This is a genomic window from Chryseobacterium indoltheticum (genome assembly GCF_003815915.1).
Lineage (GTDB): Bacteria > Bacteroidota > Bacteroidia > Flavobacteriales > Weeksellaceae > Chryseobacterium > Chryseobacterium indoltheticum.
In genome coordinates this window covers 519,043-1,441,788 of the sequence record NZ_CP033929.1, presented here as the reverse complement: position 1 = coordinate 1,441,788, position 922,746 = coordinate 519,043, and the positions used below count along the sequence as shown (strand labels likewise).

The window sequence follows — 922,746 nt, the reverse complement described above, 5'->3', positions numbered from 1 at the left end:
CGAAAATGAAATTGAAAGCCTAATAAAACGTGAAATAACCGGTGCAGACTTTGTTATCGATGCCTGTGACGGAAAATTTTCTGAATATGATCTTAATGATATGGGAAACAGTTTTGCCAAAGATTATTATGCCGACGAAACCGATTTCGCAGATAAATTCAGCTCATTTGCTACCGATTACATTAATATTTTTGATACTGTAGCAGAAGAAAATGATTTTGAATACGAAACTTTTTATCATATTGAAGATACGTACGAAAATTATGATATGATGATGCAAATTATCGATTACCGTTTTCAGGAGTGGAAGGAGTATAAAATCTTAAAATAATTCTCTTTTGTCTTGAAACAAAAGAGACAAAAATTCAAGACTTGGAAACTTCCGCTAAAAATTTAGAATTAATCCTAAAATCCCCAAACTTGTGCGAATTCAAAATTAAATCTTTATTTCACAAGGTTTATGGCACTTCGAACAGTGGTAATTTTTTAACGGATTAATTCCAAATTTTCTTAACGCTCCATTTTCCTATGTCGATTTTAAGATTGCTTCGTTGTCTAGATTATCGCAATGACTAATCGTGCTTTACCCAAATTAAATCATCGGTATTATAACCTAATTTCTGCGCTTTTGCTAAGAATCTTTCTTTAATACTGTTTGGTATTTCTTTGTTTCGGGATAAAATCCAGATATATTTTGTGCTGTTTCCTACAACTAAAGCATTTTGATAATCATCATCAATATCAATCACATTATAGCCAGCCCAAATAGGTTTGAAAAAGGAAACCTTCAGTCTCGCCTCAGATTTATCATTAACAAATTCTGCTTCTCCGATCGATTCCTTCCATTCTTTCTTTACATAATCATAGCCTCTGTTTTGCACTTTAATTGTTCCGTCGGGATTGAGTGAATAAGTAGCGGTTACATTATCCATATTTTTCTCAAATTTATAATCGAAACGGGCAATTTCGTACCATTTACCAAGATATTTTTCTGAATTAAAATTTTTGACTGCCGTTGCTCCTTTTGGAATTCCAACCGAGCATGAATTTAAGATTAAGAAACCAATAATACCTAATGAAACTGGAATGGCTATTTTCTTAAAAGTTTTCATAATATAAAATTTTGATAATATTAAAATTCAAAAATGATGCCTTAATAAGATTTTAGGATTTAACTGAAAACATGTATTACTATAATTTTCAGATTTCAGAAATTTGAATTTTAACCATTAAGGTTTATTAAAAAGTTGAGAAAAGTTAAGTCGAGCTTCGCTTTAAGTAACTACACAATAAAAAATTATTTGAATTTTCTTAATGAAACTTAACGCCAATCTTCTTAATTGTTAAAATTAAATATTTAAGAAAAAACTTTAAGAAACTGTTCTTTAAAACTTCCTGAAACTTCAATTTCGGAGTTATCAGACAAAGTTGCCGTACCGCTTTTATGATAAGATTTCACAAAATTGGTATTGATAATATGCGAACGATGCACCCTTACAAAAGGACTTTCGAGCAAATCATCAAAATGCTTTAAAAACCTGCAAACCATCTTTTTTGAACCGTCTGTAAGATAAACCTGCGTAAAATTTCCATCGGCCTGAAGTCTTACAATGTCTTCCGTTTTTACGACGTCAAAACCTTGTAATGTCGGAAGGATCAATTGTTGTTTTTCGGGTTTTAATTTTAAATTTTCGAGGAGGATTTTGTTTCGGTTTAATTCGTCTTTCTTTTCAATACTTTCTGCAACCTTATTTACCGCCAAAATAAGCTCCTGAATATCAATCGGTTTTAAAATATAATAACTTGCAGATTTATTTAAGGCCTGCAAAGAATATTGAGAAAAAGCAGTAATAAAAATAGTTTCGTAAGAAAATTCTTTCGTTGCTTCCAATACATCAAAAGCATTCCCGAAAGGCATTTCAACATCCAAAAAAACCAGTTGCGGCTGCATTTCTGCGATCAGAGGAACAGCATCTTTTATATTTTCAGCTTCTCCCAGAATCTCGATTTGCGGACAGTATTTTGTGAGATAATTCCTCAGAACTTCTCTTGCAATTTTTTCGTCGTCTACGATTACTGATTTTATTTTCATCTTAATTCAGGTTTTATTTGTAAACAGATTTATTAAATTTCAAGGTTTTATAAGAAATTTTTGAAGTTTTATCTTCGGTACATTCTCCATTTACCTTTTTGCTTATTATATGATTACTTTCAGTTTTAATTTTAAGATTGTTAAAACCATTCGTTTTCACTTGATCAACAATAATGACCGAATTATCTTCGTCAAATTCTCCGGAACATTTCATATCCCATTCTCCGCCGTATCTTCTTAGGTTATAGCCATCAAGAACTTTTTTCAAAGTTTTATCTTCAGGATAATACAATGATATATCGGAAGAAGAATACGGATTGGGATTGCTGCTTCCGTGATAATTTGCAGTAATTCCAAAAGCCCGAATACTCGAATTCAGCTTATAAAGCCCGGTATCTATTGAAAAACCATCTAACATCACTGCATCTGATATAATTTCGGTATCCTCAATATATTTGTTTTTGATTTTCCCCTGATCATCGGTAATTAGTATAGTGTTTTTTACAGTAAATCCGTCATCTTCAAGTTTCCCAAACAAAACAGGCACCACAATAATATAAGAATTTTCAATATTGGGCATTTTCTTTTCGGTATAGAATTCATTGTGAACCTCAGAAGAATTAAGCTGTAATTGTTTCAAAACAACTCCGTATCTCGCATCATCATATTGCTGAGCCGACAAAGAAAACGTCATCAATAGCAATAAAAATGCTGCTGTTTTTTTATATAATTCCATCATTTTTTTATTAAATTATCATTGAAACTTCAACAAAAACTCCGTTTTCAGAATCTTTTACCGTACAGATAATATTTTTCTTGTACAAATCATTCAGCAGTTTGATTCTTTCCAAAGTATTTTTCATTCCGCGTCCTTCACGTGTTTTTTGGTGTTCTGTTTTTTGCTTTTTGCTTTCTTCTATTCCTATCCCGTTATCTTTAATCGTAATTTTCAGAAAATCGTTGTTTTTTGTGAATTTTAAACTTAAAAATCCCTTATCAGTTCTGTATCTTAAGCCGTGCCAAACTGCATTTTCTAAAAATGGCTGTATCAACATTCCCGGAACTTTTAGATTTTGAGTATTTAAACTTTCATCCACTTCAATTTCGTAGTCAAATTTATCGGCAAAACGTGTTTTTTCTAAAGCCAGATAATTCTGAAGTAAATCTAGTTCCTGCTGAAATGGTATAAAATCTTCACTGGAATTTTCCATAACGCCACGCATTAATTTTGAAAATTTGGTTAAATATTGATTGGCTTCCAGTTCATTATTGGTTGCAATAAAATGATTGACAGAATTTAAACTGTTAAAAATAAAGTGCGGATTCATCTCACGACGAAGCGACTGCAACGCAATTTTTTTGTTTTTAATCTGAACTTTTTTCAGAGTTCTGAAAATAAAAATTATTAAACCCGTCAGTAAAACCAACACTCCAATTAAACTGTAATTGAAAATATTTTTCTTGCGAATTAGTTCGTCTTTCAATTTCTTTTCTTGCAGAAGTTGAGAAATTTTCTGCTCTGTATCTTCAAGAATTTTATTATCTACCAAACTTCTGTCTTTAGAAACCAGATCAGGTAATTTCCCAAGAAAATCACGATAAAGCAACACAGAAGCATCTGTATTTTCTGAAATATTATAAAGACTGTCAAGTTTTTTTACACTTTTCTGAGCTTCCAAAGTGTGACCTTTCTGTAAAGCAATATCATAAGCATTTTTCAATAAAACAATCGCTTCCTTCGGATCATTTTTTTTGATGTAAATTTCTGCCAGTTCCTGAATCTGCTCTACTTTTTTCTGAGAATTTTCTTTAACGAAATTTTCTTTTAAAACAGATTTTTTGGCTTCTATTGCTTTGTCAAAATCTTTATTGTCAACATAAAAATTGGTCAGTTTCTGATTGATTGCCAAAGCTTGTTGAGGCGCTTGTTCTTTTGAAATCTGATAGGCTGTATTGAGGTTTTCTTCGGCTTTCGGAATATTTTTATTTTCAATATTTACATCGGCCATTTGGCTGTAGCTTGCGGCAAGATCTTGTTTATTGTTTTCTTTTTCGCTGATCTGAATGTTACTTTGAATAGCTTCAGCTTTATTTTCTGGCGCCGGAGAAGAAAGCCTTGAAGCGTCATTGGCATTTAAATTTCTTTTTGATTTAGAATATCCAATTTTTGAAGCTTTTTGGTAGTTGCTTTGCGCAGATTTCAGCTTATTCTGATTTTCCTGAGACTGCGCCAGTTTTCGGATTACTTTTTCGAGATTTTGCTTGTCATTAAGCTTTTCGTAGATATTTTTAGATTTTATAAAATACTCTTCACTTTTAGAAAAATTTCTATCATTAAAAAATGTTTCGCCGATATTGTAATAAGATTCGGCTTCTGCGGATTCGTTTTTTGTTTCGACTGCTTTTTTCAGTTTTGACGTTTCTGCTACAACTTCCTGCGTCTCCTTACTTTGCGAATAAAGATTATTCACAGAAATCATCATAAAAACCAACACAAAAAACCGAACTAAATTCATAAAACAAAGATATACATATATATAGTTTACCCAAAAACTATTCACCAAGTGAAAAGCAAGGTTGACCAAGTTGACTTCAAATAGCTTTTAAAAGACCAATAAGTTTGTGATATAATTTAAACTTAATTCTCATGAAAAACATTTTATTTTTGACTTCAGCTTTCTTTTTTCAATTTACCTTTGCACAGTTCTCAGGAAATATTAACTATCAAAATCAAGTGCGTTATCAGGAAAATAATATCAGTATTAATGTTCCTGTAGACAATCATATTGTCATTAGCATAAAAGGTATGGCCAACGTAAAGGCTGATAAATACGTTGCGATTTTTAGTCTGACACAAGTAGCAGAAACAGCGGATGAAGTGAATTCACTGATGGACAGACGTCTAAACACCGCATTAAATCAAATTAAAATTAATAAAGGAATTGAAACGTATGTTGACATGATTTCTTTTGTGCCGGTCTATCAATATGCGGTAGAGAAAAAGATTTTCAGCCGAAAAACTTACAATGAAGTGCCAACCGGTTTCGAACTTAAAAAAAATCTGCACATTCAATTCTCAGATCCTTCACAGTTGAATGAGTTTATTTCAGTTTTATCAAAAAATGAAATTTATGATCTGGTAAGGGTAGATTATTTTGCAAACAGCCTCGAAACCATCAAAAAAGATTTGATGAATAAAGCAAAAATTGCCCTTCAGGAAAAAGTGAAAAACTATGAAACACTTCTCGGAGAAAGTTTTGCAAACAGTGAAAAATCAATTAACGATGGATTTCAGCTAAAACTTCCGACAGAAATGTACAAATCTTATGAGGCTTACAACAGTTCGTCTCTGGCTTTGACGAAACTGGCAAACTTAAATCAGGCAAATAAATCAACGACCTTGTATTATCAACCGGTTTTTGACAAAGAATTCGATTTTGTGATTAATCCCACAATTCTGGAACCCGTTATACAGGTGATGTATGAAGTGAAATTAGTAATTAACAAAGAGAAAAAAAATGATAACAAAGAAAGCAAATCTTATATTTTGATAACTCCCAATGGAGAAATGCGAGATTTGAATATTCCTAAATCTAATAAATAAAACATTCACCAAGTGAAATGCTCGGTTCACCAAGTTTACAAAATTTCAGTTTCAAATCGTGGTAATTTTACTTTAGAAATTAAAAACAAGAAATTAAAAAATAATAAATACATACATTATGAAACTGAAACACCTTTTATTAGTAGGAATCTTTGCAGCAGGAAGTTTGGTGAATGCGCAGGAAGTAAAGAAAAATGCAATTGAAGTAACAGGAGTTGCCGAAATGGAAGTAGAACCGGATGAAATCATCTTTAGTATCGGTATAAAAGCCGACAACAAAAATCAACTGGCAGACAGCGAAAAACTTTTATTTGAAACACTGAAAAACAATGGCGTAAAAAATGAAGACATCAAATTTAAATCGATGTACCAGAATTTATATTCGAAAACAACGAAGTTTACCAAGAGTTTTCAGTTTAAAGTAAATGCTAAAACCAATGTGAGTAAGCTTTTTGAAGATCTTAATCAGAAATGGGTAAGCAATCTGAATATTGCAGAAATTAAAAACACAAAAATTGCAGATTTCAGAAAAACGGTTAAAATTAATGCCTTAAAAGCCGCGAAAGAGAAAGCAGATTATCTTTTGGGAAGCATCAATAAAAAGGCCGGAGATGCGATTGAGATTACAGAAATTGAAGATTACATGAGTGATTCTATTCTTCCCGTTGCTTACAGAAGCAAAATGGCGAATGTACAGTTGGAAGCAGCCGACCAAAGTATGGATTATTCGTTCGACAACATCGAAAATATCAAGCTGAAATACAGCATCAAAACAAAATACGAAATTCTTTAGTTTTTTAAGAGGCAGTCAGAAATGGCTGTCTTTTTTTCGCTTAAAAACTCTCACCAAGTGAAAACCTAAGTTCACCAAGTCTTCAGATTTTCGGTTTCTAATCAAAGTAATTTTACTGTAGAACTTTAAAACAATAAACAATGCGACACTCTATTTTAATACTCATTTTGATGGTTTCGTTTTTTAAATCTCAGGAAATTAAAAAAGAAATCGATGTAAAACAGGCCACTGTATTTCTGCAGGGCGCAAAAGTTTTCGGAAGTACAAACGTTACTCTCCAAAAAGGTAGAAACACCGTGAAAATCATTAACCTTCCGAATGATTTAGATGAAAATACTTACAAAATCAATCTTGAAAAAAACACAACGCTTTTATCAATTACCCCACAAAATAATTATCTCAAAAATGATGAACTGACCGACGGCGAAAAAAAACTGGATGATGAAAGAAAAAAATTTCAGAGACAGATTAATTTATTGAATATTCAGATTAAAAATCTGACGGGTGAACAAAATATTATTAATGATAATCTTAAAGTTTCAACGAATGATAAATCGACTCCGCAGGAACAGTTGATAAAACTGACTGAATTTTACAGAAAAAGAATGCTGGAAATCGACAATCAGGTTTTTCTTCTGAACGAGCAAAAAACTACGTTTGATGAAAGCATTGCTAAAATCAACAAGCAATTTGCCGAAGAACAAACTCATAAAACACAAAATAGAAAAGAACTTTTACTTGAAATTCTCGCTGAAAATGAAATGAATCTGAATCTTGGACTAAGCTATATCGTTTCTAATGCAGGCTGGGTTCAATCTTATGATTTGAGAGCTTTGTCTACGAAGAAACCTTTAGAAATTGTCTACAAAGGAAAAATCTACCAAAAAACCGGACAAGACTGGAACAATATCAAACTTTTTGTGTCTACTTACAGACCTTCTTACAACCAAAACAGACCGATTTTATCGCCTTTATATGTTGCTGAATATGCCGCTTACAATAATGAAGATGCAAAAGTAGGTTATATGCAAAAAGCGAAAGCAGAAATATCAAATTCTTATCAGATGAGAGCAGAAGTTGCATCAATAAGTCAAATCCCTGTTGCAACGGTTTCGGATAATCAGATGAATATTTTATATGAATTGAATTACAATCAAACCATCGTAAGTCAGGAAAAAGAACAATATGTGATTTTAGATAAGAAAAATGTAGAAGCCAATTACAAATATCACACCGTTCCGAAACTGAACAATCAGGTTTTCTTAATGGCTTTCGTGAAAAACTGGCAGAATTTAAATCTTATTTCAGGTGAAGCGAATATTTATTTTGAAGATAATTATATCGGAAAAACCAATATTACAAGCAATTATGTAAAAGATGAGTTCCCAATTTCTCTTGGAGTTGATGAAAGAATTGTGGTAAAACGTATCAAACTTGAAGATAAAACAGCTCAAAAATCTTTCAATTCTAATAAATGGGAAACAGAATCTTACGAAATATCCATCAGAAATAACACGAAAGAAAGTATAGAACTGGAAATTTTAGACCAAATTCCATTAAGTGAAAATCAGAAAATCACTATCAAAACTTTAAATATCGGAGACGGAAATTATGATGAAAAAACAGGAAGTATTCTTTGGAACAGAAAAATCAACAGCGGAGCTGCAGAAAAAATCAATTTCTCTTATGAAGTAAAATACCCGAAGGAAATGCAGATTCAGTATTACAGTCGGTAATTAGGTTTGAGGGTTTGAGAGTTTCAGTGAATTTGAGAGAGTCCTGAAGGGACGATTTTCTAAAGAATGGGATGAAGTCCCATTAAAAAAGTTATTAATCTCAAAGTCGCGAAGGTTTAGTAAAAACAGTTGTTTTTAAGGCGCAAGATTACTTCGACTTCGCTCAGTGTGACGTAAGATTTTCATTTAGAAATTGCTAATAAATTTTTTCGAAGATAAAATCCTTACGCCTTTAAATTATATTAAAATTCTTGCGCCTTTGCGAATACCAACAAAAAAGATTTAGTAAAAATCATTAAAAACATACAATATGAACACATTAAAAGTTTTAACAGTAACAGCAAGCGTATTCGCTTTTTTGAGTGCAGGTAAAATTTCAGATAATCGTTGCAGCAGCAAAGCCAACGATAAAGAAATTGTAGAAAGTAACATTTCAAATCAACGACAAATTTTGGGTTCAAAAGACAATAAAATTCAGGTTGCTTTGCTTTTGGACACTTCAAACAGTATGGATGGGTTAATAGACCAGGCAAAATCAAGACTTTGGAATATCGTCAATACGTTGACGACATTAAAATACAACGGACAAGCTCCGCAAGTGGAAATTGCTCTTTATGAATACGGAAATGATGGCTTAAAAGATGAAAATTACATCAAACAGATTACTCCACTTACTCAGGATCTGGATTTGGTTTCGGAAAAACTTTTTGCTCTTAGAACCAATGGCGGAAATGAATATTGTGGAGCCGTAATTCGTGATGCATCATCCAATTTGAAATGGGACGGAAACGAAAAAAGTATGAAACTTATTTACATTGCCGGAAATGAACCTTTTGACCAGGGGAAAATCAGTTATAAAGATGTGGTTTCTAAAGCAAAAACCAAAAATATTTACACCAATACAATTTTTTGTGGAAGCCGTGAAGAAGGCATTCAGTCGCATTGGCAAAACGGAGCGAGTTTAGGAGACGGAAAGTATTTTAATATCGACAGCGACCAAAAAGTGATTTATATTGAAACGCCTTATGATGTGAAAATTTCGCAGTACAATTCTAAATTGAATGACACTTATATCTCTTACGGACGACGTGGCTCTGAAATGAAAAACAAGCAAACAACTCAAGATTCAAATGCAGAAATGCAATCCGCTTCTAATGCTGTTGAAAGAACCGTAAGTAAATCAAAGAAAAATGCTTACAAAAATGATCATTGGGATTTGGTGGATAAAGTTGAAAAAGACAAAAGCTACATTTCATCAATAAAAGAGGAGGAATTACCTTCTGAATTAAAAGGAAAAAGCAAAGATGAAATCAAAAAAATTGTGGCTCAAAAATCTGCAGACCGAGATAAGATTCAAAAAGAAATTGAAGTTCTTGCTAGAAAAAGACAGGAATATATTGATGTTGAAACAAAAAAACGAGGAAATTCTGAAGGTGATGATTTAGGAAAAGCAATAGAAAAATCGATTGTGGAATTGGCGAAAAAGAACGGATATAATTTTTAGTTTCGGGTTCCGAGATATAGGATTCGAGATTGAAATTATTTTATTTATTGTTCGAAAGTCCCAAAGGGACGACCTAATAAAGGATAGGATGAAATCCTATCAAAAAAATTAGCAAAAGAATTGGTCTCAAACACCAGTTCCGTGAAACAGTGATGTAAATGTTAGTATTGTTTATTTTGTTTGGGAGTTCGGCGTTGCCGAACCCCAAACTTTTTCAGTCAACTTTTAAAACGATAAATTTTAAAGTAAAATTATCTTCCAAATTTAAAATATTCAGAAAGTTGATGTTTTTTATTTTTCATAAAAGCTGAAGCCATTTCCATTCCGGTCACAGAAAAAGTAATTCCGTTTCCACCAAATCCTAAAATAAAATACGAGTTTTTGAAATTTTCGTGAGTGCCGATGTACGGAAGTCCATCCTTTGTTTCACCAAATGTTCCAGCCCACACAAAATCAGTGTAAAAATGATAGTCGGGTTGTATTCTTTTTAGGCTTTTCAGAATTTCTTTTTCTTTTTTATTTAACAGAGAATCTCTTTTTTCAGGATCTGAAAAATCTTCATCACCTCCGCCGATTAGTAGTCTTTCGTCGTCTGTAGATCGCATATAAATGTAAGGATGATCGGTATTCCAGACGAGCGTATGTTCAATATTTTTAAATTTATTCTTATCAATTTCAGAAACTACTGCATATGTACTTTTAAGATCTACAAAATCCTCTTTAATCATGGTTTTACTTTCGTAGCCTACACAGTAAATAACTTTTTTGGCCTTAATATTAAAGCCGTCCGTTGTTAATACTAGATTATGATCTCTTAAGTATTTTACAGACTTCATTTCTGTTTTATCGAAAATTTTCAAGCCTTTATTTAAGTTAAATCTCAGCAATTCGTGAGCAAATTTAAAGGCATCTATACTTGCACCTTGTTTAGATAAAATTCCACCGTAGGTATTTTGGAAACCGAATCTTTCTTCAATATCTTCAGCCCCTAACCAAGTCACATCAAATCCAGCTTTTTTTCTCGCAATATATTCCTTTTCAAGCCAGATTGCATCTTTCTTTTTAGAAGCAAAATATAAAGATTGTTTTCTTTTAAAACCAGACCGGGCTTTTATTTCTTTTGTTAATTTTTCAATATCGTCTATAGATTTTGAACAGGCTTTGTAACTTTCTACCGCACCTTTTTCACCAATCATTTCAATCAACTCGTATAGCGGAGTATCAATTTCGTACTGCAACATTGAAGTTGTTGCCGAGGTACTTCCGTTGCAAATTTCACGCTTATCAATTAAAATGGTTTGATATCCGTCTTTTATCATTTGATGGGCAATAAGACTTCCTGTAATACCGCCGCCAATAATAAGAACATCACATTCTTCATCAGATTTCAGGGACGGATAGGAAGATAACAGACCATTTTTCAAAAGCCAGAAAGGTTCGTTAGATTTCAAGTCCATAGAGTTTTTTCAAAATATTAGCAATAATTGAGCCTTAACCATGATGATTATCCAATTATGGTTTAATTATTGATAAAATAAAATCACCAAAACCAATTAAAATATAAATTATGATAACAATACTTAATGATGCTCCGGAAAATGTTGCCGCTTTCAATGCAACAGGTGATGTAACCAAAGAAGATTTTGAGAATCTCGTAATCCCTTATGTGAAGAGTAAAGTAGAACAATTTGATGAATTAAACTACCTTCTTTATCTGGATACCGATCTAGGTAATTTCACGATGGGAGCATGGCTTCAGGATGCACTTTTAGGAATAAAAAACATCACAAAATGGAACCGCGCAGCTATTGTAACAGACAAAGAAGGCGTGCAGAATTTCACAGATATTTTCAGTGTTTTAATGCCTGGAGAATTTAAATCTTTCCCAAAAGAAAATCTTTATAACGCTTTATACTGGTGTCAAAACGGGAACGAAGTTCAAAGCGATTAACAAAAAAGAGAAGCAATGCTTCTCTTTTTTTTATTGGTCACAGGTAGCACATTCTACCGCAATTTCCTTGTCATTTATATTTGGCGATCTGTACAGATAAAAATAAATAATACTAATGCTTAACCCAATAACCGTCATTCCTACTCCTACCAGCGACGGATAATTGTAAGGCAAACCATGCTCTAAAGGAATACCTCCTAAAAAAGCACCCATTGCATTCGCAATATTAAAGGCAGCCTGCATAAAAGCTGCAGCCATCATTTCACTTTTTGGTGCTGCTTTCATCATCATAATATTAATTGGAGCTGCAACTGACATCGATAAAGCTCCACAAATAAATGTTAGCACCAAAGAAATACTTTGATATTCTGAAAGAAAAAATACACCTGATAAAGAACACATCATTAAGAATAACAACAATACACATGTTTTTTCCGGGCCTAATTTATCTGAAAGAAAGCCTCCCGCTAAATTTCCCACAACCATTCCGCCACCGGCAAGAATCATAACATACGCCATGTAGCTACTTTCAATTTTTGAGACAACCGTCATCAACGGCGTGATGTAACTAAACCAAGTGAATAATCCACCAAAACCGATGGCTGTAATCATTAATACCAACCACGATTGTTTGCCTTTGAGAAATTTTAGTTCTTCTAAAAAATGACTGTCTTCTTTTCTTTCCATTGCCGGAAGCCAAAGCTTTAAAGCCAATAACGTGGCAATCCCAATTACTCCCACAATGGCAAAATACCAACGCCAGTGAAAAGCATGTCCGATGTAAGTAACTAAAGGAACCATCGCCAAATTAGCGACCGTTAATCCTGTAAACATAAGTGAAATGTATAATGCCTCCTTCCCTTTCCCGGCCATTCTTGATGCGACTACGGTTCCGACTCCGAAAAATGCTCCGTGTGGTAAACCAGACAGAAATCTGATAATTAACATCGAGTTATAATCAGGAGCGATAGCAGACAATGCATTAAAAATGGTGAAGATCACCATCAAAGTAAGCAACACTTTTTTGGGAGGGAATTTTACAGAATATCCAATTAAAATAGGTGCGCCAATTACAACTCCCAAAGCGTACGCCGCAATTAAATGTCCCGCTTGTGGAATGGTAATCTGCAGTGTATTTGCAATATCGGGAAGCAATCCCATAATCGTAAATTCTGTAGTTCCAATGGCCAAACCACCGATTGCCAAAGGCAAAATTCTTTTATCAAACATCATTAATCAATAATTATTTAAAGCAATATTTCCATTGCTTCTTTTAAAAGCACAAAAGTAATTATAATTGGAAAGAAAATGTTGAAAGGTTTGATATAAATTTTATATCAGAACTATAATTAAATCAACTTAACCAATCTTTGAATCAAAAAAAATCGCTTCAATTTTTGAAGCGATTTATATTTTTAATGAATATGTTTTTCAGCGTGATAGGAACTTCTCACCAAAGGCGAACTCTCAACGTGTCTGAAACCTAAGCTTCTTGCAAAATCTCCGAATTCATCAAACTCTTCTGGCGTGATAAATTTTTTCACAGGAAGATGTTTTTTAGTCGGCTGCAAATATTGTCCCATTGTTATAACGTCAACATTGGCGTTTCTGATGTCTTCAATAGTCTGGAAAACTTCATCTCTGTTTTCTCCTAAACCAAGCATTAATCCAGTTTTAGTTCTATTTTGTCCAGCTTCTTTTAAATATCTTAAAACCTCAAGACTTCTTTCATATTTAGCCTGAATTCTTACTTCTCTTGTCAGACGTTTTACTGTTTCCATGTTGTGAGAGATCACTTCCGGAGCAACATCAACCATTCTGTCAAGATGCTTTGTGAGTCCTTGAAAGTCAGGAATTAATGTTTCCATCGTGGTTCCTGGAGAAATTCTTCTTACGGCATTTACGGTTTCACCCCAAAGAATAGAACCCATATCTTTCAAATCGTCACGGTCAACAGATGTTAAAACAGCATGTTTGATCTTCATTAATTTGATTGAACGAGCTACTTTTTCAGGTTCGTCCCAGTTTACATCCATTGGCTTTCCGGTTTTCACTCCGCAAAATCCACAGCTTCTGGTACAGATATTTCCTAAAATCATGAAAGTTGCCGTTCCTTCTCCCCAACATTCACCCATATTTGGGCAGCTTCCACTTTGGCAAATCGTATTTAATTTATATTTATCTACCAAAGTTCTCAATTCTCTGTAATTCTTTCCGGTAGGAAGTTTTACACGAATCCATTTTGGTTTTTGAACGGTAGTATCTTGAACTAAATTCTCCATTTATCTCTCAAATTGAGGTTCAAAGTTAGTGATTTTTTTATCGACTTCATCTACGATGTAGATTGATGGAAATGATAATTTGTTTTTGCCACGAATGCACGAATTTTTTAATTTAAGTAGGAGATCAAAAACTATTCGAGCATTTGTGGCAAAAATATTAGTATCTAAAAAACTAGTTATCCTCAAAATCATTATTTTTCAGCAATTCTGCTAAAACTTTTTTCGCTCTCATTACACGAACTTTCGTATTGGCAACAGAAATCCCAAGCTCCTCGGCGATTTCTTTGATGCTTTTTTCTTCAAAGAATCTCAATTTAATAATATCCTGATAATTGCCATCTAAAGATTCGATGGTTTTAATAATCTTTTGCTGCTCTTCGTCAGAAATCATTAACTCTTCAGGAGATTTTGCATAATGATTTTTTACTTCATCTAAATTTTCTGTAGGATCTTGATTTTCCCGGCTTTTTCTACGCCAGAAATCAATAATTGTATTTTGAGCAATCGTTAGAATCCAGGTTTTAAACTGAAAATGAGGATCGTATAAATCGAGTTTCGATAAAACTTTTGAAAAAACATTGACCGTAATTTCATCTGCATCATTTTCGTCGTGTACTTTTTTCATCACAAAAGAAAAAACGTCTACCCAAAATACATTGATCAGTTTGGTTTGCGCTTTCTGGTCTTTTTCCTTTGCCTTTTGGATGAGAGGAAATAATTGCTCGTCTTTCATTGCTAACAAATATAATTGAATTTTGCTAATGAAACAATAAGCGCTGGAAGTTGGATGATCGGTGTTGGAAGTTTGCAACTTTGAAAACATCGCTCTAAAAGTATTAACAGCTATCTTGAAACTAGAAACTTCGATTCCAAAACTTGAAACCCGAAACTCAGGTGATTTTTCTTATCTTTGCGTATTAAATTTTAAACTGAAAAAAATAATGAACTCTTTTATTGAAGAACTGAAATGGCGTGGGCTTTTTGCCGATATGATGCCCGGAACAGATGAACAACTGAATAAGGAAATGACAACTGCCTATATCGGTTTTGATCCTACCGCAGATTCTTTACATATTGGAAGTCTTATTCAGATTAAAATTTTGGCTCATTTTCAGCAACATGGTCATAAACCAATCGCTTTGGTAGGTGGCGCTACAGGAATGATTGGTGACCCTTCAGGAAAATCTGCAGAGAGAAATCTTTTGGATGAAGAAACACTATTGCATTATGTTGACTGTCTGCAAAATCAACTTTCAACGTTTTTAAATTTTGATGGAAACGAAACCAACAAAGCCGAATTGGTCAACAATTACGACTGGATGAAGAAAATTTCTTTCCTTGATTTTGCTAAAAATGTTGGAAAAAACATCACCGTTAATTACATGATGGCGAAAGATTCTGTAAAGAAAAGACTTTCAGGAGAAGCCGGTGTTGACGGAATGAGTTTTACAGAGTTTACTTATCAATTGATTCAGGGATATGATTTCCTGCATTTATATCAGAATAATAATGTAAAACTTCAGATGGGAGGTTCTGATCAGTGGGGAAATATTACCACAGGAACAGAATTGATCCGTAGAAAAGCACAGGGAGAAGCATTTGCATTGACTGTTCCTTTGATTACGAAAGCTGACGGTTCGAAATTCGGAAAGTCTGAAAGCGGAGAAAATTACTGGTTAGACAAAAAGAAAACTTCGCCTTACAAATTCTATCAATTTTGGTTGAATGCAACCGATACAGATGCTGAAAGATTTATTAAATTCTACACATTCTTAGGAAAAGAAGAAATTGATGCTTTAATTGAAGACCATAAAACAGCACCACACGAAAGAAAACTTCAGAAAAAATTGGCTGAAGAAGTTACGGTTTGGGTTCACGGAAGAGAAGAATATGAAAAAGCTTTAAAAGCTTCAGAAATTCTTTTTGGAAAATCAACTGCTGAAGATTTAGTAAGTCTTGATGAGGAAATTTTCCTGGAAATCTTTGATGGAGTTCCTCAGAAAGAAGTGGCTAAAGCGGATGTTTTAGGAATTAACATCGTTGATTTACTTTCAGAAAAATCAGGTTTCCTGAAGTCTAAAAGTGAAGCGACAAGAGAATTGAAAGGAAACGCAATCTCTGTAAACAAAGAAAAAATCAATGAAGTTTACACCGCAAATGAAACTGATTTGATTGACGGTAAATTCTTATTACTGCAAAAAGGAAAGAAAAGTTACTTTATTGTAAAAGTGATTTAATCTTGAAAACATAAAAAATAATCCGACTCAGCTTTTGAGTCGGATTATTTTTTATCAAAGTGGATTGTTTTTAAAATGTATAACTTGTTGAAGCCGATAAAGTAAGCCCGCTTGCGACACTTTCTTTTTTAAGCACACCATCTACCCAAATCTGAACCTTTAAAGTAGATGCTGCATCAACTCCTGTTGCATTTACCACAACATTAGAATTATAAACTATGCCTTCGGCAGTGATTTCCGGGCTCGTCCATGTTGTTCCGCTCAAACCGGTTACGGTAATAGGATTACCGTCGATTCCGTAAACAGCTTTACTGATGTTAACTCCGGATGACGCCTCTGCCTTGAAAACTACTTTTTGGGTCTTAATATCTTCAGAAGTATCATCATCATTATCTTTGCGACAAGATTCAACAAGACTCAAAACCATTACTGTTATCAAAGCAACAAATACTCCTTTAAATACCTGATTCAATTTTATTTTTTTCATAAATTATTTTGTTAATAGTATTCAGAATCTCCTTGATTTAGCATCCGCAAAGATATTATAAACTAAAAATACTGTCAATCCTCAAATTTAAAAAAAATATTCTACCCTATTTTAGATATTTTTGAGTTCTGTGTTTCATAGAATTATTTTCGTTAATGGCTATGAAGAATATGGTTTGTTCCACCAAAAAAAGTCCGACTCAAAATTGAGCCGGACTTTTTTTTCATCATTAGTTTATATTAAAATGTATGACTTGCTGAAGCAGATAAATACTGCCCGCTTGAAGTTCCTTCTTTTTTAAGTTCACCGTCTACCCAAATCTGAACTTTTAAAGTAGATGATGCATTAGCACCAACTGCATTTACGGCAACATTCGCACTCATTGCTCCTGCTTCAGTAGTAATTTCGGGGCTAGACCATGTAGTTCCACTTAAGCTGGTTGCCGTGGTAGGATTTCCATCAATACCGTAAACAGCGATCTCAATATTACTTCCTGCAGATGCTTCTGCCTTGAAAACTACTTTATGAGTTTTGTTGGTTCCCGGAATGTCATCGTCATCATCATTGCTGCAAGATGTCACAAAACCAAAAACCAACGCCGCCATCACCATTACAAATGAGCCTTTCAATACGTTTTTCAATTTCATTTTTTTCATAATTTCTCTTGTTTAAATATTACTGTTAATTTTAATTTGTAATCTTTCTGATTTAGTACCTGCAAAATTATGACGGTCTGACAAGGCAATCAATCCTTAGAATTAAGGAAAATATTCTACCGGATTTTAGGTATTTTTCAATTCTGTATTTTTCACTAAATTGTGGAGTTTTATTTTAAAAAATGAAATTGAGACAATGAAGAATCACCTTATCACCATCTGTGTCTTTTTATCTACTTATGTACAGTCGCAGCAACTCATTCCGCTTAATGAGAAAGCCTATTCTGACAGTCTGAAAAAGGTTGCAAACAGCAAGGTTGACAACAACGCCAAAGCGAATTCATATTTCTTATTATCAAACTTTTATAGAAATACAGACTCTCTTTTAAGTAAAAACTATTTAGAAAAAGGAAAAGCTTTAAGCCCTAAAACATCTTTAAATACTGCGAAATATCACTATTATGAAGGTTGGCATTTTTTAGAAAGCAATAAAGAAAAAGCAGCAGTCTCATTTCAAAAAGCTATAAAGGAATTTTCTAAAATTAAAAGTCAAGAAGCTGACTTTTACATTGCGTCATCTTGGTACAACTACGGTGTGACCCAGAAAAATAAAGAAGGCTATCCTTTTTTGGTGAAAATCCTGGTCGAAAAAAGCATTCCGCAGATAGAACAATATAAGGATCACAAAACGTTAGGACAATTCTATTCGCAGCTTGCCATCATTCTTACGTATAATGCCGAGTTTGCAAAAGCCTATGAATACAACACAAAAGCCATCAAAATATTAGAAAAAAATGCACCCCATTCTGCTGAATTGTTTTTTGCTTACCTCAACACCGCAAGCAATTTCTGTTATCAGGCAAAAGGTGACGAAGCCAAAAAATATTTAGATAAAGCCGAAAAACTCATTCAGCCTTATCCGGATTCTAATTCAAACACCTCTTTTTATTATGGAAAAACACTTTACTTCATCACCAAACAGAAAAATGAAGAAGCACTTCCGATGATTGAAAAAGGTTTGGTTTATGCTAAAAGATCCCGCCAAAATCTTTTAACCCAGATGTTTTACATGAATAAATATGATATTTTAAGGAAGCAGAATAAGCTGAATGAAGCAAAAAATGTTCTGGAAAATATCTTATCCGAAAAGACACTCATCATTGATGCAAACAACAGAAAGATTTTCTATAACCAGCTCTCAAGTCTTAACGAACAGATGGGCAACCTTAAAGAAGCTTTGGTCTGGGAGAAGAAATATTCAAAATTAAATGACAGCTTAAATTCTGAAAATGTAAAGCTTGAACTCAATACGCTGGAAACGAAATTCAGAACTGCAGAAAAGCAAAAAGAAATTGCCAACCTCAACACTGAGAAAGCGCAAAAAGAACTGGAACTCAACAAAAAAAATCAATATTTATGGGTATTGGTTTTTGCATCATTATTCCTTCTTATTTTAATTATTTCCATTTATTTCTACACTAAAAAATTAGCTAAAGAAAAAGAAATCAATCATTCTCAGAAGCTTAAAGAAATCGCTCAACAGGAAGAATTAAAAATAACAAAAGCCATTCTGGAAGGTGAAGAAAAAGAAAGAGAAAGAGTGGGAAAAGACCTTCACGACGGACTTGGTGGAATGCTTGCCGGCGTGAAAATTAATTTTTCAGCATGGGCTTCACAAAATTTAGAGCCAGAAAACAAACAAAACTTCAATGACATTCTACATCAACTGGATCATTCGGTGACCGAACTCAGAAATATCTCTAGAAATCTAATGCCTGAATCACTTTTAAAACTGGGCTTGGAAACCGCTTTAAAAGATCTCTGCGAATTTTACTCCAGAAAAGATCTACATATTGACTTTCAACCGATTGATATCAATTCAAAACTTCCTTTGGCAGTTCAGATTAATATTTTCAGAATTGTACAGGAAATTCTGGCTAATGCTGTGAAACATTCGGAGGCAGAAAATATTCTACTTCAATGCTCTCAGTCGAATGACGTGTTTTTAGTTACAATTGAAGATGATGGTAAAGGTTTCTCACAAGATTCTTCACCAACCAAAAGTATGGGACTTCACAATCTAAAAACCCGTGTCGATTATTTAAAAGGTAAAATGGAAATCAATTCTGATCATGAAGGCACTGCAATTAATATAGAACTCAACACCAATGCAATCTCATATAATCAACATCGTCATTGTAGATGATCATCCCATCGTTATTGAAGGATTGAAAATAATGTTATCTCACAAACCGTTTTTTCACCTTTCAAAAACATTTAACAATGGTGGTGAAGTCATTCAGTTTATTAAATCTAATGAAGTAGATATTATTCTGCTCGATATTTCCCTGCCCGATATCAGTGGAATACAGCTATGTGAAGAAATAAAAAAAGTATCCCCGAATACGTCCGTCATTATGTTTAGTAACCGGTCTGAAAGGAGCATTATCATGCAGTGTATACAAAACGGAGCCAGCGGTTATTTATTGAAAAATGTTTCTCTGGAAGAATTGATGGAATGCTTTCACGGTGCACTTTCAGGAAATATTGTTTTCTGTAACGAGACCAAAAATATCATCAGTAAACCTTCGCCACAGGAATTGACCACTACTCCACGCCTTACAAAACGGGAAAAGCAGATTCTTCAGTTTTTAGCAAAAGGAAAAACAAGCAATGAGATTGCCGATGAACTTTTTCTAAGCCCTTTAACCGTAGATACCCACCGTAAAAATTTACTGCAAAAGTTCGGTGCCAAAAATTCTGCTGAGCTTGTACACATTGCAGTACAGCAGAATATGATATTGGAATAAAAACCTCTGAGATTTTCAGAGGTTTTGTTTGTAAGTTCTTCAGATTGGGGTTTCAGAAGAGCCTTGTCAAGGTTCAGAACCTTGACAAGGCTTATAATTATTTTGCAGAGTCTTCAGTATTTATGATATCCGGTGAGTCAGGTTTTCTGTTAACGAGTAATGCATTATACTGGTCGGTCAATGCATTGAGCTGGTTGATGATTGTAACATAGGGTGACGGCGGAGTTTCTACCAAAAGATGGAGTGCATCTATTCTGTCTCTCAACGCATAATAGGCAACATTTACGTCTTCCCTTATCAGCTTAATCGTTTCCGGGCTCGCATCACCATATTCCTGGGTACGTGAAAGATATTTTGTATTAAATTCTTCGTTCGCTGCTTTCAGCTCAGCCATCCATTCGGTGAGGTTGAATTCTGAAATGGCATTGATAAGCTCGGGCTTGCCCTCCCAGTCGCGAATAAGATTGTTGAGGGTAGCCGTCTCTGCCTGATAATTGAGCCTTGCGATACCGCTTCCGTACAGTGCCATGTTATCTAGCAGCACCTGTGCATTTTGTTGCTTTGCAGTTTCGAAATGATAGGTATGAGAGAGCAGAAAATAATAGATCCCGTTGATGGCAGCATCTCTCCTGGCGTCTATGAGCAGAAGCTCCTGAGTTTTTTCGCTGGCAAGGGCTTTCTTGTAAAGAGTCTCAAGCTCTCCTATTTTAGTATTAAAGGCGTTCAACTTCGCTTCAATATCAAACTGAGCCGAGTTGTTGAGGTTGATAATGCCTGAAAAATCTTTCATGTACTGCAGGTATTCTGCATTTCGAAGTTTTTGAAGATCGATTGAATTCATCATTGTATTTGTGTTTATTATATAAAGCCGCCTCGTGCGGTTTGTTTCTTATTCATTTACCCGAAAGCTTCAGGAGGGGCTGAAACTGAACTTCGGGAGCATCCGAAAGTTCGTTGCAGTGTCGCAGGAAGGTTTCGGGATCTTCCGAAACTGTGCTGCAGTGCAGCGTCCGCTTTTCGGAGGTTTCTAAAAACCGCTGCAAGACCGCAGGAGGTTTTCGGGAAAGGCAGAGGGTTATTTACTGCCCTGCGATCGACTTTTCCAGTAGTCTACCTGCTCTTTCAGCTCTTTAATGCGCTCTTCGTACTGCTCAATGAGTTTTTCAGGAAGCTGATTTTGGTATATAAAACCGCTGTGATCACCATTTGTACTATTAATAGTTACATTGTCCCCACTTAAAAAATCTAAAACACTCATATCTAACACTGTTGCCATTTCCTCTACCTGAGAAAACCCGGGTTTGCTTTTGTCGTTCTCAAAATTGGAATAGGTCTTTTGCGAAACATTCAGCATCTCGGCAAGGTATTCCTGCGTGAAGTTTTTGTTGATTCTTGCTTTTTTCAGTTTCTCGCCCAGTGTCATAGCCTAATTATTTTTTCAAAAGTACATAATTTTTCTTTTAGTAATATAATACGGAAACCAGTAATTTCCTACATGCTCTTTTTAGGATATTTGTCACATATTTGTAGAGTTAAGAAAAAAGTATATATTTAACACGCTAAAACACAATCAATATGAAAAAAAATCTATTGCTCAGGTTATGCCTGATAATCACAGTCTCATTCATTATCTACTCCTGTAGAACAGATCATCTTCCCGAACAGGAAACTTTTAATAACAGCTCCGCTTTTCAGCTTACCTCAAAAAGGATTTCTTTAAGTGAAAGTTAGCATAAGGAAAAACTCGTTACTGAACTGGGTAAGGCTGAGGCTAATTTTAAGATTCTTTCTAAAACTAATGTAAACGGAAGAGTGATCGGTTACGGAAACGAGGTCTCTATTGATACTGACAACGTAACATATATAGAAAACGGACCCAATTACCACACCTATACTTTTATCATTACTCGAGCGAAAGCTCCTGCAGATGCACCGCTGGAAAACCTTGTGCTAAGCCCTTTAACGGACGGCACTTACAGAGAGTTATTATTCACGTATAGTCTTACTTCTTCCGAAAAACAGATGCTTGAGAACGGTTTACCTGTAGAGACAAAAGGCAAGGTAAATGTAACAGAGCTCACAAAAGGAACATACAATAATGGAGGCCAGCTTGCCAAAACAAGTTGTAACTGGACAGAGAGAACGGTTTGGATATCTTGCAGCGAAGGACTTCATAGCGGCTCTAATTTTTCCGCATGTCGTTTCATTACGCATCCTGAGGAAGGTACACCTCCACGAGCTTATACAGTTGAGGAATATAGGTGTCTGTCAGAATCTGATCCCGGATCGGGTGAAGGTGGTGGCGGAAGTACAGGAGGTGGAAGCTCAAGCTCGGGAAGCGGAGGAGATGATAATACACCCTGCAACGGAAACGGTGTACTTACAGGCCCTCAACAACCTGGAATTACAGACCCTAACGGATGTACCGGAATACCGACGATGCCGACTTTACCTCTGCCAAACACACCTTGTCGTAGAATAATATCTGAAAATCAGAAAGCAAAAGAATATTACAATAAAGCTAAATTTCAAAGTAAGTTGGCAGAAGCTAAAGCTACTATAACTACAGATACCCAGGAGAAGGGCTTTTCTTTTGGTGTAAAAGACGGTGAGGAAGCGGTTACTAATGTGAAAACAGGCTCAAACGGAAATTCCGTAGATTTAGATGTACAGTCTCCTGCATTAACAGTATATGGAGCAGGACATACACATAATAAAGGAAGTTCAGACGAACCCTCCCCTCCTTCTTTTGAAGACGTCTATTTATTTTTGCAGGCGCATAACGGTATACCGGGAACGAGCTTTAACGGAAATCCAAATTTTAAGTATCTTTATACTTTTACTCATGATGGAAATGAATATGTTTTTACCATAACCAACCCTACAGATTTTAAAAATTTTATGGGGCTATATCCACCCAATGAATACATTAATCCTAATACTCATATTTGGGATCTAACAAAAAGCATTGGTATAGATGCAGATGGTGTAAATAGATATTTCAATGACTTAGGCAAAACAATCAGTGAATCCTACGAATTGGCATCGGCATTTATTTTGACAAAATATAATTCAGGTATGGGCTTTAGCAAAAAAGACGGTAACGGAGACTTTAAACCTATTTTTGTAAAAGAGATTTCCCAGGCTGGCAAAAAGACATATGAAAAAACAAATGATTGTAATTTAAAATAAATTATTTATGAAAACATTAATAAAAATAGCTTTGTTACTTACTATCTTATACGGAATTAAGATTAATGCACAAATAGACACATTACAATATTTAAAAACCAATTTTGAAATTCAGAAGACTGAGTATATAGGGAAACCTTTTTCTTATTTATTAGATAAAATGACACAAATACAACCTAAAACCAATTGGTCAAGTCAAGGAAAAGACTTAGGTAAAACTTATTCTACAAATTTCATATTTTGCGATAAAGAATATTCTTTTTATAATGCTGTAACATTATATATTGTTTGGCAGGAAATTATTCCAACACCACAAATACGATATTATGAGAAAAAAAACGGTTTTTATTTTACCAATGAAGAAAAGAATTTCTATGGTAACAAGATTATAAAAGATATAGCAGTTTTTCGATGATAAAGTGTTTATTAAATAATGATATAAAGCGAAAGATATACTAAATTAAAGAGGCTGTCTCAAAAGTGAGACAGCCTTTTTGTTTTTAGGATTTTGAGTGATCTAATGCCTTCATGATACTTCAAATTTCAATGAATGTCGTTTGATTACGCATCCTGAGGAAGGTACACCTCCACGAGCTTATACAGTTGAGGAATATAGGTGTCTATCAGAATCTGATCCCGGACCGGGTGAAGGTGGTGGCGGAAGTACAGGTGGTGGAAGCTCAAGCTCGGGAAGCGGCGGAGATGATAATACACCCTGCAACGGAAACGGTGTACTTACAGGCCCTCAACAACCTGGAATTACAGACCCTAACGGATGTACCGGAATACCGACGATGCCGACTTTACCGAATCCCAAGACTGATCCTTGTGTACAGTTATCTAATCTTGGTAAAAAAGATTATTTTAAAAACAATATGGCAGAGCTTAACAGTAATGTTGAAAATGGCACTGTAGAAAAAGGGTTTATTCTTCATAATGATGCGACAACACCTGCATCCTACATTATTTCAGGAAGCAGTAACAATGACAGCAACTCTATAGATTTTAGTGCTTATTACAGTAATTTAAGTGATGCTCAAGCATATAGCATGTATGGCAATGCGCATAACCACCTTAAAAATGATCCTAACCATATAGGTGTATTTACCCCTGACGATTTGCCGTATTTAGCAACCTACGGGATAATAGAAACAGACCCACAAAATCCCGTTAAAAGTTTATTACCTGTAAAATCTATTATATTTGTAACTACAGATAAAGGTTTTTTTGCTTTGAAAATAAAAGATCTCGACGGATTAAAAGCTTTTGTAAATAAATATGGAAATTGGACGAAAAATAAAGTTGATGATTATATGAAAAAAACATTTCAAAATAGAAAAAAGTATAATATAAGACATGAATCTACATACGAAGAGCAGGTAAGCGGTTTTTTACGTTTTATACAGGACGAAAGTATTGGTATCGAACTGTATGAAGGCAATAAAACAACAATGGGAGATTGGAAAAAATTAGAATTATTAAATAATGGAACTTTTGGTTTTAAAAAGATACCGTGTAATATTTAAAAAAATGAAAATGAAAAAATTTATATATAAAATCCAATTTAAATTAACAATAATCTATCTTCTTACAAATATTATTTTTGTTATGAAATCTCAAATAGTTGTAGATATGACATCTGATGAAGTTTTACCCTTTAATTATAATGAAACAGGGCAGTACTATGAAAAAGATATACATAACTATTTAGATAATTTTACGGGAACATGGGAATATGTGAATGGAAATGAAAAGTTTCAAATTATTCTGACTAAAATTGTAAAATATCACTTTGTTAACAGTGATTTAAAGTTAAATTTTTACGAGGATGGTATTGTTTTAAGATATAAGAAGTTTACTAATGGCAATCTTGTTTTTGAATCTCCAATAGAAGATAAACCTACATTTAGTGCTTTTGATAATTTAAAATTAGAGGGCTATATGGCAGATTACGGCAGAGTAACTGTAGATACAAAATTGCCACTTGATCACATACTAAAACTGGGAGTACTCAGACAGGGAGGAGACTATTTTCATCCTTCATGTACCATTGAGAGATTACCTTTAAATTTATCCGAACCACCTAAAATAAAATTTAGTTTGAGCTTACGCCAAAGTATAGGGGGAGAATATAAAAACCCTGCATACAATGGGCTGCCAACCTTTAGTATTCCTAATAATATTATAATGACAAAAGTCCCATAAAGTTATGCTGCCTCATTCGAGGCAGTTTTTATTCATATCATGGAAAGAAATATTTTCACGAAGAGCAGGTAAGCGGTCTTTACGGTGGAAACCAACAACCATGGGAGATTGGAAAAAATTAGAATTATTAAATAATGGAACTTTTGGTTTTAAAAAGATACCGTGTAATATTTAAAAAAATGAAAATACAATATATATATACAAAAATAGTTATAATGCTGAATATCTTGCTGGTAACAACCATGATAAAAAGTCAGACAGTATTAGTGTGGGGAGAAAATAATGGTCCATTACCTGATGATTTTTTAAGCAGTGGCCAATATTATTATAAGGATGTTAATAATTATTTAGACAGTTTTACTGGGACTTGGGAATATATCAATGGGAATGAAAAATTTCAAATCATTTTAACTAAAATTATCAAATACCATAATGTCTCACCAAATATAAAATTAAATCTGTATGAAGATGGTATTGTTTTAAGATATAAGAAGTTTACTAATGGCAATCTTGTTTTCGAATCACCCATAAAAAACAAGCCCACATTAAGCGCTTCTGATAATTTAAAATTAGAAGGATATATGACAGATTACGGCAGAGTAACCGTAGATAAAAAATTGCCACTTGATCACATACTAAAACTGGGAGTACTCAGACAGGGAGGAGACTATTTTCATCCTTCATGTACCATTGAGAGATTACCTTTAAATTTATCCGAACCACCTAAAATAAAATTTAGTTTGAGCTTACGCCAAAGTATAGGGGGAGAATATAAAAACCCTGCATACAATGGGCTGCCAACCTTTAGTATTCCTAATAATATTATAATGACAAAAGTCCCATAAAGTTACGCTGCCTCATTCGAGGCAGTTTTTATTCATATCATGGAAAGAAATATTTTCACGAAGAGCAGGTAAGCGGTCTTTACGCTGGAAAACCTTGTGCTAAGGTACAGAGAGCTTCTGGTTATTTATAATCTTACGCAACAGGAAAACGAAACCCTAAGTAATGGCGGCTTTGTCGATATTAAGGGTAAATCTACAACCATTGAAGTAAATGTACATACTTGGGGAAAAAATAAAAATGATTTGAAACCACCATAGCCATATTCAAATATAAATTCGACAAACAAAAAAACTGGACGGAAATCATTAAAAACGTGACCGGAAAAGATCATATAAATGGGTAAAAGAAATTGAATATTATAAATAACAAAAGCTCCGTCAATTGATACAAAGCCTAGCTTACTTTTTAAATGCTTAATTAGCTTAAATAAAAAAGAGACTGCCTTTTAAGACAATCTCTTTTTAATACATTTTAGTGCATTGCTTCACTCAGATCTATTTTTTCTTTGCTTTTCCGCTCTCTAATAAATAGGATAAACGGAATACATATCAGGAACGCTATACCCAGATAAAGGAAAACATCCATATAAGATAAAACGGTTGCCTGTTTGGTAACGGTCATATCTAAAACCTTGTAAGCTGCATTCATTGCTGCATCAGGGGTCATTCCTTTTGCTATAAAATTAGCTTTTAAGCCGGCCAATCGCTGCTGAACATCAAAGTTGTCACTGTCGAGATGAGATATTAAATTTACCCTGTATTTCTGACTGGCGTTGGCAATAAATGTGGTAATCGCTGCAATCCCGAAAGAACCGCCAAGCTGTCTCATCATTCCTGTAAAAGCTGCTCCCTGTCCGATTTCCTGACCTTTTAATGTGCTTAATGACAAAGATGTAATCGGAATAAACAATAGACCGAGTCCCATTCCTCGCACAATCAGCATCCAGAAAAAGGCTTCTTTACTGGTATCGGGTGTCAGAATTTTGTAACCCCAGAAACTGTAAACAAAGAATATAAATAATCCCAAGGAAACCAGAATCTGCTGTTTTGCCCCTTTTGAAAGTAATCTTCCAATAATAGGCATCATGAAAGCTGTCGTTAAAGCTGCAGGAATCATTAATGCTCCTGACTGAAGTGCCGTCCAACCCAAAATACTCTGTGTATATAAAGGAACGATAAACGTTGAACCGTACAAACCGAAACCTAAAACAAAGGACATAACGGTTCCGATCCTCAGGTTTCCGTTCTTTAAAACCCGGAGTTCCACAATTGGATATTTAAAGGTGAGCTCCCGCCAAAGGAATAATATAAATCCTAAAACAGCTGTCGTCGTGAAGGTTACGATCATCCCGCTTTCAAACCAGTCTTCTTCATGACCTCTTTCCAGAATAAACTGTAAAGAACCTACTGTTAATGCCAACAACATAATTCCAAGCCAATCGACATCTGAAGCTTTACGTTTTTCAGAAAATTTCGGACTTTTCACAAACTGTAAAGTCATTAACGTTGCTGCAATACCAATTGGAATATTGATGTAAAAAATATACGGCCAGCTGTAATTATCAACAATATAACCTCCCAAAGGCGGACCTAAAGTTGGACCAATAATTACTCCCAAACCATAAATTGCTTGCGCCATACTACGTTTTTCAACCGGATAAGATTCGGTAATAATGGTTTGTGAGGTTACGAGCAACGCTCCACCACCAATTCCCTGACACAATCTGAAAAATACCAGTTCCCAGATATTATCGGCATTTCCGCATAAAAATGAGAAAATCGTAAATATAATAATGGAAGCTGCAAAATAGTTCCTTCTTCCGAATTGCTGCGAAAGCCAGCTTGTCATTGGTACTACGATAACGTTACCAATCGCATATGCTGTGATTACCCAACCCACTTCAGAAAGTGTGGCACCCATGTTTCCCTTCATTTCGTTGAGGGCAACATTTACAATCGTGGAATCCACAATTTCAAGCAAAGCACAAAGAATCGCTGTAATCGTAATGATTACTCTTCGGGCTCCATATTCTACTAATGAATCTTGCATTGATTTTTTAATGTGTTTTAAAGAAGGTTGAGGTAAAGATTTAGGCTAAGAATAAAACATTTTTAAGCTTAAAATCATTGTTCCTCATCTTTAAGAATTATAAAAAGTGAATTGTCAATAATCAATCAACATCGTTGTCAATTTTACTACTTCATTTCCAATCTGTCATCAATCATTGCCATAATCCTCATCAACCATCTCCTGCATCTAATTCCTCAACATTCCCAATTGACTCGCCTCAGCAAACTGACAATTCACTTATATATTTTTTATAAAAAATGAATTGTCAATACCTATCAACATTGTTATCAATCTTCAGCTGCATTTCCATTCACAATTGATTTGCTTCCACAAAATTGACAATTCACTTAACTAACTTTTTCAATATTATTTTAAAGAAACTTCTGCTTTCACATTCATTCCTGTTCTTAATCTTTTTGCAATTTTCGGATCAAGATTTACAAAATCGATTTTTATAGGAAGTCTCTGTACTACTTTTACAAAGTTTCCGCTAGCATTATCCGGAGGCAAAATTGAGAATGTAGAACCTGTCGCAGGAGAGAATGAGCTTACGACTCCTTCAAATTCTGTATCAGGAAAAGCATCAATTTCTATTTTCACTTTTTGTCCTTCAACCATTTTGGCAACCTGAGTTTCTTTAAAGTTTGCAATTACCCATTTTTGATCATTTTTAACCAAGCTAAATAACTGTGCACCTGCCTGTAAAAACTGACCTTTCTGAATAGGAACTTTCCCAACAAAACCATCTTCCGGAGCAACAATAATAGTATAAGAAAGATTTAATTTTGCGCTTTCTACATCAACTTCTCTCTGTTTTGCTACCGAACCGGCCACTGAAATCTGTTGTGAGCTTGCTTCTGTTTGTGAAGATGCAATTCCTGTCTGTTGTGCGATCTGGTTTCTTGTGTCAACTAAAACCTGTAACTGCTTATCGGCAGATTGTTTTGCCGCTAAAGCCTGTTCGTACTGCTGTTCTGTAATTGAATGATCTTTTACAAGAACTGAATATCTTTTCAAGTCCTGCCCTGTTTTCCAAACGTTTACTTTTGCAGCTTCTATCTGTGCATTTGCTGTTGCTACAGCCGCTTGTGAACTGCTTATGTTTTTTGATGTTGCATTGGTAGAAGACTGCGCTGACGAAATATTGCTTTTCGCCGTTGACAAAGCTGCCTGAGCTTGCTCCAACGCCATTTTCTGATCTTTATTATCTAAAATAACCAGTGTATCACCTTTTTTTACAAATTGATTGTCTTTCACTCTCACCTCGGCTACATATCCTGAAATTTTAGAAATCACAGGGTTCATGTTAGAAGCAATTTGAGCATCATCGGTTTCTTCGTGCACTTGCCCGTAAGAATAGGTTCTATATCCATAAATCCCGCCTACGACAATGATTACCGCTAAAATGATCGGGAAAACTAAACTTTTTTTCTTTTTTGGTTCAGTTGCTTGAGTATTGTTATTTTCCATTTTGGATATTTGTTCTTGTTTTTATTTGATTGTTAAAGTTCCTGTAGTCTGCAATAGTTTTCTGTAAGCCAGGGCTGCATCTGCTTTCGCATTGATAACACTTACATTTGCGGCAATCTGAGCAGCATCAGCATCCAAAAGTTCCGTCATGGTTGCAAGACCGTTATCATACTTGTTTTTTGTAATTCTGTAGTTTTCATTTGCCTGAACGGCTGCTTTTTCGAAAACAGCAATTCTTTTTTTAGAATAATCTGAATTCTGATATTCTCTATTTACGTCTAGTTTAATGTTATCATTCAATAATTCATTAGTTGCAGACAGCTGCATCTCTCTGGCTTTAGACTGTTTTAAAGAAGAATTTTCTTTCCAGAGATTCGACAGGTTATAAGAAACTCCCACCCCAACATTAACAGCATTATAAATTGTTAAAAATTTTGGAATATCTGCCGCTACATATCCGCCTGTAAATGCAATTGAAGGAAGGTTTTCAGCTTTTGCAGATTTCGTTCCCAACTCTGCTGCTTTTCTCTGCTGATCCAGAGCCTGTAAATCTTTACGATTCTCTCTTGCTTCATTCAGATAAAAATCAACTGGTTTTACATCATCAGATTCATCAATATAGTTTTGATCAACTTCAATTTCTGTAGTTTCAGGAAGACCAAGCAACAGATCCATATTGATATTGGCAATATTGTAGTTGTTTTTAGCTTCCAATAACTGCAATTCGATGTTTGAAGTCTGAAGGTTTGCTTTTAAACGGTCGTTTCTAGCAATCACTCCGTTATTTTCAAGCTTTAGAAAAGTTTCATCTCTTTTTTGAGAAGCGGTAAGGTTTTCTTCCAAAACTTTAATAGACTGATTGGCTTTAAACAAATTGTTATAAGCCTGAGCCACATTGTATGCAATGGCAACTTTATCATTTTCGGTGCTCAATTTTGATGCTTCTACCAAATATTTCGCAGACTGAATACCATATTTTATTCTTCCACCGCTGTAGATCGGAACACTCAGATTCGCCGAGCCAAAAGCTACCTGATGTACTTCTGGGCCGCCCGCACCGGAAACACCCGGAAGTCTGATATCAACATTGGGCTTTAACGGCAGATACAAATAACTTGCAGAAACTTTCAATTCCGGGAGCTGTCTGTTTTTTGCTTCCAAAAGATCGGCTGTTGCTTCTTCTATTTTGGCAGCATCTATTTTTAAACTTTTGCTGTTCTGGATTCCCAACTGCACGGCTTCATCGAGGCTGAGCTGTTTTTTCTCCTGAGCGTGGGTGTACATCATCCCTGCAAAAAGGGAGAGTACAATAACTGAGTTATTTATTCTCTTCATAACCTAAAAGGTCTTTTAAAATATGTTTTATATGTTTGTTGAGTTCCGAATAATATTTTTCTTCAAAAGCTTCTTCGTCTTCTGTATTATTAAGAAATTCTTTATACATTTCTTTAGCATTGGACGCATAAAATAACGTTCCGCTTACGGTAGAATGCAGTAAATAAATGGGTGGATTTTTAGTGAAAATTCCTTTTTGAATTCCGCTTTCCAGAATTTTAGAATACATGGAAATAAAGCTCATTTTGGTTTCCTTCAAAAACTGTACAATCTGAGGGTTTTCTGTATAAAGCTGTTCTCTCTGCATAATTCTGTAAAAGCATTTATTATGTCTTACTCTTCCTGCAAACTGATCAACAATTTTTTGGATTTTTTCCCATTCGTCAATATCTGTTCTTTCTAAAATGTCTTTTGAGAAAAACTGTCCTTCCTGCATTCTATACTCGACCAGTTTCTCGTAAAGTTTTTCTTTAGAACCGAAATAATAAGAAATCATAGAAATATTTACATTGGCAGCTTTAGAGATCTCTCTGGTTGAGGTACCCTGAAAACCATTTTCTGCAAATAATTTCTCTGCTGCAAATAATATATTTTCTTCTTTTGAAATCATTTTATACTCTCGTTTTTTCAGGGAGCAAATTTACAACAGATTTCCGAAAAATCAAACGATTGATTGGTTTTTAATTTAAATTTAATGATTAGTTAATTTATATATTTTTAAATAACTAACAATCAGTGACTTAAACTTTATTTATAAATTAGATTAATATTATTGATGGTGTAATTATTAGATTTTTCCAGAAAATAAATGCTATAACTCCAACTAATTGCCAGAGTTTCTTACGAATTTTTATGAATATATCTTGAAAGTTTGATTCCTAAATCTGTCCAGACGATTTTAGGATTTCCATTTCTCGTAAGATGCAGATCTGCAGTATTGATCTCATCTAGAATACTGATGATGTTTGCACCACTAATAAATTTTGAAAAACCTGCCCAATTGAATCCATTAGCATCAATTTTTTTATACACCAATTCTTCAGACTGATAATTTTGCAACAATGCCAATCTGAAAATTTCTGAGGCATAATTGAGAAAGTTCTTTTGTTTTTCTCTGTTCCAGCCTGCAATTTCTTTTGCCCAGATAATAATATTTTTGAGAAATTCAGGTTTCTTTTTTACCATAAAAGCGTCACGAACCCATTGCACAAAAAGCTTTTCAAATTCAGGATTTTTATCTTGCGAACTTAGAAATTTTACAGCATCATTGAGGTTTCCTTGTGACTGATGCACAATTTCTTTCCCTTTTTCACTTGAAACATTAAATTTATTTTTCAGATAAACTTCCAGATCTTCATCACTTATTCTGGGAACATCAATAAGCTGTGTTCTGGATAAAATTGTTGGTAAAATATCGTCGCTGCTTTCTGCTGTTAAAAGAATAATGGTTTTTGCAGGTGGTTCTTCCAAAAATTTAAGAAACTTGTTGGATGCTGCGACATTCATTTTGTCAGCTCGCCAAACAACGAGAATTTTGGTTCCGCCTTCAAAACTTTTCAGAGCAAATTTTTGATTTTGCTCGTCTATTTCGTCTGCAGAAATAAAGAACTGTTTGTTTTCAGATTCCAAAACGGCCGTCCAGTCATCAAAACTAGCGTAGGGAAAATCTAAAATCATTTCTCTGAACTCTTCGAATTTATTTTTACTCAATGAGTTTCTGTTATCTGTAAAAACCGGAAAGCTAAAGTGTAAATCTAAATGATTGAGATGCTCTACTTTTGAGGCAGCATGCTCATTTTCACCTTTTAAGATCTCTTTTGCGTACGCTAAAACCAAAGGCATTGTACCATAACCTTCTTTTCCTATAAAGAGCTGGGCGTGGCTTACTCTGTTTTCGGTAATGCTGTCTTGTAGAAGTTTTTTAAGATTTTCTTGTCCGGCGATGTTTTCCCAATTCATGTTTCAAAGATAAGAATTTTTAAAAATGGTAGCGAGTCAAGTGTCAATTTTGCTTCGTAAGTGAATAGTTAATTTAATGTCTTTAAAAAATTGACAGTAAAGCTAATTTTTCATTGACAATTCATTACAAATTCTCCCTTAACAAACTTTAACCTCAGTAAATTTTTACAATTCATTAATATTTAAGATATTTGCGCATTATTTTAAAAATATAGAATGAAAAAAATTTTTGTACTATCATTCATTTCAGTTGGGTACTTCCTTAACGCGCAAAGTTTGAGCAACTCACCTTATGCAACTTATGGAATTGGTGATGTAAAATATGATAATACGATTGAAACTTCCTCAATGGGAGGGATCTCAACTGCTTTTATAAGTGATTTCAGCAGTAATTTTAACTTTGGAAACCCTGCTAATAACAGCAATTTTGAGTTAACAAGCATTAAGCTTGAAGCTACTAACGAAAACAATTATTTCAAAACTGATTATAATAATACGAAGTCTACAAAACATTCTACGTATTTATCAAATATTTCCATAGCCTTTCCTATTTCATCAAAAATAAAAATGGGATTCCTTTATCAGCCTTACAGTTCTAAGAGCTATGAAGTTGTACATACTGAAACTCAGCTTGATGGTACAGTTTATGGAAATAGATTCAAAGGTAGCGGTACATTAAATACCGCTCAATTAGCATTATCATACAAGATAAATTCGCAATTTGCTGTAGGAGCAAGAGCTAATTATTACTTTGGTAATCTTTATGATCTGAATGAATTTTCTACTTCGACCGCAGAATTAATCAATGGGTACGAAACCAAAAACAGCATAAAAAACTTCAACTTTACATTAGGTACAAGCTATCAAAGCATAGATACGCGTAATGACCACAAATTGACGATTGGTGCAACTGCTACATTTGGTAATACCAGCAATATGACAACCAATTATATTAACAGCACTTATTTTTACAGTGATGTTGACATCAAAGGTGGAGAAAAAATTATTGACCAGAAAAGTACGAGCTCAAATAACTTATTGCCCCTTCAGGCATCAGTGGGTGTAGGATATGGTAGTGAAAACGAATGGTTTGTTTCAGGACAGATTGATTATAAAAAAGGAGAATCTATAAGCTATTTCGGTAATACTTTTGATTATCAGGATTCTTACAGAATTTCTGCCGGAGGTTGGTATTTGCCAAACTACAATAACTTTAGAAGCTATTTCTCGAGAATTGTTTACCGTTATGGAGCTTTCTATGAAAAAGGAAGCCTTGAAATCGCTGGAAACAGCATCAATAAATTTGGTATATCGGGAGGTGTGATGTTGCCTTTCAAAACCAGCAGCATCACCAGAATGAGTGGCCTTGAAATTGGTGTAGAAGTAGGAAAAAGAGGAACGCTTAAAAATAACCTGATCAACCAGAATTTTGTCAACCTAAAAGTTGGTTTCAATTTTGCTGACAGATGGTTCAGAAAACAGCTTTACAACTAAGAATGAATCTTATTTCAAATAAAATTTTTAAAAATATAGCATACCTTTTTAGTTGTGCTATATTTTTTATATTCACATCCTGCGAAGAAGATCTTACTAAACTAAATGGGGACAATGACAAGAACTTCCCATCGCAGATTATTCACAATGCAAATATTATACAGAGAGATTCTGGTATGATTACTTTAAAAGCCACTGCTCCTATTATTGAAAAATACGAATTGATCGACAGCCCATACACCGTCGCCAAGAAAGGAATGAAAATAGAGTTTTTTGATAAAAAAAATCCTACAAAGCCTGGTAACATTACTGCGAAATATGCAAAAATGTATGATTACAAAAAATTCTATGAAGCAAGAGGTGATGTGAAAATTCTTACCAGTGACGGACAAAGATTTGCGACACAAAGTGTTTTTTGGGATCAGAAAAAAAATAGAATTTACACAAGAGATACGGTTTACGCTACAATGGAAGACGGCTCTACTCTTGTACACGCCAACGGAATGACTGCGAAAGACGATTTCTCAGAATATAAATTCTTTAATAATTCCGGGGATCTCGATGTAAGTAAGACTAAAATGGCACAACCAAAACCCTAGCAATGATCGTTTACAAAGCAATTGGGTTAATGTCAGGAACAAGTCTGGATGGTTTAGATATTTGCTTTGCAAAGTTTTGGAAAGAAAATTCTTGTTGGAAATTTGAAATCATTGAAGCAGAAACTATTGCTTATTCTGAAACTTTAGAAGAACAACTTAGAAATTCTATTCATTTATCTGCGCAAGACTTATTAGCTTTACACTCAGAATATGGCTTTTATTTAGGCCAGATAACCGACAATTTCATTACAAGAAAGCAGCTTTCTGCTATTGATGTCATCGCTTCTCACGGCCATACTGTTTTTCATCAGCCAAACAGAAAATTTACCCTTCAGATCGGTGACGGAAGAGCCATAAAATTACAAACTCAAATACCTGTTATTTACGATTTCCGGTCTCAGGATGTTTTATTTGGCGGAAACGGTGCACCTTTGGTTCCAATAGGTGACGAGCTTTTGTTTTCTGAGTATGATGCCTGTCTTAATTTAGGTGGATTTTCAAATATCTCTTTTAAAATTAATGATGAAAGAATAGCTTTTGATATTGCTCCTGTCAATATTGTTTTAAATAAATTAGCTCAAAACTTTGGTCAGAACTTTGATCAGAATGGAAATTTAGCCAAACAAGGAAAAATAAATACTGAACTGCTAAATCAACTTAATTCTTTGGAATTTTATCATCAGTCACATCCAAAATCATTAGGAGTTGAGTGGTGCAATGAAAATATATTTCCGCTGTTTTCCAATTTAGATACCAAAGATATTTTAGCTACTTTCACAGAACATGCAGCTGAACAAATTTCAAAAGTTTTAAATCTTCATCAATTAAAAAAAGTCCTTTTTACAGGCGGCGGAACTTACAATCAATATTTTATTGAAAAGATTAAAGGAAAAACTACATCAGAAATTATTATTCCCGAAAAAGAAATTATTGATTTCAAAGAAGCCTTAATTTTTGCTTTTATGGGTGTTTTAAAACTGAATAATGAAATTAATGTACTTTCTTCTGCAACCGGAAGTTCACAAAATCACAGTTCGGGAATTCTCGCTTAATTTAAATTGATTTATTTCGTAGAAATTTCGTTTTCATCCGCTTTATTAAGTTTAAAAGGAATTTCTGATGCATTCTTATACAATTTAAGCTCAATAATATCTGAAGGAAGATTGAAGTCTTTGGCTGCCAGCGCTTCTTTCACCTTTCTGATAATCAATCCTCGCAAAATCATGGAAGCCTTACGATAATCTACAGTATAAACCCAGAAAAACACTTTCAGGTTGACTGTACTGGCCGCAAGATTGTCCTCAATTACATAGTTTTCGTGCTCAACATCTTTTACAATATCCTCATTTTCATCCAAAACTTTCTGGATCACCTTTTTTGCAGATTCAATGTCATCTTCATAACCAATACCAACAACAAAATCAAGCCTGTAAAAGCCGTCTGCCGTATAATTTTCAACCGGTTTTGTAAGCACATCACTATTGGGAATAAAAATATCCCGTCCGTCAAAAGTTTTTATATGGCTATAACGGAAACTCAACGCTTTCACTTTCCCAAAAATATCATCAATTTTTATTGTATCATTTATGTGAAAAGGGCGGTTGAACGCTAAGATAATTCCTGCAAGAAAATTTTTGCCAATATCCTGAAAAGCAAAACCCAAAATAATAGCACTTCCGCCTACCGCTGTAAGAAGTCCGGCTGCTAAACCGTCTAATCCTGCAATGCGTAATGCGAACATTATTGCCACTATGATCAATACCAATTTTACTGCCTGCGTCAAAAACTTTGACATCAGCGGATCATCAGATTGTTTTAAGAATTTTCTTCTGTAAAAATTGGTAAGTAACTGAGCGATTAAAACTCCTAAAACAACGACTAATAAAGCTAAAGCAATTCGTGGAAGAATACTTAGAAAACCTTCATAGTAATTGTTGAGAGATTTCTGAATGGCTTCGGTGGAAGACTGAAGTAAGATAATCATAAGTGTTTTTTTATAAATATAAGAAATATATATTAATCTTATGATGGATGAAACTTTAGTCGTAATTATTATTTGTTCTAAAATATGAAAATAACAGTAGTGTGTTAGTTGAAAATATATTTAAAATTTAAGCGAAATAATTTATCATTTCAAGCATAAAAAAACCTTCATTTCTGAAGGTTTGTGTTTTATTTGTAAGCTTCGATCTTATCTGTCAAAGTATTAATAAAATTCTGAAGTGGTTTCTCAACCATCATCTTAATAAAAGGATTAAATTTTCCTTCAAAAAGCATTTGTACTTCAGTCTGATTTTCATTCAAAGGCTTTAAAGTTGCTGTAAGCGTAAAGTCTAAGCTTGAGCTAGCCGATTTCAAAACAGCTTTTTCATCAGTAACTTCATCTATTTTAAGTGCAATTTCAGGCATTCCCTGAAGTCCGAATTTGAAGCCGTCTTCTCTGGTTTCAAACTTTTGAAGACCATCCGGCATAAATTCTTTATAATTTTCAGGAGATTTCAGCAACTCAGATAAATCTTTAGATGATTTATTGACAATAATTTTTCGTCCTTCTAAATTCATTTTTTATTTTTGTATTTAAATTACTACAAATGTATAAAGTTTTTGTGAACGAAAAAAAATTATTGATATCTAAGAAGCCGGAAAACTTAGAGAAAGTCTTAAATTACGAAAGTTTCACAACTTTAGAAATCGCCCTTGATCTTCTGCAGAATACATCTGCTTCCGAGCTTAATGTATATGGCGAGAAAATAGACGAGATTTGGGAAGAGTTTAAAAAACTTTTCAGAATCATTGAAGCAGCGGGAGGAATTGTAAACAAACCGAATGGAGATACACTTTTCATCAGAAGATTAGGAAAATGGGATCTTCCGAAAGGTAAAATGGAAAAAGGTGAGTCGCGTGAAGAATCTGCAATAAGAGAAATTGAAGAAGAGACAAATCTCCTCAATGTACAGCTTAAAGATTTCATCAACACCACCTACCATATTTATCTTGAAAGAAATGGTGACCGTGTTTTGAAACACACGCATTGGTTTGAAATGTTTTTTGACGGTGAAGATACTTCAAAACCTCAGTTGGAAGAAGGAATCACAGAAGTTGCCTGGAAAAACACCACTCAGATCGAGAATGAAGTTTTTCCAAATACCTTCCAGAATATAAAATTGATTTTAAAGGAATTTTGGGATACAAAATCTAAATAAAATCGATTGCTTTTTCTAAAGAAATTCCTCGTGAAGCTTTAAGAAGAATATTTTCTGACTTGATCTTATTGTCTTTTAAATAGTGAATTAATTGATCTGTACTTTCAAAAGCAGCAGAACTTTTGTTGACGTTTTTAAAGTGTTTTCCAACAGTGATAATTTGGTCAAAGCCGAGCTCTTGAGCCAATAAAAGAATATCCTTATGTTCTTTTTCGCTTTCGTCTCCTAATTCTAGCATATCGCCTATAACGATTGTTTTTGAGCCTGTAAAAGTGGTAAAATTGTACAATGAAGCAGACATTGAGCTTGGGTTTGCATTGTAGGTATCTAAAACTAAAATTTTATCATCTTTTTTTACAACCTGAGACCTCATATTGGTTGGAGTATAAGATTCTATTGCAGTTTGAATTTTATCGAAATCTATCCTAAAATAAAGTCCTAAGCTTGCTGCTGCGCAAAGATTGGTGAAATTATATTCTCCTGTAAGTTTTGATAATGCTTTCTGATTCTGATATTGTAAACCGACAAAATTATTTTCAGAAAAAGCATCAAAATAATAGTCGGAATCTGCTTTTCCGAAAGTTATTTTTGATGCATAATCCTTAGTTTTATCAAACTGAATAGGATCATTTTCATTAATTAAAATTGTTTGATTTGCATTTTTCAGATAATCGTATAATTCAGATTTTCCTTTTATAACGCCCTCAAATCCGCCGAAACCTTCTAAATGTGCTTTTCCGAAATTGGTTATATAACCATAATTCGGGCGAGCAATAGTACAAAGCAATTCGATCTCTTTTTGATGATTGGCTCCCATTTCAATAACCGCCATTTCATGTTCCGGTTTGATTGAAAGAATGGTTAAAGGTACACCGATGTGATTATTTAAATTCCCAAAAGTATATTGCACATTAAATTTTTCTGATAACACAGCGTGAATAAGCTCTTTGGTTGTAGTTTTACCATTACTGCCGGTAAGGCCTATAATCGGAATATGTAATTGATTTCTGTGATGTACAGACAGTTCCTGCAAAAACTCTAAAGTAGAAGGAACATAAAAAATATTCTTCTCTGAATTTTCAAATTCTTTATTTTCGATAATAACAGCAAGTGCACCCAGATCAACAGCCTTTTCAGCTAAGGTTGCTGCATCAAAATTATCTCCCGAAAATGCAAAGAAAATATCACTCTTCTCTATTTTTCTACTGTCAATAGTTACCTTTTTTGCATTTAAAAAGATCGGATAAAACTGTTCTATATTCATTATATTTTTTTTCAGAGGTCACGCTGCCATTGCAAAATCTACGTTGGTATTTTAGATTTTTCAGCAAAGCAATTTCACGATTCAAAAATAAAAAACCTCCCGACAATTCGGGAGGTTTTTTTTAAGTATTTTGATAAATATTATCTTCTTGTTCTAGCTTTGTCGTTTACTCTAGCATCTTGTGCAACACGGAAACCGATCCAACCATAACCAGATGCCTGATCTTTGTATCTTCTCTGTCCCGGATCCAACCAATATGCTGAATCTTGCCAAGAACCTCCTTTCACAACTCTGATGTCATTAGAAATCGCTGAAGTTCTGTCTTTAGTATCTTTTTGCATGATTACTCTACCATTTGCATCAACAACAAATTTAGTTGTTGGTGCATTATACATATTGTATGTTGAAGCAGAATCGTTTGCATTTCTATAATCTAATGAAGACTGTCTGTCACCATCTCTGTAGTTTCTGTAATCTGCGATAGTCTCTCTCTCAAACTGACCAGGTAAGTTTTTGTAAACTAATCTTCCGTCTGCTAAAGTATCGTATTTCATATTACCTTCTTCTACCATTTTGTAAGTTCCGTCACCGTTTCTTACGATAGCTTGAGGCATATTTCCTCTGTAATAGTTAAAGTCGCTACCAGATTCATCAATGATTGGTCTGTACACATCTGCAGTCCATTCTGAAACGTTTCCAAACATACCGTAAATACCGATATTGTTTGTAGGAAACTGTCTAACATCTGAAGTTTTAGCAGCACCATCATTTTTCCATCCTGCAGTACCTGAGTAATCTCCTCTTCCTTGCTTGAAGTTTTCAAGGATCATCCCTCTATTTTTACCTTTGGTTCCTCTAAGAAGATCTACCTGCGGTTTTTTCTCTAAGTAATTGTTGTACTCTCTGTTTTTCTCCATTCCAAGGGCAGCAAATTCCCATTCTACTTCTGTCGGAAGTCTGAATTTGGTAACCATCGCAGCATTCGGAGCACCGTTTGCAGCCTGAATTCTTTGGTTGGTCGTTTTCATACCAGTCCTTTGATTCATTCTTTGCTGATTGATGTAACCTTGCATTTCAGGGTCATTCGATTTGAATTTATCCATATTGAAAGCTGTTCCACCTTGGTTATTAGATTCGTTGATGTACAAATCTTTTGCAATAATACCTGCCTGCATCAAAGCTTTTTCGTTTGCTCTGTCTGTCAACCATTCACAATATCTGTTTGCTTGTGTCCAAGAAACTCCTACTACCGGGTAATAATCGTAGTTCTGATCTCTGAAATAAGTTTCATTAAGATCATTTCTAGACAATTTATTATCCCATAACAAAGTATCCGGTAAAGCACCGTTGTAAATTTCTTTATAACTAGGATCACTCGGAGGGAATACATACTTCAACCATGTAAGGTATTCGCGGTATTCGTAGTTAGTAATCTCAGTTTCACCGATAAAGAACGAACTCACCTGCATTCTGCGAGGCGTGTTATTCCAATCGTGCATTACATCATCTTTCACTAATCCCATTGTAAAAGTTCCTCCTTCAACATATACCATTCCCGGCCAACCTTTTTGCTTCTGTTGCTTTCCTGCAAAAAACCAACCCTGTTTTTCGTTTGGTTTCCAACCTGTCTTGCTGACAAATTTTTTGGTACCCCCGCCTCCGGAAGTTCCTGAACCACCACAGCTGGTTAATGCAAGTGTAGAACTCAATGCTATTAATGAAAACAACTTTAGTTTTTTCATAGTCGATATAAATATTATTCAAAGTACAAAGAAAAAATAAATTATTCAATAAATCAAATAAAGATTTGATTTTTTTGAAAATTCTTAACAAATTAATTTTATGGTATCACATATTAATTACAAAATTTTCATTTATTTTGTAATTTAGAAATTTCAAACATAAACATGAGACTAAAAATCGCTCTCTTACTTATAATTGCTTTTGTATCAACCTCTTGGGCTCAAAGAGTACCCATTAATTGGGAAGGTGCCAAAATTCAGGATTATGGTGATACAAAAAAGAATCTTCCCAATTTTACAAACGAAGGTTTTTCGTATAGCCAAAATAATATTTTTATCGTTAATAAGCAAAAAGCAGGCGAAAAACAATTTCGTGTTTCTAATCTTATTTGGGAATCTGTATCTGCTAAAGATTTATTTGAACTGAATAAAGATCTTATCCAGGATTTTGATATTTCAGACATCGACTATTATTATTTGGATGGAGAAAGGTATGCAAGTGTAAAGGTTGGGTTGTTTAAAAATAATAAAGGCAAAATCCTTAGACTTTCATCTTTTGATATTTCAGAAAGCAATTCTTCTGCGCCTTTAGTCGCCAGTAAGGTGGGAACAACTCAAAATGCTTTATCAAGTGGCGGTTTTTATAAAATTAAAGTTGATAAATCGGGCGTTTTCAAAATAACAACTCAGTTTTTGAAAGACAATGGGATGAACCCGGCTACTATAAATCCTAAAAATTTCAGAATCTACGGAAATGGAGGGATAATGCTTCCGGAATTTAATCAGGATGCAAAATATAGCGCTTTACAGGAAAATGCCATTCAGGTAGTTGGTGAAGATGATAATGTATGGAATGATGGCGATTATGCTCTTTTCTATGCTCAGGGACCGAATGGATATAATCTCTACAACACGACAAACGGAAACGGATTTAAGAGAGCTGAAACAAGGCTAAATGACAGAAGTGAAAATGTAAAAAACATCTATGAAGACTTTTCTTATTACTATATTAATTTTGATAAAGGTGCAGGAAAAAGGGTGCAGAATGTTGATCTGAATCTTCCTGCGACACCTCTTATTTCAAGATTTGACAACTACCAGGTTATTAATAATGATCAGAAAAACTTATTAAAAGTAGGAAGAATCTGGGTAGAAGATCAAGGTTTCACCACCGATAAAGCAGTTACATTCAACTTAGCATCGCCTATTCAGGGAACTGATGTTATACGCTACAGAACTCAGGTTGTAGGATGGAGATCACAGCAAAACAGCATTACGTTTAATATCAATAGTCAAAATCCTTTACCGAAAATAGTACCGCCAAATGATCAGGATTACGCCTATGATTTTTTTCCAATAACTTACAGCGGCACAATATCTAATCTATCTGGTAATCAACTTACAATTAATTATCTGCCCAATATTTCAACCAATCCGAATGGAACTTTTTATCTGGATTATGCAGAAGTACAATACAAAGATGATTTGAAATTTAATGGAACTCAGATGAGTTTCAGAGATTTTTCTTTAGCAAGCGGAACCAATACCAATTACGGTTTCAGTATTTCAAATACCGGAAATCTGGAGCAGGTTTGGGATGTAACTGATATTACTAATGCTAACAGAAGAGTAAATAAGGCGGCGGGAACTGGAAATTTCAATTTCGGATATGCTACTTCCGATCCTAATTTTAACAACGAATTTGTTGCTTTCAGAGCTGATGCAGCTTTTTCACCTCAATTTGTGGGAAGAATAAATAATCAAAACCTTTCTGCCTTACAAAATGTAGACTATTTGATTATTACCACGCCTCAAATGATGGCACAGGCACAGAGAATCGCCAATTATCATCAGACAAAAAATAATTTTAGCGTTCAGATTGTAGACACAGATAAAATTTACAATGAATTTGGGAGTGGAAGCAGAGATCTTACCGCAATAAGAGATTTTGTAACTAAACTCAATACGCCACTTGGAAGTCTAAAGTATGTATTTATTTTAGGAGACACTTCTTACGACTACAAAAACAGGATTTCAGGGAACTCAAATATTGTTTCAAGTTATCATAGCGAATGGTCTTCCGATTTTGTGAGTTCATTCGTCACAGATGATTATATTGTGATGACAAAGCCGCAAACTGCCAGAGAAATAACAAATAACCTTCCGGATTTACCTGTAGGGAGAATTCCGGCAGCCAATCCTACCGAGGCAGCCAATATGGTTGATAAAACTTTAGCATATTACAATTCACTTCCAGGGCAATCATCGCCTTTCGGAGAATGGAGGATGAAGTTAGATTTCGTAGTGGATGATGATGGACAAGGCGGAGGTCCTTTTCACAATGTGATGAACAACACTCTTGCAAATACATTTGAAATTCCATTGACAAATACTTTGAAAGAATACAATGTAAGAAAACTTTATCTGGATGCATTTCAGGCACAAAGTACGGCAGGAGGCCAGAGATATCCTCAGGTAAATCAGGCAATATCCAATGACATAGGCAACAGTCTTTATTTATTCTATTTTGGACATGGAGGTATTAATGGATGGGCTCAGGAAAGGGTTTTAACAACAGATGAAATTCAGAACTCAAATAATTTCTCCAATGTTTACAGCCGTTTTCCATTTGTATCGACTATTACTTGTGAATTTACACTTTGGGATGAGCCTTCTACTTTTTCGGCAGGTGAACAGTTTATTAAATTAAAACAAGGAGGTCCTGCTGCAATGATTACATCGAGTCGAGCAGTTGGCGTCGGTTACGGAAGAGATTTCACAGATCTTTATACAAAAGAAATGTTCAAAATGACCAATGATGATTTTAATACAGTCGGAAATGCTCATTTAAATGCTAAAAAATTAAGACCTGGAGACAGCAATCACTTAAAGGTAAATGTCTTGGGAGATCCTGCAATGAAATTAAGCAGACCACAAAGGCTATTGGCCATAGACGCTATAGAAACTCCTGTTCCGGGATTGATAAGAGGTTTGGATTTTGTAAAAGTTAAAGGTCATATTAATAATCCAAACGGAACCGTAAATACAACATTTAACGGAAGAGTGGTTATTAATATTTTTGATAAAAAATTAAATAAAACAACATTAAATAATGATGGAGATTTAACTCCTGTTTTAAGCTATAAAGAAGAAGGAAGTGCTATTGTAAAAGCTTCGGGAACTGCAGTAAACGGAGTTTTCACTGTAGAATTTTATGTTCCGAAAGATATCAATTACGCTGTGGGAGAAGGTAGAATCTTGGGATATGCAGATAACAAATCAATTGATGTATTTGATAACCAGTTTGTACAGGTCGGAGATATTAATCCTAATGGACTTAATGATAACGAGCCTCCAAAAATAAAACTTTACATGAATAACACCAATTTTGCAAATGGTGGTATTACAGATCAGAACCCGATGCTTTTGGCTTGTTTGAATGACGATACAGGAATAAACTCTACCGGTTCTGGTGTCGGCCATGATATTACAGTATATCTTGACGGGCAAATTATCAACACCGTTGTTTTAAATGATTTCTTTGCTTCAGGTGAAGGAAACGGATGTATTAATCCTGCCTTAGCAGACTACCAAAAAGGAAATGTAACCTACCCTTTCAGAAACTTAGCGATTGGTCAGCATCAATTAACATTTAAAGTTTGGGACATCAACAATAATTCGACAACTGAAACGTTAAACTTTGAAGTTAAAGACGAAGCCGATCAACATTTGATCATCAACAGACCGTTGAACTGGCCAAATCCTTTCACCAATAAAACATACGTGCAGTTTGAGCACAATTGTGATGATATTTTAGATGTAAACGTTCAAATCTATACGATTACAGGAAAACTGGTAAGAACTTTAACAAATGTTGTTGTTGCAGAACCTTTCCTACAGGGCTTTAGAACGCCACGTCAGGCAATAGAATGGGACGGAAAAGACGATTTTGGTGACACTGTAGCAAAAGGTACGTATATTTTTAAGATATTTGCAAAAAGTCAAAATCAAGAAAAATGCAAAGGAAGTGCTACAGCTGTAGAAAAAATGGTACTTTTGAAGTAAATAAATAATTAATCAACAATATCAATAAAAAACTGATAATATATAAAAGACAACATATGAATTTAACTACTAAACTGCTTTTAGGGATTGGTTTGAGTGCTGGTTTTTTAAGCTACGCACAAGATTTGAGTCAGGTAAGACCTGTATTAACCGGAGCTCCATTTCTTAGAATTGCACCAGATGCACGATCAGGAGGTATGGGAGATCAGGGCGTGGCAACTTCACCTGATGCATTCTCACAATTCTGGAATGCGGCAAAATATCCTTTTAGCAGAACAAGTTCTTCTGTAGGTTTGAACTACACACCATATATGGGAAAATTAACCAATGATGTGTTTTTATTGTACGGTGCTTTCCACAAATTTTTAGGTCAGGAAGAAAGATCTACTATTTCTGCAAGTATCTATTACTTCAATATGGGGGAAGTAGAACTTACCGAGCTTGGTGTAGATAATACAGTAACATCTAATGGAGTTTCAAAACCAAACGAAATGTCAATTGACGTTGCCTATGGTTTGAAATTATCAGATTCTTACTCAATGGCAGTTACAGGTAGATTCATTCGTTCAGACTTATCTGGAGGTTTCAACACCGACACTACGCTGAAACCCGCAAATACATTTGCTGTAGACGTTTCAGGTTACTATACATCTCCGAGATTCTCTAGCTTTGGAAATTACGAAGGTAAAGTGAATGCAGGTTTTGCAGTAACAAACTTAGGTCCGAAATTAGACTATACAGGTGATGAGGCTTCAAGATCTTATCTTCCGACGATGGCTAGATTAGGTGTTGGTTACGATATGTATCTTGACGAAATGAACAGAGTAGGTATTTCTGTGGAAGGATCTAAAATATTGGTTCCGGGATCAGAGTTTGTAGGTACAGACCCTAATACAAGACAGCCAATTTATCAGGTACCCAACGTTGGTGTAATGGCAGGTATCGGAAAATCTTTCAAAAATACCAATTCAATCATGTATAGTGGTGCATTAGAATATTCTTATGACAATGCATTTGCTGTAAGAGGAGGTTATTTCCACGAAAGTGAAGAGCAGGGAGCAAGACAGTTTGCAACTGCAGGTATTGGTTTAAAGTACCGTTCTTTCGGTCTTGATGTATCTTATTTGATCAATATGTCTAAAATTAATACAGCATTAGACAACACGATTCGTTTCGGTTTAACTTGGAACATCGGTGATGAAACTTCAAATGTAGATTATTAAAAAACATACTATAAAAAGTTTTGAAAAGTCTCATTTGTATGAGGCTTTTTTTTGTTTTGCTATTTTGATGTCATTTTCAAGAGCGTCTAATAAAATATTTAAATAAAAATTCACAATTCACGTACGAAGTAAAACTGACAATTCACATTTAACCCTTATTTTTGTAAAATGAACTATTCTGCGGAGCTTAAAAAAATCGTTACCAGCCAATATGTGTATTCTTCGATACGAATTACATTGGCGACGGTGATTCCGTGTTTAGTTCTCTCCTATTTTGGTCTGCTCAAAGAATATTTCCTTTTTCCTTTGGGAACCAGCTTTGTGGCATTGACTGATCAGCCGGGACCATTTATCAGACGTAGAAATTCATTGACATTTGCTATTTTCTGCTTTGTCGTTGTTGCATCAATTGCGAGTTTGGTGAAAGGCATTATTCCGCTTGTTCTTCTCGAAGTTATTGTTTTCGGAATGTTTTTCTCATTAATCGGAGTTTACGGACAAAGATTAGCGGCCGTAGGCTCGTTAGCCTTAGTCGTTTTAGCCATTTTTATCGACGGTCATTTAACAGGAGCCAATATTCTTAAAAGCTTACTTATTTTCGCAGCCGGATGCATCTGGTTTTTGTTGATTTTCCTTATCGTTACAACGATTCAGCCTTATAAACTGGCAAGTCAGATGATCGGTGAAAATTACCTTCAGCTTGCTGAATTCCTTAAAATAAAAGCAAATTATTATCAGAAAAATCCTGATTTCGACAAGTTAAGTTTACAAATAATTGCCAAACAGATCGGCATAAAAAATCTTCAGGAGGAAACACGGGAAACCGTTTTTAAAACCAGAACCATCGTTAACGAATCTACAACAATCAGCAGATTATTGATGCTGATGTTCCTGAATTCTATGGATCTTCACGAAAAGTTGATGACCTCTGAAAGCGATTACAAAAAGCTGCAGGAAAGTTTTAAAGACACTACAATCCTGGTAAAAATACACGATTATCTGAATATTCTTTCAGAAGAAATTGCCAACATCGGGATCTCTTTACAAAGCAGCGCCCGCGCAAAACCTATTTCCGATCTGGAAGTACATTTTCATGAGCTCAATGTACATTACTACGAATTGCGAAATAAAGAAATGACGCCCGAAAATCTGGAAAACTTCATGATTCTACGCCAGATTATGATGCGTATCAATGAAATTACCAAAGAGATCAATGAGATTTATAAAGTTTTTTCACAGAACGTAAAGCTGGCGAAAAGTCTTTCTACAGGTTTAGATTTAAAGAAATTTATGCCTAAAGAAGAAAAAATCAATTTTAAGGTTTTAAAAAGCAATATTTCTCTTACCTCATCCCATTTCAGGCATGCAATAAGAATCACCATCGCTCTCTTAATCGGTTATCTGGTTTCTCTGCTGCCATTCCTGGTAATTGGGCATACCTATTGGATTTTAATCACCATTGTTGCAATCTTAAAACCTGCCTACTCTATTACCAAACAGAGAAATTTGCTGCGTTTTTACGGCACCGTTGCCGGAGCAGTGATTGCTTATGGCTTATTGCATTTCATTCATATTAATGCTGTGCTTTTCGGTATTCTTTTAATTAGTATGATTTTGTGTTTCAGCTTATTAAAAGGTAAATATTTCTGGGCAGTTTTATTTATGACAATTTATGTTTTTATGAGTTTTAATTTCTTAAATCCTGGAAACGTAAATGTCATTTTTAAAGATAGAATTGTAGATACTTTTATCGCAGGAATTATTGCTTTTTTGGTTTCATACATTGTACTTCCGGTTTGGGAACATACGCAAAATTTAGATTTAATGAAAAAATCTGCAGAATCTAATCTCACGTATTTTCACAGCGTGATGTCTAAGTTTCTGAACGAAAATTTCGATGTAGAAAACTATAAAGTTAAACGTAAAAACGCGATCATTTCATTAGCCAATCTTTCGGATAATTTCCAGAGAATGATTTCTGATCCAAAAAATCAGCAGAAAAAACTGGAAGTTGTGCATCAGTTTGTAGCAACATCACATCTTATTACAGCTTATACCGCTTCGTTGTCACAATATGCCAAAAGTAATCAGCAATACCCCGAAATAGATTCTGAAAGCTGGAGTAAAAAGATAGAATCAGAAATGAATCAGGTTTCGGCAATACTTAATGGAGATAAAATTTCAGAAACATTAAGAATGGACAGCCGTCTGGAGCCTGAAGAATCGTCAATCGAAGATATGCTTCACAAAAGAAAAACCGAACTTCTGGAAAATGAGCATTTCGACATAAGAGATCCGAATAAAATCTCTCACTTAACAGAATTGAAGAACATTCATGATGTTTTAGAACTTATTTATGATGTTGCTAAAGAACAGCGAAAAGTAATCGAGAAGTACAGAAACGAAGAGAAGACTACTCTTCCACAATCGTAAAGCAGTATTCATCAAAAAACTCTACTCTTGCCTTGAGTTCATCTGAGATTTGATCATCATGAACTCTGCATTTTATGTGGTGCAGATATTTTAATTCAAAAGGTCTTACTTCATAATGCTTTTTCAGCGACCAGTGCTTAGAATGATGAATCTTGTACATACTTTCCTTCACGCTCCAGATAATGGTATAAAAAACAACTTCTGTATCAAAAGGGATAAATCCTCTTTCATTTTCGTACGTGAATTTATCGATAACCCTTAAAATTTTAGGATTAAATTTTTCAATATCAATTCCTATTTTATTCTTAGAAATAGCAATCGCCGCAAAAGGAAAAGAATGGGTAATCGAAATTTCGGCATCTTTGGGAGACAAGAAAGGCTCTCTTTCTTTGTACAAAATTTTAGAGTTGGGTTTCAAACTTTTCAAAAGTTTTCTGACCATTAAAACCTCCTGCAATTTTTTAGGATGATAATCTTTCACTTTATCGGCATTTTCAGGCTCTAAAAGCTCATCAATATTGAGCTCTTCATTCTCATCATATTTCCAGACTAGAATAGTTGCAGTATCATCAGAAAAATCTCGGTAAAGAGGCATGGGTTTGTTTATTGGGTAAAATTAGTGAAAAAATTTTGGTTGGATGATGAAAGTTTGGTGATGGAAGTTTTTATTACTAATTGCTTTTTTATTTTTAACGCAAAGGTTTATTAATCGTTATGCTAAAGTTAAGGAGCAAAGAAAATCAACAAAATTGATTTGATGAAGCGTTTGTTTTATACGTAAGCTTCATCTGCGACTTGTCGCAAAACTTTGCTCCTTAAATAATACAGTTTGCAAAATAAATCTTTGCGTTTACTCAGAAGTTTTCGAAGATTCTCACACATAGTTTGTCATGCTGAAAGCCTCTAAACAACATTTAAACGCAATATTGAGATGCTTTCAGCATAACAAATTGATCGCAGAAATTAAGATTAAAATTTAAACAAAAAAATCACTTAAATCCTAAGACTTAAGTGAATTTGAATATTATTTAAAGCTAAAAACAGTAAAGCGTAAAGCATTAAACTCCCCACTTCCATCGTCAAGCTTCCATCAACTTATTTCGACTGATGATTCTGATCATTTCTATGTTCCATAATCTGAAGATTTTCATCTACAAAATAAGCGCTTCCGAAACCGTTTACATAAGAACCTTTTACAGGATGAAGACCGATCAGGATAAAATCTTTCATTTCAGAAATAACATCTACTACTTTTCCGTGCGTTTCTTTTAACTGAGAAACAACAGTGTTCCAAATCTCAGAATCTCTTTCTACCTGCGAAGTTGATGCCTCAATGGTTAATCTTTCACGAGCATAAATCTGTTTTGTAGCAGATTCATCTTCGATAAACATAATCGACGTTTTTCTTCCGTCAGCAAGATTTTTGGTATGTTTTGCCATGAAAGAAACCAAAATATAGAATGTATTTTCTACCTGTACAAAAGGGGCATAGCTAGAATTGGGTGTTCCTTCTCCGTCTACCGTCGCCAGAATGATACTTTTTGTTCTTTCAACCAATTCTTTTACTTTGGGAGCAAGAGGCTTTGCCTGTCTTTGGGCTTCTTCCTGCGCATGTGTATGATTCATAATAGAGATTTATTTTGCACAAAAATACATAATTTAGAATAAATAAAAATAAAATTCATGGTATGTATTATTTCATGCTAATCGGCTAGATGCTTTTTTTTATATCTAAATTATATGTTGTAATTTTGCACTTTATTTAATTGAAATTAAAAATTATTCATCGATATGAGTACTACAACACAATACGTTCCTTATAAAGTTAAGGATATTTCTCTTGCAGAATGGGGAAGAAAAGAAATCACCCTTGCAGAAGCAGAAATGCCGGGTTTAATGTCTATTCGTGAAGAATACGGACCATCTCAACCGTTGAAAGGAGCTAGAATCGCAGGATGTCTTCACATGACGATACAAACTGCAGTTTTGATCGAAACTTTGGTTGCTTTAGGAGCTGAGGTTACTTGGTCTTCTTGTAATATTTTTTCTACTCAGGATCACGCTGCTGCTGCTATTGCTGCTGCAGGAATTCCTGTTTACGCTTGGAAAGGCTTAAACGAAGAAGAATTTGACTGGTGTATCGAGCAAACTTTATTCTTCGGTGAAGACAGAAAACCATTAAACATGATTTTGGATGATGGTGGAGATTTAACAAACATGGTTTTTGATAAATACCCTGAATTCACAAAAGATATCAAAGGACTTTCTGAGGAAACTACAACCGGAGTTCACAGATTGTACGAAAGAATGAAAAACGGAACTTTGGTAATGCCTGCAATCAACGTAAACGATTCAGTTACCAAGTCTAAATTCGATAACAAATACGGATGTAAAGAATCTGCAGTAGATGCTGTAAGAAGAGCGACAGACCTTATGTTGGCAGGAAAAAGAGTGGTAGTTTGCGGGTACGGAGACGTAGGTAAAGGTACTGCAGCTTCTTTCAGAGGAGCAGGTTCTATCGTTACTGTTACTGAGATCGACCCAATCTGTGCGCTTCAGGCTGCAATGGACGGTTACGAAGTAAAAAGATTAGACACTGTTGTGGATAACGCAGATATCGTAATCACGACTACAGGTAACTTTAACATCGTAAGAAAAGAACATTTCTTAAAATTAAAAGATAAAGCGATCGTTTGTAACATCGGTCATTTCGATAACGAAATCGATATGGCTTGGCTAAACGAAAATTACGGTCACACAAAATCTGAAGTAAAACCTCAGGTTGACATCTATACAATCGAAGGCAAAGAAGTAATTATTCTTGCTGAAGGTAGATTGGTAAACCTTGGTTGCGCAACAGGTCACCCGAGTTTTGTAATGTCTAACTCTTTCTCTAACCAGACTTTGGCTCAGATCGAACTTTGGACTAATTCTGAAGCTTACGGAAATGAAGTATATATGCTTCCTAAGCATTTGGATGAGAAAGTAGCGGCTCTTCACCTTAAAAAATTAAGCGTTGAGCTGGAAACTCTTTCTACTGAACAAGCTGAATACATCGGTGTAGATGTGAAAGGACCATTCAAACCTGAGTATTACAGATACTAAGATATTGCGATGCTTTGCTTGTTGAAGCATTTCAACTAAAAATAAAATCCCATTATTCAAAATAATGGGATTTTTTCTTTCAATATTTTAAAACTCATTTAGGAATTACTATTTTTGACAAATTAAAATTTGAAAATGAAAAAGTATTTTTTCCTGAGTTTAATGAGCTCTGTAGTATTTTTTAACAGCTGCAACAGCACCGATGAATATGAGCTGATCACTGATCCTATACAACAAAGAATATTGTTGAGTAAAGTGACAACGGTTTACTATGACAATCCCGCAAATCCTCAAACTACGGTATCAACTTTAGAATATAATAATCAGGGAGATTTATCAAAAATGAGATCTGAAGGAAGAACTTCAATTTTTGAGTATGATACAAACGGAAAACCTTCAAAAATAAATTACTATAATTCTGCGGGAACTTTAGAATATTATTTACTGTATACTTATTCTAACAACGAACTCCAGAATACTAAAGCAATCTACAGCAATCCCGACTTCAATAGAACCATCACTTATACTTATAATAACGGTAAGGTGGCTACTTCCACTCAATGCCAATCTGCAAACTGTAGCAATCCTAGCCTCTCTTCATACACTTATAATGGGGATAATATCACTGTAGAAACATCAGAAATCGGAGGTACTTTTCCTTCATCCACTAAACATGAATATTTATATGACAATCAGCTCAATCCTTATACTTTTACCAATAAATATTTCAGAATAATGATGGGAGGTGCGTATGCGTTGAGCAAAAACAATTACGCTTCAGAGAGAATCAGCTTTAAAGACAGCGCAGGAAATTGGGTTCAGAATCAAAACATTATCTACGAAATTCAGTACAACAGCGCACAATTACCTGTTCAGGTCATCGGAAAAGCAGCAAACGGAAGCAATTATGTAAAATATAATTACGAATATATTCTTCAGTAATAAATAATCAAAACTTTCCTTTTTGGAGAGTTTTTGTTTTTTTAGGAGCAATTCCCGCTATCCGTTATATCTTTTCTCCAAGCTAAACCCCATAGATTCTGAAAATCTATGAGGTTTTTCCATTCCTAAAAAAAGGATATCTCTCCTATCGGGGCTAGTATTTAACAACAGATTTCAATAAATTTCAATATCCTATGAAATAACGGTAAGCATTAACTTAAAAAATAATATATTTGAATGAATAATAAACAAAAAAATAACAAGTAATGAAAAAACAAGGAGTTTCAAATGCATTCGTAGCCGCATCTTGGGTGGCGCTCGCTGCAGGAATGATAGGATTTATCGTAGGGCTCGCGAGAGCTGAAATGCAGCTTAACGAAAAAGGATATTACTTTACCATACTGCTTTACGGTTTGTTTGCGGTAGTTTCTCTACAGAAAGCTGTTCGTGACCGATTAGAAAACATCAAAGTAACCGATATCTATTACGGGATTTGCTGGTTTGCCACATTATCATCGATTGTTTTACTGGCAATTGGTCTTTGGAATGCGACCATTCTTCCTAGTGAAAAAGGTTTTTATGGTTTTGCATTTTTACTGGCTTTATTTGGTGCAATAGCCGTCCAGAAAAACACCCGAGACAATATGACTCAGGAATAAATAACTCACACTCACCAAAATTTGGTGAGTTTTTTTATTTTACATATATTTATTTCACAAAATACTGATATGTTTAAAAAACTTTTACCATTTATTTTATTACTCACTTTTCATTTCCTGCAATCGCAGAACGAATTTATTACCATTTGGAAACCTCCTACCGCGCCTAATATGGATTTCACCGTTGTAGCACCCTACCAGGTTGGAGCCAATCAGATATGGTTTCCCGGCGTAGGACAAAATTATACGATCAGTTGGGAAGAAGTAGGTTACCCGCAACACAACGGTACAATGCCTAATGTAACTTCTACTACTCAGATTTTAATTGACTTCGGAACAGCTTTAAATCCTTTACCGAATGATGTAAAATACAGAGTAAAAGTTAGCAATGGCAATGGCAGCTTCAACCAGATAAAGTTTGGATTGATGTATCCCAGTACAGCTTCATACCAATTTCCGATGTTCCAAAATCTTGGGAGTATTGAAAGAATACTTGAAGTAGAGCAATGGGGAAATATTCAGTGGACATCAATGTACAGTGCATTTGCAAATTGTGAACACTTAAAAATCACAGCAACAGATTTACCCAATTTTAATAATGTTACAGATGTCTCTTATATGTTTTATAAAATTCCTAATCTCGTTGCACATGCATCAATGGGAAATTGGAACATGTCAACAATTAAAAATTTTCAGGCAATGTTTGGTGGCTCATCGGGCGATCTAATTACTGATACATTTAATGCACCTATTTATTCTTGGAATATCTCTTCCGCAGAAAACCTCAGCCATATGTTTGAGGGAAGATTCGCATTCAACCAGAATATCAATAATTGGAATACCACCAATGTTAAAAACATGAGCTATATGTTTGCCGGCTGTGAGGCTTTTAACCAACCTCTAAATAACTGGAATACTTCTAACGTTACAAACATGTCGAATATGTTTCAGAGTAGTAATTTTAATCAACCAATTAACAGCTGGAATACATCTAAAGTAACAGATATTTCCGGTATGTTTCATGATGCAGATTATTTTAACCAACCCCTTGTTTCCTGGAACACCAATAAACTTGAAAATATGAACAGTGCATTTGTGGGAGCAGACAGTTTTGATCAAAGCCTCGGAAGCTGGGATTTAAGCTCGCTTACGAATGCGACTCTTGCTATTAGCGGAACGGCAATGAGCTGCATTAATTACAGCAACACTCTTACAGGATGGGCACTAAACCCCAATACAGCCAACAATATTTCGTTGGGTCCGTTGCTTATGCTTTCCTATTCTCCAGATGTCATTACAGACAGAAATACACTAATCAGTAAAGGCTGGCAAATTTTCGGAGACACCTTAGGAACCTGCGTAACAAAAGAAGGTCTTGGAACTTCAGAAACAGTTTCTTTAAAATCTTCTGTTTATCCAAATCCTGCACATCACATTATTTATTTAAAAAATATGTCTGCTGCAACAAACTTTATCATAACAGATCTGAGTAGTAGAATAATGATGAAAGATATAGTAAAAGAAGATTTTATCAATATTCAAAACCTTACTTCTGGAACTTACATTTTACAAATCATTACAAAAGAAAAAACAGAATCTTTCAAATTCATCAAAAAATAAGAAAAGCCTCACAGAAATGTGGGGCTTTTCTATTTATAAAAAAGAATTAATCAATTTTCACGGAATCAAAAACTCACAATTGACAATTCATTATTCACTCTTAATTATCATATTGGTTAGGATGCTTTGCTTTAATATCATCCACGGTACCCAAAACTTTATCTTTCAAAGTATCTTGGTAAACCTGTAGTTTTTCTGCAATTTCTTCGTTTCCGCTTCCTAAAATTTTGGCAGCTAAAATCCCGGCATTCAGTGCGCCGTTTAATGCAACGGTAGCTACAGGAATTCCGCCCGGCATTTGTAAAATAGACAAAACAGAATCCCAGCCATCAATAGAATTGCTGGAAAGTATAGGAACTCCGATTACCGGTAAAGTAGTACAGCTTGCAACCATTCCGGGAAGGTGAGCAGCTCCGCCCGCTCCAGCAATAATGACCTTCAACCCTCTTTCTTTTGCAGTTTTTGCATAATCAAACATTCTTTCTGGAGTTCTGTGAGCCGAAACCACGGTCAGTTCGTAAGGAATGTCTAAACTTTTCAAAAAATTAGCCGCTAATTCCATAATCGGTAAGTCACTCTGACTTCCCATAATAATTCCTACCATTTTTTCAATTTTATTAGATTTCAAAGATAAGGATTTTAAAAAATTGAATGTGAATTCTATCATTTGTAATTTTATTTATTCTGCGGGTTAAAGCTAAAAAATAACTTTTTGAGCATTAAAAGAGCGGGAATTTCCGGCTCATTATTTTTATATTTGCATACGAATCACATTTTAATTTTGAAAAATTACAAACTTACTTTAGCCATCCTCACTGTAGCCGTTGTTTGGGGAACTACTTTTTTATCTATTCGTGTGGCTGTCGAGACCATTCCTGCGTGGTTTGTAGCAGGAATCCGCCAGTTTTTAGCCGCAATTATAATGATGGTGATCCTTTTTTACAGAAAAGAATTCAAATGGATTGGCTGGAAAAACCTAGGCTACCAAATTGTTTTTTCAACCTTAATGCTTGTTATCGCCAATGGAATGACCACTGTTGCTGAGGAAACCGTCACCAGCAGTCTGGCTTCATTAGTGAGTGCCTGCTCTCCCATCGTTGTATTTCTAGGAAGTGTGGCGATCGGATTACAGAAATTTAGTTTTCGCGCTTTAGTAGGGATAATAATGTGCTTCAGTGGTATTCTTTTTATATTTTGGGATGGCTTGAATGACCTTTCAAATCCTGATTATCTGGTAGGTGTCATCTTTCTTTTTATCGCAATTTTAGGATGGGCATCGGGAACTATTTTCACAAAAAAACTGAATATTCAGAGTAAAAACATAACCCTTAATCTTTTTTATCAATTTCTTTTTGCTGGAATAGTACAGATATGTTTTGCATTTCTATTTTCAGACTCCTATCAATTTGAAAACTGGAGTATAAAAAGTATTTCAGCAATGCTTTATTTATCTATTTTCGGTTCTGTGGCTGCTTTCTTTGCGTTTCATTATGCGTTAACACGAGTTTCTCCGGTTCAGGTTTCAATTTTAGCGTATATCAACACGATAATTTCAATATTCTTAAGCTGGCTGATTTTGGATGAAACGATTTCTGCTAAATTTATCATCGCAGCGATCTTGATTATTGTCGGGGTTTTTATCATTAATTATAATAAGGAGCTTTTTAAGAGAAAAAAGATTACTGAAGAAGCTTAAAAAATTACAAAAATTCACTTTTATGAATAAAATTATTGCCCTATTTATTTCACTTTTATCTTTGAATGCATACAGCCAAACTGATAAAAATGGAAATCCTGTTTTCAATTCTCTTACTTTATCTGAGGAGAAAGTAGATGATTATGTTCTAAATTCCAACTATTATACTTTAGCCAATAATATTAGTAATAGAAACTCATCTGTTTTTATTAATGAACAACCATCCTTAGACGAAATAGAATTAGCCGCAACCAAACTTCCATCAGATTTTTTTCTTGTCGTTAAAAATCTATCTCCTGTAAAAATGATAATGTTGGCAGAAAAACCTGAGAAGGTCTTTTTTATAATTGACCCTGCAACAGGATCTAATGAAGTATTTTCAACAGATATAAAAGGAGATATCACAGAAAATCGAGCTAATGAGATTATTGAACAAAAATTTGACAAAAAAGCAAAGATTGATGGTAATATTTTATTTTTTAATAACAAAAAATTATCCATTATTAGTACAGAAGAAATTAAAACCAAAGTTAAAAACCTTATAAGTGAAAAGAAACTTAATAAAGGTGAGGCCAATCAAATTAAATTTGCTGATAAAGCTCTGTTGAAAAAAATAATTATTAAAGAAACCACGGAAGGTGGAAAATTAGATTTTTTCACAGAAATAAAAGGTCATGAAAATGATGGAGTTCAAGTAAAACCTGGCGTCTTCTCTACAAAAATTGGAATTGCTCTTTACAAATGGGGGCGTGGAAATTATGAGTTAGGGGTGAATAAAGCTGAAGACGCTTTAAATATTTGGGAAGAAATTAAAGATAGAAAGCCTAGTCAAAGAGAAATTGAGTATATAACCTTGGGATTTAACAAAGAATTGGAAAAGTAGATTTCTTATTAAATATTTTAAGTTAAATTAAGTTGAATAAACACTCAATTTTAAACAATTATGAAACGAATTATTTCCCTGACTTTTATTTTAGTGTCATCATTATTTTTGGCTCAGAATACAAAATACACAGATGCAGAAATCAAAAAAAAATTAGACTCCATAAAGGCTGAAGGCAATCTTCTTTTTTCACTAGAAAATTCATCATGGCACTCTACAGATCTTGCAAGAGAAAACAAAAAAATAAATGGAAATTTTGGTGGATATCTTACCTATAAAAATAATGATACTGTAAAAACGGTGATTTTACATAAAGATAGAAATTTGGTTATTGCAGAATATTCTTTTACAAACAATTCTAAAAAACCTATCAAAGAAAATCTATATCAAAGAAATCTTAATTCAAATGAAAATAATTTAAAAAATATCCGTTCAAAGGTGATTGCACAATTATCAGACCCAAAGTATGAGGTTGGAGTTCCTAATGGTTTTAACTTGAATATCATTACAATTCCATTTGAAGAAAGTTACAAAAACTATGTTATCACCGGTTCTTCTGAAGCAAATGTAATTCCTTTTGGAAATGATTATTTATTCATTACTGATAAAGAGGGAAATATTATATCGAATAAAAAGTTTCACTCAAGATTAATACCTACAATGACTTCAATGCCAGAAGGAGGTATAGTAACAATGTCAACCCATAGTCATTTAAAGACAAATCCCTTTATTTCCGCAACAGACATTTGCACTTTTAAATTATATGCTCCGTTTACCAAACTTGAAGAGTTTTCTGTTTACTCACCTTCATTAGATGGTTATATGATTTATAATTATAAAAAAGACAGCCTTATAAAATCAAAAGATTTTAAATAATGAAAAAAACACTCATCATCTCCATATCAGTAATCGCTCTAATCATTTTATCAATTACCATTTATTGGAATCTTCCTATTGAAATCACCAGAAAATCTGATATTAAATCGGGAAATAAAATAGTTGAGAATATTGAGAATTACCGAAAAAACAGCTACAAACTTCCGGAAGTTAACGATTGGCAAACATTAGAGAAGTTGGGATTACAAAAAGATAATCCTGAAAAACCGGTTTACAACAAAGATGAGACAGGAAATTACGAACTGATCTATGATGACGGTTTAGGCGGTCCTTATTTATTATGGAATTCAACAGAGAAAAAATGGACGATTGATCAGCCAAAAATCAAATAAAAAAAGACTGCCCAAAAGCAGTCTTTCTCAATATATTTCAAAACGTTAAGCAATCACTCTTACCATCGCTTTTACCTGTATCAGTTTCTCCATCAATTCTTCTCTGGATTCTGCCAAAACATTGATGTGTCCCATTTTTCTTCCGGGTTTGGTTTCTGTTTTTCCGTAAAGGTGAATGTAGGTTTCCGGAAGTTTTAAAACGTCTTCCATTCCTTCATAAATTACTTTTCCTGAAAAGCCTTCTGCTCCGACTAAATTCAGCATTCCGCTGTAAATAACGGCATCTGTATCAGCTAAAGGAAGATTTTTTACCACGCGATACATCTGTTCGAATTGCGAATTGGCATTTCCTTCCTGACTTTGATGTCCTGAATTGTGAAGCCTCGGAGCCGTTTCATTGACCCAAACTTTTCCTTCTTTATCTAAAAATAATTCAATCGCAAAAAGTCCCGGAGAATTAACGGCATTCAGGAATTTCTCAGTAATTGAATCGATTTGATCTTCAATTTCTTCACTCAAAAAAACCGGACAAATATTAAAATCAAGCAAATTCAACTTAGGATCTGCAACCATTTCCGTTACAGGAAAAATTTGAGTTTCTCCGTTTTCGTTTTTAGCAACAATTACCGAAAGTTCTTTGTCGATATCAACCAGTTTTTCAAGAACAGAATCCTGTATCCAAAGATTTTTCATGTCTTCATTGGTACGAATAACCTGAACTCCTTTTCCGTCGTAACCGCCTGTATTCATTTTCTGTACAAAAGGAAGTGGTATTTTTATTTCATCTGAGCTACCGTCCATAATTTCAAAATCAGGACTTGGAATATCATGAGCCTTATAAAATTGCTTTTGAAGAATCTTTTGCTGAATGGTTTTAATGATTTGCGCATTAGGCACCACTTTCACGCCTTGTTTTTCAAGTTCAGCCAATGCATCTGCATTTACATGCTCGATTTCGATTGTTACAACATCTTTATCTTTCCCAAAATTCAAAACTGTTTCATAATCATTGAAACTTCCTTGCGTAAAATGCGAAATATTATGACAAGGCGCATCTGATGCCGGATCTAAAGTGTAAAATTCATCATCATACTTCAGCGCTTCCTGAATAAACATTCTTCCAAGCTGTCCGCCTCCCAAAATTCCTATTTTCATTTTTACTTTTATTTTTTCTATTAGATTTAATTATTAGTTGAAACCTTTTTTAAACGCAAAGTTCGCAAAGGTTTTATTTAAATACTTTATGCTTCTAAGCTCGCAAAGGCGTTAGATTTCGTCGAATCTTCGATTTCATTTAGCAAAGACCTTAAAATTTATTGAATTTTATCAATTTTCAAATATCCTAATCCCATCGGATTTTCCTGATTTTCAGCATCAGACTTCATTAAAACAATCGAATATTTTTCTTTCATTTTTCCAGGAAGAATATCATTCACATTGAAAATATCGTCAATATCTACACCATGTTTATCGTCGATGTGACTTACTGCACCTTCAAATCCCATTGTTTTATAAAACTCGGTTTGTTTCGCTTTTTTCACGATTTCAGCCATTGAAGTTCCAACCATTAAATGTTGCTCGTGAAATTCTTCAAAATAACCTTTCTTATATCCGCCTAAATTGATAAAATACAGTTGATTTTCTGAAACTTCTTCTCCTTTTTCTACAATCTTTACTTCAAAACCATCAGCAAATTTCACTTCCTGATAACAGTCGAGATGAATTTTCCCATCAGCTTCTTTCCAGAACTCTTTTATATCCGGCACCAAATCTTTGAGGCTTTCAGCGATCCCAAAGAAAACATCATGTTGTTCTATATTTCTGCCTTTTGGCGTTGCACCGAGGATCATATAAAATAACTTCATTTTGAATTTTATTTTTGCAAAAATACGGCAAAAAATAATCTTGGGTTAATGTTTGCCTGAAAACCGCAATAGTTTTATATTTGTACCATGTCGGAGATCATTATTCTTTTTCTTGGCGCTATCTCGGCCGGTCTTTTAGGTTCACTTACCGGTTTGGGAGGAGGAGTTATCATTATCCCTTTATTAACGCTTGGTTTTGGCGTTCCTATGCATTACGCAATTGGCGCTTCACTGATTTCGGTGATCGGAACATCTTCCGGTGCAGCCGTTGCTTTCGTAAAAGAAGGTTTTACCAATATGAGGATCGGAATGTTCCTGGAGATTGCAACCACTTCAGGAGCAATTGTTGGTGCATTGGTTTCTGGAATGCTGAATCCTAATACAATCGGGATCATCTTTGCCAGCATACTTTTGCTTACAGTTATTTTAAATCTTAAAGGAAAACCCGATCATCAGGAGCCTCTAATTAAAGGAAGCCTTGAAGATAAGCTCAAGCTCTACGGTACATTTCCCGATAAAGGAATTGTAAAAAACTATGCCGCAAGAAATACTGTTCCTGGATTTTTTATGATGATGTTTGCAGGCGCAATGTCGGGTCTTTTAGGAATCGGTTCGGGAGCTTTGAAAGTTTTGGCAATGGATAATATGATGAGATTACCCTTCAAGGTTTCTACAACGACCAGTAATTTTATGATTGGCGTAACTGCAGTAGCCAGCTCATTAATCTATTTTCAGAGAGGAGAAATTATTCCCGTAATTGTAGCACCCGTTTTGGTAGGTGTTGTTGTCGGAAGTTTTATAGGATCTAAAACCTTAATGGTTTCAAAAACAAAAAAACTGAAGACATTTTTTGCCATCGTTATTACGATTCTTTCAGTATATATGATGTATAACGGTATTAGAAGCAATTTCTCATGAGAAAAGATTTTACAGATATTGATCTTAACCGTTCTGTCGGGAATCTCCTTCGTTTGGGCGTTATTTTATCGGTTATCACTTCATTGATTGGTTTTGTAAAGCTTTTTATGGAAGGTTTCCAAATGCCCAGAAAATATAAGCTTCTAGACATGGGAACTTCTTCAGAGAAAGTCTGGAGTCATTTCTGGGAAACACTTTGTAAAGGTGACGGCATGGCCATCATTCAATTGGGAATTTTGATGCTTATTTTCACACCGTTGATGAGAATTATTTTTGCACTTATTGGCTATCTTAAAGAGAAAGATTATGTCTATGTTGTTATTTCTTCAATTGTTTTGGCAATTATGGCGGTAAGTTTCTTTACAGGTTATGCGCATTAATTATCATTGATGATTGATCAACGATAATTGATTTAATTTTCATAAAATTCCAGAGGTAAATCATCCGGATCTTGTGTAAAGAAAAACTCTTTTCCGGTAAATTCATCAATTCGGATTTCTTCGCAGTTTAAACCTTTTTTAATTAATTCTTCACGTTTTTCATTGACGTTTTCTACCGAGAATGCCAAATGCCTTAAGCCACAAGATTCCGGTCTTGAAGGTCTTTTTGGAGGATTAGGAAAAGAAAATAACTCAATCACATAATGTTCTTCGATAGCTAAATCTAATTTATAAGATTGTCTTTCTTCACGATAAACTTCACGGATAATATTTAAACCTAAAATTTCGGTATAAAACTTTTTTGAAACCTCGTAATCTGAGCAAATGATAGCAATATGATGAATTTTCATTTTTAAATTATTTATTACAGTTTGTTCTTCTTGTATCGATTAAATATTGAATTTTCCAGACATTATTTTGTTTGACTAACTGGAAGCTATTGGCTCCGCAGTGCGAAAATTTCCCTTTATAATAGAATTCGTACGGTGTAAAAACGCTTGCAAGATTTCCGTCGACATGAATAGCTTCAAATTTAATCTTTTCGTCTGCATCATTTTTTGATAGCTTAGAGAAAGAGGATAAGAAATCTTGTAGCTTTTCTGTTTTCACTGCATCACTTTTCGTAATTGTTTGTAAAATTGCGTTATCGGCAAAGACAGATTTTATCATGACTGTATCTGCATTTTTCATGCCTGTAAACAGATTTTCTATACTTTCTTTTATTGCATCGTTTTCTGTTTTTTGAGCAAAACAAAACGAGCTTAAAAACAACAGAACTATTAAAAATTTTTCCATGATTACGGTTTAAGGTTTAAAATTAAAAAAAATATGCTCCGGCACAACTGTTTATATAAAAACTGGCACGAAATTACCTGAAAATACCTTATTTTTATCCGTTTATTTTAAGATATATGTGGGAAACTTACCTTGTTCTAAGTATTTTATTACTGATTTTAACCGTATTGCCAAAACTTCCAAGCCCGCATTGGATTTTTCGCTTTCCCGATTTTGGTAAAATACAGATTACCTATTTTACAATTATCACTTTTGCTTTAGGATTTATTGTCGAAAAAACACAATATTTCTGGTATATGCAAGGCTTATTATTAGCCATGATTATTTACCACGGGATCACACTAATAAAATATACTCCGCTTTACAAAGTAAAAAAACAGCCGCAGACCGATAAATCTTCAAAGAAATACCATTTTATTTCTGCCAATGTCTATCAGTTTAATACAGATTTCGGTAAATTTATTCATCTCATCAAAAAAAATAAGCCTGAAATATTCTTAACAATGGAAAGCAACGGTGACTGGGAAAAAGCGTTGCAGGTTTTAGAAAAAGATTATCCGTACCAACATAAAGTTACCCTTGAAAACACATACGGAATGCATTTTTATTCTAAAATGAAAATTGAAGAATCAAAAACGCATTATTTCGTAGCAGATGATATCCCGAGTATTGAGGCACATTTAAAAACTGAAGATGGTTTTGAGTTTGTCTTTTTTGGGGTTCATCCCCCTCCGCCAAGTCCGACAGAAGAAGAAACTTCAAAGGAAAGAGACGGCGACATTCTAAGTGTTGCCAGAAGAGTGACTGAAATAAAAAAACCTGTAATTGTTGTAGGAGATTTCAATAACGTTGCGTGGTCTAAATCTTCCGTTTTATTCAGAAAAACAAGTCATTTGATCGATCCTAGAGTCGGACATGCTTTTGTGTCTACATTTCATGCAAAGTACAGGCTTTTTAGATTTCCTATTGATTTGATGTTTCACAGTGATGATATTTTCATTAAGGATTTAAAAACACTTGAAAATTTTGGCTCAGACCACCTTCCTGTATATTGTGAGTTTTTCATCGACCATCACAATGATGATCAGGAAGAGCGTGTAGAACAGGCAGATGCTGAAGAAATAGCTGAAGCAAAGGAAATGATCGAAGAAGGCAAAGAAGAGGATGGTGAGCGCGATGCGGTAGTTACAGAAGATTGATGAATCCCCTAAAAATCCAGATTAGATTTATTAAAAATATTTTTATTGAATATCAGTAGATTTCTTTTTGCTTCTCAGATAAATACTTCCTGTAACCATCACAAAAAGAACTCCCACGATAAATCCGCCAATGACATCTGTAAACCAGTGCGCACCCAAATAAATACGTGAAACAGCTCCCAAAACAATCATTGCCAGACAAATTACTGTAATTAGTATTTTCCAGGAAATTTTTAAAATGCTCGAAGAGATAGCAATCACCATTAATGTTCCGAAAAAAGCAGTATAAAACAGAACATGTCCGCTCGGAAAGCTTTGATAATGCGTTTCTTCAACAATTCTTACAAAATCTGTCGTTGGCCGTGGACGGTCGATGAGCATTTTTAAAACATAACTTACGCCGCCTGATAAAAGACATGATAATACAAATAATCCTTCCCTGAAATATTTAAATATCAAAAAAACCAAAGAAAATACAGTAACCATGATCGCTGCAACATAAACTGTTCCGAGCCAACTAAAACCTTTCATCAAAACATCCAAAAGCGCACTCGGATCTTCCTGCAGTTCCTGAGAAACGAGAAGATCCCAAGATTTTGGAGACGAGTCGACAACATAAAAACTCAAAAGAAGAAAAACAATGATAAAAAAAATAGAAAAACATAAAAAAAGTGTTTTTCTTCTATCTCTGAAATAGGTTGAGAAATTGCTCAGAAACTCATTATTTTTAAACTCCATGTGATATGCTGAATTTGAATTGTTTTAATTGAACATTTGTGTTTGCAAATTTGATGCAAATGCTTTTCGAAGGGACAAATTAATCATTTTTATTTAAATTATATTTTCTAAAAACTCATTGTAAATTTTACTAAAATAAAGAAAGTATATTTGAAACATTAAACTTTATAATTTTTTTGAAGATCAATTATGATAAAAAAGCAAAGCGCAAAAATAATAGGTTCCGGATTACTTGCCAGCTTTTTGGCAGGAACAATTTTTATGATTGGATTTTTGATCATAATTGATATGCAAACTTCAGATTATTATGAAGACGGAAGACCAAAAATGAATTGTTTTGGCGGTTTACAATATGGGATCGCAATAGGAATTCAGATTTTGATAGCTTTGTTTACTTTACCTGCATTTCTAATTCTTTTTAAGCAAATCAGAAAAAATAAATATCTTGTGTTTCTAGCATTTTTTGCCGGATACTTGCTCTATTTTACTTTAATTTTAGCAAGTCTTTCCGAATTTTCAGGTGAAGAATATGTTATCATTATTCCTTGGATTAACTTTTTGGTGTGGATTATTTACTATTTTAAATTGAGAAGAATGATCAACAGAAATCAATGAAACTTTGCATAGACAAAAAAAGCGAACTAAAAGTCCGCTCCTATATTTTAAAAAGGCCAAAGATCTCGCCAATCCCATCCCCAATTGATTGTTCTGTTTCTTCCCAAAGTTTCAACAACTGAACCTTTATTGTAACTTACATTAAGATAGACTAATAACAGGAAACTAATCAATAAGCAAATTAGTAAAACTCTTTTTTTCTTTTTCATTTTAAAACTTCATCACATCCTTCACTACTCCACTTTTCTGAGTATGTTGCAGCAATTCAGCTTCGATAAAAGTTTTTATTTTTTCTTCTGAACCGTCATTTGGAAATAGCAAATGAACATTTGCACCGGCATCTAAAGTGAAGAATAAAGGCAAATCGGTTTCTCTTCTGAAATCCCAAATTTTATTGATCACTTCTAAAGTTCCTGTTTTCATTAAAATAAATGCAGGGTCGCTCATCATCATCATCGCATGAAGCGTCAATGCTTCGTGTTCTACCAATTTGATGAAGCCTTGCAAATCTCCACTTTTCAAGATTTCTTTCATCGGAACAAAATTTTCTCTTGCCTCCTGAAATCTTCTTTCTGCATAAGGATTCGTATTCATCAAACCATGACCAACTGTAGAAGAAACACTTTTTACTCCTGCATGAATCAGCAAAACCCAATCGTTAAAATCTTTGAAAATATCATGAACTTCAGAATTGAGATATTGTACTGCAAACAAATCTGAGCTTCCCTCAACTTGATCAGATTCTCCCCAAACTACTAATCCGTTGTAAAGACTTCTGCAAGCACTTCCGCTTCCTAATCTTGCTAAAAAAGATGCTTTTGTTAAAGATTCTTCGTCAGATTTTTTCCCGGAAAAACTTTCATCCAACTTCATCAGACATTTTGCAATCGCTCCAAAACCTGATGCTGAACTCGCAATACCTGAACTGTGAGGAAATGTGTTTTCTGTTTTAATGATATATTTTCCTTGTAGAATCCAAGGCAGATATTGCTCGATATTTTTAAAATATTTTTCAATTTTTTCGGCAAATTTCACTTCTTCGTTTCCTGATAGAAAAGTCTGCACAGAAAATGATTCATTTGCTACAAATTCCATCTCAGTATTTGTTTTGCAGTGATTCAATGTAAAACTGATACTAGGATTTGCAGGAATCTGATCCTTATATTTTCCCCAATATTTAATTAAGGCAATATTTGACGGACAGCTTTCTGATACTGTTGTAGATTGTATATTAAAGTTTTCTTTCCCTAAAAATTCTTGTGTTGTCATCGTTTAATTACTAAACTTTTAATTTTATATTTTTTGTATCAACCTAAATATCAACTTCAATTAATACATTTTCTCAATAATATCCGCATATTTTTTTAGTACGATATTTCTTTTCACTTTTAAAGTCGGGGTGATTTCGCCTGAGCCAATTTCAAATTCAGAAGGCATTAAGGTAAATTTCTTCACCTTTTCAAAATCAGAAAGATGCTTTTGAAATTCGTTTACTTTTTCTTTGTAAAAATCCTGTATTTCTTTCTTATTTACTATTTCTTCCCAATTGGTAAACGGGATATTATTTTTCTTAAGATAACTTTCTAAAAACTCAAAATTCGGAACAATTAAGGCCGAGACAAATTGTTTTCCTTCTGCGATCAAAACAATCTGCTGGATGAAATTATTGTTGGTCAGCAAATTTTCGATCATTTGCGGCGCAATATATTTTCCATTGGATGTTTTCATCAGATCTTTGATTCTGTCGGTAATAAACAGATTTCCTTTTTCATCAAACTTTCCTGCATCACCAGTTTTGAACCAGCCATCCTGAGTAAAAACTTTTTCGGTTTCTTCAGGCTTGTTGTAATAACCTTTCATAATTCCGTTTCCTTTTGCCTGAATTTCATCCTGTTCTCCAATACGAATTTCAACACCGGGTAAAGGTTTCCCGCAACTTCCATGCTCAAAATTTGTGAATGGAAAAGCTGTTAAAGTCGCCGTGGTTTCCGTAAGGCCGTAACCAACCGTCAAATGAATATTCACCGATTCAAAAAACTGGGTAACTTCCGGTGACAAGGAAGCGCCTCCACAAGGCATAAACCAAAGTCGGCCGCCCATTTTTTCTTTAATTTTACTGTAAACCAGTAATTCGGCGAATGTTTCTTTTATTTTTAAACCGAATGGAATTTGTTTTTCCGTTCTTCTCAATTCTCCGGTTTGTTTACCAGTTTCTAAGGCCCAATTGAAGATTTTCTTTTTTAATGACGAACCTTCTTCTGCTTTTTCTAAAACTCCTGCATACACTTTTTGGAAAAACCTCGGAACTGCGCACATCATTGTTGGTTTCACCTCTTCCAAAGCTTTCGCTATACTTTTCGGATCTTCTAAAAAATAGACTCTCGCTCCGCCATACAGGCAAAGCAAGCTCCAGCTTCTTTCGAAAACGTGGGTTAAAGGTAAAAACGCTAATGAAAGCTCTTCTTCAAAGTTTTTAAATTTAAAAAACTCAAAATGAGCATCAAATGCTTTAGTGAAATTTCCATGTGTTAACATCACTCCTTTTGGAGTTCCCGTGGTGCCTGAAGTATAAATAATGGTGGCTAAATCATCATCATTTTTAGAAATAATGTCAAGTTCCGGAGAAGATTTGGCAATAAAATCTTCAAGATAAAAACTGCTGAATTCTTTCTTAATCCAGACTGCTTTTTTAGAAACAATAATTGTTTTAATATAATTATCTGCGTCTTCTTTTTTCAAAATTTCAAGACATCCGTCATATTGTACCTGATCTCCTACCAACACAATTTTTGCTCCGGAATCTTTCAGTATAAACTCTGCCTGTTCTGCATTATTGGTAGAATAAATAGGAACTGTAATCGCACCAATTGACATGGCTGCCAAATCGAAAATCATCCATTCTGCAGAATTTTCGGCATAGATCGCTACTTTATCATTTTCGCCAATACCCGAATTTTTCAGAGCATTGGCTGTTTTAAAAACAATTTCGCCAAACTTTTTCCAGCTCAATTCTTTCCAGCCTTCCTTTTTTTTGAAACCGACTGCCGATTTTAAAGGATGCTTTTCTATATTTTTTTTAATAATTGCCTCTGCAAGATTCATTATTTTTTGTTCAGCTTTTTGTCGTTAATATAATTATTGAGATGAAAATCGATGCTTTCTTGTACCGGAATAAATTGAAAATTTAACTTATCCTTAATTTTCTGATTAGAAATAACAGTAAGAGACGAAACGGCATCAATGTTTGATTTTGTAGCCATTTTCAGTTGAGGAAAAATCCATCCGAAAAGTAAATTGGCAATTCTACCGATTTTCAAAGTGCTTTTAGAAAGAATTTTAGCATCTTTCAAGCCTAATTTTGTTCTGATCTGTTTTCCAAGATCAGCGTATTTTTTACTTTCTGATACTAGGATAAAACGTTCTCCGAAAGCATTATTTTCCATTAACTGAATTGAAATTTCAGCCACATCTCTTACGTCAACATAACTTGTTCCGCCCGAGAAAGTAAAACTATTATTCTCAAAGGTCGGGAAAATATCTCCGCTGCTTTTCCCCCAGTTTCCGGTTCCGATGATCATTCCGGGATTGATGACAATCGTGTTTAAGCCTTCTGCAGAAGCTCTCCAGATTTCCATTTCAGAAAGATGCTTTGAAATAGCATAAGCAGAATGTTCTTCTTTAGGATTAAAATCTGAACTTTCGTCGAGCTCACCTTTTTCATTAAATGAATCCAATACAGCAATCGAACTGACGTGAAGAAATTTTTCTACTGTCGAATTTTCACAGGCAAAAAGAAGATTTTCGGTAGCCTTAATATTCGTATGATACATTTCTTTCTCATCTTTCGGATGAAAACTTACTTTTGCAGCACAGTGATAAACTTCGGTAATATCTTTTAAGGCAGATTCAACAGAATTAATATCATCAAAATCAACATCAATCCATTCGATTTTATTAAAAAAATCATCAGGCTTTTCGGTATAAAACTGATAAGAATGTTTTACTTCATTGATGTTGCTTGAAGGTCTTTTTGCAGCACGTACTTTTCTACCTTTTTTCAAAAGTTCCAAAACAATGACTCTGCCTAAAATTCCTGTTGCTCCTGTTACAAAAACCATGAATTTACTTCTAATTGATGACCTGCTAAATTAGTCGATTTTAAATTTTTTAAAAAATAATTTAAGCGTAATTCAGCTTAAAAACGATTTATGCAAATTTGCAACTTTTTCAGCCAAAATTCATTAGATTTTTATAATTATTAAGATTAAATAGGGTCATAAAAAAAGGAAACCTACGTGCTAAGTTTCCTTTCTTATATAAATTTGCTAAGTATGAATTATTTACTAAATTCAAGTTAATAACTCAAATATCCATTTATAAATTAAGATTATTTTTCAAATAATCTGATATAAACCAATATATTTATCAACTTGACAAAACTAATTTACAATAAAATAATTCACAATATTTAAAAATAAAATATTTAGGAAAAATTTAACAGTACTTAAAATGACTGTTTAGTTATTTAATTTGTAAAAATTCTTTTACTGCGATTGAAAAATCAGCAGGATTATCTGCCTGAACCCAGTGCGCTGCATTTTTAATTTTTACAAACTGAGCTTTCGGAAACTGCTGTTTGATCGAAAACTCATCCTGTGGCAAGATGTAATTAGATTTTTCGCCGGCAATAAATAAAGCTTCGCCTTGAAAAACTCCGTATTTAATCGCATTAGAAACAAATTCGTTGTATTTCTCAGAAAGTGTTTTCAGATTAAATCTCCAGTTGAGTTTTTTACTATCACCGGATTCTTCCCAATACAGATTTTTAGCTAAAAACTGAATCGTCGATTTCTCCGGAATATATTGCGTTAAAACTGCTTCAACTTCATTTCTGGAAGCAACCGTATTAAAATCTACAGTTTCGAGAGCTTTGATAATCCCTTGGTGATGCGGCGGATAAGCTTTTGGAGAAATATCAACAACAATTAATTTATCTACTTTTTCAGGATAATTGATTGCGAACTGCATTACTGCTTTTCCACCCAAAGAATGTCCTAAAACGTGAGCTTTTTCAATTCCGTAATGATTCATATAATTGGAAATATCATCTGCCAAATCATCATGCGACATATTTTCAGAATGAAAACTTCTGCCGTGATTTCTTAAATCAATTAAATGAACAGGCAAAAACTCGCCCAATTCTTTTCCGAAACTTCCCCAATTATCAAGCATTCCAAACAAACCGTGAAATACCAAAAGCGGTGTTGACGATATATTTTCGCCAAATATTTTTGAATGTAAAATTTCCATATATAAAATTTTTTAAGGAGGAAGTTGGATGATGGAGGCTGGAAGTTATTAAAAGTGTATAATCAAACTTCCAGCTTCGAACATCCAGCTTCCAGCTTTATGCCCATTTTGCTAATCTCTTTAAATACGCCTGAACCGTATTTTCCATTCCCATATATAAAGCTTCTGAAACCAAAGCATGACCAATGGAAACTTCCAAAAGATTGGGAATATTGTCTGCAAAATATTTTAAATTTTCTAAACTTAAATCGTGACCTGCGTTGATTCCTAAACCAAATTCAGCAGCTTTTACAGCAGTTTCATAATATGGTTTAATAGCTTCTTCTTTATTTGTTGTATAATTTTTTGCGTACGCTTCTGTATACAGTTCAATTCTATCGGCTCCGGTTTTAGCAGCATACTCTACCAATTCAGGATCGGGATCAAGGAAGATAGACGTACGAATTCCTGCATTTTTAAATTCAGCGATAATTTCTTTTAAAAAATCAAAGTGCTTTTTGGTATCCCAACCTGCGTTTGAAGTGATTGCATCATCAGCATCAGGAACCAATGTTACCTGTTCCGGTTTTATTTCCAAAACCATGTCGATAAACTCACGATGAGGATTTCCTTCAATATTATATTCGGTAGTTACCAAAGGTTTCAGGTCATACACATCTTTTCTTGTAATATGTCTTTCATCAGGTCTTGGATGGATGGTGATTCCGTGCGCACCAAATTCCTGAATTTTTATTGCTGCTTCAGTCACACTTGGCGTTTCGCCGCCTCTTGCATTTCTCAGCGTTGCAATTTTATTAATGTTTACACTTAGTTTTGTCATTGTATTATTCAAGTTTAAGGCTAAAAATCAGAATTTTAAGTATGATAAACTTAAACTTAAAATCTCTTACCCTCATTAATTAAAGTACAAAAATAAAAAAACCACTCGAAAGTGGCTTTATAAAAGTTTTTTAACTTCCTGTGAGCGCAAGTCTCACTACCGTGAGAACGACGTTTACCCCAAGCCCAATCAATGCTAAATTACAAGCTGATTTTGCTGCAACAGGCTCATTTTCCTTTTTAACAAAGTAAATAATTGCTCCGGCAAGTGGGATACAAAATGATAAAACCTTAAGTCCGATATGTAAATCTTCGTTGGACTTCTGTGGTAAGTTTTCTTTAAATTCTGACATAGTTTATATTTTATGATAATAGTAATTCGATAAATTTATAGGTATGATACGTTATTCGCTCGCTAAATCCGCTCATTCCTATTCCAGCTAAAATTCCGGTAGAGAAACGTAAAAAATTTGTGCTTTCCCTATTTAAATAGGCCTGCGTAAGCCCATCAATCAATGTGGGAAGAATAAGAATTATACTTATAATCATTCCTATCTGATAAAACCAAAGCAAAGGAATCATTATAAAAAAGCCCAAATATATACCTGTGCATCTTGCGCACACAGGAAATTGTTTCTTTTTATAAAAAAAAGATCGCGATGGTATTCGGTGACAATCTACCCATTCTATTTTTGTCATCTTGCTAAAGTAATAAAAATATTTATTTTGGAAATCCTATTTGCATAATTTGAAGATCAAATTCTTTTGAAGCAACCAATAAGTGATCAAAAATATCTGCCTGAATTTCCTCAAAACGTTGCCAATTTGAATCATTAGTAAAACAATACACTTCCATTGGAAGCCCTTGCGTAGTAATTTCTAGCTGACGTACCATGATTGGATTTTCTTTATTTATTTCACGATCATTTTCGAGATATTTCTGAGCGTAGTATCTAAAGACGCCGATATTAGTAAGCTGTCTTCCGTTGATGACTTTATCGCGATGACCGATCGATTCTTTTTCATGATTGATTTCAGAAGTTTTTTCGATCAGGTAATCAGATATTAGATTAATTTCTTTTAATCGTTCAATCTCTTCGGGATTTAAAAATTTAAATGAATTGATATTAAAGAAAATAGATTTTTTAATTCTTCGGGTATTCGATTCAGACATCACCTGGAGATTTTTAATCTCGGTAGTCAGCAAATCATATGTTGGAATTGATGAAATTGTTTTATCGAAATTAGCAATTTTGGTGGTTAACAAGCTGATATCCAAAATATTTCCTTCGATACTGTATTTAGGAATGCCGATCCAGTCACCTACTTTCAGACTTTTTGATGTTGCTACGTGAATACCCGTTACAAAACCCAAAATAGTGTCTCTGAAAACCAATACCAAAACAGCCGTAATTGCCCCTAAACTTCCTACAATTGTAGTTCCTTTGATCCCGAAAACCACGCAGATACTCACAATGCTAAACAAGAATATTCCCAGAATTTTTACAGTTTCGGAAATCGCATTTATTGCCATTACCTTGTAATAATCCTGTTGTATTGTGAAATAGTTCCTGAATGCCGTTAATGAGCGGTACAACATTCCGGCAAGAATCATCACCAACCCTAAATTTACAGATCTGATAATGAAAATTGTTGTTTGTTTTAAAGCTCCTACAAAAATAGCCTCGTGCATAGAACCTACAATTGCCAAAGCTGTAAAATGAGCTACTGAATTGGTTATTTTAGATTGATAAATAGATTTTAAGATAGGAAATCGGTTTTCATTTCGGAAAAGTCGAAATACATAATTGATGATGATTTTAAAAATAAAATCTAGAAACAAAAAAATTGCCACCAACAAACTCAGTTTCACAATGATGTGAAAGACCCAATCGAGCCCCGTCGGAGAAACCTTACTGATGTAAATGTAAAGTTGTTCGCTCATTTCCTGAAAAAAACTCTTGGTATCTTTTATTTCGTCTTTCATTGACAACAAATTTAATAAAATTAAGAGTTACTGCAACCCTAATCAAATAAGAATTTTTGACAACATTAAACTAATATGAATAGCAATTACATAAAATATATTCAATAAAAAAATCAAATTAACAATAAATTCATTAATTTAGTATTCTAAACCACAAAACTATAATCTTATGAAAAACTTCAACTTACTATTGATCTTCATCATTCTTTTATCATTTGGATCATGCCGATCAGATTCTGAAATACCTGCCGAAATAACAATTGATAACACTATCAAAACCGGCAAACTTACTGGAAAAGTGATGTCCCAAAATGGTACCAAGCCCATCGGCGGAGCATCAGTTTTTACTTTTGATGAAAAATACAAAATTTATTACACCACTTCTGATGCAGACGGCAATTTTACCTTAGAAGCTCCAGCCGGAAATCAAAGGATTCATATTCAAACCGGTGACGGTAGTAATTTCCGTACTCAAATTGCAGCTACCGTAAAAAATAATGAAACTGTAAATCTGAATGCAGACCAAACTAAACTAAATCAGGTTGCAAAAATAGCCTATGTAAAAGGAACCTATGATAAAATTGAAGACATTATCCAGACTTTAGGTTATAACGCTACCGAAATCACCAATGCAGACCTTGCCAACATCAATACAATTGCTCAGTATGATATTATCTTTCTGAATTGCGGTTCAAGAAATTACAGTGTGAATCAATCACTTTATCCTGCAATAGATGCCAATTTAGCTGTTTTTGTTGCCAACGGCGGAAGTATCTACGCTTCAGATTGGGATGTTTCTTATTTGGTTGGCGGAACAGACAATACCAGCAACTGTTCGCTTGCCGGAGGATTTGTTCCGGACACAAAGTTATGTTCAAAAAATACAGGAACTTCAGGAATAGTTGCAGCAACCGTAAACAATGCAGGATTATCAACAGCTTTAGGATTTAATACTGTTAATATTGATTTTGATTTAAGTTCATGGCAAAAAATCACAAATTACGATCCTGCTTATTGGGAAGTTTTAGTAAAAGAAACCTCATCCAATAATGCTTTAATGATCAGAACCAATCATTTTACGGCAACAGGAATTCCAAGCACTCCAATTGGTAATGCTCCAAATTCTACATTTACAACCGTTTGTATTACACTTCCGGGAAATATTCAGATCAGTATTTCTGTCCCTACCATTACAGTTCCTTATCTGGTGGCTTTAGGGGCAACTGTAGGGCCTTGTTCGGGATCAACAAACAGTGGCTACATTTATTACACAAGTTTCCACAATCATGCTTCAGGAAACATTGGTAACGCAGGAGTAATTCTACAGTACGTTATTCTGAATCTATAAATCGGCTTAAAAATTGATACATAAAAAGTGGCTTTTAAGTCACTTTTTTATTAAAATAAATATGGATCATTCAATCATTACGTTTTTAAGTATTGTCTTGCTTATTCTGGGAATCTTAGGAACTTTTTTACCTGTTTTACCAGGGCTAGTCTTAAGTCTTGCCGGATTATTAATTTATAAATACGGAACAGATTCTGATCTTTCGATGATCTATATTTGGGCATTCGTTATTCTGACGCTTGCTTCGGCAGTTTTAAATTATATAATTCCAGCAAAAACCAATAGAAAATATGGCGGAACACGCTGGGGAAGCATCGGCTCGGTTATTGGAACCATTGTTGGAATATTTCTTCCAATTCCTTTAGGATTTTTGGTAGGAATGTTTGCCGGAGTTTTTATCGGTGAACTTTTACACGACAGTAAAGACATGAATAAAGCTTTAAAATCAACAAAAGGAGCTTTCATTGGCTTTATCTACGGAACAGGATTTAGTTTAGTCGTTGGAATTGCAATGTTTTTAGTTGTAATTTTAGACATCGTTAATGTAATATAAATAGAAATGTATAGAAGTATAATAGTCGGCCTAAGTTTTATTAGCTTAATAAATTGCAATGCGCAGAAAGAAGCGAAAAAACAAGCTGTAAACAATCAAACACCCGTTGTGAATACTATTCCTACCAAGAACGAAGGCAAAATTATTTACTTCAACGAGGGAGAAAATAAATTCTTGCCAGAGTTTCAAATGAATGTAACGTTCAAGAATATTGCAGAAGACAGCCGTTGTCCTCAAGGCACACAATGTGTCTGGGCGGGAGTTGCCGTTGCTAATGTAGAATTGATGAGCACCACAAGCAGACCAATGACCTTTCAATTTTCAACTACAGAAGTGAAGGGAAAAGATTATCACAAAACGCAATCATTCAACGGATATACCATTTCTTTAAAAGAAATTACACCTCATCCGACGTCAGAAAACAGTGCAAAATCGCTTTCCGGAAAATACAGAATAGGAATTGAGATCAGTAAAGAAAATAATTAAAACAACCTTACAACCTTACCAAGAGATCGCTTTCTTACCTTTTGATGCCAGATATTCGTTGATTTTCGAAAAAGGTTTACTTCCATAAAAACCTCTGTATACAGAAAAGGGCGAGGGATGCGCAGATTTTAAAATAAAATGCTTAGCCGGATTGATCAATTCGGCTTTTTTCTGTGCAAAAGCTCCCCACAAAACAAAAACTACATTTTCCTTCTTATCTGAAATTTCTTTAATGATAAAATCGGTAAACTTTTCCCAACCTAAATCTTTGTGAGAGTTCGGAGAATGAGCACGAACGGTTAACGTTGCATTCAACAACAAAACTCCCTGTCTAGCCCAATCGTCTAATTCTTTTGAAGTTCGCTCCACACCAATATCATCTTTTAATTCGGTGAAAATATTTTTAAGTGAAGGCGGTGCCGTTACCTTTTCTGAAACTGAAAAACACAAACCATTTGCCTGAAAATCGTTATGATAAGGATCCTGACCAATAATCACAACTTCCACATCTTCAAAAGCCGTTAATTCCAACGCTCTGAAAATCTGATTTTTTGGAGGGAATACTTTTGTAGTTGCGTATTCCTGTTTTACTTTCTCCCAAAGTTGGGTAAAGTATTCGGTGCTTTTTATAGGTGCTAAAACTTCTGTCCAGGTCATGATTTCAATTTAAAATTTGAGAACGGGTTAATCTTAAAATTCAATTTTTATGCTAAACTGTCATTGACTTCGTTCAATCTTAGATTTCTGAATGAAGCAAAGCGTAATAAGAATCTATTAGCAAAATTAATGATTAGAATTGAGATTCTTCCTTTGTCAGAAATGACAAAATCACATATTTTTCCTCAGGCTAAATACCAAATTCTCAGGAAAACCTTCATCCGCTCTCCCCTCTTCCAAAATAAATTGATGTTTTAAAAGAAGTAACTTTGAATTTTCATTGAATTTGTTGGTGAAAGCTAAAATTTCATCTAAATATAATTCATTAAAACCAAAATTCAAAACAGCTTTCAAAGCTTCAGACATGATTCCTTTTCTGTGATAATCAGGCAACAGTTCATACCCGACTTCGGCTTCTTTACGGTCTTCAGAAAATCGGTATAAACATATTGTTCCGATAAGATTTGTATGATTTTTTAAAGAGATTCCCCAATAAAATGTTTCCTTGTTTGCAGTTCGTTGTTTTATCGTTAAAATAAAGCTCAGCGCTTCATAATTCGTTTGTGGCGGATTTCTCTTTAAAAATCTATTGATTTCTTCATTGCTCCGAATTTTCAGAATATCCTCTGCGTGATTTTCATTGATTTCTTTAAGAATTAATCGTTCGGTTTCTATTCTCATATTTCAAATGTAGTAAAAACGTATTTGAAGTTAAACTAATTTTCAAATTCTCAAATTAATTCATTTCCAAATTAATTATCTTTGCATTGTGTATATAAATAAAGAAGATTTAGACGAATTAGAGTTTCCGCAATTGCTCGCGGAAATTGCTCCTTTTGCATATTCTCCGAAAACGAGAGATAAAATTCTTGAACTTCGCCCGATGAACATTGATGAAGCTGAAGTTTCATTAAAAAAAACTTCCGAGTATTTATCAAGTTTTGAAAGTTCGAATGCAGTTCCGTTTGACGAATATGAAGATATCGAAAATGAACTAAAGTTGATGCTGATCGAAAATTATCGATTGGAAAACGTAGCTTTTATCAAAATAAAAACGCTTACGGAACAGATCGGAAAACTGCAGAAGTTTTTTCCGACGATGCCCGAAACTTTTCCCAATTTGATTCAGGATGTTGCTGCACTTGAATACAAAAAGGAAATCATTGATAAAATTGATAAAGTTTTCAACCGTTTTGGCGAAGTTAAAAGTGAAGCTTCCCCGATTTTAAAAGAGTTGAGAACTGAAATTCAGCATGCTAAAAAAGCAATTACAGAAAATTTCAACAGAGCTTTGTTCAATTACGGACAAAGTGAATTTCTGGATGATATTCGAGAAACAATTATTGATGACCAAAGAGTTTTAGCCGTAAAATCAGCATACAAAAAAAGAGTTGCAGGAAGAGTTTTAGGACTTTCAAAAACAGGTTCTATCACGTATATGCAGCCGGATTCTGTGGTAAAACATCATTTTAAACTTAAGGAAAGTCAGGAAGAGGAAAAAAAGGAAATCGACAAAATTCTGAGAAAATTAACGGCAGAGTTGGCCGAATTTCAACCTCAGCTTTGGAGATATCAGATGTATATTTTTGACCTTGATTTAACGAGAGCCAAATCAAAGTTTGCTGAGCAAATCAACGGAATTTTACCTAAAATAAACCGCCACAAAACCTTACGATTAAAAGATGCTTTTCATCCATTATTGTTTTTAAGAAATAAAGCAGAAAATAAAACTATTTTCCCACAAACATTGGCTTTAACGGAGCACAACAGAATCATCTGTATTTCCGGACCCAATGCCGGTGGAAAATCGATTACTCTGAAAACTGTTGGGCTACTTCAACTAATGATTCAGAGCGGAATTTTAGTTCCTACTCATCCGAAATCTGAGATGTTTTTCTTTGATAAGATCATGACCGATATTGGTGACAATCAATCTATTGAAAATCATCTATCGACCTATTCGTCAAGATTAAAGAAAATGGGCGGAATCATCCGTGAAGCTGATGGCGAAACGCTTTTACTGATCGACGAATTCGGAACAGGTTCTGATCCTGAGCTAGGTGGCGCTTTGGCAGAAAGTTTCTTAGAGTTTTTCTATGACAAGAAAAGTTTTGCGATTATTACAACGCATTATACTAATATCAAACTGGTTGTAGAACAACTTCCCAACGCAGAAAATGCAGCGATGCTATTTAATGAAGAAACTTTGGAACCGATGTATAAACTGGAAGTCGGGCAAGCAGGAAGTTCGTTTACGTTTGAAGTTGCTGAAAAGAATAAAATCCCACGATTTATCATTCATTCTGCGAAGAAAAAAGTGGAACATGATATCGTGAATTTAGATAAAACGATTGTAAAACTTCAACAGGAAAAATACGAAGTTGAAAAACTGAAAACTGATCTTGCAGAAAGAAAAGAATCGGTGGAAGACAAGCGTGATAATTTGCAAAAACTAAATGAGCAGTTGCAGCAAAAGTTATTCAATTTCCAGAAATTATATGAAGATGAACACCGAAAACTTCAGTTCGGAAGCAAGATAGAAGCCTTTATCGACAGCTATGTGAAAGGAAAATCGAGGAAAGATGTGGTGAAAGATTTTGTAAAGATCTTGGAGCAGGAAAAATTCAGAAAAATTGGAGCTGACAAAGATGAATCTAAGCGTCTGCAGGTCGTAAAAAGAAAAATTACGCAACAATTGAAGAAGGAAGATGTGATCGAAAAAATTACGGAAACTAACGAAAAGATTGAGGAAAAACGTAAATCTGACCGAGCTGTCTGGATGAAAGAAGGTCAACGCGTGAGAATTACCGGAAGTACGAGTGTGGGAACGATTGAGAAAATCTCGAGAAATAAAGTGACGGTAAATTACGGTACTTTTAAGACGATGATTGATGCGGACGAATTAGAAAGGATTTAATTTTGAATTAATTTTCAACGCAAAGATTATCTTCTACTTTTAATATTTTAAGAAGCAAAGAGTTGCGAACAAGTCGCTTAAGCTTGAATATGCAGGTGATTTATAAATTATTTTATTGATTATTACTTTTAAATGACTGTAAAAACTCATATTACATTTAAGGAATTTTTGAATTTTAATATTAAAAGTTCATTGCCGAGAATTATTATTTTCTCTTTCATTATCCTGATATTTTTGGTTTTGAATCTTTATAATACTGAGAACGATACGCAGAATATCTTACAATCTGCATCGATTTGGTTTGCTGCTGTATTTGTTTTTATCATCATCCGTTCTTATTTCCGTTTGAAGAATGCATTTTTTTCTAACAAGAAAATTCAGGAAGAAATCATTTATACTTTTACTGAAGAAAAAGTTCAGACAAAGGGCGAAACTTTCGAAGGAGATTTCGCCTGGAATACAGTCTACAAGATTAAAGAAACCAAGGATTGGCTTTTGATTTATCAAAGTAAAACAACGATGAATATGATTCCGAAAAAATACTTTTCCGACAGTCAGATTTCAGAACTGAGGAACATGATTAAAAAAAGTAATGTAAAAGCAAAGCTTTTAAATAATTAAACTAAAAGAGAGCAACCTTATATTGCTCTCTTTTTTATTTCTATTTTTGAATATGCTTATCAATTTAAAAGTATTGTGGATTTTTTACAGAAAACTTCTTATTCCGGCAGTTTTGTTTTCTTTATTGACATCCATTCCTGCGGGAATAAATTTTGAAACCTTCAGCTTTGGATTTTTATTTATTTTCCCGTTGATGCAATATTTTATTTATGAATTAAGACTTAAAAACGAATATCATTTCTATGCTAATTTTGGGTTTTCAAGAATATCATTTTGGATGATAACAGTTGCTTTTAGTATTATTTTAAAACTTATTTCTGTTATTCTATGAGCAAGCTTCATATCGACAGTATTACAAAATCTTTTGGTAAAAAAGATATTTTAAAAGATATTTATTTAAGCTGTGAAACCGGAAATATTTGTGGTCTTTTGGGAAGAAATGGTTCCGGAAAATCAACTTTATTTCAAATTATTTTTGGAACGATAAAAGGTGATACTCAATATATAAAATTCAACGATATAATTTTACAAAATCAGCCCGACAGGAAAAATAGAATTGCTTATTTACCTCAACATCCATTTTTACCGAAGAATATAAAGATCAAAAACCTTATTGATTTGTTTTGTGCTAAAGAAAATAATGCGAAAATTTTTCAATCAAAATTCATTCAACCATTTTTAAATGAAACCCCAAATACACTTTCCGGAGGAGAGCTTAGAATTGTTGAAGTTTTGTTGATTATTTATTCCAAAGCTGAATTCATTTTACTGGATGAACCTTTTCACAGCCTTTCGCCAAAAACAGTAACCGAAATAAAAACAATTATCAAACAACAAACTGACAAAGGTTTTATCATTTCAGATCATCAATATCATGACGTTTTAGATATTTCAGACAATATTTTTCTTCTTTCGGATACTCATTTAAAGCCAATCAAAGATTTAACAGAATTGAAAAGGTTTAATTATCTTCCTACAACTATTTAATTTATATCTTTGAACTATAAATATTCTTTTCATCATGACTTTCATCCACAAAGCAATCTATTTATCGGTATTTTGTATTTTCTCTTTTAGTTTGGTTAATGCTCAGAATAAAGTTCCTTTTGGCGTGGTAAAAGCCGAGGAAGGCTATGCAATGGTGCGTGTACACAAAGAAGATTACCGTAAAATTGTTGATAAAATCAGAATGAAAAAAGGAGACGTTTTTGTGTATGTAAAACCCGCTCCCGGAGAAACTGAATGGATATGGATAAAATATCCTGAAAAAGAAGAGCTCCCAAAGCCTTTCGTACGATACGACAGTCTTAATAAAGAAGGAATGGTGAACAAAAGCCGTATTGCATTTATCGATCAGCTTCCGAAGTTCACTCCGGTATTATCTAAAAACGGTAGATCGATCACTTTTACAGACAACAATAATCAGAAAATACCAACCGCTCAGCGAACGAAAGTGGTGATTGACATTTATCCTTCAAGCGCAAAATTCAAAAAACAGGAAAAGGATGCGGAAGGAAATATCGTTAAAATCGACAAACAAAAAACCTGGGGACTCGGAAAAGAGCTTCCTGAAGATTTAAAGGAAATAAAATCAGTTCGTGTACAGCAGCCCGGAAGAGGCTCTGTTTTCGTAAGAGAAGCGATTAAAAATATGTTTAATCCAACGATGGATTTTGACAATATGGGTGTAACTTCAATCGATGATGATCATATTTTTCTTTATATGATTAATGGTTCGGGAGAGCACAGATACACGACTTTCTGGACCATTAAGGAAGGAAAAGCGATCAGCCAGATTATTTATAGCAACCCTGAATAATTTTTACAAATATTCTTTTTATTATTCTTATTTTTGCAACCGAAAAGTCATTAGCTTTTGGCGTACCGCTTTATGCTACTATTTTTCGAGAAACTGGTTCTGTTTAACCGCAGATTAAAAGGGAATCGTGTGAAAATCACGAACTGTCGCGCAACTGTAAGTAACCGAAGTCTTTATAAAAAGCCACTGTGCAAAGCATGGGAAGGAATAAAGATGTTACAAGTCAGGAGACCTGCCTATTTCTTTAGACAAAAACTTTCGCGATTTGAAGTTTATTGATCTTATGGCTTTTTCAGGAATTTCATGTTCCTGAATAATTCTGTTGGTTTCAATATTATTTCATTTTCGCTTTAATTTATAATGAAATATGACTACAGAAGAAAGAATTCAATCATCGGAAACCCGAATTTTTAAAGCCGTTTTCCCTAATACTACCAATCATTACGATACCCTTTTTGGAGGAACAGCCATGCAATTGATGGATGAAGTTGCCTTTATTACCGCAACAAGATTTGCCAGAAAACGAGTGGTAACCGTAAGCAGCGATAAAATTGATTTTAAAAAACCAATTCCTGCAGGTACGATTGTGGAATTAATCGGAAAAGTTTCGCATGTTGGAAAAACCAGTATGAAAGTGAATGTTGAGATCTACACCGAGCAAATGTATTCTTACGAAAGAGAAAAGGCAATTGTAGGAGATTTTACTTTTGTAGCGATTGACGAATTTAAGAAACCAATTCAAATACTATAAATAGAGGTTTCGGCAACCTTCGGTTGCCGAAATCAATTGAAATTCAATGTTTTTTTTCAGAGTTTCGGCGGGCCAAAAGCCCGCCGAAACTCTGAAAAATTGTAAAAACAACCAATTTATTCCTCTAAAATTTCCAAACGGATGTCTATAGGAATGGTCGTGATAATCAATATATGATTTTCTTCATCTCTTACTTCAACATCAGCATTAGAAAAGCTTCCGTCAGAATTTTTTTTCTTAACTATAATATCTTTAGCACTGAGAAATTTCTTAGGAACGATAAGCGTATAATTGTTTTCACTTTGATGGTATTGTAATTCTTCTCTGCTGTAATCTTTTGTTTGCATGACATTTTTTGTAAATTAAAAACAATCTGCAGACCAAAATTCAAAAGTTCTTTTAATTTTAATAATATGTTTTGTTACTTTATTACTTTTTCAGATTCTAGATTAAGATTCATTAGGTAATGAAAAGCCTCCCCCATTTCATCAGAAGCTCTGCTGATTGCATTTTCAAGCATTTTTCTGATTTGCAACTCTGTTACTTTAGCTTCCGTCCAGCTTTTCCCTGAAGTATGAGAATTTAGAATGAAAGGCATAATTCTGTCGATTGCGCATGCAAAAATAGCATCGGGAGTTTGCTCTTCTTCAAATTCAAGCCATAGGTTGAAGAATTCTGAGCGAATTGGTTCATCTAAGATTCCAAAAATATTCTGAGCGGATTGTTTTTCTCTTTCAAATTTGCCAACCATTGCCGCTTCATCAAAAAGAAAAGTATCGCCTGCTTCAATTTCAACCAAATCATGAATGGAAAGCATTCTGATGACTCTCAACAAATCGATATCGGCTCTGTTTTTGGCGTACGGAAAAAGAATTTGAGCCAGAATAATAATCTGCCACGAATGTTCTGCTGTGTTTTCTCTTCTGGAATCATCTGCATTATAATTTCTTCTCTGCACATTTTTCAGTGCATCTACTGCGAGAATAAAATCAATTTCTTTCTGTATTTTCATTTATTTCTTCTTTAAAATATCGTTCTCTGGGATAGATTGTTGTTTTTGCAAACCACTTGTAATCTATAAATTCTCTTTTTACGGTTTTTACTTTTTCAGGATCTCTTGTATCTTCTTCAAATTCTAATACCTTCAATATTCCCCTTTCGGGAACGAACAGATATTCTGATGTAAGATTCCAGCAACATCCGTTTTTTTGATAGGCTACAATTCTTTTATGTTCTTGATCTATTTTAAATATTCCGGAATTTGAATGCACCAAATTCGTCAACTCATCACTCAAAACAAACCGTTGTGTAGAAGTATTATTCAAATATACCTCATAAAAAGGACTTTCATGATTACTGTTTCCGTTTCTAATGGCAACATCTTCAGTTGCGTCAAAATTGAAATCATCAAAAACAACTGAATTTTTCAATGAATCAAAAACAGGTTTGCTGCTTTCATTTAAATCTAAATAAAAATCGTCCGAAAATAAAGTCTGATATTTCCTGGAAATACCTTTATCATAAAGATCTACAGTAGCCTTCCCGTTGCATTTATTCTCATTACAGGTTTCAATAGTAACGATGACATTAAAGCTTTTGGAAACATCTCTCAACTCAAAAATATTTTGCGCACTACAAAGTCCTCCTAAAAGAACATATGTCATTAGAAATTTGCTGTAATTCATGGTAATAGTTTTTATAATTTTTCAAAAGAAAAGCTGAAAAATCTACAACAAATATAAAAATTTAAGCTCAAAAAATCAGTTTATTTCTACTATTTAATAATAATACCTAATTGCTAATTAAAATTATTTAATTGATTATCAATACTTTAATTTATTTTTAAAAATAATTTCACTACTTTGTATTGCATATTACCATTTTAATTACATATCTTTGTAATGTAAAATCGGAATAGGTTCATCTAGCTAGGAACCGAAATCTGAAAATTATATAACTCAATAACAAAAACCTATTAAAGATGAATACCGAAAATACCAAAGCGCAAATGCGAAAAGGGATTCTGGAATTCTGTATTTTGAGCCTTATCAATAATCGCGAAATGTACGTTTCTGATTTGATAGACGAGCTGAAAAAAGGAAAACTGGATGTCGTGGAAGGAACCCTCTATCCTCTTTTAACCCGATTGAAAAATGGAGAGTTTCTCTCTTACAGATGGGAAGAATCTACAGGAGGACCTCCCAGAAAATATTACCAAATTACAGAAAAAGGCAAAACGTTTTTATCTGAACTTCAAATAACCTGGAAAGAATTAACAGATTCTGTAAACCAAATTACCCAAAAACTTTAAAAACAAAAGCTATGAACAAGACACTCTCAATAGGACTCGCAGGTTTTTCTTTTACCATAGAAGAACACGCATACATAAAGCTTAGCGATTATCTGAATGCTCTTAGAAGCGCTTTGGATATTTCTGAAGCTGATGAGGTAATTCACGATATAGAAATAAGAATGGTTGAAATCTTCAGAGATTCTTTAGGAAAACGTGAAGTAATCAACGACGGTGATGTAGAAAGGGTAATTGCACAGATTGGTACACCAGAAAAGATCGAAGAGCAGGAAGAAGCTTATTATTCTGAAAAAAATACAAACTCAAATAAAAACAATTCTACAGGAACAACCTATACAGATAAAAGACAATTGTTCCGTGATCCTGAAAATCAGAAAATTGCAGGGGTTTGTGCTGGTTTAGCAGCATATTCCGGAATGGAAATTTCTTGGATGAGATTGATCTGGGTGGGTGCATTTTTATTCTTATGGGTTGCACCGGGATCATCTTTTCTTGTAATTATTCTGTATTTTATTCTTTGGGCTGTTTTACCAAAAGCTGAATCTGCTTCAGATTTTCTAAAAATGAAGGGAAAGCCTTTAAATTTTGATAATCTAAAAGAAGAATCAAGCAAAATTGTACAGTTTGCCAACGAAACAAGTACAAGAGCGGGTGAAATTTTCATCGAAAACAAACCGTACATCAACAATGCAGGAAACGGAATCTGGAATGTTTTCAAATATATAATCGGTGCATTTTTCGCCTTCATGGCAATAAGCAGCATCATCGGTGTATTTGTAGTATTCGGTTTATTTGGAATTGATTCTAATTTTCCAGGAGCGAATGAAATGAAATTCCTTTTTGATGATGATGGCCTTTACAATGTTTTGGCAGCATTAATTATCATTGGATCTTTGATACCGGCTATACTTTTCAGCCTTTTGAGCATTAAAATCTTCTCACCAAAAACTAAGTTGAGAAATATCGGTTGGGTTTTAGGAGTATTATTTTTAGCAGTAATAGGCTTAGGAACATTCTTCGGAGTGAGTATGGCAAAAAGAGAAATGCTTTTTAAAGGTCATAAAGAAGATACTGAAGAAATTGCAATCAACACAACATCAGACAGTCTTTATGTAGATGTAAAACAAATTTCTATTCCCCAGAACTTTACGGGATATGATGACGACATCTATTCAGATAAAAAATCGGTGTACAACAAAGATTACATTTATGTAGAAGTGACAAGAAAGGAAAATGTAAAAACACCTTACCTGATCATCAAAAAAGAGGCAAAAGGATATAATATACCATTGAATGTAAATGTTCCTGTAGAAATTTCCGGTAATAAAGTATTACTTCCGAATTTTATTAAATACCCGTATGACCACAGATTCAGAGATTATCACATTGATTATGAACTGGTAATTCCTCAAAATATGATTGTAATTCCTGTAAAAGATCACGGGATAGATTTCAAAGGAGACCTGGATAATAACGGTATTAATGATAACGAAGAATCTGATGACAATGAAGAAGGGAACATAAGCATTGAAAAAAACAAAATTTCAATCAACGGTTCTACCATCGAATACAATTCGGATGATAAAGACAGCGTAATCATCAACGGAGTAAAAGTTGCCGAAAGAGATGCCAAGAAAAAGATAGACTCTATCAAAAACATCATCAAGCAACAAGAAACCGAGATAAAAAATATCAAAATAAAAGACGGCGATAAAGAAATTTCTATTAAAACTAAATAAGTAACCTCTGAGAGTGTTAGAAGGTGTGGATGAAAGACAACCGTTTGAAATTCACACTCTTCTTCTCTCAAAAATTTACAAAAAATTTCAATAGAAAGTGTTTTATCTCAAAAAAAGCTTTATATTTGTATATCCAGATTCTATAAAAACAAACACGAAAAAAATTTAAGCCATGGTACAAGTAGTTTTAGAAATTGCAGTAAAAATCGCAGATTTAATCAGCAGTTTATTTTAAGAGCGACAATATTTCAATATATTTGTAAAGTATAACCAAAGTTTGGTTATACTTTTTTGTTTTAAATATAAAATTACATGAAAAAGCTAATAGGTAGTCTAATGCTAAAAATTCTGGGTTGGAAAGTCGTTCTGCAGGGCGATGTAAGCAATCTAGACCGTTGCATTCTTGTTGTTGCACCACACACCCATAATATGGAATATCTATTGGGAAACTTAGCCTACTGGAAATTAGGAAAAAAACTTAAAATTATCATTAAAGACGCTCATACTAAAGCCTGGTACGGTTCAGTAGTAAGAGGTTTAGGTGGAATCGGTATCGACAGAAGTCAGAAAAACGATCTTATTAATTTTGTGGCTAATGAGTTCAAAAAAGATGATTTCAGCTTAGTGATTACACCGGAAGGTACAAGAAGCTGGGTTCCGAAATGGAGAAAAGGTTTTTACCACATGGCTTTAGCAGCAAAAGTTCCTATTGTTTTGGCAGCGGGTGATTTTAAAAGAAATATTGTTTACTTAGGTTATCAAATTCCTTACGAGAGATTGGAAACGGCAAGTTTTGCTGAAGTAATGAAGGAAATTCAGGATTATTATATTAAAAATGATATCGGTCCAAAAATTCCGGCAAACTGGAATCCGAATATTATGGGAAATGACGTTGAAGAAGTTAGGAGTTAGGAGTTAGGAGTTAGGAGTTAGGAGTTAGGAGCAAAATTACTTTTTACTTTTTACTTTTTACTTTTTACTTTTTACTTTAAAAAATTACTTATTACACATAAAAATATGTACACAAAAGATAAAACGAAAGAAGAAATATTAGAATTCATCAATAACTGGGGTGAAGAAACTTTTGCGAAAACGATTGGTATTCATTTTATCGATATTGATATTGAAAACGAAACGCTGACTGCAACAATGCCTGTTACACCAAACATCCATCAACCTTTCGGAATTATGCATGGTGGAGCGAGCTGTGTTTTAGCGGAAACAATGGGTTCTAGTCTTTCTAATATTTTTATTGACGGAAGCAAATATTTTGGGGTGGGAACCAACATTAATTCCAATCACTTAAGAAGCAAAAAAGATGGTATTGTGACTGCTGTAGCAAGATTTATCAGAAAAGGAAAAACGATGCACGTTTCCGAGATTGAAATTCGTGATGAAAAAGGTCAATTGATTAATCATACAACGATGACGAATACGATTATCAACCGATAAGAAATTTATTTTAAATAAAATTTAAAGGCTCAAATTTTTGAGTCTTTTTTACTATGTTACAACAAAATTTTTAGATTTTCATTTATTATGTGATTGAAAAACATAAATTTACACAGTATGAAAAAACATTTAATTATTCTGTTATATTCCGTATTATTCATTGTAACTTCATGTCGTAATGATGATGAAAACATTGAGAATAAAAATCAAATTAACTTTCAATTGATTGGAAAAGGAAATTTGATAGGAAATTATGTTAATCCTCAAAACACTATTATTACAAACTCTATACAATGGAATAATTTTCTTAATCAAATAGACAGCACAACTTATCAAACTTCTGCTAGTTTTATCACAACTTATATTGATTTTAACGAATTTATAGTTATCGTTGTAGTAGATGAAACGTATCCAAGCGGTGGACACTCAATCGAGATTACAAAAATAGAAGAATACCCTAAGTATATTACTATCAATGTAGAAAAATCATTAAAGGGGAACGTCACATCTTTTATCACTCAGCCTTATCATATTGTGAAAATTCCTAAAACCGCTAAATCTTTAATATTTAATTAAAGCCTCCTGCAACCTTTTTATTTTTTCTCATCTTATATAAAGAAACCCTTAAATTTATATATCATGAAAAAACATTTACTCCTTTTACTATGTTCCATCTTTTTTGTTACGATTTCCTGTCGTAATAATCATGATGATGAACCATTGGAGAATAAAAACCAAATTAATTTTCAGTTGATTGGAAAAGGAAATTTGACGGGAAATTACGCTGCCCAACAAAATACAGTGATTACAAACACAACACAATGGAATAACTTTCTAAGTCAAATAGACGGTCAAAACAATCATCCTTCGGCAGGTTTTACAGAAACAAATATCGATTTTAATCAGTTTATGGTAATTGTTGTTATTGATGCAGTTTATCCAAACGGTGGACATTCCGTTGATATTATAACCGTTGAAGAAAATCCGCAAAATATTGAGATTGATGTTGAAAAATTACTTCAGGGAAACGTAACAACAGTTGTCACCCAACCTTATCACATTGTGAAAATACCTAAAATTTTAAAACCTGTGATATTTAGTTAAAATCTACTGCAACCTTTTTACATTTCCACATCTTATAAGAAAAGAATGACCATGAGAAATTTAATTTTACCATTTATTTTATTCCTGACGTTTGTATTTTCTTGCCGGGAAAACGATATGGATGAAGGGCTTGAGAAAAATATTAATTCAGTAAATTTATATATTGCTGGAGCAGAAAATAATGAAGCTTGCTATTGGAAAAATGGTCAAAAAGTTATTTTACAAAATGGCAGCGGATTGTATGCCCATCAAATAATTGCCGAAAACAATAACATTTATGTGTTCGGATCAATGACGAGTGAATACACTTTAAATTTACCATCAAAACACCATTACTTATGGAAAAATGGCATTAGGTACAATTTGGATGAATACTTAGAAGATGTTCCCAATCCAGGTCCAAACAGTAATTTTGGAATAAATTCTAAAATGATAGTGGAGAATGGCAATATATATTTCTCAGGTTATATTACAATTTATAATTCTTCTTCTACACTTTCTACAACAAGTTATTATTCTTGGAAAAATGGTATCAAAACTCTTATTTCAAATGATAATAATATAACTGTTCCTACATCTTATGATTTAATAAATAATGAAATTTACTTTAGCATTAGAAAAAACTATCAATATAATCCTCTTACGTGGGAAACAGGTTTTTTTAAAAACAATGTATATTTATCTATAGATAATAATTCTGATATTAAAAGCTATCATTCAGACAATACAGGAATATATGCTTTAATTAAAAATGTATTTACTAATCAACAATATCTAAAAAATATACATACAAATACGATTTTACAATTACCCACAAATCCTCCAGGGGAAATATTGAATGTTATTTGGGAAGGCAATGACAAGTATTATATAGGAACTAATTTTTATTATAAAAATAATACTTTAGTACAAATAAATGATCCCAATGGCTATAACAGAATTGGCAAATTCCATGTCAAGAACCAACAAATTTACATGATCAGATATAAAGAGGTAATAAATTTTGGAGATTTAGCTAAAGTTTTTATTAACAATATCGAGGTTCAAAACCAACCAATAACTCCAATTTCAGCTTCGGATGTAGAAGATCTTTTATCAATTTATGTTGATTGATTTGATATGCAAAAACTCAACTGGCAAACAATCTATCTCAACTATTCCCCAAAACTTTTGGGGATTTGTCGCAGATATATCACCGATCTTCAGAATGCGGAAGATATTGTGCAGGACAGTTTTATGACAGCGATTCAGAAAAATCATCAGTTAAAAGACGAGAAGGCAATTTTTGGTTGGCTGAAAAAAATTGTTGTCAATAACGCATTACAGTTCATCAGAAAAACCAATAAAGACACCTTTATCACCACCGAACCATCAGAAATCCCAGATACATTGACCGAAATGACAACATCTGTAACCGACGAAAAAAAACACATTTTAGCATATGATTTTACGAGAGAAGAACTGTTGAAATCTATTGACAGTTTACCTTCACACCACAAATCGGTTTTCAATTTATATTATATCGAAAACTATTCTCACGCAGAAATTTCAAGTCTATTGGAAATTCCAGTCAATACATCAAAATCTCATTTGATGAGAGCTAAAAAATCGATTCAAAGCTATTTAATTACACATTTTGTCAACAATGAAACTCCGAAAAATAAAACGGCTCAGCTTTTAGTTTTTCTTGGATTTGGTGGCTTGTTGTGGGCTCAAAATTTTCAAAGTAAATTTTCGGATTTTGTTATTTCACCATCGAAAAATTTTGAAATTCCTTCTGATATTAATTCAAATACTATTTCGTTTTCATCAACCCAAAATTTTTGGAAAGAGAAAGCAATTATCGGAACTACTTTCTTCATTATTATCGTTGGTTCAATTTTATTTTTTAGTCCTAAAAATTCTTTAAGCAAAACATTTAATTCAAATATTACTAATTTTAAACCCGTTGAAAATGTTGTAACAATTGATCAAAGCAATGCAAATATTTCAAAAGAATTATCTTCAAATAAAGGTTTAGAAAATGTAAAACCGGTGCAAAACTCAGATGTAGAAATCAACAAAGATTTAAAGCAAGAAAATCATTCCATTAAAACAAAAAACTTAGTATATTCAAAGCCTATAACAAAAAAAGATTCTGCTGAAACTGTTTCTCACAAAGTGATTGTTGTAAAAAAAATAATTCAAAGAGATACTATTTTTATAGAAAGATAAAACTAAACCAACCATGCTTTTAAGAAAAATAATTTTACTTTTTTCTGTTATTTTCATTAGTTCTACGTTCGCTCAACGCAAAAAAACAGACACCGTTTACGTGTATGAAAAAGTGATTGTATACGATACTATTTATCTGGAAAAAGCAATAAAATTAAAACCTGCAAAACTGATGCTGTCTTCTCTTGAAATTCAGGCAAAAGAAATAAAAAGCATTCCACAAAACACAAATAAAGAAGAAATTGAAGAACAATTAAATAAAATTTCAGTCAATAAATTTCAATACGGAATTTATGCAGGAATTGGTGTAAAAAAAGCAAGTTGGGCAGAAAATATCTCTGATAAAAATCAACAGTTTGGACAAAACTTAGGAATATGGATTTCTAAAAGCATTATCGATCCGAATTTTTCATTAATGCTTTCTGCAAATATCTATTCTTGGAATTCTACGTTTGATTTGGATGCCAATAAAGAAGAAACTTACCTCGACGGTTTTTACTTTTCTAAAGACGACCAACCTCTACTCTTTCAAAGATTTAACAATAAACATTTTGAATATATTTTGCAATTAAAAGCAATTTACGAATGGAAAAATCTCCGTCTGTTTGTTGGCTTCTTAGCGAATAAAAATAATTATAAAATGCAGTTTTTAGTTCCTGAAAATAATGTTCTCAATAAACTGGATTATTTTAAAAGCAATCAAGTCAATTTCGGATTTTCTTTAGGTCTACAATATCAAATATTCAGCAGATTCTTGATTGATCTGGAATATCAATACTATAAAATCAAAAATCTTTCTTTAAAAAACTCTTCATTTGATTTTGACATTTTTAAGACTAATAATACCTTTGCTGAAAGAAAAATCAGTTTAGGAATTTCTTATTTTATTTCTAAATAATGGTTTTCTGAAAGATTCAAAATTATGATCTATTTCAAATTTCCTTTTGACGAACAACTTTACTCTACGGACGAAAATTCTAACACTAATTCAATCAATTTTCACTCTTTTAATAATGCTGAAAGAATTGATATTGCCGGAAAAATCATTAAAAAAAACATTACGGAATTTGAAAATTTAAAAATCACTTCTGAAATTTTACCAAAAGATGAATCTCAGTTTATTGCAGAAACTCAAGAAGAATATTTGCAAAAACTGGAAGAAGTCATTCAAATAATCAAAGAAAATGATCTTCCGAAACTTGTTCTTTCCAGAAGAAAAATTTTAACTGGTTTTACTGAAATAAATTTAAAAGAAAGTTTCAACAACCTTTGTAGAAATTATCCTAATGCATTCAAATATCTGTTTTTCGATGGCGAAACCTCATGGATGGGTGCTTTTTCCGAAGTTTTAGGAAAATTCAATAAATCGACTCACGAATTTGAAACCATGAGTATTGCAGGAACAATTCCTGTGTCTGAAGAATGGACTGAAAAAGAGATTGAGGAACAGAAGCCTGTTTCATCTTACATTAGAAATACTTTAACGAAATATGCCACTCTGAGCGAAGTTCAGGAATCTGAAACGTACGATCATATTTCTGGAAATATCAAACATTTAAAAACTGATTTTAAAATAAAAATCAATCCTGAAGATTTAGATTCCATTATTAAGGAACTTCATCCGACGCCAGCAGTTTGTGGTATTCCAAAGGATTTTTGCAGAGAAATTATTGAAAAAGTTGAAAAATTCCCTCGTGAACTGTATGCAGGTTACATCAAGATTGAAACAGAAGATTACATACAATATTTTGTGAATTTACGTTGTGCAAGGTTATATAAAAACTCAGTTCATCTCTTTGTAGGTGGTGGAATTACCGCTCAAAGCAATCCTAAAAAAGAATGGCAGGAAACTGAGCTAAAATCTCAAGCTGTACTTAAAAATTTGGTTGTAATTTAATAATTATCATCATTTTTAGACCAATAAAAAACCTCTTTCAAAACGAAAGAGGTTTTTTATATTTATGTGCAAAGAATTACTTCTTCGCTCCTATTTTGCTCCAAGTATTAAGGATGAAAAGTAAACCAACACCCAACAATCCACAAGCGATTGAAATTAAAAATTTAACATTATCTTCAGATGTAATATCTGAATTCCAGTCTATTGCATACGTATTGATAGCGATAATTACGATAAATACGATTAAAAATACTTTATAAAACTTCTGCATGATTTAAAAATTTATATAATTCTGCACCAGCTGCGCAAAATTTGCGGTAAATAATTTAATTGAAATTGCCAGTAGAATAATTCCGAAAACTTTCTGAAGAATTGCCAAAGACGCCTCTCCCATTTTCTTCTCGATCCACTTCGCAGATTTCAGCACCAAATATACGAAAATTGTATTGAGAATGATCCCACAAATAATGTTAATATCATGAAACTCTGCTCTTAAAGATAAAGTTGTCGTTAAAGTTCCGGCACCTGCAACCAAAGGAAATGCAATAGGAACAATTGAGGCTGATTTTGCTTCGGTCGTTTTGTTGATTTCAATCCCCAAAATCATTTCAAGTGCAATGATAAAAATAACAAAAGCACCTGCAATAGCAAATGAATTGACATCTACACCGATGAATTTTAAGATCTTGTTTCCTACAAAAAGAAAAACAATCATAATCAATCCGGCTGTAATTGATGCTCTTCCGGCTTCGATTTGTCCGAATTTCTGTTGCAAGCTTACCACAATCGGAACCGAACCGATGATGTCGATGACCGCGAAAAGTACCATGAAACTGGTAATTACTTCTTTAAAAGAGAAACTGTTGAAAACCTCCATTTCTTACGATTATTAATTTCGCAAAAATATAAATAAAAAATGATTATTTACTAATAAGAGAATATAATTTAACAATATCTTTTAACAGATCGTTTATAGAATCTTCTGAGGTGATAGGAGAATACTTCTCAATCTGCACTTTTTGCAACAATTCCTGATAGCTTTCAGCAACAGAACTTCCATTTTGTCTTTCAAGGAATACTTTAAAATCCTCTTTAGAACTTTGAAAATACTGATTTCTCACTTCCGCATCCATTTCATCAAATGTTTCAAAAAACTTAGGATAATCACCTGAAATTTTCAGATTTTCAAGATATGCAAAATAATCACTGATATCTGTGTTTAAACTTTCTCTGATTTCTTTTTCTGTTTCAGCGACAGAACCCAGCGGTTTCGGAGTTGGCTTTTCTTTAATTATAGTTTGTTTTTTTTGCCAATATTTAAACAAGATATAGGCGATGAATAAGCCAATTAATATAGCAATATTCACAAAAAGCACATTCCAGTTGAATTTACTTTTCTCTTTCACTTTAAAAGAAGTAGTTTTCAACACTGGGCTGTCAACGGTTTCCAGAAAGGTATTGGTATATTCATTTACTTTTTCTACGGTAGATCTCGCTTCTAAAACCTGATCATGCGAAAAGGCCGTTAAACCTAGTTTTTCCTGTCCAAGATTTACATATTCTTTTTCCGCCGGATTGAAAAAAGCAAAAGCTTCTGTTTTAACGATCAGTTCACCTGCTTTTTTGGGAATCAAGATATATTTAGCCAAAATTTCCCCTTTCATTCCTGTAAGACCGGGATTTAAGCGTGAAGTAATTTTGGGCGCAAAAATTTCATAATCGGGAGATTCTTCAATTTTCGGAAGATTCATGTCAGCAAGATTACCTTCACCAGATACTTTCACCGTTACATTAACAGGTTTTTTAGCTTCAATTTTTTCTTTTGTCGGGCAATAAATATCCACTTTAAAATTACCTACTGCATTTTTAAAAGACTGAGGTGAGCCTTCGGGAAGTTTTTTTACATTCAGCCTTACTTTATTGGAAGCTATCTTGCTTTTGGTAGAAAAAGTATTTACCGAAGCAGAAACCGAAGGAACTTCTACGTAACCCGACTCGTTTGGAAACACCATAAAAACAGCCAAAACCTGTGATGCCATATTGGCGTAACCGGAAGGATCTATCTCTGATCTTTTTAAACTTACTGCATGTACATTGAGGTTTTCCTGCTGTGGAAGCCTTATATTTTTTACTCTTCTAAGGTTGTCGATATTTTTGGAATAAACACGCAAAACAGCTATTGTAGGCTGATCCTGATACACTTCGCGATCCTCAATTTCCATATTGAGATAAACATCGTTGGCAAGATTTGCGACTGGTTTTTTCTCAATATCTTTTATGAAAATGTCAAAAGGTTCAGTTTTATAGATTTTATTATTGACGTTTACCAAGACAGAACCAATTCTTACTTTCCCTTTTTGTTTGGGCTCAAGCGCAATTCTCGTGATATATTGATCGATTGCCGTGTTTGTATCGGAGTCGTTAACGATTTGATTGAATGATCCGCTACCGATCATATTAAACTTCGACAGATCCGGAAGCATGATTTTACTCTTCTGCTCCAGATTATTTCCATTTAGTTCTAAAACAATCGTAAGATTTACGACTTCTTTACCGTTGTAATCCGTTTTATCAGATTTCATAGACAGCTGTACCTGTCCGTAAGAAATTACAGATATGAGGGTAAATATTGCGTAAATAATTTTTTGTTTCATCACCAATCTTTCTCGTTGCTTTGCGGCTTTGAATAAGATTTTTCGTCTAAAATTCTTTTGGCAGTTTTTTTCTCTCTGCCGTTGATACTATCAAGGATGGCTTTTTCTAATTCTTTTGGAAGTTTGCCTTCGCCGCCTTTTCCTTGGGGTTTGTTTTCCTCACCTTTATTTTGTTGAGGACCCTCACCCTGATCCTTTTGTTGATTTTTAGAATCTCCTTTCTCTCCTTTGTTTTTATCTTCTCCGCCTCCGTTTTTACCGGAGCTTTTGTCCTTCTTGCTGTCGTTTCTCTCTTTTTCTTTCTGCTTCAGCTTAGCAATCTCATAGTTTTTTCTGGTCGCCTCATTGTAAGGATCTTGCTTCAGAGATTGTTTGTAATAATCAGCTGCTTTATCCGGCTGATTCATCTGCATCATTGTGTTTCCCAAATTGTGAAGCGTTGCCGCTTTATCCGGTAAAGTCTGAGAAAGTTTTTCTGCTTTTGCATATTCTTCTTTCGCTTCCTGATACATTTTTCTTTTGTACAGAGCATTTCCCAAATTATAGTGTGCTGTAAAATCACCAGAGTTTGATTTTATAGCTTCCATATACTTTGAAGAAGCGCCATCATAATCATTAGCATTAAATTTTTTGTTGCCTTCAAAGACTAAAGTCTTATAACTTTCCTGCCCAAATAATGCACTTGAGAACGAAAAAGCAAACAATAACGCTAAAAATACAATTTTAGTATTCATCTCTTGCAAAATTATCCCTTTATATGTTAAGAAACAGCGTCTTATTTGTTAAAATTGGGTTAAAGTATTCAATGAAAAACTGAATTACTTTAAACATTAAAATCTCTTTTAGGATTAAATAGAAAAATCATCAAAAAGAAAAATATAGAAACGCCTAAAAAGTATTGGTAATAGTGATTGGCATTCTGAGAATTGACCGTTGTGCTGCTGCCTGATGCTTTTTTGTTGATTTCATCAGCAATTCTTTTCGGAGCATCGTTCATATTATTACCATCAATATAACTTCCGCCAGTAGATTCTGCCATTTTTTTCAGAGCCCCGGTTTGTCTTTTAGAGATAACAGTTTCACCATTCTGATCAAATTTGTACCCGATAAGCTGTCCAAACTTATAAACCGGCACCGGCGCACCTTCATCAGTACCAACACCTACGGAAGTAATACTTATTCCTTCTTTGTTTGCCAAACGTATCGCTGCATTGTCATTTCCTTCATTATCTTCACCATCGCTTATTAAAACTACTTTTCTCGAACCTTTATTTATATTTTTAAATTTGGTTGCTGTAGTTTCCATTGCGAGAAGAAAATCTGTTCCCTGAATCGTTATATTATCTGTATCTAAATCTGAAATATAGTTTTCTACCGAGCTATAATCTGTCGTTAACGGCATTATAGAAACTGCTTCACCTGCAAAAATAACGATGCCTATCTTATCGTTTTTAAGCTCATGCATGGTATTGATGATCAAATTTTTAGCCTGAGTAAGGCGGTCCGGATTAATGTCTTCTGCGTTCATAGAATTCGAAACATCCAATACAAACATCACATTGTTCATCTTTTGCTTGGTTTGTATTTTTTCGCTTCCGCTTAAAAGATCAATGATTGAAAATACCAAGAAAAGTGCTGCCAGAAAATAAAGTACCGGGAATATTTTTAAAAATCCCGAATTCTTTTCAAACAAACTTTCGTGAAATTTTGATTCTGCAAATAATTCTCTTTTTCTTTTTTTCCAACGCAGATAACGGATCAGAAAAAATGATAATAGCGACAGAAGCAGCAATAACAAAAGATACCAGTAATTTCCTAAATACCAACCCATCAGCTTAAAAATTTATAAAGTACCCAACGTAAAATAGCATCAAAAACCAGCATTCCTAAAGCAATCCAGAGAAAAAGTCTAAAATATTCGTCATAATTGTACATTCTTGAAACATTGATATCCGTTTTTTCAAGCTTATTAATCTCAGCATAGATTTCCTGCAATTTACTTTCAGAATCTGCTCTGTAGTATTTGCCGTCTGTGGTTGCAGCAATCTCTCTCAGCATATTTTCATCAATAGAAACTTCTCTTTCGTCGTAAATATATCCAAACTCATCGTAAGTAACGGGCATTAAAGCATAACCGTTTGTTCCAATTCCTATACAGTATACCTTTATATGATTATCTTTAGCGAGAACAGCAGCAATCTCCGGTGGAAAGAGATTCCCTACAGGACTGTTTACTCCGTCAGTCATCAGGATAACCACTTTGCTTTTTGCTTTACTTTTCATCAGGTGATTTACAGCAACCGCCAATCCGTCTCCTACAGAAGTACCGTCTACCATTTCACGCTGATTCATGTTTACAATTTCTTCCTTTACGGCATCATGATCAAACGTCAATGGTACTTTCAGAAAAGCCTCCATTTTATATTTTACAAGACCAAATCGGTCATTAGGTCGTTTATTAATAAAGTCTACCGCAATATTTTTCAGCACTTCATAGCGATCAGGCTCAAAATCTTTTGACAACATACTCAGTGAGACGTCTACAGCAAGCATTATATCAATTCCTTTTGTTTCATCCCTGTCCTGCGAAACCGAAAACGTTCTCGGTCTTGCCATAGCAATGATTAAAGCAGAAAGAATGATATATTTTGATAGTTTTAATAAGAAAAGCACGGGAAGAATTCCACTGCTTCCGTTCATTTTTTTTGTTGTGGGAACTTTAATCCCTTTTCTTTTTTTCTGACTTAAATCTTTAAATAAAAGCGGAATAAATACCAAAAATAAAAGAAAAAACCACGGACTGTAAAATTCAAAATCAAACATCTTTTCTCAGGTTTTCAAATTCTATATCCTTTGATGAGCGTTGCACAAAGGCTCTTATTTCGGCAAAATCTTTTTCCATCACTTCTTTATCAGGAAATGTTTTGGCAAATTTCACCAAATCACCTCGTAAGAAAACATCTTCTACAATCTTTTCGTTATCCTGCGAAATGGTATTGTTTTCTTTCATCAAAACTATTAGATCGTCCGTCAGCAAAATATCTGCAGGAATTCGGTACTGTTTAGTTATAAATTTTCTTGAAATATCGATTAACTCTACATAAAACGACCGGTAATTCCCTTCTTCGATATATTTTTTCTTCTTTAATGAATCTAATTCTTTTAAAGTCTGATTTGTCGCTACAACAGGTGAACTTTTGCGTCTTCTTCCGTATTTGACAAACATTACAATGACAAAAATCAAACAGATAAAAGCGATTGCCGCCAAAACATACCATTTATAAAGTTGCCAGTAATCAATTGCTTCCAAATCAACTTCCTTATTCTTCATAATGTCATTAATCTGGTCTTCTTTCAACGCAGTATTGATCACTTCAATTTCGTAAGGAATAGTTTTTAAAACCTTTTCCCCTACTTTAAATTCAAGCTCCGGAATTTTATAAACTCCTTCTTCATAAACAGCAAATTCTATTTTTCTTTCGTACGTATTGGCGTTGATGCTGATGCTGTCTGAAATTTCTTCAAAATGAAAAGGTAGCAACTCATCTTTTGGCGCTGTAACAACAGCACTACTTTTAAGATTATCTATTTTTATAACGAAATGATTAACTTCTCCCAAAGCGATTGTCGTTTTCTCCAGTTTAGAAGAAAGCAACTGTGCAAAAGAATTCACACAGATAAAGAATGAGAGTAATAAAAATATTTTTTTCAATTTTATTTCTAAATTTTTAGCATGTTGCTGTCATTCTGACGAAGAAAGAATCTAATATAACAAATAGATTCTGCTTTACATTTCATTTCGCTCAGAATAACAGAGCAAATTCTATTTTATTTCTTCTGAAAATAATTATACAATAATTTTGAATAATCTTCGCCCGTGTTTATATTCAAAAATGAGGCTGAAGAATTGGCAAAATCTTCTTCCAGATTTCTCTGCTTCTGTTTTTGTGCCTCAGCAAAAGTGTATCTCCATCTCGCACTCGACGTATTTGCCCAAACCTGATTTCCTGTCTCGGCATCGTACAACAAAGTATAACCGACATCGGGAATTTCGTTATCCTTTTCGTCATAAATTCTCATTCCCAAAAGCTGATGTTTTTTAGATGCTACTCGCAGAATTTTAGAATCGTAATCATCCTCAAAATCGGAAAGTAAAAATACAAGAGATTTTCTTTTAAAAATCCCCATCATATATTCTAAAGCCTTATCTACTTTTGATTCTGCAGGAATATATTCAGCGGTCAAAATATGACTGATCATCGATAAAATATGCTTCCTGCCTTTCTGTGGCGGAATCACTTTATACACTTTATCCGCAAACAAAATCATTCCTACTTTATCATTATTTCCTGCTGCAGAAAATCCTAAACTTGCTGCAATTTCTGCAACATATTCTCTTTTAAGTTGGGTTTTTGTGCCATAATCCATCGATGCAGAAATATCAACCAGAATCATCATCGTCAATTCTCTTTCCTCTTCCATTACCTTAACGAAAGGTTCACGGAAACGAGCTGTTTTATTCCAATCGATTCTACGGATTTCGTCTCCGAACTGATAAGGACGAACTTCGGAAAAAGTCATTCCCTGTCCTTTGAAAGCACTATGATATTGTCCCATCAAAGTAGCTTCCGTTTTCCTTCTGGTACGGATTTCTATTTGTTTGACTTTTTTTACAATATCTTTTATTTGCATGGTTTCTAATATAAATGATAATTGATAGATGATGATTGATAATACAAAATGATATCATTTATAATTCATCATTTATCAATCATATTTTAAGGTGCTTGAATTTTTGCTAAAATTCTATTTACAATTTCCTCAGAAGTAATTTCTTCGGCTTCAGCTTCAAAAGTGAGTCCGATTCTGTGTCTTAAAACATCCTGCGCCAAAGCTTTTACATCTTCAGGAATTACAAAAGCTCTTCCTTTCAAAAACGCATAAGCTCTCGAAGCAATGGCTAAGTTGATTGACGCTCTTGGCGACGCTCCGAAACTGATGTAATTTTTCAGTTCAGAAAGACCATATTTTTCAGGATAACGGGTTGCAAAAACCATGTCCAAAATATATTTTTCAATTTTTTCGTCGAGATAAATCTGATTGACAATTGCTTTTGCTTCAACAATATTCTGTAATGAAATTACCTGTTTTATTTCAGGTTGATGTGAGGTAGAAACCATTCTCATCACTTTTCTTTCATCTTCAAATTCAGGATAATCGATTTTACATTTCAGCATAAAACGGTCGCTTTGTGCTTCAGGTAAAAGATAGGTTCCTTCCTGATCAATCGGGTTTTGAGTAGCTAAAACCAGAAAAGGTTTCGGTAACGGCATTGTTTCGTCACCGATGGTCACCTGCTTTTCCTGCATTACTTCCAAAAGAGCAGACTGTACTTTTGCAGGAGCTCGATTGATCTCATCTGCCAAAACAAAATTTGCAAAAACAGGACCTCTTTTTATGGAAAAATCATTCTCTTTGATATTATAAATCATTGTTCCCACCACATCTGCAGGAAGTAAATCTGGTGTAAACTGAATTCTTGAAAAATCACCATGAACTGCTTCTGCCAAAGTCTTTATCGCTAAAGTTTTTGCCAAACCGGGAACACCTTCCAGTAAAACATGTCCGTTTCCTAAGAGACCGATCAAAAGCCGATCGATCATGTAATGTTGACCAATAATCGCTTTATTGATTTCCTGCCTTAGAAGATTAAAAAAATAATTTTGTTCTTTAACCTTTTCGGTCAATTGACGGATGTCTTCTGCTTGATATGAATCTGACATTAGTTTGAATTAAAATAATGGGTAAATTTCTGATAAATACTTGCACTAATCAACACAATTAATGCCATATTTGAGTTAAAGTTTGTTAAATATTCTCTCTTAAATATAAGAATAATAATTGAACTTTTACTAAATCTACCTCAGGGAAACTCTTACTTTCATAAAAATTTATAAATTTTCATTCATTGATTCGGTCAAGAATTGTCATTTTCAGTTTATTAAACTATTTTTGAAGATTAAAAATATTGCAAAATGAATTATCATTTTCAAGCTCACAGACAGGTCAGAAAAAATCTTTTGGATATTCTTCAGAACACTTCTCACCAGGATCTGTTATTAATTCCTGATGGTTTTAATAATAACATCTATTGGAATATTGCTCACACCGTTGCTACACAGCAATTGCTGCATTATTACCTGAGTGGAAACACGTTCAGAATTGATAAATACTGGATTGAAACATACAAAAAAGGCACGTTACCGAATCTGAATGTTCAAAAATCTGAAGTCGAGGATTTAGAATTTTTACTGACCGAAACTTCAAAAACTTTGATGAAGGATTTCGACAGTGATTTCTTTTCAGATTACACGCCTTACACCACAAGTTTCGGAATGGATCTGAAAAGTATTCAGGATGCTATTATTTTTAACAACATGCACGAAAGTCTGCACTACGGCTATGCAATGGCGCAGAAAAGAGCAATTTTAGGAGAAAAATACTAAGGTTCATGGTTTGAAGTTCAAAGTTTAAGGTTATGGCAACAATCAGCAAATTCGAAGATTTGGAGATATGGAAATTATCCAGAATTTTGTGTGCTGAAATTTTTGAAATTATTGAAACTACGAATCTTAAAAATAACTTTAGACTAAGCAATCAAATTGATGGCTCATCAGGTTCAATCATGGATAACATTGCTGAAGGATTTGAAAGAAACGGAAATAAAGAATTTATCAACTTTCTTTCAATTGCAAAAGCTTCATGTGGAGAAACCAGATCACAATTATACAGAGTATTTGACAGGAAATTTATAACTCCTGAAAAATTTGAAAATTTAAAAGAGCAAACTGAAATATTGAGCAAAAAAATGGGCTCATTTATAAATTATTTAAAGAATACAGACTTGAAAGGGACAAAGTTTAAATTATAGACACATTTTAACATTGAACTTTAAACCTTAAACGTTGAACTATACATATGAAAGACGATTTTATTTTTGGGCTTCGTCCCGTATTGGAAGCTATTGAAGCTGGAAAAACTATTGACAAAATTTTTGTACAAAATGCATTGCAGGGTGAGATTTACGCTGAACTGAAAGCTATTTTAGCAAAAAATAAAATACGTCCCAACTACGTTCCGGTAGAGAAACTTAACCGTTTTACAAGGAAAAACCACCAGGGTGTGGTAGCTTTTATTTCTGATGTTCCGTTTCACAGAATTGAAAATATTGTTCCTGAATTATTTGAAGAAGGTAAAACGCCATTCATTTTAATTTTGGATAGGTTAACTGATGTAAGAAACTTCGGAGCAATTTGCAGAACTGCAGAATGTGTAGGAATTGATGCGATTGTAATTCCTGAAAAAGGAGGTGCACCGGTAAATTCTGATGCGATAAAAACTTCAGCCGGAGCCATGTACAACATTAAAATTTGTAAAGAACCCAATCTGGCTCACGTTGTAGATTTTTTACAACAAAGTGGAATTGCAGTATTTTCTGCAACCGAAAAGGCACAAAAATTGATATACGACGTTGATTTTACTGCGCCTTGCGCCATTGTAATGGGAAATGAAGAGACCGGAATTTCTAAAGAAGTTCTGCATCATTCAGACGAAAAAATAAAACTTCCGATAGAAGGAAAAACACAGTCTTTGAACGTTTCTGTAGCTTGTGGAGCTATTTTATATGAAGCAATGAGACAGAAAATCACAAAAATTTAATTCACCTTTTAAAATTATTTAATGAAAAACATAGCAGCATTAGCGCTAATCTCAATAGCACTTGTTTCATGTAAAAAGGAAACAGCAACCGTAACAAAAATAGATCCTAAAACAGGAAAAACAATCACCGTAGAAGTTCCTGCAGATTCTGTAAAAGAAGTAAAAGCAGATGCTGCGATCAAAGATTCTGTGGGTATTTTCAAACAGACTTTTAAGCTTGAAAAAGGAAAAACTTATCCTTTGACAACGTACCAAAGAGATACAAAAACGATGACTGATCCGCAAGGCAAAACCATGACCGGAACCAGCGAATCTACTGACGAAATGAGTTTCACAGTGAATGATATCAAAGGGAATGTTTATGATCTTACCATCAACCTGATTGGAAAGAGAAACTCTCAATCTGCACAAGGAAAAACGGTTATTGTAGATACCAAACTTCCTCTTCCTAAAGAAGATGATCTGAAAATGATCTGGAATGTGAATAAAGCACTTACCGGAAACAAGCTGAATATGAAGATGGATACGAATGGAAACGTAATTTCTATCACCGGATTTGAAGCTGTTTACACAAAAATTTCTGATGCGCTTAAAAACATCGTTAAAGACGCTAACCAAAGAGCAAGCGTTGTGGCAAGCCTTAAAGAAAGCTTTAACGAAAAAGTTCTGAAAGATCAGTTTGAAAAAAACCTTTCTGTAATTCCTAAAAAAGGAGCGAAAATTGGTGAAAAATGGAGTACTTCTGAAAGCGCAGATGAAGCCGGAAAAATCAAAGTAACTTCAAACTATACCCTGAAAAGTGCAGGAAACGGCATTGTAGAAATTGCAATCACTGGTGGAATTCCTAAAAAAGAAGAGAAAAAATCTCAAGGTCCGATGACGCACAGCATGAGCAGTGAATTGTCTCAAAACGGAACAATCAAGTTTGACCAAAACACTGGGTGGATTAACAACCAAAACATCAGTGTAAAAACTACGCAGGTGGAAACTATTTCAGACGGAAAGCAATCTCAGTCTATGAAAAGTGTTTCTAACTCTTCTGTAATGGTAAACCCTTCATCTAAATAAGTTTTAGGGTTTGAGTGTCTGAAAGTTTTAGAACTGAAATTTTAAAACTTTAAACCTTGAACTTTGAATTATTAAATAAAAAGTAATATGTCTTTTATCAAAGGAATTTTTGAGATCGTTCTCGCAACCATTGTTATTTTTTTTGTCTGGAATATTTTGAAGAGAATTTTCTTCAAAAAGTTTTATAATTTCATGGGCTTCAAACCCAATAACAATCAGCAGCAGGAAACCAAAAACTCAAAAACGAATATTGAAAAAAAAGTAAAGTGGGACGCAGAAACTGTGGACTATGAAGAGGTGAAAGAGAAAAGATAATATTATTTTGACTCTCTAAAACACCTAAATTAAAATCTACTTAATAACCAAGATGGCAAAAAACAAAAACTTAATATATATTGCAGTTTCATTAATTGCATTTTTAGTTTTAGCATTTTTATATTCTACTCCTGTTTTTACGGGGAAACAGCTTTTCCAGCATGATATTGTACAGTATCGAGGTGGCGCAAAAGAGTTGATTGATTATCGTAACAATTATGATAAAGAAACTTACTGGAGCGACTCTATGTTTGGCGGAATGCCCACTTACCAGATGGGAAGCCGTTTTGAAGGCGACGTTATCAAAAAACTTGATAGCTATCTGAATATTCTGCCAAGACCGGTTAATTATCTGCTTTTACTGTTCTCAGGGTTTTTCCTTTTAGGAATGGTTGCCGTCAGAAATTGGAAATACGCCCTTTTGGGAGCCACATTTTTTGGGCTCTCCACTTATTTTTACATCATTATTGCAGCCGGACACAACGGAAAAGTAAACACAATAGAATATTTCGCGCCACTTTTAGCCGGGATTTTATTGGTTTATATCAGAAAAAAATACGTCCTCGGATTTATTGTAACCACCCTTTTCTTCGGATTACAGGTTGCAGCAAACCATCCACAAATGACCTATTATTTATTCTTAGGCTTAGGATTTTTATTTATTTCTGAATTGGTAAGAGCGATCAAAAAGAAAGTTCCGATGAAGCATTTTTTGATTTCATCAGGAATTATAGCTTCTGCTTTGGCAATCGGAGTTGGGATGAATTCTCAGCGAATCATGGCTAATTCTGAGTACATCAAAGAAACAGTAAGAGGAAAACAAATTCTGAATACCGAAACCCATACTGCCGGAAATACAGGAATGGATAAAGAAAGTATCCTGATGTGGAGCTACGGTAAACTGGAAACTTTAAACCTATTTATCCCAAGATTAATGGGTGGCGGAAGCCAGGAACCTGAAGGAGCTGCAATGATGGAAAAAGTACAGCAGATGGTTCAGGACAATGTAACTTCTCAGGCAGAAATGGATAGAGTTTCAAAAGGATTTGGAAGCTTGACATATTGGGGAGATCAACCGGGAACTTCGGGACCAGCTTATCAAGGTGCCATTGTTTGTTTCTTAGCACTTTTGGGATTCTTTTTTGCCTCAAAAAAATACCGTTATTGGATTTTAGGTGCTACCATTCTAACTATTTTGTTGGCTTGGGGAAGCAATTTCATGCCGCTTTCAGATTTCTTTATCGATTACGTTCCATTTTACAGCAAATTCAGAGCACCTTCTTCTATTTTGGTTGTTGTGGAATTGTTATTTCCATTAATAGCGATTATCGGATTGTATAGATTCTTCAATAGCGAAACGTTGGAAGAAGACTACAAAAAGAAAATCCTTACGTATGTTGGAGGTGGAACTTTAGGTTTAACTTTAATTCTAATTGTTTTCGGAAAATCAATTTTAGGTTTTGCCACGGATAACGAAAAAGTATACTTACCACCTTTTCTACTTGATTATTTGGTTGATGAACGTTTCAGTATGTTCAGAACTGATGCAATAAAAGCTTTCTTGTACGTCGGGATCACGGTAGCCGTTTTATTCTTTGCTTTAAAACAAAAGCTTAATCAGAATATTGCTTTAATTATCATCGGATTGATAAGTTTATTTGATCTTTGGTCTGTAAATAAGCGTTATCTAAACGATGATAATTATGTAGATAAAATCTTTGCTGAAAACCCTTTCCAAACTGAAGGTTCAGATTATTTAGCTGAAAAAGTAGGTGATAACCCAAACCTACAGTCTATTTTAGCAAGTATTCCTGTGAATAAAACATTAGAAACAATTGCTGAAAATGACAAAAAACATTACCGAATTTACAACCAGGTTTTAGGAACAACGAGCGAAACTAACACTTCTTATTTTAAAGCTTCAATCGGAGGTTATCATGCGGTGAAACTGAGAAGATATGATGACTTATTAAATGAATATATTTCTAAAGTCGATAGCGTAAAAACTCCAAAAATCCTGAATTTACTCAATACTAAATACATGATTTTTGGAAATCCGGGAGAGCCACAAGTTGTTCCGAATCCTAAAGCCAATGGAAATGCATGGTTTGTAAGTGATTTAAAATTTGTAAATACTCCGGACGAAGAAATTAAATATATCGGGGAAATCGACAGTAAGAAAACCGCTGTTATTAATGCTTCCGACAAATCATATTTCGATAACAGACCAGTTCAAGCAGATTCTACAGCAACGATTAATCTGACAAAATATGAAGCCAATGAACTAGAGTTTAAATCTCAGTCTAAAACTCCGCAATTAGCCGTTTTCTCTGAAATTTATTATCCTCATGGCTGGAAAGTTTTTGTTGATGAAAAAGAAGTTCCATACATCAAAGCTGATTATTTATTGCGTGCAGTACATGTTCCTGCAGGAAATCATCATATCAAAATGATCTTTGAGCCACAAGTCATTGAAACCGGAAAATGGATATCTCTTCTTTGCTTCGGATTATTCATTGCATTGAGTGCTTTCGGAATTTTCTGGCTGAATAAAAAGAAAAAAGAGAACGTTTTAGTTAAAGAAAAAATCTAATAAGCGAAGCTTAAAAACTTATTATTCTTAACTTCTTAAATTAAATCTTAATGGTAAACAAAACATTAAGGTCTGAATTAAGAAGTTAATGTTTTAAAAACCTTATTTCTTCGGAATTTTAATTTCATGGAAGATAAAAAAATTCTTATCATCACCTATTATTGGCCACCTGCAGGAGGACCAGGAGTTCAGCGATGGCTGAAATTTGCAAAATATCTTCCAGAATTTGGCTGGAAACCGATTATTTATACACCTGAAAATCCAAGCTATCCTTTATTGGATGAAAGTTTAATGAAAGATGTTCCTGAAGATTTGGAAATCGTAAGAACAAAAATCTGGGAGCCATATCAATTGGCGGAAAAGCTTAATAAAAGCAATAAAAAATTCAAAGCGGGGCAATTTGATGTGGGCAACAATCAAAGCTGGAAATCTAAACTTTCGATTTGGGTAAGAGGTAATTTTTTCATTCCCGATGCACGTGTTTTTTGGGTTAATCCTTCAACTCAATTTCTTGAGCAATATTTGAAAATTAACAATATTGAGACGATCGTTACTTCAGGACCGCCCCACTCTATGCATCTGATTGGTTTAAATCTAAAAAAGAAGTTCCCTGATTTAAAATGGATTGCCGATTTCCGTGATCCGTGGACCGAAATTTCGTATTATAAACATTTAAAACTGACCAACAGATCAGACAAAAAACACCGCCAATTGGAATCTGATGTTTTTAAAAATGCAGATATCACTTTGGCTACAAGCTATACCGATGCTGAAAATTTCCGTAAAAATGGAGCGAATGCATTTTGTATCACCAATGGATTTGATGAAACAGACTCAAACCCTCAAACCCTTCAACCCTCAAACTCTCCAACCCAATTTACACTAAGTTACATCGGTGTTTTAGAACAGTTAAGAAATCCTGAAAACCTTTGGAAAGCACTCGATAATTTAGTGAAAACCAATTCAGATTTTGCAGAAAACTTCAACCTTAAATTTGTCGGAAGAATTGATGACAAAATTTTAGAAACTATTGAAAAATCAAGCTTAAAAAATCATATTCAGAATCTTGGTTACGTTTCGCACGATAAAGCAGTTGATGAGATGGCGAAATCTTCCCTTTTGTTGATCACTAATTTTCCAAATGATTCGTCAAAAGGTATTATTCCTGGAAAAATATTTGAATATTTAGCAACTGGCAAACAAATTATTTCTTTCGGTCCTAATGAAGCTGATGTTGCAAAAATTTTAGATGAAACAAAAGCCGGAAAACATTTTGGATACAATGATTCCAAACAAATTGAAGATTTTATTTTAGAAAAATTCGAACTGTGGAAAAGTGGAAACCTTTTAGAAAACACTCAAAATATTGAGCAGTTTTCTAGGAAAAATTTAACGAAACAGTTGGTACAAATTCTGTAAACTATCCCGTCTTCAACTTCGTTCAATCCAACCTTAATAAAGGGGAATTTTAAATCGTCCATTCGTCATTGATGACAGCGATTACATAATATTTCCCTTCAAATTCTTCAAACACAAATCGGAGTGCATTCCAGTCCATCCCTCCATTTTTTTCAGATCCGGGAATATAATTTTCTGTGAAATTGGTATTTGGATATATTTCTTTTAAATTATTAAGAGAATTACCTGTGCCTAAAAATGTATCAAATGCATAGTCAGATTTTGTGAAATCTTTTTTAAATACCCAATTTTTGAGATATTGCTCAAGAGTTGCTTTATAAATCGCACCCGACCCATCTCTGGAGCCCCAAGTAAAGATAGTTTTTGTAGGCAGATATTTCTCGAAATCGGTTTTTGAGAAATGCTTGTCTTCATTTCGGTTAACAAAAGCATACATCGAAAATCTCACCCCTTTTTCAGGATGAATATAATTGGCAAAAACATCATAATAACCTACTTTTAGCGCTTGTAAAAGCTCGTCATTGGTCTTTTTCAAAGCTACTTCTTTTGAGAACGCTTCAGGTTTTGTATCTGCTCTTTCATTTGATCTTTTCAGATTATCCGTAGAAACTACGGGATTTTTATCTTGTTTTTTCTCACACGACAACGCTGTTAAAAGTAAGATTGCTAAAAAAGATTTTCTCATTATAAAATTTTCGTGAAAAGTTCAAAAGAGGTGCCAGTTTTGAGTTTTAAATTTTTAGTGTTCAATTGAATGAATAGAGTTTAAATATTATAATTATTGTTTTTGACTTATTACTAAAAGCCTCTTGCTTCAAGCTTTTTTGTATTTTTGTTATATGGAAATTTTAGATATTCTGATTATCGGAGCCGGGCCGATTGGTCTCAACTGCGCACTCGAAGCCAAGAAAAACAACCTGAATTATTTAATTATAGAAAAAGGAACGATTGTAAATTCGCTTTACAATTATCCTTTATACATGAAGTTTTTTTCGACGGCAGATAAGCTTGAAATTGCAGAAATTCCTTTTATCTCGGCTGCACCCAAACCGGGAAGACAGGAAGCGCTGGAATATTATCAGGGAATTGCGAGGCAAAAAAACATCAACATTCACCTTTACGAAAAAGTATTAAAAGTTTCTAAAAACGGAAAAATATTTGAAATTGAAACTTCCAAATCAAAATATACTGCCAAGAACGTCATTATCTCGACCGGGTTTTATGATATTCCGAATCTGATGAATATTCCCGGAGAAAATCTTGAGAAAGTAAAGCATTATTATACCGAACCTTACCCTTATGCAAAACAGAAAATTGTAGTCATCGGATCGAGTAATTCTTCCGTTGATGCCGCTTTAGAAACTTATAGAAAAGGTGCTGAAGTGACGATGATTATTCGTAATTCTGAAATTTCTGAAAATGTAAAATATTGGGTAAAACCAGATATTGAAAACAGGATTGCAGAAGGAAGTATTAAAGCTCATTTTAATGCTGAATTGATAGAAATTAAAGAGAAAACGGTTATTTTTAAAGATAAAAAAGGTGAAATTCAGGAAATTGAAAATGATTTTGTATTGGCAATGACTGGTTATCTTCCTGATTTTGATTTTCTTAAAAATTCTGGTATTGATTTGCAGGGAGAATGTTTAAATCCTATCTACAACCATGAAACCATGGAAACAAATATTGAAAATTTATATTTAGCAGGCGTAGTTTGTGGTGGGAAAGATACTCATCTTTGGTTTATCGAAAATTCAAGAATTCATGCAGAAATGATTATTCGAAACATTCTTTCAACGTAATTATTTTATTATAAGAAATATAACAATATATTTTTACTTTTGAAATATTCAATTTCAATATGAAAAGAAACATCATCTTCGCATTACTTACCACATTTTTTTCAATTACAATTTCAGCTCAGTCAGATAGCATTCGAGTGTATGTTACCAAAGCGCTGAAAATTATGAAAAGTAAATCGGTGAATAAATCAAAGCTCAATTGGGATGAAATATTTGATAAAACTCTTGCAGAAGCATCGAAAGCTAAAACGATAAAAGAGACTTATCCCATTATTAAAAATGCTTTAAATTCATTAAACGATTCTCATTCTAATTTTTATCCTGCAGAAGTGGTAAAAGCCTACACTTTAGGATACAAAGCAACGGGTCAGGAGTTTCCGGTCATTAAAAGTGAAATCCTTGAAAATAACTATGCTTACATCAATTTACCGGATATAGGCTCGTTCAATAAAGATGACTGGAACATGTATATTAATACTTTTTATGCTAAGGTTAATGATTTACAAAAAAGTAAACCTAAAGGCTGGATCATTGATTTGAGAGGAAATTTTGGAGGAATGCTTTATCCGATGTATGCTGCAATAGCTCCTTTTTTAGATACTAAAAATGTAGTCGGCACAAAAGATGCGGAAGGACAAATTGAGTATTACAATTATAAAGACGCTAAATTTTATGAAGGTTCAACAGCTACACAGATGTTTCAACTGACACAAAAAGAGCCCAAACCGACAAAAAAACCAGTTGCCATATTGGTAGATAAAGTCACCGGAAGTTCAGCAGAATTTATTACCGCTGCATTTGTTGGTCAAAAAAATGTAAAGATTATCGGCACCAACACGCAGGGTTTAACATCAGGAAACCAGGAATACAAATTATCCGATGGGTCTTTCCTTGTACTTACGGTTGGTAATATCGTTGATAGAACAGGAAAAGAATATGCTAAAATTGGTGAAGGAATTCCACCAAATATCATCATTGAAAAATCAGCTGACAAAGCAAAAACGAATGAAACATATTTAAAAGAAGCGTTTAAGTACATTGATGGCAAATAAAAAATTAAAAATCAACCTTTATTCCCAAAATAAAATTTCTTTTCGCTGCAGGATTATAATATCGGTTTCCAAAAGCATTGATGTCAAAACCTAAAACATACTCTTCATTATATAAATTCTGAACTTGCAGATATAAATTCACTCTTGTTTTCTCAAAATCTACCGGAAATCTAAATTGAATATTTCCAATTAAATTTGATTTCGAATAAACAGAATTCGCATCATTCAAAGGTATTTTTGAAGTATAAAAATGAGAATAATCAACATAAAGTTTTTTGAAAAAAGTAAAATTAAGCAAACTGTTTATCGTCGTTCTTGGAACTCCCGTTACATCATTTCCTGAAAAATCATTTTGATTTTGCTGATAATTTTTAAATTTAAAATCATAAAAACTTCCTGAAAATCTGAATTTCAACTGGCTGAAAAAATCATTTTTAAGATCAAAATTTTTAGACTCCAACAAAACTTCAAAGCCTTTCTGAACAGTTTCCCCTGAATTCACAAAATATTCCTGTCCGGCTTCATTTTGCCTTCTCACAATTGCATCATTGAGTCGAAAATCAAAATAGTTTGCTTCCACAAAAAAGGAATTTACAAACTGCTTTCGGATTCCCACTTCTTTATTCCAGCCATATTCCGGATTGAGATTGACATTAAATTCTTGTGTGGAAGAACGGATTTCTTCATTCGTTGGCGCAGAATTTCCTTTTCCGATTTTCCCTCTAACCGAAAAACCTTTTTCTAAAAGATAGGTTACTCCAAAATTAGGAAGCCATTGATTTTTAAAATGTATATTTCCGTTTTCTGTTCGTGGATAAAGCCTTTCCCAATCGTAAGAATTAGAATTTAAACTTACCGAAATATCGCTAAAAAATTTTTTATTAACATTTAATTTCTGAGATAGAAAATAAAACCCTGAAGTATTTTTGATCTGATCAAAATTTTGTGGATTTCCTTCAAAACCGTTGTTATTATCATAATTTTTAACGAAAATATCATTAATTCCACCTTCAAAACCGAATCGGTAGGCTAATGAAATTTTATCCCACATTTTCTCATAATTAAAATGGGTTCTTACCGCAAAATTCTTTTCAAAACGGTTTTCAAAATTGGTAATAAACGGATTTTCAAAATCTACGTAAGAGCCCTGAACTAAAATAAAATGCAAAAAATTATGATTAAATTGATATTCATTTGAAAGCCCCGCAAGAATCATTTTATTGCGAATTCCTGCGTTCTGTTCTTCAGCACCCGGAAGTGTTGCAGTTCCCGGTCGGGCTTGCTTTCTGTCAATATTCATCTGCTCCAAAGTCAGTCCGCCCGGAGTTTGATAATCAAGATCAGAATACATCAACATTCCTTTTAAAATTCCCTTTTCTGAATATTGAAAATTATCTTTTATAAAGATTTGCTTTCTCTTTACTTTCGACTGTTCACGATAAGAATCGGTTTGATAATAATTTTGAAAAACTTCCAAAAAATGTTTCCCGATTTGTTTAGAAAAATTAAAACTCTGGTTAAACGTTCTATAACTTCCGGTGGATAAATTAGCTGATAAATTGTCTGAAGATTTTGTTTTTAAAAGCACTGTTCCGCCAGTTACAGCTCCATAATCCCCACTTTCCGGGCCTTTATAAATTTCCATTCGATCAATAAGTTCTGGAGAAATCACATTAAAATAAGTATTTCCGGAAGCGTCTGACAAAATAAAATCATCCAGATAAACCTTTACATTCCGAACTCCAAAAGGTGAGCGTAAAGTGCTTCCACGAAGCGAAATCCTGTAACTTCCTGGGGAACGTTCTTCCATTCTTGCTCCTGCAATTTGATTGATCGATTCCAGCATTCTTTCCGGTGTATTTTGATTGAGTAAATTTTCTGAAACTACCGAAACTGATTTTGTAGAAGCTATAAAAGTAGTAGGTTTTTTATAGGCATCAATTTTTACTTCTGAAATTAAGTTGACAGAATCTTTTTTTTGAGACAGTAAAAATGTTGCGGACAGGGTTGAAAGAAGAAAATATATTTTTGTCATTGTGCAATGCAAAGCAAAAATTATACTGTTTTTTGTTTATTTAAAATTAATGTTTTGTGAATTAATCAAAAAAAAAGAAAGCTGCAAATTTGCAACTTTCTTATATCATTTAAAATATTTAGTCAACAATTTCCTTGTTGTCTTTAATCATCCATGGAACAATAAAGTAGAATGCAATAGCAATCAAGGTTGCCAACACTCCGGTACCAATCCATAAAACGGTAAATCCTAGTTTTTCAGCAATCAAAGTTCCCAAATATGGGGTCACAATAAATGCGATTGAAAAAGAAATTCCATTCAACCCCATATAGGCGCCTTTGTTGTTTTTTCCTGATCTTAAGGCGGTGATCGTCGACATAAAAGGCAATGCCCAAATCTCACCAATCGACAATAAAGTCATTGAAATTACTAAAGTGATAATACTATAATCGAAGCCCAACATCGCATAAGAAAGCCCACAAATAAAGGTTCCTAAAAACATGGTTCTAGCTAAGCTCAGATATTTTTCGGCAATCTGAACCAATCCCATTTCTAATAACACAACTATAAATCCGCTGTACCCTAATAAATAACCGATATTTTGCTGACTTAAGTGAGCAGTATCCGTATAAAAAATTGTCAAAGTACTGAATAGCTGGAAAAAACAGATTGAAAAAAGCATACACAAGAAACAGTAAATTAAAAATTTATTATCCTGATAAGGAGAATTTTCTTTTTTAATCTCAATCGCTTCTTTCACTTTTCTTGCTTTCAGTTTTGCGAGTTTATTGCGTTTTCGAAAGAATATAATGTATAAAATCCCGGCCAATAAAGCTGCTAAAGCATTTGAAAAGAATAAAAACTCATAAGAAATTGCCGACAAAATTCCACCTAAAGCCGGACCGATAGAGAATCCTAAATTGACCGCCATTCGGTTTAATGAAAATGCTCTTGTAATATTTTCCGGTTTCGCATATTTGGTAATCGCAACTGAATTTGCCGGACGAAAGGAGTCACTTACAATACTTTGAATCAAAATAATAGCAGCAACTCCCACTTCCGTTTTAAAAAGAGGAATTAAACAAAACAGCGGAACGCTCAGCAACAAACTGAGATACTGTACTTTATACTCCCCAATTTTATCGGTGATAAATCCGCCTATCCAAGAACCAATTACAGAACCGATCCCGAAAAAGCTAAGTACAATTCCTGTATGTTCTATACTGAATTTTAAATGTGCAGTCATATAAACTCCCAAAAATGGGAGCACCATCGAACCTGCACGGTTGATGAGCATTACCAATGCAAGCATCCAGCTTTCTTTCGATAGCCCTTTGTATGAACTGGCGTATATATGTAATAGTTTCACAATTTTCTAATTTTAATTTGATGATAATTCGTTGATAATTTTTGATAGAATTTCATCTTTTATTTATTAAATTATCTTTTTTCATTGATAGGATTTTCATCCTATCCTTTATTAAATCGTCTCTTCGGGACTTTTAAACACAAATAGCATTAATATTTCTCATTAATAACACAAAAAATATTCAAGTATTCGTGGCATTTTATGGTACAGTAATATTTAAAAACAAAAAACAGAGCTTAAAAATTAAGCCCTGTTTCATTTATATGATATAAATAAATTTTTTACTCCGGCTTATAAGAGTCTTTTAACGTCACAGTTCTATTGAACACAAAATTTGTATCTGTAGAATCCTGATCTTTCGTAAAGTAGCCAATTCTCTGGAACTGAAGCGGTTCACCCACAGCAACATCCTTTAAACTAGGCTCACCAAATCCTTGAATTATATTGACAGATTCAGGGTTAATGAAATTTAAGAAATCTACATCTTTCTCAGCATCAGGCTGTTCAACAGTGAATAATTTTTCGTAATTTCTTACTTCAATAGGAATTGCATGCTGCGCAGAAACCCAGTGAATGGTACCTTTTACTTTTCTCAAACTTTCTTCAGTTCCGCTTCCAGATTTAGATTTTTCGTCATAAGTAGCGTAAATGGTTGTAATCTCTCCATTTTCATCCTTCTCTACTCTTTCGCCTTTAATGATGTAAGCAGACTTTAAACGGACTTCGCCACCCAGTCTTAATCTAAAGAACTTATTGCCCGCTTCTTCCTTGAAGTCTTCGCGCTCAATATATAATTCTCTTGAGAAAGGAATTTCTCTTGTTCCTGCATCTTCCTGCTCATTATTATTTTCGGTAGTCAACCATTCCTCCTTGCCTTCTGGATAATTTTCAATGACCAATTTGATAGGATCTACAACGGCCATCACACGTTTAGCCACTTTATTAAGATCTTCACGAACACAAAAATCTAATAATTGGATTTCAATTAAATTTTCTCTTTTTGCAACCCCAACTTTATCAATAAAGTTTCTGATTGCATTAGCCGTGAAGCCTTTTCTCCTCATTCCGGAAATTGTAGGCATTCTAGGATCATCCCAACCATTGACTACATTTTCAGCGATTAGCCTTTGTAGTTTTCTTTTGGAAGTGATCATATAAGAAACGTTCATTCTCGCAAATTCTCTTTGCTTATTTTTAACCTTACCTTCTTCGTATACTTGGTCTAAATACCAGTTGTAAAGTGGTCTATGGTTTTCAAACTCCAAAGAACATAATGAATGCGAAACTTGTTCTAAATAGTCAGATTCACCATGCGCCCAGTCATACATTGGATAAATTTTCCAGGCAGTACCTGTTCTGTGGTGAGGCTTATTCAAGATTCTGTACATCACAGGGTCACGCATGTTCATATTTGGTGAAGCCATGTCAATTTTTGCACGAAGAGACATTGAGCCACTTTCAAATTCGCCGTTTTTCATCCTTTCAAATAAATCTAAAGATTCTTCAACAGGACGATTTCTAAATGGAGATTCTACTCCCGGTTCTGCAGGATTTTTTCTTTGCTCGGTAATGACTTCAGAAGGTTGCTCATCAACGTAAGCTTTTTCTTCCTTAATCAATTGTACAGCCCAATCGTAAAGCTGCTGGAAGTAATCGGATGCGTACAATACTTTATCCCACTTAAAACCTAGCCACTCGACGTCTTTCATAATAGAATCTACAAATTCCTGCTCTTCTTTTTCAGGGTTTGTATCGTCGAAACGAAGGTTTACGGGAGCATTGTATTTTTCACCCAAACCGAAGTTGATGCAGATCGCTTTTGTGTGACCTACATGCAAATAACCGTTTGGTTCAGGCGGAAAACGGAAACGGATCTGATCTTGTTTCAAACCGTTTGCCAAATCATCTTCGATAATTTGCTCAATAAAATTGAGTGTTTTTTTTTCTTCTTCCATTAAAATTCGCTTTAAAATGTCGTATTATCTGACAATCTGCAAATTTAAGAAATTTAATGGGTTTTAAGAAATTATAGTTTAAAAGCTAAATTAATAAATTTTCATTTCAATTTGGCACAATATTTTCTATGTATAAAAACGCATTTAGTAATTATAACATTAAATCTTTAGTAATTACTTAATTAATAAAGATTATTGCTAAAATATTGTATTTACAAACTTTAACAAAAATCATCACCATGCAAAAAATTAGAAGACATATATTCTATTTTTTAGAATATATAAAGAAAGCAATCTTCATTGAAGACGTTGTATAATGTCTTTTAAGCAATTTGATTTTAATACTAATTGATTTTGAAAAACAATTTGTCGCCAATCAGATCAAGATGCGTTTTAAAATTATTAGTAAACAGGTTTCCTGTGCCCAATCCCTGAGGAATAAAATTATCTTTCGTAAAAGTGTACTGCGCAATAGCGTTTAATCCAATATTACTTTCTAAAGCAGATGTAATCCACCACTTTATATTTTGCTGCTCAGCTACAGATATCCATTCGTCAGAACCTGCAAAACCTCCGACCAAAGCTGGCTTCAGAATAATGTATTGAGGTTTTATTTTTTCTAAAAGTTTCTTCTTTTCGTTTAAATTAAAAATTCCGATCAGCTCTTCATCAAGCGCTATTGGAGTCGGGGTGTCCGCGCACAAAACTGCCATATCATCCCAATTTCCAGCTTTTATGGGCTGCTCGATAGAATGAATATGTAAATCTGAAAGCTGTTGCAGTACGACTTGTGCTTCTTCTTTAGAAAACCCGCCATTGGCATCAACTCGTAATTCTAACTGTTCTTTTGAAAATTTTTGTCTTAGTTTTTGAAGAATAGCATGTTCAGACTTCCAATCGACACCGATTTTTAATTTGATACAATGAAAGCCTTGTTCAAGTTTTTCCTGAATCTGCTCTTCCATAAAATCTATATCCCCCATCCAGATTAAACCATTAATCGTCATTGAGCCTTTCTCATTTGTAAATTCGCTTGGAAAATAAAGTTTCCCGCCGTGTTTTAAATTCAACAAAGCTTGCTCGTAGCCAAACCAAATTGATGGAAATTCTTTTAATTCTTCTTTTAAAAATTTAAAATCCTGATTTATATTTTCACAGAGCCAGTTCATTTTCCCTTCATACTCTGGGGTGTCATCATAGCTCAACCCTCTGAATAGTGCACACTCTCCTACTCCTTTGTTTGCATTTTCAAAAATTTCAAGAATGTAGGTTTCTTTAGTAAGCAAAACGCCGCGAGATGTTCCACTCGGGCGCTTGAATTCTAATATATATTTGTAATATTTTGCTGTCATTTATTTTACGCTGTCAATTCGCATAAATTCTTCTGCCTTTTCCACCATCTCAACACTTCCACAGAAAAAAGGAATTCTTTGGTGAAGCTCTGTCGGCTCAATTTCCATAATTCTTCTGAAACCGTCTGTAGCCTTTGCACCAGCTTGTTCCGCTAGGAATGCCATAGGATTACATTCATATAATAATCTCAACTTTCCATTTGGTGATTGGCCGTATGACGGATAAATATAAATTCCGCCTTTTAACATATTTCTATGAAAATCAGCTACTAAGGAACCAATATATCTTGAAGTGTAAGGACGATCGCCTTCCTCCATCTGACAATATTTCAGGTAATTTTTAACTCCTTGCGGAAACTTGATATAATTTCCTTCGTTGATTGAATAAATTTTACCTGATTTCGGGAATGTCATATTTGGATGGGATAAATAATATGTTCCCAAAGAAGGATCCAAAGTAAACCCGTTTACACCGTTACCAGTGGTGTAAACAATCATTGTAGAAGATCCGTAAATCACATATCCTGCAGCAATCTGGTTAATACCTTTCTGTAAAAAATCTTCTAGCTGCACAGGAGTTCCCGGCTCTGTAACTCTTCTGTAAATTGAGAAAATAGTTCCCACAGAAACATTTACATCAATATTTGAAGAACCGTCTAATGGATCGATCAGAACGACATATTTGCTTAAATGCCCATTTTCTCCGCATTTAATATCAATAAAATCATCGTTCTCTTCAGAAGCAATACCGCAAACAACTTCTCTTTGAGAAAGTGCAGTGATAAAAATATCGTTGGCAATCACATCAAGCTTCTGTTGCTCTTCACCCTGAACATTCTGGTTTCCTGCAGCTCCTGCAATATCTACAATTCCTGCTTTGTTTACTTCTCTGTTTACAACTTTGGACGCCAGTCTTATAGCACTTAGAAGGCGCGAAAATTCCCCAGTGGAATACTGAAAATCTTCCTGCTTATCAATTAAAAATTCTCCTAGGGTCTGTAATGGTTGATCTGACATTTTTATGTTTTTACTTTACTGCCAAATTTCGTAAATTTTATCACATTAAAAAACATTTTCTTACAAAAGACCTTAGACACTATTAATCAACACTATATCAATCATATTTCTATATACACAGCATAATTTTATCCGTGTAACTATTCCCAATTGTACCATCAAACAGCAAATATTACCTGTACTTTACTTCAATTTTAAGCAAATCTTAATTCAATCCCGGTTCAACGCTATTTCATATCTCATCGTAATTCCATAATTTTGACCTCCGAAAAAAAAACCAATCTTTTTTATCTAACAATTTTATTCTTAACAATTTAATGAAAATTTTCAAGTTTGGAGGCGCATCGGTGAAAGATGCCGAGAGTGTAAAAAATGTATCCATGGTTCTTAGCAGCCAGGGTTTTGAAAAATGTCTACTTGTAATTTCAGCAATGGGTAAAACGACCAATGAGCTGGAAAAAGTGGTAGAAATGTATTTCAAAAAAGATAACTATCAAACTGAAATAGAACATATAAAACAGAAACACATCGAAATAGCTAAGGGGCTTTTCTCGGAAGATCATGCAGTTTTTGCAGAAATCAATTTGTTTTTTGATGACATTGTTTCATTTTTAAGAAGAAATAAATCTCCAAATTATAATTTTGTTTACGATCAGGTAGTAAGCTGCGGAGAAATGATTTCCACTAAAATTGTGAGCGAATATCTGAACGATATACAATTTACCAACCAGTGGCTTGATGCAAGAGATTATATAAAAACAGACGATTCTTATAGAGACGGTATCGTAAACTGGCAGAAAACTGAGGAATTTATCTCAAATCTTAATCCTGACATCTGCTATGTAACCCAAGGTTTCATTGGCTCTGATGATAATAATTTTACAGTGACTTTAGGAAGAGAGGGCTCAGATTATTCTGCTGCTATTTTCGCGTATTGCCTTAATGCAACGGCAATGACTATTTGGAAAGATGTTCCGGGAGTGATGACTGGTGACCCTAGAATCTTTAAGGATGTAACTTTATTATCTAATATCTCTTACGAGGAGGCAATAGAGTTAGCTTATTTTGGTGCGAGTGTTATCCATCCAAAAACTTTGCAGCCACTTCAACAAAAAAATATTCCTTTTTATGTGAAATCTTTTGTCGATCCTACAAAAGAAGGAACTAAAGTAGGTGCTTCTGATAAAAATCAAAGTGAAGAATCTTATATTTTAAAGGATAACCAAACATTACTAAAAATTTACACAAGAGATTTCTCTTTCATCGCAGAAGACCACATGAGTTTGATCTTCAATAATTTAGCTAAACACAAAATCAAAGTTTCTTTGATGCAGAATTCTGCAATTTCGCTGGCACTATGTCTTGAAGATAAATTCCTTAAAATTGAGGAGCTTAATAATGAACTTCAGAAAATTTTCAAGACAGATGTTATAAAAAATGTATCTTTATTTACTGTAAGAAATGCAAAAATGGAGAACATTGACAAGTTTTACCAAGAAAAAAATGTATTATTGGAACAGATTTCAAAAAATACACTTCAAATGGTAACATTATAAAACTAATTCGGACTAAACACACATGAGCTTAATATCGAAAAATGATTTAATCAAGGCTTCCGGCTTGCATAAAATAGGGTTTCTTAAAAATCCTGTGGCATCTGCTGTTATGAGCATTGCAAAAATAAATGAAGTCAACAGACTTTATGATAAGCTGAAAGACAAAGAGGGAAAAGATTTTTTCGATTCTTTTGTAAGAGAGAGAAATTTGAGCTATGTTGCTTTTGAAGAAGACTTGGCAAAAATTCCGAAAACCGGTCCTTTTATTTTGGTTTCTAATCATCCTCTGGGTGCTATCGACGGGATTTTGATGTGCAAAATTCTTTCCGAAGTTCGCCCGGATTTTAAAGTGATGGGGAATTTTCTTTTAGAAAAAATAAAACCCATGGAACCGTTTGTGATTGCTGTAAACCCATTTGAAGGCAGAAGGGAAGTGCGAAACAGCTCAACCGGAATGCGCGAAACTTTGAAGCATCTTGAAAATGGAGGCTGCGTAGGAATTTTTCCTGCCGGAGAAGTTTCAAATAAAAATAATCCATACGGAGAAATTCTGGATAGAGATTGGGAAAAACCTGCTTTAAAGCTTATAAAAATGGCAAAAGTACCCGTTGTTCCGATGTATTTCCATGCTAAAAACAGCACTTTATTTTACCAGGTAGCCAAGATTCACCCTAATTTGCAGACGATTATGCTTCCTGCAGAAATGATGAATGACCGCGAAAAGCCAATCCGAATAAGAATAGGGAAACCTATCACGGTAAAAGTGATGGACGAGATGGAAAACATTGAGGAACTGGGTGAATTTTTGAAACGTAAGGTTTATATGATGAAATCTTATTATGAAAAAAGAAAATCTCTGGCGCAGGCTATTAATCTTAAAAATTTATACGTAAAATTCCCTTTATTAAGAGAAGAAAATATTGTTCAGAATATCATTGATGAGACTCCGAAAGAAGATATTATAAAAGACATCAATAAACTGAGAGGCACAGATAAAATGCTTTTCAGTAATGGTAACTACGAAATATATTTTACTCCATATGAGCAGATTCCTTCAGTAATGCGGGAAATAGGAAGACAGAGAGAACTTACCTTTCGTGCGGTGGGTGAAGGAAGTAATCTTCCCTTTGATCTTGATGAATATGACAAACACTATCATCACCTGTTTTTATGGGATAACGCTGCAGAAAAACTAGCCGGAGCATACAGAATGGCTTTGGGTAAGGATGTGATGAAAAAGTTTGGTATTAAAGGCTTTTACACCAGTTCTCTTTTTGAATTTGAACAAGATATCCATCCTTTTTTCAAAAAAGTAATCGAAATGGGACGGGCTTATATTTGTGAAGAGTATCAGCAAAAGCCACTTCCTTTGTTCCTTTTATGGCGCGGGATTGTACATGTTTGCTTAAGAAACCCCGATCATAAATTCCTGATGGGAGGCGTAAGCATTTCTAATAAATTTTCAGAGTTTTCTAAATCTTTAATGATTGAGTTTATGCGATCAAACTATTATGATTCTGCAGTAGCTCAATACATTACCCCACGAAATGATTTTAAAGTAAAGCTTAGAGATCGTGATAAAAATCTTTTTTTAGATGAAATGGAATCTGATTTAAATAAATTAGATAAAATCATTGACGATCTTGAGCCTGAATTGAGAATGCCGGTTTTAATTAAAAAATACATCAAGCAAAATGCAAAAGTGATTGCTTTCAATGTTGATCCAAATTTTAACGATGCGATTGACGGCTTGATGTATATCAGAATAAGTGACCTTCCGGAAAGTACCATTAAGCCTGTTTTAGAGGAAATGAGTGAGCAAATAAGAAAAGAACAGGAAAATAATCAGACTGAAAATCAGTAGGTTTTAATTTATTGGCAAAAAATTTTAATTAATACTTGCTTCATATACCAAAACTTCCTACTTTTGCATCACTTTAAAACAACGAAGTAAATCATACAACAATATAATGGTTTCTTAGCTCAGTTGGTAGAGCAATGGATTGAAAATCCATGTGTCCCTGGTTCGATTCCTGGAGAAACCACTTAAACCGCCTTTCATTAGGCGGTTTTCTTTTCAAAATTGTTTAAAAGTAAATTTGCAGAATTTAATATTTATTATTACTTTTGCACCACTTCAAAAACGAAGTACAACACAAAATGGTTTCTTAGCTCAGTTGGTAGAGCAATGGATTGAAAATCCATGTGTCCCTGGTTCGATTCCTGGAGAAACCACAAACCGCCTTTTATAGGGCGGTTTTTTTGTTTATTATTTTAATGAAAGTTTCATTATTCATATAAAACCAAAATTAAGTATCTTCGTTTCTTTAAATTTATAATGAGAATGAGAAAGATTATCTCCGGGTTATTTATTTTTATCAATGTCTTTATTTTGGCTCAGGATGAGATTAAATTTCAGGATATCCCTTTTAAGGATCTTATCGCAAAGGCAAAAAAGGAAAATAAGCTCGTATTTATCGATGCATACGCTTCTTGGTGCGGTCCCTGTAAAATGATGGAGAAAAATATTTTTACCAAAAAATCTGTGGGAGATTTTTACAATAAAAACTTCGTCAACGCAAGAATTGACATGGAAAAAGGTGAAGGACGAGAAGTTGCTCAAAAATTTGGCGTTCGATCGTATCCTACTTATCTATTCCTAAATGGCGATGGCGAATTGGTTTCACAAAATTATGGTTACATGGAAGAAAGTTTATTTCTGGCAATGGCACAAGAAATAAACGCCCCGAATAACAAAAAAGGTTCTTTGAAAGAGCGTTTTGCAAATGGTGAAAAGGACAAAGATTTTTTGATCAATATCATGAAGCTGAATTCAAGTTCAGATTATGAATTTGCTAAAAAAGCTTCTGAAAGATATTTTGAAAATAAAAGTAAAGACGAAGAATTCACAAAAGATGAGGCCGGACTTTTATTTTATTTTCTGAAGTCATCTGATGATGTAAATTATAAAACTTTTGTTGCTAAAAAGGCTGAAATCCTAAAGTTTTTACCCGAAGAAAATTACAATGAATTTAATAACCAACTGGTTTTAGGCAAAGTTGTTGAGGAATCTATTGATGATAAAGCTAAAAAAATCAATGACGCTTATTTTCTAAAAACTGCGGAACCTTTAGTGGGAAAAGAAGCTGCTCTTACAAAACTTAACCAGACCAAACTGGCTTATTACGAGCAAAATTCGAATTTTCCAGAATATGAAAAAGTAGCTTTAGATTACTATAAAAATGCTGATACATTTGAACCAAATGAGCTTTTAAAAGCAGCATGGATATTTTCAGATCATATAAAAACGCAATCTTCTTTGAAGAAAGCTGCAGAATGGGCTGAAAAGTCTGTTATGCGTGGTGAAACATCGGAGAACACTTATATTTTAGCCAAACTTTATTTTAATTTAGGAAGTAAAGATTTAGCCAAAAACTTTGCTGAGCAATCTAAAAACATTGCTAATCAATCGGGTAAAGACGCAAGTTTAGCACAAGCATTATTAAACCAAATTAAATAAGAATACATTTTGAAATATAAAATTTTTAGCGCTGCTTTAAGCTTATTTTCAATAATACATATTAGCGCGCAGGAAAATCAGACTGAAGAGATAAAATCTGAAACTGACAAAAAAGTATACATAAAAGGAAATGCTTTATTAATTCCGATCGGAATTATTAATTTAGGTTTAGAGCATCAAATAAATAAGAAAATAACAATACAGGGAGATGTTTTAATATCTCCCTGGAAATCATTTTCCGGCCATGAGTTGCAGTATTACTCTGCATCGATTGAAGGGAGATACTATTTCAGAGAAGCTTTTGACGGGTGGTATTTAGGTGCAAATATTGGAGTATCATCTTTTGTATTGCAAAAATGGAATTACTGGAATGATGATCCATACCCAAGTAAAAATGAAGAAAATGTAATTTTTACAAAATCAAATCTTTATCAAAAAGGATATTCATTTTTAGCTGGAATCACTGCAGGGTACCAGTTTAAATTATCCGATAATTGGAGAATGGATTTATATGGTACGATAGGAACTTCACAGGATTTTTACAAAGGGTATGATCGAGTATCAGGTAAAAGATATGATGAAAAGCCAGACGGTTACAACAGAAGCGGCGAAATAATTCCTTACAGAGGAGGAGTAATGATTTCTTACAGATTAAAATAAAATGAAACTACTAGGAAGAAACCATATTATCATATCGGTTATTACATTTGCAATATTATTCCTGATGAATTATCTCGGGAATCATGAAGCTGATAAATTAGAACGTGCATTAATGACTGCTTGTGCTGGCGTTATAGGCTTATCCATCGGACTATTTATTTTGAATAAAGGTAAAGATGATAAGAATCCGCCTCAGAATTTTGATTAATAAATAGAGAACATAAAAAAATGTCAACTGTAAAATTTACAGTTGACATTTTTTAATCTTGATAAATAATATATTTACTCCTGATTTTCGAAAACTTCTCTAAGTTTGATTTCCAGGAAGATTTGATTTCTTTTTCAGATTTACCCGAGATAATTTGTTTTCTCAACTCATCACTTCCTGCCAAAGTATCAAAGAAAAGATTTTTAAGAAAGAAATCCTGCTGCGGATTTTTATAATTTTTATACGCTTTGAGTAGCCATTCTAAATTGATTTCCCTTAAATCTTTAGAATAATCGGAAAGATTTTCACCATAACATAATTTACCATTCAGGAAAGGATCTTTTGCTCCGAAATTGGGTTTTGGAGTAAACTGATAAGGCAGATCTTTTGTCCATGGTGAGCCATAAACCTGAAACGGAATATCTGTTCCTCTCCCTACAGAAACCTGAGTTCCTTCAAAAAAACATAAGCTTGGATACAAATTTATCGATTGGTCATTCGGCAAATTAGGGGAAGGTTTATCTAAAATTGAATACCGCTGTTTCTTATGATAGTTCTGCATTTCAATTAAGGTATATTTTGCGTGAACTCCATTTTTCAACCATTTTTCACCATTTACCATTTTTCCGTATTCTCCGATGGTCAAACCATACACCACAGGAACTTCATGCATTCCTACAAAACTTTCCCATTTTTTCTTTAAAACAGGGCCGTCAATATATCCGTCGTGAGGATTTGGCCGATCGAGCACCATAATTTCAACATTATTTTCAGCTCCGGCTTCCATTAAATAAGTTAAAGTTGAGATATACGTATAAAATCGTACCCCAACATCCTGAATATCAAAAACAACAATATCAATTCCTTTTAACTGTTCCGGTTTCGGCTTTTTGTTCGGTCCATAAAGCGAAACAATAGGGATTCCTGTTTTAATGTCTACTCCATTTTTCACTTTTTCGCCAGCATCAGCATTCCCTCGGAAACCATGTTCAGGAGCAAAAATAGTTTTGATTTTTATATTATTTTTCACCAGAAAATCTACCAGGTGAGTCTTGTCTTGTAATAATCCTGTTTGATTGGTAACAATACCAATTGTTTTATTCTTCAGAAGCGGAAGATAGAGTTCCGGGCGGTCTGCACCAGTTTTAAAACCTTCTTTATTTGATGTCTGAGAATAATATTGACTGAATACTCCTAAAAAAATTAGGCAAATAAGAACTAAAGTTTTAATTTTGAAATTTAAATTCATAAGCTTGAAATTTCCATTATATTTTTCCCGAAAAATAGCGTTTTCCAAAGATAACAAAAATAACCTTTCTCGGGTTATCATCTTCATCGGCAGGCTGTCTGTAGCGCTGGGAATTATCGTTTCGCTCATCACTGTTTCTACAGGATTGGGTTCAAAAAAAGCGATTAAAGAAAGATTGGGAGATTTCAGTGGTCACATTACGGTAAGATCTACCAAATCAAATTCATCTTACAATACTTCGGTTCTCGATAATCAAGGATTGGATATTAAAAAAATCAAAGCTCTTCCCGATGTTGCGACAGTACAGGGATATGCAATGGTAACCGGAATTATGCGTAATGAAAACAGCTTTGCCGGAATCATTTTTAAAGGTGTCGGTAAAGATTTTGACAGTTTGAGGTTCAAAAAATTTCTGACTGCCGGAAAAACTCCTTTTTTGAATGGAGAAGGCTACAACAACGGCGTTGTCATTTCAGAAAAAATAGCTAATGATCTTCATCTGAAAGTAAACGACAGCATTGTTACTGTTTTTTCAAAGGCTGATCAAAAACCTATTTACAGAAACTTTGAAGTTGTAGGAATCTACAAAACCGACATCAAAATGATCGATGAACAGTTTGTGGTCGGCGATATCAATCACGTACGAAGAATTATGGATATGAAGCCTGATGAAATTGGCGGGCTCGATGTATTCTGCAAAAATATTAATAATGTTGACGAAGACGCTCCTGAAGTTGAACAATTCATAGGATATAAAAATTATGCAGAAAAAGCAACCGATAAATATCCGCAAATAAACGATTGGATCGGTCTCTTTGACACCAATATCGGTATTATTATTTCAATCATGCTTTTGGTGGTCATCATCAATATCATCATGGTATTGCTGATTCTTATCATCGAAAGAACCAATTCTATTGGCTTGCTTAAAACGTTGGGTGCAACGAACGGACAGATTCGTGCGACCTTTATCAACTATACTTTGATTATCATGGTTCCGGGGCTTTTGTGCGGAAACCTCATCGGACTCGGGCTTTTAATTACCCAAAAATATACAGGAATTATAAAACTAAATCCTAATAATTACTATGTAAGTGTAGTTCCCGTTGACCTTAACCCATGGATTATTATTTCTATTTCGATAGGTGTTTTAATTATTTCGGGAATGGCTTTGGTGATCCCAAGTTATCTGATCAGTAAAATTTCTCCTGTAAAAGCGATTAAGTATAATTAGTGAATTGTCAATTTAGCTTCGCTAGTGAATTGTGAATTATTAATTACAAATTTTGTTTTTCATAAAGTTTGTCATTTCGTAGAAATCTAAGCGGGCATTTTGTGATTCGACTGTGGAGATTCTTACAGAATGACAAAATGAGTGGACATTTATTATAAAATACTTTTGAGATTTCTACGCTACGAGACAACGTTCACAGACTTGCAATCTGCTCGCAATGACAAATAATTGTAATGTGACAAATACCTTAGCCCCGATGTTCTATGTTACTATGCAAATTATTCAGGTTAAAATTTTAAAGTTTTTTTGATAATCTGGTTGATAATTGATTTTATTTTTTACCACTCCAAAACATATTCTCAGTAGCTTGTTACATACTGCAATTAAAGCTAATTTTTTAGGTTTCCCCTGAGAAAGAAGTCTTTCATAAAACTCTTTACATTGTTTGTTATGCTTAATTGCCGTCCACGAACAAACATATAACAAGCCCCTGATATGATTCTTTGAGGTTCTGCATTTTCCCGGGGAATATGATTTCTTTCCCGATTGATAAATACGGGGTGCCAAGCCAAAATATTTAGATAATGATTTTGCTGAATTAAAGTTTTTAAATCCTGAAGTAGCCGTCATCAGTTGAAGAGATGTCTTTTCACCAATGCCAGATACACTTTGTAGTAATGCTTTTGTTTCCTTAAACTCTTCATCCTGGAGCCCAGGGAGACGGCTTATAACTTCTTTAATCTCTTTTTCTAATTGTTGTAATCTTCTTTCATAATGTTTTTCTGTGTTTGGATTAATCTGAGCATTATAGCGAAGAGATTTTAACTTCACTCCATATCTCCTTTTTTCTTCCTCCAAATCATTGAGAAGCTTTAGTTCCTGATCAAGATGTTCAATATCAACACTTTTAGAAGTATAAATATCAGGTTTAAACATCTCTCCGTAAAGCCTGATCAGCTTGGCATCTTCAGCATCTGTCTTGCTGATGATGTTTTTCATCCTTGCAAAATGCTTAACAGACATACAGTTTATCAGACTTGATTCAAAGCCCTGAACTAAGGATAAATGTAAAATACGACTGCTGTAATTTCCTGTGGCCTCAATGACAAAACAATAATCTTCTATCCGCAGTTTCTTTAGAAATGACAAAATAGAGCGCTGGGTATTTTCTATATTAAAAACCTGATCTCTGTTTTCAAAATCATTAAAGCTTACTGTTAAAAACTTCGCTCCGACATCTACTCCAATTACTTTTTTTGATATTTTTGACATACAAAATTCTTTTTTAAAGAAGTTTTCTTCTGATCCACCATGGTAAAAGTTATGGCTAAACAACGTTCTATCCGGATTTGGAAGAAAACAGCAGCAGGGGAATAAAATCGGGGACGATATCTAAGTATCAGTGAAGCGTCTGCCTTTATCCTGCTGCTTTTATCTTTAGGTTAATTTTTTAACTAATTTATTAAAGTACATTTACTAATGCAAACTTACCATTGCAGTGAAAATCCTTTTTTGAAAAAAAAGATTGTAACGAAAAGCGGGAAAAAGCTCCTGATTAAATTGATGGGTATAGCGTTGAAAAGTTTTATTGGAAACGCTCTTAATTCTTCATTTTTAATTATTAATTATTTGAAAACCGTATCTTTGTCAGGCATAAAAAACATTTGTGAAATCGCTGTGTAGACTTTTAAATCGCATAAGTGTACGAAGATAAGCGATAACATATGACCATAAAAAAAGAATAAAGCTACATATGAAATACGCAGAAAATATACTTGAAACCATTGGAAATACCCCTCTTGTAAAGCTTAATAAAGTTTTGGGTGAAGATTTTCCAGCATTGGTTTTGGCAAAAGTAGAAACTTTCAACCCCGGAAATTCGGTAAAAGACAGAATGGCCGTAAAAATGATTGAAGACGCCGAAAAAGACGGAAGACTAAAACCAGGGGGAACGATCATTGAAGGTACTTCAGGAAATACAGGGATGGGATTGGCTTTGGCAGCCATCATCAAAGGTTACAAATGTATTTTTGTAACAAACGCTAAACAGTCAAAAGAAAAATGTGATATTCTTCGTGCCGTTGGAGCTGAAGTTATCGTTTGTCCTACAGACGTAAAACCTACAGATCCTCGTTCTTATTATTCAGTTTCAAAGAGATTGGCAAAAGAAACGGAAAACGGATGGTACGTTAATCAATATGATAATTTGTCTAACAGAGCTGCTCACTACGATTCTACCGCTCCTGAAATCTGGGAACAAACGGAAGGAAAACTGACTCATTTTGTTGTTGGAGCCGGAACGGGCGGTACCATTACAGGGTGCGGAACTTTCTTTAAAGAAAAAAATTCTGATATAAAAATAATCGGAGTCGATACGTATGGTTCTATCTTAAAAGAAATTCACGAAACGGGAGAAATTAATCTAGGAAACGCTTACAGCTACATTACAGAAGGTATTGGTGAAGATATTCTTCCTGAAAATTACGATATGTCTGTGATCGATCATTTCGAAAAAGTGACCGATAAAGACGGTGCTATTTATGCAAGAAAACTAGCTAAAGAAGAAGGTATTTTCTGTGGATATTCTGCAGGAAGCGCAATGGCAGCTTTGGTACAGATGAAAGATCAGTTCACAAAAGATGATATCATTGTTGTACTTCTTCACGATCACGGTTCAAGATACGTTGGGAAAATCTACAACGACGAATGGATGAAAGAAATGGGTTGGTTAGAGTAATCAGCTTTTCATTATAAAACAAAACTCAGAGTATTTGCTCTGAGTTTTTTATTTATTTAAATTGTCTAGTCATGATGAAACAACAATACACAACAAATCATTTAAAAATACTAACAATTAGCTTTGTGTATTCGTGGCTATTAACTTTTATACGCATATTTACAAAGATACCCTTCTCATCATTTACGAAAATTCATACAATCAGTATTAGTTTAGTATCCTATATTTTTGCCACGAATGCACAAATTTTATTTATAAACAAGATTTTGATGATTACTTAAAAGCATTAAATTTATTGAGGAAGCAAAAATTTTAAAGCAAACGATTTTTCTAAGTTCTATTTCAAAACATTCGTTTGCACCGCTTGCTTCAGCAATTCGAAATCTGCTTCCTGCATTGACTTTTTTGGAAACATATAATTGAATTTCCCTTCTAAACCGATAAATTTATCGCTGATCTCTGCAGCCGTGAATTCTGTCCAAAGACTGGTTTCTTTATTGTCATTAAGGTTTACTTTAAAAACTTTAGCATTAAACTGAATTTGGTAAATATCTGTATTTTCAAGTGTTTTAAGATATTTTACCACTTCCTTTTTCCATTTTGAAACTTTATTGATCGCTAAAGATAAGTAGACCGCACAAAGCAGAAAAAGGAAACTCACAAAGTATAAAATCCCGAATTTCTCTTTACTTAAATCATCTTTAAAGTAAAATAAAACCAACAAAATCACAGCTACTACGATTGTGGTGATCAACTTCCCTTTCACAGTTGGTGAGAAAAAAAGGCTTCCCTGGTCTCCATGAAGGTAAATCTCTTCAAAATCTTTTTTGTTGATCTGTAAATTAATGATCTTATCGTCGTTGAGTCTTGCCATGTAATGAGTTTTTATAGTTTACAAAACTAAATTAAATATCCTCATATTTATCACTTATCGCCGAAAGTTTTTGCATTAACTCACGGTTGATCTGATTTAAATTTTCCATTTTCTGAAGCATATTGTGGATTACTTCAAGACCGGGAAGATTAATTTCCAGATCGTAATGCCAATTGGTAAATCGCTCAAATGTGGGAAGATCTTCATACATCAGATAACGAATTTCATTATCCGTCTCTATATTCAGCAAACCCGAATCTACCAATTCATCAAAAAAAGTAATTTCAATATTATAAATCTGTACGAGCTCTTCGCGTGATATTCTTTCACTCATAGCTTAGGAATTTTTAAGTTGTTCAAAAAGTTCTTTCTGCTTATCTGTAAGATCGGTCGGCAATTTTACATCATACGTCACAAATAAATCACCAAATTGACCGTCTTTTTTATAGATTGGAAAGCCTTTTCCTTTTAGTCTTACCGTTGTTCCGTTTTGTGTTCCGGGTTTTACTTTCAGATTAACGCTTCCCTCCAAAGTGCTTACATACACTTCGCCGCCTAAAACTGCCGTGTAAAGATCAATTGTAACTTTAGTTTTCAGATCATCTCCTACTCTTTCAAAATTAGGATCAGGATTGATATTAAAAGTAATATACAAATCTCCGCTCGGACCGCCGTTAACGCCCGGATTTCCGTGACCTTTTAATTTTATTTGCTGCCCGTCATACACTCCGGCGGGAATTGTGATTCTTACCTTTTTACCATTGATATCAAAAGTCTGCTGATGCGTTGTTGCTGCTTCTTTTAAGTTTAAATTTAATTCTGCCTGAACATCCTGACCTTTAAACTTTCCGGAGGCACTGCCGCGTGAACTTCTCCCGAAACCGCCACCTGCTCCGCCAAACATGCTTTGGAAAAAATCTGAAAAATCTTCACCTTCTCCAAAATCGGCACCAGAGAATCCACCGCCGTAGTTTCCGCCTTGATATTGCTGTCTTTGCTGTTGTTGGGCTTTTTCGTATTCTTCACCATGCTTCCAGTTTTCACCATACTTATCGTACTTGGCACGGTTTTCAGGATTACTGAGCACTTCATTGGCTTCATTCAGCTCTTTGAACTGTTTTTCTGCCTCTTTGTCGTTCGGATTAAGGTCTGGATGGAGTTTTCTTGCCTGTTTGCGATACGCTTTTTTAATAGCATCCTGAGTTGCGCTTTTGTCTACGCCTAAAATTTTGTAATAATCTATATAAGCCATAGAAACGAATGTTTACTCAAATTTAGAAAAATTAAGGCGAACATGCATCTAAGAAATTGTTAAAAATAAATCTATCTTTGATAAAAATCAGGCTGAACGTCGCCATTACTAAACTGAAGTTCAAATACTGATTAATACAATAATTAGTCAGAAACAAGAAATATCCACCTATGAAAGAGGTCTTAAAAAACTATTCCGGAATTTTGCTTTTACTTCTGGGAATCACCGTGGGAAGTATTATCGGTATTATTGCTCCACAAATCGTGGAGTACATAAAACCTCTGGGGGACATTTTCCTTAATCTTCTTTTTGTAAGTGTAGTTCCGCTTGTATTTTTTGCCGTTTCAAATTCCATTGCTTCTCTTGAGCAGGAATCTAAGTTTGGTAAAATCCTTCTGGTAATGTCTTTTACATTTCTCTTTTTTATATTGACTGCAGCAGTTTTTACGATTAGCGCAGTCTATCTTTTTCCCGTTTCATCCATATCAGGAAGTACAGAACTGATTACTGAAGCTACCAAAGAAGAAAATTGGGGCGATAGAATTGTAAGCTTTTTTACCGTTGGTGAGTTTACCGAATTGTTTTCCCGAAAAAATATGCTCGCGCTTCTTATTTTTGCTTTCCTTACCGGTTTTGCAGCCAGAAAATCAGGCGAAAACGGGAAACCATTCAGGGTTTTTATTGCTTCAGGCTATGAAGTAATGAAAGAACTTCTTTTAATGATTATGAAAATTGCACCCATCGGTTTGGGAGCATACTTTGCATATCAGGTTGCCACATTGGGACCTCAGCTTTTTGGTTTTTACGCTAAACCGCTTGGTTTATATTACGTTGCAGGAATTATCTACTTCTTTGTCTTTTTCACGCTCTATGCTTTTATGGCAAACGGACAAAACGGAATAAAAAGTTTCTGGAAAAATGCAATTCTTCCGACCTTAACCGCATTGAGTACCTGCAGTAGCTTTGCAACAATGCCCACCAATTTGGTAGCTGCATCACGGATAGGAGTTCCAAGTTCGATTGCCAATTTGGTGATACCGATTGGGACGACATTGCATAAAAACGGTTCGTCAATGTCTTCGATTATTAAAATATATGTAGCTTTTCAGATTATCGGGAGAGATTTTTTTGAACCTTCTAATCTTTTGCTAGCTTTAGGAATCACTGTTTTCGTAAGTATCGTCGCTGGTGGAATTCCGAATGGTGGTTATATTGGTGAAATGCTGATGATTTCTGTTTACAGCTTGCCACAGGAAGCTATTCCCGCCGTGATCATTATCGGAACTTTGGTAGATCCGTTGGCGACGGTTTTGAATGCGGTCGGAGATGTTGTAGCGGCGATGTTTGTGAATCGGTTCGTGAAGGTTTGATTTATCCATCTATAAAACTGTTCATCAATAAAATTGCAAGTCCTTACAACTTGCACTTTGTATAATCTAAAACGAAACTTTCTTTTATTCTGCCAATACCTCATCAATGATCTGACGGATTCTCTTATTATTAAGCTGGGTTTTGAATTCTGCCTTGTATCCATCTATTGTTAACTGATTAAAGAATTCTTTAGCACAATCTATTTTGGCATCTTCTATTTTCCTTAAAGAAGATTTTTTATCAATATCTTTCGTTTCTACAATAATGTTGAGGATCTTCTCACCATTATCCTTTTTACGAGATACATAAGTCGGGACTGTAGAATATAAATGCTTTTCCGTTGGTATTCCTTCTATAAACTTGGTTCCGATTAAACCTTGAGTAATCTCTGGCTTTGGAGAGCCATCAACATAGGTAAGTGAGGTCGCTTTTCTTCCAAGATTGGCTTTTGAGTAACTGAATCTTCCTGCCAGTTTCTCAATCTTCCAATTGCTATAAACTGAACCCACTGCCCTCTCAAAAAAGACTGCGCATCCATCGTGTGATGACTGCGCAGTGAAGAGGTCTTCGGTGCGCAGTGACGGGGTTGTGACTGCGCAGTGATTTTTAGTATTATTTGTCTTTGGTGAAATCGGCAACACTTAATGCATCTTCGATTCTCTTTCCCGGACGGTAATTTACCTTGGCACTTTTGATGAGTGTAGATGTGAATTTCTCTTCGGTTTCTGCACCACTGCTGCTAAGACTTGGGTAAAAGCTGCCCAGCTTGTCGAGCCGGATGATTTTTCCATTGACGAGTTCTTTCTGGATGACATTCTCCAGCGCAATGATAACCCCACGTATATCTGCCTCACTGAGTGCGGAGAATTTCTCTATCTCATCTACAAGATTGTCGATGGTCATCTCACCATCATACTTTACCTGTGCATACCATTTTTTGATTCCCCCGCCAGTCACGCCTGGTTCGCCACGTTCGATTACGGTGTACTTGATTGACATTTGTGTATTATTTAAATTATAAAATAAAATTATTAAATTTTTCTTTGCAATACTTGTCTCCAGATAAACTTCTACAATGCTTGAGATTTATATCGACAATATCTAAGTAAAAGAAAATCTGTGAAGTCTATGAGTGGAAAAAAATATCCTACAGACTTCACAGATTTTTACAGATTCAATTGAAATCAACACAAGTATAAATTCAGTTAAACTACTTCGTGGTTCTTATGGTAAGCTTTTCTACTAGCATACATGGGACAACCAAGACTATTGTTTTGAAATACTTTGTGGTTCCTGATGCGGACTTTATTTATTCACTTCGTTTTACCTCTTCTAAATTCTTCAATTCATCCGCCGTAAAAAGTTTGTAATGCACTTTAAAGGTTTTTCCTAAAGGGGTTTCCAGAGAAAACCCGCCCGGACCGAAACCTTCTAAAATATCTAATGTAAAATGCGAGTACTGCCAATATTCGAAAAGGTCGCGGTCGATCCAGAACTCATGTCCGTTGATGGTTCCGATCATTGCATCGTTCATTCTTGGAAAATAACCTCCTTTCTCAAAACATTGTGGCTGCGTTCCTTCACAACAACCTCCGGCCTGGTAAAACATCAGATCACCATACTTTTTCTCTAGCTCCCAGATTACCTCCAATGCTTTTTCTGTAACTGAGAGTCTTGATATTTTTTTTGTTTCCATAATGATTTTTTTATTGTTCTTTTGTCTTGAAACAAAAGAACCAAAAGTTCAAGACTTGGATTCTTTCGCTGAAAATTAATTCAATTCACTGAAAATTCTAAACTTGCGCGAGAACTTATTTTTCCCTTCGGTTGAACATTTGTATCGCGCTTCAGGCAGAAGAATTTTCTTAACGCTTCAGACTCCTAAGTCATTTTAAAGTCTTTCAAACAGAATTTGGTTTATTAAACTTTGATTAAGTCGAGCTTAGTCTTTGTCTATTTTATAAAGTTAAAAAAAGCCTGACAAAACAAGCATTGTCAGGCTTTACATAAACCAAATATAGGGACGTGTTTTTCACACCACTTCTGCGTGAGGGATAGGAAGGGCGGCGAGTTCCTCGCCGGTGTGAAGCACCGAAACGAAGTGCAGCCATGGATAGCCCGACCGTTTTCCCCGTGACAAACGGGGAAAACGGGCACGCCCTAAATATTTAAATTAAAAGAAACCTAATTTATTTTTGTTGTAAGAGATCAACATATTCTTCGTCTGACGGTAATGATCTAACATCATTTTATGGTTTTCTCTACCGATACCCGATTGTTTGTACCCTCCAAACGGCGCTCCTGCAGGATATGAGTGATATTGATTGACCCAAACTCTACCCGCCTGAATCTGACGCGGCACATTGTACAACTGGTGTGCATCTCTCGTCCAAACTCCTGCTCCTAATCCGTAAATAGTATCGTTGGCGATTTTGATTCCTTCTTCTTCGTCTTTAAACGTTGTGAAAGCCAGAACCGGTCCGAAAATTTCTTCCTGGAAAATTCTCATTCTGTTGTTTCCTTTGAAAATGGTCGGCTGAATGTAATATCCTTCATCTAAACCTTCTCCAACATTATTTACATCACCACCCACTAAAACTTCTGCACCTTCTTCTTTACCCAATTTGATATAAGAAAGAATCTTGTCTTTTTGAATTTTTGAAGCCTGAGCACCCATCATCACCGTTTTATCTAAGGGATTTCCTACTTTGATTGCTTTTACTCTTTCGATAACTTTTGCAATGAAAGCGTCTGCAATATCTTCCTGTACCAACAATCTTGACGGACAGGTACAAATCTCACCCTGATTTAAAGCAAAAAGTACTGCTCCTTCAATCGCTTTATCTAAAAATGCATCATCTGCATCCATCACTGAACTGAAGAATACGTTTGGAGATTTCCCTCCCAATTCTAAAGTCACCGGAATAATATTTTCTGTCGCATATTGCATTACCAAACGACCTGTTGCTGTAGAACCTGTAAATGCTGCTTTGTTCACTTTCGGATTGGTTACCAAAGCTCTTCCCAATTCTGCTCCAAAACCATTAACGATATTTACGACTCCCGCCGGAAGCAAATCGCCTATTAATTCCATTAAAACCAAGATAGAGACCGGTGTACTTTCTGCAGGCTTTAAAACCACGCAATTACCTGCTGCCAAAGCCGGAGCTAATTTCCAAACCGCCATAAGAATTGGAAAATTCCAAGGAATGATTTGAGCAATTACTCCTAAAGGCTCATGAACGATTAACGAAACCGTATCTTTATCCAATTCGTTGTGAGAACCTTCTTCTGCTCTGATGACCGATGCAAAATATCTGAAATGATCAATTGCCAAAGGAATATCTGCTGCCAAAGTTTCTCTTACTGCTTTACCGTTATCAATAGTCTCGACCGTTGCTATATATTCTAAATTCTGCTCAATTCTATCTGCAATTTTATTCAGGATAATGCTTCTTTCTGTAGAAGAAGTGTCTTTCCAGGTTTGAAATGCTTTTTCTGCAGCATTTACCGCTAATTCTAAATCTTCTTTGGATGAATGTGCTGCCTGCGTGAAAACTTTCCCGTCAACCGGAGAAACCACATCAAAATACTGCCCGTTAACCGGTGCTGTAAACTTGCCGTCAATATAATTATTGTATTGATTTTTAAACTCCGGCCACTGTAAAGTGGTAGCCGATTGCTGTTCTGTTGTTGTGCTCATATTAATATGTTTAATTTTTATCTAAAGCCAAATTACATACAGCAAAGAGAATTGAATAGCAGAATCCTACAAAAAAATATTAAAATAGTACACCGTTCTAATTTTTATCGTTTCATTAACAAATAAATAGTCAATTAATCTTTATATTTGAATAGATAGGTCTCGAAAAATGTTAGAAATGAATGATAACAAGTTTTTATTAAATACTCCTGAATTAAAGAAGGAAAGCCAGCTTTTGAACTTGGTCGAAAACCAGACATTATTCAATCTAAACAACTGTGAATTTAGCATTTACGAAACCCACAAGTCTGCTTACGGCGTAAAACTACATTTTGACAACATTGCATTTACAGCAATGCTCCGCGGTAGAAAGCACATGAAACTGGAAAATAAAACCAATTATTTTGATTACCATCCCGGAGAAAGCATTTTGGTCGCTCCCGGTGAAACGATGGTCATCGATTTTCCTGATGCAGACGAAACCCCTTCTCAATGTATTTCTTTAAGCTTAAATCCAGAATTCATTGAAAATTCTCTGAATCACCTCAACTACAATTTTCCAAAAGTTGATGAAACCTCAACATGGAATATACAGCTGGATGAGTATTTTCTGTTTAATAATAAGTCTTTGGCTTCTGCAACCAACAATATTATGAGAATTGCAATGGATGATAATTCACAGAAAGATATTATGGCAGATTTTGCTTTGAAGGAATTACTAATAAGGCTGATGCAAACTCAGGCAAGAACTATGGTAGAAAAAAATATTGCTAAAAATAAATCCAGAATCGGGTTTGTAGTAGATTATATCAAGAAAAATATCCACCAAAAACTTTCAATTGACAGCATTGCGAAACTGGCTTATGTAAGCAAATCAAACTTCTTTAAAATGTTTAAAGATGAACTAGGAACTTCGCCTAATGATTTTATTCTTCAGGAACGAATTAATAGGGCAAAAGAACTTTTAGCTTTAAATAACAGCATCAAGGAAACTGCCTTTCAAACCGGTTTTTCTGATACTAATTATTTCACAAGGGTTTTTAAACAATTGGTTGGTGTGACGCCGAAAAGTTATCAGAATAAGATTATGTGTCATATTTAATTCTAATGACGATAAGTTCTTGTTGAATTAATATCAGTTTCATAAACATATTTTCCTTTATCTTTTTTAAGTAAATAAATCGTTAAACTTTTATCTGAACCACAATTTTCATCTACAGCTAGAAGTATTCTTTTTCTATCCTTTGAAAATAAAGGTTTCGATATTCTTGTTTTACACAAAATAGATTTTGAATCGATATATTTATTTTTCACTAAAGAAGTATCAATCTTATATTTTTCATTTTTAATAATTTCAAAATTCAAATCTGTAAACTCTTTTTCTTTCCAGTATTCCAGTCCTTCTTTTAGATAAAATGGTTCTGAAGAAAGATTCTTCACACTTATTTTATGCTCATCAAAAAAGGTATTTATAATTTCGTAATCATTCTTTTTCTCAGCACATGAAGTGAAAGCAAAAATGATAATCAGATAAATTAAATTTCGCATATTATTTAGTCTAAAAACAAAGCACCTCAAAAGAGATGCTTTATTTATTATTTTTATCCTTTATAACCGTAATACCTCGCTCCTTTCAACACAGGATTTTCCAATTCCACAGATTCTAAGCCAAATCCGGTGTAATCAGGATTTACAGAATGTTCCAACTGTTTTCTATGAAGCTTTTCGTAAGTATCGAAATCAATCGCTAGACGGTTCTTAAGATTTTCAAATAAATCCCATTTTGCAACGACAGTTTTCCAGTTTTCAGAAACTTTTCCGGCAAAAACTTTTGATTTTGAACCGCTTCCGTAACCTAAAAATCCTAGTTCTTCACCAGCTAGTTCTTCATTTTCATTAAAAGAAGTCTGTAATGCTGAAAGTAAGGCCATAAAAATCGAAGCGGTGTACATATTTCCTATTTCAGACGATGCACGCTGTGTTTTTTCAATTTTATTATTGATAAATTGGATATAGTTTTCAGATTTCGCAACCGTTTTTTGTTCCTCAGGAGTTGAATAATTGAGTCCGTTTTCTAAGCTGTAAATTTCTGTAAAAACTCTTTTGCCATGAAATGCATACGGAAGGTGGAAAATAAGGTATTTCCAGTTTTCTGAAGGCTTTGTTTTACCAGAAACCTCTGCATAATGCTGATAAGCTTCTCTGATTCTATCCTGATAACATTGGTTGGAATATTGCCCGTCAAATACAGGTTCATCCGTAAAGATTTCTATTTTGTCTGGAAAAGATTCAGTAGCATTCTTTAAATCTTCTTTTTTGAAATGTCTTCTGGGTTTAAAAAAATCAAAAACAGATTCTGTAGCAATTCCCCAATTATTTTCAATTTCAATTAAATCTGGTTTCGCAGAAACTAGCAAAGCGACCGCTCCTCCGCCTTGGGTATATTCACCAGAAGAAGCCAGTTCGTATTTAGCATAATCGCTTGCAATAACCACTGCTTTTTTATCGGGATTCACCCTTACAAAATCTAAAGAATTATGAAGCGCATCTACTGCTCCGATACACGCAAAAGTCATATCTACCACATCGCAGTTTTTGAAACATCTTTCTCCGAACTCCGGTTCCAAAACTTTTTCTACCATCTGCATTGCATAAGAAGCCGTTGGTTTAGCGGCATCGATTGCACTTTCTGTTCCTAAATAAATACGGGAAATTTCTTTGGGATTGATTTGATATTCTTTTATTAATTTCAGCAATGCTCCCGCAGCAAATGTAGCAGCATCTTCATGTAAATCGGGGAAACCCATTTTATGTAAGCCTAATCCTTTTTCCAGTTTTGCAGGTTCAATTCCTCTTTTTTCTGCTAAATCCTTAATTTCCAAATACAAAGAAGGCACATAATAAGCTGCAGCCTCAATTCCAAAACTCATAATCGTCAAATTTTAAACTAATTTATGAAAGATGTTGCAAAAAATACTGGATAATCGTCTATTTTTTTATTGATTAAACAAAAAAAGCATCTCGTTGGAGATGCTTTAAAATGATATTGTTGTATTGATTAAATTTTAATTACTTTTTAATCATTTTGAATGTTTCTGTTCCTAATGCTGTTTCACCAGTTACAATATATGTTCCGCTTGGTAATGCAGAAACATCTAATCGACCTTGATCTGAATCTGTTTTGTGAGACTGAATTTTTTGACCTACACTGTTATAAACGGTAATCTGACTCACTTTTTCACTGCTCTTATAATTCAATACATTTTGCGCAGGATTTGGATAATAACTGATTGAAGATTTCACAGTTTTCTTAACATCACTTACACTTAAATTAGCTCCTGAAACAACCAGTGCATCTACTAATGTAGAATATCCGTAATCAGTCTCACACTCAATAGCAATTTGATACGTTGTAGGAGGAAGCCCTATTGATCCTGAAGACGTCCAAGCAGTAATATTAGAATGGAACTCAGCAAGCTGAACCCAAGCCGCAGTTGCGGAAGTTCTGTAAAATACTCTCAACCAGTTTTGATCAGAACCCCATAACTTATTTATATAATAAAAGCTAACTGTTGGGCTATTAACGCCCGACAAATTTAATACAGGGCTTACCAATTTTGTTTTATCAAAATTATGTGAAGTTCCGGGATAATTTGCAAATTTTGTTCCTTCGTACGCGGTAACTCCAGTTCCGCCCGTAGAAGCTGTGGAAGCAAATGTCCAAGACATATTATTTACCTCATAAATCTGAGTCCAGCTGGCTCTTGTAGGTGAGTTGTCTTCAAAAGTTTCTGTCCAGGGAAATGTAGTAATCTGTGCATTCATAAACGAAATCCCAAGAACCGCAATGGCAAGATATGTACGTTTTGATACAAATTTAGAAAATAGTTTTGTTTTCATAAAATCTTATTTTAAAGGTTTATTAACAAATATACTATTTATGTATTAAAATAACATAAAAAAAGCAAATACATTAACAAATATCCAAAAAGCTATTTTCTTCAAATAAAAAACCACTGTCTAAACAGTGGTTCTTGTAAACATAAATTTTTATTTATTTAAAATTTTCAATCGCTTTATTGATTGCGTCAATTTGCGGATTGATGCTTGATGCTTTTTGCGGATTCTGCTTAAGAAGTTCCATTTTCTTATTGAGACCGTCTTTCAGCATTTGAGTAATCATCATTTTTACTTGCGGATTATTCCCCATCTGATCTTTAGCCTGACCAAGAATCTTTGTGATACTTTCTGTAGCTTTTAAATTATCTGAAGTCATTATCCAGTTATATCCTTCTTCTGCCACTTTCCCCAATTCAGGATTCTGGAATTTTATAAAAGGATAAAATGCCGCAATCGGAGCAATATTTGCCATCTGCGAAGTCACTTTATTTTTAACAACAATAGGCAATAGCTGGGTCAGCATATCTTCAGAAGCACCTTCCAAATTAATTTTATCAGCCAGCGTATTTACTTTTGAAGGATCTACAGAAACGATCGCAGCCAAAGAATTTCCTTTTACAGAATTGGAAACTGCATTAACTCCTTTTTCAAAAACAGGAACATATTTTTTATCCTTTGTTTTTGCTAAAGCCGCAATTGCTGCACCCTGAACTAAAGTTTTAGGATCATTTGAAGCCAGTTTTTCAACATCACTTCCCAAAGCTTTCATTTGCTCAGGATTACTTAGATCCATCAACTCCAAAGCCTTGATTCTTATTCTGAAGAAAGGATCTTTTATCGCTGCAGCCAATAATTTTGTAGCAGTCGGATTTTTGCCTACCTGATCTTTTATTGCATTTAAAGCGATGTACTTGCTTTTAAACTCTTTAGAATTGGTGAACTGCAATAAGTTCTGCTCCGGAGTTTTAGACTCCGTAATATCAGCTAACAAAACGCCGTCCGCGTTGATGTTAATGAGATCCGGGTTTTTAGAAGAATCAAAAGTAAATGTATTTTTTGTGGCAGCATTTGCCCAAACATTATATCTTTTTGGTTTACCGTTATCATAAACATCGATTGCCAAAGGAAATTCAAAAGGCAAATCCTGAGATTGGTTTAAAATAACAGTAACCTGTTTTTTTACCGGCTCAAAAGTATATGTATAGTTTAATTTTGGATTTCCGCTTCCGAAATACCATTGATTGAAGAACCAGTTTAAATCTTTACCAGAAACTTTTTCAAAAGATAACCTCAATTGATGTGCTTCGGCATTCTTGTATTCGTTGGTTTTAAGATAATCTGTAATTCCGGCGAAAAAGGCATCATCACCAAGATAATTTCTCAGCATGTGAAGAATTCCGCCTCCTTTCTGATAGGTTACCAAATCGAAAACATCTTCACGAGAGCTATAATCAAATCTTACCAAATCTTTTTTGAAATCTGAAGGATTGTGGATGTAATGATTCACATCTTCCAACTGATGGTAATCTGCCTGATCTTTTCCGTACTTATATTCGTTCCAAAGATATTCTGAATAGTTTGCAAAAGATTCATTAACGGTAAGATTGCTCCAGCTTTCCGCCGTTACCAAATCGCCGAACCAATGGTGGAATAATTCATGAGCAATGGTATCTTCCCATTTGTTCTCATCGATTAACTGTCCAGGCTTTTGAAGAATATCACTTCCATGAAGTGTTGCTGTTGTATTTTCCATTGCTCCGGAAACATAATCTCTTCCGGAAATCTGTGCATATTTTGCCCAAGGATAATCGTAACCTAATTTTTTAGAGAAAAAATCGATCATTTCCGGAGTGTTTCCGTAAATCTGTTTTGCATACGGTTCGTATTCCTTTTCAATATAATAATCTACAGGAACATTTTTCCATTTGTCTTTTACCACGGCATATTCACCAACTCCCATGAAGAAAAGATAGGTTGAATGTCTTTTATCCATCACCCAATGATCGGTTCTTAAATCGTTGGATTCTTTTTTAGATTCTTTTAAAATACCGTTTGAAAGGGTAACGTATTTATCCGGAACCGTCATGAAGATTTCCTGTGTAGTCTTCTGATTCGGTTTATCAATTGTTGGAAACCATGCTGAAGAAGATTCAGTTTCACCTTGAGTCCAGATTTGTGTTGGCTTATCAGCATCTTTTCCCTGAGCATTGATGAAATAAAGACCCTTTGCATCATTAATAGCTGCACTTCCCTCCTGCTTCACTTCGTTCGGACGAGACGTGTATTTGATGTACACTGTATAATCCTGGTTTCTTGTATACGTTTTATCAAGGCTTATCTTTAAAACATCATCTTTATACTCATATTTTAAAGGAGATTTTTTACCGTTATTATCTAAAGCCACTTCGTGGATCAACATTCCTTTTGCATCAAGCGTCAATTCATTAGAAGGATAAAAATACGGAGAAGCTGTTAACCATTCTTCGCCATTCATCTGCTCTTTTTGATAATCAAAATTGACTTTAAGTTTAGTATGCTTAAGCTCCGTAACTTTTGTGTGCGTTGCTCTGTAGACTTTTTCTCTTCCCGAAGTTTCTGTTTGTGCAGATACGTTTGCGGAGAATAAAACTCCAAGTATTGCAATAGATAAAATGGCTTTTCTCATCCTTTTCTATATTATTTTTTTTTGAATTATTTTTTAATCAGAATATCAAAAATATCATTGACTAATGTTTCGTAATCACCTTTCTTCAACTGTTCTTTAGTTTTTGCGAAAGCTTTTTTAAGATCACTTTCAGGGTTTTCGTCGTCGATAATTTCAATATCATTAATTCCTTTTACCTGAAGCAAAAGTTCTTTCAATTTTTCAACATCCGTATTTTCTGCAATGGTTATTTTTAGTGATTTCATAAGCGATAAGTAGATATTTTGGCGTGAACGTTACAAAAAAAGTGAAGTTTTGTACTTCACTTGATTATTTATTGAGCATTCTTTCTAATTTCTCAGGATTACCTTTTGATGGGAGAAATAATAAGATTTCTACGCAATTAATTTGTATTTCAAAATATACTTTAACTTGCTTTTTTCCTAATAAAGCAAATCGTAGTTTACTATCTAAATCTATTGATGGATAAGAAATTATTTTATCATTAAGTGATTGCTTAAATTTCTTCAAATCATTCTTGAAAAATTTCAACTCTTTTTGACTCCAGCGATAATTCAAAAAGTCAGTGATTTCTTGAAGACTTTTAATAGCATCTCTCGAAAAAATAATTCTCATTTCTTATTAAAAATCGAATCAATTAATTCTTCCGAAAACTCTTCATATTCGCCATTTTTAATTTGATTTCTGCTTTGCTCAATTACTTTTGCAAAGACCTCTGAATTTTCAATTTCTTCCCACGAATAAGTTTTATCATTTTCTGAAATCTCAATATGATTAATTCCTTTTATCTGAGACAAAAGTTTTTTAATGAAAGGAACATCTGCATATTCGTCTAAACTGATTTTAATTTCCATAATTCCAGGATTTTAATCAAAGTTAATAATTTTATTACTAAAAAGTTATATCGCCACAGGCGCTTTGATTCCCGGATGCGGATCGTAATTTTCTAAAGTAAAATCTTCAAAATTAAAATCGAAAATATCTTTGATTTCAGGGTTAAGTTTCATTGTTGGTAAAGGTCGTGTCTCTCGGGAAAGCTGTTTATTAACCTGTTCAAAATGGTTGTTGTAAATATGAACATCACCAAAAGTATGCACATAATCACCAACTTCTAATCCGGTAACCTGAGCAACCATCATTAATAAAAGCGCATAACTTGCAATATTAAAAGGAACTCCCAGGAAAACATCGGCACTTCTTTGGTACAATTGAAGCGACAATTTTCCATCTGCGACATAAAACTGAAATAAAGCATGACAAGGCGCCAAAGCCATATTCGGAATTTCAGCTGCATTCCACGCAGAGACAATTAATCTTCTGGAATCAGGATTTGTTTTGATCTGTTCGATTACTTCAGAAAATTGGTCAACTACTTTTCCGTCGGCACCATTCCAGCTTCTCCATTGTGCACCATAAACAGGACCTAAATCGCCATTTTCATCTGCCCATTCGTTCCAGATAGAGACTCCATTATCAGTGAGATACTTAATATTGGTATCACCTTTAATAAACCAAAGCAATTCATAAATAATAGATTTCAAATGAACCTTTTTAGTTGTAACCAAAGGAAATCCTTTTGACAAATCATAACGCAACTGGTATCCAAAAACACTTCGTGTTCCTGTTCCTGTTCTGTCGGTTTTATCGGTTCCGTTATCTAAAATATGCTGGAGTAAATCGAGGTAGTTTTGCATTGTGAAAATTATCAGCTTCAAATTTAAAAAAAACAAAGTTTAAAATCTTCATTTAAAACTTAAAGTTAGCATATCAATACGATTCTAATTTTCTATCAAAAAAAAGCATCCATAAAAATGAATGCTTGAACATTTTTATTTTTCGAAATATTAAACTGCGGTATAGCCACCATCAACCAAATAATAACCTCCCGTCATAAAAGATGATTTTTCAGAACTTAGGAAAAGAACCAATTCGGCAACTTCTTCTGATGTACCCAATCTTCCCATCGGATGTTTGGCAATCAATGCTTTTTTATGCTCAGCATCCAACTGATTCAAAAGAGGAGTATCAATATAACCAGGTCCAACTGCATTACAACGAATGTTTTTTTGACCGTATTCTGCGCCGATATTTTTTGTTAAACCAACAACAGCATGCTTCGTCGAAGTATAAGCTGATGATAATGGTGCTGCAACAGATCCATGGATTGATGCGATGTTTACAATAACCCCGCCTCCATTTTTCTCCATTTGTGTCAATTCATATTTGCAACCGTAGAAAACACCATCAAGATTAATATCGATCACTTTTTTCCATCCATCAAGACTGTAATCTCCAGTTTGATTCGTTTCACCACCAATTCCGGCATTATTACAGGCAATATCTAATCTTCCGTACGTTTCAACTGTTGCTTTTACCAAAGCTTCCACCTGTTCAGGATTTGAAGTGTCGGCTTTAACAAAAGTTGCTTCGCCACCTGCTGATTTTATTTCTTTAACTGCAGATTTTCCGTGTTCTTCGTTAATATCGGAAACGATAACTTTTGCGCCTTCTTTAGCGTATAATTTTGCGATAGCAAGACCAATTCCTGAACCTGCCCCTGTAACCAATGCTACTTTATTGTCTAAAATTTTCATAACAAATGATGTATTTAATTATGATATTAAATCAACAAAAATTATGCAAAGAAGTGTTTTTAAAAGTTAATAAATTCACAAATGTTTCTTTTCGAATCAATGATATGTTTTAAAGTTAAAAACTACTGAATCTCAATAATTTTCTGATTTATATTATTCAACGAGAAACATTCATTTTCCTGCTTCCCAAACATTGCTTTTGCCAATGGAGATTCCGGAGAAATACAGATGATTTTTTGATTTTCACAAGTAATTTCACCTAAAGAAACCGAAATAAAAAACAATCCTTTTTCCGTTTTTACAATCGCTCCTTTTTCTGCTTTGTCAGATTGTTTTGGAAGTACTGTTTTCAGAAAATCCTGCTGTTTCAAAACTTCATTCAACTGAATTTGCAGATTATTGATTTCCTGCTGAAGCATTTCTCTTCCGGTTTCGTATTTGTCGCCCATCGAACTTTTGGTATCGTTGCTTGAAGCTCGGGTTTCAGCAATCAGTTTCTCTAAAGTTTGGATTTTTTCAGATAATTTTGATTTAATAATATCTAAAAGTGAAGATTTGTTCATATTAAATTTTAGCTAAAGTCTTTTCTTTAATTCATTAAAAAGCGGGCTAAAGCCCGCTCGTATTCATAAGATTTTTAAAGTTATGTATTTTGATTTAATCTTAAAAGAAAAACTTATCTATAACTTTTATGCAAATTTATTTTTCAAAAACAGCGTAATCGGAAACTTTAAAACTGAAGTTTTTACCCGTGTTGAAATCTCTTTTGGTACCATCAAAAATATTTTTAAAAATTCCAGACACATTTTCATCATCAATAGTAAATTCAACGTTTTCTTTTGAAAAATTGAGCACTACTAACACTTCATTCCACTTATTTTTTCTGATGTAAGCAAAAATTTTATCATTCGCTGAAGTGTTTAAAAGATAAGTGACCACATTTGAATCACCACCTCTTAAAGCTGGGTTTGAAGATTTCAGATTCAACAAAGTCTTATAAAAATCAGCCATTTTACAGTCATTCGTCCATTCTATCGGATCTTTTTCAAAAAATTCTAATCTTTTGTGATTAGGAAGTTCCTGCCCGGAATACAATAACGGAATACCATTCCAAGTCGCTGAGAATACAGCCATTGCTTTTGTAATATCGCCGTACTTTTCGTACTCTGTTCCGTTCCAGGAATTTTCATCATGATTGGTGGTAAACCACGCTCTCATAGAGGAATCTCCTATTTGAGAATATTTTCTCAGCAGATCTACAAGCTCTTGAATCGGCTGATTGTCTTTATAAAATTCAGCAGATTTGTGCATCCATTTCCAAGAATAACTGGCGTCAAACACTTTACCATGTTCCGGACTTTCTAATTCATCAAATTCACCAATCCAGAAAAGAGGTTTTATTTTTTCAACTTCAGGTCTTGCTTCTTCCCAAAAATCTACCGTCACCCAAGAAGCCAGATCGCATCTGAAACCATCAATATTGGTTTCTTCGATCCAAAACTTCATCGCATCAATCATCGCTTTCCTCATTTCCTGATTTTCATAATCAAGCTCGATAATATCATCCATTCCGGATGCCATTTTGAAATCGCCATTTTCTTTCAGGTAAAATTCAGGATCCGTTTTCGTCCAAACATGGTCCCAGCCTGTGTGATTGGCAACCCAGTCGATGATTACTTTAAAACCTAAACGATGCGCTTCATTCACCAAATGTTTGAAATCATCCATCGTCCCAAACTCTGGATTGATTGATGTGAAATCTGCAGCTGCATAAGGACTTCCTAAACTTCCTTTTTTATTTTTCTGAGCAATGGGAGTAATCGGCATAAACCATAATGTTTTAACACCCATGTTTTTCAGACGCGGCATTTCTTTTTCAAATGCTCTGAAAGTGCCTTCCTTAGTATATTGTCTTACGTTAACTTCATATATATTGGTGGTGTGTTTCCATTCCTGAGGTACATCCATATTCATTGTCATTTTTTAGATAAATGAAATTTTTCTATTTCCTTTATAAGTTTTAAGCTGAATTTATTTAGCAAAAATAAGAAATTGAGTTTTAAAAATATTTAAACGAGTTGATTATGTCTATTTTCTTGAAAATCTCTTTTTCTCTTAAAACCAAAGGAAAAAAAGTTGAAGACTGTAATTTCCTGCTAAAAATTATGAATTAAGTCATATTATTTAAAACGAAAAACCCTGAATTTTAGTTCAGGGCTGTATTTTATTTATCTTTCGTTGTCATCGTCTTCTTCATCGAAAACATCATCATTATAGTCATCTTCTTCATCGTCATCGAAATTGTCATCTTCATCTTCAAAGCTGCTACCACTTACGAAATCATCATCAAAACTGAAATCATCATCCAATAAAGGCATTGCAGATTTTTTGTTTTTTGATCCTCCGGCGCTTCCGTTTTTACCCGGAGCTTTTAAAGGAGCATTTCCGAATCTGTACGTTGTAATCGGGTAGTTTACACCTTTCGTTTCGTCTACAACTTCTACCAATTCGCAGAAAAATTCCCAAAGATCAAGCAGACCGTACTGGAACTGCGCTTTGTCTCCTGCTGACTCAAATGCTTCATCGATGTATACATCTGACATAATTTCGCCATCACCATCATCACTCATATCTTCCAGTGGTACGCTTTTTACAACAGTACCATCTTCTTCGAGAAGATTAAAAGTAGACAGCTCATCTCCACTAAGGTTGAATGCACTTTTAATTCCCAAATGTAAGTTCCAGAGTGTTTGTTTTCCTTTGATTTCTACATCTCGGAAAATGTCTTCTTTCGTATCTAATATTACACGGATTTTGTAAACCATATCAGTATTTCAATTACTTTTTGCCTTATTTATTGTGATAAATTCTTGTTGCAAATATATAATAAATGAGATTTTACAAAAAATATTTAATAATTTTTTAGAAACTTTTTTTTCCTTACATTTCGCAAAATCATTTACTTTTCTCGAGCATAAAACTGAATTTTGTGCCTTCCAGGTAAACACTTTCTACCGTAATATTTTCGTTATGAGCCTCCAGGATGTGCTTCACAATGGCTAGCCCTAATCCTGAACCACCCTGTCTTCTGCTTCGGCTGGTCTCTACTCTATAAAATCTTTCAAAAATTCTTGGTAAAAGTTCGGCTTTTATTCCCATACCGTTATCAATTACTTCGATAAGTACTTTATTTCTGAGAACACTTGTCTTCACCACTACTTTCGCTTCCTGCCTGTTGGCGTAGTGAATAGCATTTGAAATTAAATTAATAAAAACCTGAGACACTTTCTGCTTGTCGGCCTCCACAAAAATCTGGCTATGTAAAGTCTGAAGCTGCAAAACGGTATTATTTTTTTCGGCTTCCAGATCGAGCAGGTCAAAAATTTCTTTAATAAGAATATTAACATCAAATCTGGAAACGGTAAGATTGATTTCACCGGCTTCCAATCTGTTGATCATGTCTAGATCATTAACGATAGCTATCAATCTTTCTACAGAGATCCCTATTCGTTCCAAATATTTATCACGGATCGTCAGATTATCTACTCCACCGTCAACTAAAGTTTCTACGTAACCCTGAATGGAAAAAAGTGGTGTTTTTAGCTCATGTGAAACATTTCCGATATATTCTTTACGGTAACTTTCCATTTCTTTCATCATATCCATCTCGGTGAGCTGCTGCTGATTAAAATCTGAAAATCTTTCTCCGAGTTCTTTCAGTGTAATATTATTCTGATCGCTGTAAATTATTTCTTCAGGAAGAATTTTTGAGATCTTTCGTACCTGTTTTTTGGCGTAATAATTAAAAAGTAGTTCTAAAACAACATAATTAATAATAAACATCAAAACAACACACAAAAAAAGGCCAATCTTAAACTGAGATGTATTATAATAGATATCTTTTAGTGAATCGAATATAATCACTAAAACAAACATCACCAATGTAAGCAGACATGATGAAACTAAGGTAAGCCTGTAAAATTTCAATTTTACAAAATTTTGAGTTAAATGTAAAGTTAGTCTTTTCTGAGTTAAACAATCAATTTATACCCAATTCCTTTTAAGGTCTGAATCGTGTTGATTCCTAATTTTTCTCTCAGTCTACGGATATGTACATCGATTGTTCTTTCACCAACAATTACGTCATTTCCCCATACTCTTTCAAGAATTTCCTCTCTTTTAAAGACTTTTTCGGTGTTTGAAGCCAAAAGATAAAGCAGATCGAATTCTTTTTTCGGTAACAGAAACTGCTGTCCGCTTTTTGAAACTCGGAAGTTATCTTTATCGATTACCAAATCGCCAATTTCAATAAGTTTAGCATTATCAGAAACCTGAGAAGTCAGCTGAAGCAATGCATTTACTTTAGAAATAAGAATTTTCGGTTTGATAAGCTTTACAATATAGTCGTTTGCTCCTGCCTGAAAGCCAGCCAATTGAGAAAACTCTTCACTTCTTGCTGAAAGGAAAACGATAAGAGATTTTTGCAGCTCTTTTACTTTTCTAAGCTCCTGGCAAGTTTCGATACCGTCTTTTTCGGGCATCATTACATCTAATAAGATCAAATCTGGAATAATTTCTTTGGCTTTTTCTATACCTTCATTACCATTTGTAGCGGTATAAATGTCGTAACCTTCTTTTTCCAGATTGTAAGACAGAATCTCTAGAATATCGAGTTCATCGTCTATTAGAAGAATTTTCTTTTGGTTCATTTTCAATTTTTACGTTTCAAAGTTAATCAATTTTGAATGATGGATTAACACAATGGTTATCGTTCACATAAAGTTAACAATAATATCCTTTTCGTAATGTTTAGTTAAGAAAAAATTAAATTTCGCTAAACCATTTACCCCATTAAACTTTTCTTCCTTTGCACCGAAAGTAATTAGTAAAAAAGAAATGAATTTTAGAAAACTGAGTATCGCTGCATTATTCCTTACTACATCAGGGACTTTAATGTACGCTCAAGAAAAAAATGACACCGTAAAGAACGAAAAGAAGATTGAGGGTGTTATTATTCAAGGTACAACAAAGAAAGGCAGCGAATCTAACATCATTACGGTACAGAGAAAATCTGTTGAAGTAATTGAACGTGTAGGTTCTGTACAGCTAGAAAAACAAGGTGTAGGTGATGTTTCTGTAGCTGTAACTAAAGCAACCGGATCACAGAAACAAGAAGGTAGTGGGCAAATATTCATCCGTGGACTGGGTGACCGTAACAACTCTACAACGATTAACGGCCTTCAGGTTCCTTCAAACGATCCTTTATACAAAAACATCGATTTAAGTATCATAAAAACTGACATGATCGATTTCATCGGTTTGGAAAAGGTGTACAACCCAAAACTATGGGGTGATATGTCTGGAGCGAACGTTGACATTGTAACAAAAGTTTACACAGGAAAGCCTTATTTTAAAATTAATTTAGGCTCTTCTGTAAACTTTAATGCAGTTCAGAAAAATAATTATTTCCTTCAGGACGGACCCAATTTCTTTGGTTCTAAAATGCTTGAGAAACCATCAAAGAATGCAATTCTGAACAGAGGTTATGTGTTCAAAACTTCTCTAAAAAATCAGGAAATTAACAATCCTATCAACTCGGCTCTAAGTTTTGATTTTGGAACTAATTTTAAAATTGGAGAGCAAGGTAAGTTGAGTATTTTCGGATTTGGAGGATTTGATAACAGCTACGATTATTTCCAAGGGATTACTGGTGGATCATTTGATACTGAAAAAGGAACTAATAAAATCTATGATAATTCTGAAGAATTTAAATACACTACCAATACAACCGGATTAATAAACGTTAATTATAAGATTAATTCAAATCACAATATCAACTTATCTTCTAACTACATCCATACAACTGAGCAAAAACTGGGTAATTACAGTGGTTACAATAGAGATTATTATGATAATGATGCATTGCAAGAAAGATATGTAACCCAAGTAAGAAGAGCTACATACAGAACGAATGACTTACTTGCAAACCAGTTAAAAGGTGAGCATACGATATCTGAGCCATTGAAAATTGTCTGGAATCTAGGATATAACAGACTAGACAGCAGAAGACCAGACAGACAGCAAAATATAACAATCTATGATAAACTTCAAGATTACAGTTTTTTTGCTAGTTCCAATCCTGGAGCCAATAACAGATATTACGACAGATTATTGGAAAATGATTTTGTAGGTGATGTACATGCTGATTACAAATTGGGCGAAAACACAAAAATTACATTGGGGTATAGCGGAAGATATAAAGATAGCGATTTCAAAGCAACACAGTATAACTTCCGAGTGCTTCCTGTGCAAGGAAGTTATTTTGTAGATCGCAATAATTATGATTCTTTCTTTAATAGTACTAATTATCAAGCTGGAGGATTTTTCGATATTGTAACATTCAGAGGAGATATTAAATCTAATGAAACTGCCTTTGTTCCTCAATATTTTACATCAGAAATAATGAACAATGCAGGTTACGTAAATGTAGAATATAAATTCTCAGAAAAGTTGACGGCACAAGTTGGTGTACGTTATGATAATTTAAAACAAGAAATTGAGTATAACACTGCATTATTCGCAGATGGAGGAAAAGTAAATAAAGACTATTCTAAAATTTTACCTGCTTTCAACTTAAAATACAGTGTAAATGATAAGCATAACTTAAGATTAGCCGGTTCAAAAACTTACACTACTCCTCTTTTACTAGAAGTTGCACCATTTGAATATGAAGATATAGATGAATCAAGCCAAGGGAACAGAGATGTGTACATCGCTGATAACTACAATATAGATTTAAAGTGGGAATGGTTTCCTAAGAAAAATGAACTAATCTCTTTAACTGCATTTGGAAAATTCATTAAAAACCCAATCGCTAGAACAGTAGTTGCATCTTCTTCAAATACAGTTTCTTTTATCAATGTAGGAGACTCCGGTAGAGTTTTTGGTTTGGAAGCTGAGATAAGAAAAGATATTTATGACTCTGGTAAAACTAGATTTTATACTTTCTTAAATGGTACTTACTTAAATACCGAGCAAAACTTAGATAAAGAAAAAGTGATGCGCGAAAATAAATTGAGTGTTAATTTCAATACTACTAAAGACAAATTACAAGGAGCTTCAGAATTCTTAGCCAATGCCAACCTAGGTATCGAACAAAAATGGGGAAATAAAAACACGATGGATTTTGTAGTGTCTTACTCTTATATTTCAGATAATGTGTATGCTCTTGGTAACATTGGAAAAGGAAATCTAGTAGATAAAGCATTCAGCACATTAGATACTACACTAAAAATAAAATTAGTAAACGGAATGGGCTTTTCTTTAAGTGGAAGAAATTTATTAAACCCTTACTTTACAAGAGTTCAAGACAATACAACAGGAGAGCTTGTTTCGAGAAAATATAAAAGAGGGGCAGGCGTAGGAGCGAGCGTATCATATGAATTTTAATTACTGAAAATAAATTATAAAAATATTGTAAAATGAAAAAGAACACTTTAAAATTATTAGCTGCGGCATTCATTATGTCTACAACAGCTGTAGCATTTCAATCATGTAGTGACAACGATGATGATGAAGTTATCATCACAAATCCTGCAACGGGTATTGCAGCAGATCCTGCCAATTTCAAGGGAGAGGTAAAGTCTGGTGAAACCGTAACTTTAGATGCTACGAAATTATATAAATTAACTGGATCAGTGAAAGTAAGAGCTGGTGGTACTTTGGTAATTCCTGCAGGAACTAGAATTGAAGCCAATGGAGGTACATCTTCTTACGTTCTTATAGAGCAAGGTGCTAAAATTTTCGCTAACGGAACTGCTACATCACCCATCGTATTTACTTCACCAAATCCTACACCAGGAAGCTGGGGAGGTGTGGTAATCTGTGGTAAAGCTCCTATCAATAGTGGTGCTACTGCAGTTTCTGAAGTAGGAGAATCAATCTATGGAGGAACTGTTGCCAATGACAATTCAGGAAGCTTAAAGTTTGTAAGAATAGAATATGCAGGCGCAATTTATACTGGAGTGAAAGAATTTAACGGTCTTTCTTTATTCGGTGTAGGTAACGGAACTGTAATAGACAATATCTCTATGATTAATGGATCTGATGATGGTATTGAGTTCTTTGGTGGAACAGTAAATGTATCAAACATTATTTCTGTCGCTAACGAAGATGATGCTTTTGACTGGACTGAAGGTTGGAACGGAACAGCAACAAATATCTATACAAAAAGAAGAGCAGATAACGTTGGAAACAGAGGAATCGAGGCGGATAACAATGCAAATAATAAAGATGCAAGTCCAAGATCTAATCCAACAATCAAAAATGCTACTTTCATTGGAGCAACTTCAGGAGAATCTGATGGTCTAAAATTGAGAGAAGGTACTTATGCGTCAATTGATAATGTTGTATTATCTAACTGGACTACAGGTATCAACGTAGAGCACGATCAGTCTGTAACTTATTTCAATGGTCAAAACAGAATCACAAAAGTGAAATTTGACAATGTTGCAACTAAAGCGTCTGTAAAAGCAACTACAGGAAGTCCTGCTGCAGCTTTATTACCAAATACTTACACTGAAGATGCAACGGCAAATGGTGCTGGTAACGGTACAGCAACTCCAACTTGGGCTGCAGGATGGGCAGGTATTTAATATTAAGTAATTAGTTTCTTCATATTAAATTGAAAACCACGCCCGGAATTTATTTTCCGGGCGTGGTTATTTTTTTTAATATTAACTTTTATTCATTTTAAATATTTAATACTAAAATTAAATCATCAATATTCTGTTGGGAAACCAAGCAAAAAAATAGTAATTTGGTCTTCTCATTCAAAATAGATTGATAAAAATCTCGTTGAAGAAGAGTAACCTGAGAATTATGAAGAAAAATCACTTAAAATTAATCATTGCAGCTTTCATTATCTGCTCATCATTGATCATTCATTCGTGCGGTAAAGAAGAAGATATAACTTCTGAAATTGCAGTGGTCGGAATCGCTCAGGATCCCAACAATTTTAAAGGTGATGTTACCAGCGGGCAAGTTGTAACACTTGATCCTATGAAATTTTATAAGCTCAATGGTATTGTTACCGTAAAAAATGGTGGAACTCTCGTCATTCCTGCCGGAACAAGAATTATTGCTACATCAGGAGCTTCCTCTTACGTTCTTGTAGAACAGGGTGGAAAAATCTACGCCAACGGTACAGCGGGTTCACCGGTTTTATTTACATCAGAGACAACCGTTGCCGGAAATTGGGGCGGAATAGTCATTTGTGGTAAAGCTCCGATTAATACAGGAAATACAGGGTCATCAGAAATAGGAAATTTAACTTACGGAGGAACTGAAACTACAGATAATTCAGGATCATTGAATTATGTAAGAATTGAATATGCAGGTGCCGAATTTACAACCAGTAAAAAATTTAACGGTCTTTCACTTTTCGGGATCGGTAACGAGACCAGAGTAGAAAGCGTGGCACTTTTAAATAATGCAGACGACGGTATTGAAATTTATGGCGGAACGGTAAATGTTTTAAATATTGTTTCAATCGGAAATACCAATCATGCATTCAGTTATAAAGACGGATGGATCGGAACGGCAACAAATATTTATACCAAAAGAAAAGCAGACGGCACAGGAAATAATGGAATTAAAGGTATTAATAATGCTACAAATCCTACTGCTTCTCCTCAATCAAGCGCAACTATCAAAAACGTGACTGTAATCGGAGGAAATGACACAGGCGAAGCTAATGGCATACTGTTATCATCGGGAGCGCAAGCCACGATTGAAAATGTTGTGATTTCAAGCTGGAAAACAGGTATTAATTTACAAGGTGACGCAACCGTTACTTATTTTAACGGTCAAAGTAAAGTAAAAGACATTCTATTTAATGCCACCAATGTTACGGCTAAGATTTCAGCTACTTCAACAGCGGGTACATCTGTAACAATTTTAGCCAACACTTATACCGAAAAACCTGATGCAACCGGAGCTGGAAACGGAATTTTAACGCCAGCCTGGGCAGTTGGTTGGTCCGGATTACAATAATTAAATTCAACATCAATATTAAAATTCCTTAGAAATATTTTCTGAGGAATTTTTATTTAAACAATTAACTTATATCATTTTCATTTAGAATTTTCCTTATACCAATTTGTCTCACAATCTGGGCAGCTCCGGAGGAGCAATACCTTTGTAGCATAATGGTAAGAACCACAATTAGAACTCCGTAGAAGTTCAACCTTTTCCAATGATCATTCTTTGAATTGAGAAGGTGTCATACCTGTTTGTGACTTAAAAAATTTTGAAAAACTTGCCTGATCATAAAATCCCAAATCAAAAACAATATCTTTCACCGATTTTTCTGACACTTTCAGAAGACGCTTCGCTTCAAGTAAAATTCTATCCTGAATAAGCGATGAAGCTGAAGAATTGATGCTTTTTTTACAGATGATATTTAAATAATTCGGAGAAATATTAAGCTTTTCAGCATAAAAAGAAACAGAACGTTTTTCTTTAAAATGTTCATCAATAAGGTTTAAAAACTTTGAAAAAACAGGATTTGCATGATATCGTTCATCATTTTTAAAAATAAATTCTACCGCTTCACTGATGAGTAATCCAATCATTTCGCTACGTTTCTGAATCATTTCCCAAAAGATATTCTCATCATTCAAAAGTTTTTTAATAGTCTTAAATTCATAAACCAGAAATTCAAAACTCATATCTGAAAGGTCTATCACCGGATGATTCTGATAAAATAATTGTGAAAATCTCAAAGCCGGAATTAAACTTTCAAACCAATCTCTGCTGATCATCAATTGATATCCTATTGTTCCTGCTTCAATATCCCATTGATGCACCTGATCGGGGAAAACCAAATGAATCTGATGATCTTTCACTTCATAATCTACAAAATCGATGATATGATTTCCTTTTGCTTTTTCAAAAATATTAATGATAAAAAAATCATGCTTGTGCGGATGATCGATAGAGCGTTCTCCGTAAAGTTCATTAAACAGAAGATGGGCTTCCAAAGAATGATCATCCTTGAAATCCTGAATACCCAAAACCGGAAAATAATCTGAACGACGGCTCATTCCGAATGATTTTTGCTTAAAATTAGTGAAATTTATGCAGTTAATCATTTTCATGAATTTATATAAAAACTGACTTAGTACATGAGAAAAAATATTTTACCGCAAAAGATTCAAAAGAAATGATAGAAGAATAGAAATTCAAAAGCTTACAAAATGTAAAAAACTTAATTAACACTCGTTGTGCAAACTTTTGAATAACTTAATCTTTTGATTCTTTTGCGGTTAAAAAAACCTCAAATACTAAGAAAAACTGATTGAAAAAAAGTAAATATCAATCATGTATAATTTAAAATAATAAAGCTTCAAGCGTTTCTAAGTTTGGGCAGTTTTAAGATTCTAAAATTTTTACAATCTCTTTATAACCTAAAGATTTTGCGTGTTCCAAAGCCTTAACTCCGTCGTTATCGGGAATATCTTTTGCCTTTTTATCTTTAAGGATCTGAACAATTTGCTGGTATTTTAAACTTCCGTCACCTAAAATCACCGCTTCCATCAAAGCAGTCCATCCCAATCTGTTCACATGATTAATCGGAAAGCCTTCCGTATTCGCCAAAACGTTTACAGTTTCTACGTGACCTCTTTCGCAGGCAGGAATTAAAGCCGTTCCGTTGTATCTGTTGAAAACGTCAAAACGAGCTCCGTTTTCCAGAAATAATTTCACCAATTCGGTCTGTCCGTTTGCACCTGCAAACAAAAACGGACTATCTAATTGTTGATCCTGCAGGTTAACATCCGCTTTATACTCGACAAGGATTTTTGCAATTTTTATCTTTTTTCCTACCGCGGCAAGAAGCAGCAAAGATCTTCCTCTCGAATCTTTCGTATTCACATCGGCTCCGTTTTCCAAAGCCGTTCTTAAACCTTCTGCATTATTACTCTTTACAAGCTCAATCACATTTTCACCATTAATCATAATTTCTTTTACAGGTTGAGAAAAGCTTTTTTCGCAAGCATTTATACTGATAAAACACAACAGAAAAAACAAAACTTTCATCGCCTGATTTTTATTTAATTAAAATACCACGTTCCCTCTATAAATAAGAGATTCTACGTTTGAAATTCTTGATACCGCTTCTGCCGAACAACTTGCATTCAGCAAAACAAAATCGGCATCATCACCTGTTTTCGGCCATTGCTGAACGCCTTTATCATCCAAAGGAGTTAGATTTGCCGTGGCCAATTTTAAACTTCTTGAAAGCAAAAATTCAGTCGACTGACCGTAAAGCTGAGCATAAAGATTGGCTTTTTCTAAAACACTTCCGGTTCCGTACGTATTCCAATGATCGATAATACTGTCGTTTCCGGTATAAACGGTTACATTATGTTTTTGTAAAGTCGGAAGCGGCATAATCAAATTTCCGATAGGAATCGTTGAAGCAATTCCCACTCGAGCATTGCCTAATTTTTCGGCAATCTCTTCTTGTTTTATTTTATCTAATTTACCTAAAATAAAACAATGACTAAAAAATGTTTTTCCTTTTAAAGAAGGATTTTCATTCACTTTATCGATAAGGTATTCAACCGTTTTCAAACCTGATTCTCCGGTTTCATGAAGATGAATGTCAATTCCTTTTTGATGATCTAAAGCGAGTTGTACCGTAAAATCAATTGTTTTTTCAATCGCTCCGTCAATCGTGTAAGGATCTACTCCACCGATAAAATCGATATTCATCTGAGCTGCTTCTTTCAAATAAGGAACAGAATTTTTGTAAAAAACTCCGTGTTGCGGAAAGGCAACAATTTCTGCTCCGAAACTTTTCTTTTTATTATCTAAAGCTTTCTGTAAATTTTTCAAAGAATCGAGCTTGGAAGTAGGCTCAATATTCACATGACTTCTTGCAAAAGCAGTTCCTTTGGACTGAATCAATTCAATCATTTTTTCTGCTTTGTAGGTAGAATTTTTCAGAATTTCCAGCATGATTTGTTCTTCCAAAGCAATCATTCCTTTTACTCCGCCTTTTCTTTTTCTGACAGCCTGCCATTTGTCGCCATAAAAAGTTTTATCAAGGTGAATATGCATATCTTTAAAAGCCGGAAGCATCAAAAATCCTTTTGCATCCACCGCTTTGGCTTTAGGATCATTCGGAGCTATTTTTGTGATATTTCCGTTTTCAGTTTCCACTAAAAACAAATCTGTCTTTGTAGAGATCACTTCCCCTTCTTCATATTCAAAACCGGTTTCAAGGCGGACATTCTTAAGAATTAATTTACCATTTACTCCTAAAACTTTATCTTCAGAAAGCGTATTTGCGCTCATCACTGTAGGCGTTAAAGTAATTCCAGCCATTGCTAAAGCAGAGCTTTTCAAAAAATCTTTTCGCGAAATATTATTAGACCTTTCCATATTCAATTTCTATGATACAAAATTAGCAAGAACTAAGGTCTTAGAATTGTATCATTTATCACATTGCTTGTATGATTTTCATTTAAATAAATAAAAAAAGGATGAAGTTTTAAGCCTCATCCTCTATAATTTATGTCTTATGATTTTTAAGAATACTGAAATTTTCTTACCGCTTCTAAAGTCATATCGATTTCTTTGTCTTTGATCGCATCGCTGATGAAATAGGTTTCATAACCACTTGGCGGAAGATAAATTCCGTTGGTCAAAAGCTGATGAAAGAAATTATTGAATAACGAATGGTTTGCATTCTGCGCTTCATCAAAATTGGAAACCGCATTGATGTGGAAGAAAACCGACATCATTGAACCTTTTCTGTTGATTCTGTGTTCGATTCCTTTTTCGTTTAGAATTTTTCCGATTTCAAAGTCTAAAGTTTCTGTTGTTTTAGCTAATCTGTTGAAAAATTCAGGATCGTTTTTAATGATTTGCAAAGTTTTTAAACCTGCTCTCATTGCCAAAGGATTTCCGCTCAAAGTTCCGGCTTGATAAACACCGCCTTTTGGAGCAAGATGATCCATAATTTCGTTTCTTCCGGCAAAAGCTCCTACCGGAAGTCCGCCTCCGATTACTTTACCGTAAGTTACCAAATCGGCTTTCACATTAAACAATTCCTGAGCTCCACCAAAAGCCAATCTGAAACCTGTCATCACTTCATCAAAAATCAATAAGGCTCCGTTTTCATCACAGATTTTTCTTAATTTTTGTAAGAAATCATTTTCAGGAAGTACACAACCCATGTTTCCAGCAACCGGCTCTATAATTACCGCTGCAATTTCACCCTGATTATGTCTGAACAAATCTTCAACTTGTTCAAAATCATTATATCTTGCTAACAAAGTGTCTTTTGCTGTTCCAGCCGTTACGCCCGGCGAATTTGGATTTCCAAAAGTTGCAGCGCCACTTCCCGCTTTTATCAAAAACGAATCTGAATGACCATGATAACAGCCTTCAAATTTTATAAATTTATCTCTTCCTGTAAAACCTCTTGCCAATCTGATTGCGCTCATACACGCTTCTGTACCTGAAGAAACCATTCTGATCTGGTCGATATTCGGAACATTTTCGGTAATGAATTTTGCAATTTCAGTTTCCAATTCTGTTGGTGCACCAAAAGAGAAACCTTTTTGTGCCTGAATTTTTAATTCTTCTAAAACTTCAGGATGGGTGTGACCCAAAATTGCAGGTCCCCAAGAATTAATGTAGTCTACATACGTGTTATCATCGGCATCTGTAAGGTAAGCGCCTTTCGCAGATTTCATAAAAACGGGAACTCCACCCACCGATTTAAACGCACGAACCGGAGAATTTACACCTCCCGGAATATATTTGTAAGCTTCTTCAAATAAAGCTGAACTTCTTTGGTATTTCATTATTAATTAGTTGATAGTTGATAGTAATTAGTTGATAGCGATTATTGTCTGTATTTAAAACTAACAACTTTCAACTAAAAACCAGCAACCAAAATTAGTTTCTAGGTTTTTTGTCGATCAGATAAATTAATTGTCCAGCGGATGGTTTTTGACCTTCATCCATTCTGTTTTTTGAGTATAATTTATTGAGTTTGATGCCAAATTTCTGTGCTATATCATACATATCTTCACCATATTCGGCTTTGTAGGTTGCAGTATTTCCATCAGAATTTTTAGATTCAAGGAAAACGACTTCATTTTTTGCCAATACCATTCCTTCGAGCTCATTCCATTTCATCAGTTTACTTTCACTGATTTTAAATTTCTTAGCAATATACTGTACATCGGTATCTTCGGGAATCACAATATATTTCAAGCCGCCATTCGGATGACTTTTTATTAAAATAGAATTAAGAATTTCTGCTTTTGTTTTAATTCTTTCCACTCTTTGCTGTTGTTGCGCATAAGAGGTCGCTTTGTAAGGAACTTTTACAGTGACAGGTGTCGTTGTTTTTTTAGTAGCTTTTGCAGGTTCCATTCTTGCCATGAAAGCACGGTCATCTTTCAGATCTGGATATTTTTTTAATACTGCATAAAGAACTTCCTTAGAATTTACTTCATCAAACTCATACAGCTTGTATTTTTCAATTTTTCCGATAAGAATTGATGCATAACGAGGATTAGTAGCATAACCTGCTTTTTTTAAACCATGCGCCCAAGCTCTGTAATCTTTCATATCAAGATCAAAAAGTTTGGTGTAATATTTTCTTGTTGCCAAAAATATAGAGTGGTCTTCGTAAGATTGTTTAGGATCGTCATACACACGGAAACATTCATTTGGAGCATCATCGGTATGCTTCATTGTTTTTCCGGTCCAGTCTTCTTTACATTTTATACCGAAATGGTTTTTTCCTTCCTGCGCCAAACGGCTTTGTCCACCACCGGTTTCTAAAAGTCCTTGCGCAAGAGTAATTGAAGCCGGAATCTTGTACTTTTCCATTTCTTCCACTGCATATTGAGCAAATTTCTGGATGTACTGATCTTCTGTAGCCCAGGTCTGAGCTGAGAATTTTGATAAAACTAAAAGGCTAATTAGTAAGAAAAGTCTTTTCATGTTTCTTGATTTTTTAAAGCCTGACAAGTAATTTACTTGTACTTTAATATTTGCATGATTACCTCATGCTTTCAGCTTTATATTATTAAATTTCTATTTTGTTTTTCTAAAAGCAAATTGGCTCCTTCTATTCCCTGCAAACCTCCGGTATGAAAACACAGGATTTTGCTTCCTTCAGGAAAATAATCAGCATCAATCATTTCAAACAATTTCAGCATCATCTTTCCTGTATAAACCGGTTCTAAAGGAATTTGAAACTTTACTTTAAAATCATTGATAAAACGAACATTTTCATCATTTATTTTACCATAACCGCCAAAAGCAGCATCGGTTAGATGAAAATTTCTTTTAGAGGTTAACTCCAAAATTTTGCTTTCTAAAGAAGAATCTTCAACTACTTTAAAACCTATAACCTTTTGATTATCTTCACAAAACTCTGAAATCCCCGCCAAAGTACCTCCGGTTCCAACTGCGGTGCAAAGATAATCAAAATCTTTTGTATCGTTATTGAGCATCATTTTTACACCCTGAACAGCATTTTCATTGGTTCCACCTTCGGGAATTATTAATGCTTCAGGAAATTCATGCAACAGAAACTCAGTTAGTTTTTCCTTATGTCGGTATTCTTCACGGGTCACAAATTTTAAATTCATCCCGTTTCTTTTTGCTAAAACTAAGGTCGGATTATCACGCCATTTTTGTTCTAATTCTTCGCCTCTTATAATTCCTAAAGTTTTAATTCCGGAAAGTTTTCCTGTGGCAGAAACTGCAGAAATATGGTTTGAGTAGGCTCCGCCAAATGTTATAATTAAAGGATTTTCCGGTAGAGTTTCCAAATAATTATTGATATTGTAAAAAAGTTTCCAGTATTTATTCCCTGAAATTTGTGGATGAATAAGATCTTCTCTCTTGATGAAAAGCTTTACTTTTTTATGAATTGGAATTTCCTGAATTGGAATCGTTTCTGTCGGAAGTTGTAATAGCATTTGTTCTAAATGATACTTGTTTTAACAAAATTAGTTTTTTTATTTGAGCTACTTTGGATAACATGGATTTCCTACGAATATTTTTTTTACCACCCCGTCAAAAATTCTTTGAATTTTCGCCACCCCTCCAGAGGAGGGGAATTTTGGAGCGCTAATCTTTTAATTAAAATATTTTCTGAATGCCCACAAATTTCTTTTTTTCAGATAATTTAAATCGTGTTCCATCGCATAAGCTTCTCTTTCAAAAGAAATGGCGTGATAGGCTGAATGCGCATTTTTAAGTCTGAAAAAATGATAATAATATTCGGCTATATATAAGATGTAAAAGAAGATCACCAACAGCTCTAATTGTTGTCGAATGTGAATTTTTTCATGATTAATCAAGACCCTATTCTTCTTATCTTCAGGATTTTTGATGAAAATAAAAGGATAGAGCGTAATGCCGTTTATTTTTGTATTTTTGAGGAGCTTTTGGCACACAATTATCATGATAACAAATATAAAAGTTTTGATTTAACTTATGGCTCTTTTTGAAATCAAAGAAGGTGAAGACTTTTACTATAACGAGCAAGGTTACAAAGTTTTTACCGAAAAATTCCATCTTAAACGTGGACATTGTTGTAAAAGTGGTTGCAGACACTGCCCGTACGGATATGATAAAAAGACTGACACATTTATAAAAACCAATAAAAAAAATAAATAAAATGAAGAAATATATTTTTATTTTGCTTGCGGCAAGTTTAGGTTTGTCGTCTTGCAGCCCATTCAAAGTACGCTCAGATTATGCTCAAACTGCTAATTTTACATCTTACAAAACATACAAAATCAGAATCGACGATTTGAAATTGAATGATATTGATAAAGACAGAGTTTTGAATGAGCTATCTAAACAATTACAGACAAAAGGACTTCAGCCTGGGGAAAATCCGGATTTGATTGTCAACGTAAAAGCAAACCACAAAAAAATTACCGATATCAATACCACGAATCCGTACGGAATGTGGGGCTGGGGCGGAGGTTTCGGTTGGGGAATCGGGATGAACAGAACCTGGACCAGCAATTATAACGAAGGTGCTATCATTGTAGATCTTGTAGATGGTCAAACTCAAAAATTGGTATGGCAGGGAATCGGTAGCGGAATCGCTGTAGACAGACCAAAAGCCAAACAAAAACAAATCCCTCAGATTGTAGCTGAAATTATGGCTAACTATCCTCCGGGAATGAAGAAATAAAATTTTAATTTTAAATTATATTAAAAGTCAACACAAAATTGTGTTGACTTTTTTGTGTGCGTTATTTTCGGGAATCAATACTCCATTTTACAAAAAATTAATCTGTTCCGGAAAAAATAATTGTTTTTAAATTTAATAATAGTGTAATTTTACTTTTACCAAATTATTTTAATCTTTACCAACAATAATATTATTATGAAAAAACTACTTTTATGCGTAGTATTCTCCCAGCTTGCCTATGCGCAGGCTCCGGCAGGATATTACAATGCAGCGAACGGATTGTCTGGAGCTTCTCTAAAAACAGCTTTAAGCACAATTATTACCAACGGTCATCAAGACAAAGGATACAGCGGGCTTTGGACCGCTTATAAAACCACCGACATTGATAAAAATTATGAAAATGACGGTTCTATTCTTGATATTTATTCAGAAAGACCGAGCTCTGTCGACCCTTATAAGTTTACTCCAGGAAACAATCAATGTGGCACTTATTCTACTGAAGGTAATTGCTATAATCGTGAACACATTGTTCCTCAAAGTCTTTTTAATGAAGCTTCGCCAATGAAAAATGATGTTCATTTCATCAGAGCTACAGATGGAAAGGTAAACGGAATGCGTTCTAATTATCCTTTTGGAAAAGTGGGAAGTGCAAGTTTTACTTCTCAAAACGGATCAAAATTGGGAAGTTCTTCATCTGCAGGATTTTCCGGGACGGTCTTTGAACCCATTGATGAGTTTAAAGGTGATGTAGCAAGAATGGTTTTCTATTTTGTGACAAGATACCAAAGCAAATTATCTACGTTCTCTACCGGAAATATGATTGGCAGTTCTGCTTTTCCGGGACTGCAAACGTGGGAACTGAATGTACTTCTCGCTTGGCATAATCAGGATCCGGTTTCGCAAGCAGAAATCAACAGAAACAATGCATCGTATACTTTTCAGGGGAACAGAAATCCGTTTATAGACAATCCAAGTTATGTGAACCAAATTTGGGGAGGGCAAACTCCAACAACCGATACTCAAGCTCCGTCAACAGTTACTAATTTAACCGTTTCAGGAAAAACATCCAACACCGTTTCTCTTACATGGAATGCAGCAACAGATAATGTAGCCGTAACTTCTTACGATGTATATATGAATGGAAGCTTAAAAACCAATGTTTCTTCAACTTCTACAACAGTTACAGGGCTAAATCCTTCTACAAGCTACAGTTTTTACATAAAAGCTAAAGATGCTGCAGGAAACTCTTCAGCCAACAGCACTACAGTTTCAGCAACGACGAATGCAGGAACTACCAATCCGAATCCGACAGGTTGTGTAAATGAAACTTTTGAGACAATTCCAACAGCCAGTTCGTCATCATATTCAACAAAAACATGGACGAGTAACGGAATTACATGGACGGCAACAGATTCAAGGACCGATCAAACCATTTCCAACAAAGCAATTACGATAAGAAACGGATCTTTGAAATCGAGCAGCTCTGCAAACGGAATAGGATCTTTGACGGTTACAACCCAACTCAAATTCAGTGGAAGTAATGGAAATTTTACGGTTCAGGTGAATGGTGTAAATGTAGGAACAGTTCCTTACAGCACAACGGTAACTACGACGACAATTAACAATATCAATGTTTCAGGGAATGTTGTGGTGACTTTAGTGAATAATTCTACAAGCAACAGAGTGGCGATTGATAACCTGAGCTGGACTTGCAATAATTCTGCTTCAAGGCAAAGCCAAACGATAAATACTATTGCCGAGCCAAAAGAATTACAGATCTATCCAAACCCTATTACGAATCAGGAAATTTTTGTGAAAGGAGATACGCAAAATATTAAAAAAGCGGAAATATATAATCTACAAGGGAAAGTAATGCAAACTATTAACAATCCTTTCAAAAATGGAAAGTCAATTAAAATTAAAAGTCTTTTGCAGGGAGTTTATATTTTGAAGCTTGATGAATCTAGTCTGAAATTTGTGATTAAGTAAGTTTTAGAAAATATAAAAAGAGGCTGTTTCAATTTTGAAGCAGTCTTTTTTTAGATATATATCGCGGGTTTTTAGATGATAATTGGAAGTAAATTGGTTTGCCACGAATGCACGAATTTTATGAAAATATTTAAAAATTAAAGCTTTTTCGGATAAAAATACAAACAAATACAACAATTTAAAAATCAATTAATTACAACAAAACCTACATTAATTTAACGCAGAGGGAAACAAAGAATTTTAAATATTGACTGATTTTAAGTTAAACAACGGAGTAAACTTAACAAAGAAATACAATGAGAAATTACGGGAAATTAAAAAAACTGTTTCATTTATATATTTTCAATTAAAAATTCGGTGGAATAGGAAACTGAAAATTCTTTGTAAGAATATACTGCATTCAAAGATTCAATCATACCATTGTTTTTAAAAACCGTTACATTTCCTGTGAAATCATCTTGGTTTTCTTCTTTACTTTTTAAGGTTTGATGTAATAAAATTTCTTCTTTGCTATCCGTCAATTTTGCAGTTTGCTGAACTTTCAATAAGGTTTTATCTAAATACATTTCAAAAAAAGACTTTCCGTTTTCAAAAGGATTTCGGAAAGTTGAAAAGTAGGTTTTCAAAAACCAGTCTTCTTTCATTTTTTGATCAAAAACATCAGGATTTAAGACAACATATTCAAACTCTTCAAGATATATTTTAGCATATTTATCGGGAAAAAGATCTATTAATTTTTCTTTAATCTGTTTAAAATTATTCAGAGTTTCTTTCTTTAAAGCAGTTCGTAAGATCTCGCCTTTGGCGTTCACAAAAACTTCAATCGGATACAAAGACTTCATGCTTTCAATTGCCAAGCTTTCCATTTTTGTATTATTCTGATTTGAAAACTGATCTTTGGTAAACTGAAAAAGATGATCATCAAACTCGTTTTTTATCCATTGTAGTGATGCGATATACGAAAAACTGTTTTCAACGGTTTTACCCTCAGTATTTGATGATTCTTTAATTTTAATCTTAAATTTTTCATCAAAACCAATCGGATCAAAAACGATTTTTGGGTTTAATTCCGGACTTTTAAAAGGAGCATCATTTTTATCATTATAGGCTTTTATTTTCGCAAAATCGGGTAACAACAGCTTTTTTCCGGGAACCAAATGATCGACAATCATGTCTTCTTTCAGACAATGCTGATTGTGAAATTCTTTGAGATAAACGGGATTTTCAAGATTGATCTCATCTGCAATCTTCTGCAAAGTATCACCAGGAACGATAAAATGTACCATCATATTCTGTAAATATTTTCTGATGTTGGTGTTATAAAAGAGATCTTAATTTACTAATTATTTTTAAAACTAAGTTTAAATAATTACAATTAATACTTGCTCGATATTTCCAATTTAAACATTTTTTTACGAAATTAAATTTCTGCTATGATTTCTTGGAGAGCATAAATCCATACCAAAATGTGTACTTGAGTCTCACATCTTTTCAAAAATATCACAAAGGCTTTTCTTCATAAAAAATTTGCTTCCATTTATTAGAATTTTGTAATTGAACCTTAAAGTTAACTTGGCTGCAACAGCCGCTCAAATGTAAAAATGTCAAAGTTTTATTTTTAAAATCTATATTTCTTGGAAAAAATCTAACCTGATCTGTCAAGTAATGGTCAATTTTGAACTTTCTGTTTTTATCCTGAATAAAATATGCATATAGTGTTCCTGCATTTCCACCCACATAATTTGCAATAACGAAATCTTCTAAACCATCGAAATTGATATCAACAATTATAAATTCCGGTAAGTTTTGCTTATTTATCTTCTGATTTATACCTGAATCATTAAAAAAAGAAACTGCCTCTTCTGGTGCAGAATAAATATATTCAGGATTAAAATTAACCAATTGATTTTGAGCACTTTTATCAATTATTTTTATTTGGAGTGCTTTCGGCTTCTTTTCTTCAGTAAAGGAAACTGTTTTAATAAAGTAAGTAAAATTAGCGGTTTTAAAAAGCTGTTTATCATCAGTTATTGTACGAAGCTGATCCTCTTTTCCATTGACACTATTTTGTCCATTTTTAGAATTCAACCTAAATGTCCATTTTTTCACAAGTTTTTTATCCAACAATAAATTTAAAATTTTGTGATCAGAAAATTTTTCGATTTTTACATCAATATTTTTCGATTTGAGATTAACGGTATCCACAATTCGATACTTTGCTACATCCGGATTTTCTAAAAACTTATGAACTGCAAATATATAATTTTCACTATTGGTTATATTATATAAACCATACCAAATGCTATCAATAGCAGTTTCTTTGAACTTTAGGGTTTTCACATCAACAAGTTCTGTCATTTCGTTAAATTCTCTGTTGAGATAAATATCATTTTGTCCTAATGCTTGTTCCTTCCTTTCATTAGTTGCAACACTGCTTTTTTCAGAATCAGTGATAGTTTTTTGGCTGCTTTTACCACAAGATAAAAAAGTTAATAAAACTGACAGTATATAAATATAGGTTACACTTTTCACATTGAATTCCTGTTTGTGTGGTCTGATCCTGATTAATATTTATACACTTAATCTATATTTTTTTCTATTTCTTTTTGTAAAACGAATTATAGTCAGAGATTTGAATTATTCATCTTCAATATTGATTAAAACCTAACCGCTATAATCGCCACAATTTACTTTTTAACATTTCTCAGGTTGTTATCTGTTTTGATAAATTTTATTCACATTTTTTGAGAATAACTTCTTCATTATTAGTTTCCTGCTGGAAACTATTTTCTTTAAACTCTCTTTTTTTTGTTTTTTTATTATAAAATCCATACCAATAGAAATGATATGTTTTATCATCAATCATTTTAATATAAGCAATCGGTTCATCATTTACATTATCAATTGTATAATTCTTTAACATTTTTCTAATAAAATTGGATTTTCTCCATCACTTTCTCTAATTAATGAAAAATCTTTGCCTGTATAATCTATTTTTTGTTTTTTAATATTATATAAGCCTTCCCAATGCAATTCTACTTTACCATCTTTTTTTATAAAAAATTTCCCTATTATTTTATCTTTTGATATTTCCGATTCTGTTATTCTTAATGAAGTATCTACCCAATCTTTTTGGTCAGCTATTTGTTTAAATTTTAAAATATATTCATTCTCAAGTCGCTTTTCGACTTGCACTTTTATATATATAGAATTTCCGTACAACGATATCAAACCTTCATCTTTATTTATATTAAAAGTTGTAAGTCCATTGTCACAACTCACTGCCCATGATCCTTTTAAATCCGAAGGAAAAGTTTTTTCTTCATTGACAGCTTTATTTTGTTTTAAAAATAAATTTGGAAAATGTGAAATAAAAAAGTTATTATCTGCATAAGGAGGTAAAATTTTAGATGATTTTTTTTTCACTAATTCCCATTCATTAGTTTTTAAATTATATAAAAATATTTCTGCAATAGCATTTTTTGTTAACCAGATACTCTCCAAAGTACAGCCATCTTTTGAATCCAAGTACTCTTTTTTTATAAAATAAGAAAAAACATTATATGCATTTAGATTATTTTTTATTAAAGCTTCAATTTTTTTATTATCTTTTTCAAAATCATAAGTATTAAAGTCTTCCTTTTTATAATAATCATCTGACCAAAATAATTGTAAATCTTTTTCTTTAGGCACAAAATGAACACTGAAATATCCTTCGTTTTTACAATCTAAATAACTGAAATAGGGATGATCAGATAAATTTGATTCATCTATAGCTAAATTATATGTAGTAAAATATTTTTTATTGAAAAAATCAATTTGATCTTGATGAGGTTTTACTTGTTGTGTACTTGTTATTGTTTGAATATTATCTTTTGTAGTTCCTTTGCAAGACATTAACAATAATATTCCTATTGCATATAATAGTTTACTTAATTGCATTTTCATTAGTATCAAATTTTGTTTTCATATAATCTTCCGGCTGTAATCTATATTTGCCAAAGAAAGTCACTAAACCTGCTCCATTAGCACATGCTTCAATGTGAACAGAAATCCTTTGCCAAGAATACTATTTAGTAAGCCATAATTTGATACTTTTTCAATTGAATCAAAAAGCAAATTTTAATCTTTAAAACCAATATCAATTTTTATTTTTCAACTTTTTCAGAAATGATTCATTAACGTCCTGAAATTTGATCTTACCGAGATTCTTTTGAGTCCAGACTTTAGAAGGTATTTTTTTATCATGATTGCTTTTATCAAAATATTCTTCTCCATATTTATATAAAAAGATTTCATTATTTTCTATCTTAAAAGTAGTAAAACCATTTACTAAAATATTGTAATCATAACATGTCTGTGCTTCAATCGTAAAGTAGTTATCTTTTACAACGATATTACTAAAGCCCTCAGAGGCACACGTATTATCTACAGAATAAATCAAGTTATTATTTTCTTTCCATAATTCAAATCCGCTGTTAGTACCCTTAAAAATTTTGATTGGCAAATGGAAATGTTCCTGATCAAATTTATCATTTAAAGATGTGTTTTTATATATCTCAATCTTATCTTTAATACCATCTCCATTTAAATCATGGATAATCTCCTGAACTGTCGCCATAGAAATTTTACTTTCCGGTGAATTTCCCTTCGCAATACTTTTAACTAAATCTTTTAAATCAATTCTTTGTTGTCTTTTTAAGTTCTTCAATTCCATATCCGGTTGTGTAGTTTTTCCTTTAAAAAAAACAAAAGGTAACTCTCGCTGATTATCAGGCATCGTGTGATCGTCATCTCTCGGATAATTATTATCTAGAGAAACCAATAATTTTTTATCTTGATCAACTGCTAATTCTCTAATATCATTGGGATAAGCCCAAAAATTCTTATCTCCGTATCTCTCATCTTTCAATCCTGGATTAAAATATAATTGCAGAATCTCGTCATTATTTTTAATCTTATAAATTGCATAATCTACCCCATCTTCATATCCTTGTGCTCTTATGACCTCTTTTTTATTATCATCATCTAAATCTGCAAACCATTTATAATTAATGGAAACAAAAGGATAAGAAAATTCATGAATAAGATTTCCATTTTTATACCAATATTCAAAATATTTCTCAGAAAGCGAGTCGACTGCGGTAACAATCAATTCGTCGTCAGGATCATTATCTATATTAATTTTTTCCTGTTTTTCAATTTTTAAGTTTGAAGGAATATTGTTTAATATATCGGTTTTAACTTCATTAATCACTGCCTTCTGATCCGCCTGTTTATTCTGTTTACAAGAGAAAAATATTGACAAAAGAAAAATGCTGTAGAATATTTTTGAATTTATCATATTAAGTTCCTGTTTGAGTTGTTTGATCTGGATTAATATTTACAGCCCTTCCTAATTCGGGAATTTCTGTAAGCGGACTAAATGAAGGTTTAGACATTTTTGCTTTTCTGACTTCAAAATGTAAGTGAGCCATTTTTGCAGCCTGACCATTAGCATTTCCTGTCTGCCCGGTTTTACCAATAGGGTCACCAGCTTTCACCTCACCCGTGACATATTCTGAAAGGTGACAATACATTAGAAAATATTTTTGACCTTTATAATTACCTTCTAGGAAGATTCGATGTCCATATCCAGTAGGATCTTCCTGATATGTGATTGTTCCGTCAATCGAAGCGTATATTGGTGTACCAACAGGGGCATAAAGATCTAATCCATCGTGCTTTCCACCGGTTCTACCATGGAAATCACTTTTACCAGGAGACCATTGTGTTTCTGAATACCAACCTCTCAAGACCATTGTATCTAAAGGTTGATGCCATGCAGAATCTTGTTCACCACCACTGCATTCTTTAACTTTAAAAATAGTTATCATTCTCTGCAAATTTTGCCACCTATCTTCACGAGAAGGCGTACTTGGATTAACTATATCTACGATTGCATCAAAATTAGGTCTTTCTACACCTTTATCTGCTTCTGTCTGACAACCATAATCCTCCCAATATGCCATACTAGCCACTGTTCCTTCATTAAGATTATTAATATTATTTGCATCGATATCAATTCCGAATTCCGGGTAATCGTTATCTATTCTGGTATTTATTCTGTTGTATTTATTTTTAAATGTGATTTGAATGATTCCACGGCCTCTGTACTTCCAGCCGTCACCACTTGCAACATTTCCGTTACCTCCTCTATTTGCGTATGCAATATTTGCAATCATTTCAGGATTTGATCTGTAATTATTCTGTGCACTTCTACCATATTGATATGCAAGATTATTTGGTGTACCATTTAATCTTCCTGTAGTACTGAAATTTGCGAAATGTCTTGGAAGTTCTTCAGCAGGATAATCTAAACCTTCACCATTTCGTACGTTTATAGATTCACCAACTTCCTGTAAAACCTGAGCAAAAAATTGAGCTTTTTGTCTACAAGTATTAAGTCCAAATTTAGAATTAGCTCCGTTAAAAGCATCCATCAATTGGGTCTTCCTATCTTCAGCAGCAGATGGAAATACCTGAGTCAATTCCTCCATTGTTAGCACTCCACATCTTGGACATTTTGTAGCTACCTCAAAATATTCCCCATCCGCTTTCAAAAATTCTTTATCATGTTTTTTTTCTCCTTGGGCTTTGGCTTGAAGATAGAGAAGTTCTTTTTCTTTTTTATAAAGCTTAAACTTAATTGTCTGATCTTTCTGATATGTTTTTATCTCAAGAGCTTTTTCGATATCATCAATGTAAGCAGTTTTACCGTCAGCTATTTTTTCATTATTCGTATTTCCATTTTTTGCGTTTTTCAAAATGGCTTCTGCAACTCTTTTTTTAGAATTTTCATCGGTAACTTTATTTTCACCACCAAATTTGTAAGTGTATTCCCCATCTTCTTTTCCTTTAGAAATCTTCTCCTTCCATTGTTTCAGTTCATCATCAGATTTCGGTCTCAGATGAACAGGAATTTTCACCATTCCGTTTTCTATTTTCCCTGTAAACTCACTTTTTTCAGTTCCCGGAACTTCTCCTGTAGTTGGAGTAGCCTGCTCCATTTGTTCTTCACTAATTTCTAAAATTGGTAAAACAGCGCCTGCAGAACCTTTAATTAATCCATCTTTTTCTTTAATGATTATCGTAGCCTGTTTGTCGCTTAGACCTGAACCCGCGGTTTTTGCCACCAAATATAATTTTGTGTCTAAAGGTGCTGAAGTAATTTTCTTTAATTCGCCTCCCAGTTTAAAGGTTTGGAAACTTATTTTTTCATCTTTATTGTAAACCTCTCTGGAGAGAGCCTGTTTAATGGCTTCCAGAGTTGTATATTCTTTTTTGTCTGCCAATGCTTTTACAGCAGGCTTTCCAAAAATAATTTTTGCGATTTTTTCTTTTTCTGCATCAGTAGCCGTTTTATTGCCGTTGCTTCCGAACTGATATTCTAAAGTTCCGGCTGCTTCACCAGTTTGTTTAGTGTATTCTTTTTTAGCAAAATAAGCATCCAATAATTCTTCCACCGAAGAATCTTCAACAACACTTACCGTTTTCCCTTCATTTGATTGCGGAGTCGGTGGCTGATCAGCTTGAATCGTTCCCTGAGCTTCCTGATAATCATGTAATTCTTCAGATGGATTTGGATTCTGACCAGCCACTTGCCTTTCTTCCATCTGTGATGCCGGTTTTTCTGCAGCAGGAGAATTTTCAGCTCTGGGTTGAGCATTATTTGATGGAGTTTCAGGTGTTGATTGAGCTGGAGGAGTATGATTATTTGCTGGTTGCTGTGGTCTTGATTGAGGATTTGGCGCAGGTGTATGCAAAGGATTATTGACATTTACATTAACCGTTGCATGTTTATTGTGCGAAAAATATTCTACCGTGACATAAAACTCAAGTTGTTGTGGGTCTGTTTCTCCCTGCATTGCTTTTTGCATCAAAGCTCGGGTAAGCATGAACTCGACAGTAGCAACTCCGGTTCTGTCTACGGTAGCTTCTTTAGTTTCAATTAAAAGATTTTTTGCATCATGTCCTTCTCCTGTTGCATCATCTTCCCAAAGAGTAAATTTTAATTTTTTTCCATTCAAATTCACACATTGCGCGCGAGCTCTCATTTTCTCTGTAAAACTGAACACCGTTCCCGGTGAATCATCCACATACTGAAGTTCTACTTTTTCAATTTTCGGAACAACTTCAGGTTGAGGATTGATTTCAATTGTTGATGCACCTTCTCCTTCAGGCTCAAAAAGATAGGCTTCTAAACGATAGGCATGCTTTTGTGCAACTTCTCCGAAAGTAAAATTCCCAACACCCGTTTTCTTGATATTGGTTGTCGTAAATCTTCCGTTGGATCTTTTTTTAAATAATTCCCAAATAACATTAGCCGGATTCCTTTGGTTTTGTGGTGTGGAAGGATACCAATCTGTAACGGTATAAGTAACTGCCTCCCCCACTTTTGGAGAAGGATTTCCGGATATTTTTGAAACTCCTTTTTTAGACATTTCAGGAAAGTTTAATGATTAATAAGCGTCGATTTCGCTTTCCGTTACTGTTTCTTTGAAGTCATTCACATCCACAAGAGGATTTACATGTCTGATTACTTTTGCATCAGCATTTTTCACATTCTTTTTGCTCATTTCACCACGCTGTCCGTGATCTTTAATCGTAATTTTCCCACCTGTTGTACATTGCAGTTCAGAAACTTCTGTCACACATTTTTTGCCCATCACCAGAACTTTTTCGTAGGTCTTTTGCCATTTTCCGGCTGGAGCATAAGCACAAGGAAGATAACCACCCGAACTGGGTTTTAATTTACATTTTCCAAAACTTGGTCCTGATGGATTAAACTGAAGGTCATCTTCTGTGACAGCTAAATAATCTGCATTTCCTGCAGCATCATTCCAGAAATGTTTGTTGTGAGCATTGACGATATGCTTAGGAAACTGGTCTCCTTGGTTACACTGGCATGTTCCTTTTTGAACGACGAAGTGTTTACCATCATGAGATGATGATTGAGTAGACATAATGTGATGTTTGGTACTCAAAGATAACAAAAAGTATTCTAACATAAAAAAAACGGAAAATTAATTTTCCGTTTTTTTTTATATCATAACTAATTAATGTTGAGTATATTCCGGCTCATCTACAGGAAGCATTGTTGGCATAAAATATTCGTTTAGCCAATAGAATTCCTGCCCGTTCTGCTTAATTTTTACCGCAGGATTATTTCGGTATGTAAGCATTCTGTCTGCAAGATCTTTGTAATATTTAAAATAAGTTCTGGCCTCTTCATTGGTGATAATATCAGATTTCATCCAACCTTTAAGCATAAATTTTGACATTTTTTCTTCATCAGAATTGTCAAAACCTGTACTTACACCCACTGCATAAGACATCGGTTGCTTATATAATTCTCCTTTGTCTAAAAACTTAAGCGTAGGATTGTATTTTTTTAATAATTTAATGTATTCTCTAACCGCTCTTCCTTGCTTAAAATCTGTTCTTGCAGCACCCGTATTTTCATAAACTTCTTTATAGAAAGCTTTTAGCTGATCATATTCAGATTCTGAAACAAGAATACCTTTTTCCATATTCTGCTTATAATCCATCAGTTCTTTAGGAATATATCCTTTCGCTAAAAACGGGTTACCATAATTGATAAGCTGAGCTGCAATACCTGCAGGAACAGGATTCGTCAGTCCCGGATACAGATATTTATATTTGAAGTCTACTTCCGTTTTTCCTGCACCCACCGAAGAATGAAAACGTTCATTCAAAGATTTATCAATCATTTCATTATCATAAGTCACCTGAGCAATCAGACTATCTACAGATTTCACCAAAAGACCCGGTGCAGTAATATCTCCTTTTTTAGGAAAGATTACGAATCCCTGAGCCATACTTTGTTTAGGAAAGTCTAAAGAAAAGAAACCTGCATCTCCTTCTATCAGATTAAAATTATTCTTGGTTAAGACCTCACTTTGGTTGATGATTTTTTGCTTTTTCAATTCAGCGACATTTTTGGCCGTGTTGGTCACAACATTCTCTGAGATTAAGACAAAATCGTTGTAAGTATCGGAAGAGCGAGCATTCGTCTGGAACATTATAAGCCTTGCCTGAGCCTGCGTTAATGATCCAATCACACTATACATATTTCCGCTTCGGTTGGCAGAAGTACCGATAGTAACTACAATATTAGCTTCGTCCGGAACATCAGAAAGTAAATTTCCTGCGGCAATCAAACCTTCATTTACCGGCTGATTTCCAATATTACTCGGACAATTCATTTCATTCATTTTATCTTCAATAAATGCCATTACCTTATTGTAATCTTTACTTAAAGGTGACGGAATCACATTTTCTCCACAAGAATTGTTTTTATATAAAACAACTCCGTATTTTACAGAATTAAAGTAAGTAGGCTTTTCAAATTTTAACTGAAGATCCTGCAAAAGTGAGCTTACAATTGGTATGTAAGGCTTATTTGCTTCACTTATATCGACAACAAAAACAATATTTATTTTCTTGTTTTTTTCAATGATCTCTTTGTAACGGTCAAAAATAATAGGCTCTCCCAGCACATTCTTAACAAAGTTTTTACTGTAGTCTAAAACATTGGTAAAATACTTCGTTTTCACATCTGGCTTTGCTTCTTCGTTTAAGGCTAATGTTACAGGATAAATATTTTCAAGAGGTGGTCTTTTATTGACATCTGTCAATAGAACAGCGGTGCGATTTTCTTGATCAGCAGCTCCGGGAGAACCTTCATGAATTCCTAACGTTGTTTCTTTTATACCAGTTGGGTTTTTCATTTTAACGGCAGAACGCTCGCCCCAGGCCGAAATTACATTAGAACTCACCCAACCGTATAAGCCTGTACTTATACTGTCCATATCGATTCTGGGCTTTTTCCCGACTAAAAAACGTTTGTTATTTTCTGCTTGCTTATAAACGTACACCATTTGTCCGTTTGGAATTTTCACATCGGCAGCCTCAATAAGGCTTGGCGAATTGAAAACCATAATAGAGTCGTTTTTATAATATCTTTCTGCACTTTTTATAACATCAGGATTATTGGGAACAACTGCTACTCGAACGGGATATCCGGTTTTTTCGCTTTTTAAAGAGTTACTCCAAAGCAACAGATCAGATTCTGAGATCCAGCCATAGGTTTTTATTGATTTTGACGAAACTTTTTTCATTAAAGCATCAGGAATATATTCTGCTACTTTTACCATTCCGTCTCTGTGTTTTAAAACCATTAGAGGTTCCAAAAACTTTACTTCTTTATATGATTTCTCATCATTTTTATCAAGATAAGCTGTATTTCTTGATCGGTCTGAAATAACGATCCAAGGTGCTGATTTTTTTGGAAAACCATTGATTACAGACGCATTGTCGATCTGCCCATATTGTTGTGGCTCAGGAGTTTTTTTTGACGGTAATTTTACCTGACAGCTCGTCAGTAAAACTGAAAGCCCGATGTAATAAGCCGCTAGAGGAAATTTATTTTTCATCTTAATTTTCTTTATAATTGGTGTGATGCCCGATAACGAACAATTTATTATTTGCTTTGGTTGATGTCAACTTTGGTTACACAAGTCATTCCGTCATCAAAATTCAGTTTTACAGACTGTATCACTGTATTTTTATCAAACTGAAGACCCGCACAATACAGGTAAAAATTATTGACTTTGCTGTCGGCAACTTTTACAATTGTATTTTCATTGTTACACAGATAAGTTTTCAAAAGATAGTTGTAATGCATATTGAAGCTGTTACCATTCGCAATCTGCTGCAGATGATATTTAAAATCATTATCTTTTTTAGCATACAGTTCGTCTAAAGTCGGCTCTTCGTCCTGCATAGAATTATACGCCTGTAAAATCTTTATACGATGCTGAATTGGCTCTAAATCTTTCTCCGTGTAAAGCGTAACTACATAATCTCCCGGTTTTTGAAACGCATAAATAGCTAATTTGTCTTTAGCATCAATTTTTCCGCTCTCACCAAACCTCCAGGTAAACTGCGTAGCATCTGAAAGGGCACGAAACTGCACATTTTCATATTGCATTGCCTGAGTCTGAGCATCAATTTTAGTTACCGTGGTGGCGCTGTCTTTAGGTTTTGGTATTCCTCTTGAAGAAACTATGATCGGAAAAGATTTAGAATATTTATTATCAATAATCAAGGTTACATTGTAATAACCCGGCTTAGTGTAAAAATGAATTCCTTTGTCTTTTTCTGAAGTCTGGCCATCACCAAAATCCCATTTTTTGAATTTCGCAAATGATGTTTTATCATTAAATGTTAACGTATCACCAGTAGAAAGCGTAGAGGGAAAAACTACTCCTTCAATATCATCTGCCGAATGAATGACCTTTTTTTGCAGCCATAATGCAACGAGTGCAGCAATAAGCAATGTGACGATTACACCAATAATGATGTTTTTCCTGTTCTTTTGAAAATAGTTCATAGTAAGTTTTTGTGATGTGTTTTGTATATTTTTTTGGCGTTATCTCGGGTTTAAAGAATTATTCCGTTCTCTCAGGGTCTGGCTTTTTTCTTTGTATCCCAACTGGCATTCTTCAAACTGTTTTTCAAATGTTTTGGTCGTTTCGTTCATCTTCATAATTCTCTCTTTATCAACCATATTCATTTTGATAAATTTTCCTATTTGCGGGAAAGCCATTTTTCGTTGATCATGGACCACAACATTCTGAAATGTGTTAGCTAAATCCTGTATTGCATACTCAGCATCGTTTCTTTCTACAGGCTGTTGAATTTCTATAGAAAGTCTATTAACTCTTGCTGAAGCTGTATCTATTAATTTTAAACCTATTTTCTGCTGCTGATCAAACTTTACTTTCTGATCTAATATCTGCAATGCATTAGTATCTGCCTCAGAAAATGGAGATGAAAAACCCTTAAGAAAAATAACTCCCAAGAAGAAAAGAGCAACAATAAGCATTAATATGAGGTAAAAAAATTGGTAATGCTTTTCTTTTTTTGATAATGTAACTTGTCCCTGCATAGTTTCTAAACTTTATAATATAATTATCTTCTGCGCCCTGTAAATTTTCTGGAGGGATCTATTCTCATCTTGTTGCTGATCTGACTAGATTTCCCCTGACATTCCTGAACATCGCGGATGGCAATCTGCTGTTTGGCAGAAACAGTCACAATCTGGCTTTTAAGATTAAGCATCGGCTTAATTTTCTGCATTAAAACGGCATAATGCTTTAAATTGGTAGCACTGTCGGCGCCCATAATTTCCTGAGCTTCGCGAACGTTATCCAGAATGTAAGTACGCAAATAGTTATCGTTATAAGCTTTATCAGAATCATAAAGCTCCATTCTTGCATAAATACTGTCAATGTGAGTATGAAGAAGATTATTACGATTCAACAGGTCACGGTATGCGCGAACTTCTTCATCAACACCCGTAAGTTGCCTGTCGTAACTCTTAAAAAAGAAGAATACTGCAATAAAAGATATTGCAGATAATATAATAAATGAAAGTATAAACTTCCATATACCTAATCTTACATCAGATTTGTTTAATTTTTTTTCTTTATTAGAAGACATGCTTGTGATTTGATTTGGATTGTGAAAATAGGAAAAAAAACATTTATGTACAAAATTAAATTTAATGCATACAATACTATTCACAATTTTTTAATGTAAAGTTTAATTTTCAGATCCGAAAGATTTTCTTATTTTAGTCAGCAGAATTTTATTTTGCCATACCAAATCACAAAAATAAAATGAGTAAACTACTGACCAATACGGTAAGATTTTCTATTGCCGACAGCGATTTTTATTTTAAAAAAATAATGATCAAAACGCTGTTGGAAAACCCATTCAATATGCTACTAAATGACTGTAATAACGGCCATGAGCTCATTAATCGGATCTACAGAAAGCAAGAAGATGTTTTCATCATCGAGCTGTTTATGCCCGTGCTCAGCGGGATGGAAGCCATAAAGTTTATCCGGAAAAATAATAGTGAAACCCCAATTATCACCTATTCCGGAACTTATCAGGAAGACATGGCAGATATTTTAGATAAAATCCCCAATGTCTATTACTGCCAGAAAAACAGCAATATTATAAAAGACATCATCAAGGGACAAATTACCTCCCAGGAATTTGATTATCCTGCGTATTCTGAAAATTGGAAACAACAGCCTTTGGCAGTTCAGGAATATATGAGTCGCCAGAAAAAAAGTCAGGAAGAGCTTTCTTCGACAGAAATTTTGCTAATGAAATTCTGCTATGAAGGTTTCAGTAATAAAGAAATTGGTGAAAAGCTCAATCTAAGCACACGTACCATCGATACGTACATCAACAGACTTACAGAAAAACTTGGTTTAAAAACAAAACTGCATCTCATTCGCTTCTGTGTAGAGAACGGATATTACAATTCCAGCATGTAAAAAAAGCACTCTTTTTAGCGGCATACTATACTAAAGATAGAATTCTCAGTAGTTTATGTGAAACATTTTTCGCGTGAATTTGCTACTATTCAATTTTTTTTAACTAAATTTGCACACCTAAAATTTAAAATTTACAAAGGAAATGACAAAGGCAGAATTGGTAAACACCATCTCAAATAAATTGGGGACCGAAAAGAATGAAACACAGAAAGTTGTAGAAGCTTTTATGCAGGAGATCAGAACTTCTATGTACAATGGAGACAATGTTTACTTAAGAGGTTTTGGATCTTTCATAGTGAAGACAAGAGCAGCAAAAACGGGAAGAAACATCTCTAAGAACACTGCAATAGAAATTCCTGCACATAATATCCCTGCTTTCAAGCCATCAAAATCTTTTGTGGAGAAAGTAAAAACTAAGGTTGCAGTAAAATAAAGAGAAATAATTAATATTAACGAGTTACTAAAAAAAATTTAAACATTATGCCAAGCGGAAAGAAAAGAAAAAGACACAAGGTTGCAACACACAAAAGAAAGAAAAGAAGAAGAGCGAACAGACATAAGAAAAAATAATCTCCTTCGGGATTTTTAGTATAATAATATAGTTGGTGTTTTTAATTTTTTAATATTCACCGACTATATTTTGTTATGTAAAATAAGTAATAAGTTGAGCAAAATGAGCAATCATTACCTCAAATTCATCACCAATCTTTTTATCTTTAATTTTAAAAATGAAGAAAGAACTAATAGTTTCGCATGAAGATGATCTTACAAAGATTGCTTTACTGGAGGATGGAAGACTATGTGAACTTCATGAGGAAGAAGACAAAAATGATTTTGTAGTAGGAGATCTGTTTATAGGAAAAGTAAAAAAACTTGCCCCCAACCTTAATGCCGCATTTGTAAATATCGGATACGACAAAGATGCATTCTTGCATTATCAGGATTTGGGACCGCAATACCTTACTTACCGAAAATTTTTAAAAGATTCGGTATCCAAAAAGCAGGTTTCATCAGGCTTGAAAAACTTTGAGATTCAGCCTGAAATCGACAAAAACGGGACTGTAGATAAGATCATCGCCAAAGATGATATCGTTTTATTACAAATTACCAAGGAGCCAATCTCCACAAAAGGACCCAGAATTTCTACCCAAATTTCTTTAACAGGACGTTTTTTGGTTTTGATACCTTTCGACAATAAAGTTTCAATATCAAAAAAAATAAGCAGTTCTGAAGAAAAAATAAGACTTCGCACCCTGATCGACAGTATAAAACCGGAAGGTTTTGGGGTCATCATCAGAACAGTAGCAGAAGGAAAGAAAGTAGCTGATCTCCATAATGATATGAATCAACTGATTCAGAAATGGGAGAATACTTTTAAGAATATTCAGAAAAACAAAGTACCTTCTAAAGTCTTGAGCGAAGATGATAAAGCATCATCGATCTTGAGAGATAACTTTAATCAGGATTTTGTAAATGTCTTTTGCGATGACGAGCAAATGGTAGACGAAATGAAAAATTATCTGGAAGTGATAGCTCCGGAACGAAAAAACATCGTTCAGTTCTATGACTCCCATATTCCTCTTCTCGAATATTATAATGTAGAAAAACAGCTTAAACAAAGCTTTGGAAAACATGTAAATATTCCTAGTTCAAAAGGCGCCTATCTGGTTATAGAACACACAGAAGCGCTGCACGTAATCGACGTCAATTCCGGAAATAATATTACCGCCGGAAACAGTGCCAATAAAGAGCATGCACTGCATGTAAATAAAATGGCAGCCACAGAAATAGCAAGACAATTGCGTCTTCGCGATATGGGAGGCATCATTGTGATCGATTTTATCGACATGACCAATCCCGATCACAGAAGAGATTTGTATGAGCATTTTAAAACAGAAATGAGCCGAGACAAAGCACGTCACAAGATTTTACCACCAAGTAAATTTGGATTGATACAAATCACAAGACAAAGAAACCGTCCGGAAAAACAGATCGACACCAAAGAAGAAAACCCCAACAAAGACGGAGAAATAGTAGCTCCGATCGTGATTGTTGAGAAAATGGGAGACACCATCAGAACCATTATGCAGAAAGAAAAAGGAAAACTTTTCCTGCATGTACACCCTTTCGTAGAAGCTTACCTTACTAAAGGTCTTAAAAGCATCCAGATGAAGTGGTTTTTGAAGTATAAAAAATGGGTCACCATTATCCCAAGGGATTCTTTCAAGTACTTAGAATACAAAATCTACAATTCTAAAAAAGAAGAATTGAGCGGATATTCTAATTAAAAAAACATTCTACAACCTCCAGTTTTCTGGAGGTTTTTTTATTTTCTGATAAAATATTCTAATAATTCAACGCCTTGCACAATTTTCGGATACCGTAATGTCAAATAAATGATGATTTACGTTTTAGTATTTCGTAGCTAAATGAATCGAAGATTCGACGAAGTCAAATGCCTTTGTTTATCTTATTAAATAACCTGAGTTCGGGATAAGATTACAAAATAAATTTGCAATAAAAAGCAATAATTCGTACATTTAAGTATCTAACATTCAAATGTTTAAACGAATTATTGCTTATGATTCTGAAAGACCAAATTACAAATATTTTTGTACAAGTTGACGATTTTTGTAAAGAATTTGACTCCCAAATCAAACAAATGAAGTTTCAGGCGCTGGGAGATGAAAAGAAGAGAAGAAACAGAAGATCTATGATGTCCGATTCTGAAATCATTACCATCATGATCGGTTTTCATCTCGGTGCACACAAAACATTTAAGCATTACTACCGGGAAATAGTGTGTGGCTACTGGAAAAATTTGTTTCCAAAAGCCCTTTCCTACAATAGATTTATAGAACTTCAGCAAAGAAGTTTTGTGGTTTTTGCATTGTTTCTGAAAGAAAAATGTTTGGGTAAATGCACGGGAATATGCTTTATGGACAGTACCACTTTGAAGGTTTGTAGAAACCAAAGGATACACAATCATAAAGTTTTCAAAGGTTTGGCAGAACGCGGAAAATCTTCAATGGGCTGGTTTTATGGGTTTAAACTGCATCTGGTTTGTAATGAAAAAGGAGAACTTCTATCTTTTTATTTAACGAAAGGGAATGTTGATGACCGAAATCCAAAACATATTAAAAAAATGACAGAGCAGCTTTTTGGAAAACTCTTTGCCGACAAAGGATATCTTTCCAAGGCTCTTTGGGAGATGCTTTTTGCTGATGGGATCCAGCTTTTCACAAAGCTTCGTAAGAATATGAAAAATCATATCATGAAAATGGAAGACAAGATTTTGCTTCGAAAAAGAGCTATCATTGAGACGATAAATGATGAATTAAAGAATCACTGCCAAGTGGAACACACCAGACATCGAAGCGTGAATAATTTTATGATGAATATTTTAGGAAGTCTTTCAGCATATTGCTTTTTCCCAAAAAAACCATCATTAAACTTGAAAAAAGTAAATGATGGTCAATTATTTTTAAGCTTCGCTTAACCCGAACTCAGGTTAAATACATTTATTATAAAAACTTTGTTTTTCCTAGTGATAAAAAATACAAGGAAAAACAAAGAATTGTAAGTAAATACTGACATCAAGTTAATTCATCCTTTTTCTCAAAAATCACATATAAATACATTTATTTTGTTGAGAAAATTATTTTTAATTAACATTTTTACGCTTCCTTTCTACAAGATATATTACTAAATTTGAGCTATGGAAAGTTTTGGTAAAGATCTTTTAAGAAAAATAAAAAATGCAGGGTTGGCCGGCGCCAATGCCCACGGAATTTTCTCACCGCCTTCACGCCCCGTGTTCACCTATGATCAGGTTTTAGAGAAAAATCCGAAATTTGCAGCCGTAAATATCGTTTTATATCTAAAAGATAATGAGTGGTACTTCCCGCTGATTGTAAGATCCGAAAACGAAAGAGACCGCCACAGCGGACAAATTTCTCTTCCCGGCGGAAAGCGCGAAGAGTTGGATAAAGATTTTGCCCAAACCGCAATCCGCGAAACTTCAGAAGAAATTGGCATCGAAAAACATTATGTGAGAATTATAAGGGAGCTCTCCCCTATTTATATTCCGCCAAGTAATTTTTATGTTTATCCTTTTATTTCGTATACCAAAAAAAATCCTGAATTTATTCTTCAGCAAAGTGAAGCTGTCGAAGTGATAGAATTTCCTATCACCTCATTCTTAAACTTACCAGACAGTCCGGAAATTATGGCACTTCCCGGCGCTGGCGGACATGAAGTTCCGGTAATAAATTTTAACGGATACATTATTTGGGGAGCCACAGCGATGATCCTGAGCGAATTCAGCCAGTTGATTAAAAAAATGTAACTTTGCAACTATTATGTTTAATTGAAAAATGGCGAAAAAGAACATTTTTACCGATTCATTCGGAACACCTTATTTTTTAAAAAGATTAATCATTTTCATTCTGGGAATTGTTTCTTACAGAAGATTCAATGGCTTCAATAAGCTAAAAATTACCGGAACCGAAAATTTGCTTGATCTTCCGGATTCTAATGTACTTTTTGTATCAAATCATCAAACCTACTTTGCTGATGTTGCAGCAATGTATCATGCATTTTGTGCCGTAAATAATGGGTATTTAGATACTATAAAAAATCCTATTTACCTTTTAAACCCAAGAGTAGATTTTTATTATGTTGCTGCCGAAGAAACGATGAATAAGGGTATTCTTCCAAAAATATTTAAAATTGCAGGTGCAGTTACTGTAAAAAGAACCTGGAGAGCGGAAGGTAAAAACGTCAACAGAATGGTAGATCTCGGTGAGATCGACAATATTATGAAGGCCTTAGACAATGGTTGGGTAGCAACATTTCCGCAAGGTACTACTGCAGCTTTTGCTCAGGGAAGAAAAGGAACGGCAAAATTGGTTAAAAACCAGCGCCCGATTGTAATTCCTATTAAAATAAACGGCTTCAGAAGAGCCTTTGACAAGAAAGGACTTCGTGTAAAAGTAACCGGAGTAAAACCGACAATGGAGTTTAAAAAACCTTTGGATATTGACTACGACAAAGAAAATGCACAGCAGATTCTTCTTAAAATAATGACGGCCATTGAGCAGACCGAAGACTTTAATATTCTACACACTTATGATGAAGAAATTAAGGCCAAAAAGTCTGAACAAAATAATTCACAAAACTAAAACGACAATGAAGAAGATTTTAGGCGTACTTTTAATTATTCTCACGTCACTTTCTTGCAACAGTCAGAAAGTTTACCAGGACTTTGATATCAGTTATTCTAAAAGCGGAGGTTATGCTCCGTCTTACGAAAACCTTTTGATAAAAGGAAATGATGCCCATTATTCATTAGAAGGACAAGGCAAAAAAATCAAGAAAAGTTTCAAAGTATCTGATGACGATCTGAAAAATTTGGAAGCGACCCTTTCAAAAAATAATTTCAGAAAAATTCAGGAAGATCATAAGAAGGTTTATGATAACGTGACTACATCGATCAACATTAAGAAAGGTGTAAATGAAGGTAGCAAAAATGACGGAAGCATGATCATGCCCAATTACAAGACCAATTGGCAAAACATTACCGCTGAATTTCAGAAACTTATCAACAATAACGTAAAAAACTAGGAAAATAAATTGAGAACTCATTTTATTGCTATTGGCGGAAGCGCAATGCACAACCTTGCAATTGCACTTAAAGATAAAGGATATCACGTAACAGGTTCAGATGATGCTATTTTTGAACCTTCAAAATCAAGATTAGAAAAAAAAGGAATTCTTCCCGAAGAGTTGGGTTGGTTTCCTGAAAAAATCACGTCTGATATTGATGCTGTAATCCTTGGAATGCACGCTCATCAAGACAATCCCGAATTGGCAAAAGCAAAAGAATTAGGTTTAAAAATATATTCTTATCCTGAGTTTCTTTACGAACAATCAAAAAATAAAACCAGAGTTGTCATCGCCGGTTCTCATGGAAAAACAACCATCACTTCGATGATTCTTCACGTGCTGAATTTCCATCAGAAAGATGTAGATTATATGGTGGGAGCTCAGTTGGAGGGTTTCGACTGTATGGTAAAACTGACCGAAGACAACGATTTTATGGTTTTGGAAGGTGATGAATACCTTTCCTCTCCTATCGATCTGCGTTCAAAATTCCTTTTATATCAGCCAAATATCGCTTTAATGAGCGGAATTGCATGGGATCACATCAATGTTTTCAAAACATTTGACGATTACATTGAGCAGTTCAGAAGATTTGTGGCTAGCATTACGCCGGGTGGAGTTTTGGTGTATAACGAAGAAGATGCAGAAGTCGTAAAAGTGGTAGAAAATGCTGAAAATTATTTCAGAAAAATACCATATAAAACTCCTGAATATGAAATCAGTAACGGAAAAGTCCTTCTTAAAACAGAAATGGGCGATATTCCGCTTTCTGTTTTTGGAGCGCACAATTTATTAAATCTTGAAGGTGCAAGACACATTTGCCACACGTTAGGGATTATGGATGAAGATTTCTACGATGCTATTATGAGTTTTAAAGGAGCTTCAAAGCGTCTCGAAAAAGTTGAAAGAGAAGACAAAGGAATTCTTTATAAAGATTTCGCACACGCTCCAAGCAAAGTAAAAGCTGCGGTGAAAGCATTCTGCGAACAGTTTAAAAATGAAAAAAAATACGGTTTTCTTGAGCTTCACACCTATTCAAGTTTAAATCCTGTTTTCCTTGAGCAATATGATCACGCCATGGACGGATTGGAGGAAGCCATTGTTTTCTATTCTGAAGATGCTTTAAAAATTAAAAGAATGGAGCCGATTTCTCCAGATTTAATTAAAGAGAAATTCAAAAATGAAAACCTGAAAGTGTTTACGAATGCTGAAGAACTTCACGCCTATTGGGATTTACTTGATAAAACCAAAGGTGTTTATATGATGATGAGCTCCGGTAATTTCGGTGGTTTAGATTTAACCAAATAAACTATTGCAATCAAAGCAATCTCTTAATTATAACATAAAAAAAATAGCTTTCAGAAGTACTGAAAGCTATTTTTTTTATATTGGATTTGATTAATAAAATTACCAAGGATCTTTATTAAGCTTGTAGTCGTACGGAATATTCTGACTAAAATCTGATACATACCAAACATTCGGTTCAGATTTATATTGAACAAAATCATAAATCACATTAAGCGGCATTTGAATATTTCCCAAATTTCCACGCTCTTTATTAAACGCTGAAACCATCGCTGTAACCCGCACCAGTTCATCTCCCGATTGTAACGGTGCATTATAAGCCGTTCCAATCTGAATATGAGCTTTATATTCGTCCAAAAGCTTACTTACTTCATTTTTATAATGACTAACAATGGCATTTTGAGCTTCTTCGTTACTCGGTTTGTTTTCCGCTAAAATCAGTTTAGAAAAATCTCGTGCTTTGTACCGTTTTATTTCTGCCAAAACCTCATCCGGAATATAATCTTTATTTTTAATTGCATTTTCCCACATCAATGTATCAATCGGGCTTTCAGGAGCAGGATTTGCAACATCTATTATGCCTGACTCAGCAGGAAAACTTGCCAAAATTCGCTTGTTGTTTTCATAATTTTCCCAATCTTCTTTGCTGTACGTCAAATACTGCTGAATTTTATACAGCGGCGTTTCTTTTTCGTTTCGGTATATGTATTGTGCGATTCCTAAACCAAGGATTAAAATCAAAAATAAAATACTGATGACTTTAAATATTTTTCCGACGGATGATTTTTTTCTTGTAGTCTTTTCAGGATTTTGTAATGGTGATTTCATTAATTGTGATTTTTATGATGTAAATTAAGATGATGAAGTGGTTCGATTTTAAAACTTTGCTGGTTATTTATTTCGTTAATTTATTTTCATTCTTAAATCTGCTAAATCTGTATAATCAGCGGGATTTAATATTCCTGAATTAATTTCTCTAAAATAACTTGGGTTGAAAGTTCGCTGTAATCGATAATCGATTGTCCTACCCAAAGATTGACAAACTCATCATTTTTCACCGTTCTTGCAATTCTTCTCATTTCTCCAGTCAATTTATTTTGATATGGATAAGGTAAAATATATTCTGAATTTTCAATCGTTTCAATAAATTTATTTTTAATTCCTCTTGCGTAGCGCCCCGAAAAACTTTTCGTTAAAACAATATCCTTTTCATTAACATTCTTTAGTCTTTTTTTTTCAAAATCCTGTAAAGCACTCTCATTTGAAGATAATAAAATACTTCCCACCTGAACGCCTTGTGCGCCCAATTGTTTTGCAGCAGCCAAAGTTTTTCCGTTATAAATTCCGCCTGCATAAATGAGAGGAACTTTTACAGAATCATTAACCTGAGAAAGCAAAGAAAATCCACCGATCTGAGGAATATTTTCCGAAACAAAACTTCCTCTATGACCTCCGGCTTCTATTCCCTGAACGCAAATAATATCAATTCCCGATTTTTCAAGAGCCAAAGCTTCTTCTACAGAAGTACAGGTTCCAATTAAAATTGTTCCGTTTTCTTTTAATTTCTGAATGCTTTGATGGTCAAGATTTCCAAAAGTAAAGCTCAGAATTTCACAGTTCTCATCGATAATGGCATCAATTTGCTCATGATAAGAATTGATTTTCAAGCTTTCTAATTCAGGAAGATCAATCTCCATATTATTTTCCTGAGTCAAGTTTTCAAGATGTTTTTTCGTCTTAGAATATTGTTGTTTTAATTCATCGGTAATTTCAGGAATTTGATGAACAAAAATATTAACCGCAAAAGGTCGATTTGTCAGTGATTTGGTTTTACGAATCAATTCAACAGACTTTTCAGCGGAAAGATCTGCCAAAGCCAATGAACCCAAACATTCTGCTTTTGCAGCAGCTTCAACCATTTCCGGAGTGCTTACTCCAAACATTGGCGCTTGTATAATTGGATATTTTACCTTTAAGATTTCACTGATGGTTTCTGAAAAAAGCATAAGATTTCTTTTACTTAAAATTAGTCAATTATTTTTTTTCTCATCATTCTGAAAACATGATTTTCGTTTTCATTGATTAATTTTTAAATTTAACTGAAAAATATAAAATGTCGTATACGATTAGAATAGCTATTACTGATGACTATCCGAAATTGGTTAAAATTTGGGAATCTGCTGTAAAAGCCACCCATGATTTTTTATCAGAAAGTGATTTTCAATATTTAAAAAAGTGATTCCTGAACAGTATTTCCCCCACCTTCAGGTTTATATCATTTCCGAAAATAACGATCCGAAAGGTTTTGGCGCAGTTTCAGAAGATACTTTAGAAATGCTTTTTGTACATAATGATGCTCGTGGAAATGGTTTAGGAAAAATTCTTTATCAATATTTGCATGATAAAACTGGTTGTACAAAAGTAGATGTGAACGAGCAAAATCCGCAGGCAATAGGATTCTATGAAAAAATGGGATTCAGAAAAACAGGAAGATCAGACAAAGATGGTTCGGGTAAAGATTATCCGTTGATTCACATGAGTCTGTAATTATCTTAAGCTTAAAAAACTCTTAGTCTATATTTTTTTGTAAATTGGTATAGCAAATCACTTCAATTTACGATAAATGCCCGCACAAATTTCTACCCGACAAACTGTAAAAAAAGTTCTCCCGTTGATTTTAGCAACTGCTATTTTTATGCAGATGCTAGATTCTACAATCCTCAATACTTCCCTGCCTTCAATCGCTAAAGATTTGAATGAATCTCCACTTAATATGCAAAATGCAATTATCAGTTATGTGTTGACACTTGCCGTTTTCATGCCTGCAAGCGGATTTTTGGCAGACCGTTTCGGAACGAGAAGAGTTTTCATCTTTGCTTTGGTGCTTTTTAGTTTAGGTTCTGTGTTTTGTGCGCTTTCTCAAAACCTTACTCATTTGGTTATTTCAAGGGTTATTCAGGGAGTTGGTGGAAGTTTGATGACTCCTGTTGGAAAACTGGCTTTAATCAAAACTTTTAACCGAAATGAATTACTCAAAGCTATGAATTTTGCTATCGTTCCTGCATTGATTGGTCCTGTTCTCGGCCCGCTTGTAGGAGGTTATATGGTAGATTATCTTTCGTGGCACTGGATCTTTCTTATCAACATTCCAATCGGGGTTTTAGGAATTGTTTTAGGCTTAAAATATATGCCCAATTACAATGCACGGGAAATCGATTTTGATCTGAAAGGCTTTATGATTTTTGCAGCAGCCTCTCTCCTGCTTTCTGTTTCTCTCGAACTTTTCGGAGATATACAGAATATCACGCCGGTTTTACTCGTTTTCATATTAGGATTTTTGTTTCTGTATTATTATTACAGGCATGCAAAAAGAGGGAATAACCCTATTTTTCCTTTAAGTTTATTTCAGGTTCGTACATTTCGTGTAGGAATTATCGGAAATCTGGCAACAAGATTAGGGATCAGTTCTGTTCCTCTTTTACTGCCATTAATGATTCAGATTGCTTATGGACAATCAGCCGTAATTTCGGGATGGATTATTGCACCGATGGCATTAACAGCCATGTTTGGTAAATCTTCCGTCATTAAAATTTTAAATAAATTTGGCTACAGACGAACATTAATGGTCAATACATTTATTATCGGAGTCTTAATTTGCTGTCTTGCCATTCCGGATATTCACACTTCAATATATTGGTTTGTTCCTGTGATTGCGATCCTAGGATTTTTTAATTCTATTCAGTTCACATCAATGAATACCATTTCTATAGCAGATCTACGAAACTTCCAGACCAGCAGCGGAAACTCTTTGATTTCGGTTAATCAACAATTAGCGATCGGATTCGGAATTGCATTTGGTTTAATTGTTTTAAAAATTTACGAAAACAGCCCCGATTTAATCAGACACGAAACCCACAACGCGTTTCGCTACACTTTCCTTACCGTAGGAATTTTAACGATTTTATCAAGCTTAGTTTTCAGAAGGCTGCATACGTTCGATGGCAGAAACATGAAATCCCAAGAATAAAACATAAAACCCTCCCCCTCTAAAACTCTATAACTCTCATTCCCTCAAACTTACTTACCACACATCAATGTAATTCTCTTCTGACTGTCCTAATTTTGTTTAAAATAAAAACATCTATTATGACAACAAAAAAAGTAGAAATAGTAATCTCGCCAAAGCCTGCGCATTTTGTGGGCGATGGTTTCAGAGTACACAATTTTATTCCGAGCGTTCCTCGTTTAGATATGAAGAGAATGGATCCTTTTATCATGCTCGATTATAATTCTAAATTTCATTTCAATGGCTCAGAAACACCTCGCGGGGTTGGAGTACATCCACACAGAGGTTTCGAAACCGTTACCATTGCGTATGAAGGTAAAGTAGAACATCATGACAGTGCAGGCGGTGGCGGTATTATTGGTGAAGGAGACATACAGTGGATGACTGCAGCAAGTGGAATTTTACATAAAGAATATCATGAAAAAGAATGGTCAAAAACCGGAGGAATTTTTCAGATGGTGCAGCTTTGGGTAAACCTTCCTGCCAAAGATAAAATGAGCAAGCCAAAATATCAGGCGATTAAAAACTCAGAAATAAAAAGAGCAGATTTAGGTGAAAACGGATTTGTAGAAATTATTGCCGGAGAATATCAAAATATAAAAGGTTCTGCCACAACATTCAGTCCTGTCAATTTGATGAATGCTAAATTAAAATCAGGTGGAAAAGCAGAATTTAATTTTCGAGCAAATTTTAATACCGCAGCTTTGGTAATTGAAGGAAGTATTTTGGTCAACGGTGAAGAAAAAGTATCAGCTAATCATTTCGTTTTGTTTGAAAATGAAGGTGAAAACTTTACTATTGAAGCAACAGAAGATACAGTTGTGTTAATTCTAAGTGGGGAACCTTTAAATGAACCTATTTTTCCACACGGTCCTTTTGTAATGAACAGCAGAGAAGAAATCATGCAGGCTTTTGAAGATTTCAATACCGGAAAATTCGGGTATTTGGAAGACTAATTAAATAAAATCATATTCATAAAAATTAGAATAGTGTTTGTCATTCCGCAGGAATCTAACCTTATTTTTTTAAAGTCGAGATCCTTTTCAGAATGACAAACGTTATTCTCTTTTATAAAACTTAAAAAATATAAACATTATGAAACCAGAACTTGAAAATATTCCATTAGTAAAAAACGAAGAAAAGAAAAGATTTGAAATTGAGCTAAACAGCCATTTTGCATTTATTGACTATAAAGAAACAAGTCAGCAAATATCCCTGATCCATACGGAAGCCGAGCCTGAATTGGCAGGAACCGGAGCCGCCGCTGCGGTAGTAGAAAAATCCTTGATTTATATAGAAGAAAGCGGCAAAAAGTTGCTTCCGTTCTGTCCGTATGTTTTTGCATACATCAAAAAAAATCCTGAATGGAAACGTATTGTAGACCAAAGATTTGAGGGTTACGACAAACTTTAATTTTTATTAAACTATCTTAAATAGTAGAAATTTTAATTAAATTAGCTTCTCACAAAAAACTTAAATCACAACATTCATGTCAAATATCGGACTTATATTAGAAGAAAAATCCGCAGATATAGGAAATTTTCTAGTTGGAAGACTACTGCCATTCCGTGAAAAAAGAGCGGTTGGTCCTTTCGTTTTTATCGATCACATGGGGCCTGCAGAATTAAAAGATTATCAAAATCTTGATGTTCCGCCACATCCTCACATTGGTCTTTCTACTTTAACTTATCTTTTGGAAGGATCTATTTTTCACAGAGACAGCATTGGGAGCGCTCTTGAAATAAAACCTGGAGCTGTCAACTGGATGACTGCCGGAAAAGGCGTTGTACACTCAGAAAGAACTCCTGAATATTTAAGAAATACAGATAAAAAACTTCACGGATTTCAAATTTGGGTAGGTCTTCCAAAACATTTGGAGCAAAGCGAGCCTACTTTTCATCATACTGAAGCCAACGAGCTTCCGGTTTGGGAAGAAGGAGAAGTTCATTATAAACTAATTGCAGGTGAAGCTTTTGGTAAAAAGTCTCCGGTTCCTGTGCACAGTAAATTATTTTTTATTGAAATTAAAACTAAAACCGCACAAAAAATCAGTATCGGGAAAGATCTTTACGGTGAAGCGGCAATGTATGTTTTAGACGGAACGGTAAACATTGAAGAGAATTCTTACGGTTCAAAACAATTGCTGATTGCCAAAAACACCCAACTTTGCGAGTTTGAAATGAGCGAAAACGCAACTGTTTATCTTTTCGGAGGCGAACCTTTTGATGAAGAACGTTTCATTTTCTGGAATTTTGTAAATTCAGACAAAGAAGTCATTGATCAGGCAAAAGTAAACTGGAACGATCAGAATCACGAAGCTTTTCCTTTGGTTCCCGGAGACGAAAAGGAATTTGTTCCGCTTCCTAAAGCTATTTTAAACAGAAAATAATTTGATTTTAATGAATATCCCGATTTTTTATAAATGAGAAACCTGACACTTTTATTTTTATTATGCTTATCTTTTTTGGGAACTGCGCAAACCGTAACAGAACCTAAAAATAATCCGGCAGAATGGTCTAAAAACTACGAACCTTTCAAAATTGTGGGGAATCTGTATTATGTAGGAACTTACGATCTTGCATCTTATCTGATTGTGACCGATAAAGGCAACATTTTGATCAACACAGGTTTGGCGGATTCTTATTCTACCATTAAAAAAAATATTGAAAAGTTGGGTTTCAATTATAAAGACATTAAAATTATTACTTTAACGCAGGCTCATTACGATCACATGGGAGCAATGGCTCAAATAAAAAAAGAAACCGGTGCAAAACTTTATGTAGACGAAAAAGATGCAAATGAACTGAAAAGTGGTGGAAAATCTGACTACGAAATGGGAAAATACGGCGTTACTTTTGAACCTGTACAGCCTGATTTTTTATTGAAAAATAATGCTAAAATAAAATTGGGAAATACGGTATTGACCTTACTTCATCATCCAGGTCACACAAAAGGATCGTGCAGCTTTTTATTTGAAACCAAAGAAGGAAACAAAAATTACAAAGTTTTGATTGCCAATTTACCTTCTATTATTATTGACCATAAATTCTCTGATGTAAAGAAATATCCTACTATTCAAAAAGATTATGGATATACTTTTGAAGCCATGAAAAAAATAAATTTCGATGTTTGGGTAGCTTCACATGCAAGTCAGTTTGATCTTCATAAAAAGCGAAAAGAAGGAGATTCTTACAACCCAAAGTTGTTTATGGATAAAGAAAATTATTTTAAAAGGCTCAAAAGTCTCGAAGAAGATTATCTGGAAAAAGTAAAAGAAGATTCAGCGAAAAAATAATTAATTCCGAATTTTCTTTTTAAAATTTAAAAATAAATACACATGAAAATATTAGCATTTGCAGGAAGTACTTCTTCCACATCTATCAACAGAGAGCTGGTAAAATTTGTTCTGAAAAACTTTCAGGAACACGAGATCAATTTAATCGACCTTAATGATTTCACGATGCCTGTATTTTCTGTTGATCTTGAAAAGAAAGGTTTTCCGGATGAAGCGCATAACTTTTTAAAACAAATTGAAGAATGTGATGTCATTATCTGTTCTTTAGCAGAGCACAACCGTTCGTACTCGGCAGCTTTCAAAAATGTTTTTGATTGGGCATCAAGAATTAATGTAAAAGTTTTTCAGAATAAACCGATGCTTTTAATGAGCACTTCACCGGGAGGTTATGGTGGCGGAAATGTCATGAATACAGCAAAAACATTTTTCCCACAATTTGCGGCAGATGTAAAGGAAACTTTTTCATTACCTCAATTTTACGAAAATTTCGATTTGGAAAGTGGTGTTATCAATCCTGAAATGCTGAACGATTTAAATAACAAAATTGAGAGTTTTAAAAGTCAGATTGCTTAAACCGATTTTCAATAAACCAACAACTATCAACTAAAAACAATCAACAAATAATGGCCGTAACTGTAAAAGCAAGTTTAGGTACTACAAAATATTACACGGAAGTTATCGCAGGCGAAAACCGCCTGATTACTGACGAACCGATTGACAAAGGCGGACAAAATAAAGGGTTTAATCCTTTTGAAATTCTCGCAACCTCCTTGGCAAGCTGTACTGCAGCCACGCTTAGAATGTATATCGACAGAAAAGAGTGGAATGTTGAAAAAATAGACGTAGAAGTCGAGCTGGAAAATTTTCCTTTAACAAAATTGGCAGTTTTTAAAAGAAACATTAGTTTTGAAGGAAATGATTTGAGTGAAGAACAGCTGAAAAGACTTCACACCATTGCAGATGCTTGTCCGGTACACAAAATGTTAACTAACGAAATAGAAATTCAAACCAAATTTTCTTAAATATGATAGACGTAAAACAAAACAACGACGAAAAACACGGAAGCTTTGAAGCTTTGATTGATGGAAACAAAGCAGGATTAATGACCTATACTTGGGCAGGTGAAGACCGATTCATTATCGATCATACCGAAGTTGAAGAGGCTTACAACGGAAAAGGTGTAGGAAAAGAAATGCTGATAAAAGCGGTAGAATTTGCAAGAGAAAATGGTAAAAAGATTATTCCTCTTTGTCCGTTTGCAAAAGCGACTTTCCAGAAAAATGAAGATTTGCGGGATGTTTTATAAAACGGGATGTTAAAATCCCACAGATTTCACAGATTTTCGCAGATGAATGAGAATAAAATCTGTGCTAATCTGTGAAATCTGTGGGAATAAAATAAATCGCCACGAATGCACGTATTTTAAATAAAGAAAAGATAGTATCAATTAAATTCGTGCATTCGTGGCAAAAAAATTACAGGGTATCTATCCGTGAAGAAAGAATTTTAATTAATCTTAAAGTTTTTTCTTCACGGATTTTTTTATTTTTAATTCAAATCTTATTTCGTATAAATTACAATTTGTCCAAAACTTCCATCATCATACATCCAGCATTCAGCTACATTCGAAAAAAAACTATATTTGCTGAAATTTAAATTGTAAACATGAATTCCGGAACTATACTTTTGCTATTTGTTTTTGTTTATTTCATTGGTCTTTTGGTGATTTCTTATTTTACGAGCCGAAATTCTGATAACCAGTCTTTTTTCATCGGAAACAAAAAAAGTAAATGGTGGCTCGTTGCTTTCGGGATGATCGGAACCAGCTTAAGTGGAGTTACCTTTATTTCCGTTCCGGGAACGGTCGGCAAAATGACCGGAAGCGAATATATTTTCGGTGGTTTTGAATATTACATGATGGTGATCGGGTTTTTCATCGGATATTTTATTGTGGCTGCCATATTACTTCCACTCTATTATAAGATGAATCTGACCTCAATCTATACCTATTTAGGAAAAAGATTCAATGTAGAGGCGCATAAAATCGGTTCAGTATTTTTTATCGTTTCACGAGCGATCGGAGCAACCGCAAGATTATATTTGGTAGTCAATGTTTTACAGATATTTTTATTGGAAGGTTTAGGCGTTCCGTTTTGGGTAACGGCTTCGGTGCTTCTATTAATGGTACTTTTATATACTTTTGAAGGCGGTGTAAAAACGATTGTCATTACCGATACTTTGCAGACTTCATTTATGATTATCAGTTTAATTGCATGTATTGTTTACATTTTATCTAATTTAAATTTATCTTTTGGCGAAGCTTACACGATTTTAGAACAGAAAAATTACACTCATTTTATCAATTTTGATCCGAATTCCAAGACATTTTTCCTGAAAACCATTTTGGGAGGAATCTTTATTACTATTGCAATGACCGGATTGGATCAGGAAATGATGCAGAAAAACATTTCGGTTGACAATCTACAGAATTCAAAGAAAAACATGCTGACTTTTGCAGGAACATTGCTTTTTGTAAATCTTGCATTCTTATTTTTAGGTGGATTACTTTATCTTTTTGCGTTACAAAATGGCGCAGGATATTCTCAAATTACAAATATAATAGAAGGGAAAGAAGTCGTATCTAATATTTTCGGATTTAAAGACGCTGCAGGAAATGTGAAAAATATTATGGGCGACGATTTATTCCCGGCTTTGTCACTTAACGGATATTTCCCGATGCCAATCGCTGTGATTTTCATCATCGGATTAATCTCTGCCTTATTCCCTTCTGCAGATGGCGCATTGACGGCTGTTACAAGTTCGTATTGTGTAGATTTACTCAATTTAAATGAAGATAAAACAAGAACAGAAAAACAGAAAAAACATCTTCGTATGAAGATCCATTTAACGTTTACGGTTGTTTTCTTTATCCTAATTATGGTTTTCAAAGCAATGAATGACAAGTCGATTGTTTATTTGATTATGGAAATCGCCGGCTATACTTATGGTCCACTTTTAGGACTTTTTGCCTTCGGAATTTTTACCAAATTTAAAATTTCACAAAAATATTCAATTCTTGCGGTAACACTTTTAGCACCGGTTTTAACTTATCTGATCAATATGTTGGTAACCATTTATACCGATTACAGAATTGGTGTAGAGCTGATTATTCTGAACGGATTACTAACTTTCATTGGTTTGTGGCTGGTGAAAAATAAGAATTATCTGAAAGTGGTTTAATTTTATTATTAACCTTGTCAAGGTTTCGAACCTTGACAAGGTTAATAAAACAGCTCAAAGAAACAGTACTTAAAAAAACACAATGGATATAAGAATTACCCCCATAGAAGCAGATTGCTTTTATCACATTTATAATCGCGGAATTAATGGTGAAGCAATATTCAAAACAGCGAGAAATTATCATTTTTTCATAAATAAAATTAAAAATAATCTCTTGAGTGTTTGTGATGTTTATGCATATTGCTTAATGCCAAATCATTTTCATCTCTTAGTCAAAATTAAGAGTGATAAATATTTAAATGAAATTACTTCCCATTTAGATAAAAATATAGAAAAAGGTTTACATGCTTCTCAAAATATATTTTCTAAGCAATTTTCAAAAGTTTTTAATTCTTATTCGCAAGCATTCAATAAAGAAAATAATCGACACGGTGCATTAATAGAGTCACCATTCAAAAGGAAGTTAATTACTTCTGAAGAGTATCTTAGAAAATGTGTAATCTACATTCATCAAAATCCTGGTTCAGAAGACTTTAAAAATTATAAACATTCTTCTTACAAAACTATTCTCAGCAATTTTAAAACTTTATTAAAAAGAAATGAAGTACTTGAAATGTTTGAGGATAAAGAAAATTTTATCATGTGTCATAAAATACAAATAGATTACCAATTTTAAGTTTTACGAAAATGCTCTTCTGTGACCTTGACAAGGTTCAGTCTTTCAATAAGAAAATCTACAATTCAAACTCTGGATTTTTAAATTTCCGTAAGCCGGCAAAAAATTATCTAACCTTGACAAGGTTGAGCACACAACCATCAATTTATAAATTACTGCCAAAGTGTCTGTTTAAATATTTCTCATCAAATTCAAAATAAAATCCGGACGGAGAGATGATATAGCGATGATACAGAAACTGTATAGAAGAAAATCATGTCAGAATGTCAAATTTCTTCCATTGTTTAATTTTAAGTTCGGCTAAAGACTAATTAAAATCTCTTTAAGCTTTGTCAAAGATGTTCAACTTTGGCAAAGTAAATAAAACTAAATCTGCGTAAAAAGTCTCAGATTTTGCATTTCCGTAAGCCGACAAAAAATTGTAAATTTGCATGCAAATAAATCCTAATATATGAGTAAAAGTATTGAAGAGCTGAAATCTCTTACAACACAAATCAGAAGAGACATTTTAAGAATGGTTCACGCTGTAAATTCAGGGCACCCGGGTGGAAGTTTGGGCTGTACTGAGTACTTCACAGCATTGTATGGTAAAGTAATGAACTATAATCTTCCTTTCACAATGGAAGGTAAAAATGAAGATCACTTCTATCTTTCAAACGGACATATTTCGCCGGTTTTCTATTCTACTTTGGCTAGATTTGGCTTCTTCCCGATTGACGAATTGAGAACTTTCAGAAAATTAGACTCAAGATTGCAGGGTCACCCAACCACTCACGAAGGTTTGGAAGGGGTAAGAATTGCTTCAGGATCTTTGGGACAAGGGCTTTCTGTAGCTTTAGGTGTTGCACAGGGGAAAAAATTAGACGGTGATAACTCTTTAGTTTACTCACTTCACGGAGACGGAGAATTGCAGGAAGGGCAAATCTGGGAAGCATTGATGTATGCTGCAGCAAACAAAGTAGACAACATCATTTCTACAATTGATTACAACGGACAGCAAATTGACGGAAGCACAGAAAATGTACTTTCATTAGGAAATCTTCATGCAAAACTAGAATCTTTCGGATGGACAGTTTTGGAAGAGAAAAAAGGTAACGACCTTGAAGCGGTAATCGGAATTCTTGAAAGAGCAAAAACGGAAACCGGAAAAGGAAAACCAGTGGTAATTATTCTTCATACAGAAATGGGTAATGGGGTTGATTTCATGATGGGAACTCACGCTTGGCATGGTAAAGCTCCTAATGATGATCAATTGGATACTGCATTCAAACAATTGTACCTGGAAGCTCCAGCTGACTATTAATTATCAATGATAAATTATCATTGATAAATGATACGATTCAATATCGTTGATCACACATCATTTATCAATTATCAAAATTTAAAATTCTCATGAAATATACATATACAGAAAAAAAAGATACACGTTCAGGTTTTGGGGCTGGTTTAGCTGAATTGGCTGATAAAAACCCAAATGTTGTTGCATTATGCGCAGACCTTATCGGTTCTTTGAAAATGGAAAAATTCATCGAAAAAGCTCCTGAAAGATTTTACCAAGTTGGTATTGCAGAAGCAAATATGATGGGTCTTGCCGCAGGTTTAAGCATCACAGGGAAAATTCCTTTTACCGGAACTTTTGCCAACTTCTCTACGTCAAGAGTGTATGACCAGATTCGTCAGTCTATTGCGTATTCTGATAAAAATGTAAAAATTTGTGCTTCTCACGCAGGTCTTACTTTAGGAGAAGACGGAGCAACGCATCAGGTTTTGGAAGACATCGGTATGATGAAAATGCTTCCAGGCATGACGGTAATTAATCCTTGTGATTATAACCAGACGAAAGCTGCAACATTGGCAATTGCTGATCATCAAGGTCCGGTATATTTGAGATTCGGTAGACCAACCGTTCCTGTTTTCATTCCGGAAGATATGCCTTTCGAAATCGGAAAAGGTATTCTTTTGCAAGAAGGAACTGACGTAACGATTGTTGCAACAGGTCACTTGGTTTGGGAGTCTTTGGTTGCTGCTGACGAGCTTGAAAAAGAAGGTATTTCTTGTGAGGTAATCAACATTCACACAATTAAACCTTTAGACGAAGAAATTATCTTAAAATCGGTTGAAAAAACAGGTAAAATTGTAACTGCTGAAGAGCACAACTACTTAGGTGGCTTGGGTGAATCAATTGCGGGAATGCTAGCAAGAAGAAGACCTACAAGACAGGAATTCGTTGCGGTTAATGATACTTTCGGAGAATCTGCTACACCAGCTGAATTAATGAAAAAATATAAAATTGACGCTGCCGCTGTAAAAGAAGCGGTGAAAAGAATTTTAGCATAATAATATTTCATTTGAAATAAAGAAAAGCATCCAAATTTTGGATGCTTTTTTTGTAGAAAGTTTGAACCATTAAGGTAAATTAAGATTTAAGGTTAGTTAAATTTAATCATTCTGATTTTTAAGTTCACATGAACTCTAAATCCCAAGCGATCTTAATATTCTAAGCTCCTTGAATTAATTCTTAATGGTTAAATAAACTATATTTTAAATTCAGTTATCTGAAAAATTTCCACTTTGGGATAATTGCCAACATTCCAAAACCTGTAAAAAGAAAAAGATTGGTAACGTCTGTGTATAAGAAAGTAGACAGATAATAATTATGCATCAGAAAATGAAAAACCAATAATACAGGAAAAGCGAACATTCCAATTTTTCTGTAAAAAAACATCAGAACCAAACTTAGCACCATTAAAGCATCAATTGTGAAAATCACATAGAAATACCATCTCGGTATATTGAGGAATTCGTGCTGAAGAAACTCATCAACATCTATTCCCAAGCCCATGATCGTAAACAAAAGCAGAGAAGCCAGAGCCAAAATAAAACCCCACCCTTTCTTCGGATCTACATCAAAATAGCTGTATTCTTTATATTCCTTTTCCATACTGCAAAAATAAAGAACTTATGAATGATTTCATAAGTTCTTTGGTATTTATATCGTCTAAAATTCGATTAAATTGAGATTGCGTTGATCAATCTGTTTTTATCGCTTAAGAATTCTTCCATAGAGATCATAGATTCAGTTCTCATTACGTCCTGAATGTCGTCAATCTGATAGATGATTCTTTTTGCGTCGTTTGTATTTTTAGCTCTTACCTTGCAGAAAATGTTGTATTTTCCTGAGATAACACTCGCTTCTATAACGTTTGGAATTGTTCCCAACTCTTTCAAAACCTCTTGCGTACGGTTTGATTTTGTTAAAAGAATTCCGATAAAAGCTGTAAAATGGTAATCTAGTTTACCATAATCAAGATTAAGAGATGATCCTAAAATAATACCTGCATCTTCCATTTTCTTCACTCTTACGTGAATTGTACCCGCAGAAACATCCATCTGCTTAGCAATTTCTGTAAAAGGCATTCTTGTGTTTTCTACTAAGAAGTCAAGAATTTTCTTGTCTATTTCGTCCAGTTGATAGTTCATATTAGTGAAATTATATTTTTCCTAAAAAATCGATAAATTTTTTTACAAAATTAAAAAAAATAATTAAACTAAAAAAATATTATCAAACATTAACAATAATTAACATGTATGATAAAAATCATTAAAAATTTAAGGCTTTTTGCCGTCTGATTTTACAGAATCTGTTTTTATTTCAGTTTTGACAGTGACTGACTTTTTGTCTTTTTTCTTCTTTTTAAAGAAAGAATTGAAGCTTTTACTCCATACGATACCACCACCATACGCCTGATTTGCAGAACCATTAGTACCTACAGTTCCTACGCCCATTCCGATGTTGGTTGGCTTAGAATAACCTCTCAAGACCAATGTACCGTCGTTTTTCTTAGAAATATCATATTCTACCGATCCTTCACCAGACAGATAATTGTTACTTGTGTTTTCAGTTCTTGAAAGTGGAATTCCCAAACCTGTTTTTACCGTAACTCGGGGTGAAAGATCAAAACTAACACCCGCATTAGCACGGTCTCCACTGTTTGAAAACTGGTCGTTTCCTTTTACATAATTCAAATCTATTTGAAATTCATTACTTACCGTATTCAAAACAGAACCAAGTTGTTTCAAAAGCATATTGTAACCTGAAGATTCTGCAACACCTACCGCATCGATATCAAACCCTCCTCCGGAATTGGAAACATTAAACATATTAAGCAGCAAAATAGAACCAAACTGTAAAACATTTTCACCTTCCGTCTGATTAATTTTTGCGGCCAAAGTTTCTTTCACCTGGCTGGAAACATCCAAAGCTGTCACATTCAATGCAATTTTCGGGTCATTTAAAGTATTGGTAATATTGGCTTGCAGCAAAACACTTATCGGCTGTAATTGCCCCATATTTAGGTATTGCCCGGCATTGGAAACCATCCTTACATAGTTGGCAGAGATATCCAAAGCAGGTTTCATCGCATCGCCATCCCATCTGATGCTGCTGTTTTTTTGGATCTGGAAAGTTCTGTTAAGGATTGCTTTAGATACAAAAGTTCCGCTGTCAACCATATAAGATCCGTTCATGGCAATACTTCCTTTTCTGTTCATTTGGAATCTCAAATCATCAGCAACTCCTTTCACCGTAATATTTCCCACGTCATCACCTACCAAAACATTTACCGTTGTACCTTTATCAACATCCAAACTAAAATCGATATTCATATTGGCTCCCGTTCTCTTCTTTTCTTCTAACGTAACCAAGCCATCTTTTCCTTCTTTCAAGAACCTCAGCATTTTAAATTCTTCAACATTGGAAGTTGAACTCGAATTGAAAGTAAATGTACTTCCATTCAATGCTTTCATATTGGGAGTGGAAAGATTTAAAGCAGAAACAGGTCCGTCAACATACAGATCACCTTGTCCGTAAACTCTTCCCCAAAACAGATCATACTCTTTCTGAGTGGTATTCAGCATCAATAGATTGTCTGCTCTCATTACGAGGTTGACCCCCATTGAAGATAAAGTTTCAAACTGTATAGCTCCGGAAATAGTTCCCTGAGAGTTTGATCTTCCATCATGAACACCAATATTGTTTAAAATTGCCAAACCTTTAGAAAGCGGAATCACGGTATCGTCAAAAGAATAATCTACACCTGTAAATAATAATTTTAAGCCGAATTCCTTTAAGGCAATATCACCGCTGTAATCAAGATTTTTCAGTGTTCCATTGATCTTCAGATCTCCGGTCGCTTTCCCTCTCAAATTACCAAAAATTGTTTGCACAAACTGCTGTGTAAATGCGAGATCAAAATCTCTGAGCTCAGTGACCAAATCAATTGTTGGCGACGGTGTATTGTTATTTACAGTTCCTGTAAGATGTAGATTATTATTGCCAATTACTCCTGCCGAAGTCACTTTTACGTCAACATCATATACATTGAGAGAAAATCCGTTGACTGCAGAAATCGTAAGATCGCCCATATCATTACCATTCATCATGATGTTATCAACAGTAAGATCTACCAATGGCTGCAACGTGCTTTTATCCATCTTGATTTTCACATTACCATTGGCTAAACCTTTAATATCCATCGGATTTCCACCCGATTGCATTTCTAAAAGTTTTTCAACAGCAAAATTCTGAACTTCAGCATCCACATAAAAATCTTTTGCAGATTTAAATATAGATTCGTTGATGAGTAATGAACTATCATCTGAGTAAATTTTTAAATTATGAATTTCAAAATCAGATGTTTTTCTGCGGTAACTTATATAATGATCAAGCTCCGGACTGGTGTCTATCGACCATTTCACATTATTTAAATTAATTTCAGTAGGTTCAAACCTGAAAACATAATCTCCCTCGGGATTGGTAGACTGATTAAAATTAACTGCATAATCTTTCAGAGTATTATTCAATTCATCATCCGGATTTCCATGTTTGAAATTGGTAGCAATCCTTAAAACTGAATTATTCTCATTTTTGCCCGTAAGTATGACGTCTTTAAGAATATTTTTATTGTATTCTAGTCTGCTTATTTTTGCGTAAAGTTGCTGTTCTGTATTGGCAGTATTAATTCTTACCATTACACTGTCGACCATTGCACTGTCTCGTGTAACCGCTACTCTGTCATCAATTTTATAATCAGGGTTCGCTTCTGCCAAAGCACGGTCTGCTTCGGTGATCTCCTCCTTTTTTGTCATGATATATTTCAGAGAAGCTGCATCCAGATTTAAGATCAGATTATTTGAATTACCATCATATTCTCCTTCCACCTTTGCACCTTGAGGAAGTTTCAGATCAGGTAGAAAATAAGCAACCAAACCCTGTTCAACATCAAAATTCATGGCGAAAGTTTGTCCACGATATAATTTTCTAGGCTCAGGACCAACCAAAATTTTCCCTAAACCATTTTCAACCATTCCTGCTAAATCGGCAAGATTATATTTCCCTGAAATTTTCCCGTTTACTGCGCCTGGTGCGTCCACTAAAATTGAACGATTTCCACCTTCCACAAAAGTTTTCAGCTTAGCATTCGGAATATGATATTTTTGATCCGCTGTTGCAAAATTTACATCAAAAGCTTCTACATCCAAATTCAGATCATTCAGCGTAGACATTGCCATTTTACCATTTACTCTACCACTTACAACCTGGCTTCCAGCCTTGTCGGTAAAATAATTCATATTTAAATAGGCAACATCAGCATCTACGTTTGCAGAAATTCTTGAGGTGCTAAAATCTATTAAACCTTTTACCGTTGCTTTTGCCTGCTCGTCATTTACAGTAATCAATCCGTTGTATTTTTTATGATCTAAAAGACCATCCAAAACCACATTATTGATCTCTTTATTCATGATTTCAATACTTGAGATCTGAGATTTTGTGCTCAATCGCATCGTGTTGACATCAAAACTTTGTCCGTCTAAATTAAATTTACCCGAAATCAAACCAACTGCTTTACTTTTGGTAATTATGGAAGTATTTAAGTCATTAACTTCGGCATAACCTTTATATTTAGGCAACGCTGTACTGTAATCCGTTAAAGAGAAATTAGAGATTTTCGCCTGCCCAATTCCTGTCATCAGATTACCTGCAGAAACATAAACCTGTTTTGGAGTTACTTTCGCTGTTCCGTTGTATTTTAATTTACCGAAATCATCAGCAAAATTTTTCATCTTTGAAGCAACGAAAGTCGGCATCATTGCTTTCAGGTCTTTATACGTAAAATCTGCTGAAAGATCATTGGTTTCAATCAAGAAATTACCGTTTAAAAGATTTTCAGCTTTCAGTTTTTTGGTCGCAATATTTACACTTGGGTTTCTGATCAAAAAGTTTTCCAGAGTGAAATTATTTAAAGGACCAGTCATTTTTCCGCTTGCATTAAACGGAATGAAATTATCCCAGTTGGTCACAAAATAAGAGATGTCATATCCGCTTACCTGGCTTCCCAGTTTCATATTCATTTCCCACTTTACTTTATTGGTAAAATCTGCCCAGGAACCTTTGTTTAAGTGAAATTTAATATCTCCCTGAAGAAGTGAATGATCGGTATTTAAAGTAAGATCTCCCAAAGAAAGAAAATCTTCGGTCATAGAAAAATCGGTAGAAAATGTTTCAACAAAGTGAGCTTTGCCCCATCTTTTGGTCGTAAAGGTGAAATTATCAATACGAGCATTGATGTTAGCTCCGTTTACTTTTACTTTTGGAGCGATCAGATTCACATTGGTTGCAGTTAACCATTTTCCTGGTTCTCCCGGAGAATTTTGATTAACAATCGAAACTTTAGAGTCTAAGATTTCAAGACGTGCATTGAGCTGAAAAGGTGGTTTTGTAGGATCTTTCTTTTTACCGCTATCAAAAAGTTGTGTAAAACGAATGAAGTTTGAAATACTGTCGCCTTTATAGGTTACTACTTTGATGTCTGCATCTTTAAGCGTCAAAGCATTAAAACTAAGAGAATTGTTTTTCCCGATATTGGTTGCCAAAGAGAACCAGTCTGAATTGGCTTTAAATTCTCTTGCCTTAATAAAGTCTAAGTTTTTATAATCCTTTATTCTTAAACCTTTAATCGTAACATCTCCAAAGAAATCTACCTCTACACTTTCGGTAGACATTTTAGCTTTAAAATCTCTATTGACAATCTGTAAAGCCTGATCTGCAGCCCATCTTTTGGTAACCGGCAAATTGATTGCGATAAAAACAATAACTACGATTGAAAGCAGAGTCCAGAAAAGAAAAAGCAATAACTTCGCCCACCAAGAATAGCTCACGACATCTTTCGCAGCCTGCTTACCAAACTCTTGTGCAGTGTCAATCGGATGATTTATAGCGTCTGAAGCCAGTTCAGAAGCCTCTTTCACAGTCTCCTGAACATTTTCTACGGTCTTTTGTACCTGATCTCCCAGGTTTTCAGCTACCGATTTTTTGTTCTCATTTTCGTTATTATTCTCTAACTTTGCCATTATTATGAGCGACTCTATAATTTTAGGTATCGAATCATCTTGCGATGACACTTCAGCAGCTATTATCAAAGGGAATTCTATTCTTTCAAACATTGCAGCCAATCAGGAAATCCACAAAGAATATGGTGGAGTTGTTCCGGAGCTGGCTTCTCGTGCTCATCAGCAGAATATCATTCCTGTTGTTGAAAAATCTATACTCAAAGCAAATATACAACAAAATGCAATTTCTGCCATAGGCTTTACGAGAGGTCCCGGACTTTTGGGCTCCCTGCTTGTAGGAACCTCTTTTGCTAAGTCGCTCGCTATGAGTTTGGATGTTCCTTTAATAGAGGTAAATCACCTTCAGGCGCATATTTTAGCGCATTTCATTGACGATGCAAATCCTGTGCCGCCAAAATTCCCGTTTTTGTGTCTTACCGTAAGTGGTGGACATACGATGATTGTCTTGGTAAAAGATTATTTCGATATGGAAATTATCGGGAAAACAATTGATGATGCTGCCGGTGAAGCTTTTGATAAAATCGGGAAAATTTTTGATCTTGATTATCCTGCAGGTCCAATCATCGATAGATTAGCCAAAGAAGGAAATCCGGATGCTTTCAAATTTAATAAGCCAAGACTTGAAAATTACGATTACTCTTTTAGTGGAATTAAAACCTCGGTTTTATATTTTATTCAGAAAGAAGTTAGGAAAAATCCTGATTTCATTAAAGAAAATATGAATGATCTTTGTGCTTCCGTACAAAAGTGTATCATTGAAATTTTGATGAATAAATTAGAGAAAGCAGCTAAAGATTTAAACATCAAAGAAGTTGCGATTGCAGGTGGCGTTTCTGCCAACTCAGCATTGAGAAAAGTGATGCAGGATAATCACGACAAATTGGGCTGGAATATTTATATCCCGAAATTTGAATATACCACCGATAACGCAGCAATGATTGCAATGGTAGCACAACTGAAATTTGAACGCGGTGAGTTTACAGATTTAAGAACTACAGCAACCTCGAAATACGATTTATAAAAGAAATTTTCTTTCACCGACCCTAAAGGGTAGAAAATTTGTTAAAATAACGACTTAAACAATAAACATCTACAGATGAAAATATTATTAGAAGAAAAAGTACTGGGAACGCAATCTAAAAAGAACTCAAAATATTATTGGGTTTTAGAGACCATTACCGGGAAAAATGAAGCGACAGAAAAATCTGAAGACGAGGATTATTTAATGGCGAGTTCAGAAATTGGATATATTCAGAATGTAAAGGAAGAGATTATAGAGAAAATAAATTCAGAGAATGTTTTCAGCTTTCCTTTCGAGCCAAAAGAAGGAGATTATTTATCGATCAAAAATAATTTAAGAAAAAACGAATATTTGAATTTGATTTTCATGAATAACGTTTGGATTGAGGAAATCTATATGTGTTCTTACAGAGATTGCGATGGTGATATTTATACCACAATAAAAACCGGAGTGGCATTTATTAGTGAAAATGAGATCTTTTTTTAATAGCAAATTAACTTAATCAAAATCAGACAGATTCTAAATATTCCATTTTATGAAACTTTTTTTTGGCGAAATCAATAACGGAAAAGCAATCATTAACGATGAAGAGCAGCAGCACATCGTAAAAGTTCTTCGCATGAAAGATGGCGAAGAAATTCATGTAACTGACGGAAAGGGAAATCTTGCTTCCGGAGCATTAATTATTGAAGGAAAAAAAGCCGGAATTGAGGTTGCTGAAATTAAAACCAAAATATCTGATTTCAGTCCAAAACTTCATATTGCCATTGCGCCGACTAAAAATATCGACCGTATCGAATTTTTTGTAGAAAAGGCTGTAGAAATGGGAATTTCTGAAGTTACAATTCTTCAAACCGAAAAAACTGAACGTAAAAATCTGAATATTGATAAAATCAGAAAACAGGCAATTGCGGCTTCAAAGCAAAGTTTAAGATTTCATTTTCCTGTTATAAATGGTTTAATTAAAATTCAGGATTTTCTAAAAAAAATAAATTCTGAAACTACTTTTGTCGCACATTGTAATGAAAAGTTAGAAAGAATAGTTTTAAATGAAATTCCACAACTAGAAAACTATACTTTTTTGATTGGCCCTGAAGGTGATTTTTCAGATAAGGAAATTATGTTTTTAGCCGAAAAAGGAATTAAAGCGGTTTCATTAGGAAATCAAAGATTGAGAACAGAAACAGCAGGAGTTTTTGTAGCTGCTTGGAATTATAATAAAATGATTAAATAGTTTTCTCTTTAAACCTTTTTATAGGCCAGGTAATTCCTATCTGAAGAGTATTGATCGGAAAATTTTCGGCTTTTAATAACCTAAAATTATATCCGACAGTCAGTTTTCCGCCACCGCCACCAAATCCAAAATATGGCATTACTCGTGGAATTACTTTTTCAAAATTAGTCTGGAATTGCACTTCTGCACCCAAAGCAATTCCTGCACTGGAACTTACTCCGATTTTAGGAGCCATAAAAAAATCATACCGATTATTAAATATAAAATCACTTCCCACATAATATACTTTTGCTGCACCGTGATTTCCGCCATACTCAATGATTTTAGCAAAAACAACTTCAATGATATGCATTTGCGATGCTCTGAATGTTTCAGTATTATCTTTTGCATCACCTGCATAATGATAACCCACCAATATTGCAGGAGTAACTGTAGTTTTTAATCTTCTGGGAGAGAGTGTATCAAACTTCAATTGAGGAAACATACAGCCATAGAAAAGGAAAAATAAAACAGAAAATAATCTTGTCATGATGATTTAAAATTTTAATAATAACTTTTAAAAGTTGAAATTATTATCCTTCAAATACTTATTAAAAACCTGCTCCCCGCTTCGCATAGAATTTACTGCCCAACGAATTTTCATTCTTAACAGCTTTTCTTCATTCAATTTGTAGTCAATATTAGATTTTATAAGCTTTTGCTTCAATTCATACATACAGATTGAGGCAGCAACAGAAACATTAAAACTTCTGGTAAAGCCATACATCGGAATTGCCAGAGTTTCATCTGCAAAATCTAAAATCTCCTGAGAAACACCTTCCATTTCGGTTCCGAAAACTAAAGCGATTGGTTCTGTAATTTCATATTCAGGTAAAAATTTTGCGTTTTTTTCCAGCGAAACTGCTACCATTTTATATCCTCTGTTTTTAATATTCTGAAAAGATTCCATATTTCTGGGAAGCCTTTCTACTTCAACCCATGTATCTGCTCCTTTTGTTACTTTTAAATTGGGCTCAAAGCTATGCTCTTCCTGCAAAGCAACCACTTTATGAAAACCACAAGCTTCAACAGAACGCACAATTGCAGCTGCGTTTCTGAACTGATAAATATCTTCAATCACCGGAAGTATAAAATCTGAACTTTCAGGAGCAAAATGTTCGATTTTTCTTAATCTTTCTTCGGTTAAAAATTGCTGTAAATACTCGTAAGTTTTCTCTAAATCTTTCATCTTCTTTCAAATCTTTGCAAATTAACGTAATTTTGAAATTCTGAACCTGAAAAGAAACTCAAAATCTTTAATTTAAACTAAAAAATGAAGCGAAAAGTCCTTCTTATTTATACCGGCGGAACGATTGGTATGGAAAAAGACTACGAAACAGGAAGTCTCCGTGCCTTTGATTTCGGAAATATTTTTGAGAAAATGCCCGAAATGAAGCTGATGGAATGCGAGGTATTCGTACATCCTTTTGCACAACCGCTCGACTCTTCCGATATGGGACCTGAAGAATGGAGAATGATCGCCAATTTAATATTCGACAATTATAAGAAATATGACGGCTTCCTCATTCTTCACGGGACAGATACGATGTCTTATACTGCTTCTGCATTGAGTTTTATGTTGAAAGGTTTGACAAAACCAGTTATTTTAACAGGTTCACAACTTCCCATTGGAGATCTGAGAACTGATGCAAAAGAAAATCTTCTGACGAGTTTATATTATGCAAGTCTTTATGAAGAAAACGAAGCCGTGATTCAGGAAGTTGCGATCTATTTTGAATATAAATTATTGAGAGGGAACCGTACTTTAAAGTATTCTGCGGAGTATTTTGATGCATATGCAAGTCCGAACTACCCTATTTTAGGACAATCTGGAGTTCATTTAAAGATTGATAAGGACAATCTTTTCCGTTGCGACGGTAGAATTGAATTTCATGTTGACGAACATATTTCTGAAGATGTTCTTTTCTGGAGAATTTTCCCGGGAATGAAGCTGAATCATTTTAAAGAGATTCCGAAAATGAAAGTGTTGATCTTACAGGTTTTTGGTTCGGGAACGATTTTCAGCAGTGAAAAGACCTTGGAAACTTTACAACAAATCAGAAGTAACGGAACCGAGATTGTCGTGGTAAGTCAGTGCATTTCAGGCGGAATATCATTTGGAAAATATGAAAACTCTAATATTTTCTCAAGAATCGGAGCGATCAGCGGAAGAGATATGACTGCAGAATCTGCAATTACCAAAGCAATGCACTTGATTGACAACCCAAATTATCGTGGAAGTTTTGCTGATAATTTCTCAAGAAATATCTGTGGAGAAATAAGCGAGTAATTTTAAATTAAGAATTTGCAGATTCAATAAAATAGCCTATTTTTGCAGTCTTCAAACATAGAGAGGTGTCCGAGTGGTTGAAGGAGCTACCCTGGAAAGGTAGTATGCGGGTAACTGTATCGAGGGTTCGAATCCCTTCCTCTCTGCAAAACAAAAACCAGATCAATCGATCTGGTTTTTTGCTTGAAATACAGTTTTAAAATGCATTTCGACAATATAATTAGTGTATGAATGTTAGTATTTGATATTTAATATCCTTAAAAAGTTCAAAACTGAAATATTCTTCTAAACATTAAATGATTAATCCTAAGATTCCCAAAGCTTGTGCGGTTTATTGATTAGCGATTTGGTTATTAGTTCTGCCCAGCATTCAAACAGTGGGAATCTTATTTAACGGATTAATTTTTATTTTTTTCACGTTACAGTTTTCTACATCTGACACTATTTTATTTTAGTACGAAATATTTAATTGAAGGGTCATTTCCTAGCCCCGATTTGAGCATTTGTCTGAGCTCATTTTTGTGATTTCGGGCGGCGGCGGCTTTGCCGCAGCCCGAAATCACAAAAATAGCGAGTGCGGAAAGCGGGATTAAGCTCCTAAAAAAAAATCAATTGCAAATCGTAAGAAAACTATGTCCTCTCATGTGAATTTTTATCATTGCTTCAGATTTTAACTCGCTGTAAATACTTTGATCAAAAGCCTGAACATCACTTAATTTTGCATCTATAAAATCTGCAATTCTCACCACCGAAAAATAAAAATTCCTGTACAGAGAGATATCTACAGTACTTCCGAAAAGGGGAAGAAAAGCCTTTAAAAACGGAAGTTTTTTCTGGTGTAAGTTATAATCCGGACAATACCCTGTTTTTTCTTTTGCCGTGATGATTTCGTAATGATTGATATAATCGAGAATCGTTTCATTTTCTTTCATCGAGATTTTTTGTTTCTGAAAATAATGATGTATCCTGTCTAAAATATGTTGGGCATATTCCATCATGGTAATGGTTTTCATTTCCGAAATATTGTTGATTCCAGTTTTGAAATTTTTAGCATTGGCATGATTTGTATTAAATGAAATTCCGAAATTATCATGATACGGAAAGAAGCAGTTTTTCACTTCAATCACGGCATCTGCCTGCAATCGGTCTTTCGAAAAGTTATAGCATAAATAGGGTTTATACATCTCTTTCAAATGAAGCAAAAAATCGGTCTCATTGGTATTTCGATTGTTTTCAAACCAGTTTTCAAGATTGCTATAATAATTATTTTCAAATTCTCTGAAACTTAAATAAAACGGAATTTCCATAACTCTTACTATTTTATACTACAAAGCTATAGGTGTAATGCGCCAAAACTTGACGTGTTTTATTTTTTGATAAAACATTTTTTAAATAGTTTAAAAAGAATCTTTTGATTGCTAAAAAGGATGAAACAAACCATCGGAAATACCCGAAAGTTTCTTGCAAGGGTGCAGAAGACTTTCGGAGAGTCCCGGAAACCACAAACAGGGGTGTTTTAAACTTTCGGAGAGTTCTGATAGTTATAAACAGGAGTGTTTTGCATCTTCGGGAAATTCCGATGGTTATCGACTACCCTGTTTTAAAATAAAAAGCCCGGCTCTGAAAACAGAACCGGACCTCATAATTGAAATAATGATATATATGAATAAAAAACTAACTTATTTCCAGCCGCCGCCTAAACCTTTATAAATGTCTACAACGGTGCTTAATTGTTTTTGCTTGGCTTCAATCAATTCCATTTTTGCATCTAAAGCGTCTCTTTGGTTTAAAAGAACTTCCAGATAATCGGCTCTTGAGTTTTTGAAAAGCTGATTGGCAATATCGATAGATTGGTCTAAAGCCTGCGTCTCCTGAGACTTCAATTGGTAATACTGATCGATATTTTTTACTTTCGACATCAGGTTTGAAATATCCAGATAGGCATTCAAAATAGTTTTGTCGTACTCATACAAAGCCTGAATCTGCTTTGCATCTGCTGTTTGGAAATTAGCTTTAATAGCACTTTTATTAATCAGTGGCCCCGCCAATTCTCCCACTAAACTTGTAGCGATCGACTCTGGTAATTTAACCAGATAAGAAGGTTTAAAGGCTTCCAAGCCTAGAGTTGCAGAAATTTCTAAGCTTGGATAAAACTCTTTTCTTGCGGCTTCAACATCTAGTTTTGCAGATTTTAATTCTAATTCAGCCTGTTTAATATCAGGACGGTTTGCTAATAATTGTGACGGAATTCCCGTATAAACCGTTTGCGGAATGGTAGACATAAAACTTTCCTTCGTTCTCACAATCGGCTGCGGATAACGACCGCAAAGTGCATTGATCTGGTTTTCCTTTTCGGTGATCTGCTGACGGATTGTATATTCTGTTGCTTTTGATTTTGCTAATTCTGCTTCAAACTTTTTCACCGCCAATTCTGTTGCCGCTGCTGCCTGTTTCTGGATTTTAGCAATTTCTAAAGCTCTAGTCTGCAATTTGATATACTGCTGAATAATATCCATCTGATTATCGAGCGCTAATAATTCGTAATAATTATCGGCAACTTCCTCGATCAGATTAGAAAGAACAAAATTCTTTCCTTCAACAGTTGAAAGATAATGCGCAACAGCAGCTTCTTTTTCCGTTCTGAGTTTTTTCCAGATGTCGATTTCCCAGTTGGCCATCAAACCTCCTTCGAAATTCCCAAGCGGATCGGGCATTTCTCTTCCGGGCTCTATTTCAGTGGATGCATCACCGGCACCTGTACTTGTGTAGCGACCTACTTTTTCAACTCCGGCTCCTAATCCTGCTCTAACTGTGGGTGAAAGTTTTCCTTTTTTAGCAACAACTCCGCTTTTTGCAATCTCAATTTCCTGAAGTGTGATCATCAACTCCTGATTGTTTTTCAAAGAAGTTTCGATTAAGCTTACCAAATTTGGATCTGTGAAAAACTGTCTCCACGGCGTAGTTCCACTATTGTTATTGACATCCTGTTGCTCATTTTGAGTAAAATTCTCAGGAATATTATTTTTTACTTCGTCCTGAATGACGGTCGCCATTGGCGCCTTACAACTTGCTAAAACAAGCGATAAGGCGATGGCTGCTATATATTTATTATAAATCTTCATGTTTATCATCGTGTTGATAAGGTTCTGTTTGTTCAGTTAACGGATTTTCTTCTTCATATTTTGCCAGTCGGGATTTGTCTGCAATAGTTCCGAAAATGTAATATAATCCCGGAATAATCATCAGTCCGAAAACAGTCCCGATAAGCATTCCTCCTGCTGCTGCCGTTCCTATCGTTCTGTTTCCGACAGCTCCCGGTCCGGTTGCCATTACCAAAGGAATTAACCCTGCAACAAATGCAAATGAAGTCATCAAAATGGGTCTGAAACGGATGGCAGCTCCTTCAATTGCCGCCTGTGCAACAGGAATTCCTTCTTCAGCTTTTTTCTGAACGGCAAATTCAATGATCAATACGGCATTTTTACCTAAAAGTCCGATCAACATAACCATTGCAACCTGTGCGTAGATGTTGTTTTCTAAACCTAAAAGTTTTAAACATAAAAATGCTCCGAAAATACCTGTCGGTAACGAAAGAATCACCGGTAAAGGAAGAATGAAGCTTTCATACTGCGCAGAAAGAATTAAATAAACAAATCCCAAACAGATCAAGAAGATGTACACTGCTTCGTTCCCACGACCAACTTCATCTTTTGAAATTCCCGCCCAGTCGATTCCGAAACCTCTTGGTAATGTTTTATCGGCTACTTCCTGAATGGCTTTAATTGCCTGTCCGGAACTGTAACCAGGCGCCGGAGTTCCGCTCACCTCAGAAGAGTTGTACATATTATGTCTTGTGATTTCTGAAAGACCATACACTTTTTCCAGATGCATAAAATCTGAATACGGAACCATTTGATCTTTATCGTTTTTCACATACAATTTCATCAAATCACTTGGTAAAGCACGATATTGCGGACCCGCCTGAACGATTACTTTATAAGGTCGGTCGAAACGGATGAAACTGGTTTCGTAGTTTGAACCGATTAATGTCGAAAGATTATCCATTGCTTTCTCGATGCTTACGCCTTTTTGTTCAGCTAAATCATTATCGATTTTAAGCATATATTGCGGGAAACTCGCAGAATAGAAGGTAAATGCAGAACCCAATTCAGGACGTTTCTTGAGTTCTTTCACAAAATCGGTACTTACCTGCTCCATCTTCTGATAATCACCGCTTCCGGCTTTATCCAAAAGTCTCAATTCAAATCCACCTGCAGCTCCATAACCAGGAATAGAAGGTGGTTGGAAGAATTCAATATTGGCTCCCGGAATATTTTTGGCTTTTTCTTCGAGCTTTTCAATAATCTCGGCGGCAGATTCTGAACGGTCTTCCCAACTTTTAAGGTTGATTAAACATGTTCCTGAATTTGAACCTGTTCCTTCGGTCAGAATTTCGTAACCAGCTAATGAAGAAACCGACTGTACTCCGTCAATATCTTCAGATTCTTTTAATAATTCTTTGGCAATCTGATTCGTTCTTTCTAATGTAGAACCCGGCGGCGTCTGGATAATTGCATAAATCATCCCCTGATCTTCTCCCGGAATAAACCCTGAAGGCAATGAGTTGCTCAAAAAGTAAGTACATGCGCAGAAGATCAATAACAAAGGAAGTGTAATGAACTTTTTAGTAACTGTTTTCTTCAGTAAGTTCTCATATTTTCCTGCTCCTTTTGTAAATACATTGTTGAATTTATCTAAAAGAATCGTGATCGGACCTTTCTTTTTCGCTTTTCCGTGGTTGTTTTTTAGAATTAAAGCACATAAAGCCGGAGTCAACGTCAACGCCACAACTCCCGAAAGAATAATTGATGACGCCATTGTAATCGAAAACTGACGGTAGAAAACCCCAACCGGACCCGACATAAATGCCACCGGAATAAACACCGCTGCCATTACTAAAGTGATTGCGATAATTGCTCCGCTGATTTCGTGCATTGCTTCTTCAGTCGCCTTTAATGCAGAAAGTCCTTTTTCCTCCATCTTGGCGTGAACGGCTTCAATTACTACAATCGCATCGTCGACGACGACCCCAATTGCCATTACCAAAGCGAAAAGTGAAATCATATTTAAAGTAATTCCAAATGCGGACATCACTGCAAAAGTTCCTACTAATGAAACCGGAACCGCAATCGCCGGAATAAGCGTCGAACGCCAATCTCCAAGGAATAAAAACACCACAATCGCCACCAAAATAAAGGCCTCAAATAAAGTATGAACTACCTTTTCAATCGAAGCATCCAGGAATCTGGAAACGTCATAACTGATGTCATAATGCATTCCTTTCGGGAAATTGGTTTTCTCAAGATCTGCCATCAATGTTTTTACATTTTTGATAACGTCACTTGCGTTTGATCCGTACGATTGTTTTACCGTAATTGCAGCAGAAGGTTTTCCGTTCAATGTAGAATAAATATCATACATTGAAGAACCAAATTCGATATCTGCAACATCTTTTAGTCTTACAAATTCGCCGGCAGATTTAGCTTTAAGAATAATATTTCCGTAATCTTTTTCATTATTAAAACGTCCGGAATATTTCAAAATATATTCAAAAGACTGAGAACGTTTACCTGAGCTTTCGCCTGTTTTGCCGGGAGAAGCCTCTAAACTTTGTTGGTTTAAAGCTTCCATTACTTCATCAGCCGAAATATTATAAGCTGTAAGTCTGTCGGGTTTCAGCCAAATACGCATTGCATATTCACGGGTTCCCAAAATATCGGCAAAACCTACTCCGCTTACCCTTCTCAATTCAGACATTACATTGATATCTGCATAGTTGAAAAGAAACTTTTGATCAGCTTTGGGATCGTCACTGTACAAGTTAATATACATCAACATATTCGGTTCTTCACGGGTAATCTTCACCCCTTCACGTACCACCAAAGGTGGAAGTTTATTAACTGCCGAAGAGACACGGTTTTGAACGTTTACTGCAGCAACATTCGGGTCTGTTCCCAAATCAAAAACCACCTGAATGGATGTTTCACCGTCATTTCCGGCATCTGAAGTCATGTATTTCATTCCCGGAACACCATTTAATGATCGCTCCAAAGGAATTACCACTGCCTTTACAAGTAATTCGTTATTGGCTCCCGGATAAGTTGCCGTAATATTTACTTTTGGCGGAGAAATCGCAGGAAACTGAGTAATCGGAAGTTTCATTAATGATAAAACTCCCATAAAAACGATAATCAAAGAGATTACGATCGACAGAACGGGTCTGCGGATGAATTTTTTAAACATATAATAATTATAAATGATAAATTATTAATGATGAATGATAAACAATAATCAATGATCGCTTATCAATTATCACTTATTTTTTACTCTGCTTTTAATTTTAAAGACTGAAGAACTTTCTTCGGATCCTGAAATTTCACCTTTACTTTCTGATCATCTTTCACCTTCTGAACACCTTCTAACAAGATTTTTTCATCCGGAGAAATCCCTGAAGAAACAACATAGATATCCGGAAGCTCATAAGACACTTTGATATTTTTTGATTTTGCAACTCCGTTTTTATCAATTACAAAAACATATTTCTGATCCTGAATTTCATAAGTAGCTTTCTGAGGAATGATTAATGCATTTTTGAGCGGCAAAGTCATTCTGATTTTTCCGGTTTCACCATTTCTTAACAGCTTTTCAGGATTTGGAAACTTGGCTCTGAAAGCGATATTTCCCGTTTCATTATCAAACTGCCCTTCAATGGTCTGAATTTCTCCAGTCTGATTAAACAAATCTCCGTTTGCCATCACCAAACTTACATTTTGATTTCCACGGCCTGCAACATTAGTCTGATAATTGAGATATTCAGGTTCCGAAACATTGAAATATGTGTAAATATTGGTATTGTCTGAAAGTGTAGTCAAAAGATCACCTTCATCAACGAGACTTCCCAATTTTAAAGGAATTCTATCAATTACACCTGAAAATGGCGCTTTGATATCAGTAAATGAAAGGTGAATTTGCGCCAATCTCATTTCTGCATTGGCTGCGTCTAGTTTTGCTTTTGCCATTAATCTCTCGTTCTTTGAAACGATATCATTGTTGGCAAGTGTACTTGCATTTCTCAATTCAATTGAAGCCTGCTCTACTTCAGCTTTTGCTTTTAATAATTCGGCCTGATAAACCTGAGGCATAATTCTGAATAATGTCTGTCCAGCCTTTACATACTGACCTTCGTCTACATAGATTTTTTCTAGGAAACCTTTTTCCTGAGCCCGCACTTCGATATTTTTTACAGACTGTACCTGAGCAACAAAGTCTTTATTAATAATGGTATCCATTTTTACGGGGGAAGTCACCGGATACACTGAGTCTTCTTGTTTTTCTTCCTTCTTCTCGTTACAGCTAAACAGTAAGAGAACAGCGCTTAATACAACGCCTGGGACAACTCTTTTCATCATAATTTTAGAGTGGTATAAATCGTTAAATGTTGATTGAATAATAATTTTGAAAATATTTACTTTGTGAAAACCAGAAAAGTCACAACGCAATGCTTTTAGCTCCGTTTTGGAGCCAAAATGATAATCGGAAAACGAGATTTTAGATTCTGATAGATCGAACCAGAATAAACGTTTTTACAGAATGAATATGCTGTAAAAAATTGGGAATTGAAGGTTTAACCCTTTTTTTGAATAATAGCCCAAAAGAATAAATCAGTCCGAAAACACAGGCAAAAGTAATAATTGTCTGCAGACTGTCAGCTAACTGAAAATCTTCTTCTGCAACATCAAATGAAAAATTATCACCACTGTCAGTAGATTGCTGAATAGAAAACTTCTGTACAGAATGAGTTGAGTGATCTACCTTTTCAGGATAATTGTGAGAAATATGAGTTGAAAAGTCATTGTACAAAGTTTTGACATTAAGTTTGCTTTCCACTACGAATAGCAGAAAAAGCGTTGTCAAAAAGTATACAATATAGTTTCTCATTACAAGTTGCAAATGTAAGCTGAGATTTTAATACTTAATTCACTATTAACAAAATTTAACTCTTCTTGAAATCAGCTGAAAAATGAATGAGAGAACCAATTAATTATATTTAACATTAAAAAAAGACTATATTCAGAATCTAAATTCTTTAAATTATTAAAAATTAACATATTTTAAGGAAAAATAATTGTAATTTTACACAACCAAAGCAAAATAATATGAAACCTTTAAAAACCAAAATTACAAATGAAAAAACTTTTACCCGGATTTCTTATAATCCTCACTCTATCAGCCTGTAAACACTCGGCTAAAGACCCAGACACATCAATCGTTAAGCAAGAAAAACCAATCTCTCAAGACGACATCACTAAGGTAACACTCGCTGACCGTCATGGTGATGAAATGGAAATCATTACGAATAACACCAAGAATACTGTCATTGTAAGACTTAACGGGCAATCTTATGAACTTTATAAAAATGCAGAAAACCCCGGTTTTTCTACTGATGATAACAAATATCAATTTACTGAAACAAAATATGAAGTCACTTTCTTAAAAAAAGATGCTGACATGGTTTTATTTCATGCAAAAAAAGATCAACCCACCAAAAAAATCGCATTACAATAAAAAAAGACGCTTTTTTAAGCGTCTTTTTGATTAAACCTATCGATTGAAATCTCTTTGGGCAAGGGAATATTATTTTCTATATAATCGAACAATGTTTTTGAGAAATAGCAGCCATTAAGAATTCCGCGGGCTCCTAAACCATTAAAAACATAAAAATTGTGATGCTGAGAATGCCTTCCCAAAATAGGTCTCCTATCTTTTACGGTAGGTCTGAAACCAAAATGCACTTCCTTAATCTCAAAATCAGACATATAAAATTCTGAAAGACCTTTTTTTAACTGTGCGACTGCAGAATTGTCAATTTCGTGATGAAGTTGTTCACGGTCGTACGTTCCGCCATAAAAATGGAGATTATCATCCAAAGGAAACAAAAAGTGCTTTTTCTTAATGGTAATATCTTTAGGAATAGATTCAGAAAGCTTTACACGAATATGATGACCTTTGTTTGGATTAACAGCAATATCTGAAAAGTAAGGATTTTCTTTTACCCCTATTCCTTCGCTGAACAAGATGTTTTTAAAGCTAAAATCTTGGTAAGTAGAATTTGAAGTATCGATTAGTGAATAATCAAATTTTTCTTTGATCAAATTCCCTTTATTTTCTAAATAACTCAATAAACCGTTAAAAAATCCTTTAACATTCAGTCTCGCTGACTGATTGACCTTTCCAGTCTGAAAATCGTTTTTTACACCATTTAAATGATCGAAATTTTCATCTAAAAAGTTTCTTAACTCATCATTATCAGATTTTTTAAGCCAAAGTTTCTGTTCGTTCTCATCATGAAAAATTCTATGAATAGGAGATTCTATCAGATAATTGTGACCTGTATAAGATTCTATTTCTTTAAGAGATTTTTTTAGAAAATCAATTTGTTCCTGAGCTAACCAAAATGTAGTAAACTTTTTTAAAACTACGGGATTAATAATTCCGGCAGAAATTTGCGATGCACTTTTCTTACCCTCCGAGAAAATTACAAATGATTTGTTATTTAATAATAACTGATGAGCAAAAAACAAAGCCGCATAACCATCACCCACTATGATGTAATCTACATTTCTCATATCAAATTCTTAATTTTTAAAAGCAATAACAATCGAATGCGTTATTAAATTGTATTTATGAAAAGTCATTTTCTAACAAAAAAACCTGAGTAAAAGTACTCAGGTTTTTTATAAATATCAAGTGAAATTTAGTAATTCCACATATCATTTTCCATTTGAAGAATCTGATCTTTGATTCTTTGGCTTTCAGCCAATTGCTCTTCAGCATTTCTAGGAATATAATCTTTAATTGTACCATCTCCAAGACCATTGCTTGATTTATAGATGATTGAAGAGAATCTTCTTGCATTAATTATATCATCAAAAGATAAATCCGCTGACGAATTTGCTCTGTTGTAGACATAATTGTTTGCTAAAATATCTCTTGCTTTTGGATAATAAACCCAAAATAAATCAACTAATTCGTCGGCTCCAGCTAAAGGCTGACCATCTGGTCCTATTCTTCCAATTGAAGTTGGGTCAGGTCCCATTGCAGCAATACCAATAGGTCTGTATTTCATCATACCATCTCTTTTGTCGATGAACCACATTCCCATAATCTTTAGAACTTTAACTTTATCAGTAGTTGTTCTGATTAAGTCTACATATTGCTTTTTCTCGGCCTCTGTAGGAGTTCTTCCAGAGTTAATAATTTCAATTAATTCATCATCAATTCTTTCACTCTCCAACTTCTTTCTAATCGCTTCAGGAGTAGATTTAGTAGAAAAGTTTTCATCTTCATAAACTTCATCAATCTGGCCACTTAAAGCTGCATCTAATAAAATCTGATACAAAGATCTTGTAGTTCTAGATGTTAATCCATTGGGATTATCATAGTAGAATGGCTGATTAATTTTATCATTAAGGTCAATTATTTCCCAAACCATCATACTTTTTAAGATGTCTTTTTCATCTACAAAGCCATATTCAAGTGGGGTTATTTTATTGCTGATAACAGTATCTCCTACTTTTTTCATATTTTCAGCTCTCATCTGTCTGAATTCTTCCGGTGAAGAAGCATTTAGAATAGTCTGAGAAAATGCAAACCCAGAAGCTAATACTAAAAGACTGCTAATATATTTTTTCATAATATGAATTTACAAATTAATGTTATTGAACATTGATAATAACTGGTGATATTTCTTTCAATCGTTGATTACCAAGTCCAGTAGCCGTAGCTTGGATATCATAAATCTGAACAACATCACCCGGTCTAAGATTTCTGATTAACCCTTCTGCAGAAGATAATGAGTTACCTTGAATCATAGTACCAGCTCTGCCTGGAAGTTTCAAAATGAAACTGTTAACAGTAAACGAAACCGGGAAATCAAAATCAGGTAATGCCGCAGCAACAATTTGATTTGGAATAGAACCAACAGGCATAAAATTAACAGCCTTTCCTCTGATCTGACCTTGTGGTCTAGGAACTCCCTTAATTCTATATTCAAATACTTGCGATACTGTTTTTCCAGTAGGATCTGTACCTGATAGAGTTAATTTCACAATATTTCCAGTAGATGGAACAACATTCCACTTACCTTTACCAGTATTCTTAACCACTGCTCCCGGAGCAGATAAAGATAGTTTAGCATTGTCTGCACCAAGGATAGATCCTGTAACAGGGTTTTCTAATCCTCTATACATTACATTCATCTTATCAGCAGAAAGCAATAGCCCTTGTTCTAGTTTTACCTGTTGAGGACCAGCGATTACATTATAAGTATGTGTGAACGGGAATTGCTGAGCTTTTCCTGTAGCATCTGTTAAAGTAATTACTCCACCAATCTTTTTCTCTCCAAGACCTCCAGTATTTAAAGGAAGATATCCTTTACCGTTTTCTTGTCTGCTTACACCACTGATGCTGATTTTACTACTGTTTGAATAGTTACCAAGCATTACAACCGCTTCAGCTTTTTTACCAGCTTGAACATCTGTTGGAGCAGAAACAATCGCTTCATAACTTGTAAACTTAATACTAGCATCTACTTTTTCCTGAAGCATCAACGCCAATGCATCCGATTGTACGTTTCTTGCGTCATTCTGAATAATCTCAAGATTTGAAATCGCAGCAATAAGAGGTTGGTGATAGAATTTATTCTGAAACCAAGTCTTACCATTCGGAGATTTTCCGGCAGGATAGTCTGCAATGATGGATCTGTTTGCTCTTTCAACTAATTTCAATAACTGTGCGTTACCTCCAAAAGTAGCTACAATATAAGATCTTACGTCATCCAATTTCTTTTTAAGCTCCAAAGCTTTTGGAGAAGGAGAATTTTCGTCGCCATCTTTAAAGAAATATTCAGTTGTAGCCTCATTATTATTCAATGCTGAGAAGTTCTCACTTACGTCCATGTCTTTTCCTGTTTTAGGATCTTTATCATGGAAGTCTGATTGCTTTTTCAGCGTAACTTTAATATCTTCTGCAGAGCTTACCAAAACATCAATCTTGCTCTTCAGTGTTTTATACTGTTCCCAAGGTGTAGCATAAGTGTCAGGTACTTGCTGAGCTTTTGCCTCTAATGTTTTTTCAAAAATATCTTCATTTTTTTGCTCTGTCAAAAACCTTGTTTCATTTAGGGCTCTTGTAGAATCGTAATACGATCTGATGATTTCAACATCAATGTTTAGGGCCATCATAGCGATGAACACCAAATACATTAGGTTGATCATCTTCTGACGTGGAGTCTGTTTTCCTTTTGCCATTCTCTTTTCTTTAGTTTTATTTAATTAATGGTTAAGGATTATGACTTCATAGCAGTTAACATACCACCATAAACTCTATTTAAGCTGTTTAAGTTAGTAGTTAAACCTTGTAATTCTTGATTAAATTTCTCAGATTGCTCTGCTGATTTCTGCATATCATCAACATATTTTTTAGCAAAATCTGATTGTCTCTGACCGTTTTCTAACTGCATTGCATAAAGAGCATTCATGCTTTCCATGTGTGCAGCAGCTTTGTTTAACTGATCATTATATTTGTGTGTAGAAGCAGATACATCAACAGTTTGGTTGATTTGATCTACTGAGTTTGAAAATTTATCAATCCCTGTTCTTAATCTGTCAAACAATTGTACATCAAGCTTAGCATCCTGAAGCATTTTATCTAACTTAGTTGAAAGAGAGTTCTCCAGCTCAGCAAACTGAGCGCTTGTATTTTTAGCAGAAATGTTTGAATGTAAAGGATTTGGGTTTGCATGCTTATCCAACAATTCAGGATAAACGTTTTCCCAGTGGTACGACTCTTCAGCAGCAGGAGGGTCGAATGCAAAAATGATAAAGATAATTGCCTCAGTTACAAGCCCTACGGTAAGAGCGATGTTTCCGTTAATAGGTCCCAAGGTAATGTGAGTAATTTTAAGCCAAGCTCCAAGAATTACAATTGCAGCACCGAATGAATAGAAGAAATTCATCCAAGCATCTTTAGTCTTAAACATATAAGTTAGTTTTTTTAAGTGTTATGAATTGATAATAAAAATGATTTAAGCAATATTATCTGTTAACTCTTTTCGCTTTAACAGCTGCTTCAGGAATATCTTGTACCGTTCTGAAACCGATATAACTTCTAGCAGAATCTTTGTTTTCCCAGTCTCTTGCACCTGTCATCAACATATAACCAACATCTTTCCAAGAACCTCCTCTTACTGATTTTTTGTCGTCTGTTTTAGATTTAATAGAAGGATTTAAAGTAGAAGAGAATCCGTATGCAGAATTGTTGTATCCTGAATCAGTCCACTCAGATACGTTACCAGCCATATCAAATAACCCAAAAGTATTCTTTTTGAATTTTTTTACCGGTGCTGTGTAAGTATACGTACCTTTTATCTCATCTTCCATATAGCTACCTCTCTTTGGCTTGAAGTTTGCTAGATAACAACCTCTATCATCCATCAAATAAGGACCACCCCAAGGATAAGTAGCATTTTGCTTACCACCTCTTGCTGCGTATTCCCACTCCATTTCATTAGGAAGACGGAAACGTAAAGGTCTTTGTTGTTTTCTTTTCAAGCTTTCATTATAATCAGACTTCAATTTAGTTCTGAAGTCACAGTATGCTCTTGCCTGATCCCAAGTTACCCCAACAACAGGATAATCTTTGTAAGCTTTGTGCCAGAAATACTGCTCAAATAAAGGCTCATTATAAGTAAAGTGGAAATCATTAACCCAAACTGTTGTATCTGGATAGATTGCAATGCTTTCGCTTCTCAAGAAGTTTACACCTCTTTCGTTATCAGCAAGGGCAGCATCCATATCTCCCCATCTATAATTGTATTTTAGTTTGCTTACATCAATAAGTCTTTCGCTACCTACTCTAGAAGATGCAGGTAAATACATAGACTCAAGAACTTCAGCGTATTCTACATCAGGATATTTAGACGTATTCCAGTGTAATGGAATTTTCCAGTCTAATTTTTTGCTTGCATCGAAACCATCATCTCTTCCACCAGCTCCTTCAAGATATTCCTGATAAGGTGTAAGGTCTTCTTCTTTTTTAGCAAGATAAGCGTAATCTCCGATGCTTGCACCTCGGCCGCCACCTTCACCGCCTTCACCTGCTGCTTCAGCAAGCATAGTTCTAGCGATAGAATCTCTTACATAATTGATGAAAACTCTGTATTCTGCATTAGTAGTTTCTGCTTCATCCATAAAGAAAGGAGCAACAGTTACCGTTTTCAAAGGTGCAGTTTCACCGTTATTGGTAAATGATTCATCGGCCATACCAGCAATAAAAGAACCGCCAGGAATTGCCACCATACCATAAGGTCTCTGTGCAACGAATGATTTTGTTTTTTCTCTAGGTATCAATTCTCCTTTTGTTCCAGGCTTCCCTACAGAAGAAGATCCACCACCTGAACAAGATACCGATGCTACCGACGCAGACAATAATAAAAGAAATATCCTTTTCATGTTAATTTTTATAATTAAGCCGTAAATATATAATTTTTTTAAGAAACTTTTAAGATTTTTTTTATAATAACGAAAAAAACCTGAACTTATTTTATTTCCAAGTCCTTTTTACTCTACAGTTACTGATTTTGCAAGATTTCTTGGCTGATCTACGTTGGCTCCCCTATACACCGCTATATAATAAGCTAATAGCTGTAAAGGCACTGAAGCTACTATTGGAGAAAAACATTCTGATGTTTCAGGAATTTCTATCACATAGTCAGCCATTGCGCTTACCTGTGTATCTCCTTTGTTTACCACCGCAATTACTTTACCTTTTCTTGCTTTAATTTCTTGTACATTGCTTACAATCTTATCATAATGACCTCTTTTTGGAGCAATGATAACAATTGGCATATTTTCGTCAATTAATGCAATAGGGCCGTGCTTCATTTCAGCAGCAGGATAGCCTTCTGCATGAATGTATGAAATTTCTTTCAATTTAAGAGCTCCTTCCAATGCTGCAGGATAATTGTATCCTCTTCCTAAATAAAGGAAATTGGTTGCATTGATAAAGTCTTTTGCAATATGCTGAGTAAGCTCGTGAGTAGCTTCCAGAACTTCTTCAATTTTTTTAGGAAGAGCATCCAATTCAGAAATTAGACTCATAAAATCTGCATTTCCTAAATTACCATTGTGCTTTCCTAATTTTAATGCTATTAATGAAAGAATCGTCAACTGAGCTGTAAATGCTTTGGTAGAAGCAACACCAATTTCTGGTCCTGCATGGGTATAAGATCCTGCATCTGTAATTCTCGCAATCGAAGAATCAACGACATTACATATACCATATATAAATGCACCTTTTTCTTTAGCTAATTTTAAAGCAGCCATAGTATCTGCAGTTTCTCCTGACTGAGAAATAGCAATTACAACATCTTTATCTGTAATAATAGGATTTCTATATCTGAATTCTGAAGCATATTCTACTTCTACAGGAACTCTTGCAAATTCTTCGATCAGATATTCACCAATAAGACCTGCATGCCACGAAGTACCGCAAGCGATAATGATGATTCTGTTTGCATTTTTAAATCTTTCAAGATGATCCCAGATTCCGGCCATTTTAATAACTCCTTCATTTACAATAAGTCTTCCTCTCATTGTATCATGAATAGATTTTGGCTGTTCGAAAATTTCTTTAAGCATAAAATGCTCATATCCACCTTTTTCGATTTGCTCTAAACTTAATTTCAGCTCCTGAATTTCAGGAATTATCTTAGAATTTTCGGTAATTGTTCTAATGTCTACCCCTCCTTCTAAAGATATAGTTGCCATATGACCTTCTTCCAGATAAATAGCTTCTTTCGTAAACTCAACAAAAGGAGATGCATCAGAGGCAATAAAATATTCTTTATCACCAATCCCAATTGCTAACGGAGAACCCAATCTTGCAACAACCAAAACTCCCGGATGATCTTCGTGCATTACAGTAATTGCATAAGCACCATACACTTCGTTTAGGGCATATCTTACTGCTTCAGGAAAATCTATCTCAGGATTAATATCTGTAAAATACTGGATTAGATTAACCAAAACTTCCGTATCAGTTTCCGATTTGAAAGAAAAACCTTTCTCGGTAAGCATTGTTTTAATTGTATCATAATTTTCAATGATTCCGTTATGAACAAGTGCTATTTTATTATTATTTGAAACATGAGGATGTGAATTTCTATCACTTGGTACACCATGAGTTGCCCAACGTGTATGCCCCATTCCTATTTTGGACGTTCCTTTTAAATTATTAGAAATATTGACCAAATCATCAACCTTCCCTTTAGTCTTTTCGACGCTAAAACTGTTTTCTGTATTTTCTAAAACAATACCGGCACTATCATAACCTCTATATTCTAGTCTTCTAAGACCGTTGATAACAATATCATAAGCATCCTGAAAACCTGTATAACCAACTATTCCGCACATATTTTAATCAAATGTATTTTAATATTTTATTTTTTTGTCCCGTAAGTAACTTTTAACTGTATTTTGTTCTGATTTGAAGGGTCAGAACCTACAAAGACAGTTCGTAACATTGAAAACGCTCTTGTTGTATAATTATACCCTGCTACAGTACCTGAAGAGTTCGGTGCAAACTGAGCAAGATCAATTTTGAAATATTTATTATTATAAGCAGCTCCAGATTCAACAATATCTTTTAAAGACTGCGTTACCGTAAAATCATAATAAGCAGGATTTTTATCTGTATTATAAGCTCTTACAGGAATAAATAATGCTCCTAAAGAAGTATAATCTGCTGTAAATGCTGTTGTTTCTTTTCCATTTGCATCTTTATCTTTTTGAACGATAGTAAAATCACTCGCTGTTGGCTTCGCATAAGGAGTAGACCAAGTAGCTTCATCCGTATAGATCCTGATTTTCGCAGTAATGATTGCTGCTTTATCATCTTGATAAAGCTTTTTCAGTTTAGCAATCTCTTCCTCTTTAAATTTGATACCAATAGAATTACCTCCCATTCCTTGTGCATAAAGCTTCAAGTCTCCTGTTGTAGTATTTCCGTTAGCATAATCATTAATGATAGCATTTGTTCTGTCGTATTCATAATAAGCAGAATGCATATTAGAACCTTTTATAGCAAACTCGTATGTTGTTTGAGGTCTTGTTTTAACTCCGTTTTCAATTTTATCACTTTTGTAGTACATGATAAGCTGCATATCGTTTGGAGTAAACTGGAATAAATAACCATCTTCTTCAACTACAGAAACTTTTAAACCTTTGAAATGTCTGATAAAATTAGAAACATCACTTAATTCAGGCTGTCCCTTTTTGTCTATAATTTTAGTTTGGAAAACCGATGCTGTCAGCGGAATTCTCACTGAAGGTGCAGATGCAGTAAATAATTCAGTATTGTCAGAATCTTTTGTAATGACAACAGAGCTTACACTTCCATCTTTAATTTCTTTTGAACCTAAAGCTGTAGGATTTGTATCGAAGTTTTTATTAGAATAGACAATATCATTAAGTCCATTCATAAATTCGGTAACTTCGTTTACTTGTAAGGTAAGTTTACCTCCGTTAAGTTTTGCTTTACCATATTTTTTAATAGGATATGTATTCACAACTTTTTTAGCGTCTACATTTCCATTAGGGAAAACATAACTTTCATCTGTAGTAGTTTTAAGAGAATCTACGCTTACAATTGGTTTAAGAACAAGAACTACAGAATCAACCACCGCATCCGTTCCAAAATCAGGATTATTGGCAGCTAATCTTACCTGAGTAAAATAAGAAGCTTTCTGCTTCCCAAACTGCTTCTCATTAAAAGCTCCTAAAACTGCTGTGGAAGTAGTTGAACCAGAGCTCACAAGACTTAATAACTTAAATGCATCTGTTCTTATTGTATCATTATTATCTATGTTGTAAGCAATAAGATCATAAGAAGTTTCATTTCCTTCTGCCGCACCATTCAAAAATAATTGTTCACCTAAAGAATCTGGCTCCGGCTCACAGTTATAAACCAAAACACCACCTAAAACCATTACAGAAAGGATGGTGAAAAATTTTCTAATATTATAAATCATCAAAATGTATATTAATATAATTTACTGATAGAGTCTACATCTAGGTATTCAGATTTTGATGTAGCTGTTTCGTTGAAGCCTTTATCAAGATCACCGTTCAAAAACTCGTCACCTTTTACAACTTCGTCTACGTAATTCATACTTTCAATTACGAAACTCTCGAAGCTTGGGTTATTTAACGCATTTAAGTCTGAAATATTATCAAACTTCAGTTTGTCACTTACATTTCCTGCCAAAGCTGCATTTTTCTCATTATATAGTGAAAGTACAATTTTTGCATCTTTGAAATAAGTATCAGATTTGTAGTATGTTTTCAGATAAATAGGCACAAAAGAAGACATCCATCCATTTAAGTGGATTACATCCGGCACCCAGTTTAGTTTTTTGATTGTCTCTATTACACCACGTGCAAAGAATATAGCTCTCTCATCATTATCCTCAAACGCTACTCCTGCATCATCAAAATAATATTGCTTTCTTTTGAAATATTCTTCGTTATCGATGAAATAAACCTGCAGTCTCTCGCCCGGAAGTGAAGCCACTTTAATAATTAAGGGCTGATCTAAATCATTAATGATAATATTCATCCCTGAAAGACGAATTACCTCATGTAACTGGAATTTTCTCTCACTTATCTGTCCGAATCTTGGCATAAAAACTCTTACATCATTGCCTTCTTGGTGCATTTTAAGTGCCATCTTGTTTACCACCGCTCCTAAATTTGTGTCTTCCTGATAAGGGTACATCTCTGTGGTAATGTACAGTATTTTCTGATTGGGCATATAATTTTTTATATAATTTTTAAATAACGCTTAATATGCAAAATTACGAAAAAACATTCAACATTATCCTAATTAACATTTTTTTACGATAGTTCTCAAGATAATGCATGAAAACTAAAAATGAATATCTTAATATTTAGTATTTTTGAATTGTTATTAAAACAAACTATGGAAGTTCTAAAAAACAAAAAAACACTTCAGGATTTTATAGAAAGACAGAAGGAAATGGGCAAAAAAATAGGTTTTGCACCTACGATGGGAGCTTTACACAATGGTCATCTATCATTGTATGAGGCTGCAAGAAAAGAAAATGACTTGGTGATTTCTTCAATTTTTGTAAATCCTACACAGTTTAACAATGCCGGAGATCTGGAAAAATACCCAAGAGATACTGACCGCGATATATCTATTCTTGAAAATTCCGGTTTGGTAGATGCTGTTTACCTTCCGCAGGTTGAAGATATTTATCCTGAGAAAACAGAAAGCCAGCATTATGATTATGACGGACTGGAAAATGAAATGGAAGGAAAATCAAGACCCGGACACTTTGACGGTGTTGGAACTGTCGTTGAAGAACTTTTCAGACAGGTAAAACCAAACAATGCGTATTTCGGAGAAAAAGACTTCCAGCAATTGGCAATTATCAGTAAAATGGTTGAGAAAAAGCAACTCCCTATTAAAATAATAGGCGTTTCTATCTACAGAGCCGAAAACGGTTTAGCTTTAAGCTCCAGAAACCAACGTCTTGCTGAAGAAAGAAAAAGCGATGCTAAAATTATTTTTGAAACTTTAATTAAAGTTAAAGAATGGTTTAAAAACATTTCTGTTTCTGAAATTAAGGAAAAGATAAATGAAATTTTCAGCAACCAGGAAAATATGGAATTGGAATATTTTTTAATTGCTGACGAGGATACATTAAAAGAAATTGATCAAAAAGAAAATGAAAATTCTTACAGAGCATTTATTGTAGTAAATGTAGACGGAGTAAGATTGATTGACAATATGCATTTGGACTGAAACAAAAAATCAAAGGCTTCCGGAAGGAAGCCTTTGAACACCAAATCACAAAATATTAATATGAAAAAAATTTACTTTTCAGTAAACTTGTGACCCGGCTGGGATTCGAACCCAGGACCCATACATTAAAAGTGTATTGCTCTACCAGCTGAGCTACCGAGTCGGTCACATTAAATTAACGTCGACAAATATAAAATTATTTTTATAAAATATCAATTATTAATCAAATATTTTTTTTTGCAGTGCCTGCGACTGGACTCGAACCAGCACATCCTTAGGAAACCACCCCCTCAAGATGGCGTGTCTACCAATTTCACCACACAGGCAATAAAATTACAGAATTCTAGTAATTTTTTGCTAGTGACCCGGCTGGGATTCGAACCCAGGACCCATACATTAAAAGTGTATTGCTCTACCAGCTGAGCTACCGAGTCGGTCACTTTATTATCAAGTTTCATTGTTAAGTAATGTCCCTTGTTTTTAGTGGTGCAAAGATAGGACTTTTTTCATTATCTCAAAACTTTTTCGCAAATTTGTTTAAAATAATTTCATGATAATTTCACTAGTAGGGTACATGGGGAGTGGCAAATCTCACATTTCCAAAATATTAAGCGACAAAATAAATTTTAAATTAATTGACCTCGATAAAGAAATTTCTCGACGAAATAAATTGACTATTCCTGAAATATTCGAAAAAAAGGGAGAAATTTACTTTAGAAAGTTAGAAAGAGAAACTTTAGAGGAGATTTTAGCTACCCAGGAAAACATAGTTTTGAGTCTGGGCGGGGGAACGCCGGTGTATTATAATAATATGGAAATCATTAATAATAATTCGGCGAGTGTTTTTTTGAGAGCTTCTATCGCTACTTTAGCAGAAAGAATTTCAAAGCAGAAGGAAAAGAGACCTTTGATTGCAAAAATTGCAGATGAAGATCTTCCTGAATTTATTGCCAAACATTTATTTGAGCGAAATGTGTATTACAGCAAAGCTCAGCTTAGCATTAATACCGATCAAAAGGATCCTGAAGACATCATTCAGGAAATAATAGAAAAGCTCTATCTCTAGAGCTTTTCTATTCATTAATTATTTTAATCCTTGGTTTCAGCATCACTGCCGTCTTCACCAAAAAAATCGTCCCAATCTGTAAAATCAGCAGTGACATCGTTTTCTACATATCCATCCATGTCTCTTCTGTCTTTTTTGGTAGGTCTTCCTTCTCCTCTGTTTCGGTAGTATTCCTGAGACATTTTCCGCATCATCAATTGCTCATACTGATCTTTATCGGTCACATCTTTGATATGAAGCGGCACCAATTTAGCTCCAATTCTACTTTTAGGGATCTGTATTACCTTAATTTTATACTCAATTTGATTTTTACGAATTTTGATAACATCTCCTTCTTTTACTTCTTTGGAGGACTTCACAACTGAGTTTCCGATAGAAACCCGGTTCTTTTTTATTTCATCTGCCGATACCGATCTTGTTTTATAAAAACGAATGCTCCATAAAAATTTATCTATTCTCATATTTTTTTATACTTTTGTCGTTATATTATTTGTAAAGTAATTAAAGTTTTTGAAATGAAAAAAATATTTTTGTATATCCTTGCAGGATCGTTGTGTTTCGCAGCTTGTAAAAAGGATGATGAAGTGGAGACCTTCGTAGAACCGGAAGATATCAATGTAAGAAATTCTTATGACGAGCAGGCTATTCAGAAATTCATGGATAACAACTACTTAGATCTGCAGGGAAACATCAAAGCTTTCACTGCTGATGCAGCCGATGACAATGAGAAAAAACTATCTCAGCTAAATCCTCAAACACTTCCTTCGGGAGTTATTTACATCAAAAGAACCGGAGCTCAGCCTGAAGACAGCACTCCTCCTTCAACAGGTGTAGCAATTGGAGATTCTACGCAGATTAAAACAATGATGAGAGCCAATTATTATCTTGCTACAGAAACAGACGGAAACATCTCGCTTGGTAATCCAGGAGTTCTTTTAAATACCATTGATGGAAGCGGTTCCCCGGTAACTGATCCAACATTTTATTTTGTTAAAAAAAGTGTCAGAGTTGCTGCCGGACAGAATAGCAGCTATTATGAAATAGCAGGTCTGAAAGAAGGCTTAAAACAGTTTACAGGTTTTGAAAATCTACCAGATGCAAACCCCTATAATTTACAAGGTGTAATTATTGTACCTTCTAAAGCTGCATTCGCGAGAAATGCTAATTATTATAATCTACAGAATGCATCTTTTGTTTTTAATTTCCAAATTTACAAAGCAGTGCATAGACCTTCTAATCAACAATAAGTAAGTAATTAATTAAAACATACAAAAAGCGCTTCAAAATATTTTGAAGCGCTTTTTATTTATCTCACATTCCCTAAAATATCCGGGAAATATTTATCTGAAAGATGCTCAAATTCATCTCCTCGCATAAACATACTTGCATCTACTTCTTCATAAGAACTTCTTCCTGCCGCAGCAATTAATTCATTACACGTGTGTAAAGTATTTTTATGGAAATGATATACCCTTTCTGCTTTATCAGTTACATCAAGTCCTTTAATCAACATTTTATCCTGCGTTGCTACACCCGTCGGACAATTGTTGTTATTACATCTCAAAGCCTGAATACAGCCAAGAGAAAACATAAATCCTCTTGCATTGTTACACATATCTGCACCCATTGCAACCGCTCGCAAAATATCTAAACTCGTAAGAACTTTTCCGCTTGCTATTACACGTAATTTATTTCTAAGGTTATAATTTCTCAACGTACGATTGACAAATATTAAAGCTGGTTCCAAAGGCATACCTACTCCATCCGAAAACTCCGGTGGTGCAGCTCCGGTTCCTCCTTCTGCTCCGTCAATGGTTATAAAATCAGGATAGATTTTCAGAACATTCATCTGAACGCAAATATCTTCAAACTCTTTAGTATCACCGATACACAATTTAAAACCAACAGGTTTTCCTCCGGAAAGTTCTCTCAACTGTTGTACAAACCTCAATAATCCGGCAGCATCAGAGAAAGATGAATGCGAAGGAGGGGAAATAATAGTTACTCCCGGTGTGACATGACGTATTTTTGCGATTTCAGGTGTGTTTTTTACTCCTGGTAAAACTCCGCCATGCCCAGGTTTTGCACCTTGAGATAACTTAATTTCAACCATTTTCACACTTGGAAGATTAGAATATTTTGTAAATAATTCAGGATTAAATTTACCTTCCTCGTCTCTACAACCAAAATATCCGGTTCCTATTTGCCAGCATAAATCTCCGCCTTCCAAATGGTGAGGCGAGATTCCACCTTCTCCTGTATTATGATAGAAGTTTCCTTTTTTCGCACCTCTATTCAGCGAGATTTGTGCTCTGTCACTCAATGCGCCAAAACTCATTGCCGAAATATTAAATAATGAAGCATGATAAGGCTGAGAACACTGTTCACCCCCAACCCAAACTCTTGGAAGTTCTTCTTTCGGAGATTTAGCATAAATGGAATGTTTTATTCCTTCATATTTTCTATGATTCACCTCCAATTGAGTTCCAAAAGGAACGGTATCGCTCAGGTTTTTTGACCGTCTATACACCGCAGAACGTTGATTTCTGGGAAATGGCTTTCCATCGGTTTCTCTTTCAATGAAATATTGCTGCATTTCAGGCGAAATATCTTCAAAAAAGTATCTGAAATATCCCAAAACAGGAAAATTCCTTAGAATTGCGTGTTTTGTCTGGTAAGTATTATAAACTCCTAATGCATAAATTGCTGTCAATAGTGTAGGAATCCAGTAATGTGCTTTGATCAGTAATGCCACAACCCACGTTGCAGCTACCAATACAATTCCCCAAGATAAAAACTTATCTCTCATAAGAATATATATTTAAAACGTTAAAGATTAAATGTAGTGGAAATATAGCAAACAGACTAAGCTTTTGCTAAAAAACTTTCGTAAGACGATTGCACAGAAACCGTGCCATCTGACAGGATTTTTTCTAAATTCAGAAATTCAATTTGATTTACCGAGGCTTGGTCAAAATCTTTTTGTACCCTCACATAATTTTCTGTGAAGCCATACATTTTGCCGTCTTTATTTTCGTGCTCCCAAAGAACAGGAAGCGTTTTCCCTAATTGAGTCTGGTAAAATGCCATTTTTTTCTTTTCGGAAAGAATTCTAAGCATTTTATTACGTTTTTTTCGCTCCGGAATTGGAACAACACCCGGCATTCCTACCGCTTCTGTATTTTCTCTTTCAGAATAAGTAAATACATGAAGATAAGAAATCGGTAGATTATTTAGGAAGTTATATGTTTCCATGAATAATTCTTCGGTCTCGCCAGGGAAACCAACGATAACATCTACTCCAATTGCTGCATCAGGCATTACTTCACGGATTTTATCAACCCTATCGTTATACAATTTGGTAAGATAACGGCGTTTCATTTTTTTCAACAACTCGTCGCTTCCCGATTGCAAAGGAATGTGAAAATGCGGTACAAAACTTTTACTTTTAGAAACCAATTCGATGCTTTCATCTTTCAAAAGATTGGGTTCAATTGAAGAAATACGAATTCTTTCGATACCTTCAACCTGATCCAACTCAGAAATTAAATCTAAAAAAGTATGCTCGTGTCTTTTGTTTCCGAATTCACCTTTACCGTAATCACCGATATTTACACCTGTCAAAACGATTTCTTTGATATCTCTTTCGGCAATTTCTTTAGCATTTTTCAGAACATTTTCGATGGTGTCTGAACGGGAAATCCCTCTTGCTAAAGGAATTGTACAGTATGTACATTTATAATCGCAACCATCCTGAACTTTCAGGAAAGCTCTGGTTCTGTCACCAATGGAGTAACTTCCGATAAAGAAATCAGTTTCTTCAATTTCGCATGAATGAACAACACCTTCGCTTTCAGATTTTTCTAAATCATCCAAATAGCTTAGAATATTGAATTTTTCTTTGGCTCCAAGAACCAAGTCAACACCGGTAATCTGTGAAATTTCCTCAGGTTTCAGCTGTGCATAGCAACCTACAATTACTACTAAACCTTCAGGATTAGCTTTCATCGCTCTTTTTACGTGAAGTTTACATTCACGATCGGCGTTTTCGGTAACCGAACAAGTATTGATTACATAAATATCTGCTCTATCATCAAAGCTTACCTTATCATAACCTGCATCTGTTAATTGACGGGCAATAGTAGATGTTTCCGCAAAATTTAATTTGCAGCCAAGGGTATGAAAAGCGGCTGTTCTATGAAAGTGGGACATTTATTTTCCTGAATTTTGTGGGTGCAAAGATAATGATTTTAATATGAATTGTAAATTGATTTGGTCTATGGTTTATAATCGTCTCTTACATCAGGGCTATTGGCAAAACAAACGGAAGAAGAATTCTGAATTTCTATATCACCATTTGTAAATTTATCTTTCATTTCATTATTAAAATCCTGCGACTTATTTCTTGCGATGGAAAGTGTTTTCCAATCATCATTTTTCATCATTTTAGCAATAAAAACAATCTGACCGATGTGATAAGGATAATGAGCTAGCTGTCTGAAAACTGCATCAATCACCGAATGTCCTTCATTTCTTATATAAATTGTTGAATATAAATTTTGATCATTAATCTGACTCAAAGCTTCAAAGAGACATTTCCAGCCTTTTTCCCAATAATCTAAAACCTCAGCTTTGGATTGAAAAGTATTTACGAATTCTTCATCACGGTTTCGCCACGGTTTCTCACCATCTTCCGTTAAAAAATTAGTCCATCTCGACAGCATATTTCCTGCGACATGCTTCACAATGATTGCAATTGAATTACTTTCTTGATTGAACTGCCAAAAAATCTGCTCGTCTGAAAGTTGCTCAAATGATTTATCGCCGAGCATCTTATAATATTGAAACCTTTTAATGAATAAATCTTTCATGATGAATGTTTACTATTTTAATTTAAATCCAATTTAGTGTTTTTCACGTATATAAATGTAAATTGCAACCTATGAATTGTAAGATCAGCCATTTTATGCAGGATTTAAATTCTTTGAATATTGAGAAGCTTGAAAAGTGGTTTACTGATGAAACTGTAATTTGGATTCCACCGGCGAAAGAAATTTCCGGAAAAAGCAGGATATTAGCGTTATTCAGAGCTATTTTTAAACGATACGAAAAGATTGAATGGAATGTTTCTGAAATTTTCTCTTTAGGAAACAACAAATATTTTTATCAAACTTCTTCTTCAGGAAATATGGCAGGTAAGGAAGCTTACATTAATGAGATCTGTACTGTTGTACAGTTTTCAGAATGCGGTAAAATACTTTATCTCTCTGATTATTTTAAAGATACAAAAGTTTTTAATTAACAAAAGCCATCTTTTGCAAGATGGCTTTCTCATTATATAATCATTAATTATTATTCTCTATTTTTCACCAATACCCAACCTGAATATTTAATTAGTGTTCCTTTTTTATCATTTTCATTCCATGATACAGAATACCAGTAATTTCCGGTAGGTACTTTTTTATTACCTGCAGTTCCGTCCCATTTATAATTATTCATTTTATCTGCCTGGAAAATTTTGTTTCCGTATCTGTCAAAAACATTAAAAATCAAATTCTGTTTATTTGCCAAAGCAGAATAATCTATGATATCATTGATACCGTCGCCATTGGGCGTAATAACATTTACAAGATTCGGAACGACAATTCCAATTTCTATAGGCTCGCAATCATAAGCGTCTTTCACATAGATTTTGTGATCGCCTCTTTTCACATTCGTAAATACATTAGAATTTTGCCAAGCAATGGCATCCATCGAATATTGGTATGGGGCAGTTCCTCCATTTACATTGACTGTCACTGTTGTATTAGAAATATCGACACTTGTAATAACAGGCTGTTCTGAAGAATGTACTTTTACGCTCTGCTGAGCGATACAATCTCCGGTTTTTAATCTCACCCAATAAGTTCCTACTCCAACATCAGAAATAATTTGTGTTGTTGCACCGGTGCTCCACTCATAGCCATCAAACCCTGCACCTGCATCTAATGTCGTTCTATCTTCAATACAGATTGTTTTATCTTTTAAAGTTTGAGAATACACGGGAGGAATTACTTCCAAATTAATTTTTGCAATACCATAACAACCATTTCCGTCAATAACTTTTACATATACCACTGCATTTGGAGAAATATATGTTGTGAAGTTTGAAATAATGTTAGTTCCGTTGGTTGCATCTGTAAGAGATGGATAATATTTTTTCGTTATTCCTGACTGAGCTGTCACTACAGCATTTGTAAGATCAAAAGAAGCCGTTTTAAGATTAAAATCAAATGTACAAGCTCTCAATGTAGCATCATTTACAACGACTTCAGGATAAAAAAGCAGGGTAATCACTGCATTATCAGAACAGCCATCTGTTGTTTGCACATGTGCATAAACAGTTCCTTCCGCTGACAAATACTGACTTGGGTTAGCAATTTGCCCTGTTCCTGCATTTAGATTAGCCAAAGTCGGGTAATATGTTATCGTCACATTCGAGCCAGTAAATACATTAGCTCCAACCAAATTAAATATACCTTGTCCTTTTTTGTTATTGTTACACGCATAAATCGTTACATCATTAGCCGTAATATTTCCTAATTTGAATTTAAAAGCACCAATCTGTCGACAAGAATTAAGCGCATTATTAGGATTTGCAGGATCCTGATAATGAATACTGTAATAATAGGTTGTTGTGGTATTCACAACCAAAGGTGCCGTAATAGGACTTGTCCCGGAAAGTGCATCATTTTGTGATGTATGATAAGAGATAGTAAAGTTTGGGTTTCCATTTAAGATCCCGGCAGTCAGCGTACTGAAATCAAACAAAGCTGGGCTTGTACAAATAAGGATTTCGCGAGGATCATTTGGATTAGCCGCAGGAATTCCCGGTGGAACAAAAGGGTTTGGCTGTAATGCAGGATTGGTAAAAGGAGAAGCTAAAGTAGCTGTTCCGCCCCATGTCAGCGAAAAAGGTGCTGTGGTGCTGCCACCAGCTCCGACCCAGTTATCGATATATAAGTAATAAGTTTGCCCTGCAACTACATCCATATATTGACAATAAGGAGTCGTAGAACCGCCTGCTGCACTTATAATCGTACTTGTCATATCCAATCCTGTTGAGGCGCCTACTCCAATTACGGTTGCGGCATTGCATCGAATTGGCGAACCTAAACTTCCGCAGACAGCATTAGGCCCATAAATTGCCCAGTCATAATCTGCATCTGAATTGGTGGGAACCAAATCAAAAGTAAGCGTTCCGCTTGTTGCGATCGTTAATTTATACCATATTGAGTTATGCTCTCCGGTTATCAGACAGCCTCCTAAAGATTCGTTGACCAGACCAATTCCTGTAGGGCTGTAGGTAATGCTTGAGTTTCCACAAACAGCTAATGCAGTAGAACAATCTGCCTGAGAATAAAAACTTTGTGAAATGCAAAAAAGGATAAATAGTAAAGTTTTTTTCATGTTAATCTGGTTATTAATTAATTATACCAAATATAATCAAATTTAATTAACATCACAAAATATTGATAAAAACATATTATTCATCAATAAAACATTTATAAAATTATAAAATTTATACTAATATCTGGATCCTATTTAATATTAGTCATATTCCCACAGAGGTTTTCGAGATGAAAAATCTTATGAAAAGGGCTTTTCACCTGACTCAGATGTTCTCTGTCCTGAATGAAAGTATACCTCGACGCAATAGAATTCATATCTGAAACAATAACCAGCCAGCATTCATCAACAGAAGTGTCATAATATGGGAATTTTTCGTTCTTTTTTTCGATCAGTTCAATAATTTTCTCAGAACAGAGTTCGTCAAAAAGACTCATATTATATTCATAAGTGATAAAAACATTTCTGCGGTGAGAAGATTTTCTGATATTTTTCACACAACCGACAGGTTTTCCTCTTTTAATGCTTTTATAAATATTTAAAATAATTTCTTGCTGATTCTCCAGAGAATCAAATTTAATATTTGGATGAAATTCTAAAAAATAAACACCACGATATTTCGTAGTGTCTTCTTGTTCGAGTAATATTTCTGCCTGACGGAAAATCTTGTTTAAGCTGCTTTCCAACTTTTTCATATCAAGATGATTGATCACCTCAGTCAATTCTATTCCTATCTTTTTTTCGTTAAGCGTAGCAATAAAATCAGGACTTTCGCAGGTAAGATTCTCAAAGGTAACTTCCGGAAAATGATGCATAAAAGAATTAAGCAATAAAATTTCTGCTTTTTTCTTATATTTTTCACGGTCATGAAGTTGTGATTCATCAATCTTTTGGTGATATTTTTGCATCGGCTTTTTTTTCAAATGCCGGTTGAGATAATACAAGCTGAGATTTTTTATTAAATCTTCATCAGAAAATGCTCTTTTCATGTGTTGTTTTTTTAATTAATAATGACACATGGTTTTCACGGTTTAGACTGAAAGTTTTTGATTATCAAAAATTTACACTTAAAGGTAATTAAAAATAAGATTCAACAGTCTCTTTTTACAATAATTTATCACATAATTAATGTAGAGTTTCTTTTCTTAATTAATACCTTTACTCTTATTTAACGCAAACAATGATTTTATGGATTTCAGAAATTATAAAGTACCTTTCAACATCAGCCCAGAATACTCTAAAAAAGTTGCCTATTTCTCAATGGAATTTGCATTGGAGCAGGTTTTAAAAATATATTCCGGAGGTTTGGGATTCTTAGCGGGATCTCACATGAGAAGTGCGTACAATCTTAATCAGGATCTTATCGGGATCGGAATTTTATGGAAATTCGGATATTACGATCAGGCAAGAAATCATGATCAGACTTTGCAGCCCACGTGGACAAGAAAAATGTACAGCTTTCTTGAAGATACAGGTGTCAAATTTCAAATCGAAATCCACAGCGCACCGGTTTGGGTGAAAGTGTGGTATCTCGATCCTGAAACGTTCAACACAGCACCCATGTTTTTGCTTTCTACAGATGTACCGGAAAACGATCATATTTCTAAAACAATTTGTCACAGATTGTATGATGCCAATGAATCTACAAAACTCGCACAATACATTTTGCTTGGAAAAGGCGGCGCAAAACTTTTAGATGAAATGAATATCGAGAGAGATGTCTATCATCTAAACGAGGCTCACGGCCTTCCTGCAGCATTTCATTTACTAAAAAAATATAACGGAAATATTCAGAAAGTAAAAGAAAAACTTGTTTTTACTACTCACACTCCGGAAGAAGCAGGAAATGAAAAACATAATCTGAAACTTTGCTACGATATGTCTTATTTTTCAGGATTAAGCATGGAAGAGGCAAAAGCGATAGAAGGTTCCGACGGCGAACTTTTCAATCATTCTCTTTGCGCTTTGAAAATGGCGAGGGTTGCCAATGGTGTTTCACAGTTACATGGTGAAGTTTCCAGAGCAATGTGGAGTAAATATCCGGGAATCTGTGAGATTAAATCGATTACCAACGCTCAGGAATTCAAATATTGGGGCGACAAAGAGCTTTACAATTCGAAGGACGAAAAAAACGATACTCTTTTCGATTACAGAAAGAAAATTTTAAAGAAAAGACTATTCAGAATAGTTGCCGACCAAACCGGAAATTTATTTGATCCTAATATATTTACAATCGTTTGGGCAAGGAGATTTGCAGGTTATAAGAGAGCAGATCTGCTTCTACAGGACAAAGAAAGATTTAGAAAATTGCTTAGCAATCCTGACTATCCCGTACAGATTATTTGGGCCGGAAAACCTTATCCGATGGATTATTCTTCGATCTCAACATTCAATGTTTTGGTGGAAGAGAGTAAAAATCACAAAAACATGGCGGTTTTAACGGGTTACGAATTGGCTTTAAGCAAATCTTTAAAGCAAGGTTCAGATTTATGGTTAAATAATCCTCGAGTTCCCAGAGAAGCTTCGGGTACATCAGGGATGACGGCTGCAATGAATGGCTCGGTAAATCTTTCAACTGACGATGGCTGGATTCCTGAATTTGCAAAACATGGCGAAAATGCTTTCGTTGTTCCGAAAGCAGATTTTGCGAATATGAGTATTTACGAACAAGACAGATATGATTTCAACAAATTATATGAACTTCTGGAGAAAGAAATTCTTCCTACTTATTACGACCAGCCTGATAAATGGCGAAAAATACAGCAAAATTCTATGAAAGACGTAAAACAAAATTTCAACAGTGATAGAATGGCTGATGAATACTATAATATTATGTATAATCATAAGGCATAAAACTCACTTAGTGATTATATAATCTACAATAAAAAAATAATCGGTCTGAATAGTCAGACCGATTATTTTTTTTTATTCTTTTTTCTTTTTTTGCTTTGGGACTTTCAAACCGGCTTCGCGAGCCTCAGAAATACCGATTGCAACGGCCTGTTTTCTGTTTTTGACTTTTTCACCTGATGAAGATTTCAATTTTCCTTCTTTGAATTCTTCCATCACTTTTCCTACTTTCTTCTGAGCCTTATCTGAATATTTTGTTTTGCTCATAACATTTAATTTTTAAGATTTTGGTACTGATATGCCTATTTCATAAACATTTGCATGCTTCAAATATTTTGAACGCTCTCTTGAAGTTACCGATTCAAATTGGTCGTTTTTCAAAACAACAATTGGATCTTCTGCGTTTTCAATTTCAAAATTCGCCAGATATCTTTCATCCGGCGGAGACTGTGTCAACTTTGCTTTTATTTTCTGCAGTTCGTCTGCGTATTGTTTAAAGCCAGGGTCTGAAGAGTGTATAAATTTATATTCATCACCTGCATATACATAATAGTGAATCTTTTTTTCAACCAAGCCAGCTTCATCTGTAATCTGAGGATTGTCGTTACCGTCTTTAAAAGCAACTTCAATTAATTTTCCACCTTCATTTTGTACGTAATTTTCTGCTTCTGCAAAATTTGCAAATCCTGTAAAGACAGTTTGATCCTCCAAATCGTAACGATTAAGCTTTTTATTATTTTCTTTAGTTTCCATAATTATTTCTTTAATATTAAATTATATTCAATTTTTCTGCCAAAGCACTAAGACAAAAGCTTTTTCTTATCAGATTGATAAAATTATTATCTTTGAAATTCTTTAAATAAAGCAATGAAAAAATTCTTACTTACCCTTACTGTTATTGCAGCATTTCAAAATGCTATGTCGCAGGAAATTACTTTAGATAAAATATATTCAGGATACTACCGTGGCAAAGGCATAGCCGGAATTACATCCATGAAAAATGGTGAAAATTATCTAGTTATCGAGCAAAATGGTATCGCAAAATATTCTTATAAAACGTCTCAGAAAGAAGGAAATCTGGTAGACGGAAGTTTCGAGAGCTACGAATTTTCTGATGATGAGTCTAAAATACTTTTATTAAAACAAAGTCAGCCAATCTATAGACATTCTTTTTTAGGTGTTTATGATGTTAAAGATTTAAAATCTGGAAAAAATTTAAGCCTTAATGAAGGAAAACCTGTTCAGGAACCGAGATTTTCTCCTGATGCAACAAAAATTTCTTTCATTGTTGATAATAATTTATTTTATCAGGATTTAAATTCAGGAAAAATCACTCAGATTACAGAACATGGTATAAAAAATAAAGTCTTAAATGGTTTGGCAGATTGGGTGTATGAAGAAGAATTTGGACATGCAAGATTGTATGAATGGACCAAAAACTCGGCAGACATTCTATTTGTAAAGTTGGTTGAGACCGACGTTCCTGAAATTTACATTCCACTGTACGGCAAATCTCTTTACCCGACTGAAATGCGCTACAAATATCCTAAAGCAGGAGAAAAAAACTCAATTGCATCAGCACACATTTATCATCTGGCAGACGGGAAAAAGACAAAAGTAAATCTTGATCAGTTTAAAAACTATTATATTCCGAATGTTATTCAGACATCAAATGCAGACGAAATTGTTTTGATTACTTCACAGAGAACGCAAAATGCTTCTGATGTTTTGAAGGTAAATACTAAAACCGGTGAAGTAAAAAAACTTTTTACAGAAACAGACGACAAGTGGATTGATACAGACAATGTAACGTTAGAATTTCTTGAAGACAACAGTTTTCTTTGGGCTTCCGAAAGAGATGGTTTCCGCCACTTGTACTGGTATGATAAAGACGGAAAGCTAAAGAAACAGGTTACAAAAGGCAACTGGGAAGTAACAGAATATTACGGTTACAATCCTAAATCTCAGGAAATATTCGTTCAGACTACAGAAAAAGGAAGCATTAACAAAGTGATTTCTAAAATCAATATTCAAAACGGAAAATCGCAGCTGATTTCAAATGCAGAAGGGAGCAATGCGGCAAACTTCAGCAAAAATTACAGTTATTTTATCGAAACTTCTTCCACAGCAGCAAACCCGTACACATTTGTTTTAAAAGACGGGAATGGCAAAAAATTGAAAGAGCTTCAGAATAATGACGATCAGTTAAAAAAATTACAGGCAGATCAATTTGCAGTAAAAGAATTCATTACCATTCCAAACACAGCAGGAGATCAGATGAATGCATGGATTATTAAGCCTAAAAATTTTGATCCAAACAAGAAATATCCTTTATTTATGTACCAATATTCTGGTCCGGGATCTCAACAGGTTTCTAATTCTTGGGACAATGGAAATGCACTTTGGTTTGAAATGCTTGCACAAAAAGGATATATTATTGCTTGTGTAGACGGACGCGGAACCGGATATAAAGGTGCAAAATTCAAGAAAGTAACCTATAAAAATTTAGGGAAATACGAGATTGAAGATCAGATTACTGCCGCAAAATGGTTAGGAAATCAAAAATATATCGACAAAACAAGAATCGGAATCTTCGGATGGAGTTTCGGTGGATATATGGCAAGTTTGGCAATGACCAAAGGTGCTGATGTTTTCAAAGCTGGAATCGCTGTTGCACCGGTAACCAACTGGAGATATTATGATTCTGTTTACACCGAAAGATTTTTGTTAACACCACAGGAAAACCCGGCAGGTTACGATGATAATTCGCCAACAACTTATGCTAATTTGTTGAAAGGTAAATTTTTATTAATCCACGGAACGGCTGATGACAACGTACATTTCCAGAATTCTATGGAGTTTTCTGAAGCATTGATTCAGAATAAAAAACAGTTTGAATTTATGGCATATCCGGATAAAAATCATGGAATTTATGGTGGGCAAACAAGACCACAACTGTATCAAAAAATGACAGATTTTATTTTGGAGAACCTTTAAAATTTTATCTAAATTAAATAATAAAAAAATCCGAATCTTTCACATAAGATTCGGATTTTTACTTTCTATCTTTCCAAACTTCAGGATTTCTTGAAGTATGGAAAACAGAATATATTTCAATTAAATTTTTCTCTTCGTTGTAGTAATAATGAATACCATAAGGGAATTTTTTGAAGAAAACAATTCTGTTCTCATCATATTTAAGCTCACAAGACAAGGGGTTTTCTTTAATAAAATTAATTTTATAACGAAACTCATTAACAAAATCATCCCCGAGCTTTTTATCAATTTTCCTGTACCACCTGTTGATTTCTTGTAAATCAATTTTTACGAAATGGTTATAAATTAATTTAGTCACCACTTTCCAAATCCTTTAAATAATCATCCATTTCAGATTCAGAAACAAAACTTTCTGGGTGTTCTTGCGAATACTTCACCCTTCTTCTCACTTCTTCTTTCTGCCAGTCAGGAATTTTATATTGCTTATCATTTAAATGTTTATATTTTAAAAAATCAATAAAATCATTTACCTGGTAAAAAAATTCTTTAGGCAAAGTTTCCAGATTACTTTCAATATCTTTTACTGTAATTTCCATTTTTTCAGTGTTTTATTTTTACTCAAAGTTAATAAAATTCAAATATTGTTTTTAAAATTTTATATTTGTGAAATTGTAAAAATCTCATACATGAAAACCAAACACCCAAAAGGCCTTCCCTATTTATTCTTCACAGAGATGTGGGAGCGTTTCGGCTATTACCTTATCCTCGGAATTTTTGTACTGTACATGATCGACAGCGAAAAAGGAGGATTGGCTTTTGACGATAAAAATGCTGATGATATCTTCGGAACCTTTATCGCATTGACTTATCTTACCCCTTTCTTAGGCGGATTTTTAGCCGACAGAGTTTTAGGTTATATCAAAGCCATATACATCGGTGGCTTCTTGATGGGACTTGGATATCTGGGGATTGGTTTTTTTAAGGAATTACCTTTATTTTATGCTTCTTTAGCATTAATTATCATCGGAAACGGATTTTTCAAACCAAGTATTTCCACTCTGTTAGGAAATCTTTACAATGAAGAGCCTTATAAAGCCAATAAAGACGCCGGATATAACATTTTCTACATGGGTATCAACATCGGTGCTTTTGTCTGCAACATTATTGCTGCTTTCATGCGTAATAAATACGGATGGGGTCCTGCATTTATGACCGCCGGAGTAGGAATGTTTGTGGGACTTTTAGTTTTCAGCATCGGAAGACAACATATTCTTAAAGCAAATATTTTAAAGCCTGCACAGGAAGGAGACACAAAGATTTCTGATGTCTTAGTAAAAGTATTTTTACCAGCTGTTATTTTCGGACTAGTCGGTTGGTTTATCCCGAATAATATTTTTGGAAGCGACAGTACGGATGCATTTATTTTTGCGTGCGTTCCCGTGATTTATTTCTACGTAATGCTTTACGTAAAGGCAAATGCAGAAGATAAAAAACCAATCGGCGCATTATTGGCAATTTTTGCTGTAAGTTTAATGTTTTGGGCTGTGTTTAAACAAAACGGAACTGCCTTAACACGTTGGGCAAATTATTATACAGATAGAACCGTACCTGCTCCTTTAGAAAAACCTTTAGAAGCCATTTATTTAGTGGATAAAAAAGATTATCTAGACAAAGAAGTCTCAGTCTACGACGACCAATATCAAGTGAAAAAAGACGAAAAAGGCAACGCTCTAAAAGAGCAAGGAAAAGATATTTATTTCAGAAATATTTCGCAGGCTGAGCGTACAAAACTTGAAGCAAACCCTGCCGAAAAAGTTAATCTTTACAATACCGAATTATTTCAGTCGATTAATCCGGGTTGGGTAATTTTACTCACGCCTGTTGTCGTTGCATTTTTTATGATGCTTCGCAGAAAAGGAAAAGAGCCAAGTACTCCTTCGAAAATAGTATTGGGATTATTTATCTCGGCATTATCCTGTTTAGTGATGGTGGGAGCAGTTTATGCAGGGCAGAACGGTCTTTTAAAAGTATCTGCTTTATGGCTCGTTGCAGCGTATGGTGTGATCACCGTGGGAGAACTTTGTCTTTCGCCAATGGGATTATCTTTGGTTTCAAAACTTTCGCCACCAAGATTAACAGCATTAATGATGGGCGGATTTTTCCTTTCCACCTCAATCGGGAATAAACTTTCGGGAGTTTTAGCAAGTTTTTGGTATGATTACGACAACAAAGCCAATTTCTTTATCGTAAATTTCGGATTGTTGCTTTTAGCGACTTTACTTGGACTTTCAATTTTGAAAAGGCTAAATAAAATAATGAAGGAAAAAGGAGTAAATTAACCTCCTAAAATTCTAAATAAACAGCCGTAGATAATTTCTGCGGCTTTTTTATTTTAAAAATAAAATTAAAACCTTGCCAAAAACTCAAAAAAAACTATATTTGTGAGTCTTAACAAAAATTTAACAATCAAATATGGATACAGCAGTTCAGTCGAAGACTAAACACCCTAAAGGATTATGGGTCCTATTCGGAACAGAGATGTGGGAGCGTTTCAACTTTTATGGGATGAGAGCATTACTTACCTTATTTATGGTAAACTCTCTATTAATGAAAGAAGGAGAAGTTACGATAATATATGGCGGTTTTTTGGCTTTATGTTATCTAACACCAATGTTGGGAGGTTTCATCGCAGACCGATTTTTAGGAAATAGGTACTGTATTATTGTAGGAGGAGCATTAATGGCACTTGGTCAATTCCTGATGTTTATGAGTGCATCAACATTTGGTTCCAATTTAGGATCAGCACAAACATTAATGTGGATTGCTTTGGGAGTAATCATTTTCGGAAATGGTTTTTTCAAACCAAATATTTCTTCGATGGTGGGAAGCCTTTATCCAAAGCAAGAAAAGTCTAAATTGGACTCTGCATTTACTATTTTCTATATGGGGATTAACTTAGGTGCTTTTTTAGGTCAATTTATCTGTCCTTTTTTAGGAGACGTAAAAGATTCTAATGGTTTAAGAGATATTCACGCTTTCAAATGGGGATTCTTAGCAGCTTCTATTGCAATGACGATTGGAACATTAACTTTTATTTTACTTAAAAACAAATACGTTGTAACACCGGAAGGAAGACCAATCGGTGGTTTGCCTAGTGAAAGCACAGCAGAAGATTTTGAAGAAGGTGAATCACAAACTGCCAAATTTTCTGGAAAATCTATTGGTATCGCAGCTGCCGTTTTTGTACTGACTTTCTTTGGATTCCAATATTTATTTGTTGACAAAGTTGGATTTGGTTCTGTTGGAATGGGAGAATTTGTAAAAGCAGTAATCTATCCATTCATCTATTCTATGGGGCTTGCTTTGGCTTATTTGATTATGTCTGCCACTGAAAACAAAATAGAAAGAGATAGAATCTGGGTAATCTACATCGTATCCTTTTTTATCATATTCTTCTGGGCAGCTTTTGAACAAGCAGGGTCATCTTTAACATTTATTGCAGATAACCAAACAGACAGAAACATCTTTGGTTGGAATATGCCGCCATCAATGGTTCAGATATTCAACGGTTTATTTATCGTAATGTTGGCAGTTCCATTCAGTATGCTTTGGGACAAATTAAGAGCTAATACAAAAGAACCGGCTTCACCTTTAAAACAAGCGATTGGTCTTGGATTAATTGCTTTAAGTTATTTAATAATTGCTTACAATGTAAAAGATTTAGGAAACACAGGATTACTTGCTGTTAAATGGCTTATTTTACTTTATTTAATCCAAACGATGGGAGAATTATGTTTATCACCAATCGGTTTATCTTTAGTTGGAAAATTAGCACCTAAAAGATTCGCTTCACTTTTATTTGGTGTGTTTTTTATTGCTAATGCAGCGGGTTACGCCTTATCCGGAACTTTAGGATCTATTTTACCGGCAACAGGTGATAAATTCTTAAAAGCTAAAGAGTTAGGAATTAACCTACAAGATGTTTTAGATAAAAAAGTTACTTTAAGTGAAGATCAGTTAGCTCTTCTAAATAAAGAACAAATTTCAACTGTTTACAATAGTTTTGTAGGATTTGAAATTCATAATTTATTTGAATTCTTTATGGTATTCGTTATCCTTTGTGGAATTGCTGGCGCCATTTTAGCACTCATCTCGCCGATTTTGAAAAAAATGATGCATGGTGTGAACTAAAACTAAAGTCTATCAATAAATATAACATAAAACCTCTGCTAAGTCAGAGGTTTTCTTTATTTTCGTATTCTATATTCAATTAAAACTATCATAAACAATTATGAACTTAACGCTCGACGAAATACAGAATTTCAAAGGAAAATATCCAAAACAAATCTGGTCGCTTTTTTTTTCCGAAATGTGGGAACGCTTTTGCTTCTACGGAATGCGAGGGATGCTGGTTTTCTTTATGATTTCTCAGCTAAATTTCCATGAAAAAGAAGCAAATCTTCAATATGGAGCAACACAGGCTTTCGTGTATGCTTTTACTTTCGTGGGCGGACTTTTTGCTGACAAAATACTAGGATTCAGAAAATCTCTTTTTTGGGGCGGACTTTTAATGATTGTCGGGAGTTTAATTTTAGCTACAGATCCGCATAAATTTTTCTTTTTAGGAATTGCATTTACCGTCGTAGGAACAGGTTTTTTCAAACCAAACATTTCCTCGATGGTTGGTCAATTGTACAAACCCAACGACTCCAGAGCCGATGCGGGATTTTCGCTTTTCTATGCCGGAATTAATTTAGGAGCCTTACTTGGTGGATATTTATGCATCGCCATCGGAAAAGGAGAATTACTTTCTCACTTAATCCCTGAAGGTTTACATTGGAATGTTGCTTTTGGTTTAGCTGCTATTGTAATGGTCATTAGTTTAATCAATTTCATATTTACACAAAGAAGTTTGGGAACAATAGGTCTTCAACCGGGACATCCGGATCACGAAGTGAAATCGGCTCCAATGCCAAAGTGGAAAGAATACGGAGTATATGTTTTATCATTGATATTCATCCCGATCATTATGATAATGGTTTCCGTTCCTCAATACACCGATTATTTCATGTGGACAGTAGGACCATTAACGTTAGTTTATCTCTTTTTTGAAATGAGTAAAGTAACATCTGCTGAAAGAAAAAAACTTTGGGCCGCATTAATTTTCATCATATTTTCTATTTTATTCTGGGGAATCTACGAGCAAAGTGGAGGTTCACTAAGTATTTTTGCCGCTAAAAATTTAAATAAAGATTTATTCGGTTTAGACCCAAACGGTGTCAATAATTCCGGAGGAGCATTTTTCATTATTTTCCTTGCACCATTACTTGGATTATTATGGATTTGGATGAGCAAAAGAAAATTTGAGCCAAACACCATTATAAAATTCGGATTAGGTTTTATATTTTTAGGATTAGGATATTACGTTTTATTTGCAACAAGATTATTTGCAGATTTACAAGGAATCACTTCATTAAACTTCTTTACATTAGCTTTACTCGTAATCACTCTGGGAGAATTATGCCTCTCCCCTATCGGATTATCAATTATGACGAAACTTTCTACCAAAAATCTCCAGGGAATGATGATGGGAATGTGGTTTCTGGCGTCAGCTTACGGTCAATATGTTGCTGGAATTATTGGTGCAGGTTTAGCGGATGCAAAAGAAGGCTCAACGAATTATGACGCATTGATTACATACACAGAAGGTTACAAACAATTAGGATTATATGCTGTAATTGCCGGTGTGGTATTAATTTTGATATCTCCGTGGGTGAAAAAACTCATGCAGGAAGTTCGCTAATAAAATAATCACAAATAAAATGAAAAAAATATTCACCCTGACTTTTCTCTTTTTAATCACTTTAAATTTTGCTCAGGTAAAATGGATGACAATTGAGGAAGCATTAAATGCACAGAAAACACAACCCAAAAAAATCCTGATCGACTTTTATGCAGATTGGTGTGGCCCATGCAAAATCATGGATAAAAAAACCTACGGAAACCCTATAATTTATGAGTCTTTAAATGCAAATTATTATCCTGTAAAATTTAATGCTGAAGACAAAAATACTATAGAAATCTTCGGAAGAAAATTTGCTAATGAAAACACTGCTCACAAGAAAGGAAGAAATTCACTGCATGAGTTTACTCAATATATGAACGTGAATGCTGTTCCAAGCACCGTTTTTCTTGATGAAAAAGGAAATCCCATTACGATGCTACAGGGAGAATTATCTGCGAAAGAACTAGAACCATATCTTGATTTCATTTCAAATGATTTATTCAAAAAAGTAAAAACCAAACAAGACTGGGAAGATTATCAGAAGAAATTCAGATCAAAAATAAAAGAATAATCATTCTGAAATATAGAATTAAGGCTTCCATTTTTTTGGAAGTCTTTTTTATTTTACCGAAATTCGAGCTTTTATTTTTTCATTCAAAACACGGATAATAAACTCGAAAGCGACATCTCGAAAGCAGGAAAATGACTTTAGAAACATCTATAGAATTCGTCAAAGGAATCGGTCCTGAAAGAGCCAAACTCATCAAAAATGTGTTGGGCATTTCTACGGTGGAAGATCTTTTACAATTTTATCCTATTCGCTACATCGACAAAAATAAAGTGTACAAAACCGCTCAGCTTCAGGAAAGCAATCTTGAAATTCAGCTGAAAGGAAAAATAAGCAACGTTCAGGAAATTCTTACCGGAAAAGTAAAAAGACTTACAGCCAAATTTAATGACGATACCGGAAGTATGGATCTGGTTTGGTTTCAATACTCAAAATGGTTGAAAGAACAGCTTCCCGTCAATAGAGAGGTTTTTATTTTTGGAAAGATCAATGCATTCAACAATCAATTTTCGATGCCACATCCCGAAATTGAATTAGATGAAAACAAAGAAAAAGACAATAGATTAAGACCTATTTATCCAAGTTCTGAAAAATTGACCAAAAGAGGTTTAAATCAAAAATTCTTTCAGGTAATTCTGAGAAACATCTGTAAAGAAATTCCGAATCTTATTCAGGAAAATCTTCCGGAATATTTGATTGGTTCGATGAAATTTCTATCAAGGCAACAGACTTATTTAAATATTCATTTCCCGGAAAACCTAGCGTATTTTGAGAAAGCAAATTTTAGATTAAAATTTGAAGAATCGTTTTTTTTTCAATTAGGTTTCGGCTTAAAAAAAGCACATCACAAAACAAAGTCACAAGGAAACCCGTTTCCGATTGTTGGCGATTATTTTACAGGATTTTATGAAAATCATCTTCCGTTTGAACTGACGAATGCTCAAAAAAGAGTTTTAAAAGAAATCAGAATGGATATGAAAAAGCCCATTCAGATGAATCGTCTTTTACAGGGTGATGTAGGTTCAGGAAAAACGATGGTTGCTTTATTAACGATGCTCATTGCTTTAGACAACGGTTTTCAAAGCTGTTTGATGGCACCGACTGAAATTCTTGCACAACAACATTACAACGGCATTAAAGACTTGCTGAAAGACACCGAAATTAAAGTCAATCTGCTCACTGGTTCGGTAAAAGCTTCCGCAAGAAAGATCATTCATGAAGAGCTTGAAAATGGCGAACTTTCGATTTTGGTGGGGACTCACGCTGTTTTGGAAGACAAAGTGAAATTTAAAAACCTTGGGTTGGCAATTATTGATGAGCAACATCGATTTGGTGTCGCTCAAAGAGCTAAACTTTGGGCAAAAAATAAGATTCCGCCACATATTTTGGTGATGACCGCAACTCCGATTCCGAGAACTTTGGCAATGAGTTTTTATTCGGATCTCGACGTTTCTGTGATTGATGAAATGCCGGTTGGAAGAAAAGCGATTATTACCGCTCATCGAAGAGAAAAAGACAGAACTTATGTTTATCATTTCTGTCATGAAGAAATCCGCAAAGGAAGACAGATTTATTTTGTTTATCCCTTGATTGAAGAATCTGAAACTTTAGATTATAAAAACCTGATGGAAGGTTTGGAGCATGTTATGGATAATTTTGCCCATTACAACGTAACAATGCTTCACGGGAAAATGAAACCTGATGAAAAAGACGCTGCCATGAATTATTTTGCTTCAGGAAAATCGCAGATTATGGTTGCTACAACGGTAATTGAAGTTGGGGTCAATGTGCCTAACGCTTCGGTTATGGTGATTGAAAGTGCCGAAAGATTTGGCCTTTCTCAGCTTCATCAGCTTCGTGGAAGAGTCGGAAGAGGAGCCGAACAAAGCTATTGTATCTTGATGACTTCGGATAAAATGTCTACCGAAAGCCGAACGAGAATCAAAACAATGACAGAAACCAATGATGGTTTTAAAATTTCTGAAGTTGATATGCAGTTGCGTGGTCCCGGTGATATTTTGGGGACTCAACAAAGCGGTGTTGTCGATTTTAAAAGACTCGATTTAGTGAACGACTCAGCCATCATTAAAAACACTAAAAATATGGTTGAAAAGATCCTGGAAAAAGACCCATTACTTTCAAGACCAGAACATCAGATTATCAAAAATTACTATCTTCAATATTATAAAGGAAAAAATAAGTGGAGTAAAATCTCTTAATAACTTTTTTAGAAAATAATACAACGTTTGTCACTTCGTAAGAATCTAATTTATTTTACCTAGATGCTTCCAGCATGACAAACAAGTTGTTTATTTAAAATACTTTTATAATTTTTTCCATTAAAAAATCATCCATTACATACCCATTCCCGATATCAAAAACACCTTCATCGTAAACTTTATAGCCTTGAGCTTCATAGAATTTCTTCGCTGAATTATGTTTATTGACGTTGAGAATAATTCTGTTGTCACCACTTTCTAAAGTTTTTTCATTTAAAAACTCAAGCGTTTTTTTACCTAAACCTTTTCCTTTACTTTCAGGAACCAGATAAATACGGTGAAGTTTTGTGGTTTGATTTTCATAATGATTTTCATAGCCTAAAAACCCATCGAATACATTTGAATTTTCATCAAAAACCAGGAAATAATGATAATTTGGGCTTTTCAGGTGTGCTGAAATTTCATCTTCAGAATACATCGTATTGAGCATATATTCCATCTGTTCTTTTGAAAGAATTTCTGCGTAAGCATTTTCCCACGATCTTTTTGCCAAATCCCGAATCAGCGGAATATCTTTTTCTGTTGCTTTAATTAATTTCATAATATTCTAATTAAAAAAGTGAAAAGCACTACACTTTTCACTTTAAATATTTATAGTTTAAGAATTCACAATTGACTGTTGACAATTCACCCTCTTAAATTTTCGCCATTTCAGCTTTTATTTTCGCATAAAGTCCTTCTGAAGCAGCAACCAATGGAAGTCTCAAATAGTTTTTGATAATTCCTTTTTCTGCTAAAACAACTTTAATTCCGCAAGGATTTCCTTCTGCAAAAATAAGTCTTGTAATGTCAACAAGTTTGTTATGAATTTCGTACGCTTCTTTTACTTTCCCATCAAAAGCCAGCTGAACCATTGTAGAAAATTCTTTCGGATAACCTTGTCCGATTACAGAAATCACACCGTTTCCACCTGCTAAAGTTACAGGAAGTGTGTATTCATCATCTCCAGAAACTAAGTTAAATCCTTCAGGTTTTTTTCTCAAAATATCAAAATACTGAAGAATATTTGGTGCAGCTTCTTTAATTAAGAATAAATTCGGGAATTCATTTGCCAAACGCAAAGTAGTTTCTGCTTCTACATTTTGTCCTGTTCGTGAAGGAACGTTATAAATGATAATATTCTTTCCGGTAGAAGCCAACATTTTATAATGCTGATAAAGCCCTTCCTGATTTGGTTTATTATAATAAGGAGACACCGATAAAACTGCCGTGAAATCTGATAAATCGGTTTCTTCGATTTGCTGTTTGACTTCAAGAGTATTGTTTCCGCCAATTCCTAAAACCAAAGGAAGACGTTTATTATTCACCTTAATGATATGCTCAACTACCTGTTTCTTCTCGTCTGAAGAAAGTGTAGCCGCTTCCGCTGTAGTTCCCAATACTACCAAATAGTTGGTTCCGTTTTCGATATTAAACTCAACAAGTTTTGTCAAACTTTCGAAATCTACGGATAAATCTTCATTAAAGGGTGTTACCAAAGCAACACCTACTCCTTTTAAAATGCTCATCTGTTCGAATTATTTTCTCCAAATTTAATAATTTCATACAAGAATTTACAATATTTAATCCTGTTTTATTATACATATAATTATATTTGCATATACTAAAGATATTATGCAAAATAAATTCTTGTTATTAGGAATTGCCTTTTTTTCTCTCACGGCCTGTAAAACGACATCGTTGCAGGTTGCCAATGTGCAGACACAAAAGAATATTTCTGTTAATAAAGACTTGAAGGACGATGAAGATTTTGCGAAATTTATCGAGCCTTATACAGAGAAACTCAACAAAGAGATGAATCAAAAAATCTCTTATACCCAAGTAGATTTAACTAAAGAAGGAGACAACAGCAATCTGGGAAATCTTTTAGCAGATTATACCTTTGACGGAGCCGATGTTTGGGTTAAAACAAATCTTAATAAAAACGTAGACGCTGCCCTAATCAATATCGGGGGAATACGTACTACGATCGGGAAAGGCGATGTTCTTCTGAAAAATGTTTTTGAAGTTATGCCTTTTGAAAATGAAGTGATCATTGTAAAAATGAAAGGTTCAGATTTGCAGGGATTGTTTAATTATTATGCAAAAACTCAGGTAAATAATCCTGTTTCTCATTTATATATCGAAACCAACAACGGACAATTAACCAAAACTTTGATTAATGGGAAAGAGGTAAATCCAACTCAGGATTATTATATCGCTACTTCTGATTATCTGGCTTTGGGTGGTGATAATATGAAGTTTTTCAGCAAAGGAGAATCGATTCCTACAGGAATTAAATTGAGAGATTTATTTATCGATTATTTTAAGAAAAATGCTGAGATCAATCCGAAGGAAGATATTCGTTTAAATTTTATTGGGAAGAAATAATGAACAGAAAGAGTTTTTTAAAAACAATAGGTGGCGGAACTTTAGCGATGACTTTAGCTCCCAATTTGATGATGGCGGAAGAATTAAGTTTAAATTCTTTCAAATCTGCCCATAAATTAACAATTCTTCACACCAACGATCAACACAGCAGAATTGAACCTTTTGACGAAAGCTATACCAAAAACCCTAATCAGGGTGGTTTTGCGAGAAGAGCAAGTTTAATACAAAAAATAAGAAGCGAAGAAAATAATCTTTTGCTGCTGGATTCCGGAGATATTTTTCAGGGAACGCCTTATTTTAATTTTTTTGGTGGTGAACTGGAGTTTAAGCTGATGTCGATGATGAAGTATGATGCGTCAACGATGGGAAATCATGATTTCGATAATGGTTTAGATGGATTTTTAAAGGTTTTGCCTAACGCAAAATTTCCATTTATCTGTTCGAATTATGATTTTAAAAACACAATTCTCGACGGAAAAACTTCGCAGTATAAAATATTCAACAAGAACGGCATTAAGGTTGGAATTTTTGGCGTAGGAATTCAACTGGATGGATTAGTCGGCAAAAAACAATATGGAGAAACCGTTTGGTCTGACCCGATTGATGTGGCTCAGCATTATTCTAATTTCCTGAAAAATGAGAAAAAGTGTGACCTTGTGATTTGCCTTTCTCACATCGGATATGACTACAAAGACGATCCTGAAAAAATAAACGATAAAATTTTAGCTTCAAAAACAGAAAATATTGACTTAATTTTGGGTGGTCACACCCACACTTTTTTACCGGAGCCCCAGACTTTTAAAAACAGACAAGGAAAAAATGTTTTAGTAAACCAAGTAGGTTGGGCGGGTCTTCTTTTAGGCAGAATAGATTTCTTTTTTGATTCAGACAAAAATGTAAAACAGATTTCCTGGAATAATCAGGCAATCGACAGCAGTATAACAGTATAATATGAAAAAAATCTCATTACTTTCTTTTGGTATTTTCGCATCGTTGCAGTTTGTAAATGCGCAGAATATTTCTTCAAAAAAATGGTCTGACTTGTTTTCCTACAACAATGTTTTGGCGATGAAAGAAGATAACGGAAAAATCTTTGCCGCCACAGAAAACGGGATTTTTTATTATACAATTTCAACAGGGGAAATCACCAAACTATCTAAAGCCAATGGACTTCATGATGTGAAAATTTCTGCTTTTGATTATAATCCGCAGACGAAAATAGGCTTGGTAGGTTACCAGAACGGAGCATTAGACGTTATTACTCCACAAGGCATAACGTATGTTGTAGACATCCCAATTGCAACAGGATACAACGGAAGCAAAAAGGTTAATCATATCTCAATTACCGGAGACCGTGCAACGGTTTCTGTAGGTTATGGTGTATCTATTTTTGATTTAAAAAAGAAAGAATTTGGAGATTCTGCATTCTTTATCACCGGAGGCGTTTTTCAAGCAAGTAATGAGGCGACTATTTTGGGAAATAAAGTTTTTTCCGTTACAAATACAGGCTTAAAAACTCATGAACTTAATACAACTTTTCCTGTTTTTTCAACCTGGACAACCGAACTGGCAGGAAACTTTACAGATATCGATTCTGAATCAGCTTTAGCTTTTTCATCTGCAACAGCTACTTATATTTACAATAACGGAACTTCAACTCCTCTTGCGCAAACTTTTGGAGGTATAAATGATGTCGTTGTAAATTCAAATAATATTATTATTACAGATGGTAGCAGAATTTACACGTATAACACGAATGGGAATTTCGCTGGCAGCACAAGTGTAGGAGAAGCTTGCAATACAGCAACAACAATCGGCTCTAAAGTATATTGCGGAACTAAAGTATCCGGAGTTAAAACCGATGATAATATTTCATACAAACCAGATGGCCCTTACTTTAATGATTCTTATAAAATAAGATTGTTTAATGACAATCAGCTTTTAGTATCAACAGGAATTAGAGCAAATGGATATAATGATGCTCAGTTTAATCCGAAAAATCCAGGATTTTATTATTTTACCGGAACAGAGTGGGTCTACTCGTCTTATTTTATAGGAAGCACGACAGAATTTAATATTGTAGATGTATTTCCAGATCCTGCCAATACAAATGAAGTGTTTTTCACCAATTATTTTTCTCCTACAGGATATGGTATTTATAAAATGAAATACAATTCTGGCTCAAAAGACTTTGAATTTTCTAAAAGATATTTAGTTGGTGCAGATAGCCAATATATAAACCGTCCGGTTGGTTTTACTTCAGATGATCAGAATAATATTTTTGCAACTATAGCTTTTACTGGTATAGCAACTAAATCTTCTCTTGCATTATATGACAGAGCTACCGATGATTTCATTATAAGAGATTTGAATGTGAGTACTGGTATTCAATTTCCTGTCTTCAGTAATGACTTATTGTGGATACCAATTCCTAGAACAGTCAATTTTTTGGCTTATGATACAAAGAAAACAGCTAGCTTTTCAGACGACACACAATATTATTTAGACCAATCAAACGGCTTTCCGGCAAATACAATTTCTTTTGCAATGGATAAATCAGGGGATGCGTGGATCGGTACAGAAGGAGGAATAAGAATTCTCCCAAATGCAGCAACCGAAATAAAGAATGATCCTCAATTTGAACCTATCGTCATTGAGCAAGGTGGACTTGCCGAAGAACTTTTCAGAGATGCTACGATTTTGCATATCGAAGTTGATGGCGGAAACCAAAAATGGGTATCTGTAGAAGATGGAGGTGTTTATTACTTATCTGCTAACGGAGAAAAAACTATAAAATTTTTCAATAAAGATAATTCTCCACTTCCAACGAATACCATTACAGATATTAAAGTTGATAAAAAAACCGGCAAAGTTTATTTTGTAACCTTTGATGGAATTGTTACCTATCAGGGTGATGTTGCAGACGTGACTTCAGATTTTGGGAATGTTCTCGTTTATCCTAATCCGGTTGTGTATTCCCAATTTAAAGGAAATGTAACTATTAAAGGATTAGCTGAAAAAACTAATATCAGAATTACCGATGCTGCAGGAAACTTAGTACATTCTGCCATTGCAAGAACAGGATATTACGAATGGAATCTTAATAACCAAAAAGGCAAAAGAGTGGCTTCGGGAATTTATTTTGTTTTGATGACCAACGAAGATGGTTCAGATAAAGCTACAGCAAAAATAGCGGTAGTCAATTAATGATTTTACAAAGCGGATTTTTACTTTCTTATATAAAATATGGAGAAAACGATGCCGTTCTCCATTGTTTCACCGAAGAGGATGGTTTTCAGACCTATTTTTTAAAAGGGATTTACAGTAAAAAGAATAAGAAGAAAGCATTTTTGCTTCCTTTAAATAAGCTTAATTTTTCTGTCAGCGCTGGAAAAAGCAGTGGAATTCAAACGATATCTAGATTTGAAATTGTAGAAATAAATGATGTTTACACCGACATTAAAGCCAATACGGTTATATTTTTTATTGCAGATTTTTTGAATCAAATTTTAAGAAACGAAAATAAAAATCAGATCATCTTTCATACCATTGATGAATTTATCCTTGAGCTCAGCCGGCAAAATTACCGTTCTCATCTTATTCTTCTCATTAAGATCTTAAAAATTCAGGGAGTTGCACCACTTTTAGGAGAAGGAAACTATCTTGATCCCGAAACAGGAACTTTCTCAAATGTTGGAACACACCATTTTTTTGACAGTGAGAACTCTCTTTTATGGAAATTAATTTTATCCTCTAATGATCCTTATGAAATAAAGATTCCGCAAGTTTTAAGGAAAAAGTTTTTAGACAGCCTGCTTATTTATTATCATTACCATATTACCGATTTTAAAACACCTAATTCACTCGAAATTATTCAGCAGATTTTCGAATAAATTATCCACCGTTTGAGAAGCTTTCAAGACTGGTCATTCCACCGTCTATGAAAATACTGGTTCCAGAAATATAATCAGCCAAATCGCTGGCTAAAAATGCGGCCAAATTCCCTACATCTTCAGGCTGACCAATTCTGTTGTATGGAATAAGCTTCATCAAATCATTCATTGCTTCCGGAGTTTCCCACGCATCTTTATTAATTGGTGTCTGAATAGCTCCAGGACAAATTGAATTTACCCGGATTTTATCCGCACCATGCTCCTGAGCCAAAGTTTGCATCAACATTTTTATAGCACCTTTACTTGCTGCATAATTTGCATGGCCTGCCCAAGGAATAATTTCATGTACCGAACTGATGTGGATGATTTTGCCGCAGGCAACTGAACGTTTTGTATCTATTCCACGGCGAAGAAATTCTTTAATAGCTTCTCTGGAACATAAAAACTGGCCTCTAAGATTCACGCCCATTACGGTGTCCCAATCTTCCAAAGTCATATCGATAAATTTAGCATCTTTTTGAATGCCGGCATTATTAACCAGAATATCAACGGTTCCGTATTCTAAAATTACGTCTGCAAACATCTTTATCACCTGATCTTCTTTAGAAACATCACAAAGATAAACCATTCCGTTTCCGCCGTTTTTTTGAATCTCGTCTAAAACTTTTTGAGCCTCATCTTTAGATTTTTCAGATGAATGATTGATAATTACTGTAGCTCCGGCCGAAGCGATAGATTTTGCAATTCCGGTTCCGATTCCGCTTGAAGCGCCTGTGATGATGGCAACCTGATTTTTTAATGAAACTTCCATATTTTGATTTAATGATGTCTAAAATCAATTGAAAGTATCACGCCAAACTGAAGATTATATTTTAAATTAATCTAAAATTTTAAACATTACAAACTGGGGACCGCTCCTCCCTTCGATCTTTTTACCCTCAAAAATATATCCTGTTTTTAGATAAATCTGAAAAGCAAGATCATTTCTCTCATTAACTGATAAAACAATTTCATTGCAGTCCTTAAAATGTTCTTTAATAAAATGATCCAATACAATCATCACAGATTTACCAATTCCATTCCCCTGAAATTCAGGATTTATAGACAATGATCGAAGCAAAACCGAATCAGCATTATCGGTAAGTGCCAATTTATCATCTCCAAAATCTAAGACACAGAAGCCAGCCACCTTTTCGTCATAGAAAATCGTAATTGGATAGGCAAAAAAATCATCATTTTGATTTCTTGCCTCAATTCTTTCTAATGCCTGTTTGGGTAAAGCTGAAAACTGCGCCTGAATTTCATCAAGTTCATAATTTAATTCAGGTAAATCTTTCGGTTCAAAAAATTGTAAGTCGACCATAGTTTAGTGGTGATAAATATCGTTATACATTACTCCCGCTCTTATCTCTACAAGCAGTTTATTTTCTTCGGGAACGATCGGACAATTGTAATCATAAGCGTTGTATGCGCAAAATGGCTGATAAGATTGGTTGAAATCTAGGACAATCGTATTTCCTTTCGGAATCTTTAAATCCATATATTTACCGCCGCCATAAGTTTCTTTCTGACTGGTTTCGTCACGGAAAGGTAAGAAAAGATAATCTTTATATTTTTCCATTTTCATCAGATCTAAACTTTGATAAATGGTCAAAGTATAAGATTTTCCGTCAATTGTAAAGTGGGCTTTTCCAAATTCCTGATATGATTTTGATTTTCCTGAAGAAGTCGGCAGATCGAAGGGTTCAGGATTTTCATTTTTAACAAAACCGGCAGTTACACGGTATTTCAAATCAATCGGAAAGAAAGGATGTGCTTTGAAGTTTTCAAAATTATCGCCTCGCAATGGCGTTTCTTTTTTGTTGAGGTATTCTTTATTTAAATCTGATTGAAACTTTTTGATTTCTTTAATTTCCGTTGAATTGTTTCTCAAAGAATTGTTTGTTTTCATTTTCTGAGAAAACATTAAAAGAGGAATAACAGCGAACAAGAGCAATATAATTTTCTTCATTTTAGTTTAATTAAATTGGTAAAGATTGATCATTACACTTCATTTCATTCGGACAGAAATTTTTATTCTGAAATTTTAATACGGTAAATATCAGATGAATTTCTTTTAATTGATTTCACAAAAAAACCTCCTTCTTCGGGAATTATTTCTTTAAAATCAAAACTTGTGCAATCTTTTGGCAAACCTGAAAAAACCAATGTAAACCAAAAATCTTTCATAAATGGAACGACTGTCCAATTGGGATAAATAGTAATATTTTCTGCGTGTATCAATTTGCTTTTGTGGCTGGAAGTGTTATCTACAAGGTAAGTCGTGTTCCAAATTCTGATTAAATTTCCCAAAAACGGTGATGCCGGAAAGCAGCAATGTACGATCACCTGCTTTTCTTCTTCAATTTTGGTCTGAAGAGATTCAAGGATTTCCTTTGCAACAATCGGTTTTGAGATAACTTCCATCTTGATATGAGTAATTGTTAATAGATAATGAGTAATAAGTAACCTTGCAAAATTACTTATTACCCATTACTTATTGCTTATATTTAATGCTTAAGCTCCAATTTTTCTTTGCTGTACGCTCTGGTTTTTTTTGCCAATTCAGGATTTTCGGATAATTTTTGTCCGTATGAAGGAATCATTTCCATTAATTTATCTCTCCATTCTCCTTTAAGTTTTTCAGGAAAACATTTTTCTAAAACATTTAGCATAGCAAAAACTGCAGTTGATGCTCCCGGAGAAGCTCCCAAAAGGGAAGCAATAGTTCCTTTATCATTAACGACAACCTCGGTTCCGAATTCTAATTTACCGCCTAATTTATCGTCTTTTTTAATGATTTGCACCCGTTGTCCGGCAACTTTCAATTCCCAGTCTTCTTCATTTGCATCTTTTATAAACTCTCTTAAATGCTGTATCCTCTGAGCTTTCGTCATCGCAACCTGCTGAACCAGATATTTTGTTAAAGGAAGATTATGCCACCAAGCTCCGAATAATGAGCGAAGATTTTTTGTATTGACACTTTCCGGTAAATCGAGATAGCTTCCTTCTTTCAAAAATTTCGTTGAAAATCCTGCAAAAGGCCCGAAAAGTAATGCTTTCTTACCATCAATTATTCTTAAATCTAAATGCGGAACAGACATTGGAGGTGCATCAACTGTTGCCTGCGTATAAACTTTTGCCTGATGTTGTGCTACTAATTCCTGATTATGGGTAACCAGCCACTGTCCGGAGACAGGAAAGCCTCCGTATCCTTCACTTTCTTTAATATCTGAGCTATCGAGTAATGGTAATGCGTAACCTCCTGCTCCTATAAAAACAAAATCTGCAACAACTTCCTGTTTATGACTTTTGATGCGGTCTTTTACTTTCATTTCCCACTTTCCATCTTCTCTGGGATCGACGTCTTTCACTTCATGATATAAGAAAACTTCCACATGAGAATCTTCTACCAAATGTCGACCCATTTTTCGGGTAAGACTACCAAAATTTACATCGGTTCCGAGATCCATTTTTGTAGCTGCTAAAACTTCAGACTGATTTCTTTTGCTCATCACCAAAGGAATCCATTCTCTCAATGTATCATGATCGGTAGAAAATTCCATTTCCGAAAACAAAGGCGAATTGATGAGTGCGTCATGTCTTTTGCGAAGGTATTCTGCATCTTTCTCCCCAAAAACCAAACTCATGTGCGCACAAGAATTGATAAACTCCTGAGGATTCTGAATGTATTTTTTGTCAACCAAATAAGACCAGAACTGCTTTGAAATTTCAAACTGTTCTGCAATTTTTTCAGCTTTTGAAATATCTATACTTCCATCTTCATTTTCGGGTGTATAATTGAGTTCACAGAATGCAGAATGCCCTGTTCCCGCATTGTTCCATGCAGCGGTACTTTCTTTGGCAAACCTTCCCAGTCTTTCAAAAATAGCAATATCTAAATTGGGATCAAATTCGTGAAGTAAAGTTGCTAGCGTTACGCTCATAATTCCGCCGCCGATTAATACTACATCGTATTTTGGCTTGGGTGTTCTGTTTGTAATTGTATGTGGCATTGTGTGAATTTTAATACGAATTTCGGGAAAAGTTTTATATTAAAATAAGATTTCACTATTTAATTCAGTCACAAAAATAAAATTATTATCAACCGAATAATGATGATGGAAATTATCATTTCAAATCATAGAGATGATATATTTAATAAAAAAACATCAATGAATATCACCGATGTCTTATATTTTTTAAAATGAAATTGATCCTAATTCAATTTTGCCGTTAATTTTTTAAACTGTTTTTCAGCGTTTTTACCTTCATATAAAATCGCATAAATAGTATCAATAATTGGTAACTCCAGTTTTTTCTGTTTTGCTGTCTTGTAAATAGAATCTGCAGCGTAATATCCTTCAGCAACCATGTTCATCGACTGAATTGCAGATTTCACCGTGTATCCTTTTCCGATAAGGTTTCCTAAATTTCGGTTTCTTGAAAACAATGAATATGCTGTAACCAGTAAATCTCCCAAATAAGCACTTTCGTTAACATCTCTCGGTGCTTCATAAATCGCTTCAAGAAAAGTTTCCATCTCACGAATCGCATTTGATACAAAAACAGCTGTAAAGTTATCTCCGTAACCCAAACCGCTTGCAATACCAGCTCCGATCGCAAAAATATTTTTCAGAATAGCACTGTATTCGTTTCCTAAAATATCTTTACTTGAATTTACCTTAATAAAATCTGAATTGAAAATATTAACCAGTTTTTGAGAAGTTTCATCTTCAACGGTGGCCACGGTAAGATAAGAAAGCCTTTCCATTGCGACTTCTTCAGCGTGACAAGGTCCGGCAATAACTGCCTGATTTCTAAATCCTATCTGAAATTCTTCTTTCAAGTAATGGGCAACCACATCATTCACTTTAGGAATAATCCCTTTAATGGCTGAGACAAAAATTTTGTCTTTGTATTCGCATGTCATTTTATCTAAAGTATCTGAAAGATAAATAGATGGAGTCGCCAAAACAACAACATCACAAGCTGTAACCAACTCGTTGACATCGGTCGTCAGTTTTAAATTTTTAAGATTAAAATTAACTGCTGTAAGATAAGTCGGGTTGTGACCGCGCAGTTCGATTGCTCCTTTTACAAACTCATTTCTTACACACCAATGCACTGTCTTGCAGTTTTCGACAAGCATTTTTACAATAGCCGTTGCAAAACTTCCGCTGCCTACAACGCCAACCGCAACGTCATTTTTGGTCTTTTTAGAAATAGAAGAATCTGAGTTGGTTTTCTTTTTCGCCATAATTGAAATCTGAAATGCAAATATATTAAAACCGAAAGATATCAAAACTTTCTCTCATCCAATATAAATCATTTTTGGAAATTTTATCATTGTCATACAATTAAACACTTAATTTTACGTTTATTACAAGTATTTCTAAATTTTCGTTAAGAATAATCCTGAAAGTTTATTTTTACTTAAATTTGCACCCTTAAAACCTTTTTAAATTCTAAGAGAAAGAAAAATGAAGAAATTTTTAGGCAGCAAAAAGAAAGTAACAGTTCTTATCGGAGGACTTTCACTGGTAGTTTTTGCACAAAGTATTTTCATTGCCAAATTGTTTTCGGAGAAAGATGACAAAAACTATGAAGTAAATTTGGTGAAGATAAATACAGAAAAAGACAGCGTTGATTATCTTAAAATGAAAACAGATCTTGGTTTGGTAGATCAAACGGTATCTCAACTGAATTCTTTTTTAAAATCAAAAGATATTAAGAACGAAAAATTGATGGTTCTTGATAACGACAGTATTTCAAACTCGATTTATCTGGCAAAACAATCAAACAGATACAGCCAATATCTCATGGATTTGCAGAAAAAACTGATGCAGATACCTTTAGGAATGCCGACGGAAGGCTATATTTCATCAAACTTCGGGATCCGAAAAAACCCAATTCCTTTTAAGACCGTTTATGCATCTGTAAAACCTGCAACCTCTGCTCCAGGCGCCGTCGCAGCAACTCCCAAACCGGAAGTAAAAGCAGAACCGATAGAAAAAATTATAGAAGTAACCGACAGCTACGGAAATAAGAGAGAAATAAAAGTCATGGTGACACCAAAGACAGCAAGTGCAGCTGCTCCTTCTCATACAGCGACTAAAAATGTAGCGGTATCTAAAGCTCCAACAGAAAAAAATAATCCTCCTGCAGAAGCTGATCAAATGCAGTTTCACAAAGGTTTAGACATTGCCGTTCCTTTCGGATCTGACGTTGTCGCAACAGCAGCCGGAACTGTAATTTTCTCCGGACAGAAAGGCGGCTATGGAAATTGCGTCATCGTGTCTCACGGAAATGGATTGGCAACACTTTACGGTCATCTTTCAAAATTGGTTGCAAAAACCAATGAAAAAATAAAAGTTGGGCAAGTGATTGCAAAATCAGGAAATTCCGGGCGTTCTACAGGGCCGCATTTGCACTATGAAGTACACAAAAACAATGCTCCGGTGAATCCGAAGTTGTTTATGAATTTGTAACATAATTTAGTTGGATAAAAATTTCGGCGGCACCTTGGGTGCCGCCGAAATTTTTTTTATTTGTTGGATCGGTTTTCATCGGATTTTATCCGACGCTTTGGTAAGTCGTCCCTTTGGGACTTCTAAAATAATTAATAAGCTGCTGTGAACCTTTCACGGATGTGATTGTTTTGTTCTAATTCATCAACCAAAACCACGGCAACATCTTCTACAGAAAGTACACTTCTTCCTTCTTCATTGAATACAGGATTTTCAAGAGCAGTTCTGTATTTTCCGGTTCTGATTCCTGCTGTTCCGGGATGCATTTCAATTGCGGGGCTGAAAAAAGTCCAGTCTAAAGTTGTATTTTCTTTGATTTTATTTAGATAATCTCTTGCTGCAGTTGCTCCGGGTTTGATATCTGCCGGAAAATCTGGTCCGTCAACCAATTGATTTCCGTCAATGAATAAACTTCCTGCTCCACCAACCGTTATAAATCTCTTTACACCCGATTTTTCAACTGCTTTTTCTATATTGATTGATCCGTTTAGGAAATCATTATAAAGATTAGGATTCGTCCAGCCTGCATTGAATGTGTTGATAACGGCATCATTTCCTTTCAAAGCCTCTGCTAAATCATCTACATTATTTACATCGACACTTTTTGCTTTTACCGTTTCAGTTTCGTTTACTTTAGATGCGTCTCTTACGATTGCTTCTACTTCAAAACCTCTGTTTGCCAGTTCTTTTACTACTTGTGTTCCCACAAAACCGGTTGCACCGATTACTGCTACTTTTTTGTTCATACCTTTTTTTATTTAAATTAATTGTAATACATTTTATTACATTTTAGATCAAAAAATTTTAATCGAAATGTTCTGTAAATTCTTTTAATGTTTTATCTCCCAAAAACTGACAAACCAACAGATCTGTTTCTGTAAAAAGCTGCCCCAAATGGGTGTTTATATTTTTACCGACAGGACAAGCCGGATTGGGATCGTTATTTTTTTTACCTAAAACATCAGAGTTTTTTACCGCTGAATAAATCTCAGAAATACTGATCTCGGAAGCATTTTTCGCTAACTGGCTTCCTCCTTCTTTGCCTTTTCGACTGATAATTAATCCTGCTTTTTTTAAAACACCAATTTCTTTACGAACAATTACAGGATTTACATTGATGCTGCCCGCAAGCCAATCAGAAGTGATCCAATCCTTAGGGAATTTTGACAACAGCGTCATGATATGTATTGCCGTAGCAAATCTTGTATTATTCATTGTAATTGTTCAGCAAAGATACAAATATTTCAATTGTAACAAAATTAATTACAATTAAAATTTAATTTAACTGTAATTAATTACCTGAAAGATTATTTGGTTTCAATCTCAACAATTCTTTTTCCGATATCGCCAAAGTATTGATTGATGATTGTTTCATAAATTTTATAGCCGTCATCAACATTTGTAAAAATTACGAGACCTTTTTTCGTCTTTGGTAGAACGATCGCAAATGTGTTTACTCCTTTATCAGAACCGGTGTGCGAAAGTGAAATATCATTATTCCCCAAATCATAAATTTCAAAACCGAGCCCGTAATATTTGTTTTTTTTAGTTTCTACCTGCTTGCTTTTCATCTCTTCAAAAACTTTAGATGAAAGCAATTTATTATCCATTACCGCAATCAAAAATTTACTGTAATCTTCCACAGAAGTCGTCAAATCATCCGCCGCATTGGGAGTTTTATTTTTTACAATATCGTAGGGTTTTCCGTTTTTGTCATACCCGATTACAATTCTGTCAGCATCTTTTTTATCGTTCCAGATATAACTTGTATCGTTCATATTTAATGGTTTAAAAACCATCTCCTTAGCTAAATCTTCCAGACTTTTACCGAATTTTTTTTCAATTGCTTTTCGCAGATATTCAAAACCTTCACCGGAATACTGATATTTTGTTCCGGGATCAAAATCAAAACTTAGCTTTTGATCTTTATTCGCCCACCTCCAATTTGCAAAGCCGGTCTGATGGCTTAAAACCAATCTTGTTGTTAATTTTTTGTGTCGAGGGTCTTTTGCAACATCAGGATCTGTAAAATATTTGTAAAGCGGCTCATCAAGATCCCATTTTCCGAGACTTACTAAACGTAAAACCGTCATTGCAGTTACAGGTTTAGTTAAAGATGCCACATTAAAAAGTGAATTGTAAGATGCCGGAGTTTTATCATTTAATTTTCCGTAAACTTTTATTTGTGTTAATTTTCCATTTTCAATAATTCCCAATCCTAAAGTAGGGATATGATTATCTTTCAATAGCTTTTCCAAATTATCTGGAATTTTTGCTTTATTAGGATCGCCATGATCGTAGCTCAAAACATCACTCATTAACCAGTTTCCGTCTTTTTTTGTCCAAACCGATGTGAATTTTGCTTGTCCGCCTAAAACATCTTCTTTATTTTTTTCTCGCATAAAAAACTGATGTTCTCCCGTTTGTATTGCACCATACAATTCGCCATTATTATACAGAGGAAAAACTTCCAGACTGCTTTCGATAACTTTACGAATCGGCTTTTGATTTGGGTTGGAACAAATATTTTGTTTCGTTCTTTCCAAGAATAATTTTTTATCCTGAAAACCGCCATTATCATGGTAGAATTTCAGATTATCATCAACCGATTTTTCCAGATATGCTATGTCACAATTATTGAAACCACGTTCAAAAAAAAGACTATCTTGTTTCTTTAATTCTAAAAATAATGGTGAATTTTTATCGATTTGAGCGTTTATATTTCCTAAGAAAAAGAAGAGAGTAAAAATACTGATGCTGAGCTTTTGTGTCATTGAATTATTTTTGACAAAGATTCAGAATAAATTGATTTTAAGTCAAAAAATAAACCCGACAAAAACCCGACAATCAACTGTAATATTTATATAAAACTGAAATTCAGTTTATAACGAAGGCTTTTCTTCTTATCGATTTCATAAGCATTTCTCAAAATAATGTAAACATTTGTCAATACTAAGACAATCATCGTGATCATAACAGATACTGAACCTAATTTTAATAAGGCAATCAACATAAAAATAATCGGCGAAATAATGGCTAAAAATATTTGAAGAGAAATTATTTGTTTTACAATTGGAGACTTCTCTTTTGTGAAAAACATAATCAATAATGGCAGCAAAAAATTAGCAATCGGCAGCCATGCAAACGGAAGTGAAGAAAGATTAATTATTTTGATTAAACCAGAATTAAAAAGAGAGTGATTTTCTTCTGTCGTGTCGATTACTTCATCAATTACAATTTCTTCCTTTATCGTCTCAGAAGTCAATAAATCATTCTCAGAAACTTCAAGACTTTCTGCCAAAGTTTTTAATGTATACCCTTTTGGAGTAGTTCCAGCTTCAATTCGTTGAATGGTTCTTACCGAAATCCCCGACTTTTCGGCTAATTCTTCTTGAGTAAGGTTTCTCTTTTCACGGATTTTTTTTAATTCAGACATTATTTACGAGTAGATTACAGCAAATTTACAGATTCAAACTTTCATTCTGCTTTACAAAATCAATTTATCTAGATCTAAAAGCAAATAATTAATCGTCTGATTAATCGTACGAGTTGCCGACTGCATCTGATTGAGCATTGCCGCGCGATTGTGAAGATCATCAGCTCGATAAAGCCCTCCATCTTTGAAAATTACTGAATGATCTGCAGCATTTTTATCATCATCAAACTGATAATGCAGCCATCGTTGTTTCATGCTCGAAATAACTGAATGCTCTTCTTTATTTGAAAACCTCTTTTCAGTATACATATACCAGATAAAAGGTGGAAAATTAGGTGATTCCAGCTTTTCGTTCCAGATGTCTCTTAATAAATTTCTTTGATGTATAAATTCTACTTTTTTACCTTTCGGATTTAAAGTTGCCAAACCAAAACCTGCTCCCAAAGCACCTCCGGAAATATCAATCGCACTACTCCACCCTTCATCTTTTACAATTCCACCTGCAATGGAGGCTACAGCTCCGGCTGCAATTGAATATAAAATGAGCTTATTATTCCTGGAATCATTTAAATTATCTACATAATTTCCAATTTGTGCGACACGTTCTCCTTCACAGTCAAATTCTGCAGCAACGGCGTCCAATTCGGTCAATGCAATGGTTATTTTACTATTGATTTTCATCTTCAGCTGTAAAACTTTTACCTGAGAACTTAATGATGAGTCTTTTTTTAGTTTAACAATCTCATTTACTTCATCCAGATTATCCAAAGCATTTAAAATCAAAATACTCTGATCAGAAAAAATGCCTTTCAGTTGCTGATTGGCCGAAATAATAGAATCTGAATTATAAGAAGGTAATTTATTTTCATAATTATACTTAAAGGGCGCTTTGCAATAGCTGTCTCTCAAAGTAAGAATATTCTGCTTTATAGCCTGGTTTTTCTTTGAAACACAGGAAGTCAACAAAATAAAAGCAGCAAAAATAAAATATAGTTTCTTCATTAAAACTTAATTACAAAAAAAAATTAACCTTAAATACTAAGATAAAACAAATAAAAAAAATCCACCTGATAACAGATAGATTTTAATTTATTTTTAAGGTTTAGATTTATTTAATATCTAATAATTCTACCTGAAATACCAATGTTGAATTGGGACCGATTTCTTTGCTGATCTGCTGATCTCCATACGCTAAATGCGGTGGAATAATCAATCTCCATTTGCTTCCTACAGGCATCAACTGAAGTGCTTCTGTCCATCCTTTGATTACTTTATTCAACGGAAATGAAGCAGGTGTTCCTCTTTTTACAGAGCTGTCGAATACTTTTCCGGCAATTGTTGTTCCGTGATAATGACATTTAACCATTGATTTCGGCCCAGGTTTCGGTCCATCGCCTTCAGTAATGATTTCGTACTGCAACCCGCTTGGTAACTGCACTACGCTTTCTCTTTTACCGTATTCAAACATATATTCCTGACCGTCTTTCAGGTTCTTTTCTGCCAATTCCTTCTTTTTCTTAAATAACAAATCTGCTACTCCCATAATTTTTTTTACAAAGATAAGGTTTATGCATAAATGATAAATCATAATTGATAATTGAAATAAATATATCATAAATGATAAACTTCCAGCTTCAAACATCAAGCCTCCAGCTTTTTACTATCGCTTCAGTTTACAGCACAAAAAACATTAAAAAATGCTTAATATTCTCGTAACGTAGATTTAAAAACTTGGCGTTATAATTGAATTTTAAAAACTATATGCCAAATCCGTTAAGATATAATAAGAACTTTGAGAAGCTCAGCTATGAAGAAAAACAGCTATTTGAAGAAACTAAAAAGAGTATTGCCGATTTTGTAGAGTACTCTTCCACGATAAGTGATGTGAATTATGCTACACGAAATGCTCATGCCAAAACGTATGCTGTTTTGAAAGGTACATTTATCATCAGCAAAGATATTCCGAATGACTTAAAACATGTTTTTGACAGTGATCAATACGAGATTACCGCAAGATTGTCTAATGCACATCCGAAAATTAATAAAAACAGAAAAGATATTCCCGCTTACGGTTTTGCCATTAAAATAAAAGATGATTCCGGAAGAACGATATCCAACTATCCTTTGGTGAATTTCCCTTTGTTTCCGGTGAATTCGGTTTCTGTATTTTTGAAATTGTTTACTTCTCTTAATCGGTTTTTTGTGAAAAAATGGAGCAACTTATTTCCGCTCTTAAAGCAGATTTATAAAATAATTCCTTATACATTAAACCCATCATTTCTGAAAAACGTCTGGAAATTTATTTTAAACAAAAATAACTTCATTCTGTCATTTGATTTTCATTCTGTGGGAGTTTATCGTTTTGATGATAAAATGATTAAGATAAAAGTAAGCCCCAAACACGTGCAGAAAAATTTTGGTAGAAATCAATCTGTAAAAGAGGCTGTTGAAACTTTCTGCGGAACTCATGATTTCGCTGCAAATGTCTATATTCAATTTTGCTATGATCTGAATGACCAGCCGATCAACAAGCTTAATATCGAATGGAAAAACTCTCCTTTCATCAAAATTGGAGAAATTAAAATTGATAAGAACTCATTATTAAATCCTAAAGGCTGCGAGAATGAACTTTTGTCTTTTAATCCTTTTGATAGTGCCGAAATTTTTCAGCCAGTCGGAAAGATTCAGAAACTCAGAGATGAAGCGTATAAAGTATCGCTACAGACTAGAAAGAAGATTAATAAGCTTTTGAAATATAAATAAAGTTGATAGTGAAAATAAGAAATAAAAAAGGCTTTACGATTTGTAAAGCCTTGTATGTTTAAATTTTATTTTAGTTATTCTTTTACTTCATCATCTTTCTTATCGGGAAACATGATAGAAATAAGTACCGAAAGCACCAAAACTCCACCTACAATTCCTAATGAAACCGGAGATGAAATATGATACCAAGGTGCAATCAACATCTTAACACCGATAAATGCTAAAATAATTGCCAAACCATAAGGTAGCTTGCTGAACATGTAAATGAAGTTTGCCAACAGGAAATACAAAGATCTTAATCCTAAAATTGCAAAAATATTTGATGTATAAAGGATGAAAGGATCTTTTGAGATCGCAAAGATAGCCGGGATAGAATCTACTGCGAAAAGAACATCTGTAAATTCAATCACTGCGACAACCACTAAAAGCGGTGTTGCCATTTTGATTCCGTTTTGAACGGTAAAAAACTTGTCTCCATCATAGTTATCTGAAACTTTCCAGAAACTCTTGATTAATTTTGCACCTGCTGTATCGCTGTAATCTTCATCGTCATCATCTCCGCCGTCACCCCAAGATTTAATCCCTGCATAGATAAGGAATAGCCCAAAAAGTGTCATTACAACATTGATTTTTACTGGATGACCAAAGACATTCATCTCTGGTAAATACGTTAAATCGATCAATTCAACTCCGGCAAAAATAAAGATCGCTCTGAAAATAAGCGCCCCGATAATTCCCCAGAACAGAACTTTGTGATGTAGGAATTTTGGTACTTTAAAAAATCCGAAAACCAATATAAATACGAAGAGATTATCCACCGACAGTGCTTTCTCAATCCAATACGCTGCCTGATATTGAGTGAATTTTTCTACCGCTAAAGCGTGACTTGCAGGAGTGCCATCTGTATTGAAAACCCAATAGACCACTCCGGAAAAAATCATAGACAGCGAGATCCAAACTACTGACCATATTGTAGCCTCTTTTGAAGAAACTTCATGACTTTTTTTGTTGAATACCCCCAAATCGAGAAGTAACATGATAACAACCGTTATCGCAAATCCCCAGACCAAACCGGGATGCAGCTCTAAAATACTTTGATGTTGATCCACTTTAATTATGTTTATTATATGATAAAAGCAATAGCCGTAAATATACAGTTATTGCTAATAATTGTTTGTCTAAAATAATACAATTTCAGACATTATTTTATGATTTTACAAATATTTTTGCTGAACGGTCTGTACCGTCTGCTCTAGTTTTTTATCTGAAGTAGCATCTCCGATCGCATTGAATTTCCATTCACCATTTCTCTTATAGAAAACTCCCATCACCATTGATACATGTCCGCTGAAAGATTTATCATTGGCAATATCATATTTAGCAAAAACTTCTCTTACGTTGGTAGGCGTACCTTCGTAAATTCTGATTGATGCAAAAGGAATCGTTCCAAAATCCTGGCCTCTGTAGCTGTGCAAAACCATTGCTACATGCTCAACTGCAGGATCTAAATTAGCAAAATCTACTGTGATTACTTCGTTATCTAAACCGTCGTCACCATTCACGTCACCGGTTAAATCATCACCGCTGTGCTTCACAGAACCGTTTTTAGATTTTAGATTTCCGAAATAAATGACTTCGGTTGCATTTTTGGTAGAATCATATAAAATACAGCTTCCATCTAAGTCTACTGCTTCTTTTGAAGTTCCACCGAAGAAACCTTTCTTCTCGATAGCCCCCCAGTTGATTCCCACACAAGCCTGGGAAAGTGTAGTTCCATTTTCTTTGGTAAGGTTTATTCTCTGACCTTTTTGTAAGTTAATAGCCATTATTTCTTTTTGTTTAGTTATTTTTTGAATCTCTGCTTCATTGCTCAATTTAATTTAAACGCAAAGCTCGCAAAGATTTTTGTTAAATCCGTTCTGCATATTTTCGTTCGCAAAGGCGTTTCACTCAGCAAAGAAAATTTGCATACTTAAAATATAGAGTAGAAAATAAATTTTATAAACTTTTTTACTTTTTACTTTTTACTTTTTACTTTTTACTTTTTACTTTTTTAATTATTTAAATTTAAATTAAGCATTGCCCGAAGAATATTGGTTTCCTCGTTCACATCAAATATCTTGCTCATAATATCAACGCTCTCAATATTTCTGAGATAATCTTTTAAAACCAATTCTACCTCCGGTGAAAGCTCTTTTTTCTTAAATTCCATCGTTTCGTTGAGGTCTTCATTTTTTCTTTTCAGCTGATTGATAATTGTAATCTGATTAGATTCGTTTTCATCGGTATTTAACGCCGATAAATCTTCATCATCAATCAAATACATTTTTTTTTCTTCTACATTAAAAATGAAATGCTCATCAGACTGAAAAATTTTGAACAGCTCATATTCATCTCGTTCAATACGATAACCGCAGACAAAACGCACTTTAAAATTCTGTATATTGAGTTTCCCCAACAATTTTCTTTCGATACAGTAATCCTGATACTGGTAAAACGGAACAGATCGAGGCTTCAGTTTTTCATGTTCCACTTCTGTTCTGTAAAATTCTGCAGCATATTTTTTATGGAAATACAGCACATCATTCCAATTTAGGGTTGCTCTGTTTTCTGTAAGATCTTTATACAGATTTCTCAGATGTTCAGAAAAAAGCCCGCTGTAGATCTTCCTGTCGGTTTCAAAACTGTCGGTCTTTTTTTCTTCGAAAGAAGCAATGTATCGGTTGTTGATATTAATTTCGTTAATAACAGCCAGCAAATCGTTTTCCTTTTTCTTTTTTATTTTGGTTAACAATTCGATAAGACTGTCGGTATATTGCAGGTGAAAAAGCTCTAATTTATTAAAATCTAACGTCTGATTTTCGTTGAATAGATTATGAATGATATCTGTTTTGATATAAATCGCAATGATATCAATATTTTCAAAGAAATTAGCGAGAAGTTTAAGCCTTGTTAATCTTCTTTTGCTTTGAGACATTATGATTGCAACCTCTTCATTCACCGTTTTACCGTCTTATTACCCTCTGATATTTGCTTTTAATTCGCTTTCCAACGTCTGAAGATCCTGATCCAGTTTTCTTCTGCTTTCGGTACCTTGTTTCTGAATCTGTTTCACTTCATTCAAGGTATTAATCAACATTGCAGTAGTTTCTTTCAACGTTTCAGCAGAAACAATCGTCTGTTCGTTTGCTCTTGCTACATTTCTTGAATTCTGACCCAAACGTTCTGCATTTTTCTTTAGAATATCTTCAGTTGTTTGCGAAACTTTCTGCTGAATCTCAATATTCTGCTGTTGTCTGTGCATTGCAACTGCTAAAGAAAGCTGGTTCTTCCAAACCGGTAAAGTTGTCGTAAGAATCGTCTGCGCTTTTTCAGCAATCGAAACGTTGTTATTCTGCACCAATCTGATTTGAGGAAGTGATTGCATCATAATCAAACGAACCACTTTCAGATCAGCCAATCTTCTGTCTAATCTGTTGATAAAATCTCTTTTATCAGCAATCTGGTAGTCTGCAAAATTCTGAACATTTGCTTCCATATTTGCCAATTCCAAAGCAGCTTTTTCCATTCTTAAATTTCCGGCAATTACCAGATCTTCAATAGCTTTAATGGAATTCACATTGCTGTCGAAAATAGTCTGTAAAACCGCATTATCTTTCGTTGAAGTGATAATTCCGGCGTTTACTTTATGTGAAATCTGGTCGATATTATTTGTGATCTTATCATATTTAGCAAAAAGATTGTCAACCTGCGTCAACATCTTTTTCATAAAAGGAATTTTGCTTAAAAAACCTTTTACTCCGCCGTTATTGATTTCGTCTACGTCTACATAGTTCAGCTCGACCAATAAATTATTAATCAATTCTCCTACTTCACCAGAATTTGATCTTCTTACGTTGCTTAAGAAACTATCACTTTGGTTGGCAAGTGTTTTCTGTAATTCTGAACCGAAGTTGACGATAGATCCCGGATTGGTTTCATCAATTGCGTTAGCAACCATTTCGTATTTTGCGCGATCCTGCTGCTGAATCTGATTTAGATTCACGTTTCCATCTCTATCCATCAAAACTGCAGGAGCTGCAGGATCAGGTTGAAGAGATTGACTCATAGATGGTGTCGGATCAAAACTTTTCAGTGGTTCAATTGATCCCAGTGGATCGTTTTGGTTATTCTGATTATCCATAATACTAATTATTGATACATTGATACAAATTTATCCAGACCGTCTCTCTGCCCGCTTCCTACCGCTTCGAATTTCCATTCACCATTTCTGTTGTAGATTCTTCCAAATTCTACTGCTGTTTCGATAGAGAAATCTTCGTCTAATTCATACTTTAAAATCTCTTCATTGGTTTCTGTATTGAAAATTCTGATGAAAGAATTTCTTACCTGTCCGAAGTTTTGTCTTCTTGCATCTGCATCGTGAATGGTTACCACAACAGTGATTTCTTGTACGGCAGCATCAATTTTCGTTAAATCGATTTTGATTTGCTCATCATCACCATCACCGTCACCTGTAAGATTATCACCAGAGTGAATTACAGCTTTATCAGGAGATTCAAGATTGTTATAAAAGATAAAATGGTTATCAGAAACCAATTTTTTGCTGTCATTCAACAGGAATAAAGAAGCATCAAGGTCAAAAGCTCCACCGGTTGAAGTATTATTTACGTCCCAACCTAAACCTATTGTAAATTTTGGTGCATTTATATTTTCTCTTTGTCCTTTCTGTAAGTTAATTGCCATAATAGATTTCTGTTTGTGTTAAAGTATTTATGTTATTTTCGTATTCTTTTATTAAATGATAATTATTGCTGATGGCCAGCTCAATTAAATCATCTGTATGCTGTTTTTTTACATTTGAGGTAAGATACTCAAAATTTTCTGAATTTAGCCCTAAAATATATTTTACAATTCTCGTATTAAACTGAAAACTTTCTTTAGCCATCACCTTTACAACGTCCTGAACATCTTTTACCGTATAGTAATTAAAGAAGTTTTCAATGGTAGGATCGATGTCAAAATTCGTAAGTTCAGCGTAATACATAAACAGAAAATCTGCGTTTACTGCATATTGATTGAGAATTTTATTTACCGTATATTCATGACTTCCCGTGATTTTGATATCATCGATAAAAATACACAGTTTTTCTCTCAAAAAATCTTTATCTAAATAGTAAGTGTCGTTTGCAATCAAACTTTTACGGTCTTCAAAACTGAGATTTCCGTAATCTGTAGTGTAAGTATGATTTCTATTGATTTTTGAAATGATGCTCGACTTTTTTCCTTTTTGAAAAAGATAAAAGTCAAGATGTTTTTTAAAATAAAAACAAAGGAAATTGGAAGCGGTAGGAATCGCCATGTACGGACTCGGCAATACTACAATTTCTTTATCGGTATCTAAAATCTCCTGATGCTGGCCGATAAACCCTTCAAAAAGTTCTTTTGCAAATTTTTCCGCAAAAAATTTATCTCCATATTTGAAATAGCTATATTCGGCAGGCGAAAAAGTAAACTCTTCCGCAGAATCTATTTTATGTAAACTGTAACGCTTGTTCATATTATATTTGGTGTTTGAGTAGATGTGCACTGAATCCGAAATCTTTTGCGCCTTTATAATCAGCAATCGGATTATCGCCAATATGCAAAATCTGATCCATTTGAATTTCCTGATTTCTAATCTGATTTTTCACTTCCTGAAAAACCAAAGGATTGGGTTTAGAGCATTTTATTTCGTCAGAATAAATATGGAAATCGATGTATTGATCGAGATTTTCATTAATCAAAAATTTACGCATAGTTTTACCTTTGATAAAACCTGTATTGCTCAGAATATTGATTGTTTTTCCCTGGTTTTTAATTTCATCGAAAAAATTATGTAATTCGTTAAAAATCACGACAGGTTTATATTCTAAAAACAAATCTTCACTTTTTTGATAAAACTCTTTGAAATTATCCTGATTCAGTTGTTTTATATCGACATTCAATGAGTTTAAAATCAATAAATAAATCTCAAACGTATCCACATTTCCACCGATTACCTCATTAATCGTATTACAGAGATCATCATAATATTTCACTGCTTTTGCTACTTCTTCAATAGGTTTGTCCACGTTAAAAAAAGAGGAAAAAAGCTCCACTCTTTTTGTTTTAAATTCAGGGTGAGATTTTATTAAAGTAAGCCACAGATCAAACGAAAAATGATCGTGCCTATGAATGTCAATATCTGTTTTCAAAATATTATAAGTTAATTATGTTAGCCTTTATTGAAAAAGATTTTTAATATTTTACATCTTTTAATCATCATGATGTGTTTTAATAATCAATTCCTCTCAAAGATAAAATTTTTCATTCAATCTTGATTTTTTTTAAGATTTTTTAAGATTTTAATTAAAGACGAATGATTTTAAGTTTTACTTTTAACTTTATATTTATGTATTCTAACAGAAAATGAGAATTAATTATTTCCAAAAAATTTTAAATGAATTTTAATTCTAAAGATTTTTTCATGAGATTGCCTCATCACTCCGCTCCTCGTAATGACAAATTTAAACACCACAACTCTCAAACACTCCAACCCTCAAACTCAAAAACGCTCCTACTTCTCAGGCATTACTTTGTAAGTAGGATCATCCTGAATATTAACTTCGATTACCGCTTCTGCATTTTTCAACATTTTTCGGCAGTCTTCGCTAAGATGTTTTAAGTATAGTTTTTTATTGAGCTGGCTGTACTTTTTTGAAAGCTTGTCTAAAGCATCAATAGCGCTCATATCGACAATTCTGCTTTCTTTAAAGTCTATAATAACTTCAGCGGGATCATTTGCCGGATCAAATTTATCTGTAAAAGCTGTTACAGAACCGAAAAACAAGGGTCCGAAAATTTCGTAATGTTTGACACCTTTTTCATCAATATGCTTTCTTGCACGAATTCTTTTGGCATTATCCCAAGCAAAAACCAACGCTGCAATAATTACACCTACCAAAACTGCTAATGCTAAATTATGAAGAACAATGGTGATTAAAGCAACCGTTATTCCGACAAAAATATCAGATTTAGGCATCTTGTTGACAATTCGTATTGAAACCCACTGAAAAGTACTGATTGCCACCATCATCATGACTCCAACCAAAGCTGCCATTGGAATCTTTTCGATAAACGGTGCACCGACAAGAATGATAATTAAAATAGTAATTGAAGCAATAATCCCTGAAAGTCTAGCTCTGGAACCTGCATTTAGATTAACTAAAGTCTGCGCAACCATTGCACAACCTCCCATTCCTCCAAAAAAACCGTTGGTAATATTGGCTAAACCCTGAGCAACAGATTCTTTATTGGCACTTCCTTTCGAGTTGGTAATTTCATCAACCATTGATAAAGTCAGCAAAGATTCGATCAAACCGACACCCGCCATAATTAAAGCGTAAGGAAAAATGATTTGCAAAGTTTCCAAAGAAAAAGGAAGTTTAGGAATATGAAAACTTGGCAAACCGCCACTTATATTCGCAATATCGGCGACTGTTTTAGTATTAATTCCGAAGCCTAAAACGATTCCAAACACAATTAATATCGCAACTAAAGAAGCGGGAACCACTTTTGTAATTTTTGGAAAGAAATAAACAATCGCAATCGTTAAAGCCGTTAATCCCAACATAATATATAATGATGAACCATACAGCCAGCTTACAACTCCGCTTGCATCTACAATTTTGAATTGCTCGACCTGAGCCATAAAAATGATAACCGCCAACCCATTCAAAAAACCATACATTACAGGTTGCGGAATTAATCTTACAAATTTACCTAATTTGAAAACACCTACTAAAAGCTGTAAAATTCCGGCTAAAATTACAGTTGCAAACAGATATTCTATTCCATGTGACTTGATCAGAGCTATCAAAACAACAATTGTTGCCCCTGCTCCACCGGAGACCATTCCGGGACGACCGCCAAAAACCGCAGTAACCAAGCCCATCATGAACGCTGCATAAAGCCCTGTTAACGGAGAAAGCCCTGCCAGAATTGCAAATGAAAGCGATTCCGGAATCATGGTCATTGCAACAGTAAACCCTGCCAGCAATTCATTTTTATAATTTATTTTTTTTGAAAAGTCAAATAAGGCGAGAGACTGCATAAACAATTTTATAATATTATTAAAGATTATATAAATTCCTTATCAAACCAGATAGGAAGTACAATTCACGAAATATCCGCAAAACAGAATTTATTTTTCTTTTGGCAAAAATAAGACTTCTCATCAATATCAGATTAACAATGAAAAATATTCATCAGCGCCCTAAACTGTATCGCATTGAAAATGTATAAGAAAGAAGCAATATGAATTTTAATTTTCTCTTTTAAAAGTATTTTTTAACAGTCTATTTTCAACATAAATTAATTATTATTAACATTTATCTAAACAAACAATAGTGATTTCTCGGTATTTTTTTTTAATTTTGAGGGATAAACAAGAAAATTTTTAATTACAAGTTGATCATATTATTTTAAAACATTCATAGCAACATCTGCATAGAACTAATAAATTGTAAGCTTTATGAATTTTTATAAAAATAATCTCCTGAAATTTAAAATGATACTGTATATCCTGTTTATAACCCAATCACAAACACAAATTACTGAAAATCAATTTTTTACAATAAATCAACGGTTGATATTGTAAAGTAATGAAGTAGCCACTTTTTTGAGCAATTCAAAAGTATGTAGGAATTTTCATATTTTTTTACACAGCGCTCATATTCATTCCTTTACTACCCAAAATGCGATTAATTTAAAAAAAAGCCATTATTAGTAAATGTTATATAAAAACATACATATAGGAAAGTACATCAAGGAGATGGTAGATCATAAAAACATTCCTATAGAAAGAATCTGCAATTTTCTTGCGAAGGATGAAGAATTTGTAGAGAAAGTATATGAAAGCAAATCTGTAGAAACTGATATTCTTTTGAGGTGGAGCAAGCTTTTGGAATATGATTTTTTCAGGCTATACAGTTCACATCTTATATTATACGCACCTCCTGCAGCAGTAAATAAAACCGACGCACCAAAGAGCGAAAAAACACCACAGTTTAGGAAAAATATTTACACTCAGGAAATAAAAAATTTCATCCTAGACAAAATTGAATCCGGAGAAATGACGCAGGCCGATGTAATCAAAGAATATTCTATTCCGAAAAGCACGCTACATCGCTGGATTCAAAAGCAAAGATAAACACCACGAAACACACAATATTTTATGAGACCAAATTACAACAGGATCTACCAAGATCTCTTACAACAGCAGCACCCGGAAAAGCTAAAATGCCCTAAAATAAGGGAACAGCTGTGCAAACTAGACTCTACAGAAGATATTTTAAAGCTGAACGAGAAGCTTTTTAAGCAAAACAAAGAGACTTCAAAAACGAATCAGCAGCTTAAAACGTACGACAAGAAGACCATGATGAAACTTCTGAATTATCAAAAAAAACATGGTTTTTCTACAAGTTTTATGTCGACAAAGTATAACATCAGCAGAACGACTTTTGCAAAATGGAGAAAATTGTTAGAAGAAGAACTGCAAAGTGATTCAGGCAAATAGCAAAAAAACACTACTTTGAGTAGTGTTTTTTTTGTTTTTAGTTTTTATTCAAAACATCTTTTATACCATCAAGACCTTCGCTGAACTGCGCCAATAATGCAATCACCTGCGTCATTCGGTCATTTTCACTTAATCCTTTGAGGGTCTTATTTTTCACAAATGTTTTTTTGATCTCCTGCCAACGTAAAGTTTCATCTTCCGAAAGTATATTCATCAGCTCTTTCAATTTAAGCATATTCGATTCTGCTCCTGTCGTCAATGTTTGAGATTCATTTTGGTAATGATTTAAAACAATCTGCGTTACTTCCTCCTCTTTTAAAATCGGCTGAATCTGCGTGATCAGTTTATTCATATTTCGGTAAGAACCTTGTAGTTTGAAAGACGGTTCGTTACGATAATCATCAGACATCGCTGCCGAAACAATGTATTGCTTATTAACTTTCAAAACGATATTTCTTACTTTCAAGATATTTTCCAGCACCTTTCTAAAATCTGAAATCTCGTTTGAACTAAAGTTTCCTGCCAAATCTACAGTTGGCGAATTAGATTTAATACTTTCATACAGATGATACAGATTTTCCATTCCAAACTGGGTCAGTCGGGTAAGATAATCATTTGACATCAGAGAATTTTCAATTAAACTTAAATCAAACAACTCGGTTTTGCTGCCAGAAATTTCACCTAAATTATAAGTATCGGAACGGTTTGCCAGCATATCAGGAATTTTAAACTTCTCACCGCTTTCTGTATATGGGTTTCCGGCCATCACAAGACAAAAACGTTTTGACCTTAAATCATAGGTTTTGCTTTCACCATTATAAATTCCTTCAATTTTTCGTTGTCCGTCTGCCAAAGAAATAAATTTTTGCAAAAACTCCGGGTTACAATGCTGAATATCATCTAAATACAACATCACATTATCACCCATTTCTAAAGCTAAATTCAACTTTTCAAGTTCCTGTTTTGCTCCTGCATTTTTAGCTTCGCTCGGATCTGTGGAAACAATATCGTGACCAATTGACGGACCGTTAATTTTCATAAAAACCAATCCCATTCGATCTGCCATATATTCCATCAATGTGGTTTTTCCATAACCAGGAGGTGAAACGAGGAGCAACATTCCCATTCTGTCGGTACGTTTATCATTTCCAACCGTTCCTAATTGTTTTGCCAAATTGGCTCCAATCAGCGGAAAGTAAACATCATTGATTAATTTGTTTCGTACAAATGAACTTAAAACCTGAGATTTGAAAGTATCAATTTTCAGACTTTTCTTTTTATCATTCACCCATTTTGCTTTCAATTCCTGAAGCTGTTTGTATTTTGGAACAACCACTTCATTGAAATGAGTTAGACGAGCTGTAAACTCATAGTAATTTAAACTATAGTCAAGATCTTTTTCTAAAGATTTCAAACCTTTAAGAACCGTTTCATAAGCGATATGAAGGATATTTTTAGCATCGAAATGCTGCGTTACAAAAAACACAGCCGTTTCTTTTCTAATATCATCTTCAAAATTTAATTCTGAATTAAATAAAAAGGCATTCAAAGCACTTTCAGCAATAGAAAAACAAGCAGCTGGATACTTTTTCAACGCATCGAGCTGATCGATAAACTCGAGGTCTTTCCCTTTTTCTTTGAGATCTTTTAAAAATGATTCATATAATAAACCTGCTTTTTCTGAAACTAAAAAGGCAGATTTGTTTTCTTTTCTTAAATAAAATGCAGCATTCAGACAATTTACCTCAGCAAAAATATGATTAGCCAGAGCAAATGATTTTATCTCACTCGATAATTCATCATTAAGATACTGAAAGCCTTTATCCGTGGTAAATGATTTTGAAACCAATGCTGCAGCCTCAAACTGTTTCTGATAATACTCTTTTTTTTCTTCATTCAGAAAATACCAGAATAATTGCGCTAAAGCTCTTTCTTTCGGCGTAAACTGCATCAATCCTAATTCATTATGCATCTGTTGAAGCTTTGAAACAATCACCAATGCATCTTCATCATGAATTCCTTTCACCAAACCTTCCCCAAAATGCTCAGTCATAAACTGCTGAATTACGTTTCGGTTCAATTCTTCTGTATTGATATTTTTATTCAGTGAAAAAACGTTCCATGCTAAATATTCGAAACGCTTTACATTAGAATTTTCAGAAATATATTCCTGATTCCAAACTTCTTTGTAATCTGAAATGGTTTCAAAATTCAAAGGTTCATAAAATCCCGTTCCTGTTAAATGGTAATAATATTGTGCATTTCGAAGTACCAAAGTGAGATCGAGCTTCTGACGGTTTACAGCAAATTTGTACTCACCTAAAGCAATCACATTGTCGCCATCGGCATAGATTTCTTTTTTATCTTTAAGCTTTCTAACTGCTTCCTGCTGAGAAGTTTTCAATAAAGTCTGAATTTCTTCTGCCTTGGCAGAATCCTCAAAATCCATCAACTGTCGGGAAATATCTCTCACTTTCTCCACCATTAAATCGGTAGCAAAATATCCGTTGATTTCGTTTTCAGAATCAAAAGATTCACCTTTCGTCTGAACCGATTTTAAAATTCGCTGTGCAGAATCATACAAACTCTGCGTACGCTTGTTTCGGAATTCTGTTAACTGAACTCTTTTATTCTGAAAATGCCCGTAAACTTCTTCCCTTTTTTCACCAATCTTTTGGATAAATTCATCAAAATCAACAAATTTTGTTTCCATTTCCTCCAATTTAATGGAAAGTTTGGTTAAATATTCATCACATTTTTCGGGAGTTTGAGAAAGTTCCAGAAAATTGATCACTGACTGATCAAACAATGTCATTTGTGCCTGAAAATCCGCAGACAATTCCTTACCGGAAATTCCTCTTTTCCTTTTTGAAAGCTCTAATCTTTCCTGATTTAATCTTGCAAAAATCACAGAAATATTTTCAATAATCTGTGTCGATTGTGAAGTGTCTTCAATTTTTAAATTGTTGACAATATCCACCAAAAGTTCAAGCTGTCCAGATAAATTATTGATTTCTTCCTCAATTGTTTTTGCGTCAATTGCTTTCTGTAAATTGATGATGTTTTCAGAAATCTGCTGTGCTCGGTTTTGATAAGGCAACAAAGAATCTTCCTGAAGCAGGAAATTCACACATGCATTTGAAAGTTCTTCAGAACGCTCTGAAAGTGATTTTTCTAAAGAATCAAGAATTGCAGCATCAACATATTTCAGATCTCTGGCTCCGATAATTTCTCCGCGTAAAGCTCTGATTTGCGAAAGCATATCAATATATTCTGTCAGCTGAGAATAGTTGATTCTTTTGGTATCATCTAAAATTTTCTCGACTGCTGCTTTGATTTTTTCAACTGCTTCAGAAGTATTTTTTTTCTGCTCGACAACCTTTTCATATTCATTAATAGCAGAATGAGCGATATTCCTGATTTCCTTTAAAGGCTGATCGAGATTTTCAACCTCATCATCACCAAGGAAATAATAGGCATCCAAAATAGTAGTGGAAAGCTTGACAATATCGTCGTACAGTCCGCTGTAAGAATCTTTTTTATTCAAAAGCGTGATCAATTCCTGACTTTCAGCCATGACTCTTACGATATCTTTATTCCCGATTTTGTAAAGAAGCGTATCTGATTTTTCGGTATTCGGTAATAATTCTTTCGAATATGGAGTCTGCCAAATCTGAGCTAAATGATGTTTTGTGGTTTCGAGAGTTTCTCTGAGATAAATTAATCTTCCATCATTTAAAATAGAAAAACCACTGCAGCGAATCGGTGTCTCGATAGTTTGTGTAATGATATTGTACGAAATCAGCTGATAATTGTTGGTTTTATCATCATAAAAAACATACATAAAATTTTCATCATTCGGCTCCGGAATCGTTTTTAGATAATGAAGCCTATTCTGATCCTGAGAAATCACTTTCAAACCTCCCGTCTGCAAAGCATAACCGTTTGAGAAAAGCACCCCCTGATTTTCCGGAAGCAAAACTGCCGAATACTTCAAAGTATCAACTCTTGAAACTATTTTTTCTTTATGATTATAAATAAAATAACGCTCAGATTCCTGATAAGGTTTAATTTTAAATAAAACCAAATTATCAAGATCACAAAAATGAATTTCAGCATCGTCGAGGTTCTGATCTTTATGAATAACATCTTCAGAATAAATCCCTTTTCCGCTATCGGTATTATCTTCAATTTTTATCGTGATATCACCGCCAATCGACTCTACAAAAACTTTATCTGCTAAAGAAACGTGCGGAAACTTCCCTCCTCGCTGCATATCTCTTGTTGCTTTCGTCCATGCAAAACCATGTTGTGGCGGATAATTGACTTCTGAAGCACTTCGAGAATCAATATAAATCAGTTTATCTTCTTTGATCAGCCATTTGAAAGCTTTGATGTCGGAAGTACTTTCAGACAACTGAAAAACCATATACAGATAGTTTTCGGTAAAATGAAAGCGCGCAAAAAAAGTATTTCTGTAATATTTATAGAGGTTTTTGAACTCGTCGATAAAAATTTCATCTCCAATTAATGAAGAATCCTTAGGTTCAAAACTGTTGTTATTTATTTTATATATAGAAAAAACATCGGTTATGTTGATTTCCGTCTGTAAACCTAAATGCGCATTCGAACCAAAGATCAAAATGTCATTCAGCGAAAAAATATCTTTGGCGACACAGTTGTGTTCCGTAGAAATTCTTTCATTGGCAATAAGTGAAAAATCTACACCGCCGAAAATGTCTTTACGGTTTTCGTTTAGCTTCTGAAGCCTTTGGATGAGGTCATTTTTTTGCTCATTCAAACGGTTCTGAATAATTTCGTATGTCCCTGAATTTAATTGTTCTGACATATTTTAGATATTAGATGTTAGATGCTAGACTTTAGACTACCATCGTAATGTTAAAATGTTTTTAGAAACATTTATTTTTTAGAAAAAAAACTCTCAAAGCATCATTGAATGATTATACAATGAGAGTTTTACTTAATTTTATTGTTAGGATTTTATTACATCCTTTGTTAAATCGTCCCTTTGGGACTTTGAGAAAATGTTATTAGCTTATCTGATTGTTTTTTGGTCGATGCCAAGATTTCTTGCCATATCCATTGCTCTTTCTAGAAGACCTCTTTCCTGCTGATTGGCGATACCGTTGAGTTTAAAAATCAGACTTGCAATACTCATATTTTTGATATCTTCTGAGGATACATTGTATTTTTCAACCATTCCCATTACTTTGCCGATGATGTTTTCACCATCACCCAGTAAATTTTCTTTTACCAAAGTAGCGTTTTCACTATGGCTGATGAATTTATCTAAACCTTTTCCTGCAGAAACCTGACGAATCACATTATCAAAGAAGGTATTATCTCCGCCAACAATATCGATTTTTGCAGACTTGAATGCTTCCGCAAGAACTCCAGCCTGAGCCTGTGCAATATCTTTCTGAATTGAGATTTGCGCCAACTCCACTTCTTTTTCTTTCGCCAAAGTCAATCTAAATTCTTCGTGATCTTTTCCTGCATCGTTCAGTTTTTTCATTGCTTCTGCTTTTTCGGTAATTCCGGCTGCTTCCGCAAATGCTTTTTCTTTAATAACTTCAGCCTGAGCGATACCTTCTTTTCTTTCAGCTTCCGCTTTTTTCTCGATAACAATCGATTCTACAATCCCCTGTCTTTCGGCTGCATCAGCTTTTGCATGAAGAACCTGAGCTTCAGATAAACCAACGGTTGCTTCTTCCTTCGCTTTTGCATCAGCAATAATTTTACGCGCTTCTGCTTCTTTTTCCGCAGCATCTCTTTTCGCCTGAGCTTCGATTACGTATTTCTGAGCATCTTTTTCAGCAGATAATTTTCTGGATTCTGCTGCTCTCGTTTCCTGAATCAATTTCTTTTCAGCTTCCTGAGTTGCCAAAGTGATTTCCACCTGTTTCGTTCTGTCTGCTGTTTTGAAAGCTTCCAAGTCTTTAATTCCCTGCTGTTCTTCTACAACCGTTTTTTCCATTGTCAAACGCTCGCGGATCGCATCCTGAATATTTTTCTTCTCCAATTCGATTGCTTTTTCCTTTTCAATCTGAGCCAAAGAAACAATTCTTTCTCTTTCTGTCGCCTCAAGCATTTTATCTTTCTGCACTCTTTCGGTTTCTACCAGATCCGCACGTTCTTTATTTTTAGCTGCAATAACCACCTGACGCTGTTTGTTCTCTTCAGCAATCTGTAATTTTTCTTCAGTTGCGATGCGAACAGTTTCATATTTCAGACGTTCTTCTTCATCAACTTTAAGAATTTCGGCATTTTCACGGGCTTTGATATTTGCAACTTCTCTTTTCTGAGATTCTTCTTTTTCAGCCAGTTGTTTTTCAAGCTCTAAAATTGCTTCACGAGCCTCAACATTCTGCTTGGTAATCGTCTTTTCTTCATCTCTGCGAACCTGATTGGCTTTTATATTTTGATTAGCCGTCAATTCAGTGATTTTTTTAATCCCTTCAGAATCTAAAATATTGTCTTTATCTAGGTTTTCTATTTTTGTCTGCTCCAGATAATCAATCGCACAGTCATCTAAAACATAGCCATTCAAATCTGTTCCGATAATATCTAAAATTTCCTGACGGAATTCACTTCTTGCTTCGTACAACTCTATAAATTCAAATTTTTTACCAACCGTTTTTAAAGCTTCAGAAAATTTAGCTTCAAATAATTCTCTCAACGTATTGATATCAGAAGCTCTCTGACAACCAATCGTCTGCCCTACATTCACAATATCATCCGCCGATTTATTAACTCTGATAAAGAAAGCCACCTGAATATCGGCTCTCATATTATCTTTACAGATCAACCCAGCTTTTCCTTCTCTGGCGATTTCCAGTTTTTTCACGGAAATATCCATCGATTCCATTCGGTGAATGACCGGAATAACGATTCCCGCATTGAAGAAAACCTTCGTTCCTCCATAACCGGTTCTTAAAATAACGATTCCCTGAACGGTTTTTTTATACATTGATAAAATCCAGAAAATCAATCCGAGCGATGCTACCACAACGACAACAATCCCAACAATCAAAGGTGTATTCATATTTTTATAGTTTATTTATTTTAATGTGTTTTTAATTTATTTAAATCATCAAAATTATTCCCCCAACCCTAAATGGAATAATTTTGAAGAAATTCTTAAGAAATTTCGCATCCTTTAGAGACGGATAACAAAATTTCATCATGAGTCAATACTTTTAATTTTTAAAGAAAACAGTCTAGAATTTTAATAAAAAGTATCATAAAAAAAGCGATCATTATTTCATTGTTTAAAATCTTATTTCTTCTGCCACGTAATAAATTCTTTTCTCCCGATCTTCATCCACAATATACACAACCGTTCCGTGATTAATCACCTCTCCATCTTTACTTCTCACCATTAAAATCATGGGGTCATTTCCTATAAAAACTTCAAGCATTCCGGTTTTAACTCCGTGAATTGTTGATTTCATTCTTCCTTGTCTGCCAAGAAAATCGTGAGAAACTTCACCTTTATGATTAATTTCTCTGAAGAAAGGATTCAAAGGTTTTAAAATTAATTTAGTCAACAACATGCTTACTAAAAATATAGGAATCACAAGTAAAGCAGAAACCCACAGTCCTAAAGATAAAAATGCTTCGATATAAAATGAACCCAACCATGTTAACAAAAGTGACAATGTGAGAAAATAGGTAATCGGCACAATATCAAGATTCAGAAACTTCAAAAACTGAAGCCAGCCTGAGGCATCTTCCGGAACATGAACATGACCATCCGGACTGTCTATATCTGCATCAAGATCAGCATCAATCCCGACATCAATATCCAAACCTGTGATAATGGTAAAAAGCCAATAAATCACAGACAAAATCAGCAGCACACTCAAAACCGTATTGACCGGTGAAAAAGCTGTAGTTAAAAATTCATGATAGGTCATATGCGTTTTTTTTTAAAAATTAATCAATTCATAACAATTACCAATTTAGATAAAATATTTAAAGCATTATAACATAAAAACTTCAATTATTTACTTATTTTTGACTGATTGAACACAAATATAATAAAATTTAACCAAATTGCAAATATTATTAGCAAATTAATTAAATTTAATATTACATTTGCAAAAAAGATTAGAACACATGAGTTTTTTCGGAGCCAATATTAAAACAATAAGACAGGCAAAAGGCTTAAGCCAACAAGCTTTCGCAGATTTATTTGATTTAACCAGAGGTGTTATAGGCGCTTATGAAGAAGGAAGATCCGAACCTAAAATATCCACCCTACTCACTGTTGTACATTACTTTAATCTTGATTTGGATAAATTTTTAACAGTTCCTTTAACTATTGACGATTTAAACAACCCGGAAAATTTAGAAAAATTCCAGTTATCTTTTAATTCTGATTTACCTTATCAAGAAAATAACATTGATAATAATATTAAATATAATTCACTGCAAAAAGCATTAGTAAATATTGATTTAATCTATGAATTCACAGAAAACACATTGCTTTTATCAAATTACAATCTAGGAGACTTCTTGTTTTTAACAAAATCTAATATTTTAAAGCAAAACCCTGAAACGCTATTATATTTGGAAGAAGGAAATCTGAAATACCTTTCTTCGATTGCAAAAGAAGATTATTCTAAAAAAGAAGTGTATAAAATTTCCGGCTATCTTTCTTCTGAGCAAAAAAACATCCTCTCCAGTATTTTGGAAAGGATTGAGATTTTGGAAAAAAGAGGGAAATAAAACCTAATATTCTTTTCTTCTATTTCTGACCTCGATGTCTGAGACTTCTGATTAAAAAGAAAACAGAAAATAAAAAAGTGCAGAGATAGACAATACTCAACGCCGTTTTGTCGACTGTCATGGTTCTAAAATCAATCTGCTTCCATAATGCACCTCCTACAATAATTGCGATGATGGCGAAGAAAAATGTTCCTCCTTTTTTATTTTCCATACTTGTTATTTTTTTTTAGTTTTTTTGCCTCATAAACTTATGATTAAAAAAAACACAAAACATCATTTCTTTCAATAAAAAAATCCTCTCCGAATTTCGGAAAGGATAAAAGGTAAAAATCAAGAAAAGAATGCGGGGCACGTCAAGCCGGAGTCGAACCGGATAGCCTTGCCGGAGTTACCGGCTTCGCTATTCCTCCCCATGAGTGAGACGAAGTATCTTTTCTCTACGACACTTTTATTTTTTTAAACAAGGCGACAGTCAAAAGTGTATCGTGCTCTAACCAACTGAGCTACTCTCCCAATAGAAATTGTATTTTATTGGTGGAAGAGACGGGGCTCGAACCCGCGACCCCGTCGTGATATCGAAGTAACACTATTCTACGGCACTTGTTTTTTTTATTTTTAAATTTCTTCTTCAGCAATAAACGTTTTTGTGATAGGATGCCCTCTTGTTCCTTCTGGAAAATAATTTAGTCCAAAACCACTCCATCCGGAAGACCAATAAAGCATCATTTCTTTGAGGTAAGGAACATCTTTTGTTTTATTACATATTATATTTTCATCAAAAATCTCTTGCACTTCTGGCAATAATTCAGGATAAAACATTTGGTCTTCTTCATCAAAAAATTCAATATAAATATCAAGATGATTTCTAATTTCATTTAATAAACCCGTTCTAAAATCCCATCCCATTATCAAAATATCAGAACCTCTAACAGAAAGAATTGGTTGCCACTCAAGATTTTCATCACTTACAACAAATACACTACCCGTCAACGGTAATAAACTTGGTACATTAGAAAACCATTTATCAAAAATTTCTTTTCTTTTTTCAGCAGATTTTGGTTTTATCCCCCATGATTTTAGCCAAACTTTATTCACAGAATCAATATCATCAAACATCCATTGATAAGGTTCTTTCATTGTTTTTAAAATTTCTTCTTCATCTTCCAACCAATTGTAAAAGAAAGTACCTTCCTCAGAAATTATTTTGCCATCTTCTTCGTATTCGACAATTTCTTTTTTATCAATTGCATGTAGAATTTTCAGGAATTCACGATGTTCTGATGTAAATTTGATGGCATATTTTAATTCAATAGAATCAATCTGTTCCTCACTTAGCGGTTGCCATTTAGCACCGTAAAATCCTTTGGGGCAAAAACTCTCGTCATCAACTGACCATACATTTTCTGTTCGTTCCCTTATCCAATATAAAAAATCTATAAAATTTACTGGTATTTCCACGTGATTTATTTTAATTAAAAAGAGGCAAATGGCAAGAAAACCACGAATAAGTTTTAACACTTATTTTCTGGATTTGAACCAATATCATAAGATTTACCGAAGTAAGTTTTCTTTACGGCACTCTTTATTTAAACTGAATTTAAAAGAGGTAACTCATTGAAAGACTTCCCAATCTTTTTCAAGATCATTTGGATTCGAACCAAAATTACACCAAGAAGTAAGTCTTTTCTACGACACTCTTTATTGTTAAATCAAGGTAAAAAGTATAGAATCTTTCAGTGCTTTTGCTCTACCGGCTGAGCTACTCTTCCGCTTTTAAGGAAAAGGCAGGATTCGAACCCGCGACCCAAAGATTAAATATCGAAGTATGATTCTAAAACGACACTTGATTTTTTTATATTTTTAAAACCGAGCAATTTTTAAAAAGAGTTTTAAATTCAATGTAAAGTCGAATAAACTCTTTTTTACGGCATCGGATATTTTAAAGTAAGGTAAAAAATCAAACAGAGACTTACCGACAGAGCGGTACCAATTACGCCATCTCGGATTTCCGAGAACAGGATTCGAACCTGTATTGCTGTCCCCAAACGAAGAAATTCTGTTTTACGACACTTACTTTTTTAATTATTTGTTATTTGTTATTTGTTATTTGTTATTGCAAAATTATTGCGTTAGTGCGCATTCTTTTTACGCAGTTGAAATTTATTTTGAATATTTATGTTTTGTTCGTTTTGCCTTGAAGCAAAAGAACCAAAAATTCAAGACTTGGAAACTCCGGCTAAAAATAATCTATACTCTCTAAAAATTCTAAAACTTGCGCGAATTCAATATTTGTTTTTCGATTCGATATCTGTGTCGCGCTTCAAACAGTAGAATTTTCTTAACGTTCGTATAGCTTATTTTCTTAACGCCTACATTTCCTATGTCGTCATTGCGAGGATCGGAGCGACGAAACAATCTTTAATTATTTAAAAAGCATTTCATTAAAATTCGGTATAACTTCTTTAGCCATAATTAAAATTTGTTGATTTTTTTCTCGAATATGATTTTGCTCTAATATATCTGTTAAAAAGTTATGTAAATCATGAGTGATTTTGAAAAATTCAATAATCATTTCTCCAGTTTTATCTCCATCAAATTTAATTACTGTATTATAGTACAAATCAACATTATCACTAATATGACCACTGATGTTATTTCTAATAGTTTTCATATCCACATCGTATTTATACTCTTTCTTAAAAACCCTAATTGAATTATTAATATTTACAAAATTTTCTTTGAGATGTGGAAGAGCTTTTTCGGAAAGTAAACTCAAGAATTGCCTATATTTACCAAACGTCTTAAAACTCTCAAAAACAGTCAAATATACATTCTTAATTACATAAATCTTTTCCCAATTATTTGAAGCATTATAAAGCATTTTACTAGATACCGCCAAATCAAGAGTAGCAATAGCAAACAATGAACTTACATCATTTATTTTCTTAACCAAATCAAAACCATCTAAACACACATCAATATTATTCGCATCAAAATGTGTTTTTATACAATCAATTATTTTATTTACTTTCTGTGCTGTATCTAGCACACCTGTAAAAACAGTAACTGTAGAATCTGCAGAATCATTAAAGCTTTTACCTATAATTTTCATACTACTTATTTTTATTTGACTTTCTTTATTAGCCCCGATGTTCTATGTTACTATGCAAATTATTCAGGTTAAAATTTTAAAGTTTTTTTGATAATCTGGTTGATAATTGATTTTATTTTTTACCACTCCAAAACATATTCTCAGTAGCTTGTTACATACTGCAATTAAAGCTAATTTTTTAGGTTTCCCCTGAGAAAGAAGTCTTTCATAAAACTCTTTACATTGTTTGTTATGCTTAATTGCCGTCCACGAACAAACATATAACAAGCCCCTGATATGATTCTTTGAGGTTCTGCATTTTCCCGGGGAATATGATTTCTTTCCCGATTGATAAATACGGGGTGCCAAGCCAAAATATTTAGATAATGATTTTGCTGAATTAAAGTTTTTAAATCCTGAAGTAGCCGTCATCAGTTGAAGAGATGTCTTTTCACCAATGCCAGATACACTTTGTAGTAATGCTTTTGTTTCCTTAAACTCTTCATCCTGGAGCCCAGGGAGACGGCTTATAACTTCTTTAATCTCTTTTTCTAATTGTTGTAATCTTCTTTCATAATGTTTTTCTGTGTTTGGATTAATCTGAGCATTATAGCGAAGAGATTTTAACTTCACTCCATATCTCCTTTTTTCTTCCTCCAAATCATTGAGAAGCTTTAGTTCCTGATCAAGATGTTCAATATCAACACTTTTAGAAGTATAAATATCAGGTTTAAACATCTCTCCGTAAAGCCTGATCAGCTTGGCATCTTCAGCATCTGTCTTGCTGATGATGTTTTTCATCCTTGCAAAATGCTTAACAGACATACAGTTTATCAGACTTGATTCAAAGCCCTGAACTAAGGATAAATGTAAAATACGACTGCTGTAATTTCCTGTGGCCTCAATGACAAAACAATAATCTTCTATCCGCAGTTTCTTTAGAAATGACAAAATAGAGCGCTGGGTATTTTCTATATTAAAAACCTGATCTCTGTTTTCAAAATCATTAAAGCTTACTGTTAAAAACTTCGCTCCGACATCTACTCCAATTACTTTTTTTGATATTTTTGACATACAAAATTCTTTTTTAAAGAAGTTTTCTTCTGATCCACCATGGTAAAAGTTATGGCTAAACAACGTTCTATCCGGATTTGGAAGAAAACAGCAGCAGGGGAATAAAATCGGGGACGATATCTAAGTATCAGTGAAGCGTCTGCCTTTATCCTGCTGCTTTTATCTTTAGGTTAATTTTTTAACTAATTTATTAAAGTACATTTACTAATGCAAACTTACCATTGCAACGGCATCCTTTTTCTGAAATGGCTTGAAAAAAGCGCTGGCGAAAAAGATATAGTGAAAAGCGGGATTAAGCTCCTAAATTACAGTAATATTCAGGATAAAAATCACACTCATCATTTATCACTTATAATTTATTGTAATTAAAGCAGTGCCTTTTACAGCACTACTTTTTTAATTATTTCTATTGCAGATTTTCGGTCTTCCAAAGCATTCAATACATCGAAAATTTTGTCGGACCAACCTGCGATAAGATAAACATCATTTTTTCTGACATCCAACGGTGGTTTTCCGTAACCAGCCAAATCAAATATATACAATTTTGCGTTTGGATTCATCTTTTTGTATCGGCTCCATGAGTTTCTGAAAGCATTCGAAAATCCACCGGTATCCCACATTTGAGTATCGGTAAATAACATAATTTTGTCAACAATTTCTCGCTTGTTGATCAAATCTTCAAGCACAAGATGACCGTTTGTGGAATAACCCACTTCACCTTCTCTTTTATAGAATGCATCTACGTTTCTCAAGATACCGTTTTTCGGTATCGGGACTCTTTTCCAACGGTCACCAAACATACCTGTAATCACGTTTTTGCACTGCGCCTGCAACATCATCGACATTAACAGACCGATATCGTACAACAAAACTTTAGATCTCGGAGAAATTGGCTTTTGCATCGAACCCGAAACGTCTGCCGCAATCAATACCGAAGTTTCGAAGCCAAAACCTTTGATGTTTTTTGCACTCGCCATCACGGCATCTTCCAATGCTTCCAAAATTGATGACAAGTAAGGTGAATCGATCGTTTTCAATTCTCTATACGCAGCCAAAAATCTGAATGGCAATTGTTTTGAATTTCTCACCGCTTTTTCATCCGACAGATAGTTGCACACTTTGTACATCGCATCTGATGAAACTTTCGCTTCCAAGATATTTCGCAAGTTTCTCAACGTTGCCATATAACCCAGTTTGTTGCTGAAAATCAATTCTTCCCATTTGTTTTTGAAAGCTGCTTTTCTTTCTGCTTCATCAGCAAATTTTGTCTGACCTAAAACGGAAAGTTCAACTTCCCAAGTGTATGGAGTTTCCAACGCATCGTTTACGATTTTGTTGAAAATTGCCTGTTGATTTTCGTCTTTTGCTTTTGGGTGAACCAAAAACAAAGCGTCTTTTAAAGTAACTTCTGCTTTTCTGTTGTATTTTGCGAATTGGTATTCATCAAATTTATTGAAAGATTTTACCAAACCTTTTTGAATTTGCTTTGAAAGTTTATTCAACTTTTTAGTTTCCGTTCTTTCGTTTGCCAATTGATAATACGCCAGCAATTCTGTGATTTCATCAGCTCTTTGGATAACTCCGTCAACGGTTTTGCTTACCAAGTCTATACCTGAAGTTTGTTTAGCCAATTCTGTCGTCAAAACCAATGGAATCGAACGTAAATACATCTCTTTTCTTGCATAAACTGCTAATTTTGCAACGAAATCTGGTTCGTTTTTTTGAATCAGAGACTGGATTCTCGCAAATCTTTCATTTCCTTTTTCATAAGTTGCGTTTGATAATCCTGTTGTAACAACAGCACTATACAATTCTTCTGCAGGTGTCATTTTGTAAGCTTTTGAACCTTCGTAATTCATTACTACATTATTTGATTTTCTTAAAAAATTAAATTTCATGGTTACTGTTTTTTTGTTAAACATTTTTGGAAGATTATCACTTCCTCTCTGATTTCTTATGCAAAGTAATAGTGTTCTTGCGCAGTGTTTTTGCGTAGTAAAAAGATTTTTAAAAAAGTTTTCATTTGTTGGAAAATCGCAAAGACGTAAAGCTTTATTTTGTTACAAACTGTTTTTAAGACACAAGGATTTTATCTGCGAAAAATTGATTGTGTTATCGTTGTGAGGGATGAAATGAAGAAGCAATTTTAAAAAGAGTTTGTCTTTCCGTAGGAATCTCAGCAAAGTATTGGTAATTATTCAGATTCCACGCTACACTTCGTTTCGCTGTGAATGACAAAATAATGTTTGAATATTTAAAAACTAATAACCAAATACAATCTGTCTATCATTCATTTTATATAAAGGAATTGCCCATTTGAAGTTTTAGAAAATTCATTGTTTAGCTTTGTGTACATTAAATTTAAGCTATGATTAAAGGATTATATGAAACTCATGTTCAGGTAAGCAATTTGGAAAGTGCTATTCAATTTTACACTGAAGTATTAGGATTGGAATTTGCTCATAAAGATGAAAACCGTCCCATTGCTTTTTTATGGATCGGAAAAAACAAAGAAGCGATGCTTGGTTTGTGGGAACAGAAAGAAAATTTACAAACGAGACATTTTGCTTTTTCTGCTGATAAAGAAGATATTCTAAATTATTCAGTCGAGTTTTTAAAAAATAAAAATTTAAAACCTTACAATTTCCTGAAAGACGGGCTTGATGAACCTATGGTTTTTGCATGGATGCCCGCTTTGGCGATTTATTTTAATGATCCTGATGGAAATCAACTGGAATTTATTTCAATTCTGGAAGGTGATGGAAAACCGGAATTGGGCGTACTTTCTTATGAGGAGTGGTTGAAAGAAAATTAAAAAAAACTTACGATTTGTATGTTGATTTTAATTGGATTTTATACAATCCTTTGCTAAATCATTCCTTCGGGACTCTTTCCTGGTTATAACAAATAAAGACAGATTTTCAAAAATGAAAACCTGTCTTTGATTATTTCGCAAAAATCTCTTTTAGCTGAGAAACAATATTGCTGTTTCCGGAAACGGTGATATCTCCAATTTTGTCAGCGATTTTCTCCATATATTCCATTTCTTTAAGCTTCCAAAGCACTTCGTTTTCTTCCATTAATTTTGCGGTGTTCAGTAAACTTCTTGTGGAAGCTGTTTCCTCACGACGCATGATGCTGTTTGCCTGAGCTTTTTTCTCAGCGATCAAAACCTGATTCATGATTTCTTTCATTTCTCCTGTTAAAATCACGTCACGGATTCCGGCATCAGAAGCTTGTAAACCTAAATCTTCGGCTTTATTACCAAGATTTTCCAGAATTTCTTTACCTACAGAATCTTTTTTCACTAACAATTCGTCCAACGTTAAAGCTCCGACGAATTCACGCAAAGCCAACTGCATCAAAATATAAAGTTGCTTATCGTATTCTTTGTTATTCATCAATGCTTTCTCAATATTTTCCACCTGAAAACGCACATAAAAATTGATACGAAGCATCGCTTTATCCTTTGTCAACAATTCCTGACCGGCAATTTCCATTTGCTGCATTCTTGTATCAACTGCTTTAATTTCGATAGAAATTTCGTTATTCCAGAAGTAGTAAGTTCCGGCTTCCAAAACCTTTGACAGTTTTCCGTCAATTATCAAAAGTCCTTTATATTGATTGGTCACAACAAATTTTCTTACAAAGTTTTTCAACTTTAAATTTTCCAAAATTGTTTTAGAAATTTTCTCTGTGATTTCTACTTTTGTCAGATCTATTTTTTGAAATTCTCTATTCAAAACATCTTTCCAGAAAGCGTATTGCCCTACATTCAATACTTCTTTAAAAATACCGTTTTCATAGACCAGAACCATTTCGCCATCTTTTACCTCAACTACTTCTAGCATTGAAGCCAGACTTTCATTTTTAAGCAAAAGATTCAAATCTTCTCCTGCTTTAAACTGAGATTTCGTTTCATAGACTTCCACAGATTTACTTCCGAAAATCCAATAATTTCCTTCTTTTAAGATTTCAATTAAGTTTCGATTTTTAAAAACCAAACCAATTTGGTATGCTTTAATTTGTACATTTCTTACCATCATATTTTATTTAAAGTGTTATTAATTTTAATAAAAAGGAAAAACCAAGATTCTCTCTTCCAAAAAATAGCGGAAGCAAAGTATTTCAAAAAAATTATTTCAATTTCAGACTAACATTCTTAAACTTATTCTAATGAATCAGATTTTGGGCGTGTCCCTTTTCCATCGCTGAAAGCAACAGCTTGGGTCGCTACGTCCGCTTCTACTCCTCGTTCATCGGCTTTTGCCTCTTCACTGTGGGGTATCCGCTACCATCGCTCACGCAGAAAACCGTAGTTTTTAGAAAATTTGTCTAACAATCATTTATTCATCAATTAAATTTCATTTTCAGAAAAAACTTTTCTTACAAGCTTTTTCAAAATTGTTGATTTAACAACCGAAAAAATCTTAGACTTTCCATGAGGAATATTTTTAACGAGATATTCAAACTCTAATAAAAAATAGATTTTGAGTCTATTTTCAATCTACATTAAAAGTGTAGTGCTCTAACCAACTGAGCTATCTCAAACCTAAATTGAGAGAGGGAATCGAACCCTCGCATCCTAAGATTTCCACTGCTATACCATTTAGCTACTGTGTCCATTCACAGGGAGGAATCGAACCTCCATACCTAGAAAAATGTAGAAGTTTTTTGGTAAACTCCTTAAACCTTCAAATCAAGCTGAACAGAATACAATCATGTTTCTCAACAAAGTATTCTGCAATGGTGATATACAGAAACACCCAACAAGACCTGTCTGATATTTTGACTAAAATTCATTTTCAAAATTTTAGTGTTTTGTCCTTTTGATTATGCAAAGTAAAAGTTAAAATGCGCAGTCTTTTTGCGTAGGAAAATTTAATTGGAAAATATTTTATTTATTTAGTTCATTGTTCTTCATCTGAGTAATATGCCTTTGAGCATGAAGCGAAAGAAAATAGATATATTCAGACACATTTATTTTCCCTAATTCATTGACTGTCATTGTCGTTTTACAAAGAAGACCTTCCCCGTTTCTCATTAAATCTAAATAGTTTAAACATTGATGATATTGTTGAGAAATTACACTTCTCATTTCATCTAAACTTAATTCTCCTTTTGGCTCCATATGTTCTGGTCTGATCCATTCAAAAGCACCATATTCACCTACTTTATCAAACTTTTCTTTATCGAAACTGTAATTTTCTATTTCAATATTTAAATCAAGATTAAGATAATTCCTCATTGCTTTTTTTTTACCTTTTTCAATAAGAATCAACAAATAAAAGTTCGTTAAATAAATATGTTCTAAAATCTGCTGAACCGTCCAACCTCCATTTGAAGGTTGAAAATTCAACGTTTCTTTATTTTTCTCAAACCACCTGTCAACCTCATCAAAACTGAGTTTCAAATGGGTTTTTATATCCTGAATTAATCTAAAAATATCCATTGCTTTAACTTTTTAAAACTTGATACAATAATTTCGCTGTGTTGAAAGCATCGTCTGCTCCACTATGCGCACTCCCTTCAAATTTTATATTTCTTGCCTCAAGTTCTTTCAAAAGTCCGATTGGCTTTTCTCCGTTCATCAAACTTATCAGCACTTTCACATCAAGATAAGTTTCACTAAAAGGAAATTTAACATCAAATTCTTGACATTGACTTTCCATAATCGATTTATCAAATCCGCCATAACCAGCATATGTTCTTCGTAATGAATTGTATCTGTTTTTGATATTTGAACAAGCTTCTTTAAAAGAAATTCCTTCTTTCTCTAATTTTTCAGAAGTGATTCCCGTAAGTTGTGTACAGTATTCACTTACTTGCGATTGTGTCGGCTTTATCAAGTAACTTCTTTTATCTTCGATACTTCCGTCCGACATATTGAGTTTACAAATTCCGATTTCAATGATTTCTCTTTTTTGATTTTCGGGGATTTGTCCTTTTTCCCAACACGTGGCTTCAATATCTATGACGATTACTTTGTCGTATAAAAACATTTTATTTATTTTTTGAAAATTACACCATCATATCAGCACAATTGGAACTTGCGAAAGCGTACGGTTTTGCTTTAAATATATAACCCATCCCCAGAATATATCCCATTGCATCTTTCAGAGCGACGTTGGATTTAAAATCCGGATCGGTGTTAATATCTGCGTGTACCTCCATTTCCACATCATAAATTTCTAGAATAGAGCAAATGGCGTAGGCAATTTCTACGGATTTGTTGACTTCGTTCAACATTCGCTCTGTGATACTGATATTCTGTATTTCTCTTTCTTTTCTGATAAAGGTAAACGCTCCTTTTCCCTCACGAATAAAGACAACTGCCGTAGCATAATTAATGGCATCACCATAAACGTGGGAGTCTGAACCCACACACACTTTCAGTCGATGTCCATTTGCCTGTTCGCGAATGATGGCTTCTTCTACCAACTGTGTGATAGAGTTTTGGAAAATTTTTCCGGTCATGTTTTGCCATGTTTGTTGTTGCGTTTCCATTTTTTCTACATGTTTGTTTAAATACTTATTTGTTAATAATGTCAATTATGAATAGTCAATTCGCTTTGCTTGTTAATTTTTTTAAATTCACTTGTGAAACAAAATTCACGACTGACTATTCACCGTTTTGCGCTCCGAACTGGACTCGAACCAATACCATCAGTTTTGGAGACTGAGATGCTGCCATTACATTATCGAAGCAATTTTTGTTGATTCATCAGGACTCGAACCTGAACAACAAGAGTCAAAGTCTTGTGTGCTGACCAATTACACTATGAATCAGTTTTTTGAGTTATAAATTATGAGTTTTGAGTACTCATTGCACATCAATCATTACTTATATTTTGTACTCTATAAGGGAATCGAACCCTTGTTTTCTGCTCGAAAGGCAGGCGTCCTGAACGGTTAGACGAATAGAGCGATTAAAACAAACTGACTAGGAATAGAACCTAAACAACAAGAGTACATTTCCTGCATGCTGCCATTACATTATAAGCGTTGTGGAAGTAGTAGGATTGTTCATGAATTTTTTATTTCTTTTTAATGAATTCACGAATGCTAAGCATTTCGAACCTACTCAGCAATAAAGCAACAGATTTACAGTCTGCCCCGACTCTCCAACTTCGGCGTACTTCCCTTTTTTTCATGGGTAATAAATAATTGGTAATGAGTAATTTTCCAACTAATTTTTAACCCAATTTCTTTTGTGAAGAAAAACAAAGCCTGTCATTATTTTTTTTAGTTTGATATAAGAACTTCTGCGCTCGACAAACTTTTACTTTTTCTTCGGAACTAATCTCATTTTAGTTATTTGAGATGGTTATGGGATTCAAACCCACTCAGTTTTCACAACGGTTTTGCAGACCATCCCGACTCTTCCACTTCGGCGAACCATCGTTTTTTTAAACTAGTTGTTGGTTTCTAGTTGATAGTTTTTAGAAATATCAAGTTTCTAAATTCTAATTTCTAACATCTAACTTCTAATTAAAAAATAAAGCCTGTCTTAATTTTTTGTTTGATATAAGAACTTCTGCGCTTTGACAAACTTTATTTTCACCTAAAAATTTATATTAAGTTTAAACTTCCTTCATCCATCTTCCAACCTTCATCTATTAATTTTTATTTTTTGAGTTAAGAAAAAGCCTGTCTATATTGTGTTTTTGGCGTAAAGATCTTCTGCTCTCGACAAACTTTTTCTTTCTCTTTGAAACAATTAACATTTAGTTTTTTTTGCGATTCCGGAAAGGCTCGAACTCTCAACTTCCGGTTTAACAGACCGGCGCTCTACCATTGAGCTACAGAATCATTTTGTAATTTCGGAAGGATTGTTCATGAATTTTATATTTAATTTTTTGTATTCACGAATCCTTCGGATTTCGAACCTTCAACCTTCGGCTTATGAAACCGATACTCTAACCCATTGAGCTACGAAATCTTTTATGTGAACTGCCAATTATCAATTCTCTTTGCTATCAATTTTCAAATTCACTTACGAAGTGAAATTCACTATTGACCATTCACATTATTGCACTCCATAAGGGAATCGAACCCTTATTTACTGCTCGAAAGGCAGCCGTCCTAAACCATTACACGAATGGAGCAAATTGTCTGGAAAGCAAGATTCGAACTTGCGACCTCCCGCGTCCAAGGCGGGTAAACAACCACCGTTATCTTTCCAGTTTGCAGATTCACTTCAAAATTCTTTTCCGAGAGACAGTCGGATCGGAAATTTTCCGTGAATCTTTGCGGTCTATGCGAGATTGTTCATCATCACATATATTTTTTCTTTTGAATTCACGAATGCTTTGCATTTCGAACTCGCAGTGCCTGAGCGACAGTCAGGTAGGTTACCATTACCTCAATAGACCTTTTTTTGCGGAGAGCAAAGGAATCGAATCTTCACTACTGTCGTAGAACTCATTAGCAGTAAGCCGCAACAAACCAATATTTACCTACTCTCCTTTTGTGACCTCGACAGGGATCGAACCTGTAACCCTCGGTTTAGAAAACCGATGCTCTATCCAATTGAGCTACGAGATCTTTGTAACCCCAGAAAGATTTGAACTTTCAACCCCCGGTTTAAAAGACCGGTGCTCTAACCATTTGAGCTATGAGATTCTATTTGTAATCTCAGAAGGATTCGAACCTTCAACCTTCGGTGTCGTAAACCGACGCTCTATCCAATCGAGCTATGAGATTATTTTTTGTGAATTGTCAATCGTCAATTCGCTTTGCTTGTCAATTTTTAAAATTCACTTGCGAGCAAAATTCACCATTGACTATTCACACTTTTGGGTATCTTCGGGGATCGAACCCTGTTCTCCGGTTCCACAGACCGGCGCTTTACCAAATAAGCTAAAGAAACCATAAAAAAAAGCGCCTCTTTTCGGGAGGCGCTTTATATATTTTGACGTGTCGCTATATTAGCTGACCCATTTATATAAGCACCTTTTATCCACAAATTCACTATCAAGAATACACGCAAGTCCCATCGGCTCTTGTCCGTGTCGTCTTGAATACTGATTAGATATGTTATGTAATTGTTTCATTATATTCTTGTTGTTTAAAATTGTTTTTTGAAAAGATTAAAAACGTGTTGCTTTTAATTTTCGGTTGCAAAGTAAGCATGAATTTTTTTAACTCACAAATTTATTTTTCAATTAACTATTTGAAAATCAATTAATTATATTTAATTTTAGCATAGAGAATTTCTGTCCGTAATATTTTACAGATATCAATTTTACCTAAATGACTGTCTCTCATTGGTTTTCCTATCACGTCTTATTTTCTAATTATTTGTTCATTGTTATTTAAATTATTTTCACTTTTATGGTTATTTTTTTTCATTCTAAATAATTTCTACCCTAAAAACACAAAAAACGCCTCGATGACCGAGGCGTTTCTGCAGTATTTTGATTAAATCTTTACGAGTTTACAGTAAAAAATTTTCAAAGCAAGCACATTTCACCTCATTCCATATCATGCATTCATATCCAAACGATCCCTTTATTACAGGGCGATCGCATAGATTTAAACTGATATGTGCTCTTTGTATTGTCATAATTTTACTGAGGCAAAGATAATTGTTTTTCTTAAAAGTTTTTTATTTTGTCATTGCGAACGAACGTGAAGCAATCTCTAATTATATCATATTTACTTTGAGACTACTTCGTCGCTTTGCTCCTCGCAATGACAAATCAGCACTGTTATTAATTCCTAAACATTTTATTTCTCCCCGTTCTGTATCTCGAAATATCTTTTAAAATCACCTCATCTTTTGGATTGAAATGCTTCAGTTCATTGATGATCGAAGAATGGTTTTCTATATTTTCAGCAATGATTTCGTAGGCGATATTTCTTGTTGTTTCCTGTAGTTTTAAATCTTTTTTAAACTCATGTTTCATCGCTTCCAGATAAATTATTTTCTTGTCGGAAGGAGTTTTTAAATATAAATTTTGAATTGTATCATTCAGGTCTTCAACATTATTGATATTAACAAAATAATTATTTAAGCAATTAAAAGCATCTTTATTTTGTTCCCAACCTTGTAGTAAAATTTTCTGAGCTTCTTCCGGAACATCCATTTTTTTGCGATAGATAAGAGAGGCTTTCACCATCTGATCGTTATTTACATAATCATCAACGACCATTTGGTAATAAGAATTCGCATTTTTGGTATCGTTAATCTGCATGTAAAGATCAGCCACTTTTTCTTTTTGCTCGAGCTCTTTATATAGTTCAATCGATTTTTGATATTGCTTTGCTTTTTCAAAACACGATGCAGCCTCCGATTTATTTTTTAATTTTTTAAGGTAGATCACGGCAGCTTCGTTATACAAACCACCATCTTCAAGCGTTTTTGCACCACGATAATTGTCATTCAGCAAATTCATATATACTTTTGCAGCTCTTGTATAATCTTTTTCGGCAATGTATTTTTCGGCTAATTCTTCGTACTTGTTTCTAATTCTGTCAAACAAAGAATTTTCAAGATAAAAATTTCCGCCACTTCCCTTTTTTCCTGAAGAATTTCCAGATTTTTCTTTATTTTCAAGAGCGATGACCACAAAAAATATAATTACTAAAACGACTATGAAAATGACCAAATTTCCAATAACACTCCAAAATGTTTTCTGAAAAAGCTCGGTAAAAATCGCAATGATTTTGATGATAGCCAATACAACGAGCGCTCTCAAAAACTTATCTATAAACTTCTGCTTATTCATTGTCTTCAGATTTTAAAATGGTTTTATCTTCCCGGAAAAGTCTGTACAAAAGAAGAGCTACACAAATAATCAACACCCAGACAAACCAATTATAGCCAAACATTTCAATGATCGGATAAAAAATATAGCTCAATAAAGCAATCAGAACAACCATTAGAAAAATTTTGATCCCTAAAGGAATATTCTCTCCGCCAAAATGTATTTTTTTCTTTTTAAAAAGGAATGAATACAATCCTACAGCACCCGCCATTAAAACTATCAGCCAAAAAATTTCTGATGCCGAAACTTTTTCAGAATCAGTTGACTCGCCATTATTTCCTTCGAGATATGCCTGCGAATTTTCATCCATTTCGGAAACTGGCGGTTCAATCGTTCCGTAGAGTTTGCCTAAAGAATCCGCCATCAAAATTTGCTTTTTATTGAGTACTTTACTTACAACACCTTTATCGGCCGGTATTCCGTTTCCTTCTTTTTTGAGTGAATCCGAAATTTTCTGCTTTAATTTTTCAGTATTTTGGGTAATTACTTTTACTATTTTTTTATTATAAATCGTTTTGAGTGAATCTTTAGTTTTTCCTTCATCAGTTCTGTATTTTTCAACATCTTTTTCAACATCAGCCATCGACTTTTCTTGATATTCTTTCGTCGCTTCAAGAAAATCACTCATCAATTTGCCTCTTCGTTTTCTGTAAATAGAATCAATTTTTATATCAATTTCTGTAACGCCAGATTTGAAAGCTAATATTTTTCCAATCTTGCCTTCCTGTTGAACTTTCCCTGAATTTACATGTTCCTCATTTTCATCTTTAATAAACTGAAAGCCAATTCCTGCTGCTACGATTAAAATAATTGCAACAAAAAATAGCCAACGGTAATTTTCCGAACCCGAAGTTTCACCCGAAGAATTATCTCCACCACCAAAAAAGTTTTGAAACCAGTTTCCAAACTTGAATTTGCCAAAGCCATCACCTCTTGAAGTTCCCATTACATCCAGCGGAACACCTAATTCTACAGCTCTTTCAGGATACTTTTCAATGTATTTTAAATATTTTTCAATCTCTTTTTTGTTTCCTGCCATTACCTTTTTCATATCAAAAGGCAGGTTTTTCATCCATTCTTCTTCGGTTTGTGGCTTTTGAAGCGCTTCCATTACTTGGTCATCATCCATTTCCACCATAAAACTTTTAATTTCTTGGGGAATTGTTACTCCGTTTGATGGTTTTCGAATCTTATCTTTCGCTTGTTTAGGATGATTAATTAATGAAATCCAATCAATTTCTTCATTTAATTTCACCAAACCAAAATCGGGATGCATCACCAAAACATCAGCATTGATATTTTGCCAGTCTTCAGGATTGATTTTAGGATAAAAAGTAGTATTTTCAGGAATGAAAAATTTGTCTTCGACACATTGAAAATAAGAATTCTTGCCAATTTCAGAAGGTGCCAGATTTTTAAAGATCAAAAAGCATCCGTACAAAATATTGGGTTCGTTCGAAGGAATTGGAAATGACCGAACTTCATTTAAATCAATTCTTAAAATTTCCATTTCGTGCAACCATGTCAATGGTGAAGAACCTTTTATTAAAAGTCCTTTTTTAGGATAATTGTTTTTCGGAAAAGGTTTAATTCTCAGTTCCATATTCTACAATTTGATGAATAAATGGTTCTAAATAATCCAAAATCATATCTTCCATTTTTCTTATTTTCAGCAAAGTAGTTTCAGGCAAATAATATTCTGAACCTCCAAACTCTGTATGACTCGCCAAAACCAAATACCCAACTTCTGTCGATGGAATATAAAATTCAGGAACATTTTGATTACTACTTTTAAAAGTCAGCATTCCACGGGAATCTGTAATAATTTCGCTGCCTTCGGAAAAGGTAAATCTGTTTTTATTTTGCTGAGCAAAAATCTTCATCGGATATTTATTCCTGTAAAAAACCAATGAATTATCATAATTTTTGGTCAGTTCATGATTAGAAATCACTAATCCAAATTCAGAATTGATTCCTACATTGTTGAAATTGTTTAAAATTTTAACTCCAATGTTATTCAGTTTATTGAGTTCGGTTTCAACTTTTGAATTGTTTTTATCCATTTCATTAACCTTGTCAAAAGTTTCTTCTAAAGAGATATCACCATCGATGTTTATCCTGTAATTGTAAGGAATTTCAATTTGGTGTAAATAAAAATTTTTATCGAAATAGGTCAATTTATGTTGATGAGGAATTTTATGTCCAGACAAATTTAGTTCAGAATATTCTTTTGTATTTAAATTTAATTTAGAAATCAATTTTTTATCCGGTTGATAATGACACAAAATAAATTGCTGCTGCTTGTTTTTGGCTAAAGCAAACTGACCTTTTGGTCTCACAGAAATATCTTCAAATAAAACCTCACAACCGCGATGAATTTTATACTGATCGTAATAGTTTTTGTTGTAATAATTATCTGACAAATAGGTTTTAAGCAACTGTTTTTTAGAACTTAAAATAAAAAACTCTCCTTCATACAAAAATGTAGCAATTCTGTTTTTTGAGGTTGGAAATAAAATCGGATAATTCAACGGAACATCTGCCTTTTTACTTCTCGGAGAGTTGTTATTTTCTCCTTTTTGATTTCTCTTCGGTGGATTTGCCCACAATTCCTGCAACGGAAGCATGATCTTCTGAACGTGTTTTCTTGTTCCTTTATGATGCTTGTAAAAATTCAGTTCACCTTCTACGGAAGTCGTCACCAAAAATTTCAGTCGATCCCGATTTTCTTGAATCACTTTCTGCAGTTTTTGATTTTCTAAATTTTCCTGATTGGTAATGAAAAAAACTTCAAGATCTTTCTCGGTATGTTCTTCACTAAAAAACTTTTCCAATGATTGGGAAACTTCCAAAACCGGACTTACGAGATTGAGATGATCAATCACTTCTTCCACTTTATCAAGGTTAATTGGAATTGAATTTTGTCCCAAAGCAAAAACTTTACATTCGGAATGCGCTTTTGGATGTTTTATAACTGCAATGGCAGATGCAAATGCCAAAACTTTCGGAGTTCCCCAATTTTTCAGGGAAGTATCAATTAAAATAATTCTTTCAAAAACATTTTCTTCAGGCGGAATTTCACGCTGAATATACAAAGCTTCATTATTCGCCACACGATTCATAAAAACCTCATCTTCATTGGCAAATTCCGACAAAAGCATTCTGCTGAAATCACCTTTATTAGTCATATCCGAAACGCCTCCAATCGGTTGTTCACCGGGAGAAAGATGACGCATTGGAATTTTTAATCCGCTCCAGATTCTTTTGATTAAGCTTCCAAACTGGAAAGTTTTGGGTTCTTCTATTAATTCCTGAATAAAATCTTTACCGGTTTCTATCGTTGTTTCTTCTTCAATAACTTCCTCTTCAATATCAGCAATTTCCAAATTACCTTTCATTACTTGAATAATCATTTGACTTGAAGGAAATTTCTCATTCAAAGCAACCAAGATTCCTAAATCTTTGGAAAACTTCGAAACAGTAATTTCTATTTTCTGTGCTGAATCGGTAATTTTTCGTGAATTTCGTAAATATCCATTTAAAATATATTCCGATTGTTTTTCCGAAACATTATTGGATGCATACTTGAATATTGTCTGTAAAAGAAGAACTCTATTTTTTCCTTTTTTATAATTGTTATGGAGAGATTTTAATGTTTCTAAAAATTGAAATGCAGGACGGATCAAATGTTTAACATATTCATGCGCTGCCAAAGGATGTTTTCTGAGATTTGTTTTAATACCTTTTAGATCTAAATATCCTTCATTTGTTGCATATAAAGCTAATAAAAGTGGACTCAAAATTGGTAAACCGTTAAGTTGAAGCTCCTTCAAGATCTCAATCAGATAAGGTCTATAAACAACAGCTCCAATATTCTGAAACGAAATAAGATTATTTTCATTATAGCCGGTATCGTCCGGAACATCCTCATCCGTTGTCCATTCCCAAAAATAATTTTGATATGACTGGAAATATTCGGTTAACTCCATTCTCGTGATTTTTCAGTCAAACGAAATGAGCTTACAGACATTTTTCTGAAATCTTCTTTATTAAGATATAAAACGCTTCCGTTTTCATTCCATAAAAGCCATTGGTTCTGATCTGCATTATATTTTCTTTGCAATAAAGAACTCAGATTTTTAAATTCAAAATCAAAACCAGTCGGTAAAAGATGACCGTCTTTTAACCAAAAAGTTTTTCCGGGAAAGCTTAACAAAGGAGTTCCGAGAAATAATGTTTTATCATTAATAACAATCCAATCTAGTTTTTCTAATTTGAATTTTGGTATCGTAGTAATTGCTTCTTTAATTTCAGAAATCGTACATAACAAAGCCATTGCAGGCTGTTCTTCTTCACTAGGCTTCAATTTAACATCAACCTTTTCATCAATTCCAAAAAAATTATTATTTGAAATAGGAAAAGTGAGCTTTATAGCTTTATCAATCGGAGTCCACAGCAAAGCGATTCTCATTTTTTTACTCGGAACCAATGCATCTTTTCGAAATAACAATCCATCCCTTAATTCATACAAAATAAAATTCGGCAATTGTTGAATTTCCGATGAAGCAGCCTGTTCATCGGTAAAACCTTTCAGCCAAATCACTTCTTCATCTATCGCAATCTGAACATTTTTCCAATCACGAATTGCACCAAGAAAATCTTCATCCGCTTTTGGAAGCTCTGCCCAAAAAATTTTTATACCGTTTGAAGAATCTTCTGCCATAAACTTTCAATTTCTTGTTGAATGTATTGTTTTTGTTCAGGATTTCGTATCCAATCGCATCGGGTTTGAAGATATCTTAATTTATCTTTTATCACGTTTTGCTCTTCAAAACTTAATGTCCCGCTATTCCATTTTTCGATCAGAATTTTCACATCTTTCATCACTTCTTCAGGATTGGGAATTTTATTTTGCAAAGCTTGCGGATGAGATTTCGGATGGTCGTCTTTTTCAATCGTTCTGTTGATAATTCCTTCTAAAATTTCAATCTGCTCTTCGGTATCCCAAATATGCTTCAACACCCATAAATCTGAAAGAATAGCTTCGTTTCTACCACAAATTAAAGCACTTGCTGCAATCAGATTTTGCAACTTCACCGCTCTACGGTCGGAAATCGCAATTCCGGTGTTTCTAAGGTTGATAATCGTATTTAAATAGACTTCATAAATCGGTTTCAGATCAATACTTTTACACAGATTCTGAAGCTCTCGGATTTCATCTGAAAAGATTTCGGGAGTTTCGGTTTCCAGAATATTTTCGAGTTTTCTACCAGCTAAAAGTACTTGTTGAAGAAGATCAGGATTCACATTATCAACATTTATTCTGATCAGAAAACGGTCGAATAAAGCATTCAAAGCTTCGTCTTCAGGAAGAACGTTACTTGCACCGACAAACATCAATGCAGGAAGTTTTTTTGTTTCTTTTCCTCTTTTGAAAATCTTTTCGTTTAAAGCCATCAAAAGGGAGTTCAAGATCGCCGAATTGGCATTGAAAATTTCATCTAAAAAAACTATTGATGCTTCAGGCATCATTCCTTCTGTGTTGGTTAACAATTCTCCTTCTTTTAATTTTCTAATATCAAAAGGACCGAAAATTTCGTTCGGTTCTGTGAAACGGGTTAAAAGATATTCAAAGTTTTTGCCGTCTGCCACCGTATTTGCCAACGTTCTTACAATGGCAGATTTTGCGGTTCCCGGAGGTCCGTATAAAAATGCATTTTCTCTTGCCAGCAAACAGATTCCGAGCAAATCTACAACGTCATTTTTCCCGACAAAAGTGTCTTTAACAAAGGCGAGAACTTTGTTTAATTTTTCTATATTTTGAGTCATTAATTAAATTTTAAAGTTTTCATCATTTTTCTCTCAGCTTTTCTTTTTCTCATCATCATTTTTTTCGTTTTTCACGAAAAAGAAGCTTTCTTGTAAGAATCTGTAATATCAAAATACAACTCAGACCCATCTTCTAATGTTAAAACATGTAGGTATTTATCTTCGTTTTGAATAAGTCTTTGTTGGGTATGTTTTTTTCGCAAATGAAGCTGTAAAAAATCAATTTCATCAGAAACTCTAATTACAATATATGGGTTCTGTATCGTTCCGTCTCCTGTTTTCTCAATACATTTCAGAATATTATGACAAATAAACATTACACTTTCTGCTGCTTTTGTATTTCCGGATTCCTTTAAAGAAAAATATTTTAGAAAATGCGCTCTGGGACTTAGTAACACATTAATAGTAACATAATAATTCAGTTTTTCATACTCTTTATTTTCATACAACTTTTCCATGATGCTTAAATCATCAGAATAAGGATTGTAATCTGGATTAGTAACAATTAATTCTCTAGATTTTAGAAAATTTTCTTTTGTGGGATCTTTTATAAAATCAAATACTGTTTCTTGACTCATTCTCTTGTGTGTTATTTATTTTTAATTCTTTCCAAAAAATATCTTTGTACATCCCAAATTCTGCAATCAGCAATTGGTTGATATATGGAATTTCCGCCAATGAATAAGCTTTCTCTTCTACAATTCTTTCAAGATATAATTTTCGGTAGGTTTTGTTTTTTAATTCTTCTTCCCAATTGATGTTTTCCAAATTTAAATCTAATCCAATTCCGGAATAATGAAACTGTTGTAAAATATTTTCCAGAATTTTCACCAAAGGATCTGTAGAATCTGCAATCTTAAGCGCATCGAGCAATTGTGGTAAAAACCTCAACGACAAATCTGCAGATAAAATTGCGGAAACATCTTTTTCACCTCGATATTGCGGAATCAGTTTTTCTAAATCTTTCGCTGTATCTTTTCTTATTAAATACAACTGAGCACTGTGATACAAAACTTTTGCAGCCCAAATGGCAGCTTCTTTATTGAATGGAATCTTATCTGATAAAAAATCTAATCTTTCTTTTTCAAATTCAGATTCGAAAAAATCTTCCGCCTCTTTTTCTTCTTTTTCAGACAGCGTTTTAAGATCTGAAAAAATAGTCAGTGTACCTTCTTTTCTGAGAAGAAACAAAGTGTCTAAAAACGGGGATTTTTTTTCCATCATCTAACAAAAATAGAATTATTTTCTTTAATTATTTATGAATTTCAAAACCTGAAATAAGAATTTACTTCTTCAACGACAAATAACTGCAGAATTCTCATTAAATTTATGTAAAAATTAATTTCTTATCCTAAGTCAATGAATCGGAAATCATTCTTGTCTTAGATTTGCAGTATTAAATAACAACAAAAAATAAATACAATGGCTACAAAATGGAATTTAGACCCAGCGCACAGTGAAATTACTTTTAAAGTAAAACACATGATGATCTCTAACATCAAAGGTAATTTTACCAACTTCACTGCAGAAATCGAAGCTGAAGACGATACTTTTGCGAATGCAAAAACTACCGCTACAATTAATGTAGATTCTATCTCTACTCACAATACAGACAGAGATAATCACCTGAAATCTGCAGAATTTTTTAATGCAGAAGCTAATCCTACAATCACTTTTGAGTCTGATGCTCTTAATAATTCTGTGACCGGAAATCTTACGGTAAACGGAGTTACGAAGCCAATTACTTTGGATGTAGACTTCGGAGGAATCAACGTAGATCCTTGGGGAAATACAAAGGCAGGTTTTTCTTTTGAAGGAAAAATCAATAGAAAAGATTTCGGACTTAACTGGAATGCAGCTCTTGAAGCAGGAGGTGTAATGGTAAGCGATGAAGTGAAAATTGCAGGTGAATTGCAGTTTGTAAAACAAGCGTAATTTTAAAATAAATTTCTACAAGCCACAAAACGTGGAATAATGAAATAATTAGTTTTTTAAATCAGAAGGTTCAGGGATTATTATTTAACCTTGAACCTTTTTTAATCTTAATAGAAATGAATCTCAATGATTTACAGAATATAAGCAGCCAGTTTAAAAACTCGCAGAAAATGCCGGTTCTTTTTCTTGGTCACGGTTCTCCGATGAATGCCATTGAAGAAAATCAGTTTGTACAGGGTTTTAGAAATGTTGCGAAGGAAATTCCAAAACCAAATGCTATTTTGTGTATTTCTGCACACTGGTTCACCCGCGGAACAAAAGTTACGGCGATGGATATGCCCAAAACGATTCACGATTTTGGTGGTTTCCCGCAAGCTTTGTTTGATGTACAATATCCTGCTCCCGGAAATCCTGAATTGGCACACGAAGTTGCTGAAATTTTAAATCCAATCGTTGAAGAAGATCACAATTGGGGGCTTGATCATGGAGCTTGGTCGGTAATTAAACACATGTATCCCAATGCTGATATTCCCGTGATTCAGTTGAGTATTGATTATACAAAACCACCGCAATATCATTTTGATCTGGCTAAAAAATTAGAAAAACTGAGAGAAAAAGGTATCTTAATTATCGGCAGCGGAAATATTGTGCATAATCTAAGATTAATTGATTGGCGAAACATTGATACCGTTGGAGCGGGTTGGGACTGGGCAATTGAAGCTCGTGAAAAAACCAACAACTGGCTTCTTGACGGAAATTTTCAGAACCTTATTGATTATCAAAAACAGGGAACTTTTCTGCAATACGCCATTCCTACACCCGATCATTATTTGCCATTGATCTATTCTTTAGGTTTAAAAAATAAATCGGAAGATCTGGTTTTATTTAATGATGATTTAATTGGCGGTTCACTGAGTATGACGAGTGTAAAAATCGGTTAAATTAAATTTCTTTAGCCTTCTTTTTTTATCACTATAAATTTAGTAATATTGTTTACCATGAAAAAAACAGTATTACTTTTCTTAATGATTTGTCCTTTTTATGTGCTTTTTTCACAAACCATAAAAGGTACAGTCGTGAATGATATCGATAAACCGATTGAGAATGTCAACATCTATCTCGACGGAACGAAAACGGGAACGACTTCGGCAGCAGACGGAAGTTTTAATCTGACCTCAAAAAACAATAACAGTCTCGTTTTTCAGAAAGATAATTACGAAACTGTCATCGTAAACACTTCGGATGTTTTAAATAAAAAGCTGAAAGTGGTTTTGATAAAAGCGAAAGAAATCGAAGAAGTTGTGATCATCCCATTTACAGAAACTGCCTATAAAAATTACATCAAATACTTTCTGGATTCTTTTATTGGTTCGGATCAATCTAATGTAAAAATCAAAAATCAACGTTCTCTGAAGTTTTCTTATGATAAAACGAATAAAATTTTAAGAGTAAAAGCTCCACAAACTTTAATTATAGAAAATAAAAACTTAGGTTATCAAATTGACTATAATCTTCAGGATTTTGTTGGTGATTTTGAAAACAAAACGACCCGTTATACAGGAACAAGCTTTTTTAAAGAAACTAAAAATACAGATAAAGTAAAACTCAACAGAATGAATGCCTATGACGGCAGTCAGGTTCATTTTTTCAGAAGTGTTTTTGCAAATAAAGTTGCTGATGAAGGCTTTATTGTGAACCAGATTACCAAGTTTCCGAACTCAAAATATCCTACTGAAGAAGAATTGCAACGGCTCAAAGATTTTACAGAAATGCTTAAATCAAAAGGTACATTAAATATTCCGGAAGACATTTTAGATATTGGTAATCGTAAAAGAAACGAGCAACCTTATAAAATTGGTATTACAAAAACACAGATTCCAGAGACTGATTACACAAAAAAAACAGACAATAAATTATTTTTGGATTATGATTATATGATGCAGATTAATTTCAAAAGGTATTTTTATGAGTTGCAAAAAGGACAGTTTGTAAAAGCTACAATCCCAATCGTAGAAACTTCTTTTCTTCATCCCGAAAGCGACACTTTTGAAATTTACACTAACGGAAATACTTCAAACCCCGGCATGCTGACAAATCAGGGAGAGTTTACCAAAAATAAAATCGAGTTTCTTTTGCCTTTGGATTATCAGTTGGGAGATTGATTACATTTAATCACTAAAATTTTGCACAAAAAAAAATCGGAAGATAAATCCTCCGATTATAATATGTAAGTGCTTCAATTAGATTCTTGTAATTGCAACAACATGTGGTACGCCTTCAATTGGGCTGTAAATTTCTACGATTGCTCCCCAAATAACTTGTGAAGGCGGCATAGATGCGTCACATTTGAAACGGTAATTAGTTCCGTTTACTAATTGTGTAGCTACAAGTTGCGGTGTATATTTTACTCCTACAAATCCTCTCATTGCTTCGTCAAATACTTTTTGATCTTGTGGCGTAAGAGCGTGGTATGCTGTCCATCCTCCTACTAATGATTCTTGTGCTGTTGTCATGGTTAATATTTTGTTTTTTTCCTACTCTTATGGCTTTTCGGATTGCGCCCCGTTTTTTAATGGTTTCTGGTCTCCAAGGTTAAAGTTTTTTTTAATAAAGATTGTTTTAGATATTCTTGAAAATTAATTTATTGATTTTCAATTTTATTTTAAACAATGCTGTTATTTGTTTGTGATCACATGACAAAGCTACTACAGACAAAATATATTTAATAGCGTATAAATACGTATTTTCACTTTTAAGTATAATTACCAAACACTAAATTTTTTTATCAAATTTAATAAACATATATAATTATATAAAATATTTCAACATTAATAACATATTTTAAATATCATATTAAAAATACACAATAAGATTATTCAGGTTAAACTAAAACCATAATTACCGTTGCGAATCATAAAAAAAGTAGCGTCATTTCTTATGACACTACTTTTTAAAATTTTATTTTTATTGTTTTTTAGCTCCTCAAAATATTGTTAAATCTATTGTACAGCTTGTAAAACATTAATATTTCCATATCCGTAATCTGCATTCTTGGTTGGATAATAGGTTGCAGACTGTCTCATTTTATTTAAAACCTGATCTCTCGTCCATGACGGATTTTTAGACCAAACCAAAGCTGCAATACCAGCAGTAGAAGCAGTTGCCACAGAAGAGCCGCCAACATAATCGGTTTGTGCATTGTAATAACTCAATACAGGTATATTATTTCCCGAAGCTCTTTCCATCTGATACGTAAAATCTATTTCGCTTCCAGAATGGCAAACATCACACTTCTGATTTGAAGTATTTTCTTTCACTCCTGTTATTGCCTGTGTTTCTGGCATCCAAGCCGGAAAAATTACGCCAACAAATGTTGTAAAACTTGTAGAAGTTCCACCGGCACAGAAAATAAGTTTTCCTTTAGAATAAGCATATTTTACACCGTCTTCAATTTTTCCAACTGAGAAAATATGCCCCATCGACATTGAAATTATTTTCACACTTGCTGTATTTCCAAGATTGGTAAAGGCGATTTTCACTCCTTCTTGTTCGTGATACCCATCCAAAACAACATTAGAAGCTGCACGATAAGAAATCAAGTTTGCATTATATGCAACACCAACCGGTTGTCCCTGATTATTTCTCGGAGCCGCCATTGCAGAAGCCATGCTCGTTCCGTGGCCGCATTTATCATCCGCTCCGTCATAACCGGAACTCCATGGCCAAACAGAATCTACATACACTCCGTTTTTACTGATCGTTCTTCCCGAAGATGAGCCATTATTAAAACTGCCACTCAACAAACTTTGATTGAAAGAAACTCCTGAATCGATTAATCCGATGGTTACTCCGGCTCCTGTGCTGTAATTCCATGCGCTGGTAATATTATGTTTTGCAAATGACCAAGGTGCTTGTGCATTTGGAGTTACGGTAGTATAATCTGAAGCATTCAGAGCAGTTGATTCTAATCCACAGCCCGAAGAACTTCCACTTGATTTTGCTGCAACACCATTGATTTTATTTTCATTTTCAAAATAACGATAATCTGCAGGCTCGAAATAGCGTATTGATTTCAATTTTCGTAACGCAATCACCGTTTCCTGCTTTTCGATATAAACATCTATTTGATTTAGAAATTCATCAGAAGCCAATAAAACTCTCTTGCTTTTTCCTTCATATTGCTGAATAACATCTAAAATTTCCTGTTGTAAAGCCTCAGAATTAGAAGATTTGCTCCTGTCGAAATCATCTTTTGAATTTCCAAAACCGATTGAAGCAATTTTATTTCCCTGAACAATCCCGCTCCACAAAAAGTGTGAGGAAGCCTCGTTCCACGAAAATTTTCCTTTCATTTTGGTGGTTTCATTGATTTGTTCGTTGATTTGTCTTGCACTCAAAGGATCTGTCTGTACAATTTCTGCTTCAATAGCATTGGTCTGCATGTCTTCTGTGGAACAAGAGCCCAGCGCAAAAACTGCCAATACGTAAAATACACATTTTTTCATACTAAAATATTTAAAATTTGGTACTCCAAGATATTAATTTCTAATGATATAGACATATTAAAATTTTATTTTGAACATAAAAAAGTATGTTATAAATACTTTACAATAATTACAATTTCAAATTTATTTTTCATGATTAAACTTCATCACAAAAGGAATGACTAATCCTCAGATTTAACATAATAATCCCAATCAATAGTAAAAACTTAATACTTAAAGTTATTCTCAAAATGCTACAGTTATCTGAACTTGTTTTCGTAAATTTGTGTTTGAAATTTTTTACTAGATGAAAGAAAGTGCTGTAAAAAAAATTGCAGTTCTTACTTCAGGAGGAGATTCTCCGGGTATGAACGCAGCATTAAGAGCGGTTGTAAGAACCGCAAATTACTATAATATCGAATGTTACGGTGTACGAGAAGGCTACAATGGTCTTATCCACGATGACTTCCTGAAAATGGGGCCTCGTTCCGTAAAAAATATAATCAATCAGGGTGGTACGATTCTTAAATCTGCCCGTTCCGTGGAATTCAGAACCAAAGAAGGTCGTCAGAAGGCTTATGACAATTGCATGAAATATGGAATTGATGCTTTGGTGTGTATTGGCGGTGACGGTACTTTTACCGGAGCTAAAATCTTTAATGAAGAATTTGGCATCAGAGTAATAGGTGTTCCCGGAACGATTGACAATGATATTTTCGGAACCGATAATACCATTGGATACGATACTGCTTTGAACACAGCAATGGATGCGATTGACAAAATCCGTGATACGGCGACTTCTCACAACAGAGTTTTCTTTGTTGAGGTGATGGGTCGTGATGCAGGTTTCATTGCCTTAAACAGTGGTTTGGCAACCGGAGCTTTAGACATTCTTATTCCTGAGAAAAAAGACAGTATGGATGAGTTGTTTGCAACCTTCAGAAATGCTGAAAAAACAGGAAAAGCTTCAAGTATTGTTGTTGTTGCTGAAGGTGAAAAACTTGCAAATATCTACGAACTGGCTGAGCAGACTCAAAAAGAATTCCCTGATTATGATATCCGTGTAGCAATTTTAGGTCACATCCAAAGAGGTGGTTCACCAAGCTGCGCCGATAGAGTTTTGGCGAGCAGACTGGGTTACGGAGCCGTGGTAGGATTAATGGAAGGGCAAACCAATGTAATGGCAGGAATGCGTTCTAACGATATTGTTTATACAGAGATCGAAGAGGCAATCAAAAAACACAACGAAATCAATAGAGATCTTTTATTAATTTCTGAAATTTTAGCAATCTAACTATTTAATATAATTTTTAAAAAAGTAAATCATTATGTCAACAATTAAAGTAGGTATTAACGGTTTTGGTAGAATCGGTCGTCTTGTTTTCAGAGCAATGACAGAGAGAAGCAACATCGAAGTTGTAGGAATCAACGACCTTATCAATGCAGAATACATGGCTTACATGTTAAAATACGATTCTGTACACGGAATTTTCCCTGGAGAAGTTTCTGTAGAAGGTAACGATCTTGTGGTAAACGGAAAGAAAATCAGAGTTACTGCAGAAAAAGACCCAACCAACCTAAAGTGGAACGAAATCGGTGCTGATTATATCGTAGAATCTACAGGTTTATTTTTAGATAAAGAAAGTGCATCAAAGCATATTACTGCAGGTGCAAAAAAAGTAATTCTTTCTGCTCCTTCTAAAGATGATACTCCAATGTTTGTAATGGGTGTAAACCACAAAGAACTTACTGACGATATCAAAATCTTATCAAACGCTTCTTGTACCACAAACTGTTTAGCTCCTTTAGCTAAAGTAATTCACGATAACTTCGGAATCGTAGAAGGTTTAATGACTACTGTACACGCTACAACAGCTACTCAAAAAACTGTTGACGGTCCTTCAATGAAAGACTGGAGAGGTGGTAGAGCTGCTCTAAATAACATCATCCCTTCTTCTACAGGTGCTGCAAAAGCAGTAGGAAAAGTAATCCCTTCATTGAACGGAAAATTAACAGGTATGTCTTTCAGAGTACCAACTGTTGACGTTTCTGTAGTAGATTTAACAGTAAGAATTGAAAAAGCTGCTTCTTATGAAGAAATCTGTGCGGTAATCAAAGCTGCTTCTGAAGGTGAATTGAAAGGTATCCTTGGATACACTGAAGATGCTGTAGTTTCTCAGGATTTCATCGGAGACAAGAGAACTTCAATCTTCGATAAAGATGCAGGAATTATGCTTTCTCCAAACTTTGTAAAACTTGTTTCTTGGTATGACAACGAAATGGGTTACTCAAACAAATTGGTTGATATGTTGATCCATTCTGCTTCTTTGTAATTGATACATTTCAAATTAGATATAAGAAAACCTTCCGGATGGAAGGTTTTTTGTTTAAACTAAAATCTTAAATTTATTTTGCAGGTTCTTGTTTTTTAACTCTTCCAAAGTTATAGGTAATCCCAAAAAAATGGCCAAAAGAAAATTTATTATTTGTAGCAACAGTTCCTTCTGTTCCTAAGTCGTAAGAGATTTCTCCATTAGTTTTATACTGATCCGAAATTCGTGATACCGCACCCATTGTAAGACCTCCGTGTAAAACAAGACGTTCTTCTTTTCCTAAAATTAAACCAAATCCTGTTAATATTTGAAACTTTTGATTTGTAGTAAATAAAGCTCCAATACTCAAAGCAGGGCGCACCCAAGAGCCACCTCTTAAAGATAGATTGATCATTGAGCCAAATCCGAAATCGTAATCTCCTTTTTCTTTGCTATATATAAATTTGTTGTTTCCTGTATCGTCTTTCGTTTCATATTCTTTATCCATTAATGAGGTAAGAAAAACACCCCCACTTATATCAATTTTCAAACCTCCTTTTACCCATATGTTAAAAACATACTTATCAGGAATTGGGTTTGCAACAGACCTATCATAACGTTCTAAAGTAACCTCCACAACATCAATATTTTTACCATTAATATCAATTGGCAGCAGATAATTGTATAATTTCAGCTGATACATTTTCGAAATCTCATTCTTTATTTTTACAGATATAGAGTCTATAGGCTTTTGTTTTTTACTAAAATATTCGGATGTCTCTGGAAAGTTTTCCGCTTCGTTACCTATATTTTGCGATGCAGATAAAAGATTGATGTAAGAAGTATTAAAATTTTTTCGTATAGAATCAAATTTGTTTTTGTCTAAAAAATCCTCTGCTGAAATTTCGACAATATAGGTGTCAACATTTACTTTCAGGTCATTAAAAGATTTTTGCAAAACTTTAGTTGCATTCTTAATGTTGGTTTTATCTTCTTCTTCGTTTGCCGTTTCTTTTCCTTTAATAAAATTTGTTGAAAATTCAGACATAGAATTATGTTCTTGAAATATCGAATCATTGTTCTTTTCCGAATTTTGAGTCATTGCATTTTTAATTGGAACTACTTTTCCGATACTATCTAAAGGATTATAACCTTGTCCTTCATATAAATCTACAAATCTGTGATTGATCACATATTTATACTTGTATGGATTGGCGTTTTTTAGATCGAATGATAATAGCTGATTTGTTTTTATAACCAACTTATTGCTAGAATCTGTAGCAGTTAAAGCATTTTTGGAAGGTTTTCCTAAATTTAATTCGAAAACTTTGGTTTCGATTTGCGCAGACACCATCCCCACCCATCCGAGCAGAAACAGCAATAAAATTTTTGTTCTCATGATTACTTTTGTTTTTTATGGTTAGTTTATAAAAAGCGAAAAAGCAACTACCAAAAATATTGGCAGCCGAGTTTTCAGATATTAGTTTATACAAATATCTGTAATTTTTTAAAGCAAAAATAATTTTACAGATTAATTTTTAGTAAATTCTCAACATAAGCCAATAATACATGAATTTAGTCTAATGTAAGATTTTTTAATGACCAGACTCCGCCATTATATATATTCAGATCTATTTTAGAATTAATCCCATATACAATTCCATTTTCTGTAAACTGCCAAAAGTCCCATTGATCTTCAGGGGATGGTGCCGGAACATCATTGTAATTGGCAAGCCAAATCGGATAATCATCAAATTCTCCTCTCAGAAAGTCTTTGTAATAATGATAATAAGTATAAATAATTGGCTTTACGCCGTATGTTTCCTCGATAATTTTACACCAGACTTTCAGGTCTTCAATCAGCTTTTCGTTAGATTTTGTTTTTGGAATTTTTTCAATGTCTAAAACCGGTGGCAGATCACCACTTTCCAGCTTTACATTATCCAAAAAATTGTTTGCCTGAATCACCGGATCTTCATCAGCCCGGTAAAAATGATATGCTCCACGAATGAGATTATGCTCTTTTGCAGAAGTCCAGAATTCATCAAAATTTTTATCGGCATTTCGGTTTCCCATCGTTGCTCTCATCACCACAAATTCCAATGGAATTGTTTTATTTCCGATGCTCAGACTATCCCATTTTATATCTTCCTTACTTTGATAATGAGAAATGTCGAAACCATACGTTTTATCGAGATTATCTGAGATTATTTTCTGAATTCTTAAAGTTTCGTTTTCACTGTTTTTTAGCTTCTTATGAGTAAATTTATTAAAGTACAGCGCATAATAGTAAGTGATTGATTGCTTAAGATACAAACCTGTTCCGATAAGTGCAATAATCAATATTACCAACACTATTTTTCGTCGCAAAAAATAATTCTTACGTCTCGATTTATGGATGCTTTTGGCAGTTTTTTTGGTGTACTTTCTAGGGCTCATAAAGTTTTGCAAAACTAACTTTTTAAGCCCTAAAATACTAAATAAAATAAGTAAATTTGTGTATTATGGAAACACGCGAAAAGATCATCATTATTGGAGGAGGTTTTGCGGGATTGCAGCTTGCAAAAACGCTGAACAATAAAAATAAAAAAGTAATTGTTCTCGACAGAGTAAACCACCACATGTTCCAGCCACTGTTTTATCAGGTCGCCTGTGGACGAATAGAGCCTTCCAATATTTCTTTTCCTTTCAGAAAAATCTTTCAGCAATCCAGAAATACACAGTTTCGTTTAACCGATGTAAAGTCTATTGATACAGCTAACAATAAGGTCATTACTGACGGCGCAGAATTTACTTACGACAAATTAATCATCGCTACAGGTTGTAAAACCAATTTCTTCGGAAATAAAGATCTTGAAAGCAAAGCTTTCGGAATGAAAAACACCCAGGAGGCGATCGGTATCAGAAATCATGTCTTGATGACTTTCGAAAAACTGATTCTTGAAAAAAGCCGAAGTGATGACGGAAACTGGAATATCGTTATCGTGGGAAGCGGACCAACCGGAGTAGAACTTGCCGGAGCTTTTTCAGAAATGAAAAAAGAAATTCTTCCGCGTGATTATCCTTATATGAATTTTGATCAGCTTCAAATAATTCTTGTAAGTTCTACCGAAAAGCCTCTCGCCGTAATGAGCCCCGAAGCTCAGGAAAAGTCTGAAAAATATTTAAAAGAATTAGGTGTAAAATTTCTCAGTGGCGAAATCGTAACCGATTATGACGGGGATAAAGTATATATGAAAAGCGGCAAAGAAATTCCTTCTAATAACGTGATTTGGGCTGCAGGAGTTACAGGAAATGTCGTTGATGGCTTTCCTTCCGAAAACTTAGTCAGAAATCGATATATTGTTGACCGTTTTAATAAAGTAAAAGGCTACGAAAACATTTACGCAGTCGGAGACATTGCTTACATGGAAACTCCGAAATATCCTCAAGGTCATCCTCAGGTTGCAAATGTTGCCATCAATCAGGCGAAAAATTTAGGCAAAAACTTTTTGAGGAAAAGTAAAAACGAATGGGTAGAATACGAATATAAAGATCAAGGTTCTTTAGCCACAATCGGAAAACACAGAGCCGTTGTAGATTTACCATTTATAAAATTTCAGGGACTTTTTGCGTGGTATTTTTGGATGTTCTTACATTTAATGCTTATTTTGAGCGTCCGAAATAAACTGGCCATATTTTTTAACTGGATGTGGAGCTATTTTAATAAAGATTCATCCTTACGTCTGATTATTTCGCCATCCAAAAAAAATAATACGCAGCAATGAGAATTGACATTATAAGTGTGCTTCCAGAATTAATGGTAAGTCCGTTTCAAACTTCTATTTTAAAAAGAGCAATTGATAAAGGTATTGTAGAAGTACATTTTCATCAGTTAAGAGACTGGTCGATCAACAAACACCGTCAGATTGATGACGAACCGTACGGCGGCGGCGCAGGAATGGTCATGATGATAGAGCCTTTAGACAAATGTATTTCTGAACTTAAGTCTCAAAGAGAATATGACGAAATTATTTATCTGACACCGGATGGGGAAACCTTAAATCAAAAAATTGCCAATACGTTATCGATTAAAAATAATCTGATCTTTTTGTGTGGTCATTACAAAGGAATCGATCAGCGTGTAAGAGATTTGCATATTACCAAAGAAATTTCAATAGGAGATTTCGTTTTGACAGGTGGCGAATTGGCGGCGTGTGTTTTAGCAGATTCTATTATCCGTCTTGTTCCCGGAGTTTTGAATGATGAGCAAAGTGCTTTAACAGACAGTTTCCAGGATGATTTGCTTTCACCACCTATTTATACAAGACCCGAATCTTACAAAGGTCTGGATGTTCCAAAAATACTTTTAAGTGGAAATTTTGCTAAAATTGAAGAATGGAGACATGATCAGGCAATAAAAATCACCACAGAAAAGCGCCCCGATCTTTTAGAATAAAACAAAAACTTATGCAATAAATAGCTTTTGCTGAAAATTTTACATTTTTATTACCTTTCAAAAGAATTCTCACCTGTTTATTTCACATTTATATGTATTAAATTCAATTTATTAATACATGACTTTATTTGAAAATTATATTGTAGATTTACCAATTATTTATCATTATAATAACTAATTATTTTAAAATTTAATTTAATTTAGTCTTTTTTATTAGTCAAATTTTTGATATATTTAATGGTAATTTAGTTTAAAATTTTGCTATAATCAGAAAAATATGTTGATGGAGCTCTTTGCTTTTTACAATGTTGAAAATTTATTTTTGCCCGATCCGCCGCAGATTCATAAGCTTGATCCCACAAGATCAGGACTACGAAACTGGGATGATAGAAAGTACAGAACTAAACTTTCAAAAATTGCACATGTTTTTCGTTTAATAAAGGAAGAAAACGGAGTTTTACCCGCCATTATCGGCTTGTGTGAAATTTCAGGAAAAAAAGTTTTGGAAGATCTTGTGAAACTAGATCCTTTCAGCTCTCAATACGGAATTGTACACTATAATTCTCTCGATGAACGAAAGGTAGACGTTGCTTTGTTATATGACAAGTCTAAAGTTGAAATAATAGATTCTGAAGCCATCACTTTCTTTTTTGAAATTGTAGACAACAGACCCGACAATTATGACACGACGAGGGATGTACTCTTTGCGAAAATAAAATTCAAAGAGGAAATAATGAATGTTTTTGTAGCTCATCTTCCTTCGAAAAGAGAAAAAGACATTAATCAGCCTAAGCGTAATTTCATTATGAATGAAATTAGAAACCGGATCTTAAATATTATTGATAAAGACCATGAACATGTCATTTTGTGCGGCGATTTTAATCAAAACCCGGATGATGAAAATTTAATAAAAATTCTTTACGACAATTCACAGAAAAAGATCTTACACAATCCTTTTCAAAAGCTGTTTTCAACTAAAAAATATTCTACCTTTCATTACAAATCCGGATTACTGTTTGACCAGATCATGCTGTCAGATTCTTTTTTTAAGACCGATGCATCATTATCATTTCAGGATGCAAAAGTTTTTAACCCTGAAAGTATGAGCACTAAAAACAGGGGCTTTGAAGGAAGGCCTTTCAGAACCTATGCGGGAACAAGATATCTCGGTGGCTTTAGCGACCATTTTCCGGTTTTGGTGACTTTTGTAAAAAATTGAATTTAAGTAACACATACTAAGATGAAAAACACAGACGACAATAGCAGCTATCAACTAGATCAGCTAGACAAAGAAATTATTTATATGCTGATGGACAATTCTAAAAGTTCTTTGGCCTATATATCTAAACAAGTAGGGATATCTACCACTGCTGTGCATCAGAGAATCAAGAAGCTCGAATCGGCAGGCGTTATAGAGAATTCTATCTCATTTTTGAACCCACGAAAAATAGGATACAAAGTAGTATCATACATCGGTATGTTTCTTGACCAGCCAAGTCATTATCCTGAAGTGGTAAAATCGCTAAAGGAAGTGAATGAAGTTGTAGAAGCGCATTATACCACAGGAAATTACACTATTTTTCTAAAAGTATTATGCAAAGACAATGATCATTTAATGCAGATTTTAAGCAAACTTCAAAAGCTGAAAGGGGTAACAAGAACAGAAACTTTCATATCTTTGGAACAAGGTATTTACAGACAACTGAAAGTATAATCATGATAAACATTGCTCAATATTTAGATTCAACTTATTTAAAAACTCCACAACAGTCAGGAATTTCTGAACAAGAAACTCTTCAAAAGGTAAAAGATTTAGCTGAGGAAGCTATAGATCATCACATTTTTGCGGTAATGATCCGCCCAGATTATGTAGGCGAAATTAAAAGTTTTTTAAGAGAAAAGAATTCTGATGTTATTGTGGGAACAGTAATTGGTTTTCATGAAGGTACTTATACCATTGATGAAAAATTAACACAAGCTTCTAAAGCAATTGATGATGGGGCAGATGAGCTGGATTTTGTAATTAATTACGAAGCTTATCTTAAAGGAAATTTTGAACTTGTAAAAGATGAGTTTGTAAGATGTACACAACTATGTATTCAACATCAAAAAATTGCTAAATGGATTATTGAAATTGCAGCTTTAACAGATAAACAAATTGCAGACATTACCAAAAATATTTCAACCTGGGCTGAAGAAAATTTTGATAAAAAAGACTTGAAAAATATTTTTGTTAAATCTTCAACAGGTTTTTATCAAACAGAGAACGGAAAGCCAAATGGAGCAACCTTCGAAGGAATCAAAATAATGCTTGATAATGCTGGTAAACTTCCCGTAAAAGCAGCAGGCGGAGTAAGAACACCGGAAGATGCCGAAAAGATGATAAAATTAGGCGTTAAAAGGATTGGAACTTCTTCTGCAACGGCTCTTCTAAAAAATGATTCTGCTTCAGAAGGATATTAACTACACAATTTTTTTAAAAACACAAAACCCATCATTATCTGATGGGTTTATTTTATGCTTGCTGAGCCTGATATTCTGCGTAAAACTCTTTAGTTTCATCAATTACGGCATCCATTTCTTCTAAGCTATATACTTCCAGAAACTTTCTTCTGAAATCTTTAAAATGAGGAACTCCACGGAAATAATTGCTGTAATGCTGTCTCATTTCTATTAATCCCAACTTTTCACCTTTCCATTCAGCACTCCATTCAGCGTGTTGACGCACCGCCAATAATCTGTCTGAAATAGTTGGAGCAGCTAAGTTTTCACCTGTTTTAAAGAAATGTTTTATTTCATTAAAAATCCAAGGATATCCGATAGCAGCACGACCGATCATAATTCCATCGCACGCATATTTATTTTTGTATTCTAAAGCTTTTTCGGGTGAATCTATATCCCCGTTACCAAAAATAGGAATCTCAATATTAGGATTTTGTTTAATTCTTGAAATATGTTCCCAATCTGCTTCCCCTTTATACATTTGTCCACGGGTTCTTGCATGAATAGTCAAAGCCTTGATTCCTGTTTCCTGAAGACGTTCGGCAACTTCATCAATATTGATTGAATTGCTATCCCATCCTAAACGTGTTTTTACCGTTACCGGAAGACTTGTAGAGCTCACCACAGCTTTTGTAAGGCGAACCATCATATCAACATCCTTCAAAACACCTGCTCCGGCACCTTTACAAACAACTTTTTTCACAGGACATCCAAAATTGATATCTACCAAATCAGGATTTACAGTTTCCACAATTCTCGCAGACATTGCCATTGCCTCTTCATCACCACCAAAAATCTGAATTCCCACTGGTCTTTCATAATCGAAAATATCCAGTTTTTTTCGGCTTTTCATTGCATCACGAATTAAGCCTTCAGAAGAAATAAACTCCGAATACATCAAATCTGCACCGTGCATCTTACAAAGACGTCTGTATGGAGGATCACTTACATCTTCCATGGGAGCCAACAAAAGCGGAAATTCCGGCAGTTCTATATTGCCAATTTTAATCATGGTGCAAATTTACGAATTTCTAAACTTTAAACAATTTAATAATATCTATTATGGTGATTCTTAAAAGTATTTAGCGCATACCTTAAATAAATACTTTTTTTAGGAGCTTTATCCGGCTATCCGCTTTTACTCCTCACTCTTTTCTTTGCCAAAGCTAAAACCTTCAACTTTTCCTCTGCGTTGCGGGGTAACCGTTGCTTGTAAATCTATCATACGTTAAAATTATTATTGCTCACTTTTATAAACAAACCAAAACCGAACTGTCGCTCCTACAAAGCTCATTAAATATATCTACTTTTTAACTCGCTACAAAGTTTTCGCTCCTACTGAGCCCAGCCTTTACCTTTACCTTTACCTTTACCTTTACCTTTACCTTTACCTTTACCTTTACCTTTACCTTAACAGTTTTTCTTTGGTGTTAAATAAATATTGATGGTCATCATTTTATTGATTGGAACAACTAACACTTATCACTTATCACTTATCAAAATTACTCATTGCCTATTGCTCATTACCTATTGCCTATTACCTATTACCTATTACCTATTACCTATTGTTCATCATTCAGGTTTAGAGCAAAAAAAAGTCTCATACAAATAATGTATGAGACTTTTAAAAAAAACTGGCGGCGACCTACTCTCCCGCTTTCGCAGTACCATCGGCGCTGGTGGGCTTAACTTCTGTGTTCGGAATGGGAACAGGTGAGCCCCACCGCTAAAACCACCCTAAATATGGTTTAATGTAACAATGTAGTTAATGTAACAGTGTAACAATTGATATTGGTACATTGGTAAACTTTTACATTGCTAAATTATATTTATCGATAAGAATATTCACAAAGAGAGAACCTTGATTGCGCAATTAAGCAGTTGCCAATTAGGCTATAAATCTACGGGTAATTAGTACTACTCGGCTATGCTGTTACCAACTTTACACCTATAGCCTATCAACGTTGTCATCTCCAACGACCCTTAAAAGATGTCTCATCTTGAGGCGAGTTTCGCACTTATATGCTTTCAGTGCTTATCTCTTCCAAACGTAGCTACTCAGCGGTGCTCCTGGCGGAACAACTGATACACCAGAGGTTTGTTCAAATCGGTCCTCTCGTACTAGATTCAAGCCCTCTCAAACATCTAACGCCCGCAATAGATAGAGACCGAACTGTCTCACGACGTTCTGAACCCAGCTCGCGTGCCACTTTAATGGGCGAACAGCCCAACCCTTGGGACCTTCTCCAGCCCCAGGATGTGACGAGCCGACATCGAGGTGCCGAACCTCCCCGTCGATGTGAGCTCTTGGGGGAGACTAGCCTGTTATCCCCGGAGTACCTTTTATCCTATGAGCGATGGCCCTTCCATACGGAACCACCGGATCACTATGTCCTGCTTTCGCACCTGATCGACTTGTAGGTCTCACAGTCAAGCACCCTTATGCCATTACACTCTACGCACGGTTACCAAGCGTGCTGAGGGTACCTTTGAAAGCCTCCGTTACTCTTTTGGAGGCGACCACCCCAGTCAAACTACCCACCACGCAGTGTCCTTCTAAAAGAAGTTAGGCTCCAAGTAAGTAAAGGGTGGTATTTCAACGTTGACTCCACAAACACTAGCGTGCCTGCTTCAAAGTCTCCCACCTATCCTACACATTACTTACTCAAAGTCAATACGAAGTTATAGTAAAGGTTCACAGGGTCTTTTCGTCCCATTGCGGGTACTCGGCATCTTCACCGAGACTACAATTTCACAGAGCTCATGGTTGAGACAGTGCCCAGATCGTTACACCATTCGTGCAGGTCGGAACTTACCCGACAAGGAATTTCGCTACCTTAGGACCGTTATAGTTACGGCCGCCGTTTACTGGGGCTTCAGTCAAACGCTTCGCATTGCTGCTAACGCCCTTCCTTAACCTTCCAGCACCGGGCAGGTGTCAGACCCTATACAGCATCTTTCGATTTAGCAGAGTCCTGTGTTTTTGATAAACAGTCGCCTGGGCCTCTTCACTGCGGCCAGCATTGCTGCTGGCGTCTCTTCTTCCGAAGTTACGAGACTATTTTGCCTAGTTCCTTAACCATGATTCACTCTAGCACCTTAGGATTCTCTCCTCGACTACCTGTGTCGGTTTATGGTACGGGTTGCTTCACTTCGGCTTTTCTTGGAAGCACTTTCCCTGCAGCAGCTTCGCCCGAAGGCTAGGCCTTGACTATTCCGTCAGTCTCCAGCAGGTACGGCACTCCGTCCCCTTTTTAGTGTGAGCAAGTATGGGAATATTAACCCATTGTCCATCCACTACCCCTTTCGGGTTCGCGTTAGGTCCCGACTAACCCTCAGCTGATTAGCATGGCTGAGGAAACCTTAGTCTTTCGGTGAGCGGGTTTCTCGCCCGCTTTATCGTTACTTATGCCTACATTTTCTTTTCTGTACGCTCCACAATATCTCACGATACTGCTTCTGTGCAAACAGAATGCTCCCCTACCAGATACAACCCAACGGTTGTAAATCCATAGCTTCGGTACTCTATTTATGCCCGATTATTATCCATGCCGGACCGCTCGACTAGTGAGCTGTTACGCACTCTTTAAATGAATGGCTGCTTCCAAGCCAACATCCTAGCTGTCAATGCAGTCCAACCGCGTTGCTTCAACTTAATAGAGATTTGGGGACCTTAGCTGTTGGTCTGGGTTCTTTCCCTCTCGGACACGGACCTTAGCACCCGCGCCCTCACTGCCGTGGAACATTTATTAGCATTCGGAGTTTGTCAGGAATTGGTAGGATTTGACTCCCCCGCATCCAATCAGTAGCTCTACCTCTAATAAACTTATACACGACGCTGCACCTAAATGCATTTCGGGGAGTACGAGCTATCTCCCAGTTTGATTGGCCTTTCACCCCTACCCACAGGTCATCCGAAGACTTTTCAACGTCAACCGGTTCGGTCCTCCACTTTGTGTTACCAAAGCTTCAACCTGCCCATGGGTAGATCACAAGGTTTCGCGTCTAATACTACTAACTAAGCGCCCTATTCAGACTCGCTTTCGCTCCGGCTCCGGACCTGAAGTCCTTAACCTCGCTAGTAACATTAACTCGTAGGCTCATTATGCAAAAGGCACGCCGTCACCCAACTTGTGGGCTCCGACCGCTTGTAGGCGTACGGTTTCAGGTTCTATTTCACCCTTCTATTCGAAGTGCTTTTCACCTTTCCTTCACAGTACTTGTTCACTATCGGTCTTTCAGGAGTATTTAGCCTTGGAGGATGGTCCCCCCATATTCAGACAGGATTTCACGTGTCCCGCCCTACTCATTTATCATCTAAATATACCTTTCAAATACGGGGCTATCACCCTCTATGGCTGTTCTTTCCAGAACATTCTTTTAAATATATAAAGACTTTTGGGCTAATCCGCGTTCGCTCGCCACTACTTACGGAATCTCTTCGATTTCTTTTCCTCCGGGTACTTAGATGTTTCAGTTCTCCGGGTTTGCTCTCCTTGCGGAGTGACTGGTCTTCAACCAGACGGGTTGCCCCATTCGGACATCTCGGGATCAATTCGTGTGTGCCAATCCCCCGAGCTTTTCGCAGCTTACCACGTCCTTCTTCGCCTCTGAAAGCCTAGGCATCCGCCATACGCCCTTAACGATTTCTTTCCTAATTATTAATTAGTTCAGTATTTTTGCTTAACATTGCTGTTAAATTATTTTGTAAACTCAAACGCTTAATTGCGCTCGGTTTTCTCTTTGTGATATTTTTACCGTTAATGTCAATGATCTTAATGTCTTTCTGCTTGTCTGATAAATGAATATTTGTTTTGGCTCTATCCATCGTACTTTTAAATCAAACTCGCAAAACTGTGGAGAATAAGGGAGTCGAACCCTTGACCTCCTGCGTGCAAGGCAGGCGCTCTAGCCAGCTGAGCTAATTCCCCCTCTAGTAGTTGTTAGTTGTCGGTGTTTGGTTGTTAGTATTTGGCTTGCGCTTTTCCTAACTCCTAATACCTATAACCTAACTCCTTAATTAGTAGTCTCGGGCAGGCTCGAACTGCCGACCTCTACATTATCAGTGTAGCGCTCTAACCAGCTGAGCTACGAGACTTCATTATTTAGATATTAGAGGCTAGATTTTAGATGTTAGACTAATTTCTAACGACTAACTTCTAATTTCTAATTCTAAAATCTCTCTTCCCTGTTACTAATTTCTAGTGGGTTTTGTATTTTTTTATATATTATATAAGTAATAGGTAATGAGTAATCTTAACGTTCCAATTACTTGGAGCTTTTTACTTCTAACTTTTTCCTTTACTTATATATCAACCAAATAAAAAACTAAAGCATGAACTTTAAGTAAGTACATTGTATCTTGCGATACGTGTTTTGTTTATCGTCTGTAAGACGCTCTAAAATGAGATGTTCCAGCCGCACCTTCCGGTACGGCTACCTTGTTACGACTTAGCCCTAGTTACTTGTTTTACCCTAGGCAGCTCCTGTTACGGTCACCGACTTCAGGTACCCCAAACTTCCATGGCTTGACGGGCGGTGTGTACAAGGCCCGGGAACGTATTCACCGCGCCATGGCTGATGCGCGATTACTAGCGATTCCAGCTTCATAGAGTCGAGTTGCAGACTCCAATCCGAACTGAGACCGGCTTTCGAGATTCGCATCCTATCGCTAGGTAGCTGCCCTCTGTACCGGCCATTGTATTACGTGTGTGGCCCAAGGCGTAAGGGCCGTGATGATTTGACGTCATCCCCACCTTCCTCTCTACTTGCGTAGGCAGTCTCACTAGAGTCCCCAACTGAATGATGGCAACTAGTGACAGGGGTTGCGCTCGTTGCAGGACTTAACCTAACACCTCACGGCACGAGCTGACGACAACCATGCAGCACCTTGAAAATTGTCCGAAGAAAAGTCTATTTCTAAACCTGTCAATTCCCATTTAAGCCTTGGTAAGGTTCCTCGCGTATCATCGAATTAAACCACATAATCCACCGCTTGTGCGGGCCCCCGTCAATTCCTTTGAGTTTCATTCTTGCGAACGTACTCCCCAGGTGGCTAACTTATCACTTTCGCTTAGTCTCTGAATCCGAAAACCCAAAAACGAGTTAGCATCGTTTACGGCGTGGACTACCAGGGTATCTAATCCTGTTCGCTCCCCACGCTTTCGTCCATCAGCGTCAGTTAAAACATAGTGACCTGCCTTCGCAATTGGTGTTCTAAGTAATATCTATGCATTTCACCGCTACACTACTTATTCCAGCCACTTCTACTTTACTCAAGACCTGCAGTATCAATGGCAGTTTCATAGTTAAGCTATGAGATTTCACCACTGACTTACAGATCCGCCTACGGACCCTTTAAACCCAATAAATCCGGATAACGCTTGCACCCTCCGTATTACCGCGGCTGCTGGCACGGAGTTAGCCGGTGCTTATTCGTATAGTACCTTCAGCTTTCCACACGTGGAAAGGTTTATCCCTATACAAAAGAAGTTTACAACCCATAGGGCCGTCGTCCTTCACGCGGGATGGCTGGATCAGGCTCTCACCCATTGTCCAATATTCCTCACTGCTGCCTCCCGTAGGAGTCTGGTCCGTGTCTCAGTACCAGTGTGGGGGATCACCCTCTCAGGCCCCCTAAAGATCACTGACTTGGTAGGCCGTTACCCTACCAACTATCTAATCTTGCGCGTGCCCATCTCTATCCACCGGAGTTTTCAATAATAAGTGATGCCACTCATTATATTATGGGGTATTAATCTTCCTTTCGAAAGGCTATCCCCCTGATAAAGGCAGGTTGCACACGTGTTCCGCACCCGTACGCCGCTCTCAAAGATCCGAAGATCTTCTACCGCTCGGCTTGCATGTGTTAGGCCTCCCGCTAGCGTTCATCCTGAGCCAGGATCAAACTCTCCATTGTATGTTTGTCTGACTCACTCAAAGTTATTTTACGCTTTAGTTTTTCCTTACTTGGTTGTATATTATTTTCAATGATCTCTTCTCTTCCGCTTTTTACGATACCTACATTTTCTGTCGTTTTCAGTACCGATTTGCGTGTGCAAAAGTAAAACTTTATTTCTAATCAGCCAAATGTTTTTTCAAGAAATTTTAAAGTTTTTTGATGACCCTAAATCCTTATTTCCTACATTTGATTTATTCTACTCAGCTCCCGTTTTACCGGACTGCAAAGATACTAATCTTTTTAACTTTACCAAAATTTTATTTCAAAAATTTATAAAGTCTTTATTGATCTCTATCTATCTGTAGATGACATTAGTCTTATCGTTTCCGCCTCTTTAAAAGCTCTTCTGCGCTACCAATCAACTCTCGTTTTTCAGTGGGGCAAATATAAGACGACTTTACTATACAAAGCAAACGAGCAGATGATGAAAAATTGAATTGTGGGGAAATACCTATAGTAAATTACTGTTTTACAATGCTTTTAAGACCATATTATAGTTATCCACATTGAACGAAATAAACTTTTGAACGAAATATGAGGTGCTTTTTATAGGCTTTATGTCGATTTCTTCAAAAAAAAGTGACAATCTTCATAGGACGATATTCAAAATCATTTAGAATTCATTTGTAAATCATCTAACGAAAATTTATTGTGATATGGTGTCGCTCCCATGGAGCGCATAATATAATAATTTTTTTCTACAAAGTTTTCGCTCCTCCGGAGCTTGTACTTATTTAAAAACAACTTGTTTTTATGTAAAGCTTATATTATTTAAAGATAGTAGATATTCTACTTTAAAATCGAATTTTTAATCTTAATGTAAAAACCAAAAGCTTTACTGTAGACTTTCAATGTAGCCCTGATCGCAGCATTGTCTGAGCTCATTTTCTTTGTAAAAAGAAAATAGCGAGTGCGGAGAGCGGGAAATAGCTCCTAAAAAATCATTGAAAGAAAAGTATAGATGATCTTGAAAACACATCTATATATAAGGATGACAAAATCTTATTGTAAGTCTAAAGGCAGAGCTATATTATTTTGTTTCATATACTCAACAAGCTCATTGTATTTGTCTTCGTAATCGTTTGTACTGCATTTATGAGATATGCTGCAGATATCAGACGGTTTTATATCAAGGAGATCTGAAACTTTTGTAAGAATCTCGAGATTGATTTTCACTTTTGAATTTTCTATATCCGAATACGCTTTTTGTGAAATCCCCATTTCAAACGCCATGTATTCCTGGGTAAGGTCACGGTCACGTCTTATTTTTCTAATAGTTTGTCCACAAATTTTCATCACACAATAGCTTTAGTAGTTTTCGGTATATTTTAGAAGTATATCTAATAGCCTCAGACAAAGTTAGTAAATACCTTTGTCAAAACATTACACAAGCAGCATGATATTTATTTTCAGGCTCTCAAAAACCTTTATGTAAGGGAGATTCTGTAAAAAAATATTGTTCGCTGCGAGACACAAGACTTATGGAGACGCAAAAATTTAATTATGACAATAATATTGTCAGAGCATTCCTCTATGCTACTATCGTATTCGGAATTATCGGTTTTATTTTAGGTTTAACTGCCGCTTTGATGCTTTTTTATCCTGAATTGCCTGAATTTTTATTTGGTACTGATGATACAACCATTCAGAGTTTAAGAAGTGGTAATATTCAGGGATTAGTCAATTCTCAGGGTGCGTTAGGATTTGGTAGAATCAGAATGCTTCATACGAGTGCGGTGATTTTCGCTTTTGTCTGTAATTCATTCTTCTGCGGTGCTTATTACAGTATGCAGCGACTTTTGAAAACCAGAATGTACAGCGATACGCTTTCATGGATCCATTTCTGGACATGGCAAATTATGATTATTGCTGTTGTGATTACCTTTTTAATGGGAATCAACACTTCAAAAGAATATGCTGAACACGAATGGCCAATCGATATTTTGATTACTTTCTCTTGGGTAATTTTCGGAATCAATATGTTTGGAACGATTGCCAAAAGAAGAGTGCGTCATTTATATGTAGCGATTTGGTTTTATATTGCTACATGGATTGCGGTTGCAATGCTTCATATATTCAACAACCTCGAAGTCCCATTATCATTTACAAGCTGGAAATCATATTCTGCTTATGCAGGCGTGAAAGACGCATTGGTACAATGGTGGTACGGTCATAATGCGGTTGCATTCGTCTTGACAACACCGGTTTTAGGTTTAATGTATTATTTTATGCCTAAAGCTGCCAACAGACCTGTATTTTCATATAAACTTTCAATTATTCACTTCTGGTCGTTGATCTTCGTCTATCTTTGGGCAGGACCTCATCATCTTCAATATACGGCTTTACCAGCATGGGCTCAAGCCGTGGGAACAGGTTTCTCAATCATGCTGATTGCTCCATCTTGGGGTGGAATGCTGAATGGATTATTAACTTTAAGAGGAGCCTGGGATAAAGTAAGAGAAAATCCTATTCTAAAATTCTTTGTCGTTGCGGTTACCTGTTACGGAATGGCAACCTTCGAAGGACCACTTTTAGCAACAAAATCTTTAAATAAAATCGGACATTATACCGACTGGGTAATTGGTCACGTTCACTTGGGTGCTTTAGGATGGAATGGTTTCATGGCATTTGGAGTTATCTATTATTTGATTCCGATTATGTGGAAAACCGAACTTTGGTCTAAAAAATTAGCCAACTGGCACTTCTGGCTGGGAACTTTAGGAATTATTTTCTACGCTGTACCCATGTATATCGCTGGATTTACGCAAGGTTTGATGTGGAAACAATTCAATCCGGACGGAACTTTATTGTGGAAAAACTGGCTAGACACAGTAACAGCAATCATTCCTTACTTTAAAATGAGATTCTTAGGCGGATTATTTTATCTGAGTGGAGCGATTTTAATGGTTGTCAATGTTTACAAAACAATCAAAGCCGGATCATTCCAGAAAAATGTTCCTGCAGAAGCACCAGCTTTAGCAAATGTTGGTTCAAACAGAAAAGAAGGCGAAGGTGTACATCTTTGGCTGGAAAGAACTCCTCATCTATTATCAATATTAGCTTTTGTAGCAATTGCAATCGGTGGATTGGTTGAAATTGTTCCTACGCTAACTGTAAAAAGCAACTTGCCAACAATATCTGCTGTGAAACCTTATTCACCGTTAGAACTTGAAGGTAGAGATCTCTATGTAAGAGAAGGCTGTAATTCATGCCACTCACAAATGATAAGACCATTCCGTGATGAAGTAACACGATTTGACGGCAAAAACGGGCAGTATTCTAAAGCCGGGGAATTCGTTTATGACAGACCATTCCTTTGGGGATCAAAAAGAACAGGTCCCGATCTTCACAGAGAAGGTGCAAGAAACCCAGATTCATGGCACTTAAAACATATGTACAACCCAAGAATTACTTCTGCAGGTTCTATTATGCCACGTTTCCCTTGGTTAATTACCAATAAACTGGATCGTTCTCAAATGATTGATAAAATGAAACTGATGAAAAATACTTTTGATGTTCCGTACACCAAAGCACAGATAGACTCAGCTGATCGATGGGCAAATAATCAGTCACAAGCGATTGTAAAAAGAATTTATTCTGAAGCTACCGATGTAAAAGACCAAATGGATAAAGAGAAAATTGCCAAAGGAAACAATTTTGTACCAATGGAACAAAGAGAAATCATCGCAATGATTGCCTATCTGCAAAGATTAGGAACCGACATCAAAACGACAGACATTAAGACAGCAAGTGTAGATTAATTTTAAATATCAATTAAAATGAAAACAAGAACCCCCATATCTATATATATAGCAATAACGATTGGTATTACTATAATGGCGTTCGAAATGTTCGCACAAGATGCCAATTATTTTTCTACTCCTTTCTTTTGGGCATTGCTGATCATCATTACGATTTTATTGCTCATTATGAATTCTATCGGTGATTTGGTAGAAAATGAAAGATTCGCAAGACTCACCGATGAAGAAAAGAAGGAGTATATCACTAACAATGCAACTCCATATTTCCAGAAGCTTTGGAACTCGGCTTTCAAAAAACAATCACAGTCTGAAGAAAAAGATATTCTGATCGATCACGGTTTCGACGGGATTACCGAGCTCGACAACTCTTTACCCAAATGGTGGATTGGTCTCTTTTATTTCGGAATGATATTCTGCGCAGTCTATCTTATTGCTTTTGCCTTTACAGATTATGCTCATCCTGAAGCGGAATATGACAGAGAAGCCAAATTACAGTTGGCATCTATTGCAGAATACGAAAAAAATGCTCCGCCTATTAATTTGGAAACTGCAAAATACAGCGCAGATTATATTGCAGAAGGTGAGCAACTTTTTAAAACCAATTGTGTAACCTGTCACGCAGACGGAGGAAAAGGCGGCATCGGACCAAATCTTACCGATACACACTGGATCAACATCAAAGAGAAAAGTTTGTTTAAAAATGTCTTCTGGATGCTCGAAAACGGTTCTCCAAATAATCCTACAATGCGACCTTTCATTACAGAAGGAACCATTACAGGAAGAGATGCAGAAAAAATCGCATCCTATATTTATCACATCAATCAGGAGAAATCTCCCATCACAGAAAAACAGGGTGGCGCAGCGCCTCAAGGTGAATCTGTAAAATGGCAAGAATAATTAACTCATCTAAATATATATAAACTATGAATTGAATCTCCATCAGATGTATGTCGCAGTTGTAACTCAACTAACATCTGAAAACCTATTCACTTTAAATATTCCATAATATTTAAATTTCAACGAGGCATACATCAACACAAAAACCTGTTCACTGAGCAGGTTTTTGTATATTAAATATACCACATATTTAGAAAATTTTAACAAATTTGCCGCGTTGGCAAACATATTGCTCATATTTCAAAATAAGCCCTTTCAACGGGCTTTTTTCAAAAAAAAGTTAAATCATGGTACAGCTCATCAAATTTCAAATTTTTAAAATTTAAGTTAAAATTCGTATTTTTAAAACCGATGATAAAAAACACTCATCAATCAAAAAAAAGTATTTATTGGCTAAATCACAGAAATTTTGAAAATAAAATTCAATAAAAGAAAAATTCTCAGAGGTATTGTAATTACAATTATCTCTTTTATCGTTTTAATCATACTGCTCATCTTAAGTTTAAGACTTCCGGCGGTTCAAAACTTTGTAAAAGATAAACTGATCGTTTATCTCGAGAAAAAAATAAAAACCAAAGTAAGCCTCGACAAAGTATATATCGGTTTTCCTAACAGCCTGGTGATGGAAAACCTATACCTGAAAGGTCAAAATGTAGACACATTGCTTTCTGCAAGAAAAGTTGATGTAGGTTTAGATATGTGGAAATTGATTAACTCTAAAGCCGATCTTACATCAATTGATCTGGAAGGCGTTCGTGCAAACGTAGTTAGAAATCCTCAGGGAAAATTTAATTTTGATTATATCATTGATGCGTTTGCAACTTCAGATAAAGAACAGGAACAAAAACCTTCGAAGCCTTTTATTATTTCTTTAGATAAAATAAAATTAAAGGATATCGGGGTTACTTTCAACGATCAGCAGTCGAGAAATGATATTAAAGTATATTTTAAATCTTTCGATACACGCGTAAAAACTTTTGACCTTCAAAACAATTCGTATGCTGTCAACGATATTAATCTTGACGGATTAAAATTAAAACTGAAACAGGATTTGGTGAAGGAAGTTGCTGCCAATGTTGAACAAAAAGTAGATTCTCTGAATCAGAAAAAGGCGATGAAATTAGGTTTAAACAAAATAAACCTGACCAATTTTGACATAGACTACGGCGACGACAATACCAAAACTTTTGCAAAAGTTATCTTCAAAGAATTAAGCACAAAAGTAAACAGCATTGATCTTGAAAACAACGACTATAATGTTGGAAATGTTTATTTAACTGGAGCAAATATTAATGCCAACTTATTTCTTCCGACAGAAAATGCCAATCCTAAAAACGAAGAAAAACCTGAAGTTTCAAAAAATTCCGCAAAAGAAAAAGCAATGAAAGTGCTTTTGGGAAAACTTCTTTTGGACGATGTGAAAGTTGTTTATAACAACACAGCAATCGCTCCCACAAAAAGCGGAATGGATTTTAATCATCTTAATTTTGGCAAATTAAATATAGACGTCCGAAATTTCAAAATGGAAAACAATGGTTTTGCAGGAAGTGTAAAATCAGCAGAAATACAGGAAGCAAGAGGTTTGAATGTACAGAAATTCAACACCGATTTTGTGTATGCACAAAAAGAAGCGTATCTGAAAAATCTTTATTTACAGACTCCGAAAACTATTTTGCGAGACGAAGTTATTTTAAATTACAATTCGATTGACCAATTATCATCCAATCTTGGAGCGGTAAAAATTTCTGCCGACATCCGTGATTCTAAAATCGGGTTTGCTGACATTTTAAATATTGTTCCTACTTTAAAAAACACGGCACCGTTCAACAAATATCCGAATGCTACATTGAATGTAAATGCTTTGGTCAACGGAACAGTGAATGATTTAACGATTCAAAATTTAAAAATTTCTGGTTTAGACCAATTGAGGGTTTTGGCTTCAGGGAAAATCAAAAATGCGATGAATCCGGATCAGTTGTATTACGATTTGAAAGTAGCAGAACTTGCGTCTTCATCCAAAACCATTTATAATTTAGTTCCAAAAAATACAATCCCGAACAATATCACTCTGCCTTCTTCATTTACAATCCGAGGAACCGCAAAAGGTACAACGAAAGTGGTGGATGCCAATTTACGTTTAACTTCCACTTTAGGAAATGCTGCCGTTATTGCTAAAGCCGATATGCGCAGAAAAAACAGAGAAACTTTTGATGTAAAAGCAAACCTGCAGAGTCTTCAAATCGGAAAACTGATTCAAAATAAAGATATAGGAAGCATTACCGCCCAGATCAATGCAAAAGGACAAGGTTTTGATCCGAAAACAATGTCTGCAAATCTTTCGGGTGATGTACAATCTGCAACTTACAACGGCTATACCTATCAGAATATGAATCTGAAAGGGAAAATAAACCGTGGTGCTTATGATATTGATTTAAACTCAAAAGATCCGAATGCCAATCTACATCTTGCCGCTTCCGGAGTTTATGATGAGAAAAATCCTACCGTAAAAGTTAATGGAAACATCAATAAATTAGATCTTAATAAATTAGGATTCTACAGCTCACCAATGATTATTGCCGGTGGAATTGACGGAGATTTTAAAAGTCTCGATCCTGATAATTTGAACGGTTATCTTAATTTAAAAGACTTTGCCATTTCAGATGCTAAAGAAGTCTACCCTATTCAGGAAGTTAGGCTTAATGCAGTTTCTACGGCAGACTCAACTTTAATTCAATTCAATTCGCAGATTGCAGATGTTGAACTGAATGGTAAATATAAACTTACACAGATTTTCGGAGCTTTAAGCCAAACGATCAATCAATATTATCAGTTTCAGAAACCCGGCAAAGCTCAGAAAATAGATGCCGGACAATTTTTCACCATCAATGCAACGATTAAAAATGATGATCTGATCAGAAAATTTGTACCAGATCTGAAAAGTTTTGAAACCATCAATATTACAGGAAATTACAACGCAGATTCTCAGAAAATAGAATTGGATGCAAAAATTCCACAGGTTTTATATGGAACAAATTCTTTAGAAAATACAAGTTTAAAGATCACCAACGAAAATCAGGCTTTACAATACAATCTTGATGTTGCTGCTTTGAAAAGTGAAAGTTTTGCTATAAATAAAGTGAATATCAATGGTGATGTTGCCAATAACATCATTAATTATAATATCACCACAAAAGATGATAAAGACGAAACGCAGTTCCTGATTGCAGGGAATGCCAAATCGTTGAATGATGTTACCGAAATATCACTGAATCCTAATGGTTTAAAATTAAATTATATGGATTGGACGGTTGCTGAAAACAATAAAATTCAGATTTTCAGTCAGGGAATTGTTGCAGATAATTTCAAACTTTCCAATTCGGGAGCAGAAATTTCTTTGCAGTCTGAAAGCAATTCACCAACCAGTCCGCTGAATGTTTCTTTAAAAGATTTTAAAATAGAAACGATTACAGAGATCATTAAAAAAGATTCACTGCTGGCCAAAGGAACCATCAACGGAACAGCACAGTTGAGAGATTTAACCAAAAACATGACCTTCACTTCAGACATCAATGTTTCTGATCTGATCGTTTATGGAAGTCCGGTTGGGAATTTAGCGATAAAAGTTAATAACCAATCAGCGAATCTTCTGAACGCTGATATTGCACTTTCCGGGAATAATAATGATGTGAAAATCTTAGGAAATTACAACACTTCTTCGAGCACGTTTGATTTAAATTTAGATATGAATCAGCTTCAAATGAAAACACTTCAGGGCTTTTCTATGAACGCAATTACCAACACAGAAGGTTATCTTTCGGGAGATCTTAAAATTACCGGAACGACGACTGCACCGAAAATTCTTGGAGATATTAAGCTTAATAATGTTGGCTTAATGATTTCACAAACGGGAAGTGATTTCAGAAACATCAATGATAAAATAGGATTTACCAACCGCGGAATTGAATTTGACGACTTTAAAATTAATGATAAAGACGGAAATTCTCTGAACATCGACGGGCAGATTTTAACGCAGACTTATAGAGATTTTGCATTTAATTTAGATCTGAAAGCTAAAGACTTCAAGGTTGTAAATTCTGAAAAATCAAACGATGCCATGATGTACGGAATTTTAGCAATTGATGCAGCATTAAAAGTTGGCGGAAATCTAGACTTACCAAAAGTTGACGGAAGATTATCTGTTTCAGAAACAACCGATTTCACTTTTGTTCTTCCGCAGTCTAGCCCTTCGTTGCAGGAAAGAGATGGTATTGTAGAATTTATCGATCAGGATCAGGTTGCTTTAAATAAAACCATCAAAGCCGATTCTATTGATGCACAAAGCCCAATTAAAGGATTGGATGTAAATGTAAATATAGAAGTAGATAAAGAAGCGAAAATGTCGATCATCATTGATAAAGCCAACGGAGATTTTGTAAAACTTCAGGGTGAAGCAGATTTGACAGGCGGAATTGACCCTTCAGGAAAAACTACTTTAGTCGGCGTTTATCAGGTAGAAAAAGGAAGTTACGAAATGTCTGTAAGCCTTCTGAAAAGAAAATTTGACATCCAAAAAGGAAGTACAATAACCTGGACCGGCGAGCCTACAACCGCGAAACTAGATATTACTGCTATATATAAAACCGAGGCGGCACCTATTGATCTTGTAGAACAACAGTTTGCAGGTAATCCTGCCGATCTTAATCAATTTAAACAAAGAATTCCGTTTAACACTTTATTGATTCTAAAAGGAGAACTGCTGAAACCTGAAATATCTTTTGATATTACTACAGACGAAAAAAACAATGCCGTATCTTCTACCGTGACAGAAACAATAGACGGAAAACTTGCTCAATTGCGACAAGATGAAAATGAAATGAACAAGCAGGTTTTTGCCTTGCTTTTACTGAATCGTTTTATCGGAGAAAATCCTTTTGAAAGCAATTCCGGAGTGTCTGCTGAAACCATGGCGAGACAAAGTGTAAGTAAAATTCTTTCGCAACAGCTTAATAATATTGCCTCAAATCTTATCAAAGGAGTAGACCTGAATTTTGATCTTGAATCTACAGAAGATTATTCTACAGGAACCCAAAATACAAGAACCGATCTGAATGTAGACATCAGTAAAAAACTACTGAATGATCGTCTGAAAGTTACTGTAGGAAGTAATTTCGGATTGGAAGGTGAAGCGAGACAAAACGAAAATACGACCAATATTGCCGGAGATGTTACCATAGACTACAGCCTTTCCAGAGACGGAAGGTATATGCTGAGAGCTTACCGAAAAAATGATTATCAGGTAGCTTTGCAAGGACAAATTGTAGAAACCGGAGTCGGATTTATCATCACTTTAGATTACGATAAATTCCGTGATATTTTCCGTAAATCTCGAAATAACAGAAACAGGGAAATTAAAGAAAAAAAGAGAAAACAAGATAACCAAGTTGTAGAATTTAAATAATGAAGAATAAGTTTAACATATACTGCAAATATTTTTTGGCATCGGGAGTTACAGTGGCAGTTATCTCATGTAGCAATACGAAATTTCTGAAAGACGGACAGATGCTCTACACCGGAGCAGAAGTGAAAATAGAAAGTGATACTCTTTCCAAAAAAGAAAAAAGTGAATTGCAGTCAGCACTCGAAGAAAATCTTACCCCCAAACCAAATTCTAGTTTTCTTGGATTAAGACCAAAATTATATGCTTACAATGCTACTTCGGAACCCAAAAAAGAAAAAGGCCTGAAATACTGGCTGAAATATAAATTTGGTGAAGAGCCTGTATTGCTGGGAGATGTTGACAGAGAATTCAACAAAGATATTATTGTCAACTATTCTGAGAACAAAGGGTATTTTAATGCAAAAGCAAAATACGACACCGTTTCAAAAAATAAAAAAGCACAGGTAATTTATACCTTAAATCCTGGAGCACGATATTTGATAAGCAATGTGAATTTCCCACAAGATTCTACGCTCATTAACAGTGAAATTCAGAATTTAAAAGCGAAAACTTTACTTAAAACAGGAAATCCTTTTGATCTTGATGTCATCAAAAACGAACGACAAAGAATTGACGATGGTTTAAAAGATAAAGGTTTTTATTACTTCAGTCCGGATAATATTATCGTACAGGCAGACAGTACTGTTACTAAAGAGCCGAAAGTAGAGCTCATTGTAAAACTGAAAGACAACACTCCTAAACTGGCGACCGAGCAGTTTACAATTGACAAAGTAGTCGTTTTTCCCAATTATAATCTTCGCGATGCGAAAAAAGGAAAATACAATATCCCAATGAATCCTGATTCTTTAAAAGGATATGAGTACAACGATATTTACGTGGTTGATCCTGATAAAAAATTTAAACCCAGAATTTTTGACCGAGCTTTATATTTCAACAAAGGCGATATCTACAACAGAAAAGACCACAATTTATCACTTAACAGATTGATTAGTCTTGGTGTTTTTAAATTTGTAAAAAATGACTTTGTAATATCAGATTCATTAAATCATAAGTTTGATGCGTATTATGTTTTAACTCCAAGAGAACTTCAATCTTTGCGTTTGGAAGCTTTAGGAAGAACCAATTCTGCCAATTACGCAGGAAGTGAACTAAATCTAAACTGGACGCAAAGAAACTTTTTCCGTGGTGCAGAACAGTTTAAAGCTTCTGTTTATGGTGCATTTGATGTTCAAATAGGTGGGCCTGAAGATGCTGAAAATATTTTCAGAGCCGGAGCAAATGTACAATTATCGATACCAAGAATCGTAGCACCTTTTCGTTTCAATTCTTCGAGTGCTTTTGTACCAAGAACTAATATTCAGTTAGGATATGAATTCCAAAACCGTACAACTTTGTATACTTTAAATACATTTAATGCCTCATTTGGATATCAGTGGAAAGAGAATGTAAGAAAAGAACATGAGCTAAAACTGATTGATGTTTCATATATCGATCCTGCTAATGAAACACCTAAATTTATAACATTAAAAGAAGGCAACCCTTATTTGCAAAGAATAACTGAGCAACAACTTATTTTCGGGCCAACGTATTCTTACACCTACTCCACCACAATGCTTCCGAGAAAAAACACATTTTACTATAAAGGAATGTTAGATTTGGCAGGAAATATTACAGGTCTTGTAACAGGAGCCAATGCAAAAGAAGGAAAGGAGAAAACAATTTTCGGAGTTCCTTTCAGCCAATATGCTAAGATTGAAAATGATATAAGATTCTATCATAAGTTTAGCGAAAAAACATCATTCGCTTCACGTTTTATTGCAGGAGCTGCCATTCCGTACGGAAATTCAGAACATATTCCCTTTTCAAGACAGTTTTTTGTAGGGGGAAGTAACAGTATCAGAGCATTCAGAGCAAGAACTTTAGGTCCTGGAAGTTACGATCCTAGAGGAGAAGAAAATAGCAGAGCTGTTTTTGATCAGTCCGGAGATATAAAGTTGGAACTGAATGCAGAATACAGAGCCAATCTATATAAATTCTTAAATGTTGCCGCATTTATTGATGCCGGAAATATCTGGTTGATTAATGATGACATCGATGATAAAGGAGTCAATACAAGACCGGGAGGAAAGTTTTCTAAAGAGTTTCTAAGTGAAATTGCTGTAGGAGCAGGAGTTGGTTTACGACTTGACTTTTCAATTTTAGTTTTAAGACTTGATCTCGCAATGCCTTTGCGTGTTCCTTATTACGAAAAAGGTGACCGATGGGCTTTTGACAGAATCAATTTTGGAGATTCCAGCTGGAGGAGAGATAATCTGATTCTAAATATTGCAATTGGATATCCTTTCTAAAAAATGATTGCGGTTGAGAAAAACTTTTTTAGTCTGCATAAAAACAATATATATTCAATAGGAACGGGCTTTAGCCCGTTTTTTAGTTTAACACAATTCATCAGGCTTTAGCCAAAACTTCTATTACATTTTTTAATTTAGAAATCAACAGGTAATTCATTAAACTGCTATTTACACTTCACCGTGCAAATTTATTTTCCTTTGTTTACTAAAATTCACGTTAAGGAATAATCTTTGCGTTAAATTGTGAAACAATAATATTGTCATTTCTTGATTTCAAATTGAAGACAATATTAATCATCAAATCACATCTATTAATATTCTACTATGCTAAAAGAACTAAAATTTTTCTGGGAAACCGTCAAAGAAACATTTACAGAATGGAATAATTCATCAGCGTCCAATGACTCAGCAAGTCTTGCTTATTATGCTATCTTCTCAATTCCCGGTTTGTTGATTATCATTATCTGGATTGCCGGATATTTTTTCGGTGAAGAAGCAATTCGCGGGCAGATCAGTACACAAATCAGCGGACTGATGGGACAGGATGTTGCGCAAAGTATTCAGGATATGATTGCAGGAGCGCTCATCGATAAAGAAAATATTTTCATGAAAATTGTAGGCATAGGATCATTGATCTACGGTTCTACGACCCTATTTTTTCAGTTGCAGAAGTCTTTGAATAATCTCTGGGATGTAGAAGCGGCACCCAAGAAAGCTTTAATAAAATTTCTCCTCGATCGAGCCAATTCTTTAGGTATGATTCTTATTTTAGGATTTTTACTGATGATTACAATGGTTTTATCATCATTAATTGGATTATTTAATAACTTCATCACAACCTATTTCGGTCTTGAAACTTACCTAATTGTTGAACTTATTAATTTTTCAGTAGGATTTTTAATCATTGTTGTGCTTTTTGCATTGATGTTTAAAGTACTTCCGGATGTAGAAATCAACTGGAAATCTGTTTGGAAAGGTGCTTTGCTTACAGCAGCTCTTTTTACTTTAGGTAAATTTTTACTTAGTCTTTATTTCGGACAGTTTAAACCTACCTCAGCATTCGGAACTGCAGGGACAGTAATTTTAATTATGATGTGGATTAATTATTCGTGTATGCTGATATTCTTCGGAGCCGAATTTACCAAAGTCTACACCTATAAAAGAGGCTATAAAATCGAGCCCTCAAAACATGCTAAATGGAGCAGTGCTAAACTTTATAGACAAAGCCAAAACCAAAACGAATCTACACCGGTTTAAAATAAAAATCCTCCCGAAAATTTCAGGAGGATTTGTTTTTACATTCTGTTTACAGTTCTTATTCCCAGTAGACTTAATGATTTTTGTATTGTTTTTGCAGTGAGATCTGATACATTTAAACGGAATTGTTTTAGATCTTCATCCTCACTTTTTAATATCGGATTGCTTTGATAAAATGAGTTATATGTTTTAACCAAATCATACAGATAATTGGCCACTAAAGCCGGACTTAATAACTCTGCTGCTTTTTCAACAGTTGCTTTATAATTAGATAAAAGCATAATCAGTTCCTTCTCATATTGATTAAACTCAATATTGCTGACTTCTTTATATTCATAATTTGCTTTAGCCAATAAAGACTGAGTTCTTGCATAAGTATAAAGAATAAACGGACCTGTATTTCCATTAAAATCAATACTATCAGCCGGGTTGAACAACATCTTTTTCTTTGGATCTACCTTCAACATAAAGTATTTCAATGCAGCCTGCCCGATAATCTCATAAGAAACGACCTTTTCTTCATCTGCAAGCCCCTCAAGTTTTCCAAGTTCTTCTGTTTTTTCTTTTGCAGTTTCAAACATATCCTGCATCAAATCGTCTGCATCAACCACTGTTCCTTCACGGGATTTCATTTTACCTTCCGGAAGTTCAACCATTCCGTACGATAAATGGAACAACTGGTCTGCCCATTCGTAACCGAGTTTTTTTAGAATTTTAAATAAAACGTGGAAATGATAATCCTGCTCGTTTCCTACCGTATAAATTAATTTCTGAATATTATTTTCTTTAAAACGCTCTACCGCCGTTCCTAAATCCTGAGTCATATATACAGAAGTCCCGTCTGAACGAAGCAGAAGTTTTTCATCTAAACCTTCATCTGTCAAATCACACCATACCGACCCGTCTTCTTTCTGGTACAAAACGCTTTTATCTAAACCTTCCTGAATAAGGTCTTTTCCTAAAATATAAGTATTGCTTTCGTACTGTACCTGGTCAAAATCTACTCCCAATCTTTTATAAGTCTGATTGAAACCATTGTAAACCCAAGAATTCATTTCAGCCCAAAGCGTTCTTACTTTTTCATCGCCACTTTCCCAGTCGAGAAGCATTTTTTGAGCTTCTTTCATTAAAGGAGCCTCTTTTTTAGCCTGATCTTCAGTACTTCCCTGTTCAACTAACTCAGCAATTTCTTTTTTATATTCCTGGTCAAATTTGACATAGTAGTTTCCTACGAATTTATCTCCTTTCACCTGATCCGTTTCCGGAGTTTCCCCTTTTCCAAATTTTTCCCAAGCCAACATCGACTTACAGATGTGAATTCCTCTATCGTTAATGATTTGACTTTTTATAACATCATAACCCGCTTCTTTAAGAATCTGAGCTACAGAAAAACCTAATAAGTTGTTTCTAATATGTCCCAAATGCAGCGGTTTGTTGGTGTTTGGTGAAGAATATTCAACCATTACAGTTGCGTTTTTCTTTTCTATATTTGAAAACTGTTCAGCAACCGTCTTAAATTGATCAACAAAGAACTGATTTTTAACTTTTACATTTAAAAATCCTTTTATTACGTTAAAACTTTCGAGCAATTCTGTCTGAGTTGTTAAACCTTCTCCTAATTCTACCCCAATACTTTCAGGATTTTTCTTCAATTGTTTTACCAAAGGAAAGGTAACGATAGTAAAATCTCCTTCAAACTCAGTTTTATTTTCCTGGATTTCGAGTTTTATATCTTTCAACTGATATACATTAAGGATAACCTCCGCCAGTTTTTGTTCTAATATATCTTTAATATTCATGGGTTTATATTATTGTTGAGACCACATATAAGTAGTCTTAATATCATATCACAATTTTCAATGGCAAATTTAGTGAAATAAAAAAGACTTCGTTAACGAAGCCTTTTAAAAATTGTTAAGGATTGAGACAATTAAAGTCCCAACTTCTACATTCTCTTAAAATGGGGTTCCAGCTTAAACAGCATGGAGGAGCTTGCCCACCTTGAATTTTTTTAAGATCTTTTTTAGAAAGCTTTTTTAAATTTTTCATAAATATTTTATTTTAAATGGTTAGCAAAATATATCACTAATTCATATAAAACCGCCTGAGTGCGGTTTTATATGAATGTTAAAATATTAAAATTTGCTTTAATAATTAATTAGTATCCCAAATAAGTTTAGAATCCATCTTATCACCACCAATTGCAGTAGATGCAGCTTGATAATTTGCTGTATTTAAAGTCTGTACTTGCGTTGGATAAAATACTCTATTTGGAACATCAGTTAATCCTGCAATTAAAGATGTAAAAGTGTAACTGGTTTGACCAGTTGCAGAAGGAACATTTAAATTTGCCGTTTGACCAGGTAATAATAATGTATTAGGGTAACCCGTTCTTCTGTATTCTGCCCAAGCTTCACTAGGTTGCATAAATAAAGCAATATACTTTTGAGTTAAGACATTCTGCTTGTTAGCTGCTGGTAAAGTTCCTACAAAAGCATCTATCTTAGCTTGGGTAATTCCCCATCTTTCCATAGATGCTTCTACACCTTTTACATAATTAGCCTGAGACCACCCATTTGCTTCTGCAAGTAAGAATTCTACCTCAGCATATTCCATAAATATCTCAGTATACGCAGGTTTTAAAACACTTGCACCAAAGAAGCTAGATGCCCCTGCTTGACTTGGAGCTAAAGTACTTGGCAAACCATAAGGCATTCCGCTAATTTGACTTGCGCTTGTAGCTTCTGTCATAGTTTGCCCCCTTATATTTCCAATTTTGACAGAAACTGGTGAAGCATACTTAAATAATCTTGGGTCTTCTGTAAAACCTCCCGTTTCACCTTTTAGTAATTGTACAAATGTTTTAGAAATAGCAAAATCTGATCTAGATTGATATGTTAAGAAAAAAGGAGAAGGATTGACTAAGTTATTTTCATAAGTCAAACCAACAGTATCATCATTTGAAGTCATAACTCCTGATGCAATAGCATCGGTAATATGAGCCGTCGCAGTAGGAATAACTCCTTTAACTCTTGTTGCCACTCTTAACCTAAGAGAATTTGCAAATTTTTTCATTTTTTCAGGATCACCACCAAACAATTGATCACCTTCAGTCAAAATATTTTTGTCTAACTCAATCATCTCAGAAGCTTCCTTAAGCTCCTTCATGATATCTGTATAGATTTTTTGTTGACTCGCAAACTTAGGCTGAATATATTTATCTACATCTAAAGCCTGAAAATCGGCATCTTGGTTTCCATATGACCAATATGGAATGTCACCAAAAGAATCTACCAAGTTGAGAAACACATATGACAACATAATTCTAGCAGCTGCAATCTGGTTTTTATTAGAACCATAATTTGACATCTGTGCAGCTGTAGCGGGGTCTGTATTAAGAGATATAATTTTTTTAAAGTCATTTGCTACATAGTATGATCTTCTCCAAAGTTGATCATCAGTACTCAGTCTATATTGATATCTATCTTCTTCGGTATATTGTCTTTGAGCAGAATACTGTACCCAAGGAAGCATCATCCTTCCAGAGACCCATCCATCTCTAGTAAAATCCATATATTCTTTATTAGCATTATTAAATAATCCTGTAGGTAATGGATTTTCTGTTGAATTAGGATTTATGTCGATTTCTTCAAATTTATCTGAGCAACTATTTGTAATCAGGAAAAATCCTGAAATTGTTAATATTGATATTATTTTTTTCATTTTAATTAAAATTTAAAGTTTAAGTTAACACCAAACATTCTTGTGGATGGAAGAGACCCTCCTTCTAGCCCTTGTAAATTACCAGATCCATATGATGTATTTTCAGGGTCTACACCTTTGAAATCTAAATTCCAAGCGAATAGATTTCTTGCAAATGCTGACACTCTAAACCCTTGAAGAATACCTCCTAAAGCACCTTTAGGAAAATCGTATGACAGTGTAATATCTCTTAACTTAATGTAGCTTGCGTCAAAAACGTTTTGTGCATCAACAGTATTATAATATGAACTACCCCATGTTGGTGCATCTAGCAATATATCATTTTGAGTTCCATCCTCTTTAACACCAGCTAAAATCACTCCGGCTTCTCTATTCCCTCCTAGTGCTGATTCTTCTAACATTCCGGAGTACATTCCCCACATATGAGTAGTCGAAAAATATTTACCTCCTTGTTGAATATCAATTAAGAAAGATAATCCTAGATTTTTATACTTGAATGAGTTTCTGAATCCCATATTATATTCAGGCAGGATAGATCCTAACGGTTTAATTGCAGATGCTTTATAGAAACCATTTTCTCCAACAACTTTATTTCCATTTGCATCATAAACAAAATCAGTACCTAAAATTACACCATAAGAATATCCAACTTGAGCTGATAATTGAGCTCTAAATGGTGCATTTGTAAGAATATAATTTTCCAAATTACCCTGCAATTCAACTAATTTATTCTTATTTTTTGTAAAATTCCAAGTTATATCCCATGAGAAATTATCCGTTCTTATAGGCGAGACATTCACCATTGCTTCAATTCCCTTATTCGTCATTTCGCCTGCATTAATTCTCTTAAATCCATAACCATTAGCCGGATCAAGTGGTAAAGGAATAATTAAATCATTAGTTTTTACATCATATAGCGTTACATCAAAACCAATTCTATTTTTAAAAAAGCTAGCCTCCAAACCAATTTCTTTTGTCGTTTTCATTTCTGGACGAATATTTGGTTCTCCTTTAATCGCAGGCATTGAATACATTGGGGAACCAGCAAATGGCGTATCAATTGATGCATAAGTACCTCTAATATTAGGCTCTGCTGAATAGCCTGCAATTTGAGACCAACCAGCTCTGACCTTTCCAAATGAAAGCCAATTTGTTTTTAATACTTGAGAAAACACAAAACTTCCTGTAACAGAGGGATAAAACTGATCATCATTAATCATCGAGAACCAGTCATTTCTTCCTGTCCCTTCTAAGAATAAGAAATTCTTATAACCTAAAGAAACTGAACCAAATAAACTTTTAACTGATGTATGATAAAAAGCATTTGTCGCAATAGCAGACTCTCTACTGTTAGCTAAATTATAAAGACCCGGTATAATTAATCCTCCAACTGAGTTACCACTTAAAGCATCCCATTTCCTATTCATAATATTAAATCCGGCAAATGTATTCAAACTAAAATCACCAAAATTATCATTATAGTGAACTCTTCCTTCATAGTTAAACTCAGAGTTATTTCTTTTTTGAAGATTATACTCAGATAAAGCAGCAGACCCTACTGCTACTTGCGAACTTATGCTTTGAGAATATACATCTCCATACACTTTACCTACTGCAAAAACTTTTTTAGAAAAATTATAAGTTAGACCTACATTACCAAAAAAGCGATTTCTCTCGTCAGCAGAAGTATTTTCATAAATTGTCCAATATGGGTTATCAGAGAAATTGGGTGTGCCGTCATCCCATGATGTTCTATTCCATGATCTCTGCATACCATTCGCTAATTTATATTTTTTCAATTCTTCAAAATCTAATTGTCTTTGACCCCATTGATAAAATTTTTGTGCAACCGAATTATCACCATATCCTTGTTCTGGTCTGTTAAAACCTTGAGTCCTTACATAATTAAAAACACCCTCTGCTTTTAATCTATCAGATAAAGTAGATGCAACGTTTAAACTTAAATTATCTTTCTTAATTTCAGAATTAGGAACTATACCATTAATTTTCGTATTCGTATAAGATAGCCTTACACTCGTATTTTCAAATGATTTTGAAACAGAGAAATTATTTGTATAGGTAGTTCCTACTCTAAAGAAGTCATCAACATCTTTTTTAGGAGCTACCCATTGTTTTAACTTCATATATTCATTTGAAAATTCAGGGTCAAAAGAATCCCATCCTAAATAAAATAAATTGGGATCATATTTTGGCCCCCAGCTTTCATCGGTACCAAAATCAGTAATATTATAAGTTTGTCCATTAATATCTGCTGTTGGCAGTGAAGACTCAAGCCCACCTCCATACATGCTTTGAAGTTTCGGTCTTATATAAATCGTTTCAAATGCGACGCCTGTATTAAATTGAATTTCGGTTCTACCTTTTTTAGCAGACTTTGTAGTATAAACGATTGCCCCATTTCCAGCGCGAGAACCATATAAAGCTGCTGCAGGCCCTCCTTTAAGAACCGTTACACTTTCAATATCATCAGGGTTTATATCAAAAGTTGCATCTCCATAATCTCTACCTCCAGCTCCTCTTTGTGTATCAATACTATTTACGTTTGAATTGTCTAAAGGAACCCCATCAACAATAATTAATGGGCGATTTTCACCTGTAACAGAGCTAATCCCCCTCATTGTAATCCTTGTAGATCCTCCCATAGACGAGGGTGCTGTAACCTGAACTCCAGCAACATTACCGGATAAGGCGCTTACAGCATTTGTTTGACCAGCGTCAGAAATTATATCACCTTTGATTTCTTGAGAGGCGTATCCTAGAGCTTTTTTTTCTCTCTTAATTCCAAGTGCAGTAACAACTACACCTTCAATTTCTTGTGTTTTTAGGGTATCTCCGGGCTTTGTTTGCGCTTGAGCGACCACAAAAGACGAGGAAAGTACTAAAATTAGTACCCCTGCGGTTAATTTCTTCATATTAATATTAATTTTGCGTTAACAAAGTTGTAAAAACTTCTCGTATAAAACTGTTAAAATTTGAAAAAATTATTATTTTTAACATAACATTTGAGGTTTTACAGCATTTTTACAACTGTTAAATGTTAAAATTTATGGATTTACTAAAGAAATGGTCAAATAATTATATCGAAGCAGGTTGCGATGAAGTGGGAAGAGGTTGCTTATGTGGACCGGTAGTTGCGGCAGCTGTAATTTTAGATGACAGTTTTGAGCAGAATCTTGTTAATGATTCAAAAAAATTGAATTTTAAAACAAGGATGGATTTAGATAGTTACATTAAAGATAATGTGAAAAATTTTGCTATTGCTGAGCTTCCGCCCTCTTTTATAGACCAACATAATATACTGAATGCCAGCATTCATGCAATGCATAATGCATTAGATAAGCTAACTCTAAGACCAGAATTTATACTGGTAGACGGAAATAAATTTCACCCTTATAATTTCATTCCGCATCAATGTGTCATTAAAGGTGATTCTAAATTTTTATCGATTGCTGCGGCTTCTATCTTAGCAAAAAATTACAGAGATAAATTAATGATTGAGCTCCATGAAGAGCATCCGGAATATGGATGGAATACCAACTTCGGCTACGCCACAAAAAAACACCAAGACGCCCTGATAAAGCATGGTATAACAAAATATCACCGAAGGTCTTTCCGTTTAAAATATGACTGAGAATATGTCACAGATGAATTATGATTAAAGAAATAAGCAACTTTTTAATTTAAATTATTTCTAAATAAAAAAGAGAAGCAATAATTTGCTTCTCTTTCTGTTATTATAAGTTAACACTTCTTTTACTCAAATTAATTTTGATTCCAAAATGGAGTGTATTGATTCTTAACAAATACGTCAGCACTGGAAATGTTTGGAACATTCGCAGAATTAGCTGCATATTCAGAATTTGGGTACATTAATCTATAAGGTTTATTTGGAAATTGAGCTGTCGTAGCCATCGGGGTAAACGGATAACCAGTTCTGTTATATTCTATAAACATTTCAGTTGGATTGATATTTGTCAATGCAATCCATTTCTGAGTCATTATTGCTTCAATCTTTTGTATATCTGTTCCGGTCCAACCTAGGCCAGGTCTCGCAGCAATTCCCGTGATATACGTTGTCCATGCAGCATTAGTAGTGTTTGCTCCTAACCAAGTTGCATTAGCAATTATAGCTACGTTAAATTTAGTGGCAGGCGAAAAGCTAAAGATTGCAGGCCATCTCAAAGCAGCTTCTGCTTGTAGAAGATTACTTTCGGATTTTGAAAAAAGAACACCTCCTCTACCATTATTATGGTCAATAATTTGAGTCCATGTTGAAGCAGGTGTATTACCTCCTGCAAAATTGCCTACTCCTAATTTTGATGTATTTACATTATCTACAGGAACTCCTGGTTGTCCAGGAACATTCCCTTGTCGTACTCCTTTTAATCCTGTAAATGGATTTCCATTTGAATCAACTGAAGTTACATTTGTGAATAATCTTGTTCTTCTCGGATCCTTAAGTCCAGTAAATTTTGTATAATTGGCGCTGTTTAAGATAACGTTACCCTCGAGAGCATTAGCCATATGCTCTGAAACAACAACTACAGAATAGTTTGACACCTGTTGTCCGGAAGCATTTCTTGCCCAATTTAAAATATATGGATTCATCTGGTCATCACTAGAAGCAGAGTAACCTGGATTAACTACCACTTCTTCATCTATAAATGTAGCTGTAGCTAAAGTTTGAAGTTTTGTATTTCTATAAGTTGCCAAATCACCCGTAACTTTAGACATCCTCACTAATAACTTAAGTTTAATTGTATTAGAGAGTGCTTTCCATTTATCCATATCACCATGAAATACAATATCTGAAACAGGCTCTAAAGCATTATCATCAGCAGCGTCAATTAAGGCATTAGCTTCTTCTAGTTTAGAAATTAAAATTTTATAAATATCAGCGTCATTATCATACTTTGGAGTAGTATTCTGTTGCCCCATAAAAGCCTCATTGTAAGGTGCATCTCCATACAAATCTACTATATATTGCATGTAATAGGCCTTCATGATTTTAGCAATAGCAATATAGTAATCTTGTTCGTGATTATTATTTGTAAACTTCTCCATTTGGTCAAAATTGGCAACTCTTGGATACAGACCTTCCCAAATTCCTCTATAGAAAGTATTATCTACACTAGACAAACTAAACTCTCTTGAGTATGGTCCGGCAATAGTATATGAATTTCCCGCCCAGCTATTCATCATTAGGTTCCCAAACTGCATCATAGTTCCAGCTTGCGTTCTATAAGCTTGGCTAATAGCACCTGGAAGCATAAGCTCAGGAGTAATTTGCTCCGCTTGCACAGCATTTGGATTATCATTCACATCTAAATAATCATTACTACAAGATGTCGCAGTAAAACTTAAAGCAGCTGCTAAAATTGTTATTAAAAATTTATTATTTTTCATTTTGTTTAATTAAAAAGTTGCATTAAAGTTAAAACCGAAAGTTCTCATACTGGGATATTGTCCCGTTACAGCAATTCCTCCAGCATTACCTGTTGTGTTAGCGGTTTCAGGATCGTTAAAGTTTCTGTTATCTTTTGCATAAATAAAGAAAGGGTTTCTTGCATATACCCCTATTGATAATGAGTTAACAAAAGTACTTTTCAAAATTGACTTTGGTAAATCATAGCTCAAAGCAATTTCTCTAACTTTTAAAGCTGTTCCATCAACAACAAATTCCTCTCCTATTGAAGAATAAGCAGCAGTTGTAAAGTAATTCATTACCCCAAAATATGTATCATCGTTACCTACAGGCGTGGTGTTTGCAATATACTGCCCATTAACTAACTGAACGGAATTAGGGATTATATAACCTTTAGATCTATCAAATTCAGCAGTTTTCTCTGATGCTCCTGTAGAACCTAAACTTTCTTTTGCTAATGATACAAAACTATTTCCTGTCCTATAATCTGCAGTCGCACTCAAAGTAATTCCCTTGAATTTAAACGATGTACTAAACCCTAAAATATAATCTGGGTTTACTTTTCCAAGAACTTCAAAATTTGAAGTAGACAGAGGATTACCATTTGCATTTACAATAATATTTCCGTTTGGATCTCTTTGATATCTTGTCCCTTTAATAACTGGGAAACTTTCACCTTTAACAGCAAATATACCCACATTCGTAGTCGTAGAATTATATAAAGCTACTTCATCAGCCCCATCAGCCAATGATAAAATTTCTGTATCATATGTCGAATAAGAACCTCTGATTTTCCATTCAAAATCTTTTGTTTTAAAAGGTGTCATACCTAAATCTAATTCATAACCTTTATTTCTACTATTTCCAATATTGTCTTGGAAATTGGTAATACCTGAAGCAGAAGATGTAGAAATTGTAGTAATAAAGTTTTTATTATCATTTCTAAATATTGACCCGTCGAAAGTAATTCTGTCTTTGAAAAAACCTAACTGTAATGAAGCTTCCTTTGATAAATAGAATTCAGGCTCAATATCTTGAGCAAAGATTGTCGTTGTAGGTAAGTAAGAAGAAAGTGACCCGAAAGGGTATCCTGTTGGGAAAGCACCAACTCTATCTAATCCATACAAGCCAATGGTAGAACTATTACCTACTCTACTATAATTTAGGCTTACTTTTGCATAATTTAAAACATTTCCTTTGATGCTTTCGAATGCTTTTGTAGGAATAAAAGAAGCTCCAAAAGAATAATAAGGATAACCTTTATTACTAAATGGCAACTGAACTCCCTGTATTGTCACAGGATTAACACTTGTAAGAGAACTCTTTTCATATCTGAAAGTAGAGTTAAAATACAGGAAGTCTTTATAGCCTAAATCTATATTAGCAAACCATGCAAAAGATCTCTGTCTTGTATTAGAATTATCAAGTCTAGAAAATAAATCTGGCTGCAATACATTATTAATATGATACCAACCCGGAATTTTAAGGTTTTGCCCTCCAACTTGGGTAGTTGAGGTAGATGCATCTTGGATGTTATGACCTACGTTAAATCTAAAATTTAAATCATCTGTTAGATTATAGTCAAAATTTGCCATTATATCACCATAGTATCTGAAGTTAGATGAAACAGTTTTGTAATAGTTTGAAACAATTGGATCAAGCCCATAATCTACAGGCGATGTACCATCGATAGGAGTATCTGTACCATCATATATTCTATCAAAAGCAAAAGCATTCAGATGACTCTCTTGAATTGATGAACCAGAAACAGCAGTTCCTGCATAAGTAAATGAAATATGATCATTTAGCTTATATTCCATATTAATTAATCCCGTAAATATTCTGTCTTTAGTATCTGCTCTGTCATTGTCAATTGTCCAATAGGGATTAACTGTATAAATACTATAACTTGCATCCGGAAGTGAATTTCTAAATTGCCTTACATCAACATTTGTAGGAGTTTGAAGCAATTGACCATACAGATTCGAATCAGTAGTTGAAGTTCTTCTGTCTAAATAATTTACGTTTCCATCAATTCTAAATTTACCTAATTGCTTTCCAGCTTTTAAGATAAAATTATTTCTTTTTAAATTATCCTTATCTACTACAAAGTCATTTTCGGCTCTGTTTACAGATAAGAAAACATAAGAATCAGATCCTCCTGCTGTTACTGACAATCCATTTTGAATCAAAACTCCAGTCTTAAAAAAGTTGGACATTCCATCCTTTTTATAACTGAAAGTTTCTCGTAACCAAGAATTATCAGCCTGAGGCATTCCTACAATTAATGATTGCCCGCCTAAAACAGATGAATAAGCCGGTCCCCAGTTTGTATTTTCATAAGGGGTCCAGTTAGCACCACCATAATCAGTGGTATCAAAAGTATCTCCTGGATAACCCTGTCCGTATAGTTTTTGTCTGAGTGGCATTTTGAAGACAGTAGAAAAATCAATTGAACTTGTAAGGTTAAACTGTAACTTTTCCGACTTTGTACCTCTTTTTGTTGTCACTACAATGACACCATTACTTCCTCTTTCACCATATAAAGCAGCACCTTGCATACCCTTAATAATATTCATATTATCAATGATTTCTGGCGGTATATTTTGTAAGATATCTAATGTTGAAATTACGCCGTCAATTACAACTAACGCTTGATTATTACCTGAAATTGATCGTGGTCCTCTAAGTACAACTCTCGTTGAGGAGTTAACAGAATTGTTTGTTGTATTAATTTGTAAACCTGACACTTTACCTGTTAAGGATTGAACTGCATTTGGATTGTTTGCTTGTGTAATTTCAGCATTATTCACCACTTGGTTTGTAGAAGTAACCGCATCCTGTCTTTTTTTAAGCCCTAAAGCTCCAGTCACTACTACTTCACGAATGTCTTGAGTTCTTAAAGAGTCACTTTGCGTTTGAGCATTCACCATGGCAATAGACGAAGTAAGCACCACAGCAAGAATACTTGTAGTTATTTTATTCATTTAAACATTAATTTTTGTGATCGCAAAGTTGTGAAATTTTTGTTAATAAACTCTTAAAATTTTCAAAAAAAATCAAATAATTTTAATACATTACATTTTTCTTAATAAAAATAAGTGCTTTATAGTTAATTTTAATAATTTAACAAAAAAAAACTATAAAAAGATATTTATTAATATCTAAAAACAAATTAATACCTGTTGCACATTTGAATCTTTGACATTCTAACGTAAATTGAAACGGCTAATCCTTGCATTTTTTATAATTAGTATAAGTTTTATAATAAATATTTTTTTAGATAAAACAAAGATATTTCGTAAAGAAATAGAAAACTTAAATGATCAGCCAACTAAAGTCTCTACAAATATATAAAGGTTAAATTAATATAAATTTTTATTTGAAAATAACAAGAAAAGCAATAATTCAAAATATGATACATGTATTTTATAGCCTATATTTATTGCTGCAGCTTCTATTTTAGCAAAAAATTACAGAGATAAATTAATGATTCAACTCCACGAAGAGCATCCGGAATATGGATGGAATACCAACTTTGGCTACGCTACAAAAAAACACCAGGACGCCCTGATAAAGCATGGTATAACAAAATATCACAGGAGATCTTTCCGTTTAAAATATGACTGAGAATATGTCACAGATTAATTATGATTAAAGAAATAAGACACTTTTTAATTTAATTTATTTCTAAATAAAAAAGAGAAGCAATAATTTGCTTCTCTTTCTGTTATTATAAGTTATTTTTTCTTGCCTCTCGTTTGCTCTTGGGATTTCTGTGCATCCTGAGCTTTCTCCATCATTTCTCTCATTTTCTTTTGGAACTTGCCTTCTGATTTTGGCTTTTCTTTGTTGGCCTGAATCTGAGCATGGATTTTCTTTTCATCCAGAATCACATACTTAATGACAAGGATAATCAAAATATTAATTGCATTCGATACAAAATAATACCAAGATAAACCAGACGCAGAAGTATTAAGGAAAAATAAGAATGTGATCGGGAAAATATACATAATCACTTTCATATTTGGCATTCCCTCCTGTTGTGGCTGCTGCATATTTCCTGAAGTCATCACGGTATATATTAAGATTACAATTGTACATGCAATTGCAAAAACACTTAAATGATCTCCCAAGAAAGGAATTTTGAATGGTAATTGAATCAAATCATCATAAGCCGTAAGGTCTTTTGCAAACCAGAAACCTTGGCCTCTCAAGTCGATAAAGTTCGGGAAGAATCTGAATAATGCGTAGAAAATCGGAATCTGTACCAACGCCGGAAGACATCCCGCCATTTGATTCACTCCTGCTTTTCTGTAGATTTCCATTGTTGCCTGTTGCTTTTTCATAGGATCAGCATCCTTGAATTTAGCATTAGCTTCGTCGATTTCCGGACGAATTACTTTCATCATCGCACTCAATTTATGCTGCTTATACATAATTGGCGATAAAATAAGCTTCACAATAATGGTCATTAAGAAAATTACCCAACCTGCGGAAATTCCCCATCCAGCGATGATACTGTAAAGCCACATGAAGAAATAACGGTTCATTGCACCGATGAATGACCAACCTAATGGTAAAATTTCATCAAAATTTTTGTCATATGATTTTAATAAAGGTAAATCTAATGGCATAAAATACCACGTGAAATCCTGATTAAATTCTCCTCCATTCATGGCAACAAAGCCTTCGAAGTTTAATTTTTTTAAATATTCACCTTCTTCTATAGACTCTTGGTTTCCTTTGCTGTTTGTGAAACCTGTTTTAGATTCGATTACAGAAGAGAAAAACTGCTGCTTTACACCAATCCAGTTCAGCGTTTCTTTTTCTTCCTCCATTGTCGTTCTGCCATCATAATCATAATCTTTATAATTATTAAAAGCATAAGCAAATTCTGAATGAGTCTGTTCTTGAGCTCTACCTTTTTCCAGGTTTCTGACTTGGTAATCCCAAATAAAATCTGCTTTGTTATCAGACGTTACTTTTGCTAGACCTTGAGTTCTTACTTTAAAATCTAAAGTATATTGATCTTTAAGCTCAGCTTTAGGATTATTATTTAAAGTATAAACAAACTGAATTACCGCACCGCTGTAGTTTGCCGTTAACGTAACAGAATTACCATTAACAACCGGTGAGAATACCAAATCTTTGGTATTAACAGTTTTTCCTGATTTATCTTTGAACTGAAAACCGTAGCTCGAGTTATTTTTAGTAATCAGATTAAGCGGAAGATCGGCTTTGTCGGTTTTTTGATCGTAAGCTTTGTATTTTAAAAGCTCAACTTTTGAAACCTGACCTCCCAAACTTGAAAACTCAAGCTTCAGCTCGTTGTTTGCCAAATTGGAAACCTGAATCGCATTCGGGGTCACATTGGGGTTGATATCAGCTGCCGGAGTTTGTTTTACGGGAGTTTTTGCCTGTTCTGTTTTCTGTTGCTCAGCTTTTAGTTTTTCTTCTTCAGCACTATTCCTCTGGAAATAAAACATGAATCCGAAAAGGACCAAACATAAAACCGCAAAACTAATGATCTGACTTTTATCGAGTCCGTTGTTCTGTTGCATTTTATTTTTATTAAAATTTTTAAATTTAATCAAGTAATCAATTTATTACTTTTTAGAGTCGACAAAAATACTGTTTTTTTATCAATAGCATAGTGTTATATACTTATATCCCTCATCAAATAGATAATAATTTAGACGGATTACATATTTATAAAATTTAATTGTGAAAAATTAGCAGATAAAATTTAATTGCTAATTTTTACCCAAAAGTAAACAATTATTTAAACAGTATTATAAAATCAGCATACAAAAGGTTTTATGCACAATATATTTAATCTCAAATATTAAATTAAGTAATTATATTTGTTATGAATTTAAATATTTATTACATGAAAAAAAACAATGAAAATTATTTTGCAAAAAGAGAAAATGTTAAAAACATTGAAAACGCATTGAATACTCTTTCAAGAAAAAAAATGTTAACAGTTAATGGTGGTTTAGAACAATTTGAAGATTCTTTCGAAGATGATTCAGATTATAAAAACTACGCAGAAAGCACTTCTTATAATAGAATAACTGCATACGCTAAAATAAGAAAACCTAAGTAGTCATAGATAACTATTAACTAAATTAAGCGTTCAAACAATGAACGCTTTTCTATTATCATGAAAATTAACACAATTGTTCTTAAAGTGGCAAGCAGATGTAACCTAAACTGTTCTTATTGCTATGTTTATAATAAAGGAGACGAAACCTATAAAAACAAACCTAAAATATTCTCAAAAGAATTGACCAAGATTTTGTTTAATAGAATATTAGAATACATGAATAAATACAATATAAATTTATATACTATTGTTTTTCATGGTGGAGAACCTTTATTAGCAGGATTACAATATTACAAATTTTTCGTAGAAACTTACGAAGACATTTTCTCTGTAACAAATAAAACGATCAATTTTGTAATGCAAACTAATGGAACATTACTTGATGAAGAGTTTACTCAAGGATTATTTGAATTGGACATAAGCATTGGTGTAAGTATGGATACAACTGAGGCAACAAACTCTAAATATAGGGTTTATCACAATAATAAATCATCATATAACGAAATAAAAAATGGTATTGATTTGTGTAACAAAATAGTTGGCAATAGTGGAATATTATCTGTAATTAATGTGCAAGATTCACCAAATGACACGTACCTACATCTCAAATCTCTAAAAGTTAATTACGCAAACCTATTACTCCCAGATGAAAATTATAACACAATAACTTTAAATGACACTAGAGGAAAGATAGGACAATGGCTTATAGAAATGTTTGACTTATGGTTTTTTGATCAAGACACAAATAAGCCTGAAATATCGTTATTCTCAGATTTAATATTATTAATTTTGTCACTACCACATGGCAATGATATTATGGGAAAAGGGTTTGGAGGAACTATGATTATTGAAACAAATGGAGATATAGAAACAAATGATACTTTAAGGGTTTGCAAACCTGGAATTACCAAATCAAACTTTAATATTATAAATGATTCATTAGATACAATAAATGATATCCCATTAGCTAAACTGTATTATTATGCTCATCATCACCTGCCAAAAATGTGTGAAGAATGCGTTTTAGAAAATATATGCGCTGGAGGATATTTAATAAATAGATATAGTGATGAAAACGGATTTAATAATGAGTCTATATATTGCGAAGACATTGCTAAACTTATCTGCCACGTACAAAATATTATTGCTAAAGAAACGTATGATGATTTAGGATTGAAATCTATAAACGTAAAAGATGTTATAGAAGATATTAGGAATAATAAAAAAACAAAATATGAAAATAAATATTTGGAAAGTTTTTAGTGTATTATTTTTTATACTTATTAACCATTTAAATGCACAAAAATTAATTAAGAAATACGAGATCGATTCTTTAACTTATTTACATAAAAGCTTTCAAATTAAAAAAAACACTATTAATTTCTTAGAAATTGAAAATGACACTAGTACTAAAAAGAAGGATCTTATTATTTTTTTGCAAGGGTCAAATCCATCACCTTTAATCTCAGAAGATGACAATGGAAAATTTCTACTTATGCCATTTAATTTAAAAGAATTCTGTAATGACAATATATTTATAATAATTGCAAAACCTAAAATTTCACTTTATAAACATTTTCAAGATTTGGATGATAACTTTCAAGAAGATAATGAAAAGATACTGTTTGATTATATGAGACTTAATACATTACAAAATTTAACTCAAGAAGTCAATATTATAATTAAAAAATATTCTTATGATAAGAGAATTAACAACATTTATGTAATTGGACATTCACAAGGAGGTAGAGTTGCTATGAATATTAATAAAAAGAAGATTAAGAAAATCGCAGTTTTATCTGTAAATCTTTTAGGACGTTTTGAAGAAAGCATTACCAACTTAAGATACGAAGAGATTTCTAAACAAGATAGTCTAATAAGTAATAAAGTTGAAAAAGAATATGTATCTTATAAGAGATTAAAAAACAACAATGATTTTAAAAATACTTATAATGATTTATCTTTAGAATCCTATAAATCATTTACTTTTCCGAGTACATTTAATCAGATAAAAAAAAATAAAACATCTACTCTTATTGCATATGGAACAAATGATATAGGTGTTTGTTTTACCAATGATTTAATGAGATTAGAGTTATTAGCTAGAAATAAAAAAAACTATTACTTTAAAACTTATTCCCTTTTAGATCATAATTTTAACAAATTAAACTTAAAAACAAAAAGCAAAGATAATTATTGGCAAAAAGTTTTGGAGGATACAATTGTTTGGTTAAAAAAAACTTAGGCTGATTTTTACAGCCTAAGTTTAAATATATCATATTTACAATTACTTTATTTAGCTGAACATGCTTTAATGAACGCTTTAAATAAAGGATGCGGTGTTGCAACCGTACTCTTATATTCCGGGTGATACTGTACCCCAACGTAGAAAGGATGATCTGTCATTTCAAGCGCTTCTACCAAGCCAGTTTCAGGGTTTGTACCTGTAGCTAAGAAGCCGTTTTTCTCGAATTCCTGAAGATAGTCACTGTTGAATTCATAACGGTGACGGTGTCTTTCAGAAATATTTTTTGTTCCGTAGATATCATATAACTTAGAAGCGTTTTTCAATGAACATTTCCAAGCACCAAGACGCATTGTACCTCCTTTATCCACAACATTTTTCTGCTCTTCCATAATTGAAATTACAGGATCCGGAGTAGATGTATCAAATTCCATTGAGTTGGCTTTTGAATGCCCAAGAACATTTCTTGCAAATTCAATGGTCATAATCTGCATTCCTAAACAAATCCCCAACATCGGAACTTTATTTTCTCTTGCATATTGAGCAGTAAGAACCTTACCTTCAATTCCTCTGTCACCAAAACCTGGAGCAACAAGAATTCCGTCAACACCTTGTAAAGTTTCTTTAATATTTTCAGCAGTAATATCTCCACTATACACCCATCTTACTTTTACTTCAGTTTCAAGGCTTGCCCCTGCATGCTTGAAAGCTTCAGCAATAGAAATATAAGAATCCTGCAGAGAAATATATTTACCTACTAAAGCGATTTCTATCGTTTTTTTAGGATTTTTGAATTTTTTAAGGAACGTTTTCCAGTCTTTAAGATCTGCTTCTTTATCATTTTTAAGATCTAATTCTTTAAGAACTACATCATCGAAATTTTGTTTTTGAAGATACATTGGAACTTCATAGATCGTTTCCAAATCTTTACATTCGATCACATTATCTAAAGAAACATTACAGAATTGAGCCAGTTTTGCTCTCTGATCTTTCGGAATATTGTGTTCTGTTCTGCACACTAAAACATCTGCCATAATTCCGCTTTCCATCAATTGACGAACAGAATGCTGAGATGGTTTTGTTTTTAATTCTCCACTTGAAGCCAAATATGGCAACAAAGTAAGGTGAATTACCATAGAATTTTTCTCACCCAGTTCCCACTTTAGCTGACGTACAGTTTCAATGTAAGGTAAAGATTCTATATCTCCCACAGTTCCACCGATTTCAGTAATAATGATATCGTAGTTCTGTTTAGAAAGAATTTTAATTCTACGTTTGATTTCGTTCGTGATATGAGGAATTACCTGCACTGTTTTTCCAAGGAAATCTCCTTTTCTTTCTTTTTCAATTACAGTTTGGTAGATTTTTCCCGTGGTAACGTTGTTGTTTTGAGAAGTAGGAGCATCAAGATAACGCTCATAGTGTCCTAAATCCAGATCCGTCTCTGCGCCATCTTCGGTTACATAGCATTCTCCGTGTTCATAAGGGTTCAATGTTCCTGGGTCGATGTTAATATAAGGATCCAGTTTTTGGATGGTTACATTAAAGCCGCGTGATTTTAGCAGAAGTCCCAGAGAAGCAGAAACGATTCCCTTTCCCAAAGATGAAGTTACACCTCCTGTCACAAAGATGTACTTTGTATTCTTTTTACTCATTAGATTAGGTTTGTGCAAAGTTAGGGGAAAAAGAAAAGCAAAGCAATTTTGTTGACGTTTTAAATTTTGAAATATTCATTTTTTAGATGAAAAAATAAGTAAAACCGTAAAAGTCATTTGCTAAAATCCTCTCTAACAAACAACAAAAGGTTTCTCAAAACAACTTGAGAAACCTTTCACCTAAACCAAATTATATATGAAAATTATTATTTCGCTACTTCCAAAAATAAAACAACCTCAACATCTTTTGCAATACCTGCTCCCGCTGGATCATATTTAATATTATAATCTAAACGATTTATAGTAAATTTTGCCTGCAAACCTGCAACTTCTTTCCCTTGCTGGTTTTTTGTGATACCTCCAAAAGTTAATGGGATGCTTATTTCTTTCGAAACACCCTTAATCGTCAATTTACCTTTTAACATGTAATTTTTATCTTTTCCTTGTGACACAGCTGCACCTTGAAATTTCATTTCAGGAAACTTTTCTGCATCAAAAAAATCTGCGCTCTTTAAGTGCTTATCTCTGGCCTCCACACCTGTATTGATTGTTTCCGGATAAACAGTAAAATCAAACTTAGCATTATCTAAATTAGCACCCGGAGTTTCTACTTCACCCTGAAACTTATCAAACCTTCCCTGCACAAAGCTTATTCCCATATGTTTAATATTGAAATTAATTGATGAGTGTGCAGGATCTACTCTCCACGTAGATTGTGCAAAAGTGAATGCGCTTACCAAAGCAAAAACAAAGCTTAATAGTATTTTTTTCATTTTTTTTAAATTTATAAAACAAATATAACCACAGTTTCATTATAAATAATTGATCTATGATAACTTCTTGTTTTTTGAAGAGATTATTTTTGAATAAAGAAAAATTATTAGAAGAATAATAATCGAATTTACATATAACAATAAACTGAAAATATTATCCACACAATCAACCTTAAAAGGATTAAAGCAACTCAAAATAAGACTAATTACATAAATTATTTGAAATAAAATTGCTATTTTCAAAATGGAATTATATCTCTTTTTGAATATTAAAACAGTTAAAAAAGCTACAATTGAAACGACCAAACACTCTATCAGTATAAGAAAAGGATACATTCCAAAGTTTCCTCCAGGTAAATTTGTAATATTTAGAGTCAAGACACTTAACAAAAAATTCATCACAGACATAAAAACAATAACCTCAGCACTTTTTAATAAAATATTTTTCATACCCGAAAATTAATTAAAATTAGAAAGAAAAATTCAAAAAAAAATTTGAACTTCGCAGTATGGCAAAACTCAAAACTGCATACTTCTGTCAAAACTGCGGATCGCAATACCCTCAATGGACCGGGCAATGTAAAAATTGTCTCGAATGGAACACTTTGGTAGAAGAAATCGTAGAAAAAACATCTTCAAAAACACCTCCTTTTTCAAAATCGAAGCAAAACGTAATCAACATCATTGAAGTTGAAGCCGTTGAAGAGCCGAGAATAAAAACTCCTTCCGATGAGCTAAACCGTGTCTTGGGAGGCGGAATTGTTTTAGGATCTGTTACCTTAATCGGTGGTGAGCCCGGAATTGGTAAGTCTACTCTGCTTTTGCAGCTTGCGTTGAAAATGAAGAAGAAAATCTTCTATGTTTCAGGAGAAGAAAGTGCTTCTCAGATTAAAATGAGAGCCGACCGTTTAGCAGATGTGAAAAATCCTAATTGTTTTTTATATACCGAAACTTCTTTAGAAAAAATCCTTCATGAAGCTAAAAAACTGGAACCGGATTTCGTTATCATCGATTCTATTCAAACATTACAATCACAGTTGATCGAAAGTTCGCCCGGAACAGTTTCCCAGATTCGGGAATGCTCGAATGAAATTATTAAATATGCCAAAGAAAACAATGTCCCTGTTTTTCTGGTTGGGCACATTACAAAAGACGGTCAAATTGCCGGACCAAAGGTTTTGGAGCACATGGTCGATGTTGTTCTGAATTTCGATGGTGATAGAAACCATCTTTTCAGACTCTTGAGAGCCAATAAAAACCGTTTCGGATCAACTGCAGAGATCGGAATTTACGAAATGGTTTCGCAAGGATTAAAAGAAATAAAAAACCCTTCTGAAATTTTAATTACTAAAAAGTTTGAAGAGCTTTCGGGCAATTCTGTAGCAGTAACGTTAGAAGGAAACCGACCGATGCTGTTGGAAATTCAGGCTTTGGTAAGTACCGCTGTCTACGGAACGCCGCAGAGAAGTTGTACCGGTTTTGATTCTAAAAGGCTCAATATGTTGTTAGCTGTTCTTGAAAAAAGAGCAGGTTTTCAATTGGGTGCAAAAGATGTCTTTTTAAATATTACAGGCGGAATAAAAACCGACGATCCTGCTTTAGATTTAGCGGTTGTCGCATCTATTCTGTCATCAAATGAAGATATTGCTATTTCTGAACATTTTTGTTTTGCTGGTGAAATTGGTTTGAGTGGAGAAATTCGTCCAATTGCGCAGGTCGAACAAAGAATTACGGAGGCTGAAAAATTGGGTTATGAGAAAATTTTCGTTTCTAATTTAAATAAAATTCCAAAGAGAAAATTCGGAATTAAGATTGAAGAAGTAAGTAAAGTTGAGGATTTTCATGAACGATTATTTTCATGACACAAGTTTGCTTAAAAATTTCTATATTAGTCTATGAACTTTCTCGCCCACTCTTTTCTTACTTTCAATGACGGACAAATTGTCGGGCAGTTTCTCGAAGATTTCATCCGAAACAAAGACCGCTATTCTTTCCCGAAAGATATTCAGGATGGGATTACTTTGCATCGTGCAATAGATACATTTACAGATTCGCACCCCGCCATTCACGAGGCAAAAAAAGTTTTCAGTCCGCTTGTAAGGCTTTACGCAGGAGCTTTTGTCGATGTTTCGATGGATTATTTTCTGGCTACAGATCTCAGTTTACATTCGTTGAAAGGCTGGAAAGAACATTCACTAAAGGTTTACAGAGTTCTCAATGAAAATGAGCAATTTCTTTCTGAAAATTTCAAAAAAATGCTTGCAAAAATGGAACATGACGATTGGTTATACAATTACCGGGAAGATTGGGGTATTAAATTCAGCATTCAGAATGTTTTGAATAAAGCGAAATATTTAAATAAGGATATTCCGGTTTTTCAGGCTTTTTTAGACAATAAAGATGCTTTGCAGAAATGTTATGATGATTTTTTTCCTGATCTTTTAGCCCACGCAAAAGCTGAAAATGCTCTTTTACAACTTCAAAAATAATTTCAATTAAAACTGCTGAAATAAATATCTATTCGGATACGTCAGCTTTTCACTTTTACGGTTTCCATTAACGATAATATGAACTAAGTTGATTTGGTCATCAAATAAATTATACAGAAAACTCACTGCAGCTTCCACTTTTTTGGGATTTTCCACTTTCTCAGATTCAAGATAAATATTCACAGATTCGCTGTCTTCTTCATAACCAACGTAATTGATTTTCAAAAACTGATTGTCTGTTTTCAGCTTGAAATATTCAGCGCTGTATTTTTTTAAAGCCTCATTGATTTGGGCTTTATATTTTGCATCATTAAAATGAAATGGCTTTCCGTATTTTTTAGCAAGTCCATTTTCTAAATCGTCTAAGAAAAACCTTCCGGTAATTTCAAAAGTTTTTGATTTTGAATTGTAATTGATTTCTACCGAACCAACGTGATAAGGATGAAATTCTTTTGCAGAAACAAAGGAAGTAAGCCCTAAAAATAAGATTAGAAAACTGATAAAGATTTTTTTAAGAGCTACAAACATTGTAATTATATTTAAAAACAAATATAAAAAAAAGCGGCAATGAAAAACCATTGCCACTTTGCGTATTCTATATTTTATTTATTATTCTTTAATAATTTTCTTTACAATTTTCTTATCATTATCCAAAGTAATATCCAATAAATAAGTTCCTTTCACTAATCCAGATACATTAACCTTATCCTTAGAATTGATATCTAATGTTTTAACTAATCTTCCAGAAGCATCTATAATGGTTATTTTGGCTTTATAATTTTTGCCCAAATCTACCGTTACAAATGTTTTAGCAGGATTGGGATAAATATTAACTCCAGAGTCAGCCTTAATTTCATTAGTTCCTAAGAAGGCAGAAGATGTCCTTATAAAATATCCCCCTAGACCTGTTGCCTGAAAAGTAACTTCCCAATATTGATAGGTATCATTCCATACAATATCAGTAACATTAGGCATAATTATAACGGGTGTACTGCCATAAGATGCTGCGATACCCGTATTGCTCGTCCCAGAATATTTTTCAATTAATAGGTTGGCTTTATTTGACATATCAGTACCGGAAGTCGGTAACTTTACTGTATTCGTCGAATTATAAGCATCAAATTCAGCCTGCTTAAAATATAAAGTCACTTTCCCTGTTGCATTAGCTGTATTTGCATCAGAATTGATTTCATATCTTCTAGATACATAATTTGGTTGTAAATTATCTACCCAAACTTTTGAAGTAACATTTCCTGCTACTGTACTTGCTGTTTCTTTTTCCACTCTTGAAATAAGCTGGCAATTGTTTGCAAAATAATTATATCCGTTTGCAGCTGCAGACATTTTAGTCTGGTTTGTTGTAGCTAAATTTTTAACTTCAGCAACATCTTCATAAATAGTTGCTCTCATTTTTAGATCAAATGTTCTAGAAGCCCAAGTTGTGCCATCGGTAGAAGTTTTTGATCTGCCATCAACCGATACCGCTTCACTTCTTATAGATATTTTTCCGGCAACGCCGTTTAAGACAATATAGAAATCTTTACCCGTAACAGTTTGAATATTCAAATTTGATAAATCTAAATAATTCCATGTATATCTCTGAACATCATTCACCCAAGAAGATATAGCTTTAGTGGCAATAATGTCACCGGGATTACCATTGGCATCAACTTTTCTCACTTGAATATCTGCTGCAAAGTCAGGAGAGATTGCTGATAAACTAGTATGAAATGATACTCCTCCCAACTTCCCAGTTAATGACGGGGTGTAACGAACGGCAAATACGGTGTTACTAAAGTTAGTACCCGTCTCTTGATTTGTTATCAAATAAGGACCATCATAGGTAATTGTTTCCGAATTAGATTCAACACAATTTACTTCATCTGTAAAAGCTTTATAAATATCTAACTTTCCTGATCCCCATCTAGCATTTGGCACAGCTCCGGTGGCTATATCCTGTCTCGCATTATTAGTAAGACGACTTTTTACCTCAGCAGCAGTTAATGTAGGATTAGCCTGTAAAAGTAATGCAACAGCTCCCGCAACTCCGGGAGATGACATACTAGTACCCTGGTTTTTTCTATAAAAATTAGTACCTGCAATAATATCTGTTGATCCTGGAGAAGAATCAGCCGATTTTGAAGAGATCACGTTTTGTCCTGATGCTGTAATTTCAGGCTTTTGAAAACCATCAACTCTTGGCCCTTGTGAACTAAAGCTTGAAATGGATTCTTGAGGACTAATTGTATACTGACCCCCTCCTCCATTAGCAGAGCCATACCAGCTGGCTCTTCCCAAATAAGAGGCTACTGTAATTGCACTTGTCGCATTTCCCGGAGAACCTACAATATATTCATTGTTACCACCTACCAAAGCCGTTGTAACTCCTTCACTGTAGAGCCATCCGTGAGTGGAAATAGGTTGCGCTCCATTATTAGTAACTTCTAGCGTATATGTACCTTGACAGTTGGCAGTAGATCCGGTGACCCTACTAATAATCATCTGTACATATCTTTTATTGTTATTATTACTCCAATAATTATACATTGTTGCTGTGAAGCCTCCTCCCAATATATTATGGCTAGTATTCGAGGATATATTTTGTGTATATTGCTGTCCATCTGGCGCAGTAAGTATTGCTGTTACCGGTGAATCATCATTTGCATACATTAAAAATGAAAATATGGATGATGCTGCAGTATCACTAGACACAGTAAAAGTATAAGTTCCTGTAGCACTTGAAGCAATATCAATTTTTTTATGAATGTCATCGCCATAATCATTACCCGCAGAAATCACCACAACTCTACCCGGACCTGAAGATGTAAAATTATCTACGGCAACTTCATGAGAACCACTACCGTCATGAGCCGATCCTTGCCCCCCTATACTCATGTTAACAACGATCGGTTTATTTAATGCAGTTGCAACATTTTGAAAATAGGTTAAAGCATTGATGGTATTTGTAGTTGGGAATGATCCGTTTCCTCCTTTTACAAAAACAATATCAGCATTGGGGGCAAAGCCTTTATGTCTTTTATCACCAAATGCAGCCCCATTTCCTGCTGCAGTCCCCGCAACGTGTGTTCCGTGCCCATTTGTGTCATTTTCACGAACAAAGTTAGCAGGAGATCCGTCTAATTCATCTTCGATCTGAGCTTTAGTATATTCCACTCCTGTTGAAAATCCTGTTGGTGATGTTTCTGTCCCTTGAGGTGTTAAAGTCTGATCCCAAATAGAATAGATTCTACTTTTCGTTTGATCGGTGACTCCTCTAAAATCAGGATGTTTCCAATCGATACCGGTATCATAAATTCCTACCAAAACTCCGTTTCCGACATATGCTGTATTATTAAAAACGCCATCCTGCAAAAGGCTTGCGCCGGATTGGGCTCTGCTTACATCATTATGAAGCTCATCAAAAGTAGGAGCCATAATAGACTCCACATAAGGAAGTTGAAGAAGTTTCTCAATATCTTCAATGGTAACTAATGCTGTAGCAAAATTTGGTAATTGACTTTGTACTAGAATACCTTCAGCTTTTAATTTTTCGGGTGCTTTCGTATAGATAATACATGAATACATCGTTTGCGCTCCTGCTGATGTCACAACCAGATGTTTGTCCAGTTTCATTTCGGGTTGCTCTAGTTCCTTAATAAGTCCTTCTTTTGACAACGTTTCTCTGTTTTGTAGCAAAATATCAAATCGATAATCCAGCTTTTGTACTTGTCCAAAAAAGGTACAAGAAAAAAATACCAGTAAAGCAACAGTAACATTCCTAAGAACTGTGTTTTCTTTTTTTGGAATATGTACTTTTGTAGAAAATAATTTTTTTAGTTTCATATATTGTAGTTTTAAAAAACAATTATACAATTTTTATCTAAAACTTTAAATAATTATTTAATTTTTAACATTTTAACTATTTTATTGTATTTAAAATAATTAAACCATTATTTATAACAATAATTAAAAATATTAACTCATAATTAAAATGCACGACTTTTTATTCTATTTAAAACTCGGATGGGAACATATAATTTCATTGGATGCGCTTGATCATCAGCTTTTTGTATTAGCTTTAATTGCTGTTTACACCTTCAAAGAATGGAAAAAAATTCTGATTCTTGTAACTGCATTTACAATCGGGCATTCTGTAACATTAGCTTTAAGCATTCTCGATGTGGTAAGACTTCCTTCAGATTGGGTTGAGTTTTTGATTCCGCTGACGATTGTTTTAACGGCTGCCGGAAATATTCTAATGAAAAATAAAAAACAGTCTCAGGATAAAACCAATTATTATTTAGCCTTATTTTTCGGATTAATTCACGGCTTAGGCTTTGCCAATACCGCAAGAGTTATGATTGCCAAAAGCCAAAGCATTGCTGTTCCGCTTTTAGGATTTAATATTGGTTTGGAAGCGGGGCAAATCGTGATTGTTTTTGCTATTTTAGTATTGCTTTTCATTTTATTAAGTCTTTTCAAAGTCAACAAAAAAGACTGGATTCTTTTTGTATCATCGGGAGTCTTCGCATTAGCTTTAAAAATGACTTTAGAGAGAATTCCTTTTTAAGCTAACATCTGAAATTAAAAATATACTTATCGTAATCAATAATAAAAAAATCATTACGCAGGTTGCCATTAAATATCCATTATCAAGATTAAAATAAATTCCTCCCACCAAACTTACCCCAAATCCAATAGAAATTTGTTGTATCGTCAAATAAACTCCTGTTGCAAGCGAAGTAATTGAAACAGGTAATTTTCTCATTGCGTTGGTAAACATAGAAGGCAAAACAATTCCGCATCCTATTCCGTAAAAGAATAAAACCACAGAAATAATTGATAAATTTATGGCTGGTGTATTAACTGCATAAATATGACCAACAAGTCCTAAAACCATGATCAGTAAACCGAAAACAATAAATTTCTCCTGATATTTATTTAAAAATCTCACCGATAATAAAGATGCTAAAACATAGCCAATTCCTTGGCAGGCAAACAATAACCCTGTTTTTGTAGAGCTCAAATGATGATGTTCTTCAAAAAAATTGGCATTGATGAAAAAATAAGAATCCTGAACCAGATAATAAGTTACGGCTGCTAAAAGTGCAATTTTAAAACTTTGATATAAAAAAGGTTTCATATTGATCAAAACCTCTTTTCCCTTTTTAAATTTCCTTTTTTGATTTAAAATAAAAAGAATCAAACCGGTTAAAGATAAAAGCAGTAACAGAATATTATTTGTCCTCCAACCTTCTTCACCACTGATGACAATTGCATACATCAAAACAATCAGGAGAATAATCAATATCATTTGTGGAAAGATTTGTATAGATTCTTTTCCTTTAATTTCAACTTCTTTAAGATATTTATTAGCCAAAATAATGACCAAAATTGCAATTGGAATATTAATAAAGAAAACAAGTCGCCACGCATCAAAACTCAAATGAAGATCAGGAATTACACCTCCTAAAACCTGTCCTATAACCGAGGCGATTCCTGCAATTGCACCATAAATACCTAAAGCTTTCACTCTTTCTTCTTCAATTTTAAAAACATTCGATATTAAGGCAACGCCTTGCGGAACCATAAAAGCAGCCGAAATCCCCTGAAAAAGCCGACTTACATTCAATGCTGTTGCAGAAGTAGCATTTCCACAAAAAAATGAAAACACCATAAAGCTGAACATGGAAACTATAAAGATTTTCTTATGCCCATATTTGTTCCCTATTTTACTTCCCGTAATCAGAAAAGCACCGTAGCCGATAATATAAAAGACGATTATAAACTGCGTTTCGGCGGTACTTGCGTTGATAGAATTTTTGATGGATGGTATTGCAATATTAACAATGAAAAGATCCAGAATACATAAAAAAATTGACATCGAAATGACTATTAAACTCAGCCATTTGTTAAACTCTCGAAAATTTCTCATTTTCATTGATAATATTTTAACTTTACGACTTCAAAAGTAAGAACCTCAAATCCTGCTGTCAAGTAGGTAAGAAAAACATACTCAGTATGAATTTTAATACTAATTCTGATAATGAAACCGTTAGCTGTACAGAAAATTTCCTTTTTCTGGCAAATAATTGCTACGCAGAGCACGCTTTGAAGATGATCAATGGAAAATGGAAGATTTCTCTGATAAAAATTATCGCTAATGAATGCCCAAAAAGATTCGGAGTTCTGAAGCGGGAATTAGATAATTTAGCACAGGGAACATTAACCACGATTTTAAAAGAATTGGAAAATGACGGTCTTATTTTGAGAATTGCTTATGCTGAAATTCCTCCGAGAGTAGAATATAAATTAACAGAAAAAGGGATTGCCTTTTTGCCTATTATAAAATCAATGGAAGACTGGTGGTTAGCTTTTCCTGAAAACAATTAAAAATATTAACTATGAAATTTAAAGTTGCTGCACTTTCAGTTCTATTTTATATCGGTGCTTTTGCTCAAAATATTCAAAACAATCCGGGTAGCAACCACGGAAACAGATTTGAGCAACTGGGAACCATTCTTCCCACACCTAATGTTTACAGAACAGCTTCCGGAGCTCCGGGACAGGCATATTGGCAAAACAGGGCAGATTACGACATCACCGCATATTTAGATGAAGATAAAAGAAATCTTAAAGGCTCTGAAACGGTTACCTATCACAATAATTCACCCGATGATTTAGATTACATTTGGTTACAGTTGGATGAGAACCAACAATCGACAGTCAAAAAAGCAGATTACCAATTTTCTGCTACTCTTCCGAAATCTTTAAATGATCAGCAGTTAAAGACTACAGATATCCCTACAAAAGATAATGGATACGGCGTTAATTTGGAAAAAGTAACCGATGCTTCAGGAAATCCTTTGAAATATACTGTCAACAAAACCATGATGCGTATTGATTTGCCTAAAGTTCTTAAAAAAGGTGAAAAATTTATCTTTAAGGTTGATTGGAATTACAATATTCCGAATCGTATACAAATGGGCGGTCGTGGCGGTTATGAAAATTTCGCAGAAGATGGAAACGATCTTTATACGATTACGCAATGGTTCCCAAGAATGTGCGTGTACAGCGATTTTCAGGGATGGCAAAATCATCAGTTTACAGGAAGAGGCGAATTTGCTTTAGTTTTTGGAAATTATAAAGTTTCGATGAATGTTCCTGCTGATCACATTATTGGCGGAACCGGTGAATGTAAAAATTACGATCAGGTTTTAACTTCTGAACAATTATCAAGATATAAAAAATCTCAGAATTCTACTGAACCTGTAGAAATTGTTACTTTGGATGAAGCTAAAAAAGCAGAAAAAAATCATTCAAAACAAAGAAAAACTTGGGTTTTTGAAGCGAAAGACGTGAGAGATTTTGCATGGACTTCTTCAAGAAAATTTGTTTGGGATGCAATGGGTGTTACGATTCCCGAAAACAATAATAAAGTAATGGCAATGAGTTTCTATCCAAAAGAAGCTTATGGTTTATACAGAAAATATTCTACAAAAGCTATCGCGCATACAATTAAAACATATTCAGAATTCACAATTCCATATCCTTATCCGGTTGCACAATCTGTGGAAGCTTCCAACGGAATGGAATATCCGATGATCTGTTTCAATTTTGGAAGAACAGAAAAAGACGGAACTTATTCTGAAGGTACCAAAAACGGAATGATCGGTGTGATTATTCATGAAGTTGGGCACAACTTTTTCCCAATGATCATCAATTCAGACGAAAGACAATGGAGCTGGATGGATGAAGGTTTAAATACGTTCACCGAATATTTAACGGAAGAAAAATGGGATAATAAATTCCCTTCAAAACGTGGCCCGGCCTGGACGATTGTTGATTATATGAAACTTCCGAAAGATCAGCTGGAACCCATCATGAGTAATTCTGAAAACATTATTCAGTTTGGTCCGAATGCTTATTCAAAACCTGCAACAGGATTGAATATTCTTCGTGAAACGATTATGGGAAGAGAACTTTTCGACAAAGCATTTAAAACATATTCTAAAAGATGGGCTTTTAAACATCCTGAGCCTGCAGATTTTTTCAGAACGATGGAGGATGCAAGCGGTGAAGATCTAGACTGGTTCTGGAGAGGATGGTTTTACGGAACAGATCCGGTAGATATTGCCATCGATAAAGTGACCATTGCAAATCCTGATTTCAATACTGTAAAAGAAGCTAACGAAACGAAATATAATGTTGAAAAACCTTTGCAGAATGAGTTTGAGGATATTTCAAAAATCAGAAATAAAGAAGATAAAACAATTGCATTTGAAGTAGAAAAAGATCAAGATCTGCAAGATTTCTATTACCGTTATGACCGCGGTCAGGAAAAAGTAGATACCAAAAAAGAGTACAGCTTCAAAACTGAAGGTAGTGTAGCTTTAGAAAAAAAAGACCAGGATAAATTAAAAAATATCACAGCCTATCAAATTGATTTTGTAAACAAAGGAGGTTTGGTAATGCCTGTTATTTTGGAATTTACCTTTGAAGACGGTTCAAAATTAAAAGATAAATCGTCAGCTCAAATCTGGAGACATAACGAGAAAAAAATTTCGAAGACGTTTTATTTTGACAAAAAATTAAAATCAATTCAGCTTGATCCGATGAGAGAAACGGCAGATATTGATACTTCAAACAATTTCTGGAGCAATGACGGCAGCTCTTCTGAGACTTCAAAATTCCAGGTTTTCAAAGAAAAGCAAAACGGAACAGTAAGAGGTGGCGCCAATGGAAAGGTTAATCCGATGCAGGCTGCAGGAAATAAAAAGTAAAAAAAATAGACTGTCTCTTAAAGACAGTCTATTTTTTTAATAGCATTGAAATTAACTACAAAATTGAAAAAGTGGATACAATTGTACTTTTTTCATCAAGTGAATTGGGATTTGTGATTGTAATTCCATACTCACCTGCAGGTTTATCTATTAATGTAATCAAATAAGAACTATTTCCATACTTTTTTGCTGTAAAATTCAAATAGTGTAATTTATTTGTTTTAGTAGTTCCCCAATTATTGGTAGAAGCTACTTCCGCTCTTCTATACCTTTTATTAGAATCAAATTCAAAAATTTTCACAATTGCCATCGGATCTGTATTGTTATCCACAGCTCTCACAATAAACTGAATATTATCAGGTTTTAATTTTGTTTTCGAACAACAGCCTTCAATCTGTAATTTAGCTTTTACACTTCCGAAACCTGTAATTACCATTCCGGCATTCATGGCAGATCGCGTTTGTGTTACATGCTTTTCTAAAAGTTCTGCATCACCACCAGATTTTAAAACCATACATTCTCCAATAAATTCAGGCTCCTGAACACTTTGTGCATAAGAATTTGCACCTAAAAAAGTCATCGCTGCAACTGCAGCAGTAATTAATAATTTTTTCATTCTAAAAGTATTTGTATTTTTTTTAAAAATAAGCTTTTTTCCAATATCTTAAACATTTTTTTTCTGCCAAAATTTCACATCTTAAAAAAAAAATCTGCCAAAAATCTACTTACAGTTGGTTGGCACGCATTTAGAGAATTACAACACAGAAATAATTAAAAAATAAAATATATTATGTCAGTAAACTTTAAACCCTTAGCAGACAGAGTTTTGATCGAGCCGATCGCTGCAGAAACTAAAACAGCTTCAGGTATTATTATCCCAGACACTGCGAAAGAAAAACCTCAAGAAGGTACAGTAGTAGCAGTAGGTCCTGGTAAAAAAGATGAGCCTACAACTGTACAGGTAGGTGACAAAGTTCTTTATGGAAAATATTCAGGTTCTGAATTAAAATTAGACGGAAAAGATTTCTTAATCGTAAAAGAGGCAGATTTACTTGGTGTAATCGGGTAACTGCTTTTTGCTATTGGCTTCTAGCTGATGGCTTAATGCATGAAAATTAGTATGAGAGATTTTAAAAAATTTGAAGTTTGGCAATTAAGTCATCAAATAACTTTAAAAATTTATACTTCAACTAAAAACTTTTCCAAAGGAAGAAATTTTTGAATTGACCTCTCAGATCAGAAGATCATTTGCTTCAATAGGATATAATATTTCGGAAGGAATTGGTAGAAATTCAGATAAAGAATTTGCTAATTTTATCAATATTGCTTTAGGATCATCTAATGAAGCTGAAAACCAATTAATTCTAGCTAAAGATTTAGAATATATCAACGAAAGTGATTATCGAGATCTTTTTGAAGAGTTAACAATATTAAAAAAGAAGCTTGTTTCCTTATGGAATAAGCTAAGACAAAATTAAAAACATTAACAATAAACTTGCGAATTGCTAAAGCCAAAAGCCAAAAGCAAATCGCCAAAAGCTAAAATAATATGGCAAAAGAAATAAAATTCGATATCGAGTCAAGAGACGCTTTAAAAAGAGGTGTTGATGCATTGGCTAATGCAGTAAAAGTAACTTTAGGACCAAAAGGTAGAAACGTTGTCATCGAAAAATCTTTCGGTGCACCTCACGTTACTAAAGATGGTGTTTCTGTAGCAAAAGAAATCGAACTTGAAGACAGAGTAGAAAACATGGGAGCGCAAATGGTAAAAGAAGTTGCTTCTAAAACCAATGATATCGCAGGAGATGGTACTACTACCGCTACTGTTTTGGCACAGGCTATCGTAAGAGAAGGTCTTAAGAATGTAGCTGCAGGTGCAAACCCAATGGACTTGAAAAGAGGAATCGACAAAGCAGTAACTGCTGTTGTTGCTAACCTTAAAGAACAGTCTAAAGAAGTTGGTGATTCTACAGAAATGGTGAAGCAAGTAGCTTCAGTTTCTGCAAACAACGACGAAACAATCGGATCTTTGATCGCTGAAGCTTTCGGAAAAGTGGGTAAAGAAGGAGTTATTACTGTAGAAGAAGCTAAAGGTATCGATACAACTGTAGATGTTGTAGAAGGTATGCAGTTCGACAGAGGATATCAGTCGCCTTACTTCGTGACGAATCCTGAGAAAATGTTAACTGAGCTTGAAAACCCATATATTCTTTTAGTTGAGAAAAAAATCTCTTCAATGAAAGAATTGCTTCCTGTTCTTGAGCCTATCGCACAAAGCGGAAAATCTTTATTGATTATTTCTGAAGAAGTTGAAGGTGAAGCTTTGGCAACTTTAGTGGTAAACAAATTAAGAGGTTCTCTAAAAATTGCTGCTGTAAAAGCTCCAGGATTTGGTGACAGAAGAAAAGCAATGTTGGAAGATATCGCTATCTTAACTGGCGGACAGGTAATTTCTGAAGAGCAAGGTTTCACAATGGAAAATATCTCTCTGGATATGCTGGGAACTGCTGAGAAAGTATCGATCGACAAAGACAACACAACTGTTGTAAACGGTGGTGGTGAAGAAAGCAAGATCAAAGGCAGAGTAAACCAGATCAAAGCTCAGATGGAAACTACGACTTCTGACTACGACAAAGAAAAACTACAGGAGAGATTGGCTAAATTAGCTGGTGGTGTTGCCGTACTTTATGTAGGTGCAGCTTCTGAAGTTGAAATGAAAGAGAAAAAAGACAGAGTTGACGATGCATTAAACGCTACGAGAGCAGCTGTTGAAGAAGGTATTGTTGCTGGTGGTGGTGTTGCTTTGGTAAGAGCTATTGATGCTTTGCAAAACCTTGAAGGAATCAATGCTGACGAAACTACTGGTATTAAAATCGTAAAAAGAGCAATCGAAGAGCCATTAAGACAAATCGTTGCCAACGCAGGAGGTGAAGGTTCTGTAATCGTTGCTAAAGTTGCTGAAGGCAGCGGAGATTTCGGATACAATGCTAAAACTGACGAGTATGTAAATATGCTTGAAGCAGGTATCATCGATCCCACGAAAGTAACAAGAGTTGCCCTTGAAAACGCAGCTTCAGTTTCTGGAATGCTATTAACAACAGAGTGTGTAATCACTGAAATTAAGAGCGCAGAACCTGCTATGCCAATGGGAGGTGGAATGCCAGGAATGATGTAACGGTCAGCGACCGAGGCAATATAAATTTAAAACCGTTCAGATTTTCTGAGCGGTTTTTTTATTTTATAAAATATCCAGTGGACTTCGTACTCGAGATTTTATCACATCCATGATGTGAATGTAGATTTCTGTAGTCTTTATACTATTATGGCCTAAAAGTTCTTTGATAATTTTGATATCTACACCATTTTCCAAGAGATGAGTCGCGTAGGAATGTCTTAGAGTATGAACAGATGCAGGAGATGCTACACCTGATTTTTTCAAAGAAGATTTCATTATTTGCTGTACACTGCGTTGAGAATACTTTTCATTTTCGGAACCTTCAAATAGATATTTTTTAGGATTATAGATTTTATAATATTCTCTCAACAACTCAATAAGTTTGGGAGAGAGCGTTACTACTCTATCTTTTTTTCCTTTTACTTGTCTGATGAGCACAATATTTTGTTCTGTCTTTATATCTGACTTTTTTAGTTCTAATAATTCGCCTAATCTGAGACCACACGAATAAATCGTTGTAAGAATAGCTTTATGCTTTATGTTGGAAATAGAATTTAAAATCTTTTTCACTTCCATCTTAGTTAAAAACTTTGGTAATTTATTTACAACATTTCTTTGAGGATAAAGATGTTTTAAATTAACTGGCCTTTGAAAAGTTTCCTTATAGAATTTCCCAATAGTAGCAATCATTGCTTTTTGATAAGACATTCCTACTTTCTTCTTTTCAACAAGCCAGATGACAAAGTCTTCCAATTGTTTTTGTGTAATATCTTCGGGGTCATATTTTGCAGAAAGTTTCAAAAAATAAGATAAATGGGAAGTATAAGTTTTGATACTGCTTTCTGCATATCGCTGAAGGCGCAACATTGTAGCGAAATCTTCTACATAATTTTTATTCATCGTAAGGTTTGTGCGTTTATCCAAATATAAAAAAATTAATTTAATGATTTACAGGTAGATAAAAGAAAAACAGAACAACATTAGCGCAATTGTGTATAATGCGTATTAGCGCAATATGTAAATTTAGACATTGTACGATATTTTATAAGGAACGTTCTCCGGATATCACTTTTGCAACTAAAAACACAGATTGATGAACCTGAAAATAATGAGAACGCTTCGAAATAATAGTAAAAGATTCCAAATAGCTTATCTTACAACAAGGGCGGACTTCCTGAACATCCTTCCCTATTCTTTTGAGTAAAGTGAAAATCTAAAAAAGTTTTAGATTTTGCATATAAGTAAGGATTTATATATTTTAAACAAAATGAAAAAAATAACTTTATTAACCGCTATTTTAGTAACTGGTGCAGTAAGTGCACATACAGCAATTTCAAAAACTGAAAAGGCAAAGAAAATAAGTTCAAAAACAATAAAAATAGAAAAGATAAAATCTGTAACACCGCCAGAAGGAACATGGTATGCTACAACTTCATGTGGTGTAAGTGCTCAAACTACACAGCCTAACTGGACTATATGGCAAGTTCAAGAATGGGCTGCTGCGATAGAACGTAATTATTGTTCAGGTAAGACTGGCCTTTCAAATAGTTCAGGACTTCAGCCTTAAAATAGTGTACTGTCTGAAAATTAACAAATTTCAGACAGTTTTTCTTTAAATAAACCAATATGAACTTTATAAAAAAAAATATTTTAAGCCTTATTTTCCTCTTTTTTATTAGTATTTCTTATTCTCAAAATTACGCAGGTGATTCTTTAAGAGGAAACTTCACCTATTTATTACAGTCTAAACCAAATAAATTAGACCAAGACTTTGTATATAAGGAATTGTTTTCTTTGCAAATAAGCGATCAGCACGCTTTTTTTATTAGTGAAAAATTGTTGGAATATGACTCTGTTTTTGCGAAAGAATTCAATACATCCATTACTAAAAGTGGTGGTGATAATATTATCGATTTTCGCGGTAAGTCGTTTCCCAAAATCCAATCCGATTTTGTTATTATACAAACGAATGACATTATAAAATATTACAGCTATGTAGGAATATCAGTATTACACTACAATACTCCCGTTATTAAGAATTGGAAATTAGTCAACGAAACACAAATAATTAATACTTTGAAATGTAAGAAGGCAGAAGTAAATTTTAAGGGGAGAGATTGGGTTGCTTGGTATGCAACTGAAATCCCATTTCCATATGGTCCTTTCAAATTTAGTGGATTGCCTGGATTAATTGTTAAAATATCTGATAATACAGGAGATTATAGTTTTGAATTAATAAAATCAACTTCAAACTTTGTGATGAAAGGTAAAATAATAAAAATTAATAAAAGTAGATATGTAAATTCGACATTGGTAACCAAGCAAGAGTTAAAAAAAGCAAATGAAGTTTTTAGAGAGAATTTGATAAATTCATCCGAAAGTATGGGTGTAGTACTTACTCCTGAACAAAAAGAAAATCTACATCAGAGGAAAAAGCAAAGTGAGATAGAGAAAAAAAAATACAATCCTCTTGAATTGGAAGATTAAAAAACATCCCTCGCTGGTACAAGCGTCACGCTCGTATCCACAAACATAAAAACCGCTCCCATCCGAGCGGTTTTTCCATTTCAAAACAAATTCAACGTCCTATATTTCCCAATCCATCACTTTTCCCTATATTTAAACATATTTTTCTACACAGAAAATCAATTCAACCAAATCTCAACGTCCTTGAAAACAAAATTATTACTCCTTTCACTTTTCGGTTTATGTTTAGCCAGTGCACAAACATTAAATTTTAAACATCTTTCGGATATGTCTATGCGCAGAGGAGGGGTAACCAGTACCATTGCAGGCGACAATATCTATGTGAGCAATGGGTATAAAGATTCGGATGGCAATGCTACTATCATTGAGAAATACAACATTAAAGATAACCGCTGGAGTATCATCAACTCTAGTCTGGTTCCTAAAAGATTTGCCAATTCGGAGACTTACGATAATAAAATTTATATTTTTAACGGATGGGGAAACAGTAATCTTGAAATTATAGACCTTGAAACGCATAAAAAAACGAAGGGAGCTATTAATCATGCCTATACAGGAAATGCAGGTTCTGCCATTCATAATGGAAAAATATATACGTTCGGCGGAAGTGGGCTAAACAATGCTGCAACCACTGTATTTTCTAATCGATTCCAATACTATGATATTGCTTCCAATACCTGGCATCCGTTACCAGATATGCCCACCGCCAGAGAAGCCAGGGGCAAAATAGTGAATGACAAGCTCTATGTAATCGGTGGTTTTAACGGTACGTCATCCCGCCTGGTCAATGTGTATGATCTCAACAAAAATCTTTGGACCGAACAATATACGATGCCTGCTGCGATATCGGGACATTCACTAGCGGTATCCGGTAATAAGATTTTTATTGCAGGCGGTTATAATAATCAAAATTTTCTGGCCTATTTTGATACAGAAACCAATAAGTTACATAAATTATCATCCAATATGATTCCCAGACGACATGCTGCTGCAGAAATATATAACAATAAATTATACATCATGGGCGGAAGTACAGCATCCTCAACCAAAACATCTATTAAAAGCATTCAGGTTGCAGATATTAGCGAAGAAGCACTTTCCGCTAAATAAACGAATGAAGATGTATTTAAATCAAAAGTTTATACCAATGCTCAGAGAATTGTTTTCACGATCAGCAATAAAAATAACAGCAATCATTGTGAATACAATGTTTATACAATGGATGGAAAGAAGTAAGTATCTTCGGCCCTACAAAAGTAACAAGAGTTGCCCTTGAAAATGCAGCTTCAGTTTCTGGAATGCTATTAACAACCGAGTGTGTAATCACTGAAATTAAGAGCGCAGAACCTGCTATGCCAATGGGAAGTGGAATGCCGGGAATGATGTAGTCATCACCGATGCTTTAAATATATAAACCGTTCAGATTTTTCTGAGCGGTTTTTTTTATTAGAATGTAGAGCAAAAAATGTTTTTGATGATTAATTTAATATCTTTGAAATAAATAAATAAATAAATAAAGCGAAAAAAAACTTCCCAATCTAGTTGATTTTGAGTGATATGCGAAGTTTATATCGCTTACAAACACGTTGGTGGCAGCTAACAGACACTCTATAAGTATTGAAAGTGAAAGATGGACTTTTTGCATATTTCGACTAGGGATTGAAAAGTTCAAGACAAATAACCAAAATTTAGTTTTAGATGGTCTGACAATTAAATCAGTCCGGCATCAAATAGAAGCAAAAGCAACTTTGTTGTTCAAAAATGGACTTATTGATAATTTAGAAATTTGGTGCTATGAAGGAGAATATCCACAAAAGATTTAATAAGCTATATCTTGACGCAGATTTGGCTTAATGCGGACAAATAAAGTGAAAGCCTCGAAACGTTGTGACAAAATCAAGCAGACAGCCAAATTTTAGCGCTCAGATTTTCTAAAAAAATAGAAACGTAAAAATTTAGGTTCTAATCACAGAAATATCAAAAATAAAAACTTAAAAATATGGTTATGAAAATATTTAATATAACATTTAACAGACAAATCATTGTCGAAATTTTAATAAATATTCTTGTTGGTTATGTAGTTGGTCTTGTAATAAGTTACATAAATATATTTGGAAGTAGCCAAAATGCACCACAATTTTGTGCAATGGCTACTGGAATTTTTTCAATAATGCGAATTTATAATAGACAAAACCCGAAAGTGAAAAACAGAAAGTGAGAAATTGTATTTTGATAACAGAAACCGATGTCGCAGATTTCTAATCCGTGAATTTCAATTCAGCAAAAATATTTTCCTTACTATCGTAAAGGCCAAAAACCACGTAAAACGATTTCGATAAAACCTACAATCATTTCAACATAAGTTTAAACTTATTCGTTGAAGAGTTCAACTTCTTCGTGATGGCAATCAAGCATTACGTTGGGGCGTTCAAGCATTTCGAAGAAGCGTTCAACCACTTCGAAGAGCCGATAAACCACTTCGAAGAGGTAATCAAGTACTCCGAAGACGCAATCAACCATTCCGAAGAGCCAATCAACCACTCCGTAGAGGCAATCAAGTACAATTTGTTATATTTCAGCACTTTACAGCCCTTTTTCAAACTCGATGAATCTCCAGAATATTATTGATAGTCACTTCTAAAAACAATTAAAGCTAAATGCTTTCTTAAGCACTAATTTCAAGTCTATACCCTTTTCCACGAATCACCACAATTTTGATATTAGGATCTATTTCCAGTTTTTTTCTGAGTTTTGAGATAAACATATCAAGACTTCGCCCAACAATGACCCCGTCATCTTCCCAGATTTCCTTTTGCAGGCGGCTTCTTTCAACGATTTCGTTAGGAGACGATGCAAAAATAAGCAATACACGACTTTCGGTTGCCGTAAGCTCTATTGTTTTATCATTGATGATGAGCTTTCTGTTTTTAGCATCAAATTGCACAGAGCCCAAAGTGAACAGATGAGCTTGTTGATTTTCGATCATAACTTTTGGTGATTTTACAGATTTAGACCTAAAAAAAATAAAACCGATCAATGCTAAAAATGAGAGACCGCCCAGAAGATATCCACTTTTTGTTATGCTTATTCCTGTTGGTCTGAATTTGATGTTGATCATGTAACATGATTTTGGTTGCCTCCTGCCGATACACGCTACAATATCATCTTTTTTGCTTTTAGATATCGAAAATCCGTAAGCTACACGAGAGCTGCCACAATTCAGTACATTCACAATATAATCATTGGCAAGTGGATCTTTGGCTAATACACGCCTTGTAAGATTCACCAGAGAGTCGGGTTGAAACGTCAGTTCATTCTCAAAACTGATCTGGTATTCATGATCTGCAATCTTTTTTACCGGAAGCACTCTTGATGTACTGTCGCCCGACCGTAAAAGCAGTTCATGACCAATTTTACGAAGCAGCACCTCCCTTTTAGCAAAATTAAAGTCCTCTTTATCGTCCGTGCTGAAGGCTGCACTTAGTAGTACCACAAATAAGAGCAATAGTACTCCGAGAAGGTATTTGTGTTTTCCTGAGAGCAGATTTTGACTAAGATGCATAGTGTCAAGTTATTATTTACAAAGTTTACAATTTTATTTACAATATAAATCCTATAAGCAGAAAAATAGTAAAGTATTTTCGCTAAATCAAATTTGATAGTCTTTGAAAAATTAAAAAAGCATTGTCAGATTTGATTGATCCAGAGAATCTATATTTAATTTAAAAATCAAAAAAAATTATGAAAAAAGTAATGTATACGCTTATGTTGTCATTGGTTGTACTGGGCGGACTGGTCCTTAGCTTCGCTCCATTCACTGAAGGCTCGGATGCCAATCCTGAAGTTAAAAATGAAACTGCTAAGAAGCCAATTCAAAAGCGACTTTCAGCTGCTGAAATAGACATCGAAATGAAAAAATGGGAAGCTACCCCCGCCGGTATACAGTATAAGAAATGGGAAGCTTCACCTGCAGGTAAAAAAGTGGATGCCGCTGAAATTAAAATATGGAAGCATATTAAAAATTATACTAATATGGAAGGAGTTGTAACTTCTCTTTCTCTTCCGCCAGGATCAAAATTAGGTCTCGGAGTGATGGTAAAAATTAAAGACGAAAACTATATTGTAACATTTGATGCGCAAAAGTCTCAACTTGAACCACTGCATAGCCTGAAAGTAAACGACAAAATAATTATAAAAAGCCATAACGTATCGCATGCACCAAAATATGCTTATCCAATACTATCGTGTGGCTACTTAGAACGAGACGGCAAAGTTATTTTTAAACGAATTCCCCGCAAAGGCGGTTGTTAGGGAAATTCTGTACACCTTGGTAAACTTAATTTCATTAGTGTCAATCAAATAAAATATCTTTGACCTTACATCTGTATCTATTAAAACAATGATGCAACTTAAATATCAATATGTTAGTTTAAATAAATTATTTTTAAAATTACTTTAACAAAATAATGTTGCTACAATCAATACAATGCTTAATTTTAAGTTAGCAGAAATTAAAAAAGTATTGTCAAAAAAATGAAAAAAATTGTATTTCGGTTTTGGGGAATTAATTTACTGATAAGTATTCTATTATTTTTTGCTTATAGAATTTCGATTTCTCAAACAGAGACAAGTAACGGTAATTCATTTGAACAATGGATGCAGATTGTAGAAATCCTGTTAAATCTAGGATTTTCATTAATATATCTTATTGGTATGACGATCTCTTCTCTTGCAGTTCTTCTCAATTTGGTAGAGAAAATCAGAAATAATATCTATTTATCACTTTTAACTTTTTTGGGATTACCATCCATCTGTGTTATTATTATCGTTATCAAACTAGTGATTGATATGAGCTTCAACGATTTTGCACTTTTGAGAACATTTACAATTTTTTCAATACTGTATCTATTCCTTACAACAATAGAATTCTTGCTATTCAGGAAAAGAATTAATAAAGAGCTAAATAAATAATAGACATATTCAGAATCTTCGAATAAAAAATGTCCCTCTCTAATATTATTCAACAATGAGAAAACTCAACATCATTTTAATTTTCATTCTCACAGCATCTTTATTCTTTGCTCAAAATCAAAGATTCACGTATGAATATTCTTATAAAATGGATTCTTTAAATAAGGAAAACGTTGAAAAGGAAATGATGAATCTAGATATTACAAAAGAAGGTTCCAACTTTTATAGCGCCTTGCTATTAACCAAAGATTCTCTTTTTACTGCAGAAGTTGAGAAAGGAAAAGCTTCGCAATCTGTAGTCATTGATATGAGAAAAATTAAACAGGCAAAAGTTAATTTTCGTGTTTCTAAAGCTTATCCTGGTTTAGAAACTGTTTATCACAGTTCTATAAACGCCACCAACATTGCTGTAAAAGAACAGAATAAAATAAACTGGGCTATCTTCCCCGATACAAAAAGTATTGAAGGCTTTAAAGTTCAAAAAGCAACTACTACTTTTGGCGGAAGAAATTGGATAGCCTGGTTCACCAATGATATCCAGATACAAGACGGGCCTTATAAATTTTGTGGTTTGCCGGGATTAATTTTAAATATTGAAGATGAAAAAGGGGATCACATATTCAACTTAAAGGGAAGTCAGAAACTCAATTACAAACCCTTACTGCTCAATTCAAAAATGAAAGATGTTTTTCTGACGAACGAAAAATTCAATAAACTCTGGAACGAGTACAAAAAAGATCCTGCAAAGAATATAAAACTCATTCATAGCTCTTCAGAAATGTCGGATACGCTATTTTTTGATTCAAATACGGGTAGTCCACTTACAAAACAAGATTTAATAAAAGGAAAGGAACAGCGAGCAAGAGAAAATTTTAAAAAGTATAATAATTACATAGAAATAGAACTTTATAAATGAGAGAACTGCGGCTAAAAAAGAACCTTTAAAACGGGTTTTACAGAAACATTATTAGAGAAGAAAGTACACCCGATATCACACCTTAAGTTGAAGAAAACAGGAAATAATTCTGCATCAAAACGGAACATTAATAAGAAAATAAAAACATGAAAATCACTCCCGAACATAATGAACGAATTGCAAAGATGACATTTTCATCAGTATATCCGCATTACATCACAAAGGTAGAAAGCAAAGGCAGAACAATTGAAGAATTACATCAAGTGATAGAATGGTTAACAGGTTTTGATGCTCAGAAACTACAGGAACTCATTGATGAGAAAGTAACATTTGAAATATTTTTTAAGAGAGCAAAACTAAATCCCAACGCAAATCTTATAAAAGGAGTGATCTGTGGATATAGAATTGAAGAAATTGAAAATCCTCTTACAAAACAAACAAGATATCTTGATAAGCTGGTTGATGAATTGGCAAAAGGAAGAAAGATGGAAAAGATCTTAAGACAATAACCTGATTAAAGTTATGGCAAAAACAACTCACACCGGAGTAAACGTAGCAGATTTTATAAACTCGTATGTTGACAATGAGCAGAAAAAAACCGATAGCTTTCGCCTGATAGAACTGATGCAAAAATGGACTGATTCCGAACCCAAAATGTGGGGGTCTTCCATTATCGGATTTGGAAATTATCACTATAAATATGCAAGCGGACACGAAGGCGATGCACCTGTTATTGGGTTTTCACCAAGAAAAGCGGCGTTTTCACTGTACGTTTATTCTGACACAGAAAAAAGCAAAGTACTGCTACCCAATCTCGGTAAATTTAAAATGAGTAAAGCCTGCATTTACGTAAAAAAACTTTCCGACATTGATATTGCCATTTTGCAGGAACTCTGTATGGAATCTATCAAGTACAACAGCGAACATCATGAATGTTCTTGCAGAGCAAAATGACCGATAAACATTCACAAAAATGAGTAAGAAAATACTATGACAAAAAATGATGAATTACTGTTAAAATTTAAGTAAAACTAGAAATGAAAACCATCTACTACCACGGCACAAAAGCAGATCTTAACATCGGAGATCTTATCGAAGTAGGCTTTACATCAAACTACGGCACAAAAAGAAAATCAAAATACATTTATCTTACAGAAACTTTAGATGCAGCAACCTGGGGTGCAGAATTAGCTTTCGGAGACGGAAAAGAAAGAATCTATATTGTAGAACCCACCGGTTACATTGAAGACGATCCCAATGTTACAGACAAAAAATTTCCGGGAAACCCTACGAAATCATATCGATCAAAACATCCCTTTAAAGTGGTGGGCGAAGTTACAAATTGGCAAAGCCACTCTCCCGAACAGCTCGAAACAATGAAAAATCATTTGAAAAAATTAAAGGAAATGGGTATTGAAGCAATAGAAGATTAATCAGACTCAATTTGTTCCTCTTAAAAATGTAGAAGCCAAAAAGAAAATCATCTAAAACATTTATAATTCATAGTAACATATTTTGAGTTTATCCTCGAGTATAAGATTGTTTTTTTATTAATAAAACAATGATTTTAATTTATTTTAATAAAATTTGCATCTATTAAGAATTGTAGAACAGTTTTTGATTTAACATTTTCGTAATCAATTGTTCTTTTTATTTTTCAATGTAACAAATGCCTTTATATTATTTTTAATTAAAATCTTAAAGCCATGAAAAAACTACTCTTTATTATCCCCTACTTCATCCTTTCTGAAGCTACGGCACAGGAAATAGTAAATGATAAACCCTCAATGGTTCCGGAAGATAAAATGAATATTATTAAAACCAATATTACAGGATATGCCTTCAGGAATATTAATTTATCATACGAAAGATCTATTAATCGATGGTTTGCCGTAAATGTAGGATTCGGAACCGTCGCAGAAGGTAAAGTTCCGTTTATGAATGCTTTTCTGAGTGATGAAGATGAGAAAAATTTTCAAAATCTTAAGATAAAAGCAACCAACTTCACCATTGAGCCTAGATTTTATATTGGTGAAGGCTATGGCAAAGGCTTTTACTTTGCTCCATACTATCGATATTCAAAAGTCTCTACCAATACTTTCGATTTTACATATGACTACAATGCTTTTGGAACAACGATCCCTATTCCGCTTAAAGGTTTAGGAGATGCAAACGGTAACAGTGGCGGGTTGATGGTGGGTGCACAGTTTTTTTTAAATGAACAACACAGCTTTGTTTTAGATTTTTGGATCGCCGGTGCGCATTACGGCTCAGGAAAAGGTGACTTCAGCCTTACCAGTGATATAGTTCTTACCCCCGAAATGCAGGCACAGCTAAAAAATGAAATTGAAAATCTTGACGTGCCTTTTGTAGATTACACCGTGGAAACGAATGCCAACGGAGCCCGCGTGAAAGTAGACGGACCCTGGGCAGGGTTTAGAAGCGGTTTTTCGCTGGGTTATAGATTTTAGTTTTTCAAACATAAAAAATGCGCCTCAGATAATTTCTGAGGCGCATTCATTATATTAAGCGTAACACTCCTTAAATCTGGAAATCAGATTATCCATCGTGTGTCTCTGTACATAAACAGTCTTTACATCTTCATATCTTGGTGATTTGTAAAACACCTCATGGAAATCCATACTTCCGTTACCAACTTTTACAATTTTTTGAACATCGATGTTCAATTTTTTCAATTCATCTTTAAAGACCTGAAATTCGTCGTGGATATTATTCATCTTTATATTTTGTTTTTAAGTTAAAAAATTAGCAATTATTTCATCATTGCCCCCTATTAAAATCAACTTTATGTTAAATTTTTAATAAATTTAGCAAAAATATTTAAATTAACAATGGGGTTTGGATGATTTTTAATGATTAATCTTAATTGCAAAAACTATACCTAACTGTATAGTTATTAATGAAAAGTGAATTTAATATGAACCAAATGTTAACAAATGTAGATTTGACCGTAGTTTCTTTAATTGATTCTCCTTGAATCATTTAGCTAAATTTATTAAAAGTTTTAATCGATTGAATACAAAAAAATTTCTTGTATAAATTAAAATTTAACTTTTAGTAATTTTAAGAATCAAAAAAAGAAATAAAAACACAATGAATTTCTTCAAAGCATTATCTTTACTCATCTTTATCACTTTTTCACTGGCAATTTTCGCACAAGAATATAATCCCGTGGTTTTAGAATCTAAAAAAGGAAATGAAAAGCAAAATGCCGCAGCTAAAAAAGAAGAAATGAAGTATTTTCTCCAGTTCGGAATTATGTCACGAAACCACGACAGTTTTAAACAAAAATACGGAGTAAATATACTTTACGAAAATTGTGTAATCACTCCGTATATGTCGGAAAAAGCAAGAAAGAACAATCAGGAAGTTGCCCAATATTTAACCACAAAATACGGTGAAAACTGGAAAAAAGATCTGGAAATAATTCCTTACGGTTTATAGGCTTTCTTTTTCTTCTACTTCAATTTCGTGTCTCAGCTGTGCTTTATATAATGTGGAATAATATCCGTTTTTATCTAAAAGCTCAAGATGTTTGCCTTCTTCAACGATTTTACCATGCTCCATGACGATGATTTTATCGGCTTTCTCAATGGTTGAAAGTCTGTGAGCAATGATAATTGATGTTCTGTTTTTGGTAATTTTCTCTGTCGCTCTCTGGATTAATTTTTCACTTTCGTGGTCAATGGATGAAGTCGCCTCATCCAAAATCAAGATCTTTGGATCTGACAAATATGCTCTTAAGAAAGACAAAAGCTGTCTCTGTCCTAAAGAAATAGACGACCCTCTTTCGCTTACCACAAACTCGTAACCGCCGGGCAGGCTTTCAATAAAGTCATCAACTTCAATTTCTCTTGCGCCGGCTTTTATTTTTTCTAAAGTCACCTCATCATCACCAAATGCAAGGTTTTCATAAATGCTTCCGTGGAACAGGAAAACATCTTGCAAAACCACACCGATGTGACTTCTCAGATTATACAGTTCATAATCTTTGAGTTCGACATCATCAATGTAAATTTCCCCCGAATTGATATCATACAATCTTGTAATTAAACTGATAATTGTCGATTTTCCGGCTCCGGTTGCACCGACAATAGCCACAGTTTCTCCGGGATTTACTTTAAAATCAATTCCTTTTAAAACTTCCTGTTTCTCATCATACGCAAAACGAACATCTTTGAATTCTATCTTTCCGTCAAAGTGATCTTTTTTAACCGTTCCTGTATTTGGCATTGCATAATCTTCATCCATCACGCCCAAAACTCTTTCTGCACCTACAATTCCACGCTGAATATTGTTGAAACGATCTGCAATCTGTCGTAAAGGACGAATCAACATCGAAATAAACTGAATAAATGCAATCACAACACCCGCACTGATGGTAATATAACCTCCATAAAACAGGACAAAACCAATGAAAAGGGATGAAATCAATTCAACTACAGGAAAAAATAAAGAGAAGATAAAAACGGTCCTTAATAAAGCACTTTTTAAAGTGATATTAATATCATCAAACTTTTTGAACTCTGCCTTTTGCCTGTTGAATACCTGAATAATCGGCATTCCCGCCAATCTTTCCTGCACAAAAGAGTTTTGATTGGAAGTCCAGGTTCTTTCGTCACCAAATGCCTTCTTCAGTCTTTTCTGGAAAAATCTTGTAATCACAACCATTAAAGGTAAAATGGCAAGAGAAATGTAACTCAAATGCACATCAACCTGAAACATCATAAATAAAACGAAGACAATTCTCAAAACGTCTCCAAAAACCATCAGAAAACCGTCTGTATAAACCGTTGCAATAGTTTCTACATCACCAACTGCTCTTGTCACTAACTGACCAATCGGAGTTTTATCAAAAAAAGCGGTTCTGAAATAAATCAGTTTGTTATAAAGTCTTTCACGAATATCTCTGATAACATTCTGCGAAATGTAATTTGAAAAATAAACTAAAAAGAAATTTAAAATTGTTTCGGCAAACACCAACCCAACCAAAACATAAATATGCTTCATCATGAGCGCTTTATCTTTCAGCTTCGTGATATCATTATCCACAATCTGCATTGTAAGATAAGGCCTGTAAGTAGAAACAACCGATAATATGATGGAAATAATCAGAGTAAAAATAAACCAGGAACGAAACTTCATACCGATGAAGAAAAGCCTTTTTACAATTGCCCAGGTATCTTGTTTTTTCATTATAGAAATTGACGTAAAGAATTAATTTGAAAAAATTCTCTGCAAAAATACGGCTTTAAAATTTTACAGCTCGAAGAACTTGGATAGAAAATTAAAGATATCTGTTATTTACCAAATGTATATTTAATGAAGATCTTTTGTATGCTCGGTTCCTATTTCTTCAATTTCCAAAATTGGATTCTTTGCATTTTCCTTTTTAAATCGATTTTCAAGAATCCTGTAAACTCCATAAACACAGCCAATCGCAAATATCCAACTGATGATATTGATTCCTGAAAAACCTGAATAATTATTATCATTCAGAGCATTTGGATTTGATATTGCATCATAAAATCTGTAAGAAAGTAAAAATAAGATCTGAAAGCCCAGATAAATACCTATCGCCAAAAGACCGAATTGCCACTTTGTTTTACCAAATCGCTCAGCTAAACCTGCATAATACCTATACGCACCAACAAGAATAATAATTGACATCATAGTTTTTAGTTTTTTATGAATCTAATTTAATTATTTTTTCCGATTCCGTCTATTTCTGATTCATGTGTTGAAACTGAGTCTTTTCTCCACGATTTTTCAAGATTTCGATGAACAAACCAAACAGTAAAAATAGAAGCAACCCATCCTAAAGTTGTAACAAGAGTCACAGAAAACAAATCCGACTCTTGAGAATTTAATAGCATTTCGATAGATTTATAAATCAACCAGAATAGTAATTGTACACCTAAACAAATTCCCATTCCCAGAAAACCATATTTCCAGTGAACTTTTCCGTTTCTTACAGCCAGTTTTTGATAATATCTGAAAACACCAATAGCAATTATAATTGAAATCATTTTTATTTAATATTTAAAATTCATACCCAACATCGACCAAAAACAATGCATGAGCCGGAGCAGAAGTTCCCGCAGAATTTCGATTTTTATTTTCTATTACTTTTCGGATATCTTCCGGTTGTATCTTCCCGGAGCCTACTTCCACCATTGTCCCGACAATTGCTCTTACCATATTTCTAAGAAAACGGTTGGCCGAAACAGTAAATTTCAGTTCGGTTCCGTTTTGCTCCCATTCTGCTTTATACATTTTGCAGAGATTGGTTTTGTTGTCGGTATGCAGTTTCGCAAAACTTGTAAAATCTTCATATTCAAATAAAATCTTACAGGCTTCATTCATTTTATTGATATCTAAAGGCTTTCGCCAATGTTGCCAAGCCGAATCCTGCGTAAACGGATTTTTTTCCAAAGAAATATAATATTCATACGTTCGGAAAGTGGCATCAAAACGAGCATGAAAATCATCTTTCACTTTAAAAATTCTTTTCACCGAAATATCAGCAGGCAAAAAACTATTCAGTTTATGAGAAAGCTGATCGCTCAAAATCTGATCAGTCTCAAAATGGGCAAACATTTTCTTGGCATGAACTCCTGTGTCTGTTCTTCCCGCTCCTGTTGTTTTAATTTCTTGTCTTAAAATCGTAGAAAGAGCTCGCTCCAGTTCTTCCTGTACAGATATATCTTTCGGCTGAATCTGATAGCCAAAATAATTTTTACCGTTGTATGAAAATTCAATAAAATATCTCAAAGTCGATCAATATTAGATTTAGAAATAAATGGTAAATAAATTACTATTGAATGATTAAATATTACCACTCATTTTACTACTTAAACATTCCTGCAAAAATACTTTAATTTGATGGAAAAAAAATTGTTAATTTTATTTCGAAAACTGATTAAAAACATCATTTAACGGTTTTAAAATTCTTATTTTTGCCAACGTATGAAAAGATGGTACCTTTACCCTTTTTCCTTAGGTTATCACATGGTTACGGGCATCCGAAACACAATGTATGATCTTGGAATTTTTAAGTCCACGAAGTTTAAGACCCCGATTATTAATGTCGGCAATCTTTCTGTGGGCGGAAGCGGAAAATCACCAATGGTGATGTATTTGGCAAAATCTTTATCTAAACATTACAGAACAGGCGTACTTTCCAGAGGCTACGGAAGACTGACGAAAGGATACGACGTTACCAACTACGACAGTAATTATAAAACTGTGGGTGATGAAGCGATGCAGCTTTTTGAGCGTTTTAAAAACCGTTTTGTAATTGCAGTTTCCGAAGACCGTGTTCCCGGAGCAAAAAAAGTGATCGATGATATGGATCTTGATGTGCTGATTCTTGATGATGCAATGCAACACCGAGCCATCAAAGCAGGATTCAATATTTTAATGACCGATTTCAATGATCCTTATTTTAAAGATCATCTACTTCCGGCAGGAGATTTGAGAGAATCCAGAGCAGGATCAAAAAGAGCAGATATCATTATGGTGAGTAAATGCCCTGATGAACTGACTGAGGAAACTAAGCAATATTATATCTCAAGAATAAAGCCCGAGCGTGGTCAAAAAGTATTTTTCTCATCCATCGGATATGACGAAAATGTCTATTCAAGAGAAAAAATGCTTCCTGATAACAACTTGAATTATTACGATATTCTTCTCATCACAGGAATTGCCAACCCAAAACCTTTGCTGAATCATTTGGCTAAATTTTCGCAACGTGTAAAACATCTGAAATTCAGAGATCATCATAATTTTTCTGATGCAGATATTAAAAACATTATCGAAGAGTACAAAAAATTGGGCGAATACAAATTAATTCTTACCACCGAAAAAGATTACGTTCGTCTGAAAACTTTTGACTATCTGCGTGATCTGGTGTATTACTGGCCGATCAATGTGGTGATCGATAAAAAGGAAGAATTCAATCAGGTAATTATGAATTACGTGAATAAAAGATAATAGAAGTCTGCGGCGAAAGTTGCAGATTTTTCATTTAATATAGATTGTTTCAATTCTTAAATTTAAGCCAATTCATGCAATTTCATTTTAACTTAACAAATCAATGTTTAGATTTGTACAATTAAATATCTGCATATGAAACAGCTGTTGACTTTTATGATGTTGAGTATTTTCACTTTGGGATGTTCTCAAAAAACACCTGAAGTTTCAAAAACTCAGTTTTCTAAAGAAGCATTACGTCAGAAATTGGAAGATGAGAATGGAAAAAACATTAGCGTTCAGGAAATATTAAATCAACATAAAGGAAAAGTTTTGGTTATCGATTTCTGGGCCGGCTGGTGTAGAGATTGCCTTCAGGCGTTGCCTAAAGCCGAGGAATTGGAGAAAAACAATCCGAATATCGATTTTGTGTTCTTTTCACTAGAAAGATCAAAAGAGAAATTTGACAGCAGTCTGGAAAGATTTAACATGAAAGAAAAGGAAAACTACTGGTTTGCTTCAGGCTGGAAAAATGATTTCAATAATTATATTGATCTCAACTGGATTCCTAGATATATGGTGATTGATCAAAAATCTGATATTGCAAAATATTACGCTATTTCTCCCGACGATCCGGAAATTCAAGCGACAATCGACAAACTGAAATAAGTTTAAAGTTTTTGGATCAGCATTGAATCTTACACTTCGAATATTGAATTAAAAAAATCTTAGAATCCATATCTTTGTGATATGGATTCTTCTTTTCCACTCCGCAAAATAATTCATGTTGATATGGATGCATTTTATGCTTCCGTAGAGCAACATGACAATCCTGAATTGCGAGGAAAAGCCATTGCTGTTGGCGGTGGTCATCGTGGCGTTGTTTCTGCGGCGAGCTATGAAGCAAGGAAATTTGGAGTCCGGTCTGCCATGCCGAGTAAAACGGCAAAAGAAAAATGTCCGCATCTTATTTTTGTTCCGCCCAGATTTGCGCGATACAAGGAAATATCCAGAAAAATCCGTGAAATTTTCTACGAATATACCGATTTGGTAGAGCCACTTTCTTTAGATGAAGCCTATCTTGACGTTACCGAAAATAAAAAAGGAATTGAGTCAGCCAATCAGATTGCCAAAGAAATCCGCCAGAAAATATTTGAACACACTGGATTAACTGCTTCTGCTGGAATTTCAATTAATAAATTTTTGGCTAAAGTTGCTTCAGACATTAATAAACCCAACGGACAGAAAACTATTCATCCCGAAAAAATAGAAAAGTTTTTGGAAGAACTTCCTGTTGAAAAATTTTATGGTGTAGGAAAAGTAACGGCCAATAAAATGTTTAGCCTGGCAATTTATAAAGGAAAAGATCTAAAAAACAGGTCGCTTGAAGATTTAATAAGACTTTTCGGAAAATCAGGAAGGTATTATTATGACGTCGTTCGTGGAATTCATCACTCTGAAGTAAAACCCAACCGAATACAGAAGAGCGTCGCTGTAGAGCGTACGTTTTTCGAAGATCTCTTTGATGAACAACAAATCAACGAAAAATTAGAAAATTTAAGTCAGGAGCTTCATCAGCGTTTACAGAAACATCAGATCTTAGGCAGATCTTTAACATTGAAAATCAAATACAAAGATTTTTCGCTGTTTACAAGAAGTTTTACAAAGGAAGAATATTTCACATCCCCTGAACAATATTTTGCAACCTCAAAAAAACTGTGGGAACTTCGGCCTTTTGATAAAGCGGTACGATTATTGGGACTATCACTGTCTCACCTCAACACTGAAGAAAAAAAGCAGATTTCAGTTCAGCTAAAAATTCCGTTTGAGGATTTTGAAAATTGAAAATTGATTTTCATTGAATAATCTCATCAAAATATATTAACTATGAACCAAACCATGATTCAGTTTTTCCACTGGTACTCAGAAGGAGACGGAAAACTATGGAAGCACGCAGAAGAACAAGCAAATTATTTATCTCAACTCGGCATCACCTCAGCCTGGTTTCCACCGGCTTACAAAGGCACAAATGGTGGATATTCTGTAGGATATGATGCTTATGATCTTTTTGACCTTGGTGAATTTGACCAAAAAAACTCAATAGCCACAAAATACGGAACCAAGGATGATTATATAAAAGCGATTAAAAGTTTAAAAGAAAATAATATTCAGGTTATTGTAGATGTTGTTTTGGGACACAAAGGTGGTGGTGATGAATTAGAAAAATTTAAAGTTGTAAAAGTTGATGAAAATAATCGGGAAAAGATTATTTCTTCAGAAATTGAAATAGAATCGTATACAAAATTTACTTTCCCGGGACGTGGAAAAAAGTATTCAGATTTTGAATGGAATTTCACTTGTTTCAGCGGTGTAGATTATGCTGAAGGAAGAGATTCGCACATCTATAAAATAAAGTCTGAATATGGTGACGACTGGGAAGAGATGATTGATGACGAGAAAGGAAATTATGATTACCTCATGTTTAATGACATCGAACATCGAAATCCTCATGTGCGTGAAGAATTGAATAAATGGGCAAAATGGTATTTTGACGAAACTGGTTTTGACGGTGTAAGGCTGGATGCTCTAAAGCATATTTCTTTTGAATTTTATAAAGAATGGTTAACGATGCTACGTTCCAACTCCGGAAAGAATATTTTTGCCGTTGGTGAATATTGGGCTCCCGGGCAACTCAATTTATTACAGAAATACATTGAAGCAACAGAAGGCTGCATGAGTCTTTTTGACAGTTCGTTACAAAACAATTTTCACAATGCATCCAAAGAAGCAGATTCTTATGATTTGAGAAATATTCTTGCTTATACTTTAACGGAAGCCGATCCTATGCATTCTGTAAGTCTGGTCGACAATCACGATACACAGCCATTACAAGATCTTGAAGCGCCAGTTGAAGCATGGTTTAAGCCTCTCGCATATGCACTTATTTTACTGAGAGAAAAAGGTTATCCTTGTATTTTTTATCCTGATTTGTATGGAGCTCATTATAAAGATACCGACCGTGAAGGAAACGAGCAGGAAATATTTTTAGAAAAAGTAGATGGTATTGAAGAGCTTTTAAAAGCAAGAAAAGAAAATGCTTACGGATTACAAAGAGACTATTTTGAAGATGCCAATTGTTTAGGCTGGATTCGTGAAGGTGATGACGAGCATGAAGGATGTGCCGTTGTTCTTAGTAATAAAGATGCATACGATAAACCTATGGAAATGGGTGAAAGATATATTGGAAGAACTTTTTATGACGCATTGGGAAGATCTGAAGAAAAAGTACAAATAAGAGAAGATGGCTGGGGAGATTTTCCGGTTCCTGCAGGAAATGTGAGTGTCTGGATCCCTGAATAAAGTTTTTTCAACACATCATTAGTCTTTAAAACAAAGAAATCCAGCCTTTTACAAGACTGGATTTCTTTTTATTATTTCTTTAAGTATAAATCAAAATAATCGGTCACTTTTTGCATCAAATGCACTCTGTCTTTCCCAACCACATTGTGCGGATGTCCCGGATAAACAAAATAATCAAGCTGAATACCGTTGTCAACAGCAGATTTAAGAAATTTCACAGAATGTTGCCATACCACAACATCATCCTGAGCGCCGTGAATCATCAGTAATTTACCCTGAAGATTCTGAACTTTATCTAAAAGATTTGCTGTTTTGTAACCTTCAGGATTTTCCTGAGGCGTATCCATATATCTTTCAGTGTACATCGTTTCGTACATATTCCAGTCGATTACCGGACCTCCCGCAACACCTACTTTGAAAACATTTGGCTCCTTAAGCATAAAACTTGTTGTCATAAATCCACCAAAACTCCAGCCGTGAATTCCCATTCTTTCCTCATCTACGTAAGGAAGAGACATCAGATATTTCACACCTTGCATTTGATCTTTCATTTCTACTGTTCCCAGATTTCTGAAAACAGCCTGTTCGAATTTCATCCCTCTGTTTGATGAACCTCTTCCGTCCATTGTAAAAATAATATATCCGTTTTGAGCCATATATTCATACCAAAGATTTCCTGAAGCCGGGAAAGTATTGGTTACCAATTGCAAATGCGGGCCATTGTATAAATAAACAATAGCTGGATATTTTTTATTAGGATCGAAATTAGTTGGAAGAATAATCTTTCCGTATAATAAAGTTCCGTCGTCAGCTTTTAAGTTGATATTTTTAATTTGTGGACGAAGATAATTTTTCAGCGGATCTTCAGACTTTAAAATATTTGTTGCTTTCAAAGTTGAAGTATTGAGAATATCGGCAACTCTCGGAGACGCTGCATTGCTATACGTATCATATAAATAATTACCGTCGCTGCTCAATACTGCAGCGTGCGTTCCTTCCGCATTGTCTAATTTCTGAGTTTTGAAAGTATTCCAGTTGATTCTGTAGATATGTCTTTCCATCGGGCTTTCCTGTGTAGAAACATAATAGATCTCTTTTTTCTTTTCATTAAACCCTAAAATATCGGTTACCAACCAATCTCCTTTTGTGATTTGAGCAATTAAACCTTTTTCTAAGCTGTAGTGAAACAAATGATTGTAACCCGTTCTCTGACTTTGCCAGATAAAATCTGTATTTGAATTCGGGAAGAACAGTAAAGGATGTTGAGGTTCAACATATTTGTCGCTGGTTTCTTCAAATAAAGTTTTCACAAAGTTTCCGGTAACAGCGTCATACTGATTCATTTTTAAATGATTCTGACCTCTGTTTAAAACCCCTACAAAAATGAATTTAGAATCCGGACTCCAGGTAACTGCCGTAAGATATTGGTCTTTTTCGCCTTCCACTTTTAGGAAAGTGGTCTTTTGATTTTTAATATTATACACTCCCAATGTCACTTCATGAGAAGTCTTTCCTGCCATTGGATATTTAATATTGGTATTCACAGCAGGAGTTACAGACCAGTCAATCACAGGATAATCTGCAACCATAGTCTGATCCATTCTGTAAAAAGCTACATTTTCAGAATTGGGAGACGGGAAGATTCCGGTGTCAATACCAAATTCGTTTCTATGAACATTAGAAGCTCCGTTCAGAATATTTTCGTTAGAATCATTCGTTATTGCAACTTCTTTTCCGTTTTTATTGATGAAAAGATTATTATTTTTAGTATAAACCAAAGTCTGATTATCTGCAAGCATTTTTACATTTGCGGGATTATCTCCTAATGTTGCCGAACGTTTTACCTTCCAGTCGTTACCCGATTTCTCAAGCCAATACATTTGATTATTAGCCGTTATATAAGCTTCAGAATTGGTGATAAATTTTACAGGAGGAAGGCCTTTTAGCTTTTCATCAGCAAAATTTTTGTTCAACTGGTAAAGAGAGATCAATGTATCTTGCTTGTTTGTCTTAAGATCTGTCGTTAAATATCCACCTTTTACAGCCTGAATATAAGATTTGCTGTCGCTTGACCAAGAAAACTGTGAAATATTTTTCACCGCAAGATTACTTCTCATGCCGTTTACAGCTTCCGCCATGGTAAATTTCTGGTTTTGAGCCAACGCTGTTCCACCCAAAACAACCATTAATAAAGAAAATTTATATAATTTCATTGCATAAAATTGAATCCGTCAAAAATAAGAAATAAAAGTCACACGTTAAGAAATGTTAAAATAAAAAGATAATGAAAGTGTATTTTAAACTTTAAAAAGGATTATATATTATTATTTGAAAAGTTCCTGAATAATATCATTTTACCGTTCTCAATCCACAAATTGTTATCTTTGTAAAAAATTTAAAACAAAAATATGAGCGTACACATCAGTGCAAAAAAGGGAGAGATTGCCAAAGTTGTTTTGCAACCGGGAGATCCGCTTCGTGCAAAATATATCGCTGAAAACTTCCTTGAAAACGCAAAATTAGTAAGTCAAACGAGAGGTATTTTTTATTACACCGGAACTTACAAAGGGAAAGAAATCTCTGTGGGAGCAAGCGGAATGGGCTTTCCAAGTATCGGAATTTATTCTTTTGAGCTGTACACAGAATATGAAGTCGATACGATCATCAGAATCGGAACTTGTGGCGGATATTCGAGTGATGTAAAATTATTCGATATTTTAAATGTAGAAAATGCAGCCAGCGAAAGTACGTATGCAAAATATGCTTGGGGATTTGAAGAAGAGATTTTTTCTCATCAGGGAAATATTTATGATATCATCAACAAAACGGCTGAAGAATTATCTTTAAAAACTAAAGCAACCAACATTCACAGCAGTGATATTTTTTACAGAAAAGATCCTGCAACTCCTGCAATTGCTACGAAATACAATTGCCCAGCAGTAGAAATGGAAGCTTTCGGATTGTTTGCCAATGCTAAACATTTAGGTAAAAATGCAGCAACGATTCTTACGGTTTCTGATATTATCCCAACCAAAGAATTTATTTCGGCTGACGAAAGAGAAACAGCTTTGAAACCAATGATCGAATTGGCTTTGGAAGCAGGTTTGAAAGTGATTTAAGAATCAATTGATACAAATAAAAAGAGTTCTACTTAATGAGTAGAGCTCTTTTTAGTTATAGACTTCTATTTTTTTCGTGTAGTTATTTCCCAATTTTCAGCTTGATTTTGATTGTTATCTTTATTTAAAACCAAACGGAAATTTATTTTACCTTTTTCTTTATTCGTGAAAATATTAAATGAAAGTTTTCCTTTTGTAACGAGCTCTTCCGACACAGGATTACTTAAATAATGACTTTGCACAATTTTAAAATCCTCGGTAAGGCTTGTATTTTGAACCAGAAAATTCAAAAATTGTTTCATCTTGCGATCAATATTTTTCTGACTTAGATCTGACGTTATAAAATTTCCTTCTACTATTAAATCTAAATTGTCACAACCCGAAAGTTCCACTGTACATTCAAAATCCTTAGCATTAAATTTCTCATTCAAAACTTCAGTATAATTATGCATATCAATCGTTCTGAATGATTCTGATGCATTTTTTAATACTTTCTTATTTTTCCATTTTGCCAGCTCACAGTTAGACAAATAGGTTTCTTCGTATACATTTCCATCTTTATAAATAAAAGATAAATCCGCAGATTCCAGTTCTTCTTCGGGTTTAGAATAAGTACGGTAATTTTGTGTGGCAGTTGCCTTTAAAACTCCGTTTTTGTACGCTATATTATCTAAAATATTATATGAGAAAGGTGCATAAGTAAGAATTCTATGCTTATCCTGAATATGGTCATCTTTTCCCATAATGATGTATGAAATTTCAGAGTTTGTATTTGCATTTCCTCCAAGCATTCCTTCTGAATTTCTTTCTATTATATAGTCTGCAATCCCATCTTTATTGAGATCTTCTGAAGCAATTTTCAGAAAAGAAACACTGTAAGAATCACCATCATTTCTAAAAGAAACCGAATAGTTTTCGTAATCTACTTTCTCAGGTTTTTCAGTACCTATTTCTTCATCCAATAAAATTTTAAGAATATCAATTTTCTGTTTAGTTTCTTTTATCGGCATGTCATTTTTTGATATAGAAGCCGACTGATTCAGCGTTTTCTTTTCAGTTTGTTTTTTTCCACAATTAAAGAGTAAAAATAAGAGAACTATCAAAACAGATTTCATAGACTATGCATTTATTTAAAATTAATGAAATTTCAGATATAAAAAGGATGAACATTAAATTAAAAATAAACCATTTGTGCAATCGATTACTCCAATAAGCTTGTTCAGCTAACTTTTCGGGGAATATCTGAAGGTTATTTTTTGAATTTCTCTTGAACTTTCAACAATTTTATATTGGGAAAAAGTTTTCTAACTCCCTATAAATAAACGATTAACAAACTTATAAAAAATCTATTTCTCATATTCCTAAAAATTTATACAGTATTAGATAAAATTATTACATTTAAAGGTTAACAATTATTAATTTATTAATGAAGTTTATAGGATATGATGTTGGAAGCTCATCAATAAAGGCTTCTATCGTGGATGAACAGGGCAGAGTGATCGCCCATGCAAAATATCCGGAAAGCGAGATGTCCATCGATTCTCCAAAGATTGGCTGGGCAGAACAAGATCCGGAACAATGGTGGCAGAATCTCAGAATTTTAACTCAAAAAGTGATTGCAGAAAGCCACATCGATAAAAATGACATCAAAGGAATTGGTATTTCTTATCAGATGCACGGTTTGGTTTTGGTGGGTAAGAACAAAGAAGTTTTGCGTCCTTCCATTATTTGGTGCGACAGCCGAGCGGTAGAAACCGGCGATCAAGCTTTTGATGATCTCGGTGAGGAAGTTTGTATGAATAAACTTTTGAATTCACCGGGAAATTTCACTGCTTCAAAATTAAAATGGGTCAAAGAAAATGAGCCGGAAGTATATGAAAAGATCTGGAAATTTATGCTTCCCGGAGATTTTATTGCTTTAAAGTTAAGCGGAGAAGCAACGACAACAGTCACAGGATTATCTGAAGGTGTACTTTGGGATTTCCAGAAACATCAGGCTTCAAAAACATTATTGAATCATTGGGGGATTGATGAATCTTTGGTTTCAACGGTTGTAGAAAATTTCACGGAGCAATGTGTTGTTTCAAAACAGGGTGCTGAAGAAAGCGGTTTGCCAGAAGGTATCCCAATTTTGTACAGAGCAGGAGATCAGCCGAATAACGCTTTATCACTAAACGTAATGAACCCCGGAGAGATCGCTGCAACTGGAGGAACTTCTGGAGTTGTTTATGGAGTGACTAATAATATTCATTCTAAAGAATCTGTGCGAGTAAACAATTTTGCACACATTAATCATACAAAAGAGCAACCTAGAATCGGGAAAATGCTTTGTTTAAATGGTGCCGGAATTCAGTACAGCTGGCTGAGACATCAGGTAGACCAGAAAAGACATTCTTATCAGGAACTGAATGATTTAGCTTCACAAATACCAATCGGATCAGATGGAGTTATCGTTTTACCATTCGGAAACGGTGCTGAAAGAGTTTTAAAAAATAAAGACATCGGTTCATCAACTTATAATGTCAATTTTAACCGTCACAAAAGTGTTCATTTGTTCAGAGCCGGATTGGAAGGTATTGCCTACTCTTTCGTGTATGGAACTGAAATTTTGATGAATGACGGTCTTCAAAAAGGAATTATCAAAGCTGGAGGAGACAATTTATTTCGTTCTTCCTTATTTGCGCAATCGATTGCATCCTTACTAGATACAGAAATCAGAATTTTTGATACCACAGGTTCTACCGGAGCAGCAAGAGCAGCAGCAATTGGAGCAGGAGCATTTGATACACTCAACGATATTTTAACAGAAAAAGACATTACCACCACCTACATTCCTGATTTTAAAAATATGGACCAATACAGAGAAAGCTATGGTAAGTGGAAAACAAAACTTGAAAAAGTTTTAAGCTGAGTCTAAGGTTTAGGCTAAAAGAAATTTTCTTTTCCCCAACCCTAAAGGGAGGAAAATTTCGTAAAACCCATCAAAATTATACCCTTGAGGGCTCGGGAAATAATTATGATGAATTTTAAAACAGACAATTAAATAAATAAAAAATATAAAATCAATATAATGGCAATTACAACAGGAAACAAAGAGTATTTTAAAGGAATAGATAAAATTCAGTTTGAGGGAAGAGAGTCTGACAATCCGTTGGCATTCAAATTTTACGATGAGAATTTGGTGGTTCGCGGAAAAACAATGAAAGAATATTTCAAATTTGCTTCTGCTTACTGGCACACATTCTGCGCAACCGGTGGAGATCCGTTCGGTGCTGGAACTCAACAATTTGACTGGTTAACCGCTTCTGATGCAAAACAAAGAGCAACAGAAAAAATGGATGCTGCGTTCGAATTTTTCACAAAATTAGGCGTTCCTTATTACTGTTTCCACGATTATGATTTGATTGATGAAGCAGATAATTTCACAGAATCTACGAAAAGATTAGAATTCATTACCGATTATGCTAAGGAAAAACAAGCTGCTTCAGGTGTAAAATTGCTTTGGGGAACTTCAAACTGTTTTTCAAACCCAAGATTTATGAACGGTGCAGCGACCAATCCTTCATTTGACGTTTTGGCTTACGCTGGCGGACAGGTGAAAAATGCGTTGGATGCAACCATCAAATTAGGTGGAGAAAACTATGTATTCTGGGGCGGTCGTGAAGGTTATATGTCACTTCTAAACACGAATATGAAGCGTGAGCAGGAACATATGGCGAAGTTTTTACATTTGGCTAAAGATTATGCAAGAGCTCAGGGATTCAAAGGAACTTTCTTTATCGAGCCAAAACCAATGGAACCTACAAAACACCAATATGATTTTGATGCAGCAACTTGTTTAAACTTCCTTCGTCAGTACGATTTATTGGATGATTTTAAATTAAATCTTGAAGTAAACCACGCGACTTTAGCACAGCACACTTTTGAGCATGAACTTCAGGTTGCTGCTGATAATAATGTTTTGGGAAGCATCGATGCGAACAGAGGAGATTACCAAAACGGTTGGGATACAGACCAGTTCCCGGTTGATCTATATGAAATGACTCAGGCGATGTTGGTGATCATCCAGGCAGGAGGTTTCCAAGGTGGAGGTGTGAATTTCGATGCTAAAATCAGAAGAAATTCTACAGATCTTGAAGATATTTTTATCGCTCACATTAGCGGAATGGACAATTTTGCTAGATCATTCTTAGCTGCAGATAAAATTTTAGAAAAATCAAAATATTCTGAAATCAGAACTAGCAGATATTCTTCTTTCGACAGTGGAAAAGGGAAGGATTTTGAAGACGGAAATCTTTCTTTAACTGATCTTGCAACTTATGCTCAAGGTTTGGGAGAAGTTGGTAGAGAAAGCGGAAAGCAGGAATATCTTGAGAGTATTATTAATCAATACTTGTAATATTGGTTAGTCGCAAAGGCGCAATTTTTTTTCTTTGAAAATATTTTAAGGCGCAAAACACTTCGACAAGCTCAGTGTGACAAGAGATGTCCGGTAAGGAAATATCTTAAATTTTATCTTCGATAAAATCTTTGCGCCTTAAAAACATAAAGCTTGTCAAATTTATTGCGCCTTTGCGTACAACCAAAATAATTAACAATTAAAACTAAATCAAACTATGCAAATAATAGATTCTGGTCCTAAATATTCTTCAGGAACAAAGGCGCAGATCAATATGCTGTATGTTACCGTACTCACGTTGGTCGCCACTTTGGGAGGACTTTTGTTTGGGTACGATACCGCAGTAATTTCCGGAGCTGAAAAATCGATTCAGGAATATCTGATTATTCCATTAGGATTGAGTTCACTGGCTCACGGAGCGACCATTTCGAGCGCATTAATCGGGTGTATTATCGGTGGTGCCATTTCCGGAATGATTTCCACAAAACTGGGAAGAAAAAAATCATTGATGCTTTCTGCATTTTTGTTCTTCATCAGTGCATTGGGAGCAGCGTATCCTGAATTTTTATTCTTCAAACATGGTGAACATTCAATGGGTGTTTTGCTGGCATTTAATTTTTATAGAATCATTGGTGGAATTGGTGTAGGGCTCGCTTCAGCGGTCTGCCCGATGTACATTGGTGAAATTGCACCTGCGGAAATCCGTGGAAAATTAGTTTCTTTAAATCAGTTTGCCATAATTTTCGGAATGTTGGTTGTTTACTTTGTAAACTGGGGTATCGCAAGTGGACAAACCGTAGAATGGATCAACGAGATCGGATGGCGGTATATGTTTTTATCATTGACAATTCCTTCTGCCCTATTCGGAATTCTATTGTTTTTCGTGCCTGAAACTCCGCGTTATCTGACGTTTATCAATAAAGATGCAGAAGCGCTTAAAATATTAACCAAAATAAATGGGGAAGCTCGTGGAAAAGAAATTTTCTCCGAAATTAAAAGTACGGTCGTCGAGCATAAAAGTGAAATTTTTGCCTTCGGGAAAACCGTAATTGTGATTGGAATTTTGCTTTCTGTTTTCCAGCAGTTTGTGGGAATTAATGTGGCATTATATTATGCTCCCAGAATTTTTGAAAGTATGGGCGTTCATAAGGATTCATCAATGTTACAGACCGTTGTGATGGGATTGGTGAATGTTGTATTTACCGTCATTGCCATTTTCACAGTGGATAAATGGGGAAGAAAACCATTATTGATCGTAGGTTCAGTTGGGATGGCGATTGGAATGTTTGCGATTGCGATTTTGTCTTATTATCAAATCATTGGGATTGCTACGTTGGTATTTATCATTGTTTACACGGCTTCATTTATGATGTCTTGGGGACCGATTTGCTGGGTTTTAATTTCAGAGATTTTCCCTAATAAAATAAGAGGAAGTGCGATTGCGATTGCTGTTGCTGCACAATGGGCAGCGAATTATTTAATATCATCAACTTATCCTTTTATGATGGAATTCAGTGGCGCATTTACCTACGGATTTTACGGTGTAATGAGCGTTCTATCCTTATTTTTTGTATGGAAATGGGTTCCTGAAACCAAAGGTAAATCTCTTGAGGAGATTGAAAAGGTTTGGGAAAAATAGATTTATCAGCTATATTTTACATTATTTATTTACAATAAAAGGATTCCGAATGTGGGATCCTTTTTGTTTTTCTTTTCGACATATGCAACTTCTCTTCGGATACGCTCAGGGACCGGGGATTTGAATTGTGTCTTGTTTTAATTAAATTGTGCCTTGTTGTGTTATGATTGTGCCTTGCTGTAATTAAATGCCTCTTGTTGCAGTTTATAGTACCCTTGTTGCAGTTCGGGGTAGGCTTGTTGCAGTTTGGAGTACCCTTGTTTTAGTTTGGAGTATGCTTGTTTTAATTTGGAGTATGCTTGTTGCATTTTGGAGTAGCCTTGTTTTAATTTGAAGGTGGCTTGTTGTGTTTTGGAGGTGACTTATTGATTTAATTATGATCTTTACTCGAAAATTAAATCATCTTCAAGCGTTCTTCTTCAAGATCGATTTGAAATAATTGCTGACGGATTATTTCTTCATTAATTTTCGGATCTTTATTAAGCTCGGAAAGATATTCACGCTGAGTTTCGAGCATTTCTATAAAAATAAGTTTTGTTTTCTCATTCATCCAACTGTCGTCGGCAGCTTTCGCACGTTCTTCCCAATGTCTAAGAAAAATCTCTAAACCTGCATGATCTTTCAATTCATTTTCGTATTTGGTTTTAAGAAATTGATAAACATGTTGTTTCAGATCTTTCTTTAATTTCTCTTTCGTTAATTCTTCAGATTCTTCTTTAAAAACATCATCAAAAAACCGGGTACGCTTTATAAAATAAGGAAGCGTCAGGCCTTGCACTAAAAGCGTAAGGAGAATGACAACAAACGTAATAAAGAGAATTAAATTTCTATGTGGAAAAGCTTCGCCATTATCTAAAGTTACCGGAATTGCCAACGCTGCAGCGAGCGAAACTACACCTCGCATCCCTGTCCAGCCCAATAAAAGCGGCATCATCCAACGGCGTGTTCTGGAAGAGGCATGAGGCTGTACACTTGGGCGAAAAATCATCGTAGAAATTAATGCAGCATAAGAACTTATCATCCTTGCAGCGATGAGAATTCCTGTTACCAAAATACCGTAACCAATAGCTGTTTCCAGTGGAATTTGATCTTCCTTCAGTCCATCTACAATTTCCGGAAGCTCTAATCCAATAATTAGAAAAACAACTCCATTCAGAATAAAAATAAGACTTTCCCAAACACTGTATGCGTGAATCCGGCTTGTGCTGTTCAAAAACTTTAATCGTCTTGCCGACATAAAAAGTCCACCGGCAACGACCGCTAAAACTCCCGAACTGTGAAACTGCTCTGCAATCCAGTACATCAAATAAGGTTCAATGATCGTTAATGCAATATCAGAAGGTGCATCGGTCGGAAGAAGTTTGTGAGCCTTTACAAAAAGCCATCCCAAAAGCAAACCAATACCAACGCCGCCAATGACCATCCAAAAGAAACTCATCGTTGCATCCATCCAAATGAACTGACCTGTACCAACTGCTACCAAAGCGAATCGAAAAATAATCAATGATGAGGCATCATTAAGCAAACTTTCACCTTCAAGAATGGTTGAGGTAGATTTTGGAATTTTGACAAATTTAGTAATCGCACCTGTACTGACTGCATCTGGTGGAGAAACGATTCCGCCAAGTAAAAAGCCTAAAGCAATAGTAAATCCCGGGATAAAATAGTTGGTAATTAAAGCCACAGATAAAGCGGTAAAAAATACGACCAGAAAAGCAAAGCTACCGATAATACGCCACCATTTCTTCATTTCTTTAAAAGAAATATTCCAGGCTGCATCACATAATAACGGAGGAAGAAATATGAAAAAGATAAGATCCGGATCTATTCTTATGACAGGTAATCCCGGAATGAAACTGATAATCAAACCTCCAACAACCAATAAAATAGGATAAGCAATTTTGAGTTTGGCAGCAAACATGTTTAAAACAACGATCACTGCAACCATTGCTAACAGAAAAGGTAAAAGACTGTGCATTATATTATTTGTGTTTTAAGATACAAAAATAGCGATTGCAGTGATTTTATAAATTGTTTGAAAAAAATATTTTATAAAAATCCCCAACTTAAGGAAGAGAATTCAGTATTTTGAAGTTTAAGAGACTAACTGTCAGCCCAAATGACCTTGGTTTTTACCTTGGTTTCGTAAATCATAGATAAAGAAGATTTATAAATACTAAACATTAGATAAACTCCTATTATTAATAATAGATTTCCCTTCCCTCCAGTCAATTAATTTGTAAGGCGGGCTTGCCTGAAACTTTGCTTTATGGATAAACACTTTTTAATGGTATAATCATCTTTCGTTAAATTATACAACCTTTTGGGAGTCAGACTTCCGTCTTTCAATAAAGACTTAATTTCTGACAAATAACTGTTTAAATAATTGACGTATTTATTCGCCACAGGATTCCATTGATTAATACGATAAAAGAATTTGGAGTATTAATTCTCAGTTGACAAACCGGTTCGCAAAGCAGCAAATTATATTTTTTGTTTTGATTTGAATAAAACAACAAAACCAAAAAATATAAAAGCCAATGCTATAATTGAAAAAATAACGTTGACAGCAGAAAAGCCACGACTGATTCCATATTTTTCGCTATAATAAATGTTAAGTTCAACATTGGGCGTATTCTTATCAACGTCACTACTTTTATCCGTAATTTTCCGCACTTTATTTTTATAGATAAATTCAATAACAGGATAATACAAATAGGTAAATCTCTTACTCTTTACACTTTCAGTCCCAATGACCTTTGCTTTTACCTTGCTTCCATAGATCATAGGTAAAGAAGATTTGTATAAATTGAACATTAGATAAACTCCTATTGTTAATAATATAATTCCAAAAAATTTGGTTACGCTCATTTATTACTTTTTAATTTCATTCAATGCTATCGGTTTTTTTTAAAGCAAAATAGGCTTTAATAAAGAATGCTAAAAGACCTGCTAAAAAAAGAGTAATGTAAATATTGGGTGCCTGAATCTGAAATTCTGACTTACCTTTATAAACTTTCACTTCAACGTGCTGCCCGAGTTCGTGCGTTTTTTTTTTAAAATTACCTTCTGTGATTTTTACAGATTCAGCGTTGGGAAGCTTTATCGTATATTCAAATCTATATTTGCCATATCCTGTATGAGTGCTATCTAAAGCTACAATATTTCCTTCACGGGATTGCCCCAGATAATTGATAAGATAACTTTCCTGTGTATGGAACAAAACGTTCCCGATTAATAATGCAATTGCAACAATTAAAACAGCAACAGACGAGCATCCTCTTTGAGTAGTATGATTATCCATATATTTGAAAAATAAATAAAAACAAGCCTTAAAATTACGGATTTGCGCCCTTTACAATATTCCTGTGCCAAATTACCTGCAGATCATTTTCTTTTACCGAATTTTTTGGAATATAGAATATAATATCATCAACCTGAACCATTTTTTGATTTCCTTTGTTGTAATACCTTCTTATAACCCCTTCATTTTTATTAAAACCGTCAATACGAATTAATGAGGCCAATTTTCCGTCTCCGAATATTTCTAGGTTATAGTTTTCAATTTCAGATAACTTTCTCGGCTTTTCATTTATAAATGAAATTCTATGGTTAATATGTTTCTGTACTTCCTCTTTATCCAGATAACTTGATTGATATAAATTAAACAACCCATCTCCTAAAAGATCCATATACGCTTCTCCATGTTGGTTTTCGAAATTGGATTTCAAATTTTCATAGGCTTTCAGCAGATTTTTTTTCAAAGCAACACTATCTTTTATATTGAAAGATTTCCCTTCTCTCCAATCAATTAATTTGTAGGGCGGGCTTGCCTGAAATTTTGCTTTATGAATAAACACTTTTTTATTTGTATAATCACCTTCCGGTAAATTATATTGATAAACAACCTTTGGGGGAGTCAGGCTTCCGTCTTTCCAGGAGGTTTCTTCAATTTTTAACTCAAAATTGATATCATTCTCTAAATTTTCATTTTGCTTAGAAGAGTTTAAATATTTAGGATGGATCTGAATTTCAATAGTCTGCTCTCCTTTTTGAGGGATACAAGAATTAATTTCTGACAAATAACTGTTTAAATAATTGACGTATTTATTCGCCACAGGGATTCCATTGATGAATACGGTAAAAGAATTGGGAGTATTAATTCTCAGCTGATAGACCGGTTCGTTATTGTATTTTTCAAGTTTATTAACTTTTTCTTTAATACTGTTCATTTTTTCGTTTTTATTATTCTGGCTGCATCCTAATGTTGACATGATCAATGCAAAGCAGCAAATTATATTTTTCATTTTAAGAAAATTTTAATATAGGTATTCTCCAATTTTTTATCTCCCATTCATAAGCATCCAAAACAATAATGTCTCCTGCAGAGTTGAAATGCACTCCAGTGGATTCATTAATCTCTTTGTCTTCTTCATCATACGCAATGCCTGCATCTAAAGAGTATTTTAAAATCAAACCTTCAAACTTTATTTCCGGTTCTACATGAAGTAATTTTAAATCTCCGTCTATTTTTGTAACAAACTCCATAGAAACTCCGCTTTCAACTGAGGCAGAAACATGGGCATAGCCTGTATATTTTGTAAAAGCAAGTAGTGATGGTTTTCCTTTAACTCTCATTTCGCCAACAATAGATATATTTACCGAGAACCCTACTTTTGCAGGAGAATCATCTTCGTCGTTTTTTAATCTGTCTTTATATTTGCTACCTTCGGCTGTATTAAGAGTACCTTTCAAAGTTCCAAAAGCTTTTGTTGTGACAATAAGATCTAAATTTATATCGAAATTATCCCCCGCAATAGTATCTAAAGAGTCTAAAACGAAAGCAATTGCTGCAACAGCCGGATGGGTTCTATATAACAACTGGAATAAATCGTATTTTATTTCAAAGCCAAAAAAAGGATCAAAGTCAATAATGCCTTCTATCATCGTTCCCATTACAGCTTTATCAATATCTTTTGGTCTCTCTGCGTACCATCCTACTGACAGAGCAATGCTTGGAGGTATAAACTCAAAATTCCAATTCGATTTTTTAGAATTAGCTTTCTTTGTTATTTTCTCTTTACGTTTCTTTATTTTTTCATTTTGCTCACTTGGGCTTTTCTTCTTTGCATCTCCATCCTTGCCATCAATGATACTGTTTATTTTATCTTTAATATCAGCAATTTTTTTAATGAAATCTACAATCTCACTGTAGCCGGAAGTGAGATCCAAAGCTCCGTTTGGCCGGTCAAACTCAGCAATAATCCCCAATTCACAGTCAACAAGACCGCTTGCAAGAGCATTTTTGGGTTCCATAAGATCAAAAGCATTTGAAAGTTGTCCTCCTCTGCTGTTTTTTCTTTTAGATTGATCAATTACTTCCTGCCGGTCATTAATTCTACCTCCTAAATTTACTTGTTTTTTTCTCTGCTGATCTATTTTTCCCTGCCATTCTCCTTTATCATTTTTGTTTGCCTTCCTCTTTTCTTTTTCATATTTCTTGAGATTTTCTTCTGTTCCCTCTAATTTACCCTGAAGCCTCTTTTTTTCTTCTTCAGCCTCCAATCCTTGTAACTTCCATTTATCATGATACTGCGTTCTGATCTCATTAAATTTCTCTTTATCATAATTAAAACCCAGCTGAATCGTCCATTTTGTATCAGGATAAATCATCAAATCTAAGTTTTTCTGGTAAGCACAAGTATCAATTTTTACAGGATATTTCTGAACAGTTGCATCACTGTATGGCCAGAAAGTGTAAGCCAGACCAACGAGAGGATTTACTGTTCCTCCAAAGCTGAAATCATAGCCTATTTTCATCTTAATCTTCTGGTCTGGGATCTTATTAAATTCAAAAGGAGTCTTTTTTTCTAAAATCTTGAATGATTTTTGGGCAGAAATTTTTGAGATCCCATTAATAAAAGTAAATTTATTACTAATATGACTGGCCGTAACCTTTGAATCATCATTTTCGTCACCTGAAGACTCTGTTTTTTTTTCACCTCCAGAAAGATACTTATCAACGTCAGCCAAACGCCATTCGGAACCATATTTACCTTGTCCTTTGATGATACGTGATTCTATCGCATTTGTATTTATTACGTGATTATGATGATCATTTTTGGTATTATCAAATGAGCATTCATCGGTTTTAGCATTTTCAACGGTAATCTCAAATTCTCTTTTAGCTTCATCATTCCCAACGACAAAAGGAAATATTAAATTATCTTTTGCATTACCAACATCCTGACTGCTAAAAACAACAAGTTCCTTCTGCTGACCATCTTCTTCAAATTTGGCACTTATTTTTTCATACCTACAATGGTGAAAAGCTTCAAAATTTGTTTCTATTTCATCTACAAAAACAGGTTTGTTTCCGGATTCGGGAATGGTAATAGTAGGAGTTGAATTTGCGAGTACCTGAAGCGGAAATTTACTTAAATCAAATCTTCTTTCATTAAAAACAACAGTAGGAAGGATATTAATGACACCTTTTTTGCCCATACACCAGATCGGGTCAATATACAAAGTAAGAACTGCTTTCTGAACATTATCTATGTTCTGTGTTTTCCGGTCTTTATCATTCTCCATAGGATCAATCAAAATCCCTGTGACAGCACCAGCCGGAGGTTTTATGCTGCTGCTATCTGAATAATCATGAATATCTACCTCAGCGCGAAACAGATTTTCTGATTCCGTGACCTCATATTTTGTTTTTGAATCATGTTCTGATCCTTTTTTTGTGACAATTTCAATTCTTTCGTAAGCATTGGCTTTTAAAATTTCCCCATTCGCCTTCAATTCCACCCCTATATTTTGTCCGTACATACCTTCTGTATAAATATGCAACTGTACTTTACTTCCCGGACGAACGGGCAGGTTTATTTTTTTTGGTGAATCTGTCTCATCAAAGCCATACCATTCTGCAATATTTACTTTAGGATTTTCTACAGCAGTATGTACGTAAAGCCCGTTTTGAGTACTTCCGGTAGGCTTTCCTTTTTCCCAAAAAGGCTCAATCCACGCAAATCCTCCTCCATAAATATGCTTCCCTAGAGAAATATCAGACTGCACAGATCCGGCTTCTAATTTTTCGTTTCTTCCGCTCGGTTTACTGCTTCTGGATCTTACGAGATGCCAGGCCCACACAATAGATTTACCTGTTTTCTCTAACTCGTCAAGAGTAGTCTGATGTTTTTTGATTTCTGAATCTTTCTGCTTTTTTATTTTATCTGCTTTTTCCCTTGCAATTCGGATATTTTCATCAAGACTGACCTGAACATGGGTAACTTCTTTTCCATTATGCCGTTCCATTTTCAGCCAGTTTCCTCCTTCCTTATATCGCTTGTTAGCTTCATCCAGATAACCATTGGTTTCTATCTCCAGATCAGAATCTACTTTTTGTTTTTCTTTGTTGAGAAAATCTATTTTATCTGATATTTTTTTCTTTTCCTCCTCAAATTCTTTAATGCCCACAGAAAATTTTTGACCCTCCCGGAGGGTCAATGTCCTGTATTGTTCATTAAAATCTGTGTTTCCCTGAGGCAGAACAATTGCTGTTAATTTGATGTTATTTTCCATAGGACTGCATTAGTTTTTAGCATCTAGCATATCCGTTTTTCGAATATACTGATGAAGATCAGCGAAAGGAAATAATTCCATCAAGACTTCTTTCTCTGCATTCTCTACATTTTGTGCAGATGCTTCCATGATTTGACCGTGATTAATAATGCTTATACAATCCGGAGCCCCAATAGGACAAGTTGCTTTACTATCTTCTAATAATGCTTTGCCGCTGTTATCCTGCAGAGTGATCTTTTCGTAGAAGCCGCTCCATTTCGTCACTACAACCTGACAAGGAGCATTATTGAGTTTTGCACAGCTTCCAAATAAATTTTTCTCAAACGTTTTACCAATATCCATATGGGTAGCCAGCAATTTCTGGCTCCCATCTTTGTCGTTAATATAGCGCTTGCTTTGCGTCAATACCGTTAGCTTATCGGGTGCAGACCCAAACTTACAGCTACAAATAGCGCCTTGGCAAACAAGATGTTTTTCACTCATAATCTGCGATTTTTGATTGACTCATCAGTTGAGTTTTTCTAATTCATAAAGTTGAAAATCAACATTATGTTTTTTGTCATTTTCAAAATAAGAAATAAAACCAACTATAGAATATATTGCTTTTGTTTCTTTATCTAATTTGTAAAGCAAATCTAATTTTCCTTTTTCACGGTTTTGATTAAATATACTATCGTCTTCAACTCCGGTTATTTTTAATGCAATCTTATTGCCTCTCGTAAATTTTTTCTGCAGCCAAAATTGTATTTTATAATTGATCTGCTTTGCAATATCTGCATGATAAATCTGAACTAAACTTTCTTTCTTAAAGCCTCCATAAGTCTGATAAACAGGCAGAAAAAAAAGTTTATAAAACATATTTCTTTCCAAAAACTGTCGCTTTTTATTGAGATTACAAAAAGTATCATCAAACTGCTGAATAATTTTATCGGTCGTTTCAGACTGATAATAATCTTTTAGCTTAGGAAACGTTTCTTTTTTCCATCTTTCAGCAACCTCATCTGCGTTCACAATCTTACTTAATGCGCCATTTTTTTCTGTTAAAATCTGTAAAGGATATAAAGTATTATTGGCTTTTTCAAATAATTGTTCGATAGTCTGCTCAATTTTCTGGTTGTTTACATATGTCTTATCTTTTGTCAGGGTTAAAATATCCAGTGTTCGTTTTACCTTTATTTTGTAATGTATCTGAAGATCTTTGGGTGAAAATTTAATAACAACTCCATACTCTTTTTCCTCATTTTTGGTCGGTAATTCGAGCGTTGTACTTTTTAAGACCTTAATATCCTCCTCTTCATAATTTTTTGACGGCAGATAAACATGCTGTACATATTTTGATAAAATTAAACTCAATAACTCCTGTAATCCGCAGTGTTGATTATGAAATTGAATAACTTCCTGGGGAGTCATTTTATATTCTTTTGAAAACTCTTCCAGATTGAAGATGCCGTCGATTTTTACTTTAGCAAAATTTGTTTCACTGCTCATTGGTTATTGTTACTGAAATTTTGAATTTAAATTTTAATTACTTATATGACTCTTTAAATTTTTTTTCGCTTTTATAAATCCTTACACTATCTGCTTTAAAGGGCTGAGTATTTAGAAAAACTTCCAAACTGTTGTTATCGGGAGCGATTTTAATATTCATCTTAAAGTTTTTTTCATCATTTTCAAATTCTTCATTTGCTTTTTCCCAATTGATGAAAATGCGTCCTTCAAAAGCTTCATCTTTACCCGTTTCCCAAAAGAAATTGATTTCTCTTGGAATTGCTTTTTCTTTTACAGAAGGGTTTATCACAGTCGGTCGCAAGAGAATATCTCTTTCACCGTTATAATAATCTGTATTTATTGAAAACAATTTAAAGTTATTGTTTTCTGAACTTATCTGAGGTGCCCAGTTGTATTTTTTTCTATACTTTATCCATTTTTCAGGTGACTCATCAGGAAGATAATTTTCCTTCGCCAACTGTTCAAATAAATTGGCATCAACTCTGTATGTTTTCTGATATTTTTCTTTTAATCTCTTAATCTCAGACTCATTGTTGATTTTTTCTGCCTGATATTGACCTAATTCAATTTGCGTCGGTCCAAATCCTAGCCAGACTACAACCATCCCTTTTGGCGCAAAACCAAAAATAAGATCAGACATCCCATAATAAGATTTGGAAAACGCATTATACTTTTTGCGGTAGTCAGGTTCATTATGAATATTAATAAACTCTTTCATCGGCTCATTAGATGACTCAGATTCATCTACAGCGTACGCTCTCTGAACAAACTCTTTTACCTTATCTCTAGGAAAACTTGCTTTTAAATGATAAAATACCCCTTCACTTTCAGCATAATACTTTATATCTGCTCCAATTGGAGTTCCACTCTGTTCGGTAAATCCCTTTCCTGAGTTCCCCCAACTTCCTGAAGAGCTTCCATAAGGCAAATGCGCAGCAACACCTTCTAATGTTATTAAAGAATCTTCTACCGGTGTAATCAAATGTTTATTATCCGTATGCGAAATTTGTACGTTGTATGATGGAACTGTAGATTCTTTTTCCATTTTTTGGCAACTGATATTTTGCAACAGCAAAAAAACACAAACAATAAAATATGCTTTTTTCAAACTTAATTACTTATAAAATTCTTTATAAATTCTTTTATTTCGCAAAGGTTGAGAATTTGGCATTTTTAGTGAGATAAGGATGTTTCTAATTATAATCATTATAAGAATCTTTATATTCACTTTCTGTCTTGAATACTCTTGTACTGTCAGCTTTCAAAGGTTGATCGTTCAAAAACATTTCAAAACTATTATTATCGGGAGCTATCTTAAATTCTAACTTTGCATTATTTCCTGCTTTTTTAAATGCCTCATTGGTCTTTTCCCAACTGAAATAAGCTCTCCCAACAAATTGCTGATCTTTTCCCGTTTCCCAAACGAAGCTAATTTCTTTCGGAATCGCTCTTTCTTTTACCGGAATATTATTAATCCAAGGGCGAAGCATAATTTCTAACTCGGCATTATAATAGTGAAAATTCATTTCAAATAATCGAAGGGCTTTATTTTCACCGGTAATTACAGGCTTGTAAGCATATCTTATCCGATAATTGTCCCATTCATTTGGAGAAATATCTAAAAACCTATTCTTTCTCATTTCTTCACGTGAAATAGATAGTTTTGAAAATAATTTTTTCTCCAATTCTTTATCGTCTTTAATAACTTCGGATTGATAACGACCCAATTCTATCCGAACAGCCGCGCCATAACGCAACCACACGACAACCATCCCTTTGGGTGCAAAACCAAAAACCAGATTAGAAAAACTATTATAAGAATTATAATTTGCACTAAAACGTTCATTTCTACCCAATCGCTTGTATTCTTCTAATGGGGCTTTATCCTCAGTTGTTCCTCCACTTTGGGCATAGGCTCTTTCCATGTAATCTTTGATCTTCTCTTCGGGAAAGTCAACTTTCAAACGATAAAAAGTATCTTCATATCTTGAAAAGTAGATGATATCTGCTCCGATGGGAGTACCGTATTGCTCAGTCCAACCAGATCCAGAATATCCCCATTCGCCAGAACTGCTACCGTAAGGCAATGCCGCACCATTACCTTCTAAAGTAAAAATTTTATCCTGTATAGGGGTTACATCTAACTTATTATAAGGATGTGATATTTCCACTTGAAATTCAGGCAGTTTTTTTTGTTTCATATCTTGGCAACTTAGGTTTTGGGTTACGAATAAAAAATAGATTATTATTTTGATTAGGGATTTATCCATCTTGTATATTTCTTTTTCTGTATTTGGCTTCCAGTGCACCTTCTTTTTTAGGTGCATTGTTATTAGGATTTGGACTTAATCCAATTTGATTTGCTTTTACCGACCAATGAAGGTATTTATTTCTTAAAGTTTTTAAATCATCTACATTTCCTACTTTGCTTATATATGATAATGATTTTATGTCTTTTATATATTTAGTTGCGGATGGTTTTTTTCCCTCATTATACTCTTTTACATATTGGTTTCTGATTTCGTTACACTGGTTTGTATAACCTAATAACTGATTATATATTGGGTTCAGAAAAGGATCATTAATTTTATGATCTTCAGTAATTCTATCTTCAATATACTCTAATCCAAATTGTTTTGAATAATGAAACATCAGGTTTAAAGGTATTTTGTCATAAGAATTAGAGAGTGTTCTGGTACCTACCAACCCATAATATTGACTTCCTTTATTCCACCAGCGATCATACTTCACATCTTTTTGATAGAAATATTTAATTTTTAGTTGGTCTTCAGTATACCATCCTTCTTCAATTACGATCTTTTTAAATTCCTCACATTCTTTATGGGTTGTTTGGTCGTACGGATCAAAGCGATTGCAATATAACACAGAAATTTCTTCTCCGTTTCCGTAAGATCCCCCAATATCGGAATGAACACCCGGAAGGGTAAACTCCAGCCCATTAATTCCTGTGCTGTTAATATTGGTTAAATCAAAATTATCTCTATATTCGTCATCAGCAGCGATTTGAAGAACAAAATCTACTTTGTTGTTTCCAATAGTATTTAAACCTAATTGCTTGGTGTCATTGTCAATTCCCATACCTCCGCGATGATTAAGACCGTAAGAGGCAACAGTATCATACAAACCCGCAAATCTGAATTTAATTTTATTGATTTTTAATTCCTTTCCCACAAGACAGGCACCGAAATACCCGTACTGATTAATAAATTTAAGCTTAGAACCATCTTTATCTTTGATGATAAATGTTCCTTCTGCACCAATATACTCGGGAGGGAAGATCTGCAAAATTGTTTTTCCACCAGAATAACTCATTAGCGGTGGCTTGGTGACTAGATGAACAAAATGCCTTGCGGCGGCAGCTCCTCTGCTAAAACCAAAAACAGTAACAGTAAGAGTGTCAATAATTTTACTTTTATCTGTAATTTTAGTGGCAACTGCTTCGGCTCCTTTTATACAGCCTTTCGTTACTTTACCTTTAATACCGGTTTCGCCTGTTCCTTGTATTACACCTTTTACAATACTATCACTTTCTTTATCTTCTGTCCCAATACCTTCAATATACCAACGAACCTGGTTTACAGCGCTGGGATTTAAGGCATCGAAACCTCTTGCTACATTGGTATATTCATTATTATAACTATCATCTTTGTCACTGCTTGCTTCATCGAAATCTCCACCTAATTCTGTATTGGTTTTATTGTTCTGAGTTCCGTCAAAAAACAAATTCAGACTTATATCAATCGTATTAATGGGTTTATCATTAGGATTTACTTGGCTGGGATTATTATAACTAACTCCTGTATCAGTTCCGTTTTGTAAAACGTTTTTTATCCCATTGTGAGCAATATTGCCTTTCGAGAAAGCCAATTGATCGCCTTCTGTTTGAGAACTTACTTTACCTTCAACAAAATATTCAATACTCATGACTAATAGTTTTTAGACTTTTCGCCACTGTTATTTTTAACTTCCTTTTCTGCGTGATGCTCAACGTTCCCTTTACTGCTCACTTCAATTCCTTGCAAGCTGATAAGTTTATGTTCTTTCTCTCCGAAAGTTTCCATATCACCCTTTACATAATGCGTTAGTTTACCTGTAACGTTGGTGAAAAAGCTTCCTAAGACTCCTACGTTTTTCATGGCTCCAACAGACTCAGAAAAATTCATTGTCACATTTTCCGTTTTATTCATTCCTACTGTATTCGATTGATTGGCTCCAACAGTAGTTGTCATATTTTGTCCCACAGAAATATTCATATTTCCACCGGCATTAAAATTCATATCATTAGGTGCAGTTACCGTAATATTTCCTTTTCCATCCATAAAATAAGTATTACCACTCGGATCTAAAATGGTCACACTTTTTTCATCATCATTCATCAGCACTTTAATTCCACTTTTGGTTTGGATGGATCGCATGTGATTATTAATTCCACCGCCTAATCCAATTCCCCCATGAAACATTCCGCCCATAACAAAAGGTCGGTCGGGATGATTGTGTACAAAATTCACCATCACCTGATCACCGACTTCCGGTATGGCAACATATCCTCTGTTTTGGGTGATTTGGTCAGTTCCTCCTGCATCGGGACTCATCATTCTTATAAAATGAGTTGTGTCATTCGTCTGCCAGTCAAATCTTACCTGAACTCTTCCCTGTCCTTCCGGATCGGTGTTTGAAATTACAGTTGCAATTTGGGGTTCTGCTTTTGGAATGGTAAATTCAGGTTTGGGTAAAAACCCGGTGTCAGATGCAATTCCCTGAAAACTTCCGGTGTAATGACCGATGGTATCTATCTCATGCGTTGCTTCTGTAACCATGATTTTTGTGAAATAGGAGGTTTCATTCGTATCCGGTTTCCTCATTTCGATATCGACACTGCATCCCGGATGTAAAAAAGGAACCGTCGTAGAGCCTGAAACACTGAAGACATTCACGCCCTCACTTCCTGATGTGCTTTTTTGGGAGTATTCAACATCCAAATGGGTGGTTGCTTTTATCGGAGCAACCCGTAATGAAGGTGTTTTATAAATAGTATCGTTGTGCTGATACGCTGTTTTTGCCAAATCTCCAACATGCTGAATCGGAGTAGAACCTGATATCAGTTTTTCATTTTTATTGCTGTTGTAACCGTAGAATTGTGGTTTTGTATGAACCGCTTTCAATTCGACTTTTATGTCGTTGGCGCTGCTTCCGTAGGTTAATTTGATGGGTTGGTTTTGTGGAGGAAGTTTTCCAAAGTGGAGAACTTCTCCGTCATAATAAAACTGTTCACCATACGCTTCTGCCATTCTCGCCAGATAATTATAATGGGTTTCATCATACTGACTGCTGTAAATGATTTGAGAATAATCATTTGTATCGATTCTGATATCAAAACGGCTTTTATCTAAACCCTGCCTAATCACTTCTTCAGCAATAATTCCCATATTGACAGCCTGATTTCCGCCAAAACTCTGAATATGCGGTGCCCCATCCAGTAAAATAGTCGGACTGTAACCCGATAAAATAATATTTCCCAAGCTCATTTTCTCCTGACTGAAACCTACGCCGGTAATTACACCGACAAAAGTACGTTCCGGACTGTTTTCAATGTCTTTATAAGAAATAACGGCCGTTAATCTTTTGCCTAAAAACTTATTGGCTTCTTCTAAGGTATGCGTTTGGCGGTCGCCTAAAGTATCGTGAGCTAATGTCAGCGTAAATTCGTGGTGCTTCTGAGAACTTTGGGTAAGCTTGAAATGCTTGTAATATTTGATCACCTTACCTTCAATGACCAAAGATAATTTTACCAAGCGGTTGATCCCGGTATGGTGATTCTCTGAGACCCCTGCAGCATTCTGTGATGGGCGAAAAGCGGAACCTCCAGATGTGTCAAAGTTTTTCATATCTGCGTAATTTTGGTGTATAGAGCATAAATTTATAAAATATTATTCATCTCAGGATGATAAATTTTTATAAATTTTTCTTAACTGATTAATGACATTTCAAATTAGACCTTCTCATATCTCGGCTGAGCTATTCTTTTGAAAAGAGGAAGGACAAAAAAGACCGTCTTGCGACAGTCTTTTTATATATTGTAAACTCTGTAGGTTTTAGCTTGTTGGCCAAATTCCTTCGTACGCAGAGTTTCCGTAGTTGATTTTCTCAGCACTTACAACAAAGCTGATCAACATTGAGTTTTCGTCTACTGCGTCGAAGTCTACCTCATGCTGAATTACATAACCGTTTTCCCAGTTTAAAGTAATTAGAGTTCCTTCTTCGTGAGATTTGTTGAATGTAATTTCACCAGTTGTCGGCTTGTACTTTCCGTTTAACAGTGACTCAAGGATGTCAGATTTTTCTGTTGCCTCGATCGTTAATTTGATAAGCGCATTAGAAGGGTCTGATGCTACTCTACCTGAAACGTCTGTAGATCTTGAAACGCTGTAGTTCAGCTTTAATAATTTTTGACCTTCGCTGCCGTTGAATTTTAAGATTCCTCTTGAATTTGCTGCCATGATAAGTAAATTTTAATCGTTAGTATTTTTTGTGATTTCTATAACCCAAAGATAGATACACCAACAATATCTTTAAAACATTTGTACATCTTTTTGAAAATTTGTAGTAATTCTACGATTTGATGTCGTAAAACTACGATACCGTATAAGAGTTTTAGTAAAACAGATTGTCTACGTAATATTTAATCAAAAATGAAAAATTATAGCTTGCACGCTATTGGTATGCATAATTTGATTAAATTTACCACCATTCCATAAAGGAATATGATGGAAGATTTAACGTTAGTCCAGAATACCTATGACAAAGAAAAATGCCACTATTTATGATATTTCAAAGAAGCTAAACGTAAGTGTGGCAACGGTTTCCAGAGCATTGAACGATAATCCGAGAATCAGTCAGGCAACGAAAGATCTGGTGATTAAAACGGCAAAGGAAATGAACTATAAGCAGAATAACCTTGCCAAAGCCTTAAAAAGCGGGGAAACCAAAAACGTAGGAATCATCGTTCCATACATCAATACCAACTTTTTCTCGTCTGTCATCCGTGGAATTGAAGAAGAACTTTCTCTTCACGGATATCATGTAATTATCTGCCAAAGTCATGAAGATGTTTTAACGGAAAAAAAGCACCTCAACACTTTATTGAATGCTCAGGTGGACGGAATTTTCATGTCTGTTTCCCGTACTACAATTGATACGGAACATATTCAGCATATTTTAAATACAACCAATACGCCCATCATATTTTTCGACAGAAAAAAAGACATTCCCGGAATCAGTACCGTTACGATTGATGACTACAAGGGTGGCTACATGGCCACTGAACATCTTATTGCGGAGGGCTACAAAAACATCTGTCATTTTGCAGGAGATCTCAATCTTGAGATTTATCAGAACCGTCTGAATGGCTATAAACAAGCTTTGATTGATCACAAATTTCAGGTAAAAGAAGAAAATATCATCTCTACCGGAAGTTCGATTGATGCCGGAATTGAGGCCATCAAAACTTTATGGGACAGCAAATCTATTCCCGATGCGATATTTTCTGCCAGTGATTTTGCGGCGTTAGGTGCTTGTCAGGAATTAAAAAAACGCAAGATTAAAATCCCTCAGGAAGTTGCGGTTATCGGCTTTTCAAACGAACCTTTTACCCAGTTTATGGAGCTTCCGATGAGCTCAATGGATCAGACGCCTTTGATTATGGGGAATATGGCGGGGCAGGTTTTTATAGATCACATTAAAGATAATTCTTCGGGTGTTTCTATTGAGAAGAAGGTTGTTTTAGCACCGCAGATCTGTGTAAGGAAGTCTTCAAAAAGGAAGTAAATTTTCTTTTGTCTTAAAACAAAAGAAACAAAAATTCAAGACTTGGAATTGAAAGACTAAAAATGAATTCTGTCTCTAAAAATTCTAAAACTTGCGCGAATTCATAATTGTTTCTTCGGTTCTTAATTCGTCTCGCGCTTCGAACAGAAGAATTTTCTTAACGTTCACAGAAATCATTTTCTTAACACTTTCATTTCCTATGTCGTTTTTACAGTTAATTAAACAACATCTTCGTCATCTCTCTATTTTGTATAATTGCAATGAATTCTTAGGGTATAATAAGATTGGATAGTAGTTTATTTTTTAAATTTCTTTTGTCTTAAAACAAAAGAAACAAAAGTTCAAGACTTGGAACTGAAAGACTAAAAATGAATTCTGTTCTCTAAAAATTCTAAAACTTGCGCGAATTCATAATTGTTTCTTCGGTTCTTAATTTGTCTCGCGTTTCGAACAGAAGAATTTTCTTAACGCTCACAGAAATTATTTTTCTTAACGCTTTCATTTCCTATGTCGTTTTTTTAAGCGCATAAAATATTTGTCAGCATTCCCTTTACAGACACTTTGTCATTCTGACGAAGGAAGAATCTCAGCTTTAATTTTACCTTGCTATTAAATCAAAAGTTCTACAAATTCAAACAATAGAAATAAACGAAATATTAAAAATTCCCCTCCTCTGGAGGGGTGGCGAAAATTCGAAAAGAATTTTTGACGGGGGTGGTTTGTTTTCACCAGTAGATGGAAAATTCTATTGTAAGTATTTTAACCACCCCATCTCTTACCTTTCGGAAAAATCCACCTCTCTGAGGGAAGGGAATTTCCCGGTGAATAAAATTGGTGTTATTTCAGGCATTCAAAATTTTTCTTTTCGTTTTATTTTTTTTCCTACCTTAGTTATTCCTCAAAATAAAAACACACGATTTTATATACATAGTATTAACCTTTAAAATCAAAAATGATGGGATTAACAAATTTGAACTCCACGCATTTGAGCAGTGCAAAGATCACTGCCGCACAGGATGCCATCGCGGCATTGGAAACAGCTCTTGCTGAAATAACAGTCAATCTTTCACCTGAAGACCGCAGGCGTTACGGAAGCATCAATGAACAAAACAAACTGTTTGTAAACAAAGTCTACGACTACAATCAGAGCCAGTCTAACCTGAGTTCTCCCGAAGTAGATTGGGACGAATTCAACAAAGATCACAGCTCCCGAAATAATATGGAGGGAATGATCAGCAGACTTGAAAGCCTGATTACGAGACTGAATAATGCAAAAACGCTATATGACTACGACAATTATCAGTCGGCATTGGTTGATTATTCATACACCACTTACAAAGCAGGTACAGCATCATCGGGATTTGAAGACAAGTACAAAGACCTGAAACAGTTCTTTGTGAAAAATTCAGTCTCTACAGCCCCAACCGAGGAGAAAAAGTAAAACAACGATAACTAACTACCCCTTCAATTATACGGAGGGGTATTTTTATGCTTTCAATTCGTTTTTAAATGGGTTCGATACGTTGTTAAATACTCCGGAGACGTTCTATACTTCTTCCGATACGTCTCGGATAGCTTTGGATACGTCTTTCAGCCATCAGGAGACGTTATTTGATGGTAGGAAGAGGTTGTTGACTCCTCGGGATACGTTGTAGATAAGTCGGGAAGGGTCTTTTACCTATCCGCACATATATTTTACCTGTCGGGATAGGTTATATACCGTGTATGAATGTATTGGGAACCCTATCGGAGGCACCGGTAACCCCGCCGGACTTCTAATGAACGTATCGGGATAGGTTGTAGAACGTATCGGAACCTTTACAGAACGTATCGGGATTTATTCGGAACGTGGCGGGATAGGTTTTGGACGTGTCTGTTAGGGTTGGGGACATGGAGGGATGGGTTTTTGTTTTCGTGGAATGCGTATAGGAATTGTTGTATTGCTTGTAGGCTGTTTTAACCACCCCGTCTTTTTTCTACGAAAAAATCCACCCCTCCAAGGGAGGGGAATTGTATGAGGCATAAACTTGGAAGGGTTATCCACATTTAGAAAAATGAATCTCAAATTTTTAACAAACGACTACACCTGAAAAATTCCCCTCCTCCGGAGGGGTGGCGAAAATTCGAAAGAATTTTTGACGGGGTGGTTTGTTTTCGCAGAATTGTAGAAATTGATTTATTTGTAAGAATTAAAATTTGCTGTTCATTTTTTATTTAATTATTTTTAAGGAATTATAGTTTGGATTGACGCATTGCGTAAAGCCAGATATTACATGTAATATTTTAACACTATTTCAATGAGTTTAGAAGATTCGAATTTCCCTAAAATAAGTACTTCAAGAATAACTGGTCGTAAAGGAATTACTATTTTAAAAGATATAATTGAAAACAAATTAAATTGGCTATTTAGAGAAACTCATCTTGAAGATGATTTTGGAATTGATGGACATATAGATATTATTACCGATGAAGGAAAGGTTACGGGAAAATCTATTGCTTTTCAATTAAAAACTGGAGTAAGCTTTTTTAGCGAAAAGAACGAAATCGGTTACATTTTTAGAGGTGATAATAAGCATTTAAATTACTATTTAAATTATTCATTACCAATAATAATTATTTTGATAGACCCATTATCAAAAATAATTGTATGGGATTTGTTTGATTCTACTAAAACAGATAGAGCAAAAAGCTCTTGGAAGATGACTATTCCCGAAAACAAAATATTAGATGAAAAAGCAAAAGAATTATTGTTGAGTTACATTGGACCAATTACTGATTACTCATCACAGCTTGAAGAAGAATGGCGAATTAATGATTTATTAAAAAAACATAATAGAATTCTTTTTCAAGTGCCAAAAAGTGAAGTTCTAGAAAAAAGATATCAATTTGTACTAGATGGTTTAGAAAGAATTCAAGCTACACCAGAATTACTTATTCATACAAAAAATCGAGTTGATATAAGTATAGATGATTATGAATCGGATAGCCGTGAATTATTTGAAATTCCAGAAGTCAAGGCATGGATAAAGGAACTTTATAGTTTGTCAAATTGTTGGCCATATTTAATGGCCATGGATAATTTGGGAGGATTTATGAACACAGCTTTTTTTTGTCATCTTGATAAAATTGATAAAAACATAGCTGAAAATAATCAGTTTTCTGTGGAATTTGATATAAAGGAAGCTTGGCAATTCGTAGAATTTAATTGGCATAAATTGAACCAATTTAGCGAAGACAATAATATTTCCGAAAAAACGAATAGAGAAATTTCCAACATGCTTGTTCACTATTTTATTAGTAATGAAATTGAATTAGATTGAATTAGATTGCTAAACAAATACAATTTACAGCACTGTCTTGGTAATCCTCAATATCAATACAAAAAAGAAAATGCTCCCTACACGATGTAGAAAGCATTTTCAACCCTAATATTTAATATAATTAACCCATTACAGAGAGACTCCTCGTCTCCATGGAATGAAATCATTCTGATTAAGAACGTCCGCTTTGGTTTTTACTTCGCCGCTGGCTACGTTGATGATGAGTTCCAGAAGTTCGTCTGCCGCTTCGGGAATTGTTTTTTCTCCGCTGATTACGGTACCTGCATTAAAATCAATAATGTCTGACATTTTTTCTGCCAAAACCGTATTCGACGAAATCTTCACAACAGGCGTAATAGGATTTCCCATCGGAGTTCCAAGACCTGTAGTGAAAAGAACTACGGTTGCACCTGAACCTACTAAAGCCGTTGTACATTCGGCATCATTTCCGGGAGTACACAATAAATTCAGACCTGGTTTTGTGGCGTATTCTGTAAAATCAAGAACTTCCACAATTGGGGCAGCTCCACCTTTTTTGGATGCTCCTGCAGATTTCATGGCATCGGTAATTAAACCATCCTTGATATTTCCGGGAGACGGATTCATATCAAATCCTGATCCTGCCGCAACCACAGAAGCTTCAAAATCTTTCATCAGTTTCAGGAACTTTACACCGTCTTCATCGTTGATGCAACGATTGACCAGCTCCTGCTCTACTCCACATAATTCCGGGAATTCGGCCAGCATGGTTGTTCCGCCCACTGCCGCCATAATATCTGAGACCTCCCCTAAAACAGGGTTCGCAGAAATTCCTGAGAAACCGTCTGAGCCACCACATTCCAAACCAATGTTCAGTTTAGTGATCGAGGCTGGTTTTCTTTCTATTTCGTTGGCTTTTTTAATGCCTTCATAAGAATCTTTGATAACGCCGGTCAGCATTTCATCGATGGTACCCGATTTTTGCTGCTCGTAAACGACAATCGGTTTTTTATTATTTGGAGCCAATGCATGCAGTGAATCCATGAAAATCTGCACCTGAAGATTCTGACAACCTAAACTGAGAACCGTAGCTCCTGCAACATTTGGATTGTTGACATAACCTGCGAACAATCTTCCCAATGCTTCAGCATCCTGACGAATTCCGCCACAACCACCTTGATGTGTGATGAATCTTACGTCGATATTTTTAAATATTCTTGTATCCTCTTCTTTTTCTTCCTCAACAATATCAGTCGTTCCACCATTTAATAATGACCGTAACAATAATTGATGTTTGCTGGCTTTGTCATGAAGTAATTCTTTTTCAAAAATATCTTTTAGTGTTTCAATATTTTTGTTTTCGCAGAATACCAATGGGAAAAATAACCAAACGTTTTCTGTTCCTACTTGTCCGTCTTCACGGTGATATCCGTTGAAAGTACGGTCTTTCCATTTGTCTACATTGGGTGGAGTCCAGCCCAAAGTTTCGGTTTTCCCGACTACTTTTGCACTTTGGTGTTTTACATTTTCGGTAGTAATGACTTCGCCTTGTTTGATGGATTGATTGGCTTTTCCAACGATTACGCCATACATCAAGATATGGTCACCATCCTCAAAATCTACGGCAGCGAATTTATGTTTTGCTTTAATATCTTTAAGAATCGTATAATCTGTACCGTCTAAGTGCACCGATTCTCCGGCAGGCAAATCCATCAACGCTACAATAACGTTGTCTTTGGGATTTACTTTCAGTACTTTCTTTTGCATGATTTTAAGAATAAAATTGAATGAAATTTTTGTAAGCAGTTTCCATATCATTGTGGTCGATTTCGTACAATGCTTTTGCTACTGCGGCTTTCAGGCCTTCAACCTGTGTCAGGTCTGTATCCCAAAACAGTTTTTCGCTTAATGCCTGTTCTGAAACTATTTCGTAATCTTCGTTTTTCCAGATTTCTTTGAATCTGTTTACGATCGCTTCTTCATCATTCAAAGGAAGAGATTTTTCACCAAAACTTCCCTGATAGAATCTGATTAAACTTGCCAGAGAGAACGTCAGGTTCAACGGAAGTTTATTATTTCTTTCAACATACGTCAACAAACTCGGAACGACTCTTACTTTAAATTTAGAAACAAAATATAAAGCAATACTCGCCAAATGGTGTTTGATGAAAGGATTTCTAAATCTGTCAAATACTTCTTCTGAAAAATCTTTTAATTCAGCTTCGTCTAAACCTAAAGTTTGATTGACTTCATTAAAAATCGAATCACTTAAAAAAGTTCCGATAAACTGGTCGTCGATAGCTTCTTTTACGATTTCTTTTCCTGCTAAAATTGCCGGAGCCAACATCAAAGTATGTCCGCCATTCAGAATTCTTACTTTTCTCAAACGGTATGGCTGAATATCATCCACCACCAAAATCTGTTCGTTGATCTGATCGAAAGGAATTCTCTGTTTTAAATCTTCACCTCCCTGAATCACCCACAAAAGGAATGTTTCAGAAACCACCATCATCGGATCTTCATAATCCAATTGGTCTTCGTACGTCGCAGCATCATCTTTCGGGTAACCCGGAACGATTCTGTCGACCAAAGTATTGTGGAAGTGATTGCTGTTTTCAACCCATTCTGCAAAACCCTGTTCTAAATTCCAAAGTTGGGCATATTTTAAAATAATACCTTTTAAAACAATCGCATTTTCTTCGATCAGTTCGCAAGGAATAATTCTTAAACCTTTATTTGTCGCACCATTGAAATGCTTATATCTTTCGTAAAGTAAAACCGCTACTTTCGCTGGGAAATTTTTGTGCGGACCTTCATAGGTATTTTCTGTTTCGTCGTAAGCGATTCCGGTTTCGGTTGTATTTGAAAAGACAAATTCAAGTTCTTCTTCTCTTGCCAAATCCAAAAAGCTGTTGTAATCTGTATAAGGATTAATCGACTTCTGAATAGCCGAAATCACGCATTTTTCATCGATGATTTCTCCTTTTTTAATTCCTCTGGAAAATAAAGTATATAAATTCCCCTGCTCTTCAAGCTTGTGAACCGAACCGTTTGGAGTAGGCTGAATGTTGACAATTCCTGCGTTGAAATCTGCTTCTTTATTTAATTTATCAATCACATAATCTGTAAATCCACGCATGAAGTTTCCTCCACCGAACTGTACAATTTTGATTGGTAATTTTGTATCTATACCGCTGTTTTGACGGTTTAATTTCTGTTTTGTCTGATTTTCCATTTTTCTAATTTGAATTAAATTGTGTTTTTAATTCTGCTAAATCTTAATGCTTTTTTAAACGCAAAGTCCGCAAAGTTATATTTGGACTATTAAGAGTCTGCTTAAAATTTCATCAAAATTAATTTCCCCCGACCCTAAAGGGAGCTAATTTTGATGAAATTTTCAAGGCATTTTTCTTTACCCCGACCCTAAAGGGTGAAAAAATGCCTTGAAAATTTTATTTACTAATCACTTTATATTTCGGAACCAATGTTTTCATAACTGTCCATGCGATCAGGTAAGCGACTGCACAAACTGAGAAAATGATCATGTATCCTTTATCAATTCCGTCAGATACTACTGCGCCTGACTTTTCCAATTGCTCAAAGAATCCATCCGGCAAACGGTCATTAACGTATTGGGGATATTTTTCTAACAAAGGAACTCCGTTTACGGTTGACCAAGCTTTGTGCGCATGATCGAATAATAATCCTGAAGATTTATTAATGATAAACGATCCGATTCCGCCTGCCATTCCGCCAATTCCTGTGATGGTTGCAATGGCTTTTTTAGGGAACATATCGCCTACTGTGGAAAAAATATTTGCTGACCAAGCCTGATGTGCTGCTCCTGCGATACCGATAATTAAAACCGGAATCCAATAAGTTGCTTTTCCTAAAGGTTGTGCTAAAAGTGCTAACAGTGGGAAAAATGCGAAAATTAACATTGCTTTCATTCTTCCTGAATAGGCATTCATTCCTTTCTTTTCAACAAAATATTTTGGAAGCCATCCTCCGATGATGGATAGTAAAGTAATCATGTATAGTACGAATAAAGGCAATGCACTTTCTGTGGAATCCATTCCGTATACTGAACTTAAATACGCCGGAGTCCAGAATAAAAAGAACCACCAAACACCGTCTGTCATGAACTTTCCGAACGCAAAAGCCCAAGTCTGTCTGTAGCTGAAACATTCTTTAAACGTAAATACTTTTTCCGGAACTGAGGTATCTTCATTCGGAAGATCATCCTGATCCTGATTGATATACGTTAATTCGTGCTCGTTAACTCTCTTATGTAAATGTGGCTTTTTGTAAACGAATACCCAAAGTCCCATCCATACAAATCCTAAAGCACCAATGATGATAAATGCCCATTCCCAACCCATTGATTTTGCAATAAATGGAATTGTTAGCGGTGCTGCCAAAGCTCCAACTGTTGCTCCTGCGTTCCAGATACTTGTAGAAAATGCTCTGTCTTTTTTAGGAAAATATTCTGCTGTGGTTTTGATCGCTGCAGGGAAATTTCCTGCTTCACCAATCGCCAAAACGAAACGTGCAAAAATGAATAACGTTACACTTGTACTGATAATTGCACCAGTATTAGAAACTGTTCCGATCAATTCTTTAGAACCGTGAAAACCAGCCGTCCAAGTCCCGGTAAGAATTCCTGAAGTTGCAATTCCGCAGAATGCGTGCAACACTGCACCGATCGACCAAACTCCGATTGCCCAAAGGAAACCTTTTTTGGTATCCATCCAGTCCACGAACTTTCCTGCGAAAAGCATTCCTACTGCATAAAATATAGAAAATAATGCGGTGATGTTTCCGTAATCGTTGTTATTCCAGTGAAATTCCGGTGCGATAAAATCTTTCCACGTCAATGATAAAACCTGACGATCTAAATAATTGATTGTGGTCGCAAGAAATAACAGTAAACATATTGTCCACCTATATTGTGTCGGCTTAAGAGATTTAACTGAACTCATAGTCAATTTATTTATTTTAAAGTCTGAATGATATCCAGCACTTTTTTGGTTTCATTTTCTATCGTTGCATAGTCTTTCGCAAGCATCAATTCTTTGCTTACCAGCTTGCTTCCCATTCCTACTGCGGAAACACCTGCTTTGAACCAGCTGTCAATACTTTCTTTTGTAGTATCAACACCTCCAGTCGGCATAAATTTCAGATTCGGGAAAACATCTTTGATGGCACTCATAAATCCTGGTCCCAAAGCATTCCCTGGGAATAATTTAATGAAAGTTACACCAGCAGTTTCAGCTGCAATGATTTCGGTCGGAGTCATACAACCCGGACTGTACAACAAATCTTTAGGAATTAAAAATGCAGCAACTTCCGCCACAAAACCCGGACTGATAAAGAAATCAGCACCTGCTTTGTAATATTCTTCGGCTTGTTTTACATTTTTGATCGTTCCGATTCCGAGAAGCATTTCAGGCATTTCGGCATTACGAACTTCTACCATTTTTGTGAAATTACTCAACGCAGCTTCTCCACGGCTGGTGTATTCTACCGCACGGATTCCTGCTTTGTAAAGTGATCTCAATATTTCTAAAGTTACCGTTTCATCAGCATTGTAATACAGAGGCAAAGCTCCCTGATTGATGATGGTGTTTGTAACCAATTGAATTTTTGTCATTTTGTTTTAATTATTTTGTTAAAATAATCTTTGATGGCGTTTTATCCATCCTTTGGTATGCTGTCCTGCTAGGGACTTACTAAAATTCCATTTTCTTCCTCCCTTTAGGGTCGGGGTTAAAGAAGAAAATTGAATTTTTATTGTTTAAATTTTATTTGATAGGATTTTATCCTATCCTTTGTTAAATCGTCCCGTTGGGACTTTCTATGCTATTTTTTGGAACATGAAGTTCACAAAGATTTTTATTGCTGACTGTTTTTTAGTTTCACAGAGCCGCTTCGCCTATAAAAGACCATTAAATTTTAAATATAATGACTGCTTATATTTTGAAAGCCTCTTGAGCCAATTGCCAAAAGCTAACAGCCAAAAGCAAAAAACTACCTTTTAATGCGTCCTCCTGAATTTCCGGCCATTACTTCGAGAATATCTTCTGCGCTACAGTAATTGATGTCGCCTAAAATGGTGTGTTTGATGGCACAGGCTGCGTTGGCAAAATTTAAAGCTTTCTCATCATCGAAATTTAGTAGTCCATAAATCAAACCTGCGGCAAAAGCATCTCCCGTTCCGATTCTGTCAACGACTTGGTCTATTTCTAAAAATTTTGTTTCAAAATAATTTCCGTTAATTAAAGCTCTTCCCTGCGTTTGCTGAGAACTTGCCGTAACGCCTATTCTTATTTTATCGAAGATTTTATGAATGGATGGACATTGTTTTTTTAATTCTTCACAAGCTTCTATGAAACCTTGCTGATCTGAAGAAAACTGAGTTCCCAGAATTTCATTAATCTCATTTACACCACCGATGAAAATGGTTGAGTAAGAAACCAGTTCTTTTAAAACTTCGTTTCCGTTTTTACCATATTTCCAAAGGTTGGAACGGTAAGCAGGATCGGTTGTCACTTCAATTCCCATTTCTCTGGCAGTCAATAAACCTTCTTTCAAAGTTTCGTAAGCACCTTCAGAGATTCCCGGGCTGATGCCTGTCCAGTGAAAATAGTCACAACCTTCCAAAGCTTTTTTCCAGTCGATCTGTTCGGGTTTGATGTTTGCAAAAGAACCATTTAGTCTGTTGTAAGCAATTCTGCTCGCACGAACCGATGAACCTACTTCAAGGAAATACAACCCTAAAGGATGTTCATTTTTATTAATGAAAGTCGTATCAATCCCGAAACTTTTAATGAAAGACAAGGCTGATTCTCCCACAAAATCGTCAGAAACATTGCTGATGTGCGTTACATCGCAACCCATTGTCGCCAATGAAGAAGCTACGTTGAGCTCAGTTCCGCCGAAAAAGAATTCCATTTCGTGGCTCTGTTTCATCGTTTTGTTTCCGGGAGGTGAAAGCCTCATGATTACTTCACCGAAAGTAAGTATTTTGCTAGCCATATTTTAAATACTCTTTTTAATATCTGCTGTTATTTAAACGCAAAGTGCGCTAAGATTTTCTTTTAAAACTTGATGTATATTTTTAAGTTCACAAAGGCGTTCTACTCACGCATGCTCACAAGGATTTTTCAAGTTGAGAAAAATTGCAGATATGTAAATTATTGTTTTTTTAAACCATTAAGATTTATAAGTTTTAAAGATTTTTTAAGTTGAGCTTCGCTTTAAGCAGCCTGTTTAATAAAATCTTAGATTTTAACTTAATAAAACTTAACCTTTTAATTTCCTTAATGGTTTAAAATTGAATTTATTTAATTCGAATTTAAAAATCGAAATAATTTTTAGCATTATGATAACAGATATCGGAAATGGTTTTCCCGATCAGTTCCATATCATCCGGCAATTCGCCGTTTTTCATTTCTTCACCGAAAAGATTACACAAAACTCTTCTGAAGTATTCGTGTCTCGGGTAAGATAAGAAACTTCTGGAATCTGTCAACATTCCAACGAAACAGCTGATTAATCCCATGTTTGAAAGGGCATTCATCTGCTTGATCATTCCGTCTTTCTGATCCAAAAACCACCAGCCCGAACCAAATTGCACCTTTCCTTTGATACTGCCGTCATTAAAATTCCCGATCATTGTTGCGAAAATTTCGTTGTCGGCAGGATTTAAGTTATATAGAATTGTTTTGGTCAGTTTGTCTTTTCCGTCTAAAGCATTTAGCAATTTAGACAAAGTTTCAGCCTGTACGAAGTCACCGATAGAATCCCATCCTGTATCAGGACCCAAGATTCTGTGCATTCTTTCGTTGTTGTTTCTCAAAGCTCCCAAATGAAACTGCTGAACCCATCCAAATTTGTGATATGTCTCGCCTAAGAAAAGTAAAATGGCAGTTTTAAACTGATTTACCTGCTTTTCAGCGATTACTTTTCCTGAAATTTTATCATTGAAGATCGCGCTCACTTCAGCTTCTGAAGCTTCTTCGAAGGAAATATTATTCAATCCATGGTCGCAGAGTCTGCATCCGTTTTCGTGGAAATATTCTACTCTTTTTAATAAAGCATCGCACAAAGTCTGGTAAGAATTGATCTCAATTCCAGCCGATTCTCCTAATTTAGAAATATAATCTGCGAAGTTGTGATTTTCAATTAAAATTGCTTTATCCGGACGGAAAGCTGTACTTACTTTAATGCTGAAATCGCTTTTCGCTAAATCCTGATGGTAATTTAAAACATCAATCGGATCTTCTGTCGTACACAAAGATTCTACGTTCATCATTTTCAGCAAACCTCTTGTCGACTTTTCAGGAGTCTGAAGCTGTGCCGTGATGTTGTCGTAAATATCTGATGCGTTTTTTTCGTTTAACAATTCATCAATTCCGAAATAACGCTTTAATTCTAAATGCGTCCAGTGGTACAAAGGATTTCTCAACGTGTAAGGAACCGTTTTTGCCCAGGCTTCAAATTTCTCTTTGTCAGAAGCGTCGCCCGTGATGAATTTTTCGTTCACTCCCATTGTGCGCATTGCACGCCATTTGTAATGATCGCCTGCAATCCAGACTTTAGAAATATTTTCGAAAACCGTATTTTCAGCGATATCTTTTGGAATCAAGTGATTGTGATAATCGATAATCGGCTGTTTTTCTGCGAAGTTGAAGTATAATTCTTCCGCGTATTTATTTTGTAATAAAAAATTATCTGTAATAAAAGATTTCATTCTAGTAAAATTCTTGTGTTATTCATTAGCAGGTTTCCCGATGGTCGCCAAAATACCTCCGTCCACATAGATAATGTGTCCGTTGATAAATCTGCTTGCATCTGAAGCTAAGAAAATAGCCGTTCCTGCAAGATCTTCTGGGTTCCCCCATCTTCCTTCCGGAGTTCTGCTGATGATAAAATCGTTAAACGGATGACCGTCTACTCTGATTGGTTCTGTTTGGGTTGTCGCAAAATATCCTGGACCGATACCATTCACCTGAATATTGTGTTTTGCCCATTCTGTTGCTAAATTTTTGGTAAGCATTTTAAGTCCGCCTTTTGCAGAAGCATACGCTACTACATTGTCACGGCCAAGCTCACTCATCATAGAGCAAATATTGATAATTTTACCAGATTGTCTTTTGATCATGTGCTTCCCAACCAATTGAGACATGATGAAAGGTCCGGTAAGATCTACATCGATTACTTTTCTAAAGTCTGCAACATCCATCTCTAAAGCCGGAACACGTTTGATGATTCCCGCATTATTGACTAAGATGTCTATTTTCCCATGTGTAGCAAGCATTAATGCTACTTTCTGAGCAGCTTCCAATTCGTCGGTCACATCAAAAAGGTAACCGGTTGCACTATATCCTTTAGAGTGATAATAGTTTAAAGCTTCCTCTAATTTTGATGGCGTTGTACTTGTGATTGCCAATTCAGCACCTGCAGAGGCAAGACCTTCAGCCATTGCCATTCCTAATCCGTGAGTACCGCCGGTTACAACGGCTACTTTTCCGGATAAATCGAATAAATTCATGTAGAAAAAATTACTTTAGTTCGTTAGTTTTGACAGCGTCCATATCGCCATAATCCATATTTTCTCCTGCCATTCCCCAGATAAATGTGTAGTTGGAAGTACCAACTCCTGAGTGAATAGACCATTCCGGAGACAAAACCGCCTGATTATTTTGCATGAAAACATGACGGGTTTCGTGAGGCTGTCCTAAAAAGTGACTTACAGTCTGCCCTTCTTCCAAATCAAAATAAAAATAAGCTTCCATTCTTCGGGTATGCGTGTGAGAAGGCATCGTGTTCCACACACTTCCTTCGTGCAACTCGGTCATTCCCATTTGCAGCTGGCAAGTCTCCAATACACTGTTAACAATCAACTTGTTGATGGTACGTCTGTTTGCGTATTTTGCTTCGCCTAACTCTACAATTTCAGCTTCATTTTTTGTGATTTTCTTTGTAGGGAAAGTGTGATGCGCAGGTGCAGAATTGAAATAGAATAAAGTCTGACCTTCATTTCCGTTTTCAAAAACAACATCTTTTGTCCCTTTTCCTATATACAAAGCTTCTTTGTTTCCAAGCTCGAAAACTTCTCCGTCAACTGTTACCTTTCCGGCAGCGCCAACGTTGATGATTCCCAATTCTCTTCTGTCTAAGAAGTTCTCTGCCTTCAGATCATCAGTAGGCTCCAGTTTCAACGCACTTTTTACAGGCATTGCACCACCTACGATCATTCTGTCGTACATAGAATACACTACATTGATTTGATCTTCATTAAATAAATCATTCATCAAAAACTCCCTTCTCAGGTCTTCAGTTGTATATTTTTTTACATCTTCAGGATGATGGGCGTAACGAAATTCTGATTTTGTCATACTCTAGATTTTAAACTTAAATTACGGTTTCTAAAAACCTGTTAAACATTTGCGTAATCGATTGCATTAAATTACACTGAAATTCCACAGAAATACTTGTTGTTAAATATATAGAATATATGTATTCGGTTAACAAAAAATTAATTTAAATTTTAAATTAATTGATTTACAAGTAATTAAAATTAATAATATGAAAAAATCTAGAGAATTTTAAGATAACAGAAGTTGAATTTTTTAACGAAATAAGTCAACAAACACTTAAGAATATAAAAATCATGCCAATTAATATGTGAATAAATTTGACATTGCTATATAAATAAGGATATGAGAAAATTAATATATCCAGAATCACAATTTAACACAATTTCTATCATTTATAAAATACACAAGTTTTTCAGAACGAAAAAGATGATAAAAATCAGACTAAGTAATCAAAAATAGTTTTTGCCGCTACTTTTTGGGAGTTTTAAATAGATTAAAAAGCTATGATTTAGCTTAATTTTATACAATTACAATCATTAAACATCAGATTATTTTCACTTTTTTAAGTATTTAAAAGAAAAAAGAAATACAAACATAAATTACTGAATAACAATTAATTAAGACGTAATACAAATTTTAAATTTTGTATGTATTAACAAATTAAACAGTCAAATTAATGAAAAAATAACATTTTTTTCTTTGCGTAATGAAAAATAATATTAGTTTAGAAGCCAAGATATTTTATTAAGATTAATTACGCAATCGATTGCACTCAAAAAAGCGTATATAATAAAAATATTCCTAAAAACAGAATACTTAAAAATCCACAAAGAAAAACTAGAGAAGTTATTGGCTTCTCAAACCACACATTAAACTATATAAGGATACAATAAATGGATAAAAAGGTACAATCAATAAAGTGGTTATATTTAACTGTTTTCCTTCTTCCCATACTTGGTATGGCCCAGGAAAAAGAAACCAAGATCGACGAGGTTGTCTTGGTAGGATATAATAAAGTTTCTAAAAAAGATGTTACCAATGCCGTATCATCTGTAAAAGGAGAAGCATTAAAAGACATGCCGGTAAACTCTGCTGCCGAGGCTATCCAGGGAAGACTTGCCGGTGTACAAGTGCAGGCAAGTGAAGGTAAGCCGGGAGGTGATGTAGATATCAAGGTAAGAGGTGGTACTTCTATTACAGGAAGTAATGCTCCGCTCTACATCGTAGACGGTGTACAAATGGATAATGCAATGAGCATTCTTTCGCCTAAAGAAATTGAGTCTATTGAAGTCTTGAAAGATGCATCTTCCACTTCTATCTATGGATCTCGAGGTGCAAACGGTGTTGTTTTGATCACAACAAAAAGCGGACGCAAGAAAGCTATAACTACAATTAACTACAACGGTTTTACAGGCGTAAGAAAAATCATGAATACGCTTCCTGTATTAGACCCTTATGAATTTGTATTGTATCAGTACGAGCTCTACAACAAAAACGGAATTGCAGAAGATATTACTTCTTTCGCTACACGCTATGGAACGTACAGTGAGCTTGCAGATAAATATAAGAATATTCAGAAAAGAGACTGGCAGGACGAGCTATTTGGTAAAGAAGCATTTAACTTTACACATAACTTAACCATCAACGGAGGTTCTGAAAAATCAGCTTTTGCACTTACTCTAAATCATGTAGATGAGGACGGAATTATGCTAAGCTCTGGCTTCAAGAGAAGCATGGCCAATTTTAAGTATGATTACGACATCAGTAAAAAGCTTAAATTTGGAATTAATGCGAGATACAGCAGATCTTTAACGACAGGGGTAGGTACTTCCAGTACAGGATCACAAAGTAACAACAGATTGAGAAACTCTGTAAGATACCAGCCTTTTGAAGGTGGATCAAACGTTCCGATCGATGATTTTGATCCTTCATACTCAACGATGACCAACCTTGTAAATCCTCTTATTCTAAATGATAATGAAGTAAGAGACAACAGAATCAATGATTTGTTGCTAAATACTTATTTGAACTATAATATTACCAAAGACTTAACTTTTAGAACGGTCATCGCTTACGTACAAAGAGATATTGCGACCAACCAGTTTTGGGGAAGCGTAACGTCTCAGGCAAGAGCCAATGCTGATATGCCAATCGTGCAGCTTGACAGATCTCAAACCAGAAGAATCACCAATACCAATACATTAAACTATACCAAAAAATTTGGACAACATAAGGTGGATATCCTGCTTGGTCAGGAAACCGTTCAAACTGATGGAGAATCTAGCTACGATTATGTAAAATGGTTCCCAAAATCTATTTTACCTAATGAAGCATTTGCCAACATCGGAGCCGCTACTCCACCTCCAGGATTAATACAGGATGCTGCAAGAACAGCGATGTTACCACCAGATCGTTTAGCATCATTCTTTGGGCGTGTAAACTATATATTTGCCAATAAATATATCCTTACAGCATCGGTAAGAGCTGACGGATCTAATGTTTTTATGAAAGGAAACCAATGGGGATATTTTCCAGCAGCTTCATTAGCCTGGAAACTTAAAGAAGAAAAATTCCTTAAAGATGTTAACTGGTTAGACGAGTTAAAGCTTCGTGTAGGCTACGGTCTTTCAGGAAACAACAGAATTACTTCTTATTTGTGGGCAAATTTCTATAACGTAAATGCCAATAACGGATACGTATTCGGTACTTCCGTTACACCGGGATCAGGTGTTTCTACAACACAGGCTAACCCGAATGTAAAATGGGAAGCCACTGTTTCTAAAAATGCAGGGATCGATTTTGAACTTTTCAATGGTAGATTATATGGAAGTGTGGACGGATACATTACAGATACTAAAGATTTGTTGGTTTTAGCTAAAGTACCATTTCCGGGTTATTCCAATCAGTTTCAAAACTCAGGTAAAACAAGAAATAAAGGTCTTGAATTTACGATGGGAGGGGTAATTGTAAATAATGAAAACTTCAACTGGAAAATAGATGCCAACCTTTCTGCAAATAGAAACACTATTTTAAGCCTTGGAAGCGGTGTTGCACCAGGACAAGATTCTTATCTGGTACAGTCTGGAGGAATCGGAGGTTTTGATTTTATCGCTAAGGTAGGTAGCGCTGTAGGAACTTATTACGGATATGTAACTGAAGGAAGATATGAAGTATCAGATTTTGATTATAATGCAGCTACACAAGTTTACACTTTAAAAGCAGGACTTCCAAACAGCAGCCAGATTGCTTTAGGAGCAAAAGCGGTACAACCGGGAGATTTAAAACTGAAAGACATAAACGGTGACGGTCAGATTACCGATGCAGACAGACAAGAGCTAGGAAGTGCGCAGCCAAAATTCTATGGTGGCTTTAATCAGACATTCAGATATAAGAATTTTGATATGAGCTTATTATTTAATTTCTCTGTCGGAAATAAAGTATATAATGCAAACAAGATAGAAAATACAACGCAGTATCTATATAGAGACAACAATATGGCTGCAGACGTTGCCAACCGTTGGAGATGGTTTGATGATAATGGTGTAAAGGTAAACGATCCTACACAATTAGCTGCTTTAAATGCAAATACAACCATGTGGACTCCTCCGACAGGACAGTACATTCTGCACTCTTACGGTATTGAAGACGGATCTTTCTTAAGATTAAACAACGTAACGCTAGGTTATACTTTACCAAAAGGTTCGTTGGAAATGATCGGTGTGAAAAATTTCAGATTATATGCAACGGTGAACAACCTGTTTGTAATTACCGGATATTCTGGATACGATCCTGAAGCTAGTACACGAAGAAATCCTTTAACTCCCGGAGTAGACTATGCAGCATACCCAAGAAGCCGCTTTTATGTAACCGGAGTAGACATCACTTTCTAAAAATTAAAAAAAATGAAAAAGAGCAAATCAATATTAATTTTAACTTGTCTTGCAGGAGCACTATTTTTAAACTCTTGTAGTGACTTTCTTAATCCCGAAAACCTTTCAAGCGTTTCTGAAGAACAACAGTTTGACAGTACAGCAGATACATTTTCAGCTTTGGTAGGAGTTTATTCTCAACTTGGTGGTGACGATGGTTACGGGCAAAGATTATCTTTAATCATCCCTCAGTCCGGAGACGATTTCAGAACTTCAGGAAGCTACAATTGTAATGATAGAAGAGGTGTAGCTACGTTTGGCGCTTGCCCTACAAATACTGAGCTGAATAATCCTTTCGGAAAGCTGTACACCGGAATTGAGCGTGCTAATCTTGTCATTAAAAACATTCCTTTATCTCCGGTAATGAAAAACGGTTCAGAGGATGATAAAAAATTAATGAACAGATATCTTGGTGAAGCATTAACATTAAGAGCGCAATATTATTATGAGCTTATCAAAAACTGGGGAGATGTGCCTTTCTATCTTGTTCCGGCTTCTGATATTGCAGACCAAAACCAGCCAAAAACAGATCGTGACGTTATCTATGAGCAAATTATTGATGATCTTGCAAAAGCATCTGCTGTAGTGCCGTGGAGATCTGAAGGAGGAACTACCAGCAACAGAATCTCTAAAGGTTTTGTGAAAGGTTTGAGAGCAAGAATTGCATTGGCAAGAGCAGGTTGGTCTTTAAGAAGAAGCCCGCAGGTAATGGCACAGGGATCAAATCCTCAGAAGTATTATCAGATTGCTTATGATGAGACCAAAGATATTATGAATCATAGCGGTGAGCATTCACTTAACCCTAGCTACGAAAGTGTTTTCAGAGCTCTTCATACGAATACGCAAGATGCAACTAACGAGATTATTTTTGCCGTTGGAGCTTTTGGAGGAGGTACAAGAACAGACTCTAAAATAGGATATTACAATGGTCTAAAACATCATGATAATTCTAACTGGAAAGGTGGTGGAGGCATCAATGCGTTGCCTACATACTTCTATGAGTTTACGAAATATGACCTTAGAAGAGATATGAATGTTGGGATCTTTACAGTAAACGCATCAAATCTGGCTGAGCTTGTAGCTGCAAACTCATTTACCGATTCAAAATACAGAAAATCTTGGACGAGCATTACAGGTCCTTCTCAAACATTAGCTGTGGACTGGCCATTATTGAGAATATCTGATGTAATGTTGATGTTTGCCGAAGCAGATAACGAACTGCATGGTGCACCTTCTCCAGAAGCTATCAATGCAGTGAGAGCAGTAAGAAGCAGGGCGTACACAGGTAATTTAGCACAAATAGGAACAATTCCTACTGATAAAACAGGTTTCTTTAATTACATTGTTAAAGAAAGAATGCTAGAATTAGGTTCGGAAGGAATTAGAAAATACGACTTAATCAGATGGAATTTACTTGCTACCAAAATTGCAGAAACAAAGCAGAAACTTTCAGATTTCATCAATGGTGTAGGTGCTTATGCTAATGTTCCGTTAGATATTTACTATAAAGCGTCCGCATTTGATCCTACAAAAACAGCTCAGCAAAACATTACTGCCATTGATGTATTTACAACGACTGGAGTAAATAAAGCAGACGTTTTTTATGTTCCTAGCCAATCGACTACACTTCCGGCAGGTTACAAAAAAATCGCATGGAGATCTGGTGTTTTACCAACTTATGTAAATGATCCTTCGGCGGGATATGCACAATATTTCCAGGTCAATAAGCGAGAGCTTTTACCAATCTATTTTGAGTACATTCAAAATAACCCTGCTCTTACCCAAGACTATGGTTATTAGTAAAAATATACATTCATATTAATTAATTTTCAGTACAGACTTCCTCCTTTCGGGGAGAAGGTCTGTACTTTTCTTCAAGAAAAAAGTTCAGGAATATGCAGGTTTCAGATTTAAAAAATACTAAGTTCTTCTTTATTTTTTCACTCGTTTTGATCAGTCTTCTTTCTTTCAAGGCTAATGATGATAAAACCATCATAGTTTCGAAAGACAGAAAAGGAAATTACACGACCATTCAACAAGCAATTGACGCTGTTGAAGAAGGAACATCAGTAAGAACAAAAATCATTATAAAACCCGGAACTTACAGAGAAAAAATAACAATTCCTGCTACAAAAAGCGCGATAACTTTAATTGGAGAAAATGCAGAAAACACCATTTTGGTTTATGGGGATTTTGCTTCAAAACCAAATACGGAAGGCAAAAATATTGGAACAACAGGTTCATCAACTATTTTTATATTTTCTGATAATTTTTCAGCTAAAAATATCACTTTTCAGAATGATGCAGGACCAGTCGGTCAAGCTGTTGCTATTTTAACAACCGGTGATAAAATTGCTTTTGAAAATTGCAGATTTTTAGGATTTCAAGATACTTTATATCTAAAAGGAGCTCAGGATTTGGAAGACAAAACAAAACCTTCAAGAAATTATTTTAAAAACTGCTACATTGAAGGAACTACCGATTATATCTTCGGAGCCGGAACAGCCGTTTTTGAAAACTGTACCATCTATTCTAAAAACAATGCTTCATATGTGACTGCAGCTTCTACTCCACAGGAAAATCAGTTTGGTTTTGTGTTTATTAACTGTAACTTAACAGGAAATGCTGCAACAAATTCTGTATATTTGGGACGACCTTGGAGGCCATTTGCAAAAACTGCTTATATCAATTGTGCAATCGATTCCACAATAAAAAAAGAAGGTTGGCATAATTGGTCTAAACCTGATGCCGAAAAAACAACTTTCTACGGAGAATACAATTCCAAAGGAGCCGGAGCAGATATTTCAAAAAGAGTTTCCTGGTCACATCAGCTTACGAAAGATCAGGCAAAAAAATATACGGCAAAAAATATTCTTTCGGAAAAAGACAATTGGAACTATACAAAAGCTTTAAAATAAGTTGACATCAAAACAATCGATTATGAAAAACACTTTTTTTGCAGCTTCGATACTGGGAATTTTCACCTTACAAAACTGCACGACTCAGTCTAAAGTTTTAAATGAAAATCCAACTGTAATTTCAGGAAAAACAATCAGTTTTCCCGGAGCAGAAGGTTTTGGAAGGTTTACAACCGGAGGAAGAGGTGGAAAAGTTTTATTTGTAACTAAAACTTCAGATGATGGCTCAGAAGGAACTTTAAGACACGCTTTAGAACAAAAAGGTCCGAGATATATTGTTTTTAAAACTTCCGGAACGATTTATCTGGAATCGCCTTTAAGAATAAAAGAAGGCGATGTTACCATTGCGGGACAAACCGCTCCCGGAGACGGCATTACTGTTGCCAATTACGAAACTTTTGTTGCCGCAGACAATGTCATCATCCGTTACATGAGATTCAGAATGGGAGATCAGAAAAAATATGAAGGTGACGCTTTGGGTGCGAGATTTATAAAAAATTTAATTGTAGATCATTGTTCGATGAGCTGGTCGACTGATGAAACAGTTTCAATTTATGTCAATGAGAATACCACCCTTCAATGGTGTGTAATTTCAGAAAGCTTAAGAAATTCTGCCCACCAAAAAGGCGCACACGGATATGGCGGCATCGCCGGTGGAAAATTCGCTTCTTTTCATCATAATATTTATGCCAACCACGACAGCAGAAATCCAAGATTGGGTGAATATGCGGGAAGTAAATTTGCTTTGACTGATTTGACTGATTTTAGAAATAATGTCATTTACAATTGGGGGCACAATAATATCTACGGTGGCGAAGGGATGAATGTTAATCTCGTCAACAATTACTACAAACCCGGACCTGCATCGATGAACAAGAAAAGAATTGCCGCCATCGACAAAAATGAAAGACCGGAAACCGAAGTATACAACATTTGGGGGAGATATTATATCAACGGAAATTTTTCAGAAGGTAATCCCGATGTTACGGCAGACAACTGGAATTTAGGTGTTTTTAATCAAATGAAACCCGCTTACAATTTGAATGATGCTGATAAAAATTCAATTAAAATCAGTCAACCTCACGATATTCAGAATAATGTGAAAACTGATTCTCCAAAAGAGGCGTATGAAAAAATATTAAAAATCGGAGGGGCAAGTTTGGTGAGAGATGCGGTAGATTTACGAGTTTTGGAACATGTGAAAAACGGAACATTTTCTCATAAAGGTTCGCTTGGCAGCGACAACGGAATCATCGATTCACAAAATGATGTCGAAGGATTCCCTGATTTGAAAAAAGGGGAAAGTCCTTTAGATTCAGATAATGACGGAATGCCAGATGAATGGGAAATCAAAAATAATCTAGACCCGAAAACAGCCAATGCCAACGGAAGAGATTTAGATAAAAACTATGACAATATCGAGGTTTACATGAATGACCTTGTGAAAAAAATAACTGAAAAACAGTAAAAAGTCACTGAACTTTTTGTTTAAATGGTTATCTAAAACGAAAGTATTATGTCAGAAAAATTAAAATCAAACGTATTCAAAATATTATTAGCAGGAGCAATTTTAGCTGCCGGTTCGTCATTCGCACAGAAGAACGTCATCGAAAATATTCGCAAAAATCCTAAAACTCCTTTTTCCTACGCCGAATTATCCATAAAAGATGGCGGAAAATGGCAGGGAAATGAATACATCGGTGGAACTTTCAAAAACGTCAATCAATTACAACTTCCATCGGAACATACCGACCATTCTTACTACATCAGATACGAAGGAATTGGCCTGGAAAACAATCAAATCGCCTATCGATTATATCTGGACTGGAGAAATGCCACAGATATTTTCGGCAAGAAAGTGAATACTTTGGTGTTACCGGAAGTCGGACAAGACGGCTTTGAATCTTACCATCACGACGCCACTTGGGGCCAGGATATTTTAAAATCCGGCCGTACCATCGGAGTCGGTTCTTACGGAAGATATGATGAACAGAACGATTTCGTTGAAACTTTTAAAACGGTAAAAAGTACAACTGCAAAAGTTTTTAATGAAAACGATAAGTCTTTCGCAACCATCGATTACAAAGGCTGGAAAACATGGGGAAAAGCAGTTGATCTTCAATCGAAATTGACCATTTTCAATAGAGACCGCTTTGTAAAAGTTGATTTAGGTTTAGATCAAACGCTTTCAGGTTTATGTACGGGCATTGTTGCTTTCAAAGATATTCCCATGAAAGAGGCGGTCAGTAAAAACAAAAAATGGGGTTATATTGCCACATACGGAACGCAGACTTTGGCAAAAAAAGAAGACAATCTTGGGATGGTAATTTTCTATCCTATCGAAAGTTTTGATAAATATGTGAAAACAAAATCTACACATACAGTAGTTTTCAAAAAAACTAAAAATGTTTCGTATTACTTTATGGGAGCTTGGTCTCAGGAACCAAACGGAATTAAAACCGAAGAAGAATTCTATAAAAATTTAGATAAAAAATTAGAAATTTTAGATAATAACAATCAACTTTAAAATTGAATGACAATGAGTTTTATTAATCAAAAATTAAAAATATATGCTGTTGCAGTTTTAGGTTCAGGAATGTTTCTGGCTTGTGCACAGACAAAAACGGCAACCGCTGCAAAAGCTACAACACAAACTTCAAAATCCGGAAAAGTAGTTCCTACTAACCTGAAATGGTCTGAAAGAATGATGCTTTCAGAAATGCAGAGATTCCCTGAAGCCTGGATGCTCGATTTCAGCAAAAGCCCGAAATGGACGTATCCATCAGCGATTGTTTTAGACGGCGCCGAGCAACTTTATATTAAAACAGGTAAGAAAGAATACTACGATTACATCAGCGGCTTCGGAGAAACTCTGATCAAAGAAGACGGCACAATTCTTACCTACGACATCGAAAAGTACAACATCGACCTTCTGAATAGCGGAAATGTATTGCTTTATCTTTACGAAAAAGAGAAAAAAGATAAATATCTGAAAGCTCTGCAGACCCTTCGAAAGCAAATTGACGGACAGCCAAGAACCACCGAAGGATCTTTCTGGCACAAAAAAATATATCCAAACCAGGTTTGGCTAGATGGTCTGTATATGGGAATGCCTTTCTATACGCATTATACAAAAGATTTCTCTAAAGGTGCAGATGCAACGAAAGCGTATGATGATATTGTTTTTCAGTTTGATTCGGTTCAGAAAAATCTTTTAGACAAAAAAACAGGATTGCTTTATCACGCTTGGGACGAGAGCAAAAAAGAAGCTTGGGCAGATAAAGAAACCGGACTTTCTCCAAATTTCTGGGGAAGAGCCATGGGTTGGTACGGAATGGCGATGGTAGACGTTCTCGATTATTTACCAGAAAATCATCCTGGAAGAGCAAGAATTATTTCTTATTTAAAATCTTATGCTGATGCTGTAATCAAAGTTCAGGATAAAAAATCCGGTCTTTGGTATCAGGTTTTAGATAAGCCACTGGCAAACGGTAATTACGAAGAAGCAACCGCTTCCGCAATGTTTGTTTACACGATGATTAAATCGGTGAACAAAGGATATCTTCCAAAATCATACAAATCAGCAGCTAAAAAAGGCTACGACGGAATCATCAAAAATTTGATCACTGTTGACGAAAACGGTGTTGTCAATTTAAATAAATGTTGCGCTGTTGCCGGTTTGGGAGGAAAACCGTACAGAGATGGTTCTTATGAATATTATGTAAATGAAGAAATCCGTTCGAATGACGGAAAAGGAACAGGACCATTTATTTTGGCAAGTTTAGAATTTGAGAAGTAGCTTTTGAAAAAAAGTATAAATCTAATGCGTAAAATTGAACAAAATTATTTTCCCCGACCCTAAAGGGAGTAATTTAGTTCAATTTTAAAAGAATTTTTTCACCCTTTAGGGCTGGGGAGAAAAGAAATTCTTTTAAAATTTCATTAATGATTTCATTCTACACATATTCATATAATTTCAAAATTAAAAACCTTTGCTGAGCAGAGCGCCTTTGCGAACGAAAAATCTGCAGAGAATATTAAAAGAATCTTTGCGCTCATTGCGTTAAAACAGAATCTGATTTTATGACAACAAACAAATTTTTAAATATACTTTCAATCACCGCATTTTCCATTGCATCAACGTATTTGAACGCACAGGAAAAACCTTACGTTTCTGAAGTCTGGACTGCCGATCAGGGAAAAAATTACAGAAACCCTATTTTATACGCAGATTATTCAGATCCGGATGTTACAAGAGTTGGTGATGATTATTATATGACCGCTTCAAGTTTCAACGAAGCTCCGGGATTGCCCATCTTACATTCGAAAGATATGGTCAACTGGAAATTGGTAAACTATGCTTTGCCAGACGTTTTACCTGCAGAACATTTCAGTATTCCAAAAAGAGGCGATGGAGTTTGGGCACCAAGTATTCGTTTTAATAAAGGTGAATTTTACATTTATTGGGGCGATCCTGATTTCGGAATTTACATGGTTAAAACCCAAGATCCTTTAGGAAAATGGGAAGAACCTGTTTTAGTCATGGAAGGAAAAGGTTTGATTGATTCTTGTCCTTTCTGGGACGAAGATGGGCAAGCGTATTTAGTTCACGGTTGGGCAGGAAGCCGTGCCGGAGTTAAAAGCTTACTTTCCATCAATAAAATGAATCCTGAAGGAACAAAAGTTTTGGATAAAGGTGTTCATATTTTCGATGGTCACGATGCTCATCCAACAGTTGAAGGTCCAAAAATGTACAAAAGAAACGGCTATTACTACGTTTTCGCTCCGGCGGGAGGTGTTGCGACAGGTTGGCAATTGGTTTTGAGATCAAAAAATATTTACGGTCCTTACGAGGAGAAAATTGTTCTCGAACAGGGAAAAACAAAGATCAACGGTCCACACCAGGGAGCTTGGGTTGATACGCCTTCAGGTGAAGATTGGTTCTATCATTTTCAGGATGTGGATGCAGGGGGGAGGATCGTGCATCTTCAGCCGATGAAGTGGGAAAAAGACTGGCCTGTAATGGGAACAGACAACGATAAAAACGGAATTGGTGAACCGGTTCTTACTTATAAAAAACCAAACGTTGGTAAAACATATCCGATCGTAACTCCTCCTGAAACTGATGAATTTGATGGTGAAAAATTAGGCTTACAATGGCAATGGAGCGCCAACGAAAATATCGTTTGGTCATCTAAACTTCCCGGACAGAAATTTTTGAGATTATTTTCAATGAAAGTTCCTGAAGGAGAAGTAAACCTTTGGAACGTTCCGAATTTATTGACTCAGAAATTCCCGGCTCCGAATTTTGTGGCTTCCACTAAAGTTAAATTGACTCCCGAAGACGCCAAAGAAGGAAAAACTGCCGGGCTTCTGGTAATGGGAATGGATCACGCATCGATTGTTATTACGAATAAAACAGACGGATATTATGTTCAGTTGAGAAAAGCTGAAAAAGCAGACAAAGGCGGTGTTGAAAAAGTTTTATTTGAAACTAAATTAAAATCAAACGAAGCTTATTTCAAAGTTAACGTCAGCGAACCCAACGGAATTTGCACATTCAGTTACAGCGAAAACGGAAAAAATTTCATCAAAGTTGGTGAGCCATTTCAAGCAAAACCAGGAAAATGGATTGGTGCTAAAGTGGGATTATATTCTGTAAGTACACAGAAAGCAAACCGCGGGGGCTATGCAGATTTTGAATATTTCAGAGTAACAAAAAATTAATTTAGCCTCTCGCAAATTTTGCTGATTTCGCAGATAATTTTAAAATAGTTAAAATAGTTAAAATCTGTTTAATCTGCGGGAACTTAAAATAAAAAACTTAACGTTTTTTGAAATCCGTTAGGTTTGATACAAACATCAACAGAAAATTAAAGAATAAATATAATGAAGAAGTCGTTTAATATCATCAGTCTTGCGGCAGTTATGCTGTTTTCAGGACAGGTGTATGCTCAAAATAAAGATATTTACACAGGAATAGAGTTTAAAATGCCGCAGGTGGCGGAAACTTCTTTTCCAGCCAATACAGTTTCCATCAAAGATTTTGGAGGCATTGCAGGCGGGAATGTAAAAAATACAGAAGCTTTCAAAAAAGCAATCGACGCTTTAGTAAAAAAAGGCGGCGGTAAACTGGTTGTTCCAAGAGGAATGTGGTTGACGGGGCCAATTGTTTTGCAGAGTAACATTAATCTTCATATCGAGGAAGGTGCATTTGTGGTTTTCAGTAAAGATAAAAGCGATTATCCTTTGGTAGACGTAAGTTTTGAAGGTTTAAATACCATTCGTTGCCAGTCTCCGATTTCAGCTAAAAATGCTAAAAACATTGCCATCACAGGGAAAGGAGTAATTGACGGAAGCGGTGATGCATGGAGAGCCGTCAAAAAAAGTAAAATGGCAGAATCTCAATGGAAAGAAATCGTTGCTTCAGGCGGAATTCTTTCTAAAGACGGTAAGACCTGGTATCCTTCAGAAAGCTATAAAAAAGGATTTGAAAGCAGCTCAAGCTTTAATGTTCCCGATATAATTTCAAAATCTGAACTGGAATCTGTAAAAGACTTCCTTCGTCCTGTAATGGTAAGTATCGTGGGTTGCGATAAAGTTCTTCTTGACGGACCTACTTTTCAAAATTCTCCAGCCTGGAATCTTCATCCATTGATGACTTCGAATCTAATCTTAAGAAATCTTACCGTAAGAAATCCTTGGTATTCTCAAAATGGTGACGGTGTAGATTTAGAATCTTGTAAAAATGTTTTGATCTACGACAATACTTTTGATGTAGGTGACGATGCAATATGCATCAAATCTGGGAAAAATGAAGACGGAAGAAAAAGAGGAATGCCAACTGAAAACGTAATCATCAAAAATAATGTGGTTTATCATGGTCACGGAGGTTTTGTTATTGGAAGCGAAATGTCTGGTGGGGCGAGAAATATTCATGTTTCAGATTGTACATTTATTGGAACTGATATCGGTCTTCGTTTCAAAACTACTCGTGGAAGAGGTGGCGTGGTTGAAAATATTTATGTGAAAAACATCGATATGATCAATATTCCAACTCAGACGATTGGGTTTAATATGTTCTACGAAGGAGCTTCTCCGGTTTTGGAAGAGGGGCAAAAAGAGGAAGGAAATAAAGCTCCTGAAAAAACATTCCCGGTAACTGAAGAAACACCAATTTTCAGAAATATTTATTTTAAAAACATCAATGCGGTTAATTCTTACGAAGCGATTACCATCAATGGTTTGGCTGAAATGAATATCAAAAATATCGTCATTGAAGATTCTCAGTTTGATACTAAAAAAGCATTAACCATAGTAGATGCAGACGGAATTACATTGAAAAATGTAAAGCTTAAATACAGTGAAGGAACCGGAGCCGTAGTTTACAACAGTAAAAATGTAGATCTGTCTACCCTTCAGTTAGAATCTTCTCAAAAACCAACGATTAAGGTTTTAGGAAGCAAAACATCAGCGGTAAAACTTCCGAAAGATGTAAAAGGCGAGCAATTGCAGATTTCGAAAGAGGTTGCAAAAAACGCAGTTAAATAATTTTCATTTTAATATGAGTTTTCACAAACTATATTTTCTTTTTGTTTTTTTTGTAGGAGCAAAAGCATTCGGTCAGACAAAGCCGAATGCTACTCCTTACACAAACGAGGCAACGTATGAAAAGCTGAAAAAGAAACATCCGTTTATCACTCCGTTGAACAGACCAGTACCGGCAAACATCGGGATTGATAAGGATGTAGAATACGCCAACATCAACGGACTATCATTAAAAGCAGATATTTATTACCCTCTCGATAAATCTAAAAAATATCCGGGCATCGCATTGGTTCACGGCGGAGGCTGGATTTCGGGAAGTAAGGAAAATGAAAAATATATGGCTCAGGAATTGGCATCGAAAGGTTATGTTGCCATTGCGGTAGGCTATCGTTTAAGTGAAGTGGCAAAATATCCTGCAGCAATTGATGATGTAGAAAATGCCATTAAATATGTAAAGAAAAATAAAAAGAAGTATTCTTTAGACCCAAAAAAAATCGCAGTTTTAGGAGAGTCTGCAGGTGCGCAAATCGCAACTTTAGTAGGCGTAAAAACTAAAAATAAAATTCAGGCAATCGTTAATGTAGACGGAATTGTATCGTTTATTCATCCTGAAGCTGAAGAAAGCACTTATGCAGCCTTTTGGTTAGATGGTGATAGAAATGTGAATTTAAAGAACTGGACAGAAGCTTCACCTCTAGAATTTGTTGGTAAAAATACACCTCCTACTCTATTCATCAATTCTTCGCAGCCTCGATTTCATGCTGGAAGAGACGATATGATGAAGATTTTAAAAAGTCATAATATCTATACCGAATACCACGAAATAAAAGACACTCCGCATTCCTTTTGGTCTGCAGAACCCTGGTTTACAGAAACTTTGAATTTGACGGTAGATTTTTTAGATAAAACGTTGAAGTAAGACTGAGGTTAAGGTTAAGGTTTGGGTTTAGGTTTAGGTTTAGGTTTAGGTTTAGGCAAAATTAAAACGCAAAGATTTATTATTTTTTGAAAATATTTTAGGAGCAAAGAATAATCAATAAATTGATTTTAAGCGAATATTTTTTCAAGCTTCAGCGACTTGTCGCAATCTTTGCTCCTTAAATGTGCACGATTTAAATTAAATCTTTGCGTTAAAAAAAAAGACGAATCATTAAAAAAAACAAATGTTGCTATTTTTTAAATAAAAACATCTGCATAAAAAAATTCAGAATCAATCATAAAAATATTTTATGAAAAAACTACTTTTAATTCTCTTCATTTCCATCACCAATTTTTTATTGGCAGGAAATGAACCTTACATCACAGTCACCGTTGCGCAAGACGGAAGCGGGCAATTCACTTCTATTCAGAAAGCGATAACTTCTATCAGAGATTTAGGTCCGGGTGAAGCTTTGGTTAAAATAAAGGCAGGAACGTATCACGAAAAAATAGTCATTCCCTCTTCAAAACATAAAATCACTTTACAAGGCGAAAACAAGGAAAATACAATCATCACCAACGATGATTATTCTGGAAAACTTGATGCTTTGAATGAAAAGATGACAACCTTCAATTCATATACGCTTTTAGTGATGTCGGATGATATCAAAATCTCAGACCTTACGATTCAAAATTCGTCTTGTAATCAGGGACAGGCCGTTGCTCTTCATGTGGAAGGTGATCGTTTTATTATTAAAAACTCTAAGATTTTGGGTTGCCAGGATACCGTTTATACAGGCGGAAATCACAGCAGACAATTTTATGAAAACTGTTATATCGAAGGAACAACCGATTTCCTATTTGGCTCGGCAACCGTTATTTTCAAAAACTGTACGATTAAAAGTTTGGCCAATTCTTACATCACTGCGGCTTCAACAGACCAAAGTAAAGAGTTTGGGTATGTATTTTTCGACTGTAAATTAATTGCGAAAGATGGCATTACAAAAGTATTCTTGGGAAGACCTTGGAGACCTTATGCAAAAACAGTTTTCATCAATACCGAAATGGGAAATCACATCCTTCCCGAAGGCTGGAATCCCTGGAAAGGTGACAAAATGTTTCCTGATAAAGACAAAACTGCTTATTACGCAGAATTTGGAAGCAAAGGTGGAGGCGGAAAAACTGAAAGTCGTGTTGCATGGTCTCATCAGTTGACAAAAAAAGAAATGAAAAAATATACAATCAAAAATATTTTCGGAGACTGGAACCCAAATATGAGTAATAAGTAATTGGTAATGAGTAATTATATCGACTAACATAATATAAGATGCTTCGACTTCGCTCAGCATGACATCGTGACAAAATGCAGCTGATTTAAGGCTGTTAGTATTAGAAATGTCATGCTGAGCTTGTCGAAGCATCTCACAAAAATCAATTTTAAAAATGAAAAAAATACTTTTAGTTCTGAGCGTTGTAATTTCAACAATCGTTTTAGCTCAGAAAAAACCAACCCTATTTCTGATCGGCGACTCTACAATGGCCAATAAAGATAATCCCGATAAAAACCCGGAACACGGTTGGGGACAGGTTTTAGGCCAATTCATGACCAACGGAATTGAAATTCAGAATCATGCAATGAATGGAAGAAGTTCAAAAAGTTTCAGAACCGAAGGAAGATGGGATAAAGTAGAAAAACAGCTTAAAAAAGGTGATTTTGTAGTGATTCAGTTTGGCCATAATGATCAGAAATTAAAGGATTCTACAAAATTTACAAATCCTTACACTCAGTACAGAGCCAACCTTGAAAGATATGTGATCGAAACCCGAGCAAAAGGTGCAACACCAATTTTGATGACTTCAATTACAAGGAGAAACTTCAATGAAAATGGGGTTTTAGTCGACACTCACACCAATTATCCTTTGGTGGTAAGAATGGTTGCAGACAACATGAAAGTACCTTTTGTAGATATGCAGTTACTGACCGAACAAATGGAAATTTCTTACGGCCCGGAAAAATCAAAACTGCTGCATCTTCATTTCAAAGCAGGTGAAAATCCTTACTATTCCAAAGATAAAGCAGACGATACGCATTTATCAAAGCTCGGTGCAGAAACGGTTGCAAAACTGGCTTTAAAAGCCTTAAAAGATCTGAAAATCGGTTTAGAAAAGTATATTAAATAATCAAAACGACATAGGAAAATGGAGCGTTAAGAAAATTTAAATTTAATCCGTTAAAAAATTTCCACTGTTTGAGTGCGACAAAAAATTATGAAAACAAAACAAATGTTCAATTCGCGCGAGTTTGTAAATTTTAGGATTTAATTTAAATTTTTAGCGGAAGTTTCCAAGTCTTGAATTTTTGATTCTTTTGTTTCAAGACAAAAGAATATATTAAAAAATAAAATTATGAATTTCAAAAAAGAGCCATTTTTCGATGGCAATTCCGAATGGGAAGATCTGGGAAACGGCGTTTCCAGACAGTTTGTAGGTTACAATTCTCAGGTTATGATGGTCATCGTTAAATTTGAAAAAGATGCAATCGGAACTTTACATCAGCATTTTCATTCACAAATCACGTATTTTGCATCAGGAAAATTTGAAGTGACTGTTGATGGCGAAACAAAAATCTTACAAAAAGGTGACGGCTTCTTTGCACAGCCTAATATTTTTCATGGTGTAAAATGTCTGGAAGCCGGACAATTGATTGATTCTTTCACTCCATTCAGAGAGGATTTTCTGAAAGATTAAATTACAAATAATCAAACCTCATAGGTTTTAAAAACCTATGAGGTTTTTTCTAAATATACTTTAAAGTAAAAAATTAAAGTCATGAAAAAAACCTTTTTTCTCTTCATTATTTTTCTTTTTACACAAATTACCGCGCAGGAAAAACTCATGTTCTGGCCAAAAGGTGAAAAGCCAAACTCCAAAATCCTGGCGTCAAAAACCAAAAAGAAAAAAGATCTTGCGAAATTAAAAGAAGCTGAACTTTTTGCTTTTTTACCTCCCATTAAAGAAAGAGGGAAAAAGTCTATGATTGTCATTCCGGGTGGCGGATATTCTAAACTGACATACGATGAAGGCGCTTTTCAGATCGCAAAATGGATGAATACGAAGGGAATTTCTGCTTTTGTTTTAAATTACAGATTGCCTACTTCGCCTGATTTAATTCAAAAAGAAATTGCGCCTTTACAGGATATCCAGGCTTCCATTAAATATATCAGAAAAAATGCCGCACAATGGGGTATTTCGCCCGATCAGGTGGGAGTTGTGGGAACTTCGGCTGGTGGACATTTGGCGGCAATGGTAAGTAATACTTCTACTGATTATACAGAATTAAAAGATGACTGGGCTACAATTTCCACTATTCCGAATTTTGCAATCCTATTTTGTCCGGTCATTGATCTGGGCGAATTTGCTCATGTGGGAAGTCGAAACAGTTTACTGGGAGAAAATGCTTCTCCAGAAAAAATCCAGGAATATTCTATGCAGAATCGAGTGACAGACAAGACGCCACCAACGATTTTGTTTCATAACCAGGATGATACTGCAGTTCCGCCGATGAACAGTATTTTATATTTTAAAGCTATGACAAAGCACAAGGTGAAAGGCTCGATGTTCATTTTTCCTAAAGGTGGTCACCGTTTTTTTGTTACAGACAAAGATGCGATGAGTGAAAACTGGAAAAAGCTATGTTCAGACTGGCTTGCGGGTATTGGTAATGAATAATGAATAATTTAAAAATATTCTCATATTTTAACGATCATCCATAATATTTCATAATTGAAAATACTTTGTATTACTTTATTAAGTTTACGCCTTTGTATATCTTAAAAACATTTAAGATTTAAAATTCTTTGTTTGACTTTGCGATAAATTAAAACATTATAATACACAACCCACATTTAAGAGATGAATCAAACTGTAAAAAAAGTGTTCAAACAATGTGTCAGTATAAACTTTGCGCCTTTGCGATTAACCAACACAAACAAAATTGATAATCAATGAAAAACCTCATCCTTATATTCAGCATATGTATTGGAATTCAAATTTCGGCTCAGCAAAAAATAACCGTCTGGCCGAAAGGAGAAATGCCCAATTCTAAAGGCTTACAATTAAAAATTATTGAAGAAAAAGAAGGTCGAATTACGCAAATTCAGGAAGCTGAACTCTTTGCTTTTCTTCCTGCAAAAGAAGAAAGAAAACCGATGGCAATCATCATTATTCCCGGAGGTGGTTACAGACATTTGACGTATGATCTGGGTGGATATTCTTATGCAAAATGGCTTAATACTTTAGGAATTTCAGCCTTTGTCTTAAATTACCGTTTACCCACTTCTCCCGATTTGAAGCAAAGAGAAATCGGCCCGCTACAAGATATTCAAGCTGCTATTAAATTAATCAGAAAAAATGCTGCTCAATATGGAATTTCACCGGATCAGATTGGTGTTTTAGGAACTTCCGCTGGTGGACATTTGGCTGCAATGGTAAGTAATATCTCGACAGATTACACAGAATTAAAAGGAGATTGGCAGAATCTTTCCACCGTTCCGAATTTTGCAATTTTAGTTTCTCCGGTTATTGATTTAGGCGAATTTGCTCATAAAGGAAGTCGTGACAATCTTTTAGGAGAAAATGCTTCATCAGAAAAAATTAAAGAATATTCTATGCAAAATCGAGTGACAGAGAAAACACCGCCTACAATTTTATTTCATGCTCAGAATGACAATGCCGTTCCCGTAATCAACAGTATTTTGTATTACGAAGCGATGATTAAAAATAAAGTGAAAGGTGCAATGTTTATTTTTCCTGAAGGTGAACATAACATCGGAATCTCAAATAAAACTGAACTGACGGATAACTGGAAAGAATTGTGCGAAGACTGGTTGAAAACTATAACTAAATAAAAATCTGATTTTGGAGTAAATTTATTGATACAGCGTCACTTCGAGTAGATTTTTGAAAAAAAATCATATCGAGAAGTTGAGTTTTAAAAAAATTCTCGATACATTTTCTTTAATTTCTTAAAGAAAAAACTCGAATAGACGACAGTTCCAATATTTTAAGTCATGATTAATTTACACATCTAACAAAATTTATATAATGCTAAAAATCATTCAACATAAAATCTTTTTACTGGCTTGCGGAACATTGATTTCCTTCTCAACTTTTGCACAGCAAAATTTAAAGTTAACCTACAATAGACCTGCAGAAAACTGGAACGAAGCTTTACCTATCGGAAACGGAAAGCTTGGAGCAATGGTTTTTGGTGGTGCAGCTCAGGAACATCTTCAGTTGAATGAGGAGACAATTTGGGCTGGTGAACCGGGGAATAATGTTCCTAAAAACACGTTTGACAGTATTCAGAAAGTAAGAAGATTGATCAATGAAGGTCAGTTTGAAAAAGCACAGGATTTAACCAATACAACTTATCCGAGAACGGCTCCCAAAGACTTAAATTACGGAATGCCGTATCAGACGATGGGCGATTTGTTTCTTGATTTTAAAGGCCATGAAAATTTTAAAAATTACATTAGGACTTTAGATATTGAAAAAGCAATCAGCACGGTTTCTTATCAGGTAAATGGCGTGACTTTCAAGCGAGAAATCTTCTCATCTTTTGCCGATAATGTAATTATGATCAAATTATCTTCCAGTAATAAAGGAAGTCTGAATTTTACTTTAAATGCTTCTACTCCACACAAAATCAATTCTATTTTCACAGAGAAAAATCAACTGGTCATTAGCGGAACTAGCGGTTCTGTTGATAATAAAATAGGAAAGATTAATTTCAAAACGGTTACGATTCCCGTTTTAAAAGGTGGAAAATTAACCTCAACAAAAGATCAACTGAATATTTCAGGAGCAGATGAAGTGGTGATTTATGTTTCTATTGCAACCAATTTTAAAAAATACAATGACCTTTCGGGAAATCCTGATGCAAGAGTTTCAGAATATTTAAAATCGGCTTTAAACAAAAAATATGATGCTGAATTAAAGGCACACATTGAAAAATACCAGAAATATTTTAAGCGTGTCAATTTAGATTTCGGAACAAGCAAACAGGCACAGAAAACAACCGATGTCAGAATTAAGGAATTTGGAAATTCACAAGACCCCGATTTGGTGGCGTTATATTTTCAATTCGGGCGTTATCTTCTGATTTCATCTTCGCAGCAAGGAACTCAACCTGCAAATCTTCAGGGAATCTGGAATTATCAGCTAAATCCTTCCTGGGACAGTAAATACACGGTCAATATTAATACCGAAATGAATTATTGGCCAGCAGAAAATACCAACCTCAGCGAAATGCACGAGCCTTTGTTTGATATGATTCAGGATTTATCGATTACCGGACAGGAATCTGCTAAAGAGATGTATCATGCAAGAGGCTGGAACATGCATCACAACACAGATCTATGGCGAATTACAGGAATTGTTGACGGCGGTTTCTACGGAATGTGGCCAATGGGTGGCGCATGGCTAACTCAGCATGTCTGGAATCATTACTTATACACCGGAGATAAAGAATTTTTAAAGAAAAACTACGAAGCTTTGAAAGGTTGTGCTTTGTTTTACTTAGATGTTCTTCAACAAGATCCTTCCAAAAAATATCTGGTGGTTTCGCCTTCTATGTCTCCAGAAAATAAATACTTCAAAAATGTAAGTATCACAGCGGGAACAACGATGGATAACCAGTTGGTTTTTGATGTTTTTAATAATTTTATCAATGCTTCAAAAATTTTAAATCAAGATCAGAATCTTTCCAATGAAGTAAAAAATGCTTTAAGCAAACTTCCGCCGATGCAGATCGGGCAGCACGCTCAGCTACAAGAATGGCTTACAGATATGGATAAAACTGATGATAAGCACCGACATATTTCGCATTTGTATGGATTGTTTCCTTCAGGACAAATTTCACCGTTCAGAAATCCAGATTTGACGGAAGCTGCAAAAAATTCTATGATTTATCGTGGTGACAAATCTACAGGCTGGTCGATGGGCTGGAAAGTAAATTGGTGGGCAAGATTGCTCGATGGAAACAGAGCTTTTAAACTTATTTCAGATCAATTAACTCCGGCTCCGATGGAAAATAAAGGTCAGTCGGGAGGAACATATCCTAATTTACTGGATGCGCATCCGCCATTTCAAATTGATGGAAATTTTGGCTGTACTTCAGGGATTGCCGAGATGCTGTTGCAAAGTTATGACGGCTATATTTACATTTTACCGGCACTTCCAGATGCTTTACCGAATGGTTCTGTAAAAGGGTTAAAAGCAAGAGGCGGTTTTGAAATAGATATGGATTGGAAAAATTCTAAGCTGACAAAATTAATCGTAAAATCTACTTTAGGCGGAAACGCGAGAATTAGAGTGGCGAAGGATATACATTTAAAATCTAAAACAAATTTCGCCTCAGCAAAAGGAGAAAACACCAATGAATATTATCAGATTAATCCTATTAAAAAGCCATTAGTTTCTGAAAAAGCTCATCTCAAAACGATTGCAGTTCCCGAAACTCAGGTTTTTGATTTTAAAACAGAAAAAAACGGTACTTATCAATTCACCTCATATTAATTAATCACTAAAGCGCAATCGGTTGAAATAAATTAATATTCAATAAATAGTTTTAATTAATAATTTATACTCAATAAATTTGCTTATTTAATAAATATTCATAATTTTATTAAACTAAATAAAAACAAAACTATTAACCATGAAAATCAACATCAAAGCAACTATTGCTATAGTTGCTCTCAGTACAGCTTTTGCATTTATCGGATGCGGAAATGACGACATCAAAACCGAATTCTCTGAAAACCCCAACGGAAACAGTATCGAAAACGCATTTGCGGCAAAAACCGTCGTTCCTTTAGCGAGTTGTGTCGCTCCTGGATGGGCTTCTCAAAATGGAGGAACTACCGGAGGCGGAACCGCTGCTGAAACTACCGTAACCACTTATGCACAGTTAAAATCAGCTATTGAAAACACCGCCGTTAAAGTAATCAAGGTTACCGGAACGATTACCATCACAACTCGTTTATCTCTTCAGGATCAGACCGGAAAAACCATCTACGGAACAAGCGGCGCAAAGCTTGTATCAACCAATCAGACTAAAGACGGATCAGGAATTATCAATATCAAAAGATGTAACAATATTGTTGTAAGAAACCTGATTTTTGAAGGTCCCGGAGCTTATGATACAGACGGTTGGGATAACGCAATTCTGGATGACTGCCGAAACGTGTGGATTGACCATTGTGAATTCAGAGACGGTGTAGACGGTAATTTCGACATTAAAAACAAATCGGATTATATTACTGTTTCTTATACAAAATTCCATTATTTAAAAGCTCCGAAACCAGGTGGTTCAGGCGGAACTGATGATCACAGATTTTCTAATCTGATTGGTTCAAGCGACGGCGCAACGGCTGATGCAGGAAAATTAAATGTAACATTTGTACGTTGCTGGTGGGCTCCGGGATGCAGAGAGCGTATGCCAAGAGTAAGATTTGGTAAAATTCATATTCTGAACAGCTATTTCAACAGCTCGGTAAGCAACAAATGTATCGCAGCCGGAGTACAGGCAAATATTCTTGTGGAAAGAAATGTATTTGAAAATGTAAAAGAACCTATCAATTTGATGAGCGGATTTACTGCGGTTACTCAGACAGGAAGTACTTTTACGAATGTAACCGGTAACACTGCTGGAAGCGGAACAGCCTTTACGCCTCCATATTCTATTGTAAAACTTGATGTAAATAATGTGAAAGCTGATGTAACGGCCAATGCCGGAGCAACTTTATCAGGAAATATCTGCGAAAGCTTCTAAACGATATTTTTAAATTAAAAAAGCCTGATGTGTCTTCATACATCAGGCTTATTCTTTTTATTCGGAAATTTTATTTTTCTTTAACCATTTCGGAAAATCACTTTCAATCAACTTAGTTCCGGATTCGTTATACCAACTATAGCCCATTCTGCGTTCTTCAGAAACCTCATCGTAATTATATTTTACGCTTCCGTCACGGTCACCAAAAATAGGCTTGTTAGTCGGGATATCATAAAATCTAGCCCAAACATTCGAACCTTCTTTTTTGCTTAAAGCACGGATTGCTTTTCCGTTTTCTCGTGAAACCTGATATGTATACCCAACAATTTTACTTTCATCAAACCATTTTACAGCAGACTTTATTGATTTTTCAATTTCAGGATTGATTGGCTGCATCATAAGAAATTTTACAATCGTTACCGATTCTCCGGTTGCCAAAGAGATAGGCTCAAAAGCTCTTGCCTTTTCAGGTTTTAATGTAATTTCATCATACTGATCTGCCCAAATCGAAAGTTTACCGTTTTGTATAACCTGAGTTTTTAAAATACATTTAATCCCTTTTTTTAATGCCTCTTTAGATTTCTCTTTCAATTTAAAATCAACCATTTCAAAGCCCTCTTTTTCTTCTGCCACATTATACAAAACCGTCAAAGCATTAATCATTGCGTTATCGTTGTAAGTAACCTGCTTTCTGTAAATTGATGAATTGGGAAAATACTGTGGAAACCCACCATTTTCATACTGCATCGAAAGTAAATATTGAATTCCTTTTTCGGCAGATTTCAGATAAGCCTGGTTTTTTGTAGATTGAAATGCTTTTATTAAACTGTTGATTTCCTTTGATGTAGCATTGTTATCTATGGTTGCGAGATCATTGTCATTCGCTTTGATAATTTTCAATAATTTTGAATCTATTTTTGCAGTATAATCTACATTTTTTTTATCGCTATTATGTTTTCCCCAACCTCCGTTTGGAAGCTGATAAACCATCATTTTTTCCGCCAAAGTATCTTTTACCTGTGCTGAAACTCCTGAAAATGCCAGACAAAATACGGCAACTGAAAGTTTTAATTTAATCATTATTCAACTTTATTTAACGGTAATAATTAATGGATTGGCTACAATTTTAGATTGCTTCTGCAAAATGTTTTCCCAATCTTTTTGAGTTTGAATCTGTCCACTTTTCTGCCATGCAAACCCGGCATAATAAGTCAATTTTTTCTGAGGCTTTGTAATAACCAGCAAATTACTCTGATCTGGAGTTTCAGATTTAAAAGCAACCGACTTTTCTACAATTTTAGGATTCACAACAATTCCTTCACCAACAAATGCGTCATCTATTTTTTCCCAGTGAAGATAATATCCGTCTTTATCATTCAATTTTGATTCACCTTCATTTTTATGAAGACTAATTCCGATTGTATAATTGGGAGCAGGTTTTTCGGTGTCAAAACTTGATTCAAATTTAGAAAAATTGGAACCCAGATCAAGAGAAATTCTTTTCGTCTCTTTCACTCCAAATTCACTCCACGGAGCGTAAGTTAATTCAAAAACAGTTCTCAAAGGACCTTCGGCAATCGTTTTAGAACTTATAAAATTTTGAGAAACCTGAAGTTTTTCATCTTTCCAAATTCCAATTCCTCCCGTACCACGGCTGTCTCCAACATGATAAGGATCGTAGCCTTCTCCTCTCGTATCTTTGTGATAATACATCGGATCAGTCAAATAACCTTTGTACCATTCGTTAATTATAGATTTTTCGGTTCTTTTAAACCAAATATCAACCCCGCTTGAAAGTGTACTTCCTTTTACACCTGCTAAAGCTTCAGCCTGACCTTTTGGACCGTAAACTCTGAACGCAATTTTATCATTTTCCCAAGTGTAGTCGTCAACTCTTTCAGGAACTAATCTTGAATAGGTTGTCAGTTTACTTTCAGGAACTGCTACTTTTGAATCAGCAATAATTTTATAAGAATTGGTCTTTTTCGCATCTACTTTTGCCTGAAAAAGAACCTCATCATTTTTTCCGTCTCTATCGTTATCAATCCACTGAATGGTAACATAATTATTTTGAGCATCTTTAATTCTAAAATCTTCTGCTTTATTTTTCCCTAAAAACCCCTTCAACTGGTTAATTGGAAGAGAAACTATTTCATTTCGAGCGAAATTCTGAGTATTTTTAACCTGAATTGATGTCTGTGCATTCACAAAATTCGCAGCTATGCAAACGATTGCACAACTCATTCGGGTTATTGATATTTTATTCATAAACATGAAATGTTATTTTCTCAAAAGTAAAAATAAATAGCTGAACACAAATCATGTTTCTCCTTAAAAGTTTCTTAAAATGATTTTTAATCTCTTCAAATTTTGTAAATTAGATTTCTTCAAAAAAATGGAATCGTGGCTTTGGTTGCTAGTTGCTGGAATAAAGTAAATCAAGACTTACAATTATTTTAATAATGAGAAAAAAATTTTGATTGGGACGCAGAAACAAAATGAGCTGAAGTTGTATTGAAAATCTAAAAAAAGTATAATTCCCAACTCTTTCCAGAATCATTCTCTACATTTGCTACATGAAAATCCTTGTTATAGAAGACGAAAAAGAACTTTTAAAATCTATTCATGATTCTTTGATTCAGGAGCAGTTTCTTATTGAGACTGCAGAAAATTATCAATCTGCAAGTGAAAAGATTGCTTTGTACACGTACGACTGTATTTTGCTGGATATTATGCTTCCTGGTGGAAACGGTTTGCAACTTCTTCAACAGCTTAAAGACATGGATAAATCTGAAAATGTTATCATTATTTCTGCAAAAGATTCTCTTGAAGATAAACTTACAGGATTGGAACTCGGAGCCGATGATTATTTAACCAAACCTTTTCATAATGCCGAGCTCAACGCCAGAATAAAAGCAGTTCTTCGCAGAAAAAATCAGGATGGCAAAAACAGTATTGAGGTTGCCAATATCGAACTAGATCTTACCGAAAGAGTTTTTATTGTTGATGGGGAAAATATTACCCTTAACCGAAAAGAATTTGATATTCTTCATTTTTTTCTGCTTAATAAAAAACGGTTGGTAACCAAAACAGCTTTAGCAGAGCATGTTTGGGGAGATCACATTGATCAGGCCGATAATTTTGATTTTATTTATTATCAGATAAAAAATTTAAGGAAAAAACTACAGCAATCGAACGCCGAAATTGAAATCGAGGCTGTCTACGGAATCGGCTACAAATTGATAGAAAAATGAAACTCCTCAACAAATCTATTCTTCATCTGATGACCTATCTTTTGCTGATCGTAAGTTTATGGTCAGTGATTTTTTATTTTAATATGCTCGATGAAATCAAAGGAAGTGTAGATGAAGAGCTCGAAAATTATAAAAGACAAATCGTTTTTAAGGCAGAAAAAGATCCCACTATTTTACAGCAGAAAACTTTTGATGAAGGTTTTTTTTCCGTTAATAAAATAAGCAAAGAAAAAGCTCTCAGTTTTAAAGACACTTATGAAGACACAGAAATCTATGCACAGGATGCCGATGATGAAGCTCCGGAACTAGAACCTGTAAGAATTTTGACAACAGTTTTTGAACAAAATGGAAGCTTTTATCAACTGAAAATTTTCAATAATATGGTTGAAGAAGATGATCTCGTAAAAGAATTGCTTTGGGATGCCGCCGGGTTGTATGTGCTTTTAATTTTCAGCATTTTGGTCATTAATAATTGGGTATTACAAAGACTTTGGAAGCCATTTTATGAACTTCTGAATGAGCTGAAAAATTACCGTTTAGGAATTAGCAAAAGCTTTCCGCAGGTTGAGACAAAAACCAAAGAATTCAGTGATTTACAGGATGCCGTCACTACCCTTTTGCAATACAGCGAAAAAAGCTACGAGCAGCAGAAAGAATTTATTGGGAACGCTTCACACGAACTTCAAACTCCCTTGGCGATTGCCATTGGTAAGCTTGAACTGCTAATTGAAAAAGAAAATTTCACAGAAAATCAGGCTGCAAAGATTGCTGAGATCATGGAAATTATCGAAAGATTAGTTCGTCTCAACAAATCACTTCTTTTGCTTACAAAAATTGAAAACAAACAGTTTTTTGATAATCAGGAAATTAAAGTTAATGATATTGTTGAAAAAAACATAGAAGATCTGCAGGATATTGCTGAATTTAAAGAAGTTGAGATCAGTTTTTCTGAAAACAGCGAACTTTTGGTAAAAGCCGATGCTGTTTTGATTAATATTATCGTTTCCAATCTACTGCGAAATGCAATTTTCCATAATATAAAATCCGGAAAGGTGGAAGTGCAGATTAATGCTAAAAAATTAATCGTTAAAAACACAGGAATTGAAAATTCTTTACACCCCGAAAAAATATTTACAAGATTCCAAAAATCTGAACATCATCAGTCAGGAAGCGGTTTGGGATTAGCGATTGTACAAGCGATTGCTGAATTGTATGATTTTTCGGTTTCTTATGATTTCAAAAACGGAATGCACGAGTTTACAGTGAATTTTTAATGCTTTAATTTTTTTAACGCAAAGATTTTATTTTCTTTCTTAAAATTTAAGAAGCAAAGAATAATCAATAAAATTGATTTAAGCGTGTGTTATTTTCAAGCTTCATAATCATCGCAACCTTTTCTTAAATTTTAGTTATTTTATAAATCTTTACGTTTAAATAATCTGCAATATTTTTACTTTTAAAAAATTCCCATTTCTTTCCAGATTTCTTCCTAAATTTTTCCCGATTCGTGCTGTTGATTTGTACTATGAAAACAACCAAACAAATTTTACTAGCAGGAATTTTAAGCATTTTAGGAGGCTTCTTAGCATTTGCACAAACCAAGTCTAAACCCGTAAAAGTTTCTCACGCAGAGCCTATTTTTCAGGATTTGGTAAGAGATCTCGGAGCAAGAAAAGGTGAAAAGGAATTTAATTTGGGTGCCGATTTTTCAAGTGGAAAAAATTATAGAGAAAGCGGATATTTAGCCGAGTATGAATTTGCACCGATTAACCGATTAGGTCTCGAAGTGGAAACCGATTTTTCTTTTTTCAGTCAGAAAAATAATTCTACCAAAGAACAAATTCCCGGAAACCGATTAGATGGAATCAGGCTTTCTGCGCAGTACACTTTTTTTGTTTCAGAAAAATCTCAGACTTCGATGGCTTTAGGCTATACTCAAGTTATAGAATTTACAGATTTTAAAAATTACGGCAAAGGAAAATTTATTACAGGTTTGGTGTACAGTCCGTTTTTTGTGGCTGCGAAAAAATGGGGTTCGAATATTCATACTTTAGTTTACACGTATCCGATGATTCAGCATGAATTGGGAGAAAACACGACTCCAGTTGATTGGCAAATCAATACTTCCGTGATGTATTCTTTACCCAATTCCGGTCATTTTATAGGCGTGGAAGTCAACAAAGAAATAAGTCATGGAAAAATGTCGGTCACGCTTCGTCCGCAAGTAAAAATAAAACTCGATTCACATTTTGCTGTGGGAATCGTAACGGGAATTCCTGTTTCGCACGACAAAGAAAATGTGTCTTCGTTTTTTAGATTAGTATATGAACCTTGATTTTGATTGGATTTTTTGTTTGTTATTCGCAAAGACGCAATTTGTTTTAAGCCTCTCAAACTATACGGCGCAAGGATTTTATCTCAGATAAAATTTTCAGGTCTCGCAAATTGTGCACATTAAACAGATTTTTTATTTTAAGTCTGTTAATCTCCGAGAGAAAATTTAGATATTAAATTAGATGTAACTATAAAGAATTATTAAAGTTTTTAAGCAAATTTTAGATCTACCTTAAGAAATTCATTTCTCTTAACTCAACTTAACAACTTAATAATCTTAATGGTTTAAAAAATGACTTTAGAAAAAACCTACCGCAAATCCTTTTTAATCACAAGATATTTCAAATCTTTATCTCCCGCATTGCTAATTCCATGCTCTGAATTTGGAGGACAGTACAAACTGGTATTTGCTCCGACTTCCACAGTTTTACCATCAAGATAAAAAGAAGCTTTTCCTTCCAAAATATAAAAAAATTCTTCTTCAGGATGATGATGTGGCGCATGCGTAGATTTTCCAGGCTCTACAATGCTCATCTTCAACGTGTTTTCTTCAGTGAATTTCTTATCGGCAAACCAATACTGATAACCGGATTTTGTTTTCGTCGCTTTAGTTAAATCAAATTCGTTCACGCAGTTTTCAATCGTATATTGAGAAGATTCATTTGCTGCAGCTGTTTTCTGAGCGTATATCTTTTGCTGGAATAACATGATCATTATGATAATCGTGAATTGGGATAATCTTTTCATTTTTTTAATTATTTAAAACAATCTGTTCAAAGATATTCATTTCTTCTCTGAATTTAATTTTGTGGCAAATTATTTAGATATCAGTTTAAAAATAATTATATCCTTTAAATTTTTTAAACCTTCACATATTTTACTGTTGAAGCTTAAGAAATTTATTTCACTTAAACGATCTTAAAACTTAAATTGATTTAATGGTTAAAAAAACATCATTCCCAATTGTTTCCAGAATCATGTCGGAAATTAGCATTATAAAATTTACGTTATGAAAAATTTAATAGTAGCAATCAGCATTTTAGGTTTAAGTTTAACCAACATTTCAGCACAGGATATTCATCAAAATGAAGTTCCTTCGGTTATTCTAAACAATTTCCAAAAAAGTTTTCCAAAAGCAGCCGATATCGACTGGGAAATTAAAGGAAATCTTTATGAAGTAGAATTTGAAACAGGATTATTAGGTGATGATCATAAAGTTCTGTATTCCAGAGACGGAAAATTTGTAAGACATGAAGAAGAAATTTCAAAAAATAATCTTCCAAAATCGGTTGTAACTTCCATCAACAAATCTTTTTCTGGTTACAGAATCGATGATGCAAAGAAAATTACCGAAGGTAGAAAAGTGATTTACAATGTCGAACTGAAAAATCTTTCTCAAGAATGGAAAGTAGTTTTTGATGCACAGGGAAGAATTTTACAGAAAAGAGAAGATTAAAATTAATCTTCTCTTTAATTTCATCTTAAAAATCTATTTCCATAAGCACAACTGTTTTGTACATATCTGTTTTATTTCTAAATTGCATTGTCTCTCGAAAAAGAGAATGACAATCACAAAAAACATTTATGGAGCAGATTATTCCGTTTGATTTACAGATACAGCACAGCCCTTATTTCAATTATACTTTTTGTTTAAACCAATATTCTTTTCTTCAAAGCATTTCCTTCAGAGAAGTGAGTGAAGATTTTGAAAACTTAAACCTTCAGATCACCTCATCTTTGGGTTTATTTGAAAAATATGATGTATATATTGATAAAATCAGGCAGAATTCACTGTATAAAATATCTCTTTTCAACTTTATTTTTAATAATGATTTATTGAAAAGACTGACTGAAAAAGATTTAGATCAAATCAAAATTCAGGTTTTTAAAGACGGAGAATCTATTTATGAGAAGGGTTTCAATATTGAAGTTCTGCCGATGGATTATTTTGGTGGATTGCAATCGTATCCGCAACTTTTGGCTTCGTATGTTCTTTCAAATAATAATCTTTTATATAAACTGAAAGCTGATGCGATTGATATTTTAGCGAGAAATAAACTTACTCCATCTTTTGAAGGTTATCAACAGAAAAGCAAAGAAAGGGTTTTACAGATGGTTTCGGCAATTTATAAATCTATTCAGAATCTGGAATTGATTTACAGCGCAATGCCTCCAAGTTTTGAGAAGAACGGACAAAGAATCAGGCTTGTGGACACGGTTTTGGAAACAAAATTCGGGAACTGCATCGATATTTCTTTGCTTTTCGCAGCGTGTCTTGAAGCAATTGATTTGAATCCGATTATCGTTGTAACAGACGGTCACGCTTTTGTTGGAGTTTGGTTGGATGATCAGCGTTTCGATGGAATAATTACTTTTGATCAAGCTGCAATTTCTAAAAGAATTGCTTCAGGAATTAAAGAAATTGCTTTAATCGAATCGACCAGTTTGTGCAGAGGAACCCAAGTTTCATTCAAAGATGCGATGAATTCTGCGGAAACTCAGTTGATGGATTCATCAAGATTTTTGCTTTCATTAGACATCAAAAATGCAAGGTCAGCGGGAATTTCTCCACTCCCACTTTTAAAAAATGAAACGATTAAAAGTCTCGATTTCGATTCCAATAAAAATTCAACAGAACTCGATCAGGATTTTGATTTGGGAACTCAATATGATGATCTTGAACTGACAGACTTTTCAAATTTGACCAAGCAAAAAGTTTGGGAAAGAAAACTGCTCGATCTTTCGCTCAGAAATAATCTTCTAAATCTGCGATTTACCAAAAGTATGCTACAGCTGATTGACACCAAAATAAATGTACTTGAAGATAGTTTAGCCGACGGAAAATCATTCACGATTCATCCAGACAACAATCAGGCGGTTCTTAGAAAATATAATCTGTACGGCGAGCCTTTACATCAGTCGCAACCGCTTTTTAAATTTGCGGATGATGAGTTTAAATACAACCGACTTTTAACATATTATCATCAGGATGATCTCGATAATATCCTCACCAACCTTTACAGAAGTGCAAAACTCGCAGAAGAAGAAAACGGGAAAAGTACATTGTATTTGGGAATTGGATTATTAAAATGGTTTGAACCAAAAAATAAAGACGTTCCAAGACTGGCTCCGATTTTATTAGTTCCTGTTGAACTTTCGAGAAAATCTGTGAATTCTAAATTCACACTTCGAAGCCGTGAAGAAGAAACGATGATCAACATTACGTTGCTTGAATATTTAAAACAGGAATTCAAGCTCAACATCAACAGCCTCGAAAATCTTCCGATGGATGAATCGGGAGTTGATGTGCCGAAAGTTTTGGCGATTATCAGAAATGCGGTTCTCAATCTTGAAGGTTGGGATGTTTTGGAACAATTGGTTTTGGGAATTTTTTCCTTTAATAAATTGATTCTCTGGCAAGATATTTCAAAATATTCGGAAGAAATTCAGAAAAGTTCGATTGTAAAAAGTTTGATCGACGGACGATTGACAGAAACTTTGGAAAGCGTGGAAAATGATGCTCAAAGTTTAGAAAATATCTCCGCTTCTGAATTGGTTTTGCCTATTTCGACCGACAATTCTCAGTTGAATGCGGTAAAGAATGCCAATCTCAATAAAAGTTTTATTCTTCACGGACCTCCCGGAACCGGAAAATCACAGACGATTACTAACATAATTGCCGACGCTTTATCGAATGATAAAAAAGTACTCTTTGTAGCTGCGAAAAAAGCCGCTTTAGATGTGGTTCATCACCGATTGGAAAATATTGGCTTGGGTGCATTCTGCCTCGAATTGCATTCCAATAAATCTAAAAAATCGGATGTTCTGAAACAGTTTGAAAGAACGCTTGAAGTTCCAAAATATAAAATCAATGCCGATTATCACGAAGAAGCAAAACGCCTCGACGAACGCAGAAAAGAACTTGGGAAATATGTAAATGAACTGCACAAAAAATTCCCGATTGGCTGGAGTTTATTTGATACGATTGCCTTCTTGGAAACCAATTATGTAAATGCAGATGAGCGTTTTCACATCAATTTCCCTTTGGAAAGCGCTGATGTTTTTAACTGGAATCAGTGGAAAGACTGGTTGATTCCGTTTGCGTCGATTGTGCGGAAAGTCGGGCAACCATCACTTCATGCTTTACGTCCGATAAAAACTTCAAGTCATCAGTTTGAAAATAAAAATCTTATTCTTTCCGCAATTTCTCAATATAATGAAAAGAAAAATTCGGCTGAACAGGTAAAAAGCCAGTTTCAATTGGATGAAGTTTCCAATTCTGACAGCATAGAAATTCTTGAATATTTAAAAAACAATCCGGTGAAATCCGGTTTGGTTGACATTGTTTTCAATGAAGGTCAGCTGAATTTATTCAAAAACTGGATGACTCAGCAAACGCAGTTTCAACAAACTGAAAATCAAATCACTTCCAATTTTAATTCTTCCATCTTAAATATCGATTTTGCTTCATTAAAACTGTTGTGGAATCAGGCAAAACATACGTGGTTTATTCCGAAATGGTTTAAACAAAGGAAAGTAAAACAGCAACTAAACGGTTACGCAAAATCAGGAATAGAATCTGATGTGCAAATCGATGGACTTTTTGACAAGCTTGAAAATTATCAGCAGCTTAAAAATCAATTAAACAATCTTCATTACAATGCACTTTCATCGGTGACGAATCTTTATTTTAACGGAAGTTCGTTTGATATTTCTGCGATTGAAAAAGATTTAAAAACCATTGAAAGTACGAAGGATTTAGCTCAAAAAATTTCCATTCCGAATTTTCCGGAATGGCTAAAATATTTTTCATCAAAACAAAATAACAATCAGAATATTTCTGAAGTCGTTGAAACGTTGAAAGATTTTGACAATGCAGAAACTCAGCTTTTAGAATTTGTGCATGAAGTTCCTAATGATGCTGATTTACAGACAATTGTTCAGAATATTCATCAGTTGGAAGACTGGATTAATTTCAACAGTTTAAAAGAAAAAGCACAAGATTTAAATCTAAACTGGTTCATCGATTTCCTTGAAAAAGGCTGGCTCGATACAGAATCTCTTGAGCTCGAATTTGAAAAAATCATTCATCTGAATTTATTCATTAAAACCATTTACAGTTCGGGAACTTTGAACGGTTTTGATGCCAATATTTATGAATCTCAGATTCAGCAGTATAAAAATCTTCACAAAGAATTTACAGAACTGACCAAAAATCAGTTAACGATGAAACTGAGCGATAGAATTCCTAATTTTTCTCATGAAGCCGTTCAAAGCTCAGAAATTGGAATTTTGCAGAAAGCCATCAGAAACAAAGGTCGAGGTTTATCCATCAGAAAACTATTTGACCAAATTCCTACTTTAATTCCGAGGCTGAAACCGTGTATGTTGATGAGTCCGATTTCGGTGGCGCAATACTTTGATGTAAATGAAGAGCATTTTGACTTGGTTATTTTCGATGAAGCTTCGCAGTTGCCGACTTCTGAAGCGGTAAGTGCTTTGGCGAGGGCAAAACAGGCAATCATTGTAGGCGACCCGAAACAGATGCCACCGACCAGTTTTTTTGCGTCTCAAAAAGTGGATGAAGAAAATTTTGAGCTCGAAGATCTGGAAAGTATTTTGGATGATTGTCTGGCGCTTTCGATTCCTTCAAATTATTTATTGAGACATTACCGAAGCAAGCATGAAAGTTTGATTTCTTTCTCCAACGCTCATTTTTACGATAATAAACTGCTCACGTTCCCATCTCCGGATGATCTGAACCGGAAAGTAACGTTTGAATTTGTTGACGGATTTTACGATAAAGGAAAAACGAGAACCAATAAAAATGAAGCGGAAGCAATAATTCAATACATTAAAGATCATCTTGAAAGGAAAAACAAAAAATCGATTGGTGTGGTGACTTTCAGCCAGACTCAGCAAAGTCTGATTGAAGATTTACTGCAGAAATTATTTCAGGAAAATCCGAATTTGGAAGAGTTTACCATTAATTCTGAAGAACCAATTTTCATTAAAAATCTTGAAAATGTACAAGGTGATGAACGTGATATTATTCTGTTCTCGATTGGTTACGGACCTGATGAAGACGGAAAAGTTTCGATGAATTTCGGTCCGCTCAACCGCGACGGAGGTTGGAGACGACTGAATGTTGCCGTAACAAGAGCACGCTACGAAATGAAAGTGTTTTCTTCATTAAAAGGCGACCAGATCGATATGAACAGAACGAGTTCGGAAGGTGTTTTAGGATTGAAAAACTTCCTGAATTTTTCTGAAAAAGGCTTGGTTTATCACAATTCAAATTCCAATATAAATCAGCAGAAACTGATGGTGAATTCGATTGCGAAACATTTGGAGGAAAGCGGCCTGAAAATCAAAACCAACATCGGAACTTCGGAATATAAAGTTGACATCGGGGTGATCAATCCTGAAAATGAAAGTGAATATTTAATGGCAATTTTGCTGGACAGTGAAAATTATTTTAACATCAATACAACCAATGACCGAGAATTGCTCGTTCCTAATGTTTTGAAAGGTTTAGGTTGGAATGTTTTCAGAATCTGGACTTTGGACTGGATTAAAAACAAAGAAAAAATCGTTGAGAAAATTCAGGCTGAAATTGAAAAAATAAAGACTGAGGTAAAAGAGAAACAAGAAGAAATAATTGAACTAAAAACTTCTGAGAAAGTCTATCTGAGTGAAGTTTCGGAAACTGAAAAACCTTCAAAAATGATTTCTTATGTTGCAGCAGAATTGATTCCAGAAATTAATGCAAACTCAGAATCTATTTATCTTTTTGAAAACAAACAGGTTCTTCTCAGTCAAATCAAAACAATTATTGATACAGAATCACCGATTAGCCAGAATGCTTTATTCAGGAAGATTCTCAAGCTTTGGAACACTTCAAGAGCAGGTGGAAAAATGAATAATTATCTTTTGGAAACTTTAAATTCTATCCCGAATTTACAATCCACAGAAAATTATCAGAAATTTTACTGGAGCGAAAATCTACAGCCTCAAAATCTTGCTGTTTATCGAGACAATTCAATAGAAAAAAGACTGATTGACGAGATTGCACCTGAAGAAATTTCGGTTGCTATTATGGAATTGATGCATTCGAGTTTGAGTTTAAATAAGGACGAATTGGTTCGTGCGGTTTGTAAAATTTTTGGGTTTGCGAAAGTGGGTTCTCAGATTGATTCTGTAGTGAATTTTTCTGTAGAGGAATTGATCGGAAAAGGATTGCTGAAGGAAGTCGAGGGGAGAATTGTTTTGGGGTAAATTTTAAAACTTTTTTTGATTTTCATCCTTTATTAAAAGTAAACGAAAAATATTTAATTTGAAAAATAAAGCTTTACTTTATGGAATACTCTTAATCTTAGTAGGATTTTCAGTAATTTTCTTTTTTGGTTATAAAGACAACGGTTTTTTGGAAATAATAAGTTATTTATTTTTTTTCTGTAGTTGGCTAATTATTACGTTCTCATTATTGGGGAAATATTACAGTTTTAAAAAACCAAATTTCAGTTCGAATAAAATGTTGTGGATAAAAAAAACGATTAAGAACACTGCAATAATAGGTTTTGCAGTTATTGGGATGTTTTGTTCAATGATTATTACAGGAAATTTAACTGATAGAAGAATTCAAAATATTTTAAATAATGAACCAATTGAAAAATCAATTGCAGAAGTGATAAATCTGGAAAGCAGGTACACAAGAGGAGGATGGAAAGTTTGGGCAATATTTCAATATAAAACCAGAAACGGTATTTATAAAAAAGGAATTTATAATTATAATGACAATTTCAAGAAAGGAGACAAATACGATATAATTTATTCTGTAAAATATCCTGAAATTGCAGAAATTAAAAATAAAGTAGAAAACAATTAATGATTAAATCAGAGTATGAAAAAAATATTTTGCATACTCAGTATTCTTTCTATTACTATGGTTTTTTCTCAAAAACACGAAACAAAAATCGCAGACCGATACCAATCAAAACAACCGCAGGATTAATCTATTCCACACTTTTCCTGCACATTTCCCAGATGGAAATAAGGCATTTCTGAAAAAAAATAGATCAAAATATCAATAAGGAAAATTTGAAAAATCAAGGAGCAAATTTAAATACTGAAATTATTTTAAAAATAGACCAACAGGGAAATGTGCTCAATATCTCAACCTTCGGAAAAAATGAAAATTTTAATAAAGAAGTGAAAGTTGCCGCTGCAAAAATCTACCCAAAATATAAAATGGACCGTTGGAAAAAATAACAATGGAGAAAAAGTAATTGATATTGTGAAAATACCGTATCTTTTTAAGAATCTATAGTTTCAAAAATTATGAAAAATACACTTATCATACTTATTGTTTTTCTTTCAAACTCTTTATTTTCTCAGAATAAAAGCCTGCAAGAAAACTTTATAGATATTGAAGAATCAAAATGTTTTGGCAAGCAAGATATTTCAAATGCTGAAATGCGAGAATGCACTATAATAGCGAGAGAATCTTGGGATAAAGAGCTGAATAAATATTATAATCTTCTTTCAACTAAACTTCCAAAAGACGCTTTCGAAATACTGAAAGCTTCTCAAAAAGAATGGATTATCTATCGTGATAAAGAATCTAAATTCATTACTAAATTTTATTTTGAAGTAAAAGAGGGGACAATGTGGTATAATATTGCTGAAAATAAAAAGAAGGAAATCGTGAAAAACAGAGCTTTGGAACTGCAAATGTATTTTGAAAATTTAGAGTATTGAGTTAAAAACTCTTATAAAAAACATCAATAAAATGCCCGACAAAGCCGACAAAGTAAGACGCAAACAAATCCAAAGAGAATTATAACAAAAAGCGCAAGCTGAATTTGAAAAAAGTCTTCCGGTTTCCCGTGGGCTTTTTCAAAAATTATTTGATTTTTTAGATGAAGAATTTGAGAAAAATGATTGTGATGATAGTCTAAAAATGACAAAACAATTTTTAGAATCCCAACATATTCAAAATATGGAAGAAGTTAAAAACTGGTTAAAGGAAAATGGTGGTTTTTGTGATTGTGAAGTGCTTAATAATGTAGAAGAACGTTTTGAAGAAGAAAATCAAACTCGTTTAAAAACTCTTTAGACTACAGTTCTTTTTTCGTAGTTTAGTTCAATTGAAATGAATTAATCGTTTTTTATTTCTTAAACATAATTAATTCTTGTAAATACACAATTGAATGAAAAACATACAACGTGAAGATATCAAATTGATAAGCCGTCACAGCAACATGACAGAACCGGAAGTTGGACGCCTTTTGAAAGAAACTGTGTATAATGATAAAGAAATGTGGCAGAAATTTTTGCGCCAGTTTTTTATTATACTCGGAGTAGGTTTTGCTACCACAGGAATTATTTTCTTTTTTGCGTATAACTGGGCAGATCTGCACAAATTTGCAAAGATTGGACTTACCGAAGTGCTAATTACTGCAACAACAATCATTGCTTTACTTCCTAAAATCAATCAAAATACCCGAAATATTATTCTCACCGGATCAGCCTTCTTAGTCGGAGTATTATTTGCAGTTTTCGGACAAATTTATCAAACCGGAGCCAATGCGTATGATTTCTTTTTGGCATGGACACTTTTCATCGCATTGTGGGTTGCTATTTCAAATTTTGCTCCTTTGTGGCTGCTTTTTATTGTTCTAATCAACACCACTTTTATTCTTTACACGCAGCAGGTTGCCAAAGATTGGGACGAGTTATTAATTGTAACCATCATTTTCTGCATCAATGTAATTATCCTTATTTCTACATTTTTATTGCAAAATCTAAAGAAAGTACCAGTAATTCCTATGTGGTTTACTCATATTTTAACTTTAGGATGTGCTGTTATTGCAACTTTGGGAATGATGATTGTAATTTTTGATGAATATAAATCACTTTCGATTATTTTTACGATTCTTATTTTAACGACATATGCGATCGGAATTTGGCATGGTTTAAACTCAAAAAACATATTTTATCTTTCGGTAATTCCATTCAGTATTATTTCTATTATATCAGCTTTGCTTATAAATTTCTCAACCGATGGCGGAATGTTTCTCTTTGTGAGTCTTTTCGTGATTGGAAGCGTTACAATGGTTATAATGAACATTATTAATCTTCAAAAAAAATGGAAAAATGAGAACTAAAGAAGAAATAAAACAACTCCTGGAAAATGCTCAGGAATTGGTAAACAAAGATTTAAAATTTAACGAAGAAGCAATTTATAGAGCATATGAAAAAGGCAATAATCATCAATCTCTAACTATAAAAGTTCTTTCTATTTTTGGCGGAATTATGGCGAGTTTTCTTTTTATAGGATTTCTTTTTATTGCCGGTTTATATGATTCTGAATTCGGACTATTGGTCATCGGAATTCCTTTAATAATTTTTGGAGCACTCGTTACTAAAGTAACTTACAATATACTTCTAGACACTCTCAGTATTTCGGCTTACATCATTGGTTTTGTTCTCGTTGGAGGAGGTTTATTACAAATGGAAATGAACGAAAATCTTGTCAGTATTATTTTTATTTTAATCGCAGTTTCAGCATTATTTATTGTCCGGTCTTATCTCATTTCATTTATTTCGATTGTTATAATCTGTGGTGGATCTCTATTTTTAATGATGTCAAATAACAGCTTTAATTTAATCCATATTTATATTTCTCTTTTGGCTTCAATTCTCACTTTCATATACTTAAAAGAGGCTAAATTAATGACTTTCAACAAGGCATTCTCACAGATTTATGATTCGGTGCGTATTTCATTGATTTTTTGTTTTTTAGCAGGTTTATATCTTTTAGGAAGAAATTACAGATTTGCTGATATTGGCAAATATTCAAATGAATATTTCTGGATTTCCTCTGTGGTTATTATTCTTGCAATTTTATACGTGATCTCTCATCTCTTTGAAATGCTGAATATTAAAAAGAGTGAACAAAAATATGGAATTTATGCGCTGTCGGTTTTGATTTTATTGCCTACGGTTTTTGCACCAGCTATTTCCGGAGCGATTTTAATTATTCTGTTGAGCTTTTTGGTAAACTACAAAACCTCTTTAGTAATCGGCATTGTAGCATTTATTTACTTTGTTTCACAATATTATTACGACCTTCATTACACACTTCTTACCAAATCTATTGTCCTGTTTTGTTCGGGTGTTTTGTTTCTTAGTCTGTACTTTTTAACCCATAAAAAATTATCGTCAGATGAAAAAATATAAATGGCTGATTATCGTCTTAAATCTCATGATACTTTTGGTTTATTTTAATTTTTCTGTTGTTAAAAAAGAGAACCTTTTAAAAGACGGAAAATTAATTTTGCTGTCATTAGCTCCTGTAGACCCCCGTTCTTTAATGCAGGGAGATTACATGACTTTGCGGTACAGCATTTCAGAAAACCTCAATGTAAATTCATTACCCAAAAGAGGTTATTGTGTGGTAAAATTAAATCCTCAAGGTATTGCTGAAAAAGTAAGATTTCAGAAAAATACAACTCCATTAAACAAAGGAGAATACTTAATAGAATATAATTCGCCCGACCAATGGAACGTCAATATCGGAGCAGAATCTTTCTTTTTTCAGGAGGGACAAGCTGAAAAATATGAGAAAGCAAAATACGGCGCCATAAAAGTTGATACCAAAGGAAATAGTTTGCTCGTGGGGCTTTATGACGAAAATTTAAAGAATATTAAATAATTTTTTTGAACATGAATAACATCTACGAACCAAAATTTGTAAAACAACTCTTCAATCAAATGTCTGGTTCGTACGAAAGAATGAACTACATTACTTCGTTTGGCTTTTCGATTCGCTGGCGAAGACAATTTTTAAACAAATTGGGAAAATCTGAGCAAAATTTAAATGTTATTGATTTGCTTTCCGGGTTAGGTGAAAACTGGGCTTATCTTAAACAAAACTTCCCCAACTCTACTTTTTCTGCTTTAGATTTTTCTGAGAAAATGATTGCTCAATCAAAAAATAAAGGAAATAAAGTTTTTAATAATCAATTGAACTTGCTTTGCGAAGATATTCTTCAGAATAATTTAGAAACAAATTCATTTGATATTATTTCCTGTGCGTACGGTTTAAAAACATTTAATGAGCAGCAATTGGAAATCTTGGCAAAAGAAATTTCAAGAATTCTTAAACCCAATGGCAAATTTAGTTTTGTTGAAGTGTCAAAACCGAAAAACAAATTTTTGTATTATCCTTACCAATTTTATTTAAGCAAAATGATTCCCGTTCTGGGTAAATTATTTTTAGGAAATCCGAGTGATTATAAAATGCTTTGGATCTACACTGAGAATTTTGGAAACTGTGATCACGTTAAAGAAATATTTAACAGACATAATCTGAAAGTAAAATCAGAAAACTATTTTCATGGGTGCGCAACGGGAGTTTATGGTACAAAATCATAATTAAAATTAAAAATCACAAACAGGAGATAAGTAGAAGTAATTTTCTTATATTAGTTTTCACAAACAATCATCGATGAAATTATTTCTAACACTTATTTTGCTGTTTAGCTTTCATTTTATTTTTGCTCAAAACATCGAGCAGACACCTGAAAACAAACTCAAACAAGATTCAGTGAATCTTCAGAATAAAGTTGATGAAATTATGATGGTGAATATTGATGAAGAAAAAAACAATTCAAATTTGAATAACCAAAAAACTTCATTAGATAGAAAGTCAAGTAAAGAAAAATCCGAAGTAGCTCAAAATATAAATATCGTTCAGGAAATTAATACGGTATTAAATTATAAAATTAACCGGATTTGGCGAGAAGATCTGTACTGTCTGGTTTGTCAAAAAAATTATAGTCCCCGACTGGCTGCTTAAATGTCAAATAATATTTAAAAGAAAAGCACTTCCAAGATGGAAGTGCTTCAATATTTTAATCAAATTTATTTCAAATACGTTTCATATAAATCTGTTCTTCTGTCTTTCAGAATCTGAACGGAACCGTTATAGTGCAAGTCTTTCAGTAAATTAACATCCACATCTACAATCAGCGTCATTTCAGTATTGGGAGTCGCCTCACCTTTCACCGCATTAGACGGGAATGCAAAATCTGAAGGTGTGAAAACCGCCGCCTGACCAAACTGAATATCCATATTATTTACACCTGGTAAATTTCCTACACAGCCCGCAATCGCTACATAACATTCGTTTTCTATGGCTCTTGCCGCAGCGCAGTGACGAACTCTCATGTAAGCATTCTGAGTATCGGTAAGATAAGGCACAAACAAGATTTTCATTCCCTGATCAGCTAAGATTCTTGGTAATTCAGGAAATTCTACATCATAGCAAATGACCAAACCTATTTTTCCGCAGTCGGTATCAAAAACTTTAATTTCGTTTCCGCCTTTCATTCCGTAATATTTTCTTTCATTCGGCGTGATATGAATTTTCCTGTATTCATCGATTCTACCGTCACGGTGAAGCAGATAACTTACGTTGTACAAGTCGTTATTTTCAAAAATCGGCATACTTCCGGAAATAATATTCACATTGTAACTGATTGCCAGATCTGAAATTTTCATTTTAATTTCCTCGGTGATTTTAGCCAACTCAATCATACTGTCCCGCTCTGAAAGGTTGTTGAACGGAGCGAGCAAAGGGGTATTGAATAATTCCGGGAACAGCACAAAATCTGATTTATAATCTCCCATTACATTTACAAAGAACTCTACCTGCTCATAAAAAGCATGAATATCTTTAAATTGCCTCATCTGCCATTGCACCAATCCCAGACGAATAACGCTATCCTGCATTGTATTTGGCTTTTTGCTGTAATAGATATTATTCCACTGCATTAATACAGCATTTTCGCGTGAAGCTTCATCTTCGGGAAGATATTTTTTCAGCACCTTTATCGGCAGAAAATTATTGGAAAGCTGGAAAGAAAGTACCGGATCATATATTTCCTTGTCTCTTACTCTTCTGATGTACTCTCTCGCTGACAATTCATGACTGTGCTTATGATAATGCGGAATTCTTCCACCCAAAATAATAGATTTCAGATTTAATAATTCACAAAGTTCTTTTCGGGCATCGTATAATCTTCTTCCCAATCTCAACTCACGATATTCGGGATCAACAAAAATTTCGATTCCGTATAAAACATTTCCGGTTGAAATATGGGTATTGAAAGAGTAATTGCCTGTGATATCACTATACGTATGATCATCACCAAACTCATCATAATTAACGATAATAGACAGCGCAACAGCTGCAATTTTTCCGTCTACCGTGATGCAGATCTGTCCGGCTTCAAAAATTTTATTAAGCTTTGCAATGCTTTTTTTTGACCAGACGTATTCTGACATTTGAGGATAGGCTCTGCGCATGGTTTCTACCAGCTCGTCATAATCATCTACTTTCAGGGTACGTGTTTCTATCTGCATAAATATATTTTTACTAAAGTTACGCAAAAACTCTGCAAACCTTTTGACATCGTCCTTTAAAAATATTTGAAAGATGTTATTTAATACAAACTATATTTTCGTTTTGTAAAAAATCACAGACCTCTTTTGTATATTTTTCTGTTTTAAAGCATTATTAATTCATCATGTTATAAAACCAAATTATTTAGATGCGTAAAGCAATAAACTCACACGTCTAATTTGTTTAAGTTGAACGTATAAACTTCTAAATTAAGACGTCTAACTTTAATTGATGTTGCCTAGAACCAACTCAGTTAAATGAAAATTAAAAAAAAAGAAACACCAACATTTTCTGGAGGTGTTTCAAGAGTACGAAAAAAAAATCTATTGTTTTTGAATTTTATATAATCTTCCCGCATCGGTTACCGCATACAATGCATTATCGGTTCCCTGCGTGATATCTCTGAAACGCTGCCCTTCATTTACCAACAAACGTTCTTCTCCCATCACTTTGTTATCTTTTATAACTAATCTTACGATGTGAGTTCCGCTTAATGAGCCTATAAACAGGTTATTTTGCCACTCCGGAACATTATTTCCTTTGTAAAACGTCATTCCGCTTGGTGAAATCACAGGATCCCAATAGTATACAGGCTGCTCCATTCCGCTTTGCTGCTGAATTCCGCTTCCAATAACTCCACCGCTATATTCTATTCCGTAAGTAATCGTTGGCCAACCGTAATTCTTTGCAGGCAATACACGATTAATTTCGTCTCCGCCACGAGGTCCGTGTTCACTTTGCCACAATTCTCCTGTTGTGGGATGAATGGCAATTCCCTGCGGATTTCTATGACCGATACTGTACAATTCAGGCAAAGCTCCTGACTGAGTAAAAGTAGGGTTTCCCGGAGCCGGAGCTCCATCTTTTGTTATCCTTAAAATTTTACCGATTGCTGCAGTAACCGATTGCGCCAAAGGTCTTGTAGAAAGATCAGAACGTTCCCCTACACTTACCATAAGATTTCCGGTAGAGTCAAATAAAATTCTTCCTCCATAATGTAAATTTCCTGCAGAAGAAGACGGATTTGCTCTGTAAATAACGACCGCATTTTCTATAGATGTTTCAGAGGTTGAAAGTTTTCCCTTTGCTACTGAAGTCTGAGTTCCTCCGGCAACATTTTCAGAGAAAACCCAGTAGATCATTCTGTTTGTAGAAAATTGCGGGTCTATACAAAGTCCTAATAAACCTCCTTGTCCGTTAGAATTAACTGCAGGAATTCCCGTTATCGGATTGCTTAAAGTTCCTGTGCTGGTTGCAATTCTCATTGTTCCGGTTTTTTGAGTGATCAGCAATCTTCCGTCCGGTAAAGCGGTGATTCCCCAAGGCGACGTTAATGATGAACTTAAAACGGTATTGCTGTAAGGTGTCTGTGTTTTCACACCATTTACCCTTGTCTGCCCGGCAAAAGCAGGAGAATACGTTGTATTTGCAGGATTGGTTTCGACAGGCGGATAAATTGCCTCATTTCCAGGCTCTTCAACAGGTTGTTGCTCGATGTCATCAGAACAGTTTGCCAAAAACATCGCAGATGCAATCAGCATGTAATGTACTTTAAATTTCATATTGACTAAGATTTGGTGATTTGATTTAAAAAATGACAATTTAAAGTTTGGAAATCATCAAAGTTTGCGCCAATAATTTAGTATTATTTAAAATAATTCATTTTGAACATATAAAAAAAGATTCATGTTAAACTTAAATCTTTTTTATTCTTTGATGCTTTTAAAATTCAAATTCACCGATAAGAATTTCTTTATCACTACCATTATCTTCCTTCTGATTCTGAAAAACAACTATTTTTCTTTCTTGTTTTCCCGTTGCATAATTGATGTAAATTTCAGCCATGATTGCAGTAGGACCTGCAATTCCCGTTTGATTTTCGCTATAGAAATTGGTCTGAATCTTATACTTTCCTTTAACTGCTTTTTTCAATAAAAATTGCTCAGGTCCGAAACCCTGTGTAAAATCATTGCTCAATCTTCCCCCAACTTCTGTCGAAGAATGAGAGTACATACATACTTCTTTATTAGGGTCTGTTACCCAAAGATCAATATCTGTATCGTCTTTATTCCAGTTGATAACAACACGGATATTTACAGGAAGATCTGTAATAATTTTAGGATTAATATTTTTTAAATCTAATTGACTTCTGTAGTTGGTTATCAGTTGATTGATTTCCATTACAACAACCTCCTCGATTCCGTCATCACGATCGGCTAATTCATCAGTATAAGATTGTGTAAGAACTTTGTAAAGATTATCTAAAGCTTCCTGATAAAGCTTATTATCTTCTAAAGCCAATGCATAATCACGGTAACTTTGAGGATCAAATGGACGCCATTCTAAAACTTTTTTGGTGATAAATAATTCTTTATCATACGTTCCTGTCTTTTTTAATTTATAAGCCAATAATTTATACAGTTCTTCATTTTCTATATCTAAATCCGCAATTGAACTTAGAACTTTTAAGCCAGTTTTCTTATCGTTATTTTTAAACAGTAACTCAGAAACATCAAAATAATACTGTGGAAGATTTTCGTAGTCTTTTCTGTTTTGAAGATAAACCTGATAAATTTTTTCTGAATTTTCAGCAGTTTTAAAAAGCTTCATATATTCGGCATTTGATTCTACATCTTTTATCTCAATTCTGCCAGAGTTGATAATGTCTGATGCATTTTCATTTTCATATCTCGGAGTAACAACGATACCTTCTACTCTTCCCTGTACTGAAAGCAATTGTGTATTTGAACTGACAGAAGGCACACCTCTAACGGTAACCCGATCAGAAGTTACTGAAACAGATGAAGAAGTAACAGATTCTTTACGAGTGACTCTATTGTAACCCATCACTACAACTTCCTCAATTTCGTTTGAGCGGTCGGAAGTTATCGAGTCCGATTTTGCTAAGCTAGGGGAAGATTCTACAGTTTTTGTAGCTGGAGCTGCAACCGGCAAAGATAAATTTTCAACTTTTATACTTTCCGGATTATATACTGCAGTTTCTACCAGTCTTTCAACTTGCATTGGCTCATTAGAAGTGGGTTTCGGATAAGTTTTTCTTTTTTTTGCCTGAAAATCTTTTTTCCACCATTCTTTAAGCTCTTCAGTCATATGTTCTGCATCACTCATCAAATCTTTTGTCCATTCCTCTTTTTCATTTCTTTTGTTTTTTACAATTTCATCATATTCATTTCTTAATTCTTGAGGCGGAGCAATCTCATACTTCACATAATCCTCAACATTTTCTAAAACCATTAAGCTCATATTATTGCTTACCAATCCGAACTGCTTGCTTATATTTTTTATTTCATCTTTATTTTTTATTTCAAAAATCTCCAGTTCGTTTAGTTTTTTCTGAGCCCAGAATTTTGAAATATCCCAATCTTTAATAGTTTGCTCATTCGAATTTAAACGAATAGTTTTTGTTTCGGTAATTTCATCTCCGTAACCGAAATTAACTTTGACGGATGTTTGATTCCCTTGTAAAATTCCCGACAAAACGAAATCTTCAGAAACAGTTTGGGTAAAAGAAGGATATACTTCAGAAACAAAATCATTCTTTTCAACTCCTAAAAACTTTAGAGGCTGAAAAAGCAGTTTTCTGACTTCTTTTTGTGGATTACTTTCATTTAAATTTAAAAATTCGCCTCCTGTTTTATTGCTTATAAATTTCAACTGACCAAAATTCACATTATTAGAAGATGAAATTGTGTAAGTTGGCTTATTCCAAATCAATTTTAATTCTCCGAAAGACGATAATCCGTCGGTAAAGAAAAAAAGCTCGTCTTCTTTTATTTTTTTCAATTGTCCAAAGTCGGTTCCTCCGTCGTATATTGTCTGAGATAAATATTTTTTCAGTTCTTCCCAATTTCCATTATTTATTTTAAAAGTTTTACCTTCATCAAATGTATTGTTGATAAAGTAAACTTTGACTTTCAGATTTTTATTCGTGTTGAAATATTCTTTCAGCAAAGCAAATTCTTTTTCATGATCGCGTTTTTTTCCGCTTAAAGAATTATCCCAGACTATTGCTACATTTTCAGGCAGTTTTTTTTCTCTTTCATTCTGTTTAATATTTATATCAACTAAAAAATAAGATGAATTATCCGAAGCTTTCTGCATTAAAACATTTGGAAGATTATTTTGAGGGAAATTTATTTTTAAATTGTTTCCCGGCCTATATTTTGTCTTGTTCACTTCTGCAATCCAAACATTTCCTTTTTTAACAAAATTAAAATTGCCATCTGGTTTTTCTTCAAGTTGAGGAACTTCTATATTTTGGAAGACAGAAGTTCTAATTGAAAATTCGGGGATTTCTGAGGTATAATTTAGCGGTAAAAAATATTCATAGCTTTCTCCTGATTTTTTAAGCTCATAATTATAAGTGATCTGAACCGTTCTTTCACCACCATTTGCATTAAGGGGATAAATTGTCGTACGGAAATTATTCCCTTCAACTTTTTCTAAAATTCCGGGATCTACATTTTGTTTTTTTATCGTTTCATACACTTCTCTGGCTTTTTCTTTTTCTACAGGAACTGCATTCCTCAGTTTTCCGTTAATATCTAAAGCATAACCACTTGCATTTACTCCTTCTGGAAGCGGAAATGTAAGTTTTGCCTCTTTTATACGAGCTGAATTATTTCTGAAAACCATTGTAACAATATTCGTAGAAATCTTGCCCGTAATTTTGGTTTCTATGACCAACTTCTTTAAGATAACCTCTTTATTTTTAACATAATTTCCTTTATCATCCGAAGTCTCCACAACGGGAATCTGCGCAAAAAACAGAGCAGGAAAAAACAACAATAATTTCAGATATAAACTTTTCATATATTCATTGAAAGTGGAAAAACCTTTCATTCATAAAGATGCATAAATTAAAAGAAAGGTTGGAAAGATTTTTAAATTTTTCACAAAAAAACCTTTCAATAATATGAAAGGTTTGTCAATTTATGAGAAATGGATTGTTATTAATTTAAAATCTCATTCATTTTCGTCAAAATAATTGGTTTTCCATCGGTAACTACAATAGTATGCTCATGTTGCGCCATATAACCGCCTTTATTTCCTACCATCGTCCAGCCATCATTCAATTCCACTGCGATCGTTGAATCTGTCGAAATAAATGTCTCAATCGCGACAACAGAATTTTTCTTAAACCTTCGGTTATCGTAACGATTTTTGTAATTCATCAATTCATCAGGTTCCTCATGTAGACTTCTTCCAACACCGTGACCGCCAAGATTTTTAATGACTTTAAATCCTCTTTTTTGGGCTTCAGTTTCCATTAAAAATCCAATATCAGCGATTTTCACGCCGCCTTTTATATTATTAATGGTTTTTTCCAGAATTTCCTTTGATGCATCGACTAATCTCTTATGTTGGTTGATGTCATTTCCAATGATAAATGAGCCGCCGTTATCTGCCCAATATCCATTAAGCTCTGCCGAAACATCAATATTAATTAAATCACCTTCTTTCAGAACTCTCTCTGAGCTAGGAATTCCATGACAGAATTCGTTGTCTACACTTATGCAAGTCCAACCCGGAAATCCATACGTAAGATCAGGCGCCGACTTTGCACCAAAGTCTGAAAGAATTTTTGCTCCGTATTCGTCAAGATCTTTTGTCGTCATTCCAACTTGCGCGTAATTGATCATTTCTTTCAAAGTAAAAGCGACTGCTTCGCTTACTTTCTGCATTCCGATTAATTCCTGTTCGTTTGTTATAGACATAATGATTTTTTGAAAGAGTAAAGTTAGGGAATAAAAAATATTGATTAGAAATAAAAAACACTTACTGTAACAGTAAGTGTTCTGTGGTCCCACCTGGGCTCGAACCAGGGACCACCTGATTATGAGTCAGGTGCTCTAACCAACTGAGCTATAGGACCTCAAAATTTGGTTAAATTTTGTGTTTGCAAAAATAGTAAAATTTCTTTCACTACAAAATTTTTTATGGCTTTTCTTGACAAAGTTCTACCAAGACTCCATTGGTTGATTTCGGGTGCAGGAACACAACTAATTTATTATCAGCACCTTCTTTAGGCTCTTCAGAGATAAACTGAAATCCTTCTTTTTTTAATCTTTCTACTTCATTCTGTATATTTTCTACGCCAAATGCCAAATGATGAATACCTTCTCCTTTTTTATCAATGAATTTAGAGATCGGACTTTCAGGATTACTGGCTTCCAAAAGTTCAATTTTACTTTCACCTGTTTCGTAAAATGAAGTCACTACGCCTTCTCTTTCTACGGTCTCTTTCTTGTAAGATTCTTTTCCTAAAAGTTTTTTAAAAAGATCATCAGAGATCCCTAAAGATTTCACTGCAATACCGATATGCTCTAATTTCATAAATCTAAACTATATTTTTTTGACTGCTATTCAATTTTCAAATAGCAATTCAAACAAAAGTACTAAATTTGCATAAATTATGGAAAGCAACAGACAAAGAAAAGTAGCACAGATTATACAGGAAGATTTCGCAGAACTTTTCCGTAAACAGGCATCAGAAAGCAAACAGAATTTTCTGGTTTCCGTTTCCGACGTTAAAGTAACACCCGACTTGGGAATTGCAAAAATCTATTTAAGTATTTTCCCGCAGGAATTTCGTTCTACAATTATGAAAGAAATAGAAGAAAACAAGGCACAATACAGAAACTTTATCGGTCAGAAAATGGCAAAACAGGTTCGTATTATTCCACAGTTGAGCTTCTATCTTGATACGACACTTGATGATGTAGAGAAAATCGAAAGAGAGCTTCGAGGCGAAGGCGATAACCCTGTTTTATAAAAAACATTGAAAAACATTGCATTTTACATTGCATCACGCTACCTTTTATCTAAAAAAGGAAGCACTGCCGTAACGTTTATTACCTGGCTTGCCGCTGTGGCGATGAGTGTTGCTGTAGCTGCAATGTTTGTCATTATTTCTGTTTTTTCGGGCCTTGAAGATTTCAACAAAACTTTAATTTCCAATCTTCATGCTGACTTAACGATAAAAAGCACATCCGGAAAAACCATTAAAAATCTACAGAAAATAAATTCCGTTTTAAAGAACAACAAAGATATTTCGAGCTTTTCGAGGGTAATAGAAGAAAAAACATACATCAATTACAACGGAAAAGGCGATGTTGCCTATCTTCGCGGGGTAGATTCAGCTTATACAAAGGTAAACCCGATTGATAAAAATATTTTTTACGGAAGCTATCCTTCATTTGAATACAGCAATGAAGTAATCATGGAGCGTTCGCTTCAGAACAGATTAGGAATTCCTGTAGACTCAAACACCGATTTCTCAACGCTTTTCATGCCTAAACCCGGAACAGGAATTATCAATAAGGAAGAAGACATTTATAATAAAAAAGAAATTATCATTAGTGGTGTTTTCCCCGGGAACGAGCAGCTCAACAATTACATTATTGCGCCGGTAGAACTGGCTGAAGAATTATTAAATCTTCCAAAAAATTCAGCATATCAAATTGTTATTAAGCTTAAAAATCCTGAAAATATAGATTCTGTAAAACAAAACCTGCTTAAAGCTTTAGGAAAAGACGTCGAAATTAAAACCAAACAGGAAGAAAATGCAGCTTTCTGGAAAATGATTAATACCGAAAAACTGTTTATTTACCTAATTTTCGCTTTGGTTATCTTCATTACAACATTTAATTTAGCAGGCGCAATTATTATTTTACAACTTGATAAAAAGCAACAGGCAAAATCTCTTATTTCTTTAGGTTTTCCTTTATCTCATCTTAGGATGACCTATTTCTACACCGGGATTTTAATTGTTATTTTAGGCGTAATATCAGGTCTTATTTTAGGCACAGCTTTATGCTATTTCCAGATCTACACCGAATTATTTAAAGCAGTAGAAGATTTACCTTTTCCTGTAAAAATTGTAGGTGAAAATTATTTAATCGTTGCAGCTATTGCCTCAATCTTTGGCATCACTATTTCTTGGTTCTTTTCTAAAATCAGCAAAGACTATATTACTAAAAATTAATATTTTAAATTTCTAGTTATTCGTAAATTTGCCTCCCAATTTAGAAAAAATGAGACGAATTTTATACTCTTACTTGCTGAGTCTGATTGCGATCAGTGCTCTAGCTCAGGCTCCTGCTAATTATTACAGTACAGCCACCGGAACGGGTGCCACACTCAAAACACAGTTAAAAGACATTATCACAAACGGACATCAAGATCACGGTTATGGTGGACTTTGGACTGGTTATCAAACTACTGACAGAGATTATTATTATGAAAATGATGGTACTATTTTAGATATTTATTCTGAAAGACCAGCTGCTGCAGATCCTTATAATTTTACTTATAGTACCAATCAATGTGGAAGCTATGGTAATGAAGGAGACTGCTACAACAGAGAGCATATTGTTCCACAAAGTCTTTTTAATGAGGCTTCTCCAATGAAAAATGACATTCATTTTATCAGAGCAACAGATGGAAAAGTGAATGGAATGCGCTCAAATTATCCTTTTGGAAAAGTAGGAACAGCAACATTCACATCTTTAAACCAATCAAAATTAGGCAACTCTGTTTCAGCAGGATATGGAGGAACGGTTTTCGAGCCAATCGATGAATTCAAAGGTGATGTAGCAAGAATGATATTTTATTTCGTGACAAGATATGAAAACCAGCTTTCTACGTTCAGCTCAGGAAATATGCTTGGTAATTCTACTTATCCGGGATTACAAACCTGGGAACTTAATCAGCTTTTGGCGTGGCACAATTTAGATCCTGTTTCGCCGGCAGAAATAGGAAGAAACAATGCTTCATACACTTATCAGGGAAACAGAAATCCTTACATTGACAATCCTAATTATGTGAATTTGGTTTGGGGAACACCGAATACAGATACACAAGCTCCGACAACTCCGACAAACTTAATAGCAAACAACCCTACTTCAAGCACTGTCGCATTGAGCTGGAGTGCATCTACAGACAATGTAGGAGTTATAGGATACGACGTTTATGCTAATAATGTTTTAAAAGCAACAGTTTCAGGAACATCTACAACGGTTCAGGGCTTAACCTCTTCAACAACGTACAACTTCCATGTTATAGCTAAAGATGGGGCAGGAAATTCATCTACACAAAGCAATACAGCTACTGAAACCACACTTGCGGGATCAGGTGGCGGAACAGGAACTTGTGGAACTGAAGATTTCGAAAATATTACGGGAACAGGAAACGGATATGCTACAAGAACCTGGACAAATAACAATATTACCTGGACAGCAACAGATGCAAGAGTAGATGAAACCATTAATGGAAAAGCAATAACGCTAAGAATCGGTAACTTAACCAGCTCTACTATATCGGGAGGAATGCAAGACTTAACAATTAAAACTTCTCTGAAATACGGAACAGGGCCTGGTAATTTAAATCTAGAAATCAATGGAGTTCAGGTAGGCACAATTCCTTACACTGCGACAGCTAATGCAGTTACAACAACTACAATTAGCAATATCAATGTGAGCGGGAATATTATTATTAAAATTACAAACCCGATTACAGCCACTAATGGACCAAGAGTAGCAATTGATGATCTTACTTGGACTTGCGCAGCTTCTTTATCAACTGTTGAAAATTCAAAAGAAAAAGCCTTCGGTATTTATCCAAATCCGGTTAAAAACCATGAACTATTTGTAAAAGGTGAAAACCTGAACAAAGTTTTGAAAGCTGACATCTATGATCTTTCAGGAAAATTGATTAAAAACATTGCAAATCCTTTCAAAAACTCAAATAAAATCGATCTTCACGGATTAACTAAAGGAGTTTATATCTTGAAAACAGACCACAACACTACAAAATTCATTGTAGAGTAAGACAACAAATATTTTCACTACGAAAGACCGATTTTTATCGGTCTTTTTTTTATTTTTGAAGTATGGATTCCAGCAACAAATTAGGACTGATCGGAAAAAACATCTCCTACTCTTTTTCAAAAAAATATTTTGAAGATAAATTTAAAAAGAAAAAACTCACCGATTTTTCATACGAAATTTTCGACTTACAGGAAATCAATGAAATTGAGGAACTCCTTTTAAAACCTAATCTTTTGGGCTTTAATGTAACGATTCCTTATAAAGAAAAAGTTATAGATTATCTGGATGCATTGAGCGATGAAGCTCAAAAAATGGGCGCTGTAAACTGTGTTTTAATTGAAAATGGAAAGAAAACCGGTTACAATACAGACGCTTTCGGTTTCGAGAAAACGCTCGTTGCACACAAAAAGGCACATCATGAATCGGCATTGGTTTTAGGAAATGGTGGTGCTGCAAAAGCAGTGCAATACGTTTTAGACAAACATCAGATTCCGTATCAGACGATTTCGAGAAAATCAGAAATTAATTTTGAAAACCTAGATTCAGAAATAGTTTCAAAAAATAAATTGATCATCCAATGCACTCCGGTGGGAACTTTCCCAAATACTGAAGATTGCCTTGATTTTCCTTTTGAAGCTCTTACAAATCAACATCTGGTGATTGATCTTATCTACAATCCCGAGTATAGCAAATTTATTTTAAACGCATCACAAAACGGAGCCAAAACAGTTAACGGATATTATATGCTGGAACAACAGGCAGAAAAAGCCTGGGAAATTTGGTCGTTTAAAAAAAAATAACATAAATTAGTAACTTAATTGGCTTATATTAGCTCGCTTTAAGAAATTAACGCCATTATTCATAAAAGATTTGCTATGACAACAGAAAATAATCTTTCTGAAAACGAAGAACAAAAACCTTCTACAGAACTTCAGGAAACAGTTGAAAACACTCAGAATGCTGAAGAAAACCATCACGATGAAGATCCTGATGCTTCTCAACACGATTCTCTTGCTGACCTGTCTCTTGCGGATACCCTGAAGGAAATGGAAAAAATCATCAATTCTAATAATGCAGGTGAACGATACCGAGAATTTAATGCATTAAAAGAAAAAGCAAATCATTCGATTCACGACGAGATTGAAGATAAAAAGCATGAATACACCGATGCCGGAAATGCAATCGAAAACTTCAGCTACGAACATCCTTCTCAATCTAAACTTTCCGGGTTGATTCATATTTTCAGAGAAAAACATGACAATTTCCAGAAAAATCAGGAAGAAGAACAGAAAAAAAATCTAGATCACCGCCAAAGTATTATAGAAAGACTTAAAAATCTTTATACTAATTCTGAGCCCGGAGTAAATCTTTTCAAATCAATCAGAGAGATCAAGGAAGAATGGTCAAATTCTGGTCAGGTTGCAAAATCTGAATTTAAAATTTTAAACAACAACTATTTCCATCATTTGAATCAGTTTTATCAGATGTTGGATCTAAATAAAGAATTTCTTGAGCAGGAATACAGCCACAACTTAGAAAAAAGACAGCACATTATTGCGAGAGCAAAAGAGCTGGAAAATGAGCCGGTTGTACAAAAAGCTTTAAACGAACTTCAATATCTTCACAAGCTTTGGAAAGAAGAAGCAGAACCGGTTTCTGAAGAATTCCGTGAAAAGACATGGGAAGAATTCAAAGAAATTTCAAATAAAATTCACGAGAGAAAGACTGAACTCTCTGCATCTATTGAAACAGAGCAGAATGCCAATCTTGAGAAGAAAAATGAGATCATTGCTGAAATCAAGAAACTTTCTGAGCCAAAAGACAATCCTAATCATACATATTGGCAAAACTCCATCAAAAGAGTTGAAGAATTACGTTCAGAGTTTTTGAAAACAGGCAGCGTTCCTAGAAAATTATCCAACAACAATTGGAATGATTTCAAATCTACCTTAAGAGGATTTAACACGACAAAAAATAATTATTATAAGTCTTTGAAAGGTTCTCAACAGCAGAATCTTGATGAGAAAATGAAGCTGATTCAGACTGCAAAAGACAATATGCTTTCTGAAGATTGGGATCTTGCTGTGGCATTATTCAAAAAACTTCAGGAAGACTGGAAGAAAATAGGTCACGTACCAAAAAGCATGACCAATAAAATCTGGGACGAATTTCGTGATGCATGCAATACATTCTTTAATAATTACAGAGAAAAAAGCAGCGCTTCTACCGATAACTGGAAAGAAAACTATAAGCTTAAAAAAGATATTCTTGAAGAGTTGAAAACCATCTCAAACGATGAAGGAAGCATCGAAAAAATAGAAGCAATTAAAACTTCTTGGAATAATATTGGAAAAGTCCCGAGAGATAAAATGGCGATTAACTCGGAGTTTAATAAAACTCTAAGAGAAAAACTTAAGCTTAACAAAATCAACGAGCTTGAATTAAAAGAAGAAGGTTTATCTGAAAACCAATTAACAGACAAAGCAAGAAAAATAAAGAACCAGATTTCAGATCTTGAAGCAGAAATAGTAAAACTTGAAAATAATCTTTCTTTCTTCAAAAATCCTTCGAAAGACAATCCACTTTTACGAGATACTTACAATACGATTGATGACAAAAAAGCTCATCTTGAGACTTTAAAGCAGAATCTTCACAGTATTATCGCTGGAGAATAATTAAAATTAAAGTAAAATATAGAGCGAAACAAAGAAATTTGTATTCGCTTTTTTTATCTAAATGCAAGAAGAATTTTACATCAAAAGATGCATTGAGCTCGCTCAAAAAGCCATCGGAAACACTTACCCAAATCCATTGGTGGGAAGTGTGATTGTTCACAACGATAAAATAATCGGTGAAGGTTATCATCATAAAGCAGGTGAAAATCATGCGGAGATCAACGCTGTAAATTCGGTTGCAGACAAAAGCCTGATTCCTGAATCTACTATTTATGTTTCTTTGGAACCTTGTGCACATTTCGGGAAAACGCCGCCTTGTGCTTTAAAAATTGTTGAACTGGGTTTTAAAAAAGTTGTTATCGGCGCGATGGACTCTCACGATAAAGTAAACGGAAAAGGCAAGAAAATAATCCAGGAGGCAGGAATTGAGGTTGTTTCCGGGGTTTTGGAAAAAGAATGCATTGAGCTGAATAAAAGATTTTTCACGTATCACGAAAGAAGAAGACCTTTTATCATCTTAAAATGGGCAGAATCTGGCGACCGTTTTATGGACAAAGATTTTAAACCTACCCAAATCAGCAATGCACTGACCAAACAGTTTGTACATCAATTAAGAAGCAACGAGCATTCTATTTTGATTGGAACGATGACTGCTTTAAGAGACAACCCGAGTCTCACCACAAGAGAAATTGTAGGCAGAAACCCTATCAGAATTCTGATTGATATTGATCTAAAAGTTCCGAAAGATTTTAATGTTTACAGCAATGAGGCTGAAACTTTGGTTTTCAATTCTGTAAAAGAAGGCGACGAGGGAAATATAAAATTCATCAAAACCTCAAGAGAAAATTTCATTGCAAATATGTTGAAAACATTACACGAACTTCAGATACAATCCATCATCGTGGAAGGCGGAAGTTTGGTGTTACAACAGTTTATTGATGCAGGTTTATGGGATGAAACGATTATTATTAAAAATAAAAATTTAGTCTTAGAAAACGGAACGAAAGCTCCAAGATTTAACAAAACGCCCATCGACACCCGGGATTTTCGAGACAACATTATTGAATTTTATAAGAATTCTCATTAAGAAGCCGACAAATGCTGCACGAATACAAAACCATAGAAAAACCTGTAGAAAATACCTTACTTAAAGAAAAAGGAAGCAAATTCATAGGTTTTGCTTTTCCGGTTAATAATGAAACTGAACTCAAAAGCGCTTTAGATAAAATAAGGACTGAACATCCGAAGGCAACTCATCATTGCTATGCTTTCAGAATGGGATTAAATGGTGAAAATTACCGTGCAAATGATGACGGAGAGCCGTCCGGAAGTGCAGGTTTACCAATTTACAATCAACTTTTAGCTCACGAAATCACCAATGTTTTAGTAATAAGCGTTCGGTATTATGGTGGGACAAAACTAGGCGTTTCAGGTTTGGTAAAAGCCTATAAAGAATCAGCGAAAATCACCTTAGAAGAAGCCAATATTATTACGAAAGAATTGGAAATTGAAATTGAAATTCAGTTTCAATTCAATCAGCAGAATATAATTTTCACCCTACTTTCAAAATTTGATGCCAAGATTTTGAATTTTGATTCGCAGCAAACTGCAATTATTTCAGCAAGAATAAAGACTAAACATAAAGATGACATTATTGATGCATTAAGTAACATTCAACATGTGATCTGTAAAATAATCGAACAATAATCTATAGCTCTATTATTTTTTGATTTTCAGAATCATACATTATTATTTTAACATTATTCTTTCCATATCTTTTCTTTATTTCATCACTTATTTTTAAATAAATTTCCATTTCAGGAATTGGCATTGATTTCATCTCTTTCATTGCCCAATTTTGAAGATTGATCGATTGTGAACCATTATAATTGATGATGTTTCCAAACTGAGGTTGCATTTTCTCTTTTGAAGAAACACAAATGTACATTTGCTTCCCTTTTCCGGAATATAAATTGAAAGAAAAATATTGATACCATCTTCCAAAAAAACTTAAAACCGGCATCAAAAACCATAAAATCAACCAATAGAAATGATTGAATAAAAAAGGTTTGATATTATTGATCTCAAAAGGTTTATGATAAGTAATAAGTAAAATGAAGATTATCGCCAGATTCCAGAACCAAACTATAGAATTGTATCCCAAACCAAAAGGTCCTAAAATCATTAATATACTTAGATGAATCAGAATTAAAAAATAGCTCACTCTTTTTTTATTTTTAGAAAAAATAAGCAATCCTCCAAGTAGTATTTCGCAAAAAGGAATGACAAGCCCGACGAAAAAAAGTTTATATTTTAAAACTGTTTCACGAGAAAATCCAATAAAATCTTCAAGAATTGTATTCATCCAGACAGAAGAAAGAAAACCTCGATTGAGTTTATGAAGTCCGCTAAAAAAATACATTGACACTAAAAGTAAGTGCATTAATACGATTGTATTTTTTGGCCTGTGAAAATTGATAATAAAAACCAGAAAAACAGATAAATACATATATTCCCAAGGTTGCCATCTTACCGTATCCAGCATACAGCTGAATAATTCTATCACGAAAAAAGAAATCAATAATCCTCGATTTTTTTTAGCAAATAAAATAATTAATAATAAAAGTAAAGAGATGACAAACAGGAGAGTATGAAAATAACTTGGAATATATTTAAAGAAATCGAAGGCAGGAATCACCGGATAGAAACGATCTGCAATCCAGGCTTTATAGCTCCAAACCTTCGTAACAAACCAAAATAACGCAATAATTCTCATTAAAACATTTGCTTGCTGACCCGCCGATTCAATCTTCCAGTTTGTATTTTTCATAACAATCAAAAATATCAAAATTGAATGACTTTGTATTAAAAAAGAAAACATCCCAGAAATTATCTGAGATGCTATGTATAAGTTTTGAATTTAAAGACTAATCTAATCTCGTCGACCTCCCATTAAGAGAGAAGCAAAGTATATAAGTTGTGCTAAAGAACCAAGTGCTGCCACCAAATAAGTTCGTGCAGCCCACGTAAGGCTGTCTTTTACGCCAACAAATTCTTCAGAAGTTACCGTTCCTGTATCTTTTAACCACTTCATTGCTCTGTTACTTGCGTCATATTCTACCGGAAGTGTCACAAAAGCAAACAATGTAGTAAGTGCAAACATAATTACTCCGATCAATAATACCAATTTGCTACCACTCATTGCCATAACAATAATACCTCCCATCAATACAAACTGCATTAAGTTTGAGCTTATGCTCACCACAGGAACCAGTTTTGATCTCAGTTGTAACATAGAATATCCTACAGCATGTTGTACTGCATGGCCACATTCGTGAGCTGCAACAGCTGCAGCAGCTGCGTTTCTCTGCATATAAACTGCCTCAGAAAGATTCACTGTTTTATCTGCAGGATTATAATGGTCGGTTAACTGTCCTGGAACCGAAATTACCTGAACATCATGTATATTGTTATCTCTCAGCATTTTTTCGGCAACCTCTTTACCAGACATTCCGTTTCTGAGATGTACATTTGAATAATATTCGAACTTAGATTTTAATCTTGAGGAAACCAGCCAGCTTACCAGCATCGAAATTCCTATGATAAGATAATAACCTGTCATTTTATTTTAAATTTAATATAGAATAATTCTAGTAACTGATGTAAAAATTGTGCCAAAGTTTTAGGTTTTATTAATTATATTTGTGGTTGAATTTACCTGAAAACTATGTCGAAAGTTTCCATTATTGAAGTAAAAACTCCCGAAGATTTAAAGCAATTTGTAAAATTCCCCATGAATTTATACAAAAACAACCCATATTACGTGCCTTCATTTATAAAAGATGAAATTAATGTATGGAATCCTCAGGAAAATCCTGCGTTGCAATATTCTGAAGCAAAGCAGTTTTTGGCATGGAAAGACAGTAAAATAGTCGGCAGAATTGCAGTAATCATCAATCGTAAAGAAGAAAAAGAACTTAGTATAAAAAAGGTCCGTTTCGGCTGGATTGATTTTATTGATGATACAGAAGTTTCTAAAGCATTAATTGACACAGCTATTAATTATGCTAAAGAACATCAGATCGACAATATCGAGGGACCAATGGGTTTTACCAATCTCGACAAAGCAGGAATGCTTACGTTCGGATTTGAGAAAATCGCTACAATGATTGGAATTTACAATCACGAATATTACTCAAAACACATTGAAAACCTTGGGCTTGTAAAAGAAAAAGAATGGGTAGAGTTTGAAATGAACTTTCCTAAAATACTTCCTCCAAAAGTAGAAAAATTCAGTTCACTGATTGCTGAAAAATATAATTTAAGAGTTTTAGATTTTAAAAGCAAAGAGGAGATTTTACCTTACGTAAAACCAATGTTTAAGCTGCTTGACGAGACTTACAAACATCTTTCTACCTATACTCCTATTTCTGAAGAACAAATCAAGACATACAAAGAAAAATTCTTCCCGATGATTGCTAAAAACTACGTAATCTGCGTAGTTGATGAGCATGATGAGTTGGTTTCTTTTGCAGTTACGATGCCTTCTTATTCCAAAGCTTTACAAAAATCAAAAGGAAAACTTTTTCCTTTCGGATGGTGGCATTTTTTGCAGGCTCAGAAAAAAAACGACCGCGCCAATTTTTATCTGATCGGAATTCATCCCGAATATCAAAGACGTGGTGTAACGGCTATTATTTTCAAAGAAATCTTCGTACGATTCAACAATATGGGGATCGATTTTGCGGAAACCAATCCTGAATTGGAAGAAAACAAAAGTGTGCAGGTTCTTTGGCAGGATTACAATCCTGTAAATCATAAAAGAAGAAGAACGTATTCTTTAAAATTCTAATATGATAATATGAAGCCACACCTTATCATTTTCGCTATTCTTATTGCAGGTTTCGCTGTGTATAATATCTTCTTTGCTTTAGCTGACGACAGAATGAATACGCTTGTAAATATTGTTTATGCAAGTATACTTTTTGGCTATATTTCATTTATGGCGCTTACTGTCCTTAAAAAAATAAAGAAATAACACTATTTTTATTGATTCTAAATTATCGGTTTTCTCTATTTTCATCAGACTTTTAAGTTGATTAATTTCATGCTTTATTGTTTATTGCCTAAATTTGCAACTTGAGATAATAATGTAAAAATGAATTTACCTGAAAGTTATATTCCGATCCTTATACAAGCTGGTGTTGCAATAGGTTTTGTAGCCATTTCTTTGCTTGGAGCTCATTTCCTGGGACCAAAGCAGAAAAAAGGAAATTCTGTGAAAAATCAAAGTTGGGAATGCGGTGTGCCTGTTGAAGGAAACGCAAGAACACCATTTTCGATCAAGTATTTCTTAACTGCAATATTGTTTGTATTATTCGATATCGAAATCGTATTTTTTTATCCGTACGCTGTAAACTTCAGAGAATTTGGTCTTGAAGGGTTCTTTGCAGTGCTGACATTCGTTGCCATCTTCTTCCTTGCATTTTTCTATGTTTGGAAACGTGGTGCGCTAGACTGGGATAAATAAATTCAATTATAATTTTAAATAAGAAGTTTAGATCACGTCAATTAAATCAAAGTTAACATTAGCAACGATTTAGAATCTAAATTAAAATCTTAAAATCAACAAAATGTCAGATCAAAAACCAATTATAAGAACAGATGCACCGGCTCCGGAAGGATTTGAAGGAGAAGGATTTTTTGCAACGAAACTGAGTAGTGTCATCGGTATGGCTAGAAAGTTTTCACTTTGGCCTTTACCTTTTGCTACTTCTTGTTGCGGTATCGAGTTCATGGCTACTCTTAACCCAACGTATGATGCATCCAGATTTGGTATGGAAAGAAACTCTTTCTCACCAAGACAGGCAGATATGTTGATGGTTTGTGGAACTATTTCAAAAAAATTAGGTCCTGTTCTAAAAGAAGTATACACCCAAATGGCAGAACCGAAATGGGTGGTTGCTGTTGGAGCTTGTGCTTCAAGTGGAGGTATTTTTGATACGTACTCAGTTTTGCAGGGAATCGATAAAATCATTCCGGTAGACGTTTACGTTCCTGGTTGCCCTCCAAGACCAGAGCAGATTATTGAAGGTGTAATGCAGGTTCAGGCTTTAGCAGAAAGCGAAAGCATCAGAAGAAGAGATATGCCGGAATACCAAGCATTGCTTGATTCTTATAATATTAGCAATTAATTGATACGGAAATGACGAACGAATTTGTATTAGAAGCGATAACGAGAGAGTTTCCGGAATCTGTAATTTCAAGCTCAGAGCCTTATGGAATGCTGACTATTGAGATTAAAAAAGAGGACATCAAAAAAGTAATTCATTATCTTAAAGATTCATCATTGGAAATTAATTTCCTTACTGATGTTTGTGGAATCCATTACCCAGAATTCCCGGATAAGGAAATCGGCGTTATCTATCATTTACAAAATATGATGACGAATTTCAGAATCCGTATAAAAGCTTTCATGTCGAGAGAAAATATTGAAGTAGATTCTTTGACAGAACTTTATGCTGGAGCCAACTGGATGGAAAGAGAAACTTTTGATTTCTACGGTATTAAATTTAAAGGACATCCTGATTTAAGGCCAATCCTGAACATGGAAGATCTTGGTTATCACCCAATGCTGAAAGAATACCGTTTGGAAGATGGTACCAGAACAGATAAGAACGACAGCATGTTTGGTAGATAGTATAGCTTATGGCGAATGGCATTTAGCCAATAGCCAGAAGCAAATAGCTAAAAGCAATTATTATGAAAGACAACTCATTATCTAATATACTTAACCAGCACAACAGTAACGAACAAATCGACGGGCAATTATACACCCTGAATTTGGGACCTACTCACCCTGCAACGCACGGAATCTTCCAAAACGTTCTTACAATGGACGGTGAAAGAATTCTGCATGCAGAGCAAACCGTTGGTTATATCCACAGAGCTTTTGAAAAGATTTCTGAGAGAAGAAATTATGCTCAAATTACTACGCTTACTGACCGTATGAACTATTGTTCTGCTCCTATCAACAATATAGGATGGCACATGACAGTAGAAAAACTGATTGGTGTAAAAGTTCCTAAACGTGTAGATTATATGCGTGTAATCTTAATGGAATTGGCAAGAATTGGTGATCACTTGATTTGTAACGGGGTAACCGGTATGGATGCAGGTGCAATTACAGGTCTTACCTATATGTTCATCGAAAGAGAGCGTATTTACGATATGTACGAGCAGATTTGTGGAGCAAGAATGACAACCAATATGGGAAGAATTGGAGGTTTTGAAAGAGATTTCACTCCAAAATTCCATGAGTTGCTGAAAGATTTCTTAAAAACTTTCCCTGCTAGATTCCAGGAATTCTGTAATCTGTTGGAGAGAAACAGAATATTTATGGACAGAACGATTGGTGCAGGAGCAATTTCAGCAGAAAGAGCTTTAAGCTATGGTTTTACAGGTCCGAATTTACGTGCAACAGGTGTAGATTATGATTTAAGAGTTGCAGAGCCTTATTCTTCTTATGAAGATTTCGATTTTATCATTCCTGTGGGAACTTCAGGTGATACGTATGACCGTTTCATGGTTCGTCAGCAGGAGGTTTGGGAATCTCTTAAAATTATCAACCAAGCTTATGACAATTTGCCGGAAGGACCTTTCCATGCAGATGTTCCAGAATTCTATCTTCCTGAAAAAGCTGATGTTTACAAAAAAATGGAAGCATTGATTTACCATTTCAAAATTGTAATGGGCGAAACAGATGTTCCTAAAGGAGAAGTTTATCACGCTGTAGAAGGCGGAAACGGTGAATTAGGTTTCTATTTGGTAAGTGATGGCGGAAGAAGCCCTTACAGACTTCACTTCAGAAGACCATGTTTTATCTACTACCAAGCATATCCTGAGATGATCACAGGTTCTGTAATTTCAGATGCCATCGTTACGATGTGTAGTATGAATGTAATTGCGGGAGAATTAGACGCATAATATATTAGACAAAAAGATAAAAGAAGAAAGACGAAAGACTTTCTTCAAATTAAATAAAATTGAATTTAGAATACGAATCAAAAAGTCTTTTTTCTTGGTTCTTTGTTCTTTAATCTACATAATAAAATGAGCGAAACAATAGCTTTTAAACCGGAAAGTTTAGAACAGGTACATAAAATTATCGCAAGATATCCTGAAGGAAGACAAAAGTCTGCCCTTCTTCCTGTTTTACATTTAGCGCAGAAAGAATTTGGAGGATGGTTAGACGTTCCTGTGATGGATTATGTTGCTGAATTATTGAGTATTAAACCAATTGAAGTATACGAAGTAGCTACTTTTTATACGATGTTTAATATGAAACCGGTGGGTAAATATGTTTTGGAAGTTTGTAGAACCGGACCTTGTATGGTTCGTGGAAGCGAAAAAATTCTGGATCATATCAGAACAAAATTAAATATAAAAGACGGGCAGACTACCGAAGATGGTATGTTTACTCTAAAACCTGCTGAATGTCTTGGAGCTTGCGGATACGCACCAATGCTGCAGTTAGGAAAATTTTATCACGAAAATTTAACGATAGAAAAAGTAGACGAAATCCTTGAGCTTTGCAGAGAAGGACAAGTTGCTTTAGACTAATATAATTTTAGATTCTACATTTTAGATTTTAAATTATTCACTTAACGTTTAATAATAATTAATGCAAAAAGCCAAAAGCTAATTGCAATAAGCAAATAAAAATGAGTAAAAAACTTTTACTTAAAGACGCACACGTAGAAGGAATACGTTACTTCGAAACTTATCGCAAACAAGGAGGTTACGGAGCAGCAGAAAAAGCCTTTAAAATGACTCCCGAAGAAATTCTTGAAGAAGTAAAGGTTTCAGGTCTTCGTGGTCGTGGTGGTGCAGGTTTCCCGACGGGAATGAAGTGGAGCTTTCTGGCAAAACCGGAAGGTGTACCAAGACACTTGGTAGTGAATGCAGATGAATCTGAACCGGGAACTTTCAAAGACAGATATCTGATGGAATTTCTTCCTCATCTTTTGATTGAGGGAATGTTGATTTCATCTTTCGTTTTAGGTTCAAACGTTTCTTATATCTACATCCGTGGAGAATATTCTTGGATTCCGGATATTTTGGAAGAAGCGATTGAAGAAGCTAAAGCTGCAGGATTTTTAGGTAAAAACATCTTAGGATCAGGTTTCGATTGTGAAATTTATGTTCAAAGAGGTGGCGGAGCTTATATCTGTGGCGAAGAAACTGCTTTACTTGAATCTCTTGAAGGAAAAAGAGGAAACCCAAGATTAAAACCGCCTTTCCCTGCTGTAAAAGGACTTTGGGAAAGACCAACGGTTGTAAATAACGTTGAATCTATCGCAGCAATCGTTCCGATTATCGATATTACCGGTGCAGAATATGCTAAAATTGGTGTTGGAAGATCAACTGGTACAAAATTAATTTCTGCTTGTGGGAACATCAATAAGCCAGGAGTTTATGAAATCGATATGACCATCACGGTTGAAGAATTTATTTATTCTGATGAATATTGTGGTGGGATCCCAAATGGTAAAAAGCTGAAAGCTTGTATTCCTGGAGGAAGTTCGGTTCCTATTGTGCCGGCAAATTTATTATTGAAAACGGTAAACGGTGAACCAAGATATATGAATTATGAATCTCTTGCTGACGGTGGTTTTGCTACCGGAACAATGATGGGTTCAGGAGGATTTATTGTTTTGGATGAAGATCAGTGCGTCGTAGAACATACCATGACTTTGGCGAGATTTTATAATCACGAAAGTTGCGGACAATGTACTCCTTGTCGTGAAGGAACGGGATGGATGTACAAAATTTTGAAAAAAATTGAGAAAGGAGAAGGAAAAATGGAAGACATCGATTTGCTTTGGGATATCCAGAGAAAAATTGAAGGAAATACCATTTGTCCGCTTGGAGATGCGGCAGCTTGGCCTGTTGCTGCGGCTATTCGTCATTTCAGAGATGAATTCGAATGGCATATCAAAAACCCTGAATTGTGTTTAACACAAAATTATGGGTTGGCTAATTATGCAGATCCTATTCCGGCTGCAGCCACTAATTAATAGCAATTGAAACGTTGAAAAAGATAATTGCTGTAGGCCTATTGTTGTCGAATTTTGTTTTTGGACAGGTTACTACAGAAAAAAAGGAAGTTAATCCCTTCAAAAAAGGATCTGTAATGGTATTCTGGGGTTGGAATAATGCAAAATATTCAAAATCAGATATTCATTTTAAAGGAGATGGTTATGATTTTCAATTAGATAATGTAGTTGCTCATGACCGACAGACCAAATTTGAATGGGGAACCTATTTTAATCCTGGAAACATAACAATTCCGCAGGTTAATTATAGAATTACTTACTTCCCGAAAGATAATTTTGGTATCACATTAGGAATGGATCACATGAAATATGTGATGGATCAAAACCAGACTGTAGATTTTAAAGGATATATCAACGATCCCGAATACGCAGGAATGGTAAATAATGGTAAAGTAGATCTTAGTGGAAACGATTTTTTAACGTTTGAACACACCGATGGTCTTAATTATATCAATATTGGAGCTCAGAAATATCATAATGTTTTAGACAAAAAAAATATTGATATTTTCTTGAGTTACGGAGCTGGGATTGGAGCATTACTGCCGAAATCTAATGTTCAGCTGATGGGAAATGAAAGAAGTGACAGATTCCATCTTGCAGGTTTTGGTTTGGATGCAAGAGCTGCGGTAAGCGTGGTAGCAATAAGACATATTGTTCTTCAGGCAGAAGGAAAATTCGGGTATATTAATATGCCGGATATTAAAACAACACTGAACAATAAACCAGACAAAGCTTCACAGGATTTTGTATATGCACAGTTCAATTTCGGAATTGGATATACATTTAATACAAAAAAGTATAATTAAAATATAGCTTAACGCCTAAAAGCATAAGCGAAAGCATAGAATATGAGCGAAGAGGTTAAAAAATTCAAAATAACGATAGACGGACAGACTGCTGAAGTGTTGCCTGGTACTTCCATTTTGGAAGCAGCAAGACAGATCGGCGGAAAATCTGTTCCTCCTGCAATGTGCTATTACAGCAAGCTTGAAACCAGTGGAGGAAGATGCAGAACTTGCTTAGTTGAAGTTTCTAAAGGATCGGAAGCAGATCCTCGTCCTATGCCAAAATTAGTAGCGAGCTGCAGAACCAATGTGATGGACGGAATGGAAGTGAAAAATCTTTCTTCTGAAAAAGCTCAGGAAGGTAGAAAAGCAGTTACCGAATTCTTGTTGGTGAATCACCCTTTAGATTGCCCGGTTTGTGATCAGGCTGGAGAATGTCATCTTCAGGATCTAGGTTACGAGCACGGAAATCTTGAAACCAGAACTGAATTTGAAAGAAATACGTACGAAGCAGACGACTTAGGTCCACATATTAAGTTGAATATGAACCGTTGTATCTTGTGTGCACGATGCGTTTTGGCGGCCAATCAATTGACAGGTGAACGTGAGCACGGAATCCTTTTCAGAGGAGATCATGCTGAAATTTCTACATATTTAAATAAAGCTTTAGATAATGATTTCATCGGAAACGTAATCGACGTTTGTCCGGTTGGAGCATTAACAGATAGAACAGCTCGTTTTACAAGCAGAGTTTGGTTTACAAAGCCAATGAACGCTACTTGTAAGTGTGATAAATGTTCTGGAAAAGCAACGGTATATCTAAAAGGTGACGAAGTTGTAAGAGTTACCGCAAGAAAAGATCAGTGGGGAGAAGTTGAAGAATTCATCTGTGATACTTGTCGTTTCGAAAGAAAAAATCTTAGCGATTGGAACATTGAAGGACCAAGACATATCGACAGACATTCGGTTATTTCATTAAACCATTACGAGAAGCCTAAAGACGAATTGAGAGTTTTAGACAATCCAATGGCTAAAGAAATCAGCGAAAAAGACGAAAAATAATAAATCGCTGGATGTCGGAAGTTTGATGATGGATGTTTTTCAGCTTTGAAAATATTATCATTAAATGAACTTCTGCTATTTAGAACAAAAACTGATTAAACGATGATGAGTTGTGCGGCGAATTGCTAAACATCCAGCTTCCAGCTCCCATCTTCAAACATTTAAATAATAAAATGGATTTAATTACATTTAAATTAATACTTGTACTTGCACTTTTCCTGCTTTCCTTAACGATTGCAGCCTACTCTACCTGGGCAGAAAGAAAAGTTGCAGCCATTATGCAGGACAGAATCGGGCCCAACAGATCAGGACCTTTCGGTTTACTGCAGCCTCTTGCCGATGGTGGTAAATTTTTCTTTAAAGAAGACTTTACTCCGGCCAATGCAGAAAAGTTTCTTTTCGTATTGGGACCTGCGTTGGTGATGTTTATTTCATTAATTACCGGTGCGGTTATTCCTTGGGGGAAAACGCTGAACTTAGGTGGAGTTTCTTATGACCTTCAAGTTGCTAACATTGATGTTGGTGTACTTTTCATCATCGGAATGGCTTCTATTGGTGTTTACGGAATTATGATCGGAGGTTGGGCTTCCAACAACAAGTATTCATTATTAGGTGCAATTCGTGCTTCTTCACAGATGATTTCTTACGAATTGGCGATGGGTCTTGCATTACTTTCTATCATCATGATGACAGGAAGTTTAGATCTAAAAGTAATTACTGAAAATCAAACTGAAGGAAAACTTTGGGGAATTATCCCTATCGGTTCCGGCATGAACTGGAATATTTTCTACCAACCATTGGCATTCTTAATTTTCTTTGTGGCAGCTTTGGCAGAAACCAACCGTCACCCTTTCGATTTACCAGAATGTGAATCTGAATTGGTAACAGGGTATACTACCGAATATTCATCAATGAAGTTAGGTTTATACATGTTTGGAGAATATGTGAATATGTTTATTTCTAATGCTTTCATGGTAGTACTTTTCTTCGGAGGGTACAACTATCCGGGAATTGAATGGGTAACTCAGAATTGGGGTGAAAATACAGCAGGTATTTTGAGTATCGTAGCATTTTTATCTAAAACCATAATCGGAATTTTGATCTTTATGTGGATCAGATGGACGTTGCCAAGATTCAGATACGATCAATTGATGCACTTAGGATGGAAAACTTTAATTCCATTGGCATTGGTCAACTTAATGATTACAGGAGCTGTGATTTTAGCTTTTGGAAATTAAGAAAGAATTTGAAAATTTGATAATGAGATAATTTTAAAAATTAACATTATCATTTTAAAATAAAATAGTAAATAATTAAGATAACAGACAAGATTAGTCTAAAATCTAATGTCTAACATCTAATATCTATAATTAAATGAAACTTACAAACAGATCAAAAGTTGTTTCAAATAAAGAGATGACCTTTTCTGAGAAAATCTACTTACCTGCGATTTTCAAAGGAATGGGGATTACTTTTAAGCATGCTGTGAGAACCGTTGTAAAACGTGCTCCCAATGTTTATTCTTATCCGGAAGTACAAAAGCCTAGAGCTGATATCTGGAGAGGCCAACATGTTTTGAAAAGAGATGAAGAAGGCAGAGAAAGATGTACAGCTTGTGGATTGTGTGCTGTGGCATGCCCTGCAGAAGCAATCACAATGACTGCTGCTGAAAGAACCAGAGAAGAAAAAGATCTTTACAGAGAAGAAAAATATGCATCGGTATATGAAATCAATATGTTAAGATGTATTTTCTGCGGTATGTGTGAAGAAGCTTGTCCGAAATCTGCAATTTATCTTACAGACAGATTGGTTGATGTAGAAACCAACAGAGGATCTTTCATTTACGGTAAAGATAAATTAGTTGAAAAAATAAATGAAAGGATTGATATCACAGAAAGACAATCCGAGAAACAAAAAAATGCGGTAAAATAATGGATCAGTTTTTATTTTTCTTGGTGGCGTTTTTAGCAGTGGCAAGTGCAGTTTACTTTGTATTTGCAAAAAATCCTTTATATGCTATTTTGTCATTAATTGTTACAATGTTTTCGATCGCGGGTATGTATATTCTTCTGAATGCACAGTTCCTTGCAATTATCCAGATCATCGTTTACGCAGGTGCTATCATGGTACTTTTCCTTTATATCTTAATGATGCTTAATCTTAATAAGCAAGACGAAAGTAAGAAGAACAATACTTTAAAGTTTGTTGGAGTTTTTACGGCTGGTCTTCTTTTGATTGGTGTTTTAGGAGTTTTCAGAGGAGTACAGGAAAGTCATGTAGTAGTTGAGAACGTAGATAAAGGCGTAGGTCTTACGAAGAATCTGGGAAGACTTTTATTCAATGAATATGTTTTACCGTTTGAGCTTGCTTCGATCCTGATTTTGGCAGGTATTGTAGGTGCGGTACTAATCGGTAAAAAAGATTTATAAAAATTATGGGAGAAGTAAATACATTTATGCAAAGCATCCCTCTGGAATATTTCATTACTCTTTGTTCAGTATTATTCTGTCTTGGGGTTTTGGGAGTATTGCTCAGAAAAAATGCGATTGTAATTTTAGGTTGTGTAGAGCTTATGCTTAATTCTGTAAACCTTTTATTGGCTGCATTTGCGGCATACAACGGGAACAGCGACGGACAGCTTTTGGTATTCTTCATCATGGTAGTTGCAGCAGCTGAAGTAGCGGTTGGTTTGGCGATTATTGCGATGTTATATAGAAACACCCGTTCTGTAGATGTAGGTATATTTAATAAATTAAAAGGATAAGAATGGAGAATTTAATATATGCAATAGTACTTTTACCACTTATAGGCTTTCTTATCAACGGACTTTTCGGGAAAAATCTTCCTAAGATTGTAGTCGGAAGTTTGGCAACAGCTGCAGTTTTTGCATCTTTTTGTATTGCGGTAAGCTTATTTTTAAATTTTGACTCTGAAAGTCCGGCGGTTGTTGTAAAAGCATTCGAATGGTTCAGAGTAAACGGAGTTCAGATCAATTTCGGTTTCCAGATTGATCAGCTGTCATTAATGATGGTGATGATCATTACAGGGATCGGATCTTTAATTCACCTCTACTCTATCGGATACATGAGTCACGACAAAGGTTTCTATAAGTTTTTTACTTATTTAAATCTTTTTATCTTCTCGATGTTACTTTTGGTAATGGGAAGCAACTATATGATCTTATTCATCGGTTGGGAAGGTGTAGGTCTTTGTTCATATCTATTGATCGGATTCTGGTACACCAACGAAGAATATGGTAAAGCAGCAAGAAAGGCTTTCATTATGAACAGAATTGGTGACCTTGGTTTATTGATCGGCATTTTCATGATTGCGTCTCAGACCAACTCTGTAGATTATATTTCAGTGGCACAAAATGCTTCTAAATTTGAATTAGACGGAACAATTATCATCTTTATCACAGCCAGTTTATTTATCGGTGCTGTTGGTAAATCTGCTCAGGTTCCTTTATATACTTGGTTACCGGATGCGATGGCAGGTCCAACTCCTGTTTCAGCATTAATTCACGCAGCAACCATGGTTACTGCAGGTATCTATTTGGTGGTAAGATCAAACTTCTTATTCACTTTAGCTCCAACCGTTCAGGGCGGAATTTTATTAATCGGATTCTTAACTGCAGCATTAGCTGGCTTCTATGCACTGCGTCAGAACGACATCAAAAAAGTATTAGCATATTCTACAGTTTCACAGCTTGGTTTTATGTTTATCGCTTTAGGTTTAGGAGCTTATTCCACAGCAATGTTCCACGTAATGACACACGCTTTCTTCAAAGCATTGTTATTCTTGGGAGCGGGTTCTGTAATTCACGCAATGAGCAACGAGCAGGATATGCGTTTTATGGGAGGTTTAAAAAAATACATTCCAATTACACACATTACATTCCTTATCGGAACATTGGCGATTTCAGGTTTCCCTTTACTTTCAGGGATGATTTCTAAAGACGAAATTTTGGTTGCAGCATTTGCTAAAAACCCTATTTACTGGGTAATGTTATTCATTTTAGCAGCAACAACCGCAGCATATATGTTCAGACTGTATTATTTGACATTCCACGGAGAGTTCAGAGGTACACAAGAACAAAAACACCATTTACATGAAAGCCCAATGAACATGACGTTACCGTTAATCGTTCTAGCAATTCTTTCAGTAATCGGAGGTTTTATTAATTTACCACACTTTATCGGTCACGGTCATTATGCTAAATTAATGGAATGGCTGAAGCCGGTACTGACACCGGAAAGCTTTAAGCAAATGGAAATGACTCTTTCGGGAGTTGATTTCAATACAGAAATGATTCTTTTGGGAGCAACAATCTTAATGTTCTTTACTGTTTGGTTCATTGTGAAAAACATGTATGTGAATAAGAAGAAAATGGCTCTTGCCGAAGAAGAATATACAGGCTGGGAAAAACTTTCTGCTAAAAAGTTATATGTTGATGAGCTTTACAATGCATTAATTGTAAAAACTTTTGAAGGACTTGGACGTGGCGGAAAAATGTTTGACAAAGGCGTTTTAGACCGTGTTGTAGACTATATAGGTGAAGGTGCTGAAGACAGCGGAAAATCTATGAAGCGTATACAAAACGGAAATGTTGAGAACTATGTTCTTATCATGACTTTGGCTGTGGGAATTATACTGATTGTTAACTTTATATTACAATAATGTCTTATTTACTATTAACATTATTACTTTTACCTCTTGTAGGTTCGGGATTAGCTTTTGCATGGAAGAACGCTTCCAGCAAATATTTGGCGCTGGGAATTGCTTTGATTCAGATGTTGCTTACATTTTACATCCTTTCGGATTTCAATTTTGAACCGACGGTTGACAGTGTTTTGCAACACGAGATCAAATATCCTTGGTCGCAGTTTATAAAAAGTAATCTTCACTTCGGAATCGATGGGATGAGTTTGCTTCTTTTATTGCTGACCAATATTCTTTCGCCTCTAATTATTTTATCATCATTTAACGAAAACGTAAGCTACAAAAACTCGTTTTATGGATTGATCTTGCTGATGCAGTTTGGTCTTGTAGGAGTATTTACAGCTTTAGACGGTTTGTTATTCTATATTTTCTGGGAAGTAACGCTTATTCCAATCTGGTTTATTGCGGCTCTTTGGGGACAGGAAAACAAAAGAATGGAATTCACGACAAAATTCTTCGTGTATACATTCGTAGGATCTCTGTTTATGTTGGCGGGTTTAATCTATGTTGGAATTCACTCGGCATCGTTTGATGTTACAGATTTGTATAATGCAGATTTGGGTGAAACGCAGCAGATTGTGGTATTCTGGTTTATTTTCTTTGCATTTGCAGTGAAACTTCCGGTTTTCCCTTTCCATACTTGGCAACCCGATACATATACTTATTCTCCAACTCAGGGATCAATGCTTTTATCAGGTATTATGCTGAAAATGGCGATCTACGGAGTAATCAGATATTTATTACCCATTACACCAACTGCAATTTTCGGAATTTCAGGACAAATTGTAATTATCCTGGCAATTATCGGAATTGTTCACGGTGCTTTAATAGCAATTATCCAAACGGATATGAAGAGAATCATTGCATACTCTTCTTTCTCACACGTTGGATTGATGGTTGCAGGTATTTTCTCTTCAGCAGTGCTTACTTTGAGAGGAACTTTAACGATTGAAGGAGCTGAAGGAGCTTTAGTTCAGACTTTCGCTCACGGTATCAACGTTGTAGGATTGTTCTATTGTGCAGATGTATTATATAAAAGATTCAAAACAAGAGACATTAGACAAATGGGAGGTTTGGCAAAAGTAGCGCCTAAGTTTGCAGTACTATTCTTATTGATTATCTTAGGTTCAATGGGAGTTCCGTTGACAAATGGTTTCATTGGTGAATTTATCCTTATTAAATCTATCTTTGATTTTAATGTATTGGCTTCAATCATCGCTGGTTTAACGATCATTCTTTGTGCGGTTTATCTATTAAGATTTTACGGTAAAGCAATGTTTGGTGAAGGTAATGCAGCAGTTTTGAGCACGGCAAAAGATTTATCGGCAGTAGAATTTTCAGTATTGGCAAGTATTGCGGTGTTTGTAATTCTATTAGGAATTTTCCCTCAGCCGATTATCGATATGGTGGGAAGTTCATTAGAGTTTGTGTATTCATCGATGATCAATTAAGATTTAAATAAAAAATTAAAAGAATTAAGAGATAGGAAGTAAAAAGGTAAAAGTAGAAAGAGCCAAGTAATAAAACCTGGAACCTTAAACTTTAAACTTGGAATTTCAAATCTCAAATCTCAAATATAAATTATGAGTGTTTTAATTATTGTTTTCCTGACAGCAGTTGCTGCATTATTCTCGGGAGTTTTTGAAAAGGGAAAATTCGCAAGATACATTGGGATTTTTGGGTTGATCGTTGCATTATATGTAAGCTTTTTACCTGAAGCTTCTTTCTTCGAAAAGTACAGATTAATGTATGAGTACGGACAGAATACAGCTTTGTTTACAAAAATTTCTATTGTAACGACTTTGCTTTTATTCTTCCTGGGAGGTTTTGCATTCAGCAATCACAGAAACCATCAGTCAGAACTGTATGCATTGATGCTTTTTGCATTGTGTGGAGGTTTTGTATTGTTCGGATACCAGAATTTGGTGACTTTGTTCTTAGGAGTTGAGATTTTGTCTATTCCGTTGTACGTAATGGCGGGAGCAAACAAAACTGATCTTAGATCAAACGAAGCTTCTTTGAAATATTTCCTGATGGGAGCATTTGCAACAGGTTTCTTATTATTAGGAATAGCCTTTATCTACGGAAGCACAGGAACATTTGATTTATACAGAATTCACGATTTCAGCACGGTAAATCCAACCAACGGAATGTTTATTCTTGGAGTTGTATTGATGCTTTGTGCAATGGCATTTAAAGTAGCTTTAGCACCATTCCACATGTGGAGCCCGGATGTTTACCAAGGTTCTCCTTCATTGATCACCGCTTTCATGGCGAGTGTGGTAAAAATCTCAGGATTTTATGCATTATTTAGATTAATGACGATTGGATTCTCTGGTGTTACTCACGAATGGATCAATATTTTAGGCGTATTTTTAATTATTACTTTACTATTGGCAAACGTGATGGGTCTTGCTCAGACCAATGCTAAAAGAATGTTGGCGTACTCATCAGTTTCGCATGCAGGATATATCGGTTTGGTATTCTTCGGAATGAATGCTCTTTCAACGTATACATTGGCGTTTTATTTATTCGCTTATTCATTGTCTACAGTTGGAGTATTTATGTGCTTGATTTGGGTTGAAAAGCTAAAAAGAGAGACTTCTTACGGAGCATTTAAAGGATTGGCTAAATCTGAACCATTATTAGCAACCGTTGCAACGATCTCTTTATTGTCAATGGCAGGAATTCCTTTAACGGCAGGTTTTATGGGTAAATTCTCATTATTTGCACAAGCTTTAAGCAAAGACAACAATACCTTCCTTGTAATTGTAGCAGTTTTAGGTTCGGCAATTTCAATTGCTTATTATTTAAGATTAATTATCGCAATGTTCTTCTTTAAAGAAACAACTTTCAAAACTTCAGAAAGAGTTACAGTAACTTACAATATTGTCGCAGTATTTATTATTGCATCAATCATTGCATTGGGTGTTTTCCCTGATTTATTTGCAAAACAGTTCGGATTGTAATCTGAATCAAACATATTTTAAAATTTAAACCTTTCAGTTTTTGGAAGGTTTTTTTATAGGAAAAGCTACTCGATATGAGCAGCTTTTTGTCATTTTGACACAGTACTTTTTTAGTCTACCGCTGTACAGTCGCTGTACCCTTTCTGTACCCTAACTACTTTTTTCGTTTACGCTATTTTAGATTCTTCGGTAAGATTACACATACGAATTCGTCGCATTAAGAAAGCAACATATATTCATGGCGAAAACATACAAGCAATACAATAATTTATAATAACCCCTTGAAATTGTATAATTTGAAGGGGTTATTTAATTTAGCTAATCTTAACTTAATGCGTCTTATCAAAAATTATATTTTACATTAAATCCTGTAAAAAAATAAGCCTTCCTTGGGCCGGGATTAACGTCGGTGTAGACAGAAGAATCATTATATTGATTATCCTTATCCGTATCATTAATACTATTTCCGTAAAAAAGGAAAGTATAATTAATCTGATTGGTTAAATTGTTTCCTATAACAAAAACATCTACATCAAATTTATTAAAAGTATGCTTGTAGCCGATTTTAGAGTTTAGAAGACCAAAACTATTCACTTTATTTGAGTTTGCAAAATCTGTGTAAACACTTCCCATATAGTTATAGCTATTCTGCCAGTACAAACCTATTTTGGTTTCAAAATCCAAACCTAAAGAAAACCTTGTTTTGGGAACTCCAACTACATTTTTATTATCATAAACATGCACTTTCGGCTCCGAGTTGCCCTCCTGCAAATATGTACTGAATTTAGAATATTTAAAATCATTGTAAGTGTAACTTGCAAAAGGCTGAAGTTTTGTAATAAAAGAGTTTTTCGGTCTGTAAGAATAACCTACACTCAATTCTAAACCTTTATTTTGCTGATCTCCTGTGTTTGCCCAATATGAATATGGTGTCTGTTCTTCATTTTGAATAGTCCCTCTCAACTGGGTCAGTTTATCTTTAATATTGATACTGAATAAAGAAACCTGATAATCTATAGAGGTATTCCCAAGTAATCCCTGAACACTGAAATCCCACATTTTTGCCTTTTCCGCAATAAGATTATCATTTGTTTTATTAAGGCCGCTTATAAACGATGTAGCAGAGGTCGGCGCATTGTAGCCTTCACTATAACTAAGGTTGATTATCTGATCTTTCCAAATTTTCTGTAATGCAAAGTGCGGTGTTGCAACAGCTTTGAATTTTTTGTCAAAAGACAAGTTTTTGTCATATAAATCAACTTTATTTACTAAAAATAAACCGGGCACAGCAAGCAGATCTTCTCTATTGTAACTAATCTGATTAATACTCAAACCTGCTAAAAACATTAAATCCCATGGTTTGTAAGTAATTTTTTCAATCGCAAAATAATTGGACTGATTATTTAGGTACTTAAAATAAGAGCCTTGATATAAAGGTCTCAAAATGGGATCTTCGGTAATTGTTACACTTTTAAATCTGTAATTTGAAATCAAAGATCGCGACTGCTGAAGTTCAGTTCCAAATTCTGTTCGGCTATTAAAATCACCCCAATCTTTATCAAAAACAAATACCGATCTCACGCCATAGTTGGATGCAGATGAAGTTTCGTAAGCTCCTGCCGCAATTCTGTCGCCTGTAGTTCCTGTATAAAATACGGTGGTATTGTTACTGAAATTTTCGTTAATTTTCCAAATATGCCCTATTCCGACTCTGGAAGTGATAAATTTAGTTTTGGCTCCTCTTCTGATATAGGCAAAATTTCCGTTATCAATACCGTTGTAATAGTCGTCATAAGAAATCTGCCCCGAAACCTGCTCCAAAGAATTGCCGTGAGAACCCAATAAAGTTATTTTTTGACTCTCGTTCAGTTTAAATTCGCCATTAATATTGTAAAAGTTTTTAATACTTTTTCCATGTGGACGATACCCGTCGCTTCCAATATGGGTATAATTTGCCGTTATAGAGTGATTTTCTTCAATATTTGATGCGGAAGTAGAAGTCTGGAATAATCCGAAAGAGCCCGTATTAAACTGCTCCGAAATGGAAGTTCCTTTCTGAGATTCTGGTTTGATATAAAATCTCACCGCACCTCCCGAACCGCCACCATACAAAGTTGCAGCAGGACCTTTTATCACATCCACCTGATTGATTAGTCCAAAATTGACATCATCCAAAATTGTAACACCATCAGCTCCGGCAAGAGGGATATTATTCAGGTACATTTTTATCCCCCAGTTGTTGAACTTCTGGTCATTTCCATATCCCCTTATTATGATTCTTTGTCCGCCGAGCTGAGTTCTTTTTTCTACCTGAACGCCCGCCATAGTATTTAAGCTTTGCTCAATAAATGCAGAATTATTACGATTAATCTCGTATTCTGAGATGATCTCTGTAGATTGTGCATGTTTTTTAAATTCTTCACGCTCTTTTATTATTTTTAATCTTGCCTTAATGATTACTTCATCGATTTCTTTTTCATTTTCCTGCGCATTCACAAATCCCATTAACCCCAATGAGAAGAGAATTATGTATTTTTTTTTCATCAATTTATTATAAAAACAAAAGGTAAAGAATACCTTACCTTTTGTTTTTTTTTAAGTTTAAATATTTATTTTCTTATGATAACAGAAGTGTAAACTATGTTTCCATTTTGTATAGCCTTCAATACATAATCACCTTTGATAAGATTTTCTATATTAAATTCTTCATCAGATTTAATATTCTTTTTTGTCATGACTAATTTGCCTGAAACATCAAATATCTCTATATCTACAGGTTTTCCGTTAGCTAGTTTTACATGAAGCGGACCTCTGGTAGGATTTGGATAAACTTGGTTTGCAACAGAATTTTGCTGAGTTTCATTGGTCGCTAAAGTTGTATTGTCTATCTTGGTTGTGAATGCTCCTCTTCCATAAGTTACAGCCAAAATTGTTTTATCTGACGCACGATAATCAAAATGATTAACTTTAAATTTACCCAAACCATCAGAATACAATGCCCATGTAGGTGAAGTCGCTTGAAAATTTGCCGTTCCCCAGACACCAAAATAAGTTCCTAAAATTACCTCATTATTATCTTCAGGATTCATAAAAATAGCTTTTACCGGAATATCGGGAAGGTTACCTTCTTTAGAGATCCAGGTTGTTCCTCCGTCGATACTGTAAAATACACTTGTTTTATTGAAATTGGAAACAGTTACCATAATCTCGCTTTCTGAGGCTCCTAATTTGATATCAGAAATATATCCTCCAAAATCAAAATTAATTTGTGAAGTACTGTGTGTTGCATTTGCATTGGTAACTTTGAATAACTTCCCAGACGACAAACCAATAAAGAGCGTAGAACTTGCAGTAGTATAAGGTGATACAAAGATATCAGTGGCAAATTCTCCTGCTGTTACGGCTACAATTGTTAACTGGGTTCGAGTAAGGCTTAAAGGTACACTTGCAAGACCACTTATTCTGTTCAACACAATAGATGTTGAAGATGATGAATTTGCATTGGTATAAGCAATATCAAGATTTCTATCTACTGCAAGAGGGTTTATAAATTGTCCGGCATTTCTTTGAGTACTCGAAGACAACAGATTATATGCCCCTTGTGCATTAAAAATGATATGATTGTTATAAACATAAGATGCTATATGATATAAACCTTGATCATCATAGGCTGTATAAGCACCATCTCCACCATAAACTTCCGAAGACGTATAAAAATTATTTGCCAAAGGAACGCCTGACAGTCTTCTTGTGCCATTATCCTGTGCGCCAAGTATCATATTTTCATTTGCAAATGTAGCGGTGGGATTTAAAGTACCATGATAAAATTGAGTAATATTAAGACGTTTATTTCGTACCCCGATTGCCGAATTATTGGCAAGGTTATTTTTGTCTGCCGCAAAGAAAATACCTCCATCGTTACCCATTACAAACTGATTAAGATTTTTAGGGTTAAAAACCAGTGCATGTTGATCTGCATGTACTCCAGCAATGTTGGCAGCATTCAGTAAATTATTATTTGACCATTTGGTATACTGCGTCCAAGTGGCACCACCATCGGTACTTTTATATGAATCTATACCTCCTACATAAACGTGCTCATCATTTTGAGGATCCGTTTCAATTACTAGATCGTAAAATGCTTGTCCTCTTGTAAAATCATTATCCGGTTGCCCAGTATCTATAGGATTGGGTAAAGTAATTCCTGACACAGCAACATCCGTAGAAATCCACGTTGTACCACCATCTACTGTTTTTAAAATTCTTACCGGTTCTGCATTTGTTGCCCCTTGCAACAGAGCATAAGCTTTTAAAGGATTAGTATTGGAAACCTCTACCATAACCCTTGAATTTTTGTTACCAACATCATAAACATTTGTGAAAGTGGCTCCATAGTCATTTGATTTAAAAATTTTGCCACCAGAGCTAGATGAGCCGACAAAACTTGATCTGGTTGATACCCAGATTGAATTATCTGTACCTACTTCTATATCCTGAATATCATACCCTTGAGTAGTGGTTGAAAGTAAAGTATTTAATAATGTGAAATTTGTGCCATCAGTAGATTTATATAATCCGGCTTCATATACACCAGCAAACGAAACATTCCCAGACATATCTCCTAAATAAGTTCCCGCAACACCAGCATAGACTTCTGAAACTCCATTATTATTTACCACTTGTATGTCGGGTACATTGTAAATCCCTTTTTTTACACCATTGGATGCATATCCATTTTCTATATTGAATATTTGTTGCCATGTTGCACCTCCGTCGGTTGTTTTCCAAATTCCTAATCCACTAAAATCTCCAGTCTCTACTTCCCCTGTTCCTACATAAAAAATCTGTGAATTGTTGGGATCTGAGACGATACAAGATACAGTAGTGTTAGACCAAAAACCATCCACTAATACCCATTCAGAAGTAGCGTTTGTAATATCATTATTATACCATAACCCACCTGAGACACCGCCAGCCCAAACTTTTTTACCTGTAACATCATTAGGATCAAACATGATTCCCCTTACTCTTCCTCCAACTTCATAAGGGCCTCTTTCTACCCATAGACTGTTAATGTTTTTACTGGAGTATTGACTATTAACTCCATTAAACATTTTTAATTTTTTTTCGGGTCTATATGTACCCGACTCAACTCTTTTATCAAGTTCTACATAATTTTGATTGCTTACTTGGCCGGTTTCCGGATCCATTGTGGCAATAAAGTCTTGTAAATAATACTCATTAGGTGGTTTCTGATTATGTTTTTTAGCAAATTGAACATTTTTTTTGAAAGCTTGTGTAGCATCTTTAATATGTTTCAGATACTTTTCATTTGCTTTTGAGTTCTGGATTTCTTCTTTTTTTGTCACTTCTTGTGCGTTTAAAAGAAAAGAGGTTCCTATAAGACCTACAGAAAGAAATAATTTTAACATCATATTAGTGTTTTTATTGTTATTTATTGTTATTGTTTCATTTTATTCAGGTAATTTCTCATTTTTTAATAAAATTTTATTATTATTATTTTCATTATTGTTTAATTTTATTTTTTGTTTTAGTTCTCTTTTATTTTTTATATTTTCTGAAACTAAATAGGCATTACTGTAGTCTGAAATTTTGTTTGCATCCTGATTTTGAATTTCACCATCAATGCCTATGGTTACTCTTGAAGATTCAGGAAAATATATGCCTTTCAAATACACATTACCATTTCTATGTTCTTGTACTAATGGTATTTTAACATTTTCAATTAAAAGATACTTAGGCTGTATTCTTGAATTGCTTTTTATAACAATATTAAAATTTTCTGATCTTGCTCCTTTTACTCCACCAAGAATTGTGGTATGAGTTGCTTCAATTAATCTATGATGTTGAGCAGAGCAACAGTTGCTAAAAAAAAATATTACTAAAATATAGCTTATAACTTTCATATTATATAATTTCCTCACCTTCAGTTTGTTAAAGTACAAAAAAATATTACATTACCAAATTTTAATTTAAAAAAACATTTTTTAAATTAATGAAGAGGAATATACAAACAGTTATTTTCCTTTCTTTTCTACAATCTATCCCATTTGTTATGACAACTATCCTTCGGATACTACATTCGTAACCTCTACTTTTTCGGATCTGATAACTACAGATAAAAGAGCTTCCAGGATCAGTACTAAAGATAACTTACAATATTGTCGCAGTATTTATTATTGCATCGATTATTGCCTTAGGTGTCTTCCCTGATTTATTTGCAAAACAATTCGGATTGTAATCTGAATCAACATATTTAAAATTTAAACCTTTCAGTTTTTTGAAAGGTTTTTTTGTGTTAAAAAATAAAACAATAATCATTTGTCGTATAACTACTACAAAATATTCAATTAAATCTTATTAACTTTAAATAGATGAAAAACACAAACACAAATGATAACGAATTTTATAAAACACAAAGTTCGTCCGGATGACAGCCTGAGCTCCATTGCCGCCCGAATATATATTTCTGAAAATGATTTAAAAACATTCCACAATCAAAACTGTGGAAAAATGAATAAACTATTTGTAAACAATCTGAAAGGGATTGATTTTATTCTAATTCCAACCCATTTAGTTTCCGAAGAAAAGCAGAAACTTCAACAACAAAAATTACTTCCACCACCGGATTATTTTCTGAAATTCCATTTTGATAAATATTCTGTTGAAGAATATTTTGAGCAATCTGAAAATGAAAATTTAAAGTTTAATTACAAGATCAATCTCAACATTAAAGAAGAGAAAGAAAATTTCCTGGCGGAAATTCATGTCAAGAATTTAGCAAAAAACAACGCAACGCCGGATGACAAAGTTTCTTCCCTTACTTTGGATTGTATGAAAAGCCTCTATCCTATTTCATATAAAACTTCATTAAATGGGAAAATAGAATCTTTCAGTAATCATCAACGTTTAATTGAAAAATTTAAGGAAAAGCGAAATGATATTAAAGATTTTTATCTTGGAGAAATTTCTCAAAAATATCTCAATACGTTTGAAGAAGATATATCTGATGAAGATTATTTTTTCAGGCAGATGCAGTCTAATTTATTGTATCAGGTTTTATTTCCAAACTTAGAATGGTTCCACAAAAAATCTACTTGGAAAGAGAAATTTTATATTCATATCAATTCTTTTCCGCTAGAATTCAGTTGTCAGACTGAACAATTATTTGAAGATTCTGAACTTGTTGAAACTAAAATGACAGGAACTCTTTCAGAAAACTGTAGCCTTAGAGAACTTCTCAAGGGAATTAGGATTGAAGATGAAGACATTCAAAACAATATCAATGCTGAAATTATAATTCAATACTTCACTTCTAAAACGACAAAACAATTACGTGAAATAAGATCTTCTGTCAATATTTGGCATCAAAACGAATTATTTCAAAAACATCAATTACACATAACACAATATAAAGATGAAAACCTACCAATCACAACCGAATGACTCTTTTTCAGGAATTGCCAAAAAGTTTAAAATAAAAGATGAAAATTTTCTGAAAACATTTCATAATCTGAATTGTCCGCAGAGTGAAACAATAAAAGATGAAATTCCCGCAGGAACCACACTTTTGATACCCGAAGATCCTCAATTTCTTAATGATGAAAAACAAAACATTGATGAAGAAATAAATACAATGAATAATGAAAGTGGATCTGAACCAGATCCCGGTGAAGACACGATGGATGAGGAGTCTGAACAAAATGCATCAACTATTAAAGACCATAAAGAAGAAGAAAAGAAAGAGCAAAACAGTGAAAGCAACTCTTCGGAACATGACGGAAAATATTTCGTGATTCCAAAAGGGAAAGCCATTTGTGACAAAGGAACTCAATTTCCCGGTTTCAAAGTAACAAGTCATCAAAAACACTATTGGAATGATGAAAATGGAGAATCTGATTATCTTGCCGTCACTGAAGACGACGTAATGTTTAATCCAGCCGCAACACCTTTCGGAAGTTGCTCGGTAAAAAATGGAAATCCATGTGCATTTTTACCTTCAGGAAAATGGACAAAAACCTACGATAAGGTAAAAGTAATGGGTAAATACTGCGTAACGGAATTGTCAGAGCTCTTGTGTGCCACCGGAGGAAAAATCACAGTTTTAAAGCACGGACAAGAATCTGAATTAGGAAAAAGCAACGTCAATAATGCTGACCCAAAAGAGCAGCATGTGTATAATCCTGTTGTGGATTTTGAAGAGTTTAAAGAGGAAATAAACGGAGATGATCCTTTTGAAGTGGAATAATAGATAGTAAGCTATGAAAATTATAAAAGGAAACGCAAATCCTAAAGCAGAAGAAAAAAACTTTTACCAGCTATCAGATTTTATATATAATTTAGAAAACCCTCTTTTTGGAAAAAAGGAGAACGAGAAATATATATGGACATTATTTAAGAAGGTTAAAAATAACTGGAAGCAAGTTTCAGGCAACATAAAGTACGGTGAAAAAGTGCCTTATACTTTTGGTGAAAAAGTAGTAGGTATTCCATTTAAAATTGAAGTTCATATAGAAAGGAAAAACTTGTTTAATAAAAATGAAAAAGTTCTCGCAGCAACCTTAATTGTAACTCCAAGAACAAAAAATGAATCTACCATTGGAAGAGTAATTTTATTAAACAGAGAAAAAGCAAATGTTAACACAGCAAAATTTAACGAAAGCTTAACTGCAGAGGCAAGAACTTCGAATCTCGTAGGAAAAGAAATAACTTTCTATCTTTGGGAAGAAGGTGCACCAGAAGATAAAAAATATCAGAAACCTAAAACTGCACAGGTAGACAAATATGGAATCGCAAGAGTAAAGTTTATTCTTTCCGACTATGCCACACCACAAACATGGATGAGCTTTTTTACAGGTGATGATAATGTGACAAAAAAGTTTTTTGTAACCGCATCTTATCAACTCAAAAAAGTCACTAATAAAACACCGGTTACTGTTACTGACGAACAACAACAACAACAACAACAACAACAACAACCCGAAACAAAAAAGAAGCAAAGCGGACCGATTGAGAAACTTACTGAGATTGTTCTTATAGGAGTGGAGAAAACGGCTGAGCTTTTTGATGATAAAACGAAAACACCAACGAGTATAGGTAAAGCGGCGAAGCAAGAGTCACCAAGTAATTGTATTTGTAAAGAACAATATAAAGATTTGGTCTGGGGTGGAAAAGTAAGTTGTGAGTTTAGAAAAAAGGTTGTGCAAATTTGTGCAGAGCTTTGGGGAGAAAGCCGAAAATTGGAAATGGCTAATGGTTTAATGGCAGTGATGAAAGTAGAAACTTGGGGAAGTTTTAAAGCACATCATCGAGAAGGCTTTAAATCAGCTAATGACAACTCCAAAGATCTGACAATAAGTAGCTTCCATAAAGATAGTGGCTCTAAATCTTCTCGTGCGGTTGGATTAATTCAGTTTACTCAGGATGCATTAGAGGGAATGAACGAATTTCCTAAATCTACTCCAGCAACGAAAGGAACACAACCAAGGTATGATGCTTTAAATAGGTTGAAACTAAGTTATGCTCAAATGGGAGAAATTAGGCAACTTGATAAAGTGAAAAAATATTTTGAAACTGCTAAGAGCAAAATAAAAACTCCAGAAGATATTTATCTGCACGTTTTTGCTCCCGAAGGAGTCGGTAAAAATGATAATTATTTATTGTATACAAAAGGAACTGACAAGTATGATAATAATAAAAGTGTTGACAAAAATAATGATGGGATACAGAGGAAAGAAATATTAAAAAGATATTATGATAGTAAAAATGAAGGAGAAAATTATAAAACATCTGAATTTTCATGCGGAATAATCTCAAACAATAAAGATATTAAGGCAACAGATATTGTAACCTATCATATTTATTATACTGGGGTAATTGAAAAACATATTCCAAGAAAAATAAAATCAGGTTATGAGCAGAAATATAAATACATTTTTCATGATAAAGAAAACAGAGAACATGAAATATGTGTAACTGACTGGCATATAACAACAAGAAAATTACCAAATAGAAGAAAAGTTTATTCAAAACCAACTCATTCTAAAATTATTAGTGACAAAAATGTAACTGAAGGTCAAACTAGACGAAGGGTAATCTATGAAAATGGAGATATTGCAGAATATGGTTCAAACAATGGCGATACATTTTGGAGATTATATGAATCAACATCAGAACAAAATGAACTAGTAAAAATGCCAGATTCTGTAAGTTATGTAAATTATTCTTTTTCTGGAACACAAAGAAGATATACAGGTCCAAGTTATTTTGCTGGATTTTTAGGTGCATTAGCAATTACAGGGTTATCAATAAGTACTACTGGCTCTTGTTTTAGAGAAGGCTCTTGTTTTCCAAGCCAATTTCACGTTAATGGTGAAAGTATAGATACTATTTATTTTTGGAATTTAGGAAACGATCAAAAATTTATAGATTCCATGAAATTTTTTCATTTTAGAGAAAGAAAAGCAGGAAATAATCCATATTTTAAAAAATTAAAAAATGTAAATGATGGAGGAGATTTACATGATAATCATTTACATTGTGGGAGTTTTGACGAATCAAAAATTAAAGTTATAAAAGAATAAATATGAGATATTATATAATGGTAATTTTATTGGTAATTATTACTACAGGATGTAAGAAAAGTTACCAAGTTGATAAGAAAATAGAGAATAAATTATTTCAGTTTACAGAAATTGGCAATAAAGAATTGCTTACTACAAAATTTCCTCAACAATGGAGAGTACGTCCTTATGAAAATTCTTTTCCCATAAGTGAATCTGATGCAATTAATGAATCTAATTTAAATAAGTTAGACTATTTTGATAATGTGAAAGGAAAATTATTAAAAAACAAAAAGTACATTTCTTTTATGACAGAAAAAGGATTTCGGCTTGATTCAATTTGTGTTGTAGATTCTATTTCTAATAAAAAACAATCGTTTATTTATCTTAAAACATCCAAAACAATTGAAGACCCTAACTACGATTTCCCTCCAACTGTACATCAAATAGACATTCTGGTTTTCGAGAATTCGCAATTTTCACGAAAATTAAATATTTATACAAAAAAAAGCTACCCTTTTGCAATTGATTTAAAACTTGGTTACTTTAATAAGGACGGGAATCTTTTTACAAAAGAATTCAAAACAGATGAAGAGAATACAATATTCACAAAAGAAGAACATTTTAAATTATCAAATGATGGATTAATTATAAAGCAGAACTCAACAATAATTAAAGAAAATAAAAGCAGTATTGCAAAAAAAAATATATTGAAAGAGGTTGACCTTATTGGAGCATATAAAATTTATGCTCCAGCAGTTAGTAATTCTAATGGCGAGGAAATTTCTTTAGGATATTTTATTACAATAAAATCTTCAACTAAAGCTATTTTAAGCATTGATGCAAAATATTCTGAAGATTATGGTTGTGAAGGTGAGTACAGACTAACGAATAATGAAAATGTCATACATGCTAAAGGCAAGTGCGACCAAGATAGCGTAGACGATTTTTATCTTAAATATGAGAATGGAAAATATTTCATTAAAAGTAAACGATTCATAAATCAAAATTGGCAAGAAACTATAAAAGAATAAGAGAATTATGAAAAATCTAATATTTTATCTATTTATTTTAATGTGTTTTTCTTGTAAAAAAAATGATTTAAAACAAGCTACTAATGAGTCTTTAGCGAACTTAAACGAAAATAATCAAAAAAAGAAAAACACAGAAAACTTAAAAAAAACTATAAAAAGAGACACTCTTATTCCTCTAACGAATAATGTGAAATTATACTTTCATCAATTTGATGAAACTCAAAAACTTTGGAAAATTCCGAAGCTCATTAAAAATGATAAAGACACGATAAACATAAAAAATTGGGATAATGAATGGGGCAGTGAATTAGATATTAGATTATCTCCTAATAAAAGATACATGGTATTAGATGCAATCATAAAAGGTTTTTTAAACAATAATAAAAAAGAACTATATGAAAATTATACCTGTCAGCTTATTGATATTTACAAATCAAAGGATTTAGATTCTTTTCAAGAAGATTGCGGAGGCGAATGGAATAAGAATAATGAATGGATTTCAAATGAAGAAGTTATATTCACTGGTAAAAATACAACCACAAGTAATTTATTTGTTGCTCGCGATTGTTTAAATTCAAGATTCTCTATCGAAATAATTGATATTCAAAGCATTCTTACTTTCAAAATATTTGATAAAACAAAAATTATTTTAAAAGGTATTATAAATATTGATAAGAAAGAAACTCCAAATACAATTAACTTAGGAAAAATTGGTGGTATCTATTATGGAGACAGCATTGTAATTCAGAATGATGGTAATTCGATAAACGAGTATAATCATTTTATACAATGCAATCAAAAATATTTAACGTTTGTGAGAGATTAGTGATTCGAATTTATCATGAAAAATATACTCTGAAAAAGTATTTTTAGCAACTTCGGAAACAAATGCAAACCTCACCTACATTTTGAAGTTTCAAATGTTGGTTCAGCTCCAGGATTAAATGGTAAATGCAATCCTTCCTTTTATTTTAAATTCAAAACAGAAGAAGAACTATCTAAACCCGAAATAGATTATCAAAATAAATTAAAAGAGAAAGGATGGAACTAATAAAAAAAATATTGTTTTGCTTGTTTTTATCATTTCTAATGTCATGTGACGGACAAAATAAAAAAACAAGTAATGAAAGAAAAGTAAATCAAACGGACAGTATACAAAAAGAAAATGAAACTTTTATACTACAAAAACAGCTTTCAAAAAATAAAGATAATTTTAAGTATTTTTTTCCTGAATTCGTTTATCAGTTGATACCTACGGAAAGTTCACTTTTTGATTTATCAATAAATGAAAATGTTTATAAAATAGATTTGCTTTTAGATAGTGCATCAATAAATATTTGGGACTTGAAAAAATCAAAAAACCATCTCATCTTGATAGAAGGTAATGATTATTATGGTTCAGTTTTTTATGTATATTACTATCATAATAATGTTTTAACTTACTATGAAACTTTTAATCACATTGCAAAAGAAATTGAAAAAAGCAATGGAGAAAAAGTTTTCAGTATTGATTTAAAAGGAGAGACTTTAAATATTTCTTTATCTCAGAATAATAAAAATTCTAAATACAATTTGCAGCCAATTAAAGACATTTCACTGCTAAGCATTAAGGATACAGTGAATACCTCTGAACTAAAAGAAGAATAGAAGAAAGAAAACTTTGAAATTATCAAAGAAAAAACAGCAGATATAAATCTAGATGGGTTAGAGGATGAAATTTATGTTTTATGGAATGCAACGAAAAAAACTTTTCCAATATATATTATTTTACAGAAAAACAACAGTTCTGTAGACAAAGTCATTATGAATGAAAATATATTGTCTCCAGTTTTAGGAAATTCTACAGGAACAGGTTTAATTGATATAGTTTGTAAAAATGGTTACATAACATTTGAAGAAAATATTTCTGAGGGAAGTCCTTCTCAAAACAAGTATATCACTTTTTTTTACAATAAAAATGATGCTCATATTTATTTACATAAATATGGTATAATTGCAATGTATGATGATGATTCTAAAGATTGGGAAAAAACTTACATCTCAAAAAATTTCGGGAAAATTAATTTCGTAAATTATAATAATGTTGATATTATGAGTAAGTTAAAATAAAATTTCAATATAGCTTATCTTACAAGAATTTTATTTGTTTTAATGCGGTTTTTTCAAAAAAAGCATTCCATTACAATATAGCATTTAATATAAATATATGAAAAAAGCGATCTTCTTTTTAATGTTGCTTGTTATTTTTGGCTGCAAAAAAAAATCTGCTGAAAATAACAATATAAAAAATCAAAACGGAAATAAAGAAAACATATTTAATTATCATGAAATAACAGAACAGATAGAACAAAACAATGATTTTTATAAGCTTGAAGATTACAGAACACCAATTTCTAAAAATCAGTTTATTAAAGATTCTATTCTTTATAAAAACGACTTATTAGATAATAAAATTGTATTTGAAAATGGAATCCTGAAAACTTCTTTTGGCAAGATAAAATTTATTGTAAATAAAAATATAGATTCTGATTCATTTGTAGATTATTCGTATATAGGATTTAATAAAAAAAAACATTTCCACGTTATTAATATTAAACTTTATGATGGTGAATTAACTTTGTTAATGAATGACGAAAATTATAATTATAAAATTATCAATAATACCCCATTATTTTCAAAAAATAACGACTATGCTATTACCTATAAAGATAATGAAGGTTTATCATCTTCTTTAGATCTATACAAAATAGAAAATGGTTCTTTAAATAAGTTCTACATATTTTCATCTGAAGACAATATCATTGAAAGCGCTGTTTGGAGTGCTGACAACAATATAATAATTAAAGCAAAACCTTTAAATAACGATTCTTATAAATTTTACAAAATAGATATTAACAATTTAAAAACTCAAAGGCAAAAAGCATATGTTAATAAAAATTTTAAAAATGATTATGTTTTAGATAGTGCTTTAGTGATATCCCCTCTGAATGAATACAAAATAATTGCCTTAGAAAAAACAGAAAAAAAGAATATTGAAAATGTGCAACACAATTCTTTACCAATAATTATACAAAAGAAAGATGGGGAAATATTTAAAGATTATGTAATAAATGATCAACTAACTTTCAAATATCATGATAATTGTCCAGCAGATGGATTTCAACGGTTAGTTTCTAAAAATAATTATTTCACCATTGAACAAACATATTGTAAAGATTTTATGTTTGTTCAGTCCTATGTAACATTTAAGATTGAAAATGAAAAAATAGTACTTTATAAATACGGCGAAGAATATACAGAAAGAAGTAATCCTGAAAAAAATATAAATAGTATTACCAAAACTTCAAAAGATTTTGGCATTGTAAAATTTGAAGATGTAACGGAAGATTTCCTTATTAAGTTAATGCAAAAATAAAGGAGTTAAAACCTAATGATATCAAAAGAAGTTTAGGGAAATTTACCACAACCAATATCAGGAAAAAAGGAATCAGTAATTTTACGTTTAGAGAAAAAGCAGTCGGTTTCCCCGTTGCGCAAAGTCTCCCGACTTTTGAGCATATAAAAATAAACCCAGCTCAATTGAAGTGGGTTTTGTATTAAAAAAAACCTATTTTGTATATGGAAACAAAAACTTTATAATATTATCAACACAACGATAAAAATATCTATCACAACAAAAAAGCCAGTCTTTTATACAAATTTAAACACCAATAACAGCTAATTTCCTCATTCTTTTCATAACTTTACCTCCACAATTTTTCTTACATTTTGGCAAATCTTTACAAGAAAGAAAGTCCGTTTCAGGTTTTTATATCGTTCAAAAAATATTTGGATGTGTTGGAGCACATTCGGTATAACGATCGGTTAGAATATCGAGCCAATTATGCAGAATCTTTGATTGAGAAAACTAAGAATTTTAAAGAATTAAGAGATGGTTTTCAGGATCTTTCGGTGTTTGAAAAGCACAAAGACCTCATCAGACTTTTGTTGGCAGACCTCTTCCCTACCGGTTTGACGAGAAATGAAATTAAAGCTGCAGGAATTCCGCTCACCAATCTTACGTTCAATTATACCGAAAGATTTCAGAATATTTTAAATGACGCAGGAAAAGATTTTGAAATCGAGTTCAGAGATATTAGCGATGACGAATATTACGTCTTTTGCTGTTGCCTGATTTTGCAGACTTACCTTAAAAAAGATATTAAAGTTACCATTCCGTTTTATTATGACATTCCCGATAAACAGGGAATTATGAAGCATTATAAAATTACGGTCAACTCAGATTTTAGTGATGTTTATCCTGCCGAAGGCACCAAGATTCCGCCCGATGATGTCTTGGATATCCTGCTTGAAAATTTAGATGATATACAGCTTTGGAAAAAATACTTTCAGCCGGAATCATGGATTTTAAAGGGTTTCAGCATTATCTCTCTCATCGATTGTACTTCGGAAGTGGCATTATCTGATCTGAAGTCGAGCATGATTAAAATTGATCTCGAAAATCCTTCGCCTGATGAGAATTTAAAGGAAATATTTAAATCTTATTTTGATGTTCCCGATCTCAATTTTGGGTTGATGCTGTTTAATACAAAAAACAAAAGGCTCGAAAAATTGCCTATTTATGAGAATGTTTTCACCAATTATCTTCTTGATTTTTGGATCAACACATTCGATGAAGAAGTAAGGAAAACAGCTTTTGAAAACATCAGTTACAATTCAAAACCCGTCGTGGTTTCGAACGTCGACAAGCTTGATGATGAGATTAAAAAACTTCCTTCTTTCAGTATTTTAAAAGACAATAACATCAATAGCTTCATGGTCATTCCTATTATGAAAGACAATGAATTACTAGCAATGATGGAGTTTACTTCGCCGATAGCCAACAGCTTAAATGGTTTAAAACTAAAAAAACTCGAGTTTGTTGCCGATATGATTATTTTCTCACTCAGCAGATTTTCGTATGAAAGGAATAATCAGATTGAAGCTATTATTCAGCGTGAATATACAACGATTCATGACAGTGTTATCTGGAAATTCAGAAATGAAGCAGAACGTTACTTCAATGCTTATTTAGCAAAAAAAATATATACTTTAAAAGAGATTTCATTTAAAAATCTTACTCCACTATTTAGTTTTTCAGACATTCGTTCTTCATCAGACAAGCGTTTTAATCTGATGCTCGAAGATCTTAATCAGCAAATAGACGGGCTTCATGAAGTCATGACAATATTAAATTCATTAGAAGCTGAAAAATATTCTTTGGCATTGGATGTTTTTGAAAACGAACTGAATAATGAAATAAAAGCAGATACAGAACAGCGTTTCCAAAGACTTTTACGGGAAGAAATTCACCCTTACCTGCAAGGTCAGCTTGAAGTGAAAAGTGATGAAAATATCAAAGATAAAATCAAAAGTTATCTCAGTCAGGTTTTTACACAGAATGATCTTTTTTATGCCAACAGAAAAAATTTAGATGATTCTATTACGCTTCTCAACCGTAAACTAGCCGACATTTTAGACCAGAAACAAGTGGCTGCTCAGGAAATTTTCCCGCATTATTTTGAAAGATTCAAATCGGATGGTGTTGAGCACAATCTGTATATTGGCCCCAGTATCGCACCAGAATTACCTTATTCTCTGAAAGTCGTTCACGAGTTGAGATATTGGCAGCTGGAAACACTTTGTAAGATGGAACATGAGTTCAGATTGTTCAAAAAAGATCTTCCGGTTCCGCTCGATATTGCTTCGCTGATTTTTGTGTATAATGAAAAAGTAGACATCCGTTTCCGAATGGATGAGAAACGTTTTGATGTAGACGGCGCATTTAATTCTAATTTTGAAATCATCAAAAAGAGACTGGAAAAAGCTCATATCAAAGATTCTACCGAGAGAATTACCTGTCCCGGAAAAATTACCATCGTCTATTTCGGATTGGAAAATCAACGTGAATATCTACAATACATCAACAGACTTCAAAAACAAAATATTTTAAAATCTGATGTTGAACTTTTAAGAGTTGAAGATCTGCAGGGAATTACAGGATTACTTGCAATGAGAGTTTCTTTAGCTTAGATCAATCTACAAAATAGGAATCAGGCTTTTTTAATTCACCTTGCGGAATTTCTGCCTGCTCAAAAATAGAAAATTCAATCGTTCTGCAAATACTGTTTAGAGCCAAATCATTTTCTTCCTCACCAAAAGGTTCCGCGATTTCCTGAATAATTGCGTCTAAAGCAATAAAAGTATAGCTGATCAGCAAAACAATCAACGGCATCATCCAATCTAAGCTGTCGAGTAATCCGAAAGGCAGCCAAAAACAGTATAAATAAACGGTACGATGAAGCAAAACACTGTAAGCAAATGGAAGCGGCGTATTGTAAATTCTCTCACAACCCCCGGAAATATTAGAAAACTGATTCAGCTGATGATTCATAGAAGTCAAAACAATCGTATCTATATTTTCTTTTTTATTTTGCTCATTCAGCCAATCTGAAATAAAGCCCAAAATAATATTAGGAATAAATTGCTTACCCTGAATCTGGTGAAACTGCTCTTCAGAAAGTAAATGTTGAATAGGTTTTGTTTCAGTTTTATCTCTTAATTGATAATTTAAAGACCAGCAAAATGCAGAAATAAGCTTTACAATTTCCTGTTTTTCTTCTTTTGAAACATTCGGTATGAAAGATAATATCTGTCTTGTTAAAGATCGGGTTTCAATGACCAGTAATCCCCAAAGTTTTCTTCCTTCCCAGAATCGATCATAACTTGCGGTATTACAAAAGCCCATAAAAATGGCTAAAGCCAAGCCTATCAATGTAAAAACAGTAGGATTGAGCTTAACTTTGTAATCATAAATCTTCCCATTAAAATAATATACCGCAACAGAAAAAATAGTAATAATGAAAAGCTGGGTAATTATTTTCTTTAGTACAGAACCTCTCCATATAAATAACATTTTCAGCCAGTGGGTTCGCTGTCTTACAATCATGTTTTGTGAAGTTTTAATTAAAGCGAAAGAAAAGCGTACGCAAAAGACAGTACAGAAATCACAATTCCTGCCATAAAAATCTTATACGTAATCGAAAGAAGCTTATATTTTCTGTCTAAAACTTTCCCAAGATAATAAAGATCTTTCACCATAGAATCGTAGATATAATCTCTGTCTTTGATGAGATCATGCATAGAATTCAGATAATGATTAAATTCCATTTGATGAAAATTTCCAAAAAACAAGAGATTTACCTTACGGTCTTTAATATCCTGATCGGTAAAAGTAGTTTTCGTCACATTGGGCTTTGTAGAAAGAATGGCAAAGATAATCGTCAGTACACTCGATATCAACAAGAAAAAAGTTGGGATGATAAGATGAGTGTTTTTGGGTGCATCCAATTTTGGAACCAATACAGACAAACATACCGAAATAATAATCGCATTCACTGAAAGTAAAATATTAGCTTTGCTGTCTGCAATATCGCTTAATCTTGTATGATTATTCAATGTCACTCTAAAGAGCGTATCTACACTTCTATCTGATTTTTGGTCTTTATCCTTTTTTGAATCTGAATTTTCTTTTTTGGGTTTCTCTTCTTTATCAATCTTCTTTTCCAATTTTTTTACATTTTTCAGTTTAAGCGGCTCCCAGTTTTCTTTAGCATAATCTGTAAAATACCGGTGCTTGTTTTTAAGAAAATCTACATTCATCTCATTCCATTCATCATTAGAAAAACACATTCCTCCCGTTAGTTCCCATTCTTTACGCAAAGCTTCTGCAGAGTCATTATAAAACGGACTTGCAAAATGGCTGAAGTCTGCATCTTTCATAATCATTTCTAAAAGACCCTCAGGCTGATGATGTTTTTCGGTAGAAAGAATAAGTCTGGAAACTTCATCAATATATTCGTCAGAAAAATTATCTTTCATAAGAAAATCTTTCATAATAACAGAACTTCTTTGCTCGTGACCTTCAGCATTACAATCGGTAAAACCTACATCATGAAACCACAATGCAAGCAACACTTTTTCTCTATCGACTTCAGGTAAATTGGTGTGCTTTATGATTTCATCTGCTTTCTGAACAGCGTATGTGGTATGAATAAAATTATGATAAAAATATACAGAAGATAACTTATCTTTGAATAAGTTTTCAACATAATTTTTAGCTTTGTCTAAGATGCTCATCACAGAATTTTTCTTAATGTAAATGTATGAATTTATCCTTTAAATCTTATTTAAAAAAAACATCGCCGGCAGCAAAAATTTTTCTGCTTTCAGGGCTTCTTTTATCTTGTGCTACGTACAACGTAAAAAAGGGTAAAAACTTACATGAGGTGCCACAATCTGAAGTAAAAAAAGATAATGATTTTCAGATTTTTCTTGTTGGTGATGCCGGAAACGCAGAAGAAACTCAGGCTCAGCAAACATTGAATTTTCTTAAAAACAAAATAGATTCTGCCAACAGCAACTCGATGCTGATATTTTTAGGTGACAACATTTATCCTTTAGGAATGCCTAAAGAAAGCGACAAAGGCTATCCTCTTGCAAAAGAAAAAATGGAAAACCAGCTGGCAATAACCAAAAATTTTAAAGGTAAAACTTTAGTTATTCCAGGAAATCATGATTGGTATCACGGCTTGGATGGTTTAAAAGCACAGGAAGAGTTCGTGAAAACGTATTTGAACGATAAAAAATCTTTTTTGCCTAAAAATTCTTGCCCGATTGATGATATCAATTTAACGAAAGACATTAAGCTGATCATCATCGATTCAGAATGGGCATTAATTAATTGGGACAAATATCCAGGAATCAACAAAGGTTGTGAAATCAAAACCAGAGACGATCTTTATACAGAATTCAAAGATTTAATTACAAAAAATCAGGATAAAAGAATTATTGTTGCGCTTCATCATCCGGTAATCAGTTCTGGCGTTCATGCCGGATTTAATTCTGCAAAATCTCATCTTTCAGCATTTAACGGAAAAGTTCCTATTCCGGGAGTTGCCACTGTACTTACGACATTGAGGAGTACTTCCGGAGCGAGCATGGAAGACATCAACAACAGCCATTACGCAGATTTTGCCAACAGATTAAAAAGTATTGTTCAGGATAAAGAAAATGTAATTTTCGTTTCGGGGCACGATCATAATCTGCAGTATCATGCAGACAATAATATCAGACAAATCATCAGCGGAGCCGGTTCAAAAACAGATCCTGCCACAATTGTCAACAAAACCGATTTTTCTTATGGCGGAAGTGGTTTTGCTGTTTTAAATCTCAGAAAAGATTTGAGTTCCGATGTAGAATATTTTTCAACAAAAAATAATGAGCTCAAAAAACTAACGCAGATTTCAGTAATTCCTCAGCCTAAAGTATTTGAAAATAATTTCCCAAGTTTACTTCCTGCAACATACACCACAACTATTTATGCTGAAAAACTGACTAAAAAAGGGAAAATTTATCGTTGGATTTGGGGGGATCATTACCGAAAATATTATGCACTTCCGATCGAAGCAAAAACGAAAGATCTTTCGGATATGAATCCCGGTTATTCTCCTTTCAGAGAAGGCGGCGGAAACCAGTCGAACAGTCTTCGGCTGAAAACCAATGACGGACAGGAATTTGTAATGCGCGGAGTACAAAAAAGTGCCGTACGTTTTCTGAATGCTCAGGCTTTTAAGAAAAACGATTTCGGAAACGAATTAAATAATACTTTTCCTGAAAGATTCTTACTCGATTTTTATACAACCAATCATCCTTTCACTGGATTTGCAGTCAATAATATGATCGATAAGCTGGGTATTTTTCACAGCAATCCAGAATTATATTACATCCCAAAACAAAAATCTTTGGGCCGCTACAACAAAAATTATGGTAATGAACTATACATGATTGAAGAACGTTTTTCTTCTGATCCTAAAACTTTGCAGTCGCTTGATAATGCTTCAGATATTGTTTCTACGTCGGATGTTTTGAAAAACATGCGGAAGGACAGCAAATATTCCGTCGATCAGGATTTATACATCAGAGCAAGAATTTTTGATATGCTGATTGGAGATTGGGACAGACATGAAGATCAATGGAAATGGGCAGAATATAAAACAGGAAATAAGGTCATTTACAAACCGATCCCAAGAGACAGAGATCAGGCTTTCAGTAATTATGATGGCGCTGCGTTTACCTTTATTATGAACATCCCGATGATTCGTCACATGAAATCTTTTAAAGATGAAATAAAAAATGTGCGTTGGGTGAATATGGAACCTTATCCGTTAGATTTAATTTTTCTGAAAGGTTCTACCGAACAAAACTGGAGCGATCAGGCAAAATACATTCAGAAACATCTTACCGATGCTGATATTGATGTTGCTTTTAAAAACCTTCCGAAAGAAGTTCAGGATGAAACAATTGTCGATATCCAGAGAAAACTGAAACTAAGAAAAGAAAAAATCGAAGATAATGCAGTTGAATACTATCACATCCTTCAGGAAAAAGTTCCGTTGGTGGGAACTTTAGACAAAGACAAATTTGTAATCGTAAAGAATGAAAATTCAATTGATGTAAAACAATTTAAAATTAATAAAGATAAAACTGAAGAATTGGTTTTTGAAAAATCTTACGACGGAAAAAAGACAAAAGAGCTTTGGATCTACGGATTGGATGATGATGATATTTATGAAGTATCAGGTGACGGAAAATCTAAAACAAACATCCGTCTAATTGGTGGTTATAATCATGATGTTTACAGTGTTGCAAACGGAAGAAACGTAAAGATTTATGATTTTAAATCTCAGAAAAACACGTACGAAACCAAAGGAGCAGCAAAACACATCAGTGATGATTACGACACCAATACGTACAACTGGAAGCATCCGAAATACAACTTCTTTGCGGGTTATCCTATGGCAAATTATAATCCTGATGATGGTGTGATTTTGGGAATTGTAGCCAATTATACAGTCAACAATTTTATTCGTGACCGCTTTACTCAGAAACATAGTTTAAGTGCCAATTATTATACTTTAACAGGTGGATTTAATGTTGGTTATAAAGGAATCTTCAAAAAAGCAATTGCAGGATGGGATGCCGGAATTGATGCAACCTACACGACTCCATTTTTCGCGAGGACTTTCTTTGGCTTGGGCAATGAAACGGTGTATGAAAAAGATGAAGTGAGTAAAGATTTCAACAGAGTACGAATTTCTCAGTTTAAATTTGCTCCTTCCATCTCAAAAACAAGCTGGCTGAATTTGAAACATCAATTCCAGTTGAATTTTGAGCATTCAAAAGTACAGTTTAATGAAGATCGTTTTATCGCTGCTTCTACGGAAGTCAACCCTGAAGTTTTTAACGGGCAACAATTTGCGGGAGCTAATTATACCTTTAGTTTTAAGAACTTTGATAACAACGCTTTCCCGACTTTAGGTTTAGAAATGATTTTAAATGCAGGCTGGAAAGCCAATCTTTCAGAATTCAACCAAAATTTTGCCTCTTTTAAAGGAACTTTAAACTTGTTCCGCCGAATCGATAAACAAGGAAAATTTGTTTTTGCCAACTCCTCCAATGCGATGATTATCAACAATAATAATTTTGAGTTTTATCAGGCTGCAGCCATTGGTGGAAACAATGCAATGCGTGCTTATAGAAATGAAAGATTTGCAGGGAAATCATATTTTGTAAACAATTCTGAGATCCGTTGGGATTTTGGCCGTGTGAAAAACAATATCGTTCCTGTGAATATGGGAATTTTAGTAGGCTATGACGTAGGAAGAGTGTGGATTGATAATGAACAATCAGACAAATGGCATCAAGGCGTTGGTGGAGGATTTTGGATGAATATTCTCGAAACTTTTTCTGCAAGAGTTGATTACTTTACCGGTGAAGATGGCGGCAGAATTTCTGGTGGTGTCGGTTTGAGCTTCTAAAAGAAATTTAATTTTAGTATGCTAGCTTAAATTTATCATAAACAAAATCCGCAGAGAATTTCTGCGGATTTTGTTTTTATAACGGGTGATAAAGTTTGACATGACCATCTGAATCATACTGATACGTCCATTCATGATTTCCATTCCCAGGTAAAGATTGAGGATTTTCTAAGTTCTGAATTATATAATTTGTTTTTCTATAATTATTACTTGACAGACTCTTTTCGTAAAAGTTATCATTTAATAAATAGAGTTTTTTAAAAGGATTTTTAGAATTATCAAAATTTGAATACGTTGTCGTAGTTAAAGTTTTATCTAATCCACCAGCTTTCTCTAATTTTTCACTTTTGATTAAGTTATTATTTGAGTCAAAATAATAAGTATAATATGTTTCAAAAGTATAAGTTTTAGAATATACTTTTATTTTCCCAGATTCATAAGTATAATTTTTAACCGTAATTAATTCATTAAACTGATTGTATAATTCGGCTTTTTTGGGTTTATCATTTTCCATTGTATAAACAATAGTAGGATAAGTATCATTTGAATATTTTACTTCTGTTTGATTATTATTATATGACAAAGTAGTAAATGAGTCTGGATAAAAACTATCCGGCAACCATATGCTTTCTGACTTTACGAATTTACCAGTCATTCTGACTAGTTTCCCATTTTGATAATCAAAGGTATAATACCACGATGGCTGAAGTGATGCCAATTTAGGAAACTCAATATAATGCACAAATGCTTTATTTGGTTCTAAATCTGTTGAAAGTTGCTGATTCTCCAGCATATCATTCGAATTTGTACTACAAGAAATTATTCCTAAAACGAATAAAAAATAAAAAAGTTTTTTCATGGTTAATTTTAAAGCCTACAAAAATAGTTTTTATTTAAAAATTACAAACTAAATTTATACACATTTCCACCTTCTTTTTTATCCTTTTCATCAGCAATCAGCAAAGTTTTATCATCAACGAAAACCACAGCTTCTTTTTGTGAATTGTGATTTAAAGGCACTTTCTGAATTTTAGCTGAATTAAAATCATTTGCCGTAAACCCTGAAAGTACATGAATATTTTTATGTGTTAAAAGCACAATTTCATTTTTAGAATTAATGGCAGCTGATGTAATGGCGGCATCACTGTAACCTCCTTCCAGTTTTAATTTACCAATTAATTTTGCTTCAAAATCGCCTTCTTTATTTGGAATCTGGAAAACAAGAAATGTTCCGTCAAATCCTTTGCTTCGGTTTTTTGTAAATAAATAAAAACTTCCGTCTTTCTCTACAAAGGCTTCGCAATCGTACAGTAAATTAGATTTTTTGGGAGGAAATTCAGTCTGTCCTTCATAATGAAATTTAGTCGTCTGAATGACCTTTGTAGATTTCTGAGAATCGTTTTTTAAATCTAATTTTAAGATGGAAAGATTTTGTCTGTCATTCTCGTTATTTCCAAAATCTCCAATGTAAATATTTCCGGCTGCATCTTTTGTAATATCTTCCCAATCGTTATTTTCTACATTTTCTACAAGCACATCAGTAACCAACTCACCTTGTCGGTTGAGCCCATAAACTACATTTTTATTTCCGGCATCTTCAATTGCCCAAATGGTTTTCTGATCTTGAGAAAGGGCAATTCCTGAAACTTCTTTCAGTTTTTTGGGTAGTGAAAATTCTGTTTTCAAATCTTCCTGCGATTTTGTTACTGAATCCTGAGCTTTCGGATTGCAGCTCATTAACATAAAAGCAAATACAACGAGAATGCGCATAGTTTTATTTTTAATTTTTTAAACTGAAAAAAAGAATATCTGATATTTTTCTCCAATTGATTGATGATTTGCTGGTGATGCAGAAAAAAACCTGCAGCCAATCCCATCAGACTTCCGATAATGGTGTCGAGCAATCTTGCCTGCATCAGATTTTCAACCTCATGATGAACGGTACTTCCTACTTCTATTAAAAGTAAGGTAAGCGGCGTAATAAATATGACGGCGAAACCATAATTTCTTACGATCATCAATTCAACCACGAATTGTAAAACTACAATAATTCCGATCATTACAATTTTTTCGGGATCAAAAAGCAGAATCAGCCATGCCAAACCCAAACCAATGAAAGTTCCGAAAATACGGTGCATATTTCTCTGACGCACATGTTCAAAATTTCGGCCCTGAATAATGGCAACAGTAGAAATGGAGATCCAATATGTATTTTGAAATTTTAAAAGGTGACCGACAATTAAAGTCAACATCATGATTAATCCTATAATCGCACTTTCAACAAATTTCGTATATCTTTTCTTCTTAAAAACTCTTCGGGGAACATTGACCATTTCACTTTTTTCAACAAAAACTGAATAGAGAAAAGCCAATGAACACGATAAAATAGCTCCCATTGTCACCAAACCAACTCTTATTGGAATCATTTCCAAATCAAACTGATACGTACTTGCCATCGCCGCCAACATAATAAAGAAGAAATTTCCCGGTGGTGGAATTTTAAAATAAGAAGTGATAAAATGTGACAGAAAAGAGACAATCCCGACAGATAATGCCGCTGTATAAATATTAAAACTAAAAAAAAGACTGATCGTAAAGGAAAATATAATCCCAAAAGCACAAACCGCCAAATGAATCATTCGCTGACTGATTGGTGCTGTAATAAAATACAATATCGTCAACGCTCCCAAACTCGAAAGACTTCCGTAATTTGGTTTTCCGGAAAACCAGCCTAACAAAAGTGGAATACCAATGCACAATGCAGCAAGAAACGGGAAATGCCATTTTCGCTCGGTTTTCTTCATTTCAATAAGATATTGAAACCGGTTTCGGACAGGATGATCGACTTTCATTTATTCTGAACGTTTTGCTTTTTCCCAGAGAACATCCATTTCTTCCAAAGTTATATCAGCTAATTTTAAATCTGTCTCAGCTGCAAGCTGTTCCATTTTCTGAAATCTTGAAATAAATTTCAGATTGGTTCTTTCTAAAGCCGAATCAGGATTTAAACCTAAAATTCTTGCATAATTAATCAATGAGAAAAATACATCGCCCAATTCCTGTTCTTTTTTATCTGAATCTGTTTCTGCATGAAACTCGTTGATTTCTTCATCTACTTTTTTCCAGGCATCTTCAGCATCATGAAATTCAAAGCCAATTCCTTTTACTTTATCCTGAATTCTGTAGGCTTTTACCATACTTGGTAATCCTTTAGGAACACCGCCCAAAATAGATTTGTTGCCTTCTTTTAGTTTTAGTTTTTCCCAATTCTGTTTTACTTCTTCCTCATCTTTCACTTCGGTATCTCCATAAATATGAGGATGGCGGAAAATGAGTTTTTCATTTAACGAATTGATAACATCAGCAATATCAAAGCTTTCTTTTTCTGAACCTATTTTAGCATAAAAAACCAGATGCAGAAGTACATCGCCTAGCTCTTTTTTAATCTCGGTAAGATCTTCCTGCAAAAGCGCATCAGAAAGCTCATACGTTTCTTCCAAAGTGAGGTGACGCAATGTTTGTAAAGTCTGTTTCTGATCCCACGGACATTTTTCACGAAGATCATCCATAATATCTAAAAGTCTTCCGAAAGCTTCGAGTTTTTCCTGTCTGGTATTCATATTTAAAAATTCAAAAGTCTTACAAATTTAATTATAATAAAGCTTCTTTACTGTCTATTCAAAATAAAAATCAATTTATTTCCCCAACCCTAAAAGGAGTAAATTGATTTTTATGCACTCCCTTAAAATATAAATTTCTTCCTCCCTTTAGGGTTGGGGAAGAAGAAATTTTGCAAATTATTAATTCTAACAAAAAAAACCTCATCATTGCTGACGAGGTTTATAGTAGTTGAGATCAACTAAATTATCCCATTTTTCTGTGTGTACTTTTCGTAGCTGCTTTAGCTCCTGTACTTGCTTTTACTTTTGGAGTTGCAGGCTTATCTGCTTTTGGAGCCGCTTTTTTCGGAGCCGCTTTGTCAGCAGTGATATCACCTTCAGCGCTTTCACCTTCTACAGTTTCCGGTTCTGCTTTTACAAAACTTTCTGGAGTGATGTATCCAGCTTTGTGAAGAATGTTGTACCATTGAGCCAATTTCTTAATATCAGAATTGTAAACTCTCTCTGTATCGTAGTTTGGAAGAGATGCAACCATAAACTCAGCCAATTCAGCTTCTGAAGATTTGTGACTGATCGTCTCTTTGTAATCGTAGTTTTTAGCAATATTTTCAAAAACCTCAAACAAAGGAACCTCTTTATCAAAAGTAAACATTGCGATATTATCTAGCAAGCTTACCTGACTAGAATTACCGATGCTCACTTTCTTTTTGGTAGTAACTTCTTCAATGATGAATCCGTTTTTCAACTGCGATACCAATTTGTAAAGACCTGGTTTCCCAGAGATTGAAATTATTTTTTCTAACAGCATAATTTTATTTTTTTAATTTCAGTAAAAGCTATAACGCTTTTTATAATAATATATTTCTTAGTTTAAATTATTTTGGAAATCTCATTTTGTAGCTAATAGATACTTCTCCCTGAGTGATTTTTGTAAGTTTTCCTTTTACCAGCTTTTTCTTCAAGGCACTTAAGTGATCAGTGAAAAGAGTTCCTTCAATATGATCATATTCGTGCTGAATTACGCGGGCTCTAATATCGGAAAAAGTTTCGGTATGCTTTACAAAATTTTCGTCATAATATTCAATCAGAATTGTGCTTTTTCTTTTCACATCTTCTCTTACATCAGGAATAGAAAGACAGCCTTCGTTAAACTTCCATTCTTCGCCAGATTCTTCAAGAATTTGAGCATTGATAAAGACTTTTTTAAAGTCTTTCAACTCTTCGGCAATATCTTCGTAATCTTCATCTTCAGCCAAAGGCGTCACGTCTACGATAAATATTCTTATATCTAAACCGATCTGCGGGGCAGCCAAACCAATACCGTTTGCACTGTACATCGTTTCAAACATATTATCGATCAATTCCTGCAGATCCGGATAATTTTTGTCTATCTCTTTTCCCGTTTTTCTTAAAACAGGATCTCCAAAAGCTCTTATTGGTAAAATCATCTTGTTTTTTGTTCTAAAAAATTCTGCAATATGATGGTTGCACTTACTTTATCTATTAATCCTTTTTGTTGTCTCTGCTTTTTACTTTTTCCGCTTTGCGAAATAAAAAACGAAGCCATTTTTGAGGTAAATCTTTCATCAAGACGATGAACTTCAATTTGTGGAAATTCTTTTTTAAAGTTTTCTATAAACCCTAAAATATCTGTTTCTACTTCTGAAATATTACCCTTCAAATCTACAGGAAGACCTACCACAATTGCTTCCACACTATTCTCAACGGTATATTTTTTTAAAAAATCCATCAGAAAACGTGTTTCCACAGTATCAAGACCACTTGCAATAATCTTCATATCGTCGGTTGCTGCAACGCCACAACGTGCTTTACCGTAGTCTATAGCAATGATCTGTCCCATAAGTCTGCAAATTTAAGAAATTTTACTCATTTTATTCCTAACACAGTTTTTTTTATAAATCATGTTTTTTATACGTTAATTTTTGTTTAATTTTATCTTACTCAAACTCAATACAATGAAGAAACTTATCCTCGTAAGACATGCAAAAAGTGACTGGCCCGAAGAGACCAGCGACTTCGACAGACCTTTGGCAGATAAAGGTTTGCTGGATGCTTTAAAGATGTCTAAATTTTTAAAAAATAATGATATCGTTATAGACTATTTCGTTTCCAGCCCTGCAGTAAGAGCTTTGGCTACCTGCAAAATTTTTAATCAGACCTATAATTCAACTTTTGTAACAGACGAAAAACTATATAATCCTTCTGAAAATAATTTTCAGTCGGTCATCTATGATTTAAATAATGATGTGAATTCGGTTGCGTTTTTCTCACACAATAATGGTATTTCCAACTTTGCCAATTCTATTTCTGAGGATATTTTTCATTTCCCGACTTGTGGTGTTGCAGGATTTCAAATTGAATGTGATTCTTGGGCACAGTTTGACGGAGCCGATAAGAAACTACTTTTCTTTTACGAACCCGGGAAAATTTAATTAATTATAAACACGTAAAATTTCATCCTTTGGAAGGGCGAAAGAATTTTTGACGAGGAGGGTTTGAAAATATGAGCTTAAGTTTCAGCTTTAGCCCATTTAATTTTAGAAACAGAAAAACGGGCTAAAGCCCGTTTCTATTGATAATAAATCACTATTTTAATTCTTAAAAAACATTACTTTCTTCTCAAATCAAGATCATCAAAATCAAAACTGAAATCTGTAATATCTGAAATTGCTTTCATTTTTGCAGATTCTGCTTTTCCAGTTTCATCATAACTAAAAATAATGTACGCATCGGCATCATAACTTCTGTCATCCCATTTGATAATAAAGGTATTATTTGAAAAAGGAAGCAATTCACCTTTCAGTCTTGGAGAGTTTTTACAAGAAATCCTGTAAGTATTTGCCTGCTGAGCAATTTCCACATCGCCAAACCATTGATCACTATATTTTCCGACAAACTGTTCAGCTTTTGGCTGTAGATTTTTATCTTTTTTGAAAGCATCAGATTTTGCGAAAGCATCTTTTTTCTGTTTATTATATTCTGCTTCTACCTTCTGTATTCTGTCGGCATAGTTTTTCAGCCAGTTTCTGTCGGCAATTCCTAAATAAGAATCTTTCACCGTGTTTGTAATCGTGTTGAAAGCTACTCCGGATTGCTGATTTGTTAAAACTACAATTCCCAATTTCATGTCCGGAATCAAAGTAAACTGAGTAACCGTTCCAATCAATCCGCCGGTATGCTGTACTTGTTTATGACCTTTCACATCACTTAAAAACCAACCTAAACCATATCCGTAAAAGCTCGTATCGTAAGGGTTTTTCATTGCAACCTTATCAGGAATCTGCAAACTCCAAAGCTGCTGAACGTTTTTATCTGAAACTAATTTTTTACCATCTTTAGTAGTGAAATTATTCAGAAGAAATTCTGCCCAAGTCGTCATATCTTTAATGTTACTCATAATTCCGCCAGCGGCATTTCCCGTTTCGTTCCAATCATGAGGAACGGCGATGGCCTTTCCATCAACAGGAGCATGCGCATCAATTTTATTAGCAACTGTTTTTGCTCTGTTGTAACTTCCGAAACTTGAAGTCATGCCAACCGGTTTCATGATTTTTTGTTCGATAAAATCGGCCCAACTTAATCCTGAAACTCGGTGAATCACTTCTCCGGCAACAATAAACATGATGTTATTATAATCTAAAGTTGTACGGAAAGGGTTTTCAGGTTTTAAATACCTTACATTATGTATAATATCATTCACCGTAAGATTCCCGCCTTCCGGAAAAAACATCAAATCACCCTGTCCCAAACCTAAGCCGGCTCTGTGAGTCACCAAATCCTTGATCGTTACATTTTGAGAGACGTACGGATCGTACATTTGAAATTCGGGAATATATTTTGAAACTTTATCATCCCAATTTAGTTTTCCTTCATCTGCTAAAATCGCCAAAGCAGTACATGTAAAAGCTTTAGAATTGGATGCAATTCCCACCAAAGTATTGTCATCCATTGGTTGTTTTGTTGTTAATGAACGTACCCCAAAACCTTTTGAATAAATTATTTTTCCATCTTTGATGATACCGACCGACATCCCCGGAACATCAAAAGTTTTTAACGTATTTTGAATAAGTTCGTCTAATTTTTTTTCTTCAACCTGTGCAAAAGAGATGAAAGAAACTAAAAGAAAGAATAAAGAGAAGTTGTGCTTCATTATTTTAAAATTTTCTCAAATTTAAACAATTCAGTATAATTAAGTAAATTTGAAATCTCAAAAAAGTTTACGTTAAACAATGACCAAAATTTTACTCCTCTCCGATTCCCATTCTTATATTGATGATCGAATTTTAGATTACGCAAAACAAGCTGATGAAATCTGGCATTGCGGAGATTTTGGAAGCTTTGAGATTATTGAGCAACTCGAAAAAATAAAGCCTTTAAAAGGAGTTTACGGAAATATCGACGGCATAAAAATCCGTTCTGAATTTCCTGAAGTAAACCGTTTTTTTTGTGAAAATGTAGAAGTTTTAATGATCCATATTGGCGGTTATCCCGGAAAATATACTCCTTTAGCCAAAAAAGAAATTTCAGAAAAAGCTCCGAAATTATTTATTTCTGGGCATTCTCATATTTTAAAGGCAATGTATGATGATAAATATAAATTGCTGCATCTAAATCCGGGAGCTTGCGGAAAACAAGGCTGGCATAAAATGAGAACGATGATGCAGTTTGTAATTGATGGTGAAGAAATAAAGGATCTGGCGATTATTGAGTTGGGTCCAAAGGTTTATAGTTAGCTAGTTAGTTAGTTAGTTAGTTAGTTAAAATTAAAAAAAATAAAAGATTGCTTCGTTCCTTGCGATGAAAGATAATTATGAAAATTGGCAATAAAGTTTCGGTAGTGGATGAAGATTTAAGCGGAGTGATTACTTCGGTGAATGGAAATATTGTGGTTTTTAAAGACGAATATGGTTTTACCTATCAATATCCGAAAGAAAAGCTGGTTCCGAAAGATGCTGAAATTTATGAAAATATTAAAATCATAAAAAAAGCCGAACCCAGAAAAGTAATTTCTAAAAAGCACGATAAAAGTCCATTAATTCTTGATTTACATTTTCAGAATCTGGTAAAGAATCCGCATGATTATGACAGTTTTGAAAGACTGTTTCTGCAAAAGGAAAAACTGATTCAAACGATTAATTTTTGCCGCAAAAATCATTTAAAAAGACTTGAAATTGTCCACGGCATTGGCGATGGTGTACTTCAAAATTTAGTTTGGGACGTACTTGAAAGCCAGCCCAATCTTGATTTTTACAATAAAGAAATACTTCATCATCAATCGGGTGCGGTAATGGTAGAATTTCACTAAATTTGCAACAATTGTAATATGAACGTACTAAATTTACTTTTTACCAAAGACGGGCTGATCTACCAAATCATCAAAAACAAAAGTGTTTTGGAGGAAAAGTCTTATTTCGTAAACGAAGAATCGCCCAAGAATTTCATTTCAGCGAAGCTGGAAGATGCATTGCTAAAACAGAGATATGACGAAATTTCTGTAGTTTCTGCACTGAATCATTTTACTTTAATGCCCGAAGGTTTTGAAGATCACGATTCGGGATATGATCTTATTGCCTTCAATGCGCCTGTTGACAAAGAAAATGAAGAACTGATGCTTTCTGTAAACAAAAAGTTTAAGCTACAGTTTTATTATACTTTTCCGAAAGAATTTTATAATAAAATAAAAGATCTTTCAGTTCCGGTAAAATTTAATTTTTCTGGAGAGAAATTTTTAAACTCGATCAACAATAAGAATAATAAAGAAATTCACATCAATCTTTATCATAACCAATGTGAGTTTTTTGCGATTTCAAATAAAAAAATCATCCTTTATAATAACTTGGATGTCAATTCGGAAGTAGACTTTCTTTATTTTGTGATGTTTACGTTAAGTAAAATCGGTTTTGGAATAAACGAAACCTATTTTTATGTGTATGGTGAAACCACAGAGAATGAAACATTCATTTCAGAACTTCAGAAGTTTGTAAAAAACCTGAAAGTTGTCTATGATAATGTTCCGAACAAGAATTTTATCCTTAATTAGGTTATAGGATGCAGATTTTAGGATTTAGTTTCCGCTGCTGCTACCTTTCACCTATCATCTAAAATCTAACAAAAAATGTACAGAATAATTGCCGGTAAATGGAAAGCAAAAAAAATAGCCGCTCCCAAAAACTTTGATGTAAGACCAACCACCGATTTTGCTAAAGAAGCCCTTTTCAGCATTTTGGAGAACACTTACGATATGCAGTCGATTTCCGTTCTTGATCTTTTTGCAGGAATTGGCTCCATTACTTTTGAATTTGCGTCAAGAGGTTGCCAGGATGTGACTTCGGTTGAAATGAACCCGAAACATACATCTTTTATCAATGCTACTGCTTCAGAACTTGACATGAGTCTGCAGGTAAATACGCAAAGAGGGGATGTTTTTGACTGGCTTAAAAAATTCAGAAATAATAAATCTTACGAAATCGTTTTTGCTGATGCACCATTTGAAACTGAGGAAAAAAAGTATCACGAATTGCTTTCTTTGGTTCTAAAAAATAAATATCTGAAGCCTAACGGAATTTTGATCGTGGAACATCAAAGCAGATTAAAGCTTGATCATCCGAATTATAAATTCACCAGAAAATACGGGAATGTGAGCTTCAGTTTTTACGAACCTTATCAGGAAACTGAAATCGAGACACAAGCTGAAAATAGCGACATTGCAGAATAAAAAAAAGACTCATCATGAGTCTTTTTTCGTTTTATAATACTTTCAATTCTAAATCAATGGTCTTACCAAAGAATTTCTTGGAGATTTTCTCAAAATTTTTGGTGATATCCGAAAGGTAAAATTTGTAATTCGGCTTTGGATTATTATCATTCAAAAGATGATATTTATCTAAAATAATCGTCAAATGATTAGCAACAATATTTGGAGAATCAATCACGCGAACGCGATTTCCGTAATATTGCTTGATCTCATCGATCAAAAGCGGATAGTGGGTACAGCCGAGAATCAATGTTTCAATATTTTTCAATTTGGCGTTACTCAGATAATTGTAAATGATAGAATGGGTAATCGGATGATTTTTGAAACCTTCTTCAATCGCAGGAACCAAAAGCGGAGTCGCCAGTTCATCTACTTTAATAAACTTATTATGTTTACGGATGCTCTTCTTATACAAACCCGAATTTACCGTTGCTTTCGTTGCGATAACCCCAACATTATTATGAATTTCGTACGCCACTTTTTCGGCAACAGGATTGATAACGTCAATCACAGGAACTTTCCCTGCAACTGAATTCATAACATCCTGCAATGCATTTGCCGTAGCCGTATTACAGGCAATTACAATCGCTTTGCAGTTTTGTTCTAAAAGGAAATTAGAAATTTTCGTAGAATATTCTATAATCGCTTCTTTTGATTTTTCACCGTAAGGAAGATGCTTAGTATCCCCAAAATAAATAAGATCTTCATGGGGAAGAAGTCTTTTTATTTCTTTGGCAACCGTTAAACCTCCCACTCCACTATCAAAAATACCGATAGGCTGCTTTGGCGAAAGATGCGAATAATCTTGTTTTTTAGTTTTCAAACGATGTGAAATTTGGTACAAAAATAGTGAAATTGTCGGATGTTGGAAGCCGGATGTTGGAAGTTTTTCACAAACAAGCCTTCCATCTTCTAGCTTCTGACTTCCAGCCTAGACAATAAATAAATCTGAAGCGATTCCGTCTGCCATAAACCAATGTTTTTCAGGAATCTTAAGGTGATTATCTTCAATTTTTAAAATTCCTTCCTCTATTTTATGCTGAATTTCTTTATTAAATTTATCTAAGATATTGGGTGAAAATTTTTGATTTAAACTTGTCAGATCTACGCCCCAAATCGTTCTTAAACTAATCATAATCATCTCATTGAACTGGTCTTGCTGTGAAAGGATTTCGGTTTCTTTGGCTAAAATATTTGAATTTAATTTTTTGATGTATTGTTGATTATTGGCTACATTCCAGCTTCGTACATCATTTCCGTTGTAAGAATGTGCGGAAGGGCCAATACCTAAATATTCCTGATATTTCCAGTATGCAGAATTGTGTCTTGAATAAAATCCTTCTTTGGCAAAATTAGAGACTTCATAATGATTAAAACCATGATCTTTCAGAAAATCAATCATGTAATAAAACTCACGATTCTGCTCTTCTTCTTTAGGATTTGAAACTTTTCCTTTCGAAATCCAGTTTTCTAAAGCCGTTTTTGGCTCAACCGTTAAAGCATAAGACGAAATATGTGGAACTTCAAGCGCAATTGTTTTGCTTAAATTTTCCTTCCATATCTCCAGATTGGAATTGGGTGAACCGTAAATTAAATCAATACTCAAATTTTCAAATCCGAAATCCTGCGCTCTTTTAATAGAACTTTCTGCTTCGGAGGCATTATGTGCACGATTCATCAGTTTCAGATCTTCATCAAAAAAACTTTGCGTTCCGATAGACAAACGGTTAATCGGAGAACATGACAGTCCTTTTAAAAATTGAGAATTTAAATCATCAGGATTGGCTTCCAAAGTAATTTCAATGTCATTATTAAAATTGAAATGTTTTAAAACTTCATCAATTAAAGACTTTATTTCATCTGCCGAAAGTACAGAGGGAGTTCCGCCACCGAAATATAGAGACTGTAAATTTTTGTTCTGAAGCTCATCTTTTCTGAGGAAAATTTCCTTTTTCATTGCATCCAGCATTTCATCTTTAAAATTCAAAGAAGTGGAAAAATGAAAATTGCAATAGCTGCATTTCTGTTTGCAGAAAGGGATGTGAATGTAAATCATAAAAAAAGCCCTGAAAAATTTCAGAGCTCAAATTTATTTAAATTAAATTGATTAATATCTAAATCCTCTATGATTAATAAAGTTATCGAAGTTATAACCAAGACCAAGCATAAAGCTGTTTCCTCCATACGTCTGGATATCAGACATTCCAAGGTTGTATGTAGCACCAATCATAAATTTATTGAATCTTACTTTTACGATAGGTGAAACACTTAATTCCTGATTATCAAATCTGTTTTGAACCGCTCTGTAGCTTACCCCAAAAGAGAATGCATTGATATCATTAGAGAATGTAGCCATCAAGTTGAAGTCTGTCATTCTTGTAGAATTGGTATTTAAGTTAACCAAAACTGATGGAGATATTGCAATATTGTCTGCGATATTCCAATCGTATCCTAAGTTTAAGAAAAATTTGATAGGAGAAGGCTCGTAGTTGTTTACGATAGATTCGTCATTGCTTAATGCAATATCGTTTACCGAAACACCCCCGAAAATTCCTCTATACGTAGCTGCTAAACCGAAGTTTGCATACGCCATAAAGATATTACTTTCATTACCTTGCAACAATGGGTCGTAACCGTCTTCAGTATTAATTTTAGAATAATCAAAATTCATATTATAAAAATTAACACTTGTACCAAAAGAAAACTGATCTTTTCTCTCTCCTTCACTGCTAAGTGGGATAAAATAAGATGCACCTGCAGTAATACCTCCAGCTGAAATAGGGCCATTACTATCTCTAAAAACGGAAAGACCCGCTCCTACTCTGTCAAAAATATTAGCATTGATCCCCACCGACTGTACGTTGGGAGACTCGCTAAATTTTGAAAATTGTTGTTGATAGTTTAGGTTAAGCTGTACGTAGTCTGTTTTACCGTATTGAGCAGGGTTGAACAGGAACTCACCATCCAAAAGATATTGTTGATAGTATGGTAGTGATTCTTGTGCTTTGTATGCATTCGACAAAAGAGCTAAACATACGATAGCATATAGTTTTCTCATAACAAATCTTGATTTCAATTCAACAAATATAAAAAAAATCTCAATATATTTTTAGTTTTCTAAATAATTTCTCCATTTTTTTACAGCATCCGCCATATCTTGCGGCATTGGGCTCTCAAAATACAATTCCGTTTTGGAAGTTGGATGTATAAATCCTAAAGTGTGTGCATGAAGCGCATGTCTTGGTAAAACATCGAACACATTTTTTATAAAGTGCTTATACTTAGGGAGATTCACTCCTCTCAATGCAACATTCCCTTCATATCTTTCGTCATTAAACAATGTATGACCGATATGTTTGAAATGCGCTCTGATCTGATGCGTTCTTCCTGTTTCAAGTTTACATTCTACCCAGGTCATATATTTGAAACGTTCTAAAACTTTATAATGTGTAACGGCGTGCTTTCCCTGGCTTCCGTCAACGTAAGTGTACATCTGCATTCTATTTTTGGGATGCCTCCCGATGTGCCCCGTAATGGTACCTTCATCGTCCTTCACATTTCCCCAGACAAATGCCCAATACAGACGCTTGGTTTTTCTTTCGAAAAATTGCTTGGCAAGAAAGCTCAATGCGTATTCATTTTTGGCAATTACCAAAAGACCCGATGTATCTTTATCGATTCTGTGAACCAAACCTACTCTGTCTAAATCTGATTTCTGCCCATTTTTCTGAAAATGAAAGGCTAAAGCATTTACCAAGGTTTTGTCCCAGTTTCCAAATCCAGGATGTACTACCATTCCCGGTTCTTTGTCTACAACAACCAAATCGTCATCTTCGTATACAATATTAATAGGAATATCCTGCGGAACAATGAAGTTTTCACGGGGTGGATGCGTTAGTAAAACAGAAATCTGATCTCCCGGTTTTACTCTATAATTCTGCTTTACAGGATTTCCGTTAACTACAACATTTCCGGCACGGCAGGTCTGCGAAATTTTATTTCTGGAAGAGTTTTGTCTAAAATTAAATAAAAATTTATCTATTCTTAAAGGTTCCTGATTACCATCAACCGTAATATTGAGATGCTCATAAAGACCTTTATTTTCATCATCAATATCGATATTATTATTAGCGTCTAAAAATTCTTCGTCTAAAAAATCCTCGTTATCTTCTGTCATTGCTTTATCTATATAAAAGGCTTCAACATATTAAAGTTGAAGCCTTTTTTTATTTTAAATTAAAAATCAATTTATATAATTACCTTTTTTGCTTTAGGCTTGTCTGTTGCAGGAGTTGTCGTTGGTACAGCAGGTTTTGGTTTATCTCCAGTAGTTGTAGGTTTTGCTGAAGTTCCCGTTGGTTTTGCCGTCTCAGTTTTAGGAGCTTCCTTTTTCTGAGGTGCAGGAGCCGGAACAGGATCATTCATCGGTGGCGGATCTTGGAAATTAGGAACTTCATCATATCTCACCGGAGGCAAAGTAGTATCTACTCTCATACGGTAAGTAGAATTAAGTATTTCTATTTTCCCACGCAGTTCGGCAGGTGTTTTTTTACTCGCCCAGAGATCGATCTGCATGCCCTGATCTCGCGCATCTCCGGATGCAGGATCTTGATAATATACAATATCTGAATCATCATTTCCTCCATCTTCATGGTCTACAAGACCTACTTCAAAAAGATTTCTTGCAATTACTGATTTTGCTTCTTTCACCGTTAATCCTACAAGATTTGGAATGGCAATATTTCGCATAGGGCCAGATCCTACCACAACATCAATCACCGAGAATCTTGGGATCTTAGTTCCCGGTTTTATAGAATTTCCTTTAAATAAAATCCTTAAAACAGCATCTTTCTGAATGCTTGGTTCGTAAATAGTATCTGAAACCTTAAGACCTACCTGCTCCAATCTCTGGAAAGCAAGTCCTGAATATTTATTAATAACATCAGGAACAGCAACCGGAGCCCAGCTTTTAGGATTTACCATGAGCTGAATAGCTCTTCCATCTTTCACACGAGATCCAGGAGAAGGATAAACCTTCAGAACCTGAAGCGGTCTGTATTTAGGGTTATAAGCTGCACTATCGACTTCATAGTCGAGTCCTGTATCTTCTAATATTTTTACTGCGTCATGAACAGATTTATTAATGACATTAGGAACAGGAATTTCCTGCCCATGATTGGTGTGATACTCCAACCAACGGAAAGTAAGCCATACCAATCCTATAAAAATACCGATGGCTACTAATAAATTCAGTAAAACTTTCCAGTTGAAAAGTGATTTAAGCATACTTAAAAATACTTTAATAATAACGACAAAGATAATTAATAATTTTATATTGAAGTTTTTATTTAGCAGATTTCATTTTTGTTTCAAAAAAATAAGAATTCATTTATTTCAATATATAAATTGTTTAAATTTGCCCTTATTGATAATATGCATATGAGCAAAAAACACGTTGCCGTAGTTATGGGAGGCTATTCTGACGAATATAAAGTTTCTCTGAAAAGTGGCCAGTTAATATATGATTCCTTAGACAGAGATCTATATGATGTCTATAAAGTGATTATTCTAAAAGATGAATGGTATTTTCTGGATGAAAATGAGAATAAAAAAACCATCAACAAAGGTGATTTCTCGGTTACTTTAGATCATAATGAAGTGTTGAAATTTGATGCTTGCTTCAATATTATCCATGGAACACCCGGCGAAAACGGAATTCTTCAGGCTTATTGGGACGCTATCGGACAAAAATATACCGGTTGCGATTTCTATCAGAGTGCGTTGACGTTCAATAAAAAAGATACTTTAGCCGTTCTCTCAAAATATGGAATTCCTTCTGCAAAAAGTGTTTATTTAAGAAAAGGAGAACATATTAATGTTGATGAAATTATTGATAATCTAAGTCTTCCTGTATTTGTAAAGCCTAATCAATCAGGCTCTTCATTGGGTATTTCTAAAGTAAAAGAAAAATCTGAACTGATTGCTGCAACCGAAATTGCTTTTAAAGAAGATGATGAAATTTTAATCGAAAGCTTCTTAGACGGAATGGAAGTTTCTGTAGGAGTTATTGATTTTAAAGGTGAAACTATCGTTTTGGGAATTACAGAAATTGTTCCAACAAACGAATTTTTCGACTATGAAGCTAAATATGAAGGCGCTTCAGAAGAAATTACCCCCGCAAGAATTGATGCAGAAACTACAAAAAGAGTAGAAGAAATTGCAAAAAGAGCTTACAATTCACTTGGAATGAGTGGTTTTTCGAGAAGTGAATTTATTTTAATGGACGGAATTCCTTATATGCTTGAAATGAATACCAATCCAGGATTTTCTCCGGCAAGTATCCTTCCGCAACAGGCAAAAATTTACGGAATTTCAATAAAAGACCTTTGTGGAAATGAGGTTGAAAAAGCTTTACAAAAGAGAAACTAGATATTAGAAGTTAGAGATTAGAGTAAAACAACTCATAATTGATAACTCATAACTTATAACTTTATTTGCGCATGAAAATTGCTGTTTTTCCGGGATCTTTTGACCCGATTACTTTAGGCCATTATGATATTATCGAAAGAGCAGCGGCGCTTTTCGACAAAGTAATTATCGCCATTGGTCAGAATTCTCAAAAGAAATATATGTTTCCCATTGAAAAAAGAATGGAATTCATACAAAATTCTGTCGCCGAATTTCCCAATGTTGAAGTTGATTATTTTGAAGGTTTAACGGTTGATTACTGTTTTGAAAAAAATGCTCAATTTATTTTAAGAGGCCTAAGAAATCCTGCCGATTTCGAATTTGAAAAAGCAATTGCCCACACCAACCGTACTTTAGCCCACAAAAAACTGGAAACCGTTTTCCTATTGACTTCATCTGGAAAATCATTCATCAGCAGCAGCATCGTAAGAGAAATCATCAACCACGGTGGTGAATATGAACTTTTGGTTCCTGAAGCGGTAAGAGTTGAGAAATAAATGATAGATGATAAGAGATTAATGATTTCAGACATTCAATCTTTTATCATTTATCGAAAATCATTTATCAAAGATGCACGAACAAATCAATTTTGCAATAGAAATCCTTGGTACGATATCATTTTCGATGTCGGGAAGTTTTGCAGCGATGCAGAAAAGACTAGACCCGTTCGGAGTTTTGATTATTGCTTTCGTTACTTCAGTTGGTGGCGGAACGGTGAGAGATTTACTACTCGACATTCCTGTTTTTTGGATGCACGATCTTCTGATGTGTGGCGTGATTTTGATAACCTCTATTTTTTCGATGATCTTTAAATCGATTGAGAAAAATTTTAAAGTAACTTTATTTATCTTCGACAGTTTCGGACTGGGATTATTTACCATCATCGGTGTTCAGAAAGGATTAAACGCAGACATTCATCCTTTAATATGCATCGGACTTGGAACCATCACCGGCTGTTTCGGTGGTATAATCCGGGATATTTTACTCAATAGAATTCCTCTGATTTTTAGAAAAGAAATTTACGCAAGCGCCTGTATTATTGGTGGAGCAATATTTTTGATACTCAACACTTTTACCGATCTTTCTTACACCATTATTCAGATTTTCACTATTTTATTGATTGTTGCCATTAGAACATTCGCAGTAAAATACCACTGGCAAATGCCTAAATTTTACGGTTACAATAATGATGCTGAAATGTAAATTGTCTTATGATTGAAATTCTTAAAAACATTTATTCATTTTCATTCCATTTCCTGCCTTATTCTTTTGTATTAGCTTTCATTGGCGTAGTAATTCTATTGATTTCTAATATTGTTGAATCTCTGAAAAAGAATTCTGAAAAATTAAGGCTTACCGGAATATTTTTTCTATTGCAACTCTTTATATTCGCCATTATTTTAGTAATAATTCAAACAACAATTATTACTAAAATTAGAAATGAATTTATAATAATTCTTAAAAATCCCGACACACAGATCATTCAAAATGATCAAACGTTTGGAAAATTTACTTCTGCAGAAATGAAAATTGAGCTCCAGAAAATCAAAGAATCTCAACCACATCATTCGGGTACTGAAAGAGAGATGCAACTTGTATTATTAACTAATGGTAAAACGTATAATATAAAGGTTGCACAAGATGAGTATGATAAAAAAGAGTACTGGATATTTTTTGACAAGTATGGATTTGGACAAAGTAGTGAAGAAATCGGAAGAATCAAATCAGAAAAATTTAAATAAAAATAAAGCCGCAAATATAATCTGCGGCTTATGTATTTTTAAAACTTCCCTCTATTCCTCATATTAGGATTGTGCATATGCTTTTGCATCGTTGGCATTTTCAACTGATCTTTCAGCATTTTGATCTGATCGGCCATCATTCCTGCAGAGTCTAATCTTTTTGCTTCCTCCAAAAGTTTTTGCCCTTCCTGTCTTCTTCCTTTAGAAATCGCTCCGGCTGCCAAATTAAGTGTTGCCATTGCGCGGTCATGTTTCATATTCAAACCATAATCCAAAGCTTTTTTCATCAAAGGCTCCACTTGTGTAGGATGTTCCTGAGCTAAAACCAAACCTTGTAAATAATGGTAATATCCGTATTGATTTTTATGAAGTTCATTTTTATAATCTTTAATATTATTTAAAAACTTTGAAGCTTTAATCATGTCTTGTTTTCTCAATTGCCAAAAAGCTAAAAGGATGTTTTCGTTCTTGAAAAATAAGAAAATCGGCAATGCAGCCAAAAGGAAAATTACAATTCCCCAGCCTAAATTTCTTGTAAAAAACATCATATAAAGACCTCCGATAATCAGAAGTGCCGCAACTATGATTTTTATGTACTTATTCATTATTAAATTTTAGAAGTGCAAAGATAAGAAATTTGGTTGTTAGTTTTTAGTTGATAGGGAATGGTTTCTAATTAAATTTCCACACATTAAAAAACGATCAACCAACAACTATTAACCATTAACCTTTTCATACGTCTGAAAACAGAAATCGTATTGATTTTTTTCGTCTTTTTCGTGGCAGGTTTCTTCAGTTTTTTTCCAGATTTTGTCGTTGATTTTTGGAAAATAAGTATCAGCTTCAAGATTTGCTTTTACCAAAGTTACTTCAAGACGGTCTGCAATTTCCATGGTTTGTTCGTAGACATTTCCGCCTCCGATAATGAAGATGTTTTCATCTATTTTTTTTGCAAATTTCACCGCTTCTTTAATGCTTCCAACAATTAAAATACCTTCCTGAAACCAGTTTTTCTTTCTTGAAACAACAATATTGGTACGGTTGGGAAGTGCTTTTCCTATACTTTCATAGGTTTTTCTCCCCATAATAATCGGGTGTCCCGAAGTTAAGTCTTTAAAATGTTTTAAATCTTTGGGAAGATGCCACAATAACTGATTACCAGAACCAATCTCGTTTTTTTCTCCCATTGCCACCACAATTGTTGTCATTCAATAAATTTTCTGCAAAATTAGCACTTAATTTGTATATTTGGTTAGCACAAAAAATAATTAAAAATTAAACTATGAAAAATAAAGGTTGCTTGAGCGCCGGAACCATCGGCATTGCTCTTCTTATTATCGTTGGAGTACTTTTTTTCTGGGGAAAAAACGGTTACAACAACTTTGTAGCACAGGAACAAAAAGTTGATGCAAAATGGTCTAACGTACAAACGGTATATCAGAAAAGAGCCAACTTAATTCCCAATCTTGAAAGAACAGTAAAATCATATTCAAAATTTGAGCAGGAAACATTAACGAAAGTTGTGGAAGCCCGTTCAAAAGCAACTTCTATTAATATCAATCCTACCAATTTAACGGAAGAAGATATGGCAAGATTCCAGGCTGCACAAGGTGAACTTTCCGGAGCATTGAGCCGATTAATGGCCGTGGTAGAATCTTACCCAAATCTGAAAGCAGATCAGCAGTATATCAATTTCCAGAGAGAATATATTGCCATAGAAAACAGCATCAGAACAGAAACCGTGTACTACAACGATGCTGCGAGAGATTATAATATTTCGATCAAGCAGTTTCCTAATAATATTCTGGCAAATTTCACCAATTTCAAAGAAAAACCTTTATTTAAAGCACAAGCCGGAGCTGAAAATGCACCAAGTGTATTTACTGAATAATGAATCGTTTTTTAACAGATCAGCAAATTACTTCTCTTGTAGAAGCCATTCAATCGGCAGAGCAGCATTCTACCGGAGAAATCCGTGTACATATCGATTCTACGACAAACGATCAGATTGCGCAAACCGCTTTTGAGGTATTTAAAGAATTATGTAAAGATAAAACCGCCGAAAAAAACGCAGTACTTTTTCATGTCAATTTTGAGAAAAAATACTTAACGATCATCGGCGATTCTGGAATTCACGAAAAAGTACATCAATCGTATTGGGATCATCTGCATGATTATATTACCTCAGAATTTTCAAAAGGTCATTTTTATCAGGCTTTGAAAAGCGGAATTCTGGAAACCGGCTTAGAATTAAAAAAACATTTTCCAATAAAAGGAGAAAATCACAACGAATTACCCAATGAGATTACATTCTCTTAAAATATTTTTCACATTCATCTTAGTTTGCTGTTATGGTTTTTTATCAGCACAGTACACTATTCCTGAAAAACCTGCAGTTTTATACCCTGTTTATGACGAGGCAAATTTACTTACGGCGCAGGAAAAGAATGAACTGAATAACAAACTCATCAAATTCGCAGATTCTACCTCAACAGAAATTGAAATTATTATTATTCCATCCACAAAAGGTGAAGATGTGAATTATTTAGCAACAATGTTTGGTGAAAAATGGGGAATCGGCCAAAAAGATGTCGATAACGGAGTTGTTTTTCTGATTGCTAAAGACGACAGAACGATGTCGATTCAGCAGGGAAGAGCGGTGGAGCAATATTTAACAGCCTCAGTTGCCGGGCAGATTTTAGACTACATCGTTACGCCAAATTTCAGACAGGGAAAATGGTATGAAGGCATCAATGGAGGCACTAATGCTATCATGGAGGCGGTTCAGGGAAAATTCAAACCGATTGCTAGTAAGAATAAATCAGGAGATATAAGTGTTACAAAATTACTCATTATTGCCTTCGTTATTTTTATTATCCTCGCTATCTTTTTCGGAAACCGAGGCGGCGGAAACGATGACGACGGCGACATTATTCTAAGTCGCAGAGGACGAAGAAATTATCCCGGCGGATTTTTTCCATTCCCTTTTCCAGGAAGTTTTGGCGGCGGATTCGGTGGTGGAAGTTCCCGAGGCGGCGGTGGTTTTGGAGGATTCGGCAGCGGCGGAAGTTTTGGCGGTGGCGGAGCTTCCGGTGGATGGTAAAAAAATAAAATATGAAACTTCCGTCACATGGAACTGTTCTTATCTTTATCAACTTCAAACATGGAAAAGTAATTAAGCTTACACACGGAAAATAATTTTAATTCTATTCTTTAATTCTCTGTTTCCTCAATTAAAATTCAATTAAACTTATCATAATTATTCATATTTCTCTCAATTTTCATTATTTTTACTGAAAACGGGTTCTATGAAGAAAACGCTGGTGGTTTTTGCCCATCCTTATTTGGAACATTCTACCTCAAATGTGGAGTTAATCAATTTCTACGTTCGTCATCAACATTTTACACTTCGTGATCTGTACGAAGAATATCCCGATTTTCATATTGCAGCTTTCAGAGAACGGAAAAGACTGCAGCAATATGACCGTTTTATTTTTCAGTTTCCTATTATTTGGTTCGGAATTCCTCCTTTACTAAAATTATGGATTGATGAAGTTTTCGACAGAAACTGGATCAAAGAAGGCGAAAATAATCCTCTCGAAAACAAAGAAGTCTACATCGTTGTGACAACGGGCGGAAAAGAAAGATCATTTTCAAAAGAAGGAACTTACAAATATACCATCGACGAATTGATCAGCAGTTTGGTCGTTTCACTGAATGTTTTTAATGCCAATATCAAAGACATTACCGTCGTTTACGAAGCCAATAAATTGTCAAAAAAAGAAATTATTTTACAGAAAAAGAAATTTGTCGAAACCCTAAATCAATAATATGGAATCTACCTTAGCGATGAACACCTTACTCTTTTTGGGCGTTGCCATTATCATGGTTCCGTTGGCAAGAAAATTAGGGTTAAGCTCGGTGATTGGCTATATTTTAGGCGGAATTATCATCGGACCGTATGTTTTAAGATTAACCGGACATGATGTAAACAACATTATGCACGCCAGTGAATTTGGAGTTATCATGTTGCTTTTTTTAGTCGGATTAGAACTGGAACCGCGGAAATTCTGGGAAATGCGGAAGAAAATTGTAGGACTCGGTCTTACGCAGATGGCTCTTACCATTTCGATACTTTTCCTGATCTTTTTTTTGGCTGGCTGGAAAATCGACAAAGCCGTTACCATTGCCATGTGTTTTGCATTATCGTCAACTGCAATTGTTTTACAAACCTTACAGGAAAAAAATAATCTTAAAACTACAGCTGGCGAAGCTTCCTTTTCGACACTTTTATTTCAGGATATCGCTGTTATTCCTATTTTGGCGATTTTACCTGTCATCGCCAATTACAAAGCGAGGCATCATGATAATGAAGTTCAGATCTTAATTCAGAAACTTCCGGAATGGCTTCAGGCAGGAACCGTAATTTTTGGTGTAGTTATTTTAATCTTATTGGGAAGATATGTTTTTGTTCCCTTTTTAAGATACGTCTCAAAAGCAGGAATGACGGAATTATTAACTGCCTCTTCCCTATTTCTGGTGATAGGAGTTTCAGAATTAATGGTTGCTATCGGATTATCCCCGGCTTTAGGAGCATTTTTAGCAGGCGTCATGTTGGCAAACAGCGAGTTCCGTCATGAGCTGGAAGCACACATCGATCCGTTTAAAGGCCTTCTTCTTGCCGTATTTTTTGTAAGTGTTGGCTCTACGATGAATTTTAATGTGATCGCTCAAGATCCTGTTTTCATTTTCAGTACTGTTTTTGTCGTTTTAGCGGTGAAATTCTTTGTACTTTTTGCAATCGGAAAGTTCTTTAAAATTGATACTCCACAAAGTTTATTTTATGCTTTTGCCCTTTCCCAGGTTGGAGAATTTGCTTTTGTACTTATAAATTACGCTTCAGATCTTTATCTTTTTGATGCAAAAATGAATGCTCAAATGATGGCAGTAACTGCAATCACCATGTGTATTACACCAATTCTTTTAATTATTAATGACAGGCTGATTACTCCGAAGTTCATCAAAAAGATTCCGGAAGTAAAGTCAGATTTTGATATTCGTGATCGTAATATTTCACAGAAAAAAATCATCATTGTCGGTTTCGGTCACTTTGGAAGCACCGTAGGAAGACTTCTTAAGGCTAATAAAATATCAGCGACCGTTCTCGATAGAGATTCTGACAGGGTAAAACTATTGAGAAGTTACGGTTTTAAGGTCTATTATGGAGATGCAACAAGAATTCCCGTTTTGAGGGCTGCCGGAATTGAAGAAGCCGAAATTCTGGTTTTGTGTCTTGATGATCCCGACGATAATAGATTTGTTGCCGATTTGGTTCGTGAGCAATATCCTGATGTGAAAATATTTGTACGCGCTAAAAACAGAATAGATGCGTACGCTTATCTAGACAACGGAATTGATAATATTTACCGTGAAACATTAGGCACCGCTGTTGATATGGCCATTGATGTTTTACATGAAACCGGGATGCGAAAATATGCAGCAAGACGTCTTGGGCAAAGATTTATGGCAATCGATAAGGCATCAATCCGAAAATTGGCAAAGTCAAAAGATGACGAAGATATACGTCTTTTTACCACAAAAGAAATCCTCCAGCGAGAGGAGGATTTATTGGCTTATGATAATTTAAATTTTGAAAATAAAGACTGGGAAACCTCATCAACAGATGAAGACGAGGATGAAGAAACCCCACAATAAATTATTGCAGATATACGCTTCCACCACTGCTTTCTTCTTTGCTTACAGTAGTTACATTTCCTTTTTTGATACCTTTCACACTTCCGCCCGAAGATGCGTGGCCTTCAAATTTTGAGGAAACAGTAATTTCTATACTTGCCCCACTTGAAGATTCAGCTTTCACATTCTCTGCAACCACGTCTCTTGCAGAAATACCGCTTCCTGAAGATGAAGTAAGATTTGCATTCTTAGCTTTTCCTGAAATTGTAACATCTGCCGCTGAAGAAGCTTCAACACTAAGATTTACCGCCCAGATTTGCCCTTTGAAAGTAGCGCTGCTTCCCGCATCAATCTCCATATCATTGGCTTCAAGTTTCCCTGAAATATGAGCTGCACTAGAAATTTCGATATCTGTTTTCTCCTGCGTGAACTGATCTCTAACGACAATTATTGCTGCAGAGTTGGCCTCAAGTTTTTTAAAATCTTTAGCATAAATTTTTGCTTTCACATTATTCGTATTCATCACACGCACACCAGTTTTATAGTGAATATGAAGCTCACCGCCACTGTTATCTACCAAAACTTCATCAATAATATTTGCAGGTGCAGAAATTACCACTCGTTCAACATCAGATTTAATAATTTCAGCTTCAATAGCCTGAGAAACTTCTATTTCATTAAAATCTCCTTTAAATTCTTTTTGTTTTAAAGATCCGTGATCTTTATTGGTAACGTCGGGTAACCAAGTTGATTTCCCTTCTCTGTTCTCATTTTTCTTGCAAGAAGTGACAATCAGTAGTCCCGAAAAAAGTAAAATTGCTGTGTATTTCATGTTTTAATGTTTAGAAGTTTAGTTTTTAATATCTTTATACTTTAATAACAACTAAATTATAAAATCTCTTACAATTGACAATAAAACAATTTTTAAAATCAAAAAGAGATTCTATATAACCTTTAAAATAATAAACATTTGCCCATGAAAAATATTTCATCAGTATTGTTAATTTCTGCTTTGGCATTCAATTATTCTTGTACCACAATGAAAACAAACGACATAAAACAGGAAATGCCTGTTCCGGACGCATCACTTTCTTCCAATCCTTTTATGAAGAAAAGCAAACTTCAGTATGAAGCTCCCGAGTTTGATAAAATTAAAAATGAACATTTCAAGCCGGCATTCGAATTTGGATTAAAACAACACGATGCCGAAATTTTGAAAATCTCAAACAATAGCGAAGCTGCAACTTTTGAAAACACCATTGTTGCATTAGAAAAAAGCGGTGAAGTTTTGAAAAGAACATTTATCACATTTTCAAATCTAACAAGTGCGAATACAAATCCTACTTTACAGGCTTTGGATGAAGAATATGCACCAATTTTCGCAGCACATTCTGATAAAATGTTCCTCAATGAAAATCTTTATAAAAGAATTAAATCAATCACAGAAAACGGTTTAGATTCTGAAAGCAAAAGATTATTACAATTCTACAAACAAAATTTTGAAATCGCAGGTGCTAATCTTTCTGCGGCTGACAAAGAAAAATTAAAGCAAGTCAATCAGGAATTGGCATCACTTTCCACTCAATATTCAAATAAATTATTGGAAGCGAGAAAGCAAGGTGGCGTTTTCTTTTCTGATGCTAAAGAATTAGACGGTCTTTCAACAGATGAAATTGAAGCTGCTGCAAGCAACGCAAAAAATGCAGGACAACCCGGAAAATATCTTTTAGCTTTACAGAACACCACGCAACAGCCCCTTTTGCAAAATCTGAAAAACAGAGCAACAAGAGAAAAACTATTCAAAGCATCGTGGCAAAGAGCTGAAAAAGGTGATGCAAACGATACTCGTGAAACCATTGAAAAATTAGCAAAACTAAGACTTAAAAAAGCTCAGATTTTAGGTAAAAAAAGTTTTTCAGAATGGAAATTGCAGGATCAGATGGCCAAAAATCCTGAAGCTGCTGTAAAGTTGATGAATCAAATTGCAACTCCGGCGGTAGAAACGGCAAGACGTGAAGCAAAAGACATTCAGGATCTGATCGATCAGCAAAAAGGAGGTTTTAAAGTAGAACCTTGGGACTGGAATTTCTATGCTGAACAGGTAAGAAAAGCAAAATTTGATTTAGATGAAAATCAGATTAAACCTTATTTTGAAATTACAACCGTTCTTGAAAAAGGAGTTTTCTTCGCTGCCGAAAAATTCTATGGATTAACGTTTAAGAAAAGAACAGATCTTCCGGTTTATCATCCAGATGTTGTAACCTACGAAGTTTTCGATCATGACGGAAAATCTATTGCCATTTATTATCTTGATTTCTACACAAGAGATTCTAAAAGTGGCGGAGCGTGGATGAGCAACTACGTTGAGCAATCTTATCTTTTAGGAACAAAACCTGTAATTGTAAACTGTTATAATTATCAGAAACCGGCTCCGGGAAAACCGTCTTTAATTAGTTATGATGATGTTTCAACGATTTTCCATGAGTTTGGTCACTCTATCCACGGAATGTTTGCGAGCCAGAAATATCCATCACTTTCAGGAACTAATGTACCGAGAGATTTTGTGGAATTCCCTTCTCAGATTAACGAACATTGGGCTTTAGATCCTGTAGTTCTGAAAAATTATGCAATTCATTACGAAACAAAACAACCCATTCCACAGGCTTTGGTTGATAAAATTAAAAAAGCATCTACATTTAACCAAGGCTATATGACGACAGAATTGGTTTCTGCAGCTGCTTTAGATATGGATTGGCATTCGGTAACCAGCGAAAATCAATTGCTTTCTGTTTTAGATTTTGAAAAACAGTCTTTAGCTAGCCACGGATTTACTTTGGCAACTGTTCCTCCGAGATATCATACCCCTTATTTTGCACACATTTGGGGCGGTGGATATTCTGCAGGATATTACGCTTATTTATGGTCTGAAACTTTAGATAATGACGCTTGGGAATGGATTAAAAATAATGGTGGTCTTACAAGAGAAAACGGTGACCGTTTCAGAAAATACATTCTTTCTGTAGGAAATTCTGTAGATCTAAATCAGGCATTCAGAGATTTTACAGGTCACGATCCGGATATTAAGCCGTTGTTGAGAAACAGAGGTTTTATTAAATAAAAAATATCATAAATGATATCAAATATTGGTGTAAAAGCAACCTTCTTTTCATCCATAATTATTCTGACTTGTTTCACAATGAAAAATAAAAGATTTGAAAACAAGTCAGAATCTTTTTATTATGTCATATATGATACGATACCCTATAAAGAATTAGCCAAAATTTTTAGCGACGAAAAAAAATATTGGGATTCAACATGTCAATCGGAAACCAAGAGAGCAGCAGCAGATATTGAAAAAAACAAATTGGTTTTCTTTCACTATTTTGGAATGGTAGAAGAACATAAAGGGAATGCAGAAATGAACGAATTATTAAAAAAATATAATATTGAAGTTGATACTACATTAAGCTATTGTACCGTTCCTTCAAATATTCAAAATTGTTACGCTCGCATAATGCAGGAAGAGATTGATATAAAATACGGTTCAACATTTATTGATTCACTGCGATCAATAGCAGAAATTCAGTTTGTAAAGACAAATCCTGATAAAATTTACAGATTTGAAGAATGTGACTGGGTTTCCCGATATCCTGGCGATAAGGATTATAATGACTTTTTCACCACTAGCAAAAAACATTTCTGGCAAAATGTAGAGTATCCCAATGATTTTGAATTTAGAAAAGATAATGAACTTTATTCCTCTATGTCTGCGGGTTTCATCTTATATAAAACCGGGAAAATTTCAGACACTAAAATTGATATTACCTTTCAAAATAAAAAAAACTACAGATATTCGTCTTATTTCATAAATGAATTAAAAGAATTCGTTCAGAAAACAAAATGGATTCCAGCAAAAAGTTCAGGAATACCAGTAAACAGCGAGATGAGAATGACAATACATTTTAAATAAATATGAAAAAAATTATTTTAAGCACACTAATTTTAGTATTTGGGACTATTTATGCACAAAAAACCAAGCCGCAATCCAATAAAATTGACAAAAAACTCGTCGGATTGTGGAAAGGTAGCGAAAAAGACCAACAGATTGATGGAATGGAAAAACTGTGGGTAATGGACAGAAAAGAAGACGGAACTTTCACCCTTATTTTTACTACAGTTCAGAACTGTGAAATAAATCAGCACATTGAGAAAGGACAATGGTGGGTAGAAAATGGCGAATTTCATGAACTTCATTTTAATTCAGGGAATACAGATGTTTATACTTACGAAGTTCCTGACAAATCACATATAAAGTTTAAATCAAAAAACATGTCAATGGATATGATAAATAACGAATATTCTTTTGTTGATACAAAAATTGAAGATGAAAATTAATAAAAACAAGTGAGAAGCATTCTAAGAATTGCTTCTTTTTTTTTAAACGCAAATATTTTTAAGAGTGCCCAATTTATAAAACGTGCAAAATCAACGAGAGATAAAGCTTTATGAAATTAGCGCAAAAATATTCGTGTACATTTGTATTTTAAAATTTCAAAAAAATGATCTGTCCTTGCTGCTCAGGAAAACCATACGAAGAATGTTGTAAACCTTACCATACTGGAGAAAAATACGCTCCAACGGCTGAAGCTTTGATGCGCTCGAGATTTTCTGCATTTGCTATTCCCAATGGAAAATATTTAATGGAAACAACTTCTCCCGGGAAAAGGCAATTCCACAATACAAAAGATTTGCAGGAATGGGGCGAAATCAACGAATGGACGAAGTTGGAAATTGTGAATAAACCATCAATGAATAAAGTAGAATTTAAAGCATATTACACTGATGAAGACGGGCAAAAACAAATGCATCACGAATTATCAACATTTAAAACGATACAGAACCGCTGGTTTTATGTGAGCGGAGAGTTTTTAGACTAACCAAAAAAACTTTTGCGTTAAAAAGCTCTTCCTATTTTAATCAAAAAAAATGTCCGAAAAAATCGGACATTTCATATTGTATGTAAATATTTTTTAGTGAGCCTCGTTTCCGTCAATTCCATGAGCGTGACCGTGAGACAACTCCTCTTCTGTTGCAGGTCGAGTATTTAAAATTTCCACCTGGAAATCTAAAACTTTCCCAGCCATTGGGTGATTAAGATCTGCCACAACAACTTCCGGAGTAACTTCTACTACAAAAGCCTGGAAATTGTTCCCTTGGTTATCAGATAAAGGCAAAATAGCTCCGATTGGTGGAACTCCAGATTCTGCAAACATATCGATTGGCAATTGTGCGATAGCATCGTCTTGCTTTTCGCCATAAGCTTCTTCCGGCTGAATTACAAAAGCAGCTTTATCACCAGCTTTCAATCCAAGGATATTTTGTTCAAATTTTGGGATCATCATTCCCATACCGTATAAAAATGTAAGCGGATTTTCTGCAGTTGTTTCTTCTACAAGGATTTTGCTTCCATCCTCTTCGATAGTGTGAAGAATGTACTTTACAGCTACCACATGATTGTTATCAATAGTCATATTTCTTTTTTTGCGTGATTTTTTTCACGATTAAACGGCACAAAGATACTGTTTTTGAAATGATTGATTAAGGAAATGCATGTAAAGAAAGAATCTTAAACATACTATTTCCTGTTTTTTGATTCCGCCTTCTTTTTCTGTCTTAAAACATACAAATACAAACTCTCTACTTTTGCTCTTGCCCAATCTGTCTTTCTCAAAAACTTCAATGAAGAATTAATGCTTGGATTATCTGTAAAGCATTTGATATTGATTTGTTTCCCCAATTCCTCAAAACCCTGATAATATTCTACCAGCTCTTCGAGAATGGCATCGAGACGTTTTCCGTGTAAAGGATCTTTTGATTTTTCTTCCATAACGCAGTAAAATTAAATATTTTATCAGACTTAATACTAAAATTGTTTATACTCTTAATCTTTAGTATTTTTGATGAAGGTATTTCTCACTTATAAAAATCAATCATTCCGAAAAAACATGAGCAAGAATAACGAAGCGAACAGGAAAAAAAATAAAAAGCAAATCGATCAGAAAAAGCGCAAAATACAAAATGCGGAAGCAGAAAGAAAAGCACGTTTGAAACAAATTCGTGAAGATTTTAAAGCAAAAGAAGCCGATAACAAACTATGAAAGTCCTCCACACCGCCGATTGGCATTTGGGTAAACGTCTCGACCGTTTTTCTAGATTAGAAGAACAGGTTTTGGTGATGAACGAAATTGTTGATATCGCAGATCGTGAAAATGTTGACTTGGTTCTGGTTGCCGGAGATTTATTCGACAATTTCAATCCGAGTGTTGAAGCGACAGAACTTTTTTATAAAACTTTAAAACGTTTATCATTAAACGGGAAACGTCCGGTTATCGCAATTTCCGGAAATCACGATTCGCCAAGTTTGATTGACGCGCCCGATCCTCTCGCTCGCGAATGCGGAATTATTTTAATCGGACACCCAAAAGCTAGAGTTCATCCTTTTGAGCTGAAACATTTTAAAATTTCAAAATCAGCAGAAGGATTTATTGAACTGGAATTTAAAAATCAAGATTTCCCTGTCAGAATTTTGCATACTCCTTATGCCAATGAAATTCGTTTGAAAGAATATTTTGGGGAAAACAAAGAAGAAGAACTTAATAGAGTTTTAGCTGAAAACTGGAGAAAAACTGCTGATGAATTTTGTGATCAAAATGGTATTAATCTTTTGATAACGCATTTGTATATGAACAAAAAAGGTGCTCCGATTTTGGAAGAACCGGAAGGCGAAAAACCCATTAAAATAGGAAATGCAGACCTTGTTTTTTCAGATATTATTCCGCATCAGATTCAATATACAGCTTTAGGACATTTGCATGGTTTTCAAAATATAGGAACTGAAGAAAAACCCGTTGTTTATTCTTCTTCGCCTTTGTGTTACAGTTTTAGTGAGGCCGGACAAACCAAATATATTTCCATTATTGAAGCAGAACCTAATAAAAACGTTTCATTTGAAAAAATAGCGTTACAAAACGGTAAAAAACTATTCAGGAAAACTTTTGATTCCATTGAAAATACTATTGGATGGCTAAATGAAAATCCAAATACTTTAGTTGAATTGACCTTGGAAAGTGAAACCTTTTTAAAAGCCGAAGAGAGAAAACTCATCTATCGATCTCACAACGGAATTATACATCTCATTCCAAAAGTGAAAAATCAGGATTTTAATGAAAACCAATTGAGTGAAATTAACCTGAATCAGGATATTCAAACTTTATTCAATGATTATTTTAAATCTAAAAATGGCGGTCAGGAAGCCAATGAAGAGCTCCTTAATTTGTTTAACGAAATTGCTTCAAATAATTCATAATTTTTTAACCGCAAAAGAGACAAAAGATTTTAATTCTTTATGAGATGTTCAAAAGTTCCCAAAACTAAGTTTCATACATTCTGTTGACTTTTGGCTCACTTATTTTCAATATTTTCTTTTGTCTCTTTTGAAGTTAATTAAAAAATATATTCATAAAAATGATTCCAATTCAATTGACTTTAGAAGGTCTTTATTCTTATCAGGAACGTCAGAAGATCGATTTTGAAAACCTTACGCAAGCTGGTCTTTTCGGCATTTTTGGTTCGGTTGGTTCCGGGAAATCTTCTATTTTGGAAGCCATTTCGTTTGCTTTGTACGGCGAAACGGAGCGCCTCAATTCCAGAGACAAGCGTGCCTATAATATGATGAATTTGAAATCGAATAAATCTTACATTGAGTTTGATTTCATCAATTTTGAAAATAAAAAATTCCGTGCTACAAGAGAGTTCAAACGTAATTCTAAAAACTTTGAAGATGTAAAAACTCCGACCGTCACTTTCTATGGATGGAAAAATGAAAATTGGATTCCGCTAGAACATTCCGATGCTGAAAAACTCATTGGTTTGAGTTATGCGAATTTTAAGCGAACCATCATCATTCCACAAGGTCAGTTTAAAGAATTTCTGGAATTGGGAGCAACAGACAGAACGAATATGATGAAGGAAATTTTCAGCCTCCAGCGTTTTGATCTGCAGAATAATGTATCAGCTTTAAATGCTAAAAACAAATCTGAACTCGACCAATTAGAAGGTCAGCTAAAAGGTTTTGAAGAAGTGAATGAAGAGCAGGTTTCAGCTCAAAAGGAACATTTAAAACTGGAACAACAGAAATTTGATGAGGCAAATAAAACATTCAAAAAAACAGAAGAAAAGTATCTAAAACTAAAAGGTCTGAAAGAAGATTTTGAAGTTTTTAATCATAAAAAAACTGAGTTTGAAAAACTGAATCAACAGAAAACTGAAATCGATATTTTAGAAGCAAAAACTGAATTATTCGACAAAATTTTCAGAATCTTCACGCCACTGATTTCCGAAAAAAATAAGCTTGCAAAAGAAATTTCTGAGCAGCAGAAAAGTAAAGAAGACCAACTTAAAATTGTACAGGAAACTGAAATTCGGTTTGAAGATATAAAAATTAAACTTTCGGCAATTCAACCTCAATATGAAGCATTAAATCAGTCTAAAATTCAGGAAAATGATTTGGGTTTGATCTTACAAATGCAGAGATTTTCTGGAGAAATTGAAACCTTAAAAGAACGAACAAAAAAAGGTTCGGAAAAAGTAAAAGAAGTTGAAGGCAATCAGAAATTAATTCAGCAAAAAGTTGAAGAATTTTCTAAAAATGCAGAACTTTTAAAACCTAAAAAATTAGATTCCAGTTTATTATTACATGTCGGAAATTGGTTTTCTGAAAAGAAAAAATTAGTTGAAACCAAGCAAATACAATTTGAAAAGACCAATACTAAAAAAGCTGAAATTACCAGAATCTCTGAGGAGTTAAAACCTTTCAATATCAATCCTGAAACTTTTAGAAATGATTTTAAAACTCAGATTGAAAATTTAGAAAATCAGAAAAAAGTACTCTCTGACAAACGCAATCAATTGGAAGTTCAGCAAAAACTAGCTCATTTTGCCAACGAATTGCACGACGGAGAATCTTGCCCGCTTTGTGGTGCTTTAGAACATCCGAATATTGTAGAATTTGATGATGTGAATTCTGAATTAAACGAAATTCAAAAACAGATTGAGCAAATTGAAATTCAAAAAGATCAGATTCAAAAACAATCTTTAGAAATAGAAAAAATTCTTGACCGCAAAAAGATTTTCGAGGAACAATTAAAATCGGAAGAAGAGAGCTTAAAGCAGATTCAAATCAACATTGAAGAGCATTTAAAAAACTTTAATTGGAAAGAATTTAATGCAGAAAATCAAAATGATTTTGAAGAAAAACGACAGCAATCTTTTACTATTGAAAAACAGATCGATGAACTCAATCAGCAAATCGGTCTGGAACAAAAAAACCTGAAGAAAGAGCGAGAAAATCTTGATAATTACAATAAAGCTTTAGAAAAATTTAAGCTTGATGAAGCGAAAAAAGAAGAGCAAATCAAAACAAATGAAGCCAATTTAAAACTTTTAAGCTGGCTTGATTACGAGAAAAAACCAATCGCTGAAACCGAAAAAATCTACAATAAATTATCACAATCGAATCGTGAAACTGAAGAGAATTATCAAAAACTAAATAAGGAAAAAGAAGAAATTTCGCCAAAATTAGCTGAACAAAAAACAATCGCCAATCAGCTGGAAACACGAATCTCTGAACTTGAAAAAGAAATTTCAGAAAATGAAAATCTGATTAAAAAAGCTTTATCCGAACAGAAATTCAGCACTTTAGAAGAAATTCAGGAAATTCTCATACTGGAAATTAATGTTCAGGAAACAAGAAATAAAATTCAGCAATTCAGAATTACTTTTGAGATTTTAAAAAACAGCATTCTTGAACTTGAAGCCAAACTGAAAGATCTCTCTTTCGATCGGGAAGAATTTTTAACCCTTGAAAACCAGCTCAAAAGTTTTGAAAATGATTTGAAAACCGCCAATGATTCTGTCGTAAAAATTGCCACCGAAATTGAAAGACTGGAAAAAGAATTTAAGAAAAAAGAAGATCTTTTAAAAGATTTAGCCAGCCTTCAAAAACGTGGCGAAAATCTGAAAATCATGACCAATCTCTTTAAAGGAGCTGGTTTTGTGCAGTATATTTCATCTATTTATCTTCGTCAATTGTGTGATCATGCGAATGTACGTTTTCATCGAATGACCCGAAACCAACTGAGTTTGCAACTGAACGAAAATCATGATTTTGAAATCATCGATTACCTAAATGAAGGCCGAAGCAGAAGTGTAAAAACGCTTTCTGGAGGACAATCTTTTCAGGTTTCGCTGAGTCTCGCTTTGGCATTGGCAGAAAGTGTACAAACTCATGCGCAGTCTGAGAAAAACTTCTTTTTCATCGATGAAGGCTTCGGAACCCAAGATCTGGAGTCGGTAAATATCGTATTTGAAACATTGATGAATCTTCAAAAAGAGAACAGAATCGTGGGGATTATTTCGCACGTTGAAGAACTGAAAGAAAAAATTCCGGTTTCGCTGAACATTACAAAAGATGAGGAACGGGGAAGCATAATTGAAATTGTTTAAAAAAACTTCACCTTACTTTATTTATATTTTAATCATTAATTATCATGCAAAATTTACCTCTTATCTTGAAGCCTTCAAAAATAAAAAATATCATCCTGATTCTTATCAGCGTTGGCTTTATCAGTCTGGGAATATCACTTTTAGAAAAAAATATGCTCATTGCAGTTTTAAATATTTTCTTTTTCGGGATCTGTCTTATTATTTTCATCATCAATATGATTCCCAATTCGTCTTATCTTACAATCGATGAAAAAGGAATTGAAATGAAGAACCTTTTCAGAACAACATTTATTCCATGGCGGGCCGTGAGTGGTTTTAAAACCAAATTGATATTCGTTAATAAATTGGTCACTTTTACTATCGATGAAAAACTCCTGGAAAACTCCAAAATGAAAGGAAAAACCGGAGCATTTCCTGATACTTACGGAATGTCTGCGAACAATCTCGCCAATCTTCTGAATGAATATAAAGCCAAGTTTGAAAGGATTTAAATTTAAAAGCCTCCGTTGAAATATTTCAAAGGAGGCTTGTATTTTATCTTACCTGTGGCGCTGTTTTTTCACCAAATAGCTCAATAGATTTCATCATCACATCATGCGCAGGGTCACCAACATCCATATGTCCTATAAATCTTGTGATCCCGAAAATTTCTTTCATATAATTGATTTTGTCGGCAACTTCATTGGCATTTCCGATAAATAAAGCACCATCTTTGACTCTTCCACCTTCGTATTGCATTTTGGTATAAGGAGCCCAACCTCGGGAAGAACCAATTCTATCCATCTGAGATTTATAATTATGAAAATATCCGTCCACAACCTCTTTTTCATCACTTACAAAAGTATGTGAATGAATGGCAATCTGCATTGTGGCTTCATCATGTCCTGCCTTAAGATATTCCTGTTTGTAAAATTCGATTAAATTTTTAAACTGAATTGGCATTCCTCCAATAATAGCAACTACTAAAGGCATTCCCAGTTGTGCAGCACTCAAAACCGATTGCGGAGTCCCGCCAACCGCTCGCCATATTGGAATTTTTCCATTATTTTTTGCTCTTGGATAAACCGTCTGATTTTGCATTGGTGCACGAAGTTTTCCAGACCATGAAACGTTTTCTTCAGCATTAATTTTGAGTAATAATTCTAATTTTTCGTCAAAAAGCTCTTCATAATCGTTCAGAGAATATCCGTAAAGCGGAAAAGATTCTATAAAACTTCCTCGTCCAACGAAAATTTCGGCTCTTCCATCAGAAATTAAATCTAATGTTGCAAAATCTTCATAGACTTTAACCGGTTCTGAAGAACTCAAAACAGTTACTCCACTCGCTAATTTTATATTTTTTGTGATACTTGCCGCTGCTGCCAAAACGATTTCAGGAGAAGAAACTGCGTAATCTGCACGGTGATGTTCTCCCATTGCAAAAACATCAATTCCCAGCTCATCCATCAATTTTACCTGCTCAAGAATTTCTCTGATTTTAATTCCTGCGTTTCTATATTTTCCGGTAGTCTGGTCAAAAGCCAAGTCGCCAAACATTCCTATTCCTAATTCCATATTTTTGATTTTTAGATAAGACAAAATTAGTGGATCAAAAATTTAAAAACATTGATGAATGATAAGATTGACGATTTTAAAAATTCTTGCTGATTTTTAAATTATTTTTGATTTCCCAAGAGACCAAAAAGCAGTTTATCTCTTATTTCATCAGTAATTTCGGAGGTGGATTCTATATTTCTTTTAAACCAGAAATAAGAATTATTAAGGGTATGAAGAATAAATCGTGTGGTAAAAGCAGAAGATTTCAGTTCCCAGTTTTCAGCCTGATAAATTTCAGAAATTAATTGCTCAACTTCTTGCTGATAATTTTTTCTTAATTCAATAAACTCGGGTAATCTTTCTTCCAAATGCTTCCATTCATTGGAATAAATGTGAGTAACATCACGGTTTTTCAGAACAACCGATAAATGTTTATCTAAAAATAAATTAAGCTTTTCCTTTGGAGAAACTTGTGTGTTTTTTACTTCCTGCAGTTCTTCAAAAAACTCATGCGCAACCCCAAAGCAAATCCACTCAAGAATCTCTTCTTTAGAACGGATGTGCGCATATAATGACGCCGCTTTTATATTTAATTTTGTGGCAAGATCTCTTACCGAGCTGCCCATATACCCTTTCTCTTTGAAAAGTTCTACTGCGACTTCAAGTATTTTGATCTGTTTTTCTTTTAACTCCATAGGTTGAGTGCAAAAGTAATTATTCTGATTTTAATATTCTGATTTTCATATAATCATTTATAAATTCCTGCGAAAGTTTAAAACATTTCATATTCTATTTGTAATTGACTCGTATTTCTTAATTTTCACTTGAATGATTTGAAATCGGAAATTTTGTCTTCTCAAAACAGATGCAGAAATGAATATTTCGGAAATTTTGTCCATTATTTTTAAAAATTTAATAATTGAACAGTTTTTGAGATATACTTCCCGAATTAAATGATTGAATCAGATTGAAGGACATCAGACTTTAGATTAGATTTAAAAAATAATATTTATTCAAGTCTTTATGGTCTGAAATCTGATGTCTGAAATCTGTAAATACAAGCAAAAATAATTAAACCAAAAATACATAATATGAACTTAAATCAATATACTGTAAAATCACAAGAAGCCATCCAAGCTGCTCAACAAGTTGCAATGGAATTTGGCAATCAAAGCATAGAACCTCAACATTTATTGGAAGGAATTTTTCAGGTTGATGAAAATATATCGCCTTTCCTATTAAAAAAATCTGAAGCTGATTCCAATTTGGTAAGAGAGCGCAACCGTGAAAATTTAGAAAAACTTCCAAAAGTACAAGGCGGGAATATTTATCTTTCACAATCAGCAAATAAAGTTTTGCTTGATGCGCCAAACATCGCTAAAAAAATGGGTGATGAATTCGTAACGATCGAACATTTATGGCTCTCGCTTTTAGAAACCAGTTCAGAAGTTTCGAAGATGTTGAAAGATATGGGCGTGACCAAAAGTCTTTTGGAGGGCGGAATTAAAGAATTAAGAAAAGGAAGCAAGGCGACTTCTGCAAGCTCGGAAGAAACTTATCAATCCTTAAATAAATATGCTAAAAACTTTAATGAACTAGCTGCCGAGGGAAAATTAGATCCGGTTATCGGTCGTGATGAGGAAATCAGAAGAGTTTTACAGATTCTTTCAAGAAGAACGAAGAACAACCCGATCCTGATTGGTGAACCCGGTGTTGGTAAAACAGCCATTGCGGAAGGAATTGCACACAGAATTATCAGCGGAGATATTCCTGAAAATTTGATGGATAAGACCCTTTATTCATTGGATATGGGAGCATTGATCGCAGGTGCCAAATATAAAGGCGAATTCGAAGAGCGTTTAAAGTCCGTTGTAAATGAAGTAATAAAATCTGACGGACAAATCATTCTTTTCATTGATGAAATTCACACTTTGGTAGGAGCTGGAGGTGGCGAAGGCGCAATGGATGCTGCAAATATCCTGAAACCTGCTTTGGCAAGAGGAGAATTAAGAGCGATCGGTGCAACCACTTTAAATGAATATCAAAAGTATTTTGAAAAGGATAAAGCATTAGAAAGACGTTTCCAGAAAGTGATGGTGGAAGAACCGGATACTGAATCAGCCATCTCAATTCTTCGTGGAATTAAAGATAAATACGAAGCACATCACAAAGTAAGAATCAAAGACGAGGCGATTATTGCCGCGGTAGAAATGTCTCAAAGATATATTTCGGATAGATTTTTACCGGATAAAGCAATCGATTTGATTGATGAAGCTTCAGCAAAGTTGAGAATGGAAATCAATTCAAAACCTGAAGAACTCGATGTTTTAGACAGAAAATTGATGCAGATGGAAATTGAATTGGCAGCCATTTCAAGAGAAGGCAACCAGACAAAAATTGACCATTTAAAGGAAGATATTTCGAAAATTTCTGAAGAAAGAAACGAAATTAACGCTAAATGGCTGAAAGAAAAGCAAAAATCTGAGGATTTAACATCCATCAAAAAAGATATAGAATCTCTGAAATTAGAAGCTGAAAGAGCCTCAAGAGCAGGAGATTACGCAAAAGTGGCTGAAATTCAGTACGGGAAAATAAAGGAAAAAGAAGATGCTTTGCAGAAACTTGAACTGGAGATGCAAAACCATCAGAATGAACTAATTAAGGAAGAAGTAACCGCAGACAACATCTCTGAAGTGATCGGAAAATGGACCGGAATTCCCGTGACCAAGCTTCTTCAGTCTGAAAGAGAAAAATTATTGCATCTTGAAACCGAACTTCATCACAGAGTTGTCGGTCAGGAAGAGGCAATCCAGGCTGTTGCGGATGCTATCAGAAGAAACCGAGCCGGATTGAGTGACGAGAAAAAACCCATCGGAAGTTTCTTGTTTTTAGGAACAACTGGTGTAGGTAAAACCGAACTTGCAAAAGCCTTAGCTGAGTTTCTATTCGATGACGAAAACAATATGACAAGAATAGATATGAGTGAATATCAAGAGCGTCATTCAGTTTCAAGATTGGTTGGTGCCCCTCCGGGATATGTGGGTTATGATGAAGGCGGACAATTGACGGAAGCGGTGAGAAGAAGACCTTATTCAGTGGTGCTTCTAGATGAAATTGAAAAAGCACATCCTGACGTTTTCAACACGTTGTTACAGGTTTTGGATGACGGTAGATTGACTGATAATAAAGGTCGTGTCGTTAATTTCAAAAATTCGATTATCATTATGACTTCGAATTTGGGTTCACATATCATTCAGGAGAATTTTGAGAATATTACCGAAGAAAACCAAGACGAAATCGTTGATAAAACCAAAATTGAGGTTTTTGATTTGTTGAAACAAACGCTTCGTCCGGAATTTTTGAACAGAATTGATGAAACGGTGCTGTTCCAGCCTTTAAGAAAAAAAGAAATCGGGAAAATCGTTCAGTATCAGTTGAGAGGATTTAATGATATGCTTGCAAAAAGAAATATTATTATGACTGCAACGCAAGATGCTTTGAATTATTTGACCAACAAAGGTTATGATCCTGTTTTTGGAGCAAGACCTTTGAAAAGAGTTATACAACAGGAAGTTTTAAACAAATTATCACGAGAAATTCTCGCAGGAACGGTGAATGACGGCGACAGAATAACGCTTGATTATTTCGAAGAAACAGGTTTGGTTTTCAGACCAGCTGAAAAATAAGTAGTTTTTTTTCATATATATTATTTTTAATAAGTACCACAGATCTCGTTCTGTGGTACTTATTTTTTATAAGCGAAAAAATCAACTGAAAAGACAGCATTTACAGTAAAAAACGGGAGGTTTTAAGGAGTTTTTTTTGCAAATTTGTACAAATAACCAATAAAACTTAATAACATGAGCAACATTATCCCTACATCACTTATTCAGAATTTAGTAGACAATTACCGTTCAAATCAGCTTTTGGCGATCAATCAGGATCTCAGTATACAAGATTCACATTCTGTGTGGTTTGATCTTCCGACATTAAAAAACTTTGTTGCAGAAATTGAAGCGCAAGCGAAATTAATTGATCTGACCGTTAAAGATTCAGATCTTGGAATCCGTTTTTATTACGCAGCATATCCTGCAGTACCACAATCATCTGTTCCAGCAAATTACGCTAAGAGACATACCTTGGTAATGATCCCGACTAAAAAACTGAATGATCTTAATTATGACTTCAATCCTTTTGATAATAACAGTGTAAGTCTGGCAGTTACAGGAGTATCAATCGATGCATTGGCATTGAATCACGGAACTCTGGTTCCACCAAGCACATCAATAGTACAGTCTTATTAATTAAGCATTATGAGTGACTTCCAACTTTTTTTACAGAGCTGTATGATCTTCGCAGAAGGTCTTGCTGCACTTGCATCAATTGTTTTCTTTAAAAAAATAAAAGGAAGTCACTATATATATTTTTCAATATTCCTGATTTTTATTTTCTGTTGTGAAATGTTCGGAAAATTTGCTGAAAACTATATTTCTTATCCGAAAAACTTATTTTTCAACTACTTCGTAATCCCGATAGAATTTATATTTTTCTATTGGCTTTACGCATATCAGTCACTAAAAAATAAAAAATTGTTTTTCTTATTTTCTGCATTATTTCTTTTAGCATTCATTCCAAATGAGCTTTATTTTGTAAAAAACAAGCATATTTTTTCTTTCAACTATACATTTGGAAGTCTGCTGATGATGTTTTTAGTTATTATGGAATATTATAAGCAGGTAAATTCGGAGAATATTCTCAACTTTTTTAAAAACAGAATGTTTTATATTAATCTTGGCGTAACTCTATTTTATATAGGTACACTCCCGTTTTGGGCATTTTATTTCCAGCTTTTGGAGCATATGGATATCTGGAGTCTCTATTATAGCTATTTCCTTTTGTCTGGAATTATGATGTACCTGTTATTTGCAAGTTCATTCATATGGGGAAAACAGAATTATACTTAACCGTTATTTTATTTAATATTTTTTTCGTCTTATTTCTGGTTGCCGTGATGATTTACATCCGGAAATATAAGCAGAGGAAAATAGAGCATATCAATGAGATTCAGCTTAAAAATGAAATTCATCAGAAAGAGCTTTTGGCAACCCAGCTGGAAATTCAGCAGGCGACTATGCAGCAAATTGGCCGTGAACTGCACGATAATATAGGGCAGAAACTCACTTTAGCAAGTCTTTATACCCAACAGCTACTTTATGAAAATAAAGTGACCACGGAAAGTGAAAGAATAGAACAGGTTTCGCAAATTATCAATCAGTCTTTACAGGATTTAAGGAGTCTTTCAAAAACATTAACTGATGATAATATTAACCAAAAAGATATCATAAAGTTAATTCAGGAAGAAGTAGATATTGCAAGTGTAATAAAAAAATGTAAAATTCATTTTGAGTATAATTTTAAATGTCTTGATCTCGATTTTGTTCATAAAAATGTTTTATTGAGGATTACACAAGAGTTTATTCAAAACAGTATTAAGCATTCTCAGTGTAAGAATATTTTCATCAGACTCAATACTACAGAAGAAAATCTTTGGGAACTAAAAATCAATGATGACGGAATTGGTTTTGACATCGACAAAATTCTCTCAAACGGAATCGGGCTTACCAATATGAAAAACAGAACAGCCATTATCGGTGCCGAATTTAATCTTGAAAGCAACGAAAACGCTGGCACTTTAATTGAAATAAAACTAAAAAAACGACCATGAAAAAGACCATTGTAATAGTCGATGATCATTTATTGATTGCCAAAGCAATTGAAGGAATCATAAGTAATTTCGAAGATTTTGAAGTAATTGATGTGGCCGAAAACGGAAAAGACATGATCGATAAGTTTGAAAGGGACAAAAAAATTCCGGATATTATTCTTCTAGACATCAGCATGCCGATTATGGACGGTTTTGAAACCGCTTTATGGCTCAAAAAAAATCATCCAAACATCAAAGTTATGGCTCTTAGCATGCAGGGCGATGACAACAGTGTTATCAAAATGATTAAAAACGGAGCCAAAGGATATCTGCTAAAAAACACACATCCCAAAGATCTCGAAACAGCCCTAATAAAACTGAGCAGTGACGGTTTCTTTTATCCCGATTGGGCATCAAAAGTCATTTTTTCTAATATGGCCGATGAGAAAAATAACGAGAAAAAAAAGAAAATTTCCGAAAGAGAAAAAGAATTTCTTACCTATACCGTAACAGAACTCAGCTATAAAGAAATTGCAGAAAAAATGTGCTGCAGCCCAAGAACAGTAGAAAGCTACCGCGATCAGCTTTGTGAAAAGTTTGATCTTAAAACAAGAGTTGGCTTAGCTGTTTTTGCGATCAAAAACGGGTTTGCAAAATCGTAGCTAATAATCTGCTGCTATATTGAATATAATTTAATCAGAATTTCGCATAAAAAAAGAAGCTTTTCAGCTTCTTTTTTTTATGCGAAAAATATCATATTTATTTTACATTTACCAATTCCACATCAAAGATGATTGTAGAACCTGCCGGAATTGCAGCTCCTGCTCCACGATCTCCATAAGCCAGATCCGAAGGAATATAAAATCTGTATTTTGATCCTTTGCTCATGAGTTGAATACCTTCCGTCCAACCTTTGATTACGCTACCCAAATTAATATCCATTGGTGCACCACCATTTTTGTCGGTAGAATCGAAAACAGTTCCATCCAGAAGTTTTCCGGTATATTTTACCTGTACAACATCTGATGCTTTTGGTTTTGTTTTGCCGTCACCTTCCTGCAATACCTCGTACTGCAAACCTGACGCTGTAGTTTTCACCTTGGGATTACTTTTATTTTTCGTAAGAAAATCAATACCTTTTTTCTTATTCTCACCTGCTTGTACTAACGCTTCAGATTGCTTTTTTTCACTCTGCTTCTGCATAAAGTCCTGCATAAAAGTATTCATTTCTTCTTCAGGCATCAGTTTCTTTTTTCCCTCCATCTCTTCTTTAATAGCCTGAGCCAGAAGATCAGCATCTACTTTGAAGCCTTCCTGTTTCATATTTTTGGCTATATTCAGACCTATATAATATGATGCTTTTTGGTCATCGGTATATTTGCTATCACCTTGTCCATCGTTTTTCTGAGCGCACGAAATACTAAATATTGCTATGCAAAATAATGCAATAGTCTGTTTTTTCATTTGATAATTTTATTATTACTATTTACGAATTACATAATTGCTGCAAATCTATCATTAATTACAGAAATTTCCCTGTTGTACTTTAATTTTTTATGTTAAAAAAATTTCAGTTGAACAGAATTAGAATTATCCCTGTTATCTGTTTTTTAAATTTTTAAAATACCCATTTTCGAAGGTATACTTTATTTTAAAGTTGTTGCAGAAAATAGCATGATACTTTAATTTATTTCGAGGAAATTAGGCAGTTCTCATATCTTCGAAGAAACAAGTAAATATTTCCCTCCACTCTTTTTTTTATTTTTTTAAATATTATTAATTATGTAAAAAATAATTTTTATCTTTATGATTACCAAATATTTATCAACAAAAATTAAATTATCATGAAAAAATTAAAAAGAAAAGCATTGAAAACCATTATGGGCGGAAAACTAGATTGTTCATGCCGTATGATTACTTATTATGATGGTTCTACAAGCGGTGGACCATGTGCCACAACAGAATGTTCAGAAATAAGTTTTAGCTGTGGGCAACCAGAATGCAGACCTTCTCTTGAGATTGTTTAATCTTAAATAAAATTCAAAATAACAATAGCGGTGAGTAGTCACCGCTATTGTTATTATTAAAATACAGAGGCGTAAACTTACTTATTTTATACCTCTGTTAATTCTAAATTTATTATAACCTTTCCTGTTCATCCGCTTTTTTAATCGTCTTGGAATTTTTCACAGACTGATTTCCGAAATTATATTTTAGAGAAAAAGTAAAACCTTGTGTATCCTGATAATCTAAAAAGTAATTGTCCTGATTACCATATTTGGTGCTTACTTTTTGTTTTGTAGATCTAAAGATGTCATTAAAAATAAATGCAGCTTCTAATTTTTTATTAAAAAACTTTCTGTTCATTACAAAATAAGCCGACCATTGGCTCGAAATTCTGAATGTCCCTTGAATTCCCGGTGAATAATATTTGTGTCCGGCTTCCATTTTCCAGTCGGAATTTTTATCTAAAGTAAAACTTGTTGAGATATTTGAAACCCAATTCCAGACCTGATTTTTATTTAAAGCTCCGTCAATTCCTTTGAAATAATTTTCGTTGTGCTCTAAGTTTTCAGAAACAATCAAACTCCACCAAGGTTTTATTTCAAAGCTTTTGTAAAGATTCACTCCGTAAGCTTCACCTTTTTCAATATTGGTAAAATAATAGATCAAATTGTTGTTTTCATGCTGTTGATAAGAGATTTCCATTGACGGGAAAATTTCTTTTCGGTAATAAAAATCTAAGTTCCAGTTTTTGAATGAATACGTAAAGTTCAGATTATGAATAATAGTCGCTTTCAATTTTGGATCTCCCTGATAATAAGAAAACAAATTGTAGTATGATTTTGCAGGATTTAACCATGAATAAAACGGCCTGCTGATTCTTTTTCCGTAAGAGAAGCCAAATTCATGCTTATTTTCTGTGGTATATTGTGCAAAAAATGTAGGAAATAGGCTCCAGTAATTATTTTTATTCACTTCATAAGGCTCCGAAACCACACCTTCCAAATCGGTCATTTCAGCACGAAGTCCACCTTTAAAATTCCATTTTCCGAGATTATAAGCCATCGATGTATAAATACCAAAGTTGTGTTCTTTATAATCAAAAAGACTGCTTTTTTCTGGTCTGTATTGAAATTTACCATTTTCGTTATCTGAAAAATCAAGTAAGCTGTTTGTTTTTACAAAGCTATATTTTGCACCCGATTCCAATTCCAATTTATCATTTTTCCATTGGTAATCCAATTGTGTAGAATACAGCTGAACGTCGCTTTTATTATTGGTCATAAAATTGGTTTCGCCTGGATTTTGGTTGGCAAAATTCAGATAGGTAAGAACATTTTGAAATTTGCTTGTATTATTTCCAGTGAAATAACTAATCCACGAAAGGCTGCTTTTTTTATTCAGCTTTCTGTCAATTTGGAAACTCAAAGAATTATTAATTGTTCTCGAATGATGATCGTTTATTGTTGTATAATTAGATTCTGCCACATTCTGTGAGTTATAAATCAAAGTCGGCACAATATAAGTTCCAAAAGATCTCGGGGCAAAAAAACCTGAATAATTGAGACTTGCTGTTGTAAGACTATCGATTTCATATTCTACATTAAAGTTTACGGTATTCTGGCTTTTATTCTGATCTTTTCTATTCATCGTGCTGATCCAGGTTGTGCCGTCTTCGGGATAATTTACATAATCTGTTCCTTCTCTATAATACGTTCCTCCTCCCCGAAAATAGCTTGCCATTACCGAAAGCTTATCTTTTTTGTAATATTGCGAAATCCCCGCAACGCCTTTAGCATATTGAGTTTGAATGTATTTAGAAGAAAGAATTCCACGATAGCCTTCAATTTTGTTTTTCTTCATCACAATATTCAGAACAGCACCACCTTGTGCTTCATATTTCGCAGGCGGATTGGTAATTACTTCTACAGATTTTACATCATCGCCTTGTGTATTTTCAAGAAAATTTTTGAGCTCTTCGCCCGACATCATTACTTTCTTATCATTAATGGTTATTAAAACCGACGTTCCGCCTTTCACTGCCAAAACATCATTATTAATAGTAACCTGAGGTGTCTTTTTAAGAATTTCCCAAGCATTGAGTGAAGAAATATTGCTGTTTTCTACATTAAATTCCAAACGGTCTACTTTCCTTCTCACCAATGGCTTTTTCTTCGTAATCGTTACTGCTTCAATATCTTTCTGATTGTTTTTTAAGATGATATTTAAATTCTCATTTTTAGCCTCAATATTTTTTTCAAACGAAAGATAATTTTCATCATTAATTTTTAGCTTGAATGACGCTGATGCAAGATCGTTAAACGAGAATTTACCTTCAGAATCAGTGAAAAAAGATTTAATCAAGGTATTTTGATTATCAAACAATTCCACTTTCACAGAATCGAGCTTTTCTTTATCAGCGTTAAAAACGGTTCCGGAAATTTTCTGCGATTGCGAAAACATAAAAGCCGGAAAGAGAAAAAAGAGAAGATATTTATACATTGAACGTAGTTTTAGAATTAGTATGAAAATATTTTATTGTTACAAAAGTCTATATTGCTACTGAGAATTTCGGTTAACGGAAGGTTAATGCGAGGTTAATGGTAAAAACGCATTCCCGAAATGTATATATTTGCTTAAATGATTTCTAAAAGCAAATATCTTATCTCTCTTTTTGCAGCTTTGTTCCTGCTTTTATTGGGTATTCAGGTATATTTCATGTACAAAACTTCTCAGGTAAAAAAGAAAGAAATTTATAGCGATGTTCATAATAGAATTGATGGTTATATTGATAATCTGGAAAGCATTGGCGGAGCAAGTAATTTGGGTGATGAGAAGGCAAGAAAAGTATTTGCCGATTACAGCAATAAAAAAATAAGCAAAAAAGAGTTTTTACATTATTTTGAGGAAAACAGAAAGCGCACACGAGACCAAATAAGCGATTATATAGACCGTCATTTTGCAAAAGAAGGTTACAAAGTGGCCATAAGAACTCAATATTTATCAATTGTTTCTGTTCCCAAAAATCTAAATCTTATTGATCAACCTGTCACTTTATTCGAAACTCGAAATAAGATCACAAAAGCCGGAATTTCTAATACCGGAAAATGGGAAACCTCTTCCACTTCAAAATCTGATAAAAGCGATCAACCTGAAAGAAATGACTCTTTTTTTGTAAAAAGCCAGACAGATTTTGAAATTTTAAATATCAATTCTGCTGTTTTTCAGGATCTCACATTGCTTATTTTATGTTGTATAGCAATTTTACTGAGCGTCTTGATTTTATATATTTTTACCATTAAAAACTTGATCATCCAACAAAAACAGGTTGAAGTTTTGCATACCGTTGTAGACAATATTTCACACGAATTTAAAACGCCGATTGCAACATTAAAGATCGCTTCAAAAACATTGAAAAAAGAATGTACTCCAGAAATTTTACCATTGATTGACCGACAGATTTTAAGGCTTGAAGACTTGATATTGCAACTTCATCCTGAAGATTTTGATGAAAAAAACTCAACAATACTACCTGAAAACTGGGATTTTTTCATTCATGATCTAGCTTTTACTTATGAGAATACAGATTTTAAACTCAACAATTCTGTTTCAAAAGAACTTCCTTTTGACAGAAAACTGATGGAAACTGTGATCAAAAATCTTTGTGAAAACAGTGTAAAATACGGCGCTTCAAAAATTAAAATTGATATTAAAACTATTCATAATAATCTTGAAATTATTGTTGCAGACAACGGAAACGGAATGGAACAAAATGAATTGACAAATATTTTTGAGAAATTTTACAGAATACAATCCAATAATATTCACAACAGCAAAGGTTTAGGTTTGGGATTATTTTTCGTGAAAAAAATTATTGAAAAATATAACGGGAAAACCGAGATTACAAGCGAAGTGAATGTAGGAACAACTTTTAAAATTTCAATTCCTTATGAAGATTAAGATTTTATTGGCAGAAGACGATTCAGATTTTGGAATGATCCTGAAACAATATCTCGAGCTGGAAGATTTTGTAGTTACCTGGTTTCAGAATCCTGAAGATATTTTACCTGTTTTACAATCAGATTTCAATTTCCATATTGGAATTTTAGATATTATGATGCCTAATCTTGATGGGTTTTCTTTGGCAAAAGTAATTTTAAAAGCCAAACCTGATTTTCCAATCTTATTTTTGACAGCGAAAAACCAAAAAATAGATCGCCTTACCGGACTGAAAATCGGAGCCGATGATTACATTTCAAAACCTTGCGATCCTGAAGAATTAATTTTAAGAATTAAAAATATTCTGAAAAGAACTTTATCTTCAGAAACCATTACCCAATACAAAATCGGAAGCTATATTTTAGATACGGATAAGCTTTTGCTTTCTCATCCAAAAGAAAAAATAAGATTAACAATTCGTGAAAAAGATCTTTTGCTTTATCTTTTGAAATTCAATCATAAAACAATAAAGCGAGACGACATACTCGATAATCTTTGGGAAACCAACGATTATTTTACCGGAAGGAGTCTTGATGTTTTTATCAGCCGATTGCGAAAATATTTTCAGCATGATGCTGAAATAAAAATCCAATCCCTGCGAGGAATTGGATTTGAAATTGATTTTCCGGAGAATTAATATTTTAAAACTGCAGCTCTGTCAGAACTGGGAAATGATCCGACGGATACAACAGATTTTCCCTTCTGTCGTTAATGTGTCTGTTAGATTTTATCTTAAAACCTTTTACAAAAATATAATCAATTCTGTCCTGCGGAACTTCAGTTACATTGAATGCTGTAAATGTTCCTTTCGGCCCGTAATGTTTTTTCTCAGAATTATAAAAGCTGTCTTTCAGGTTTTGAGAGATTATTTTTATTGGTTCTGTATCGTCCGTCAAATTAAAATCTCCGCTTAATGTTAAAGGTAAATTTTTGGGGTTGATTTCTTTAATTTTCTTTAAGATCAAATCTGCAGATTTCACTCTTGCCACATTTCCTACATGATCAAAATGAAGATTCATTGCCAAGAATTCCTTTTTCGATTTTTTATCTTTAAAAACTGCATATGTACAAACTCTGTTGTAGTCGGCATCCCATCCTCTTGATGGCTTTTCAGGAGTTTCAGAAAGCCAGAATGTCCCCGATTTTATCACTTGCAGCCTTTCGGTATCATAAAATATTGCAGAGAATTCACCTTTTTCTTTCCCATCGTCTCTACCTACGCCTACATAATCGTAGTTTTTTAAACCATTTTTAATATCTTTCATCTGCTCCGGAAGCGCTTCCTGAACGCCGAAATAATCCGGATGGTAATAGCTTAATAAATCTACCGCATCCTGTTTCCTGTTCGTCCATGAGTTTTCTTTATCAGAATCTACATTGAGTCTGATGTTGAAAGACATTACTTTTAAATTTTGAGAAAAGCTCCATGCAAAAACAAATAGTAATAAAGTTGAAAATCTGAAATTCATTAGGGTTCTAATTTAAATTAAAGAACAAAAATAAAACTTATGTTTCATAGAGAAGCATTATTGGTGATGTTTTTTAGTTATTAGTTGTTAGTAAAATTAAATCACCAGAAACTAAAAACTCATCATTCATAATTAATAATTTATAACTAATTGGATTTTTTTGCTTTGATCATTGCCTCCAGAGTATCCCACATTTCCTGCGGAATATCTTCAAGCATATTAAATTCTCCTGCTCCCTGAAGCCATTCTCCACCGTCAATTGTTACGACTTCACCATTTACAAAAGATGAAAAATCAGAAACCAGATATGCTGCCAGATTTGCCAATTCCTGATGTTCGCCAACTCTTTTCAGTGGATTTTTCTTTGCCAAATCAAATTGATCTTTCATATCACCGGGAAGCAATCTATCCCAAGCTCCTTTTGTAGGAAACGGACCTGGAGCAATTGCATTAAATCTAATATTATATTTCCCCCATTCTACTGCCAAACTTCTTGTCATTGCCAAAACTCCTGCTTTTGCACAAGCCGAGGGAACGACATAAGCCGAGCCCGTCCAGGCATAAGTTGTTACAATATTTAAAACCGTTCCCGGAGTTTTTGAATCGATCCAGTGTTTTCCGATAGAAAGTGTACAGTTTTTTGTTCCTTTTAAAACGATATCCAAAATAGAATCGAAAGCAGAATGTGTTAATCTTTCTGTTGGCGAAATAAAATTCCCGGCAGCATTGTTCAATAAAATATCAATTTTGCCGAACTCTTTCAAAGTCGCTTCTTTCATAGCTTCAACCTCATCCCAATTTCTCACGTCACAGGCAACACAAAGTACTTTTCCGCCGGTTTCATCTTCCAATTCTTTTGCAGTGACCTGAAGTTTTTCCAAATTTCTGGAAGTGATGACCACTTTTGCGCCTAATTGAAGAAAATATTTAGTCATTGCTTTTCCAAGCCCGCTTCCGCCTCCTGTAACAATGGCCACTTTATCTTTCAGAGCGTCTTCACGCAACATCGGTTGTGTATAAAGATTCATACGTTTTATTTTTTCTTAAAAATAACAAATATTAAAACGTTATCCTTCAAAATAGTTTGATAAATAATGCTACAAATAGCTATTTAAAAATAAAAGCATTTTGGATAGGCGCAAATACGTAAAAATTACTCTTCAATTGTTGTAAAGCATAAAGCTTAAATAACTATTTTTAAATTGAGTTTGTATCTTTATATCTAACATTTAGGCTTAAAAACAAAAACAGCCTGACAAATAATTGACAGACTGTTTTTTATATTGAACAAAATTAAATTAATTACTTCACAACAGTCCCTTTAAAAGAAAGTACTTTCGGGTTTTGGTTGTCACTCATCGTAACCGTAATTGATTTTGAAAACGCACCTTCAGCAGCAGCATTGTAACTTGCTTCAACAAATCCTGTCTTTCCAGGTAAAATTTTAGTTTTTGTATAATCAGCTGTCGTACATCCGCATGATGGTGCAACTTTATCGATCATAATTGGCTGTGACGAAGTGTTTGTAAACTCAAATCTGATCAATTTCGGTTTTCCCTGAGGAATTTTTCCCACATCGATAGTTTCTGATTTCCATTTTGCAGCTTCTGCTACTTTTTTAACAATTGAAGCCGGAGTTACCGGAAATACGTTTGCATAAAACGGAGAGAATGCCAAAACAGCAAGAAGCGCTGTAATTTTTAAATTTTTCATGTGTATAAATTTTTAGTAATTATGAAATCAAATAATAATTATTTTTTGTTTTAACAAATGTAGAGCGGAAAACGATTGTAAGTTGTTAACCGTTACCAAACATTTGTTAACGAGTTGTTAATGATCAAAAAAATATAGATATTTTTAGATAATATTGCTTTTGAAAATGAGAATTAAGAAACTCAATATTATTATAAGCCTTGGCTTGGTTGCTATTATCGGAATTTTGATAGCACAATTGTTGTGGACGAAGCAAGCGTATAATCTTGAGGACAGAAAATTTAATCAGAAAGTAAATATTGCTCTGATGGAGGTTGTCGACAAAATGACTGAAGGAAAAGCCTCCTTTACCGAAAACCCTGTTCAAATCATCGCAAATGATTATTACGTGGTGAATATCAATAACGAATTTCACCCGGCAGTTCTTGAGCATTATCTGAAAACAGAATTTACGAGATTTCAAATTAATACAGATTATGTTTACGCTTTATACAATTGCCACAGCGACCAGATGATTTATGGAAAATACATGAGCAGTCATCAGGAAGAGCCCAGTGAAAAGGTAATTCAGTTTCCGAAACATAAAAATCTTACTTATTATTTTTCCATACGTTTTCCGGACAAAACAACTTATCTCATCAGCTCTTTGCGTTTTTGGTATCTTCTTACTTTTGCGCTGATTATTATTCTTTTGGTGTATGTATATTCAATTTATACAATCATTCAGCAAAAAAAGTTCTCAGAATTGCAACGGGATTTTATTAATAATATGACCCACGAGTTTAAAACTCCGTTATCCTCTATTTTATTAGCTTCTGAGGCGCTTAATAAACAAGAATTGGTACAGGGAAATTCAAAGTTGCAAACCTATACTTCTATTATCATCAATCAAAGTTATAAACTCAATAACCATATTGAAAAAATATTGAATATTGCTAAAAATGATGCTTCAGGATTGTCTTTAAAACCTCAAAAAATTATTTTGCTTCCGTTTATTCAGGAGATTGCCGATACCATAAAGCAGAAAAACGAAAACATATCAATCCAGATAGAAATTGAGAATAATATCTCCATTTTGGCCGACGAATTTCACTTTACCAATATCATTTACAATCTTTTGGACAACTCGATTAAATACTGTGAAACAAAATCAGAGATTCTTATTTCATCAGATAAAGATTCAAAAGGTTTATATTTAAAATTTAAAGACAACGGAATGGGTATTCCAGCTAAGAATCTGGCTCATATTTTTGATAAATTTTACAGAGTAAATACTAATAAAAGTGAAGAAATCAATGGTTTTGGCTTGGGTTTATTTTATGTAAAAAAAATTGTTCAGCAACATAATTGGAAAATTTCAGTTGACAATAACAAAGATCAGGGAATTACCACTACTCTATTTTTTCCGTTTTAAATTTAATACTGTATAACAATGGAAAAATCCAGAATTTTATATGCCGAAGATGACCAAACGATAGCTTTTCTAATTCAGGACAGTTTGGAAAATTATTATGAAATTAATCATTATTCGGATGGGAAATCTGCTCTTCAAGCTTTCAACAGTCAAACTTTCGACATTTGCCTTTTAGATATTATGATGCCTGAGATGAACGGATTTGATCTCGCAAAAAGCATCCGTCAAAAAAACTCAGAAATTCCTATTATTTTTATTTCTGCAAAAGCTCTCAAAGAAGACAGAATTAAAGGTTTAAAAATTGGCGCCGACGATTATCTCGTAAAGCCTTTCAGTATTGAAGAACTTATTTTGAAGATTGAAGTTTTCCTGAAACGTTCAAAAAAATCAGAATCTTATCCACAAAAACATACAGTTGGGAGATACAATTTTGATCCTAAAAATTATACTTTACAAGCGTCTGACAATAAAATTACTCTTACTCAAAGAGAATCTGAATTGCTTCTATATTTCATTCTTCATAAAAACACGGTTCTAAAAAGACAAGATATTTTAAAAGCAGTTTGGGGCGATGATGATTATTTTATGGGTAGAAGTCTTGATGTCTTTATTTCAAGACTCCGAAAAGTTTTTGCAGACGAACAAAACATTATCATTGAAAATCTTCACGGCATTGGATTTCGATTTTCTGAAAAATAACCTTTATCGGCTTGTTATTTTCAATTTCGTTTTTTTAAAGTGATCTTTTATTCTTACAATATTTTATATTTGTATAAATACAGAATATGAATAAAATTTATCTCGAAAAAATAGTATTTATTGTTATTTTCCATCTTTTCATTTGCTTGCTTATTTGTCAGCTTGGCCTTTTTTTAAACTTTCATGTAACAAGATTCTATTATCCGCTATCGGTAACCATTTCTCTTTTGATTTGTAGAGTTAATTTTATTTCAGGGGCTATCACAGCGCTCATTTTATTATTTGGTTTTTTAATCAGCGGTTATTTTTTTGATCTCTCTGCAGACGGACAAAGCTATCATCAGGAAAGTATTATTCAGTTGAAAAATGGCTGGAATCCTATTTACGGTGAATCTCATTCTCGTACAATGAAAGTGTGGACGGAGCATTATCCAAAAGGAGCCGAAATAATACAATCTTGTATCTATTCTTTCTTTAGCAAAATAGAAACTGGGAAAGCCATCAATATTTTTCTTTTTATCTCTTCACTACTGATTACAAAAAAAGCTTTGGAATCCTTTAGCATTGATCTTAAACAACAATGGATCTTTGCTATTCTAATAGCTTCCAATCCAGTTGTAATTTCACAAATTTTAACTTTTTATGTAGACGGACTTAGTTATTCGTTTATCATTTGCTTTTTGAGTTCTCTTTTTCTTTTTATCAAAACAAAAGAAAGAATTTATATCGCATTGATTATAACAACCTTAACGATTGGTGGAAGTTTAAAGTTTACTTCAATGCCAACATTGGGTGTATTGACTGTTTGTATATTGGTTATTTTGTTGTTTTTGAAAAAAATATCATCGCTTAAAACCTTAATATTACCATTACTATGCGCTTCTTTTTTATTAATATTCTGTAATTACAACCCATATATTACAAATTTGAAAGAAGGAAAGCATGTATTTTATCCATTAAAAGGAGAAGGGTCAATCGATATTCTTGAGCGCTTTGCACCAGAAGGATTTGTAAGAAATAATAATCGAATAGAAAAACTTGCATTTACATTATTTACCAAAACAGGTTCTTTTGATAAAGATAATATGTCTTATAAAATTCCATTCAGCATTTCCCAAAAAGAGCTGAATCGGTTGGCTGATGCAGATATTGGCGTCGGAGGATTTGGTATATTTTATAGTGGCTTTTTGTTTGTTTTATTAATATTCTTTATCGTCAATTATAAACGTTTTAAAAATCTCAATCATCAGCAAAAAATACTTTTTATTAGCATTCTTCCAATCTTAGCGTCTGTATTGATTATTTCTGATCCTTGGTGGGTACGGTATATTCCCCAATTTTATCTGATCCCACTAATATTGCTGCTTATATTGGAGGTAAATAATACTAAAATCAAAAACCTTTTTATTTTAAAAGGAATTTTAATTGTTAATATTTTATTCTTCTTTTCATCAGTTGCCGTATTAAATATTTATGGAACCGAAAAGACCTATTATATTTTAGACATGCTCAAAGATTCTGAAAAAACAGTAAAAATTGACGCAAGGTATTTTCCTAGTAATCTCGACAGACTTGAAGAACACGGAATACCCTATAAACAAATAAAAATTGCTGATGATTATAAACCTATTATTAGATTTCAGCCAAAAGGCTCCATAATCATTGACGATAATTTTAAAAAGCAGGATAGAAATTTTGTTTATGATTTCTTAAATCGCTTTTTTTATAAGATAGATTAGATTCAATCCTGTAATTTACAGGCAGATACTTTTTTATATTTAACATAACTTTACTATTTAAATCTTATGAAAAATTCCGTAACTCTTATTTTTATATTTACTTTAATTTTTAGTTTAAATAAAGCACAAAAATTCGAAAAACTTCATCAATATATAAACCCGTTGATCGGAACTGAAAAAATGGGACACACCTATCCCGGCGCAACAGCACCTTTCGGAGCGGTACAATTGAGCCCTGAAACAGATTCAATTCCCTTTGAAGTCAATGGAAAATACAATGGAGAAGTGTATAAATATTGTGCAGGATATCGTTATGAAGACAAAACCATTACCGGTTTTAGTTCAACCCATTTTAGTGGAACGGGACATTCTGATCTGGGAGATTTTTTGATCATGCCGACTGTAGGAAAATTACAATTAAATCCAGGAACCGCAACCCATCCTGAAGGCGGTTACAGAAGTAGATTTTCGCATCAAAACGAAAAAGCAGAAGCCGGATATTACAAAGTAAAATTAGACGATCATAATATTTTGGCAGAATTGACGGCGACAACAAGAGTTGGAGTTCACCGCTATACTTTTCCGAAATCTGATCAAGCCCATATTATTCTGGATTTAATGGCCGGAATTTACAATTACGATGGTAAAAATGTATGGACCTACCTTCGTGTAGAAAACGAAAATACGGTTACAGGTTACAGACAGACAAACGGCTGGGCAAGAACAAGAACGGTTTATTTTGCCATGAAGTTTTCAAAGCCATTTAAATCTTACGGTCAGAAAAATTATGATGAAAAACAGGTTTATAAAGGATTTTGGAGAAAATTTGACCAGACAAAAAACTTCCCCGAAATCGCCGGAAAAAATCTGAAAATGTATTTTGATTTTGACACTAATGAAAATGAAGCGATTGAAATTAAATTAGCTATTTCTCCTGTAAGTCAAGCCAATGCTGTAGAAAATCTAGAAAAAGAAGCAGGAAACTTATCTTTCGACCAAGTAAAAGCTCAAACACAGGAAAACTGGAATAAAGAATTAAATAAAATTGTCATTAAAGGTTCTGAAACTGAAAAAATCAATTTTTATACAGCGATGTATCATACTTTTATCAATCCGACAACTTACACCGATGTCAACGGAGAATATAAAGGTTTAGACCAAAACATTCACAAAGCGGAAGGTTTTATCAATTATACAACCTTCTCAATTTGGGATACATATCGTGCCCTTCATCCGTTTTTTAACATTATTCAACCGAAGCGAAATAATGATATGGTGAAATCGATGATGACGCATTACAATCAGTATTCAATGAAAATGTTGCCAATCTGGTCGCATTATGCGAATGAAAATTGGTGTATGAGCGGTTATCACAGCGTGAGTGTGGTCGCAGATGCAATTATTAAAGGAAATTATACCGGAGATGCAAGAGAAGCTTTAAAAGCTTGTGTTGAAACTGCTAACAAAAGAAATTATGAAGGCATCGGATATTATATCGATAAAGGATACATTCCTGCCGATAAAAGTGGAACTTCGGTTTCAAATACCCTAGAATATGCTTATGACGACTGGGCAATTGCTCAATTGGCGAAGCATTTGGGTGAAACGGAAATTTATAATCAATTCATCAAACGTTCTGAAAACTGGAAAAATAATTTCGATAAAACTATAGGATTTATGCGTCCACGTTTGGCTGATGGAAGCTTTAAGAAAGATTTTAATGCATTAAGCACGCACGGACAAGGTTTCATTGAAGGGAATTCTTGGAATTATAGTTTCTTCGTTCCTCACAATCCGGATGAGTTAATTAAAATGTTGGGCGGAAAGAAAAAATTCGCTTCAAAATTGGATGAATTATTCACCATGCATTTACCAGACGAGTTTTTTGCAGACACAGAAGACATTACACGAGAAGGAATTATTGGCGGTTATGTTCACGGAAATGAGCCTGCTCATCATGTTGCCTATTTCTACAATTGGGCGGGACAACCTTGGAAAACTCAGGCACAAATCAGACGTATTTTGGAGATGCAATACAAAGCAAGTCCGGATGGATTGGGCGGAAACGACGATGCAGGTCAAATGAGTGCGTGGTATATTTTGAGTTCGCTTGGTTTTTATCCTGTTGCTCCGGGCTCGGAAGATTATGCAATTGGAAGTCCGGCAATTGATCAAGCTGTTTTGAATTTAGAAAACGGAAAAACATTTGAGATTGAAGCGATTAACCAAGGTCCGAAGAATGTATATGTTGAAAAAATTCTATTAAATGGAAAAGAAATTAAGAACTTTACATTGAAGCATTCTGATATTACGAATGGCGGGAAATTGAGTTTTTATATGAGTGCTAAACCGAAGAAATAAACATCTATTTTGCCATTCAGAGCACAGACTGAAGGTCTGCGAACGGAGTTCAGAAGTGGAGCGTGGAATCTACTTTATGCGTAAAGATTCTTCCTTCGTCAGAATGACAAATATTGGATTAATCTGTAATTTGCATACGACAATCTTCGTTTTGCATACATCCAATCCTGAATTTCTGATCAATTTTGTATCAATAAAATTTAACGTTATGAAATTGAATCAAGTAAAATTAGGAAATCAGGGTTTAATCATTCCGAATATCGGTTTGGGCTGTATGGGAATGACGGGTTTTGGAGATGCAGATATGTACGGTAAAAGCGATGAAAAAGAAGCAATTGCAACCATTCACCGTTCTTTAGAATTGGGTGGTAATTTTCTCGACACGGCAGATTTGTACGGACCTTTCAAAAATGAGCAGCTGATTGCCAAAGCCATTGAAGGAAACCGTGACCAATATATCATCGCAACAAAATTCGCTTGGGAAATTGATGACAACGAACAAATAACCTGGAAAATTAACGGAACGAAAGATTATGTAAAAAAATCGATTGAACGTTCTCTGAAAAATCTGAAAACTGATTATATCGACCTGTATTACATGCATCGCCTCGATAAAAATGTTCCCGTTGAAGAGACTGTCGGAGCAATGAGCGATTTGGTGAAAGAAGGCAAGATCGGTTATATCGGTTTGTCTGAAGTTTCTTCTGAAACGGTGAAAAGGGCACATGCAGTTCATCCTGTTTCGGCAGTTCAGAGTGAATATTCTCTTTTTGAAAGAACAGTTGAAGAAAAAGGTGTTATCAAAACATTGAATGAATTAGGAATTGGTTTTGTCGCTTATTCACCGTTGGGAAGAGGATTTTTGTCTGGCAACATCAAAACAATTAATGACTTACCAGAAAATGATTTCCGAAGAGGAATTCCACGCTTCCAGGAGCAACATTTTCATAAAAACATTGAACTGGTTGAAGCGATTGAGAATTTGGCAAAGGAAAAAGAAATCACTTCGTCACAATTAGCATTAGCTTGGATTATCAGCAAAGGAATTATACCAATTCCGGGTACGAAACGCAGAAAATATGTTGAACAAAATATTGAAGCAAGTAAAATTGTTTTAAGTGAATCTGATCTTCAGAAGCTGGAAAGTATTGTCCCATTGGGAACGTATACCGGAAAGCCTTATGATGAATTTAGTATGGGATTGCTGGATTATTAATTTGTACCTTTAATTGTTAAAAAACAACTCAAACCTCATAGGTTTTTGAAAACCTATGAGGTTTATAGATCTTAAAACGCAATACTGTTGCGCCCCGGCTTGAACGGAGCTCTTTTTGTGAAGCAAAAAAGCGGGAGTGGAAGACGGAAATAGGCGCCCAAAAATTATTATTAAAGCTTAAAAATCATGAACACCATACAATCTATTTCTGCATTTCACAAACTGCTTTCGCTGCCCGAACCTAAACATCCGATGGTAAGTGTTATCAATCTTCATGAAAGTGTTTTTATAGAAGATGAGGTATGGAAAGGTTTTGTAAGCAGATATTATTGTGTCGCCCTGAAACGGAATGCAACCGGAAAAATAAAATACGGACAACAACATTACGATTATGATAAAGGTGTCTTGAGTTTTACGGCACCAAACCAAGTTCAGTATCTTGATCTGAAGACAATGGATTGTGAAAATACAGGTTATCTTCTAATTTTTCATGAAGATTTTTTGCTGAAACATTCTTTGGCAAAGACGATTTCTTCTTATGGATTTTTCTCGTATGCCGTGAATGAAGCTTTACATTTATCTGAAGATGAAGAGAATGATTTGCTCGAAATTTTATATAAAATTGATAAAGAATGTCAACATATCGACCATCATACGCAGGAAATTATTTTATCGCAAATTGAATTGTTGTTGAATTATTCGAAGCGTTTTTATGAGAGACAGTTTATCACCAGAAAAAGTGGAAGCCATCAGCTTTTGACAAAATTTGAATCTTATTTAAACGTTTATTTTAATACAGAATCATCTGAAAAAGGACTTTTGACCGTTCATCAAATTGCAGAAGCGATGAATCTTTCTGCTAATTATTTAAGTGATCTTTTGAGAATTCAAACCGGACAAAACACGCAGCAGCATATCCATGAAAAGCTGATCAGTAAAGCGAAAGAAAAGCTTTCAACCACTGAACTTTCGGTAAGTGAAATTGCATACGAATTGGGATTTGAACATTCTCAATCCTTCAGTACGCTTTTTAAGAAGAAAACCAATATGTCGCCTTTGGAATTTAGGCAGTCTTTTAATTAAAATAAATCTTGCTTAATATTATTTTTATGTGCTCTTCCCCATTCAGAAAGCGCCATAATCACAGTTTTCAAAGTCTTGCTGTAATCTGTAGAAATATATTCTACAATCACAGGCGTCTGTTCTGAATGTACAATTCTTTTGACAAAACCATTTAATTCTAAATCTTTCAGCTCATTTGAAAGTACCCTTGCAGATATTCCAACAACGATTCTCTGAAGCTCATTGAACCGAATATTTCCGTTTTCCTGTAACGCAATAATAATTTTCAGCTTCCATTTTCCACCGATTACGTAAATGGCATCTTCCACGGAAGAGAGACTTTCGGAGCATCTTTGAGCGGTAATGGGTTCTTCTAATTCAAGACTTTTTTCCATAAACAGATTTTAACTAACCAAAAGGTTACTGCTAACCTTTTGTTCACTACTAACTTTTGATAAGCAAATGTACATAATTTTGTCAAAGAAATTTAAAATTTAAAACATGAAACAAATTTTGCATATCATCTCAAGTCCGAGAACAGAAGTATCTGCAAGCAGAAAATTAGGCAATAGTGTCATAGAAAAGATTCAGGAAAAATATCCTGGCAGCATTGTGAAGGAGCGTGACCTTACAAAAAACCTTATACCGCTTTTGGAAGAAATACACATCAACACTTTTTTTTCTCCAGCAGAAAGTCATTCTCCCGAACAGCAGTTAATAAATACATATTCTGAAAATTTAATTTCAGAATTGCAGGAATCCGATATTATTGTTATCGATTCTCCGATGTATAATTTTTCCGTTCCGGCTACACTGCGAGCGTATTTTGATTTTACTTCAAGAGCAGGATACACTTTTAAATATGATGAAAACGGACCTCAAGGTTTGCTGAATGACAAAAAATTATACATTGCTTTTACATCCGGAAATATTTATTCGGAAGGTCCTTATCAAGTGTATGATTCCAATGTTCCTTATATAAAGAATGTTTTTGGTTTTTATGGCGTTAAAGATGTAAGCGTATTCCGTGCAGAAGGTTTGGCAATTCCGGGAATTATGGAATCTTCTTTGCAAAAGGCGATTGAAAGTATTGTGATTGATTAGTTTTTAAATTCATTGTTAGTACATAATAAAGGCTTTTCAAAATTTGAAAAGCCTTTATTATGAGTTTATTTATTCCTGAACTTCAAAAAGCAAACGCTCTCCGAATTTTTGCTCATTAATTTTTCCATTGTCATAAACCAGATTTCCGTTGACAAAAGTATGCGTGACTTTAGAATGGAAATTCATACCTTCCAACGGGCTCCAACCGCACTTGTAAAGGATATTTTCTTTGGCAACCGTCCAGTTTTCATTTAAATCAACCAAAACCAAATCTGCTTTGTATCCTTCTCTTACGAAACCTCTTTTCTCAACTCTGAAAAGAATTGCAGGATTATGAGACATTTTTTCAACGATTTTTTCTAAAGAAATTTTTCCATTTTTATAGTTTTCAAGCATCACAACCAAAGAATGCTGAACCAAAGGCGCTCCGGAAGGGCATTTTGTATACACATTTTGTTTTTCTTCCCAAGTGTGAGGCGCATGATCGGTTGCAATCACATCGATTCTGTCATCCAGCAACGCTTCCCAAAGTGCATCTTTGTCTTTTTGAGTTTTTACTGCAGGATTCCATTTGATTAATCCGCCTTTTGTATCATAATCTTCATTGGTAAATGTCAAATGATGAACACAAACTTCTGCGGTAATTTTTTTATCTTTTAAAGGAATATCATTTCTGAAAAGTTCCATCTCTTTTGCCGTCGAAAGATGAAAAACGTGAAGTCTTGCTCCTGTTTTTTTCGCCAGTTCAACTGCTTTTGAAGAAGATTTACAACAGGCTTCTTCGCTTCTTATCAAATGATGGAATTTCACAGGGATATCTTCACCATATTCATCAAGATATTTTTGAGTATTGGCTTTTATCGTTGCTTCATCTTCACAGTGAACAGCAATCAGCATTTTTGTATTGCTGAAAATATTTTCTAATGTTTCAGGATTATCAACCAACATATTCCCTGTTGACGAACCTAAAAACAGCTTAATTCCGGGAACATTTCTAGGATTCGTTTTTAATACTTCCTCCAAATTATCATTCGTTCCGCCCATCATAAAACCGTAGTTTGCGTAAGCTTTTTGCGATGCTATTTCGTATTTATCGGCTAATAATTCCTGCGTAACCGCATTTGGAACCGTATTGGGTTGGTCAATGAAACTTGTGGTTCCGCCTGCAATTGCTGCACGGGATTCAGTTTCTATTTCACCTTTATGTGTTAAACCGGGTTCACGGAAATGCACCTGATCATCAATAACTCCGGGTAAAAGGTATTTTCCTTCAGCATCAATAATTTGGTCAGCATCTTCAGAAATTTGAGAATCAATTTTAGAAATCACATCGTTTTCAATCAGAATATCACTTTTGATGATTTGACCTTCGTTGACGATTTGAGCATTTTTTATAAGAATTTTCATTTTTACTTTTATATATAAGATTGATATTGCACAAATTTAATATTTTCCAAAGTGATTTTTAAACATCAATCAGAAAATTGTGAATTCTAATATTTACATTTGCATTTTAAAAACCTAAAATTGTATAAGAAACTATTTGGACAAACCGCTGTTTACGGGCTCAGTTCAGTATTGGTAAGAATTTTCCCATTTCTTATTGCACCCATCGTAACAAAAGCTTTCGGACCTTCTGCTTCGTCACCTTTCGTAGATTGGTATTCTATTGCCGGAGTGATCACCGTTTTCCTGACTCATGGGATGGAAACTTCTTTTTTCCGTTTTGCGCAGGAAGGTGATATTGATAAGAAAACTTTAGTGTCTACCTGTGCTCTAAGTATATTAGGAACAGGTTTTATTTATTTGATTTTAGGATATGTTTTCAGGCAGGATCTTGCAAATGCTTTCGAAACTCCGGATCAGGTTAATTATTTAATTATTTTCCTTTTTATTTTATCCTTCGATGCGTTTTCTACCATTCCTTCTGCTGTTTTAAGGCTTGAAGGAAAACCTGTTCAGTATATGCTTTCAAAGGTGATTGGTTCTTTAGCGTATTACTTTTTAGTCGTATTTTTCATTAAATGGCTTCCTACTTATCCTAATGGAATTTTAGGAATTAAATATAATCCTGAAATTGGGGTCGGCTATGTTTTCATCGCCAATTTGGTACAGAGCATCATCACTTTAGCGATTGTAGGAAAAGAATTTGTGAATTTCAGCTTTAAAAAGTTCGACTTTAAGCTTTGGAAAAGAATCATGAACTATTCCTGGCCGGTAATGATTGCAGGATTGGCAGGAATTATCAATCAGACTTTAGACCGACAGTTTTTAAAATATCTACTTCCTAAAGAAGAAGCAAAGCATCAGATCGGAGTTTATGGTGCAGTTTACAAAATTGCAACTTTCATCACGGTTTTCAGACAGGCCTATCAATTAGGAATTGAACCTTATTTTTTCTCAAGTTTTAAAGACAAAAGCAATCATAAAACTTACGCCGTTTTAATGGATATTTTTGTGATCTGCAATTGTTTAATATACATCGGATTGATGGTAAATCTACAATGGATTTCCGAAAAATATTTAAAAAATCCACTTTATTATGAAGGAATTGAGATTATACCTTTTGTAATGTTAGGCGCCTTATTTCTAGGGATTTATCTCAATCTATCGATCTGGTACAAACTTTCAGATCAAACAAGAGTCGGGTTGTACATTTCTTTAATCGGAGCTGCAATTACCATTTTTATCAACTTCACATTTATTCCTACATACGGATATTGGGCAAGTGCTTTTGCAGCATTAATTACGTATACAAGTATGATGATTATTTCCTACCTTTGGGGGAAATCACAATACCCGATTCATTATAACACATCCAAAATAGCAATTTATCTATCGCTGTCTATTGCAATTTCGATGATATCATTTTATTATTTCCGGCACAATTATTTAATTGGAAACGGATTGTTTCTTTTCTTCATTGCGTTTTTGGCGTATAACGAAAGAACAATGATTAATAAAATTCTAAGAAGATCTTAAATTAAACTTTATAAATAAAACAAACATTCATATATGAAAATTATTGTTCCAATGGCAGGAAAGGGCTCAAGATTGAGACCGCATACATTAACAGTTCCTAAGCCGTTGATTCCCATTGCAGGAAAACCAATCGTACAGAGATTAGTGGAAGATATCGCTAAAGTGGCAGGTGAAAAAATTGAAGAGGTAGCATTTATTATTGGAGATTTTGGAGCAGAAGTAGAAGCATCATTACTTAAAATAGCAGAAAAACTAGGCGCAAAAGGAACTATTTACCACCAGCTTGAACCTCTTGGGACAGCCCATTCAATAAAATGCGCCGAAGAATCTATGCAGGGAAATGTTGTGATCGCTTATGCAGATACACTTTTCAGAGCAGATTTCACTTTAGATACCAATTCTGATGGTGTAATCTGGGTGAAAAAAGTAGAAGATCCTTCAGCTTTTGGTGTTGTAAAATTGGATGATTACGGTTTTATCACAGATTTTGTTGAAAAACCTGCGACTTTTGTTTCAGATTTGGCGATTATTGGTATTTACTACTTTAATTCTGCAGAAAAACTGATGTCTGAGATCAACCATATCATGGATAACAATATTAAAGTAAGTGGCGAATATCAGTTGACAACTGCTTTGGAAAACCTTCGTCAAGCCGGAGCAAAATTTTCTTTAGGAAAAGTCGACGACTGGATGGATTGCGGAAACAAAAACGCAACTGTAGAGACCAATGGGAAGATTTTAGAATACGAAAAAGATGAGTTTACAGAGTTTCCTCAGTCTGCTAATATTCAAAACTCGTTGATTATTCAGCCTTGCTATATTGGCGAAGGAGTTGAAATTTCAAACTCGAAAATCGGACCTTACGTTTCATTAGGAAAAGGAACGAAAGTAATCAATTCAAATATTGACAACTCATTAATTCAGGAGAAAACAGTGATCGATCACGGAAATCTTTCCAACTCAATGATCGGAAGCTCCGCTCAATACTTTGGAGTTGCCAGAGAAATTTCTTTGGGAGATTTTTCAGTTTTGGATTTTTTATCAAAATAAATTTATATAAAATAACGTTGAGAAGCCACACAATATGATATTGTGTGGTTTGGCGTTAATATTGCAAAAGATTATTAAAAATTGCAGGTAAAATCGAAACGATTACATTTGCTAAAAATAATACAAATTCATATGAAAAAATGGGCACTCTTCCTGATTCTTACAATGACTGTACTTTCCTGCAAAAGCAGAAAAGCGCTTAATCAAAATGCTTCTGAAAATGACAGTATCCAGATACAGAATTCAAATCAGAATGATCCTAAAGACCCCAAAAACATTCAGGATCGTTTGAATTTTTACGAAAAGATATTGATTCATCCTAAATTTGAGCATGTAAAAATCAGCAGTAAAATTACAGCAAGTGATTTGAGAGTAAGCCCGCTTGACGCAATAATTTACATTGAAAGCGACAAAAAAATATGGTCTAATATTACTTTTTTAATCATCCCTGCAGCCAGAGCGATTATTACTCCGGAAGGCATTAAGGCAATGGATAGATACAATAAAAATTATATCGACTCAGATTTTGACTATCTCAACAATCTTTTGAACGTTAATTTTATTGATTATAAAACTTTAGAAAAACTGTTGATGGGGCGTACATTTATGCACATTACCAACAGCAATTCAAAAATTGTAAAAAACACTGACGGATATCAACTGACTTCAATTACGAATCAGAAAATTGTTACTAATGAAGTGACAAGAGAATACAAAGTAGAAATGCAATACACTGAAGATTTCAATTTAAATTGGGTAAAATTACAAGATGTGAAATCCAATGATGCCATTGAAATCGTATATGAAAACTGGGAGACCTTTCCGAATGAAGTAAAGCTACCAAAAAATGTTAAAATAATTATAAAAGGTTCCAAAACAAGCCAGATTTTAATGGAAAACACGAAATTTGACTTTTCGAGGATGGAAACACCTTATTCTGTTCCAGCCAATTATAAGAAAATTGATATTAAATGATTAAAAAAATTAGCTTTTTAATAGGCATTTTGCTGTTCGGTTTACAATTTGGCCAACAAAACAAAGAACAGTTGCAAAAGCAAAATGCTGATCTAAAAAAACAGATAGCTCAGATAAATTCAGATTTGGCGAAAACTAGAAACGAATCTAAATTGTCTATATCATATTTGAATAACGTTAATAAAAAATTAGCGCTTAGAGAAAAGGTCTACAACAATACACAAAAAGAAAAAAGATTCATTGAAGATGAAATTTATCTTCGTCAATTGGAAATCAACAGGCAAAACCGAGAATTGGCAGTTTTAAGAAAAAATTATGCTCATGTCTTAGTAAACGCTTACAAAAATAAAGGAGTACAGAATAAGGTGACTTTCATTCTTTCATCAAAAAGTTTGGGAGAAGCATTACGAAGAGTACAGTATTTAAAACAATATTCGGATTATCAGGATAAAAAGGCTGCTGAAATCACAAACGCTGCAGTTGCGCTTAAAAAATCTGTTGAACAGAAAAGAAAATCGGCAACTGAGAAAGAAAATCTGTTAGCCAACCAGAAAAAAGATTTAACAACCATTAGCGTTGAACGTAGTCAAAAAGAACAGCTGGTAACAGACTTTAAGAAAAATGAAACTAAACTTACTGCTGATCTTAGACAAAAACAAACTCAGTCTAAAGCTTTAGAAGGACAAATAAGAGCCATAATTGCTGAAGAAATAAGAATTGCAAAAGCTGAGGAAGAAAGCAGAAGAAAAGCTGAAGCCGAAAAAATTCGTTTAGCAAAATTGGCTGCAGACAGAGAGAAAGCAAGAATTGAAGCAGAATCAAAAGCTCGTGCCGAAGCCCTTGAAAAAGAGAGAAAATTAGCCGAAGCTGAAGCTAAAAAAGCATCTGAACTGGCTGCAAAAAGAGCAGATGAAGAAAGAAAAAGGAATGAGGAAGCCGCAAGAAGTGAGGCCAATGCAAAAGATGAAGCCAGAAAACTTGCAGCTAAAAAAGCATCTGAAGAAGCAGCATTGCGATCTCGAGAGGCCACTGCAAAACTAAATGCCGCAAAAGCAGCAGAGGAAGCTTTAGAAAAGAAAAAAGACAGCGATAAAAAAGCCGCAGAGACAAAAGCAATGACCAATTATGGGGTATCTGCTCCTGCAGCGGGAAGTAATTTTGCATCAAGCAAAGGAAGAATTTCTATGCCTGCACAAGGAACGATCACTCATAGATTCGGGAGACAGCAACATCCGGTCTTTAAATCGATTTGGGAAGAGAATAACGGAATAAAAATATCTGTCGCAAAAGGAACTTCTGCAAGAGCAGTTTTCCCGGGAACAGTATCACAGGTAATTCCTTCAGCAGACGGTACAAGGACGGTGATGATAAAACATGGTGATTATTTCACCATTTATTCAAATCTTAGCAGCACCACCGTTTCTAAAAACCAGCAGGTTTCTGCAGGTACGGTAGTTGGGGCAGTGGCTCAGGATTTTGATGGCACTTACACGCTTGATTTCCAGATTTGGAATGGAAATAATGCAGTTGACCCTTTAGGTTGGGTTTCATATTAAAAAAAGATTAACTTTGCAAAAACATTAAGAAATGTATACATTAACAATACTCGCGTTATCTTGGCAGCACATCCTTATCGTTGCTATCATCCTTTTATTGCTTTTCGGAGGTAAAAAAATCCCTGAATTGATGAGAGGTATGGGTTCTGGAATCAAAGAATTTAAAGATGCTATCAAAGAAGAAGATAAACCGGAAGCAAAAACTACGGAAAATCATCCTTCAAGTAACAACCCAAACAGCAACTTATAATTTTTCATTTCAATGAACTTCACCGATACTGCCTGGAAGATCTTCAACCAATCAATTGAAGATTATCATGTATTAGACAGCGTTGATACACCTGTAAAAAATCCTTTTGAAACCGAGACTTTGGAACGGATTTTGTATGCTAAAAACTGGATTGATACCGTTCAATGGCATTTGGAAGATATTATTAGAGATGAAAATATAGATCCAACTGATGCTCTGCAACTAAAGAGGACAATAGATTCTTCAAATCAAAAGAGAACCGATTTGGTAGAATATATAGACAGTTGGTTTTTAGATAAATACAAAAATATTACGCCTAAATCTGATGCAAAAATAAATACTGAAACTCCAGCTTGGGCTGTTGACAGATTATCTATTTTAGCACTAAAGGTTTATCATATGTCGTTAGAAGCCAACAGAGAATCTGCTTCAGAAGAGCACCGTCAAAATTGCCAGGCAAAATTGGATGTGCTACTTACTCAAAAAGAAGATTTGTCGACTTCAATAACTCAATTACTTACAGATATTGAAAACGGTGATGTTAAGATGAAAGTGTACAAACAAATGAAAATGTACAATGATGAAAGTCTTAACCCAATCCTTTACCAAAAGGATCAAAAATGAGACGACTACTTTTTCTTGGAACACTATTATTAATCACTTCTTCCTGTGCTACTGAAAAGCTGAATCTATCACCTTTATCAAACACTTTTTCAAGTGATTCAAAATCTGTTGATTCTGAAGATTCAAAAAGTATAAGTATTAATATTACCGAAAATGTAAATGCCTCAGAAATCACTAATCTGATTTCCACTTTTCCTAAATTTACCAATTCTGCTGTTAATAATGAAGTAATTACTTTAAAGTACACGCTTCAAAATTACCTTTATGCTATAGCAGCAGGCAATACTTCAGGAAAAAACAAAACCATTAAGAATCTGGAAAAATCTTACAAAAACATTCAAAAGCTTAGAAGATATCTTAAGAAAGATGAAGATGAAGTATTAAACAGATATTTGGTAAGATTAAAAACAAACGTTACCGTGATAGAGGATTCTGTAAACGGAAAAAAATAAACAAAACAATTCAATGATTAAAATTCAGGCGGAAGCTAATGTTCCTACAGAGCACGGTAATTTCCGAATGATTGCTTTTTCGGAAGATGAAAATGACTGGATGCCACACATGGCGATACTTGCAGAAAATACAGATTTTTCTAAGCCTGTAAATGTACGTTTTCATTCTGAATGCATTACCGGAGAAGTATTCCATTCAAAAAAATGTGAATGCGGACAACAGCTTGATGCAGCAATGAAATACATGCACGAAAACGGTGGATTAATCATCTATCTTCGTCAGGAAGGAAGAAATATCGGGATCATCAATAAGCTTAAAGCATATTCTCTTCAGGAAAAAGGCTTTGATACCGTACAGGCAAATCTAGAACTTGGCTTACCTGCAGATGATAGAAATTTCGGTATTGCGATCGAAATTCTAAACCAGTTGAAAATTGAAAATATTAACCTTTTAACCAATAATCCGGATAAAGTGAAATTTGTAGAAGAAAGCAACATCAATCTCAACTCGAGAGTTCCGTTGCAGATTCCTGCGAATGACATCAGTAAAGGATATTTGCAGACTAAAAAAGATTTCTTCGGCCATTTTTTAGATGACGAAAAATAGTTTTATTCTGACAGACAAATCAAAAGCTCCGAAAAATATTTTCCGGAGCTTTTTTATTATAAAAATTTGAAAAGATTCTACTTTTAATATTTAGTAACTTTTGAGTCGTTGATATTATAATACTTAATCACCGCATTATAGTCACTGTAATCAACCGGAGGTTTAGCTCCTTTATTTAAAAAGCCTGCAGGAACTAAAACAATTCTGAAAGTCTGATTATTCAAATAAGTCGGAGTTGTTGAAATGTCATAGTTTCCACCCGCTAAAATCTGAACATCTTTTTGAGTAAAATCAAAGTCATAATCGAGCTCTCTTCCACCAGAAAAATATAATGTTCTAGGAATCTGTTCCCAAACATCACCATTATTTGATCCATCTTTCAATCTATATACTAAAGCCATATCCGAAGGCTCCATACTAATTGACTGATTGATAAAATAAACATCTTCTGCAGTATTATATTGGAAATTTCTTGTAATCTCGATAACTCCAGCATAGGTGTCATTATCTACATACTGTACATCATCATCGTTATCACAACTTACAGTAAATACGCTGACAAATGCAAGCATTAAAAATGGAATAATTTTTTTCATTTTAAATTAAGTTTAATATTACTAAAGGCGGAATCAAAACATATACCAAAAATCAAAAAAACTTTAGTATTCATCATTTTTTTAATCGTATTTTTGTTCATATTCAAAAATCATGAAGAAATTAGTTTTTAATTTTCTCTTAATTACCGTTTTATTCAGTTTAAATCTTTCGGCTCAATACCAGCCAAAAGAAATTTCAAAGCATGATCTCAAAAAAGCAGAAGAATGGGTAGACCAAACTTACAACAGTCTTTCTCAAGATGAAAAACTGGGTCAGCTTTTTATTGTGGCTCTTTACACCAATAAAGATGAAAACCACATCAATCAGGTAAGAAATATTGTTACAAACGATAAAATCGGCGGATTGATTTTGATGCAGGATGATGCTGCAAGAGAAATTAATCTGGTGAACGAATTTCAACAAAAATCAAAAGTGCCTTTGATGATTGGTATGGATGCCGAATGGGGATTGTACCAAAGAATCAATACCGCTCACAAATTTCCTTGGGCAATGACTTTGGGAGCTATTCAGGATAAAGATCTTATTTATCAGATGGCCGCCAAAATCGCCGAAGACTGCAAAAGAATGGGTGTCAACTGGGATTTCGCACCTGTCGTTGACGTGAATACCAATCCAAACAACCCGATTATTGGGAACAGAAGCTTTGGTTCAGAAGTTTCTAATGTCACGCAATCTGCATTATCGTATGCAAACGGTTTGCAAGACAACAATATTCTCGCAGCGATCAAACATTTTCCGGGACATGGTGATACCAATACAGATTCTCACCTCGATCTTCCCGTAGTTTCTCACAGCCTGCAAAGATTAAATAAAATAGAATTAGCACCTTTCAAAGATTTAATGAATAAAGGAATTGGCGGTGTAATGGTTGCTCATTTATACGTTCCAAGTCTGGAATCTGGCAAAGGTATTCCTGCTTCTATTTCAAAAAACATTATAACCGGGTTATTAAAAGAAAAGCTTGGCTACAAAGGTTTAATCATCACTGACGCTTTGAATATGGGCGCTGTAGCCAATAAATATAAGCCGGGCGAACTAGATGCTTTAGCGTTTAAAGCAGGAAATGATATTATGCTTTTTTCACAAGGGGTCTCAGAAGGTAAAAAACTCATTCAAAAAGCTATTGATCAAGGAGAAATTTCTCAATCAAGAGTTGAAGAAAGTGTAAAGAAGATTTTATTAACCAAATATTTTTTAGGCTTAAATCAATACACTCCAAAAAATCCTGAAAATATCAACTACGACATCAATAATGATTCGCATACAAAACTGGTTCAAAATCTTTATTCAAATGCTTTAACATTATTGAAAGATGAGAAGAAATTGCTTCCGTTAAATTCAAATACAACATACTATTATGTTCCTTTGGAAGAAGCTCCTTATCAGACTTTTGAAAATCGATTAAAATCAGGCTCAAAAGTTATCGTTAAAAAAGCTTCGGAAATCAATACAATTCCTGCCAATTCAACTGTTATTGTAGGTTTCCATAAAGATAATTCTACAGCTTACAAACCTTATAAAATTTCAGCAGAATCTAAAAAGATTTTATCGGACTTAACAAAAAATAAAAATGTAATTCTTAATGTTTTTGGAAGCGCTTATGCGTTGAAGGATATCGATCTATCTAAAGTTTCTACCGTTTTAGTTTCTTATGAAAATAATGATGACTCTATGACGGCAACGGCAGATGCACTCAACGGAAAAACCAAAATTTCAGGAAAACTTCCCGTTTTGGTAAATGATCAATTAAAACCCGGAATGGGAATAAATCTGGAAGCTCCAAAATTTTCAAAATCAACAGAATTCACCACTTCAAAATAACAACAGTACAATGAAAATAGGCATACTTTGCTACCCAACATACGGCGGAAGCGGAATCGTGGCAACAGAACTAGGAATGTCTTTGGCAAACAAAGGCTATGAAGTACACTTCATCAGTTCGGCACTTCCCGCAAGATTAGATATCACCAATCCCAATATTTTTTTCCATAAAGTAAATGTTCAGACGTATCCGCTTTTTCAATATCAGCCTTATGATATTGCATTAAGCTCAATGATCTATCGTGTTGTGAATCTTTATAAATTAGATCTACTTCACGCTCATTACGCCATTCCTTATGCTTATGCGGCTTTTACGGCAAAGCAAATGTTGAAGGAAGACAATAACGACATTCCTTTGGTAACAACACTTCACGGAACAGATATTACTTTGGTAGGTCAACATCCGAGTTATAAACATGCGGTAGAATTTTCGATTAATAAATCGGATGCCATTACTTCTGTTTCCGAAAGTCTGAAAAAGGATACGCTACAGTTTTTTAATATTAAAAAAGAGATTCAGGTGATTACCAATTTCATTGATAACTCTGAATTTGATGAACTTAATGAATGTCAGCGAACCCAGTTTGCCAATGAAGACGAAAAAATATTGATTCACGTTTCCAATTTACGTCCTGTAAAACGTGTAGATGAAGTATTGCAAATTTTTAAAAATGTAGAAAAGAAAGTAAAATCTAAACTGATTATCATTGGTGAAGGTCCGGATATGGAAAAAGTCAATCAGTTTTTAGAAGAAAACCCGAATTTGATTTCAAAAATCCGTCTTTTAGGAAAAGTAAATGATTTATATAGAATTTTACAGCTTTCAGACGTGTTTTTACTTCCGTCTGAGCAGGAAAGCTTTGGTCTGGCTGCTTTAGAAGCGATGGCGGCTTACACTCCGGTAATCAGCTCTAATGCGGGTGGGATTCCGGAAGTAAATATTCAAGGTGAAACCGGATTTTTAGCTGAAATCGGTAACGTAGAAGCGATGAGTAATTATTGTATCAAGCTTTTGAGCAACGAAGAACTTTTAGCACAGATGAAAATTAATGCTAAAGAACAAGCTGTAAAATTTGATTTGAAAAACATTCTTCCAATCTATGAAGAAATGTACAAAACAACGATTGCAAATTTTGTGAAGGAGCCGGCAAAAGCGTAAGGTCTTTTTTCTAAAAATAAATTATAAGTCAGGGCGGTTGCTCTGGCTTTTTTTATACTAAACTTTTCCCGAAAGTTTGTTGCAGTGCTGCGACAGCCTTTCGGAACTTCCGGAAAGCTTCTTACTAAGGTGCAACAAGGTTTCTATATGACCCGAAAGTCTCCTGCAGTCTTGCGTAAACGTTTCGGAAGAACCCGAAAGCTTCCTGCAGAGTGCCGGCACGTTTTCGGAAACAATTACTTCATTGCAACGCAACTCAGTTCGGTTTAAACAACAGGCATAAACCATTTTACCGTGAGTTCATTATGTATTTAACGCAAAGATGAATTCCATTTGTTTATATAAAGTCTTAAGTATAGATCTTTGCGTTTAAAAATTTCAGAAACTATTATCAGCATCTCTTATCCCGAACTTAGGTTAAACTCCATTGAAGCAACTTTTCATCAAAAATAGATGATAAATGCATGAATATTTTCGCTACATTCGTTGTAACACAAAACCACAACTGATGAACGAGAAATTGCTTCAATATCTTTGGAATTTCAAAGTATTCACCCATTTCAATTTTACAGATACCGACGGAAATTCTGTTGAAATTTTAAATTTTGGTAAATGGAATACAGATTCAGGTCCAGATTTTCTGATGGCACAGATTAAAATCAAAAACATTATTCTTGCCGGAAACATCGAGCTTCATGTAAAATCTTCCGACTGGATTTTTCATCAACATTCAAAAGACCCGGCTTATCAGAATATCATCCTGCATGTCGTTTTTCAGAATGATGCTGACATCAAAGAGTTCAAAGATCAGAATATTCCGACACTTGAACTGAGAAACCATATAGACAAAAATATCTTTCAGAAATATGAGAAACTACTGAAGGAAAATCAGTTTATCCCTTGCGAAAAAATATTTAGCATAAAGAAAATCCCCATCAACTTTCATGAAGAAAATGTACTCAAAAAGCTGGAAGCAAAATCTTTAGAAATAGAAGCAGATCTACAGCTTTACAAAAATAATTACGAAGCCGTAATGTTTCATCATCTCGCCTACTCTTTCGGATTAAGAGTAAATGCTTCAATATTTAAGCAAATTGCAGAAAGTATTGATTTTACCATTATTAATAAGATACTCCAACACAAAACACAGCTTGAAGCCTTGTTTTTTGGAATTTCAGGCTGGCTGGAAAATCCAAAAGATTCGCAAATGAAAATATGGAAAAGAGAGTTCGATTTCCTTAAAGCCAAATATAACATTCCCGAAATAACAATTCGTCCTAAGTTCCTTCGGTTGCGACCGCCCAACTTTCCGACAATTCGGTTATCACAATTTGCTGATCTTTATTTTCAGCATCAGAATGTATTCTCAAAGATAATTTCGGCAGCAAATACAAATGCTTTACATGAAATTTTTAAAGAAGTAGAAGCTTCACAATATTGGAATAATCATTTTAATTTTACTAAAATCTCTACAATAGATCAGCCAAAAATCTTAACGAAAGATTTCATTGAATTGATTATTTTAAACACAGTTCTTCCCATAAAATATACGTATCACAAACATCTGGATGAAAATATCGGTGATAACATCTTGTCTTATTACAATGAGATTCATTCAGAAAAAAATTCAATTGTTCAGGAGTGGAAAAAGTTGGGTCTGAAAGTGAAAAATTCTTTAGAAAGCCAAAGTCTGATTTATCATTTTAAAAACTATTGCGAAGCAAAAAATTGCTTAAATTGCGGTATCGGATTTAAAATTTTAAAAGAATCTTAAAAAATGTTTGATAATCTACGCCACAAAATGGAACGCGAATGGTTTGGTGTACTCACAAGAATGGGTGCCAAGCTGGGAATTCCGGTTTCTAAACTGAGAGTTTTCTTTATCTATTCTACATTTGCAACGGCAGGATTTTTCTTTTTAATTTATCTTGGTCTGGCCTTTACTCTTTGGATTAAAGACATTTTTATCACCAGACGACCAAGCGTTTTTGACCTTTAAGCATGGAATTTCTACAAATCACATCACCCGATGATTATCGTGTGCAGCAGATCTTTAATTCATATTCAACAACTTTTCCGGAAGATGAAAGACGGGAGTGGTCTCAATTTGTAAAGTTGTTTGATCATCCTAATGTAAAAGTAATTTCTGTTTTAAATAATTCTGAAAACATTGGCTACCTTATTATTTGGGACCTGAAAAACCATGTTTTTGTGGAGCATTTTGAAGTGTTCTCAGAATTCAGAAATCAAAAACTGGGTTCGCATATTACAGATTATTTATTTAAAAATTATCCACGAATTATCTTGGAAATAGAACCGGAACATTTAGACGACAATGCTAAACGACGTTTTTCGTTTTATCAAAGAAACGGGTTTACTCTGATTGACGAAATGTATGTACAGCCAAGCTATGGCGAAGGTAAAAACAGTCTCAAACTTTGGCTTCTGGCTAATTATACCCCCGAAAATCTAGAGGAAGTAAAAGATGAAATTTATGATATTGTTTATCATTAAAATATAAATCCAAAGCAATTAACTTTGGATTTATAGTGACAGTCTTCAATATCAATCAACTTCATATTCCAGTTTAATCGTAATACTTGCTTCTTTTTCTTTGGAAGAAGTATTGAAAGTTCCGCCATAAGAATAATCTTCATTGGAATTCGGAGCCGTAATCTGAATAACTCCCATTGTTGCTTTTTTAAGATTTCCCAGACTGCTTCCTGAATTTTCGGCAATTTTTTCAGCACGCTCTTTGGCATCTTTCGTTGCTGAAGCAATCATTTCCTGTTTTACATTCGATAGTTTTGTATAAAAATAAGAAGGCGAAGAAGATGTAAATTCTATTCCGCGGTTGATGATTTCAGTAATATTTCTGGACAGATTTTCAATTTTTGCGACTTCCTTACTTTCTATCGAAACGATTTGTTTCAGATTATATCCCGAAAATTCTCCCTGCACATAATTTCCGTTAGCATCATTGTAACTTCTGAACTGTTTCTGAATGTCTACAGACGAAAAAACAATTTCGTTCTGCTTGATCCCTTTCGAAAGAAGATAATCATTGATTACTTTTCGGTCTAAAGCAAGCTCGTCATACGCAGATTTCAGATCCGCATTATTCTTAGAAAAACTTCCCGACCAGGTAATCAGATCAGAAGTAAACTGTTTGGTACCCAACCCCGTAACCGAAACCGTATTTTCAGACCGATTGCGATTTTTGATTGCATTTCCTAAAAGCCCGAGCCCGATAATGAAGCCTAAAGCTGCGATTGTAATAGCAATAATTGATTTATTCATTGTAATAAAGGATGATTTGTGTGAAAACTAATGTACTAACTTTCAACAGTATTTGCAATTTTAAATCATGAAAATCAGTCGCTTAATTTATTCAATTTAGAATACTCTGTAAATGCAGTCTGAAGTTCGCTCAAAATTGTCGCTGCATTGAAATCTTTACGGTATTTTTTTGAAAGATGATTTACTTTCTCGGCATACGCCAGAAAATGGTCGATTCTTTCTTCACTCATTCCGTATTTTTTAAACATCGATAAATCTACATCCGTTTTTACTTTTGCAAGAAAATCCTGAGTTTCGACGTAATTGGGAGTTGTAATTTTAGTACCGGTTGCTTTTTTTATTAAGCCGATAGCTGCACCTAAAACTTCTACTACATCAACTTGTCCTTCATAAAAGTTGTGACCCTGAAACGATTTTGGAACTTCACTTTTAGGAAGCGGCTCATTCAGTTCAGATTTCATATAATCGTTGATTGAAGATTTCAGGGAAGCTACTTTTTTAGAATCATCCAGATATTTGCTGTCTTTAGTTAAATTACCCGAAGGTTTATAGCCTATTTTCACTTCCTGAATCAGGGTTTCAGCTCTTACCAATCGTATCTCTGTTTGAGAATTGAATGTTTCTTGTTTAACAATTTTATCGATTCGGTAAAAGCCTTCTTTTATAAATCTTATTTCATCATTCTCTTGTGCTTCAATCGAATAATATCCTGAAATATTACTGTACGATTTTATATTTTTAGTACTATTGAAAACTAAAACAGCATTCATACTATTGTGATCGTCATCTACAATTTTACCTGAAATATTCTGCTGCGAAAATGTGAATATTATCTGCAGCAAAGCAATCAGTATTAAATATCTCTTGGAAACTGCTCTCATTTTTGCTCAGTATTGTTGTCGCTTTTCTTGAGACGGTCTACATAAATGGGAAGAACACTTTCCAGAGTAAACATAACTCTCGATATATTATTTGCTTTTACATATTTTCTAATTTCCGGTTTGATGGTAAAGCTAAATTCTAAAAACTCTGAGATTCTTTCAGCAGGAATACCTTCTTTTACAAAATATTCATCATCAATCCTTTTCCTGATCCAGGTAATATCAAGCTGTACATCTTCATATTTATACCATCTTTTCTGTCTTCGTGCTTTTCCGCTTATCAGATCGTAAGTACCCTGTACATCAAGACTCCCAAAAGCAGCGCCCAGCAACACCTTCTTTACTTCTGCCGGAACTTCCCGAGGTTTCTCAGGAGGTTTCGGAAGACCAATTGCTTTCTGAAGCTGATCTTTTTTATCGATTTTGGACAGTCTTTTAGAGTCTTTAAAAAGATCTCCTGTTGTAGAAATTATTTCTACTTCTTCTATTTCTTCAGGGATCCTTACTAAAACAACATTCATTGCAGATTTTACGTCCGAGACTTTTCTTGATGTTCTTTCGTATCCTTTTTTAATGAATCTGAGCTCATCATTTTCTGAACCTTCAATAGAAAATTCACCCGAAGAATTACTGTATACTTTCTGATCATTAGAAATATTAACGACCAGAACCCAGGTGACAACCATATCATTTTCACTCAACGTTTTTCCGGTTATTTTCTGTTGACTAAAAAGATGGAGGGTAAGAAGAAAGAAAAATACATAAAAAATTTTTCTAATCATTTGTGTTTATGTGTTTATTTTTGAGTTTGCGGAGCTCGGTATGAAGAAACCCGCATCAAGACAAAACTTTGAAATCTCATCAAATCTGCATCGCTTACAAAACCGTATTTTAAAATCTTTGCTCTTTCATATCCACCAGAAAGAACGTAATTGATAAAATGATTAATAAATGGTTTTTCGATTTTTAAATCTGCGAAATACTGATCTCCTAAAGCATACGCAAGATAATTGGCGAGATCGAGATCATCCCATTTGTTTTTCACTTTGCCTATAGAAAAACCCTGTCCTCTTGGCTGTACAAATTCACCGGGTCTTGCTGCCAAAATTCTGGGATCAGAGTTCTGCTTGAGATAATTATTAATATCTGCTTTTAGTTTTTCGACTTTTCTTGGCGCATTCAAAGTTTTAGAATCTATTTTCAAATCTCCGCTAAGTCCTTTTTTGATTTCAACTTCAGCAATCAATTCTGCAGCTCTCCTCAACTGTACATTCATCGGAGATTCTAGATTTTCTTTAGAAACTTTTCGGTCTATTCTTTCAAACCCGTTTTTAAAAAACCGAAGAATATCACCTTCCCTTCCTGACACCATAAAATGGCCGTCTCTGTTGGTAAGAGCCTGCTCATTCGTACGCATATTGATAACAGTCACATTGGGAACTTCATGTAAATCTTCAGACGAAATCTTCCCAAAAATATAGTTTTGAGCATTCATTTGAATAAGAGAAACGAAGAATAAAATAAAGAGTAGTTTAAATTTCACAGACTATGGTTTTATTAAGCAAAACTAAAGTTATTTTTCATTCCCGAAACAAGTTTAACCAGAGTTAACGGCTTTTAGTATTTTTTTTGATTTTAAACTTCGAAACTGTTAAAATATCAGCTTGAAATTGTTAATTTTTCAATTAAATTTTATTTAAATTGCATAAAATCTTCTTTAAAAAATGTCAAACTCTTATACGGTAATCAATGCATCGGCAGGTTCCGGTAAAACTTACGCTCTTGTACAGAGACTTCTGATGATTTGCCTTAGGTATCCTAATCAGCATCAGGCGATCAGAAATATTTTGGCGTTGACTTTTACAAATAAGGCAGCAAACGAAATGAAAGAAAGAATTCTTTCGTGGCTAGACAAATTTACCGCAGACAATTATACAGATAACAATGACCTTAAAAACATTCAGAAAGCGTTTGAAGACGAAGGTCTGAAAATAACAATTGATGAACTGCATCACCGTTCCAAAAAGCTTTTAGATTATATTCTTCATAATTATTCTACTTTAAATATCGGAACGATCGACCGTTTTAATTCTCGATTAGTACGAAGTTTTTCTTATGAACTGGGTTTGGCTAAAAATTTTAATCTTGAAATTGATGCAGAACCATTTTTGATTGAAGCTGTTGACAAAATGCTTGATCAGATCGGAGAAAATGAGAATATTTCTAACTCGTTTATGGATTATGTGGATTACAGTCTTGAGAATAATGAAAGAATTAATCTCAACAAAAATCTTTACGGTTCTGCCAAAGAATTTGTAAAAGACATTCATTATGAGCATCTGAAAGAAAACAAAGAATTTGATGATGAGAATTATGAAAGCATCAAAAATACATTAAGAAAGGAAATTTCTTCCAATAAAAAGCAATCTCTGGAGCTTGCATTAAGCTCAATAGAATTATTCAGATCACGCAATATTGAAATTGATGATTTTGCGCAAGGAAAAAACGGAATTGGTGGATTTTTTACCAAAGTTGTCGATTTTTATCAGAAAAAAAGACCCGCATTTCCTTTTCCGACCACAACTGAAGAGTCTGTTGTTGAGAAGTATCGTAAAGGCCCGGCTACAAAATCTAAACATAAAGAATCTGAAATTCTAGAAATTCTGGAACAACTTCTTGAAAATCGAATGAAGCTTATACTTTTATTCATCGAAACCCAGAAAAAAGAAAAAATACTTTCGGCATTGCTGCCTTTGAAAGTAAATAAAGATATTCAGGATGAACTAAGAAAAATAGAAGAAGAAAATGATCTGGTTTTGCTTTCTAAATTTAATATTCTGATTAATGAAAATCTTAAAAATGAACCTTCCGCTTTTATTTATGAAAAAGTAGGCTCGCAATTTCAGCACTATTTTTTTGATGAATTTCAGGATACATCAGAATTGCAATGGCAGAATTTTGTCCCTTTGAGAGATCACAGTATTTCGACAGAAAATACGTCTTTCACTTTAGTTGGCGACCCCAAACAGAGTATTTACAGATTTCGTGGCGGTGAAAGCAAACTGATGCTGGATATTATCAATAAAAAAGAATTTTCACCTAAGCAAGCCGAATTATTAGTTCTGAAAGACAACTGGAGAAGTGCTAAAAATATCGTTCGGTTCAATAATGAGCTGTATCATTTTCATTCCCTAAATCTCGAAGAGGAACACCAACATATTTTTGGAGTCGATGGCGAACAAAATCCTAAATCAAGTCTTGAAGGAAGAGTAAAAATAAATCTGATTGAAAACTTAACGAATGAAGATTTCTATAACGATGTTTCCGATAAAATGCAAAGAGACATCCAGGAATGTCTGGATAACGGATTTAGATTTTCAGACATTACCATTCTCTGCCGGGGAAACTTTGATATCTTCTCTTACTCGCAAAAATTAGGAAATCTGAAAGTCAATTATAATGGCGAAGAAACCAATATTAAAACGATTTCCGATAAAGGTTTAACTCTGGAATTATCGAATACTTTATTAGCTGTTATTGAATTTCTGAAATGGGAAACGAATCCTAAAAACAAACCTCATCTCATTATGATGATGTTTTATCTCAACAGACTCGGGAGAATCAGTATGCCCGATTTTACTTTAGATATGAAAGAAATCCTTGCCTTGGAACAGCATGAAACCGTTATTCAATTCATCGAAGAAAAATATCATGTAAAACTGAAGCAGGATCATTTCCCGAAATTTAATCTGTATAATTTTATTGAATATTACATCAACGAGTTTTCAATTGAACATAAAGAAACCGATTTCCTGCTCAACTTTCTGGAAATGCTTTTCAATTTCACCCAAAATGCAGGGGCAAGTACAAAAGAATTTTTAAAATATTGGGATGAAGAGGCTTCAACCTATACCATTCAGGCTTCCGAAAATATTGACGCGATTCAGATCATGACGATTCACAAAGCAAAAGGACTTGAATTTCCGGTAGTTTTTATTCCGATGATGAATAAAAACCGTGATTCTGAATTTAGTAACTGGTTTGAAACAGAGGAAAAATCAGCTTTAAAATCAGTTAACATCAATCAGTTTAGCAAAAACCTCGAGGCGTATGATGAAGGAATAGAAAAGTTTAATCAGGAAAATTCTTATAAGAATCTTGTCGATCGATTGTGTCTGCAATACGTTGCGACAACGCGACCTGTTGAACAGTTGTTTTTTTATCTTCAGAAACAAAATAAGACTTCAAATAACTTGGAAATTTTAGAATTTGTACAGTCGAAAAACCTGCAAGGTCTTGATGAATTTGATTTGTACGAAACCCATCCTGAAATGCTGAAAAAGCAGATTTCTCATAAAAAGTCTGAATTTAAAACTGAAAACATACAGACCCTTAGAAACGAGCATGAAAATACAAGTTCCATAAAAATTGCAACACCTTCAAAAAATTATCAGGTAAGGAATGAGAAAGTGCGAATAGGACTTTTTGTACATGAATTACTTTCTAAAATCAATACCGAAAAAGATATTGATAAGGTTTTGGAAACGTATGTTTTGGAAGGCCAGATTACGCTCGAAGAAAAAGCAAATATCAAGAATGATCTTCAAACAATAATCCATCAATATTCAGAATTTTTTGATGAAAAATGGAAAGTAATCAACGAGAAAGATATTATGATTTCCGAAAGAGGAATCAGTAAAATTTACCGTCCAGACAGAATCTTAAAAAGTGATGAGGGTTATATTATTGTAGATTTTAAAACCGGAATGGAAACCGAAAAGAACGATAGACAAATTGAAACGTACAAATCTATTTTAGAAAATCTGGGAATGAAGGTGCTTAAAACGCAACTGATTTATCTTTAATAAATATTTTTTTATCAAATGACATTTTTTTAACCGCAAAAGTGACAAAAGATTTTAGTCTGATATAAGCTTTTCAAAAGCAAGTAAAACAAGTGATCAAGTGAGGCTTTTACATTTTGTACACTTTTGAATTTCTGTTTTTTCAATTATTTCTTTTGATACTTTTTGAGGTTAAAACAGTTTCGGCGGCACCTTTGGTGCCGCCGAAACTCACAATTTCAAAAAAATATTTTTTTAAGCTGTAGGATCTGCTACAAAAACTCTTTTTGCCAATTCCTGATCAAAAAGATATAAAGCAGACGGGTTATCACAAACCATTTTTATTTTTGTCACATACTGAGAAGCACTTGCCTCCTCTTCTACTTGCTCATTGATGAACCATTGCAAAAATGAAGTTGTAGCAAAATCACCTTCGTCATTTGCATTTTTCACGATATTAAAAATACTTCTGGTTACTTTCTTTTCGTGTTCCAGAGCTTTTTCAAAAATATCTGTTGCGCTTTCAAACTGGTGCGGTGGTTTAGCGATTTCGCCTAAGATAATTTCGCCTCCTACATCGTTTAAGTAATCAAACATTTTATCGGCATGCATCAATTCTTCTTTGCTTTGAACTCTGAAGTAATTGGCAATTCCGTCAAGGTCTTTAGCTGAAAACCAAGCAGACATAGAAAGATAATATTGAGCCGCATATTGCTCGTGAGCGATTTGTTCGTTTATTAGCTGTGCAATTTTTTCACTTACCATAATAAAAATTTATATTCAAAATTACGCATTAAAAGGCGAATTGAAAAGTTTTCACAAAATTTAGATTTAGATTGAATATAAAAAAGGACAGAATTACTTCTGCCCTTCTAACATTAAAAATCAAAATTATAAACTTCTATATCAGCTTAAATTGAGGTTCAAGACTGAGGTTTCACCATCATTTTTCTGTCATGTTTCATCCCTCTTTCTTTCATAGCAGATTTTCTCTGTTCCATTTTAGCTTTTCTTGAAGCCTGCCATTTGTCGTATTGTTCAGGAGACATAATATTTTTCATTTCGTTATCCATTTGTTGTCTTTTGGCTTTCATCTGCTCCATTTTCGCTTGTCTTTCACCTTTGTTTTTTTCAAACTCAGCTTTCATATCAGCTTTACGTTTTTCTTGCAGATTTTTAATTTTTGCAACCTGAGATTCATTAAGGTTTAATTCCTTCTGCATTTCAGCCATTCTCTCCTGCTGTTTCATCTCCATTTTTTTGTGCATTTCCTCTCTGTTGATTTTTTTATCCTGAGGATTTACCTGTTGTGCCATTGCAAAACTTCCAGTTACGATAAAGGCTGCGGCTAGTACTAATTTTTTCATATTCTTAAATTAATTAATTGTTTTGTTATATCTTTTTGATACCAAATATTACAGAAAGTTAAAAGTCAAATTCATAAAAAATGTTAAATTTAATTATTAACTTTTCAATAATACTTAAAATAAAAAAGAGAGTAGACAAAAAATCCACTCTCAGCACCACTCAAATATAATATATGAAAACTAATTTCTAACTAAATTTCCTCTGAAGCCAGAATTTCTTCCTTCATTAGATTTATTCTGCTGCCTTGGAGAACTGTTTTGCTGTCGCGGGCTCGAATTTTCTTTTCTTGGCTGAGCTCTGAATCCACCATTTCCGTTATTTCTTGGAGCGTTATTTTCAGATCTTGGCGTAACCTCTCTTTGTCTTTGTCCGCCCTCATTTCTGGTATTATCTCTAAATCCTCCGTTACTTCTCACTCCGCCATTTCCGTTATTGTTTCTGATCCCGTTATTTCCGTTGTTGTTTCTTACGCCATTATTGGAATCTGAATTTCTAAAACCGCCCGAAGAATTTCCATTTCTTATGCTTCCCGCTCTTGTAGATCTTACAACATTCAAGGTAGGATTATCATTTCTGCGGAAACTGCCTCTGTCAACTTTATAGATATTGATATTTACATTTCTATAGCGAGGCATTACTCTGTATCTCGGAACATAATGCGTTCTTCTGTAATTTTGGAAATATACAATCGGGCTGGAACCGTGATAATAATTATTTTGGAAAACTACAAAAACTCTTGGTCCTAAAATTCTTTCCATTGCATAAAATCTGTCGTAATACCATCTGTCTGGATTGTAACGGTAGAAATTATTCCATGAAGCAAAACTTGAATATAGATTATTCAGATATAAGATCTGATCAATTTGCCAACGGTTTAATCTATGCTGTGCAAAAAAACCGTTCCAGTTGATATTGATGATACTCTGTCTATAATCATTGTAGTAGCTCTGGTAATAATCTGAAGGGTAATAATCTTGCGGGTAATTGTAGTAATAATCATCCGGAAAATAGCTCCTGTCGTCATCATCACTGTAATATCCGTCATTATTGCCATAAGATCCATCGTTGCCCCAACCGTTATTTGGGTATTGCTGAGCAAATGATAAAGTTGCTAAACTTAGTGCAAATCCTATAAATATATTTTTCATTTTGTTAATCATTAATTGGGTTAATATCAGAACTTTCATTCTTGTCTTTTTGATGTAGATAAAAAAAAGAAGTTAAATCCTGAGATAAAACTTCTTCTTAAAATATTTTCAAAACACTGATTATCAACTCAATAATTTTTATCAACTTCTACCACTTTCATTAATCCAATTTGAAATTTTTTGATTAAATTCTAAATTATTTGTTAAATTTTCAATATTTAAATGCATTCTGTAGCGCCAATAGTGCGGAAACACTGCAGGATTGTTAATTCTCTCGTCTGTCATATCCTGATTAACCACTTTTTCGTCTATTGCAAAGAATTCCTGAATGGGAAAAATTGCCAGCATAGCATCATTGTAAAGATGCTGCTTCATGATAATTTCAGCTATGGCAGGCTCCAGATCGTCGAATGCTTTTCCATATTGATTCAATTGTTGATTAAAATAAACCTGCGTTAATCCAATATCCTCTTTCCACCATTGACGGAGCGTAGAACTGTCGTGAGAAGATGCAGTCACCACGTTCATATACCCTGCATCTTTAGGATTATAAAATGGAATATTCCCGGAAGGCATACGCTGAACTTTCAATGCAATAATCGCCAACTCATCCATCACTTCTGGTACACAATCCGGAACCAAGCCCAGATCTTCACCACAAATAAGCATATCTGTAGCGTTCAAAATGACCGGAAGTTTTTCCATTGCTTTCGTCTTCCATAAATAGTCTTGTCTTTTAAAGAAATAATCTTGATAAAGGTCGTAAATAGACTCTTTTTCCCAATCGGAAAGATATTGGTAAGATTCAGTTTTGAAAGCATAAAATCTAGGATGGTAAACCGTTTCGCCGTTTCTTTCTTCTTCCAGAAACAACACGTTTGCACAAAGTGAAATCAATTTTCCCGAAATATCATCCGGACTATCTTTAAAATAATTGGCAATTTTTCTTTGAGTATTAAACTCTTCTTTGAATTGATAAGTTCCGTCAGAATTTTTATTGATAAATTCTAAAGCTTTAAAATTTTCTTCACCAAAATATTTCCACAAAATCTCATCATTGATAAAAGGCTTACAATATCTCTCAACATCGAATGGAATATGTCTCGCTTTAAATTCATCCAAAACAATCGGAACTGCCGGATAAAAATATCCTAAAATTCCCTGAGTCGCAGAAATTGGCATTCTCCAAATTCTGAAAAACCCTAAAATATGATCGATTCTCATTGCATCAAAATACTGTTCCAATGCTTTGAATCTGTTTTTCCACCATCTGTAATTATCGGCCTTCATCGCTTCCCAATTGTATGTTGGAAATTCCCAGTTTTGCCCTATTTCTGTAAATTGATCCGGCGGTGCACCTGCCTGAAAATCCATTCCGAATAAATCGGGCTCCGTCCACGCTTCTACCGAATGTCTGTAAATTCCGATCGGCAAATCTCCTTTTAATGAAATCCCTAAACCGTGAATATAATCAACAGCATCTTTTAATTGTTTGTGAAGCTGAAACTGCACCCAGGCGTGAAGCATTGAAGCGTCATAATCTTTATTTTTGACCGAGAAAAAAGGTGATATTTTTCCTGCAATATATTTTTTATGTGTTTTCCATTCATTGAAATTTGGTGTTTTATATTTATCCCTTAAAACACAAAATGCAGAATAAGGCAACAGCCATTCTTCGTTATCTTTAATGAACTTTTTAAAATTTCTGTCTTTGTAAATTTTATCTTTTTCAGTATTAAAAACAGCTTTCAGATATTTCCATTTTGCAGAAATTACCTTTTCGTAATCAATTAAATCTAATGCATTTAAGTCAATTTTTTCAGCCTGATATTCTTCAACTAATTCTTTAGGTAAATCAAAATCTAGGTTTTCAATTGAAATATATTGAGGGTGTAATGCGTAGACAGAAACCGCTGCATACGGATATGAATCTGTCCATGAATAATTGGCGGTGGTGTCATTAATCGGAAGAATCTGAATAATTCCTAATGCTGCTTCATTAGCCCAATCTGCAAGCTTTTTAAGGTCAAAAAATTCACCAACACCAAAACCGTTTTCGGTTCTCAAAGAAAATACGGGAACTGCAACACCGGCATCGTGGTACATTTGGTAAGACTTAAACCTGAAATAATGGTCTGCCACAATCTGCAAAACATCTTTTTGCGGATTAGGAATTGCTGATCTATTTCTACCACTTTCTACATCAATTATCTTTCCTTTTGCTGTATCAAAAATTGCGTATTTATATTCAATAAACTGAATTTCCGGAATCTCGACAGATACTTCCCAAACTCCAAAATCTGTCTGTAATAAATGAATGGGGTTATCATAAGCCCAATTGCCTAATAAAGGCGTATTTCCTATTAAAACAATTTCCCAGTCCGGATTATAAATCGGTGCTTCGATTCTGAATAAATGAGTATGCTTTTTTAAAACCGAAAGTTTTCGTGGAGAGAATTGGCTGAGTTTATTTCTAAGAATCTTATTATTAAGATAATTTTCAGGAAAATTCTTATTGTTCCATTCATCAAAGATTAAAAATTCTTTGTAATTGTGAGGAAACCCCAATCGATGCAAAACAAATTCCTCGCGCAAAATATTTCCACTTTCATCTGTAAGCCGATATTTATAAGCAATTGATTTGGAAAAAAAATCTACTTCACATTTCCATAAGCCATTTTGGGTATGAAACATCACGTAACTTCGGGCAGCAGAATCTTTTTCATCAATGATCAATTCTAATTTCTCGCCCGGTTTTGTATGATATTCAATATTAAAATACAATTTCATCGATGTATAATTTTCTTAAAAATACGTTTAAAAATTGAAAAACAAACTGTTGCAATATCAAATTTTTATTAAAAAACCTTCTCTCAATAAAGAGAAAAGGTCTTACAATATTATAAAAAAGTCAGTTTTACTTAGTAATCAAAATTTTCTTTGATAATAAACTTTTCCCCGATTCTCCTGTGATACTCACCACATACGTTCCGGTTACCAAATTTCTGAGATAAATCTGTTGATTAAGATTTCCGTCTTTTACCGACAAGTTGGTATTCAATACCGATTTTCCGGAAACATCAAAAATATTCACTTTAATATTTCCTTTTACAGCTTTGTCATTTATATTCACGGTAATCGTCTGTTCATCAACTTTCGTTGGGTAAATATCAACATTGGCTAAACTATTTACAGCAGAAATTCTATCGTTCGCAAAATATTTACTTGCCAAATCATAAATATGCAGATTCTGCTCACCAGGAAGTTGTTTTGCTTCCAGATTATTAAGGTTTAACTCATACAAAGCTGCTCCTTTTGCACTTGCAATCACTACTTTTCCTTTAGAATTTACGGCGGCTCCATTTACAGAATACGCATCAGGTAAACCTGTAATTTTTCCGACAAATTTTGCCTTTAGTTCTTTAGTTGAAATTTTAAATACATTTCCCGACACTGAAAAAACGTAAAAATTATTATCTGCATCGGCGATCATGTCGCCACCAAAACCAGTTTCCATCGCTGTAAAAGAATTTTTACCGTTCGAAGCATCATCTTTAATGATTCCAAGATCGTTTACAACATATTGATTATTCTTTTTACTGATTTGAATAAACTGCGTGCCTGCATTATTGATTGCATAAATATTTCCGTCATAGCCGGTTGCCATTCTTGTAATATGCGAATTGATATCGCACGATGTAACTCTCGCCACTATATTTTCAACTAAAGTAATTTTTTTTGTTTTTTGGTTTAAAACATAAATATTAGACGAAAACATGGGCATGTACACCAAATTATTACCCGAAGAATCATAGGCTAAAGCTGCCAAAGTCATCGACTGAGCATGATTGTAAGAAGTTTTATCTTCTGTAACTGCAGTTTTTCTGGATTGTGAAACCACTTTTGCCTCTGAAGAAACTCCGAAGATACTTTCACCGGAAGTTCCGTCTGCATTCATCGAACGGAAATCATTAAACTCAATTCTTGGAGAATCCTTTCCTGCTAACGCAAAAAAATCCTGCTGTGCACTGATTGTATTTCCAAGTAATAATAAGATAATAGGGAATAAATGTTTTTTCATGTGTAAATTTTTATTTTGTAATTGTTTTAGCCTTACTAAGTTAAACAATTTTTAAATTTAATTTTGAAAAAAAATCTTATTCATTAAAATAAAAAAACACCATCAAAAATCCCGCAGATTTCACGGATTATCGCAGATGATATTGATTATCAATCTGCATTATCGGTGTAATCTGCGGGAGATTAAAATTTATTTTAAATCAATTCAGGACATAGGTTGTACCTTCTCTTCCATCTTTTAGCTCAATTCCTTCAGCCAGAAGCTTATCTCTGATCTGATCTGAAAGGTCAAAGTTTTTAGATTTTCTTGCCTGATTTCTCAATTCAATCAAAACCTGTAAGGTCTGATCTAATTTTTCATTATTATTTTCTTCGATATTCTGCAATCCTAAAACATCAAAAACAAAAGCATTTAATGTTGATTTTAAATCATCCAGATCTTTCGCAGAAATCGTTTCCTTTTCATCTTTTAAAGCAAAAATAAATTTCACTGCTTCAAATAAATGAGCAATAAGAACAGGCGAATTGAAGTCATCTGTTAAGGCATCATAACATTTCGTTTTCCAATCTTCCAGACTAAAACCAGATTGTTTTTCATCATTCGGAGCAATTGAATTTAATATTTTTAATGCTTCCATTAATCGAGTGAAGCCTTTTTCGCTCGCCAACATCGCATCATTAGAAATATCTAAAACACTTCTGTAATGCGCCTGTAAAAAGCAGAAACGAACAATCGTCGGATGAAAAGATTTTTCAAAAAAATCATTCTCACCAGAAACCAACTGCATCGGCAAAATGTAATTTCCTGTCGACTTACTCATACGTTGGGAATTCATTGTCAACATATTAGCATGCATCCAGTAATTCACCGGGGAAGTTCCGTTACAAGCTTTTCCTTGGGCGATTTCACATTCATGATGTGGAAATTTCAAATCCATTCCACCACCGTGAATATCAAACGTTTCACCTAAATATTTAGTGCTCATCGCCGTACATTCAAGATGCCATCCCGGAAAACCTTCGCCCCAAGGAGAATTCCAACGCATGATATGTGCAGGAGAAGCTTTTTTCCACAATGCAAAATCCTGAGGATTTTTCTTTTCACCCTGACCGTCTAAATCTCTTGTATTGGCAAAAAGCTCTTCGATATTACGTTTTGAAAGCTCGCCGTAATTCAAACCTCTTGCGTTATATTCTAAAACATCAAAATAAACAGAACCGTTGCTTTCATAAGCAAAACCTGTATCGATTAATTTCTGAGTTAATTCGATCTGTTCTACAATATGACCCGTTGCTGTGGGTTCAATATTTGGAGGTAATAAATTGAACATATCTAAAACCTTGTGAAAATCTACAGTATATTTCTGTACAATTTCCATAGGTTCCAATTTTTCAAGACGGGTTTGCTTTACAAAACGGTCATTATTGACGTCTCCATCATCGGTAAGGTGACCTGCATCGGTAATGTTTCTTACGTATCTTACCTTGTACCCAAGATGGGTCAAACTTCTGTAAATAAAATCGAAAGAAAGGAAAGTTCGTACGTTTCCTAAATGTACATTGCTGTAAACGGTCGGCCCACAAACGTACATTCCTACATTTCCATCTAAAATTGGTTTGAATATTTCTTTTTCCGCAGTAAGCGAATTGTATATTTTTAGTTGCATTTATTGATTTGATTTAATGATTTTAAAATTTATTTTACTGTTCAAACATATCAAAAGAAATAATCTTTTAACAGCAGCATTCGCAGCAACAACAAATAATGGTTGTGATGAAAATCTGATTTGAAACTTTTTTAAATTTTATCATTATTTTAAATTTTAATAATCCAGTTTTGCATGGCTTCCTACATAATGCAGAAACTCCTGTCTTGTAATAGGATTGGTTCTAAAAATCCCGCTTAATTCTGCAGTAATTGTAGAACTTGCTGTATCTTTTATCCCTCTACAATTTACGCAAAGATGTTTAGCATCGATAATACAGGCAACATTTTTTGTTCCCAAAGCATCTTTCAACGCATCAACAATCTGCATGGTCAATCTTTCCTGAACTTGCGGTCTTTTTGCGTAATAATCTACAATTCTGTTGATTTTCGACAAGCCAATAACATCACCGTTTGAAATATAGGCAACATGCGCTCTTCCGATAATCGGTAAAAAATGATGTTCGCAGAAAGAGTAAACTGTAATATCTTTTTCCACCAACATCTGGCGGTATTTATATTTATTTGAAAAGGTAGAAATCCCGGGTTTATTTTCGGGAAGCAATCCTCCGAAGATTTCGTTAACATACATTTTCGCCACCCTTTTTGGAGAATCTTTTAAAGAATCATCGGTCATATCAAGACCAAGTGTTTCCATAATTTCGCCAAAAAGTTCGGTAATTTTTTCTATTTTTTCCTGTGGCGATTTCTCAAAAGCATCTTCACGGATCGGCGTATGCTCTTTCCCTGTAAAAATATCATCATCGTTATCGGTAAAATCAACCATTTTAAATAATTTTCAACAAAAATACGCATAAAATCTTTTCGTCTATTTCAATTTATACTGAAAAATATTACCTTTCGGTTTTATTCTGCTAAAAACTTATGATTACTGTTGAAGAAGTACAAAATACCCAGCAAAAAAAGGAGTTTCTCAATTTCCCTGCAAGACTTTATCAGCATGACAAAAATTACATCAGACCTTTAGATAAAGACATCAACGATGTTTTTAATCCTGAAAAAAATAAATTTTACACAAACGGAGAATGTACACGTTTTATATTTAAAAATAAATCTGAAACTGTAGGTAAAATTGCAGTTTTCATCAATAAATCTTACGAACAAATTCAACCGACAGGCGGAATTGGCTTTTTCGACTGTATCAACGATCAGGAAACCGCTAATTTTATTTTTAATCATTGTAAAAACTGGCTTCGAAAAAGAGGGATTGAGGCAATAGATGGACCCATCAACTTTGGGGAACGCGATAAATTTTGGGGACTTTTAACAGAAGGATTTTTGGAACCTTTATATTGCATGAATTATAATTTCCCATATTATAAAGAGCTTTTTGAGAATTACGGTTTTAAAACTTATTATGAACAGCTTTGTTTTTCCAGGCCTATTTTTGCAGAGGTATCCAGAGTTTTTACAGTAATGCATGCTAAATATTCAAAAAACGCTAAAATATCTGCTAAACCGCTGAAAAAGAATAATCTTGAAAAGTTTGCTAGAGATTTTACAGAAGTTTATAACTCTGCTTGGGCATCTCACGGAAGTGGAAAACAGATAGAAGAAGCCAAAGTTTTGAAAATGTTTAAGGGCATGAAGCCTATCATCAATGAGCACATTTCATGGTTCGTTTATGAAAATGAGAAACCTATTGCAATGTGGATGAATATTCCTGACCTCAACCAATGGTTCAAATATCTGGACGGTAAATTTGGAATTATTGAAAAATTAAAATTTTTATGGGTTAAAAAGTTTAAAAAAAATGAGAAAATGGTTGGTCTCGTTTTTGGTGTGATACCCGAATGGCAGAAAAAAGGTATTGAAGGGTATATGATTTGGGAAGGCACTCAACATCTAAGAATGCATACGGATTTTAAAACCACCGAGCTGCAATGGATTGGTGATTTTAATCCTAAAATGATAAAAATTGCCGAAAATCTCGATACAACAGTCACCCGGAAACTTGCAACTTACAGATATTTGTTCGATCAAGAGAAAGATTTTGAGCGACATCCAATTATATAATTTTTAAAACATCAATTATGGATTCAATTATTTTATTTTTTATTTTTTTTCTATTTCTTATTTTATCAATTCCGGCAATTATTTTTCTGATTGCATTTTTAGCAGCCAGAAGCCGAAAGAAAAAACAACAAGTGCTTTTAGAACAAACGGGAACTCCTGAATATTATGCATTTGTACGATACAATGTGGGAGACACTCAAAACCAATTCTTTAAAGTAAAAGCTTTTCAGGGAAGCGGAATTATTTATGTTGAAGACCGAAAAATTATTTTTAAAGACACTTTAAATCAAAATCCATATACATTTATCTTAGATGAATCTTCAATAAAGTGGGAAGATGTAAATATTGTAAATGGTTTGCTAAAGTGGTTTTCGATTTCAGATAATACAAAAAAATATTTTTTTAACATCGACAGTGGAATGTTTATATTCAACACCAACTCTTCAAAACCCACAACAAAAAGTGTCTTTGATAAATTGATTCAATATCAAACAGGATTATAAATAAAAGAGGCTGTTCCAATGAACAGCCTCTTTTATTAAAACAGCTCTCCAGCTACTTTTTTAATATTATCGCTTTTTCCCATCGAGTAAAAATGTAAAACGGGAACGCCAAAATCAAGCAGTTCTTTGCATTGGCTGATTGCCCATTCGATTCCTATTTGCTTTACGGCTTCGTTATTTTTTGCACTTTCAACAGCATTGATTAAATCTTCAGGTAAGTCAATTTTGAAAACTTGTGGTAAAAGTTTCAGATGATTTTTGGTCGCAATAGGTTTTATCCCTGGAATAATCGGAACAGTGATGCCCATCTCTCTGGCTTTAGTAACAAATTCGATAAACTTTTTATTGTCAAAAAACATTTGTGTAACGATGTAATCTGCACCTGCATCTACTTTTTGTTTCAGCCATTTCAAGTCATAATTCATTGAAGGGGCTTCCATGTGTTTTTCTGGATAACCGGCAACTCCGATGCAAAACTTGTTGTGTTCGTCACAAATCTGCTCATCATTATGAAGATATTTCCCGCGTCCTAAATTATTAATCTGATTAACTAAATCCATTGCACTTGCATGACCTCCTAAAGTGGGTTCAAAATATTGATGACCTTTCATCGCATCACCACGAAGCGCCATAATATTATCTATCCCAAGGTACATACAGTCTACCAAAAGATATTCTGTTTCTTCTTTGGTAAAACCTCCGCAAAGCAAGTGAGGAACGGTATCTACATTATATTTATGCTGGATCGCCGCACAGATCCCCAAAGTTCCGGGACGCATTCTGGTAATTCTACGTTCCATCAGGCCATTTCCTTTATCGATGTAAATGTATTCTTCACGCGAAGTCGTCACATCAATAAAAGGCGGTTTAAATTCCATCAGAGGATCAATATTTTTATATAAATCTTCAATCCCAATTCCTTTCTGGGGCGGAACAACTTCTAAAGAAAACAAGGCTTTTCCGTTGGCGTTTTTTATGTGGTCTGTGATTTTCATTTAATAATAGTAAGTTTTAATTTTTAAAGGGTATTCAAGTTTCGGTAACAACAAAGCCACTAAAAATTAAATCCCATCTGCTAAATTCGGGTTCAGCCATTTTCTCGCTTCCTGCAAAGAAATTCCTTTTCTTACAGAATATTCTTTCAATTGATCTTCAGAAATTTTTCCTAAACCAAAATATTTGGCGTGCGGACTTCCAAAATAATATCCGGAAACTGCTGCTGTTGGGAACATAGCTAAACTTTCAGTAAGATAAACACCAGTGTTTTCTTCCACCTTTAACAAATCCCAAATGGCATGTTTTTCCAAATGATCAGGACATGCGGGATAGCCCGGCGCAGGACGAATTCCTTTGTATTTTTCGGCAATCAAATCTTCGTTGCTCAAATTTTCCTGATTGGCATATCCCCAATATTCTGTACGCACTTTTTTATGCAAAAACTCAGCATAAGCTTCGGCAAAACGGTCGGCGATGGCTTTTACCATGATCGCATTGTAGTCGTCGTTATCTTTTTCATATTGATCAGATAATTCATCGGTTCCAAAACCTGTACACACGCAGAAAGCTCCCATATAATCGGTCTTTCCTGAGCTTTTAGGTGCTATAAAATCACTTAATGCGATATAATCTTTCCCTTTTGATTTCTGAACCTGTTGTCTTAAAGTCAAAAACTTAACTTTTTCCTGATCATTTTCATCGTAAATTAAAATGTCATCAGTTTCGTTTGAATTGGCTTTAAAAATTCCAAAGATTGCTTTGGCAACCAACAATTTTTCATCAACGATTTTCTTTAAAATTTTCTGTCCGTCTTTGAATAATTCTTTTGCCTGTTCACCAACAACTTCATCATCAAAAATATTCGGATATTTTCCGTGAAGATCCCAGCTTCTGAAAAACGGCGACCAGTCTATAAAAGGAACTAATTCTTCCAAATCCTGATTTTCAAAAACCTGAATTCCTAAATTGTTGGGTGTAAAAATTTCTTCGTTTTCCCAATCAATTTTAAATTTATCTTTTCGTGCATCTTCCAGAGAAACATAGTTTTTATCGACCTGCCTGTTCAGAAATTTTTCTCTGAAATCTGAATAATCATTTTTAAGATCGTTTACATATTCTTTATTGCGATCTCCTAAAAGAGAACTCACCACATTTACAGCACGGGAAGCATCATTTACATGAACAACGGCATTTTTATATTTTAAATCAATCTTTACGGCAGTATGCGCTTTAGAAGTTGTTGCACCACCTATTAATAAAGGAAAATTGAGATTCTGACGTTCCAGTTCTGATGCGATATACACCATTTCATCCAGACTTGGCGTGATCAATCCACTCAAACCAATTACATCAACCTGATGATCAATGGCTGCCTGAATAATTTTCTCGGCAGGAACCATTACACCTAAATCAACAATATCGTAATTATTACAACCCAAAACTACACTCACAATATTCTTTCCGATATCGTGAACATCGCCTTTTACGGTTGCCATCAAGATTTTCCCGTTGGGTTTCTGAGCAACATCTTTTTCAGCTTCTATGAATGGTTGCAAATAAGCTACTGCCTTTTTCATTACACGAGCAGATTTTACAACTTGTGGAAGAAACATTTTTCCGCTTCCGAAAAGATCACCAACAACACCCATTCCCGTCATCAGATTGATTTCAATAACGTGAAGCGGTCTGGCAGACTGAAGTCTTGCTTCTTCTACATCTTCTTCTATAAAACGGTCGATTCCTTTCACCAAAGAGTGTGTAATTCGCTCTTGTAAAGGATAACTACGCCATTCTAATTCTTCTACCTTTTCTTTTTTAACCGATTTATTTCGTTCAGAATAATCTAAAAGCCGCTCTGTAGCATCTTCTCTTTTGTCGAGAATTACATCTTCTACGAGTTCCAGAAGTTCTTTATTAATTTGATCATAAACCTCAAGCATTGCCGGGTTTACAATTCCTATATTCATTCCGGCTTGTAGGGCGTGGTAAAGAAAAACCGAGTGCATTGCTTCTCGCACCGTATCATTTCCACGAAAAGAAAACGAAACATTGGAAACTCCTCCACTCACCGAAGCGTAAGGAAGATTTTGTCTCACCCAACGTGTGGCCTCAATGAAATCGATTGCGTTGCGGCGGTGTTCGTCCATTCCGGTTGCAACAGGAAATATATTTAAGTCGAAAATAATATCTTCAGCAGGAAATTTAACCTCATTTACCAAAATATCGTAAGAACGTTGAGTGATTTCCAGTCTTCTTTCATAGTTATCGGCCTGTCCGACCTCATCGAAGGCCATAACAATCACCGCCGCTCCGTATCTTTTGATCGCTTTGGCGTGTTTCACGAACTCTTCTTTTCCTTCTTTTAAACTGATGGAATTCACCACACACTTCCCCTGAACAACTTGTAAACCGGCTTCCAGAATCTCCCATTTGGAAGAATCGACCATGATCGGAATTTTGGAAATATCAGGTTCGGAACCAATCAAATTCAGAAATTTAATCATGGAAGCTTTTCCATCGATCAAACCGTCGTCAAAATTGACGTCAAGAATCTGAGCACCGCCATCCACCTGATCTCTTGCGATATCTAAGGCTTCAGAAAATTTCTCTTCTTTGATTAATCTTAAAAACTTTTTAGATCCGGCAACATTGGTTCTTTCACCTACATTGATAAAATTACTTTCCGGAGTAATAATCAGAGGTTCGAGCCCTGATAATTTTAAATATTTCATTAATTTATTCTTCTAAAATAAAATAGGCGTTATTCGCATTTTGCTTCAGCAAATCGACATGTTTGCCCAAAGCATTGAAAATCGGAAATCGTTTGTAGCTCAAGTTATTTTCTCTGGCAAACTGCTCGATTTCCTCGGTAATTTCGTTATAATACATATAGCTATAGTTCGGGAAAAGATGATGGGCCACATGAAAGTTGAAATTTCCCAAAACATTTCTCACAAACCAGTTATTTTCTTTCAAATCATTGGTCACTTCCAATTGATGTCGGATCCAGCTGAACGGAAGCCCATTTTTCTCATCCAATTTCGGAAAAGCATTATCCGGAAGCGGATGTAAAGGCAACAACACAAAAAGTGCAAAAATGCTTGCTGCAATCACCTGCAAAAACCAAGCACCCAAAGCCAAACCAAGAGAAATTTTAAAAAATAAAACAGGAATAGCAATCTGATAGAAAAAGTAAAATAATTTAAAGCTGATCATTTTAATCTTTTCTGAAACCGGAATTTTACCCTGAGTTTTTAAAATTACTCTTTCATTATCAAAAAAATCCCTGAAATCTCTGATAAACATCCAGTTAAATAAATAAAGCGGATACACCAGAAAGAAAAAGAAATGCTGAAATTTCTGAATTCCTTTAGCTTTAATCCATGGAACGATGAGTAAAATTCCGCTCTGCTCAATGTCGGTATCCCAACCATCAACGTTTGGATAGGCGTGATGCGATGCGATGTGCCTTTTTTTCCAGATATAAGAATTGGCTCCCACAAGATCGAAAATTTTCAGGATCAGACTGTTGAGTTTTTTACTTTTAAAAATATTGTTGTGAGCTGCCTCGTGAATTAAATTTAAATAAATTAAAACCAGAGAAATGCCCATCAGAACAAAACTCGAAATATAAACCCAAGGCCGATCTGCATTTAAAAGCGCAAATACATACAAGCCAAAATAGACCAAAGGCAAAATAATCGCTTTGATCTGAATGTAAACATCTCTGTTTCGGGGAAGTGCTTCTACTCGCTGGTTCACTCTTTTTCTTAATTCATTAAACAGTTTGGCGTCGTCCGGATTTTTTAGGTAAATTGGCTTTTCCATAGGATTATTGTTTTGGATTTAAAAAAAGTATTTTCATACTTGCTCTAAATTTCCAAATCAAAAATCATACAAAATCCTTCACTTTTCTGGGCTCATATTTATCAACTAAATCAGCTATTGCTTTAATGTGTTCTGGAGTGGTACCACAGCATCCGCCGATAATATTGATCAATCCTTTTTCTACATATTCTCTGATTTGCTCAGCCATAAACTCTGGAGATTCATCGTATTGCCCGAAAGCATTTGGTAAACCGGCATTTGGATAAGCCGATACATGGAATTCCGAATTGTGAGCCAAAGTTTCTAAATAAGGTGTTAACTGATTGGCTCCTAAAGCGCAGTTGAAACCTACACTTAATAAATTCAAATGTGAAACCGAGATTAGAAAAGCTTCTGCGGTTTGCCCGCTTAATGTTCTTCCTGAAGCATCAGTAATCGTTCCTGAAACCATGATTGGGATTTCAATTCCTCTTTCTTCCTGAATTTCGTCGATCGCAAATAACGCTGCTTTGGCATTCAATGTATCAAAGATCGTTTCTACCAAAAGAATATCTGAACCGCCATCTAACAAAGCTTCTGATTGTTGTTTGTAAGCTAGTCTTAACTCTTCAAAAGTAATTGCACGATAACCAGGATCATTGACATCCGGACTTAAACTTGCAGTTCTGTTCGTAGGACCAATAGAACCGGCAACAAATCTTGGTTTGTCAGGATTTTTAGCGGTAAACTCATCACAAACTTTTCTGGCAATTTTTGCGGACTCGTAATTCAGTTCGTACACCAAATCTTCCATATGGTAATCTGCCATTGCGATTGTAGTTCCGGAAAATGTATTGGTTTCCAAAATATCGGCTCCGGCTTGTAGGTATTTTCTATGAACTTCTTCAATTGCTTCGGGTTGCGTAAGAGAAAGAAGATCATTATTTCCTTTTACAGGATGTTCCCAATCTTTAAAACGCTCGCCACGGTAATCTTCTTCTTCGAATTTATATCGCTGAAGCATTGTTCCCATCGCTCCGTCGAGGATAAGAATACGTTTCTGCAATGCTTTATATAGTTGTTCTGAATTTTTCATTTTATTTATTATGACATATTTTTTAATAGTATTGCATCCTATTCTCTATTAAATCGTCCCTTTGGGACTCTTTATTTATTTCAAACTTTTATTTCAAACTTTTATTTTAATCCTTGTCAAGGTTTTGAACCTTGACAAGGATTATTTGCCGAATCTTTACGCTGAATCTCTGCAGCCTGACTTGAACGAGGTCCTTCGACAAGCTCAGGATAAATTCAGGCGGATAAAGCTGCCCAAATTAGTTTAATCTAATGCCTGCTTTAAATCTGCAATAATATCGTCCACATTCTCTAAACCTACCGAACAGCGAACCAAACCTGCGGTAATTCCCACTTCGTTTCTTTCTTCATCTGTCAATTTAGAATGCGTTGTAGAAGCGGGATGCGTAACAATCGTTCTTGTATCGCCTAAGTTTGCAGAAAGTGAACATATTTTTATTTTATCTAAAAATTTTCGCCCACCTTCGATACCGCCTTTAATTTCGAATGCTACAATATTTCCGCCTAATCTCATCTGTTTCTTCGCAACTTCATAGCTTGGGTGAGATGGAAGAAATGGATATTTCGTCAGTTCTACATTCGGATGGCTTTCTAAAAACTCAGCTACTTTTAAGGCATTTTCACAATGTCTCTCCACACGGATTGCCAAAGTCTCTAAGCTTTTTGATAAAACCCAAGCGTTGAAAGGTGACATTGCAGGACCTGTGTTTCTTGCGAAAAGATAAATCTCACGAATCAAATCTTCTCTACCAACTGCTACTCCACCCAAAACACGACCTTGACCATCAATTAGTTTTGTGGCAGAATGCACAACCACATCTGCTCCGTATTTTATAGGTAGTTGCAAATAAGGAGTTGCAAAACAGTTGTCTACAATGAAAATCAGATTATGTTTTTTAGCAATCTGACCAAAAAATTCTAAATCTAAAATTTCTATCGCAGGATTTGTTGGCGTTTCCAAATACAAAATTTTTGTATTTAGCTTGATGTATTTTTCTACATTTTCAGAATCTTCAGCTTTGAAATACGTCGTTTCAATATTCCATTTTGGAAAATACTTGGTAAACAATGTATGTGTAGATCCGAAAACTGACTGACAGCTTACAATGTGATCACCCGCATTCAATAAAGTGGCAAAAGTTGAATAAATTGCCGCCATTCCGGTAGCGAAAGCGTAACCCGCTTCTGCACCTTCCATCTTGACGATTTTATCGGTAAATTCTTTAACATTAGGATTTGAAAATCGGCTGTACAGGTTTTTAGATTTTTCTTCGGCAAAGCTCGCTCTCATATCTTCCGCATCTTCAAAAACGAAGCTTGAAGTAAGGTATAGAGGCGTAGAATGCTCGTCAAACTGAGATCTTTCAGTTTGGGTTCTTATAGCTAAGGTTTCGAAATTTTCCATATAGTTTGAAATGTAACAATGTATCAGTTTAGCAATGTAACAATGAGATTCTTCACTTTTTTTCGATCAGAATGATACTTGTAATAAACATTGGTAAACTGTTACATTATTAAATTGTTATATTAATATTATTTAGTTTCACTTAATCTTAAAATATCTCCGAAAACTCCTCTTGCTGTAACCTTAGCTCCGGCGCCGGCTCCCATGATGACAATTGGATTTTCACCATAACTTTCGGTGTAGATTTCAAAAATTGAATCTGAGCCTTTCAGTTGTCCCAAAGCGGAAGTTGCAGGAACAGAAATTAGCTTAACATCAAGATTGCCTTTCTCTTTCTGTAAATCGCCGTGCAAATCACCAACATATCTTAAAACGTGACCAGGCTCCTGATTTTTCTTAATTTTATCGTATTCTTCATCCAAATCTTCTAACCTTGAAAGGAATTCCTGTTTTGATATAGAAAGCAAAGCTTCCGGAACCAGATTTTGGATGTTGATATCGTTAAATTCATTTATTAAATCTAATTCTCTCGCCAAGATCAATAACTTGCGAGCCACATCATTTCCTGATAAATCTTCTCTTGGATCTGGTTCGGTGAAACCTTTTTCAAGCGCTTCATTAACGATTGTAGAAAATTTATCATTTCGCAAAGAGAAGTTATTGAAAACATAACTCAATGTTCCTGAAAAAACACCTTTGATTCTTGTAATATTTTCACCGGAAAGATGTAAAAGTTTTATGGTATCGATTAATGGCAAACCTGCTCCAACATTGGTTTCATACAAATAACGTTTGTTGTTTTTATTCAACGTATATCTTAGTTTACGGTATTCTTCAATTGGAAGTGTGTTGAAAATTTTATTTGAAGAAACCAAATCGAAGCCGTTTTCTGCCAACGCATGGTAATTTTTAACAAAATCTGTACTTGCCGTGTTATCGACTACGATTAGATTTTCAAGCTGGTTTTCTTTAGAGAAATTAATTAATTCTTCTACATTTGAAGTTTTTTCAGAGGCAAAAATCTCATTGCTCCATTGGTTGTCAAAACCTTTTTTGTTGAAAGCTATTTTTCTTGAATTAGCTACCGCAACAACTTTAAGATGTATATTTTTTCTTCTTTTAATTTCTTCCGAAGAATGTAAAACCTGCTCTATTAAAGTCTTTCCTACATTTCCGTGACCAATAATTGCGAGATGAACTGTTTTTGGTTTTTTGAAAATTTCAGATTCAATGATATTTTTAGTTTTCTCATCCTGAGAAGATGTCACAACAATATTGATACGCTTTTCGCTTGAATTCTGGTTTAACAACAATGGAAAAACGTTATTTCTTGCCAATTCTGAAAGTATTTTATTGAGATCTTCTGCCACAAAACCGATAACAGAAACATTGTTGATGCTGTAAATCTGAGAAACTTTACCTGATTTTCTTTCTGCAGCAAACTCTTCGATCAGACAGTTTACCGCTTTTTCAGAATCATCTTCGTGTACCAGAATCGACAATCCGTTTTCTACTGCCTGCTGAGAAATTATCCCAACACTGATACGGGCGAATGTAAGCGCTTTAAATACTCTTCCATCGATCCCTATTTCACCTAAAAAATCTTCTCCTTCAAATTTAATGATTGATCTGTTCTTTAAAAATTTTATTTCGTTTGCATTACTTTTCATCTGTAACCTTTTTTATTTTTTTATAAGACGGAATTACCTTAAACTCCTTTTATCTTACAAAATATTATTTATGATATTATTTAATTGACTGTATTCCATTAAGAAGGCGTCGTGCCCATGAATTGATTTGATCTCGTGATAGAAAACATCTTGTTTATTTTCCTTTAGCTTCTCAAAGCCATTCCTAATTTCAGAGGCAGGAAAAAATAAATCTGTATCTACAGAGATCATGTGCATTCGTGCCTGAATTTTCTGCATCATATTTTCATCAGCATTAATATTCATCAATAAATGATTCATCAATTGATATGATTTTAAACTAAATCTTTCGGCAAGAGATTTCCCATGATAATTAAGCCAGTTTTGAGATTCTAACGCTTGTTTTTCCTGAGTGTATTTGTTTTGAAATCTGTCGTTTAAAGACTGAGGTGTTCTGTAGCATAACATCGCATGAATTCTGGCTTTTTGTATCGGTTCATCATTTCCGTTTAATAAAAATTTCTGAACAAGACATTGTGCATGCAACCAATCATGAGTTTTAGAATCACAGGCAATTGGAATAAAAATTTCGGCCAAATCTGGCTTTTTTGAAAGCATTTCCCAGCCAATTGCGCCTCCTAAAGACCCTCCAATAAGGACATATAAATTTGTAATATGTAAAGATTCAAGACCTTTCAAAAATATATTTGCAATATCTGAAGGGGTAAAATCTGAATATTCATTAATAAAAAAATCGTCATATCCATTTCCGGGAATATTGAAACAGAGCACTGTATATTTAATTGTATCAATCACCTGATTTTCACCAATCAGTTGTTTCCACCAACCCTTTTCTCCGGCAACATTCGAGTTTCCGGTTAAAGCATGATTGACCAAAATGATGGGTGCTGAAAATAGCTCTTTCCCAAAAAGCTGATAGCTTAACAGGATATGATATTCTCTCTGAGAATCGGTTTTGTACAAAAAATTAATATGTTGCAGTTCTGTTTTCAAATTTTATATTATTATAAATAAATTTGAAAATGCCACGAGAAATGGCTGAAAAGAACTTCAGTAAGTTATCTGTCCAAAATAAATTATTTGGTAGAACGTAGCACCTTCTCTGCTTGCGCAAAGGGTTGCTAAGGTTTCACAGGGTCTATCCCTCAACCTTTCTTGATAACATTTTCAATATGTAAATGAACGAATGGTGCAAATATAAAACTTTTTATTTTAAAAATTAAAAAAAATTAACAAATATCATAAAACGTAATATCAGCGAGGTTTGTGGAAGATTGTTAATAATTATTCAGATTAAAAAAATTGGAATTATTTATCAAAAAAATTAACTTAGCCATGAAAATGGCTGAAAATGACTATCGAAAAGCAAAGATTACAAGATAAAGACTGGAAAAACTGGGGACCCTATGTAAGCAACAGGCAATGGGGAAATGTGCGTGAAGACTACAGCCCGAATGGAAATGCATGGCATTTTGCCAACCATGATATTGCAGAAAGCCACACTTATCGTTGGGGTGAAGAAGGTATCGCAGGGATTTCAGATCCTAAACAAATTTTCTGTTTTGCTCTTTCATTTTGGAATAAAAAAGATAAAAGAGTAAAAGAACGCCTCTTCGGATTGAGCAATCCGCAGGGAAATCACGGAGAAGATATTAAAGAAATTTTCTATTACCTGGATAATACACCTACTCACAGCTATATGAAAATGGTGTACAAATATCCGATCAACGAATTTCCTTATGATGATATTGTAGCCGAAAACGCCAGACGCACCAAAAAGGAACCTGAATATGAGCTTTTTGATACAGGAGTTTTTGATAAAGATGAATATTTTGATATTTTCATAGAATACTGTAAATCTGATGCGCATGATATTCTGGTACGTGTCACGGTCTGCAACAGAAGCGACAAAGATGCGCCCATTGTTGTATTACCTACAGCTTGGTTTAGAAATAACTGGAAATGGGGTTACAATGAATACAAAGGTCAGACAGTAGGGGGAAAAGAAGGTTGCATCGACATTGTTCACGACAGTATTCCCATCAAAAAGTTTTATTCAAAAAATAAAAATGCAGAACAGGTTTTTTGTGATAATGAAACAAATAATCCAAAACTTCATGGAACTCCGTTTGTAGAAAAAACTTACTATAAAGACGGAATCAACGATTATATTATTCATCAGAAAAACACTATAAATCCTGAGAAAAAGGGTACAAAAGCCGCTTTTATTATTGATCAGATCATTGAAGCCGGACAATCTGAAGTTTTTGAATTCAGATTATCGCCTTACGATATGGATGATGCTTTTTATCAGTTTGATGATATTTTTAATGCAAGAATTAATGAAGCGAATGAATTTTATGATGAAATTCAGCAGGATATATTTAATGACGATGAAAAAAATGTACAAAGACAGGCTTTTGCAGGACTTCTTTGGAACAAACAATTCTATCATTACAATGTCGGAAAATGGCTGAAAGGTGACCCAAATTATGAAGCTCCGAGAGATTTTAATCATTATGTAAGAAACACGGAATGGGAACATCTTCACAATAAAGATATCATCTCAATGCCCGATAAATGGGAATATCCTTGGTATGCGACTTGGGATTTGGCATTTCATTGTGTCCCGTTTGCTATTATTGATGCCGGTTTTGCGAAAAACCAATTGCTTTTGCTTACCAAAGAATGGTATATGCATCCTAACGGACAAATGCCTGCTTATGAATGGAATTTGAGCGATGTTAATCCGCCTGTGCATGCATGGTCGTGTTTCAGGGTTTTTAAAATTGATGAAAAAACAAACGGCAAACCTGATCTTTTATTCCTTGAAAAAGTTTTTCAAAAGCTTCTTCTCAATTTTACTTGGTGGGTCAACAGAAAAGATAAAAACGGTAAAAATATTTTCGGTGGCGGATTTTTAGGACTGGATAACATCGGTGCTTTTGACCGAAATATGGAACTGAAAGATGGCGAACATCTTGAGCAAGCCGACGGAACCAGTTGGATGGCGATGTATGCGCTAAACATGATGCGAATTGCTATGGAATTGGCTCAATATTATCAGGTTTACGAAGATATGGCCATCAAGTTTTTTGAACATTATCTTTATATTGCCGAAGCGATGGAAAACATGGGTGAAGGCAAAGAAGGTCTTTGGAACGAAGAAGATGGTTTCTTTTACGACGTTTTACAGTTGGCAAACGGAGAAAGTGTTTCTTTAAGATTGAGAAGTATCGTTGGGCTTATTCCCTTGTTTGCAGTTGAAATTATCGACCACCATTTACTGAGTAAGATGCCTAATTTCCGTGAAAGAATGGATTGGGTTTTAAAAAACAAACCTGAATTAACTTCTTTAGTTTCTCACTGGGACGAAGAAGGAAGCGGCAGAAAACATCTCATGAGTATTCTCCGTAAAAACCGACTTACAAAAGTTTTGACCAGAATGCTGGATGAAAAAGAATTTCTAAGTTCTTATGGAATCCGGGCTATGTCGAAGGTTTATGAAGAAAACCCGTTTGTGTTTACAGTTCACGGCAACAAAAATGTCGTTTATTATACGCCTGCAGAAAGTGACAGCAGAATGTTTGGAGGAAACAGTAATTGGCGAGGTCCGATTTGGTTTCCGATTAACTTCCTGATTGTCGAAAGTTTACAACGTTTTCATTTTTATTATGGGAACAGCTTAAAAGTGGAATTCCCTACCGGAAGTGGCGAAAAGAAAAACTTAGATGAAGTTGCTCAAAATATCAGCGGAAGACTCTGCTCTATTTTTCTAAAAGATGAAAGCGGGCAACGCGCTTTTAACGGTGGTAATTATAAATTTAATTATGACCCGAACTTCAAAGACTACATCACATTTTATGAATATTTCCACGGAGATAATGGTCGCGGAGTCGGAGCTTCTCACCAAACAGGATGGACTGCAACTGTGGCTAAATTAATGAAGCCAAGATTGGCGTAATGAGGTTAGAGTGTTTGAGTGAAATAATGTTTGAGAGTTATTGAATAAGTAAAATTTTCAATAACTCTCAAACACTAAAACTCTCCCACTTTATTTCTCAACTTTCTCTCCGTTTACAAAAACTTCGTACCCGATTTCTACATTAGGTTCAAGTGTTTTTGAAACTGAACAATATTTTTCAAAAGATAATTCTGATGCTTTTAAAGCTTTTTTAGGATCGATATTTCCTTCCAATAAAAACTTTACATTAATTGATTTGAATGGTTTTGCATCATCTACAGCAACTCTTTCGCCTTCTACTTCAGCTTTGAAATCTGTAATTTCCTGTCTCTGTTTTTTCAAAATAGAAACAACATCAATTCCGCTGCAACCCGCAACTGCCATCAAAACACTTTCCATTGGTGAAACACCTTTTGCACCTGGCTGAGATGTATTGTCTAACAAAATTGAATTTCCCTGTGCATTGGTGCATTCAAATAAAAAATCGTCGTTGAGTCTGTTTAGTGTAATTTTCATTATTGCTTATTGCTTATTGCTTATTGCTTATTGCTTATTGCTTATTGCTTATTGCTTATTGCTTATTGCAAAATTATAAAATCTTGCTTTACTAATTATTCGTAAATCAATCCTTGAGAATCCATTTGTTTCCTTTCTTCGTCGCTCATTGTTTTACGTAAAACTTTTACAGTATACGCACCTTTCACTTTGTTGTTGTCGTAATACATCCAGTCCGAAAGATTTTCAACATTTACAACGACCTCATCACCAAGCTTTACACCAATGGGTTCCATCGGTTCATTTTGTATAATGCCATGATATTTTCCGTAATCAAAAATGATATCGCCAATCCAGATGTGTTCACCGCCGCCACTTGGCGTATCAAACTTTTGTTTAATTGTGAAATTTGAGAAGTTTGGGTTTTTGCTCAAAAGCGCCTGATGAAAATCTGATTTAAAAGTTTTCTTTGCACTTTCAATAGCAGTATTCATTTCGTCATCTTCAGTTTCAACAAGTACCACATCGGGTTCTCCGTCTCTCTGCACTTTCTCTCTTTTATTTTCGCAGCTAATAGCTATCAACAAAAACAAAACTGTAATCAATAATTTTTTCATTTGCTTATTTTTATAAAATTCCTCTTGCTTTTATCTCAAGATATTTATTAATGACATCGACATTAAGATTTTCCGGGAGCGTGTAAACTGAATAAATTCCGTATTTTCTTAATTCCTGAATGATGAGTTTTTTTTCAAATTCAAATTTCTCAGCGATGATTTCATCATAAATCCCCTGCATACTTTCGGGATGAGTATTCATGAGTTTCTGTATCTCTGTATTTTTAAAGAATACAACCACCAATAAATGGTTTTTGGCGATACCTCTCAAATATTTCATCTGTCTGTTTAGACCATCCAATGTTTCGAAATTGGTAAATAGCAAAACCAAACTTCTTTGATTAATTGAGTATTTTACATCCTGATACAGTCTATTGAAATCACTTTCAAAAAAATCGGTTCTAATATTATATAACGCTTCAGAAATTTTTCTTAATTGACCTGATTTATTTTCGGCAGCTATTTTATTTTCGGTTTTCTTTGAAAAGGTCATCATTCCTGCGCGGTCACCTTTTTTCAGAATAATATGAGAAAGCGCCATTGTCGCATTGATCGAATAATCAAGAAGACTTAAGCCGTTAAAAGGCATTTTCATCGTTCTTCCTTTGTCAATCAACATAAAAATACGTTGCGATTTTTCATCCTGAAACTGGTTGACCATCAAACGATTGGTTTTAGAAGTCGCTTTCCAGTTGATCGTTCTTACATCATCTCCGGGAACATATTCTTTGATCTGCTCAAATTCCATCGTATGTCCCAGTTTTCTGATCTTTTTGATGCCTCCTAACAAAAACTCATTCTGAAGCGCCATCAACTCGAATTTTCTTAAATGAATAAATGACGGATAAGAAGCCAAAGAAGTATCTTTCTGAAATATAAATCTTTTTGAAACGAAACCGATGGGCGACGAAGCATAAACATTTAAAGCTCCAAAATTATATTCTCCTCGTTCTTTTGGTTCCAGAAAATATTGAAACAGCGTATTTTTACCGGACTGAATTTCTTTTTTAATTAAAAAATCCCGCTTCTGAAACTGAAAAGGAATTTCATCAATCACCTTTACATTGATTTTAAAACTATAATTATTTTTAATATCAACTTTCACAGCATTTTCATCACCATTTGATAATTTTTCAGGTAAAATTCTTTGTGCTAAAACAGCATCTTTTTGTCTGAAAACAAGCAAATAATCAACAAATGCTGTAAGGAAAACCAGTAATAAAATGCCATGCCCCAAAATCATAAAAAACGGAAAGAAAAATGCCAAAACATAAAGTATTCCTACACCGATCAGTGCGAAAAAAAAGCGGGTATTGATGTATAGGTTTTTCAAGGTTGCAGATTTTAGGTTTTAGGTTGCAGTTAAATACCGTTAAATGTTTTAAGTTATTTTAATGAATTGATAAGTCCGTTTAGCATTTTTGAAATTTCAATGATGTCCTGATTTAATTTTAAATAATGTTCTTCATTTAAAAATTTAAGATTTTGGGCAATAATTAATTGAGTTTCAACTTCTGCGCAACTTCCTCTTGCTATTTTTAGAAATTGTAAATAATCAGCAACACTTCTTCTTGAGTTTCCTTCAGCAATATTAGACGGAATTGAAATTGAAGCTCTTCTGATTTGTGATATCAATCCATACATTTCATTTTTAGGAAAATCATTTGTCAATTCATAAATTTCAGTTACAAAATTTATCGATTTTTGCCAAACCAAAAGTTCTTTAAAATTAGCCATACCTAAAAATTTAAAACTCGAATCATTACCTATAACCTAAAATCTCCTACCAGCAACCTACCTTGGAATCTCTATTCCTTCTAAAGTCTGTCTGATAATTTCATCAGCAGTCAAGCCTTCCATTTCTCTTTCAGGAGAAACAATTACTCTGTGTCTTAACACTGCGTAACTCGCTTCTTTGATATCTTCAGGCGTTACGAAGTCTCTGCCTCTTAAAGCTGCGAAAGCTTTTGAAGCCGTTAATAAAGCCAGACTCGCTCTTGGTGAAGCTCCCAAATATAAAAATTGATTTTCTCTGGTATTGATGATAATTTTAGCGATGTATTCGATCAGTTGAGACTCAACAATTATTTCTTTTACTAATTTCTGATAATTATTTAACTGTTGTGCTGTAATCACTTTATTTACTGCTTCAGTCTTGTCTTCAAGTCTGCTGTCATGCTGATTTTTGATAATTGCAACTTCTTGGTCCAGATTAGGATAACCTACATTGATTTTGAATAAAAATCGGTCAAGCTGAGCTTCCGGAAGTCGGTAAGTTCCTTCGTGCTCGATTGGGTTTTGGGTAGCAACGACAAGAAAAGGTTCATCCATTTCGTATCGGGTTCCGTCAATTGTAATCTGCTTCTCCTCCATTACTTCAAACAACGCCGCCTGCGTTTTTGCCGGAGAACGGTTGATTTCATCAATCAGAATGAAGCTTGAGAAAATGGGTCCTTTTTTAAATTCAAATTCAGAATTTTTCATGCTGAAAATTGATGTTCCTAAAATATCTGAAGGCATCAAATCCGGCGTAAACTGTATTCTGCTGAAATCAACATCAATGGTTTTTGCCAGTAATTTTGCTGTAATTGTTTTTGCAACTCCCGGAACGCCTTCAATCAAAACATGACCATTTGAAAGCAAAGCAGCCAAAAGATGTTCGACCATATCTTCCTGGCCGACAATTACTTTTGCAATCTCCGTTTTTACTTTATTTAAGTTTCCACGAAGCTCGATCATATCAATTCTCGACTCAAATTGGCTCTGATCTTTTTGTTCTTTATTTAAATTGATAGAATTTTGATTTTCTAAATTCTGATCATCATAATTTTCCATATTGTTTTGTTTTTATTGTTTTTGAAGATTTGGAATCCTCCTCTTCAAATTATTTTAAAATCTCATCCAAAAGACTATTTATTCTTGCTAAATCTTCTTTCATGACACTTGCATAAGGATCCTGCGCTTTTTTAATTAAAACAATAGCTTCGTTGACCATTTCTGCAGATTTTCCTGTTTTCAGTTGAAGTCTTTTGGCAAATTCTTCATCTAGATTTTGGGTATCGATTAGAAGATCGAGCCTTACTTTATTTAAAAAATATTGGGCTTTTTTCGCCATCATATCATGAAAGTCTCCTTCCTGTAAATAAAGATTTCCTATACTTTTTACAAAATCTGCCGACGTATTTTTTAGCGGTTCAATGATTGGAACTATACGCTGTTTACGTTTTACATTAAAGAATATAAATAAGACTAATCCTCCTAAAAACACCCACCAAGCATATTTCAAAGCTGGATTAGAAAGAATAAATCGCAATAAAGAACTCGATTCTTTGGTGTTACTTTCTACAAACCACAACGTTTCTCTGTCGCTTAAATATGAAAAAACACTTTGTGCATATTTTACATTTCCTGATTGTAAAAGATAATAATTCGTTAAAAAAAGTGGTTCGCAATGCACATAAATTTTCCCTTTTCCAAATGGTGCTTTGATGAAATTTGCCTGATCTTCATTGTTTTCTTCAACTGTTTTTCCTAAAATCTGAACATTCGGTTTAATGTAAGAAAAACCTCTTCCCGAAGGAAATTTATCTAATTTAATAAAATCATTCTGATATTTTTTATCGGTCAGTTTCAGAACATTCTCATTTTCATAAGAGATTTTAGAACCATAAAACCCAATCGTATCTGAAATATTTTTCGGAAGTCGGTTGGCAATAATCATCGCATCCGAACCTTTGGAAACCTCATCTAAAATTTTATTCCAAGATTCAGGATCGATTTCGCTTTCTAAGATGAGAATATTGTGTGGCTTTTTGTTTTTATCGGTGTAATAATCGTAAGGTGCAACGTCAATTTTTGTCAGATTATTTTTAAATAAATCTTTTGCTTCTTTATTAAAAACAAAGAGCCCAAAAGGAGATTTCTGATTGACATCAAAGTTTTTTCGCCAGTCTGTAACTTCCTTTTTATTCACTTCAAACAATGCCAAAATCACCATGATAATGATGAAAATAACAGCATATATTTTGAAAGTTTTATTCATTTTAAAGAAGTTTAATTAAGGTTTAAATCCGTGAAACTGATTTTTAAATTTGCCATAGCTTTGCTCATCAATACTAAATTCGCCATACCAGACATAATCGAAAATATAGGAAAGGTTGTAAAATTCATTTTTAAGATGCGCGGCTTTTAGTTCTGAGACATAATCTTTATTTGTTTTTTCGGGATTCCAAATAATGAGTTTTTTATCACTTAATTTTTTAAGAATAAACAAAAACTGATATCGAACTGCAGAACGGTAATCTCCATTATTCTCAAATTTTGCAATACTTTGTGGAAAGTTGATCTCATGAATGTTTTCATGAAGTTCTTCTTCGTTGATTTCTAATTTTTTATTCTTTTTACCAAAAAATAAGCTTCCTTTTGTATTGATTAAAAACTTAATGATGAAATAAAGTAGAAAACCAACCACGAGAATTGCAAAAAGTCGGATAACAACACTGGTAATATGCGAAGAGGTCTCTAAACTGGTGTCACCAAAAATACTTCGAAGAAGTTGAGCTATCTTACGCTGAAGCTTTTCAAAAAAAGATTCTCTGGGTTTTGAGGTGGTGTAATCAAAGTCATTTCCCTTGTATCTTGAAGGTAGATTTTCTTTAAATTTCCTCGGAAAAACCGTGTTCTCGGTTTGAGGATTGGCTTTTAAAACAGAATCTGCAACGTACATATTTCTGTAATGTGAAGTCACCACAGAATCTTCAATATACATTTCAGAATAATCGTCATCTTCATATTCCTGAGACTTGAAAGTCGCAAGATTGAGAAAAATCAGTAAAAAAAACAGAAATTTATCCATTGATACCAATCGTTTCAATTTCTTCCAACTCTATTTTCTGATGAAAATCTCTTCGGCTGTCGTAATACATCAATCCCGAATTTACATACAGCATATTCGATAAGAAGAATGATACCAAGAGCGAAATTCCATACATTACAAACATCATTACTCCGAGACTTCCGGCGAAAGGATTTTGTTCGAAATTAGCATCAGGCGCAGTCGTTGTAATTTTAAGCATGAAAAAAATCATTGGTATTACCGTAAAAATGGTCGTAATTACATAAAGAATAATTGAGATAACAACGGTAGAACCCCAATATTTCCAGAAAGGAGATTTTTCTCTTCCATTCGTGTAAGAAAACTGTGATCGTATAGAATAGCTTAAACTTTCGAAGAAGCCTCTTTTACTATTAAAATAATCATACATTAAAAATGTAATCACATTAAATAATGCAGGATAAACTAATACTATAAGAAAAATCCCGACAACAATTACTATCATCACATAAGAAATACCCATCAAAATGAGCGATAATGGCGTTACAATGAAGATCATTCCCAAACAAAGCTTTCCTATTTTGCCTGCATTTCTCTTAAAATCACCAAGAATATCATCAGTCCTTATCTTTGTTTCACCTTCCGCAAGTCTTTTAAGATAAAACACAGGAAATAGGTAATTGACAATCATCATGAGTAAAAAGAGCAGGAAAGTTATCAGTCCTATCACGACAAACATTCCGATATTATCCTCAAAATATGATTCAAAATAATAGCTTTCTCCACTCATATTTGAGCCGAATATCTGCATAATAAGTTCTCGATATCCGAAAATAAATATCGCAACCATCAGAATAAGCAAGAGCCCATTCAGCAGAATATAATTTTTGAAATAGTTTTTTCCGTATAATTTGAAAAAGGTAAAACTGTCGGTGATAAATGCTCCGAAATCTCTTTTTTTATAAAACTGCATCATTGATAGTGTTTTTTATTCGGCGGTTAACAATATGTGGATAGATAAAATAATAAAAACCAATAATACCCAGACAGCCAAAAATTATCAAAAGATTGAGAAATAAAGGCATATTTAGAGCATGTCTTGTAACATAACCTTCAATAATCCCGGCACATATCGTGAAGGGAACTGTACTTAAAAATATTTTGAATGAATTTTTGAATCCGTTTTTAAAAGAATTAAATCTTGAAAGTGTTTTTGGAAAAAGAATAGATGTTCCGAGAATCAAACCGCACATTCCTTCCACAACCATACTGAAAATCTCAAATGCTCCGTGAAGCCAGATTCCTTTTGCACTGTCACCTAAAGCTCCGTGTTCGTAGAAAAAATACTGGAAAGTTCCTACCATGACAGAGTTTCGCATCAGAAGGTATAGAGTTCCGAGTCCTCCAAAAATTCCGTAGATGTAAAGTTTTGCACCAACGATAATATTATTGAAAGTAATTCCTATTGTACTTCCCCAAGTTGAGCCATCCTGATAAACACCCACTGCGTTTCCGTTTTTGATGTTTTCGATAGTCATATTTACATATCCTTCGGTAAGGATAAGATTTGCAAAATCTTTATCATAAACTGCCGAAAGAACGCCAATCAGCATAAAAAAAATGAAGAACAAAAATGAGTAGATTAGATATCTCCTGTTTTCATAAACAATCAAAGGAACTTCTGTTTTAAAGAAATAAATAAGTCTATTTTCTTCGACTCTTTTAGTTTTATAAATTTTCTGAAAAATTTGAGAAGAAAGATGGTTTAGATAAACTGTTGTATTACTTTTGGGGTAATAAGTCTGTGCAAAAGAAAGATCGTTGACGAGGTTGATGTACAACGAAGACAGGTCATCAGGATTTTTTTTAATTTTCCCTTGAACAACCTGCTCAATTCCCAACCATTTTTCTTTATTTTGTTTAATGAAATAAACCTCTCTCATAATTGTAAGGCTAAAATAATAAAAATTATGTCTCAAATTGCGATTAATACCTCCCAAAATGTAAATATTAATTTTATCACGGCAAGTATCGGAGAACGAATGGTAGCTTACATTATCGATCTTCTCATTAAGGTGGCTTATCTTGTGGCGACGTTCTATTTATTTTTTAGTGTTTTCAATTTAGGATATATTCTAGATGGTTTAGATTCCTGGTCACAAAACGCAATCTATATCGTTCTTACACTACCTGTTGCTCTTTATCCGCTTGTTTTGGAAAGCTTAATGGAAGGGCAGACTCCCGGAAAAAAAGTAATGAAAATACGAGTGGTAAAAATCGATGGTTATCAGGCAAGTTTCGGAGATTATCTTATTCGTTGGGTCTTTAGGCTGATCGACACAACCTTTGCAGGAATTGTAGGTCTAATATCTATGATCGTTTCTACAAACAACCAGCGTTTAGGAGATATTGCTTCCGGAACAGCAGTAATTTCGCTTAAAAACAACATCAATATTTCTCATACTATTCTTGAAAATATCAACCACGATTATATCCCCACTTTTTCACAAGTGATCGGATTGAGCGATAACGATATGAGAATTATAAAAGACAATTACCTAAAAGCCCTTAGGATTGACGACAGACAGGTGATTACGAAGCTTTCAGACAAAATAAAAAGTATTCTCAAGCTAGAAGTCGATCCCACAAAAATGACCGAAAGACAGTTTATCGCAATTATTATTAAAGATTACAATTATTATACTGGGAAAGACAATTAATCAATGGTGAATTTTGCTTCGCAAGTGAATAGTGAATTTTTAAATATGCTTAATCAAAAATCAATTTATTGATTTCTAAAATTCATTTGTAGCAGATTTCTTAACTGCTTAATAGTAAGAAAGAATATTTGTAAATTAAAAACTACTGCAAAAGAGACCAAATTCCGAAACCAATACCAGCATAAGCTACAACAGTGATGATATCTGCAATAGGTTGAGAAAAGCGTTTTTCAGCAATTTTTTCAGCATTAATCTGATTCTTATGGAATTTCAGAACTTTTTCACGGTCACGAACCGGATGTGCAACCAGGCTGTCATTTTCCCAACGGTCAACGATTACTTTATAAGTTCTACCATCAACATCAATTTTAACATTTTTATTGGGTGCAAGTTTCTCCTGAATATTAACTGGCGCAGGTGTTTGCTGTAGATTCAGGTTTTGACTTTGAGACTTAGCCTTTATACTTTCCGCTTGTACTGAAGTCGTATTTGCAAGAGCAACATTGTTTTTAGATTCCTGCTTATTGTCGGTTGCCGTATCTACAGTTTTTTTAACCTGATAAGTGTAGCAACTCACAAGAGAAAGTGATAAAATGATAAGATAAAGATATTTTCGCATTAGCCAAATTTAAGAATTAAACGGAATATTTAATATTTTCTTTTAAAAGATTATGTTTTAAAAGAAAATTTCAGCTTTTTGAGGAATATAAAAGTGACAAGCAAAACGAATTGACCAGTCACAGTTTGCATTCAAATTTCTGCGGTGTAATTTTTGCAGTTTTATTTTAATTAAATTTAAACTATGAAATTAGAAAACAATAAATCCGGAAATGGCGGAGTGATTACACTTAGCAACGAAATTAAAGAAGTAGGAAGATTAACGTACACTATTTTCCCTGAAGACAATAAATTGATTATTTCTTTCGTATTGGTTCACCCCGAATTTGAAGGTCGTGGGATGGGAAAATTTCTTGTTGAAGAAGCTATTAAATTTTCAAGAGAAAACAAGTGGAAAGTCTATCCGCATTGTTCGTACGCAAGAGCTGTAATGAGAAGAATGAATGATGTGCAAGATATTTTTTTACAGAACTAAAACTTCATTGAGCAGAATATCTTCAATATCATCAGGATAATTGACCTGAAAATGAAGATCCGAAGCTACCCAGTTTTTAATTTCTTCTACATCTAAAATTTTAGAATTCGGAATTCCCATTTTGTCTAAAGCGCAGGCATTGCATTCCTGTTCGTATTGATTATGAATGGGAATTACAAACAGTTTTTTATCCATAAAAAGTGCTTCGGCGGGAGTTTCAAATCCTGCATTGCATAAAATTCCGTCACAGTTTTCGAAATATTTTAAATATTGAATTTCATCAATTGGAAAAATCTCAACATTTTTTTCTTTTCTCTGAAGTTTGCTGTTTTTAGAAAAAACCTTCCATTCTACAGGAATCTCACTTAAAACTTTGATGATATTTTCGTCAGAAAAACTAGGCAGGTAAACTACGTAAAATCCTTTTTTATCAGGATTCAGGTTTCTTATTTTTCTTCTGATGACTGGTTTTTTAATTTGTGAATGATAATTTTCAAAATGAAAACCTATCTTCTTTTCACTCGGAACGTAATATTTTAAAATCAACTCTCCGAAAAAGTCTTTGTTCACTGGTTTTGGGGTTTCTTTAAAACTCATTGAAGCCTGATGACTCAGCTCAATCATATTTAAATTTTTAGTTTTACAAGCCCAACCTGTTAATGGCTCGTAATCATTGATAATTAAGTCGTATTTACTTAAATCGATTTGTTTAATGGTTTTAAAAGCTTCGAGAAAGTTATTTTCAAAAAGGATTTTTTTATAGGAAATTCCTCCTCTTTTGTTATAAAGCAAAGAAACACCTTTATGTTGGAAGTTAATGGGGAAATCGGCTTTTAATTGAGATTGATGACCACTGATCAAAGTATCAACAGAAGCATACTTTTTAAGAATAGGAATGATTTCCTGTGCGCGTGCAACATGACCGTTTCCTGTTCCCTGAAATGCGTATAAAATCTCCATTCTACGTAAATTGAGTTACAATTTTCAAAAGATCCGAATTATTGATGTCCTGAATCTCTTCCGATTCATCGTCTTTCAGCAAATGTTTATGATCTTCGTAATGAAAGATTTTCCATTCGTTCTGATTAAATTCGAGAGCAGATAGATTTTCAATCCAGTCGCCGGAATTAAAATAAGTACAAGATCCTTTTTTAGTGACAACTTCACGCATTTGCGGCTGATGAATGTGCCCGCAAACTACATAATCGTAACCATTGTCAATGGCCAATTCAGAAGCAGTCAATTCAAAATCACCAATATATTTTACCGCTTTTTTTACATTGTTTTTAATTTTTTTCGAAAACGAGTATTTTTCTCTACCCATTTTTTCTAAAAACCAATTGACAACATTGTTGATGACGATTAAAAGGTCATAGCCTTTGCCGCCAAGTTTGGCAATCCATTTTGAATGTTGTACCGATGCATCAAAAACATCTCCATGAAAGATCCATGTTTTTTTATCATTGACTTCAAGACAAAGTTTGTTGCAGACTTTGAGCTTACCCAATTCAAAATCTGTAAACTTTCTGAACATTTCATCATGATTACCCGTAATATAATAGACATCTGTGTTTTTCGTAGCAAATGAAATGATCTTTTTGATCACTTTCAAATGAGGCTTAGGGAAGTAAGACTTTTTAAACTGCCAAATATCAATGATATCACCATTTAAAACTAGCGTTTTCGGTTGAATAGAATTTAGATACCGTAGAAGTTCTTTGGCCTTACATCCGTAAGTTCCCAAATGTACATCCGAAATGATAACAAGTTCAACGTTTCTTTTCAAATTGCAGAATTTATCTTACTAATGATCAAAAGTGATCGCCATACGTGTCAGTATTTTAATTTACCAAAGATGGCGATTGCACAATTGATTCTTATGCAAAGAAACTAATTGAAAATGAATTGTATATGAATGCTATATTATTTTTATTGTAAACTACATTAAAAAATGCCACGAAAACACAAATCTTGGATTCGTGTTTTCGTGGCAAGAAATAAAACTTTGCTACAAACAGCAATTTTATCTTTATAAAGACTCTAAAAGTTCGTCAGTAATTTCCATGTTATGATAAACGTTTTGTACGTCATCATCTTCTTCAAAACGATCAAGCATTTTCATATTTGCTTTAAACTGATCTAGAGTAACTTCTTTTATATTATTCGGAATTCTTTGCAATTCTGCACTTTTAGCTTCTATTTTTAGCTCATCTAATTTGTGAGATAATGAACCGAAATCTTCAAAAGCAGTTGTAATCATTACTTCTTCTTCATCTTTTTCTACATCTTCCGCTCCACCGTCAATCATTTCCATTTCAAAATCATCCCAATCCATTGTAACTTTAGCTAGATCGATAGTGAAAATCCCTTTTCTGTCGAAAATAAAAGCTAATTCACCATTTTTTCCAAGGTTACCGTCAAACTTATTGAAAATGGCTCTTACGTTAGCAACAGTCCTGGTAGGATTATTTGTAGTACATTCTACAAAAAATGCAACGCCACCTTGTCCGTAACCTTCATAAGTGATCTCTTCATAATTTTCTGCATCGGCTCCACCTGCTTTTTTGATGGCTCTTTCAACATTATCTTTCGGCATATTGGCGCCCTTTGCATTCTGGATACATCTTCTCAATGCAGGGTTAGCTTCAGGATCTGTACCTCCGGCTTTTACCGCTAATGCAATGTCTTTACCTATTTTAGAAAAAGTCTTGGCCATTTTGTCCCAACGAGCCATTTTTGAGGCTTTTCTATATTCAAATGCTCTTCCCATTTTATAATTTAAATTTTGACAAAATTACTTAAAATCAACAACAAAAAAAATACCCCCAGAAACCTGGAGGTATTTATTATTTAGAAAATTAAATTATTTTCTTCTTTTCTTAGCCGGAGCTTTCTTCTTAGGAGTAGCTGGTAAGTCAGATTTTTTGTAAGTATCCCACTCTGCACCAGAGATTCCTCTTACAACAACTCTTCTATCAGCTTGTCTTTCAGCATCAGAAGCAGTTTCATCAACAGTAGCTTCTTGCTCACCGATACCGATTGATTTCAATACTGATGGGTTAACACCTCTAGCTTCTAAAGCAGCAACTACAGCAGCAGCTCTTTGTCTAGATAAGTTCAAGTTATAAGTATCGCTACCTTTTTTATCAGTCATACCAACGATCACAAAGTTTTCAGCTGGTGCTTCTTTAATAATTCTAGCCGCTTGATCTAATTTACCATTAGATTGAGCTCTGATAGTAGCTTTGTTAAAGTCAAATAATAGATCTCTAAACTCTTCTGTTACTTTTTCAGCAACTGGCTTAGCTGGTGGAGGAGGACATCCGTTGAATTCTGGAACACCAGGAACTGTAGGACATGCATCATCTTTATCTAAGATACCATCACCGTCTGTATCTGGCCAAGGACAACCGTTGTTTTCTGCAGGACCTGCAACAGTAGGACAAGCATCATCTTTGTCGATAATACCATCACCATCTGTATCTGGCCAAGGGCAACCATTGTTTTCAACCGGACCAGCAACATCTGGACACTGATCGTCTTTATCTGGAACTCCATCACCGTCTGTATCAGGACATCCTTGGAATTCTGGTAAACCTGGTGTATCTGGACATAAATCGTCTTTATCTAAGATACCATCCTTATCTCTGTCTCTGTTCCCGAATCTAAAGTTCAAAGAAGCAGAAGCTTGCCAGAAATTAGCATAGTTCGCTTTATCACCTGGAGTAGAAACATAATCACCTTGTACACCTAAACCGAAGTTCTTTGTTAACCAGAAGTTAACACCTGCACCTGTAGACACAGTAAAGTGGTTTGCTTTACCCATTTCCATCCCATTATCTCCGTTAGAAGTCATTTCTGCAGGATTTCCGTTGATGAAAGTTTGTCTTGGGAAAGAAAGAGCTGTGTAATCATGTCTTAAATAGTTTGCACCTACTCTCAAGTAAGGATCAAACCAAGACTCTTCGTCCCAAATTAAACCAGCAGCTTTAGCTTGAAAACCAAGACCAGTCATTAACATAAACTCTTTACCCATGTTAAGTCTTTTGTTCTCAACATTTCCAACAGAAGTTTGCCAGTCAATAACTAAACCTTTGCCAATGTTTCTAGCAACTGTTAATTTAGAAAGTGGTGGTGTAATAGAAAAATTGTTCATATTGAACATATTCTTCGTCAAATTAGTAGCAGAAAACGTGTTACTGAAATTATCACGCTGTGCTGTATGGTTTTCCGCATGAGCACCAACCCCGATCATCCACGGATTGTTGGTAGTCTGAGCGAAAACAGTAGAGGCAACCGTAAGCGCCAATGCTGAAATTCCTAATTTTAGATTTTTCATAGAATTAAATGATTAAATAATTGATATTGCAAAATAAATATAATTTTTCTTTATAAACAAAGTTTTCAGGATGATTTTTAACTTTTCTTTAATATTCTGTCCAGGTTTCTTTTATTTTCTCTATCTTTTATCGCCTCTCGTTTATCAAAGAGTTTTTTACCTCTTCCCAGTGCGATTAGAATTTTAGCCTTTCCTCCATCATTTATATAAAGTTTTAACGGGATTATTGTATTCCCTGCATCCTTAAGTTTTTTTTCAAATTTTAACAATTCTCTTTTGTGCAAGAGCAACTTTCGTTCCCTTTTTGTCTTATGATTATAAAAAGTACCCAATTTATATTCGTCGATCATCATATTGATGATATACAATTCACCATCAATGAACTGACAAAAAGACTCTGTAATAGAGGCTTTAGACGAACGTAAAGATTTAATTTCGGTACCTGTCAATACCATTCCTGCCTCTATTTCTTCTAGAATCTCATATTCAAATCTTGCTCTTTTATTGAGTATCCTGACTGTTTTTTCAATCTTCATATTCTTAAATTTTGTTATGAAATATACAAAATTTGCTTTCATATAAAAACTTGAGTATTACATTATTATAATTTACCCAAATTCTTTTCGTAATTTTGCGCCAAATTTACAAAACTATATGTTAACAGTATCTAATTTATCTTTACAATTCGGGAAAAGAGTTCTTTTTGACGAGGTAAACATTATGTTTACGAAGGGAAACTGCTACGGAATCATCGGAGCTAATGGTGCAGGAAAGTCTACATTCCTTAAAATATTAACTGGAAAACAAGACCCAACAACAGGACACGTATCTTTGGAACCTGGAAAAAGAATGTCTGTTCTTGAGCAGGATCACTTTGCGTACGATCAATTTACTGTACTGGAAGCGGTTTTAAGAGGTAACAAAAAATTATTTGAAATAAAAGAAGAGATGGATGCCCTTTATGCAAAGGAAGACTTCTCTGACGAAGACGGAATTAAAGCGGGTGAACTAGGCGTTGTTTACGATGAAATGGGCGGCTGGAATTCAGAATCTGACGCACAAACCATGCTTTCAAACGTCGGCATCAAAGATGACATGCACTGGCAAATGATGAGTGAGCTGGAAAATAAGGACAAAGTAAAAGTTCTTTTGGCTCAGGCGCTTTTCGGAAATCCTGATGTATTGATTCTGGATGAACCTACGAATGACCTTGATATTGATACAATTTCTTGGTTGGAAGATTTCCTTGCTGATTATGAGAATACGGTAATCGTAGTTTCTCACGACCGTCACTTCTTAGATACGGTTTGTACGCACATTGGAGATTTAGATTACGCTAAATTAAACCTTTACACAGGTAACTACTCTTTTTGGTATCAAGCTTCTCAATTAGCGACAAGACAAAGAGCTCAGGCGAACAAAAAAGCGGAAGAAAAGAAGAAAGAACTTCAGGATTTCATCGCAAGATTTAGTTCAAACGTTGCAAAAGCTAAACAGGCTACTGCAAGAAAGAAAATGATCGATAAACTAAACATCGATGATATCAAACCTTCTTCAAGAAGATATCCTGCAATCATTTTTGAAATGGAGAGAGAAGTGGGTGATCAGATTTTAGATGTAAAAGGTCTTGAAAAAACAAAAGATGGAGAATTATTGTTCTCTAATATTGATCTTAACCTTAAAAAAGGAGATAAAGTTGCTGTTTTGTCTAAAAACTCTTTGGCAATTACAGAATTTTTCGAAATTTTAGCAGGAAACGTTCAACCGGACAAAGGAGCTGTTGCTTGGGGAGTTACAACTAATCAATCTCACATGCCTTTAGACAATACAGAATTCTTTAAAGAAGATATCAACTTAGTTGACTGGTTGAGACAATTTACCAAAAACGACGAAGAGCGTCACGAAGAATTCATGAGAGGATTCTTGGGAAGAATGCTTTTCTCAGGTGATGAAGCTTTGAAATCTTGTAAAGTACTTTCAGGAGGTGAAAAAATGAGATGTATGTTCAGTAGAATGATGCTTCAGAAAGCAAACGTTCTTTTATTAGACGAGCCTACGAACCACTTAGACCTTGAAAGTATCACGACTTTGAACAACTCATTGTCTAACTTCAAAGGAAACCTTTTGTTGGCTTCTCATGACCACGAAATGCTTTCAACTGTCTGTAACAGAATCATCGAATTGACTCCAAACGGAATCATCGACAGAGAAATGACTTACGACGAATATCTTGCTGATAAAAAGATAAAAGAATTAAGAGAAAAAATGTATTCTTAATTTTAGAACAACATTAAAATTCATAAAAAACTCCTCAAAAAAAAAGTAGACTTTGAGGAGTTTTATTTTTAAATATTTAGTTAAGATTATTTAGTCAGTTTTGTTTTAGGCAAAGTCACGGTTCCCGGATCTTTCCATAAACCGTCTTTTTCAGCACGTTTTTTCACAGCTTCTGCTCTTTTATTGCTGTCCGGATGAGAATTAAACATTTTCTGGAACCCAGACTGGGCTGTTCCGCCTTCAGACAATAACGCCAACTTTTTAAATGCAGTGTAAGCTCCAACAACATTATAGTTATTTGCTTTCATAAAATCGTAAGAATAAGTATCTGCCTGAGATTCTTGTTTTTTACTGTGAGAAGCATCCAAAAATTCATTTGCCATTTTCCCGACTTGGCTTTCATTTAATGTGGCTACTGTAGAAGAAGCCGATGAAGCAGCGTCTAAAGCAGCAGCTTTAAGATAAGCAGACTTGATCGCATCTTTTGTATCTTCATTTTTAACGTGACCAATTTCATGGCCAATTACAGCCAATAATTCATCATCAGTCATAATATCCATTAACGAAGAAAAAACACGAACACTGCCATCTGCGCAAGCAAATGCATTGATATCTTTTACTTTATAAACCTTATAATTCAGGTTTAAACCGTCCTGAGATTTGTGTTTTCCAAAAAGTTTATTCAGTCTTACCGTGTAAGGATCTTTCGGGCCAGCAACTGGATTATTCTTATCCATATAATCGACCGATTCTTTAGATAATTTTACAGCATCTGCATTAGAGAAAGACAAAGCTGAAGCTCCTTTAGAAACGACACCTGCAGCCTTTCCAAGATTAATTTTCTGAGCTTGTACGCCCACAGCAGCACTTAGCAAAAGTGCAGAAACTAAGATTTTTTTCATAATTAATAATTTGTGCCGTGAAGATAATACTTTTCCTCAAAATAAAATCCTTTTCCGGCAATACCGAAAAAGGATTTTTAATATTAAAAAAAGAAATTATTTTAAACAATAAAGAGACCTGCAATTGCTGCGGCATCCGTTCCGCTAAGAACCTCATCGTAAGCTGCAGATCCTGCTGCTGCTCCAAAGGCAGTAGCTGTATTAAATCCAGCCTGTAATGTCACATCTTCGCCTGCATATACTGCATTGGTTGCTGCAGGCATATTACCGCCATTTGCCAATTCGATCCACCCTTTATTAGCACGCATTCTTCTTACCTGAGAGGCATGTCTTGCTTCCACAGAGTGAATCTGTAAAGCTGCCTGAAGAACTGTTTTATTAGACATCACATTTCCAGCCTGTCCTTTATAGGCTCTCACCCCGGTATCTTCAAAAGCTTGCGCCAAAATCAAGAACTGCTGATAATTTGTAAATGGTGTGAAACTTCCTCCAGCTGTAAAATCGAAAGTGGGTTTTGCTGCTGGCGCTGTTCCTAATGAAGTCAGTGTACTTTTTAGAAAAGCAACATGGGCTGCTTCATGTTTAGAAATCTGCATAAAAACAGTACGGTCTGCTGTAGGAATCAAAGTTCCTGCATTAAGACCCAATCTGTAATATTCATCTTCTAAATATTCCAGAGTTAGTGCTAGCTGCAGCGCATCGGTTAGTGCACTTTTCATTGTAGTTCCGGGAACTGTATCTGTAAGAGTTTCCGCTTTCGCTGTTGTGGTCATTAAACCTGCCAAGCCTAATGGAAGAGCTGCAACTGCCGCCTTTTTTCCAAATGCTGAAATATCTGAAAGCGAACCTGATCTAGACGTTTGTCTTGTAAAAAAAGAATCGTCTGAAAGTTTATCTAGTAATTTAAGAATATTCATAATAAAAGATTTAATTTGATTAGTTTATACCTTGCTCTTTCCAAGTGAACGGAGTTTTTATAAATCCACCTGCTGCCATTACAATCTCTTTAGGCTCTTTAGCCACATCGAGTCCGTTGGCATTGATTACATCATCTCCTGAAAACGCTGCTGTACCAGGATTAATTAAATCTCTAATTGCTGCGGCATGTCTGGCTTCTACGGAAACAATTTTTCCGGCAAGTACCAGATATGCAGGATTGGAAATATATTTGCCCGCTGCGTTATAAGCTGCAACACCAGTATCTTCCAGAGCTTTTGCTGTAGCTAATACTGAGTTTCTGTCATTAAAATTTACACTTGGATATTGAAATTCTAAAGTAGGTAAAACATTATTCGTTGCGCCGGAAATAGCTGCCTTGAAAAAGTCGCGGTGTATAACTTCATGGTGATAAAGATCTGTAAGAATTTCTTTTTCGGCACTTGAGATGCCGGTGTAGAAATTATTAACGACTTTAGTGTAAAAATCGGCCTCGAGCTGCTCAAGGGCATATGCATAGTTTAAAACACCAACATCACCTGTTCCCAAATCAAATATTCCGTTATTTTGTGTGTAGTCAAAATTATCGTCATCGCAGCCTATCAACGTGAGGCCGGCAACGGCAATACCAATGCCGCTCAGTTTTAGAAAGTTTCTTCTGCCGGTATCCAGAGTTGCTCCCTGGTTAGAAACTTGAATTGTTTTTTTCATAATATAATTTTTAAATGGGTTTATATTTAAAATCATGTACGAGAGTCACAACAGTTTGGTTTTAATAAATTGTAAAAAAAATTAAAATTCCTTAATGATTTAATCAAAAACCACCATAAACATTCACAATAATTTAAAATATACAATCAGGAAGAATTTGAATTTGGATGGACTTTTCAATAGATTTTAAAATAAATTTTACCTATTTTTGTGAAATGAGTCAAAAATGGATTTATAAACCTGAACCTGATGAAGAAATTGTTGATGGATTGAGTTCGTCGCTTGGTTTTGGAACTTTTGAATCTAAACTATTAGTTCTCAGAGGAATTGACAATTATCAAAAGGCAAGAGAGTTTTTCAAACCTAATGTAACCGATATTCACAGTCCTTTTTTGATGGCAGATATGCAAAAAGCCGTAGAGCGTATTGCAACAGCTATCGAAAACGGTGAAAAAATCATGGTTTACGGAGATTATGATGTAGACGGAACGACTGCGGTTGCTCTGATGTATCTTTATCTGAGTAAAATTGTTCAAAAAAAATATTTAGACTATTATATCCCGGATCGTAATTCTGAAGGCTACGGAATCTCTACCGAAGGAATTGACTTTGCAAAGGACAATGGTTTTTCGTTGATTATCGCATTAGATTGCGGAATCAAGGCCACTGACATGATCAATTATGCCAAAAGCAAAGACATCGATTTTATTATCTGTGACCATCACTTGCCAGGAGATGAAATTCCTGATGCAGTTGCTGTTTTAGATCCAAAAAGAAACGACTGCAGGTATCCTTTTAAGGAACTTTCAGGCTGTGGTGTAGGTTTTAAATTATGCCAAGGACTAAACACTATTTACAAAATACCGGAATCTGAATTGTTTGAACTGACAGATCTTTTGGCAATTTCAATTGCTGCAGATATTGTTTCGATGACCGGAGAAAACAGGGTTCTAGCAAAAATGGGTCTTAAGATGCTCAGAAAAACCCGAAATATGGGACTGAGACTTTTGATCCCTGAAGATAAACTTTCTCATTTTGAAATTTCAAATATTGTTTTTGAAATTGCACCAAAAATCAACGCTGCGGGAAGAATTTCACAAGGAAAAGCTGCTGTTGAACTGATGGTTTCTGACAATCTGAAACACGCTCACCAAATTGTAAGCGACATTATGAATCTTAATGATGAAAGACGTGAACTCGACATGAATTCTACTCTTTCAGCACTGAATCAAATTATAGAATCTCAACAGGAAACCAAATTCTCAACCATTGTTTACCATCCCGAATGGAACAAAGGCGTTATAGGAATTGTTGCTTCAAGACTTACCGAAACCTACTACAAACCTACATTGGTTTTTACGGACGGAAACAATGGCGAAATGGTAGCTTCTGCCCGATCGGTTTCAGATTTTGATGTACATGAAGCGTTAGATTTATGCTCAGAATACTTCCTGAAGTTTGGAGGTCACCATGCTGCTGCAGGACTTTCTATGGAAAAATCGAAGTTTGAGGATTTCAAAATTAAATTTGAGAGAATCGTAGGTGAAAAGATAAAAGACCACCAAAAAGAACCGTCAATCACCATAGATTCTGACGTTCATATTGATGAGATCAATAGAGATTTCATTAATTTCCACAGAAAGCTGGCTCCTTTCGGGCCTCAAAATATGAAGCCTAATTTGGTTTTAAGGAATCAAAAAATTTCCGGTTATTTAAAAACGATGGGTAAAGATAACAATCACCTGAAGTTTTACATCAAACAAGAATCTACCGGAAGAAATATAGAATGTATAGGTTTTAAACTGGGTCAATTTGCTGATGATTTCAGAACTAAAAATTTCGATATCGCTTTTACATTAGAAGAAAATCACTGGAAAGGAAATGTAACACATTGCCTGAATATTAAAGATGTGAAGTTTTTGGAGAATTGAGGCTAAGTCTAAGGTTTAGGTATATTGTAACGCTAAAAACCACACAAATGATAAATGATTTTACTGAAATGCCAGTTTGGCGAAAGGCAATGGACATTGCTGAAAAATGTTTTAACATTAGTGAAACCTTACCTCGGAAAGAAGATTATGCTCTTACCTCTCAGTTAAGAAGATCTGCAGAAAGTATTTCAGCTAATATAGCTGAAGGTTTTGGAAGGCGTACCAGTAAAGACAAAAGTCGATTTTATGATATTTCAAGAGGTTCGGCATTTGAAGCTAAAAGTCATTTGATTTATGGAGTTAGGGTTAAATATTTTAAGGAAACAGATTACTTAGAAATTAAAAATATAATCGATGAAGTAATTCATGAAATTAATAAAATAGCGTCTTATCTTAACAGGCAACAACCTTAGTATTAACCTTAACCTAATATATAAGTTTTGAAAAAAATAGGTTTATTTTTCGGATCATTTAACCCAATTCATATCGGGCATTTGATATTGGCGAATTATATTCTTGAAAATTCGGATATGAATGAATTGTGGTTTGTAGTGAGTCCGCAAAATCCGTTTAAAGAAAAAAGGTCGCTTCTGAATGATCACAACAGACTCGATATGGTAGAACTCGCCATCAAAAATTATCCGGAGATGCGGGCTTCGAATGTTGAATTTTCACTTCCTACGCCTAGTTATACCATTGACACTTTGACATATCTGAAAGAAAAACATCCAGACTATTCTTTTAGTTTAATAATGGGTGAAGATAATCTTGGAAGTTTACACAAATGGAAAAATGTCGATTTATTGATAAAGAATCATCATATTATTGTTTACCCTAGAGTTTTTGAAGGTGACAAAAAAGATTATAAATATATAAATCACGAAAATATTTCGCTTGTGAAAGCACCTGTTATTGAGTTATCTGCAACTGAAATTCGCAATATGATTAAGCAGGGCAAAAACATTAGACCGATGCTTCCACCGGAAGTTTTTGAATATTTGGATGGGAGTAGTTTTTATAAGTAGAAGTTAGAAGTTAGAAGTTAGAAGTTAGGCAAAATTATTTTTTAAGTATCATGGAATTCATCGAAAATTTTTTCTCAAAATATCCTCAGGAAAAGGTCATAAAATGGTTTAAACAAATTTGTTTGGCTGAAGCAATTTCATGGTTTTTTCTATTCACAGCCATGATATGGATCCGAGTTGATCCTGAAGGTATTTTACCTATTGTTTACATCAGCACAATCGGCAGCATCCACGGATTGTTTTTTACACTTTATCTGCTGTTTATTCCTTCCACAAGAAAAATATATGCGTGGGATGATGAAGATTCTGTCTTCGCTCTAATCGCCGCCTTTTTTCCTTTTGCTACCATTTGGATAGACAAAAAGCTGGCACGTTTCGATAGAGAATAATTATTTTTTAAAAAAATATCACTTCAACTGTAACATATCTTCTGTTACAGTTGTCTTATTATGTAGAAACTCAAAATTCTATAAAATTCCATTAATAAATTTTAGTCACTAACAGTCAACCACTTAACAAAAGTATAAAAACATTTACACTACTTTGTATTGCATGATACTAAATTTATTATATATCTTTGCAATGTAAAATAATAACATATACAAGCTTCTAAACTAAAAAATATAATTATGAAAACTCAAATATTCATCGCAGCACTTTTCTTAAGCGGATTTGCTTTTGCTCAGGAGAAAAAATCAGATTCAGTAAAAACCCAAAAAATTGAAGAAGTGGTTTTGACAAAACAGGTTTTCAAAAAACAAAGCGACCGTTTCGTTTATGACGTAGCTGCATCGCCGGTAACAAAGGGAAATACTACCTTCGATCTATTAAGACAAACGCCTCTACTTTCTACAACAGATGATAAAACATTAAAAATCGTAGGAAAAAACAATGCTCTAATCTACATCAACGGTAGAAAAACCAATATGGATGCAGAATCTGTTACTCAGTTTCTAAAAAATACTCCCGCAGAAAACATTCAGAAAATTGAAGTAATTACCGTGCCCGGAAGTGAATTTCAGGTAGAATCTTCAGACGGAATCATCAATATCATTCTTAAAAAGAAAATGAGTGACGGCCTGAACGGAAACATGAGAATGTCTAATACTCAAAATAAATATAATGGAAGTTCTGCAAGTTTTTCTGCCAATTACAGAAAAGATAAATTGGGAGTTAGTGCCAATTTGTATGGCGGAGAAAACATTCAGGCGCAGCATTATGTTTTGCGAAACGGAAATAATCTATCATCTAATGAATCTACAGGGAACATTGATGACCCTAACCAATACCTTGGCGGTTATCTGAATTTTGATTATCAATTGACAGATAAAAGTAACTTAGCTCTATCGTGGAACTCAAGCGCTAATAAAAGCTATAATTCTACAGTAAATTTATTCAATACCATTCGTTCTTTTAATGAAAAAACTAATGTTCTTGATACCAATTACACCAATTCTAGAAATAAAGAAGATGCTCGTTCTTACAATAATTCGGTTAACCTAAATTATGAGTTAAAAACAGATTCGCTAGGAAGCAAATTAAATGTAAATGCTGCTTATCTTAATTACAAAAGATTTCAGTTTACTGACAACAAAACATTTTCAGCAGATCCTTTAGGAAATGACACCGGAGTAATCCCAACCCAGACCATTACTCAAAATCTGCCACAAATCATCAATAACTTTTCTAGTACTGTAGATTATATTCAGAAATTTAAAAATGATTTTACAATAGCTGTTGGGGGAAATTTTAATAAAACAAAAACTGATAACGATACAAAAAACAATACATTTAAAGCGGGTGAACCAACCGAATTTACACCCAATCACTTCATTTATGATGAAAATATTTATGGGGCTTATTTAACTTTAGAAAAGAAATTCTCTGATAAATTTTCCGGAAAAATTGGTACCCGTTACGAAATCACCAACAGTATAGGAACGTCAGACAATGCAGCTCCGGAATACAGAAAGATTGAAAGAAATTATAATAATTTACTTCCTTATTTAAGCATCAATTATGCTATTAACGATAAGAATAATATCTCTTATGCGTTTTCAAGCAGAATGAGAAGACCAAGTTTCTGGGAGCTGAATCCTGTAAGAAATATTCTTACCGAAAACAATTACACTCAAAACAACCCTTTTGTAAAAGCTTCGTCAACGTATAATCAGGAACTGACGTACATGTATAAAAGTTCTTACTTCCTTATTTTAAATCATTCGTATTTTAAAGATCAAATTACTCAGGTTCCATTGCAAGGGTATGCTAAATCTATGGATGGTAAAATCACTGAGCAAAACGTGCTTCGCTACATCAGAACAAATTTTGGTGACAAACAGGAAATGTCTGCAATGTTGGGAATGAACAAAACATTTTTTAATCAATATCTAACGATGAATTTCAATATTGGAGTACAGCACAACGTTAACAATGGTTCTTTGTCTATAGACCCTACGAATGGTGATATTTTTCTTGATAAAAAGGGAAACCAAATTGTATATAGTAATAATATAAAATCTACAAGTATCTTGATTCAAACCAATAACACTATTCGTTTAGATAAAAAGAAAACCTGGTTTTTGGGCGTAAATTATTTCTTCGTAGACAAACAGCAAATCGAATTGGGAATGCTTAAGAATCTTTCAAGCCTTGATGTAAGTTTAAAGAAAAACTGGAACGACTGGACCTTTGCATTAAATCTTACCGACGTGCTTAGAACCAACATCGTAGAAATTGAAGATTACCAAGACAACGGAAATTATAACTACGTAAGAAACGACCAATTCAGAAGAGGCGGAACATTCAGCATCACTTACAATTTCGGAAACCAGAAAGTGAAAAAAGTAAGAGACATCGAAGGCGCATCAGACGCTATTAAAAGCAGAACACGTTAACATTCAATCTTCATATATTTTATTTTGTACAGAAACCTGCCAAGAAATTGGTGGGTTTCGTTTATATTTAAGTATGAATAAATTTTTAGCACTTTTATTTTTCATTTTACTGTTAAACTGCAAAGAAAAAACAATCAATATCAATAAAGACATTACTTTCGATAAACAGATGGATATCTCTTATGGAAATGATTCTGAACAAAAATTAGATTTATATATTCCCAAAAACACTCAACAAAATAAAGACTTATTCATCATCATTCATGGCGGAGGATGGAAAGGAGGAAACAAATCTCAGCTTACTTATTTCACATTGTCGATGATGAATAAGTTTCCACAATGTGTTTTTGCAAACATTAATTACAGATTGGCTTCGGAAAATCGTTTCGGAATCCCAAACCAGACCGATGATATTGATAAAGTAATTTTATTTTTAGAGAAAACATTGAGATATAAACCTAATATTATTCTTCTGGGAAACAGTGCAGGTAGTCATTTATCAATGCTTTATTCATATAAGTTTGATGCTAATAAAAGAGTAAAAGCCGTGGTGAATATCGTTGGACCAGCCGATTTATCAGATCCAAGTTTTAAAAGTTATTATGATTGTTCATTTGTTGAAAATCATTTGGTTGATCCCACTATACTTTCTAAGGGAATTTCTATAGAAGATTATGCAAGTCCGGTTTACTGGATAACTAAAAATGCTTCACCAACAATTTCTTTTTACGGAAATAATGACACTGTAATTCCGTTATCACAAAAAAAGATTTTAGATTCTGCTTTAAATAAAAACGGCATTCTTAATCAATCTTTCGAATTTCCCGGTGGGCATCTCGATTGGGCGAATGAGAAAAATGCACCTTTTGTCATTCATTCTATCAGTGAATTCCTAATGCATACTGACAAAAAATAAAAAGCTGGCGTCCGTTTTAAAAAAGCAAGCCTGCATTTTAAAAAAAGCTGGCGTGCTTTTAGATAAATGCACGCCAGCTTTTTGTAAAGTCCTCGAAAGGAATTTCTACAGTAATCTTTTTAATTTAACCTTATTCAGACTTTACCACTTCCGTTCTCTCAGAAACTCCATTAGCATTAAAGGCTTCTATCTGGAAATAATAAGAATCTACTCTATCGGCTCCGGTGAAGAAATATTCGTTTTTACCGTACACCATGATGCTCCCGTATAATTTATCAGGAGATTTTCCCCAATAAATAACATAGCCATCGGCATCCGAGTTTTGTTGCCATTTCATCCAGATGCTTCTTCTTTCACCATATTTTTTGGGATCGGCTCTTAACGGAACAAAGTTCTGAACTTTTGCAGGTTTTGCTCCCGCTCCTTTTCCAAAAACTCTGAAACCGCTTAATGCAAATTTCCCAGTTGGCATTTTAAGATTTTCCATCTTTAAAAATCTTGCTTCAGCTGGTTTTTCTAGTTCAACATAATCATGAGGAACGTCTTTTGTGTTTTTACTTTTATCAACAATTACTTTCCATTTTTTACCATCATTGGAACCAAGAATTTTATATTGGTGCATTTTGCCTTCCGTTTTTCCCATAAACTCCACATCCTGGTCTGCATAGTTTATCTGAATCGCATTAATGGTAGAAACTTCACCTAAATCTGTCTGAAACCATTCTCCTGCATTACCTGTTTTGGCACTCCAATAGGTTTTAATATCTTCATCCACGGCATTATTCGAATGATAACCACCCAAAGTAGATGAAACCTGAACGGGCTTGTTATAATTCAACAACATCCAGCCGGTGAATAGTCCTTTCGAAAAATCTTTTCCCTGCGCAAACTGCGGAAGCAAAGTCGGATAATCACCATAAGCGGTATTGGTGTACATTACATCATCTTTATCAAATCCTGCAGGCCAGATTCCTAAACGTCTCTCAAAATTATTTTTTGTAGAAATAAAAATCGTGGAAACATGCCACCAGTTTTTATAATTATCTTCGAAAGTAGCACCATGCCCCGCTCCTCTCGCAAAACCTCCCGGCTTATAAGAAAAAGGATTGTGCTGTTGGTATTCATACCCTTCCAAAGGATTTTTAGAGACATACACTCCGTCAGAATATCCGCTGAATTCTGTTGCCGGAGCGCCATACTGCATATAATATTTGTCTTTATATTTTGTCACCCAAGCTCCTTCTACAAAAGGCTGCAGGAAAACATTGTCATTATATTCTCCAAATCTTTCCCAACCGTGATCTTCGGGTTTCAATCTTAAAATAGGCTTTACAAAACCTTCAGACTGTAGATTTTTTACTTTAACTTCAGTTCCTAAAAGAGGCCATTCGTTGCTTGATCCCCAATATAAATAGAGCTTATTTTTATCCTCATCATAATGAAAAGCAGGATCCCAGGCTCCGACTTTCAAGGTATCTACTGCAATTTTCCAGTCGTCTTTTGTAGGATTGGTAGATTTCCAGATTGGGAAATCCTGTTCCCAGGTAGAGCCGTAAACGTATAAAGTGTCTTTCATTGCCCAAACTGCAGGAGCGTTCAGATCGTGAGTATATTTATTGTCTCTAAGGAATTTTCTTTTCACAAATTTCCAGTCGAGCATATTGTCGCTGTACCAATATCCTTCCTGATTGGTCGAAAAAAGAAAAAGCTTCTTCTGAAAATTTACAATCACAGGATCTGCGGTTGCACGATGCTTTCCTTGTTTTGAAAAAACTTCAAAAGGCGTATAGCCATAGTCGATATTAATAGGATTGCAATACGTTTTTTGCTGCGCATTCGAAAAGAAGCACAGAAGTATTACCATGCTGAAATATAATCTCTTACTCATAATCAAACTTTATATTTCTACAAATTTAAAGTTTTTTAAACGGTTTGCTTCGTATCTAAGCATAAAAAACTTCTGACTTTTAGAAAGCCAGAAGTTGTAATTTATTTAATTTAAAATACTTTATTTTTTAGGTAAGAAAACTTCTGCCAACATACAACGTGCACTTCCGCCTCCGTTTACTTCAATCGTATTTAAATCTGAATAAATGATTTCACAATATTTTTCGATATTTGAAATTTGCTCAGCATTCAAAGACTGATAAGCAGTTTGGCTCATTACTAAAAACTTTTCACCATCTTTATTTTGTACCTGAAGCATATTTCCGGCAAATTGCTGCATTTGTTCTTCAGAAATTTCAATGATCTCTTTTCCTGAATTTTTAATGGTTTCTATTACTTTGCTTCTTTCCAGTTCACTATCAATACAATCTAAACAAATCACGACAAATTGATCGGCCACACACATCATTACATTGGTATGATAAATTGGTAGCCTCTCGTCACCAACCGTTTGAAACGAGTGGAAGACAACCGGGGTAAATCTATATTTGGTACAGAATTCTCTGAATAAATTTTCATCAAGCCTCAAAGAAACCGAACCATAAGCGATTTTGTTATCATGATCAAAGATCATACTTCCCGTTCCTTCCAAAAAGTGTCCTTGCATTTCAGGCAAAGACCAGTCATCAATTTCTGATACTTCAAAACCTTGATTTTTGATACTTTCAATAATATCTTCTCTTCGCTCTACTCTTCTGTTTGAAGCAAACATCGGATACAAAACCACTTTTCCATCTTTGTGGAAGCTTACCCAATTGTTTGGAAAAATAGAATCCGGAGTATGAGGATCGATAGTATCTTTTATGGTGATAACATTAATTCCTTTATTTCTCAGTTTTTCAACAAAAATTTTAAATTCTGCCAAAGCTTTTGACTGAATATCCGCCCCTTTCTGCTCTACTTGAAAATAATTATTTTCTGCCGTTTCTGCATTGTAACCGAATGCAATCGGCTCTATCATTAATACTGTATCTGTTGTCTGCATAGTTTTAAAGTTTGAGGATTGGTGAGTTTGAGGGTATGTGAATTGGAGCGTTTGAGGGCTTTCGTGTTTTAAGTAAATATGAAAATTTAGAGTTTTAGAATTCTCTTTTTTCTATTCCTACTCAATAACTCTTCCACTCTAAAACTCTCCGACTTATTTCCCTACAAATGAGCACCACTTTTCTGATTGATTCATCATAATCACCAACATTCCGATGATGTGATTATATTGTTTGTTTAAATTATTATATTGTTCTTCTTTAATATACTTACAAGCCAAAGCAAATTCAAGCCACGATTGGGTTTCTCTTGCTTCACCTTCAGAATCTGTCAATTTGGCCACAAAAGATTTTTCGTATTTTCTTTTGCCCCAAGCTTCGCTAATATTTACTGAAACTGACCTTGAGGATCTTCTAATCTGATCTGTAAGAGAGTAAAGCTCTTCTTTAGGAAAAACCTTGGTTAACTCAAAGATTTCCATTGCTGTTTTAAAGGACTCCTGATATACTTTAAGATCCTGATGAAATTTAATTATTGACATCACTGTATTTTTAACTAAAATAGCAAAAATACCAACACAAAAGCTTTCTTTTAAACTCTAAAACCCTCCAACTCTAAGACCCTCCGACATAATTAATCTCTCACCAAAGGCATCGTAGAACATCTCAACAACCCTCCCATTTTAGAGATCTCCCTATAAGGAATTTCTTCGACAGTCATTCCCCAAACATCTCTTAAATGGTTGTTCATTCTTGTAAATGTTTGGTCTGAAACCACAACTTCAGGTGAAATTGAGAAAACATTGGGTACCATTTCAAACATCTCTTCATCGTTTACATGGAAGCAATTTTCTTCACCGAAAATATCAATGATCAAATTGTAATCACTTTCATCTACAAAACCGTTCTTATAAATAATACATTTATCGTCGCCAATTGGATTGAATGTGCAGTCTAAATGCAAAATACCTTTATAAGGTTCTTTATCATTTTTCTTTAATTCAAGATCGATAATTCTCTTTTTAGGAAAATATTCTTTAAGAATTTCAATGGCATATTCGTTCGTTCTTGCTGTTTTATAACTTCTGTAATCTTCACTGAAACACGTTCCAATGAAAAGAAAGTCATTCCAAACGATTATATCTCCGCCTTCGATATGAGCTGTTTCCGGAAGATTGATAATTTTTCTCCAGGCTACTTCTTCAAAAACTTTTTTGTACGCTTCCTGTTCGTCGGCTCTGTCTGCAATCACATTAGAAATAATCATTTTATCATCGATCACAAAAGCTACATCTCTTGCAAAAACCTGATTATAATCTTTAATAATATCCGGACGGAAAACCTGAACGTCATATTTTTTCAGAACCGCTTCAAAAGCATTCATTTCGCTGATGATGTCTGCTTCCTTCGGATACATATTGTGCTCTATCGTATAATATGATTTGGCATCATAGCTTTCTTCCAAAGTCGGAACGCCGCCCATAGAGTTGGGTTGCCCTAAAACTACCGACCTCAGTCTACCAGTTTCGTTTTTTATATTTAATTTCATAAATAATGAGAATTAAGCAAATATAATCAAACCGATGTGATGCTGAAAGTTTTTACAATCGAGAATAAATAAGGCTTTTCCCGAAACTTTTGTTCATTTGTAAATCTCCAATCATTTCATCTGATGAAGTGAAAACTTACAGATAGAATTAATGATTATCAACTTAATTTTAAGCACAATATCTTTGTTAAATTTTTAAATAATCTTTTATTATGTAAAACAAAAAATCCCAAAGCAAAAAACTTTGGGATCTATATTTATTTGAGAAAACAATATTATCTGTTTGTGATATCGATATAATCTCTTTTTTGAGCTCCTTGGTAAACCTGTCTTGGTCTTCCGATTGGATCTCCTTTTAGTCTCATTTCTTTCCACTGAGCGATCCATCCAGGAAGTCTTCCTAATGCAAACATTACGGTAAACATTTCTGTAGGAATTCCTAATGCTCTGTAGATGATTCCAGAATAGAAATCTACGTTTGGATATAATTTTCTCTCGATGAAGTACTCGTCTTCAAGAGCTACTTTTTCTAGCTGCATTGCAATATCAAGCGCTTTATCTTCAATTCCTAAAGCAGCTAATAAATCGTCAGCAGCTTTTTTGATGATTTTTGCTCTTGGATCGAAGTTTTTGTAAACTCTGTGTCCGAATCCCATCAAACGGAAGCTATCGTTTTTATCTTTCGCTTTAGCAACCCATTTGTTAACATCACCACCGTCTTTTTCGATCAATTCAAGCATTTCGATAACTGCCTGGTTTGCACCGCCGTGAAGTGGACCCCAAAGTGCAGAAATACCTGCAGAAACTGAAGCGAAAAGACCTGTGTGAGCAGAACCTACCATTCTTACCGTAGATGTAGAACAGTTTTGCTCGTGATCTGCATGAAGAATTAATAATTTATCTAAAGCCTGAACTACCACAGGATTGATTTCGAAATCAGCATTTGGCTGTCTGAAAGACATTTTGTAGAAATTTTCTACATAGTTTAGGTTATTATCTCCGTGGTTTAAAGGAAGTCCTAAAGTTTTTCTGTACGTCCAAGCAGCAAGGTGAGCAAATTTAGCGATCAACAATTCTGCAGCAAGATCCATCTCTTCTTTAGAATTTACATCAACTGCTTTAGGATTAAAAGCTGTTAATGCAGAAGTAAGAGTAGATAAAACTCCCATTGGGTGAGCAGAACGCGGGAAAGCATCGATGATTTTTTTCATCTCCTCTGCTACGAAGTTATATTTTTTGATATTACCGTTGAAGGTATTAAATTGTTCTGTTGTAGGCAATTCACCGTGCAGCAAAAGATACATTACCTCAGTAAAGTTTGATTTCTCAGCAATTTGCTCGATAGGATAACCTCTGTAGAACAATTCTCCCTGATCACCATCAAGATAAGTGATATCGCTTAATGTAGCACCTGTGTTTTTGTACCCTAAATCTAAGGTAATAAGACCCGTTTGGTCTCTTAATTTTGAAATATCTATTCCTCTGTCTCCGATTGTACTATCTACGATAGGATATTCATACGAATTACCGTCATAATTCAATATAACTTTGTTGTCTGACATTATATAATATTTTATTTAAATTTCTTAAAAATACACAAAAAACAGCAATACTAAAAAAGTTTGCTGTTTTTTTTATTTAATTTATCTTTTAATTTTGAAAGCATCCAAACCAGGGAAATAAGCAGTATCTCCTAAAGCTTCTTCAATTCTTAATAACTGGTTGTATTTGGCCATTCTGTCTGATCTTGAAGCAGATCCTGTTTTAATCTGACCGCAATTCATAGCTACCGCCAGATCAGCAATTGTAGAATCTTCAGTTTCACCAGATCTGTGAGACATTACAGAAGTAAACTTGTTGTGCTGAGCCATTTGTACCGCTGCCATTGTTTCAGAAAGAGACCCGATTTGGTTTACTTTTACCAAGATTGAATTAGCAATTCCTTCTTTTACTCCTCTTGATAATCTTTCAACGTTTGTTACGAATAAATCGTCACCAACCAACTGTACTCTGTCACCGATTTTGTCAGTTAACATTTTCCAACCTTCCCAGTCGTTTTCCTGCATTCCATCTTCAATAGAGATAATTGGATACTTATTTGCCAATTCTGCTAAGTACGAAACCTGCTCGCTGCTGGTAAACTGAGCTGCATCCGGAGTCTGGAATTTTCTGTAATCATAAACTCCGTCTTTGTAGAATTCTGACGCTGCGCAATCTAAGGCAATCATCACATCGTCACCCGGCTTGTAACCCGCTTTTTCGATAGCCTGAAGTAAAGTATCTAAAGCATCTTCAGTTCCTTTGAAAGTTGGTGCAAAACCACCTTCGTCACCTACCGCAGTAGAAAGACCTCTTGAATGAAGAATAGATTTCAGATTGTGGAAAATCTCAGTTCCTTTTCTCAATGCGTGAGAGAAAGAATCTGCTTTTACCGGCATTACCATAAATTCCTGGAAAGCAATCGGTGCATCTGAGTGCGAACCACCATTGATTACATTCATCATCGGAACAGGAAGTGTATTTGCATTGACACCACCAATATATTTGTATAAAGGTAATTTTAATTCGTTTGCAGCAGCTTTTGCAGCTGCCAGAGAAACACCAAGAATTGCGTTTGCTCCCAAGTTTCCTTTATTGTTTGTACCATCCAGCTCGATCATAATCTGATCAATAAGGTTCTGATCAAAAACAGGAAGACCCACCAATTCAGGTGATATTACTTCTCTTACATTTTCTACAGCCTTGGAAACCCCTTTCCCCATCCATTCAGAACCACCATCACGCAATTCTACTGCTTCATGCTCTCCTGTAGATGCACCAGAAGGAACCGCAGCACGACCCATCGCACCACTTTCTGTAAATACATCAACTTCAACTGTAGGATTTCCTCTTGAATCCAAAATTTGTCTCGCTTCTATGTAAGAAATGTAACTCATTTTTTATCTATTTTATAGTTTAGACAAATTTAATCAAAATTTAACTTTTTTCGCTTAATTGGGCGGTTCATTTATTTAAATATGAGTTAAATTTTAGTTAATTTTACATGGATAAGAACTTGATTAAAACAAATAAATTTAAAATAATATGATTAAAAAAATTATTGCAGTCTGTATCATTTCATCTTTTATTATAGCATGCAAAAAAGAAGGGAATAAGGGAATTTTAAAATCTGATTCTACAAATACTACAAATACAGAAGTGCTTGCAGATAATGGAGCTATTGACTCTACAATCGCCTATAATACTGATATTAATGGTAACAAGACGATCAAAACAGATTACGTATATAAAGCCACCGATAAATCTTTGGTAAAAGTAGTTTTTAACTATGATCCTAAAAACAGAACCGTTTCTATTACCAACAATAAGAAAACATTCGTGCTGGAAAAATCTGAAGCTAAAGTGAATGAAACAATTTATAAAAAAGATGATATGACTGCTACCGTAAAAGGAGACAGCCTAATCATCAATCAGGGTAATAATGTTATCGAACTGGTAAAAACTAAAATTTAAAAACATAAAAAAACCGTTCAGAAATCTGAACGGTTTTTTTATTTATATCCGGATGAATATTATTCTCCAGCTTTTTCTTCAGTAGAATCAGTTGATTCAGCCTTAGGCTCTTCAACTTTTTCTTCTGCTACAGGAGCAGCTTCAACAGCTACTTTTGCAGTAGTAGATCTTCTACTTCTTCTTGTCGTCTTTTTCTCCTCAGCATTAGGATTGTAAAGTTCGTTGAAATCAACAAGCTCGATAAGAGCCATGTCAGCAGCATCACCTTTTCTGAAACCAGTCTTGATGATTCTTGTATACCCGCCGTTTCTTTCTGCGATTTTAGGAGCTACTGATCTGAAAAGTTCAGTAACAGCCTCTTTACTTTGAAGATATGAAAAAACAATTCTTCTATTGTGTGTAGTATCTTCTTTTGCCTTTGTTAATAGAGGCTCAACATATACTCTTAAAGCTTTAGCTTTAGCTACAGTAGTGTTGATTCTCTTATGCTCAATTAGAGAACAAGCCATATTAGAAAGTAACGCGCTTCTGTGAGAAGAAGTTCTTCCTAAGTGATTGAATTTTTTACCGTGTCTCATTATTATTTAATTATCAGCGTCTAATTTATATTTTGCAACGTCGAAACCGAAGTTAAGACCTTTTGAATGCACCAATTCTTCTAGTTCTGTCAAAGATTTTTTACCAAAATTTCTGAATTTCATCAAATCAGACTTACTATAAGAAACAAGCTCACCTAGAGTTTCTACTTCAGCTGCTTTCAGACAGTTTAGGGCTCTTACAGAAAGATCCATATCTGCTAATTTAGACTTAAGTAGTTGTCTTGTGTGAAGTGTCTCTTCATCGTATTGGATAGATGCTTTCACAGCTTCAGTCTCCAAAGTGATTCTCTCATCAGAGAACAACATGAAGTGATAAATTAATATCTTAGAAGCTTCAGTTAAAGCATTCTGAGGGCTTATTGAGCCATCAGTTTCTATATCCAAAACCAATTTTTCGTAGTCTGTTTTTTGCTCTACACGGTAATTTTCAATACTATACTGTACTTTTTTGATCGGCGTAAAGATAGAGTCAATAGCAATAGTACCTACAGGTGCATTGTTTGACTTGTTTTGTTCAGAAGGAACATATCCTCTTCCCTTTTCTATGTTGAACGTAATTTCAAAAGTAACATCCGAGTTTAGGTTACAGATCATCAAGTCTGGATTCAAGATTTCAAATCCGTTGATAGACTGTCCCAAATCTCCAGCAGTAATAACAGTTTGACCAGAAACTTTAGCAACTACCTGCTCTGACGCTTGGTTTTCTGCTGTAGCTTTAAGTCTTACCTGCTTAAGGTTAAGAATAATTTCGGTAACGTCTTCAATTACTCCTGGGATAGTTGAAAATTCGTGCTCTACACCTTCTATTTTGATAGATGAAATAGCGTATCCTTCCAGAGAAGAAAGCAACACTCTTCTCAAAGCATTACCGATTGTAAGCCCGAAACCTGGTTCTAGAGGTCGAAATTCGAATTGACCTTTAAATTCATCAGAGTTAAGTAGAATTACTTTATCGGGTTTTATGAATTGTAAAATTGCCATATTGTTGGGTTGAGCAAAAATTTGATTAAAAAATTATTTAGAGTAAAGTTCGACGATAAGCTGTTCCTTGATGTCTTCCGGGATTTGGATTCTTTCAGGAGCAGAAATGAAGGTACCTTCTTTTTTCTCGTCGTTGAATTGCAACCACTCATAGTTTGCTTTTGATGCCAAAGCATCAGCAACAACCTCTAGAGACTTAGATTTTTCTCTTACAGCGATTACATCACCAGCTTTTACTAAATAAGATGGAATGTTAAGGATTTCCCCATTCACAGTGATGTGTCTGTGAGAAGTTAACTGTCTTGCTCCAGATCTGGTTTTAGCAAAACCTAATCTGTAGACAACGTTATCCAATCTTGATTCGCAAAGCTGTAATAGAACTTCACCTGTTACACCTTTACTTCTGTGCGCTTTTTCAAAAAGGTTAGCAAATTGTCTTTCTAAAATACCGTAAGTATATTTAGCTTTTTGCTTTTCCATTAACTGAACAGCATATTCAGATTTCTTTGCTCCTCTTCTTTTGTTAGGACCATGTTGTCCTGGCGGTTGGTTTTTTCTTTTCTCGAAGTTTTTATCATCTCCGTAGATTGCAGCACCAAACTTTCTAGCAATCTTAGTTTTAGGTCCAATATATCTTGCCATAATGGGTAAATTCTAAAAATTAAACTCTTCTTCTTTTCGGTGGTCTACATCCATTGTGTGGCATAGGAGTAACGTCAATAATTTCGCTAACTTCGATACCTGAATTGTGAATTGTTCTGATCGCAGATTCTCTACCTGCACCAGGACCTTTCACATACACCTTTACTCTTCTAAGACCCGCCTCGTGAGCTACAGTAGAGCAATTTTCTGCTGCCATTTGAGCAGCAAAAGGAGTGTTCTTTTTAGAACCTCTGAACCCCATTTTACCGGCAGATGCCCAAGAGATAACCTCTCCGCTTTTATTTGTTAAAGAAATGATGATGTTATTGAAAGAAGCTTGAATATGCGCTTCTCCTATAGCTTCAACTTTTACTTTTCTTTTTTTAACTACTTTAGTTTGTTTTGCCATAATTCCTAACGATTATTTACTTGCTTTTTTCTTGTTAGCAACAGTTTTTCTCTTTCCTTTACGGGTTCTCGAGTTGTTTTTCGTTCTCTGGCCTCTTAAAGGTAGTCCTAGTCTGTGACGTATTCCTCGTTGGCATCCTATGTCCATTAATCGCTTAATGTTCAATTGCACTTCAGATCTAAGCTCTCCCTCCACTTTAATGTTTTCTGAGATATAGTTTCTGATTGCAGCCAATTCATCGTCATTCCATTCGTTGACTTTCTTGTCTTCGCTGATACCGGCAGCCTTAAGGATTTCAGAAGAAGTACTTCTCCCAACTCCATAAATATAAGTTAAACCGATAACACCTCTTTTGTTTTTTGGTAAATCAATACCTGAAATTCTCGCCATAATTTAGCCTTGTCTTTGTTTAAATTTTGGGTTTTTCTTGTTGATTACGAAGAGTACACCTTTTCTGCGTACAATCTTGCAATCAGCACTTCTTTTTTTAATTGATGCTCTAACTTTCATTTGAAATATTTATATTTTTTCAATACTAAACAAAATCCTTGATTTCGTTTGAAAATATTTATTTTTAACAAGAGCCAAATGGAGATCATAAGATTCCACTTGGCGTTTGTTTAATATCTAAATGTAATTCTCCCCTTCGAAAGATCGTAAGGAGACATTTCTAATTTTACCTTATCACCAGGTAATAGTTTAATATAATGCATACGCATTTTACCAGAGATATGAGCAATAAGCACATGCCCATTTTCTAGCTCTACACAGAACTGAGCGTTCGAAAGTGCTTCCGTTATAACGCCATCTTGTTCGATATGTTTTTGTTTTGCCATAAATTAATATCCAGTCGATCTTGATAATTTAGACTGCATTAAGCCATCATAATGATGATTCAGCAGATAAGTGTTAATCTGTTGAACAGTATCTAATACTACCCCAACCATAATTAGCAACGAAGTTCCCCCGAAAAATAGGGCGAACGCATCTGTCTGAACAAGACTTCCATGCACTATTGCTGGAAGGACTGCAAAGATAGATAAAAATATTGCACCTGGCAAGGTAATTTTTGATAAAATATCATCTAGATAGTCAGCAGTCTCTTTACCGGGTCTTACTTTTGGTACCAAACCGCCATTTCTCTTAAGATCATCGGCCATCTGGTTTACCGGAATTGTAATTGCGGTATAGAAAAATGAAAAGATAATAATCAATAGTGCAAACAATACATTGTACTGCCAGCTAAAAACATTTTTGAAACCTGCAAGAAAAGTATTAGACTCATCTACTTTGGTTAACAAACCAGGTACGAACATCAATGCCTGAGCAAAGATAATCGGCATTACACCTGCTGCGTTTACTTTTAGCGGAATCCACTGTCTTGCTCCTTGCATTAGATTTCTATTTACACCTCCCCTTGCTTGAGCTCTGCTTACATACTGAATAGGGATTTTTCTTACTGCAACAGATAATACTACTGCCAAAAGAACCACCAACATCCAGAATATTACTTCAATCATAATCATGATAGAACCTAATCCTCCTTTTCCGTTTTGTACTGCAATTTCCTGTACAAATGCTTCTGGTAATCTAGATAAAATACCTACCATAATAAGGATAGAAATACCATTTCCTATACCTTTATCGGTAATTTTTTCACCTAGCCACATTGCAAATACAGAACCTGCAACCAAGATTACAATACTTGGTAACCAGAACATAATAGAGTTTGGATCTATGAAATATGCAGACTGGAACTGAGCATACGGCAGGAACAACTGAGTAATAGAAGTTAAATAAGAAGGTGCCTGTACGAGACAAACCCCAATCGTTAACCATCTAGTAATTTGATTCAATGTGTTTCTACCAGACTCTCCGTCTTTTTGAAGTTTCTGAAGATAAGGAATTGCCATCCCCATCAACTGAACAATAATAGAAGCAGAAATATAAGGCATGATACCCAACGCCATTACGGAAGCGTGGCTGAAAGCTCCTCCCGTAAACGACGAAAGCAAGCCAAGGAGACCTGCTCCTTGCTTGTTACCGCCTTGATTTTTATAATGCTCTAAGAGATCTCCTACTTCTGCAAGGTTAATTGCAGGTAAAGAGATGAAAGATGCGAATCTATACACAAGGATAATCCCTAAAGTAAATAGAATTTTATCTCTAAGTTCCTTAAGACTCCAAATATTTTTGAGGGTTTGTATAAATTCTTTCATTAGTAATTATTATAAGGTAATTGCTTTTCCACCTGCTTTAGCAATAAGCTCTTCAGCAGATTTAGTGAATTTGTCAGCAGTAATTGAAACCGCAGATTTCAATTCTCCTCTCCCCATAATTTTCACTATTTCGTTTTTAGTTGCCAGACCGTGCTGTACCAAAACTTCTTTTGTAATATCTCCTGTTACAGATTTATTTTCAATTAAAATTTGGATATCATCAAGGTTAATAGCTCTATATTCTTTTCTGTTTACGTTTTTGAAACCGAATTTAGGTAATCTTCTTTGCAAAGGCATTTGTCCTCCTTCAAAACCGATTTTCTGAGAATAACCAGCTCTTGCTTTCTGACCTTTGTGCCCTTTTGTAGAAGTACCTCCTTTTCCACTACCTTGTCCTCTACCAATTCTTTTTGAACTAAATGTAGAACCTGCAGCAGGCTTTATGTTGTTTAAATTCATTTTAAAATTATTTTAAAAATTATTTTTGAACTTCAAGTAAGTGACTAACTGCAGCTATCATCCCTAAAATAGAAGGTGTAGCTTCGTGCTCTACAACTTGGTGAAGTTTCTTAAATCCTAATGCTTCAAGCGTTCTCTTTTGGGTTTTTGTTCTACCAATAGCGCTTCTTACTTGCTTTACTTTAATTGTTGCCATTGTTTTATTATTAACCGTTAAACACTTTAGTTAAAGAAACTCCTCTCATTCTTGCAATTTCTTCTGGTCTTCTGATGTCTAACAATGCTTTGAAAGTTGCCTTTACTACATTGTGAGGGTTTGAAGATCCTTTAGATTTTGAAAGGATATCGTGAATACCAGCAGACTCAAGTACCGCTCTTACCGCACCACCGGCGATAAGCCCTGTACCGTGAGAAGCAGGTCTCAAGAAGATATCAGCACCACCGTATCTAGCAGTAGTCTGGTGAGGGATAGTATGGTTCATTACAGGAACTTTTACCAAGTTTTTCTTAGCATCTTCTACTGCCTTAGCAATAGCCGAAGCAACTTCCTTAGATTTTCCTAAACCAAAACCGATAGTTCCAGCTTCGTCTCCTACAACAACAATTGCAGAAAATCCGAAAGCTCTACCTCCTTTAGTTACTTTTGTTACTCTATTAACAGCTACGAGACGATCTTTAAGTTCTAATCCTCCCGGTTTTACTCTTTCTATATTATCTAGTCCTAACATATTTCCGAAATTTAATGATTAGAATTTAAGTCCTCCTTCTCTCGCACCATCAGCTAGAGCTTTTACTCTTCCGTGGTATACGAATCCGTTTCTATCAAATACAATATTTTCAATTCCTGCAGCAAGTGCTTTAGCAGCGATTGCTTTACCTACAGCAGCAGAAATTTCACTTTTTGTTCCGTTAGCATCTACACCTTTCTCTCTAGAAGAAGCTGATGCTAAAGTTTTACCGTCTTTATCGTTGATTAACTGAGCGTAAATTTCCTTATTACTCTTGTATACAGATAATCTTGGCAATTCAGAAGATCCAGAGATTTTTCCTCTTACTCTTCTTTTGATTCTTATTCTTTTTTCTAATTTACTTAGTGCCATTTTCTTAAATTTTATTAAGCAGATTTACCAGCTTTACGTCTAACAATTTCTCCTACGAATCTTACACCTTTTCCTTTGTATGGCTCAGGCTTTCTGAATGAACGGATCTTTGCAGAAACCATTCCTAGAAGTTGCTTGTCATGAGACGTTAAAGTAATAATTGGGTTTTTACCTTTTTCAGTCAATGTGTCGATTATCACTTCTTTTGGAAGTTCTAGAACGATACCGTGAGAGAATCCTAAAGCTAACTCAAGTTTTTGACCTGCGTGTGAAGCTCTGTATCCTACCCCTACTAGTTCCAACTTTTTTGTGAAACCTTCAGTAGTTCCCACAATCATGTTATTGATTAACGCTCTGTATAAACCATGAAGCGCTCTGTGTTGTTTAGAATCTGATGGTCTGCTAACAGTTAACTGACCTTCGTTTTGTTCTAAAGTAATTCCTTCTGTAAGCTCCTGAGTAAGTTCTCCTTTGGGACCTTTTACAGTTACTACACCTTCTTTCTCAGTGATTGTAACTCCAGCGGGAATTGTTATAATTGCTTTACCAATTCTTGACATTTTCCTTTGATTAAAAATTAATAAACATAGCAGATTACTTCACCGCCTACTTTCTCTTCTCTAGCTTTCTTGTCAGTCATTACTCCTTTAGAAGTAGAGATGATAGAAATACCCAAACCGTTTAGTACTCTTGGAAGTTCACCTGAACCTTTGTACTGTCTCAAACCTGGTCTAGAAGCTCTTTGGATAGACTTGATAGCTGGCTTGCTTGTTTGTTTGTCATACTTCAAAGCGATTTTGATTGTCCCTTGAACAGCGCTTTCTTCAAACTTGTAGTTTAAGATATACCCTTGTTCAAATAAGATTTTCGTAATCTCCTTTTTGATTTTCGATGCAGGAATTTCCACCACTTTGTGGCCTGCGCTTTGTGCGTTCCTTACTCTAGTTAGGAAATCTGAAATTGGATCTGTTACCATTTCTTGTTTTAAATTATTGGTTAAAGAACAATCAGTATTGAAAAGACTTGAAGATTAAAATATCAGACTTCAGAAGATCTTGGGTCTGATATTTATTTTCTTTAGTATCTCGACAACTTAATTGTCCCGATTTTTTAATTAGTAATTATTACCAACTAGCTTTTTTAACTCCCGGGATAAGACCGTTGTTGGCCATTTCTCTGAAAGTTACTCTAGAAATACCGAAGGTTCTCATGTAACCTCTTGGTCTACCTGTAAGTTTACATCTGTTGTGTAATCTTACCGGAGAAGCGTTTTTAGGTAATTTCTGAAGTCCTTCATAGTCACCTGCTTCTTTAAGAGCTTTTCTTTTCTCAGCGTATTTAGCTACAGTAGCTTCTCTTTTGCGCTCACGCGCTTTCATTGATTCTTTAGCCATTTCTTAGTTCTTTTTGAATGGTAAACCGAAGTGAGTTAATAATGCTTTAGCTTCTTTATCTGTTTTCGCAGTAGTAACGAAAGTGATATCCATACCTTGGATTTTCTTTACTTTGTCGATTACGATCTCAGGGAAGATAATCTGCTCAGTAATACCTAAGTTATAGTTACCTCTACCGTCGAAACCGTCAGCTTTGATACCAGAAAAATCTCTGATACGTGGCAAAGCAGAAGAAGTTAATCTATCTAAGAATTCGTACATTTTCTGAGCTCTAAGAGTTACCTTAGCACCTACAGGCATACCTTTTCTTAGTTTGAAAGCAGCTTCATCTTTCTTAGAGATAGTACCAACAGCCTTTTGACCAGTGATATTTGTAAGTTCTTCTACAGCATAATCGATGATCTTTTTATCAGCAGTAGCGTCTCCTAAACCTTGAGATAAAATAATTTTCTCTAGTCTTGGTACCTGCATTACTGATTTGTATCCGAATTCTTCCATCATTGCAGGAACAATCGTTTCTTTATATGCTTTTTTGGGTCTTGCTATATATTCCATGTGTTATTTAAAATTATAAAGTTTCACCCGTTTTTTTGTTGATTCTTACTTTCTTATCTCCTTCGATTTTATAACCTACTCTGATAGCTTTTCCGTCTTTACCAACTAAAGCTACGTTTGAGATATGAATAGAAGCTTCCTTCTCAGTGATTCCTCCTTGAGGGTTAGAAGCTGAAGGCTTAACGTGTTTTTTAACGATGTTTAGTCCTGCAACAATAACTCTAGGGTCTCTTCCTTCTTTTTTGATCACTTCAATAACTTCACCAGTTTTACCTTTGATATCTTTTTTACCAGTAGTAATGATTACGTTATCTCCTCTTTTTATTTTTAACTTTGACATTTTCTTTTAAAAATTTTAAAAATTAAAGTACTTCAGGAGCTAATGAAATGATTTTCATATATTCTTTGTCTCTCAACTCACGAGCAACCGGTCCAAAAACACGTGTTCCTCTCATTTCTCCTCCAGCGTTTAGTAAAACACAAGCGTTGTCTTCAAATTTGATGTACGAGCCATCTTTTCTTCTTACTGCTTTTTTTGTTCTTACTACAACTGCTTTAGATACCTGACCTTTTTTTGCGTTTCCTGATGGTGTAGAATCTTTAATAGTAACTACGATTTTATCACCAACTGAAGCATATCTTCTTCTGGTTCCTCCCAGAACTCTAATAACTAGTACTTCTTTTGCACCTGTGTTATCAGCAACTTTTAATCTTGATTCTGTTTGTAACATTATTACTTAGCTTTTTCAATGATTCTTACTAATCTCCATCTCTTACTCTTGCTCAAAGGTCTAGTTTCAGAAATTAAAACTGTATCTCCTTCGTTGCATTCGTTGTTCTCGTCGTGTGCAGTATATTTTTTCGTTTTCAAAACGAATTTACCGTACATCGGGTGTTTTACTCTAGTCGTTTCACTAACAACAATAGTTTTTTCCATTTTATTGCTGGAAACCACTCCGATTCTTTCTTTTCTTAAATTTCTATCCATTGTAAAAAGGAATATTATTGTTTGTTAGTTAACTCAGTGTTTAATCTTGCGATTGTTTTTCTCAAATCTCTGATTTGGATCGGATTTTCAAGTGGACTGATTTTGTGAGCCAATTTCATTTTTGAAAATTGAGCTTTAGCTTCAGTCAATTTAGCTTGAACATCTTCAAGGCTTAGATTTTTAATTTCAGCTTGTTTCATTGTATTCAGAGATTAAAGAGGTTTAACAAAATCGTTAGCAACTATAAATCTAGTCGTAACTGGTAATTTCTGTGCAGCAAGTCTTAAAGCTTCTTTAGCGATATCGTAAGATACACCTCCAACTTCGAACATAATTTTACCTGGTTTTACTACAGCTACCCAATATTCTACAGCACCTTTACCTTTACCCATCCTTACTTCGGCTGGTTTCTTGGTAATAGGCTTATCCGGGAATATTTTGATCCATAGTTGACCTTCTCTTTTCATATATCTTGTCGCAGCGATACGAGCAGCTTCGATTTGTCTTGCAGTGATCCAAGCACCTTCGTTAGCTTTAATTCCGAAAGTTCCATAAGCAAGTTGATTACCTCTCTGAGCAATCCCCTTCATTTTCATCTTATGAACTCTACGGAATTTGGTTCTTTTTGGTTGTAACATAATTTCTTAAATTTTAGATTTTAGAATTTAGATTTTAAAAAAGTAACGGTCATTTAAAAACTATCCTCTAAAATTTTATTAATTATTTTTTTTATCTCTTGAAGGTCTTCTGTTATCTCTATCTCCTCTGTTTCCACCTCCTGAAGGACCACCTTTTTTCTGTTGTCCTACTAGCGGCATAAGATCTCTCTTACCATAAACTTCTCCTTTCATGATCCAAACTTTAACTCCTAACTTACCGTACTGAGTTAATGCCTCACCGATATGATAGTCGATATCTGCTCTGAAAGTAGACAATGGGATTCTTCCGTCTTTGAAAGACTCAGATCTTGCCATTTCAGCACCGTTCAATCTACCAGAGATTTGAACTTTGATACCTTCAGCACCCATTCTCATTGTAGAAGCGATAGCCATTTTCACGGCTCTTCTGTAAGAGATTCTGTTTTCGATTTGCTTAGCGATACTGTCTGCAACTAATACTGCATCAAGCTCAGGTCTTTTGATTTCGAAAATATTGATTTGAATATCCTTTTTAGTAAGTTTCTTCAATTCTTCTTTTAACTTGTCAACTTCCTGACCTCCTTTCCCGATGATTAATCCCGGTCTAGCAGTAGTGATTGTTACGGTTACTAATTTAAGTGTTCTTTCAATATAAATTTTTGAAATACCACCTTTAGATAATCTTGCTTCAAGGTATCTTCTGATTTTGTAGTCTTCCGCGATTCTGTCTCCATAATCGTTTCCGCCAAACCAGTTAGAATCCCATCCTCTGATGATACCTAATCTGTTACCAATTGGATTTGTCTTCTGTCCCATACCTTGAATTAATTTTCTTTTGTTCCTAAGATTAGTGTAATGTGGTTTGATCTTTTTCTGATTCTGTACCCTCTACCTTGTGGCGCTGGTCTCAGTCTCTTCAATTGTCTTGCACTGTCTACAAAAATTTCTTTAACGATAAGGTTAGCTTCTTCGATATCTGCACCTTCGTTCTTAGATTGCCAGTTAGCCATCGCAGAAAGAAGTACTTTCTCTAATTTGTTTGAAGCGTCTTTTTTCGAATATTTTAGGATGCTTAAAGCTTTTTCAACTTCTACCCCTCTGATGATATCAGCTACTAATCTCATCTTTCTTGGAGATGAAGGGCAATCGTTGTGTAATGCTTTTACTACATCTTGATTTGTTAATTTACGTGCTAATGCACTTTCTCTTTTTCTTGATCCCATGATTATCTGCTTCCTTTGTTTTTGTTACCACCATGACCTCTGAAAGATCTTGTTGGAGAAAATTCGCCTAGCTTGTGACCTACCATGTTTTCTGTAACGTAAACCGGGATAAAAGATTTCCCGTTGTGCACAGCAATAGTTTGTCCTACAAAGTCTGGAGAGATCATTGATGCTCTAGACCAAGTTTTGATAACAGTCTTCTTACCAGACTCTACATTTGCCTGAACCTTCTTATCTAAAGTATAGTGAATGAATGGTCCTTTTTTAAGTGATCTTGCCATAATTATTTTCTTTTAGATACGATGTAACGGTTAGACACTTTGTTTTTCTTTCTAGTTTTGTAACCTTTAGCCGGCATACCGTTTCTAGATCTTGGGTGACCTCCAGAAGAACGTCCTTCACCACCTCCCATTGGGTGATCTACAGGGTTCATTACTACTGGTCTTGTTCTAGGTCTTCTACCTAACCATCTGCTTCTACCAGCCTTACCTGATACAGTCAACTGGTGATCAGAGTTAGAAACAGATCCAATCATTGCATAGCACTCAGTAAGGATCATTCTAGATTCTCCTGAAGGCAATTTGATGATTGCATATTTCCCGTCCCTTGAAGTCAACTGAGCTGAAGAACCAGCACTTCTTGCTAAAATAGCACCTTGACCAGGCTTCATTTCAACACAAGAAATTACAGTACCCAATGGAATATTTTTCAATTTCATTGCGTTACCGATGTTCGGTTCTACGCTTTCGCCAGAAATAATTTTTTGGTCAACTTTGATTCCGTTTGGAGCGATGATATATCTCTTCTCTCCGTCTGCGTACTCCACTAAAGCGATGAAAGCAGTTCTGTTTGGATCATATTCTACAGTTTTTACCGTTGCTTCAACATCATGCTTGTTTCTTTTGAAGTCGATAATTCTGTATTTCTTTTTGTGTCCACCTCCGGTGTAACGCATGGTCATTTTACCAGTTTGGTTACGTCCACCTGACTTACTAATACCAACAGTTAGAGATTTCTCTGGTTTGTTGGTAGTAATTTCCTCAAAATTGTTTACAATTCTGAATCTCTGTCCTGGGGTGATAGGTTTTAATTTTCTAACAGACATTACTATTATTTATAATTAATAATTAATTTACAGCAAAAATGTCGATTACTTCTCCTTCAGCAAGAGTGATAACCGCCTTTTTTAATTTGTTTGTCTTCCCTACTTGAAGACCTTTTTTCGTGTATTTCGAAGAAACTTTAGGAGCATAAATCATGGTTCTAACGTCTGCTACTTTCACACCGTAAGCTTGCTCTATTGCATTTTTAATCTGGATTTTATTCGCCTTAGGTTGTACTAAGAAAGAATAAGCACCTCTTAAATCTGTAAGATAGTTTGCTTTTTCTGAAATAACTGGTTTAATAATTAGTGACATGATTTATTTCTTTAAATTTTCCTGGAATTTTTCAACTGCACCTTCTAAGAAAACGATCTCACCTGCGTTGATTAAGTCATAAGAAGAAATTTCGTTGAATTTCATAACTTTAGTCTTAGGCAAGTTTCTTGAAGATAAATACACATTCTTGTTAGTATCAGGAAGAATGAATAAAGACTTCTTATCGTTCAATGCCAATGCATTCAAGATAGTAACGAAATCTTTAGTTTTAGGAGCAGCAATGCTCAAACCTTCCACGATTCTAATGCTGTTGTCTTTCATTTTTTGAGAAAGAACAGATTTTTTTGCTAATCTCTTAAGAGCTTTATTCAATTTGAATCTGTAGTCTCTTGGCTTAGGACCGAATACTCTACCTCCACCTCTAAAAGTAGGAGATTTAATATCACCGTATCTAGCAGAACCAGATCCTTTTTGCTTCTTAAGTTTTTTAGTAGAAGCAGTAATTTCGCTTCTTTCTTTTGATTTATGAGTACCTTGACGCTGAGCAGCAAGATATTGTTTTACTTCTAAGTAAACCGCGTGCTTATTTGGCTCAATTCCGAATACTGTTTCGTCTAGAGTTACTTTTTTTCCGGTTTCTTTTCCTGATGTATTTAATACTACTAGTTCCATTTTCTGATAATTACATAAGAATTTTTAGCTCCCGGAACAGCACCTTTTACTACTAAAAGATTTTGTTCTTGATCCACTTTTAATACTTGAAGGTTTTGTACAGTTACCTGCTTACCTCCCATTCTACCTGCCATTCTCATTCCTTTGAATACTCTCGAAGGATCCGACCCCGCACCGATAGAACCTGGAGCTCTAAGTCTGTTGTGCTGACCGTGAGTAGCTTGCATTACACCTCCAAAACCGTGTCTTTTAACAACACCCTGGAAGCCTTTACCTTTTGAAGTTCCTGTTACGTCAACAAATTCACCTTCAGCGAATAGATTAACTTTTACTTCCTCTCCTACTTTTACTTCGTCTACGAATTCTCTGTAGAATTCTACCAACTTAGCTTTAGGAGCAGAACCAGCCTTTTTAAAATGGCCAGCTAACGCTTTACCAACGTTCTTTTCACTCTTGTCATCGAAACCTAACTGAACAGATTTGTATCCGTCCTTTTCAATGGTTCTGACCTGTAAAACTGAGCAAGGACCTGCCTGAATAACGGTACACGGCATATTTTTGCCGTTTTCGTCAAACAGAGAAGTCATCCCAATTTTTTTTCCAATAATACCTGACATTATTTATATAATATGTTATAAAATTTTCTTGTATTCACTCTCATTTTTCGGGCGCTCAAATAATTACCAAGTTTGAATTGGGCATATTCCTCCCCTAAAATGAGTGTGCAAATGTATGAATAAAATTTAATTTGACAAATATATATTGCAAAATATTTTGATTTTTAATGATTTAGAGATTTGCACAGATTTTGAAAACAATTTCTTCTGAATAATTTTTTAATTTTGATAAAAAAGTAATATGAAAAACATTTTCACCACACTCGTTTTATTCTTCGGAATCATTTCTTTTGCACAAACTGCTATTCCGTTTACAGGAGAAAGAGATTTTAATATCGAACAGGGAGCAAGTGGCTCAGGAACTCCCGCTTATTATCTGGATGTAAAGAAAAACGGAAACGTGCATTTTGGCTTTCTGCAAATCAATCAGGCCGATGGAAAAGAAACCAAGGAAGAGATGAATGCCGGAAAATACAATTCCAAAGTAATGAAAGTACATTTCAAAACGTATAATGAAACTTTCTATGTGAAATTTGACAAAGAAAAAATCTACCTTACCGATGAAACCGGTAATATTAAAAGGTCTGACGACTGCTGCCCAGTTTCTGAAATGGCAGAACTCAACTGTAACTGCGAAAGTATTCTTTATAAATAATGAAAGTCTTACCACTTCTTTTTGCTATTCTTTTGGTTACCTCGTGCAACAACACAAAAGACCATCCTTATTCATTTTACTACTGGAAAACCCATCTTAAATTAAATGAAACTGAAAAAAAATCGTTGAATGAATCTACGGATCCATTTTTGTACACCCGTTTTTTTGATGTTGATAAAGTCGGTGGAAAATTTCAGCCTGTTGCAGTGATTACAAAAGATAAAAGTTTCGAAACAGATAAGCAGATCGTACCTACTGTGTTTATAACCAATCAGACTTTTTTGCGTATTCAAAAAGAAGAAATACATTTTCTGGCTGAAAGCATTCATCAGCTCATTCAAAAGAAAGCTAAAGATTATCAATTAAAAATAAATAACGAAATTCAAATCGATTGCGATTGGACGGCAGGAACTAAAGATGATTATTTTGAATTTTTAAAAGAATTAAAAAAGATCTCCGAAAAAGACATCACTTGTACTCTTCGACTTCATCAGGTGAAAGATAAAATTCTCACCAGAATTCCACCCGTTGAAAAAGTGTATCTCATGTGCTACTCTACTTCTTCACCATTAGAAAACTCAGATAAAAATTCGATTTTAGATTTAAATATCATGAAAAGCTACTTAGCAAAGCTTGAAGATTATCCGATAAAGAAAATTGAAGTTGCGCTTCCGATATATTCCTGGGGAATTGTGACCAATCATTTAGGAAAGCACAAACTTATTAATGCACTTTCTGTAAAAGATCTGAATAATCCCAATTTCAAAAAGATTTCCGATAATGAAATTGTAATTTTAAAAGACGGTTTTTATTTTGGGAACTTTTTAAATAAAGGCTTCAAAATAAAAGTGGAAGAAATTTCGCAAGAGCAGCTTAATAATGCAACAGAGTTTTTAGACAAAAAAATAAGCACTTACAACATTATATATTATCAATTAGATAGTAAATTTGTAGAAGGACGGAATTTTAAATAGATGGAAGCACGAAGTTTGATGATGGAAGTTTTCCAAACAGCAATAAAATTCGTGTAATCCGTGAAATTCGTGGCGGCTAATCCTCCTACAGACTTATACAGATGAAATTTTAAACTATTAAAGTGGCTTGTCGAGATTTAAAATATTGAGATTCCAAAAAAATAAATAAAACACCAAAAATAAATATGAAAAAGTATATTCTATCCATAGCCGTAGCATCACTTTTCTACACTAAAACTGAAGCTTGTGCATGGTCTGATCCTGATTATGATTATTTTAATCTTTTCACACAGAGTATCATCAAAGACAAATCGTATCTTCCTTTTTTACATAACTATTCAGACCGATTTTACACCAATTACAAACCGTCTCAGATTCCTAATGAAAATATAGAATCTTGGAAGAAGTTTTTCGGTAATCAGCTTAGTTATACGGAGACCGATTATCTGGTGAATAAAATTCCAACGGCAGATTTGAATGATCTTAAAAAAGGCAGTCCCAATAATCAGTTATTAAAAAAATTAGGCTCAGGTTTTTATGCAAAATACCGTGAAGCGATTGATTATTTAATTGAAGCAAAATATCTGGAACCCTACATGAAAATAAATTATGTAGAAAGTCCGGATTCTTTTTATTACCGCGAAAATGAAAGTGAGAAAAATGCTACCCAATTAGATTACAACAAAACCATTTCGGCACTTACCTCATTATATAGCGCCGCCAGAAATCCAGAAATCAAACAGCGTTACGGTTATCAGTTGGTGAGATTTAATCATTACACGAGAAATTATGATGCGGCTTTAGAGGCATTCAAAAAATATATACAACCTATTTCATTAAAAGGTGCAGCTTATTATATGGCGCTCGATCAGTTGGCAGGAGCGCAAAGAGGTTTGGAAATGGGAACTGAGGCCAACTGGAATTTCTTTCAGGTTTTTATGAATTCCAAAAGCCGTAAAGAATCTTCTTTTGTTTCGATGAAACTTTCAGACACTGCTTCTTTCAACAATATTATGAAAAGAGCCGGAACGAATGAGGAAAAAAACATGGCGTATTTTCTTTTAGGCTATGAAGATTTTACCAATCCTATTCCGATGATGGAAAAGATGTACGACATTGATCCCGATTCTGAAATTCTGAAAGTAATGGCAGCAAGAAGCATCAACGAGTTAGAAAGAAATTATCTTCCGACGTATTATTATGCTTCAAAAGATTCCAACTCCACTTCAGCTAAAAAAGATACCACCGCAGAAAAACCGGAAGTAAAGAAAAAGGAACTGAGTTTCTGGCAGAAAATAGTTCTCTTCTTTAAAAACCTTTTTGGCAGTAAGAAATCTGATAAAACCAATGATAAATCTGAGCAAAGCAATGATGATCTGTTTGCAAATCCGGACAGGATTCCAACGTATGTAAAGAACAATTCTTATTACTATTCTCAGAATGAAAACCAGAAAGACTTCCTGGATGATCTGGAAAAATTCACTGCAAAAACTAAAGAAAAATCTAAAGACGAATATTGGCAGATTGCCGATGCTTATTTGAAATTCCTTAAAAAAGATTATGAAGAAAGCAGCGAAATTTTAGCAGATATAAAAACCAGCAATCCTGAGTATCTTGAAGAAATAAAGAGAATGAAAGTGCTGAATGATATTGTTTCGCAACCTAAAATTGATGCGGATTATGAAGATCATTTAATGAAAGATTATTCTGAATATTTTGTTGAAAAACCACCCGTTAAAAAAGACAGCACAGAAACAAATGAATACGATTATTATGGTGAAGTTCCTTCCACAAAAGATTTCCTGAAAGATGTTTTAGCAAACCGCTATTTCCTTCAGGGCGAAGATGGAAAATCTTTCCTGATGAATAATAAGCTTTCTGATCTTCAGTACAACCCAAATTCAAACTTGGTAAAAAGTGTTGAAGAGTTTTACAGAAAACCGAATAAGACCCAGTTTGAGCAGCAAATTATCGCCAAAAACCTTGATGCTGTAGGAAACATTGATGCTTTCTTTGCCAACATTTATGGTGACAGAGCGATGAGATCGGCAGATTTTGACAAAGCTAAATCTTACTATCAAAAAGCTGTAAGCTTTGCAGGAATCCCAAGAGACAATTACGAAAAATACAATCCTGAAACCGGAAAATACGAGAAACTGGTTTATAATGGTGAAAACTACGACGGTTACAACGGTATTTCAAGCTTAGTTTTTGGCCATAATGTTTGGGAAAGTTTCCAAAGTCCTGAATCAGAAAGTATGAAAGCTGAAGATTTCACTGCATTTCCATTCATTAAGCCTAAAATGAATAAACTTGAATTGGCAGATGCATTAATTCAGCTTAAAAAAATAGGAAACGGAAAAGATGCAAAATCGGCTAATGCCAATCAGCTGATCGGAAACCTGCTATACAACACATCAATTCTTGGATATTACCGAGAGCTTTTTGTGATGGATATTGACAACAGCAACGGCGGAAAATATGATTTCTGGAATACCAAAAGAGAAAATCCGTATCAGTATTATTACAAGAATTTTACGTACACTACTTTTATAGAACCTGATAATTTTGATCTTGCTATCAATTATTACAAAAAAGCATATGACCTTTCGAGCGATAGAGAACAAAAAGCGAGAGTTCTTTTCCAAATGGCGAGTGCCGAACAGGGGAAATATTATCAATATGAAGCTAAAAACCAAGCGAACATTGATTATGCTGACCCGAAATGGTCTGAGAAAAATGATGCTCACGAAAAACAAATGGGTGATCTGAAAAACCAAAAATACAGAACCTATTTTGCACAGCTCAAATCTCAATATTCAAATACCGAAACCGCCCGGGAACTTTTGGGAAGTTGTACCTATTTTGATTATTTTATGAAGCGATAAATTATAAAATTAAAGCCTTACAGATTTTGTAAGGCTTTAATTTTTATTCTAATTCAAACGGATCGTAGAGAAAAGGTTTTGATTTAACAACCATCGGTGAACCATCCTCGTTTATAGCTTTACCATGAAAAGCACCCGGATTATCGTGATACGTTTTCTCAACTTCTCTAAACTTTGTTCTGCTTATCTTTAGGATTCCTTTGTCGTTTCGTAGATAAATATCCATTGGTTTTTTATCAATTCCAACTGCTGTAAAATGATATTTATTTTGTGAATCTTCAAGTTCTAAAATCAAACCCGGTAAACCTTCAAAAATATAAGGACCGTTGTTTACGGGAATATCTGCTGCATACCAAGCGATAAATTCTCTTCCTCTGTATTTTACAGTTGCCTTTTTACAGCTGTAATCAAGAATTTTCTTCGATTCGTTATGAAGTTGCCACTTCAATTCCGGCTGCGCTTCTTCATATTCGTATTTTGTTTTGTATCGTTTTTGATAAGTAACTTTTTTATCAACTGCCGATTTTAAACTTTCCATATTCCATAAAGGATTGTACATGAAAAGTTGATTCATTTCTCTGGCACCGACACTTTCAAGATGAGAAAATTTCTCAAACATAGAATCTCTTTGCAATGTTTTTGTATCGCTGAACTTTGAATAGTTTTCGCCAATTTGTAAAACACACAACCCTTCTCTCGGGTTTTGAGAAACCTTTGTGTCTTTTAAAAATTTAAACTGATAATAAATATTAAGATTGCTCTTCTCAAAAACCTTTGCATCGTAAGATGATGCTTTCATCGAAAAATTGTCAAGAATTTTAGTTTGCTGAGCAGAAATTAAAGCAGAACAAAAGATCAAAATTGAAATAAAAAACTTCATCATATAAAAACTTTAAGCACAAAATATACTAAAAATTATTTGATTCTAATTTATTGTCAAAAAAAACATTTGAGTGCGATAAATAATCTGGTTTTCGAAATAAGAAACTGAGCAAAATATTTTATCACGCAAAGATTTTAATTTTACGCTTATTATTTTAAGGAGCAAAGAATGGCGACAAAGTCGCTGATGAAGCTTGAATAAAACGAGACCTTCATAGAAATAAATTTATTGACTAAATAACAAATTTACATTTTATTACTTAATCAAAGTTCACGTTAAATAAGCTTATTTATTTTGCTTAGCCAGCCATTCATCATGCTTCTTTTTGAAAAAGTCATGTTTGTAATCCTGATTTCTTTTCGCTGCATCTATAGAATGTGAGGCGTGAATATCATTGTCTTCTTCAGCAAAATCAGCCAGTTTTTCGTAATAGCAATGCAACTGGTCGAGCTCTTTCTCGGTAAGATCTTCGATGTCGACAATCCTGTTGCTTGCTTTTTCGTTGGCAGCAATCAGCTCATTTAATTTAATTTGAATAGCCTTAGAATCTTTATTTTGAGATTTCTGAATCAGAAAAACCATCAGAAAAGTAATAATCGTTGTTCCTGTATTGATAACCAACTGCCAGGTTTCGGAATAATTAAAAACAGGTCCGGAAACAGCCCAAATTACCACAATCGCAACCGCTCCCAAAAACGCATACGAACTGCCCGTAAATTTGGTTGCCCAATTTGAAAATTTCTCAAAAATACTTCTATCTGATGTTGCCATTATTTTTTTATTAAAAATAATAAAAAATAGCTCATCTGTAAAGACCGGACTCAATAACTTTTAATCATTCATTACAAAAAGGAAAGCCTCTGAAAAAATTCAGAGACTCTCCCGATATAGATAAAACTATTACTTGAAAATTATCTATTAAAATTTATAATTAATTTGTGCTGAGAAATTTCGTGGCTGAATCTGATCGATATACCCACCTCTGAAATACGAATTGTATCCTACAGAATCAAAGATATTATTTAAGAAAACTCTTAGACCGAATCCATTTTTAAACCTGTAACCCACTTGTGCATCAACTGTTGTATATTCCGGCATATTGAAAGGTTTTTCTCCAGGCTGCGTTCCGTTTACATGTCCTCCAACTGCAGTAGTATAAATTTGTTTATAATCATCCACAGGTCTTATTCCTACATAATAAATACCTGCTCCAATGTCAAGACCCTCTAAAATACCTTGATTGAATTTGTAATTTAACCAGCCATTAGCAGAATGTTTTGGAGTATTAATTGGCGCTGAACCATTTACAAATGAAGGACTATCCTGATATTGAGCATCTACATACGCCCAACCTGTCATAATCTGTAAGTTTGGAAGAATTTTTCCTATTAATTCTACTTCCATTCCTCTTCTTTGAAGTTCTCCTGCTAAAGCGTATGTTCCTGTACCATTGTTTCCATTCAAAATTTCGTACGACAAATTATCTGTTTTTATATCAAAGAAGGTAAGATTGAAACGTAATTTTTCATTTAACCAATCAGATTTAATTCCGGCTTCCCATTGTTTTGTGGTTGAAGCACCAACAGTTCCTCCTGTTGCCAAAACATTATTTGCACTTCGCAAACCTGTAGTGGTAGTATATGATCCAAAAACATTCATATTTTCAATTGGCGAAATCATTAATCCGAAAGATGGATTCCAAGCATAATTTTTGTCTTTGTCAGATCCATTTAATCTGCTGTAACGAACCCCCAAATGAGCCTTTAAATATTTATTAAAAGTAACAACATCCTGAGCCATTAAACCCATTGTAGGAGCTAATGTATTTACGATAGGATTTTTATTAATCAAAGCAAAGTTTCCGGCGTCAATATTTGAAGGAAGAATATTATTAATATCATTTAAAACGTTGATTTGGTCAACATCTTTTGCATTATAAGAAGTTGTAGTCACATCAGATTCTTTCCAGTCAAAACCAACCTGAAAAGTATGTTTCATAAAGCCTGTCATTACATCTGCACCAATGAAATCAAATTGAAAAACTTTATTTAAATCTTCACGTTCAGATTTTGCCAAAGTTCTATTTCTAATTTCATTTGGATTATTTCGATCGATTGGAGCCAAAGCTGCCCCTACGATATTGGTGCTATAAGAAGAATTCATAAATGCAGCTCTTACTTTCAACTTATCAGTAAGTCTTCTTGTGGCTGTGGTAGAGAAGTTAAAAGTCTCAGTCGCTGCATTATCAGTTGAAAAACCTAAAAATTTTCTTCCGGGCATTTGATAAATAGCTTCCGTGTCACCTTTGGCTAAATTTACCGTTCCTCTATCAGGAGTTGTATTGTTTTTCATGTAATCCATTTCGGCAACGATTTCCGTTTTGTCATCCGGACGGAAAGCTACTGATGGATTCACATAAATACGATCTGTGTTTACAAATCTTCTGAAACTATTATTGTCTTGATAAGCTGCATTTAAGCGAACTGCAATCTTACCTTTATTATCTAAGACTCTTTGAAAATCTACAGTCGGTCTGTAAAAGTCCCAACTTCCGTATCTGAAACCAACATTCGTTTCATTAATAAATTTTGGAATTTTAGTCACCACATTGATCACTCCTCCTGCAGAACCAAGACCATCACCAATCCCCTGTGTAACTGCAGCTGAACCTTTAATCACTTGAATACTTTCGACACCCTGCATATCTGTAAGCATTCCTCCGGTACGGAAATCAGAATCCATCATGACTCCGTTTTTCAAAACAGGAACCCCACGATATCCTCTTATAGACATGCTTTCTCTGGTTCCGCCATAGCTTCCAAATTGAGTAACACCAGGAATATTTTTTGCAACATCAGTTACGGTAAGTCCACCCAAATCTTCAATTACTTTGTGGGAAACTACAGAGATGCTTTGAATCTGATCTCTCGGTTTAAGAGGTAACCTTGTAATCACTTCCAAACCTTCAGGTTGTTTGTTTTTTTCTCCAAAAAGTTCTACCTCTTCAATCGTGGTTTCTTTTCTTATTGTATCGTTTACTTTTTGTTGTGCTTTAGAAAAAGCTACTCCCAAAATTAGCAATGAGACAGATACCGTTTTTTTCATTTCATAAATTTGAAACAAAAATATTATTTTTATTAATTCTAAATAAATTATAATAAATGACAATTATCATTTCTGTTAAATTTATGCCAAAAAACACTTAGTTTTTAATGAATTTCCAAAAACACAGGATAGTATTTTAATTAACAGGATACTTTATCGCCTTATCAATCTCGATTGGATTGTTTTCTCTTAGCATTGCTTTTCTTCGTTCATCTGACATTCCTTTTAGCTGGTCTAAACTTTTTATCTGAACACTGGAAACGTAAAATGTAGTTTCGGGATTGGTATTAGATTTGAAAGCTTCAGCGATATCTTGCAAAGGATCGTTGTAAAGTTCTAACTGCTTTTTTGCAATGATTTTCTCTGTAACGGGAAGTGGTTTTTTCCCTGCAAAACTTTCAAGGAACTTAGCTTCATATGTTTTAGGCAGTTTCATACTTTTTGAAAGCTTAAACATAAAATTATTCTTATCGTCTTCAATCTCGAAAATCAATCCGGGAAGCCCCCGAAATTTGTATGGTCCTTCGCTCAGATTAACGTCTTTTGAAAACCATGCGATCCAATTTCTTCCGCCAAAAGTTGTAGTTGCTTTTTGTAAAGTATATTGCCCCTCAACTTTGGTATCATTCAAAAGCTTCCAATTCATTTTGTCGGTTGATTTTAAAGAGAAAAAATCATTCATTAAAATCAATGAAGTATTTTCAAAAGAGTTCTTTTTTCTAACGAGAGCAGGAAGATGATCATCCCATCTTGACACTCTTTGATCACGGATAATATTTAAAGAATCAGTTTCCGCATAAGAATAAGGATAAAATTTCACATCATCAGGATTGACATCCAAAATCATATTTTCGGCAGCCAATTCTGTTGCTGTTGAATCTAATTTGTAATGAAACTGATAAACGAATCGATGGGTTTGTGCTGAAATGATTAAAGGAAACAATAATAAAATCAGTTTTTTCATATATTTATTTTAATCAAAAATATCAATACTATTTGAATTAATATTAATTTATCATTAGATATTTAGTTTACATCATTCAAAATTGAAAACAAAAAAGTCCCTCTTCTTTCGAAAAGGGATTCATATTTAAGGTGTTGCTAAAAAACTTCCGACTTCCATCATCCATCTTCCAGCTTATTTATCACACTTTAATGAGAAAATGTATAACTCGCTTATTTCACCAGTATTTTTCCTGAAATTACATTTTCTTTTTCGTCAACTATACTATAAAAATAAACTCCTTCGTTGCTAAAGCTTGTTGGGATTTTATTGATTCCTTTTGTAAGAATAGTAGTTTTCACCAATCTTCCTTCAGCGCTTAAAATATGTAAAACGCCTTTACTTCCTAAAAAGTCCACGGTTAGTATATCGTCTTTTTTGAGTAAAGTGGGATATACGGTTATTTTACTTTTTAAAGTATTTTCTGTGTTACTGAGTGTTTGGGTATTAGTTTTTATAAAGAAAGCACCAAAACCAGTAACCGGGAATTTTACCGACCAAATCTGCATTATTGGATCCCAAGTGATGTCGCTATCCGCCGGATTAATAATTGATTCTTGTCCTGAATAACTTTGTGGTAAGCCAGAGCTATCCTGAGATGTACCTAGTATTTTTGATACTCTTATATTGGCAATGCCTTGCGTATCTCCTGCAGCAATTGGAAGTTTTGTTGAATTGATTATATTAAAACTATCAAAATCTTCTTGTGAGAAATAAAGAGTCAAGTCACCTGTTGCATTATTCGTAGCGCCATTTTGCATATTGATTTCCTGATGTCTTTTTACAAATGCAGGATGCTGTGTAGGATCTATCCATTCTTTTACAGAAAGCGTCCCTGTAATATCGGAAATATTTCCCATCGTAGTAATTTTCCCTATTGTATTGTAACAGATTCCCAAAGGATGTGTTCCCGTATTTTGTACAGTAGAACTTATGGCAATGTTTTCTTGAGGAAGAGTAATATTGTTTGAAACAGTTTCCAGAAGTGTCAATACATTGGGCGAGTTGCTGGTTTTAAGCTGATAAAAATTACAATTTTCATATAATAGTGCGATTACGGTTCCGTCTGTATTAAATGTAGACTCATGATGAATATCAACCATGTAGGCTTTATTGTTATAGAGTGACGTGATAGAATCTGCTACTATCGTATGTCCCATAAAGGTTTTGTAGCCGTCTAGATTCAGCAATATAGTATCCATCTCTTGTTGTGTGATCAGATTTTGTGAAATACCTCTGTACCAATAAAGTCCACCTGAATTTATTGTTGCACAGTTTCCTGTACAAGGAGCATTGGCTATCTTCTGTCTGGCCAAATCATTCATCTGAGTATATGATAATCCTAGATTAGCAATAGTTGGGCTTACCCCTCCATGAAGAAAAATATAAGGCCCTATTTTTTCAATGACATTTTTACTTCTGAGCCATCTTCCCAGTTCGCTTGTTGCATCGTGAATATTACTGATATTTTCTTGCATCAACTCAGAACTTATAAAATATTTATCATCCACATAACGCAAATCATTTATAAGATTCATCACATCATGATTTCCTAAAATAAAATGAATTTTACCTCCCACAGCAGCAGATTCAGCCTCTAGTTTATAAATAAGCCACAGACATTCTATCACTTGTGTTCCACGGTCAAACATATCTCCTGCAAATACTATCCGCCCTTTACCATAGATCCATTCATAGTTATTATTTATCACACCTGCCTTTTTCAAAAGAGAAACCAATGCAGGCATATTGCCTTCAATATCAGAAAAAACCAACATTTTCTGAGGCAATGGATAAGTCGATTTTTCTGTAGGATACTGCGTACGTAGATTTACCTGAAAACTTGTACCATCACCTACAGGACATGTAATTGTCTGTAATCCTGAAGATGGTAGGGTTTGAGTTATTAATTGTCCGTTGGTAATATGATGTACTATTTTTTGCCCGTTTCTGTCGAGAACATATGGACCATCATTTTCTATCACAGTAGTGTTATCAATAAGCAGTTCGGCGTCAAAAGAAACATCTGAACTGCCGGTATTTTGATTATGAACTTCGATGGCAATGGTATTATCTCCCTGATGAAATCTTGCTCCAGTAAGAATATAAGTATTGTATGCATTTTCATCAGAAATTGCGCCGGTCGTGCCAGTTGTATAAGTGATGGCTCCCGTCGGCATAAGTTCAGAACGTTTTGCTTCAACGCCATTAATATATATTACAACGCCATCATCATGCCTTATGTTAAGTTTAAACAAAACATTTTGGGGATTAAAAGGCAGATTTATTTTTTTTCTGAAATAATAAGCCAATGAAGGATTTTTCTTGATAAGTAATGTTGCTTCATCACCATCTCCAAAACCTAATTCGCCAAGACCTGAAGGCCAGCTTGTGTCGTTAAAGGTTTCCGCATTCCAGTTTGCAGGGGGAGCGGTTTCAACATTCAAATACTTCCAACTGCTGTTTTTGGGAAATACTACCTGAGGAACAACCAGCTCGGCATCGAAAGAAACATCCGAACTACTTGTGTTTTGATTATGAACTTCGATGGCGATTATATTTTCACCAGTCTGGAAGCTTGATCCTTGAATTGCATAAGAATGATATTTGTTCTCTTCACTATTAGGAAGGAAATCTGTAGTCCCTGTAGTAAACGTCACAGTTCCGGTAGGCATCAATGATGTACGTATTACTTCTACCCCATTTACATACACAATTGCCCCGTCATCATGCTTAAAGTTAAGATTAAAAATCATACCGGCAGGATTTGCAGAAATCGTAACTTTTTTTCTGAAATAATAAGTGACTGAAGGATTCTTTTTAACGAGCACTGTTGCCTCATCGCCCTCACCATAGCCGAATTCACCTGCTCCCGAAGACCAGCTCGCATCATCAAAGCTACTTGCGTTCCAAGTGGAAGGCGGCGCTGAATTTATATTCAGGTATTTCCACACACTTTCTTTCGGAAATATCACTTGCGCCCTTACTAAAGCGAAAGTAAACATTATCAAAATAAAAAATATTATTTTTTTCATAAATTTGTTTTTAGAAAAAATGGTCGGAATCTCTTCTGACCATTTTTCGATTAGTATTCAATAAGGTTTTAACAAGCTTATTTCACTATAATTTTACCTGAAATTATATTTTCTTTTTCGTCAGCTATACTATAAAAATAAACTCCTTCGCTGCTAAAGCTTGTTGGGATTTTATTAATTCCTTTTGTAAGTACATTAGTTTTTACTAACCTTCCTTCAGAGCTTAAAATATGCAAAACACCTTTACTTCCTAAAAAGTTTACATTTAATAGATCATCTTTTTTAAGTACAGTAGGATACACAGTTATTTTGTTTTTAAAAGTATTTTCTATGGTACTGAGTGTTGAAGAAAAAACCAGCTCAGCATCGAAAGAAACATCTGAACTAGTTGTCCTTTGATTATGGACTTCGATGGCAATTGTATTTTCGCCAGCCTGGAAGCTCGATCCTTGTATTGTATAAGAAATATATGTATTTTCTAGATTATTAGGAAGAAAATCTGTTGTTTCTGTAGTATACGTCACAGGTCCAGCAGGCATCAATGATGTACGTATTACTTCTACCCCATTTACATATACGATCGCTCCGTCATCATGCTTGAAATTAAGATTAAATGTCATACCGGAAGGGCTTGTAGAAAACGTAACTTTTTTTCTGAAATAATAAGTTATTGATGGATTCATTTTTACGAGAACTGTCGCCTCATCACCCTCACCAAAACCAAATTCACCCGCACCTGACGGCCAACTAGTATCATTAAAGTTGCTTGCGTTCCAAGTGGAAGGCGGTGCTGAACTTATATTCAGGTATTTCCACATACTTAGTTTTGGAAATATTGCTTGCTGTGCACTTACTACAGCAAACGTCATCACAAAAGAAATAAAAAGTAATAATTTCTTCATAATTTGTGTTATTATTGATTAATATTAGTGTTTAAATTACTATAATTTACACATTTCTAAGCTATTAATTAATTTTAACCTGACCGTTAATTATTTATGTAAATATTTTATGTTAAATAAATTTTGTAGGACTACTAATAATATTTATTTATTTTAAAAAGTATTAAATCATAAATCTTTATGAGAAAATATCCAAACTATAGAAATGTTAAAATCTGTTAAAAAAAACGCTAATCAAACTCGAAATTTCATAATTATTTCTGATCATATTGTAAAAAGTATTTCTTCTTTTTTCTGAAAATGGGTTTGTGAATCCTTTAAAACAAAAAAATCCCTCTTCTTTCGAAAAGGGATTTATATTTAAGGTGTTGCTAAAAAACTTCCGACTTCCATCTTCCATCTTCCAGCTTATTTATCACACTTTAATTTCTACGTCAACTCCTGAAGGAAGTTCTAATTTCATTAGAGCATCAACAGTTTTAGAAGAAGAAGAGTAGATATCCATCAATCTCTTGTGAGCTGATAATTGGAACTGCTCTCTTGCTTTTTTGTTAACGTGAGGAGATCTCAACACTGTGAAGATTCTCTTATTCGTTGGCAATGGAATTGGTCCGTTTACAACAGCACCAGTAGCCTTTACCGTTTTTACGATTTTCTCAGCAGACTTGTCTACCAAGTTGTAATCGTAAGATTTTAGTTTTATTCTGATTCTTTGTGACATTTCTTTACTTTAAAAAATTAACCTTTTGCTTTAGCAATAATATCTTCAGCAACGTTTTGAGGAGTAGCCTGGTACTTCTCTAATTCCATAGAAGAAGTAGCTCTTCCTGATGAAAGTGTTCTTAGAGTCGTAACATATCCGAACATTTCAGATAATGGAACTGAACCTTTGATAACAACGGCACCGTTCTTTTCTTCTTGTCCACTGATTGTACCTCTTCTCTTGTTAAGGTCACCAATGATGTTACCCATATATTCTTCCGGAGTTACAACCTCCAATTTCATAATAGGCTCCATAATTACTGGCTTAGCAGCACGTCCCGCTTCTTTAAATCCTAATTTAGCAGCTAATTCGAAAGAAAGTGCATCAGAATCCACCGCGTGGAAAGATCCGTCTTTAAGAGTAACTTTAATACCTTCAACTTCGAAACCAGCCAAAGGACCGTTCTTCATTGCAGCTTTAAAGCCTTTTTCAATTGCAGGAACAAATTCTCTAGGAACGTTACCACCTTTGATCTCATTGATGAATTCTAAACCAACTTTACCTTCCTCAGCAGGTCCAAGTTCAAATACGATATCCGCAAATTTACCTTTACCACCAGATTGTTTTTTGTAAACCTCTCTGTGCTGAGCAACTTTTGTTAAGTTTTCTTTGTATTCTACCTGAGGTTGACCTTGGTTAACTTCAACTTTGAATTCTCTTCTCATACGGTCAACAATGATATCTAAGTGAAGCTCACCCATACCAGAGATAATCGTTTGTCCTGAAGCCTCGTCTGTTCTAACCGTAAATGTAGGATCTTCTTCAGCTAATTTAGCTAGAGCGTTACCCATTTTATCTTGGTCAGCCTTAGTTTTAGGCTCAACAGCGATACCAATTACCGGATCAGGGAAAACCATCGATTCTAGAACGATTGGGTTTTTCTCGTCACACATAGTATCACCAGTTTTAATAGATTTGAAACCTACAGCAGCACCAATATCACCAGCTTCAATATATTCTACCGGGTTTTGCTTGTTAGCGTGCATTTGATAGATTCTAGAGATTCTTTCTTTATCTCCTGAACGAGTGTTCAAGATATAAGAACCTGCATCTAGTCTTCCAGAGTATGCTCTGAAGAATGCCAATCTTCCTACGAAAGGATCGGTAGCAATCTTAAATGCTAAAGCCGCGAAAGGCTCGTTTACATCTGGTTTTCTGAAAATCTCAGCGTCTGTTCTTGGGTCAGTACCTTTGATATCATCTTTATCTAATGGAGAAGGCAAGTATTTACATACTGCATCCAACATAAACTGTACTCCTTTGTTCTTGAATGAAGAACCACAAGTCATTGGGATAATAGATAAATCGATAGTAGCTTTTCTAAGAGCTTCGTTGATTTCGTCTTCAGAAATTGAATCTGGATCTTCGAAGAATTTCTCCATCAAAGTATCATCATAATCTGCTACTGCTTCAACTAATTTCTCTCTATATTCCAGAACTTCATCTTTCATATCTTCCGGAATTGGAACTACCTCGAAAGTAGCACCTTGTCCAGCTTCATCCCAGATGATCGCTCTGTTTTTAATTAAGTCTACAACACCTTTGAAATCTTCTTCAGCACCGATTGGTAAAACGATAGGAACTGCGTTTGATCCCAACATTGTCTTAACCTGGTTTACCACGTTAAGGAAGTCAGCACCTTGTCTGTCCATTTTGTTTACGAATCCCATTCTTGCAACTTTGTAGTTGTCAGCAAGTCTCCAGTTTGTTTCAGACTGAGGCTCTACTCCATCTACTGCAGAGAATAAGAATACCAATCCATCCAATACTCTCAAAGATCTGTTTACTTCTACTGTGAAGTCAACGTGTCCCGGTGTATCGATGATGTTGAAGTGGTAAGGTTTAGTATCAGCTAAAGGTTTTCCTTGGTCTGTTGGAAAGTTCCAAGAACAAGTAGTTGCAGCAGAAGTAATAGTAATACCTCTTTCTGCTTCCTGCTCCATCCAGTCCATTGTAGAAGCACCATCGTGAACTTCACCAATTTTGTGGTTTACACCTGTATAGAATAAAATTCTTTCTGTAGTGGTAGTCTTACCCGCATCAATGTGCGCAGCAATACCGATATTTCTTGTAAATTTAAGATCTCTTCCCATTTCAGATTAGAATTTAAAGTGTGAAAACGCTTTGTTAGCTTCCGCCATTTTGTGAGTATCACTCTTTTTCTTGTAAGCAGCACCTTCTTCTCTTGAAGCCGCTACAACTTCATTAGCCAATTTCAAAGCCATAGACTTATCATTTCTCTTTTTAGAGTAGCTAATTAACCATTTCATTGCCATAGAAATTTTTCTATCAGCTCTGATTGGCATAGGAATCTGGAAGTTTGCTCCACCTACTCTTCTAGAACGTACTTCTACGTGAGGCATAACGTTAGTTAATGCATCTTTCCAGATTTCAAGGGCAGTCTTTTCAGTTTCTCCTTTTTTAGTTTCTACGATATCCAATGCATCATAGAATATTTTGAATGCGATTGACTTCTTACCGTCAAGCATCAAGTTGTTTACGAATCTAGTTACCAATTGATCATTAAATTTTGGATCTGGTAACAACGGTCTTTTTTTCGCTTTTGTCTTTCTCATTGTTTCTGTACCTTATTTAATGATTATTTTTTCTTACCTTTAGCTGGAGCAGCTGCTGCCTGACCTGGTTTAGGTCTCTTAGCTCCATACTTAGATCTTCTTTGAGTTCTTCCGTTAACTCCAGCAGTATCCAACGCACCTCTTACGATGTGATATCTTACTCCTGGTAAATCTTTTACTCTCCCCCGCGTACCAATACTATCGAGTGCTCTTGAAGATTATGTCCTTCACCTGGGATATAGGCGTTAACTTCTTTACCGTTTGAAAGTCTTACCCTTGCAACTTTTCTAAGTGCAGAGTTAGGTTTCTTAGGAGTGGTAGTATATACTCTCGTACATACACCTCGTCTTTGTGGACAAGAATCAAGTGCAGCCGATTTACTCTTCTTGGTAAGTGCGACTCTTCCTTTTCTAACTAATTGTTGAATAGTAGGCATTTAATTGCTTTTATTTTAGGGTGCAAAAATAATAATAATTTTTTAATTGACAATCAGTTATGTAGAAATAATAATCTTTATCTAATTTAAACTAACCTTATGATTATATATAATTTACATCAAGCAGGGAGATACAGCTCACTATAAAAACTTTTATGTCTTCAAAAATATTATATATTTTTAGCTATGAAACATTTAATTCCTGATTAATTGGAACCGCAAATTTGATTTTAAATGATTTATTATAATTTATCTTACTTTATATAGCTAAACTAATCTCACTTTTTTCAAAAAGGGAATATAGTTATCATCTATAAATACACAACAATTTCGGCACAATATTTCCTTAACTTAGAGATATCAAAAATAAACTTATGAAAAACGCTAATATTATTGGTTTAAAAGAAGCCGACTGCCAAAACATTTCAGAAAAACTGAATATTTTACTTGCCAACTACTCCGTATTTTATCAAAACACAAGAGGATCTCACTGGAATATTAAAGGTGAGCAATTTTTCACATTACACCCCAAGTTTGAAGAGCTATACAACAGTTTAGTTTTAAAAATCGATGAAATTGCAGAACGTATATTGACTTTAGGAGCAACTCCGGCACATAATTATTCAGATTACCTGCAGGTTTCTACCATCAAAGAAAGCAAAGAAGTAAGCGATGGCAACAAAAGTGTAGAGATCATTCTAAATTCTTTTAAAGTTGTAATCGATTTACAAAGAGAACTTCTAGACATTACAGACAAAGCTGGCGACGAAGGTACCAACTCACAAATGAGCGATTATATTACCGAGCAGGAAAAAGAAGTTTGGATGTACAACTCTTATTTAGGAAAGTAAAAACCAGACAAAATCATTACAATATTAAAAAATCGTCTTACATTTAGACGATTTTTATTTTAAATAAACTAAATTTGTGTTAAAATTACACAATATGCAAAATATGACTTTTAACTCCATTCTCGACAACGATTTCTATAAAATCACCATGCAAAATGCCGTGGTAAAACTTTTCCCAAGTCAAACTGTAAAGTACCAATTTATCAATCGTGGGAAACATCATTTTCCTGAAGGCTTTGATCATGCTTTAAGAGAAATCGTCAATAAAATGGCCGAACTGAAACTTACTAAAGACGAGAAAAAATTTCTGGCAAAAACCTGTCCTTATCTAGATCTTCCTTATTTAGATTTTCTTGAAGGCTACCATTATGATCCGTCTGAAGTAAAAATTCTGCAAACAGGCAACGATTTGTCGGTAACCGTTGAAGGACTTTGGTATCGCACGATTCTTTGGGAAGTTCCATTATTGGCTTTAATCAGCGAGTTGCATTACGAAATGAATCACATGGAAAGAGATTCAAACGAAATTGTAATGGCCAAAACATTAGAGAAAGCAGATTCATTAAATAAATTAGGCGTAACATTTGCCGAATTTGGTACAAGAAGAAGACATTCCTATAAAGTACAAAACCTGGTGATGGAAGCTTTAACCCAGAAAAAAGAATCTACATTTATAGGAAGCTCCAATGTACATTTTGCAATGAAATATGGTGTAAAACCAATTGGAACCCACGCCCATGAATGGTTTATGTTCCACGGAGCCGAATTTGGTTTTAAAATGGCCAACGAATTAGCGCTTGAACATTGGGTTGATGTTTATCGTGGTGATTTGGGAGTCGCTCTTTCAGACACTTATACAACTGATGTTTTCTTCCAGCAATTTGATAAAAAATTCGCAAAACTTTTCGACGGAGTTCGTCATGACAGCGGCGATCCGTTAGAATTTGCCGATAAGACGATAGCTCATTATCAGCGTCATTCAATTAATCCATTATTTAAGTACATTATTTTTTCTGACGGCTTAAATCTCGAAAAAGTAGAAGAAATCACCAATTACTGTAAAGGAAAAATTGGGGTTTCTTTTGGAATCGGAACTAATCTTACTAATGATGTCGGTTTAAAACCAATGAATATCGTAATGAAACTTATTGGCGTTCAATCTTTAAATAAAGAATGGATTCCGACTGTGAAACTATCTGATGAACACGGAAAATACACCGGTGATCCGAAAATGATCGAGCTGGCGAAGGAGTTTTTAAGAATAAAAGATTAATACTAATAAAAGCTGTATTTGTACTTAAATTAGAATTGAGTATTAAATATTAATTCATTAAATTAGCTTATTATCAAATCATTAAAACTTATTCTATGAAAAACATGAATTCAACAAAGCTTTCAAGAAAAGCACTAAAAGAGATCAAAGGAGGGAACGACCTTCAGCCAGCTTTAATCTGTAATTGTAGTGGGGAAGCCCTAATTATGTGCCCTGATGGAACTATTTCCATGACAGATTATATTTGCGCAGAGAATGGAAAGTGTATCGCAAATACCGGTTTTTGTAATAACGAACCCGTTTTAGAACCAGTTTAAAAATTAAAATTTCAGAAAATCTACAAAATAATAAAGCCTCGTAATAATTATGAGGCTTTTTTGCATTTATCAATTCTTAATGTTCTAAAAAATTAAATTAAGTTCCTCAAACCGCAAAATAATTTTTTGTTTCGTAATTTTGAGAAATGGAAATCACTTACCTGATCATTGGATGTTTTGCCGGAGCTATTATTGGCGCAGTTCTTATTTATTTTATTTTGAAGTCGTCTATGGTTTTAAGAAGTTCTTATGATGAACTCAATTATTTAAATATTAAAACGAAAGCAGATTTAGAGAACTTAAATCTGAAAATTCAGGATTTAGATCAAGCGATTAAGAATGAAAAAGATTTTAATCTTCAGCAGTCTGACCTATTAAATGATCTTAAAAATGAATTCTCCAAAATTTCAGCAGAAAACACTTTTCTTCAGACTCAGTTTGATGAGCAAAAACTTTTAAATCAAAAGCAAAATACTCAAATTGAATTGATACTGAATGAAAAACAGAATTTATATGCTAAAAACTCAGAACTAACTGCTCAAAATGAGGGTTTACATCATTCCTTAGAAACACAGAAAGAAGAAATTAAAAAAATTCAGGAAGAAGGGAAACTTCAGTTTGAAAATTTGGCCAACAAGATTTTAGAAGAAAAAACAGAAAAATTCACAACCGTTAATCAAAATAATCTAAAAAATATTCTTGAACCTTTTCAGGAGAAAATCAATGATCTAAAAAATAAAGTCAATGAAGCTTACGAAAAGGAAAACAAAGAACGTTTTTCCCTTGCTGAAAAAGTAAAAGAACTTGCTCTGCTCAACCAACAGATTTCCGAAGATGCTAAAAAACTCACCAAAGCCCTGAAAGGAGAAAGCAAAACTCAGGGAAATTGGGGCGAAATGATCCTGGAAAGTATTCTGGAAAAATCGGGATTGGTAAAAGGAAGAGAGTATTTTCTGGAGCACGAGCTCAGAGACGAAGATAACAAAGCTTTATTTTCAGAATTTTCGGGCAAAAAAATGCGTCCGGACGCAGTTGTAAAATATCCTGACGAAAGAAATGTAATCATTGACTCTAAAGTTTCTTTGACCGCTTTTACTGAGTTGGTTGACGAAACAGATGCTGATATTTATGAAATAAAAGTCAATCAGCATTTATCATCCATAAAAACCCACATCAGCCAATTAAGCCAAAAAGCGTACGATGATTACGGGAAATCGCTCGACTTTGTCATGATGTTTATCCCAAGTGAACCCGCTTATATTTCTGCAATGCAAGCCGATCAAAACCTTTGGAATTTTGCTTACGAAAAGAGAATTTTACTTTTAAACCCGAGCAACCTGATCACTTCTTTAAAATTGATCGCCGATCTTTGGAAAAGAGAATATCAGAACCGAAATTCTATGGAAATTGCCGATCGCGGTGCTAAATTATATGATAAATTTGCCGGCTTTGTAGAAAATCTTGAAAAGGTTGGAAAAAATTTAGACCAAGCAAAAAATGTTTACACGGATGCTTTCAAGCAGCTTTCTACCGGAAATGACAATCTGATTGCTCAGACCCAGAAACTAAAATCTCTAGGAATTAAAAATAAGAAAGAGCTTCCACAAAGCTTGATCAATGGTATAAATAATGATTTATAATTGATAAATGATTTTTAAAAATTATTTTTGCATCAATTATCAATCATTTACCACTTATGATCATCGAAAGTTTCCAGAACGAAAAGATAAAACACATTACCAAACTCCTTACAGACAACCGCTTTCGTAAAAAATCGGGAGTTTTTGTGGTAGAAGGGCAACAGGAAAACGAAAGAGCTCAGCAGTATCATTTTGAAGCCGTAGAATTTTTTATCTGCGAAAATATTTTCAAAGGAAAGACTCCTCAAGAAAAAATTCACTTTGTCAATGATAAGGTTTATGAGAAAATTGCGTATCGTGGGAGTTCAGAAGGGATCATCGGAATCTATAAAACCAAAGAAGCTCCTCTTAATAGCTTTAAACCAAAAGAAAACTCAACCATAATTATTGTGGAAGGCGTTGAAAAACCCGGAAACCTGGGTGCGATTTTAAGAAGCTGTGAAGCTTTCGGAATTGATGCCTTGATTGTTGCTGACGGAAAAACAGATTTTTACAATCCAAATGTAATCCGGTCAAGTGTAGGTTGTCTTTTTGGAATGGACGTTTTTCAGGCTGACAACAATGAGGTCTACGAATTTTTACAGAAAAACAGCTTCAACATCTATACAACCATAATGGATGAGACTTCAAAAGATATGTTTGAGCGAGATTTCAAAAAGCGTTCAGCAGTTTTATTTGGCACCGAACATTCGGGATTGAGTAAATTCTGGTTTGATAAAGGTGAGAATACATTAATACCAATGACAGGAAGTATTGACTCATTGAATTTGAGTAATGCCGTAGCCATTACCTGCTATGAAGCTTTAAGACAAAAGAAATCTTAAACGATAAGACATAAAAAAACCGTCTCGCTAAGCGAAACGGTTCTTTTATTGTAGCAGTAGCTAGAATTATTTCTTAACTTTAGCTGAATCAGACTTAGCTTCAACGCTATCTTTCTTCATATCAGCAACAGCTTTAGTAGAATCAACAGCAACGTTAGCTGTAGAATCGATAGCGTTCTGAGTTGAATCAGCGTTAGCTTCGATAGAATCGTTAGTACCAGTTGTAGCTTCACCTTTCTTACAAGCAACTAAAGAGATAGCAGCGATTGCAGCTACGAATAATGACTTTTTCATAATAAATTAAATTTAATTTTGTTAATATTGTTTTTTAAATCTTTTTCTCTGTTCGGTTATTTGAACAAGACAAAGGTATAGCAGATATAAAATTTGTTTATGAAAAATAATTGTAATAACTTTGTAAAATCGTTTTACAAATAAACAAAACTGATAATCAACAATTTAACTACTTTTTTATAAAGTGACAGATTTAGACCTCTTACATTTTGAGCAGCTCAAAAAGGACGTTCAAGCTCAATATTTGAAAGAATACACCCCTTCTTATGATGAAATATCTAAGTGGAAGGGTATTGATATCATCTATTTTCAGGAAGACCTTAGGAAAAAAGCCAAAGGGAACATCAGTGAAAAATCTTTTTACACTTATTTTAAATCATCTCCTGTATCAAAATTACCTCGTATCGATATGCTCAATTTATTGAGTATTTATGCAGGTTACGACTCTTGGTACGATTTTAAGAAGAAACATCTTTTTGCCGGAGAATTACTAAGTGATGAAAAGGATCTGAGTGATGAAGAACTGAAAGAATTAGAAAAAACAGTTTCGAGCGCATTAAACTTACCTAAAACCGAATCCGAACCTAAAAAGATGGAGTTTAACAGTGAAGAAAACACTGTTTTACAAAAAAACAATATTGAAAATCAGACAATTGAAAAAAAACAACCTATTTCTGAAATTGCTGAAAGATCAGAAATAAAGCCTTTAAAAAAGAACCATCAAAGGACTGCATGGATTGCTGCAACATTGGTTTTTGTAACTTTATTAGGCCTTTTGGGTTTTAAAGATGAAATTTTTCAAAAAACTTATGTGTATTGCTTTACAGATGCCGACAGAAATCTAAACGTTCAGCGTGATATTGAGATTAAAGTAATCAAAGAAAATGAATCTCCAATTTTATACAGAATAAAACCAGGTGAATGTTTCAGATATCCTACAAAAGACAAAACGCTGAAAATGCAGATCAGCTCTACGGTTTATGAAGATCTTGAGGTCAACAGAAATCTAGAGAATGCTCCTGAAAATGAAACAATAGAGCTCAAGCCTGATGATTATAAAATGGCGCTTTATTATTTCTCTATAAAAGATATTAACGGAGAAAACTCTGAACAGCTCATCAAGCAGAAAAGAAAGCAGCTGGAAAATCTGATCAGCAATATGGCTACAATAACGCAGGTTTATGACAGTGACATCTACGGCCTTGAAACTTTAGATAAGCAGGATTATATTACTTTGGTAACGACACCTACCACTTCACTAAAGAACCTGAACGTAATCGAAATGAAAAAAGATAAAGGAAAAATAGTATCTATCAAATTTAAAATCTCAAACCATGAAAACAATAAATAACTTTTTGTTTTTAACGATACTTCTTGGCGTGATTATGACCGCCTGCACAAAAAAAGAAGAACACAACAATATAAGCGATCTTGAAAAATTAAGAAACACAAACAATATCAATGTCCCGATGGACAGCACGCAAGCGATTAATTCTATTACTCTGCAAAAAGTACAGGACGTGCTTGATCTGTCTACGCTTTACCTTTCCGGAAATAAAAAGACAGAAATAGACACTGCTATTTACTCAAAAATTGAAAAATATTTTCAAAAATCTGATTCTACTACTTTTCACGGGCTGTTTAAAGAACTTGAAAGCCTTAAAGTAAAAAAGGTGAAAGTGAGCAACATTAATGTTTTTAAGAAAATTAATGATAAAGACACCTTAGATTTTGCAAAGTTTAGTGTGGAATATATTGGTGATAAAAATAAATCGATCGGAAATTTCGAAAGAAGTGCACAATATACGCTTGTCTCTAAAGCGACAGAAAAAAATAAAGAATTTAAGTTTTACTTTATTAAATTCTATTCTGATTTAACAGAAAAAGACAGCACATCAGTACCTGTCACAAGATAGTCTAAAGGGATATCATTTTCCCAGACATCATCAATTATATCATCGGGGTTAAAATAATTAACTCCGATTTTTTTTGAATTTTTTGAAATATTTTCAAAGAACTGATCATAAAAACCTTTTCCATATCCTACTCTATTCCCTTTAAAATCACAATAAAGCAAAGGAGTAATCACAAAATCAAAATCTAGCACTTCCGAATCTTCATTTGAAACAGGCTCTGAAATCCCCCAATTATTGGTTTCAAATTGCGTGTCGGAGAAAATTTCAACAGAAATTAATTTTGTATCGACAATTTTAGGAACAAAAACTTTTATGTTTCTGCTGAGAAAATAATCAATAAAAATCTGGGTGTTTATTTCTTTAAACTTTTCAATCGGAATGAAAATATGGACTTTCTGGTTGGAAACCGGTTTAAAAAAATTGATGAAATTTTCAAAAATTCTTTCAGACAAAAGGAAAACCTCATCTTGTGACAGATTTTTTCTTTTTTCGAGATATATTTTTCTGATTTCTGATTTTTTCATTCTCAAATTTATAAAAAATAGCTTTATACAAAGCCATTTTAGAGATAGCGCTTCTACGGAGCGCCAAATTTTGTTGCAGTATTTATCTACACAGATAAAAATCCTACAGCGTTTTCAAACAACATTTAATTCAACAAAAAAGTTTGCACTCCTACGGAGCGCAAACTTTATATTATTATAAACCAGAGGAATTCTATCCTAAAATTTTATATATTTTATCAGACAAACGAACCCTGAACGGAAGCTCAAAAGTAATTTGATCTCCTGCTTTTGCTGTTTCACAAGAGCTGCCATCAACCAGCATTTCAGTAATGATAACTTCCTGTTCACCGGTTGTAGGACCAGAGATTAAAATCTTGTCTCCAACTGAAACTTCATTATTTTCAATTAAAAACTGGGCAATCTTTGATTTTGTGTAGTAATGTTCAGCTTTTCCGAGCAGCGCTTTTTTGACAGCAATCTTCTGACGAATATTTTTTGAATCAACTTTTGCTAAAGATTTATTGGGTAAATCACCTGATTTTTTAAAGGTCAAAGCATCAGATTTTCCTTTTCTGAAAACTTTATTTCCTACCTGCAATCCCTTTCTTAGTGCGACTTGCTCTTCTACAGGTAAATGCGTTATTTCTAAACATTCCGTTGAACAGCAGTTTTCCATTGCCGTCTTACAGTCATCACATTGTATAAATAGTAAATGGCACGCATCATTGGCACAATTGGTATGATTATCACAAGGTTTTCCACATTGATGACACTGTGAAATAATATCGTCGGTAATTCTTTCACCTAACCGATGATCAAACACAAAGTTTTTACCTAAAAATTTACTTTCAACACCATCTTCCTTTACCTGACGTGCATACTCAATAATTCCACCTTCCAATTGGAAAACATTTTTAAAACCCTGATGTTTAAAATAAGCGCTGGCTTTTTCACAACGGATTCCGCCGGTACAATACATCAGCAGATTTTTATCTTCTTTAAAATCCTGAAGCTGTTCGTTGATAATCGGTAAACTTTCTCTGAAGTTTTCTACATCCGGAGTAATGGCGCCTTCAAAATGACCGACTTCACTTTCGTAGTGATTTCTAAAATCAACGACAATCGTATTCGGGTCTTCAAGCAAATTATTGAATTCTTGTGCTTTAAGGTGAATTCCTTTATTGGTCACATCAAAAGTATCATCATTCAGGCCATCGGCAACAATCTTATGCCTAACTTTAATTGTTAATTTTAAGAAAGAATGGTTGTCTTGTTCGATAGCCACGTTGAGACGAATGCCTTTCATAAAATCATAGGCTTCCAGCGTATTTTTAAAATCGTCAAATTGATCTGCAGGAATACTCATCTGAGCATTAATTCCTTCATGCGCAACGTAGATACGACCCAATGCATCGAGTGCATTCCAGGCTATAAATAATTCGTCGCGAAATTTTTTGGGATCTTCAATTTTGGCATACGCATAGAAAGACAAAGTAAGGCGTTGCTTACCGGCTTCATCAATAAGCTGAGCTCTTTCTTCTGCGCTTAAGGTGTTATACAGTTGCATGCTATAAACGTTTTAAGTGAGAAAAATATTTTTGCAAAGATAATACTTTTAAACGGAGTTCATCCAAGTGATAATTATCACTTGGATATTCCTGAGGTGGTAAAAATGTCAGTATTTTTTTTTAATTAATTCTTAAGCTTTGTTAATAATACTTCGTAAATTATGACTTAAGATATAAAATGACACAATACTCGTTAAATTTTAGTTAAAACGGTAACACAGCATAGTAATTGCATACTTATTTAACAGTAAATTTGTGTTCAACAATACAATAATTAAAACAGAAAACATACAATGAAGAGTACTTTTAAAAAACTTTTACCATTTGCCGTTGTGGGGATCCTATCAGGAGCTACTACTGTTGGCGTACAACAATATTTAGTTCACGATTCTAATAACGGGGATCAATCTTATTTTACCAAATCAAACAACGCCTCTTTTGTAGGGATGAATACTGCAACCGTGGGTGATGATTTTGTGAAAGCGTCTAAAATGACCGTACCAGCTGTTGTTACGATTAAAAATTATCAAAACAGGGCATCAAGCAGAGCTTCTGAGCAGGATTTGTTTGACTTCTTTTTTGGTGATCCTCTTGGAGGAAAAGGTCAACAAAGACAAAAACAACAGCAAGCACCAGAGAATATGCCTTCAGGGCTAGGATCGGGAGTGATTATTTCTCCGGACGGGTATATTATTTCAAACAATCACGTTGTGGCGGGAGCCAATAAGCTTGAAGTTGTTTTAAGCAATAAAAAATCCTACATCGCAACATTGGTAGGCACAGATCCCAACACCGATATTTCATTATTGAAAATCGAAGAAAAAGGTTTGCCTTATTTAAACTTTGCCAATTCTGATAATATTGAAGTTGGACAATGGGTTCTTGCAGTAGGAAATCCGCTTGGGTTGAATTCTACTGTTACAGCGGGAATTATTTCTGCAAAAGGAAGAGGAATAGGAATTCTGAGCGGACAGGGAAAAGCAACAAACCCAATCGAAAGCTTTATACAAACTGATGCCGCTATTAATCCCGGGAACTCAGGAGGAGCATTGGTGAATGTGAATGGTGATTTAATTGGAATTAATTCAGCGATCTCATCAACAAACGGATATTATCAAGGATACGGATTTGCTGTTCCAGCGAATTTAGCAAGAAAAATTATTGAGGATATCAAGAAATTCGGTATTGTACAAAGAGGTTTCTTAGGTGTAAATTCTTTAGATCTATCAAATGATCAGCAAGTTGCTTTTTACAACCAAGAAAAGAAAACCAATATAAAACCGGGTTCAGGAGTTTATATTATTGGACTTCCTGACAATAGTGGTGCACAGGATGCAGGAATGAAAATCGGTGATATCATTACTAAAATTGATGGAGTCAACATTACAGATTTTGCTGATCTCTCTGTTGCCATCGGAAGTAAAAGACCAGGTGACAAAGTACAGGTGACCTATACAAGAAACGGAAAAGAAACGACGTCAACCGTTACATTGAGAGATCAAAAAGGTGGAACTTCAGCGAGAACTAAAGCCGATCTAAGCGTTACCGAAAAAATAGGTGCCGAGTTCCAAAGTCTGGATGACAGAACGAAAGCTTACTATGGATTAAGCAGCGGAGTTGTTGCTAAAAATGTAGTGGAAGGAAGCGAAATCGCTAAGGCGGGTATCGTTGACGGTTATATCATTACAGAAATTAACGGGAAGCCAGTAAATTCTCAGAAAGATGTAGAAAACTTATTAAATAAATTCACCGGAACAGGCCAGATAAAATATATGGATGATTACGGAAGAGGTTATCAAAGAGGATTCAAAATGCCTTAATAGAATACATTAACAGTAAACAAAAACGCTGCAGACTTCAAAATCTGCAGCGTTTTTTTTATGTTTTTTAAATTACTTTCTATTCATTTTTTCAGCAATTATTTTCTTTTTATTTCTTTCATAAATCACCTCAACGATCTTACCGCCCATCCATGCGAATGGAAAAAAGACAAGGAAGATAGAAATTTTATAGAACGTAGGATGATAAGGAAGAATAATTACATCAAGCATTGCAATAAAAAGCATGATGAAACCAATAAGAATCGCATAAGCTACTTTTGCATATTTTACAATCATCGCAGTAACAACGCCGCCTACAGTAGTACCAAGCCCAGAAATAAAAAGCAGAAAGCCAAAAAAGGCATCATTATTTTTCATACTTTCTAAAAATCTCTGCCAATGCTCAAACGGAGCAAATGCATCAAAGGTAACCCACTTAGGAAAAGCCCTTATACCAAGAGTGATTATAAGCCCTGCAATCACAAGACCTACCAAAACCGCAAATGTATTTCTTATAAAACTCATTAATCCTGATGTGCAATCATAGAAATTTCGATATCAACATTCTTTGGCAGACAAGAAACCTGTACAGTCTCACGAGCCGGGAAGCTTTCAGCATCAAGATAAGATGCATAAATATCATTCATTACCGCAAAATCATCCATACTTTTAAGGAAAATACTCGCTTTAACAACATTTTTAAACGTCATGCCTGCTTCTGTAAGAATCGCTTCAAGGTTTTTCATTACCTGATGTGTTTCCTTCTCAATTCCTTCTACCAATTTACCCGTTGCAGGATCTACAGGAATCTGACCAGAGATATACAAAACTCCGTTGGCAAGATTTGCCTGAGAATAAGGACCAATAGCTGCAGGAGCATTAACTGTGTTGATGATTGTTTTCATATATAGATTTATTTACTTTAAAAATCATACCAAATCATTTACGATTTGAATATACTTTATTTTGGGTGCAAAGATAAAATTTATATTGTAAAATCAGTATGACTTTAGAAAGGTGCATTTGGCTGAGTAAAACTTCTGTCTTTATACTTCAAAGCATCGCTTAATATATTTGCTTTAATTCCGATAAAGAAATCATAAACTTTGTATTGCCCAAAAGGCACCCAGTTAAAATTAATGGTAAAACTACGCTGATCTCTTGAGAAACCTATTCTTGTATAAGCCAGCTCCTTGGTCACCATATCGTAATGTGTACTTCCGTTGATATTCCAGTAAGGAGTAAGCTTTAAGCTTCCATCCAGACCGATGGATGCTATTTTATTAGCGGTTCTCGTCAAGTTTCTTGAATATTGGTAATTGGCATTCACATTCAGGGTCCAGGCCTGATCAAAGTGTGCATAGTTATCATCATCAAAGAAGTAATTCTCGTTTCTGATCTCACCTTTTTGCGAATAGGTTTTGGCGTAATCTTTTTTCTCTCCAAACAATTCGCTGCTTAAAGGATAAGAAAGCTGCACATTGAAGCCTTGTACGCTAAACGAACCGAAATCTTCTGTTCTAATACCGGTATCTGATCCCGGAGCAAATAAAATCTTGTATGGCTCAATAGACAAACTTGTATTTACGCTTAGTTTATTATCGAAGAAAGAAGACTGCCCGCTCACCGAAATAATCGACCAAGGATGGCTTTTTGCCGCAAAGTTGTAATTCCCGCTGATATTTAAAGATTCGAAAATCTTCATTTTTTTCACTCCGGTAGAATCACTTTTAGACTTTACCTTCATTTCGATGTTGTTACCAATGTTATAGCTTAAGGCTCCCACCATTCCCGTCGTCGGCGTTCCTACAATTCCTCTGTCAAAAATAGAATATGGCGTTAAAGCTCCATTGGCATTATAGAAATTTTTGAAATATCCGAATTGCTCACCGCCAAAATCAGGAGAATATGTGAAGCCAATACTTGGTGTCACCATATGTCGTATCGCTTCTATTGTAGATCCTTTTTTGAAGTTGAGCATTCCGTACAACTGAGTCTGCACACTTGCAGATGTAGAAAATATACTGTATCCGGCAATTTGCTTATTGATCTGGTCAACCTCTATATTTTGTACAGGATCATAATATTTCGTAAGCGTTTTTGTTGTTAAAGCATTATCAATTGTCGCTGACAAACTGAATGTGAAATACTTGGCAAAAGTCGTATTGGTTCCTAATGCAATATTATTTTTTAATCCAGTTTGTAATTTATCCCACATTGCGTCGGTAAACAGCTCTCCTTCTTCTGTACTTACAAAGTTAGAAAGGTTCAATCCTGTATTTACCGTTATGTTTTCTAATAATCCGGATCTTACACCGGTTTTAGACTTAAATAAATAAAACTGATTGATCGCAACATTCATCTGCGGCAAACGCAAATCTGCCAATCCGGTAGCAAAATTCTGAGAATAAGAAGCTGTACCGGTAATGGTTGCCGGAAGCTTTAGAAATCTTTTGGTAAGCGTCAATGTAGAATTTTGCTGAGTTCTCAAAACACTCTGATCCAAAATATAGTTATTGTTCACTGTATTGTTGTAGAATGTCTGACTCGTGACATCTACGGATGCAGAAAATGTAAGGAAAGGGTTTGCTTTTGTATCTTGAGTATGCCTCCAAGCAATTCTGTATGTTCCTGTTTTACTGTAATTATCAAGACCTTTAATTCCTCTTACGGTGCTTCCGATATCTGCTGAGAAATTACCTGAATATCGGTATTTTTTAAGATAATTCATTTCAGGTCTTATCGTCCAGCTTCCTTTTGTATAAATATCTGCCAGAACTTTCAGATCAAAATGTTCTCCGATTGGCTGATAATATCCTATCCCGTTTAGAAAAAAACCGACATCTTCTCTTTCCCCAAAACTCGGAATCAAAATTCCTGCAGATCTTTTACTTGAAAACGGCAAAATCGCAAACGGCAAGATCAAAGGTGTTGGAACATCTTCGATGTACATTTGTGACGGACCTACAATTAAAGACGAACTGTTTTTTCCTTTCTGCATTTTGATATAAGATGCCAAAAGGTGATAATCGGGTCTCGTGTCTTTTTTTTCTATATAATAAGTATCGGTCGTGAACTCTGCATGTCGCATTACGAAGACAGAATCGTTGTATTTTTTGGTTTTATCCGCTACAATTAATCCTTCACTTTCCTCAGTTCTTGCGTTATAAGCAATGGCTTCTCTGGTTTTCGTATTATAATTAAAGCTTTCTACTTCGTACTTTTTCCCTGCCTGATTCACCTGAGCAAGCTCAAATACTTTGCCTAAAGAATCTAGCTTTCCACGGGCAAAAACCAGGCTTCTCTCTTCATCGATCGAGATATAATCTGCATCTATCTGCATATCCTGATATTTTACCTGAGCATTTTTATTCAGGTAAATCATCCTTTTCGGAACATCTCTACGAATGTCATCAGCTTTATAATCTACTACAGCGTCTAGAGATTCTTTGGGTGCAGCTATGGTATCCTTTTTGGAAATAGTATCATTAATTATCGTAGCTTTAACTACTTTTTTAGGACCTTCCTGTGCTAAAAAACTGTTAAAAATTAGGATAATTAAAAATTGTAATATATTTTTGAAGACGGTTTTGTCCAATTTTGTTCTGTATAATTTGGCTCAAAATTAATATAATTTTTATAACTGTATGATGTACAAACTAAATTTTAAAACAATTTTAGCATTTCTACTGATATTCTTCACCTCTTTTACTTTTGCACAAAAAAAATTCACTGTAGTTTTAGATGCAGGGCATGGGGGAAGCGATAACGGAGCCAACAGAAATTATCCCGATCTGGGTCTTGTTCAAGAGAAACATGTAACTTTGGGAATTGTTCTGAAATTGGGAGCAATGCTTGAGAAAAACAAAGAATTTAAAGTTATTTATACCCGAAAAATAGACGAATACCCTTCTTTGACAGACAGAACCAATACTGCGAACCGAAGCAGAGCAGATTTATTTATCTCTGTACACGTAAACTCTTCGCCAAGCCGTTCTGCTACTGCAAGAGGTACCGAAACTTTTGTACAAGGTCCTGCTCAAAACAGAGAAAACCTTGAAGTGGCAAAACAGGAAAACAGTGTAATTTATCTTGATGAAAAAGATAAAGAAACGTTTGCCTCTTACGACCCGTCTTCACCAGAATCTTTAATTGCCTTAAAACTACAGCAAAGTAAATATCTTGAAAACAGCTTAATCGTAGGAAGTTTTGTAGAAGGAAACTTTGAAAAAAGCGGTCGTTTTTCGCGTGGTGTAAAACAAGAAAACTTACACATCTTAAGAAGAAGTGCCATGCCTTCTATCCTTATTGAAACAGGATTTGTTAATAATTATGACGATGCTGCATTCTTAAATTCCGAAAGAGGACAAGTAGAAACAGCAGAAAACATCTATAAAGCAATTATTGATTACAAAAAAGCGGTTGACAGAAAAACAGGTGCACAAGTCATTACCAGAAAACCGGAACCTGAAAAACCGGCAGAAGTAGCATTGAAGAACGACTTCAGAATTTTATTGATGACCATGCCTGTAAAATATAATGATGGAGATCCTGAATTGAAAGGATTGAATTATATTCTTCCTATCAAAGAAAACGGTTTGTACAAATACTATTACGGCGTTACCAATATGGCTTCTGTAAAAGATATCAACCTTAAAACAGCAAAAGATGCAGGTTTCAGAAACTCTTATGCGGTAGGATTTATGCCAAATCAGAAACTGAGCATTGGTTATTATAACATTGAAGTGTATGTAGGAAAAGACAAACTAAGCGCAAATTCTTATATTCTTCAAACCCTGAAAGACGTAGACCGAAACAAATCTAACGGAATGTTCTACTACACCTACGGAAAAGTTTATACCTTGGAAGATGCTGTAAAACTTCAAAAAGAATTGGAAAGCAAGGGAATAAAAAATACCGTAATTCAGAAGAATTTTAAATAACCCCTATAATTTTGAAGTTTAAAAATTTATTAATATTTTTGCAACCTCAAAATTTGGTCTATTCGTCTAGTGGTCAGGACTCAAGGTTTTCATCCTTGCAACAGGAGTTCGATTCTCCTATAGACTACCAAAAAGCTCTCTATTTCAGAGAGCTTTTTTTATGCGTTTTTATCAGATTACACCTATCCAAAGCCAAAAAACACAACAATATTCTTGATTTTTTGTACATTTAGGCTACAACTTACTTTTATGAAAAAATCAATACTCTTAATTTCATTCTTATCAGTACTTTTTAGCTGCGACAACAAAGACAAAGCAAACGATTTAGCGTTGAGAGAACAGGAATTACTGAATAAAGAAAAATCATTTGCACAAAAAGAAGCCGAATACCAATCTTTACTAAAAATGAGAGACAGTATTTTTAATCATAAAAAATCAGATTCAATAAAAATTATGAAATGGTCTGATGAAATTTCCGGAGCGTGGACGGGCAAAGTAATCTGTACCGAATCGAACTGCAGCGATTATGTAGTGGGAGATCAGCGTACCGACACTTGGGAATTCGACAGCGATTCTATACAGCTATTTACAAAAATCATCAGTAACAACAATCTGGTAAGATTATATTCAGGTAAATTTGAGAATAATGAAATCAAACTTAATTTCAAAACCGATTCCACAGCAAAAAAACAGGTAGACATGAATGTCCTGCTTAATGAAATATCGCCAAGCAAAATCAGAGGAACAAGAACCGTTTCAGTTGACAATTGCAGAGCAAGATTTTCTGTAGAATTAATACGTTCCACCAAATAAGCAGAGATGATTCTATTAAGCATACACAACCTCAGTCTCCCCATTGAAGATCCTGTATTGAAGTTTCTTTTGGTACTTATCATCATTCTTGCCGCACCACTTTTACTCAACAAAATTAAAGTTCCTCATCTTTTAGGATTAATCATTGCAGGTGCAGTAATTGGCCCAAACGGATTTAATGTACTGGCAAGAGACAGCAGCATTGTAGTTACCGGTACCACCGGGCTGCTTTATATTATGTTTCTCGCCGGCCTGGAAATCGACATGGGAGATTTCAAGAAAAATAAATGGAAAAGCCTTACTTTCGGGTTATTCACCTTCATCGTCCCCTTTGTTTTGGGATATTTGGGAGGATATTATATTCTGAACTTTTCGGTATTAACTTCCGTACTTTTTGCCAGTTTATTTTCATCTCATACTTTAATTGCCTATCCGCTGATCAGCAAATTGGGCATCGCAAAAAACCCGGCAGTCAATATAACCGTTGGAGGAACGATGATTACAGATGTTTTGGCATTATTGGCTCTTGCCATCATTGTAGGTATGTCTCAAGGTGATGTAGGAACAGAATTCTGGGTAAAATTATCGGTTTCCTTTATTGTTTTCGGGCTCATCGTTTTGGTGATTTTCCCGATGATAGGAAGGTGGTTTTTCAAGAAAGTAGATGATAAAATCTCACAATATATTTTTGTATTGGTTATGATTTATCTGGCTGCTTTATTGGCCGAATTAGCCGGAGTTGAAGCCATAATCGGGGCATTCTTTGCAGGACTTGCTTTAAACAGATTAATTCCGCATACTTCTTCATTGATGAACCGTGTAGAATTTGTCGGAAACGCCATATTTATACCTTTTTTCCTAATAAGCGTCGGAATGCTGATCGATTTTAAAGTTTTTTTTGAAAGCTGGGAAACTTTGGAAGTTGCAGCCATTATGCTTGTTGCGTCCATTGGAGGAAAATATCTTTCGGCTATTGCCACACAAAAAACATTCAGACTTTCTAAAGAAGAGGGAAAACTTATTTTCGGTCTCAGTTCCGCTTCCGCAGCAGCAACATTAGCTTCAGTAATGGTCGGTTACAATATCATCATTTCAGAAACAGAAACCGGTGAACCGGTAAGGTTATTAAACGAACATATTCTTAACGGAAGTATTTTACTCATTCTTGTTTCATGTACCGTTTCATCATTTATTTCCATGTCGAGTGCTCAGAAGATCGCAGAACAGGATAATGAAGAAACAGTTTCCGGGAACAGTCATGAACAGGAAAATATTCTTTTAGCTTTAAATCATGAATCTACTGTAGAAAGAATGGTAAATCTTGGGATTTTAATTAAAGCTCATTCGAACACCGAAAATTTATTTGCTTTAAATGTTATTAATGAAGAAAAAAATGAATCTTCAGAAAAAAATGCAGACAAGCTACTCCATCAAGCTACCGATACAGCCGCGGCCGCAGATGTGAAAATACAGCCTTTAAAAAGATATGACAACGATGTCATCATCGGTGTAAACAATGTAATTAAAGAACAAAACATCACTGATCTTATTATCGCACTAGAAGACAGCAAGGGTTTTTCGCCGTCTTTTACAGACAATCTTTACAATGGTTATCTGCAGCGTGATGATGTCAACGTTCTGGTTTATCATGCCATTCAGCCTTTAGCAACTATAAAAAATCATGCAGTAATGATTCCTGAAAATGCACATAAAGAAGCCGGATTTTTTCATGCTTTGCTGAGAGTTTGGAATATTGCAAGAAATTCGGGAGCAACGATCACCTTTTATGCTTCAGAAGAGATCCTGAATATTTTACAGAGGATCATTAAAAAAGCCAATATTGAAGCTGAATTTATCATAATGAGCAGATGGAAAGATGGCGAAGAGACCGCGGCTCAGCTCAAAGATAATGAAGCCCTTATTATTTTTATGGCAAAAAGAGGAATGAAATCATATATTCCACAAATGAGATTGATTCCTGAGCTTCTAAACAAAAATTTGAGTGATAAAAATTATTTACTGATTTTCCCTTTTTCAGAATTCGACAGTACAAATTCTGAGAAAAGATCGGTAGGGAATCATAATGATTTTATGGAAATAGGAAATATTGTAAATAATGTCTTCAGATAAACATGCTGAAAAACAAGCACGTAAAACTAAACATCACTAAATTTTCATTCAAAATTAAATTTGATTTTGTTTAAAATATGAAAAACATTACTTTTGCAGAAGTTTAAAGACTGAGCAATCAGTCGACAGGATAAAAACCGGTAAACTTTACTCTAAAAAAGTAAATAAACACAGGCCTCACAAGACTACCAAATTTTACATCATGCCGAATTTAAAAATTCAAGAAGCACAACTTCTTTTTAATAAAATTCGCTCGAACCCGAAAGGGTATGATTTAAAAACTAGTACGGAAGGGATTACAGGCAAGGATGATAAAATTAGTTTCAAACTCTACAAGAGCGGAGAAAAAAGTATTTTTGAAGTAACCATCGACGGACTTACTTTTTCCAACTCTACCGGAGAATGGAATAATGCAATGATTATGTTGGAAAACATCATCACAAAATTAGGGAAAGAAACTGAAAATATTAAAGTACAACAGGCCTTAGACAAGCTTAAAAAGTACCTTTCAGAAGAAAACTAAAAAAAGTTAAAAATAATCAAAAATAAATTTGGTGGGTAACGAAAAAGTCTATAAATTTGCACTCACATTTAAACGATATGGCTAATCATAAATCAGCACTTAAAAGAATAAGACAAAACGAAGTTAGAAAAGTTCGTAACAGATATTACCACAAGACTGCTAGAACAGCAATCAAAGTGTTAAGAAATGAAGAAAATAAAACTTCAGCAACAGAACAGTTGCCTAAAGTTATCGCATTATTGGATAAATTAGCTAAGAAAAATATTATCCACAAAAATAAAGCGGCTAACTTGAAAAGTAAATTGACTAAGCACGTTAATAAATTAGCGTAACTATATAGTTGGCCCGTTCGTCTATCGGTTAGGACCTCAGATTTTCATTCTGGTAAGAGGGGTTCGACTCCCCTACGGGCTACTAAACTTAATTACTACTAACCGGGTAATTAAAATAAGAGTTGAAACTTATAAAAACAAAAAAGCTAACCCTGTGAATTTATTTACAGATTGGTAGATGGCCCGTTCGTCTATCGGTTAGGACCTCAGATTTTCATTCTGGTAAGAGGGGTTCGACTCCCCTACGGGCTACAAAAGAGATTTCATATTTTGAGATCTCTTTTTTTATTTTAATATGGTCAAAAGTCATCAATAAAAATCTTTTGATATAAAATTAAAAGTTATACTTTTGTAATTCATCAGATGATATGATGTTTTAAATATGCAGATTCAAAGGAAAACTTTAGCGCAAGAAGTTGCAGATAGATTAATCGAAGGAATATCCAACGATGAATATGCTATTGGCGAAAAACTGCCGATTGAATCTGAGCTGATGAAAATCTATGGCGTCGGTCGTTCAAGTATTCGAGAGGCGATAAAGATTTTGTCTATTCAGGGAATTCTTAGTGTGCAACAAGGCGTGGGAACTTTTGTAGTTTCTAAAAATGCCCACGAATCATTAGATTCTCAAATGAATAAAGCACAGATTGAAGAAGTACAGGAAGTACGCTCACTGCTTGATTCAAAAATTGCAGCAAAGGCAGCGATCAACCGAACTGAGGAAGATTTAGAAACAATTAAAAATTATCTGAATCTCAGAAATCAATTTGCAGAACAAAATCTTGCGACAGAATGTTATCAGGCAGATATCAATTTTCATTTAGCCATTGCAGAAGCTTGTGGAAACAATCTTTTAAAAGAAATCTACAAAATAGCAACAAAACATATTATGAGTTCTTTCGAAACGAGACATCATAATAATACAGAATCATTTAAAATTTCTCAAAAAATACATACAGATCTTTTCAACGCTATAGAAAATGGAGATGCAGAGAAAGCTTCTGTCATTGCACAGAAAATTGTTGATCAGATTTATTAAAAAAATTTCACAAAATTCATCAGATGATATGATGAATAAAAATAATACTATGGAAAATATAACGACGAAAACAATTGACACTACAAAAATTGTTTATCCAATCCTTTTTATGATCAGTTTTTCTCATTTTTTGAATGATCTGATTCAATCTACCATTCCTTCGCTTTATCCGATATTGAAAGGAGAATTTAGTTTATCATTTGCTCAAATCGGAATTATCACATTGGTATTTCAACTTACTGCTTCTATTTTGCAACCTTTTGTTGGAATTTATACCGATAAAAAACCAAATCCAAGATCTTTGGCGATTGGGATGGGATTATCAATGGCAGGATTACTTTTGTTAGCGGCTGCTCATCAATATTATGTTATTCTAATTTCTGTTGCATTAATCGGAATGGGATCTTCTATTTTTCATCCTGAAGCTTCAAGGGTTGCACAATTAGCATCGGGCGGACAAAAAGGATTGGCACAATCAATCTTTCAGGTCGGCGGAAATTCAGGAAGTGCAATCGGCCCGTTGTTAGTTGCCTTAATAATTCTTCCTTTAGGACAGGGATATGTAGGATTGTTCGCTATTGCAGCTTTCATCGGAATCATCGTATTGTGGAAAATCGGAAACTGGTATGCAGAAAGATTATCTCTGAAGAAATCAGCGAAACATCCAAGCGATATCATTGAGATACAATTATCCCGTAAAAAAGTTTTATTTTCTATTAGTATTTTATTGGCTTTGGTGTTTTCAAAATACATTTATCTGGCTTCAATGACCAACTATTTCACCTTCTTTTTGATTGATAAATTCCATGTTTCGGTACAAGATTCTCAACTTTATTTGTTCATATTTTTAGCCGCAGTTGCCGTAGGTACAATTTTAGGGGGAAAATTGGGAGATAAATACGGCAGAAAAAAGATTATCTGGATTTCCATTTTAGGAGCTGCACCGTTTACACTTTGCCTTCCTTATCTTTCATTATTCTGGACGATTATCTTTGCCGTTTTTATAGGATTGATCATTGCTTCAGCATTTTCTGCAATATTAGTTTACGCTACAGATCTTATGCCTAATAAAATCGGATTGGTTGCCGGTTTATTTTTCGGATTTATGTTTGGAATGGGCGGAATAGGTTCTGCGATATTAGGAGCTGTTGCTGACGACACCAGTATAGAATATGTCTTCAAAATCTGTGCATTCCTGCCGTTGATGGGAATTATCACCGCTTTTTTACCCAATATAAAAGGACATAAAAAATAGTCCTCACCCAAACTGATGATGACTTAATAGAATTTTAGGCTTAAAAACTTACTTTAAAAAGTAGCTTTCTGCCTAAAATTCTATTTTTAATTAAATACCAAAATTGATAAAAACACTGAATCTGGATTTTGCTTCAATATCTCCTCCAGCCAAATTGGTATACGTTGGAAGCATTAATTCTGTTCCCAAACTCACCTTTTTGTAAGAAGCTTCAAAACCTAATTTTCCATACAAAGCACTTCCTGCGGTTTTCGGAAGGTCTTCTTTATACTGACGGTTTCGGTCATAAACCTCTCCTTGCAAACCAGCTTTTGAAGACAAAATCATTTTCTCAGTTCCTACAATTTGGTAAAATCCGGTAGCGGAATAATTCCATTGATTCCCAAACTGATAGTGTTTTTTATTTTCAGTTTTGATGGTATAATCGGTATTGAGAAGCACAGCCACTTTATTTTTCTGAAATCTGTAATTCAAAACAGCCTGATAATCCCAACTTCCGGTTCCCAACTGAAAACTTGGATTCACTCCTGAAATACCTTTTTCATCAAATTTTCCCAGCGGAACTTTCACACCTACTCCACCATTCAACTCATGCTTATTATCTTTTGAATTGATCAGTTTATAAATTCCCATCAGATTAAAATCTCCGATTCCGTTGATATTAATGTCGCCCTGCAAAGTTTTCTTCTCGTGAAAATGAAACGGCAGACTTGCATAAACACTTAATTTTTGACCTATAGGTATTTTCGCCCAAAGCTGAATTGTATTGAAATACTGATCCTGCGTCAAGTCGTTGACAAATAAATTTTCTTTCGCTTTATAATGCTGAGCAAAATATTTAACACCAATAAACTGTGGATTCAATAAAGATTCAAAACCTGAAGATCCATTTCCCTCAGCACATCAGCAAGCATCACATTCATTGAATAAAATTTCACTCAGATCATTTGGATTATATAAACTGTCATTGATTGTTTTAGCCTGATTTAAAGTAAATAAAATCAGACTTAAGATTAAAAATATCTTCTTCATGATAAAATAATTATTCCGCAAACTTTGGATTAGTAATAAAATTCTTATCAGATAAAGTCTTTAGAAAAGTAATAATAAATTGTTTTTCCTGAGTATTCATCGCGATTCCGATATGCTTATTTTGTTTCAATTGTGGATCTAGATTTGGATTGTCTTCTACACTATCCGAATAAAAATTGAGCACTGCTTCCAATGTATAAAATCTTCCGTCATGCATATAAGGTGCGGTATATTCTACATTTCTTAAACTTGGAACTCTGAATTTCATCCAGTCATTTTGATCAAGCGTCACACGATGTCGTCCCGCATCTTTGAATTGAGTATTATAATACATTCCGGTATTTCTGAAACTTTCATCGGTAAATAATTCTCCGCTGTGACACGATGCACATTTCTGTTGAAACAAAACCAATCCTTGAGATTCTTCAGAACTAAAACTCTCTTTTCCTTGTTTAAAACGGTCATATTTGGAATCACCTGAAATTAAAGTAGACATAAACTGTGACAAAGCTTTCAAAACTCTTTCTCCGGTAATATTCTCGTCTCCATAAGCCTGTTTAAACAATTTTTTGTAAACCTCATCTTTACTGAGTTTTGAAATCGCTTCAGGCATCGAACTATCCATTTCGTTTACATCTGTAATGGGAATAATCGGTTGTTCATTTAAATTGTGAATCACGCCATCCCACATATACCGTTTCAGAAAAACCATATTCTGAATCGCCGGTGCATTTCTGATTCCTATTCTATCGTCAATTCCGTGACTTACTGTATGACCGTGATGGGTAAAAGCATTTTCCTGAATATGACAGAATCCACACGAAATCGTATTATTCCGGGATAATCTGCCTTCATAAAATAATTTCCTACCCAACTCTACTCCGTTTTTGGTAATTGGATTTTCATCTTTATTAAAAGTCATTTCCGGAAAATAAGAAGGAAACTGAAGACTTATCACTTCATCTTTTTCTAAAGGCTGAATCACTTCATCTGAACACGAAATAAAATTTAGAATAAATATTAAAAGCAGCCCTGTTTTAAAAATCTTCTTAATCATTGTGAACGTGATCTACTTTAAACATTTTCACTAAATTATTCGTCACATTTACTAAATGTTGATTAGAACCCATCGCCATATTATTAGTTGATGAAAGGCTTAGAGCAGTTTCTCCACTTAGATATTGATTAAAATCTGCCAAAATGTGAATCGATGGTTTTACAGTTCCTGAAACTCTTGCAGTTGTCGGAAGATCCAAAGTCACTTCACGATACAAATCCGGAGTGTTGTTTGCGGTAACATTCCCCATGTTTCCGGTGTGATTCATAAATTCGGTGTTGGCAGAAGCTGTTCCATATTTCCCTTCTAGTTTTACGAAAATATAACCTGCAGCCCAAGACCAGGTCAGACTTTCCTTTTTAGCTTTTTCCCAGAATCCTGCCTGTCCGTTTTGCCCTAATAAATAAGCATTCTGACTGATTCCCAATCCGAATTTTATTTTTTTATAATTGTTTTTCGGAATTTCATCTAAATCTACATACACAATTCCGGCAACTGCTTTTTCCTGATTGATAATGAAAGCACCTTTGTCGGGATTATTTTCGTTGTATTTAAATTCATTTCCATTTTCGTCAATCAAACTGATGTTGCTGATGACATATTTTAAAGTTGAAAACTGATGTTTTTGTCCGCCTGACGAAGTTTGAGTAGTCTGATTGAGTACAATATCCCCAAGATTATTAAATCCGTTTTCGAATTTGAGCTGAAGTTCCCCTTTTGTTTCTGGTGATGAATCGTCTTCATCGCTGTTTCTACATGATATAATTGTGAAAAAAGTAAAGGCAATAGATAATAATGATAAAAATTTATAAATTTTCATTGTTGATTTTTTAAGTTGAAATTTTAAATAGAAATAGTGATTGAATAGTAAAATATTCAATTTTTTAAACTGTAAAAGTTTGCACAGCATCAAGCGCTCACTTTGTCATTCCGTAGGAATCTAAGCGAAGTTTTAAAAATTATTACGTGAAATGTTTGCCGAGATTCCTACGGAATGACAACTACACGTTAATTTTAAAACAAATGCAAAACTTTTACAATTAAAACAAGATTAAAAAATAACTTAAAAAACTGGTGGTCTGAAAATGTGTTTTAAAAACAGAAAAGAATAGCCTGTTTTGTAAAGAAAATTTGAATAAGAAAAGACTGGCTTTTCTGTGGTATTGACTGCGATAATTTCAGGAAGAATATAAATATCAAGTAATTTCTGCCCAGAATTTTTTGTTTTGTGTAAAGGTGAAGAATCTGTATCGTTCGTTTTTGCCAACTCTTTGGCAAGATAACATTTCCCGTTACAGTTGAGTGCAACATTTTTTCTGTTGACACAAAGCTCTTCGCTGATATATTGATAATTTACAGCATATTCCACCAACGGAATCAGAGGCCTGAGTACCGTAAAAAAGGTGAGAAATATGCTGCAAATTAAATTCAATGATTATTTTTTGCTTAACGCTTCATCATATCTTCTGCTGATTTCTTTCCAGTTGGTTACATTCCAAATGGCAGTTAAATAATCAGCTCTTTTGTTCTGATATTTCAGGTAATAAGCGTGCTCCCAAACGTCAATTCCGAAAATTGGAGTTCCTTTTTCTTCCACAACATCCATCAAAGGATTATCCTGATTTGGCGTTGAAGAAACGAATAATTTACCGCTTTTATCCACAGAAAGCCAAGCCCAACCCGAACCGAAACGCTCTGCTCCTGCTTTAGCCATTTTTTCTTTAAAAGCATCCATACTTCCGAAAGCATCGGTGATTGCTTTTGTTAATTTTGCAGAAGGCTTTGTATCTTTTTGTGGAGTAAGAACTGTCCAGAATAACTCGTGATTGTAATGTCCGCCGGCATTATTTCTTACTGCCATTGGTAAAGTTCCTGCTTTTGAAAGAATTTCAAATAAAGTCTGCTTCTCCTGCGGAGTTCCTGCAATTGCTTTATTTAAATTGGCAACATAAGCAGCTGCATGTTTTGAATAATGAATTTCCATTGTTTGTGCATCAATATTACCTTCCAATGCATTGTATGCATACGGTAATGGAGTCTGCTTGAATTGTGCAAACGCAAATTGCGCCGCAAAAACTGCCGTAAATGCAGCTACTTTAAAAATCTTCATAACGTTTTGTTTATATGGTTGAACATTTAATTTCTTTTGAGTTGGAAGCGCGGTGGTTGGAAGATGGATGATTATTCAGTCTGTTATTCAACTTCCAGCATCAAACTTCAAACTTCCTGCCTTATTTCAATAATCTCTTAATATCTTCAATTAAAATTTCTCTATCAGGATGATATTTCCCGTTCAGTTTAGAGATTTTTCCTTCTGCGTCTTCATAATTCAATCCTGAATAATATAGAATCGGCATATTTTCTTTATTATATCTGCATCTGATATTTCCTTCTTTATCGACTAAGGCAATCATTCCGCTGTGATTGAGGTTTTCACTTTCATCTTCTTTATCTCCGACGTAGATATCAAATTGATCCGCAAGATTTCCAATATAAGTTCGATCACCCGTCAGAAAATGCCAGTTTGGTGATTTTGCACCTATCTTTTGAGCATGTTGCTTTAATAATTCAGGTGTGTCGTTTTCAGGATCAATACTGATTGAGATAATTCCAAAATCGGGATTGTTGATTTCATCTTCAATCGCTCTCATATTGGTATTCATCACCGGACAAATTGTAGGACATTTACTAAAGAAAAATTCAACTAAATATACTTTTCCAAGCATATCTTTGTTGGTGATCTTTTTATTATTCTGATCAGTCAGTTCAAAATCCGGAACTTTCATCACGGTATAAAGGCTGCTTTTAAAATAACTCATCCCGACACCAATTCCTAAAAACAGTAATGCAATAATCGCAATTGGAATAATAATTTTCTTTTTTGCGGAGCTTTCAGTCTTTTTATTTTTGGACATACTTCTCAGGATTTTTCTTAAACTCATCCTTACAGTAGCTACTGCAAAAACCGTACGTTTTTCCTTTATAAACTAACGTGTCTATCATATCGTCTTCTGTTTTCATCTCACAGATCGGATCGATAGCATTGGCAAACTTTACTTTTTGAGCAGTGGTTTTCGTAGGAATGTTTTTCTTTTTATGCTTTACTTTAGGTGTTTCCTGCGCACAGGCAAGTAATGAAACAGACAAAAATGCTGTTAAGATAACTTTAGATTTCATTAAATAGAATTTAAAATTAAGTTTAATTAATATGAATATAAGCCTTGATAAAAATCAAAACTAAAAGTTCAGGTATAAAAAATTAAACTAAAGGAGGATGGAATATTCTGGAAAAATATTCTGAAGAATTTAATTGAATATAATTCGAATTGGGCTTTTCTGCTTTTAAATCAGCTTTATCGATATTCGAAAAAGATAGAATGTCATGAGATAGAAAAACATCTAAGCCTGCAATCTTAATATTTTGAGCATTATTAGATTCCTTTTCTGTTTTTGCCAACTCTTTTTTTACAAAACATTTTCCTTTACAATCAGATTCTACAACTTTTCTATTTTCACAAAGGTTATTCACAATGTAATCGTAGTTGATCACATAATTTAACATTGGCAAAACAGGACGAATTGCAATAGTAAAAACAATGAAAAAGGATAAGAAAAACTTCAAGCATCAAATCTTTACCACAAATATAGTGTAGAAAATTGAGTTGACGGATGATTTATGATGAAAGTCAGTTTTAAGGTTGGAAGCGGGATGTTGGAAGATGGAAATTTTTGATGAGGATAATTATCTAAATTAAAATTCCCGCAGATTGCACGGATTGCGCAGATGTTTGAAAATGTATTTATACAATAAGTTTTGGCTAAAGCCAATGGAGAGTTTATATTTTTAAGGGCGGGCTAAAGCCCACCCCTATTGATAATTATTAGAACCTTTTGTAGTTTATTTGTAAAACTTCCAACAACCAGCTTCCGCCTTCCAGCATTATTAAAATTTCATTCTTTGAATTCTCACCGCATTCAAAATAGCGATTAACGCAACTCCAACGTCTGCAAAAACAGCTTCCCACATTGTTGCCAAACCTCCTGCTCCGAGAACCAGAACAATTGCTTTTACTGTAAATGCAAGGATAATATTTTGCCAAACTATCTTTTTAGTTTGCTTCCCGATATTGATTGCCATCGGAATTTTGCTCGGTTTATCATCCTGAATCACTACATCGGCAGTTTCAATTGTAGCATCGCTTCCTAATCCGCCCATTGCGATTCCGACATCGCTTAAAGCTACAACCGGTGCATCATTTACTCCGTCTCCGACAAAAGCAACAGTTTCATTTTTTGCTTTCAGTTCTTTGACTTTATTTACTTTATCTTCGGGAAGTAAGTCTCCGAAAGCATTTTGAATTCCCAGTTCATTTGCAACAAATTGTACAACAGAAGTTTTATCACCACTCAACATCGTGGTTTTTACATTTAATGCTTTCAATTTATTAATCGTTAACTGAGCATCTTCTTTGATGGAATCTGCAATGGTAAGATATCCTACAAACTTTTTGTCATATGCAACCGCAATTAAAGTATAAACAATATTGTCGGTTTTTATGTTGTAACTGATGTTGAATTTATCTATTAATTTAAAGTTCCCAACCAGTAATTCTTTTCCGTTAATAGTTGCTTTCAGCCCGTGACCTGCGATCTCTTCTACATTTTCCAGTTGAATAGAATGGTCTATTTCTCCTGCATAATTGTGAATTGCCGTTGCAACAGGATGTGTACTTTGACTTTCGAGCGCATTGACGAGTTTTAAAATTTCATCTTTATTAAAGTCGCTCCCGAAGTTTACTTCCTGAACTTTGAAAACACCTTCCGTCATGGTTCCTGTTTTATCCATCACTACATTCTGAACATTCGCCAAAACATCTAAAAAATTACTTCCTTTAAATAAAATTCCATTTCTGCTTCCTGCACCAATTCCACCAAAATAACCCAACGGAATAGAAATCACTAAGGCACACGGACAAGAAATCACCAGAAAAACTAAAGCTTTATATAACCACGCTTTAAACTGATAATCATCAACAAAAAAATAGGGTAAGAAAGTGATTCCAATCGCTAAGAAAACTACAATCGGTGTGTAAATTTTAGCAAATTTTCTGATGAATAATTCTGTCGGAGCTTTTTGCGATGTCGCATTCTGAACCAATTCTAAGATTTTACTCAACTTACTATCTTTATAAGCAGTCGTAACTTTTACCTGACTTACGGTGTTCAGATTAATCATTCCGGCCAAAACTGTTTCGCCTTTTGTTTTTGTATCGGGTTTGCTTTCTCCCGTGAGTGCAGCCGTGTTGAATGAAGCTTTTTCTGAAAGTAGTTCTCCGTCTAATCCTAATTTTTCTCCGGATTTTAGTTGAATGATTTCTCCAATATTTACTTTTTCGGCTTTTACGGTTTGTGGCTGTCCATCTTTTAAAATAGTTACCTCATCGGGACGCTGATCGAGAAGAGATTTAATATTGGTTTTAGCTCTATTAACCGCCATTGCCTGAAAAACTTCACCTACCGAATAAAACAGCATTACGGCAACACCTTCAGGATATTCCCCAATCGCAAACGCACCGATGGTAGCAATTCCCATTAAGAAAAATTCTGAGAAAACATCGCCCTTAATAATACTTTCATACGCTTCTTTTAAAACAGGAAGTCCTACAGGAATGTAGGCAACCAAATACCAAACGAGGCGAAGCCAACCATTAAACCAATTGTTTTCAATGAAATTATCTAACGTAATTCCGATCAATAGCAAAGCAAATGACACAATTGCGGGCAAAAAAAGCTGAAGCGTTGATTTATCTTGAACCTCATGAGAATGATCATGGTCGTGACCTTCGTGGTTGTGCTCTTTTTTAGGTTTTGTACTGCAACATTCTTCCATAACAAATAATTTTTAACAAATGTAGTGCTCATACGAATGCAATACTATTGCAAACTTTCGAGACAGTTTTCGCAAATACCTTTTGCAAAAAGCCTTATTTCGTCAATCCTGAAATCGGTTTTCATACTTTCAGGGAAAGAAATATCTTCTTTGCAAGTGGTCTGTTTGCAGATTTTGCAATAGAAATGGAGATGCCAGTCTTTGTGCGTTTTTTCGTCGCAGTCGTCATGACAGAGTTTGTATTTCGTTGTTGTATTTTCCTGAATGCTGTGAACGATTCCTTTTTCTTCAAATGTTTTTAAAGTTCGGTAAATCGTTGTGCGGTCTGCATTTTCAAAATAATTTTCAATTTCAGACAAAGATAAAGCGGTCTCTTGTGAGCTTAAAAAATCGTATACCAAAATCCTCATGCTTGTAGGTTTGGTATTTTTGTCGATGAGCTTATTTTCGATTTCTTGCTTCATGATATTAAGCTTCCCTTCATGAAAGCCTTTCAAAGTTAGCTTTTTTTTAGAACGTTTTTTTTATATTTTAAAAAAAAAAAGAGCCTTTGCATTGCTACAAAGACTCAAAAATAAAATCAAAACTATAAATTTGGATTATTTTCAATTTCTTTCTGCGGAATTGAAAACAAATAATATCTGCTGTTGGGCACAAAAGCCGACTGATCTGGAAAAGCAAATATAGAATGTCCTCTTCCATTAACGGTCTTCACGGTACCATCCGGAGTTGTGATCTGTACCTGAATCGGCTGTCCGCTTGAGTTTACAAAAGCTTTTCTTTCTACTTTACCTTGTGTTCTGATGATATCTGACAGAGAAAAACCTTCTCCGAAAAGCTCTTTTCTTCTTTCAATCAAAACTTCTTTGATGACATCATTCTGTGCAAGAGAACCAGTATAAACATTAGCTTTTCTTGCTGTTTTTAATTGGTTTAAAACTGTAACAGCATTGGCAACATTTCCGCTTCTTGCTTCAGCTTCCGCCTCAATTAAATACATTTCTGCAGCTCTCATGAAAACGATATCGGCAATTAAATTAGCTTTAAACTTAAATTTAGCATATCTCAAAAGCCCTTCTCTTCCTGGTAATCCGTCCCATGAAAATAATGAAGAACGGATATCATTCGTATCAAACAAATCTTTAAAATAAGGATCCGCCATAAAACTGTAATAATAACTTCCCGAAGATGAAACATCTAAAAAGTGGAATGCATAGCTTTCACCAGACTGTTCCTGAGTTTGAGCATGTCCCCAAATCCATTCTCCGTTGGAGATGTCATTGAAACCTTCTTTATATTTTTCGGTATTCATTAAAGGAAATCCCGTTCTTGCAATTTTGGCAGAAGCGATTGCGTTTGTCCATTCGCCAGTGTTTAAATAAACTCTTGCTAAAAGACCGTTGACTACAGAATGGTCGATTTTATCTTTATTATTTCTTGTATAATTTTGAAGCAACTGATCAGCGTCTGTCAAATCACTTTTAATTAAAGTATAAATTTCTTCAAGAGTCGCTTTTTTCTTTCCTACAGAATTGGTGGTTGCAGGTTCTGTATAAATTGGAGCCGTTGGTGCATTTTTATCTTTCAAATAACTGAACTGATAGAAACTGGCAAGATTCCAATAACAGAAAGCGCGTAAAGCCTTTGCCTGGCCTTTCACCTGATTTTTCTTTTCCGGCGTACCTTCTGCTGCATCAATTCTAGCAATCACATTATTCATATTATTGATAACAGAATATAAAGAAGTCCAGATATAAAGTGATCTACCTCCCGTATTATTCACCAAATCAGTGAATGCATAAGCCGATGGAAAACCATATTTGTTAGTCAAAACAGCAACATCACTTCCCATTGCATCGCTCGTTCTTAAAACCGTTGAATATCCGATGTTGGCATAAGTTGTTCCGTCATCATTAAATTTTGCCCAAGTTCCGTTGATCACTGTTTCGGCACTTTCGGCAGTCTTAAAAATTTCTGCTTCATCTGCCTGGTTCGTCGGAGCTGTTTCCAAGTCATTTTCACAACTGATCAGGGAAATGGCAGCAATTAAAGCAAAAGATATATATTTTAATTTTTTCATATGTAGAATTTTATTGTTTTTTAAAGGTTATCCCGAATGGTCGGGACAGGTTATGGAATCGTGTCATCTTCATCAGTGTTTGTGTTCCCAAATCATGGCGATTTCATTGTTTAAATTTCAAATATTTTAAAGAGTAGCCTGCACACCAAAAGTTACCGTTCTCATTGCAGGATATCTGTAGTAAGTTGTTCCGTCGAGGGTCTGTTCAGGATCCATTCCTTTATGTTTGTAGAATGTGAAAAGGTTTTCTGCCTGAACGTAAACTCTCAGTTTTTTCAATCCAATTCTTTCAAAATAATCTGAAGGGAGCGTGTATCCCAAGCTTATATTTTTAATTCTTGCATACGTTCCAGAATACAAAAATCTTGACGAAGCAGAAGTCCAGTTATTGGTTGTTGTGCTTAAAGCAGGAACATCCGTATTGGTATTTTCAGGAGTCCATCGGTTTAACATTTCAGAGCTCCATGCTCTTCCTGCTGCACTTCCGTTATGCATCAACATCGTATAATCGTTATCCAGAATTTTACCACCCAAACTGAAAGTCAATAATCCTGAAAAATCAAAATCTTTATATCTAATGCTGGTTGTAAGACCACCCATTACTTTAGGCAGCGAAGACCCCTGCAAAGTTTTTGTCGCTTTTGCATACTCTGAAGTCGTTCCTCCCACTGTATTTCCGTTTGCATCAGTGGTAATTGTTTTCCAAAGTGGATTTCCGTTGCTCGAGTCAACTCCCATCCATTCAGGAATGAAGAAATCATAAATAGAACCTCCAACCTGTAATAGTTTTGTTCCGCTCACGATAGAACCTTTCGGAAGTTTGGTGATTTTATTGTTTAAAGTACTTAGATTTACATCAACATTCCATTCGAAATCATCCGTTTTAACAGGAGTTGTAAATAGAGAAAATTCAAAACCTGTATTTTTTAATTCACCGATATTCGCCTGAAAACCGCTAAAACCAACGGAAGGAGCCAAAGGCATATCAAACAAAAGATCTTTACTCTGACGTTGGAAATATTCTACATTTCCTTTAATTCTGTTTTTCAAAATGGCAAATTCTAATCCTACATTCAGGTTAAGATTCGTTTCCCATTTCAGATCCGGAGTAGGAAGTCTGCTTGCAACTGTACCGCCTTCACCAAGATTGTTATAAAATGTATATAAACTTTGATATGCATAATATGTGCTCAATTTATCATTTCCCTGGCCACCATAACTTGCACGAAGCGTCAACTGATCGAAAATATTTAAATCTCTAATGAAATTTTCACTCGAAGCTTTCCATGATCCACCCACTGACCAAAAAGTTCCCCATCTGTTTTCAGGTGAAAATCTTGAAGAGCCATCTGATCTTACCGATCCGGAAACGAAATATTTATTTTTAAAATCATATTCAACTTTTCCTAAGTAACTTAAAAGTCCCAATTTATCACTGTTTCCACTAAATCCGCCTAACAAAGCTGCCGCATCTGGTTCGTAATAATATGGAAGTGAAAATTGGCTTCTGCTTCCTGAGATGGTTTGAAATTCGTAATGATAAAATTCCTGTCCTGCTAAAATATTAAAGTGATGCTGGTTGAATTTTTTATCAAATGTTAGAATATTACTTGTCGTATAAGACAGCGTTCTGGAATTTGTTTTTGTTACTGAACCGCCGATTTCACTTCCTTCTCCCAATAAAGGATTTGTATAAAAGTGACCGTTGTAATTAACCAAATCAACAGAGAAACTTGATTTAAACTTTAATTCCGGTAAGAAAGTAAAATCTAAAAATCCTTTTCCTGAAAAGTTATCTTCACGGTTTTCATTTTTATCTAAAGGCAACGTTGCGGCGGCATTTTGATTCTGTAAAGCACTTGTAGGACGGTATTTTCCAAAGTCGTAGATATAATTTCCATTCGCATCTAACCTGTGACCTCCGTCTGCATTTCTTTCGTAATAAGGATAAAACGAAGGAATTACTCTTGCTGCATTAATGATATTATCCGTTCTGGAATCTGATGAAGGCGGCGCTTCCTGTAGACTGTTGGTATAACTTAAGTTAGCCCCAACATTTAACCATTTTTTGACTTCAGAATTTATTTTAAGTCTTGTACTGTATTTCGTAAAGCCTGATCCAATAGCGATTCCTTTATCGTCAAGATATCCTAATGAAAAATAGTAATTGCTCTTTTCGCTCCCGCCACTGAAATCTAAATCTACCTGACTTCTTGCTGCCACTCTCTGAAGAATATCTCTCCAGTCGTCGTTCCATAAAGCAGTAGCTCCAGGTAAAAGCTTACCGTCAGTTCCTACAGGTTTTGCATAATTTGATCCGTATGGATTTATTCCTAAACCATTGCTTCCGGAAACCAAAGCATCACTCGCCATTTGCGCCGCCTGTTGAGAAGTAACCTGGCTCGATTTGTAGCCATTTCTCAAAGCTTCCCAATAGAGCTGAAAATACTGATCTGTATTTACCTGCTCGTAATCTTTAACCGCTCTTGTAGAAAAACCCTGACTGATATTGAAATTCACTTTTGCTTCCCCCTTTTTTCCGGATTTTGTCGTAATAATTATTACTCCGTTGGCTGCTCTTGAACCATATAGTGAACTTGCCGTAGCATCTTTCAAAACACTGATCGATTCAATATCATTAGGGCTTATCGAGTTGATATTCCCGTCAAAAGGAATTCCGTCTACGACAAACAAAGGATTACTTGAAGCACTCACCGAGCCAATTCCACGGATACGGATAGATGCCGTTGCACCTGGCTGTCCTGAAGCACTTACTGCCTGAAGACCAGGAACCTGCCCCTCCAAAGCTTTTGTAATATTGGTAACCGGTCTGTTATTTATTTTCTCACTAGAAATTGTTGCGACGGAACCTGTATAACTTGTTTTTTTAGCTTTTCCGTAAGCGACAACTACTACTTCATCTATATCTTGTTCCCGAAGTGTATCTTTTTTTGCTTCCTGGCCATTAATGTTGATTATTCCTAAGAAAAACACAGCAACAGGTGGAATCCAAGCTTTAGAATTAATTAAATTTTTGTTAATCATAACTCATTTCATTTATCAAATTTTAAAAATTAACCCTTTGCAGAAAAGACAGCAAAGGGCATCGATAAATACGATTAACCAATTGCTTATTTTTCCTTTAAAGGCTGAATGTAACACCTTGCAAAGAGCAGGTTGTTAAGACTTCACAGGGTCAGTTCCCTCCATCTTTCTTTATAAGCCGATCGAAATATGTTTGCAAATCTAAAAACAATTAGTCTACAAAACAAGTAGACTTTATGATTTAGGATTAATCATTGGCAAAAATTAACTTAATTAATTCTTAAAAAACACTAAAATAGAGAGTTATACAAATTATCAAATTCATAAATATGATAAATATCATTAAAAATAATGTAATTCGGAAAATCATTTAAAATAGAAATATTCAGACTTATTGAAAAACTTTCTAAATTTATACTATGAAAGTTTTAATTATAAATGGCCCTAATCTGAATCTGTTAGGCACGAGAGAACCCGAAATTTACGGGAGTGTTTCAATGGAAGATTATTTAGAAAAACTAAAGTCTGAATTTACTTCTCACGAGCTGAAATCTTATCAGTCGAATATTGAAGGGGAGTTGATTAACAGACTTCAGGAAGATGATTTTGACGCAGTTGTAATTAATCCCGGAGCATTCACGCATTACTCTTATGCAATTGCGGATTGTTTAAAGAATATTCAAAAACCGAAAGTAGAAGTTCACATCAGCAATATTTACAAAAGAGAAGAATTTAGGCAGAAATCTGTAACAGCAGCTTGCACAGATGCGGTTTTGTCCGGTTTTGGAATGGAGGGATATCGATTGGCGATATTGAGTTTGAAGTAAACTCCGCAGATTTTTACAGATGATTGTGTAAAATAGTTCTGTCACTTTTGCTCTCGCAGATAAAACGGATTACGCAGATTTTTAAAAGAATATTAAAATAAAAAAGCCTCATCAATTGATGAGGCTCTTCACTATTTCTAAATGGTCTGTTCCTGCAATTGAGGACCAGAGGCAATCAGCTTTTTGGCTTCGTCATTACCGCAGTACTGCTCGAAGTTTTTGATATATTTTGCAGCAAGATCTTTTGCTTTTTCTTCCCATTCTGCAACATCGCTGTATGTATCTCTAGGATCCAAAATTCCTTCAGAAACATTCGGCAATGAAGTGGGAATTTCTAAATTCATTACAGGGATTGTTGTTTTTTCAGCTTTTTCAATTGATCCGTCAATGATAGAATCAATGATCGCTCTTGTATCTTTTAATGAAATTCTTTTTCCGGTACCGTTCCATCCCGTGTTTACCAAATAAGCTTTTGCACCGTGCTCTTTCATTTTACCGATCAATGTTTTAGAATACATTGTTGGATGTAATGTTAAGAAGGCTTCTCCAAATGCAGGTGAAAAAGATGGTTCCGGCTCTGTAATTCCTCTTTCAGTTCCAGCTAATTTTGAAGTATATCCACAAAGGAAGTGATATTGAGCCTGGTTTTCATCTAAAATAGAAACCGGAGGCAATACTCCGAAAGCATCAGCAGAAAGATAAACGATCTTACTTGCGTGACCCGCTTTAGAAGGTAAAACTATTTTGTTGATATGGTAAATTGGATAAGAAACTCTTGTATTTTCAGTGATAGATCCGTCAGTATAATCAGCAACACCGTCATGTACTACAACGTTTTCAAGAAGTGCATCTCTTTTAATTGCTCTAAAAATGTCCGGTTCCTTTTCTGCTGACAAATCGATTACTTTGGCATAACAGCCACCTTCGTAATTGAACACTCCGTTGTTATCCCAACCGTGCTCATCATCACCAATTAAATATCTTTTAGGATCTGCAGACAAAGTCGTTTTTCCTGTTCCTGAAAGTCCGAAGAATAACGCTACATCTCCTTCTTCTCCTACGTTTGCAGAACAATGCATTGATGCCATTCCTTTTAATGGAAGATAATAATTCATCATTGCAAACATTCCTTTTTTCATTTCACCACCATACCAGGTTCCTCCAATAATCTGAAGTTTTTCAGTAAGGTTAAACATTACAAAGTTTTCAGAATTCAATTCCTGAGCTTCCCAATTAGGATTTGTAGTTTTTGATCCGTTGATTACTGTGAAATCAGGTTCCCCGAAATTTTCTAACTCAAAGTGAGAAGGACGGATGAACATATTCGTAACGAAATGCGCCTGCCAAGCCACTTCAACAATAAATCTTACTTTTAATCTTGTGTCAGCATTTGTTCCACAAAAAGTATCTACTACGTAAATCTTTTTTGCGTCAGAAAGCTGAGTCAATACCAAATCTTTACATGATTCGAAAATTTCAGGTGTTGTAGGTAAGTTTACTTTACCATCCCAGAAAATAGTATCTTTCGTAACATCATCCTGAACAATATACCTGTCTTTAGGCGAACGGCCAGTGAAAACTCCTGTTTTTACAGAAACTGCGCCAGATTCTGTAAGTTCAGCTTTTTCAAAACCTTGATTTTCAGTTGAAACTTCCGCTTGATATAACTCTTCGTATGAAGGATTATAAATTAATTCGTAATCTCCTTTAATCCCTAATTTTTGTAAATCCTGGACGATTTTAGCGTTTTTCATTTTACTTATATTTTCTTTTTCTTTTTGTCTGTTTAACATCATTAATATTAACAAATTGTTAAACGTGGATAAATATAAACATATAAGCGAAAATGACAAATAAAAAATGGAATATGTAAAAAACTGATTAACAATCAATTAAATCATTCCACTCAAAAACAGTAGTAAAACCTTTTCCCCAAAAATAGTCCTTAAACCCTGCAAATTTTGAGCTCATTACAAAATCTCCGCCCCAAGCTCCTAAACTTTTGACAAAACTCGGACAATCTGAGAAAAACCTTGACTTAACTGTCGGAATTTCAATAAAATCTGAAATTTTTTGCTCATGTATCATCATTAGTTCAGAAAAATTTTCCAATTCATTACATAACAAAATATTTCTTGTGAGATTTGAAAACTCATCTACTATAATTTGAGACTTTACTTTTGACCTGTAAAGTTGAATCGCCTCGCGACTATCTTGCTTTTGATTGAGGTGAATAAAAATCAGTTCATTTTTAAATTTCGGATTAAAATTTATCTTCTCAAAATGTATTTCAGGCTTGTTCTGAAACAACACCGCAGATTTTGAATTGGCAACCGCAATATCGTATCCGCTTCCACCCAAACTGATTGAATTTAAATGGAAAGGATCAATCTCCGACCATTCTGCAAGATTGTTCATTAAGGTAGAACTGCTTCCCAAACCATAATCTGAAGGAAACTGAAGATTTGTTTTTAAATGATAAGTATCGGTACTTTTGAACTTAGTTTCAGAAAGACTCTGAACATTTTTAAGAGTTTTAAGAATAAACTCTGCGCTTTGATTGATGTTGGTTTCTAAGATCTGCCATGTTTTATAATCAATGACAGCCTTTAGCCATAATTTTTTCTGATGATAGGCTTCCCAGAAAATAATAGACTTTCCGTCTTGCTTTTCTTCAAAAAAAAACTCTTGTCCTAGCTTTGTGGGTACCGCTAAGACAAGAGCTCCGTCTACAGCGAAATATTCTGAAGTAAGCATAAGCTTTCCCGGTGAATAGATTTCGCCCATTTTTATGTTTTAGATGGCAGAAGTAGATGCTACTGCGCTATCAATTTTCTTGATTAATCCCTGAAGTGTTTTTCCAGGACCCACTTCTACAAAATTTGTAGCTCCGTCTTTAATCATATTCTGAACAGACTGCGTCCATTTTACAGGTCCTGTTAGTTGAGAAATAAGATTAGCTTTAATCTGATCCGGATCTGTAACGGCAGTTGTCGTAATATTCTGATAAACAGGAATAGTCGCCTTTCTGAATTTGGTATTCTCAATTGCAGCAGCCAATCTTTCTTGTGCAGGTTGCATTAATGGTGAATGGAAAGCTCCGTTTACAGGAAGCAATAGCGCTCTTTTTGCACCAGCTTCTTTTAATTTGACACAAGCTTCTTCAACAGCAACCGTTTCACCAGAAATTACCAATTGTCCGGGACAATTGTAATTTGCAGGAACAACAACTCCGCTGATTGATGCGCAGATTTCTTCTACTTTGGCATCATCCAACCCTAAAATTGCAGCCATAGAACTTGGGTTTGCATCACAAGCAGCCTGCATTGCCTTTGCTCTTTCAGATACCAGCTTCAAACCGTCATCAAAAGATAAAACGCCGTTGGCAACCAATGCTGAAAATTCTCCTAAAGAGTGCCCTGCAACCATTTCGGCACCAAGGCCATTCACTGCTTTTAAAGCAGCAACTGAATGTATGAATATTGAAGGTTGAGTAACCTCCGTTTTCTTAAGATCTTCATCAGTCCCGTTAAACATCAGGGAAAGAATATCAAAACCTAAAATTTCGTTAGCAGATTCCATCAGATCTTTAATGTCTTTACGGGAATCGTATAATTCTTTTCCCATACCTACAAACTGTGATCCCTGACCAGGAAATACAAGTGCTTTCATTTATTTATTTAAAATATATAGTTTAATAGTAAAGTCCTTAAAGAATTTAAGGAACCAGTCTGATCACTCTGAAGCCTGTATTTACATAAGCTCCGTTTGATTTAGATTTTACAAATTCAAATTTAGTAGCCAACTGAGTCTGTACTTTATTGATTTGTTTAAAGATTTCTCCTTTTTTGTTTTCTCTTGTCAACATATCATTTACCACATCAAAACCAATCACAGCATATTTGCCAGGAGTTTTGCAGTATTTTGATTTGTAAGCAGCCAAGATTTCTTTTTCAAAATTTCCGTCAGCATTAATTTTTCTATCCATCAGATAAACCAAATTTGCCTGGCTCAACTCGTCGACTTTTTTGTCGAAACTAGGAACCGCATACATACTGAACGCTTTTATACCCTGAACTTCTTTAGATAAAGCAATCACTTTATTTGAAAAAGCTTCACCTACTGTATCATTATCACTCGCCAAAATTGCAATAACCGGAGCAGATTGCCCTGTCATCATATTTTGATCTAACTGAATTTCTGAGGCTGCATTTACAACAGTGATCTGAGCATTTTTAAGATTTTTCTCAAGACTTGACTTCAGATAATTAGCATTCTCTTTTTTAGTATCTGCTACAATATAAATTTTCTGATTAGAATATACAGATTTCACTTCCTCTGAAATTTTATCTGCATACGTTTGATCGTTGGTTTCAACAATAATCAGGTTGCTGTAATTATATAATTCCGGTGAGTTTGCAAATGGCGCCACTACAGGAATTTTTTGAGTCTTCGTAAAATCTAAAAGATCAATTACGTTTGACTTAAAGAAAGGTCCGATAATCAAATCGGTATTATTTGGATTGATTTGAGATAAAGAACTTTTGAATGACGCTTCGTTACCCGAATCAACAATTTTTATATCTAATTTTTGTCCGCTTGAAGCATTTCTTTCGATCGCTAACTTTGCACCGGTAAGAAAATCAGTTGCCATTGCTCGATATTGCGTTTCGCCAGTATTGTAACCGAAAGGAAGCATCAAAACAACACTTAATGCATCACCATTCTTTTTGATATAAGCCGCATCAAGCTTTCTGATTTTGATTACCATTCCGGCTTTTAGACCTTTTGATAGTTCAGGGTTTAATGCAACTAACTCATCAATTGAAATCCCAAACTTGTTTACAATAGAAAAAACGGTATCGCCCTGTTCAACGGTATACGTAGCGTATTCATCCTGATTAGAGTGAGAATTTCCGGCTGAAGATCTTTCGTTTCCGGAATCCATTTTTGTCTTGCTATTATTTACCGGAGCAGTTTCAGTAACAGTCTCCATAGGTTTTGTCACTGTAGTAGCTACTGCCTGATTTCCACCATATTTTTTGATACTATCAAGAGGCAAAGTGATTTCGTCTCCGATTTTCATGTGAGAATCAAGCTCTGGATTGAGCTTTCTCAAATCAGTTTCAGAAATTCTGTACTGTTTTGTAATTCCGTAAACAGTCTGTTTAGGCTGAAGAATTATTTTTCCTGTCTGCGAAGAAGTGCTTGCAGCAGGCGTTTTTGTAGCAACCGCATTTGCAGTTCCCGTTTTTACGGTAATCACATCTCCAATCGCCAGTTTTCCGTCTTTAACTTTAGGATTCCACTTCAACAGCTCGTCTACAGTAATTCCGTATTTTTTGGAAATATTGTAGGGAGTATCCCCTTTTATAACCGTGTGTGTTTTCTGAGCAGTTAAACCAAGAAACATACATAAACCAGATAGTACAAAAAACCTCTTAATCATTTTCGATATTATAATTTACAAAAATACTTCTTTAAAATTAAATGGCAACAATTATTAATTTTGAATCTTCTACCACCATTTCTTCCAGACAAAATTCTATCCAGGAATATCCGAAATCCGCAAAAAGAACAGAAAAATTATATATTCTTTCCTGCCATGTCTTCGACGGATGAACATCTAAAAACAGATTTTCTAAACGTTCCAACAATTCATTTTGTTTTATCTTTTCAGCACGAAGAAGTCTTTTTTTCATCCTTTCGAATGATTTCAGCTGCCTTGTTTCTTCAGCTTCTACCAAATTACCAAAAGATTTTTCTGTTGACTCTGCTGCATTTTTCAATTCTAAAAACTGTTTCGTCAGAAGATTTTCTTTTTCATTAAGCAAATTAAGAATTTCATTATTATCTAAAATCTTATCATTGGTAATTTTTGTGAAATTTTGGAAGAAATCATCTATTTTCAAATCCAGTTTTTCAATTTTACCTAATGTCTTTTCTTTTAAAAACAACATTGAGTTTCTAGGTATTAAAATCGGAAAAGGCAAATTGAGTTCAGTAAAATAATCTTTCAGTTCCAACCAATACATGATTTCAGCATTCCCGCCGATGTAAGCGAGATTTGGTAAAATTGTTTCCTGATAAACAGGACGCATCAATGCATTTGGACTAAATTTTTCTGGGAAACTATCAAGTTCATTTAGAATTTCTTCTTTCGTGAACTGAATATTTTTATCTACAACAATATAATTTTTGCCGTCAAAATCTATTCTATCGCGAGTTTCAGAAAGATAAAATAAATTAATTTCACGCGGATTTACCTGAACTTTTCCGTATTTAGCTGTTAGAAAATCAACTTTATCTTTTGAGTTTTTATGTAAGCTAAAATTCTCGAGCTCATCTTTAAAAACATCTTTAATTTGATTCTTCAACGCTTTTGAATCACCATCTACAATCAACAAACCTAAATCTGAAAACAATCTGTTGACTAAAGTCTGAATCGCCTTCGTTAAAGTATTTCCGTTTTTATATGCTTCTTTCAGCATTAAAATCAACTCAGTTCCGAAAACAGAATCTTTAAATTCTTTATCAAATTCAGAAATGAAAAAAGTGTCATTTACAGAAATCTTTCCAACTGCACCGCCCGACTTTTCGTTGATTTCGTAATAATTATTCTCTGTTTTAAAATGATTGATTTCTGCAAAATCATGATCTTCAGAAGCCATCCAATACACCGGAACAAAATTAAAATCAGGAAAATTCTGCTGTAAATGCGTACAGGTTTTTATCGTCTGAAGAATTTTGTATATAAAAAAAACAGGCCCGGAAAACAAATTTAACTGATGCCCGGTTGTAATAGTGAATGTATTTTTATGTTTAAGATTTTCTAAGTTTTCTGTCTGTTTATAAGACAACTTAAAATCTGAAAGTTGTGATTTTATCGTTTCAAATAGAATTTCTCTTTTTTCTAATGTGAACGAATTTTGTTTTAAATGAATTTGCTGAGCAAAATTTTCAAGTGAAAAAGTATGTGCTTCAAATCCTTCTATATCATGATTCAGGAAATCTTTTATAAGTTTTGGAATACTTTCAATTTCGCTGAATGCTATTTTATTTATTGTTTTCAACCTGATATAATTTTAGTTGAACAGATACCATAAAATTCCGATATTCAGTCTAAAATCATAGACGGGATAATGTGGGAATGCATATGATTTGTTTGGTGAAACGACCGTTCCTATTTGCTGACCTTCGATAAAGAAAAACATTCTTTTTACCTTCATATTGACGTACAAATCGGCAATTGGCTGTCCTCCGATTGAGAAAGAATCTGCGCTTGGCAAAATATATTCGTTAAGAATCGGGAAGTATTCTCGTGTCGCAAATTTTGAGAAATAATACACTTTTAAACCAGCCTGAATTTCTGCTGCATTTTTGAATGCTTTAGACTGAAAGAAAAAGTTGGCTCTTCCGATAAAAGATGGCATTGGCAACAACTCTTTATTGGTTAAAGCATTTTGAAACTGTACTCTTGTATTTAAATGAAACTTGCCATAACTGAATGTAGCATCACCTCCGATTTGAGAAATATTTACAGAATTTGCGCTTTGTCTTGGCATCGCAGCTGCATCAAAATACGTATAATTATCTATTCTGAAATAGTTGGCAAAAAGTTGAGTTTGAAACCATTTTAAATTGACATTACCTCCAATTTCTGTTACGGACTGATTTTTTGCGTCACTAAGGAAATAATTAAAATTATTGTATACCGAAGCGTTCGCAAGATAATTAAATGACGGATATGAGCTTTGGAAATTTACTTTTGCATTAACAAAGTAATCTTTAATTGGCTCAAACTTGATATTGTTTGTCGTCTTTAAATAATTTCCGAACTGATTCCCTTTCGAAATTTCCAAAAATGAATTGACCTGAAATTTATCGAAAAGTTTGATCTGTAGATTTCCGACAGCGCCCAATCTGTTTTCTTTCATTTCAGAAGGAATTTCAAGCGTCGGCAATGTAATTTGATCTACTCCGAATTTCAGCATTTGATACCTTAATCCGGCATCTAATTTGAAACGCTCATTATCAAAAACCAAACTCAATGTATTGCTAAAATTATTTGAGTATTTTTTAGTTGCAAGAGGAAAACCATTTACAATTTCTGATTCAGAAGTGTACCAATATGGTTCTAAACTACTTTGGTTGTAATAATATTTATTCCCTTGATTAAAAATAGTATGTCGAATTCTAAAAGGAAATTTTTCAGCATTAAAAGGAGTAAACTGATGACTCAGATAATATCTTCGGTAAGAATACTGCGAACTGGATGAGGCCAAATTCACTAAAGCTCTATCACGATTTCTAAACTCGCTATCTCCTGACTGAAACAGATCATCATTGACAATTCCTCCATTCTCCTGATTATTTACATTCTGATGAAGGTAATGAGCAAATAATTCATAATCCCCGCTTTTGGAAGTATAATGTCCTGAAAACAAAGTATTATTATTTGCTGACAATGAATTTCTGTAAAATCCTTGAGAACGAAGTCCCATATAATCTAAAGCAAAATTGAATCGTTTCCCTATATTCTGCGTATATGTTGACTGCAAAGCCGCACCGTTCTTCATCGCGGTATGATAAATAAAGGTTGCCGTAGGAGTTTTGACATCGTAATATTTGATATCATTAATTCCTAAAATTCCGTACGATTTATTTGTTGGCAATAGAGAAAGGTTTTGCTCAGCATTCACTTCATAAGATAAAGGATTGAATCCTGATCCGATATTTGCAAACTGCACTCTTCCAAAATTATCTCTGTTATTATACTGAGAAAAAATATACGTTTTATTAAAGCTCATCGTCGTATCAAAGATTTTCTTTTCAGAAAACTGAGTCTGATACTGATAATCATTAATCGTCGGCTTAAAAATTTTAAGAGAATCTTTTGTCCCTGAATCTATAACTAAGGTGTCTTTTAGTTTTTTATCAAGCATGTTAGAGTCTGTTTTATTGACAATAACCTGAGCTTTAGTAACAGAAGCAAGGAAAAATATGATTAGAAAAAGGTATTTCATGAATATTTTTTGTACAGCAAAAATAGGAAATAAATACTATAGCAAAGTATCTCAAATATTTTAAAAACTGGTAATCATTAAATTCGTAATTATTAGAAACGAAGTTTTTTATTGACTTATTTATGATAAAAATTTCAAAAAGATGAGAAAACTAAAACAAATACCACATCAAAAACACTTACAAATAGATTATTTACTGAAAAATAATATAAAAAAGTTTAATAAATATTTTTGACATAGATATCAAAAATGGAACAAGACTTCTTTCGTAAATCCACCGTTTAGATATAGGGCATTAGGTAGATTAAAGTAGAATACTATTTTAATAGAAATATGATATGATGCTACAGAAATATCTTGAAAGAGAGGTAATTTAAGCAATATTTTTTTATAGATAAAATACAGTCTGAACTAAAGATGAAAACCACGGAACAACCAATAAGGAAGCGAACAATCAATATTTTCTGATTAGTATATTAATCAATAACCTCTTAATTAATTTAAATTGACTCATTTCAAACAAATTGTTACTAGACAGAATACTTCTTTGAATTGTAGTTTTTACAACTATTCATACTAAACATTAAAGGAATAAATTATAATATCACATAAAAAAGAGCTGTATCATGTCTGCTACAGCTCTAATCATTATAAGAATGTTAATAATTTTATTAAACCAGCATCTGAATTAATATCAATATTATTTAATTTCACTTTACTTTCCAGTTCTTTTTTCTTTTCAGGAAACAGATCGTAGATTCTTTTTCTTTTATTTGGAACTTCAAAAAAATTTTCACCAATACCAATAAAATAAGTATTTGTAGTTACAAAAGATGGACTAGTATCATCGGATGCATAAGAATTTTTACTTTTTTCTGGAACATTTACTTTTGTAGATACTTTTTTTAGTAACGATCTGGAATCGGCTTTATATAATTCAAAAAAATAACCGAGTTTTTCATTTATTGTTAAAAGCACTAAAATTTCATTAGACTTAGAAAATTTAATCCTCGAAAACTTATCTTCTTTCGGTAATATATATATATTATTATTCTGTTGAAATTCAATCTGATCAGCATATGTATTATATCTAGCCTCTATGGGAGCATAATCTTTTGCTATAATAGATGTTTGGAAATTTTTATTTATATATGCACTTCCACTAATTTCTTCATATTTATAAGAAGTCCCTAAACCATTAATAAAAACTTTCTCTAAAAAACCTTCTGTTGTAGGAGTTCCTACAGTACCTTGTGCGAATGTATTAGTAAAAATAAGTACTAAACATGAAAATATTATTTTTTCCATTTTTTATTTTTATAGTAAATATAAAAAAAAACACTCAAAATGAGTTGTTTTTTTTTATTTATTTAATTGTCTAGTCCTGAAATAGCGATAAAAAAAAAGAATCGTTATGAAAGAACAATTAGAGACGCTTTATGTTAAGCGCACGCAGAAAGATTACAGTTTGAGTCTAAAACTTCAGATTGTAAAAGAAATTGAATCAGGTAATTTAGGGATTACAGAATGTTGCAAGAAATATGGTATACAATCCCGATCGACAATTGTGACTTGGCTTAGAAAATATGGTAACTTTGATTGGGACAATCAAACACCGAATTCTATGCAAAAAACTCCTGAACAAAGAATTATGGAATTGGAGGCTGAAGTAAAATTGCTCGCAAAACAAAAAGCATTACTTGAAAGACAAGCCTACATTGCCGATAAAAAGGCAATTTTCTTCGATATGATGATCGATTTGGCGGAAAGCGAATATCAAATTGACATCCGAAAAAACTCCGCATCCGCACAATCAATAGCTTCCGCAGAACAGAAAAAGAAACCTTAATTTTTACCTGTGGATTGTCCGGATTGGATAGACAAGTCTATTATCGAAGTTTACAGCGCAGCACTGTGCGTATCAGTAAAGCCCAGCAAGTATTAGCCCTGGTTGAAGAAAAACGGATGATGCAGCCAAAGATTGGCGGTAAGAAATTGTATTTTATGTTAAAAGAACCTTTAAATCATTGAGTATTGGCAGAGAAGTTCTCTGATATTTTGCAGGTTAATCATTTACGTTGCAGACAATTTGAATACGGAAAGCAGTTTGATCGCCTTAAAGAAAGCTTATAGAAATTAAAAGTGAATTTGGAATCGTTGATTCATCATTGTCTACGTCGAATCTTCGATTTCAGACGGAGGCTTACAATACTGTTCGAATGAATATCAAAAGATTTAGAGAAAAACCATATAAAATGCAGTATGACAAAAACTCAGATCCGTATGAAAATGCTGTTACAGAAAGGATAAATGGGATTTTGAAACTCCATTAAGAAGAAAAATCGTGAATGAATCTATTGAAATTTACAACGAACGAATTGCGTCCTCATTTTTCCAATCATTATTTAACTCCAAACCAAATGCACGAACAATCCGTATTGAAAATGAAAACCTACAAAACAAAAAACCAAAGCAAAAATGGTTTTGCTTTGGTTTAATTAATTATTTTTGACCTATAATCTGTATCGGATTTTCAGGACGGGACATAATTAAATCTAATTCCCTTGGAATTTTTCAGTGTAATTACCAAAAGATCCGGCAGATACTATATAAGAAACTCTTAGATCAATAGTTCTATTACATGTATTAAATTGAGATTTAGAACCATCTAATGCTGGTCTTATAGTCACTGGTCCGTAAGTTGGATCTGTATATCCTGTTGCCATTGTAGGAACAGTAATCTGATACGAAATTGGATCATAAGTTAATGGTAAATCCCCACTATTTAAAAAGTTTTTAATGAGCAATCCATTTGGATTTGTAGGATCCTGCACAACTTGATAAGTATCTCCAGGTGTTCCAAACCATCCACTTACATAATTGAAACTTCCAAAAAATGTACTGATCGGACATGTTTTAGTAATTTGTACAGTTGCAATTTGTTTATCTAGTACATTTGGTAATGTAGGGGAGCTAATTTTAAATGCAGCAATTTTACCTTGTGGTGATGCAGGCGCTGAAAACAATCTTAATTTCACAACACCTTCTGATTGACCTCCTGTAATCTGGCTACTTCCTAAAATTTGAAAATCTGTACCCTGTACTGTATTAGACAAACTTGGTTCAAAAGTAAAATTTACTTCGTGATTTCCTTCTGCCGGGATGGTCAATTTATAGGGTACATCAACATCAACATAAGTAACTGTCGAACTAACTGTTCTTGGATAACTTACATTTTCAAAGAATACATTTGTATCTTCTGTCGCTCTATCTTCTACACTACAAGACACTAATGCAGTAATCGCAAGTATAGAAGCTGTAAAATAATTAAATATACTTTTCATTTTTATTACTATTAAAATTAATACCCAGGATTCTGAGTAATGTTTGGATTAGCATTTATCTCTGCCTGAGGAATAGGAAGAGCCCATTTATAACTATTCAATGGAAGATTAACAGGGTTTGCTGCAGGAAAGTTTGCCGAAGCAGATGAATAATCAGCCGCATCTCTATCAATACCTACGTTAGCTAAAGTACCTAATCTTTTCAAATCTAAGAATCTATACCCTTCGAAAGCAAACTCTAGTCTTCTTTCATTCAAAATAGCCGCCCATGCATCTGTTGCAGTTGCATAAGTTGGTAATATTTGAGCCGATCCGTATCGTGCATCTCTGATTACTTTTATAGCAGCTGCGGCTCCAGGTCTGTTATTTGCAGCTACCAGAGCTTCAGCTCTTATAAGATACATTTCAGAAAGTCTCATTATTTTGATATCATTATTAAAACCATTAGACGAAGTAACCGCAGGTGTTGTGGCTCCTGTCGCTACTCCACCATGCTTGTTGATAACAATAATATCATCATTTCTATAATCTTGCGTGTTAACATAATTCGCAGCAAGTATTGAAGATGGTGCAATAAGCACATTTGCTCTAACATCCGCAACAGTAGTTGATAAAGTAGCAGGATCAAGATTGCTAGGGTTCAAACGATTATGTAGTGATCTTCCTACTTCATAAATTGGAGAACCTGTAAGACGAGGTCTTACACTACACCACGCATTGTGAAGATTGTAACCTTGGCTATTACTAATAGCATTTCTTTTTAGTTTGAAGAGTACTTCAGTTACATCAGTATCAGTAAAGAATGTATTTCTGTATTGAGCTTTTGTAGCTAATACTGCTCCTGATTGTGCGATAACATTATTAGCCCAAATTAAGGCATTTGGATAATCCCCTCTGTAAGCATAAGCTCTGGCCTTAAGACCCATTGCGAAAAACTTATTGGCCTGTAACTTATCTGCCGCAGATAAACCTGCTCCTATTTGATTATAAAGATCAATTGACTTATCAAGATCTTCGAAAATTAATTTATAGAATTCACCATTTGTTGTTCTTTGCTGTCCAGGTTCGTCATACGCATATATTCTAGTAGAAAGAATACCTGCTAAAGCCGAATCATCTTTTGGATTAGTTGAAAAATAAGCTAAAATTCTAAGATGATTATACGCTCTCAAAGCATAAGCTTGAGCTAAAGCTTTTTTTCTATCAGTTTCAGTTTCTCCTGTTCCTGTACCTACTGTAACTTTATCCGCATATAATATAACTCTATTTGCCCTTGCTAAAGAAGCATAGCTTTGAGTCCATATTGCAGTTGGTAAATTTGAATTAGGAATCATCTGAAAAATCCATTCAGCAGATAACCCTTGGCCACCATTTGCAAAACCAATTCCTACTTCATCTGTAAATATAGATACAAACTCTGACTCAGATCTAGAATTCATATTAGCATATGCCCCATTAACCATCAATGTTAAATCAGACACATTTGTTAATGCTTCATCTTGAGTCAATGACCCGGGATTATATGGTTCTAAGAGATCTTCACTACATGATGCGACTAAAAAAAGCCCCGTCACAAAAAATATTTTTAAAAAAGATTTTTTCATAATTATCAATAAATTTAAAATTTAACATCTAACCCTAATGTGAAAATTCTGGGTGTCGGATATTGATACTGGTCTCCGGCTCTATTACTTTCAGGGTCCCAGCCTCTCCATTTTGAGAATGTAACTAAGTTTTCACCTTGAACATATACAGCTAAGCTATTCATAAATGTCCCCTGCAGTAAACTTTGAGGTAAATTGTATCCTAACTGAACATTCCTTAGTCTTAAATAAGAAGCATCTACAATAAATCTATCTGAATTTCCATCTAAACCTATGTTTGCAGCTGTTAAAGAAGGTACTGTTGTATTGGTATTTGTAGGAGTCCAAGCATTTAATAGATCTGTACTAGCATTAAATGATCCTAAACTTGTAGGATCCATTAATCCTCCGTAATCAAAATCAAAACGATAGATATTAGCAACATATGTAAATGTTGTACTTGCATATAATCCTTTGTAGCTTATATCAAATCCAAAACCTCCCTGATATTCAGGTAAAAAGTTTTTACCAGTAAGTACACGATCATTATCTGTTGGGCTTTCCGTAAGACCTCCGTTCACATCATAGAATAAAAGATTTCCATTACCCTGGTTAACCCCAGCATATCTGTATACGAAAAATTCGCTGATTTTCCCTCCATTAGCAGTATTATAATTTCCAGATTTGATCTCACCTAAACCAGGAATACCACTAACCTTTTGGTTATTATAGGCTCCATTCCCTCTAACTGAGAATTGGAAGTTAGTCCCTTTAATAATATCATATTTCAGATTCAGCTCAATCCCTTTGTTGGTAACATCTGCTGTAGAATTTTGTCTGATAGAGCTTGTTCCAACAAGAGATGATACAGGCACGTCAATAAATTGATCTTCAGTTTTCTTATTATAAACTTCTAATGAACCCGATAATCTTTTGAAGAAATCAAAATCAACTCCTATATCAGCAATTTTTGTTGTTTCCCATCTTAATTCGGGATAACCAAATTGAATAGAGTACCCCCTATTTGGACCATATACGTTATTACCGACTCCATAAACATCATAAAATAAAGGCGGGTTAATTCCATCAAATACAGATCCATCAACAATTCTCTGATTCCCTACTGTACCATAAGAACCTCTAAGTTTTAGCAGGCTAATATTTGAATTACCTAACATAGATTCAAAATTAACTCTTGCACCAACTGACCAAAACGTACCCCATTGTCTTCCAGTATCAAATCTACTTGTTCCATCCGTACGAATTGTTCCTGAAAGCCCAAAGGTCTTGTCATAGTCATAGTCTAACGATCCAAAATATGAGATCATATTATATCTTAACATATAATTGCTGGTAACCGGAACGTATACATCATCTGTAGATGTATCAGACACATAACCTGTACCTGCACCAGGCACATATGTTTTTGGATCTAATCCATTTCTTCTGATGGAATTAAAATCTAGTTGAGAAAAATTATACTCTCCATTCGCAGCTACTCCTATAGTATGTTTTTCTAAAAACTTCTTATTGTATCGTAGTTGATACAAATTATTAAATAGAAACTGTCTAGATACACTATTTGTTTCAGAACCGCCAAATTGGTTATTCCCTAAAAACAGCAAAGCATTAAATGAATGAGGATATTCAGCCTGTAGCTGGCTCTGGTTAAGGAACTGCCCTGAAGTTCTTACCATCGCCGTAAAATCATCTGAAATCTTGTAAGATGCCTGTGTTGCTAAATCAACTCTTGCTTCCCCTAAACTTGTTTCAAAATTTCGAAGCTTATCCATTAGCATTAGCGGGGTGTACAGCAATGTACCATCTGAATCATATAAATCATATAATTGCTGATAATTCTGATATTCACTAGGCGATACGTATGGAACCGCACTCATTGCGCCCAATACATAATTCTGATTAACACCACCTGTGCCTAAATTGGTTGCCAAATTATTTTTCGAGTATGCAATTCCTGAATTTATTGAATAGTTAAATCTATTATTATTAGATTTACCATTAATATTATTTCTTAAAGAGAATCTCTTTAAACCAGTACTTCTTAAAACTCCTTCTTGATCTAAATATCCTACAGAAGTATATGAGTTTATATTTTCCCCACCACTAGTAACAGAAAAATCATGACTTTGGCCAATTGCTGTCTGAAAAAAAACTTTTCTCCAATCTGTATTAATACTATAATTATTAATTTCATCATCACTAAGTCCAAAACCTCTACCTATACCATACCTTTTCTCCAAGGTTAGTAATTGTCGAGAGTCTGCATAATTATACTTATTATCCTGCAATGATGACACCAAGAAGTTGGCTGAGTATCTGAATTTCAACCCTTGATTATATCTACCTGATTTTGTTTTTATAACAATAACTCCATTAGCCCCTCTCGCTCCATATTCAGAAATTGCAGAAGCATCCTTGAGTACTTCCATTGAAGCAATATCATTAGAGTTCAGTGTTCGGAACGAATCACTATTTGAAGGAAAACCATCAATAACATACAATGGATCAGTATTACCGTTCAGCGTACCAACTCCTCTGATAATCACTGTAGGCTTTGCTCCAGGCTGTCCTGAACCTGTAGCAATATTAACACCAGCTAACTGTCCCTGAACCGTATTCAAGACGTTTGAATTTGGCCTGTTTTCAATAGTTTTTTCATCAACTTTAGACACTGCTGACGTTGTTGTCTTTTCTGTCGTTGGTCGATAACCACTAAGTGTTACAACCTCTATTTGAGTCTCTCGATCAAGAGTATCCCGACCAGTGTTTTGTGCATACACTGCTTGTCCTAAAAAAAACAATGCCCCGGCACTTAATACACGTAATTTAACATTCATATTAACAAAATTTTAATATTTTTAATGAGCAAATATGTTAATAAATATTAACATATGCAAATTTTTAACTTATATAAATGTTTTTTTTTTATTTGATATACTACAAAAGCACATAATTAATTAAAATCTACTAATAAAAATTAGCAAAAACCGTTAAAAACAAAACAATTTACGTCAGTAATATATTTTTATAAAATTTTATATAAAACAAAAATAATTATTTAGAATAATTATAAATAATTATTTTTTAACAAAAAAATACCATTCTCATGGAATGGTATTTAATTATTTATAAATCAATTACTTCAATTTCTTCTTCACAGCAACCTCTTCATACACTTCAAGAATATCATTTTGCTCGATGTCGTTGTAACCTTTAAGGTTTAGTCCGCATTCGTAGCCTTTCGTAACTTCTTTTACGTCGTCTTTGAAACGCTTTAAACTTTCAAGTTCACCGTCGAATTTCACGATACCATCTCTTAGTAATCTTACTTTCGATTGTCTTGTTACTTTTCCGGTAAGAACCATACAACCTGCGATAGTTCCGACTTTTGAAATTTTGAATACCTCACGGATTTCAACATTACCAATAACCTGCTCCTGAATCTCCGGAGAAAGCATTCCCTCCATCGCTTCTTTCACTTCATCGATAGCTTTATAGATTACAGAATACGTTCTGATTTCGATTTCTTCACGGTCTGCAAGATCTTTGGCGTTTGCTCCGGCTCTTACATTAAATCCGATAATAATCGCATCTGAAGCTGCCGCCAAGTTGATATCAGATTCAGTAATCTGTCCTACACCTGAGTGAAGAATATTGATACTGATTTCTTCTGTTGATAATCTTTGTAACTGATCAGAAAGTGCTTCCACAGAACCATCCACGTCACCTTTAAGGATAATGTTTAATTCTTTGAAATCACCTAAAGCAATACGTCTACCCAATTCTTCAAGGGTTGTATGTTTCTTAGTTCTGATAGAAAGTTCTCTTTGTAACTGCTCTCTCTTGTTAGCGATTGTTTTACCTTCACTTTCGTCAGCATAAACTCTGAATTTATCACCTGCTGTTGGCGCTCCGTCAAGACCTAGAATCGTTGCCGGAATTGAAGGACCTGCTTCTTCAAGGTTTTTCCCTCTTTCATCAAGCAAAGCTTTTACTTTACCGTGATTCTTACCTGCCACTACATAGTCTCCCACTTTTAAAGTTCCGGTCTGTACCAACATCGTTGCAACATAACCTCTACCTTTATCTAAGGAAGCTTCAATAACAACACCTTGTGCAGAACGTGCCGGATTAGCTTTCAGCTCAAGCATTTCTGCCTGAAGCAATACTTTCTCTAACAGGACATCCATATTGTTACCCATCTTAGCTGAAATTTCTTGCGCCTGAACATTTCCACCCCATTCTTCAACCAAAATATTCATTGCTGAAAGCTGTTGACGGATATTGTCTGGGTTTGCATTTGGCTTATCTACCTTGTTGATTGCAATAATCATTGGTACACCTGCAGCTTGTGCGTGAGAAATCGCTTCTTTCGTCTGAGGCATTACATCATCATCCGCAGCAATAACAATAATTGCAATATCGGTAACCTGTGCACCTCTTGCTCTCATCGCCGTAAAGGCTTCGTGACCTGGTGTATCTAGGAATGTAATTCTCTGACCATTTTCCAATTTCACATTGTAAGCTCCGATGTGCTGGGTAATTCCACCAGATTCACCTGCAATAACGTTAGTTTTTCTGATGTAATCCAATAATGAAGTTTTACCGTGGTCAACGTGCCCCATTACCGTTACGATCGGTGCTCTTGAAACAAGGCTTTCTTCTGTATCGATATCATCTTCAGAATCTGTATCTTCAAGATCAGCATCTGAGAATTCAATTTTAAATCCAAATTCATCAGCTACCAATAACAATGTATCAGCTTCTAATCTTTGGTTCATGGTAACCATTACTCCTAAAGAGAAACACGCAGAGATTACTTCTGTAGGAGAAACATTCATTAAGCTTGCCAATTCACCAACTGTGATGAATTCGGTCACTTTTAATGTTCTGTCTGCAGCATCAATTTCTTGCTGACGCTCGTCTTGCTCTCTACGGTAACTTCTTTTGTCTTTTCTGTGTTTAGAAGATTTAGACTTACCTCCTTTATTTGTAAGTTTTTCAAGGGTTTCCTTGATTTGGTTTTTAACCTGCTCATCGGTTAACTCAACAGGCATAGTTCTCTGTCCTGGTCTGTTGTTTCCGAAACGGTTTCCACCACCTTGTCCACCCGGACGGTTTTGTCCGCCTTGTCCTGGTGGCCTGTTTCCAACTGGGCCACCCGGACGGTTTTGACCACCTTGTCCCGGAGGTCTGTTTCCTTGAGGGCCACCTTGTCCTGGAGGACGATTTCCACCTGGGCCATTTTGACCTTGAGGACGATTTTGTCCACCTTGATTATTTCCGCCTTGTTGGTTATTCCCAGTATTCTGGTTAGGACCACCCGGTTTTTCAATTCTTTTTCTCTTCTTTTTAGCTCCTGAGTTTGGTTTTGGCGCAAATTGAGTTAAGTCAATTTTTTCACCAACGATCTTAGGACCATCAAGCTTTTGATAAACAGTTTCTATTTTCTGAGGTTCCTGAGATTCCTCATTAGTAGATTCAGGCTTTTTTTCTTCCACTTTAGCGACAGGCTTTTCAGCCGGTTTTGGTGTTTCTTTAACAGGCTCGGCAGGTTTTGCTTCTGCTTTTGCCACTTCTGTTTTAGGTTTATCTTTTTTTGCAGGTCTGTTTCTGTTTCCTTCTATTTGAGAAAGATCAATTTTATCCAAAACCTTGAATTCTTGTTTTTCAGGAGTTGCTTTTACTTCAGAAACCGGTGCAACTTCTTCTTTAGCAGCTTTTACCTCTTCTTTTATCTCCTTCACTTCTACTTTCTCTTCTTTCTTTTCCTCTACAGGCGCAGCTGGTGCAGGAGTTGGTTCTTCTGCAACAGATTCAGCTTTTTTAGGTTCAAGATCAATTTTACCTAAAATTCTGGTTTCTGGTTTTGTATTAGCTTTAGCTCTTATTACTTCAGGTGCTTTCTTTTCTTCCATTTCCAGTTTTTCTTCCGGAACTTTAGAAATAACCACCTCATGGGAAGCTTTACGTTGCTCGCCGTCTTTGGCAAACTCAGCTTCCAATGCAGAATATGCCGCTTCTTCTAATTGAGCGTTAGGATTGTTTTCAACCACAATATCCTTAGACTGTAAAAACTCTACCAGCCTAGACATCGATATGTTAAATTCCTTAACCGCTTTATTTAATCTTATTTTTGGCATCTATATTATTTACTGTTTTTTTTTTAATTCTTAAAATTAAAGTATTCTTTTTTACTGTTTATTAAAATTTATTTCTAAATATTAATCTTCAAATTCTTCTTTCAAAATACGCTTCACATCGTCAATGGTTTCCTCTTCTAAGTCTACCATATTCAAAAGACTTGCCGTATCTTTATCCAAGACAGATTTTGCAGTTGTAAGACCTACTTTCTTAAACTCATCCAAAATCCACTGTTCAATATCGTCATTGAATTCTCTCAAGTCTACATCATCATCTTCGCTAGCCTCTCTGAACACGTCGATCTCGTACCCGGAAAGCCAAGAAGCCAATCTGATGTTTTGCCCTTGCTTACCTATTACTTTAGAAATCTCTTCAACCGGAGTATAAACCAATGCATAGTTTGTCTCTTCGTTGATGTCAATTTTATTGATGGTAACATTTCCTAAAGCTCTCTTCACCATAATCTCAGGGTTTTTTGACCACTGGATTACATCTATATTTTCGTTTCTTAATTCTCTTACAACACCGTGAATTCTAGAACCTTTCACCCCAACGCAAGCTCCTACAGGATCTATTCTGTCGTCGTAAGCGTCAACTGCTATTTTCGCTTTTTCACCAGGAATTCTCACCGCTTTTTTAAGGATGATTGTTCCGTCCTGAATTTCAGGAATTTCTAATTCTAATAACTTCTCTAAAAATTTCGGAGCCGTTCTTGAAATGATAATTTGAGGTTTTGAACCTTTAAAATCAACCGTTTCAACGATTGCTCTGATATTTTCTCCTTTTTTGAAGAAGTCTGATGGAATTTGGTTTTCTTTAGGCAAGATAAATTCGTTTCCTTCATCATCCAACAAGATCACGTGTTTGTGACGGATGTGGTGAATTTCTCCAATTACAATTTCCCCGATTCTGTCTCTGAACTGATCATATAACATTGCATTGTTATGCTCCTGCAATTTTGTTGCTAAAATCTGCTTCAGCGTCAAAATATTTCTTCTTCCTAACTGTGCTACCGGAATTTCCATGGTAAAATCTTCACCAACTTCAAAAGTTGGATCTATTTTTTTAGCTTCAGTGATTTCAATTTCTAGATCATCATCTTCAGACATTTCGTCTTCAACGATGGTTTTATTTAAGAAAATCTGAAAGTCACCTTTATCAGGGTTTACAATTACATCAAAATGATCATCAGAATCAAATCTTTTTCTCAACAAAGTTTTTAGAGAATCTTCAATGATCGCCATAAGATCGATTTTACTGATCCCCTTTTCGTCTTTAAAATCACCAAAGGATTCAATCAACGCTATATTATCCATTTATCTTTTTTTTCTTTTAAAATTTAAGTACTACCAAAGCTTTTTTTATGTCAGAGTAAGGAATTTCTTTTTCCTCCTCTACGTCTACTTTACCTTTACCTACTTCTTTCGGTTTGCGGTAACGCAGTACAAGAGTGATTTTCTCTTCGTCTACTTTTGCAAGCTCACCCTCGATTTCTGAAGAATCATTTAATAAAACTTCGATCTCTCTTCCGATATTTTTATGAAACTGTCTTGGGATTGAAAGCGGCTCGCTTAATCCTGCAGACATTACCTGCAGACTGAAATCGTGCTCTTCACGATCCATATTAAATTCTATTGCGCGGCTTGCATCTAAACAATCCTGCACAGAAACACCATTATCACCGTCTAAGATCACTGTAATATCGTCTCCTGCGGAAAACTTCAAATCAATAAGAAACAGATCTTCTCTCGTCTGAAGGAAATCATTTAATAATGTTTCAATATTTTTTCTAAACTCCATATAATATATAATCCTGATTTAACAGTACGAAAAAAGGCTTTCTCTTAGAAGCCTTTCCATTTTTTCCGTTAATCTCCTGCAAAGATATGACAATTTTATAAAATACACAAATACACTTCATAATCAATAGAATAAGAATTCATACTAAATATAGCGTTATTATACATCCATAAATCGCTATTACAAACTTCTACTGATCCGTAGCCTTTAATAAGTTATCGTTATTAAAAAAAGACCGTGAAACAATTTTTAGTATTTTTGTCAGGAATTTATATAAAACATACATTTTGAATATAACGATAGTAGGAACAGGCTATGTAGGTTTGGTTACAGGAACTACCCTTGCAGAACTTGGCAATTCGGTTTATTGTGTTGACATTGATGAAAAAAAAGTAGAGGGGATGAAAAATGGCATCGTGCCTATTTACGAGCCCAATCTTGAAGAAATGTTTCTTAGAAATATTCAATCTGAAAGATTATTTTTCACAACGAATCTTAAAGAAGCTTTAGACAAAAGTGAAGTTGTTTATCTTGCTCTTCCCACTCCACCCGGAGAAGACGGTTCGGCAGATTTATCTTACGTTTTGAAAGTTGCCAACAATATTGGCGAACTCATGACTGAATATAAAGTTGTCGTTAATAAAAGCACCGTTCCTGTAGGAACAGCCGACAAAGTAAGAGAAACCATTGCTGCGAAGACAACCATTGATTTTGATGTGGTTTCAAATCCTGAGTTTTTACGTGAGGGCTTTGCAGTGGAAGACTCTATGAACCCAGCGAGAGTAGTTGTAGGATCGAGCTCCGAAAAGGCTAAAGAAATCATGGCAAAAATTTATCAGCCATTTACTAATACCGGGATTCCTATTATTTTTATGGATGAGAAGTCTTCAGAGCTTACAAAATATGCATCCAACTCATTCTTAGCTGTAAAAATTACGTTTATGAATGAAATTGCCAATTACTGTGAAAAAGTAGGCGCAGATGTAGATAAAGTAAGATTGGGAATGGGAAGTGACGACAGAATCGGTCACCGTTTCTTGTTTCCTGGAATAGGTTACGGCGGAAGTTGTTTCCCTAAAGACGTTAAAGCTTTAATAAAATCTGGTAAAGACGATGATTTTAACTTCCAGATATTGGAAGCGACAGAAAATGTCAATATTTCACAAAAAGTAATTTTGGTTTCTGAAATTGAAAAATATTTCGAAGGAAATCTTGAAGGCAAAACGATCGCAATGTGGGGATTGGCTTTTAAAGCAAATACAGACGACATTAGAGAAGCCTCTTCATTAGATAACATCAATCTACTTCTTCAAAAAGGAGCAAAAATTGTTGCTTACGATCTTATTGCTGAAGAAAATGTAAGAAAATTATTAGGGGACAAAATATCTTATGCAAAAACAATGTATGACGCTTTAGAAAAAGCAGATGCATTATTTATTGCTACTGAATGGCCAGAATTCAAAAATCCTAACTTTGAAATGATGGCTAAAAAAATGAATAATAAAGCTATTTTTGACGGAAGAAATATGTATCCGCTGGAAGTTCCTGAACAAAATGGCTTCTATTATAAGAGTATCGGAAGAAAAACTATTCAATAAAAACCAAGGAAAAAGTAAAAAGACTCAAATATAAAAGAATACCAAAAGCTAAAAACTTTGGTTAAACGCATATTATCAATATGAAAAACATCATCATCACCGGCGGAGCAGGATTTATTGGTTCACACGTTGTAAGGGAATTTGTAAAAAATAATCCGGATTCTACGATCATCAATTTGGATGCTTTAACGTATGCCGGAAATCTTGAGAACTTAAAAGATATCGAAAATGAGCCTAATTATGTTTTCGAGAAAGCAGATATCACAAAACCAGAAGAACTAAGAAAGGTTTTTGAAAAATATAATCCGGATGCAGTGATACATTTAGCTGCTGAAAGTCATGTAGACAGAAGCATTACAGATCCGATGGCCTTTATTAATACCAACGTAAACGGAACTGCCAATCTTTTGAATCTTTGCAAAGAATTCTGGACTTTAAACCCAGATCACACTCACGGAAGATTCCCCAATGAAAAAAGAACAAATCTTTTCTATCATGTTTCTACTGATGAAGTTTACGGGAGTTTAGGTGAAACAGGATTTTTTTTAGAAACCACTTCTTATGATCCGCAATCTCCTTATTCGGCTTCAAAAGCTGCTTCAGACCATTTAGTAAGAGCGTATGGAAACACCTATGGAATGCCATTTATTGTTTCCAACTGTTCAAACAATTACGGACCGAATCATTTTCCAGAGAAATTGATTCCGCTTTGTATTTCGAATATTATTAATGAAAAACCGTTACCAATCTACGGTGACGGAAAGTATACAAGAGACTGGCTATTCGTAATCGATCATGCAAAAGCAATTCATCAGATTTTTAATGATGCTAAAACAGGAGAAACTTACAATATCGGAGGCTTCAACGAATGGCAGAATATCGATTTGGTAAAAGAATTGATCAAACAAATGGATGAAAAGCTTGGAAATCCGGCTGGTCATTCTGAAAAACTGATCACTTATGTAAAAGACAGACCAGGTCACGACAAACGCTATGCAATTGATGCTACAAAACTGAGCAATGAGCTGGGCTGGAAACCTTCTGTAACTTTCGAACAAGGATTAGGAAAAACAATCGACTGGTTTTTGGAAAATAAAGAATGGCTTGAAAACGTAACCAGCGGAGATTACCAGAAATATTACGAAAAGCAATATAATTAAAACACACAAGATGAAAGGTATTATTTTAGCCGGAGGTTCCGGAACAAGACTTTACCCTCTTACCATTGCTGTAAGCAAGCAACTGATGCCAGTTTATGATAAACCGATGATTTATTATCCTCTTTCTACGTTGCTTTTAGCTGGGATTAAGGATATTCTGATTATCACAACTCCTCATGACCAAGCAGGATTTATCAAGCTTTTGGGTGACGGTTCACAAATTGGCTGTAATATCGAATATGTGGTACAACCAAGTCCGGATGGTCTTGCACAGGCTTTTATTCTTGGAGATCAATTTGTTGGTGAAGATTCTGTGGCTTTGGTTTTAGGAGACAATATTTTTTACGGTTCAGAAATGGGAACTTTGCTGAAAAATAAAACAAATCCGGATGGAGGTGTCGTTTTCGCGTATCATGTTTCAGATCCCGAAAGATATGGTGTAGTAGAATTTGACAATGACTTTAAAGCCGTTTCTATCGAAGAAAAACCCTTAAAACCAAAATCAAATTATGCAGTTCCTGGATTATATTTTTATGATAACGAAGTTGTAGAAATTGCCAAAAACATTCAGCCTTCCCCAAGAGGCGAGTTAGAAATCACCGATGTAAATAATGTTTATCTAAGTAAAGGAAAACTGGAAGTGGGTGTTTTAGACAGAGGCACAGCATGGCTTGATACCGGAACTTTTGATTCTCTAAATGATGCTTCAGAATTTGTAAGCGTTATCGAAAAAAGACAAGGTTTCAAAATTGGATGTATTGAAGAAATTGCTTTCAGAAACGGATTCATCAACGAAGAAAAACTTCTGGAAACAGCCACCAAATATGGTAAAAGCGGATATGGTGAATACCTGAAAAAGCTTGTGACTAAATAAAAAATAACATAAAATATACAAAGCTATTGGTTTGAGATCAGTAGCTTTTTTGTTTAAAGAAATAATTATTAATATATTAGCTCTGCTTTTGCCTGAACAAGACGAGAAATTCAACATTCAGCAAACTGAAAATCAATTAATTATTTTAAATTTGTAAAAATTCCCACAAATGAGTGAACCACAACAAAAGTGGACCGACGTAATTGAGTCTAAACATTCTTTATTCCAACTTAATTTAAAAGAAGTATGGCAATATCGTGACTTGGTTTTTATGTTTGTAAAGAGAGATTTTATTTCCTCTTTTAAACAGACTATTTTAGGTCCGCTCTGGTTTTTCATCAACCCTATTTTAACTACTATAGTTTTTACTCTTGTTTTCGGAGGCATTGCTAATTTACCAACAGATGGCATTCCTCCAATATTGTTTTATTTAGCAGGAAATACTCTTTGGGGCTATTTCAGCACTACTATGCTTAGCGTTTCTAATGTTTTCACAGGAAATGCAGGTATTTTTGGAAAAGTATACTTTCCAAGATTAGCAACTCCTATCTCAACCATAATATCGAGTTTTATGCGATTAAGTATACAATTGATATTATTTTTTATTGTACTGGGATACTACATTTATTTAGGACAGGTACATCCGAATTATTGGGCATTTTTCTTTCCTGTTTTGGTTATCTTTCTTGCATTATTTTCATTAGGATTAGGAATGATATTTTCTTCACTAACCACAAAATATCGAGATCTATCACTACTACTAGGCTTTGGTGTTAGTTTATTTATGTGGTTTACACCTGTTATTTTACCTACATCTCTTGTAAAACAAAAATTAGGAAACTATGGTTTTCTTGCGGACTTAAATCCTTTAACACCAATCTTTGAATGCTTCAAATTTGGATTTATAGGATCTGGAGATTTCAATATGGCTAGATTGCTAACAAGTTTTGTTTTTATCATTTTAGTTTTGCTGTTAGGAATTATCATCTTCAACAAATCTGAAAAATCTTTCATAGATACTGTATAAAACTTTACAAATCAAGTAATAAATTAATTAACAAAAATCAAAATATGCTTGCTTTAAAAGCTGAAAACATATCAAAACAATATCGCCTGGGGCAAGTAGGAACAGGGACGTTAACTCATGACTTAAACCGATTTTGGCATACAGTGCGAGGAAAAGAAGACCCCTATCTAAAAATTGGAGAAGCAAATGACAGAAGTTCTAAAGGCTTTTCAGATTACGTCTGGTCTTTACGTGATATTAATTTTGAAATTGAAGAAGGTAATGCAGTAGGAATTATCGGGAGAAATGGTGCAGGAAAATCTACTCTGCTTAAGTTATTGAGTAAGGTAACAAAACCTACCACCGGAAAAATATATACAAATGGGAGGATTGCATCACTCTTAGAAGTGGGAACAGGCTTTCACCCCGAAATGACAGGCCGAGAAAATGTATTTCTGAACGGTGCCATCTTGGGCATGACTCGTAAAGAAATCACAAGAAAATTCGATGAAATTGTAGATTTCTCAGGAGTTGAAAGATATATTGATACTCCCGTAAAAAGATATTCTTCGGGAATGTATGTCCGTTTGGCATTTGCTGTTGCAGCGCACTTAGAGTCCGAAATCCTTATTGTAGATGAGGTTTTAGCCGTTGGAGATGCTGAATTTCAGAAAAAATGTCTTGGTAAAATGGGCGATGTAACCAAGGGAGAAGGAAGAACGGTGCTTTTTGTAAGCCATGATCTTAATGCTATATCTCAAATTTGTAATACTGGGATTCTGCTTAATAAGGGATTAGTTGAGTACATAGGATCAGCACGTGAAACAATTTCTACATATCTGAATTTTGACAATGATGACGTTGTTTATTTTAATCCTGATCACGGTAATAAAGATATGTTCATCAAAGAAATCCAGGTTACTAAATCCGATGGTACCGTAAGTAAAGAATATCTGTATAATGAACCAATTACTTTTAAATTTGTTATCGGAATAGAAGAATACATTAAGAATACAAGTTTTTTCGTAACAATTTTAGATTCTAAAAAAAGGAGTGTGTTTTCATGTGAATCTACTATTGTTAACGAAACGATGACTTTAACCATCGAACCCAATATTTTAGTGAGAGGGAAATACTCTATAAATGCATTTATTAATCTGCCAAAAATACGACAGCTGGATCTCGCAGAAGATGTTTGTAAATTTACCGTAATAGATCCAGATTCATACCTTTCTAAACATGGTGAATACGATTACGGAAATGTATTTGGTAACTACAAATGGAAATAAATATATGTTAAAAAAAATAAAACGAGTTTTCGACTTACTTAGACTAGAATTACACCAGTTTAAAATGAAGCATGTTGAAAATCTCAAAACAGGTATAAGTCCTTTTGAGAGACAAAGAATAAATAATCTTCCTAAGCTGAAAGCTGGTATTGCTACTATATTTGAGATGCCTTTTCATTATTCGGACAAAGATGGATTTCTCCATTCTTTGGATGAAATCTTTGAACAAGAAACTTATAAATTTTTTTCAGAAAAAGAAAGCCCACTAATTATTGATTGTGGTGCCAATATTGGATTAAGCACTTACTATTTTATTCGACAATTTCCAAACTCAAAAATTATTGCCTTTGAACCAGACAAAGAGATATTTAAGCTTTTGGAAAACAATGTTAAATCATTTCCCAATCATCAAAACATAGAAATTCATAATACCGCAGTTTGGACAGAAGATACACAACTTAAATTTTATTCTGAAGGATCACTTGCTGGCTCACTTTCGCTTGACGTGGCAAAGAAAAATAATTTTGATACTGTAGAGGCTGTAGATCTGAAAAAATATTTACAAAACGAAGTAGATTTTCTTAAAATTGATATTGAAGGTGCAGAGAACACATTAATATTTGATATTAAAAATAATTTAAAAAATGTAAAATTGCTTTTCTTAGAATATCACGGCATTGTAAACCAACCACAAAATCTTGGAGATATTCTCAACCTATTACATAACGCTGGATTCGAATATTACATAAGACTAGCTGCTGACACTTTAAATTTTCCATTTTGTAATGAAAAGAACACTACGTTTAATCAACAGCTAAATATTTTTTGTTATCGGAATATTTAATATTTACTCATGCTATCAATAATAATATCTTCATATAAAACAGCTAATTTTAAAGCTTTAAAAGAGAATATAGATAAAACCTGTGGGATTGTTTATGAAATTATTAAAATTGATAATCCCGGGCTTATGGGAATAACAGAAGCGTATAACTTAGGAGCAAAAAAAGCAAAATATAATTTTTTTTTATTTTTACATGAAGATATAATCTTTCACACAGATAATTGGGGAGAAAAACTAATTTCCCATCATCATATTAATAATCTCGGAGTAATAGGAATTGCAGGTGGAACTTACATTCCTAGTGTACCTAGTGGCTGGTTTACCAATATGAATTATGCTTTAATTAATATTCTACAAAGAGAATACGATACAACCTTACGTAACGTTAAGACTTTTACACAAAAAGCTCATAAAGCAATTGCTATTGATGGTGTTTTTATAAGTATTAGTAAAGACAATTTTTATAATTATAGCTTTGACGAGAAACTTAAAGGCTATCACGGATATGATACAGAATTGAGCTTAAGGGTTGCTAAAAAACATCAAAACTATGTAGTTTCAGACATTTTGATTGAACATTTTTCTCCAGGCAATCCAGACAAATTATGGTTTATAAACAATATGTATATCCGCAAAAAACATCGTTATAATTTTAATGTAAAAAATGATGAGAAAACTGAAATGCTTCTTTACAAAGCTTTTACAAAAACATTTTTTACACATTACAAGAAGTCGTTTACAAACTATTTCACAGTTCTCCAATTTTTACCTATATCAAGAGTAAAGCTAGTTAATTGCTTAAAACTAATAAAATTCACACTTTATTCGAATGATTAAACTTGCAATTATTATTCCCTACTATAAAATAGATTTTTTTGAAAAGACTATAAAATCTGTTGCTGAACAAACCAACAAAAATTTTGTTTTGTATATAGGAAATGACGCAAGTCCCGAAGCTCCTCTGCCAATCATTGAAAAATATTTTACTCCTAATGAATATCAATATTTTGGGTATAAAGAAAATATTGGCGGAAAAAACCTGGCACTTCAGTGGGAGAGAATACTTGAAAATGTGCATGAGGAATGGTTTGAGGTCTTGGGTGACGATGATGTCATGGCTCCGAACTTTGTAGAAGAATTTTACAACTCGATCCAATACTGTAATGATCAAAATATCCATTGCATAAAAACAGTACACCATCATATTGATGAATATGGTAATCTTATAAGAACTAACGATTATAATGTAGATTCAATAGAAGCTTATCAATTGTTTATAAATAAATATTGTGGTGTGGCTAGTAGCAGTTTATCAGAAAATATTTTTAAGACCAAGATGTATCGGAAATATGGTTTTGAAAAGATTCCTTTAGCGTGGGGAAGTGATGATTTAGCCATTCTTACTTTTTCTGATTACGGCACAATATACTACAATCGTGCAACTTATATAAAAGTAAGACTATCAAATCTCAGTATTTCGGGATCTGAGAATCTTAATAAAAATAAGGATGACGCTTACAATATATTGAGAGAAAAATTTATTTTACATCATTCAAAAATGTTTCCTTCAGAATTTGTAGGAAAAGTCATTAAGCAATATTTAGAGTATTGCTATATGACCAGACAAGACGCCAAATATTCTGTCGCAACTTATTTCCTCAAAAATTTTAGTATCCTGAATTTTTTTAAAACCTTAAAAAAAATATATTATATCAATTCTCTTTGAAACCATAATAGATTCATGAAATAATAAGTTAACTTTTGGCTGTTAGAATCACTTATTTACCATAACAGCAATAGCAGCCAAAAGCTATATATTGTCCTGTGTTGCTACATCAAAAACATTGTATAAGATAACAGTTATCACATCATCTACAAGATTTTTAATATCTTTGTTTTTAAAAGCACAAAACACGACAATATCTGATAATACAAAAATATTTGTCATTCTACAGGATGAAAAGCTTTTTTAAAAAATTTATTCTGGAATCTGAGAAGTCATAATGAAAAAATCTACAGAATTTATTCGAATCGCAAAGGCGGCAAAAAAATATCTTAGTATACGATTCTTAAGACAGATAATGTTCCCCAAAACAATACCTGTAGTTATTGTAAATTTTAATCAACTAAAAACACTCAAAGAGCTTATTAACTTTTTAATTGAAAGAGAATTTTCTAAAATTTATATTGTAGATAATCACTCCACTTACGAGCCTCTTTTAAACTATTACGAAGAAATCAAAGAGAGAGTTGAAGTTATCCTGTTGGCTAAAAACGAGGGACATATGGTCTTTTTTGAAAACAAAAATTTATTCAACAGACTTGGCAAAGGAAGTTTTTTTATACTTACCGACCCTGATATTATACCCAATAGAAAGCTTCCAAAAAACTTTATGAGAATCTTGGTTAAAAATTTATTAAAATATGACGAATGGGTCACAAAAGCAGGTTTTGCTCTCGACATTTTAAATATTCCTGATTATTATCCTGCTAAAAATAAAGTTACAGCGTGGGAACAGAGATTTTGGCAAAACGAAGTAGAAAAGGATATATTTCTAACCAGACTAGATACCACTTTTGCATTATACAAACCCATATCTTTTGAAGAATACCAAAAGAATGATAATCATTTTAAAGCACTCAGAATAGGAGGAAATTTTACTTGCCACCACATGGGATGGCATATCGATTACTCTAACCTTACTGACGAACAAAAGTATTACAGAACACATGCATCTGACTCAAGTTCTTGGATAATAGATGATACCGGACAAACAAAAGAAAGAACGTATTAAAATAAATTACCCTAAATTAGTTAGTAGATACCAATTTTGTAAAGGCAAGATATCAGTCAATTATATGAATAAAGTTTCCGTTATTGTTCTTACTTATAATCAAGAAAAATTTATTGAAAAAAATTTGCGGGGAATTTTTGCGCAGAAAGTAAATTTTCCTGTTGAGCTTATTATTTCTGATGATTGCTCAACCGATCAAACGGTAACGGTTATCAATAATTTCATCAAAAATAAACCTTCTCACATTGAAATCAAATTGATAGCCCATAAAAAGAACTTAGGTTCAACGCCTAATTTTTTTAATGCTCTACAAAAATCCACAGGAAAATATCTGGCTTTTTGTGAAGGTGATGATTATTGGACTGACGACAATAAACTGCAGATACAGCATGATTTTTTAGAAAGCAACAAAGACTATTCAATGTGTTTTCATCAGGTAAAAAATATCTCTTCTGATCCCTTAATTAATGACACCATATTTGCCAAAGTAGAAGACAGAGACTACTCACCTTTTGAGATTTTCCGACATTGGATTGTGCATACTACTTCTGTATTTATGGATGCAAAAGTTTTACAAAACACAGCAGTACAGACACTTTTCAGACATCCTGAGTTATTATATTTTGACACTTTTCTATATATGGCTTGTTCTTTAAACGGAAAAATTCGGGGTTCACATTTGACGATGTCTGCTTATCTGCGACACGAAGAAGGCATATCTAACGGCATTAACTATAAAAGAGATTTACGCCATAATCATCTTGATGAAATTATTGCAGAGACTTATGATGGAAAAGTAAAAGAATATGCCAACTGGCAAATTTTCTCAAGAAGCAGAATAGCATTTTTTGATCTTTTAAAACAAGGAAAGATCAACTTGGCATTTCAGCATCTAAAATGGATTTTCAAAAAGAAAGGAAACCTGAGAATATATCTAATCAAAAAATATGCTTAAAAAGTTGTTTTCCTTATCTATTTCCGGGCACAGAATCGTCGGGCTGGATATTCTGAGAACAGTAGCTATTTTACTGGTTATGATTTCTCATAGCAAAATATATCTGTCTCAAGATATTCAAAATTTTTTATCATTTTTTTTAATTGATGGCGTTGCAGTTTTCTTTGTATTGAGCGGCTTTTTGATCGGCAGAATAATGATTAAAGTATTTACTGAAGAAACTTCTTTTAAGCAAATATTCAATTTTTGGGCAAGAAGGTGGCTAAGGACACTTCCAAATTATTATTTCATTTTATTGATTTTAATTGGTCTTGAAGGTTTAGTCAATGAAAAAAATATAACTTCCGACCTTTTTACATATTCTTTTTTTCTTCAAAACTTATACTATCCTATTGAAAAGTTCTTCCCTGAGTCGTGGAGTCTTACTGTAGAAGAATGGTTTTACCTGATTTGTCCTTTATTGTTTTTCTTCATCCATTTGTTCTTAGTAAAAAACAAAAAAATAACTTTTCTGATCAGTATTATTTTGATTATACTATTTGCAAATATTGTAAGAATATATTACTATTTCAATCTTGAAACAAAAAATTATTTTATATACGATCGGTATTTTCTGCGACAAGTCATAACCCGAATTGATGCCATTATTTATGGAGTTCTATCTGCCTGGATCTATGTATATTACCCCAATATATTTAATAAGTACAGAAATATAAACTTCATTATAGGCTGTATAGCAGTATTACTTATTCACAATTTTGAATCACAATACCAACCGTTTCAATATCTGCTCTCCTTTACATTAGCGGCGATAGCCATTATGATCACCTTGCCATTTTTAAACAATATTAAAAATATAAAAATTAAAAGCTTACAGAATATAATCATCCATATATCGTTGATTTCGTACTCTATGTACTTAATTAATCTCTCATTAGTCAATTTTTGGATCTTACCTTTATTCAAAATAAAAACAGATATTATAAATTTTTTCTTATTTTGGGCTATCACGATTGTAATCTCCACCATTCTTTATAAGAGATTAGAATTACCTTTTTTAACATTGAGAGACAAAATACTAAAATGAAGATAGGATTCTACAGCGTAGTGCCATTGGATGACAAAAAAAACTGGTCTGGGACTATGTTTAAGATGTATGAGCAACTCCTCATTCAAGGATATGAAGTGGTTTGGATTCCAAAAGTTCATTTTACTGAAAAAGAAGAGAAAAAATTTAAGCTCATTGAAAGATGGTTCAATAAAATTTTCAACAGAGGTTATAATCGTCATTTATTCATTTACAAGGCAAAAATTGCAGCGAGGCGGTTGGAGAAAAATTTGAAAGAGTTCAAAGTAGATGTTATTTTTAATCCGACCCATGTCAATGACTTTGCATACTTAAAAACCGACCTTCCAATTGTTTATCTAAATGATGCAAATGTTGCACAGCTCCTTAATTATTATCATTATTATTCCGGTTTTGGAATTTTATCTAAAATAGAAACGAAATATTTAGAAAAGAAAACACTAAAAAACTCATCATACACTGTGTTTTCATCAGATTGGGCAAGCAATTTTGCGGTAGATTTTTATGGAATCGATAAGGAAAAAGTAAAAACCATAAAGTTTGGAGCCAACATCATCGTACCCGAAAAAATTGATCTTAATAAAAGTACAGAGGAATTCACATTTCTTTTTCTGGCTGTAGACTGGATCAGAAAAAGAGGAACACTTGCCTACGAAAGTTTAAAAATTTTGAGAGAAAAAGGTTACCCTGTAAAGATGCTGATTGTAGGCTGCAATCCTGAAATAAAAGATGATTGGGTAACTGTAATTCCTTTTCTTAATAAAAATAATCCGGATGAATTTAGAGAGATACAAAATCATTTGCTCAGTTCCCACTTCTTATTTGTACCCACAAAAGCAGACTGTACGCCTATTGCATTCTGTGAAGCCGCTGGATATGGTCTGCCTGTAATTTCTACAGATACGGGCGGAGTTTCCGCTCACGTTATTGAAGGCTATAATGGATGTCTTCTTTCTGAAGATGCAAATGAAGAGGATTATGCCAATACAATCGAAAAACTTATAAAGTCGCCCCAAACTATAATAGAATATTCTCAAAATGCGCGTAAACTTTATGAGAAGGAGCTTAATTGGGAAAATTGGGGGTATGAGTTTTCAAAAATTTTAAAACAGCTATGACAGAGTTGACAATTTTTACCCCAACGTATAATCGGGCGTATATTCTTCCACAACTTTTTGATTCGCTTTTGGCACAATCAAACAAGAATTTTGAATGGTTGATTGTTGATGACGGATCTTCTGATAATACGCAAGAAATAATACAAAACTTTGAGAGCAAAGCAAATTTTAAAATAATATACATTTATCAGGAAAATCAGGGCAAGCATGTTGCGATTAATACGGCATTAAAAAACATAAAAACACCTTATTTTACCACCATCGATAGCGATGATTTTTTACAAGATGATGGCTTACAATTAATAGAAAACAAACTGTCATTAATCAGCCAAAATCCAGGCATTATCGGAATAGCATCTCCAATAAATATTTTGAATAGTAATCGCTCTAAAAAGCAAATACCTACAGATATTGTGGTGACAACCAACGAACTTAAATTTAAACATCATTTTAATGGAGAACTCACCCTTATTTTTAAAACATATTTAGCAAAAAAATTTGAATATCCAGTTTTTGAAGGTGAAAAATTCATGCTTGAATCTGTTGTTTTTGATAAAATGGATGATGAATATAAATTTTTATATATTGCCGATTCTATTGTAAATGCTGAATACAGACCAGACGGACTTACCTTTCAAGGCAAAAAAATACTCCTGAATAGCCCACTTGGGGCTGCATTAGCTTACAAAGAGAAAATGAATAATAAGCAACTTTCTTTACCATATCGAAAAAATTTTGCTAAAAACTATTGGGATTATGAAAGTCTAAATAATAAAAATTTTATTTCAAAATTGAGAAAAATTCAAAGTTTAGAAGTGAAAATTTACATGATTATTTATTTTATAAATCGAATTTTAGGAAAAAAACAAACATGATCCCAAAAAAAATACATTACTGCTGGTTTGGCGGAAAACCAAAACCGGATTCTTTTTTTATATGTTTAGATTCTTGGAAGAAAAACCTTCCAGATTACGAAATCATTGAATGGAATGAAACCAATTTTGACATCAATTGCTGCGAGTATGTTCGTTTAGCTGCTGAACAAAAAAAATGGGCTTTTGTATCAGATTATTCAAGAGCTTTAGCCTTGTTTGAGCACGGCGGAATCTACATGGATATTGATGTAGAAGTAAAATTTTCTTTAGACGAATTTCTCATTCACCGTGCATTTTCAGGATTTGAAATTAAAGGATCTCCATTCACCGCACTTTGGGGTACAGAAGCTGGACATCCATGGCCAAAGAAAGTTTTAGATTTTTACAATAAAAAAACAGATTTTGACCTTACTACCAATACTGTTTTCGTATCAGATCTTTTGGTGAAAGAATACAAAATTGATGCAGCAAGAGATGAATATCAGGAGTTGGAAGATGGAATTGTGATCTATCCTTCCACTCATTTTTGTCTGGATCTTCCAAAAAATTATGCGAGTCACCACTTTGTTGGAACCTGGCATGAAAGAGACACCCCAAACCCCTTTAAAGATTTTGTACATGCTTATTTTCATGTAAAGAATGTAGCTAAAATCAAAGAAGGAAAAAAAGAAATTCATAACGTCATCAACAACATGAAAATGATTTCTCCAGATGAGATTCTTGATCAGTTTCCATTAAGAATGTTGGTGAAATATATTATTAAAAGGTTACGTCGTAAGTTTTAATGATTGAACTAAAAATAATTCTTAAATTGTGAAAATAGTACTCAAGTTGTTTATCTAAAGTATATTGAAATTTAATTTCAACCACGAATTTACAAAAACATATGCCTCTCAATTCTTATCTTTTTATATGCTGTCAATAATTGTATCATCATATCAACCGCACTTTTATTCAGACTTGAAATCTAACATTGCTGAAACCTGCGGAATTCCTTATGAAATTATTAAAATACATAATCCTGGAACTATGGGAATTTGCCAAGCTTATAATTTGGGAGCAAAGCAGGCAAAATTCAGCAACTTATTATTTATTCATGAAGATATTCTTTTTGTAAATAAAGGTTGGGGAGAAAAATTAGTAGAAACTCTCCAAACACCAGACTGTGGAATTGTAGGAGTTGCAGGAGGAAATTATTATTCACATATCCCCGCAACCTGGTCTAATAAAGGATATAATTCTGTAAATTTCATACAGGTTGTTTCTCAGATTGAGCAATACCATAGCAACTTTGGAAAGAAAAGTGAGCGTAAAAAAGTAAAAGGGATTGATGGCGTCTTATTAGCATGTAAAAAGAATATTTTTGATGAGTTTAAATTTAATGAGGACATAAGAGGTTACCATGGATATGATTTAATTTTTTCATTAAGTGTAGCAAAAAAATACACAAATTATATCACCAATGAAATATTAATAAAACACTTTTCGTCCGGTAATTTCTCAAAAGAGTGGTTTGAGAACATATTAAAAGTTCGTGAGATTATTGGTACATTTCAAGATCAAAAGACAGATCAAAAAGTAGAAAGGGAAAATTTTTATAAGTTTATTTTTTATCTCAAAAATTTTAACTATAGTCAAAAAGATTCTTTTAAAATTGCAATTAAGTATATTAACCTCAAAAAATTTGGCGTTATTAATAGTTTAAAGATGATTTATCAATTAAGGCATTTAGTTTATTGATTTTTAAATAATAAACAGTCAATTTTATTATAAACTACTTCACTTAATGAATCATTTCGCTATAGCCTAAGTTATTACTATTTTTAAAACATATATGATGAACGAGAAAATTGCAATTATATACGGAACGAGACCAGAATTCCTGAAGATATTCCCCATCATCAATGAATTCAGAAAACGCAATGAAGACATCTGCATTGTAAATACAGGTCAACACGATACGCTGCTTACAGAAATGGAAAACAGCTTCGGCATTATTCCACATCATAGACTTTCTGTACAGTCGTTGTCATTTACCAGCTCTAATCTGATTGCTAAACTGATCGACGAAATTTCTAAACTCATCCATAAAGAAAATATTCAGAAAATAATTGCACAGGGTGATACATTCACTGTTTTAGCCTCATCAATGGTTGCTTTTCTTGAGCAGAGAAAATTTTATCACATTGAGGCCGGATTGAGAACATCAGATATCAAACTTCCTTTTCCTGAAGAATTCAACAGACGTGTTGTTTCATTAACAGCGAATGTAAATTTCGCTCCCACAGAATTGGCGAAGCAAAACCTTTTGAAAGAAAACATTTCAGAGACAAACATCTCTTTGGTTGGCAATACCATTGTTGATATGATCGAGTATGTGATCGAAAAAGAAAATATTTTGGTCGAATATCAGGATTTTGTTTTTATTACGGCTCACAGGCGAGAAAACATTGGTCAACCTTTGAAAAATATTGCTCAGGCAATCAAAGAGCTCGCTGAAGAAAATCCGGAGACCCAATTTGACTGGGCATTGCACCCAAACCCGAATACCCGAAGAATTATTTTGGATATATTTGATAAGCAAATACCCAAAAACATCAACTTTACTGAGCCTCTTTCTTATCTTGATGCACTTAGAAAAATGGCTAAAGCCAAACTTATAATTTCAGATTCCGGCGGAATACAGGAAGAAGCGCCAAGTTTACAGAAAAGAATATTAATTTTAAGAGAAGAAACCGAAAGGCCGGAAGTAGTTACCTGTAATTGCGGTATTTTGGTAGGGTCTGATATTGAAAAAATTAAAACTCATTTTAATTTAATATATCATAACCAGCAGGAATATATATTTGAAAGTGATAATAATCCTTTTGGAGACGGCAAAGCTTCAGAAAAAATTGTAAAAGAAATATTGGTATGATTGTAGGCAATGGTCTTATTGCGTCACTATTTGTGGATAATGACGATGAGAATATAATTTTTTTTGCGTCGGGAGTCTCCAATTCTTTAGAAACAAGAGTTGAAGAATTTTTACGTGAGGAAAACCTGATCAAGAATACCATTTCAGAAAATACAGACAAGGTATTTGTATATTTTTCTACCTGCAGTATTTATGATTCTTCAAAGACTGGCAGCGATTACGTTCTTCACAAGCTAAAAATGGAACAGCTGATCAAAAAATCTTGCCCGCAATTTCTTATTTTGAGAGTAAGCAATGCTGTCGGCAAAGGCGGAAACCCCAATCTTCTGATGAATTATATAGTGAAAGCTGTGAAAAATGATGAAGCTATTAATGTTCACACTCAAGCAACGCGCAACCTCATCGACGTTGATGATATAAGAAATGTTACCTTTGATCTTCTTAAGCAACAATCTTTAAATAAAATTATCAATGTCGCTTATAGTAAAAACTATTCAATTCTTGAGATTCTAGAGATTGTAGAAAAGTTTTATAATAAAAAAGTAAACATCAATCTTTTAAAAAGCGGATCCGGATATGACATTAATATTCCCGAAATAGAGCAATACTTTATTGAGACTAATCAAGCCGGCAAAGAGATTTATCTTTATAATATTCTTCAAAAATATTTTTATTAAGTTTTTATATACAACTGTATTTAGAATTAAGATCAAACACAAAATCATACAAAAAATGAACAAACTGGCCTTCGTAATTCCGTATTATAAAATAGATTTTTTTGAAGAGACTTTACAATCGCTAGAGAATCAAACAAATAAAAATTTTAATATTTATATAGGTAATGACAAAAGTCCGAATGATCCTGCTGGTATTATTTCCCGATATGCACATCTGAATATTACCTATCAAGCTTTTGATTCTAATCTGGGTACTAAAGACCTGGAAGGGCAATGGATCAGGTGCATTGATTTATCAAAAAATGAGGAATGGATATGTATTTTGGGAGATGATGACTGTCCGAAGGAAAATTTTGTTGAAGAATTTTATAATGTGCTGCCAACAGTCGATGAAAAAGGCATTAATGTTATCAAAGCAGCAATAACTTCAATAGATTCTCACTCGAATCTGAGAGGTGCAGATCTCCTTCATCCGGAATATGATACCTCTATCAATACATTTTGGAGAGACCGAAATAACCAGACGCATACAAGTATAAGTGAGAATATATTTAGAAGAAGTTGTTATGAAAAAATTGGTTTTAGAGGTTTCCCTTTGGCTTGGGGAACCCCCTTGGTGGCCTGGATGGATTATACAGAGGGAGGTCTTATTTATGGTATGAATAATACACAAATGTGTGTAAGATCTTCGGAAATCAACCTCACCAGAGTTAATTCTTTTAGAGACCAGAAAGATGTTGGTGAAGCCATGGTATATGAAATTGTTTTTTCAGATTATTATGATAAATTCAATGATGCACAACGTTTATTTTTATTAAAAAAATACCATGCAGTTCTTCATTATTACAAACTAAAAAACAAACTTCCATCGTCAATCTTTTATCTATACGGTAAATACGGAGGTGTAAAGTCAAAACTGTTTTATATTCTTCGAGAAATTAAATGGAAATTCTCAAAATAATTTAGTGACGCTCCTCCATCCAAATTCCCAATACCAAAAGAGACCAGTGCTTATAATTATATTGTAAACTTTTCTGAACCTGCTGAAAATCTAGTTTGAGGAAAATTTTTGAGGCTGGATTTCTTAAGATTTTTGATGAAAGTTCTTCCATTGCCGGAATTTTCAACCATTTTTCTACTGGAGCACCAAATCCTTGCTTTCGCTTATTTAGAATATTATCTGTTAATAATTCACCGAAAGCTTTCCTTAAGATAATTTTGGTCTGTTCAGTATTTACTTTATATTTTGCAGGTAGAGCAGCACAGAATTCGACCAAATCTCTATCTAAAAAAGGAGTTCGCAATTCGATCGAATGCATCATCGCAATCCGGTCATCTTTCACCATATAATCTCCCGGAATAATATTGGTGAGATCCATTTTCATTGGAGTATTAAGATTGGTTTTATCTAACGGAAAATCATATAAATGTTCATATTCTGAATGTGATTTTAAAAGCAAAGCAGTCTCTTTTTTGGTAAAATTACTATGTACTTTTTCCTTTTGGTAAGCCACAATATCCGGAAATTTTGCCCTGAAAACTTTATCGAGAAAATAATCCTGTCCTTTTCTAAAACCTATTTTTTCACTAACAGTAGACCCTATTTTATAAAAAGTCAGAAAATTTGGATTCGCCCTTCCTTTGTCAAGAATTTCTTTTTCTTTCTGGTACCATTTGTATCCGCCAAAAAGCTCGTCACCAGCATTTCCGGTAATTACAACAGTCATGTTTTTTGCAGCTTCCTCACAAATGGTATATGTTGCCAAAATTGCAGTATCTGCAAGCGGTTCATCTAGTTTTTTTAAAACTTCTACCAATAAATTGGTGATTTCTTCATCTTTAATGGAGACTTCTTTGTGATTGGTATTATATTTTTGGGAAATACTTCTTGCTTCCGGCATTTCATTCCATTCACCTTGATACTCAAATCCCAAAGTGGTAAGATTTGAATTATATCTGGATGACAATGCAACCAAAGTTCCGGAATCTAATCCACCACTTAAAAAAGCGCCTACTTTTACATCAGCAATCAATTGCTTCTCTACCGATTTATCTACTAGCCTTTTAAATTTTTGTATAGCATCATTTTCTGTAATATTTAATTCTTCTTCGGGCAAATTCCAATATTGAGAAATTTCAATTTCCCCATTTTTATAGACTAATTGTGAAGCAGGTGGCAAAACTTTAATATTTTTATAAATACTTTGATGACCATTTATGTATGAATGGCGCAAAAAATGAGAAACGGCTTCATCATTCAGCTCTTTATCTACTAAACCTGTTGCGAGAATAGCCTTAATTTCAGAGGCGAAAATAAATTCACCATTTTTTCCTGTTGCATAATAAAATGGTTTTTCTCCAAAGCGATCTCTTACACAAAAAAGCTGTTGTTTTTCTTCATCCCAAATTGCAACAGAAAACATTCCGTTTAAATGTTTTGGAAGTTCAGAACCATATTTTTGATACAATGCAAGAATAACTTCTGTGTCTGTATTGCTTTTGAAAGTATATTCAGAAATCTCTTTTTTTAAGTCACGATAACCGTAAATTTCTCCGTTGAAAACGATGCATTCATTCTTCGTGTCTGAATACATCGGCTGGTGTCCGTCTTTCGAAAGATCAACAATCGCTAAACGTCTGAAACCTAAAAAACAGTTTTGAAAATACTCATGACCTTCATCATCCGGACCACGATGAATAATAGAATCGGTCATGTTTTTCAGACCTCTTTTATAAAAATCATCGTTTAAAATATTTTTTTTTACAATACCTGCAATTCCGCACATAGATCATTAATATATGACAAATTTAAAACTTATTTATTGAACATTTGTGAGCGTCAAAGTTTTACACAAGTTAGATCTTAAAGTTTCAATCATTTTAATAAAAATTAATTTCAGATATTTGCAACGATATGCAAACACAACCTCTGATTTCTATTATTACAACGTATTATAACTCTGTACAGTTAGGAGATTTTGTAAAGTCATCTATGCAATGTCTGCAAAACCAGACGTATCAAAATCTAGAATTAATATGTGTGAATGATGGTTCTACCGATTCTACATTAAATGAATTAGAAAGTTTCGCAAAACAAGATTCGAGAATTAAAGTTTACACAAAAGAAAATCAGAAGTATGCGCAATATTCTAAGGCTTACGGACAGGAAAAGGCTTCGGGAGAATTTATTTTTCTTTTTGATCATGATGATCTTATTGATTTTGATACCATAGAAAAATGTTACCAGACATTTTTAAGCCATCCTGAGCTTGATATTGTAACCCCGATTGTCATCACAAAATTCACTGACGGAAATATTAAAAATATACACAATATTTATTTTTCTGATTCAGCAACTTTTGAATTTAAAAAATTTACGGGATCACAAATTATTAAAGATACTGTAGGCAAATATGATAACCACATCCGAGGATTGTACAGAAAAGAAGTCTTCAAATCTCATTCTTTCCGTTTTACAGAACCACTTTTGAATGCTGATGAAATTGTAGAGAGACTTATATATGAAGAAGCGAGATTTGTAGGAAACTGTGACGCAGTTTACACTCATTATATTCATCCGGATTCATCGGCTAAATTACTCTCTCCCAAAAGAATAGATTTTGCAAGAACAGATTACGTACTGAGAAAGATATTTAAAGAAAAAGGAATTTACGCGAACCGTCGGGCAATCTTCGAATTTATAGCCTACAAAAATTTGGTCAATGCCATTAAAATATTCCATCATTTTTCTAAAGATATGACTGCAGAAGAATATTCTAAACAAAGCAAAAGACTTCGGGAATCGTATAATGAATTAGACAAAAAAGTTGTCATTTCTCAGTTTGTAGGATTTCCAAAATTTTATAATGCTTTTTTATTGTCTGATTTTTCTTTAATGTCATTCTTCTACAAATACAAGAAATAAATTATCTCTCAAAGCGCCAGATAAAAAGTTTCACAGCCAAACCAGCTGGAATATTGTGAAAGAAATTTTTCTTTTTGACATCTAAAGAATATTTTGAACTCAAATAGTCTGAAAGATTTAATCGGACTAATTTCTGCATTCTTGAAATATTAGTTTTTAGATATTCTTTATCTTTCAATGCTTTCCATTGCATCACCAAAACCATCTCCTTGAAGAGAATAATTTTATTTTTGATCAGCATTTTCAATTCAGAGTTTTTTTCCTCTTTATAAGATTTGGTCAGATACTCAAGAATTGTTAGATAGTTCTCGAAATTTTTCTTTTGCCTGTTAAAAATAACCGATTCACCATGAAGATAATACAGATATGTAATGTCATCAATAATTGCTAAAGTGTCTGTTTTTAACAACAAATGGAAAAACCACAACTCATCCTGAGCAAATAATCCCGGTACAAAATAAATTTGATTATCAACAATAAAGTCCTTCTTAAATAATTTATTCCATGATGATGAAGGAAATCCGCCTTTGCTATACACGGAAAATATTTCAAGATTATTATCGTAATATTTTTTTTCTGTGATGGTGGGAAATCCGAAATCTTTCGTGGTATTATCAAAAGTGTTGATCCATCGATTTTGCGCTATAATGATTTGAGCATCTGTTTTTTCAGCTTTTTTAACCAATAATTCTATGCAATCTGTTGTAATTTCGTCGTCACTATCCAAAAAAAACAGATATTTTCCGGTAGATGCTTTTATGCCGTTGTTTCTTACAACAGAAAGTCCCGAATTTTCCTGATGTTCTATAATTTTGATAGTAAGATCCGGATTGGCATCCATAAAATTTTTGACAAGCGACATACTGTCGTCAGGAGTGCAATCATTAACAAGAACAATCTCTAAATTTTTATATGTTTGATTTTTGACAGATTCCAGACATCTGATGATAAACTTCTCACATTTAAAAATGGGAATAGAAATAGTTACTAATGGATTCATCGAGGGGAAATTAAATAAATTATTTTATACAAAAATATAGAAATAAATATTGTAAGATTGATATAAAAATTAAAACTTCTTAATTCCAAGATTGATCTGCAGATATTTGTAGTGCATTCACTGTGACTTGTTAATTTAATAAATTATTGTAGTTTTATAGTCAGGGATTAAAATTCATTTGTTATAGAATAATACAATTTTTTCAAAGTTTAATAATTATAATGGATTAAATATTCTGAAACAATACTCTTTTATTGTAATGTGATTATTATAAAAAAATCCTAACTCCATAATTTATTCAACATTTGCGCTCTTAATATCTATGCTAAAATTTTCCATTCTTATCGCCCACTACAACAATTACCATTACTTTACAGAATGTTACGAAAGTATTCTGAAGCAGACTTACGAAAACTACGAAATTGTGCTTGTAGATGACTGCTCTTCGGATGATTCTTATCAAAAGATCATAGAACTTACGAAAGATAATCCAAAAGTTAAAGTTTATAGAAATGAAGAAAATAGCGGTGTAGGTCTTACAAAAAAGAGATGTATTGACTTGGCTACCGGAGAAATCTGCGGATTTGTTGATCCCGATGATACTTTAGCAGAAAATGCATTACAGATTATTATCGAAAATTACACTAAAAATATTATTGCAGTGTATTCTCAATTCTACGAGTGCGATGCCAATCTTAAACCTATTAAAATATTTCCAAATTCTCGCGCCATTAAAAACGGCGATAAAATGTTTTTTAATGTTTTTTTTGAAGCCACACACTTTTTCACATTTAAAAAAGAGGCTTATAACAAAACTTCCGGAATCAATGATAAACTTACTTCAGCAGTCGATCAGGATTTGTATTTAAAGCTTTATGAAATAGGTGATTTTAAATTTGTAAAAGTTCCGCTTTACTACTACCGCATTCATGAAAAAGGGGTGTCGCAGGAATCTTCCAAGAAAGAAAAACTGCACAAAAACTGGCATCAGACTATTTTAGATACTATAAACAGAAGAAATATTGATTATCTCTACGGTAAAAAAATAAGTGACATTGAAAATCTCCCGGGATTTTTGAAAGTAAAACAAAATAGTATTTTCAAAAAAATTCAACGAAAATTTTTATAAACTAAAAAACCACAGAAAGATCTGTGGTTTTCTTTATTCTTTAATAATAACTCCTGCATACTTGCCATCAAACTCAATAATATATGGTTTGTGATTATTCTGTTCACAATAATCTTTAAATGCGGCATTGTCTCCTACATCATCACTCATAAAAACACCACCCCTTCTCAGTCTATCCCATAGAATTTTATAAGCCCACATTCTTCCGTCATACGTTTTGTCGCTATCATAATGTACTACATCAAAAGTTTTTGTTTTTTCAAAAATTTTCGGAAGAGATTCTTTATCAGCAAATCTATAAAGATCCCAATTGCTTTTGTATTTTTCAGGAATTACACATCCTACAAAATCTTCACTTTGATTTTGAAGAATATAAGGCATATCTGAACTGTAAAGTGTGCCATTTCTGGAAACCAAAGATGCTAAAGCTGCAAATGAAGACCAGCCATAAGCAACTCCGGTCTCAATAGAATTTTGAGCCTTTGCAAATTCATTAATGTAATAAATAACACTTAAAGAGCCTGCGCCACCCATTTTTACAGGTGCTTTTTCCTGAACCTGCAATGCATTTTTGTATTCTTGAGGAAAAATTTCTTCGAAAGGAACAAAATTCATTTTCAAAATATTCTCTATGAAATCTTTTTCAGAGACTGCGATGCTTTTACACCATTTTTCCGCTTCTTCTTTACCTCGTAGACCAGAGGAACGGTTAAATATGTTTTTCCATATCTTACGTCGTAGTTCAGGATAGAGATCCGGACGCTTTAGATAAGCGACAAATGTAGTTGCGATTTCTGAAACTTTACTCATACAGTTATGTTTTGAGGAGTAAAAATACAAAAGAATTGCCCAAACAGTCTTATATTTGTTTCACTAAGGATTAATTTTTTTTAAAAAAATACAAATGTCTCAAAAAATAAAAGTTCTGTTTCGTCATCGTTCCATGGAAATGGGAGGAGTTGAAAGGGTTCTTCTTGATTTGTTGGAAAATCTGCCAAGGGAACTGTTTGACATTACTTTCTTTCTGACAATGAATCAGGGAGAACTTAGAAAAAGTATTCCTAAAGATATTGAGCTTATCACTCTGCAAAAGGGAAGAGAAGATATGAGCAGCAATAAGTTTCTCAGAACTTTACAGCTTATTAAAAGAAATATAATTCTTACGTTTTACAGAAATAATCCGAAAATATTATACCGTAAAATCATTAAAAAAGATTTTGATCTCGAGATTGCTCCAACGTATTCAGAGTTTGACAACATCCTATCAAGCCCTTTAAATTCAAGAAAAATAGCCTGGTTTCATACTGATGTAAGTTATGATCCAAATGAAAAAAGAGTTTTAAGCAGAGTAAATGCCCTCAAAAAATTTGATTGGGTGATTTTTGGATCCAAGCAAACCAGAGATATTATAAAAGATTTATATGAAATTGAATATCCTAAAAGTTCTGTCATTTATAATTCTATAAAAATAGATGAAGTCAAGGTAAAAGCATTAGAATTTCCTGTTCATTACGATACAACTCCTGTATTTTCTTCTATGGGAAGATTGCATAGCCGTAAAAACTATCACACTTTGATGAAAGTTCACAAAAGACTTTTAGATGAAGGATTTCTCCACTCAATTGCGGTGATTGGTGGCGGTTCGGAGATGGAAAACTTACAAAGGCAAGCTAAAGAATTAAATATAGAAAACACTTTTCTACTTCTTGACAGCCAGATAAACCCATATCCTTATATAAAAAACTCAGATTATTTTGTACTACCTTCAGAATCTGAATCTTATCCTTTAACAATCGGAGAAGTAATGGGATTAAATATACCAGTTATAAGTACAAACGTGGGCGGAATTCCGGAAATGATTGAGCATGATTTCGACGGTTATCTTGTAGAACCAAATGAAGATGCCATTTATGAAGGGATGAAATTATTCCTCACAAACACTGAAATTACAGAGAAATTTAAGAAAAACATGGTGCAATCTGTAGATAAATTTGATAATGAAAAGATTTATAATCAGGTAACCTCTGTTTTTCAAAAACAATATCAACTGAAAGAATGAAAAACCCATTAGTTACCATTCTTACGCCCACTTACAATCGAGCACATACTTTGCCTCGGGTTTTTGAGTCGCTACAAAATCAGACATTTAAAGATTTTGAATGGCTGGTTATAGACGATGGCTCTACCGACAAAACTAAAGAACTCGTTGAAGCTTTTCAGAAAATATCTGATTTTAAAATTAGATACTATCATCAGGAAAACCAACATAAGTTTTTAACTTTTTTTCGTGGAATTGACCTTGCAGAAGGTAAATATTTTTCGCCTTTAGATTCTGATGATGCATTGCCAAAAGACTCCATGGAAATCCTTGTCAATACATGGGAACAGATTAATGATAATCAAAATATTGTATTTGTATCAACACTTTGTGAAGATCAGTTTGGAAAGATTGTGGGAGACCAATTTCCTAAAGATCCGTTCATTTGTAGTATTTTTGATATGCGGTATAAATACAAAATTAAAGGTGACAAATGGGGAATGGGCAAAACTGAAATTTATAAAAAAATGAAGCTGAATTTCGGTGATCTTGCCGGAAAAGGTTTTATTCCGGAAGGTGTTTTTCAGTTTCAGTTTGATAAGCTTGGTCTTCATTACTGCATCAATAAGGTAACGAGAATCTATTTTCGGGACAAAGATGATGAACAGTCCCTCGCTAATCAGTTTTACGATAAGAAAAATGCATTCGGACTTGCCGAAAACTATAAAGCATTTCTGAATACATACAGTTCAAAAATTTGGAGCAATCCGATGCCGGTTCTTAGAAATTTGGGCGGTTATCTGAAATTTTCAAAAATTGACGGCAGATCTTTAGGGAAAATCACTTCAGAATTAAAAACAACTGAAATGAAAGTATTGGCAAATCTACTTTATCCATTCTCAAAATTTATTTAGAAATGCCAAAAAAAATCCTTTTCATCTATTATCAAAATCTTAAACCAGGCGGCGTTGCAAGGGTGATGATCAATCTGGCAAATGAACTGTGTGAAAACGGATATAATATAAGTATCTTATTTTTGATGGAAGGAGAGCATACATTTTATAAGATCAACCCAAAGATAAAAATTCATACCGTTGATTCTTTTGGTCATTGGGGTTTTAATAAAGTCAATCCCGTACTCGATAAATATTTAAAAAAATTCCGTTACAGATACAGCCTTAAAAAATATGTTTATGATTTTGGGCAATGGGATATGATGAACCAATGGCTGAAAAAAAATCATACTCAATTTGATGTCGTCATTTCGTGCTGGTACAAATTATCTGCACAAATCTCTGTAAATAAAACAATCGCATCTAAGACATTTGCCTGGGAGCATTCTAATTTTGAAGTGGGTGGTAAAATTTGGGGTAATCTTTTACGTCCAAAATATAAAAACTTAAAAGGAATTATCTGCATCAACAAAGCTTCTGTTGATTATTATAAAACTTTAAATCCTAATACTTTTCTTATCCCAAATCTTATTGGTGAACCTTTTGAAAGTCTTGAAAACATAGATTTTAGCTCTAAAAAAAATCACCTTATCTATGTAGGAAGACTGGATGAAGATAAAAACGTAAGCAGTATTATTGATGTCATCTCAAATATAGATTTAAAAGATTTTATTTTCAAAATTATTGGCGAAGGTCCGGATTTGGAAAATTTAAAAAGATTGGCTAAAGACAAGAAACTTCAATCAAAAATAATCTTCACCGGTCAGTTGTCTATAGATCAAATTAAAAATGAACTTTTAGACAGTAAAATTTTCCTGTTTATGAGTAAAACAGAAGCTTTCGGGATGGTACTTTTAGAGGCTATGTTTTGTGGTAATGCTCTTTTATCTTATGACTGTAATTATGGACCTTCAGATATTATTAATCAAAACAATGGCTTTTTAGTACCGATGAATGATAAAAAGAAATTTCAAGAAAGCCTGCAAAAACTTATCAATGAACCAGATTTATTAAACAAACTCACTCAATCTTCTTTTCAGGAATCTTTTCAATGGCGCAAAAACAAAACACTTACTCAGTGGGATAAAATGATCAATTCTACCTCTCGATAAACTCGATTTACATGATTTCAATTATCACAGCATATTACAACCGAAAAGAGCTTTTCCGCAAAACTTTACTAAGTATTGCCCGGTTTGAATATTCAGAAGAAATAGAGTTTATTGCTGTAGATGATGGCAGTAATCAAGAAGAACGGATTGAAGATTTGGTAAGTGATTTTCCATTTTTGAAAGTGATTCGGTTAGAAAAGCAAGACAAATGGTATCAAAACTCATGCATTCCCTTCAACGAAGGTTTTCGTTTTGCAAAAGGTGATAAAATCATTATTCAAAATCCAGAATGTTACCATTTTGATAACGTCATTGAATTTACATCCAAGAATCTTATTGAGGGCGATTACCTTAGTTTTGGCTGTTTCGCTTTAGACAAACAAACTACAGACAGTTATAAGACAAATTATCCTGAAGACACTATTCGCAACTGCATTGCTAATCCGAATTCAAACAATTCTACAACAGCTGGAAATATTTGGTACAATCATTCTATACATAAACCTCATGCTTATCATTTCTGCGTTGCTTTAACGAGGACAGATTTGGATAAATTACAGGGTTTTGACGAATTACTGGCATTAGGAATCGCTTATGATGACAATGAATTTGTAAAAAGAGTGAAAAATACGCTCAAGATAAAGTTTGTTGATGATGTAATTGTTTTGCATCAAAATCACTACAATCAATCATCTACTTCATATGACAACAGAAAATGGAGTTCTTTTTTATACGGAATAAATAACATTCTTTTTCAGCAAAAACCTAGAAAGAAACTCATTAATCGATATACAAAAAACCAAAGCATACAGCAGAAAAAAAAGATTATTCTTCCTTTTGTTGCATATAGGCTACTAACTGATTTTGCTTTTTATAAATTAGTAAAAGATAAATTGATCAAAAGAATATAAATTAAATAAATGCTTCAAAAAAAGAAAATCCTCATCCGTATTGGTTCACTTCGTCATGGTGGCGCAGAAAAAGTATTGGTTACTTTTCTGAAAAATCTTCCACAGGATAAATATCAGATCGATTTGCTTTTAAATTTATATTCCGGGAAATATCTGAGCGAAGTTCCGAAGTGGATCAATATCATTTATCTGAACAAAGGTGAGATGATTACCACCAACAGAATTCAGGATATTCCGAAGAAAGCGACGAGAGTTATTTATCAAAAACTATTGAAAAAACGCCCTTCTCTTCTTTATAAAGGGAAACTGAAAGGCAAAAAATACGATATTGAGTTTGCAGCCATTCATGGAATGCGTGATGAAATCCTTAATTCTCCGCTCCAGTCTTCAAAAAAAATAGTCTGGATTCATAATGACCTTTCCCAATTGAAAGAGTATACAGAAACCGAGATTAAAAAATTCTTCGGTTTTGATAAAATTATGGTGATTTCAGAGAAAATAGAAAAGCTTTTTCTTGATCTAGCTGAAAACGAAACCCAGAAACAAAAGATTCTTAAAATCTACAATCCTTTAGATACCGAAGAAATTTTGTCTAAAGCAGACAAGCCATTCAATAATTATGAATTTGACGAAAAAGTTCCGACTTTTATTTCTGTAGGAACCGTTTTTCCACAAAAAGGTTTTGACAGACTTTTGAAAGTCCATAAAAAACTTTTGGATAAAGGTTTTAAACACAAAATCTTGATCGTTGGTGACGGATATGATTTTGAAAATATCAAAAAGCTAAAAACTGAACTCAATATTGCCCACACCACAACAATGCTGGGCTTTTCAGATAATCCTTATCCCTATTTCAAAAATGCAGATTTTTATATTTTAAGTTCAAGATATGAAGGTTTTCCAACCGTTTTGTTTGAGGCTATTACTTTAAAAAAGAAAATTATTGCGACAGAAGTTTCCGGCGTGAGAGAAATGCTGAACGATGGTGAATTAGGCTTAATTGTTGAAAATTCTGAAGAAGGAATTTATTCAGGAATGAAAAAAGCTTTGGTGAATTCTCAGGATTTTGAAAAGTATACGGATAACCTTAAAGATTACGAAATGCCTTTTAACCTTAAAAATTCTGTACAGAAAATCATTTCAATTCTTGACAACGTCTAGATTAATTTTTATTCTTTATTGTTGAAGACCATTTAGATTTTTTAAATTTGTTACATGGCAGGCTACTCTACTATACAGAAAGATTTTTATCGGGAAAGCGGAAAATGGCTTTCAACCTTCAAAATTTTGGCAAAGTGTGTCAATCCGAATTTACATTTTGTTTATATTTTAAGAAAAAGTCAGAAGTTTAGCAAGACGCCTGTTTTGGGACTTTTTTGGAAAGTTGTTTTACGGCATTTCCAAATAAAATATGGCTTTCAGATTTATCCTGAAACTCAGATTGGAGAAGGTTTTTACCTCGGACATTGGGGAAGCTTGGTAATCAATCCGAAGAGTAAAATAGGTAAAAACTGCAATATTGCTCAAGGCGTGACGATCGGACAGCAAAACAGAGGTAAAAATGAGGGATATCCAGTGATTGGCGATGAGGTTTGGATTGGCCCGAACGCTGTGATTGTAGGAAATATAAATATCGGTAACAATGTTCTGATCGCTCCGAATGCGTACGTGAATTTTGATATTCCGGACAATTCGGTCGTTACAGGCAATCCTGCAAAGATTTATTCTAATGATAATGCAACGGATGGATACATCAATAATAAGGTATAAAACCTGAATTTTATCATATTTTTATCTATATTAAACTTTGTTAAAAATGATTGATAATACTATAAAATTAATATTTTTGCATAATTGATTCAGTCTATTGAATTCGGAAATAATTTAAACGAAATAAATAATTATAATCTTTAAAATTTAATTAATGAAGAATTCGTACGAAGTTATTTTTGAAAACAACAGAAAATGGGTAGAATCTAAAGTAGCAGACAACCCCCACTTCTTTGAGGATCTTGCAAAAACTCAGAATCCTGAATACCTTTACATAGGATGTTCAGACAGCAGAGCAACAGCAGAAGAACTCATGGGAGCAAAACCGGGAGAAGTTTTTGTCCACAGAAATATTGCCAATGTTGTGAATACCCTAGACATGAGCTCCACAGCTGTTATACAATATGCGGTAGAGCATTTGAAGGTAAAACACATTATAGTTTGCGGACATTACAATTGTGGCGGTGTAAAGGCAGCGATGACACCTGAGGATTTAGGACTTTTGAATCCTTGGCTGAGAAATATTCGTGATGTTTACAGACTGCACCAGGCAGAACTAGATTCTATCGAAAATGAGAGTAAACGTTATGACAGGCTTGTAGAACTCAATGTTCAGGAGCAATGTATCAACGTAATTAAAATGGCTTGTGTACAGGAAAGGTATATTTTAGAAGAATATCCTATTGTTCACGGCTGGGTTTTTGACCTTAGAACAGGTAAAATTATCGATCTTGAAATTGATTTTGAGGAAATCTTAAAAGACATTCAGAAGATCTACAATCTTACAAGCTCAGATTGGGTTATGAGCAGAAAGACGAAATAATCTTTCTTTAAAAAATTGAGTAAATGAAATTCTGGAGTATCATTACATTACTGTTTATTCTAAACTTCACAGCCTTGCCGAGCATTGCTGCGGTTTTTGGTTGGGAGATACAGAGAACGAATGTGATTTTAAACGAAGAAGAAACCCACTCTCATTATTCATCATTTACGGTTTACGAAAAGACTTTACCTAAGACTTTAAACGTACATGATTTTCTGAAGTTTTTCGAGCCTGATCTCGAGCGCAGATCTTTTGTGCTGATTGACGATTCTTATCATCTATCACCACTTCTCACCATATTCTCCCCTCCCCCGGAAGCATAATTGAAATCGTTTTTTACATATATTCATATCAGATTTGATGTTGAATAGATGTCTTTTTAAATTAATTTCAATTTTTCATCACTGATGTTCTTAATTATATTTTTATAGTTAAAGATCAAACAGTTACATTTATCATTTTTCAATATCATGAAAAAATCTAAGTCATTATTTGGAGGAATAAAAGAGAATTTTCCTTCCGGCCTTGTTGTATTTTTAGTAGCGCTTCCGCTATGTTTAGGAATTGCTTTGGCATCTGGCGCACCACCATTATCCGGTATTATTGCCGGTATTGTAGGAGGCCTTGTCGTTGGAGCACTCAGTAATTCTAATATTTCGGTTTCAGGACCTGCAGCTGGTCTTACCGCAATTGTTTTAACTGCAATTACTGATCTTGGAGCTTTCGAGCTATTTCTTTGCGCCGGTATCATCGCCGGTCTTATACAGCTGGTTTTAGGTTTCGTAAGAGCAGGGAGCATATCCAATTATTTTCCAAATAATGTTATTGAGGGAATGCTTGCTGCCATAGGAATTATTATCATTATCAAACAAATTCCGCATGCATTAGGTTTTGATAACGACTATGAAGGAAATGAAACATTATTTACCAACGGAATCAACTTTAATTACTTTAGTGAATTAGCGGGTGCTGTACATCCGGGAGCGATTATCGTAACTTTGGTTTCGGTAGGCGTTCTTTTAGCTTGGGATCAAATTCCAGCTCTTAAAAGAATGAAAATACTCCCCGGCGCATTAGTTGCGGTTGTTGTCGGAATTTTATTGAACGAAGCATTTAAAATGTCAGGAAGTTCGTTAGCGATCGGTACAGAACATTTGGTTTCTTTACCAGTTCCTCAAAGTCTTGATGATTTTAAAAATTTGATAATACTTCCCGATTTTAATGGTTTTCTTAACCCTAAAGTGTGGATTGTAGGGGCAACCATTGCCATTGTAGCGTCTATTGAAACCTTACTATGTATTGAAGCTTCAGACCGATTAGATGTTCAGAGAAGAATTACCGACACCAATCTTGAGCTTAAAGCGCAGGGAATCGGGAATCTTATCAGCTCATTTATTGGTGGATTACCAATGACATCAGTTGTGGTAAGAAGTTCGGCAAACGCCAATGCAGGAGCTACTTCGAAGGTTTCAGCGATGATTCACGGAGTTTTGTTGTTGGTTTGTGTACTGAGCATTCCTTTTATCTTAAACTTAATTCCATTATCAACGCTTGCAGCGGTTTTACTTTTAGTAGGATATAAATTGGCAAAACCTGCTACATTCAAACATTTCTGGCATTTAGGGAAATTCCAGTTTATACCGTTTGTGGCGACTGTAGTTGCGATTGTAGCGACAGATTTGCTAAAAGGTGTAGGAATTGGTCTGGCCATTTCAGTTTTCTATATTCTACAAGGAAATATGAAACGTGCTTATTATCTAAGCCGCGAAAAACTGATCGATGCAGATGGCATTACGATGAAACTTGCAGAAGAGGTTTCTTTCCTTAATAAAGCTGCCATTAAAAAGACATTGAAAAACATTAAATCAAATTCTACGGTAACGATTGATGCGAGAGGAACATCATATATCGCAACAGATGTACTGGAAATGATTCAGGATTTTGCCAACATCAGAGCGAAAGAAGAAGATATTAATGTGGAACTATTAGGCTTCAAAACTTCGTACAGAGACTACGAAACCGATGAAGACTCTCACATCGTCATTACCCATAAAAGAGCAATGTAAGCTCATCAAAAATATTTTTTTTAACTTTAATTTTTAATAATAATTCAACAAATAATAAATCATATGAAAGCACATACATCTGAAACTCAATCTACAATTACTCCTGAAAAAGCATTAAACTTTTTAAAAGAAGGAAACCAAAGATTTGTAGGTAACTTAAAGGCAAACAGAGATCTTTTGGAGCAGGTAAATGCTACAAGAGAAGGGCAATGGCCTTTTGCAGTTGTTTTGAGCTGTATAGACAGCCGTACTTCTGCAGAATTAATCTTTGATCAGGGATTGGGTGATGTTTTCAGTATCAGAATAGCAGGAAATTTTGTGAATCAGGATATTTTAGGATCTATGGAATTTGGCTGTAATGTAGCAGGTTCTAAGCTTGTGGTTGTTTTAGGTCACACAAAATGTGGCGCTTTAAAAGGCGGATTAGACGCAGCTAAAATCGAAGGAATGGGAATGGATAACCTGAACCATCTGATCGACCATTTTGACCCAATTATCAAAACAATCATCAAAGATGGCGAAGAACGCTCTTCAGCAAACGCAGATCTTCTTGAAAGACTGAATCAGCATAACGTAAAAAATGCGATTGATGATATCCGCAAGCAAAGTTCTACTTTAAAGAGACTTGAGGAAGAAGGTAAAATTAAAATAGTCGGAGCTAATTATGACGTTGAAACCGGCGTTGTAACTTGGTTATAATCATCTTTCATTAATAATTCGGTCGGAAGTTTTGCTTCCGACCGAATTTATTTTTTATTTACCGTTAAAAGCAGACATTGTATTATTAATTCCTGCAAAAACGAAAGACAGACATGCCTTTGAAAACTTCTCTATTCTTTCCTGAAGTTTTTCATTTTCCTCCTGATTCCAGGTTCCTAATACATAATCTACCTGTCTACCTTCAGAAAACTCGACCGAAATTCCAAAACGAAGTCTTGCATAATTCTGAGTCTGTAACACCTCCTGAATATTTTTAAGTCCGTTGTGACCGGCATCAGAACCTTTCATTTTCATTCTTAATGTTCCGAACGGCAAAGCCAGATCATCGGTGATAATCATCACGTTTTCTAAAGGAATATTTTCTTTCTGCATCCAGTATTTTACGGCATTTCCTGAAAGATTCATATAAGTATCGGGTTTTAAGACAAATACTTTTCTTCCTTTATACTTCCCTTCTGCCATCCAGCCAAAATTGGTACTGTTGAATGGTGACTCTAAAGTTTCAGCAATTTTTTCTGCAACCTTAAAACCTATATTGTGACGTGTATTTTCGTATTCCGGGCCTTTATTTCCAAGACCGACAATTAAATATTTCATGAGAAATTTTTTGCAAAATTAAGGGTTCTAAAATAAAAAACTCAACCCTAAAAAGGATTGAGTTTAAATATTTTCTTTAAATTACTTATTACAAAGGTTTGTAGAAATAATTAATTCCAAATCCCTGAGTCATATAAGTCTGTGGATCATACTTATAATTGGTAGAAACTACAATTGGTGTAGGAACAGGCTCCATCATATCTGTAACAGAAACTCTTCTAGGACTGTTTGGTGACAGCATTAAACTTCTGTCATCGTTAATATCTGTAGAAATAAGTACCGAAACTGTATATCCAAATGGCAGCAAAGTATACCCGCTAATCTGAGAATCATAACTGCTAAAATCGAATGCATACTTCTGATCAGCCGGTTCAAAAACAGATCCCGTCAATTTACCAACCTCTTTAGTTACCGAAGAAACATTATCTCCCAAATAAGTGTAAGTAGCTTTGGTATAATCTGTATAATCAAAAGGAGTAATATCATTACCTCTCTGCATTACAATAGATGTAAGTTTAGCTGTTGTTGAGCTATAGGTTAACTTATAAAGTGCTTTTGTTTTGGCAAAAACAGCATAAGGACCAGGCACTGTAGAAGGAGGTACAGGAGCCGCTTTTCTGTATACCGTTCTGTTCTCAGAAATCATTGTTAATTTACCCAAATTACCATAAGTATATTGTTGAGTATAAGAAACACTGTCTGTATCTATTGTACCGTCACTATCCAAATCCAGAAAGCCTTTGAAGGTTATTTTGCTGATATTGTTACCACTCCATTCTATATTTTTTATAGAAGCTTTTTCTGTAATAACTTTTGAAAGAAGCAAACCATTATACTCATACTGCGCAATCAGACCAAAATCTGTCACCTCTCTTGATAAAGCTCTTGGGCCAATTAAACCTGTATTGTCATTCAAATCCAAAAGTGGATTTCCTTCTTCATCAGTCAAATCTTTACAAGAATGTATTGAAGAAAAACCTGCTATTAGCAAAATAAAATAGAAAAGTCTTTTCATTATGTAATGGGATTATTTATTTTTTCACAAATATAATTTTTTTTTGTATAAAAATCACATTTTTGTTTATATTATCACAAAACTAATAACGAAATCAGGATTATAAAGCCTTATAAATATACTTCTGAGCCTGAGTCTGATCTGACGTTGGATAATTCATAGAATCATAAAGATACGTATAATCACCAGGTATTACAGGACCAGCCGTACCGGGAACAGGAGAAGGAAATACAATATTGAAGCTCTTCAGGTTATTAGCAGATAATGCAGGGAAATTAATAGGATGCACCAGGCTCCACATTACAAAAAATGTTCTTGGCAATGTGTTGTAAGGATTAATTTTATTATCGTAGGCACTATAAGTATATGTTGTCGTTAAAACTGTTGCAGACAAATCGGGGACACCTGCTGCATTGGTAATCCCAGCTTCTGTTACCATTTTTGTTATATTATCTCCGGTATTGGTAAAATTATAGTTGGTAAATTGAGTGTACGTTGAGCCAGACTTCTTCTTTTCGACGATCTTTGTCATCTTCCCCGCGCTATCATACGTGTAGGTGTATTCACTGTTGAAGTTTGGTATACTGCCAATCATCGTAGCACCAGTTGTATAATTGATCTTTCCACCCGAATCGTACGTGATATTGAAGTCGTAGCTTAAAGTATTGGCCGGAGCTCCGTTTACTTCCTGAGCAAATTTCACTCTTGTAATTTTCCCTGAAGTATATGTTGCTGTTCCAACGAAGAAAGAAGTGGGGCCGCTTGCTTCTTTAAAAATAGCTTTTTCCAAAACATTTCCGGTCGTTACAAATTCCTGATTCGTCACATTGTTTATTACAATCTTGTGCAAAATTCGAGGTCCGGTAATTGTAGGCGTGCTTCCACCACTACTTCCGGGATTATTGGGACCATTGAGTGTATTATTAATAGGATCAGCCGTTGTATTGTCGCAAGAAAGCAGAAAGCCAAGAAGCAGAGTCGCTACTCCTGTAAGAAAGTTGTTTTTGGTCATAAAGTTTTTAGTTTTTTAGTCTCGCAAATATAATTTATTTTCATTAATACAGGATTTATTTTAAAATTTTAATAAAAAAAAGTCTAAAATTTCTTTTAGACTTTCACAATTGATATTTTATGGTATTAAATTCCTAAAATAGATTTCAGCAAAACATTCACCTCATCTACATTCTTTACTTTATCTTTTCGCATCATCAGATTATTTCCTTCTTTCCCTGCTTTTTCTTTTAGCTGAGCTTGCGCTGGATTTTGCGTGAGGTAAGAAATAATATGCCTGAATTTATCGGTCTGATAAAATTTATCCTGCGGATTTCCTGGGAAGTAGCCTAAGAAAATTCCGTTTTTCATTACAATTTTCTCGAAACCAATTTCGGCGGCCAACCATTTTAGTGCAACACTTTTCAGTAAGTTAACAGCTTCACTTGGCAAATTCCCAAAACGGTCTTTCAGTTCAGATTCAAATTTCTGAAGATCTTTTTCATTATCTATATCAGCTAATTTCTGATACAGCAAAAGCCTTTCTTCGGTACTCGAAACATAAGAATCCGGAAGCATCAGCTCCAGATCAGTATCGATATTGACCTCTTTTACCGATTTGAAAAGTTTATTCCGGTCTTCTTCATTTTCAAAAAGATTTTCAAAATCTTCATCATCTTTCAGTTCTTCAAGTGCTTCCTGCATCATCTTCTGATAGGTTTCGAACCCCATTTCATTGATAAATCCGCTTTGTTCACCGCCCAATAAATCTCCGGCACCACGAATTTCCAAATCTTTCATCGCAATCTGAAAACCACTTCCCAGATCTGAAAACTGTTCAATTGCTTCCAGTCTTTTTCTGGCATCAGACGTCATCATATCAAAAGGCGGCGTAATCAGGTAACAAAATGCTTTTCTGTTGCTTCGCCCAACTCTTCCTCTCATCTGATGAAGGTCTGCCATTCCGAAACGTTGCGCATCATTAATGAAAATTGTATTCGCATTCGGAACATCTACTCCACTTTCAATAATCGTAGTTGCAACCAAAACATCATATTTTCCATCCATAAAATCGAGGACATTCTGTTCCATTTGCTTCCCTTCCATTTGTCCGTGTGCGGTAATAACTCTAGCGTCGGGAACCAATCTTTGGATCAAGCCTGCAATATCTTTCAGGTTTTCAATTCTATTATTGATGAAATAAACCTGCCCGTCACGCTGCAATTCATAAGAAACCGCATCACGAATAATTTCTTCGCTAAACCCAATAATATTTGTATCAACCGGCTGTCTGTTTGGCGGTGGGGTTTTTATCACCGAAAGATCTCGTGCAGCCATCAGAGAAAATTGCAATGTTCTCGGAATTGGCGTTGCAGTCAATGTCAAGGTATCAACATTGGTTTTCATCGTTTTGAGTTTATCTTTTACCGAAACTCCAAATTTATGCTCTTCATCAATAATCAGTAAACCTAAATTTTTAAATTTAACTTTATCTGCAGCCAACTGATGTGTCCCGATAACGATGTCAATTTTCCCATCGTCTAATCCCTGTAAAGTTTCATTTTTTTGTTTCGCCGTTCTGAAACGGTTTAAGTACGAAATGTTCACTGGGAAATCTTTCAATCTTTCTTTGAAACTTCTGTAATGTTGAAAAGCCAGGATGGTCGTTGGAACCAAAATTGCAACCTGCTTACCATCTGTAGCCGCTTTAAACGCAGCACGAATGGCAACTTCTGTTTTTCCAAAACCCACATCACCACAAATCAAGCGATCCATCACTCCTTCATCTTCCATATCTTTTTTGACATCCAATGTTGCTTTTTCCTGATCGGGAGTATCTTCATAAGCAAAACTTGCTTCCAACTCATTTTGAAGATAAGAATCTGGTGAATATTGGAATCCTTTTGCGGTTTTTCTTTCCGCATATAATTTGATTAAGTCAAAAGCAATTTGCTTAACTCTCGCTTTGGTTTTTTGTTTTAATGATTTCCAGGCAGGAGAACCGAGCTTGCTTAGAACAATCTCTTTTCCGTCGGGACCATTGTATTTAGAAATTTTATGAAGCGAATGAATACTTACATAAAGCAAATCTCCATTTTTATAAGTCAATTTAAAACATTCCTGAATCTTTCCATCATTGTTTACTTTTACCAATCCCATAAATTTTCCTATCCCGTGATCGATGTGGGCAATATAATCTCCGACTTTCAGCGACATCAGATCTTTCAGCGTTAACTGCTCAGATTTAGCAAATGTATTTTTAGATTTATATCTTTGGTAACGGTCAAAAATCTGATGATCGGTATAGACCAAAATTTTATGATCAGGATCTACGAAACCTTCATGAAGTTCAGATTTAAAACTTTTAAAAGCCAGCTGATGTCCCAATTCATCAAAGATAGACACCAATCTGTCTTTTTGTTTTTCTGTGGAAAAAGAGATCCAGATATCAAAACCTTCTTCTTTTTTCTCCTGCAAATCTTCAATCAATAACTGAAAATTCTTGTGAAACGAAGGTTGAGCAGTTTGATTGAGCTTTATTTCAAGAGATTTTATTTCTTCGATTCCGACACTGCTAAAATCTATGGTTTTAAATTTTTTATAATCAAACAAAAATTCCTGGTCAGAAATAAATAATTCCTGTGGACTTCTGTGTGCAATATCCTTATTTAAATTATCAAATTTTTCTAAAGATTTTTCGTAAAATGTTCTCAGCTTCTGAAGGCCAACAATTCCGTTTCTTGAAATAACCAAACTGTCTTTAGGCAAAATTTCAAGAAAAGAAACTCTTGTTCCCGAAACTGAAAAATTCATATTAGACACCAATTGAAAACCTTCTACTTTATCAACCGAAAGCTGAGTTTCTATATCAAAAGTTTTAATATTCTCCACTTCGTTTCCGAAGAAAGTAATACGATAAGGTTTTTCGTTGGAATAAGAAAAGACGTCGACAATTCCACCACGTACAGAAAATTCTCCCGGTTCGGAAACAAAATCAGTTTGGTTGAATTGATAATGATTCAGCAATTCATCCACAAAATCAAAGTCGAGCTGATCGCCGGTTTTAATATGATGAGAAATGGCTTTAAAATCTTCCTTCTTCAATACTTTTTCAGACAAAGCGCCAATATAAGCCACGATAACTTTTGGAGATTTTTCTGAATTTATTTTATTTAAAACCTCCGTTCGCAATACCAAATTGGCATTCTGAGTTTTTTCAACCTGATAAGGCTCCATGTGAGTGGCAGGAAAATAAAGTACACTTTCTTTTCCCAGCAAATCTTCCATTTCGCTGTTGATGTACAACGCTTCTTCTTTGTCATCAACAAGAAAAAGAACCGTTTTTTTGTGAGTAAGAAATAGCTCGGCAGCAAAAACCGAAGCTGAAGAACCTGCACTTCCTCTTACAGAAAGATGCGGCTGCGTATCAATTTGTGTGAAAATTTCCTTTCCGAATTCATTCTTTAGTAAATCGGGAAGAAATTTTTCGCTGATATTTTTTAACTGCATAAATAATGTAGGTATAAAACGACAAAATCGATTTCGGGAGAGCTCCGAAACCGTTTTATTTCCTCAAAGGTACGTTATTTTTTATTTTTAAGATTTACAGAACGTAGTCAAATTTCAATCCAAAAGAATCGATTTCTTAATATCAACACAAAATATTCTAAAAAAAGTTAAAATTTTTAATCACTTCATTTTGGGCACAATCTTTGAAAATTGTTATTCAAGTAAACCAAAAAATAAAATATTATGAAAAATGTATTCAAGATTTTAGGAGTTTTCGTACTTCTATTTACCGCCTTTTCACTATCGTCGTGCCGAGATGACGACGACCCGGCTGACAACGATTTCTTCGCAGGAACTTACAAAGGAAGTGTAGGGTATACTGATGGCAGTAATAACATTTCTACCGACAATGGTGAAGTATTCGTTACAAAGATTGCAAGCGGAACTAAATATAACTTTAGATTCTCTAGCGGAATTCCTGATCTTAACGGGTTGGAATTTGAGAAACAAGGTGACAACACTTTGGTAATGGTGAATTCTAATGCGCTTGTTTATGTAAGAATTGACAACAACGAGCTTAAGATGCTTTATACCGTAGACGGTAAAACTTGGAGAGCCAATTGTACAAGATAAATCTAACAACTATTCATTCATATGTTTGCCCGTTTCCAAATTTGGAAGCGGGCTTTATTTTTATAAATATCAAATTAATTATTAAAAACCGCTTTTCATTTTAATATTTTACTTAACTTTATGTAAACAAAAAGCAATCAAATAGATATGAAAAAATTTCTTACCGCAATGTCTGTTATTTTAGGACTAGGATTTGCGACCGCTCAGCAAACTGTTCCCGCAACAAAAACTGCAGTAAAATCTACAACGACAAAAACTGTAAAACCCATAAAAGCTGCTGAAACCAACACTGCAAAATCAGCGACAAAACTCAAAAAAGACGGAACTCCGGATAAACGTTATAAAGAAAATCAAAAGTTGAAAAAAGACGGAACTCCAGACAAGAGATACAAAGTAAACAAGTAAAAAACAACGTATAGTTGTAATTTCATAATCAAATTTTCAATTAACCGATGCCTAGATCATCGGTTTTTTTGTTTTAAATCTTAAAAAAATTCAGCGAATTATATACTTATTTATAAATTTGAACCATGTTAAACTTTCTAAAGAAAAATGCAGCACTGATTTGGGCAAAAAAACATGTTCAAAAAACTGAAGAATTTAAAAAAAATGCTGAAGAAAATCAGGCGAAACTCTTATTATCGCTTATTGACACGGCCAAAAAAACTCTTTTTGGAAGAACATACGATTTTGAAAACATCAGGTCTGTAGAAGAGTTTCAGGCAAAAGTTCCTGTTGCGGATTATGAAGATCTGAAACCTTACATAGAAAAAGTAAAACGTGGGCAACGTGATATTTTGTGGACCGAAACTCCCGAATATTTTGCTAAAACTTCGGGGACAACTTCGGGTTCCAAATACATCCCAATTTCTAAAGAAGGTATGCCGTTTCAGGTAAAAGGCGCTCAAAGTGCACTTTTCCATTATATTGCTAAAAAAAATAATGCCGATTTTGTAGGCGGAAAAATGATTTTTCTACAGGGAAGCCCTGAGCTTGAGGAAGTTTTCGGGATAAAAACCGGAAGGTTATCAGGAATTGTAGCGCATCACATCCCCAATTATCTGCAAAAAAACCGATTACCTAGCTGGGAAACCAATCTGATAGATGATTGGGAAACAAAGGTTGATAAAATCGTAGAAGAAACCGAGAAAGAGAACATGACCTTAATTTCGGGGATACCGCCTTGGCTGATCATGTATTTTGAAAAACTCATTGAGAAAAACGGAAAAAAAATTAAGCAGATATTTCCCAATCTACAACTAATTGTCACAGGCGGTGTCAATTATGAGCCTTACCGCGAAAAAATGGAGGAACTTTTAGGTGACAAAGTAGATATTGTACAAACTTTTCCGGCTTCGGAAGGATTTTTTGCTTTTCAGGATGATTACACCAAAGAAGGCTTATTGCTTTTAACGAATCATGGAATTTTCTATGAATTTATTCCGTTGGAGCAGTATGGAAAACCTGACGCTCAAAGATTAACGTTAAAAGATATTGAACTCAACAAAGATTATGCCTTGATTTTGACGACAAACTCCGGTTTGTGGGCATATTCTATTGGTGATGTTGTCCGCTTTATCGATAAAAATCCACACAGAATTTTGGTAAGCGGAAGAACTAAACATTTCACCTCAGCATTTGGCGAACACGTGATTGCTTTTGAAGTGGAAGAGGCTGTAAAAGCTACTGTAGAAAAATTATCAGCACAGATTACCGAATTCCATTTGGCTCCGCAAGTAAATCCGGAAGAGGGTTTACCGTATCACGAATGGTTTATTGAATTTGAAAAAGAACCTGAAAATTTAGACCTTTTTAAGAATGAACTTGATGATCAGTTGAGAAAACGCAATACATATTACGATGATTTGATCTCGGGAAATATTCTGCAAAAACTTCACATTTCTACACTTAAAAAAAATGCCTTTCAGGAATATGCAAAATCTGAAGGAAAATTGGGGGGTCAAAATAAAATACCAAGATTGGCCAACGATAGAAAAATAGCAGCAATACTTGAAGTTTATAAAAAATAGTAACTCAAAAATCCTATTCTATGAAAATATTTTTTTCTCTTGTAGTACTTATCTCAATAGTTTCCTGTTCTTCGGTAAAATACAGCGCAAAAGAAAATCCGGATAATTACAAAAATATAAAAGCAGGGAATAAATATACTTTTTATCAGTCAGACGGCAGTAAAATCCCGATGACGATAAGTTCGATTGCAAAAGACAGCATTATCGGAACCAGAAAAAAAGAAAGAATTTCTATTGCAAAGACAGATATTAAAGAAATAAGAAAAGATAAAACAGCAATTGCCGTCATCGCAACGAGTGGAGGAATAGCCGCTGCGACAGTACTAATTGTAGGAATTTCAAAAGCGACAGATGATTTAGCAGATACCGCAGCAGCATTTGGAAGTGGTTTAAATTAATCGACGCTAAATAATTTTTAAACACAAATTTTCTCCATTATTCAGTTTAATATTACAAAAAAAGTGAGATTTTATTTTTTAATGAAAACGTATATTCAAAAAAAATTATAAATTTGGAAAACTAAAAAATTATAATGAAAGCATCTGTACTTTTAAAATCATCATTATTAACGTCTTTATTTGTAATCTCATCTTGTGCAACAACAAAGTACAGCGAAGATATTGCACAAAACAATTACTCGAACCTTGAGGCTGGTAAAATATACATCGTTACTCACAAAGACGGTACCAAGAAGCAGAAATTTTTATTCCGTAACGTTGATGGAGATAACATCATCGGTACAGCCGGGAAAAAAGACAGTACTGAAGTGATCATTCCTAAATCTAATGTTGCTGCCGTAAAAGACAGATCCAGAGCGAGAGTTGCCGGAGGTGCTGTTGTCATTGGTGCCGCTGCTGCTGCTGCCATTGTTGTAAGTTCTCTAAGAGCCGACTAAAATAGACACTATCTTTCAAAAGGTATTTTATTTATCATTTGAAAATCGAAAATACTGATAGCCCTAAATAAATTTTTAGGGCTATTTTTGTAGCATGATTTCACTATTACCGCTCAAAACATTGCAAAATGTAGAATTCAGAAATCTTCTTACCGGGAGATTTTTTGTTGTTTTAGCCTTCAGAATGCTCGCAACTTTACTTGGATGGTGGGTTTATCAGTTAACAAAAGATCCTTTTTCGATCGGACTTATCGGACTATCGGAAGTAATTCCCGCAGTAAGCTGCGCATTGTATGCCGGACACGTCATCGATATGAATGAAAAGAAAAGACTGCTATTGATTTGTAATTATGTATACGTTTTTCTGATCAGCTTACTGATGATTCCTGCCTTTTTTGACGTGGAACTTCATTTTACAGGGCACGAAATCACCTACTTCATTTATGGGGTTATATTTTTCACCGGAATTGCACGAGCTTTTATCGGACCCATTGTGCCGTCTATGATTCCTAAAATTGTGAAGAAAGTGAATCTTCCGAGTGCGATTACTTTAAACCAGGCGACATTCTTGATTTCTTCTGTCTGCGGTCATGCCGCCGGAGGGTTTCTTATCGGTTTTTTTGGTGTAAAATGGACTTTATTGGTTATTGTGTCTCTGCTTTTAATTGCTTCACTTTTTTTCTGGCAGCTGAACAAACAATTTTCTGAGCATAAAAAAGAGGAAATAAAAGTTATGGAAAGCATGCGTGAGGGCATTTCGTATATTTTTAAAACTAAAGAAATTTTAGGAGCCCTTTGTTTAGATATGTTTGCTGTACTTTTTGGAGGTGCCGTTGCCATGATTCCTGTATTTGCAACAGATATTTTAAAAACAGGAGCAGAAGGTTTTGGGTTGCTTAATGCAGCGTCAGATATCGGTTCAATGATTATCATTACTACATTATCACTGGTTCCTTTACGAAAAAACCAGGGGAAAATTCTGTTGGTGGTCGTTGCAGGGTTTGGGTTATGTATTATCGGTTTTGGATTGTCGCATTATTACTGGCTTTCATTTATGTTTTTGGTACTGAGCGGCATGCTTGATGGCATTTCTGTTGTTATACGAGGAACCATTGTACAGCTCAAAACACCGGATCATATTCGTGGAAGAGTACTAAGCGTTAACTCAATTTTCATCATGTCGAGCAATGAAATGGGGCAGTTTGAAAGTGGCTTAATGGCGAAGCTTTTAGGTGTTGTAAGATCAGTAATTTTTGGAGGAAGCATGACCGTATTAATAGCAATAATTGTTGGTTTAACGAACTCCAAATTGAGAAAAATGCAATATTAAATGAATTATGTCGTTTTACTTTGATACATAATAAAACTTAAATGTAAGATTAATAATTTCTCTATATTTGTATTTACAAATTTTTCTAAAAATGAAAAAAACTCTACTCTTTTTTTTACTGATTACATCCCAGATAATTTTTGCACAATCCAGCTCAGACTGTGGCGGAACTGTGCAAGTCTGCGGAAATACGCCTATTTCTTTTACTCCTACCGGACCCGGAGATATTAAAGAAGATCTGGGTGGATGCATGACTTCTGATGAGCACTTTTCTATCTGGTATACGTTTACCATTGCTACATCAGGAACGTTAACCTTTACTATTGCACCCAACACCTTGTCTAATGACTATGATTGGGCATTATACGGACCCAATGTATCGTGCAGTAGCTTAGGAACACCGATACGATGCAATTATTCTGGTACCTCTGGTAATACAGGATTAAATTTCACGAATACTAATACTACATCTGATGCTACACAATCACCATTTTGTTCATTTTTGAATGTTGTGGCAGGAGAAACTTACTACATTGTTGTTGATAATTTTTCACAATCTGCTAGTGGATTTGTATTAAACTGGGGTGGAACAGCAACTTTAGTATCACCATTTAATTCAGCGTTCCAGCCAAATCCATTTATTCCACCTGGAGATCCGGGAGCAGCACCAACAGATCCTAACGAAGTGATTGTTTGTACTGAGCCTCCTGTATTTGATTTCAGCACATTATCGACAGGAATTATAAACGGTAACCCAAACTTTATAGTTTCATATTATAAGAATTCTAATGATGCAATTAGTGGAAACAATCCTATTTTGGGTCCTATCCCGGTAAATACGACAGATGTTTACTATTATGTCATTACATATTCTGATCCAAGCGCACCTGGAGGAGCCATCAGCAGATGTAGGCTACCCGGCACATTTAAATTTGTACAACGCGCCATTAATGTTGTTGATGCTACTTTAACGAGCTGTAACAATAACAACGCAGGAACCGCAATGTATGATTTAACTACAGCAAATGTGATCAATGACCCTACGGTTACAAAGAAGTTTTACCCTTCACTTTCTGACCTAAATAACGGAACCGGACAAATCAGCAATCCCTATCAATATGTATCTGCAGTAGGATCTGTTTTTGTTTTGGTTACTTCACAATACGGATGTACAGACATAGCAGAAATCAAGTTGAATTTCTATCCGGAGATCATTGTTACTGAAGCTACGTTGAGATCATGTTTTATAGAAACTACTCCAACATTAGGACAGTTTGATCTAACAGACGCAACGGTTAACGGGCAAACGGGCATGACTAAGAAGTACTATCCTTCAATGGCTGATGCCGTAAACGAAACTAATGAAATAGTGACTGCAAATACTTACATTGCTCCGACGGGATATGCTTATGTGAGAGTTTCTAATGGTGAAGGATGTTACAATGTAGCCAAAGTAAATCTGGTTGTTATTCCGCCTGTTTATTCTACAGTTCTGGTAGATAAAATTATTTGTGCAGAAGACAAAACCACTTTAGATGCAGGTGCAGGATTTGACGGTTATCTATGGAGCACCGGTGAAACTACTCAAACTATATCAGATGTAGGAGTAGGTACGTATTGGGTAAAATTGAAAACGGGTGACTGTATCGCTAGACAAGATGTAAAAGTGTACGCTTCAGAGCAACCTGTTATATCAAATATTGAAATCTCAAACAGCACAATTACCGTACACGTAATTGGTGGAACGCCTCCTTACCAATACTCAATTGATAATATAAACTGGCAGGATTCTAATGTTTTCACTAATATTTCTAGAGGTGATCACACTGTTTTTGTTAAAGACAACTACGATTGTGTGCCTATTCAGGTAAATGTCGTGGTTCCAAATATTACAAACGTGATCACTCCAAATGGAGATGGTGTAAATGATGTAATAGACTACTCTGCATTATCCGGAAAACAAAACTTAGTTCTAAGTATTTTTGACAGATATGGATCTAAAATCTATCAGGCCGATAAAACTAATGGTTATAAATGGGATGGCACAGCAAATGGAAGCAAGAAAGCACCTACAGGAAACTACTGGTATTCAGTAACCTGGAACGAAAACAATAAACAAAGTACACCAATCAAATTCTCTGGATGGGTATTATTGAAAAACAGGGAATAATAATGAAAAAACAACAAAAAAGCCGTCATATAAACGGCTTTTTTTATTTAAGGTAACATAACGCTTAATTAATTAAATTTTTGTTAAATTTGTAATTAAAATCATTTGGAAATGAGAAAACTACTACTTTTTTTTATTTTAATCACTTCACAGCTATATTATTCCCAGTCAGATTGTATCACTGCGATACCTGTATGTGGTAATTCTGATATATCTTATAACTCTGATACTAATGGCAGTATTATTGAACAAACTTCAGGAAGCTGCCTAGGCCTGGAAAACCATTCTGTTTGGTACGTTTTTACCGCTGCAACAACAGGAACAATCGAATTTACAATAAATCCTGATACTATTCCTGGTGTTACTCACTATGATTACGATTTTGCGGTTTATGGACCCAATATAGATTGCGCAACCTGGGATTTCGGAAATGCTGTCAGCTGTAATTATTCTGGGACAAGTGGTCCTACAGGATTAAGTTCTACTCAAACAGGAAGCCAGTGGAACGCTCCGCTTCAAGTAATTGCTGGAGAAGTCTATTATGTTCTTATAGACAATTATATTCCGGCAAGTAATTTAGGATTTTCTCTAACATGGGGTGGTACAGCAGCTCTAACGTCTGCTTTTAACGACCCAGCATTAACGCCTAACCCATTTATTACTCCTGGAGTACCGAATGCAACAAACCCTGCTCTTCCTAATGAAATTTTGAAATGTGCGCTTCCAATGCAATTTGATTTCACAACTTTAACATCCGGTATATTAAATGGTAATCCAAACTTCACTATAACATATCATGATGCTAATAATGATGCAATTACGGGATCGAACCCATTAACTACAACTACCATAAATGGCACAACACTTTATTATTATAGAATAAAATACACCGATCCAGCTAATCCAACTAATCCAGCCAATGGGTGTTTTCAAACAGGAAAGTTTAAATTCAAGCAAGGAAACATTGTTGCGAAGAATGCAACAATACAGGCATGTAATAACAATGGCGCAGGAACAGGAACATTCAACCTTACAACAGCAAATGTCTTTGACGACCCAACTGCGACGAAAAAATACTATCCTACATTAGCAGACCTTAATGCAGGAACCAACGAAATTACAAATCCTACAGCCTATGTATCTGCTCCTAAAACAATTTATGTAAAAGTAACTTCAGTAGAAGGCTGTACCGCTAATTCTACGATTACTTTAAGCTTTTTTCCTGTTGTGGTGGTAACACCTGCAACTTTGGAGTCATGTTTTATTGAAGCTGCAATTACAACTGCTTCTTTCGATCTTACACAAGCAAACGTAACGTCTCAAACAGGTATTACAAAAAGATTTTTCACTTCTCAAGCAAATGCCTTGGCAGGAACTAACGAAATTATTCCGGCTACAAATTATATCACGACAAGTACTGATGTCTATGTGAGAGTAACAAATACTGATGGATGTTATGCTATCACAAAAATCACATTAAAAGTTTTGCCTCCTGTAAAATCATCAGTTCTTAAAGACAAAACTATTTGTTTAGAAGATAAAACGACTCTTGATGCGGGATCAGGATTTGACGGATACGAATGGAGCACTGGTGCTACAACCCAGTCAATCTCAAACGTTGGAGTGGGTGCTTATTGGGTAAAATTAAAAACTGGTAAGTGTTTTACTCTTCAGCAAGTACATGTTTATCCTTCGCAGCAGCCTGTGATTGCAAGTATCGACATTACGAACAATACAATTACAGTAAATGCATCGGGAGGATCTGCACCGTATCAATATTCATTAGACGGTATCAATTGGCAAGATTCTAACGTGTTTACTGGTTTGCCGAGAGGTGAAAACAAAATTTTCGTAAAAGACTCATTCGATTGTAACCCTATCCAAATACAAGTTACTGTTCCGAATCTTGTGAACGCAATTACTCCAAACGGAGACAACGTTAACGACGAAATAGACTACTCTGCTTTAGCTTACAAAAAGAATTTGGTATTCGTTGTTTACAACAGATACGGAAACAAAATCTATGAAGCAGACAAAGTAAGAAACTACAAGTGGAACGGTACCTCTGGAAACAAAAAAATTCCTACAGGAACATATTGGTACACAATCACCTGGAACGAAAACGACAAAAACAGTACACCAACCAAATATGACGGATGGGTATTGGTAAAAAACAGAGAATAATAATTTTTCTTTAATCATAATAAAATCACCTCAGCAATGGGGTGATTTTTTTATTAACACTAAAGCTCACCTGTTTACCATAGTTGGGTTATGTTTTCATCAGAATTGTTAGTTACTATTTTAAAAATATTTTTTAAAAAAACTATCTTTGCACCATGGCGCAGAAAGAAACACTCTCTTCTCTTACACAGGGGAACTTTGCTAGGGAACTGTCGATTGCAGATGGAAAAATGCCTCCCAATGCAATAGATTTTGAAAGATTGGTAATAGGTACTTTTTTAATTGACAAAAAGGGGCTAGATCATTCTATTGACCTACTTACTCCGGAAGTTTTTTATGATCCGAGACATCAGGTTATATTTTCTGTTATTCTGAAACTGTACGAAGGAAATCACCCCGTAGACATCATGACTGTTATTCAGGAGATGAAAAAGACAGACAAACTCAGTTCTGCAGGCGGCGATCATTATATAATAGAGCTTACGATGGGAGTAAGTTCATCAGCTCATATCGAATATCACGTACGTGTCATTCTTGAAAAATATATTTTAAGAAGTTTAATTAATGTTTCAGCTAATGTTATAGACACTTCCTACAAAGAATCTACCGATGTATTCGAACTTCTTGATAAAGCTGAACAATCATTTTTTGAAATCACAAACGGTACCATCAAAAAAGGGTTTGACACCGCCAACACTTTGGTAAAGCAGGCCATTGACACTATTAAATCTTTAAAAGATAAAGAAGGGATCTCTGGTGTACCTTCGGGATTCAGAGATGTCGATAAAGAAACCGGGGGCTGGCAAAATTCTGACCTTATTATTATTGCTGCGCGTCCGGCGATGGGGAAGACAGCATTTATCCTATCAATGGCGAGAAATATTGCCGTGGAATACAAAATCCCAATGGCATTGTTTTCATTAGAGATGGCATCGGTACAGCTCATCACAAGGATGATTGCTTCCGAAACAAAAATTTCATCAGAAAAATTAAGAAAAGGAACGTTGGATGATGAAGAATGGCAAAGACTATTTTCAAATGTCTCAGAATTAGAAAACGCTCCTTTATATATTGACGAAACTCCTTCCCTGTCCATATTTGACTTCAGAGCAAAATGCCGAAGACTGGTAATGCAGCACGGAGTAAGACTAATAATGGTCGACTACCTTCAGCTGATGACTGCAGGAGGTGGCGGAAAAGGTAGTGGAAACCGTGAGCAGGAAATTTCGATGATTTCGCGTTCATTAAAAGCGATTGCAAAAGAATTAAATGTGCCTGTAATTGCACTTTCTCAGCTTTCGAGAAGTGTGGAAACCCGTCCCGGAAAACGACCTCAGCTTTCTGACCTTAGAGAATCCGGAGCAATTGAGCAGGATGCCGATATTGTATCTTTTATTTTCAGACCTGAATATTACAAAATTACTGTTTGGGATAATGACGAGGATGGAGCAGAAACACCTACCGAAAACCAGGCAGAATTGATTATTGCAAAACACAGAAACGGTGCCACTGCCGATGTAAGATTATCTTTCCTGAAACATTTTGCAAAATTCGGGAATATCGAAGAGGCTACCAACGGAATGGGCTACTCCAATAATCATGGCGAGCCAAGTGGTTTTGAAAAAATTAAGACTACCATTCAACCAGGAGCAGCATTTGACCTTCCGGATAGTTCTAAACTTTCAGGGTCATCGATGAACGATCTTGATGATGAAGAAGATTTTCCGTTTTAAAACTAATTCAATAAATTAATGCCGCGAACGCACGAATGTTAAAAAGAAATTCGAGTATTCGTGGCAACTTATCTTAAATGAGAATTGAAATATATACTGACGGAGCCTGCAGCGGAAACCCCGGAAAAGGAGGTTACGGCATTTTGATGCGTGTTCCCGAAAAAAGTTATCAAAAAACATTTTCTAAAGGCTTCAGAAAAACGACCAATAACAGAATGGAACTTTTAGCTGTAATCACTGCGCTGGAAAAACTTAAATCTACAGAAAACGATATTCATGTTTTTACCGATAGCAAATATGTTTCTGATGCCATTAACCAAAACTGGATATCCGGCTGGATCAAAAGAGGTTGGAAAAACGTAAAAAACCCCGATCTGTGGAAGAGATTTGTTGTACTTTATAATCAGTACACTCCAAAAATGCATTGGGTAAAAGGCCACGCAGGACATTTTGAGAATGAACTTTGCGATAAACTTGCCGTAGCTGCAGCAAACTCACCAAATCTTGAAGTAGACACCTACTTTGAAGGTTTAGAAAGTAATTCTCTATTTTGAATTAAACTAAGATAACATTTATCATATTCAACTTTTCGTTATCATTAATATTTTTTATTACAAAATAATCAATTTTTTTTACAAATTTAACAGCATACATACATTTATTAGCAAAGATTCAATATCTTTACACGTCTAATAAAAGTATCCTAATAAATGAATAAAAAATTACTGTTTTATTTTACCCTTCTTTTACTTTGTATCTCCGGAAATTTTTCTTCCCAAACTTATCAGCTTACAGGAGTTCCTATTAACACAACAGGGTGGACGATGGTTTCGCCAACAGCTTTAGGAACAGGTGGTGATTTTATTCAACTGACACCGGACACAAATAATCAATCGGGGTCGATCAGGCTAAATGATCCTATAAACCTTAAATATTGCGATAAATGGCGGGTAGAATTCGATTTCAGAATGGATTCAAACCAAACCGCAAATGGTGACGGTCTTGCATTTTGGTATCTGGCAAATCCGCCGGTAGCAAGCGTGCTGGGATCGGGCCTTGGGGTTTCACAAAATGCCGTAGGTCTTATTGTAGGGTTTGATACTTACAACAATACAACTACTGCTGTAATGAGTAAAGTGCATGTTGCCTACGGACAAGTTGCAAACACTACAGACAACAACAATGTAGAATTTTTTAACACCGCAGGAAGCTCTTTTCACTCGCCCGACATGAATACGACTCTTCCTTTTCAGGGAACGACTTACAAACATGTTGAGGTAACTGCTGAAGTAAATACATCTATTCCTAATACCTGGAATATAAAAATAATGATTGACGGAACTCAGATCTGCAATCAACCATTTACCGCATCTGGAGCAGCCGCTACAATGACTCAGGGATATTTCGGGTTTTCTGCCTCTACAGGAGGAAACAGATCGAGACATTCTATTAAAAATGTAAAAATATATACCGACAAAGTAAGTTTACTGCAACCGACTGCAACACAAACTTTTTGCCCAAATCCTTCAACAGGTTTCGGAACAGTGAATTTAACATCATTTAATTCTCAGTTTGTTGCCAACCCTGCCAACTACACTTTTACTTATTCTGTTGGCGGTACACCTATTACGACGCCTACGAATTATCAATTTAATGCCAATACTACAGTAAATGTTATCGTAAGAGACAATGCAGCTGTTCTTTGTGATAATCCGGACGGGAAAATCATCCTTACCCTTTCACCATTTACAGCAAACAACAGAACGCTTTCTGCATGTAACAATAATGGTGCGACTACGGCAACCTTTGATCTCTCTTCAGCAAATGTTACTGCTGTTCCCGGGGTGACTAAAAAATATTATAAAACATTAGCAGATCTGAATGCGGGAACAAACGAAATTACAAATCCTAATGCTTACGTTTCAGCTCCGGGAAAAGTATATGTAAAAGTGACAACGCCACAAGGTTGTACAGGAAACGCAGAGATTACACTTGTTTTCTATCCTTTGCCTGTATCCACCGATGCAACTATCGAATCTTGCTTTATTGAAGCAGTTCCGACAACAGCATTATTTAATCTTACCACAGCGAACGTTTCTACCGAAGCAGGTATTACAAAAAAGTTCTATACAACTTTGGCAAACGCTTTAGCCGGAACCAATGAAATCGTAAATCCAACAGCATATATTTCTTCATCTACAGATATCTATGTAAAAATAACAGGCACAAACAGCTGTTATATCATTAAAAAAATAACGCTTAAAGTAATTCCTCCTGTAAGATCATCTGTTTTAAAAGACAAAACGATATGTATTGACGACAGAACGACATTAGATGCAGGACCGGGATTTGATGGCTACGAATGGAGCACAGGAGCTACAACTTCATCTATTACCGATGTAGCTGTGGGAGCCTATTGGGTAAGATTAAAAACAGGAAACTGTTATACACTGCAAGCTGTAAATGTTAAATTTGCAACCAGCCCAGTTATTTCTAGCATAGACATTACCAACAACACCATTACAGTGAATGTTTCTGGTGGAGTTGCTCCCTACAAATATTCTTTAGACGGCATCAACTGGCAAGATTCTAACATATTCACCGGCCTTCCGAGAGGTGAAAATAAAATTTTTGTAAAAGATTTTTATAATTGTGAGCCAACACACATTCAGGTAACGGTTCCCAATCTTATTAACGCAATAACGCCTAATGGTGATAATGTAAACGACTTTATCGATTATACAGCTCTTGCTTACAAGAAAAATCTAGTCTTCACCGTGTATGACAGATATGGAAACATGAAGTATCAGGCAGACAAAATAAGAAATTACACCTGGGACGGAACTTCCGGAGGTAAAAAATTGTCAACAGGTACTTATTGGTACTCCATAAGCTGGACTGAAAATGACAAAAACAATACACAGACAAAATACAACGGATGGGTATTGGTAAAAAATAGGGAATAGTCCCAAGAAAGCACCACTACCATTAAGTGGTGCTTTTTTAAATCTAAAATCTAAAAAATTTGCCGACTAAAGCATGACTTATATTACTACTATACTAAGTACTTCATTGCTATTACCAACCCGGAAAATATATATTAAAATAAAAAAACGATAATCTTACCAAACAACATCTTAAAGTTAAACAATGAAAAAAATTTTACTCCTCAGTTTTTTGTTCGTTTTATCAACCATTAACTCAAATTTAAGAGCTCAGACTTATCAACTTACAGGCTCACCTGTAATTAATACTACAGGATGGGACATCGTTCCCTCGGCATCTGCTACCGGCGATTTCGTACAGCTTACTTCAGATCAAACCAGTCAGTTTGGTGCCATAAAGCTTTCTAATCCTATCAACCTGAAATATTGTGATAAATGGAAAGTAGAATTTGACTTTCGAATAGACGGAAACGGAACAACCTCGTATGGTAGAGGCGATGGTCTTACATTCTGGTATCTGTCTAATCCCCCAACAGCATTCACAACCGGAGGCGGACTGGGAATTCCTGCAAACGCAAACGGATTGATGGTTGCATTTGATATATTCAACAATTCTACAGAAGGACAGATGAGCAAAGTACACCTTCTTTACGGCACCAATAATGTACCTGCCGGAAACCCGAATATCGAATATAATACAACGGCAAATAGTACTTTTCACTCTCCGGATCTTAACCCAACTCAGCCTTTCGTTGGCTCTACTTACAAACATGTCGAAGTAAATGGTGAAGTAGATCCTGCAAATATTAATAACTGGAGAATCCAAATCAGAATAGATGGCGTACTGATTACAGACGATTCTTATGCTCCCGCCGGCGGTGCAATCGGTATGACGCAGGGTTATTTCGGGTTTTCTGCAGGAACAGGAGCTGCAAGTGCAAGACATTCTATTAAAAATGCTAAAATTTTTATTGATAAAGTTCCAATTTTACAAAACAGCATCACTCCATTTGTGTGTACCAACCCTGCAACAGGAAACGGGTTTGTAGATTTAACGTCTTATGCAAATCAGTTTGTAAATAATCCTGGAAATTACATTATTACTTATTATGTCTTGGGAAGCTCTACGCCAATTGCTGTGCCTACAAACTTTCAATACTCAGGAAACACAACGATCTCGGTAGTCATAAAAGACCCTTCCTCTACATTATGTGATAATGGTGATGCAAGAATTATTTTAAATCCAAGTCCTTTTGCGGCTGATGATGTCACGATAACAGCCTGTAACAATAACAATGCAGGAGTTGCCTATTTCGATCTGAGTACTGCTGCAGTAACTACTTTACCCGGCGTTACAAAAAGATATTATCCTACCCTTGCCAATCTTACAGCGGGAACTAATGAGATCTTAAACTGGTCAAATTACCCTTCAGCAAACGGAGGAACAGTTCATGTAAAAGTTACCACTCCGCAAGGATGTACTGATAATGCGGTTATTACCCTTAATCATTTCCCGGTAGTTGTGGTAAATGATACTTCCTTACGATCATGTTTTTTGGAAACCGATGTTTCCATGGGATCATTTAATCTAACCAATGCTACCGTAACCACACAGACAGGAATAACAAAAAAATATTACCCATCATTGCAGGATGCCATTAATGCAAGTAACGAGATTGTAACGACCAATCCTTATATTGCTCCCAATGGATTTGTGTACATTAAAGTAACCAATGCGAACGGTTGCTATGCAATTGCAAAAGTGACCCTAACTGTAATTCCGCCGGTATATTCTGCGGTTTTAAAAGACAAGACCATCTGTATAGAAGATAAGACAACGTTAGATGCAGGTACAGGCTTCGATTCGTACTTATGGAGCACAGGAGCAACAACTCAAACTATTTCTGATGTTGGCGTAGGAACTTATTGGGTAAAATTAAAAACTGGAGATTGCACGGCGACTCAAAATGTAAAGGTATTTGCATCAGAACAGCCTGTGATTACGTCAATTGACGTATCGGCAACGACAGTTACCGTATATGCCAATGGGGGAACTCCTGCTTACCAATATTCTTTAGATAATATAAACTGGCAGGCTTCCAATATATTCAAAGGACTTTCTAGAGGAATCCATAAAGTTTTCTTGAAAGACTCGTATGATTGCGAACCGATGGAAGTAGAAGTTACCGTTCCTAATATCATTAACGTCATCACACCAAACGGAGACGGCCGCAATGATGTTATAGATTACTCTGCATTGGGAAGCAAAATAGATTTAACATTTAATATCTATAACCGATACGGAGCTAAACTTCACCAAGGTGACAAAACCAATAATTACACATGGGACGGAACTGCAGGCGGAAGAAAAGTTCCTACAGGAAGCTATTGGTATTCTGTAACATGGACTGAAAACAACAAAACCAAAACTCCGGTAAAACTATCCGGTTGGATTATGGTAAAAAACAGAGAATAATTTTTTTCAAACTATACTTAATTTTAAGGATCTGTCTCATTCGTGAGATGGATTCTTTTTTTATAGGTGAACTAAATCCTGAGAATTTTGTTCATCAAATTAGAAATTAATAACCTCAGTTTGGGAAGATATCTTATAATAGTTTTTAAATCATTAACGCAAAGATTTATAATTAAACTTTCTATTTTAGAAAGCAAAAGGCAAATAAATTTGCTTCGCAAAGTTTGAGCAAAAGCTTTATAAATCAACTTCTTGATTCTTCTTTGCTTACTTTATTATAAAAAAATAAAATTAATCTTTGCATTAAATATATAATAGTCTAAAAGTTAATATTTTCGATTATCCTTTATTGTTATAAAATGATTCTATTAAAACAAAAAACCACTGCAAATGCAATGGTTTAATAATTCATTTAAAGATTTCTTTTAAAAAGAAACTTCATTTACCTCTTTTCCGCGTTGAAAATTCATCGTTTTCTGATTTCCTTTGTACGCAATATTTACAAGGTTTATTTGCTTAGGAAATGCACTTAAAAGTATTGTATTTTTTATCTTTAAACTATTGATGTCAGAAACACCTCCTGTTTCAAAATATACCCAAACCGTTTCTCCGCTTACCTGACTTCCTGTGAAAGTTAAAGTTTTGGGAGAACCATTTACAAATACATCAAAGTTATTGTTTACATATTTTTTTACTTCAGCTTCGAACCCTGCGGTATTTCTGTTGATTTTAATAGCGTCAGAAATGTGGCTTGTATTCATTTTCGTAGTAAACTTCAGAGTTTTACTGCCGTCGATATAATCTGCTTTAGTCATCGAAGAGAAGAAGTCTGCCACCGAAAAACTCATCAGCATCATCAATGTAAAAACACTCGATATATATAAAAATTTTTTCATCTCAATTTATAGATTTACAGCATATTGCTAAATAAGTTTGCTCAAATTTAATGCCAATTAAAAGTTAACGTTTACAGAGTACTTATCATAAAAAGCCTTTATATGAGCCACGGCCTCGTCTGCACTGTCTACCACACGGTAAAGATCAAGATCGCCTTCAGAAATCATTCCTTCCTTTAGAAGAGTTTCTTTAAACCAATCCAATAAGCCACTCCAAAATTCAGATCCCACCAATACGATCGGAAAACGACCTATTTTATTGGTCTGAATTAAAGTAATTGCTTCTGTAAGCTCATCTAATGTTCCAAATCCTCCGGGCATTACGATAAATCCTTGCGAATATTTTACAAACATAACCTTTCTTACGAAGAAATAGTCAAAATTCAAAGAATATAATTTATTGATGTAAGGATTAAAGTGTTGCTCAAATGGTAAATCGATATTCAAACCGATCGATTTTCCTTCTGCAATAAAAGCACCTTTGTTCCCGGCTTCCATGATTCCCGGGCCTCCTCCAGTAATTACTCCGAAACCTATTTTGGTGATTTTTTCGGCAATTTCAACAGCCATTTCATAATATTTGCTTTCGGGTTTTAGTCTTGCAGATCCGAAAATAGATACACAAGGTCCTATTTTAGCCATCTTTTCGTAGCCATCTACAAATTCTGCCATTATTTTAAAAACCATCCAGCTGTCTTTCGTAATGGTTTCGTCCCAGGTTTTTTCGCGTAAACTATTATGTAATATAGATTCGTTAATATCTAATTCTGTATTCTGTAAACTCTCGTCTCTCGTTCCTTCAGTTCCCATTCAAATTATTTAAAATATTTCTCTGCTTCAATTACAGATTCTGGTCTCCCAACGTCAATTAAAATGCTGTCGTGTACAAAACCGTGTATTTTTTCGGTCTGCATCAGATCCAGATATTCTTCCATCACAGAAAACTTTCCTTTTCTTTTTATTTTATCAAAAATCACCGGATTAATGCAATGTACCCCGCTAAAAGCCAAAGGTCTGAATCCCTTGTTAAATTCTGCAAGACGCTGCTCTCCGGTCTGTACATTGAGCCAGCCTCGTAAAACCAAGTCATCATTGAACAACAGTTTTCTCGAACTTTCTCTGTCTGAAACCGCTAATGTAGCAAAATCTTTAATTTCTTTATGATAGCCTACAAAATCATCAATATTGATCTTTGTCAGAATATCGGCATTCATAATCAGGAAATCTTCACCGTGATTGAGGAATTCTTTAGCAAAAATCAAACCACCGCCGGTTTCTAAAAGTTCATTAGATTCGTCGGAGACCTCAATTTTACAGCCGAAATTATCGTTTTCTTTTAAAAATGCAACAATTTGATCCCCAAAATGATGAATATTGATCACAAAATCAGTAATTCCAAAATCTTTGAGATATTTTATATTTCTTTCTAAAAGCGGAACGCCGTTTACTTTGGCCAAAGCTTTAGGATGATGATCTGTAAAAGGTTTCAGCCGTGTTCCTTTTCCTGCTGCAAAAATTAATGCCTTCATAAATTATGGGTAATGAATAATTGGTAATGAGTAATGCATTAAGTATAAATAATAACGAAGCTAAAATATTACTTATTGCACATCACTTATTACTTATGATTAAGTTGATGTTGCTCGTCGTGATGAAGGCTGATTTCTACTTTTTCGCCGTATTTTTCTTCAATAAAATGAGCAATTTTAATGGCCGAATATACCGATCTATGTTGTCCGCCGGTACATCCGAAGTTGATTTGCAGGTTTTCAAAACCTCTTCCCAAATAGTTATCTATATTGATCGAAACTAAGCTTTTAATCAATTCTAAAAACTGAGGCATATCGGTTTTTGTTTCTAAATATTCCTGAACTCCAATGTCATTTCCGGTCTGAATTTTATATTCTTCAACTCTTCCTGGATTTAAAATTCCTCGGCAATCGAACGTAAAACCGCCTCCGTTTCCTGAATCGTCTTTTGGAATTCCTCCTTTTTTATACGAAAAACTGTGAATGTCTATGTGTAGCATAATTATTTGTTATAATTGATTGTTGATAAAATGAATATTTTTTTAAAGTTTTAAATTCTCTTTGTCTTTCTGTAGGAATCTAAGCGAAGTTAATTCTATTCAAGAGTCGAGATTCCTGCGGAATGACAAACCTTAAATTTAATCAACCTTACTCCTTAATGGTTCAAAATCTCATTTATTTTAAGTTTTGTTTTTTCAGAACTCAGTTGTTCTATTATTTTTCTCAGTTCAGGATAATTTTTCATCTCATCCCAGTTTTGAGAAAATTCTGTAATATTTTTTATACCTTTTTCAATACTTGCAATGAAATGTGGCTTTCTTTGAATAAGTCCACGAAAACCATAAGCGCCCAAAACCTGCAAAAACCTCATCATCTGAATTGGCTTTACCGAGTTTCTTAGTTGACACTGAATTTCTTTATCCTCAAATTGTTGAATGTAAAAATCAAGCATTTCGTTTTTGAAATTTTCAGGAAAATTGGCTTTAGCCTGAAACAAAAAAGAAATGACGTCATACATTAAAGGGCCTTTCATTGCCGACTGGTAATCGATAAAAGCAACTTTATTTTTATCATTCACCATAATATTTCTTGCCTGAAAATCTCTGATCATGATGCCTTTCGGCTCAAGATTTTCGATGAGATTGATAATCTCTTTAAACTCTTTCAGTATAGAAGATTTGTGATATTCAACCTCTAAAACATCCGCAACAAAATTTTTGAAGTAATACAAATCATGCATTACGGGAAGCTCATTATAACTTTCATATTCAAAAGCATTTTGAAAGTCTATTTTCCCATTGGTTTGCTGCTGAAGCTGATAAAGCTCCTTCAGCGTTTGCTTTACCAGAGTCTGTACATTTTCTGATAAACCTTCTTCAGTAATAATTTCTGAAAATGTTTTTTCTCCTAAAAATTCCTGAATATACATTTTCCGGTCGTTTGAAACAGAAAATATTTTTGGTGTATTGAGATTCAATTCAGAAAAAATTTCGGAGAAGTATAAGAAGCTTTCATTTTCAGCGATATTCTCATTGTAGGTAATGATGTATTTCCCGATTTTATTTTGAGCCACAAAATTGACTCTTGCAGAACCGCTTTGAGCTAACGTAACAAACTGAGTTGATTTTTCACCAAAATGGTTTTCAAAAAATCTTTTTGCGTTGTGAGAAGTCATAATATGGTAACAAATATACTAATTTACGTGCTAATTGCTATCTTTGCAGCATGTTAAAAGACTTTAAGCCTGTTTTGGGTATTCTGCTGCGCTTTATCATCATTTATTTGGTGCTGCTTTTTGCGTACCAGTTTTATCTCACCACTTTTAAGGAGCAGGGTTTAGATCCTTTTTCTCGTATGATAACGAAACAGGTTGTGTTTTTACAGACTTTAATGGGATTTCCTTCTGCTCTTTATGATGACGTCCCCAAACAGCAGGTTTGGTTTCATGTGAGAACTAGGTTTGTTACCCGAATGGTCGAAGGATGCAATGCTATTTCTGTGATGATTCTGTTTGTGTCTTTTATTTTTGCTTTTTACAAAGGTGCCAAAACTTTCGTTTTTGTAGGAATAAGCCTGATTCTACTTCATATAATGAATGTCTTAAGAATCACAGGTCTTAATATTGTTTGTAGTGATTATCCTCAATACAGCAAAATGTCGCACGATTACGTTTTTCCTGCAATTATTTACGGGAGTGTTGTTGTGCTTTGGCTTGTCTGGATTAAATTTTTTGCTTTAAAAAATGAAAATTCTTAGTTGGTTTTTAGTCATTGTAGGAGTTTGCGGACTCATAAGTGTTAGAATGCTGGAAGACCAGATTTTCTATGATCCTTTTCTTAAATATTTCCATGAAGCAGATGTGCAAATTGCTATTCCTCAGTTTGAATGGGGAAAATTGATTCTCAGCCATATATTCAGATTTCTTTTAAACCTTTTTTTCTCGTGTGTAATCATTCATTTTTTATTTAGAAATAAAATCTGGACGATACAGGGAGCTATTTTAATTTCTATCTTTTTTGTCATTACCTTTCCGATATATCTTTACTGTATTTCAAACCGGTTTGAGATTGGCCATCTTTTCTCTTTCTATATGAGAAGGTTTGTTATTCAGCCTTTGATTATTCTTTTGATTGTTCCTTTGTTTTACTACAGAAAGCAGATGATGTTGAGGAATTCAAATTATTAATTTGTAAGAATCTAAAATATTAAGATAGCGCTCATACGGAGCGCGTCGTTGTTTTTTGTTCTAATTGCTACACAGATGTCACTCCTACGGAGTGTTTTGTAGAATTAATACGGATGATTATGTATAAATTTAATAAGTAAATGAATTATTCTCGTGAAAAACAGCAACTATTTTTGACCACATTACCGTAAACGTAATTTTTTATACATAGTTAAACCTCACAGGTTTTAAAAACCTGTGAGGTTTGGGTTTTTATAGCCCCCATCGCAGCGGTTACCCCGCAACAAGAACGGAAAAGCGAAGGAATCAGCCAGACAAAGCGGATGTGTGAGGAGTATGAGCGAAGAGCGGGAATCAGCTTCTAAAATAATTATTCAATGGTATGTTTCTCGACTCTTGTTACATTTTCTGCCGTCCACTCTACTCTTTTTACGAATGGTTGTTTTCGAACAGGGCAATCCATAATCTGGCAAACAGGACAAGATATGGTTTTGCAGTCATCCATATGGAAGTTGAATTCGACCGTGCGTTTGGTATTGTTTGCTAAAAGAAGTATGGCCTGCTCCATCTCTTTGTGAGCTTCGCGAAGGCTGTAATAATAAGGCAAAGTGATGTGCGCATCGATGTGAAGTGATGAGCCAAACTGCTGGATTTTCATATTGTGAATGTCGATCCATTCCGTATGTCTGTTTTTCTCGAGAAGATCAATAATGTTGTTTAAAAGTTCGGGATCTTGCTCATCCATAATCCCACGAAGCGACTTTCTAACGATTTTATAGCCTACGAAAATAATATAGAAGCCGAATATCAAAGCAACCACAGAGTCTATCCAGTATATTTTGGTGAAGTAAACGATGATTAAACTGATCACAACACCCAATGTAGTAACGGTATCTGACTGCAAATGTTTTCCTGACGATATAAGAACCAAAGAGTTTTCTCTCTCTCCTTTTTTAATTGAAATATACCCTAAAATATAGTTGATAATAGCGGTTGCAGCGATGATCGTAATCCCCCAATCTAGTTCACTAAGCGTCTTTCCTGTAACCAAACTGTTGATACCTTCGTAGATAATCATGATTCCTGCAATGGCAATCAATGCACCTTCAATTCCGGAAGTGACAAATTCTACCTTACCGTGACCATAAGGATGGTCTTCATCTTTTGGTTTTGAAGCTAAATGTAAAGAATACAATCCCATGAAAGCACTGATAACATTGACAATACTTTCCATAGCATCAGAAAAAACGGCATCGGAATCAGTGAGTTTCCAGGCGATTATTTTTCCGATGAATAGAATAACTCCAAAAGCGGCGATCCATTTTTGAAATCCTATTTTGTCTTTGTTGATATTCTTTGTTATCATTTTTTTGTCTTGAATTACTTTGTTCAATATTTTTACCATTAAAAATTCTCAAAAAGTATTTCCCCAACCCTAAAGGGTGTAATTTTTGAGGTTTTTTCGAAGAAATTTCGCTCCCTTTAGGGTTGGGGGAACAAAATTTCGTGATAATGAGTAATAAGTTAAAATCTATTTTTATTTGATAAAAAAAAGAATCTCTTTTGGAGACTCTTTTCTTTTTTGTTAGTTTATACTAAGTTGTTTGCTACCAAGTATTCTGCAATCTGTACTGCGTTGGTTGCAGCTCCTTTTCGGAGATTGTCTGCTACAATCCAGAGATTGAGCGTTTTGGGTTGCGAGAGATCTCGTCTGATTCTTCCAACGAAAACTTCATCTTTTCCTTCGGAATAAAGCGGCATAGGATATTCGTTGTTTTTCACGTTATCCATTACTACAACTCCAGGAGTTTCTGATAGAATTTTTCTTACCTCATCCAATTCAAATTCGTTTTCAAATTCGATGTTTACACTTTCAGAATGTCCTCCCTGTACCGGAACTCTTACTGCAGTTGCTGTTAAATTAAATGTATCGTCACCTAAAATTTTCTTAGGCTCTTTCATTAATTTAATTTCTTCTTTGGTATAGTCATCATCAGAAAATACGTCGCAGTGTGGCAATGCATTTTTGAAAATCTGATAAGGATATACTTTTGCAACAGAATCGTCACCGCTAATCTCTCCGTTTAATTGATCCACAGCAGCTTTTCCTGTACCTGTTACAGACTGATAAGTGGAAACAATAACTCTTTTTAAATCATATTTTTTATTCAACGGACCTAAAACCATTACCAACTGAATGGTAGAACAGTTTGGATTCGCAATAATCTTATCTTCTTTTGTCAGAACATCAGCATTTATTTCCGGCACTACTAATTTTTTAGTAGGATCCATTCTCCAGGCTGAAGAATTATCGATAACGGTAATTCCTGCTTCTGCAAATTTTGGAGCATATTCTAAAGATGTATCACCTCCTGCTGAGAAAATTGCGATATCAGGTTTGGCAGCTATAGCGTCATCGATGCTTACGATAGTATAATCTACCTGTTTATACTTCACCTGTTTACCAATAGATCTTTCCGAAGCTACCGGAATTAATTCTGTTACAGGGAAATTTCTCTCTTCGAGAACTTTAAGCATAACTTGGCCAACCATTCCCGTTGAACCTACTACAGCTACTTTCATTGATTTAATTAAAATTTAAAGATTAAAATATTTAAAAATTATAAACTCATCGTTTATAATTCATAACTTAAAATTACTTTACGCTCCAAAGACTCTCGTCCATGGAAATGCAAATGCAAATAAACCTACTGCGATCAATCCCATGATTACAATTCCTAAAGAAATCGTATCATTAGATTTTACTTTTTTGTTGATAATGGTCATCAAAACGGCAGCAATTAACATAGAAAACGGATGCTCTACATATTGGAATCTTAAATCAGCATTTTTCATTACCGCTCCCATATCTAATCCTTTTGTAAAATTCATAATCAGCATCACAATACCAATTAAGAATTGTACGTGGAAGAAGATCATTGTAAACAGGGTGATTTTTTTCAAAAACTTGTTTACTTTTCCGCTATATCCGAACATTACTGTTAAGAGAGCGATGATAAATAAAGCGGTTAATGCAAGCTCCAGATAAGCAAATCCTTTGTGTGCATTGAGTAAAATTTTGTAAAGATCCATACTTCTATTTTTTTCTATTTTTAAAGTATACAAATATAAAAAAATCCCAGCGATAAAGCTGGGATTTGATATGTAATAAACTTGAATTTATTAGAAGTTGAAAGATAAATTGGCTGCCCAAGTTCTTCCGAATCCGAAGAATACTCTGTTTGAAGTGTCAATTCCTTTGTAGAAATTCGCTGGATTGTTGATGTAAGCATCATATTTCTGTTGTGCTGTTGTTGTTACACCACCTGTTGTTGATGTTGTAAAATCTCCCACATTTTTAACAAAATTATTTGTTGCTCCATCAGCGATGTAAGTAGTGTCAAATAAGTTGTAAACGTTTGCTCCTACAGTAAAGTACTGAGCTGTGTTTTTTAATCTGATTTTAAATGACGCTCCTATATCGAAAAGATTGAAATCCGGCAATTGAAGAGATCCTCTTTCTTGATTAGCTACAGTTGTAAATGTTGCAGCATCGATTGAAGAATACAATTTACCAACATATCTCCAAGTACCATAGATATTAAGGTCTTTCACTGGTCTCACTGTAGTACCTAAAGATGCAGTAACTTGTGGAATACTGTTACTACTACTTCCACCAACTTTTACACCGTCTAGATAAAGTGTATTGGTAGTTTTTGTACCAACTACAGCAACTGGGTTGTTGTTATCATCAAAATTAGTTCCTGTAGCGTTACCTTTATATTGGTAGTCACCATAAGACAACATACCTTGGAATTCTAAGAAATGGAATGGTTTGTAAACCGCATCTACCTCTACTCCCATGTGAAGTTGAGTAATTCCACTGATTTCAGAATATCCGTTAACTGTACCAACACCTCCAGGAGCAGCTGGATCAGCAATCTCAAATATTTGATTGCTTCTTCTCAACCATCTGTCTTTCCATTCGGTTCTGTATAAGTTAACATTTGCTGATAATTTAGGTGATCTGAAACCGTAACCAATTTCTGCAGAGAAAATTTTCTCATTCGTTAAGTTAGGATTTACAACTTGTAAGTTACTTGGGTAAACAGAGTTCATAAAAGGCTGCTTGCTGTAGTATCCAATATTAGCAAATACATTGTGGTAATCATTAATATTATAGTTTGCACCCCCTTTTACATTATATCCAAATAAATCTTTGAATCCTGTTTTAGTATTAACCGTTTGCCCTTGTTGCATGGTAACACCATCTTTTACAAAGTTATCAATTCTTTGATAAGATTGGTTTGAAACTGATCCCTGTAAGAATGCAGATAATTTATCTTTAGTATATTCTACTTGCGCAAAACCACTGTACCAAAGAACTTCTCCGTCATTACTATATCCTATTTGGTCAGAAATAGGTGCTGTGCTTCCTCCGAAAGGATTCCAAGAAAGTTTTTTGTAATCGTAAACATTGCTTGCTACGTAAGGAGCAACATTAGCATTTTTGTTTTCTTTGTATCCTGTAGCACCATAAAGGTCAGATACTACCTGATAATGATAACCGTAATAATATCTGTCATCAGTTCCTACTGAGAAACTCCAGTTATCGTTTACTTTATGCTGGAAATTAGCTAAAATACCATACCAGTTGTGAGAGTTAATACTTGCTCTACGAATCAAAGTACTGTTAGCTGGTGTTGAAGGATTATTTAAATTAACAGCCGCGTTAGCTGCAAAAATTGCATCATAATCAAAATGTCCAGTGTTATCATAGAAACCAGTCATACCTTTATTTGCAACTCTACCTAAGTCACCGGTACCACCACCTCTACCGTTAGACATATATAAAACTGTACTTAACTTAGACTTTTCATTCATCGTCCAGTCCCAGTTTACCATCATAACTGGCTTTGAATAATAGTTTGATCTGTTTGCAATTGCATATCGATCACCATTAGCCGCAGTTTTATATCCGAAATCAGAATTATACTGTCTATATGGTGTATTATCGTTGTCTGGATTAAATTTAATATAATTAAAAATCGTTGAAGCGTATGTTCTTTGATCGTGCCATTGTGGAGAAGACGTCAAAGTAAACTGGAAGTTATGCTTTTTGCTAGCCTCCCATCCTAATGCAAAATAATAAGCATATGATTCAAAATCAGTATTTTCAATATAAGTACCTCCAGCTGTTCTACTCATCAAAAATGATGAAGCCCAGCCATTATCACTTTTTCCGGTATTATATGCAAATGAAGTTTTCAAATAATCATCATTACCTACTCCAAGTCTTATAGCACCTCCTTTTTTCATGTCAGCAGTACGAGTGATAAAGTTCATCGTACCCCCTACTGAAGCAATTCCTAATTTAGAAGAACCTAAACCTCTCTGAACTTGCATCGTACTAGTCACATCAGCAAGACCAGTCCAGTTAGAAAAATAAACTGATCCACCTTCCATATCATTTACCGGCATACCGTTTACCATTACTGCGATGTTTCTTGATTCGAAACCTCTCATGGTAATACTACCGTCTCCAAAACCTCCTCCAGATTTTGTAGCGTACACTGATGGTGTTGTGTTTAAAATCTCAGTAAGTTCCTGATTTCCTAATCTTTCGATGATTTGTGCCGCTTTGATAGTAGAAGCAGCAACTGGTGTTTTTCTATCTTTAGCGATATCAGTTACACCTTGTAAAATAACTTCCTCAATGTCTTTAGACTTGGTTTTTACCGTGTCTTGAGTTTCTTGTGCGTAATATACACTTGCCGTAGAAAGCGTAATTAACACAGTTAGCATCGATTTGTTGATTAATTTCATAATCGTAAGTAATAGTTAGAATTAAATTTTATGCAAAATTCGACAAATTAAATTTAACTATTATTAACTTAATGTTAATTTTTAACTATTCTTAACAAATGATAAAGCATTGATTATCAGAATAAAATACAAAAATTGAATTATGAGGTGAAAAAAATCATATTATTTAATTTTTAACAAAATACCATTGTTTTTATTAAAAATACAATGTTTTACATAACAGCTTTTAAACTTAAATCAATATTTTCTGCCGAATGAGTAAGGGCTCCGACAGAGATATAAGTAACTCCTGTGGTAGCAATTTCTTTTAGCTGATTTCTAGTAATTCCTCCGGACGCTTCACTTTCACATGACCCATTAATCAGCTTCACTGCTTTTTTCATTGTAGCCACATCCATATTATCTAGCATGATTCTGTCTACTTTTGCATTAATAGCTTCCTGTACTTCTTCAAGATTTCTGGTTTCGACTTCGATCTTCAGTTTTTTCTTGGATTTTTTAACGTAATCTTTGGCCATTTTCACAGCATTGGTAATACTCCCGTTATAATCAATATGGTTGTCTTTCAACATAATCATATCGTATAATCCGTATCTGTGATTTGTTCCGCCACCGATAGCAACTGCCCATTTTTCACAAACTCTAAAGTTCGGGGTCGTTTTTCTGGTGTCTAAAAGTTTTGTTTTTGTACCGATTAATCTAGAATCCCAATCGTGGGTCAAAGTAGCGATACCGCTCATTCTCTGCATACAATTGAGAACCAGTCTTTCAGTGGAAAGAATCGACCTTGCGCTTCCGGTGACAATAAATGCGATGTCACCTGTCTTTGCTACTTCACCGTCTTTGATGTATGTTTCAACTTTTAAATCTTTATCGAACGTTTTAAATATAATTTCGGCCAGTTCAACACCTGCCAAAATACAGTTTTCTTTTACCAGAAGTTTCGCACTTTGCTCAAGATCTTTAGGAATTGTTGATAAAGTAGAGTGATCTCCGTCCTGAATATCTTCTTCTAAAGCATTTTTTATGAACTGCTTTAAAACTTTATCGGTAGCGTAGCTTGGTCTTTTCATGATTCTTATGTACTAATCAATTATGCTTGAACTAAATCTTTATTGTAAAATGCTCCTTTATTTTGTGTCATTTCCATCGATTCGCTGATAATCAGATGTGCAACTGTTGTCAGGTTTCTTAATTCTGAAAGTTGAGGCGAAAGGATAGAGTAATGATAAATTTCGTCAACGGCGGCAGCGATTTCTGCATGTTTCTGCAATGCCATTTTTAGCCTGCTGTTGCTTCTTACAATCCCAACCAGATTGCTCATCATTTCCTGAAGCTGTTTTCTGAGATAAGAAACAATAACCATTTCATCAATAATTTTCATTCCCTCTTCATTCCATTCGGGAACAGCTTTTAGATCATCAAAATTAAAATTGTTTTCTTTTAATAATTCTACCGTTTTCATCGCTGCATTATGACCGAAAACCAAACCTTCCAATAAGGAATTGGAAGCCAATCTGTTTGCCCCATGAAGACCCGAGTTGGTACATTCTCCGACAGCAAATAAATTATTTATTGAAGATTGCCCGTCTTTATCAACGTCGATTCCGCCCATCAGATAATGACAAGCCGGGACTACCGGAATAAGCTGTACGAAAGGATCTATTCCTTCACTTTTACATTTTTTATAGATATTCGGGAAATGTTCCAGAAACTTTTCCTGACTCATCTCACGACAATCTAGACCGACAAATTCGTCACCTGTAATTTTCATTTCGGCGTCGATAGCTCTTGCAACGATGTCTCTGGAGGCCAATTCTTCCCTTGCATCATATTTATGCATAAATTTTTCACCTCTTTTGGTTCTCAATTTTGCGCCGTCACCACGAACTGCCTCAGAGATTAAAAATAGCATACCATCAATCTTGCTGTACAAAGCAGTGGGATGGAACTGATAATATTGCATATTGGTCACTTTTCCTTTTGCACGGGCTACGAAAGCGATTCCGTCTCCGGTCGCAATCGTTGGGTTTGTCGTATTTTTATAAACGTGACCTGCGCCGCCTGTGGCAACTAAAGTGATTTTAGAAGTGATTTTTTTAATTGTTTTTGATTTCTCATCCAAAATATAAGCACCATAACAATTGATTTCGCCCTCATTTAATTCTTTTCCGGGAACATGATGCTGTGTAATGATATCGATTACGTAATGATGATCGAGAATTTCTATTGTCGGACTGTTTTTAACTGTTTGAAGCAATGCTCTTTCAATTTCAAAACCTGTAATATCTTTATGATGAACAATTCTGTTTTCGGTATGCCCTCCTTCTCGTCCTAAAGCAAATTCACCATTTTTCTTATCAAAATTGGCGCCCCACTCTACAATTTCATTAAATCTTGCAGGAGCTTCTCTCACCACCATTTCTACAACATTACGCTTATTTTCACCGTCTCCGGCTCTCATTGTATCTTCGATATGCTTTTCGAAATTATCATTTTTAGAATCGGTAACCACCGCCAAACCACCCTGAGCATATTTGGTATTGCTCTCGTCTTCGTCTGATTTTGTTACAATGATTATTTTGGCATCGGGAAGCTGTTCTGAAACTTTTATGGCATAAGAAAGTCCGGAAATTCCGGAACCAATTACTAATACATCCGCTTTTATCATATTCTTGCTTTAAGACAATCGTCTAAATATTAAATAAATTTAAACAATTTTTCGTTTGGTTTCCTTACTTTTTTCATGTTTTGAAACTGATCTTCTTCCGATCTGTATCCCAAAGCCAAAGTAACCGTTACCTTTTCTTTTTCAGAATTTATATCTAAAATTTGTTCAATTTCTTCTTGTCTGAACCCTTCCATCGGGCATGTATCTATATTTTCTATTGCTGCAGCATACATTAAATTGGCCAAGACAATATAGGATTGTTTTTCTGCCCAGTTCAAAATATCGTCATGTTCCTGTCTGCTAAAATGACCTGTAATGCTTTTTCTGAATAAATCTAAATGTTCCACAGGTTGATCACGCACTTCAGAAATATGTTTAAAATAACCATCAAGATATGTATCCTCTATATTTTTTTTTGAAACTAAAACAATGAGATGCGAACATGTAGAAATTTGAGAAGGATTGTAGAAAGCTGGTATCAACTTTTCTTTTATTTCCCGGCTCTGTACTACGAATATTTTATAAGGCTGAAGCCCCAAAGAGCTCGCCGCCAGTTTACCGGACTCAAGAATATTGAGAAGGGTGTCCTGCGGAATGATCATTTCGGGATTAAATTTTTTCACAGAATATCTTCTGCTTAAAGCTTCCAAATAATTCATAACAACAAATTTAAGAATTGATGCTGAATAAAGCCTCTTTTAAATAAGATTCTATTTGGAAATTTTATAAATAAAAAAGATCTGCCTCAATGGTGAGACAGATCTTTTATAAATCTAAATGAATCAGCTAATTACTGACCTTTAATTTTGAAGTCATCAATTTCCCACGTTGCCGCTGCGGAAGTAGTTGAAGTATATTTGAATGCAATTCTTACATTTTTCCCTAAGAATGCTGAAAGATCTACATTTCCTGAGCTTACCCAGTCACCAAATCCGCTATTATTCGTATCTAACAATGCTGGTAAAGCTACCCAACTAGTTGTTGCGGGATCTCCTGTATAATTTTCTGTAGCGTAAACCTGAAGAGCAGGTCCAGAATAATTTACGTCAGATGTAAAACTTACTGCTGCTTTGGTTTTTCCTACTAAGCTTACTGCTTTAGAAATCAGCCAGTCTTCGTTAACATTATTTCCAGAAGCAAAACCATTCATTATCGCATAATAATTGGTTCCGTTGCCTTGGTTTGAAGTTTTCCAAAACTGATTTGGTCCGGTCACATTTGCAGTTGCCCAATCTGAGCTGAAACCTCCTGCTGCAAACTCTTCTTTATATAATACAGGAAGTGGTACATAAACAGAGCCGTCACATCTGGGGTTATCAAGATCCGCCCCTAGAATATCGGTAATCCACAACTGGTAAGTGCCATTAAATACGCTTAAAACACCGTATACATCACCTTTTCCAGCTTCAATAACCTGACCTGCAAAATCAGCAAAATTACTCGTTCTCAATAAAACTTTATTTCCTGAACAGTCTTCTAAAGTTTTGTTAGTTACCGCTCCAGAAGCATATACTTTTTCTAAATCTCCGGCAATAAATTGAAGATCTTTGATCTTAACCCATCTCCCAACATCAGCCATCGTAAACTGAGTAATTGTTCTTTCTGTAGCAGTAACTGCAGTAATTGCTTTTTTAGAATCGAAGAAATATTTGTAAACATCTGCCTCAGCGATTCTACCAACAGCTCCACTGAATGGAACACCCAACTGAATTTCTCCATTAACAGCTCCTACATATAAGTTTTTAAGTTTTACATAAACTTCTTTACCTAAAATAAATCTAGGATCATTGTACATATCAGATTTGTCGATATTAATTCTGATACCTCCTGTAGCATCTTCAACATAAATATATTTGAAAAGGTTTCCAGATTTATCATTAGCGATTACTTTTGCTTTTAATACAAAATCACCTGTAATTAAAGTAAGAGGACTCGCTGCCAATTGTTTAACCTCAGCAACAGTTTTTTGAGTTAAACCATTATCACTGTATTCACAAGGGTTTGATGCAATACCATCGATTCTTGGGAATTTAGTCATGTCTAGATCTGTAACTTTGTTGATGTACATTTGGTAAGTACTGTTGAATTTGCTATAAATACCTACAAATTTACCATTTCCTGATGGCAAAGTTTGATTAGCAAATGATGCATAACCACTATTTCTTACCACTCTGGCTGTTGTAGTACTGTTATCTCTAATAATTCTATCAACAGTAACTCCATTCGGAGCAAAGTTTGTACATAAGATTCTATTGTCAAATTCAGCATTATTCATCTGAATTAAACATCCGATATACTGATCGTTTGCAGAAACCATCTGCACTGAAGTCATAATCTTAGGAATAATATTTTCTCTAATAGAGCAAGACCTAAAAACCCTAGACGGAACAAGTTTTTCAGGAATTCTTGATACTGAAGTTGCCTGTGTTTCAGTTCCGGTTTTTACACCTAATTGCACAACACCACCATAAGTTCCCAAAGCCAATCCTGCAAGTTTCACATAGATTTTAGAACCCTGAGGATATTGTGTATAAGTACTTACAGCATCTACACTGATGACAAACCCTTGTGTAGGATTTTCAGGTTTATCCTGAATATAAATTGTTTTGTAAATATTTCCTGTTTCATCCGTAGACGAAACATATCCTTCTATTACATCTTTTGAATCATCTGGAAAAACAAAAGCTGTAGTTGCCGTAGAAGCGTATTTTGCTCTCAGTTGAGTAAGCGTCATTGTTGCAGTAAGATCTGCACATTGATACCCATCAAGATTGGGCTCGTTATATTTATCATCGTGTACACAACCGGTAATTACCAACGCTGCAATCATCACGAAAATATATTTTAGAATAGAATTATATTTTTTCATAGTTGTTTTGTTTTAGAATCTTAAATAAACATTTGTAAAGAATGTTGTTCCTCTATCATACCAAAGTTTTGGTCCGAAATAAGGTGTTTGTCTCTGAGACTCTTCAAGAACTTGCGGAAAATTCGCAGCTCTACCTTGCTCAAAACCTCCAGTCACATAATTTCTGTTATTCAAAATATTATTTACTGATACACTGATCCCCATTCTGTATTTACCGATAAGGAAAGATTTCCCTGCATTGGCATTCAGCATAAACTGATCATCAAATTTGGTCTGTCTTGTTAACTGCTGAATAATCTCCGGAGTAACTCCCTCGTAAGGATCATTCGTTAACGGATTGGTGTACATAGCAGCCGTTTTATTTAATGCTGAGAAATCAAGATACTGATCCATCAAATAATTTGCTGAGGCACCTACCCACCAATATTTTGGCGAATTGTATTTTAATCCTAAAGAAAATGCTTTTTGAGGAGTACCGGCAACTTTATAATCCTTGATATTTGCAGAACCGTAGCTTCTGAAATTATTTAAATCATCAAATGAATACACTTGTGGTGTATTTGTGTATTTATATTCCCCAACACTCGCAACACCAGTCGCATTCAATGTAGGAGTAATTTTAACATCAAAACCTAGTTCTGCTCCCATATATCTTTTATCAACTCCGCTCATTGCCTCATTAATCAAAGTATTTACAGATCCTGTTTCATTACTTACCGCAGCATAATATCTTGAAATTTCTGTAGAGTTGCTTATTGTTGTATAATAAGCTGACAATCTTAGTTTAAGAACTTGCCCTCTCATTATGTAACTCAAGTCATTCGAATTTATAACCTGATTTTTAACTCCGGGAGTCAAATAATCTACCGCTCTCGGGTTGATGTACAATTCATTAAGTGTCGGAGCTAAGCTAAAGAACGCACCATTATAAACGATGAAGTTTTTACCATTGATTTTATAGGTAATTTTACCTTTAATACCTGCATCTAAAGCATCATAAACCTTACTTTTCCCTTTAGAATTATCTTTAAAAGCTATAATTCCGCTTCTGTAATCACCTTCTCGCTGAGATTGTGAGTAAGAACTGAAGATAGATGCTACAACATTAAATTTATTGAAATCTACTTCTGACGAAACATTTAATGAATAATGATCTTTCAAAAGCTCATAAGAATACTGTGTTCTGTCGCCTACTCTTACTTCTGTATTTGCATCATCCGTATTGTACTGCACATCGTTGTTGAATGCATTAAGATTGTATGCAAAATTTGCTCCCAATAAATCTTTAACTCTTCTGAAATTATCTGATCTTAAATTCTGATAATTAAAATTGATATTTAATTTCCAGTTTTCCTTCAATCTTGTATCGAAGTGAGAGGCAAAATTGAATGTTTTATCTCTATTTACATCTTCCACAATGGTATAAACAGCACCTCTTTGAGAGCCATCCATATTTTGATTGTTAAGGTAGTTTGCACTGTAAAGGCTGTTCCAGTCTATTTGTGACTGTGCTCTGAATTCGTCTGCAGTGTAATTACCAAAACTCGGTAATTTTCTGTAATAAGTAGGGTTAGGATCTGCTGCGTGGAACCAGTCTAGTCTGCTTCTTGCATCGCTTCCGATTTGGTAAGAAACAGTATTGATCCAGTTTGAGTTTTTACCTATTTTTAAATAATCAGTAAGCATAAACATCGGTTCGAATACTTTTCTGATTCTCGAGTTTCTTTTTTCACCATCTTGCCATCCCCAATATGAGTTGTAATCTTTACCCATAATATCATAAACCTCCTGAGTATTTGGAGAGTTTGATGCTCTGTAAGTAGGAGATCCAAAGCCTGTAAAGTTAATAGAGTGTCTTTCGCTGAATTTTTTCTCAACTGATGCAAAATAAGCATAAGCATCCTGATAAACTCCATCAATAATTGCATTATCTCCCCATCTTCTGCTTCCAGAGAATGTAAATGCCCACCCGCTTTTGCTCATTCCTGAAGAATAAGTGGCCATCGCTCTGTGCAAATAACTTCTGTTGGTAAATGAATATGCTAATGAAGTTTGTTTTCTGTAAGAAGAAGCTCTGGTATTGTAATAAGCAACACCTCCCAAGTTACCAAAAGCATATTCTGAAGGTGTAATATTATCTACATTTTCGTAAGGATATCTTGTTACATCATTCAAGCCGCCCCAGTTATTGAAGTCGATTCTTCCGTCATCATTTTTTGACATCGAAACACCATTAAACATCACATCTTCAAAACGATTATCTACCCCTCTTGGTCTAAACCAATAAGCACCCAGCTCGAAAGCAGAAACATTCTGAAATGCATCTCTACCTGAACTTAAAAGTCCTACTGTAGGCTGCATAGCAGAACCTCCGTCTTCAGTATCAGTTGCAGAATCATCAATCACAACAACTCCGGCATCTGTTCCCAAACTATTGTCTAGTACAATAACACCTAAGTCTTTTCTCTTCTCATCAGCCGTCACATCAAACTCTAAAACTTTAGATTCAAAATTTGGTTTTGTAACAGTAATAAGATAATGTCCTGGTTTTAAATCCACAAACTGAAAGTAACCGATTTTGTCTGCAGTTACATCATCAACAGATTGTTCAAGATCAACCTCTGCTCTCTCTACCGGTTTACCATCCTGACCTTTAATATACGCAAAAACAGTGGTTTGCGCATAGTAATATGATGCAGGCAATAATGTAAACAAAGAGATTAGGGATAGTTTTTTAATCATAATAAACTTATTTTTTCACCTTCTTTATTTAAGGGGCAACAAATTTAGTATTATTTTCATCAATTAAAACATTTACAGTACTTTATTCTATTAATTATTCTTAACAAACCGTAATGATCCTAAAAAAACTGACATTTAGATCAGAAATCCCAAAAATAGTGTTACGATAATTTAATGTCTGTATAATCTAAAAAATTGTAATTTTAGCGCCTCTATTTTTTGAATATTTTAATAACATGAACATGAAAAAATATATTATTCTTCTGGCTGTATTATTTTTTAATTTTGGGTTTTCTCAGCAGAAACAAGTTAAAAGAGCAGCCGTAGCTTTCCTGAATGTAGAAAATCTTTGGGATACCATACCATCCGCAGACTATATTGACGGAACACTCCCTTTTTCTAATCCCAAATTTCACAGAAGCGTACCCATCGATTCTTTAAAATTTTTAGAAACTACAGAAGATTACAAAGGAGAATGGAGTAATGAGCTTTTGATAGGAAAAAAGGTGATACGTCATCAAATCTTAGCGACCGACTTTACGGCAAACAGCCCTAAAAGATGGGGAACAAAGTATTATAATCAAAAATTAGCCAATGAAGCAAAAGTTATTTCTGAACTTGGCAGACAATATACCAATGACAACCCTGCCATCTGTGGCCTGATTGAGGTAGAAAACAGACAGGTAATTGAAGATCTTATTAAACAGCCGGTTTTAGCGAAAAGCAATTATGGTATTGTACACTACAATTCGTACGATGCCAGAGGAATTGACATTGCACTCATTTACCAGAAAAACAGATTTTTAGTTCAAAATTCTTACACCAAAGAAATAAAAGCTTACAACGAAGATGGAAGAAGACAATACACAAGAGATGTTTTGGTAGCAGTCGGACTTCTAGATGGTGAAAAAATTGCAGTTTTCATGAATCACTGGCCATCAAGAAGCGGTGGCGAAGCAGCTTCTCAACCAAGAAGAAATGCAGCTGCAGTCGTTTTGAAAGCAGAAATGGCTAAATTATCTGCAGAATATCCCGGAATAAAGTTAATCTCAATGGGAGATTACAATGACGATCCGGTAAGCCCAAGTTTGAAAAAACATTTAGGTGCTGTAGAAAATCCCGACGAATTATCTGATAAAACTCCTTACTATAATTTAATGTACAAATTATATAAAGCAGGAGTTGCATCTTTAGCATACAGAGATGCTCCCAACTTATTTGATCAGATTATTATTTCTCAGAATTTATACTCAAAGGAAAAACTTACTCCTACTTACAGCATTTTTAAAGCAGAAATCTATGCACCTTCTTATTTAGTGAATAAAGAAGGACAATGGAAAGGCTACCCTCTCCGTTCTTGGGATGGTGACCGATTCACCGGTGGCTATAGTGACCACTTTCCAGCTGTTTCGATCCTTCAGAAAGAATACATCAAAAAATAAAATTAAGGCACTCTATTTGGAGTGCTTTTTTTTGTGTAAATTACTCATTATGAAAAATTTAATCATTATAATATTTGCTGTTCTTATTCCTGTACATTCATTGGCACAGAACAGCCCGAAAAACGAAAAAGAAGAATCTGCAATGAAACCTTCAAAAAATGATGATGGAGAATGGGATTTGATTGTAATAGACACGCAATTTGATTATTTTATGAATGCCATCGCAAAACCAATTAATCAATACTCTGAAGCTAATTTAAAAAGTAGAAATACAATTCTGGTAAACGAATGGAATTCTTATTACAGGTCTGGAAGATATCGAAACATCATCGAATCTTCGATAGATTATGATCCAAGAGAAAAATACGGAATCAAATTTGAGTATAAACTGTATCAGGTTTTCGCTTATGTAAATTGGAAGTACAAACTGAGAATGAGTGGATTGAGTGCGAGTGACACTTTCAGATAACATAAAAAAGGTTCAGAAAATTTCTGAACCTTTTATATTTAAAATAACCAAAGATTATTTGTTGAATAATTCTTCTACTTTATCCCAGTTTACAACATCGAAGAACGCAGATACATAATCAGGTCTTCTGTTTTGATAGTTTAAGTAATAAGCGTGTTCCCAAACATCCAATCCTAAAACCGGAGTTCCTTTTACATCAGCAATCGGCATCAACGGATTATCTTGGTTTGGAGTAGAAGTTACAGACACAGATCCATCTTCATTTTTTACTAACCAAGCCCAACCTGAACCAAATCTTGTTTTAGCAGCTTCAGAAAAATCATTTTTGAATTTTTCAAGACCACCATAATTTTCAATAGCAGCTTTTACACTTCCTACAGGTTCTTTGCTTCCTCCTGGAGTTAAGATTTCCCAGAAAAGAGAGTGATTGAAGTGACCACCACCGTTATTTCTTACAGCTGGTTTTTCAACACCTGTTCTGCAGATTTCTTCAATAGTTAATCCGTCTAGATCAGTTCCTTCAATCGCTTTATTTAAGTTGTCAACATACGCTTGGTGATGCTTTGAATGGTGGATTTCCATTGTTTTTGCATCTATTGTTGGCTCTAAAGCTTCGTAAGCATATCCTAATTTTGGTAATTCAAATGACATAAATTTATTTTTAATGTTATGACTCAAAGTTAGCCAATATTTAAGCCAATATCAAAAAGTGAAGATTATTTTAATAAATCTTTAACATTGATAATAACAAAAAGAGAGGAAAATATTGCGGAAATATTATTTTAAATTACTATTATTAAGTAAAGCTTTTCCGTTTTCGAGAAATTCAAATATCAGCTTAAAGAAGTTTAAACAAAAAAATCAGTCAAAATTTGACTGATTTTATATTTTCAAAGTAAAAATACTTTATTATCTGTTCATTGACATCAAGAACTCTTCATTATTTAAAGTTCCTCTGATGTTTTTGTTGACAAATTCCATTGCTTCGATAGGATTCATTTCTGAAAGATACTTTCTGAAAATCCACATTCTCTGAGAAGTTACTTCGTCAAGCAATAAATCGTCTCTTCTTGTACTTGAAGAAACCAAATCGATAGCAGGATAAATTCTTCTGTTGGCAATTTTTCTGTCTAATTGAAGTTCCATGTTTCCGGTACCTTTGAATTCCTCAAAAATAACTTCATCCATTTTAGAGCCTGTATCAATTAAAGCGGTTGCAATAATCGTTAACGACCCTCCATTTTCAATTTTTCTTGCAGCTCCGAAGAATCTTTTTGGTTTGTGAAGAGCATTTGCATCAACACCACCGGAAAGTACTTTCCCGGATGCAGGAGTTACTGTATTATATGCTCTTGCCAATCTTGTAATTGAATCTAAAAGAATCACCACATCATGGCCACATTCTACCATTCTTTGGGCTTTTGCTAAAACTAAATTAGCAACCTTTACGTGCTTATCTGCAGCTTCATCAAATGTAGAAGCAATTACCTCTGCATTCACACTTCTTTCCATATCGGTAACTTCTTCAGGACGTTCGTCGATCAAAAGAACCATCATATAAACTTCAGGGTGATTGGCTGCGATAGAATTGGCAATATCTTTAAGCAACATTGTTTTACCGGTTTTTGGCTGAGCAACGATCATTGCTCTTTGCCCTTTCCCGATAGGTGCGAAAAGATCTACAATTCTTGTTGACATCGTAGAATTATCTCCCGAAAGATTAAATTTCTCTTCAGGGAATAATGGCGTAAGATATTCAAAAGCTACACGATCTTTAATATATGCTAAATCACGTCCGTTAACTTCAATAGGCTTTAATAATGAAAAATATTTTTCGCCTTCTTTCGGAAGTCTTACAATTCCTCTTACCGTATCTCCGGTTTTTAAACCAAAATTTCTGATCTGTGCTGTCGAAACATACACGTCATCCGGTGACGAAATATAAGAGAAGTCTGATGAACGTAAAAATCCGTAGTTGTCTGGTAAAATTTCCAAAACCCCTTCAATACTAACCATTCCGTCGAAGCTGAACTCTTTCTTCTGTTCGTGTTGCTCCTCTTGTCTTTCAGGTCTTTCAGCATGTTGCTGTCTGTTCTGATTTTGATTAGGATTCTGGTTGTTATTTTGATTCCGGTTCTGGTTTTGATTCTGATTTTGAGAATTTCCACTGTTTTGTTGTGGATTATTTTGACCTTTTTGATTTTGAGGCTGACCTTGCTGTGCTTGTTGCGGTCTTTTAGGTCTTTCTTCTTTAGCTTGTGCAGGTGCACTTGGCTGAGAATCTATATTTAAAGGAAGTTCTAATGTTCCTTTTACTTCAATTTCACTATTTTGTGCTGGAGGCGAAACTCTTTTTCTTTTTTGCCTGTTATTAGAAGAAGCTGGTTTCTCTTCAGGAGCACTTTCTTTAGTTTCAGCTTCAGCTTTTACTTCTTCAGCAGGGGCTTCTTCTGTTTTTATCTCTTCCGGTGCAGTTGCAGGCGGTGTTTCTTTTGGCTCCGTTACCGCTTTAGGCTTTGCCGTTCTTTTTGGAGCAGCTTTTTTGGGAGCAGGTTTTACTACCTTCTCTGCCGGTTGTTCTTCTGTAACAGCAGCAGGGGTTTCTGTGGTATTGAAATAATCTTTTGTAACTTTAGGGTTGGAAGCCTGAAAATCTAGAATAGCAAAAATTTTATCATTTTCATTGCTGGTTCTTGCAACCTTAACGCCCAAATCTTTTAAGATTTTAGTCAATTCCGTTACAGATTTTGACCTTAACGTTTCTATGTTAAACATATTTATGTAAAAATGTAATTAGTTGTGAGTAAGAAAAGTAAGTCGGGTGACTTTTGTTTTCAAGTACATTGTATGTTGCAAATCTACACTTATTTTTGAATTGTGCAAAATTTATGTTATTTTTGCTTCTGAATTTGAAATTCTATGTTACAGAGAATACAGACCATTTGGATTTTGCTGTCGGTTTTAGCAGCAGCTTTCTTATATATAACAGGACAAGATGTGGATGTTTTCGGGAATCTTCCGATCATCAGTATCGCATGCATTATCCTGGTTTTGGTTGGCGCATTGAGTTTGTTTAGTTTTAAAAACAGAAAAAGACAAATCTTGCTGAATAATATCAGCATCATTATAAACGCTTTGTTGATTGGTGTATTGGTGTACTGGATGCAAAACTTATCCGGAGGAATAGATTTTCCCGAGAAGGGTATTGAGCCGGTTTTCCCATCGATTGCGATAATTTGTTTGTTTTTGGCAAATATTTTTATCAAAAGAGATGAGAGGCTCGTAAAATCTGTAGACAGACTACGATAACCTTACAACGATTTTTTGAGTGAGAACAGCTTCCTTTTTGGGAGCTGTTTTTTTTATTTTCCATTGATTTCACAGATTTATGCAGATGGTTGGAATAAAATAATAGCATTAAAAATCAGGAATATAGTATATTTAAATTTTGTTGTTCAAACCTTATAGGTTTTAAAAACCTATAAGGTTTAGGTAGTATCTATATAATTTAATCATAATAAAACCTGTGAGAGTCTGTGAAATCTGTGGGATGTAAATAAATTAAGATTACTTGCAACATTTCGGGTAAAACTGCGACATATTTGATCATAATTAAACCCGTAAAATCTACCTATGAAAAAACTAACCTTTCTTTTCCTATCCCTTTTTTCTGCTTCGGCTTTCGCACAAGATGTTTCTGAAGAGCGCGTAAGAACCGTCATTTCAACTCTGGCTTCTGACGAAATGAAAGGCCGTGAAATCGGAACTCCTGAAAACGATAAAGCTGCAGAATACATTGCACAGCTTTTCAAAGAAAACAATTTAGAATATTGCACAGGGAATTCTTATCTCGTTCCTTTTAATTATAAAGGAAAAACGGCTTACAATGTGTGCGGAATCAAGAAAGGAAAATCGGAAAAGTTTTTAGGATTCTCGGGTCACTTTGATCATATCGGGGTAAGCAATAAATCGGGAGACAATATCTACAACGGCGCAGATGACGATGCCAGCGGAATTACCACTTTAGTAGGAATTGCCGATTATTTTAAAAATAAAAAACCTGAATTTTCAATGGTCTTCATGGCATTTAATGGCGAAGAAAAAGGAATGCTAGGTTCAACCGCAATTTCTGAGGATAAAAATTTAGACCCAATCTATAATAATCTTTCAGCATTATTTAATTTTGAAATGGTGGCAACCGAAGCAGAATTCGGAAAAAACACCGTTTTCATTACCGGTGACGAGTTTTCTGATCTTGATGAATTGTTTAATCAAAATGCTGTTAATGGTTTAAAAATCCATCCTGATCCTTATGCGAAGCAACAGCTATTTTACAGATCAGATAATGTAAGTTTTGTAAAAAAGAAAATTATTGCCCATTCTATTTCTACCGCAGACATGAGCAAAATAAAACATTATCATGAGGCAAATGACGACATGAGTATTGTAAATTCTAAAAATATGACACAGATTATCAATAATTTTGCTAAAACTTTAGAAAAATTAAGCCCAAAAAACTTTAATCCTAAATATAATGATAAAGTAAAATTCAATTAAAAACGTCTTATCATTATATTTTAATTAATTTTGCTATCCAATTTTATTGAATGAACGAATATAAAAAAATACTCAGATTCGCACGACCGCATCAGAAATACATCTACGGAAGTTTATTCTTCAATCTTTTATATTCCGTATTTCAGATTGCATCTTTAGGGACGATATTACCTGTTTTGGGAATGCTTTTTGGCACCATCAAACGTGAAAACTTCAAAGCTGCACCTGTATATTCCGGAGATCTTGTAGATTTATTTTCTTACTTAAAGAAGTATTCTAATTATTACATCCAGACTTTGGTTGATGATTATGGCACTTTGAATGTTTTAGCCTGGCTTTGCGTAATTACCGCATTTATGTTTTTACTAAGAAACATTTTCAGATATTTGGGATCTTTTCTTCTTATTAATTATCGTGTTGGTGTTACCAAAGATCTTCGTGGTGAGATGTATCGTAAGGTTTTATCTTTGCCCGTTTCATTTTTTACAGATAGCAGAAAAGGAGATATGATGTCTCGTATGTCAAACGATGTTGGCGAAGTAGAAGGAAACATTTTGGGAAGCTTGGTAGATTTGATCAATGCTCCGTTTATGTTAATCAGTACATTGATAAGTCTTTTCTGGTTAAGTTCTGAGCTTACACTTTTTTCTCTTTTGGTTTTACCGGTAATGGGAACAATGATTGCTTTAATTGGAAAAAGCCTGAAAAAAGATTCTCATGAAGCACAAAACGAAATGGGAACCATCTTCTCTATCGTTGATGAAACTCTGAAATCTTCTAAAGTGATCAAAATCTTCAGCGCAGAGAAAATAATGGACAACCGTTTCATGGGTTCTATGCAGAAATGGATCAACAGTTCGATCAGATTAGGCAGAAAAAAGGAACTGGCATCACCAATAAGCGAATTTCTAGGATCCGTAACCTTTTTAATTATTGCTTGGTACGGTGGGAAGCAAATCATTGTAGACCAGAGTATTGCTCCAGAAGACTTTTTAGTATTTTTAGGAATGTTCTTCCAGATTTTGCCTCCGGTGAAAAGTTTATCTGCTTCTATTTCTAATGTTCAGAAAGGTGAGGCTTCTTTACACAGAGTTTTGGAAATTCTTGACGCTGATGTAAAAATTGAGGAAATTGCAGAACCTGTTTCTATTTCAAACCTGAATACACACATCCATTTTAAAGATATTGGTTTTTATTACGATAAATCTAATTTGATTTTAAAGAATTTCAATCTGATTATTCCAAAGGGAAAAACGGTTGCATTGGTCGGCCAAAGCGGAAGCGGAAAAACGACGATTGCCAATCTTTTGGCACGTTTCTATGATGTATCGGAAGGTCAGATTTTAATTGACGAAACAGATATTAAGCATTTAAAACTGACTGAATACAGAAAACTTTTAGGAATGGTTACCCAAGAGTCTGTATTGTTCAACGATACGGTTTACAACAATATTTTGATGGGTAAACCTGAAGCAACAAGAGATGAAGTAATTGCAGCAGCAAAAATTGCCAACGCAGATCACTTCATTAGTCAGCTTCCAAACGGTTACGACACCAATATCGGTGATGACGGAGGAAAACTTTCTGGCGGACAAAAACAGAGAGTTTCTATCGCAAGAGCTGTTCTGAAAAACCCACCGATTATGATTTTGGATGAAGCTACTTCTGCTTTGGATACAGAATCAGAAAAATTTGTGCAGGACGCCCTTGAAAAAATGATGGAAAACAGAACTTCACTGGTTATCGCTCACCGACTTTCAACGATTCAGAAAGCAGACTGGATTGTGGTCATGGAAAAAGGCGACATCGTAGAACAGGGAAGCCACCAAGAATTAATGGCAAGAAGAGGAACTTATCACAAGTTGGTAGAACTTCAGAATTTTGACTAAACAATTTTAAATTTAATTTAAAATGAATCCTATACAAGAGTACTTCTACAGAATCGATGAGCCTGAAAGAAGTACTCTTCTGTTTTTAAGAAAAAAGATTTTAGAATCTGATCCCGAAAACATTACAGAAACTCTGAGTTTTGGGTTGCCGTTTTTTAAGTTTAAAAAGAAAATGCTCTGCTATCTTTATTACAGTAAAAAGCATCAAAAACATTACATCAGCTTTTATCACGGTGACCGATTAGACTATCCAGAACTCATCAGCGAAGGCAGAAAGAAGTTTAAAATCCTTTTAATAGATGAAAACGAGGATTTACCAGTGGATTTTATTTTAAGCCTGATTATGGAAGTAAAAAAGCATATAAAATAGTTGAAATAAAAACCGCTATTTAAGAGTTTTTTAATAAAAGCATTTTACAGAATTAATAAGCCAAAAAAAGACCGCTTCTTTCGAAACGGTCTTTATATATTTTCATTTAATATTAATCTCTCATTTTAGCAATCACATCGACTCCGCCTTTGGTTTTGTCTCCGATTTTACAGATAATTTCCGTGTCAAGTGGTAAGAAAATATCCATTCTTGATCCGAATTTAATGAAACCGAATTCATGGCCTGCTTTTGCTTTATCACCTTCTTTGCAATAGAAAACAATTCTTCTTGCAACATATCCTGCAATTTGTCTGAAAACCACTTTATGTTTCGTTAAACTCTCTACCGCAATGGTTGTTCTTTCGTTTTCTGTAGACGATTTTTCGTGCCATGCAACCAAATATTTTCCCGGATGATATTTCTTATAAATTACATCCCCGGAAACCGGATATCTACAAATATGAACATTCAGCGGGGACATAAAAATAGAAACCTGAATTGCTTTTCCTTTGATAAACTCATCTTCTTCTACTTCTTTAATCATCACTACTTTGCCGTCAACAGGAGCAATTACATTTTCCACATGATCTAAAATATCACGGTTCGGAACCCTAAAGAACCAAAACACCAAACTGTAAATTACCAATAATGGTACGATGATCAAAAGCGACCACATTTCAAGAAAATAAATAGATGCCGCCGCAATAATTGCGAAAAGTATAGACGCTACCGCGATGGTGCCTTTCGACTCTTTATGTAATTTCATAATGATACTAATTGTTGTTTGTTATAAGCAACGCAGTGTGTGAAGTATAACAGTAATATAAGTTTAAATAAATTTTTCTAAAATAAAGTACAAATATACGACAGGAACGCAGATTAAAAAACTGTCTAGCCTATCTAATACGCCACCGTGCCCAGGAATGATGTTTCCGCTGTCTTTTACACCAAAATTTCTTTTTAGCTGGCTTTCTACCAAATCTCCCAAAGGTGCAAATGCGGCAATCAGAAAGCCGACAACCATCCAGTTTCCACGAAGCTGTGGCTGATATTGTTCTACAAAATAAGACAGTATCAAAGTTAAAACAACACCTCCAATATAACCTTCCCAAGTTTTTTTAGGCGAAATCTTTGGTGCCATTTTATGTTTTCCGAAGAATTTCCCTACCAGATATGCAAAGGTATCACTACTCCAAATCAAAATAAATAAGAAAATCACTTCTAATGAAAAGGTATTTTCCATTGAAGAATATTTGGGCAAGCCTAAGGCAAAAGAAAACGGAAGAGCAACGTAGATTACTGTAAAAATAAGCTTTCCGCTGTCTATATAAAGTTCACTTGAAAATTTAAATAAGGTAATTACCGCAATTACGGTTAATGAAATAGCTAAAATCTCCGACAATCTAAAATCAAAATAAAAACCGTGCTGGAAGTATCTTTTAGAGAAAACATAGAAAATAAAAAGGACGAGAGGAAAAACAATCCATTTCTCGTAGCCGTCTCCGAATTTCATAATCTTTATGCATTCCCAAGTTCCTACCAACAAAAGAAGGCTTATCAAGCCATAGTACAAATACTGCTGTTGAACGAGACCTGGAGAAACCGAGTCTAGAAGCTGCGCACCAAAAGGTGTGGCACAAAGAAATATTACGGCTACATAAACCAGCCCAGAAATTGTTCTTTGAATAAGATTTTTGTCCAAAATTTAAAATTTAGAAAGCTATGCTAATCTTCCAACAAGAGTAAGAATAGCTTCGTATTATTGTTTGCAGCAGCATCCAACTTAGAATGATTTCCGCTGATTGAAGTAAGATTTTTGATGTTTCCGGTGCGTTTTATCTTGCCCATTGCGTCATTAAGATTATTGACGATCTGAGAGACATTTGCCATAATAATAATTTTACTAGGCAGTCTTGAAGAATGATAATGCAGAATATTATTGTGAGAAAGCATGATTCTGCCATCGTACGCAATAAGATATTCGCATGAAATAAAAGCGGCATCGTTACGCGATTCCAGTTCGGGAGTGTTATTGATTTTAATTACATTCAAAAAACCCTGAAGATCCTTATCACAGCAAAAAACAGAGTTGATTCCCTCGATTTTCAAAATCTGATTTAAGGTCTGCAATGCTTCCGCCTCATCTGCGCAATAGTTGAAAAAGCCACCAGAATGCGTAAATAATTGCGCAAACTTGTAATCGAGATCTGCATTTTTCAGCGAATCTCCAAGCTTTTCCAGGCTCTGCTTCTCATCTTCTTCGGGCTGGTTGGTTAGTTTGCTTACAATTCTTTTAAATAAACTCAACTTAGTATATTTTTAGTCAACTTAATACAAAAATAGAAAATATAATTATAATTCGTCTAAGAATATAGTTTAAATAACAAAAAACCCGACAAATAGATTATTTGCCGGGAGTTTATATTAAATCCTATCAGGATATTTTAGATTTGAGTGGAACTTTCAGGAGCCTGAATTTCACTACCATCTTCTTTTTCTTTAATCACAATTGGCTCTCCGATTTCTTCAACTGCAGGAATTGTATTCGTTACAGGTCTCTCTGTCAATTCAGGATCCCATGCTCTTTTACCGAATATATCCTCAAGATCTTCACGGAATATCACTTCTTTTTCTAAAAGCTTAGTCGCCAAAGCATCCAGTTTATCTTTATTGTCTGTAAGAATCTGAACCGCTCTCTGATATTGGTTTTCGATGATTGATTTAATTTCAACATCAATTTTCTTAGCAGTTTCTTCAGAATAAGGTTTCCCAAAACTGTACTCAGACTGTCCTGAACTGTCATAGTAAGAAATATTACCAATATTCGGGCTTAGTCCGTAGATCGTTACCATAGCCTGAGCTCTTTTCGTAACACTTTCCAAATCAGAAAGCGCACCTGTCGAAATATTGTTAAATATAACCTGCTCTGCAGCTCTACCTCCCAATGTTGCACATAGCTCATCCAACATTTGTTCTGTAGTCGTTAATTGTCTTTCTTCCGGAAGATACCAAGCTGCTCCTAAAGAACGTCCTCTTGGCACAATCGTCACTTTTAAAAGCGGTGCAGCATGCTCTACCAGCCAAGATATGGTAGCGTGCCCAGCCTCATGATAAGCAACTCTCTTCTTCTCTGAAGGTTTGATGGCCATATTTTTCTTTTCGAGACCGCCGATGATTCTGTCTACAGCATCAAGGAAATCTTGTTTTGTAACCGAAGTATGACTATTTCTAGCTGCAATTAATGCTGCTTCGTTACAAACATTAGCAATATCTGCCCCACTGAATCCAGGAGTTTGCTTTGCTAAGAAATCTCTGTCAACATTCTCATCCAACTTGATTTTCAATAAATGAACATCAAAAATATCTCTTCTTTCATGTAATTCCGGAAGATCTACATAGATCGAACGGTCAAAACGACCCGCTCTCATTAAAGCTTTATCTAAAATATCGGCTCTGTTGGTTGCAGCCATCACGATAACGTTAACATCAGTTCCGAAACCATCCATCTCAGTAAGAAGCTGGTTCAATGTATTTTCTCTTTCGTCGTTTCCACCAGAGAAATTGTTTTTTCCTCTTGCACGACCGATTGCGTCGATCTCATCGATGAAGATAATCGCTGGAGATTTAGCTTTAGCCTGAGCAAACAAATCTCTTACTCTTGAAGCACCTACCCCGACAAACATTTCAACAAAATCTGAACCAGACAATGAGAAGAAAGGAACTTTAGCTTCACCAGCAACAGCTTTCGCCAACAAGGTTTTACCTGTTCCCGGAGGGCCTACCAAAAGTACACCTTTAGGAATTTTACCTCCCAATTTGGTATATTTTTCTGAGTTCTTTAAGAAATCTACAACTTCCTGTACTTCTTCCTTAGCACCTTCCAATCCTGCAACATCTTTAAATGTTACCTGAATTCTTTCTTTTTCGTCAAAAAGCTTGGCTTTAGATTTTCCGATAGAGAAAATTTGTCCGCCAGGACCGCCACCGCCGCCCATCTTTCTGAAAAGTATGAAATAGAAAAGTCCTAAAATGGTAATCCAGATCAATGCCTGAATAAGAATACTCATTAATGGGCTTTCTCCTTCTGCGTAATCTTTGGTCGTTTTTAAAGCGGGATTTTCAGCTTTCAAAGTTTCAAACTTTGATAAAAACAACTGTAAATCACCATATTTAAGTGTATAATCTGCTTTTGGAGTCATTCCCAGTGATGAGAATGGGTTCGAACTTTTATCCTGAGTTTTTACGGTCTCCGTTTTAGCAGCTTTTGTTAAATAAACTTCAGCATTTTGTTTTTGCTTGTCTATCAACACTTTTTGAATCTTCCCAGCCTGCATCTCTTTGAAGAACGAATCTTCATCAATAGATTTTGCACTGTCGCCGCCCATAGAATTTGCAACAAAAAATAACACAAGTGCTATAATCATGACAGGGAAAAACCAGTTAAATCCTTTATTATTCATTTATTACTTTTAAAATTTATATTTCACTTTCTATCCTTGTGATTTTTGCATCTCCCCAAAGCTCTTCTATATCGTAATATTCACGAGTCTCTTTCTGGAAAATATGCACTACCACTGAAACGTAATCTACCAAAACCCACATTGAGTTTTCTGTACCCTCCACATGCCAAGGTCTGTCTTGAAGATCGTTTCTTACTTTTTTTTCTACACTTCCTGCTAATGCCGAAACTTGTGTATTTGAGTTTCCGCTACATATTATAAACGTTTCTGCAACTGAGTTTTCGATTTTGGTAAGGTCAAAGATCATAATGTCTTCACCTTTTACATCTTGAATTGCCTCTACAATTTTATCTATTAGCGCTTGCTTTTCTGCTGTTTTATTCATTAAAATATACTATAATCTGCAAATTTATTGTTTTTCTTTTACTTTAGCCTTACTTTTAGGGTTTTAAAGTCTTAAAGTTTTCTTAAATGAGTGAGCTATTTTACCGCAATGCATGTTCTTCTACTAATGACGAAATATCTGACGTTTTACTTTATCCGCAATCAAATTTTATTGGTCTTTATACATTCAATCAAATAAAAGGACGGGGACAATACGGAAACTCCTGGACATCAGCAGCGGAACAAAATCTTGCTTATACATTGGCGGTAAAAACCTCATGCATTCATCACTCTGATTTTTTGTTCAATTATTATACCGCAATCGCTGTACAAAGCTATCTTGCCAATCTGACTGAAAAGATAGTTAAAATAAAATGGCCGAATGATATTATCATTAAAAATAAAAAGGTTGCAGGAATACTGATCGAAAAGAAAAAAATCAATCAGGAAAGTTACTTTATTATCGGAGTGGGAGTCAATATTTTACAGGAAAAATTTGATAAAATTTCTAATGCAGGATCGCTTTTAACGCAAACGGGAGAGATATTTAACCTTAAGCCGTTCGCAGAAAAACTACATTTATTTTTGATCAAAAAATTAAATAATATTCCCAACGACGATGAAGTATTAAACCAATTTAACTTAGATCTATTCAAAAAAGACGAAGTATCCGTTTTTGAGATTGAGAATGTAAGACAAAATGGCATCATCAAAAATGCAGACAAAAATGGTGAAATCTGGATTGAACTGGAATCCGGATTGCGATCTTTTTACCACAAAGAAATCAAACTTCTTTATTGATTTGCTCGTTTTAAATATAAGAACAAAGTAATCGGAAAGAATATAATATTCGGGAACCACATCGCCAATGCAGGTGACATACTTTTGTTCTCTGAAACCACTTTTAAAGCTTCAAAAGAGAATACAAATACGAATGCCAAAGAAATTCCTATCGCAAGATTAATCCCCAAACCTCCCCTTTTCTTTTGTGACGAAAGAGATAGCGCCAAAAACGTAAGAATAATAATCGAAACCGGCATTGAAGTACGCTGATGAAACTCGTTCAGGTGAGAATTTAAATTGCTGTTTCCTTTATCTTTTTCACGCTGGATGAATTTTATAAGATCAGGAGTCGGCTTATTTTGTCCCAAAAGTTCGTTTGGAAATAATTCTTCAGGATCTTGTCCGTAATTTTTTTTCAACTCAAAACCCTGCCCTAATTTTTCGGAATCATCTTTATTGATGGTTTTTTCCAAATAACTATTTAGCACAAAGCTTTTTTTATCTTGTTGCCAGACAACATCGGTTGCTTTAAGCTCGTAGATGAGCTTCCGGTTTTTATCAAACTTCTGGTACAAAAATCCGTAGCCTCTTTTTTCTCTTTTGTTCCAAGAATTAACGAAAATATATTCTGTCTTGCTTAATTGTGCAGAAACGGGAGCCGTTCCGAGAATTTTCTCTTTAGCAGCTGCGTTGTAAGTATAGGCTTCCAGTTGGTTTTTCTTGACATTTGCCCAAGGCAAAACGAAATGATTCACCGTCAGAGAAATCAAAGCAATAAATAAAGAAGTCAGCAAATATGGCCTTGCAAATCTGTGAAAACTTGCACCACTGCTTATAATAGCAACAATCTCGGTATTATTTGCCATTCTTGAGGTAAAATAAATCACCGATATAAAAACGAGAATCGCCAAGAATGTTATCACCAAATTGATAATCCAATAAGGATAAAAGTGAATAAGAAAGTACGTTAAATCTAACTTAGGATCAATTTCAGTAGCTTTTTCTATTCTAGGAATTTTCTGCTGAACATCAATAACCAAAACGACAATAGACAGCAATATCAACATGAAACTAAAAGTTCCAAGGTACTTTTTTACGATATATCCGTCTACTATTTTAAGCATTTCTATTTATTTTTAATAGGATTTTGTCCTATCTTTATTAAGCCGTCTTTTCGGGACTTCTCATTTTTATTTCTAAAGCCTTTGTCTCAATACAGGAACTACAGAATCTTTCCATTGATAGAAATCTCCAGCTAATATATGTTCTCTTGCAACTTTCACCAAATCTAAATAAAACGCAAGATTATGGATTGACGCGATTTGTTTTGCCAAATATTCTTTAGACACAAATAAATGACGCACATACGCTTTAGAGTATTCGTGATCTACAAAACTTGTCCCAAACTCGTCTAATGGAGAAAAATCTTTCTTCCATTTTTCGTTTTTCATATTCATCACCCCTTGCCAAGTGAAAAGCATTGCATTTCTTGCATTTCTTGTTGGCATTACGCAATCCATCATATCGATTCCCAAACCAATTGATTCTAAAATATTCCACGGAGTTCCTACTCCCATCAAATACCTCGGTTTGTCTTTCGGCAAGATATCGGTTACCTCATCAGTAATTCTATATAGCTCTTCTTCAGGTTCTCCTACAGAAAGACCGCCAATTGCATTTCCTTCTGCACCCGCTTCCGAGATTACTTCTGCTGAAATTTTTCTTAAATCTGAATAAGTGGAGCCTTGAACAATCGGGAAAAATCTTTGTTTATGACCGTATAATTCAGGATTTTCAGCGTTCCAGTCGATGCATCTTTTTAGCCAGCGATGGGTCATTTCCATTGAAAGCTTTACCCGATTATAATCACTTGGATAAGCAACACATTCATCAAAAGCCATGAAAATATCTGCTCCGATCTGTCTCTGGATTTCCATTGATTTTTCCGGAGTGAATAAATGATAACTGCCGTCAATGTGAGATTTGAATTTCACCCCTTCTTCAGACATTTTTCGGCTTCCTGAAAGAGAAAACACCTGAAAACCTCCTGAATCGGTAAGAATAGGAAGATCCCAATTCATAAATTTATGTAAACCTCCAGCTTCCTGCATTACTTCCATTCCCGGACGAAGATATAAATGATAGGTATTTCCCAAAATAATCTGAGCTTTAATATCATCTTTTATTTCTCTCTGGTGAACAGTTTTTACACTTGCAACAGTTCCTACAGGCATGAAAATCGGTGTTTGAATCGTCCCGTGATCGGTTGATAAAACTCCGGCTCTTGCTTTGCTTTCTGAGGTTTTTTCTATATTAAAAAAATTCATTCTTATACATTTTAGCTGCTTTACAGGAAAGCATTACTTCATTATCGTCTTTCTAATTTTGGCAATTCTATGTCTTTTAATCGAGTATCGCCTTTTATTGTCTTTTCAGACTTTGGATCTTTTTCTAAAATAATCTTCTGGGCATCTTCTACAATCCCCGTCATTTTCTGCTTAACAATATAATATCGGTAGCTTGCTACAAAATCTTCGGTTTTCACCTGATGATTTTTTAAAATAAATCTTGTACCGCTTTCCAGATTACTTCCCGGATACAGATAGGTAACCTGATCGTTAATCGCCAAATCAGCTATAATTTCTGACATCTTATCTTTATCAATAAGATTTTTTGGTTTATCTATATATTCACTGCATGAAAACAGACATATTAAAACGAAAATGAAGATCAGTTTTTTCATAACCTGTTGATTATTGATTTCCACTTTAAATTTAAAACACCAAATACGGCTTCATGGATGATTCCGCCATTCATTTTACTTTCACCCAAAATTCTATTGGTAAAAATAATAGGAACTTCTACAATTTTAAACCCTTTTTTGAAAGCTCTGAATTTCATTTCAATCTGAAAACCATACCCTTTCAACCTTACATTATCTAAACCTATTTCGTCTAAAACTTTTCTTGAAAAACATACGAAACCTGCTGTAGTATCATGAATTGGAAGACCTAAAATAAATCTCACATATTTTGATGCGAAATAAGAAAGTAAAACTCTTCCCATTGGCCAGTTGACAACATTTACGCCTTTAGAATACCGGGAACCCACTGCCATATCTGCATTTTTGCAGGCTTCAAAAAGTTTTGGCAAATCTTTTGGGTCATGAGAAAAATCGGCATCCATCTCAAAAATGTAATCATAATTGTTTTGAAGCGCCCATTTAAAACCATGAATATATGCCTTCCCTAAGCCATCTTTCATATGTCTTATAGAAAGATGAAGAGTGTGAGGAAACTTTTTTTGAAGTTCTTTTACAAGGTCGGCCGTTTTATCTGGCGAAGAATCGTCTACCACCAGGATGTGAAACTCTTCTTCCAATGCAAAAACAGCGGAAATTATATTTTCTATATTCTCCTTTTCGTTATAGGTCGGAATTATGACGAGTTTTTTCATTTCAATTTGCAAAGATAGTTTATTTAAGCTTTTTATTTTAAACAAAATAATCGATAATTTTGCAAAAAATATTGCGTTGCCTATATTACTAAATTTTAAAAACGAAGTAAGAATACCCGAAAATAATGATTGGGTGGTTTTTATCCTTATCGGTTGTCTTTTTTTATACATCTTTATGATGAATATAGTAGAGCGTGAGGCCAATCTTAAAGATTTCCTTTTGCAGAAATACTATGATTCTAGCAACAACCTTCCGAGCTGGATCATTACTTCAATTGTTACAGCCTTAAGTTTGAGCGTTCTGATTTCTCAATATGTCCCGATTATCCCGAAATATGTTGCCGATTTTCAGCCTTTTGGATATCAGCTTAATAAAATAGGATATACTATTGTAATTATTTCGCTTTTTTATTTAATAAGAACTGCATTGGGTTTTTTATTTTACCAAGCGATAGGCGATGGCAAAAAATGGACTATTTTTTATTTTACCTCCACCAAATTTCACTTTATCCTCTCAGTTTTACTGATTATTTTATGTGTAACCCACTATTATTTCCCGATAGACAGAAATAGCGCATTTATTTATTATATCAGTTTTTTTTCTTTTGTATTCATTTTCAAGGTGTTTTTCTATTTGTTTCACAGAAACAACATCTTACCCCAAAAATGGTATTATAAATTTTTGTATATTTGCACCCTCCAAATTGCACCACTGTTGATGCTTTGGAAGTTATTATTTATTTAATAAAAGTACATGATGAGAATAAAGTCAATATTGGTTTCTCAACCAGCACCTAGTGAGTCTTCTCCATATCTGGAAATTGCGAAGAAGGAAAAAATAAAGATTGACTTCCGCCCTTTTATCCACGTCGAAGGAGTAGACAACAAAGAACTTAGAACACAAAAAATTGATCTTACGCAGCATACCGGTATTATTTTTACCAGTAAAAATGCGATAGACCATTATTTCAGACTTGCTGAAGAATTAAGGTTTACCGTGCCAGACACAATGAGATACATTTGTCAGTCTGAGGCGATTGCCAATTACCTTCAGAAGCACATTGTGTACAGAAAAAGAAAGATCAGTTTTGGTGAAAAAAACTTTGCCGATCTTTTGCCACTTTTCAAAAAATTCCCTTCCGAGAAGTACCTGCTGCCTTCTTCAGATGTTTTAAGCCCGGATATTCCAAAAACTTTGGATGCGGCTAACATCCAATGGACGAGAGCAATCATGTACAGAACGGTATGCAGTGATTTGACGGATATCAACATTCAAGATTACGATATGTTGATTTTCTTTAGCCCGCAAGGGATAAAATCTCTGCAACAAAATTTCCCGGATTTTAAACAGGAAGATACAAAAATAGGCGTTTTCGGACCTACTACTTCAGCTGCAGCAGAAGATGCAGGTTTAAAAATAGATCTTATGGCTCCCACAAAAGAAACACCATCTATGACTATGGCGCTTGAAAAATATATCAAAAGCCTGCACAAATAGTTTTAAAGTATTTGATACAAAACAGCCGTCTTTTCGATATAAGGAAAAGATGGTTTTTTTTTAATTAAATTTGAACAAGAATTAATATTAATGAAAGCTCCCACGGCAAAAAAAATAGAAAAGGTACTCGAAATACACGGCGACAGAAGAATTGACAATTATTTCTGGATGAATGAAAAAGAAAATCCCGAGGTTATACAATATCTTGAAGAAGAAAACGCCTACGCCAATTTTGTAATGGAAGATTCTGAAGAGTTTCAAGAGGAGCTTTATCAGGAAATGAAAGCCAGATATAAAAAAGATGACGAATCTTTACCTTATTTCTTTAATGAATATTGGTATATGGTACGTTATGAAGCAGGAAAAGAATACCCGATTTTCTGCAGAAAATATAAAACTCTAGACAATGAAGAAGAGATCATTCTCGACGTCAATATTCTTGCAGAAGGAGAAGAGTTTTTTGAGGTAGCCAATGTTGCGGTAAGCCCCAATAACGAATTGGCCTCATTCTCATCAGACAATGTAGGAAGAAGAATTTATACTTTAAATTTTAAAGATTTAAAAACCGGCGAGATTATTTCTGACACCATTGAAAACACCACAGGAAAGGCGGTTTGGGCAAATGATAACCAACACGTTTTCTACATTATAAAAGATGAAAGCTTACGTGCATATAAAGTGTACAGACATAAGTTGGGAACCGATACTTCTGAAGATGTTTTAATTTTTCATGAAGAAGATGAGACTTTTGACGTAAATGTTTTTAAGACAAAGTCTATGGAATATATTTTCATGGCAAGTTCTAGCACCATTTCAGATGAGCATCATTTTATCCCTGCAGACAATGTTTTTGCAGAATGGAAAGTTATTCAGCCAAGAATCGATGATCTGGAATATTCTGTAGAACATTACGGAGATGAATTTTATATCATTACCAATATTGACGATGCTACCAATTTTAAAATTGTAAAAACAAAAATAGAAAATTGCGGCATGGAGTTTTGGGTAGACGTCATTCCGCATCGTGACGAGGTTTTATTGGAAGGTTTTGAAATTTTTAAAGATTATCTTGTTCTCGAAGAAAGAGAAAAAGGTCTTTTGCAGATCAAAATCATTGAAGAAAAAACACAGGAATCTTATTATCTGATATTTTCAGATCCCACATACACGACGTACATCAGCATCAATTTAGAATTTGATACGGAAATATTACGCTTTGGATACACTTCTTTGACGCAGCCAAACTCGACATATGAATATAATATGAAAGAAAAAACCACCAAACTACTGAAGCAACAGGAAGTTTTGGGCGGGAAATTTTTACCTGAAAATTATATTTCTGAAAGAATCTGGGCAGATTCTAGAGATGGAGAAGAAAAAATACCTATTTCTTTAGTTTATCACAAAGACACGAAAAAATCTGCAGATACTCCGCTTCTTTTATATGGGTACGGAAGTTACGGCCACACCGTCGATGCAAGTTTTTCTAATGTAAGATTATCAATTTTAGACCGCGGATTTATTTATGCAATTGCTCACATCCGAGGCGGCGAATATCTGGGAAGAGAATGGTATGAAGACGGAAAAATGTTGTTTAAGAAAAATACATTCTTTGATTTTATTGATGCCGGAAAATATTTAATTCAGGAAAACTATACCTCGTCAAAGCATTTGTACGCAATGGGCGGAAGCGCAGGCGGATTATTGGTGGGAGCCGTGATGAATTACGAACCTACTCTATTCAACGGAATTGTAGCGCAGGTTCCTTTTGTAGACGTAGTTTCAACAATGCTGGACGAAACCATTCCTTTAACAACCGGAGAATATGATGAATGGGGAAATCCTAATGACGAAGAGTATTATCACTATATGAAAGAGTATTCGCCATATGATAATGTTGAAGCAAAAGATTATCCACATACATTAATTACAACAGGTTTTCACGATTCTCAGGTACAATATTGGGAGCCCGCAAAATGGACCGCAAAACTGAGAGAACTAAAAACGGATAATAATATTCTGATTTTCAAGACTGACATGAGCTCAGGACACGGCGGCGCAAGCGGAAGATTTGAATCATTAAAGGAAGACGCATTAGAATACGCATTTTTGTTGAAAATTGACAAAATGTAACGTGTTGAAATTCAAAATGATTAAAACTTGACTTAAAAAAAGAAAAACAAACAATCTCTAAAACGAAATGTATCATTCTAAAATCTGAATGAGTACAGCAAATATATTATGACAGAAAGTGAAATTTGGCAAAAAATAGAACAATTTTTCATTGAAAATTTTGATACCGAAAAAAATGCTCCTATTGAAACTTATTTATTCTTAATAGGCATTCAGGAATTGGGAAGCGGGCAGCAAAAATATACCAAGGACGACAAGCTGAATATCCTTCACATCGCAGTTTGCCGTTTATTGGAACCTTTCGGATATTTTAAATTTTCTCATTACGACGACGACGGTTATCCTCATTTTGAGGAGACGGAAAAACTTCCGGAGCTTAAACCGAACGAGCAACAAATCCTGATGAAAAAAGCAATCATTCAGTATTTTCAGGATGAAGAATTAATTTAAAAATGAGATAATTTGAAAATTGATTAATTATATAAAAAATGGAAAGTAAGTTTTACTTTCCATTTTGTTTTTTACACACGTCACTTCGAGTAGATTTTGAAAAAATCGTATCGAGAAGTTTTAATTCGAATTAAAATAATTTTCAAATTAACACATTATCAACTTTCCAAATTATTAAAAATATCTTCCAACTGATTCAGACCCATTTTAAAACCTTCTTCAAAATCCATTTCCAATTGTTTTTTCATATCATCTTCTGATTGAAAATGTATATTGACCGAAACTTTTGTACCTTCTTCAGTTCCCGTAAAACCAATCAGCCATTGAGTCTGTGGAAATTTCATATCTACATTTCCATCCGCATCACAGAAAGCATCAACACCATCGAAACTTCTATCCTCATTGATTTCTCCATATTTTACAAGTGAAAATATTTTCTCGCCTTCTGGTCCGTTCATTGAGTACAGCCATACGCCACCTTCTTCAAAATTTAAAGTATCAGTTTCACACACCCACGGTTTTGGTGCCCACCACAGGTCGAGGAGTTCGGGTTTCGTAAAATAATCCCACACTTCTGCGGATTTTGCATGATAGATTTTCATCACATAAATACTTTTTGCACGAAAATCCTGATTAAAAACAATTGTTGAGCTCATAGTTATTTTGGTTTGGTTAAAAAATTATCACAAGTTTCTTTAAGAAATCTGGCTTAAGTTTATAATAAAATGTTAAAATACTGTTTTTTAAGAAAAAATAAACAATATTTTGGCGCATTTTTTGTTTACTAAATCTTAAAATGATTAATTTTAACATTCACAATTTTAATTATCCAATGTAATGAATAACAAATTCATCCCGATAATCTCGGTTTTTATGACAATTTCTCTGATCGTATTTGTCACGCTGCAGTTTTATTGGCTCAAAAATTATTATGTGGCATTGGAACAAGAATTTTCTAACAAAGTTTATTCCGCTTTAGAAAATACTTCAAAAAACATAGCAGAAATTGAAGTAGAAAAGCTTTTTAATGAGAATTATGCAAATTTAAGAGACAATGTAAAAGCAAATAAAGACAAGCCCTCCCTGACTACGATTCAACAGACACAGGATTCGGGAACTCAAAAATCGATTGTGTATTACAGAAACCTTACTGAAACTATAAAGCTCCCTATTTCTCTCAAGGGAGATTCTCTGCGCCTCACAACCATGTATACTGACGATGCAGCATATAAAGTAAAAAAAGATACGACTAAACGAGAAATACTCACCTCAGAACTGAATCAGGATATTAGAAGCGGTGATTATAGCCTAAAAGAATTTGTTGAAGTATATGGAAACAATCTTCCTCTTGATAAAAGAGTAGACCGTGCAGTTTTAGATTCTGTGATTACTAAAGAACTTAGAATGAAAGGAATCAGTGCAGAATTCGGTTATGGAGTGACAGATAAAAACAATAAACTAACCAACATTGTAAATAAAGTTTTCAAAGAAAAAAAAGATGCCAATTCTTATTCTTATCCTTTATTTACCGATACAAAAGACCGTACTTTATATACATTAGCTTTGGTTTTCCCTAAAAAAGAATACTCTTTGGCGATGAATAACTGGCCAATGCTTTTGGGAACTTTTCTTTCATTATTGACTATTCTAGGAATTTACATTATTTCTATTAATTATATGATGAGACAGAAAAAACTGGCAGAAGTGAAGACTGATTTCATCAACAATATGTCTCACGAGTTTAAAACGCCGCTTGCAACAATTTCCGTAGCCACAGATTCTTTGGCCAATGACAAAATTGCAACGAATCCTGACAAGGTAAAATATTATTCAAACCTTATCAAGCAGGAAAATCTCAGGATGAAAAAGCAGGTAGAAAACGTTCTGAATATGTCTAAACTGGAACGAAATGAAGTGAAATTATTCTTAAGAGAAACCAATGTAAGAGAATTGATTAAGAAAACCACAGAGTCATTTAATCTGATTATTCAGCAAAGAAACGGAAAGCTTATTCAGGAGTTTAATGCTACTCATTATACTTTTAGAATTGATGAATTTCATATCTCAAATATGCTGGTGAATCTTTTGGATAATGCCAATAAATATTCACCGGAACCACCTGAAATCAGTATTAAAACCCATAATGAAGGTATTTGGTACGTTTTGGAGATTTCAGATAAAGGAATGGGCATGGAAACCCAAAACAAGACTAAAATTTTTGAAAAATTCTTCAGAGAAGAAACCGGAAACATTCATAATGTAAAAGGACAAGGGTTAGGACTTTCGTACGTTAAAAAAATAGTAGAACTTCATAAAGGAGTAATCATTGTAGAATCAGAAAAAGAACTGGGAAGTAAATTTATCATCAAACTTCCGATGGCATAAAATAATTTTAAACAAATAAGAAAATATAAAACATATGAGCAACAGGATATTATTAGTAGAAGACGATCAGAGTTTCGGGGCTGTACTGAAAGATTATCTTACGATAAACAATTTCGAAGTTACCCTTGCCGTAGATGGAGAACAGGGATTGAAAGAGTTTACAGAGAGCGAATTTGACATCTGTATTTTTGACGTAATGATGCCGAAAAAAGACGGATTTTCATTAGCTGAAGATGTGAAAAAAATCGATAAAAATACACCAATCATATTTTTGACTGCCAGAAATATGAGAGAAGATATTTTGAAAGGATATCAATTGGGAGCTGATGATTATATCACAAAACCATTTGATACCGAATTGCTTTTATATAAAATTAAAGCGATTCTTCAGAGAAGTTCTACGTTGGAAAACGAAGAACAGGAACAATTTAAAATCAGCAATATTTTCTTTGATTCTATGCTAAGACAGTTGAGAGTAGGTGATAACGAATACAAGCTTTCACCTAAAGAAAATGAACTTTTAAAATTGCTTTGTCTTCACAGAAACGACTTTATGCCTAGAGATTTAGCATTAAGAAAAATCTGGAAAAAAGAAAACTATTTTACAGCAAGAAGTATGGATGTTTATATTGCTAAACTTAGAAAACTCCTTAAAGATGATGAAGGTTTAGAAATCATCAACGTACATGGTGAAGGTTTCAGACTTTTGGTTAAGAACTAAACAAACGTTAAAATAGCGACATAAAATTAAAATTAGCAAAACAATTCAAAATGTTTTGCTAATTTTGTTTTTCAAGGCAATTTTTTATGTAAAATTCTACACTTTTAATAAAAGTAAACGCAAAACAAATCATTATTGCCAAGAAATAAAATCTATTTATGAAAAATCTACTTTTTGGACTTTTAGCAACTTCGCTTGTTGCAGTTTCATGTAAAAAAGACGAAAAACCAACATATTTAAAAGACGACAGCGGAAATCAGCAACCTAATACTGCTATGAACACGGCTCCGAAACCTTCTCTAATCGATCAGGCAGGAATAAAAACTTCAACGGGTGCGACAATGGTTACCGCATCAGGAATGAATCCCCCGCACGGACAGCCAGGTCACAGATGTGATATTCCAGTTGGACAGCCTTTGAATGGCGCTCCAGCAGCGCAAAATACTGCTTCTCAAAATATTAAGGTGAATGGTAACAATACGGTTCAAATTGATCCAAATGCTGTAAGTCCAACGAAAATAACACCAAATCAAAACGGTCAACCCGTGAAAACTGCTCCGGGAATGAATCCTCCACACGGAGAGCCTGGTCACAGATGCGAAATTCCAGTTGGACAACCTTTAAACAGTAAACCGGCATCACCTGCTGTTCAAACGAATAGTACTCCTATGCAAGCTCCACAGCCAGTTCAAGCTCCACAAGCTGCAGTTGCCAATACAGGCCCAAAGCCAAAGAATAATCCTGCTCATGGTCAACCTTGGCATGACTGCGCAAAACAAGTTGGTGCTCCACTTTAAATATTTTTCTTAGATTTGCACTGTGAAACCGATTCAGCTATTATTAATTATCTTTTGTTTGGGAATTTTTTTAATTCCTAAAGATAATTTTTATGCTCAGGCTTCAAAGGAAAGTTGTTGCAAATCTGAATCTAAAATGTCGTGTTGTGAAAAAAGCCATGACAACCATAATTCTAAAGACAGCAAAAGCAACCATAAATCATGTAATGATGATTGTTGTTCATCTTGCATGACCTGCAACACTTTCGTAGAAAATAATTTTGCAAAAAACAATACTTGGGGAATTTCCTCGTTCAAAACGATCTCAAAAATTCAGGTTCAGTATGCTGATCCTTATATTTCAAACAGTTTAAAAGAAATCTGGCAACCGCCTAAACTAGGTTAATTAAAATTAATTTAACGATGTATCAGTTTACCAATCTACCAATGATTGTTACGCTATAGCATTGTTAAAACATTACATTAATTCAATTAATCTAAATTTTAAACAAAATGAAATTATATTTTACCAAGATAATTCTTGGCGCATTCTTATTATTTACAACCTTCATTTCAGCTCAAAATCTTTCTAAAAGCCAGTTTAAGGTAAAAGGAAACTGTGAGATGTGTAAAGAAAGAATAGAAACAACAGCAAAAAAAGCAGGCGCACAATCTGCTCGATATTCTATAGACCTACAAACTCTTACACTAGAAACGTCAGAAAAAGTTTCACCTGAAGACATTCTAAAAAAAGTTGCAGAAGCCGGTCACGACAACGAAAAATTCAAAGCTTCTGATGAAACTTATGAAAAACTTCCGGGATGTTGCCATTACGACAGAGATTTAAAAACAGAAAACTCAAACATAGAAAATCACAATCACTCTAAAAGTGAAAATGAATTTTTCGTGAAAGGGAATTGCGAATCTTGCAAAGCTAGAATAGAAAAAGCAGCAAAATCTGCCGGAGCAAACTCTGCAGAATGGAGTGCCGAAAAACAAACGGTAACATTAGATTTTGATTCTTCTAAAACATCTGCCGATCAAATTCTTAAAAAAATCGCAGAAGTAGGTCATGATAATGAAAAGTATAAAACAACCGATGATGTTTACAAGCAACTTCCGGGATGTTGTCTTTACGACCGTGATATCGAGTTTGGAGAAAAAAACGAAAAAGTTCATTCTAACGAAACAGAAAAGGAATTTGCAGAAAAACAAGCCAACACAGAAGCTTCTAACCACAATTCTCATTCAACTGGTGAAAAAAGCATTGAAGGGGTAACGATTACAGCATCAAAAGCAGCAACTTCTATCAGTAAAAAAGAAGCTGGTTTGGTTTTTAATATCGATTCTAAAGAACTTTTAAAAGCAGCATGTTGTAATTTATCTGAAAGTTTTGAAACCAACGCAACTGTTGATGTTTCTTTCAGCAATGCTGTTACGGGAACGAAACAGCTTAAAATGTTAGGTTTAGACCAAAAATACACAAGCTTAACGAAAGAATTATTACCTGAAATCAGAGGTTTGGCTTCCGCTTATGGATTGAATTTTATTCCCGGAAGATGGATCGAAAGTATTCAGCTGACAAAAGGAGGAAGTACTGTAACAAACGGTTATGAAAGTATTACAGGACAAATCAACACAGAGCTTATTAAGAATTCTAAAACACCTGAAACTTCATTAAACCTTTTTGCCGATTTCAACGGAAGAGCCGAAGCAAACATTACGCACGTAGCAGCGATTAATGATAAATGGTCGCAAACTTTTTTACTTCACGGAAACGGAACTTTCGGAGACACCGATATGAATGACGACAATTTTCTTGACCGTCCGAAAGGAACTCAGATCAATGCGGCTTATCTATTGAATTATAATGATTTGGAGCGTTCTGGTTTTGGGTCACATTTCGGAATTAATTTTATAAAAGATGAACGAACTGCAGGACAAATAGGATTTGATAAAAAACTTCCTCAAAGTGAGCAGTCACTTTACGGTGTTGGAATTGACATTTCAAGATTTCAGGTTTGGAACAAAACGGGTTATGTTTTTAAAGGAAAACCTTATCAAAGTTTAGGTTGGATGAATCAATATGTGTATCATCAGCAAGACAGCTTTTTCGGTTTGAGAAATTATTCAGGACAGCAACATACTTATTATTCTAATTTGATTTTTGAAAGTATTTTAGGAAATACCAATCATAAATACAAAGCTGGAGCGAGTTTCTTATACGATGGTTATGAAGAAAATTATTTAGTTGATAACTTTAAAAGAAATGAAATTGTTCCTGGAATTTTTGCTGAGTATACTTTAACAGGCTTAAAATATACTTTGGTTGCAGGAGCAAGAGCAGATTTTCATAACTTGGCAGGAACACAGTTTACACCGAGATTGAATTTCAAATATGATTTTACTCCGCAAACTATTTTTAGAATTTCTGCGGGAAGAGGTTTCAGAACAGCGAATGTTTTTGCTGAAAGTCAGCAATATTTTGCATCAAACAGAAACATTCAGATCTTACAAAACGGTGGAGACATTTATGGTTTGAGACCAGAAATTGCTTGGAATTATGGAGTGAGCTTACAACAGGAATTTAAAATTTTTGGTAAAAAAACAACCATTGTTGCTGATTTTTTCAGAACAGATTTCCAAGATCAGGTTTTGGTAGATCTTGATCGTTCACCTCAGCAATTAACGTTTTATAATCTTGATGGAAAATCTTTTGCCAACTCATTTCAGACGCAGTGGGATTTCACCCCTTTCAAGAATTTTGATGTAAGATTGGCTTATAAATATTATGACGTACAGGCAGATTATTTGGATGGAAGACGCGAAGTTCCTTTCATGGCAAAACACAGAGGTTTCGTAAACTTGGCTTATGCTACCAACAAAAATAAAAACGAAGGATTCTGGAGTTTTGACACTACATTGAATTGGGTTGGAAAACAAAGACTTCCAAATACTTCAACCAATCCTACGGAGTTTCAATTGCCAATGTATTCTGAATCATATGCTGTTTTGAATGCGCAGATTTCTAGAAATTTCAATAAAAAATTAAGAGCTTATTTAGGTGGAGAAAACCTAACTTCTTATCATCAGAAAAATGCGATTATGGATTTCAGAAATCCTTTCGGAAACTATTTTGATGGCGGAATGGTTTACGCTCCAATTATGAAAGCTAATTTTTATGTTGGGTTTGACGTAACATTTTAAGGTTGAGATTGAGAGGTTTGAATAATTTTCAAATTAATTCATTTTCAAATTCACAAATAAAAAGGCATGGTTTCGATAATTTAATGATTATGAAATCATGCTTTTTTGTATCTTTATGTTAAATTAAACATCAAAAATTTTAATATGAAACGTAACGCAACAGCCGTTTGGAATGGCACTGTAAAAGAAGGTAAAGGACATTTAACTACCCAAAGCACAACTTTAAATCAAACTCAATATTCTTTCGGAAGCCGTTTCGAAGATGGAGTTGGAACCAACCCTGAAGAATTATTAGCGGCAGCTCACGCAGGATGTTTCACCATGAAACTAAGCGCAGAATTAACTCAAGCAGGCTTCACTCCTGAAGAGCTTACAACAAAATCAGTAATCACGCTAGATCCTGCAGCAGGAAAAATCACTAAATCTGAATTGACATTAACCGCTAAAATCCCTGGAATTTCTGAAGAAGATTTTCAAAAGTATGCGAAGATCGCTGAAGAAGGCTGTCCTGTAAGTCAGGCTTTCAGTTTTGAGATTAGCTTGAATGCTACTTTAGCAAACTAAGCATACGATAAAACTTAATTATAGCATCAATAGAAACGGGTTAAAGCCCGTTTTTATTTTAAATTTAACTCAAATTATTTTAGCTTAAAATCAAGAATAATCAACAATATATTTAATTTAAAAATATACCAATCGGTATATTTATGTATATTTGTACGTTGATTATTGAAGATGTCAAAAGCAGAAAAGACAAAACAATTCATTATCGAGAAAACGGCCACTTTGTTTAATACCAAAGGTTATACCGCTACGTCTTTGTCTGATATTACAGAAGCAACCGGCCTCACAAAAGGCAGTATCTACGGAAATTTTGAAAACAAAGACGAAGTATCTCTTGAGGTTTACAAATACAATTCGGGAATTCTCAAAAAAAGTTTGATGAGATCATTCAGCGAAGAGTTTCCTACAATGTCTGATAAACTCTATGCTTTTGTGTCTTTCTACAGAAAAAACTGGCAATTGGTTTTTCTACATGGCGGTTGCCCATTGATGAATGCTGCAACAGAATCTGACGATACCTTTCCTGCATTAAACAATCAGGTAAAATTATCTTTTGAAGACTGGACAAAAACTATTTCAGAAATCATTAAAACCGGGCAAATCAATAATGAGTTCAATAAAAAAATAGATCCCGAACAATACGCTTCGCTTTTCATCATCCTTATTGAAGGTGGAATTTTGCTTTCTAAAACAACAAAAGATGAAAAACATTTAAACCTTGCTTTAGATAGAATTCTACTACTCATCGACAAAGAAATTAAAAAAAATCCTTTATAATATAAATGGTATGGACAAACTGCAGGCATTAAAATCATTCATCGGAAAAGAATTTACCGCATCACCCTCTCCTTTTATGAGATGGCTTAATCCGGTGGTCGTATCGGCTGAAGAAGGTCAAATTGAATTTCAGTACACCGTAAGAGAAGAATGGCTAAACCCGATGGGAAATATGCACGGTGGCGTAACGGCAGCAATTATGGATGATATCATTGGCGCAACCATGTTTTCTTTAAACGAAAAAAACTTTATTGTAACCGTAAATAACAGCATCGATTATTTTTCAACGGCAAAAGAAAATGATAAAATTGTAGCCGAAACCAAAATCATCAAAAGAGGAAAACAGTTTGTGAATGCACAATGCGAAATTTGGAATGCAGACAAAACAAGACTTATCGCAAGAGGAACCTCCAATTTATTCAAAATTAATAACTAAATATAAAAATCCCTTTTACTGAATATCTATACATAAAACAGTAAAAATTGTGATTTTAATGACTTAAAAAATATATACAGCCACCTATGAAAAGAGTTGTCATTACAGGATTGGGCGCAGTAACGCCTTTAGGAAACAATGTTGAAGAATTCTGGCAAAACAGCATCAATGGGGTGAGTGGAGCAAATAAAATCACTCATTTCGATACCGAAAAATTTAAAGTACACTTTGCGTGTGAAGTAAAAAACTTTGATCCAAAAGTTTATCTAAACCACAACGAAATAAAAAGAAGCGACCTTTTTTCACAATACGCAATGTATTCATCTGCAGAAGCGATAAACGATTCAGGGCTTGAACTTGAAAGAATGGATCCGTTTGACACCGGAGTAATCTGGGGAACCGGACAAGGCGGAATGTGGACCTTTGAAAGTGAAGTCATGAATTTTGCAGCAACAGATCAAAATCCTAGATTCAACCCTTTTTTCGTCCCCAAATTTATCGCCAATATGGCTTCAGGAATGATTTCTATGAAGTTTGGTCTTCAGGGAATTAATTACACAACGATTTCCGCTTGCGCAACAGGAAATACCGCTTTGATGGATGCGTTCAACTATATCCGTTTAGGAAAAGCTAAAGTAATTATCAGCGGTGGTTCGGAAGCTGCAATTACGCCCGCTTCAGTTGGTGGGTTTTCTGTAATGAAAGCAATGTCTACAAGAAATGATGATTTTGCTACAGCAAGCCGCCCTTACGATGAAAGCCGGGACGGTTTTGTAATGGGTGAAGGAGCCGGAGCTTTGGTTTTGGAAGAATACGAACACGCAAAAGCAAGAGGCGCAAAAATCTATGCAGAATTGGTAGGAGCCGCGATGACTGCCGATGCGTATCATATGACGGCACCGCATCCTGATGGAGTTGGAGCCATAAAAGCAATGGAATTGGCATTAAAAGAAGCCGGAGCAAACGTTGAAGATATTGATTACCTAAATCCTCATGCAACCTCTACTCCACTTGGAGATTTGGTAGAATTAAAAGGAATCAGCAAATTATTTAAAGGAAGTAAAAATCTTGATGTAAGCGCAACCAAATCGATGACAGGTCACTTGTTGGGAGCTGCAGGTGCTGCAGAAGCTATTCTTTCAATTAAAGCTATCGAAAAAGGAATCATCCCGCCAACGATCAATCTTCATAAGATCGATGAAAATATTCCAAAAGATGTAAATATTATTTTTGGTGAAGCAAAAGAAAAGAATATTCAATTTGCACTGAGCAATGCCTTCGGTTTTGGAGGTCACAATGCCACTGTGGTATTCAAGAAGTTTTCTTAGACCTAATCTAAACTATTAAGATTTAGTTGAGTTTAAGATCTTACTTTGTCATAAATGTTTAAATTCGGCTTAGCTAATTATTTAAAATTATTAAATTGAAACAAAAAAACCGCCTCAGTTGTGAGGCGGTTTTTTGTTTTAAGCTTCTTTCAACCATTCCGATGAAGAAAGATAGTTCTGATCGGGATAATAAATAAAAAGACAATTTTTTCCCTTTATTGTATTAATAATCGGTTTTGTTAAATCTCTAGGAATTGCAGGACAACCCCAGCTTCTTCCTATTCTTTTGTGCGTTGCGGCAAACTCTTCACTTACATAATCTGCTCCATGCATCACGACGGCTCTTTGCAAAGCGGCATCATTATATCCTTTATCCATGCCCAGAAGCTTCAGTGAATATCCATTTCCGCCTTCATAAGTAGCATCTGTAACATAAAAACCAAGACTGCTTTGGTAAGAACTTTCGGTATTAGAAAAATTCATTGCAAATTCTTCGCCTGTATTTTTACCGTGAGCTACCAAAGAATTGAAAAGAACTTTTTTCTTGTCCATATCGATTACCCAAAGTCTTTTGGTATTTGATGACATAGAAAAATCGCAGATAGTCAATAAATGTGCATTTACATCAAGCTTTCCGGCTTTTTTAAGATTATTAAAACCCAATATTGCCTTAGAGAAAACATCAAAGTTTAGTTTATGATCAGTGTCAAATAAGATAGAATTGTAAAGTTCTTCAGAAGAACTCATTTCATTTTTGCTTTTTTCAGATTTAATTTCAACAGCAGTTTCTATTTTTTTTGTGTTGGTATTTTCATTCTTTACATTCTCGTTTTTTGGAGAAAGATAAAAAGAAGTGGTTACCATGTACACAATGCCTAATACGCTATAAAATCCTTTCATTCAATATTATGTTAAATTAAAATTCCGGGTACAAATTTATAAAATCATAATTATCAATGAGTTAAAATGAAAAAAGTTTAACGCAATTTAAGAAACTTTAACTCACAATAATCATTTTTCAGAATCTGGAACAAACTCCAAACTTACAGAATTCATGCAATATCTTGTACCTGTTGGTGGCGGTCCGTCATTAAAAACGTGCCCCAAATGAGAATCGCATCTTTTACAAACTACTTCAATTCGTTCCATCCCATGGGAAGAATCGCGGTTATAGCTTACTCCACTTTTATCGGCTTCAAAAAAACTTGGCCAGCCACAACTGCTGGAAAATTTAGAATTAGATCTGAATAAATGATTTCCACATACCGCACAATAGTATTCTCCCAATTCATCAAACTCATTATATTTTCCGGTGAAAGGTCTTTCTGTTGCTGCTTCTCTTGCAATTGCATAAAGATCCGGCGAAAGAATTTTACGCCATTCATCATTAGAAACATTGAGTTTCTCTTTATCTGTTCTTGAGTAATATGGATTGTTTTCTGTTTCGTTTTGCATAAAGTTTTATTTTAAATTAATAATACGTCACAAAAGTTATGATAATACCTGATTTTAAATTGATAATAATTTTTTAGTTGATAGATAAGAATCACAATTATTAAAACAATTAAAATCAAAAGACTTTAATTCAATTTAGGAATTTTTTACGTGAATTCATTCCTATTTTAGAAAAAATCTATTAAAACCTATATTCTGATGTGAAAAACAACTTGATTTTATAAGGCTTTTTATGCAATATACTATATTTTAGTACCCTGATTAAGTCAATAATTAAAAACACATCTAATGTCTCAAAAAAAACTTGGCGAATGGTACGCTACCGCAATTTGCGGAAATGATATTACTTCATCTGTTTTATATGTATCTGCTCTTACAATCGGCGTTGCCGGACAATACGCCTGGATCTCACTGCTAATGGTGGCAGGAACTCTTTTTCTGTTCCGGAAAATATACAGTGAAGTTGTAGGCGCACTTCCCTTAAATGGAGGAGCTTACAATGTATTACTCAATTCATCATCAAAAAATAACGCCGCTATTGCCGCAACACTCACCATATTATCTTATATGGCGACCGCTGTAATATCAGCATCCGAAGGAATGCATTATCTGCATCATATTTTCCCAAGCTTTAATGTGGTAATTGCGACATTCGGACTTTTGCTTCTTTTCTTATTTCTTACCATTCAGGGAATTTCAGAAAGTGCAATTGTAGCCTTAATTATTTTTATACTACACATAGCCTGCATGTTGATCTTGGTAATATTCTGCAGCATTTTTATATTTCAGCACGGTATAAGTTTTTTTATTGAAAACTGGCATTCCCCTTTAGAAGGTGGAGGAATTTTTAAAGCTTTAATTTTAGGATTCAGTGCTGCAATGCTAGGAATTTCAGGTTTTGAAAGTTCTGCCAACTTTGTGGAAGAGCAAAAAGCCGGCGTTTTCCCGAAAACTTTAAAAAATATGTGGATTGCCGTTTCGGTACTCAATCCTTTGATGGCTATTTTAGCAATAGGAATAATGCCGCTTTCTGAAGTAAATGAATATAAAAACTCATTTCTTTCGCACATGGCCGAGCTTACCGGAGGAAAAACACTCGCCACTATTATATCCGTAAATGCCGTTCTGGTCTTAAGCGGAGCTGTTCTCACCTCTTTTGTCGGCGTAAACGGATTAATCAAAAGAATGACGTTAGACAGAATTCTTCCCAATTATTTCTTAAAAGAAAACAAAAAAGGAAGTACGTACAGGATTTTAATATTATTCTTTTTACTTTGTATATCGGTTCTTTTCGTTACAAAAGGAGAAATTGGTCCTTTGGCAGGTGTTTATGCCTTATCATTTCTTACCGTAATGGCATTTTTTGCGATTGGAAACATTTTGCTGAAAATTCGCCGTGCCAGACTTCCGAGACCAGAATATGCATCACCAATTTCGGTGTTAATCGCCTTAATTGCTGTCGTGGTCGCCATCTACGGAAATATAAAAACCAAACCCGAATATCTACTTACTTTTCTTACCTATTTTCTTCCTTCTGTATTGATCGTTTCGGCAATGCTGGCAAGGAAAGATATTATGTTTTTTATCGTAAAGACTTTTAAATCTACCAATAGAAACTACAGAAAACATATTATTAAAAGCGAAAGATCCCTAAACATTTCCATTAAAAGACTTACCGAGCAGCAGTTTGTATTTTTCTCTAAAGGAGATGATATTTCCACATTAAATAAAGTAATGATGTATCTTAATGAAAACGAAGTTACCAACCGGATAAAAATAGTATCCGTATTGGAAGAATATCAAAAACCTACGGATCAGTTTCTTTCAGATTTTGATGCGCTAGACAGAGCTTATCCGGAAGTAGACATGGAATATATTATCGAACAGGGACAATTTACGCCGGAGAAAGTAGACGAGCTTAGCAACCGGTGGTGCATTCCGAAAAACTTTATGTTTATTTCTTCACCAGGCGAACGATTCAGCCACAGAGTTGAAGATTTAGGTGGCGTAAGACTTATTCTGTAAATTATATATTGACTATTTTAGCCTATATAATTTTACATAATATTTTGCAGCAAGTGTGGATTGTTTTTTGATGTTATACAAACTACACCAGTTTTACCCATAATTTTTGAGAATATGAACGATGAAGCCAAACGAAAACAGCTCAGAAAATATAAAGCCTTTGCTACAGGACTTTTTGTTTTGATGGCAGTTATTTTCATTATTACCACAATTTTACAAAAGACTCACGATTCTCACTGGATTGGCTATGTGCGTGCATTTTCCGAAGCTGCAATGGTGGGTGCTTTAGCAGACTGGTTCGCTGTGACGGCGCTTTTCCGTCATCCGTTGGGCTTGCCGATTCCGCATACCAATCTGATTGAAAACAGCAAGGAAAAGTTGGGTGACAATCTGGGAAGTTTTGTGGTTTCTAACTTTCTTTCTCCAAAAACAATTCGTCCTTATATTCAGAAAATTAAAATTTCGAATTTTGTTGGTGAATGGCTTACAAAAGAAAGAAATCAGGAAGCTTTAATTAAAAACCTTTCAGACATCATTCTGGATATTCTAAACAAGCTGGATGATTCTGAAGTAAGCAGTTTTATCAGCAAAAAAGTAAGCGAAATGACCGACGATATTCAGCTTAATAAAATTTTGGGAAATGGTATTATTTATCTTTTAGACAAAAATGATCATCAGAAAATAGTTACTAATCTGTCAAAACAGATCAAAGAATATCTTATTGAAAATGATAGCATGATTCAGGAAAGGGTAAAAAAAGGGAGTTACTCCTTTATTCCTTCGTTTGTCGATAATAAAATTGCCGAGAAAATTGCGAGCGGACTTTCAGATTTTTTCAGAGAGGTGGAGGAAGATACTAATCATGAAATCAGAGGTTTAATAACAAAAAAAATCTACGAATTTTCTAATGATTTAAAAGAAGACCCAAAATGGAATGACGAATTCAAAACCATCAAGAATGATTTTCTTAAAAATGATAAGCTTGAAGAATATTCTAATGACATTTGGCTTTCCATCAAAAAAACTTTGAGCACTGAATTGCAGGAAGAGGAATCTTCATTAAAAAAATACATCACCAAAAACCTGAATGAGTTTTCTCAAAATTTAAAAACCGACGAAAAACTTCAGAATAAAATCGATCATTGGGTACGAGTAACTGCTTACAAATATATTCTGAAAAACACCCATCAAGCCGGAAACCTCATCAGCTCAACCGTCGGAAACTGGCAAGGAAAAGAACTGAGCGAAAAAATGGAACTTGAAGTTGGAAAAGATCTTCAATTTATACGTGTCAACGGAACTTTAGTTGGTGGATTGGTTGGTTTGATTATTTACACGATTTCCCATTTTTTTATTTAAATAATTCATGAAAAAAATTCTTATTTTCTTACTTTTCTTTAAATTCATCTTTACTTATTGTCAAAAAATTGAGCTGAAAAATGTTACCGATTCATCTCAAACTTTCAAAGGGGAAATTGGAGGAAATGCAATTACAATGGAATTACATTTTGATGGGATAGTTGATTGTCACCAGTATCAACATTTTGTGAAAGGATGGTATTATTATGTTAAATACAAAAAGAAAATACCTTTGACAGGAGTTTACGATTTAGCCAATTTATACCTTTATAATTTTGGTAATCAACAAAATAAAAGCTCAAAATTTTTACATGAAAATATTACCAACCTTCAATTAGTCGCAAAAACAGACAGCATCGCAAAGGTTTTGAAGCCAAAAGAAATAATAATTCTACAATCGGATTATTCGAATAAGAAAAATATCTCTGGAAATTTCTACATTGAAAATAAAGTGTATCCTGCTGAATTATTTACAAAAGACAGTAGAATTTACAGGTTTAATAATTACCTTATTCTCCCCAATAATAAAAAAATAAACACTTATGATCTCCTGAACCCTGCAGGAGGAAACAAATTGATTTCGTATGCATCAGACAAATCCGGAAACAGGGTTTTGCTCTATTTTGAAGAAGTATCCAATTTTAATTTTTGTGGAATGTGCGGTGCAAGTGACGGCGAAAAAGGTTACAGAATTCTCAATTTCACCAACAATTGGAATTTCAAAAACTATGAAGATTTTCTGATAGAAAGCTGTAGAGAAAATATTTATTCTACTAAAATCACAAAAAATAAAAATTCAAAAGTCTTACAATTCAATTTCGATAAAACGACGAATTCTCCTGCTTATATTTTAACTGTTGATATGAAAAATGCTACAGTTGTAAAATCAAAATAACTATCTCGAAATTCTTCCCGCTCTCGTTAAAAGTTCCTGATTAATATCATTGATCAACTGTGGACCTTCATAAATAAATCCGGTGTACAGCTGAACCAAACTTGCTCCGGCATCCAGTTTTTCAATCGCATCTTTTGCCGAGTGAATTCCGCCAACTCCGATAATTGGAAACTCTCTGTTACTTTTATCTGAAAGATATTTGATCATTTTTGTACTACGCTCACGAATCGGTTTTCCGCTTAAACCACCGTTTCTGATTTCTGCTAAAACTTCAGGTGAAGTTTTTAAACCTTCTCTGTTGACTGATGTATTTGAAACCACAATTCCGTCGATTTTTGTTTCTGCAATCAATTCGATAATTTCGTCTAATTGTTGATTATTTAAATCCGGAGCAATTTTCAAAAGAATCGGTTTTGGATTTACTTTAGTTTGATTGATTTCCTTCACGGCTGTAATCAATTCTCTCAGATATTCTACATCTTCCAGCTTCGCATGACTTCCAACGTTGGGACAACTTACATTCAGTACAAAATAATCTACGTAAGGATGCAGACCTTCGAAACAGTCTAGATAATCTTGGGTATAATTTTCAGGCGTTGTGTTGGTATTTTTTCCGATGTTTCCGCCGATGATGATTTTTCCTTTATTGCCTTTCAGTTTTTGGATGGCAGCTTCAAGTCCGTCATTGTTGAAGCCCATTCTATTGATAATTCCGCCATCTTCAATTAAACGAAACAATCTTTTCTTAGGATTTCCGGCTTGAGCTTTTGGCGTTACCGTTCCTATTTCTACAAATCCGAAACCTAGATCTCCCAACTCATTAAACAAAACAGCATTTTTATCGAAACCTGCTGCTAAACCTACCGGATTTTTGAATTTCAGTCCGAAAACTTCTCTTTCAAGACGTTTGTCTACAATTGGTTTTGGTAAAAATAATTTGGTAAGAAAACCAAAATTTTTCAGCATTGAAAAAGTAAAATGGTGCACTTCTTCAGGATCGAATTTAAAAAGAATCGGGCGAATGAGCGATTTGTACATTGAAAAAAAAGTTTTACAAAAATAATCATTTTAAATTGAATGAATTCTTGATGTGTGATATTTTATTTAAATGAGGACGATTGTTGCAATTAATTTTTAAATCAATAATTTCACGAATGAGCACAAGGAATTTAAAATCTGCTTAATTGTCTAAATCTGCGAGAGTTTTTTTGACGCAAAGATTTATATTCTTAATATAGAATTTTAAGGAGCAAAGAGTAATCGACAAGTCGATTTGATGAAGCTCAAGTTCACGCTTCGCGAAGCAAATTTATTTGCCTTTGCCTCTAAAAATGAGAAGTATGCTAAATAAATCTTTGCGTTTAAAAAATCAACTATACAAACTCAAGTCAAAACTTAAAATATCTCCTACTCTTTTGAATTCATCATCTATTGTAGCATTTACCGTAATTCTTTCATTAGAAACAGGATGATTAAAAATCAATTGATGGGCGTGAAGCGTCATTTTGTTGATCCCAAATGTTTGAAGCCACAATTTATTTTGCTTGTTGCAACCATGTTTACGACAGCCTAAAATAGGATGTAAAATATGTTTAAAATGTTTTCTCAGCTGATGAAATCTTCCTGTTTTCGGAATTGCCTCGACCAAACAATATCTCGAAGTTTGATGCTTTAAAAATGGCAAATCTATTTCCGAAGTCTGCAAACGTTGATAATAAGTAACTGCATTTTGTTTGACTTCGTTTTCGTTGATCAAATCATAGTCAATCGTTTCTTCATCTTTCGCCCAGCCTCGTAGAATTGCGATATACTTTTTTTCGACCTGTCTTGTCGCAAACTGTTCACTCATGCTTCTTAAAGTTTCCTTATCTAAAGTAAACAGCAAAACACCCGAAGTTTTTCGATCTAAACGATGCACAGGATACACTTTTTGCCCAATCTGTTTTCTCAGTTCCTGAATCGCATACGTATCTGCTTCTCCGGAATAGAAAGATTTGTGAACCAATAATCCGCTTGGTTTATTGATGGCAATAAGATTTTCGTCGCGATAAAGAATTTCTAACATGGGACAAAAGTAGAGAATTCTGACTGAGTTTTAATGTATTTTGATGACGCGGAAATGTAAACCTAACGGGTTTTGTCATAGTGCAGATAAAAAAATTTTGTGGCTGCCTTTTGTGATTATTGCTAAACCTCAGAGGTTTTTGAAACCTATGAGGTTGGTATATTTATAAAAGTACTTTTGTTCATAGCCCTGATGTTCTATGTTACTATGCAAATTATTCAGGTTAAAATTTTAAAGTTTTTTTGATAATCTGGTTGATAATTGATTTTATTTTTTACCACTCCAAAACATATTCTCAGTAGCTTGTTACATACTGCAATTAAAGCTAATTTTTTAGGTTTCCCCTGAGAAAGAAGTCTTTCATAAAACTCTTTACATTGTTTGTTATGCTTAATTGCCGTCACGAACAAACATATAACAAGCCCCTGATATGATTCTTTGAGGTTCTGCATTTTCCCGGGGAATATGATTTCTTTCCCGATTGATAAATACGGGGTGCCAAGCCAAAATATTTAGATAATGATTTTGCTGAATTAAAGTTTTTAAATCCTGAAGTAGCCGTCATCAGTTGAAGAGATGTCTTTTCACCAATGCCAGATACACTTTGTAGTAATGCTTTTGTTTCCTTAAACTCTTCATCCTGGAGCCCAGGGAGACGGCTTATAACTTCTTTAATCTCTTTTTCTAATTGTTGTAATCTTCTTTCATAATGTTTTTCTGTGTTTGGATTAATCTGAGCATTATAGCGAAGAGATTTTAACTTCACTCCATATCTCCTTTTTTCTTCCTCCAAATCATTGAGAAGCTTTAGTTCCTGATCAAGATGTTCAATATCAACACTTTTAGAAGTATAAATATCAGGTTTAAACATCTCTCCGTAAAGCCTGATCAGCTTGGCATCTTCAGCATCTGTCTTGCTGATGATGTTTTTCATCCTTGCAAAATGCTTAACAGACATACAGTTTATCAGACTTGATTCAAAGCCCTGAACTAAGGATAAATGTAAAATACGACTGCTGTAATTTCCTGTGGCCTCAATGACAAAACAATAATCTTCTATCCGCAGTTTCTTTAGAAATGACAAAATAGAGCGCTGGGTATTTTCTATATTAAAAACCTGATCTCTGTTTTCAAAATCATTAAAGCTTACTGTTAAAAACTTCGCTCCGACATCTACTCCAATTACTTTTTTTGATATTTTTGACATACAAAATTCTTTTTTAAAGAAGTTTTCTTCTGATCCACCATGGTAAAAGTTATGGCTAAACAACGTTCTATCCGGATTTGGAAGAAAACAGCAGCAGGGGAATAAAATCGGGGACGATATCTAAGTATCAGTGAAGCGTCTGCCTTTATCCTGCTGCTTTTATCTTTAGGTTAATTTTTTAACTAATTTATTAAAGTACATTTACTAATGCAAACTTACCATTGGAGCGGCATCCTTTTTCTTGCGAGGGATTAAAAGCGGAGGCGAAAAAGATATAGCGGAAAGCAGGTTCCCGGCTCCTAAAAATTTTAACATATTAAATGCTGCTCAAAAAGCTTTATTTCTTATTTTAGTGAAAATTTACAAATATGAAAAAACTATTATTTTCGCTAATTTTAAGCATTATCCCATTAATTTCTTTTGCTCAGAATTCTGATTCTCTGACGTTGGGGAAATCTAACCGGGAATTTTTTATTAAAGGCGACCAAAAATTTAAATTCTCAGAATACAAGAAGGTTTTTACCAATACTGAAGCTTTGAATTACATGAAAAAAGCAAACACCAATAGTACGGTTTCTCAGATTTTCGCAGCCATCGGTGGCGGGTTAATCGGTTATGGATTGGTAAAAGAAGTTACACGGAATAAAACCGTGTATTACAATGGTGCCACTATTAAGAAGAAAGAAGCTGGCGGTTGGGGATTTATAGGACTCGGCTTGGGAGCAGTCGGAATTGGAATTCCATTTGCAGTAAGCAGTGGAAAAAACCTTAAAAAAGCAATTAAAACTCAAAATGAAGCAGATTCTAATGAAGCATCAAAAACCACGTCATACAGATTAGATATCCGCGGAAACGGAGTCGGATTAAGTTATAATTTCTAAAAAATATTGAAAAGCAGTTTTTTAACTGCTTTTTTTATTGAATTCCCTGATTTTGGATTCCATTTTCATATTTTTGCAGTTCAGACGTAAAAAAATTATGGCAAAGCAAGAAGATGTTTTCAAGAAAGTGATTTCTCACGCTAAAGAATATGGTTTTATTTTCCCTTCAAGTGAGATCTATGACGGTTTATCCGCTGTTTATGATTATGGACAGAATGGTGCAGAATTAAAAAACAATATCAAACAATACTGGTGGAAAGCGATGGTACAGCTGAACGAAAATATTGTGGGTATTGATTCGGCGATTCTGATGCACCCGACTATTTGGAAAGCTTCAGGCCACGTTGATGCATTTAATGATCCTTTGATCGACAATAAAGATTCTAAAAAACGTTTCAGAGCAGATGTTTTGGTGGAAGATTATTGTTTGAAAATTGAAGATAAAGAAAATAAGGAAATCGAAAAAGCTGCGAAAAGATTCGGTGAGTCTTTCGATAAAGCACAGTTTGAAGCGACCAATCCTAAAATTTTAGAATACAGAGCAAAGAGAGAAGCTATTCTTTCAAGATTAGCTAAATCTTTAGAAAATGAAGATCTTGCTGATGTAAAAGCTTTAATTGAAGAGTTGGAAATTGCCGATCCCGATACTGGTTCTAAAAACTGGACGGAAGTAAGGCAATTCAACCTAATGTTTGGAACTAAATTGGGAGCTTCTGCAGATTCTGCGATGGATCTTTATTTGAGACCAGAAACCGCGCAAGGTATTTTCGTTAATTTCCTGAATGTACAGAAAACTTCACGCCACAGACTTCCTTTCGGTATTGCTCAAATCGGAAAAGCATTTAGAAACGAGATTGTTGCAAGACAGTTTATTTTCAGAATGCGTGAATTTGAACAAATGGAAATGCAATTCTTCGTTGCTCCGGGAACTGAACTTGAATTCTACGAACAATGGAAAACAAAACGTCTAAACTGGCATTTGGCTTTAGGTTTAGGAAATGACAATTACAGATTCCACGATCATGAGAAATTAGCGCATTATGCTAATGCTGCAGCTGATATTGAGTTTAATTTCCCATTTGGATTTAAAGAATTGGAAGGAATTCATTCAAGAACAGATTTCGACTTGAAAGCGCATGAAAAGCATTCAGGAAGAAAGCTTCAGTTTTTTGATCCTGAAAGAAATGAAAACTACGTTCCTTATGTAGTAGAAACTTCGGTTGGTCTTGACAGATTATTCCTTTCTATTTTCTCAACTTGCTTAAAAGATGAAGTTTTGGAAGACGGTTCAGAAAGAACAGTTTTATCTCTTCCACCGGCTTTAGCACCAGTAAAAGCAGCAATTCTTCCACTAATGAAAAGAGATGGTTTAGCCGAATATGCTGAAAATATCTTTAATGATCTGAAATATGATTTCAACTTATTCTACGAAGAAAAAGATGCGATCGGAAAACGCTACAGAAGACAGGATGCAATTGGAACACCTTACTGTATCACCATCGATCATGATTCTCTAATAGATCATACCGTGACGATAAGAGACAGAGACACGATGCAGCAGGAAAGAGTTCCTGTTTCTGAGTTGAGACGAATTATCGACGAGAAAACAAACTTCAGAAATTTACTTTCTAAGATATAATCACAAAGCCTTGAAAAATATTCAGGGCTTTGTGATTTTTTTTATAATCAGATAAAATTTTTTCTATTTTTGAGAAAATTTAATCATGAAAAAAATTTTATTGCTGACCTTTGGCTTAATACAGACTTTATATTATTCTCAAACTCAGGATTTGGCTTCATTGGCTTCCGGCGAGCATTTAGGAATGAATGCTTTGTTTGATGAGAAGGATAATCTTTACGGATATGTTTCTTTATATTCTTACGGGAAATTGGGAGATCATTCAAAAAAATTCGAATATGTAATTTTAGATAAAAACCTCAACCCTATTGCGAATAAAGAATTTGAAGGCGATGTGACGGCAGGAGGATATCTAGGTTATATTGATTTTCGAAAAAAAGTCATTTTGCGCCCGAGTTCTTTAGACTATTCTATGGTAAAAATGAAGGAGCTTTTCACTCCACGTTCTATGGAAATTGATCTCGCAACAAATACAATTCAGCAAAAAACCTATTATGATTATGATAATGGCGTTTTTAAAGAGATTAATCAACCAAAAAACTGGAAAGAAGCCAGAAAGGAAAACAAAGAAGAAAAAAAAGAAAAAGGCTACAACTATTATTCTACCGTTTTTGAAATCAAGGAAGGCGGATTTCTTGCTCTTGAATTCAACGATTACGGCAAATATGTAAGCAACAACGCCCTGATTAAATTTGATAACAATAAAAATGAAATCTGGAGATACAAATACAATACAAGCGGCGATAAGAAAAACAGCGAAAAAATCAATCTTATAGACAAAAATGAAAAATATATTTATTTTATTCTTGAGAAAAAAAATTCGGACACAAAATCATTCAGCCTTCTTGTTTTAGACATGCAAACAGGAAAAGAAATTGCTGCAAAAGCCATTACAGGACTTTCCGACGATACTTTGGATAATATTACAAGTTTTTCTTCTGTCACAAGAAACTTGGATAACGACAAAACTTTTGACGACAAAATAGTAATTCTCGGCCGTAATTATGAAAATAAATTGGGTGTAGGCTTTGCGAGACTAATTATTGATAAAAATACATTTGAGATCGACACAAAAAAGATAAATTACATACCAGATTTATCATCATACATTCCAAAAATAGATAAATTAGGATATGTTGAAAAGAGTTATCATCTTCAGCCGCGAGACGTTTTTTTCCTGAAAGACGGCAGTGTAGGAATTCTTCTGGAAAAATATAAGTTAGATTTTAACACCGGTGCCGGTAAAACGACAGATTTAGTTTATGTATTTACCGATAAAGATTTTAAAGTAAAAGGTGCAAAAATCTTTGACAAGGAAAAATCTTTGTCCACAAGCGATTATTTGTTTTCTCAATATCTCAATGACGGCAATGATGTTGTCTTCTTTTTCAGGGATTATCAAAAAGATAAAGAAACGAAACAGAAAAGCTGGAAACTATTTATAAACACACTTATCAACGGAAATTTCAAGCAAGAAATCGTTCCTATTTCGGAGAAAGATTCTTACGCCGTGATACCATACGTCGGGAAAGAAGGATATATTCTTCTGCAGGAATACAATCAAAAAGAAAAGTTTAATAAAATTCGCCTCGAAAGACTTAATTACTAAAAAGAAATCCTGTTCTATTCCGCATCAGGATTCTTTTGTATTATAATATTCTGCAATATTTTTAATTTCTTCTAAACTCAAATTCCACATAAAGCTTAAAAATTGTCGGTAACTTTCACTTTGATCTTTGGGCTCAACCCGATCCAAATATCGGTTTAAATTATAGCTTTTCCTTGCTTCATAGATTTTAGCAAAACATTTTCCGAGCCATTTTCTATAATGCTGTTCTTCTTCATTATCCTGTAAAAACTGCAAAGAAGCATAAATACCCAATCCGTAATCTTCAGAATGATAAAAATTGGGGAGGATTTCCATCCTTGCAGTTTTTTCTGTTAAAAGAAAATCTTCTGTAGGTTTTTGGGATTGCAAATCTGCTTTTAGTTCGGGGAATGTTTGTTTCAGCTTTTGTATTCGGAGAGTCATTTCCGGATGAGAAGATAAAGAATCTTTGTTTAGCTTTTCTTTATAATGATTGTAATTGTATAGAGAAAAATCTTCTTTTTTCATCCATTTTTCTTGAAAAGCCTGCTTGGGAAGATTAAAATACTTTTTATAAGTTTCCATCTTCAGCTTTCTGGGTGAAATTGTATCAAAATCTTTCAACTTTTGCAATGCGTTGACATATTCAGTTTTCGTAAAATCGCTGTTTTTAAAAATTGTATATCCTAAAGAATCTGCCTGCATTTCGTTATTTCTTCTTTCCGCCCCTTTTTTATAAACTCTGTTTTTAAGAATATCAAATGCCTTCTTATTTTTGTTTTCCGCAGAAGATTTTATGTTTTGTACCGTAATTTTATCCAGCTGATCTTGTTCAATAATATCAAGAAAAATTTTCAGAGAATGCCGCTCTATATTATGCCCCAACTCATGGGAAATAATAGCTGCGATCTGATCATCATTATCCAGCCAATTAAAAAGCCCCATATTGATTACAAAAGTTCCGTCTGCAAGGCAAAAAGCATTAGGCGTGTTGTCTTTTGCAATCAGTATTTTAAGGTCTTTCGGTATTTTCGGATTGTTTTTTCGGAGGTTATCAATCAGGTTTTTTGCCTTTTCATCAAATATTGAAGTGAAGATAAAATCTTTATTGGCAACCTGCTTTTCAAAATCTTCTCCAAATTCTTTATAAATTTTAGATAATTCCTTTTCTGTTTTACCTGAATATTTAGCTTTAAGATCTTTAATTAAAAGTTCATTACTCGTTGAAAATTTTTTCAAAAAGTCTTTTCTTTTCAGATAATCTGCTGTATCAATAGGTTTGTGAACCTGTGCAAAAACATTTGTAGAAAACAAAAACAACAATAAAGTGATATAAATTTTAATCATATTTTTCATCAATTAAAACAAAAATAATTCATTTGACAGTACATTTATAATTTTCTTTTTAAAATTATTCTAAATTTGTTTAAGACCAAATTCTTATGATTATTCTTTTTTACATTTCCCTGTTTCTAATTACGGTAGCGATTTTATTCTATATTTTCGGATATGCTTATCTCTTCAGCGGAATTTCTAAAACCTATCTTCGTGGAAAATCAAGCGCCAATATTGATGACGGCAAATTTTTCACCAGCAATATCATTCATACAACGAATCCTGTTCTGTGGGATGAACATCCTGATTACAACAAAAAAGATTTACCTAAAAATATAGTCGATAATTTAACTCAATCGAATACCGCATCATTTTTGGTGATAAAAGACGGGAAATTATTGCACGAACAATATTGGAACGGTTATAACGAGCTTTCAAAAACCAATTCTTTTTCTATGGCAAAAGCAGTAACGGTTATGCTTTTTGGAAAAGCTTTGGAAGAAGGAAAAATTAATAATGTTGACCAAAAATTTTCTGAATTTTATGATGAATTTAAAAATAAACCTTTCGGTAAAGATTTAACTTTAAAACATCTGGCTCAGATGGAATCTGGTTTAAATTGGGATGAAAATTACAAAAATCCTTTTCTTCCAAACGCTCGAGCGTATTACGGAAGAAGCTTGATAAAAGCAACTTTTTCAAGAAGATTTAAGGGAAAACCGGGTGAAAGATTTGAATACCAAAGCGGCTCTACCCAACTTTTAGGATTTGCCGTAAAAAAAGCCGTTAACCAATCTTTATCAAGTTATTTATCTGAAAAATTCTGGATTCCGTTGGGAATGGAACAAAACGCAGATTGGAGCGTTGATGAAAGCGAAATGGAAAAAACATATTGCTGTATTCACTCCAATTCAAGGGATTTTGCAAAACTTGGACAATTATTTTTAGACGATGGAAAAGTTGGTGATCAACAAATCCTGAATTTAGATTTTATCGAACAGATGAGAACGCCCACCGAAAAGTCTGATGAGATCTACGGCATGGGTTTCTGGATTAATAATGACAATCCTATTAAACATTATTATTTCCTGGGTCTTCAAGGTCAATATATCATTATGATTCCGGAACATAAAATGGTGATTGTAAGAACCGGAAGCTACAACAATTTACCAAAAACCGACCGAGGAAGACCAGATCAGGTAAAATTTTTGGTGAATGAAACGGTTAAGCATTTTGCTTAAAGGTTGAGACTAAGATTGAGGTTGAAAATATTTTTTTTTAACCGATCAATTAAGTTGATAAAATTAAAGAAATGTCAAAGATTTTTATTTAGCTTGATACTAACTCAGATTTCTTAAACTAAATCTTTAAAATTTCATTTTTAAATTGAATTATGATAAAATATAATCCTTTGGTTGATGAATATATTGAGAAATCAGCTGATTTTGCCAAGCCAATTTTAAATTACATTCGAGATATTGTTCACGAATGTTGCCCCGCTGCAGAAGAAACGATCAAATGGAAATTTCCGACGTTTATGTACAAAGGAAAAATTCTTTGTTCAATGGTTTCATTTAAACAATATTGCAGCATGGGATTTTGGCTGCACGGTGAAATGCAGACGATAAAAAATCTTGAAACGGACGTAGAGAAAACCAACATGTTCAGCTTAGGAAAAATCACCAAACTCGAAGATCTTCCTACGAAACCTCAGCTTAAGAAAATTATTCTTGAGGCAATGGAATTAACCGACATGGGCGTTACATTGAAAAAAGCAGCTCCTTCTAAAACCGAAATTGCAATTCCTGATTATTTTCAAAAAGCATTAAAAGAAAACAAAAAAGCTTTAGATATTTTTGAAAAAGCATCACCTTCGTTCAGAAAAGAATATATCAATTGGATTATTGACGCAAAAACTGAAACAACCAGAAACAAGCGAATGGAACAAGCCATGGAATGGATATCAGAAGGAAAAGGCAGAAACTGGAAGTATGAGAAAAAGAAGTAATTAACTAAATTTCTGTCTTGGCAAACCAATCTCATGTGCTTGTGGATACGGCTTTCTTGAAGTCATGCTTACATCTTCGCGAACCAGACGATGTGCATCATACCTTTTCTGCTCGTCATAAGCGTAACGCGGGTCAGGAATCATCGGCATTTTTGCCATTTTATGAATTGTAAGCGTCGGAAAATGATAATCTACCTCCACAGTTCCCAACAGAAGATAACATCCGCCGCCCTGAAAATCATACTCTTTCAGACTATCCGGAAAATGAGCGGTATCGAAATAATCTCCGTTGACGTCAATCCACGTTCCGAAAAACATCGCTCCTTTTTTGGTGGGAACATGTTTTCTTGAAATAAGATAGGCCAACATTTTTACCTGTCTTTTGTGAAATTTCAACAAATCTTTTACAAATACAGAACCTCTGTATTTTGTTTCTAACAAATCAAACGGACTGCAGGAAACGGGAAATCCAATAATCTCCAATTCATCAAAGGCGTCTTCAAAGTATTCTCTTTTGAGCTCAGGAAGCTTGTAATCCTGCACGGGCTCTTCAATAAGCATTAAGTTTCGGTTTTCAGGTTTAAAATTAATCAACATCAATCTCGCTTCTACCAGCAATTCATTTTTCTGTTTTCCTGTAAATCTAAAAGCGCCAATGAAAATAAGAATCTGAATGGTTTCAATACCGATCGGAATACGCCTGATAAAGTCTTCCAAAGATTTATAGTCTCCATTATTTTCCCGTTCTTCAGAAATAATCTGGGCAATTTTCGTCTCGAGTGACTGCAAAACCATGAATCCCAGATAAATTTCTTTTCCTTTTAAAATTGTTTGAAATTCACTTGTATTCACACAGGGACTCTGCACAATTGCTCCCGACATTCTTGCTTCATGAATATAAACCTCTGTACGGTAAAAACCACCCTGATTATTGATCACCGAAACCATAAATTCTAAAGGATAATACACTTTTAAATATAAGCTTTGATAGCTTTCTACCGCATAAGAAGCCGAGTGCGCTTTACAGAAAGAATATCCCGCAAAAGATTCTATTTGCCTGAACGCTTCTGCAGTAAGCTCATGAGAATGCCCTTGTTCTTCCATACAAGATTTAAAAAAATTGGCTTTTACTTCATTCAGCTTTTGAATAGATCTTTCTTTTCCGCTCATGGCACGTCTCAGAATATCACCATCGGCATGGCTAAGACCGCCAAAATACTGTGCTATTTTAATTACATCCTCCTGATACACCATGATTCCGTAGGTTTCTTTCAGATTTTCTTCAAATACCGGATGGAAATATTCAAACTGATTGGGGTGATTGTGCCTGAAAATATATTCCCGCATCATACCGCTTTGGGCAACTCCCGGTCTGATGATAGAGGAAGCAGCCACCAGAATTTTATAATTATCACATTTAAGTCTTCTCAACAAGCCTCGCATGGCAGGAGATTCTATGTAAAAACAGCCGATTGTTTTGCCGACAGACAGATATTCATTGCAAATTTTTTCATCTTTCGAGATTGAGGCATCACGAATATCAACGTCAATCCCTCTCGTTTTTTTGATGAGCTTTACCGTATCATTAATAGTTCCGAGCCCTCTTTGAGAAAGGATATCAAATTTTTCAAGCCCTATATCTTCTGCTACATTCATGTCAAACTGAACGATAGGAAATCCTTTTGGCGGCATCTCGAGTGCTGAATAGTTATAAATAGGCTCTTCAGAAATCAAAATTCCACAAGCGTGCATACTTCTCTGGTTAGGAAATTTTTCCATCAATTTTCCGTATTCATGAACCAGTTTTACAACAGAATTTCTGTCGTGATTTTCTATCGGACTTCCGGAAAGATCGTCTAGCTCTTCTTTAGGCAAACCAAACACCTTTCCTACTTCCCGGAAAATCGATTTATACTTAAATTTAACATTGGTTCCACAGAAAGCGACGTGATCCTTTCCGTAAAGTTTAAAAACATACTCAAGAATGGCATCGCGATTTTGCCAGCTCCAGTCGAGATCAAAATCGGGTGGAGAAGTACGGTTAAGATTTAAAAACCGTTCAAAATAGAGATCAAGTTCCAACGGGCAAATATCTGTGATCCCCAAACAGTAGCTCACAATACTATTGGCCCCGCTTCCTCGTCCTACATGCATAAATCCCATTTTGTTGCTGTACTGAACGATGTCCCAAGTGATAAGAAAATAGGCAGAAAATTTGAGTTCCTCAATAACGTTTAACTCTTTTTCTACTCTCATCCGGGCAGTTTCGTTTTCACCATATCTTTTTTTAAAGCCTTCATAAGCCAATTTGGTCAAAAGCTTTATATCTTCTTCCTGAGATTCTTTATAATATTTTTTGTTTTTGTTTTCGGTGCTTCCACGTTCTTTATAATCAAATTCAAAAGTACACTCATCAAGAATATTCTTTGTATTTTTAATAATTTCGGGATATTGCTGAAATGATTTTATAATGTCTTTTTCAGGTTTAAAGTATTCCGATTTTCGGCAAATATCTTCTTCGGTAAGTTTTGACAGAATGGTATTGTTATCAATTGCCCTTAAAATTCTGTGCAGGTTATATTCTTTTTTTGTACTGAATGTGATCGGATGAAGAATTACCATTTTCGGAATCAGCTTATGAAATTCAGGACGCACCAAAAGGCTCAAATCTTCCTCCCGGATTCCTATAAATTCGTTTTCTTTAAGTATCGACGGAATATTATCGATCGGATAAATAATAAATACCTTTTTAAATCCCGGAGCCGTTTCAGAAAGCACTTCCCCATCGCAGTTGTGGGCAGTAATCATTTTGTTAACCTCACCAATCCCCGAAAATTCTTTGGCAATTGCAATGTATAAAAGCCTATTTTCTTTTCTGATTTCCATACCGGCAAGAGGCTTTATTCCTTCATTTTCGCATTCTTTTTTGAAGTCATAAATTGCTGTAACGGTATTGATATCGGTTAAAACCAAATTCTTAGCTCCCGAGCATTTAGCTTGTGCTACCAATTCTTTAATTTTTAAAGTTCCATAACGGAGGCTGTGAAAAGAATGACAATTTAAAAACATGATGAAAAGTTTAATTTTATTTACCAAAATCAAAACCGACAGCTCTTCCTACCGCATCGGCTCCAAATCGATTTTTCAGATAATCCATCGTTTGATACAGACTCATTTGCTCTTCTGTATCTTCAAACAAGTTCATTTGATGATTGCCATGAACGAGATCCGTAAATCGCAACCCAATGAGCCTGATTCTCATTCTACGGGTATATAATTTATTGAAAAGCTCCAGCGCAACCCTTGATAACGTATGATCTGCCGAATTATAGGCAATTCTCATCTGTTTTGTTTCCGTATCGAAATTGGCGTACCGAATCTTCACGACAACCGTTGAAGTAAGCCATTGTTCCTGTCTGAGTTGATAAGCTAACTTTTCTGCCATACCGCTCAGAATTCTTTTGAGCTCATGAACATCAATTGTATCAACAGCAAACGTTTTTTCTGTAGAAATTGACTTCTTTTCGGAATAAGGAATTACCGGATTTTCATCAATGCCATTTGCTTTTTTCCAGAGCTCTTTACCATTTGCCCCAATCATCTGCTGAAGAACCAAAACCGGCATTTCGGATAAAGTATGAATAGTGCGGATGCCTATTCTTGAAAGTAGCTGAAAGGTTTTATCACCCACCATCGGAATTTTTTTTACCGATAATGGATTTAGAAATGGTCTTACTTCCGACTCTATAATGTGGCGGTTTCCTTCGGGTTTCGATTCTCCCGTTCCTATTTTCGAAACTGTTTTATTACCTGATAATGCAAAACTTATAGGAAGCCCTGTTTCTTTGGTAACCGCCGAAACTATTTCCTGCGTCCACTGAAAACATCCAAAAAACTTATCCATCCCGGAAAGATCCAGATAAAATTCATCAATGCTTGCTTTTTCCATTACCGGAACCTTTTCCTGAATGATTTCTGTAACGGTATGCGATAATTGAGAGTACAATTCGTAATCTCCTTTAATGACTTTCGCATCGGGGCAAAGCCTTAATGCCATCCGAATAGGCATTGCAGAACGCACGCCGAACTTTCTTGCTTCATAAGAACATGATGCAACAACTCCACGGTCGCCGCCGCCTATGATAAGCGGAATATCTTTGAGCTCCCTATTCTGACGCCTTTCGCACGATACGAAAAACGCATCCAAATCCATATGTACAATTGATCGGTTCACGTTACAAAATTAGATACAATTTGAAACAAAATCTATATATTTGTTGTTACAAATTGAAACAATGTCATTTTTTGCAGATAACATCAGGCTTTTAAGAGGGAAGAAAAAAATTAGTCAAGCAGAGTTGGCCGCCAAATTAATTATTACTCGTTCGGCATATGCTGCATACGAAAGCGGAAGAATTCAACCTGGACCGGATATTTTAATTAAAATGTCAAAATATTTTAACATCAGCATAGATCTTTTGCTCACTGTCGACATTGGAAAGTACCCGTTAGAAGAAATGATTAATCTTCCAAATAACAGAATTATCTTGCCGATCATTGTCGATCAACAAGGAAATAATTATATCGAAATTGTAACTCAAACAGCTTCAATGGGCTATTTAAAAGGCTTTAGTGATCCAGAATATATTGAAGGTCTTTCTCGGATGTCGCTGCCTTTCTTAGGGCATGGTAAATATAGAGCGTTTGTGGCTGACGGAGATTCGATGCCGCCTTTTGTTGATAAAACTAAAGTTATAGGTGAATATGTGGAAAAACTTGAGGATCTAAAAAAAGGAAATAAATATATATTTGTTACACTAGAAGGCATTACGTTTAAAACCTTTGTTGAGAAAAAAGGAAATACAATTACCGTTTCTGCCGACAATTCTTTTTATGAACCTTATGATATTGCTTCCGAAAATATCTTAGAAATATGGAAGTATATTAACGGAATTTTGCCCAAAGATTATAATCTTGGTTACTCAAATGAAGTCGATCTTCACCAAATAATACAGGAATTAAGAAAAGACATTAAAGTATTGAACAGTAAGCTGTAAATTCTTAATTTTAAAAACTATTCAGCAACAATAAATGAAATACTTTGATTTAAAAAGTCAGAAAGGTCTCTTCTCTTGTTACATTACTTCTTGTGTAAAATCGTATTACTGATTACGAATAAATAAAGAAATATTCTTTCATTTTCACATCTGCTTCATTTGGATTAATAATAGTTAATCCTTTTTTATTTGTGCTCTTTTTTTATCATCATTTACATGAAAAATATTCATTCTTAAAGATCAAACAATCATTTTTAAGACAGATTAATCATTTTAATTAAATTTCCAATAATCTATATAATCAATTAAAAATCAATGTTTTAAATATTTACACAAACGTCAAGTTTTGTCGCATCTCGGTTTTATATTTGTTTTTCCTAAGAAATTAAAAAAACCATGGATAAAATTACTTTACAGAGAATAGAAAAACTACATCCATCTGTGAGAGAGGAAGTAAAACAAATCATTAAAGAATGTGATGAAGCATTAACCGGAAAAGCAAAAATCAGAATTACTCAAGGGTTAAGAAGTTTTGAAGAACAGGAAAAATTGTATGCGATCGGAAGAATCACAAACGGCAAAAAAGTAACGAACGCCAAAGCCGGACAAAGTATTCACAATTACGGATTAGCCGTTGATATCTGTTTGATTATTGACAGAAAAACAGCAAGTTGGGATACTGTAAAAGACTGGGATAATGATCGAGTTGCCGACTGGTACGAATGTGTTAAAATTTTCGCAAAGCACGGCTGGGATTGGGGCGGAAACTGGAAAACCTTTAAAGACCTTCCGCACTTTGAAAAGAAAAATTTTCCAACTAAAAAAGGTTTGGTAAAAACGACCTGGAGATCTCTCGCCAAGCTGAAGAGGGATGAAGAAAATTATGTTATTTTTTAAAGTTTTTATACGTCGAGTTTTGGCGTGTTAGTATAATTTCTTTATAATAAAAGTAATATTTAAGAACAAATAAAATAAAATAAACACAAATGAATAATATTTACAACGGCTTTACTTTTGTGAAAGCACTATCACTTAATAACCCCACAGGAACAAGTACAATCGGAAAAAGTTTATTAGAAAACGCATCGGAAGAAAAGCCTTTTCTGCATGCGGTCGTAGAATTCAGAACCGTATATAAAACATACGACGGAAGTTTTGGGTACGATTGGTATCGGAAAAATGATAATGGGCAATCTTATGGCGGAATGTACAAATCTTTTATTGAAAGCGGGTACAAAGACGGAAAAACAAACTTAAAGACTGATGAGGCAATAAACCGTTTTTTAGATATGTATGAAGAGATCTCAATTAATCTGTCATTCAGGAAAAGCCAAAAAGAAAGGGAAGAAAAAAATTATCAGGTTCCGTATCTCTCTATGTTTTCAAAAGAAACAGTAGAAGCGATGAAACTTCCAAAAGATTTTGTACAACCCCAGTTTAGTGTTACACTTTCTGCTATAGTGGAAATTGCAAGGAACTCTGTTCTAAAGTTTGAATATGACACCACTCTTTTCGACATTACACCGCAAATACTTGCCGATAAATCTGCAGATAGAGGAATACATCAATCTAAAACAAAAGAAATTACCATTATCTGCAAAAAAGATCTGGACAGCAATAAGGAAATTAAAATCTACGCCTATCCGCAGGATAGAAAGTACAAGAGATCTCTTGCAGGAAAAATTACAGTATTGCAAAACAACGAAAAAGTAAGAAAAAATGTGAATTTTGCGTTGGTAAATATTAAAACAAATATTAAAAACGTACCATCCCCAAATGCTAATACCGGCGAGATAGAACCTGCAGAAGTCGATGCTTTAAGAAAAGCAATGTACCAATGCCTGATACTTCCAAATATTTTGGAGGTTCCATTATTGGATTTATCGGATAATGATAACTTTAAAATTATAAAAAACAATTTTGGTAATGATCAATATGGAAAGTATATTTTTCATAAAACCATTCCGACTGTTAAATGGACAGATGGCGGGATATTCCACAGCTATGCTTACAGCGACTGCCACGATTATGTGAAAAAACTTTATATCTCAAAAAACCAAAATCTTTTAAAAAGGACTTTCTATAAAAATTCCAAAGAAACAGTTGATGAGCAGTATCTTATTGATAATATTTTTACGGTATTTGCCTTTCGGGAAGATTCATTTCAGACCTATCGTTCCTCTTATTTTTTTGATAATCATGCTGTAGAAGGAGAGGTAAAAAACATCGGCGAAAATACGGCAATGCTCTTCAACAGCCTGAATAGCGCCAAAAGAGCAAATGATACTTCTCTGGCTCATGAAGTTTTGCACGGATTAGGGATCTATCATACTCATATAGACGAAAACCCAATTCCTACATCAAAAATCTTGTGTACTTTCGAGGAAAAATCAACAGATAATTACATGTCTTACAGAGCAGTAGATCCAGACGGCACAGTAAAAGGAGGAGAAAGAGAGACTCTCTGGAGATGGCAATGGAAAATTGCCAATAAGAATATTCCAGAAATAGAAAGTGATCCGAAATAGAAGCATTTACCGCATCCCATCAAGATCCTTTCAATATGACAACTCATGCTTGTTTATTTATATTGAGCGCATTTTCATCAATAAATTTTCAGATGTTGAAATATAATAAGTGTATATTTTTTTTAATTACTTTTGAAAGTATAAAATACAATATGAAAACAATAGCACCATTCATTTCGTTAATTATTTCTAGCTTTTTATTAACTTCCTGTATCGCGAAAACGGTAGAAAAACCAGAAAATAAAAATGCAAAAATAATAGCAGAAGAAAAACCTGCACTAGATAGTTCTCGTTTTGATATAAAGAAGTTTGAGGCAAATGCATACAAACAAAAATTATTTAAAGAAAACTTTAAAAAACCAGGGTTTGATGCTCAATACGAAGAAGAGATAGCTGATGACAGAACCGTTCGACAATGGACTGTTTTTCCTGAACAAGAAAAAGAAGACACACAAGAATACGCAGAAGAAATTTCAAAAAAATGGAATCCTTTTGTAATCCGTAAAGGATATAATTTTAAAGGACAGCTAATAGCGTGGTCGCAAACATTCAGATTAGAGCCCATCAATAAAAGCTATGAATATGACGAGAATGGAAAGATTATTAAAATAACCAACTATGAAGAAAAATTCAAGCACAGCTTTGTCGACATTAGAGAGTTTCTGTTAAAAACCAAAGGAATAGACATTTATGATACCCGGCAAGCCATTGCCAGAAGAGTAAATCATAGATACGAAGATCCAACGCAGGTTTATTACGACATCTATGTTTTAGATAAAAAAGATGAGAAAAATGACTACCGCATTGTGATTTTTGATGATACGCTGCAAATAAAAGAATATAGAAATGAGAATAAGTCGAAATAATTGCTTACGATATGAAAACAATAGCACCATTCATTTCGTTAATTATTTCTAGCTTTTTATTAACTTCCTGTATCGCGAAAACGGTAGAAAAACCAGAAAGTAAAAATGCAAAAATAATAGCAGAAGAAAAACCTGCACTAGATAGTTCTCGTTTTGATATAAAGAAGTTTGAGGCAAATGCATACAAACAAAAATTATTTAAAGAAAATTTTAAAAAATCAGGGTTTGATGCTCAATACGAAGAAGAGATAGCTGATGACAGAACCGTTCGACAATGGACTGTTTTTCCTGAACAAGAAAAAGAAGACACACAAGAATATGCAGAAGAAATTTCAAAAAAATGGAGCCCTTTTGTAATCAGAAAAAAATATGATTATAAGGGACAGCTCAGAAGATGGTCTACCACATTTCGGCAAGAATCTATAAACAAAAGCTATGAATATGATGAGAGTGGAAAGATTATTAAAATAACCAACTATGAAGAAAAATTCAAGCACAGCTTTGCAGACATTAGAGAGTTTCTGTTAAAAACCAAAGGAATAGACATCTATGATACCCGACAAGCCATTGCAAGAAGAGTAAACCATAGATACGAAGATCCAACGCAGGTTTATTATGACATCTATGTTTTAGATAAAAAAGATGAGAAAAATGACTACCGCATTGTGATTTTTGATGATACGCTGCAAATAACAGAATATAGAAATGAGAATCAGTCGAAATAATTGCTTACGATATGAAAACAATAGCACCATTTATCTCGATATTTTTTTTTAGTTTATTATTTTCTTGTACTGCAAAAACCACAGAAAAACCAGAAAGTAAAAATGCAATAATAGCAGAAAAAAAACCTGCAATAGATAGTTCCAGATTTGATATTAAAAAATATAATGAAAGAAGGATAAAAGAAGGGCACTATGATTTCGAATTTACGGAAAATGGGAAAAATATCAGACAAAGATATAGCTTACCTAAAAGAGACTCTCCGGATTCAGATGGTGAATACGCAGAAGAAATTTCAAAAAAATGGAATCCTTTTGTAATCCGTAAAGGATATAATTTTAAAGGACAGCTAATAGCGTGGTCGCAAACATTCAGATTAGAGCCCATAAACAAAAGCTATGAATATGACGAGAGTGGAAAGATTATTAAAATAACCAACTACGAAGAAAAATTCAAGCACAGCTTTACTGATATTAGAGAGTTTCTGTTAAAAGCCAAAGGAATAGACATCTATGATACCCGACAAGCCATTGCCAGAAGAGTAAACCATAGATACGAAGATCCAACGCAGGTTTATTACGACATCTATGTTTTAGATAAAAAAGATGAGAAAAATGATTACCGCATTGTAATTTTTGATGATACACTGCAAATAAAAGAATATAGAAATGAGAATAAGTCGAAATAATTGCTTACAATATGAAAACAATAGCACCATTTATTTCTATATTTTTTTTTAGTTTATTATTTTCCTGTACTGCAAAAACAGCAGAAAAAACAGAAAGTAAAAATGCAAAAATAATAGCAGAAGAAAAACCTGCAGTAGATAGTTCCAGATTTGATATTAAAAAATATAATGAAAGAAGGATAAAAGAAGGGCACTATGATTTTGAATTTACGGAAAATGGGAAAAATATCAGACAAAGATATAGCTTACCTAAAAGAGATTCTCCGGATTCAGATGGTGAATACGCAGAAGAAATTTCAAAAAAATGGAATCCTTTTGTAATCAGAAAAAAATATGATTATAAGGGACAGCTCAGAAGATGGTCTACCACATTTCGGCAAGAATCTATAAACAAAAGCTATGAATATGACGAGAATGGAAAGATTATTAAAATAACCAACTATGAAGAAAAATTCAAGCACAGCTTTGTCGACATTAGAGAGTTTCTGTTAAAAACCAAAGGAATAGACATTTATGATACCCGACAAGCCATTGCAAGAAGAGTAAATCATAGATACGAAGATCCAACGCAGGTTTATTATGACATCTATGTTTTAGATAAAAAAGATGAGAAAAATGATTACCGCATTGTAATTTTTGATGATACGCTGCAAATAACAGAATATAGAAATAAGAATAAGTCGAAATAATAATCTTTAAATTAATTTTAATCGTACCCAACAAATAACTTAAATAAGAGGTTATTATTTACATAAAAAACTTTACATATTTCTTTATAAAATTTACTAATTTTCATTTAACACGTCAAGTTCTGTCGCCTCCCGCTACTATCTTTATTCTACCAAAATAACAGTAGAAAAATGAAAAAGACAACCCTACTTTCTTTAGATGGAGGCGGAATAAGAGGCATTATTACCTGCATTATTTTACGCTACATAGAAGAGCAGCTGCAGATTAATGACAAACCAAGTGCAAAGCTTGGAGATTATTTTGATCTGGTGGCAGGAAGCAGCACGGGAGCATTGATTGCAGCGATTATTTTGTGTCCCGATGAACACAGAAAAGCAAAATATTCTATTCAGAAAGGTTTGGAATTGTATTCTGAAAAAGGTGGCGATATATTTCAGGTTTCTTTTTGGGAAAAACTGATCAACCCATTTGGATTATTGAATGAAAAGATTTCTCAGGAAGCCCTCGAAAAAAACCTCAACGAATTTTTTGGAAATTTAGAATTAAAAGAACTCATAAAACCCTGCTTAATAACAAGCTATGACATAGAAAACAGAAGAGCAAAATTATTTAATTCTTGGAAAGCAAATTTAATTACGGATAATTTTTACGTGAAAGATGTTTGCAGAGCAACTTCAGCGGCGCCAACTTATTTTACTCCGGTTCAGATTAAATCGATGTACGGACAGGTTTTTAGTTTAATTGACGGTGGAATGTTTGCCAATAATCCGGCACTTTGTGCTTATGCGGAAGCAAGAAAAACTCCCTTCGCAGCAGTATTAAAAAATCATCAAAAAGCCAATTATCCGACTGTAAATGATATGATTATTATTTCCATCGGAACCGGAATTGAATCAAAACGCTATTCTTTCAAAAAAATGGAAAAAGCAGGAAAGCTGGGCTGGGTCACTCCGATTATTGATATTCTGATGTCTGCTAATGCAGAAACGGTAGATTATCAGCTTTGCCAGATGTTCAATACTTTAGGATCCAGAAATCAGAAAAACTATTATCGCCTAAATCCTTCGTTGAAGAATGCTTCTCCTGCGATGGATAATGTAAGAAGATCAAATATTGAAAATTTAATTCAGGCAGGATTGGGTTATATTGATGACAACAGAGATGTTTTAAACCAAATTGTACAGAAACTCATTAAAAATAAAATATAAGCTTTTAAGATTATAATCAATCATTATAAGCTTATTCTATTATAATTGAACAACAAAATTAAATTTTTTAAATTTAAAAACACGTCAAGTTTTGTCGTTCTTCCCAATTAGATTTGTAATAAACAAAGGCATAAGAAAATCTTAAAAAACCTTTAGAGAACCTTTTAAATTCAATATTTAAACAATGTTGAACAGCCTAAAATATTCTCAAAAAGCACTAACATTTAAAAACACAAAACATGGAAACACCAAATCACAATTCAGACATCTTTTTTAATCAGGATCTTTACACCGTTAGCTGGACTGATATCGAAAACACAGAAATAGATTACGAAAATTACCTTGATGATATTGAAAATTTCTTCAGAGAAGATTTTGAAAATGACATTCTGGAGGAAGAATTTGAAACGAATAAGAATGACATTTAATTCTTAAATACGTCAAGTTTTGTCGTTGTGACGTCTTAAATTTAATATACCAAAACAACACAACCCATTATAAATTTTTACGAACATGTTTTATTCAGCATTCTCAAAATGCCGAACAGCCAGAACTATGTTTAAAACAACAATTAAAAACACAATAAAATGATTGAAAATTAAATGAAGGTGGAATACCTAGCCAATAACCACCTAAAAAAATAAGGCTGAAACCTGAAGTAAATCTAATAAAAAGACACTTCAAAATTTTAATCTTAAAAATAAAAAAAATACAAATGAAATCAAAAAACGATGCGTCTCAGACGTTATTTAGATTCGTGAGTTTAAGAAACCCACAACTTACAGAAATAAAAAGAAGAAATCTAGGTTTTATTCATAGACCTTCAGGAGCAAAAGGATTATTTGATGAAGCAGTTTCGGCAAGATTAGCCAAAACCTTGAAATTAAACGCCATGTCATCAAAAATAAGGTATTTTGATGCTGAAGCTATTAAATCAGAGAAAGAACTTGAAACAGGATCATTTAGCCAACTTTTAATTATTGGCAGAAAAATTTCAAAACAAGAAAAACTTGAAGACATAGATTGGAGTCTTACTAAAGAATATTATAAAAGCTTAATGATCAACAAGAGCTAACTGTTGATGCAATAAAAATGTTTGAAAAACTATGGAATAATTTTATTTATCAGGTTATTTCACAAAAAGACTTTTATGTAAAAGAAGCAATCACTCATATCCTTAAAGCAATTCATCTGGGATTTGCACAGAATATTCATATTGATGACGATGTCATCAAAGCAAATGGCGGCAAAAAACCACTTGAAAATGCATTCAATGCGAAAGTTGTTCTTCCAACATATCTATTTGGTGAAGATCAAGCAAGCTCAGCGGTACTGGCCAATAGATCGACTTCGACTGAAGCATCAGTGATTAATGAGAGTTCTCAAGAAAGAATAAAAACAGAGGCTAAAATTGATTTGGCCGCTACCAAAGCTATTCTTAGAAAAACAAAATTAGAAAAATTAAATTCTGAACTGGATAAAATTCGGCAGTCTTATCATGCTTCTTATTATAAAGCCTATAATTCGGCATTCATTGCTTACACAAGAAGTTATGAAGGTCAACAGGACCAGTATGATACCGTACAGGCTCAAATCGAACTCCTTGAAGAACAAAAAGGATCGGAAGAAGAATTAAGAAGACTTTATGAACGTTTAAGAGAATTAGAAGTTCCGGCATTTGAGTTTTCTTATGCGAGCGAGATCAACATCACTGATCTTCAGGCAAAGCTTACAGCCGAATCACTGGAACTATTCATGGAACTATTTTCTATTCAACAATTAGTTCCTGAAATCTTTGTTAAAGGCGCAGCAGATTTACAACCAGAGTTTGTCTCAGAAACAGAATTACGAGTAGGAGCACAGTTGCTTCAAATAGATGACAGATTCTTGAGATTCGACAATGTTTTCACTGAATTACAAAATCAAATGTCTGAAGAATCAAGGATTGCAATGGAAAACGCTAATCTTCCACAGACACAATACGCCAACATCGGAGGAGCTCTTGTTCCGATTGCAAATTCGCGTGCGAGAACTCATTTAGCATACAGTTTTATTTCCAACTGGTACAGATCTGCTTTTGTTCCTAATAATGGTTTTGTCAATTTTTCTCTCGAAGTTGAAGACAACTCGTGGAGCGTTGCCAATGCAAAAATTACAATGGAACTCAATAGTGGGCATTATGAGGAAAGTATCGGTAATGTAGTCGTAAATAATGGCGTTGTAAGCTTTCCCGCATTGGCAGTCAATAGATTTACAACCATTTCTTCCGTAAAAATCGATATTTATTTTAACAATGGAAGAGAGGCCTATTTAGAACTTTCTAAAGTTCCGAATAATGAAATGTTTACCGGGATTCTTATATTAAAACCAGGAAGAGAAATTCCTGTTGAAGAACCGTATGTTAAAGAGCCAAAAGTGAGACAACATTTTGGCATTAAGAGATTAGGTATAGCAGATTATTTGAAAGTGGTACAAAGTGTCCACGCCTACGTACCTGGATTAGTTTCGAATATAGAAAACGTCATGGCCAGCGAATTACGCCACAAGTCTTCTGTTTCAAGAGAATATTCAGAGATTACAGATACAACATCCAAATCTGTTGAAACTGAAAAAGTTTCCGATACTTCTAAAACATCCAGAACTGACATGCAGACTGAGGTGGCGAAGGAATTAGACAAGCAGCAAAGTATTACCGCCTACACGCGTTTCAGTTATGGAAATGATAATGCGATGAAATTTGACATCGGTGCTGATTATGCTAACAATACGGCACAGCATGACAGTACACGCCAGGCGGTAATGAAATCTCAGGAGATTACTGAAAGAGCAATGGAAAGAGTTCTGACAAAAATCAATGAGGAAAGAATTCAGAAAATCATCAAAGAATATACGGAGACCAACGTTCACGAATTTGATAACAGAGGTAAATCTGTTGTAGGAAATGAGCCGCCACAGCATATTACGGGAGTATACAGATGGGTTGATATGAAATATAAAAACCAGATCTATAATTACGGTAAGCGTACCATGTTTGAATTTATGGTTCCAGAACCGGCTAAACTGCATCGTTTGGCTTTAACTGTGGCAAAAGGAAATATTCTGAAAGCTCCGGTAGACCCTAGAACAGCTCCGGAACCTTGGAACATGAGAGATATGAAGGCTGTAACAGATACGAAATTACAGTACTGGGCCGATATCTATGGAGTAACCTTGGATGAAACTTTAAAGAAAAGCCTCGAAATTAATCATGATGCTAACGGTTCACCAAATACAGATAATGGTTTCGGAACTGATATCAGTGCTATTCAAATTCCTGCAAATTACGTCGGAAGAACAGTCGTTTTTTCATGTTTTGCTAAAAGAAACAGACAAAAGAAGAGTGTTTGGGGAGGAGCTCAAAGTATGGCGGCAACAATACGATATTCTAATCTTGCAGGATGGGATAATTCTTATAGTGCTCGCGGTGATATCAACACCAATGATACAAAAGGAGGTCTTAACCTTCAGGGAAATGTCACAATGGGCGTTGGTGGAGAAAATATTAACCATTACAGAATCTCAGCGAAAATTACCTGTCAGCTAAGTGAAGAATATTTGGCGCAATGGAGAATGGAGCAGTATAAAAAGATCATTGCTGCATATGAAGAAGCGTATAAGAAATTCCTGGAAGAACAAGCAAGATTAGATGCTGAACAAAAAGCTAAAGAAGAGGAAGCAAAGGATAAAGTTGGAAAATTCTACAGATACATGGAGCATGATGTCTTAAAGCACAATTGTATTGCTTATCTGCTTCAGGATTATTTAAATGTATTAGGACAGGTAATGACCAACGGATCAGAGAAAGACACTTTGATGGAGAACTATCAGGTGTACTTAGGTGAGGATCTTGATAAATACACGGCTTTGGCGAAGTTCATGGAACAGGCATTTGAATGGGAAGTGATGGATTATACTTTCTATCCATATTACTGGGCAAACCGTAAGGAATGGCAGGATATGTATATTTCGGAAAGCGTCGACCCACTATTCAGAAGTTTCCTTCAGGCAGGGATGGCAAGAGTGGTGGTAACTGTTAAGCCGGGATTTGAAGATGCTGTACAGTTTTTCCTGACAACAGGTAAAATTTGGAATGGCGGCGAAGTTCCTGTCATCGGAGACCCAATGTATATGTCTATCGTAGACGAAATGAGACAGCCAACCGGAGAAGCTCAAGGTAAATTCTGGATTACCAGAATGCCTACGACATTGACTATTCTTCAGGATAAATCCACAGGATTACCAGTGGAGCAACCACTACCGATTTTCCCTGAAACAGATCATGAAAATTGTGAAAATCCTTCGGAGCTTGAAGACACGACAAGTTTTGAGCCTAGAGACATACAATTACAGCGTTCTGACAAAACGGAAAGTACTTTAGGATAATTAATAAAGAATGGCGGTTTTACTGCCGCCATTTTATTTTTAACTTTAAAATTATGAAAAAATGAGTACAGTAAAAGCATTAGGAATCCCTAAAATTAAAGCGTTAGGGTTAGGGAATTCCAATACAGATGAAAAATCAATAAATAGTGGAAATGAGAAGTATTTTGTCGGAGCCAATTGGGCATCAAGAAATATAAAGTTTGGGCAGTTTGCAACACTGAATATATCATTGCATTCTTTTCAAAAGAATACCAAAATGACTGTTTTCCTTTATGAAAAAAATAAGGTAGAAGATCGGCTATTAGATTCGAAAACACTTCAGGTAAATAGTAATAGACTATCAGTAAAGTTTTTGATAAAAGAAGATTTCATGGATTTATTTTATGAATGGGGAGAAGATAAAGAACTTGAATTTTATTGCAAAATAAATTATTTAAATTCAAAAATCTATGCTGAGTATAAAAATCCACTAATTCTTAAGTTTGATTTAAAAACAATAGATGGATGTAAACCAGAGATTAATTTTCCCTATTCTAAAGATGATGTTAGTGAAGATAATTTTCCTTATACAAGCAATGTTTTTAAAACAATTTCAGAAATTTCAGATTTGATTAAATTTTATTCTCAATTGTATAAAGTTCCTGAAATTGCAGTTGCAGGAGCTATTGCTGACGAATATAATTCGAGAAAAGGGTGGAGGAAATCCGTAGATTGGTTTCAAGACGATGTTCTGATTAATTGGATGCCAAACTTTGCAATTGAGTTTGACGCATTTATAAACTCTAACAAAAAGTTATTAAATTCTACAAAACACGATTTGGGGATTGGTAATATCAAACTTGAAACAGCAAAAGAATTATATAATCAATATCCACAAACTTTTAAAAAGAAAAACTGGGATTATACTGATCTGGTTGACTATATTAGATCTAACGATGGAACTGTACACTTAGCTACTTTAGTAATAAAAAAAGCAAAAACTTTATTTGATAGTTACATAAAACAATTTAAGCAAGAAAAACAAGAGGCAATCTTGGTAACGTATTATAAGCAGGGTGATTCTTATTATAAAAAATTTATTGAAAAACTAAAGAAAAATCCAAATCATCAAATCGGTTCGGGAGAAGGATGCAGAGTTTGTATGCAAAGAGATAGAATAAAAAAGGCCTTAGATAAGAAAATATAAAATTAATTTTCTAACTTTAGTCAAATTAATTTATGGAAATAACAATATTCATTTTGTTGATACTTCTCTTTGGGAATATATTTTTTTTATTAAAAAAAATCAAGTTAAGATTATCAAGTTTAACTTAGTTTTATTTGTAATATTTCTTATTATTTCTATAATAATAGTATTCTTCCAGGGGAAACAAAAAATTATGGATGCAGTAATTGGTAGTTTACTTTTCCCAATCTTTTTTTTAATACAAATTTTAACAAATTTTATTATTACAAAATATAATTTAACGAATAAGTATATATTTTATATTCTGTACTTTTTTCTTATTTCAACTTTTTTTTCATTTATATATGGTATTATTTTAACTGGGTTTTTGTAGCTAGTACTTTAAGAATAATAATAGAATGAAAAATTTAAGATGGTTTTGGTTAATAAATTATACAATAACAATTTATTCTTTTTTTGTTATTTTATAGTGTTTGGACTTATGAAGGGAGTCTCTATAATGTTTTATCAATTAATGATAAATTTCCATTTATTTTGAGTATTTTAATTGAATGGTTGCAAATTCCTATAGTATTAGTCACATTAATATGGAAAAAGCAAGAGCGAAGTCTCATACATTGACTATATTGGATAATATTATTAATTCTTTCCATTTCTAAAATAATTTTTATACTTTTTTTCTACAGGAGCTGTAACATACAAAAGTTAATATTTATCATGAAAAAATACAAAACCCGTATTTTTTTAGGATCACTCTTTTTAATTATCATCTTTAATAGAGAGAGCATTTTTTGTGCTCTCTTTTCTTACAAAATTGATAAAAAAAGAGCATCGCATAAAATGCGTGATGAAAATATTATTATGATTATTAACGAAAATAATAGATATCCAACTACATTTTTGAGCGAAATTATTAATACTTCTCAGAAATGTACGTCTGAGAAGTTAAATTTCACTTTTGCAAAATGTAATACTGATCCGAATTTGTTAATAAATTATGGAAAAACTAATTGTATTGGCTATGCTACTTTTGCAACATCTATATGTAATTATCTTTTGGAAAGACAAAATATGAAAAGGCAGTGGGTCGCAACACCTTACATTGCAGAGATTTATTTTTGCGATGTGAATATTCATCCTTTTTTTAATTCTTCTTTTTTCAAAGATCATGATATTGTTGTGATTGAAAATTTAATTACTCATCAAAAGTTTGCATTTGATCCTTCATTAAATGATTATTTTGGAATTTACAAAATAAGATTACGTTAGCCTTATTTACTTAATACAGCTTGCTTATGATTAAAATTAAAGACCCTATACCGGGAGACCCTAAACACACAAAAATTATTACCTATGATGTTCAACTTAATGAATTTGGAGGCATTAAAAAAATACTTGCCGAGATTTAGTTTTTTTTGCATTTTTTTATTTTTTGTATCCTGTACAAAAGAAAGTACAAAAGATAAACATAAACAAATAAAAATTAGTAAACTCTTCAAAGAGCAAACGTATACCGATAACGCTACTGCTTATACTAATGACAGCTTATTCTGTATATACATTAATGATAATTTTTTTAAAGTTTGGAAAAATGGTATACCAATAAAAAACACTGACAATATCTTACCTTTAATCAAAAATAATGATTCTATTAAGGCCTTAAAGGCATTTAAATTTCAATCAGAATTGATGAATTTAGATTTTACTAATTTTGTAGAATTTCAGAAGAAGTATAATAATACGAGTGATTGGACAACAAAAGATTATCAGATTAGAAAAAATGGCAAAGAATATTTTATGGATATAAAAGGCTATGAAAAATATAAGCTGCCTATTAAAGAAAGTAATGATAGGAATTGGATTACTTTCAGAAGCATGGATATTAATAATGATAAAAGTCCTGAATTGTTTATTTTTCATGAATACTATAATTCAAAGACTGACCAGGAACATGGTGATTTTTATGTATATGAAGTAAAAAAGTAGGTATAAAAATTCTTAAAAACTTAGTAAATTAAAAAATCTGTCTCGTTTGAGCCCCGCGCTGCCGCACGATTACATCGTGTGGCTTATTATTTTAAATTCTAACTACTCAGATTGTACTATTTTTTACCTTTATAAAAACATACAATGATGAGCAGAAATTGCAAATTTCATAATCCTGAAGGTTTATACTTCATAAGTTTTCCTGTCGTAGGATGGCTTGATGTATTTATCCTAAATGAATACAAAGAAATTCTTTTAGATAGTTTATTTTGTCAGAAGAATAAAGGCTTAGAAATAAATGCATGGTGCGTTATGTTAAGCCATGTACATTTAGTTTTTCGAAGTATCGATGGTCAGAAACCAGAACTTCTGATTGGTGATTTCAAACGATTTACAAGCAAGACAATTGTTAATACTATAAAAGAAAACCCTATAGAAAGCAGAAAAGAATTTCTCTTGAATTTCTTTCTTAAAGAAGGTGCAAAAACTTCCAACGTAAATCAATATCAATTTTGGAGACATGATAATAAACCTATTGAGTTGTGGAGCAATCATGTAATCAATCAAAAAATAAATTACGTGCACCAAAATCCAGTTGAAACAGGTTTGGTTTTTCGTGCGGAAGATTATAGATACAGTAACGCAATTGATTATTCTGATGAAAAAGGAATGTTGGATGACATTGTGGTTTTTAGAATGTTTGACTTTTAAGATGACTGACCACACGAAAGGATTCGTGCGGCAGCGGGGACTTTAATTCATTGGATGTTGCAGATTTATGGATTAAAAAATTATTAGAGCATTTCCCCGACAGAATTGAATATATACACTATAAAAAAATATAAATATGATAACAGAAAAAGACTTAGAAATTCTATATTATATAACCCCCAAAAAATATAGAACTGTATTGGATGGACATGGCGATCCAATGACTATAGTAAATACAGAAAAAGAATTTTCTTTAGAAGAAATCCTACTGAATGTGCCATTAAAGGATTTATTATCTTCAATAATCAAAATTTTTAAAAACAAATATGCTAATCCGTTACCTATCTGGAATAGTATTGTAAACTATAATATTAAAACTGAAGAAGAAATTTCTAAAAGAAAGGATATAAAAAAGATAAATTTTAACTTTAAATTTGGTGTTAAAAACGACTTTGGAATAGACACTCAATATTTAGACAATCTTTTTATTGAATTTATGTCTTCATTTGCAAATATCAAATCAATTGTTAGAACAGCTTTACAGGGAAAAAACTTTAATGAAAATTCTTCAAATAATAATACAACTTTTACAATAGATAATAGTCCTATTTTAAAAATTGAAATCACAAATACTACTTTTCAACTGTTTATAAATAAAGATTCATTTATAGATTACGGACAGTAATAGTTATAATTAAGCAGTCAGAAATGGCTGCTTTTTTTATCAATTGTATAACAAATTGTATATACTCACCAGAAAAAGTAAGCAGAGCATTAATTGATTTATTGGAAATCTTTAGCATTGGAGGACAAAAGCTAAAGAAATTTGCAGATGATCTTTGGAAAAAAATTGCTGAGTGGTTTGTGAAGAATAAGAAATTGGTTGAAGGTTGGACAAATAAGATAAAAAAGTATTTATCGAAAGATGGAAAAACAGAAGAGTTCTTTACAAAAATTGATAAAAAAGTTTAATCTTGCAGGAGAAGAAATCTTATCTGCTAAGGAACTAAAAAATTTAAGACGTTTGTTACAAGAAACCTTTAATGTTGCGGTAAAGTTTGTAGATCTCCCCGCTGCCGCACTATTGTATCGTGTGGCTTTTTATTAAATTGTAACTACTCATATTGTATTATTTTTCACCTTTATAAAACATGTAATGATGAGTAGAAAATACAATTACTATTCTTTTCTATTTTTATAAATATAATTACAAAAAAACACCTGTCATTTTGACAAAAGAAAAAACACAAGAAATTTTTTATCAAAGATAAAGAGTACAGGAAGTGTACAGGAAGTGTACAGCGATAACATCATGACAAAATGACAAATTATGAAATTTTAGCTTTAAAATTTTCATGAAAAAATAAAACACGACACCGTTTGTCGCATTTACCGCATATATTTGTTTTAGAAAACAATCCGAAATGAAAAAAGATTTTTACCTTACGAGATATGCCTTGATCATTAAGAAATTAGAAAGCGCTCCGGCTACGTATTCGCAGATGGAAGATTATCTCCTTAATTCTTTTGAGTTTCAGGATGCGGGAATTAAGAGCTACTCTATTCGTACTTTACAAAGGGATATTCGTGAGATTTCAGATCTTTTTAATCTTTCTATTCACAACAAAAAGAAAGGTGACAATCGGTATTATATTGAAAGTCGCCCAATGATGGAAGTAGATGAGTACAACCAAAAATTACTCGAATCTTTTCAGGTAAGCAATGCCTTAAACAATCATCCAGACTTTGCCAATTTCATCTTTTTTGAAAGCAGAAAACCAACCGGAGTCGAGCATTTTTACGATCTTTTCTTTGCGATCAGAAACAAAAGAATTGTATTGTTTGAACACTACAATTACAAAAATAAACTGATGACTTCCCGGAAAGTTCATCCTTTAGCATTGAAAGAATCTAAAGACCGATGGTATCTCATTGCGATTGATACCAAAGACAAAGCGTTGAAATCTTTCGGTTTAGACAGGATTAATTATCTGGATGTTTCGCCACAAAAATTCAGAGAAAAATATAAGTACAACTTTAGAGAACATTTTAAAAATGCGTTTGGAGTGATGAATTTAACTGAACAAAATCCTCAAAAAATTGTAATGAAATGCAGCCGGCATCAGGGCGAATACATCAGAAGTTTTCCCTTGCATCTGTCTCAGAAAGAGACCAAAGAAACTCAGCACGATATTTATTTTGAGTTTTTCCTCCACCCTACTTACGATTTTATGCAGGAAATTTTATCGTTCGGAAAGGAAGTAAGAGTTTTAGAACCTATAAACTTAGTTGAAGACATCAAAAAACATTTGCAGGAATCACTAAACAGTTATTTGAAAGAATAGAATTTTGTATCTTTTTGATTATATTTACATAAATAATCATGTATTGAAGGCTTTATATCTATTTTTTATACTCATCTCAACATTTTGTTTTTCTCAGCAAACAGAAGAATTCAAGATGGTGAAAAATTATTATAACCAGCACAGAACAATGCTGAATACCGAGTTCAAAAAAAAGTTTGATACCGAAAAAAATCCTTTATATAAAGCTGCAGTTAAAAATGACTTCCTCTTTTTTATGAAAAAAATGGACAGCATTGAAAACGTTGCCCTGATTGCAGCCTTACTTAAAGTAAAAAATCTTGAAGATTTAAAAAAAATCAATTCTAAAACAGTTCTTTCTCCACAACAGGATTTTCCAAAATCGATTGAAAAAACGGCAGATTATCCTGGCGGAATGAATGCCTTGCGAAAAGAAGTAGCTCAGCTTTTTTATGGAGACGGTGTATTTTCTGAAAAAGGAAACATCAAAACCAATGTCGCATTTATTGTTGAAAAAGACGGAACCATTAGCGATGTAAAAGCTGAAGGTGATAACTTTACGTTCAATCGACAGGCAGAAATTGCCGTATACTCTGTTTCGGAAAAGTTTTCTCCGGCTTACACTAACGGAAACCCTGTAAGATACCGTTTCAGATTACCTTTGGTGCTGAATTTTGACTAACTAAAGACAATCATACAATTAGCTAAATTGGCTTTTACTCGATGGTAACTATTAGATTGTAGATTCTAAATTTCCCAGGAAATATTATATTGAAAAGCTTAGTTTTGCACTAAGCTTTTATTTTTATGTTTACAGACGAATATTTTATGAGAATGGCTTTTCAGGAGGCTGAGATTGCATTAGAAAAAGATGAGGTTCCTATCGGATGCGTGATCGTTGCTAACAATCGTGTGATTGCAAGAGCTCATAACCTTACTGAAACGCTAAACGATGTTACAGCACATGCCGAAATGCAGGCAATCACTTCAGCAGCCAATTTTTTAGGCGGAAAATATTTGATCAACTGTACACTGTATGTAACTTTAGAACCTTGCGTAATGTGCGCCGGAGCGCTTTCCTGGTCGCAAATTTCAAAAATAGTTATTGGAGCAAGAGATGAGCAACGCGGTTTCATCAATAAAAGCCTAAGTCTTCATCCCAAAACAGAGATCGTTTCAGGAGTTATGGAAAACGAATGTTCTACAATTGTGAAAGAGTTTTTTAAGGCCAAAAGATAAGGTTGAGGTTGAGGCTAAGGCTAAGGTTTACAAGAATCTCATCAGCCTTAGCCTCAACCTCACTTATAAATCTTTTCCAAGGAAATAAAGTCCTTTCAAGGTGTGAAGTCGGTCTGCAATATGAATTTTTTCCGTTAAAGGCTTGTAAACATGGGAAACTCCACCAGTTGCGATTACAAAACACTCATCATTCACTTCATTGTTTATTCTGTCAATAAAACCTTCTACCATTCCAAGAAAACCGTAAACCATTCCGCTTTGCATACAGGTAACGGTGTCTAAACCTAAAACAGATTTTGGCTTTACCAATTCAATTTCCGGAAGCTGAGCAGTCTGGCTGATTAGAGAATTCAAAGAAGTAATAATTCCGGGAGCGATAATTACGCCTAAAGTTTCGCCATCTTCAGCAACACAACTTGCGGTAAGTGCAGTCCCAAAATCTAAAACGATCTTCTTTCTTCCGGGATACATATTGTGAGCCGCCACCAGATTAGCATAGATATCTGTTCCCATTTGTTTAGATTTCGCAACCACTTCTGAAGGAGTCGTTCTATCAACCATTACAGGAGCAATCCCGTGAATTTTTCTGATCGCAGAAGTTATTTCTCTGGTTAATTGTGGTACTACAGAACCTATAATTACTTTTTTGATATTTTTAGGATCAATTTTATAGGTTTGATATAAGATCAACATTTGACCATGCAGTTCGTCTGCGGTGCGGTAAGGTTTTGTATTGATTATCCATGAAATATCACAGTTGTCGTCATCAAAAAGACCAAATCTGATATTGCTGTTTCCAACATTGATTACGATAGAATTCATTGACATATTTTTGAGCCGGAAACTCATCAGACTTTTTTAGCGAAAGATGAACAACCCTATTAATTTTTCAGAGGTAAAAATAGCACTTTTCTTTAAAAATATGCTTTCAAAATCAATGAAAATGGTCTATACTTGTAATGGCTTTATTTTAAATCAAACACTTATGCGAAATATTTTTGTATTCATTCTTATGATTCAGGCTTTAGCTGTAATGGCTCAGAAAAACATAAAAATGTACCCTGAAAGAAACGGTGACTCTATTATTTACTATGCAGACAATCATGAGATCTATCCCGTCTCTCTGGTTTTTAAAGGTCAGCCTGAAGTAAATAATATGAAAAAGCCCGAAATATTTAAAACAAAACAGGTGATTCCTGCAAAAACTACAAAAATGAGAGTAACTTATTTTGTGGTGAATGATAAACAAAAAGGCTGGGGTGTAAAAAAGATGCCCGGTTATCTTTCTTATATCGGAGATATTACTCAAAAAAATTACGACACCAATTATGCGTACAACTTACCATTTGGAAAAGGAAAAGCAATCTGGATTCATCAGGGTTACAACGGAACATTTTCGCATCAAAACGAAAATTCTTTAGATTTTATAATGCCTGAAGGAACAGAAATTTTTGCAGCAAGAGAGGGTTTAATTATCGATGTCGTACAAAATAATAATCAGGGTTGCCCAACCAGAAATTGCGCTCCTTACGGAAATTACATTTCAATTTTGCATCCGGACGGTACAATTGCACAGTATTATCACTTACAGCAAAATGGAGCGCAGGTGAAAATTGGTGATACAGTAACCAAAGGGCAACTCATCGCACTGAGCGGAAATACGGGTTGGAGCAGCGGTCCGCATTTACATTTCGTAACCTATTTACCAAGTGCAACAGGTGACAAAAACAGAATTACCGTAAAAACACTTTTTAAAACCGGATATGGGGATAAAGTTGAATATTTGGAAGAGAGAAAATCGTATTCGAGGGCGTATTAGATTTTATTTTTACGTAAACAGGTTTATTT

830 protein-coding genes, 22 tRNA genes, 3 rRNA genes, 2 pseudogenes and 3 riboswitches (1 of these 860 only partly in view) are annotated in these 922,746 nt (G+C 34.3%); of the genes and pseudogenes, 424 read left to right on the top strand and 433 right to left on the bottom strand.

What is annotated here, in order from left to right; translation table 11 throughout:
* Positions 1–331, top strand: partial view of a DUF7832 domain-containing protein gene (locus tag EG358_RS06715; RefSeq protein WP_076561762.1) — the 3' portion only. The gene continues 146 nt to the left of window position 1, outside the view; 331 of the gene's 477 nt are visible here — the last part of the coding sequence; its start codon lies off the left edge, out of view; its stop codon occupies positions 329–331.
* Between the two features lie 241 nt (positions 332–572).
* On the opposite strand, the gene EG358_RS06710 is transcribed toward EG358_RS06715, so the two are convergent.
* From EG358_RS06710 to EG358_RS06695, 4 genes are all read right to left on the bottom strand, one after another.
* Entirely contained in the window at positions 573–1,112 is a 540-nt protein-coding gene (locus EG358_RS06710; RefSeq protein WP_076561763.1) for a lipocalin family protein, read from the bottom strand.
* 245 nt (positions 1,113–1,357) lie between these two features.
* Entirely contained in the window at positions 1,358–2,092 is a 735-nt protein-coding gene (locus EG358_RS06705; protein WP_174565102.1) for a LytR/AlgR family response regulator transcription factor, read from the bottom strand.
* Between the two features lie 13 nt (positions 2,093–2,105).
* The gene (locus tag EG358_RS06700; RefSeq protein ID WP_076561765.1) at positions 2,106–2,831 is read right to left on the bottom strand and encodes a PA3715 family protein; all 726 of its coding nucleotides are present in this window, start codon (positions 2,829–2,831) and stop codon (positions 2,106–2,108) included.
* Between the two features lie 7 nt (positions 2,832–2,838).
* Complete coding sequence (locus EG358_RS06695) at positions 2,839–4,608, bottom strand: histidine kinase (RefSeq protein ID WP_076561766.1); 1,770 nt, start codon at positions 4,606–4,608, stop codon at positions 2,839–2,841.
* A gap of 131 nt (positions 4,609–4,739) precedes the next feature.
* Here EG358_RS06695 and EG358_RS06690 point away from each other — a divergent pair, with 131 nt between their 5' ends.
* From EG358_RS06690 to EG358_RS06675, 4 genes are all read left to right on the top strand, one after another.
* A complete protein-coding gene (locus EG358_RS06690; RefSeq protein ID WP_076561767.1) occupies positions 4,740–5,696 on the top strand; it encodes an SIMPL domain-containing protein in 957 nt (318 codons plus the stop codon).
* A gap of 118 nt (positions 5,697–5,814) precedes the next feature.
* Positions 5,815–6,489, top strand: a complete 675-nt coding sequence (locus EG358_RS06685) for an SIMPL domain-containing protein (RefSeq protein WP_076561768.1) — start codon at positions 5,815–5,817, stop codon at positions 6,487–6,489.
* Between the two features lie 140 nt (positions 6,490–6,629).
* Positions 6,630–8,225 carry a DUF4139 domain-containing protein gene (locus EG358_RS06680; RefSeq protein WP_083677076.1) on the top strand — a complete coding sequence of 532 codons (1,596 nt, stop codon included), beginning with the start codon at positions 6,630–6,632 and terminating at the stop codon, positions 8,223–8,225.
* Between the two features lie 310 nt (positions 8,226–8,535).
* Entirely contained in the window at positions 8,536–9,729 is a 1,194-nt protein-coding gene (locus EG358_RS06675) for a vWA domain-containing protein (protein ID WP_076561770.1), read from the top strand.
* A gap of 251 nt (positions 9,730–9,980) precedes the next feature.
* On the opposite strand, the gene EG358_RS06670 is transcribed toward EG358_RS06675, so the two are convergent.
* Positions 9,981–11,186, bottom strand: a complete 1,206-nt coding sequence (locus EG358_RS06670) for an NAD(P)/FAD-dependent oxidoreductase (protein ID WP_076561771.1) — start codon at positions 11,184–11,186, stop codon at positions 9,981–9,983.
* A gap of 110 nt (positions 11,187–11,296) precedes the next feature.
* Between EG358_RS06670 and EG358_RS06665 the strand changes: the two genes are divergently transcribed.
* Entirely contained in the window at positions 11,297–11,680 is a 384-nt protein-coding gene (locus EG358_RS06665; protein ID WP_076561772.1) for a SpoIIAA family protein, read from the top strand.
* Between the two features lie 30 nt (positions 11,681–11,710).
* On the opposite strand, the gene EG358_RS06660 is transcribed toward EG358_RS06665, so the two are convergent.
* From EG358_RS06660 to EG358_RS06650, 3 genes are all read right to left on the bottom strand, one after another.
* Positions 11,711–12,913, bottom strand: a complete 1,203-nt coding sequence (locus EG358_RS06660) for an MFS transporter (protein WP_076561773.1) — start codon at positions 12,911–12,913, stop codon at positions 11,711–11,713.
* Between the two features lie 182 nt (positions 12,914–13,095).
* The gene (gene lipA, locus EG358_RS06655; RefSeq protein ID WP_076561774.1) at positions 13,096–13,962 is read right to left on the bottom strand and encodes a lipoyl synthase; all 867 of its coding nucleotides are present in this window, start codon (positions 13,960–13,962) and stop codon (positions 13,096–13,098) included.
* A gap of 172 nt (positions 13,963–14,134) precedes the next feature.
* Positions 14,135–14,695: an RNA polymerase sigma factor gene (locus tag EG358_RS06650; RefSeq protein ID WP_076561776.1), complete on the bottom strand. Its 561-nt coding sequence runs from the start codon at positions 14,693–14,695 to the stop codon at positions 14,135–14,137.
* 208 nt (positions 14,696–14,903) lie between these two features.
* On the opposite strand from EG358_RS06650, the gene tyrS reads away from it, so the two are divergent.
* A complete protein-coding gene (gene tyrS / locus EG358_RS06645; RefSeq protein ID WP_076561883.1) occupies positions 14,904–16,199 on the top strand; it encodes a tyrosine--tRNA ligase in 1,296 nt (431 codons plus the stop codon).
* A 70-nt stretch (positions 16,200–16,269) separates the two neighbouring features.
* Here the strand turns inward: tyrS and EG358_RS06640 are convergent, their stop codons facing one another.
* Both EG358_RS06640 and EG358_RS06635 read right to left on the bottom strand, forming a co-directional pair.
* Positions 16,270–16,686 carry a hypothetical protein gene (locus EG358_RS06640; protein ID WP_076561777.1) on the bottom strand — a complete coding sequence of 139 codons (417 nt, stop codon included), beginning with the start codon at positions 16,684–16,686 and terminating at the stop codon, positions 16,270–16,272.
* 239 nt (positions 16,687–16,925) lie between these two features.
* Complete coding sequence (locus tag EG358_RS06635; protein ID WP_076561778.1) at positions 16,926–17,342, bottom strand: MmpS family transport accessory protein; 417 nt, start codon at positions 17,340–17,342, stop codon at positions 16,926–16,928.
* Positions 17,343–17,538: 196 nt separating this feature from the next.
* Here EG358_RS06635 and EG358_RS06630 point away from each other — a divergent pair, with 196 nt between their 5' ends.
* A complete protein-coding gene (locus tag EG358_RS06630) occupies positions 17,539–19,548 on the top strand; it encodes a sensor histidine kinase (RefSeq protein ID WP_123890033.1) in 2,010 nt (669 codons plus the stop codon).
* On the top strand, positions 19,511–20,152 hold the full coding sequence (locus EG358_RS06625) for a response regulator transcription factor (protein WP_076561780.1): 642 nt from the start codon (positions 19,511–19,513) through the stop codon (positions 20,150–20,152). The genes EG358_RS06630 and EG358_RS06625 overlap by 38 nt, the downstream gene beginning before the upstream one ends.
* Before the next feature lie 97 nt (positions 20,153–20,249).
* Here EG358_RS06625 and EG358_RS06620 read toward each other — a convergent pair whose 3' ends face one another.
* Positions 20,250–20,996, bottom strand: a complete 747-nt coding sequence (locus tag EG358_RS06620; protein WP_076561781.1) for a DUF6261 family protein — start codon at positions 20,994–20,996, stop codon at positions 20,250–20,252.
* Between the two features lie 31 nt (positions 20,997–21,027).
* Between EG358_RS06620 and EG358_RS19600 the strand changes: the two genes are divergently transcribed.
* Positions 21,028–21,183, top strand: coding sequence for a hypothetical protein (locus EG358_RS19600; RefSeq protein ID WP_159436390.1), 156 nt, complete (start codon positions 21,028–21,030; stop codon positions 21,181–21,183).
* Between the two features lie 44 nt (positions 21,184–21,227).
* On the opposite strand, the gene EG358_RS06615 is transcribed toward EG358_RS19600, so the two are convergent.
* Positions 21,228–21,575: a helix-turn-helix domain-containing protein gene (locus EG358_RS06615; protein WP_076561782.1), complete on the bottom strand. Its 348-nt coding sequence runs from the start codon at positions 21,573–21,575 to the stop codon at positions 21,228–21,230.
* A 389-nt stretch (positions 21,576–21,964) separates the two neighbouring features.
* Here EG358_RS06615 and EG358_RS06610 point away from each other — a divergent pair, with 389 nt between their 5' ends.
* From EG358_RS06610 to EG358_RS19595, 6 genes are all read left to right on the top strand, one after another.
* Positions 21,965–23,344 carry a hypothetical protein gene (locus EG358_RS06610; RefSeq protein ID WP_076561783.1) on the top strand — a complete coding sequence of 460 codons (1,380 nt, stop codon included), beginning with the start codon at positions 21,965–21,967 and terminating at the stop codon, positions 23,342–23,344.
* Between the two features lie 7 nt (positions 23,345–23,351).
* Positions 23,352–23,759, top strand: a complete 408-nt coding sequence (locus tag EG358_RS06605; protein ID WP_076561784.1) for a hypothetical protein — start codon at positions 23,352–23,354, stop codon at positions 23,757–23,759.
* A gap of 142 nt (positions 23,760–23,901) precedes the next feature.
* On the top strand, positions 23,902–24,870 hold the full coding sequence (locus EG358_RS06600) for a hypothetical protein (protein ID WP_076561785.1): 969 nt from the start codon (positions 23,902–23,904) through the stop codon (positions 24,868–24,870).
* Between the two features lie 10 nt (positions 24,871–24,880).
* A complete protein-coding gene (locus tag EG358_RS06595; RefSeq protein WP_123890031.1) occupies positions 24,881–25,549 on the top strand; it encodes a DUF6705 family protein in 669 nt (222 codons plus the stop codon).
* A 134-nt stretch (positions 25,550–25,683) separates the two neighbouring features.
* On the top strand, positions 25,684–26,394 hold the full coding sequence (locus EG358_RS06590) for a DUF6705 family protein (RefSeq protein WP_076561787.1): 711 nt from the start codon (positions 25,684–25,686) through the stop codon (positions 26,392–26,394).
* Positions 26,395–26,490: 96 nt separating this feature from the next.
* Complete coding sequence (locus EG358_RS19595; protein ID WP_159436391.1) at positions 26,491–26,652, top strand: hypothetical protein; 162 nt, start codon at positions 26,491–26,493, stop codon at positions 26,650–26,652.
* A gap of 214 nt (positions 26,653–26,866) precedes the next feature.
* On the opposite strand, the gene EG358_RS06585 is transcribed toward EG358_RS19595, so the two are convergent.
* The 5 genes from EG358_RS06585 to EG358_RS06565 form a co-directional block, all read right to left on the bottom strand.
* Positions 26,867–28,444 (bottom strand): DHA2 family efflux MFS transporter permease subunit, encoded by a 1,578-nt coding sequence (locus tag EG358_RS06585; protein WP_076561788.1) that lies wholly within the window; start codon positions 28,442–28,444, stop codon positions 26,867–26,869.
* Positions 28,445–28,831: 387 nt separating this feature from the next.
* Positions 28,832–29,935 carry an HlyD family secretion protein gene (locus EG358_RS06580; RefSeq protein WP_076561789.1) on the bottom strand — a complete coding sequence of 368 codons (1,104 nt, stop codon included), beginning with the start codon at positions 29,933–29,935 and terminating at the stop codon, positions 28,832–28,834.
* Positions 29,936–29,956: 21 nt separating this feature from the next.
* On the bottom strand, positions 29,957–31,270 hold the full coding sequence (locus EG358_RS06575) for a TolC family protein (protein WP_076561790.1): 1,314 nt from the start codon (positions 31,268–31,270) through the stop codon (positions 29,957–29,959).
* Positions 31,254–31,880, bottom strand: a complete 627-nt coding sequence (locus EG358_RS06570) for a TetR/AcrR family transcriptional regulator (RefSeq protein ID WP_076561791.1) — start codon at positions 31,878–31,880, stop codon at positions 31,254–31,256. Before EG358_RS06570 ends, EG358_RS06575 begins: the two co-directional genes overlap by 17 nt.
* Before the next feature lie 230 nt (positions 31,881–32,110).
* Positions 32,111–33,229, bottom strand: coding sequence for a DNA polymerase III subunit (locus EG358_RS06565; protein ID WP_076561792.1), 1,119 nt, complete (start codon positions 33,227–33,229; stop codon positions 32,111–32,113).
* Positions 33,230–33,445: 216 nt separating this feature from the next.
* Here EG358_RS06565 and EG358_RS06560 point away from each other — a divergent pair, with 216 nt between their 5' ends.
* The 3 genes from EG358_RS06560 to EG358_RS06550 are packed head-to-tail and all read left to right on the top strand — an operon-like array spanning position 33,446 to position 36,374.
* Entirely contained in the window at positions 33,446–34,723 is a 1,278-nt protein-coding gene (locus EG358_RS06560; protein ID WP_076561793.1) for a hypothetical protein, read from the top strand.
* Positions 34,696–35,322 (top strand): LPS export ABC transporter periplasmic protein LptC, encoded by a 627-nt coding sequence (gene lptC / locus EG358_RS06555; RefSeq protein ID WP_228421436.1) that lies wholly within the window; start codon positions 34,696–34,698, stop codon positions 35,320–35,322. Before EG358_RS06560 ends, lptC begins: the two co-directional genes overlap by 28 nt.
* Positions 35,323–35,324: 2 nt before the next feature.
* On the top strand, positions 35,325–36,374 hold the full coding sequence (locus EG358_RS06550; RefSeq protein WP_076561794.1) for an anhydro-N-acetylmuramic acid kinase: 1,050 nt from the start codon (positions 35,325–35,327) through the stop codon (positions 36,372–36,374).
* A gap of 11 nt (positions 36,375–36,385) precedes the next feature.
* On the opposite strand, the gene EG358_RS06545 is transcribed toward EG358_RS06550, so the two are convergent.
* Entirely contained in the window at positions 36,386–37,306 is a 921-nt protein-coding gene (locus tag EG358_RS06545; RefSeq protein WP_076561795.1) for a mechanosensitive ion channel family protein, read from the bottom strand.
* A gap of 188 nt (positions 37,307–37,494) precedes the next feature.
* Positions 37,495–37,884, bottom strand: a complete 390-nt coding sequence (locus tag EG358_RS06540; RefSeq protein ID WP_076561796.1) for an orotate phosphoribosyltransferase — start codon at positions 37,882–37,884, stop codon at positions 37,495–37,497.
* A 29-nt stretch (positions 37,885–37,913) separates the two neighbouring features.
* On the opposite strand from EG358_RS06540, the gene EG358_RS06535 reads away from it, so the two are divergent.
* Entirely contained in the window at positions 37,914–38,525 is a 612-nt protein-coding gene (locus tag EG358_RS06535) for an NUDIX hydrolase (RefSeq protein WP_076561797.1), read from the top strand.
* Here the strand turns inward: EG358_RS06535 and EG358_RS06530 are convergent.
* Together EG358_RS06530 and gldJ are read right to left on the bottom strand one after the other, a co-directional pair.
* Positions 38,518–39,789 carry a UDP-N-acetylmuramoyl-tripeptide--D-alanyl-D-alanine ligase gene (locus EG358_RS06530; protein ID WP_076561798.1) on the bottom strand — a complete coding sequence of 424 codons (1,272 nt, stop codon included), beginning with the start codon at positions 39,787–39,789 and terminating at the stop codon, positions 38,518–38,520. The genes EG358_RS06535 and EG358_RS06530 overlap by 8 nt on opposite strands.
* A gap of 140 nt (positions 39,790–39,929) precedes the next feature.
* Complete coding sequence (gldJ, locus tag EG358_RS06525; protein WP_076561799.1) at positions 39,930–41,531, bottom strand: gliding motility lipoprotein GldJ; 1,602 nt, start codon at positions 41,529–41,531, stop codon at positions 39,930–39,932.
* A 165-nt stretch (positions 41,532–41,696) separates the two neighbouring features.
* Between gldJ and porU the strand changes: the two genes are divergently transcribed.
* The 3 genes from porU to EG358_RS06510 all read left to right on the top strand — a co-directional run bounded on the left by porU (position 41,697) and on the right by EG358_RS06510 (position 49,252).
* Positions 41,697–45,596: a type IX secretion system sortase PorU gene (gene porU / locus EG358_RS06520; RefSeq protein WP_076561800.1), complete on the top strand. Its 3,900-nt coding sequence runs from the start codon at positions 41,697–41,699 to the stop codon at positions 45,594–45,596.
* A 56-nt stretch (positions 45,597–45,652) separates the two neighbouring features.
* Positions 45,653–46,819, top strand: coding sequence for a type IX secretion system outer membrane channel protein PorV (gene porV / locus EG358_RS06515; protein WP_076561801.1), 1,167 nt, complete (start codon positions 45,653–45,655; stop codon positions 46,817–46,819).
* Between the two features lie 168 nt (positions 46,820–46,987).
* Complete coding sequence (locus EG358_RS06510) at positions 46,988–49,252, top strand: FUSC family protein (RefSeq protein WP_076561802.1); 2,265 nt, start codon at positions 46,988–46,990, stop codon at positions 49,250–49,252.
* Here the strand turns inward: EG358_RS06510 and EG358_RS06505 are convergent.
* Together EG358_RS06505 and EG358_RS06500 are read right to left on the bottom strand one after the other, a co-directional pair.
* Positions 49,233–49,847, bottom strand: coding sequence for a 4'-phosphopantetheinyl transferase family protein (locus tag EG358_RS06505; RefSeq protein ID WP_076561803.1), 615 nt, complete (start codon positions 49,845–49,847; stop codon positions 49,233–49,235). The two genes, EG358_RS06510 and EG358_RS06505, sit on opposite strands and share 20 nt — an antisense overlap.
* Positions 49,848–50,347: 500 nt before the next feature.
* Positions 50,348–50,878 carry a HugZ family pyridoxamine 5'-phosphate oxidase gene (locus EG358_RS06500; RefSeq protein ID WP_076561804.1) on the bottom strand — a complete coding sequence of 177 codons (531 nt, stop codon included), beginning with the start codon at positions 50,876–50,878 and terminating at the stop codon, positions 50,348–50,350.
* A 165-nt stretch (positions 50,879–51,043) separates the two neighbouring features.
* Between EG358_RS06500 and ahcY the strand changes: the two genes are divergently transcribed.
* The 4 genes from ahcY to EG358_RS06480 all read left to right on the top strand — a co-directional run bounded on the left by ahcY (position 51,044) and on the right by EG358_RS06480 (position 55,578).
* Positions 51,044–52,357: an adenosylhomocysteinase gene (gene ahcY, locus EG358_RS06495; protein WP_076561805.1), complete on the top strand. Its 1,314-nt coding sequence runs from the start codon at positions 51,044–51,046 to the stop codon at positions 52,355–52,357.
* A gap of 135 nt (positions 52,358–52,492) precedes the next feature.
* Positions 52,493–53,299, top strand: a complete 807-nt coding sequence (locus EG358_RS06490) for a hypothetical protein (RefSeq protein WP_076561806.1) — start codon at positions 52,493–52,495, stop codon at positions 53,297–53,299.
* Between the two features lie 266 nt (positions 53,300–53,565).
* A complete protein-coding gene (yiaA, locus tag EG358_RS06485; protein WP_076561807.1) occupies positions 53,566–53,958 on the top strand; it encodes an inner membrane protein YiaA in 393 nt (130 codons plus the stop codon).
* 69 nt (positions 53,959–54,027) lie between these two features.
* On the top strand, positions 54,028–55,578 hold the full coding sequence (locus tag EG358_RS06480) for a BspA family leucine-rich repeat surface protein (RefSeq protein WP_076561808.1): 1,551 nt from the start codon (positions 54,028–54,030) through the stop codon (positions 55,576–55,578).
* 100 nt (positions 55,579–55,678) lie between these two features.
* On the opposite strand, the gene purE is transcribed toward EG358_RS06480, so the two are convergent.
* Positions 55,679–56,182, bottom strand: a complete 504-nt coding sequence (gene purE / locus EG358_RS06475) for a 5-(carboxyamino)imidazole ribonucleotide mutase (RefSeq protein WP_076561885.1) — start codon at positions 56,180–56,182, stop codon at positions 55,679–55,681.
* A gap of 177 nt (positions 56,183–56,359) precedes the next feature.
* Here purE and EG358_RS06470 point away from each other — a divergent pair, with 177 nt between their 5' ends.
* The 4 genes from EG358_RS06470 to EG358_RS06455 are packed head-to-tail and all read left to right on the top strand — an operon-like array spanning position 56,360 to position 59,386.
* Positions 56,360–57,274: a DMT family transporter gene (locus EG358_RS06470; RefSeq protein WP_076561886.1), complete on the top strand. Its 915-nt coding sequence runs from the start codon at positions 56,360–56,362 to the stop codon at positions 57,272–57,274.
* A gap of 22 nt (positions 57,275–57,296) precedes the next feature.
* A complete protein-coding gene (locus EG358_RS06465) occupies positions 57,297–58,157 on the top strand; it encodes a hypothetical protein (protein WP_076561809.1) in 861 nt (286 codons plus the stop codon).
* A gap of 60 nt (positions 58,158–58,217) precedes the next feature.
* Positions 58,218–59,033, top strand: coding sequence for a hypothetical protein (locus EG358_RS06460; RefSeq protein ID WP_076561810.1), 816 nt, complete (start codon positions 58,218–58,220; stop codon positions 59,031–59,033).
* Positions 59,033–59,386, top strand: coding sequence for a hypothetical protein (locus EG358_RS06455; protein WP_076561811.1), 354 nt, complete (start codon positions 59,033–59,035; stop codon positions 59,384–59,386). Before EG358_RS06460 ends, EG358_RS06455 begins: the two co-directional genes overlap by 1 nt.
* Positions 59,387–59,431: 45 nt before the next feature.
* Here the strand turns inward: EG358_RS06455 and EG358_RS06450 are convergent, their stop codons facing one another.
* Together EG358_RS06450 and EG358_RS06445 are read right to left on the bottom strand one after the other, a co-directional pair.
* Positions 59,432–60,541, bottom strand: coding sequence for a 5-(carboxyamino)imidazole ribonucleotide synthase (locus EG358_RS06450; protein WP_076561812.1), 1,110 nt, complete (start codon positions 60,539–60,541; stop codon positions 59,432–59,434).
* Between the two features lie 158 nt (positions 60,542–60,699).
* The gene (locus EG358_RS06445; RefSeq protein ID WP_076561813.1) at positions 60,700–61,251 is read right to left on the bottom strand and encodes a DUF1543 domain-containing protein; all 552 of its coding nucleotides are present in this window, start codon (positions 61,249–61,251) and stop codon (positions 60,700–60,702) included.
* A gap of 87 nt (positions 61,252–61,338) precedes the next feature.
* On the opposite strand from EG358_RS06445, the gene EG358_RS06440 reads away from it, so the two are divergent.
* Positions 61,339–62,169: a sulfite exporter TauE/SafE family protein gene (locus tag EG358_RS06440; RefSeq protein WP_076561814.1), complete on the top strand. Its 831-nt coding sequence runs from the start codon at positions 61,339–61,341 to the stop codon at positions 62,167–62,169.
* Positions 62,166–62,549 carry a DUF1634 domain-containing protein gene (locus tag EG358_RS06435; protein ID WP_076561815.1) on the top strand — a complete coding sequence of 128 codons (384 nt, stop codon included), beginning with the start codon at positions 62,166–62,168 and terminating at the stop codon, positions 62,547–62,549. The genes EG358_RS06440 and EG358_RS06435 overlap by 4 nt, the downstream gene beginning before the upstream one ends.
* A 32-nt stretch (positions 62,550–62,581) precedes the next feature.
* Here the strand turns inward: EG358_RS06435 and gloA2 are convergent, their stop codons facing one another.
* Complete coding sequence (gloA2, locus tag EG358_RS06430; protein WP_076561816.1) at positions 62,582–62,959, bottom strand: SMU1112c/YaeR family gloxylase I-like metalloprotein; 378 nt, start codon at positions 62,957–62,959, stop codon at positions 62,582–62,584.
* Between the two features lie 7 nt (positions 62,960–62,966).
* Positions 62,967–63,404 (bottom strand): nuclear transport factor 2 family protein, encoded by a 438-nt coding sequence (locus EG358_RS06425; protein WP_076561817.1) that lies wholly within the window; start codon positions 63,402–63,404, stop codon positions 62,967–62,969.
* 116 nt (positions 63,405–63,520) lie between these two features.
* On the opposite strand from EG358_RS06425, the gene EG358_RS06420 reads away from it, so the two are divergent.
* Positions 63,521–64,603, top strand: coding sequence for an endonuclease/exonuclease/phosphatase family protein (locus EG358_RS06420; protein WP_076561818.1), 1,083 nt, complete (start codon positions 63,521–63,523; stop codon positions 64,601–64,603).
* Positions 64,604–64,645: 42 nt separating this feature from the next.
* Here the strand turns inward: EG358_RS06420 and EG358_RS06415 are convergent, their stop codons facing one another.
* Positions 64,646–65,341: a phosphatase PAP2 family protein gene (locus EG358_RS06415; protein ID WP_076561819.1), complete on the bottom strand. Its 696-nt coding sequence runs from the start codon at positions 65,339–65,341 to the stop codon at positions 64,646–64,648.
* Between the two features lie 189 nt (positions 65,342–65,530).
* Between EG358_RS06415 and EG358_RS06410 the strand changes: the two genes are divergently transcribed.
* Complete coding sequence (locus EG358_RS06410) at positions 65,531–65,956, top strand: hypothetical protein (protein ID WP_076561820.1); 426 nt, start codon at positions 65,531–65,533, stop codon at positions 65,954–65,956.
* A gap of 47 nt (positions 65,957–66,003) precedes the next feature.
* On the opposite strand, the gene EG358_RS19590 is transcribed toward EG358_RS06410, so the two are convergent.
* The 9 genes from EG358_RS19590 to EG358_RS06370 form a co-directional block, all read right to left on the bottom strand.
* Positions 66,004–66,165: a hypothetical protein gene (locus EG358_RS19590; RefSeq protein ID WP_159436392.1), complete on the bottom strand. Its 162-nt coding sequence runs from the start codon at positions 66,163–66,165 to the stop codon at positions 66,004–66,006.
* A gap of 1 nt (position 66,166) precedes the next feature.
* On the bottom strand, positions 66,167–67,225 hold the full coding sequence (locus EG358_RS06405) for a diphosphomevalonate/mevalonate 3,5-bisphosphate decarboxylase family protein (RefSeq protein ID WP_076561821.1): 1,059 nt from the start codon (positions 67,223–67,225) through the stop codon (positions 66,167–66,169).
* A 60-nt stretch (positions 67,226–67,285) separates the two neighbouring features.
* Entirely contained in the window at positions 67,286–69,058 is a 1,773-nt protein-coding gene (locus tag EG358_RS06400; RefSeq protein ID WP_076561822.1) for an AMP-dependent synthetase/ligase, read from the bottom strand.
* Positions 69,058–70,074 carry an NAD-dependent epimerase/dehydratase family protein gene (locus tag EG358_RS06395; protein ID WP_076561823.1) on the bottom strand — a complete coding sequence of 339 codons (1,017 nt, stop codon included), beginning with the start codon at positions 70,072–70,074 and terminating at the stop codon, positions 69,058–69,060. Before EG358_RS06395 ends, EG358_RS06400 begins: the two co-directional genes overlap by 1 nt.
* A 403-nt stretch (positions 70,075–70,477) precedes the next feature.
* Complete coding sequence (locus EG358_RS06390) at positions 70,478–71,266, bottom strand: alpha/beta fold hydrolase (RefSeq protein ID WP_076561824.1); 789 nt, start codon at positions 71,264–71,266, stop codon at positions 70,478–70,480.
* A gap of 97 nt (positions 71,267–71,363) precedes the next feature.
* Positions 71,364–72,086 (bottom strand): pyridoxine 5'-phosphate synthase, encoded by a 723-nt coding sequence (locus EG358_RS06385; RefSeq protein WP_076561825.1) that lies wholly within the window; start codon positions 72,084–72,086, stop codon positions 71,364–71,366.
* A gap of 130 nt (positions 72,087–72,216) precedes the next feature.
* Positions 72,217–72,438 (bottom strand): hypothetical protein, encoded by a 222-nt coding sequence (locus tag EG358_RS06380; RefSeq protein ID WP_076561826.1) that lies wholly within the window; start codon positions 72,436–72,438, stop codon positions 72,217–72,219.
* Positions 72,439–72,448: 10 nt separating this feature from the next.
* Positions 72,449–72,784 (bottom strand): DUF2085 domain-containing protein, encoded by a 336-nt coding sequence (locus tag EG358_RS06375; protein WP_076561827.1) that lies wholly within the window; start codon positions 72,782–72,784, stop codon positions 72,449–72,451.
* Positions 72,785–72,806: 22 nt separating this feature from the next.
* Positions 72,807–74,072 (bottom strand): mechanosensitive ion channel family protein, encoded by a 1,266-nt coding sequence (locus tag EG358_RS06370; RefSeq protein ID WP_076561828.1) that lies wholly within the window; start codon positions 74,070–74,072, stop codon positions 72,807–72,809.
* Positions 74,073–74,241: 169 nt separating this feature from the next.
* On the opposite strand from EG358_RS06370, the gene EG358_RS06365 reads away from it, so the two are divergent.
* The 3 genes from EG358_RS06365 (at position 74,242) to EG358_RS06355 (ending at position 76,459) form a co-directional block, all read left to right on the top strand.
* Complete coding sequence (locus EG358_RS06365; RefSeq protein WP_076561829.1) at positions 74,242–75,420, top strand: carboxypeptidase regulatory-like domain-containing protein; 1,179 nt, start codon at positions 74,242–74,244, stop codon at positions 75,418–75,420.
* A 61-nt stretch (positions 75,421–75,481) separates the two neighbouring features.
* The gene (locus tag EG358_RS06360; RefSeq protein ID WP_076561830.1) at positions 75,482–75,973 is read left to right on the top strand and encodes a DUF456 domain-containing protein; all 492 of its coding nucleotides are present in this window, start codon (positions 75,482–75,484) and stop codon (positions 75,971–75,973) included.
* A gap of 6 nt (positions 75,974–75,979) precedes the next feature.
* Positions 75,980–76,459, top strand: a complete 480-nt coding sequence (locus EG358_RS06355; RefSeq protein WP_076561831.1) for a hypothetical protein — start codon at positions 75,980–75,982, stop codon at positions 76,457–76,459.
* 15 nt (positions 76,460–76,474) lie between these two features.
* On the opposite strand, the gene EG358_RS06350 is transcribed toward EG358_RS06355, so the two are convergent.
* Complete coding sequence (locus tag EG358_RS06350) at positions 76,475–77,116, bottom strand: uracil-DNA glycosylase (protein ID WP_076561832.1); 642 nt, start codon at positions 77,114–77,116, stop codon at positions 76,475–76,477.
* A gap of 171 nt (positions 77,117–77,287) precedes the next feature.
* Entirely contained in the window at positions 77,288–77,797 is a 510-nt protein-coding gene (locus EG358_RS06345) for a GNAT family N-acetyltransferase (protein WP_076561833.1), read from the bottom strand.
* Positions 77,798–77,885: 88 nt separating this feature from the next.
* On the opposite strand from EG358_RS06345, the gene EG358_RS06340 reads away from it, so the two are divergent.
* The 5 genes from EG358_RS06340 (at position 77,886) to EG358_RS06320 (ending at position 83,224) form a co-directional block, all read left to right on the top strand.
* Positions 77,886–80,033, top strand: coding sequence for an endonuclease MutS2 (locus EG358_RS06340; RefSeq protein ID WP_076561834.1), 2,148 nt, complete (start codon positions 77,886–77,888; stop codon positions 80,031–80,033).
* A 132-nt stretch (positions 80,034–80,165) separates the two neighbouring features.
* Positions 80,166–80,654: a YcxB family protein gene (locus EG358_RS06335; protein ID WP_076561835.1), complete on the top strand. Its 489-nt coding sequence runs from the start codon at positions 80,166–80,168 to the stop codon at positions 80,652–80,654.
* Between the two features lie 327 nt (positions 80,655–80,981).
* Positions 80,982–81,641 carry an ATP-binding cassette domain-containing protein gene (locus tag EG358_RS06330; RefSeq protein ID WP_076561837.1) on the top strand — a complete coding sequence of 220 codons (660 nt, stop codon included), beginning with the start codon at positions 80,982–80,984 and terminating at the stop codon, positions 81,639–81,641.
* 34 nt (positions 81,642–81,675) lie between these two features.
* Complete coding sequence (locus tag EG358_RS06325) at positions 81,676–82,473, top strand: hypothetical protein (protein WP_228421438.1); 798 nt, start codon at positions 81,676–81,678, stop codon at positions 82,471–82,473.
* A gap of 77 nt (positions 82,474–82,550) precedes the next feature.
* Positions 82,551–82,727: riboswitch (cobalamin riboswitch) on the top strand.
* A gap of 113 nt (positions 82,728–82,840) precedes the next feature.
* Entirely contained in the window at positions 82,841–83,224 is a 384-nt protein-coding gene (locus EG358_RS06320; RefSeq protein WP_074229813.1) for an acyl-CoA thioesterase, read from the top strand.
* Between the two features lie 116 nt (positions 83,225–83,340).
* Here EG358_RS06320 and EG358_RS06315 read toward each other — a convergent pair whose 3' ends face one another.
* The 3 genes from EG358_RS06315 to EG358_RS06305 all read right to left on the bottom strand — a co-directional run bounded on the left by EG358_RS06315 (position 83,341) and on the right by EG358_RS06305 (position 84,909).
* Positions 83,341–83,571: a hypothetical protein gene (locus tag EG358_RS06315; RefSeq protein ID WP_076561839.1), complete on the bottom strand. Its 231-nt coding sequence runs from the start codon at positions 83,569–83,571 to the stop codon at positions 83,341–83,343.
* Between the two features lie 74 nt (positions 83,572–83,645).
* On the bottom strand, positions 83,646–84,236 hold the full coding sequence (locus EG358_RS06310; protein ID WP_076561840.1) for an HD domain-containing protein: 591 nt from the start codon (positions 84,234–84,236) through the stop codon (positions 83,646–83,648).
* A complete protein-coding gene (locus EG358_RS06305; protein ID WP_076561841.1) occupies positions 84,214–84,909 on the bottom strand; it encodes an XAC2610-related protein in 696 nt (231 codons plus the stop codon). The genes EG358_RS06310 and EG358_RS06305 overlap by 23 nt, the downstream gene beginning before the upstream one ends.
* A 296-nt stretch (positions 84,910–85,205) precedes the next feature.
* Between EG358_RS06305 and EG358_RS06300 the strand changes: the two genes are divergently transcribed.
* The 10 genes from EG358_RS06300 (at position 85,206) to EG358_RS06255 (ending at position 93,941) form a co-directional block, all read left to right on the top strand.
* Entirely contained in the window at positions 85,206–85,535 is a 330-nt protein-coding gene (locus EG358_RS06300) for a PadR family transcriptional regulator (protein ID WP_066681456.1), read from the top strand.
* A gap of 11 nt (positions 85,536–85,546) precedes the next feature.
* The gene (locus EG358_RS06295; protein ID WP_076561842.1) at positions 85,547–87,274 is read left to right on the top strand and encodes a PspC domain-containing protein; all 1,728 of its coding nucleotides are present in this window, start codon (positions 85,547–85,549) and stop codon (positions 87,272–87,274) included.
* Positions 87,275–87,586: 312 nt separating this feature from the next.
* Positions 87,587–88,186 (top strand): 1-acyl-sn-glycerol-3-phosphate acyltransferase, encoded by a 600-nt coding sequence (locus EG358_RS06290; RefSeq protein ID WP_076561843.1) that lies wholly within the window; start codon positions 87,587–87,589, stop codon positions 88,184–88,186.
* A 105-nt stretch (positions 88,187–88,291) separates the two neighbouring features.
* Positions 88,292–88,726: a PaaI family thioesterase gene (locus EG358_RS06285; protein WP_076561844.1), complete on the top strand. Its 435-nt coding sequence runs from the start codon at positions 88,292–88,294 to the stop codon at positions 88,724–88,726.
* Positions 88,727–88,843: 117 nt separating this feature from the next.
* On the top strand, positions 88,844–89,302 hold the full coding sequence (locus EG358_RS06280) for a protease complex subunit PrcB family protein (protein ID WP_076561845.1): 459 nt from the start codon (positions 88,844–88,846) through the stop codon (positions 89,300–89,302).
* A 63-nt stretch (positions 89,303–89,365) separates the two neighbouring features.
* Positions 89,366–89,830 (top strand): protease complex subunit PrcB family protein, encoded by a 465-nt coding sequence (locus tag EG358_RS06275; protein ID WP_076561846.1) that lies wholly within the window; start codon positions 89,366–89,368, stop codon positions 89,828–89,830.
* A 51-nt stretch (positions 89,831–89,881) separates the two neighbouring features.
* On the top strand, positions 89,882–90,943 hold the full coding sequence (locus tag EG358_RS06270; protein WP_123890028.1) for a hypothetical protein: 1,062 nt from the start codon (positions 89,882–89,884) through the stop codon (positions 90,941–90,943).
* A 6-nt stretch (positions 90,944–90,949) separates the two neighbouring features.
* On the top strand, positions 90,950–92,044 hold the full coding sequence (locus tag EG358_RS06265) for an RNA polymerase sigma factor (RefSeq protein ID WP_076561848.1): 1,095 nt from the start codon (positions 90,950–90,952) through the stop codon (positions 92,042–92,044).
* Between the two features lie 13 nt (positions 92,045–92,057).
* Positions 92,058–92,942, top strand: a complete 885-nt coding sequence (locus tag EG358_RS06260; RefSeq protein WP_076561849.1) for a hypothetical protein — start codon at positions 92,058–92,060, stop codon at positions 92,940–92,942.
* A 24-nt stretch (positions 92,943–92,966) separates the two neighbouring features.
* Entirely contained in the window at positions 92,967–93,941 is a 975-nt protein-coding gene (locus tag EG358_RS06255) for a chorismate-binding protein (protein WP_076561850.1), read from the top strand.
* Between the two features lie 76 nt (positions 93,942–94,017).
* Here the strand turns inward: EG358_RS06255 and EG358_RS06250 are convergent, their stop codons facing one another.
* The 9 genes from EG358_RS06250 to EG358_RS06210 all read right to left on the bottom strand — a co-directional run bounded on the left by EG358_RS06250 (position 94,018) and on the right by EG358_RS06210 (position 102,378).
* Complete coding sequence (locus EG358_RS06250; RefSeq protein ID WP_076561851.1) at positions 94,018–94,212, bottom strand: hypothetical protein; 195 nt, start codon at positions 94,210–94,212, stop codon at positions 94,018–94,020.
* 3 nt (positions 94,213–94,215) lie between these two features.
* A complete protein-coding gene (locus EG358_RS06245) occupies positions 94,216–94,818 on the bottom strand; it encodes a MarC family protein (protein ID WP_074229825.1) in 603 nt (200 codons plus the stop codon).
* A gap of 43 nt (positions 94,819–94,861) precedes the next feature.
* The gene (locus EG358_RS06240) at positions 94,862–96,595 is read right to left on the bottom strand and encodes a BatD family protein (RefSeq protein WP_076561852.1); all 1,734 of its coding nucleotides are present in this window, start codon (positions 96,593–96,595) and stop codon (positions 94,862–94,864) included.
* Positions 96,595–97,329, bottom strand: coding sequence for a tetratricopeptide repeat protein (locus EG358_RS06235; RefSeq protein WP_076561853.1), 735 nt, complete (start codon positions 97,327–97,329; stop codon positions 96,595–96,597). The genes EG358_RS06240 and EG358_RS06235 overlap by 1 nt, the downstream gene beginning before the upstream one ends.
* Positions 97,330–97,418: 89 nt before the next feature.
* Positions 97,419–98,426 (bottom strand): vWA domain-containing protein, encoded by a 1,008-nt coding sequence (locus EG358_RS06230; protein WP_076561854.1) that lies wholly within the window; start codon positions 98,424–98,426, stop codon positions 97,419–97,421.
* Complete coding sequence (locus tag EG358_RS06225) at positions 98,426–99,418, bottom strand: vWA domain-containing protein (protein WP_076561855.1); 993 nt, start codon at positions 99,416–99,418, stop codon at positions 98,426–98,428. Before EG358_RS06225 ends, EG358_RS06230 begins: the two co-directional genes overlap by 1 nt.
* Positions 99,411–100,307: a BatD family protein gene (locus EG358_RS06220; protein ID WP_394337944.1), complete on the bottom strand. Its 897-nt coding sequence runs from the start codon at positions 100,305–100,307 to the stop codon at positions 99,411–99,413. Before EG358_RS06220 ends, EG358_RS06225 begins: the two co-directional genes overlap by 8 nt.
* Before the next feature lie 116 nt (positions 100,308–100,423).
* A complete protein-coding gene (locus EG358_RS06215; RefSeq protein ID WP_076561857.1) occupies positions 100,424–101,287 on the bottom strand; it encodes a DUF58 domain-containing protein in 864 nt (287 codons plus the stop codon).
* Between the two features lie 86 nt (positions 101,288–101,373).
* Positions 101,374–102,378 (bottom strand): AAA family ATPase, encoded by a 1,005-nt coding sequence (locus tag EG358_RS06210; RefSeq protein WP_076561858.1) that lies wholly within the window; start codon positions 102,376–102,378, stop codon positions 101,374–101,376.
* A 252-nt stretch (positions 102,379–102,630) separates the two neighbouring features.
* Here EG358_RS06210 and EG358_RS06205 point away from each other — a divergent pair, with 252 nt between their 5' ends.
* The 7 genes from EG358_RS06205 (at position 102,631) to EG358_RS06175 (ending at position 109,709) form a co-directional block, all read left to right on the top strand.
* On the top strand, positions 102,631–103,101 hold the full coding sequence (locus EG358_RS06205) for a DinB family protein (protein WP_076561859.1): 471 nt from the start codon (positions 102,631–102,633) through the stop codon (positions 103,099–103,101).
* 32 nt (positions 103,102–103,133) lie between these two features.
* Positions 103,134–103,526 (top strand): four helix bundle protein, encoded by a 393-nt coding sequence (locus tag EG358_RS06200; RefSeq protein WP_076561860.1) that lies wholly within the window; start codon positions 103,134–103,136, stop codon positions 103,524–103,526.
* A 47-nt stretch (positions 103,527–103,573) separates the two neighbouring features.
* Positions 103,574–104,314 carry a 23S rRNA (guanosine(2251)-2'-O)-methyltransferase RlmB gene (gene rlmB / locus EG358_RS06195; RefSeq protein ID WP_066681467.1) on the top strand — a complete coding sequence of 247 codons (741 nt, stop codon included), beginning with the start codon at positions 103,574–103,576 and terminating at the stop codon, positions 104,312–104,314.
* A gap of 21 nt (positions 104,315–104,335) precedes the next feature.
* Positions 104,336–105,382, top strand: coding sequence for a DUF6263 family protein (locus EG358_RS06190; RefSeq protein ID WP_076561861.1), 1,047 nt, complete (start codon positions 104,336–104,338; stop codon positions 105,380–105,382).
* A gap of 87 nt (positions 105,383–105,469) precedes the next feature.
* Positions 105,470–105,697, top strand: a complete 228-nt coding sequence (locus tag EG358_RS06185; RefSeq protein WP_074229835.1) for a hypothetical protein — start codon at positions 105,470–105,472, stop codon at positions 105,695–105,697.
* Positions 105,698–105,749: 52 nt separating this feature from the next.
* The gene (locus EG358_RS06180) at positions 105,750–108,290 is read left to right on the top strand and encodes a YfhO family protein (protein WP_076561862.1); all 2,541 of its coding nucleotides are present in this window, start codon (positions 105,750–105,752) and stop codon (positions 108,288–108,290) included.
* A gap of 126 nt (positions 108,291–108,416) precedes the next feature.
* Positions 108,417–109,709 carry a glycosyltransferase family protein gene (locus tag EG358_RS06175; RefSeq protein WP_076561863.1) on the top strand — a complete coding sequence of 431 codons (1,293 nt, stop codon included), beginning with the start codon at positions 108,417–108,419 and terminating at the stop codon, positions 109,707–109,709.
* 49 nt (positions 109,710–109,758) lie between these two features.
* Here EG358_RS06175 and EG358_RS06170 read toward each other — a convergent pair whose 3' ends face one another.
* Positions 109,759–110,394, bottom strand: coding sequence for a hypothetical protein (locus EG358_RS06170; RefSeq protein WP_076561864.1), 636 nt, complete (start codon positions 110,392–110,394; stop codon positions 109,759–109,761).
* A 154-nt stretch (positions 110,395–110,548) separates the two neighbouring features.
* On the opposite strand from EG358_RS06170, the gene EG358_RS06165 reads away from it, so the two are divergent.
* Both EG358_RS06165 and EG358_RS06160 read left to right on the top strand, forming a co-directional pair.
* Positions 110,549–111,511 (top strand): YpdA family putative bacillithiol disulfide reductase, encoded by a 963-nt coding sequence (locus EG358_RS06165; RefSeq protein WP_076561865.1) that lies wholly within the window; start codon positions 110,549–110,551, stop codon positions 111,509–111,511.
* A 59-nt stretch (positions 111,512–111,570) separates the two neighbouring features.
* Entirely contained in the window at positions 111,571–112,563 is a 993-nt protein-coding gene (locus EG358_RS06160) for a S41 family peptidase (protein ID WP_076561866.1), read from the top strand.
* A 4-nt stretch (positions 112,564–112,567) separates the two neighbouring features.
* Here the strand turns inward: EG358_RS06160 and EG358_RS06155 are convergent, their stop codons facing one another.
* The 5 genes from EG358_RS06155 to fbp all read right to left on the bottom strand — a co-directional run bounded on the left by EG358_RS06155 (position 112,568) and on the right by fbp (position 120,270).
* A complete protein-coding gene (locus EG358_RS06155; protein WP_076561867.1) occupies positions 112,568–114,598 on the bottom strand; it encodes a TonB-dependent receptor in 2,031 nt (676 codons plus the stop codon).
* A 118-nt stretch (positions 114,599–114,716) separates the two neighbouring features.
* Positions 114,717–115,889 carry an MFS transporter gene (locus tag EG358_RS06150; protein ID WP_083677077.1) on the bottom strand — a complete coding sequence of 391 codons (1,173 nt, stop codon included), beginning with the start codon at positions 115,887–115,889 and terminating at the stop codon, positions 114,717–114,719.
* A 338-nt stretch (positions 115,890–116,227) separates the two neighbouring features.
* Positions 116,228–117,901: a glutamine--tRNA ligase/YqeY domain fusion protein gene (locus tag EG358_RS06145; RefSeq protein WP_076561869.1), complete on the bottom strand. Its 1,674-nt coding sequence runs from the start codon at positions 117,899–117,901 to the stop codon at positions 116,228–116,230.
* A gap of 344 nt (positions 117,902–118,245) precedes the next feature.
* Positions 118,246–119,253 carry an o-succinylbenzoate synthase gene (locus tag EG358_RS06140; RefSeq protein ID WP_076561870.1) on the bottom strand — a complete coding sequence of 336 codons (1,008 nt, stop codon included), beginning with the start codon at positions 119,251–119,253 and terminating at the stop codon, positions 118,246–118,248.
* Positions 119,254–120,270, bottom strand: coding sequence for a class 1 fructose-bisphosphatase (gene fbp, locus EG358_RS06135; protein ID WP_076561871.1), 1,017 nt, complete (start codon positions 120,268–120,270; stop codon positions 119,254–119,256).
* A gap of 317 nt (positions 120,271–120,587) precedes the next feature.
* On the opposite strand from fbp, the gene EG358_RS06130 reads away from it, so the two are divergent.
* The 7 genes from EG358_RS06130 (at position 120,588) to EG358_RS06100 (ending at position 126,214) form a co-directional block, all read left to right on the top strand.
* Positions 120,588–121,826, top strand: coding sequence for an aspartate kinase (locus tag EG358_RS06130; RefSeq protein WP_076561872.1), 1,239 nt, complete (start codon positions 120,588–120,590; stop codon positions 121,824–121,826).
* 22 nt (positions 121,827–121,848) lie between these two features.
* Positions 121,849–123,690: a lysophospholipid acyltransferase family protein gene (locus EG358_RS06125; RefSeq protein WP_076561873.1), complete on the top strand. Its 1,842-nt coding sequence runs from the start codon at positions 121,849–121,851 to the stop codon at positions 123,688–123,690.
* Between the two features lie 108 nt (positions 123,691–123,798).
* Positions 123,799–123,871 (top strand) — tRNA-Phe (locus tag EG358_RS06120).
* Positions 123,872–123,988: 117 nt separating this feature from the next.
* A tRNA-Phe gene (locus EG358_RS06115) sits at positions 123,989–124,061 on the top strand.
* 109 nt (positions 124,062–124,170) lie between these two features.
* Complete coding sequence (locus tag EG358_RS06110) at positions 124,171–125,346, top strand: thioredoxin family protein (RefSeq protein ID WP_076561874.1); 1,176 nt, start codon at positions 124,171–124,173, stop codon at positions 125,344–125,346.
* Between the two features lie 9 nt (positions 125,347–125,355).
* The gene (locus EG358_RS06105) at positions 125,356–126,006 is read left to right on the top strand and encodes a DUF3575 domain-containing protein (RefSeq protein WP_083677078.1); all 651 of its coding nucleotides are present in this window, start codon (positions 125,356–125,358) and stop codon (positions 126,004–126,006) included.
* A 1-nt stretch (position 126,007) separates the two neighbouring features.
* On the top strand, positions 126,008–126,214 hold the full coding sequence (locus EG358_RS06100) for a hypothetical protein (RefSeq protein WP_076561875.1): 207 nt from the start codon (positions 126,008–126,010) through the stop codon (positions 126,212–126,214).
* Positions 126,215–126,266: 52 nt separating this feature from the next.
* Here EG358_RS06100 and EG358_RS06095 read toward each other — a convergent pair whose 3' ends face one another.
* On the bottom strand, positions 126,267–127,463 hold the full coding sequence (locus EG358_RS06095; protein WP_076561888.1) for an exo-beta-N-acetylmuramidase NamZ family protein: 1,197 nt from the start codon (positions 127,461–127,463) through the stop codon (positions 126,267–126,269).
* A 4-nt stretch (positions 127,464–127,467) separates the two neighbouring features.
* Here EG358_RS06095 and EG358_RS06090 point away from each other — a divergent pair, with 4 nt between their 5' ends.
* Complete coding sequence (locus tag EG358_RS06090; protein WP_076561876.1) at positions 127,468–128,697, top strand: ABC transporter permease; 1,230 nt, start codon at positions 127,468–127,470, stop codon at positions 128,695–128,697.
* A 282-nt stretch (positions 128,698–128,979) separates the two neighbouring features.
* Here EG358_RS06090 and EG358_RS06085 read toward each other — a convergent pair whose 3' ends face one another.
* Positions 128,980–129,969, bottom strand: coding sequence for an IS110 family RNA-guided transposase (locus tag EG358_RS06085; RefSeq protein ID WP_076563147.1), 990 nt, complete (start codon positions 129,967–129,969; stop codon positions 128,980–128,982).
* A gap of 481 nt (positions 129,970–130,450) precedes the next feature.
* Here EG358_RS06085 and EG358_RS06080 point away from each other — a divergent pair, with 481 nt between their 5' ends.
* On the top strand, positions 130,451–131,434 hold the full coding sequence (locus EG358_RS06080; protein ID WP_076562609.1) for a PLP-dependent cysteine synthase family protein: 984 nt from the start codon (positions 130,451–130,453) through the stop codon (positions 131,432–131,434).
* A gap of 337 nt (positions 131,435–131,771) precedes the next feature.
* On the opposite strand, the gene EG358_RS06075 is transcribed toward EG358_RS06080, so the two are convergent.
* The 3 genes from EG358_RS06075 to EG358_RS06065 are packed head-to-tail and all read right to left on the bottom strand — an operon-like array spanning position 131,772 to position 133,560.
* The gene (locus tag EG358_RS06075) at positions 131,772–132,308 is read right to left on the bottom strand and encodes a hypothetical protein (protein WP_076562611.1); all 537 of its coding nucleotides are present in this window, start codon (positions 132,306–132,308) and stop codon (positions 131,772–131,774) included.
* Positions 132,309–132,339: 31 nt separating this feature from the next.
* On the bottom strand, positions 132,340–132,642 hold the full coding sequence (locus tag EG358_RS06070; protein ID WP_076562613.1) for a chaperone modulator CbpM: 303 nt from the start codon (positions 132,640–132,642) through the stop codon (positions 132,340–132,342).
* Between the two features lie 3 nt (positions 132,643–132,645).
* Positions 132,646–133,560, bottom strand: a complete 915-nt coding sequence (locus EG358_RS06065; protein ID WP_076562615.1) for a DnaJ C-terminal domain-containing protein — start codon at positions 133,558–133,560, stop codon at positions 132,646–132,648.
* 170 nt (positions 133,561–133,730) lie between these two features.
* Here EG358_RS06065 and EG358_RS06060 point away from each other — a divergent pair, with 170 nt between their 5' ends.
* Positions 133,731–134,930 (top strand): dicarboxylate/amino acid:cation symporter, encoded by a 1,200-nt coding sequence (locus tag EG358_RS06060; RefSeq protein WP_076562617.1) that lies wholly within the window; start codon positions 133,731–133,733, stop codon positions 134,928–134,930.
* Between the two features lie 84 nt (positions 134,931–135,014).
* Here the strand turns inward: EG358_RS06060 and EG358_RS06055 are convergent, their stop codons facing one another.
* The 4 genes from EG358_RS06055 to EG358_RS06040 form a co-directional block, all read right to left on the bottom strand.
* The gene (locus EG358_RS06055) at positions 135,015–135,440 is read right to left on the bottom strand and encodes a restriction endonuclease (protein WP_076562619.1); all 426 of its coding nucleotides are present in this window, start codon (positions 135,438–135,440) and stop codon (positions 135,015–135,017) included.
* A 103-nt stretch (positions 135,441–135,543) separates the two neighbouring features.
* Entirely contained in the window at positions 135,544–135,930 is a 387-nt protein-coding gene (locus tag EG358_RS06050) for an HU family DNA-binding protein (RefSeq protein WP_076562621.1), read from the bottom strand.
* Between the two features lie 310 nt (positions 135,931–136,240).
* Positions 136,241–136,627, bottom strand: coding sequence for a DUF779 domain-containing protein (locus EG358_RS06045; RefSeq protein WP_076562624.1), 387 nt, complete (start codon positions 136,625–136,627; stop codon positions 136,241–136,243).
* Between the two features lie 477 nt (positions 136,628–137,104).
* The gene (locus tag EG358_RS06040; RefSeq protein WP_076562626.1) at positions 137,105–138,634 is read right to left on the bottom strand and encodes an aldehyde dehydrogenase family protein; all 1,530 of its coding nucleotides are present in this window, start codon (positions 138,632–138,634) and stop codon (positions 137,105–137,107) included.
* 178 nt (positions 138,635–138,812) lie between these two features.
* Here EG358_RS06040 and EG358_RS06035 point away from each other — a divergent pair, with 178 nt between their 5' ends.
* A complete protein-coding gene (locus EG358_RS06035; RefSeq protein ID WP_076562708.1) occupies positions 138,813–139,736 on the top strand; it encodes an AraC family transcriptional regulator in 924 nt (307 codons plus the stop codon).
* Between the two features lie 2 nt (positions 139,737–139,738).
* On the opposite strand, the gene EG358_RS06030 is transcribed toward EG358_RS06035, so the two are convergent.
* The 14 genes from EG358_RS06030 to EG358_RS05965 all read right to left on the bottom strand — a co-directional run bounded on the left by EG358_RS06030 (position 139,739) and on the right by EG358_RS05965 (position 152,502).
* Positions 139,739–140,182 (bottom strand): hypothetical protein, encoded by a 444-nt coding sequence (locus tag EG358_RS06030; RefSeq protein WP_076562628.1) that lies wholly within the window; start codon positions 140,180–140,182, stop codon positions 139,739–139,741.
* A 53-nt stretch (positions 140,183–140,235) separates the two neighbouring features.
* Positions 140,236–141,564, bottom strand: coding sequence for a hydroxymethylglutaryl-CoA synthase family protein (locus EG358_RS06025; protein WP_076562630.1), 1,329 nt, complete (start codon positions 141,562–141,564; stop codon positions 140,236–140,238).
* Positions 141,565–141,703: 139 nt separating this feature from the next.
* Positions 141,704–142,534, bottom strand: a complete 831-nt coding sequence (locus EG358_RS06020) for a T9SS type A sorting domain-containing protein (protein WP_076562632.1) — start codon at positions 142,532–142,534, stop codon at positions 141,704–141,706.
* Between the two features lie 154 nt (positions 142,535–142,688).
* Entirely contained in the window at positions 142,689–145,199 is a 2,511-nt protein-coding gene (locus tag EG358_RS06015; protein ID WP_076562634.1) for a M1 family metallopeptidase, read from the bottom strand.
* 26 nt (positions 145,200–145,225) lie between these two features.
* Complete coding sequence (locus tag EG358_RS06010) at positions 145,226–145,444, bottom strand: hypothetical protein (RefSeq protein ID WP_076562635.1); 219 nt, start codon at positions 145,442–145,444, stop codon at positions 145,226–145,228.
* A gap of 64 nt (positions 145,445–145,508) precedes the next feature.
* A complete protein-coding gene (locus tag EG358_RS06005; RefSeq protein WP_076562637.1) occupies positions 145,509–145,814 on the bottom strand; it encodes a hypothetical protein in 306 nt (101 codons plus the stop codon).
* Complete coding sequence (locus EG358_RS06000) at positions 145,811–146,053, bottom strand: hypothetical protein (RefSeq protein ID WP_076562639.1); 243 nt, start codon at positions 146,051–146,053, stop codon at positions 145,811–145,813. The genes EG358_RS06005 and EG358_RS06000 overlap by 4 nt, the downstream gene beginning before the upstream one ends.
* 45 nt (positions 146,054–146,098) lie before the next feature.
* Positions 146,099–146,893 carry a thymidylate synthase gene (locus EG358_RS05995; protein WP_076562641.1) on the bottom strand — a complete coding sequence of 265 codons (795 nt, stop codon included), beginning with the start codon at positions 146,891–146,893 and terminating at the stop codon, positions 146,099–146,101.
* Between the two features lie 150 nt (positions 146,894–147,043).
* Positions 147,044–147,793 (bottom strand): SDR family NAD(P)-dependent oxidoreductase, encoded by a 750-nt coding sequence (locus tag EG358_RS05990; protein WP_076562643.1) that lies wholly within the window; start codon positions 147,791–147,793, stop codon positions 147,044–147,046.
* A 122-nt stretch (positions 147,794–147,915) separates the two neighbouring features.
* Complete coding sequence (locus EG358_RS05985) at positions 147,916–148,356, bottom strand: hypothetical protein (protein ID WP_076562645.1); 441 nt, start codon at positions 148,354–148,356, stop codon at positions 147,916–147,918.
* A 136-nt stretch (positions 148,357–148,492) separates the two neighbouring features.
* Positions 148,493–149,767: an alpha-amylase family glycosyl hydrolase gene (locus tag EG358_RS05980; RefSeq protein WP_076562647.1), complete on the bottom strand. Its 1,275-nt coding sequence runs from the start codon at positions 149,765–149,767 to the stop codon at positions 148,493–148,495.
* A gap of 254 nt (positions 149,768–150,021) precedes the next feature.
* Complete coding sequence (locus EG358_RS05975) at positions 150,022–150,618, bottom strand: IS1096 element passenger TnpR family protein (protein ID WP_076562649.1); 597 nt, start codon at positions 150,616–150,618, stop codon at positions 150,022–150,024.
* 130 nt (positions 150,619–150,748) lie between these two features.
* Positions 150,749–151,780, bottom strand: coding sequence for a sensor histidine kinase (locus EG358_RS05970; RefSeq protein ID WP_076562651.1), 1,032 nt, complete (start codon positions 151,778–151,780; stop codon positions 150,749–150,751).
* 44 nt (positions 151,781–151,824) lie between these two features.
* Positions 151,825–152,502: a response regulator gene (locus EG358_RS05965; protein ID WP_076562653.1), complete on the bottom strand. Its 678-nt coding sequence runs from the start codon at positions 152,500–152,502 to the stop codon at positions 151,825–151,827.
* Positions 152,503–152,689: 187 nt separating this feature from the next.
* Between EG358_RS05965 and EG358_RS05960 the strand changes: the two genes are divergently transcribed.
* The 3 genes from EG358_RS05960 (at position 152,690) to EG358_RS05950 (ending at position 157,846) form a co-directional block, all read left to right on the top strand.
* Positions 152,690–155,242 (top strand): TonB-dependent receptor domain-containing protein, encoded by a 2,553-nt coding sequence (locus EG358_RS05960; protein ID WP_076562655.1) that lies wholly within the window; start codon positions 152,690–152,692, stop codon positions 155,240–155,242.
* Positions 155,243–155,274: 32 nt separating this feature from the next.
* Complete coding sequence (locus tag EG358_RS05955) at positions 155,275–156,447, top strand: hypothetical protein (RefSeq protein WP_076562657.1); 1,173 nt, start codon at positions 155,275–155,277, stop codon at positions 156,445–156,447.
* 226 nt (positions 156,448–156,673) lie between these two features.
* Positions 156,674–157,846: a hypothetical protein gene (locus EG358_RS05950; RefSeq protein ID WP_076562659.1), complete on the top strand. Its 1,173-nt coding sequence runs from the start codon at positions 156,674–156,676 to the stop codon at positions 157,844–157,846.
* Positions 157,847–158,052: 206 nt separating this feature from the next.
* On the opposite strand, the gene EG358_RS05945 is transcribed toward EG358_RS05950, so the two are convergent.
* From EG358_RS05945 to EG358_RS05915, 7 genes are all read right to left on the bottom strand, one after another.
* The gene (locus EG358_RS05945) at positions 158,053–158,946 is read right to left on the bottom strand and encodes a helix-turn-helix domain-containing protein (RefSeq protein ID WP_228421467.1); all 894 of its coding nucleotides are present in this window, start codon (positions 158,944–158,946) and stop codon (positions 158,053–158,055) included.
* Between the two features lie 280 nt (positions 158,947–159,226).
* Positions 159,227–159,892, bottom strand: a complete 666-nt coding sequence (locus EG358_RS05940; protein ID WP_076562661.1) for an ankyrin repeat domain-containing protein — start codon at positions 159,890–159,892, stop codon at positions 159,227–159,229.
* An 18-nt stretch (positions 159,893–159,910) separates the two neighbouring features.
* Positions 159,911–161,242, bottom strand: coding sequence for an amidohydrolase (locus EG358_RS05935; protein ID WP_076562663.1), 1,332 nt, complete (start codon positions 161,240–161,242; stop codon positions 159,911–159,913).
* Between the two features lie 146 nt (positions 161,243–161,388).
* The gene (gene hemL, locus EG358_RS05930) at positions 161,389–162,672 is read right to left on the bottom strand and encodes a glutamate-1-semialdehyde 2,1-aminomutase (RefSeq protein WP_076562665.1); all 1,284 of its coding nucleotides are present in this window, start codon (positions 162,670–162,672) and stop codon (positions 161,389–161,391) included.
* 94 nt (positions 162,673–162,766) lie between these two features.
* Positions 162,767–163,825 carry a glycoside hydrolase family 73 protein gene (locus EG358_RS05925; protein WP_076562667.1) on the bottom strand — a complete coding sequence of 353 codons (1,059 nt, stop codon included), beginning with the start codon at positions 163,823–163,825 and terminating at the stop codon, positions 162,767–162,769.
* A gap of 77 nt (positions 163,826–163,902) precedes the next feature.
* On the bottom strand, positions 163,903–164,811 hold the full coding sequence (locus EG358_RS05920) for a 1-aminocyclopropane-1-carboxylate deaminase/D-cysteine desulfhydrase (RefSeq protein ID WP_076562670.1): 909 nt from the start codon (positions 164,809–164,811) through the stop codon (positions 163,903–163,905).
* A 159-nt stretch (positions 164,812–164,970) separates the two neighbouring features.
* Positions 164,971–165,300 carry a hypothetical protein gene (locus EG358_RS05915; RefSeq protein ID WP_115596407.1) on the bottom strand — a complete coding sequence of 110 codons (330 nt, stop codon included), beginning with the start codon at positions 165,298–165,300 and terminating at the stop codon, positions 164,971–164,973.
* A gap of 31 nt (positions 165,301–165,331) precedes the next feature.
* Here EG358_RS05915 and EG358_RS05910 point away from each other — a divergent pair, with 31 nt between their 5' ends.
* From EG358_RS05910 to EG358_RS05900, 3 genes are all read left to right on the top strand, one after another.
* Complete coding sequence (locus EG358_RS05910) at positions 165,332–165,514, top strand: DUF5522 domain-containing protein (protein WP_047480711.1); 183 nt, start codon at positions 165,332–165,334, stop codon at positions 165,512–165,514.
* Position 165,515: 1 nt separating this feature from the next.
* Positions 165,516–166,043 (top strand): DUF4136 domain-containing protein, encoded by a 528-nt coding sequence (locus EG358_RS05905; protein WP_076562675.1) that lies wholly within the window; start codon positions 165,516–165,518, stop codon positions 166,041–166,043.
* A gap of 195 nt (positions 166,044–166,238) precedes the next feature.
* Positions 166,239–168,032, top strand: a complete 1,794-nt coding sequence (locus EG358_RS05900) for an endonuclease (RefSeq protein WP_076562677.1) — start codon at positions 166,239–166,241, stop codon at positions 168,030–168,032.
* Positions 168,033–168,364: 332 nt separating this feature from the next.
* Here the strand turns inward: EG358_RS05900 and EG358_RS05895 are convergent, their stop codons facing one another.
* The 11 genes from EG358_RS05895 to tssO (EG358_RS05845) all read right to left on the bottom strand — a co-directional run bounded on the left by EG358_RS05895 (position 168,365) and on the right by tssO (EG358_RS05845) (position 181,601).
* Positions 168,365–169,321: a hypothetical protein gene (locus EG358_RS05895; protein WP_076562680.1), complete on the bottom strand. Its 957-nt coding sequence runs from the start codon at positions 169,319–169,321 to the stop codon at positions 168,365–168,367.
* A gap of 211 nt (positions 169,322–169,532) precedes the next feature.
* Positions 169,533–170,564: an XAC2610-related protein gene (locus EG358_RS05890; RefSeq protein ID WP_076562682.1), complete on the bottom strand. Its 1,032-nt coding sequence runs from the start codon at positions 170,562–170,564 to the stop codon at positions 169,533–169,535.
* Positions 170,565–170,763: 199 nt separating this feature from the next.
* Positions 170,764–170,955, bottom strand: coding sequence for a hypothetical protein (locus tag EG358_RS05885; protein ID WP_076562684.1), 192 nt, complete (start codon positions 170,953–170,955; stop codon positions 170,764–170,766).
* Entirely contained in the window at positions 170,949–171,980 is a 1,032-nt protein-coding gene (locus EG358_RS05880; protein ID WP_123890024.1) for a hypothetical protein, read from the bottom strand. The genes EG358_RS05885 and EG358_RS05880 overlap by 7 nt, the downstream gene beginning before the upstream one ends.
* 193 nt (positions 171,981–172,173) lie before the next feature.
* Entirely contained in the window at positions 172,174–173,376 is a 1,203-nt protein-coding gene (locus tag EG358_RS05875) for a hypothetical protein (protein WP_076562688.1), read from the bottom strand.
* 1 nt (position 173,377) lies between these two features.
* The gene (locus tag EG358_RS05870) at positions 173,378–176,515 is read right to left on the bottom strand and encodes a peptidoglycan DD-metalloendopeptidase family protein (RefSeq protein ID WP_076562691.1); all 3,138 of its coding nucleotides are present in this window, start codon (positions 176,513–176,515) and stop codon (positions 173,378–173,380) included.
* 18 nt (positions 176,516–176,533) lie between these two features.
* Positions 176,534–177,037, bottom strand: a complete 504-nt coding sequence (locus EG358_RS05865; protein ID WP_076562694.1) for a DUF4280 domain-containing protein — start codon at positions 177,035–177,037, stop codon at positions 176,534–176,536.
* 93 nt (positions 177,038–177,130) lie between these two features.
* Positions 177,131–179,530, bottom strand: coding sequence for a type VI secretion system protein TssR domain-containing protein (gene tssR, locus EG358_RS05860; protein ID WP_076562696.1), 2,400 nt, complete (start codon positions 179,528–179,530; stop codon positions 177,131–177,133).
* 47 nt (positions 179,531–179,577) lie between these two features.
* Positions 179,578–180,489, bottom strand: a complete 912-nt coding sequence (locus EG358_RS05855) for a PKD domain-containing protein (RefSeq protein WP_076562698.1) — start codon at positions 180,487–180,489, stop codon at positions 179,578–179,580.
* A 39-nt stretch (positions 180,490–180,528) separates the two neighbouring features.
* Positions 180,529–181,047: a type VI secretion system TssO gene (tssO, locus tag EG358_RS05850; RefSeq protein ID WP_076562700.1), complete on the bottom strand. Its 519-nt coding sequence runs from the start codon at positions 181,045–181,047 to the stop codon at positions 180,529–180,531.
* A gap of 23 nt (positions 181,048–181,070) precedes the next feature.
* A complete protein-coding gene (gene tssO, locus EG358_RS05845) occupies positions 181,071–181,601 on the bottom strand; it encodes a type VI secretion system TssO (RefSeq protein ID WP_076562702.1) in 531 nt (176 codons plus the stop codon).
* A 179-nt stretch (positions 181,602–181,780) separates the two neighbouring features.
* Here tssO (EG358_RS05845) and EG358_RS05840 point away from each other — a divergent pair, with 179 nt between their 5' ends.
* From EG358_RS05840 to EG358_RS05805, 8 genes are all read left to right on the top strand, one after another.
* Positions 181,781–182,452 carry a response regulator transcription factor gene (locus tag EG358_RS05840; protein ID WP_076562704.1) on the top strand — a complete coding sequence of 224 codons (672 nt, stop codon included), beginning with the start codon at positions 181,781–181,783 and terminating at the stop codon, positions 182,450–182,452.
* 142 nt (positions 182,453–182,594) lie between these two features.
* Positions 182,595–182,885 (top strand): HU family DNA-binding protein, encoded by a 291-nt coding sequence (locus EG358_RS05835; RefSeq protein WP_034674127.1) that lies wholly within the window; start codon positions 182,595–182,597, stop codon positions 182,883–182,885.
* A gap of 295 nt (positions 182,886–183,180) precedes the next feature.
* Positions 183,181–184,740 (top strand): Rne/Rng family ribonuclease, encoded by a 1,560-nt coding sequence (locus tag EG358_RS05830; RefSeq protein WP_076562706.1) that lies wholly within the window; start codon positions 183,181–183,183, stop codon positions 184,738–184,740.
* Positions 184,741–185,033: 293 nt separating this feature from the next.
* Positions 185,034–185,951 (top strand): IS982 family transposase, encoded by a 918-nt coding sequence (locus EG358_RS05825; RefSeq protein WP_394337943.1) that lies wholly within the window; start codon positions 185,034–185,036, stop codon positions 185,949–185,951.
* 219 nt (positions 185,952–186,170) lie between these two features.
* Positions 186,171–186,800, top strand: a complete 630-nt coding sequence (locus tag EG358_RS05820; RefSeq protein ID WP_076562415.1) for an NUDIX hydrolase — start codon at positions 186,171–186,173, stop codon at positions 186,798–186,800.
* A gap of 28 nt (positions 186,801–186,828) precedes the next feature.
* The gene (locus EG358_RS05815; protein ID WP_076562417.1) at positions 186,829–187,635 is read left to right on the top strand and encodes a lysophospholipid acyltransferase family protein; all 807 of its coding nucleotides are present in this window, start codon (positions 186,829–186,831) and stop codon (positions 187,633–187,635) included.
* Between the two features lie 7 nt (positions 187,636–187,642).
* Positions 187,643–188,077 (top strand): hypothetical protein, encoded by a 435-nt coding sequence (locus EG358_RS05810; protein ID WP_076562596.1) that lies wholly within the window; start codon positions 187,643–187,645, stop codon positions 188,075–188,077.
* A 9-nt stretch (positions 188,078–188,086) separates the two neighbouring features.
* Positions 188,087–189,424, top strand: a complete 1,338-nt coding sequence (locus EG358_RS05805) for a UDP-N-acetylmuramate--L-alanine ligase (protein ID WP_076562419.1) — start codon at positions 188,087–188,089, stop codon at positions 189,422–189,424.
* Between the two features lie 99 nt (positions 189,425–189,523).
* On the opposite strand, the gene EG358_RS05800 is transcribed toward EG358_RS05805, so the two are convergent.
* Entirely contained in the window at positions 189,524–190,249 is a 726-nt protein-coding gene (locus EG358_RS05800; RefSeq protein WP_076562422.1) for a hypothetical protein, read from the bottom strand.
* A 125-nt stretch (positions 190,250–190,374) separates the two neighbouring features.
* Positions 190,375–191,427 (bottom strand): NAD(P)H-dependent flavin oxidoreductase, encoded by a 1,053-nt coding sequence (locus tag EG358_RS05795; RefSeq protein WP_076562425.1) that lies wholly within the window; start codon positions 191,425–191,427, stop codon positions 190,375–190,377.
* A gap of 229 nt (positions 191,428–191,656) precedes the next feature.
* Here EG358_RS05795 and EG358_RS05790 point away from each other — a divergent pair, with 229 nt between their 5' ends.
* The 13 genes from EG358_RS05790 (at position 191,657) to EG358_RS05730 (ending at position 203,035) form a co-directional block, all read left to right on the top strand.
* Positions 191,657–191,968 (top strand): GNAT family N-acetyltransferase, encoded by a 312-nt coding sequence (locus EG358_RS05790; RefSeq protein WP_228421465.1) that lies wholly within the window; start codon positions 191,657–191,659, stop codon positions 191,966–191,968.
* A gap of 76 nt (positions 191,969–192,044) precedes the next feature.
* Complete coding sequence (locus tag EG358_RS05785; protein WP_076562427.1) at positions 192,045–193,448, top strand: MFS transporter; 1,404 nt, start codon at positions 192,045–192,047, stop codon at positions 193,446–193,448.
* Positions 193,449–193,567: 119 nt separating this feature from the next.
* On the top strand, positions 193,568–194,443 hold the full coding sequence (locus tag EG358_RS05780; protein WP_076562429.1) for a pirin family protein: 876 nt from the start codon (positions 193,568–193,570) through the stop codon (positions 194,441–194,443).
* A gap of 139 nt (positions 194,444–194,582) precedes the next feature.
* Positions 194,583–194,900: a GNAT family N-acetyltransferase gene (locus EG358_RS05775; RefSeq protein WP_076562431.1), complete on the top strand. Its 318-nt coding sequence runs from the start codon at positions 194,583–194,585 to the stop codon at positions 194,898–194,900.
* Positions 194,901–194,976: 76 nt separating this feature from the next.
* Positions 194,977–195,876, top strand: coding sequence for a pirin family protein (locus EG358_RS05770; RefSeq protein WP_076562433.1), 900 nt, complete (start codon positions 194,977–194,979; stop codon positions 195,874–195,876).
* A 33-nt stretch (positions 195,877–195,909) separates the two neighbouring features.
* Entirely contained in the window at positions 195,910–196,782 is an 873-nt protein-coding gene (gene blaCPS, locus EG358_RS05765) for a CPS family subclass B3 metallo-beta-lactamase (protein WP_076562435.1), read from the top strand.
* Positions 196,783–196,824: 42 nt separating this feature from the next.
* Positions 196,825–197,355 carry an NADPH-dependent FMN reductase gene (locus tag EG358_RS05760; protein WP_076562437.1) on the top strand — a complete coding sequence of 177 codons (531 nt, stop codon included), beginning with the start codon at positions 196,825–196,827 and terminating at the stop codon, positions 197,353–197,355.
* A gap of 50 nt (positions 197,356–197,405) precedes the next feature.
* On the top strand, positions 197,406–197,804 hold the full coding sequence (locus EG358_RS05755; RefSeq protein WP_076562439.1) for an OsmC family protein: 399 nt from the start codon (positions 197,406–197,408) through the stop codon (positions 197,802–197,804).
* A 2-nt stretch (positions 197,805–197,806) separates the two neighbouring features.
* Positions 197,807–198,088 (top strand): GNAT family N-acetyltransferase, encoded by a 282-nt coding sequence (locus EG358_RS05750; RefSeq protein ID WP_174565108.1) that lies wholly within the window; start codon positions 197,807–197,809, stop codon positions 198,086–198,088.
* 359 nt (positions 198,089–198,447) lie between these two features.
* Complete coding sequence (locus tag EG358_RS05745; RefSeq protein WP_076562441.1) at positions 198,448–200,022, top strand: sodium:solute symporter; 1,575 nt, start codon at positions 198,448–198,450, stop codon at positions 200,020–200,022.
* A gap of 82 nt (positions 200,023–200,104) precedes the next feature.
* The gene (locus tag EG358_RS05740) at positions 200,105–200,698 is read left to right on the top strand and encodes a transposase (protein ID WP_076562443.1); all 594 of its coding nucleotides are present in this window, start codon (positions 200,105–200,107) and stop codon (positions 200,696–200,698) included.
* 451 nt (positions 200,699–201,149) lie between these two features.
* Positions 201,150–202,001, top strand: a complete 852-nt coding sequence (locus EG358_RS05735; RefSeq protein ID WP_076562445.1) for a transketolase — start codon at positions 201,150–201,152, stop codon at positions 201,999–202,001.
* An 89-nt stretch (positions 202,002–202,090) separates the two neighbouring features.
* Positions 202,091–203,035, top strand: coding sequence for a transketolase family protein (locus tag EG358_RS05730; RefSeq protein WP_076562447.1), 945 nt, complete (start codon positions 202,091–202,093; stop codon positions 203,033–203,035).
* Positions 203,036–203,249: 214 nt separating this feature from the next.
* Here the strand turns inward: EG358_RS05730 and EG358_RS05725 are convergent, their stop codons facing one another.
* The 3 genes from EG358_RS05725 to EG358_RS05715 form a co-directional block, all read right to left on the bottom strand.
* Positions 203,250–203,639 carry a hypothetical protein gene (locus EG358_RS05725; protein WP_076562449.1) on the bottom strand — a complete coding sequence of 130 codons (390 nt, stop codon included), beginning with the start codon at positions 203,637–203,639 and terminating at the stop codon, positions 203,250–203,252.
* A gap of 68 nt (positions 203,640–203,707) precedes the next feature.
* On the bottom strand, positions 203,708–204,178 hold the full coding sequence (locus EG358_RS05720; protein WP_066678756.1) for an Lrp/AsnC family transcriptional regulator: 471 nt from the start codon (positions 204,176–204,178) through the stop codon (positions 203,708–203,710).
* A 129-nt stretch (positions 204,179–204,307) separates the two neighbouring features.
* Positions 204,308–209,107: a translocation/assembly module TamB domain-containing protein gene (locus EG358_RS05715; RefSeq protein ID WP_076562451.1), complete on the bottom strand. Its 4,800-nt coding sequence runs from the start codon at positions 209,105–209,107 to the stop codon at positions 204,308–204,310.
* A 4-nt stretch (positions 209,108–209,111) separates the two neighbouring features.
* On the opposite strand from EG358_RS05715, the gene tsaD reads away from it, so the two are divergent.
* The 3 genes from tsaD (at position 209,112) to EG358_RS05700 (ending at position 211,362) form a co-directional block, all read left to right on the top strand.
* The gene (gene tsaD, locus EG358_RS05710; RefSeq protein ID WP_076562453.1) at positions 209,112–210,128 is read left to right on the top strand and encodes a tRNA (adenosine(37)-N6)-threonylcarbamoyltransferase complex transferase subunit TsaD; all 1,017 of its coding nucleotides are present in this window, start codon (positions 209,112–209,114) and stop codon (positions 210,126–210,128) included.
* A 75-nt stretch (positions 210,129–210,203) separates the two neighbouring features.
* Complete coding sequence (locus EG358_RS05705) at positions 210,204–210,614, top strand: hypothetical protein (RefSeq protein ID WP_076562455.1); 411 nt, start codon at positions 210,204–210,206, stop codon at positions 210,612–210,614.
* Between the two features lie 49 nt (positions 210,615–210,663).
* On the top strand, positions 210,664–211,362 hold the full coding sequence (locus tag EG358_RS05700; protein WP_076562457.1) for an RsmE family RNA methyltransferase: 699 nt from the start codon (positions 210,664–210,666) through the stop codon (positions 211,360–211,362).
* On the opposite strand, the gene EG358_RS05695 is transcribed toward EG358_RS05700, so the two are convergent.
* Positions 211,355–211,891 carry a hypothetical protein gene (locus EG358_RS05695; RefSeq protein ID WP_076562459.1) on the bottom strand — a complete coding sequence of 179 codons (537 nt, stop codon included), beginning with the start codon at positions 211,889–211,891 and terminating at the stop codon, positions 211,355–211,357. The genes EG358_RS05700 and EG358_RS05695 overlap by 8 nt on opposite strands.
* 27 nt (positions 211,892–211,918) lie before the next feature.
* Positions 211,919–212,590, bottom strand: a complete 672-nt coding sequence (locus EG358_RS05690) for a TrmH family RNA methyltransferase (RefSeq protein ID WP_076562461.1) — start codon at positions 212,588–212,590, stop codon at positions 211,919–211,921.
* Positions 212,591–212,674: 84 nt separating this feature from the next.
* Here EG358_RS05690 and EG358_RS05685 point away from each other — a divergent pair, with 84 nt between their 5' ends.
* Both EG358_RS05685 and EG358_RS05680 read left to right on the top strand, forming a co-directional pair.
* Entirely contained in the window at positions 212,675–213,691 is a 1,017-nt protein-coding gene (locus EG358_RS05685; protein ID WP_076562463.1) for an asparaginase, read from the top strand.
* Positions 213,692–213,750: 59 nt separating this feature from the next.
* Positions 213,751–213,837 (top strand) — tRNA-Ser (locus EG358_RS05680).
* A gap of 462 nt (positions 213,838–214,299) precedes the next feature.
* On the opposite strand, the gene EG358_RS05675 is transcribed toward EG358_RS05680, so the two are convergent.
* The 5 genes from EG358_RS05675 to EG358_RS05655 all read right to left on the bottom strand — a co-directional run bounded on the left by EG358_RS05675 (position 214,300) and on the right by EG358_RS05655 (position 221,689).
* Positions 214,300–214,998 carry a hypothetical protein gene (locus EG358_RS05675; protein WP_076562465.1) on the bottom strand — a complete coding sequence of 233 codons (699 nt, stop codon included), beginning with the start codon at positions 214,996–214,998 and terminating at the stop codon, positions 214,300–214,302.
* 372 nt (positions 214,999–215,370) lie between these two features.
* Complete coding sequence (locus EG358_RS05670; protein ID WP_076562467.1) at positions 215,371–216,813, bottom strand: TolC family protein; 1,443 nt, start codon at positions 216,811–216,813, stop codon at positions 215,371–215,373.
* Positions 216,800–219,994 carry an efflux RND transporter permease subunit gene (locus tag EG358_RS05665; RefSeq protein WP_076562469.1) on the bottom strand — a complete coding sequence of 1,065 codons (3,195 nt, stop codon included), beginning with the start codon at positions 219,992–219,994 and terminating at the stop codon, positions 216,800–216,802. The genes EG358_RS05670 and EG358_RS05665 overlap by 14 nt, the downstream gene beginning before the upstream one ends.
* 80 nt (positions 219,995–220,074) lie before the next feature.
* Positions 220,075–221,157 (bottom strand): efflux RND transporter periplasmic adaptor subunit, encoded by a 1,083-nt coding sequence (locus EG358_RS05660; protein ID WP_076562471.1) that lies wholly within the window; start codon positions 221,155–221,157, stop codon positions 220,075–220,077.
* Positions 221,158–221,299: 142 nt separating this feature from the next.
* Positions 221,300–221,689 (bottom strand): hypothetical protein, encoded by a 390-nt coding sequence (locus EG358_RS05655; RefSeq protein ID WP_076562472.1) that lies wholly within the window; start codon positions 221,687–221,689, stop codon positions 221,300–221,302.
* Positions 221,690–221,935: 246 nt separating this feature from the next.
* On the opposite strand from EG358_RS05655, the gene EG358_RS05650 reads away from it, so the two are divergent.
* On the top strand, positions 221,936–222,316 hold the full coding sequence (locus EG358_RS05650) for a putative periplasmic lipoprotein (RefSeq protein WP_076562474.1): 381 nt from the start codon (positions 221,936–221,938) through the stop codon (positions 222,314–222,316).
* Between the two features lie 14 nt (positions 222,317–222,330).
* Here EG358_RS05650 and EG358_RS05645 read toward each other — a convergent pair whose 3' ends face one another.
* The 8 genes from EG358_RS05645 to EG358_RS05610 form a co-directional block, all read right to left on the bottom strand.
* Positions 222,331–223,377 (bottom strand): NAD(P)/FAD-dependent oxidoreductase, encoded by a 1,047-nt coding sequence (locus tag EG358_RS05645; RefSeq protein WP_076562476.1) that lies wholly within the window; start codon positions 223,375–223,377, stop codon positions 222,331–222,333.
* Positions 223,378–223,505: 128 nt separating this feature from the next.
* Entirely contained in the window at positions 223,506–224,444 is a 939-nt protein-coding gene (gene porN / locus EG358_RS05640; protein ID WP_076562478.1) for a type IX secretion system ring subunit PorN/GldN, read from the bottom strand.
* A 22-nt stretch (positions 224,445–224,466) separates the two neighbouring features.
* Positions 224,467–226,059 carry a type IX secretion system motor protein PorM/GldM gene (porM, locus tag EG358_RS05635; RefSeq protein ID WP_076562480.1) on the bottom strand — a complete coding sequence of 531 codons (1,593 nt, stop codon included), beginning with the start codon at positions 226,057–226,059 and terminating at the stop codon, positions 224,467–224,469.
* Between the two features lie 38 nt (positions 226,060–226,097).
* Complete coding sequence (gene porL, locus EG358_RS05630) at positions 226,098–226,790, bottom strand: type IX secretion system motor protein PorL/GldL (protein ID WP_076562483.1); 693 nt, start codon at positions 226,788–226,790, stop codon at positions 226,098–226,100.
* A gap of 55 nt (positions 226,791–226,845) precedes the next feature.
* Positions 226,846–228,261: a T9SS ring complex lipoprotein PorK/GldK gene (gene porK, locus EG358_RS05625; RefSeq protein ID WP_076562486.1), complete on the bottom strand. Its 1,416-nt coding sequence runs from the start codon at positions 228,259–228,261 to the stop codon at positions 226,846–226,848.
* Between the two features lie 108 nt (positions 228,262–228,369).
* Positions 228,370–230,223: a glutamine--fructose-6-phosphate transaminase (isomerizing) gene (glmS, locus tag EG358_RS05620; protein ID WP_076562488.1), complete on the bottom strand. Its 1,854-nt coding sequence runs from the start codon at positions 230,221–230,223 to the stop codon at positions 228,370–228,372.
* Positions 230,224–230,249: 26 nt separating this feature from the next.
* A complete protein-coding gene (locus tag EG358_RS05615) occupies positions 230,250–231,839 on the bottom strand; it encodes a DUF4270 family protein (RefSeq protein ID WP_076562490.1) in 1,590 nt (529 codons plus the stop codon).
* Positions 231,840–231,850: 11 nt separating this feature from the next.
* Positions 231,851–232,621 (bottom strand): glycogen/starch synthase, encoded by a 771-nt coding sequence (locus EG358_RS05610; protein ID WP_076562492.1) that lies wholly within the window; start codon positions 232,619–232,621, stop codon positions 231,851–231,853.
* A 168-nt stretch (positions 232,622–232,789) separates the two neighbouring features.
* Here EG358_RS05610 and panC point away from each other — a divergent pair, with 168 nt between their 5' ends.
* Positions 232,790–233,638, top strand: coding sequence for a pantoate--beta-alanine ligase (panC, locus tag EG358_RS05605; protein WP_076562494.1), 849 nt, complete (start codon positions 232,790–232,792; stop codon positions 233,636–233,638).
* 90 nt (positions 233,639–233,728) lie between these two features.
* On the opposite strand, the gene EG358_RS05600 is transcribed toward panC, so the two are convergent.
* The 3 genes from EG358_RS05600 to EG358_RS05590 form a co-directional block, all read right to left on the bottom strand.
* A tRNA-Lys gene (locus tag EG358_RS05600) sits at positions 233,729–233,801 on the bottom strand.
* A gap of 80 nt (positions 233,802–233,881) precedes the next feature.
* A tRNA-Leu gene (locus EG358_RS05595) sits at positions 233,882–233,964 on the bottom strand.
* A 35-nt stretch (positions 233,965–233,999) separates the two neighbouring features.
* Positions 234,000–234,072, bottom strand: a tRNA-Lys gene (locus tag EG358_RS05590).
* Positions 234,073–234,188: 116 nt separating this feature from the next.
* Here EG358_RS05590 and EG358_RS05585 point away from each other — a divergent pair.
* Positions 234,189–234,704, top strand: coding sequence for a shikimate kinase (locus EG358_RS05585; RefSeq protein WP_076562496.1), 516 nt, complete (start codon positions 234,189–234,191; stop codon positions 234,702–234,704).
* Between the two features lie 23 nt (positions 234,705–234,727).
* Here the strand turns inward: EG358_RS05585 and EG358_RS05580 are convergent, their stop codons facing one another.
* Positions 234,728–235,165, bottom strand: a complete 438-nt coding sequence (locus EG358_RS05580; RefSeq protein ID WP_076562498.1) for an RNA-binding S4 domain-containing protein — start codon at positions 235,163–235,165, stop codon at positions 234,728–234,730.
* A gap of 54 nt (positions 235,166–235,219) precedes the next feature.
* Between EG358_RS05580 and EG358_RS05575 the strand changes: the two genes are divergently transcribed.
* On the top strand, positions 235,220–235,951 hold the full coding sequence (locus EG358_RS05575) for a hypothetical protein (protein ID WP_076562499.1): 732 nt from the start codon (positions 235,220–235,222) through the stop codon (positions 235,949–235,951).
* 59 nt (positions 235,952–236,010) lie between these two features.
* Here EG358_RS05575 and EG358_RS05570 read toward each other — a convergent pair whose 3' ends face one another.
* The 3 genes from EG358_RS05570 to EG358_RS05560 form a co-directional block, all read right to left on the bottom strand.
* Positions 236,011–237,513 carry an FMN-binding glutamate synthase family protein gene (locus EG358_RS05570; protein ID WP_076562501.1) on the bottom strand — a complete coding sequence of 501 codons (1,503 nt, stop codon included), beginning with the start codon at positions 237,511–237,513 and terminating at the stop codon, positions 236,011–236,013.
* 56 nt (positions 237,514–237,569) lie between these two features.
* A complete protein-coding gene (gene mtaB, locus EG358_RS05565; protein WP_076562502.1) occupies positions 237,570–238,916 on the bottom strand; it encodes a tRNA (N(6)-L-threonylcarbamoyladenosine(37)-C(2))-methylthiotransferase MtaB in 1,347 nt (448 codons plus the stop codon).
* A gap of 65 nt (positions 238,917–238,981) precedes the next feature.
* On the bottom strand, positions 238,982–239,575 hold the full coding sequence (locus tag EG358_RS05560; RefSeq protein ID WP_076562504.1) for a DUF1572 domain-containing protein: 594 nt from the start codon (positions 239,573–239,575) through the stop codon (positions 238,982–238,984).
* Between the two features lie 71 nt (positions 239,576–239,646).
* Between EG358_RS05560 and EG358_RS05555 the strand changes: the two genes are divergently transcribed.
* Positions 239,647–240,006 (top strand): nuclear transport factor 2 family protein, encoded by a 360-nt coding sequence (locus tag EG358_RS05555; protein WP_083677096.1) that lies wholly within the window; start codon positions 239,647–239,649, stop codon positions 240,004–240,006.
* A gap of 50 nt (positions 240,007–240,056) precedes the next feature.
* Here EG358_RS05555 and EG358_RS05550 read toward each other — a convergent pair whose 3' ends face one another.
* Positions 240,057–242,153: a T9SS type B sorting domain-containing protein gene (locus EG358_RS05550; protein ID WP_076562507.1), complete on the bottom strand. Its 2,097-nt coding sequence runs from the start codon at positions 242,151–242,153 to the stop codon at positions 240,057–240,059.
* A 131-nt stretch (positions 242,154–242,284) separates the two neighbouring features.
* On the bottom strand, positions 242,285–243,082 hold the full coding sequence (locus EG358_RS05545; RefSeq protein WP_076562508.1) for a hypothetical protein: 798 nt from the start codon (positions 243,080–243,082) through the stop codon (positions 242,285–242,287).
* Between the two features lie 199 nt (positions 243,083–243,281).
* Here EG358_RS05545 and glgP point away from each other — a divergent pair, with 199 nt between their 5' ends.
* Complete coding sequence (gene glgP / locus EG358_RS05540) at positions 243,282–244,946, top strand: alpha-glucan family phosphorylase (protein ID WP_076562510.1); 1,665 nt, start codon at positions 243,282–243,284, stop codon at positions 244,944–244,946.
* 72 nt (positions 244,947–245,018) lie between these two features.
* On the opposite strand, the gene EG358_RS05535 is transcribed toward glgP, so the two are convergent.
* Together EG358_RS05535 and EG358_RS05530 are read right to left on the bottom strand one after the other, a co-directional pair.
* Positions 245,019–245,210, bottom strand: coding sequence for a DUF6496 domain-containing protein (locus tag EG358_RS05535; RefSeq protein WP_076562511.1), 192 nt, complete (start codon positions 245,208–245,210; stop codon positions 245,019–245,021).
* A gap of 12 nt (positions 245,211–245,222) precedes the next feature.
* A complete protein-coding gene (locus EG358_RS05530; RefSeq protein WP_076562513.1) occupies positions 245,223–245,696 on the bottom strand; it encodes a hypothetical protein in 474 nt (157 codons plus the stop codon).
* A 114-nt stretch (positions 245,697–245,810) separates the two neighbouring features.
* Here EG358_RS05530 and EG358_RS05525 point away from each other — a divergent pair, with 114 nt between their 5' ends.
* Positions 245,811–247,940, top strand: coding sequence for a S9 family peptidase (locus EG358_RS05525; protein ID WP_076562515.1), 2,130 nt, complete (start codon positions 245,811–245,813; stop codon positions 247,938–247,940).
* 58 nt (positions 247,941–247,998) lie between these two features.
* On the opposite strand, the gene EG358_RS05520 is transcribed toward EG358_RS05525, so the two are convergent.
* Both EG358_RS05520 and EG358_RS05515 read right to left on the bottom strand, forming a co-directional pair.
* Positions 247,999–248,298, bottom strand: a complete 300-nt coding sequence (locus EG358_RS05520; RefSeq protein ID WP_076562518.1) for a type II toxin-antitoxin system RelE/ParE family toxin — start codon at positions 248,296–248,298, stop codon at positions 247,999–248,001.
* The gene (locus EG358_RS05515) at positions 248,291–248,536 is read right to left on the bottom strand and encodes a hypothetical protein (RefSeq protein WP_076562520.1); all 246 of its coding nucleotides are present in this window, start codon (positions 248,534–248,536) and stop codon (positions 248,291–248,293) included. The genes EG358_RS05520 and EG358_RS05515 overlap by 8 nt, the downstream gene beginning before the upstream one ends.
* Positions 248,537–248,626: 90 nt before the next feature.
* Between EG358_RS05515 and EG358_RS05510 the strand changes: the two genes are divergently transcribed.
* The 5 genes from EG358_RS05510 (at position 248,627) to recG (ending at position 256,512) form a co-directional block, all read left to right on the top strand.
* Complete coding sequence (locus EG358_RS05510) at positions 248,627–250,279, top strand: peptide MFS transporter (RefSeq protein WP_076562521.1); 1,653 nt, start codon at positions 248,627–248,629, stop codon at positions 250,277–250,279.
* Positions 250,280–250,412: 133 nt separating this feature from the next.
* A complete protein-coding gene (locus EG358_RS05505) occupies positions 250,413–252,131 on the top strand; it encodes a peptide MFS transporter (protein ID WP_076562523.1) in 1,719 nt (572 codons plus the stop codon).
* 100 nt (positions 252,132–252,231) lie between these two features.
* The gene (locus EG358_RS05500; protein ID WP_076562524.1) at positions 252,232–253,743 is read left to right on the top strand and encodes a peptide MFS transporter; all 1,512 of its coding nucleotides are present in this window, start codon (positions 252,232–252,234) and stop codon (positions 253,741–253,743) included.
* A 19-nt stretch (positions 253,744–253,762) separates the two neighbouring features.
* Positions 253,763–254,296, top strand: a complete 534-nt coding sequence (locus EG358_RS05495) for a thioredoxin family protein (RefSeq protein WP_076562526.1) — start codon at positions 253,763–253,765, stop codon at positions 254,294–254,296.
* Positions 254,297–254,427: 131 nt separating this feature from the next.
* Positions 254,428–256,512: an ATP-dependent DNA helicase RecG gene (gene recG / locus EG358_RS05490; protein WP_076562528.1), complete on the top strand. Its 2,085-nt coding sequence runs from the start codon at positions 254,428–254,430 to the stop codon at positions 256,510–256,512.
* Positions 256,513–256,606: 94 nt separating this feature from the next.
* Here the strand turns inward: recG and EG358_RS05485 are convergent, their stop codons facing one another.
* Both EG358_RS05485 and dapA read right to left on the bottom strand, forming a co-directional pair.
* Complete coding sequence (locus tag EG358_RS05485; RefSeq protein ID WP_076562530.1) at positions 256,607–257,113, bottom strand: GNAT family N-acetyltransferase; 507 nt, start codon at positions 257,111–257,113, stop codon at positions 256,607–256,609.
* A 94-nt stretch (positions 257,114–257,207) separates the two neighbouring features.
* Entirely contained in the window at positions 257,208–258,080 is an 873-nt protein-coding gene (dapA, locus tag EG358_RS05480) for a 4-hydroxy-tetrahydrodipicolinate synthase (RefSeq protein ID WP_076562532.1), read from the bottom strand.
* 106 nt (positions 258,081–258,186) lie between these two features.
* Between dapA and EG358_RS05475 the strand changes: the two genes are divergently transcribed.
* Genes EG358_RS05475 through recO form a run of 4 tightly spaced genes read left to right on the top strand, consistent with a single transcriptional unit; the run spans position 258,187 to position 262,835 of the window.
* Entirely contained in the window at positions 258,187–258,942 is a 756-nt protein-coding gene (locus EG358_RS05475; RefSeq protein WP_076562533.1) for a 5'-nucleotidase C-terminal domain-containing protein, read from the top strand.
* Positions 258,942–259,892 (top strand): bifunctional metallophosphatase/5'-nucleotidase, encoded by a 951-nt coding sequence (locus EG358_RS05470; RefSeq protein WP_076562535.1) that lies wholly within the window; start codon positions 258,942–258,944, stop codon positions 259,890–259,892. Before EG358_RS05475 ends, EG358_RS05470 begins: the two co-directional genes overlap by 1 nt.
* 1 nt (position 259,893) lies before the next feature.
* The gene (gene porZ, locus EG358_RS05465) at positions 259,894–262,149 is read left to right on the top strand and encodes a type IX secretion system anionic LPS delivery protein PorZ (RefSeq protein ID WP_076562537.1); all 2,256 of its coding nucleotides are present in this window, start codon (positions 259,894–259,896) and stop codon (positions 262,147–262,149) included.
* Positions 262,149–262,835, top strand: a complete 687-nt coding sequence (gene recO / locus EG358_RS05460; RefSeq protein ID WP_076562539.1) for a DNA repair protein RecO — start codon at positions 262,149–262,151, stop codon at positions 262,833–262,835. Before porZ ends, recO begins: the two co-directional genes overlap by 1 nt.
* Position 262,836: 1 nt before the next feature.
* Here the strand turns inward: recO and EG358_RS05455 are convergent, their stop codons facing one another.
* The 6 genes from EG358_RS05455 to EG358_RS05430 form a co-directional block, all read right to left on the bottom strand.
* The gene (locus EG358_RS05455; RefSeq protein WP_076562541.1) at positions 262,837–263,646 is read right to left on the bottom strand and encodes a glucose 1-dehydrogenase; all 810 of its coding nucleotides are present in this window, start codon (positions 263,644–263,646) and stop codon (positions 262,837–262,839) included.
* 66 nt (positions 263,647–263,712) lie between these two features.
* Entirely contained in the window at positions 263,713–264,198 is a 486-nt protein-coding gene (locus EG358_RS05450) for a GNAT family N-acetyltransferase (protein ID WP_076562543.1), read from the bottom strand.
* 3 nt (positions 264,199–264,201) lie between these two features.
* Positions 264,202–264,846 (bottom strand): DUF1684 domain-containing protein, encoded by a 645-nt coding sequence (locus EG358_RS05445; RefSeq protein ID WP_076562545.1) that lies wholly within the window; start codon positions 264,844–264,846, stop codon positions 264,202–264,204.
* A 62-nt stretch (positions 264,847–264,908) separates the two neighbouring features.
* Positions 264,909–265,301, bottom strand: a complete 393-nt coding sequence (locus tag EG358_RS05440) for a hypothetical protein (protein ID WP_076562547.1) — start codon at positions 265,299–265,301, stop codon at positions 264,909–264,911.
* An 83-nt stretch (positions 265,302–265,384) separates the two neighbouring features.
* The gene (mqo, locus tag EG358_RS05435; RefSeq protein WP_076562549.1) at positions 265,385–266,890 is read right to left on the bottom strand and encodes a malate dehydrogenase (quinone); all 1,506 of its coding nucleotides are present in this window, start codon (positions 266,888–266,890) and stop codon (positions 265,385–265,387) included.
* A 203-nt stretch (positions 266,891–267,093) separates the two neighbouring features.
* Positions 267,094–268,134 carry an NAD(P)H-dependent glycerol-3-phosphate dehydrogenase gene (locus EG358_RS05430; RefSeq protein WP_076562551.1) on the bottom strand — a complete coding sequence of 347 codons (1,041 nt, stop codon included), beginning with the start codon at positions 268,132–268,134 and terminating at the stop codon, positions 267,094–267,096.
* 223 nt (positions 268,135–268,357) lie between these two features.
* Between EG358_RS05430 and EG358_RS05425 the strand changes: the two genes are divergently transcribed.
* Positions 268,358–269,365 (top strand): M23 family metallopeptidase, encoded by a 1,008-nt coding sequence (locus EG358_RS05425; protein ID WP_083677098.1) that lies wholly within the window; start codon positions 268,358–268,360, stop codon positions 269,363–269,365.
* Positions 269,366–269,496: 131 nt separating this feature from the next.
* On the opposite strand, the gene EG358_RS05420 is transcribed toward EG358_RS05425, so the two are convergent.
* From EG358_RS05420 to EG358_RS05395, 6 genes are all read right to left on the bottom strand, one after another.
* The gene (locus EG358_RS05420) at positions 269,497–270,150 is read right to left on the bottom strand and encodes an NAD(P)-dependent oxidoreductase (RefSeq protein ID WP_076562553.1); all 654 of its coding nucleotides are present in this window, start codon (positions 270,148–270,150) and stop codon (positions 269,497–269,499) included.
* Between the two features lie 58 nt (positions 270,151–270,208).
* Positions 270,209–270,619 (bottom strand): Rrf2 family transcriptional regulator, encoded by a 411-nt coding sequence (locus tag EG358_RS05415; protein ID WP_076562555.1) that lies wholly within the window; start codon positions 270,617–270,619, stop codon positions 270,209–270,211.
* Positions 270,620–270,711: 92 nt separating this feature from the next.
* Positions 270,712–272,178 carry a serine hydrolase gene (locus EG358_RS05410; RefSeq protein WP_076562557.1) on the bottom strand — a complete coding sequence of 489 codons (1,467 nt, stop codon included), beginning with the start codon at positions 272,176–272,178 and terminating at the stop codon, positions 270,712–270,714.
* 86 nt (positions 272,179–272,264) lie between these two features.
* Positions 272,265–272,840, bottom strand: a complete 576-nt coding sequence (locus EG358_RS05405) for a helix-turn-helix domain-containing protein (protein ID WP_076562559.1) — start codon at positions 272,838–272,840, stop codon at positions 272,265–272,267.
* Positions 272,841–272,891: 51 nt separating this feature from the next.
* Positions 272,892–273,842, bottom strand: a complete 951-nt coding sequence (locus EG358_RS05400) for a hypothetical protein (protein ID WP_076562561.1) — start codon at positions 273,840–273,842, stop codon at positions 272,892–272,894.
* 106 nt (positions 273,843–273,948) lie between these two features.
* Positions 273,949–274,383: an FKBP-type peptidyl-prolyl cis-trans isomerase gene (locus EG358_RS05395; protein WP_076562563.1), complete on the bottom strand. Its 435-nt coding sequence runs from the start codon at positions 274,381–274,383 to the stop codon at positions 273,949–273,951.
* A gap of 218 nt (positions 274,384–274,601) precedes the next feature.
* Between EG358_RS05395 and EG358_RS05390 the strand changes: the two genes are divergently transcribed.
* The gene (locus tag EG358_RS05390; RefSeq protein WP_076562565.1) at positions 274,602–275,603 is read left to right on the top strand and encodes a catalase family protein; all 1,002 of its coding nucleotides are present in this window, start codon (positions 274,602–274,604) and stop codon (positions 275,601–275,603) included.
* Between the two features lie 74 nt (positions 275,604–275,677).
* Here EG358_RS05390 and EG358_RS05385 read toward each other — a convergent pair whose 3' ends face one another.
* The 8 genes from EG358_RS05385 to EG358_RS05350 form a co-directional block, all read right to left on the bottom strand.
* Positions 275,678–276,712 carry a TerC/Alx family metal homeostasis membrane protein gene (locus EG358_RS05385; RefSeq protein WP_076562567.1) on the bottom strand — a complete coding sequence of 345 codons (1,035 nt, stop codon included), beginning with the start codon at positions 276,710–276,712 and terminating at the stop codon, positions 275,678–275,680.
* 105 nt (positions 276,713–276,817) lie between these two features.
* Positions 276,818–277,429 carry a TerD family protein gene (locus tag EG358_RS05380; RefSeq protein WP_076562602.1) on the bottom strand — a complete coding sequence of 204 codons (612 nt, stop codon included), beginning with the start codon at positions 277,427–277,429 and terminating at the stop codon, positions 276,818–276,820.
* A 227-nt stretch (positions 277,430–277,656) separates the two neighbouring features.
* Positions 277,657–278,580: a hypothetical protein gene (locus EG358_RS05375; protein ID WP_076562569.1), complete on the bottom strand. Its 924-nt coding sequence runs from the start codon at positions 278,578–278,580 to the stop codon at positions 277,657–277,659.
* Positions 278,581–278,619: 39 nt separating this feature from the next.
* Positions 278,620–279,786, bottom strand: coding sequence for a toxic anion resistance protein (locus EG358_RS05370; protein ID WP_083677099.1), 1,167 nt, complete (start codon positions 279,784–279,786; stop codon positions 278,620–278,622).
* Between the two features lie 8 nt (positions 279,787–279,794).
* A complete protein-coding gene (locus tag EG358_RS05365; protein WP_076562571.1) occupies positions 279,795–280,349 on the bottom strand; it encodes a TerD family protein in 555 nt (184 codons plus the stop codon).
* Positions 280,339–281,163: a phosphoribosyltransferase family protein gene (locus EG358_RS05360; protein ID WP_076562573.1), complete on the bottom strand. Its 825-nt coding sequence runs from the start codon at positions 281,161–281,163 to the stop codon at positions 280,339–280,341. The genes EG358_RS05365 and EG358_RS05360 overlap by 11 nt, the downstream gene beginning before the upstream one ends.
* A gap of 1 nt (position 281,164) precedes the next feature.
* On the bottom strand, positions 281,165–281,839 hold the full coding sequence (locus tag EG358_RS05355; RefSeq protein WP_076562575.1) for an HAD family hydrolase: 675 nt from the start codon (positions 281,837–281,839) through the stop codon (positions 281,165–281,167).
* 362 nt (positions 281,840–282,201) lie between these two features.
* Positions 282,202–283,737 carry a SulP family inorganic anion transporter gene (locus EG358_RS05350; RefSeq protein ID WP_076562577.1) on the bottom strand — a complete coding sequence of 512 codons (1,536 nt, stop codon included), beginning with the start codon at positions 283,735–283,737 and terminating at the stop codon, positions 282,202–282,204.
* A 678-nt stretch (positions 283,738–284,415) separates the two neighbouring features.
* Between EG358_RS05350 and EG358_RS05345 the strand changes: the two genes are divergently transcribed.
* Positions 284,416–284,835, top strand: a complete 420-nt coding sequence (locus tag EG358_RS05345; RefSeq protein WP_076562579.1) for a transposase — start codon at positions 284,416–284,418, stop codon at positions 284,833–284,835.
* A 24-nt stretch (positions 284,836–284,859) separates the two neighbouring features.
* A complete protein-coding gene (locus EG358_RS05340; RefSeq protein WP_076562581.1) occupies positions 284,860–285,201 on the top strand; it encodes a hypothetical protein in 342 nt (113 codons plus the stop codon).
* 37 nt (positions 285,202–285,238) lie between these two features.
* Here the strand turns inward: EG358_RS05340 and EG358_RS05335 are convergent, their stop codons facing one another.
* The 3 genes from EG358_RS05335 to EG358_RS05325 all read right to left on the bottom strand — a co-directional run bounded on the left by EG358_RS05335 (position 285,239) and on the right by EG358_RS05325 (position 293,141).
* Positions 285,239–290,050, bottom strand: coding sequence for a DNA repair ATPase (locus EG358_RS05335; RefSeq protein WP_076562583.1), 4,812 nt, complete (start codon positions 290,048–290,050; stop codon positions 285,239–285,241).
* Between the two features lie 207 nt (positions 290,051–290,257).
* Positions 290,258–292,267, bottom strand: coding sequence for an SPFH domain-containing protein (locus EG358_RS05330; protein ID WP_076562585.1), 2,010 nt, complete (start codon positions 292,265–292,267; stop codon positions 290,258–290,260).
* Positions 292,268–292,493: 226 nt separating this feature from the next.
* Entirely contained in the window at positions 292,494–293,141 is a 648-nt protein-coding gene (locus EG358_RS05325) for a hypothetical protein (protein ID WP_076562587.1), read from the bottom strand.
* Between the two features lie 202 nt (positions 293,142–293,343).
* On the opposite strand from EG358_RS05325, the gene EG358_RS05320 reads away from it, so the two are divergent.
* Positions 293,344–293,955 (top strand): helix-turn-helix domain-containing protein, encoded by a 612-nt coding sequence (locus EG358_RS05320; protein ID WP_076562589.1) that lies wholly within the window; start codon positions 293,344–293,346, stop codon positions 293,953–293,955.
* Between the two features lie 19 nt (positions 293,956–293,974).
* Here the strand turns inward: EG358_RS05320 and EG358_RS05315 are convergent, their stop codons facing one another.
* The 5 genes from EG358_RS05315 to EG358_RS05295 form a co-directional block, all read right to left on the bottom strand.
* A complete protein-coding gene (locus EG358_RS05315; protein ID WP_066680366.1) occupies positions 293,975–294,166 on the bottom strand; it encodes a hypothetical protein in 192 nt (63 codons plus the stop codon).
* Between the two features lie 404 nt (positions 294,167–294,570).
* Positions 294,571–295,413, bottom strand: a complete 843-nt coding sequence (locus EG358_RS05310) for a hypothetical protein (RefSeq protein WP_076562592.1) — start codon at positions 295,411–295,413, stop codon at positions 294,571–294,573.
* A gap of 964 nt (positions 295,414–296,377) precedes the next feature.
* The gene (locus tag EG358_RS05305) at positions 296,378–297,067 is read right to left on the bottom strand and encodes a hypothetical protein (protein WP_076562594.1); all 690 of its coding nucleotides are present in this window, start codon (positions 297,065–297,067) and stop codon (positions 296,378–296,380) included.
* A 63-nt stretch (positions 297,068–297,130) separates the two neighbouring features.
* A complete protein-coding gene (locus EG358_RS05300) occupies positions 297,131–298,120 on the bottom strand; it encodes an IS110 family RNA-guided transposase (protein ID WP_076563147.1) in 990 nt (329 codons plus the stop codon).
* A 380-nt stretch (positions 298,121–298,500) separates the two neighbouring features.
* A complete protein-coding gene (locus tag EG358_RS05295; protein WP_076563032.1) occupies positions 298,501–300,018 on the bottom strand; it encodes a TROVE domain-containing protein in 1,518 nt (505 codons plus the stop codon).
* Between the two features lie 470 nt (positions 300,019–300,488).
* Here EG358_RS05295 and EG358_RS05290 point away from each other — a divergent pair, with 470 nt between their 5' ends.
* The gene (locus EG358_RS05290; protein ID WP_076563030.1) at positions 300,489–300,935 is read left to right on the top strand and encodes a VOC family protein; all 447 of its coding nucleotides are present in this window, start codon (positions 300,489–300,491) and stop codon (positions 300,933–300,935) included.
* 130 nt (positions 300,936–301,065) lie between these two features.
* Here the strand turns inward: EG358_RS05290 and EG358_RS05285 are convergent, their stop codons facing one another.
* The 21 genes from EG358_RS05285 to EG358_RS05185 all read right to left on the bottom strand — a co-directional run bounded on the left by EG358_RS05285 (position 301,066) and on the right by EG358_RS05185 (position 315,945).
* On the bottom strand, positions 301,066–302,166 hold the full coding sequence (locus EG358_RS05285) for a slipin family protein (protein ID WP_228421475.1): 1,101 nt from the start codon (positions 302,164–302,166) through the stop codon (positions 301,066–301,068).
* An 851-nt stretch (positions 302,167–303,017) separates the two neighbouring features.
* Complete coding sequence (locus tag EG358_RS05280) at positions 303,018–303,572, bottom strand: DinB family protein (RefSeq protein WP_076563028.1); 555 nt, start codon at positions 303,570–303,572, stop codon at positions 303,018–303,020.
* 4 nt (positions 303,573–303,576) lie between these two features.
* Positions 303,577–304,122, bottom strand: coding sequence for a 3'-5' exonuclease (locus EG358_RS05275; RefSeq protein ID WP_076563025.1), 546 nt, complete (start codon positions 304,120–304,122; stop codon positions 303,577–303,579).
* Between the two features lie 19 nt (positions 304,123–304,141).
* A complete protein-coding gene (locus tag EG358_RS05270; protein WP_076563022.1) occupies positions 304,142–304,627 on the bottom strand; it encodes a ribonuclease H-like YkuK family protein in 486 nt (161 codons plus the stop codon).
* A gap of 130 nt (positions 304,628–304,757) precedes the next feature.
* Positions 304,758–304,828 (bottom strand) — tRNA-Trp (locus EG358_RS05265).
* 8 nt (positions 304,829–304,836) lie between these two features.
* Positions 304,837–304,909 (bottom strand) — tRNA-Gln (locus EG358_RS05260).
* A gap of 65 nt (positions 304,910–304,974) precedes the next feature.
* Positions 304,975–305,047, bottom strand: a tRNA-Glu gene (locus EG358_RS05255).
* 813 nt (positions 305,048–305,860) lie between these two features.
* A tRNA-Asn gene (locus EG358_RS05250) sits at positions 305,861–305,932 on the bottom strand.
* A 223-nt stretch (positions 305,933–306,155) separates the two neighbouring features.
* Positions 306,156–306,228, bottom strand: a tRNA-Glu gene (locus EG358_RS05245).
* Positions 306,229–306,234: 6 nt separating this feature from the next.
* Positions 306,235–306,306, bottom strand: a tRNA-Pro gene (locus EG358_RS19585).
* A 287-nt stretch (positions 306,307–306,593) separates the two neighbouring features.
* Positions 306,594–306,667: transfer RNA gene (locus EG358_RS05240), tRNA-Arg, on the bottom strand.
* Between the two features lie 4 nt (positions 306,668–306,671).
* Positions 306,672–306,745, bottom strand: a tRNA-Lys gene (locus EG358_RS05235).
* A 7-nt stretch (positions 306,746–306,752) separates the two neighbouring features.
* Positions 306,753–306,826: transfer RNA gene (locus EG358_RS05230), tRNA-Arg, on the bottom strand.
* Positions 306,827–306,920: 94 nt separating this feature from the next.
* Positions 306,921–306,993, bottom strand: a tRNA-His gene (locus EG358_RS05225).
* 843 nt (positions 306,994–307,836) lie between these two features.
* Positions 307,837–308,853, bottom strand: coding sequence for a tetratricopeptide repeat protein (locus EG358_RS05215; protein WP_076563018.1), 1,017 nt, complete (start codon positions 308,851–308,853; stop codon positions 307,837–307,839).
* Positions 308,846–310,495 carry a hypothetical protein gene (locus tag EG358_RS05210; protein ID WP_076563016.1) on the bottom strand — a complete coding sequence of 550 codons (1,650 nt, stop codon included), beginning with the start codon at positions 310,493–310,495 and terminating at the stop codon, positions 308,846–308,848. The genes EG358_RS05215 and EG358_RS05210 overlap by 8 nt, the downstream gene beginning before the upstream one ends.
* Entirely contained in the window at positions 310,479–312,881 is a 2,403-nt protein-coding gene (locus tag EG358_RS05205; protein WP_076563014.1) for a hypothetical protein, read from the bottom strand. The genes EG358_RS05210 and EG358_RS05205 overlap by 17 nt, the downstream gene beginning before the upstream one ends.
* A complete protein-coding gene (locus EG358_RS05200) occupies positions 312,872–313,615 on the bottom strand; it encodes a hypothetical protein (protein WP_076563012.1) in 744 nt (247 codons plus the stop codon). The genes EG358_RS05205 and EG358_RS05200 overlap by 10 nt, the downstream gene beginning before the upstream one ends.
* On the bottom strand, positions 313,588–314,721 hold the full coding sequence (locus tag EG358_RS05195; protein WP_076563010.1) for an AAA family ATPase: 1,134 nt from the start codon (positions 314,719–314,721) through the stop codon (positions 313,588–313,590). Before EG358_RS05195 ends, EG358_RS05200 begins: the two co-directional genes overlap by 28 nt.
* A 71-nt stretch (positions 314,722–314,792) precedes the next feature.
* Positions 314,793–315,299 (bottom strand): DUF4919 domain-containing protein, encoded by a 507-nt coding sequence (locus EG358_RS05190; RefSeq protein ID WP_076563008.1) that lies wholly within the window; start codon positions 315,297–315,299, stop codon positions 314,793–314,795.
* Positions 315,277–315,945, bottom strand: coding sequence for a hypothetical protein (locus EG358_RS05185; RefSeq protein ID WP_228421473.1), 669 nt, complete (start codon positions 315,943–315,945; stop codon positions 315,277–315,279). Before EG358_RS05185 ends, EG358_RS05190 begins: the two co-directional genes overlap by 23 nt.
* A gap of 198 nt (positions 315,946–316,143) precedes the next feature.
* Here EG358_RS05185 and EG358_RS05180 point away from each other — a divergent pair, with 198 nt between their 5' ends.
* From EG358_RS05180 to EG358_RS05170, 3 genes are all read left to right on the top strand, one after another.
* Positions 316,144–316,656, top strand: coding sequence for a YceI family protein (locus EG358_RS05180; RefSeq protein WP_076563006.1), 513 nt, complete (start codon positions 316,144–316,146; stop codon positions 316,654–316,656).
* Positions 316,657–316,772: 116 nt separating this feature from the next.
* Positions 316,773–317,597: a 4,5-DOPA-extradiol-dioxygenase gene (gene ygiD, locus EG358_RS05175; RefSeq protein WP_076563004.1), complete on the top strand. Its 825-nt coding sequence runs from the start codon at positions 316,773–316,775 to the stop codon at positions 317,595–317,597.
* Between the two features lie 57 nt (positions 317,598–317,654).
* Positions 317,655–318,818 (top strand): carboxypeptidase-like regulatory domain-containing protein, encoded by a 1,164-nt coding sequence (locus EG358_RS05170; RefSeq protein WP_076563001.1) that lies wholly within the window; start codon positions 317,655–317,657, stop codon positions 318,816–318,818.
* 78 nt (positions 318,819–318,896) lie between these two features.
* Here the strand turns inward: EG358_RS05170 and EG358_RS05165 are convergent, their stop codons facing one another.
* The gene (locus tag EG358_RS05165; protein ID WP_076562999.1) at positions 318,897–319,169 is read right to left on the bottom strand and encodes a hypothetical protein; all 273 of its coding nucleotides are present in this window, start codon (positions 319,167–319,169) and stop codon (positions 318,897–318,899) included.
* Between the two features lie 486 nt (positions 319,170–319,655).
* A complete protein-coding gene (locus tag EG358_RS05160; protein WP_076562997.1) occupies positions 319,656–321,161 on the bottom strand; it encodes a S8 family peptidase in 1,506 nt (501 codons plus the stop codon).
* A gap of 286 nt (positions 321,162–321,447) precedes the next feature.
* Between EG358_RS05160 and pfkA the strand changes: the two genes are divergently transcribed.
* Both pfkA and gap read left to right on the top strand, forming a co-directional pair.
* Positions 321,448–322,434, top strand: coding sequence for a 6-phosphofructokinase (gene pfkA / locus EG358_RS05155; RefSeq protein WP_076562995.1), 987 nt, complete (start codon positions 321,448–321,450; stop codon positions 322,432–322,434).
* A gap of 34 nt (positions 322,435–322,468) precedes the next feature.
* Positions 322,469–323,473 carry a type I glyceraldehyde-3-phosphate dehydrogenase gene (gap, locus tag EG358_RS05150; protein WP_076562993.1) on the top strand — a complete coding sequence of 335 codons (1,005 nt, stop codon included), beginning with the start codon at positions 322,469–322,471 and terminating at the stop codon, positions 323,471–323,473.
* A gap of 73 nt (positions 323,474–323,546) precedes the next feature.
* On the opposite strand, the gene EG358_RS05145 is transcribed toward gap, so the two are convergent.
* Together EG358_RS05145 and EG358_RS05140 are read right to left on the bottom strand one after the other, a co-directional pair.
* Positions 323,547–324,851 carry a hypothetical protein gene (locus EG358_RS05145; RefSeq protein WP_076562991.1) on the bottom strand — a complete coding sequence of 435 codons (1,305 nt, stop codon included), beginning with the start codon at positions 324,849–324,851 and terminating at the stop codon, positions 323,547–323,549.
* 176 nt (positions 324,852–325,027) lie between these two features.
* A complete protein-coding gene (locus EG358_RS05140; RefSeq protein ID WP_083677111.1) occupies positions 325,028–325,891 on the bottom strand; it encodes a glycoside hydrolase family 25 protein in 864 nt (287 codons plus the stop codon).
* A 65-nt stretch (positions 325,892–325,956) separates the two neighbouring features.
* On the opposite strand from EG358_RS05140, the gene EG358_RS05135 reads away from it, so the two are divergent.
* From EG358_RS05135 to deoC, 5 genes are all read left to right on the top strand, one after another.
* Entirely contained in the window at positions 325,957–327,219 is a 1,263-nt protein-coding gene (locus tag EG358_RS05135; RefSeq protein ID WP_076562987.1) for an NAD(P)/FAD-dependent oxidoreductase, read from the top strand.
* Complete coding sequence (trmD, locus tag EG358_RS05130) at positions 327,216–327,890, top strand: tRNA (guanosine(37)-N1)-methyltransferase TrmD (protein ID WP_076562985.1); 675 nt, start codon at positions 327,216–327,218, stop codon at positions 327,888–327,890. The genes EG358_RS05135 and trmD overlap by 4 nt, the downstream gene beginning before the upstream one ends.
* A 283-nt stretch (positions 327,891–328,173) precedes the next feature.
* The gene (locus EG358_RS05125) at positions 328,174–329,109 is read left to right on the top strand and encodes an endonuclease/exonuclease/phosphatase family protein (protein WP_083677112.1); all 936 of its coding nucleotides are present in this window, start codon (positions 328,174–328,176) and stop codon (positions 329,107–329,109) included.
* A 21-nt stretch (positions 329,110–329,130) separates the two neighbouring features.
* The gene (locus EG358_RS05120) at positions 329,131–329,604 is read left to right on the top strand and encodes an Lrp/AsnC ligand binding domain-containing protein (RefSeq protein ID WP_076562981.1); all 474 of its coding nucleotides are present in this window, start codon (positions 329,131–329,133) and stop codon (positions 329,602–329,604) included.
* 2 nt (positions 329,605–329,606) lie between these two features.
* A complete protein-coding gene (gene deoC, locus EG358_RS05115) occupies positions 329,607–330,353 on the top strand; it encodes a deoxyribose-phosphate aldolase (RefSeq protein ID WP_076562979.1) in 747 nt (248 codons plus the stop codon).
* A 52-nt stretch (positions 330,354–330,405) separates the two neighbouring features.
* On the opposite strand, the gene dusB is transcribed toward deoC, so the two are convergent.
* The 7 genes from dusB to EG358_RS05080 all read right to left on the bottom strand — a co-directional run bounded on the left by dusB (position 330,406) and on the right by EG358_RS05080 (position 338,649).
* Positions 330,406–331,404 carry a tRNA dihydrouridine synthase DusB gene (dusB, locus tag EG358_RS05110; protein ID WP_076562977.1) on the bottom strand — a complete coding sequence of 333 codons (999 nt, stop codon included), beginning with the start codon at positions 331,402–331,404 and terminating at the stop codon, positions 330,406–330,408.
* A gap of 620 nt (positions 331,405–332,024) precedes the next feature.
* A 5S ribosomal RNA gene (rrf, locus tag EG358_RS05105) occupies positions 332,025–332,132 on the bottom strand.
* Positions 332,133–332,283: 151 nt separating this feature from the next.
* A 23S ribosomal RNA gene (locus tag EG358_RS05100) occupies positions 332,284–335,045 on the bottom strand.
* Positions 335,046–335,249: 204 nt separating this feature from the next.
* Positions 335,250–335,323: transfer RNA gene (locus EG358_RS05095), tRNA-Ala, on the bottom strand.
* Positions 335,324–335,416: 93 nt separating this feature from the next.
* A tRNA-Ile gene (locus tag EG358_RS05090) sits at positions 335,417–335,490 on the bottom strand.
* 304 nt (positions 335,491–335,794) lie between these two features.
* Positions 335,795–337,311 (bottom strand): 16S ribosomal RNA (locus EG358_RS05085).
* The 16S, 23S and 5S rRNA genes sit together here with 2 tRNA genes alongside, the layout of an rRNA operon.
* 1,044 nt (positions 337,312–338,355) lie before the next feature.
* On the bottom strand, positions 338,356–338,649 hold the full coding sequence (locus EG358_RS05080) for a helix-turn-helix domain-containing protein (protein ID WP_076558021.1): 294 nt from the start codon (positions 338,647–338,649) through the stop codon (positions 338,356–338,358).
* Positions 338,650–338,834: 185 nt separating this feature from the next.
* On the opposite strand from EG358_RS05080, the gene ccoN reads away from it, so the two are divergent.
* From ccoN to EG358_RS05055, 5 genes are all read left to right on the top strand, one after another.
* Positions 338,835–341,114: a cytochrome-c oxidase, cbb3-type subunit I gene (gene ccoN / locus EG358_RS05075; protein ID WP_076558020.1), complete on the top strand. Its 2,280-nt coding sequence runs from the start codon at positions 338,835–338,837 to the stop codon at positions 341,112–341,114.
* Between the two features lie 18 nt (positions 341,115–341,132).
* A complete protein-coding gene (locus EG358_RS05070) occupies positions 341,133–342,011 on the top strand; it encodes a cbb3-type cytochrome c oxidase N-terminal domain-containing protein (protein WP_076558019.1) in 879 nt (292 codons plus the stop codon).
* A 409-nt stretch (positions 342,012–342,420) separates the two neighbouring features.
* Positions 342,421–347,469: a translocation/assembly module TamB domain-containing protein gene (locus EG358_RS05065; RefSeq protein ID WP_083676976.1), complete on the top strand. Its 5,049-nt coding sequence runs from the start codon at positions 342,421–342,423 to the stop codon at positions 347,467–347,469.
* A complete protein-coding gene (tamL, locus tag EG358_RS05060; RefSeq protein WP_076558018.1) occupies positions 347,469–349,817 on the top strand; it encodes a translocation and assembly module lipoprotein TamL in 2,349 nt (782 codons plus the stop codon). The genes EG358_RS05065 and tamL overlap by 1 nt, the downstream gene beginning before the upstream one ends.
* Before the next feature lie 327 nt (positions 349,818–350,144).
* Entirely contained in the window at positions 350,145–351,077 is a 933-nt protein-coding gene (locus EG358_RS05055; RefSeq protein WP_076558017.1) for a YihY/virulence factor BrkB family protein, read from the top strand.
* A 38-nt stretch (positions 351,078–351,115) separates the two neighbouring features.
* Here EG358_RS05055 and argS read toward each other — a convergent pair whose 3' ends face one another.
* From argS to EG358_RS05035, 4 genes are all read right to left on the bottom strand, one after another.
* The gene (argS, locus tag EG358_RS05050) at positions 351,116–352,876 is read right to left on the bottom strand and encodes an arginine--tRNA ligase (RefSeq protein WP_076558015.1); all 1,761 of its coding nucleotides are present in this window, start codon (positions 352,874–352,876) and stop codon (positions 351,116–351,118) included.
* A gap of 115 nt (positions 352,877–352,991) precedes the next feature.
* Positions 352,992–353,126 carry a bacteriocin-like protein gene (locus EG358_RS20080; protein ID WP_115596404.1) on the bottom strand — a complete coding sequence of 45 codons (135 nt, stop codon included), beginning with the start codon at positions 353,124–353,126 and terminating at the stop codon, positions 352,992–352,994.
* Between the two features lie 105 nt (positions 353,127–353,231).
* Positions 353,232–354,800: a SusD/RagB family nutrient-binding outer membrane lipoprotein gene (locus tag EG358_RS05040; protein WP_076558013.1), complete on the bottom strand. Its 1,569-nt coding sequence runs from the start codon at positions 354,798–354,800 to the stop codon at positions 353,232–353,234.
* A 5-nt stretch (positions 354,801–354,805) separates the two neighbouring features.
* Positions 354,806–357,733, bottom strand: a complete 2,928-nt coding sequence (locus tag EG358_RS05035) for a SusC/RagA family TonB-linked outer membrane protein (RefSeq protein ID WP_076558012.1) — start codon at positions 357,731–357,733, stop codon at positions 354,806–354,808.
* A gap of 134 nt (positions 357,734–357,867) precedes the next feature.
* Here EG358_RS05035 and EG358_RS05030 point away from each other — a divergent pair, with 134 nt between their 5' ends.
* Complete coding sequence (locus EG358_RS05030) at positions 357,868–358,452, top strand: ribonuclease HII (RefSeq protein WP_076558047.1); 585 nt, start codon at positions 357,868–357,870, stop codon at positions 358,450–358,452.
* A 131-nt stretch (positions 358,453–358,583) separates the two neighbouring features.
* Here EG358_RS05030 and EG358_RS05025 read toward each other — a convergent pair whose 3' ends face one another.
* Both EG358_RS05025 and EG358_RS05020 read right to left on the bottom strand, forming a co-directional pair.
* Positions 358,584–360,122, bottom strand: coding sequence for a SusD/RagB family nutrient-binding outer membrane lipoprotein (locus EG358_RS05025; protein ID WP_159436353.1), 1,539 nt, complete (start codon positions 360,120–360,122; stop codon positions 358,584–358,586).
* Between the two features lie 114 nt (positions 360,123–360,236).
* A complete protein-coding gene (locus EG358_RS05020; protein ID WP_076558008.1) occupies positions 360,237–363,233 on the bottom strand; it encodes a SusC/RagA family TonB-linked outer membrane protein in 2,997 nt (998 codons plus the stop codon).
* A gap of 457 nt (positions 363,234–363,690) precedes the next feature.
* Between EG358_RS05020 and EG358_RS05015 the strand changes: the two are divergent.
* Positions 363,691–363,876 (top strand): annotated as a pseudogene (locus EG358_RS05015) (ribonuclease HII); the annotation flags it as partial.
* 110 nt (positions 363,877–363,986) lie between these two features.
* Here EG358_RS05015 and yidC read toward each other — a convergent pair.
* Positions 363,987–365,810, bottom strand: a complete 1,824-nt coding sequence (yidC, locus tag EG358_RS05010; protein ID WP_076558045.1) for a membrane protein insertase YidC — start codon at positions 365,808–365,810, stop codon at positions 363,987–363,989.
* A 329-nt stretch (positions 365,811–366,139) separates the two neighbouring features.
* Between yidC and EG358_RS05005 the strand changes: the two genes are divergently transcribed.
* The 3 genes from EG358_RS05005 to EG358_RS04995 are packed head-to-tail and all read left to right on the top strand — an operon-like array spanning position 366,140 to position 368,603.
* On the top strand, positions 366,140–366,358 hold the full coding sequence (locus EG358_RS05005) for a hypothetical protein (protein ID WP_123890019.1): 219 nt from the start codon (positions 366,140–366,142) through the stop codon (positions 366,356–366,358).
* 57 nt (positions 366,359–366,415) lie between these two features.
* The gene (locus EG358_RS05000; protein ID WP_076558005.1) at positions 366,416–367,621 is read left to right on the top strand and encodes a radical SAM protein; all 1,206 of its coding nucleotides are present in this window, start codon (positions 366,416–366,418) and stop codon (positions 367,619–367,621) included.
* Positions 367,593–368,603, top strand: a complete 1,011-nt coding sequence (locus tag EG358_RS04995; RefSeq protein ID WP_076558003.1) for a hypothetical protein — start codon at positions 367,593–367,595, stop codon at positions 368,601–368,603. The genes EG358_RS05000 and EG358_RS04995 overlap by 29 nt, the downstream gene beginning before the upstream one ends.
* 47 nt (positions 368,604–368,650) lie before the next feature.
* Here the strand turns inward: EG358_RS04995 and EG358_RS04990 are convergent, their stop codons facing one another.
* Together EG358_RS04990 and EG358_RS04985 are read right to left on the bottom strand one after the other, a co-directional pair.
* Entirely contained in the window at positions 368,651–370,258 is a 1,608-nt protein-coding gene (locus EG358_RS04990; RefSeq protein ID WP_076558002.1) for a CTP synthase, read from the bottom strand.
* Between the two features lie 206 nt (positions 370,259–370,464).
* The gene (locus tag EG358_RS04985) at positions 370,465–371,031 is read right to left on the bottom strand and encodes a YceI family protein (RefSeq protein WP_076558000.1); all 567 of its coding nucleotides are present in this window, start codon (positions 371,029–371,031) and stop codon (positions 370,465–370,467) included.
* Positions 371,032–371,540: 509 nt separating this feature from the next.
* Here EG358_RS04985 and radA point away from each other — a divergent pair.
* Positions 371,541–372,893 (top strand): DNA repair protein RadA, encoded by a 1,353-nt coding sequence (radA, locus tag EG358_RS04980; RefSeq protein WP_076557997.1) that lies wholly within the window; start codon positions 371,541–371,543, stop codon positions 372,891–372,893.
* A 33-nt stretch (positions 372,894–372,926) separates the two neighbouring features.
* Positions 372,927–373,520 (top strand): acyl carrier protein phosphodiesterase, encoded by a 594-nt coding sequence (locus tag EG358_RS04975; RefSeq protein ID WP_076557995.1) that lies wholly within the window; start codon positions 372,927–372,929, stop codon positions 373,518–373,520.
* A 6-nt stretch (positions 373,521–373,526) separates the two neighbouring features.
* Here EG358_RS04975 and EG358_RS04970 read toward each other — a convergent pair whose 3' ends face one another.
* On the bottom strand, positions 373,527–374,048 hold the full coding sequence (locus EG358_RS04970; protein WP_076557993.1) for a DUF6702 family protein: 522 nt from the start codon (positions 374,046–374,048) through the stop codon (positions 373,527–373,529).
* Between the two features lie 81 nt (positions 374,049–374,129).
* Complete coding sequence (locus EG358_RS04965) at positions 374,130–377,363, bottom strand: S8 family peptidase (protein ID WP_076557992.1); 3,234 nt, start codon at positions 377,361–377,363, stop codon at positions 374,130–374,132.
* A 148-nt stretch (positions 377,364–377,511) separates the two neighbouring features.
* On the opposite strand from EG358_RS04965, the gene EG358_RS04960 reads away from it, so the two are divergent.
* Complete coding sequence (locus EG358_RS04960; protein ID WP_076557990.1) at positions 377,512–378,090, top strand: HupE/UreJ family protein; 579 nt, start codon at positions 377,512–377,514, stop codon at positions 378,088–378,090.
* Here the strand turns inward: EG358_RS04960 and EG358_RS04955 are convergent.
* Positions 378,070–379,404: an MFS transporter gene (locus tag EG358_RS04955; protein ID WP_228421263.1), complete on the bottom strand. Its 1,335-nt coding sequence runs from the start codon at positions 379,402–379,404 to the stop codon at positions 378,070–378,072. The two genes, EG358_RS04960 and EG358_RS04955, sit on opposite strands and share 21 nt — an antisense overlap.
* A gap of 137 nt (positions 379,405–379,541) precedes the next feature.
* Between EG358_RS04955 and EG358_RS04950 the strand changes: the two genes are divergently transcribed.
* Together EG358_RS04950 and EG358_RS04945 are read left to right on the top strand one after the other, a co-directional pair.
* Positions 379,542–379,913 carry a winged helix-turn-helix transcriptional regulator gene (locus EG358_RS04950; protein ID WP_066681811.1) on the top strand — a complete coding sequence of 124 codons (372 nt, stop codon included), beginning with the start codon at positions 379,542–379,544 and terminating at the stop codon, positions 379,911–379,913.
* Between the two features lie 11 nt (positions 379,914–379,924).
* A complete protein-coding gene (locus EG358_RS04945) occupies positions 379,925–382,303 on the top strand; it encodes a M1 family metallopeptidase (RefSeq protein ID WP_076557989.1) in 2,379 nt (792 codons plus the stop codon).
* A 55-nt stretch (positions 382,304–382,358) separates the two neighbouring features.
* On the opposite strand, the gene EG358_RS04940 is transcribed toward EG358_RS04945, so the two are convergent.
* Positions 382,359–382,919 (bottom strand): hypothetical protein, encoded by a 561-nt coding sequence (locus EG358_RS04940; RefSeq protein ID WP_076557987.1) that lies wholly within the window; start codon positions 382,917–382,919, stop codon positions 382,359–382,361.
* Between the two features lie 174 nt (positions 382,920–383,093).
* On the opposite strand from EG358_RS04940, the gene EG358_RS04935 reads away from it, so the two are divergent.
* The 3 genes from EG358_RS04935 (at position 383,094) to groL (ending at position 385,478) form a co-directional block, all read left to right on the top strand.
* Positions 383,094–383,372 carry a co-chaperone GroES gene (locus EG358_RS04935; RefSeq protein WP_076557986.1) on the top strand — a complete coding sequence of 93 codons (279 nt, stop codon included), beginning with the start codon at positions 383,094–383,096 and terminating at the stop codon, positions 383,370–383,372.
* A 154-nt stretch (positions 383,373–383,526) separates the two neighbouring features.
* Complete coding sequence (locus tag EG358_RS04930; RefSeq protein WP_262487796.1) at positions 383,527–383,781, top strand: four helix bundle protein; 255 nt, start codon at positions 383,527–383,529, stop codon at positions 383,779–383,781.
* Between the two features lie 71 nt (positions 383,782–383,852).
* Positions 383,853–385,478, top strand: coding sequence for a chaperonin GroEL (gene groL, locus EG358_RS04925; protein ID WP_076557984.1), 1,626 nt, complete (start codon positions 383,853–383,855; stop codon positions 385,476–385,478).
* Between the two features lie 63 nt (positions 385,479–385,541).
* On the opposite strand, the gene EG358_RS04920 is transcribed toward groL, so the two are convergent.
* Positions 385,542–386,378, bottom strand: a complete 837-nt coding sequence (locus tag EG358_RS04920; RefSeq protein ID WP_076557982.1) for a tyrosine-type recombinase/integrase — start codon at positions 386,376–386,378, stop codon at positions 385,542–385,544.
* A gap of 367 nt (positions 386,379–386,745) precedes the next feature.
* Here EG358_RS04920 and EG358_RS04915 point away from each other — a divergent pair, with 367 nt between their 5' ends.
* The 4 genes from EG358_RS04915 (at position 386,746) to EG358_RS04900 (ending at position 390,183) form a co-directional block, all read left to right on the top strand.
* Positions 386,746–387,045 carry a hypothetical protein gene (locus EG358_RS04915; RefSeq protein WP_076557980.1) on the top strand — a complete coding sequence of 100 codons (300 nt, stop codon included), beginning with the start codon at positions 386,746–386,748 and terminating at the stop codon, positions 387,043–387,045.
* A gap of 59 nt (positions 387,046–387,104) precedes the next feature.
* Complete coding sequence (locus EG358_RS04910) at positions 387,105–387,965, top strand: GLPGLI family protein (protein WP_174565087.1); 861 nt, start codon at positions 387,105–387,107, stop codon at positions 387,963–387,965.
* 183 nt (positions 387,966–388,148) lie between these two features.
* Positions 388,149–389,075, top strand: coding sequence for a Kelch repeat-containing protein (locus tag EG358_RS04905; RefSeq protein WP_123890017.1), 927 nt, complete (start codon positions 388,149–388,151; stop codon positions 389,073–389,075).
* A gap of 895 nt (positions 389,076–389,970) precedes the next feature.
* Positions 389,971–390,183 (top strand): hypothetical protein, encoded by a 213-nt coding sequence (locus EG358_RS04900; RefSeq protein ID WP_123890015.1) that lies wholly within the window; start codon positions 389,971–389,973, stop codon positions 390,181–390,183.
* A gap of 447 nt (positions 390,184–390,630) precedes the next feature.
* On the opposite strand, the gene EG358_RS04895 is transcribed toward EG358_RS04900, so the two are convergent.
* Entirely contained in the window at positions 390,631–391,527 is an 897-nt protein-coding gene (locus tag EG358_RS04895) for a winged helix-turn-helix domain-containing protein (protein ID WP_076557970.1), read from the bottom strand.
* 179 nt (positions 391,528–391,706) lie between these two features.
* On the opposite strand from EG358_RS04895, the gene EG358_RS04890 reads away from it, so the two are divergent.
* From EG358_RS04890 to EG358_RS04860, 7 genes are all read left to right on the top strand, one after another.
* A complete protein-coding gene (locus EG358_RS04890) occupies positions 391,707–392,276 on the top strand; it encodes a hypothetical protein (RefSeq protein WP_076557968.1) in 570 nt (189 codons plus the stop codon).
* A gap of 222 nt (positions 392,277–392,498) precedes the next feature.
* Positions 392,499–392,936, top strand: coding sequence for a hypothetical protein (locus tag EG358_RS04885; RefSeq protein ID WP_076557966.1), 438 nt, complete (start codon positions 392,499–392,501; stop codon positions 392,934–392,936).
* 55 nt (positions 392,937–392,991) lie between these two features.
* Complete coding sequence (locus EG358_RS04880; protein ID WP_076557965.1) at positions 392,992–393,852, top strand: GLPGLI family protein; 861 nt, start codon at positions 392,992–392,994, stop codon at positions 393,850–393,852.
* Positions 393,853–393,998: 146 nt separating this feature from the next.
* Complete coding sequence (locus tag EG358_RS04875) at positions 393,999–394,361, top strand: DUF2200 domain-containing protein (RefSeq protein ID WP_076557963.1); 363 nt, start codon at positions 393,999–394,001, stop codon at positions 394,359–394,361.
* Between the two features lie 13 nt (positions 394,362–394,374).
* Positions 394,375–394,806: a DUF1801 domain-containing protein gene (locus EG358_RS04870; protein WP_076557961.1), complete on the top strand. Its 432-nt coding sequence runs from the start codon at positions 394,375–394,377 to the stop codon at positions 394,804–394,806.
* An 83-nt stretch (positions 394,807–394,889) separates the two neighbouring features.
* Positions 394,890–395,285 (top strand): NAD(+)--rifampin ADP-ribosyltransferase, encoded by a 396-nt coding sequence (gene arr / locus EG358_RS04865; protein ID WP_076557960.1) that lies wholly within the window; start codon positions 394,890–394,892, stop codon positions 395,283–395,285.
* A gap of 273 nt (positions 395,286–395,558) precedes the next feature.
* Positions 395,559–396,323 carry a DUF3575 domain-containing protein gene (locus tag EG358_RS04860; protein WP_076557958.1) on the top strand — a complete coding sequence of 255 codons (765 nt, stop codon included), beginning with the start codon at positions 395,559–395,561 and terminating at the stop codon, positions 396,321–396,323.
* A gap of 54 nt (positions 396,324–396,377) precedes the next feature.
* On the opposite strand, the gene EG358_RS04855 is transcribed toward EG358_RS04860, so the two are convergent.
* Positions 396,378–396,590: a hypothetical protein gene (locus tag EG358_RS04855; protein WP_076557956.1), complete on the bottom strand. Its 213-nt coding sequence runs from the start codon at positions 396,588–396,590 to the stop codon at positions 396,378–396,380.
* Positions 396,591–396,966: 376 nt separating this feature from the next.
* Here EG358_RS04855 and EG358_RS04850 point away from each other — a divergent pair, with 376 nt between their 5' ends.
* Positions 396,967–397,317 carry an FEKKY domain-containing protein gene (locus EG358_RS04850; protein WP_076557954.1) on the top strand — a complete coding sequence of 117 codons (351 nt, stop codon included), beginning with the start codon at positions 396,967–396,969 and terminating at the stop codon, positions 397,315–397,317.
* Here EG358_RS04850 and EG358_RS04845 read toward each other — a convergent pair.
* From EG358_RS04845 to truA, 4 genes are all read right to left on the bottom strand, one after another.
* Positions 397,312–399,069: an ABC transporter ATP-binding protein gene (locus EG358_RS04845; protein ID WP_076557952.1), complete on the bottom strand. Its 1,758-nt coding sequence runs from the start codon at positions 399,067–399,069 to the stop codon at positions 397,312–397,314. The two genes, EG358_RS04850 and EG358_RS04845, sit on opposite strands and share 6 nt — an antisense overlap.
* A gap of 123 nt (positions 399,070–399,192) precedes the next feature.
* The gene (locus EG358_RS04840; protein ID WP_076557950.1) at positions 399,193–399,546 is read right to left on the bottom strand and encodes a hypothetical protein; all 354 of its coding nucleotides are present in this window, start codon (positions 399,544–399,546) and stop codon (positions 399,193–399,195) included.
* A 26-nt stretch (positions 399,547–399,572) separates the two neighbouring features.
* Positions 399,573–399,902, bottom strand: a complete 330-nt coding sequence (locus EG358_RS04835; RefSeq protein WP_076557948.1) for a hypothetical protein — start codon at positions 399,900–399,902, stop codon at positions 399,573–399,575.
* Positions 399,903–399,915: 13 nt separating this feature from the next.
* Positions 399,916–400,647, bottom strand: a complete 732-nt coding sequence (gene truA / locus EG358_RS04830; protein ID WP_076557946.1) for a tRNA pseudouridine(38-40) synthase TruA — start codon at positions 400,645–400,647, stop codon at positions 399,916–399,918.
* A gap of 195 nt (positions 400,648–400,842) precedes the next feature.
* Between truA and lpxK the strand changes: the two genes are divergently transcribed.
* The 4 genes from lpxK (at position 400,843) to EG358_RS04810 (ending at position 405,207) form a co-directional block, all read left to right on the top strand.
* The gene (gene lpxK, locus EG358_RS04825; RefSeq protein ID WP_076557944.1) at positions 400,843–401,868 is read left to right on the top strand and encodes a tetraacyldisaccharide 4'-kinase; all 1,026 of its coding nucleotides are present in this window, start codon (positions 400,843–400,845) and stop codon (positions 401,866–401,868) included.
* A 135-nt stretch (positions 401,869–402,003) separates the two neighbouring features.
* On the top strand, positions 402,004–402,516 hold the full coding sequence (locus EG358_RS04820) for a TlpA family protein disulfide reductase (RefSeq protein ID WP_076557942.1): 513 nt from the start codon (positions 402,004–402,006) through the stop codon (positions 402,514–402,516).
* An 81-nt stretch (positions 402,517–402,597) separates the two neighbouring features.
* Positions 402,598–403,692 carry a DNA polymerase IV gene (dinB, locus tag EG358_RS04815; protein WP_076557940.1) on the top strand — a complete coding sequence of 365 codons (1,095 nt, stop codon included), beginning with the start codon at positions 402,598–402,600 and terminating at the stop codon, positions 403,690–403,692.
* Positions 403,693–403,734: 42 nt separating this feature from the next.
* Positions 403,735–405,207, top strand: a complete 1,473-nt coding sequence (locus EG358_RS04810) for an alpha-amylase (RefSeq protein ID WP_076557938.1) — start codon at positions 403,735–403,737, stop codon at positions 405,205–405,207.
* Between the two features lie 71 nt (positions 405,208–405,278).
* Here the strand turns inward: EG358_RS04810 and EG358_RS04805 are convergent, their stop codons facing one another.
* Positions 405,279–407,420: a S9 family peptidase gene (locus EG358_RS04805; RefSeq protein WP_076557936.1), complete on the bottom strand. Its 2,142-nt coding sequence runs from the start codon at positions 407,418–407,420 to the stop codon at positions 405,279–405,281.
* Between the two features lie 195 nt (positions 407,421–407,615).
* On the opposite strand from EG358_RS04805, the gene deoD reads away from it, so the two are divergent.
* Positions 407,616–408,326: a purine-nucleoside phosphorylase gene (deoD, locus tag EG358_RS04800; protein WP_076557933.1), complete on the top strand. Its 711-nt coding sequence runs from the start codon at positions 407,616–407,618 to the stop codon at positions 408,324–408,326.
* A gap of 65 nt (positions 408,327–408,391) precedes the next feature.
* Here deoD and EG358_RS04795 read toward each other — a convergent pair whose 3' ends face one another.
* Complete coding sequence (locus EG358_RS04795; RefSeq protein WP_076557931.1) at positions 408,392–409,441, bottom strand: hypothetical protein; 1,050 nt, start codon at positions 409,439–409,441, stop codon at positions 408,392–408,394.
* 311 nt (positions 409,442–409,752) lie between these two features.
* On the opposite strand from EG358_RS04795, the gene EG358_RS04790 reads away from it, so the two are divergent.
* The 3 genes from EG358_RS04790 to xylE all read left to right on the top strand — a co-directional run bounded on the left by EG358_RS04790 (position 409,753) and on the right by xylE (position 414,364).
* Positions 409,753–411,237: a xylulokinase gene (locus tag EG358_RS04790; RefSeq protein WP_076557929.1), complete on the top strand. Its 1,485-nt coding sequence runs from the start codon at positions 409,753–409,755 to the stop codon at positions 411,235–411,237.
* A gap of 159 nt (positions 411,238–411,396) precedes the next feature.
* On the top strand, positions 411,397–412,725 hold the full coding sequence (xylA, locus tag EG358_RS04785) for a xylose isomerase (protein WP_076557927.1): 1,329 nt from the start codon (positions 411,397–411,399) through the stop codon (positions 412,723–412,725).
* 217 nt (positions 412,726–412,942) lie between these two features.
* Positions 412,943–414,364: a D-xylose transporter XylE gene (gene xylE / locus EG358_RS04780; RefSeq protein WP_076557925.1), complete on the top strand. Its 1,422-nt coding sequence runs from the start codon at positions 412,943–412,945 to the stop codon at positions 414,362–414,364.
* A gap of 394 nt (positions 414,365–414,758) precedes the next feature.
* On the opposite strand, the gene EG358_RS04775 is transcribed toward xylE, so the two are convergent.
* The 12 genes from EG358_RS04775 to tssD all read right to left on the bottom strand — a co-directional run bounded on the left by EG358_RS04775 (position 414,759) and on the right by tssD (position 429,972).
* Entirely contained in the window at positions 414,759–416,342 is a 1,584-nt protein-coding gene (locus tag EG358_RS04775) for a Na+/H+ antiporter (RefSeq protein ID WP_076557923.1), read from the bottom strand.
* A 506-nt stretch (positions 416,343–416,848) separates the two neighbouring features.
* Positions 416,849–417,235: a hypothetical protein gene (locus EG358_RS04770; RefSeq protein ID WP_076557921.1), complete on the bottom strand. Its 387-nt coding sequence runs from the start codon at positions 417,233–417,235 to the stop codon at positions 416,849–416,851.
* Between the two features lie 16 nt (positions 417,236–417,251).
* The gene (locus EG358_RS04765) at positions 417,252–417,668 is read right to left on the bottom strand and encodes a hypothetical protein (protein ID WP_076557918.1); all 417 of its coding nucleotides are present in this window, start codon (positions 417,666–417,668) and stop codon (positions 417,252–417,254) included.
* A gap of 34 nt (positions 417,669–417,702) precedes the next feature.
* A complete protein-coding gene (locus EG358_RS04760) occupies positions 417,703–418,671 on the bottom strand; it encodes a hypothetical protein (RefSeq protein WP_123890013.1) in 969 nt (322 codons plus the stop codon).
* A 1-nt stretch (position 418,672) separates the two neighbouring features.
* Positions 418,673–421,945: a hypothetical protein gene (locus tag EG358_RS04755; protein WP_076557912.1), complete on the bottom strand. Its 3,273-nt coding sequence runs from the start codon at positions 421,943–421,945 to the stop codon at positions 418,673–418,675.
* 9 nt (positions 421,946–421,954) lie between these two features.
* Positions 421,955–422,428 (bottom strand): DUF4280 domain-containing protein, encoded by a 474-nt coding sequence (locus EG358_RS04750; RefSeq protein WP_076557910.1) that lies wholly within the window; start codon positions 422,426–422,428, stop codon positions 421,955–421,957.
* Positions 422,429–422,452: 24 nt separating this feature from the next.
* A complete protein-coding gene (locus EG358_RS04745) occupies positions 422,453–423,433 on the bottom strand; it encodes a hypothetical protein (RefSeq protein WP_076557908.1) in 981 nt (326 codons plus the stop codon).
* A gap of 37 nt (positions 423,434–423,470) precedes the next feature.
* Positions 423,471–424,499, bottom strand: coding sequence for a DUF2931 family protein (locus EG358_RS04740; RefSeq protein ID WP_083676973.1), 1,029 nt, complete (start codon positions 424,497–424,499; stop codon positions 423,471–423,473).
* Between the two features lie 148 nt (positions 424,500–424,647).
* Entirely contained in the window at positions 424,648–425,655 is a 1,008-nt protein-coding gene (locus tag EG358_RS04735) for a DUF2931 family protein (protein ID WP_228421261.1), read from the bottom strand.
* Positions 425,656–425,716: 61 nt separating this feature from the next.
* Positions 425,717–427,399: a T6SS phospholipase effector Tle1-like catalytic domain-containing protein gene (locus EG358_RS04730; RefSeq protein ID WP_076557904.1), complete on the bottom strand. Its 1,683-nt coding sequence runs from the start codon at positions 427,397–427,399 to the stop codon at positions 425,717–425,719.
* A 2-nt stretch (positions 427,400–427,401) separates the two neighbouring features.
* Positions 427,402–429,360, bottom strand: a complete 1,959-nt coding sequence (locus tag EG358_RS04725) for a type VI secretion system Vgr family protein (protein WP_076557902.1) — start codon at positions 429,358–429,360, stop codon at positions 427,402–427,404.
* Positions 429,361–429,567: 207 nt separating this feature from the next.
* On the bottom strand, positions 429,568–429,972 hold the full coding sequence (gene tssD / locus EG358_RS04720; RefSeq protein ID WP_076557900.1) for a type VI secretion system tube protein TssD: 405 nt from the start codon (positions 429,970–429,972) through the stop codon (positions 429,568–429,570).
* Positions 429,973–430,270: 298 nt separating this feature from the next.
* Here tssD and EG358_RS04715 point away from each other — a divergent pair, with 298 nt between their 5' ends.
* The 3 genes from EG358_RS04715 to EG358_RS04705 all read left to right on the top strand — a co-directional run bounded on the left by EG358_RS04715 (position 430,271) and on the right by EG358_RS04705 (position 434,619).
* Positions 430,271–431,299 (top strand): LacI family DNA-binding transcriptional regulator, encoded by a 1,029-nt coding sequence (locus EG358_RS04715; RefSeq protein ID WP_076557898.1) that lies wholly within the window; start codon positions 430,271–430,273, stop codon positions 431,297–431,299.
* A 955-nt stretch (positions 431,300–432,254) separates the two neighbouring features.
* Positions 432,255–432,740 carry a hypothetical protein gene (locus EG358_RS04710; RefSeq protein WP_076558037.1) on the top strand — a complete coding sequence of 162 codons (486 nt, stop codon included), beginning with the start codon at positions 432,255–432,257 and terminating at the stop codon, positions 432,738–432,740.
* Between the two features lie 856 nt (positions 432,741–433,596).
* On the top strand, positions 433,597–434,619 hold the full coding sequence (locus EG358_RS04705) for a DUF4365 domain-containing protein (protein ID WP_076557896.1): 1,023 nt from the start codon (positions 433,597–433,599) through the stop codon (positions 434,617–434,619).
* A gap of 129 nt (positions 434,620–434,748) precedes the next feature.
* Here the strand turns inward: EG358_RS04705 and EG358_RS04700 are convergent, their stop codons facing one another.
* The 8 genes from EG358_RS04700 to kduI form a co-directional block, all read right to left on the bottom strand.
* On the bottom strand, positions 434,749–436,365 hold the full coding sequence (locus EG358_RS04700) for a UxaA family hydrolase (RefSeq protein WP_076558035.1): 1,617 nt from the start codon (positions 436,363–436,365) through the stop codon (positions 434,749–434,751).
* A gap of 4 nt (positions 436,366–436,369) precedes the next feature.
* Positions 436,370–437,833 (bottom strand): tagaturonate reductase, encoded by a 1,464-nt coding sequence (locus tag EG358_RS04695; protein ID WP_076557894.1) that lies wholly within the window; start codon positions 437,831–437,833, stop codon positions 436,370–436,372.
* Between the two features lie 217 nt (positions 437,834–438,050).
* A complete protein-coding gene (locus tag EG358_RS04690) occupies positions 438,051–439,580 on the bottom strand; it encodes an MFS transporter (protein ID WP_076557892.1) in 1,530 nt (509 codons plus the stop codon).
* Between the two features lie 11 nt (positions 439,581–439,591).
* The gene (locus tag EG358_RS04685) at positions 439,592–440,251 is read right to left on the bottom strand and encodes a beta/alpha barrel domain-containing protein (protein ID WP_076557891.1); all 660 of its coding nucleotides are present in this window, start codon (positions 440,249–440,251) and stop codon (positions 439,592–439,594) included.
* Between the two features lie 377 nt (positions 440,252–440,628).
* Positions 440,629–441,636 carry a sugar kinase gene (locus EG358_RS04680; RefSeq protein WP_076557889.1) on the bottom strand — a complete coding sequence of 336 codons (1,008 nt, stop codon included), beginning with the start codon at positions 441,634–441,636 and terminating at the stop codon, positions 440,629–440,631.
* A 319-nt stretch (positions 441,637–441,955) separates the two neighbouring features.
* Positions 441,956–443,353 (bottom strand): glucuronate isomerase, encoded by a 1,398-nt coding sequence (gene uxaC / locus EG358_RS04675; RefSeq protein ID WP_076557888.1) that lies wholly within the window; start codon positions 443,351–443,353, stop codon positions 441,956–441,958.
* A gap of 18 nt (positions 443,354–443,371) precedes the next feature.
* Positions 443,372–444,154 (bottom strand): gluconate 5-dehydrogenase, encoded by a 783-nt coding sequence (locus EG358_RS04670; protein ID WP_076557886.1) that lies wholly within the window; start codon positions 444,152–444,154, stop codon positions 443,372–443,374.
* Between the two features lie 10 nt (positions 444,155–444,164).
* Positions 444,165–445,001, bottom strand: a complete 837-nt coding sequence (kduI, locus tag EG358_RS04665; RefSeq protein WP_076557885.1) for a 5-dehydro-4-deoxy-D-glucuronate isomerase — start codon at positions 444,999–445,001, stop codon at positions 444,165–444,167.
* A gap of 875 nt (positions 445,002–445,876) precedes the next feature.
* On the opposite strand from kduI, the gene EG358_RS04660 reads away from it, so the two are divergent.
* The 16 genes from EG358_RS04660 to EG358_RS04585 all read left to right on the top strand — a co-directional run bounded on the left by EG358_RS04660 (position 445,877) and on the right by EG358_RS04585 (position 469,129).
* A complete protein-coding gene (locus tag EG358_RS04660; protein ID WP_076557883.1) occupies positions 445,877–448,873 on the top strand; it encodes a SusC/RagA family TonB-linked outer membrane protein in 2,997 nt (998 codons plus the stop codon).
* A 12-nt stretch (positions 448,874–448,885) separates the two neighbouring features.
* Complete coding sequence (locus EG358_RS04655) at positions 448,886–450,712, top strand: RagB/SusD family nutrient uptake outer membrane protein (RefSeq protein ID WP_076557881.1); 1,827 nt, start codon at positions 448,886–448,888, stop codon at positions 450,710–450,712.
* Between the two features lie 95 nt (positions 450,713–450,807).
* The gene (locus EG358_RS04650; RefSeq protein ID WP_076557880.1) at positions 450,808–451,830 is read left to right on the top strand and encodes a pectinesterase family protein; all 1,023 of its coding nucleotides are present in this window, start codon (positions 450,808–450,810) and stop codon (positions 451,828–451,830) included.
* A 22-nt stretch (positions 451,831–451,852) separates the two neighbouring features.
* The gene (locus EG358_RS04645; protein WP_076557878.1) at positions 451,853–453,298 is read left to right on the top strand and encodes a pectate lyase family protein; all 1,446 of its coding nucleotides are present in this window, start codon (positions 451,853–451,855) and stop codon (positions 453,296–453,298) included.
* Between the two features lie 48 nt (positions 453,299–453,346).
* On the top strand, positions 453,347–454,357 hold the full coding sequence (locus EG358_RS04640) for a DUF4861 family protein (RefSeq protein WP_076557876.1): 1,011 nt from the start codon (positions 453,347–453,349) through the stop codon (positions 454,355–454,357).
* Positions 454,358–454,369: 12 nt separating this feature from the next.
* Positions 454,370–455,629 carry a glycoside hydrolase family 88/105 protein gene (locus tag EG358_RS04635; protein WP_076557875.1) on the top strand — a complete coding sequence of 420 codons (1,260 nt, stop codon included), beginning with the start codon at positions 454,370–454,372 and terminating at the stop codon, positions 455,627–455,629.
* 284 nt (positions 455,630–455,913) lie between these two features.
* Positions 455,914–457,557 carry a glycoside hydrolase family 43 protein gene (locus EG358_RS04630; protein WP_076557873.1) on the top strand — a complete coding sequence of 548 codons (1,644 nt, stop codon included), beginning with the start codon at positions 455,914–455,916 and terminating at the stop codon, positions 457,555–457,557.
* A gap of 162 nt (positions 457,558–457,719) precedes the next feature.
* Positions 457,720–459,381 carry a glycoside hydrolase family 28 protein gene (locus EG358_RS04625; RefSeq protein WP_076557872.1) on the top strand — a complete coding sequence of 554 codons (1,662 nt, stop codon included), beginning with the start codon at positions 457,720–457,722 and terminating at the stop codon, positions 459,379–459,381.
* 13 nt (positions 459,382–459,394) lie between these two features.
* Positions 459,395–460,297: an alpha/beta hydrolase gene (locus EG358_RS04620; protein ID WP_076558034.1), complete on the top strand. Its 903-nt coding sequence runs from the start codon at positions 459,395–459,397 to the stop codon at positions 460,295–460,297.
* 310 nt (positions 460,298–460,607) lie between these two features.
* Complete coding sequence (locus EG358_RS04615) at positions 460,608–461,585, top strand: pectinesterase family protein (RefSeq protein WP_076557870.1); 978 nt, start codon at positions 460,608–460,610, stop codon at positions 461,583–461,585.
* Positions 461,586–461,739: 154 nt separating this feature from the next.
* Positions 461,740–462,477, top strand: coding sequence for a rhamnogalacturonan acetylesterase (locus EG358_RS04610; RefSeq protein WP_076557869.1), 738 nt, complete (start codon positions 461,740–461,742; stop codon positions 462,475–462,477).
* Positions 462,478–462,702: 225 nt separating this feature from the next.
* On the top strand, positions 462,703–463,044 hold the full coding sequence (locus tag EG358_RS04605) for a cupin domain-containing protein (protein WP_076557867.1): 342 nt from the start codon (positions 462,703–462,705) through the stop codon (positions 463,042–463,044).
* 81 nt (positions 463,045–463,125) lie between these two features.
* Positions 463,126–464,025, top strand: coding sequence for an alpha/beta hydrolase (locus tag EG358_RS04600; protein ID WP_076557866.1), 900 nt, complete (start codon positions 463,126–463,128; stop codon positions 464,023–464,025).
* A gap of 275 nt (positions 464,026–464,300) precedes the next feature.
* Positions 464,301–465,203 carry an alpha/beta hydrolase gene (locus tag EG358_RS04595; RefSeq protein ID WP_076557864.1) on the top strand — a complete coding sequence of 301 codons (903 nt, stop codon included), beginning with the start codon at positions 464,301–464,303 and terminating at the stop codon, positions 465,201–465,203.
* Positions 465,204–465,399: 196 nt separating this feature from the next.
* On the top strand, positions 465,400–467,874 hold the full coding sequence (locus EG358_RS04590; RefSeq protein ID WP_076557863.1) for a glycoside hydrolase family 95 protein: 2,475 nt from the start codon (positions 465,400–465,402) through the stop codon (positions 467,872–467,874).
* Positions 467,875–468,013: 139 nt separating this feature from the next.
* A complete protein-coding gene (locus EG358_RS04585) occupies positions 468,014–469,129 on the top strand; it encodes a pectate lyase family protein (RefSeq protein WP_076557861.1) in 1,116 nt (371 codons plus the stop codon).
* Positions 469,130–469,186: 57 nt separating this feature from the next.
* Here EG358_RS04585 and pelA read toward each other — a convergent pair whose 3' ends face one another.
* A complete protein-coding gene (pelA, locus tag EG358_RS04580; protein ID WP_076557860.1) occupies positions 469,187–470,209 on the bottom strand; it encodes a pectate lyase in 1,023 nt (340 codons plus the stop codon).
* Positions 470,210–470,218: 9 nt separating this feature from the next.
* Complete coding sequence (locus EG358_RS04575) at positions 470,219–471,397, bottom strand: DUF4861 family protein (protein ID WP_076557858.1); 1,179 nt, start codon at positions 471,395–471,397, stop codon at positions 470,219–470,221.
* A gap of 308 nt (positions 471,398–471,705) precedes the next feature.
* Between EG358_RS04575 and EG358_RS04570 the strand changes: the two genes are divergently transcribed.
* The 3 genes from EG358_RS04570 to EG358_RS04560 all read left to right on the top strand — a co-directional run bounded on the left by EG358_RS04570 (position 471,706) and on the right by EG358_RS04560 (position 474,718).
* On the top strand, positions 471,706–472,383 hold the full coding sequence (locus tag EG358_RS04570; RefSeq protein WP_076557856.1) for a response regulator transcription factor: 678 nt from the start codon (positions 471,706–471,708) through the stop codon (positions 472,381–472,383).
* Positions 472,380–473,657, top strand: a complete 1,278-nt coding sequence (locus EG358_RS04565) for a sensor histidine kinase (RefSeq protein WP_076557854.1) — start codon at positions 472,380–472,382, stop codon at positions 473,655–473,657. Before EG358_RS04570 ends, EG358_RS04565 begins: the two co-directional genes overlap by 4 nt.
* Positions 473,658–473,908: 251 nt before the next feature.
* On the top strand, positions 473,909–474,718 hold the full coding sequence (locus tag EG358_RS04560) for an HAEPLYID family protein (protein ID WP_076557852.1): 810 nt from the start codon (positions 473,909–473,911) through the stop codon (positions 474,716–474,718).
* 308 nt (positions 474,719–475,026) lie between these two features.
* On the opposite strand, the gene EG358_RS04555 is transcribed toward EG358_RS04560, so the two are convergent.
* Positions 475,027–475,464, bottom strand: a complete 438-nt coding sequence (locus tag EG358_RS04555; protein ID WP_076557850.1) for a cupin domain-containing protein — start codon at positions 475,462–475,464, stop codon at positions 475,027–475,029.
* A 262-nt stretch (positions 475,465–475,726) separates the two neighbouring features.
* Between EG358_RS04555 and EG358_RS04550 the strand changes: the two genes are divergently transcribed.
* The 11 genes from EG358_RS04550 to EG358_RS04505 all read left to right on the top strand — a co-directional run bounded on the left by EG358_RS04550 (position 475,727) and on the right by EG358_RS04505 (position 487,582).
* On the top strand, positions 475,727–476,173 hold the full coding sequence (locus EG358_RS04550) for a PepSY-like domain-containing protein (protein ID WP_076557848.1): 447 nt from the start codon (positions 475,727–475,729) through the stop codon (positions 476,171–476,173).
* Between the two features lie 128 nt (positions 476,174–476,301).
* A complete protein-coding gene (locus EG358_RS04545; RefSeq protein ID WP_076557846.1) occupies positions 476,302–481,995 on the top strand; it encodes a DUF3320 domain-containing protein in 5,694 nt (1,897 codons plus the stop codon).
* Positions 481,996–482,251: 256 nt separating this feature from the next.
* Positions 482,252–482,605, top strand: coding sequence for a hypothetical protein (locus EG358_RS04540; RefSeq protein WP_123890011.1), 354 nt, complete (start codon positions 482,252–482,254; stop codon positions 482,603–482,605).
* Positions 482,606–482,817: 212 nt separating this feature from the next.
* On the top strand, positions 482,818–482,988 hold the full coding sequence (locus EG358_RS19580) for a hypothetical protein (RefSeq protein ID WP_159436352.1): 171 nt from the start codon (positions 482,818–482,820) through the stop codon (positions 482,986–482,988).
* A gap of 69 nt (positions 482,989–483,057) precedes the next feature.
* Positions 483,058–483,477: a lysozyme inhibitor LprI family protein gene (locus tag EG358_RS04535; protein ID WP_076557842.1), complete on the top strand. Its 420-nt coding sequence runs from the start codon at positions 483,058–483,060 to the stop codon at positions 483,475–483,477.
* Positions 483,478–483,679: 202 nt separating this feature from the next.
* Positions 483,680–483,835 (top strand): DUF2695 domain-containing protein, encoded by a 156-nt coding sequence (locus tag EG358_RS04530; protein WP_262696872.1) that lies wholly within the window; start codon positions 483,680–483,682, stop codon positions 483,833–483,835.
* Positions 483,836–483,929: 94 nt separating this feature from the next.
* A complete protein-coding gene (locus tag EG358_RS04525) occupies positions 483,930–484,886 on the top strand; it encodes a DUF2157 domain-containing protein (RefSeq protein ID WP_083676972.1) in 957 nt (318 codons plus the stop codon).
* Positions 484,876–485,961, top strand: a complete 1,086-nt coding sequence (locus tag EG358_RS04520) for a DUF4401 domain-containing protein (RefSeq protein ID WP_076557838.1) — start codon at positions 484,876–484,878, stop codon at positions 485,959–485,961. Before EG358_RS04525 ends, EG358_RS04520 begins: the two co-directional genes overlap by 11 nt.
* Entirely contained in the window at positions 485,948–486,436 is a 489-nt protein-coding gene (locus EG358_RS04515) for a GDYXXLXY domain-containing protein (protein ID WP_076557836.1), read from the top strand. Before EG358_RS04520 ends, EG358_RS04515 begins: the two co-directional genes overlap by 14 nt.
* Before the next feature lie 11 nt (positions 486,437–486,447).
* Positions 486,448–487,158 carry a class I SAM-dependent methyltransferase gene (locus EG358_RS04510; RefSeq protein WP_076557835.1) on the top strand — a complete coding sequence of 237 codons (711 nt, stop codon included), beginning with the start codon at positions 486,448–486,450 and terminating at the stop codon, positions 487,156–487,158.
* Positions 487,159–487,231: 73 nt separating this feature from the next.
* Positions 487,232–487,582, top strand: coding sequence for a hypothetical protein (locus EG358_RS04505; protein WP_076557834.1), 351 nt, complete (start codon positions 487,232–487,234; stop codon positions 487,580–487,582).
* 65 nt (positions 487,583–487,647) lie between these two features.
* Here the strand turns inward: EG358_RS04505 and EG358_RS04500 are convergent, their stop codons facing one another.
* The 6 genes from EG358_RS04500 to mce form a co-directional block, all read right to left on the bottom strand.
* A complete protein-coding gene (locus EG358_RS04500) occupies positions 487,648–489,150 on the bottom strand; it encodes a carbon-nitrogen hydrolase family protein (protein ID WP_076557832.1) in 1,503 nt (500 codons plus the stop codon).
* Between the two features lie 363 nt (positions 489,151–489,513).
* On the bottom strand, positions 489,514–490,752 hold the full coding sequence (locus EG358_RS04495) for a PQQ-dependent sugar dehydrogenase (RefSeq protein WP_076557830.1): 1,239 nt from the start codon (positions 490,750–490,752) through the stop codon (positions 489,514–489,516).
* 160 nt (positions 490,753–490,912) lie between these two features.
* Complete coding sequence (locus EG358_RS04490) at positions 490,913–494,023, bottom strand: VIT domain-containing protein (RefSeq protein WP_159436351.1); 3,111 nt, start codon at positions 494,021–494,023, stop codon at positions 490,913–490,915.
* A gap of 140 nt (positions 494,024–494,163) precedes the next feature.
* Entirely contained in the window at positions 494,164–494,928 is a 765-nt protein-coding gene (gene map / locus EG358_RS04485) for a type I methionyl aminopeptidase (RefSeq protein ID WP_076557826.1), read from the bottom strand.
* Positions 494,929–495,012: 84 nt separating this feature from the next.
* Positions 495,013–495,086: transfer RNA gene (locus EG358_RS04480), tRNA-Ile, on the bottom strand.
* Between the two features lie 62 nt (positions 495,087–495,148).
* On the bottom strand, positions 495,149–495,547 hold the full coding sequence (gene mce / locus EG358_RS04475) for a methylmalonyl-CoA epimerase (RefSeq protein WP_076557824.1): 399 nt from the start codon (positions 495,545–495,547) through the stop codon (positions 495,149–495,151).
* A gap of 79 nt (positions 495,548–495,626) precedes the next feature.
* On the opposite strand from mce, the gene rbfA reads away from it, so the two are divergent.
* The 7 genes from rbfA (at position 495,627) to EG358_RS04440 (ending at position 503,423) form a co-directional block, all read left to right on the top strand.
* Positions 495,627–495,986: a 30S ribosome-binding factor RbfA gene (gene rbfA / locus EG358_RS04470; protein ID WP_076557822.1), complete on the top strand. Its 360-nt coding sequence runs from the start codon at positions 495,627–495,629 to the stop codon at positions 495,984–495,986.
* A 6-nt stretch (positions 495,987–495,992) separates the two neighbouring features.
* Positions 495,993–497,198, top strand: coding sequence for an ABC transporter permease (locus EG358_RS04465; protein ID WP_076557820.1), 1,206 nt, complete (start codon positions 495,993–495,995; stop codon positions 497,196–497,198).
* A 49-nt stretch (positions 497,199–497,247) separates the two neighbouring features.
* Positions 497,248–499,041 carry an endonuclease gene (locus EG358_RS04460; protein WP_076557819.1) on the top strand — a complete coding sequence of 598 codons (1,794 nt, stop codon included), beginning with the start codon at positions 497,248–497,250 and terminating at the stop codon, positions 499,039–499,041.
* A 62-nt stretch (positions 499,042–499,103) separates the two neighbouring features.
* Positions 499,104–499,841 carry a shikimate dehydrogenase family protein gene (locus EG358_RS04455; protein WP_076557817.1) on the top strand — a complete coding sequence of 246 codons (738 nt, stop codon included), beginning with the start codon at positions 499,104–499,106 and terminating at the stop codon, positions 499,839–499,841.
* A 75-nt stretch (positions 499,842–499,916) separates the two neighbouring features.
* Entirely contained in the window at positions 499,917–501,716 is a 1,800-nt protein-coding gene (locus EG358_RS04450) for a DUF349 domain-containing protein (protein WP_076557815.1), read from the top strand.
* A 61-nt stretch (positions 501,717–501,777) separates the two neighbouring features.
* Complete coding sequence (ribD, locus tag EG358_RS04445; RefSeq protein ID WP_076557813.1) at positions 501,778–502,803, top strand: bifunctional diaminohydroxyphosphoribosylaminopyrimidine deaminase/5-amino-6-(5-phosphoribosylamino)uracil reductase RibD; 1,026 nt, start codon at positions 501,778–501,780, stop codon at positions 502,801–502,803.
* 11 nt (positions 502,804–502,814) lie between these two features.
* Complete coding sequence (locus EG358_RS04440; protein WP_076557812.1) at positions 502,815–503,423, top strand: IMPACT family protein; 609 nt, start codon at positions 502,815–502,817, stop codon at positions 503,421–503,423.
* 1 nt (position 503,424) lies between these two features.
* Here EG358_RS04440 and EG358_RS04435 read toward each other — a convergent pair whose 3' ends face one another.
* Positions 503,425–504,546 (bottom strand): hypothetical protein, encoded by a 1,122-nt coding sequence (locus EG358_RS04435; protein WP_076557810.1) that lies wholly within the window; start codon positions 504,544–504,546, stop codon positions 503,425–503,427.
* A gap of 102 nt (positions 504,547–504,648) precedes the next feature.
* Positions 504,649–505,338: a zinc metallopeptidase gene (locus EG358_RS04430; RefSeq protein ID WP_076557808.1), complete on the bottom strand. Its 690-nt coding sequence runs from the start codon at positions 505,336–505,338 to the stop codon at positions 504,649–504,651.
* Between the two features lie 105 nt (positions 505,339–505,443).
* Between EG358_RS04430 and EG358_RS04425 the strand changes: the two genes are divergently transcribed.
* The 17 genes from EG358_RS04425 to EG358_RS04350 all read left to right on the top strand — a co-directional run bounded on the left by EG358_RS04425 (position 505,444) and on the right by EG358_RS04350 (position 521,372).
* The gene (locus EG358_RS04425; protein WP_076557806.1) at positions 505,444–506,568 is read left to right on the top strand and encodes a GTP cyclohydrolase; all 1,125 of its coding nucleotides are present in this window, start codon (positions 505,444–505,446) and stop codon (positions 506,566–506,568) included.
* A 9-nt stretch (positions 506,569–506,577) separates the two neighbouring features.
* Positions 506,578–506,754: a hypothetical protein gene (locus EG358_RS19575; protein ID WP_164462477.1), complete on the top strand. Its 177-nt coding sequence runs from the start codon at positions 506,578–506,580 to the stop codon at positions 506,752–506,754.
* 120 nt (positions 506,755–506,874) lie between these two features.
* Positions 506,875–507,246, top strand: coding sequence for an NADH-quinone oxidoreductase subunit A (locus tag EG358_RS04420; protein ID WP_076557798.1), 372 nt, complete (start codon positions 506,875–506,877; stop codon positions 507,244–507,246).
* Positions 507,247–507,349: 103 nt separating this feature from the next.
* Positions 507,350–507,910: an NADH-quinone oxidoreductase subunit B gene (locus EG358_RS04415; protein WP_074231131.1), complete on the top strand. Its 561-nt coding sequence runs from the start codon at positions 507,350–507,352 to the stop codon at positions 507,908–507,910.
* An 11-nt stretch (positions 507,911–507,921) separates the two neighbouring features.
* On the top strand, positions 507,922–508,416 hold the full coding sequence (locus EG358_RS04410; protein ID WP_076557796.1) for an NADH-quinone oxidoreductase subunit C: 495 nt from the start codon (positions 507,922–507,924) through the stop codon (positions 508,414–508,416).
* Positions 508,417–508,478: 62 nt separating this feature from the next.
* On the top strand, positions 508,479–509,702 hold the full coding sequence (locus EG358_RS04405) for an NADH-quinone oxidoreductase subunit D (protein ID WP_076557795.1): 1,224 nt from the start codon (positions 508,479–508,481) through the stop codon (positions 509,700–509,702).
* A 126-nt stretch (positions 509,703–509,828) separates the two neighbouring features.
* Entirely contained in the window at positions 509,829–510,338 is a 510-nt protein-coding gene (locus EG358_RS04400) for an NADH-quinone oxidoreductase subunit NuoE family protein (protein WP_076557793.1), read from the top strand.
* A gap of 101 nt (positions 510,339–510,439) precedes the next feature.
* Positions 510,440–511,795, top strand: coding sequence for an NADH-quinone oxidoreductase subunit NuoF (nuoF, locus tag EG358_RS04395; protein WP_076557791.1), 1,356 nt, complete (start codon positions 510,440–510,442; stop codon positions 511,793–511,795).
* A 14-nt stretch (positions 511,796–511,809) separates the two neighbouring features.
* Entirely contained in the window at positions 511,810–512,640 is an 831-nt protein-coding gene (locus EG358_RS04390; RefSeq protein WP_076557789.1) for a hypothetical protein, read from the top strand.
* Positions 512,641–512,682: 42 nt separating this feature from the next.
* Positions 512,683–513,681 carry a 2Fe-2S iron-sulfur cluster-binding protein gene (locus EG358_RS04385; protein ID WP_076557788.1) on the top strand — a complete coding sequence of 333 codons (999 nt, stop codon included), beginning with the start codon at positions 512,683–512,685 and terminating at the stop codon, positions 513,679–513,681.
* A gap of 173 nt (positions 513,682–513,854) precedes the next feature.
* Positions 513,855–514,919: an NADH-quinone oxidoreductase subunit NuoH gene (gene nuoH / locus EG358_RS04380; protein ID WP_076557786.1), complete on the top strand. Its 1,065-nt coding sequence runs from the start codon at positions 513,855–513,857 to the stop codon at positions 514,917–514,919.
* A gap of 136 nt (positions 514,920–515,055) precedes the next feature.
* Positions 515,056–515,613, top strand: coding sequence for a NuoI/complex I 23 kDa subunit family protein (locus EG358_RS04375; RefSeq protein WP_066680251.1), 558 nt, complete (start codon positions 515,056–515,058; stop codon positions 515,611–515,613).
* A complete protein-coding gene (locus EG358_RS04370; RefSeq protein ID WP_076557784.1) occupies positions 515,613–516,110 on the top strand; it encodes an NADH-quinone oxidoreductase subunit J family protein in 498 nt (165 codons plus the stop codon). Before EG358_RS04375 ends, EG358_RS04370 begins: the two co-directional genes overlap by 1 nt.
* Before the next feature lie 5 nt (positions 516,111–516,115).
* On the top strand, positions 516,116–516,445 hold the full coding sequence (nuoK, locus tag EG358_RS04365) for an NADH-quinone oxidoreductase subunit NuoK (protein WP_047482656.1): 330 nt from the start codon (positions 516,116–516,118) through the stop codon (positions 516,443–516,445).
* A gap of 2 nt (positions 516,446–516,447) precedes the next feature.
* A complete protein-coding gene (gene nuoL, locus EG358_RS04360) occupies positions 516,448–518,361 on the top strand; it encodes an NADH-quinone oxidoreductase subunit L (protein WP_076557782.1) in 1,914 nt (637 codons plus the stop codon).
* Positions 518,361–519,854 (top strand): complex I subunit 4 family protein, encoded by a 1,494-nt coding sequence (locus tag EG358_RS04355; RefSeq protein WP_076557780.1) that lies wholly within the window; start codon positions 518,361–518,363, stop codon positions 519,852–519,854. The genes nuoL and EG358_RS04355 overlap by 1 nt, the downstream gene beginning before the upstream one ends.
* Positions 519,855–519,986: 132 nt before the next feature.
* A complete protein-coding gene (locus tag EG358_RS04350; RefSeq protein WP_076557778.1) occupies positions 519,987–521,372 on the top strand; it encodes an NADH-quinone oxidoreductase subunit N in 1,386 nt (461 codons plus the stop codon).
* Between the two features lie 342 nt (positions 521,373–521,714).
* On the opposite strand, the gene EG358_RS04345 is transcribed toward EG358_RS04350, so the two are convergent.
* The 3 genes from EG358_RS04345 to EG358_RS04335 form a co-directional block, all read right to left on the bottom strand.
* Positions 521,715–523,916 carry a TonB-dependent receptor gene (locus EG358_RS04345; RefSeq protein WP_076557776.1) on the bottom strand — a complete coding sequence of 734 codons (2,202 nt, stop codon included), beginning with the start codon at positions 523,914–523,916 and terminating at the stop codon, positions 521,715–521,717.
* 65 nt (positions 523,917–523,981) lie between these two features.
* On the bottom strand, positions 523,982–526,807 hold the full coding sequence (locus EG358_RS04340; RefSeq protein WP_115596400.1) for a WD40/YVTN/BNR-like repeat-containing protein: 2,826 nt from the start codon (positions 526,805–526,807) through the stop codon (positions 523,982–523,984).
* Positions 526,808–526,846: 39 nt separating this feature from the next.
* A complete protein-coding gene (locus EG358_RS04335; protein ID WP_083676970.1) occupies positions 526,847–527,299 on the bottom strand; it encodes a hypothetical protein in 453 nt (150 codons plus the stop codon).
* Between the two features lie 487 nt (positions 527,300–527,786).
* Here EG358_RS04335 and EG358_RS04330 point away from each other — a divergent pair, with 487 nt between their 5' ends.
* The 9 genes from EG358_RS04330 to EG358_RS04290 all read left to right on the top strand — a co-directional run bounded on the left by EG358_RS04330 (position 527,787) and on the right by EG358_RS04290 (position 539,061).
* Positions 527,787–528,839: a LysM peptidoglycan-binding domain-containing protein gene (locus EG358_RS04330; protein ID WP_076557774.1), complete on the top strand. Its 1,053-nt coding sequence runs from the start codon at positions 527,787–527,789 to the stop codon at positions 528,837–528,839.
* A complete protein-coding gene (locus tag EG358_RS04325; protein WP_076557772.1) occupies positions 528,811–529,641 on the top strand; it encodes a PAAR-like protein in 831 nt (276 codons plus the stop codon). The genes EG358_RS04330 and EG358_RS04325 overlap by 29 nt, the downstream gene beginning before the upstream one ends.
* Before the next feature lie 13 nt (positions 529,642–529,654).
* Positions 529,655–531,976, top strand: coding sequence for a hypothetical protein (locus tag EG358_RS04320; protein WP_115596399.1), 2,322 nt, complete (start codon positions 529,655–529,657; stop codon positions 531,974–531,976).
* A 2-nt stretch (positions 531,977–531,978) separates the two neighbouring features.
* Positions 531,979–532,989, top strand: coding sequence for a hypothetical protein (locus tag EG358_RS04315; protein WP_076557768.1), 1,011 nt, complete (start codon positions 531,979–531,981; stop codon positions 532,987–532,989).
* A gap of 7 nt (positions 532,990–532,996) precedes the next feature.
* The gene (locus tag EG358_RS04310; protein ID WP_123890009.1) at positions 532,997–533,815 is read left to right on the top strand and encodes a hypothetical protein; all 819 of its coding nucleotides are present in this window, start codon (positions 532,997–532,999) and stop codon (positions 533,813–533,815) included.
* Positions 533,816–534,030: 215 nt separating this feature from the next.
* Positions 534,031–534,636 (top strand): hypothetical protein, encoded by a 606-nt coding sequence (locus tag EG358_RS04305; RefSeq protein WP_123890007.1) that lies wholly within the window; start codon positions 534,031–534,033, stop codon positions 534,634–534,636.
* 156 nt (positions 534,637–534,792) lie between these two features.
* Positions 534,793–535,098, top strand: coding sequence for a hypothetical protein (locus EG358_RS04300; protein WP_076557761.1), 306 nt, complete (start codon positions 534,793–534,795; stop codon positions 535,096–535,098).
* Positions 535,099–535,195: 97 nt separating this feature from the next.
* Positions 535,196–536,404: a hypothetical protein gene (locus tag EG358_RS04295; RefSeq protein ID WP_076557760.1), complete on the top strand. Its 1,209-nt coding sequence runs from the start codon at positions 535,196–535,198 to the stop codon at positions 536,402–536,404.
* A 353-nt stretch (positions 536,405–536,757) separates the two neighbouring features.
* Positions 536,758–539,061: a GAF domain-containing protein gene (locus EG358_RS04290; RefSeq protein WP_076557759.1), complete on the top strand. Its 2,304-nt coding sequence runs from the start codon at positions 536,758–536,760 to the stop codon at positions 539,059–539,061.
* A gap of 1 nt (position 539,062) precedes the next feature.
* Here the strand turns inward: EG358_RS04290 and EG358_RS04285 are convergent, their stop codons facing one another.
* Together EG358_RS04285 and EG358_RS04280 are read right to left on the bottom strand one after the other, a co-directional pair.
* Positions 539,063–539,977: a bestrophin family protein gene (locus tag EG358_RS04285; RefSeq protein WP_076557757.1), complete on the bottom strand. Its 915-nt coding sequence runs from the start codon at positions 539,975–539,977 to the stop codon at positions 539,063–539,065.
* A 17-nt stretch (positions 539,978–539,994) separates the two neighbouring features.
* Positions 539,995–541,167: a Pycsar system effector family protein gene (locus tag EG358_RS04280; RefSeq protein WP_076557754.1), complete on the bottom strand. Its 1,173-nt coding sequence runs from the start codon at positions 541,165–541,167 to the stop codon at positions 539,995–539,997.
* 26 nt (positions 541,168–541,193) lie between these two features.
* On the opposite strand from EG358_RS04280, the gene EG358_RS04275 reads away from it, so the two are divergent.
* On the top strand, positions 541,194–544,907 hold the full coding sequence (locus EG358_RS04275; RefSeq protein ID WP_076557752.1) for a metallophosphoesterase: 3,714 nt from the start codon (positions 541,194–541,196) through the stop codon (positions 544,905–544,907).
* Between the two features lie 76 nt (positions 544,908–544,983).
* On the opposite strand, the gene EG358_RS04270 is transcribed toward EG358_RS04275, so the two are convergent.
* The 7 genes from EG358_RS04270 to ruvX all read right to left on the bottom strand — a co-directional run bounded on the left by EG358_RS04270 (position 544,984) and on the right by ruvX (position 550,388).
* Positions 544,984–545,766: a hypothetical protein gene (locus EG358_RS04270; protein WP_076557749.1), complete on the bottom strand. Its 783-nt coding sequence runs from the start codon at positions 545,764–545,766 to the stop codon at positions 544,984–544,986.
* 41 nt (positions 545,767–545,807) lie between these two features.
* Positions 545,808–546,677: a hypothetical protein gene (locus tag EG358_RS04265; RefSeq protein WP_076557746.1), complete on the bottom strand. Its 870-nt coding sequence runs from the start codon at positions 546,675–546,677 to the stop codon at positions 545,808–545,810.
* Positions 546,644–547,759 carry an FUSC family protein gene (locus tag EG358_RS04260; protein WP_076557743.1) on the bottom strand — a complete coding sequence of 372 codons (1,116 nt, stop codon included), beginning with the start codon at positions 547,757–547,759 and terminating at the stop codon, positions 546,644–546,646. Before EG358_RS04260 ends, EG358_RS04265 begins: the two co-directional genes overlap by 34 nt.
* On the bottom strand, positions 547,760–548,527 hold the full coding sequence (gene mazG, locus EG358_RS04255) for a nucleoside triphosphate pyrophosphohydrolase (RefSeq protein ID WP_076557740.1): 768 nt from the start codon (positions 548,525–548,527) through the stop codon (positions 547,760–547,762).
* 244 nt (positions 548,528–548,771) lie between these two features.
* Positions 548,772–549,335, bottom strand: coding sequence for a DUF5606 family protein (locus tag EG358_RS04250; protein WP_076557737.1), 564 nt, complete (start codon positions 549,333–549,335; stop codon positions 548,772–548,774).
* Between the two features lie 67 nt (positions 549,336–549,402).
* On the bottom strand, positions 549,403–549,975 hold the full coding sequence (gene def / locus EG358_RS04245; RefSeq protein WP_076557734.1) for a peptide deformylase: 573 nt from the start codon (positions 549,973–549,975) through the stop codon (positions 549,403–549,405).
* A complete protein-coding gene (ruvX, locus tag EG358_RS04240) occupies positions 549,972–550,388 on the bottom strand; it encodes a Holliday junction resolvase RuvX (protein ID WP_076557732.1) in 417 nt (138 codons plus the stop codon). The genes def and ruvX overlap by 4 nt, the downstream gene beginning before the upstream one ends.
* A gap of 115 nt (positions 550,389–550,503) precedes the next feature.
* Between ruvX and EG358_RS04235 the strand changes: the two genes are divergently transcribed.
* Complete coding sequence (locus EG358_RS04235; RefSeq protein ID WP_076557729.1) at positions 550,504–550,980, top strand: SixA phosphatase family protein; 477 nt, start codon at positions 550,504–550,506, stop codon at positions 550,978–550,980.
* 176 nt (positions 550,981–551,156) lie between these two features.
* Here the strand turns inward: EG358_RS04235 and EG358_RS04230 are convergent, their stop codons facing one another.
* Entirely contained in the window at positions 551,157–552,698 is a 1,542-nt protein-coding gene (locus tag EG358_RS04230; RefSeq protein ID WP_076557727.1) for a serine hydrolase, read from the bottom strand.
* A gap of 79 nt (positions 552,699–552,777) precedes the next feature.
* Here EG358_RS04230 and EG358_RS04225 point away from each other — a divergent pair, with 79 nt between their 5' ends.
* The 4 genes from EG358_RS04225 to EG358_RS04210 all read left to right on the top strand — a co-directional run bounded on the left by EG358_RS04225 (position 552,778) and on the right by EG358_RS04210 (position 555,263).
* Complete coding sequence (locus EG358_RS04225; protein WP_076557725.1) at positions 552,778–553,281, top strand: metallophosphoesterase family protein; 504 nt, start codon at positions 552,778–552,780, stop codon at positions 553,279–553,281.
* Between the two features lie 77 nt (positions 553,282–553,358).
* Complete coding sequence (locus EG358_RS04220) at positions 553,359–553,853, top strand: Smr/MutS family protein (RefSeq protein WP_076557723.1); 495 nt, start codon at positions 553,359–553,361, stop codon at positions 553,851–553,853.
* An 18-nt stretch (positions 553,854–553,871) separates the two neighbouring features.
* Positions 553,872–554,588, top strand: coding sequence for a DUF3822 family protein (locus EG358_RS04215; protein WP_076557721.1), 717 nt, complete (start codon positions 553,872–553,874; stop codon positions 554,586–554,588).
* 75 nt (positions 554,589–554,663) lie between these two features.
* Complete coding sequence (locus EG358_RS04210) at positions 554,664–555,263, top strand: RsmD family RNA methyltransferase (RefSeq protein WP_076557719.1); 600 nt, start codon at positions 554,664–554,666, stop codon at positions 555,261–555,263.
* 31 nt (positions 555,264–555,294) lie between these two features.
* Here EG358_RS04210 and murI read toward each other — a convergent pair whose 3' ends face one another.
* From murI to EG358_RS04185, 5 genes are all read right to left on the bottom strand, one after another.
* Complete coding sequence (murI, locus tag EG358_RS04205; protein ID WP_076557718.1) at positions 555,295–556,125, bottom strand: glutamate racemase; 831 nt, start codon at positions 556,123–556,125, stop codon at positions 555,295–555,297.
* Between the two features lie 108 nt (positions 556,126–556,233).
* Positions 556,234–557,358 carry a radical SAM family heme chaperone HemW gene (gene hemW, locus EG358_RS04200; protein WP_076557716.1) on the bottom strand — a complete coding sequence of 375 codons (1,125 nt, stop codon included), beginning with the start codon at positions 557,356–557,358 and terminating at the stop codon, positions 556,234–556,236.
* Between the two features lie 51 nt (positions 557,359–557,409).
* A complete protein-coding gene (locus tag EG358_RS04195; RefSeq protein ID WP_076557714.1) occupies positions 557,410–558,360 on the bottom strand; it encodes a PorP/SprF family type IX secretion system membrane protein in 951 nt (316 codons plus the stop codon).
* A gap of 51 nt (positions 558,361–558,411) precedes the next feature.
* Complete coding sequence (locus tag EG358_RS04190; protein WP_076557712.1) at positions 558,412–559,479, bottom strand: RluA family pseudouridine synthase; 1,068 nt, start codon at positions 559,477–559,479, stop codon at positions 558,412–558,414.
* A 71-nt stretch (positions 559,480–559,550) separates the two neighbouring features.
* Positions 559,551–560,588: a PASTA domain-containing protein gene (locus EG358_RS04185; protein ID WP_076557709.1), complete on the bottom strand. Its 1,038-nt coding sequence runs from the start codon at positions 560,586–560,588 to the stop codon at positions 559,551–559,553.
* Between the two features lie 153 nt (positions 560,589–560,741).
* Here EG358_RS04185 and EG358_RS04180 point away from each other — a divergent pair, with 153 nt between their 5' ends.
* The 4 genes from EG358_RS04180 (at position 560,742) to EG358_RS04165 (ending at position 563,512) form a co-directional block, all read left to right on the top strand.
* A complete protein-coding gene (locus EG358_RS04180) occupies positions 560,742–561,731 on the top strand; it encodes a D-alanine--D-alanine ligase (RefSeq protein WP_076557706.1) in 990 nt (329 codons plus the stop codon).
* Positions 561,732–561,802: 71 nt separating this feature from the next.
* Positions 561,803–562,267 (top strand): pantetheine-phosphate adenylyltransferase, encoded by a 465-nt coding sequence (gene coaD / locus EG358_RS04175; protein WP_076557705.1) that lies wholly within the window; start codon positions 561,803–561,805, stop codon positions 562,265–562,267.
* Between the two features lie 73 nt (positions 562,268–562,340).
* Positions 562,341–562,973: a trimeric intracellular cation channel family protein gene (locus tag EG358_RS04170; RefSeq protein ID WP_076557704.1), complete on the top strand. Its 633-nt coding sequence runs from the start codon at positions 562,341–562,343 to the stop codon at positions 562,971–562,973.
* An 8-nt stretch (positions 562,974–562,981) separates the two neighbouring features.
* A complete protein-coding gene (locus EG358_RS04165) occupies positions 562,982–563,512 on the top strand; it encodes a hypothetical protein (protein WP_076557702.1) in 531 nt (176 codons plus the stop codon).
* 38 nt (positions 563,513–563,550) lie between these two features.
* Here the strand turns inward: EG358_RS04165 and EG358_RS04160 are convergent, their stop codons facing one another.
* Positions 563,551–564,117 (bottom strand): hypothetical protein, encoded by a 567-nt coding sequence (locus EG358_RS04160; protein ID WP_076557700.1) that lies wholly within the window; start codon positions 564,115–564,117, stop codon positions 563,551–563,553.
* Between the two features lie 111 nt (positions 564,118–564,228).
* Positions 564,229–564,720: a dihydrofolate reductase gene (locus EG358_RS04155; protein WP_076557698.1), complete on the bottom strand. Its 492-nt coding sequence runs from the start codon at positions 564,718–564,720 to the stop codon at positions 564,229–564,231.
* Positions 564,721–564,794: 74 nt separating this feature from the next.
* Here EG358_RS04155 and EG358_RS04150 point away from each other — a divergent pair, with 74 nt between their 5' ends.
* The 5 genes from EG358_RS04150 to EG358_RS04130 all read left to right on the top strand — a co-directional run bounded on the left by EG358_RS04150 (position 564,795) and on the right by EG358_RS04130 (position 569,227).
* The gene (locus tag EG358_RS04150) at positions 564,795–565,403 is read left to right on the top strand and encodes a LemA family protein (RefSeq protein WP_076557696.1); all 609 of its coding nucleotides are present in this window, start codon (positions 564,795–564,797) and stop codon (positions 565,401–565,403) included.
* On the top strand, positions 565,403–565,831 hold the full coding sequence (locus EG358_RS04145) for a TPM domain-containing protein (protein ID WP_174565086.1): 429 nt from the start codon (positions 565,403–565,405) through the stop codon (positions 565,829–565,831). The genes EG358_RS04150 and EG358_RS04145 overlap by 1 nt, the downstream gene beginning before the upstream one ends.
* A complete protein-coding gene (locus tag EG358_RS04140) occupies positions 565,812–566,615 on the top strand; it encodes a TPM domain-containing protein (protein ID WP_076557692.1) in 804 nt (267 codons plus the stop codon). The genes EG358_RS04145 and EG358_RS04140 overlap by 20 nt, the downstream gene beginning before the upstream one ends.
* Before the next feature lie 205 nt (positions 566,616–566,820).
* Complete coding sequence (locus EG358_RS04135; protein ID WP_076557690.1) at positions 566,821–567,342, top strand: NAD(P)H-dependent oxidoreductase; 522 nt, start codon at positions 566,821–566,823, stop codon at positions 567,340–567,342.
* 1 nt (position 567,343) lies between these two features.
* A complete protein-coding gene (locus EG358_RS04130; RefSeq protein ID WP_076557688.1) occupies positions 567,344–569,227 on the top strand; it encodes a monovalent cation:proton antiporter-2 (CPA2) family protein in 1,884 nt (627 codons plus the stop codon).
* Position 569,228: 1 nt separating this feature from the next.
* On the opposite strand, the gene EG358_RS04125 is transcribed toward EG358_RS04130, so the two are convergent.
* Entirely contained in the window at positions 569,229–570,038 is an 810-nt protein-coding gene (locus EG358_RS04125; RefSeq protein ID WP_076557685.1) for a head GIN domain-containing protein, read from the bottom strand.
* Positions 570,039–570,182: 144 nt separating this feature from the next.
* On the opposite strand from EG358_RS04125, the gene EG358_RS04120 reads away from it, so the two are divergent.
* From EG358_RS04120 to EG358_RS04105, 4 genes are all read left to right on the top strand, one after another.
* Positions 570,183–572,324 carry a M3 family metallopeptidase gene (locus EG358_RS04120; RefSeq protein ID WP_076557683.1) on the top strand — a complete coding sequence of 714 codons (2,142 nt, stop codon included), beginning with the start codon at positions 570,183–570,185 and terminating at the stop codon, positions 572,322–572,324.
* Between the two features lie 12 nt (positions 572,325–572,336).
* Positions 572,337–573,176 (top strand): hypothetical protein, encoded by an 840-nt coding sequence (locus EG358_RS04115; RefSeq protein ID WP_123890005.1) that lies wholly within the window; start codon positions 572,337–572,339, stop codon positions 573,174–573,176.
* A gap of 2 nt (positions 573,177–573,178) precedes the next feature.
* The gene (locus EG358_RS04110) at positions 573,179–573,601 is read left to right on the top strand and encodes a hypothetical protein (RefSeq protein WP_076557679.1); all 423 of its coding nucleotides are present in this window, start codon (positions 573,179–573,181) and stop codon (positions 573,599–573,601) included.
* A gap of 164 nt (positions 573,602–573,765) precedes the next feature.
* Positions 573,766–574,143 (top strand): YchJ family protein, encoded by a 378-nt coding sequence (locus EG358_RS04105; protein ID WP_076557677.1) that lies wholly within the window; start codon positions 573,766–573,768, stop codon positions 574,141–574,143.
* Positions 574,144–574,236: 93 nt separating this feature from the next.
* Here EG358_RS04105 and EG358_RS04100 read toward each other — a convergent pair whose 3' ends face one another.
* Positions 574,237–574,737 carry an FKBP-type peptidyl-prolyl cis-trans isomerase gene (locus tag EG358_RS04100; RefSeq protein WP_076557675.1) on the bottom strand — a complete coding sequence of 167 codons (501 nt, stop codon included), beginning with the start codon at positions 574,735–574,737 and terminating at the stop codon, positions 574,237–574,239.
* A gap of 104 nt (positions 574,738–574,841) precedes the next feature.
* A complete protein-coding gene (locus EG358_RS04095; RefSeq protein WP_076557673.1) occupies positions 574,842–575,093 on the bottom strand; it encodes a VF530 family protein in 252 nt (83 codons plus the stop codon).
* A gap of 118 nt (positions 575,094–575,211) precedes the next feature.
* Between EG358_RS04095 and EG358_RS19570 the strand changes: the two genes are divergently transcribed.
* From EG358_RS19570 to EG358_RS04080, 4 genes are all read left to right on the top strand, one after another.
* Positions 575,212–575,364: a hypothetical protein gene (locus EG358_RS19570; RefSeq protein WP_164462476.1), complete on the top strand. Its 153-nt coding sequence runs from the start codon at positions 575,212–575,214 to the stop codon at positions 575,362–575,364.
* Entirely contained in the window at positions 575,361–576,572 is a 1,212-nt protein-coding gene (locus EG358_RS04090; protein ID WP_076557669.1) for a metallophosphoesterase family protein, read from the top strand. The genes EG358_RS19570 and EG358_RS04090 overlap by 4 nt, the downstream gene beginning before the upstream one ends.
* 158 nt (positions 576,573–576,730) lie before the next feature.
* Complete coding sequence (locus tag EG358_RS04085) at positions 576,731–579,769, top strand: SbcC/MukB-like Walker B domain-containing protein (RefSeq protein WP_076557667.1); 3,039 nt, start codon at positions 576,731–576,733, stop codon at positions 579,767–579,769.
* 44 nt (positions 579,770–579,813) lie between these two features.
* Entirely contained in the window at positions 579,814–580,260 is a 447-nt protein-coding gene (locus EG358_RS04080) for a PH domain-containing protein (protein WP_076557665.1), read from the top strand.
* Between the two features lie 43 nt (positions 580,261–580,303).
* On the opposite strand, the gene EG358_RS04075 is transcribed toward EG358_RS04080, so the two are convergent.
* Together EG358_RS04075 and EG358_RS04070 are read right to left on the bottom strand one after the other, a co-directional pair.
* Positions 580,304–581,323: an LLM class flavin-dependent oxidoreductase gene (locus EG358_RS04075; RefSeq protein WP_076557663.1), complete on the bottom strand. Its 1,020-nt coding sequence runs from the start codon at positions 581,321–581,323 to the stop codon at positions 580,304–580,306.
* A 101-nt stretch (positions 581,324–581,424) separates the two neighbouring features.
* On the bottom strand, positions 581,425–582,000 hold the full coding sequence (locus EG358_RS04070) for a TetR/AcrR family transcriptional regulator (RefSeq protein WP_076557661.1): 576 nt from the start codon (positions 581,998–582,000) through the stop codon (positions 581,425–581,427).
* A gap of 396 nt (positions 582,001–582,396) precedes the next feature.
* On the opposite strand from EG358_RS04070, the gene clpB reads away from it, so the two are divergent.
* The 5 genes from clpB to EG358_RS04045 all read left to right on the top strand — a co-directional run bounded on the left by clpB (position 582,397) and on the right by EG358_RS04045 (position 587,671).
* Complete coding sequence (gene clpB / locus EG358_RS04065; RefSeq protein ID WP_076557659.1) at positions 582,397–584,991, top strand: ATP-dependent chaperone ClpB; 2,595 nt, start codon at positions 582,397–582,399, stop codon at positions 584,989–584,991.
* 174 nt (positions 584,992–585,165) lie between these two features.
* A complete protein-coding gene (locus EG358_RS04060) occupies positions 585,166–585,609 on the top strand; it encodes a hypothetical protein (protein ID WP_076557657.1) in 444 nt (147 codons plus the stop codon).
* 9 nt (positions 585,610–585,618) lie between these two features.
* Positions 585,619–586,269, top strand: a complete 651-nt coding sequence (locus tag EG358_RS04055) for a hypothetical protein (RefSeq protein ID WP_076557655.1) — start codon at positions 585,619–585,621, stop codon at positions 586,267–586,269.
* Positions 586,245–587,030 carry a sensor histidine kinase gene (locus tag EG358_RS04050; protein WP_076557653.1) on the top strand — a complete coding sequence of 262 codons (786 nt, stop codon included), beginning with the start codon at positions 586,245–586,247 and terminating at the stop codon, positions 587,028–587,030. Before EG358_RS04055 ends, EG358_RS04050 begins: the two co-directional genes overlap by 25 nt.
* The gene (locus tag EG358_RS04045) at positions 587,027–587,671 is read left to right on the top strand and encodes a response regulator transcription factor (protein ID WP_076557651.1); all 645 of its coding nucleotides are present in this window, start codon (positions 587,027–587,029) and stop codon (positions 587,669–587,671) included. The genes EG358_RS04050 and EG358_RS04045 overlap by 4 nt, the downstream gene beginning before the upstream one ends.
* 97 nt (positions 587,672–587,768) lie before the next feature.
* On the opposite strand, the gene EG358_RS04040 is transcribed toward EG358_RS04045, so the two are convergent.
* A complete protein-coding gene (locus tag EG358_RS04040) occupies positions 587,769–588,473 on the bottom strand; it encodes an FKBP-type peptidyl-prolyl cis-trans isomerase (RefSeq protein ID WP_076557649.1) in 705 nt (234 codons plus the stop codon).
* Positions 588,474–588,853: 380 nt separating this feature from the next.
* Between EG358_RS04040 and EG358_RS04035 the strand changes: the two genes are divergently transcribed.
* Positions 588,854–589,036 (top strand): hypothetical protein, encoded by a 183-nt coding sequence (locus tag EG358_RS04035; protein WP_076557647.1) that lies wholly within the window; start codon positions 588,854–588,856, stop codon positions 589,034–589,036.
* Positions 589,037–589,148: 112 nt separating this feature from the next.
* Here EG358_RS04035 and EG358_RS04030 read toward each other — a convergent pair whose 3' ends face one another.
* Positions 589,149–591,515 carry an outer membrane beta-barrel family protein gene (locus tag EG358_RS04030; RefSeq protein WP_076557645.1) on the bottom strand — a complete coding sequence of 789 codons (2,367 nt, stop codon included), beginning with the start codon at positions 591,513–591,515 and terminating at the stop codon, positions 589,149–589,151.
* Positions 591,516–591,653: 138 nt separating this feature from the next.
* On the opposite strand from EG358_RS04030, the gene EG358_RS04025 reads away from it, so the two are divergent.
* Entirely contained in the window at positions 591,654–592,973 is a 1,320-nt protein-coding gene (locus EG358_RS04025; RefSeq protein WP_076557643.1) for a sensor histidine kinase, read from the top strand.
* Positions 592,963–593,649 (top strand): response regulator transcription factor, encoded by a 687-nt coding sequence (locus EG358_RS04020; RefSeq protein WP_076557641.1) that lies wholly within the window; start codon positions 592,963–592,965, stop codon positions 593,647–593,649. The genes EG358_RS04025 and EG358_RS04020 overlap by 11 nt, the downstream gene beginning before the upstream one ends.
* Positions 593,650–593,653: 4 nt before the next feature.
* On the opposite strand, the gene EG358_RS04015 is transcribed toward EG358_RS04020, so the two are convergent.
* The 3 genes from EG358_RS04015 to EG358_RS04005 form a co-directional block, all read right to left on the bottom strand.
* Entirely contained in the window at positions 593,654–594,481 is an 828-nt protein-coding gene (locus EG358_RS04015; RefSeq protein ID WP_076557639.1) for an endonuclease/exonuclease/phosphatase family protein, read from the bottom strand.
* Between the two features lie 146 nt (positions 594,482–594,627).
* Entirely contained in the window at positions 594,628–595,509 is an 882-nt protein-coding gene (locus tag EG358_RS04010) for an SDR family oxidoreductase (protein ID WP_076557637.1), read from the bottom strand.
* A gap of 274 nt (positions 595,510–595,783) precedes the next feature.
* Complete coding sequence (locus EG358_RS04005) at positions 595,784–596,194, bottom strand: DUF1573 domain-containing protein (protein WP_076557635.1); 411 nt, start codon at positions 596,192–596,194, stop codon at positions 595,784–595,786.
* Between the two features lie 166 nt (positions 596,195–596,360).
* Between EG358_RS04005 and EG358_RS04000 the strand changes: the two genes are divergently transcribed.
* The 6 genes from EG358_RS04000 (at position 596,361) to EG358_RS03975 (ending at position 604,706) form a co-directional block, all read left to right on the top strand.
* A complete protein-coding gene (locus EG358_RS04000) occupies positions 596,361–597,608 on the top strand; it encodes a sensor histidine kinase (protein ID WP_076557632.1) in 1,248 nt (415 codons plus the stop codon).
* Between the two features lie 18 nt (positions 597,609–597,626).
* Positions 597,627–598,307 carry a response regulator transcription factor gene (locus EG358_RS03995; RefSeq protein WP_076557629.1) on the top strand — a complete coding sequence of 227 codons (681 nt, stop codon included), beginning with the start codon at positions 597,627–597,629 and terminating at the stop codon, positions 598,305–598,307.
* An 86-nt stretch (positions 598,308–598,393) separates the two neighbouring features.
* Positions 598,394–600,046: a hypothetical protein gene (locus EG358_RS03990; protein ID WP_076557627.1), complete on the top strand. Its 1,653-nt coding sequence runs from the start codon at positions 598,394–598,396 to the stop codon at positions 600,044–600,046.
* Positions 600,047–600,112: 66 nt separating this feature from the next.
* The gene (locus tag EG358_RS03985) at positions 600,113–602,407 is read left to right on the top strand and encodes a GH92 family glycosyl hydrolase (protein ID WP_076557625.1); all 2,295 of its coding nucleotides are present in this window, start codon (positions 600,113–600,115) and stop codon (positions 602,405–602,407) included.
* Between the two features lie 208 nt (positions 602,408–602,615).
* The gene (locus EG358_RS03980; protein ID WP_076557623.1) at positions 602,616–603,623 is read left to right on the top strand and encodes an aldo/keto reductase; all 1,008 of its coding nucleotides are present in this window, start codon (positions 602,616–602,618) and stop codon (positions 603,621–603,623) included.
* Between the two features lie 186 nt (positions 603,624–603,809).
* Entirely contained in the window at positions 603,810–604,706 is an 897-nt protein-coding gene (locus tag EG358_RS03975; RefSeq protein ID WP_076557621.1) for a helix-turn-helix domain-containing protein, read from the top strand.
* Here the strand turns inward: EG358_RS03975 and EG358_RS03970 are convergent.
* Entirely contained in the window at positions 604,703–605,080 is a 378-nt protein-coding gene (locus EG358_RS03970; protein WP_076557619.1) for a winged helix-turn-helix transcriptional regulator, read from the bottom strand. The genes EG358_RS03975 and EG358_RS03970 overlap by 4 nt on opposite strands.
* A gap of 106 nt (positions 605,081–605,186) precedes the next feature.
* Here EG358_RS03970 and EG358_RS03965 point away from each other — a divergent pair, with 106 nt between their 5' ends.
* Positions 605,187–605,789 carry an FMN-dependent NADH-azoreductase gene (locus tag EG358_RS03965; protein WP_076557617.1) on the top strand — a complete coding sequence of 201 codons (603 nt, stop codon included), beginning with the start codon at positions 605,187–605,189 and terminating at the stop codon, positions 605,787–605,789.
* A gap of 69 nt (positions 605,790–605,858) precedes the next feature.
* Here EG358_RS03965 and EG358_RS03960 read toward each other — a convergent pair whose 3' ends face one another.
* Positions 605,859–607,196, bottom strand: a complete 1,338-nt coding sequence (locus EG358_RS03960) for a dihydroorotase (RefSeq protein ID WP_076557615.1) — start codon at positions 607,194–607,196, stop codon at positions 605,859–605,861.
* A gap of 120 nt (positions 607,197–607,316) precedes the next feature.
* On the opposite strand from EG358_RS03960, the gene EG358_RS03955 reads away from it, so the two are divergent.
* The 8 genes from EG358_RS03955 to ribA all read left to right on the top strand — a co-directional run bounded on the left by EG358_RS03955 (position 607,317) and on the right by ribA (position 614,285).
* A complete protein-coding gene (locus EG358_RS03955) occupies positions 607,317–608,771 on the top strand; it encodes a lipopolysaccharide biosynthesis protein (RefSeq protein WP_076557613.1) in 1,455 nt (484 codons plus the stop codon).
* A gap of 33 nt (positions 608,772–608,804) precedes the next feature.
* Positions 608,805–609,821, top strand: coding sequence for a sugar phosphate nucleotidyltransferase (locus EG358_RS03950; RefSeq protein WP_076557611.1), 1,017 nt, complete (start codon positions 608,805–608,807; stop codon positions 609,819–609,821).
* A 132-nt stretch (positions 609,822–609,953) separates the two neighbouring features.
* Complete coding sequence (locus EG358_RS03945) at positions 609,954–610,796, top strand: DUF4292 domain-containing protein (protein WP_076557609.1); 843 nt, start codon at positions 609,954–609,956, stop codon at positions 610,794–610,796.
* Positions 610,793–612,352: a peptidoglycan DD-metalloendopeptidase family protein gene (locus EG358_RS03940; RefSeq protein ID WP_076557607.1), complete on the top strand. Its 1,560-nt coding sequence runs from the start codon at positions 610,793–610,795 to the stop codon at positions 612,350–612,352. Before EG358_RS03945 ends, EG358_RS03940 begins: the two co-directional genes overlap by 4 nt.
* A gap of 31 nt (positions 612,353–612,383) precedes the next feature.
* The gene (locus EG358_RS03935) at positions 612,384–612,602 is read left to right on the top strand and encodes a twin-arginine translocase TatA/TatE family subunit (protein WP_076557605.1); all 219 of its coding nucleotides are present in this window, start codon (positions 612,384–612,386) and stop codon (positions 612,600–612,602) included.
* Positions 612,603–612,614: 12 nt separating this feature from the next.
* Positions 612,615–613,226, top strand: a complete 612-nt coding sequence (locus EG358_RS03930; protein WP_076557603.1) for a DUF4254 domain-containing protein — start codon at positions 612,615–612,617, stop codon at positions 613,224–613,226.
* The gene (locus EG358_RS03925) at positions 613,223–613,678 is read left to right on the top strand and encodes a hypothetical protein (protein ID WP_076557601.1); all 456 of its coding nucleotides are present in this window, start codon (positions 613,223–613,225) and stop codon (positions 613,676–613,678) included. Before EG358_RS03930 ends, EG358_RS03925 begins: the two co-directional genes overlap by 4 nt.
* A 13-nt stretch (positions 613,679–613,691) precedes the next feature.
* Positions 613,692–614,285, top strand: coding sequence for a GTP cyclohydrolase II (gene ribA, locus EG358_RS03920; protein ID WP_076557598.1), 594 nt, complete (start codon positions 613,692–613,694; stop codon positions 614,283–614,285).
* A gap of 83 nt (positions 614,286–614,368) precedes the next feature.
* On the opposite strand, the gene EG358_RS03915 is transcribed toward ribA, so the two are convergent.
* Positions 614,369–614,881, bottom strand: coding sequence for a hypothetical protein (locus EG358_RS03915; RefSeq protein WP_076557595.1), 513 nt, complete (start codon positions 614,879–614,881; stop codon positions 614,369–614,371).
* A gap of 112 nt (positions 614,882–614,993) precedes the next feature.
* Here EG358_RS03915 and EG358_RS03910 point away from each other — a divergent pair, with 112 nt between their 5' ends.
* The 6 genes from EG358_RS03910 (at position 614,994) to EG358_RS03890 (ending at position 620,397) form a co-directional block, all read left to right on the top strand.
* Positions 614,994–616,724, top strand: a complete 1,731-nt coding sequence (locus EG358_RS03910) for a glycoside hydrolase family 3 protein (RefSeq protein ID WP_076557592.1) — start codon at positions 614,994–614,996, stop codon at positions 616,722–616,724.
* A 10-nt stretch (positions 616,725–616,734) separates the two neighbouring features.
* Positions 616,735–617,883 (top strand): N-acetyl-alpha-D-glucosaminyl L-malate synthase BshA, encoded by a 1,149-nt coding sequence (gene bshA, locus EG358_RS03905; RefSeq protein ID WP_076557589.1) that lies wholly within the window; start codon positions 616,735–616,737, stop codon positions 617,881–617,883.
* Positions 617,884–617,967: 84 nt separating this feature from the next.
* Entirely contained in the window at positions 617,968–618,153 is a 186-nt protein-coding gene (locus EG358_RS19565) for a hypothetical protein (protein WP_159436350.1), read from the top strand.
* A 238-nt stretch (positions 618,154–618,391) separates the two neighbouring features.
* Positions 618,392–619,657 (top strand): DUF2851 family protein, encoded by a 1,266-nt coding sequence (locus tag EG358_RS03900; protein WP_076557586.1) that lies wholly within the window; start codon positions 618,392–618,394, stop codon positions 619,655–619,657.
* Positions 619,658–619,660: 3 nt separating this feature from the next.
* Positions 619,661–619,882 carry a PspC family transcriptional regulator gene (locus EG358_RS03895; protein WP_034678114.1) on the top strand — a complete coding sequence of 74 codons (222 nt, stop codon included), beginning with the start codon at positions 619,661–619,663 and terminating at the stop codon, positions 619,880–619,882.
* Positions 619,883–619,884: 2 nt separating this feature from the next.
* Complete coding sequence (locus tag EG358_RS03890; protein WP_076557584.1) at positions 619,885–620,397, top strand: GNAT family N-acetyltransferase; 513 nt, start codon at positions 619,885–619,887, stop codon at positions 620,395–620,397.
* A 51-nt stretch (positions 620,398–620,448) separates the two neighbouring features.
* Here EG358_RS03890 and EG358_RS03885 read toward each other — a convergent pair whose 3' ends face one another.
* The 4 genes from EG358_RS03885 to EG358_RS03870 all read right to left on the bottom strand — a co-directional run bounded on the left by EG358_RS03885 (position 620,449) and on the right by EG358_RS03870 (position 623,607).
* On the bottom strand, positions 620,449–621,183 hold the full coding sequence (locus tag EG358_RS03885) for an SIMPL domain-containing protein (protein WP_076557582.1): 735 nt from the start codon (positions 621,181–621,183) through the stop codon (positions 620,449–620,451).
* A 74-nt stretch (positions 621,184–621,257) separates the two neighbouring features.
* Positions 621,258–622,064 carry a hypothetical protein gene (locus tag EG358_RS03880; protein WP_076557580.1) on the bottom strand — a complete coding sequence of 269 codons (807 nt, stop codon included), beginning with the start codon at positions 622,062–622,064 and terminating at the stop codon, positions 621,258–621,260.
* Positions 622,061–622,846 (bottom strand): hypothetical protein, encoded by a 786-nt coding sequence (locus EG358_RS03875; protein WP_076557578.1) that lies wholly within the window; start codon positions 622,844–622,846, stop codon positions 622,061–622,063. The genes EG358_RS03880 and EG358_RS03875 overlap by 4 nt, the downstream gene beginning before the upstream one ends.
* A 14-nt stretch (positions 622,847–622,860) precedes the next feature.
* Positions 622,861–623,607, bottom strand: a complete 747-nt coding sequence (locus tag EG358_RS03870; RefSeq protein ID WP_076557576.1) for a hypothetical protein — start codon at positions 623,605–623,607, stop codon at positions 622,861–622,863.
* 181 nt (positions 623,608–623,788) lie between these two features.
* Between EG358_RS03870 and EG358_RS03865 the strand changes: the two genes are divergently transcribed.
* Positions 623,789–626,929, top strand: coding sequence for a UvrD-helicase domain-containing protein (locus EG358_RS03865; protein WP_076557574.1), 3,141 nt, complete (start codon positions 623,789–623,791; stop codon positions 626,927–626,929).
* Positions 626,930–627,163: 234 nt separating this feature from the next.
* Here EG358_RS03865 and EG358_RS03860 read toward each other — a convergent pair whose 3' ends face one another.
* The 7 genes from EG358_RS03860 to folE form a co-directional block, all read right to left on the bottom strand.
* A complete protein-coding gene (locus tag EG358_RS03860) occupies positions 627,164–627,673 on the bottom strand; it encodes a ferritin (RefSeq protein ID WP_076557572.1) in 510 nt (169 codons plus the stop codon).
* Between the two features lie 158 nt (positions 627,674–627,831).
* Entirely contained in the window at positions 627,832–628,275 is a 444-nt protein-coding gene (locus EG358_RS03855) for a hypothetical protein (RefSeq protein ID WP_076557570.1), read from the bottom strand.
* Positions 628,276–628,455: 180 nt separating this feature from the next.
* Positions 628,456–629,424, bottom strand: coding sequence for a hypothetical protein (locus EG358_RS03850; protein ID WP_076558033.1), 969 nt, complete (start codon positions 629,422–629,424; stop codon positions 628,456–628,458).
* Positions 629,425–629,565: 141 nt separating this feature from the next.
* A complete protein-coding gene (locus EG358_RS03845) occupies positions 629,566–632,214 on the bottom strand; it encodes a 4-alpha-glucanotransferase (protein WP_076557568.1) in 2,649 nt (882 codons plus the stop codon).
* 127 nt (positions 632,215–632,341) lie between these two features.
* The gene (locus EG358_RS03840) at positions 632,342–633,505 is read right to left on the bottom strand and encodes a T9SS type A sorting domain-containing protein (protein ID WP_076557566.1); all 1,164 of its coding nucleotides are present in this window, start codon (positions 633,503–633,505) and stop codon (positions 632,342–632,344) included.
* 199 nt (positions 633,506–633,704) lie between these two features.
* The gene (gene cysS / locus EG358_RS03835; RefSeq protein ID WP_076557564.1) at positions 633,705–635,171 is read right to left on the bottom strand and encodes a cysteine--tRNA ligase; all 1,467 of its coding nucleotides are present in this window, start codon (positions 635,169–635,171) and stop codon (positions 633,705–633,707) included.
* 156 nt (positions 635,172–635,327) lie between these two features.
* Positions 635,328–635,996, bottom strand: coding sequence for a GTP cyclohydrolase I FolE (gene folE / locus EG358_RS03830; RefSeq protein ID WP_076557562.1), 669 nt, complete (start codon positions 635,994–635,996; stop codon positions 635,328–635,330).
* Between the two features lie 98 nt (positions 635,997–636,094).
* On the opposite strand from folE, the gene EG358_RS03825 reads away from it, so the two are divergent.
* Both EG358_RS03825 and EG358_RS03820 read left to right on the top strand, forming a co-directional pair.
* Positions 636,095–637,246, top strand: a complete 1,152-nt coding sequence (locus tag EG358_RS03825) for a hypothetical protein (protein WP_076557560.1) — start codon at positions 636,095–636,097, stop codon at positions 637,244–637,246.
* A gap of 17 nt (positions 637,247–637,263) precedes the next feature.
* Entirely contained in the window at positions 637,264–637,749 is a 486-nt protein-coding gene (locus tag EG358_RS03820; protein WP_076557558.1) for a hypothetical protein, read from the top strand.
* A 35-nt stretch (positions 637,750–637,784) separates the two neighbouring features.
* On the opposite strand, the gene metF is transcribed toward EG358_RS03820, so the two are convergent.
* The 7 genes from metF to EG358_RS19995 form a co-directional block, all read right to left on the bottom strand.
* Positions 637,785–638,744 (bottom strand): methylenetetrahydrofolate reductase [NAD(P)H], encoded by a 960-nt coding sequence (gene metF / locus EG358_RS03815; protein ID WP_076557556.1) that lies wholly within the window; start codon positions 638,742–638,744, stop codon positions 637,785–637,787.
* 66 nt (positions 638,745–638,810) lie between these two features.
* Positions 638,811–641,477: a methionine synthase gene (gene metH / locus EG358_RS03810; protein WP_076557554.1), complete on the bottom strand. Its 2,667-nt coding sequence runs from the start codon at positions 641,475–641,477 to the stop codon at positions 638,811–638,813.
* 4 nt (positions 641,478–641,481) lie between these two features.
* Positions 641,482–642,573: a fatty acid desaturase family protein gene (locus tag EG358_RS03805; protein WP_076557552.1), complete on the bottom strand. Its 1,092-nt coding sequence runs from the start codon at positions 642,571–642,573 to the stop codon at positions 641,482–641,484.
* A 64-nt stretch (positions 642,574–642,637) separates the two neighbouring features.
* Complete coding sequence (locus EG358_RS03800) at positions 642,638–643,648, bottom strand: homocysteine S-methyltransferase family protein (protein WP_076557550.1); 1,011 nt, start codon at positions 643,646–643,648, stop codon at positions 642,638–642,640.
* A 243-nt stretch (positions 643,649–643,891) separates the two neighbouring features.
* The gene (locus EG358_RS03795; protein WP_076557548.1) at positions 643,892–645,052 is read right to left on the bottom strand and encodes a trans-sulfuration enzyme family protein; all 1,161 of its coding nucleotides are present in this window, start codon (positions 645,050–645,052) and stop codon (positions 643,892–643,894) included.
* A gap of 128 nt (positions 645,053–645,180) precedes the next feature.
* Positions 645,181–646,722 (bottom strand): ACT domain-containing protein, encoded by a 1,542-nt coding sequence (locus EG358_RS20000; RefSeq protein WP_076557546.1) that lies wholly within the window; start codon positions 646,720–646,722, stop codon positions 645,181–645,183.
* 54 nt (positions 646,723–646,776) lie between these two features.
* Positions 646,777–647,715 (bottom strand): alpha/beta fold hydrolase, encoded by a 939-nt coding sequence (locus tag EG358_RS19995; RefSeq protein ID WP_076557544.1) that lies wholly within the window; start codon positions 647,713–647,715, stop codon positions 646,777–646,779.
* A 62-nt stretch (positions 647,716–647,777) separates the two neighbouring features.
* Positions 647,778–647,887: riboswitch (SAM riboswitch) on the bottom strand.
* Positions 647,888–648,073: 186 nt separating this feature from the next.
* On the opposite strand from EG358_RS19995, the gene EG358_RS03780 reads away from it, so the two are divergent.
* On the top strand, positions 648,074–650,686 hold the full coding sequence (locus EG358_RS03780; RefSeq protein WP_076557542.1) for an MGH1-like glycoside hydrolase domain-containing protein: 2,613 nt from the start codon (positions 648,074–648,076) through the stop codon (positions 650,684–650,686).
* A 90-nt stretch (positions 650,687–650,776) separates the two neighbouring features.
* Here EG358_RS03780 and EG358_RS03775 read toward each other — a convergent pair whose 3' ends face one another.
* The 9 genes from EG358_RS03775 to EG358_RS03735 form a co-directional block, all read right to left on the bottom strand.
* Complete coding sequence (locus EG358_RS03775; protein WP_076557540.1) at positions 650,777–651,202, bottom strand: OsmC family protein; 426 nt, start codon at positions 651,200–651,202, stop codon at positions 650,777–650,779.
* Between the two features lie 95 nt (positions 651,203–651,297).
* Positions 651,298–651,798 (bottom strand): DUF2314 domain-containing protein, encoded by a 501-nt coding sequence (locus EG358_RS03770; protein WP_076557537.1) that lies wholly within the window; start codon positions 651,796–651,798, stop codon positions 651,298–651,300.
* Between the two features lie 10 nt (positions 651,799–651,808).
* Positions 651,809–653,131 carry a DUF58 domain-containing protein gene (locus EG358_RS03765; RefSeq protein WP_076557535.1) on the bottom strand — a complete coding sequence of 441 codons (1,323 nt, stop codon included), beginning with the start codon at positions 653,129–653,131 and terminating at the stop codon, positions 651,809–651,811.
* 53 nt (positions 653,132–653,184) lie between these two features.
* A complete protein-coding gene (locus tag EG358_RS03760) occupies positions 653,185–653,535 on the bottom strand; it encodes a four helix bundle protein (RefSeq protein WP_076557533.1) in 351 nt (116 codons plus the stop codon).
* 57 nt (positions 653,536–653,592) lie between these two features.
* Positions 653,593–654,633, bottom strand: coding sequence for an AAA family ATPase (locus EG358_RS03755; protein ID WP_083676967.1), 1,041 nt, complete (start codon positions 654,631–654,633; stop codon positions 653,593–653,595).
* A 49-nt stretch (positions 654,634–654,682) separates the two neighbouring features.
* Positions 654,683–655,840, bottom strand: coding sequence for a DUF4350 domain-containing protein (locus EG358_RS03750; RefSeq protein ID WP_076557531.1), 1,158 nt, complete (start codon positions 655,838–655,840; stop codon positions 654,683–654,685).
* A gap of 15 nt (positions 655,841–655,855) precedes the next feature.
* Positions 655,856–656,653 (bottom strand): DUF4129 domain-containing protein, encoded by a 798-nt coding sequence (locus tag EG358_RS03745; RefSeq protein WP_076557529.1) that lies wholly within the window; start codon positions 656,651–656,653, stop codon positions 655,856–655,858.
* Positions 656,646–657,608: a DUF4013 domain-containing protein gene (locus EG358_RS03740; protein WP_076557527.1), complete on the bottom strand. Its 963-nt coding sequence runs from the start codon at positions 657,606–657,608 to the stop codon at positions 656,646–656,648. The genes EG358_RS03745 and EG358_RS03740 overlap by 8 nt, the downstream gene beginning before the upstream one ends.
* Complete coding sequence (locus EG358_RS03735) at positions 657,592–658,575, bottom strand: stage II sporulation protein M (protein WP_076557525.1); 984 nt, start codon at positions 658,573–658,575, stop codon at positions 657,592–657,594. The genes EG358_RS03740 and EG358_RS03735 overlap by 17 nt, the downstream gene beginning before the upstream one ends.
* A 27-nt stretch (positions 658,576–658,602) precedes the next feature.
* Here EG358_RS03735 and EG358_RS03730 point away from each other — a divergent pair, with 27 nt between their 5' ends.
* Positions 658,603–659,352: an RDD family protein gene (locus EG358_RS03730; RefSeq protein ID WP_076557523.1), complete on the top strand. Its 750-nt coding sequence runs from the start codon at positions 658,603–658,605 to the stop codon at positions 659,350–659,352.
* A 142-nt stretch (positions 659,353–659,494) separates the two neighbouring features.
* On the opposite strand, the gene EG358_RS03725 is transcribed toward EG358_RS03730, so the two are convergent.
* Entirely contained in the window at positions 659,495–659,971 is a 477-nt protein-coding gene (locus tag EG358_RS03725; protein ID WP_076557521.1) for a hypothetical protein, read from the bottom strand.
* 183 nt (positions 659,972–660,154) lie between these two features.
* Here EG358_RS03725 and EG358_RS03720 point away from each other — a divergent pair, with 183 nt between their 5' ends.
* Positions 660,155–660,445 (top strand): GNAT family N-acetyltransferase, encoded by a 291-nt coding sequence (locus EG358_RS03720; RefSeq protein WP_076557519.1) that lies wholly within the window; start codon positions 660,155–660,157, stop codon positions 660,443–660,445.
* Here the strand turns inward: EG358_RS03720 and EG358_RS03715 are convergent.
* The 5 genes from EG358_RS03715 to smpB form a co-directional block, all read right to left on the bottom strand.
* Entirely contained in the window at positions 660,434–661,405 is a 972-nt protein-coding gene (locus EG358_RS03715) for a glycosyltransferase family protein (RefSeq protein ID WP_076557517.1), read from the bottom strand. The two genes, EG358_RS03720 and EG358_RS03715, sit on opposite strands and share 12 nt — an antisense overlap.
* 1 nt (position 661,406) lies before the next feature.
* Positions 661,407–662,231 carry a UDP-2,3-diacylglucosamine diphosphatase gene (locus tag EG358_RS03710; protein ID WP_076557515.1) on the bottom strand — a complete coding sequence of 275 codons (825 nt, stop codon included), beginning with the start codon at positions 662,229–662,231 and terminating at the stop codon, positions 661,407–661,409.
* 243 nt (positions 662,232–662,474) lie between these two features.
* Positions 662,475–663,215 (bottom strand): YebC/PmpR family DNA-binding transcriptional regulator, encoded by a 741-nt coding sequence (locus EG358_RS03705; protein WP_076557513.1) that lies wholly within the window; start codon positions 663,213–663,215, stop codon positions 662,475–662,477.
* A 93-nt stretch (positions 663,216–663,308) separates the two neighbouring features.
* Positions 663,309–664,784, bottom strand: coding sequence for an OmpA family protein (locus EG358_RS03700; RefSeq protein WP_076557511.1), 1,476 nt, complete (start codon positions 664,782–664,784; stop codon positions 663,309–663,311).
* A gap of 77 nt (positions 664,785–664,861) precedes the next feature.
* Entirely contained in the window at positions 664,862–665,320 is a 459-nt protein-coding gene (gene smpB, locus EG358_RS03695) for an SsrA-binding protein SmpB (protein ID WP_076558031.1), read from the bottom strand.
* 118 nt (positions 665,321–665,438) lie between these two features.
* Between smpB and EG358_RS03690 the strand changes: the two genes are divergently transcribed.
* Complete coding sequence (locus tag EG358_RS03690; RefSeq protein WP_076557508.1) at positions 665,439–667,061, top strand: ABC-F family ATP-binding cassette domain-containing protein; 1,623 nt, start codon at positions 665,439–665,441, stop codon at positions 667,059–667,061.
* Between the two features lie 86 nt (positions 667,062–667,147).
* On the opposite strand, the gene EG358_RS03685 is transcribed toward EG358_RS03690, so the two are convergent.
* From EG358_RS03685 to EG358_RS03675, 3 genes are all read right to left on the bottom strand, one after another.
* Positions 667,148–667,963 carry a M48 family metalloprotease gene (locus EG358_RS03685; RefSeq protein WP_076557506.1) on the bottom strand — a complete coding sequence of 272 codons (816 nt, stop codon included), beginning with the start codon at positions 667,961–667,963 and terminating at the stop codon, positions 667,148–667,150.
* Positions 667,964–668,064: 101 nt separating this feature from the next.
* Positions 668,065–668,880 (bottom strand): ferritin-like domain-containing protein, encoded by an 816-nt coding sequence (locus EG358_RS03680; RefSeq protein ID WP_076557503.1) that lies wholly within the window; start codon positions 668,878–668,880, stop codon positions 668,065–668,067.
* 19 nt (positions 668,881–668,899) lie between these two features.
* The gene (locus EG358_RS03675) at positions 668,900–669,610 is read right to left on the bottom strand and encodes a ferritin-like domain-containing protein (RefSeq protein ID WP_076558030.1); all 711 of its coding nucleotides are present in this window, start codon (positions 669,608–669,610) and stop codon (positions 668,900–668,902) included.
* Between the two features lie 215 nt (positions 669,611–669,825).
* On the opposite strand from EG358_RS03675, the gene recJ reads away from it, so the two are divergent.
* From recJ to EG358_RS03645, 6 genes are all read left to right on the top strand, one after another.
* On the top strand, positions 669,826–671,541 hold the full coding sequence (gene recJ, locus EG358_RS03670; protein ID WP_076558029.1) for a single-stranded-DNA-specific exonuclease RecJ: 1,716 nt from the start codon (positions 669,826–669,828) through the stop codon (positions 671,539–671,541).
* Positions 671,542–671,588: 47 nt separating this feature from the next.
* Complete coding sequence (locus EG358_RS03665; protein ID WP_076557501.1) at positions 671,589–671,954, top strand: four helix bundle protein; 366 nt, start codon at positions 671,589–671,591, stop codon at positions 671,952–671,954.
* A 27-nt stretch (positions 671,955–671,981) separates the two neighbouring features.
* Positions 671,982–672,566, top strand: a complete 585-nt coding sequence (gene nadD / locus EG358_RS03660) for a nicotinate (nicotinamide) nucleotide adenylyltransferase (RefSeq protein ID WP_076557499.1) — start codon at positions 671,982–671,984, stop codon at positions 672,564–672,566.
* 50 nt (positions 672,567–672,616) lie between these two features.
* Positions 672,617–672,955, top strand: coding sequence for a DUF3817 domain-containing protein (locus tag EG358_RS03655; RefSeq protein ID WP_076557497.1), 339 nt, complete (start codon positions 672,617–672,619; stop codon positions 672,953–672,955).
* A gap of 240 nt (positions 672,956–673,195) precedes the next feature.
* Complete coding sequence (locus EG358_RS03650; protein WP_076557495.1) at positions 673,196–675,463, top strand: outer membrane beta-barrel family protein; 2,268 nt, start codon at positions 673,196–673,198, stop codon at positions 675,461–675,463.
* A gap of 73 nt (positions 675,464–675,536) precedes the next feature.
* Positions 675,537–676,379 carry an alpha/beta hydrolase gene (locus tag EG358_RS03645; RefSeq protein ID WP_076557493.1) on the top strand — a complete coding sequence of 281 codons (843 nt, stop codon included), beginning with the start codon at positions 675,537–675,539 and terminating at the stop codon, positions 676,377–676,379.
* A 130-nt stretch (positions 676,380–676,509) separates the two neighbouring features.
* Here EG358_RS03645 and EG358_RS03640 read toward each other — a convergent pair whose 3' ends face one another.
* The 6 genes from EG358_RS03640 to eno form a co-directional block, all read right to left on the bottom strand.
* A complete protein-coding gene (locus EG358_RS03640) occupies positions 676,510–678,267 on the bottom strand; it encodes a discoidin domain-containing protein (protein WP_076557491.1) in 1,758 nt (585 codons plus the stop codon).
* A 120-nt stretch (positions 678,268–678,387) separates the two neighbouring features.
* A complete protein-coding gene (gene ctlX, locus EG358_RS03635; protein ID WP_076557489.1) occupies positions 678,388–679,311 on the bottom strand; it encodes a citrulline utilization hydrolase CtlX in 924 nt (307 codons plus the stop codon).
* Between the two features lie 153 nt (positions 679,312–679,464).
* The gene (locus EG358_RS03630) at positions 679,465–679,851 is read right to left on the bottom strand and encodes a four helix bundle protein (RefSeq protein ID WP_076557487.1); all 387 of its coding nucleotides are present in this window, start codon (positions 679,849–679,851) and stop codon (positions 679,465–679,467) included.
* Positions 679,852–679,943: 92 nt separating this feature from the next.
* Positions 679,944–680,858 (bottom strand): dimethylarginine dimethylaminohydrolase family protein, encoded by a 915-nt coding sequence (locus EG358_RS03625; protein ID WP_076557485.1) that lies wholly within the window; start codon positions 680,856–680,858, stop codon positions 679,944–679,946.
* Positions 680,859–681,133: 275 nt separating this feature from the next.
* Complete coding sequence (locus EG358_RS03620) at positions 681,134–682,420, bottom strand: citrate synthase (RefSeq protein WP_076557482.1); 1,287 nt, start codon at positions 682,418–682,420, stop codon at positions 681,134–681,136.
* A gap of 81 nt (positions 682,421–682,501) precedes the next feature.
* Positions 682,502–683,794: a phosphopyruvate hydratase gene (gene eno, locus EG358_RS03615; RefSeq protein ID WP_076557481.1), complete on the bottom strand. Its 1,293-nt coding sequence runs from the start codon at positions 683,792–683,794 to the stop codon at positions 682,502–682,504.
* 148 nt (positions 683,795–683,942) lie between these two features.
* On the opposite strand from eno, the gene EG358_RS03610 reads away from it, so the two are divergent.
* Positions 683,943–684,371 (top strand): hypothetical protein, encoded by a 429-nt coding sequence (locus tag EG358_RS03610; RefSeq protein ID WP_076557479.1) that lies wholly within the window; start codon positions 683,943–683,945, stop codon positions 684,369–684,371.
* A gap of 59 nt (positions 684,372–684,430) precedes the next feature.
* Here the strand turns inward: EG358_RS03610 and rplQ are convergent, their stop codons facing one another.
* The 28 genes from rplQ to rplC all read right to left on the bottom strand — a co-directional run bounded on the left by rplQ (position 684,431) and on the right by rplC (position 698,246).
* Positions 684,431–684,949: a 50S ribosomal protein L17 gene (rplQ, locus tag EG358_RS03605; protein WP_056076000.1), complete on the bottom strand. Its 519-nt coding sequence runs from the start codon at positions 684,947–684,949 to the stop codon at positions 684,431–684,433.
* Positions 684,950–684,955: 6 nt separating this feature from the next.
* Positions 684,956–685,951, bottom strand: a complete 996-nt coding sequence (locus tag EG358_RS03600) for a DNA-directed RNA polymerase subunit alpha (protein WP_074230972.1) — start codon at positions 685,949–685,951, stop codon at positions 684,956–684,958.
* 33 nt (positions 685,952–685,984) lie between these two features.
* The gene (gene rpsD, locus EG358_RS03595; protein WP_074230971.1) at positions 685,985–686,593 is read right to left on the bottom strand and encodes a 30S ribosomal protein S4; all 609 of its coding nucleotides are present in this window, start codon (positions 686,591–686,593) and stop codon (positions 685,985–685,987) included.
* A gap of 19 nt (positions 686,594–686,612) precedes the next feature.
* Entirely contained in the window at positions 686,613–687,002 is a 390-nt protein-coding gene (gene rpsK, locus EG358_RS03590; RefSeq protein WP_066679832.1) for a 30S ribosomal protein S11, read from the bottom strand.
* A 12-nt stretch (positions 687,003–687,014) separates the two neighbouring features.
* Complete coding sequence (gene rpsM, locus EG358_RS03585) at positions 687,015–687,392, bottom strand: 30S ribosomal protein S13 (RefSeq protein ID WP_074230970.1); 378 nt, start codon at positions 687,390–687,392, stop codon at positions 687,015–687,017.
* A gap of 3 nt (positions 687,393–687,395) precedes the next feature.
* Positions 687,396–687,512 (bottom strand): 50S ribosomal protein L36, encoded by a 117-nt coding sequence (rpmJ, locus tag EG358_RS03580; protein WP_007839480.1) that lies wholly within the window; start codon positions 687,510–687,512, stop codon positions 687,396–687,398.
* A gap of 110 nt (positions 687,513–687,622) precedes the next feature.
* Positions 687,623–687,838, bottom strand: a complete 216-nt coding sequence (gene infA, locus EG358_RS03575) for a translation initiation factor IF-1 (protein ID WP_115596398.1) — start codon at positions 687,836–687,838, stop codon at positions 687,623–687,625.
* Between the two features lie 3 nt (positions 687,839–687,841).
* The gene (gene secY, locus EG358_RS03570) at positions 687,842–689,221 is read right to left on the bottom strand and encodes a preprotein translocase subunit SecY (protein ID WP_074230969.1); all 1,380 of its coding nucleotides are present in this window, start codon (positions 689,219–689,221) and stop codon (positions 687,842–687,844) included.
* Positions 689,222–689,230: 9 nt separating this feature from the next.
* On the bottom strand, positions 689,231–689,680 hold the full coding sequence (rplO, locus tag EG358_RS03565) for a 50S ribosomal protein L15 (RefSeq protein WP_066679834.1): 450 nt from the start codon (positions 689,678–689,680) through the stop codon (positions 689,231–689,233).
* Positions 689,681–689,699: 19 nt separating this feature from the next.
* Positions 689,700–689,876: a 50S ribosomal protein L30 gene (gene rpmD, locus EG358_RS03560; protein WP_007839493.1), complete on the bottom strand. Its 177-nt coding sequence runs from the start codon at positions 689,874–689,876 to the stop codon at positions 689,700–689,702.
* 10 nt (positions 689,877–689,886) lie between these two features.
* Complete coding sequence (rpsE, locus tag EG358_RS03555) at positions 689,887–690,408, bottom strand: 30S ribosomal protein S5 (protein ID WP_034678028.1); 522 nt, start codon at positions 690,406–690,408, stop codon at positions 689,887–689,889.
* 18 nt (positions 690,409–690,426) lie between these two features.
* On the bottom strand, positions 690,427–690,780 hold the full coding sequence (rplR, locus tag EG358_RS03550) for a 50S ribosomal protein L18 (RefSeq protein WP_076557477.1): 354 nt from the start codon (positions 690,778–690,780) through the stop codon (positions 690,427–690,429).
* Positions 690,781–690,794: 14 nt separating this feature from the next.
* On the bottom strand, positions 690,795–691,340 hold the full coding sequence (gene rplF, locus EG358_RS03545) for a 50S ribosomal protein L6 (RefSeq protein ID WP_076557475.1): 546 nt from the start codon (positions 691,338–691,340) through the stop codon (positions 690,795–690,797).
* Between the two features lie 17 nt (positions 691,341–691,357).
* Positions 691,358–691,756, bottom strand: coding sequence for a 30S ribosomal protein S8 (gene rpsH, locus EG358_RS03540; RefSeq protein ID WP_076557473.1), 399 nt, complete (start codon positions 691,754–691,756; stop codon positions 691,358–691,360).
* Positions 691,757–691,904: 148 nt separating this feature from the next.
* Positions 691,905–692,174 (bottom strand): 30S ribosomal protein S14, encoded by a 270-nt coding sequence (gene rpsN / locus EG358_RS03535; protein WP_047442254.1) that lies wholly within the window; start codon positions 692,172–692,174, stop codon positions 691,905–691,907.
* 3 nt (positions 692,175–692,177) lie between these two features.
* Positions 692,178–692,729, bottom strand: a complete 552-nt coding sequence (gene rplE / locus EG358_RS03530; protein WP_076557471.1) for a 50S ribosomal protein L5 — start codon at positions 692,727–692,729, stop codon at positions 692,178–692,180.
* Between the two features lie 13 nt (positions 692,730–692,742).
* Complete coding sequence (gene rplX / locus EG358_RS03525) at positions 692,743–693,069, bottom strand: 50S ribosomal protein L24 (protein WP_076557469.1); 327 nt, start codon at positions 693,067–693,069, stop codon at positions 692,743–692,745.
* 22 nt (positions 693,070–693,091) lie between these two features.
* Entirely contained in the window at positions 693,092–693,460 is a 369-nt protein-coding gene (gene rplN / locus EG358_RS03520) for a 50S ribosomal protein L14 (RefSeq protein WP_034684837.1), read from the bottom strand.
* Positions 693,461–693,462: 2 nt separating this feature from the next.
* A complete protein-coding gene (gene rpsQ / locus EG358_RS03515; protein WP_034678021.1) occupies positions 693,463–693,717 on the bottom strand; it encodes a 30S ribosomal protein S17 in 255 nt (84 codons plus the stop codon).
* A gap of 14 nt (positions 693,718–693,731) precedes the next feature.
* Positions 693,732–693,917, bottom strand: a complete 186-nt coding sequence (rpmC, locus tag EG358_RS03510) for a 50S ribosomal protein L29 (RefSeq protein ID WP_074230962.1) — start codon at positions 693,915–693,917, stop codon at positions 693,732–693,734.
* Positions 693,918–693,929: 12 nt separating this feature from the next.
* A complete protein-coding gene (gene rplP, locus EG358_RS03505; protein ID WP_076557467.1) occupies positions 693,930–694,355 on the bottom strand; it encodes a 50S ribosomal protein L16 in 426 nt (141 codons plus the stop codon).
* Positions 694,356–694,433: 78 nt separating this feature from the next.
* Entirely contained in the window at positions 694,434–695,171 is a 738-nt protein-coding gene (gene rpsC / locus EG358_RS03500) for a 30S ribosomal protein S3 (RefSeq protein WP_076557465.1), read from the bottom strand.
* An 8-nt stretch (positions 695,172–695,179) separates the two neighbouring features.
* Complete coding sequence (rplV, locus tag EG358_RS03495; protein ID WP_066679843.1) at positions 695,180–695,578, bottom strand: 50S ribosomal protein L22; 399 nt, start codon at positions 695,576–695,578, stop codon at positions 695,180–695,182.
* Between the two features lie 2 nt (positions 695,579–695,580).
* Entirely contained in the window at positions 695,581–695,859 is a 279-nt protein-coding gene (rpsS, locus tag EG358_RS03490) for a 30S ribosomal protein S19 (protein WP_066679844.1), read from the bottom strand.
* A gap of 2 nt (positions 695,860–695,861) precedes the next feature.
* Positions 695,862–696,683 (bottom strand): 50S ribosomal protein L2, encoded by an 822-nt coding sequence (gene rplB / locus EG358_RS03485; RefSeq protein WP_076557463.1) that lies wholly within the window; start codon positions 696,681–696,683, stop codon positions 695,862–695,864.
* Between the two features lie 22 nt (positions 696,684–696,705).
* Positions 696,706–696,996: a 50S ribosomal protein L23 gene (gene rplW / locus EG358_RS03480; RefSeq protein WP_047442263.1), complete on the bottom strand. Its 291-nt coding sequence runs from the start codon at positions 696,994–696,996 to the stop codon at positions 696,706–696,708.
* A gap of 3 nt (positions 696,997–696,999) precedes the next feature.
* Entirely contained in the window at positions 697,000–697,629 is a 630-nt protein-coding gene (gene rplD / locus EG358_RS03475; RefSeq protein ID WP_076557461.1) for a 50S ribosomal protein L4, read from the bottom strand.
* The gene (gene rplC, locus EG358_RS03470) at positions 697,620–698,246 is read right to left on the bottom strand and encodes a 50S ribosomal protein L3 (protein WP_076557459.1); all 627 of its coding nucleotides are present in this window, start codon (positions 698,244–698,246) and stop codon (positions 697,620–697,622) included. The genes rplD and rplC overlap by 10 nt, the downstream gene beginning before the upstream one ends.
* 241 nt (positions 698,247–698,487) lie before the next feature.
* Here rplC and EG358_RS03465 point away from each other — a divergent pair, with 241 nt between their 5' ends.
* The 3 genes from EG358_RS03465 to EG358_RS03455 all read left to right on the top strand — a co-directional run bounded on the left by EG358_RS03465 (position 698,488) and on the right by EG358_RS03455 (position 702,763).
* Positions 698,488–698,901: a hypothetical protein gene (locus tag EG358_RS03465; RefSeq protein ID WP_076557457.1), complete on the top strand. Its 414-nt coding sequence runs from the start codon at positions 698,488–698,490 to the stop codon at positions 698,899–698,901.
* Positions 698,901–699,875 carry a hypothetical protein gene (locus EG358_RS03460; RefSeq protein ID WP_076557455.1) on the top strand — a complete coding sequence of 325 codons (975 nt, stop codon included), beginning with the start codon at positions 698,901–698,903 and terminating at the stop codon, positions 699,873–699,875. The genes EG358_RS03465 and EG358_RS03460 overlap by 1 nt, the downstream gene beginning before the upstream one ends.
* Positions 699,876–700,060: 185 nt before the next feature.
* Positions 700,061–702,763: a hypothetical protein gene (locus tag EG358_RS03455; RefSeq protein ID WP_076557453.1), complete on the top strand. Its 2,703-nt coding sequence runs from the start codon at positions 700,061–700,063 to the stop codon at positions 702,761–702,763.
* 43 nt (positions 702,764–702,806) lie between these two features.
* Here EG358_RS03455 and EG358_RS03450 read toward each other — a convergent pair whose 3' ends face one another.
* From EG358_RS03450 to rpsL, 10 genes and pseudogenes are all read right to left on the bottom strand, one after another.
* The gene (locus tag EG358_RS03450) at positions 702,807–703,646 is read right to left on the bottom strand and encodes a GLPGLI family protein (RefSeq protein WP_083676966.1); all 840 of its coding nucleotides are present in this window, start codon (positions 703,644–703,646) and stop codon (positions 702,807–702,809) included.
* A gap of 285 nt (positions 703,647–703,931) precedes the next feature.
* On the bottom strand, positions 703,932–704,417 hold the full coding sequence (locus tag EG358_RS03445; RefSeq protein ID WP_076558028.1) for a low affinity iron permease family protein: 486 nt from the start codon (positions 704,415–704,417) through the stop codon (positions 703,932–703,934).
* A gap of 147 nt (positions 704,418–704,564) precedes the next feature.
* Complete coding sequence (locus tag EG358_RS03440) at positions 704,565–706,751, bottom strand: TonB-dependent siderophore receptor (RefSeq protein WP_076557449.1); 2,187 nt, start codon at positions 706,749–706,751, stop codon at positions 704,565–704,567.
* A gap of 136 nt (positions 706,752–706,887) precedes the next feature.
* The gene (locus EG358_RS03435) at positions 706,888–707,715 is read right to left on the bottom strand and encodes a GLPGLI family protein (protein ID WP_076557447.1); all 828 of its coding nucleotides are present in this window, start codon (positions 707,713–707,715) and stop codon (positions 706,888–706,890) included.
* Positions 707,716–707,927: 212 nt separating this feature from the next.
* Complete coding sequence (locus EG358_RS03430) at positions 707,928–710,789, bottom strand: metallophosphoesterase (protein WP_083676965.1); 2,862 nt, start codon at positions 710,787–710,789, stop codon at positions 707,928–707,930.
* 77 nt (positions 710,790–710,866) lie between these two features.
* The gene (locus EG358_RS03425; RefSeq protein WP_076557443.1) at positions 710,867–711,691 is read right to left on the bottom strand and encodes a T9SS type A sorting domain-containing protein; all 825 of its coding nucleotides are present in this window, start codon (positions 711,689–711,691) and stop codon (positions 710,867–710,869) included.
* Positions 711,692–712,106: 415 nt separating this feature from the next.
* Entirely contained in the window at positions 712,107–712,412 is a 306-nt protein-coding gene (gene rpsJ, locus EG358_RS03420) for a 30S ribosomal protein S10 (RefSeq protein WP_002661363.1), read from the bottom strand.
* A gap of 17 nt (positions 712,413–712,429) precedes the next feature.
* Positions 712,430–714,547 (bottom strand): elongation factor G, encoded by a 2,118-nt coding sequence (gene fusA, locus EG358_RS03415; protein ID WP_076557439.1) that lies wholly within the window; start codon positions 714,545–714,547, stop codon positions 712,430–712,432.
* Between the two features lie 6 nt (positions 714,548–714,553).
* Complete coding sequence (rpsG, locus tag EG358_RS03410; RefSeq protein WP_027387226.1) at positions 714,554–715,030, bottom strand: 30S ribosomal protein S7; 477 nt, start codon at positions 715,028–715,030, stop codon at positions 714,554–714,556.
* Between the two features lie 143 nt (positions 715,031–715,173).
* Positions 715,174–715,466: pseudogene (rpsL, locus tag EG358_RS03405) on the bottom strand (30S ribosomal protein S12); the annotation flags it as partial.
* Positions 715,467–715,840: 374 nt separating this feature from the next.
* On the opposite strand from rpsL, the gene EG358_RS03400 reads away from it, so the two are divergent.
* The 5 genes from EG358_RS03400 to EG358_RS03380 all read left to right on the top strand — a co-directional run bounded on the left by EG358_RS03400 (position 715,841) and on the right by EG358_RS03380 (position 720,371).
* The gene (locus EG358_RS03400) at positions 715,841–716,317 is read left to right on the top strand and encodes a Dps family protein (RefSeq protein ID WP_074230950.1); all 477 of its coding nucleotides are present in this window, start codon (positions 715,841–715,843) and stop codon (positions 716,315–716,317) included.
* A gap of 94 nt (positions 716,318–716,411) precedes the next feature.
* A complete protein-coding gene (gene pncB, locus EG358_RS03395) occupies positions 716,412–717,590 on the top strand; it encodes a nicotinate phosphoribosyltransferase (protein WP_076557438.1) in 1,179 nt (392 codons plus the stop codon).
* Positions 717,591–717,685: 95 nt separating this feature from the next.
* Positions 717,686–717,907, top strand: a complete 222-nt coding sequence (locus tag EG358_RS03390; RefSeq protein ID WP_076557437.1) for a hypothetical protein — start codon at positions 717,686–717,688, stop codon at positions 717,905–717,907.
* Positions 717,908–718,053: 146 nt separating this feature from the next.
* Positions 718,054–719,547: a DNA recombination protein RmuC gene (gene rmuC, locus EG358_RS03385; RefSeq protein WP_076557434.1), complete on the top strand. Its 1,494-nt coding sequence runs from the start codon at positions 718,054–718,056 to the stop codon at positions 719,545–719,547.
* Positions 719,548–719,603: 56 nt separating this feature from the next.
* Positions 719,604–720,371 carry a TrmH family RNA methyltransferase gene (locus EG358_RS03380; RefSeq protein ID WP_076557431.1) on the top strand — a complete coding sequence of 256 codons (768 nt, stop codon included), beginning with the start codon at positions 719,604–719,606 and terminating at the stop codon, positions 720,369–720,371.
* A gap of 66 nt (positions 720,372–720,437) precedes the next feature.
* Here the strand turns inward: EG358_RS03380 and EG358_RS03375 are convergent, their stop codons facing one another.
* The gene (locus EG358_RS03375) at positions 720,438–720,665 is read right to left on the bottom strand and encodes a hypothetical protein (protein ID WP_076557429.1); all 228 of its coding nucleotides are present in this window, start codon (positions 720,663–720,665) and stop codon (positions 720,438–720,440) included.
* A 184-nt stretch (positions 720,666–720,849) separates the two neighbouring features.
* Here EG358_RS03375 and EG358_RS03370 point away from each other — a divergent pair, with 184 nt between their 5' ends.
* Both EG358_RS03370 and EG358_RS03365 read left to right on the top strand, forming a co-directional pair.
* On the top strand, positions 720,850–722,016 hold the full coding sequence (locus EG358_RS03370; protein ID WP_076557426.1) for a hypothetical protein: 1,167 nt from the start codon (positions 720,850–720,852) through the stop codon (positions 722,014–722,016).
* Positions 722,000–722,581: a hypothetical protein gene (locus EG358_RS03365; RefSeq protein WP_076557423.1), complete on the top strand. Its 582-nt coding sequence runs from the start codon at positions 722,000–722,002 to the stop codon at positions 722,579–722,581. The genes EG358_RS03370 and EG358_RS03365 overlap by 17 nt, the downstream gene beginning before the upstream one ends.
* Here the strand turns inward: EG358_RS03365 and EG358_RS03360 are convergent.
* On the bottom strand, positions 722,530–723,105 hold the full coding sequence (locus EG358_RS03360; protein ID WP_076557420.1) for a 5-formyltetrahydrofolate cyclo-ligase: 576 nt from the start codon (positions 723,103–723,105) through the stop codon (positions 722,530–722,532). The genes EG358_RS03365 and EG358_RS03360 overlap by 52 nt on opposite strands.
* 193 nt (positions 723,106–723,298) lie before the next feature.
* Positions 723,299–724,654: an oxygen-dependent tRNA uridine(34) hydroxylase TrhO gene (gene trhO, locus EG358_RS03355; protein WP_076557418.1), complete on the bottom strand. Its 1,356-nt coding sequence runs from the start codon at positions 724,652–724,654 to the stop codon at positions 723,299–723,301.
* A gap of 294 nt (positions 724,655–724,948) precedes the next feature.
* Between trhO and EG358_RS03350 the strand changes: the two genes are divergently transcribed.
* A complete protein-coding gene (locus tag EG358_RS03350; RefSeq protein ID WP_076557415.1) occupies positions 724,949–726,475 on the top strand; it encodes a trypsin-like peptidase domain-containing protein in 1,527 nt (508 codons plus the stop codon).
* A 72-nt stretch (positions 726,476–726,547) separates the two neighbouring features.
* Here the strand turns inward: EG358_RS03350 and EG358_RS03345 are convergent, their stop codons facing one another.
* The 3 genes from EG358_RS03345 to EG358_RS03335 all read right to left on the bottom strand — a co-directional run bounded on the left by EG358_RS03345 (position 726,548) and on the right by EG358_RS03335 (position 730,073).
* Positions 726,548–727,000: a hypothetical protein gene (locus tag EG358_RS03345; protein ID WP_076557412.1), complete on the bottom strand. Its 453-nt coding sequence runs from the start codon at positions 726,998–727,000 to the stop codon at positions 726,548–726,550.
* Positions 727,000–727,380, bottom strand: a complete 381-nt coding sequence (locus EG358_RS03340; protein ID WP_066679870.1) for a RidA family protein — start codon at positions 727,378–727,380, stop codon at positions 727,000–727,002. Before EG358_RS03340 ends, EG358_RS03345 begins: the two co-directional genes overlap by 1 nt.
* A gap of 104 nt (positions 727,381–727,484) precedes the next feature.
* Positions 727,485–730,073: a putative LPS assembly protein LptD gene (locus EG358_RS03335; protein ID WP_076557410.1), complete on the bottom strand. Its 2,589-nt coding sequence runs from the start codon at positions 730,071–730,073 to the stop codon at positions 727,485–727,487.
* A 52-nt stretch (positions 730,074–730,125) separates the two neighbouring features.
* Between EG358_RS03335 and EG358_RS03330 the strand changes: the two genes are divergently transcribed.
* The 10 genes from EG358_RS03330 (at position 730,126) to EG358_RS03285 (ending at position 737,510) form a co-directional block, all read left to right on the top strand.
* Positions 730,126–731,418: an N-acetylmuramoyl-L-alanine amidase family protein gene (locus EG358_RS03330; protein ID WP_076557408.1), complete on the top strand. Its 1,293-nt coding sequence runs from the start codon at positions 730,126–730,128 to the stop codon at positions 731,416–731,418.
* A gap of 55 nt (positions 731,419–731,473) precedes the next feature.
* Positions 731,474–731,548 (top strand) — tRNA-Glu (locus tag EG358_RS03325).
* 119 nt (positions 731,549–731,667) lie between these two features.
* The gene (locus tag EG358_RS03320) at positions 731,668–732,231 is read left to right on the top strand and encodes a hypothetical protein (RefSeq protein WP_076557406.1); all 564 of its coding nucleotides are present in this window, start codon (positions 731,668–731,670) and stop codon (positions 732,229–732,231) included.
* A 6-nt stretch (positions 732,232–732,237) separates the two neighbouring features.
* A complete protein-coding gene (locus tag EG358_RS03315; protein ID WP_076557404.1) occupies positions 732,238–734,361 on the top strand; it encodes a cation:proton antiporter in 2,124 nt (707 codons plus the stop codon).
* Positions 734,362–734,563: 202 nt separating this feature from the next.
* Entirely contained in the window at positions 734,564–734,884 is a 321-nt protein-coding gene (locus tag EG358_RS03310) for a hypothetical protein (protein WP_076557402.1), read from the top strand.
* Between the two features lie 77 nt (positions 734,885–734,961).
* Positions 734,962–735,216: a 30S ribosomal protein S20 gene (rpsT, locus tag EG358_RS03305; protein WP_076557400.1), complete on the top strand. Its 255-nt coding sequence runs from the start codon at positions 734,962–734,964 to the stop codon at positions 735,214–735,216.
* A gap of 10 nt (positions 735,217–735,226) precedes the next feature.
* Positions 735,227–735,298, top strand: a tRNA-Glu gene (locus EG358_RS03300).
* 98 nt (positions 735,299–735,396) lie between these two features.
* Positions 735,397–735,468 (top strand) — tRNA-Glu (locus EG358_RS03295).
* Between the two features lie 130 nt (positions 735,469–735,598).
* Positions 735,599–736,255: a FadR/GntR family transcriptional regulator gene (locus tag EG358_RS03290; RefSeq protein WP_076557398.1), complete on the top strand. Its 657-nt coding sequence runs from the start codon at positions 735,599–735,601 to the stop codon at positions 736,253–736,255.
* 49 nt (positions 736,256–736,304) lie between these two features.
* Positions 736,305–737,510: an MFS transporter gene (locus EG358_RS03285; protein ID WP_076558027.1), complete on the top strand. Its 1,206-nt coding sequence runs from the start codon at positions 736,305–736,307 to the stop codon at positions 737,508–737,510.
* A 90-nt stretch (positions 737,511–737,600) separates the two neighbouring features.
* Here EG358_RS03285 and EG358_RS03280 read toward each other — a convergent pair whose 3' ends face one another.
* From EG358_RS03280 to EG358_RS03225, 12 genes are all read right to left on the bottom strand, one after another.
* Positions 737,601–738,374, bottom strand: coding sequence for a transporter (locus EG358_RS03280; protein WP_228421257.1), 774 nt, complete (start codon positions 738,372–738,374; stop codon positions 737,601–737,603).
* A 178-nt stretch (positions 738,375–738,552) separates the two neighbouring features.
* Complete coding sequence (locus EG358_RS03275) at positions 738,553–739,599, bottom strand: cytochrome-c peroxidase (protein ID WP_076557396.1); 1,047 nt, start codon at positions 739,597–739,599, stop codon at positions 738,553–738,555.
* Positions 739,592–740,419 carry an MbnP family protein gene (locus tag EG358_RS03270; RefSeq protein WP_076557394.1) on the bottom strand — a complete coding sequence of 276 codons (828 nt, stop codon included), beginning with the start codon at positions 740,417–740,419 and terminating at the stop codon, positions 739,592–739,594. The genes EG358_RS03275 and EG358_RS03270 overlap by 8 nt, the downstream gene beginning before the upstream one ends.
* Positions 740,420–740,662: 243 nt before the next feature.
* Positions 740,663–741,031, bottom strand: a complete 369-nt coding sequence (locus EG358_RS03265) for a hypothetical protein (protein ID WP_076557392.1) — start codon at positions 741,029–741,031, stop codon at positions 740,663–740,665.
* 3 nt (positions 741,032–741,034) lie between these two features.
* The gene (locus EG358_RS03260) at positions 741,035–741,709 is read right to left on the bottom strand and encodes a superoxide dismutase (RefSeq protein WP_076557390.1); all 675 of its coding nucleotides are present in this window, start codon (positions 741,707–741,709) and stop codon (positions 741,035–741,037) included.
* A gap of 121 nt (positions 741,710–741,830) precedes the next feature.
* Positions 741,831–742,514 carry an SCO family protein gene (locus EG358_RS03255; RefSeq protein WP_174565085.1) on the bottom strand — a complete coding sequence of 228 codons (684 nt, stop codon included), beginning with the start codon at positions 742,512–742,514 and terminating at the stop codon, positions 741,831–741,833.
* Positions 742,501–742,776: a YHS domain-containing protein gene (locus tag EG358_RS03250; protein WP_076557388.1), complete on the bottom strand. Its 276-nt coding sequence runs from the start codon at positions 742,774–742,776 to the stop codon at positions 742,501–742,503. The genes EG358_RS03255 and EG358_RS03250 overlap by 14 nt, the downstream gene beginning before the upstream one ends.
* 82 nt (positions 742,777–742,858) lie before the next feature.
* Positions 742,859–743,221, bottom strand: coding sequence for a hypothetical protein (locus EG358_RS03245; protein WP_076557386.1), 363 nt, complete (start codon positions 743,219–743,221; stop codon positions 742,859–742,861).
* A gap of 321 nt (positions 743,222–743,542) precedes the next feature.
* The gene (locus tag EG358_RS03240; RefSeq protein ID WP_076557384.1) at positions 743,543–745,489 is read right to left on the bottom strand and encodes a heavy metal translocating P-type ATPase; all 1,947 of its coding nucleotides are present in this window, start codon (positions 745,487–745,489) and stop codon (positions 743,543–743,545) included.
* A gap of 44 nt (positions 745,490–745,533) precedes the next feature.
* Complete coding sequence (locus tag EG358_RS03235) at positions 745,534–745,953, bottom strand: Fur family transcriptional regulator (protein WP_076557382.1); 420 nt, start codon at positions 745,951–745,953, stop codon at positions 745,534–745,536.
* Between the two features lie 122 nt (positions 745,954–746,075).
* Entirely contained in the window at positions 746,076–747,569 is a 1,494-nt protein-coding gene (locus EG358_RS03230; RefSeq protein WP_076557380.1) for a RagB/SusD family nutrient uptake outer membrane protein, read from the bottom strand.
* A 126-nt stretch (positions 747,570–747,695) separates the two neighbouring features.
* Positions 747,696–750,614, bottom strand: coding sequence for a SusC/RagA family TonB-linked outer membrane protein (locus EG358_RS03225; RefSeq protein WP_076557378.1), 2,919 nt, complete (start codon positions 750,612–750,614; stop codon positions 747,696–747,698).
* A gap of 83 nt (positions 750,615–750,697) precedes the next feature.
* Positions 750,698–750,794: riboswitch (SAM riboswitch) on the bottom strand.
* Positions 750,795–751,033: 239 nt separating this feature from the next.
* Between EG358_RS03225 and aroQ the strand changes: the two genes are divergently transcribed.
* Positions 751,034–751,441 (top strand): type II 3-dehydroquinate dehydratase, encoded by a 408-nt coding sequence (gene aroQ / locus EG358_RS03220; RefSeq protein WP_076557375.1) that lies wholly within the window; start codon positions 751,034–751,036, stop codon positions 751,439–751,441.
* Between the two features lie 137 nt (positions 751,442–751,578).
* Here the strand turns inward: aroQ and pckA are convergent, their stop codons facing one another.
* The 7 genes from pckA to EG358_RS03185 all read right to left on the bottom strand — a co-directional run bounded on the left by pckA (position 751,579) and on the right by EG358_RS03185 (position 761,775).
* Positions 751,579–753,195, bottom strand: coding sequence for a phosphoenolpyruvate carboxykinase (ATP) (pckA, locus tag EG358_RS03215; protein WP_076558025.1), 1,617 nt, complete (start codon positions 753,193–753,195; stop codon positions 751,579–751,581).
* 127 nt (positions 753,196–753,322) lie between these two features.
* Positions 753,323–754,228 (bottom strand): GYDIA family GHMP kinase, encoded by a 906-nt coding sequence (locus EG358_RS03210; protein WP_076557373.1) that lies wholly within the window; start codon positions 754,226–754,228, stop codon positions 753,323–753,325.
* Between the two features lie 9 nt (positions 754,229–754,237).
* Positions 754,238–755,113: an ACP S-malonyltransferase gene (fabD, locus tag EG358_RS03205; RefSeq protein ID WP_076557371.1), complete on the bottom strand. Its 876-nt coding sequence runs from the start codon at positions 755,111–755,113 to the stop codon at positions 754,238–754,240.
* A 46-nt stretch (positions 755,114–755,159) separates the two neighbouring features.
* A complete protein-coding gene (locus EG358_RS03200) occupies positions 755,160–756,854 on the bottom strand; it encodes a LysM peptidoglycan-binding domain-containing protein (protein WP_228421254.1) in 1,695 nt (564 codons plus the stop codon).
* 73 nt (positions 756,855–756,927) lie between these two features.
* Positions 756,928–758,514 (bottom strand): bacillithiol biosynthesis cysteine-adding enzyme BshC, encoded by a 1,587-nt coding sequence (gene bshC, locus EG358_RS03195; protein ID WP_076557368.1) that lies wholly within the window; start codon positions 758,512–758,514, stop codon positions 756,928–756,930.
* Positions 758,515–758,526: 12 nt separating this feature from the next.
* A complete protein-coding gene (locus tag EG358_RS03190) occupies positions 758,527–760,467 on the bottom strand; it encodes a putative porin (RefSeq protein ID WP_076557365.1) in 1,941 nt (646 codons plus the stop codon).
* 648 nt (positions 760,468–761,115) lie between these two features.
* Positions 761,116–761,775, bottom strand: a complete 660-nt coding sequence (locus tag EG358_RS03185; protein ID WP_076557363.1) for a hypothetical protein — start codon at positions 761,773–761,775, stop codon at positions 761,116–761,118.
* 106 nt (positions 761,776–761,881) lie between these two features.
* Between EG358_RS03185 and EG358_RS19800 the strand changes: the two genes are divergently transcribed.
* Positions 761,882–762,316, top strand: coding sequence for a helix-turn-helix domain-containing protein (locus tag EG358_RS19800; protein ID WP_076557361.1), 435 nt, complete (start codon positions 761,882–761,884; stop codon positions 762,314–762,316).
* A 499-nt stretch (positions 762,317–762,815) separates the two neighbouring features.
* Complete coding sequence (locus EG358_RS19795) at positions 762,816–762,965, top strand: hypothetical protein (RefSeq protein WP_228421253.1); 150 nt, start codon at positions 762,816–762,818, stop codon at positions 762,963–762,965.
* Positions 762,966–763,022: 57 nt separating this feature from the next.
* Here the strand turns inward: EG358_RS19795 and EG358_RS03175 are convergent, their stop codons facing one another.
* From EG358_RS03175 to rimP, 6 genes are all read right to left on the bottom strand, one after another.
* Complete coding sequence (locus EG358_RS03175) at positions 763,023–763,757, bottom strand: hypothetical protein (RefSeq protein ID WP_123890003.1); 735 nt, start codon at positions 763,755–763,757, stop codon at positions 763,023–763,025.
* A gap of 71 nt (positions 763,758–763,828) precedes the next feature.
* Positions 763,829–765,385, bottom strand: a complete 1,557-nt coding sequence (locus tag EG358_RS03170; RefSeq protein WP_159436349.1) for a RagB/SusD family nutrient uptake outer membrane protein — start codon at positions 765,383–765,385, stop codon at positions 763,829–763,831.
* Positions 765,386–765,429: 44 nt separating this feature from the next.
* Complete coding sequence (locus EG358_RS03165; RefSeq protein WP_076557354.1) at positions 765,430–768,252, bottom strand: SusC/RagA family TonB-linked outer membrane protein; 2,823 nt, start codon at positions 768,250–768,252, stop codon at positions 765,430–765,432.
* Positions 768,253–768,552: 300 nt separating this feature from the next.
* Complete coding sequence (infB, locus tag EG358_RS03160; RefSeq protein ID WP_076557352.1) at positions 768,553–771,558, bottom strand: translation initiation factor IF-2; 3,006 nt, start codon at positions 771,556–771,558, stop codon at positions 768,553–768,555.
* 81 nt (positions 771,559–771,639) lie between these two features.
* Positions 771,640–772,875, bottom strand: coding sequence for a transcription termination factor NusA (nusA, locus tag EG358_RS03155; protein WP_076557350.1), 1,236 nt, complete (start codon positions 772,873–772,875; stop codon positions 771,640–771,642).
* Positions 772,876–772,891: 16 nt separating this feature from the next.
* Positions 772,892–773,359: a ribosome assembly cofactor RimP gene (gene rimP, locus EG358_RS03150; protein WP_076557348.1), complete on the bottom strand. Its 468-nt coding sequence runs from the start codon at positions 773,357–773,359 to the stop codon at positions 772,892–772,894.
* A gap of 287 nt (positions 773,360–773,646) precedes the next feature.
* Between rimP and EG358_RS03145 the strand changes: the two genes are divergently transcribed.
* The 18 genes from EG358_RS03145 (at position 773,647) to EG358_RS03060 (ending at position 791,515) form a co-directional block, all read left to right on the top strand.
* Positions 773,647–774,957 (top strand): UDP-glucose dehydrogenase family protein, encoded by a 1,311-nt coding sequence (locus EG358_RS03145; RefSeq protein WP_076557346.1) that lies wholly within the window; start codon positions 773,647–773,649, stop codon positions 774,955–774,957.
* Positions 774,958–775,037: 80 nt separating this feature from the next.
* Positions 775,038–776,117 (top strand): dTDP-glucose 4,6-dehydratase, encoded by a 1,080-nt coding sequence (rfbB, locus tag EG358_RS03140; RefSeq protein WP_076557343.1) that lies wholly within the window; start codon positions 775,038–775,040, stop codon positions 776,115–776,117.
* Positions 776,118–776,127: 10 nt separating this feature from the next.
* Positions 776,128–776,991 carry a glucose-1-phosphate thymidylyltransferase RfbA gene (rfbA, locus tag EG358_RS03135; RefSeq protein ID WP_076557341.1) on the top strand — a complete coding sequence of 288 codons (864 nt, stop codon included), beginning with the start codon at positions 776,128–776,130 and terminating at the stop codon, positions 776,989–776,991.
* Between the two features lie 169 nt (positions 776,992–777,160).
* Positions 777,161–778,018, top strand: a complete 858-nt coding sequence (locus EG358_RS03130; protein WP_076557339.1) for an ABC transporter permease — start codon at positions 777,161–777,163, stop codon at positions 778,016–778,018.
* A gap of 44 nt (positions 778,019–778,062) precedes the next feature.
* The gene (locus EG358_RS03125) at positions 778,063–779,286 is read left to right on the top strand and encodes an ABC transporter ATP-binding protein (RefSeq protein ID WP_076557338.1); all 1,224 of its coding nucleotides are present in this window, start codon (positions 778,063–778,065) and stop codon (positions 779,284–779,286) included.
* Positions 779,287–779,350: 64 nt separating this feature from the next.
* Positions 779,351–780,130 (top strand): FkbM family methyltransferase, encoded by a 780-nt coding sequence (locus tag EG358_RS03120; protein WP_159436348.1) that lies wholly within the window; start codon positions 779,351–779,353, stop codon positions 780,128–780,130.
* 9 nt (positions 780,131–780,139) lie between these two features.
* Complete coding sequence (locus EG358_RS03115) at positions 780,140–780,967, top strand: glycosyltransferase (protein ID WP_076557333.1); 828 nt, start codon at positions 780,140–780,142, stop codon at positions 780,965–780,967.
* Positions 780,960–781,856, top strand: coding sequence for a glycosyltransferase family A protein (locus EG358_RS03110; protein ID WP_076557325.1), 897 nt, complete (start codon positions 780,960–780,962; stop codon positions 781,854–781,856). The genes EG358_RS03115 and EG358_RS03110 overlap by 8 nt, the downstream gene beginning before the upstream one ends.
* A gap of 277 nt (positions 781,857–782,133) precedes the next feature.
* The gene (locus tag EG358_RS03105) at positions 782,134–782,925 is read left to right on the top strand and encodes a glycosyltransferase (RefSeq protein WP_076557323.1); all 792 of its coding nucleotides are present in this window, start codon (positions 782,134–782,136) and stop codon (positions 782,923–782,925) included.
* Positions 782,926–782,989: 64 nt separating this feature from the next.
* Positions 782,990–783,880, top strand: coding sequence for a glycosyltransferase (locus EG358_RS03100; protein ID WP_076557321.1), 891 nt, complete (start codon positions 782,990–782,992; stop codon positions 783,878–783,880).
* Positions 783,873–784,967: an acyltransferase family protein gene (locus tag EG358_RS19990; RefSeq protein ID WP_076557320.1), complete on the top strand. Its 1,095-nt coding sequence runs from the start codon at positions 783,873–783,875 to the stop codon at positions 784,965–784,967. The genes EG358_RS03100 and EG358_RS19990 overlap by 8 nt, the downstream gene beginning before the upstream one ends.
* On the top strand, positions 784,964–786,085 hold the full coding sequence (locus EG358_RS03090; RefSeq protein ID WP_076557319.1) for a glycosyltransferase family 4 protein: 1,122 nt from the start codon (positions 784,964–784,966) through the stop codon (positions 786,083–786,085). Before EG358_RS19990 ends, EG358_RS03090 begins: the two co-directional genes overlap by 4 nt.
* Entirely contained in the window at positions 786,082–786,960 is an 879-nt protein-coding gene (locus EG358_RS03085; RefSeq protein ID WP_076557318.1) for a glycosyltransferase family A protein, read from the top strand. The genes EG358_RS03090 and EG358_RS03085 overlap by 4 nt, the downstream gene beginning before the upstream one ends.
* Positions 786,957–787,745, top strand: coding sequence for a glycosyltransferase family 32 protein (locus tag EG358_RS03080; protein ID WP_076557317.1), 789 nt, complete (start codon positions 786,957–786,959; stop codon positions 787,743–787,745). The genes EG358_RS03085 and EG358_RS03080 overlap by 4 nt, the downstream gene beginning before the upstream one ends.
* A gap of 127 nt (positions 787,746–787,872) precedes the next feature.
* Positions 787,873–788,700, top strand: a complete 828-nt coding sequence (locus EG358_RS03075) for a glycosyltransferase (RefSeq protein ID WP_076557315.1) — start codon at positions 787,873–787,875, stop codon at positions 788,698–788,700.
* 94 nt (positions 788,701–788,794) lie between these two features.
* Entirely contained in the window at positions 788,795–789,877 is a 1,083-nt protein-coding gene (wecB, locus tag EG358_RS03070; RefSeq protein ID WP_083676963.1) for a non-hydrolyzing UDP-N-acetylglucosamine 2-epimerase, read from the top strand.
* On the top strand, positions 789,874–790,554 hold the full coding sequence (locus tag EG358_RS03065) for an NAD-dependent epimerase/dehydratase family protein (RefSeq protein WP_076557310.1): 681 nt from the start codon (positions 789,874–789,876) through the stop codon (positions 790,552–790,554). The genes wecB and EG358_RS03065 overlap by 4 nt, the downstream gene beginning before the upstream one ends.
* A gap of 55 nt (positions 790,555–790,609) precedes the next feature.
* Complete coding sequence (locus EG358_RS03060; protein ID WP_076557308.1) at positions 790,610–791,515, top strand: glycosyltransferase family 2 protein; 906 nt, start codon at positions 790,610–790,612, stop codon at positions 791,513–791,515.
* A 1-nt stretch (position 791,516) separates the two neighbouring features.
* On the opposite strand, the gene asnB is transcribed toward EG358_RS03060, so the two are convergent.
* Complete coding sequence (gene asnB / locus EG358_RS03055; protein WP_076557306.1) at positions 791,517–793,340, bottom strand: asparagine synthase (glutamine-hydrolyzing); 1,824 nt, start codon at positions 793,338–793,340, stop codon at positions 791,517–791,519.
* 128 nt (positions 793,341–793,468) lie between these two features.
* Between asnB and EG358_RS03050 the strand changes: the two genes are divergently transcribed.
* Entirely contained in the window at positions 793,469–794,479 is a 1,011-nt protein-coding gene (locus EG358_RS03050; RefSeq protein ID WP_076557304.1) for a glycosyltransferase family 2 protein, read from the top strand.
* Between the two features lies 1 nt (position 794,480).
* On the opposite strand, the gene EG358_RS03045 is transcribed toward EG358_RS03050, so the two are convergent.
* A complete protein-coding gene (locus tag EG358_RS03045; protein WP_076557301.1) occupies positions 794,481–795,479 on the bottom strand; it encodes a glycosyltransferase family 2 protein in 999 nt (332 codons plus the stop codon).
* 322 nt (positions 795,480–795,801) lie between these two features.
* Here EG358_RS03045 and EG358_RS03040 point away from each other — a divergent pair, with 322 nt between their 5' ends.
* A complete protein-coding gene (locus EG358_RS03040) occupies positions 795,802–796,608 on the top strand; it encodes a glycosyltransferase family 2 protein (protein ID WP_076557299.1) in 807 nt (268 codons plus the stop codon).
* A 33-nt stretch (positions 796,609–796,641) separates the two neighbouring features.
* Here EG358_RS03040 and EG358_RS03035 read toward each other — a convergent pair whose 3' ends face one another.
* Positions 796,642–797,418, bottom strand: a complete 777-nt coding sequence (locus tag EG358_RS03035; RefSeq protein WP_076557296.1) for a class I SAM-dependent methyltransferase — start codon at positions 797,416–797,418, stop codon at positions 796,642–796,644.
* Between the two features lie 94 nt (positions 797,419–797,512).
* Here EG358_RS03035 and EG358_RS03030 point away from each other — a divergent pair, with 94 nt between their 5' ends.
* From EG358_RS03030 to EG358_RS02985, 10 genes are all read left to right on the top strand, one after another.
* On the top strand, positions 797,513–798,667 hold the full coding sequence (locus EG358_RS03030; protein ID WP_076557294.1) for a glycosyltransferase: 1,155 nt from the start codon (positions 797,513–797,515) through the stop codon (positions 798,665–798,667).
* Complete coding sequence (locus EG358_RS03025) at positions 798,664–799,560, top strand: glycosyltransferase family A protein (RefSeq protein ID WP_076557292.1); 897 nt, start codon at positions 798,664–798,666, stop codon at positions 799,558–799,560. Before EG358_RS03030 ends, EG358_RS03025 begins: the two co-directional genes overlap by 4 nt.
* A gap of 2 nt (positions 799,561–799,562) precedes the next feature.
* Positions 799,563–800,711: a glycosyltransferase gene (locus EG358_RS03020; RefSeq protein ID WP_076557290.1), complete on the top strand. Its 1,149-nt coding sequence runs from the start codon at positions 799,563–799,565 to the stop codon at positions 800,709–800,711.
* Between the two features lie 11 nt (positions 800,712–800,722).
* Positions 800,723–801,622: a glycosyltransferase family 2 protein gene (locus EG358_RS03015; RefSeq protein WP_076557288.1), complete on the top strand. Its 900-nt coding sequence runs from the start codon at positions 800,723–800,725 to the stop codon at positions 801,620–801,622.
* A gap of 9 nt (positions 801,623–801,631) precedes the next feature.
* On the top strand, positions 801,632–802,783 hold the full coding sequence (locus EG358_RS03010) for a glycosyltransferase (RefSeq protein ID WP_076557286.1): 1,152 nt from the start codon (positions 801,632–801,634) through the stop codon (positions 802,781–802,783).
* 54 nt (positions 802,784–802,837) lie between these two features.
* A complete protein-coding gene (locus tag EG358_RS03005; RefSeq protein WP_076557284.1) occupies positions 802,838–803,392 on the top strand; it encodes a serine acetyltransferase in 555 nt (184 codons plus the stop codon).
* A gap of 154 nt (positions 803,393–803,546) precedes the next feature.
* On the top strand, positions 803,547–804,215 hold the full coding sequence (locus EG358_RS03000; RefSeq protein WP_076557282.1) for a carbonic anhydrase: 669 nt from the start codon (positions 803,547–803,549) through the stop codon (positions 804,213–804,215).
* Positions 804,216–804,238: 23 nt separating this feature from the next.
* The gene (locus EG358_RS02995) at positions 804,239–804,538 is read left to right on the top strand and encodes a hypothetical protein (RefSeq protein ID WP_076557280.1); all 300 of its coding nucleotides are present in this window, start codon (positions 804,239–804,241) and stop codon (positions 804,536–804,538) included.
* A gap of 147 nt (positions 804,539–804,685) precedes the next feature.
* The gene (locus EG358_RS02990) at positions 804,686–806,281 is read left to right on the top strand and encodes a SulP family inorganic anion transporter (protein ID WP_076557278.1); all 1,596 of its coding nucleotides are present in this window, start codon (positions 804,686–804,688) and stop codon (positions 806,279–806,281) included.
* Between the two features lie 63 nt (positions 806,282–806,344).
* Positions 806,345–806,980, top strand: a complete 636-nt coding sequence (locus tag EG358_RS02985) for a carbonic anhydrase family protein (RefSeq protein ID WP_076557276.1) — start codon at positions 806,345–806,347, stop codon at positions 806,978–806,980.
* A 54-nt stretch (positions 806,981–807,034) separates the two neighbouring features.
* Here EG358_RS02985 and pth read toward each other — a convergent pair whose 3' ends face one another.
* From pth to mfd, 4 genes are all read right to left on the bottom strand, one after another.
* Positions 807,035–807,598: an aminoacyl-tRNA hydrolase gene (gene pth / locus EG358_RS02980; protein ID WP_076557274.1), complete on the bottom strand. Its 564-nt coding sequence runs from the start codon at positions 807,596–807,598 to the stop codon at positions 807,035–807,037.
* Between the two features lie 88 nt (positions 807,599–807,686).
* Positions 807,687–808,613: a hypothetical protein gene (locus tag EG358_RS02975; protein WP_076557272.1), complete on the bottom strand. Its 927-nt coding sequence runs from the start codon at positions 808,611–808,613 to the stop codon at positions 807,687–807,689.
* 100 nt (positions 808,614–808,713) lie between these two features.
* Positions 808,714–809,625 (bottom strand): hypothetical protein, encoded by a 912-nt coding sequence (locus EG358_RS02970; protein WP_076557271.1) that lies wholly within the window; start codon positions 809,623–809,625, stop codon positions 808,714–808,716.
* A 125-nt stretch (positions 809,626–809,750) separates the two neighbouring features.
* Positions 809,751–813,113 carry a transcription-repair coupling factor gene (mfd, locus tag EG358_RS02965; protein WP_076557269.1) on the bottom strand — a complete coding sequence of 1,121 codons (3,363 nt, stop codon included), beginning with the start codon at positions 813,111–813,113 and terminating at the stop codon, positions 809,751–809,753.
* 243 nt (positions 813,114–813,356) lie between these two features.
* On the opposite strand from mfd, the gene EG358_RS02960 reads away from it, so the two are divergent.
* The 12 genes from EG358_RS02960 to EG358_RS02905 all read left to right on the top strand — a co-directional run bounded on the left by EG358_RS02960 (position 813,357) and on the right by EG358_RS02905 (position 829,509).
* Positions 813,357–813,746, top strand: a complete 390-nt coding sequence (locus EG358_RS02960; protein ID WP_076557267.1) for a hypothetical protein — start codon at positions 813,357–813,359, stop codon at positions 813,744–813,746.
* 147 nt (positions 813,747–813,893) lie between these two features.
* On the top strand, positions 813,894–814,151 hold the full coding sequence (locus EG358_RS02955; protein ID WP_076557265.1) for a hypothetical protein: 258 nt from the start codon (positions 813,894–813,896) through the stop codon (positions 814,149–814,151).
* A 125-nt stretch (positions 814,152–814,276) separates the two neighbouring features.
* Complete coding sequence (locus EG358_RS02950) at positions 814,277–815,776, top strand: GH3 auxin-responsive promoter family protein (protein WP_076557263.1); 1,500 nt, start codon at positions 814,277–814,279, stop codon at positions 815,774–815,776.
* Positions 815,777–815,796: 20 nt separating this feature from the next.
* A complete protein-coding gene (locus EG358_RS02945) occupies positions 815,797–816,174 on the top strand; it encodes a hypothetical protein (protein WP_076557261.1) in 378 nt (125 codons plus the stop codon).
* Positions 816,175–816,308: 134 nt separating this feature from the next.
* Positions 816,309–816,671, top strand: coding sequence for a hypothetical protein (locus EG358_RS02940; protein ID WP_076557259.1), 363 nt, complete (start codon positions 816,309–816,311; stop codon positions 816,669–816,671).
* Positions 816,672–816,765: 94 nt separating this feature from the next.
* Positions 816,766–818,001, top strand: coding sequence for an MFS transporter (locus EG358_RS02935; RefSeq protein WP_076557258.1), 1,236 nt, complete (start codon positions 816,766–816,768; stop codon positions 817,999–818,001).
* Between the two features lie 91 nt (positions 818,002–818,092).
* Positions 818,093–820,171 carry a T9SS type B sorting domain-containing protein gene (locus EG358_RS02930; RefSeq protein ID WP_076557256.1) on the top strand — a complete coding sequence of 693 codons (2,079 nt, stop codon included), beginning with the start codon at positions 818,093–818,095 and terminating at the stop codon, positions 820,169–820,171.
* A gap of 111 nt (positions 820,172–820,282) precedes the next feature.
* Positions 820,283–822,355: a T9SS type B sorting domain-containing protein gene (locus EG358_RS02925; protein ID WP_076557254.1), complete on the top strand. Its 2,073-nt coding sequence runs from the start codon at positions 820,283–820,285 to the stop codon at positions 822,353–822,355.
* Positions 822,356–822,510: 155 nt separating this feature from the next.
* Complete coding sequence (gene dnaB / locus EG358_RS02920; RefSeq protein ID WP_076557252.1) at positions 822,511–824,088, top strand: replicative DNA helicase; 1,578 nt, start codon at positions 822,511–822,513, stop codon at positions 824,086–824,088.
* A 77-nt stretch (positions 824,089–824,165) separates the two neighbouring features.
* On the top strand, positions 824,166–824,642 hold the full coding sequence (gene rnhA / locus EG358_RS02915) for a ribonuclease HI (RefSeq protein ID WP_076557250.1): 477 nt from the start codon (positions 824,166–824,168) through the stop codon (positions 824,640–824,642).
* Positions 824,643–824,798: 156 nt separating this feature from the next.
* Positions 824,799–827,054, top strand: a complete 2,256-nt coding sequence (locus EG358_RS02910; RefSeq protein ID WP_076557248.1) for a T9SS type B sorting domain-containing protein — start codon at positions 824,799–824,801, stop codon at positions 827,052–827,054.
* Between the two features lie 184 nt (positions 827,055–827,238).
* Positions 827,239–829,509, top strand: a complete 2,271-nt coding sequence (locus tag EG358_RS02905; protein ID WP_076557246.1) for a T9SS type B sorting domain-containing protein — start codon at positions 827,239–827,241, stop codon at positions 829,507–829,509.
* Between the two features lie 425 nt (positions 829,510–829,934).
* Here the strand turns inward: EG358_RS02905 and EG358_RS02900 are convergent, their stop codons facing one another.
* From EG358_RS02900 to EG358_RS02880, 5 genes are all read right to left on the bottom strand, one after another.
* The gene (locus EG358_RS02900; RefSeq protein WP_076557244.1) at positions 829,935–830,405 is read right to left on the bottom strand and encodes a DUF6702 family protein; all 471 of its coding nucleotides are present in this window, start codon (positions 830,403–830,405) and stop codon (positions 829,935–829,937) included.
* Between the two features lie 57 nt (positions 830,406–830,462).
* Entirely contained in the window at positions 830,463–831,215 is a 753-nt protein-coding gene (locus tag EG358_RS02895) for an LOG family protein (RefSeq protein ID WP_076557242.1), read from the bottom strand.
* 5 nt (positions 831,216–831,220) lie between these two features.
* Positions 831,221–831,934, bottom strand: coding sequence for a nucleotidyltransferase family protein (locus EG358_RS02890; protein WP_076557241.1), 714 nt, complete (start codon positions 831,932–831,934; stop codon positions 831,221–831,223).
* An 89-nt stretch (positions 831,935–832,023) separates the two neighbouring features.
* A complete protein-coding gene (locus EG358_RS02885) occupies positions 832,024–832,434 on the bottom strand; it encodes a RapZ C-terminal domain-containing protein (RefSeq protein ID WP_076557239.1) in 411 nt (136 codons plus the stop codon).
* A gap of 155 nt (positions 832,435–832,589) precedes the next feature.
* Positions 832,590–833,609: an aminoglycoside phosphotransferase family protein gene (locus EG358_RS02880; RefSeq protein WP_076557237.1), complete on the bottom strand. Its 1,020-nt coding sequence runs from the start codon at positions 833,607–833,609 to the stop codon at positions 832,590–832,592.
* Positions 833,610–833,659: 50 nt separating this feature from the next.
* Here EG358_RS02880 and xrtF point away from each other — a divergent pair, with 50 nt between their 5' ends.
* Positions 833,660–834,190, top strand: a complete 531-nt coding sequence (xrtF, locus tag EG358_RS02875) for an exosortase family protein XrtF (RefSeq protein WP_076557235.1) — start codon at positions 833,660–833,662, stop codon at positions 834,188–834,190.
* Complete coding sequence (locus EG358_RS02870) at positions 834,177–834,620, top strand: exosortase F system-associated membrane protein (protein ID WP_076557233.1); 444 nt, start codon at positions 834,177–834,179, stop codon at positions 834,618–834,620. The genes xrtF and EG358_RS02870 overlap by 14 nt, the downstream gene beginning before the upstream one ends.
* Positions 834,621–834,990: 370 nt before the next feature.
* Here EG358_RS02870 and EG358_RS02865 read toward each other — a convergent pair whose 3' ends face one another.
* The 9 genes from EG358_RS02865 to EG358_RS02825 all read right to left on the bottom strand — a co-directional run bounded on the left by EG358_RS02865 (position 834,991) and on the right by EG358_RS02825 (position 848,728).
* Positions 834,991–835,986: a cation diffusion facilitator family transporter gene (locus tag EG358_RS02865; RefSeq protein WP_076558024.1), complete on the bottom strand. Its 996-nt coding sequence runs from the start codon at positions 835,984–835,986 to the stop codon at positions 834,991–834,993.
* A gap of 224 nt (positions 835,987–836,210) precedes the next feature.
* Entirely contained in the window at positions 836,211–837,203 is a 993-nt protein-coding gene (locus tag EG358_RS02860; protein ID WP_076557231.1) for an aspartate-semialdehyde dehydrogenase, read from the bottom strand.
* Between the two features lie 78 nt (positions 837,204–837,281).
* Entirely contained in the window at positions 837,282–837,713 is a 432-nt protein-coding gene (locus EG358_RS02855; RefSeq protein WP_076557229.1) for a hypothetical protein, read from the bottom strand.
* Positions 837,714–837,803: 90 nt separating this feature from the next.
* Positions 837,804–840,446, bottom strand: coding sequence for a TonB-dependent receptor (locus EG358_RS02850; RefSeq protein ID WP_076557227.1), 2,643 nt, complete (start codon positions 840,444–840,446; stop codon positions 837,804–837,806).
* Between the two features lie 212 nt (positions 840,447–840,658).
* A complete protein-coding gene (gene nadC / locus EG358_RS02845; RefSeq protein ID WP_076557225.1) occupies positions 840,659–841,519 on the bottom strand; it encodes a carboxylating nicotinate-nucleotide diphosphorylase in 861 nt (286 codons plus the stop codon).
* A 20-nt stretch (positions 841,520–841,539) separates the two neighbouring features.
* On the bottom strand, positions 841,540–843,117 hold the full coding sequence (nadB, locus tag EG358_RS02840; RefSeq protein WP_076557223.1) for an L-aspartate oxidase: 1,578 nt from the start codon (positions 843,115–843,117) through the stop codon (positions 841,540–841,542).
* Between the two features lie 29 nt (positions 843,118–843,146).
* Positions 843,147–843,776: an NAD(P)H-dependent oxidoreductase gene (locus tag EG358_RS02835; RefSeq protein WP_076557221.1), complete on the bottom strand. Its 630-nt coding sequence runs from the start codon at positions 843,774–843,776 to the stop codon at positions 843,147–843,149.
* Between the two features lie 131 nt (positions 843,777–843,907).
* Positions 843,908–845,986 (bottom strand): DUF5689 domain-containing protein, encoded by a 2,079-nt coding sequence (locus EG358_RS02830; RefSeq protein WP_076557219.1) that lies wholly within the window; start codon positions 845,984–845,986, stop codon positions 843,908–843,910.
* Positions 845,987–845,998: 12 nt separating this feature from the next.
* Positions 845,999–848,728: a TonB-dependent receptor gene (locus EG358_RS02825; RefSeq protein WP_076557218.1), complete on the bottom strand. Its 2,730-nt coding sequence runs from the start codon at positions 848,726–848,728 to the stop codon at positions 845,999–846,001.
* Between the two features lie 242 nt (positions 848,729–848,970).
* Between EG358_RS02825 and EG358_RS02820 the strand changes: the two genes are divergently transcribed.
* Positions 848,971–850,170, top strand: a complete 1,200-nt coding sequence (locus EG358_RS02820) for an endonuclease/exonuclease/phosphatase family protein (RefSeq protein WP_076557216.1) — start codon at positions 848,971–848,973, stop codon at positions 850,168–850,170.
* Positions 850,171–850,219: 49 nt separating this feature from the next.
* Positions 850,220–850,639: a DUF6146 family protein gene (locus EG358_RS02815; protein ID WP_076557214.1), complete on the top strand. Its 420-nt coding sequence runs from the start codon at positions 850,220–850,222 to the stop codon at positions 850,637–850,639.
* Between the two features lie 54 nt (positions 850,640–850,693).
* On the opposite strand, the gene EG358_RS02810 is transcribed toward EG358_RS02815, so the two are convergent.
* Positions 850,694–851,290: a superoxide dismutase gene (locus tag EG358_RS02810; RefSeq protein WP_076557212.1), complete on the bottom strand. Its 597-nt coding sequence runs from the start codon at positions 851,288–851,290 to the stop codon at positions 850,694–850,696.
* A gap of 258 nt (positions 851,291–851,548) precedes the next feature.
* On the bottom strand, positions 851,549–853,414 hold the full coding sequence (gene rho, locus EG358_RS02805) for a transcription termination factor Rho (RefSeq protein WP_076557210.1): 1,866 nt from the start codon (positions 853,412–853,414) through the stop codon (positions 851,549–851,551).
* A gap of 144 nt (positions 853,415–853,558) precedes the next feature.
* Between rho and EG358_RS02800 the strand changes: the two genes are divergently transcribed.
* From EG358_RS02800 to EG358_RS02785, 4 genes are all read left to right on the top strand, one after another.
* Positions 853,559–853,948, top strand: a complete 390-nt coding sequence (locus EG358_RS02800; protein ID WP_076557208.1) for a DUF4293 family protein — start codon at positions 853,559–853,561, stop codon at positions 853,946–853,948.
* Between the two features lie 324 nt (positions 853,949–854,272).
* Positions 854,273–855,196, top strand: a complete 924-nt coding sequence (locus EG358_RS02795) for a M28 family peptidase (protein ID WP_076557206.1) — start codon at positions 854,273–854,275, stop codon at positions 855,194–855,196.
* A 50-nt stretch (positions 855,197–855,246) separates the two neighbouring features.
* Positions 855,247–857,085: an ABC transporter ATP-binding protein gene (locus EG358_RS02790; RefSeq protein ID WP_076557204.1), complete on the top strand. Its 1,839-nt coding sequence runs from the start codon at positions 855,247–855,249 to the stop codon at positions 857,083–857,085.
* Positions 857,086–857,107: 22 nt separating this feature from the next.
* Positions 857,108–857,455, top strand: a complete 348-nt coding sequence (locus tag EG358_RS02785) for a DUF1801 domain-containing protein (RefSeq protein ID WP_076557202.1) — start codon at positions 857,108–857,110, stop codon at positions 857,453–857,455.
* A gap of 112 nt (positions 857,456–857,567) precedes the next feature.
* Here EG358_RS02785 and EG358_RS02780 read toward each other — a convergent pair whose 3' ends face one another.
* The 5 genes from EG358_RS02780 to rsfS all read right to left on the bottom strand — a co-directional run bounded on the left by EG358_RS02780 (position 857,568) and on the right by rsfS (position 862,300).
* Positions 857,568–858,221, bottom strand: coding sequence for a phosphatidylserine decarboxylase family protein (locus EG358_RS02780; RefSeq protein WP_076557200.1), 654 nt, complete (start codon positions 858,219–858,221; stop codon positions 857,568–857,570).
* Positions 858,222–858,284: 63 nt separating this feature from the next.
* Positions 858,285–859,157 carry a phosphatidate cytidylyltransferase gene (locus EG358_RS02775; RefSeq protein WP_076557199.1) on the bottom strand — a complete coding sequence of 291 codons (873 nt, stop codon included), beginning with the start codon at positions 859,155–859,157 and terminating at the stop codon, positions 858,285–858,287.
* A 23-nt stretch (positions 859,158–859,180) separates the two neighbouring features.
* A complete protein-coding gene (locus EG358_RS02770) occupies positions 859,181–859,762 on the bottom strand; it encodes an LUD domain-containing protein (protein ID WP_076557197.1) in 582 nt (193 codons plus the stop codon).
* A 137-nt stretch (positions 859,763–859,899) separates the two neighbouring features.
* A complete protein-coding gene (gene ftsH / locus EG358_RS02765) occupies positions 859,900–861,915 on the bottom strand; it encodes an ATP-dependent zinc metalloprotease FtsH (RefSeq protein WP_076557195.1) in 2,016 nt (671 codons plus the stop codon).
* 16 nt (positions 861,916–861,931) lie between these two features.
* The gene (gene rsfS, locus EG358_RS02760; RefSeq protein WP_076557194.1) at positions 861,932–862,300 is read right to left on the bottom strand and encodes a ribosome silencing factor; all 369 of its coding nucleotides are present in this window, start codon (positions 862,298–862,300) and stop codon (positions 861,932–861,934) included.
* 86 nt (positions 862,301–862,386) lie between these two features.
* Between rsfS and EG358_RS02755 the strand changes: the two genes are divergently transcribed.
* Positions 862,387–863,100 carry a biotin--[acetyl-CoA-carboxylase] ligase gene (locus EG358_RS02755; protein ID WP_076557192.1) on the top strand — a complete coding sequence of 238 codons (714 nt, stop codon included), beginning with the start codon at positions 862,387–862,389 and terminating at the stop codon, positions 863,098–863,100.
* Here EG358_RS02755 and EG358_RS02750 read toward each other — a convergent pair.
* The 4 genes from EG358_RS02750 to EG358_RS02735 all read right to left on the bottom strand — a co-directional run bounded on the left by EG358_RS02750 (position 863,094) and on the right by EG358_RS02735 (position 866,538).
* Positions 863,094–864,206, bottom strand: a complete 1,113-nt coding sequence (locus EG358_RS02750) for an LptF/LptG family permease (RefSeq protein WP_076557190.1) — start codon at positions 864,204–864,206, stop codon at positions 863,094–863,096. The genes EG358_RS02755 and EG358_RS02750 overlap by 7 nt on opposite strands.
* Before the next feature lie 72 nt (positions 864,207–864,278).
* On the bottom strand, positions 864,279–865,409 hold the full coding sequence (gene tgt / locus EG358_RS02745) for a tRNA guanosine(34) transglycosylase Tgt (RefSeq protein ID WP_076557188.1): 1,131 nt from the start codon (positions 865,407–865,409) through the stop codon (positions 864,279–864,281).
* A gap of 41 nt (positions 865,410–865,450) precedes the next feature.
* On the bottom strand, positions 865,451–865,825 hold the full coding sequence (locus EG358_RS02740; protein ID WP_076557187.1) for a DUF4296 domain-containing protein: 375 nt from the start codon (positions 865,823–865,825) through the stop codon (positions 865,451–865,453).
* A complete protein-coding gene (locus tag EG358_RS02735) occupies positions 865,822–866,538 on the bottom strand; it encodes a polyprenol monophosphomannose synthase (RefSeq protein ID WP_076557185.1) in 717 nt (238 codons plus the stop codon). The genes EG358_RS02740 and EG358_RS02735 overlap by 4 nt, the downstream gene beginning before the upstream one ends.
* Before the next feature lie 175 nt (positions 866,539–866,713).
* Here EG358_RS02735 and EG358_RS02730 point away from each other — a divergent pair, with 175 nt between their 5' ends.
* From EG358_RS02730 to EG358_RS02715, 4 genes are all read left to right on the top strand, one after another.
* A complete protein-coding gene (locus tag EG358_RS02730; RefSeq protein WP_262512327.1) occupies positions 866,714–867,283 on the top strand; it encodes a DUF4271 domain-containing protein in 570 nt (189 codons plus the stop codon).
* A 12-nt stretch (positions 867,284–867,295) separates the two neighbouring features.
* Positions 867,296–868,036, top strand: coding sequence for a uroporphyrinogen-III synthase (locus EG358_RS02725; protein ID WP_076558022.1), 741 nt, complete (start codon positions 867,296–867,298; stop codon positions 868,034–868,036).
* Between the two features lie 90 nt (positions 868,037–868,126).
* On the top strand, positions 868,127–870,169 hold the full coding sequence (locus EG358_RS02720) for a S9 family peptidase (RefSeq protein ID WP_076557184.1): 2,043 nt from the start codon (positions 868,127–868,129) through the stop codon (positions 870,167–870,169).
* Positions 870,170–870,277: 108 nt separating this feature from the next.
* Positions 870,278–870,619: a hypothetical protein gene (locus EG358_RS02715; RefSeq protein ID WP_066676445.1), complete on the top strand. Its 342-nt coding sequence runs from the start codon at positions 870,278–870,280 to the stop codon at positions 870,617–870,619.
* A gap of 158 nt (positions 870,620–870,777) precedes the next feature.
* Here the strand turns inward: EG358_RS02715 and EG358_RS02710 are convergent, their stop codons facing one another.
* Positions 870,778–871,275, bottom strand: a complete 498-nt coding sequence (locus EG358_RS02710; protein WP_076557182.1) for an SRPBCC family protein — start codon at positions 871,273–871,275, stop codon at positions 870,778–870,780.
* Between the two features lie 181 nt (positions 871,276–871,456).
* Between EG358_RS02710 and EG358_RS02705 the strand changes: the two genes are divergently transcribed.
* From EG358_RS02705 to fabF, 9 genes are all read left to right on the top strand, one after another.
* On the top strand, positions 871,457–873,004 hold the full coding sequence (locus EG358_RS02705; RefSeq protein ID WP_076557180.1) for a sensor histidine kinase: 1,548 nt from the start codon (positions 871,457–871,459) through the stop codon (positions 873,002–873,004).
* A gap of 34 nt (positions 873,005–873,038) precedes the next feature.
* Positions 873,039–873,725, top strand: a complete 687-nt coding sequence (locus EG358_RS02700; RefSeq protein WP_074230805.1) for a response regulator transcription factor — start codon at positions 873,039–873,041, stop codon at positions 873,723–873,725.
* Between the two features lie 158 nt (positions 873,726–873,883).
* Positions 873,884–874,522, top strand: coding sequence for a polyadenylate binding domain-containing protein (locus tag EG358_RS02695; RefSeq protein WP_076557178.1), 639 nt, complete (start codon positions 873,884–873,886; stop codon positions 874,520–874,522).
* A gap of 58 nt (positions 874,523–874,580) precedes the next feature.
* Positions 874,581–874,907 carry a hypothetical protein gene (locus EG358_RS02690; protein ID WP_228421250.1) on the top strand — a complete coding sequence of 109 codons (327 nt, stop codon included), beginning with the start codon at positions 874,581–874,583 and terminating at the stop codon, positions 874,905–874,907.
* A 107-nt stretch (positions 874,908–875,014) separates the two neighbouring features.
* Positions 875,015–877,708: a TonB-dependent receptor domain-containing protein gene (locus EG358_RS02685; protein WP_076557174.1), complete on the top strand. Its 2,694-nt coding sequence runs from the start codon at positions 875,015–875,017 to the stop codon at positions 877,706–877,708.
* Between the two features lie 144 nt (positions 877,709–877,852).
* Positions 877,853–878,272: an OsmC family protein gene (locus tag EG358_RS02680; protein ID WP_076557172.1), complete on the top strand. Its 420-nt coding sequence runs from the start codon at positions 877,853–877,855 to the stop codon at positions 878,270–878,272.
* Positions 878,273–878,443: 171 nt separating this feature from the next.
* A complete protein-coding gene (locus tag EG358_RS02675) occupies positions 878,444–879,049 on the top strand; it encodes a TetR/AcrR family transcriptional regulator (protein WP_076557171.1) in 606 nt (201 codons plus the stop codon).
* 10 nt (positions 879,050–879,059) lie between these two features.
* Positions 879,060–879,485 (top strand): PaaI family thioesterase, encoded by a 426-nt coding sequence (locus tag EG358_RS02670; RefSeq protein ID WP_076557169.1) that lies wholly within the window; start codon positions 879,060–879,062, stop codon positions 879,483–879,485.
* Between the two features lie 86 nt (positions 879,486–879,571).
* Complete coding sequence (fabF, locus tag EG358_RS02665) at positions 879,572–880,813, top strand: beta-ketoacyl-ACP synthase II (RefSeq protein ID WP_076557167.1); 1,242 nt, start codon at positions 879,572–879,574, stop codon at positions 880,811–880,813.
* 138 nt (positions 880,814–880,951) lie between these two features.
* On the opposite strand, the gene EG358_RS02660 is transcribed toward fabF, so the two are convergent.
* Entirely contained in the window at positions 880,952–881,713 is a 762-nt protein-coding gene (locus tag EG358_RS02660) for a murein L,D-transpeptidase catalytic domain family protein (RefSeq protein WP_076557165.1), read from the bottom strand.
* Positions 881,714–881,824: 111 nt separating this feature from the next.
* A complete protein-coding gene (msrB, locus tag EG358_RS02655; RefSeq protein WP_076557163.1) occupies positions 881,825–882,268 on the bottom strand; it encodes a peptide-methionine (R)-S-oxide reductase MsrB in 444 nt (147 codons plus the stop codon).
* 288 nt (positions 882,269–882,556) lie between these two features.
* Here msrB and EG358_RS02650 point away from each other — a divergent pair, with 288 nt between their 5' ends.
* The 3 genes from EG358_RS02650 (at position 882,557) to EG358_RS02640 (ending at position 886,547) form a co-directional block, all read left to right on the top strand.
* Entirely contained in the window at positions 882,557–884,293 is a 1,737-nt protein-coding gene (locus EG358_RS02650; protein WP_076557161.1) for an APC family permease, read from the top strand.
* A gap of 114 nt (positions 884,294–884,407) precedes the next feature.
* Complete coding sequence (locus EG358_RS02645; RefSeq protein WP_076557159.1) at positions 884,408–885,652, top strand: DUF445 domain-containing protein; 1,245 nt, start codon at positions 884,408–884,410, stop codon at positions 885,650–885,652.
* Between the two features lie 7 nt (positions 885,653–885,659).
* Positions 885,660–886,547 carry a hypothetical protein gene (locus EG358_RS02640; protein ID WP_076557157.1) on the top strand — a complete coding sequence of 296 codons (888 nt, stop codon included), beginning with the start codon at positions 885,660–885,662 and terminating at the stop codon, positions 886,545–886,547.
* Here EG358_RS02640 and EG358_RS02635 read toward each other — a convergent pair whose 3' ends face one another.
* The 3 genes from EG358_RS02635 to EG358_RS02625 form a co-directional block, all read right to left on the bottom strand.
* On the bottom strand, positions 886,548–887,585 hold the full coding sequence (locus EG358_RS02635) for a quinone-dependent dihydroorotate dehydrogenase (protein ID WP_076557155.1): 1,038 nt from the start codon (positions 887,583–887,585) through the stop codon (positions 886,548–886,550).
* A 331-nt stretch (positions 887,586–887,916) separates the two neighbouring features.
* On the bottom strand, positions 887,917–888,612 hold the full coding sequence (locus EG358_RS02630) for a pseudouridine synthase (RefSeq protein WP_076557153.1): 696 nt from the start codon (positions 888,610–888,612) through the stop codon (positions 887,917–887,919).
* Between the two features lie 400 nt (positions 888,613–889,012).
* Positions 889,013–889,819: a transposase gene (locus tag EG358_RS02625; RefSeq protein WP_228422008.1), complete on the bottom strand. Its 807-nt coding sequence runs from the start codon at positions 889,817–889,819 to the stop codon at positions 889,013–889,015.
* Positions 889,820–890,187: 368 nt separating this feature from the next.
* On the opposite strand from EG358_RS02625, the gene EG358_RS02620 reads away from it, so the two are divergent.
* From EG358_RS02620 to EG358_RS02610, 3 genes are all read left to right on the top strand, one after another.
* A complete protein-coding gene (locus tag EG358_RS02620) occupies positions 890,188–890,700 on the top strand; it encodes a hypothetical protein (RefSeq protein WP_076561330.1) in 513 nt (170 codons plus the stop codon).
* A gap of 97 nt (positions 890,701–890,797) precedes the next feature.
* Complete coding sequence (locus EG358_RS02615; RefSeq protein ID WP_076561329.1) at positions 890,798–892,339, top strand: glycine--tRNA ligase; 1,542 nt, start codon at positions 890,798–890,800, stop codon at positions 892,337–892,339.
* An 85-nt stretch (positions 892,340–892,424) separates the two neighbouring features.
* Entirely contained in the window at positions 892,425–893,948 is a 1,524-nt protein-coding gene (locus tag EG358_RS02610; protein ID WP_076561328.1) for a hypothetical protein, read from the top strand.
* Between the two features lie 24 nt (positions 893,949–893,972).
* On the opposite strand, the gene EG358_RS02605 is transcribed toward EG358_RS02610, so the two are convergent.
* Positions 893,973–895,274, bottom strand: a complete 1,302-nt coding sequence (locus tag EG358_RS02605) for a M48 family metallopeptidase (RefSeq protein ID WP_115596443.1) — start codon at positions 895,272–895,274, stop codon at positions 893,973–893,975.
* A 95-nt stretch (positions 895,275–895,369) separates the two neighbouring features.
* On the opposite strand from EG358_RS02605, the gene EG358_RS02600 reads away from it, so the two are divergent.
* Both EG358_RS02600 and EG358_RS02595 read left to right on the top strand, forming a co-directional pair.
* Complete coding sequence (locus EG358_RS02600) at positions 895,370–896,503, top strand: serine hydrolase domain-containing protein (protein WP_076561326.1); 1,134 nt, start codon at positions 895,370–895,372, stop codon at positions 896,501–896,503.
* Between the two features lie 152 nt (positions 896,504–896,655).
* On the top strand, positions 896,656–897,270 hold the full coding sequence (locus tag EG358_RS02595) for a YdeI/OmpD-associated family protein (protein WP_076561325.1): 615 nt from the start codon (positions 896,656–896,658) through the stop codon (positions 897,268–897,270).
* Here EG358_RS02595 and EG358_RS02590 read toward each other — a convergent pair whose 3' ends face one another.
* Together EG358_RS02590 and dinB (EG358_RS02585) are read right to left on the bottom strand one after the other, a co-directional pair.
* Positions 897,271–900,339 (bottom strand): DNA polymerase III subunit alpha, encoded by a 3,069-nt coding sequence (locus EG358_RS02590; protein WP_076561344.1) that lies wholly within the window; start codon positions 900,337–900,339, stop codon positions 897,271–897,273.
* Between the two features lie 16 nt (positions 900,340–900,355).
* Entirely contained in the window at positions 900,356–901,504 is a 1,149-nt protein-coding gene (gene dinB, locus EG358_RS02585; protein ID WP_076561324.1) for a DNA polymerase IV, read from the bottom strand.
* Positions 901,505–901,565: 61 nt separating this feature from the next.
* On the opposite strand from dinB (EG358_RS02585), the gene EG358_RS02580 reads away from it, so the two are divergent.
* The 20 genes from EG358_RS02580 (at position 901,566) to EG358_RS02480 (ending at position 920,898) form a co-directional block, all read left to right on the top strand.
* Positions 901,566–902,327: an XRE family transcriptional regulator gene (locus tag EG358_RS02580; RefSeq protein WP_076561323.1), complete on the top strand. Its 762-nt coding sequence runs from the start codon at positions 901,566–901,568 to the stop codon at positions 902,325–902,327.
* 396 nt (positions 902,328–902,723) lie between these two features.
* Complete coding sequence (locus EG358_RS02575; RefSeq protein WP_076561322.1) at positions 902,724–903,224, top strand: M15 family metallopeptidase; 501 nt, start codon at positions 902,724–902,726, stop codon at positions 903,222–903,224.
* A gap of 89 nt (positions 903,225–903,313) precedes the next feature.
* A complete protein-coding gene (locus EG358_RS02570; protein WP_076561321.1) occupies positions 903,314–904,855 on the top strand; it encodes a hypothetical protein in 1,542 nt (513 codons plus the stop codon).
* A gap of 152 nt (positions 904,856–905,007) precedes the next feature.
* Entirely contained in the window at positions 905,008–905,721 is a 714-nt protein-coding gene (locus tag EG358_RS02565; RefSeq protein WP_076561320.1) for a hypothetical protein, read from the top strand.
* An 11-nt stretch (positions 905,722–905,732) separates the two neighbouring features.
* On the top strand, positions 905,733–906,446 hold the full coding sequence (locus tag EG358_RS02560; RefSeq protein WP_076561319.1) for a hypothetical protein: 714 nt from the start codon (positions 905,733–905,735) through the stop codon (positions 906,444–906,446).
* Between the two features lie 11 nt (positions 906,447–906,457).
* Positions 906,458–907,132 carry a hypothetical protein gene (locus tag EG358_RS02555; RefSeq protein ID WP_076561318.1) on the top strand — a complete coding sequence of 225 codons (675 nt, stop codon included), beginning with the start codon at positions 906,458–906,460 and terminating at the stop codon, positions 907,130–907,132.
* 11 nt (positions 907,133–907,143) lie between these two features.
* Positions 907,144–907,821: a hypothetical protein gene (locus tag EG358_RS02550; RefSeq protein ID WP_076561317.1), complete on the top strand. Its 678-nt coding sequence runs from the start codon at positions 907,144–907,146 to the stop codon at positions 907,819–907,821.
* 171 nt (positions 907,822–907,992) lie between these two features.
* Entirely contained in the window at positions 907,993–909,030 is a 1,038-nt protein-coding gene (locus EG358_RS02545) for a patatin-like phospholipase family protein (RefSeq protein ID WP_076561316.1), read from the top strand.
* A gap of 239 nt (positions 909,031–909,269) precedes the next feature.
* Positions 909,270–909,458 (top strand): hypothetical protein, encoded by a 189-nt coding sequence (locus tag EG358_RS02540; protein WP_076561315.1) that lies wholly within the window; start codon positions 909,270–909,272, stop codon positions 909,456–909,458.
* Positions 909,459–909,745: 287 nt separating this feature from the next.
* Entirely contained in the window at positions 909,746–910,105 is a 360-nt protein-coding gene (locus EG358_RS02535) for a hypothetical protein (RefSeq protein WP_076561314.1), read from the top strand.
* 17 nt (positions 910,106–910,122) lie between these two features.
* Entirely contained in the window at positions 910,123–913,452 is a 3,330-nt protein-coding gene (locus EG358_RS02530; RefSeq protein ID WP_076561313.1) for a hypothetical protein, read from the top strand.
* Between the two features lie 61 nt (positions 913,453–913,513).
* Positions 913,514–914,638 carry a hypothetical protein gene (locus EG358_RS02525; RefSeq protein ID WP_076561312.1) on the top strand — a complete coding sequence of 375 codons (1,125 nt, stop codon included), beginning with the start codon at positions 913,514–913,516 and terminating at the stop codon, positions 914,636–914,638.
* A 717-nt stretch (positions 914,639–915,355) separates the two neighbouring features.
* Positions 915,356–915,907, top strand: a complete 552-nt coding sequence (locus EG358_RS02520) for a hypothetical protein (RefSeq protein ID WP_076561311.1) — start codon at positions 915,356–915,358, stop codon at positions 915,905–915,907.
* 84 nt (positions 915,908–915,991) lie between these two features.
* Positions 915,992–916,624, top strand: coding sequence for a hypothetical protein (locus EG358_RS02515; RefSeq protein WP_123890001.1), 633 nt, complete (start codon positions 915,992–915,994; stop codon positions 916,622–916,624).
* 144 nt (positions 916,625–916,768) lie between these two features.
* Entirely contained in the window at positions 916,769–917,335 is a 567-nt protein-coding gene (locus tag EG358_RS02510; protein ID WP_317043429.1) for a transposase, read from the top strand.
* Positions 917,336–917,471: 136 nt separating this feature from the next.
* Positions 917,472–918,020, top strand: a complete 549-nt coding sequence (locus EG358_RS02505) for a hypothetical protein (protein ID WP_076561309.1) — start codon at positions 917,472–917,474, stop codon at positions 918,018–918,020.
* Between the two features lie 23 nt (positions 918,021–918,043).
* Positions 918,044–918,307 (top strand): hypothetical protein, encoded by a 264-nt coding sequence (locus EG358_RS02500; protein ID WP_076561308.1) that lies wholly within the window; start codon positions 918,044–918,046, stop codon positions 918,305–918,307.
* Between the two features lie 452 nt (positions 918,308–918,759).
* Positions 918,760–919,680, top strand: a complete 921-nt coding sequence (locus EG358_RS02490) for a helix-turn-helix transcriptional regulator (RefSeq protein WP_076561307.1) — start codon at positions 918,760–918,762, stop codon at positions 919,678–919,680.
* Between the two features lie 244 nt (positions 919,681–919,924).
* Positions 919,925–920,341, top strand: coding sequence for an energy transducer TonB (locus tag EG358_RS02485; protein ID WP_228421384.1), 417 nt, complete (start codon positions 919,925–919,927; stop codon positions 920,339–920,341).
* A gap of 125 nt (positions 920,342–920,466) precedes the next feature.
* A complete protein-coding gene (locus EG358_RS02480; protein ID WP_076561306.1) occupies positions 920,467–920,898 on the top strand; it encodes a nucleoside deaminase in 432 nt (143 codons plus the stop codon).
* A gap of 63 nt (positions 920,899–920,961) precedes the next feature.
* Here EG358_RS02480 and EG358_RS02475 read toward each other — a convergent pair whose 3' ends face one another.
* Positions 920,962–921,720, bottom strand: a complete 759-nt coding sequence (locus EG358_RS02475; protein ID WP_076561341.1) for a type III pantothenate kinase — start codon at positions 921,718–921,720, stop codon at positions 920,962–920,964.
* A gap of 163 nt (positions 921,721–921,883) precedes the next feature.
* Here EG358_RS02475 and EG358_RS19930 point away from each other — a divergent pair, with 163 nt between their 5' ends.
* On the top strand, positions 921,884–922,717 hold the full coding sequence (locus EG358_RS19930; RefSeq protein ID WP_115596442.1) for a M23 family metallopeptidase: 834 nt from the start codon (positions 921,884–921,886) through the stop codon (positions 922,715–922,717).
* Positions 922,718–922,746: the final 29 nt, after the last annotated feature.

Bases quoted from the DNA above. Each gene is read 5' to 3' on its own strand.
- EG358_RS06710 (WP_076561763.1), bottom strand. From the start codon at position 1,112: ATGAAAACTTTTAAGAAAATAGCCATTCCAGTTTCATTAGGTATTATT.
- EG358_RS06705 (WP_174565102.1), bottom strand. From the start codon at position 2,092: ATGAAAATAAAATCAGTAATCGTAGACGACGAAAAAATTGCAAGAGAA.
- EG358_RS06700 (WP_076561765.1), bottom strand. From the start codon at position 2,831: ATGATGGAATTATATAAAAAAACAGCAGCATTTTTATTGCTATTGATG.
- EG358_RS06695 (WP_076561766.1), bottom strand. From the start codon at position 4,608: ATGAATTTAGTTCGGTTTTTTGTGTTGGTTTTTATGATGATTTCTGTG.
- EG358_RS06690 (WP_076561767.1), top strand. From the start codon at position 4,740: ATGAAAAACATTTTATTTTTGACTTCAGCTTTCTTTTTTCAATTTACC.
- EG358_RS06685 (WP_076561768.1), top strand. From the start codon at position 5,815: ATGAAACTGAAACACCTTTTATTAGTAGGAATCTTTGCAGCAGGAAGT.
- EG358_RS06680 (WP_083677076.1), top strand. From the start codon at position 6,630: ATGCGACACTCTATTTTAATACTCATTTTGATGGTTTCGTTTTTTAAA.
- EG358_RS06675 (WP_076561770.1), top strand. From the start codon at position 8,536: ATGAACACATTAAAAGTTTTAACAGTAACAGCAAGCGTATTCGCTTTT.
- EG358_RS06670 (WP_076561771.1), bottom strand. From the start codon at position 11,186: ATGGACTTGAAATCTAACGAACCTTTCTGGCTTTTGAAAAATGGTCTG.
- EG358_RS06665 (WP_076561772.1), top strand. From the start codon at position 11,297: ATGATAACAATACTTAATGATGCTCCGGAAAATGTTGCCGCTTTCAAT.
- EG358_RS06660 (WP_076561773.1), bottom strand. From the start codon at position 12,913: ATGATGTTTGATAAAAGAATTTTGCCTTTGGCAATCGGTGGTTTGGCC.
- lipA (WP_076561774.1), bottom strand. From the start codon at position 13,962: ATGGAGAATTTAGTTCAAGATACTACCGTTCAAAAACCAAAATGGATT.
- EG358_RS06650 (WP_076561776.1), bottom strand. From the start codon at position 14,695: ATGAAAGACGAGCAATTATTTCCTCTCATCCAAAAGGCAAAGGAAAAA.
- tyrS (WP_076561883.1), top strand. From the start codon at position 14,904: ATGAACTCTTTTATTGAAGAACTGAAATGGCGTGGGCTTTTTGCCGAT.
- EG358_RS06640 (WP_076561777.1), bottom strand. From the start codon at position 16,686: ATGAAAAAAATAAAATTGAATCAGGTATTTAAAGGAGTATTTGTTGCT.
- EG358_RS06635 (WP_076561778.1), bottom strand. From the start codon at position 17,342: ATGAAAAAAATGAAATTGAAAAACGTATTGAAAGGCTCATTTGTAATG.
- EG358_RS06630 (WP_123890033.1), top strand. From the start codon at position 17,539: ATGAAGAATCACCTTATCACCATCTGTGTCTTTTTATCTACTTATGTA.
- EG358_RS06625 (WP_076561780.1), top strand. From the start codon at position 19,511: ATGCAATCTCATATAATCAACATCGTCATTGTAGATGATCATCCCATC.
- EG358_RS06620 (WP_076561781.1), bottom strand. From the start codon at position 20,996: ATGATGAATTCAATCGATCTTCAAAAACTTCGAAATGCAGAATACCTG.
- EG358_RS06615 (WP_076561782.1), bottom strand. From the start codon at position 21,575: ATGACACTGGGCGAGAAACTGAAAAAAGCAAGAATCAACAAAAACTTC.
- EG358_RS06605 (WP_076561784.1), top strand. From the start codon at position 23,352: ATGAAAACATTAATAAAAATAGCTTTGTTACTTACTATCTTATACGGA.
- EG358_RS06595 (WP_123890031.1), top strand. From the start codon at position 24,881: ATGAAAAAATTTATATATAAAATCCAATTTAAATTAACAATAATCTAT.
- EG358_RS06590 (WP_076561787.1), top strand. From the start codon at position 25,684: ATGGAACTTTTGGTTTTAAAAAGATACCGTGTAATATTTAAAAAAATG.
- EG358_RS06585 (WP_076561788.1), bottom strand. From the start codon at position 28,444: ATGCAAGATTCATTAGTAGAATATGGAGCCCGAAGAGTAATCATTACG.
- EG358_RS06580 (WP_076561789.1), bottom strand. From the start codon at position 29,935: ATGGAAAATAACAATACTCAAGCAACTGAACCAAAAAAGAAAAAAAGT.
- EG358_RS06575 (WP_076561790.1), bottom strand. From the start codon at position 31,270: ATGAAGAGAATAAATAACTCAGTTATTGTACTCTCCCTTTTTGCAGGG.
- EG358_RS06570 (WP_076561791.1), bottom strand. From the start codon at position 31,880: ATGATTTCAAAAGAAGAAAATATATTATTTGCAGCAGAGAAATTATTT.
- EG358_RS06565 (WP_076561792.1), bottom strand. From the start codon at position 33,229: ATGAATTGGGAAAACATCGCCGGACAAGAAAATCTTAAAAAACTTCTA.
- EG358_RS06560 (WP_076561793.1), top strand. From the start codon at position 33,446: ATGAAAAAAATTTTTGTACTATCATTCATTTCAGTTGGGTACTTCCTT.
- lptC (WP_228421436.1), top strand. From the start codon at position 34,696: ATGGTTCAGAAAACAGCTTTACAACTAAGAATGAATCTTATTTCAAAT.
- EG358_RS06550 (WP_076561794.1), top strand. From the start codon at position 35,325: ATGATCGTTTACAAAGCAATTGGGTTAATGTCAGGAACAAGTCTGGAT.
- EG358_RS06545 (WP_076561795.1), bottom strand. From the start codon at position 37,306: ATGATTATCTTACTTCAGTCTTCCACCGAAGCCATTCAGAAATCTCTC.
- EG358_RS06540 (WP_076561796.1), bottom strand. From the start codon at position 37,884: ATGAATTTAGAAGGACGAAAAATTATTGTCAATAAATCATCTAAAGAT.
- EG358_RS06535 (WP_076561797.1), top strand. From the start codon at position 37,914: ATGTATAAAGTTTTTGTGAACGAAAAAAAATTATTGATATCTAAGAAG.
- EG358_RS06530 (WP_076561798.1), bottom strand. From the start codon at position 39,789: ATGAATATAGAACAGTTTTATCCGATCTTTTTAAATGCAAAAAAGGTA.
- gldJ (WP_076561799.1), bottom strand. From the start codon at position 41,531: ATGAAAAAACTAAAGTTGTTTTCATTAATAGCATTGAGTTCTACACTT.
- porU (WP_076561800.1), top strand. From the start codon at position 41,697: ATGAGACTAAAAATCGCTCTCTTACTTATAATTGCTTTTGTATCAACC.
- porV (WP_076561801.1), top strand. From the start codon at position 45,653: ATGAATTTAACTACTAAACTGCTTTTAGGGATTGGTTTGAGTGCTGGT.
- EG358_RS06510 (WP_076561802.1), top strand. From the start codon at position 46,988: ATGAACTATTCTGCGGAGCTTAAAAAAATCGTTACCAGCCAATATGTG.
- EG358_RS06505 (WP_076561803.1), bottom strand. From the start codon at position 49,847: ATGCCTCTTTACCGAGATTTTTCTGATGATACTGCAACTATTCTAGTC.
- EG358_RS06500 (WP_076561804.1), bottom strand. From the start codon at position 50,878: ATGAATCATACACATGCGCAGGAAGAAGCCCAAAGACAGGCAAAGCCT.
- ahcY (WP_076561805.1), top strand. From the start codon at position 51,044: ATGAGTACTACAACACAATACGTTCCTTATAAAGTTAAGGATATTTCT.
- EG358_RS06490 (WP_076561806.1), top strand. From the start codon at position 52,493: ATGAAAAAGTATTTTTTCCTGAGTTTAATGAGCTCTGTAGTATTTTTT.
- yiaA (WP_076561807.1), top strand. From the start codon at position 53,566: ATGAAAAAACAAGGAGTTTCAAATGCATTCGTAGCCGCATCTTGGGTG.
- EG358_RS06480 (WP_076561808.1), top strand. From the start codon at position 54,028: ATGTTTAAAAAACTTTTACCATTTATTTTATTACTCACTTTTCATTTC.
- purE (WP_076561885.1), bottom strand. From the start codon at position 56,182: ATGGTAGGAATTATTATGGGAAGTCAGAGTGACTTACCGATTATGGAA.
- EG358_RS06465 (WP_076561809.1), top strand. From the start codon at position 57,297: ATGAATAAAATTATTGCCCTATTTATTTCACTTTTATCTTTGAATGCA.
- EG358_RS06460 (WP_076561810.1), top strand. From the start codon at position 58,218: ATGAAACGAATTATTTCCCTGACTTTTATTTTAGTGTCATCATTATTT.
- EG358_RS06455 (WP_076561811.1), top strand. From the start codon at position 59,033: ATGAAAAAAACACTCATCATCTCCATATCAGTAATCGCTCTAATCATT.
- EG358_RS06450 (WP_076561812.1), bottom strand. From the start codon at position 60,541: ATGAAAATAGGAATTTTGGGAGGCGGACAGCTTGGAAGAATGTTTATT.
- EG358_RS06445 (WP_076561813.1), bottom strand. From the start codon at position 61,251: ATGAAGTTATTTTATATGATCCTCGGTGCAACGCCAAAAGGCAGAAAT.
- EG358_RS06440 (WP_076561814.1), top strand. From the start codon at position 61,339: ATGTCGGAGATCATTATTCTTTTTCTTGGCGCTATCTCGGCCGGTCTT.
- EG358_RS06435 (WP_076561815.1), top strand. From the start codon at position 62,166: ATGAGAAAAGATTTTACAGATATTGATCTTAACCGTTCTGTCGGGAAT.
- gloA2 (WP_076561816.1), bottom strand. From the start codon at position 62,959: ATGAAAATTCATCATATTGCTATCATTTGCTCAGATTACGAGGTTTCA.
- EG358_RS06425 (WP_076561817.1), bottom strand. From the start codon at position 63,404: ATGGAAAAATTTTTAATAGTTCTGTTGTTTTTAAGCTCGTTTTGTTTT.
- EG358_RS06420 (WP_076561818.1), top strand. From the start codon at position 63,521: ATGTGGGAAACTTACCTTGTTCTAAGTATTTTATTACTGATTTTAACC.
- EG358_RS06415 (WP_076561819.1), bottom strand. From the start codon at position 65,341: ATGGAGTTTAAAAATAATGAGTTTCTGAGCAATTTCTCAACCTATTTC.
- EG358_RS06410 (WP_076561820.1), top strand. From the start codon at position 65,531: ATGATAAAAAAGCAAAGCGCAAAAATAATAGGTTCCGGATTACTTGCC.
- EG358_RS19590 (WP_159436392.1), bottom strand. From the start codon at position 66,165: ATGAAAAAGAAAAAAAGAGTTTTACTAATTTGCTTATTGATTAGTTTC.
- EG358_RS06405 (WP_076561821.1), bottom strand. From the start codon at position 67,225: ATGACAACACAAGAATTTTTAGGGAAAGAAAACTTTAATATACAATCT.
- EG358_RS06400 (WP_076561822.1), bottom strand. From the start codon at position 69,058: ATGAATCTTGCAGAGGCAATTATTAAAAAAAATATAGAAAAGCATCCT.
- EG358_RS06395 (WP_076561823.1), bottom strand. From the start codon at position 70,074: ATGGTTTTTGTAACAGGAGCAACAGGAATTTTAGGCAGAGTCATTGTT.
- EG358_RS06390 (WP_076561824.1), bottom strand. From the start codon at position 71,266: ATGGAAATTTTACATTCAAAAATATTTGGCGAAAATATATCGTCAACA.
- EG358_RS06385 (WP_076561825.1), bottom strand. From the start codon at position 72,086: ATGACAAAACTAAGTGTAAACATTAATAAAATTGCAACGCTGAGAAAT.
- EG358_RS06380 (WP_076561826.1), bottom strand. From the start codon at position 72,438: ATGTCAGAATTTAAAGAAAACTTACCACAGAAGTCCAACGAAGATTTA.
- EG358_RS06375 (WP_076561827.1), bottom strand. From the start codon at position 72,784: ATGACAAAAATAGAATGGGTAGATTGTCACCGAATACCATCGCGATCT.
- EG358_RS06370 (WP_076561828.1), bottom strand. From the start codon at position 74,072: ATGAAAGACGAAATAAAAGATACCAAGAGTTTTTTTCAGGAAATGAGC.
- EG358_RS06365 (WP_076561829.1), top strand. From the start codon at position 74,242: ATGAAAAACTTCAACTTACTATTGATCTTCATCATTCTTTTATCATTT.
- EG358_RS06360 (WP_076561830.1), top strand. From the start codon at position 75,482: ATGGATCATTCAATCATTACGTTTTTAAGTATTGTCTTGCTTATTCTG.
- EG358_RS06355 (WP_076561831.1), top strand. From the start codon at position 75,980: ATGTATAGAAGTATAATAGTCGGCCTAAGTTTTATTAGCTTAATAAAT.
- EG358_RS06350 (WP_076561832.1), bottom strand. From the start codon at position 77,116: ATGACCTGGACAGAAGTTTTAGCACCTATAAAAAGCACCGAATACTTT.
- EG358_RS06345 (WP_076561833.1), bottom strand. From the start codon at position 77,797: ATGAGAATAGAAACCGAACGATTAATTCTTAAAGAAATCAATGAAAAT.
- EG358_RS06335 (WP_076561835.1), top strand. From the start codon at position 80,166: ATGACTGTAAAAACTCATATTACATTTAAGGAATTTTTGAATTTTAAT.
- EG358_RS06330 (WP_076561837.1), top strand. From the start codon at position 80,982: ATGAGCAAGCTTCATATCGACAGTATTACAAAATCTTTTGGTAAAAAA.
- EG358_RS06325 (WP_228421438.1), top strand. From the start codon at position 81,676: ATGACTTTCATCCACAAAGCAATCTATTTATCGGTATTTTGTATTTTC.
- EG358_RS06320 (WP_074229813.1), top strand. From the start codon at position 82,841: ATGACTACAGAAGAAAGAATTCAATCATCGGAAACCCGAATTTTTAAA.
- EG358_RS06315 (WP_076561839.1), bottom strand. From the start codon at position 83,571: ATGCAAACAAAAGATTACAGCAGAGAAGAATTACAATACCATCAAAGT.
- EG358_RS06310 (WP_076561840.1), bottom strand. From the start codon at position 84,236: ATGAAAATACAGAAAGAAATTGATTTTATTCTCGCAGTAGATGCACTG.
- EG358_RS06305 (WP_076561841.1), bottom strand. From the start codon at position 84,909: ATGAATTACAGCAAATTTCTAATGACATATGTTCTTTTAGGAGGACTT.
- EG358_RS06300 (WP_066681456.1), top strand. From the start codon at position 85,206: ATGAATACCGAAAATACCAAAGCGCAAATGCGAAAAGGGATTCTGGAA.
- EG358_RS06295 (WP_076561842.1), top strand. From the start codon at position 85,547: ATGAACAAGACACTCTCAATAGGACTCGCAGGTTTTTCTTTTACCATA.
- EG358_RS06290 (WP_076561843.1), top strand. From the start codon at position 87,587: ATGAAAAAGCTAATAGGTAGTCTAATGCTAAAAATTCTGGGTTGGAAA.
- EG358_RS06285 (WP_076561844.1), top strand. From the start codon at position 88,292: ATGTACACAAAAGATAAAACGAAAGAAGAAATATTAGAATTCATCAAT.
- EG358_RS06280 (WP_076561845.1), top strand. From the start codon at position 88,844: ATGAAAAAACATTTAATTATTCTGTTATATTCCGTATTATTCATTGTA.
- EG358_RS06275 (WP_076561846.1), top strand. From the start codon at position 89,366: ATGAAAAAACATTTACTCCTTTTACTATGTTCCATCTTTTTTGTTACG.
- EG358_RS06270 (WP_123890028.1), top strand. From the start codon at position 89,882: ATGAGAAATTTAATTTTACCATTTATTTTATTCCTGACGTTTGTATTT.
- EG358_RS06265 (WP_076561848.1), top strand. From the start codon at position 90,950: ATGCAAAAACTCAACTGGCAAACAATCTATCTCAACTATTCCCCAAAA.
- EG358_RS06260 (WP_076561849.1), top strand. From the start codon at position 92,058: ATGCTTTTAAGAAAAATAATTTTACTTTTTTCTGTTATTTTCATTAGT.
- EG358_RS06255 (WP_076561850.1), top strand. From the start codon at position 92,967: ATGATCTATTTCAAATTTCCTTTTGACGAACAACTTTACTCTACGGAC.
- EG358_RS06250 (WP_076561851.1), bottom strand. From the start codon at position 94,212: ATGCAGAAGTTTTATAAAGTATTTTTAATCGTATTTATCGTAATTATC.
- EG358_RS06245 (WP_074229825.1), bottom strand. From the start codon at position 94,818: ATGGAGGTTTTCAACAGTTTCTCTTTTAAAGAAGTAATTACCAGTTTC.
- EG358_RS06240 (WP_076561852.1), bottom strand. From the start codon at position 96,595: ATGAAACAAAAAATTATTTACGCAATATTTACCCTCATATCTGTAATT.
- EG358_RS06235 (WP_076561853.1), bottom strand. From the start codon at position 97,329: ATGAATACTAAAATTGTATTTTTAGCGTTATTGTTTGCTTTTTCGTTC.
- EG358_RS06230 (WP_076561854.1), bottom strand. From the start codon at position 98,426: ATGGGTTGGTATTTAGGAAATTACTGGTATCTTTTGTTATTGCTGCTT.
- EG358_RS06225 (WP_076561855.1), bottom strand. From the start codon at position 99,418: ATGTTTGATTTTGAATTTTACAGTCCGTGGTTTTTTCTTTTATTTTTG.
- EG358_RS06215 (WP_076561857.1), bottom strand. From the start codon at position 101,287: ATGCAAATAAAAGATATTGTAAAAAAAGTCAAACAAATAGAAATCCGT.
- EG358_RS06210 (WP_076561858.1), bottom strand. From the start codon at position 102,378: ATGTCAGATTCATATCAAGCAGAAGACATCCGTCAATTGACCGAAAAG.
- EG358_RS06205 (WP_076561859.1), top strand. From the start codon at position 102,631: ATGAATTATCATTTTCAAGCTCACAGACAGGTCAGAAAAAATCTTTTG.
- EG358_RS06200 (WP_076561860.1), top strand. From the start codon at position 103,134: ATGGCAACAATCAGCAAATTCGAAGATTTGGAGATATGGAAATTATCC.
- rlmB (WP_066681467.1), top strand. From the start codon at position 103,574: ATGAAAGACGATTTTATTTTTGGGCTTCGTCCCGTATTGGAAGCTATT.
- EG358_RS06190 (WP_076561861.1), top strand. From the start codon at position 104,336: ATGAAAAACATAGCAGCATTAGCGCTAATCTCAATAGCACTTGTTTCA.
- EG358_RS06185 (WP_074229835.1), top strand. From the start codon at position 105,470: ATGTCTTTTATCAAAGGAATTTTTGAGATCGTTCTCGCAACCATTGTT.
- EG358_RS06180 (WP_076561862.1), top strand. From the start codon at position 105,750: ATGGCAAAAAACAAAAACTTAATATATATTGCAGTTTCATTAATTGCA.
- EG358_RS06175 (WP_076561863.1), top strand. From the start codon at position 108,417: ATGGAAGATAAAAAAATTCTTATCATCACCTATTATTGGCCACCTGCA.
- EG358_RS06170 (WP_076561864.1), bottom strand. From the start codon at position 110,394: ATGAGAAAATCTTTTTTAGCAATCTTACTTTTAACAGCGTTGTCGTGT.
- EG358_RS06165 (WP_076561865.1), top strand. From the start codon at position 110,549: ATGGAAATTTTAGATATTCTGATTATCGGAGCCGGGCCGATTGGTCTC.
- EG358_RS06160 (WP_076561866.1), top strand. From the start codon at position 111,571: ATGAAAAGAAACATCATCTTCGCATTACTTACCACATTTTTTTCAATT.
- EG358_RS06155 (WP_076561867.1), bottom strand. From the start codon at position 114,598: ATGACAAAAATATATTTTCTTCTTTCAACCCTGTCCGCAACATTTTTA.
- EG358_RS06150 (WP_083677077.1), bottom strand. From the start codon at position 115,889: ATGCTTGCATTGGTAATGCTCATCAACCGTGCAGGTTCGATGGTGCTC.
- EG358_RS06145 (WP_076561869.1), bottom strand. From the start codon at position 117,901: ATGGAAGAAGAAAAAAAAACACTCAATTTTATTGAGCAAATTATCGAA.
- EG358_RS06140 (WP_076561870.1), bottom strand. From the start codon at position 119,253: ATGACAGCAAAATATTACAAATATATATTAGAATTCAAGCGCCCGAGT.
- fbp (WP_076561871.1), bottom strand. From the start codon at position 120,270: ATGTCAGATCAACCATTACAGACCCTAGGAGAATTTTTAATTGATAAG.
- EG358_RS06130 (WP_076561872.1), top strand. From the start codon at position 120,588: ATGAAAATTTTCAAGTTTGGAGGCGCATCGGTGAAAGATGCCGAGAGT.
- EG358_RS06125 (WP_076561873.1), top strand. From the start codon at position 121,849: ATGAGCTTAATATCGAAAAATGATTTAATCAAGGCTTCCGGCTTGCAT.
- EG358_RS06110 (WP_076561874.1), top strand. From the start codon at position 124,171: ATGAGAAAGATTATCTCCGGGTTATTTATTTTTATCAATGTCTTTATT.
- EG358_RS06100 (WP_076561875.1), top strand. From the start codon at position 126,008: ATGAAACTACTAGGAAGAAACCATATTATCATATCGGTTATTACATTT.
- EG358_RS06095 (WP_076561888.1), bottom strand. From the start codon at position 127,463: ATGAATTTAAATTTCAAAATTAAAACTTTAGTTCTTATTTGCCTAATT.
- EG358_RS06085 (WP_076563147.1), bottom strand. From the start codon at position 129,969: ATGTCAAAAATATCAAAAAAAGTAATTGGAGTAGATGTCGGAGCGAAG.
- EG358_RS06080 (WP_076562609.1), top strand. From the start codon at position 130,451: ATGAAATACGCAGAAAATATACTTGAAACCATTGGAAATACCCCTCTT.
- EG358_RS06075 (WP_076562611.1), bottom strand. From the start codon at position 132,308: ATGGCAAGACTCAACGACGATAAGATCATTAATTTACAGATCAACAAA.
- EG358_RS06070 (WP_076562613.1), bottom strand. From the start codon at position 132,642: ATGAGTGAAAGAATATCACGCGAAGAGCTCGTACAGATTTATAATATT.
- EG358_RS06065 (WP_076562615.1), bottom strand. From the start codon at position 133,560: ATGGCTTATATAGATTATTACAAAATTTTAGGCGTAGACAAAAGCGCA.
- EG358_RS06060 (WP_076562617.1), top strand. From the start codon at position 133,731: ATGAAAGAGGTCTTAAAAAACTATTCCGGAATTTTGCTTTTACTTCTG.
- EG358_RS06050 (WP_076562621.1), bottom strand. From the start codon at position 135,930: ATGTCAATCAAGTACACCGTAATCGAACGTGGCGAACCAGGCGTGACT.
- EG358_RS06045 (WP_076562624.1), bottom strand. From the start codon at position 136,627: ATGGAAACAAAAAAAATATCAAGACTCTCAGTTACAGAAAAAGCATTG.
- EG358_RS06040 (WP_076562626.1), bottom strand. From the start codon at position 138,634: ATGAGCACAACAACAGAACAGCAATCGGCTACCACTTTACAGTGGCCG.
- EG358_RS06035 (WP_076562708.1), top strand. From the start codon at position 138,813: ATGAATGATAACAAGTTTTTATTAAATACTCCTGAATTAAAGAAGGAA.
- EG358_RS06030 (WP_076562628.1), bottom strand. From the start codon at position 140,182: ATGCGAAATTTAATTTATCTGATTATCATTTTTGCTTTCACTTCATGT.
- EG358_RS06025 (WP_076562630.1), bottom strand. From the start codon at position 141,564: ATGAGTTTTGGAATTGAGGCTGCAGCTTATTATGTGCCTTCTTTGTAT.
- EG358_RS06020 (WP_076562632.1), bottom strand. From the start codon at position 142,534: ATGAAAACAAAACTATTTTCTAAATTTGTATCAAAACGTACATATCTT.
- EG358_RS06015 (WP_076562634.1), bottom strand. From the start codon at position 145,199: ATGAGAAAAGCCATTTTATCTATTGCAATACTTGGAGTTTTATTCTCC.
- EG358_RS06010 (WP_076562635.1), bottom strand. From the start codon at position 145,444: ATGAAATCACTAAAAATAACCATTGCAGAAAATACGGATGTTGAAAAA.
- EG358_RS06005 (WP_076562637.1), bottom strand. From the start codon at position 145,814: ATGAGAATTATTTTTTCGAGAGATGCTATTAAAAGTCTTCAAGAAATC.
- EG358_RS06000 (WP_076562639.1), bottom strand. From the start codon at position 146,053: ATGGAAATTAAAATCAGTTTAGACGAATATGCAGATGTTCCTTTCATT.
- EG358_RS05995 (WP_076562641.1), bottom strand. From the start codon at position 146,893: ATGCAAAACTACCTCGATTTACTCCAGCATATTTTAGATAACGGAACC.
- EG358_RS05990 (WP_076562643.1), bottom strand. From the start codon at position 147,793: ATGAAAATTTTAGACAATAAAGTAGCATTGGTTACAGGGGCAGGTTCA.
- EG358_RS05985 (WP_076562645.1), bottom strand. From the start codon at position 148,356: ATGAACAAATCTTCACTTTTAGATATTATTAAATCAAAATTATCTGAA.
- EG358_RS05980 (WP_076562647.1), bottom strand. From the start codon at position 149,767: ATGAATATGGATGTACCTCAGGAATGGAAACACACCACCAATATATAT.
- EG358_RS05975 (WP_076562649.1), bottom strand. From the start codon at position 150,618: ATGGTTTACAAAATCCGTGTAATATTAGATACGAAAGAAGACATTTTC.
- EG358_RS05965 (WP_076562653.1), bottom strand. From the start codon at position 152,502: ATGAACCAAAAGAAAATTCTTCTAATAGACGATGAACTCGATATTCTA.
- EG358_RS05960 (WP_076562655.1), top strand. From the start codon at position 152,690: ATGAATTTTAGAAAACTGAGTATCGCTGCATTATTCCTTACTACATCA.
- EG358_RS05955 (WP_076562657.1), top strand. From the start codon at position 155,275: ATGAAAAAGAACACTTTAAAATTATTAGCTGCGGCATTCATTATGTCT.
- EG358_RS05950 (WP_076562659.1), top strand. From the start codon at position 156,674: ATGAAGAAAAATCACTTAAAATTAATCATTGCAGCTTTCATTATCTGC.
- EG358_RS05945 (WP_228421467.1), bottom strand. From the start codon at position 158,946: ATGATTAACTGCATAAATTTCACTAATTTTAAGCAAAAATCATTCGGA.
- EG358_RS05940 (WP_076562661.1), bottom strand. From the start codon at position 159,892: ATGAAAGTTTTGTTTTTTCTGTTGTGTTTTATCAGTATAAATGCTTGC.
- EG358_RS05935 (WP_076562663.1), bottom strand. From the start codon at position 161,242: ATGGAAAGGTCTAATAATATTTCGCGAAAAGATTTTTTGAAAAGCTCT.
- hemL (WP_076562665.1), bottom strand. From the start codon at position 162,672: ATGAAATACCAAAGAAGTTCAGCTTTATTTGAAGAAGCTTACAAATAT.
- EG358_RS05925 (WP_076562667.1), bottom strand. From the start codon at position 163,825: ATGAAAAGACTTTTCTTACTAATTAGCCTTTTAGTTTTATCAAAATTC.
- EG358_RS05920 (WP_076562670.1), bottom strand. From the start codon at position 164,811: ATGCTATTACAACTTCCGACAGAAACGATTCCAATTCAGGAAATTCCA.
- EG358_RS05915 (WP_115596407.1), bottom strand. From the start codon at position 165,300: ATGATAATTGTGTGCCAAAAGCTCCTCAAAAATACAAAAATAAACGGC.
- EG358_RS05910 (WP_047480711.1), top strand. From the start codon at position 165,332: ATGGCTCTTTTTGAAATCAAAGAAGGTGAAGACTTTTACTATAACGAG.
- EG358_RS05905 (WP_076562675.1), top strand. From the start codon at position 165,516: ATGAAGAAATATATTTTTATTTTGCTTGCGGCAAGTTTAGGTTTGTCG.
- EG358_RS05900 (WP_076562677.1), top strand. From the start codon at position 166,239: ATGAAAAAACTACTTTTATGCGTAGTATTCTCCCAGCTTGCCTATGCG.
- EG358_RS05895 (WP_076562680.1), bottom strand. From the start codon at position 169,321: ATGATGGTACATTTTATCGTTCCTGGTGATACTTTGCAGAAGATTGCA.
- EG358_RS05885 (WP_076562684.1), bottom strand. From the start codon at position 170,955: ATGTTAAAGAATTATACAATTGATAATGTAAATGATGAACCGATTGCT.
- EG358_RS05880 (WP_123890024.1), bottom strand. From the start codon at position 171,980: ATGAAAATGCAATTAAGTAAACTATTATATGCAATAGGAATATTATTG.
- EG358_RS05875 (WP_076562688.1), bottom strand. From the start codon at position 173,376: ATGATAAATTCAAAAATATTCTACAGCATTTTTCTTTTGTCAATATTT.
- EG358_RS05870 (WP_076562691.1), bottom strand. From the start codon at position 176,515: ATGTCTAAAAAAGGAGTTTCAAAAATATCCGGAAATCCTTCTCCAAAA.
- EG358_RS05865 (WP_076562694.1), bottom strand. From the start codon at position 177,037: ATGTCTACTCAATCATCATCTCATGATGGTAAACACTTCGTCGTTCAA.
- tssR (WP_076562696.1), bottom strand. From the start codon at position 179,530: ATGAAAAATAAATTTCCTCTAGCGGCTTATTACATCGGGCTTTCAGTT.
- EG358_RS05855 (WP_076562698.1), bottom strand. From the start codon at position 180,489: ATGAACTATTTTCAAAAGAACAGGAAAAACATCATTATTGGTGTAATC.
- tssO (WP_076562700.1), bottom strand. From the start codon at position 181,047: ATGCAGGGACAAGTTACATTATCAAAAAAAGAAAAGCATTACCAATTT.
- tssO (WP_076562702.1), bottom strand. From the start codon at position 181,601: ATGTCTTCTAATAAAGAAAAAAAATTAAACAAATCTGATGTAAGATTA.
- EG358_RS05840 (WP_076562704.1), top strand. From the start codon at position 181,781: ATGAGTAAACTACTGACCAATACGGTAAGATTTTCTATTGCCGACAGC.
- EG358_RS05835 (WP_034674127.1), top strand. From the start codon at position 182,595: ATGACAAAGGCAGAATTGGTAAACACCATCTCAAATAAATTGGGGACC.
- EG358_RS05830 (WP_076562706.1), top strand. From the start codon at position 183,181: ATGAAGAAAGAACTAATAGTTTCGCATGAAGATGATCTTACAAAGATT.
- EG358_RS05825 (WP_394337943.1), top strand. From the start codon at position 185,034: ATGATTCTGAAAGACCAAATTACAAATATTTTTGTACAAGTTGACGAT.
- EG358_RS05820 (WP_076562415.1), top strand. From the start codon at position 186,171: ATGGAAAGTTTTGGTAAAGATCTTTTAAGAAAAATAAAAAATGCAGGG.
- EG358_RS05815 (WP_076562417.1), top strand. From the start codon at position 186,829: ATGGCGAAAAAGAACATTTTTACCGATTCATTCGGAACACCTTATTTT.
- EG358_RS05810 (WP_076562596.1), top strand. From the start codon at position 187,643: ATGAAGAAGATTTTAGGCGTACTTTTAATTATTCTCACGTCACTTTCT.
- EG358_RS05800 (WP_076562422.1), bottom strand. From the start codon at position 190,249: ATGAAATCACCATTACAAAATCCTGAAAAGACTACAAGAAAAAAATCA.
- EG358_RS05795 (WP_076562425.1), bottom strand. From the start codon at position 191,427: ATGCTTTTTTCAGAAACCATCAGTGAAATCTTAAAGGTAAAATATCCA.
- EG358_RS05785 (WP_076562427.1), top strand. From the start codon at position 192,045: ATGCCCGCACAAATTTCTACCCGACAAACTGTAAAAAAAGTTCTCCCG.
- EG358_RS05780 (WP_076562429.1), top strand. From the start codon at position 193,568: ATGACAACAAAAAAAGTAGAAATAGTAATCTCGCCAAAGCCTGCGCAT.
- EG358_RS05775 (WP_076562431.1), top strand. From the start codon at position 194,583: ATGAAACCAGAACTTGAAAATATTCCATTAGTAAAAAACGAAGAAAAG.
- EG358_RS05770 (WP_076562433.1), top strand. From the start codon at position 194,977: ATGTCAAATATCGGACTTATATTAGAAGAAAAATCCGCAGATATAGGA.
- blaCPS (WP_076562435.1), top strand. From the start codon at position 195,910: ATGAGAAACCTGACACTTTTATTTTTATTATGCTTATCTTTTTTGGGA.
- EG358_RS05760 (WP_076562437.1), top strand. From the start codon at position 196,825: ATGAAAATATTAGCATTTGCAGGAAGTACTTCTTCCACATCTATCAAC.
- EG358_RS05755 (WP_076562439.1), top strand. From the start codon at position 197,406: ATGGCCGTAACTGTAAAAGCAAGTTTAGGTACTACAAAATATTACACG.
- EG358_RS05750 (WP_174565108.1), top strand. From the start codon at position 197,807: ATGATAGACGTAAAACAAAACAACGACGAAAAACACGGAAGCTTTGAA.
- EG358_RS05745 (WP_076562441.1), top strand. From the start codon at position 198,448: ATGAATTCCGGAACTATACTTTTGCTATTTGTTTTTGTTTATTTCATT.
- EG358_RS05740 (WP_076562443.1), top strand. From the start codon at position 200,105: ATGGATATAAGAATTACCCCCATAGAAGCAGATTGCTTTTATCACATT.
- EG358_RS05735 (WP_076562445.1), top strand. From the start codon at position 201,150: ATGAGTAAAAGTATTGAAGAGCTGAAATCTCTTACAACACAAATCAGA.
- EG358_RS05730 (WP_076562447.1), top strand. From the start codon at position 202,091: ATGAAATATACATATACAGAAAAAAAAGATACACGTTCAGGTTTTGGG.
- EG358_RS05725 (WP_076562449.1), bottom strand. From the start codon at position 203,639: ATGGAAAAGGAATATAAAGAATACAGCTATTTTGATGTAGATCCGAAG.
- EG358_RS05720 (WP_066678756.1), bottom strand. From the start codon at position 204,178: ATGAACTATCAACTGGACGAAATAGACAAGAAAATTCTTGACTTCTTA.
- EG358_RS05715 (WP_076562451.1), bottom strand. From the start codon at position 209,107: ATGGCAAAGTTAGAGAATAATAACGAAAATGAGAACAAAAAATCGGTA.
- tsaD (WP_076562453.1), top strand. From the start codon at position 209,112: ATGAGCGACTCTATAATTTTAGGTATCGAATCATCTTGCGATGACACT.
- EG358_RS05705 (WP_076562455.1), top strand. From the start codon at position 210,204: ATGAAAATATTATTAGAAGAAAAAGTACTGGGAACGCAATCTAAAAAG.
- EG358_RS05700 (WP_076562457.1), top strand. From the start codon at position 210,664: ATGAAACTTTTTTTTGGCGAAATCAATAACGGAAAAGCAATCATTAAC.
- EG358_RS05695 (WP_076562459.1), bottom strand. From the start codon at position 211,891: ATGACAAGATTATTTTCTGTTTTATTTTTCCTTTTCTATGGCTGTATG.
- EG358_RS05690 (WP_076562461.1), bottom strand. From the start codon at position 212,590: ATGAAAGATTTAGAGAAAACTTACGAGTATTTACAGCAATTTTTAACC.
- EG358_RS05685 (WP_076562463.1), top strand. From the start codon at position 212,675: ATGAAGCGAAAAGTCCTTCTTATTTATACCGGCGGAACGATTGGTATG.
- EG358_RS05675 (WP_076562465.1), bottom strand. From the start codon at position 214,998: ATGGAAATTCCGTTTTATTTAAGTTTCAGAGAATTTGAAAATAATTAT.
- EG358_RS05670 (WP_076562467.1), bottom strand. From the start codon at position 216,813: ATGAAGATTTATAATAAATATATAGCAGCCATCGCCTTATCGCTTGTT.
- EG358_RS05665 (WP_076562469.1), bottom strand. From the start codon at position 219,994: ATGTTTAAAAAATTCATCCGCAGACCCGTTCTGTCGATCGTAATCTCT.
- EG358_RS05660 (WP_076562471.1), bottom strand. From the start codon at position 221,157: ATGAAAAGAGTTGTCCCAGGCGTTGTATTAAGCGCTGTTCTCTTACTG.
- EG358_RS05655 (WP_076562472.1), bottom strand. From the start codon at position 221,689: ATGAGAAACTATATTGTATACTTTTTGACAACGCTTTTTCTGCTATTC.
- EG358_RS05650 (WP_076562474.1), top strand. From the start codon at position 221,936: ATGAAAAAACTTTTACCCGGATTTCTTATAATCCTCACTCTATCAGCC.
- EG358_RS05645 (WP_076562476.1), bottom strand. From the start codon at position 223,377: ATGAGAAATGTAGATTACATCATAGTGGGTGATGGTTATGCGGCTTTG.
- porN (WP_076562478.1), bottom strand. From the start codon at position 224,444: ATGAAAAAATATATTAGCAGTCTTTTAGTATTAGCTTCTGGGTTTGCA.
- porM (WP_076562480.1), bottom strand. From the start codon at position 226,059: ATGGCAAAAGGAAAACAGACTCCACGTCAGAAGATGATCAACCTAATG.
- porL (WP_076562483.1), bottom strand. From the start codon at position 226,790: ATGTTTAAGACTAAAGATGCTTGGATGAATTTCTTCTATTCATTCGGT.
- porK (WP_076562486.1), bottom strand. From the start codon at position 228,261: ATGAAAAGGATATTTCTTTTATTATTGTCTGCGTCGGTAGCATCGGTA.
- glmS (WP_076562488.1), bottom strand. From the start codon at position 230,223: ATGTGCGGAATAGTTGGTTATACAGGTTTTCAGGATGCTTATGATATT.
- EG358_RS05615 (WP_076562490.1), bottom strand. From the start codon at position 231,839: ATGATTTATAATATTAGAAAATTTTTCACCATCCTTTCTGTAATGGTT.
- EG358_RS05610 (WP_076562492.1), bottom strand. From the start codon at position 232,621: ATGCCCAATCAGAAAATACTGTACATTACCACAGAGATGTACCCTTAT.
- panC (WP_076562494.1), top strand. From the start codon at position 232,790: ATGGAAGTTCTAAAAAACAAAAAAACACTTCAGGATTTTATAGAAAGA.
- EG358_RS05585 (WP_076562496.1), top strand. From the start codon at position 234,189: ATGATAATTTCACTAGTAGGGTACATGGGGAGTGGCAAATCTCACATT.
- EG358_RS05580 (WP_076562498.1), bottom strand. From the start codon at position 235,165: ATGAGAATAGATAAATTTTTATGGAGCATTCGTTTTTATAAAACAAGA.
- EG358_RS05575 (WP_076562499.1), top strand. From the start codon at position 235,220: ATGAAAAAAATATTTTTGTATATCCTTGCAGGATCGTTGTGTTTCGCA.
- EG358_RS05570 (WP_076562501.1), bottom strand. From the start codon at position 237,513: ATGAGAGATAAGTTTTTATCTTGGGGAATTGTATTGGTAGCTGCAACG.
- mtaB (WP_076562502.1), bottom strand. From the start codon at position 238,916: ATGTCCCACTTTCATAGAACAGCCGCTTTTCATACCCTTGGCTGCAAA.
- EG358_RS05560 (WP_076562504.1), bottom strand. From the start codon at position 239,575: ATGAAAGATTTATTCATTAAAAGGTTTCAATATTATAAGATGCTCGGC.
- EG358_RS05555 (WP_083677096.1), top strand. From the start codon at position 239,647: ATGAATTGTAAGATCAGCCATTTTATGCAGGATTTAAATTCTTTGAAT.
- EG358_RS05550 (WP_076562507.1), bottom strand. From the start codon at position 242,153: ATGAAAAAAACTTTACTATTTATCCTTTTTTGCATTTCACAAAGTTTT.
- EG358_RS05545 (WP_076562508.1), bottom strand. From the start codon at position 243,082: ATGAAAAGAGCATTTTCTGATGAAGATTTAATAAAAAATCTCAGCTTG.
- glgP (WP_076562510.1), top strand. From the start codon at position 243,282: ATGGATTTCAGAAATTATAAAGTACCTTTCAACATCAGCCCAGAATAC.
- EG358_RS05535 (WP_076562511.1), bottom strand. From the start codon at position 245,210: ATGAGCAAAACAAAATATTCAGATAAGGCTCAGAAGAAAGTAGGAAAA.
- EG358_RS05530 (WP_076562513.1), bottom strand. From the start codon at position 245,696: ATGGAAACTAAAGAAAATAATAAAAAGCTTAATCGTTACGATTTGGAG.
- EG358_RS05525 (WP_076562515.1), top strand. From the start codon at position 245,811: ATGAAAAAATTCTTACTTACCCTTACTGTTATTGCAGCATTTCAAAAT.
- EG358_RS05515 (WP_076562520.1), bottom strand. From the start codon at position 248,536: ATGGAAATTACAGTAAAAGATATTGAAAGTAATCTGGAAACTTTGCCT.
- EG358_RS05510 (WP_076562521.1), top strand. From the start codon at position 248,627: ATGAAAACCAAACACCCAAAAGGCCTTCCCTATTTATTCTTCACAGAG.
- EG358_RS05505 (WP_076562523.1), top strand. From the start codon at position 250,413: ATGGATACAGCAGTTCAGTCGAAGACTAAACACCCTAAAGGATTATGG.
- EG358_RS05500 (WP_076562524.1), top strand. From the start codon at position 252,232: ATGAACTTAACGCTCGACGAAATACAGAATTTCAAAGGAAAATATCCA.
- EG358_RS05495 (WP_076562526.1), top strand. From the start codon at position 253,763: ATGAAAAAAATATTCACCCTGACTTTTCTCTTTTTAATCACTTTAAAT.
- recG (WP_076562528.1), top strand. From the start codon at position 254,428: ATGACTTTAGAAACATCTATAGAATTCGTCAAAGGAATCGGTCCTGAA.
- EG358_RS05485 (WP_076562530.1), bottom strand. From the start codon at position 257,113: ATGAAATTAATTAAAGCAACAGAAAAAGATATTCCGCTGATTCGGGAT.
- dapA (WP_076562532.1), bottom strand. From the start codon at position 258,080: ATGAGCATTTTAAAAGGAGTAGGTGTTGCTTTGGTAACACCCTTTAAT.
- EG358_RS05475 (WP_076562533.1), top strand. From the start codon at position 258,187: ATGCAAAATAAATTCTTGTTATTAGGAATTGCCTTTTTTTCTCTCACG.
- EG358_RS05470 (WP_076562535.1), top strand. From the start codon at position 258,942: ATGAACAGAAAGAGTTTTTTAAAAACAATAGGTGGCGGAACTTTAGCG.
- porZ (WP_076562537.1), top strand. From the start codon at position 259,894: ATGAAAAAAATCTCATTACTTTCTTTTGGTATTTTCGCATCGTTGCAG.
- recO (WP_076562539.1), top strand. From the start codon at position 262,149: ATGATTTTACAAAGCGGATTTTTACTTTCTTATATAAAATATGGAGAA.
- EG358_RS05455 (WP_076562541.1), bottom strand. From the start codon at position 263,646: ATGGAAGTTTCATTAAAAAATCAGGTTGCCATCATCACAGGCGCTTCA.
- EG358_RS05450 (WP_076562543.1), bottom strand. From the start codon at position 264,198: ATGGTCGACTTACAATTTTTTGAACCGAAAGATTTACCTGAATTAAAT.
- EG358_RS05445 (WP_076562545.1), bottom strand. From the start codon at position 264,846: ATGAAGAAAATTATATTGCTCTTGTTCGCTGTTATTCCTCTTTTAATG.
- EG358_RS05440 (WP_076562547.1), bottom strand. From the start codon at position 265,301: ATGGAAGTTATCTCAAAACCGATTGTTGCAAAGGAAATCCTTGAATCT.
- mqo (WP_076562549.1), bottom strand. From the start codon at position 266,890: ATGCCACATACAATTACAAACAGAACACCCAAGCCAAAATACGATGTA.
- EG358_RS05430 (WP_076562551.1), bottom strand. From the start codon at position 268,134: ATGGCGAAAAAGAAAACCAACTCAGATTCTTCTATTTCTAAAAAGACC.
- EG358_RS05425 (WP_083677098.1), top strand. From the start codon at position 268,358: ATGAAGAAATTTTTAGGCAGCAAAAAGAAAGTAACAGTTCTTATCGGA.
- EG358_RS05420 (WP_076562553.1), bottom strand. From the start codon at position 270,150: ATGAACAAAAAAGTAGCAGTAATCGGTGCAACCGGTTTTGTGGGAACA.
- EG358_RS05415 (WP_076562555.1), bottom strand. From the start codon at position 270,619: ATGAATAATACAAGATTTGCTACGGCAATACATATCATGACGCTGTTG.
- EG358_RS05410 (WP_076562557.1), bottom strand. From the start codon at position 272,178: ATGACACAAAAGCTCAGCATCAGTATTTTTACTCTCTTCTTTTTCTTA.
- EG358_RS05405 (WP_076562559.1), bottom strand. From the start codon at position 272,840: ATGTCTGAATTAAAAAAAATCCGTGAAAAGAGAAACCTTACTCAAGAA.
- EG358_RS05400 (WP_076562561.1), bottom strand. From the start codon at position 273,842: ATGAAGAAACTATATTTTATTTTTGCTGCTTTTATTTTGTTGACTTCC.
- EG358_RS05395 (WP_076562563.1), bottom strand. From the start codon at position 274,383: ATGGGAGTAGCAGATTTGTTATTTAAGAAAAAGAAGGAATTGGCAGAA.
- EG358_RS05390 (WP_076562565.1), top strand. From the start codon at position 274,602: ATGCCAAATCCGTTAAGATATAATAAGAACTTTGAGAAGCTCAGCTAT.
- EG358_RS05380 (WP_076562602.1), bottom strand. From the start codon at position 277,429: ATGGCTATTAACTTACAAAAAGGTCAGAGAATAAACCTTACCAAAGAA.
- EG358_RS05375 (WP_076562569.1), bottom strand. From the start codon at position 278,580: ATGTCTCAAAGCAAAAGAAGATTAACAAGGCTTAAACTTCTCGCTAAT.
- EG358_RS05370 (WP_083677099.1), bottom strand. From the start codon at position 279,786: ATGGATAATCAGAATAACCAAAACGATCCACTGGGATCAATTGAACCA.
- EG358_RS05365 (WP_076562571.1), bottom strand. From the start codon at position 280,349: ATGGCAATTAACTTACAGAAAGGACAAAGAGAAAATATAAATGCACCA.
- EG358_RS05360 (WP_076562573.1), bottom strand. From the start codon at position 281,163: ATGAACAAGCGTTACAGTTTACATAAAATAGATTCTGCGGAAGAGTTT.
- EG358_RS05350 (WP_076562577.1), bottom strand. From the start codon at position 283,737: ATGCAGTCTCTCGCCTTATTTGACTTTTCAAAAAAAATAAATTATAAA.
- EG358_RS05345 (WP_076562579.1), top strand. From the start codon at position 284,416: ATGTTATATAAAAACATACATATAGGAAAGTACATCAAGGAGATGGTA.
- EG358_RS05340 (WP_076562581.1), top strand. From the start codon at position 284,860: ATGAGACCAAATTACAACAGGATCTACCAAGATCTCTTACAACAGCAG.
- EG358_RS05335 (WP_076562583.1), bottom strand. From the start codon at position 290,050: ATGTCAGAACAATTAAATTCAGGGACATACGAAATTATTCAGAACCGT.
- EG358_RS05330 (WP_076562585.1), bottom strand. From the start codon at position 292,267: ATGAATACACCTTTGATTGTTGGGATTGTTGTCGTTGTGGTAGCATCG.
- EG358_RS05325 (WP_076562587.1), bottom strand. From the start codon at position 293,141: ATGACCTATCATGAATTTTTAACTACAGCTTTTTCACCGGTCAATACG.
- EG358_RS05320 (WP_076562589.1), top strand. From the start codon at position 293,344: ATGAGTTTTTTCGGAGCCAATATTAAAACAATAAGACAGGCAAAAGGC.
- EG358_RS05315 (WP_066680366.1), bottom strand. From the start codon at position 294,166: ATGGAAAATAAAAAAGGAGGAACATTTTTCTTCGCCATCATCGCAATT.
- EG358_RS05305 (WP_076562594.1), bottom strand. From the start codon at position 297,067: ATGAAAATTATAGGTAAAAGCTTTAATGATTCTGCAGATTCTACAGTT.
- EG358_RS05300 (WP_076563147.1), bottom strand. From the start codon at position 298,120: ATGTCAAAAATATCAAAAAAAGTAATTGGAGTAGATGTCGGAGCGAAG.
- EG358_RS05295 (WP_076563032.1), bottom strand. From the start codon at position 300,018: ATGAAATTTAATTTTTTAAGAAAATCAAATAATGTAGTAATGAATTAC.
- EG358_RS05290 (WP_076563030.1), top strand. From the start codon at position 300,489: ATGATTAAAGGATTATATGAAACTCATGTTCAGGTAAGCAATTTGGAA.
- EG358_RS05285 (WP_228421475.1), bottom strand. From the start codon at position 302,166: ATGATGGTAAGAAATGTACAAATTAAAGCATACCAAATTGGTTTGGTT.
- EG358_RS05280 (WP_076563028.1), bottom strand. From the start codon at position 303,572: ATGGATATTTTTAGATTAATTCAGGATATAAAAACCCATTTGAAACTC.
- EG358_RS05275 (WP_076563025.1), bottom strand. From the start codon at position 304,122: ATGTTTTTATACGACAAAGTAATCGTCATAGATATTGAAGCCACGTGT.
- EG358_RS05270 (WP_076563022.1), bottom strand. From the start codon at position 304,627: ATGGAAACGCAACAACAAACATGGCAAAACATGACCGGAAAAATTTTC.
- EG358_RS05215 (WP_076563018.1), bottom strand. From the start codon at position 308,853: ATGAATAAGCAGAAGTTTATAGATAAGTTTTTGAGAGCGCTCGTTGTA.
- EG358_RS05210 (WP_076563016.1), bottom strand. From the start codon at position 310,495: ATGGAACTGAGAATTAAACCTTTTCCGAAAAACAATTATCCTAAAAAA.
- EG358_RS05205 (WP_076563014.1), bottom strand. From the start codon at position 312,881: ATGGAGTTAACCGAATATTTCCAGTCATATCAAAATTATTTTTGGGAA.
- EG358_RS05200 (WP_076563012.1), bottom strand. From the start codon at position 313,615: ATGGCAGAAGATTCTTCAAACGGTATAAAAATTTTTTGGGCAGAGCTT.
- EG358_RS05195 (WP_076563010.1), bottom strand. From the start codon at position 314,721: ATGACTCAAAATATAGAAAAATTAAACAAAGTTCTCGCCTTTGTTAAA.
- EG358_RS05190 (WP_076563008.1), bottom strand. From the start codon at position 315,299: ATGAGTCAAGAAACAGTATTTGATTTTATAAAAGATCCCACAAAAGAA.
- EG358_RS05185 (WP_228421473.1), bottom strand. From the start codon at position 315,945: ATGATGGAAAAAAAATCCCCGTTTTTAGACACTTTGTTTCTTCTCAGA.
- EG358_RS05180 (WP_076563006.1), top strand. From the start codon at position 316,144: ATGGCTACAAAATGGAATTTAGACCCAGCGCACAGTGAAATTACTTTT.
- ygiD (WP_076563004.1), top strand. From the start codon at position 316,773: ATGAATCTCAATGATTTACAGAATATAAGCAGCCAGTTTAAAAACTCG.
- EG358_RS05170 (WP_076563001.1), top strand. From the start codon at position 317,655: ATGAAAAAAACAGTATTACTTTTCTTAATGATTTGTCCTTTTTATGTG.
- EG358_RS05165 (WP_076562999.1), bottom strand. From the start codon at position 319,169: ATGACAACAGCACAAGAATCATTAGTAGGAGGATGGACAGCATACCAC.
- EG358_RS05160 (WP_076562997.1), bottom strand. From the start codon at position 321,161: ATGAAAAAATGTGTATTTTACGTATTGGCAGTTTTTGCGCTGGGCTCT.
- pfkA (WP_076562995.1), top strand. From the start codon at position 321,448: ATGAAAGAAAGTGCTGTAAAAAAAATTGCAGTTCTTACTTCAGGAGGA.
- gap (WP_076562993.1), top strand. From the start codon at position 322,469: ATGTCAACAATTAAAGTAGGTATTAACGGTTTTGGTAGAATCGGTCGT.
- EG358_RS05145 (WP_076562991.1), bottom strand. From the start codon at position 324,851: ATGAGAACAAAAATTTTATTGCTGTTTCTGCTCGGATGGGTGGGGATG.
- EG358_RS05140 (WP_083677111.1), bottom strand. From the start codon at position 325,891: ATGAGCCCTAGAAAGTACACCAAAAAAACTGCCAAAAGCATCCATAAA.
- EG358_RS05135 (WP_076562987.1), top strand. From the start codon at position 325,957: ATGGAAACACGCGAAAAGATCATCATTATTGGAGGAGGTTTTGCGGGA.
- trmD (WP_076562985.1), top strand. From the start codon at position 327,216: ATGAGAATTGACATTATAAGTGTGCTTCCAGAATTAATGGTAAGTCCG.
- EG358_RS05125 (WP_083677112.1), top strand. From the start codon at position 328,174: ATGGAGCTCTTTGCTTTTTACAATGTTGAAAATTTATTTTTGCCCGAT.
- EG358_RS05120 (WP_076562981.1), top strand. From the start codon at position 329,131: ATGAAAAACACAGACGACAATAGCAGCTATCAACTAGATCAGCTAGAC.
- deoC (WP_076562979.1), top strand. From the start codon at position 329,607: ATGATAAACATTGCTCAATATTTAGATTCAACTTATTTAAAAACTCCA.
- dusB (WP_076562977.1), bottom strand. From the start codon at position 331,404: ATGATTAAAATTGGCAATATAGAACTGCCGGAATTTCCGCTTTTGTTG.
- EG358_RS05080 (WP_076558021.1), bottom strand. From the start codon at position 338,649: ATGAAAATTTGTGGACAAACTATTAGAAAAATAAGACGTGACCGTGAC.
- ccoN (WP_076558020.1), top strand. From the start codon at position 338,835: ATGGAGACGCAAAAATTTAATTATGACAATAATATTGTCAGAGCATTC.
- EG358_RS05070 (WP_076558019.1), top strand. From the start codon at position 341,133: ATGAAAACAAGAACCCCCATATCTATATATATAGCAATAACGATTGGT.
- tamL (WP_076558018.1), top strand. From the start codon at position 347,469: ATGAAGAATAAGTTTAACATATACTGCAAATATTTTTTGGCATCGGGA.
- EG358_RS05055 (WP_076558017.1), top strand. From the start codon at position 350,145: ATGCTAAAAGAACTAAAATTTTTCTGGGAAACCGTCAAAGAAACATTT.
- argS (WP_076558015.1), bottom strand. From the start codon at position 352,876: ATGAATATTAAAGATATATTAGAACAAAAACTGGCGGAGGTTATCCTT.
- EG358_RS20080 (WP_115596404.1), bottom strand. From the start codon at position 353,126: ATGAAAAATTTAAAAAAGCTTTCTAAAAAAGATCTTAAAAAAATTCAA.
- EG358_RS05040 (WP_076558013.1), bottom strand. From the start codon at position 354,800: ATGAAAAAAATAATATCAATATTAACAATTTCAGGATTTTTCCTGATT.
- EG358_RS05035 (WP_076558012.1), bottom strand. From the start codon at position 357,733: ATGAAGAAATTAACCGCAGGGGTACTAATTTTAGTACTTTCCTCGTCT.
- EG358_RS05030 (WP_076558047.1), top strand. From the start codon at position 357,868: ATGGATTTACTAAAGAAATGGTCAAATAATTATATCGAAGCAGGTTGC.
- EG358_RS05020 (WP_076558008.1), bottom strand. From the start codon at position 363,233: ATGAATAAAATAACTACAAGTATTCTTGCTGTGGTGCTTACTTCGTCT.
- yidC (WP_076558045.1), bottom strand. From the start codon at position 365,810: ATGCAACAGAACAACGGACTCGATAAAAGTCAGATCATTAGTTTTGCG.
- EG358_RS05005 (WP_123890019.1), top strand. From the start codon at position 366,140: ATGAAAAAAAACAATGAAAATTATTTTGCAAAAAGAGAAAATGTTAAA.
- EG358_RS05000 (WP_076558005.1), top strand. From the start codon at position 366,416: ATGAAAATTAACACAATTGTTCTTAAAGTGGCAAGCAGATGTAACCTA.
- EG358_RS04995 (WP_076558003.1), top strand. From the start codon at position 367,593: ATGAAAATAAATATTTGGAAAGTTTTTAGTGTATTATTTTTTATACTT.
- EG358_RS04990 (WP_076558002.1), bottom strand. From the start codon at position 370,258: ATGAGTAAAAAGAATACAAAGTACATCTTTGTGACAGGAGGTGTAACT.
- EG358_RS04985 (WP_076558000.1), bottom strand. From the start codon at position 371,031: ATGAAAAAAATACTATTAAGCTTTGTTTTTGCTTTGGTAAGCGCATTC.
- radA (WP_076557997.1), top strand. From the start codon at position 371,541: ATGGCAAAACTCAAAACTGCATACTTCTGTCAAAACTGCGGATCGCAA.
- EG358_RS04975 (WP_076557995.1), top strand. From the start codon at position 372,927: ATGAACTTTCTCGCCCACTCTTTTCTTACTTTCAATGACGGACAAATT.
- EG358_RS04970 (WP_076557993.1), bottom strand. From the start codon at position 374,048: ATGTTTGTAGCTCTTAAAAAAATCTTTATCAGTTTTCTAATCTTATTT.
- EG358_RS04965 (WP_076557992.1), bottom strand. From the start codon at position 377,363: ATGAAACTAAAAAAATTATTTTCTACAAAAGTACATATTCCAAAAAAA.
- EG358_RS04960 (WP_076557990.1), top strand. From the start codon at position 377,512: ATGCACGACTTTTTATTCTATTTAAAACTCGGATGGGAACATATAATT.
- EG358_RS04955 (WP_228421263.1), bottom strand. From the start codon at position 379,404: ATGTCAATTTTTTTATGTATTCTGGATCTTTTCATTGTTAATATTGCA.
- EG358_RS04950 (WP_066681811.1), top strand. From the start codon at position 379,542: ATGAATTTTAATACTAATTCTGATAATGAAACCGTTAGCTGTACAGAA.
- EG358_RS04945 (WP_076557989.1), top strand. From the start codon at position 379,925: ATGAAATTTAAAGTTGCTGCACTTTCAGTTCTATTTTATATCGGTGCT.
- EG358_RS04940 (WP_076557987.1), bottom strand. From the start codon at position 382,919: ATGAAAAAATTATTAATTACTGCTGCAGTTGCAGCGATGACTTTTTTA.
- EG358_RS04935 (WP_076557986.1), top strand. From the start codon at position 383,094: ATGTCAGTAAACTTTAAACCCTTAGCAGACAGAGTTTTGATCGAGCCG.
- groL (WP_076557984.1), top strand. From the start codon at position 383,853: ATGGCAAAAGAAATAAAATTCGATATCGAGTCAAGAGACGCTTTAAAA.
- EG358_RS04920 (WP_076557982.1), bottom strand. From the start codon at position 386,378: ATGAATAAAAATTATGTAGAAGATTTCGCTACAATGTTGCGCCTTCAG.
- EG358_RS04915 (WP_076557980.1), top strand. From the start codon at position 386,746: ATGAAAAAAATAACTTTATTAACCGCTATTTTAGTAACTGGTGCAGTA.
- EG358_RS04910 (WP_174565087.1), top strand. From the start codon at position 387,105: ATGAACTTTATAAAAAAAAATATTTTAAGCCTTATTTTCCTCTTTTTT.
- EG358_RS04900 (WP_123890015.1), top strand. From the start codon at position 389,971: ATGAAAATATTTAATATAACATTTAACAGACAAATCATTGTCGAAATT.
- EG358_RS04895 (WP_076557970.1), bottom strand. From the start codon at position 391,527: ATGCATCTTAGTCAAAATCTGCTCTCAGGAAAACACAAATACCTTCTC.
- EG358_RS04890 (WP_076557968.1), top strand. From the start codon at position 391,707: ATGAAAAAAGTAATGTATACGCTTATGTTGTCATTGGTTGTACTGGGC.
- EG358_RS04885 (WP_076557966.1), top strand. From the start codon at position 392,499: ATGAAAAAAATTGTATTTCGGTTTTGGGGAATTAATTTACTGATAAGT.
- EG358_RS04880 (WP_076557965.1), top strand. From the start codon at position 392,992: ATGAGAAAACTCAACATCATTTTAATTTTCATTCTCACAGCATCTTTA.
- EG358_RS04875 (WP_076557963.1), top strand. From the start codon at position 393,999: ATGAAAATCACTCCCGAACATAATGAACGAATTGCAAAGATGACATTT.
- EG358_RS04870 (WP_076557961.1), top strand. From the start codon at position 394,375: ATGGCAAAAACAACTCACACCGGAGTAAACGTAGCAGATTTTATAAAC.
- arr (WP_076557960.1), top strand. From the start codon at position 394,890: ATGAAAACCATCTACTACCACGGCACAAAAGCAGATCTTAACATCGGA.
- EG358_RS04860 (WP_076557958.1), top strand. From the start codon at position 395,559: ATGAAAAAACTACTCTTTATTATCCCCTACTTCATCCTTTCTGAAGCT.
- EG358_RS04855 (WP_076557956.1), bottom strand. From the start codon at position 396,590: ATGAATAATATCCACGACGAATTTCAGGTCTTTAAAGATGAATTGAAA.
- EG358_RS04850 (WP_076557954.1), top strand. From the start codon at position 396,967: ATGAATTTCTTCAAAGCATTATCTTTACTCATCTTTATCACTTTTTCA.
- EG358_RS04845 (WP_076557952.1), bottom strand. From the start codon at position 399,069: ATGAAAAAACAAGATACCTGGGCAATTGTAAAAAGGCTTTTCTTCATC.
- EG358_RS04840 (WP_076557950.1), bottom strand. From the start codon at position 399,546: ATGATGTCAATTATTATTCTTGTTGGTGCGTATAGGTATTATGCAGGT.
- EG358_RS04835 (WP_076557948.1), bottom strand. From the start codon at position 399,902: ATGATTTCAATTATAATTGCTATTGGTGTTTTCAGATATTATCAAAAA.
- lpxK (WP_076557944.1), top strand. From the start codon at position 400,843: ATGAAAAGATGGTACCTTTACCCTTTTTCCTTAGGTTATCACATGGTT.
- EG358_RS04820 (WP_076557942.1), top strand. From the start codon at position 402,004: ATGAAACAGCTGTTGACTTTTATGATGTTGAGTATTTTCACTTTGGGA.
- dinB (WP_076557940.1), top strand. From the start codon at position 402,598: ATGGATTCTTCTTTTCCACTCCGCAAAATAATTCATGTTGATATGGAT.
- EG358_RS04810 (WP_076557938.1), top strand. From the start codon at position 403,735: ATGAACCAAACCATGATTCAGTTTTTCCACTGGTACTCAGAAGGAGAC.
- EG358_RS04805 (WP_076557936.1), bottom strand. From the start codon at position 407,420: ATGAAATTATATAAATTTTCTTTATTAATGGTTGTTTTGGGTGGAACA.
- deoD (WP_076557933.1), top strand. From the start codon at position 407,616: ATGAGCGTACACATCAGTGCAAAAAAGGGAGAGATTGCCAAAGTTGTT.
- EG358_RS04795 (WP_076557931.1), bottom strand. From the start codon at position 409,441: ATGAAATCTGTTTTGATAGTTCTCTTATTTTTACTCTTTAATTGTGGA.
- EG358_RS04790 (WP_076557929.1), top strand. From the start codon at position 409,753: ATGAAGTTTATAGGATATGATGTTGGAAGCTCATCAATAAAGGCTTCT.
- xylA (WP_076557927.1), top strand. From the start codon at position 411,397: ATGGCAATTACAACAGGAAACAAAGAGTATTTTAAAGGAATAGATAAA.
- xylE (WP_076557925.1), top strand. From the start codon at position 412,943: ATGCAAATAATAGATTCTGGTCCTAAATATTCTTCAGGAACAAAGGCG.
- EG358_RS04775 (WP_076557923.1), bottom strand. From the start codon at position 416,342: ATGCACAGTCTTTTACCTTTTCTGTTAGCAATGGTTGCAGTGATCGTT.
- EG358_RS04770 (WP_076557921.1), bottom strand. From the start codon at position 417,235: ATGAGCGTAACCAAATTTTTTGGAATTATATTATTAACAATAGGAGTT.
- EG358_RS04765 (WP_076557918.1), bottom strand. From the start codon at position 417,668: ATGGATAATCATACTACTCAAAGAGGATGCTCGTCTGTTGCTGTTTTA.
- EG358_RS04760 (WP_123890013.1), bottom strand. From the start codon at position 418,671: ATGAAAAATATAATTTGCTGCTTTGCATTGATCATGTCAACATTAGGA.
- EG358_RS04755 (WP_076557912.1), bottom strand. From the start codon at position 421,945: ATGGAAAATAACATCAAATTAACAGCAATTGTTCTGCCTCAGGGAAAC.
- EG358_RS04750 (WP_076557910.1), bottom strand. From the start codon at position 422,428: ATGAGTGAAAAACATCTTGTTTGCCAAGGCGCTATTTGTAGCTGTAAG.
- EG358_RS04745 (WP_076557908.1), bottom strand. From the start codon at position 423,433: ATGAGCAGTGAAACAAATTTTGCTAAAGTAAAAATCGACGGCATCTTC.
- EG358_RS04740 (WP_083676973.1), bottom strand. From the start codon at position 424,499: ATGGAAAAAGAATCTACAGTTCCATCATACAACGTACAAATTTCGCAT.
- EG358_RS04735 (WP_228421261.1), bottom strand. From the start codon at position 425,655: ATGAAACAAAAAAAACTGCCTGAATTTCAAGTGGAAATATCACATCCT.
- EG358_RS04730 (WP_076557904.1), bottom strand. From the start codon at position 427,399: ATGAGTATTGAATATTTTGTTGAAGGTAAAGTAAGTTCTCAAACAGAA.
- EG358_RS04725 (WP_076557902.1), bottom strand. From the start codon at position 429,360: ATGAAAAACTTTGACACATCTGGAGGTTCCGCTTTTCGCCCATCACAG.
- tssD (WP_076557900.1), bottom strand. From the start codon at position 429,972: ATGGCAGCAAATTCAAGAGGAATCTTAAAATTCAACGGCAGCGAAGGT.
- EG358_RS04715 (WP_076557898.1), top strand. From the start codon at position 430,271: ATGACAAAGAAAAATGCCACTATTTATGATATTTCAAAGAAGCTAAAC.
- EG358_RS04710 (WP_076558037.1), top strand. From the start codon at position 432,255: ATGGGATTAACAAATTTGAACTCCACGCATTTGAGCAGTGCAAAGATC.
- EG358_RS04705 (WP_076557896.1), top strand. From the start codon at position 433,597: ATGAGTTTAGAAGATTCGAATTTCCCTAAAATAAGTACTTCAAGAATA.
- EG358_RS04700 (WP_076558035.1), bottom strand. From the start codon at position 436,365: ATGCAAAAGAAAGTACTGAAAGTAAATCCCAAAGACAACGTTATTGTA.
- EG358_RS04695 (WP_076557894.1), bottom strand. From the start codon at position 437,833: ATGGAAAATCAGACAAAACAGAAATTAAACCGTCAAAACAGCGGTATA.
- EG358_RS04690 (WP_076557892.1), bottom strand. From the start codon at position 439,580: ATGAGTTCAGTTAAATCTCTTAAGCCGACACAATATAGGTGGACAATA.
- EG358_RS04685 (WP_076557891.1), bottom strand. From the start codon at position 440,251: ATGACAAAAATTCAATTGGTTACAAACACCATCATCAATCAGGGAGCT.
- EG358_RS04680 (WP_076557889.1), bottom strand. From the start codon at position 441,636: ATGGCTAGCAAAATACTTACTTTCGGTGAAGTAATCATGAGGCTTTCA.
- uxaC (WP_076557888.1), bottom strand. From the start codon at position 443,353: ATGAAATCTTTTATTACAGATAATTTTTTATTACAAAATAAATACGCG.
- EG358_RS04670 (WP_076557886.1), bottom strand. From the start codon at position 444,154: ATGAATTTATTCGATTTATCCGGAAAAGTAGCCGTTGTAACCGGCGGT.
- kduI (WP_076557885.1), bottom strand. From the start codon at position 445,001: ATGACAAAATCAGAATTTCGTTACGCCCATCATCCTGAAGATGTAAAA.
- EG358_RS04660 (WP_076557883.1), top strand. From the start codon at position 445,877: ATGGATAAAAAGGTACAATCAATAAAGTGGTTATATTTAACTGTTTTC.
- EG358_RS04655 (WP_076557881.1), top strand. From the start codon at position 448,886: ATGAAAAAGAGCAAATCAATATTAATTTTAACTTGTCTTGCAGGAGCA.
- EG358_RS04650 (WP_076557880.1), top strand. From the start codon at position 450,808: ATGCAGGTTTCAGATTTAAAAAATACTAAGTTCTTCTTTATTTTTTCA.
- EG358_RS04645 (WP_076557878.1), top strand. From the start codon at position 451,853: ATGAAAAACACTTTTTTTGCAGCTTCGATACTGGGAATTTTCACCTTA.
- EG358_RS04640 (WP_076557876.1), top strand. From the start codon at position 453,347: ATGTCAGAAAAATTAAAATCAAACGTATTCAAAATATTATTAGCAGGA.
- EG358_RS04635 (WP_076557875.1), top strand. From the start codon at position 454,370: ATGAGTTTTATTAATCAAAAATTAAAAATATATGCTGTTGCAGTTTTA.
- EG358_RS04630 (WP_076557873.1), top strand. From the start codon at position 455,914: ATGACAACAAACAAATTTTTAAATATACTTTCAATCACCGCATTTTCC.
- EG358_RS04625 (WP_076557872.1), top strand. From the start codon at position 457,720: ATGAAGAAGTCGTTTAATATCATCAGTCTTGCGGCAGTTATGCTGTTT.
- EG358_RS04620 (WP_076558034.1), top strand. From the start codon at position 459,395: ATGAGTTTTCACAAACTATATTTTCTTTTTGTTTTTTTTGTAGGAGCA.
- EG358_RS04615 (WP_076557870.1), top strand. From the start codon at position 460,608: ATGAAAAAACTACTTTTAATTCTCTTCATTTCCATCACCAATTTTTTA.
- EG358_RS04610 (WP_076557869.1), top strand. From the start codon at position 461,740: ATGAAAAAAATACTTTTAGTTCTGAGCGTTGTAATTTCAACAATCGTT.
- EG358_RS04605 (WP_076557867.1), top strand. From the start codon at position 462,703: ATGAATTTCAAAAAAGAGCCATTTTTCGATGGCAATTCCGAATGGGAA.
- EG358_RS04600 (WP_076557866.1), top strand. From the start codon at position 463,126: ATGAAAAAAACCTTTTTTCTCTTCATTATTTTTCTTTTTACACAAATT.
- EG358_RS04595 (WP_076557864.1), top strand. From the start codon at position 464,301: ATGAAAAACCTCATCCTTATATTCAGCATATGTATTGGAATTCAAATT.
- EG358_RS04590 (WP_076557863.1), top strand. From the start codon at position 465,400: ATGCTAAAAATCATTCAACATAAAATCTTTTTACTGGCTTGCGGAACA.
- EG358_RS04585 (WP_076557861.1), top strand. From the start codon at position 468,014: ATGAAAATCAACATCAAAGCAACTATTGCTATAGTTGCTCTCAGTACA.
- pelA (WP_076557860.1), bottom strand. From the start codon at position 470,209: ATGATTAAATTAAAACTTTCAGTTGCCGTATTTTGTCTGGCATTTTCA.
- EG358_RS04575 (WP_076557858.1), bottom strand. From the start codon at position 471,397: ATGAATAAAATATCAATAACCCGAATGAGTTGTGCAATCGTTTGCATA.
- EG358_RS04570 (WP_076557856.1), top strand. From the start codon at position 471,706: ATGAAAATCCTTGTTATAGAAGACGAAAAAGAACTTTTAAAATCTATT.
- EG358_RS04565 (WP_076557854.1), top strand. From the start codon at position 472,380: ATGAAACTCCTCAACAAATCTATTCTTCATCTGATGACCTATCTTTTG.
- EG358_RS04560 (WP_076557852.1), top strand. From the start codon at position 473,909: ATGAAAACAACCAAACAAATTTTACTAGCAGGAATTTTAAGCATTTTA.
- EG358_RS04555 (WP_076557850.1), bottom strand. From the start codon at position 475,464: ATGAAAAGATTATCCCAATTCACGATTATCATAATGATCATGTTATTC.
- EG358_RS04550 (WP_076557848.1), top strand. From the start codon at position 475,727: ATGAAAAATTTAATAGTAGCAATCAGCATTTTAGGTTTAAGTTTAACC.
- EG358_RS04545 (WP_076557846.1), top strand. From the start codon at position 476,302: ATGGAGCAGATTATTCCGTTTGATTTACAGATACAGCACAGCCCTTAT.
- EG358_RS04540 (WP_123890011.1), top strand. From the start codon at position 482,252: ATGTTGTGGATAAAAAAAACGATTAAGAACACTGCAATAATAGGTTTT.
- EG358_RS04535 (WP_076557842.1), top strand. From the start codon at position 483,058: ATGAAAAATACACTTATCATACTTATTGTTTTTCTTTCAAACTCTTTA.
- EG358_RS04530 (WP_262696872.1), top strand. From the start codon at position 483,680: ATGACAAAACAATTTTTAGAATCCCAACATATTCAAAATATGGAAGAA.
- EG358_RS04525 (WP_083676972.1), top strand. From the start codon at position 483,930: ATGAAAAACATACAACGTGAAGATATCAAATTGATAAGCCGTCACAGC.
- EG358_RS04520 (WP_076557838.1), top strand. From the start codon at position 484,876: ATGAGAACTAAAGAAGAAATAAAACAACTCCTGGAAAATGCTCAGGAA.
- EG358_RS04515 (WP_076557836.1), top strand. From the start codon at position 485,948: ATGAAAAAATATAAATGGCTGATTATCGTCTTAAATCTCATGATACTT.
- EG358_RS04510 (WP_076557835.1), top strand. From the start codon at position 486,448: ATGAATAACATCTACGAACCAAAATTTGTAAAACAACTCTTCAATCAA.
- EG358_RS04505 (WP_076557834.1), top strand. From the start codon at position 487,232: ATGAAATTATTTCTAACACTTATTTTGCTGTTTAGCTTTCATTTTATT.
- EG358_RS04500 (WP_076557832.1), bottom strand. From the start codon at position 489,150: ATGCAGATAGAAACACGTACCCTGAAAGTAGATGATTATGACGAGCTG.
- EG358_RS04495 (WP_076557830.1), bottom strand. From the start codon at position 490,752: ATGAAATTTAAAGTACATTACATGCTGATTGCATCTGCGATGTTTTTG.
- EG358_RS04490 (WP_159436351.1), bottom strand. From the start codon at position 494,023: ATGAAAAGTTTATATCTGAAATTATTGTTGTTTTTTCCTGCTCTGTTT.
- map (WP_076557826.1), bottom strand. From the start codon at position 494,928: ATGTCTATAACAAACGAACAGGAATTAATCGGAATGCAGAAAGTAAGC.
- mce (WP_076557824.1), bottom strand. From the start codon at position 495,547: ATGAAATTAGAGCATATCGGTATTGCAGTGAAATCTTTAGGGATCTCT.
- rbfA (WP_076557822.1), top strand. From the start codon at position 495,627: ATGGAAAGCAACAGACAAAGAAAAGTAGCACAGATTATACAGGAAGAT.
- EG358_RS04460 (WP_076557819.1), top strand. From the start codon at position 497,248: ATGAGACGAATTTTATACTCTTACTTGCTGAGTCTGATTGCGATCAGT.
- EG358_RS04455 (WP_076557817.1), top strand. From the start codon at position 499,104: ATGGATTCCAGCAACAAATTAGGACTGATCGGAAAAAACATCTCCTAC.
- EG358_RS04450 (WP_076557815.1), top strand. From the start codon at position 499,917: ATGACAACAGAAAATAATCTTTCTGAAAACGAAGAACAAAAACCTTCT.
- ribD (WP_076557813.1), top strand. From the start codon at position 501,778: ATGCAAGAAGAATTTTACATCAAAAGATGCATTGAGCTCGCTCAAAAA.
- EG358_RS04440 (WP_076557812.1), top strand. From the start codon at position 502,815: ATGCTGCACGAATACAAAACCATAGAAAAACCTGTAGAAAATACCTTA.
- EG358_RS04435 (WP_076557810.1), bottom strand. From the start codon at position 504,546: ATGAAAAATACAAACTGGAAGATTGAATCGGCGGGTCAGCAAGCAAAT.
- EG358_RS04430 (WP_076557808.1), bottom strand. From the start codon at position 505,338: ATGACAGGTTATTATCTTATCATAGGAATTTCGATGCTGGTAAGCTGG.
- EG358_RS04425 (WP_076557806.1), top strand. From the start codon at position 505,444: ATGTCGAAAGTTTCCATTATTGAAGTAAAAACTCCCGAAGATTTAAAG.
- EG358_RS19575 (WP_164462477.1), top strand. From the start codon at position 506,578: ATGAAGCCACACCTTATCATTTTCGCTATTCTTATTGCAGGTTTCGCT.
- EG358_RS04420 (WP_076557798.1), top strand. From the start codon at position 506,875: ATGAATTTACCTGAAAGTTATATTCCGATCCTTATACAAGCTGGTGTT.
- EG358_RS04415 (WP_074231131.1), top strand. From the start codon at position 507,350: ATGTCAGATCAAAAACCAATTATAAGAACAGATGCACCGGCTCCGGAA.
- EG358_RS04410 (WP_076557796.1), top strand. From the start codon at position 507,922: ATGACGAACGAATTTGTATTAGAAGCGATAACGAGAGAGTTTCCGGAA.
- EG358_RS04405 (WP_076557795.1), top strand. From the start codon at position 508,479: ATGAAAGACAACTCATTATCTAATATACTTAACCAGCACAACAGTAAC.
- EG358_RS04400 (WP_076557793.1), top strand. From the start codon at position 509,829: ATGAGCGAAACAATAGCTTTTAAACCGGAAAGTTTAGAACAGGTACAT.
- nuoF (WP_076557791.1), top strand. From the start codon at position 510,440: ATGAGTAAAAAACTTTTACTTAAAGACGCACACGTAGAAGGAATACGT.
- EG358_RS04385 (WP_076557788.1), top strand. From the start codon at position 512,683: ATGAGCGAAGAGGTTAAAAAATTCAAAATAACGATAGACGGACAGACT.
- nuoH (WP_076557786.1), top strand. From the start codon at position 513,855: ATGGATTTAATTACATTTAAATTAATACTTGTACTTGCACTTTTCCTG.
- EG358_RS04375 (WP_066680251.1), top strand. From the start codon at position 515,056: ATGAAACTTACAAACAGATCAAAAGTTGTTTCAAATAAAGAGATGACC.
- EG358_RS04370 (WP_076557784.1), top strand. From the start codon at position 515,613: ATGGATCAGTTTTTATTTTTCTTGGTGGCGTTTTTAGCAGTGGCAAGT.
- nuoK (WP_047482656.1), top strand. From the start codon at position 516,116: ATGGGAGAAGTAAATACATTTATGCAAAGCATCCCTCTGGAATATTTC.
- nuoL (WP_076557782.1), top strand. From the start codon at position 516,448: ATGGAGAATTTAATATATGCAATAGTACTTTTACCACTTATAGGCTTT.
- EG358_RS04355 (WP_076557780.1), top strand. From the start codon at position 518,361: ATGTCTTATTTACTATTAACATTATTACTTTTACCTCTTGTAGGTTCG.
- EG358_RS04350 (WP_076557778.1), top strand. From the start codon at position 519,987: ATGAGTGTTTTAATTATTGTTTTCCTGACAGCAGTTGCTGCATTATTC.
- EG358_RS04345 (WP_076557776.1), bottom strand. From the start codon at position 523,916: ATGAAAAAAAAATACATAATTCTCTTCTCATTGGGGTTAATGGGATTT.
- EG358_RS04340 (WP_115596400.1), bottom strand. From the start codon at position 526,807: ATGATGTTAAAATTATTTCTTTCTGTAGGTCTTATAGGAACCTCTTTT.
- EG358_RS04335 (WP_083676970.1), bottom strand. From the start codon at position 527,299: ATGAAAGTTATAAGCTATATTTTAGTAATATTTTTTTTTAGCAACTGT.
- EG358_RS04330 (WP_076557774.1), top strand. From the start codon at position 527,787: ATGATAACGAATTTTATAAAACACAAAGTTCGTCCGGATGACAGCCTG.
- EG358_RS04325 (WP_076557772.1), top strand. From the start codon at position 528,811: ATGAAAACCTACCAATCACAACCGAATGACTCTTTTTCAGGAATTGCC.
- EG358_RS04320 (WP_115596399.1), top strand. From the start codon at position 529,655: ATGAAAATTATAAAAGGAAACGCAAATCCTAAAGCAGAAGAAAAAAAC.
- EG358_RS04315 (WP_076557768.1), top strand. From the start codon at position 531,979: ATGAGATATTATATAATGGTAATTTTATTGGTAATTATTACTACAGGA.
- EG358_RS04310 (WP_123890009.1), top strand. From the start codon at position 532,997: ATGAAAAATCTAATATTTTATCTATTTATTTTAATGTGTTTTTCTTGT.
- EG358_RS04305 (WP_123890007.1), top strand. From the start codon at position 534,031: ATGGAACTAATAAAAAAAATATTGTTTTGCTTGTTTTTATCATTTCTA.
- EG358_RS04300 (WP_076557761.1), top strand. From the start codon at position 534,793: ATGAATGAAAATATATTGTCTCCAGTTTTAGGAAATTCTACAGGAACA.
- EG358_RS04295 (WP_076557760.1), top strand. From the start codon at position 535,196: ATGAAAAAAGCGATCTTCTTTTTAATGTTGCTTGTTATTTTTGGCTGC.
- EG358_RS04285 (WP_076557757.1), bottom strand. From the start codon at position 539,977: ATGATTGTAAGACAGCGAACCCACTGGCTGAAAATGTTATTTATATGG.
- EG358_RS04280 (WP_076557754.1), bottom strand. From the start codon at position 541,167: ATGAGCATCTTAGACAAAGCTAAAAATTATGTTGAAAACTTATTCAAA.
- EG358_RS04275 (WP_076557752.1), top strand. From the start codon at position 541,194: ATGAATTTATCCTTTAAATCTTATTTAAAAAAAACATCGCCGGCAGCA.
- EG358_RS04270 (WP_076557749.1), bottom strand. From the start codon at position 545,766: ATGAAAAAACTTTTTTATTTTTTATTCGTTTTAGGAATAATTTCTTGT.
- EG358_RS04265 (WP_076557746.1), bottom strand. From the start codon at position 546,677: ATGCGCATTCTCGTTGTATTTGCTTTTATGTTAATGAGCTGCAATCCG.
- EG358_RS04260 (WP_076557743.1), bottom strand. From the start codon at position 547,759: ATGAAAGTCGATCATCCTGTCCGAAACCGGTTTCAATATCTTATTGAA.
- mazG (WP_076557740.1), bottom strand. From the start codon at position 548,527: ATGAATACCAGACAGGAAAAACTCGAAGCTTTCGGAAGACTTTTAGAT.
- EG358_RS04250 (WP_076557737.1), bottom strand. From the start codon at position 549,335: ATGCTGTTAGAAAAAATAATTTCAATCTCTGGGAAACCAGGTCTTTAC.
- def (WP_076557734.1), bottom strand. From the start codon at position 549,975: ATGATTTTACCAATAAGAGCTTTTGGAGATCCTGTTTTAAGAAAAACG.
- ruvX (WP_076557732.1), bottom strand. From the start codon at position 550,388: ATGGGACAGATCATTGCTATAGACTACGGTAAAGCACGTTGTGGCGTT.
- EG358_RS04235 (WP_076557729.1), top strand. From the start codon at position 550,504: ATGAAGAAACTTATCCTCGTAAGACATGCAAAAAGTGACTGGCCCGAA.
- EG358_RS04230 (WP_076557727.1), bottom strand. From the start codon at position 552,698: ATGAAGCACAACTTCTCTTTATTCTTTCTTTTAGTTTCTTTCATCTCT.
- EG358_RS04225 (WP_076557725.1), top strand. From the start codon at position 552,778: ATGACCAAAATTTTACTCCTCTCCGATTCCCATTCTTATATTGATGAT.
- EG358_RS04220 (WP_076557723.1), top strand. From the start codon at position 553,359: ATGAAAATTGGCAATAAAGTTTCGGTAGTGGATGAAGATTTAAGCGGA.
- EG358_RS04215 (WP_076557721.1), top strand. From the start codon at position 553,872: ATGAACGTACTAAATTTACTTTTTACCAAAGACGGGCTGATCTACCAA.
- EG358_RS04210 (WP_076557719.1), top strand. From the start codon at position 554,664: ATGTACAGAATAATTGCCGGTAAATGGAAAGCAAAAAAAATAGCCGCT.
- hemW (WP_076557716.1), bottom strand. From the start codon at position 557,358: ATGATTTACATTCACATCCCTTTCTGCAAACAGAAATGCAGCTATTGC.
- EG358_RS04195 (WP_076557714.1), bottom strand. From the start codon at position 558,360: ATGAGAAAACTATATGCTATCGTATGTTTAGCTCTTTTGTCGAATGCA.
- EG358_RS04190 (WP_076557712.1), bottom strand. From the start codon at position 559,479: ATGACAGAAGATAACGAGGATTTTTTAGACGAAGAATTTTTAGACGCT.
- EG358_RS04185 (WP_076557709.1), bottom strand. From the start codon at position 560,588: ATGCTTAAATCACTTTTCAACTGGAAAGTTTTACTGAATTTATTAGTA.
- EG358_RS04180 (WP_076557706.1), top strand. From the start codon at position 560,742: ATGAGCAAAAAACACGTTGCCGTAGTTATGGGAGGCTATTCTGACGAA.
- coaD (WP_076557705.1), top strand. From the start codon at position 561,803: ATGAAAATTGCTGTTTTTCCGGGATCTTTTGACCCGATTACTTTAGGC.
- EG358_RS04170 (WP_076557704.1), top strand. From the start codon at position 562,341: ATGCACGAACAAATCAATTTTGCAATAGAAATCCTTGGTACGATATCA.
- EG358_RS04165 (WP_076557702.1), top strand. From the start codon at position 562,982: ATGATTGAAATTCTTAAAAACATTTATTCATTTTCATTCCATTTCCTG.
- EG358_RS04160 (WP_076557700.1), bottom strand. From the start codon at position 564,117: ATGAATAAGTACATAAAAATCATAGTTGCGGCACTTCTGATTATCGGA.
- EG358_RS04155 (WP_076557698.1), bottom strand. From the start codon at position 564,720: ATGACAACAATTGTGGTGGCAATGGGAGAAAAAAACGAGATTGGTTCT.
- EG358_RS04150 (WP_076557696.1), top strand. From the start codon at position 564,795: ATGAAAAATAAAGGTTGCTTGAGCGCCGGAACCATCGGCATTGCTCTT.
- EG358_RS04145 (WP_174565086.1), top strand. From the start codon at position 565,403: ATGAATCGTTTTTTAACAGATCAGCAAATTACTTCTCTTGTAGAAGCC.
- EG358_RS04140 (WP_076557692.1), top strand. From the start codon at position 565,812: ATGAGATTACATTCTCTTAAAATATTTTTCACATTCATCTTAGTTTGC.
- EG358_RS04135 (WP_076557690.1), top strand. From the start codon at position 566,821: ATGAAGAAAACGCTGGTGGTTTTTGCCCATCCTTATTTGGAACATTCT.
- EG358_RS04130 (WP_076557688.1), top strand. From the start codon at position 567,344: ATGGAATCTACCTTAGCGATGAACACCTTACTCTTTTTGGGCGTTGCC.
- EG358_RS04125 (WP_076557685.1), bottom strand. From the start codon at position 570,038: ATGAAATACACAGCAATTTTACTTTTTTCGGGACTACTGATTGTCACT.
- EG358_RS04120 (WP_076557683.1), top strand. From the start codon at position 570,183: ATGAAAAATATTTCATCAGTATTGTTAATTTCTGCTTTGGCATTCAAT.
- EG358_RS04115 (WP_123890005.1), top strand. From the start codon at position 572,337: ATGATATCAAATATTGGTGTAAAAGCAACCTTCTTTTCATCCATAATT.
- EG358_RS04110 (WP_076557679.1), top strand. From the start codon at position 573,179: ATGAAAAAAATTATTTTAAGCACACTAATTTTAGTATTTGGGACTATT.
- EG358_RS04105 (WP_076557677.1), top strand. From the start codon at position 573,766: ATGATCTGTCCTTGCTGCTCAGGAAAACCATACGAAGAATGTTGTAAA.
- EG358_RS04100 (WP_076557675.1), bottom strand. From the start codon at position 574,737: ATGACTATTGATAACAATCATGTGGTAGCTGTAAAGTACATTCTTCAC.
- EG358_RS04095 (WP_076557673.1), bottom strand. From the start codon at position 575,093: ATGGAAGAAAAATCAAAAGATCCTTTACACGGAAAACGTCTCGATGCC.
- EG358_RS19570 (WP_164462476.1), top strand. From the start codon at position 575,212: ATGAGCAAGAATAACGAAGCGAACAGGAAAAAAAATAAAAAGCAAATC.
- EG358_RS04090 (WP_076557669.1), top strand. From the start codon at position 575,361: ATGAAAGTCCTCCACACCGCCGATTGGCATTTGGGTAAACGTCTCGAC.
- EG358_RS04085 (WP_076557667.1), top strand. From the start codon at position 576,731: ATGATTCCAATTCAATTGACTTTAGAAGGTCTTTATTCTTATCAGGAA.
- EG358_RS04080 (WP_076557665.1), top strand. From the start codon at position 579,814: ATGCAAAATTTACCTCTTATCTTGAAGCCTTCAAAAATAAAAAATATC.
- EG358_RS04075 (WP_076557663.1), bottom strand. From the start codon at position 581,323: ATGGAATTAGGAATAGGAATGTTTGGCGACTTGGCTTTTGACCAGACT.
- EG358_RS04070 (WP_076557661.1), bottom strand. From the start codon at position 582,000: ATGGAGTTAAAAGAAAAACAGATCAAAATACTTGAAGTCGCAGTAGAA.
- clpB (WP_076557659.1), top strand. From the start codon at position 582,397: ATGAACTTAAATCAATATACTGTAAAATCACAAGAAGCCATCCAAGCT.
- EG358_RS04060 (WP_076557657.1), top strand. From the start codon at position 585,166: ATGAGCAACATTATCCCTACATCACTTATTCAGAATTTAGTAGACAAT.
- EG358_RS04055 (WP_076557655.1), top strand. From the start codon at position 585,619: ATGAGTGACTTCCAACTTTTTTTACAGAGCTGTATGATCTTCGCAGAA.
- EG358_RS04050 (WP_076557653.1), top strand. From the start codon at position 586,245: ATGGGGAAAACAGAATTATACTTAACCGTTATTTTATTTAATATTTTT.
- EG358_RS04045 (WP_076557651.1), top strand. From the start codon at position 587,027: ATGAAAAAGACCATTGTAATAGTCGATGATCATTTATTGATTGCCAAA.
- EG358_RS04040 (WP_076557649.1), bottom strand. From the start codon at position 588,473: ATGAAAAAACAGACTATTGCATTATTTTGCATAGCAATATTTAGTATT.
- EG358_RS04035 (WP_076557647.1), top strand. From the start codon at position 588,854: ATGAAAAAATTAAAAAGAAAAGCATTGAAAACCATTATGGGCGGAAAA.
- EG358_RS04030 (WP_076557645.1), bottom strand. From the start codon at position 591,515: ATGTATAAATATCTTCTCTTTTTTCTCTTTCCGGCTTTTATGTTTTCG.
- EG358_RS04025 (WP_076557643.1), top strand. From the start codon at position 591,654: ATGATTTCTAAAAGCAAATATCTTATCTCTCTTTTTGCAGCTTTGTTC.
- EG358_RS04020 (WP_076557641.1), top strand. From the start codon at position 592,963: ATGAAGATTAAGATTTTATTGGCAGAAGACGATTCAGATTTTGGAATG.
- EG358_RS04015 (WP_076557639.1), bottom strand. From the start codon at position 594,481: ATGAATTTCAGATTTTCAACTTTATTACTATTTGTTTTTGCATGGAGC.
- EG358_RS04010 (WP_076557637.1), bottom strand. From the start codon at position 595,509: ATGAATCTTTATACACAACCGATGTTGCGTGAAGACGCTCTGAAAGAT.
- EG358_RS04005 (WP_076557635.1), bottom strand. From the start codon at position 596,194: ATGAAAAATTTAAAAATTACAGCGCTTCTTGCTGTTTTGGCATTCTCT.
- EG358_RS04000 (WP_076557632.1), top strand. From the start codon at position 596,361: ATGAGAATTAAGAAACTCAATATTATTATAAGCCTTGGCTTGGTTGCT.
- EG358_RS03995 (WP_076557629.1), top strand. From the start codon at position 597,627: ATGGAAAAATCCAGAATTTTATATGCCGAAGATGACCAAACGATAGCT.
- EG358_RS03990 (WP_076557627.1), top strand. From the start codon at position 598,394: ATGAATAAAATTTATCTCGAAAAAATAGTATTTATTGTTATTTTCCAT.
- EG358_RS03985 (WP_076557625.1), top strand. From the start codon at position 600,113: ATGAAAAATTCCGTAACTCTTATTTTTATATTTACTTTAATTTTTAGT.
- EG358_RS03980 (WP_076557623.1), top strand. From the start codon at position 602,616: ATGAAATTGAATCAAGTAAAATTAGGAAATCAGGGTTTAATCATTCCG.
- EG358_RS03975 (WP_076557621.1), top strand. From the start codon at position 603,810: ATGAACACCATACAATCTATTTCTGCATTTCACAAACTGCTTTCGCTG.
- EG358_RS03970 (WP_076557619.1), bottom strand. From the start codon at position 605,080: ATGGAAAAAAGTCTTGAATTAGAAGAACCCATTACCGCTCAAAGATGC.
- EG358_RS03965 (WP_076557617.1), top strand. From the start codon at position 605,187: ATGAAACAAATTTTGCATATCATCTCAAGTCCGAGAACAGAAGTATCT.
- EG358_RS03960 (WP_076557615.1), bottom strand. From the start codon at position 607,196: ATGAAAATTCTTATAAAAAATGCTCAAATCGTCAACGAAGGTCAAATC.
- EG358_RS03950 (WP_076557611.1), top strand. From the start codon at position 608,805: ATGAAAATTATTGTTCCAATGGCAGGAAAGGGCTCAAGATTGAGACCG.
- EG358_RS03945 (WP_076557609.1), top strand. From the start codon at position 609,954: ATGAAAAAATGGGCACTCTTCCTGATTCTTACAATGACTGTACTTTCC.
- EG358_RS03940 (WP_076557607.1), top strand. From the start codon at position 610,793: ATGATTAAAAAAATTAGCTTTTTAATAGGCATTTTGCTGTTCGGTTTA.
- EG358_RS03935 (WP_076557605.1), top strand. From the start codon at position 612,384: ATGTATACATTAACAATACTCGCGTTATCTTGGCAGCACATCCTTATC.
- EG358_RS03930 (WP_076557603.1), top strand. From the start codon at position 612,615: ATGAACTTCACCGATACTGCCTGGAAGATCTTCAACCAATCAATTGAA.
- EG358_RS03925 (WP_076557601.1), top strand. From the start codon at position 613,223: ATGAGACGACTACTTTTTCTTGGAACACTATTATTAATCACTTCTTCC.
- ribA (WP_076557598.1), top strand. From the start codon at position 613,692: ATGATTAAAATTCAGGCGGAAGCTAATGTTCCTACAGAGCACGGTAAT.
- EG358_RS03915 (WP_076557595.1), bottom strand. From the start codon at position 614,881: ATGAAAAAAATTATTCCATTTTTAATGCTTGCATTTGTCAGCGTATTT.
- EG358_RS03910 (WP_076557592.1), top strand. From the start codon at position 614,994: ATGAAGAAATTAGTTTTTAATTTTCTCTTAATTACCGTTTTATTCAGT.
- bshA (WP_076557589.1), top strand. From the start codon at position 616,735: ATGAAAATAGGCATACTTTGCTACCCAACATACGGCGGAAGCGGAATC.
- EG358_RS03900 (WP_076557586.1), top strand. From the start codon at position 618,392: ATGAACGAGAAATTGCTTCAATATCTTTGGAATTTCAAAGTATTCACC.
- EG358_RS03895 (WP_034678114.1), top strand. From the start codon at position 619,661: ATGTTTGATAATCTACGCCACAAAATGGAACGCGAATGGTTTGGTGTA.
- EG358_RS03890 (WP_076557584.1), top strand. From the start codon at position 619,885: ATGGAATTTCTACAAATCACATCACCCGATGATTATCGTGTGCAGCAG.
- EG358_RS03885 (WP_076557582.1), bottom strand. From the start codon at position 621,183: ATGAATAAATCAATTATTGCTATTACAATCGCAGCTTTAGGCTTCATT.
- EG358_RS03880 (WP_076557580.1), bottom strand. From the start codon at position 622,064: ATGAGAGCAGTTTCCAAGAGATATTTAATACTGATTGCTTTGCTGCAG.
- EG358_RS03875 (WP_076557578.1), bottom strand. From the start codon at position 622,846: ATGATTAGAAAAATTTTTTATGTATTTTTCTTTCTTCTTACCCTCCAT.
- EG358_RS03865 (WP_076557574.1), top strand. From the start codon at position 623,789: ATGTCAAACTCTTATACGGTAATCAATGCATCGGCAGGTTCCGGTAAA.
- EG358_RS03860 (WP_076557572.1), bottom strand. From the start codon at position 627,673: ATGGTAAGTGAAAAAATTGCACAGCTAATAAACGAACAAATCGCTCAC.
- EG358_RS03855 (WP_076557570.1), bottom strand. From the start codon at position 628,275: ATGAAAAAATTAGTACTAGCCGCAGCCTTTATCGTAACTGGAAGTTTT.
- EG358_RS03850 (WP_076558033.1), bottom strand. From the start codon at position 629,424: ATGAAAAATATATTTATAGGATTTGCACTAAGTTTAGCAACTTTATCA.
- EG358_RS03845 (WP_076557568.1), bottom strand. From the start codon at position 632,214: ATGAAATTGTATTTTAATATTGAATATCATACAAAACCGGGCGAGAAA.
- EG358_RS03840 (WP_076557566.1), bottom strand. From the start codon at position 633,505: ATGAAAAAACATTTATTCCCTATTATCTTATTATTACTTGGAAATACA.
- cysS (WP_076557564.1), bottom strand. From the start codon at position 635,171: ATGCAACTAAAAATATACAATTCGCTTACTGCGGAAAAAGAAATATTC.
- folE (WP_076557562.1), bottom strand. From the start codon at position 635,996: ATGGTTGATTTTACCGATAACGATGATGATATTTTTACAGGGAAAGAG.
- EG358_RS03825 (WP_076557560.1), top strand. From the start codon at position 636,095: ATGATTACTGTTGAAGAAGTACAAAATACCCAGCAAAAAAAGGAGTTT.
- EG358_RS03820 (WP_076557558.1), top strand. From the start codon at position 637,264: ATGGATTCAATTATTTTATTTTTTATTTTTTTTCTATTTCTTATTTTA.
- metF (WP_076557556.1), bottom strand. From the start codon at position 638,744: ATGAAAATCACAGACCACATAAAAAACGCCAACGGAAAAGCCTTGTTT.
- metH (WP_076557554.1), bottom strand. From the start codon at position 641,477: ATGAAATATTTAAAATTATCAGGGCTCGAACCTCTGATTATTACTCCG.
- EG358_RS03805 (WP_076557552.1), bottom strand. From the start codon at position 642,573: ATGGAAAAGCCAATTTACCTAAAAAATCCGGACGACGCCAAACTGTTT.
- EG358_RS03800 (WP_076557550.1), bottom strand. From the start codon at position 643,648: ATGAAAAATTCAGAACAACTATATAAAGCATTGCAGAAACGTATTCTT.
- EG358_RS03795 (WP_076557548.1), bottom strand. From the start codon at position 645,052: ATGGAAAATTTCGAAACCTTAGCTATAAGAACCCAAACTGAAAGATCT.
- EG358_RS20000 (WP_076557546.1), bottom strand. From the start codon at position 646,722: ATGAAAAGTAATGCAAACGAAATAAAATTTTTAAAGAACAGATCAATC.
- EG358_RS03780 (WP_076557542.1), top strand. From the start codon at position 648,074: ATGACTATCGAAAAGCAAAGATTACAAGATAAAGACTGGAAAAACTGG.
- EG358_RS03775 (WP_076557540.1), bottom strand. From the start codon at position 651,202: ATGAAAATTACACTAAACAGACTCAACGACGATTTTTTATTTGAATGC.
- EG358_RS03770 (WP_076557537.1), bottom strand. From the start codon at position 651,798: ATGAAAAAATTATTGATTACAGTTTTGTTTTTGTTGATAGCTATTAGC.
- EG358_RS03760 (WP_076557533.1), bottom strand. From the start codon at position 653,535: ATGGCTAATTTTAAAGAACTTTTGGTTTGGCAAAAATCGATAAATTTT.
- EG358_RS03755 (WP_083676967.1), bottom strand. From the start codon at position 654,633: ATGGAAAATTATGATGATCAGAATTTAGAAAATCAAAATTCTATCAAT.
- EG358_RS03750 (WP_076557531.1), bottom strand. From the start codon at position 655,840: ATGAATAAAACTTTCAAAATATATGCTGTTATTTTCATCATTATCATG.
- EG358_RS03745 (WP_076557529.1), bottom strand. From the start codon at position 656,653: ATGGATAAATTTCTGTTTTTTTTACTGATTTTTCTCAATCTTGCGACT.
- EG358_RS03740 (WP_076557527.1), bottom strand. From the start codon at position 657,608: ATGATGCAGTTTTATAAAAAAAGAGATTTCGGAGCATTTATCACCGAC.
- EG358_RS03735 (WP_076557525.1), bottom strand. From the start codon at position 658,575: ATGAGAGAGGTTTATTTCATTAAACAAAATAAAGAAAAATGGTTGGGA.
- EG358_RS03730 (WP_076557523.1), top strand. From the start codon at position 658,603: ATGTCTCAAATTGCGATTAATACCTCCCAAAATGTAAATATTAATTTT.
- EG358_RS03725 (WP_076557521.1), bottom strand. From the start codon at position 659,971: ATGCGAAAATATCTTTATCTTATCATTTTATCACTTTCTCTTGTGAGT.
- EG358_RS03720 (WP_076557519.1), top strand. From the start codon at position 660,155: ATGAAATTAGAAAACAATAAATCCGGAAATGGCGGAGTGATTACACTT.
- EG358_RS03715 (WP_076557517.1), bottom strand. From the start codon at position 661,405: ATGGAGATTTTATACGCATTTCAGGGAACAGGAAACGGTCATGTTGCA.
- EG358_RS03705 (WP_076557513.1), bottom strand. From the start codon at position 663,215: ATGGGAAGAGCATTTGAATATAGAAAAGCCTCAAAAATGGCTCGTTGG.
- EG358_RS03700 (WP_076557511.1), bottom strand. From the start codon at position 664,784: ATGAAAAATCTAAAATTAGGAATTTCAGCATTGGCGCTTACGGTTGCC.
- smpB (WP_076558031.1), bottom strand. From the start codon at position 665,320: ATGAAGATTGAAAAAACAGTCAGGATACTCAATAAAAGAGCAAGATTT.
- EG358_RS03690 (WP_076557508.1), top strand. From the start codon at position 665,439: ATGTTAACAGTATCTAATTTATCTTTACAATTCGGGAAAAGAGTTCTT.
- EG358_RS03685 (WP_076557506.1), bottom strand. From the start codon at position 667,963: ATGAAAAAAATCTTAGTTTCTGCACTTTTGCTAAGTGCTGCTGTGGGC.
- EG358_RS03680 (WP_076557503.1), bottom strand. From the start codon at position 668,880: ATGAATATTCTTAAATTACTAGATAAACTTTCAGACGATTCTTTTTTT.
- EG358_RS03675 (WP_076558030.1), bottom strand. From the start codon at position 669,610: ATGAAAAAAACAATTCAAGTTTCTAACCAGGGAGCAACTCTGGATACC.
- recJ (WP_076558029.1), top strand. From the start codon at position 669,826: ATGAGTCAAAAATGGATTTATAAACCTGAACCTGATGAAGAAATTGTT.
- EG358_RS03665 (WP_076557501.1), top strand. From the start codon at position 671,589: ATGATAAATGATTTTACTGAAATGCCAGTTTGGCGAAAGGCAATGGAC.
- EG358_RS03655 (WP_076557497.1), top strand. From the start codon at position 672,617: ATGGAATTCATCGAAAATTTTTTCTCAAAATATCCTCAGGAAAAGGTC.
- EG358_RS03650 (WP_076557495.1), top strand. From the start codon at position 673,196: ATGAAAACTCAAATATTCATCGCAGCACTTTTCTTAAGCGGATTTGCT.
- EG358_RS03645 (WP_076557493.1), top strand. From the start codon at position 675,537: ATGAATAAATTTTTAGCACTTTTATTTTTCATTTTACTGTTAAACTGC.
- EG358_RS03640 (WP_076557491.1), bottom strand. From the start codon at position 678,267: ATGAGTAAGAGATTATATTTCAGCATGGTAATACTTCTGTGCTTCTTT.
- ctlX (WP_076557489.1), bottom strand. From the start codon at position 679,311: ATGCAGACAACAGATACAGTATTAATGATAGAGCCGATTGCATTCGGT.
- EG358_RS03630 (WP_076557487.1), bottom strand. From the start codon at position 679,851: ATGTCAATAATTAAATTTCATCAGGATCTTAAAGTATATCAGGAGTCC.
- EG358_RS03625 (WP_076557485.1), bottom strand. From the start codon at position 680,858: ATGAAATTAAATATAAAAAACGAAACTGGTAGACTGAGGTCGGTAGTT.
- EG358_RS03620 (WP_076557482.1), bottom strand. From the start codon at position 682,420: ATGTCAGACAACAAAGTTATATTGAATTATGACGGTAATTCGTATGAA.
- eno (WP_076557481.1), bottom strand. From the start codon at position 683,794: ATGAGTTACATTTCTTACATAGAAGCGAGACAAATTTTGGATTCAAGA.
- EG358_RS03610 (WP_076557479.1), top strand. From the start codon at position 683,943: ATGATTAAAAAAATTATTGCAGTCTGTATCATTTCATCTTTTATTATA.
- rplQ (WP_056076000.1), bottom strand. From the start codon at position 684,949: ATGAGACACGGTAAAAAATTCAATCACTTAGGAAGAACTTCTTCTCAC.
- EG358_RS03600 (WP_074230972.1), bottom strand. From the start codon at position 685,951: ATGGCAATTTTACAATTCATAAAACCCGATAAAGTAATTCTACTTAAC.
- rpsD (WP_074230971.1), bottom strand. From the start codon at position 686,593: ATGGCAAGATATATTGGACCTAAAACTAAGATTGCTAGAAAGTTTGGT.
- rpsK (WP_066679832.1), bottom strand. From the start codon at position 687,002: ATGGCAAAACAAACTAAAGTAGTTAAAAAAAGAAAAGTAAAAGTTGAA.
- rpsM (WP_074230970.1), bottom strand. From the start codon at position 687,392: ATGGCGAGAATTTCAGGTATTGATTTACCAAAAAACAAAAGAGGTGTT.
- rpmJ (WP_007839480.1), bottom strand. From the start codon at position 687,512: ATGAAAGTTAGAGCATCAATTAAAAAAAGAAGTGCTGATTGCAAGATT.
- infA (WP_115596398.1), bottom strand. From the start codon at position 687,838: ATGGCAAAACAAAAACATATCGAACAAGATGGCGTTATAACGGAAGCA.
- secY (WP_074230969.1), bottom strand. From the start codon at position 689,221: ATGAAAGAATTTATACAAACCCTCAAAAATATTTGGAGTCTTAAGGAA.
- rplO (WP_066679834.1), bottom strand. From the start codon at position 689,680: ATGAATTTAAACAACATAAAGCCTGCTGCAGGTTCTACATTTAGTTCA.
- rpmD (WP_007839493.1), bottom strand. From the start codon at position 689,876: ATGGCAACAATTAAAGTAAAGCAAGTAAGAAGCGCTATTGGTAGAACA.
- rpsE (WP_034678028.1), bottom strand. From the start codon at position 690,408: ATGTTAGGACTAGATAATATAGAAAGAGTAAAACCGGGAGGATTAGAA.
- rplR (WP_076557477.1), bottom strand. From the start codon at position 690,780: ATGGCACTAAGTAAATTAGAAAAAAGAATAAGAATCAAAAGAAGAGTA.
- rplF (WP_076557475.1), bottom strand. From the start codon at position 691,340: ATGTCAAGAATTGGTAAAGCAATTATAACAATTCCCGCTGGAGTTACA.
- rpsH (WP_076557473.1), bottom strand. From the start codon at position 691,756: ATGGTAACAGATCCAATTTCAGATTTCCTAACTAGAGTAAGGAACGCA.
- rpsN (WP_047442254.1), bottom strand. From the start codon at position 692,174: ATGGCTAAAGAATCAATGAAAGCGCGTGAGCGCAAAAGAGAAGCTACT.
- rplE (WP_076557471.1), bottom strand. From the start codon at position 692,729: ATGGAATATATAGCAAGACCCAAAAAAGCATATAAAGAAACGATTGTT.
- rplX (WP_076557469.1), bottom strand. From the start codon at position 693,069: ATGTCAAAGTTAAAAATAAAAAGAGGAGATAACGTAATCATTACTACT.
- rplN (WP_034684837.1), bottom strand. From the start codon at position 693,460: ATGTTACAAACAGAATCAAGATTAAAAGTTGCTGATAACACAGGTGCA.
- rpsQ (WP_034678021.1), bottom strand. From the start codon at position 693,717: ATGGATAGAAATTTAAGAAAAGAAAGAATCGGAGTGGTTTCCAGCAAT.
- rpmC (WP_074230962.1), bottom strand. From the start codon at position 693,917: ATGAAACAAGCTGAAATTAAAAATCTAAGCCTTGAAGATGTTCAAGCT.
- rplP (WP_076557467.1), bottom strand. From the start codon at position 694,355: ATGTTACAACCAAAAAGAACCAAATTCCGTAGAGTTCATAAGATGAAA.
- rpsC (WP_076557465.1), bottom strand. From the start codon at position 695,171: ATGGGACAGAAGACAAATCCAATTGGTAACAGATTAGGTATCATCAGA.
- rplV (WP_066679843.1), bottom strand. From the start codon at position 695,578: ATGGGATCAAGAAAAAGAGAAAGTGCATTAGCACGTAAATTAACAAAT.
- rpsS (WP_066679844.1), bottom strand. From the start codon at position 695,859: ATGGCAAGATCACTTAAAAAAGGACCATTCATTCACTATACTTTAGAT.
- rplB (WP_076557463.1), bottom strand. From the start codon at position 696,683: ATGTCTGTTAGAAAATTAAAACCTATCACCCCAGGACAGAGATTCAGA.
- rplW (WP_047442263.1), bottom strand. From the start codon at position 696,996: ATGTCACTAATTATTAAACCAGTTATTTCAGAAAAAGCAAACTATCTT.
- rplD (WP_076557461.1), bottom strand. From the start codon at position 697,629: ATGGAACTAGTAGTATTAAATACATCAGGAAAAGAAACCGGAAAAAAA.
- rplC (WP_076557459.1), bottom strand. From the start codon at position 698,246: ATGTCAGGTATTATTGGAAAAAAAATTGGGATGACTTCTCTGTTTGAC.
- EG358_RS03465 (WP_076557457.1), top strand. From the start codon at position 698,488: ATGAAAAACATTTTCACCACACTCGTTTTATTCTTCGGAATCATTTCT.
- EG358_RS03460 (WP_076557455.1), top strand. From the start codon at position 698,901: ATGAAAGTCTTACCACTTCTTTTTGCTATTCTTTTGGTTACCTCGTGC.
- EG358_RS03455 (WP_076557453.1), top strand. From the start codon at position 700,061: ATGAAAAAGTATATTCTATCCATAGCCGTAGCATCACTTTTCTACACT.
- EG358_RS03450 (WP_083676966.1), bottom strand. From the start codon at position 703,646: ATGATGAAGTTTTTTATTTCAATTTTGATCTTTTGTTCTGCTTTAATT.
- EG358_RS03445 (WP_076558028.1), bottom strand. From the start codon at position 704,417: ATGGCAACATCAGATAGAAGTATTTTTGAGAAATTTTCAAATTGGGCA.
- EG358_RS03440 (WP_076557449.1), bottom strand. From the start codon at position 706,751: ATGAAAAAAACGGTATCTGTCTCATTGCTAATTTTGGGAGTAGCTTTT.
- EG358_RS03435 (WP_076557447.1), bottom strand. From the start codon at position 707,715: ATGAAAAAACTGATTTTATTATTGTTTCCTTTAATCATTTCAGCACAA.
- EG358_RS03430 (WP_083676965.1), bottom strand. From the start codon at position 710,789: ATGAAAAAAATAATATTTTTTATTTTGATAATGTTTACTTTCGCTTTA.
- EG358_RS03425 (WP_076557443.1), bottom strand. From the start codon at position 711,691: ATGAAGAAATTATTACTTTTTATTTCTTTTGTGATGACGTTTGCTGTA.
- rpsJ (WP_002661363.1), bottom strand. From the start codon at position 712,412: ATGTCACAAAGAATCAGAATAAAACTAAAATCTTACGATTACAACTTG.
- fusA (WP_076557439.1), bottom strand. From the start codon at position 714,547: ATGGGAAGAGATCTTAAATTTACAAGAAATATCGGTATTGCTGCGCAC.
- rpsG (WP_027387226.1), bottom strand. From the start codon at position 715,030: ATGAGAAAGACAAAAGCGAAAAAAAGACCGTTGTTACCAGATCCAAAA.
- EG358_RS03400 (WP_074230950.1), top strand. From the start codon at position 715,841: ATGAAAAACGCTAATATTATTGGTTTAAAAGAAGCCGACTGCCAAAAC.
- pncB (WP_076557438.1), top strand. From the start codon at position 716,412: ATGCAAAATATGACTTTTAACTCCATTCTCGACAACGATTTCTATAAA.
- EG358_RS03390 (WP_076557437.1), top strand. From the start codon at position 717,686: ATGAAAAACATGAATTCAACAAAGCTTTCAAGAAAAGCACTAAAAGAG.
- rmuC (WP_076557434.1), top strand. From the start codon at position 718,054: ATGGAAATCACTTACCTGATCATTGGATGTTTTGCCGGAGCTATTATT.
- EG358_RS03380 (WP_076557431.1), top strand. From the start codon at position 719,604: ATGATCATCGAAAGTTTCCAGAACGAAAAGATAAAACACATTACCAAA.
- EG358_RS03375 (WP_076557429.1), bottom strand. From the start codon at position 720,665: ATGAAAAAGTCATTATTCGTAGCTGCAATCGCTGCTATCTCTTTAGTT.
- EG358_RS03365 (WP_076557423.1), top strand. From the start codon at position 722,000: ATGAAAACAATAAATAACTTTTTGTTTTTAACGATACTTCTTGGCGTG.
- EG358_RS03360 (WP_076557420.1), bottom strand. From the start codon at position 723,105: ATGAAAAAATCAGAAATCAGAAAAATATATCTCGAAAAAAGAAAAAAT.
- trhO (WP_076557418.1), bottom strand. From the start codon at position 724,654: ATGCAACTGTATAACACCTTAAGCGCAGAAGAAAGAGCTCAGCTTATT.
- EG358_RS03350 (WP_076557415.1), top strand. From the start codon at position 724,949: ATGAAGAGTACTTTTAAAAAACTTTTACCATTTGCCGTTGTGGGGATC.
- EG358_RS03345 (WP_076557412.1), bottom strand. From the start codon at position 727,000: ATGAGTTTTATAAGAAATACATTTGCGGTTTTGGTAGGTCTTGTGATT.
- EG358_RS03340 (WP_066679870.1), bottom strand. From the start codon at position 727,380: ATGAAAACAATCATCAACACAGTTAATGCTCCTGCAGCTATTGGTCCT.
- EG358_RS03330 (WP_076557408.1), top strand. From the start codon at position 730,126: ATGTACAAACTAAATTTTAAAACAATTTTAGCATTTCTACTGATATTC.
- EG358_RS03320 (WP_076557406.1), top strand. From the start codon at position 731,668: ATGAAAAAATCAATACTCTTAATTTCATTCTTATCAGTACTTTTTAGC.
- EG358_RS03315 (WP_076557404.1), top strand. From the start codon at position 732,238: ATGATTCTATTAAGCATACACAACCTCAGTCTCCCCATTGAAGATCCT.
- EG358_RS03310 (WP_076557402.1), top strand. From the start codon at position 734,564: ATGCCGAATTTAAAAATTCAAGAAGCACAACTTCTTTTTAATAAAATT.
- rpsT (WP_076557400.1), top strand. From the start codon at position 734,962: ATGGCTAATCATAAATCAGCACTTAAAAGAATAAGACAAAACGAAGTT.
- EG358_RS03290 (WP_076557398.1), top strand. From the start codon at position 735,599: ATGCAGATTCAAAGGAAAACTTTAGCGCAAGAAGTTGCAGATAGATTA.
- EG358_RS03285 (WP_076558027.1), top strand. From the start codon at position 736,305: ATGGAAAATATAACGACGAAAACAATTGACACTACAAAAATTGTTTAT.
- EG358_RS03275 (WP_076557396.1), bottom strand. From the start codon at position 739,599: ATGATTAAGAAGATTTTTAAAACAGGGCTGCTTTTAATATTTATTCTA.
- EG358_RS03270 (WP_076557394.1), bottom strand. From the start codon at position 740,419: ATGAAAATTTATAAATTTTTATCATTATTATCTATTGCCTTTACTTTT.
- EG358_RS03260 (WP_076557390.1), bottom strand. From the start codon at position 741,709: ATGAAGATTTTTAAAGTAGCTGCATTTACGGCAGTTTTTGCGGCGCAA.
- EG358_RS03255 (WP_174565085.1), bottom strand. From the start codon at position 742,514: ATGTCCAAAAATAAAAAGACTGAAAGCTCCGCAAAAAAGAAAATTATT.
- EG358_RS03250 (WP_076557388.1), bottom strand. From the start codon at position 742,776: ATGAAATCTAAAGTTATCTTAACAGCATTTTTGTCTGTTTCATTACTT.
- EG358_RS03240 (WP_076557384.1), bottom strand. From the start codon at position 745,489: ATGGAAGAATGTTGCAGTACAAAACCTAAAAAAGAGCACAACCACGAA.
- EG358_RS03235 (WP_076557382.1), bottom strand. From the start codon at position 745,953: ATGAAGCAAGAAATCGAAAATAAGCTCATCGACAAAAATACCAAACCT.
- EG358_RS03230 (WP_076557380.1), bottom strand. From the start codon at position 747,569: ATGAAAAAATTAAAATATATATCTTTTGCTTTAATTGCTGCCATTTCC.
- EG358_RS03225 (WP_076557378.1), bottom strand. From the start codon at position 750,614: ATGATTAACAAAAATTTAATTAATTCTAAAGCTTGGATTCCACCTGTT.
- aroQ (WP_076557375.1), top strand. From the start codon at position 751,034: ATGAAAGTTTTAATTATAAATGGCCCTAATCTGAATCTGTTAGGCACG.
- pckA (WP_076558025.1), bottom strand. From the start codon at position 753,195: ATGAAAAACGCTAAAATCGTCCAGGATTTACAAAAATTAGGGATTAAA.
- EG358_RS03210 (WP_076557373.1), bottom strand. From the start codon at position 754,228: ATGGGCGAAATCTATTCACCGGGAAAGCTTATGCTTACTTCAGAATAT.
- fabD (WP_076557371.1), bottom strand. From the start codon at position 755,113: ATGAAAGCACTTGTATTTCCTGGTCAGGGATCACAGTTTGTAGGTATG.
- EG358_RS03200 (WP_228421254.1), bottom strand. From the start codon at position 756,854: ATGTTTCTTGGTTTAACTGCTCAGAAAACACACACGGTTATAAAAGGG.
- EG358_RS03190 (WP_076557365.1), bottom strand. From the start codon at position 760,467: ATGAAATACCTTTTTCTAATCATATTTTTCCTTGCTTCTGTTACTAAA.
- EG358_RS03185 (WP_076557363.1), bottom strand. From the start codon at position 761,775: ATGGAAAAAATAATATTTTCATGTTTAGTACTTATTTTTACTAATACA.
- EG358_RS19800 (WP_076557361.1), top strand. From the start codon at position 761,882: ATGAAAGAACAATTAGAGACGCTTTATGTTAAGCGCACGCAGAAAGAT.
- EG358_RS19795 (WP_228421253.1), top strand. From the start codon at position 762,816: ATGAATCTATTGAAATTTACAACGAACGAATTGCGTCCTCATTTTTCC.
- EG358_RS03165 (WP_076557354.1), bottom strand. From the start codon at position 768,252: ATGAATGTTAAATTACGTGTATTAAGTGCCGGGGCATTGTTTTTTTTA.
- infB (WP_076557352.1), bottom strand. From the start codon at position 771,558: ATGCCAAAAATAAGATTAAATAAAGCGGTTAAGGAATTTAACATATCG.
- nusA (WP_076557350.1), bottom strand. From the start codon at position 772,875: ATGGATAATATAGCGTTGATTGAATCCTTTGGTGATTTTAAAGACGAA.
- rimP (WP_076557348.1), bottom strand. From the start codon at position 773,359: ATGGAGTTTAGAAAAAATATTGAAACATTATTAAATGATTTCCTTCAG.
- rfbB (WP_076557343.1), top strand. From the start codon at position 775,038: ATGAAAAACATCATCATCACCGGCGGAGCAGGATTTATTGGTTCACAC.
- rfbA (WP_076557341.1), top strand. From the start codon at position 776,128: ATGAAAGGTATTATTTTAGCCGGAGGTTCCGGAACAAGACTTTACCCT.
- EG358_RS03130 (WP_076557339.1), top strand. From the start codon at position 777,161: ATGAGTGAACCACAACAAAAGTGGACCGACGTAATTGAGTCTAAACAT.
- EG358_RS03125 (WP_076557338.1), top strand. From the start codon at position 778,063: ATGCTTGCTTTAAAAGCTGAAAACATATCAAAACAATATCGCCTGGGG.
- EG358_RS03120 (WP_159436348.1), top strand. From the start codon at position 779,351: ATGAAGCATGTTGAAAATCTCAAAACAGGTATAAGTCCTTTTGAGAGA.
- EG358_RS03115 (WP_076557333.1), top strand. From the start codon at position 780,140: ATGCTATCAATAATAATATCTTCATATAAAACAGCTAATTTTAAAGCT.
- EG358_RS03110 (WP_076557325.1), top strand. From the start codon at position 780,960: ATGATTAAACTTGCAATTATTATTCCCTACTATAAAATAGATTTTTTT.
- EG358_RS03105 (WP_076557323.1), top strand. From the start codon at position 782,134: ATGAAAAAATCTACAGAATTTATTCGAATCGCAAAGGCGGCAAAAAAA.
- EG358_RS03100 (WP_076557321.1), top strand. From the start codon at position 782,990: ATGAATAAAGTTTCCGTTATTGTTCTTACTTATAATCAAGAAAAATTT.
- EG358_RS19990 (WP_076557320.1), top strand. From the start codon at position 783,873: ATGCTTAAAAAGTTGTTTTCCTTATCTATTTCCGGGCACAGAATCGTC.
- EG358_RS03090 (WP_076557319.1), top strand. From the start codon at position 784,964: ATGAAGATAGGATTCTACAGCGTAGTGCCATTGGATGACAAAAAAAAC.
- EG358_RS03085 (WP_076557318.1), top strand. From the start codon at position 786,082: ATGACAGAGTTGACAATTTTTACCCCAACGTATAATCGGGCGTATATT.
- EG358_RS03080 (WP_076557317.1), top strand. From the start codon at position 786,957: ATGATCCCAAAAAAAATACATTACTGCTGGTTTGGCGGAAAACCAAAA.
- EG358_RS03075 (WP_076557315.1), top strand. From the start codon at position 787,873: ATGCTGTCAATAATTGTATCATCATATCAACCGCACTTTTATTCAGAC.
- wecB (WP_083676963.1), top strand. From the start codon at position 788,795: ATGATGAACGAGAAAATTGCAATTATATACGGAACGAGACCAGAATTC.
- EG358_RS03065 (WP_076557310.1), top strand. From the start codon at position 789,874: ATGATTGTAGGCAATGGTCTTATTGCGTCACTATTTGTGGATAATGAC.
- EG358_RS03060 (WP_076557308.1), top strand. From the start codon at position 790,610: ATGAACAAACTGGCCTTCGTAATTCCGTATTATAAAATAGATTTTTTT.
- asnB (WP_076557306.1), bottom strand. From the start codon at position 793,340: ATGTGCGGAATTGCAGGTATTGTAAAAAAAAATATTTTAAACGATGAT.
- EG358_RS03050 (WP_076557304.1), top strand. From the start codon at position 793,469: ATGCAAACACAACCTCTGATTTCTATTATTACAACGTATTATAACTCT.
- EG358_RS03045 (WP_076557301.1), bottom strand. From the start codon at position 795,479: ATGAATCCATTAGTAACTATTTCTATTCCCATTTTTAAATGTGAGAAG.
- EG358_RS03040 (WP_076557299.1), top strand. From the start codon at position 795,802: ATGCTAAAATTTTCCATTCTTATCGCCCACTACAACAATTACCATTAC.
- EG358_RS03035 (WP_076557296.1), bottom strand. From the start codon at position 797,418: ATGAGTAAAGTTTCAGAAATCGCAACTACATTTGTCGCTTATCTAAAG.
- EG358_RS03030 (WP_076557294.1), top strand. From the start codon at position 797,513: ATGTCTCAAAAAATAAAAGTTCTGTTTCGTCATCGTTCCATGGAAATG.
- EG358_RS03025 (WP_076557292.1), top strand. From the start codon at position 798,664: ATGAAAAACCCATTAGTTACCATTCTTACGCCCACTTACAATCGAGCA.
- EG358_RS03020 (WP_076557290.1), top strand. From the start codon at position 799,563: ATGCCAAAAAAAATCCTTTTCATCTATTATCAAAATCTTAAACCAGGC.
- EG358_RS03015 (WP_076557288.1), top strand. From the start codon at position 800,723: ATGATTTCAATTATCACAGCATATTACAACCGAAAAGAGCTTTTCCGC.
- EG358_RS03010 (WP_076557286.1), top strand. From the start codon at position 801,632: ATGCTTCAAAAAAAGAAAATCCTCATCCGTATTGGTTCACTTCGTCAT.
- EG358_RS03005 (WP_076557284.1), top strand. From the start codon at position 802,838: ATGGCAGGCTACTCTACTATACAGAAAGATTTTTATCGGGAAAGCGGA.
- EG358_RS03000 (WP_076557282.1), top strand. From the start codon at position 803,547: ATGAAGAATTCGTACGAAGTTATTTTTGAAAACAACAGAAAATGGGTA.
- EG358_RS02995 (WP_076557280.1), top strand. From the start codon at position 804,239: ATGAAATTCTGGAGTATCATTACATTACTGTTTATTCTAAACTTCACA.
- EG358_RS02990 (WP_076557278.1), top strand. From the start codon at position 804,686: ATGAAAAAATCTAAGTCATTATTTGGAGGAATAAAAGAGAATTTTCCT.
- EG358_RS02985 (WP_076557276.1), top strand. From the start codon at position 806,345: ATGAAAGCACATACATCTGAAACTCAATCTACAATTACTCCTGAAAAA.
- pth (WP_076557274.1), bottom strand. From the start codon at position 807,598: ATGAAATATTTAATTGTCGGTCTTGGAAATAAAGGCCCGGAATACGAA.
- EG358_RS02975 (WP_076557272.1), bottom strand. From the start codon at position 808,613: ATGAAAAGACTTTTCTATTTTATTTTGCTAATAGCAGGTTTTTCTTCA.
- EG358_RS02970 (WP_076557271.1), bottom strand. From the start codon at position 809,625: ATGACCAAAAACAACTTTCTTACAGGAGTAGCGACTCTGCTTCTTGGC.
- mfd (WP_076557269.1), bottom strand. From the start codon at position 813,113: ATGCAGTTAAAAAATATCAGCGAAAAATTTCTTCCCGATTTACTAAAG.
- EG358_RS02960 (WP_076557267.1), top strand. From the start codon at position 813,357: ATGAAAAATGTATTCAAGATTTTAGGAGTTTTCGTACTTCTATTTACC.
- EG358_RS02955 (WP_076557265.1), top strand. From the start codon at position 813,894: ATGAAAAAATTTCTTACCGCAATGTCTGTTATTTTAGGACTAGGATTT.
- EG358_RS02950 (WP_076557263.1), top strand. From the start codon at position 814,277: ATGTTAAACTTTCTAAAGAAAAATGCAGCACTGATTTGGGCAAAAAAA.
- EG358_RS02945 (WP_076557261.1), top strand. From the start codon at position 815,797: ATGAAAATATTTTTTTCTCTTGTAGTACTTATCTCAATAGTTTCCTGT.
- EG358_RS02940 (WP_076557259.1), top strand. From the start codon at position 816,309: ATGAAAGCATCTGTACTTTTAAAATCATCATTATTAACGTCTTTATTT.
- EG358_RS02935 (WP_076557258.1), top strand. From the start codon at position 816,766: ATGATTTCACTATTACCGCTCAAAACATTGCAAAATGTAGAATTCAGA.
- EG358_RS02930 (WP_076557256.1), top strand. From the start codon at position 818,093: ATGAAAAAAACTCTACTCTTTTTTTTACTGATTACATCCCAGATAATT.
- EG358_RS02925 (WP_076557254.1), top strand. From the start codon at position 820,283: ATGAGAAAACTACTACTTTTTTTTATTTTAATCACTTCACAGCTATAT.
- dnaB (WP_076557252.1), top strand. From the start codon at position 822,511: ATGGCGCAGAAAGAAACACTCTCTTCTCTTACACAGGGGAACTTTGCT.
- rnhA (WP_076557250.1), top strand. From the start codon at position 824,166: ATGAGAATTGAAATATATACTGACGGAGCCTGCAGCGGAAACCCCGGA.
- EG358_RS02910 (WP_076557248.1), top strand. From the start codon at position 824,799: ATGAATAAAAAATTACTGTTTTATTTTACCCTTCTTTTACTTTGTATC.
- EG358_RS02905 (WP_076557246.1), top strand. From the start codon at position 827,239: ATGAAAAAAATTTTACTCCTCAGTTTTTTGTTCGTTTTATCAACCATT.
- EG358_RS02900 (WP_076557244.1), bottom strand. From the start codon at position 830,405: ATGAAAAAATTTTTATATATATCGAGTGTTTTTACATTGATGATGCTG.
- EG358_RS02895 (WP_076557242.1), bottom strand. From the start codon at position 831,215: ATGGGAACTGAAGGAACGAGAGACGAGAGTTTACAGAATACAGAATTA.
- EG358_RS02890 (WP_076557241.1), bottom strand. From the start codon at position 831,934: ATGAAGGCATTAATTTTTGCAGCAGGAAAAGGAACACGGCTGAAACCT.
- EG358_RS02885 (WP_076557239.1), bottom strand. From the start codon at position 832,434: ATGCTACACATAGACATTCACAGTTTTTCGTATAAAAAAGGAGGAATT.
- EG358_RS02880 (WP_076557237.1), bottom strand. From the start codon at position 833,609: ATGACTTCTCACAACGCAAAAAGATTTTTTGAAAACCATTTTGGTGAA.
- xrtF (WP_076557235.1), top strand. From the start codon at position 833,660: ATGTTAAAAGACTTTAAGCCTGTTTTGGGTATTCTGCTGCGCTTTATC.
- EG358_RS02870 (WP_076557233.1), top strand. From the start codon at position 834,177: ATGAAAATTCTTAGTTGGTTTTTAGTCATTGTAGGAGTTTGCGGACTC.
- EG358_RS02865 (WP_076558024.1), bottom strand. From the start codon at position 835,986: ATGATAACAAAGAATATCAACAAAGACAAAATAGGATTTCAAAAATGG.
- EG358_RS02860 (WP_076557231.1), bottom strand. From the start codon at position 837,203: ATGAAAGTAGCTGTAGTAGGTTCAACGGGAATGGTTGGCCAAGTTATG.
- EG358_RS02855 (WP_076557229.1), bottom strand. From the start codon at position 837,713: ATGGATCTTTACAAAATTTTACTCAATGCACACAAAGGATTTGCTTAT.
- EG358_RS02850 (WP_076557227.1), bottom strand. From the start codon at position 840,446: ATGAAATTAATCAACAAATCGATGCTAACTGTGTTAATTACGCTTTCT.
- nadC (WP_076557225.1), bottom strand. From the start codon at position 841,519: ATGAAAAGACCAAGCTACGCTACCGATAAAGTTTTAAAGCAGTTCATA.
- nadB (WP_076557223.1), bottom strand. From the start codon at position 843,117: ATGATAAAAGCGGATGTATTAGTAATTGGTTCCGGAATTTCCGGACTT.
- EG358_RS02835 (WP_076557221.1), bottom strand. From the start codon at position 843,776: ATGAATTATTTGGAAGCTTTAAGCAGAAGATATTCTGTGAAAAAATTT.
- EG358_RS02830 (WP_076557219.1), bottom strand. From the start codon at position 845,986: ATGAAAAAATATAATTCTATTCTAAAATATATTTTCGTGATGATTGCA.
- EG358_RS02825 (WP_076557218.1), bottom strand. From the start codon at position 848,728: ATGATTAAAAAACTATCCCTAATCTCTTTGTTTACATTATTGCCTGCA.
- EG358_RS02820 (WP_076557216.1), top strand. From the start codon at position 848,971: ATGAAAAAATATATTATTCTTCTGGCTGTATTATTTTTTAATTTTGGG.
- EG358_RS02815 (WP_076557214.1), top strand. From the start codon at position 850,220: ATGAAAAATTTAATCATTATAATATTTGCTGTTCTTATTCCTGTACAT.
- EG358_RS02810 (WP_076557212.1), bottom strand. From the start codon at position 851,290: ATGTCATTTGAATTACCAAAATTAGGATATGCTTACGAAGCTTTAGAG.
- rho (WP_076557210.1), bottom strand. From the start codon at position 853,414: ATGTTTAACATAGAAACGTTAAGGTCAAAATCTGTAACGGAATTGACT.
- EG358_RS02800 (WP_076557208.1), top strand. From the start codon at position 853,559: ATGTTACAGAGAATACAGACCATTTGGATTTTGCTGTCGGTTTTAGCA.
- EG358_RS02795 (WP_076557206.1), top strand. From the start codon at position 854,273: ATGAAAAAACTAACCTTTCTTTTCCTATCCCTTTTTTCTGCTTCGGCT.
- EG358_RS02790 (WP_076557204.1), top strand. From the start codon at position 855,247: ATGAACGAATATAAAAAAATACTCAGATTCGCACGACCGCATCAGAAA.
- EG358_RS02785 (WP_076557202.1), top strand. From the start codon at position 857,108: ATGAATCCTATACAAGAGTACTTCTACAGAATCGATGAGCCTGAAAGA.
- EG358_RS02780 (WP_076557200.1), bottom strand. From the start codon at position 858,221: ATGAAATTACATAAAGAGTCGAAAGGCACCATCGCGGTAGCGTCTATA.
- ftsH (WP_076557195.1), bottom strand. From the start codon at position 861,915: ATGAATAATAAAGGATTTAACTGGTTTTTCCCTGTCATGATTATAGCA.
- rsfS (WP_076557194.1), bottom strand. From the start codon at position 862,300: ATGAATAAAACAGCAGAAAAGCAAGCGCTAATAGATAAAATTGTAGAG.
- EG358_RS02755 (WP_076557192.1), top strand. From the start codon at position 862,387: ATGAGTGAGCTATTTTACCGCAATGCATGTTCTTCTACTAATGACGAA.
- EG358_RS02750 (WP_076557190.1), bottom strand. From the start codon at position 864,206: ATGCTTAAAATAGTAGACGGATATATCGTAAAAAAGTACCTTGGAACT.
- tgt (WP_076557188.1), bottom strand. From the start codon at position 865,409: ATGAATTTTTTTAATATAGAAAAAACCTCAGAAAGCAAAGCAAGAGCC.
- EG358_RS02740 (WP_076557187.1), bottom strand. From the start codon at position 865,825: ATGAAAAAACTGATCTTCATTTTCGTTTTAATATGTCTGTTTTCATGC.
- EG358_RS02735 (WP_076557185.1), bottom strand. From the start codon at position 866,538: ATGAAAAAACTCGTCATAATTCCGACCTATAACGAAAAGGAGAATATA.
- EG358_RS02730 (WP_262512327.1), top strand. From the start codon at position 866,714: ATGATGAATATAGTAGAGCGTGAGGCCAATCTTAAAGATTTCCTTTTG.
- EG358_RS02725 (WP_076558022.1), top strand. From the start codon at position 867,296: ATGAGAATAAAGTCAATATTGGTTTCTCAACCAGCACCTAGTGAGTCT.
- EG358_RS02720 (WP_076557184.1), top strand. From the start codon at position 868,127: ATGAAAGCTCCCACGGCAAAAAAAATAGAAAAGGTACTCGAAATACAC.
- EG358_RS02715 (WP_066676445.1), top strand. From the start codon at position 870,278: ATGACAGAAAGTGAAATTTGGCAAAAAATAGAACAATTTTTCATTGAA.
- EG358_RS02710 (WP_076557182.1), bottom strand. From the start codon at position 871,275: ATGAGCTCAACAATTGTTTTTAATCAGGATTTTCGTGCAAAAAGTATT.
- EG358_RS02705 (WP_076557180.1), top strand. From the start codon at position 871,457: ATGAATAACAAATTCATCCCGATAATCTCGGTTTTTATGACAATTTCT.
- EG358_RS02700 (WP_074230805.1), top strand. From the start codon at position 873,039: ATGAGCAACAGGATATTATTAGTAGAAGACGATCAGAGTTTCGGGGCT.
- EG358_RS02695 (WP_076557178.1), top strand. From the start codon at position 873,884: ATGAAAAATCTACTTTTTGGACTTTTAGCAACTTCGCTTGTTGCAGTT.
- EG358_RS02685 (WP_076557174.1), top strand. From the start codon at position 875,015: ATGAAATTATATTTTACCAAGATAATTCTTGGCGCATTCTTATTATTT.
- EG358_RS02680 (WP_076557172.1), top strand. From the start codon at position 877,853: ATGAAACGTAACGCAACAGCCGTTTGGAATGGCACTGTAAAAGAAGGT.
- EG358_RS02675 (WP_076557171.1), top strand. From the start codon at position 878,444: ATGTCAAAAGCAGAAAAGACAAAACAATTCATTATCGAGAAAACGGCC.
- EG358_RS02670 (WP_076557169.1), top strand. From the start codon at position 879,060: ATGGACAAACTGCAGGCATTAAAATCATTCATCGGAAAAGAATTTACC.
- fabF (WP_076557167.1), top strand. From the start codon at position 879,572: ATGAAAAGAGTTGTCATTACAGGATTGGGCGCAGTAACGCCTTTAGGA.
- EG358_RS02660 (WP_076557165.1), bottom strand. From the start codon at position 881,713: ATGAAAGGATTTTATAGCGTATTAGGCATTGTGTACATGGTAACCACT.
- msrB (WP_076557163.1), bottom strand. From the start codon at position 882,268: ATGCAAAACGAAACAGAAAACAATCCATATTACTCAAGAACAGATAAA.
- EG358_RS02650 (WP_076557161.1), top strand. From the start codon at position 882,557: ATGTCTCAAAAAAAACTTGGCGAATGGTACGCTACCGCAATTTGCGGA.
- EG358_RS02645 (WP_076557159.1), top strand. From the start codon at position 884,408: ATGAACGATGAAGCCAAACGAAAACAGCTCAGAAAATATAAAGCCTTT.
- EG358_RS02640 (WP_076557157.1), top strand. From the start codon at position 885,660: ATGAAAAAAATTCTTATTTTCTTACTTTTCTTTAAATTCATCTTTACT.
- EG358_RS02635 (WP_076557155.1), bottom strand. From the start codon at position 887,585: ATGTACAAATCGCTCATTCGCCCGATTCTTTTTAAATTCGATCCTGAA.
- EG358_RS02630 (WP_076557153.1), bottom strand. From the start codon at position 888,612: ATGTTAGAAATTCTTTATCGCGACGAAAATCTTATTGCCATCAATAAA.
- EG358_RS02625 (WP_228422008.1), bottom strand. From the start codon at position 889,819: ATGTCAAAAATATCAAAAAAAGTAATTGGAGTAGATGTCGGAGCGAAG.
- EG358_RS02620 (WP_076561330.1), top strand. From the start codon at position 890,188: ATGAAAAAACTATTATTTTCGCTAATTTTAAGCATTATCCCATTAATT.
- EG358_RS02615 (WP_076561329.1), top strand. From the start codon at position 890,798: ATGGCAAAGCAAGAAGATGTTTTCAAGAAAGTGATTTCTCACGCTAAA.
- EG358_RS02610 (WP_076561328.1), top strand. From the start codon at position 892,425: ATGAAAAAAATTTTATTGCTGACCTTTGGCTTAATACAGACTTTATAT.
- EG358_RS02605 (WP_115596443.1), bottom strand. From the start codon at position 895,274: ATGATTAAAATTTATATCACTTTATTGTTGTTTTTGTTTTCTACAAAT.
- EG358_RS02600 (WP_076561326.1), top strand. From the start codon at position 895,370: ATGATTATTCTTTTTTACATTTCCCTGTTTCTAATTACGGTAGCGATT.
- EG358_RS02595 (WP_076561325.1), top strand. From the start codon at position 896,656: ATGATAAAATATAATCCTTTGGTTGATGAATATATTGAGAAATCAGCT.
- EG358_RS02590 (WP_076561344.1), bottom strand. From the start codon at position 900,339: ATGTTTTTAAATTGTCATTCTTTTCACAGCCTCCGTTATGGAACTTTA.
- EG358_RS02580 (WP_076561323.1), top strand. From the start codon at position 901,566: ATGTCATTTTTTGCAGATAACATCAGGCTTTTAAGAGGGAAGAAAAAA.
- EG358_RS02575 (WP_076561322.1), top strand. From the start codon at position 902,724: ATGGATAAAATTACTTTACAGAGAATAGAAAAACTACATCCATCTGTG.
- EG358_RS02570 (WP_076561321.1), top strand. From the start codon at position 903,314: ATGAATAATATTTACAACGGCTTTACTTTTGTGAAAGCACTATCACTT.
- EG358_RS02565 (WP_076561320.1), top strand. From the start codon at position 905,008: ATGAAAACAATAGCACCATTCATTTCGTTAATTATTTCTAGCTTTTTA.
- EG358_RS02560 (WP_076561319.1), top strand. From the start codon at position 905,733: ATGAAAACAATAGCACCATTCATTTCGTTAATTATTTCTAGCTTTTTA.
- EG358_RS02555 (WP_076561318.1), top strand. From the start codon at position 906,458: ATGAAAACAATAGCACCATTTATCTCGATATTTTTTTTTAGTTTATTA.
- EG358_RS02550 (WP_076561317.1), top strand. From the start codon at position 907,144: ATGAAAACAATAGCACCATTTATTTCTATATTTTTTTTTAGTTTATTA.
- EG358_RS02545 (WP_076561316.1), top strand. From the start codon at position 907,993: ATGAAAAAGACAACCCTACTTTCTTTAGATGGAGGCGGAATAAGAGGC.
- EG358_RS02540 (WP_076561315.1), top strand. From the start codon at position 909,270: ATGGAAACACCAAATCACAATTCAGACATCTTTTTTAATCAGGATCTT.
- EG358_RS02535 (WP_076561314.1), top strand. From the start codon at position 909,746: ATGAAATCAAAAAACGATGCGTCTCAGACGTTATTTAGATTCGTGAGT.
- EG358_RS02530 (WP_076561313.1), top strand. From the start codon at position 910,123: ATGTTTGAAAAACTATGGAATAATTTTATTTATCAGGTTATTTCACAA.
- EG358_RS02525 (WP_076561312.1), top strand. From the start codon at position 913,514: ATGAGTACAGTAAAAGCATTAGGAATCCCTAAAATTAAAGCGTTAGGG.
- EG358_RS02520 (WP_076561311.1), top strand. From the start codon at position 915,356: ATGAAAAAATACAAAACCCGTATTTTTTTAGGATCACTCTTTTTAATT.
- EG358_RS02515 (WP_123890001.1), top strand. From the start codon at position 915,992: ATGATGTTCAACTTAATGAATTTGGAGGCATTAAAAAAATACTTGCCG.
- EG358_RS02510 (WP_317043429.1), top strand. From the start codon at position 916,769: ATGATGAGCAGAAATTGCAAATTTCATAATCCTGAAGGTTTATACTTC.
- EG358_RS02505 (WP_076561309.1), top strand. From the start codon at position 917,472: ATGATAACAGAAAAAGACTTAGAAATTCTATATTATATAACCCCCAAA.
- EG358_RS02500 (WP_076561308.1), top strand. From the start codon at position 918,044: ATGGCTGCTTTTTTTATCAATTGTATAACAAATTGTATATACTCACCA.
- EG358_RS02490 (WP_076561307.1), top strand. From the start codon at position 918,760: ATGAAAAAAGATTTTTACCTTACGAGATATGCCTTGATCATTAAGAAA.
- EG358_RS02485 (WP_228421384.1), top strand. From the start codon at position 919,925: ATGGACAGCATTGAAAACGTTGCCCTGATTGCAGCCTTACTTAAAGTA.
- EG358_RS02480 (WP_076561306.1), top strand. From the start codon at position 920,467: ATGTTTACAGACGAATATTTTATGAGAATGGCTTTTCAGGAGGCTGAG.
- EG358_RS02475 (WP_076561341.1), bottom strand. From the start codon at position 921,720: ATGAATTCTATCGTAATCAATGTTGGAAACAGCAATATCAGATTTGGT.
- EG358_RS19930 (WP_115596442.1), top strand. From the start codon at position 921,884: ATGCGAAATATTTTTGTATTCATTCTTATGATTCAGGCTTTAGCTGTA.